Raw genomic sequence first — 922,746 nt, forward strand, 5'->3', positions numbered from 1 at the left:
GATGTCGCTCCGCAAGGTGGAGCGGATTCTGGAGAGTGGTCAGAAGCTGATCAACCAGGTGGGGATCGCGCTGAACTTTATCACCAGCGATTCCATCGAGCGAATGACTTCTCAGTCGACGCACGAGGACCGCGTCTACGTGGGACTCCGTGTCCTGGAGGCCCAGGAGGAAGAGCGTCGCCGGATCAGCCGAGAGATTCACGATGGGCCGGCCCAGGCCATGGCCAATATCGTGTTCAAGGCAGAGATCACCAAGGCGGTGTTCAAGCGCGATGCAAACCAGGGCTTTGCGGAGCTCGATGAGTTGAAAGAGACGGTGCGACAGACGCTCGATGAGGTGCGTAAGATCATTTACGATCTGAGACCCATGAGTTTGGATGATATCGGCCTGATGCCGACGATCCGCAAGCACCTGGATAAGTTCAAGGAAGAGACGGGAATCCAGATTGAGTTCCACGCCACGGAGATGAAAGAGGAAGTGGACACGATCATTCAGCTGGCGATTTTCCGTATCCTCCAGGAAATCATGAACAATGTGAAGAAACACTCCAAGGCGAGTCTTATGAAATTGCAGATTGCCTTCGGTTCGAAATATCTGAGCATCAAGTTAACGGACAACGGCATAGGTTTCGATTACGAAGAGACGTTGGACCGTGTGAAGCGCGAGGGGCAGAGCTACGGACTGCTGGGCCTCAAGGGACGTGTGGAGGATCTGCACGGGTCGCTGAAAGTGAATTCGGAGATGGGCAAGGGCACATCTTACTACGTGAAGATTCCGATCAGCAAGGAGGTGATGATGGATGACTTCGACACCGATTAGGGTACTGATCGCCGATGATCATGCGCTTATCCGCCAGGGCATCCGTCGGATCCTAGAGTACGAGGCGGATATCCGCGTGGTGGGTGAGGCGGAAAATGGCCGGGAGACCCTGGGCTTCATCAAGATGTTGAAACCGGATCTTTTGATCATGGACATCAACATGCCGCAGCTCACGGGTTTTCAGGTCTTGGAGAAGCTCCACGAGATGGATATGGATCAAAAGACCATCTTGCTGACGGTGAACGATGACAGCACATCGCTACATATGGCGCTGGACACAGGGGCAGATGCCTATGTCTTGAAAGACTCAAACCCAGAGGACTTGATCGCGGCCCTTCATGAAGTGATGAAGGGTGAGAACTATATCGATAAGCGCCTGGTGAAATTGCTGGTGAACGGTTACAAAACCAGAAATCATGAGGGCGCTTCGAAAATCGAGGAACTCACGGACAGAGAAGCTGAGGTGCTTTCCTGTATCTCCAGAGGTCTCACCAACAAGGAGATCGCCGATAAGCTTTTCATCACGGAGAAGACCGTTAAGAACCACACGACGCATATTTACCGCAAACTAGAGGTCACGGACCGTGTGAAGGCGGCTCTTTACGCCATCGACAACATCGATCTGCTCCCAGACATCTAGCATAGGACTATAGTCCCAAAATAGATAAGAAGAAGGACCCAATAAAATGAGGACTTTCTTCTTTTTTACATTTCGTTAACAAAGACTATACTTGGGTATATAGTTAATGGCCTATTAAGAATCTATCAATTGAACGGGAGGAATGAATCATGTTAGCATTATGGAATTATCTAAACAACCTCAAGTACATCCTGACGCACGACGAAGAAGGACAGGGCATGGTGGAGTACGCGTTGATTATTGTGTTGATTGCAATTGTAGTCATTGTTGCATTAACTGCTTTGGGTGGAGGAATTGGAAACGTATTTGAAAGAATTACCAATCAAGTTGAATCGGGATCGTAAGCAAACAACTAGATGGACTTTCTGTGCTAGAATATCGACTATCACTTGTTGGGGTAATCAAGGCCAGTCGCTGATAGAATACTCGTTGATTATTATGTTGATTGCCATTGCAATATTTGGTGCGATTCAATTCTTTGGTGAAGGCTTAGCGAGTTATTATGAGTTTATTGTCAATAGATTTCCGGCAAGTCCCTAGAGAAGTCGGCTTTAGAGGAAGATCTAAGAGACCTTGCGCGATACGGGTGAGGTCTTTTTTCTTACAGAAATGGTGATGTATATGAGACGATTGGACAATCGAAAGGGTCAGACGTTGGTGGAATTTGCATTAGTATTACCAATTTTGTTGCTTCTCTTATTAGGAATTTTTGAATTCGGGAGGATCTTTAATGCAACGCTTGTATTAGAGCACGCGGCGAGAGATGCGGCCAGGGTAGGCGCTGTGAGGCATACAGATGCTGAGATTGAAGCGGTGATCAATTCGAGGACGAGTACGTTGAACCCTTCTCATCTCACTTCATCGATTTCGCCTGTTGAAGCAGATCGAGATCAAGGAGAAACATTGACCGTGACTTTGAGTTACAGTATGGATTTAATTACTCCTATGATATCAGCAATTGTCGGCAACACATTAAACCTCGAAGGTGAGGCTAGTATGAGAATCGAGTGATCAATTATGAAACGATTGAGAAATGAAAATGGAGCGGTAACAGTACTGATTGCCCTTGGAATAGTAGCTATGCTTGGTATGACAGCGCTAGTGGTAGATTATGGACGAATCGCACGTGAGGATCAAAAGCTCACAAAAGCCATTGATGCGGCAGTACTTGCGGGGGTCCAGGAGTTGCCAGATGCTCCAAATGATGCAGTCGATATCGCGGAAGACTATCTCCAACTAAATGGATTTGATACTACAGGTGTTACTTTTACCATCTCTGGAGATCATCGCGAAATCACAGGAGAAGGAACCAAGACTGTGAGTAATTTTTTTGCTCGCGTTCTGGGACATAACACATCGCAAGTCTATCATCGAGCGAAAGCAGGGATATATTCATCCTATTCGATATCTAGCGGATTGAAACCACTTTTTGTTCAAGATGAAGTTTTTTATAAAGATAGTGGATTAGATCCGGATTTTGGCACAGTATTCACGCTGAAATTTGGACCACCCAGCGGATTAAGCGGTAACTTCGGATACTTGGAGTTTGATCGTGGGGATGGACTCAATGAAGGTAAATTGCTGGCAAAAAATTTTGTCGAAGGCTCAAATGAAACATGGAGCATAGGTGATGTTGTTCCTACAGAAACAGGAAATATGGGTCTTAATTTTTCCTATGATTCCTTTTCTGATGAGAATGCACAAAAAATCATTGCAGAGTTGCAAGATGACCCCAAGTGGATTATTCCTATCATCAACGTGATAGATGGAGAATTCAATGGTGGTGAGGATGTCGTGATCATATCATTTGCAGCGTTCAATATTATTACCCTCGACGGAAAACCGATCGATGAGATTGATGTAACGAAAGTGAATAAGAACACGTTTAAAAACTTCACATTAGAGGGCGCCTTTGTTGAATCGGCTACTGCACCGGGCTCTGGAAATTCCACTACTACCGACACAGGTGTTCAAAGCATCGCATTAACAGAATAGAGGTGACCAACAGGTGAAAAATCTCGGATTATTACTACTCATTATCTCACTCGTACTAGCAGGATTACTCAGTTATTTTGTTTATCAATATATGGACCAAGAGATTCCAGAGCAAGAGGTCGTGGCAAATGTAGACTTTTTCGTAGCCAGCCGAGATCTAACTGTTGGTACGAAAATCACGGAAGAAGACGTGATCGTTAAAGAAATGCCTGCGACTTTTGATCAAGCGGACTACTTGACTCAGCGTGAAGAAATCGTCGGTAGGTACGTAGACCAAACAATCCTGTCTGGTGAAGGTTTCCACAGGGATAAAGTCCTAACGGATGCTACCAGCAGGGTTGTTGGGTTGCTCAATCCCACAGAGCGTGCAGTGTCTATGCGGATCAATGAGACCGTTGGCGTATCCAATTTGATCAAACCCGGAGACTTCATTGATTTATTTGTCTACCTACCCGAGTTGCGTGAAGGAGCTGATGGTGGAGAGGGCGACGAGGTCGTCCGTCCGGAACTAACAAAGCTCGTCCTACAGAATATCCGCGTGCTGGCCATCGGTCGCCAGGTAAGTCGGACGTATGAACCGGCACCGGATTCTCCAGATAGCTACAACATCACTTTGGCGGCAACTGCCCCTGAAATTGAGAAACTGTTTCTAATCGAACAGATTGGAACGATCAAATTAGCCTTGCGTCCAATTGGTGACGATGATCGTCTGATCACCGAAGGTGCTGTATGGCAGGATATCCTGGCGAATGAAAGCACTTATATTCGCGATCTCTTCCCAGAATATGACGTGATCAGTGAAGGTAGCATCGTAGAAGATGCAGACGTCTTGGCACCAGCAGATCAGGCTGTCGACACTTATGTACTATACAAAGTGAAATACGGAGACACTTTGATTGAGTTGGCCGAAAGATTCTATGAAGATGGTGATCAGTATCCATTGATCAAAGAAGCCAACAATATCGGAGACAATAACATCATCGTGACGGGAGAAATTCTCTATATCCCGAGACTACCATCGCAGAACACACCACCACCGGCGGGGGAGGGAGAGACAGATGACAATTAAACTGATGATCGCCGATGATCGCGAGGAAACCAGAGCCTCGGTGAAACGCATTGTGGAGTTAGAACCATCCTTCGAAGTGGTAGCGGAAGCTGCCGATGGTGCAGAAGTCTTAAAAAAACTTGAAACCATCCGCCCGGACGTTGTGCTCATGGATATCAATATGCCCGTGCTCAATGGTCTCGAGGCGACCGAGTATATTTACGAACATTACCCTGAGGTTTCCGTCATCATCATGAGTGTGCAGAGTGAGACGGAATACCTCAGAAAAGCGATGACCTCAGGGGCGAAATCCTATATTATCAAACCCTTCAGTCCGGAGGATTTGATTCAATCCGTACGAGATACCATATCCCTTGAGTCCAAAAGGAAAGAAAACCTGAATGTCGTCGTTGAAAAGGAAGAAAAATTTGCAGAAGTGATCTCCTTCTTCAGCACCAAGGGCGGTGTGGGCAAGACGGTTCTCGCGACCAACCTGGCAGTGATGCTTTCAAAGAAGAAGAAAGTCCTATTGATTGATGCAGACCTTCTTTTTGGGGACATCGGGATTCTCTTGGATATCCGACCGTTGAAAACAATCATCGATCTGATTGAAGATCACGTCTATGAGGATTTCAACGCCTATCATGATTATCTCCAGGAAACACAAGAGGGTTTTGATGTGCTTCTTGCCCCGAGAAAACCCGAGGAAGCGGAGTTCGTATCTGCCAAGGCATTAGCTTCGATTATCAAAACCACTCGTCAGCACTACGATACAATTATCATCGATCTGGGGACGAACTACTCCGAACCAACATTGACAGCTTTGGATTTATCTTCGCAGATTTACATGATTTCGACGTACGATTTGTTATCCATCAAGAACACGATGGTTGGCCTCGACGTCATGAAGTCTCTCAGCTACGATGTGGACAAACTGAAGCTCGTGCTGAATAAACGGGACAAGCGGAACCGCATCTCTGAGGCGGACATCAAGAAGATACTCAAGTACCCCATAACGGCAGCTTTGCCTCTAGAAAAGAAACTATTGGAGGACGCCGTACAACTCGGTGAACCCGTGACAAAGGTGGGTAAAGTACTCCCCACTCGATTCGAAAAATCGCTCAAAGCATTGGCAGAAGCAATTTGACTTTATAAAGGTGGTGGCCCAATATGTCTCTGAATAACCGTATACGACAAGTGACCTCGGGTAATGATACCAAGAAAGAGGCAGCCCGAGAGGATAGTTACAATCGACTCAAGATGAAAATTCAAAATGAGGTCATCCAGAAGCTCGATATCGATTTCAAACACCTCACGGAAGATTTCCACGATCATCAAGAAGAAATCAATCGGTTAATCGTGGAGAGTTCCGAACGAGAGTCGCTCAACATGACCAATAGTCAGAAGCATCGGATCGTCGGAGAATTGATGGACGAGATCCTTGGTTTCGGTCCCATCACATCGATCCTCAATGATAAGGATGTAACCGAGGTCATGGTCAATGGGCCACACAACGTGTACTTCGAGAAGGATGGGAAGCTCATCCTCTCGGAGGCACACTTTAAGGATGACAATCACGTGGTACACGTGATCAAGAAAATTGTTTCACCCATCGGACGGCGTATTGATGAAAGTTCACCGATGGTAGATGCGCGCCTCCCCGATGGGTCGCGTGTAAACGCCATTATCCCACCGCTTGCTCTGAACGGACCGGTATTGACAATCCGAAAATTTTCGGAAGATCCCTATATGGTGGAAGATCTAATTAGTTTCAATACAATGACGCCTAAAATGGCAGAGTTCTTAAAACACTGCATTGAAGGGCGACTCAATATCATCGTTTCCGGTGGAACGTCCAGTGGTAAAACAACCACCTTGAATGTGCTGTCCTCTTTTATCCCTCATGACGAGCGTATTGTAACAATTGAGGATGCGGCGGAGCTCAAGCTCTCCCAGGAACACGTCGTACGACTCGAAACCAGGCCTTCTAACATCGAAGGCAAAGGACAGGTCTCCATCCGAGATCTCGTGAAGAACTCCCTGCGTATGCGACCCGACCGAATAGTCGTCGGTGAGGTGCGTGGCGGTGAAGCGCTGGATATGCTCCAGGCTATGAACACAGGTCACGATGGATCGATTACCACAGGCCACGCCAACTCTCCTCGGGATATGTTAGCACGCCTAGAGACCATGGTACTTATGAGTGGAATGAACCTACCGGTCAAGGCCATTCGAAGCCAAGTGGCCTCTGCTTTGAATCTGGTTGTACATCAGGCCAGGTTGCAGGATGGTTCTCGTAAAGTCACCCATATCACAGAGGTACACGGCCTTGAGAGTGATGTCATCGTTCTTCAGGATATCTTCCGCTTTAAACAAGAGGGCCTGGACGGGCGTGGTAAGGTCAAGGGACACTTTGAATATACCGGTGTTATGCCGAAGGCCGTGGAGCATTTGAAAGAGAGAGGCATCAACGTGCCGAACAGTATTTTTCAATAGAAGGGAGGTGGCGATGTGTGGCAGATTATCCTGATGATTCAAGCGGTGGGATTAGCACTCGGCCTCAGTTTCTATCTACTGTTCAAAGGTGAGCGGAAAAGTTCACCGGAGAAACGAATCAAGCGTTACTATGAGCGACAGGAACCATCGAAGAACAATCGAACCCTCAACAAGAAGGAGCGCCCTTTCAAAGCCTTCATGGGACGCGTAGGTGCGGTTGGACTATTTGATAGACTGAATAAGAAATACGCTACACTACTTAAAAAAGCAGATGTTCCACTATCGGTTGAAGAGCTTAATGCCCTACGATTCATGGGATCCACCCTCACCTTCTCACTACTAGCGGTTTTCGTACAAAACCTATGGTTAGCGATTGGAGCGTTTGTACTCGCTTGGATATTACCGATTCGATACATCAAACACCTTAAGAACAAGCGAGAAAAAGCCTTCGATGAACAGTTGGGCGATGCACTGAATCTGTTTGCTAACTCGTTGAAAGCTGGCTACAGTTACATGCAGGCGGTGGCTTCTGTGGCCAAGGAAATGCCGGATCCTCTGGGGAAGGAGTTTGCGATCCTCACCAAAGAAATGAGCTTGGGCATCGACGCCGATGAGGCGCTCGAACACATGCGTCACCGCATGGATAGTGAGGACCTTGGACTGATGATTACGGCAATCATGATCCAGCGGAAGACAGGAGGTAATCTGGCTGAGATTCTAGAGAACATTTCGGAAACTATCCGTGCAAGGTTAACAATTCAAGGAGAAATTCGGACATTGACAGCACAGGGTAAGTTATCGGGGATTATTGTTGTTTTGTTACCTTTTGCTGTTGCAATAATGATATTTTTCATGAGTCCTGATTATATGATTCTCCTGTTCACGCATCCCATTGGACGCGCTTTGGTGATAACGGCTCTAGTCAGTGAAATGATTGGTATCTATTTAATCAAGCGAATAATAGAAATAAAAGTGTAGGTGAGTCTTATGATGATACTCATTTTTTTGATTAGTTTTCTTCTTTTTGTGACGATTTTCCTAGCATTTACGCAGAAAAGTGCACGGGCAAAAAAACGTCTGAAAGATCTTGAGCATCACCGCGAGCTACGGGTGGATGATGATCGCATGAAGCAGAGCCTGCGCCAGCGCTTGATCACAGGTCCCTTTTCTAAAGCTGGAGAGCGGGTTCTTAGGTTTACGCCCGGACGTATGCAAAAAAGACTCAAGCATCGGATTGAACAGACGGGCGATTACAGCGCTCATGCGCTTAGAAACTTCATCCTGAAGCGTTCTATCTTCACAATCGCTATTCCTTTGGCAGTTTACTTTCTTCTGTTTTTTTTAGAGCTTGATTCCTTTCGAGTCCTCATGTTTACTGTGCTGATGGCCATGATCACTTATCTTGGATTTAACTTATCCCTATCCATACGGATGAAGAAACGCCTAGAGGAGCTGCAACGAGAGTTGCCGGATTCTATCGATCTGATTACGGTCAGTGTGGAAGCAGGCTTGTCCTTTGATGGCGCTTTGGCCCGTTTGGTACAATCTATGGATAATGCCTTGGCGCTTGAATTTAGCATTCTGCTCAAGGAACTTCGCATGGGTGTGCAGCGACGTGTAGCACTCAAGAACATGATCGCCCGATGTGATGTGCAGGATATCCAGGCCTTTCTTAGCTCCATCATCCAGGCGGATGAACTGGGTGTGAGCATCGGGAATATTCTAAAGATCCAAAGTCATCAAATGCGGGAGAAGCGGCGTCAGCGTGCACGAGAGAAATCAATGAAGGCACCAATCAAGATGCTTTTTCCGCTAATTTTTTTCATCTTTCCTACACTTTTTGTTGTGATTCTTGGACCGGCTTTGATCCAGATTTTCGAACAGTTTAGTAGTGGATTCTGATGAATGTCCAACGTGTTGTGCCGCTGGCTACCTTTTGGTCCCGCTTCAAGGGGTTGATGCTCAAGAAGACAATCGATCGGGAGACACTGTACATCTTAACGCCCTGTAACGGCATTCATATGTTGTTCATGCGGTTTCCGATAGATGTGGTTTATCTCGATGCCGAGGGAAAGGTGCTTCGGGTAATCGAAGGGCTCAAACCTTGGCGTTTGGGTCCTGTGATCCGAGAGGCGCGGTATGTCTTGGAGTTTCAGAATGAGGAGTGGGTAGAAGAATTTAGGATTATGGAAAAATTTCCCATAAATAATGCTATACAGGGAGACGCATCCCTGATATCATCATAGATACAAGCGTATGATGGTACCGGGAGGTGTCTCTTTTATGTTGAAAATTCAGTCGAAACAGCGCAATGAAAGACTTCTATTGTTACTAGTGATCTCATCTCTTTCTCTCCTGTTGATCTACTGGTGGTTGACCCGTGCAAAAATTGGTTTTTTGGTGCAAGGGCATCCGATGTCTCTCGGTCTTGATTGGATTCTCGGTATGGCCGTTCTCTTGCTTTCATTGGCTTGTGTGTTAGTCATTCGCTCCCGGGCCTTGCCCTCATCGCCTGTGGATGTAGGGGAGCGATCCCATACCGATCGCTTGTCCGTGCAGATTCAAAAACGCTTTGATCACAAGGCAAACCAATCGCTTCTGTACCTGAATATCCGTGGTTTCGCCCAGATCAACTTTCGATATGGGAACGACTTCGGTGATCGACTACTCGCAGGGTTCTCCGCTCTGGTGGAGGAAATTCTGTCTGGAGCAGGAGAACTGTATCATTTGAACGCAGATGAGTTCATTTTTCTCTTTCGGGAGAAACCGTTCCACGAAAGTTATGAGCTGGTGCGAGCTCACGTCGATACACTCTCGGAAGTGAACCTGAACATCGATGACGACTTCGTACATTTCCACGTGTTCTGTGGTCTCTTGCGACTGCAGGAATCAGAAGGTCAATATCCCGATGTCCTATACCAGGTGCGCGATAACTTTGATGAGATCATGAACCTTTCCCAGGACAACTTCTTTGTTTACCAGGAGCTGGAGCATCTGAATAACATCCGCGTGCGGAAGTATAAGAACAAGAGCCTAGTGGAAGAAGCCATCAGTGAAAACCGCATTATCCCGTATTTCCAACCGATCGTGGATGTGAGAACGGGCGAAGTGTCGATATACGAAGTCCTCATGAGGATTCAAGAGAACGGCAAGATCTTATCACCCTACCGCTATGTGCGCATCGCTGAAGAGTTCAACTTGATTGAGGAGATGGACTTTGCGGTCTTTCGAAAGAGCGTGGATTGCTTGGCGTTATCAGATCGAGATCTTCGATTGTCCTTCAACCTGTCGGGAAAACTGCTTACCAACGATCGGTATTTATCGCGACTCCTTGCCTACCTTGAGGAGAAAAGAGTGCCCGCCTGGCGAATCACTTTTGAAATTACAGAAACAGAACATGTGGGTGATCTGAACAATCTCGATGAAATTCTGAACAAGTACAAACGACTGGGGTTCACCTTTGCAATCGATGATTTTGGCACCGGATTCTCCTCCGTTCATTATTTGAAACATTTGCCCGTGGACTATGTGAAGATCGATGGTGCGTTTATCAGGGACCTTGATGGCAACGAGTCCAATGTGCATTTGGTTCGTTCGCTCGTGTATATGGCTCGGGCATTTCACATCAAAACCGTGGCTGAATACGTAGAGAATGAAAGGATCCTCGAGCTGGTACGCGAACTGGGGATCGATTATGCACAGGGTTATTACCTGGGACTGCCTCGAGAGCAATGGTGACTAAATTTTCCGAATGATTGTTGATTTTTTTAACCAAATGACCGACAATAGTAGATAGCTGGTTTTTTCGGCTGATTCACCGGCTATCTGAGGAATACAGACCAAGGGGGGCACTACATTGCAACTAAAGACCAAAGGGAAGACGATTTTAGCTTTCATTTTATTGCTCGTGATTCCGATCACGACACTGGGCGTCATTGTTTACAACGCATCCTATAACCAACTATTCGATCAATATACAGAAGAAGCGAGCAACTATGCGGATGAGGTGAAAAATAGCCTCGATACGGAATTTTTCATGTATGAGAAGTACCTGGAGAATCTGGCTCGTGATGAGCGGTTCATCAACGTGCGGAGTTTCGCAACAAACCAAGTGCAGGTATACAAAAAACTGGACAATACACTGGATACATATCCGGATGTCATGAACGCCTACATGGCAACGGAAGACAAGGTCATGATGCTTAGACCGCAGCAATCTCTTCCCGAGGGCTACGACCCTACGGAACGCGGGTGGTACATCGCGGCAGTCGAACAGGATCAGATCGTCTGGACGGATCCCTATGAAGACGCGTCTTCTGGTGATCTCGTCGTGACCGTAGCGGCACCGGTGAAAAAGGGAAATGCCCTGCAGGGTGTTGTGGCCCTCGACCTGAGCCTATCGACACTCAATCAAAACGTCAGTGAAAAGGTGATTGGAGATAGCGGGTACTTCACGATTCTCACCGCCAATGGTTTCACAATCACCCATCCAAATCCCGACGTGGTGGGATTGGTTCTAGGTGAGGATGTCGATGCAGGAGAACTCAACGACTTCGTCAAGCAATCAGACAGTCTGAACATCATGTACGATTTCAATGGTGCCCACAAGATTGCCAACATGTCGATACTGGATAACGGGTGGCGTCTGATCAGCACCTTTGAAGAGCAAGAGATCGTGGACAATACGCAGGCTGTTCGTAATATCACCTTGGTGGTGGGCCTCGCCGCAATCGCGATCGGCATCTTTTTCGCCTTGATCTATGCGAACCGTATGGTGGCCCCGATCCAAGCGATCACCAAGAGTGTGCAGGTGGTGGAGTCTGGTGATTTCACGGACCGGATCGACAATAAATTCAAAGACGAATTCCACGATCTCGCCGAGCACTTTAACTCCATGCTCGATCAGGTATCGGGGCTCATTAAAAACGTGCTTTCAGAAGCCGAGCGAATCAAAGAATCCTCAGAAACCCTAGCTGCTACTTCGGAGCAGACGGCCGCCTCTACGGATGAAGTGATGCGTGCGGTGGATGATATCGCAAACGGTACGAATGCACAGGCAGAGGACATCGAGAAGATGGCCAGCCTCGTATCTACTTTCGATCATAAGCTCAGAGGACTTCTTGAATCGTCTGACACGATGTTGAATGAGACGGAAGGCGTCATGGGACAAAATGAAAAGGGCATCAATGCCGTTCGTACGCTGCAAGAGAATACGGAGAAGAACAATAAAGCTATCGGAGATATTTCTACGGTCATCGATAACCTGAACAACCAGACGGCTGACATCGGAAAAATCTCCAATACCATCAGCGAGATCGCCGAGCAGACCAATCTCTTGGCGCTGAATGCCTCGATTGAAGCGGCTAGAGCCGGTGAAGCGGGACGCGGATTTGCCGTGGTGGCCGAGGAGATCCGCAAGCTCGCGGAACAAACCTCTAACGCAACGGAGAACATCAACGGGATCATCTCGGAGATCAAGAGCCAAGGTGACAAGGCATCGACAGCGATGGATCTCGTGGAAGCCATGACGGGTGACCAGACGGCATCTGTTAACGAGGTGAACACGACCTTTGGTGAGATTTCCACTTCCATTGAGATGCTGAGCACAAAGATCCGTGAGATGAGCGGATCGATCAAAGAGCTCGATAACGATAAAAACGAGATCGTGGCTTCTGTTGAAAGTGTATCGGCTGTTTCAGAAGAAACGGCAGCCTCTACAGAAGAGGTCAGTGCTTCTGTGACACAACAGACAGATGCCGTGCAAAGTGTCGCGGGTCTGGCGAATGAGCTCAACGAAGTAGCGGTGACGCTCTCGAAAGAAACACAAAAATTCAAGGTCTAAAGTGCTTGATCGTCAGAAGGGGCTGGCTTCCGGCCTCTTTTTACGATTTTTGTTTGAAATGGATGGCGATTTGGGGTAGAATGAAGAGTAGATGATTTCGTGTAAAAATTTTTTAGAAAATACAGGAGGTAAGAAGATGGTTACTGAAACAGTAAAAGTATTCGATCGTGACGTGACGGGTTCACGTAAAGTGAAGTACCTCAGGAAAGACGGATTTGTTCCGGCGGTTCTATACGGTGCACACATTGAAAACAGAAACTTAAAAGTGAACATGAAGGACATGGATAAGTTCCTCAAGCGTCACGGATCAGGTTCAAGCTTGAACCTCGAGATCGATGGGGAAAAGATCTTTGCTCTCGTGAAAGACGTTCAGCGTGATGTGGTAAAGGGTAAACTCCGCCACATCGACTTCCAGGGCCTGACGGCCGGCGAAGCCATCCGCGTACGTATTCCGCTGTACTTCGTTGGCAAGGGCAAGCTCCCTCAGACGAGTGTTGTCCAAGAGCTTCTGCACGAAGTAGAGCTCAAGCTTCTCCCGAAAGATCTTATCGAATCGATCGAAGTGGACGTAAGCGGTCTTGAGTTCGGCGAAGCCCTTACGATTGCAGATCTTTCTGTTGCTTCAAACGAAGATATTGAAGTCCTGACGGACCTCAACACGACGATTGCCACACTCATCGGTGCCGACAAAGAGATCGAGCCCGAAGAAGAGACGGACGAGACTTTCGAAGTGCCTGTTATCGGCGAAGAAGACGACGAAGAGTAAATACACAAAAAGAAGCGCCTGCTCTCGCAGGCGCTTTTTGTATGGAGTGGTTTTCTAGTAACCGACGTTCAGATCGATCTGGTTGATCATTTCCTCATAGTGCCCTTTGATAAACAGCGGCAGGTTGACCCCGATCACCTCGAGGCACTTCTCCAGATAGTTGACGGACTCACCGCAGATGTGGGGCGTCATGATGACATTCTCGAGATGCCACAGTGGACTATCTTCCGGGAGGGGTTCCTCAAAAAAGACATCACCTATGAAAGAAATATGCTCTTCCGTTAGTTTTTGAATCAAAGCCTCTTCATCGACGGTCTTACCCCGGCCGATGTTCATAAAGGTGGCGCCCATTTTCATGGCACGGAAGTGCTCGGTCCCGATCAATTTTTCGGTCTGCGGGATATAGGGAAGCAGATTGATAACAAAGTCGGCTTCTGAGAAGGCACGGAGCATGTCCACGTCGCTGTACAAGGTATCAACATAGGACACCTTCTCGGGAGAACGCTTGACACCGATCACACGCATGCCCATGAGCGATGCTTTTTTCGCCACCTCGCGGCCGATGGCCCCGAGACCCAGGATAGCGACGGTTTTGCCGTTGATCTCATCTTGCGGGATGTTGCGGATCCATTCTCTTTTCAACTGATTGCGATGCATCACGAAGAAGTTGCGTTGTTTCGCGATCATCATCCCCACGGCATACTCAGCCATGTGGACGCGATGGATACCCTTGGCGTTGGTCAGGATGAGGTTGCGCTCGTTCATCTTCTCGATGGGGTATTTGTCCACACCTGCGCGCAGGCACTGAACCCATTCTAGGTTCTCTCCCATTTCGAGCATCTTTTCTGTGAAGGGGATCGTGATCAGACCTGTAGCGGTCGGGAGCTCACCCAGGAGTTCCTCTTCGCTCTCGACGTAGTGAATTTCAATCTCGTCGGTCAGTTTGGTAAAATAACGAGTAAAGGCAGTTTTATCGTAATAGGCGGTATAGACAACTAACTTTTTCACACGAACTCACATCCTTTCGATATACTTATTGTATCGCAACACGAAAGACTTCACCAGTAGGAGGAGAGAGAAAATGATCAAGGGTATCCTTTTTGATTTCGACGGGACGTTAATCGATACCAATGCACTGATCCGAGAGAGCATGGACCATGTTTCCAGAATCTATCGCGGAACAGATTGTACGGAAGAAGAAATCCAGACGCTCTGGGGTAAGCCGCTCTATGAGCAGATGGCGGCACTCGCAGAGAGACAAATCGATCGGATGGTCGAAGATTATCGCGCTCACTACCGTGAGATGCGAGAAGAACGAACGGCAATTTTCCGTGGCATCAAGGAGTTGATCGAAGCTTTGCACAAAAGAGGTATCCGCATGGCTATTCTTTCGAACAAGGGGAGCAGTGGGATCCACCATGGGCTCGAAGCTTTCGATCTGAACCATTATTTTGACCCGGTGCTATCATCGGAGGATGTGAAAAATAGAAAACCGGATCCAGAGGGCGCCCGGTTGATCCTAGAGCGGTGGGGTTACTCGCCGGATGAGGTGTTTCTGGTTGGCGACAGTATTAACGATTTGAGAGCAGCTCGCGCCGCCGGTGTCGAATCTGTGCTGGTGGGGTGGAGTGTTGTAGCGATTTCTCGTGCAGAATACGACCACAAGATCGATCGACCCGAGGAACTACTCGAACTGATCAACGATTGAGCAAAAAAAGGGCCACGATCGTGAGCCCAACGGCGATGCGTTCACGCGAGGCCAAACGTTCTTTGAAGAACAGGCCGCTGGCCACTAGGATCAGGCTCATGCTCAAGGAGCTGAAAAGAGCAAAGGCCACGGAGGTTTTTACGGTTTCCAGCGATTGGATCAAAAAGTGGGAGGAGAACAGGTTGAAGGTCCCCACGATCACCCCATACTGGAGGGCGCGTGGATCGAAAGCACTCTTTTGGGTGAGAAGGCGTGAACCGCTGATGAGTAGGGCCGTTCCGAAAACAGCCACGAGAAAGAGCGGCTTATCGGGCATCGCGGCGTACTGTTGGAATATTTTGTTGAAAAACTCCGCCATGCCACCCACGATAAATAGAAAGAGAAGTGTCGCTTTGATCTCGAAATTACTTTGACGCGGTGCGGCATTGACCAGTACAATGGCAACGAGGGATAAAAAGATAGCCGTCCACTGAAGGCCCGTGGGAAACTCTTTCCACAGGATCACGGAGACCAGCATAGGCACCAAAATGCCAAGTTTTGAGAACATACCGGTGAGGCTGGCTCCGAAATGACGCACGTTGTGCTGGTAGAGCATAAAAGAACCGTAGAAAAAGATCCCGGTGACCATACCGAGGAGCAGTGCGTACATCTGGCTATCGGCTCCCGTGAGATGACCGCCCTGTGCAATGGTCTTAAAAATGGTGGGTAGGCTGGCTCCGGTAAGCACTATAGTCGTTTGCCCGCTGATCAGGAAAAAACTGGCGATCAATGTGGCCGCTAAGTAGTTGAAGGTCGTGACGGCTTGACGGTGGAGGTCTTTGGATTCTGTGATTTTGAAAACCAATGCGATGGAGGAAGAGCATAGAATGGCTAGCATGAGATAGAGCATAGGCGGAACCTCCTGGGCTTCATGATTAAATAGGAAAGGGATTGATACAGATGTGGAGTATTTTGATCGTACTATTGATCGGCATCGCCGTGGGTACGTTTTTCAACTGGACGGAAAAGATGAAAGCTGCCAACGCGCGCTTCCAGTACATCGGTGTGATGCTACTGTTGTTCACCATGGGCGTGGGCATCGGAGCCAATGGCGAGCTGCTCTCAAAAATTTGGGAGATGGGCTATTTATCGCTAACCTTTGCGTTAACAACGTCCTTATTCAGTATACTGATTGTCTACCTCATTAGCAATCATGTGGTGAAGAGAGGAGGGAAAGTATGACAATAGCGATCCTTTTATCGGTGTTGGCCGGAGCCCTCTTCGGGTTTTACGTGTTCCCTCAGGAGTTGGCTGTACATATGAATCTCTTTACGACCATCGCGCTCAACCTACTGATCTTTTCCGTGGGGATCGATGTGGGAATCAACCGTGGTGTCTTCAAAGAGTTGAAAAAGCACGGCTGGTTGATCTTGATGATCCCAGCGTCGATCATCGTGGGTAGTGCCCTGGGTGGACTGTTGACAGGGTTTCTCTTTCAGATGCCAGCGAATCTTTCGCTTTCTGTGGCAGCGGGCTACGGGTGGTACAGCCTGTCTGGCATTCTCCTGAGCAATTTACACACCCCGGAAATCGGAACCGTAGCTTTTTTAACCAACGTCTTCCGGGAGCTTTTCACGGTCATGACCATCCCCTTCATCGCCAAGCACTTGAACCACTATACGACCATAGCTCCTGCTGGTGCCACCAGCATGGACTCTACACTCCCGATCATATCAAACTATACGGGACCGGAGATCGCCGTGATCTCCTTCTTCAACGGGGCCCTCTTGACAGCACTCGTCCCCGTGCTCGTCCCCTTCTTCTATTATTTGGGTTAATGGGACCTCGTTGTACGGAGTCTCGTGATTGTTAACGAGAGGCTTTTGTTGTACAGACAATACTGACCCTTTGGTCTGAGTCTCTAAGCAACAAAGAAACCTGTTGAGTTCCTTTATATCGGGTAAGAATACCACGATTGTTACGATTCATTCTGACCTAGCCAAAAACATGTTTGAGTTGCCAGGGGGGTGAAACAAGGGTGAGAAAAATGCTTCAAAATAGTGTGGATGACCATCTTTTGGGAACGATCAAAGAGATTAAACAGTATTTATCCGAATCTCCGTTGAAAGAAATCGTAACATTATTTGTATTCTCCAGATTATTATGCATGATCGTTGGATATCTTGTTTTTTACAGTCACTATCCGGGGGTTCCTTTTGCGCCACCGGGCTATGTAGAAACAGGTCAGGGAACATTGGATTGGGGTTTGCTGAATCTATTCAGTTTTTACGACAATGCGAATTATTTGAGGATTGCTCAGTTCGGCTATACAGAACGACTAACCGTCTTTTTCCCCTTATATCCACTCTTGATCCGATTGTTAGGGGGGAGCCTGCTTGCGTCGGTGTTGATTTCCAACATAGCCTTCTTTTTTGCATTAACTATCGTTTATAAATCTCTTGGTAGTCGCGTGGCGAAATTACTGTCTTTCTCTCCGGTCACGATCTTTTTCATGTCGGGTTACTCGGAGAGTCTCTTCTTACTTTTATCCGTAGTTTGTTTGATTGCTTTAGACCGGAAGAAATACCTATGGGCTACAATTTTTGCAGCGCTATCTTTTCTGTCCAGATCGACCGGGCTCATCTTAATTCTATTGGTCCCCATGATTATGCTAGTGAGAAAAGAAAAATTTCGTAAGATTATCACCCTCAATGCGTTAGCCTCGCCATTATGGTTGAGTTATCCCCTTTTCTTATATATCAATTACGGCGACTTCGCTTCTCCGTCTACAAACAATCTGAAATACTTTTCGCGCAAACTCTCTTTTCCTTTGATTGGGATTTGGAATGATATTCAGGGCTTTCTCGAGGGTGCTCTTGATATGAGTTGGTTATTAGTGGTTTTCCTTTCTATACTGGCGGTTTTTTATGCTTTCAACGCATTGTTCAAAGAAAAGAATGCACTTTATTCATCCTATATGCTTTTGTATCTATTGTTTGTAACGTCTTACCCCATAACAAGTCCTTATTTACCGGCAAGCCATGGTTTGATTCGGTATCTTTTCGGGGCGATTTCAATTTACAAGCAAGATGAAAAGCACTTCAGACTGTTTCTCATCATCAACATATTTCTAATGATCGTCATAACGGCTCTTGTTGCACTCAAAATGTTTATCGCTTGATTGTTGTGACAGATCAGTAGTTCGCATTATCTTACTGCTTCTAGGAAAAGGGGAAAGGGTTGGTCTATCGAATGAAAAATTCCAAACATGTTCCTGTGGCATTGTTTTTCCTTTTGGCTAGCCTTGGGCTTTTAACTCAGAATAGGCTGTCCGATCCTGATTACTTCTGGCATCTGAAAGTAGGGGAGTACATCTGGGCGACAAGGAGTGTACCCAAGACCAATGTCTTTGGATACTTTGACCAGTTGAAATTTTTCTCACATGAATGGCTTTTCGATGCAGTGCTCTTTCAGTTTAAGAACCAACTGGGTGACTGGGGTGTTTATCTCTTTCTGGGATTGAACATTTCGATATTTCTATTCCTTTTGTACAAGATTCTCATGGTGAGAACGAAACGACCGTTTTTCTCGCTGGCTCTCTCGGGCTTTACAACCATCCTGATGATCGTGCCCTTCTTTCAACCGAGACCACAGATCGTTTCCTATAATATCTTGCTTACGTTATTATTGATTCTACATACATCCTTTGATCGACTGACATCAAAGTTCTTTTCCTTGGCAATTCTCATTGTGCTGATTGTCAATCAACATGCAGGCTTCTACCCATTATTGTTTCTGGTCATGGGGATTTATACCTTTGGGGCGTTTGCTGAGAAGTTATGGAAGAGCCATTCTTTTCAAAGGGCTCTTCGCTCGATTACAAGACCAATGGTCGTGATTATGGGGCTACTTCCTTTCGTTGTGATCAACCCCTACGGGGTGGAAATCTACACCTATCCTTTCCGCGTCATGATGGACGAGGGAACCTATCATATTCTCGAGTGGAAGCCACTCTTCCAAAGCGGTGTGAACCCGGTATTTCTAACAGTCATCTTACTCGTGTTCGCGGTCCTAATTCTTTCAAAAAATCGAATCAAGGTCTCGGACTTTATCTTTGTCATGTTGTTTTTCACCTTGGCCCTGAACAGTGCCCGCCATTTCGCCCTCTTTGTAATCTTTGCATCGATCGCAATCGCCCTTCCCCTGTCGGATTTCGTACGATATGCTAAGGAAAAACTTTTTGCCTTCTTATCGCGTAGCGAAGATCGAAGGAGGAAGTTCCTCGTGGTGGTCCTCTGCCTGGATGTTCTATTGGTGGGTACGGTCGTCTATATGATGGTATCTGATAGACCTTTGTTTGCGGATCAAGAGGTCTCTGCTTCCGCTTCTCGTTACCCCGATGATGCGATGGCCTATATGGAGGACAATGCGTTGGATCTGGAGAATCGAAGGCTTTTCAACTCCTACGATTGGGGTGGGTATTTGATCTATCACGATTTCAAGGTCTTTATCGATGGTCGGGCGGATGTCTATTTAAAGACCATCAATAAGGACTCTCGGGTCTTCGATGACTATATTGCGATCACGACGGTCAAGGATGGTTGGGAAGGCCTACTCGACAAATACGAAGTGGTGTTTATCTTGTATCATCCGAAGAGTACCTTGACCAAACTGCTGCGGGTAAATGACGACTGGCAGGTGATTTACGAAGACAAGACCGCCATCTTATTCGAGCGGAAGGAATAGGAAGATGATTTCCACGAAATGGTTTCGCCCACTATTCTGTTTAAAGGAAATTTCTGAAAAAAGTTAAGGTGTATAAGTATTCGTATATTCATGCATATGCAAACATAAAAACCGTTAGAGCCCGCTGAACTCAGTCGTTTAGAAGCTGAGGTCAGCGGTTTTGTTTTTTCTTTACGCTTGGCGACGCATGTTTATAAGCGAGGGGTCTTCGGGATGACTTGACAGCGTTTTCCCAATCATTCTATACTAAGGGTGATAGGTACTCACCACTGAGGTGGTTAGCAATACGAAAGGGGTAGGAACATGTCAACAAAAAAAGGTTTGAATGTCTACTCGGAAATTGGTCGACTCAAGAAAGTACTCTTGCACCGACCGGGGAAGGAAATCGAGAATCTGACACCGGATTTGATGGACCGTCTGCTTTTCGATGACATTCCGTACTTGAAAGTTGCGCGGGAAGAACACGATTATTTCGCCAATGTCTTGAGGGAAAGCGGAGCCGAAGTACTGTACCTGGAGGATATGGCCGCCGAGGCACTCGAGGATCCAGGGGTCAAAGAGGCCTTCATCGCAGAATATGTCCAAGAATCGGGCATCTTCAGCGACAAGAAGCGTGATCTCGTGGCTTCTTACCTGCATGACTTCGGATCGAACAAAGACATGGTGGACAAGATGATGGAGGGGATCCGCAAAGAGGAGGTCGCCGATTACCGCATCAAATCCTTGGGTGATCTAGTGGATTCGAACTACCCCTTTATCGTGGATCCCATGCCCAACCTTTACTTCACCCGTGATCCCTTTGCCACGATCGGTCATGGCGTCAGCCTCAACCACATGCGGACCGTCACGCGCAACCGGGAGACCCTGTTCGCCAAGTACATTTTCAACCATCATCCTGAGTTCGATGGCATCGAATTGCCCTTCTGGTACCGCCGCGAAGAAAAGGGATCCATCGAGGGCGGCGACGAGCTCGTTCTGTCCCAGCGCGTACTGGCCATCGGCATCTCGGAACGAACCGACGCAGTGGCCGTGGAGAAAATCGCCAAGCGACTATTCGACGCAGGAGAGACCTTTGAGGTGATCCTGGCCTTCAACATCCCCAAGAAGCGCGCCTTCATGCACCTCGATACCGTCTTCACCATGGTGGACCACGACAAGTTCACCATCCACCCGGAGATCGAAGGCCCCCTCAACATCTTCAGCATCACCCGCGGCCAAGAACCAGGGAAAATCAGCATCGTAGAAGAAACCATGGAACTCGAGGACATCCTGAAGAAATACCTCGAGCTCGATTCCGTGTCCTTGATCCGCTGTGGAAACGGCAACATGATCGACGCCGGCCGCGAGCAGTGGAACGACGGCTCCAACACCCTGGCCATCGCACCGGCTGAAGTGGTCGTATATTCCAGAAACCACGTGACAAACCAACTGCTCGAGGACCACGGTATCAAACTGCACGTCATTCCATCTAGTGAACTCTCACGCGGACGTGGTGGCCCGCGCTGCATGAGCATGCCCCTCTACCGCGAGGATATTTAACAAGCAACCATCGAACCAAAAATAAGGAGGCATTCAAATGGCTGTCAATCTCAGAGGACGATCGTTTATCACCCTGAAGGACTTTACACCCGAAGAGATCAACTACATGCTCGATCTCTCCAAAGACCTCAAAGCAAAAAAACGCGCCGGCATCCGCGGCGAACTGCTCGAGCGCAAGAATGTTGTGCTTTTATTCGAAAAAACATCGACGCGCACACGCTGTGCCTTTGAAGTCGCCGCCTACGACGAGGGCGGTAACGTCACCTTCTTGACCAACTCCCAGATGGGGAAGAAGGAAAGCGTTGAGGACACCGCCAAGGTACTCGGCCGTTACTACGACGGGATCGAGTTCCGCGGCTTCAAGCAAGATACAGTCGAGCAGCTTGCCAAGCACGCCGGCGTACCCGTGTGGAACGGCCTCACGGACCTCTACCATCCCACGCAGATCCTGGCTGACTTTCTGACCGTCAAGGAACACGTGGATAAGCCGCTCAATAAAGTGAAATTTGTCTATGTGGGCGATGCCCGCAACAACATGGGGAATTCTCTCATGATCGGCGCCGCCAAAATGGGCATGGACTTTATGGCCTTAGCACCCAAGGAACTCTGGCCCGCTGAAGCGCTCGTGAAGGAAATGCGCGAAGTGGCCAAGGAGACCGGTGCGACGATCACGCTCACGGATAATGTGAACGACGTGAAGGGTGCCGATGTCCTCTACACCGACGTATGGGTGTCCATGGGAGAAGAAGACCAGTTCGCCGAGCGCATCGAGCTGCTCAAGGACTACCAGGTCAACATGGAGATGGTCAAGAAGACCGAGAACGACAATGTGATCTTCCTCCACTGTCTACCCTCCTTCCACGATACCGACACCATCGTGGGGGCCGAGATCAAAGAGAAGTTCGGTCTCGACGCCATGGAGGTCAGCGACGAAGTCTTCCGTTCTAAGCATGCCAAGGTCTTCGACGAAGCAGAGAATCGCATGCACACCATCAAGGCCGTCATGGTCGCTACCATCGGCAACCTATAAGAACAAGATAAGACGGCAGGAGCGATCCTGCTGTCTCCTTTTCCAACCAACAGAAGGAGGAATCGACATGGAGATGAAAGACAAGATTGTGGTGGCCCTCGGGGGGAACGCCCTGGGGAAGACACCCGTTGAACAGTTGGAGCTTGTGAAGCACACCGCGAAGCCCATCGTGGACCTGATCGAAGACGGTCACGAGGTCGTGATCGCCCACGGAAACGGACCCCAGGTCGGCATGATCAACCTGGCCATGGAAACGGCCTCCCATTCTGAAGCGGGCACACCCGAGATGCCCTTCCCCGAATGCGGGGCCATGAGCCAAGGATACATCGGCTACCACCTCCAGAACGCCATTCGCGAGGAGCTGAAGAAGCGGAGCATGGATATCCCCGTGGCCACCGTGATCACCCAGGTGATCGTCGACGAGGCAGACCCGGCCTTCAAGAATCCCAGCAAGCCTGTCGGGGCCTTCTACAGCAAGGAAGAAGCCGATGTCCTTTCGCAAGATAAGGGATACATCATGCGGGAAGACGCCGGTCGCGGCTGGCGACGGGTGGTGCCCTCGCCGATCCCCGTGGACGTGGCGGAAAAAGAAACGGTGAAGACCCTTGTGGCCGCCGGTCATATCGTGATCACCGTCGGTGGCGGTGGAATCCCAGTGGTGGAAAAAGGCCACAGCCTCGTGGGCGTGCCCGCCGTCATCGACAAGGACTTCGCCAGCGAGAAGATGGCCGAGATTCTGGATGCCGACTATTTGATCATCTTGACGGCCGTGGAAAAAGTGGCCCTCCACTTTGGTACACCTGAAGAAAAGTGGCTTTCTGAGATCAGTCTGGACGAAGCACAAGGGTACGTGGACGAGGGTCACTTCGCCCCCGGCTCCATGCTTCCCAAGGTCCAGGCGGCCATGCGCTTCGCGGCTTCTAAACCGGGACGCAAATCCCTGATCACCTCCCTCGAGCGGGCGAAAGACGGCATTGCCGGCAGAACCGGCACTATGATCGTCAACGGAAAGTAGCGGACCTATCGTGGCTTCTGATGCGCTGCTCGCCAAGATGAGTCATTTTGGACTCAACAAGTACGAAGCCAAAGCCTATCTGGCCCTCCTGCAGAAAGCCAACGTGACAGCCTACGAACTCGGCAAGCTCTCAGGGGTACCCCAGGGAAAAATCTACGAGGCCATGGCCAAACTTCTCGAGAAGAACCTCGTGAACGTCATCTCCGAGGATCCAGTCAAGTACATCGCCGTGTCCTTCGATGACTACATCGATCAGTACAACGAGGATATGCAACAGGCGGGGGACTATCTGAAGACCCAGATGAAAAAAATCAAGCAACCGGAGACTGTGAGCCATATGCTCCATCTAGACGGTAACCAGTCCATCGAACAGAAGCTCTACGATATGATTCGGGAGGCAGAGGCCTTTATCTACCTCGAGACCTGGGGCGAGACCTACGACCGGTTGATCCCCGTGCTAAGGGAACGTGCTTCCGAAGGCGTCGAGGTGGTGACGGTGGTCTTTGGTGAGGTACAGGAGGAAATCGGCACTGTCTACTACCACCAGATGGCTGGTATGGAGAAGAACACCCGCGACTTCGGCAATTGGTTCACCATCGTGGTGGATGGTGAACAGTCTCTCTTCGCGACGGAAGAAGAGGGTGAACACCAGGCGATCTGGACGCGGAACAAGGCCTTTATGCTCATGGCCGAGTCCTTCATTTTGCATGATATCTTTCTCTGTGAGATCTACAGGGCTTTTGGGCCACAGTTAGACGAACGGTTTGGCCCCAACCTGGGGCGTCTACGCGAAAAGTACAACCTATGAGAAAATCACCGGGAGCCGATTAGGATCGGGAGCCCGGTGATTTTTTCTCTCGGATGAAGTTAACGGCGAACCAAAGGACCAACAGCCCAATGCTCGTGTAAATGTAGCCATTGTTCGAGTCGATGGGGCAGACGCCCGGCGGTAGGGCACGCTGCACACTGATCACCCGATATCCCGTGTAAGCGGTGAAGCCGAGGGCCAGTGCAAAGAGTATACGATCGAGCCACAACCAATTGATCATCATTATCACTTCCTCCCCATCAGGATACCACAGAATTGAGAAAAAGAACAGATACGTGGCGCTGGGAAGGGTGCGTTGTAAAAAGTAAGTCGGTCTGTCTGAAAGTTTGGTATAATGGGGCTAGAAATTGCATTGGAGGGGATAATTGATGTCAAAGAAACTTTTTAGAAAAGAGCTCGCGACCCTGAAGCCTTATGTGCCGGGAAAACCGATCGAAGCTGTGAAAAAAGAGTTCGGTCTGGAGCGGATCGTGAAGCTCGCGTCCAACGAAAATCCGCTGGGTCCGTCACCAAAGGCCATCGAGGCCATCAAAAGCGAGGCAGAACGAGTGCACCTCTATCCGGACCCCGGCGCCATGGCGCTGAGGGAAGTGCTGGAGCAGAAGTTCGGCATTCCGGGAGAGCACATCGTGCTCGGCAACGGTGGTGAGGAGCTGATCAAGCTCATCGCACAGGCTTTCATCGAAGAAGGCGACGAGGCCATCATGGGCCTCCCCTCCTTCTCGCTCTATGAAATTGCCGTCTCCCACATGGGCGGTGTCTGCCATCAGGTGCCGCTCACAAAAGACCTCAAGCACGATTTCGCGGCCTTCGAAAAGAAGTTGTCCGCCAAGACAAAGCTGGTCTTCATCTGCAACCCCAACAACCCCACGGGGAACATCATGTCCGAGAAGGAAGTGGAAGGTTTCGTCGCCAAGCTTCCCGAGGACGTGGTCCTGATCATGGACGAGGCTTACTTCGAGTACGCGCGTTTCAACGAAGCCTACCCCAATGGTCTGGACATCCTGGCCAAGCGTCCGAATACGATCGTTCTCCGGACACTGTCCAAGGTAGCTGGCATCGCCGGCGTGCGTATTGGTTACGCCTTTACCTCACCTGAAATTGCCACCGAGATCAACAAAGTGCGCGGGGTTTTCAATGTCAACCGCTTGGCCCAGGCGGCGGCCTGTGCTGCCCTGCAGGATGAAGACCACATCGACAAGACCGTAGCGCTCAACAAGGAGAGTCTCGACGCCATGATGGCCTACTTCGACGAGAAGGGACTTCCCTACGCACCGGCCGATGCCAACTTTGTGTTCGTGGATACCAAGCGCGATTCTCGCGTGGTCTTTGATAAACTACAGCGCATGGGCGTGATCATGCGGCCGGGTTTCCTCTGGGGCTACGATACCTACATGCGCGTGAGCTCCGGCACGATGGAACAAACGGAGATCTTTATCGAGGCCATGGAAGAGGTCCTCGCAGCGGTCGATACCATCAAATGATCTGCCGAAGGTAGTTCCCGGAAGGAGGTGATAGCGATGCGATGGGTACTCAAACGATTTGACGAGCTCAGCACGATGGAACTCTATGAAATTCTCAAGGTCAGAACCGATGTCTTTGTGGTCGAACAAACCTGTCCCTATCCTGAACTCGATGGAAAAGACCCGGAGAGTTATCACCTCTACGGCATCCAGGGGGAGGAGATTGTGGCCTACCTCCGGATTCTGCCGAAGGGTGTGAGCTACGACGAGATCAGCATCGGACGCGTGCTCGTGGCCGAACACGCCCGCGGGCGTGGTTATGGACGCGAACTGATGAAGGAAGCGATCAGGATTATTGAGGAGGATTTTGGTGAAAGGACGATCCGACTCTCGGCCCAGGCCTACCTGGAAGCTTTTTACACGGAAATCGGCTTCAAACGGGTGTCCCCAACTTATGTAGAGGACGGGATCCCGCACATGGATATGCTGTACGAAAAGGCATAAGAAAAGGAGGGTGCATGGACATGCACCCTCCTTTCTCTTATGGTCCTCGTCCGGTGGGTCAAGCGATCCCCCGGTCCCCGAGAAAGGCCTCGAGCACCTCGGCCACCTTGAGAATCAGGGGTGTACAGCCCTCTTCCTCGGTACGCCAGTCTTCCTTGAGGACCGTGCAGTTCGTGCTCGGGTGCACCTCGCTCCCCAGCCGCGCCAGGAAGGCCGGGATAGCTTCCTCGAGCGCAGGGCTCTCGTGCGCCTTTCCCTCGCTGTAGAGGGCGCTCAGGGCTGCCACGGCACCGGTGATGGCACCGCAGAAGTCCCCGGTCATCACGCCACCGCCAAAACCGGACATCAGGCGGAAAGAGCTTTCCTCCAGTTTAAGGTCATAGCGGTCATCAGCGTAGCGCAGCAGGGTTTCGGCGCAGTTGTATCCCTCCTCCCGAAGGGATCGGATCTTGGATTCGTTCATGGCTCATCGCTCCGTTTCTTCATAGAGAACAGCAAAAATCGTTGTGGTACTTCCAGCATACCATATCCACGGGAAAATGACCCTGCCGAGGCAAGGTCATTTTTCTTTCAGCGAGCTAGTTTTAATTGAACCCGATGAGTACACCCAAGATCACGAAGACAGAGCCGAAGACGGCCAGGAGCGCCTGGAACTTGATCTGGAACTTGAACCACTTGGACCAGTCCAGACGAGCGATCCCCAGGACACCCATGAGGACCCCTGATGTGGGGACGATCATGTTCGTGAAGCCATCACCGAGCTGGAAGGCCAAGACGGCCACCTGGCGCGTCACGCCCACGAGATCGGCAAGGGGGGCCATGATCGGCATGGTGAGGGCCGCCTGCCCGGAGCCTGAGACCACGAAGAAATTGAAGACGGACTGGAAGAGATACATGAACCAGGCCGAGAGATAGGCGGGCATAGAGCCTAGTCCGCCGGCGATCCAGTTGAGGATGGTGTTGAGGACCGTGGGCGACCCGGCGTCGGAACCACCGAGCACCAGGACGATCCCCTTGGCCATACCGACGACGAGGGCAGCGCCGAGTAGGTCGGACGCACCCTGTCTGAAGCCCACGGCGATGTCATTGACCCTCATATCGTTGAGCTTGAAGATCACACCGATGATCCCCGAGGCAAGACCCATGAGGAAGAACTGGGTGGCGATTTCCGGTAGATAGTAGGCGTGCTCCATAACACCCCATACGATCCAGACGATCCCCAGAAGGATCGTGATGAGAACCAGGGCGTGTCCCGTCTCGAACTGGATGTCCATCTCACGCTTTTCTTCCATATCGTTTCGGAAGTACACATCGCTTTCGTAGGCGATGGAGCTCCTTGGGTTGGCTTTGATCTTGCGCGCGTAGTTCAATGTGTAGGCGATCCCGAGCAGTGTGAAGAAGGCCCACATACCCATCCGGAAACCGGCGCCCGACAGCACGGGCACATTGGAGACACCCTGGGCGATGGCCACGCTGAAGGGGTTCATCCAGCTCGTGCCGAAACCGATCTGCGTGGCGATGTAGGTGACGAAGATGCCCGTGATGGAGTCGTAGCCCAGGCCCACGACGATGGGAATGATGATCATGGCGAAGGCCATGGCCTCCTCGCCCATTCCAAAGATCGCGCCCCCGAGGCTGAAGAGAAAGAAGAGGATCGGTAGCAGCAGGATATCCCTACCCTGTGTATGCTCGATCATGCGGAAGAGCCCCGCCTCCACGGCGTTGGTCTTCAGGATGATCCCGAAGGCTCCCCCGATCACCAGGATAAAGGCCACGACACCGACGGCCGATCCCCACTTGGATCCGCTCACGAGGCCTTCGAAGACGTAGTTGGAGAAACCGACGCCCCCGAAGGGTTCGAAGAAACTGATACCGTTTGTCAGGGCTTCGCCCGACTCGTTATACTCGAGGGAGAAGGAATCCCCCACGGGAACGGTGCGGGTCTTTTCAGTACCCCCATCCATATAAGTGACATTTTCCATTTCGAAAGACCCCACTGGGATGAGGTAAGTCAAGAGCGCGGCGAAAAGAACGACGAAAAAGATGATGACGTAGGTGTCCGGCATGGACCATTTCTTCTTTGACATAAATACCCTCCTTAATTGGTTTCGGGTTTTATTATCGCAAGTTCGATGCCAAAGCGAATGGCCGGGAGAAGGGCGACTTTTGAAAAGCTTTACCATTGGAAAAAAGAAAAAGGTGGTTACTGGTGAAATGCAACCACCAATAACCACCGATATCAACCAATGGTGCCGAGTCCTTTTTCCGTGAGCATCGTACCGAAACGCCCTCTCCTTTTGACGATCAGGTCCTTTTCCTCCAGTCGATCGAGGATCGAACGCACTTGATTGACCGTGAGGTTTCGACCCTCCTCATAGCTGAGGGCAGACAAGCGGGCGCGCGAGGGGCGTTCACCGCTTCGGGTGAGCTTGGCCATTGACCGGAGCAGATACAGTTCCGATTGATCGAGCAAGGGGCCCTCGGGTTTATGCTCGGACGCACGTGAGAAATAGTCGCCCTGCGGCAAGTGTTTTGTGGTGAGCAGGGGTCCGTCGGTCACCGCCAGCATGTAGGTGACCGTATTCTTCAGCTCCCGCACGTTCCCGGGCCAAGCGTAGGAGGTCAAGGTCTCGATGACCTCATCGGAGATACCCACCTCTTTGACCGTGGACTTGAAGACAAGGTCCTCCACGAGCAGAGGGAGATCCCCCTCGCGTTGACGGAGAGGAGGCAGGTGGATGTAGCCCATCTTGAGCCGGTAGTAGAGGTCCTCGCGGAAGTGCCCCGCGGTCACCAGCGCCTCCAGTTTCTTGTTGGTGGCGGCCACAATCCGCACGTCCACGGGACGGATCTCGGAGCCGCCCACCGCCATGATCTCGCGTTCCTCTAGCACCCGCAAGAGGCGCGTCTGGACCTTGAGGGAGGTATCTCCGATCTCATCGAGAAACAAGGTCCCACCGTTGGCCTGTTCAAAGAGGCCGATCTTGCCACCCTTCTTCGCCCCGGTGAAGGCCCCCTCGGCATAACCGAAGAGCTCCGATTCGATCAGATCATCGGGCAGGGAGGAGAAGTTCACGGCGAGGAAGGGACCGTCCTTCCGGGTCGAGGCGTTGTGAATGGCCGAGGCGAAGAGTTCTTTGCCCGTGCCGCTCTCGCCCTCGATGAGCAGGGTGATTTCGGCCGTTGCCAGCTTGTTGGCAATGCGCTTGGCCTCGCAAAGTCGGCGGCTCTTGCCCACGATGTCGTCGAAGTGGTACTTGGCGATAAAACCCTTTCGGATGATCTCCTTTTCCTTGGGGTCGAAGAAATCGAAGCGCTGCTGCTCGCTCTTGAAGGAGACGACCGTCTGTCGGTGATCGGAGCTTTTGATCTTCTGGACCAGGAGATCCTCCCCCTCGAGCGTCAGCACGAGGGCGTGGGTCTGGGATTCGTCGACCAGGTAGCGCCGGAGCTTTTCGTTGCGGATCACCTCTTTCAGGCGGAGGGGACGCAGCTCGTGGCGCGGCAACTTGAACAGACGTCTCAGATTATCGTTGATCAGGGTGATCCGGCCGTCGGGAGAAAAGGCCATGAGACCTTCACGGAGACCGTCGAGCACTTTCTCGAGATCCTCCTTGAGGGCCTTGGTTTCTGCATGGCTCTCGGCTAGGCCCTTGGCCATCTCGATGATTTTTTTCAGGTACATTTCGCTGAAGGTGGCCGTGGTTTTCTCCAGCTGGTCCAGGGCCGTGAGCACCTTGGCGATGGTGGTAAAGTCAAAGATCCTGGGACCGATGTCCACGATCCTGTCGATATCCTCTGGAACGTACTTGGGTTCCCCCGGTGTGATCGCCACATCCGGTAGTGGCTTTGGCATCCTTGCGTCGGGATAGAAGGGCAGATAGGTGATGTGATCGAGTCCGAGAGACCGGAGGACCTGGATGCTCTCCCGACAGGTGGTCTCTCGGTCGTTCACAAGAAGGACCGTGGTACCGGCAGGTAGCGCCACGATCGCGTCGAGGGCACCGAAATTGACAGTGCGCCTGCCGATGATCCTCGGCATGCGATCCGGAATAGCGGTGAGTCCCGATAGTTCCTCAAGGGTCAGCTGGCTCGACAGGATCAGCAGATCACCCGTCAGGTCGGGCGATGTCTCTTGTTCAAGGGCGTGGCCGATGATCCGGGTGTCTTCCTTGGCCAGGAAGGTCTCCAGTTGGCCGGTGAGGGACCGGATGGTCTCCTCCGACCCTGCGATCAATTGGATCGTGTGCATGGGCTCTTCCTCCTTGTGGTCGGTGCTCAAGTGGTTTTGGGTGCTTCCTCGAAGGTACCCCTGACCAGGAAGGTACCACCGCGCATCATGAGACGACCGCCTGCGATCACCGTGTCCAGCGACAGGTCTTCTTTTAGAAGGAGCAGGTCGGCGTCGGCCCCCACTTCGATCCGTCCCTTGCCCTTGAGCCCGAGGATGGACGCGGGGCTGGAGGTGACCGTGGCCAGGGCATCCGGTAGCGGTACGTCGTGGACTTGCACGGCCTCGACCATGGCATCATAGAGCGATCGGCAGGTACCCACGGAAAGCCCCTTGAGCCGTCCCTCGGGGTCAAATAGGGGCAGGCTCCCCTGTCCGTCGCTGGTCATCGTCAGACGATCGGCCGGGATCCCCTCTTTCAGGCAGCGGGCCACGGCCTCGGCGGCGGGGACCTCCCCCTCCTCGAGGAAGAGAGCGGTGGTACTCGTGGTGAAATCGATCTGGCCGCCGGCCTTCGCGTAGGCGATGCCTTCGGCGAAGAGCTCGGGATTGCGGTTCACGTGTGTAGGAACCAGCTGGCTGCGGGGAATATCTGTTTCCTTCGCGAGGCGTTCCAGATAGTCGAAGCGCGCTGGACCATCGCCCATGTGGATGTTGACCACGCCGGATTTTCCCGACAGGATCCCGGCCACCCGGGCATCAGCTACGGTACGCTTGAAAAGCTCGAAATCGGCCTGAGAAGACCGGTGGTCGGAAAGTGCTACTTCGCCGACCCCGATGATCTCGTCGATCAGCATGATGTCCTTCATGAGATCGCCCGTGAGGGTCTTCAGGGGCAGTCGATAGTTGCCCGTGTAGAGGTAGCAACCCACACCCTCTTCCTTGAGGCCCTTGGCCTTGGCAACCAGGGCCTCGAGGCTCCGTGCGATGCCATCGGTCCCCAGGCAACCGACCACCGTGGTCACGCCGGCACCGATCATGGTGGACAGTTGGAGCTCCGGTGTACGCGTGCGGTAGCCACCCTCGCCGCCACCGCCGGTGATGTGGACGTGGCCGTCCACGAGGCCCGGGGTAAGCAGAAGGCCCCCGCCGTCGATGACCGTCACGGGTCCCCCGGCGAAAGCAGATAAGTCATCTTCGATGGCCAGGATACGACCGCCTCCCATAAGCAGGTCCTTATCACCCATGGGCTCTGGTGCGAATACATTGACGTTTTTCAATAAAATCATAACAATCCCTCCGTTCGGGACTAGAGAATGCAAGACCAATGCCATACTTCATTTTAACATAGCGAAGTCGACCGTTTGAACCGCTAGAGAATATGATATAAATAAGATAGCGGATTCTTTTGTTAAAAAAAGAGAGCACGACCGAAAAGGGGGAGCACAATGGACTTTCATCATATTATCGATAGAAAAGGCACGCACTGCGTCAAGTGGGATCACATGGACATGGCCTTCGGCCGGAACGACCTGTTGCCGCTTTGGGTGGCCGACATGGATTTCAAGGCGCCCGCCGAGGTGCTGGCCGCTCTGAAGGCTCGCGTGGAGCATGGGGTCTTCGGTTACACCAAGCCCTACCCCGCCTACTATGAAGCGGTGGTGGGCTGGATGAAGCGACACTACCGCTGGGAAATCACCCCTGGGGAAATCCAGATCACACCGGGGGTGGTCCCTGCGATCAACATGGCCATCCAGACCTTTACCCAACCTGGTGATGAGGTCATCATCCAGACGCCCGTCTACCCGCCCTTCGCCGCTTCGGTGAAGCACAACGACCGCGTCCTATCAGAGAACGTCTTGCTCGAAGAGGCAGATGGTAGCTATCGCATCGATTTTGAAGACCTGGAGGAGCGCGTGAAAGGGGCCAAAATGATGATTATCGCTTCGCCACACAATCCCGTGGGGAAGGTCTTTACACGGGAGGAGCTGCAGCGGATGGGTGATCTCTGCCTGGCCAACGATTGTTTCCTCATCTCCGATGAGATCCATGCGGACCTGACGCTTGCGGGGGTAGAGCACCTGCCGCTGACCGCTGTAGACGCACGTTTCAAGACAAACAGCATGGTCATGACCGCCGCCTCGAAGACCTTCAATCTGGCCGGTTTCGGGCTGGCCAATATCATCATCCAGGACCAGGGTCTCATGCGCACTTTTCAAGATACCGTCCTTGATCGACTGCACCTTTTTCTGGCGGACCCGCTGGCGCTCACGGCGGTGGAGACGGCCTACCGCTACGGTGACAACTGGCTCGAGCGCTTGATGGGCACCATCGACCGGCGCTTTGATTTTTTGGGTGAGCTACTGGACAAGCACTTGCCAGAGGTGCGCTTTCGCAAGCCCGAGGCCACCTATCTCGCTTGGCTCGATTTCAGGGCCCTCGAGTCGGACCCGAAAGAACTCAAGCGAATCCTAGTGGACGAAGCGGGTGTGGGTCTGAATCAGGGGTACACCTTTGGAGCCACGGGCGCCGGGTACCTGCGGCTCAATGTGGCGACTTCCGAAGAGGTGATCGAGGAGGCCATCCTGCGGATCGCCCGGGCTTTTGCCTAAAAAAGCGCATAAAAAAAGAGGAGAGGTCGCTTCCTCGTGAAGAAGAAGCGACCTCTCGCTCGTGCTTTGGTCGGAGTGACAGGACTTGAACCTGCGACAACCAGACCCCCAGCCTGGTGCGCTACCAAACTGCGCCACACCCCGTCGGAATATTTCCCGAAGCAATATAAATTATAACACGCTCCTGTGGAAAGTCAATACCCTAACATGAAATCGAGGTGGACAGATGTCGAATCAAAAAACGGTTCGGGCTTGGATCCTGTACGACTGGGCGAATTCGGTTTTCGCCACAACACTTATGGCCACGGTGCTACCGATCTTTTACGTGGACGTGGCCGGGGCCCATCTGCCCGGCAACACCGCGACCTCCTACTGGGGTTACACCACGACCATCGCCATGCTCCTGGTGGCTGTAATGGCACCGATCCTAGGGGCGGTGGCCGATCGCGCCCACCGGCGCAAGAGTCTTTTCACGGTGTTCGTCTTCCTGGGGGTTCTGGGAAGCGGTCTGCTCGTGCTCGGCGGTGAGGGCGATTACCTGCTGATCTCCGCCGTCTATATCCTCGCGAGCATCGGCTTCGCGGGGGGTAATATTTTTTACGATTCTTTCCTTCCGCTGATCGTGAAGGATGAACGTATGGATATGGTCTCCTCCCAGGGTTACGCCATGGGCTATCTCGGTGGGGGGATTTTGCTCGCCGTGAATCTTGCGATGATCATGAAGCCGGGGTGGTTCGGTTTTTCCGATTCACTCATGGCCACGCGGGCGGTCTTCCTGACGGTGGCCATCTGGTGGTTGGTCTTTACGATCCCAGCCTTTAAGCAGTTTCCAAAGGACGAGGGGATGGCGACATCGCGTGAGATGTCGGCTTACGTTCGCATGGGCTTTCGAGAACTCAAGACGACGATCGCCCACATCCGCCGTTACCGTGAACTGTGGAAGTTTCTTCTGGCCTTCTGGTTTTACAACGATGGCATCGGGACGATCATGCGGATGGCCACGGTCTACGGTCGTGAGATCGGAATCGGCCAGACGGATCTCATCGGGGCCCTCTTGCTCACGCAGTTCATCGGGATCCCCTTTTCCATTCTGTTCGGCAAGCTCGGTGCACGAGTCGGGGCCAAACGTGGCATCTTTCTGGCGCTTTCCGTCTACCTCCTCATCACCATCCGGGGCTATTTTCTGGCCACGGCCTTGGACTTTTGGATGCTGGCCGGGCTCGTGGGGCTTGTCCAGGGAGGCGCGCAGGCACTCAGCCGATCGCTCTACGGTAGCATGATCCCCAAGGACAAGGTGGGGGAGTTCTACGGTTTCTACGGTGTATCGAGCAAATTCTCGGCGATCACGGGCCCCTTCCTCTTTGCCCTCGTGGGACAACTGACGGGATCCAGTCGTCTGGGGATCGTCTCCGTTGCCTTCTTCTTCATCATGGGGATGGTACTCCTCTCTACGGTGGATGTGGAGGCGGGTAGAAAATTGGCAAAAAAAGAACCGATCTCCGCGATGGGAGATCAGTAGCTTTCACCTTCATAGTTGATCCGATCGAAATAGGAAGCGAGTTCATCGAAATCGATTTTCAGATCGAGGAACCGCTGCGCGGCCTGGCACCGTTGTGCGGCCAGTAGCACGGCCTGGTCGAATCCTTCGTCGAAGCGTTTGATATCAGAAATCCCTAGGTCTTCCAGCGTGGTACCGAAATAATGCCGGTTGAGATTCAGGTGAAAAAGGCGTCCGATGAAATGGATCAGCCTTTTTTTCTTTTGGTTCTCCCGGTCGTGAAAGATCTTCTGATAGGTGATGAAATCATCGTAGCTCTGCTTCACGAGCTCGGACGGTAGGGTTTCATCGAATTGTTCCTCCAGGACGTGGGTGTAAATATCCCGAATATTGGCAAGGTCGATGTCCTCGAGCGCCACGAGATCCGGTCCGTATCGCGGCAGAAAGCGGAAGCGTTCGATCGTGTGGAGATCGATGGCCATCTCAATTTCCTTGTGGTCGAGCCCCTGCGCCTCCTTTTCAAAAACGTAGGGATGCGTCACGGAATCCAGGGTATAGTGATTGATCCATCCGTAGAGATAGGTGCGGATGACATCGTTGTAATTATCCTTCGCGTAGACAATCGCCTCAAGCAGGGTTTCCTTTGCCATCTCCTTGTGGAGCATCTTAGCGTAGGGCATCCCTCGCTTCTGACGCTTCCAAGGATAGAAATCCGCATAAAAGAAAAAGTCGGGCCCCTGGTTGGCGAAATTATAAAGATTCATCTTCATCTCGACGTCGAGCCAATCGTTGACGCGCAGGCCGAAAATGGTGTGCGTGAAAAAATCAGGCATCATATCACCTCTGTTTTCATTTTAACAGATTGTGGCCCGCATGCAAACTTATTCGGCTTTCGTGGTGAACTGGGTGGTACGTTCGCGAAACCGATCGTCCAACCACTCGCGTTCGTGAAACCGCACGTTCCCCTCCCGGTCTACAAAGAGCAACGTCTGGTAGCGGGTCCCGTAGGTCTCCCCCTTGATAAAGATCGTAGAGAGCAAACGTTCGGTTTCTAGGGGCGCATGCGTATCTTCGGGAAGCAGATCATCAGGGACCGGTGTCCGGTCCATCAGGATCTGCCAAAGGGCATCGATGGGCGGTTCGTCGTGGGTGCCGAGCACTTCTTGGAAGGCACTGCGTGCTAAGGTCACTTTTGGCCAAGGGGTGTCGAGCAGATGGTTGCTCAAACCGTAGATGCCGAGCTCGAGTGCTTGGATGGGTGTCCCCATATTGCTGTAGTAGTAAAGATCCCCGGGTGAACCCACGACGAGATTGAAGGGGTTGTACTTGTGCCGCTGTTCCTTGATGCTCGCTAGATAGCTTAACGGATCCGGAGACTCGAGCAGAAACTTGGCCACGAGGGCTCCGCGGCTCAAGGAATCCTTACGGATGAGGGAAAAATCCCGGTAGTTGGTAAGAAAGGCCAGCTTGCCCTTGCGGTTGATCCCCGTCCAGGAGCCGCAGGCCTCGAGGTCCCGGCCGGCGAAGACTTCAGGGGCGTCCTTCCAAAAATGCGCGTGCTGACTGGGCCGTTTATAGAATTCATCACGATTGGCGATCATAATGAGAGGATACTTCGGATGATACTGATGAGCGAAAAGAATCGTACACATGGTGTCCCACCTCCTTTTCCACCTTTACCCCGAATGACAGAAGAGATAACGTGACCTTTTCAAAGAAGATTTTTTGGGTAAGTATCGAAATGAAAGGGGGGAAACATTGTGAAACAAGTGACTGTTTTCACGTCAAACACCTGTCCCTACTGCAATGCCCTGAAAGAGTATTTGACCGAGCATCATATTCCCTTTGAAGAGAAGAACATTTCTCGCGATGAGGGTGCTCGGGATGAGCTCATCAGCCTGGGTGTCCGCAGTGTACCCTACACCTTGGTGGAGGGAGAAGCGATCACGGGTTTTGATAAGGAAAAACTGGATGAGTTGTTGCGCTAGACACAGGAGGTCGTCCACCGACCTCCCAGCAGTCGGTTCTTTCGCCTCGCGAAATGTGAATATTTTGTAAAGGATTCGTTGACAGGGTGTGAAGGACTGGGTATAATAAGCTTAGGAAACCGGTTTCCGAAACGATTTTTTTTTTAGACGCTCGGGAAACCGGTTTCTCTACGAAGACGGTGGAGGGATAAAATGTCGAAAAAGAAGAAAGAAGCCACACTTCTCCAAGAGGAGAAACGCCTAGCGTACAAACTTCTTTTGCCAACTTATCTCATCTTATTCTTGATTGCTTTTTATCCGTTGTTCAGTGTGTTCTACACGAGCATGACCAATAGGCAGTTCGCCAGTAGTCAGGAAGTCGAATTCGTCGGCTTCGAGAACTACAAGAGTCTCCTGGCGATGACCATCGAGGAACTGCCCCCTAGAACCGATGATAACGGAAATGTCATGTATGATGAGGAGACGGGCGAAGTCGTGTACGATAGCCCTGTACGTGTACTACCCCGCGAACCGATCCGGTACAAAGAGGTGTTTACATACAACTTCTTTGGCAAGCGGTATGTGTTCGGCGGCACGGATCCAGAATTTTTGAAATCGATCTACAACACCTTGAGCTTCACCTTGCTGTCCGTTGCGCTCGAGACAATCTTAGGTCTCGGTGTGGCGATGGTCGTGAACTCGAACTTCAGAGGAAAAGGGGCCATGCGTACGGTTATGCTGGTACCTTGGGCCGTTATCACGGTTGTATCCGCCCGTATGTGGGAGTGGATCTTGCAATCGAATCGGACGGGTCTTTTCAACACCGTGCTGGAGATGTTCGGTGTCGGAGATGGTTCGATCTCCTTTCTCAGCCAAGAGGGTTTACAGCTACCCTCGATGATCATGATCGACGTGTGGAAGACGACACCCTACATGGCGCTCTTGATTCTGGCGGGGCTACAGACGATACCCGGTGAGCTTTACGAAGCGGCCGAGATCGACGGGGCCTCAAAACTACAGCAGTTCTACAAGATCACCCTGCCGCTCTTGAAGCCGGCCATCGGTGTGGCCTTGATCTTCAGATCCCTCGATGCACTGCGCGTCTTCGACGTGTTCCAGGTGCTTCTCGGATCGCGTAAGTACTCCATGGCGAGCTACAACTATTTCCAGCTCATCGGTAACAGGAACATGGGGCTGGCCAGCGCCATCGGTGTCGTGATCTTTGTGATCATCTTTGGATTCGCAGTCTTCTTTATCAAGAGCTTGGGGGTGAACGAAGAAGATGCTTAAGAAAATTGGGTTCTATTTTGTCTTGTTGCTGGTTCTCGTGTACATGCTCTTCCCCTTCTACTGGGCGTTCAACTCGTCCCTGAAGACGGAAGCGCAGCTGCAGATGACACCCGCGACCTTCGTTCCGGTGAACCCGACGACCCTTCAGTTCCAGCCTTTCTTTGGGAATTATGAAGCCGTCTTTGCCAACGATATGTTCATCCAGGGTCTCGTCAACAGTACCATCGTGGCCGTGTCCACGACCGCTCTGGCCCTCGTGGCCGGATCCTTCGCAGCCTTTGCCCTAGGAAAGCTCCGCTTTCGCGGGAAGACGCCAACGCTCTACCTGATTTTGGCGATGACGATGTTCCCGCAGGTGACGATCCTTTCCGGGCTTTATGCGCTGATAAATTCATCGTTCGTCCAAGCACTGGGGATCGGTCCCCGCCTCAGCCTGATCATCGTGTACATGCTCTTCACGCTTCCCTTCACCACATGGGTGTTGACGTCGTTCTTCCGTCAGCTGCCCAGAAGCTTGATGGAGTCTGCACAGGTGGATGGGGCCACGGGCTTCCAGACCTTCCGTCAGATTTTACTACCCCTGACGGCCCCTGCACTGGTGACGACAGGTCTTTTGGCCTTCATCGCCGCTTGGAACGAATATCTCTTTGCCCTGACGTTCACGTCGATCAATCCGGAAGCGAGAACAGTACCTGTGGCCATCGCCTATTTCCAAGGTTCGATCGCCCGACAGGAGCCCTTCGGTGAAATCATGGCGGCCACGGTGGTCGTCACGATTCCAATCGTGCTCTTGGTACTCTTCTTCCAGAGAAGGATTGTTGCTGGACTGACGGCGGGAGCTGTCAAAGGCTAAGAACAAAACAAGAAAAAAAGGAGTGACATGCATGTTAAAAAGAAACCTAGCATTACTACTGGTGTTAACGCTCGTGATGAGTCTCGCGCTCTTCGGGTGCGGCCAACCGGCTGAAGAAGCACCCACAGAAGAGACGCCAGAAGAAATGCCGGCAGAAGAGCCAATGGAAGAAGAACCTGCCGATGATCCAGAAGTTGTTGCTGAAGAACCTGTCACTGTCCGCCTGATCTCAGGTGCGGTGGGTAATGAGCTTGAGCTCAACATGCAGGCAGCCGAGATGTACATGGACGAGCATCCCAATGTTTTGATCGAGATTTTTGACTCTCCGGATGCAGCCACAGACCGCCTCGGACTCTACCTGCAGTTCCTCGAGGCAGAATCTAGTGAAGTGGATATCTATCAGATCGACGTGATCTGGCCTGGCGACCTTGCCGCTCACATGGTAGACCTCAATGAGTATGGCGCTGCCGAAGTCATCGACGGTCACTTTGATCCGATCGTCCAGAACAACACGGTCGACGGTAAGCTTGTGGCCATGCCATGGTTCACAGATGCGGGTCTCCTGTACTACCGCACGGACCTTCTTGAGAAATATGATCTTGACGTACCACAAACGTGGGATGAACTTGAAGCATATGCACAAATCATCCAAGATGGCGAACGTGCCGACGGTAACCAGGACTTCGTAGGTTACGTATGGCAGGGGAACGCTTATGAAGGTTTGACTTGTGACGCGCTCGAGTGGATCGATTCCAACGGTGGCGGCACGATCATCTCACCCGATAAAGAAATCACGATCAACAATGAAAAAGCCATCGAGATTGTCGACCAGGCAGCTTCATGGGTCGGTACGATTTCACCCAATGGCGTCACGAGCATGGATGAAGAGGGCGCCCGTAACATCTGGCAGGGCGGTAACGCGGCCTTTATGAGAAACTGGCCTTACGCTTACTCGCTTTCTAACAGTGACGATTCCGCTGTAAAAGGAATCTTTGACGTGGCACCACTGCCCGCTGGTGATTCCGGTACCAGTGCAGCAGCCCTCGGTGGATGGAACCTTTCTGTTTCCAACTACTCTGAGAATCCAGAGGTCGCTGCAGATGTAGCACTTTACCTCGCATCAGAAGAAGTGCAGAAAATGCGTGCGGTTGATGGTTCCTTTAACCCGACGATCGAGTCGCTTTACGATGATCCGGACGTACTGAATGCTTCACCGTTCTTTGGTACGCTCTACGATGTATTCGTAAACGCCACACCTCGTCCATCCACGCAAACGGCACCTCAGTACAATGCCGTCAGCACCGCTTTCTTTAAAGCCGTACACAATGTCTTAACGGGTCAGACCGATGCTGAGACAGCCTTCATGGAACTGGAACTCGACCTTCAGGACCTCACGGGCTTCGAAATCGCAGAATAAGACAGATCGAAAGACTTTAGGAGAGAAGCTAGTTGACGCTAGCTTCTTTCGTTCCTTTAGTCTTTGGGCGGGGGGAAAGGTGGCTTTCCTCTCGCTCAAGGATTAAATCATGAGAAAAAGGAGTGTTCCCATGTTAGGACGTTTGATAGAAAAGCCGATGGTCGACCGGGCCATCAATCACCAGGCTTCCCTTTATTCGCAGGGTAACGGCTACCTGGGCATACGGGGGACACACCCCGAAGGGCACCGGTCCCAGGAGATCGGCTGCTATATCAATGGATTCTACGACTCTCACGCGATCACCTATGGTGAATCGGCCCATGGGTTTCCAACGGAGTCGGATTTCATCGTCAATCTACCGAATCCCCTTCCCATGGATGTGATGATCGACGGCGAAAAGGTGACCCTGTCGGAAGAGGCTCTTGTGGACTATGAGCGGATCTATCACTTCGATCGATTGGTCGTCGAACGAAACCTGGTCTTTCGGCTGGAAAGCGGGCGCACCCTCAAGATTCGATCGCAATCGCTCGTGCCGAGAAACCCGCGCAATCTCTTCATGATGCGGTATGAAATTGAACCGCCCGAGGGGACCGAGACGATGTCCGTGGGATCGCGCGTGCTCTTGAACGTCTACAACCGTGGTGCGAGCAACGATCCACGCGTGGGCACCCAAGGTGGCGGCAGGCGCCTCGCCGTCGAAGAGGTCATTGCTGATCAGGCGGCGCGCATGCGTACTCTGAACGCAGGACAACTCCTCTATACGCTCCTGGAGAATCGGGTGATCGAGGGGGAGGTCCTAGAGAGAAAACCCCTCTCCAGCTACGATGAAATCACCGATCATGTGACCTTTGTACCGGGAGCCGTGGTGATCGAGAAGGTCGTGGGTTATTATACCCAACGGGATTTTGATGGCGAACCCGAGGACGACCGCGTGCTCGAGCGCTTTCAAAAGGATGCCGACCTCTCCTTCGACCAAGCCGTCGAGACCCAGTGCGAGGCACTGACCCGCTTCATCGGCCCCTTGAAGATTGATGTTCCAGACCATCCCGAGGTCGAGGAAGCCCTGGTCTTCAATGCCATCCACCTGTACAATGGCGCCGGGATCGATGGGGCGTCCAATCTACCGGCCAAGGGCTTGTCCGGAGAGGGATACGAAGGCCACTATTTCTGGGATACCGAGATTTATGCCATTCCCTTCTTTACCTTCGTGGCCCCAGAAGTGGCCAGGGGACTGCTCTCCTTCCGCGTGCACACCCTAGAGGGTGCGCGGGAGCGAGCCAAGCAGCTCGGTCACGAGCGAGGGGCCAAGTATCCCTGGCGAACGATCACCGGGCGCGAATGCTCTGCGTATTTTCCGGCGGGAACAGCGCAGTATCACATCAATGCGGATATCGCCTACGCGATCTATCTCTATGAGAAGGCCACGGGCGACGTGGCGTTTGTCGACGGGCAGTGTGTGGATCTACTGGTAGAAACCGCAAGGATTTGGCTGGACATGGGACACTTCAGTGACCGCGGCTTTTGTATCGATGCGGTGACGGGTCCCGATGAGTACACGGCAATTGTCGATAACAACTACTATACCAACAAGATGGCGGCCCAGCACCTCGCTTATACCGTAGCGGTCGTCGACCGTGCGGCGGATCGTGAGGCCCTCTTCCAGAGACTGGACCTCACGACCGAGGAATTGGAGGGTTTTTCAGAAGCCAGCCGCAAGATGCGTTTGCCAGAAGATGCCGACAGGGACTTGACCCTGCAGGATGATCATTTTTACCACAGAAAACCCTGGCCATTCGAGAAAACGCGCGAGGACCAATATCCCCTCCTCCTGCACTTTCACCCGTTGACGATCTACCGCCACCGGGTGCTCAAGCAGCCCGATGTGGTGCTCGCGCACATTCTCGTTGGAGAAGATGTGTCTATCGAACGAAAGAGAAGGGACTTCATCTATTACGAAGCCCTCACGACGCACGATTCCTCCCTCTCGCCCAGTGTCCACGGGATCCTGGCGATGGAAATCGGAGACGTGAACAAAGGTTATCACTACTTCAAAGAGAACTTACGACTGGATCTCGACAACACCCATAAGAATTCTGATCACGGCCTGCACATGGCGGCCATGTCGGGTTCGTGGATGAGCTTTGCCTACGGATTCGGCGGTCTACGCGTCGGCAGCGACGGGATCTCCCTATCCCCCAGAGCCTGCAGCGCCCTGGGAGACTATCGCTTTCGACTGCGTGTGCGCGGCGCCCTGCTCTCGGTTTCGGTGGAGAAAGAGCAGGTACTCTATGGGCTGGTGGATGGCGAAGAGGTCACTTTTTATCACGGAGAGGAAAAGGTACATTTACATGGAGGCCAAAAAGAGATACGATTGCAATTGATGAATACCGTATGATGTGGAGCTGATGTAAGTGAAGATGACCATCAAAGACATCGCCGAGATCGCGGGGGTCAGTAAAGCCACGGTCTCGCGGGTGCTCAATAATACCAAACCCGTGAGCGATGAGATCAAAGAGCGCGTGCAGAATGTCATTGACGAGACGGGCTACCGCCCCTCATCTCTGGCCCGGAGCCTGTCGCGACAGCGAACGGGGATCCTCGGCCTGATTATTCCCGATGTGGCCAATCCCTTCTACGCAGAGCTGGTCAAGGGAATGAGCGAGGTGGCGAAAGCCTACCACTACAATATCCTCCTGTGCAATACCTTCCGCGAGCACGAGAAGGAAAAGGAATTTCTCGAGCTCTTGGAGGACAAGGAAGTAGACGGGATCATTTTCATGACCTTTGAATTCCACACGTACCAGAAAGCCTTCTTCGATCGGTACAGCAAGCCCATCGTGACGGTCAACCGCCATTTCGATGGCCAGGAGATTCCAAATGTGGATATCGATAACGAGGCGGCTGCCTATAGCGCCGTGCGTTACCTGATCGACCTGGGCCACCACAGGGTGGGAATCATCAGCTCCTCCATAACAGATGATACGGCGATCTACCGGGTGGACGGTTACCGGAGGGCACATGAAGAGGCGGGTCTCGCCACGGACGAGGCCTTGATCGTGGAATCGGACTACCACTTCAAGTCTGCCTACGAAGGCGCTAGGTACCTGATGAACTTGAAAGACCCACCCACGGCCATTTTCTGTTTGAACGACGAACTAGCTGTCGGGGCGATCAAGTACCTCAACGACTCCGGTCGTGCTGTGCCTGGGGATGTGTCGGTCATCGGTTTTGATGACGTCCCCCTGGCCAGTATGTTCATACCGAGCCTCACCACGATCCGACAGCCGATCTATGAGATGGGGGCGACAGCCGCCCGTCTGCTGATCAAGCGCATCAAGAAAGAGACCATCGATTGGGATCAGCAATCGCTTCCCTTTGAACTGGTCATCCGCAATAGTACCGCCGAAAGGAGAGGTCGCGAGAAATGAAATACATGGCATTCGGGGAGATCTTGATCGATTTCACGCCCGGCCCGTCTCCCCATACCTACGAAGCCAACCCCGGTGGTGCGCCGGCCAACCTTTTGAGTGCACTGGCAAAATGGGGTCACCAGACCGCCTTCATCGGGAAAGTAGGCGCTGATCATTTTGGCGATCAGCTCATCAACACCCTGACCGAGGCGGACGTGGCTACAGATCACGTCCTCAGGGACCCATCGGCCAGAACCACCCTGGCCTTCGTGCACCTCGCGTCCGACGGTGATCGCAGCTTCACCTTTTACCGCGATGGCGGTGCCGATACGCGGATCCGACGTGAAGAGCTTCCCGAGAACCTTTTTTCGGGTGAAGGACTCTTCCACTTCGGGTCCCTCGGCTTCACCCACGAGCCGGCCAGGAGCACACAACTGACCCTGCTCGAAGAAGCAAAAGCAGCCGGATGGATCGTCAGTTACGATCCGAACTATCGCGACCAGCTCTGGACCTCTGAAGAGGAGGCCATCCGCTGGATGAAGCGTGGTCTGGACTTTGCCGATCTCGTGAAGGTATCCGAGGAGGAGCTGGCCCTCTTGGTGCCGGGAGAGAAACAGGAAGTTGCGGCCCGGCAGTTGATCGATGCACACGACCTGTCCCTGCTCATCGTCACCCACGGGGCCATGGGAAGCTACTTCTTCTCCGCCGAGCGGGCTGGCTACGTACCCGGTTACGAGGTGCAGGCGATCGACACCACAGGGGCGGGCGATAGTTTCTTTGCCGGCGTGCTCCACACCCTGATCGAGGGGGGACACCTTGTCGACCAAGACGATCTGGTCCTGCGCAAGGCTCTGGCCTTCGGTAATGCCGTTGGTGCTTTGGTGACCACGCGTTATGGTGCACTGCTCTCTATGCCGACCGTCGCCGAAGTGAAAGCGCTCAAGGAGGGAAGCTAAGGAAATGAACAACTTCAACATGGCATTTTTTGGACTCTTCAACGTGATCCTATTCCTCGTCTGGATGGGGATCTCCATCTACCTCATCATCCTGTTGGTCCGTTTGATGCGACGCGGGATCCTAGCGCTCGATCTTTACATTGAAAAAGAAAGACGTTCTCATGACCGTTAGGGTGAGGCGTCTTTCCCTTGTGTTGTGGATCCTCTGGATTTTCTCTTTCTCCCTGCAACCGGCCTCGATTTCATCGGAAGCTTCCGGCTTCGTAGCAGATCTTTTCGCCAGACTGTCCCTGCCGCTGCCCGAAAGCTTCCTGCGCAAGGCAGCTCATTTCTTTAATTTTTTCGTGCTGGGCCTGCTTCTTGCAGAGGAGCGTCGTCCGTGGTACAAGGTCATGGGGGCGGTCTTTCTGGTGGCAGTGAGCGACGAGACCCTGCAGCGTTTTGTGCCCGGGAGAGCCTCCCAGGTGACCGATGTGCTCCTCGATTCGGCGGGGGGCGCGACAGCTTACTTGAGTTTGCTTCTCAAAAAGAAAGCCTTTTCCTCAAAAAAATAGGGGCTAGGGCCGTTGACATCCCACCCATCTTGTCTTATACTCTAATTAATCCGATGAACATACTAGGAATTGCGATGAGAGAAGAAAGTACGATGAACGGGCGTCTTATAGAGAGGATCTGGTTGGTGAGAAGATCCGTCGCGTGTCATCCGAAGTGCCTTCTCGAGCTGTTTCCCCGAATCCATTGAGTAGGGGACACCGGGCATCTCCCGTTATAGAGATAGGATATCAAGGGTATCCGAAAAAGACGGTGAAACTAGAGTGGAACCGCGACGACACGTCGCCTCTAAAATGAGGGGACTTTTTTTTGTTCGAAAAGGAGGATGTATTTATGAAAGTTTACAACAGCATGCTAGAGATGGTTGGCGAAACGCCCTATCTTCGGTACCGACCGACGGAGGGTGCCACCATCTATTTGAAATTAGAATCCTTTAACCCCGGCGGTAGCGTGAAGGACCGCGCCGCACTCGGCATGATAGAGGCCGCGGAAGCCGATGGACGTTTGAAGCCGGGGATGACTATCATAGAGCCCACCAGCGGAAACACCGGCATCGCCCTTGCGATGATCGGTCGCCAAAAGGGCTATAAAGTGATCATCACCATGCCCGAGACCATGAGCAAAGAGCGTCGGGACATCCTGCGGGCCTACGGTGCCGAGATCCTCCTGACACCGGGGGCATCCGGTATGAAGGGGGCCATCGAGAAGGCCTCGGAGCTGGCCGGAAAAGAGACCAACTTCTTTATGCCCGGACAGTTCGACAACCGGGCCAACCCCGACGCCCATTACCGCACCACGGGCCCTGAGATCCTGCGCGATGTACCGGGTATCCGGGCGCTCGTCGTGGGCGTGGGTACCGGCGGAACCCTGACGGGGGTCGGTCGTTACCTGAAGGAAAAGGATCCATCGATCCAATTGGTGGCCGTGGAACCGGAGAATTCACCGGTTCTCAGCGGGGGCAACCCGGGCCCCCACAAAATCCAGGGCATTGGTGCCGGATTCATCCCGGGCAACACAGAGACGGCCCAGATCGACAGGATCCTGCAGATCAAAGACGAAGAAGCCTTCGCCTCCCTGCACCGTGTACGCGATGACCTGGGGCTGCTCGTGGGTGTATCGGCTGGCGCGGCCATTGCCGCGGCCACCGCACTATCGAAAGAAATGTCCCCCGAGGATGACATCGTTGTGGTTGTCCCGGATAACGGAATGAAGTATCTCTCCATGGGGCTTTACTAAAAAGCGAAAGGAACAGGTGAGTGAGTATGTTCAAACGTATTAGAGCACATCTCGATCATGTCCGTGAGGTGGATCCCGCGGCCCGGGGTTACCTGGAGGTCCTACTTTTGTACCCTTCGGTACACGCGCTCTTTCTGCACCGCGTGGCCCATATGCTCTACGAAAAGCGTGCGTTCTTCCTCGCTCGTCTGATCAGTCAGTTCGGACGCTTTCTCACGGGTATTGAGATCCATCCCGGTGCGACCATCGGTCACAAGCTCTTCATCGACCACGGCACAGGCGTGGTGATCGGGGAGACCACGGAAATCGGCGATCGCGTGACCCTCTACCAAGGGGTGACCCTCGGTGGTACGGGCAAAGAGATCGGCAAGCGACATCCGACCCTCGGCGATGACGTGCTCGTCGGCGCGGGCGCCAAGGTGCTCGGACCGATCGTGGTGGCAGCCGGGACAAAGGTAGGTGCCGGTAGCGTGCTGCTTCAAGACACCCGTCCCGGGTCAACTGCCGTGGGTACTCCCGCCCGGATCATAGGCGGCTTGGAATCCGCACAGATCGTGAACCTCGATGACTATCGAAAAGTCTACAATGACATGGCAATCTAAACTGCAGACGACGGGTGAGAGCCCGTCGTTTTTAGTTTTTTGTTAAGAATCGTTTTCCCGGTGGTATAATGAATAGTAACGGTGCAAGGGAGGGAGGAGATCATCCATGCAGAAGACTTTAAGCCTGAAGACAAGCAAAAAAGAGGAAATGGTGTCGATCACCGACCACTTTAGAGACCTGGTCGAGGACGTCGATGAGGGTGTGCTTTTTCTTTTCGTCCACCATACCACCTGCGGATTGACGATTAATGAGGGGGCTGATCCCGATGTGCGGAGAGACCTCCTTTACTTTCTCGATAAACAGGTCCCCCGGGACCCCAATTTTAGACATGCTGAGGGAAACAGCGATGCCCATATCAAGGCCAGTTTTATGGGGGCGAGTCTACAGATTCCCATCGCCGAAGGTGAGTTGCTCCTCGGGACCTGGCAGACGATCTACCTGTGTGAGTTCGATGGACCGAGAACCCGCCGTGTGACGGCGACGATCTGGAGGGATCAAAGATGAATAACTGGAAGACCTATTTTGAGGAAATCAGCCGGATCCCCCGCTGCTCGGGTGAGGAAACGGCCATCGGGGAGTACCTCTACCGATTCGGTCGGGAGCGGAACCTGAAGACCCTCAGGGACGATGCGGGAAACATCCTGATTATCAAACCGGCCACGAGCGGCTATGAAAATGCGCCGGGGACCATTCTGCAGGCCCACATGGATATGGTCTGTGTGAAGGATCGACAGAGCGGACATGATTTTTCCAAAGATCCGATCGCGCTGATCGAAGAAAAGGGCTACCTCCGGGCCGAGGGCACCACCCTCGGTGCCGACAACGGCGTGGGTGTCGCCATGATCTTGGCGGTCCTCGACGATCCGAAGGCCAAGCACCCGAAGCTCGAGGCGGTGTTCACCACTGAAGAGGAAGTGGGACTCAAAGGCGCCTCGGGCCTCAACGCGAACGCCCTGACGGGGCAGTGCCTGATCAACCTTGATGGTGAGGAGGAGGGGACCTTTATCGCCAGCTGCGCCGGTGGCGTGCGCACCCAGCTTCGACTGGGCGTAGGGCAGAGGAAGGCCCCCAAGGGTGAAGCCTACCACCTGATCATCGAGGGACTCAAGGGAGGCCATTCGGGTCTGGAAATCCACGAGGAAAGGGCCAACGCCCTGGTCCTCATGGGACGACTCTTGAGAGCGCTCCCCCTTGAGCGGCTGGCGCTTTTCAATCTGGCGGGTGGTGAGAAACCGAATGCCATCGCCGATTGGTCGCGCGCGGGTCTCGTCGTGTCCAAGGACCGTATCCCGAAACTCAAGAAGGCACTCGAAGATATGGAGAAACAATTCCGCGGGATCTTTGCCCATCGCGACCCGGACATCGTGCTCCGGCTCGAACGGACAGATCAACCGGCGGCTGTTTACGATGAGAAGACCAAGCAGGCGCTTCTCCACTTGCTGGCCCTTTATCCCAACGGTATCCACGGGACGAGTCCCTTTATCGAGGGCTTGGTGGAAACTTCCTGCAACCTCGGTTTTGTCAGTCGAATCGGTGATGACCTGGTTTTTGAAGGCGCGATCCGAAGCGCCAAGGAAGAGGAAAAACGTTGGCTTCTCAAGCGTCTGGATGAACTGGGCGGCCTCCTCGGCCTTGCCCATGAGACCAGTGGGGACTATCCTGCCTGGCGCTTCCGCCAGCAATCGAAATTGCGGGATCTCGTGCTGGAGACCTACCGTAAGATGGGGGGCGAACCCGAGGTGGCCGCGATCCATGCGGGCCTCGAATGCGGTGTGCTCCTGGATAAGCTACCTTCGGTGGATGCGCTGAGCTTTGGTCCGACCATCGAAGGCGCCCACACGGTGAGGGAGCGGTTAAACTTGGCCAGTGCAGACCGCACCATGGTCCTGCTCCTCAAATCCCTGGCTGAGCTGAACCGGATCTAACAGAGATGATGCGTGAGCCCGTCTTGGTTTTGGGTATCAATGACTTAAACCCGAAAGAAAGGTGGGATAATCATGCATGAAAAACAAATTAACGGACATCTTGTCGATGGCAACGAAGAAACCAAACTCTATCTGCTGACCCGCCGCGATCCTATAGAACAGCCGACCCCTCGTATGATCGACCTCAGCGATTTAATGTCGGGACGGGTCCGGTTCCAAAGCACCATGCTCTACCCCCTGGGGATGACACTGGCCCTCGACGTGGCCATCAGTCGTATCGGTTACACACTGGTGGGTACGGTCTCTGGTTTCGAACGCATCGACGGTGGCTTTACCATGGAAATGCGCGTACAGACGATACCGAAGGACCTGGTCGATGAACTGGGGCTGGGCACCACATAGACGGGACCACTGAAGAGGAGAACGGGGGTAAGATTGTGCGACTGATGAATATTACCGATGTAGAGGTGGGCATGGTATTGGCGGAACCCATCTTGAACGATGACGGGACCATCGAGCTGCTCAGCAAAGACACCAAGCTGACGGAGCGCCAGATCACGCTACTCAAGCGTCTCGGCATCATGCGGATCAAGATCAAGGAGGCATCGGAAGATGCCGAGGAATCCAGGAATATTTTCGAACATCTGGATGCCGTTGAAAAGGGTGCCCGAAAGAACGGCGACCTCTTCGATTTGGCTTCGCTGAAGGCGGAGCTGGCTGAAATCGAACAGGAGGATTTTGAACCCGTCGTGACGAGCGTCGTCAATGTGAACATGGAGGTCAAGGTGCTCACGGGCAGAAACGGCCTGCCCTTTGACGAGCAGCAGAGCCAGATGATCGAGCAGACCCAGGCGATCTTCCAGACCATCCGCGAGGGTGGCGACATCGATCTCGAGGGGCTACGGCAAAACGTGAGCTCCGCCCTACCGGATATGATCCGCCACAACGATGTCCTCATGCGCCTGAATCAGATCAAGGAAACCGATGACTACACCTTCCAGCACTCCCTACGCGTGTCGATCCTGGCGACGATGATCGGCAAGTGGCTAGGCTACAGTCACGACGAGTTGGTCGAGCTCGGTGAAGCCGGTCTCCTCTTTGATATCGGGAAGATGAAGGTGCCACCCTTTATTTTGCAAAAACGCGACCAGGTGAGCGATGAGGAGTACGAGATCCTGAAGAAGCATGCCCAGCTCGGTTACATGTTGCTCTTGAAGACAGAGGGGATTACGCCGAACATCAAGTACGGCGCCCTGCAGCATCACGAGCGACTCGATGGTACGGGATACCCGCTCCGCCTGCGGGAGGGTCAAATCCATGAGTTCGCCAAGATCATCATGATCTGCGATGTTTTCGACGCCCTCACCCACGACCGCCCCTACGCCGAGAAGGTCTCCCCCTTCAAGGCAGCCGAGTATATCAGCTGGAACAGCGGCACGAAATTCGATCCTAAGATGAGCTACATCCTTTTGCACAATCTGGCCCAATATTTTTACGGCAAGGACGTCCGCCTGAATACCGGAGAGACCGGTAGGATCGTCTACGTGGACCACAATTTTCCGACCCGTCCCGTGGTGGAAGTGGGCAACCGCTTCTATGATCTCGTAAAAGAAAGTGAGATTCAGATCGAAGATTTGCTTTGAACTTGACAAGTGTGCGCCCGTCGCGTATGCTGGAAAAAAAGAATTTTGGGCGATGAAAGAGCCAGTAGCCCTTCTTTCCACCTCCAGAGACGGATCGGTCGGTGCAAGATCCGGGGGAAGAAGACGGCGAACCTACACTCGTGAGCCCGGATCGGAGACGATCCCGCCTGGACCGGCGTTATCGGGTCAAGAGAGTATAATGTAAAGGTGGTACCGCGTCCCTCGCCCTTTTTTGGGTGGGGGACTTTTTAGTTTTTTGAGAAGACGGGAGGTATAAGGTATGGAGAAGCGCAACGTATACGATGTTTTAATGGATCGGGGATTCATTGAGCAGGCCACGCACGCCGACGAAATCCGCGAACTACTGGGAAAGGAACAGGTGACTTTTTATATCGGTTTCGATCCCACGGCCGATAGTCTCCACGTGGGACACTTTATCCAGCTGATGGTCATGATGCACATGCAGCGGGCGGGACACCGACCCATCGCCCTGCTCGGAGCGGGGACGGCCAAAGTGGGCGATCCCTCGGGCAGAACGGATATGCGCCAGATGCTGACGAACGAGCGGCTCAACGCTAATGCGGAGAAGATGCGTGCCCAGATGGAGAAGTACCTGGTGCTCGATGGAGATAAGGGACTCTTGGCCAACAACGCCGACTGGCTCGATAACCTGAGCTACATTCCTTTCCTAAGGGAAATTGGATCGAAATTTTCGGTGAACCGGATGCTCGAGGCCGAGTGCTTTAAATCCCGCCTCGACAGAGGGTTGTCTTTCCTGGAGTTCAACTACATGATCATGCAGGCCTACGATTTTCTCGAGCTCAACCGTCGTTACGATTGCAAACTGCAGATGGGCGGGAACGACCAGTGGTCGAACATTATCGCCGGTGTGAACCTCATCCGCAAGGAGGAGCGTGAGCAGGCCTTCGGTCTGACCTTTACCCTGCTGACCACGTCAGAAGGGCACAAAATGGGGAAAACGGCCAACGGGGCCCTGTGGATCGATCGGGAGAAGACGTCCCCCTATGAGTTCTACCAATACTTTCGCAACGTGGATGACGCCGACGTCAACACCTGCCTGCGCCTCTTGACCTTCCTCCCCATGGACGAGGTCAACCGACTCAGCGCCCTAGCGGGTGCCGAGATCAACAAGGCCAAGGAGACCATGGCCTACGAGGTCACCAAACTTGTGCACGGGGCCGAGGAAGCCGACAAGGCACTGGCCGCAGCCAAGGCTCTTTTTGAAGAGGGAAGCCGCGCGGAAGATATCCCGACGACCGAGATGACATCCGACCGATTCGAGGGTGAAGGCGTGGAGCTCATCGAGCTCATGGAAGAGGTGGGACTGGCCCCCTCGAAATCAGAAGCCAAACGCCTGGTCAAACAAGGCGGTGTCTCCCTCGGTGACGAGAAAATCAAGGACTTCTACCGCAAGGTGACCCTAGCTGATTTTGAAGAGGGCGAGGTCTTGATCCGACGCGGCAAGAAAAAGTACCATCGTATCGTGATCGCCTAGTCCGTCGGTTTTTCCTACCTCCCTTAAACCCGCGGGTTTGAGGGAGGTTTTCCTTTCTTGGGAAGGAAAAATGGGCTAAACTAAAGGAAGAAGAGGTGAGGATATGATCGAAGTAAAAGAACTGCGGAAGGTATACCACCTTTCGAAGAAACAACGGTTGAAACGCGGGGGTACCGCCTCGAAACTCGTGGCCGTGAAGGGCGTTGATTTTGAGGTCCACAGCGGTGAGATTTTCGGGTTGCTCGGACCGAATGGCGCTGGGAAGACGACGACGCTCCGGTGTCTGTCCACCCTGATCCCCATGACGTCGGGGCACGCCCGGATCGATGGTCACGATGTACAGACAGAAGGGGCGGCCATCCGCGGGAAACTGGCCTTTCTTACCAACGAACTGAAGCTCGACGAACACTTCACACCCGTGGAGACCATGCAATTTTTCGGTGGGCTCTACGGATTGTCGCGTGATCAAGTGGCCGAGCGGATGTCCGTGCTTTTCTCGACCTTCGGAATCGAAGCCTTCAAGAGCCTCAAGATCGCCGAGCTCTCCACGGGAATGAAACAGAAGCTCTCCATCGCCGTGAGTCTGGTCCATGATCCCGACGTGATCATCTTCGACGAGCCGACCAATGGACTCGACATCATCACGGCCCGCCAGGTCACAGATCATCTCCTCAGCTTGAAGGAGCGGGGCAAGACCCTGATCATCTCGACCCATATCATGACGGTGGCGGAAGGCCTCTGTGACCATCTGGCGATCCTGCTCGGTGGCGAGATCGTTGCCCGCGGCACCACCGCTGAGATCATGAAAGCCGAAGAGGCGAAGAGCCTGGAGGATGCGTTTTTCTCTCTCTACCAGAAGTCCTTGGGAGGTGGCGGCGATGTTTCATAAGATCCTGTGGATCGTGCGCAAGGAGCTGAGGCGGATTTTCGGCGATCGCCGCTTGGTATTCACCACCTTTATCCTGCCCGCCCTTTCCATCGCCCTGCTCTACGGCCTCATGGGCACGATGATGCAGGGGATGTTCGATGAGCGAGAGGAGCATGTTCCGCGCGTGGTGGTGGCCGGCGCACCCGCCGACTTTGAAAGCTATGCCAACCGTCCCTTAGAAGAAGAAGAGAATCCGGTGGCGTGGACCTTCGTATCCACCGCGGCGGAGGAAGAGTACGCTTCCCTGCGGGAGGGGGAGGTGGACGCGATCCTTGTCTTCCCCTCCTCCTTTGGGAACCTTGTTGCACAGGAAGAGATCCTTCCGGATCTCTCGCTTTACCATAATGATGCGGAGGAGCTGTCCATCGATGCGGCGAATCGATTGAAACGGGAGATCTTGCCCAACTATCGCCTGCACCTTTTGACGGAGCGTCTCGGCAACCGACGGGCCGCCGAGGTGTTCACGGTCAATGCCGCCGCCGAGGACGAGGAGCGCCTGGTGGTAGACGAACAGAAGGCGGCGGGCAAAGGACTTGGTATGCTGTTCCCGCTGCTGATTAGCATCTTCCTCTTCGCCGGGGCCATGGGCATCGGGGCGGATATGATCGCCGGCGAGAAGGAGCGCCATACCATGGCGACGCTCCTGATGACACCGGTGGACCGGGAGATCATCGCCTACGGCAAACTGATCAGCCTGGGGATCATTTCGATTTTCAGTGCCTTCAGCTCCTTCGTGGGGGTCCTGGCCTCCATGCCCTTCGCCTCCGTCTTTTACTCGATGAACGGGGATGCCGTGAGCCTAGGGGCCCTGGGTTTCGGTGCCTTTCACTACGGGGCCCTGATCGTAATCCTGTGTTCCCTGGCTGGCTTATACGCTGGACTGATCTGCGTGTTGAGCCTGTTGGCCAATACGGTCAAGGAAGCCAACACCTACCTAGCACCCGTTTACATGGTGGTGCTGGTCGCTGGTTTCACGTCGGTCTACGGCACGGGCGAGGTTCCGATGTTCGCCTATGCAGTGCCCATCTACGGGAATGTCCAGGCGATCAAGGGACTCTTCACCTTTACCCTGACCCCAGCGACTCTCGGTCTCAACCTAGTGGGTTCGCTCGTGGGGATCTTCCTGCTCGCCAGGATCATGCGGACGCTGTTTAACAACGAGAACGTGATGTTTGGAGCCTGATGATGGAAATGATCCGGATACCAGCCGCAATACTAGAAGACGAGAGCCTCGATGCCAAGGAGAAGATGCTGCTCATCGTCCTGAGCACATCGGAAGGAGAAGATTCCTTTGATTCCGAAGAACTCGGGCGGCGGATGGGTGCTCCCCCCGCCGTCGTGAAGGCGACCCTGGAGAGCCTGACGGACAAGGGTTACCTCGAGGGCCAGACCAGCCGTCCTCCAGCTGGAAGGGTGCTCAAAAAAGGCAGCGCATCGGTCAAGGAGATGGTCCTCGGGCGTTTCGACGACCGCGACCAGCAGATCGAGCGGGTCATGGATCTGATCGAGGAGACGATCAACTACCGCGAGGCATCGATCATCTTGAACCTGGCCGGGGGCAATGTGGACCGTATCGAGACCCTCTACCGCCAGTCGAAGAAAAGCCAGCTCTCCGATCCCCTGGGGATGCTGATCAACGCTCTGCAGAAGAAGGAAGAACCCGCGACCCATCATCCCGAGCGTTCCCAGGCGAGCCGACTGAAAACATAGGTGGATTCGAGCCGAGCCCCGCGATTGCAAAGATCGTGGGCTTTGTGCTACACTTGACCTATTCGAAGAGACGTAGAGTGAGAGAAGGAGAAGGACATGAGCGAGAGAATGACACGTCTGGCGAGGGTCAAGCGCGTGGTGGTGAAGGTGGGGACCTCCAGCATCACGCACCCGAACGGACGCATCCATCTGTTGAAAATTGAAAAGCTGGTTCGCCAGCTGGCCGACCTATCCAACCGCGGTTATCAACCCGTTCTTGTGACCTCCGGGGCCATAGCCGCAGGCATGGGCAAGCTGGGGTTGGAGAACAGGCCGCGGACGATCCCCGAGAAGCAGGCTGCCGCGGCCGTGGGACAACTGGTCCTGACCCACCTCTATTCAAAACTGTTTTCCGAGTACGGGGTGGTCATCGGTCAAATCCTGCTCACGGGGGAAGATCTGCAGGACCGACAGCGGTTCCTCTACGCCCGCGATGCCATGATGAGTCTGATCAAGAGCGGGGTGATCCCCGTGGTCAACGAGAACGACGCCGTGAATGTCGACGAGATCAAAGTGGGCGACAACGATACCCTGAGCGCCCTGGTGGCCTCGCTCGTCGACGCAGACCTCTTGATCATCCTATCGGATGTCGACGCCCTGTACACGGCCAATCCCAGTGCGGACCCCACGGCCAGACCCCTTTACACCGTGGAGGCGATCACCGATGAGGTGATTGGCATGGCGGCGGGCGCGGGTTCAGCCTTGGGCACGGGCGGTATGGCGACGAAACTCAGCGCAGCCGAGATCGCGACACGCCAGGGCATCGACATGCTCCTGACCTCCAGCGACCAACCCGATGTGCTCTCCCGCCTGCTCGACGGTGAGGAGTTCGGCACCCTTTTTGTAGCCGATGAGGAATCGCTCTCGGCAAAGAAGCACTGGTTGGCCTTCGGCTCGCGACCCTCGGGTCATGTGGTGGTCGATGCCGGCGCCGAACGTGCCCTCTCGGCACACAAGAGCTTGCTACCCGTTGGGATCACAGAGGTGATCGGAGACTTCGGTAGAGGGGACATTATCGCCATCACGAACGGAGAGGGTGAAATGATCGGTCGCGGGATCGTGAACTACAGCGCGATCGAACTGCAGACCATCAAGGGTCGCGATTCAAAGACCAGTGAGTCTCTGCTCGAACACTGCGACTATGTAGAGGCCATACATGTGGACAACTTATCGCTGAGGAGGCGTTGATATGATGAGAGAGATGCTTTTAAAAGGAAAGGCCGCGTCGAAGGTGATGGCTCGGATGACGACAGTAGAAAAGAACGAACTGCTCCGTGCCATTGGAGAGGCCCTGGAGACACACCGCGACAGGATCAAGGAAGAGAATGAGAAGGATCTGGCGAAGGGGCGCGAATCTGGATTATCCGAAGCCATGTTGGACCGGCTCACCCTGACGGACGCGCGAATCGACGGGATGATCGAGGGGCTCGGTGTCATTCGAGATCTCAAGGATCCCGTGGGAGACATCGTGTCGGGCTTCAAAACGGGCGATGACCTACGCGTGTCCAAGGTAAGGGTGCCCATCGGGCTCATCGCCATGATCTATGAATCTAGACCCAATGTCACCGTGGATGCTGCGGCCCTCGCCCTAAAATCGGGGAACGCCATGATCCTGCGCGGTGGCAAAGAGGCCATCCACTCCAACAAGGCCCTGATGGCTGCCATCGCATCGGTGGAGACCTTGCCCGATGGAGCCGTGCAACTGGTGGCCTCGACGGATCGAGAGTTGGTGCGCGATCTGGTGACTGCGGATGATCTGCTCGATGTGATCATCCCTAGGGGAGGCAAGGGCTTGAAAAATGCGATCACGAACATGGCCACTGTTCCCGTGATCATGACGGGCATGGGCCTCTGCCATCTCTTTGTCGATGCAACGGCCAACGTGGAAGAGGCCGTCGCCATCGCGATCAATGCCAAGGTACAGCGGCCCGGCGTATGCAACGCGATCGAAACGCTACTGGTCCACGAAGGGATCGCCCCCTCCTTCCTGCCACGCGTGGCCTCGGCCATGAAGGCCGAAGGTGTAGAGATGACGGGCTGTGAGAAGAGCCGTCGTCACACCGGTGATGTGGTGATGGAAGCGGCGGACGAGCACACCTACGATACGGAGTACCTGGCCCTGGGGCTCTCCATCAAGGTGGTGTCTTCCGTGGAAGAAGCCATCGCCCACATCGACCGTCACGGGACCAAGCATTCGGAGTCCATCCTGACCCGCGATGTGAAGTCGGCCGATCGGTTTCTCAATGAAGTGGATGCCTCCACGGTGTACGTGAATGCTTCCACCCGCTTCACCGACGGTGGCGTCTTCGGCATGGGCGGAGAGATCGGGATCAGCACCCAGAAGCTCCATGCCCGTGGACCCATGGGTCTCGAGGCCCTGACCACCACCAAGTACCAGGTCCGGGGTAACGGCCAGATTAGAAAATGATCCGGCACGTCCTCCTGTTTATGGTGCTGGTGCTCGCCGCTGGTTGTACAGCGGGACCGGCGCCCGTACGCACCGGTGGACCACCGCCTCTTGAAGAGGAAACCGTCGTCGTCCTCGATGCAGAGGAGGAAGAGGAGATCCTTCTGAGGATCCGCGACCGCCTCAGGGTGTATGATGTGGAGGAAGTCGCCAGGGCCGTCGATGGGGCCTTGGCCGGCAAGGAGCCGACGGAAGAAGCCTTGGTCCTAGCGATCGAGGGCTACCTCGCCGAGCGCAAGCAACGATTGATCCGTGAAATGACGGATGCGCAGCCAGGGGCCTTCACGGAGGAAGAACTGTCCGAGCACATCGGAGGTGCCTTAGAAGAGCGCCTCTTCCCGGTGATCTTGGCCATGGAAAAGAAACGACTCGGATTGTAGTGAGCGCGTGAGCGCATGAGGAGAGGATAGTTTGAAAACCATTTTGATCGTAGAAGACGAAAGACGCATGCGGGAGATCCTCATCGCTTACTTTGAAAAAGAGGACTTTCGCGTATTCGAGGCAGAGGATGGCGAGGAGGCCCTCGAGCTCTTCGAGACGGAAAAGATCGACCTGATCCTCCTCGACATCATGATGCCCAAGATCGATGGATACCAAGTGGCGGAGAGTATACGGAAGCGGTCGGATGTGCCCATGATCATGATCACGGCCAAATCGGAAGAAGCCGACAAGATCCAGGGCTTCCGACTGGGTGTGGACGACTACGTGACGAAACCCTTCAGCCCAAAGGTCCTCGTGGCAAAATCCATCAATCTGCTCAAGCGCGTGGAAGGGACCATCGGTTCGAAGGAAGGGACATTGACCCTCGGTCGTGTGTCCGTGAATACCATCAGCTTCGAGGTCCAGGTGGATGGAAAGCCTGTCACCCTGGCGCCCAAGGAGTACGAACTGCTCCTCTATTTGATGCGGAACAAGAACAAGGTACTCTCGCGGGACATGATCTTGAATCACGTCTGGGGCTTCGACTATTACGGAGACCTGCGGACGGTGGACACCCACATCAAGAAGCTACGCAAGAAGATGGGGGATGCCTCGGACTACATCAAGACCGTGATCCGCGCGGGGTATAAGTTCGAGGTCGATGAGGGATGAAAAACCGAGGCATCGTCCTCAAGCTCTTCCTCCTGACCGCCAGTTTCTTCGTCCTCTTCATCTGGGCCGTCCTCTACTTCCAGACCTCGTTTTTCGAGGATTTTTATCTCAACGATAAACTGGAGAAGCTAACGGAGAGCACGAGGGAGTTCGGTCAACTCTACGCAAGGAGCAGCTGGGACGAGAAGGCGCTGGGACAGAACGTCGATCTTTTCGGTCAGACCAATAATGCGCAGATGGGCATCGTCGATGAGAATGGCAATTTGATCAGTGAGAAGGAGTACAGCCTGATCATCGAGGATGGGGCAGGGCGTCTTTTCAAGATCCATCTCAACTATCTGCTGGCGGAAGAAGACTACCTTTCCCGCTCCCTGCGTTACGGTGATACGGTACGCGCCCAGGGGTTTTCGTGGAATGCCCCCTTCGAAGATTTCAGTCCGATGGCCCTGTGGGTCTCGGGGGAGAGGTGGTTTGACTACACCGGACAGCTCGAGGGAGCCATCACCCTAGATCAGATCGAGGGGAGGATCATCGGTTACGCCCTTCCTTCCGAGGAAGAGCTGATCGTCGGACTCGAGACCCAGGCGCTCTGGGCGGCCATCGACTACTGGTTCTTGAACGAACAGAGGGAGCTCGCGGCGGGCGAGACTGTGGATTTTTCCTTTAAGAACCCCATCAGTGGGGTGGAGAATGTGGCCTTGATACGGCCGGTGCTCACGGAAGGAAAGACCCACTATCTCTTCGTAGTGGCTTCGCAACAGCCGATCTACGAATCCATCGAAGTGCTCCGGTCTTACTATGCCTACGTCTTGGTGGCGGCCATTTTGATGGTGCTGATCCTGAGCCTCCTCTACTCCTTTATGATCAGTCGGCCGCTGGTGCGGATCAATCGCGCCGCGAAAAAAATGGCCCGCCTGGACTTCTCGGAGAACCTGCCCGTGGGCTCTCAAGATGAGATCGGCTCCCTTTCCCTCAGTCTCAATACACTGTCGCGCAATTTACAGCGCAGCCTCGAGGAACAACGGGCGGCCAACAGCAGGCTCAGGGCGGATATCGAGCGAGAGCGGGAGTCAGAGAAACAACGGACGGCCTTTATCAGCGCCGTTTCCCACGAGCTGAAGACGCCCCTGGGTATCATCCAGGGCTATGCCGAGGGCATCAAAGATGGCATAGCCGACCATCCCAACGACTACGCAGAGATCATCATCGATGAGGTGACCAAGATCGATCGCCTCGTGCAGGATATGCTGGAGCTTTCGCGTATCCAAATGGAAACGGCGGATCTGGAGTTTTCCTCCTTTGATCTGAGCGAAATGCTCGATGAGGTCGCCGGACGCTTTGGCTACCTGATGCGTGAGAAAGACCTAGCCTTCCACAGCGAGGGGGAGAGCCCCACACCTGTGCGCGCCGACCGACGGCGTATGGAACAGGTGCTCACGAATCTCCTGTCCAACGCCATCCGCTACAGTCCGGAGGGTGGGGAGATATGGGTCTCCCTGCAAGAGTCAGAGGACCGGGTGTTCCTTGACATCGAGAACACGACCTCTGCCGTTCCCGAGGAAAAACTACCGCGACTCTTCGATCAGTTCTATCGTCTCGATGAGTCCCGGAACAAGGCACAGGGGGGGACGGGCCTCGGTCTGGCCATCGTGAAAGATATCCTAGAAAGACACGCCTTCGATTATGGTGTGAAAAATACCGAGCGCGGTTTGCTCTTCTACGTCTCATTACCCAAACGGGTGTGATGAGGGGTAGGGGGCTTTTTTTTATGTTAAGTATGTGACCTTCAAGGGTAAATATCATAAGAACACGGTTGAAGGGAGGGAGGTGATTTCGCTTGAAGACAGCCATCGGCATCATCACACGTCATGTGCACAAGGGCATTACCATCGATAAGTTCATTTCCAATGCCCAGAAGTACGGGCACGAGATCGATGCCATCATCATTGCTTATCAAGACAAGATCGATTGGGACTACATTCATTTTTTAGAGCGACTGACCAGCGTGCATCTGATTAAGGTCTCGGAAAAGAGTGGACTCTGTGAAGAGCTGATGACACTCGGGGTCCATCGAGACCACATCCATTCTCTCTTGAAATGCGATGAGGTGGACCCCAAGCGGATCATGCCCTATGGGAAAAACCGGAACAATGTCCTCATGAAGGCCATGTTGCTCGGTATGGATGTATTGTTCTTCGTGGATACAGATGTTTACCCCGAACTGATCCTCAAGAAAGGACCGGGGTACATTCGCGAGGAAATCGACTACATCGGGGAACACCTGCGCTACCTCGAAGATGAAGAGATTGCCGTGACCACCAGCGATTACTCCGGTTACTACATCATCCCGCCCATGTTGTTCCCGGGGATGGCCGACCTGCTCAAGGGCCTTCAGAAGGAGAGCACTGTCTCGTTCATGCTGAAAAGCCACGAGCACAAGGGATTCAGCTACCAGTCGCTTCCCCGGGCGCCCGTTTACACCGATAAGATCCTGGGTGGTAACGTGGCGCTCAAGCTAGCGCCCTTCCATCACCTCATGCCCTTTTTTTCCTCTACCTATACATTTGGAGAGGAAACCTTCCTCACGCGGGGAGAGGATACGCTCATGGGCATGGAACTGAAGAACTCGAAGCAGTACAAAGCGATGGACATCGATCTGAAGATTTTCCACAACACCTACGGTGATTACCCGCTGGTACCGAACATCGTGGAAAACCGACACGTGAGAAGGCGTTTTTTCTACGCCTGTATGGGGTGGATCGGACGGAATCCTTTTTTGAATTGGTTGCACCGCAGGGATCTCGATGCACTGCATCGTGAACAGCGGATAGCACTGGTGAAAGGTTCTCGGGCTCTTTTCGACTACCTGAAAGACGATCGATTCCTGGCCCTGCCGGAGGCCCTAGACGCCTCCTATGAACAGAGCGATCGTTACGTGGAAGAATATAAAAAGCAGAGTATAGCCTGGCGTGCGTTTATCGAGAAACTAGAAGAAAGGAGCAGCCTATGAGGATTCTTATCGTCAATCATTTCCCCCTGGAGGGATCGGGCAGTGGCATCTACACCCAGAACCTGGCCCGTGAACTGGCAGAGCGGGGTAACGAGGTGAAGGTGATTTTTCCCGATCATAGCGAGCAGTCCTTCCCGGGCTTTTCCTCGCGCGTGATCCTGTTCAAGGGTCCGGAGACGAAAGAACCGGATCTAGACTTCAATTTCCCATGTTTCACCTCTCATCCGAAATCAAACGAAACCTTCTACAATTTGACCGATGAACAGATGAAAGCTTACATCGACACTTTTGTGCAGGTGACGAAGGAGGAAGCGGAAAGTTTTCAACCCGATGTGATCCATGCCCAGCACCTTTGGATCACGCCTTACGCGGCCCTGCAGACGGGCATCCCCTATGTGATCACGGCCCACGGGACGGATCTCAAGGGATTCGTCAAGGATGAGCGCTACCATCCCTATGCCCTCGAGGCAGCTGCGGGTGCAGGGCGGATCATCACGATTTCGAAACAGGTGGATGAAGAGGTCCATCGCCTGTACGGGACCGATCGAAGGAAGCAGGAGCTGATCCTCAACGGTTACAATGAAGAGCTTTTCAAGGTGCTCGATCTCACGACACCCGAGCTCATGGAGAAACTGGGTCTCGCGGAACCGACGAACTACACCATTTCCTTTGCCGGTAAGTTCACGGATTTCAAGGGGATCGATGTCTTGCTCCGAGCCTACGCCATCGTGGAGAAGAAATTGGCCAGCACCCGCCTGGTATTGGCCGGTCACGGCGACCTCTATGGAGACCTGCTGGCCCTGAGGGATTCGCTGGGGCTCGACCGAGTGACCTTTCTCGGCCATGTGGACCAGAAGACCCTGGTCTACCTTTACAACCTGGCGGACGTCTCCTGTGTCCCCTCCCGCTCGGAACCCTTCGGTCTGGTGGCCATCGAGGCCCTGGCCTGCGGGACGCCGGTGGTGGGGACGAATCAAGGTGGTCTACCGGATTTCATCACCCCGGAAGTGGGACATCTGGTCCCCGTGGAAGACCACGAGGCCCTGGCCGATGCTATCCTAGAAGAACTGACCCATCCGGAGAAGGCAAAGCGGGATGCAGTCTGTGCGGCTTACGCCCTGGCTTCTTTCAGCTGGAAGCACGCCATTGCTTCGGTAGAAGATTTGTATCGAAAGATCATGAAGAGAGGTTGATCCTATGAATATTTCAGTTGTCATTCCTACTTACTGGTCCCGAAGAAAAGGAGAACCCCATCAGGAAACGGATGCGGTGTACGATCACCCAACGCCGCTCGATAGCGAGTCGACGCTCGGTCGTACGCTGGAGAGTATGAAGAAACTGGACAACAAGAACTTCAAACTGATTATACCCCTTTGTCCCACCACGGAGGAGATCGAGGAGGAGGCAGAAGAACGGGTGCGGGCCATTATCGATGAGGTCGGGCTCGACATCGACACCTATCTTTTCACCCCGCAGAATCTCAGGGAAATCAAGTCCTGCCTAGAGGAGGCAGGCCTTGGTGAAGAGGTGACGGATTTTCTGAGCATCAAAGGATATTCCAATGTTCGTAACATCTGTCTGTTCTCCTCCTACATCCTGTCCTCAGAAGTCACGATTCTGATCGATGATGACGAGGTTTTCGAAAAATCCGCGTGGATCGATATGGCCGTGGAATTCATCGGCAAACGCATGTACGGCAAAACGATCTACGCCATGGCGGGCTACTACCTCAACAAGTACGATGAGTTTTACGACGACGTGGATATCGTGCCCTGGATGACCTATTGGGACCGGTTCGGCTCTAAGACCAAGGCCTTCGATAAGATCATCGCCAGTGAACCGCGGATCAAGATCACCCCCTTCGCCTTCGGCGGGGCCATGGTGATGCACAAGAACCTCTTCAAGCAGGTGCCCTTCGATCCGGAGGTGAGGCGCGGGGAGGATATCGACTACCTGATCAATGCCAAGATGTTCGGTTATGATTTCTTCTTGGACAACCAGCTGAGCATCAAGCACCTCCCTCCCAAGAAATCACACCCCGTGTGGAAGCGCTTCAGGGAGGATATCTACCGCTTCCTTTACGAGCGGGAGAAAATCCAAACACAGGTTGAGGTGAGCAACATGCACGAGGTAGAGGCATCGGATTTCAACCCTTACCCCGGAGATTTCCTCACCGATGGACTAGAGGATATGATTTACAAGACAAATGTCCTCCTGTCCATGGAGTATCTTTCTGAGGGGGAGGTCGAGTCCGCCAGGGAGAGTATCCGCAACATCTACCTGTCGAAATACGAAGCCCTACCCAAATTCAACGTCTTCGATGCCTACTGCAAAAAACAGAAGAAGTGGGAGAAAATCATCGATAGGACCCGCCAGGAACGCTCCTGTGTCCGCAAGATCATGGAGTCAAACAACCTGTCCAAGATCGCCCACCATCCGGACAACGGTGAATACGAAGGCATGAGCCTTGAGAAAATCAAAGACTGCCTGTGCCGCATTTCTGAATTCGATGCCTTTGAGCCCGATGAACTCGATCGACTGGGTGAAATCTTCCACGCGGCAGGATACAAGGAGAACGACTGTCTGTTCAAAGACGGTGAAGAGAATCTCCGCTTCTTCGTCGTCCTACACGGTTGCGTGCGCATCGTGGAATTCACGCGCGAGAACGAAGAGATCCAGCTGGCTAAGATCTGCTCTAACGGTGTCATCGGGGAGACCTTCCTGCTCAAGGACCGTTACAACACGACGGCGATCGCCGATGAGTTCGTCGAGGTGATCTGGGCCTCGAAAGAAGATCTCCAGGCCCTGATCAAGAAGGATGATCCGGTGGGCAAGAAACTGATCTACATGTTCCTGGATCGACTGTATTACAAACTCAAATCAAGCAATCAACTGCACAAGGAAATGGAATCGAGAGCTGAAGATATTTCCAATATGTAGTACAATGGGGAGAAAGGAGGTTGTTATGAAAAAAGTCAGAAAAGCCATTATTCCAGCCGCCGGGCTCGGAACGCGTTTCCTCCCGGCCACCAAAGCGCAACCCAAGGAAATGCTCCCCATCGTCGACAAACCCACGATCCAATACATCGTGGAGGAAGCGTTGGCATCGGGCATCGAGCAGATTCTGATTATCATAGGACGCAACAAGGAATCGATCGCCGATCATTTCGACCGTACCCCCGAGCTCGATAGTAACCTCGAGAGCAAGGGAAAGGACGAGCTCCTCGCCATCAGCCGATCGCTGAGCGAGATGGTGGATCTACACTTTGTCCGTCAGAAAGAAGCAAAGGGGCTCGGTCACGCCGTCCTCTGCGCCAAGCAGTTCGTGGGTGATGAGCCCTTCGCGGTGATGCTCGGGGATGATATCGTCTACAACGACGAGAAACCTTGCCTCGGCCAGTTGATCGCGGTCTACGAGCGCGAAGAGGCCAGTGTACTGGGCGTCCAGCGCGTGGAACGTGCCGATGTGTCGAAGTACGGGATCATCGATGGAGACAAGCTGGCCGACCGCCTCTTCACCGTCAGGGATATGGTGGAGAAACCACCCGTGGATGCGGCGCCGAGCCAAGAGGCCGTTCTGGGAAGGTACGTCCTCTCGCCTGCGATTTTCGAAGAGATCGAGAAGACACCACGTGGGGTAGGCGGAGAGATCCAACTGACCGATGCACTCTGTTCGCTGGCCAAGAAAGAAAGGATGCTCGCCTATGATTTTGAAGGCATGCGTTACGATGCCGGCGATAAGTTGGGTTTTCTGAAGGCCACGGTGGAGTACGCACTTCGTCACGATGAGGTAGCCGATAGCTTCAGAGCATATTTGAAGTCACTCGAGCTGTAGAGAATCGCGTGATAACGACGCATGAGGGGGGAGCGCGGTGATCGACCGGCGGTATTTTGAAGAGTACGACCGATTGATGAGACATTGGCACGGGGGAATCGATGAAACGATTATTGCCGAGCTGTGTATGCGGTGCGAAAGCTATCCGGAGGCCTATTTTGCCACGCATCTTGATCTGATCCTGGCTTTGATCGAAATGGGCGATCTCGAGGATGCCCGGGGGTTGATCCTTCGGTTGGCAGAGAAGGGTTACTGGCTGGACCGCGATTGGATCACAAAACACCTTGCCCTCGACGACCAGATCCTTGCTCTCCTGTCGCGCAACCGCAACTGCGATCCGGATGATCCGCAAGCGATGCTACTGCTCAAGAGAGCCGCTCATCCGACGGATCAGTTGGCCGTGGTCCTACACGGTTGGGGCCAAACGCCCGGGTTGATGCAGTACCACCTGGAGGCTCCCGAGCTCACGAAGGATTACGATCGCCTCTATCTGCGGTCTTCGGATAGGCTTGGTTCGGAACTCTACCACTGGCCGGAAGGTGGAGAGACCACCCGGAGAATCACGGCACTCATTGAGAAGGTGATCCGTGACTACCGTGAGGTCTTGTTCATCGGCTTCGGACAAGGTGGTGGCCTTGCCATGAACATGAGTCTCGCGGGAGATCATCCCGGCGCGCGCTTCCTGGCCATTGCTCCGACGATTCCCCTCTTGGAATCGGTCGCGCCCGCGGAGAAAGAAAGCCTGCTGATCTCCGGTGGTGAGGATCCGCTTCAACTCGCACATGAAATGATGGTGCAGCGATTGAAGGCCTCGGGTGTCCCTTTGAACCATGAGCTGGTACCGGAGATGGGCCATCACTTCCCCGAGGGGATGGAAAAAATCCTGCGGGAGATGCTCCTGCGATAAACAAACAGAGCCCCCGTTCTCATCTTAAGATGAGAACGGGGGCTCTGTTCTTTATCAGACGGATTTTCCCAGGCGATAGAGTGCTTCTGCATAGATACGGGTGATACGCTCGAGGTCCTTCAGACTGATGCGTTCATCGGGCTGATGGGCGAGCTCTTCCTGGCCGGGAAAAAGGGGGCCGAAGGCCACCGCGTTCTCCAGTGCCCTGGCGTAGGTACCACCGCCGATGGTGATGGGTGACAGGCGTTCCCCTGTGATATCGGCGTACACATCGGTGAGGGTGGTGATCAGCGGATGGTCCTTTTCGAAAGAAATCGGTCCGTGGTCATTGATTTTCTCCAGGTGAAAACCCCAAGGCTCCAGCGAGGAGCGGATACCATCGAGGACGGTGGTGCTATCGTGGGCAATGGGGTAGCGGATGTTGATCACCAGGCGTCCTTCCTTTTCATCGAGGTGGACGGTACCCACGTTGAAGATCAGTTTGCCCGATGCTTCATCCTCGAGGGCACATCCGATGCGTTCACCGTGGAGGTCGCTACCGATGTGGTGTTCGTAAGTGCGGACAAAGCCCGAGCGATCGCCGATTTTCAGATCGATCAGCGTGAGAAAACCCATCAGGTCGCTGATGGCGTTGCGCCCGAGATGAGGTGTGGAGCCGTGGGCGGATTTCCCAGTGGCCGTGAGGAGGACAGTGTCCCCCTCCTCCTCGATCTGGATCTTGGCCCCCGTCTCATCGAGATAAGCCTTCAGGATGTGATCAATCGGTTTCGTGCATTTCAAACGGGCCTCGGCGTGGTCGGGAACCATGTTCGGGCGGTTCCCTCCCTCGATGGAGAGGAGCGCGATACCACCGTCGTCTAGCTCGGAGGTGATGGGCTTCACCAGATCGAAGACCAAGATGCCCATCTCGCCGTAGATCACGGGGAAATCAGCGTCCGGTGTGAAGGCCACATCGGGGGCCTTTTCCCGGTCCAGGTAGTACTTGATACCTCCCCAACCGGTCTCCTCGTTGGTCCCCAAGATCAGTCGAATTTTTTTCTTCGGTTCGAAGCCACTTTCCTTGAGCGCCTTCATGGCGAAGAGCGAGGCCATGGCAGGTCCCTTGTCATCCAGAGTACCGCGCCCGTAGAGATGACCATCCTTCACTTCACCGGCGTAGGGTGGGACGGTCCAACCATCACCCGCGGGCACAACGTCGAGGTGGGCCAAGATCCCGACGATCTCGTCACCCTCCCCAAAGTCGATATGGCCGGCCTGTCCGTCGACGTTCTTCACCTGAAAACCCATGCTCTCGCCAAGAGCCAGAAAGTGTTGCAGGCAGTCGGCCACTGCCTGTCCGTAGGGGGTGTTGGGATCGTTGAGATCCTCCACGCTCTCGTAGCGGAGGATGGCTGCGGTTTCTTCGACGAGACGATCGAAGTCGTCTCGGATGATCTTATCGTAAGTCAAGTTTGTGATCTCCTTTCATTTTCAGTCCCTCGTGGCGGAGGAGTTTGGCCTTGAGCGCGATACCGCCCTCGGCAGAAAACCCCGTGAGCTCACCGGTGCGTCCGACGATCCGGTGGCACGGGATGAAGAGGGGAAGGGGGTTCTTCCCCAGCGCACCGCCCACGGCCCGCGAGGCCCTGGGTTTCCCCAGCCTTTCGGCCAACTGGCCATAGGTCGTATGGGTACCGAAGCCAACCGCCGATGCAGCGGACCAGACGGCCTTCTGAAAGGCAGTGCCCTCAGGGGCCAGGGGTGGTGCCGCGGGGGTTGTCCCCTTTTCGTAGGCGGCGATCCAAGCGACCTCCGGTTCAAAATCACCGGTAGCTTCCGAGGCGCCCAGTGTGTCGATGGCCAGGCGATAGGGCGTTTCATCGAACCACGTGGCCACGAGCCCTTCTTTTGATTTGATCAGGTAGAAGGGCGCGTCCAGCAGTCGGGTTTCGTAAGCGTAGTACATAGGCTTCCTCCTCTTGTTGTGTGGTACCTCCATTATACGTTAGCGCCGGCCAAAAAAGAAGGACCCCTCAAAGGGTCCATCAATCGAAACTATCGTAAAAAATCCTATCCTCCGGTACACCCTTCTCTTTGAGGAGTGGGATGACCGCGTCAATCATGAGGGGTGAGCCACAGAGGTAGGCATCCTTGTCGGCTCCCTCCTCGAGGTATTTCTCGATCAGATCCGTCACGCGCCCCTCGTCGCCGGACCAGTCGCAGGATTCGGTGGGGCGTGAGAGGCAGAAGCGATAGGTGAGGTTGGGGAGTTTTTCCTGAATAGATTCCAGTTTTTCCATCTCATAGAGATCCGGTCTCGTCCGGGCACCGAAGTAGAAGGTGGCCTTGCGGTCGATATTGTTCTCCGCCATGTACTGCAGGATGCTCATGATGGGCGCAAGGCCCGTCCCGATGGCGACGAGTATCATCTCCCGGTCGCCCTCGCGGTAGAAGAAATCGCCGAAGGGACCCACGACGGAGAGGGCATCCCCCTCTTGAAGGTGCTTGTGTACGTAGGTCGTTGCGATACCACCGGTGTAGCCGACGTAGAGTTCCACGGCCCGGTCGTCCGTTGGCGATGAGGCGATGGAATAGGCGCGGTAGATCTCTTCATCCTGATCGTCGTACTCGGGGACCAGGATCTGCACATATTGGCCCGGTTTGAAATTGATGCGGGCCTCCTCCGGTAGTTCGAGTCGAAGGTGTTTGATCTTATCGGTAACGTCCTTGGAAAAAGCGACGCGGTAGTCGTATTGCTTGACGTTGAAGAGTTCCTCGGGGATCTCGATGGCGAGGTCTTCCTTCACCTTGCACTGGCAGGAAAGACGGATGCCCTCGGCTCGTTCTTCTTCTGTTACGTATCCGATTTCGGTGGGGAGAATCTCACCACCACCTTCGAGGACCTTGACCTTACAGTAGCCACAGCTTCCTTTGCCACCACAGGCGGAGGGGATGAAAATCTCTTCTGTGGTGAGTGCGGAGAGTAGCGTGTCGCCACCCTCCACGGTGATTTCTTTATCGTTGTTGATGAGAATCTGTTTCTCGCCGTAGTTCGCGATGGTGCGATTGGCCACGGAGAGCAGAAGGGCCAGGGTACCCGATATTCCGGAGAGGGCTGCGACGGTCGTGAATATTTCGTTCAATTCCCTCACCTCCTATTGGATTTGCACGATGCCGGAAAAACCGATGAAGGCCAGGGCCATGATCCCCGTGATGATCAGGGTGATACCTGGGCCCTCGAGGCCTTTAGGGAGCGGATTATTCTTGATACGCTGGCGGATACCGGCGAGGGTGACGATGGCTAGCATCCAGCCGAGACCGGATCCAATGCCAAAGGCCAGCGATTGCAGGAGCGAGTAGTCGCGGATCACCATGAACAAACTCACACCCAAAATGGCGCAGTTCACGGTGATGAGCGGGAGAAAGATCCCCAGTGCATAGTAGAGCGTGGGGAAGTATCGATCGATGATCATTTCCACGAGCTGCACGAAGGCGGCTATGACGATGATAAAGACAATGTAGCGGAGGTACTCCACGCCCAGGGGAACCAGCAGATAGTGATAGACCAAGTAGTTGAGCAGGGTCGTGAAGGCGAGGACGAAGGTCACCGCCTGTCCTAGGCTCAGAGAGGTTTTGATCTCACTTGAGACGGCCAAGAAGGAACACATGCCGAGGAAGTTCGACAGGATCATGTTGTTGGTGAAGATAGCTGCGAAGAATATAATGAAAGGACTAATTTCCATCAGGCGTTGGCACCTCCCTTGGTGGTTTCATCGGGAAACAGATTGCGGGAAACCCAGATCACGATACCCAGCATGAAGAAGGCGCCGGGGGGCATGATCATGAGGGTCCAGGAAACCCAGTTGGCGCCGAGCACGTTGACGCCGAAGAGCGACCCGAAGCCGAGCAGCTCTCTGAAGAAGGCGATGACGAGCAGGACGACGGCATAGCCGAGTCCCGAGGCCAAGCCGTCGAAGAAGGCGGGCAGGGGTTTGTTCTTCTGGGCGTAGGCCTCGCATCGTCCCATGATGATGCAGTTGGTGATAATCAGGCCCACGTAGGGGCCCAGGGCCGCTGACATAGCCGGCCAGTAGGCCTTGAGGAAGATGTCGACCATGATGACGTAGGCTGAAATGATCAGGGTCTGGACCATCATACGGATGTGTTTGGGCGTGTGCTTTCTCAACAGGGAAACGGTCAGCTCACTGAAGGCCGTGACGAACATCAGGCTCAGGCCCATGACCAGGGAATTGATCAGGAGGTTCGTGACGGCCAAGGCGGAACAGATCCCCAGGATCTGACGGAAGATCGCGTTATCCTTCCATAGGCCGAGGGTGAAGAGCTTCCTAATTTCTTTCTTCTTCAAAGGGACTCTCCTCCTTCCGTCAGCTGGTAGAGCATAGAGATTCGATCGTTCAAGATGGTCCGCACGGCCTTCGACGTGGAAGTGGCCCCACTGATGGCGTCCACGTTCCCACCGACTTCGGGACGAAAGACCACGCTCTCGTCACTAGGCTGGATCTCGATGCCACGGAACTGATCTTTGAACCACTGTTCATCGATCCGACCGCCAAGACCTGGGGTTTCGGAATGGCTGATGAAGTCGACGCCGAGCAATTCTTCAAACTCCTCATCCACGGCCACGTAAGACGTGATGGTACCCCAGAGGCCGGGCCCTTTGATTTCGAAGGCATGTCCCTGGACCTCGCCATTTTCTCTATAGGTGAAGAGGGGGACCCCGCCGACCTCATCCTCTGTGATATGGCTGTTGTAGACCTCCGGAACCTCAGCATCGCTTTCCGGTGCGTCGATCTCGAAGACGTAGAGGATGCTACGTTGGTTGGCAACGCGGGCCAGACGGGCGATCCTGTCTGCCGTCACGTCGTTGAGCACGGCCAGGGCCAGGGTGAAGACGGCCGTCAGAAGGACCATGAAGAAGACGGGGTAGAGTACCTGTTTCTTCTTAGGCATCCGCCCTCACCTCCTGCCGCGCTTTTCTGGCGGCCTTGGTGGCCTTGACCCCTTCATCGATGATCGGTGCAAAGGTATTGCCGATGAGCACGGCGAACATAATGGCACCGGGGAAGAGGGCGAAGGCACGGATGATGACCGTGACCATTCCGATGAGAAGTCCGTAGAGAACGCGTCCGGTTTTGGTCTTGGGCGAACTGATGGGATCGGTCGCCATGAAGAAGGCTCCGAAGAAGAGGCCGCCCGACAGAAGACCGAAGAGTGGGTCCGGCACGGCGGATACGCCGGCGTAATAAAGCGGTACGGATAGGGCCAGGAAACCGGCGAAAACGCTCAGAACCGTTTCCCTTGCTGCCGTTTTCGTGTAAAGGAGGTAAAGGCCCGCCAGCAGAATGACCAGGGCGCTGGTCTCTCCGATCGAACCGGAGATTTTTCCGAGAAACAGATCGGCGTAGGCTGTGGTCACACCACTGTCACGGAAGATAAGCATCGGCGTCGAGGAAGAGAGCACATCGATGGGCTCTGTGGTAAACCGGGCAAAACCTCCGGGAAAACCCGAGGCCGGTGCCGACCACTGGGCCGTTAGGTACTTGGCGAAAGAGACATAGACAAAAGCGCGACCGACCAGGGCGGGATTAAAGACGTTTCGCCCGAATCCGCCGAAGACTTCCTTGCCGAAGGTCACACCGAAGATGATCCCGACGGCCACGACCCACAGTGGTGTGCGCGGTGGTAGGGTTAAGGCGTAAAGCACGGCTGTCACCAGCACCGCCTCGGTCACCTTGCCCCCGCTCTTTCGTTTGAACACCCATTCGGTGGCCACGCCGAAGACGATTGCGGTGAGGACGACGGCCAGGACACGCCATCCGAAGTAGTAGATACCGGTCAAAAGGACGGGTGCGAGCGCGTAGAGCACGCGTCGCATGACCTTCTGTTTGAGAAATGAAATGCTCACTATTGCATCAGCCCCTTTTCTTTTTATGCTTGTTCTTAAGATATCCAAAAGTACGGGTGGCTAAACAGGGTCCTAGGGGGCCCAACTTATGAAAATACAACGACCGCACCCAAGGTCCTTTCAAATTGAAAACATATTTTGAATATGACTTCACTTTATGGTATAATTGTCTGGCGGAGTATCAATTTTTTCCGGGTGCAATGACAAATTTCAGTTGCGTCACACCGGTGTCACAGACGAGCCGGTGATTTTTCGCCCGATGCTTACAAATAATACCAATAACGGCGGAAGCCGTTCATCTTTTTGACCAAATTTAAGAAGGGGTGATGAACATGAATGAAAAACGAGAGAGGGCCCTCGAGCGGGCTGAAGAACTAAAGGGACGCATCACAGAATTTCTGGAGATCAGGGACACGATCCCACAGGGACGCAAGATGCAGGACATGTTCGACGAACAGAAGGCCAAGATCCTTGCGCTTTTGGGCGGAACAGAAGAGGACTGGATGGACTACAGATGGCAGCTCAAGAACCGCGTCCGCGACGTGGAGACGCTGTCGCAGATCATCGAGCTGACGGACAAGGAGAAGAAAGAGATTGCAGAGATCGGTAAAGAGTACCGATGGGCGATTTCCCCTTACTACCTCAGCCTGATCGATCCGCAGGATGCCTATGATCCCGTGCGACTGTTGGCCGTGCCCATCATCGACGAGATGTTGGACACCGAGGGCGAGCTCGATCCCATGGCGGAAGAGTTTACGAATCCCGCCGGGAGCATCACGCGGCGTTACCCCGACCGCCTGATCATCTACACCACGAACGAGTGTGCGATGTACTGCCGTCACTGTCAGCGTCGCCGGAAGATCGGCGGATCCGACGAGCCAACGAATGTATCGCTCATCGATCAGTCGATCGCTTACATCAAAGAGAATCCCGAGATTCGAGACGTGCTGCTCACCGGTGGGGATCCACTCACCTTGACGGATGAGCGCCTTCGTCATATCCTCACAGAGCTGACGGCGATCGAGCACCTCGATTACATTCGCATCGGATCGAGAACGCTGGTCACCCTGCCACAGCGGATCACACCGGAACTGATCGAGATGCTCAAGGAGTTCTCGGAGATCAAACCGATCTACATCAACACGCACTTCAATCACCCGCAGGAGATCACGGAAGAAGTCAAACGTGCGGCCGATCGTCTGGCCTTCGCAGGTATCCCCATGGGGAACCAGGCTGTGCTGCTCAACGGAATCAACAACGACAAGTACGTGATGCGCGTGTTGAACCACGAGCTGCTGAAGATCCGCGTGCGGCCCTATTATATCTTCCACGCCAAGCACGTGAAGGGTACGACCCATTTCAACACAAGCGTGGACGATGGCATTGAGATCATGGAATACCTGCGCGGCTACACCTCGGGGATGGCCATTCCAACCTACATCATCAACGCACCCAACGGCCTCGGCAAGACACCGATCCTCCCAACGTATCTGATCTCACGTGCGAGCGATCATGTTGTAATCCGAACGTGGGAAGGCAAAGTGATGGAGTATCCGAATCATCCGACCGTGCCCTTTCATTTGAACCGATAAAATAGTTTGGGATAAGACATTTGCGTCTTATCCCTTTTTCGTGTATAATCCGAATTGGTTGACATAAAAACATAAACGACAGCAAGGAGAGCATATGAAAAAGAGTCTTCGATTCACAGGAATGGCACTTGTGGTCCTAACGCTCGTAACGGGAATTGCCTACGGGCAGACGCTACGGATCGGAACGATCGCCGATGAGGTCGCACCTCTGAAAGAGGTCCTCGCAGACCAAGGATACCAGACTTATGGACGCACGAACAACTATTATGGACCAGTGACGGCTGCCGCTGTGAAGCAGTTCCAAGCAGACCACGGTTTGGCCGTGGATGGTGTCGCCGGGCCACAGACGCTTGAGATTCTCAAAAGTCAGATGAAAAACGTTGCATCCACTGCAGACGCCACAGAACCGGTCGTTGTGCTCAGCATCGCCGATCGAGGCCAGGTCCTCTATCCGGGAACGAGGGACAATGACATTGTGACACTCAAAAAGGCCATGATGTCCCTCAGACTGTACCCGAGACAAGAGAGCCCGACCCCGCTTTACGATGAAGCCCTGACCGAAGCCATCCGCTTCTACCAAAGAACCAGAGCTTTGACCGTGGATGGTGTTGTCGGATCGGCCACCTTCTCGCGATTATCCGCCGAAGGCGTCATTTCTTACGATGGCCAGACCGTCTCCCGTGGTACGACGAGAACTGAGGGAACCGTTTACGGAGAAGCGCTCAACTGGTGGTCTCAGGTCGATGGCAAGTTGATCAGTCGTGGCGATACCTTCCTCGTGGAGGATTTCGAAACGGGCATCACCTTCCAACTGACCAGGACCTATGGAACGAATCACGCCGACTGCGAAGCGACCACATTGAGAGACGCTGAGATCATGAACGATCTTTGGGGTGGATTCAGCTGGGAGCGGCGTCCCGTGCTCGTTCACGTGAAGGGTCGTGTGATCGCCGCCTCATTGAACAACGCACCGCACGCCGGCCTGGATCACCAACCGGAAGGTGCATGGGTGAAGAACCGCAGTGATAACTACGGCACCGGTTACAATATGGATAAGATCAAGAACAACGGCCAGGACGGTGTGACGGACCTGCACTTTTTGGGCAGCACCCGACACTTCGATGGCAGACCTGATCCCCGTCATCAGGAATCTATCCGGACCGCCGCAGGAAAGTAATCGACGCATGATCAAAGTAGTGCCCGCGGGCACTACTTTTTTTTGACTTTCATCGGGAAACGGGTTATCATATTAACAGATGAGCAACTATTCATATGAGGAGGTAGCCGACCCATGGGTCAAACGCAAACTTGGACTTTAGAGGGACTGGACTGCGCGAACTGCGCGGTCAAGATTGAAAACCAACTGAAAAAAGACCCCCGATACCGATCGGTGAGCCTGAACATGATGACAAAAACCCTTGCGGTGGAAATTGAAGGCGCAGATCCGGTCCATGTCGAGGCAGTGACAGATGTCGTCCACAGTTATGAACCGCATGTGGTCGTACGGCCGGCGGATGTCCGTGTGGAACGATTTGCCATCGTGGGCATCGTCTGCGCCAACTGTGCGGCCAAAATCGAAAGGGCCCTGGCGCAGGAAGCATTTCTGGCGGGAGCTACCGTGGATTTCTCCCGGGGTCGGTTGATCCTGGAGGTCCACGGTGTGCTGACGGAAGAACGTGAGACGAAGGTCCGCCAGATCGTCACCAGTATCGAACCAGATGTGCGTCTCGAGGCCGTAGAGGCAGAGGAAAGCGCACCGGCCACTTCCTGGTGGCAGCAGCTCGATCGCAAGCGCGCCTCAGGTTTTGTCGCCGGCCTGATCTTTTTCGGTGCAGCCCTTTGGACCGGCTGGTTGGCCCTTTACGTTGTGGCCTATCTTTTGGCCGGACAACAGGTGCTCCGGAAAGCCGCGGGGAACATCAAGCGCGGACAGCTGTTCGATGAGAATTTCCTCATGGTGCTGGCCACTTTTGGTGCCTTTGCCATCGCTGAATATCCCGAGGCCGTGGCGGTGATGTTGTTCTATGAGGCTGGCGAAATGATGCAGGACCTCGCCGTGAACCATTCCCGCGGCGCTGTGAAGAGTCTTCTCGCCATCCGCCCCGACAAGGCGCGACGCCTAGAGGGTGGGCAGGAGAAGGTAGTGGCGCCAGAAGAGGTGGCCGTCGGCAATCTGATTCTCGTGCGACCGGGCGAGCGGATCCCCCTCGACGGGCTGGTGAAGGCGGGGAACTCTTTTGTGGAGACCTCTGCGCTCACCGGTGAGTCCAGACCGAGGCGTGTGGTGACGGGCGACCGGGTACTGAGCGGGAGCATCAACCAGTCGGGTCTGTTGACCCTCGAGGTGACCACGCCTTTTGCCGAGTCCACCGTGAACAAAATCCTTCACCTGGTGGAAGAGGCGACGTCGAAGAAGGCGAAGACCGAACAGTTCATTACGAAGTTTGCCCGCTACTATACGCCGGCTGTGGTTTTCGGTGCCGCCCTGCTTGCCACGTTTCCCCCCTTGCTGATCCCCGGGGCGACCTTTTCCACATGGCTCTATCGAGCCCTCGTCTTTCTCGTGATCAGTTGCCCCTGTGCGTTGGTGGTGTCGATTCCCCTCGGATTCTTCGCAGGGATCGGACGCGCTTCAAAGTCCGGGATCCTGATCAAGGGTGGGAACTACCTAGAGGCGCTCAACGAGGTGTCGGCAATCATTTTCGATAAGACGGGAACGCTGACGGAAGGGAAGTTTGAAGTCCTAGAGGTCGTGCCGGCCTCACCTGCTATGACAGAAGAAGAGTTGGTCGCCCTCGCGGCAGCTCTAGAAGCCCATTCTTCCCATCCGATTGCCACCTCGATCCTGCAGCATGCCAAAACACAGGTGAAATCCTCACCCGAGGGCGAGCTGGAGGAACGATCCGGGCGTGGTGTCGTCTGGGGAGACTACCGTTTGGGTAGTGCCGCCCTCCTCGCCGAGGTGGGCATTGAGGTACCGTCCCCTTCTCGTGGCGAGACCATCGTGCACCTGGCCCGGGGGACTACCTATCTCGGGTACCTGCTCCTGGGCGACCGCGTGCGGAGCGAAGCTACGGAGGCCATCGCCGGGATTAGAAAACGAGGCATCTTTACCGCCATGCTCACTGGTGATGGCAAAGAGAAGGCGATGGCTGTGGCCTCGACCCTAGGTCTCGATGATTTCGAAGCCGAACTCCTCCCCCAGGATAAGGTCACACATTTCGAACAGCGACAGAGGAACCTTCAGAAGGGGCAGCGCATGGCCTTCGTGGGTGATGGCATCAACGACGCACCGGTTCTGGCCCGTGCGGATATCGGTATCGCCATGGGTGGACTCGGTTCTGATGCGGCCATCGAAGCGGCGGATATCGTCCTGATGGAAGATAATCCGACCCGGCTGGTGACGGCTCTGGATATCGCCAGGGGTACCCGCCATGTGGTGGTCCAGAATATTGTTTTCGCCCTGGGAGTGAAAGGGATTGTGCTGGCACTCGGTGCGCTGGGGCTCGTCGGTATGTGGGCGGCTGTCTTCGCCGATGTGGGCGTGGCCCTCATCGCGATCCTCAACGCCCTGCGCGTTCTCCGTATACCCGATGCAAAATAAAGAGCAAAAGGCCAGGAACCGAAGCGATCGGTTCCTGGCCTTCTCCTTACCTAGTAGATGGCCGACATCATCTGACCGGCCATCGTCATGAAGATGATCGCGCCGATAATGGCCGCGATGATCCCAATGATGATGAGAATCCCCTGCACCTTGAAGTAGGTGGTGAGCGAGGATACGAACTCGTTGAGGACCTGGGCATCCGATACATCGGAGACCAAGAGGTCCTTGGCCCGATCTCTGGCGCGAAGCAGCCGCGTACCAAGATAGATGGAAATCAGCCCGGGGATCGCGCCGACCCCAAAGGCAAAGAGGCCGGGAATCGCCTGCAGCGCACCGCCGACGATGGTAAAGATCCCGACGATATTCGTCCATCGGATCAGGTCTTGTAGATTTTCTCTTTCGAACATGTGGACACCTCCTGATGATTGTTATACCCGCAGGGGATGGTGTCAATCGTTTACAGTAAATAGGCCCACAAATGGCGTGTGGTCAGGGCCAACGAGATGAGACCGATGAGGCCGGCCGTAGCGCCGACGGCCAGGAGAACTGCTTGGAGCTTGAAGTAGAGGGCCAGGGACCCGAAGAGATCGCCGAGTAGGGCGGGGCTGGTGTTGCCTGTGGCCAGCATTTCACGTCCCTTGTCCCTGGCTGCGAAAAGCCGCGTGCCGATGTAGACCGCCAGAAGCCCGGGGAGCGCACCGATTCCCATGGCGAAAAAACCTGGTATCGCCTGTAGGGCCCCGCCTGCGATGGTGACAATGCCGATGATATGAAGCCAACGGGTGAGTTCTTCAAGTTGCAAATTGGAAATCATTACCATTCCTCCTTTTCCACAGTATACCATAAAAAAGGAAATCCCCCTAGAATCAGGGGGATATTCTTTACATATTTTTCAATTATTTTGGATTGCTCTTGACCTTGGCCGCGATGGCTTCGCCCAGCTCCTGGAGTTTCTCAAAGTCCTCATCCTTGGGAGAGTAGGTGGCCTCGATGCTCTCACCGATGCGATCCCACTTGATCTCCTCTACAAAGGCATCGATCGCTTTCACGCCACCGCCGGACCAGGACTTGTTACCGAAGACGCTAACGTAGCGATTCTTCAGTCCGGAGTTCGACAGCTTGTTGAGGATGGCCTCCATAGCAGGGAAGATATGGCTGTTGTAAGCACAGGATCCGAGCACCACACCTTTGAAACGCCAGATTTCAGAGATGATGTAGGACATATGGGTCTTCGAGGCGTCGAAAACGCGGACGTTCTTCACACCGTTCCTGGCGATCACGCGAGCCAGATAGTCTGCCATCTTGGCGGTATTTCCGTACATGGTCCCGTAAACGATGACCACGCCCTCTTCCGCTTCGAAGCGACTCCACTTTTCATAGTAATTGACAATGGTCTCCGGGCACGTGCGCCACACAGGACCGTGGGTGGAGCAGATCACGTTGATCTCGAGGTCGGCCAGACGCTTGAGCTGCTTCTGAACCATCATGGAGTACTTGCCCACGATATTCGAATAGTAGCGGCGGATCTCGTTCTCGTAGAACTCTAGGTTGACCTCGTCATCGAAGAGGCCACCGTCAAGGGCGCCGAAACCACCGAAGGCATCCATACTGAAGAGAACCCCCTGGCTTTTTTCGTAGGTCATCATGGTCTCGGGCCAGTGGATCATAGGTGTGAGGTAGAACTGAAGGGTGTGGTTGCCCAGTTCGATCTCATCGCCCTCTTTGATCTCGTAAAAATTCTCGGTGATACCGTAGAAGCCTTCGATAAAGCCAAAGGTCTTCTTATTGCCGACGATCTTCACATCAGGATACTCTCGGATGACGGCTGCCATAGAGCTCGAGTGATCCGGCTCCATGTGGTTGACGATCAGGTAGTCGACGGGTCGATCGCCAATGACCTCCTTGATCTTCTCAAGATACTCCTGGGTCTTGTTGAACTTGACCGTGTCGATGAGCGCCACTTTCTCGTCATTAATAATGTAGGAGTTGTAGGAAACGCCCTCCTCCAGTGGCCAGAAATTCTCGAAACGATGCGTCTCGCGGTCATTGACACCGATCCAATGGATCTGATCGGTGATGGGAATACGGTTATTCAATGCAGATCACCTCATTTTTCTTCTTCTTTTTATGTACGTGTACCTTCAGTATAAAGGATAGACGGAAGGAAGACAAAGGAAATTCGTCACCCTCTCCCTTGGTTATTTACCCGATCCCTGGCATTTCTAACGCGCGATCGGCCCGGGTCTTTTCAACGAAAAATGGCACGCTAACAAAAGTCTTGTAAACGTTTTCATTCTTTCGCAGAATCGATGGGACCGCGCTTTGATAATCAATTGACAGTGATGTATATTGTATACTATACTTGTACTGTAGGTGACCATTTAGTAGAAAAGTTTAGTAAGGAGGCACATTAATGGGTAAGAAAGTCTTTAAAACGATGGACGGTAATACCGCCGCCGCATACGTTTCTTATGCCTTTACGGATGTGGCTGCCATTTACCCGATCACACCATCTTCACCGATGGCCGAGTTGGTCGATGAATGGGCGGCTCATGAGAAGAAGAATATCTTCGGGCAATCCGTGCACGTATCTGAGCTGCAGTCTGAGGGGGGCGCTTCAGGTGCTGTTCACGGTTCACTTCAGTCCGGAGCACTGACCACTACTTTTACGGCTTCACAGGGTCTGCTCCTGATGATCCCGAATATGTACAAGATCGCCGGCGAGCTCCTTCCCGGTGTATTCCACGTGAGTGCACGTGCAGTAGCTTCACACGCCCTGTCGATCTTCGGTGACCACTCCGATGTCATGGCCGCGCGTCAGACGGGCTTTGCTTTCTTGGCTTCCGGTTCTGTTCAGGAAGTCATCGATCTCGGTGGTATCGCTCACCTTGCGGCCATCAAATCACGTGTACCTTTCGTACACTTCTTCGATGGTTTCAGAACATCACACGAAGTGAGCAAAGTGGAACTGATCGACTACGATGAGTTCGCCAAGTTAGTTGACTTCGAAGAAGTGAAGGCGTTCAGAAGCCGATCTCTCAACCCAGAGCATCCCGTAACACGCGGAACCGCTCAGAACCCGGACATTTTCTTCCAGGCCCGTGAGTCCTCCAACGTATTCTACGATAAGTTACCGGCGATGGTATACGACTACATGAAGGAAATTTCCAAGATCACAGGTCGCGATTACAAGCCTTTCAACTACTACGGCGCACCCGATGCCGAGAACGTGATCATCGCCATGGGTTCTGTGATCGAGACGATCGAAGAGACGGTAGACTACTTGAATGAGAAGGGCGAGAAAGTCGGCCTGATCAAAGTGCGTCTCTACAGACCCTTCTGCCCTGAGTACTTCTTCGATGTGCTCCCCGAGAGCGTGAAGAAGATCGCAGTACTCGACCGCACGAAAGAGCCGGGTAGCGCAGGCGAGCCTCTCTACCAGGACATCCGCACGATTTTCTACGAGAAAGACGACAAGCCCACGATCGTAGGCGGACGTTACGGTCTCGGTTCCAAGGACACGACCCCTAGCCAGATCAAGGCTGTTTTCGATAACCTCAAGAGCGATGCACCGAAGAACAACTTCACGATCGGTATCAACGATGACGTGACGAACCTTTCTCTCCCCGTAGAAGAAAAGATCGTAACGGAGTCAAAGGGTACAAAGCGTTGCAAGTTCTGGGGTCTCGGTTCCGACGGTACAGTGGGAGCCAACAAGAACGCCATCAAGATCATCGGTGATAACACGGATCTCTACGCTCAAGGCTATTTCTCGTATGATTCGAAGAAGTCCGGCGGCGTAACGATCTCTCACCTGCGTTTCGGTGACAAGCCCATCCGTTCGACCTACCTGATCGATGAAGCGGATTACGTAGCTTGTCATAACCAGGCTTACGTGAACCAGTACGACCTGCTCAAGGGTCTCAAAAAAGGCGGCACTTTCGTCCTCAACTGTAAGTGGGATGAAAAAGAAGTGGAAGAAAACCTTCCAGGATCTCTCAAGCAGTACATTGCTGAGAACGACATCAACTTCTACACGATCAACGCAACAGACGTAGCCGAGGAAATTGGTCTCGGAAACCGAATCAACATGGTGATGCAGGCAGCCTTCTTCAAGCTCGCCGACGTGATCCCTGTGGATGAAGCCTTGGCTTACTTGAAGGATGCGATCGAAAAGACTTACGGTAGAAAAGGTCAGAAGATCGTCGACATGAACAAGCAGGCCGTCGACATGGGCGTTGAGAAGCTCGTGAAGATCGATGTGCCAGCTTCTTGGAAAGATGCGACAGTCGAAGATGCTGCGGCTGAGAAGGATGTTCCGGATTTCGTTAAGAACATCTTGGCACCTGTAAACGCTCAAAAGGGTGACGATCTGCCCGTGTCTACGTTCGTAGGCGCTGAAGATGGTACCTTCGAGAACGGTTCCGCTGCGTACGAGAAGCGCGGTATCGCCGTGAACGTTCCCGAGTGGATTGCAGAGAACTGCATCCAGTGTAACCAGTGTTCCTTTGTCTGCCCGCACGCGGCCATTCGTCCTTTCCTTCTCGATGCAGAAGAAGAAGCGAACAAGCCCGAGGGCATGGAAACGCTCAAGGCCATGGGTAAAGGCCTCGAGGACTACACGTACAAGATCCAGGTGACGACGCTTGACTGTACAGGTTGCGGTAACTGTGCCGATATCTGTCCTGCCAAGAACAAAGCGCTCGTGATGGAGCCCCTCGACACGCAGGTGGAGAAGGAAGTTCCCAACTGGAATTACCTCATCGAGTTACCGGTGAAGGATGATCTGATGCCGCTCACGACAGTGAAGGGTAGCCAGTTTGCACAGCCTCTGTTCGAATTCTCCGGCGCGTGTGCAGGTTGTGGTGAGACGCCTTACATGAAGGCAGTCACACAGCTCTACGGCGATCGCATGATCATCGCCAACGCGACAGGTTGTTCCTCCATTTGGGGTGGCTCGGCGCCATCGACACCTTACACTGTCAACCGCAAGGGCAAAGGTCCCGCATGGGCGAACTCGCTCTTCGAGGACAACGCTGAGTACGGTTTCGGTATGGCCCTCGGTGTGAACACGATCCGCAAGCAGGTCGTTTCGGCTGCAGAGACACTTGTAAAAGCGGACATCGACGCAGACCTCAAGAACGCCCTCCAGGGTTGGATCGAGAGCTGTGACGATGCCAAGGCATCCAAGGATGCAACGGTTGAACTCCTCCGTCATCTCGATAAAGAAGTGCCTGCCGATGTGAAGGCAGCGCTCGAAGAGATCAAAGACAAGAAAGATTACCTGATCAAGAAATCCATCTGGATTGTCGGTGGAGACGGTTGGGCATATGATATCGGTTACGGTGGCCTCGACCACGTCCTCGCTTCTGGCGAAGATGTGAACGTACTGGTCTTCGATACCGAAGTTTACTCGAACACAGGCGGTCAGTCTTCCAAGGCCACACCTACCGCTGCAGTGGCTAAGTTCGCTGCTTCCGGTAAGAAGGTGAAGAAGAAGGACCTCGGTATGATCGCCACCACCTACGGTTACATCTACGCTGCTCAGGTGGGCATGGGCTCTAACAAGAACCAATTCATGAAGGCCCTTATCGAAGCCGAGAGCTACGATGGTCCATCGCTGCTCATCGCTTACTCGCCTTGTATCGCACACGGGATCAAGACGGGCATGGGCACGACGCAAAACCGCACGAAGGAAGCAGTCGAGGCCGGTTACTGGCACCTCTGGCGTTTTGATCCACGCCTGGGAGAAGAAGGCAAGAATCCTTTCGTACTGGATTCAAAAGAGCCTACAGCTGACTTCCGCGCCTTCCTCGAAGGTGAGGTTCGTTACACCACACTCATGAACCAGTTCCCAGAACTCGCAGAAGAACTCTTCGCGAAGGCTGAGAAGGAAGCGCGTGAGCGTTATGAAGGCTACGTACGCATGGCCAACATGGAGTACTAGACCAAAAAGAATCTCTAAAGAAGCAGATGCATCGCATCTGCTTCTTTTTTATAGCTTAGGAAATAGCATGCGCAAAGAGATGTGGATGAAATGAGAATAAGTAGTTGGCATCAGTAGAGAGGAAAGATAAACTGATACTATGAAAACAACTGTTGATGCCAAATACAGAATAAAAGATATCTTCAGGGATCACTTTGCAGACTTCTGGAAAGAAAATGCCCATAAGTTTCCAGAGTCGCAACGAGAGCAGATTCAATCTCAAGTGAAGAAGATGATCGAATGTGGAGATCCAAAAGGAGGGTATATCAAATATAAGTGTACCCATTGCGCCGAAGAAAAGATAATTGGATTCACCTGTAAAAGTAGGTTTTGTAATAGTTGTGGAAAGAGATATAGTGATGAATGGAGCGATAGGCAGCAGTCTAAACTGCTAGATGTGATCCATCGCCATTGTGTATTCACCATACCTGAGGAATTCAGAGCGCACTTTTTCTATAACAAGGACTGCTTAAAGGATTTGCAAGTCTTGGCGTGGGAAGTCGTTGAGGAAACCATCAACAGGGTGAATGGAAAAAATCGCGAAGCATATGACAGAAGAAAACGACGTAAGCAAAAAGGTTTACTGTGGCAAACTGGTATGATCAGCGTGGTTCATACCTTTGGTCGTGATTTAAAATACAATCCACATGTACATGCATTGATCCCAGAGATAAAGATGAAAGGCGATGAAATAGGTGAACTGAACTATTTCAACTACACGAGTTTTCGAAAGATCTGGCAATATAAGCTTATCCAATACATGATCAAGAAAAATCCCCATAAAAGTCGAGAGTACAGTGGCTATTTCAAACGATACAAAGACGGATTTTATGTTTATGCAGAGGGGAAAATGAAAAGTGCCAAGAAGAGCGCCCAGTATATTGGGCGCTACTTGGCACGACCAGCCATGGCAGAACACCGCATCATGGGGGTCACTGAGAGAGAAATCAGGTATTGGTATATTGATCATAAGAGCGAAAAACGAGAAGAGGTCACAGAAAGCATCCATACATTCATGGGCAAACTCGTTCAACATATCCCAATGAAAAATCAGAAGTTAGTCAGGCGCTATGGAATCTATTCAGGTAGAACTGCTTTGACGAGGAAAAGGATGTATGGTTTACAGCAATATATCAAAAGTGGCTACCAGCGGACCTATTATACAAACAAAAGCTGGTGGAATAAAAGAGCATCGAAAATGAGTTATCGCCAAAGACTCATTCAAAACTTTTCAAAAGATCCGATGCGTTGTAAGAAATGTAAGCATGTGATGGAATTATGGGAGATATGGCATCCGAAGTATGGATTGATTTATGATGTAACAGAGAATTGTCTTACTATACCATCGAGGAGTGAAGAGAAATGGATGAACGAGAATACACCATCCCATTCGGAGCAGATGCACCAGTTGAGTATGTTCAGTTTCGATGCAAACGTTGTGGCTATGAAGAAGGAATCGATGCAGATATCGTCTACGAAATGTCTACACCAGAAAACTGCGATGAAAAGGGGAAACCCACTGCACTGTGTGTCAAGTGCAATGGGCTTATGGTACCCATAGACTAAATGAATAGTCTAATCACCGTGTAGGTTTTGATTTATTGCCGCCGAAGGCGGTTTTGTTCTAGCTTAGGAAATAGCATGCGCAAAGAGATGTGGATGAAATGAGAATAAGTAGTTGGCATCAGTAGAGAGGAAAGATAAACTGATACTATGAAAACAACTGTTGATGCCAAATACAGAATAAAAGATATCTTCAGGGATCACTTTGCAGACTTCTGGAAAGAAAATGCCCATAAGTTTCCAGAGTCGCAACGAGAGCAGATTCAATCTCAAGTGAAGAAGATGATCGAATGTGGAGATCCAAAAGGAGGGTATATCAAATATAAGTGTACCCATTGCGCCGAAGAAAAGATAATTGGATTCACCTGTAAAAGTAGGTTTTGTAATAGTTGTGGAAAGAGATATAGTGATGAATGGAGCGATAGGCAGCAGTCTAAACTGCTAGATGTGATCCATCGCCATTGTGTATTCACCATACCTGAGGAATTCAGAGCGCACTTTTTCTATAACAAGGACTGCTTAAAGGATTTGCAAGTCTTGGCGTGGGAAGTCGTTGAGGAAACCATCAACAGGGTGAATGGAAAAAATCGCGAAGCATATGACAGAAGAAAACGACGTAAGCAAAAAGGTTTACTGTGGCAAACTGGTATGATCAGCGTGGTTCATACCTTTGGTCGTGATTTAAAATACAATCCACATGTACATGCATTGATCCCAGAGATAAAGATGAAAGGCGAAGAAATAGGTGAACTGAACTATTTCAACTACACGAGTTTTCGAAAGATCTGGCAATATAAGCTTATCCAATACATGATCAAGAAAAATCCCCATAAAAGTCGAGAGTACAGTGGCTATTTCAAACGATACAAAGACGGATTTTATGTTTATGCAGAGGGGAAAATGAAAAGTGCCAAGAAGAGCGCCCAGTATATTGGGCGCTACTTGGCACGACCAGCCATGGCAGAACACCGCATCATGGGGGTCACTGAGAGAGAAATCAGGTATTGGTATATTGATCATAAGAGCGAAAAACGAGAAGAGGTCACAGAAAGCATCCATACATTCATGGGCAAACTCGTTCAACATATCCCAATGAAAAATCAGAAGTTAGTCAGGCGCTATGGAATCTATTCAGGTAGAACTGCTTTGACGAGGAAAAGGATGTATGGTTTACAGCAATATATCAAAAGTGGCTACCAGCGGACCTATTATACAAACAAAAGCTGGTGGAATAAAAGAGCATCGAAAATGAGTTATCGCCAAAGACTCATTCAAAACTTTTCAAAAGATCCGATGCGTTGTAAGAAATGTAAGCATGTGATGGAATTATGGGAGATATGGCATCCGAAGTATGGATTGATTTATGATGTAACAGAGAATTGTCTTACTATACCATCGAGGAGTGAAGAGAAATGGATGAACGAGAATACACCATCCCATTCGGAGCAGATGCACCAGTTGAGCATGTTCAGTTTCGATGCAAACGTTGTGGCTATGAAGAAGGAATCGATGCAGATATCGTCTACGAAATGTCTACACCAGAAAACTGCGATGAAAAGGGGAAACCTACAGCACTGTGTGTCAAGTGCAATGGGCTTATGGTACCCATAGACTAAATGAATAGTCTAATCACCGTGTAGGTTTTGATTTATTGCCGCCGAAGGCGGTTTTGTTCTTGTTTTGGGGTACAAGTGAGAGGGAGGAGATGATCACGATGAAGACCCTGTACCTGATGCATGATGACCTGCGATTTGAAGACAATGAGATCCTGGAGGCACTGGTCCAAAAAGGGGATCCTGTTCAACTGCTCTACATACTGGATCCGGGGGAGCACCTCGAGGGAAGTCCCGCCTGGCACCTGCGGATCGAGATCCTCGAGCGCCTCAGGCGTCGTGTGGGTGACAAGCTGGCGGTACGGGTGGGTGACACCGCAGAGATCCTCAGAAATCTAGGGGCTGCTTACGATCGGATTATCACCCAGCGCGTGCTCGATCCCGACCGAAGGCAGGCGCTGGGTGCCACCGGCCTTCCGATACAAGAGATCATGAACCAGATGGTGGTGGACGTCGACCGAATCTTCACCGGTGCGGGAACACCCTATAAGGTGTTCACCTACTACTACAACCAGTGGCGGGCCTACGATCCATTTCTGGCCAAGGGGACGGTCGAAGATCTCGAACTGATCGATGACTTATCGAGCGACCGGCTACCACCTGTGGAGGTAAAGGTGGTAGATGCACTCCTGGATACCTACCACCGCTTCGATGCCGGGATGTATGCCTCGGGTCGCGATGAGCCTAGTGAGGAGGCGACCAGCCATGCTTCCGCCCTGCTCGCGACAGGCTACCTCTCCCCCCTGCGCGTTCTTGCGGACCATGGACAAAGCGAGGCCTACCGGCGCCAGATCGCCTGGCGTGATTTCTATTTGATGGTGCTCTATCATTTTCCCCACGTCAAAGGGTCGGCCTTCAACGACCGTTACGGTGATGTACATTGGTGGGAGGATGAGAAACTGTTCGAAGCCTGGAAAACTGGACGGACGGGATATCCTTTCGTCGATGCGGGGATGCGGCAGTTGCTGGAGGAGGGCTACATGCACAACCGCCTGCGAATGGTGGTGGCCAGTTTTCTGACGAAAGATCTGCACATCCATTGGCGGGAAGGAGAAGCCCATTTCTTCAAACATCTATACGATGCCAACGTGGCGCTGAACAACGGTGGTTGGCAGTGGGCGGCTTCAACAGGAGCCGATGCCCAGCCTTACTTCAGAATTTTCAACCCCGTGAGCCAGGGTAAAAAGCACGATCCACAGGGCACCTACATCCGCAGATTTGTACCTGAGCTCGCGGACCTGCCCACCAAGTACCTTCACGAGCCCTGGAAGATACCAGAGAAAGAGCAGGAGCACCTGGGGGTGGTCATCGGGAGAGACTATCCGGCCCCGATCGTCGAACATAAGCTGGAGTCAAGGCGAGCGAAGACCTACTACAAAAAGAGCTCAGAAAAGAAAGCGGACGATCGTTAGATGGTGAAGAGCGATCACTAGGTGAAGAAGCCATCGGATAAAAAAAAATCCCGTCATTCTCCGGAGAGAATATGACGGGATGCATTATTTTTTGGCCAGGAACTTGAAAGCCTTACGAATGGAATCGCTGGTACCCACCAGGAAGACCTGGTTGCCCGGGTGGAGCACGGTGTCACCCCGAGGGATGATCAGGCGGTCGGACTCCTGATCGAAGACACCTGCGATGACCACATCCTCGGGAAAGCCTTTTTGTCTGGCGATCTCGGAGATCGTCTTGTCGGCGTTGGCCGCGTGCTTTGGGAAGGTGATGATGGCGACTTCGGCCTTTCCGTTGCGCAGGCTTGCCACGCTGCGGATCTCCGGTTGTTCGATGTCTAGGATGAATTTATTGGCGATCATCTGCACACTGTGTCCGATGTTGGTGGCACCGGCCATGTAGTAGGCATCCCGGTAATCGGGATCCCGCATGCGGACGTAGATCTCTTCCACCTGAAATTGTTTTGCTAGCAGGCTGAAGAGTAGGTTCTGGTTGTCGTAGCGCATGACGGCCAAGCCATAGTGTGCTCGCTCGATGCCCGCCTCTCTCAGGGTCGCGATGTTTGTTGCGTCTCCGTGGATCGCGACGACCCCAAGTTTGGCGGTGAGCTCCTCACAGCGGCCGAGATCCTTATCGATGATGACAACGTCGTGTTGCTTGGCGAGTGCTTTGGCGATGGTGGAGCCGACGATGCCACCGCCGGCGATAATGATGTACATGTGCATCTCCTCCTGATGATCTGATTAGTTCCAGGCACGACGGGTGAAGAGAACAGCGATGGGTAGTAGTTCCAGCCGTCCCGCTAGCATGGCGACGATATAAACCCACTTTGATCCGATCGACAGGCCTGTGAAGGCATGACCCGATGGAATCATCGGTCCCATATTTCCCATGGCCGAGGTCATGCTGGTGAGGGCTTCGAAGGGTGGGGTGCTTGAGAAGAGGGTTAGCAGCAAGGAGCCGCCGGCGATAAAGAGAAGCCAGCCCCCGATCAGAGCGGCCACCTTGGTGAGCTCTGTGTCGGTGACGATAGACCCGTCGACAACGATGGGTGAAACGGCTCGGCTCGGTAGTGTGATTTTTTTGATCTCCCGTTTGAATAGTTTCTCGAGCAGGACCAAGCGCATGATTTTCACACCACCGGAGGTCGATCCTACCGATCCACCGACGAACATCAAGATCAGAAACAGGAGGTGGGCAGTGGCGGGAAATAGGTTTTCATTGAAGCCCTCCACGGTGAATCCCGTGGAAGTGATCAATGAGACCACTTGAAAAAGTGTGCGTCGAAAGGTGACGTGGAGGTCTCCCTGGAAGAGACTGCCGGTCAATGCGATTGACACCAGAATCAAGAGGGTGGCTCCGACGATGGTACGTATGTAACTACGGGCTTCGATCTGCCGCCAAAGGCTGCGATAATCCCCTTTGAGCAGACGGTAGTGGATGAGAAAGTTCAACCCCCCGAAGAACATGAAGAGGATCAGGGTATACTCGATCAGGGCGGCGTGCTGGAAGCCGGCGACATCGAAAAAGGCTGCCGATGCGCGGTGACCGGAAAAACCGCCCGTGGAAACCGTGGTGAGCGTATAGATCAGCGCCTCGTTCAAGGGCAAGCCCAAGAGAAGCAGGATCGCCAGCAGGAGGGTGGACAAACCTCCGTAGATCATCCACAGGATCGTGATGGTTCGAAAGACGTTGGGAACCGGTCGGGCCGAAGCGATTTTGTGTCCTTCGGCCGAGAAGAGATGCCACATGTCGATCTCGTTGTTCGATGTGATGAAGAGGAAGAAGGACAGGATGCCGAGTCCACCCACCCACTGCATAAGCGAGCGCCACAGGATAAAGGCATAGGGGAGATGCTCAGGTTGTTCGAAAGTCGTGACGCCGGTGGTGGTGAGACCTGAGACTGCTTCGGTAAAAGCATCTAGAAAACTGATTTCGAAGGCCAGGAGAAAGGGGAGGCTCCCGACCAAGGACAGGAAAACCCAGCTGAATACACTCAGGACCATACTATTGGCAAGATTGAGCGATGTATCCCGGTTGCGCAAAAGGAGAAAAAGGAAACCGCCGAGGGAAACTGAGCCCAAGGCAGGGTAATAGAAGACGTGGGCTATTTCTTTTTCCGCGTTGGAAAAGAGAGCGACACCTGCGGGAACCAAAAGGATGAAACCGAAGATGATGAACAGCATCGAAAGGAATTTTGAGATCATGATCAGCTTATCTTTCACGGTGCGACCTCCTTTCCTTCGAAGTGAAGGGCCATTTGTTGTATAATGGTAGAGAACCAAACATGCTAAGAGATGGGAATGGTGAAAGATTTGATACGACAGATAATGACGCTGTTCGTGGTGGTCCTCTTTCTGGTGGGGTGCTCACAAGAAGCCGTCCAAGAGCCCGCGGAAGTCACGATCAACGATCGTACGGGGGATACAGAAGCTGTGGAACGCGAGGCGGCTGTAGAAACCGTGGAGCGTGCCTACGAACGGTACAATCATTTCGTTTCTTTTTTTGAAGCGACACCCACGAGGGAAGACGGTATCCCCTATGTCACGATCCCCGGTTTTCGAACGCGAGGGGAATTGTCGGAGTGGTTGCTCGAGGAGATGAGCGAGGCGGTAGTCTCCCGCCTCTTGACCTTTTACGATGTCCAGGAGACACCCGAGGGGCTCCGCATGCCCATGGATTACTTGGACCGGCACATGGAACCGAATCTGGTCGAGCGATCGTGGCTCGATGATCAACGTCTGCTGCTCTCGGTGACCGACGGTTATGGGGACACCTTCCAAGTGATCCACCGGTTCAGCGTCTCCAAGGGGCATCATCGGCTGAACACGCCACCGGGAATCGGTCGGCTCGAATACGTGAGAGGCCAGAACCTCTGGTCCGTGGAATCCGTCCTGTACGATCGGTCCGTGGAAATCAGATATCCGCTTTTTTTTGATACCCTTTGGGAACCGGTTCAACCGCTCAACGATCTGATTCTAGAGGGGGTCGATGAAACCTACCAGCGGTTTGGGGCTGAACGAGACACCTACGAAATCCTTTGGTCCGAAGTCAAGGTGGATTTTGTGGGAGATACCTTGGTGACGGTAGAAACGATGGACTACAGTTACTATCGCCAGGCGAACCATCCGAATCGAGCCGTTACCGTTCGGATCTTGGATCGTCAAACGGGGGGAAGTATTGACATCCACGACATTTTCAAACGCAACAGCGGGTACACACTCTTGATCAACGATCAGATCATAGCGGAAATCGCCAACCGACCTGAGGATTACTATGAAATCGAATCCGATGTTTTCACGGGCAATGAGGTGATCTCCCTGACGGAATACGGGTTGAAAGTGATCTACCAGACCTATGATGTGGCCCCCTATGCCTTTGGGAATCCGACCTTCACGGTGGCCTATGAAGACCTGATGCCCTATCTGACCGATGCATTTAAAGAAAGGATGGGTTTGTAGATGAAGCAGTTCCAGAGGATCGAGGTACGTTTGTATGCGGATCTCAATCGTACGGATCGTTATTTTTACCGCCCAGAGCTTCTCTCCACCTGGGGACAAGAGGTGGAAGAGGCCCTGCTGACTGGAGATGAATTGACCTTTTGTGCCCACGATAGAGGGGTGGTACACCGCTTGGAGAGCCATGAGCGAGAGAAGAAGCTGGTGTTCCAGCGGCCCGAGGACGGTGCACACCTGGAGATACACCTCATGCCCTGCACGTCGCAGACGACGTACTGCACCCATGTGCAGCTCCTGCTGCGCCGGGAGATGACCCTGGAGGAGGCGGAAACCGAAGGGCGGTATTACGCGGCTTTGCTAGAAAAACTCCGCCGGACGATCAACGGGGATTGGATTATCACAGAGGCGGATCTGAGTCTCGGCATGTTGCGCGGAAGCAGGTAAGAATAGGGAGGAGAAGAACCATGCGATACAGACGATTGGGTGAAACAGGACGAGAAGTATCCATCCTGGGGATGGGGGCCATGAGGTTTCCCGTGCTCGAGGGGGACAATGGTCGGATCGATGAGGAACGCGCTATCGGGTTGATCCGCCAGGCAATCGATGGGGGTGTAAACTACATCGACACGGCCTATCCCTATCACGAGGGGATGTCGGAGGCGCTGGTGGGAAAAGCCCTTACCGATGGCTACCGAGAGCGTGTGACGCTGGTGACGAAGTGTCCCGTTTGGCTCATCGAGTCACCGGAGGATTTCGATCGCTATCTAGACGAGCAACTCGAACGCCTGCAGACGGATTCGATTGATATCTACCATATGCACGCGCTGGGAAAATCTCGCTGGGATCGGATCAACGCCCATGATTTTCAGTCCTTCGTCGAAAGGGCGAAGGAAAGCGGCAAGATCAAGCACATCGGGTTTTCCTTCCACGACGATGCCGAGACCTTCGAGAAGATCCTGACCTCCTATCCCTGGGAAGTGTGCATGATCCAGTTCAACTATATGGATCAGGATGAGCAGGCCACCTTGTCGGGTTTGCGTCTCGCCGGGGAGCGGGGCGTTCCCGTGATCGTGATGGAGCCGCTCAAGGGTGGGCTTCTCGCCAATCCGCCGGAGGACATTCTGGAGATTTTAAACGGTGGTGACAAGACCCACGACGCCGTGGAGTGGGCGCTTCGGTGGGTCGGGCAGTTTTCGGAGGTAAAAGTGGTGCTCAGCGGCATGAGCGATGAGGAGCAAGTGGCACAGAACCTGGCGATCGCCGCGTCAAATGTGCCGGGGAACCTGACAGAGGACGAACGCCAGCGGGTCGAGGCTGCCAAAGCGGCCTTGGATGCACGGGTGAAAGTGCCCTGTACAGACTGTAAGTACTGCCTACCCTGCCCCTACGGTGTCGACATCCCGGAGAATTTCAAACGCTACAACCGTGCATCGATCTTCGATACCCTGGAGCAAGAGAGGGAAGCATACGGCGCTCTTGATGTGGCCCTGCGCGCAAATCAGTGTCAGGCCTGTGGCGCTTGCGAACCAAAGTGTCCGCAGAATATCGCGATTATCGAGGAGCTGAAACACGTGCGGGAAACACTGGGCACATAAGAAGAGGGACCCTCGAGGGGGTCCCTTTATCCTTGTTGGAGAGAATCGATGTAGGTGGCGATGGCCATGGAGAAAACATCTGCGAAGTGGTTCGCCGCGAAGGGGTCTTGACCGGTGATCAGCTCCCGGTCTTTTACCAGCCACGCAGGCTGGAGATGTGGTGGTGAGAAGGAGACCACGGCCTCTCGCTCGAGAAGGGCCTGGGCCAATCGAGGTGGGTAGCCCTGTTCGTGCTCGCCAGGAAAACAGGTCATCGCGTACTGATGATAGGGCCAGGGATCATCGGGAGCGAGCAGGGCCGCGACCCCCATACCGATGGCAGCCGTGGGCTTCTGATGGCGGTGCATGTGGAGCAGTGCCCGCGCGACACTGTTCTCGTGCTGCAGCTGCAGGGCAGCCTCACCGCCGGGGAAGAAGAGACCGTCACAGGTGGAGAAGATTTCCTCGGAGAAGGTCTCGAGATCCAAGGGAAGCTCGAAGCCCTCGAGGGCCAGTAATTCTCCCTGGAGCGCCTCCACTTGTTCCTCGGGGAGTAAACCCGGTGAGGGCTTCACAAGGGAAGGGGTGTAGCCGCCGGGTGATGCGAAGAGCAGGCGGGTACCGGAGGATTCTAGGGCGAGGACCGGAATTGCTAGCTCCAAGAGATTGTGTCCGCCCTTGGGAGCATCTGTAACATCTGCTGACCAATGGGCTTTTCCTGATAATACGACTAGAACAGTTGCCATCACATTCACCTACCTTTGTTACCATGATACCCTTTCGCCTGCGGTGCACGCAGGACAATTTGGTCGTGCGCCTTCTACGTGGTATGATGGAGAAAGTGAAAGAAGAAGAAACTGAAGGAGTGATGAGTTTGCAGATCAATATCCCGGGCGGTAAAGCCTATGAAATCGATCATTTGGTCCTGGATTACAATGGGACGTTGGCTCACGAGGGGCAGCTACTGGATGTGCTGCTACCGGCGCTGCGCGATTTATCCGATGATTTGGAGATCCACATCGTGACGGCCGATACTTTCGGTAGCGTGATAAAGAACTTCGAAGGAACGGGAATCAATGTGGTCGTCATTGAGGAGGCTGTGGTCACTGAAGCCAAGGCCGATTACGTGCGCAAACTAGGTGCTGAGGCCGTGATGGCTGTGGGTAACGGTAAGAACGATGTGGACATGCTCTCGGCCGCGGCAATCGGCGTGGGGATCATGGGACAGGAGGGGATCGCCAAAGATGCACTGATGGCGGCTGATGTGGTTTTCGGCAACATCCACCACCTGCTCAAGTTGCTCAAGCGCAATCACCCGGGCCTCGTAGCCACCTTGCGTCACTAACGTTCAGATCGGGTGCTTTATTTTTCCCAGAACCGGGTGTAGGCCTAGCTACCCCGGTTTTCTTGTGCCGTCCGCACCCCACCTTGACAAGTACCGTCCCTTTCGGTTAGAATGGGGTATCCCCCGCCGAGGGGGGTGGAGGTGAGTGAAATGAAGAAAGCAGTAATCCAAGCGACGCAGTGCGACCGGTCGCCCTTTTGCCCTGTGAAACGCGTCTGTCCGGTGAATGCCGTGACACAAACCGGTGGTTTCTTTCGAAAGGACACGCCCGAGATCGATCACGATCAATGCACGGGATGCGGCAAGTGTGTCGCCGTGTGCCCCATGGGTGCAGTCAAGATGAAAAAGGTCAACTAGGGCGATACGACGTGAAGATTTTTGGTCCTCAGAAGGTGCATCGAGGTCCAACATCTCGATGGCCTCCTGCCCAGACGTCTCGCTCTAGGGGCTAGTCGCGGCCGTGAGCTACTTGCAGAGGGAATTGTCGAGCGGGTTCCATAGTAGAGGCGATGCATAGATAATGACTTACTTATCAGAAAAAGGCACTGGTTTTTTCCGCTTCGAACGGAAACCAGTGCCTTTTTCTCGACTCATGCGAGTTCGATTTTCAGTTTTTTCATCTCGTGACGCAGGATGATGGCACTGATGGCCGTGGACAGGAAGTCGGAGATCGGATAGGCGAGGAATATGCCCATCACACCCAGGTTTCCGATGCGCGGTAAGATCAGGACCAGCGGGATGAGGATGATCATCTGCCTGAGGAGCGAGAGGACGAAGGAGGGAATCGCCTTTCCGAGGCTCTGGAAGAGGGTGGCGCTGATGATCTGGATGCCGACCACAGGGACAGCGAAGAGCATGGTCTTCAGCGCGGTTTTGCCGAGATCGATCATCTCAGGTGTATCGGTGAAAAGTGTGAAGAGCGGCTCGGAGAAGAGTTGCACCATCAGCCAGCCCATGGTGGAGAGGACAACGGTGGTCTTCACCGCCAGGGCCACGGATTCTCGTACCCGTGGGTAGTTCCTCGCCCCGTAGTTGTAACCGGCGATGGGTTGGAAGCCCTGGACCACCCCGAAGAGCGGCATAAAGATGAACATCAGGAGGCGGTTGGCCACCCCGAAGACATTGATTGCCAGATCACCACCGTAGAAGCCCAGCGAGTTGTTCAACACGATGGCCAGCAGGGAGTTGGCCACCTGGCGGATGAAGACGGGTAGTCCGATCTTGAAGATATCGTTGACCACCGCTAACTTCAATCGGAAGTGGTGTCGCTGGACCTTCAGGCTACTGCGCCCGGTGAGAAAGTAGCGCAGGATGAAGAGGAAGGAGAGGAACTGGCTGATCACCGTGGCGATGGCCGCCCCCCGGATCCCCAAACCGAGGACTTTGATGAAAATGGGATCGAGAACCAGGTTCAAACCCGTCCCGATGAGCATGGTGATCATGGCGGTCTTGGCATTTCCCTCGGCTCGGATCATGTTGTTCGATCCCATGGCGAAGATAAAGAAGGAACTCCCGATAAAGATCACGGACATGTACTCGTGTGCGAAGGGAAGCAGGGTGGGCGTGGCTCCGAAGAGGATAAGGATCGGATCGATGAAGAGGAGACCCAGGGCCGAGAAGAGGAGGCCGAAAAGCACCATCAACGTATAGGCGTTACCCGCCACTTGGTCGGCTTTTTCGATTTCCCTTGCCCCCAGGTAACGGCTGATGGCACTGGCTGCGCCCACTCCGATGAGCTGGCCGATGGCCATGACCAGCATCTGGATGGGAAAGGAGATGGTCAGACCGCCGATGGCGTTGTCTCCTACCCATATGCCGAGAAACAGTGTGTCGAAAAAATTGTAGAGGGCATTGACCACCATGCCCACGGTGGCCGGAAGACTGAGGCGCAAGAGCAGACTGCCGATACGCTCTGAACCCAAGCGTTCGCTACTTGCCATCCTGCTCATCTCCCTTCTTGATATTGTTTAGAATGTGATCCAGGGTTTTATGCGTGATGGCGAGATCATCTTTAGAGAGCCCATCGGTCAGTTTATCGCGCCAAGCCGTGAGTGAAGCCTTCAGATAGGCCTGCTGGCTTTTGCCCTCTTCCGTGAGGTACACGAGATAGGCGCGATGGTCCTCGGGGTCGGTGACGCGCTCGATCCAAGCGCGGTCTTCCAAGGTGCGAAGGGAGCGGGTGATGGTAGCCTTGTTGAAATCTGTATAGCGCGCTATGTAGTCTTGGTTGACACCCTCTTGGTCGTACAGGCTGATGAGGACCCTGAAGTCCGTGAGGCCGATATCAAGATCACACAAAAGTGCTTTGAGGTACTGGTGAGAGTGCTTGTGGATCATGGCGATGGTATGGCCGAGAAATTTCTTCATACTGATGCAACATCCTTTCTATCATTGGCATAGAAAATCATACCACTTTTTTGTTGCATAGGCAACTTAATGATGAGGTTTTTTCGGGAATCGTTTTCCTTTTTCGCAGAGGAGTTGACAGGGCAGAGTGCTTGTAGTATTATAAGCTCAACCTAATAATTATGCATGGCAATGACGGAAGAATAATACACTTTTGTTCTGGGTCAGCGATCCGGGGAGGGTGAGAGCCCGGACGAAAGAACTTGTGTTGAGAACCTTCCAGAGTCCCCGGTAAGAAAGCCAATAGGCTGTAAGATCGGGCGGAAACCGACCGTTAGAGCGGTAAGGCATCATCACAAGGCGTGATCGTGCCGATAAGAGGCGAACCGGAGGGTTAAGCTGGGTGGTACCGCGAAATGTAATCATTTCGTCCCTGTAGAGAGGGATGGTGTGATTTTTTTTTTTACGCCATAAGCATAATTATACAAAAACTATGTATAAACGGAGGGAAGTACTATGAAGAAAATGTGGATTGTTCTGTTGCTCGTGACAATGCTGGTGACAACAACGGCCTGTGGACAGGGAGCTGCGGACGAAGTGGCGCTGACGAAGCTAGAAGAGATTCAGGAAGCCGGGGTAATCGTGGTGGGGACATCGGCTGGATATCCTCCCTATGAGTGGCACATGGAGGTCGATGGTAAGGATACGATCGTGGGCTTCGATATCGATATCGCAAAGAAGATAGCCGATGATCTTGGCGTTGAACTGGAGATCATGGACATGAAGTTCGAGGGCTTACTGCCCGCGCTGATCGGTGGCAAAATCGACTTCATCGCGGCGGGCATGACGCCAACGGACGAGCGTAAGCAGAGCGTCGACTTCTCTGTTATCTACTACGATTCCGGTCAAACGATGTTGGTGGCAGCTGATGATGTGGACACCCTGACGACGACCGAAGACTTTGTTGGATTGAGGGTAGGGGTCCAGAAGGCTTCCATCCAGGAGCAGATCGCTGCCGAGCACTTCGGAGAATCGACGATCAAGGCCATCGCTAAGATTCCGGATCTGATCCTCGAGCTACAATCGGGCAAAATCGACGGGATCATCCTGGCGGATACGGTTGCCACGTCCTATGCAAAGGCAAATGATGACATCGCTGTGAACGGGATTGACCTCGGCTCAGAGGGTGGTGTGGCCCTGGCTTTCCAAAAGGAACAGCCAGAACTCGTTGATGCTGTGAATGCATCTCTCGAGGCCCTGATGTCGAGTGGCGAGATCGATGAGATTATCACGGAGAATATTCTCCTGGCCAACAAAGACCAAGAGTAGATTTTGCTGATCAGGTGAGTAAAGGAGCACGATATGGATTTTAGCTTTTTACCGAAGTATTATATGTATTTTGTCAGGGGAGCGGGGTATACCCTCTTGCTCACGGCCATGACCGTGGGACTCGGGCTCGTGGGTGGGACGATCTTGGCCCTGATGAAATTATCGCATCAAAAGGTGCTCAGGGGATTCGCGACGGCTTATATCGAGTTCATCCGGGGCACCCCCCTGCTCGTGCAACTCTACCTGGTTTATTATGGACTCAAGGACATGCCGATGTTGGCCGCCGGGGTGATCGCCATGAGCATCAACAGTTCGGCATATATCGCCGAGATCATCCGGGGCGGCATCAACGCCGTGGACAAAGGGCAGCTGGAGGCGGCCCGCTCCCTGGGGATGAGCCATCGGTTGGCTTTTAAAGAAATTATCATGCCCCAGGCCTTCAAGAATATCCTACCCGCCATGGGCAACGAGTTCATTATTTTGATCAAGGAGTCGGCGATCGTATCGGTAATCGGTCTCCACGATCTGATGTACAATGCCGATACCATCCGGGGAATCACTTTCAATCCCTTCGGACCACTGATCGTGGTGGCCGCCATCTATTTCGCTATGACCTTTGGACTCTCCAACGTGATGGGGATCTTCGAGAGGAGGTTGCGTGTCAGTGATTAAAATCCAAGGACTGCACAAGAGCTTCGGAGATCTCAAGGTGCTTAAAGATGTGGATGAGCACGTGGACCAGGGAGAAGTGGTGGTGATCATCGGTCCCTCGGGATCGGGAAAGAGCACACTGCTGAGGTGCATCAATCTGCTCGAGACCCCTTGCGCGGGAGAGATCGTTTTCGAGGGTGAGAACATCGTGGAAAAGCCGCAGGAGATCAACCGCTATCGCCAGAAGATGGGGATGGTCTTCCAGCATTTCAATCTCTTCCCGCACAAGACCACGCTACAGAATATCACCCTGGCCCCGGTGAAGCTGGGACTATTGTCCCCAGAGGAAGCCGAAGAGAAGGCTCTCGACTTGCTTCGGAAAGTGGGTCTGTCCGACAAGCGGGATGTATATCCCGCCAAGCTTTCCGGTGGTCAGAAGCAGCGTGTGGCCATCGCAAGGGCACTGGCCATGAATCCCAAGGTCATGCTCTTCGACGAACCCACGTCTGCTCTTGACCCCGAAATGGTCAAAGAGGTGCTCGTGATCATCAAGGACCTGGCCCGCGAGGGCATGACCATGGTGGTGGTGACCCACGAGATGAACTTCGCCAGGGAGGTGGCCGACCGGGTTCTCTTCATGGATGAGGGCAGGGTCGTGGAACAAGCGGCGCCGGAGGCCTTCTTCACGAACCCCGTGGAAAGTCGAACCCAAGAGTTCCTGTCGAAAGTCCTGTAGGGCCCATGAGAAAATCCGCACCTCCGCTCAATGAAAAGCGGGAGGTGCGGATTTTTTTTGCACTAGAATGCTTCGTAGCTTTCTCCGACTTCCGGTCGTAGGATTTCTGCCCGGGTCTCGCCGATCAGGCGAGCTGCGAAATGGGCCCGGGCATCCTCCTCGCCGTGGACGAGGAAAACGCGCTCGACGCCCTTGATCGCGGCGAACCAACGGGAGAGCGCATCGCGGTCGGCGTGACCGCTGAAACCATGGATCACCTGGATACGCGCTCTCACTGCAATGGAATCCCCGAAGATCTCGACGGTCCGTTCCCCCTCGATCAGCGCTCTACCGAGGGTACCCTCTGCTTGGTAACCGATAAAGATTACCCGGTTCTCCCTCCGCCAAAGCCCGTGTTTGAGGTGATGCTTCACCCGTCCGGCGTCGCACATCCCGCTGGCCGATAAAATGACCTTGGGCGTGCGGTCCCTATTGAGCGCAATGGAATCGGCGATGTCCCGGACGAAGTGGATGTTCGGTCCATCAAAGGGATCACCATCGGTATCGAAATAGGACTGGATCTCTTCCGAGAGCACGTTCCTGTGCTTGCGGTACACGTCGGTGGCGCTGGTGGCCATGGGTGAATCCACATAGATGGGCGCTTCTAGTCCGGCGGTCTTTAGGGTGTACAGTATCTCTTGGGTGCGACCCACGGCAAAAGAAGGGATGATAGCGGTGCCGCCACCCTCCAGCGTCTCCTGGATGGCCTCCATGAGCGACTCTGCCCTGCGGTTGACACCCTCGTGGTCACGATTGCCATAGGTGGTCTCGAGCAGGACCGCGTCAGCAGTGTCGATGAGCGTCGGATCCCGTTGCAGGGGATTGTATCCGCTGCCGAGGTCGCCGGATACCACGAGGCGCTTTCCGCCCGTCTCTAGAATCAGCGAAGAAGCACCGAGCAGGTGTCCGCTATCGACAAAGTGGCCGGAGAAGGGCCCTTCAGTAAAGGGGTGGTCGTAATCCACCGGATAGATCAGCGAGAGAGCGTTCAAGGCATCCTCCTCATCATAGAGCGGCTCGACGAGAGGAAGACCGGCCCGTTCCCGACGTTTGTTCTCCGTTTTGGCTTCTTCTTTTTGGATGTGCGCGGCGTCGATGAGCAGAATGTCCAAGAGTGCCTTCGTGGCTCGCGTGGCAAAGATTTTTCCGCTGAAGCCCCTTTTGACAAGGAGGGGGAGCCGTCCCGAGTGATCGATGTGAGCGTGGGTGAGGAAGACGCAACTAAGTTCGTTCGGATCAAAGGGGAAGGGGTCGGCATTCTGTTTTTCAAGTGCCTCGCTCCCCTGGTACTGGCCACAGTCGATGAGGGCCTTCGTATCGCGCTGTTCGATCAGAAACAAGGAACCGGTGACTTCTCCCGTGGCGCCTAGAAACGTGATTTTCATGGACCAAACTCCTTTCGTATATCAAGTGTTGCGGTAATCGCTGAGAACCTTGCCATCTTGCAGCTCGATGAGCCGCCCGGCCTTCTCGGCGATCTTTCGATCGTGTGTGATGATAATAAAGGTGGTGTCAAAGCGTTTGTTGATATCGAGAAAGAGCTCATAGACCGATTCTGTGGTATCGGAGTCAAGATTGCCCGTGGGCTCGTCCGCCAGGAGGATCTTCGGGCGGTTCATCAGAGCCCGGGCGATGGCCACGCGCTGTTGCTGACCACCGGACATATCGAGGGCCTTGTTGCTCGCCAGGTTCTCAATGCCCACGAGCTCGAGGAGATCCATGGCATCCCCCCGCGCCTTCTTGGACACGTGGGGATGGCTGATTCGGTAGGGCATGAGCACGTTTTCGAGAGCCGTGAACTCGGGGATGAGCAGGTGACTCTGGAAGACGAAGCCGATGAGTTCATTTCGCACGGCGTTCAGCTCCTTGGCGGAGAGTCCCGTCGTGGGATCGCCGTCGATCAGCACTTCGCCGGAGGTGGGCGAGAGCAGGGTCCCCATGATGTTCATCAGGGTACTCTTGCCGCTGCCGGATTGGCCGATGATGGTGTTGAAGGTGCCGGGGTTGAAATCCAGATCAATACCGAAAAGCACCTGGGTCTTCACGCGGGTTCCGTAGACCTTTTCGATTTGCGATAGTTTTAAGATGGGATCAGCCATTCTTGATCACCTCGATGGGGTCTAGTTTCTTGGATTTGTTCGCCGGGATGATGGCAGCCACCATGGCGGCCAGGGCCGAGAAGATGGTCAGCTGGAAGATCTGGTTGTAATCCACCAGGATGTTGACCACTGGCGTGCCGTCGGGTCGGACCACGAAAGTGGAGAAGAGTCTGGCCAGTCCTAGGCCAAGCCCCACACCGGCGATGGCGCCGAAAAGACCGAGGAGCATGCCTTGGAACAAGAAGATCATGCTGGTCTGCCGATTGGAGATGCCCATGGCCTTTAGGATTCCAATCTGTCTGGAGCGCTGGACCACGGTGATGGCCAGGACGCTGGCGATTCCGAGGACCACCGACACCAGTACGAAGACCTGGATGAGCAGGGTGGAGGAACTCTGACCTTGCAGACCGCTGAGGAGCGATTCGTTTCGCGCTTTCCAGTCGATGATGGTAACGGGTTCGCCGGAGAGGACGGACCGGAGTTCCTCAGCGAGTAGATCGGCGGCGAAAACGTCCTGGACCTGGCTCTCGATACCCGTTACCTCGCGCCCGAGGCCTAGCAGGGTCTGCATGTCGGAAACGCTACCGATGATCCAACTGCTGTTCAGATCTCGGTTCTCCAGATCGAAGAGTCCCACGACCTGGACGTCGTAGGTCACATCGTCGGGTGTTTTCAGGGTCAGGGTCTCGCCCACCGTGAGCCCGAGATTCTCTGCGACGAGGGTGCCGATGATGATCTCGCGAGCGTTGAGATAACTACGACCTTCCGTGATGCTTTCACGCACACCGTAGATGGCCTCGGCATCGGAGAGATTGAGCCCTCTGAAGCGGACGGATTCATCCTCCGTTTTGTACAGAGCGAAACCACTTCCGTCGACAACGGGAGCGATGACGGTAAAATCGTCGCTCGCTGCACGCATCTTGAGAATGAGTTTTTCCGGATCTCTGATCGTGGTGATGGTCTTGTCTTCGTTCGTGGGCTCCAGAGTGATCTGACTCGAGCTACCGATAGCCGTGTCAATCAGGTCTTGCTGCAGCCCCCCGATGAGACTGGAGAGAAAGATGAGTACGCTGACACCGATAGCGATGCCCACCAGGATCAAAAGGGTCTGCCCCTTGTTAGAGACGAGGAATCGGACGGCGATATCAAAGGAAAGTTTCACAGGCCCAACTCCTTAGCGAAGCGGAAGACACCCTCGATTCCCTCGATATAATGGTCGATGGCCAATTCCTCTAGAAATGCAGGATTCTTTTCAAAAGCTTGGCCGCCGGCGATGATCGAGAGGGAGGGGCGCAACTCCCTGAGTTCTTCTATGGTGTGTTTGGTGGCGATCAGGTTGTAATACTCCGTTACGCTCAGTGCTAGGTAATCGAAGGGAGTTTGTGCCAAGGCGTTTAGAATCTCGCGCTTGGGTGTGTTCGCGCCGATGAAATCCGTGCGAAAGCCAGCCATGACGAAGATATCCACCATCATCCTGGCGGCCAGATCGTGGAACTCCCCCTCGGGACAGAGGATGATCACGAGGGGGGCACCGTCAAAATCATGCGCGGCGTAGGCTTCCTCGTAGAGTTGCCGCGACAGGTTCTCCATGAGGCAGCGGATGCGGTTGGAGATCTTGTGCTCCGTCCAGATGGCGGGTCCGTCCTTCGGCAGGTTGTCGATGCTATAGAGCTCCGGGATAATCAAGTGTTCGTAGATATCCCTGACCGTTGAGTCAAGTGCCAAGGTGTAGTTGAGAAATTCGTGAAGCGGTGACTGCATCAGGTGTTTATGAAAGAGGAAACGATTTTCATCTAGTGTGTGCATGATTCACTTCCTTTCGAGAGAATAGGAGCTATATGTGTGGCATTCATACCCAGAATCATTGCGGGGTACACGTCCTACAGGTGGAATCGACAGAGGCGGCAAAAAAAGCTCGAGTGAAGTGCGTCGTAGGGCGTGGGTTTTCTGGCATGTTTTGTTATAATGGTAACGACCACAAGAATCCAACGACGACGATCCTTTGACAAGGATACGGGGAGATGATCATGTGATATCAGAATCGAATCTTTATAGAAATTTTGACCGCGATCCGTTGACGGCCGAGGCGGTGCTGAGATACTTATCCCAGCACAATCGTTTGGATACGCCGACTACCGATGCGTTCATCACGTATATCGAGCGGGTCGATCCGGATTTTCGTGGCCGGCTGCTCATGCACCTGGTGGATTATCCCTTTGACCATGCCACGCTGAAGCGCCTGTTGGTGCTTTATGGAGAGGATACCCATTTTGATGCTTACTGCCAGGTGCTATTGACGCTCGTCCCATCCTCCGAAGCATCGCGCCTGACCGAGGAGGAAGGCCTGGATCCCGAACTGGTGGCACTGCTCAAAAGACGGAGAGAAGTCGAAGCCTCACCGCTGGAACCGATCCTGACGGCTTTTGTCAAGTTGGCTGCAGATCCAGAAGAACGGGAGAAGCACAAACGTCATTTTCACGAGATCATGAGCCTGCTCGAGATCAAGAAGGCGGAAGTGACGCCCTGGCTGTCGCGACAACTTCAGGAGATGATGGACGCCGATACTCTCTTGCCGATCCACGAGGTGTTTTGCGAGATGGCCCCGCGGTTCGGCTTGTCGGATCACCTGCCCTTTTTGTTTGATGCTTTCGATCGGGAACCCTCTTTTTACGCGACTCTTCTGGGCGTATATCACGACGATCGGATCAAGGCCTATCTTAAGGCCACCATGCCCGCCGCCAGCGGTGATGGGCTCTTCTTCCGCATGATGCTGGCGGCAGATTACCGCGATCTGGAGGGAGCGGTTTACCAGAGTGCCAAGCACCGTCTGGAGGGGGAAAAGAAAGAGGCCGTTCTACTCGAACTACTCCGCAACTTCCACGGGGGGGCTTTCGGGCGATTGATGACCAAGTGGCAGGGGGAAGTACCAGCGGGCGTGGTACCACTGGTGATCCCTTATCTCAGTCTCACGGGAGATGATGAGAGCTTGAGAAGTGAACTCATCGAGAAGCAATTGGACCGTGGCCGAGAGCGCAAGCGCTGGCTGGCCGGCGTGGAGAAGGAGGCGGGAACCGACGTGGGACCGAACGATCCCTGTCCCTGTGGTAGTGGTAAAAAATTCAAGAAGTGTTGCATGAACCGGAGTCTATCATGAAGGCATGGGTCTACCGTTCCTTCACCCGAGGAAAGGTAGGGGGTAACCTGGCTGGCGTGGTGGGATGTCATCTGACCGAAGACAAGATGCGTGGGCTCGCAGCCGAGCTGGGTTTTTCCGAAACAGTCTTCATTGGAAGAGAAGAGGAACCCCGCTTGCGTTTCTTCACCCCAACGGAGGAAGTGGATCTGTGCGGCCACGCTCTGGTCGCCGCCCTCAAGTGGCTCGATGAATCGGGTCCATTTCCCCCTGCCGTTCAGACCAAGGCAGGACGTATCGTGGTGACCAAGGAGGGAGAGGCTTACTTCATGCGCCAGCCCCAACTCCAGCGCTGCGAGGTGTTGACCGTCGGGGAGCTTGCACCGCTTTTTGATCTCCCCTTATCCGCCTATGATCCGGAACATCCACCGCTCTATGCGAGCACTGGGCTCAAGGATCTCTTCGTGGCGGTGAAAACCGAAGCAGATCTTTGGCGTGCAAGCCCCGATCTTCAGGCGATATGCAGGATCAGCGAGAAGTACCAGGCAGTGGGTGTCCATCTGTACACCGTGACCGATACAGGGGCGACGGTGCGCAATTTCGCACCGCTCTATGGCATCGATGAAGAATCGGCCACCGGGACGTCCAACGGTGCCCTCGGTGCGCTGTTGGAGCACTGGGGCCAGGGGTCGGGGGAACAGCATATGCTACAGGGAGACGGGATGGACGCGCCCTCTACGATCCGCGTCCGCATGGACCAGACGGATCATCCGCTCGTGGGTGGGACCGTCGTATGTGAAACCCTATTGGAAGGAGATTGGGACCTATGATCTACGGTACATATCATTATCAAGGACAAAGTCGCTGTGGTCGCGTGGTGGGAGAAGAGGTACATCTCCTGCCAGCACCCTTTACATTCCTGGACATCATCGAAAAAACATCTGAACTCCCTTGGGAGGATGCGGAGTTAGTGGGACTCGAAGAGGTGAAGACACTGGCGCCGATCCCCTATCCACGACGCAACCCCATCTGTCTAGGGAAAAACTATTTTGATCATGCCATGGAGCTATCGGGAAAGACGACGAACCTGGAGGGAGTTCCCGAGGCGCCGATTTACTTTACAAAGATGGCCTACCCGGTGCTGGGCCCCGACGAACCGCTGGTCTTAGAGGACCTCGATGACCTCTGCCTGGATTACGAGGTGGAAGTAGCCCTCGTGATCGGCAAGGGCGGGAAGAATATCCCGGCAGAGAAAGCCTTTGATCACGTGTTCGGTTACACCCTGGCCAATGATTTTTCTGCCCGGACCCTGCAGGTGAAACACACGCAGTGGTTCAAGGGAAAATCCCTGGATGGCCTGTTGAGCATGGGTCCCTTTGTGGTCACATCGGATACCTTCGACCTACCACCGACCATCATTATCGAGAGCCACGTGAACGGGGAGCCCAGACAGAAGGGTCACCTCGGCCAGTTGATCTTTGATATCCCTACGATAATCGAGGATCTGTCTAAGAACCTCACGCTCATTCCGGGAGACATCATCCTGACGGGTACACCCAAGGGTGTAGGGATGGGATTTGACCCTCCGAAATACCTGCATACGGGTGATGAGGTGGTTTGCAGCGGAGAAAAGTTGGGTAAACTCGTCAACAGAATCGGATAGCAGGTATGCTATAATGTAATCAGTTTACGCGAAGGGGAGGATATCATGAAATTAATGAAAGTCATGGAGAAAAAACGCTCCGTCAGAGAGTATAAAAACAAGGATGTGGACAAGGAAACGCTGGGAAAGGTCGAGATGCTTCTCGATCGTGTTCCGGATATTTCCGATGAGACGGAAGCAGAGCTCGTTTTGTTTTACGAGGGAGAAGACGTATACCGGAGACTCGATGGTATCGCTGGCTACAACGGGTTGATGATCCGGGCACCTCACTATGCCGTGGTACTCGCGACGGATACGGAGGAGGCCCCGTTGATCGGTGGTTATGCCGGGGAGTGGTTTGCCCTCAACCTGAGCACCCTGGAGCTGGGGAGCTGCTGGATCGATATGAACTTCAACGAGGAAAAAATCAAGGCGGCCCTGGAGCTCGATACGAAACAGCGGGCCATCGGCCTCATTGCTTTCGGTTATGCATCTTATAAACCGAGACGCGGTAAAGTCACGGAGACCAAGCCCGAGGGAGGAAGCCTGACCACGATCACGGAGATTGGCTATCCCAATATCGATATGGAGTACGTGAAAGAACCCATATCCGGGCGAAAGAGCATCGAGGACATTGTATTTTTGAATCAGTTCGGGGAAAAAACCACTCGAGACGAGCTGGAGAAGCGCGGTCTGCAGGAAGTCTTCTACTATATGCGCTTGGCCCCGAGCTGGGGTAATCGCCAGCCCTGGCGCTTCCTGATCGACGGGATGGACATTCTCCTGATCATGGAGAGAGATGATCGCTTGGGTGATGAGATGGCTCAAATCGAAGCGGGTATCGCCATGTTGTACTTTGAAGTGTCCATGCACGACCAGGGTTTACCCGGACAGTGGGACCTCGAGGCAGTGGAGGCCAAAGGGCTGGATATTCCTTCGGACTACTTTATCGCCGGTCGTTATCGCTTCTAAATAAACAGACAAAAAGAGGGGGATCTTATGATCCGCAAGACGCTTCTCACGATTGTCTTACTGTTTCCATGGCTGATCGGAAGCGTCCCCACCCACGGCCTCGATCTCATCACGGGTGAAGCGATCCTCCATCAGATCGAATGGGTAAGGGCGCTTTCTCCTGTAACCTATCGAACGGGCACCGAGCACCCGACCAATAGGGACGGTTACCGTCTGGTGGCCACTTATCCGATGCAGGTACCCCGGGAACTCAAGATGAATCTGCTTTACGATGCTTATCCTATGCACCAGCACTACGCCCTGGCGCGTCAGGCCGTGAACATACGCTCTGGTCCCGGAACCCAGTATCCCATTACAGGACGGGTTTGGGCCTACCAGAAGGTCCTGGTCTACGACATGGTGCACGGTCAAAAGGCACGTGATGGGCAATCGGATCTTTGGTACCGCGTGACGCACGAAGGGACCGAGGGGTACCTTTTCGCGGCCTTGGTGGAGAAACGAAGCTTTCGCTTCGACCGGATGGTTGAAGACGCTGAGCTGCTCCGCCGCTTCGTCCGAGATCACGAGATGGGCGCGGTCGATAACTACAAAAACAGTAAGGGCTACCCCCCTTCGAACCGAGGGAGCAATGTGGATGATCGTGGTATTCTGAGAAGTCAGTCCGCCCCTGCCTACAGTGCGCCGGATTCGGGTAGCGAGATGCGCTATCTAGAGGATGGTCGCCTGGTCGCTGTGATCGAAGACCACGGGGCGTACGTGGAGGTGATCTCCTACGATGATAAGCGTAGGTATTTCGTCCCCACGCGCTATATCAATCGTGAGCACCCCCTAAAAGACCTGGATCAGGTGGTGCTCGTGGACATCTCGAACCAGAACCAATCGGTGCTCGGCTATGATCATGGCCACTGGCAACTGCTCTCCGTGACCTATGCCACCACCGGTGCGGATACAGAGCATAAAGAACCCACCGTACCTGGACACTATAAGGTGATCCAGACGAGATCGAAGTTCCTGTACCTAGACGACATCACAGAGGAGATCGCAGGTTACGCCCCCTACGCAACGCGTTTCAACGGAGGGGCCTACATCCACGGTGTCCCGGTCAACTTCCAACTGATCAAGGAAACCCGTGTGCTCACGCCGGCCGTGCTGGATGAAGTGGGCAGGGTGATCCGCCCCGCCGTGACCGAAACGGTGGTGGTCGATCGTGTGGATCCCGGGATGGCCGAAAACCTGTCGACGCTGGGCACGGACCCCAGAAGTCATAAATGCGTCCGAAACGCCACCAGCCACGCCAAGTGGCTCTACGATTGGGTGAAGATCGGCCGCTCGGCCGTGATCGCCTTTGAAGACTGATTTCGAGGTGACTATAATGACCAAGAACAAGACGGCCGCGCTTTTGGCGGCCATCCTCATGAGCACGAGCCTGCTGCTGACGGCCTGCGCAGGTGAGGCGCCGAATGCTGCGGAAGCGATTCCGCCGGTAGCGGAGCAAGAAGAAGAAACCGCCGCCGAAGAGGAAGCAGCAGACCAGGCCGCAGCGGAAGAAGCCGCCCGATTGGCCGAGGAAGAAGCTGCCAAGGCCCAGGAGGAACTCAACCAGCGTATTGCTGCTTGGGAAGAGGAGAAGAGCGTCTTTATCGCGAGCGAGGGGGCATCGGTCTATGCTACCCCTACACGCAGTGGTGAACTGGTCGCTAGCCTCGACCGGGTGAGCCGCGCCTACCGGGTGGGCGAGGTGACCGATCAGGCCACGGGCGAAATTTTCTACGGTCTGAAGGAAAGCTACGAGGCTCCCCTGCTCGGGTACATAGGTGCCGATGACGTGGTCTCTCAGAAGGAAGAATTGATCTACAAGCGCTATGACGATGTAGACTACGGACCCTTTGAAAAGATGGGAGATCGGGAGAACAACCCACCCGTTAAAGTCCGCGGGATTTTCATGACGGCCCACTCTGCGGCCACCTCAAACTTCGATCGTTTGCTGGAGATCGTGGATACGACGGATATCAATACCCTCGTCATCGATGTGAAGGATGACAATGACAACATTCTCTTCTATTCGGAGACCGCGGAGAAGTACAACCCCGGCGGAAACAAGGTGTTCATCAAGGACATGGAAGCCTTTATGAAGGAACTGGACGATCGGGGCATCTATACAATCGCCCGCGTGGTGGTTTTCAAGTCGCCGAAATACGCTAAACTACATCCCGATCGTGCGATCGTTCACCGGGCGACGGGTCAACCCTTCTCTAACAAGGATGGTGCTTATTGGGCTTCGCCCTTCGACCGCGACTTGTGGGATTACAATGTGGGAGTGTCGAAGGAAGCCGTGGCCCATGGCTTCGATGAAGTGCAGTTCGACTACGTTCGGTTCCCGGCTTCGGCAGAGAACCGTATGGATGCCACGTTGGATTACAGGAACACAGAGCTCGAGTCGAAGACCGCTGCGATCCAAGGCTTCCTCAAGTATGCCTATGGTGAACTGGCCCCTATGGGAGCCTATGTAAGCGCCGATGTCTTTGGATGGGCGGCCACGGCCGTGACGGATGTGGGCATCGGTCAGCATTGGGAGGCGATCACCTCGGTGGTGGACTATATCTGCCCGATGATTTACCCCAGCCACTACGGTCCCGGGATCTTTGGTTTCGCCGTACCCGATGCGCATCCCTACGGCACGGTCTACGCCGCTACCATCGATGCGATGGAGCGGAACGCGAATACCTACACACCCGCCACGATCAGACCCTGGATCCAGGACTTCACAGCGCGCTGGATCAAGGGACACATCAGCTACGGCCACCAGGAGATTCTCGACCAGGTCCGCGCTCTTGAAGAGGCCGGAGTGGATGAGTACATGTTCTGGAACGCTGGGAACAGTTACACGACTTCAGCCTTCGATGAACTCGTCGAGGACTGATTGCTTTTAATCTCGTCCTGAGAGACGAGAAAAGGAGGTTGCTATGAAAGACAAGCGTATTGCCGAGGCACTGATGGACATTGGTGCGCTCAGTTTAGTGGACACGGAGCATCTCTTCACATGGGTCAGTGGCATCCGTTCACCGATTTACTGTGACAACCGGAAGATCATTTCTTATCCGGAGCTGCGGAAAAAAGTGGCCGCGGGCCTTGTGGAAAAAATCAGATGTCAATATCCTGATGTGGCGATCATCGCGGCCACGGCGACGGCGGGGATCCCCCACGGAGCCTGGGTGGCAGATCAACTGGACAAACCGATGATCTACGTGCGATCCTCGTCAAAAGGGCATGGTCTGCAGAATATGATCGAGGGTGTCTGCGAAAAAGGCCAGCGCTGCGTGTTGATCGAGGATCTGATCTCGACGGGCAAGTCTTCGCTCACAGCAGTGCGGGCACTGCGGGAGGCTGGGCTGATCGTCGAGAAGGTCTTCGCGATCTTTACCTATAATTTCCCAGAGGCTGGACTGGCCTTCGAGCGAGAGGGCATCGACTATGAAGCGCTCACCGATTACGAGACCCTGGTGCCGCTCGCCATCGAGCGCGGTCTCGTGGCGGGTGACCAGGCCGAACTACTGATGGCCTGGAGACAGAATCCCAGATTATTCACAGAGGACCATCACCCCCAGGGGTGATGGATTCCCCTTTTAAGGAGGACTTACGAGATATTATGGCTAGAATGAGAAGAATTCACGGGGTCGTGGAGATGCTGCAGCAGCATCCCGACCTTTTCATCACCGACCCATCGGCGCACAGGGGACACTTTCGCGAGCTTTTCGAAGGAGAGGGACCGCTGCACGTGGAGTTCGGTTCGGGCAAGGGAAAATTTATCACAGAGATGGCCGCGGCCAATCCCGAGATCCTGTACTTGGCCGTTGATTTGATTCCAGAGGTCATCTACAGGGGTGTCAAACGGGCGGAAACCGCAGGCGTAAAGAACGTGAGGTTCCTGGTGATGGACATCAAGCATGCGGAGGAGATTTTTGAGCCCGGAGAGATCGACCGGATCTACCTGAACTTTTCGGATCCGTGGCCCAAGAACCGGCACGCCAAACGACGGTTGACCCACGAAGAGTTTCTCGTGCACTACCAGAAGGTGTTGGCTGCCGAGGGATGGATTCACTTCAAGACGGATAACCGGGACTTTTTTGAGTTCAGTTTGAACGAGTTTGCCAAGCTCGACCTGAAAATGCGGTATATCTCGCTGGATCTACACGCCAATGAACCGATCGGAAACGTCCGGACGCGGTATGAAGAAAAATTTTCGAAACGCGGTCAACCTATCTACCGGGTGGAGGCCACGTTCCGTTAAAGAGGAGGTGCCTGTTCCATGCGCAAGTGGTTACGCAAAACCCTATTGCTCGCCCTTTTTGTTGCCTTCGGTATTGCGGTCTATTTGCTCGTGGTGAGATGGCAACCAGTTGAGGTCATCAACGAGAACATATTGGCTGCCGTCCAACGATTCTTCAACGGTCTCTTCGCCCTGTATCTCATCTCCGTGGGCGTAGTGATCTTTCTGGAGAACAAGGACCCCTCGAAGACGCTGGCCTGGTTGTTGGTCCTGATTTTTCTTCCCGTCGTGGGTTTCGTGTTCTATGTGCTCTTCGGACGCAATTACAAGAAGCGGCGACGCACCCTGCAGAAGCTGGCCACGGATAACGACCGGTTGGCCAAGGCCGCTGCAATCCAGCGCGAGATCTTCAGCGCCATGGGCGTCTACAGCGAGCGGGGCTATGTGAACGAACGGCTTGTGCATCTGCTTCTGGAGAATGCCAGCGCACCCCTCACGATGAACAACGATGTGGAGGTGCTGACCAACGGCGATGAGACCTACCGAAGGATCTTCGAGGTCATCGGATCTGCCAAGCATCACATTCACCTGGAGTATTTCATCATCCGCGATGACACCATCGGGCAAGCGCTCAAAAAGCGCCTCATCGAGAAAGCACGTGAAGGCATCGATGTGCGGCTGATTTACGATAGCGTCGGTTGTTGGAAGCTCGGTAAGGCCTACCGTCGGGAACTGAGCGAGGCAGGCGTCCAGTTGCACGCCTTCTTTCCCGTTGCCTTCCCGGTATTGTCGCGGGATCTGAACTACCGCAACCACAGGAAGATCGTGGTGGTGGATGGTCGCTATGGTTTCGTGGGTGGCCTGAACATCGGGGACGAGTACCTGGGGAAATCGGAACACATGGGTTTTTGGCGCGATACCCATCTCATGATCACCGGCGATGGCGTCTACAGTCTCCAGAGTATCTTTTTGAACGATTGGCGCTTTGTGGCCGGTGAGAACGTGGATGGGCTCTCCTATTACCCGCCCCAACAGTTTTCCGGGGAGATGATGGTGCAAATAGCGGCCTCGGGCCCGGATTCCGATTGGCAGAGTATCCTGCAGGCCTACTTCTCCATGATCAGCACCGCTGAAGACCGGCTCTATATCGCCACACCCTACCTGGTACCCGAGGAGAGTCTTCTGATGGCCCTGAAGACAGCCTCGCTCAGTGGTGTGGACGTACGGATCATCATCCCGGGAAAACCGGATCATTTCTTTGTCTATTGGGCTAGTCGCGACCATATCGCGGAACTTCTCGAGGCAGGGATCCGCATCTATACCTACGAGAAAGGCTTTATCCACGCCAAGATGGTGCTGGTCGACGGATCCGTCGCTTCGGTGGGAACGGCCAATCTCGATTACAGGAGCCTAGAGATCAACTTTGAGGTCAACGCCTTCGTGCACGATCGGGAAGTGACAGAACGGCTCGAAAGAGACTTTATCAACGATCTCGCTGATAGTCAGGAGATCACGAAGGAAAGGCATGCCGATCGCCCCTTCTGGCACCGTGTGCTCGAAGCGGTGGGACGATTGGTATCTCCGCTGCAATAAGAAGGGAATGACTGTCATTGTTGTATTTTCTCATGATTTTTTGCGTGATCACCATCGATCAACTGTCTAAATTTGCCGCTATGCGCTACCTGAAGCCCCTCGGGACCTATCCGCTGATCCAGGATGTATTTCACCTGACCTTCGCCCGCAACACGGGGGCGGCCTTCAGCATCCTCAAGGGCAAGCAGGTCTTTCTCATTGGCCTCACCCTGATCGTCATCGCCTTCTTAACGGGGTACCTGATCCGCTTGATGCCCGAGCGGCTCCCCTTGGTGAAGTGGTCTCTCGTGCTGGTCATCGGTGGGGCTGTGGGCAATCTCATCGATCGGATGCGCTTGGGTTACGTTGTGGATTTCTTTGATTTTCGATTGATCAATTTTGCTATCTTTAACGTGGCGGATATCGCCATCGTGGTGGGTACGATTCTCTTATCCCTGGCGATCTTGTTTACCGAACTACCCGGAATTTCTTCCAAAATGTAATCTATATCACGGTGGACCGGGGTCCTTTCTTCTATAATGAGTACATAAGAGAAGATATGGAGGTAATCAAGAGATGAATGCTATTGAACTGATGAAGTACGAACACACTTTTATCTTGCGTATGCTCGATGTAGTGCGCGCTATGGCCCGCAAAGCGATGAACGACCGGGTTGTGGTGAAAGAGGATTTCTACAGTGCCATCGACTTTGTTCGCTCTTACGCGGACAAGCACCACCACAACAAAGAAGAAGTGGTCCTCTTTGAAAAGATGGCCGAAGAGCTTTACGAACAAGTGGGTCAAGGTCCGATCCTCGGGATGCTCACAGAGCATGACCAGGGACGTCTGTACATGATGCGCCTAGAGGCGGCCGTAAGGGGCTACGATGGGGATGATGAGCATCTCCTGGACCTGATCGCCAGCGCCATCAGCTACACGGAACTGCTCAAGGCACACATCCACAAAGAAGATAACGCGCTTTACACCTATGCCGAGCGTGCCCTATCGAAAGAAGCGCTCGCTTCCCTCGAGGAGACCTGTAGGCAGATTGAGTCCGATGCACAGGCGCAGGGTGTGCAGGAGAAGTACGAGAGCATGGTGGCGATGATGGAGCAAAAATATCTATAGTGAGAATCATTTTTAAAACCTCCCCCTTCGGGTATAATCGATGGGGGAGGTGCTTTTTTTTGGAAAGAAGTCGCGCACTATCGAAGCTTGATTTTTTCGCAGACCTCGATGAGAAAGATCTCGAGGAAGTCGTGGCGTTGACGATCGAACGCCAGTACCATAAAAACCAGATGATTTTCATGGAGGGTGATCCCGGTAGGGGCTTTCACTTCGTGATCGAAGGTCGGGTGAAGATTTACAAGACGTCTCGCGATGGGAAGGAGCTGATTCTGACGACCTTTGGTCCGGGGAGCAGTTTCGCAGAGGTGACGATTTTTAATGATGTGCCCTATCCTGCCACGGCGGAAACGCTAGAACCCAGCCGCATCGGCATGATCTTGAACGAGGATCTCGAAGGGCTCATCGCCCATAAGCCGGCCCTGGCCATCAAGTTGATCCGCACCCTGTCGAAGAAGTTGTACCGTGCACAGTTGAATCTCAAGCAGATCGCCCTCGATGACACGGAGCACCGGTTGATCCGGGTGATTTTGGAAGCGCTCGATGAGACAGACCGGGCTAAACTCACCCTTCACCTTTCGCGTCAGGAGATCGGCGAGATGATCGGTGCCACGCGCGAGACAGTGAGCAGGACCTTGAACCAGCTGAAGAAAGAAGGTCTGATTCGGCTCTCGGGGAAAACCCTAACCGTTCTAGATGAAGAGGGGCTCAGGGGTCGAATCGAATAACGACAAAAAAGGAAGTAGCGTCGCCCTCTTTCCGGGACAACGCTACTTCTTTTCACTTGATGATTTTTTCAATGGAATCGAGGAGATTTTCAACGGGTAGGTCCATCTTGTGGGCCATCTCCTCGAGGGAGTTCAGTTGGTGCGCCGCGCAGTCGAGCGGTCCGAGACCGGCGCCGGCGAGGGCCTCCGAAGAGGGCCGGTAGGTCCTGAACAACTCAAAGACCAGCGTCTGAGGTGTCAGGTTTGTCAACGGAATCGCCTACGCTTCTGCGTTGAGCTCGTTCATGAGCTTCTCGAGGTCAAGACCGTGGACCATGGCCGCTTGCTCGAGGCTTTCCATTTGAGAGGCGGGGCAACCGATGCAGCCCATGCCATTGGCCATCAGGATCTCAGCGGCTTCGGGCTTTTTTCTCAGGATATCGGCAATCAAAAGATCTTTTGTGATTTTCATATTACTTCTCCTCCTTGGTCAGGGTATTCTCAAGACCCGCTTCAGTGCGGATCACATCGTATCTTAGTCCTGGTGTCAGTGTGCGGACGAAGGTATCAACCCACACTTTTCGTAGCTGCAGGTAGCGATCTAGGTCTGTCCAGAATGGGGCGTGGATGGCTTCTTTCGTGAGCCAGCGGAAGGTGGTTTCCGTATGCTCCAGCGTGCCATGCAGTTGGTCGCAGGGCATGCCGTCGAGCAGGTACTGGTTGATGGTCTTCTGTACCATGGGAAAATCACCGGCCTCGCCCTCGTGGGCTTCTGCCGTGGCGCGTGCATCGGCTGCGTAGACCAGCTCGGCCTTTTCCACGGGGACTACTTTGAGCAGGGCGTCGCGGCGTCGTTCGGACAGGGCGATGCGCTCCTGTAACCATCCGTGGATATTTCCCTGATCGATGACCTCTTCGAGGGAGATGTCCAGATCGAACCCAGGATAGCGGTCGTTCAGGTCGCTCAGGAAAGCGCCGTTGATCTCGGCGTGTTCAATCAGCTCAGGTTCTAGGACCTCGTGTTTCTTTATTTTCTCATAAAGCCAAAAGTGAATGGGTGCTAAAAATCGACTCATGAAATACTTCCTTTCTCTCTTATGTTGACTTCATTATAAGGCAGACCCTGGTTGGTCTTCGGTGATATATATCACAAAAAGAGAGAAAATCTGCTGGGGGTTTATTTCCTTTCGTATTTGTCCCTTTCGGAGGTATAGAGGTCTGCTCCAAAGGTATCGTTGACCACGATGGCCGGGAAGTCCACGACCTCGAGACGTCGGATCGCCTCGGTGCCCAGATCCTCATAGGCAATGGTTTCGGAAGATTTTACTGTTTCTGCTATGAGGGCGCCAGCGCCACCGATCGCAGCGAAATAGATGGCACCATGGGTCACCATGGCCTCGCGCACGGCTTTGGATCGAGAACCCTTGCCGATCATACCCCGGAGCCCTCGTTCGAGGAGGGGAATGGTAAGATCGTCCATGCGGTAGCTGGTCGTGGGGCCGCAGGAGCCGATGATTTGCTCCGGTCGATGGGGTGCGGGTCCTACGTAGTAGATGATGGCATCCTTGAGCTCAAAGGGAAGTTCGTCGCCATTGGCAAGGGTCTCCACCAGTCGCCCGTGGGCGGCGTCGCGCCCGGTGTACAGGGTACCTGTCAGGTGGACCAGGTCACCGGCAACGAGGGTGCGGGCGACCTCTTCGGTGAGGGGGAGTTGAATTTTCTTTCTCATGATCTTGCTCTCGCTCCTCTCAAAAGACCAGGGTGCTGTGTCGGTGGGCGTGGCAACCGATGTTAACGGCGACAGGAAGGCCGGCGATATGGGTGGGGTGTGCGGCGACTTTGACACCGAGACAGGTGGTGGTACCTCCCAGGCCCTGCGGACCGATGCCCAGGCGGTTGATCTGCTCGAGCAGGAGTTTCTCTAGCTTAGCGTACCGGATCTGAGGATGGTGGTCTTCGAGGGGTCTGAGCAGGGCTTCTTTCGCCAGGGCGGCGGCCTTGTCGAAGGTTCCCCCGATCCCGACGCCCACGACGATAGGCGGGCAGGGGTTTGGGCCGGCATCGGAGACGGTCTTGAGCACAAAATCGACCACACCCTTCTCGCCGTCGGAGGGTTTGAGCATGGCCAGACGGCTCATGTTCTCGCTACCGAAGCCCTTGGCCATGATGTGGAGGGTCAGACGATCACCCGGGACGATCCGCGTGTATACCACCGCGGGCGTGTTATCGCCGGTGTTTTTTCTTTCGAGAGGATCGCCGACCACGGATTTACGCAGAAAGCCTTCTTGATAGCCTTTCGCCACACCTTTTTGCAGCGCTGATTCAAAGTCCCCGCCCACGAGGTGCAGGTCCTGTCCGACCTCGGCAAAGATAATGACGAGTCCGGTATCCTGGCAGATCGGGATATGGCCTGAATCAGCGATGTCCTGATTCTTCAACAGGTCCTCCAGGATGGCCTTGCCGATGGGAGAGGCTTCTACTGGTAGGGCGCGCTCCATGGCATCGCGTAGATCTCCTGCGACCTGGGTGTTGATGGCGATCAGACGCTGGGCCAGGGGTTCGATCAATTTGTTCACATCGAAGGTGTGCATGGATTAACTCCTTTCCAAAGCGGGACGTCTCGTTTGCTGTAGGCGGTCACGGTAATTCAGGTATGCACCGCCTACGATCAACAGGGTACCCACAAGGGTAAGTGCATCGGGCATCTCTGACCAGAGCAGGTAACCGAAGAGGGTGCTGAACAAGATATTGACGTAGCTGTAGATGGACAGTCGCGAGGCGGGTGCGTAGCTGTAGGCCGTGGTCATGAAGAGCTGCGCCGCCAGGGCTGTTAGGCCGATCATCATCAGCCAGAAGAGCTCGGTGGGCGTCGGTGCGACGTAATCGCTGAGCATGAGCGGTAGGGTTACAATCGAAGAGAAGAGCGTGAAGTAGAAGACGATGAGGCGCGAGCCGTCTGTGGCGGAGAGCTTGCGGATCGTGGTGTAGGCGGCACCGGCGAAGAAGGCGCTACCCAGGGCGATCAGATAGGGGATCACGCGCACATCGAAGGCCGGTCGGATGACCAGCATGGCACCCATAGCTGCCGTGAACAGGGCGAAGACTTGCTGTCGGGTGATCTGTTCCTTGAGGAAAAAGATGGATAGGATCACGACGAAGAAGGGGGACATCTTGTTGATGATCACAGCGTCGGAAAGACGCATCTGGCTCAAGGCGGTGTAATAGAGGGCTACACCCAAGAGACCGAAGAGGGAGCGGGCGAAGGTCAGCTTCTTATTGACAGGAAGCGAAAGCGACCTTGTCCTGAGTAGCGTGAGGGTGATGGCGACTAGGCCGAGGAAGTTCCGGAAGAACATCTTTTGGGCCAAGGGAAGATGACCGACTGATTTGACGGCCACGGCCATGAGCGAAAAGAAAAAAGCCGATAGTAAAATATAAAGTACACCTTTATTTTCATCTTTCAATTGAATCAACCTCCAAACGCCCTAAGTATACCATATCAGACCGTTATTTTTACGCGAAGTGGGGTAGATTTTTAAGGAGGTGATACAAGTGAAAATATTAGCATTGATCGAAAAAGACTTTGAAGATCTTGAGCACTCCTATCCTGTGATCCGCCTGAGAGAGGCGGGCTACGAAGTGGTGGTAGCGGGACCGGAGGCAGGGGTCACGTACCACGGTAAGCATGGTGTTCCAGACACCAGTGACATCGCATTTTCCGATGTGGACCCGAAAGCATACGCCGGCATCTTGATTCCAGGGGGATGGGCACCGGATAAACTGCGCCGTTATGAAAAGGTGTTGGAGATTGTCCGCTCCATGGAAAGCGACAAGAAACTGATTGCCACCATCTGTCACGCCGGCTGGGTCGTGATTTCAGCAGGTGTCACGGAAGGCAAGACGGTCACGAGCACGGTAGGGATCCGGGATGATATGGTGAACGCCGGAGCCACGTGGAAAGACCAGGCCGTTGTCATCGACGGACACTGGGTCAGCTCGAGAAGCCCAGGGGATCTAGGCCCTTATATGCGGGCGATCCTATCCTTCTTAGAGGATCATAAGTAAATGAAAACCCCCTCTTCCACGGGACATGGAAGAGGGGGTTTTCATGTGTTCGAAAGTGGGAGCCGGATGTCTCGGGTTTCAAAGTGAGAACCTATCGCTTGCACACTTTAAGGTGTCATTTCTTCCGATTTTTGGTTTGAAAGTTCGAGTCATTTGGAACCTGTCGCATTCATGCGTGCAGAGCGGTCAGGTGTGTTGTATAATGGGGATGATGGAAAGAATGAGGTGACATATGATAGAAACGATATTGACCAATATTTTCAAAGGAATCCTGTACAGTCTGATCTTCGGCTTGTTCGGAGGGGTACTAGGCAAGCTGATCCTGGGCTGGACCTTCATAAAGGGTGTCTACATCTTGATCTTGGCTCTGGGCACATTGAGTCTGTGTATCGCGATTGTCTTCATGGTGGGAACACCGAAGATGCGTTACGAATTTTTCACCAAGCGTCGGTACAAGCCGGATCCCAACGATCCGGATACCATCGACGTGCGCGGAGGCCTCGGTAAGGGAGCCGTGGCACCAGGGATCATCGGTGTTGTGATGATCATCCTGGGCTTCGCCATCGAAGCTTTTTTCCACCAGGTACTGTAGAAAAGGAGTGACTCGCATGACCTTCAAACACCTGACGTACAAACGTGACGAGGCCGTGGTGACCATCACCTTCGTCGCGGAGAAAGGGCTGAACGCCTTCCACGGCGCCCTGCTCTCCGAGCTAGATCGGGCAGTGGATCGCCTGAGGGAGGAGCAGGGACTTCGTCTCGTCCTCTTCAAAGGAAGCGGGAAAGCTTTCATCGCCGGCGCCGACATTTCGGAGATGGCCGACCTCAATGCAGAGGAGGGGCGCGTCTTCGGGGAGATCGGACAGGGCATTTTCGAGAAGATCGAAACGCTGGCCGTTCCCACGATCGCTGTCATCGACGGATTTACCCTCGGTGGCGGTAACGAGATGGCGATGGCCTGCGACATGCGCGTGGCGAGCACGCGGGCGAAGTTCGGACAACCTGAAGTTTCTCTCGGGATCACCCCCGGCTTTGGCGGAAGCTTTCGACTCCCCCGACTCGTGGGCGTGGCCAAGGCCAAGGAACTGCTCTTCACCGGTCGTATGATTGATGCGGAAGAAGCCCTCGCCATCGGCCTCGTCAACCAAGTGGTTGCACCGGAAGAACTCGATGAAGCTGTGAACAAGATCGCCAAGGCCATCTTGAGAAACGCCCCCCTTGCCGTAGCGTACACCAAGCGGGCGGTAGATGCTGCCCTCGGCAGCACAACAGCGGAGGGTAACAGTATCGAGGCGGCTTATTTCGGCCTTTGTTTCGCCACTGCAGATCAGAAAGCGGGTATGAAGGCATTCTTGGCAAAAGAAAAAGCGAATTTCCAGGGAAAATAGGGAGGTACATATGAAAAAAATTGCAGTGATCGGTGCGGGCACCATGGGTGCAGGGATCGTACAGGTAGCTTTGCAGAGCGGATACAATGTGGTCATGCGAGACTTAGAAGAAGCGGCACTCGAAAGAGGGCGCGGCACAATCGAGAAGGGTCTCGATCGATTGGTCAAGAAAGAGAAAATCTCAGCAGCGGATAAAGAGGAGGCCATGGGACGCCTCGTGACGGCCACGGCTATTCAGTCCATTGCGGATTGCGATATCATTATCGAGGCGGCTGTGGAAAACATGAAGATCAAGAAAGTGATCTTTGCGGAGCTCGATAAGGTGGTGAAGGAGGGGGCCATCCTGGCGACCAACACTTCCTCCCTATCAATCACGGAGATTGCGGCCGCAACGGGTCGACCGGATCGTGTCATCGGCATGCACTTTTTCAATCCCGTTCCCGTCATGAAGCTCGTGGAGCTCATCCGGGGCATCGCCACCTCCGACGAGACCTATGCCGCCATGGCTGAGCTGGCCGGTGCCCTGGGCAAGAAGGCCGTCGAAGTGGAAGAAGCACCGGGCTTTGTGGTCAACAGGATCTTGATCCCCATGATCAATGAGGCCATTGGCATCTTGGCAGAAGGTGTGGCTTCGGCAGAGGACATCGATGAAGCGATGAAACTCGGCGCCAACCATCCCATCGGCCCCCTCGCCCTGGCGGATCTCATCGGCAACGATGTGAACCTGGCCATTATGGAGACGCTTTACGAAGAGTTCGGCGATTCCAAGTACCGTCCGCATCCGCTGCTCAAAAAGATGGTGCGCGGTAACCTGCTGGGACGCAAGACCAAGCAGGGTTTCTACGATTACCGTTAGATTGTTGTAACGGAACTGTAACCTGTCGGGTGGGTCATCCTGTGATAAAATGTGGAGATGAACCTAGAAAAGGAGCGAGTTATGCGATATTACGCCAAAATATTCCTTTTCGCTTTCCTCTGTTTTTCCGTGATGATCGGCTCGGGCCTCTACGCCTTCAACCGATACTACGATCCCATGGCCGTGGCCGATGCCGGCGATGAGACGCTCTTCTCAGAAGAGCCAGCGGAACCGCAGGTGGAAATCGAACCAGAGGATCCCTACGAAAACTTAAGCGAGCTCGAGCGACTGGTTGCCGAATCCAAGCGCATCAACATCCTGCTCTTCGGGACGGATGGTGGACGAGCGGATACCATCATGCTCGTGAGCTACGATCCCGAGAACAAACTGGCAGATGTGGTCAGCGTCCCGCGCGACACCTACCACAAGGTACCGGGCTTCGACCTATCGGGCCAGTATAAGATCAACGCGGTCTACGGATTTCGCGGGGACGGCGGTAGCGAGGGAATGAAAAAATACCTCTCGGCCTTTCTCGGGGTACCGATCGATTACACAGTGCGCGTGAGCTACAATGGCGTGGGCGCCATCGTAGATACCCTCGGGGGCATTGAGGTCAACGTCCCCTTTGCCATGAACTACGACGATACGGCCGCGGATCCCCCGCTCCACATCCACCTTGAACCGGGGAGACAGGTGCTCAACGGTGAAAAGGCCATGGGCTACCTCCGTTGGCGCAAGAACAACGGGGAAGCGGGACAGGGCGATCTACCGAGGATCGAACGCCAGCAGGAATTCGTCAAACTGGTGGCGAAAAAGGCCCTGAGCTTCAAACTGCCGACCGTGATCAAGACGGGGCTCAACTACGTTCGAACGGATCTGCCGCTCGACCAAGCCCTGTACTTAGGAACGAAGGTCGTGGGATTTAGCTTCGACAATCTCGATATGCATCGCCTGCCCGGCGAAGCCGGTAAGGGTGGATACTACTTCCACGATCCTGCCGAAACGGAAGAGCTCCTGGAGGAGATCTACCGGCGGGGACCAGCGGAAGACGAAGAAGAATAATCTTGGCCCGACGGTGACGTCGGGCTTTTCTTAAAGAAGGAGATGGAAGAATGTTGAAAAGACATGCCCTTGCCGCTACCGTTGGTGTGGTGGGTGGCCTCGCGAGCCTTCTTTTTACCTTCCTCTTGTCGGAGGGGATCTGGATGAGCGAGTATCTCGTCGGGATCAATTTTCACTGGCTCCCTTTGATCGCCGGCGGACTCTTGCTTCTGCTGGCTTTTGGTCCCCTTGCCTCCGCCTCCGAGGGTTTCGGCGTTGCACCTGTGAGGCGGGAGATCGACCAGATCAACCGGTATCTGCTGAGACCACGCGAAACACTGCTCAAGTCGATCGGAACCCTGATCACCCTGATCGGCGGATTCTCTGTAGGACTCCTCGGCCCGATCGTCTACCTAGGTGGCTTCTTGGGCTCTACGGTGGCCTATCGTAGGGAGCGGACGGATCAAGAACGTCGGATCCTGATCGCAGCAGGCGTTGCCGCTCTGGTCACGGGTGTCTTCAATGATGTGCTCTTCGGTCTGATCTTCACTTTCGAGGTGCTCCTCAAGGGAATGGACAATGAGGAGAAACCACCGATTCTTCTCTCGGCCCTGACCTCTGGTGCCGTGGTGCGCTGGATCATTGGAGAGGAAAAGCGTATCCTCCTGGGAAACGCCTTCGTCAAAGGGATGGACCTGCCACCACTTTTGCTGATTACCCTGGCGGTTCTCGCGGGTTTAATCGCAGCGGCTTACATCTGGACGCGGGATTGCTGGGGGCAGTTTTTCGCCGAAAAGAAGGTGGGAAGCGGGTGGCGGATCACCTGGGTCTCTTTGGTCACTGCGGTATCGGTGGCATTTTTCCCCGGCATTCTGGAGTACCATGGGGACACACTACAGCAAGTGGTTGCCGGTCATGCGGAGCTTACCTTCCTTCTGACCCTCCTGGCGCTCCGGTTCTTTCTCACCACCCTGTCCCTTGGTGCAGGCCTCTACGGTGGGGGTTTTTCACCGGCGATCACCATGGGCGCCACCCTGGGTGCGATCGTGGCGCTTCTCTTCGGATTCGCCGGTCACACGAGCGCGGCCGTGCTCGGTATGGTCGCTATGTTCGCAGGTTTCGCCCATGCACCGCTGACGGCGACAATCCTCGCCTACACGCTCACCGGTGCACCGATCCTGATCCTACCGGCGCTCTTTGTATCGCTCTTGAGCTACCTGGTCGTCGAGCGACTTCTGAAGCGCGATTTTTTCCACGAAAAAAGCAGAGGGTGATTACCCTCTGCTGAGATAGCGTTCGCCAACGCGGTAGATATCGCCGGCCCCCATGGTGATGACCAGATCACCGGGCTCGGCATGCGCCTCGAGATATGCGATCATTTCATCGAAGTCGCCCATGTAATGGGCGTCTTTTCTTTCTTTTCGGATGGCCTCCGCGAGATCCTTCGCGTGGACGGTGCCAGGATCCACTTCACGCGCCGCATAGATGTCGGAAACCAGGACGATATCGCTGGCGGTAAAGGCCGATGCAAAATCCATGAAGAGTTCCTGGGTACGCGTGTACGTATGCGGCTGGAACAGTGTGATCAATCGCTTGTGGGGTAGCTGACGGAAGGCATCGAGGGTCACCTTGATTTCCGTCGGGTGGTGTGCGTAGTCGTCGTAGACGATCACACCCTCGCGCTCGCCCTTCTTCTGGAAGCGACGGTCCGTGCCGGTAAAAAGCGACAGGGCCTTGGTGATCTTTTCTGCGTCCAAGCCGAGGAGATGACAGGCGGCAAAGGCAGCCAGGGCGTTGTAGATATTGTGACGACCGGGGACATTGAGTTCAAGCGTGGCGATAGGCTCCCCTTCGTGGAAGATGTCCGCGCGGCTCTGTCCCTTTTCATTGAAGGTGATATTCTGGGCCTGATAATCGCTGTCCTGTGTGATCCCGAAAGTAACCACCTGTTCCTTCACGTGTGGCAGCACGCGACAAGTGTTGTAATCGTCGCGATTGATCAGCAGGTGACCGTGCTTTTTGATCTTGCCCGAAAAAGAAACGAAGGCCTCCACAATGTGATCCAGGTTACGGTAGTAATCGAGGTGGTCCTCATCGATGTTCAGGATGATCCCGAGGGCCGGCTCGAAGTAAAGAAAATTCTCCTTGTACTCGCAGGCTTCGGTGATGAAAAAGTCATCGTTGCCGATCTTGATGTTCCCCCCGATGCTCGCGAGGGTCCCGCCCACGAGGAGCGTAGGATCCACATCCGTCAGGGTATCGAGAATCGTGGCGATCATCCCCGTGGTTGTCGTCTTGCCGTGGGCGCCGCTGACGGCGATGCTCTTCTTGTAGTCGCGCATGAGAAGACCCAGAACCTCGGCCCGCTTGGCCATGGGGATACCGGCTGCCACCGCAGCCTTGTACTCCGGGTTGTTCTCGGCGATGGCCGATGTGTAGACGATCAGGTCGGCACCCGTGGTATTCTCCCCGCCGTGGTGGGCCCACACGGTGGCACCTAGCTTTTCTAAACGTTCGGTGGTGGGTGTCACCTTTAGGTCCGATCCCGTGACCTCATGACCCCGGTGCAGTAAAATCTCGGCAATAGCGCTCATGCTCACGCCTCCGATGCCGATGAGATGTATATGTTTGTGTTTTTTTAATTCCATCATCTTGGCTCCCGTCCTCTCGGTTCAATTAGCAGTTCGATTATATCATAGGGATGCAAGGGATGAAAAAGGAAATTTTCCTTGAAACCCAGGCGAAATACGAATAAAATGATTCGTGAGAAGACGAACATTCGTAAGGGGGAGAAGAAGTGAATAAATTCAAACGTAACGAACGGATCGCCGCCATGGTGGCAATCTTAAGAGGGAACCCCAATCAGGTATTCACCCTGACAACTTTTACCGAGCGATTCAACGCTGCCAAGTCCACGATCAGCGAGGATCTGGTGATTGTGAAGGAGACGCTGGATAAGTTGGGGCTCGGCCATGTGGAGACCATCGCAGGCGCCGCAGGTGGCGTGAGGTTCCAGCCACGGGTACCTGTGGAAGCGAGAGAGCAGGTGCTCGAGAGCATCGTGACATCATTGAAAGAGCCACGGCGGGTGATCCCCGGGGGATTTTTGTACTTGGCCGATCTAATCTACCATCCCGTGTACGCCAGAGCTATCGGGGAAATCATCGCCGGAGCCCATGCCGAACGCACGATCGATTATGTGCTCACTGTGGAAACCAAAGGGATTCCCATCGGTGTCATGACGGCCCAGGCGCTCAACGTGCCCCTGGTCGTCGCCCGCCACACCAACAAGGTGACAGAGGGATCCACGATCAGCATCAATTACGTATCCGGGTCCTCCGGTGCCATCCAGACCATGTATATCTCCAAGAACGCCATCAAGACGGCGGCTAGCGTTCTGATCGTCGATGATTTTATGCGCGCCGGGGGTACAGTGAAAGGTCTCGAGGATCTTTGCCACGAGATCGGCGCCAATGTAGCCGGTGTGGCTGTCATGATGGAACGTGCGAATCACGAGAAGAAGCTGGTATCCGATTACCTTTCTTTGATCATTCTGGAGGGCATCGATGCCGACAAGACGATCCACGCGCGGGTCAATGAAAAAATTCTGAAAAATTCTCCGAAATAATGCAGGAATTTTTGTGATCATATAGAATATAGAATAATGATACGCAAAAATCATCGGAGAAAGGTAGGGGTTGGAGACAATGAATGTAACAGACGTCAAAATTCGCAAACTAAGCAACGAGGGGAAGATGAAGGCCGTTGTATCGGTGACCTTTGATGACGCTTTCGTGATCCACGATATCAAGATCATCGAGGGGCAGAGCGGCCTTTTCATCGCCATGCCGTCCAGACGGGTCGGTCATCAAGATTACCGCGACATCGCGCATCCGATCAATGCAGAGGCCAGGAACAAAATCACTTCCGTGATTTTCGAGGCCTATCATGCGGCGCTCAGACCCTCGCACACCGAAGATCCCTTCTTAGCATAGCGATACCCAGGCTATGCTTTTTTTCTGCCTCACATCCGTTTTCCTTTCGGGGGATAAACGTGGTATAATGCATGTGTGAAAATTAAAGGAGACGATCTATGAAAGCCTTACAAACTATGATTCTAGCAGCTGGCAAGGGTACACGCATGCGTTCGGAGATTCCCAAGGTCCTCCATGAGATCTGCGGTGTCACCCTGCTCGATAACGTTCTCGACACCATCGCTCCCCTGACGAGCACAACACCCATCGTGGTCATCGGCCACGGACGGGAGGCGGTTGTGGCCTCTGTTGGCGACCGGGCGGTGGATTTTGCCGTGCAGGAAAAGATGCTTGGAACGGGACATGCCGTGATGATGGGCAGGACTTTCATTGATCCCGAGGCCGATGTGATGATCCTGAACGGTGATGTACCCCTTCTTACGGAAGAAACGCTCCGGGCCTTCTGGGCCCACCACTGTGAGGAGAAGGCCGCGGGGACAGTGATGACCATGCGTCTTTCGGAACCCAAGGGATACGGACGGATCGTGAAAGACGAAACAGGGCATTTTTCCGAGATTATCGAGGAAAAGGACGCCGATGCACAGATCCGCAGGATCGATGAGGTGAACGGCGGTATCTATCTCTTTCGAGGGGCCGATCTGCTCGAAGCACTCGATGGCCTGACCAATGACAACGCACAGGGAGAGTACTACCTCACGGATGTACTGGGGATCCTTCGCTCGAAGGAGCGCGTGATCACCACCTATGCCGTGGACCCTGAAGAGCTGATCGGTGTGAACTCACGCCTGCAGCTGGCCCAAGCAGAGGAGATTCTCCAGAAGCGGATCCTCGAGTCCCTGATGATCTCTGGTGTCACGATCCGCAGGCCCCATACCCTTTATGTTGAAAAACACGTGAAGGTGGGCCGCGATACTGTGATCTGGCCGGGGACCGTCCTGCGCGGAAAGACGGTGATCGGTGAAGGGTGCGAGATTGGACCGGATGCCGACATCACCGATTGTGAGATAGCCGGAAATGTGTGCGTCAAGTCCTCGACACTGATCGAGAGCAGCGTGGACAGCGGCACGAAAGTGGGACCCTACGCTTACATGCGACCGAACTCACGCGTGGGTAAGGACGCCAAGGTAGGGGATTTTGTCGAGCTGAAAAACGCCACGATAGGGGACGGGACGAAGATCAGCCACCTGACCTACGTAGGTGATGGCGATGTGGGCGACCGGGTGAACATCGGTTGCGGTGTCGTCTTTGTGAACTACGATGGAAAAAACAAGCATCGCACGACGGTGGAAGATGATGCTTTCATCGGATGCAATGTGAACCTCGTCTCTCCGGTGACCGTGGGTGCGGGTGGTTATGTGGCCGCCGGGTCCACGATCACGGAGGATGTCGCGCCCGGAGCCCTCGCCATCGCTCGCTCGCGACAGGAGGAGAAACGGGACTGGGTGGCGAAAAAGGGACTTTTGAAAAAGTAGAGGGAGGACATCATGCATACCAAGGGAAAGAAAATCAAGATTTTTTCAGGCAACTCCAACAACTCGCTGGCCAAGAAGATCTGTAGCGAGCTCGGTGTACCGCTGGGCGATGCCGAGGTGAAAACCTTCAGCGATGGCGAGATCACAGTCAACATCAACGAGACCGTTCGCGGTGTCGATGTCTATATCATCCAGTCCACCAGTGTGCCTACGGTCAACCATTACCTGATGGAAATGCTGATCATGATCGACGCCATGAAGCGTGCTTCTGCCGGTCGGATCACAGCGGTGATGCCCTACTACGGCTACGCCCGACAGGACCGTAAGGCGAAGGCCCGCGATCCGATCAGTGCCAAACTAGTGGCCGATCTGATCACCGCAGCAGGCGCGGACCGCGTGCTGACCATGGACCTACACGCGTCTCAGATCCAGGGATACTTTAACATCCCGGTGGACCACCTCGTCGGTGTTCCGATCTTGGCGGAGTACTTCCACGACAAGGGAATCGAGGACATCGTCGTCGTTTCGCCGGACCTCGGTAGCGTGACACGTACCCGGGACTTCTCATATCGCGTGGATGCCCCCATCGCGATCATTGACAAGCGTCGGCCCAAGGCCAATGTGTCCGAAGTGATGAACGTCATCGGAGAGATCAAGGGCAAGAATGTGATCCTGATCGACGACATGATCGATACGGCCGGCACCATCACCAACGGGGCCAAGGCGCTGATAGAAATGGGCGCCAAGGATATCTACGCCTGTTGCACGCACGGCGTTTTCAGTGGGCCGGCCCTGGAGCGGATCGAGAACTCCGTGATCAAGGAGCTCGTGACACTCGACACGATCTACTGGGATCCAGAAGTGCTCCCGGAGAACATCACGCAGCTATCGGTGGCACCCTTGTTCGCCGAATCGATCCGAAGGATTTTCAACAACGACTCGGTCAGCAAGCTTTTCGATTAAACCGTTACGCGCACGCGGGGCCTGGGAGCATTCTCAGGCCCCTTCGGCGCGATAAGGAGGAACTATGTTTATCATCGTGGGCCTGGGAAATCCGGGCAAAAAATACGACGGCACCCGTCACAACATCGGTTTCGAGGTAGTGGATTACCTTGCCAAGCTTCACGGGATCGAACTCAAAAAACTCAAGTTCAAAGGTCTCTACGGTGAGGGACGCATCGCGGGAGAGAAAGTGATCCTTTTAAAACCGCAGACCTATATGAACCTCAGCGGGGAGTGCGTACGCGACTTTGTCTCCTACTTTGATCTTCCCCTCGAGAACCTAGTGGTGGTCTACGATGACGTGGATACACCGGTGGGGAGCCTCCGCATTCGAAAGAAGGGTAGCGCGGGTTCCCACAATGGCATGAAAAGTATCATCTACCAGCTGAAGGCCGATGACTTTCCGAGAATGCGCATCGGCATCGGTGCACCTACCTATGATATCGCGGCTTATGTACTCGGACGCTTCGCGAGCGACGAGTGGGCCGAGGTAGAAGATGCAGCGAAACGCGCGACGGAAGCCGTGCCCGTCCTGATCGAGGATGGCGTCGATCTGGCCATGAACCGTTTCAACGGATAAAGAGATGGTAGTGTCTAAAGATCTATGAAAACCATAGGTCGGCTCGAGGCCTCCCGACAGCTATGGGAAAAGGCAACGGACGAGAAATTTGAGCACAAGAAGTAGCGGTAGTGCGCTACCGCTGGTAGTAGCTATCAACTTCGACAGGGTCAAGCTACCCTTTGGAGCTCCAGGATTTTTTCTTGCGAAAGGTGGAGTAATTTCACCCATTTGTTGGGCATGTCTTTCTGCTTTTCAATCTCTGTAATCGGAACGGGCACCTTGTTCCCCAGGCTTCTGTGGGTTCTGAGAAAGTTGAAGTGAACGGCAAACAGGTTCACATGGCTAACGGATCCGTGATAAGCATGGTAGCCATTGGTCAATCGATAAGAAGCCCGAAAGGTTCTGTTCAAACGTTCGATGATTTGCTTGAGCGGTCTGTACTCCGTTGAAATCGGATCATCATTTGTGAGCCCATAGACCGTGACCAGATCGAACTCAAACTTATCTTCCGGCGTCCCACCGTTCTTTTCGGGCTCTGCGTAGAAGTATTGAGCCAGCTTGTAGATGGGATTTCCATCGGTGATGAAAGTAGGCTTACCATCATAGGGAGATAGCTTTTCTCTCACGTAGGCAAGTGCCTTCATGGCACAAGTAGACGTTCGTCTTTCTGAGACATAATACGAGAGCAGTATCTTCTTGACGGTGTCGATGAAATAAAAGATGTAGGCATGCTTACCCCTGATCTTGATATAGGTTTCATCGCCTGCATAGGAACCGGACAAGTCATAGTCGTAGGTATCCAAAAAGGGTTTTACGATGTAGCCTGCAGCCTCGCAGTAGTTGAGGACAGTTTGGGCAGAAACCTTGTAACAATGGACCTCGCGCATGATTTGCGAGACTTTCCTAGCAGTAAGGCCATAGTTGATCCGGTAGCTCAAAATGAGTCCAAGGATATAGTGTGGTGCGTGAATGCGCGAGAGATCAACCTTCGGAAGATCAATCGATTCACGTGAGAGTTCCTTAAAGTTGCCGTTGAAAACACGGTGGATATACCGAACCTTGAAAAGCGTGGGATAGCATTCGAAACGATCGCGGTCTGCATCCGACATGGCCGCAAGATTGTTGAGATAAAAAGAGCACTGATCATTTCTGCATTTGTACACATTGAAGTTGTCACGCTCCTTAATTCTATCTAGCGGTTTAGCGCAGTGGGGACATCTTAGGGTGAAAGGCTTTCGATCACGGTCGGTCATGATGTTGAAGTTGTGATGACAGACTTTACATCGGTATTGATTTCCCTTGTTTCCGTTGTTCCGGTAAAGATATTTATGAGGCGCCTTGCAGTACGGGCATTTCACGTGACTCGGGACCTTCGCACCACCTCGACGCTGAACAGGACGGATTTTCTTTCCTGTAGCGAGGAAATAGTCGTTGATCCGCTTGTGGTAGCTCGTGTAATCGATCTTTTCAATAAGCGGAGGTTGATCGATTTGGAACTGCTGGTACCTAAGGCTCAATGGACCTTCAGGTTTAGCATTCTTGTAATTGATCGCAAAGTTGAGAATCATGAGGATCTCAATGACTGAAGACTGCGCACAAAGCATAAAAAGTAGCGTGGTCACCAAATTCGTATTCAAGAGGCCAACTCCTTTCGGGTGCTTGGTAGTCGGATATTAATCACCTACACATTTTGGGGAGTATTGAAACCTAAAATGGGGAGGGAAGCCTCTTGAATTATAGATTGCAGCAATTCCAGTGCTTATGCATTGGTTTATACAGTATTCGTTTGACACTAAGAAAGAGATAAGGGAGGGATCGGGATGTTCTTCGGTGAAGCCACTGAGTACAAACAACTGAAAGAAGCCGTGGGGACGCGCGATGAATCGATCTTCGTACATGGACTTACCGACGAAGCACTCGCCCACGTGATCGAGGGGTTGGCAGGCGATGTGACGCGAGACGTGGCCATCATCACGTCCACCGAGTCAGAAGCCAAAGAACTCAGGGGTGCTCTCCACCATGCGGGCGTCCCTGTGCTCTACCTACCCAAGAAAGAGATCGTCTTTTTCAAAGCGATCGCCCATTCACACCACCAGGAGATCGAACGGCTGAAGGCGATCGACGGTCTGATCGCTCCCGGACGGAAAATGCTCGTGCTCTCCATCGAGTCGCTGGCAACCAAGATGCTGCCCGCTGCCCTTTACGGTGAGATGCGCATGACCCTCACCCTGGCGGATCAATATGATCTCGATGAGCTGAGGGAGCAACTGCTGCTGATGGGCTACCGAGAAACCGATCTCGTTGCCTTTTCCGGAGAATTTGCCATCCGCGGTGGTATTGTGGACCTTTACTCACCGACGGCCGATTCGGGCTACCGCATCGAGTTTTTCGGTGACGAAGTAGATGGGATCCGACGCTTTGATGTGGACAGTCAGATTTCCACAGAGAGCGTCGGTGCGATTACGATCACTCCGGGCCGAGAGGTCCTCCTCCCGCCCGCGGAAGCGGAAGGCTTTCTAGAACGGCTCGAGGCTGCGAAAAAAGAGGTCAGCGCTGTGGAACGGCTCGAGGAGAAACTCGAAGCCGTGCGCGCCGATGTGGCATCGGGTCTAATCGAGGAGGAGCTGGATACCTACCTGCCCCTATTTGAACACCTGACCACATCACCCCTCACCTACCTGGCCGACCCGCTACTGGTCCTGAAGGATTACAACCGTCAGATGGAGAAGCTGACGGCCATTCTCCGGGACTTTGAGCACCGTTTCACCGATTATTTGGAACGCGGGGAAGTGTTGCCGGCCCAGTTCGGTCTCTATGAAGATGAGCTGGCCGTTTACGAGCGTATCGGGTCTTACCAACGACTTTTCGTTGACCGGATCCTCAAGGATGTGAGCGGCCACCGTTTCGATCGGGTGATTGGTTTCAAGACCCAAGAGGCACCCCTTTACTTCGGTAAGATGGAGGCCCTCGCCGCAGATCTGGCCCATTATAAGAAGCGCGGTTACCGCGTGATCCTTTGTCTCGATTCCGAGGAAAAAATGCAGCGTCTATCCGCGATGCTCCTGACCGATTACGATCTTTCCACCCGCGTGGACGCGGGTTCAGGTCTCTCTGTATCGCCCGGCGAGATTGTGCTCTACCGAGAGGACCAACCCCGCGGTTATCTGATGAACACGGTCAAGCTACTCGTGCTCACCGACCGGGAACTTTTCGGCCAACACAAGGAAAAAAGACCGACAAAAACCAAGAAGGCCGGTTACATCCGCCATTATTCGGAGCTCGAGGTCGGAGACCTCGTGGTCCACGAACACCAGGGGATCGGTCGCTACGTCGGTGTGACGCAGCTCACCGTGGACAAGACCCAGCGGGACTATGTGAAGATCGAGTACAGGGATGAGGGATACCTCTATATTCCCGTGGAGAACCTGGACCTCATCCAGAAGTACATCGGTGAAGAAAGCGGCCGTGTCAAGTTGAACAAACTGGGCGGGCGCGAGTGGCAGAAGGCCAAGGCCAAGGTCAGGAAGGCCATCGAGGATATGACCGATGAGCTCTTGACCCTTTATGCTGAGCGCGAAAAAAAGTCAGGATTCGCCTATACCGCCGATGGTCCCTGGCAAGGGCAGTTTGAAGATCTCTTCCCTTACGAAGAGACCCCGGACCAGCTCAAGTGTCTGGGTGAGATCAAAAGCGATATGGAAAAGGCCCGGCCGATGGACCGTCTGCTCTGCGGGGACGTGGGGTACGGTAAAACGGAGGTGGCGATCCGCGCCATCTTCAAAGCCGTGCTCGATTCCAAGCAGGTGGCCTTTTTGGTCCCGACGACCATCCTGGCCCAACAGCACTACATGACCCTCCAGGAACGGTTCTCGAGTTTTCCCGCCAGGGTGGAGGTGCTCAGCCGCTTCAAGACGCCGTCCGAGCAAAAGAAGGTGCTCGACGATGTGCGAAAAGGTCTGGTCGACGTAGTGGTGGGCACCCACCGGCTCTTATCGAAAGACGTGAAGTTTAAAGATCTCGGCCTGCTCGTCGTAGACGAAGAGCAGCGCTTCGGGGTCCGCGACAAAGAGCGGATCAAACAGATGCGCACGGATGTCGACGTCTTGACCCTGACGGCGACACCCATCCCGCGTACCCTGCATATGTCGTTGATCGGCATCCGAGATATGAGCTTGATCGAGGATCCACCGGAAGATCGTTACCCGATCCAGACCTACGTCATCGCCTACGATGAAGTCCTCCTGCGCGAAGCCATCGAACGGGAGATCGATCGGGGTGGTCAGGTGTTCTTCGTCCACAACCGGGTGAGCGATATCGACCGGGTGACGGCCAAGATCCAGGCCCTGGTACCTGATGCCAAGGTGCGCTACGCCCACGGGCAGATGAACGAGCACAAGCTCGAGCACGTGATGATGGCCTTCCTGGAGAAATCCTTTGACGTTCTCGTCTGCACCACGATCATCGAGACGGGTCTCGATATCTCGAATGTGAACACCATTATCATCGACGAGGGACACCGCTTCGGACTCAGCCAGCTCTACCAGCTCCGCGGCCGCGTGGGTCGATCGAACCGTATGGCCTACGCCTACATCACCTACCCGCGCGAGCACCTCCTGACAGAAGTGGCGGAGAAACGCCTCGGTGCCATCAAGGAGTTCACCGAACTCGGCAGCGGCTTCAAGATCGCCATGCGTGATCTTGAGATCCGCGGTGCCGGTAACCTGCTCGGCCAAGAGCAGAGCGGGCACATGACCGCCATCGGCTACGATCTCTATGTTAAAATGCTAGAAGAGGCCGTGGCCGAGATCAAGGGGGAGAAAGTGCAGCGCCGGCTGGAGACCAAGGTGGATTTACCACTGGACGCCTACTTGCCGGACACCTACACGACAAACGAGAGCATTAAACTCGAGATGTACAAGCGCATCGCCGCGATTGAAACGGATCGAGACGCCGATGAGATGCTGGCGGAACTGATCGATCGCTTCGGCGATCCACCCGATGCCGTGGTCAACTTGGTGAGTATCGCTCACCTCAAGGCGCTTTTCAACCGGATCAGCGCCGAACGGGTGACGGTAAAGGGACGCGATCTCGTGATCGCCTTCCATGCGGAGCCCGATCTGCACCCGGCGATCATCGCCGGTGCGATGGCGCGCTACGGTGAACGATTCCGCTTCACCGCTGTGGGCCAAGCCCAGATGAAATACCAGCTCAAGCGTTATCCACCGAAAGACCCATCGGAGATCCTGACCTTCACAAAGACGATCTTGGCCTTTGGAGAAGAAGTAGACCGCGAGAATAACCTTTCAGAATAAAGAGGAGTGTGACGAATGAAACGTTTTTTACAGACCCTGATGCTCGCTACGCTGGTGTTCGTACTGGCGGCCTGTAGTACCTCAGAAGCCCCGACATCGGGCGAACAACCCGAAGGTAGCGAAGAGGGAACGGCTATCGTCCGCGTGGATGGTAAGGCCATCACCAAGGAGCGATTCGAAAAGAACTTTGCGCTGATCGAGAACAGCTACAACGAGCTCTACGGTGAAGAAGTGTGGGAGGAAGACATAGACGGTGTGCCTCTCGATGAATCGGTGAAACGTCGCCTGATCGAAACGATGATCGAAGAACGATTGGCCCTCACCCACATGGAAGAGCACAACTTTGAAGTTTCGGAAGAAGAGCTGCAGGAGCGATACGAAGCCTTCCAAGAGAATACCGAGGAAGACCAAGAGCTGGCCAGCTTCTATGAAAAGGCCGGTATCGATGAAAGCTTCATCAAGAATGAGATTGCCAATCAGCTGACCATGGTCCATTTTGATGAGCACTTGAAAGAGAAGATCCGTAACGACGAGGCGGTGCTCGAGGAGTATTTCGAGGACTATGTGGTCCAGGTGCGTGCCCGCCACATTCTCGTGGAAACAGAGGAAGCGGCAACGGAGGCCTACGATCGTCTGGTCGCAGGAGAAGACTTCTCGGATCTGGCCATGGAAGTGTCGATGGATCCGGGTTCGAAATCGAACGGCGGCGACCTCGGTTACTTCCCGCGCGGCATGATGGTGTCTGAGTTCGAAGAGGCCGCCTTCGGCATGGAGATCGGCGAAATGAGCAAGCCCATCGCGTCAAAATTCGGCTATCACATCATCCGGGTCGAGGACAAACAGACGGTGAACAACGTGATCGACGGGGGTGCTGAGGAAGACGAGATCAACGCCTACAAGGAGCACCTTGTGTCCGTGATCTACAAGGAAGAGCGGGAGAGACTGTTCGATGAGATGTATGCATCTGCAGAGATCGATCGTGATGAAGAGATGATCAATGAACTCATCAAAACACAAGTGGAAGCGACTGAAGAAGAAACCGAAGAATAGGACGGGTGGACATGTCTCATAAAAAACAGAACTTCCTCAAGGGAGCCGTGCTCCTGGGAGCCGCCGGGATCCTGATCAAGATCTTGGGTGCCATCTTCAAGATTCCCCTGGGGAACTTCATAGGAGATCGGGGCATGAGCTACTATGTCAGCGCCTATCCCATCTACAACTGGTTGCTCGTCATCTCTACGGCGGGCGTACCGACGGCTATCGCCAAGATCATCTCGGAAAAGCGGGCCATCGGTGATGAAAAGGGGATCGACAGGACCTTCAAGGTCACGCTGGCCCTCATGGGGAGCATCGGCCTTGTGGCCAGTGTCGCTCTCTTCTTCGGTTCTTCTTTTATCGTGAACGCGGTGAAGAACCAGCCGGCCATTTACTCTATGCGCGCCATCGCGCCGGCGATTTTCTTCGTATCGGTAATGAGCGTGTACCGTGGATACTTCCAGGGTCTGCAGCAGATGCGCCCCTATGCCTTGAGCCAGATCGCCGAGCAGATCATGCGCGTGATCTTAGGTCTCAGCCTAGCGCTCTACCTGCTTCCCCGCGGTGTTGAGTTCGCGGCGGCGGGTGCGACCTTTGGCGCCACCGCCGGAGGACTGGCGGGTTTTCTCGCCATCTACCCCATGTACCGGCACGTGAAAAAGGCGGACACCACCCCCCACGTGGGAAACCATAGGGAACTCTCGGTCAAGGAGATCCTGAGAGAGGTGTTGGCCATCGCGATCCCCATCACCATAGGCGCCAGCGTGCTTCCGGCCATGACGCTGATCGACCTGGGGATCGTCATGCGGCGCCTGCATGCCATCGGCATGGGTGCTGTGGCCAGTGACCTCTACGGACAACTGGGCGGCTATGCTGCCACGCTGGTGAACTTACCCCAGGTGGTCACCGCAGCCGTGCAGATCAGCATCGTTCCCGCCGTCGCCTCCCTAGCCGTCACGAAACAGTCGGATGATCTGGAGCGCACGGTGGAGACGGGCCTGCGCATGGCCCTGATCATCGGATTGCCGGCGGCCATGGGTATGGTCACCTTGGCCGAGCCCATCATGCGCCTGCTCTATCCTATGCAGCTCGATCTGGCGGAGAGCACGGGGAACATCCTGCGCATCCTGGGCAACGGTGTGATCTTCCTGTCTCTCTTTCAGGTGACCACGGGGATCCTGCAGGGGCTAGGCCACCAGAAGATGCCGGCCAAGCACCTGTTCATCGGTGCCCTGGTAAAGGTCGCTCTCACCTATGTGCTGGTGGGGATCCCGAGCATCAACATCCTGGGCGCGGCGTTCTCTACGGTGGTGGCTTTTGCCGTGGCGGCTACGCTCAACTACCGCTATGTGATGAAACTATCGGGAGCGACGGTGAACAAGCGCGATGTATTCGTCAAACCCATCCTGGATGTGGCGGTGATGGTCGTCGTGGTACGGCTCGTCTTCTCTGCCATGTTCCGATTCGGGAACAACATGGCGGCTGTGGCTGCCATCGGCGCCGGAATCCTGGCGTATTTCATCATGATCGTGATCACCAACACCCTGACAGACTACGACTACGAACTTCTGCCCGGCGGACAGAAGCTCAAACGCCTATCGGAACCTTTCAAAAGGAGCGGATGATCCTATGTTGACCATAATCGGGCTGGGCCCCGGCGATCCGGATTTCCTCACGCTCAAGGCCTATCGACTCTTGACCTCCGGAGAACAGATTCTTCTCAGGACGCGCAAACATCCGGTGGTGGATTTTCTAGAGGAAGAAGGGGCGGTGTTTGAAACCTATGATACCTTTTACGAGGCGGCAACGGATTTCGATGCCGTCTACGCGGCCATCGCCGAGGACCTCATCGCGCGACTGGCGGACCAGGATGTGATCTACGCTGTTCCGGGGAACCCCTTCGTGGCCGAAAAATCCGTGGCACTGGCCATGGCCATGGCCAAAGAGAGGGACATACCGGTGGAGATTCTCTACGGGGCCAGTTTTATCGATGCCATCGTGACCGCCACCGGTGAGGACCCCGTGGACGGACTGTCGATTCTAGATGCCTTCACCATCGAGGACCGACAGATCATCCCAGAGCACAACCACCTGATCATCCAGGTTTACGACGACCGTATCGCCTCGCGTGTAAAGTTGGCCCTCATGGATTACTATGATGACGATCATCCCGTGATGATCATCCGTGGGGCGGGGATCCGCGGTCAGGAACGTATCGAACGCGTGCCGCTCTATGAACTCGATCGACGCGGTGAGCTGATTGATCACTTGACCTCGCTCTTCGTACCGGCGGCCAAGGAGAAGAAGCGAGAGGGCTTCTTCGATCTGGTGCGCGTCATGCGACGCCTACGCGGTCCCGGTGGTTGTCCCTGGGATATGGAGCAGACCCACGAGTCTCTCGCGCCCTACTTGATCGAGGAGACCTACGAGGTGCTCGATGCCATCGAGAAGCAAGACCCCGATGAGATGGCTGAGGAACTGGGCGATCTGCTTTTGCAGGTCATCTTCCACGCGACCATCGCGGCGGAGGATGGCTTCTTCGATATCCGCGATGTGACGGATGGGATCACAAAGAAACTGATCCACCGCCATCCCCATGTTTTCGACGACCTGAGGGTGTCTGGTTCAGACCAGGTGCTCGAGAACTGGGAAGCCATCAAGAAGAAAGAAAAGGAAGAGAACCATCTCCACGAGGCCATGGCCCGGATCCCGGCGGGGATGCCAGCGCTCATGCGCGCCTACAAGATCCAAAAGAAGGCGGCCGGTGTCGGTTTCGACTGGCCCCTGATCGAGGGGGTTGTCGAGAAGGTACACGAGGAACTAAGGGAGTGTGCCCTGGCGACCAATGAAGCGGAGCGAATGGATGAAGTGGGTGACCTGCTCTTCTCTGTGGTGAACCTGGCCAGGCATTACGGCGTGCGTCCGGAGATTGCCCTCAGGCATGCCACGGATAAGTTCCTCGGCCGATTCACGCAGATGGAGAGGGCCGCCACAGACGCAGGAGAAGACCTCGGGGCACTTTCCATCGAGGAAATGGAAATATTATGGGAAAAGTCGAAGAAATCGCATGATTTAGCCGTTCAAACGGAAAAAAAGGCTTGAAAAATAAGGAATCACTAGGGTAAACTATAGGTAGTATACAGCAGTCTACGGACGAGGAGGTTTTTTCGTGAATAAAGCTGAATTAGTAGCAAGCATGTCAGAAAAGTCAGGATTAACGAAGAAGGATTCTGAGGTGGCACTCAACGCGTTTATCGAAAGCGTAGAAGATGCGCTCATCAAAGAAGACAAAGTACAGCTCGTTGGTTTCGGAACTTTCAGCGTGAAGCCTAGAAAAGCTCGCGAAGGTCGCAATCCTAGAAACCCTGAAGAAACCATCAAAATTCCTGCTTCAAAAGCACCGGTTTTCAAAGCTGGTAAAGCCCTAAAAGAAACGGTGAACAAGTAAGAAAAGCAGCTTAGCTGCTTTTTTCTATATGGAACCGAGGGGGATGTCTATTGCGGATCGATAAATTTTTAAAAAACTCCAGGCTGATCAAGAGACGGACCGTGGCGAAGGAAGCCTGTGAAACCGGACGCGTGTACGTGAACGGTAGCGAGGCGAAACCCGGTACAACGGTAGCGGTGGGTGATGAGATCGAAGTTCGCTTTGCCAGCCGGATCGTACGGGTGAGGGTGAAGGGGCTCAGCGAGCACGTCACCAAGAAGGATGCCGACGACCTCTACGAGATCATCGGAGAAGAGAAAGTCCAGGGTGATCGTCTCTTCGACGGAAGGTAACAGGAGGTGGATGTGAACATGACGAAGAATAAATGGCGATGGATCAGGCGTTACCGAATGACGCTGTTCATTTTACTGGTCATTTTCGTGGTGGGCACCTCCGCTTACATCAACCAGTTGCGCGTCGCTAGGCAACTGGAGGAAGAACAGGCTCGGCAGATCGAAAGCATCAGGACCCTTCACCGCGAGGTGGACCGGCTGCAAACCGAATACGATTCGGTGAACACCGAGGAGCATATTGAGAAAGTCGCTCGGGAAAAACTCAAGATGGTCAAACCCAATGAGATCATCTACATCATCAAGGACCAGGAATAGGTTTAAGGAGGATATCTTTTAGTTATGTCAGATTACTTGGGGAAAATTGTAAAGGGTACGGTCACTGGGATCAAAGATTTCGGGGCGTTCATCAAATTGCCGGATGGGAAAACCGGCCTGTGCCACATCTCAGAAGTTTCCCACGATTACGTGAAGGACATCAAGAACTACATTGAAGAAGGCCAAGAGGTCGACGTCAAGGTCATCAGCATCGATGGGGATAAGATCAGCCTGTCCATGAAGAAAGCCCTGCCGGATGACGAGAAACGACGCATCCAATCAAAAAGGCGCGAGGAGAATTTTGAGGACATGATGTCCGATTTTCTCTCTAACTCCAGCGATAAGCTGAAGCCGTTCAAAAAGCCTCAAAAAGCACGGAAGCGTTTCGATTATAAGAAGTAGACCGGGAGTCTTCCCGGTTTTTTTTAAAGGAGTGAAAACGTGAAGATCGGCAGTGTAGATGTGGGGACCAACTCCGTGCGGTTGCTATTGGCAACGGTGGAAGACGGACATTTCACGAAAAGGCAGAAGACGCTGGAAATGACGCGCATCGGCAAGGGCGTCGATGCCACGGGTATACTCGACCCGTCCCGAGTACAGGCGACCCTCGATGCCATCGCCACTTATCTGAAGCGGCTGGAGGCGACGGAAACCGAGGTCTTCGGTATCATGGCCACCAGCGCCGTCCGCGATGCCGAGAATCGAGAACTTTTTCTCGAGGGCGCGCGGGAGCGTTTTGGCGTGGAAATTGATGTGCTGACCGGTGAGGAGGAGGCCGCCTACGGTTACGCCGGTGTGGTCGGGGGCCTTTTTGCACCCGGGAGGACACTGGTCATCGATATCGGTGGCGGGAGCACGGAACTGATCTTAGGGTCGGGCCCTGAGCCCGAACACACGGTCTCCATCAACGTGGGCGCCGTGCGCATGACGGACCTCTACGGGCGCGACGAACACCTCGACGAGCAGGCGCTCGGCCAACACCTCGACGCAGCCTTTGCCGACATCTTGGACGAGCTATCCGACCAGACCATCGACACGGTCGTGGGAATCGGAGGGACGGCCACCACCATGGGGGCCATCGACCAGGCCATGACGGTCTACGATGCCCAGGTGATTCACGGCTTGAGGCTACCCGCGGAGAGAGTGGGGCGGATCGCGCGCAATCTAGCCGATGCGTCCCTCGCCGAACGGTACGCCCTGCCGGGCCTCGAGAGAAAACGTGCCGATATCATGCCGGCCGGGGGGCTGATCCTCCACTACCTATTGACGAAAGTGGGCGTCTCCGAACTGGTGCTCAGTGATTACGATAACTTGGAAGGGTATATATTGAATCGACTGCTGCCAAAAGGAGAGACTCCGTGATCCGCAGGGTGGAACACCGGGACCTTGCCGACATCCGCGAGATTTCCACGGGAATCTGGGAGGATACGGATTACCTGCCCGCGGTAGCGGCGAAATGGATTGACGACCCTGACTCCGCCTTTATCGGATACGAGCTGGACGGCCACCTGGTAGCCGTCACGCGGAACAACCACCTTGAGCCCGGTTTGGTCTGGCTCGAGGGGATTCGCGTCCACCGCGATTACCGTGGGCGGGGGATCGCCCGCGTTTTGGGAGAGCACCAGCTGGAGATGGCCCTGGCTTCATCGCCCGAGCGGATTGAACTGGCCACCTACATTGATTCCACGGAATCACTGGGCTTGATCGGTTCGATGGGTTTCGGCGTTGTGGCTCGTTTCAAATACCTAGAGCTGGCCATCGATAAGGTGGCAGGGGCCCCTGTCCCTTGGCAAGCTGTGGAATCTGTTGAGCCTGCAAGGGTCGACAGGTGGATCGCCGATCTGCGAAGGGAGAAGGACGGCTACCTGTCTTTCGACTGGACCTTCCGGAGGGCGACGCCCGAACTCTTGGAGCTTTTAATCGATCGTGGTGAAGTTTTCCGGACGGAGGCGGGCATCCATGTGCTCTTGACCACATGTCACGCCAAGGACGGGTCCATCACCCTGAAGATACTCGAGCCCACTGGCCTAGAGCAGACGGTGGAACTTGTGCAAGACGCGCTGCAGATGGCCGCAAACCAGGGGGCCAGATACCTCATCATGATGAACGGGGAAGAGGAAGAGAGCACGGCCGCCCTGCTCGGTGGAAAGATCGCCATCACTTTTGACGATCAGCGGGTGGATACCTTTGTCTTTCGATATGGTAGCGGAGAAAAGTTCTCACTGCGTTAAAAGTCCGTTCACGATTGTATGGTAAACTGTGCGAAAGGAGTGGCGGGATATGCTGGAAAAGGTCAGAGCATTCATCGAGGAACAGGCGATGATCGCGAGCGGTGATCGCCTGCTGGTGGCTTTTTCCGGCGGACCCGATTCCGTGGCCCTCCTGCACATACTCAGTCGGCTCTCTGAAGAGATGGAGTTCAGTCTGGGTAGCGTGCACATCCACCATGGCCTGCGGGGTGCGGCCGCCGACGCCGACGCCGCCTTCTGTAGACAGGTGGCCGAGAAGTGGCAGGTGAGGCATCATGCATACCACGTGGATGTACCGGCGCTCGTCGAAGCATCGGGTGAAAGCTTCGAGCTCGTCGGTCGACGCGTGCGCTATGAGATCTTCGAAGACCTGTTGGCAGACAAGGGGTATAACCTAGTGGCCACAGGGCACCATCTCGATGATAGTGTGGAGACCTTTTTTTCCCACCTACTGCGGGGCGCTGGCCCCGGTGGGCTCACGGGGATCCCGGCGGTCCGCGGACCCTATCGACGACCGCTGTTGGAACGCTCCCGCGAGGAAATCCTGGGCTACTTGGCAGAAGAGGAGCTTCCCTACCGCGTGGATGAGACCAATGCGGACACCGCTTATCGCAGAAACGCCCTACGTCATGAGCTTCTACCGGTGATCGAGCAGATCAGCCCCGCCTACCGACAGATTATCGGCCGCACGACGGCCATGCTATCGGAAGAGGCGGCCTACTTCCGATCGCTGGTCCGTGAGCTGACGGACCAAGCGGCCGTCGTCGACGAAAGGGGCTACACCCTCGATCGTTCGGCCTATGCCAAAGAGCCCGACATCGTCAGGCAGTACTGGATCCGTCACCTGCACGCTCGCGTGGCGGGCCATGTGCATGATCTCAGCCACGCCCATGTGCTCGCCATCCGGTCGCTCTTCGATGAGAGCCAGGCCGGACGGAAGCTAGAGGTCGGGGGTGTCGCCTACCGTGTGACGCAGAAGGGCCTGGACATCCATAGGGCCGGTGAGCATAAGCCTGCTTCCGCCGGGAATCCTCACCTGGTGGTGGAGATCCTCGATGGGGTGCCCGATTTATCGCCCGCCCACCCCCAGGAGGCCTTTTTCGATGCCGATCGGGTGACGGGCGAGCTGGTGCTCAGGACCCGGCGCCCTGGCGATCGATTTGTTCCCCTGGGCATGAGCGGAGAGAAAAAAATCAAGGACTTTTTCATCGATGAAAAGGTCCCGCGCGAGGAGCGGGACGAGATTTTGCTCCTTTGCGATTCCTTACATATTCTTTGGGTCGTGGGGTATAGGATAGACGACCGCTTCAAGGTGACATCCTCGACGGAGCGTGTGTTTCGTATCGAGGTGAAACGTCTTGTTGAATAAAGACCGATATGGTATCATGATAGAACGGAAAAAATGCATACAGCTCGCTAGCTAGATAGATCTTAGGAGGTCGGTATGAGAAAGTTTTTTAAGGGAGCGGCGTTTTACGTCGCGATCTTCATCGTAATCCTTCTGATCGTTCGCTTCTACAGCGAAGCGCCGCAGGATATTGCGACGCTTGACGTTGTCCAGTTCACCGCCGCTCTTTCGGAGGGTGAAGTATCTGAAGTGATGATCGAAGGAAATCAAGTGGCGGGACGCCTGCAAGATGGCACGCGTTTCGAAACCTATGTGCCCCAGTTGATGGAGCGCCCTATTGGGGAGAGGCTCCTGACGTTGATCGGCGAGGGGAAAATCGGTGAGTTGGAAGGTTTACCTCCGGTGCAAACCCCGTGGTTCGTCGACTTACTACCCTTCATCCTCTTGGTCCTGGCCCTCGTGGTGTTCTGGTTCATCTTCATGCAGAACTCCCAAGGTGGCGGATCCAAGGTGATGAGCTTTGGAAAATCCAAGGCGCGCCTGCATAAGCCCGACGAAGGACGACGGATTACCTTCGCTGAGGTAGCGGGCCTGAAAGAAGAAAAAGAAGAGATGTACGAGATCGTGGACTTCTTGAAGTACCCGAAGAAGTACCTGGATCTCGGTGCCCGGATTCCAAAGGGTATCCTCATGGTGGGCCCTCCCGGAACGGGTAAAACCTACCTGTCGAAAGCGGTAGCCGGTGAGGCCGGTGTGCCTTTCTTCAGCATCAGTGGTTCGGATTTCGTAGAGATGTTCGTGGGTGTCGGCGCCAGCCGCGTGCGCGACCTCTTCGAAACGGCCAAAAAGAACGCCCCCTGTATCGTTTTTATCGATGAAATCGATGCTGTGGGCAGAAAGCGTGGTGCCGGTCTCGGTGGCGGTCACGATGAGCGGGAGCAAACGCTCAATCAATTGCTCGTCGAAATGGATGGCTTCGGTGAAGCCGAGGGAATCATTCTGATCGCGGCGACCAACCGTCCGGACATTCTTGACCCGGCCCTCCTCAGACCCGGTCGATTCGACCGTGAGGTCAGCGTTGGCATCCCCGACGTACGCGAACGTGAGGCGATCTTGAAGATCCACTCGAGGAATAAGCCGATCGGCAAGGATGTCGATTTTGAAGTGATCGCCAAGAGTACCCCCGGGTTCACACCCGCGGATCTGGAGAATGTGCTCAACGAGGCGGCCCTTTTGTCGGCACGCATCAACGATCGGGCCATCCACATGGATACGATCAAAGAGGCCACGACGAAAGTCATCGCCGGTGTCGAGAAGAAATCTCGCGTCGTGAGCGACAAGGAACGCCGTCTGACGGCTTACCACGAGGCTGGGCACGCTCTTCTCGCCCACCTTTTACCGGATACCGATCCGGTGCACCAGGTGACCATCATCCCGCGCGGTCGCGCCGGAGGATTCACCATGCAGCTGCCCCGTGAGGACCGTAGCTTCATCACCAAGTCCAAGATGGAACAGGATCTTGTGATCCTACTCGGTGGACGCGTGGCGGAGAAACTGGTGCTCAAGGATATCAGTACCGGTGCACAGAATGACCTGAGCCGTGTGACACAAATCGCACGTGCGATGATCACGCAGTACGCCATGAGCGACAACCTGAGCTCCATGAGTTACGAAAACGGGGAAGAAGTCTTCCTGGGCAAGGATATGACCACCCGGAGGAACTATTCCGAGCAGGTTGCGTCGGAGATTGATATCGAGATTCGACGGACCGTTGATGATGCCTTCAACAAGGCCAACGAGCTTCTGGAAGAGAACATCGAGAAGCTGCATGTGGTGGCCAAGGCCCTGCTCGAGTACGAAACCATCAGCGGCGAAGAGTTCGAGACCGCGGTTTCGGAAGGACTCGAGGCCCTTAAGGTCATGGTAGAAGAAGGTCGCGAGAAAAAAGAGCAAGAACGTCAGCGTGTCCGCGAACGAGAGGAAGCGGAGAAACTGGCCTACGAAGCCCTTCTCAAGGCCAAGAAGTCCGGTCAAGAGGAAGCCGAGGCTTCTCAAGAAGAACCGCAGGAGCCCCACCGCGTGGGACCTGAGGATTTCCTTGAAGAGGAAAAGGAAACGGAAGCCGAGCAGGAACAGGCTTCTGAAGATGAAAGGAACAAAGAATAAGAGAACTTTCAGAACCCGCTGGTTTCCAGCGGGTTTTTCCTTTACAATAAAAAGTGGAGGTGTTTTCGTGATAACATTAGAACCCGGACTACAGTATGAGTCCAAACAGATTGTAAAGGAATCGGATACTGCCGCTGCCTTCGGAAGTGGTGATCTCTACGTTTTTTCCACACCGATGATGATCGGACTCATGGAGAATGCATCGCTCAAGGCGGCCCAGCAGGCGCTCGATCAAGGTTTGTCCACCGTTGGTATTCGCCTCGAGGTAGACCATCTCGCCGCTACGCCCCTCGGAATGGAAGTGCGTGCTGTGGCGACCCTCGAAGAAGTATCGGGAAAGAAGCTCAAGTTCCGTGTGGAAGCCTATGATGAAGACGGCCTGATCGGCGAGGGCTACCACTGGCGGTATGTCATTCAGACAGAAAAGTTCATGCAACGTGTGGCTGACAAGAAAAAAGCCTGAATCTTCGGGGGATTCTTCTTTCATTTTTGTAATGCTTACGATATAATGAGCACAGATGTTAATTGCTTAACAAACCTGCTCGTGCATCGGAATAGGACAACCTCCTGTTCTTTCGTGAACGGGGCGCGGTTTGGTGGGGAGATAGAGCCTACTACAACAATGCGCCCTTTTTTTTGTGCGCAAAATCAGGAGGGATCACAGTGACGTTTAATCTAATGGGTTGGATGATGAACCCCTATGTACTCATGTTTCTAGCTGTACTGACGGGCCTGCTTTTCGGAAAAATTCGCTTTGGCAAATTCAACTTCGGCATTTCGGGCGCCTTGTTCACGGGCCTGTTGATCGGGTGGTTCGTCCAGTCCAAGGCTGAATCCATAGTAGAAGGAGACGCCGCCTACAGCACGGCACAGTCCCTGTTGGCCGCCGGTGTGGTGAACAAGGTGTTCTTCACCCTTTTCTTGATCCTGTTCGTAGCCGCTGTGGGACTACTCGCCTCAAAAGAAATCGGGCTGGTCATCCGCAAGTACGGGGTTAAGTTCGTCCTGCTCGGATTCACCATCACGCTCCTCGGTGCGGCCGCCACCTACGGGATGACCTACTTCTCCCAAGATGCCAACCCCTATGAAGTCTCCGGTGTGTACACCGGTGCGCTGACCAGTTCGCCAGGACTGGCCGCCGCGCTGGAGACCGCTGAAGCCCATGCCACGGAGTGGACGCATACCTACGAAGGAGCCGCTGCTTCGGATCAAGCGCGACTGCTCAGGATTCTCGACAGCACCGGCACGCTGACACCGGAGAACACGCCCACCCTCTCTGCCGAGCAGAGCCTGGCCTTCGTCGAGACGGCGAAAGCCGGTATCGGTATCGGCCATGCCATTGGTTACCCCTTCGGCGTCTTGGTGGTTATCATCGCGGTGAACTTCTTCCCCCGGATCTTCGGGATGGATATCGCTCACGAGATGACCCTCTACCAAGCGGATATGCGCAGGGATGATGAGGCGAAGATCTTTGACGAGGTGGATTTTGATCTCCTGGGTTTTGTGCTGGCCTGTCTCTTCGGATATACCATCGGTCAGTTCAAGCTAGATCTCAGTTTCATAGGACTCGGGGACTTTTCCCTCGGCTCCACGGGTGGCGTCCTCATCGGCTCGCTCCTCCTCGGATACGTTGGGAAGATCGGTTTTATCAACTTCCGCATGAACGCCAAGATCCTGGGTGTGGTACGCCAGGTATCCCTCGCCTTCTTCCTGGCCATCGTGGGTCTTCGATATGGTTTCGGTGTCTTCGAAGCCCTCATGGGCGCCGGAGCTTACCTGGCCCTAGTTGCCCTGGTGGTTGGCATGGTGGCCATGATGGTCGGATTCTTCATCGGTCGGTACGTCTTCAAGATCAACTGGATCATGTTGTCTGGAGCCATCTGCGGCGGGATGACCAGTACCCCCGGCCTGGGTGCCGCGGTAGATGCCGTGGGATCGGATGATCCGGCAGCCGGTTACGGAGCCACGTACCCATTTGCCCTCCTGGGCATGGTCATCTTTACCATCATCCTGCACCGTCTGCCCATGTAATATGATATAATGGTCAAAAGGAAAGGGATGACCTCATGAGCGAAAATGAAATTCTGGTGACCGGTTACGCCCGGCTCCCCCAGGGGATCACGGCAACGGAGCTTTACTCTATCGTGGCCGTGGGCCTGATCGTAGATCGGGAGAGCGGCGTGATCTTGGATGCCGACTGCTCTCTGGTGACGGACGTGGCGAAGAGTTTCGTCCGTCGACTTCTGAAGGGCCACAACCTGGGTGATGTCGAAGAGATCGAGCGCCTGTTTAACAAGCATTATTATGGTTCGGCGAAAAAAGCACTGATCACGGCGGTGAAAACCTGCCATGAAAAATACAAGTCCATACTAGAAGACCATGACGGATCCGTCACGGGGGCGAAATAACCTTTCGCTTGCAAAATGATGGATTGGAGTCAGCAGGACACGCGGGATGATTTTCTCCCGTGTCTACTTGCTGGCTCCTTTTTTTGAGAGATAAAGGAGGAATTGAGCATGTCCAATCGCATCAGAGACCGACGGTTTGAAGAGAAAGTGATGACGGCGGCAGAGGCCGCAGCGCTGATCAACGATGGAGATACCGTGGCCACCAGTGGCTTCACGCCCTCCGGTGATCCGAAAGTAGTCCCCGCCGCACTGGCCGCCAGGGCGGATCAGGGTGAGAAAATCGGCATCACCCTGATCACCGGTGCCTCCGTGGGCGATGCCCTCGATGGGGCCCTGGCGAGGAGCGGCGTGATGAAACGACGCTTCCCCTACCAGACGCACAATGATAGCCGCAAGGGTATTAACGATGGGACGATCGCCTACGCGGATATGCACCTGAGCCACGTTCCGCAGTTCATGAACTACGGCTTCTTCGGCAAGATCGATGTGGCCATCGTTGAGGCCGTGGCCATCACCGAGGAGGGAGGCGTGGTGCCTTCAACCTCCGTGGGGATCGCTCCCCAGGCGATTGCTCTTGCAGACAAGGTGATCATTGAAATCAACACCTCGCAACCCCTGGCCCTCGAGGGCGTACACGACATCTACATGACCGAGAACCCACCGCACCGAAAGCCCATCCCGATCACGCATCCTTCCGATCGCGTGGGAACGCCCTACATGAAGGTGGATTTTGACAAGGTGGCCGCTGTAGTCTTCTCCGATAAACCCGATCGCGTCAGACCGCTCGGTGCCATCGATGAGGATGCCAAGCGCATCAGCCGTCATATCATTGCCTTCTTAGAGGAGGAAGTGGCGGCGGGACGGTTGCCCGAGAACCTCCTACCACTCCAGTCGGGCGTGGGTAGCGTGGCCAATGCGGTGATGACCGGCTTGGTGGACAGTGATTTCGAGAACCTGACCTGCTACACAGAGGTCATCCAGGACTGCATGCTGGATCTGATCGACGCAGGAAAGGTCACCATGGCCTCGGGAACCAGTTTCACGCCTTCGGAAGAGGGACTCGTGCGCCTGATGGATGGGATCGACCACTATGCGAAGCACTGCGTGCTTCGGCCCATGGAGATCTCCAACAACCCAGAAGTGGCCCGCCGTTTGGGTGTCATTGCTATGAACACGGCCATCGAGGTGGATCTCTACGGTCACGTGAACAGCACCCACATCATGGGCACGCGCATGATGAACGGACTGGGCGGTTCCGGTGATTTCACTAGAAATGCCTACCTGTCCATCTTCACCACCGTCTCTACGGCCAAGGGCGGCGATATCTCATCGATCGTCCCCATGGTCAGCCACGTGGATCATACGGAGCACGATGTTGCGGTGGTGGTCACAGAGCAAGGGCTGGCGGATCTGAGAGGACTCGATCCAGTGGAGCGCGCACGGGCGATCATCGCCAACTGTGCCCATCCGGATTACCGTTCCATGCTCACCGATTATCTGGAGCGTGCCCTTGAGAAAAATGTACACAAACATGAACCGCACCTGCTCGACGAAGCGCTTTCCTGGCACGATCGCTTCGTAAAAGTAGGTAAAATGAAATAAATCTTGCTAAAAGTGATGATTGCTAAAGTATAATTGTATACTTTTGCAATTATTGATTCATTTTTATCAAGGGTGTGGTATGCTACAGGTGAAGAAAACTAAAGGAGGATGACTATGTTCCGAGAGGAGAAACTTTCAGCACTTCGCGAAGCTAAAAAGGCTTTTGACGAGAAGACGGAGGCAGCGCTCGAGAAGCGTCCCGAGAGACGGGAGACCTTCAAAACAGGATCGGGGGAACCTGTGGAGAGACTGTACACGCCCCTGGAGATCGAAGACCAAGATTATATGGAAGACCTGGGTATACCCGGACAATTTCCATACACACGAGGTGTACAGCCCACGATGTACCGCGGTCGTCTTTGGACGATGCGCATGTACGCGGGTTTTGCCACGGCGGCAGAATCGAACAAGCGCTACAAGTACCTGGTAGAACAAGGCTCGAGCGGTCTGAGCGTAGCCTTTGACCTACCGACGCAGATCGGTTACGATTCCGATCACGCCCTTGCCGAGGGTGAAGTGGGTAAAGTGGGCGTGGCCATCGACTCGCTGGCCGATATGGAGATTCTGTTTGACGGGATCCCGCTTGACAAGGTCTCTACATCCATGACGATCAACGCACCGGCTTCTGTGCTCCTGGCCATGTACATCGCCGTAGCCGAGAAGCAGGGCGTCAGCGCAGAAAAGCTCCGAGGAACCATCCAGAACGATATTTTAAAAGAGTACATCGCCCGCGGAACGTATATCTTCCCGACCGAGCCATCCATGCGCCTGATCACGAACATTTTCGAATACTGTTCGAAGGAAGTACCGCTTTGGAACACAATCAGTATCTCGGGCTACCACATCCGCGAAGCCGGTTCCACGGCAGCCCAGGAAGTGGGCTTCACGCTGGCCGATGGAATTGCCTACGTAGAGGCCGCCGTCAAGGCTGGACTCGATGTGGACACCTTTGCCCCGCGTTTGTCCTTCTTCTTTAACGCGCACAATGATCTGCTCGAGGAAGTGGCCAAGTTCCGTGCGGCCCGTCGCCTCTGGGCACGGATCATGAAGGAGCGTTTTGGCGCGAAGAACAAGAAGAGCATGATGCTTAAGTTCCACACGCAGACCGGTGGGTCTACGCTCACGGCACAGCAGCCTGAGAATAACATCGTCCGCGTGGCCATCCAGACGCTGGCGGCCGTTCTCGGCGGAACCCAGTCCCTGCACACGAATTCCAAGGACGAGGCGTTGGCTCTCCCCACGGAAGATTCCGTGCGCACGGCACTGAGAACACAACAGATTGTAGCGCACGAATCCGGGGTCACGAACTCCGTCGATCCGCTGGCCGGTTCTTACTTCATTGAAGCGAAAACACAAGAGATTGAAGAGGCTGCTATGGCTTACATCAAGCGCATTGACGATCTCGGTGGCGCACCGAAGGCGATCGATGTTGGCTACATCCAGCAGGAAATCATGGATGCTGCCTACGATTACCAGAAAGAAGTGGAAACGGGCGACAGGATTGTTGTCGGTATGAATAAATTCCAGGTGGAGGAAAAACCGCCCACGGGTCTCTTGAGAGTAGATCCCGCAGTCGGTGAAATGCAGAAAGGTAGACTCGTCGAGCTCCGCGCCAAGCGTGATAACGAACGCGTCGAAAAGGCACTTGTCGCGCTGAAAACAGCTTGCGAGGGAGATGAGAACGTGATGCCCTTCATCCTCGAAGCAGTCAAGGCTTACGGAACGCTGGGTGAGATTACCGATGTGATGCGCGGTGTCTTCGGTGAGTACCAGCAGAGCGTCAAACTATAAGGGGGAGAAAGATCCATGGATAGACCAATTCGCGTATTAGTAGCCAAGCCCGGTCTCGACGGTCACGACCGCGGGGCCAAGGTGATCGCCCGGGCCCTGAGAGATGCCGGCATGGAGGTCATTTACACGGGACTCCGCCAGACACCCGAGCAGATCGTCAGTGCAGCCATCCAGGAGGATGTGGACTGTGTGGCCGTGAGCATCCTATCCGGTGCACACAGCACCTTGCTACCGAAGATCGCCAAGCTCCTCAAAGAAGAGGACGCTGAGGACATTCTGTTCATCGGTGGTGGCGTGATTCCGGTGGACGATATTCCGGAGCTAAAGGAAAAAGGTGTGGTGGAAGTCTTCACGCCGGGGACACCTACGTCTCAGACCATCGCATTCATCAAGGCAAACGTCAACAGATAATCGATAAACGAGGGAGAGCGGTGATACACGTGGACTTAGGAGAACGAGTACTGGCAGGTGACAAGCGGGCTGCAGCCCGCCTGATCACCATGGTGGAGAACAAGGAGCCCGCGGGTATCGATATACTCCGGTCCTTGTTCGGTAAAACCGGTCGCGCTTACGTGATCGGGGTAACTGGACCGCCGGGGGCTGGTAAGAGCACGCTCACCGATAAGCTGGTTAAGCATGTGCGATCCATCGGGAAGACGGCGGCTGTAATCGCCGTCGATCCGACATCGCCCTTTACCGGCGGAGCCATTCTGGGCGATCGCGTCCGCATGAGCGAAATCGCAACGGATCGTGGCGTTTTTATCCGCAGCATGGGAGCCCGGGGACACCTCGGGGGGATCAGTGAGGCCACGGGAGCGGCTATCAAGATCCTGGATCTCTACGGCGCGGATTATATTTTTGTCGAAACGGTGGGTGTCGGACAGTCTGAGGTGGATATCGTCAAAATCTGCGATACGACCCTGATGGTCATGGTCCCTGGCCTGGGTGATGACATCCAGGCGATCAAAGCCGGGATCATGGAGATCGGCGACGTCTTCTGCGTCAACAAAGCCGATCGGGATGGGGCCAGACGTACGGCCAGGGAGTTGAACGCTATGCTCGACTTCAATCACGCTGAGTGGCGGCCGCCCGTCGAACTGGTCATCGCGATTCACGGGAAGGGTATCGAAGAACTCTTCAACCATGTGGAGGCGCATCGGGTGCACACACAGCAGTCGGGTCTTTTCAACGAACGGCGTGTATCGAATGCCAAGAATGAAATCGTGGACCTGGCCAAAGAGAAGCTCCTGGCCCATTTGTTCGATGAGGCGCACCGTGAGGAAAAGCTCCACGACCTAGCGGAGAAGGTGGCACGAAGAGCGCAGGACCCGTACACGGCCCGCGACTTGATCTACGAGGAACTGATCGGTGGCGATCCAGCCTTAAAGTAGGGCGGATTGACCCAAGGTTAAGTGAAAACCAAAAAAACGTTAAAAAAATGAACCGGATACATTAGAATCGTTTCATCAGGCTCTGTACATCATCCGTGTGCCTGATAAACTATTGTTTGTGAGGAGGAGAACCCTAATGAAAGCATTAAAGATCGATCATATCGGGATCGCCGTGAAGAATCTCGAAGAGTCATTGGTATTCTATCGGGATGTTCTCGGTCTCGACGTAGAGGGTGTCGAAGAAGTGGCGGACCAGAAGGTCAAGGTAGCCTTTTTGCCCATAGGCGATACAGAGGTAGAGCTGCTCGAGTCCACTTCAGAAGACGGTCCCATCGCCAAGTTCATCGAGAAAAACGGTGAAGGCGTCCAGCACATCGCCTTTCGCGTGGACAACATCGAAGAGGCGATCGCTTACATGAAGGAAAAAGGTCTCAGAATGATCGACGAGTCACCTCGCTACGGGGCCGGTGGTGCCAAAATCGCCTTCGTGCACCCCAAGAGCTCAAATCGCGTTTTAGTGGAACTCAGCGAAAGATAAACCGACCGGGGAGGTTTGTATGGCAATCAACAAATTGGAAGATCTCAGAGAACGCCGCGCCAAGATTGAAGCGGGTGGCGGCGAAAAGCGTATCGAAAAGCAACATGCCAAGGGCAAGTTGACGGCTCGTGAGCGCATCAACCTGCTCTTCGACGAGGGTAGCTTCAGAGAGCTCGACGCCTTCGTCAAACACAGATGCACAAATTTTGGTATGGAAAAAGTAGACGCACCTGCAGAGGGCGTCGTCACGGGCTACGGGATGGTCGAAGGTCGACTCGTCTACGCCTACGCCCAAGATTTCACCGTTGTCGGCGGCAGTCTTGGCGAAATGCACGCGGCCAAGATTGAGAAAGTGCTCGATAATGCCGTAAAAGTAGGCGCACCTGTGGTCGGACTCAATGACTCCGGTGGCGCGAGAATTCAGGAAGCCGTGGATGCGCTGTCCGGCTACGGACGCATTTTCTTCAAAAATACATTGGCCTCCGGCGTGATCCCTCAGATCACGGCTATCATGGGCCCCTGTGCGGGTGGCGCGGTGTACTCACCGGCGCTGACCGACTTTGTCTTCATGGTGGACAAGACGTCCCAGATGTTCATCACGGGTCCACAGGTTATCAAGACCGTGACCGGTGAAGACGTCTCGGCAGAAGCCCTCGGTGGTGCGCACACGCACAACGCGACCAGCGGCGTGGCCCACTACCTGAGCCAAGACGATGAAGCGTGTCTCCAGGAGATCCGCAGACTGATCAGCTTCCTGCCCTCGAACAACCTCGAGACAGCACCGGTTCATCCCACGGAGGATGACATCAACCGCATGGAAGAAACGCTCAACACGCTCATTCCTGAAAACTCCAACAAGCCTTATGACATGCACGATGTGATCAAGCTCATCGTGGATGACGGGGATTTCGATGAGTACCAGGCGCACTTTGCCAAGAACATCATCACGGGCTTCGCCAGGATCAACGGCAAAACCGTGGGAATCGTGGCCAATCAGCCTAAGGTCTTGGCCGGTTGCCTCGATATCAGCGCATCGGACAAATCGGCCCGTTTTATCCGGACCTGCGATGCCTTCAATATCCCGCTGCTCAACATGATCGATGTGCCGGGCTTCCTGCCGGGTACGACGCAAGAATACGGTGGCATCATCCGCCACGGTGCCAAGATGCTCTACGCTTATGCGGAGGCGACGGTACCGAAGGTCTCCCTGATCGTGCGCAAGGCCTACGGTGGTTCCTACCTGGCAATGTGTTCGAAGGACATGGGTGCCGATCTCGTCCTGGCTTGGCCTTCTGCAGAGATCGCAGTCATGGGTCCCCAGGGCGCAGCGAACATCATCTTTAGAAATGATATCAAGAACTCCGACGATCCTGTGGCCACGCGCCAGAAGAAGATCGACGATTACTCGGCAGAATTCGCCACGCCCTACAAAGCGGCAGAGCGCGGTTTCGTCGATGACGTGATCGAACCGAGCACGACACGTCCGCGCCTTGTGGATGCCTTCAACATGCTCGAGTCGAAGCGCGAGAATAGACCGAAGAAAAAACACGGAAACATCCCACTATAGGAGGGGTAATCGAATGAGTCTACTAGAACAATTCAAAGACCCGGCCCTCATTGTGGAAATGACCTTTGGTGAGAAGCTCTTGGCCTCGACCTATACCGCCATCCTGGGTATGGGAATCACCTTTGTTGTGCTTGTGCTCATCTGGAGTGCGATCGTCCTGATGACCAAGTTCTCAACGGCGGTCGAGCGGAAGCCAGCGACCAGCCAAGTAGTGAAGGCGAGCCCTAAGCAGGCGGCCCCTGCACCAGCCACTGCACCGGTGGAAGCGGTGGCCGACGATTCGGAACTCGTGGCGGTTATCGCCGCGGCCGTGGCAGCGAGTCTCGGGACAACGCCCGAACGCATTCGCGTCACGAACATTGTACGCACTTACGACACGACACCGTCCTGGGGGCAGGCCGGACGTCGTGAGATGATCGACAACGCGCTCTAAAGGGGAGGATATCAATGAAAAAATTCAATATTACCGTAAATGGTACAACCTACGAGGTGGATGTAGAAGAAGTGGGAGCAACGGGTGCAGTCGCGCCGGCTCCGAAAGCAGCACCAGCAGCACCCAAGGCAGCACCTGCACCGGCGCCTAAAGCCGCACCGGCACCCAAGGCTGCACCAGCACCGGCACCCGCGGCAGCACCTGCCGATGGCGCCACGGTAGCGGCTCCGATGCCCGGGACAATCCTGGATATCAAAGTGAAGGAAGGCGACAGCGTGGCCGAGGGCGACGTGGTGGCCATTCTCGAAGCTATGAAAATGGAAAACGAACTCATGGCACCTGTATCAGGCAAGATCGCTTCTGTTAATGTTCAAAAAGGAGCTTCCGTCAACTCAGACGACGTCATTCTGGTAATCGGTTAAGGGGGATCAGCACTCATGTATGAAGCTTTTCTCAACTTCTATAAGAGTACCGGATTTTTGGCGATCACAGGCGGGCAGATGGCCATGCTATTCGTGGCTTTCGTGCTCCTCTATCTCGCGATCCGAAAAGGGTTTGAACCCCTGCTCCTGATCCCCATCGCCTTCGGGATGATCCTGACCAACCTGCCCCTGGCAGGGATGATGGAGCCCGCGCACGATGGACAGGTCGGTGGACTCTTGTACTACTTCTACCAAGGGAACAAGCTGGGGATCTTTCCCCCGGTGATCTTCCTTGGTGTGGGCGCCATGACAGACTTCGGTCCGCTCATCGCCAATCCCAAGGCACTGCTCCTCGGGGCTGCCGCACAGTTTGGAATCTTCATCACCTTCTTCGGGGCGATCCTCTCAGGGATTTTCAATGCCCAAGAAGCGGCGGCAATCGGTATCATCGGTGGAGCCGATGGTCCGACGGCCATCTTCCTGGCCTCACAGCTCGCTCCTCATCTATTGGGGCCGATCGCTGTGGCAGCCTACTCCTACATGGCCCTCGTGCCCGTCATCCAGCCTCCGATCATGAAGGCGCTCACCACGAAAAAAGAACGTGTTATCAAGATGGAACAGCTCAGAAGAGTGTCGAAACTTGAGAAGGTACTCTTCCCGGTGATGGTAACAGTCATCGTTTCCCTCATCGTGCCTCCCGCCGCCACACTGGTGGGGATGCTGATGCTCGGAAACCTGTTCAAAGAGTCCCTGGTGACGAATCGCTTGAGCGACACGGCGCAAAATGCGCTGATCAACTCCGTCACGATCTTCTTGGGTCTTTCTGTCGGTGCCACGGCAACGGCTGATGCCTTCTTGAACTACAGTACGTTACTGATCATCGCGCTGGGCATCGTGGCCTTCGCCGTGGGTACTGCCGCTGGCGTGCTCCTCGCCAAGCTGATGAACAAACTGACCGGTGGACGGATCAATCCGCTCATCGGATCGGCCGGTGTTTCCGCCGTGCCGATGGCCGCGCGTGTCTCTCAGACCGTCGGTCAGAAGGAAAATCCTTCGAATTTCCTCCTGATGCACGCCATGGGTCCCAATGTGGCCGGCGTCATCGGGTCAGCAGTCTCCGCAGGCGTGCTCCTGAGCCTCTTCGGTGGCTTCTAGATCAAGATAAGAAGAGGTGGGTCCTTTGGATCCATCTCTTTTCTTGCGAGAGGAGGAAAAGGTTTCGTTTGGGGAAAAGGAAAAAAATGGCTTGCATGCTCCTCAAGATGTGCTATAATGCTAGGAGTTAATCGAGAGGAGTGATAACAGATGTCAAATGTGAACAAATCCATGACCATCTTACTCGTCCTCGTCCTGGTCTTTTTAAATTTTTCTATTTCACGGGCCATGCAATCGAATGAAACCGTGGAGACTTTATCCCAAGAACTCGATATGTTGCAAGCAATCGAAATCGATATAAAAGGGTACACCAACGACCTCAAACGCATGAATCTGGAGATCCGAACGTTGCAGATCGACGTGAAGAACAGAAAACGTGAGAATGAGATCTACCTGTCGCTGGTGGACAAAGTACGATCAGGAGAGTGGACGGAAGAACAACTGCAGAAAGTTTTCGCCATCGAGGAAGATACCCCCTTGGACCTGCGGGCAGCTGCGGCGCTCGTGGAGCATGCCGTGAACTTTGATTTGAATCCCTCGCTTCTATTGGGGATCATGGAGCTCGAGTCGAACTTCGATCGGTACTCCGTGGGTACGCACCAGGACAGAGGGCTGATGCAAATCATCCCATCGACGGAAAAATGGCTGGCCAACGATTTCGGCGAAACGATCGGCGTGGCCTATGATCCGGAGCAGATTTTCGATCCCTACTATAATATTGGTCTGGCCGCCGTGTATATCGACTTCTTGCGCGATGCCTACGGCAACAACTACAACCGGATCCTGTCGGAGTACAACAGGGGTCCCTACAACTTGCGGGCCTACTATGCCAAGCACAACACTTACGAGACGAGCTACTCCCGCGTGATCCTCAAGAAAGAGAAAAAATATCTAGCATTTAATCAATAAGACCCTCCTTCGCGAGGGTTTTTTCAATATAATAGAGGCGTATGCAGGCAGAGACCGGAGAGGAGGTGGACCATGCGCAGAATATCCGTTCGAGATTGGCTGGGGGAGATCTATGCATCGGGCGATCTGGATGCGGGCTTCGTAGGCAGACGCGCCATGCGAGAAGGTGCCGAGGCACACCAACGTTACCAGGCCACGGTCCACCCGCCTGATGAGACGGAAGTGCACCTGACATTTCAAGATCCCCGTGGTCTCAAACTGACGGGCCGCGCCGATGTGGTCCGCAGACCAGGGGAAACGATTGTGGAAGAGCTCAAGACCACGGCCAAAGATCCGCTTTCCCTCGAGGGACCACAGAAGCTCCACCTCTACCAGGCCCTCCTCTACGCATGGATGCTAGCGGTTGAGGAAGGAAGCGATCGGGTGACGGTCCGCGTGATCTATCTCGAACGAGCAGCGCTCGGTCAGCGGACCTTCGAAGAAATCTGGAGCCGTGAAGCCCTGGCGTCCTTCTACGAAGAGAGCTTTGCCCGTTATGCTTCCACTCTCGAGCGGGAGAAGGCCTACGCGGAAGAACGGGACACGGTCTTGCGTGAGCTTTCTTTCTGCTACCCCTCTTACCGCCCCAACCAGCGGCATATGGCCGTCCAGGTCTACCGGACCCTCGATACCGGCCAGGTGATGTACCTCCAGGCGCCGACGGGTACAGGCAAGACCGTTGCCGTCTTGTTTCCGGGACTCAAGGCGATCGGCGAGGGGAGGACGGACAAGATTTTCTACCTGACGTCGAAATCGGCAACCAAGGCGGTGGCCCTCGACGGTTTAAGGGATCTGACAGAAGAGGTGCGCACCGTCGTCTTTACGGCCAAGGAAAAACGATGCCCCCGGGAAGAGGTAGACTGCAGTCCTGACGTATGCCTGCTGGCGGCGGGTTTCTACGACCGCTTGGGTCCTTGTCTCGAGGAGATGCTGTCAAAGGAACGCATCTTTGACGATGCGACCATCGCCGGCTACGCCCAAGGACATAAGATCTGTCCCTTTGAGCTGGGTCTCGAGCTATCCACCCGAGCGGATGTGCTCATCGGAGATGTGAACTATGCCTTCGATCCCCGTGTGAACATCCGGCGGATCATGGAAGAGCGGGGCGAGCGCGTGTCCCTCTTGGTGGACGAGGCCCATAACCTGGTGGGGCGTGCCCGCATGATGTTTACCTCCGTCCTATCGGAAGCCGACTTGCTCCAGCTGAAAAACGCCATAGCGGACAAAAAGATCAGGCGCCTGATCGACCGGATCCTTTTGACGCTCGAGGAGGAACAGGATCAGCGGGGGGACGCTTATGAAGGGGTGGAGCCGATCGACGAGATCTTGCTGAGGATCGAAATGGAGAGACACCGGCTCGAGGATTGGCTGGAGAAACACCAGGAGTCTCCCGATCAGCCTATGGTGCTCGATTTGCTCTTTCTCCTCTTGCAGGTGATCCGGATCTACGAGGTCTATACAGAGGGGCACCGGAGCTACCTGACCCGAACGGACCAGGGGATCCTCCACGAGCAGGTGGCCATCGATCCCTCCTATGCCCTGGCACCCGTTATAGAGGGAGCACAGGGTGCGGTCCTGTTCTCAGCCACCCTGGCTCCCCTCGCCTACTTCCGCGAGCTGCTCTACAAAGAAGAAGCCCAAGCACTGGCCTACCCCTCGCCCTTTCGCGACGACCGGATGGCCGTGCTCTTCGATGGTGATCTCTCCACCCGTTACCGTGATCGGGAAACCACGCTACCCGCTGTGGCCGAGCGCCTGCGCGTCTTCGTCAACTCCCGCCAGGGCAACTATCTCATCTACGTACCCTCCTTTGCCTATATGGAGGCCTTGGAAGAGTTGGTGGAGGATCTTGGAATCCTCTACCAGCGCAGGGGCATGTCGGAATCGGAGCGACTGGACTTTCTCGATGCCTTCAGGGGGGAAACCCCGGTGGTCGGGATGGCGGTGTCCGGTGGGGTCTTCTCAGAGGGTATCGATCTAGTGGGGCGTCATTTGGAGGGCGTGGTCATCGTGGGCATCGGCCTACCGGCCTTTACCGAAGAGAACGAGCGGATCCGACGCTATTTCGGTGCCTCGGGTTTTGACTTCGCCTACCGCTTCCCGGCCCTACACGGTGTGATGCAGGCGGGCGGGCGTTTGATCAGAAGACCCACGGACCTCGGCGTCCTGCTTCTGATCGGGGACCGCCTCCACTTGGAGATCAACCGGCGCTGGTTGCCCGAAGGATGGGGCGCCAGGAGGGTTTCCTTTGAAAACATGGAACAAGTGGTACGCAGCACCTGGCACGAGCTCGAAAATCTGATATAATGATGGGATGTAGAGGAGGCGATCGAACGGTGAAGACAACGATATTGAAGGCCCTTCGCGAAAGCGGTGGCGACTATCTGTCGGGACAGACCCTGTCCGAGGCCCTGGGCGTCAGCCGGACGGCCGTGTGGAAGGCAATTGGTGGCCTTCGAGAGGAAGGCTACGAGATCGAGAGCCATCGGCGGCTCGGCTACCGACTCATGGAGACTGCCCCCCGTCTGACCGAGGAAGATTTGGCCCTGGCCCTGCGGCCCATGGGAATCGAAACGATTCGTTACCGCGAGACCCTTACCTCGACCAATGATGAGGCGAAGGCGCTGGCCGCCTCCGGTGCAGACCTACCCGGTGTGGTCGTTTCCATCGAGCAGACGTCGGGGCGCGGACGACGCGGACGTCAATGGCTATCCCCAAAGGGCGACGGGCTGTACATCAGCTTTTTCCTAGCACCCGAGATCGCGCCCGAGCGAGCGGCCAGCCTGACGCACCTGGCTGCTTACGCCGTGAACGGTGCCCTGGCCCATCTGATCGATCGGGAGGTCGGGATCAAGTGGCCCAACGACCTGGTGATCGGGGGCAAAAAGGTCGTTGGGATCCTGACGGAACTCTCTGCGGAAGTCGGCTCGCTCAACTACGTAGTGGTTGGCATCGGTCTGAATTTAAAGCAGACCACTTTTCCCGAAGCATTGAGAGAACAGGCCACCAGTCTGGTGCTGGAGGGTATTGAACCACCCGATGGAATCGAGCTGGCGCGCGAGATCAGCGCGCGATTCCTTGATGCGGTTCACCTGTACGAAGAGACGGGTACCCTGGCGCATGTGCTTCCCGCCTTGCGGGAGGCCTCGGTGACCCTCGGCCGGAGGGTGCGCATCCTAAGGCCGGAGAGTACGATCGAAACCAAGGCCCTTGATCTCGACGAGGAGGGGGCCCTGGTCGTGGAGAGTCCCGAGGGTGGGACGGAACGGATTTACTTCGGTGAAGTCAGCGTACGCGGACTTGCCGGTTACGCTTGATTGACCAAAGAGGAGATGAGTAAGGAACATGCTACTGGCTTTTGATGTGGGGAACACGAATATTGTCATCGGTGTATACGAAGAGGATCATCTGGTCACGCACTGGCGGATGTCGACGGACAAGCAAAAAAGCGCGGATGAGCTCGGTATTTTTTTGACACAACTTTTTCATCATGAACAGCTCGACCCGGGGGCCATCGATCACGTGATCATTTCCAGCGTGGTCCCGACGATCATGTACTCGCTGCAGCACATGAGCCAGAAGTACTTCGGTGTGGAGGCCATTGTCGTAGGACCCGGGGTGAAGACCGGTATGAACGTGCGGTACGACAATCCCAGACAGGTGGGTGCCGACCGAATTGTCAATGGTCTGGCCGCCTACCACAAGTACGGTGGGCCCGTGATCGTGGTGGATTTTGGAACAGCGACGACCTTCGATGTGATCGGAGCGGATTGTTCCTACCTCGGCGGGGCGATCCTACCGGGCATCAAGATTTCGTCAGATGCCCTCTTCGACCGGGCGGCCAAGCTGACCCGGGTGGAGCTGGTCAAACCCAAGCGGGTGATCTGCAAGAACACGACGGAATCGATCCAGGCCGGTATTATCTACGGCTACGTGGGATCCGTGGATTTCATCGTCGAACGGATGCGCGAGGAAATGGACGACGCATCGATTCCCGTGGTGGCCACGGGCGGGCTGGCAACGCTGATCGCCACGGAGTCGAAGACCATCAGCGTCGTGGACAAGTTCCTGACGCTAGAGGGGCTCAATCATATCCACAAGTTAAACCGGGTGAGTCATTCGTGATCCAGTGCAGGGATTTTAGCCTTAAAAGTGATTGCCTGCTCGGGCCCATGGCCGGGGTCACAGACTACGCATACAGGAAGGTCCTGCGCGAAATGGTACCCGATGTCTTGCTCGTGACCGAGATGGTCAGCCTGAAGGGTTTTTTCTACGCACCGGAGAAGACCGCGCCGCTCCTGAGGACAGATGCCGATGGTCACCCTGTGGCCCTCCAGGTTTTTGGCTCGGAGCCCGAGGTGGTCCGTGCGGTTATGCCACGGCTCAATGCCTTACCTCACGATCTGATCGATATCAACATGGGCTGCCCGGCTCCCAAGATCGTAAGAAACGGCGATGGCTCGGCCCTCATGCGCAACCGCGAGGCGGCGGCCCGTTTCATCGAAGCGGTGGTCACGGCTTCGACGAAGCCCGTCACCCTCAAGATGCGGAAGGGCTGGGATGAAGACTCGGTCAATGCCGTGGAGATCGGTCGCCTGGCAGAATCGCTGGGCGTTCAGCTAGTCACGGTGCACGGGCGGACGCGCGAACAGTTCTACAGCGGGCAAGCGGATTGGTCTATCTTCAAAGAAGTGAAGTCGGCTCTGTCCATCCCTGTGATTGGCAATGGCGATATCTTTAGTGTGGAGGATGCGATCCGCATGAGAAAAGAAACCGGGGTTGATGGTGTGATGGCGGCCCGCGGTGTTCAGGGAAATCCCTGGCTGCTCAAGCGGATCGATCATTACTTCAAGACGGGCGAGATGGCCCCACTGCCTACGGCCGAAGAGAAGATCCGAGTGGCCCGACGTCACTTCGATCTACTGCTGGAGGACAAGGGCGATCATATCGGCGTCCTCGAGATGCGCAAACACGCCGCTTGGTACCTGAAGGGGATCCGCGGTTCGGCGGCCGCCAAAAGGAAGATTTTTGCGGCCCAATCACCGGAAGAAGTCATCGAAGCCCTCGACGCGTGCCTTTCTTGACACCGCCAGTGGGCTTTCATATAATAAGGACAATTGAGAAATCTGATAAAGGAGGGTTAAGATGAGCGAAGTAAAGAGCACGAACGAGCTGTACCAGGTGCGGCTCGACAAATTAGAGACGTTACAAGCGGAAGGACGCGATCCTTTCAAGAAAGAACGCTACGATCGCACGGCTTTCAGTGAAGCCATCATCCAACATTTTGACGAGTACGAGGGCACGCACGTGATGATCGCCGGGCGGATCATGGCCAAGCGGATCATGGGCAAGGCGATGTTCCTCGACATCCAAGACCGCGATGGTCGCATCCAGGCCTATGTGAACAAGAAGCAAGTGGGCGAAACGGAATACGACTGGATCACCACCTACGACATCGGTGATATCGTGGGTGTTGCCGGCGAAGTGTTCAAAACGAAGAAGGGCGAGGAGTCCATCCGCGCGGAAGAGGTTGTGCTGCTCACAAAGTCCCTCTACACCCTACCCGAGAAATACCACGGGTTGAAGGACCAAGAGATTCGCTACCGCCAGCGTTATGTGGATCTGATCATGAGCCCCGAGGTGCGCGAGAAGTTCAAGTTGCGCAGCAAGATCATCCGGGCGATCCGCGCTTTCTTAGAGTCGGAAGGTTACCTGGAGGTGGATACGCCGATCTTGAGCCCCATCGCCGGGGGTGCCACGGCGCGACCTTTCGTCACCCACCACAATACGCTGGACATCGAGATGTACATGCGAATCGCCAATGAACTCTACCTGAAGCGCTTAATCGTCGGTGGATTCGATAAAGTCTACGAGATGGGGCGTATGTTCAGGAACGAGGGCATGAGCTACAAGCACAACCCCGAGTACACTGCGATGGAACTCTACGCCGCTTACGAGGATTACGAAGACATGATGCGGATCACCGAGGAGATGGTGGCCGACGCTTGTCAGCACGTTTTCGGCACCACCAAGGTCAAGTACCAAGATCTTGAGCTCGACTTCACACCACCTTGGCAGCGCATGAGCATGACCGAAGCCTGCAAGAAGTGGGCGGGCGTTGACTTCGACGCCATCGAGACAGACGAAGAGGCGCGGGCGGTGGCCAAGAAGCTACATGTGGACGTGACCAAAGAGATGAAGAAGGGTCATGTGATCAACGAGGTCTTCGAGGAATACTGTGAAGAGCACTTGATCCAGCCGATTTTCATCACTCATCACCCCGTGGAGGTGTCTCCGCTGTCGAAGCGAAATCCGGACAACCCGGCGATCACGAACCGCTTCGAAGCGTTCGCCAACACTTGGGAAATTGCGAACGCCTTTAGCGAGCTCAACGACCCCATCGACCAGCGCGGTCGTTTCGAGGAACAGGTCAAGGCGCGCGAGGGTGGAGATGAAGAGGCGCACATGATGGACGAGGATTTCCTCACGGCGCTCGAGGTCGGACTACCCCCGACGGGCGGTCTCGGCGTGGGCATCGATCGATTGATCATGCTGCTCACCGATTCCACTTCCATCCGCGATGTCATCATGTTCCCGACCATGAAACCACTGTAGACAACAGGACCCCGAATTCTTTCGGGGTTTTTTCATTTTTACCTTGACGGTATAGACCTGCGGTGTTATGATAAGTAGGTCGCTAAGAGATGCGGCGAGAGCAATTTGACCTTTGAAAACTGAATCGTACGAAACGTCAATTTTTATTAGAGCTATGGTTTCAAAATTTTTTCAAAGAGTTTGATCCTGGCTCAGGATGAACGCTGGCGGCGTGCTTAACACATGCAAGTCGAACGAGAAGCGAGGGAACGGACACTTCGGTGGAAGGGAACTTGCGGAAAGTGGCAGACGGGTGAGTAACGCGTGGGCAACCTGCCCTGAACAGAGGGATAGCCACCGGAAACGGTGATTAATACCTCATGAAGCGAGAAGGTCGCATGACCTACTTGTTAAAGATTTTATCGGTTCAGGATGGGCCCGCGTCTGATTAGCTAGTTGGTAGGGTAACGGCCTACCAAGGCGACGATCAGTAGCCGACCTGAGAGGGTGATCGGCCACACTGGAACTGAGACACGGTCCAGACTCCTACGGGAGGCAGCAGTGGGGAATATTGCACAATGGGCGCAAGCCTGATGCAGCAACGCCGCGTGAATGATGAAGGCCTTCGGGTCGTAAAATTCTGTTCTAAGGGAAGAAGCAGTGACGGTACCTTAGAAGCAAGCTCCGGCTAACTACGTGCCAGCAGCCGCGGTAATACGTAGGGAGCAAGCGTTATCCGGAATCACTGGGCGTAAAGAGTGCGTAGGTGGTCCATCAAGCCTGAGGTGAAAGGCAACGGCTCAACCGTTGTAAGCCTTGGGAACTGTTGGACTTGAGTACAGGAGAGGAAAGTGGAATTCCTAGTGTAGCGGTGAAATGCGTAGATATTAGGAGGAACACCAGTGGCGAAGGCGACTTTCTGGACTGTAACTGACACTGAGGCACGAAAGCGTGGGGAGCGAACAGGATTAGATACCCTGGTAGTCCACGCCGTAAACGATGGGTACTAGGTGTCGGCATGCGAGTGTCGGTGCCGCAGTTAACGCAATAAGTACCCCGCCTGGGGAGTACGGTCGCAAGACTGAAACTCAAAGGAATTGACGGGGACCCGCACAAGCAGCGGAGCATGTGGTTTAATTCGAAGCAACGCGAAGAACCTTACCAAATCTTGACATCTCCTTGATCGCTCTTTAACCAGAGCTTTCGGCCTTTGGTCGACAGGGATGACAGGTGGTGCATGGTTGTCGTCAGCTCGTGTCGTGAGATGTTGGGTTAAGTCCCGCAACGAGCGCAACCCTTGCATTTAGTTGCCAGCATTAAGTTGGGCACTCTAGATGGACTGCCGGTGACAAACCGGAGGAAGGTGGGGATGACGTCAAATCATCATGCCCTTTATGATTTGGGCTACACACGTGCTACAATGGTCGGTACAACGGGCAGCGACTGCGCAAGCAGGAGCGAATCCTTATAAGCCGATCTCAGTTCGGATCGTGGGCTGCAACTCGCCCACGTGAAGCTGGAGTTGCTAGTAATCGCGAATCAGCATGTCGCGGTGAATGCGTTCCCGGGTCTTGTACACACCGCCCGTCACACCATGGAAGTTGGGAGCACCCGAAGTCAGTGATCCAACCGCTTTAAGCGGGGGAAGCTGCCGAAGGTGAGACCAATGACTGGGGTGAAGTCGTAACAAGGTAGCCGTATCGGAAGGTGCGGCTGGATCACCTCCTTTCTAAGGAGAATCATAAAAAATAAGCCTTTAATGAAAGACGTTCGTACGATTCAGTTTTGAGAGGTTAGACTCTCAACATAAGAGAACCCACAGGTTATAAGTGGGCGTATAGCTCAGCAGGTTAGAGCGCACGCCTGATAAGCGTGAGGTCGGTGGTTCGAGTCCACCTATGCCCACCACTTATTTTCTGATCAAGGGTTTTCGACGCTCATTGAAAATTGCATACAGCAAAACTTCTTAAAATCTAAGAAAAAAACCAAGCTGAAATTTGAAAGAGAGAATCTCTTTTTTAAAAGATCTGATCGCCGACTCAAGGTGAAGCAGGTCAAGTAAGTAAGAGCATAAGGCGGATGCCTTGGCACTTGGAGCCGATGAAGGACGTGGTAAGCTGCGAAAAGCCCCGTGTAGCCGCAAGCAGGCGATGATACGGGGATGTCCGAATGGGGAAACCCCCTCGCGTTCATCCGCGAGGACCGTCAGGTGAATACATAGCCTGACGGGGGGAACCCGGTGAACTGAAACATCTAAGTAACCGGAGGAAGAGAAAGAAAACAATCGATTTTCCGAGTAGCGGCGAGCGAAAGGGAAAGAGCCCAAACCGAGACCTACGGGTCTCGGGGTTGCGGACGGACGAATAAAGTTTAGGGATAAGTCTAGTCGAAGATGCCTGGGAAGGCACACCAGAGCGGGTGATAGTCCCGTAGACGAAAGGTGGACCCGGACGACGTCCGATCCAGAGTACCACGGGACACGAGAAATCCTGTGGGAAGCAGGGAGGACCATCTCCCAAGGCTAAATACTACCAAGTGACCGATAGCGCATAGTACCGTGAGGGAAAGGTGAAAAGAACCCCTGGAGGGGAGTGAAATAGAACCTGAAACCTTATGTTTACAAGCAGTGGGAGCAAGCATGACTTGCGACCGCGTACTTTTTGTAGAACGGGCCAACGAGTTACGTTATGCAGCGATAGGTTAAGGTGCTTGAGCACCGTAGCCGTAGCGAAAGCGAGTCTGAATAGGGCGACGAGTTGTATGGCGTAGACCCGAAACCGTGTGACCTACCCATGAGCAGGGTGAAGCAGAAGTAAAATTTTGTGGAGGCCCGAACCCATGTCTGTTGAAAAAGGCTGGGATGACTTGTGGGTAGCGGAGAAATTCCAATCGAACACGGAGATAGCTGGTTCTCCCCGAAATAGCTTTAGGGCTAGCCTGAGGAAATGAGACACGGAGGTAGAGCACTGACTAGCCTAGGGGGCTTCACCGCCTACCGAAGCTTATCAAACTCCGAATGCCGTGATCTTTATCCTTGGAGTCAGACAGCGTGTGATAAGATTCGTTGTCGAGAGGGAAACAGCCCAGACCATCAGCTAAGGTCCCCAAGTGTGGATTAAGTGGGAAAGGATGTGACATTGCCTAGACAACTAGGATGTTGGCTTAGAAGCAGCCACGCATTGAAAGAGTGCGTAATAGCTCACTAGTCGAGTGATGTCGCGCCGAAAATTACCGGGGCTAAAATCCACCACCGAAGCTATGGATTAGAAGACTAAGGTCTTCTAGTGGTAGGGGAGCATTGTATACGGGACGAAGCTGTACTGTAAGGTATGGTGGACTGTATAGAAGAGAGAATGTTGGCATGAGTAGCGAGAGGTGTGTGAGAATCACACCGGCCGAAAACCTAAGGGTTCCTGAGGAAGGCTCGTCCACTCAGGGTAAGTCAGGACCTAAGCCGAGGACGAAAGTCGTAGGCGATGGACAACAGGTGAAGATTCCTGTACCGCTTTAGAAGCGTTTGAGAGATGTGGTGACACAGGAGGATAGGCAGAGCGCGCGATTGGAAGAGCGCGTCCAAGCAGCAAGCTTGATGGGATAGGCAAATCCGTCCCGTTAAAAGGTGAGCTGTGATGGGGAGTGAACTTAAGTAACGAAGCTGTCGATTTCAAACTGTCGAGAAAAGCCGCTATCGAGTTTTTAGGGCGCCTGTACCGTAAACCGACACAGGTAGGTAGGAAGAGAATTCTAAGGCCAGCGAGAGAACCATTGTTAAGGAACTCGGCAAAATGACCCCGTAACTTCGGGAGAAGGGGTGCCGCGCGTAGGGTGTCAAAGCCTGAGGCGGCCGCAGAGAATAGGCCCAAGCGACTGTTTACCAAAAACACAGGTCTCTGCTAAATCGAAAGATGATGTATAGGGGCTGACGCCTGCCCGGTGCTGGAAGGTTAAGAGGAAAGGTTAGCGTAAGCGAAGCTTAGAATCGAAGCCCCAGTAAACGGCGGCCGTAACTATAACGGTCCTAAGGTAGCGAAATTCCTTGTCGGGTAAGTTCCGACCCGCACGAAAGGCGTAACGATTTGGGCGCTGTCTCAACAATGGACTCGGTGAAATTGTAGTACCGGTAAAGATGCCGGTTACCCGCAGCAAGACGGAAAGACCCCGTGGAGCTTTACTGTAGCTTGGCACTGGATTTTGGTATGGGATGTACAGGATAGGTGGGAGACATAGAAGCATGCGCGCCAGTGTGTGTGGAGTCGTCCTTTGGATACCACCCTTTCCATACCAGTGTTCTAACCAGGAGCTGTGATCCAGCTCTGGGACAATGTCAGGTGGGCAGTTTGACTGGGGCGGTCGCCTCCTAAAGAGTAACGGAGGCGCCCAAAGGTTTCCTCAGCGCGGTTGGAAATCGCGCAAAGAGTGCAAAGGCATAAGGGAGCTTGACTGCGAGACATACAGGTCGAGCAGGGACGAAAGTCGGGCTTAGTGATCCGGTGGTACCGCATGGAAGGGCCATCGCTCAACGGATAAAAGCTACCCCGGGGATAACAGGCTTATCTCCCCCAAGAGTCCACATCGACGGGGAGGTTTGGCACCTCGATGTCGGCTCGTCTCATCCTGGGGCTGTAGTAGGTCCCAAGGGTTGGGCTGTTCGCCCATTAAAGAGGCACGCGAGCTGGGTTCAGAACGTCGTGAGACAGTTCGGTCCCTATCTGCTGTGGGCGTTGGATATTTGAGAGGCTCTGTTCCTAGTACGAGAGGACCGGAATGGACGCACCGCTGGTGGATCAGTTGTCCTGCCAAGGGCATAGCTGAGTAGCTACGTGCGGAAGGGATAAGCGCTGAAGGCATCTAAGCGCGAAGCCCCCCTCAAGATGAGATATCCCATCATTTATGAGTAAGACCCCAGATAGACCATCTGGTTGATAGGCCAAGGGTGAAAGGGCAGTAATGCTTTTAGCTGATTGGTACTAATCGGTCGAGGACTTGACCTAAGGCGAACCTTGGGTTGGTGAGAAGATCATAAAGAGAAGACACTTTTTCTTAGAAACAACTTGGTTTTGATTTGCTGTATGCGATTTTGAGTGAGCGAAAGCTTGCTTACAATTGAAGAATCCGGTGACGATAGCGAGAAGGATACACCTGTTCCCATCCCGAACACAGACGTTAAGCTTCTCAGCGCTGAAGGTACTTGGGGAGCAGTCCCCTGGGAGAATAGGACGTTGCCGGTCTTCTTTTTTTTGCGCGAAAAACAAACGGGAAAATGCCATGGCATTTTCCTTTTTCGCGTTTACGCTTGAGAAAACCGCTGGATGTTGGTACAATAGTAACTGTCCACTCACAAGATGTAGTGCAGGCGGTCGACGCCTGCACTACATCTTGTGACAGCCAGAGAATGGATACATACGGAGGAGAGGGAACCATGATACGAGTGATCAAACGAAACGGCGACCGAGTGCCATACGACGTTTCAAAAATCGTCCTGGCCATCGAGAATGCAATGGTCGAGACCGCCGAGGGCATCGATCACCAGCTGAGCTGGGAAATTGGAGATAAGATCACGGCGACGCTCGAGGAGCGTCACGAGCCGGTTACTGTAGATGAAATCCAGGATATGGTCGAGAACCATCTCATGGACAGCGTGCGAAAAGATGTGGCCAAGAAGTACATCATCTATCGCAACGAGAAGGACAAAACACGCTTGGAGCGTAAGAAGGAAGGCCGCCTGCTGACAAACGAGTTTCTCAGTCAGTACAAGCACAAGCAGCCGCCCATGGGCGAGCTTGGTAGCTTCGTCTTTTACCGCACCTACTCGCGGTGGCTACCGAAGGAAAAACGCCGGGAATACTGGTGGGAGACCGTTCGACGCGCAGTCGAGTACAACTGTTCGCTCGTCCCCACGACCCGCGCCGAGGCAGAAGAGCTCTACGACAACGTCTTTAACCTGCGCCAGTTCCTGTCGGGACGAACCTTCTGGGTGGGGGACACCGATGTGGCCAAGTTCTATCCCATGGCCAACTACAACTGCTCCTTCCAAGTGATCGATTCCTTTGATTCCTTCAAGGACGTCTTCTACCTGTTGATGATCGGTTCCGGTGTCGGCCTGCGGATTCTCAAGGACGATGTGGCCAAGTTGCCCAAGGTCCGCACGGACTTCGAGGTCATCCACAAGGATTACACGCCCACCCCCCGCGGTGAGCGCGAGGACAACACGTCTCTGGAGTTCGCCTACAACAACACCGTGAAGATCAGCATCGGAGACTCCAAGGAAGGTTGGGTCCAGTCTCTCGACTTCTTCCTCAAACTGATCTACGCCAACGAGTATCGCGACATCAAGACGATCATCATCGATTACGATCACGTGCGACCCAAGGGTGAGAAACTCCACACCTTCGGTGGCACGGCCAGTGGTCACCAATCGCTGAAGAACATGTTCTTCAAGATCGACCGCGTGATCAAGAAGCTCGAGATCCTCATGGACGCAAGAAAAGTAAAACTCCGTCCCATCGATTGTCTGGATATCGCCAACGTCGTGGGTGAAAATGTTGTGGTAGGGGGCGTCCGACGCACGGCAGAGATCGTCCTGCTCGACCAGGACGACAAGGAATCGATCGAAGCAAAGAGCCACCTCTACAAGCAGATCGACGGCCAGTGGATCGTGGACAAAGAGATCGTCCACCGACAGATGTCCAATAACTCCATCTATTACCAGAAGAAGCCCACGCGTCAGCAGCTCCACGAGCATCTTGAGAAGATGCGTTACTCGGGCGAACCGGGTTGGGTCAATGCCGAGGCAGGCGCCAAGCGTCGTCCCAACTTCAACGGTGTGAATCCCTGCGCGGAGATCTTGCTCGACAACCGCGGTCTCTGTAACCTCGTGACGGTGAATGTCTTCGCCTTCGTCGACCCAGAGGGCAATCTGGATGTAAACGGCCTCCTGCGCGCCCAGCGTCTCAATGCACGGGCCAGCTACCGCATGACGTGCGTGGAACTGGAACTACCCATGTGGGATGCTGTCCAGCAGCGGGATAAACTGCTGGGGACGTCGCTCACGGGATGGCAGGATATGGTCAACGCCACGGGCTTCGACCGTTCCCATCAGGCGGAACTTCTGGAAAAACTACGGTCTGTGGCCAACAAGGAAGCGGAGATGTACGCTACGGAACTCGGTGAGAACGTACCGATTCTCGTGACCACGGTGAAACCCGAAGGCACACTCTCCCAACTGCCCGCCGTCTCCAGTGGTGTGCACTATTCGCATTCTCCCCACTACATCCGACGTGTGCGCATCAACGCCGACGATCCGCTGGTCAAGGTATGCGAAGAGCTCGGTTACCCCGTTCACCCCGAAGTGGGACAAGACATGGAAACCTGCTCGACCAAGGTGATCGAATTCCCAGAGAAGGCACCGGACGGGAAGACAAAGTACGACGTCAGCGCACTGGAGCAGCTTGAGAACTACAAGCTCTTCATGGAGCACTACGTGGACCACAACTGTTCGATCACCGTGCATGTGCGCGAACACGAGTGGACGGATGTGGAACAGTGGGTATGGGACAACTGGGAGGATACAGTGGCCTTGAGCTTCCTATCCCTCGACGATAATTTCTACGAACTCCTTCCCTATGAAGCGATTACTGAGGAGGAGTACCTCAAGCGCAAAGAAGAGATGAAACCCTTCCGTCCTTCGTTGATCGCGAAGTACGAGAAGGAAGAGGTCATGCATGACGTGGGCGACGAAGCTTGCGAAACCGGCGTCTGCCCGGTAAGATAGTCTGATATAGAGCCCAGCCCGGTTGTATCCCGGTGCTGGGCTTTTTGTCACCTGCGTGTTATGCTTAGAAAGAAGCACATAAACCGGACCAACAGATATGGAGGAACAGGATGACAACGGAAAAATTGATGCAACTGGCCCTGGACCGAGCGGGGATGACATCGACCCCTTCGGACAGCACGATCAGTGTACAGGGGGAGAATATTAAGAAATTGGCCTTCGGTATCGACATGGAAACGGCAGAAGTGCTCGTGGCCAGGGAATTGGGTGCGGACCTCGTGGTCAGCCACCACCCCAAAGCAGACACGGCCGTTACGAATTTTTACGAAGTGATGGAGGCTCAGATCGACCGGATGGTCGAGTTCGGGGTGCCCATCAACAAGGCCCAGAAGGTCCTGAGGAAGAAGATGAAATCAGTGGAGCTATCCAACCACGTGGCCAACTACGACCGCGTATCGTCGTCCTGCCGTGCCATGGGCATGCCCTTCATGAACGTGCACATGCCCGCCGATCGCATCGGCCAGGAAATCGTACAGGATTTGCTCGACAAACAGTTCGCCGAGGAGCCGAAGGCAACGCTCGGTGATGTCATCGAGACCCTCAAGGCCTTTGATGTTTACCAAGAGACACTGAGCGGTCCTGTCATCCGTGTAGGCGGAGACAAGGACTACGCCGGTCGTATCGCTGTGCTTTTCGCAGGGGGGACAAATGGCGGTGCCGATGTGTTCAAGGCGTACTTTGACGCCGGTGTCGGTACGATCGTCTGCATGCACGTGCCCGAGGATGTCAAGAAGGCTGTGGAGGAGCAGAATATCGGCAACATTATCGTGGCCGGACATATGGCCAGTGATTCCATCGGGCTCAACGCGATCATCGACGTATGGAAGCAAGCAGGCGTTGAGGTCATCAAAATGAGCGGGATCCTCTAGATTCCTTGCGATCTTTTTCTTTTTTCGAGAAAAGATCGCTTTTTTTGTTTAGGAAGAAGGAAATAAGGAAAAGAAGTAGAATATTAGCAATGATAAGAAAATTACTTCTATCATGCAAGAGGAGGAATACCATGAGAAACTACCCTGTCGACAAAATTCGTAATATCGCCCTACTGGGGCACGGAGGAAGTGGCAAGACCACACTCGTTGAATCGGTCCTCTACAATTTGAATCTGATCAAGCGGATGGGTGCCGTTACCGAAGGCAACACCGTATCGGATTTTGATAAAGAGGAGAGTAGCCGCGGCTTCTCCATCGGCACTTCCGTGATCCCCGTGGAATGGAAAGAAACGAAGTACAATCTGCTCGATACACCGGGTTATTTCGACTTCGTGGGAAACGTTTTCAGCGCTCTTCGTGTGGCCGGTGGCGCCGTGATCATGATCGATGCCGCGAGCGGTATCGAGGTAGGAACTGAAAAAGCATGGAAATTCACTGAAAAACGCAATATGCCCAAGATCCTTTTTATCAACAAGATGGATAAAGAGAATGTGAACTACGTGAAGCTCCTGAAGGAACTGAAAGACACCTTCGGACGAAAGGTAGCTCCTTTTTGTGTTCCAATGGGTGAAGGCGATGCCTTCGAAGGTTTTATCAATGTGGTAGACCTCGTAGGGCGTCGTTACGATGGTACGTCCTGTGTCGATGTACCGATCCCAGCGGACCTCGAACCCAAGATCAACCCCGTACGAGAACTCTTGATCGAGGCCGTTGCCGAAAGCGATGAAGCGCTGATGGAGAAGTACTTCGAAGGGGAAGAGTTCACCAAGGAAGAAATCCACGAAGGACTTCGCCGAGGCGTGCTCTCCGGCGAGATCGTACCCATCCTGATGGGTTCTGCCGAAAAGTCCATCGGCATTCACACCCTCCTCGATATGATTTACGATTATATGCCAACACCCGATGATATGCACGATGGGTCTTATGAAGCCACGAATCCGGAAGATGGTAGCACGGTCTACCGCAAGGTATCGGAAAAGGAACCCTTCAGCGCTTTCGTCTTCAAAACCATTATGGATCCCTTTGTGGGTAAGATCTCCCTGTTCAAGGTCTACTCTGGATCGGTCAAGCGCGATCAAGAGGTGTACAACGCCAATAAAGAAGAAAAAGAAAAAATCGGACAGATTTTCTTGTTACGCGGAAAAGAACAGCTCGAGGTCGACGCCATCACCGCCGGTGATATCGGGGCCACGGCTAAAATGGAATATGCAGAAACGGGTGATACGCTCTGCGACAAGAGTGCCCCCATCCAATATCCGGGGATCAATCTCCCGCGTCCTGCTCTCTTCAAAGCCGTCGAACCCAAGGCAAAGGGCGATGAAGATAAGATCATGAGCTCGCTCCACCGCCTCTCCGATGAAGATCCCTCTTTCGTCGTCGATCGGAACGCAGAAACAAAGCAGATGTTGATCGGTGGCCAGGGGACCATGCAGATCTCGGTCATCGTTTCTAAGCTCGATAAAATCTTCGATGTCCACGTGGAACTGCTCGAGCCAAAAGTGGCCTACCGAGAGACGATCAAGGGCGTCAGCCAGGTCGAGGGCAAGTACAAGAAACAGACCGGCGGTTCGGGGCAATTCGGTGTGGTCAACATCAAGTTCGAACCTTCGAGCGAAGAGTTCCTCTTCGAGGAGAAGGTATTCGGTGGCGCCGTACCGAGACAGTACATCCCGGCAGTTGAGAAGGGGCTGGTCGAAGCTCGCGAGAAGGGGATCCTGGCGGGTTGCAAAGTGGTGAACTTCAAGGCCACGCTGATGGACGGTTCCTACCACCCCGTGGATTCTAGTGAGATGGCCTTCAAGATGGCTTCTTCCCTGGCGTTCAGAAAGGGAATGGAGCAGGCACAGCCCATCCTCCTCGAACCGATCATGCACGTGGAAGTGTACGTGCCCGACGAGAACATGGGCGATATCATGGGTGATATGAACAAGCGACGCGGTCGGATCCTGGGGATGGAACCCGATGAAAAGGGGTCGCAAAAGGTGATCGCCGAGGCACCGCAGTCGGAGATGTTCGATTACGCTACCCATCTGAAGAGCATGACGCAGGCGCGCGGATTCTTCAACATGAGATTCGAGCGCTATGAGGAAGTGCCCATGCAGATTGCGGGTAAGATTATTGCTGAACAGAAGAAAGAGCATTAACAGATCAGAGCAAACGACCGCTAGGGTTTTCCCAAGCGGTCGTTTTTCTAGTATAATAGATGAAAAGGTGGTGAACGTGATGGCAATCTGCGATCTTTGCGGACTGAAGGAAGGGCATGTGGAAGTGGTGCGAACAGTACACGGCGTTCGACGTGAGCTGAAGTTGTGCGAGGATTGTCTCGCCCATCTGGGGGAGGAGCAGTACGAATCGTCCTTTTCGACCAACCGCTTTCTCACCCACCTGGTCGACCAGCTACAACGGTCGGCGATTCCGGTCAAGGCGATCAAGACCACCACTTGTTCGGGCTGTGGGATGACCTATGGTCAGTTCAGGGAGCTGGGCAAGCTCGGGTGCGCCGTTTGCTACGAAGCCTTTGGGGCCAAGCTGGAGCATCTGCTCGATGAACTGCAGGGGACCCACATCCACCGTGGTTCGCTGCCGGCGGATCACGTTCACCGGACGGCTGCCTCGGCGCTTTCTGAAGCGATGAACGATGCCGTGGCACGGGGAGATATGCAAGAAGCCGCCCGGATTCGCGACCAGATCAAGGAGCTATCGAGAGGTGACCAGTCATGAGATCGGAAGGTATGATCGTCGGTGGTCGACTCAGGATCGCTCGCAATTATGAATCGGACGCCTTCCCGCTCTCCATGACGGAGTCGGCGAGTTTTGAACTCGTGCAGCGACTTCGCCACCGCTTGTCCGGCCGAGAGGGGGTTTCTTTTTTCGAGATGACGAAACTCGATCCCTTGACACGCTATCACTTGCTGGCCAGGGAAAAGCTCTCTTCCTTGATGCTGACCGGTGGGATCGCGCGGGCGGTGGCGCTTTCCGAGGATGACCAGGTGTCCCTTCTGATCAATGAGGAGGATCACTTGAGACTGCAGCTTTACGATCGCGCGGCGGATTTTCGAACCCTGTACGAAAGGGCGGGCGAATGGTTGTCGGATCTCCAGGGCATCGGTGATTTCGCCTTTCGAAATCCCTTTGGTTACCTGACGAGCAGCCCGATGAACGTGGGGACAGGACTCAAGCTGTCGGTGCGCTTGCATCTGCCGGCCCTCGATCAGACGGGTGAGATCGAGCGGGTGAAAAATGCTGTCCACCAAGTGGGCTTCCTGCTTTCGGATCCGCTCGGCGCTCCCTACTACCAGCTGTCCACCCGACAGTCGATCGGGAGGACGGAGGAGGAGATAATCTCGGTCATCGAGCGGGTGATCGAAAACCTGGCAGAGCGTGAATCCCAGGAAAAAGAAAGGCTCTGGTCTCTGGAAACGGCCGATCGCGTGTACCGCGCCTACGGGGTGCTTTCTTATGCGCGGAAGATTGGACCTGCGGAGTACCTGCACGCCCTGTCGGACCTCCGGTGGGGAATCTTGGCGGGTCGGGTCGGGACGGTGGACCAGCTCGAAGGGGTGGATGATGCCCTAGCGTTCTTGAAAAAGGGTGCGCTCAATTACCTGGCCGGCCGCGTGTTAACAGCGCCGGAACAAGCGGAACTGCGGGCGACCTACGCGCGTGAGATGATGACGGGAATCGAGGTGAAACCATGATCGATCGACGACAGATGGATGATACACTCAAGGCACTGATCAAGCTGGCCACGGATGAGGCCATGATGATGGGGCATGCCTACCTGGGGACAGAACACCTGCTTTTAGCCATGACCCAGTCCGAGATGTCCTTGATCCGCGGGTTCTTCGTCGAGCGAGACATCACGAGTGACGCGCTTCGGGGGGAGATCCTGCGTCGGATGGGCAGGGGACTGTTCACGGCGGAGATCGAGGGTGTTACCCCTCGGGCCAAAGACTGTCTGGCGGCTATGGCGCGAGATTTCACGCCACCCCATCGACCGGAGCAGCTCTTGGTCAAGATCCTGGAGGACCCCTTTTCTGTGGCCACCAAACTGTTGAGCGGCTGGGGGGTGGACGAGGGGGCGATCCGCGCCTTCTCAAACCTGGTGAGCGGCGGTCCGTCCACCGGAGGCGATACCACGACCCTGCCCAGGTCAGAAGAGGTGAGTGGGGCGGAAGGCTACTTCGGAGAGGATCTGACCCGCCTGGCCACCGAGGGACTGCTGGACGATGTCGTGGGCCGGGAGAAAGAAATCGATCGGATCCTGCAGCTGCTCACCCGTCGACAGAAGAACAATCCTTGTCTCGTGGGCGAACCGGGTGTCGGGAAAACGGTGATTGTCGAGGGTTTGGCCCACCGTTTGGTCGCCGGGGATGTCCCGCCTGGACTGAAGAACAAGCGCCTGGTATCGGTCAGTCTGGCCTCCTTGGTGGCTGGGACCAAGTACCGGGGAGACTTTGAGAAACGCCTCAAGGAACTGCTCGATCGCGTGAAAGCAGAGGGTGACGTCATCCTGTTCTTCGATGAGATCCACAACATCATCGGGACCGGTAGTACGGAGGGTTCTTCGCTTTCGGCGGCAAATATGTTAAAACCTGCCCTGGCGCGAGGGGATATCCAGCTCATCGGTGCGACCACCAGTCGCGAATTCTCACAGATTGTAGAGAAGGATCGTGCGCTGGAGCGGAGGCTCCAGCAGGTGCGTGTGGATGAACCGACGGAAGGCGAGGCCCTGGCCATCCTCGAGGGCGTTCGGAAGGTGTACGAGGCGCACCACCAGGTGGCTTTTGATGATGAGGCGCTCTCGGCAGCGGTTCGGCTCTCTGTACGCTATATCAACGATCGTTTTCTGCCGGACAAGGCGGTGGATCTGATCGATGAGGCGGCCAGCCGATTGCGGCTCGAGAAGAGCCGGGACCGCGGAGGCCTCGAGCGCCTTCGCGCCGAGCGCACCGATGTACGCAGACGAAAAGAAGAACTCATCACGCGGCTCCAGTTTGAAATGGCGGCCGAGCTCGTGGAGATGGAAAAAGAACTCGACAGAAAAATTGAACGCGAAACGGAGCTCGCTCGCGTCGCCGGTGACGATCGACCTGTGGTGACCGTCGCCATGGTCGAGGCCGTGATCGCAGACTGGACCAAGATTCCCGTCGAGCGGTTGGCGCGGGATGAGAAGGCCAAGTTGCTGGCGTTGGAACAACTCCTCGGCGAGCGTGTCGTGGGACAAGAGGAAGCCATCGGTCTCGTGGCCAGGGCGCTGAGGCGTTCGCGCGTGGGCCTTTCGGACCCCGACCGGCCCATGGCCTCGCTGGTCTTCCTGGGCCCCACGGGCGTGGGGAAGACCGAGCTCAGCAAGGCGCTGGCCGAGGTGATGTTCGGTAGCCAAACACGTCTCTTCCGTTACGATATGAGCGAGTACATGGAACGCTTTGACGTATCGAAGTTGATTGGGGCCCCCCCGGGATACGCCGGTTTCGATGTGGCGGGACAGTTGACGGAGCCCGTTCGACAGCAGCCTTACGCCTTACTGCTGTTCGACGAGTTCGAAAAAGCACACCGGGATGTACAGAATCTGCTCTTGCAGATCCTTGACGAGGGACACCTGACCGATGCCCGGGGGCGGCGTGTGAGCTTTCGCCAGACGATTATCATCCTGACTTCCAATCTGGGGGTCGATGAAGTCAAGGGCTATCGCAAAATGGGCTTTGGAGATGAAGACCCCGGTGGACGAGAGGCCCTGCGCGAGCGAATCATGGATGAGATGAAGGCCTATTTCCGGCCTGAATTTCTTGGCCGCATCGACGATGTGGTGATCTTCAATGATCTGACGGAGTCGGATCTCGAAAAAATCGTGGCCCTTAATGTGGGCGCACTCAACGAACGCCTGGAGGCCAAGGACCTGCACCTCTCGCTCACCGATCGGATGACAGCTGAAATCGTCAAACGAGGCTACCTCGAGAACTACGGTGCACGACCGTTGAGCCGGGCGCTGAGGGAACTACTGGAAGATCCCCTGGCCGAGGGAATCATCCGTGGTGATTTCAAACCGGGCGATCGATTGATTGCCGATTGGACAGAAGAGGGCGTCTATCTAAAGGAGAAGGAATAATCAATGGCGAAACCCAAGATCACCTATGCCTGCCAAAGTTGCGGGTACATCACGCACAAATGGCTCGGTCGTTGTCCGGAGTGCGGCGACTGGGATAGCCTCGTCGAAGAAGTAGAGCGCGAGGAGAAGAGTGCCGGCAAGAGCCGGGGACTTACGACCAGTCAGAAGGCCATGCCGCTCTCGCAGATCAGCCTCGAGCACGAGGAACGGATGACCAGCGGGATCGGGGAGTTCGATCTGGTTCTCGGCGGCGGGATCGTCACCGGTTCTCTTGTTCTGGTGGGCGGGGACCCGGGAATCGGAAAATCCACGATCCTCCTGCAGGTGGCCCGACATGTGACTGCGATGGGCAAGACCGTCCTTTACGTCAGTGGAGAGGAGTCGATCAAACAGTTGAAGCTCAGGGCCCAGCGGCTCGCGGCCGAGGGAGAGAAACTCTTCGTGATCAGCGAGAATAACCTGGAGGCGATTTCGGCGGCCGTCACCTCCCTCGCCCCGGATCTCTTGATCGTGGATTCCATACAGACGGTCTTTAATCCCGAGATCACCTCGGCACCGGGTACGGTGAGCCAGGTGCGCGATGCCACCCTGACGCTGATGAACCTGGCCAAGGGAAAGGGGATCCCGACCTTTATCGTGGGTCATGTGACCAAGAGCGGTTCGCTGGCGGGACCCAAGGTACTCGAGCACATGGTGGATACCGTGCTTTATTTTGAAGGAGAGCGTCACAACGTCTATCGCATCCTGCGTTCGGTGAAGAATCGATTCGGGTCGACGAACGAAATCGGTCTTTTCGAGATGACGAGCTATGGCCTCGAGGAGGTGAAGAACCCCTCGGAGATCTTTATCAGTCACCTGGGGGAACGGTATCCAGGATCGGTGATCACCGCGAGCCTCGAGGGCACGCGCCCCGTGCTCGTAGAGATCCAGAGCCTGGTCTCCAGTACGAACTTCAATAACCCCCGGCGCATGTCCGTGGGCTACGATCACAACAAGATGGTCATGATGATGGCGATCCTAGAGAAAAAAATCGGGATGGCCCTTTACGACCAGGATGCCTACATCAACGTGGTGGGCGGGATGACGCTCACGGAGCCGGCGACGGACCTCTCGATTCTCTGCGCCATCACCTCGAGCTACCGCAACAAGCCGATCGATCCCCACACATTGGTTTTCGGGGAGGTGGGGCTCACCGGCGAGGTGCGCGGCGTGACCCATGCGGAGAAGCGAATCCGCGAAGGACAGAAGCTCGGCTTCAAGCGGTGCATTCTGCCGAAGAAGAATTTGGAGAAGCTACCACCGTTCGAAGGCATCGAACTCATCGGGGTGGACCAGATCAGACAGGTCTTCGATGAACTGTTCTAGTGGAGAATCGAAAACGAGCGACCGGATCCCCATGAAAAAGGGGTATCCGGTCGCTCTTCACGTGGGGGATAAAAAAAGGACACCTCATCCGTCGAGGTGTCCTGCTTGTGATCAATACATGCTGAACTTACCCAGCGCGTTGATCTTTTTGTACTCTTTTAGCACGATGTCGTAGAGGTTCAGATCGAGGGTGTTACAAAGGCCGGTGACGTAGAAGGTCAGATTACCGATCTCCTCCTCGACCTTCTCACGACAGTTCTCGCACAGCTCGCCCTTCAAGTGCGAATCGCGATGGGCCTTGATTCCTTCCTCGGACAAGTCCTCTGGAAAATGAATCTTGCTGGCATCGATGGCGATACAACCGCACTCGGTGATGGACCGAACGATGGCCCGGTTGGTACGAGAGGAAGCATTTTGAACCTGCGCCATGATATCGATCACGCTGGTGTGCCGGATGAGCACTTCGTCTACTTTCTCTTGGAAACTATCGAAGAGTAAATCTTTCAAGAAAATCCCTCCTTCCACGTCTTGTCTTATGGCATTATTGTACCACAAAGGGTTCACGATGAGAAGCGAGGGGATCGCGTCTGCGATTTCTAGCCTTCCGTCCATGTATACAATAAAGGTGATTGCATTTGAGTAAGACCTGTGATAATATTGTAATTTAACTTCATTTGACAACCTCTTTTCACGAGCGTATAATAATAGGTGTGAGATATAAGGAGGTACTTATGTTTAAAAAAGGAGACAAGGTCGTTTATCCGATGCACGGCGCCGGGGTCATTGATGGCATCGAAGAGAAGGAGATCCTTGGCGAGAAAAAGAAATATTATATTCTTCATATCCCCCATAAGGAAATGAAGGTCATGATTCCTGTGGATAATGTGGAGGCTCTCGGCGTTCGACAGATTGCTGATGAGGAGACATTCAATGAGGTCATCGAGTTACTCGGTGGCGATCGGGATAAGATGCCGACGAATTGGAACAAGCGGTACCGCCAGAACATGGAAAAGATGAAGACGGGCGATATCATCAAGGTCGCCAACGTCGTCAAGAATCTCACGCTCATGGATCACGAAAAAGGATTGAGCACTGGGGAACGCAAGATGCTGCACAATTCCAAGCAGATCTTGGTCAGCGAGCTGGCGCTCTCTAGCGATAAGAAGGAAGAAGAGATCGCAGATCTCATCGAGGATTCCATTCATTAACCGGCCTCTCTTATATAGAGGCTTTTTTCTTTGGGATCGTTCACACGATGTTCAAGTTTGAGCACCGCTATCTGTGATAAACTGCTAAGTAGGTGCTCGCGGTTAAAGGGGTATCTTGATGGGTACCTTATGAACAAGGCAAACGATGTGCAAGTCAAGGAGGTTATCGTATGATCAAAAAAGTGGCCCGGTGGGTCATCGCCATCATGGGCGGTGGTTTGGGGTTCGCGATCGGTACGGTTTTCTCCCACTCGGAACTGGTTGTGGACTGGATGGGTTTAGCGGAATCGCCGCTGAAGATGGTGATCCCTGTTTTATTTGCTATCATCCTTTTTATTCTTCTTTTTATTTTGTCCAACACAATCATCCGGTGGGGCGTGAAAATCACAGAGAAGGCAGAATTCGAGTTATCCAAGATCCCGACCAATCAGATGGCCGTGGGATCGTTAGGTTTGATCATCGGTTTGATCATCGCCTATCTCATCAGTAGTATCTTCCAATTGATTCCCTTTGGTTTCGTTGGTATGATTCTGTCCGTCGTGGCCTATGTGTTTTTCGGCTACCTCGGCGTGACACTATCGACCCGCAATATCGGTGAACTGGCCAAATTACCCGACATGTTTCGAAAGAATGAAGAAAAGGGTATCGTGCAGACGAAAAAGGGTGGGAGCCAGAAGATTCTGGATACGTCCGTGATCATCGACGGACGCATCGCGGATATCTCGAGAACCGGATTCATCGAGGGAACCCTGATCATCCCAGAATTTGTGCTCGAGGAACTCCGGCATATCGCCGATAGTTCCGACGGGCTAAAGCGCAACCGCGGCAGACGCGGACTCGACATTCTCAAGACGATACAGACGGATCTCAATGTACCCGTCAAAGTAGTAGATGATGACTTCGAGGATGTGTCGGAAGTAGATGTGAAGCTCTTGAAGCTCGCGCAAAAAATTGGTGGGGTGGTCCTCACCAACGATTACAATTTAAACAAGGTGGCGGCGGTGCAGGACGTACCGGTGCTCAATATCAACGAATTGGCCAACGCCGTCAAGCCCGTGGTACTCCCTGGGGAGGACATGCAGGTACAGATCATCAAGGCCGGCAAGGAAGCCAACCAAGGGATCGCCTACCTCGATGATGGGACCATGATTGTGGTAGAAGAAGGAAAGCGCCATATCAATGAGACCGTCGATGTCGTGGTGACCAGCGTGCTTCAAACGGCGGCGGGTCGCATGATCTTCACGAGATTCCGCAGATAAGGCCCCTCCTGAGTAGACAGAGGTGATAAACGTTGGATAGAAAGACAGTAGTGGTGATCCCAGCAGCCGGCAGTGGTCGGCGCATGGGTACCGAAGAGAAGAAACAATATCTCTCCCTGTGTGGTGAACCCATGGTATTGCGCACGGCCAGGGTTTTTTCGGAGATGAGCCTCTCTATGATCGTCGTGGCCCCACCTTATGAGGTGGAATCGATGCGCGCTCTGCTCGAGGCAGGTGGCATCCACAATGTGGTCGCCGTGGTCGCCGGTGGGAAGACGCGCCAGGCCTCTATCGAGAATGCCCTCGGGCATATCAGTCCAGAATTTCAAAACGTTCTCGTGCACGATGCGGCCCGCTGTCTCGTGAGACCCGCGCTAGTCTGGAGGATCATAGAGGAGCTAGAGGTCCACGGGGCCGTGATCCCGGCCCTACCGCTGAAGGATACCATCAAGCGGATCGAGGGTGATCGGGTCGAGAGCACGCTCAACCGCGATCGCTTGGTCGCCGTTCAAACGCCCCAGGGCTTTTGGCGTGAGATGTTGCTCGAGGCCTACGCTGTCGCGCGGGAGGAAGGGCTCGATGCCACGGATGACGCATCCCTGGTAGAGTTCATGCAGCAGGACGTGCACGTGATCCCGGGAGACGATACCAACATCAAGCTGACGACGCCCGTGGACCTGATCCTCGCGGAATCGCTTCTGAAAAGGGAGGGAATACCGTGCGAATAGGACATGGGTACGATGTACACAGATTGGTGGAAGATCGCCCACTGATCCTAGGGGGTGTCCGCGTGCCTTATGAGCGGGGCCTGCTGGGTCATTCCGATGCAGACGTGCTCCTACACGCGGTGATGGATGCGGTGCTCGGCGCCCTGGCCCTGGGGGATATCGGCAGGCATTTTCCCGATGATGATCCGGATCTGGCGGGCGTGGATAGTGGCCTGCTCGCCGAGAAAGTGGCTGCGAAGATGCACGAGAAAGGCTACAGGGTGGGCAACATCGATGCTACGATCATCTGTCAGAAACCGAAATTGGCGACGTTCCTACCCGCCATGCGCGAGCGAATCGCGGTGCTTTTCGCCACGACGACCGACCGGGTGAACATCAAGGCCACCACGACGGAGCAATTGGGGTTTGCAGGACGCGGCGAGGGAATCGCAGCGGAATCAGTGGTACTACTGGAAAAACGATAGGCGTGCGATGAAAGTCGCGCGCTTTTTTTAATGGCGCTGTTTCTTGGTGGTATAATAGGGGAAAGAAGGAGACGAGAGGAGGGGTAATGATGCGCAAGAAGATCAAAAACTTTGTGATCAGAAGGTTGGGTCGCATCCCTGTGCCCCGTGCTCTGGCGGAGGACCCCCAGCCCAAACTGTTGTTTCTGTCCGATACCCCGTCCACACTTTTCGGAGCGCTACCCTCGGTTTTCGAGCAGGTCAATCCCGAGATCATCCTCCACGGGGGTGACCTCAGCGATGATCTGAAGATCGAAAAATCCCCGGGGCTCATCGATCTATACGAGACCAAGGTTAGAAAACTATTGGAGATTCTTGAGAAAAGCGGCGCGCGAGAAGTGATCTTGGTACTGGGTAACCACGATGACGAAGAGGTGCTCAGAAGATGGGCGACGTCCCCGGTGTTTAGAATCGTGGCCAAAGACCGGTTCTCTTGGCGCGGGCACAAGATCGTGGTGGGGCACAAGCCCTTCGAGGACCAGGAGGCAGATTACGTGTTTTTCGGCCACAACCTGGATCGAAGGACGCAGCGCGACGGGCCCCCGAAGCAGCTCAATGGCATCGAGGCGATCTACGTCATTGGAGCCGATGGTGGGGTCACCGCCCTGTCTTACCCACCGGGGACCAACGACGAGCGACTCAGAAGACGCAAGGGAGGCACTTGATATGATGACACTCTTTCGCACTGGGGCCAAAACGCTGTTGATCGCCACGGACAACCAGGAGGCGATCCGGCAGCATCTGGCTGTGAATTTTTCGGTTTTGAAGGGACCCTATACCCAGATGGCCAGTATTGCCAAGGATGATAGTTGTCTTGTTGTATTGGTCGATGAACTGAAAGGACCCATCCGGTTTTCCGATGCCATCGATACCTACCTCGTCTATTCCCTTTCCGATCCGATCCTGATGAGTCTCATCAATTCGCGTGTGACGGAGGACATCCAGTACATTCGACAGTCCCCCCGACCGATGATCCTGCGGCACCAGGGGGACGCCCAGTCCATGCTCGAGGTCATCGCCCAGGATTTTACCGGCCACGAAGCACCCTTTTACGATGTGATGGACCAAGAGGAGGGTGGTGTGGTCTTCGTGCTGACAGACCAACCGCTGGACCGAGCGGTGAACTACGGCATGACCCATCCCATTGCCTTTCACGCGCGTGCGAGTCTGGTGGAAACGATCAATCTATTGAAGAAAAAGGATCTGGATTATTTCAACGCGGGCACGGAAGCTGGCGAGTGGCAGGAGTATCACATCAAGATCTACGATTCCTACGGTGCCTACCAACTCCACTACGAGCGCCTCACCGATGTGCTCGAGTCCTTGGAACTCGGCGTCATCATGGGCGAGGGATGGGGAAAGGATGCGGCCTTCATCCTTCTGTCGGTAGGTGTTTACCAGGTGCGTTTTTTCAGTTACATGAAGCCGAAAGAACTCAAACGTTACCTGATGGGGTTAGAGTACCTGGAGGATGGGACGCGGATTGTGGACCTCGATCTCTTCCTTAATAAGAAGAAAGTCTACTGGCGTGACGCCCGCAGGGAGAACGGGGAGACCAAGATGGATATCGCCGAAGACTACCGCAAGATGATCTTCTCCAAGCTTACCGAAGTGGCCACGGATCAACTCGTGGACCGCGAGGTGGCGATCCTCAAAACCCGCTATTAGACAACGCCGCTTCGTATGGTATAATCGGTGAAGAGGTGGTGTACTGTGAGCAAGGCCTATACATTTTTTCAACATGCGAATTGTGAGTTCTTCCCCTGTCATCAGGTGGAGGAGCCAAGCACCTATAACTGTCTTTTCTGTTATTGTCCCCTGTATGCCCTCGGAGAGAACTGCGGCGGACAGTACAAATACGCTGGTACGGTCAAGGACTGTTCCGATTGCACGCTCCCCCATACACCCGGTGCCTACGACCGGATCATGGCCAAGATGGGCGATGTGATCGATCTGGTGAGAAGAGACCCCGAAGAGAAGAAGGAGGACCAACATGTCGGTTAGAGTACGCTTCGCACCGAGCCCCACGGGCTATGTGCACATCGGTGGCCTGAGAACGGCCCTATACAACTATTTGTTCGCCAAGAAGGAAGGCGGTACCTACCTTCTGCGCGTGGAGGACACGGACCGCACGCGTTACGTGGAAGGCGCCATCGAAAACCTGCTGGACAGTATGGCTTGGGCCGGTGTCATGCACACGGAAGGACCGGTGCTCAACGAGGCAGGTGAGGTTGTCCAGGTAGGGGATAAGGGTCCCTATATCCAGTCGCAGCGAACGGAGATCTACCGCGAGCACGTGGAGAAGCTGATCGACGATGGACACGCCTACTACTGTTTCTGTTCGAAAGAACGCCTCGAAAACCTACGCGACGCCCAGAAGGCCCAGGGGAAGGTTCCCCGTTACGATGGCATCTGCCGTGGGATCGATCCGGCTGACGCCAAGGCACGCGTGGCGGCCGGTGAGTCCCACGTGGTACGCTTGAAGCTCCCGGCCAATCACGAGGTGACCTTCGAAGACGTCGTGCGCGGTCGCGTGACCGTGAATACTGACGACCTGGATGACCAGGTACTCCTCAAGGCCGATGGCTACCCCACCTACCACCTGGCAGTGATCGTGGATGATCACTTCATGGCCGTTTCCCACATCATCCGCGGGGAAGAGTGGTTGCCATCCACTCCCAAGCACGTGATGCTTTACGAAGCCTTTGGCTGGGAAGCGCCCAAGTACGTGCACCTGCCCAATATTTTGAACAGCGATAAGAAGAAACTCTCGAAGCGTCACGGCGACGTGGCCGTGGAGGACTTCAGGAGAAAAGGGTATCTGCCCGAGGCGCTGATCAACTACATCGCCCTGGTGGGATGGTCGCCGGAGGACAACCAGGAGATCTTCAGCATGGACGAACTGGTCGAGGCCTTCAGTCTCGAGCGCGTGTCAAAATCCAGCGGGGTCTTTGACGTGAGCAAGCTCAACTGGATCAACGGCCACTACATTCGCGAGAAGGATCTCGACGAGCTGACGGCCCTGTGCATCCCCTACTTCGTCTTGGATGGGTACGTGGCGGAGGAAGAGGTCCAGGAAAAGTACGAGTGGATCAAGAAAATCGTCGGCGTGACCCGCGGCGGTATCGACCACCTCTCCCAGATCACGAGCACCGTGGATCTCTTTTTGGACGATGAGATCCAGTTCGAAGACGAAAAGGCCGAAGAAATGATCGGGCTCGACCATGTGCCCGAAATGCTACGCGTCTTCAAGGACAAGGCGCTGGCGCTCGATGAGCTCGTGGCCGGAGAGGTTAAAGGACTCTTTAAAGCCGTACAGAAAGAAACGGGAATCAAGGGGAAGAACCTGTTTATGCCCACGCGCGTGGCGCTCACCGGCCAGGTACACGGACCGGAGATGGCCGATATCATCGAGATCTTAGGTAAAGAAAAGGTCGCCCGTCGCATCGACCACGTATTAAGCAAGATCGAAGGTTAGACGTGTAAGGTACGCTAGCGACCCCCGCCCTCGGATTGGTGGGGGTCGTCGGTGCTTGAAGAAGAAGGAGGACGTCGACGTGAAACTATACAATAGCATGACACGAAAGAAAGAGACCTTTATGCCGCTAGAACCCGGAAAAGTGCGGATGTACGTCTGCGGTCCGACAGTCTACAACTACTTTCACATCGGAAACGCAAGGCCCTTTATGATTTTTGACGCGCTACGCAGGTACATGAAATACCGCGGTTACGAAGTGAAGTACGTTCAGAATTTCACCGATGTGGATGATAAGATCATCCAGCGTGCAAAGGAGGAGGGGGCCACGCCGGAGGCGATCGCACAGAAATACATCGATGCCTACTTCCAGGATGCCGATGCCCTCGGGATCGAGCGCGCCGATGTCCATCCACGGGTGACGGAGTCCATGGAAGAGATTGTGGACTTCATCTCTGTGCTCATCGACAAGGGCTACGCCTACGAGGCGAACGGCGATGTGTATTTCGATGCCATGGCCTACCCCGGTTACGGTGGTCTGTCGGGACAACGGCTCGAAGAGCTGGAGGCGGGAGCCCGTGTGGCTGTGAACAGCGGCAAGAAACACGCTTCGGACTTTGCCCTCTGGAAAGCAAAGAAAGAAGGGGAGCCGGCCTGGCCATCCCCCTGGTCAGAAGGCCGACCGGGATGGCACATCGAGTGCTCGGTCATGAGCACCATGCACCTGGGCCCTACACTGGATATCCACGCCGGTGGGCATGACCTGATCTTTCCCCACCATGAGAACGAGATCGCACAATCAGAAGCCTACTCAGGGGAGACCTACGTGCGAAACTGGTTGCACAACGGGTACATCAACATCGACAACGAGAAGATGTCCAAGTCGAAGCATAATTTCTTCACCGTTCGGGACATCCTAGCGCACCACGATGGAGAGACGATCCGCTTCTTCCTCCTGTCCGCCCACTACCGCAACCCCGTCAACTTCTCCGAGGAGATGATGGCCAGCGCCAAAAGTGCTCTCGAGCGTCTGTACAACGGCAGAGAGCATCTCGTGCGTATGCTAGAGGTGGCAAAAGACCGGAAGGATGTCCACGGTGAGGATATTGAGAAATTCAGGGCACGGTTCATCGAGCACATGGATGATGATTTCAACACGGCCGATGGCCTTTCGGTGCTCTTTGAGCTCGTGCGTTTTGCCAACACCCACATCGGACCGGAGAGTGCAGGCGCCGATGTGAAGGCGATGCTGGAGCTGGTCGATGAACTGGCCGATGTGCTGGGGATCTTGCAAAAGCGCGAGGAGGAAGATCTGGATGCCGCGATCGAGCGCCTGATTGCCGAGCGTCAGCAGGCCAGGACCGATAAAAATTTCCAGAGAGCGGATGCGATTCGCGATGAGCTGCTCGCCCAGGGCATCGAACTGAAGGATACACCCCAGGGTGTCGTCTGGACGAGAAGGTAAGCATGGAAGCATTTCTAGAGATGCTCGACGTTGCTGCGCTCACGGAAACGGAGGTGCGTATGATGCACGCTTCGAAGCTTGCCTACATCGGGGATGCGGTGTACGATCTGTACATGCGCACCTACCTCGTGGCCGATAGATCGGGCAAGATGCACGATTTGAACAAAGAAGTGGTGGCCCACGTGAACGCGAGCTCACAAGCCAAGATCGCTCGCGTCTTGATGGAAGGTTTCCTCACGGAAGAGGAGGTCATTCTTCTCAAGCGGGGGCGCAATGCGAAGACCACTTCGGCACCGAAAAATGCTGACCCCGCCGATTACAAGCTGGCCACCGGATTCGAGGCACTGTTGGGCTATCTATTTTTGCTCGGTGCGCACGACCGGCTACGCCTGGTGATCCGGGAGGGTGTGAAGATTCTTGAACAGAACTGAGAAGATTTTCCTGCTGGTGATCCTGATCACCCTCCCGCTGCTCGCCTTTAAATCGATCCGGCTCGACGGCTATGAACCGGCGCCGGAGGAGGCGTCCGTGGTGGTGCGTTTTGAAGAGCATGTGGCGGAGCGCTACGATCACCTCCTGTACGATTACCATCTGCTGACCATCCGGTTGATCGGACTCGAAACCCTACAGCTCGATGGTCGGGAACAAGCCGTGGCCAAGTACCGCAAGTACTTGGTCGGCATCTTCCCCTTTTTCGATGTCTATATTAAAGAGGAGGCCCTATGATACACGTTGCACTGATCAACCATACACCGGAGCCCGAGCGGTTGGTGGCGGCCAGCGCGAAGCTTTGTTACGCCAACGTAGGTGTGGAGGAACTGTCCGAGAGCATGGACGATGCGGCGGTCATCCGCTTCATCGATCTGCTGATGGACCTTGGCCACGAGAGCCCGCTGGAACACGTGAGCTTTACCTTTGCCATCGAAGGCGTGAGCCGGGTGCTCACCCACCAGTTGGTGCGCCACCGGATCGCGTCCTATTCCCAGCAATCCCAGCGCTACGTGAGCCTCGACAGCTTTGAGTATGTGGTCCCCCCAGCCGTTCGCGACAACCCCGAGGCCCTTCGTCTTTTCGAAGCGTCCATGGAGGCGGACCGACAGGCCTACGGCCAGATCGCGAGCCTGCTCGAGGCCGATCATCGGGAGCGGTTGCAGGCGGAAGGGTGGCCGGAGAAAGAAGCGGTCAAGCGGGCCAAGAAGGCAGCCATTGAGGATGCGCGTTTTGTTTTCCCCAATGCCTGCGAGACGAAGATCGTGGCCACAATGAACGCCCGGAGCCTCATGAACTTCTTCCGTCACCGGACCTGCAACCGGGCCCAATGGGAGATTCGCGAGCTGTCGATCGAGATGCTGAGGCTGGTGCGCGGCGTGGCGCCACATCTCTTTAGAACGGCGGGACCCGGTTGTCTCTTGGGGCCCTGTCCCGAGGGTGCCATGACCTGCGGTAAGAGCCAAGAAGTGCGTGCATTTTTCGAAAGGATGGAAGAAACTGATGAACGATAGAATAGAAGGAAAGCATCCCGTCAAAGAAGTGATGGCCGGCAAACGGAAGGTGATCAAGCTTTTTTTGCAGAACTCGCGGGATCGCTCGATCGAGGAGATCGGCCGATGGGCGCAGAAGAAGCAGATTCCCATTGAAATCGTCGATCGAAAGACCCTCGACGAGATGGCCAGCGGGCGAAACCACCAGGGTGTGATCGCCGAGGTGGCCCCCTTTGAGTATGCCGATCTCGAAGCGGAACTGGCGAAACAGGAAGGTCCGCGGTTTATCCTGGCCCTCGATGGGGTGGAGGATCCGCACAATCTGGGGTCGATCATCCGCAGTGCCGATGCCGCGGGAGTGGACTTTGTGATGATCAAAAAGCGCAGGGCCGTTTCCGTGACGCCCGTGGTGGCCAAGACCAGCGCCGGAGCGGTGGAGTCGGTACCGGTGGTACAGGTGACCAATATGACGCGCGCCCTGGAGCGCGTGAAGGAAGCGGGAGCCTGGATCTACGGGACGGATCTGGAGGGTGAGATCCTGTACGATGGTGTGGATCTATCGGGCTCCGTTTGTCTGGTGATCGGGAATGAGGGCGAGGGGTTGACGCGCCTGGTGCGCGAGACCTGTGATTTCCTGGTGAAGCTACCTATGCTCGGCAAAGTGCAGAGCCTCAATGCATCGGTAGCGGCGGGGCTTGTGCTCTACGAAGTGGTGAGACAGCGTCATGCGACCGGGCGGTCTTAAGACCTTTCTCTTTATCGATGGGTATAATTTAATCCACTACTGGGGTTATCTCGATGGCGGCGCGACCAGTCTCGAGGAGTCGCGCGATCGTCTGGTCGACGAGTTGGTGGAACTAGCCCACCTTTCCGACGAGGAAGTGATCGTGGTCTTCGACGCCTATCGCAACCGCGGCCGGGTCACCACGATCGAAGAGGTCCGGGGACTCCAGGTAGTCTACACCAAAGAGAACCAGACGGCCGACGCTTATATCGAGGGACGGGTGAAAGAGCTCGCCAGCGACATTCGCTACACCGTGAAGGTCGTGACTTCGGACTGGGTGGAGCAGCAGGTGGTCATGGCTAGTGGGGCGCTCCGGGTGACCCCTGCCGAGCTCGGTGCGGACATCGAACGGATCGTGCGCAGGACCAAGCGGCGGTTGGCCATAGAAAAGCGGGAAACGGAGGCGCCGGGCGGTCTTCCGGACAAAGTGAGAAAAACCCTTGAAAAATGGCGAAATTCTTGACGATAAAATCCAAATTTTATATAATGAAGGCAGGCTTTTTCAAGGGTAGTAGGGGGATGGCTCATGACACAGGATGCAAGAGATCGAGGTTATGACCAGCTACCGGATGAAACTGTCGTCGCGTTCGCCCAAGGGGGGGAACACCTGGCCGAGGAATTTCTTATTGACAAATACAAAGGAATTGTTAAAATAAAGGCTAGGGTCTACTTCATCCGCGGTGCGGATCGAGAAGATTTGATTCAAGAAGGCATGATCGGGATCTTCAAGGCCATACGCGATTACGACGGGACGAAGGAAGCGAGTTTCCATTCCTTCGCGGACCTCTGTGTGACACGGCAGATCATCACAGCCATCCGCACAGCCGCGCGGCAGAAACACACGCCGCTCAATAGCTACGTCTCCCTCGACAAGCCGCTATTTCGAGAAGAGTCGAACAGAACACTTTTGGACGTTCTGTCCGCCACCGGGATTACCGACCCGATGCAACTGATCATTTCACGCGAAGAACTCCTGATCGTTCTCGATCAGCTCAATGCATTGCTGACGGACCTCGAGTACGCAGCGCTCACGGGCTATGTCGATGGGATGAGTTATGAGGAAATCGCAAAGGAACTCGGGTGCCATGTCAAGTCCATCGACAATGCGCTCCAGAGGGTCAAGAGAAAGCTCCAAAAAAGTACGAAGTCTGCCGTCTAGGCATGCCCATGTAGCTCAGTAGGTTAGAGTGTCGCCTTGGTAAGGCGGAGGTCGGCGGTTCGAATCCGCTCGTGGGCTCCAAAACAACCAACGAAAAGGAGGATGTACAATGGGTAAAGCAAAGTTTGAACGCTCCAAGCCACACGTTAACATCGGAACCATTGGTCACGTTGACCACGGTAAAACGACGCTGACAGCTGCGATCACGAAGGTGCTCTTTGACACCTACGGACTCGGCGAGCTCGTGGCTTTCGAAAACATCGATAAAGCACCGGAAGAGAGAGAGCGTGGCATCACGATCTCCACAGCCCACGTAGAGTACGAGACGCCTAACCGTCACTACGCTCACGTAGACTGCCCCGGTCACGCCGACTACGTAAAGAACATGATCACGGGTGCTGCACAGATGGATGGATCCATCCTGGTGGTATCAGCAGCCGACGGTCCTATGCCCCAGACTCGTGAGCACATCCTGCTCGCACGTCAGGTAGGCGTACCTTACATCGTGGTCTTCCTGAACAAATGTGATATGGTAGACGACGAAGAGCTCCTCGAGCTCGTTGAAATGGAAGTAAGAGATCTTCTGAACGAGTACGACTTCCCAGGCGACGACACACCGATCATCCAGGGTTCTGCACTGAAGGCCCTCGAGAACACGGGTGGCGAGTGGGCGCAGAAAATCGTTGATCTTTTCGAGATCATCGACGAGTACATCCCCGAGCCAGAGCGTGACACGGAAAAAGCCTTCCTGATGCCTGTTGAGGACGTGTTCTCAATCACAGGTCGTGGAACGGTAGCAACGGGCCGTGTTGAGCGTGGTATCGTGAAGGTATCCGAAGAGATCGAGATCGTAGGCCTCGAGGAAGATCCTCGCAAGGTCATCGTAACGGGTGTAGAGATGTTCCGCAAGCTCCTCGACGAAGGTCGTGCGGGCGACAACATCGGCGTACTCCTCCGTGGTGTACAGCGTGATGACATCCAGCGTGGCCAGGTACTGGCGAAGCCGGGTTCCATCAACCCACACACGAAGTTCAACGCTCAGGTGTACGTACTGAAGAAAGAAGAAGGTGGCCGTCATACGCCGTTCTTCAACGGATACCGTCCCCAGTTCTTCTTCAGAACGACTGACGTAACAGGTTCTATCCAGTTGCCAGAAGGCGCTGAGATGGTTATGCCTGGTGATAACATCGAGATGGTTGTAGAGCTCATCGCTCCGATCGCCATCGAGAAGGGCCTCAAGTTCTCCATCCGAGAGGGTGGCCGTACGGTAGGCGCCGGTTCTGTTACGAGCATCATCGAGTAATCGATCTTTAAAAAATGAGCTACAGCAAGGCCTGGGCGTAAGCACCGGGCCTTTTTTCACCACCTTTTCCGGTTGACACTGGAGGGGAATTGTGATAGGTTAAGTTAGTGATGTTAAAGTGGACGAAAAGCGCCCACTTGACGATAAACGAGCAGGAGGTGTTACCATGAGGGTGAAAGTGATTCTTGCGTGCACGGAATGTAAAAATAGAAATTACAACACGACGAAGAACAAACGTACGACTCCGGACCGCATTGAAATGAAGAAATACTGTAAGTTCTGCAAAACCCACACGGTCCACAAAGAGACCAAGTAGTCACAGGACGAGAGGTGTGAACAATGGCAAAAGCAACAGCGCAAAAAGGGAACATGAAGTTTCTGAAGGGCGTTAAGTCCGAGCTCAAGAAGGTCAGCTGGCCAGGTAAAGAAGAGGTCATCAACTACACGGGGATTGTTGTCGCCGTCGTAACGGTCATGGCAATCGGCATCTGGATCGTGGACTCTATCTTCATGGGTGCTATCAATCTTTTCATTTAGGCACGAAGGAGGGAAAGACCCCAGTTATGTCTGAAAACACGGCACGTTGGTACGTAGTACATACGTATTCCGGTCACGAGAACAAAGTGAAGGCCAACATCGAAAAAATCGTAGAAAACCGAGGGATGGAAGACATTATCACGGAAGTGGTCGTTCCCACCGAAGAAGTCGTCGAGATGAAGGACGGCAAGCGTAAAGTGAAACAGCGCAAAATTTTTCCGGGATACTGCATCGTCAAGATGATCATGACGGACCAGTCCTGGTACGTCGTCCGCAATACCCGTGGTGTCACGGGCTTCGTTGGTCCGGGATCCAAGCCGATTCCGCTGACGGAAGCTGAAGTGCTGCGCATGGGGCTCGAGGAAAGAGAAATTGTTGAAATCGATATTGCCGTTGGCGACAGCATTCGTGTCATCGCCGGTCCCTTCGAGACTTTCGAGGGCAAGGTGGAAGAAGTACACGTAGAAAAAATGACCTTAAAGGTCCGGGTTTCCATGTTTGGGCGCGAGACGCCTGTGGAGCTCAAATACAACCAAGTTGAAAAGCTGTAAAGCTTTTTATAAAAGTTCATCATTAGCTAGGAGGTGACATGATGGCCAAGAAAGTTTCTGGTCTCATAAAGCTGCAGATTCCCGCCGGGAAGGCTAACCCCGCCCCGCCGGTAGGCCCCGCGCTCGGTCAGCACGGTGTCAACATCATGCAGTTCTGTAAAGAATTCAACGCGAAGACGCAGGATCAAGCTGGGATGATTATCCCTGTCGTGATCACGGTTTACCAGGACAGAAGTTACTCTTTCATTACGAAGACGCCACCGGCAGCTATTCTTTTAAAGAAGGCAGCGGGTATCCAATCAGGATCCGGCGAACCACACGTGAAGAAGGTAGCTACGGTTTCTAAAGACCAAGTAAAAGAAATCGCCGAGCTCAAGATGCCCGACCTGAACGCAGGAAGCATCGAAGCAGCGATGAGCATGATCGCGGGAACAGCGCGAAGCATGGGCATCGTCGTCGAAGACTAAGCACAACGTGGGAGGAATCCTTCCGTTTGACCACTAAAGGAGGAAAAACTATGCCGAACAGAGGCAAGCGTTACGAAGAGAGCTTGAAGCTCGTGGATCGCGAAGCGACTTACGACGCGATCGATGCAGTTAAGCTCGTGAAAGAGACAGCTAAAGCCAAGTTTGATGAGACCATCGAGCTGCACATCAAGCTGGGTGTAGACGGTCGTCACGCAGACCAACAGGTCCGCGGTGCCGTCGTGTTACCTCATGGTACGGGCAAAACCAAACGCGTTTTGGTTTTCGCCAAGGGCGAGAAAATCGCCGAAGCCGAAGCCGCCGGCGCCGATTTCATCGGTGACGACGACACCATCAACAAGATCCAGAACGAAAACTGGTTCGATTTCGACGTGGTTGTGGCCACGCCAGATATGATGGGTAAAATCGGTCGACTGGGCCGCGTGCTCGGTCCCAAAGGACTCATGCCGAACCCGAAATCCGGTACGGTGACTTTCGACGTGCAAAAGGCCGTTGAAGAGATCAAAGCCGGTAAGGTGGAATACCGTCTCGACAAGCACAACATCGTGCACGTCGTGCTCGGTAAGAAATCCTTCGACGAAGAACAATTGGTGGACAACCTGAACACCATGATGGCAACGTTGAAGCGGGCTAGACCTGCTGCTGCAAAGGGCACTTATTTCAGAAGCGCCACGATCACCAGCACCATGGGCCCTGGCATCAAGCTGAACCCCGCAAAATTCTAAGGAATACACCGTTGACACGGTGTGGGCTTGATGTTAAACTGACAAAGTGAATAATCACCGTAGACAGTAGGTGCTTCTTTTCCACTTGTGTTGAGAAGCTTAATCCCCTACCGAGGTTAACCATAAACTAACCAAGTTGTTGGTTTACGACCCCTCGTGTCTACGGACGAGGGGTCTTTATTATGGAGTCGAGGAGGTGGACTGATGTCAAAGAACTTAGAAAGAAAAAAAGCGGTTGTCGCTGAGATCGCCGAAATGTTTGAAAAAGCACAATCGGCCATTCTGGTAGATTACCAGGGTCTCAACGTGGAACATACGACTGAACTTCGCAAGCGTTTTCGTGAAGCTGGTGTTGAGTACAAGGTTTACAAGAACAATCTCGTGAAGCTTGCGATCAGAGACACAGAATACGAGGCACTCACCGAGGATTTAGCAGGACCGAACGCTATCGCTTTTGGTTTCGAAGATCCTGTAACACCCGCGAAGGTGATCAAGGATTTTGCGAAAGACCACCCAGTGCTGGAGCTTAAGACCGGCGTAGTGGAAGGCTTGTACTGCGATCGTGACCGTGTCATGAAAATCGCGAACATTCCGTCGCGCGATGAGTTGCTCGGGAAATTCCTCGGCAGCATCAAAGCGCCGGTATCGAACTTTGTTTACTTGCTTTCCAATATCAGCAAAGAGAAAGACGGCGGCGAAGAGGTTGCCGAAGCGTAAGTTAACTGACTTGTTTATTATGAAAACCATGGAGGTGTCCTTAAAATGACGAAAGATCAAATTATCGAAGCCATCAAAGGCATGACAGTGATGGAGCTCAACGAACTCGTTGAAGCTTGTGAAGAAGAGTTCGGCGTAAGCGCTTCTGCTCCAGTAATGGTTGCCGGTGCAGCTGCTGGTGCTGAAGAAGAAGAGCAGACAGAGTTCGACGTAATCCTCGAGAACGCTGGCGCAAAGAAAATCGGCGTCATCAAAGTTGTTCGCGAGATCACAGGTCTTGGCCTGAAAGAAGCGAAGGCTCTCGTAGACGAAGCGCCTAACGCGGTTAAAGAAGGCGTTGACAAAGAAGAAGCTGAAGCGCTCAAAGCGAAGCTCGAAGAAGCCGGCGCAGCAGTCGCGCTCAAGTAAACCACTAACACGAGGAGAAAGCTTCAGATCACGATCTGAGGCTTTTTTCTTTCCTCGCGAGCGGATAGACCTAGGGGGGTTAACTTATCCCCTGGCGAGGAAAGAAAACCCTTGACAGCTCGAGAGAATTGTACTAGTATTGTATAATGCAATAAATAGGATTTTAAAATGGTCTATTTATGACATTTTTTTTGTGTTTTCAACTAAGAATTCGCCAGCACCGCGGATTCGAACCTACTTTTTCACAAGGGGTGAAGTCTTAATGCCACAGCCTGTAAAACTCGGACGAGTGGAGAGAATGAGCTTCTCTCGGACCAGCGAACTGATCGACATGCCCGATCTCGTGGAGATCCAGAAGACATCCTATGAGTGGTTCTTAGAAGAAGGACTCATGGAAGCTTTTGAGGATATTTCTCCAATCGAAGATTACACGGGTAAACTGGTCCTTGAGTTCATAGATTACGAACTCGAGGATGAACCGAAGTACGATGTCGAGGAGAGCAAGGAACGCGACGCCAACTACGAAGTCGCCTTGCGCGGCGTGGTGCGCTTCATCAACCTCGAGACCGGTGAGGTAAAGGAACAGAAGGTCTTCATGGGGAACTTCCCGCTGATGACCGAAAAGGGAACCTTTATCATCAACGGCGCCGAGCGTGTAATCGTCAGCCAGCTCGTCAGATCACCGGGACCCTACTATGATGTCAAACTGGACAAGGTGGGGAACGAACTTTACTCCGCCACCGTCATCCCGAACCGCGGTGCCTGGTTGGAATATGAAACAGATTCCAATAGCATCTTGAACGTGCGCATCGACCGCACGAGAAAACTGCCCATCACCGTACTCGCTCGCGCCCTTGGCGTTGAAACCGATGCGGCCATCCTGCAGCTTTTCGGTGAGGACGAGCGCCTGCTCAAGACCCTCGATAAAGACAACACGACGAACCGCGACGAAGGTCTCGTGGAGATTTACAAGAAACTCCGTCCGGGCGAGCCGCCCACTGTCGAGAGCGCCACGAGCCTGATCAATTCGCTGTTTTTTGATGACAAGCGTTATGATCTCGCACGCGTCGGTCGTTATAAGTTTAATAAAAAATTAGGTCTCATCAACCGTCTGAACGGCGAAAAACTGGCCAAGGATGTTGTGCACCCGCTCACGGGCGAAGTGCTGGCAACTGCCGGTGAAAAGGTCGATCTCGACTTGGCCGAGACCATTGAGAACGCCGGGATCAAGTCTGTCGATGTCTTTGGTCGCGACGACGTTGTCGTGCGCGTGATCGGCAACCATTTCGTGGATATCCACGCCTATATGGATACCGGCAAGGTGAAAGTGACCGAAAAGGTACACTTCCCCGTGCTCATGGAAATTTTAGAAGAGCACGAGACGGATGAAGCGCGTCAAGTGGCCGTGAAGGCACGCTACCGCGAGCTGATTCCAAAGCACATCATTAAAGATGATATGATCGCGTCCATGAGCTATCTCATCGGGCTGAACCATAACGTCGGTAACCGCGATGACATCGACCATCTGGGCAACCGCCGGATCCGTTCTGTCGGGGAACTCCTGCAGAACCAGTTCCGCATCGGTCTCTCCCGTATGGAGCGTGTGGTGCGCGAGCGCATGACCATCCAGGACATGGAGAGCCTGCAGCCCCAGAATCTCATCAACGTGCGTCCTGTCTCGGCGGCAATCAAGGAGTTCTTCGGTTCTTCTCAGTTGTCCCAGTTCATGGACCAAACGAACCCACTGGCAGAGCTGACCCACAAGCGTCGTCTCTCGGCCCTCGGTCCCGGCGGTCTGTCGCGTGAGCGCGCGGGCTTTGAGGTCCGTGACGTCCACCACTCGCACTACGGACGCATGTGCCCGATCGAGACACCCGAGGGTCCGAACATCGGCCTCATCGGCTCGCTCTCGACCTTCGCACGCATCAATGAGTACGGATTCATCGAGACGCCCTACCGCAAGATCGATAAGAAAAACGGAATCGTGACCGAACAGATCGTCTACATCACTGCTGATGTAGAGGAAAAGGCCGTGATCGTACCCGCTACAGAACCCCTGGACGATGAGGGTCGTTTCGTCAGCGAACGGATCGTCGCCCGCCGCCAGGCCGATATCAAGGAGTTCAATGCTTCGGATATCGATTATATGGAAGTTTCAGCGAAGCAGATGGTTTCCGTGGCCACGGCCATGATTCCCTTCCTCGAGAACGATGACGCCAACCGGGCCCTCATGGGATCGAACATGCAGCGTCAGGCCGTTCCCCTGCTCATCGCCAAGAGCCCGATCATCGGGACGGGTATCGAGCACAAGGCGGCCGTTGATTCTGGCGCCGTGCTCACGGCAAAGGAAGACAGCGTCGTGGAGTATGTCTCCGCCGACCGCATCGTCCTGCGTCAGGAGAAGACGGGCGAGAAGGAAACCTTCAACCTCCTGAAGTTCAAACGTTCCAACCAGGGAACGTGTGTGAATCAAACACCGCTCGTGACAAAGGGCGAGGTCCTCAAAAAGGGCGACGTGGTCGCCGACGGACCGAGTACCGAGCAGGGCGAGATCGCCCTGGGTACCAACCTGATGATCGCCTTCATGACATGGGAAGGATACAACTACGAGGATGCCATCCTGCTTTCGGAAGAACTCGTGAAGCAAGATGTCCTGACTTCGATTCATATTGAAGAGTACGAGTCCGAAGCGCGTGATACGAAGCTCGGACCGGAAGAGATCACCCGTGAGATCCCGAACGTGGGCGAAGATGCCCTCAAGGACCTCGATGAGCGCGGCATCATCCGCGTGGGTGCTGAGGTAACCGCCGGGGATATCCTGGTGGGTAAGGTCACGCCAAAGGGCGAGACGGAACTGACCGCGGAGGAGCGACTCCTCCGGGCGATCTTTGGTGAGAAGGCGCGCGAAGTACGCGATACCTCGCTGAAGGTACCCCACGGTGAATCCGGTATTATCGTGGACGTGAAGGTCTTCACGCGGGCGAATGGCGATGAGCTGTCTCCCGGCGTAAATGAACTGGTGCGCGTCTACATCGCGAAAAAGCGCAAGATCAACGTCGGTGACAAGATGGCCGGCCGCCACGGAAACAAGGGTGTTATCTCGCGCATCCTACCCGAAGAGGACATGCCTTTCCTCGAGGACGGTACACCGATCCAGGTCGTGCTCAACCCCCTGGGTGTCCCTTCGCGGATGAACATCGGACAGGTTCTGGAGATTCACCTGGGCCTGGCCGCTGCGAAAAAAGGCTGGAAAATCGCAACGAGCGTCTTCGATGGCGCCAGGGAGAACCAGATCCGCGAGATCCTCAAGGATGCCGGCTACCCTGAGAACGGTAAACTATGGGTACGCGACGGTCGTACGGGTGAGTTTTTCGACAACCCGGTCACCGTCGGTTACATGTACATGCTCAAGCTCCACCACTTGGTAGATGACAAGATTCACGCCAGGAGCACCGGCCCCTACTCCCTCGTGACGCAGCAGCCTTTGGGCGGTAAAGCCCAGTTCGGTGGACAGCGTTTTGGAGAGATGGAGGTTTGGGCGCTCGAGGCTTACGGCGCGGCACACACGCTTCAGGAGATCCTGACGGTGAAGTCCGACGACGTGGTCGGTCGTGTCAAGGCCTACGAGGCCATCATCAAGGGCGAAAATATTCCCGAGCCCGGCATCCCAGAATCCTTCAAGGTACTCATCAAAGAGCTACAGTCCCTGGCGCTTGACGTCAAGGTGCTCAAGGATGAAGAAGGAGAAGTGGAGATTAAGGAGACGGAGGACGACGATAGCGCTGTGGCTACCTTCGCTCAGGACGTGATCATCGATGACGACCTGCTCGACCAAGGCTACACGGAAGAAAACAACGACGAAGCGTAGCAGCGTTTTTCAAGAAGGAACGAAGGGAGAGATAACCCTTGATCGAATTCAACAACTTTGATTCCATCCGAATCGGTCTCGCTTCACCGAACAAGATCCGCTCATGGTCTCGCGGAGAAGTGAAAAAGCCCGAAACGATCAACTACCGCACACTGAAGCCAGAGCGAGAAGGATTGTTCTGCGAGAAGATTTTCGGACCTACCAAGGACTGGGAATGTTACTGTGGAAAATACAAGCGCGTCCGTTACAAAGGCGTGATCTGTGATAAATGTGGCGTGGAAGTCACCAAGTCCAAAGTACGACGCGAGCGCATGGGCCACATCGAACTGGCGGCCCCTGTGTCGCACATCTGGTACTTTAAGGGCATCCCATCGAAGATGGGCATCCTGCTCGACGTGAGCCCTCGCTCGCTCGAGAAGGTGCTGTACTTCGCCAACTACATGGTCGTGAACAAGGGCACCACCGGACTCAGCGACAAGCAACTGCTCACCGAGCGTGAGTACGGCGAAGCGCGCGAGAAGTACGGGAACGACTTCGTTGCCAAGATGGGCGCCGAAGCCGTAAAAGAAGTACTCGAGGCATTGAATCTCGATGCCCTTTCCGTTGAGCTGAAGCAAAAGCTCGAGGATGCCACGGGACAGAAGCGCGTCCGCACGATCCGACGCCTGGAGGTCGTGGAAGCCTTTAGAAAATCCGGGAACGATCCCGCGTGGATGATCCTGGATGTTATTCCGGTGATTCCACCGGATCTGCGCCCCATGGTGCAGCTGGACGGTGGCCGTTTCGCCACCTCCGACCTGAATGATCTGTACCGTCGGGTGATCAACCGGAACAACCGCCTCAAGCGTCTGCTCGAGCTCGGTGCACCGGACATCATCGTGCGCAACGAGAAGCGTATGCTCCAGGAATCCGTGGATGCACTCATCGACAACGGCCGACGCGGCCGTCCGGTGACGGGTCCCGGTAACCGCCCGCTCAAATCCCTTTCCGATATGCTCAAGGGAAAACAAGGACGATTCCGTCAGAACCTCCTCGGTAAGCGTGTCGACTATTCCGGTCGTTCTGTTATCGTGGTAGGTCCCGAGCTGAAGTTCTACCAGTGTGGTCTGCCCAAGAAAATGGCCCTCGAGCTCTTCAAGCCTTTTGTCATGAAGAAACTCGTGGAAGAAGAGCATGTGCACAATATCAAGGGTGCCAAGCGCATGGTGGAGAAGGTACGTCCGGAAGTATGGGATATCGTGGAAGAAGTAATCAAGGAACACCCGGTGCTCCTCAACCGTGCTCCCACGCTTCACCGCTTGGGAATCCAGGCTTTTGAGCCGGTACTCGTCGAGGGCAAGGCCATCCGCCTCCACCCACTCGTATGTACCGCTTACAACGCCGACTTCGATGGTGACCAGATGGCCGTCCACGTACCGCTGTCTGTGGAAGCACAGGCGGAAGCCCGCTTCCTGATGCTATCGGTGAACAACATCCTGGCGCCTAAGGACGGACTGCCGATCACCACGCCTTCTCAGGACATGGTGCTCGGGGCCTATTACCTGACGCTGGATCCCGTGGAGGACTTCGGTATCGGCGAGCGCGAGATGAAAGGTGCTTACCGTGATTACGACGAAATGATGCTGGCCTACTATCACAAGCGCATCCACCTGCACGATACCGTCCAGGTGAAACGCGTCGATAAAGCTTCTGGGACGACGAACCTGGTCACCAGCACAGTGGGTCGGTTCATCTTTAACGAGAACATCCCACAGGATCTTGGCTTTGTGAACCGTGAAGAAGATCCCTACGGATTGGAGATCAACTTCCTCTGTACGAAGAAGAAGCTGGAGACCATCATCGGTCACTGTTTCTCCGTGCACGGGAATACAGTGACAGCCGAAATCCTAGACCACATCAAGGACATGGGTTTCAAGTACTCGACACAGGGTGCCATCACCATCTCCGTTTCCGACATGGAGATCCCGGAGAAGAAGGCCCAGCTGATCGAGGACGCTCACGCGGTGGTCGACAAGTACCAGAAGGCCTACCGCCGTGGTCTGATTTCCGATGAAGAACGTTACGAGAAAATCATCCAGACCTGGACCAAGACAACGGACGAGGTCACCGATGAGCTCATGAACAACCTGAGCCCGATGAACAACGTGAAGATCATGGCCCACTCCGGTGCCCGTGGATCGAAGAACCAGATTCGTCAGCTGGCCGGCATGCGTGGCCTCATGGCCAACGCCATCGGTAAGACGGTCGAGATTCCGATCATCTCCAACTTCCGAGAGGGACTCAGTGTACTGGAGTACTTCATCTCCACAACGGGTGCCCGTAAGGGTCTCGCTGATACAGCGCTCCGTACGGCCGACTCCGGTTACCTGACACGCCGTCTGGTGGACGTCAGCCAGGACGTGATCGTTCGCGATACCGACTGTGGTACGACCGAGGGCATCACGCTCCGCGCCATCAAGGATGGGACGGAAATCATCGAAACCCTAGAAGAGCGGATCACCGGACGCTATCCGATGCGCGACGTGCTACACCCTAAGACGGGTGAAGTGGTCGCCACCACGGCTAAGCTCATCACCGAGGAGATCGCCAACGCTATCGTCCAGGGTGCAGGGATCAACAAGCTCGAGGTGCGATCGGTGCTCGGGTGCCGTACCCAGTACGGTGTCTGCTCCAAGTGCTACGGCCTGAACCTGGCCACCATGAAACCCGTGAACGTGGGTGAGGCTGTCGGGATCATCGCGGCCCAGTCCATCGGAGAACCGGGAACACAGCTCACGATGCGTACCTTCCACACCGGCGGTGTGGCCGGCGGCGACATCACACAGGGTCTGCCCCGTGTTGAGGAGCTCTTTGAAGCCAGAAAGCCAAAGGGTCTCGCGGTCATCGCGGAAATCGATGGTGTGGTGAGCTTTAAAGAAACGAAGAAAAAACGCGAAGTGATCATCACCGGAGCCGACGGAGATACACGCTCCAATCAGATCGTCTTTGGTTCTCGCCTGCTCGTCCAAGAGGGCGAAGAGGTGGAGGCCGGCGACCTGATCACGGAAGGTTCCGTCAATCCGCACGATATCCTGAAGGTCGTGGGCATCCGCGGCGTGCAGGAGTATATTACGAAAGAAGTCCAGAAAGTGTACCGCCTCCAGGGGGTAGACATCTCGGACAAGCACATCGAGGTTATCATCAAGCAGATGCTTTCCAAGGTGAAAGTCGACGAGCCGGGTGATACGGATCTTCTGCCGGGCGGCATCGTGAGCTATTATGAGTTCATGGTCGAATCGCAGAAGAAGCGTACCGAAGGCAAGAAACCACCGGAAGGCGACCGGATCCTCCTGGGTATCACCAAGGCTTCGCTGGCGACGGATTCCTTCCTCTCCGCGGCGAGCTTCCAGGAGACCACACGCGTGCTCACTGAAGCGGCGATCAACGGCAAGGAGGACCACCTCCTGGGCCTGAAGGAGAATGTCATCATCGGTAAGCTCATCCCCGCGGGTACTGGTATGAAGCGATACAAAGATATCGCCATCAGTAGCGTCGAATCATTCGACTTACCCGAGGAGGATGTGGTAGAATCGTATTGACAGCACTATAGGCCGATGATATGATAAGTGAGTGTGCATATTAGGTACCACCGATTTGGAGGGTATTTATGCCTGAACTTGTGATCGAGCCCACCGATAAGCTAAAGATCGGTATCAAACAGACGACGAAAACCTTGCTCAAAAATAAAGCGCGTCGCGTGTACGTGGCCGAAGATGCAGAACAGCATGTGACGCGCCAAATTATTGAATTATGTGAGAAGAAAGACGTCGAACTGATTCGCGTGCCGAGCATGACCCGACTGGGTGAAGCTTGCCACATCGATGTAGGTGCTGCGACCGCAGTTTTAGAAAAATAAGACGAAGAAGAAAAGGAGGTGCAAGTATGCCTACTATTAACCAGTTAGTAAGAAAAGGACGCAAGGACATGAAAGAGAAGTCCGGCTCACCAGCTCTTCAGAGAACTTTTAACACGCTCAAGCGCGTTCCGGTGAAGCAAAGCTCCCCGCAGAAACGTGGTGTATGTACGTCTGTCAAGACGATCACGCCTAAAAAACCGAACTCGGCCCTTCGTAAGGTCGCCAGGGTACGTCTGACCAATGGATTTGAAGTGTCAGCCTACATCCCAGGTATCGGTCATAACCTGCAGGAACACAGCGTTGTCCTCATCCGAGGTGGTCGTGTAAAAGACCTTCCGGGTGTTCGTTACCACATCGTCCGCGGTGTTCTCGATACCGCCGGTGTAGAAAACCGACAGCAGGGTCGTTCGAAATACGGTGCAAAGAGACCCAAGAAATAAGTTTTTTTAACGGCCTCTTCTCCCACGAGAAGAGGTTTTCTAAGGAAACTGCCGCTACGACGGTCATAGGGATCGTCGAGTACCGATGAATAATTGAAAAATTTATTAAGGAGGGAAGCAAAGTGGCTCGAAAAGGAACTATTCCTAAGAGAGAAGTTTTAGCTGATCCAGTGTACAACAGCAAGGTGATTACCAAGCTGATCAACAATGTTATGTTAGACGGTAAGCGTGGGACAGCCCAGGCGATCGTTTACGGAGCTCTCGAAATAGCTTCGGAAAAAATGGGTAAAGATGCGATGGAGATCTTCGAAGAAGCCATTGGGAACATCATGCCCGTGCTAGAAGTCAAGGCGCGACGCGTTGGTGGTTCTAACTACCAGGTGCCTATGGAAGTGCGTCCTGAAAGACGTATGACATTGGGTCTTCGCTGGCTCGTGCTCTTCGCACGCAAGCGTGGCGAACGTACGATGGTCGAGAGACTGTCGAAAGAAATCATGGACGCTGCCAACGGACAGGGCGGCGCCGTGAAGCGACGCGAGGAAGTACACAAGATGGCAGAAGCCAACAAGGCCTTCGCCCACTACAGATGGTAAACCGCAACACGATCCCGAAGGGAGGATATCATGTCGAGAGCATTTCCGCTTGAGAAAACGAGAAATATCGGTATCATGGCGCACATCGATGCCGGTAAGACAACGACGACAGAGCGTATACTCTACTATACGGGCGTCAGCTATAAAATCGGTGAGGTTCACGATGGTGCAGCCACCATGGACTGGATGGAGCAGGAGCAGGAGCGTGGCATCACGATCACGTCTGCTGCTACGACTTGCCAGTGGGACGATCACCGCATTAACATCATCGATACACCGGGACACGTGGACTTCACCGTTGAAGTTGAACGTTCACTGCGTGTACTCGATGGTTCGGTTGCCGTCTTCTGTGCGAAGGGTGGCGTAGAGCCCCAATCTGAAACCGTGTGGCGCCAGGCCGACAAGTACGGCGTACCGCGCATGGCTTTCGTCAACAAAATGGATATCACTGGAGCAGACTTCTTCCGCGTTGTCGGTATGATGAAGGATCGCCTCAAGGCGAACGCGATCCCCGTTCAATTACCCGTCGGCAAAGAGGATGATTTCACGGGCATCATCGACCTTCTCGAGATGAAGGTCACCAACTACAAGGACGAACTCGGCCTTGAGATGGAGATGATCGAGATTCCTGATGAGCTGCGCAAGCAGGCAGAAGAGTTCCGTTCTGAAATGATCGAGGCCATCGCCGATACAGACGAAGATCTGATGATGATGTACCTCGAGGGCGAGGAGATCAGCGTGCCTGAGCTCAAGAAAGCCCTGAGAAAGGCAACGATCGAGAACAAGATCGTACCTGTGCTCTGTGGTACTGCCTACAAGAACAAGGGCGTTCAGCTCCTGCTCAACGCTGTTGTCGATTACATGCCCGCACCGGTCGACATCCCCGGAATCAAAGGGATGACACCGGATGGCGAGGAAGACATTCGTTTTGCAGATGACGATGCACCTTTCTCCGCCCTGGCATTCAAGATCATGACGGACCCTTACGTAGGTAAGCTTTCCTTCTTCCGCGCTTACTCCGGTAAGCTCGAGGCGGGTTCCTACGTACAGAACTCCACGAAAGATAAAAAAGAACGCGTGGGCCGTATCCTGCAGATGCACGCCAACAAGCGTGAAGAGCGAGATATCGTCTACTCTGGGGATATCGCGGCCGCCGTCGGCCTGAAGTACACCACGACCGGTGATACGCTGAGCGACGCGGACCATCCGATCATCCTTGAATCCATGGAATTCCCCGAGCCCGTGATCAACGTGGCCATCGAGCCCAAGACACGTGCCGGACAGGAAAAGATGGGTATCGCCCTGGCGAAACTCGCCGAGGAAGATCCTACTTTCCGCACATACACGAACGAAGAAACAGGCCAGGTCATCATCGCCGGAATGGGCGAGCTGCACCTCGAGATCATCGTCGATCGCCTGCTTCGCGAGTTCAAGGTGGAGGCTAACATCGGTGCGCCTCAGGTTGCTTACAAAGAAACCATCACGAAGCCCATTGACATCGACTACAAGCACGCCAAGCAGTCTGGTGGTCGTGGTCAGTACGGTCACGTGAAGATCAAATTCGAGCCAAACGTATCGGGTCAAGGCTTCGCATTTGAGAGCAGTGTAACCGGTGGTTCCGTACCGAGAGAGTACTGGAATGTCATCGAACAAGGTGTGCGCGAAGGTCTCGCTTCCGGTATCCTCGGTGGATACGAGGTTGTCGACCTTAAGGCGAACCTCTACGATGGTTCTTACCACGAGGTCGACTCCTCGGAGATGGCCTTCAAAATCGCCGCTTCTATGGCGCTGAAGGAAGCTATGAGAAAGGGCGACTCTGTCCTGCTCGAGCCCTACATGAAAGTTGAAGTAACGGTTCCGGAGGAATACCTCGGAGACGTTATGGGTGATATCAACTCCAGACGTGGTCATCTCGAGGGTATGGAGATGGTAGCGGGTGCTCAGGTCATCCGTGCTTTCGTACCGCTTTCAGAGATGTTCGGTTACGCAACAGACCTGCGTTCGAAGTCGCAGGGTCGCGGAACGTACGTCATGCAGTTCGACCACTTCAAGCCAGTGCCGAAGAGCCTCGCAGAGAAGCTCATGGGCCAGTAAACGATCAGATCTTAAGGAGGAAGAAAAATGGGTAAAGCGAAATTTGAACGCTCCAAGCCACACGTTAACATCGGAACCATTGGTCACGTTGACCACGGTAAAACGACGCTGACAGCTGCGATCACGAAGGTGCTCTTTGACACCTACGGACTCGGCGAGCTCGTGGCTTTCGAAAACATCGATAAAGCACCGGAAGAGAGAGAGCGTGGCATCACGATCTCCACAGCCCACGTAGAGTACGAGACGCCTAACCGTCACTACGCTCACGTAGACTGCCCCGGTCACGCCGACTACGTAAAGAACATGATCACGGGTGCTGCACAGATGGATGGATCCATCCTGGTGGTATCAGCAGCCGACGGTCCTATGCCCCAGACTCGTGAGCACATCCTGCTCGCACGTCAGGTAGGCGTACCTTACATCGTGGTCTTCCTGAACAAATGTGACATGGTAGACGACGAAGAGCTCCTCGAGCTCGTTGAAATGGAAGTAAGAGATCTTCTGAACGAGTACGACTTCCCAGGCGACGACACACCGATCATCCAGGGTTCTGCACTGAAGGCCCTCGAGAACACGGGTGGCGAGTGGGCGCAGAAAATCGTTGATCTTTTCGAGATCATCGACGAGTACATCCCCGAGCCAGAGCGTGACACGGAAAAAGCCTTCCTGATGCCTGTTGAGGACGTGTTCTCAATCACAGGTCGTGGAACGGTAGCAACGGGCCGTGTTGAGCGTGGTATCGTGAAGGTATCCGAAGAGATCGAGATCGTAGGCCTCGAGGAAGATCCTCGCAAGGTCATCGTTACGGGCGTAGAGATGTTCCGCAAGCTCCTCGACGAAGGTCGTGCGGGCGACAACATCGGCGTACTCCTCCGTGGTGTGCAGCGTGATGACATCCAGCGTGGCCAGGTACTGGCGAAGCCGGGTTCCATCAACCCACACACGAAGTTCAACGCTCAGGTGTACGTACTGAAGAAAGAAGAAGGTGGCCGTCATACGCCGTTCTTCAACGGATACCGTCCCCAGTTCTTCTTCAGAACGACTGACGTAACAGGTTCTATCCAGTTGCCAGAAGGCGCTGAGATGGTTATGCCTGGTGATAACATCGAGATGGTTGTAGAGCTCATCGCTCCGATCGCCATCGAGAAGGGCCTCAAGTTCTCCATCCGAGAGGGTGGCCGTACGGTAGGCGCTGGCTCTGTTACGAGCATCATCGAGTAATAGCTATACAAGGGAGCGGAAATTTTCCGCTCCTTTTCCTTGCTTTTTGTCAGGTTTCTGATATAATGATTCAGGTTAGAGGAATACTTTTAAAGGCCCCTTGCTTACTGGGGTTTTTTTTAGTATAATGTACTAGCGTGTTTATGCGATGATGCGGGAGGTTACCGGGATGCTGCCGGATCACTTCCGTGGAGAAGTCCACCCCCTACAGAGGTGGGCGACATGATTCTTCCGTCTGAGCAGGGCGTGTGAACACCCGGCACAGTTTACGGAGCGCATGATCGTATGGTCTAGCATTACGTACGATGAAAAAAGGAGGAAATGACACATGGCAACAAATGAAAAGATCAGGATCAAACTGAAGTCCTACGATCACAAGTTGATCGACGGTTCCGCTGCTAAAATCGTGGAGACGGCCAAGAACACGGGTGCCGAAGTATCCGGTCCCATCCCGCTTCCCACGAAAAAAGAAGTGGTGACGATCCTCAGGGCCGTACACAAGTACAAGGACTCCAGAGAGCAGTTCGAGATGCGTACGCACAAGCGACTCATCGACATTTTAAACCCCACGGCTAAGACAGTGGACGCGCTCATGAAGCTCGATCTGCCGGCTGGCGTGGACATCGAACTCAAGCTCTAAGCACACACTACACAGGTTGAGACTAAGTGACGTTAATATATAAGATATTTCCGATTAGCTTAGTACGATTGCAAAAGCAAGACTTGTAATCCGCTGTAAGATTATTAGGAGGTGTAAACATGGTTGGTATGATGGGCAAGAAGATCGGGATGACCCAGATTTTCGATGAGAACGGCAACGTCGTCCCCGTGACGGTGGTTGAAGCCGGTCCTATCTACGTAACGCAAATCAAGACCGTTGACACTGACGGTTACAACGCAATCCAGGTTGGCTTCGGTGACATCAAGTCGAAGAAAGTCAACAAGCCCCTCAAAGGGCACTACGACAAGGCCAATGTGAACCCGAGGAAATTCCTCATGGAGTTCCGTGTGGACGATGTCACTGCCTACGAGATCGGTCAAGAGATCAAAGCCGATCGCTTCGCCGGTGGCGAAATGGTCGACGTAACAGGTACTTCGAAGGGTAAAGGTACACAAGGTGCTATCCGCCGTTGGAACCAGTCTCGCGGTCCTGAGACCCACGGTTCGAAATACCACAGGGGCCCTGGTTCAATCGGTGCTGCTTCTTACCCCGCACGTGTTATCAAGGGTATGAAGATGGCCGGTCGCATGGGTAACGAAACGGTGACGGTCCAGAACCTCGAGATCGTCAAAGTCGACACTGAGCGCAACCTGCTGCTCATCAAAGGCGCCGTGCCCGGTCCTAAAGGTGGCTTCGTATCCGTGAAGTCGTCCGTTAAAACCGGGAAATAATCTGAGTGAGGAAAGGAGGAAGCACAGTGCCTAAATTAGACGTTTACAATGTAGCCGGCGACGTTGTCGGTTCAATGGAACTCGAAGAGAACATCTTCGCGATTAAAGAAAACGAGCACGCTGTCTACGAAGTGGTCAAGAATCATCTGGCCAACAGACGACAGGGAACGCAATCCGCCCGCACCCGCTCAGAAGTACGCGGTGGTGGACGCAAGCCGTACAGACAAAAAGGGACAGGTCGCGCCCGCCAGGGTACGATCAGCGCCCCTCACTTCGTAGGTGGTGGTGCAGCATTCGCACCGAAGCCGAGAAGTTACCGCTACACGCTTCCCAAGAAAGTGAAGCGTTTGGCTCTTAAATCCGTACTGAGCGCTAAGGTGAGAGCGGACGAGATCATCATCGTCGACCAACTCACTGTCGAGCAGCCCAAGACGAAGGAAATGGTTAAAGTTCTTTCTAACTTGAAAGCTGACAAGAAGACGCTCATCGTAACGTGCGAGAAGGATGATATCGTCGTGCGCACGGCCAGAAACCTGCCCGGCGTCAAGACTGCCTTCATCGGCATCCTGAACGTTTACGATCTCATCAACCACAACTCGCTCGTCATCACGAAAGATGCTGTGGAGAAGTTGCAGGAGGTGTATGCATAATGAAAACCTCTTCTTACGATATTATCATTAAGCCCATCGTGACTGAGAAGTCCATGATGGACATGGAAGACAAGAAGTACACGTTCAAAGTGGACAAACGCGCCAACAAGACGGCCATCAAGAAGGCCATCGAGGACATCTTCGGGGTCGAGGTGGAGAAAGTCAACACCATGAACGTACGCGGCAAAGTAAAACGACAGGGTCGTTTTGTCGGCCGTCGCCCGAACTGGAAAAAGGCCATCGTCAAACTGACGGCAGATAGCAAGGCCATCGAGTTCTTCGAAGGCATTTAATCAGACCAGTTATCAAAGGAGGGAAAGATCATGGGTATTAAAAAGTACAAACCCACGTCGCCCGCACGTCGTCAGATGACGGTTTCTACGTTTGAGGACGTGACGAAAAAGGCTCCCGAGAAGTCTTTGCTCGTGACGCTCAAGAAGCGTTCTGGGCGCAACAACCAAGGTAAAATCACAGTACGTCACAGAGGTGGCGGTACGAAGATCAAATACAGACTCATCGATTTCAAGCGTACGAAGGACGATGTACCGGCAACGGTGGCAGCGATCGAATACGATCCGAACCGCTCTGCTAACATTGCACTCCTCCACTACGCAGATGGGGATAAGCGTTACATCCTGGCACCGAACAAGCTGAACGTCGGCGACAAGGTAGTCTCAGGTGAGCGCGTGGACATCAAGGTTGGAAACGCAATGCCGCTTTCCAGCATCCCGACGGGTACCTTGATCCACAACATCGAACTGAAAACTGGCAAGGGTGGACAGCTCGTCCGTTCTGCAGGTAACTCGGCTCAGCTCATGGCAAAAGAGGGCAAATATGCGCTCGTTAAACTGCCATCGGGTGAAACGCGTTACATCCTCGCACGATGCCGCGCGACCATCGGCCAAGTGGGCAACATCGATCACGAGAACATCACGATCGGTAAAGCCGGCCGCAAGCGTCACATGGGCATCCGTCCGACGGTCCGTGGTTCAGTCATGAACCCGAACGATCACCCACACGGTGGTGGTGAGGGACGTGCACCAATCGGTCGTCCGAGCCCGATGTCGCCTTGGGGTAAGAAGACCCTCGGCTTCAAGACACGACGTAAGAACAAGTCATCCAACAAATACATCGTTTCTAAGAGGAAAAAATAGCCGAGTGGTTTGGGGCTTTGATAAGCCTCAAACCGGCTATTTGATGAAGGGAGGATAAGAATGGGTCGATCTCTTAAAAAGGGACCTTTTATTCACAAAGGTTTGCTCAAGAAAATTGAAGGCATGAACGAAAGTGACGAGAAACGCGTGATCAAAACGTGGTCACGAGCTTCTACGATTTTCCCTCAGATGATTGGGCACACCATCGCCGTGCACGACGGTCGCAAGCACGTGCCGGTATACATTACGGAAGATATGATCGGGCACAAGTTGGGCGAATTCGCACCAACGCGGACCTTCAAAGGTCATGCCGGAGACAAAAAAACGAAAGTCAAATAATCGAGAGATTTCTTGAAAGGAGGACCAACGATGCGTGCGAAAGCAGTCGCTAAATATATGCGTGTATCACCACGCAAACTGAAGCCCATCGCCGATCTCGTCCGCGGCAAGGACGTCAAGTCAGCGCAGGCGATCCTGCAGTTCACCCCGAACAAGGGTGCCCGCGTTTTCTTAAAAGTTTTAAATTCGGCCGTAGCTAACGCGGAGAATAATCTGAATCTGGACATCGATAACCTTTATGTTTCCGAAATCTACGCGAACCAAGGTCCGACGATGAAGCGTTGGAAGGCCGGTTCCATGGGACGGGCTAACCCCATCCTCAGAAGAACGTCACACGTGGGCGTCGTCGTAGCCGAGAAAGAGTAAGGAGGGTACTTGAATGGGTCAGAAAGTTAACCCGCATGGTCTGAGAGTTGGCGTAATCAAGGACTGGGATTCTAAATGGTACGCCAGCAAAGAGAATTTCGCAGATCTTCTTAAGGAAGACTACGATATTCGCAAATTCCTGAAGAAAAACCTGTACACTGCCGGTGTGTCACGTATTTACATCGACAGAGCAGCGAACAACCGCGTTCGCATCAACCTGTTCACGGCTAAGCCGGGCATGGTCGTAGGTCGCGGCGGAGAAAACATCAAGAAGGTACGTGAGGAACTCGTGAAAATGACGGGCAAATCCATCCAGCTCGATATCTCCGAAGTCAAGAACATCGACATCGATGCACAGCTGGTCGCTGAAAACGTGGCCTTCGGTCTCGAACGTCGCATCTCCTTCCGCCGAGCAATGAAGCAGGCTATCGGCCGCGCTATGAAGAACGGTGCAGAAGGTATGAAAATTCAAACAGCCGGTCGCCTCAACGGTGCCGACATCGCTAGAACCGAAGGATACTCCGAAGGTAACGTACCGCTGTCAACGCTCCGCGCGGACATCGACTACGGATTCGCCGAGGCAGACACAACTTACGGTAAGCTCGGTGTAAAAGTTTGGATCAATCATGGTGAAATTCTACCGGGCGAGACCGATGGTCTCAAGCGACTGGAAGCACGCTCTGCCAAGGACAACCGTCGTGGCGGCAGACGAAACAGCAAAAAACGTTCCAATCGACGATAAGGAAGGAGGCAGAGAGTCATGTTAATGCCTAAACGAGTGAAGCGCCGACGTCAACACCGCGGCCGCATGAAGGGTAAAGCACAAAAAGGTAACACGATCACGTACGGTAAGTACGGTTTGATGGCACTCGAGCCCGCTTGGATCACATCCAACCAGATCGAGGCGGCGCGTATTGCGATCAATAGACGTATCAAACGTGGTGGTAAGGTTTGGATTAAAATCTTCCCTCACAAGCCCGTAACAGCTCAGCCCGCGGAAACGCGAATGGGTGCAGGTAAAGGTTCACCAGAATTCTGGGTGGCTGTAGTAAAGCCTGGTCGCATCATGTTCGAGCTTTCCGATGTCAACGAAGATCTGGCACGTGAAGCGATGAGACTTGCTGCGAACAAACTGCCGATCAAGTGCAAATTCGTCATGAAAGAAGACGTCTCGACAAAGGATGGTGAATCCGATGAAAGCTAAGGATTTTAAAGAGTTAACCCAAGATGAATTGTCCGTGAAGCTCACGGAACTCAAAGGGCAACTTTTCAATCTTCGGTTCCAGCTTGCCACGGGTCAGCTCGAGAATCCGATGATGATCAAAGGTGTCAAAAAAGATATTGCTCGCGTCAAGACCGTTTTGCGCGAAAAAGGCGTACGAGCGTAGTAAGGAGGTTTGAGCCATGGAACGAGGTAGAAGAAAAGTACGAGTCGGCTATGTTGTCAGCGACAAGATGGAAAAGACGATCGTCGTTCAAACGGAAGATTTCGTGAAGCATCCTCTTTACTCAAAGCGCGTGAAGAGAACGAAAAAATTCAAAGCACACGATGAAGAAAATACGTGCCGTGAAGGCGATAAAGTAAGAGTCATGGAAACCCGCGCGCTCTCCAAGGACAAGCACTGGAGACTCGTCGAGGTTATCGAAAGAGCTAAGTAGGCTGGAAGGAGGAAGTTCACATGATCCAACAGGAATCGCATTTAAAAGTGGCCGATAACTCCGGTGCCAAGGAAATTGCTTGCATCCGCGTACTCGGCGGTTCCAAACGACGCTATGCCAACATCGGCGATGTGATCGTCGCATCCGTTAAGAAAGCAACGCCCGGCGGTGTTGTTAAGAAGGGTGAAGTGGTCAAGGCAGTCGTGGTACGCTCTGTCTCCGGCCTACGTCGTGCAGATGGTAGCTACGTGAAATTCGACGAAAATGCTGCCGTCATCATTAAGGAAGACCAGTCCCCGGTGGGAACACGGATCTTCGGACCTGTCGCCCGGGAACTCAGGGATAAGAAATACATGAAAATTGTTTCCTTAGCACCTGAAGTACTGTAACCAGGAGGTGTTCAAAGTGCATATCAAGAAAAACGATAAAGTTGTCGTCATCTCCGGCGATTACGAAGATAGAGGTAAAGTCGGCAAAGTGCTCAAGGTCTTTCCCAAAGTGGAAAGAGTGATCGTCGAGAACGTGAACATGGTGACTAAGCACCAGAAGCCTTCTCAGCGGAATCAAACGGGCGGAATCGTCCACCAAGAAGCACCCATCCACGTCTCGAACGTCATGCTTTACGATCCCAAAGTAAAAAAAGGGACGCGCGTGCGTTACAAGACACTCGAAGATGGCAAAAAAGTCAGGGTCTCCGTTAAATCCGGAGAAGTCCTGGACTAGGCTATCGCGAAGGGAGGAGAAGAGAATGGCTAGATTGAAGACCAAATTCAATGAAGAAATTACGAAGGCGATGATGGAGAAGTTCGGCTACAAGAACATCATGGAAGTACCGAGATTCGAAAAGATCGTCCTCAACATGGGCCTGGGTCAAGCCAAAGAGAACCCCAAGTACCTCCAGAACGCAGTGGAGGAACTCGTGGTTATCACAGGGCAAAAACCCGTGGTCACTAAAGCAAAAAAATCAGTTTCTAACTTTAAAGTACGTGAGGGCATGAATGTCGGCGCGAAGGTAACCCTCCGCGGCGAGAGAATGTACGAGTTCATGGATCGCTTGATCAGCATCGCGCTGCCTCGTGTTCGTGACTTCCGTGGCGTCAACCCCAATGCCTTCGACGGCCGTGGGAACTACACGCTCGGCGTGAAAGAACAACTGATTTTCCCTGAGGTCGAATACGACAAGGTCGATACCGTACGCGGCATGGATGTGACCTTCGTAACGACGGCTAATACGGACGAAGAAGCCCGCGAACTCTTGAAGCTCATGGGCATGCCCTTTAGCAGGTAAGGAGGAAGCCAATGGCTAAAACATCACTGAAAGTTAAACAGTCAAGGAAGCCTAAATACTCTACACGCGCTTACAATAGATGTAAGATCTGCGGAAGACCACACGCTTATCTCCGCAAGTTCGGCATTTGCAGAATTTGCTTCCGGGAACTCGCTTACAAAGGCCAGATCCCCGGTGTCAGAAAAGCAAGCTGGTAAGATCGGAAGGAGGTAGTACGTCATGACGATGACAGATCCCATTGCAGATATGCTCACGCGCATCCGTAACGCCAACGTGGTGAAACACGACAGCGTTGATGTGCCGGCATCGAATATGAAGAAAACCATCGCCGAGATCCTGTTGAACGAAGGTTTCATCAAGAGCTTCGACGTGATCGAAGACGGCAAGCAAGGTATCATCCGTATTCAAATGAAGTACGGCAGCAGCAAAGAGCGCGTGATCACCGGCCTGAAGAGAATCTCCAAGCCAGGTCTTCGCGTTTACGCTAAGCAAGACGATATCCCTAAGGTGCTCGGTGGTCTCGGTATCGCCGTGATTTCCACATCTAAGGGTGTTATTACGGACAAAGAGGCACGCAAGCTGAACGTTGGCGGAGAAGTTGTCTGCTACGTTTGGTAGTGACATAGATTAGGAGGTTCGGATCATGTCTAGAATCGGTAAAATGCCAGTGGACATCCCCGAGAAGGTCGAGATCACGGTTGACGAGAGCAACCTGGTAACGGTCAAGGGCCCCAAGGGTGAAATTTCTGAGACATATGATATGGATATGGCGATCACGATTGAGGAGAACCAACTCATCGTCAAGCGCCCTACAGAGCAAAAGAGACACAAGGCCCTTCACGGCCTGACACGCGCTAAGATCCAGAACATGGTGACAGGCGTTACAGAAGGATTCGAGAAAAAGCTGCAGATCGTTGGCGTGGGTTACCGTGCGGCGAAGAACGGCAACAAGCTCGACCTTTCCCTCGGTTTCTCTCATCCCGTTGTGATGGAAGATCCCGATGGCATCACAACAGAGTGCCCCTCTCAGACAGAGATCACCGTCAAGGGGATCGATCGTCAGAAGGTCGGTAACTACGCGGCAAAGATTCGCGACTGGAGACGCCCCGAGCCTTACAAAGGCAAAGGTATCCGTTACGTTGGCGAACACGTTCGACGTAAAGAAGGAAAAACTGGTAAGTAGAAAGGGGTGGCATAAATGATCACAAAAAAAGATAAGAATAAGATCCGTAAGAAGCGTCATTTACGCATCAGAAATAAGATTTCTGGCACGCCCGAGAGACCGAGATTAAACGTGTACAGAAGCAACAAGCACATGTACGCTCAAATCATCGATGATGTCGCTGGTGTGACCTTGGCGACAGCTTCGACGCTCGACGCCGAGGTGAAGGATGCGACTGCCTCTACGGGTTCTGTCGAAGCGGCTAAAGCCGTAGGCGAACTCATCGCCAAGCGTGCGCTCGAGAAAGAAATCGAAGATGTCGTTTTCGACCGCGGTGGCTACATCTACCACGGTAGAGTGAAGGCCCTCAGCGAGGCAGCTCGCGAGGGTGGACTCAAGTTTTAGTAGGAGGTAGACGATGAGCAAGCACAATCAAGCTAATACCAATGAGCTCAAAGAGCAGGTTATCAATATCGCTCGTGTCACGAAGGTCGTCAAGGGTGGACGTAACTTCCGTTTCAGCGCCCTCGTCGTCGTCGGTGACGAAAACGGGAATGTAGGCGTTGGTTCCGGTAAAGCCCAAGAGGTTCCGGAAGCAATCCGCAAGGGCATCGAAGATGCTAAGAAGCACATGATTCATGTTCCACGCGTGGGCACTACCGTTCCTCATGACATCAAAGGTGTCTACGGCGCAGGTAAAGTCCTGATCATGCCCGCACGAGAAGGTACGGGTGTCATCGCTGGTGGAGCAGTCAGAGCGGTTCTCGAGTTGGCCGGCATCCACGATGTACGCGCCAAGTCCCTCGGTAGCAACAACCCCCACAATGTCGTGAAAGCGACGATCGACGGCCTTCTTAGGATGCGCACAGTTGAAGATGTGGCCAAGCTGAGGGGTAAGACAGTCGAAGAAATCTTAGGTTAAGGGGGTAATGACCTTGGCTAACAGCTTAAAAATCACATTGACGAAGAGCACGATCGGAACGAAGCCTAAGCATCGACAAACTGTCGAAGCGCTGGGGCTCAAGAAGATCGGACAGACAGTTGAGAAACAGGACAATCCCCAGATGCGCGGCATGATTCACGCCGTGAACCATCTCGTGGAAGTTGAAGAAGCATAGACAGGAGGTGCGACCATGAAGTTGCATACATTGAAACCAGCCAAAGGCGCTGTTAAGAACAAGAAACGGGTCGGTCGAGGAACCGGTTCCGGTCTTGGGACGACGGCTGGCCGTGGTATGAATGGTCAGAACTCTCGCTCCGGCGGCGGTGTCCGTCCCGGTTTTGAGGGCGGCCAGATGCCCCTGTTCAGACGCATCCCGAAGCGCGGGTTCAACAATATCTTCAAGAAAGATTGGACCATCGTGAACGTGTCCACTCTGAACCGTTTCGCTGACAACACGGAGATCACTCCAGAAGTACTCGTTGAAGCGGGACTCATTAAAAAAGTCGGCTACGGCATCAAGATTCTCGGCGACGGTAGCCTCGATAAGAAATTAGTAGTGAAAGCGAACAAGTTCACTCCTTCAGCGATTTCCAAAATTGAAGCTGCTGGCGGTAAGGCCGAGGTGATTTAATTGTTCGAGACGCTTAGGAATGCTTGGAAGATACCTGATTTGAGAAAAAAGATCCTCTACACGTTGATGATGCTGGTGGTTTTCCGCCTGGGAGCTAACATCCCCGTACCGGGAATCGACAAAATGCAGCTCAACGCACTTTTCCAAGGCGATGGTGGACTGCTCGGGTTCTTTAACCTCCTGAGCGGCGGCGCCTTTAAGAACTTCACGATCTTCGCTCTCGGGATCTCGCCGTACATCACGGCTTCGATCATCGTGAACCTGCTTCAGATCGCAATCCCCTCACTGGAGGAAATGGCGAAAGAAGGAGAAGAAGGTCGCAAGAAACTGGCGCAATTCACTCGGTACGGTACGGTGATCCTCGCGTTGATCCAGGCTATCGGTATGAGCGTTGGCATATTTCGCCAGGCGTTCATCGACTTCAACGGATTCAGCGTGTTCGTCGCTGTCGTCACCCTGACGGCAGGAACGGCTTTCCTGATGTATCTTGGAGAGAAGATCAATGAGAACGGTATCGGTAACGGGATTTCACTCTTTATCTTTGCCGGGATCATCGCTAGAATCCCCGTGGGCGTCGTGCAGACCTTTGGTCGTCTGTCCGCCGGCGAGGTCGGCATCCTGAACCTGGTGATCTTTGGTCTCCTGGCGGTTATGATCATCATGGGTGTTATTTTCATCCAGCAAGGTCAACGCAGGATTCCAGTCCAGTATGCTAAGCGTGTCGTAGGTCGCAAAATGTACGGCGGCCACAGCACTCATATCCCGCTGAAAGTAAACCAGGCTGGCGTTATCCCCGTGATTTTCGCCATGTCCCTGCTCATGTTCCCCATGACCATCGGACAGTTCTGGCCCAACAGTGGGTTCTACCTCTGGTTATCGCGATACATGAACCAGTCGAGCGTGCTGTACAACACCTTGTACGCCGCACTCATCATCTTCTTCACCTACTTCTACACTTCCGTGACCTTCAACCCGGTTGAAGTATCGGATAACATGAAGAAGAATGGCGGCTTTATCCCCGGGATCAGACCGGGACGTCCGACGACCGAGTACCTGCAGCGCACCATGACCCGCATCACGCTGGCCGGTGCACTCTTCCTCGCGATCATCGCCGTCCTCCCGAACATCATCCTGGCCTTCGGCAACCTGCAGATTGCCTTCGGCGGTACCAGCCTGCTCATCGCAGTGGGTGTAGCGCTCGAGACAATGAAGCAGATCGAGGCACAGATGGTCATGCGCCACTACCAGGGTTTCCTGAAGTAGGGGTGAGGTCAATATGAGATTGATCTTGCTCGGACCTCCTGGAGCGGGCAAAGGCACGCAAGCCGTTGCCATTTCGAAACATTATGATATCCCCCACATTTCGACGGGCGATATCTTTAGAAAGAATATCAAGGAAGGCACACCGCTCGGTAAAGAAGCCAAGGGTTATATGGACCGTGGAGAACTGGTCCCCGATGAACTCGTGGTTTCTCTGGTGGCCGATCGTTTGGGGTGGGAAGACGCGAAAAACGGATTCCTGCTCGACGGTTTTCCGAGAACAGACGCTCAGGCCGAGAGCTTGGACGTCGTACTGGAGGAGAAGGGTGAGACGCTTGATGCGGCCATCAACATCGTGGTGGACCCCAGCGTGCTCGTCGAGCGTGCCGTGGGCCGTCGCATCTGTAAAGATTGCGGCGCCACCTACCACGTGACCTTCAACCCGCCTGAGGAAGAGGGCATCTGCGATGTCTGCGGCGGTCCGCTGTACCAGCGTTCCGACGATACGGAAGAGACGGTCAAGAACCGGATCGACGTCTACCTCGACCAAACGGCACCACTCATCAACTATTACAAGGAAAAGGGTCTTTTGATCGATATCGATGGAGAACAGCAGATCGACCGCGTAACGGAGCAGATATTCGAAGCGTTAGGTGTGTAAGATGATCTTCATTAAATCGGATTCAGAGATCCAAAAGATGCGGGAAGCCGGTCGCATCGTCGCCCACACCCACGAGGTCCTTCGCGAGAAGGTGGCCCCTGGTGTGAGCACGAAGGAACTGGACGACCTGGCTCGCCGCACCATCGAGAAGTACGGTGCTATACCTTCCTTTCTCGGTTACGGCGGCTTTCCGGCGGCCATCTGCGCGTCAGTCAATGACGAGGTGGTCCACGGTATCCCCTCTGGCGACAGGGTCCTCAGGGACGGCGATCTGATCAGTATCGATATCGGTGCTGTGAAGGACGGTTACCACGGGGATGCAGCCAGAACACATCTGATCGGTCATGCATCACAAGAAGCGACTCGACTCGCCCAAGTGACGAGAGATTCGTTTTACGAAGGCCTACGGTACTGCCGTGAGGGGTACCGCTTATCGGATATTTCCCATGCCATCCAGGCCCACGTAGAGGCAAACGACTTTTCCGTCGTACGCGACCTCGTGGGACATGGGATCGGCAAAGCCTTGCATGAAGATCCTCAGATACCCAACTACGGAGCGCCGGGCAGAGGCCCGAGACTCCGAAGGGGAATGGTGCTCGCCATCGAGCCCATGGTCAACTTCGGCGGCTATGCCGTTAAGACCCTGGCGGATCAATGGACCGTTGTCACGCTAGACGGTTCCCTTTCGGCCCACTATGAACACACGGTGGCCATTACGGATGGAGAACCGGAACTACTGACGAAAGACGGTTTTTAGGTGGTGACTATGCAGGATACTAATAACATCAGCATCGGACAAGCGGTGGTCTCTAAGGCCGGTCGTGATCGTGGTCGCCTTTTTCTGGTGATCGAGATCCTCGATGATGTGTACGTAAACGTGGCAGATGGTGATCTCAGACCTATCGAGCGACCGAAAAAGAAAAAAGTCAAGCATTTAACATTGACGAAACAGGTCGCAAGTGATATAAAAGATAGGATAGAATCGCAGAAGAAGGTCACCAATGATGTTCTGATGGAGGCACTGAAAACCCTGAAGTTGGAAAGAGCCAAGGAGGAATTATCAGATGGCTAAAAAAGATGCTATTGAAGTGGAGGGCATCGTCCGGGAGGCCCTGCCGAACGCAATGTTCAAGGTAGAGCTGGAGAACGGACATGAGGTCCTGGCGCATATTTCCGGAAAGTTGCGCATGCACTTTATTCGAATATTACCCGGCGACAAGGTGACCCTCGAGCTATCGCCATACGATCTGACCCGAGGTCGCATCACGTGGCGTGGTAAGTGATAGGAGGTATTCACGATGAAAGTAAGACCATCGGTAAAGCCCATTTGTGAAAAATGCAAAGTGATCAAGCGCAAAGGTCGCGTCATGATCATTTGTGAGAACCCGAAACACAAGCAGAAACAAGGTTAATGAGTCTGGAGTGAAGCGGCGAGCGGCTGCTAGATATTCTCACGTTTCACTTTTCCGTCATAGATTGAGAGCCTACTTATTTAATGTGATTACAGGAGGTGTCAGTGCATGGCAAGAATCGCAGGTGTAGACTTGCCCAGGGAAAAGCGAGCCGTCATCGGATTAACGTATGTTTTCGGTATCGGTAAGTCAAAATCCCAAGAGATTCTCAAACAAGCTGAAATTAACGAAGATACACGCGTGAAAGACCTTACAGAAGCAGAGGTCAGCAAATTAAGATCTATCATCGAAGCCGAACATACGGTGGAAGGTGATCTGCGTCGTGAGGTAGCGATGAATATCAAGCGTCTGAAAGAGATCGGTAGCTACCGTGGCATCCGCCACCGTCGTGGCCTGCCCGTTCGTGGACAGAGCTCGAAGACGAACGCTAGAACACGCAAGGGTCCAAAGAAACTCGTGGCCCGTAAAAAGAAATAGGTAAAGGAGGTAGACCATGGCAGCTAAGAAGCAACAGCGCGGTAAAGTGCGCCGTAAAAAGCGCGAGCGCAAAAATATAGAGCGTGGCCAGGCGCATATCCAGGCAACGTTCAACAATACGATCATCACGTTGACCGATCCGAACGGCAACACCATCAGCTGGTCAAGCTCGGGATCCCTGGGCTTCAGGGGCTCGCGCAAGTCGACCCCCTTCGCCGCTCAAATGGCTGCAGAAGCAGCAGCTAAAGAAGCGATGGAGCACGGTCTGAAAAACGTAGAGGTATTTGTCAAGGGACCTGGTTCCGGTCGTGAGGCCGCTATCCGTTCTCTCCAGGCAGTTGGACTTGAGATCTCAGCGATCTCGGACGTAACGCCCATTCCTCACAACGGATGCAGACCCCCCAAACGCAGAAGAGTGTAATTGTCTAGGAGGTAATCAATTATGGCAAGATATACAGGCCCATCTTGTAGACTTTGTCGCCGCGAAGGGCAAAAGCTCTTCTTGAAGGGTGACAGATGCTACTCAGATAAGTGCGCCGTAACAAAGCGCCAGACGATCCCCGGCCAGCACGGCGCGGGACGACGCAGCAAGCCATCAAACTTTGGTATTCAGCTGCGCGAAAAGCAGAAAGTGAAGCGCTTCTACGGGATGCTCGAATCTCAGTTCAGAAGCACCTACGTGCGTGCCACGAAAATGGACGGCATCACGGGTGAAAACTTCCTGCGTCTGTTGGAACTACGTTTCGACAACGTGATCTACCGCATGGGACTCGCGAGCTCTCGTAAAGAAGCCCGCCAGCTCGTCAACCACGGACATTTCCTGGTGAACGGTAAAAAAGCTAACATTCCATCGATGACGATGAATGCCGGCGACAAGATCGAAGTGATCGAGCGTACCAGAAGTTCAGAAAAATTCAAGGTACTCCAGGAGAAGGCTGCTACTACGCCGAACTGGGTATCTACAGATTACGAGAAGCTCTCCGGTGAAATCGTCGGTCTGCCGAACCGAGAGGACATCGATCTGCCGATCGAGGAACACCTCATCATCGAGCTCTACTCTAAGTAATCCCGAACGAAAAGATAAACTTACCCTCGGTATGGTAGTGGAACTTAAAGGAGGGTTTTTGCGTGATAGAAATTGAAAAACCTACCGTAGAATGCGTTGAGGTTTCCGAAGACGGACGGTATGGAAAATTCGTGGTGGAACCCCTCGAGCGTGGATACGGGACGACCCTGGGCAACGCCCTGCGTCGGATCCTGCTGTCCTCTTTACCCGGCACAGCTGTGAAATGGATAAAGATCGAGGATGTCCTGCACGAGTTCTCCACGGTGCCCGGCGTCAAAGAAGACGTCGTGGCAATCGTCTTGAACCTCAAGCAGTTAACGGCTAAAATCAATTCCGAAGAGGATACCAAGATCCTGCGGATCGAAGCCACAGAGCCCGGCCCCATCACGGCTGGTGATCTGATCGGCGACGGAGACGTGGAGATCCTCGATACGGACCTTCACATCGCAACCCTCGAGGAGAATGCGACGCTCAATATGGAGATCGCCCTTGGGCAGGGACGCGGCTATGTGCCCGCCGATGCCAACAAGGAACCCGGTCTTCCGATCGGCGTGCTCCCCGTGGACTCAATCTACACGCCTGCCAAGCGCGTGAACTTCAGCATCGAGAAGACCCGTGTGGGTCAGGTGGCCGATTTCGACCGCCTCGTGCTCGAGATCTGGACCGACGGAACCATCAAGGCCGATGAGGCCGTTTCCCTGGGTGCCAAGATCATGTCAGAGCACCTCAATCTCTTCATCGATATGACTGACGTCGCTGGCGACGTGGATATCATGGTGGAGAAAGAGGACGACGAGAAGGAAAAAGTCTTGGAAATGACGATAGAAGAACTGGACCTGTCGGTTCGATCCTACAACTGTCTCAAGCGGGCAGGCATCAATACCGTCGATGAGCTTACTAAGCGTACAGAAGACGATATGATGAAGGTTAGAAACCTGGGTAAGAAGTCCCTCGAGGAAGTCAAGCTCAAGCTCGCCGAGTTGGACCTCGACCTCAAGGCCAGTGAAGAATAAGTAAAAAGGAGGGAGCGACATGGCAGGACATAGAAAACTAAACCTCAAATCGGCGCATCGTAACTTGATGCTTCGAAACCAGGTAACGTCACTTCTGAAAAACGGTAGTATGACGACTACCGAGACGCGTGCGAAAGAAACGCGCAAAGCAGCCGAAAAGATGATCACCCTCGCCAAGCGTGGCGATCTGCACGCTAGACGACAAGCGATCTCTTACATCACAGAAAAAGAAGTGGTGAAGGCACTGTTCGACGAAATCGGTCCGAAGTACGCTGAACGAGAAGGTGGGTATACCCGCATCTTGAAAATCGGCCCTCGCCGAGGCGACGGCGCTTTCATGGTTCGCATCGAATTGGTATAGTTGATGAATGGGGCTGGGGTGATCCACAGCCCTTTTTTGTCTTTTTAAATTCTGCAAAAAATCCTTTGGCTCGCCGGGGGATTTTTTGGAGAATTCAAAGGAGCGTGGTGATCTCTTGATTAGAATAAACAACCTCACCTACCGTTACCCCGAGGTGACGGAGGAAAAGAACGCCGTTGAGGACCTGAGCCTTTCCGTAGAGCGGGGAGAGTTCGTGGCCATCATCGGTCATAATGGTTCGGGGAAATCCACCCTGGCCAAACTGCTCAACGGAATCTTGACGCCCGCATCGGGGACGATCCACATCGGTGGTCTCGATACGGCTGATCCCGACAACCTGTGGGAGATCCGGCGCCAGGCCGGCATGGTCTTTCAGAACCCAGACAACCAACTGGTGGCCACCATGGTGGAAGAGGACGTGGCCTTCGGACCGGAGAACCTGGGACTTCCCCCAGCCGTGATCCGCGAGCGCGTCGATGAGGCCCTGGCCCGCGTGGGCATGCTGGCCTACCGCCGGCGTCCCCCGCACAACCTGTCCGGTGGGCAGAAGCAGCGTGTGGCCATCGCCGGGATCCTGGCGATGAAACCCGACTGCATTATCCTGGACGAACCCACGGCCATGCTCGATCCCAAGGGTCGACGCGAGGTCATGCAGACCCTGCACGAACTCAACCGCAAGCACCATATAACCATCCTCCATATCACCCACTACATGGACGAGGTCATCGACGCCGACCGCGTGGTGGTCATGGACGGTGGACGACTGATCATGGATGGCACCCCCAAGAAAGTCTTCGGAGAGGTCGATGCCCTGAAGGCCATCGGACTCGATGTGCCCCAGGTGACCTTACTCGCCGACCGACTGCGCAAGGCGGGTCTTGCGATCGATAAGGATATACTGACCACAGAAGAGATGGTGAAGGCCCTATGTCAATACTCGTAAATCATCTGTCCTATCGTTACGATAAGGGGACCCCAAAGGAGACCGTTGCTCTCGACGATATTTCCTTTACCATTGAAAAAGGGGAATTCGTGGGCCTGATCGGCCACACCGGCTCGGGCAAATCGACGCTGATCCAGCACCTCAATGGGCTCATCCGCGCCCAGGAGGGTCGGATCATCGTGGATGGCGTGGATCTGACCTCGCCAAAGACCAAACTCTCACGGGTCAGGAAGAAAGTGGGACTGGTCTTCCAGTATCCCGAGTACCAGCTCTTCGAGGAGACGGTGAACCGGGATGTGGCCTTCGGACCGACGAACCTGGGCCTGTCCAAGGACAAGGTACAGGAGAACGTCCGCAGGGCACTGGAGATGGTGGGCCTTGACCCTGAGACCGTTGGGGAGAAATCCCCCTTCGAGCTCTCAGGCGGACAGAAGCGCCGCGTAGCCATCGCCGGTGTGCTGGCCATGGATCCCGAGGTCCTGGTCCTGGACGAACCGACGGCCGGGCTCGATCCCTTTGGACGCGATGAGATCTTGGATCAGATCCGCAGGCTTCACGCCGACAAGGGCCTCACGGTGATCTTGGTCTCCCACAGCATGGAGGATGTGGCCAAGTACTGCGACCGCATCCTGGTGATGGACCAGGCCGGCATGGCCCTCGACGGTGTGCCGGGTGAGGTCTTCAAAGAGGCGGAGCGCCTCCAGCAGATTGGTCTCGACGTCCCGCAGGTTAAGACCGTTCTCACGGCCCTCAAGGAACAGGGGCTCGTGCCCCATGACGATCTGTATACCGTGGAAGACGCCGCGGCCTTCATCGTCACCCACCTGGGGGTGAAAGCCGATGCTTAGGGATATCACGATCGGTCAGTACTATCCCGTGAGCTCGCCGATCCACCGGATGGACCCGCGGTTTAAGATCGCGGCTGCCTTCATCTACCTGGTGAGCCTCTTCCTCGTATCGGATCTATGGGCCTTCGTCCCCGTGGTGGCCTTCGTGGCCCTACTGGTGACGGTATCCAAGGTGCCCTTTTCCTATATTGTCAAGGGCCTCCGACCGATCCTGTTCATTGTTCTCTTCGCCTTTGCCATCAACATCTTTTTCACACCCGGACGGATTCTCTTCGAGTGGGGGATCCTTCGGATCACCTACGAGGGGCTCTACAGGGCGGTGCTCATGGCCTCGCGGCTGGTCTTCCTTATCGTGGGGACCTCCCTGCTGACGCTGACCACATCGCCGCTGGAATTGACCGATGGGATCGAGTATCTGCTCAAGCCCCTGGAGGTCATCCGCGTACCGGCCCATGAGATCGCTATGATGATGACAATCGCCCTTCGCTTCATCCCGACGCTGCTCGAGGAGACGGACAAGATCATGAAGGCCCAGATGGCACGGGGCGCGGATTTTGAGAGCGGGAACATCGCGAAACGCGCGAAAAACCTGATCCCCCTCCTGGTGCCGCTTTTCATCAGTGCCTTTCGGCGCGCCGATGAGCTGGCCATGGCCATGGAGGCCCGCTGCTACCAGGGGGGCCACAACCGGACCCGCATGAAGGTGCTGGCCTACAAGAAGCAGGACGTGCAAGGTGGCCTGGTCCTCTTTCTCTACCTCGCCGTGATGATCGCGTTCAGGGTGATGCTATGACCCGAACGATCCTCGTGCGCGTGGCCTACGATGGCCGGAACTTCATCGGCTGGCAGCGCCAGGAGAGGGGGCGGACGGTCCAGGCCCATCTGGAGAGCGCCCTGCGCGCCCTTTACCTCGATCGAACCCTGGTGATCCACGGGTCGGGACGAACGGACAAGGGTGTGCACGCCTTCGGCCAGACCTTTCACTTCGAGGCGGAGGACAAGGTCCCCATGCACAAGCTGGTGTACCTCATCAACCGCCTTACCGATGACGACGTACAGGCCCTTTCTTGCGAGTACAGAGAATCGGGCTTCCACGCCCGCTTCGATGTCAAGCACAAGACCTACGTCTATCAGGTGATCAACAAGAAGCAGAAGGATCCCTTTCGGGCACCCTATTATCACTACGATCCGCGACCCATGGATCTGCAGGCCATGATGCTGGCGGCAGAACACCTCATCGGCACCCATGATTTCGCGACCTTTCAGGCCACCGGGTCCAATGTGAAGACCTCGGTGCGCACCATGGAGGAGATCGTGATCGACCGAGCTGGAGAGGAGATCACCCTGAGTTTCACCGCCAACGGATTTCTCTACCACATGGTACGGATCCTGGTGGCGACCCTGCTCAATGTGGGGGCCGGGGTGCTCTCGCCAGGGGATATGCCCGGCATCCTGGCATCGAAAGATCGCGAGCGAGCGCGCTTCACCGCACCGGCCGAAGGCCTGTATCTGCAGTCCGTTTCTTATATAAAGGGTTGACGTATGGCGGTCGATGTACTATAATATTAAAGGTTATCAACAGTAGTTTCACCAATGTGGATAAAAATCCCTGCCCCGGGTTTTTACCGATAAATGGCTCGATCAGGATACTGGAGTTAGGAGGTCAACGATGAAGTCTTTCATTCAAAAACCAAAAGAAGTTGAAAGAAAATGGTTCGTCGTCGACGCCGAAGGTAAAACCCTCGGACGTCTGTCGACGGAAGTTGCGAAAGTAATCATGGGAAAACACAAGCCCACTTACACACCTCACGTGGACGGTGGTGACTTTGTCATCGTCATCAACGCGGAGAAGGTCGTTTTAACGGGTCGGAAATTGGACCAGAAGAAGTACAGATGGCACACAGGTTACGTAGGTCACCTGCGTGAGCGTACGTACCGCGAGATGCTCGATAAGCAGCCTGAGAAGGTTCTCGAGAAGTCCATCCGTGGCATGCTCCCCAAGAACAAGCTAGGCCGTCAGATGTACACGAAACTGAAAGTGTACGCAGGCCCAGACCACAAGCACGCCGCTCAAAAACCCGAAACGTTGGAAGTTTAAGTAAGGAGGGAGATCGAACATGGCAATTGTTCAATACCAAGGAACCGGACGCCGTAAGAAGTCCGTAGCTCGTGTCATCCTGCGACCCGGCACCGGAAACTTCACGGTTAACGATAGACCGCTCGACGAATTTTTCAATTACGAGACGCTGATCCAAGATATCCAGCGTCCGCTGGCAATGACCGAAAACCTCGGTCAATACGATGTGATCGTGCGCGTTCACGGTGGTGGCTTCACTGGCCAGGCCGGCGCCATCCGTCACGGTGTTTCACGTGCGCTTTTGAAGGTCGACGAGTCCTTCCGACCCACGCTGAAAAAAGCCGGATTCCTCACACGTGACCCACGTATGAAGGAACGTAAGAAATACGGTCTTAAAAAAGCAAGAAAATCTCCACAGTTCTCAAAGCGTTAAGCTTTTCCTGGAGACAAAATGCCTCTGTGCCTTGTGCACGGAGGTTTTTTTCGTTTTCATGACAGGCCAATGTCGAGGGTAGTTGGGATCAATTTGGGGTATACGTTTCACTGAGGAGGTGCGACAGATGACCCTGTTAGCAGGATATATCACGCCCCACCCTCCCCTCATCGTCCCCGGGATCGGTGGCGAGGAAAGGGAGCGGGTGGGTACGACCATAAGGGCCATGAAAGAAGTGGCCGATCGGATCGCGGCACACGGCCCCGAGACCATCGTGGTGATCACGCCCCATGGTCCCGTGTTCTCTGACGCCATGCTGGTGAACACCGTGGAGACGCTGGGTGGTGACTTCGGTGCCTTCGGCGCTGGAGAGATGGCGATGCACGTTGAGAACGATCTGGATTTTGCCGACGCGCTGATCGACCATGCCAAGTTCGAGGGACTCCCCCTCGTATCGCTCGATGAGTCCTTTGCCGAGCGTTTCGATGTATCGGAAAAACTGGACCACGGTGCCTTGGTACCCCTTCATTTCATCAGGGAACGCTCAGATGACTTTCGACTGGTCCATATCACCTACGGTCTCTTGTCCCCGCTCGAGCTTTACCGCGTGGGCCGATTGATCGATGAAGTGGCCGGGGAGCTCGGTAGGAAGTACGTGGTGGTAGCTTCCGGCGACCTGAGCCATCGATTGAAAGATGCCTATAGCTACGACTACCACCCCAGTGGTCCGGCCTTTGACAAGGCGCTCCTAAAGGCCCTGGAGGAACAAGCGGTGGATGAGATCATTCACATGAACAGAAGTTTTATTCGCGAGGCCGGTGAATGTGGCAAACGCAGTATCGATACCCTACTGGGTGTATTCGACGGTTACGATTATCAAACCGAAATCCTTTCTTACGAGGGGCCCTTTGGTGTGGGCTACGGTGTCGTGGCACTGGAATCGCCTAAGGGGAACGGCCTCTCCCGTTATCCGGTCCTTCTCGATGAAGCGGAGCGCCTGCGTTCTCTTCGCAAATCGGGACTAGATGCCCACGTGAGCCTGGCCACCGAAGCCGTGGCCGCATGGGTCAAGGGTGAGGATGTGGAGGCCCTACGTCACCGTCCCTACGCAAGGGAACTGTTGAATGAAAAGGCCGGATGCTTCGTGACCCTTCACGGACCCGGTGGGCTCCGCGGGTGTATCGGGACCATTCTGGCGACCCAAGAGACGCTTTTCGATGAGATCGTCAAGAACGCCAGGTCCGCGGCCCTCGAGGATCCCCGTTTTCCGCCCGTGACCGAGGCGGAGCTCGAGGGACTGGAGATCAGCGTGGACGTGCTCGGTCAGCCCGAGGCCGTACCGGATCCACACCTGCTCGATCCCAAGATCTACGGTGTGATCGTGAGTACCGATGACCGGCGCGGCGTGCTCCTACCAGACCTAGAAGGTATCGATACGGTGGAGAAACAGTTGAAGATCGCTTGCCAAAAGGCAGGGATTGCGCCCGACGAACCTTATGAAATCGAACGCTTTGCTGTGGAGAGACACGGCTGATAAGCTGTGGATATGTGTGGATTCTGTGGATGAAAGGGTGGAGAAGGCTGATCATGCGCCCCTTTTATCCACAGATTATTGTCAACAAGACGCAAAAAACTGTGGATAAGGTGGATAACTTATATGAGACGATTGTTCGCACTGCTGCTCATCATTGCCCTCGGAGTCGGGGGTTTCTTCTTGTACCAACGTCTTTTCACCGGTGAACCAGAGGTGGAGACGCCCCCTCCCTACGTGCGCTTACGCGTGATAGGTGGGGCCTTGGAAAGCCTCGAGACGGAGGACGAAACTGAAAAAGTTGCCTTGCGTGCCGGTTGGATACCGGAATCGGTGCTCTCTGAATTGTACATCTACCGCTCCGAGGGGAGACTTTACGACCACGAGCTTTTGACAGAACTGACCGATGACCAGATCCAGGTGATCGGTGGAGAGAGCTGGTTAGCCCTCGAGGCGCTTGAACCCTTTGCGCTCAGCCTGGTCCACACAGAGGATCGTCTCTTTATCGCCCGTGAGGACGATCATCCGACGATCCGGGTGAAGGCGGGCGCCGTTCCCGTTGCCGAAGAGGCCACCGAGCCGCTTTCAGAGAGCCTGGAGGCTGTGATCTTGACCTCGGGCGAGGGGACCTACCGTCTCCTCACCGAAACCGGTGAGCTGCTGGAGGTCCAGAAGGTGGAGGTGGAGATCGACCGCGCTACGGAAGCGCCCGACCGGGAGCCCGTGGTCCTCCTGTGGGAGTATGCCTCGAACCGGTCTCAGGTCCCCGCGTACCCGCTGACGGGTGTCACCCACCTGAGCCCCACCTGGTACGAGTTATCCACAGCGGCGGGGGCCATTCGCTCCTCTGTGGACGAAACTTACATCCAGGAGATGCGAAGACGGGGTAAGAAGCTCTGGCCCCTGGTGAACAACCAGTTTGACCTGGATCTGACCAGTGCATTTCTCGCCGATCGGGGGGCACAGATCCGCTTTATCGAGACCCTGATCGACGAGGCCGAGGACTATGGCTTCGAAGGGATCAACCTGGATTTCGAGAACATCTACCTGGCCGATCGCGATGCCTACAGCGCCTTCGTGGCCGATATGGCGCGTCGCTTCGGAGAAGCGGACCTGATCCTGTCCGTGGATGTGACGGTGGCCGGCGGTAGCGAGACCTGGTCCCTGTCCTACGACCGGTCGGCCTTGGGTCGCGCCGTGGATTACGTGTGCCTGATGACCTACGATGAGCACTGGGCAGCGAGTCCTGTGAGCGGTTCCGTCTCCTCTTACAACTGGGTGGAGCGGGGCGTCCAAGGTCTCCTCGAGGAGGTGGCACCCGACAAACTGGTCCTGGGCATCCCGCTCTACACCCGTGTATGGACGGAAGTCCCCTCGACGACGGTGGCCGAGAAGATGGACGTCCGCTCCGATGTCTTGACAATGCGGTACGCCACGGGTTATATTGAAAATCGACAACTACCCTTGATCTGGCACCCGGAGAAACGTCAGTATGTGGCCACTTGGATTGAGGAGAACAGCCTCAAGAAACTGTGGCTCGAGGACGAGACCTCTATTCGAGAGAAACTGACGCTCGTGGAGGCCTACGACCTGGGTGGCGTGGCCTTTTGGCGTCGCGGCTTCGAGGCGGAGGATCTATGGGACAACCTGTACGATGCACTACCGAAGGAAGGTGACTAGGTGAGAGGACCGGATTACGGCAAGCTGACGCGCTACCTGTTCTTGCTGCTCACGGGCCTTGTCCTCGTGTTCTACGGTCTCTTCGCGGGACTGCTTCGACCGGAGCCCGAAGAGATCTCCGACCGGGTCATCATCGAGCGGGCCCGGGAGCTGGGCATGGTGCCGATCACGGAAACCTACGGACGAGAAGACGAAGAAGGGGAAGATGCACAATGACACAACTCAATGCACTCGGACAGCAGCTGAAGGAACAGGACCGGGCGATCTTGATCGCCCGGGACGGTGAGATCCTTTACGCATCCGATGCCCGGGGAATCTTCCCCCTCTACACCTGCTACCGGCAGGGTCTCGATCTGAAGGGTGGCTTGCTCGCCGATCGTGTGATCGGTGAAGCGGCTGCAAGGATCGCTGTGGAAATGGGCATCACCGGTGTCTACGCCCGGCTGATTTCAGAGCCCGCCCTGGCGGTGCTCGAGAACGAGAAGATCCCGGTGATCCACGACCGGCTCGTGCCGCAGATCGAGAACCGGACCCGCGACGGTCGCTGCCCCGTGGAGACAATCAGCGTGGCAGAACCGACCTTCGATCGCATGATGTTAGGAATTGAAGCGTTTTTAAAGAGAGTCATGGGGGTGTGATGAGATGGAAAGAACACTGGTACTGATTAAACCCGACGCTGTGAGACAGAAGCTCATCGGTAGGATCTTGGCCATGTACGAAGAGAACGGCCTGCGTGTGGAGGACCTCTACATGACCGTAGCCGATGAAGAGCGACTGGCCGAGCACTATGCGGCCCACGTGGATAAGCCCTTCTACCCACCGCTGGTGAAGTTCATGATGAGCGGGGAGCTCGTGGTGTTAAGTCTCTGCGGTGAGAATGCCGTGGCGGTGACCCGGGAGATCAACGGGGCCACGGATCCGGCCCACGCCCGGCCGGGGACGATTCGCTATCTTTTCGGTAAGGATATCCGCCAGAACGCCGTTCACGGGAGTGAATCGGTGGAAGAGGCCGAGAGAGAACTGGCCTTTTGGTTTGATTAAAAGAGCGAGAGCCCCCCTTGCGGAGGGCTTTCCTTTTCGCTAGAATAGAAAGGTAAGGTGTCCCATGAAGATTGCCGTCATCGACGGACAGGGTGGGGGACTGGGCCGTAGCATCGTCACGCGACTGAAAAAACGCGATGGTATCGAAATCATCGCACTGGGAACGAATTCTCAGGCGACGAGCGCGATGATGAAGGCCGGTGCCCACCGCGGGGCCACGGGTGAGAACGCCATTGCCGTCATGAGCCAACAGGTGGATGCGATCATCGGTCCCATCGCCATCTTGGTGGCGGACAGCATGATGGGCGAGATCACCGAAGGCATGACGCGGGCAGTGGCCCGCTCCTCGGCCGAAAAAATTCTGCTGCCCATCAACCGGTGTCAGGTCACGGTCCTCGGTACCACCCGCTACACCCTCAACGACATACTCGAACAGATCGACGAAACGATCGACACATTGAAGACCACGAAGGTTTGAAGCCCGTGGTCTTTTTCTATGGAAAACAAGGAGGAACGACATGCAACGACAAATGACCTACACGGGGGCGCTCTTGGCCATCGGAGTCCTGATCCCCGGGATCTTTCACATGACCGGTATCCCCGGGACAATCTTCCTACCCATGCACATACCGGTGCTCATGGGTGGCCTGCTCCTATCGCCGGGCTACGCCCTCTTCCTCGGTCTCGTGCTACCGCTTCTGAATAGCACGCTTCTCGGGATGCCCCCAATCCTACCCATCGGAATCCTGATGAGCGTGGAGCTGGGTCTCTACGGGCTCGTGGCTTCTTTGCTGAAGCGCAAGATGCACACGATCTTGACCCTGATCACCAGCATGGTGGTGGGACGCATCGGACTGGGCCTTTTCGCCTACCTGCTGGTGAGCATGGGTACGATCAAGCTCAACCCCATGATGTACCTGCAGGCTGCCATCGTGACGGGACTGCCCGGCATGATCATCCAACTGATTTTGATCCCGCTGATCGTCTCGCGGGTCAAAGCCGCCGACCATGCGCCGCACGCTTCTTAGCCTGCGGCCTTCGGCTTTTTTTGGTAGAATAGAGGAAAGGATAAAGTGAGGATGTGTTCAGATGCTCTTGAGAGTGAATCAAATCAAAACTATCGCCGATGGAAAGTCCGCTGACCTGAAGGACCTGACGGCAAAGAAACTTGGGGTCAAACCCAGTGCCATCGAGCATCTGCGGATCGAGCGGGAATCCATCGATGCCCGGAAGAGTCCCGTGCGTTTGGTCTATACCGTGGTGGTGGGGCTAGTAAAAGGCACGCGCTACCACAAGGGACGCGATGTGTCCGAGGCAAGTCCCTGGCGCTATGATTATCCAGAGGCTCAGAACAAAGGCGACCGTCCCATCGTAGTGGGCTTCGGCCCCGCCGGTATGTTTGCGGCCCATGTACTGGCACGGGCAGGGCTAAAGCCCCTGGTCCTCGAGGGCGGCAAGAGAATCGAGGAACGCGTCAAGGACGTCAATGCCTTCTGGCGCGACGGGACCCTCGATGAGCGGTCGAACGTACAGTTCGGCGAGGGCGGTGCCGGGACCTTTTCCGATGGCAAGTTGACCACCAGGATCAAGGACCCGGCCCAGCGTGAGATCCTGGAGCTTTTCGTGGAGGCCGGGGCACCGGAGGAAATCCTCTACAAGAAGGGACCGCATATCGGCACGGACGTGCTCAGAAGGGTGGTCAAAAATTTCCGGGAACGGTTGATCGCGGAGGGTGCGGAGATCTGTTTTGAAACCTGGGTGGAAGGCCTGGTTCTAGAGGAAGGCAGGGTCGCGGGCGTGCGATTGGCGGACGGTCGTTTCTTGCCTTCTGACCGCGTGATCCTGGCAGTGGGACACTCTTCCCGCGCCCTCTTCCGAACCCTCCACAACCAGGGGGTTCGGCTCGAGGCCAAGCCCTTCGCCGTGGGTTGTCGGATCGAACACCCGCAGGCCATGATCGATGCGGTGCAGTACGGGAAGAAGGATATGACGGCGCTCCTCGGCCCTGCGACCTACCGACTGAGCCACCAGACGGAGGGAGGACGCGGGGTCTACACCTTCTGCATGTGCCCAGGCGGCTTCGTGGTGGCCTCTGCCAGCGGCAAGGGGCAAGTGGTGACCAACGGCATGTCGAAGCAGGCGAGGGCCTCAGGACAGGCGAACAGCGCGCTGCTGGTCACCGTGCACCCCGAGGACTTCGGAGGCGAGGGTCCTCTGGCCGGCATTGCCTTCCAGGAAGCGCTCGAGCACAGGGCCTTCACCCTAGCCGGTGGGGACTACAGTGCCCCGGTGACGACGGTGGGTCGCTTTCTGAACAGAGGGGAGGAGGCGCTGGGTCTACGTTACAGCTACCGTCCTGGGGTTACTCCCGTCGACTTCGATTGTCTCTTCCCTCCCTTTCTCACGAGCGCGCTTCGGGAGGCGCTTCTGTCCATGGAGAAGAAACTGAAGGGATTTGCCCACCCGGGCGCCCTGCTCACGGCGGTGGAATCCCGGAGTTCTTCTCCGGTGCGGATCCCGAGGGATGACGAGACCCTGGAGGCCGTAAGAACACCGGGGCTCTATCCAGCGGGAGAGGGTGCTGGCTACGCGGGGGGGATCATGAGCTCCGCCGTGGACGGTTTTCGCGTGGCTGAAAAATTGCTTCAAACCCAGTAATTGCAAACGCTCGTTAATTGTTTGACAATTTTGAAAAAGGATTGTCAAGTTGTTTACCATATGGTACAATCTTATTGATATTACAATTTCATAATAAGAGGTAGACAGATTGTTGAAATCCATTCGCAAAAATTTGTTTTTACGTATAAATCATTGCAGGATGGTAGGTTGTGTGCTAAAATTTTAAAAAATGTTCACATTTTGGGACCTTGTAAGAAATTCTCAAAATGTGTCACCCTGCTTCAAATTGGCAAAATTTTCTGCCATTTTCATACAGAACACACGGAAAGGCGGTGATGGGAAAAGACAAAGCGATCGGGCAAGGACCTCGACCACTGACGACACATCGTATTGTTTTTTAACCTGTTAAGGGAGGGATTTCATGCAACAACCTAGAGAAAATTGGGGATCACGCATTGGATTTATCATGGCTGCCGCTGGTTCGGCAGTAGGTCTCGGTAACATCTGGCGTTTTCCGTACACGGCCGGAGCAAACGGCGGTAGTGCATTTATCTTAATTTATCTTGTTTTCGTATTTGTTATCGGCCTGAGCGTTATGACGGCCGAGTTTGCAGTGGGTCGCCGTACGAGCCTCGCGGCCGTTGGCGCCTTCAAGAGCTACAGCAACAAGTGGACCTTTGTCGGTGTGCTCGGCGTATTATCCGCCTTCTTCATCATGGGTTTCTACCCAGTAGTAGGCGGTTGGGCGCTCGCGTATATCCTCAAGTCAGTTACGGGCCTGATGTCCGATCCGGGCGCCATCGGCGATGTCTTCGGTGGGTTCATCACTTCACCCGTCGAGCCGCTGATCTGGATGTTCATCTTCCTGTTCATGAACGTGGCCATCGTAGCCAAGGGTATTGCAGGCGGTATCGAAAAAGCTGGTAAGATTCTCATGCCTACGCTCTTCGGTCTGCTCGTGCTCATCGCGATCCGCAGCATGACGCTGCCGGGCGCAGGCGCAGGTCTCGAGTTCCTGTTCAGACCTGACTTTTCCAAAGTAACGGGTGCAACGTACCTCGCGGCCCTCGGCCAGGCCTTCTTCTCGCTCAGCCTTGGTATGGGATGCATGATCACCTACGGTTCTTACCTCAATAAAAAAGAGAACCTGCCTCAGAATGCGCTTATCGTTACAACGATGGATACTGGTGTGGCCCTGCTCGCTGGCCTCGCGATCTTCCCGGCACTCTTTGCCTTCGGTCTCGAGCCCACTGCTGGTCCCGGACTCGTTTTCGTCGTCGTACCAACGATCTTTGCTGAAATGGGCGGTATCGGTGTTTTATTCGGGATTCTCTTCTTCATCGCACTAGCAGTAGCGGCATTGACCTCTTCTGTATCGCTTCTCGAAGTCGTTGTCGCTTACCTCATCGACCAGCGCGAAATGCAGCGTAAGAAAGCCGTTTACATGACGGGTGGTATCATGACCGTGACGGGTATCCTTTCTTCCCTCTCGCTCGGCGTGATGAGCGGAGTTACAATCTTCGGCGTTGGGGTCTTCGATCTCTTCGATATCCTGACGGACAAGATCTTCCTCGCAATCGGCGGTATGCTCTTGTCGATCTTCGTGGGTTGGGTTGTCAACAAGGACGACCTCCAGGACGAGCTCACCAACGGTGGCACGCTCAAGTTCGGTCTGTTCAACGTCTGGTATAACCTCGTCAAGTACGTGATTCCTGTGGCGGTTTCAGTAGTAGCCATCGGTGGTATCATTTCCATCACACAGACGAGCCTGATGATCTTCGGTCTGTTGATCATCGCAGCTCTCGCGCTCTTCTCCAAGAAGCTCGCGTAAGACAAGCCATCAGAAGGTCCTCTCTTCCCACGGGAAGAGGGGGTCTTTTTTTTGGTTTTGGGAAACGCAACAACATTGTTAATTATGTGACAATTGAGAAAACGATTTGAATACTTATGAACAATATGTTACGATTGTTGATGTTGTTACAATTTATTAGCAACCCTTAAACAAGGCGTTGAATCATTTTAAGTTTTTATGAGTGTTTCGCAGATCGTTAGGCACAGATCTACCACGACTACCGTGTTTTTTCTGCTAACGTGCTCCTTTTAAGAAGAAACGGGTCATTCATACACGTCCTTATTCAAACTTGTGGTGAGGGTTGCCGTGGATTGTGACGGTTGGCAATTACTTTTGTGCAATCCAAGGAGGGATTTCATGCAACAAGCTAGAGAGAACTGGGGATCGCGTCTCGGGTTCATCATGGCGGCTGCTGGTTCGGCGGTTGGTCTCGGAAACATCTGGCGTTTTCCGTACACGGCCGGAGAAAACGGTGGTGGCGCCTTTATCTTCATTTATCTAATTTTCGTCTTCGTGATCGGCCTGAGCGTCATGGTCGCGGAGCTGGCCCTCGGTCGCCGCACGAGCCTTGCGGCTGCAGGTGCTTTTAAGAAGAACGACGAGCGGTGGACCTTCGTCGGTGTACTGGGCGTCTTGTCCGCGTTTCTGATCATGGGTTTCTACCCGGTGGTCGGCGGTTGGGCACTGGCCTACATCGTCAAGTCCTTTACCGGTCTGGTGGGCAATGCCGCTGCGGTACCCGATGTTTTCGGTGCATTCATCGGGAACCCCGTGGAGCCACTGCTCTGGATGCTCGTCTTTTTGTCTATGAACGTGGCCATCGTGGCCAAGGGAATCTCCGGTGGTATCGAGAAAGCCGGTAAGATCCTGATGCCCATGCTTTTCGGTCTGCTCGTTCTGATCGCGATCCGCAGCGTGACGCTTCCCGGTGCCGGGGCGGGGCTCGAGTTCCTTTTCAAGCCCGACTTCTCCAAGGTCACAGGAGCCACGCTGCTGGCAGCCCTCGGTCAAGCTTTCTTCTCCCTTAGTCTCGGCATGGGGATCATGATCACCTACGGATCCTACCTGTCGAAAAAAGAGAACCTCCTGCAAAATGCAGTGATCATCACCTCGCTCGACACACTGGTGGCGCTGCTCGCGGGTCTGGCCATCTTCCCGGCGCTCTTTGCCTTCGGTCTCGAACCGACGGCAGGTCCAGGGCTCGTGTTCGTCGTGGTACCAACCATCTTCGCCAACATGGGTGGCATCGGGGTCGTGTTCTCGGCGCTCTTCTTTATCGCCCTGGCGGTAGCGGCGCTGACCTCTTCGGTCTCACTGCTCGAGTCCGTCGTGGCTTACTTCATCGACCAGCGGGGTGCCGAGCGTAAGAAAGCTGTCTATGGCCTCGGTGGCGTCATGGTCATCACGAACACCTTGGCCTCTCTTTCCCTCGGCGTCATGAGCGGCGTGACGGTGCTGGGTGCAGGTTTCTTCGATTTCTTCGATATCCTGACGGACAAGATCTTCCTGGCGATCGGTGGGATGCTCCTATCGGTCTTCGTGGGTTGGGTCATGAACAAAGAAGACCTGCGAAACGAACTGACCAACGGGGGCAAGATCAAGTTCGGCCTCTTCAACGTGTGGTACAACCTCGTGAAGTACGTGATCCCCGTGGCCGTGGCCTTGGTGGCCATCGGTGGTATCATTTCGATCACCCAGACGAGCCTGATGATCTTCGGTCTCCTCGTGATCGTGGTCCTGGCGGTCTTCTCAAACAAACTTGCCTAGCGGCCATCACACAGAAAAAGGGACTTCTTTTCCTTTATTGGAAGAGAAGTCCCTTTCTTTTTTTTAGGAGACGGTCTGCTGTACATGTTTTTTCCATTTCTTAACCTCCCTCTAACATTGCTTCGATATACTCAAGGGGTAAAGTGAGGTGACCGGAAGAAATGGAAAAGATTCTCATCGTAGAGGATGATCTGCATATCGTTGAACTGCTCCGCTACAATCTGGAGGGCGCGGGATTTGGTGTGGCCAGTGTCAGTCGTGGTGGCGAGGTGGCTGATAAGGTACAGCTCTTTGACCCTGATCTGATTTTACTCGACATCATGTTGCCTGAGATGGACGGCATTGAGATCTGCCGTCAGATCAAGCACGAGCTTAAACTTGAGATCCCGATTATCATGCTCACGGCCAAGTCCGAGGAACTCGATAAAATCTTGGGCCTTGAGATGGGGGCCGACGATTACGTGACCAAGCCCTTCAGCGTCCGAGAGCTGATCACCCGTGTGAAGGTGGTGCTGAGGCGCTACCAACAGACGACACGGCACAAGAAAAGTGGTAAACTCAGAGTAGACGGGTTGCTGATGGATCTATCGAAGCGCGAGACCTACGTGGATGATGCCTTCGTCGAGCTAACCTACAAGGAGTTCGAACTCCTGCGCTTCTTGGTGGAGAGCAGGGGAAAGGTGCTCGACCGCGAGATGCTGCTCCAGGAGATCTGGGGCTATGCCTATGCTGGCGAGACGCGAACGGTGGATGTGCACATCCTGCACCTACGCAAGAAGCTGGACCCCTCGGTGGGCGAGCGGATCCAGACAGTACGCGGTGTGGGGTATAAATTTGACTGATTCCTAAGAAAGGTGGCGGACTCTTGAGACGCAAGATCAACGGTTTTATAGTTTTCATCATGTTCGTGGGCATCCTGATCACGGGATTGCTGTCCAATAGTCTCGTCCAGCGCAACTACACCGACAACGTACGGGAGAAGCTCTCCAACTACGCCCGTGTGATCAGCGGAGAGCTCGAGGGAAATTCTTTCGAGGAAGAACTGCCCTTTCTCGAGCGCCTGGCCAAAGAAACCGGAAGCCGGGTGACGCTAATCGGTCCGGCGGGTAAAGTCTTTTACGATTCCGAGGCCAACCAGGACCTGATGGACAATCACGGCGATCGGCCCGAGGTGGTAGAGGCGCTTTCGGAAGGCTTCGGTGTGGTCAAACGCTATTCCGACACAGTGAAGTTCGATATGTACTACGTGGCCCTGGCCATCGATCACCCACAGATCAGGGTGGTGCGCCTGTCCCTGCCCCTCGACCAGATCAACCGCTACAATCTGGAGGTCCTCAGGCAGATTTTCATCGCCGCCCTCATCGGTCTAGCCCTGGCAGCGGTGCTCAGCTTCAAGTATCTCGACGTGATCCTCTCGCCGATCAACACCCTTTCCCAGGCGACCAAGGAGATTGCGAGCGGTCAGTTCGGGAAGAAGATCTATATCGATAGTCGCGATGAGATCGGTGAGCTGGCGCGCAACTTCAACCGCATGAGCGAGGAGCTCAAAGTGAAGGTCAGCGATATCGGCGAACAGACGAACCGGGTTCGCGCCATTTTGATGGCCATGCAAAATGGTGTCGTGGCGGTATCGACGGATCGGCGGATCATCTTTGCGAATCCTTCCGCCGAACGCCTCTTCCAGTTCAAGGAAGAGGTGGTGATCGGCAAAAAGATCCTGGAGGTGATCCGAGCCTACGAGGTGGATACCCTCCTCGACGGGGAGATGGCCGGTGAGCGCCAAGAGATGGTACACGGAGATCAGATCCTGAGCGTCTACGCCCGACCGATCGAGTCCGATGATCCGACGAACCCCGTGATCGGGACGCTGATCGTCTTCCAGGACATCACGGAAATGAGACGGTTGGAGATCATGCGTCGCGATTTCGTGGCCAATGTCTCCCACGAGCTCAAGACCCCGCTCACTTCGATCAAGGGATTTGTGGAGACCCTGAGAGAGGGAGCTGTGAACAACGAAGCCGTGCGCGACCGCTTCCTCGGGATCATCTTCAAGGAGACGGAACGACTGACCTCGCTCATCGAAGATCTCCTGGTGCTCAGTGAGATCGAGAAGCGCGAGCGGGAGGTCCAAGACGAAACCATCGATGTGACGGATGTGGGCGATGAGGTGCGGGAGATGCTCCTGCCCGCAGCCGAGAAGAAAGAGATCACCCTTCGCTACGAGGTGGGGGATTCGTTACCGGAGGTCAACGGGAACCCCCACCGCTTCAAGCAGATGCTGATCAACCTACTCGACAATGCCATCAAGTACACACCGGATAAGGGTGAGGTTCGCTTTTCTCTCCAGCGGGAACGGGAGGATCTCGTGATCACCATCTCGGATAATGGGATCGGGATCGATGAGGAACACCTCGATCGTCTCTTCGAACGCTTCTACCGGGTGGACAAGGCCCGGAGCCGTCAGGTCGGTGGGACGGGTCTCGGCCTGGCCATCGTCAAGCACGTGGTCCTATCTCTCGGGGGCGTCATCCAGGTGTCCAGCGAGCCAGGGGAGGGAACGACCTTTGTCGTGCGTATCCCAGGCATTTACAGCTAATCCTAGAACGGTCGGAACACATGGTCTCGGCCGTTTTTTACAAATGAGCAGATGAAAGGATTCCCCCCGTGACGCTTCCACAGGGCGAAGGGATGTGGTAAAATAGTTGAATAGAAAACTATTGACCGCTAAGGGGGATTTATCGTGCATGAAATTTTGAAGAAACTGGTGGAGACGGCACCATTTTTTAATGCCGCTACAATCAAAGACACGGCGGTGGCCATCACCGACATGGGGACATACCTCGCCTACACACCCGGCAAGCTACTCGATCACAAGGTGAAGCCTGGCGATCCGGTACCCGCGGGCACGCTGGTGGACCGAGCGATCCAATCCGGTGAGAAACAGGTGGCCATGGTGGGTAAGGAACTTTTCGGCTTTCCCTATGTGGGCACGGCCCTGCCGGTGAAGGATGAGAACAATCGGGTGATCGGCTGTGTTTTTTTTGGGGAGAACACGCACGAACAGGAGACCCTGCGGGAGATGAGCCACGAGTTGACCCTCAACGTCACAGAGGTCAATGACGCTACCCAGGACATCAATGCTAAGATGGAGGAGCTCTCGGCGCTGAGCCAAGAGCTCACCGGTCTGATGACGCATTTCAATGAGAATCTCAAGGGGATAGAGGGAATCACGGCGGTCATCCAGAACATCGCGAAGAAGACCAATATGCTGGGGATCAACGCGGCCATTGAGGCCGCTCGCATTGGCGAGGCGGGTCGTGGCTTTGCCGTGGTGTCTTCGGAGATCAGTACGCTGTCGAAGCAGAGTCACGAGTCTGTGGCCAGTATCACGGAGAAGACCCAGTCCATCGAGGGCGACAGCAAGCGGGTGCAATCGGAAGTGGAGCAGATCGAATCGATCTCCGGGAACATCTCGGAGATCCTGAACCAGATTGCCGGCTCCCTGCAGGGCATCAATGCCATGGTGGAAGAGCTCAGTAGTATGGCCGATCAGATGATGGATTCGGATTGATCGACGGGATCCAGACAGATAAAAAAAGCGCTGACCACCACCCCCGAAAGGGGGCGAGCGGTTAGCGCTTCTTCCTTGTCCTCTAGATTTCAAACTCGCTGATCTCTTCACAGTAGGCGCATTCGTATTCGAGGCGTCCGTTGGCCTTCACCAGCGTGAACTCCGGTGTGGCGTAGTCATCGGTATGGGTGATGCACCGGGGGTTCTGGCACTTGAGGATCCCTTTGATGTTCTTGGGGATCCCAAGTTGCTTTTTCTCCACCCGCTGTTCATCGCGGATGATGTTCACGGTGACGCCCTGGTCGATCAGGGCCAAGATGTCGAGATCGATATCAAAGGTGTTCTCGATCTTGATGATGTCTTTCTTGCCGAGCACCTGACTTTCTACGTTCATGAGGAGGACCACGGGGTTTTCTGTGTCCTGGAAGAGCTTGTTGAAGATGATCAATCCGCGTCCGGAGCGAATGTGATCGAGTACGATACCGTTCTTGATGCCTTTAACCTCTAGCATAGGGGCCCACCTCCAGTAATTTCGTGATCAGGGCCATACGGATATAGACCCCCATCTTGGATTGGTCGAAGTACACGGCTCTGGGGTCGTCGTCCACGTCGTAGGCGATCTCGTTGACCCGCGGTAGGGGGTGCATGACGATCAGATCATCCTTGGCGCTATCTAGCTTGTCCCGGGTCAGGATGTAGGCGTTCTTGAGCTTGAGGTAGTCCTCTTCGTTAAAGAAGCGTTCTTTCTGGATGCGTGTCATGTACAGGATGTCGATCTCGCCGATCACATTCTCGAGCCGTTCCGTTTCCACGAGTTGTACACCGGGGTAACGATCGGCCAGTTGGCGCTTGAGGCTCGAGGGGAGCTTGAGGGCCGCGGGGCTCACGAGGTAGAACTTCTCGATGCCAAAGCGGGCCAGGGTGCGCACCAGGGAGTGGACGGTCCGTCCGTACTTGAGGTCGCCGCAGAGGGCCACGGTATGACCGGCGATGCTCCCCTTGTACTTCTTGATGGTGATCAGATCCGTCAGGGTCTGGGTGGGGTGCTGGTGACCACCGTCGCCGCCGTTGATGATCGGCACGTCGGCATAGTGACTCGAGAGCTTCGGGGCGCCCTCCTTGGGATGACGCATGACGATCAGGTCGCAGTAGTAGCCCATGACCCGGATGGTATCGGCCAGGGACTCCCCCTTCTTCTTGGAGGTGGTGTCGGCATCGGCAAAACCGATGAGCTGTCCGCCCAGCCGTAGCATGGCGGCATCGAAGCTGAACTTCGTCCGGGTGCTGGGTTCAAAGAAGAGCGAGGCCAGGATCTTGCCCCGGGCCACATCGCCGTAGGCAGCCGGGTCCTCTTCCATGGCCAGGCCCAGGTCCACCAGTTCCTCGATTTCCTCGACGCTAAAATCCTCGGGTTCAATCAGATGTCGCGTGTTCTGCATGTGAAACCTCCTTCTTGACTTCTCAGAATCAATTTAAAGGACGGCACTAAAAAAGCCTTCCGCCGCAGGGCGAAAGGCATCAGACTGTCGTCTCATGTTTGATTCCTTCCGAACCTCTCGGGTCCGATTAAAGGGATGTATGTTGCTACCAAGATGGTACCACAGGTGAGTGGGCAAGGCAAGCGTTGACAGTGAGGTTTTTTCATGTTACGCTTTAAAAAATCAATAGCATCACCTTTAACGAGGTCCGAGAGGCCCCGAAGGATGATGAAAACGAATTGCGTATACGATACCTCCGCGGGGCCTCTGTGTCCTCCGGGGGTTTTTTGATGTGTAGGTTAGGATAAAAGGAGGACGACCATGCGATTTTTTTTCGAGGGCTTCCGGCTCTATTCCGGTGAGGGTCCGGTAAACATGCTCATCTCAGATGGGACGATTGAAGCTGTGGGGGCTGATGTGGCGGCCCCTGTTGACGCCACGTGTGTGGATGCACGTGGACTGACGCTGACACCGGGCCTGTGCGATATGCATGTGCACCTGAGGACCCCGGGTTTTGAGGAGAAAGAAAACCTGGATACGGGGACGCGAGCGGCTCTCGCCGGTGGCATCACCACAGTGGCCTGTATGCCGAACACCCGACCGACACTGGATACGGTGGAAAAGATCCGAGATCTCGAGAAGCGCATCGCAAGGGAAGCGCATGTGGAGGTGGCCATCATCAGTGCCATCAGCAAGGATCTCCTCGGTAGAGAGCTCGTGGACATGGCGGCCATCGCGCCCTATGCGGCGGCGTATTCCGACGACGGACGCACCACGGAAGATCCCGAGGTGATGGCCGAGGCCCTGCGTTTTTCCAAGGAGACGGGACGGCTGCTCATCACGCACACGGAAGACCACCAACTGGCCAAGGCCTATGTCGAGGTACCCACGCCTCCAGAGGTGGAGGTCAATATTGTCCGGCGTGACCTCGAGCTGCTCGAAGCGGTGGGCGGGCACATGCACATCGCCCATCTCTCCACGGCGGAAGGCTTGGCCCTGGCACGGGCCTCAAAGAGCAGGGGAAGCGATGTGACCTGGGAATTCTGTCCCCATCACCTGCTTCTCGAGACGGACGCCTTACCGACGCCCCTCACGGGGTTCCATAAAGTGAACCCGCCGATCCGGTCGTCTGTCCACCGCCGGGCGCTGATCGCCTCCCTGGGAGAGGGAACCCTTTTCGCCTCGGACCATGCCCCCCACACCCGCAGGGAGAAGGAAGGCGCCTATGCCGATACGGCCTACGGTTTCACCGGTCTCGAGCTCCTCTTTCCCAGCCTTTACACCCACCTGGTGAAAGAGGGTGTGATCAGCATGAAAATCCTGGTGGAGGGACTGAGCTCTCTACCGAGAAAGCGGTTGGGACTAGAGGAGAAAGCGACGATCGAGGGAGCCCAGGCGGACTTCGTCCTTTGGGACCTCGAGAACCCTTACGAGGTGAAGGGGGAGACTTTCGAGAGCAAGGGGAAAATCACGCCCTTGGAGGGGCAGATGGTTTACGGCAAAGCGATGTACGTCTTCACGGAGGGCGAGCTGAAGGTAAAAGAAGGAGTGGTCCGATGTTAATCGATCGATTATGCGAGCAGATCAAGGAGAAAAAGGCACCCATCGTGGTGGGTCTCGATCCGAGGATCGACCGCTTGCCGGAGGAGATCGCATCGGCGGATCTCACCGACGGGGAGAAACTCTTTGCCTTTAACAAGGGGATCATCGATGCGGTGGCGGATCTGGTGCCTGCGGTAAAGCCACAGATCGCCTTTTATGAAGCCTGTGGTCTGGAGGGGATCCAAGCCTACATCGAGACCCTTCGCTACGCCCGCGAAAAGGGCTTGGTGGTCATCGGGGATGTGAAGCGCGGGGATATCGGGTCGACGAGTGCCGCCTATGCCAAGGCCCACCTGGAGAAGGGTCGGGACCTGGAGGTGGATTTCATGACCATCAACCCCTACTTTGGCTCCGATGGATTGGCGCCTTTTTACGAGGTGTGCGATGGAGAGGACAAGGGGGTCTTCGTACTTGTGAAGACGTCCAACCCGAGCTCGTCGGAGTTGCAGGATCTGCCGGTGAAGGGGCAGACCCTCTACCAGCACGTGGGTGATGCTTTGCAGGCGGCCTCAAAGCTTCGTGCGGGAGCGGTGGGATTCTCCAATCTGGCAGCAGTGGTAGGGGCCACGCATCCCGATGAGCTGAAGAACTTGCGGTGGAGCCTGCCCAATGTTTTCTTCCTTGTACCCGGCTACGGGGCCCAGGGCGGTGGTGCTGCCGACGTCGTCGGCGCCTTCAATAAAGAGGGACTCGGGGCAATCGTGAACAGCTCGCGGGGGATTATCTATGCCTATGAGTCATCGGATAAGTCCTTCGTCGAAGCGGCGCGGGAGGCCACGGTGGCCATGCGTGAGGACCTGCAAAGGGCGCTGGAGACGGCGGGGATCCGATTATGAAACAGCTGATGGGGACCGTCACGAGCATCACCCGTTTCGATGCCGAGCATTTTTCAATCAAGGTTTCGGTGCCGAATTTGGAGGAACCGGTGCTACCGGGCCAGTTTTTTCAACTGAAGAGCCCGGCCAAGTACCTGCGCCGGCCTATCAGCGTCGCCCGGGTGAAGGGACACGAGGTCATTTTTTACGTGAAGATCCTGGGCGAGGGGACAGCGGCAATAGGAAAGCTCGGTCGCGGTGATTCGCTGGATCTGATCGGACCGCTGGGACGTGGCTTTGTGCTGGACGATCAGAAGAAGCGGGGTCTGCTTTTAGGTGGCGGGATCGGCATCGCGCCGCTGATCGAACTCTCACATGCCCTGGGCATTCCCCATGATGCGCGCATCGGCTATACAGGAGATGCGCTCTTTGATGATGACTTTGAACGACCCGACACCTGTGTGAGCTACAGCCTGACGGGGAAGGCCATGAAAAAGGGCTTCCCCACCCAGGGGCTGGAGGAGGAGCTGAAAGCGGGCACCTACGATGTGATCTACGCCTGCGGACCGATGCCCCTGCTCGCGGCAGTACAGCGACTGGGGGAAGCCTTCGGGGTGGAGACCCAACTGCTCATGGAGGAAAAGATGGCCTGCGGCATCGGTGCCTGTCTCGGCTGCACGCAGAAGATCAAGGATGAGCGCGGATACAAGTTGCTGCGGCTCTGTAAAGAGGGGCCCATGTTCTATGGGAGCGAGGTGATTTTCGATGAAGCATAGTCAGGTGGATCTGAACGGACTGGTGCTAAAGAATCCCGTGACAGTAGCTTCGGGGACCTTCGGGTTCGGCCGGGAGTACGAACCTTTCTTTGATATTTCTAAACTGGGTGCTATCTCGGTGAAAGGACTGACGCTCGAGCCCCGTGAGGGGAATACCGGTCGCCGTCTTATCGAGACCCCCATGGGCCTGATCAACAGCGTGGGCTTACAGAACCCGGGTGTGGAAGCCTTTCTTCAAGAAGAACTGCCTCATTTAATGGGAAAAGGAACGGCGATCATCGCGAACATCAACGGCCATACCCTCGAGGAGTACGTGGCCCTGGCCGATCGGTTGAAGGATGAGCCGGTGGATAGCATCGAGCTCAACGTTTCCTGTCCGAACGTGGCGGGGGGTGGGATGGCCTTCGGGACAGATCCCATACAGTTGTCCGAGACGGTCCGGGCGGTGCGGAAGGTGCTGGGGAACAAGCACCTGATCGTGAAGCTTACCCCGAACGTGACGAACATCGGCGAGATGGCTAGGATTTGTGAGGCCGAAGGCGCCGACGCTCTGAGCCTGATCAATACCCTCGCAGGGATGGATATCGACATCTACCGGCGCAAGCCCTTTCTCGAGCGGAAGTTCGGGGGGCTGTCGGGACCGGCGGTCAAGCCGGTGGCCCTGAAGCTCGTGCACGATGTGTACCATGCGACCTCGATCCCGGTCTTGGGAATGGGTGGGATCGCTTCATGGGAGGATGGGATTTCTTTTCTTCTGGCCGGAGCGACGGCGATTGCGGTGGGCACGGCAAATTTCACAGATCCATGCGTGACAATGAAGATCCTAGATGGTATGATGGATTACGCGCAGAAGCAAGGATTTGAGGATTTTGGATCGATCACGGGCAATCTCGTGTAAATCTTAAAAAACTTCTTGCGGAGGCCTTGACTTAGGGCCTCTGCTCTGCTATTATATAAAAGTCGCAACGATACATTTTCCCTTGCGGCGAGAGCAATTTGACCTTTGAAAACTGAATCGTACGAAACGTCAATTTTTATTAGAGCTATGGTTTCAAAATTTTTTCAAAGAGTTTGATCCTGGCTCAGGATGAACGCTGGCGGCGTGCTTAACACATGCAAGTCGAACGAGAAGCGAGGGAACGGACACTTCGGTGGAAGGGAACTTGCGGAAAGTGGCAGACGGGTGAGTAACGCGTGGGCAACCTGCCCTGAACAGAGGGATAGCCACCGGAAACGGTGATTAATACCTCATGAAGCGAGAAGGTCGCATGACCTACTTGTTAAAGATTTTATCGGTTCAGGATGGGCCCGCGTCTGATTAGCTAGTTGGTAGGGTAACGGCCTACCAAGGCGACGATCAGTAGCCGACCTGAGAGGGTGATCGGCCACACTGGAACTGAGACACGGTCCAGACTCCTACGGGAGGCAGCAGTGGGGAATATTGCACAATGGGCGCAAGCCTGATGCAGCAACGCCGCGTGAATGATGAAGGCCTTCGGGTCGTAAAATTCTGTTCTAAGGGAAGAAGCAGTGACGGTACCTTAGAAGCAAGCTCCGGCTAACTACGTGCCAGCAGCCGCGGTAATACGTAGGGAGCAAGCGTTATCCGGAATCACTGGGCGTAAAGAGTGCGTAGGTGGTCCATCAAGCCTGAGGTGAAAGGCAACGGCTCAACCGTTGTAAGCCTTGGGAACTGTTGGACTTGAGTACAGGAGAGGAAAGTGGAATTCCTAGTGTAGCGGTGAAATGCGTAGATATTAGGAGGAACACCAGTGGCGAAGGCGACTTTCTGGACTGTAACTGACACTGAGGCACGAAAGCGTGGGGAGCGAACAGGATTAGATACCCTGGTAGTCCACGCCGTAAACGATGGGTACTAGGTGTCGGCATGCGAGTGTCGGTGCCGCAGTTAACGCAATAAGTACCCCGCCTGGGGAGTACGGTCGCAAGACTGAAACTCAAAGGAATTGACGGGGACCCGCACAAGCAGCGGAGCATGTGGTTTAATTCGAAGCAACGCGAAGAACCTTACCAAATCTTGACATCTCCTTGATCGCTCTTTAACCAGAGCTTTCGACCTTTGGTCGACAGGGATGACAGGTGGTGCATGGTTGTCGTCAGCTCGTGTCGTGAGATGTTGGGTTAAGTCCCGCAACGAGCGCAACCCTTGCATTTAGTTGCCAGCATTAAGTTGGGCACTCTAGATGGACTGCCGGTGACAAACCGGAGGAAGGTGGGGATGACGTCAAATCATCATGCCCTTTATGATTTGGGCTACACACGTGCTACAATGGTCGGTACAACGGGCAGCGACTGCGCAAGCAGGAGCGAATCCTTATAAGCCGATCTCAGTTCGGATCGTGGGCTGCAACTCGCCCACGTGAAGCTGGAGTTGCTAGTAATCGCGAATCAGCATGTCGCGGTGAATGCGTTCCCGGGTCTTGTACACACCGCCCGTCACACCATGGAAGTTGGGAGCACCCGAAGTCAGTGATCCAACCGCTTTAAGCGGGGGAAGCTGCCGAAGGTGAGACCAATGACTGGGGTGAAGTCGTAACAAGGTAGCCGTATCGGAAGGTGCGGCTGGATCACCTCCTTTCTAAGGAGAATCATAAAAAATAAGCCTTTAATGAAAGACGTTCGTACGATTCAGTTTTGAGAGGTTAGACTCTCAACATAAGAGAACCCACAGGTTATAAGTGGGCGTATAGCTCAGCAGGTTAGAGCGCACGCCTGATAAGCGTGAGGTCGGTGGTTCGAGTCCACCTATGCCCACCACTTATTTTCTGATCAAGGGTTTTCGACGCTCATTGAAAATTGCATACAGCAAAACTTCTTAAAATCTAAGAAAAAAACCAAGCTGAAATTTGAAAGAGAGAATCTCTTTTTTAAAAGATCTGATCGCCGACTCAAGGTGAAGCAGGTCAAGTAAGTAAGAGCATAAGGCGGATGCCTTGGCACTTGGAGCCGATGAAGGACGTGGTAAGCTGCGAAAAGCCCCGTGTAGCCGCAAGCAGGCGATGATACGGGGATGTCCGAATGGGGAAACCCCCTCGCGTTCATCCGCGAGGACCGTCAGGTGAATACATAGCCTGACGGGGGGAACCCGGTGAACTGAAACATCTAAGTAACCGGAGGAAGAGAAAGAAAACAATCGATTTTCCGAGTAGCGGCGAGCGAAAGGGAAAGAGCCCAAACCGAGACCTACGGGTCTCGGGGTTGCGGACGGACGAATAAAGTTTAGGGATAAGTCTAGTCGAAGATGCCTGGGAAGGCACACCAGAGCGGGTGATAGTCCCGTAGACGAAAGGTGGACCCGGACGACGTCCGATCCAGAGTACCACGGGACACGAGAAATCCTGTGGGAAGCAGGGAGGACCATCTCCCAAGGCTAAATACTACCAAGTGACCGATAGCGCATAGTACCGTGAGGGAAAGGTGAAAAGAACCCCTGGAGGGGAGTGAAATAGAACCTGAAACCTTATGTTTACAAGCAGTGGGAGCAAGCATGACTTGCGACCGCGTACTTTTTGTAGAACGGGCCAACGAGTTACGTTATGCAGCGATAGGTTAAGGTGCTTGAGCACCGTAGCCGTAGCGAAAGCGAGTCTGAATAGGGCGACGAGTTGTATGGCGTAGACCCGAAACCGTGTGACCTACCCATGAGCAGGGTGAAGCAGAAGTAAAATTTTGTGGAGGCCCGAACCCATGTCTGTTGAAAAAGGCTGGGATGACTTGTGGGTAGCGGAGAAATTCCAATCGAACACGGAGATAGCTGGTTCTCCCCGAAATAGCTTTAGGGCTAGCCTGAGGAAATGAGACACGGAGGTAGAGCACTGACTAGCCTAGGGGGCTTCACCGCCTACCGAAGCTTATCAAACTCCGAATGCCGTGATCTTTATCCTTGGAGTCAGACAGCGTGTGATAAGATTCGTTGTCGAGAGGGAAACAGCCCAGACCATCAGCTAAGGTCCCCAAGTGTGGATTAAGTGGGAAAGGATGTGACATTGCCTAGACAACTAGGATGTTGGCTTAGAAGCAGCCACGCATTGAAAGAGTGCGTAATAGCTCACTAGTCGAGTGATGTCGCGCCGAAAATTACCGGGGCTAAAATCCACCACCGAAGCTATGGATTAGAAGACTAAGGTCTTCTAGTGGTAGGGGAGCATTGTATACGGGACGAAGCTGTACTGTAAGGTATGGTGGACTGTATAGAAGAGAGAATGTTGGCATGAGTAGCGAGAGGTGTGTGAGAATCACACCGGCCGAAAACCTAAGGGTTCCTGAGGAAGGCTCGTCCACTCAGGGTAAGTCAGGACCTAAGCCGAGGACGAAAGTCGTAGGCGATGGACAACAGGTGAAGATTCCTGTACCGCTTTAGAAGCGTTTGAGAGATGTGGTGACACAGGAGGATAGGCAGAGCGCGCGATTGGAAGAGCGCGTCCAAGCAGCAAGCTTGATGGGATAGGCAAATCCGTCCCGTTAAAAGGTGAGCTGTGATGGGGAGTGAACTTAAGTAACGAAGCTGTCGATTTCAAACTGTCGAGAAAAGCCGCTATCGAGTTTTTAGGGCGCCTGTACCGTAAACCGACACAGGTAGGTAGGAAGAGAATTCTAAGGCCAGCGAGAGAACCATTGTTAAGGAACTCGGCAAAATGACCCCGTAACTTCGGGAGAAGGGGTGCCGCGCGTAGGGTGTCAAAGCCTGAGGCGGCCGCAGAGAATAGGCCCAAGCGACTGTTTACCAAAAACACAGGTCTCTGCTAAATCGAAAGATGATGTATAGGGGCTGACGCCTGCCCGGTGCTGGAAGGTTAAGAGGAAAGGTTAGCGTAAGCGAAGCTTAGAATCGAAGCCCCAGTAAACGGCGGCCGTAACTATAACGGTCCTAAGGTAGCGAAATTCCTTGTCGGGTAAGTTCCGACCCGCACGAAAGGCGTAACGATTTGGGCGCTGTCTCAACAATGGACTCGGTGAAATTGTAGTACCGGTAAAGATGCCGGTTACCCGCAGCAAGACGGAAAGACCCCGTGGAGCTTTACTGTAGCTTGGCACTGGATTTTGGTATGGGATGTACAGGATAGGTGGGAGACATAGAAGCATGCGCGCCAGTGTGTGTGGAGTCGTCCTTTGGATACCACCCTTTCCATACCAGTGTTCTAACCAGGAGCTGTGATCCAGCTCTGGGACAATGTCAGGTGGGCAGTTTGACTGGGGCGGTCGCCTCCTAAAGAGTAACGGAGGCGCCCAAAGGTTTCCTCAGCGCGGTTGGAAATCGCGCAAAGAGTGCAAAGGCATAAGGGAGCTTGACTGCGAGACATACAGGTCGAGCAGGGACGAAAGTCGGGCTTAGTGATCCGGTGGTACCGCATGGAAGGGCCATCGCTCAACGGATAAAAGCTACCCCGGGGATAACAGGCTTATCTCCCCCAAGAGTCCACATCGACGGGGAGGTTTGGCACCTCGATGTCGGCTCGTCTCATCCTGGGGCTGTAGTAGGTCCCAAGGGTTGGGCTGTTCGCCCATTAAAGAGGCACGCGAGCTGGGTTCAGAACGTCGTGAGACAGTTCGGTCCCTATCTGCTGTGGGCGTTGGATATTTGAGAGGCTCTGTTCCTAGTACGAGAGGACCGGAATGGACGCACCGCTGGTGGATCAGTTGTCCTGCCAAGGGCATAGCTGAGTAGCTACGTGCGGAAGGGATAAGCGCTGAAGGCATCTAAGCGCGAAGCCCCCCTCAAGATGAGATATCCCATCATTTATGAGTAAGACCCCAGATAGACCATCTGGTTGATAGGCCAAGGGTGAAAGGGCAGTAATGCTTTTAGCTGATTGGTACTAATCGGTCGAGGACTTGACCTAAGGCGAACCTTGGGTTGGTGAGAAGATCATAAAGAGAAGACACTTTTTCTTAGAAACAACTTGGTTTTGATTTGCTGTATGCGATTTTGAGTGAGCGAAAGCTTGCTTACAATTGAAGAATCCGGTGACGATAGCGAGAAGGATACACCTGTTCCCATCCCGAACACAGACGTTAAGCTTCTCAGCGCTGAAGGTACTTGGGGAGCAGTCCCCTGGGAGAATAGGACGTTGCCGGTCTTCACATCATCACAATCCATCGCGGGGTGGAGCAGTTGGCAGCTCGTCGGGCTCATAACCCGGAGGTCGCAGGTTCGAATCCTGTCCCCGCAACCATTACATATACCTGGCCCCTTGGTCAAGCGGTCAAGACACCGCCCTTTCACGGCGGTAACGGGGGTTCGATTCCCCCAGGGGTCACCATTAAGCGGTCCAGTAGTTCAGCTGGTTAGAACGCTAGCCTGTCACGCTAGAGGTCGAGGGTTCGAATCCCTTCTGGATCGCCAAATTTTAATGCTGGTGTAGCTCAACTGGTAGAGCAGCTGAATCGTAATCAGCAGGTTGCGGGTTCAAGTCCCATCACCAGCTCCACGAAAAGATCGACGTCTTTCCTAACGGAAGACGTCTTCTTTTGGTTTTTGGCACCTTCTCTCAGTTGACCTCCTTTGTTTAAACAGACTGGGTGAGGGTAATCATATCTATGGTAAGGAAATATCACGGTTGAAGAATAAGGAGGAAGATGCATGTCACAATATCATGAACCGGTAGAACGGTTAGACGAAGAGACGATGAACTTCACGCGGGCACTGAACAGTTTGAAGGAAGAAATTGAAGCCGTCGATTGGTATCAGCAGCGCGTTTCCGCCACGAACGATCCGGACCTGAAGGCGATCCTGGCCCACAACAGGGATGAGGAGATCGAACACGCCTGTATGACCCTAGAGTGGTTACGTCGCAACATGCCGGCTTGGGATGAAGAGCTACGCACCTACCTTTTCCAAGAGGGCCCGATCACAGAGATCGAAGAGGGCGAAGAAGAAGAGGGCGAACAAGAGAAAGAAGACCTGGGCATCGGTTCTCTTTAAGACAGAAAGAAACAACGAAAATGTTAAGGATACGATCCAATTGATCATTCGAAAGGAGTGTACGTATGTTAAAACGCAATTTAGCACCGATTGAAAAGGCGGTTTGGAGCGAAGTGGACGAAACGGCCAAAGGGGTTCTGGAGGCTTTCTTGACCACCCGTCGTGCGCTTAAGGTGAACGGTCCCAAGGGACTTGATTATACGGTGGTGCCCGAAGGACGATTGGCCGAGATCCAAGAGGAAGAGGGTCTCTGCTACGGAGCCTACAAGGTACAACCCCTGCTCGAAGCCAGGGCTGAGTTTGAAATGAACCGCTGGGAGCTGGATAACCTGCTGCGCGGTGCAAAGGATATCGATTACACATCACTGGAAGAAGCGGCTAAAAAAATGGCGCTCTTCGAAGAGAAAATTCTCCTTCACGGATCAGACGATGGTCTGGTAACGGGTTTGGTCGGGGCAGCTGAGAAGAACCTTGCCTTCGGCGCTGACGCCGACGAGGTCATGGCCCAGGTCACAGAAGGCGTTCTGGCCCTGCGCGATGCCTATGCCGGTGGTCCCTATGCGCTGATCGTAGGCAAGGAGCTCTATAAAAAAATCCAAATGATGGGCAAGGGCTATCCGCTCAGGAAGCGTCTGGAGAACCTGTTGGGTATGGCGCCGCTTTACTCCCATGCCATTGAGGGCGCGGTACTGGTCCCCTATAAGCACGAAGACCTTGAATTGACCATCGGTCAAGACCTGGCGGTGGGTTACCAATCCTCCGATAATGAGAAGGTCAAGTTCTTTATCACCGAGTCCTTCACGCTACGCGTGCTCGATCCGGCATTGATCGTAACCTTCGACGCTTAGGCGAGATCACCAGATGATCGACAGGGATCCGGATTACACCGGGTCCTTTTTTTGGTACAATAATGTCATTGGACACTCTTCCCGGGGAAAAAAGGAGCGGCATATGATCGAGACGGCAGGCAGACCCATCACAGCATCACAACTAGGGCGAACCCTTTCGCACGAGCATTTCGGTTGGGAGGGATCGCAGGGGCTCTACCGGTACGTGAACCGGTGGCACGACGCAGACCAGACGCAGGAGGCCTTCGAGCGCTTGGTGCCGGTTCTACGCGCACTGAAAGGCTGTGGCCTGGACAGCATCGTGGAAGCGTCGCCACCTCGGGGCGGCCAGAACCCAACGCTCCTCCACCTTCTACAGGAAGCCACGGGGGTGCAGATCTTGCTGAACACGGGCGCTTATCTTCCGAGGGCTTTTTTCGATCTGCATCCGGAGCTGTCCTTTGAACAGATGGCAGCCTCCTGGATCCGTGACCGGAGGGAAGGACTGATAACGGTGGACGGGTACGTGGTGAGACCGGCTTACATTAAACTCCTGCTTGGGGACGGCCATCCCTCACTTTCGCGCGTTGACGAAGGCCTCCTGCACGCCGCGATCACCACGTCGAAAGTCACGGGGATGCCGATTCTCTGTCATCTGCTCAAGGCCTCATCCGCGGAGCGGGCCCTGGAGATCCTGACAAGCAGCACCTTGGATCCCGAGAAATTTTGCTGGGCCCATGCAGACCGCGAGGAAAACCTCGATCTGATCGATCGCTTCGTGGCCCGCGGGCATTACGTGGCTTTCGATCAAGTGCGACCCGACAGCTATGAGAAGGTCATGCGGTTGATGGCTCACATGAACAGGACCGGAAGGGCTGACCGGGTGATGCTGAGTCAAGATCTAGATTTCACCGAGGAGATCGAGGCGAAGGCGGGGGAGAACATCGAGGGACTTCTTAGGGACTTCTACCCCCTGGCAGTGAACGCTGGCTACCGCGAGGCCGTGGACAGTATGCTGGTGGCTGCACCAGCGCGATTTTTCGATGTAAACGATGGGCTAGAAGGAGAATAAACATGCAATCTGTGATGATCGATTTGAAAGACCATGCACTGAGGGGCAAATTACACCTGGCCCCCGACTATGCTTTCCGTCCCCTTGTCTTCTATGCCGGTTGTTTCACCTGCACGATGGATTATCTGATCCTCCGTAGGTTGGGGCAGCACTGGGCAGACCAGGGGATCAGCTGGTTTTCTTTTGATTTCTCCGGGCTGGGGCGATCGGGGGGACGCTTCGAGGAGACGACCCTCGAGACAATGGTCTGCGATTACCGGGCTGCCCACGAGACGGTATCGGCACTCGTGAAAAAACCTGAGATCTTGGTGGGGCACTCCCTGGGTGGTTTTCTTTCGGCGCTTGAGAAGGAGGACCTGGGGGCTCGGCGCCTGATCACGCTGGCGGCTCCTGTCGATCTCAAGGGGCTGAAGCGGCGTCTGTCCGAGATCGACTACGACGGACGAGGGCGGGGCACACTAGTCGTGGGACCTGGTCATTTCACCGTCAGGCGTTCATTCTTGGAAAGTGTGGAGCAGGCTGTGCAGGAGGGTGTTAAACCGGAAGGTCAATCCGATCACTTGGTCATCCACTCCCCCGTAGACCGGGTGGTGGACTTTGACCAGGGTGTGCGGCTCCACGAGGCGGCTTCGTCACCGAAACAGCTTTGGAAAGCCGAGGGGATGGACCATCTTTTCAAAGGAATCGAGAGAGAGAAAGCGCTACTCGACGAGATGGATCGGTGGATTTTCAAAAGTTGAGTTTTTCCTCTTGACGCTCCGGCGTTTTTCATGGTAGACTATGAGAGTCGCTTCGGGCCGGAAGGTCTGGAGCATGGACAACAGCATAAAAAGGGACTTGACAGTTTGTAGCTCCTTTGATATGATATATAAGTCGCAAGATACGTGAAAACGATACCGCGACAGCAGTTTGATCTTTGAAAACTGAATCGTACGAAACGTCAATTTTTTATTAGAGCTATGGTTTCAAAATTTTTTCAAAGAGTTTGATCCTGGCTCAGGATGAACGCTGGCGGCGTGCTTAACACATGCAAGTCGAACGAGAAGCGAGGGAACGGACACTTCGGTGGAAGGGAACTTGCGGAAAGTGGCAGACGGGTGAGTAACGCGTGGGCAACCTGCCCTGAACAGAGGGATAGCCACCGGAAACGGTGATTAATACCTCATGAAGCGAGAAGGTCGCATGACCTGCTCGTTAAAGATTTTATCGGTTCAGGATGGGCCCGCGTCTGATTAGCTAGTTGGTAGGGTAACGGCCTACCAAGGCGACGATCAGTAGCCGACCTGAGAGGGTGATCGGCCACACTGGAACTGAGACACGGTCCAGACTCCTACGGGAGGCAGCAGTGGGGAATATTGCACAATGGGCGCAAGCCTGATGCAGCAACGCCGCGTGAATGATGAAGGCCTTCGGGTCGTAAAATTCTGTTCTAAGGGAAGAAGCAGTGACGGTACCTTAGAAGCAAGCTCCGGCTAACTACGTGCCAGCAGCCGCGGTAATACGTAGGGAGCAAGCGTTATCCGGAATCACTGGGCGTAAAGAGTGCGTAGGTGGTCCATCAAGCCTGAGGTGAAAGGCAACGGCTCAACCGTTGTAAGCCTTGGGAACTGTTGGACTTGAGTACAGGAGAGGAAAGTGGAATTCCTAGTGTAGCGGTGAAATGCGTAGATATTAGGAGGAACACCAGTGGCGAAGGCGACTTTCTGGACTGTAACTGACACTGAGGCACGAAAGCGTGGGGAGCGAACAGGATTAGATACCCTGGTAGTCCACGCCGTAAACGATGGGTACTAGGTGTCGGCATGCGAGTGTCGGTGCCGCAGTTAACGCAATAAGTACCCCGCCTGGGGAGTACGGTCGCAAGACTGAAACTCAAAGGAATTGACGGGGACCCGCACAAGCAGCGGAGCATGTGGTTTAATTCGAAGCAACGCGAAGAACCTTACCAAATCTTGACATCTCCTTGATCGCTCTTTAACCAGAGCTTTCGACCTTTGGTCGACAGGGATGACAGGTGGTGCATGGTTGTCGTCAGCTCGTGTCGTGAGATGTTGGGTTAAGTCCCGCAACGAGCGCAACCCTTGCATTTAGTTGCCAGCATTAAGTTGGGCACTCTAGATGGACTGCCGGTGACAAACCGGAGGAAGGTGGGGATGACGTCAAATCATCATGCCCTTTATGATTTGGGCTACACACGTGCTACAATGGTCGGTACAACGGGCAGCGACTGCGCAAGCAGGAGCGAATCCTTATAAGCCGATCTCAGTTCGGATCGTGGGCTGCAACTCGCCCACGTGAAGCTGGAGTTGCTAGTAATCGCGAATCAGCATGTCGCGGTGAATGCGTTCCCGGGTCTTGTACACACCGCCCGTCACACCATGGAAGTTGGGAGCACCCGAAGTCAGTGATCCAACCGCTTTAAGCGGGGGAAGCTGCCGAAGGTGAGACCAATGACTGGGGTGAAGTCGTAACAAGGTAGCCGTATCGGAAGGTGCGGCTGGATCACCTCCTTTCTAAGGAGAATCATAAAAAATAAGCCTTTAATGAAAAGACGTTCGTACGATTCAGTTTTGAGAGCTCAAACTCTCAAAATTTCATATGCCACGCATACCAGATGCGTGGAGACAAGGAAAAGCTGGGGGTATAGCTCAGTTGGGAGAGCACCTGCCTTGCACGCAGGGGGTCAGGAGTTCGAGTCTCCTTACCTCCACCATTTTGATTTCTTTTGTCGCATATGAAACGCTCATTGAAAATTGCATACAGCAAAACTTCTTAAAATCTAAGAAAAAAACCAAGCTGAAATTTGAAAGAGAGAATCTCTTTTTTAAAAGATCTGATCGCCGACTCAAGGTGAAGCAGGTCAAGTAAGTAAGAGCATAAGGCGGATGCCTTGGCACTTGGAGCCGATGAAGGACGTGGTAAGCTGCGAAAAGCCCCGTGTAGCCGCAAGCAGGCGATGATACGGGGATGTCCGAATGGGGAAACCCCCTCGCGTTCATCCGCGAGGACCGTCAGGTGAATACATAGCCTGACGGGGGGAACCCGGTGAACTGAAACATCTAAGTAACCGGAGGAAGAGAAATAAAACAATCTATTTTCCGAGTAGCGGCGAGCGAAAGGGAAAGAGCCCAAACCGAGACCTACGGGTCTCGGGGTTGCGGACGGACGAATAAAGTTTAGGGATAAGTCTAGTCGAAGATGCCTGGGAAGGCACACCAGAGCGGGTGATAGTCCCGTAGACGAAAGGTGGACCCGGACGACGTCCGATCCAGAGTACCACGGGACACGAGAAATCCTGTGGGAAGCAGGGAGGACCATCTCCCAAGGCTAAATACTACCAAGTGACCGATAGCGCATAGTACCGTGAGGGAAAGGTGAAAAGAACCCCTGGAGGGGAGTGAAATAGAACCTGAAACCTTATGTTTACAAGCAGTGGGAGCAAGCATGACTTGCGACCGCGTACTTTTTGTAGAACGGGCCAACGAGTTACGTTATGCAGCGATAGGTTAAGGTGCTTGAGCACCGTAGCCGTAGCGAAAGCGAGTCTGAATAGGGCGACGAGTTGTATGGCGTAGACCCGAAACCGTGTGACCTACCCATGAGCAGGGTGAAGCAGAAGTAAAATTTTGTGGAGGCCCGAACCCATGTCTGTTGAAAAAGGCTGGGATGACTTGTGGGTAGCGGAGAAATTCCAATCGAACACGGAGATAGCTGGTTCTCCCCGAAATAGCTTTAGGGCTAGCCTGAGGAAATGAGACACGGAGGTAGAGCACTGACTAGCCTAGGGGGCTTCACCGCCTACCGAAGCTTATCAAACTCCGAATGCCGTGATCTTTATCCTTGGAGTCAGACAGCGTGTGATAAGATTCGTTGTCGAGAGGGAAACAGCCCAGACCATCAGCTAAGGTCCCCAAGTGTGGATTAAGTGGGAAAGGATGTGACATTGCCTAGACAACTAGGATGTTGGCTTAGAAGCAGCCACGCATTGAAAGAGTGCGTAATAGCTCACTAGTCGAGTGATGTCGCGCCGAAAATTACCGGGGCTAAAATCCACCACCGAAGCTATGGATTAGAAGACTTAAGGTCTTCTAGTGGTAGGGGAGCATTGTATACGGGACGAAGCTGTACTGTAAGGTATGGTGGACTGTATAGAAGAGAGAATGTTGGCATGAGTAGCGAGAGGTGTGTGAGAATCACACCGGCCGAAAACCTAAGGGTTCCTGAGGAAGGCTCGTCCACTCAGGGTAAGTCAGGACCTAAGCCGAGGACGAAAGTCGTAGGCGATGGACAACAGGTGAAGATTCCTGTACCGCTTTAGAAGCGTTTGAGAGATGTGGTGACACAGGAGGATAGGCAGAGCGCGCGATTGGAAGAGCGCGTCCAAGCAGCAAGCTTGATGGGATAGGCAAATCCGTCCCGTTAAAAGGTGAGCTGTGATGGGGAGTGAACTTAAGTAACGAAGCTGTCGATTTCAAACTGTCGAGAAAAGCCGCTATCGAGTTTTTAGGGCGCCTGTACCGTAAACCGACACAGGTAGGTAGGAAGAGAATTCTAAGGCCAGCGAGAGAACCATTGTTAAGGAACTCGGCAAAATGACCCCGTAACTTCGGGAGAAGGGGTGCCGCGCGTAGGGTGTCAAAGCCTGAGGCGGCCGCAGAGAATAGGCCCAAGCGACTGTTTACCAAAAACACAGGTCTCTGCTAAATCGAAAGATGATGTATAGGGGCTGACGCCTGCCCGGTGCTGGAAGGTTAAGAGGAAAGGTTAGCGTAAGCGAAGCTTAGAATCGAAGCCCCAGTAAACGGCGGCCGTAACTATAACGGTCCTAAGGTAGCGAAATTCCTTGTCGGGTAAGTTCCGACCCGCACGAAAGGCGTAACGATTTGGGCGCTGTCTCAACAATGGACTCGGTGAAATTGTAGTACCGGTAAAGATGCCGGTTACCCGCAGCAAGACGGAAAGACCCCGTGGAGCTTTACTGTAGCTTGGCACTGGATTTTGGTATGGGATGTACAGGATAGGTGGGAGACATAGAAGCATGCGCGCCAGTGTGTGTGGAGTCGTCCTTTGGATACCACCCTTTCCATACCAGTGTTCTAACCAGGAGCTGTGATCCAGCTCTGGGACAATGTCAGGTGGGCAGTTTGACTGGGGCGGTCGCCTCCTAAAGAGTAACGGAGGCGCCCAAAGGTTTCCTCAGCGCGGTTGGAAATCGCGCAAAGAGTGCAAAGGCATAAGGGAGCTTGACTGCGAGACATACAGGTCGAGCAGGGACGAAAGTCGGGCTTAGTGATCCGGTGGTACCGCATGGAAGGGCCATCGCTCAACGGATAAAAGCTACCCCGGGGATAACAGGCTTATCTCCCCCAAGAGTCCACATCGACGGGGAGGTTTGGCACCTCGATGTCGGCTCGTCTCATCCTGGGGCTGTAGTAGGTCCCAAGGGTTGGGCTGTTCGCCCATTAAAGAGGCACGCGAGCTGGGTTCAGAACGTCGTGAGACAGTTCGGTCCCTATCTGCTGTGGGCGTTGGATATTTGAGAGGCTCTGTTCCTAGTACGAGAGGACCGGAATGGACGCACCGCTGGTGGATCAGTTGTCCTGCCAAGGGCATAGCTGAGTAGCTACGTGCGGAAGGGATAAGCGCTGAAGGCATCTAAGCGCGAAGCCCCCCTCAAGATGAGATATCCCATCATTTATGAGTAAGACCCCAGATAGACCATCTGGTTGATAGGCCAAGGGTGAAAGGGCAGTAATGCTTTTAGCTGATTGGTACTAATCGGTCGAGGACTTGACCTAAGGCGAACCTTGGGTTGGTGAGAAGATCATAAAGAGAAGATACTTTTTCTTAGAAACAACTTGGTTTGATTTGCTGTATGCGATTTTGAGTGAGCGAAAGCTTGCTTACAATTGAAGAATCCGGTGACGATAGCGAGAAGGATACACCTGTTCCCATCCCGAACACAGACGTTAAGCTTCTCAGCGCTGAAGGTACTTGGGGAGCAGTCCCCTGGGAGAATAGGACGTTGCCGGTCTTCACATCATCACAATCCATCGCGGGGTGGAGCAGTTGGCAGCTCGTCGGGCTCATAACCCGGAGGTCGCAGGTTCGAATCCTGTCCCCGCAACCATTACATATACCTGGCCCCTTGGTCAAGCGGTCAAGACACCGCCCTTTCACGGCGGTAACGGGGGTTCGATTCCCCCAGGGGTCACCATTCACGGGAGCATAGCTCAGCTGGGAGAGCATCTGCCTTACAAGCAGGAGGTCACAGGTTCGATCCCTGTTGCTCCCACCAATAGCATCACAAAACGCGGGCGTGGCGGAACTGGCAGACGCGCTAGATTTAGGTTCTAGTGTCTACGACGTGGGGGTTCAAATCCCTTCGCCCGCACCATTTTTTTCTTGCGGAAGTGGCTCAGTGGTAGAGCATCGCCTTGCCAAGGCGAGGGTCGCGGGTTCAAATCCCGTCTTCCGCTCCATTTATGCCCAGATAGCTCAGTCGGTAGAGCAGGGGACTGAAAATCCCCGTGTCGGTGGTTCGATTCCGCCTCTGGGCACCATCATAGGTCGTCTGCGAGTTGACTCGCGGTCGACCTATATTCCTTTTCCCATCCGGAGAGGTACCGAAGTGGCCATAACGGGGCGGTCTTGAAAACCGTTAGGGCGCAAGCCCACGTGGGTTCGAATCCCACCCTCTCCGCCATGATTTGCGATGAAGAGCCCAAGAAGGCTCTTTTTTTTTGTGCCCGGGCTTTTCTAAGGGGGCCCTTCTCTGATATCATGAGTGCACAAGGTCCTCATTTCACGAAAAGGTATAAAATTTTTCTATAGGTAGTTGAAATGCTTTTGTTTTTCTTATAGACTATTGGGTAATAGTACATCAAGCGGGGTGATATGCAATGATCAGGAATCAAGCGATCGACTTAAAACTGATGACGACACTTTTTGCCTTCTGGATGCTCTTGACATGGAATCCTTCCCTTCAGAATATCCTGGTGGGCCTCGTGATCTCTGCTGTGGTCATGGTGATCACGGAACTCACGGAGTCGCATAAGGGCCAGAGTGTATTTAGCAATCTGAATCTGATTAATTTTACGCTGTTCGTCGTGCGCGTGATCATGGATATTTTTATCGCCACGTATGAACATGTGAAAAAAATTCGCAAGAACGATGCATGGAGCGCCATCATCTATCACGAACTGACCTGCCAAGACGTATTGCTCAAGACGCTTATCGCCAATGCGGTAACGCTGACGCCGGGGACTATCAGCCTGGAGATCCAGGGCAATACCCTGATCGTCCTGGCCCTTGTTCGAGACGTGTCGGAGGTAGAAGAATTTAAAACGGTCATCATTCCACGGTACGAGCGAATTTTCGGGAGGAAAAAAAGATGACGATCATTTCTCTGACCAACATCATATTGCTCTTGGCCATCTCGTTGACGCTCTACCGTCTATTTGCCATACGGAGCATCTGGGATAAGCTCCTGAGCCTGAATCTGCTCAGCATCAAGATGCTACTGCTCTTTACGATCATCAGTGTCGATCGGGGTGACCCGAACCTACTCGACATCTCCATGACCTTTGCCATTTTGAGTTTTCTAGTGGTCTTACTACTCAGCCGATTTGTCATCATGGGGGGGCGGACGAAATGATCGGAGATATCCTATTGCTGTTTGGAGCCCTTTTGGTGATCCTGGGCATGATCGGGATCTTTGTCTTCAAAGACCTCTACGCCAGGATCCTGACCTCGAGTATGATTGACTCAGCGGCTACCGTGGCCATACTGGTGGCCCTGATGTTCAAGGTCGGTTGGAATACCCTGACGCTGAAGCTTTTTATCATCCTGGCCTTCCTACTGATCACATCACCGGTGTCCAACCACCTGATTGCATCTAGCGCCCACCTCAATGGCGTTGAACCGGAGGAGGAATACCGATGATCCTCAAGTACATCATGCACGTGCTGTTGATCCTAGTGGCCATCATGACGATCAAAGAGCGGAACTACCTGCGGATGATCATTTACTTCTCTGTCTTCAGCCTGGTGATTTCGGCTCTCTATTTCCTCAACTCGGCCCCGGACGTGGCCATCGCGGAAATCGCCATCGGTAGTGCTCTGATCCCGCTGATCTTTCTGCTCACCGTTTCCAAGCAGCGGGTCTTTATCGTCACAGGAGACGTGATGAACCAATGCTTTATCGATGACACGGGCAACTGCAAATCGATTCTGCAGGACTTCTGTGATTTTTACAACCTGGACCTGAGGATCATGACCCATGTCGATGAGGAAGATCTCCAGCTCACGGGTGTGTTTCGAAAGGTGAACATTGACCTGTACGTAGAGAAGCGAGAGAACATGGAAGCCTTTTATCTCGTGGGAAAAGAATCGAGTATCCTCATGAACAAACTTGAAAAAATGGTGGAACCGTATGCCAACCTCCAGGTGATCCTGGTGCCGGATATCGATATGGGGGACTAAGACATGAGAAAAATCATCAATATCCTGATCCTGAGCCTCTTCTTCTATGCCTTTGTCACCATGGTGAGCTTCGAACCCAATGAAGCGGCCAAGAACTACTACATCGCCAACACGCAGACCGAGGTCAAATCGAATAACATCGTCACGGGGATCTATTTGGATTACCGGCTCTTCGACTCCCTGTTTGAGACGAGCATCCTGTTCGTAGCAACCACCGGTGTGATCTTCATGGCAAAGAAAGACGTGGACATGCACTAGCGAAACGCCCCGAAAGGCAGGTGATCCCTCATGCGGACCTCAACGATCCTGCGGACCATGAGCCGCTTTCTCTATCCCTATCTGATCCTGTACGGTGCTTACGTTACCCTGCACGGCCACCTGACACCCGGTGGCGGTTTCCAGGGTGGGGCTATCGTGGCCACGGGTTTTCTCCTTCACGTTTTCTTTCGACCGGAGCGGTTCCCCCTGGCCATTCTGTCGACCATCGAGAAATTACTCTACGCCCTCCTGCTCTTCGTCGGAGGTCTCTCCTACTTCACAAAGGGCGTTCATTTCACCAACTTCTTCATCGAACCCAATGTGCTGTTTCTCATACTCTTGAACTTTATCATCGGATTCAAGGTGACCTTGGGTCTGATCAACATTTTCGAATCATTTATCGAGGAGGGGGAAGGCGATGTTTAACCTGTATATGGCGTTGATCTTGTTCCTCATCGGTATCTACGGGCTGATGATGTCCAAGGATATCATCAAGTCCATCGTGAGTTTTAACATCGCGGAGGTGGCCTTGATCCTGCTTTTTCTCGACATGGCCGCCCTCGATGGGACCGAAGTGCCGATCTTCTGGGATGGAGTCAAGAATTTCGTCGACCCCCTACCCCAGGCCCTGATGATCACCACGATCGTTGTGGGCGCTTCGATCACAGCACTGGTGCTGATGATGAGCATCAAGATCTTCCACTATTTCGGATCGCTCGACTGGGACGATGTGCTGAAGCGGGAGCTGTAGTATGTTGACCCTGGTCTTCCTGCCGATCGCCTTTGCACTGCTCCTGTACATTGCAGACCGCGAGCGTTTGAACCGGTTGAGTCCCTATGTGATCCTGCTGGAGATTCCTCTGGCCGCAAGGCTTCTCTACCGGGTGGCCACCCAGGGGGAGATTCGCCTGCTCATGGGTGGTTATCCAAGACACATCGGAATCGAGCTGCTCGTGGATCCCCTGATGGCCGGTTTTGTCTTACTGGGGTCGATCCTCTGGCTCTTTAGTTGCCTGTACGCGATGACAAAGTGGTCCGGGGACAGCAAGTACTACTTTTTCTTTCATTTCTTGAGAGGCGCCTACTACGCCTTTTTGTTTTCTAACGACCTGTTCAATATCTTTGTCCTCGTGGAACTGATCTCGCTCATCTCCGCGGTGCTGATCACCTACAAAAAAGATGGCTTTGCCGTCCGCGCGGGCTTTTACTACCTGCTTTTCAACAGCGTGGGCATGGTCTTCTATCTTTTGGGGATCATGGTCATCTACCAGAGCATTGGATCGCTCAATTTATCGGATCTGGTGCTGATGCCCGATGGTACAGCGCTGAAGTTCAGCCTGTCCCTGATGGTAGTGGCCTTCGGGGTCAAGTCGGCCTTCTTCCCGGTCTACAACTGGCTACCCAAGGCCCACGCTGCTGCACCCACGTCCATCTCCATGCTACTCTCGGGCCTTCTCGTGAAGTCGGGGTTCGTGGGTCTGATCAAGGTCTTCCGTGTGCTCGGTAGCCAGGGGTTTACCGAGTACATGCTGATCATCGGTACCCTTACGGCCACGGTGGGTTTTCTTTTCGCATTGAGCCAGAAGGACCTCAAGATGACCCTGGCCTTCAGTACCGTGAGCCAGTCGGGTCTGATTCTCATGGGTTTGGTGGGCAACGAGGTGGTCTTCGTCGGAGGACTGCTCCACCTGTTCAACCACGCGCTTTTTAAATCGGCCCTCTTCCTCATCGCCGGGGTACTCATCGCCGCCTATAACACGCGGCGGATCGAGGAGATCAGGGGTATCTTCCAGACGATGCCCGACATCGCCTTCGTCATGATGCTGGCCATGCTATCGATCACCGCCATGCCCTTTACCAATGGCTACTACTCGAAAGCGCTGATCGCCAAGGGAGACTACCCCCTGCTCATCGGTGGGATGATCCACGTCATCAACATCGGGACCATGGTCTATTTCATCAAGATCGCCGGGGTCTTCCGGCGGGACCGCGTCCACGAAAAGCGTATTCAGGTACCGATCAACAAGCGGATCGCGATCCATGGACTCGGCCTCCTCCTCATCCTTACGGCGGCGCTGGAACCCTGGATCATGGCGCAGTTCGCCGACATCGAGATTGCCGTTTCCATGGGAAGCTTCGCTACCTTTGGCATTTACGCGGCGGTGGCCCTCTTGCTCAACCGCTTGTTCGTTCGCAAGGAACATCCCTATCTCTATCACCTGAGACATTTCAGGTTGTCCTTTGCCGACGCCAATATCCTTATGATGCTGTTCATTATCACGGCCGTCTGGTTCACGCTCTAAAGGAGGGGTGACTGTTGTTCGTATTGATTTTCTTGCCGATCCTGTTCGCTCTGCTCTTGTACATCGTGGACAAGCCGCGCTTGAATCGTCTCAGTCCCGCGGTGATCTTCGTGGAAATCGGACTGGCCGCCTACCTCTTTTACGATGTGATAGACAAGGGCCAGCGTACGATCCAACTCGGGGGATACGATCCCCACGTGGGCATCGAGCTTCTGGTGGACCCCCTGATGGCTGGCTTCGTGCTCCTTGGACCGATCCTGTGGCTCTTCAGCTACTTCTACGCCATCACCAAGTGGACGGAGGACGCTAAGTTTCATTTTTTCTTCCACTTTCTGAGGGGAACCTACTACGCCTTTATCTTTTCCAACGACCTCTTCAACATCTTCGTGCTGGTGGAGCTGATCTCCCTGCTCTCGGCGGTGCTGATCACCTACAAGAAGGATGGTTTCTCCATCCGAGCGGGTTTTTACTACCTGCTCTTCAACAGCGTGGGCATGGTCTTCTACCTGCTCGGTGTGATGATCATTTACCAACAGACCGGGTCGCTGAACCTTTCCCACATGGCCATGATGCCACCGGGACCCATGCTCAAGTTCGCCATCGCCCTGATGGTGGTGGCCTTCGGGGTCAAGTCCGCCTTCTTTCCGGTGTACAACTGGCTTCCCACGGCCCATGCCGCGGCGCCCACGTCGATCTCCATGCTGCTCTCCGGCCTTCTCGTCAAGACCGGTTTCGTGGGGCTCATCAAGGTCTTCCGGGTGCTCGGCAGCCAGGGCTTCACCGAGTACATGCTGGTGATTGGGGTGCTCACAGCGGTCATCGGCTTCCTCTTCGCCGTGAGCCAGAAGGATCTCAAGCTGATCCTGGCCTTCCACACCATCAGCCAATCGGGTCTGATCCTGATCGGTCTGGCGGGACAGGGCCCCGTCTTCGTCGGGGGGCTTTTGCACCTGTTCAACCACGCACTCTTCAAATCCGAACTCTTCCTCGTGGCCGGAGTTTTGATCGGGGCTTACAACACCCGGCGGGTGGACGAGATACGGGGTCTTTTTCAGACCATGCCCGGCATGGCGGTCATGATGGCCCTGGCCATGCTGTCCATCACGGCTTTTCCCTTCACCAATGGTTACGTGTCCAAGGCGTTGATCGCCAAGGGCTCCTACGGAACGGCCATGACCTACGCCCTCCACGTGATCAACTTCGGAACGATCCTTTCTTTCTTTAAAGTCTCCACGATCTTCCAGCGCGATAGTTTCCACCAGAAACCGCTCCACGTCCCGAGGAACAAGAAGATCGCCATCTACGGACTCGGCGTGGTCCTGCTTTTCTCGGCCTTCCTGGAGACCTTCTTCCTGGGCTACTTTGCGCCGGGCACCTACGTGAAGATCACACCCATGAGTTTTGCGAACTTTGCGATCTACCTCCTGGGGGCGATTTTATTCTACCGCTTTTTCATCAAGCGGGAGCACCCCTGGATCGCATGGCTCAGACACTTCAAACTTTCCTTTGCCGATGCCAATATCCTGATGATGATCTTTCTGATCACAGCGGTGTTCTTCAGCCAAAATTAAAACCGTACATAAAAAGCGAGGTGAGCCAGCGTGTACCCCCTGATCTTTCTCCCCATTGGCTTCGGACTACTCAGCTATCTGTTGAAAGAACGGCGCAGCTGGTACCTCGGGCATGTGCTACTCCTCGTGGAGATCCTTCTGTCCCTAAGACTCCTTCGCCAGGTCTTGGTGGAGGGTCCCATTATCAAGGTCGTGGGCTACCACCCCACCTTCGTGGGAATCAGTCTCAAGGTCAATGTGGCCATGGCCTCCCTGGCCCTCATGGGTGCCGTCCTCTGGTTCTTCGCCCGGCTCTATGGGGAGAAGGAGGGGCGTAAGGACGAGAAATTCGAGGTCTTCTTCAACATGCTGCGTGGGGCCTACTACGCCTTTCTTTTTAGCTACGATCTGTTCAACCTCTTCGTACTCTTTGAGCTCATGAGCCTATCGGCCACGGTGCTGATCGTCTACAAGAAAGATGGCTACGCCCTGCGCAGTGGACTCTATTACCTGATGTACAACGCCCTGGCCATGATTTTCTTCCTCATGGGGACCATGATTCTATATTACAATGTGGGGAGTCTGAACTTTGCAGACGTGGTCGCACTAGACGACAACCTGACGCTGACCTTTGCCAAGGCCCTGATCATGGGCGCCTTTGCCGTGAAATCCCTCTTCTTCCCCGTGATCAACTGGGCTCATGGCGCCGCGCCTGAATCCATCGCCATGCTCCTCTCTGGTGTCATCATGAAAACGGGGCTTATCGGTTTCATCAAGGTCCTCGGTGTCATCGACAGTTCCCTCTTCTACACCTTTGGCATGGTCGTGGGGATCGTGACCCTGGCTTCGGGGATCCTGTTCGCCACGAGCCAGCGTGACATCAAGATGCTCCTGGCTTTCAGTACCACGGCGCACACGGGGTATGTGCTCCTCGGCGTCGTCTCCGGCGGCATCGCCCACACGGCGGGTCTTCTCTACATCGGGCACCACGCCCTGTTCAAGAGTTTGCTCTTTCTCGTGGCCGGCGCGCTGGTGACCGCCTATAACACGCGGCGGATCGATGCGATCCGCGGGGTCTTGCGCACCTATCCGGATATCGCCTTGGCCCTGATCCTGGGGATCCTCTCCATGGCTTCCTTCCCGCTCTCGGGAACCTACCTGGTCAAGTCGCTCATCCTGGAGGCAGCCCATCCCTGGGCGCGTCCCTTGATCCACCTGGCCGGAGCGCTGGGGCTCGTTTACATGCTACGTTTCGCTAGCGTTCTGCTGGGCGAGAAGCGAAAACACCGGTTGGCGATTCCACGGGAGAAAAGGTTGGCCATTTACGGTCTGTCCGCGCTCCTCGTGGTCCTGCAGCTGGTCCAGATGCTATGGACGGCCCCCTTCGGTTTTCCCGCCTATACCATCGAACTGTCCACCTGGCTCACCTTTGCCGGCTACCTGGCGATTGCCCTCCCCCTTTATCTTCTTTTCGTACGCAAAGAGCACCCTGTGCTCTGGCGGCTCCGACACTTCCGCCTGGGTTTTGACCGGGCAGCGGTACTGATGACCAGCCTGATTCTCTTCACCCTGTTGTTGACGCGCTGATCTCTCCCGGCGAGGGAGAAGATCGGCGTTTTTTCATGGTCATTCCATGGTATACTAGTAGGAAAATGGAGGTGGCCTAAGTGAAAATTCTGCAATTTAACCCAAGCTGTGATGTAGTGATCGGAAGGGATCTCCTCTCCGATGTGCTTTTATATTTACGCGACTACGACCGCGCCGTGCTCATCACCGATGAGGGGGTGGCGGCTCATCACCTGGCACCGCTGGTCGATCGCTTCGCCGACCAAGAGATGCCGCTGCTTCCCATCGTGCTACCGTCGGGTGAGGGAACGAAATCCTTCTCCAGACTCGAGGAACTGATGCACCGCTTTGCCTCGGAGAATCTGACCAAGCAAGATGTGGTCATCGCCTTCGGTGGTGGTGTGGTTTCGGACTTGGCCGGTTTAGCCGCTGCGGTGTACAAGAGGGGCATTGACCATGTGGTGATCCCCACGACGCTCCTTTCTCAACTGGACGCTTCTCTCGGTGGAAAGACGGCCATCAACCTGCCCGCGGGCAAGAACCTCGTGGGCGTGATCCATCACCCCAAGCGGGTTTTCGCAGACCTAGCCTATCTGGATACCCTAGCGGAGAAAGAGAAGCGAAACGGCATCGGTGAACTGGTGAAGCATGGGCTGCTCGATGACCAGGATCTGCTGGGTGACCTGGAGTCGGCGGCCACCATCGAGGATCTTTTCACCGAGGAGATCGTGCACGCGAGCCTGGTGGTCAAACGGAAGTTTGTCCACGATTTGGATCTTTCCCGAGATGTTCTCAACTTCGGTCACACCCTGGGCCATGCCATCGAAGCGGTAACAGGATACGGTCCCATCGGCCACGGGGAAGCCGTGATGCAGGGGATGGTGCTGATGCTTCTGATGACGGGAAAAGAAGAACTGGCAAAGCGGGTCCAGGTCCTATCCGAACGTTTTGGGTTCCCGGACTTTGTTCTGCCGTCCGATCGCGAGGCTTTTTTCGATGCGCTGATGCAGGATAAGAAACGACACGGCTACCTGATGGATGTCATCGTGCTCGATGCGCTGGGCTCTCCCCGCGTGGAGGCCGTGGCACTCGATGTGTTGACCGACCGTGTGGAGGGGCTCTTTGCACGTATGGAAGCGGGGGACGCACCATGGCGATGAACCTCGGTCACATCCTGACGCTCTCGCTTTTTGGCGAGTCCCACGGGCCTGCCATCGGGGTGGTCGTCGACGGCTTGCCCCCGGGGCAGGTTTATGATGCGGCCTACACTGCCCACCAGCTGACGCGGAGAAAACCCGGCGCTAGCTCCCTGGCCACGCCCCGAAAGGAAGCGGACGAGGTGGAGATCCTGAGCGGTCTTAAAGATGGCGTGTTCACGGGGGCGCCGCTGGCGGCGGTAATCCGGAACACCGATCAGAAGAGCCGGGATTACAGTGAGCTCGAGCGCCTGCTCCGCCCCTCACACGCCGACTACCCGGCCTGGCAAAAGTACGGGGAGGCCTTCGATGTGCGTGGCGGCGGACGCTTCTCCGGTCGCCTCACGGCACCGCTGGTCTTCGCGGGTAGCCTGGCGCGCAAGTTGCTCCTTGCCGAGGGGATCGAGATCCACACCCACCTCTACCGGGTGGGACCGCATACAGAAGACACACCGACGGATCTTGAAGGTCTGCGTAGCCTCGATGATCTGGAGATACCCATGGTGGCCCAAGACAAGCAAGAAGCAGTGAGACGCTACATAGAAGGGCTGAAGACCTCGGGTGACAGCACGGGTGCTGCGGTCCGCACTGTGGTGACAGGTTTGCCGGCCGGTGTGGGGGAACCGCACTTCGACACCCTGGAGGGAGAGCTCGCAAAGGCCCTTTTTGCCATCGGTGGAATCAAGGCAGTGTCCTTCGGTCTCGGCGAAGGCTTTGGTGAGGCCGTGGGTAGCGAGGTGAACGATGGTTACGCCCTGCAGTCGGGCAAGGTGGTGACCACCACCAACCACAACGGTGGTGCCCTGGGTGGTATGACCACGGGGATGCCGGTGGTCTTCTCGGTGACCTTCAAACCGACGCCCTCGATTGCCAAGGACCAGCAGACGGTGGACCGCATGGCCAGGGAGGAGACGACCCTGTCCCTCGGCGGTAGACACGACCCCATCATCGCCCTCAGGGGCCGTGTGGTGGTGGAGAACCTGACGGCCTTCGTCTTGTACGATCTGCTCGGGCGCGCCGGCAAGCTGGCATATTAATTTTTTATTTCGTTGAGCCGCCGGCCTACTCACCGGCGGTTTTTTGATACAATAGAAACAGAATAGAGAAAATGAGGTGTGTGAGGAATGAATTCCGTACTGACGGTACTGAGCAACATCCGGATCTTCGATGTGATCGACATCTTGATCGTTGCCTTTGTCTTCTACAAGATTTACATGATGATCCAGTCCACCCGTGCGGTCCAGCTCGTCAAGGGGCTTGTGATCCTGATGATCGTCTCCAAGCTCTCCGAGTGGGCCAAGCTCTACGTGGTGAACTACATACTGAGGAACACCTTCACGTTGGGTTTGGTGGCCATGCTCATCATCTTCCAGCCAGAGCTGAGAAAGGCGCTGGAGTACATCGGTCGGTCTAAGTTCATGTCCAAGTCCATGAACGACCTGATCGCCGAGGAGCGTCGCGAGGATATTGCCCAGCTGGTGGAGGCCATCGGGACCATGAGCCGCAAGAAGATCGGTGCCCTGGTGGTGATCGAGCAGGATACGGGGATCAACGATATCATCAATACAGGGACCCGGCTCGAGGCCAAGATTACAGCCCAGTTACTGCTCAATGTGTTTTTCCCCAACTCCCCCATGCACGACGGCGCCGTGGTCATCCGCGACCGTCAGGTCATGGCGGCGGGTTGTCTCTTACCCCTGTCGCAAAACCTGACAATCTCCAAGGACCTGGGGACCCGGCACCGGGCGGCCCTCGGTCTGGTGGAATCCTCCGATGCCCTGGTGATCGTGGTCAGTGAAGAGACCGGCGGGATCTCCCTGGCCAAGGATGGCAAACTGCGTCGTTACCTGGACGGTCAGACGCTGAAGAACCTCTTGAACGAGAGCCTTCTCTCCGATGAACCCTCAGGATTTTTCAAAAAAAGGTGGCGTGTGAAGAATGACTGATCTGTTCAAATGGTTGCGCGGGCGGCTTGCCGGCTCGCGCCTGTCGAAAAATACCATGCCCAAGCTCTTCGCGCTGCTTTTCGCCGTGATCTTTTGGCTGTATGTGATGGACCAGGTGAACCCGGTGATGACCATTTCCGTGGACAATGTGCCGGTGAACCTGATCAACGTTGAGGACGTCGAGCGGCGCGGTCTGGTGATCATGGACAACAAGGACTTTTTCGTCGACCTGCGGGTACAGGGTCGTCGCAACGACCTCTATACCGTGAGTCCCGATGACTTCAGCCTCGTGGCCGACCTGCGCGGTTACGAGAAGGGGACCCACACGGTGCCCATCGAGGCCACCTCCAACCGCGAGATGGTGGAGATCGCCTCGCGTTCGGTTTCGGAGATCAAGATCTTTCTCGACCGGATGATCTCCGAGTCGAAACCCGTTGAAGTATACACATCGGGCGATCTGTCAGAAGGGTACCGGATCGGGAGCACCCAGCTTGATCCAGAGGCCATTACCGTGACGGGTCCGGAGACCATTGTGAACCAGGTGCGCCGGATCTCGGGCACGGTCCAGGTAACCGGAAAGACCCTGGGGATCTCCGAGCCGGTGGCCGTCATGCCCAGGGATGCCGATGGTGAGGTGGTCAGCGGCGTGACGCTGTCGGCCAATAGCGTCCGCGTGCAAATTCCCGTCAACAAGGAAAAAGAAGTGCCCGTTCGCGTGGATCTCGTGGGTGAGGTCCCCGAGGGTTACCGTCTCACCGATGTGATCGTCCGGCCCGAGCGCGTCGTGGTCAGTGGTCTGGAGACCAGCGTGGACGGTCTGAACGAAGTGCTCACCGTGCCCGTGGATCTGACGGATCTGACGGCCAGCTTCTCGGAAGAAATCAGCTTCAATCTACCGGAGCGCATCCGCACGCCTTATCTCGAGACCACGCCGGAGATCGAACTGCGCATCGAACCGGTGGAGGCGATTACCTACGACTTCCGCTATGAAGATATCACCATCGACAACCGACCGCCTGGTCTGGAGATTGCCTACGGCGCTACAGAGCGCTACCTGAGCATCACCGTGGAGGATGTGCCCTCGGTGCTCGAGACGATCGAGGCCGGGGACTTCGAACCCTTTGTCGACGCGTCGCGCGTCACGGAGGCGGGGGTCCACGAGCTGAAGGTTTACCTTCGGGAGACACCTACTGCCGAGCGGATCGCCTTCGAACCGGCGACCATCGCTCTGAACTTCGTCGATCCCACGGCAAGCGAAGAGGAGGAGGGTGAAGCGGTTGAATAGAGAGCGGCCGATGAAACGGGAGATCCAGAAGATCCTGAACGCCACCCACGATGCGATGATCGCCGTGGATACCGATGGGATCATCACCCTCTTCAACGCGGCGGCCTCTAGACTCACCAAGATCCCGTCGGAAGAGGCGGTGGGCAAGCCGGTGGACGATGTCATCGACACCACGCGGCTACCCTTGATCCTTCAGACCGGCGTATCGGAGCTCAACCAGCAGCAGCCCCTCGGGGACATCACCATCGTGACCAACCGGATGCCGGTTCTCGACGACGATGGTCAGGTCATCGGGGCCATCGCGGTCTTTCGCGACATCACCGAGGTCCTGGACCTGGCGGGCGAGCTCACCGACGTCAAGGAGACCAAGAGTCTTCTAGAGGCTGTCTTCCAGGCCACCCAGGATGCCATCAGCGTGGTGGATGAAAAGGGCTTCGGCATCCTGATCAACCGCGCCTACACAAAGCTCACGGGTTATACGGAGGGTGACGTGATCGGCAAGCACTGTACCGTGGACCTGGCCGAGGGCGAGAGCGTACACCTCAAGGTGATCGAGTCGAAGAAACCCGTTACGGGGGCCAACCTGAAGGTGGGGCCGGCCAAGCGGGATGTGGTGGTGGATGCCGCGCCGATTCTGGTAGGCGGCAAGCTTCGCGGGAGCGTGGCCGTGATCCGCGACCTCACGGAAATCAACCGTCTCTTGAACGAGCTCGACCAGGCCAAGGCCATCATCCGGAACCTAGAGGCCAAGTACACCTTCGATGATATCCGCGGCAGGAGCCCGATCATCATCAATGCCATCGAGAAGGCCCGGATGGCCGCAGCCACACCGGCCACGGTCATCCTGCGGGGAGAGAGCGGCACGGGCAAGGAGCTCTTCGCCCACGCCATCCACAACGCTTCGGCGCGTAAGTACAACCGTTTTATCCGGGTCAACTGCGCTGCCATCGCCGAGAGTCTCCTGGAATCGGAGCTCTTCGGTTATGAGGAGGGGGCCTTCACCGGCGCCTCCAAGGGGGGCAAGCGCGGTCTCTTCGAACAGGCCAACGGTGGCACCCTCTTTCTCGACGAGATCGGGGAGATCAACATGAGCACCCAGGCGAAGCTGCTGCGCGTACTGCAGGAGAAGGAGATCACGCGTGTGGGCGGATCGACCACGATCCCCGTGGACGTGCGGATCCTGTCGGCGACGAATCTCGATCTCGAACGGGCGGTAAAGGAGGGGTCTTTTCGACAGGATCTCTATTACCGGTTGAACGTGGTGCCGATCAGCATCCCCCCGCTCAGGGAGCGTAAGGAAGATCTCGATGAACTGGTGGGTTACCTCGTGTCCAAGTACAACCAGGAGTACGGTCGCAGTGTGGAGGGCGTCTCGCCCAAGGCCATGCTCATGATCCGCGCCTACGACTGGCCGGGCAACATCCGGGAGCTGGAGAACTTCATCGGACGGACCATGATCAACATGAAGATGGCCGAGACGATGGTGCGTCCGGACCACCTGCCGAATCTCGAGGAGATGAAGCAGACTAAGGAGCAGGTACTGTTCGATGTCTACGATGGCCTCCATCCCTCGCTCACCCTGAAGAGCGTGACAGAACATGTGGAGAAGACCCATATCGAGCGGGTGCTGGGGCTAAACGAAGGAAATCGCGAGCAGACGGCCAAGGATCTGGGGATCTCCCTGCGGAGTCTTTACTACAAAATGAAAAAGATGGACATTACCGAGTGAAAGAGATTGCACTTGATTTTTCCATAGTGCATGATATTGCACGCAAGTATTTGCAAAATCGACGTGGCAACGTTTTCCAAAAGGGCCCCCAGGGGTCCTTTTTCCTATGTTCCTGGAAGTTGGCACCGTCCTTGCACCTATAGAGGACGACTATGTATGGAGGTGGATGACCCTTGTCAAAGAAATTTGTACTTGCGATCAACCCGGGCTCGACGTCGACCAAGGTGGCGCTTTTTTTAGGAATGGAGAACGCCCTGCAGACTAACCTTGATCACGAGGCGGAGGCCCTCTCGCATTTTGAGAAGATCACCGATCAGTATGATTACCGCAAAGAGATGATCCTGGACTGGCTCGAGAAGGCCGATTACAGTGTGTCCGATCTCGAGGCTGTCGTGGGACGCGGCGGACTGCTGCGGCCGATGCCCAGTGGGACCTACCACGTGACGGATCCGATGATCGCCGATCTCAAGGTGGGCATCCAGGGCGAGCACGCTTCGAACCTGGGTGGTATCCTGGCGAAATCCATCGCCGAGATGGCGGGGATCCCGTCGTATATCGTGGATCCCGTGGCCGTAGATGAGTTTGAAGACGTGGCCAGGATCAGCGGGATGCCGGACATCGAGCGAAGGAGCCTGCTCCACGCCCTGAACGTGCGAGCCACCTCGATCGGCCTGGCCGATGAGATGGGACGCGATCTGTCGGATATGAACCTGGTGGTCGCCCACCTGGGCGGTGGGATCAGTGTCGTGCCCCTGAAAAAGGGCAAGATGGTGGATGCCAACAACGCCAATGAGATGGGTCCTTTCAGTCCCGAGCGCGTCGGCGGCCTGCCCGTGGGCGATATCGTAAAGATGTGCTACTCCGGTGACTACACCATGAAGACGCTCAAGCCTAAGCTCCGCGGTCGCGGCGGTCTGGTGGCCTACCTGGCCACCAACGATGCCCGCGAAGTGTTAAGGCGGATTGAGGCCGGCGATGACGAGGCGAAGGGTGTTTTCGAAGCCATGGGCTATCAGATCGCCAAAGAGATCGGGGCCATGGCCACGGTACTCGGCGGAAAGGTCGACGGCATCATCCTGACCGGCGGTGTGGCTTACTCAGCCTACTTGACCACTTATATTGAAGAGCGTGTGTCCTTCATCGCACCGGTCTACGTTAGACCGGGTGAAGATGAGATGAAAGCCCTGAACGAGGGGACCCGTCGGGTGCTCGATGGGAAGGAAGCGGCAAAAGTATACGAAGACGAGGTGTTGTAAATGATCACAAGTTTCGATCAAATATTAACCGTAGCAAAGGAAAAGGGACCCAAGCGCATCGCCATCGCGGCAGCGCACGATCCCGATGCGCTGGCGGCCTACAAGGTGGCCATGGAAGCGGGGATCGTCACCGGCGCCCTGGTGGGTGATGGGGAGAAGATCCGTAGCCTAGCCGAAGAGATCGGTCTCGATCTGTCCACGAGCGAGGTAGTCGATCTGCCCGATATGGCCGAGGCTTCGGCCAAGGCGGTGACCCTGGTGTCATCGGGCGAAGCGGATATCGTCATGAAGGGTCTCGTGGATACCTCGATCATCCTGAAGGCCGTGCTCAACAAGGAAACGGGACTGAGGACGGGGAACGTGCTCAGCCACGTGGCCGTTTTCGATGTGCCGACCTACCACAAGATCTTGATGGTGACCGACGCGGCGATGAACATCGCGCCTAGCCTGGAGCAGAAGGCACAGATTATCGAGAATGCCTTGGACGTTGCCAAGGGTCTGGCGATCGATCTGCCTAATGTAGGCGTTATCTGTGCCAAGGAAAAGGTGAACCCCAAGATGCCGGCGACGGTCGATGCGGGCGAACTGGTCCAGATGGTGACAGAAGGCAAGATCAACGGCTGTAACGTCGGTGGTCCCTTTGCCCTGGACAATGCCATCAACAAGGAAGCGGCGAAGACCAAGGGGATCAAGGATCCCATGGCCGGCGACGTGGACATTCTGCTTATGGACGATATCGAGTCCGGCAACGTGCTCTACAAGGCACTGAGCTTCCTGGCGGGGGCCAAGTCTGCGGGCGTGATCGTAGGGGCCACAGCACCTGTGGTGCTGACGAGCCGTGCAGATTCTGACGAAACGAAACTGAATTCCATTGCGCTGGGCGTGCTCATGAGCGCGGCAGCGAATCAATAAGGGGGAAAAGCAGCGTGAAAACCTATCGCATCCTGGCGATCAACCCGGGCTCTACGTCCACGAAGATCGCTATCTACGATAATGACAAAGAGGTCTTCGAGACCACGCTCCGTCACCCGGCGGAGAAGATCAACAGTTACGACAAGATCTACGATCAATACGATTTTCGCAAGGAAGTCATCCTGAACACGCTATCAGAAAAAGAGATCAATCTGCAGAAACTCGACGCCGTGGTCGGCCGTGGCGGACTGCTCAAGCCCATCGCAGGTGGTACCTATGCGGTGACGGAAAAGATGGTGGAGGATCTCAAGGTGGGTGTGCTCGGAGAGCACGCGTCGAACTTGGGCGGCATCCTTGCCAACGAGATCGCCGGTAGCCTGAACATCCCTTCCTTCATCGTGGACCCCGTTGTGGTCGATGAGATGCAGGATGTGGCCCGGATCTCCGGTATGCCCGAGATCAAGCGCGTCAGTATTTTCCACGCGCTGAACCAAAAGGCCGTGGCACGACGTGCGGCCAAGGACATGGACAAGGCCTATGCGGATACGAACATCATCGTGGCGCACCTGGGTGGTGGCGTCAGCGTTGGCGCCCACGAAAAGGGTCGCGTGATCGATGTGAACAACGCCCTTGACGGCGAGGGTCCCTTCAGCCCCGAGCGATCCGGCGGACTGCCCGTGGGCGACCTGGCAAAGCTCTGCTTCTCCGGCAAGTACACACTTTCCGAGATCAAAAAGCGCATCAAGGGTCAGGGTGGTCTGGTGGCCTACCTCGGAACCAACGACGGCCGAGAGGTCACGCGCATGATCGAGGATGGCGATGAGCAGGCGCTGCTCGTTTACCGAGCGTTGGCCTATCAAGTGGCCAAGGAGATCGGCTCCTGTGCCACGGTGCTGAAGGGCAAGATCGATGCGATCGTGCTCACCGGGGGTCTCGCCTATGACGAGCGCCTGGTGGAATGGATCAAAGAAGGCGTGGCCTTCATGGGTGACGTGATCGTCTACCCGGGAGAAGACGAGATGACGGCCCTGGCAGAGGGTGGTCTCCGTGTGCTCACCGGTGAAGAAGAAGCCCAGGTGTATTAGATGCTCAATGATAACCGTATCCGCGTGATCATCGGCCACTACGGGAGCGGCAAGACGGAGTTTGCCGTGAACTACGCCCTGAAGCTGGCCGCTTCGGGGCAAAAGGTGGCCCTGGCGGATCTCGATATCGTCAACCCCTACTTCCGTTCGCGGGAGAAGGCCGACATGCTGGAGGACCAGGGCATCAAAGTGATCAGTGGTGCCTTCGGCCACAAGGCCAATCTGGATATCCCCATGGTGGCCGCCGGGGTCCAGGGGCCCCTGCAGGATGAGACCACCCAGGTGATCCTGGATGTGGGTGGCGATTCCGTGGGCGCCCGAGTCCTGGCGCGTTACCGCCAGTACTTCAGGCCCGGTGCATACGATATGTTCTGTGTGATCAACACCCACCGGGAGCAGACGGCCACGGCGGAGGGTGCCATCCGGCACATCCGGGACATCGAGGCCACGGCGGGTGCACGTGTGACGGGACTGATCAACAACACCCACATGCTCAGGAACACCAGCACCGAGGACGTGATGGCAGGCCAGCGCGTCGTGGACGAGGTCTCCAAGGCCACGGGCATTCCCGTGCGCTACGTCTCGGCCATCGAGAGCGTCATCGCCGAGCTTCCGTCGGATCTATCGGGTGAGCTTTTCGGCCTGAAGATGTATATGCGAGAGGACTGGATGTAAGGGAGAGCGTCTTTTCTCCCTTGATCATATAAATTGTTTTGATGCGTTCAACCATAAAAGAGGAGGGTTTGATGTGGCAAAAGCCAAAGGGAAGGTAACATTCGAACAGGATCGCTGTAAGGGCTGTGAGCTCTGTACGACAGTGTGTCCCGTGAACATCGTGGTGATGGACACCGACAAGATCAACGTGAAGGGGTACCACCCCGCAACGGTCAAGGAAATGGACAAGTGCATCGGGTGTACGAACTGTGCGACGATTTGTCCTGATTTAGTCATCACTGTCGAACGAGAAATGGTCTAGGACCGAGGAGGGATTGGCAAAATGGCAAAAATTTTGATGAAGGGAAATGAGGCAATCGGAGCGGCTGCGATCAAAGCGGGCTGTAGGTTTTTCTTCGGTTACCCCATCACACCTCAGAACGAAATACCCGAGTACATGTCGAGAGAGCTACCCAAGAACGAGGGGACCTTTGTACAGGCAGAATCTGAAGTAGCGGCCATCAGCATGGTCTACGGTGCTTCTGGCGCCGGTGCCCGCGTGATGACGAGTTCTTCTTCTCCCGGTATCGCGCTCAAGCAGGAGGGCATCAGCTACATCGCCGGTGCCGAGCTTCCCTGTGTCATCGTGAACATCGTCCGTGGTGGCCCTGGTCTGGGTGGTATCCAGCCGGCCCAGTCGGACTACAACCAGGTAACGCGCGGCGGCGGTAACGGGGACTACAAGATGCCCGTCTACGCTCCGGCCAACCTGCAGGAAATGGTCGATATCATGATGGAGTCTTTCGATATCGCCGACTACTACCGCAGCCCCGTGATGGTGGTGGGTGACGGTATGATCGGTCAGATGATGGAGCCCGTTGAGTTCAACGAGCCCAAGAAGCGCGATCTGCCCGATAAGGAATGGGCGACGACTACGAAGAAGGGTCAGCGCGGTCCGAATATCATCAACTCGCTTTTCCTCGATCCACAACTGCTGGAAGACCACAACAAGAAGCTTCAGAAGAAGTTCGCCGATATGACCGCAGACGAGGTGCGTTACGAGTCTTACAAGACAGAAGACGCGGAGATCGTGTTCGTGGCCTACGGTACAACAAGCCGAATCGCCAGAAACGCTGTCGAGGCGCTCAGAGAAGAGGGTATCAAAGCAGGTCTCGTACGACCCATTACCCTGTGGCCTTTCCCGAATAAGGCTTTTGACGAGCTGGGAGATTCAGTGAAGAATGTACTTTGCGTGGAGATGAGCGAAGGCCAGATGATCCAGGACGTGCGTCTTGCGCTCAACGGCCGTCTGCCGGTTGATTTCTACGGACGTTCCGGTGGTATGATCCCAGCTCCTGAGGCTGTGGTGGAAAAAGCGAAAGCATTGATCGGAGGTGCGAAGTAATGAAATTAGTATTTGAAAAGACAAACGGATTAACGGAAAAAGAAACGCACTTCTGCCCGGGTTGTACGCACGGGGTTGTGCACAGATTGGTCGGCGAGGTCCTCGAAGAGCTCGGCGAACTCGATAACACGGTGGGCGTATGCCCCGTAGGGTGTTCGGCCCTTTCCTACGATTACTTCAACGTGGATATGCACCAGGCGGCTCACGGTCGTGCGCCGGCGGTGGCCACGGGAATCAAGCGTACGCTTCCCAAAAGCACGGTCTTCACATACCAGGGTGATGGTGACCTCGCGTCCATCGGTACGGCCGAGATCATCCACGCGGCACACAGAAGTGAGAACATCACGACGATCTTCATCAACAACGCGATCTACGGGATGACAGGTGGCCAGATGGCGCCAACGACGCTGCTCGGTCAGCGTACGACGACGTCTCCCCTCGGTCGTACCAAGGAAGGCATGGGCGAGCCGCTTAAGGTTTCCGAGATGTTCGCAACGATCCCCGGTGCTTCTTACGTGACACGTGTGAGCGTTCACGATGCGGGTAACATCCGCAAGGCGAAAAAAGCGATCAAGGAAGCTTTCCAGTGCCAGCTCGACGGCAAGGGATTCGCCATGGTCGAAGTCCTTTCTACCTGCCCGACGAACTGGGGGATGACGCCTGTGGATTCGCTCAAGTGGTTGGCGGATAACATGATTCCTTACTACCCGCTGGGCAACTTCAGAAAGCCGGAAGAGGGGGAGAAGTAAGATGATCAATGAGAAAATTATTATCGCCGGATTCGGTGGACAGGGTGTCATGAGTATGGGTCAGCTGATCACCTACGCTGGGATGATCGAGGGCAAGCAGGTTTCATGGCTGCCTTCTTACGGTCCCGAGATGCGCGGTGGTACGGCGAACTGTAACGTGATGGTTTCCGAGAACATGATCGGTTCTCCAATCATCACGAACGATGCGACATGCGCTATCGTCATGAACCTTCCTTCTCTCGATAAGTTCGAGGCAGACGTGGCTGCAGGCGGCAAGGTGATCGTCAACTCTTCTCTGATCGAGAAGAAGGTCTCGCGCGATGACTTGGATGCATACTACGTCCCAGCAAATGAGATCGCAGTAGAGCTGGGTAATGCCAAAGTGGCTAACATGGTCATGCTGGGTGCTTACCTCAAGCTCGTGCATCCCGTGAAGACGGAGAGCATCGTCAAGGCCCTCGAGAAGGTTTTCGGTGCGTCCAAGGCACACCTCATCCCGCTCAACGAAGAAGCGCTCAAGCGCGGCGCAGATCTCGTCTAGGCACTCCTTCAAAACAAATGCTTCACCTACACTAACAAAAAGGCCGTCTCCACCGGAAGAGATTCCGGATGGAGGTGGCTTTTTGTTGTGTGTCTTCTCTTGTTACATGGTATAGTGAGGGTGAGGTGAGCAATGATGACGATCAAAAGAAAAGTATTCATGAGTATCACGCTGATTATCCTGTTGTCCTTCGGTGTCCTGTACATGTACGTGCTCGATAGCACGGAGAAAATGATCGCAGAGGAAGAACGGATGACGCACGAAAGCTACTTGGAGACCATGGACCAAGCTCTGGCAGATGAGTTTGCCACGGCTCGGATGGCCCTGTTACAGGTGGCAAATAACGAGGCGGTCATCGATGCCTTTGCCAGGCGGGATCGACAGGAGCTGATCGATCTGACACTGCCGGGGTACGAACCGATCCGGGATGAGATGGCCCAGTTCCAGTTCCACCTGCCGGATAGCACATCTTTTCTGCGCCTACATAGTTTGGAAAAACACGGGGATTCCCTGGCGGATTTCCGGATGACGGTGAACGAAGCCAACGAGCGGGAGACCGTGATCATGGGTCTTGAAGAGGGCCGTGGCGGTTATGGTTTTCGGGTGGTCATGCCCCTTTCCCAAAACGGAAGGCACCTGGGCACCGTGGAGTTTGGAAAATCCTTTAACGAGGTTTTTTTGGACAAACTGAAGAGAAACCTGAAGGGTGAGTTCTTCATCTATCCACTGACGGATTCTAGCGTCGCTTGGGATGCGTCGGAGCAAGCTTTCTTGGCCGGTACAGTAGAAGAAGACCCCATCCTTCTCGAGGAAGATGTCCGGTCTCTGATTGCATCGGGCGAGCGCTTGATCCGGAAATCCAACGATGGACGCTATGCCCTTTTGTTCCTGCCCTTTGAAGACTACTCCGGTAAGACCGTGGGTTTCATCAAGATGGTCCAAAATCGATCGGGGATCGTCGATCAGATGACGGATTTTCGAAATGGTTATCTGCTGTTTATCGGTGGTGCGCTTCTCGTGGCCCTATTGGTCATGGTCTATGTGGTGCGCTGGTCCCTCAAGGGTATTGGGACCTTGGCTGGTGCCGCGGAGGCCATGGGCAGTGGTGATCTGTCCAAGCCTGTTTATTATCCGCACCAGGACGAGCTCAAACAAGTGGCCGATAGTTTCGAGACCATGCGCGCAAAACTCAAGGACCTATTCGGTGAGCTGAACGCCATCGTGGATCAGACGAACGTGGCCAGCGCTGCGATTACTCAGGATGCCAAGGGCGTGGGAGAGACGTCCAAAGAGATGGCGGTGACCATAGAGGAGATGGCCCATGGGGCCACCCGTCAGGTGGAAGAAGCCTACGAAGGCCTGCAGACTTCTCACGAGCTCTCGGGACAGATTCGATCGGCTGTGGATCTTTCTCATGAAAGCGCTGATCAGACGCAAAGGATGCAGGAACGCACAACCGTAGGCATCGAGACGATCGATGAGCTGAAAGCGGCCTTCGGCAGGAACCGGGAAGCTTCCGAGACTGTGGCAAGCGGAGTCGGTGAACTGGCCCAGAAGAGCCAGGCGATTGGTACGATTGTAGAGACGATCAATGCGATTTCCGAACAGACCAACCTGCTGGCCCTCAACGCTTCGATTGAGGCGGCACGTGCCGGTGAGCACGGCAGGGGCTTTGCCGTGGTGGCAGAGGAAGTGAGAAAACTGGCGGAACAGAGCCATGGGGCCACAGAAGAAATCCGGAGGATCATCGGTGAGATCGGCGGAGGCATCGAGAAAACGGAAGCGGCCATGACAAAGAGCGGCGAAATCATCCGTGGTACCGATGCGACGCTAGATGAAACGGTGATGGCCTTCGAGGAGATCCGCAAGGCTGTGGAAGCCGTGTCGCTGAACATCCAAAAGACGGCCGATGTACTGACCACGGCCGATGGACACCGCGAAGCGGTCCTCGGAGCCATCGAGTCTATGTCCTCGGTGTCGGAAGAGTCCGCAGCCTCGACGGAGGAAATGAGCTCAGCAGCCCAGGAACAGGCCGATACCGTGGGTCGCGTGGTCGATCGAATCGCAGCGCTCAACGATCAGATCGGCGGACTGACGGCCCAGATGAGCCAGTTTAAAGTGGAGTAGCGTCCGTTAGCCTGTATACTGAAAAAGACAAAGCCATTTTCAGGGGGGAAGAGACCTTACCCCTGAAGATGGCTTTTTGAGTGTTTCGGTTATTCATTTTCAATTTCATTTTACAATCAAGCTACTTTGACATATACCGAGGTGCGGAGAAAAACACTTGACAAACCAAAAAAAAACCAACTAGAATAAGGTTATGAAAACGTTTCCTTGTTTTTTTAATGAGAATCGGTTGAACGTTCAACCTCGTGGGGTTGATTCTTTTGGTCCCTACGTTTAACGTTCAACTTACTGTTTAGCCACACGTTTAACGTTAAACCCAGCAGGAAAGGAGGGAAGGCAGTGTCTAAAGTCACGATCAAAGACATCGCTCGGGAGGTGGGCTTTTCGCCAACCACCGTATCCAATGTGATCAACGGCAGATACCAAAAGGTCTCGGCTGAAACCATACGTAAGATCGATCAGGCCATCGATGATTTGAAATATGTGCCGGACTTTTCTGCCAGAAGTTTGGTCTCGAAACGCTCGCGCATGATCGGCGTGATCATCCCGCAGACGGAATCACACCAACAGTTTTTACTGGAGAATCCCTTTTACTCGGAACTGGTGAGCGGAATCGAGCACCGGTTGCGTGAAAAGGGATACTACATGATGCTTTGCGGTGTCGATAAAGATACTACCTACTTGGATGTTCTTGTGAACTGGAACCTCGATGCCTTGATACTGCTCGGGATCTATGAAGAAGGACTCTACACGCAGCTCAAGGAAGTAAAGGTTCCAGTTCTCTTGATGGATAGTTATATTGAAGATGACTACTTTTATCACCTGCGGATTGACGATGAACTGGGAGGATACCTTGCCACCAAGCATTTGATTGACAAGGGTCATCGGGAAATCGCCATTGTATCCGGGGAGCTGAAAGCCGGTGGTGTGACCGAAAAAAGGGTTTTAGGCTTCAAACGAGCCTTGCTAGAGGCGAATGTTCCCTTTGATCCTTCGCGCTTGTACGAAGGATCCGTCAGCTACCAATGGGGTATCGAAGCTGCTCAGATGATCGCTGACCAGCCCGAGGTCACCGCCGTTTTCTGCAATGCGGATATGATTGCAGCGGGGATGATGTCCGGGCTTCAGGAACGGGGGATCCATGTGCCAGACCAGTTGAGCGTGATCGGATTTGATAATCTGTTCATCTCGGAAATGACTTTCCCAGCCCTGACCACGGTGGATCAGAACATATTTGAAAAGGGCGAGCGAGCGGCTCAAACGGCCTTGGAGATCATCGATCGAGAAGGGACGGCCGTCGATAGGATTCAGCTCATGCCGATTGCGATCATCGAGCGAAAGAGCGTGCGTACACGACAGGAAGAGGTCACCTGATGGTCGGTCATCATGGCATAGAAAAAGTGAAGACGCTCATTGTCTTTTTGCTCCCCAGCCTGATCGGTATGCTGGTTTTCGTGGTCAGCCCGATCGTCGCCTCTTTTGGTTTGAGTTTTACCCAGTGGGATTTGATCGGATCCATCGAGTGGGTAGGGTGGGCAAACTATCGCGAGGTGTGGTCCGATGAGACGATACGGGCCGCCTTTCTTCACACACTTCAGTTCATCGCGGGTTATCTACCCAGCGTGATGATCCTCGCGCTATCCCTTGCCCTGATGCTCAACCAGAAGCTAAAGGGTGTCGTGTTCTTTCGGGCACTTTACTTTCTACCGGTGGTCACCTCCTGGGTGGCCGTGTCCATGATCTGGAAGTGGCTCCTCAATCCCGAGTACGGGCTCATCAACCACTGGTTGTCATTGGTGGGGATCCAGGGTCCCGGGTGGTTGCTCGATCCCAGGTGGGCGATGATCGGTGTCATCATGACCTCGGTCTGGAAGGATATCGGTTTTGTCACCGTGATTTACTTAGCGGGTTTGCAGGAGATTCCCGAGCACCTTTATGAAGCGGCCGATATCGATGGCGTGAACCGCTGGCAAAAATTTCGCCACATCACCCTGCCGCTACTCTCCTCAACGACTTTCTTTGTGCTCACGATTTCTCTGATCAATTCCTTTCAAGTCTTCGATCAGGTGTGGATCATGACCGGCGGTGGACCAGCGGGCGCGACCAGCGTCATGATGGAGCAGATCTACAAAAATGCCTTCCGCTACTACCGGATGGGCTACGCATCGGCGATTTCATGGGCCCTGTTCCTGATCATATTCGGGGTCACTTTGATCCAGCTGGGTTTTCAGAAAAAAAAGGGGTTCGATCATGATGCGTGATAAAAGGCCTGTTGACTTGAAGAGAATCCTGGTTTACCTCCTCTTGAGCGCTGGCGCCTTGGTCATGATCCTGCCCTTTCTCTGGATGCTATCCACCTCTTTGAAGGATAGTGCGGCGACCTTCACGCTCCCTCCGCAGTGGGTTCCAGATTCACCTACCCTGAACAGTTACAAGCAGGCTTTTGAAACGGTGCCCCTGGGCAGGTTCTTTCTGAACAGTGTTCTCGTGGCCTTGGTCTCGACATTCTTTCAGGTGCTCATCTGTGCCATGGCAGGCTATGCCTTTGCCAGGATCCCTTTCAAGGGAAGGGAGCTCTTGTTTATCCTCTATCTGGCGACACTCATGGTGCCCCAGCAGGTCACCCTCACCCCCCTCTTTATCCTGATGACCCTCCTGGGGTGGGCGAACACCTACCAAGCCTTGATTTTACCGGGTATCTTCAGCGCCTTCGGTACCTTCTTGATGAGACAATTTTTCCTGGGCATTCCCCGCTCTCTGGAGGAGGCGGCCTTCATCGACGGAGCGGGCTACGTGAGGGTCTTCTTCCAGATCATCATCCACCTGGCCAAACCCGCTATTGCTACACTGTGGATCTTTGCTTTCATGGCCAGTTGGAACAATTTCCTTTGGCCTTTGATCATCACGAGCGACACAGCACTCATGACATTGCCCTTAGGGCTCTCGACGCTCCAGGGTCGGTGGACCACCGAATGGAACGTACTGATGGCAGGCACACTGATCAGCATCCTACCGATGGTGCTGGTGTATGTGTTCACGCAAAAATATATCATCAAAGGGTTGACCCACACGGGTCTCAAGTAGGGAGGAAATACTATGAAAAAATGGTTGGCTATGCTTATGATGTCGGTGCTTCTCATAGGAAGTTTGAGTGGCTGTGCCACGGGTGCATCCGATGAAACGCCTGGGTCTGAAGAACCCGTCACGATCAAGTACATGACCTTTAGCGCTGCACCGGATCACATTGAAGATCTTGAAGCGATGATCGCCGCTTTTGAAGCGCAACACCCCAATATCCGCGTGACCTATGAGGCGGTGGGCTGGAACGATTATTTCACGAAACTCCAGACGCTGGTGGCCTCTGGAACAGCGCCCGATACGTTTGAGCTGAACTACGAGAACTTCGTTACCTATGCATCGAAAGAGGCGCTTTATGACATGGATACCTTGATCGCGGCAGATGACTCCTTCGATCCAGAGGTCTTCAATACGATGGCCCTAGAAGCCTTTACCCACGAGGGGAAACAGTACGGCCTGGTGGAGTCTTTCTCAAACGTGGTGCTCTTCTACAATAAAGACCTCTTCGACGCAGCGGACCTTGGTTATCCCGAGGCAGACTGGACTTGGGAGGACGAACTCGCAGCTGCCGAGAAGCTCACGGACACCGAAAAGGGCATCTGGGGAACCTACTCCCCCATTCAGTTTTGGGAATTCTACAAGACGATCGAGCAAAACGGGGGTCAGATCCTAACGGACGACAAAACAGAGGTCGTCATCGACTCCCCTCAGAACATCGAAACGCTGACTTGGATGATCGATAAGATCCAAAAGTACGGCGTGACACCGACAGACGCCCAGATGAGCGGTCAATCCGATGGCGATCTGTTCAAAAGCGGAAGAATCGGCATGCTGCGATCGGGCATCTGGATGTTCGACTCCTTTTCAGAAGCAGATTTTGCATGGGATATCGCCCTCGAACCGGGGAAGACCCAGAAGGCCCATCATTTCTTCTCTAACGGCGTGGCCATCTCAAAAGATACAGAGAACGCAGACGCTGCCTGGGAGTGGGTGAAGTTCTTCACTTCTCATCCGGAGGCCGTGGAACAACGCGTGGCATCGAGCTGGGAACTACCCGCTGTGAGCGATGAGGCGGTCCTCGAGGCCTACCTGACGCAAACACCTCCGGAAAGTCGGGAAGTGGTATTCCAGGCCCTTGATACTCTGGTGGTGCCACCGGTCATCGGAAACTGGAATCAGTTGACGGATGTAGTGGGCAAGGAACTCGACCTGGCGAAAATGGGCGAAAAAACGCCTGAAGAAGCCCTGAAAGATGCGAAGGTGCAACTGGAGAAATTACTTAATGATACGAAAAACTAAACCAAGGGCTGCCAATCGGCAGCCCTCTCTATCGAGAAAAGGAAGGATCAGATGAAAACCTATTATCCTACCGGTAACGCCTATGTGGCGCTTCCCACCATTGCGGAAGACGGTGCAGTGGAGAGCATGAACTATCTGTCTATGCGGGATCGTGGCATCATCGAGTGGACGGGTGAACCCTTCTTGAAGCCCTTTTTAACCGTAGAGGGTGAGCGGGTGCCCTTTGGAGACCTATCGTGGACGAGAGAGCACTACTGGATCCCCACCTTGGAGATGTCCCACGGGGATTTCGACATCCAGATTCAGTACGTGGCACCGATGGAGACCAAGGGCTGGTTTCTCCGGTGCAAGCTCCGGCAAAAACATGAAGCGGAGACCACCCTGCCGAGAGTGAGCGTGGGCGTCGAGGGTCATTTCGGACCGCTGCTGCACAGCATCAATGAATCCAAGCTCATAGAAGGCAGCCACCAAATCTACCGAAGTCTTTGGAACGAGGGCTGGGTCTTCGATTTTCGCACGGGCGTCACCATGAACAGTTTCGCTTTTATCACAGAGGGCGGTTTCACAGCCCAGCAGGTGGATCAAGAGTCGCGTCGGTACACCTTTGAAAAGCAGGTCCAGTGGGATGAGGGGCCGGTTGGACAAGAGGCGACGGTGGATCTTTTCATGGGCATCGGTTTTGAAGAGGTGGGCGCCACGACCCAGGCGATTCACATGCTGAGGGAAACGGGTGATCATCTGATCGAGCAGTTGAAGACATGGTTGGTGGACAGGGTGCAACCCCATGAGGACAGCCACCTGATGAGGCTATTGAACCTCAACCAATTTTTCAATTACTTTTATGCCACGGGCCTGACCCTGGACTCAGAAGAACGCGTGCTCTGTACATCCCGGAGCCCCCGTTACTACGTCAGCGCTGCCTACTGGGATCGGGATAGTTTGCTCTGGAGTTTTCCGGCCCTACTGACCACAGAACCGAGAACGGCTCGCGAGGCCCTCGATTATGTCTTCGGTCGACAGATCCGGAACATCGGCATCCACAGCCGTTACATCGATGGAACAGTGCTGGAGCCGGGTTTTGAGCTCGACGAACTCTGCTCTCCGCTACTGGCCATGGAAATGTACCTTGAGCGTACGGGTGACTGGGCCTATGTAGAAAGTCAAAAGGTGCAGAGTGGTGTGGCGCACATCGTGGAGCGGCTCATGGACTGGAAACACCCAGATGTCGATTTGTTCGGAACATTCCTGATGCCCACGGACGATATGCGAAAGTATCCCTATCTCACCTACAACAATGTGCTGGTCTGGCGTATGCTCGGCGGGCTTGAAAAACTGTATGCCTATTGGGGAAAAGAAGAAAAGGCCCTCTGGGCCCAAAGCCTGCGGGACAGGGTACGGGACGCGGTAAACGAGCATCTGACGATCGAAAGAGACGGCCAGCGTTTTTACGCATGGAGCGGCGATCTGGAGGGCAACCATGATTTTTACGATGAGCCCCCGGGGAGTCTATCGCTCTTATCCTATTATGGTTTCGTAGAGGCCGAGGACCCCATCTTTCAGAACACGCTCCGGCGTCTGTACCACGAAAGCTTCCCCCACTACTTTGCCGGCACGGCTTTTGAGGAGCTGGGGTGTTCTCATGCGGACCATCCTTGGGTCTTGGCCATCTGCAACAGTCTTTTGAACGGAAGAAAAGAGCAAGCCATGGATATGCTCCGTCGTACGGAGATGGACAATGGGATTGCCTGCGAGAGCATTGACGAAAACACAGGTGAATGGGTCACCGGTGCTCATTTTGCCACGTGCGCCGGGTTTTTGGTGCACGCATTGATGACAAGAGAAGGAAGGTGATCCTATGGCCTATCCGGGCTTGGGTATGATTGGTTGTGAGCACCTGGCAGGTATGTACGGTGTGGATGAAGGCATTATCGACGGCAAGGGGACGGGCGTGCGACATCTCTTTTACAAGGGTTTCGAGGAGGATTTGGTCCACAGTGCGGTGACCCTGGTCAAATCAGGGGGCAAGATCTTGTACGGCAACCGCGTGGAGTCAAAGGCAAGACATCCAGAACACATCGCACCGCTCGATAGCTATACAGACCAGGGATTCTGCTTTACCGATGTGTTCGAAACGGAGGATTTTCGAAAAGTCGATCGAGCCTTTGGTTTTGAAGAGAGCAGTCTCGGCTTTTCCTGCACGATCACCAATCGGACCTATAGGGAGAAAGAGGTTGAAGTCTATGCCTACGTGATGCTCCGACCCCAAGGGCAAGGGCGGATACGGGTGGAGGACAACCGAGCCCTCGCCAGCGGTCAGACTTGCACGATCGGCATCCGGGGTGAGCAATGTGACCGCTTTCATCTGGTGGAAGAGGGACCCACGGGCTTCATCTATCGCACTACCGCCCATGTCCTTTACGGGGATGCGAGTCCGCTCGAGCTCAACCCTGGCGAGGGTTCGCTGACGGGGATTCTGGTGGGCAGGACCTTGACCTTGCCACCCGATGGGTCCCACACCTTTCACTGGACGCTGGCCGTCGGCGGTAGGGAGGAGGAAGCCCTTGACCACCTCGAGGCTTGCCCGCCAGCAGGGGCCTTTTCCAAGGCCAAGGCCTACTGGCAAAGCTTTCTGGCCAGGGGAGAACAACCGGTGGCCGGCACGCCACTGGCCTTGGAGCGGATCAACCGCATTGCCATCAAGAGTGCGACCAACCGCGGCTTCGTTCCCGCGGATCTGACGGGCCATTATTATTCCGACGGCATGCCGAGCTACTACGCTAGAGATTCTATGATGGTGGCGCGAGCCTTTCTACTGTCGGGTCACTACCGGGAGGCCAAGGAGATTCTCCTGTACCTCATGGAAAGGCCGAGGAAAAAAAGCGGGGAGTTTTACCAGCGCTACAATGGCAAAGGCCAGCCCTCCGAAGGGGCCAACAACGAGGTCTACCAGCAGCTCGACTCCATCGGTTACTTTCTGCGTAACGCCAGGGATTACGAGCGCTTCACAGGCGAGCGTCTGATCGATGATGCTTGGATCGCTGAGCTGACGGGTGTGCTCCTCGCTAGCGAAAGAAAGAAGGGACTCGTGGGTCCCGAGGGTGGGGTCAATGAAGGCGTCTTTGGTCCCGCGTACATCACATCATCGAACATGTTCATCTACGGCGGGATTCGCGCGGCCATCGAAATGGTCTCCGATGCGCACCTGCGAGATCGTTTGATCGACCTGAACCGATCAATCCTGGCGGGGATTGAAACCACTTATCTGGCGGGAGAGGGCTACCAGTACGGGTACGTATCGTATCATGATGAGCTGGTCAGAAAATACGATGCACCCCAGTATTTTGGACTCCTCTATGGCTTCGAGGATACGAACAAGATGCGGGCCACCCACCGGTATCTGCTCGATCATGCGGATTTTTATCATGGCGGTACCGGCTACAGTGAACAGGAGTATCACCATGGTCCCTGGTTGTTCAACACGGGGGCCTGTGCAGAGTACGCCTACTGTACCGGCGATTTGAAAACCTATGAAAAGAAGAGAGACTGGATGGTACGTCACGCCAATCGCTATGGCCTGATGCCAGAAGCGATCAGTGGTGACGATGAGCGGATCAGTTATATCAATCCATTGGTTTGGGCTTGTGCTGAGTTCGTTTCCGTCTGTCATATCCACAGTCAACAGGAGGGGTGATGAACTTGGAACGCTTGATGCCCATAGTGAAAGCACATTTTTTCGTGCTGAAAAAACAAGAGGACCGGCTGGCTTCTTTATGCAGAGAGACCAGCCGGAAGGCCCAAGCGACGGGCGATGCCATCGACCGTGCCATGGCCTTGTACCTGGGGGCCCTGCACCGGCTGGAGGATGAGGAGAGCGCATTTCTGCAAAACCCCCTCTTTCACCAATGGGCCGACGACGTGGTGTCCAGCGCCATGGTCCCCTATCCCGGTCTGTTCGGAAAAGAGGACCCTCGTGTCCACACGGCGGTACTGGCCTTGATGTACAGTGCCCTGCGCAATGCCAACCTCTTTTACAAGCGGGAGGCCATAGCCAGGGCTCTGCGCGAGATCAAGGCCCACCTCTACACCCATCATATTGCTGGTGGTAGGCTTATGTCGGATGATGGACGACAGGAGAATCGTTTCGATACGCTTTTCGCCTGTGTACCCTTTGGTCTACTTGAACCAGAAGATCTCGTGCTCGTGGATGCGGTTCAGGAGATGCGAAAGGTCCTAGGCCAGGATCCCGAGCGCCTGACGGACTTCGAGCGCCTGCTGCTCGCCTGGTACGATGCCGAACAGGGGAGCTATGCCGAGGCACGGGACCTGCTCGGGTCCGTAAAGGATGACCATGTTCTGAAGAAACTCGTGGCCACCCGCCTCGCCTCAGTGGGGCAACTGCAAGAAGACCTGATCCGTCACCGTCCCCTTGGAAATGGCAATCGCTACGAGCCCGGTGCAGATGAGCGTCACCCCTGGTTTCCCCTGGGAGGAGAAGCCTTCACACTAGACGCCATCACCTCGCCGCTGAGCGAATCGAGGCCCCTGCTGCTCGAGTTAAACGGCAAGCTTTACGAGGGTGATCTACTATCCGATCGGTGGCGATTCGAGCTAGAGGGCCGACCGGGTGGGGAAGATGTGTCCTACCGATTTTTCTACAGGGATCAACCGGAGATCGCATCAGAAACCTTCCGCTTCTCCGTGGGGAGGGTCCTGTATGCAGAAGATCTGCGGGCTGTTTACCGCGATGAGCGGCGGCTGTTCTTTTTCGATGACCACGGATGCCTGGCTTTCGAAGCCATGGAGGATCGGCTCGCCTTTTCCCTTGCGCCCTATGATGAGGGGCAAATCGGTGAGTGGGCCGAAGGCGTCACAGGAGAGGTCGTATCCCTGGGTGGGTATGAAATTAGGTTTTCGCGGGCACCCTTCACCTTCTCGGTGGGCGGTCCCCAGGGTCTTCTCCTGCGATCGGTGGAGGACCATCCCCTTTCCTGGATCGAAAGAGAGGGATGCATCTGTGCGACGGGTCTGCGCTTTCAGTTGGAGGATACCCGAATCTACGGACTGGGTGAACGCTATAATGCCTTCGATCAGTGGGGGCAGCAGGTGGACCAGTTTGTCTATAACCAGTACAAGGACCAGGGACTGCGGACCTACCTACCGATGCCACTTTTCTATACAACAGCGGGCTTCGGTATGAGCTTGTCGAACGAAGGTTATTCCGTCCTTGACTTCGGCCGAGACCGTCAAGGGGAGCTGCAGCTCTACGTGGAGGAGCAGCACATGGAGGGGCAGCTTGTTTTCGGTTCCTTGCAAGAGCAGGTCCGGACCATCCACCATGTACACGGCCCGGCCAAGATGATCCCCGAATGGGCCCTGGGTCCTTGGATGTCCAGCAACAACTGGGACAGTGATCATGAAGTACGCAGGCAAGTGGCCGAGACAGAGAAACACGGGATTCCCGCTACGGTCCTCGTGATCGAAGCGTGGAGCGATGAAGCGACCTTTTATATTTTCAACGATGCGGTATACGAAGAAAGGACAGATGGTTCTGCCCATGCTTACGGGGATTTTACCTTCCCCGAATGGGGGCGCTGGCCAGATCCCAAGGGTCTGATCGACTACCTGCATGAGAAGGATCTCAAGTGCCTTTTGTGGCAGATCCCCATTATCAAGCAGATCACCAGTTTGCACCACTTGCAAAAATCCTATGACGAGTCCCACGCCCTGGCACGGGGCTACTGTGTCAAGGAAGCCTCGGGAGCGCCTTACCGCCTGCCCGAGGGGTGGTTCAAGGATAGTTTGCTCATGGATTTTTCCCATGAAGAGGGCAAGCAGTGGTGGTTTGACAAGCGCAAGTACCTCGTGGAAGAGCTGGCCGTCGATGGTTTCAAGACCGATGGCGGAGAGTTTGTCTTCGGCAATGATCTTGCCTTTCACGATGGCAAGACCGGTCGGGAGATGAGAAATGCCTATCCCAACGCCTACATCGGAGCCTACTATGACTTCATCCGTCAAAACGATGGCATCACTTTCTCACGCGCGGGCTACACGGGTGCGCAGCGTTATCCGGCCCACTGGGCGGGAGATGAGCGATCGACCTTCGATGCCTTCAAGCGCAGCATGCTGGCGGGGCTTTCCGCTGGCCTGTCGGGGGTGATCTTCTGGGGCTGGGATCTTGCGGGTTTCAGCGGGGAGATCCCCAACGTGGAGCTTTTTATCCGTTCGACGCAGATGGCTGCCTTCTGTCCGATCATGCAGTACCACGCGGAGAGTAAGGCGGAGTTCAATCAGGACCGGACGCCGTGGAACATCGCAGAACGCTGGCAAGATGAACGGGCCATCGCAGTCTATCGATTCTACGCCAACCTCCGGATGTCCTTGATTCCCTATCTGCACCAAGCATCAAAAGAAGCGATTCTTAGGGGTGAACCCCTGATGAAGCCCTATGTCCTCGATTTTGAGGAGGACCCTGCAACACACGACCTGTGGGATGCCTATCTACTGGGGCCTTCTCTTCTCGTCGCCCCTGTCATCGAGGAAGGAGCAAGGCTCCGCAACCTCTACCTACCGGAAGGTAGGTGGTGGTCGCTGTTCGAAGAAAGGTTCTTCGAGGGAGCCCGTAGGATCGAGGTGGAGGCTCCCATCGACCGGATACCCGTTTTCGTCAGAGACGGAAGCATCCTGCCCATGGATCTCAACCCATCGGGCCTTTTGGGTGATGCGATGCCTTCCTCCCTGGAGGATTACCAGCGGCTCACCCTCTTGATCGTGGGTTCACCGGAAGGCCTATGGTGTTTCTCGGGCCGAAAGGATCTCGAGATCAGGGTTACCTCTTTTACTGATGAAGAGGGCGTGCTCACCATGGAGGTGGAGGCACAGGATCACCCACTGTGGCTTCATTTTGCCGGCGGTTTGGAGCTTGTGCACATCAACGGAAGAAGGTATCGAGACATAAGCATCCTGCCACTGAAAGACTAGGGATGCGAAAAAATCCTGACTGGCAAGCAGGACGGGTAGAGAGCATACCCGTCGAGCAGATAAGCCAGTTCAAGGTGACCGATCATCAGGCACCTCATATGTTGAAAAAGATCAAGCCATCTTCAGAGGGAAGAAGCATTCCCGTGAAGGTGGCTTGATGAGCGATAAGCGTGACCTATGTCTCTTGCACGTCAAGTATGAGAAGACTCTCTCGAAAGGAAGCGCTCCACACCCCACAGGAAAGTCAGAGCCGCGGCGTAGCCCGCCAGGACATCGGCGGGGTAGTGGACCCCCAGGTACAGGCGGCTGAAGGACATCAGCAGGCTGTAGCCGAGAAGGGGTAGGATCCATCTGCCCGAGCCCTTGAGAACGTAGAGGTAGACATAATACATAAAGACGGCATTGACCATGGCGTGTCCGCTGGGGAAGCTGAAATAGCCTTCTATGACCAGGGGAGAGAGATCGGGGCGCTGGCGACCGAAGAGGTATTTCAATGCCCCGTTAAAGGCAAAGGCCCCGAGCAGACCGAAGGACAGGGGATAGCGGTAGTCGCGGTCTTTTGCGAGCAGCAGGACCAGGGCACCCAGGGGGAGAAGCAGACGCCAGGAACCCAGGTGGGTGAAGGTAGTGAAAAAGAGGCTCAGCCCCTCCGTGCGCATCTGGGCGATGAGGGCGAGGAGTCTTTCGTCCATCGGGCTCTGCCACAGGAAGAAGGCCGCAAGCCACAAGAGTAAGGCGAGTAAGATTTTCCAGTGTTTTTTCAAGCAGATCAGCTCCCAGTCTACAGATGTTTCAGGTGTCGTTACTCCTTAGATACCCGATGGCCATGAGCTTATCGCGCGAATCATCTGTTGAGGTGTAGTCTGCATTTTTGAAAAGTTTTTTGAATCTTGGTCGTCGTGTTATAATAATGGCTAACGGAAATGGAGGCGATTGTCATGGCACAACATATCATAGAAGAAGCGAACCGCTGCCTACAGTGCAAGCGGCCCCTGTGCAAAGAGGGATGTCCAGTGGATACGCCGGTGAACGAGGCGGTCCACCTTCTCCTCAACGACCGAATCACTGAGGCCGGCAGACTACTTTTTGAAAACAACCCCCTGTCCATCGTATGCTCCCTGGTCTGTCCCCACGAGAGGTTTTGCGAGGGACACTGTGTGCTGAGCAAAAAGGGAAAGGCCATCCACTGGAGCTCGATCGAGCACTACATCTCGGATTACTACCTGCACCAGATGGACTACCGGCCCGATATCGATCCGGAAAAAAAGGTGGCCATCATCGGTTCGGGTCCCTCGGGCATCACCCTGGCCTTCTTCCTGGCGGCCAAAGGCTATGCGGTCACGATTTTCGAAGCCCAGGACAAGATCGGCGGGGTCCTCCGCTACGGGATCCCGGCCTTCCGCCTGCCCAAGGATGTTCTGGACCGGTTGATGGACCAACTGCTGCAGATGGGCGTCAAGATCCGGCCGAACACCCTGGTGGGACCCGTGATCACCGTGGACGATCTCTTTCGGGACGGCTACAAGGCCATCTTTATCGGCACGGGCGTCTGGAATCCCAAGCCCATGCGCATCAAGGGAGAAAGCCTGGGCCACGTGCACTATGCCATCGATTATCTGAAAAATCCAGAGAGCTACCGGCTGGGTCGTAGGGTCGTGGTCGTGGGCGCGGGCAACGTGGCCATGGACGTGGCCCGGACGGTGATCCGCAAGGGGGCCAAGGAAGTGACGGTTCTCTACCGGCGGGATGAGAGCGACATGTCGGCCTCCAACGAGGAGATCAAGTACACCAAGCTGGACGGGGTCCACTTCGACTTCTTCAAGACGCCTGTAGAAATCACGGACCAGGGGATCCTGTACAAGCACACGAAAAAGGTCACGGTCGATGGCGAGGAGAAACTCATCACCTCCGATGCCCCGGCCGAGCTCAAGGAGGCCGACTCCGTGATCATTGCCGTCAGCCAGGGCCCCAGGGCCAATATCGTGGCCCACTCCAAGGGCATTGACATCGATGGGAAGGGTCTCGTGCAGACGGACGAAACGGGGCTGACCACCCGGGAGGGCGTCTTCGCCTCTGGAGACGTGGTCACCGGTGCCAAGACGGTGGTCGAGGCCGTGAACTTCTCCAAGCGCGTGGCCGAGGCCATCGATTCTTATGTGAAAGGCCTCGAGGGTCAGACCAATTCTTAACGCTTCCCAAAAGTGCACAAATTATCAAAAAAGCCTTCTGGCAGTCCGGTAGAATGTGAGTGTGAGGTGAGGAAAAGATGATCTACGAGCGGATGATCCGAGAGGTACTGGGTTGTGTGGAAAGGGCCCTGGACGATTCTACTTACACGCTGGGGAAACTGGCAGAAGAGGTGGGCTACTCCCAGTGGTATTTGACCCGGCTTTTTCATGTTTTCAGCGGCTACATGCTGTCGGACTACATTCGGATCCGGCGGATCTCGGAGGCGGCGAGGAGCCTGGTGGGTTCGGAGGAACGGATCCTCGAGATCGCCATAGGCCACGGCTTTAGTTCGCAGGAGAGCTTTAGCCGCAGCTTCAAACAGCTCGTGGGCCTCACACCGAATCGGTACAGACGCCAGGGAAAAGACACCTACTACGTCGCCCCCCTGGACGTCAGGAAATTGGTCTGCATACAAGGAGGAAATGAGATGAAACCGGAACTGAAAAAACTACCCGCCCGCACGATCGTGGGCATGGTCTACGAGGGAAAGAACGAGAACCAAGAGATCGGTCAGATGTGGCAGGTCTTCAACGGGCGCACGGCAGAGATCAAGCACATCAAGGAAGGGGCCGATGCCTACGGTGCCTGTGCTCCCATGACAGAAGATCTGGATATCTCCAAGGTGCAGGACTTCCGCTATATGGCCGGCATCGAGGTGGATAGCGCAGAAGACCTTCCGGAAGGGATGGAAACCTGGACGCTCGATCACGTGGACTATGCTGTTTTCAAGCATGTGGGTGATGTGACGCTGATCGGTGAGACCTACAAGAAAATCTACGGTGAGTGGTTCCCCGAGTCAGGCTACGAGGTGGCCCACACCTACGACTACGAGCTTTACACGGAAGATTTTAAGCCGGGCTTTCCCGATAGTGTGACCTACATCTACGTGCCCATTAATCGCTAAGATCTCTTAAAACAAAGGCAACCGGCGATCACTTTTGACCCGGGCCATTCCCAAGTCCCCCCTTTTCTGCTATCCTAACGGTGGAGGGGGGATTTTCCTATGTCCGATCGAACGCTCGGCTACGGTGCGGCCATCATCTCGGCGGTAGTCTTCGGGACCATGCCGCTCATGGCACTTTATATTTACGCAAGGGGCGGGAACGCCATCGGCGTCACTTTTTACCGCTATCTTTTTTCGCTGCCCATGCTGGTCTTTTTGAACCGCAGGACGGCCGGGCCGCTTCCCAGGTTGAGCCTCATCCAGTGGAAACAAATGGCCCTCGTGGCCATCTTTGGGTACGGGCCCACGGGCCTTCTGCTCTACATCTCCTACGGTATGATCCCCTCGGGGATCGCTACCACGGTGCATTTTCTCTACCCTGTGCTCGTGGTGCTAGGCGGCGTGCTTTTCACCCGGGCACCCATCACCCGGAGGACTTTCCTGGCGGTCTTTTTCTCCACCGCCGGGGTGGTGCTTTTTTACGGTGGCGGTATCGAGCTGAACGTCCTGGGTTTTCTTCTCGCCCTGCTTTCGGCCGCGACCTATGCTTTTTACATCCTGTACATCGATGCCAGTGGCCTCAACCACCTGCCCACCTACGCCCTGACCTTTTACCTGACCCTGATCTCTGGTGTGATCACCTTTTTCTACGGGCTGGTGACGAAGAGTCTCTTCGTGGCCATCACACCGGCGGGCTGGGGGATGACCCTGGTGCTGACCTTCGTGGTGGCCGTGGCCGGCGTGAGTTTCTTCCAGGTGGGGATTCGCAAGGTGGGTCCCCAGCACGCGGCGATCCTCAGCACTTTCGAGCCGGTGACCAGCGTGATCATCGGCATCCTGGTCTTCTCCGAGCGGGTGACGCCCGGGGCCCTAATCGGTATTGTGTTCATTCTCTTGGCCGTGGTTGTGATCGCCACCAGCGGCCGGCGGGAGGCGAAAAAGATCGCTGCCCTCAAGCGACCGACGATTTAATGCATAGTTGGTAATGGAAAGGAAATCCCATGGATAGAGAGAACAAGAAAACCGCCCTGGTGGTGGAAGGCGGCGCCATGCGCGGCATCTACTCGGCCGGTGTCCTCGATGCCCTGCTCGAGAAAGGGTCCGACCCCTTCGATCTGTACCTCGGGGTCTCGGCGGGGGCCACGAACCTAGCGGCCTACCTGGCCGGAATGCAGGGTAGGAACTACAGGGTCTACACGGAGTATTCCCTGGATCCGGCCTTTATCTCCGCGAAAAAGTTCATCCGCGGTGAGCACCTGATGGATCTCGACTGGCTCTGGTACGTGACCATCCGCGACCTGCGGCTCGATCTCGACCGACTGTCGGAGAAAAGGGACCGGTTTTTCATCGGCCTCACCGATGCCCGGACGGGTGAGGCGACCTACCTCACGCCGGCGAGCGACCAGCTCGAGCATGTGCTCAAGGCTTCAAGCGCCATTCCCGTCTTCTACAAGCGGACCCTACATGTGGATGGGATCCCCTACGTGGACGGGGGGGTGGCCGATCCCATTCCCGTGAAAAAAGCCCACGAGCTGGGTGCCGACCGGATCGTGGTCCTGCGCTCGCGCCCCGAGGACTACCGAATGAAGGACAAACGGTTTTCTCCCTTTTACCGCTGGTTTTTCAAAGACCACCCCGCAGTGGCCGAGGCGACCCTGGACCGCGCCCGCGTTTACAACGAGGCCATCGCCTTTATCGAGGAGCCGCCAGCGGGTGTCGAGGTCATCGCCCTCCATCCGCCACAGGAGCTGGGGCTCAAGCGGTTCACCAAGGAGATCGACGTTCTGGACGCGGCCTATGAGGAGGGCTTTCGTGCGGGCGAGGCCTTGATGCGCCGACTGGAGGAAGGGTAGATGAGAAGGGAAGCGCTCACGCGCCTCTGCCACCGGTCGCTGATCCGCGAGGTATCGCTCACGCCGAAGCCAGGTCTCGTGGATCTTGCCAACAGTGGCGCCCACGACGATATGACGGCGGATCATTTTCTAAGGAGCGCCGACACCCTGCGGGAGACCTTTTCCGCTTGTTTCGATGTGGGAGCGAAAGCAGAAGAGCCCCTTTCGATCTTGACCGGCCTGCGACCCGTTGGAATCGAGGGGGAGCGGCAGATGTACGCGGCCACAGGAGGGGTCAACACCCACAAGGGGATGGTCTTTTCCCTGGGACTCCTCATGGGGGCGGCCGGCTGGTTGGAGGCGAAGGGTCGACCCATCGGGGTGACCTCTCTGGTGGAGCTGATCCGCCAGATGACCTGGGGGCTGGTGGAAAGGGAGCTGGCGGAAAGAGACCTAGTCGAACCGCTCACGGCGGGAGAAAGACTCTACCGTGACCATGGCTTTCTGGGAATCCGCGGTGAAGTGCAGGCGGGTTTTCCCACGGTGCTGACCCACGGCCTGCCCATCTACTCCAGGACCCTGCAGGAGACCAAAGACGAGGAAGAAGCGGGCCACCGGGCCCTGGTCTCGCTCCTGATCCACGCTGAGGATTCCAACCTTATGAAGCGCGGTGGACCCGAGCTCTACCGTGAGACCAAGTCGCGGGCGGCCAACTTGCTACCGCTTCCGAAAGCGGTGCTGAGGACCAAGCTTGCGGCCTTTGACGCCTGGTGTACAGCCCATCATCTGAGCCCCGGCGGTACGGCCGATCTTTTGGCGCTGACCTTTTTCTTTCACGGCATCGAAGAAAAAACCTTGCAAGGATAAAAGTTTGTATGATACACTACAACATGAAAACGTTATCAATTTCCCGCGGATGCCGAGGGTAAGCCGGTGGGAGGGGTAACGCGAAAGAGAAAAGTACAGGGACAATACCATAGACGACGTTGGTAAAGCGTCGGAAAATCGAAAGATTCGTCCGATCAAGATCAACAAACGCCTGTGCGGCTACTAGCCGTGCGACCGTTTGTTGATCTTTTTTTGTATCCGAAAAGGAGGTGTATGCCGTGCAGGTGATCCGTCTAGATGTGACAAGTGAAAAGGATCGTTCCCTCATGGGTTCGCTTCTGAGAAGCCTAGGACTCAAGCTAGAGCGCGGTGTGGAGGAGAGCTACGGTGTGTTCGAGGGCGGACGGATCCTGGCGACAGGGTCCCTGCTCGGCAGGTCGCTCAGGATGATCGCAACGGATCCGGATTACGGGGGCTCCGAAGCCCTGCACCTGTTGATGACCCACCTGATCGAAAGGCAGATGGAGCGGGGGCACGTGGACCTGGCCCTCTGGACAAAACCGGAGGCGGCCCTGTCTTTCGAACGGATGGGTTTCGAGCTGGTCTTTCAGACGGCCGAGGTGGTCTTTCTAGAGAATACCCCCGGGCGCTTCGACGGCTACCTGAAGCGCATCGGGAAACACAGGGTGGACGGGGGCGTCAGCGGGGCCATCGTGATGAACGCCAATCCCTTTACCCGGGGACACCGCTACCTGGTGGAACGGGCGCTGGCCCACTGCGACCACCTCCATCTTTTCGTGGTGACGGAGGATGTGTCCATCTTCCCGGCCGACGTCCGGTTCGAACTGGTCCGGGCCGGGGTGGCCGATCTAAAGAACGTCACGCTCCACAGGACGGAGACCTACCTGGTTTCCCGGGATACCTTCCCCGGCTATTTCTTGGGGTCCAAGAAGGAAGATGCCTTCGCCGATCTCGACCTCGGGCTCTTCGCCCGTCGGATCGCACCGGTCCTCGGCATCGACAAACGCTTCGTGGGAAGAGAACCCTACTGTCCGGTGACCCGGCGCTACAACGAGCGCATGACGGAGATACTCCCGGCTCAGGGCATCGAGGTGGTGGCCTTCGACCGGCTCACCGATGGTCGGGAGGCGATCAGCGCCTCGCGGGTACGCCGGGCACTGTCCGAAGGAAACTGGCGGGACCTGACCGACTGGGTGCCGGAGAATACTTTACAATTTTTAAAAGGTCCCGACGGAGCTCAGGTCCGCGAGAAGCTAAAGGGTTTCTCCGGTCGACACTAGTGAAGGAGGAAGAGCAGTGAAGATTATGAAGTCCGCGCTGGCGGGTACGATGGAATCCAGTGATATCCAGATCACCGTGATGCCCACTGAGGAAGAAGGACTACAGGTTCATCTCACGAGCATCGTGGAGGTCCCCTTCGGCGATCAGATCCGGGCGGTGATCCTGGAGAGCCTAGAGGCCTCGGGCATCAGCTCGGCTAGGGTCAAGGCCGTGGACCGCGGGGCCCTCGATTGCACGATCCGGGCCCGGGTCATGGCGGCCGTCCACAGGGCCACGGAAGATGAAGGTTCCTTTTTCAAGGGGGTGAAGGCATGAAGCAAAGGCGTACGATGCTCTACGTTCCAGGCTCACACCCCTCCAAGATCCAGGAGGCTCCCATCTACGGATCGGATAGCATCATGATCGATCTGGAGGATGCCATCGCACCCAAGGAAAAGGATGCGGCCAGGCTCCTCACCTACCACGCCCTGCAGTCCGTGGATTTCATGGGCATCGAGACGGTGGTCCGCATCAACAGTTTTGACTCGGGCCATGCGGAGAAGGACATCGAGGCCGTCGTCCGCGGAGGCGTGGATGTGGTTCGTCTGCCGAAGACGGAAAAGGCCGAGGACCTCCACGAGGTGGAGGCGGCGATCGAAGCCGTCGAACGGGCCTGCGGAAGAGCCGTGGGCAGCACCAAGATGATGGCGGCGATCGAAAGCCCCTTGGGTGTGCTGAACGCCCTGTCCATCGCCACGGCCACGGACCGGCTGATCGGTATCGCCATCGGCGCCGAGGATTTCGTGACGTCCATGCATACCACGAGAAGTCCGGGGGGCATTGAGCTGTTGGTGGCCAGAAGTCAGATCCTCATGGCCGCAAGAGCGGCCGGGATCATGGCCATCGACACGGTCTACTCGGATCTCGATAACATGGCGGGGTTTGAAGAAGAGGTGCGGCTGATCAAACAGCTGGGCTTCGACGGTAAATCCGTGATCCATCCCTCGCAGGTGGATCCGGTCCACCGCATCTACCGACCAGAGGAGGATGCGGTGGCGGAGGCCAAAGAAATCCTCCATGCGACGAAGGAAGCGGCGATGCGCGGCAGCGGTGTGATCACCGTGCGCGGCAAGATGGTGGACAAACCCATGATCGAACGGGCCGAGCGCGTGCTGGCCCTGGCGGGCGAAAGGAGCGTGAGCTGATGCTGGATGAACTGAGACCCTTTGCCCTGGTCCCCGAGGGAAGACGGCAGGGCAAACCCATCAAACGGACGCTCCCCCACACGTCGAAGGTCAGGGGGAGCCTGGAGGAGGCGCTGAGAACTTGCGGCGTGGCCGACGGCATGACCCTTTCCTTTCACCATCATTTTCGAAATGGCGATGTGCTCGTGGCCGACGCCCTCGAGTGCATCCACGGGATGGGTGTGAAGAACCTGCACCTGGCACCGAGCTCCCTCTCCGGTGTGCACGACACGCTGCTTCCCTTCTTTGAAGATGGGACCATCGGCAGGCTGTCCACCAGCGGTCTGCGCGGCAAGCTCGGGGAGTTCGTCTCCGGCGGTAAGATGAAAACGGTCGTGGACTTTCGCTCCCACGGGGGACGGGCCCAGGCTATCGAGTCCGGCGATTTGAAGATTGACATCGCCATCCTGGCGGTGCCCTCGGCAGACGCCTGGGGCAACGGTGGCAACAAGGGAAAGAACAGCCTCTGCGGGTCCCTGGGCTACGCCATGGTCGATGCCCTCTATGCCGATCACGTGATCTTGGTGACGGACGATCTGGTGGCTGGCGTCAACCTGCCGGCCAGTATCGACCGGACGCTGGTGGATCACGTGGTAGTGGTGCCCTCGGTGGGCGATGCCTCACGGATCGCCACGGGCGCCACGCGCTTTACCAAGAACCCCAAGGAACTCAAGATTGCCGAGAAGGCCTGTGAGGTCATCGTGGCCTCACCCTATTTCAAAGAGGGCATGAGCTTCCAGACGGGGTCCGGTGGCTCGTCGCTGGCGGTGACGCGCTACCTCCGCCAGGCACTACTGGACCGAGAGATCCGTCTCTCCTTTATCCTGGGGGGGATCACCGAACCCATGGTGAAGCTCCTGGAGGAAGACCTGGTAGACCACTTGGTGGATGTGCAGAGTTTCGACCTGGCGGCTTGTGCGTCCATCGCACGAAACGCCAGGCATCATGAGATCACCGCCTCGCAGTACGCCAACCCCCACAACCTCGGGGCCTATGTCAATGCCCTGGACGTGGTGGTGCTCAGTGCCCTGGAGATCGACGAGGATTTCAATGTCAACGTCCTCACGGGCGCCGATGGCGTGATCCGCGGCGCTTCGGGGGGGCACTCCGACACCTCGGCAGCGGCCCAGATGACCCTGGTGGTGGCACCGCTCTACAGGGGGAGAATTCCTACCGTGAGCAAATCGGTCCACACCACGATCACACCGGGAGAGACCGTGGACGTTTTCGTCTGTGAGTTCGGTGTGGCGGTCAATCCCCTGCGGACGGATCTCATCGCAGCCTTTGAGGAGGCCGGGATCGGCCTGGTGGCCATGGCCGATTTGAGACAAAAGGCCGAGCGTATCACCGGCGTCCCCCGTCCACTGGAAAGGGAAGACCGTACGGTGGCCCGGGTCCTCTACCGCGACGGTAGGGTGATCGACACCGTCGGGCAGGTGAAGCACCTTGCCGAGTGAAGCCCTCTTCGCACAGCTTCAGGCGAAGGAGCGAAGGCACAAACGCGTGCAGGATCTTTTTTCGCAGTTCGACCGGCCCATCCTGGTCTTCAAGCTCAACATACCGGGGCCGGATAAGGGCGATCCGAAATACCGCCCGCTCTTTGAAGCGGGAGAAGAGATGCTGATGCGACAGTTCGACGGGCGGGTGCTCTTTCACCGCACCCACCACCTGGAGACAGGCTCCGAAGCCTTTTACATCATCGATGGCGCGGGCCGATCGGTGAAGGAAGAAGCCCTCCGCCTGGAGGGCAAGTCCGAGATCACCAGGCTCTACGATTTTGATGTCTACGCACCCCACCTCTTGCATAGAGGTGACCTGGGGTTTGAAGAAAGATCATGTTTTATCTGCGAACGTCCAGCCTTCGAATGTGCCCGGAGCCGGCGGCACCCGCTACCGGAGTTGACGGGCCACATCGATCGCTTGATGCATATACTTTCACAACTATGATTAGGGAGGAAAAGCTATGAAGAGAAAATGGTTAGCAGCACTGCTCGGACTCACGCTTTTTGCAGGACTGGCACTCACAGGTTGTTCCACGGGGGAAACAGCCGAAACAGCGGGAGACGACTATCCGTCAAAATCCATGGAGTTCATCGCACCCGGCGGCGCCGGTGGTGGATGGGATCTGACGATCCGTACCGTGGCCAAGGTGCTGTCGGACACCGAGATTTCTCCGGTGCCTATGCCTGTAACCAATCGGTCCGGCGGCGGTGGTGGCGTGAACCTGTCCTACATGCAGGAGAAGGAAGGTTCGGATGCACTCATTTCAGTTTACTCACCACCCCTGCTTCTGATCAACCTCAATGGTTCCACACCTTACAGCTATGAGGATACAACACCTCTCGCACGTCTGATCGCCGATTACGGTGTATTCGTGGTAGGCGCTGATTCTGAGTACGATAGCATCGGCCAGGTCATGGACGCCCTCAAGGCAGATCCCAAGAGCGTGAAAATCGGTGGGAATTCCTCGGCCGGTAGTATGGACCACATCCAGTTTCTCATGATGGCCAAGGCGGCCGGCGTAGAGAACCTGAAAGAAATTGACTACATCGCCTTCCAGGAGTCGGGCACAAGCCAGATCCTCGGCGGACACATCGACCTTTTCTCCACGGGCCTCGGCGAAGTACAGGGTCTGCTCGAGAGTGGCGACTTAAAAGCACTGGCTCAAACTTCTGATAAGCGCGTGGGCGACGGCGTTGTGGCCGAGATCCCGAGTGCTACGGAGTCCGGTATCGACGCAACTTTCGTGAACTGGCGTGGACTCTTCGGTGCACCGAACATGCCTGACTACGCAAAAGCCTTCTGGACAGATGCCATCGATCAGATGGTCCAGACAGAAGAGTGGGCAGCTGCACGCGACACCAACAACTGGGATGACGCTTACATGCCTGCAGATGAGTTCGAAGCTTTCCTCGCGGAGGAAACGGAGAACATGAAGACCATCTTGGAAGACATCGGGATGTTGGGACAGTAAAGAGAAGACCAGAGGTGGGGCGCACGTGAGCGCCCCGATCCTCTTATTTTTAAGGAGGTACTCCATGAATTTTAATTTGATTGCGGGTCTTGGCGCCATTTTGCTCGGCGTACTTTACTCGGTGCAGGCCATGACCATGCGGGCAGCTTCCCTCGGGAACCCCATGGCACCCAAGATCCTACCGCTGATGCTCGGGGGGCTGATGATCCTGTTCGGGATCAGCCAGACCATTCAGGCATATAAGCAAACGGGTTTTAAACTGCGGATAAAAAAGGGAACGGCGACGGATTGGTACGTGAACCAGAAAATCCTATGGACCTGTGGGATGGCCATCATGTATGCACTATTATTCAACCGACTGGGGTACGTCCTGTCGACCATTGTGTTCCTCGGTGGGATTTTGACGCTATTCTCGGGCAGAGAAAAATGGCAGCGGACAGCAACGGTGGCGGTGACCTTCAGCGTGCTGATCTTCGTGGTCTTCACGAAGTTCCTGGGGATCATCTTACCCCCGGGTCCGATACCAGGATTATAGGAGGTATTCATCATGGAAGCATTATCATTTCTCATGTCCGGATTTGAGGTAGCGCTCCAGCCCATGAACTTGTTCTGGGTGACCCTGGGTGGTATCCTGGGGACCATCGTGGGGATGCTACCGGGTCTCGGACCGGCCACAGGTGTGGCGGTGCTCCTGCCCATGACCTTTACCATGGGTCCGGAGGCTGCACTGATCACCATGAGTGGCGTTTACTACGGCGCCATGTTCGGAGGATCGAGGAGTTCGATCTTGATCAATACACCGGGTGATGGGGCGGCCATAGCGGCGACCTTCGACGGTTACCCCATGAGCCAACAGGGACGGGCGGAACCGGCCCTGGCCATTTCGGCCATCGCCTCGCTCATCGGTGGACTGCTCGCGACCATCGTGTTCGTGTTCGTGGCCCAGCCCGTTGCACAGTTCGCGCTGAAGTTCGGACCGGCAGAGTACTTCATGCTCATGGTCTTCGCGCTCTCGGCGACGGCGTCCATGTCCAAGGGGAACCTATCGAAGGGCTTTATCGCTCTGCTGGCCGGTCTGATGATCGCGACGATCGGGATCGATGCCCAGTCGGGGATCCAGCGCTTTACCTTCGGTAACCTCCACCTGCAGACGGGCATCGACTTTCTCGTGGTGATCATCGCCATCTATGCCCTGGGTGAGGTCTTCAAGAGTTTCGGGTCCATCAAGGATGGAACGAAAAAAGTACAGACGAAATTCGGAAAAATTTGGATTTCAAAGGACGACTGGAAGCGGTCCAAGTGGCCGATCCTCCGGAGTGCTCCGCTGGGCTTTTTCATCGGTGCCCTGCCGGGTGCCGGTGGTACCATGGCATCGCTCATGGCCTACAACAATGAAAAGCAGCTGTCCAAGCATCCCGAGGAGTTCGGGGAAGGGGCCATCGAGGGTCTCGCGGCACCGGAGTCGGCGAACAACGCCGCATCGGTGGGTGCGCTCATCCCCATGCTGACCCTAGGGATCCCGGGATCCGGAACCACGGCGGTTATGATGGGCGCCCTGCTCATGCTGGGGCTTCAGCCCGGACCGCTCCTTTTCCAACAGCACCCCACGATCGCTTGGGGTCTCATCGCCAGTATGTTCGTTGGGAACATGATCCTGGCCTTCGTGAACATCCCCATGGCGGGACTTCTGGTTCGCGTCCTGGCGATTCCACCCAAGGTGCTCTATCCGGTGGTACTGGCCCTGGCCTTTGTCGGGACCTACGCCATCGGAAGCAGCGTGGTCGACTTCTACCTCTTGGTGCTCTTTGGTCTCATGGGTTACTTCATGTCCAAGGCCAAGATTCCGACGGCGCCGCTGATCCTGGCGGTCATCGTGGGCAACACCATGGAACAGTCCTTCCGACAGGCGCTCACCATTTCAGACGGCAGCCCGACGATCTTTTTCGGATCGACGATCAGCTGGGTACTGATTCTCCTGACAGCGGTTTCCGTGGGTTACCCGCTGGTGAAGGGTCTCTTCTCAAAAGCAAGAAAACAACAGAACGCAGCAAACGCCGGTCCCCAGGCATAGGATTTTTCCTATGCCTTCCCGGCGTTTTTGTCTTTATGGTATAATGCGTGGGAAAGGAAAGGGATGTGGGATGCAGTGGAGGAAAAAATGGCGTTTCGATGCACTGGAACTGATCCTGTCGGCGCTCCTGGGGATCGCCCTGATCGCGGGAGCAGCCTATTATAACTACCGGGCGGTGAACGACCACGTGGTGGAGAAGGAGCAGGCCCAGCTCTTTACCATCGCAAAGACCGTGGCCGGATCGCTGGAGGATTATTTTGAGTACCAGCGGGAGAGCCTGTCCATTGTCTTCGGGACCCGTGCTTTTCGCGAGGACCTGGCCCATGTGTACAGCGAGGAGGATCCGGCGCCGGAGTTCCGGTCGCTGGAGGAGTACTATCTGCTGCAGTCGGCGGAGATCGATGGCCTGATCTTGTACGACCGAAGGGGCAACCAGATCGTGGGCTACGGAAGCCCCGGTGCCCGGGCACCGGAAAGCTCCTTCCAGAGCGTGGTTCGCTCGGGGATCGACCAGCTGGGTGAAATCCGAAAGGATGGCGATCACCTGGCCATTGTCTACTACCTGCCCTATAAAAATGATGGGGAGACGGTGGAGGCCGTGCTGGCGATCCAGTACAGTCTGATCGCCCTCTACGAGGAGTTCGTGGCCCCGGTACGGGCTGGAGAGAAGGGTTACGCTTCGGTCAAGGACCAGGATGGGATCCTGATCATGCATCCCAAGTCCGAGGACCTCGGCACAGAGGTCATGAAGGCCCGGCGCACGGAGTTTCCAGACTACGACTGGCACGAGCTCGAGGAGCTGGTGGAGAGGCAAAAGCAGGGTGAACCCGGTGTGGGGAGCTATCACTCCATCTGGTACACCGATGAGGAACTCAACCGTGTGAAGAAGATCAGCGCCTACGTACCGGCCAAGCTGAGCGGCCAGTTCTGGATCGTGAATGTGTCCATGGACTACAAAGAGATGACCTCGGCCATCGAAGCGGCGATCATCCGCAATGTGATCCTGAGTGCTTTCACGGTACTGATTTTCCTCGCGGCCATGGTCTACATCTACAAGATCAAGAAGGACCGCCACCAGCTCAAGAAGGAGCTTTCTTACACCGAGCGCCTGTCCGAGCAGGTGAAGAAGTACGAGGCCCTGCTCAACAGTGCCAGTGACATGATCTTGATCCTATCGCCTTCAGAGGAGAAGAGGGTAGAGGAGGCGAATGCCAGGGCGGCGACCTTTTTCGGTCGCTCCGTCGCGGGCATGCATCTCGATGAGCTGCTCCAGTCGGCGGCCCTGCCGGAGAATCTCTCGGAGCCCTTCGAAGCGGTCCTGGTGGGCGCCAACGGTCGTGAGCTCACCGTGGAGATCAGCCTCCGGGCCTTCCAGGTCAAGGGGGAGGAGAAGCTGGTGCTGATCGCCCGGGACCTGACGGTGCGCAAACGCCAGGAGGCGGCACTGAGGAGAAGCCAGGACCGTTTTCGCGGGATCGTGAACACCCTGGCCAAGAAGGTGGGTAGCGAGGGGGATCTGCCGAGGGCAGAGGAGAAGGAGGCCTTTGCCCTGGAGCTCGAGGCCATCAACATCGAGATGGAACGCCTCTTTAAAGCCGAGATGGAAGAGCACAAGCAGGTGGAGCTCCTCATGCTCCACCAGTCCAGGCTGGCGGCACTGGGTGAGATGATCGGGAACATCGCCCACCAGTGGCGCCAGCCGCTGGCCAGCCTGGATATGCTCCTTTACAACCTAGAGGAAGAGGTGCCCCAAGAGATCGGCGGTGGGTCTTTTGACAAGGCCCACGGGCTCATCCGTCACATGAGCCAGACCATCGACGATTTCCGCTATTTCTTTGCCCCCAAGGGGGACAAGGCGCCCTTTACCATCGAGAGTACCCTGGACTTCTCGCTTCGCTTCCTAGAGGATCGCTTGAGGCTCAAGGGTATCCGGCTGGACAAAAACCTACAGGTGCAGGGCCACGTGCGGGGCCATGCCAACCAGCTGGCCCAGGTGATCTTCAATGTGATCAACAATGCCATCGATGCCCTGGAGAAGGAAAGGGAGCCGCGGATCCTGGTGGCGCTCGAGAAAGTGGACTTGGGTTACCGCGTGGTGGTGGAGGACAATGGACCGGGCTTTGACCCCGCCTACCTGGAAAAGGCTTTTGAGCCCCACGTGACGACGAAAAGAGAAGGGACGGGACTGGGGCTCTACATGGCCCGGACCGTGATCGAGAAGCACTTCGGAGGAAGCGTGCACCTGGAGAACCACAAAGGGGGGGCACGCGTGATCATCAACATCGGGGGGGATGATTTGTCATGATTGTGCTGGAGAAGATGCAGGTACTGTATGTGGAAGATGAAAGGGCCCTGAGGGAAGAGGTCTCGCGCTTTCTATCGCGGCGGGTCAAGCGGGTGATCGAGGCCCAAGATGGTCTGGAGGCGCTCGAAATGGTCGCCTCAGAACAAGTGGACCTCGTGATCACCGATCTCAAGATGCCCCGGATGGATGGACTGGACTTGGCGAGACGACTGAGAATCGAGAGGCCCGAACTGCCGATCATTGTGCTCACCGCCGTTTCCGATGCGGCGTCGATCTTAGAGATGGTGGATGTGGGTATCGACAAATACCTGGTGAAGCCCATCGATATCAAGCGGCTCGTTGGGGCTATGAAGGAGATCGCCGAACGCCTCTCGAGAAAAAAAGAGGGGACGGCGGGTCTGCTTCCCGAGGAAGAGAAAAAGATTACCGAACAAGTGGTGGGTCCCGTGGGCAGTTCTGTGAAGCGTCATCTGGGGAGGGGCCCTGCGACCATCAAGGTCTTTATCCAAGGCACCAGACTCATGCTCCAGCTCCAGGGAAGCCGGACGCCTTACGAGCAGACCCTGCTGGCAGAAGAGGCCAACCAGGTGGCGGTGGACCACCTGAGGGCCCTTTTTTACAAGCAGATCGGACCCTACCTGGCCCATATCCTAAACCGGGAGACGGACCTTGACTGGGTTTACGACGATGCCTCTGTGGACTCGGAGATGGACCTAGATCAGGTCTTCTTCCGCCTTGAGAGGGGATAGTTGAAGGAATTATGTAAAAAGCCAGTCTTCATAACGCATGAAGACTGGCTTTGTGCGCGTGGCAGCGCAATATACTAAAGGGTGAAAGTCCCGAATGCACCGATATGGCGGAAGCAGATAGCTGAGCGATAGTGCGTCTTTGCGAAAAGGGGTGCGGAGGATCGTAAGGCAAACCACTGCACAGAGCTGCAACTAAAACCCATGGTAGCATGATGCTGGAGGAGAACCTTGTAAAGTGTGGGAGACTCCAATACCATAAGCAGATCCACATGATGTTAAGAGGGCTGGGGCAGTGGGAAAGTATATTGACGTGACCCATGGAGACCTCATCGGTTCCTGAAAGGGTATAAATCATCAAAGGCGAAAGCAGGAGAGGATTTAGATGGCTGGTGAGGAGTCAGAGTGCGGTATAGTAGTGAAGAAGTCTATGCAATGAAGCTTGGCGACAAGTGGAGGGCAGCACATAGATGACCTGCATCAACAGAATGCGGGGGCACATGGGACCCAAAAGGCCCATGGATGCGCGCGAAGGCCTATGCACCCACAATAAGACAGACAAGGCAATCCTAGAGACCGATACGAGCGAGCAGAAGCCGGCGAGGTGAAAGACCTAAAGACCCGGGGTGGAACAGAAGGGTACACCGTTTGCTATGGGGGAAAATCCAGAGGACGCTTAAAGAAAAGCGATACACGGATAAATATCTTCCGGTACGTAGCATGGGAAACAAGGAAGAAGCAGTCTGCGAGTAAGAGTAAGAGGACACAAAGGAAAACAGGTGGTAAAGCCGTGTATGAGAAAATCTATGAGATGGAGAATCTCAAGGAGTCGTTTAAGAAAGTCAAACGGAATCGAGGTAGCGCTGGGGTGGATGGTATTACGCTCTCTGACTATAAGGAGAACCTGGAGAACAATCTAGAAGTCCTTCAGGCAAAGCTAAAGCAGGGAAGCTACAGACCAAAGCCTGTCAAACGAGTGTACATCGATAAACCGGACGGGAAGAAACGGCCCCTAGGCATACCAACCGTAGAAGACCGGATTGTTCAACAGGCCATCCGGCTGGTGATTGAACCGCGGTTTGAGCGGAAATTTCTTGAGTGTAGTTATGGATTTAGACCGAACAGGAGTGCGCATATGGCAGTGGATGAAATCAAGAAAGTCCTACGATCGGGTTACCGATATGTCATAGACGCAGACCTGAAATCGTACTTTGACACCATAGATCAAGAGCTTTTGATGAAGGAAGTCCAAAAAGAAATCGAGGCCCCGGAGGTACTCGATCTTATCAGGAAAACATTAAAATCAGGAGTGCTTGAATACGGATATTTTCACGAGACGGAAAAGGGAACGACGCAGGGCGGAGTGCTTAGCCCCTTGCTCGCTAATATCTATCTCCATGCATTTGACGAGTTGATGGCCCAACGAGGTCATAAGATGGTAAGGTATGCGGATGACTTCATTGTGTTTCATAAATCTCAAAAGGGAGCGGAACGCGTACTGCAAGGAATTAATAAATTCCTAGAAGGTACCTATAGACTCCAGGTACATCCGGAGAAGACTAAAATCGTGGATAGCTACACAGAGAGTTTCGTCTTTCTGGGATTTGAATTTACCCCGTGGGGAACGATTCGAGTGCCGGAAAGGAAGGTGAAAACCTTCAAAGCCAAGGTTAAGAAAATCACCCGTAGGAACCAGACGGTGAACATAGGAAACCTCATTAAGGAACGGTTAAATCCAGTGCTTAGAGGCTGGGCTAACTACTATGCAATCGCAAATATCAAGACCCTTCTTACCAATGCTATGAGCTGGATAAGAAGGCGCCTACGCATGGTGCAGATGAGGAGCTGGAGAAAACCAAAGAAAATGTACAAGGCTATGCGTCGCAATGGCTGGAGGGGAAGAATCATTCCGCTGGCCATGAGCCGATGGCATAACTCGCTATCAAAGCAAGCGCATATGGCCATGCCGAATGAATGGTTTGACTCCCTAGGTCTTGTGGACCTTGTGAAAATTTACGATGATTACCACCCCCAAGGGGGATAGTTGTGGAGGAGCCGGATGCGATGACCCGCACGTCCGGATCTGTAAGAGGCGCATTCTTAAGCGAATGCGCCTACTTAATTATTGAGAATAAGGTTGGTTCTGCTCTTCTTCCCAAACGTACTTGATTTTAAGATGATTGAGTTCTTTGAATGAGATATGACGATCATGTTGAAGTCGTCCAACAACGATCCCTACTGGAATTGAAACATTTTTTGCAAATGATATGACAGCGTGAGCAGAAAAATCTTCATTTGAGACAAAAGAATCATATGCATTTTCAGGGATGAGAAGATTAGAAGCATATTCATCTGCTTCTTGCTCAATTGAATCTCTCAACTCATTTTCGTCATAATGGATAAATAAATCATCTTTACTGTGAAGTAACAAATGACCAATCTCATGGAAAAAGCTAAACCAAAATTTGTCCGCACTTTTTCCTCGTAGAGAAACAATGACTATAGCTTTATGCTTAGTAGGCCATATTGTCGCGCCATGGGCGTAAGTTCCCTTCAAGTGTGGTAGGAATACAAGAGCAACACCACAAGATGCTAACTCTGAAAATAAATCTTCTTGGAAAACATCGGGATTTTCATTTATCAAATGTCTTAGCTTCGGAATTATTGAACTCAACTTTCTTCTGCTAAACGTTGCAGTTTCTACTGATCGTGCAGTTAGTATTCCCTTCTGTATCCAAGCTATAAGGGCATACTCAGAGGCTTTACCGTGGTCGACTTTTCTAAACACTGTAGCCATCTTACTAATACTCGTGAGATGAGAAAGTGAAGCTACTTCGAAGAATTTTCTTAGTTCGGACACTTTTTCATGTGGTTTTCTAGTTTTTTTTACCCATCCTTTTTTTGCCATATCAGGGTAGGGTATCAATGAGACAATTTGTTTCTCTCTTTCCAGTTCGAACTCTTGTTCTATTCTGGCTAAATCTTCCTGATAGAGTGCTTCAAGGTTGTTCCAGAACCTTGCTGGAATACCAAAAACACTTTCTAACTTCAAAGCGGTTTGATGTGACAAAGGAACTTTTCCATTAATCAATTGGCTGATATGTTTTGAGCTATACCCCATTCTTTCAGAAAACTCGATTTGCGACATTTCTCGAATGGATAATTGTTCTTTTATTGTTTCACCGGGTGGAATGGCTATCAATCCATTTTTAGTTACCATGATAATCTATCACCTCCAAAAGCTTTACTACTCGCACTTGAACAACCCATGACTGAAGTCACGGGATTCGGTTATCGCCTTAGGCGACAATCACTTTTTCCTGTTTCACCGGCTACCGCTTGGATTGCAGGAGCAACCCAAGTCTTACAAAGCCTCCTACAGAGCTTGGCTCTGCTCACAAATGTGACAGGCACTTCCCGTTGTCCCAACGGTGCAGGTACACTTGGTACCGGTTATGCTTAGGCTGAGATGCCTAATGTATCTAAACCCTGTTTTCTGATGTTGATGGCTGCATTCTCATCCCGTTCGTGCTCAGCACCGCAGTGACTACAACACCACTCTCTGTCGCACAGCGTAAGGGCGATGTGTTTCTCCCCACAGGAAGAGCAAATCTTAGATGAGGCATACCAACGGTCGATCTGTACAAGATGCTTTCCTTGCCACTCCAGTTTGTACTTCAGGAAGGTGATGAACTGAGACCATCCCGCATCTGATATGGCTTTCGATAGTTTCTTGTTCTTGACCATGCCCTTGATACTCAGTGTTTCCAGTACGACCACTTGGTTTTCGTTGGCCAACCGGGTACTCAGTTTGTGGGCGAAGTCTTTTCGCTGGTTTGCTATATGAACATGTAAATTGGCTATTTTTTGTGCTACCTTCTTGTGATTCTGTGAATCGAGCTGTTTCTTTGCCAACTTCCGTTGGAGCTTGGCCAGCTTCTTCTCCGACGCCTGGATGTACTTGGCTCTTTCGATGAACTCGGTGTTTTCACCATTGTAGATGGTGGCGAAGGTCTTGAGGCCAAGATCAACACCGACGGCTTTCGAAGCGTCAATACTCTGGATCTCCAAGGGCTTTACCAACTCGATCGTCTCTTCGAGAGCAAGGGAAACATAATACTTAGAACCCTTCAGGGTGATCGTCGCTTTTAAGATCCTTGCATGACCCCCTCTGACTTTCTTGAGTATCCCCTTATTTCTTGCTGTCTTTACTTTTGCCATGGACACCTTCCCAAGTTTCGGTATCTTGATGTGAGAAGAACCAATGATTTCGATGTTGTTATTCGTCATCTTGGTTGTATAGGCCTTCTTAGCGCTACGTTTTGATTTGAACTTCGGATATCGGTTTTGACGAGTGAAGAAGCGAACGTACGCATCTTCGACATGTTCACAAGCCGCTTCTAAAGCAAATTTGTCGACCTCTTTCAAGAAACCATAGTCCTCAGAGGACTTCAGTGGCACCATGGTCTCCTTCTTGTATCTACCAACCGAAAGTTTCTTTCCATTCTCCTTATAATAGGTTTTCCTCGCATCGAGATACTTATTGTAGATTAACCTGGCACATCCAATGTTCTTGTTGATGAGAATCACCTGTTCCTCAGTAGGATAAACACGAAGAACAAGGCCATAGTGTTTCAACTGAAGACCCTGCTTAGCCAATACCTCGTTTTTTTCTTTGACCGTCATTCGTTTACCCATGAGTACTCCTTCTCCTTTTGAGACTGGCGTATCTTCGGATTTGATTTTCATCAGTAGATGTGCATAATTCCATCTGTGAGCTGCAGCAAACTGCATTCATTTCATTCTTGGCGAATCTAAAGTATTGTCACTCATCATGTCTTTGGGGTATGAAAACCCAAAGCTGCGACTCGAATGTATATCGTTACCACTTCAAAGTTCTTCTGTCAATGAAATCACCTTTCTATTATTGTAACATATGTTCTGTTCCTTCGACAGGAAATATTGAGCACATTGCGCGAAAAAAACGCCCTAACTCACGACTGAAGTCACGAGTGTGCGGGCGCTAAATTATCAAGAGAGTCAGCAGCTTTAAGCTCTTTGACTCTTTGGTGTAGTAGTTTTGCACCACGAGAACCATATTGAGATTGTGCTTTTCGATAATCAGTACAAGCTTTCTGTAGTTTGTTGTTTTTGTAGCATAGTTGCAAGTCAACACCCCCAAAAACATTTACCTATTAGGTAATGCTTTATAACTCAATTATAATCGATATGCTAGTGTGAGTCAAAATATATTGTGTATCTTGCTGATCTAAAATTTCATCAACCACAGAAAATCGCAAAAGACTCTGTTTCGCAAAACGATCTTGAGCGAGTAAGCTATTAATCTTCAGATTGTGCAGGACAGTAAGAGTTCAAAGGTTCATGGTTAGAATGGGACTTTCTTTACGAGTGACATCACTTTCTGATACAATGAACATGCATAATAGGTAGTGGTTGTGTTTACGAACACATGAAAAGGGAAGCGGGTGCAAGTCCCGCGCGGTCCCGCCGCCGTAAGCGCGAGAAAAATTCCCTCCGATAGCACCACTGGGTAGTCATCTACCCGGGAAGGTCAGGGGAGTTTTGCATGTCTCGCCGAGCCGGAAGACCTGCCCTACCAATCGAACACCGACGCCTTCACGGGGATGGAGGGGTGTTTTTTGGGCTGGCGGACTTCTCAAGATTCCGCCTTAAAGCTTCAGAAAATACGAAACCTCCCCGCTAAAAAGTTGGCGCCGGGAGGCATTTTTTTGCACAAAATAGGAGGAGGAAACCCGGGTGGGTAGAAGAGAAGATGAAATCTGCTATCCCTTTATGGCAGAAGAAGGGATGTTTTGCGACTACGAGATCCTGACGGACGGGCTATCCAGCCAGTTGGGCCTCTGTCATGCCCACGCGGGCGAGGTCAAGGACGGGCGGCTAGGGGAAGACCTCCTCTGGCTGGTGGAGATGGCCCTACACCTGAACGGTTCGGTTCGGGGAAAGCTGGCGGTGGAAGAGGCGGATCTTGATCGTTTGCACGGTATGTACGATTGTTATCGTAGCCTCGTGCCAAAGGCTTTTACCCTGCCGGTGGGAACGGTCCTGTCTTGTGAACTGCACCTAGCCCGGCACCGGGCCAAGGAAGTGGTGCGGATGCTCCACAGGATCGAGGGTGCGCCGGCAATTATAATCCGGTTTTCAGGACTACTGGCCAATCTCCTCTATGCCATGAGTTGTTATGTGGAGAGTCAGGCGGAAGCAGACCTGCCGGTTTTCACTTCGAAGAGTTATCAGATGAGCGGAAAGGAATGAAAGTAATGAATAAAAAGATCATGACCATCGTACTGGTGGTGGCCCTAGCGGCGGCACTGTTACTGGGGTACAACACCTTTCTAGCCCCCAAGGCGGTAGAAGGGGACAAGGCCGTTACGATCACCGTCACCCACGCGGATGAGGGAATCGATGAGACATTTGAGTACCAGACGGACCAGGATTTTCTCCTGGCCCTCATGCAAGACCACCAGGAAGAGCTGGGTGCTACTTTTGAGGAGTTTGATTTCGGCATCATGGTCGCGGGACTCATGGGCTACGAGGCGAACGAGGGCGCCCAGGAGTACTGGCACCTGATCGTCAACGGACAGGACGCGGTGACGGGTCCTGGGGAAGTGCCGCTCACCGATGGCGACGTTTACGACTTCGAACTCAGGACCTGGTAAGATGCGTGCCAGGGAACTGGTGCTGCTGGGCTTATTCAGCGCGGCGCTGACGGCGGGGAAGCTGGCGCTTAGCCTGATTCCCAACGTGGAGATTGTCACGCTTCTTTTCATCTTGTTCACGGTGACGCTAGGGGTGAAGAAGACCCTTCTGATTTCCTTTGTTTTTGTGACCACGGAGATCTTGATCTACGGGTTTTCCACCTGGGTCCTGATCTATTACCTGGTCTGGCCTCTGCTCATCTTTCTCACGGCGGGACCGGGTAGGCTGGTGAAGAGCGAGTACGGCTACGCCATCATAGCGGGGCTGTTCGGTCTTTCATTCGGTCTCTTCTTTGCCCTGGGCGAGTCCCTCTTCTACGGAGTAGCCTACGGTTTCACCTACTGGCTGAGGGGACTACCCCTGGATTTATTGCACGGTGTATCGAATTTCATCCTGACCCTGGTCCTATGGAAACCGCTGAAAAAATTCCTCGCCGATCAGGTGGACCGCTACCTAGCGGTGGAATAATGAGATCACGACGCTCTCGCATCGGGGGCGTCTTTTCTTGTCCGCTAGTAGGAAGGCCCTTCCATTTTCCCCTGTACCGCTTTTCTCCTGACTATGATAAAATCATGGGGTGGAGGAGGAACACACCTATGAAGGAAACCATCAGAGAAATAATCGATCTCACCTGGCCGATCATGGTCGGGATGCTACTGCAGATGTTCCTCGGAACCGTGGATCTAAAATTCGTCTCGCGTCTGGGTACGGAGGCCGCTGCGGCGGTGAGCCTGGGCACCTCTACCATCGGGGTGATTTTTGTTTTCACGGCGCTGATCGCCACGAGCCTCGTGGCCTTGGTGTCCCAGGCCGCGGGGAGAAAGGACCACGGGGGTGTGATCTTGGCGGCCGGCGGCGGCCTGCTTCTTTCCGGTGTGGTGGGTCTTGCCCTCACCCTGGTTCTGCCCCCACTGGCAGGACCGATCGTCAGCCTGCTCTTTAATCCGAACCCGGCCGTTCACCGGCTCACGGTGTCCTACCTGCAGGTGGTCTTTGCCTCGAGTCTTTTCGTCTTTCTATCGGCCGCGGGCAGGAGCATTCTACAGGGGAAGAAGGATACGCTCACCCCGCTTAAAATTTTGATCTTCTCGAATCTCGTGAACATCGTCCTCGATCCCTTTTTTATCTTCACGCTGAACATGGGCATCCGCGGGGCGGCCGTGGCCACGATGATCGGTCATCTGATCGCTGCGGCCCTTTTCCTCAGAGTGCTCTTTCACGAGGTCTTCGGTGGTAAGCATATCTTTATCGACGCGGTTTTTGTAAAAGGCTACAGGCGCTTTCAGTCGCTGATTCACATCGGGGGCTACGCCAGCCTCCAGCAGGTGACCCGACCGATCACGGGCCTTCTGATGTTCCGGATCGTCTATGCCGTGGGCGGTAACAGCGGCACGGCTGCCTTCGGCATCGGAGGCCAGCTTTTCGGCTATACCTTTGTCTTTCTCACGGGTCTGAGCCTGGCGGTATCGATTCTGGTGGGCCATGCCATCGGATCGCTCAGGATCCAGCGCATCGAGTATCTGATCAACGTCAGCATGCTCCTTGCGATCACCAATGTGGTGGTCTTCGGATTTTTCTATCTGCTCATTCCCGAACAGCTCCTCGGCTGGTTTTTGCAAGATCCCCAGGTGATCACCAAGGGGGTGAGCTACCTCAAGATCGTCTACGGAGGGCTTCTCTTCGTACCGATTCCCATGGTGCTCGGAGGGGTCTTCAACGGGGCGGGGGCCACGGTCTATCCCATGCTGGCCTCACTGGTGGCCAACCTCTTTTTTAAAGTTCCCGTGGCCTATCTCTTGGCCACTGTGTTAAAATGGGGACTGGACGGCGTTTGGGCGGCCATCGGACTCTCGGTGATCGTGGAAGCGGCCGTGATCTGGTATTTTTTCAAACACTGGCGGGCTACATCGCCGGTGGGATCAACAGAGGAAAGCTAAGGGGGACAAGCGGTGTTTATTCAAGACTACCTGCGGGCGGTGGTGCTGATCTTTATGGCCGAGATGGGGGACAAGACCCAGATCCTGGCCATGGCCTTTGCCACCCAGTACGGGGTGCGGCATATCCTGTCCGGGGTCGCCATAGGCGCTTTCTTCAACCACGGGCTGGCCATTTTACTGGGTACCCTGATCAGCCAATTCCTACCCCTATTGGTGATCGAGATCGTGGCGGGACTTTTGTTTCTTAATTTCGCCTTTACCTCCCTTTCGGTGGAAGATGCCGACGCAGAACCCACACCGGCCAAGTTCGGTCCGGTGGTGACGGTGGCCCTGGCTTTCTTTCTGGGGGAGCTGGGGGACAAGACCCAGCTGGCGGCCATGAGCCTGGGGGCCGCGAGTCTTTTTCCCTTTTTCGTCCTGCTCGGGACGGTGACCGGTATGGTGCTGACCAGCGGCATGGGGATTGTGGTGGGTCGCAAGCTCGGGGACAAGATCCCGGAGTTCGCTATGAAAACCGGTGCCTTCGTGGTATTTCTCTTTTTCGGCCTAGAAAAGGTCTTGGGCTCGAGTGCGATCGATACGCTGCCCATGACACTGGTTTATGGGGTCGTGGTGGTCCTTTTGATCCTCGGGGTCTTCATGATCCGTCGCTTCAAGGGTGAGATCGCCGAGCGGGACACGGTGCTCAAGAAAAGAGCCCGCGCCCTTGCCGAGATGCTCAAGACGGTGGAGGAGCAGGCCAACCAACTGTGCCTGGGATGCACGGTCTGCGATGGATCGGCCTGCCTGGTGGGCTACATCAAGGGGATTCTTTCTTGGCACCTCAGGGAAGGAAAGACCATCGACTTTATCGATGAGTCGCGGATCAACCGCCTGGATAACAAGGGCTTTAGCCCGGAGACGGCCAAACACACGCTGGATTTACTCCTCAGTTACTACCGGGAGCATCCGGTGGAGTACAGAACAAACGAATCGCTACACCACCTCCGGCATAGCCTGGAGATGATGATTTTTCAAGATAGGCTGGAGGCCCCGGATCTGGAGGCCTATGAAACTTTGCTCAACAGAAGATGGGAGGCGCTTTAGACGATGGGAAAACTGTTTGGCACCGATGGGGTGCGGGGTATTGCGAATACAGAGCTGACGAATGAACTGGCCTACAAGCTGGGGCGGTTCGGAGCGCACGTGATCACAGGTGGTAGAAGGGACGCCAAGATGCTGGTGGCCAAGGACACGCGGGTCTCGGGGGATATGCTGGAGGCGGCCATGGTCTCGGGGATCCTGTCGGCTGGCGTGGATGTCATTCGGATCGGCGTCCTACCCACACCGGCCCTGGCCCACCTGGTGCGGGATTTCGGTGCCGATGCCGGTGTCATGATCTCGGCGTCGCATAATCCCGTGGCCTATAACGGCATCAAGTTTTTCAATGAAAAGGGGCTCAAGCTCACCGATGCCATCGAGGAGGAGATCGAGGCCTTTATCCTGGAGGACAAGGACCTAGCGCACATCCCCGTGGGGACGGAGATCGGCCGGGAGACCCAGGTTTACGAGGCGGAGGAACTCTACACCAGGTACCTGATCGAGACCATCGATGTGGATTTCAAAGGCCTTGCCGTGGCCCTGGACGGGGCCAACGGGGCGGCCTCTGATGTGGCCCCTCACACCATGCACAAGCTCGGAGCCAAGGTAAAGAGCATGCACACGTCCCCGGACGGTTTTAACATCAATGAACACTGCGGGTCGACCCACCCGGGGGACCTGGTCGAGGTGATGAAGGCCGGCGGCTATGATATCGGTCTGGCCTTCGATGGCGATGCGGACCGGTTGATCGCCGTGGATGAAAAGGGCGACCTGGTGGATGGCGATAAGATCATGGCCATCTGCGCGAGGCACCTGAAAGAAAAGGGTCTTCTGAAAGAAAACACCGTGGTGGCCACGGTGATGAGCAACCTAGGCTTCCAGCTGGCGCTCAAGCGCGAAAAGATCAACCTGGAGATCACCCAGGTGGGCGACCGCTACGTGCTCGAGCGCATGCTGGAAGGCGGATTTTCCATCGGTGGGGAGCAGTCGGGTCACATTATTTTCCTCGACCACAATACCACGGGCGATGGGCTACTCAGCGCCCTGCAGCTGATGGCCGTGATGAAGGAGACGGGAAAACCCCTATCGGAACTGGCCAGTATGATGGATACCTATCCCCAGGTGCTGCAAAACGCACGGGTGACCAACCAGACCAAGCACAGCTATACGGATGACGTCGAGATCCAGGCGGCCATCCAAAAGGTGGAGGCCCACTACGCTGGAGAGGGACGCGTGCTCATCCGGCCGTCGGGAACCGAGCCCTTGGTGCGGGTCATGATCGAGGGCAAGGATCTCGATCAGATGAACCAACATGCCGGGGACCTGGTGGCGTTGATCGAGAAGCGGTTGGGGTAAGCTTTCCTTGGCGCTCCAGCTTATGGGCAGAGGGCGGTTAGCTGATCGCCAACAGGTGATTCTCAACCCTTGTGTTAAGAGGTCTTTCTCGAGTACTGAACATGATGCGCATAGTCAAAAACAAGAAACCCCCGATCTTTACGCTTGGTGAAGAAGCGACAGATCGGGGTTTAGTTTTTATATACTAGGATGTACGATTAACTTAATTAAATCCGCTTTATCAAATTCTTGTAAACAAGGTTGTCTTTTCTAAGTCCAATAATCATGATTCGCATGACACCTTCTTGTTCGACAAGTCTGTAGACTACTCGATAGTTGTCATCAAATCGAAATTTCAGAAGTCCTTTCAGGTCACCAGCTAAGGGCTCGCCATATCCTCCCAGTGCTTTGGGTAAAGGGTTTTGGGAAATCTTTTCGATATTTTCTCTTAACTTGTCAAGTTGCGCATCGTTCAATCGGAGTTGCTTTATGTCTTTTCTAACTTTGTGATGCCAGTGGATTTGCCACTTCATTTTTCATCCTTCAGTGCTTGAAAGAAGGTATCGGTGTTCATATAGGACTCATCCGGATCATGTAGACGATCATTGATTTCACTGAGCATTTCTTTGTCCAACTGTTCTTCCAACAGCGCCTCCATACGCACATACTGCTCATAGGGGATAATGACAGCCTTTGGATTATTGCGACTCATTAGGACCTTTGGACTTGTAAGATGATCGAGCACATCTTTCAGGTGCTGACGAAAATGTGTGATAGAGATCATTTGATCGGTAATATTTCGTAACATGGTCAACCTCCTTTACTCACTTTATTATATAACTTATCATTGAAAATGTAAATATAAGCGTACGCATAAATGTACATTTGATATTTTGCATCTATTGTCTTTTATCGATTCATTATTACATTTCCTTTTCAACGTGCTTAATGCCGCTGATTCTTCTTCCACAATATGTCTCTTCATGTTATACTACTCCATGGAAGAGCGTATAGATGAATGAGTAAGAAGAAAGGGGATTGTAGGAAAATCGTGTCAAAAAAGTGTAAGCGCCAGGACTGGAGACGGAAGGTCTACAGTTGACGAGGACGGGGTGATCGAAGTATTCGGCGGATGCCCCGCGGCTACCTTCACGGTCGTAAGAGATGCGATCAAAACCTCCGGGTGACCGGTGGAACAGAGTCGCATGTCGTGTGAACCATCTGTACCTCTTTTTTTGCGGTTTTCTACTGGAAACGAAAAAAGAGAGGTTGATTGTTATGTGTGGTATTGTTGGATACATTGGAGAAAAAGACGCTTTACCCGTGCTCCTTGAGGGGCTCGGGAAATTAGAATACCGTGGATACGACTCGTCCGGTATCGCCGTGGTGGTGGACGAGGCCATTCACGTGGAAAAGAAAAAAGGGCGGCTGGCTGATCTGGCGGATACGCTAGATCATGAGGCGCTTCGTTCTACCGTGGGCATCGGTCACACGCGGTGGGCGACACACGGAGAACCCACGGATCACAATGCCCACCCCCATACCAATGGGGCGGCATCGATCGCGGTGATCCACAACGGGATCATCGAGAATTACATGCAGCTCAAAGACTGGCTGGTCGAGACGGACGGGGTGACCTTCCGTTCAGACACAGATACAGAGGTCATCGTCCACCTGGTCAGCCACTTCTACGAGGGCGACCTGCTCGAGGCGGTCAACAAAGCCGTTCGCCGGATGGAGGGCGCCTACGCCATCGGTGTCATCTGTAAGGATGAGCCGGACAAGATCGTAGCGGTCAGGAAAGATAGCCCCCTGGTGGTGGGAGTCGGTGATGGAGAGAACTACATTGCTTCGGATATACCTGCGCTTCTTAAATACACCAAGGACATTCTGCTCATCGAGAACGACGAGACGGTGCTCCTGACTAAAGACGGCGTGACCATCTATGATTCCCTGGGCAATATTATGGACCGAGACATTTATAAAGTTACCTGGGATGTGGCGGCTGCTGAGAAGGAAGGCTATGAGCACTTTACGCTGAAAGAGATTTTCGAACAGCCCACGGGCGTGCACGCGACCCTTCACCGGCGTCTGGATGCCGAGGGACTCATTCACCTCGATGGCATCCACCTGGAGAAGGAGGATATGGCCAAGATCAACAAGATATATATCGTGGCCTGTGGGACGGCCTACCACGCGGGGCTCGTGGGGCGCTACGCCATCCAGCGCTTTGCCAAGATCCCGGTGGAAGTAGCCATCGCCTCGGAGTTTAGATACGGGGAACCTTTTATCGACGAGCACACGCTCTTTATCGCAGTGAGCCAGTCCGGGGAAACCCTGGATACGCTCCAGTCTCTGAGAGAAGCCAAGCGCCGCGGGGCCCGGATCCTTTCTGTGGTCAATGTGGTGGGCTCATCGGTGGCACGCGAGTCCCACGACGTTTTCTACACCTGGGCTGGCCCAGAGATCGGTGTGGCCTCGACCAAGGCCTTTACGACTCAGCTGACGGCCTTCTACCTGTTGGCCCTTCACCTGGCACGCGTGGGTGGCGTTATCACCGAGATCGAACAGCTGGGCTACATCGAGAAGATGAAAGAACTGCCGGACCAGATCCAGGACATGCTGGGGGATACCTCGATCATCCAGAAGCTGGCTGATGAGCAGTTCAACAACGAGAAGGTTTTCTTCATGGGTCGCGGTGTGGATGCGGATATCGCCTACGAAGCCTCGCTCAAGCTTAAAGAAATCAGTTATATCAACTCCTTTGCTATCCCGGCGGGTGAGCTCAAGCACGGGACCATTGCCCTGGTGGAGAAGGATACCCTGGTGATGGCCCTGGCCACCCAGGATCACCTGTACGATAAGATGCTGTCCAATATCAAAGAGGTCAAGGCCCGGGGTGCCCACGTGGTGGCTGTGGCCAAGAAGGGTCACAAAGAGATCGCCAAGGTGGCCGATGAAGTCCTCTACGTGCCGGATACCTTGGATGAGCTTACGCCGATCCTATCGGTGATCCCCATGCAGCTTTTCGCCTACTACGTGTCGGTTGCCCGGGGCAATGACGTCGATAAACCGAGGAACCTGGCGAAATCTGTGACGGTGGAGTAGTGACCGTTAACGGATAGCGGGAGATTGTAACATTACAAAATACTCTTACACCCAACACAAAAACATCTACACTCTGACACAAAACAATTACACTCCCACCACCCACCAACATCCCATCCCATCACTTCCCACATCCCAAGTTCTATCCTAATTGAGAATAAGAAAGCCCCAAGCTCCTTCATCTTTGAGAAGGTTCTTGGGGTTATTTTCTTGCCACAAATGACGAGGATAAGGTGAAAACAAAGGTGAAAGTCGAAAGATGTACCCATGATTCCAAATAAGTTCGAGAACATAGGTCCACCGAGTTGTTTTCATCACTCCATTAACCTTCTTCTGTTCTTTTCTTTCATTATAAGAGGTCTTTCCTGCTCTATCTTTCCCCATATCCTTTTCCCATTATTCTTTCTCAGGGAGTCTTCCCATTATCAGTTTCCATATAAAATATTTTCCCCAAAACGTCTCAAATCAGACAATGAAACGTTGAAATTCCAATGTCTGTAGCGATGGTTCGCAATGTGAACCATTTCACCCAGAAACCGTCTGAGTATTATCCCATCACATTTTCACAGAGTACTTTTCCCACCCCTTTTCCCATCGTGTTTTCAGAGTACCTTCCCATTCCATTTCCCATCATCCGTTCATCAAGAGACTTTTCCCAGTATTAGTTCCCATCATATCTTTCCCCATCTTTATTCCGCTTCTATTCCATGATAGATTTCTTTTCTTTATCCATCATGAGAGAGTTCTTTTCCCGATAATTATTCTATTTTTCTTTCATTGGTAAAAGAGAATTGACAACATAATGAGTTTTTCATTAGGTGGTCGCGTGTGTGGCGCTTGATGATGAGCAGCTCTGGTAGGGTCTTTTAATGGTAAAAGAGAATTGACCATATTGTGATTTCCCATTCAGTGCTCTAGTGTGTGGAGTGCTATGATGAGTGGCTTTTGGGGGCCTTTTACTGGGTCGCTGCTAGGGGGATGGATTTGCACGAGTGAAAACTCATGCTGCGCTCCTTCTTTTCTGACCAAAGCCTTGCTATGAGATATCTCGTTGGGAATCCCTTTTCTCTACAAAGTAGCCAATGATGAAGAGTCTTATGGAGTGAAAATCGTGAACTTATGCTGGAAATTATGGGAAAATCATGAGCTCAGGTGCTTTTCATACAGTTTGGCGTTGGGGGAGCATCGATAGAGTGAGTTTTAGCACTCGTTTGAAGCCCATTGTAGATGAGGACTAAATCGATGGTAAAAGAGAAATGACCATATAATGAGTTTTCCTTCAGTGCTCTAGTCTGTGGTGCCCTATGCTGAGTAGCTCTGGGGGAAGGTCATTCAGTGGTAAAAAAGAAATGACAATATAACTAGATTTCAAGAGACATCTGTAAATGAGATTATACCAGGGAACTAGCTGTAGAGAGAGTATGCGTGAAAGGTGTGTATCTCCCAATTAAATGGGAAAATATAGTGAATCCTAGGATGTAATATCTTGTAATGGAATGTAATAGGATGTAATGGAATAGAAGGTAATGTAATGGGATTGGATTTGTGGAGTGATTGCTCACCAGTTTGCCATGCCTTGCTCACTAGTTTGCCGCATGTTGCTCTCTTATTTTGCCATAGTTTCCATAGAACAAACGTATGGGGTCTAGAATCGATTGTAAGCGTTTTGTACTGCTTCATGGGGATTCTATGCCACTTGAGCTTAGAGCGCCTCCTGAGCTCGTGTGAGGCTATGCTGGCTACTAGAGAACGAAGAAGGAAGTCTAGTTAATTGCAGCGCCATGATTTATAGCAATTGAGTTCAGGAGACAGTACCATCGAGTAGCTGAGCTCTATGCAATCAAGTTTTGAAGAAGGCCATGTTTTCATCAAAGCAAACTTATGGGCTCTGGTGTCGTTTCTGAGGGGCTTTTGCTTCTTGATGGGGGCTTTATGCTGCTGGAGCTTAGGAAGCCTCCTGAGCCCATGTGGGGCTATGCGGTTGTTGGATACAGCATAGAAGAGTTGATACCACAGTTCTCTAGACACACTGAGGATGAATTGTTACCTATGTGCTGAGTGAACTGTCATCATCCGTCAAAAGAAGGCCATGTTTCTATTAGAACAAACGTATGGGGTCTAGAATCGATTGTAAGCGTTTTGTACTGCTTCATGGGGATTCTATGCCACTTGAGCTTAGAGCGCCTCCTGAGCTCGTGTGAGGCTATGCTGGCTACTAGAGAACGAAGAAGGAAGTCTAGTTAATTGCAGCGCCATGATTTATACAAATTGAGTTCAGGAGACAGTACCATCGAGTAGCTGAGCTCTATGCTACCAAGCTACAGGAGAAGGTCTTAGCTTCCATCAAAACAAATACATGGCACCTGTTATCGATTCTGAGCGTCTTTTGCTTCTTGATGGGGCTTCTATGCTACTGGAGCTTACGAAGTCTCCTGAGCTCGTGTAGAGCCATGCTAGCTATGGATACAAAAAGGAGAAGTTTCTATCGGTAGACTGGAGTAAAAAAATAGGTTGCAGAGCAGGAGTTAATAATTGCACACCTCCCTACCTATCTGCAACCCATTGACATCTTTATGTTTTTGTCGGGAGTTTGGCTACGATAGCAAAGAGCCCAAGAAGAAGGAGCGTAGCACGAGTTGATATGAAAGAGCAAGCTTCCCCCTACTAGCGACCAGGTAAAATCTTTTGTTTTTAAACAGGATGTTTTTAGAATTGGCTCGGGTTGAAGAAAAGGTCGCAAAAGGGGGGGGCTTTTTTTCATTAGCAAGCTTCCACCTAATAGCGACCCATTGAAATGTTTGTGGTTTTACCAGGCACCTTCGAGAGGAAATTGCTAGACTCCTGTCAGGGGCTCCTGTTCTAGAACACTGATTTAGCTACTTCAAAAAGTCGCGTTTTTGGTGCCTATATAGGTTTATGTTATCACACAGTTGAAAAACACCTTACAAGCCAGTATTAGCAATGGCTACAGCGATTCATTTTAAAAAAAGGTTAATGAGGTTTTTCAAGGATTACTCGACAGGCACCTATCGAAAGTATGACATTTTTTTGTAAAAAAGAGTGTTCATAAAGATTCATAGGGAGTCTTCTTTTCTCTCTCACGAAGTCGTGTTTTTGGTGCCTATATAGGTTTATGTTATCACACAGTTAGAAAACCCCTACAAGACAGTATTAGCAATGGTTTCAGCGGTTAAATTCAAAAAAAGTTGTCGTAAGAAAAAAACAACTTTAATACAGTAGTTTATCTCACATTATTGAGAGGTCTTGTATGAACATGAAAAGTAAAAGGTGAAAAGTAACAAGGTGAACATCCATGAGATGAACCAACAAAGGTGAAAGTATAGGACGATTCTTATCTTTTCCTGGGAAAATGATGAAGATATCTGTACTGGGAGAGGAAAAACGAGAAAGATGATGGGAGATAACAAGGTGATAAAGAAAAGGTGAGAGCAGAAGGTGAATGTGAAAATGGGGAGAAAATGATGAAAGTGAGGGACCGCTCATTCTCAATTAGAAAACCAATATATGGGTATACCTCCTCTTGAGTGTAGAAGTATTTGTGTCACAAAAAGCTGAAAAAAGCCCCGGAAAAAAATCTGAGACTTTGCCTAAATCGCAAAATGGGTGCTCTAGCGTGTAAAACTTTGTGTCAGGAAGAAAATGGAGAATGTAGGGATTGGAATGGGTTGGGGGTGGTGGTGAGTGTAAATGTTTAGTGTAAGTCTACAAAGTTATTGGTCGAACAAAGATGAATCATATGGTTTGATCAATTGATCACAAGAAATGAACCCCAATCCGTCTACGCTGTATAGCGTGATGGATTGGGGTTCTTTCGATTCTTGGAGGTTAAGTACCGGTAAACGGGCTGTTTCCTTTCTCCTTATGCGCAAAGTAACTTTTATGCAATAAGCGAGAACACCCGTGACTTCAGTCGTGGGATGAACCTGTGGACTTTGTCCTAGAGTCACTGATAAACTAGACATGAACATATATTCTAATAAAATCTTTGCAAGGAGGTGGTTTTTTGTTACAGCATAAGGCGTACAAGTTCAGAATCTATCCTGACAACGCTCAGAAAGAACAGATCGCAAAGACAATCGGCTGTAGTCGATACATCTTCAATCACTTCCTTCACGAATGGGAAACCGCCTACAAAACCACCGGCAAAGGATTAACCCGCAGCATTTGTTCGAGTCAGCTTCCTTCGCTTAAGAAAGAGCTCTCCTGGCTAAAGGAACCTGATGCCATTGCTCTTCAAGCGTCAATTGAAAACCTCCAAGATGCCTATACACGGTTTTTCAAAGGAGAGTCAAAACATCCACGGTTCAAGAGCAAGAAAAACCCCGTCCAGTCCTACAAGACAAAACATACAAACGGTAACATTGAGGTAGGGGGCAACAAAATCAAACTTCCGAAACTGGATTGGGTGAAGTTCGCTAAAAGCCGCGAGGTTGAAGGTCGCATCATCAATGCTACCGTCCGCAGAAATGCTGCAAACAAGCATTTTGTTTCAATTCTTTGTGAAGTCGACATCGCGCCTTTAGAAAAGACGGGCTCTTCTGTTGGGATCGACCTCGGACTGAAGGATTTTGCCATTCTTTCCGATGGAACGGTCTATGACAACCCAAAATTCTTCCGCTCGCTCGAAAAAAAATTAGCTAAAGAACAGCGCATTCTTTCTCGCAGAAAAGAGCGAGCGAAAAAAGAGGGACGGAAACTGTCCGACGCGAAGAACTATCAAAAGCAAAAGCGAAAGATTTCTCTCCTTCACGAGAAAATTAGGAACAGATGCGAAGACTACCTCCATAAGCTTTCCACCGATATCGTCAAAAACCACGACGTGATCGGCATCGAAGATCTTCACCTAAAAGGCATGGTGAAAAACAAAAAACTTTCGAAGGCGATTTCCGAGGCAAGCTGGGGGCTTTTCCGCGCCATGCTCGAGTACAAAGCAGACTGGTACGGTAAAACCGTAGTAAAAGTTGCCCGGAATTTCCCTTCAAGCCAGCTCTGTTCATCATGCGGATACAGAAATAAAGCCGTTAAGGATCTCTCCGTGAGAATATGGACATGCCCTGAGTGTGGCACCACTCACGACAGAGACATGAACGCAAGCATGAATCTTCAAACCGAAGCCGAACGGCTTCTAACCGTTGGGACCACGGGGTTAGCCTAATAAACAACTGCCCGTTAGGGCGGTTTTCCTAGGAATCTTGGCACTTCAGTGCCGAGTTGTTCAAGGTGGCGATCAAGTGACAGCTGAAATGAAGCCCCGAGACGTGGAGGGTGCGCTGATGGTACCACTGGCAAGCACGCTGCGCGCCATGGGATACACTGTTACCTGGAACCATGAGATGAAAAGCGTGGAAATCCTACGAGGCGCCCAGTGGACGCAGGTAATCATCGGTGAGAATCGTTATGCGAAGAACAAGATGGCACCGCGCCCCTTATCGCAGGCACCGGTGATCGTCGATGGACGTACCCTGGTACCCGCTGAGTTTTTCACGGTGATTCTAGACCAGAAGCTGAAGGTTGAGTCAGGGGATCTGATGTTCTCCGATGCTTCCACGGAAGTACCAGTCATCCACAACGGGTTCGTTCAAGAGATTGCTTATGATGAAACGGGCGCCAAGATTATCACGTTGTCGCGTGTCGAAGGTTCCGATGCACCGGAAGACCTGGTGGTTCTGTACACCTCTTCCGCCTACACCTATGAGCAGAGAGAAATCGCAGTAGGAGACCGGATCACGGCCCTTGGTTCTGATGTTATGATCGCGAGCTTACCTCCGCAGACGACGGCTTATCTGATCTACTGATCCATAGGCATCTACTAGGTTGCACAGTAAGTTAGCGAAAACCTGATTGCCTGGGAGGGCAAAATTTAGAAGTAAGAGAAACCGACCGAAGGACAGGCGCTGAATAGGCTCTGTCTCTCGGTCGGCTTTTTCGTGTGCAGCGGATAGTCAAACCGTGATGGTCATGGAGATTGCGCTGAGTTATAGATGGGGGAGATCTTTTTGAGTCAATCCTTTAGATCAACGGCAAAAGCGCGAATGCCAACTGGGTGAGCGGTGGGCGGGCGCTTTTAGCTAGGGTGGGTCAGTCCGTCAGCCACTTTTGCTGTACCTTGTCCTTTTGCTTCTCCAGGTAGATGTCGGAAAGAGTGCTCACGGGGCAGACCACGCACCAGGTGCGGGGTTGGTAGAAAAGGCCCATGATGAGTCCAACGAAAGTGGTCGTGAAGAACATACTGAAGAAGCGGTAAGACAGGTGCAGAAGCCAGGGGGCAGCAGAGAGCTCGACCATCTGTGGGATGGTGAAGGGGACCCTGAAGGCGATGAAAAAACGCAGGTACTCCATGGGAGCAATCCGGCTACTTAGTACACCAAAAGTGGACATGGTCATGAAGAAAATATTCAAGAGAAAGAACCTCAAGAAAAAGGTCTTGGTCTTTTCCGACCGGATCCACTGGGGGATGGGACGCTTGCCCAGGGGGTTGTTCTTCAGAAGTGTGGTGAAAAGATCTGCCCTAGGGCAGTGCTTGTGGCACCAGGTTTTCTTCTGGTCTCGTTTGAGGAGCACAAAAGGTAGGACCATGCAGATGGTACCGAGCCAGGCAAACAGCATGTTGAAAAGCCCTAGGAGGAAAAAGAGCAATGTGAAGATGTACAGGTTGTTTTTGAAGAATGATCGCATAGGGTCACCTCATTTTCGTCTGTTTTCGTCCCCTCTAGAGGGGGGTATCGAGAAACAGTATACCAAGAAACGTCCCCAGAGGTCAATCACTTTCGGTCAAATGACTCGAGAGTCGAAAGGTTTTGATTATTCTGCCGTAGAGGGATGTTTGAATGCACGTTGAGACGTGTAAAAAGAGAACATGGATATGCGATGAGAGGGGAGTGAATGACGATGGATAGAAAACAGATGCACGAGCAACTGGCCGGAAAACTGTATGAAGCCACTGCTGAGCGAAGACCGATCAAACCGGTGATCACTTCGGTGCCGGACCTAACGGTGACCGATGCTTATCAGGTACAGAAGATCCAGATAGATCGGTGGCTGGCGGACGGACAAAAGCAGCTGGGATGGAAGATCGGCCTGACCTCCAAGGCCATGCAGGAGGTGCTGGGTGTCGACCAACCGGACTTCGGACACCTGACGGACGCCATGCTGGTCAAGGACTTTGTGGTGCCGAAGGACCGGCTGATCCAGCCCAAGACCGAGGCGGAGATCGCCTTTGTGTTGAAGGAGGACTTGCAGGGTCCGGGGGTCACCGCAGACCAGGTGCTCGCGGCCACGGACTATGTGGTGGCGGCCATCGAGGTGGTGGATAGCCGGATCATGGACTGGCGGATCGGTCTGGTGGATACGGTGGCGGATAATGCGTCTTCCGGGATGTACCAACTGGGCCGGGTCAAGAAAAGACCAGAGGAAGTGGATCTGAAACACATCCACGTGATGTTGCACCAAAATGGTGAGAAGATTAACGAGGGCTTTGGTAGCGCTGCGCTGGGCGATCCGGCCTTTTGCGTGGCCTGGCTTGCCAACAAGGTATCGGAATTCGGTGGTAGCTTAAGGGCGGGCGAGGTCATCCTGTCGGGAGCGCTGTCCGCTGCGATACCGGCAGAGTCCGGTGACCGTTTTACAGCTACCTTCACAGACCTGGGTGCTGTCAACGTGCGTTTTGAGTGATTATCTAGGATTTCTGAAAGGAGCTTGCTGAGAGTAGGCTCCTTTTCAATAGAAAACACGGCTCGTGGAGTGGGTTCAAGGTGAAAGGCACATGGTTAAGGAGATTGGGGAAAAGTAGTGCGAGCTAATGACCATCGTGCGGGTTATAATGAGGGAAGAATCAGACAAAAGGGAAAGGGGAGAGTTTTATGCGACTAGTCAAACCGTGTAGTCAATTGCAGGAGACGTTTTTAGACTTTGTAAAAGATGTAAAGGCAGCCGAGCGGGATACTTATGAACACTATGTTCAGGGGGAAACGGATTTTGAAGGTTACCTGTCAACTTATGATGACCTATCAAGGGGGATCGGCGTGGAAAAGGGGTGGGCCCCTACTTCGAGCTTTTGGCTCATTGATGAGAGGGAAGAAATGATCGGGGCGATTCGGATCCGACACCATGTGAACAGTACAGAACTGGAGGCCGCGGGTCATATCGGCTACGAGATCCGTTCGGACAGTCAAGGGCGCGGCTATGGTAAGATCCTTCTGAGGTTGGGACTGGACCAGGCTAAGAAGATGGGGCTTTCCGAGGTGCTGATCACCTGTGATGCGGACAATGGGGCTTCGAAGCGGCTTATTGAGTCGGTGGGTGGCGTATTTTTAAAAGAGCTTCCCGATCCAGACTCAGGGGAGCCGGTGCTGCAGTACCGGGTGGTGTATTAAGGGGAAACCGGTTAACGGGGGAGGGGACTGTCGGTTTTTGTCGATTTGCTATTTCGTTCACTGTCTATCTATAGTACAATGATGAGTACCTATTGTGATAATTGCTCGCAAAATGTATTTTTAATGATGACAACCATCTATTACTCTCATGATGGGGCAAGGGGTATGAAGTTATTCATCACTAGTAAAGGGGTGGACGGATGAACAGTTTAAAATGGCGGCTTGTGGTTTCGATTATTATTCTGCTCACGGTGAGTGTGCTGATCACCGCTGGTTTTGGTATATACACGGCGCAAGAGGGCATGAAGGGTATCGAACGGTTTACGCTCACGGAGAAGTTAGAGAGTGACCTGGCCTATATGAAGAGCGAGGGGCAGATTCTTCACGGTGCTTTTACACTGGAGGAGGGTCAGTTGGTCGATGCCTGGGGAGATTCTGTTCGGGATGATTACCGGCTGGTGGACCGTATCGAGGAGAACGTGGGTGTGGCCAGCACGATCTTTATGCGCGAGGGAAATGCTTTCCTGCGCGTGACGACGAGTATTCTCAGTGAGGACGGCGAGCGGGCCGTGGGGACCTACCTTGGAAAAGAGTCTGCGGCGTATCCGAGTATGATCTCGGGTGAACGTTTTTACGGAGAGGCCACGATCCTAGGGATCGATTATTTGACGGTCTATGATCCTTTGATTTCCGGTGACGAGGTGATCGGGATTCTCTTTGTGGGTGTGCCGCTTGCCGAGGTAGACCAGATGATCGACGACCGGATGAGTCGGTTTTACCGGGTGAATGCCATGCTGCTGGTTATTCTGCTTTCCGTAGGTTTTGTGTGGGTATTTTTACTCTCAAGTCGGATCGCCGGACCGATCACGTCGATTTCCGGCGCGGTGGAGAAGCTCGGGGACTATGATCTGAAAGAGGATATCCCGGAGGCACTACAGAAGCGCAAGGATGAGGTGGGAACCATCGCACGGGCAGTCCAGCGCGTGACGGAGAGCCTTAGAGACTTGATCTTGGATACGCAGCAGACGGCGGTGGCACTGACGGGATCTTCCGATCAGTTAACAGAGACGTCAAAGGGTGCTGCGACGACTGCCCAGGAGATTTCGGATACGGTCCAGGAGATTGCCAAGGGGGCGACGGACCAGGCCCATAGCACGGCAGATGGCGCGGAGAAGTTGTTCGAGCTGGGCGGCTATATCAATGCATCAAAAGAGCAGACGGAGACGCTGGGACGCTCCACTGAGAGCGTGAGCCGCCAGGTCGGAGAGGGTCTGCAACTCATCGGGGACCTATCTACTGTGACGGACCGCAGTAGTGGGTCTACGAAAGTGGCTTCTGAGAGCATAGCCAAGACGCACGAGAGTGCAGGGCAGATTGCCGAGGCTAGCCAGTTGATCGCTGCTATTGCCGAGCAGACGAATTTGCTCGCGCTGAATGCGGCGATCGAGGCGGCCCGTGCGGGCGAGCACGGACGGGGTTTTGCCGTGGTGGCCGAGGAGATCAGGAAGCTTGCAGAGCAGTCGACGGCTTCAACCAGGAAGATCGATGAGATGGTCGATCGTCTATCGAAAGATGCAGAAGAAGCCGTGGGTAAGATGCAGGAGGCTTCTGAAGCCGTGACAGAGCAAGTGGAGAAAGTAAGGGATACCGAGGAGCGCTTCGACCAGATCAATGAGGCCATGCGCTCTGCGGAGGATGCGCTCAGGCTTCTCCGTGAGACGAGCAATCATATGGAGGTCAGCCGTCAAGAAGTGCAGGAGACGATCGAGAGTTTGTCTGCTGTGGCCGAGGAGAATGCGGCTTCTACAGAGGAGGTTTCTGCGTCGATGGACCAGCAGACGGAGTCCTTTGAAGAGCTGTCTGCGTCGAGCGAGAGGTTGTCGGATCTTGCGAAAAAGCTCGAGGCGATGATCCAGCGGTTCAGGCTTTCGTAAAAACAAAGAAAGTAAAAAAGTTGAAAAAGCCCCATAAGCCCTTATAATCAGGGTTTTGGGGCTTTTTTCGTGCGTTTTTCTTGCGAAGACGTTATCGGAAAATTCATGTAATTGATCTGTAATTCAGAAAAAACAGGGCAATAATGCACCGATGCTATAATGACCTTACAAAGTGAGAAGGCTTCTCACGAAAGAGTATAAAAACTCAGGGCATCAAAAGGGTAGGTGATTGGCGTACATGCTTTGGGAGCAGAAATTTTTAGACGTTGTATGGAGCGGCGCTAAGTCGGCCGACTCCAGATTCTCTTTATTCCGTTACGGTTGATCTTCTACGGTGGATCGTCAATACGAGGGTTAGATAATTTAGTATGAAAGAGGTGGCATGATATGTTGGGAACAGGAATCAAACATAGGAATTTTTTCATTTACCTTTTGGTGTTGATGCTTGTAGTAGGGACATTGCCAGTGAGTTTTGCGGTTACTGGCGGACAGGATCCAAGTGGACTTCCTGAATGTGCAGAAGAACTCAGTGATGATCGAATTGAACTTAATGGGAACTATGATATTGGAGATGTCATTACTAGTGGAGCAATTACCATCACAGTTACCGATGTTAAAGTAGAAGATGGTAAAAGCGAAGTTATGGAAATCTCCTGGGAATCAGATGGAGAGCCCATTGTTGCCGTCTTCATGAAAGCTGGCAGCGATGACGATGATAGTAATCTATATGTATATAATCCAATGGTTTACAGCGATAGTGGAGTTGTAGTCGGCGGGAAAAAGGGACTTAGTCATGTAAGATTCTATGTATGTCACCCTGGTGAACTGACCGTTGAAAAGGAATTCTCAGGGGATTCGGTCGTCGGTGATGGATATGAGTTTAGTTTTACAATCACTGGTCCTCACGACTACTCAGAAGAAATTACTATTACAGACGATGGTGAGTTCACATTAGATAATCTCGTATCTGGAGACTATATCGTTAGTGAAGATACAGATGACATGCCAATGAATTTCACCTTAGATAGTGACAATGATATTCAAGTGACTGTTATCGGGGACGAAAACACTGTAGTATTCACGAATAGTTACGATGCACCGGAAGAACCGGATCCACTGGGTAGCCTGACAATCGAAAAAGTATTGACTGGAGATCCAGAACCCGCAGGAACGAATAATTTCATCTTCCAAATTACACATCCTGATGAGAGCATCACAAATGAAACGATCGACGGTGCAGGAACGATTACACTTGATGAGTTAACACTCGGAACATACCTGATCGAAGAAGTGGAAGCTGACATGCCAGCAAACTTCTCACTGACATCGGATAATAACCTGAGTGTCACCTTGAGTGAGCAAAACCTCGACGATTCAGTATCATTTACAAATGATTACGACGCACCGGAAGAACCGGATTCACTGGGTAGCCTGACAATCGAAAAAGTATTGACTGGAGATCCAGAACCCGCAGGAACGAATAATTTCATCTTCCAAATTACACATCCTGATGAGAGCATCACAAATGAAACGATCGACGGTGCAGGAACGATTACACTTGATGAGTTAACACTCGGAACATACCTGATCGAAGAAGTGGAAGCTGACATGCCAGCAAACTTCTCACTGACATCGGATAATAACCTGAGTGTCACCTTGAGTGAGCAAAACCTCGACGATTCAGTATCATTTACAAATGATTACGATGCACCTACTGAAGAACCGGATCCACTGGGTAGCCTGACAATCGAAAAAGTATTGACTGGAGATCCAGAACCCGCAGGAACGAACAATTTCACCTTCCAAATTACACATCCTGATGAGAGCATCACAAATGAAACGATCGACGGTGCAGGAACGATTACACTTGATGAGTTAGCACTCGGAACCTACCTGATCGAAGAAGTGGAATCTGAAATGCCAGCGAATTTCTCACTGGTATCTGATAACAACTTGGTAGTAACACTGAGTGAGCAGAATCTTGAAGATAGTGTGGCGTTTACCAATGATTACGACGAACCGCAAGAACCTGAAGAGCCAGAAGGTAGCCTGATTATCGAGAAGGAAATCTTCAGTGAGTTTTACCCAGATGCAACCAATACCTTTACCTTTAGTATCGAGGGTCTTGAGTACAGTAGTACGAGAACCATCGATGGAGAAGGCGAAGTCACCATCTCAGGTCTAGCACCTGGTAGCTACACGGTAACAGAAACGGGTATGCCAGAAGGGTTCACGGCAGTGGCCATAGTCTCTGGTGAGACGCTTCTTGAAGCCGATAGCATGACAGTAGACGTTGTAGATGATGGAACGACACGAGTGATCGTGAGAAACGTATACAACGAACCGGAAGAACCAGAAGAACCAGAAGGTAGCCTGACGATCGAGAAAGTATTGACTGGAGATCCAGAGCCCGCTGGAACGAATAATTTCGTATTCAGTATCACGGGAACTGAGTTCAGTGACACGGTAACGATCGATGGTGAAGGCGAAGAGACATTATCGGGTCTCGTCCCAGGGAACTACACCGTAACCGAGACGAGCATGCCGACAAACTTCAGTTTCGTTAGCATCATGGCAAACGATGATGTGATCACCGCATCACAGAGCGTGGAAATCACAGTCGTTGACAATGGTGAAAGAACGGTAGTCTTCACAAACGCATACAATGAGCCGGAAGACAATGATGAACCGGTGGATGATGACGATGATGAGGATGAACCGAATGGGCCGACAACCTTTATCGATCTGACAACAGATGAGGTAGAGATTGAAGAGCCAGTACCACAGGCACCAGCCCTTCCGAAACGCCCGAAAGTGATCAATCCTCCTGATGAGGAGATTGTCCTTGATGAGCCAATTCCGGAAGCACCCGCAGCATTACCACAAACTGGCGAATTACCTCCTAGTCTTTTCTACGGACTCGGATCACTTCTCAGCTTGATGGGTGTGACACTGAAGAGAAAAGACAGATAATCTGTAATGGCGGATAGAATGGCAAATTGATGCGAAGCTCTCTTTTATTAGGGGGCTTCGTTTTTCTTGCTTGGCCAGACGGAAAAGGAGCATCATTTCGCCATAGATCGGGCCATTTCTTTTTTTGTAATTGGTTCGTAATGCATAAAACACAGTAGAATAACAAACCAATGCTATACTTACATTACAAAAAGAGAAAGGTTATCAAGTTGGAATAGAAACTAAGGAGAAACAAGGGAAAGAGAGATCGTTGATGCTTTGGTATCAGAATCAACTGAGCCTTGGTTGGAGCAGCGATTACGAAGTCCCTCTCATTAGTACCCAATATGCGTGAGTATTGATCTTCCACAGTGGATCATCAATTGAGGGTTAGATCATTTAGGATGAAAGAGGTGGCATGTTATGTTAGCTAAAGGATTGAGACATTGGAATTTTTTCATTTACCTTTTGGTCTTGGTGTTTGTAGTAGGTACATTGCCTTTCAGTTTTGCATATGACATGAGTTACGAGGAAGGAAATGACAAAGATTTAGATCTTAACAATCCACGTATTCACAAGTTCGATGATGATGTAATCGATGAGAATTTAGTTGATGGTGACGTTGTCTCCAGTAGTGCAATCACCATTACCATAACGAGCAAGGGTGCAAAAACCCTAGAGTGGGAATCGGATGAGCCAGTCGCTTATGTTTTTGTAAAAGCAGGAGACGGTGGAAATCTCTATCATTACAACCCGGCTACATACTCAGGTTCAGTTGAAACCCCACTGAATAATGGTGGTAAGCAAGCGGCCCTCAGTCATATCTCCTTCTACGGCCCAGTAGATGAAGACCCAGTAGATGAAGACCCAGTAGATGAAGACCCAGTAGATGAAGACCCAGTAGACGAGGATCCAGTAGATGAAGACCCAGTAGATGAAGATCCAGTAGATGAGGATCCAGTAGATGAAGATCCAGTAGATGAAGACCCAGTAGATGAAGACCCAGTAGATGAAGACCCAGTAGACGAAGACCCAGTAGATGAAAAACCAGCAGATGACAACGCAGTAGATGAAGACCCAGTAGATGAAGATCCAGTAGATGAGGATCCAGTAGATGAGGATCCAGTAGATGAGGATCCAGTAGATGAGGATCCAGTAGATGAGGATCCAGTAGATGAGGATCCAGTAGATGAAGATCCAGTAGATGAAGATCCAGTAGATGAAGATCCAGTAGATGAGGATCCGGTAGATGAAGATCCGGTAAATGAAGAACCCGCAAGTGAAGAAGAACCTGAAGAGTCTGCACCGGTGACCACATCAAATACTGGTGGCGGCAGTGGTGGCGGAACAATTTTCATAGATCTGACGACTGAAGAGGTAGAGATTGACGAGCCATTACCTGAAGCACCCGCGCCTCAAGTACCAGACCTTCCCAAACGCCCGAAAGTGATCAATCCTCCTGATGAGGAGATTGTCCTGGACGAGCCGATTCCGGAAGCACCCGCAGCATTACCACAAACTGGCGAATTACCTCCTAGTCTTTTCTACGGACTCGGATCACTTCTCAGCTTGGTGGGTGTGACACTGAAGAAAAAGGGTAAATAATCTGTATAGAAGGGTTTAGCAAGAAAAATGAGCGGGGTCCTCTTTGGGGCTCCGCTTATTCAACAGTAGAAGATGAGGAGGTGCTGGCACATGAAACGCAAGACATCGATTTTATTGATTCTAGCCGGGTTACTAATCGCCAGTTACCCACTGCTCGAGAGACTCTATACCCATGTACAGCAGACAAGGATCTTGGCAGAGCTAGATGAACCGGTTCCCGAGGGGAGTACCACGACAGAACAGTATGAAGAGCTACAGGGGCTCTTTGAGGAAGACCAGCGTGTGGAGGCCGTGGCGAGTGACTTCGATGAGAAGCCCGGATTAGATCTGGACTTTTCTAGAGAGATCGCTGAGGAGAAGCAGCTGGCGAGAAATGAGAGTGCCCTTGCCGTGGACGGCGGTGATGGGGAAGCCACTCGCATCATCGGATCCCTTTCGATCGATAAGATCAATCTCAGGATTCCGATTCTCTACGGTGCGACAGAGGCCAATATGAAAATTGGCGCCGGGCAGATCGATGGGACGTCCAGTATCGGTACCATCGGAAACGCGGCCCTGGCGGCCCACCGTAGTTATACCTACGGCAGGTTCTTCAACCGCCTGGATGAGGTGGAGGTAGGGGACCAGCTGATTGTCGAGAAGGCTGGTAAGACCTACACCTACCGCGTGTACAAGAAGCACGTGGTGCTTCCGGAGGACACCAGTGTCCTGAACAGAAACGATACGCATAAGGTGCTCACGCTTGTTACCTGCACACCGATCCGAGTGGCCAGCCATCGGTTGATCGTCCATGCGGTGATGGAGTAGCCGGGTAGCTGGTGGTCGTCTCTAGAGCTTCCCATGAGGCTACCTCTGCTCTCCACGGTCGTTTCACTCCCGCACGGGCCCTGTTGCGGCTTCAGCGGCTGTGTGGCGAGGTGGTAGGATGGGGGAATGCTGAAGGGCGCAGCAGAAAGGATCAATACAAAGCAAATGAAAAGATCATAGGCCCACGAAAAAAAAACCGGCGCAAGCCGGTTTTCCCTATGCTGAGATGGTTCGAGCAAGAGCTAGTTGCTACCTAGCTACCCTATTGCTTGTCCACTCACGGAATGGGGATCTCCATATCCGCGGGGTTCATGTCCTCTAAAGTGGAGGGATCGACAAAGTCGTCGATGCTCATGAAGGTGACATCATCCGGTGGTGTGAACAGGTCATCGGAGAAGGTGCGGTTGGCGTCGATTTCCGTGACGGTGTAGGTGCTGACGATTTCACCGTCGATTAGGGATTCGACTTTCAGAGGATACCAGTATTCTGTGGACAGCCACTGTCTCGATACAGTGTTCATGGCTTCTAGGTCAAAGGCCGTCTCGTAGTAGACCACGGGTTGTCCTTCGTAGGTGGTTCTTTCGGCTTCGATCAGACCTTCACCGATCTCGTCAACAAGGGATGTGGTGTTGTCCCATGCGTATTCGCTGACGTTTGTGCCGGTGTTATAGTCGCCTTCGTCGGTGAAGACGAAACCGGTATCTTCTCCTACGGTATAGGTATAGAGCATTTGCTCGGTCACGTTAAAGATCACGATTTGTTCTATTTCCCCTAGGGTTGTTTCCATGCGGTAGTTGTCGCCTTCTAAATAGCTAACGGTGCTGAAGGTCTGTCCTTCCGCTTCGTGGGTTCCCTCTACGTAGATGGTTTCTGGCGGCTGCATGTTGAGCGAGGTAATCAGTTCAAGCCCCGTGAGGGTTTCTGCTTCAGTCTCCTCGGGTTCTTCAGCGGGCTCCATGTCGGTTTCTTCCGATCGCAGGGGGTCTTCTACTTCTGCCTCAGGATTTCCCGCAGGTGTCGGTTCCGGAGGTATTTCGTTTGATCCGCAACCTGCTACCGTGAGCATGAGGGCGAAGGCCAAAGCCCAGATGCTTATTTTTCTCATCATGTTCTTCGCTTCCTTTCAAGTATTGCCTGATTAATTCGTGACGGTTTATTAACCGCTCCTACTCACTTATTACCCGGAAAGCGGGATAGAATGCAAGAAAGGTACGTCGTTCAAAGAGGGCTTTTAATGGTTGTGAAATATTAGAAGGAGACCGATAATAGTTCGGTCTCTCTAATATTGATAGATCTACTACAACTCTGAACCTATGTTGCTTAGAAAGCAAAGATCTATACGGTTCAACTGTTAACGAAAGTAATCAGTTTGAGTCGTCTAGGCTGACACTCTCAAAGGAGTTAAATGCCGGGTAGTATTTAAGAATGCCTGAGGCTTCCTTCATACCCATACGGTTCTTTTCTACTTTCACCCGCAGCTTTCTGTAGGAGCCTACGTCTTTCAGTTTCCCAGTTACTTCATTCCACTTTCCGTTCTCGTCAGTGTAGCACCATGGCTCCAATAGAATAGAGGAATCAGCAGTGAACTCGATGCTCCCGCTTCCTTTGTAGCGGTCTTGAGCTGCTAATGCATTCTTACTGGTCCTTCTGTTGAAGGATGAAATCGCAAGTACTGGGCACATGAGCTCCTCTGAAAGGCTCCTCAACTCGCGGACAGCTCGGTCGATGTTACGAATTTCCGAATGCTGGTCGTTTCCTCTGATGATTTGTAGGTAATCGACTACCACTAAGGGACTTTCATTGTACTGCTTCATGATCTCCTCAACAGTCATCCGGATGTGATCAACTTCAAAGTCTATCTCATTATCAATAATGTGTAGGTGTTGAAGTGCTCCTTCACTGGCAATTTCACCAGCTTTGCGAACTGAATCGAGACCGGCATGTGACATGAAAACAGATGCGTACTCGAAGGGAGTGATTTCTGTCCGGTTCATGAAGCTTGTAAGAGAGAGGGCTCGTAGTGTCATTCGTAGGATGCTAATCTCTAGGGAGAAGTAAATGACGGGTCTTCCCTGGCTGGCGACGTGATTCGAAATGAACATAGCAAGAGCTGATTTTCCTATCGAAGTCTCAGCACCAAGTACGTGAAGACCTTGATAGAGTCCACCTCCGAGGATTTCATCTAGACATGCGAGCCCAGTAGATCTGGGTGCTTCGGTACGAACTTTGTCAAGTTGTTTGTAGAAACTACTAGCTAGATAGCTGGCTACGTTTGCTGTTCTGGGTACGAATCCTTCTGCAGGCGGTTTTGGGGAGGTGTTAGCAGCTACATTGCTCTTTTCAGGAGTCTCTTCAATGACTGTGAGAGCAGGAGAGGCTATTTTTTCAATCCCAGCTTCGATGAGTTCGTTGACGGCCTTCAGCATACCTTCTGGGTCATTTTTCCCCCAGTTAGCAGGATCACCGAACTCTTCAGGGACGAGGAGCCTTGCGTCTGCAAATGCTTGCAGACTGTCCATGGCATTAAGCCCAGCGTCATCGTTGTCGAGCATAAGGACAAAGCGGATATCCTTCATCTGTGGCATAGAGCTTTTTAACTCACTAGGGAAGTTAACGCCATGCAAACCAACAGCTTCAAAGCCTGTGATGCTTTCAAACACTAGTGCATCTATAGTACCCTCAACGATGAACACTACAGACTGCTCGGTCTTGCCTTTTAGTAGATGCTCATTGAATCTCATAGGTTCAAGCTCATTCTTTGACGGAACAAGGTACTTCGCGCCAGAATCGTCTAGATTCCGAGCTGTGTAGTAAAAGCACTTACTATCTTCCCATACGGGAAGAATCGCTCGAGCAGAGTAGCTGTTATAGAGGGGTGGATTACCAATCGAGAGCTTGTACTTATCAATCACATCATCGGAAATGCCACGTTCGTAGAAGAACTCACGAGACAGGTTAGACTTGTGGAGTGTGATGATGTCCTCAGTTAACTTGTCTATCGTAGCAACCTTAGACGAGGAACCATCTGCAGAGTTAGCCTCCGATTTCTTGAGAGGTGTTTCTCGCTGCGTAGTTGCTTTGACATTTGCAAGCTCGCGAATCTTCAGTGCAGCCGATTTTTGATCTAGACCTTCTACTTGCATGAAGTAGTCATAAAGGCTGCCTCCTTCACAGCATCCAGAAAGTGAGTTGAAGATCCCTTCGGATCCATTGATAGAGAAGTGGTCCTCGTGACCGCAAACAGGGCAAGGATTGAGCCAAAGATTGTCTCCTTCCTTATCAGTAGAGAAACTGCCACTTTCAAGAACGTATTTCTTGAAATCGATGGCATGAATCATTTCGTTGAAATTTTCCATAAAAACCTCCAATAATAGAATTAGTAGTCTTTAAGAACATGTAGTAATACAGGCTCGATAAAGAAGTCAAATGTCTTCTCATAGACATAACTATGAAGAGAGATAAAGCTTTGCGTTGAGGACTCACGATACTTTACGAGTAACGAGATCGAGAGTTCTCACCTCTTAAATGACCACAGAACCATTCATAGAATCAAAGATCTGATGGAACAATGTAATCTTATGAAGATTCACATGGGATGGCGTGAACTTTTCCATATGAGTCACCTAAGAGGTAATGAAACCAAGAGATCTATGAGTTGACTAAGAAGTGACTATTCAGTTATTCTAGGGCTCTGTGAACACTGAAGTGACTGTGATAGACCATAACACGTACAAACTCAATGTAATACCTCCGGTACTATTCTGTGAATGACTACAAAGATTAGACTGAAAATCTAGTATATCCTGAAATCGTTAGGGATCATGAAAGAGTCCGACTTTAGCGATCAAAGGGTGGAATGCATTTTCCTGCTAGATGTTTAGCAAGCTACATGTACCTAAAGCAACACCTAGTTGAAAAAGCAGTATTAAAACCGAAATATTTCGACACTTTCGATACTGGGTGTCGATAGATTTCATTCAACTCTGAAACTAACTCTTCCGGTTTCACGGATCTCCGACTTCAGCGATAAGTACATGATAGTGTTCTGCTTAAAGAATCTTAGCTCACTCGACGAAAAGCTACTCTTCATGAGGTTTCTTAAGATGGATATGGAATGAGATATCCATCTTCTTGCCCTTCTTTTCGAAGTCAAAAATGAAACCTTTTTCTTTAAAACCAGCCAGGATTTTCATCGCAGATCCTACGCATGCATTACGTTTACGAGAGTCAGTGACAATATCATCAAACGTCATACTTAACTTACTTCTTTCGATGAGGGTGTCAAGTCGAACTACATTGCTTCGAGGGTTACCCAGATAGCCCTTCTTATTAGAAGACCTCATGTACGTGATTTGTCGGATCAAATAGTAAGCTATCAGAACTCGATCGAGTGTCTGATGATAAGAGTCAAGACGTAGCAAATTTCGATCGACACTGGCAAGCTGTCTGATTGCCTTTGAGTACCTTAAGAGAACAGGCTCATCATGAAGCTCAATCACACTTTGCTCAGACTTACCATAGGAAATGCTTAGAAAAGCAATGCTAATAGCAGATCCAGTGAATGTGTTCGGCGTACCAGGAGAAAGCTTGTAAGTTTCAAACTGCTCTTCGCAGAAAATTTCGAACCGAGCGTTCTGTAGTTTGATCAAGGAATGAACCACTCTACGGGTATAAGCTTTAGAGGGATTATAGTTCCTCCTGTTGTCTTTGGCTCCAATCATTTTCACGAAGTTATTTAGCGTAATGTAGCGATAATCTTCGTTGTGCAAAGTGGAAATATAATCGTGTACCAGAAAATCAAAAGCATCGAGATTGTTCCCTTCAATATTACTCAGATCAACAATATAGGAAACGGAAACCTTATGATTGTATCTTTTAGCTGGAATTGAGATGGTTCCCCTTCTCCCCATATTGGCTTTGTGCTTTATCTCTCGATATAATAGGGTTGTCGAGAAAACAAAGTTAGGGGGTAATGGCTTACGAAGATCTTTACGGATGCGGTTGACTTTCTTTGGACTCGACGTAGCTTTAAATAGGACAGATCCTTTTTTCGAGTAATAAGATAGCAAACTGCGAATATCCTGATCGGTCGAGGCGATGCTAGATGACATGTTTCTCATCTCTTCATATGAAGTTTTTATGACGTCTGAATCATACATCGAAATATGTCGATGTAATTTGATATCTGACATATATACCTCCATTGTTAAATCGGTTAAGTTATCATGATGAGAGATAACCAGTTATAATCTTCTGCTCTACAGGTATGAAGTTTCTGGAGAATGTTTCGGTCTAGTCTACTTTTTAAGCTACTAATATGGATACTATCTGGTTATTTGGATAACTCTTCGGATCCATTCTGTTTGAGCTTTTATGGAGACTTATTAGTTTTCATGTGAACTTGCGACCTGGATAGAACTAGGATTTTTAGCGATCCTTAGAACTCTTAGATAAAGCTTTGATGAAGTCTCACTTTAATGCAATAATTGGTCTTGGTAACCATATCGGGTTATCGTGAGAACCACTACAGACAAGACGAATGGGTCTGAGGTGAATCATAGCTGATCGCTTAATTCAATTCTAGCATCAGCAAAAAGTGAATCAAAGTGCTTTTCGCAGTTTTCTATTATTTTGAATCAAATCATTTGTCTACTAAAGAACGATGAATATGGTGGATTTTATGTTCTGACATACCATATATTGATAAGTAGATTGACTTCTAATCTAGAGAAGTAACCGTCAGCTCGCTCTTTTCCGTTGGAATGGTGAAGCGAGAGAGCTGCCAAAGTGAAATAATATATATTCTAAATTTCATTTTTCAAAATATTCAAAATATTCATAGGGTGTTGTAATATTTCTTTAAAATAAAAAATGACCTCTGTCGGCTCAAGTCGGCGAGAAAAAAACGATTTCTTTGCTCGAAACGATCGGAGCGTCGACGTGATGATGGTCATTTATTCTAGTTAATTTAAATCGACCTAGTTATTGAGTTGATAGAGTGTAGTTTGATTGTTTAGGAGTTAGTTCCTAATTTCATGTTAGTTCTACCAGTTTGCCACGCGAAAAATCATTAAACGTGTCTCGTGAACTGTACTTAACCGAAAAATTAGGTGTCTCCATTACCAGAACGGCTTTATTTCAGTTACAATAAAGATACCTAGAGCATAAATATTTATGGTAGAGCTTTAGAGTTACCTCATAAAGAGATGAGATAATTGATCAATAGCGACTTGGAATCCTGCTACTAAAATATGGTAATCAAGGAGTTGGCTCAAGAATCCTACTACTATTTTCTCCTGTAGATGGATTCGTCTTTGGCTTCGATACTACGCCTTCATCATCTGATAGAACCAAAATGATTCTAAGATAAAACTAACAGCGCCGGATATCTTTTAGATTAACGATAATGGATTCGAGCTACTTATGAGACAAGAGATTTTTGATCTACAAGCATGGATCTCATCAGCCTAAGAACTCAAGATAATCTATTTGATTTAATATTCGATGATCTAAATGGAACTAGCTAGCTCAAGGTGATAATCAGTACCTTGTGGACTGGAGCTACTTAGAAAACATAAGATTCTTCGTCTCCAAGCATGAGTCACTAGCTTGGGATACTCAATGAAATAATCAGAGAACGACTTAATCTGTTTACTTGTAAGAGAACTCTCTAACATGGATGATACCGATAGCTTGTAATTTCTTTGACCAAAACGAGACCTCTCTATTAGAGAAAACATGTACCGCATATGTGTACGTATCTAAAGCATGTTTTGATGGACCTTTCGAAATTCTAAAACTCAATCCGAACTCATTCGCTAGAATACTCGACGGATTAAATGAGAGTAGGATAGCGCTAGAGAATACTCGTTACGATAATCAAAGTGACTCTTCGAAAACTACAGAGTCTTCTAAGAGATCTTGATCAGCTTGAGAGTCTGTAGCACGTAGCTAAGCGCGAAGTTTCGAAAGGTTTCAGCTCATCTAATAAGCGAATAGCCTATCAATTGATGAATCGAAACGAAAAGCAGGAGACAATCTTCTTAAAGGAGTCAACTAGTTGCCAAGTCTTTCTCAGGTGTGTCTAGTCACTAGAAATAAGCTATGACCTGAGTTACTTAAGAAACTTGAGCATTTTTCTCGTGAATAAAGTACGCTCAGATGTTCAAAATGAGCTAGGAATCAGTATTCCATGAGAATCTCTTCTAAGAACCAGTAACTAATAGAAAGCACTTGAACTCAGTGAGTGCGACTTTCTCAGGTAAGTAGCGAAGTCAAGCGAGTAAACGAGAACGAGGAGTTAGCAGCTAGGAAGAAAATTTAAAAGATATCACTGATTTTACTCCTTGGTAGCTGGAGTATCAGAACTAACTCGAATAAGAATCTAGCAGCTAGGAGAAAAAAATTGAAATTATGAGCTGGTTCTATTGCTACTGTCGACTTCCGTATTCGATCAAACGATGTTAGAGATTCGCTACAGCTAGGAGTAAGCAAAAAACAGGCTGTTGAACAGGTGATCTCTATCGCTAGAAGTTGATAAGTGAAGAAGTGGTTCTTAACTGGTAGGAAATAGCGGCTAGACTGAGTGAAATAGCTTGCAATAGGGGAGTAGTAGAGAGAAATGCTTTGCTGAGTGATGAGACGAACTCTGTGTTATGAGGGTGTGTGATTGTGTTGAAATCTTGTATGTAGTACTCGAAAGACAGCAGGGGATCATGAAAATAATTGCGGCGGCAGTATCGAAAGACAGCAGGGGATCATGAAAATAATTGCGGCGGCAGTATCGAAAGACAGCAGGGGATCATGAAAATAATTGCGGCGGCAGTATCGAAAGACAGCAGGGGATCATGAAAATAATTGCGGCGGCACGTCAAGTGACGACGCATACAGACATATAATGTCTTATAGAGAAATCCGAGAACAAGTTCTAACAGAGTAATAGCAAGGGTTTGAAGTGGTTTTGAAAGGACCATTTTTTTACAAGGTTTACGTACTTATTTGCAAGTTGTACTGAGAAAAATACATTCTTTACGCACTTTTGTGTAATATTTTTACATTTTCAAGATCGCCAAGATAGGAACCAATGAATATTTCTGCATCTCAAGAGCAACTGTTGATGTTTATGGATCGCGTTTTGAGGCAAAGACGAGAATACCTGTAATCCTAGTGAGTTACCTCATCGAGATTTTGATAACTAATAGAAGGAGAGATGCGTTTTGAAGGGACCAGTAGATATTTCGCACGATGAGTATCTAGTTGATACCTTTGGTTCATCGATCAACTCTTCAAGCATAGATGAGCTTGAGTGGGGATATCTTAAGCAACACCTTTTGTGGTACCGGTTTCGTACAAATCCAAGAAGAATAGAAACCACTAAACAACAGCGGTTTAAAAAAATGCTCCTTGAACTAGTCTTTCAAGCAGCACGTCTGAATGTGCCTATTCTTACATTCCCTGTGGTAGAGAGCATCGTATATGGTTTCGACGCTAGTTCAACTACATCAGATAGAACCCAGATGGTTCTAAATCTAAAGCGCGCATCGGACTATATCTTTGAAACCGATGATCATGGACTCGAACTATTACGTGGGATAAACTTCTTTGTATCCGAGAACGAGTCAGAAGCATGGAGTGTACTTCGAAATTTATCTGATAGAAGCAAATTAGAAAGCATGCTCGACAAAGAGCTTACCAGTGCAGATGATGCTATCCGCTTGATCCTCTCATTACTTGAAGCGGAGCCCTTTTTCGGAGGTAACCTGCGTACGGCATATCTCTATGTATCCAAAGTATGGTTTGAACTCTCCGGAGAAGTCCTGAAGCTTAATCCGGACTCTTTCAAACAGATATGTAACGCATACATTGAAGGGAGAGTAGCTATAGAAGGCGTGTATTACTCGCATTTGAGAAGTTAGATGAGCGAGGTGGTATTTGAAGGTCATTAGAGAGAAGTAGTGTTATAGCTTTCTCTGATTGACCATACTTTGATCTCAAGTTTTGATGCACGTTGCTCGTTTTTTTGACGCGGATTTTCAATCTTAGCAGCGAGATGTCTCAGTTAAGTAGAGTCATCAAGGCATCTCACTTTGAAGCACTGTTTGAATCATATGATTGTCAAGCAATTGCTCGTCCGCTGTGATGCGAGAATTGAAGCTCGCTTACACAACAGTTCTCTGATTGCACATGGAGTGCCAGCACTATAGAGAAAGATTTCTTCTAGAGACTTCTCCGTAAAGATCTCCTTTTTACCTCCTGCTTAGCTCAGATGTGCACTCATGCACTCAGTCATTCCCTATGTGTTAGGCTAGTTGTACCAGCCGCTTGAATAAAGCAAAGTGGTAATAACCAAGATCCCCCTGAGGAGGAAATTCAATGGCTAGGTACGATAAAGAGTTCAAATACAAGGTAAAGAAAATGCTGATGCCCCCATCAAACAAGAGCGTCGCCAGCATTTCGAAAGAAACTGGAATCTCAGAGAATACACTCTATAAGTGGAAGCGAGAAGCCAAGAAGGAAGGTTTCGTGGTAACAGGTGGAGAAACCAACAGCGAGTAATGGAGTTCAGAAGATAAATTTCAGATCGTCCTTGAGACAGCGTCGTTAAACGAAACTGAGCTTAGCGCTTACTGCCGAGAGAAAGGGCTCTATGCTGAGCAAATAGAGGCCTGGAGGAATGCCTGCATGACGGCTAACGGCGGCCTAGCGGACGAGGTAGCACGCCTGAGCAAAGAACTAAGAGACAGGGATAAAGAATACAAGCAGGTGAAAAAAGAACTGGCTAGAAAGGAATCTGCGCTGGCTGAGACTGCTGCGCTACTGGTGCTCAGAAAAAGATGCATGCGATCTGGGGGGAAAACGAGGAAGAATGATCAGCACCCCTGATCGCAGAAAAGCAATCTCGCTGATTGACGAAGCAGTTGAAGCGGGGGCTCGTTTGAAGATGGCCTGTCGCATGATCGGGATAACGAAGAAAACCTATAAGCGGTGGACTAACCAGCGGACACCACTTGATGACTGATGTTACACTAGTTTTATAGACACGTTCTAAGCGATTTAAAACAGCTGCGGTAGAGTGGCATCTCCTAATTTGAATAGATGATCGCGTATCGATATACTTGAATGAGTTAGGAGATGATAGAAATGGCAAACAACCGAAAGCACTATGATGATGATTTTAAAAAGATGATAGTCGACCTATACAAAAGTGGACGATCTGCAGATGAGTTAGCCAATGAGTTCGGCATCTATCGCGGAGCAGTCTATCGGTGGAAGAAAGAGTTTGAAGTCGTTCATCAAGATAATGGGCAAGCCTTAACAAATCGCGATATGACTGAGATGAAGAGAAAAATGGCTAAAATGGAAAAAGAAAATGCCATCCTCAAAGATGCTTTAAGAATCATGTCAAAAAAGTAACGACCGGGCAGCTCCATCAGACCGCGCACGAAGTTGTAAAGCTTCACAGTAGCTCAGTATCAATGACGTGCGACCTGCTCGGTATTAAGCGGTCAACGTTTTATGAAAAGGAATCGAGAACCCCAAGCCAGCGAGATCGAGAGAACCAGGAGCTGCGGGAGCAGATTCTACGGATTTGGATGAACAGCAAAAAACGATACGGAGCACCCAAGATCAGAATGCGCCTCAATGAAAAGCGTGCGAAGAAAGAGCAAGGAGCCGTTGGCATCAACCGTGTACAACGCTTGATGAGAGAACTGGGTATTCATTCGATTACTAAGAAAAAGTATAAGCACCACGCTTCAAAAGCGAATCACGACCCTCTTCTAAAAGATTTGATTGGTAGAGATTTTAGGGCTTCGACGCCTTTTGAAAAATTAGTCAGTGATATTACATATATTCATACCGCGAGACACGGGTGGTGCTACCTCGCTGTGATCATGGATGTATACTCAAAGGCTGTCATCGGTTGGTCATTCTCAAAGAAAATGGACGCTCGGTTAACGAGTGATGCTCTCAAGAAAGTGATTAAAAAGGGACTGTTTCACCGAGGTACGATTCTACACTCAGATCGGGGTAGTCAGTACACCGCTCACGCCTATAGAGCTTTAGCTAAAAAATATGGCTTTCAGCAATCTTTCTCAGCTGTGGGCTGTCCATACGATAACGCGTCCATAGAGTCTTTTAACGCTGTTCTGAAAAAGGAACTCGTGCACCATGAGAAGTATGATACGTACCAGCAGGCTCATATTAGCCTCTTCCAATATATTGAAGCATTCTACAACAACCAACGGATCCATGGGTCCATTAATTACCGAACACCCAATGAAATGTTGAAGAGTCACTAGTAGCAAACTTTTGGGTAGAATAGTGCAAGCTAGGTTTATGCCGCGAAAGCCCCTTCGGTAAGGGTGGATCCCCTCTGGTATGCTTTCAAGGTTTGATAGGGCTACCGATTGATAGACTCAGGTGTCCAGAGGGGATAGGGCCCCTGCCGAAGTGGAACGTGGAATAAATAATTCAGGAGAGAATCCATCCTTAACAGCGATTTGCTTAAAACTTGTCCAAAAACTTGACTTAGATCCAGACCGGAGGCCGGAAGCGGATCGGCCTACTCCCGCTAATAAGCTGACGGAAGAGGAGGAACAAAAGATCATAGCAAACATGAATAGCGATGAGTTCAAGAGTTCTTCCTCTCACTACGTTATCCCGACCTTGTTAGATCGTGGTACTTACATTGTTCGGAGTCCACATACTATAGAGTTCTCAAAAATCATAAGCAGCAGAATCATCGAGGTAGGTCCAAGAAACCAGAGAATAAACCGCTATCAACGCATTCGGCCAATGGCCCCAATCAAGTATGGATGTAGGATATCAGCTGGCTTCCAGAGTCGGTGAAAGGACTGTTCGTCTACCTCTATCTGGTCACCGATTAATTCAGTCGAAAGATCGTCACATGGAAAGTCCACTTAGAAGAATCCTCTGAGCATGCGGTCCGAATGATACGTCGTCCATCGCTAAAAGAGAATCTGGCGCTCAACCGAAAGCTCCTAGTTCTGCACTCAGATAACGGTAGTCCGATGAAAGGAGCAGCTCTGCTGGATACACTGCAGCGGCTCGGAATCGTCCCTTCACGTAGCCGCCCTAGAGTCAGCAATGATAACGCTTATGCAGAAGCGGTTTTCAGAACGATCAAGTATCGGCCGAACTATCCGTTCAAAGGATTTGCAACGCTCAGCGACGCACGCACATGGTGTCAAGATCTAGTGATCTGGTACAACCACACGCATAAGCACAGCGGCATCAAATACCTGACACCACACCAACGCCATGAGGGCCTTGGAAAAGAGATCTTGGCAAAACGAGATGCCATTTACATAGCCGCTAAAGCTGCTCATCCCGAACGATGGTCAGGAAGTACTAGGGACTGGTTTATTAAAGATACGGTTTATCTGAATCCGGTTAACCAGACTGAAATTAATGATAGCACGGAGAACTCGAGCTTAGGATAGGATACTAGAACGGCATGTAAATATATTGCAAAGATGTAAGTGCGCTCTTAGACTACTTGTAGTATCGCGCTCGATAATCTGGACAACTAACTTGACATCTACCGAAGTTGAGGAGACCGCAGCCGAAAAAACTGCAACAAAGCACATACCTTTACCAGAAAGTCGAAAACGGAAGGTGGGAGATCTGGGAAGAAAACCCGCAGAATAGGAACCGAAGTGACGGCACCTATGACAGAACCAGTGACACTACAAGTGACACTACAAGTGACACAGAACAAACCCAGCCACATCCCCGGAAGCAAGTAACTATGCGGGTTCCGGGAATGCGAAATTCCTCAAGGTACAGGACTACATACAGGACCACTGGCACTAGTGATGACAGAGGAGTACGGAAATACCCCGCAAAAACCACAGAATATACAGAGAAAAAGGCTAAAAAGACAGTCAGGTAGAGGAAAGTGACGAGCATGAAGGAAAAATTTGAAAGACCCGTAACAAACCCAGACCCGACATACAGCACCACTGTAGGCAGCACTGACGGCAGTAACCCCAGCACTGACGTCAGTACTGACGCCAGAGGATTTCGATAAGTCCGTGAAATACTACTAATAGAGAGCCGACCCCAAACCTAGTAAAATACGGCTTTGCAGGGCATACGGAGCGGAGATAGAAAGGAAACACTGAACCGACAAGTATCAGATGTAACCGCACCACTCCCTATGTGTTAGGATAGTTGTACCAGCTGCTTGAATAAAGTAAAGTGGTAATAACCAAGATCCCCCGAGGAGGAAATTCAATGGCTAGGTACGACAAAGAGTTCAAATACAAGGTTAAAAGAATGATGATGCCCCCGTCCAACAAGAGCGTTGCCAGCATTTCAAAAGAAACTGGAATCTCCGAGAACACCCTTTACAAGTGGAAGCGAGAAGCCAAGAAGGAAGGGTTCGTAGTCACCGATGGAGAAACCAACAGCGAGAAATGGAGTTCGGAAGATAAGTTTCAAATCGTCCTTGAAACAGCGTCGTTAAACGAATCGGAGCTCAGCGCCTACTGCCGAGAGAAAGGGCTCTATGTTGAGCAGATCGAGGCTTGGAAGAACGCCTGCATGACGGCTAACGGTGGACTAGCAGACGAGGCAGCGCGCCTGAGCAAAGAGCTGAGAGATCGGGATAAGGAATACAAGCAGGTAAAGAAAGAACTGGCTAGAAAGGAATCTGCACTGGCTGAAACAGCTGCACTACTGGTGCTCAGAAAAAAGATGCATGCGATCTGGGGGGAAAACGAGGAAGAATGATCAGCACCCCTGATCGCAGAAAAGCAATCTCGCTGATTGACGAAGCAGTTGAAGCAGGAGCTCGTTTAAAAATGGCCTGCCGCATGATGGGGGTTACGAAGAAAACCTATAAGCGATGGACTGATCAGCGGACACCTCTCGATGATCAAAGGCCGGAAGCGGATCGCCCTACACCCGCTAATAAGCTGACGGAAGAGGAAGAAGAAAAGATTATAGCAATCATGAATAGCGATGAGTTCAAGAGTTCTTCCCCTCACTACGCTATCCCGACCTTGTTAGACCGCGGTACTTACATCGCTTCGGAGTCCACATACTATAGAGTACTCAAAAAGCATAAGCAGCAGAATCACCGAGGCAGGTCCAAGAAACCCGAAAGTAAGCCGCTGGCAACGCATTCAGCCAATGGTCCCAATCAGGTATGGATGTGGGATATCAGCTGGCTCCCCGGGCCGGTGAAAGGACTGTTCTTCTACCTCTATCTGGTCACCGACTTATTCAGTCGAAAGATCGTCGCTTGGGAAGTCCACTTAGAAGAGTCTTCTGAGCATGCAGCCCGAATGATTCGTCGTGCATCGCTAAAGGAGAACTTGGCTCTAAATCGAAAGCCCCTGGTTCTTCACAGCGATAACGGAAGCCCGATGAAAGGTGCTGCTCTACTAGATACACTCCAGCGACTCGGAATCGTTCCGTCACGTAGCCGCCCTAGGGTCAGCAATGATAACGCTTATGCAGAAGCGGTTTTCAGAACGATCAAGTATCGGCCGAACTATCCGTTCAAATGATTTGCAACACTCAGCGACGCACGCACATGGTGTAAAGATTTAGTGACCTGGTACAACCACACGCATAAGCACAGTGGCATCAAATATCTGACACCGCACCAACGCCATGAGGGCTTAGGAAAAGAGATCTTGGCAAAACGAGATGCCATTTACATAGCCGCTAAAGCTGCTCATCCCGAGAGATGGTCAGGCAGTACTAGGAACTGGTCTATTGAAGATACGGTTTATCTGAATCCGGTTAACCAGACTGAACTTGATGATAGCACGGAGAACTCGAGCGCAGGGTAGCATACTAGAACCGAATGTAAATATATTGAAAAGATGCAAGCGCACTCTTAGACTACTTGTAGTATCACAATCGATAATCTGGACAACTAACTTGACATCTACCGGTCTCGAGAATTATGAAATCACGACAGAACCGGGAACGCTAACAATCTACAGAAAAGCCCTCACGGTTACGGTTTCTGGCAAAACCATTCGCTATGGCGATCCGATTCCTCCCTTTGAAGTGATGATGACAGGTTTTATTGAGGGAGAAAACGCAGAGAGCGCTCGAGATTTTGTCGCTCCCCTTGCAACGACAGTAGCCACACCTGGAAGCCCGGTCGGAAGCTATCCGATTACCATCGTGGGGGGAGAGTCTCTGGATTACCAGTTCGAGATTACTTCTGGCGCTGTACTGACCATTGAGAAAATGCCACTGGAGATCCAGATTGACAGTAAGACGAAAAGAAGAGGTGAAGCTGATCCTGACTGGTCGGTTACCTATACCCCTGCCCTTGAAGCACACATGGAGGTGCCCACTCTCTCCTTGCATCGGACACCTGGGGAGAGCCTGGGCGTCTACCCGATCACCACATCGGCAGTTATCGGCATAGATCATTACGAAAGTCAAATGTTCGAAGGCTCTTTGACCATCTTGCCTTCTGCTGACAGTAGTCTTAAAGACCTTACCGTCGAGGGGAAAAGCATTCGACCTCTCTTTCACCCGGATGAAAACCGGTACAGTGTATTGGTAGACGAATCAGTTGGAGAAGTTTATCTATCGACTGAAACGACGGATCCATTCGCAGTGGTCTCTGTTAAAGGTGAAACCGTAACCAGTGGAAGCAGCATCGCTATCGTACTTGATCATGGGGTCAATGCCATCGAGATGATCGTCACGGCTGAGGATGGTGTTTCTACAGCCACTTACTGGCTCACAGTAACGAGAGATTACCCGGATTTGCCGTCAAGTGAAGCGGGATTATCCTACCTATCTGTTACACCGGGAAGTTTGAGTCCTGGTTTTGCCACGGATCAAAAGGAGTACCTCGTGACGGTGAGTCCAGCTACAGATTCTGTGGTGTTGGATGCTCGGGCGATCTCCAGCCAAGCGGCGATCGAAATCAATGAGACGACCACTTCTGCTGGTGCAGTGACCATCGCAGTGGAAGAAGGACTCAATAGCATAGAGATTCGTGTGACCGCAGAGGATGAAAAGACGACCTCGCTTTACGAGCTAACTGTTCATAGGGAGAGCGATGAGCCCGTACAATCACAGTTGTCCGCTTTGTGGATCAGCGAGGGCGTGCTCACGCCAGCTTTCGACTCAGGAACACGTACCTATACCGTAGAGGTGGATGCTAAAGTGGACTCGATAGGTCTACGGGCAGAAGCCACGACGAGTGGTGCATCGGTCACAATCTCCGGTCAGCCTACCACGTCTTCAAGCGTTATCTGGGTGGATCTTTCAGAGGGGCTTCATACCATTCCGATTATCGTAGCTGCTGAAGGGGTAGAGCAAACACGCTATGAACTGCTCGTCGTACGTGTCTTTTCACCCCAGCTCTCTCAAGAGGCTTCCCTTAAAGAATGGGTGGTAGAAGGCTATAGTCTTGACCCCGCGTTTGATTCTAAAAGAAGGCACTACGCACTAGTCGTTCCTTATGAGCAGGAAAGGATTTCGTTTCAGGCAACCCCTGCTCACCAGGCGGCGAAGTTCTGGATCTCGGACAATTTATGGATGCCGGGTGAACTGTGGACGACGGATCTCTTAATAGGAGAGAATCACATTGAGATTCACGTAGAGGCCCAGGACTCTACTTCGGAAAGAAGCTATCATCTGACGATCACGCGGCAGACTCAAGATACCGCAGAAGAAAAGGAGCAGCCGGAAGATCCGAGTACGGAACCTACCCGGCGAAGAACCAGTGAGCCTCGACTGGATGAAGTGGTAAAGATTAAGGCAAGTTACGCTTTCATTGATGGCAGGCGTCAAATCATGGGCACGAGAGAAACGTCCGATGATGGATTGAACACTAGACTGACTGTGGAAAAAGAGAGATTCGAGGCAGAACTCGCCGAAGCCATAGCAGATCCAGAAATTGACGGCATGCGTCAGATGGTGGTTCTTGCACAGGATATTCCAACAGCGAGGATAGAAACCCGACTGACGGCGGGGATGATCAAACGGCTTGAAGAGCACAGCTTTCACCTGATCATCGACGCTGGGGACGTGGTATACGATTTACCGGCAAAGGCGCTTTCGATTGACCGGATCGCTCAAAATCTACAGCGCACTATGGATGAGTACGAAAGTATAGAGATTGATGTTCGCATCACTCGTTCGGGAGAAGAAGCACTCGAAACGATACGAGAACGCTCCCGTGGGCAAGGAGCAGAACTACTGATTCCACCGGTTTCATTCGAGATTATCGCGAGTACCGTAGACAAAGACGGCCAGATACGAGAGGAAACCATTCAGGTGTTCAGTGGTGCGGTTAAGCGAAGCATCGTAATCCCAGAAACCATTGATCCTGAAGACGTAACGACGGCGGTGGTGATTGATGAGGGCGGAGAGCTCTACCACGTGCCCACTCGGGTGTATGAACGGGATGGACAGTGGTATGCAGAAGTGAACTCTCTTACGAATTCAGACTACACACTGATCACTCACTTCGTGACCTTAGAGGACTTAGTTGACCACTGGTCTCGTGAAAGCTACGAAGATATGGTTTCCAGGATGGTAATCGAAAAAAGCGACGTTCTTTTACCGGATGAAGCCATTTCTTGGATCGATTTTGAGGAAAGTCTGCTACGTGCTCTGGGAATCAGCCACGTTAGCCAAGGGATGGATCTCGCGTTGACAGCAGACGACAGCATACCGTCCCAAGCATGGGTTGATCAAACATCGACCGATTCTGATCTGATGAGCCGCATCGATGGACACTTACATCCCATGGCACCACTGACAAGAATCGAGGCTATGTCGATTTTTGAAAGAGCGTTGGTGTTATTAGGATACGATCCTACCACCGGGTATGGTCTTGAAGTCTTTAAGGATCTTGAAGGACTCACAGAAGAAGAACGCGGAATCGCTTCAACTGTGGTCGAAGCTGGAGTCTTCAATGGTACATCGGCGACGACGCTTTCTCCAGAAAAACTCCTGACCAGAGCTGAGGCAGTGGCTGCACTGCGTAATATGTTAATCAAAAGAAGATTCATCGATCACCTTGGTCAGCAGCGGATCTTACGCGCGGTGAGTCAAATGGAATAGTCATTTATGTGCCCTTTTCAAAAAGGGCACTTTCTTTTTGCCAAGCCTGTGATCAAGTAGGCGACTTGGAAGGAAGAGTTGGTCAACTTGCTAAAAAAGTGAGATGATCTTTTTTGGCTTCTGCACGTACAGATTCACGAATTCTTTGGCACCAGCTCTATGGAGGAATTCGCGGACAGCTGATTGTCGATGCAACCAGGCACCAAAACTGTTCACAACACACGATGACAAATCGATGAGAGAATGTAGGCTTACAAAGTGCTTTATCGTTCATAGAATGAACAACTCGACAGATGTCGACAATATATGTCGTTGCCAGCGATTAACAGAGTACGATATAGTAGAAGAGGTGGTATTTCACCAAGATTTAATGTCTCTGTCATTGATTCTAGAAGCTACATCGGATAGGATGTAGTTAGATGTTCAAAGAATGAACGATAACTATATGAACGATGGAAATGAAGTGGTTGATAGATGGAACAACAAGAACTAAATATTCTGCAGATCCTAAGTGATAATCCGGATTTATCCCAGCGACAGATCGCCAAGGAGTCAGGTCTTAGTATCGGTATGGTGAACAACTTAATCAAGAAGTGCGTCAAGACCGGACTCATTAAGATTGAAAATCTCAATGCCAGGAGCATGCGGTATATCCTAACGCCTAAAGGGATCGAGGAGAAAACCAAGAAGACCCTTTCATACATAGCTAGGTCCTACAAAGCCATAAGAGTGATCGATGATCAGATCAGAGCACAAACAGAGCAGTATATGCAAGAGGGTAAAAAGATCTTGATCTATGGACCTAAGGATGAGCTATTTCATATCATCACACAGAGTCTCCGGGACATGGCCATGCCCTATCAGATTATCCAGGATGATGCGCACTTGAAACATATCACTTCAGAAGTACCTGAAGACTATGTGGTGTACCTCTGGGCTACGGGATATGAGGTAGAGGGAATAGGTAATTGGAAAGTGATTTGAATTATTAGATAGATAGTAAATATTAGGTTTAAAGTATATCGAAAGGGGAAATATGAAAATATTTAGTCGTTTTGGAAGTCTGACTAGTAAAGAGATTGTTAAAGGCATAATGAGCTTAGGTATCATTGTGTTTATAATTTCTTTGTTGAATATTCTTTATAGTAATTTTTACAATGAGCTCATGGTATTAGATGCTAATGGGGGCATTGTATCAAATCAATTTCAAATATTGGTGGGTAGGATTGTCTATTGGGTGACTACATTGAGTGTGCCAATTATTGCATTGACAGGCTTAAGATTATTTTGTGGAGCACTATACAAACTACTTCGGGCTATTGAAATCTATTTAGAGAGTGTCGATGGAGAATAAGAGTGAAATGAACTTGACGGTATTTGTTGAAAATTAATGAGTTAAGCCGTTAAGCACAAAAGATGAGTATGAAGATGCCACGGGCATATGTCCTGAAGGTAGTGTGATCTCATACTCACAAGAAAAGGGATTCGACTGTAATATGCATATTGCTTCTTCAACATGTAGATAGCCAGGTCCTACAGAGCAGTATGTGCATGAGGGTAAGAAGATCTTGATCTATGGACCTAGGGATGAACTGTTTCATATTCTTACACAGAGTCTCAGGGATATGGCCATACCCTATCAGATTATCCAGGATGAGGCGCACTTGAAACATATCACTTCAGAAGTACCTGAAGACTATGTGGTGTATCTTTGGGCTACGGGATATGAGGTAGCCGGGATTGCCTGCTGGCAAGTAATCTGATAAACGGTCAATAGACATACGCAATAATCTTCAAACGGTGGGAAGTAAGGACCTAGGTGTTTAGGCCTTGTCTTGTAAGGCAAGGTGTTTTCAAGTGAATAAACGTTGTTCCTGTCGTCAAGGCTTCACGCTTATTGAGCTTGTGGTGGTAATCAGCTTACTCGGGATCTTAGCAGCGATTGCTGTACCGAGGTTTGCTGGCTACTCAGAAGTTGCGAGAGTTCGGGTATGTGAACAGAACCGATTGCAACTTAAAAAAGAGCTTCAGCTACAAATGGTAGATCGCAATATAAGTGAGCTGAATACAGTAGTGGGGGGTCTTATACTTGAGTATGAAGCTGCCACGGGCATATGTCCTGAAGGTGGTGTGATCTCATACTCACAAGAAACCGGATTTAATTGTAGTATACATGTTGATGCTCCAGCAGATGGAGAGAACGACCCAGAATATCCACCTGGAGAAGAAATGCCATATCTTTAGTCGTCGTTTGTTGTTGTCGTAACTAGTAAGGATCTAGGGCAAGGCCTAAACGCAAAAGTAAATAGCTGGAGGAACCAAATGAAGTGGTCCTCCAGCTGATAGAAGTAGTTATTGAATGCGTAGTAGTGTAGATTATCTTAAGGATTCATTCACTAGTTGCCATCTCACGATAGATACACTATATGTTGCAGAAATCATAGGTATGATTGGATGGTTAGTGCGAGGTGAGTATGGTAAAAGGACCAAAACCACAATATGTAGTATGTAGTGAATCTTGGAATACAATATGCTGCATAAATCCTATTTATCATTTTCGTATAAATTCGACGTGAGTATGGTGAAAGGACCATAACCACAAGATGTAGAATAAAATGAAATAAGAATGTAATTTTAAATACTATATGTAGTTTTGAAAAAATGCCTCGGTTATTTTTGAGGTGAGTATGATGTAAGGATGACTAATTGGATAACAAAGGGAGACAAAATGTCTATTGATGTAAAAGATAAGAAGCTCATTCTAGAACAACTTCAAAGTAATATTCTTGAAAAAAAAGAACTGGTACATGAATATGAAGAAAAAGGAATCTACGAGTTGGCGTTTCTAATAAGGTGGCAAATTGTTGAAGAAACAATTAAGGAAATTGCGAAAGCACAAAGAAGAGTAGGTCTATTGGATAACTTAAATGAATGGACCGAATACTTGACTTTAAGTTCGAAAAAGCAGCCTAAAAAGATAAATTCATTTAGCATCGATTCGGATAGCATCCCTAATATTGAGATAATCTTGAAGTACCTTGAAAAAAAAGAACTTTTAAATTTGAGTGAACTACTGAAATCAAAAGGGAAATATCGAGAAAGAAGAAATGCAATAGCTCATAGATTCAATAGATTTCGTGATAAATCAGTTTATATGGATTACTCACAAAAAGTAGATATGGCTATTGATGAACTTATCGAAGCATTGAAAAGTAATTAGTTGAAAGATAGAGCGGATAATTACACAAGGTGTTGCAGAGGGGAAAAATACTTTTGCTAGATACTACGTAAATTGAGTAGTACTTTTATTTTAAGAGGAGGGGAAAATGCGATGTCAATCATAAAATCTTTTGCTGTAGGGAATGGAGATATGTTTTATATTGAACATGGTTCTGACAATTTCACAATCATTGATTGCTGTCTTAATGATGAGATTAAAGACATTTTTATTGATGAAATAGCATCAGGATTTAAGAAGAAGGGCATTGCTAGGTTTATCTCGACTCATCCTGATGAAGACCACATTCACGGTCTTTGTGATTTAGATGATACTCTTGGCATTTTAAATTTCTATTGCGTTGATAATGAGACTATGAAAGAAGATGAGACTAAAGATTTCAAACGGTATTGCAAGTTAAGAGATAGTGACAAAGTATTTAATCTTTACAAGGGTTGCGCCAGAAAATGGATGAATAAATCTGATGATGTCAGAGGAAGTTCTGGAATCAACATACTTTGGCCAGTAACGGACAACGAACATTTCATTAATGAATTAAATAAAGTTAAACTTGGAGAAAGTCCTAATAACATTAGTCCGATTATAAAATATTCATTAGAGGATGGAGTCAGAGTAATGTGGTTTGGAGACTTAGAAAAGGACTTCTTAGAATTAGTTATGGAAGATATTGAGTTTGAAAACGCAGATGTAATATTCGCACCACACCATGGTAGGAAAAGCGGTAAAATCCCAAAAGAAATCTTGGAAGTGCTTCAACCCAAAATTGTAATTATTGGAGAATCAGCCTGTGAAGACTTAGAGTATTATAGTGGTTATAATATTATAACCCAGAATTCTGCTGGAAATATTACTTTAGAATGCCAAGCAGGAAAGGTAGACGTCATAGTCTCAAACGACGACTATAGTGTTGATTTTCTCCAAGATCAAAGGATTATTAGCAATCAAAACTATATAGGTACATTAGTTTTGGAAGAGGTATAGATGAATAAGACAAGAGATAATCTTAAAAATTACTCAGGTAAACTTTCTCTGTTTTTGGTTTTGAACAGTTTAGCCTTCATAGTGTTTGCATTACAAATCAACTTGCCGATTTCTGAGATTAATGTTCTTTATAATGAGTATTATGCAAATAGTGGACTAGTGCTTGTAAGCTCGTATCTAATAGTGTTCGTACTGAATGGAGTTTTGTCTTCAGACTTAAAAGCAAAGTTAGTATTTTGGAGAACAACATATGTTTATCCTGGATTTAGAGTTTTCACGGAACTTAGTTCAAAAGATTCCCGAATAGATAAGGCTGAGCTGGAAAGAAAATATGGGATACTTCCAACTATACCAAAAAATCAAAACCAGTTGTGGTATAAAATGTACAAGAAATTTGAGTTTCATCCTATGATATTCGCCTCTCACAGAAACTTTCTGCTTTCAAGAGATTTAACAGGATTCAGCTTCTTGTTCGTACTAACGTATCCCATAGCTGTAGTAGTCTCAGCAGTTATTTTTAAAGAGTTCTATAGTTCATTATTCTGGTACTTAGGATATTTAGTTGCTCAATATATGGTATGTGCTTTAGTGAGTAGAAATTATGGGAATAGGTTCGCTTGCAGTGTATTAGCACAAGCTAGTAGCAATGAAAACAATAAAGTGAGCGAATGAGAAAATCATTTTAACTGTACTTTATTATATTGTCATGTATGAATGAATACAGATCACAGAGGAACATGTTGTGTAGATCAAATGTACGCATACAATATATTGCATGGGCAAAATCACAATTTGTAATTAAGTCGAAAAGATAATTACAGGCTCAAAGCTAGTGAAATCAATGTATTCAGGGATTCTGTAATTATGTAATTATGATTTTTAAAGACTTTTATGTATTTAAGAACCATATCGACGTGAGTATGGTAATAGGGTTACAAGATATAGTGGGGATCGAGTGTGCGCATACAATATATAGCATAGCAAAAATCGCAATTTGTAATTAAGTCGAAAAGATAATTACAGGCTCAAAGCAAGTGAAATCAATGTGTTCAGGGATTCTGTAATTATGTAATTATGAATTTTAAAGACTTTTATGTATTTAAGAACCGTATCGAGGTGAGTATGGTGAAAGGATAAAGAGACTGTAAGTCAGTAATATCAAGGGTTTCAGCACAACTTCGAAATGTACTAATGTTACAGAAGCATTACACGTAGTCCCATCCAATCAAAGCATAGAATTATGCAAGATATAGTACTGAAAATAAATCAAAACATTACATGTAGATTAAGAAAACAAGGTGTTCTACACACCACAAACATACATAACTAAAGCAGGAGGAAATAACGTGGTTTACTTAAAAATCAAAAGATTAATAGATATCATACTTTCATCATTAGGACTTATCATATTATCTCCTGTTTTTTTAGTGCTTATTATAGCTATCAAGGTTGACTCCCCTGGATCTGTTCTCTTTAAACAGAAGAGAGTTGGGATCCATAAGAGGCATTTTCATATATTGAAGTTTAGAACGATGAGAATTGATACTCCATCAGATATGCCTACTCATTTATTAGAGAATCCAGATCAGTGGATTACGAAGGTAGGTAAGTTCCTACGTAAAACGTCTCTAGATGAGCTACCGCAGATTATCAATATCTTTAAAGGGGAGATGAGCATCATTGGTCCAAGACCAGCACTTTGGAATCAGTATGATCTGATTGAAGAAAGAGACAAGTACGGTGCGAATGACGTACCGGTTGGCCTTACTGGCTGGGCGCAGATTAATGGTAGAGATGAGCTTGAGATTGATGTTAAGGCAAGACTCGATGGAGAGTACGCTGAGAAGATTGGGTTCTTGATGGATGTTAGATGCTTCTTTGGGACGATCTTTAGTGTTCTGAGAAGTGATGGTGTTGTTGAAGGTGGGACTGGGGTTAAGGGGAAAGCTGATAAAGAGTCAGTGAAACATTAAAGATTAGGTGAGGTGCTTTGAATGGACAATAAGTTAATACTTTTCATGAATACAATAAAGTATCTCAAACCTTCTCAAGGCCTATATAGAGTAATAAATAGAGCAAAAAGAGAACTTTATAAACGTAAGATTTTGAGAATTAACACACCAAGCGTAATTAAAGTTACAGAGAAAGCTAATTTTTTAATTCCAAGTTTAGATTTTAATAGTGATTATTTAAGTAGGTTCGACACAGAAAAAATCTTGAATAATGAGTTTGATTTTATAAATATTAACCACAAAGTTTCACTTGATACCGTATGGAATGATAAGTCTCTTCAGCATCTTTGGAGATACAACCTTCATTATTTCGAGTACTTGTACAAACTAGCATTTCAATATTCTAGTAACGATAAGAACCCTAAGTATTATGAAAAATATAAAGAATTAGTAATTAATTGGATTGACAATAATCCATGTCCTTATGGGGACGGTTGGCATCCATATACGATTTCATTAAGAATCACTAATTGGATTTCAACATATGGAATCTTTATAGATGAAATAAAAAATGATATTAATTTTGGAAATCAGATGATTGAATCTATTTATATTCAATATAGCTATTTGCATAAGAATCTTGAAAAAGATGTTTTAGGGAATCATTATTTTGAAAATATTAAAGCACTAATTATCGGAAGTATTTTTTTTGGAGAAGAACAAGTCAAGTCCAAATTTGTTAAAGAGCTGATCAAACAACTGAAAGAACAGATATTAGAAGATGGAATGCATTTTGAACTAACTCCTATGTATCACAAGATCATTCTAGAGGATTTGATAAAAATAACGGTGTGGTTAAAGAATGAATCTGTACATGCAAACTTAAATGAGTATATTAAAAAAATGATAGATGTGATGTATAGCTTTGAAGAAGGATTCGGAAAAACGCCTGCATTTAATGATAGTACAGATGGAATTAGCAAAAATTATGATTGCTTATTAGAAATTTGCAAAAAAGAGTTTGACTTAACCCCTAAGTTTATAGATTCATTTAATGATAGCGGATATTACATTCTCAGAAATAATCAATATAAATTGATATTTGATTGTGGTGAAATATGCCCTTCATACTTACCTGCTCATGGACATTGTGATGCTTTAAGTTATGAACTATCAATAGAAGGAATTCCAATCCTAGTAAATTCAGGGACCTACCAGTATGAAGGTGGAGAGTGGAGAAATTATTTTAGAAAAACTAATGCCCATAACACAGTGATGATTGGGGATAGAGAGCAGTCACAATTTTGGGGAAGTTTTAGAGTCGCAAGCAGGATTAGTGATGTAAAAAGAAGTCGCTTCAATTATAAAGGGATAAATTTTATTAGCGGTTCATATAAGACATACTTTGGATCAAAGCACACCAGGTTTATTAGTGAGATAAATGAAAATATCCTGTTGGTATTAGACAAAGTAGAATCTAATTCTAGCGAAGAAGTAAGAAGTTATATTCATCTAGATCCTGATGTGAAAGCAACTCTTAATGAAACAATAAAAATTGAGAAAGATAATATGTCTTTAAATATCATCCCTATCTCCTTGAAAAATGTAACTATGTTAAAAGGGTGGTATTCGAGAGAATTTAATTTGAAAGAAGAAAACGAACACATCGTTTTTACTAAGAGTGATGATCTTGATTACTTTGGATACTTAATTTACTTTAATGACACTCCTTGTAACGCAGAAATATCTAATAATGAACTCAAGATTAGAACTAATATAGAATTTATCATAAATTTAAACAAGTTGGGAGAAAAAATATGAAGATAGTAGTGATATGTCATTATTTTCCTCCGGAGATAGGAGCACCATCTGCTAGATTATATGAGATGTCAAAACGATGGGTTGAATTAGGGAATGAAGTCCATGTTGTAACATGCTTTCCTAATCATCCGACTGGAATTATTCCAGATGAATATAAAGGCATGAAATATAAGTTAGAAAATATGGATGGAATTCATGTGCATAGAAATTATGTATATGCTACTCCAAATAAAGGGTTTATTAAAAAGACATTAGGACATATCTCTTTTATGTTTTCTTCTGTGTTTTTTTCTATGAAGAAAATTGATAGACCAGATGTAATTATAACAAGTTCACCAACTTTCTTCTCTATTTTTTCAGGCTATTGGTACAGCTTGAGAAAGAAAGCAGATTTTGTTCTTGAGATTAGAGATTTATGGCCAGCAGCGATGATAGAGTTGGGTGTCATGAAAGAAGGTTTCGTAACGAAAGTACTTGAGAAGATGGAATTATTCTTTTATAGAAAAAGCAAGAAATTGATTATGGTTACGCAATCTTTTAAAGAAAATGTGATTAACCGTGGTATTAGTGGAGACAAAGTACATGTAATTACAAATGGTGTTAATCAGGAACTATTTTATCCGAAAGGAAAGAACCAAGAGTTAATAAACAAATATAATCTTCAAGACAAGTTTGTGATTTCATATGTGGGAGCACATGGTATATCTCAAAATTTAAGCACAATATTGGAAGTTGCAAAGAAACTTAGAACATATAAAAACATTGAATTTGTGTTTGTGGGTGAGGGTGCTGAAAAGGATAAACTTAAACAGATTGTCAGAGAAGAAGAACTGACCAACGTACAATTTATTGACGCACAACCAAAAGAAGCAATTCCTGAATTTTACAATGCGTCAGATTTGTGCCTTATACCATTAAAGAATATTGAATTATTCAAGACATTTATTCCTTCCAAAATGTTTGAAATTATGGCTTGTGGAGTACCTATCGTAGCTAGCTTAGAAGGTGAAGCGGCACAAATACTTGAGGATTCAAAAGCAGCACTAGTTGTACAACCTGATAATCCTAATGAAATTGCTGCAGCAATTGAAGAACTAATAAAGGATAAAGAAAAGTATAGTCAAATGAAGGCTAACGGTCCTGAATTTGTTGAGAAAAACTATTCACGGAGTAAGCTTGCTGAAAGGTACTTGGAACTCATAAATAATGCGTAGAGGGTGGGAAGATGATCTTATTAACTGGAGCTACAGGTTTTCTTGGTGGATATGTACTAGAAGAGCTAGTTAAACGGGGGTATGAAGTTACTTGTTTTGTTAGAAAGACTAGTAATCTAGAGAAAATTAAACAATTTAATGTTCCTTACATATTTGGTGAATTAGATGACTTTAAATCAATTTGTAAAGCGTTAAAAGATAAAGAAGCTTTAATAAATATTGCATCCCTTGGATTTGGACATGCTCCTAATATTATTAATGCGTGTCAGGAAATGAATATAAAGAGAGCTATATTTATTAGCACTACAGGTATTTTTACAAAATTGAATCCAGATAGCAAGGGAATACGCCTTGAAGCAGAACGTTTAATTAAAGAAAGCGATCTGGATTACACAATAATTAGGCCTACTATGATTTACGGAACTCCGAAAGATAGAAATATGTGGAGACTAGTTAAATATCTTAATAGGCTTCCCGTCTTGCCAATACTGGGAAATGGAAAATATTTACAACAACCTGTTTATGTGAAAGATCTTGCTTGGGCTGTAGTAAGTGCATATGAAACTAACTTAACTATCAAGAAGGCTTATAATATTTCAGGTTTAGAAGCCCTAACTTATAACGAAGTAGTGGATATCACAGGGAAAGAACTTGGTAAAAAAGTGCTTAAAATTCATGTTCCAATGAAAATAAGTTACGGTTTGCTTAAACTATATGAAAAGATATCGAGTAAGCCTAAACTTAAAGCAGAGCAAGTTTTAAGATTGAATGAGAATAAAGATTTCTCTCATGAAGAAGCAGCTAGAGACTTTGGGTATAAGCCTATGAGTTTTAAAGAGGGTATTGCACTCGAAATTACAGATGGACTGAATAAATAGATGAAAGAAGGTATCAAAAATGATTAATGTAATAGGACTGGGATATATCGGACTTCCAACAGCTTTAATGTTTGCAAAGAGTGGTAATGAGGTTGTTGGAACAGATTTGAATGACAGATTGGTTAATTCACTTTCAGATGGAAAGCTTACTTTCGAAGAGGAAGGCCTTGAGGAACTTTTCAGAAATGCAATTGATAATGACATTAAATTCACAACTGATTATCAAAAAACAGATACCTACATAGTTGCAGTGCCTACACCTTACATTAATTCGAGTAAGAAGTTAGATCCTAAGTATGTGGTTTCAGCAGTTAATACAATTCTCGATGTTTGTAAAAAAGGTGCTGTAATTATTATAGAATCAACTATTTCACCAGGGTCAATTGATAAATATATTAGGCCTGAGATCGAAAAAAGAGGAGTAGCAATTGGTGACGATGTTCATCTGGTACATGCACCAGAAAGAATAATTCCAGGAAATATGATTTATGAACTTGAGCATAACTCTAGAACAGTTGGTGCGGATGATCCAGTTATTGGCGAGAGAGTGAAAGAGCTATATTCAAGCTTTTGTAAATCTGAAATAGTAATAACCGATATTAGATCGGCGGAAATGTCTAAAGTAGTTGAGAATACTTATAGAGACGTTAATATTGCTTTTGCTAATGAGTTAGCTAAGATTTGCAGAAATGACAATATGGATGTTTATGAGATTATACGCATAGCTAATAAGCACCCAAGGGTTAATATTCTACAGCCAGGACCAGGAGTGGGAGGTCACTGTATTTCAGTAGATCCATGGTTTTTAGTAGGAGATTATCCAGACTTAACAAATTTGATCCTTACAGCGAGAAAGATTAATGATTCTATGCCTACTCATGTATTGGGAAGAATAAGAGATATCATGAGAGAACATAAAATTACTGATATATCGAAGATTGGTATTTATGGTCTTGCTTATAAAGAAAATGTTGATGATACTAGAGAAAGTCCTGCACTTCAGCTGCTTGAGAGAATGGACGAGCACTTGGCTTTTGGAGTTAAAGTGTATGACCCATTTATTAAAGAAAGACTTGTTGAACATCAATTTATGAATTTTGAAGACTTTTTAAATGAGATAGAAATTTTAGTTATTATAACAGCTCATGATCACATTAAGAATAATCTTGATTTGGTGAAAGATAAGCTGATACTTGATACTAAGAATATTTGTAATTTTAATGGTGTTTATAAGTTATAGGCTATTATATTGATAATCTTAAAATATGTTAGCTTAAAAAAGTGAGGTGGTAATTTGAAGCAGTTTGTATATTTCGGGAAGTTTCCAGCACCATACGGCGGCGTAACAATAAAGAATAAATTGATATTTGACAACTTATCAAAGCACATAGACGTAAAACAATCTAGATTTTTCGAGGATAGGACTAGGAAGCTTGGTAGGATATATTCACTTATTAGAGATTTGATTTTTAATAGAAAAAAGCCTTTGATTTTAGGAGTAAGTAAAGATTCTTTAAAAAGAATTACAGTTATTATGTATTGCTTTAACAAGAAATTAATGAGTAAATCTACAGTAATGGTTATGGGTGGAACTTTTCCTGACATGGTTGAAAAAAACAGTAAGCTTAAGTCTTATATTAAGAAATATAAGTTTATTTATGTCGAAACTGAAGGTATGAAAAAAAAGTTGCAACAAAATGGAGTTGAAAATGTAAAAGTATTTCCAAACTGTAGAGAAAAGTATATATCAAATAACTTTAGAGAATCAAATAATGATAATTTGAAATGTGTGTTTTTCTCATTAATATCAGAGGAAAAAGGTGCTGATTTAGTAGTAGACGCATTCAATCTATTATCTCAAAGTCAAGAAAAAATAACAGTAGACTTTTATGGGCATATAGATAGAGAATTTGAAAATATTTTTCTAGAAAAAATAAATATTAATAAGTACATGAATTATAAAGGGGTATTTAAAGCAAATCAAAAAAATGATGTATATGAAAAACTTAAAGAGTATGATTTGCTTTTATTCCCTACCAAATGGAAAAATGAGGGGGTTCCAGGAATTTTAGTTGAATCTAAAATTGCAGGTATACCAGCAATAGTTAGCGATATTAATTATAACTCTGAAATAGTGGAACATGAAAAATCAGGTGTAGTATTAGTAGAAAATAACGCTGAAAATGTTGCAAAAGCAATAGAGGCATTTAACATAGATAGAGTTTATTTAAAAAAGTTAAAGGTTGGAGCTAAGAATTCATCTGAAAAATATATTATAGACAATTTTATTAATGAAATAGTAGAAGGATTGATTCATTAAATATTTCTTCGTAAAAAAACTAAAAATAATAAATTTTTAAAATTTTGTGGAGCAATATAAGTGAATATGATAATCTCACCTTTTTTTTGGGGGTAAAAAAATGATAAAGAAGTTAAAAATTATGCAAATAACACCTAACTTGCCTCTCGCTGGAGCTGAAATTATGTTAGAAAATTTAAGTATTGCTCTAGCAGATGACAATAATGATGTTTGTGTTGTTAGTTTGTATAATCAAAAATCTGCCATAACTGAACGTTTAGAGGAGAAAAAGATACCAATCCTGTATCTTAATAAAGAAAAAGGTTTTGACATAAGGATGATTTTTCGTTTGTATAAGCTTTTTACTTCATATAAACCTGAGGTGGTTCATACACATCGATATGCTATGCAATATGTGATTCCAGCTGCAATTCTCTCGAGAGTGCCAGTTAGAGTTCATACAGTTCATAATATTGCAGAAAAAGAGCTAAGTAAAATTCAGAGAAAAATTAATAGTGTTTTCTATAAATTCTTTAGAGTTACTCCCATAGCTATAAGCCCAATTATCAAGAAAACAATTATGGAAGAATATAAATTGCCTAAAGATAGAATTCCTATGATTTATAACGGTTTGAATTTAGAAAAATGTTTACCTAAAATTGAATATACAGCGAAAAACAATTCAATAAACATTCTGCACATAGGACGATTTGAAAAACAAAAAAATCATATTGGCTTAATTGAAAGTTTTAAAATAGTACATGATAGAGAGCCAAATGCAGTTTTGACTTTAGTTGGAACTGGAGATTTAGAGAATGAAATATTTAGCAAGGTTAAAGAACTAGATTTGGAAAAAAGCGTTATCTTTGCCGGTGTTCAGTCTGAGGTTTACAAATTTTACAATCAAGCTGATATCTTTGTTCTCCCATCTTTATGGGAAGGAATGCCAATTACTTTAATTGAAGCTATGGCTAGTGGAGTACCTATTGTTGCAACTAAAGTAGGTGGGATTCCAGATATGGTTGAGGATAACCAAACAGCACTATTAGTAGATATAGATGAAAATAAGATAGCTCAAGCAATTCTTGATCTAATTGAAAATAATGAGTTGAGAAAAAAAATAGGTCAAAATGCGAAAAAGAAAGCTGTTGAATTTTCTTCAAAAATAATGAAGGATGAATACTTCAAGGTATATCGTAATAGCTCGAATATATTGAAGAATAAGTAGGTGGCAAAATGCTCGGAAATATAATACACATTATTTTACTTACAATATTTGTACTTTTTACATTTAGAAATTACAAACAAGGGATAATTTTATTTGTTGTTTTCTCTTTGGTTTCGCCCCATTTTAAAATTGCAAATAACATAATTAGCTTTGACATATTGGCGTTTCCCTTATTGTTTTTGATTATCATTCTTAAAAACAGAAAAATATTTTCAATATACAGGACAAGACATTATAGACAGCATTTATGGTTATATCTGTTTTTAGTCATTATAGCCACCTTGTTTGGAGTCTTAAAATACCCAGTAGGGGTTAATTTGTTCGCGCTATTCGCTTACTTTCGCTGGATCATTTTAGTACATTTATTACAATTTTTAATGAATGAGGATCCAGATGTTATTTTGGATAAAATTCTAACTTCAATTTTAAGTGTAAATATTATTGTTTCGATAATCCAATTATTGTATCCCAAAAGTATAGTGTTGTTTTATGATTTGTACTTTAAACCTTCCTTAACACCACTATCATATGTTCTGAATCTAGGCTACTTTAACAGAGCTTACGGTACATTTGGAACACCGGTATTATTAGGTATTTTTTCTTTTCTTTGCTTTTCAATTTATTTAGGATTTTTTGCTGAAAAGAAGAAAGTTAAATATATACGCTTAAAAATATTCGGAGTGATTAGCTTAGGCTTAATGGCATTATCTAAAACAGTAATAGTTGGAATACCATTAATTTTGATAGCATTCTATTTATTGTCATTTATAGGTTTCTTTAAAATTAAAAATAAAAGAATTATTTATTATCCCTTGATACTTGGAGCCGTTTTTTTCATTGTAGCGAGCGTGTTAGAAAATTATATGACTCATGCGTCATGGCATATGAAGTTCTTGTTTGAACCAACTAGTGTTTTTTCTACAAGATATGACTCTACAGCAGGAATACTTTCTGAAACATATGATGTGATAAAAGAAAATTTCATTATTGGGTTAGGATTTTCAAATGTAGATTTGTTTATAGGAGATTCTATGTATATAGTTCTATTACTTACTTCGGGGTTATTAGGCACTATATATTTTTTAGGGGTCTTATTATCGGCAACAATTAAAAACTTTAAATTAATGAACACTACGGGAACACTTTGTTTCATTTCTTTGTGTATTGCGGGTTTAGCTGCACCAGTTCATATTGGTGTTGAATCTGCAATAATCTTGGCATATATTTTCAGTATTGCTGAATCAACAAGACAAATGCGAAAGAACATAGAATTAACTTAATTAAAACGGATTTATTAACTATTTTTAAGGTTGTTAGGGATTTTAACAAATCTGTGATAGGGAGAAAGTTGATGAATTATATATTAGTAGACTCAAATACAACACTCGGTGGAGTAGAGACTTTGTTAATAGAATTAGCTAAGTATCTTGTTAAGAAAGATAATAAGGTCTATTTTACATGTTACAAAACTCAGAACATATACAAAAAATATCTTCTAGAATTTGATAATATCTTTTTTTTAGATAGGAAAGTAGAACCCAAGCTAATAGAGTTTTTTTCAAAAAGAGAACTGAAAATTGAAAAGCAGAACATTCAAAACCAATTAGAAAAAAGTCAGGAGTACCACGTTATAACTCCCTATTTTGATGCTTTGCAATTTGCTATGGCTGTTTTTGGGGACAAAAAAAACTTTAAATTAATGCATCTATGGGCGCATACTCAGAGTTGGTGCACGACTTTAAGAATAAAAAAAAATGATTGGTTTATAAAAGAAAGAATTATCAACTCAAAGTATATGTATCAGAAAAGATTGCTAGAGGATTTGAACAATAATGGGGCTGATTTTTATAGCACTAGATCTGTAACAGTATTTAATAGTTGGTATTATGATATAGACATAAACCCACCAAAAGTTGAAGCATTACCTATAGACTCCTACAATCAGGTTGACTCATGGCAGTATGATAATAAGAAAAATCCTTTATCAGTATTATGGGTGGGACGATTTGATGCATGGAAAAATGAAGCAATTATTGATATCTATAGAACGTTAGAGATGGTGGCTGAAAAGAATAAAGGGGTTAAAATTAAATTCGATATAGTTGGATACGGAAACCCACAACATGATGCCTATATTAGAAACAGTGTTTTTAGCAATAATATTGACGTCAACTTTATTGGAGGGGTAAAACCTGAGAATTTGCCTAAGCTATTTACTGAATATGATCTAGGTATTGCAATGGGACTAACTGTTAAAAAAATGGCGCAAGTAGGTTTGCCATCGATTGTTATTGATATGTTTGAAAATATTGCAGAATACAATAAAAATGCTAATTGGCTTTTTGAAACTACAGAAGGCGATGCTGGTAACGGTTATTATTTTAAAATTGCAGGGCACGAACTAAAGCAAAGAAAAAAACTGGAAGAACTTTTAGAAGAAGTAATTATGAATCCATGTGTATTAAGTCAGTATTCGATAAAATGCAAAGAATTTGTTGATGAATATTATTCGTTTGATAAGCAGTCAAAAGCGATTATAGATACTGTTAAGAACTCAACTTTTGCAGGTATAAATTATCCAGTTTATCGACGTAACTTTGCTATAAGAGTTTCTTATTCTGTATACAAAAAGATTAAAAAATTAAAGCAGCTATTATCAGGAAGGTGATTAAACATATGAAAAAAATATTAATCTTAGGAATTGGAAACGCTCAAGTTGACCCAATCAAACTTTGCAAAAAAAAAGGTTATGAGGTTCATACTTGTAGTTATACGCCTGATGGAAGAGGAAGAGAGTTTGGGGATCAATTTGCATTAATTAATATTACTGACGTTGATGCTGTTCTTGAGTATGTGAAAATCAATGATATTGACATAGTTTATTCTACGGGTTCTGATGTTGCGATGCCTACGGCCTCATATGTAAGCGAAAAACTTGAATTACCGCATTTCATATCAACAGAAACTTCAAAACTTTGCAATACAAAACAAGAATTAAGAAGTTTTATTGGAGATGAAGAATATAATGTAAAGTTTCAGGAAGTTGAATCAAAATCATGTAAAATACAATTAGAATACCCATTCATAATGAAGCCTGTGGATAGTCAAGGGCAACGAGGGATTAAACTCATTAATTCCAAGGAGGAGTTTGACTATCATTTTGAAGTTGCTTTATCCCACTCTAGGTCAAAAAAAATTATCATAGAAGAGTTCATAGAAGGTCCTGAAATTTCTGCCAATGTTTATATGATTGATGGTGAGATTGTTTTTTCTTTAATCAGTGATCGTATTAGTTGGCCTCAATTTGAAGGTGGTATTATACATAAGCACATTATACCATCAAAGGTTATAAACAAAAATTCAGAGAAATTAGTGAATGAGATGATTAAGTCTGTTACCAAAAAATTGAATATCAATAACGGACCGGCCTATTTCCAGATTAAAGTACAAAATAATCAACCGAAGTTAATTGAAGTAACTCCAAGATTAGATGGTTGTCATATGTGGAGATTGATTAAAGAGGGCACAGGTGTTGATTTACTGGATATTACCATAAATCATTTAATAGAAAACAGAATAGACCCCAATTTACTGAGCTTTAATGACATACAGAAGGAACTTACGTTAGAATTTATTTGTAAAGAACCAAACAGTATTGTCGATGAGTCGGATTATAATATTAGGGATGTATTAGACCTTGTACAGTATTATGAGATAGGCGAAAAAGTTAAAGCAATGAATGGCTATATGGAAAAAATTGGGTATATTATTTTTCTCGTTAATGGAGGGTAAGTCGCCGATGAAGATAGCTATAACTGGTGGTACAGGTTTTATAGGTAAATGGGTCTTAGAAACTATTGGTAAGAAAATGAATGTAACAGTATTGGGAAGAGATAAGGTGTGTAAAAATGTAGCTATTGGAATGAATGACTTTAAATATGTTTACACAGATTATTCTGAGTTGGATCTTCTAGATAAGTTAAATGGGTATGATGCGTTAATTCATTTGGCAGCAGCGCGATCAGGAAGCTTGGGATTTAAACCATACCTAGATAATATAGGCATATCACAAAGTCTCTTTGAGGCATGCAAACAAAATAAAATAAGCAATATTGTATGCCTTTCTTCAATAGCCGTTTATTCTGATATTAATAGAACTCCTTGGAAAGAAAATGATTATGTTATGCCGCTGTCTTTTTATGGCATTTCAAAGGCTTCTATGGAAAATATTGCAGAATATTATAATAGAACTAAATCAATGAATATAAAATGCCTTAGAGTAGCTCAAGTTGTGGGGTATGGTGAACGTACGGGTTTTATGCTGATGAATTTCATTAAACAAGCATTTAACAAAGAAATCTTAAATGTCTATGGAGAAGGTGCTGGAAAAAGAGAGTACATCTATGTTAAAGATGTCGCAGATGCCATTTTACATGCATTAAGTAGAGAAAAAACTCTAGGCATATTTAATATTGGAACAGGAGTTAATACATCTCATTATGAACTTGCTAAAATAATTAATTTAGTTTTCAACAATGAAGGAAACCTAGAATTTGTTAAGAACATAAGAGAAGACAAAACCATTTTTTTGATGGATGGCCAAAAGACAAAAGAGGAATTAGGGTGGACATCTAAATGGACACTAGAAGAAGGGCTAAAGGATATAAGAGATTTAATGATCCAAAAAAGAAATGAAGGGAGATAATAAATTATGAAAAAATTGCCATTTAACATTCCACCTTATATTGGGAAAGAACAGGAGTATATACAGGAAGTAATAATCAAGAATCGAAAACTTTGTGGCGACGGGTCATTTACGAAAAAATGCAATTTATGGTTCGAAGAAAAATTTAGAATAAGAAAAACGTTGTTAACTACCTCATGTACTCATGCTCTGGAAATAGCCGCAATATTAGCTGAGATTAAACCAGGTGATGAAGTGATAGCACCTTCCTTTACTTTTGTTTCAACAGTAAATGCATTTGTGTTAAGAGGAGCTAAAATTGTATTTGTAGATATAAGACCAGATACAATGAATATTGATGAAAATTTAATAGAGAAAGCAATTACATCTAGAACAAAAGCCATCTTACCAGTGCACTACGCAGGAGTAGGATGTGAAATGGACAAGATTATGGATATTGCAAAAAAATATAATCTTTATGTTATTGAGGATGCTGCACAAGGTGTAATGTCAACATACAAAGCGAAAGCATTAGGAAGTATTGGTGATTTCGGTGTATATAGCTTCCATGAAACGAAAAATTATACTATGGGAGAAGGCGGAGCTCTTTTGATTAAAAATGAAGATTATATCGAAAGAGCAGAAATAATACGCGAAAAAGGAACTAATCGTAGTAAATTCTTCAGAGGTCAAATAGATAAATATTCATGGGTTGATATTGGAAGCTCATACTTACCTAGTGAGTTGAATGCAGCTTATTTGTATGCTCAACTTGAAGAGGCTGAAATGATTAATAACGATCGATTGAAGACATGGAATTTATATTATGAAGGCTTAAAGGATTTAGAGCAAAAGGGTTTTATAGAGCTACCCGTAATACCCAAACATTGTGAGCATAATGCTCATATGTTTTATATTAAGTGCAAAGATTTAAAAGAACGAACGGAATTAATTACTTACTTAAAAGATAATGGAATTAGTGCAGTGTTCCATTATATACCTCTTCACAGTTCTGAGTGCGGTTTGAAATATGGAGAGTTTAATGGTGAAGATAGATATACAACTAGTGAAAGCGAGAGGTTGTTAAGATTACCTATGTATTATGGAATAAAATCTCAAGAGGTTAGCTATGTTACTACGAAAATCAATGAGTTTTTTAATATTTAGAAAAACTAAGATTCCGCATTCTTAAATTTCAGCTGAGAAGAAGGTTAATTAAATGAAAGTAAAAGATTTTTTTTCAAATAAAATTGTACAATCTGGAATTTGGTATACTCTAACTAACTTTTTCACAAAAGGATTGGCGTTTATAACCATTCCAATATTTACAAGGCTATTAACACCAGCAGAATATGGTTTAGCGTCGGTATATACGGCCTGGGTGAGTATATTAGCGATATTTATAAGCTTAAATGTCAAATCAAGTATTACTAGAGCCAGGCATGAGACAGAACTTGAAGGAAAATACGATGAATATGCTTCAAGTATTGCGTTTTTTTCTTTGTGTTTATTTTTATTATTTATAGGATTAGCATACCTATTTAAAAATCAATTGAGTAATATAATTGGATTACCACCTTTATTGTTGGTTTTGGCCATAGTACATGCTTTTTTCGCTAGTGTGAATGATTTAGCTGTTGGTAAATTTGTTGCAGAATATAAATACAAGATTAAATCTATTGCTACAATCGTAAGTGCACTCATAGGTGTTGGACTATCGATTTATTTAATTATTTATGTTTTTAACAAACAGCCATATTATGGGAAAATTTTGGGTTCTTTTTTTTCAGTCTTAATTTTAGGAGTAGTGTTTTTGATTCAATTATTAGCTAAAGGAAAAACATTTGTGAACTATAAGTATTGGAAATATGCACTTATTATTTCTTCGCCACTTATTATTCATGAGCTATCTTTAATTATTAACAACCATTTTGATAGAATAATAATCCAAAGGTATGTTGGAGAAGGTGCAACAGGAATTTATAGCTTTACTTATAATATTAGTATGATTGTTGCTGTTATAAGAACATCCTTTGCGGGTGCAATGGCCCCTTGGATATACGAGAAATTAAAGGAAGGTTCTTACGACAACATTAAGGTGAAGTCAGGGTATTATAGGGATGCATTTGCACTTCTTTATATTTCAGCTTTATTTTTAAGCCCTGAAATCATTAAGATTATTGCAAGCCCAAGCTATTTAGAGGGGATTCATTTAGCACCTTGGATATTTATGGCATACTTTTTTCAATTTATGTATGTGGAAGAAATAAGAGTCGAAATATTTTATAAAAGGACTGGCCTAGTATCTTTAGGAACTGCCTTATCATCAGTAGTGAATATAGCGTTAAATTTGCTACTTATACCAATATATGGATACCCCGCTGCTGCAATTACTACAGCGATATCGTTCTTTTTATTGTTTGTATACCACTATATAGTAACGAGTAAAGTCATTAATCATAAGCTGTATGGATTTAAGTTCCACCTAAAATCAATAATATATATAACCTTATCAACAGTTATTTTTATTGTTTTCGAGGACATGTTCTTACCTAGATTAATGGCGTTAATTGTTGCTGGTTTGTATTTTGCAAAAAATCTAAGTTATTTCTTAAAAGGAAAAATAAAAATTTAGATTAACCAGTAGGATTAGGCAATGTGTAAGGGAAAGGAAGAGTGAAATGAAAAGGAAATGGGTGATACTTCCCATAGAAACTAAAGCAAGGGAAATGCAATCTAAATCATTACTAGCATATAAGTTAGTTGAAAAAGGCTATGGCGTAATAATTTTAAAATGGTCTAAAAATGGTTATGAATCTATACTACCAAAAGGAATATGGTTTACAAATAATTTATTTGAAGCAAATTACAGTAGAATAAAACGTATTTATGAGAAAGGACATAAGATATTTACTCTAGATGAAGAGGGGTTACTTTATATTAATGAGAAGAGGTATTTGAGAAGAATTTACCATAAGAACCTTGAGTTAATTACAAAATTTCTGTGCTATGGTAAAGAGCAACACGAGATTGTTAAAAAACAATTTCCTGAATATGGAGATAAGGTGGTAATAACAGGAAATCCAAGAATAAATTTATTAAATGAAAGATTTCAAAAACTGGATGAAGACCAGACTTTAGCAATAAAAAATAATTATGGTAAATATATTCTAGTTGTTTCAAATTTCACAATAGCTAACTTTTATGGATCGAGCAATTCCTTCGAAAGTAGATACTCGAAGATATACAGAAATTTGAAAGATCAAAAACTCATTAATAATGAAAAAGAAGTGGATGAGCTGAATGAGCATTTTAGATATTTGGATAGAGTATTTAATGAGTTTATAATACTAGTTGAGTATCTAAGTAGTGAATTTCCTGAGTTTAATATTATTGTTAGACCGCATCCATCGGAAAGTATAGAGAATTGGAAAATAATTGAATCAAAAGGCAAAAATATAAAGGTAGTATATGAAGGGTCACTAACTGAATGGATAAAAAGTTCTACTGTAGTAATACAAAATAATTGCACTAGTGCAATTGAGAGTTTGTTTTTAACAAAACCATGTATATCATACAGACCGATAATGAATGAAAAATACGACCAACCACTTACTAAAAAATTGTCTATAAACTTAAGAAATAAAAATGAAGTTATTGAGTATATAAAGAATGTTATATATAATGATGAATCGCTATTTCATGATACTTACAAGGTGTTCAAGCAAAGTGCAGAGGCCAATATTTCCTTCAGTGTGGAAGACGAAAGTATAGAAAAAATAATTCAAGAGATAGAGACTGTTATGATAGGGTCAGCAAAATATAACAAGTATATATTTATTTCCAGAAAATTGAGAAGTGTTCGCCTAATAGATGGCATAAAGTATTTATATCGAAAATTACGAACATTAGCTTGTAAAACTATATGTAGTATTTTCAAAAATGAAGAGGTGAAAGATAAAAGTGAATTTTGCTTTTTTGATAAAAAGTCGGTGGACAGACTGGATTGGAAAAGCTATGATAAGCATAAATTCGGTGATATCAATGAAAAAGATTTCAATGAAATGTTTGATAAATTAAACTATGTTTATGAAAAAAAATACAATTATAAAGTAAAGACGCTTGAAAATGAAATTTTCATGATTTATGAAGACTAGGAGGATAAAATAGTGAATAATAAAGTAGTTCTAATAACTGGTGGAACAGGTTCATTTGGGAAACAATTCACAGAAATGGCTTTAAAGAAATTCAATCCAAAAAAAATTATAATTTATTCTAGAGATGAGTTTAAACAAGATATTATGAAGAAAGATTTTATGCTTAAGTTTCCAGAAAAGATTTCGAAGTTAAGATTCTTCATTGGTGATGTAAGAGATAAAGACAGAATGTATCGTGCTTTCAAAGGAGTGGATTATGTTATTCACGCTGCAGCAATGAAACAAGTTCCAGCTTGTGAATACAACCCTTTTGAAGCCATTAAAACAAATATTCATGGAGCTCAGAATATTGTAGATGCAGCTCTAGATTGCGGAGTAAAGAAAGTAGTCGCTCTATCAACAGATAAAGCAGTTAATCCCATAAATCTTTATGGCGGTACAAAGTTGGTTTCAGATAAATTATTTGTTTCAGCAAATTCGTATCGAGGAGATGAAGGAACAGTATTTTCTGTTGTGAGATATGGAAATGTTTCTGGAAGTAGAGGATCAGTAATACCATTCTTTAGAGAACTACTAAACAATGGCGCTACAGAACTTCCAATAACTGATACGAGAATGACAAGATTCTGGATGACTCTCGATGATGCAGTTGACTTAGTTGTGAAAGCACTAGAAGAATCTAAAGGTGGAGAAACATATGTATTTAAGAATCCGTCGTACAAAATTACTGATATTGCTGAGGCTATGAATCCTGGTGGAAAGATAAATGTAGTTGGGATTCGAGAGGGTGAAAAACTTCATGAAGTCATGATTACTAGTGATGACTCTAGAGGCACATATGACTATGGAGATCATTATATCATTTATCCAAATTACATTTGGTGGTCAAAGGATCATTACTTTAAAGAAGGTGGCACTTTAATTGAAGAAGGATGGGAGTATAACTCGGGAACAAACACAGATTGGCTAGATGTAGAGATCTTAAAAAAGAAGATTGAAGAACTGGGACTGTAGTTGGGAGGAATAACTGTGGATAAACTTGCTATATTAGGCGGCAAACCGATAAGAGACAACTATTTGTCATATGGTAAACAAACTGTAGATGATTCAGATATTCAAGCTGTTGTTGATGTACTGAGAGGTGATTACTTAACAACTGGTCCGTTTGTTAAAGAGTTTGAAGAAAAAGTGGCTAACTATGTAGGGGCTAAGTATGCTGTTGCAGTTTCAAATGGGACAGCTGCTCTTCATATCGCTTGCTTCGCTGCTGGAATAAAAGATGGTGATGAAGTTATAGTCAGTCCCATGACGTTTGCTGCTTCAGCCAATGCTGTTCTTTACTGTGGTGGAACTCCTGTTTTTGCAGATATTGATCCAGTGACTTATAACATTGATCCAGATAAAATTGAAGAGAAAATTACGGATAAGACTAAGGCAATTATTCCAGTAGATTTTTCGGGCCAATCTGTTGATATGGACAGAATTAAAGAAATTGCAGATAAACACGGTTTAATTATCATAGAAGATGCTGCCCATGCATTAGGTAGCGAGTATAAGGGAAGAAAAGTTGGTAGTCAAGCGGATATGGTTGAATTCAGTTTTCACCCGGTAAAACCTATTACAACTGCTGAAGGTGGAATTGTAACTACAAATAGTGAAGATTTATACAAGAAGATGATGATTTTTAGAACACATGGCATCACAAGAGATCAAGAACTCTTAAACGAAAATCATGGTCCTTGGTATTACGAGCAACAACATCTTGGTTACAATTACAGGTTGACTGATGTTCAAAGTGCACTTGGAACAAGTCAAATGGATAAAATTGATGGTTTTATCACTCGCAGAAGGGAAATTGTTAAACAATATAATGATGCATTTAAGGCCCTAAAAGAAATTGTGACGCCATTTGAGGCGGAGTTTTCTAATTCTGGTTGGCACATTTATGTGATTAAAGTTAAGCCTGAGTTATTAACTGTAGCTCGGAAAGAAATCTTTGAAGCTTTACAAGCGGAGAATATTGGTGTAAATGTTCATTACCTTCCGCTATACCTTCATCCTTATTACAGAGAATTAGGCTATGCAAAAGGAATTTGTCCTAACGCAGAAGAACTATATGAAAATATGATCACTTTGCCGCTATTCCCAAGCATGTCTAATGAAGATGTGAATGATGTTGTGGCAGCAGTAAAAAAAGTAATAAATTATTACCGAAAGTAGGTAAACATATGAAAATAGGTGCAATAATTCAAGCAAGAATGGGCTCAACCAGACTACCCGAAAAGGTGATGAAAAACCTTCAAGGGAAAACAGTTTTAGAACATGTGATAGAAAGAGTTAGACAATCTAAATTAATTGATGAAATCATAATCGCAACAACAACTCATGAAAGAGATACAGTGATAGAATCTCAGGCTTTAAGATGTGGCGTAAAAGCCTTTAGAGGAAGTGAGGATGACGTTTTATCAAGATACTACTATGCTGCAAAGGAAAATAATCTTGACGTTGTTGTTCGCATAACATCAGATTGTCCACTTATTGATCCGATAGTATTAGATGAGATCATAGAGTATTATTTAAAAAGCAAAAAAGATATTGTTTCTAATGCAGGTTCAGATTCATCTAATCGAACATATCCAAGAGGCCTTGATACAGAAGTGTTTTCATTTAATGTTTTGGAAAATGCTTTTAATCATGCAGAAGAGAAATACCAGAGAGAGCATGTAACACCTTTTATTTATGAAAACACTGATCAAGCATTCTATTATAAGAATAGTGTAGATTACTCGAAGTATAGATGGACATTAGATACAGATGAAGATTTTGAACTTATCTCAGAAGTATATGAGCGTTTATATCATGGAGTACATGATTTTTACTTAGATGATATCGTTAAAATATTTGAGAAGATGCCAGAACTTTATGAAATAAATGCTCACATTGAGCAGAAAAAAATCAAATAAATAGGATTGATAAAGATGAAATTCAAAATATTTACAGAAGGTGGTAGTAAGGTAGGATTAGGTCATATTACAAGATGCTGCTCTTTATATGATGAGATTGAATCTAGAGGATATGAGGTCAATATTCATATAAATGGTGATATTAGCAGCATTAAATTTTTAGAAAATTATAATACAGTTAATTGTAATTGGTTCAATAAAGAATATCTCAAAAGTCAAATTTCAATTGAAGATTACTGTATTGTTGACTCATATTTAGCAGATGAGAAATTATACAGTGTGATTGTAAATAATTCAAAGAATGCATTGTATATTGATGACATGAACAGGATTGAGTATCCTAAAGGGATTGTGGTAAATCCATCATTAAGTACGGATTCTATTCGTTATAATGAAAGCAAAGATAAAGAATATTTATTGGGTCCAGATTATATTATTCTTAGAGCGCCTTTTATAAATTCTAAGAAAGATAATATTAGAGTAAAACCTCAAAGAGTGTTAGTCATAATGGGCGGATCCGATATGAAAAACATCACACCTACAATCATCCAAGAAATATGTAATTCCAATATGAATATTTTTTTTGATATTGTTGTAGGATCAACTTTTACTAATATTCATGCTATTGAGGATGTTGCAAATAAGAATACAACTTTACAATATAATTTAGGAGCAGAAGATATAAAAAACTTAATGATTCATGCAGATTTTGCAATAACTGCTGGTGGACAGACAATATATGAGCTGTTGGCAACTAAGACTCCATTTATCCCTATAAAGATTGCTGATAATCAGATCAATAATTTGACCGGGCTAAAAAAGCATAATCCTTCCATTAGGCATGTGGATATAAATGAATCTAATTGGACTAATAGTCTATTTGAAGAGTTTACTAGAACTTGTGATTATAAATATAGATTGAGATTTAATGAAGCTTTTGATAATTTAGTGGATGGATTAGGATCAAAAAGAATTGTTGATCAGCTGTCAGGTAACTTTATATAAAGATTGAAAATAGTTTCTTTCAGAGAGGTGGATTATGAAAATCACACTAATATGTGACAATATAAATAGCTGGATTATTCCGTATATTATAAAACTAAAAGAGTTATTAGATGAATCTCAACATGAGTCAAGAATAGTTCATCGACATGAGGATATTGAAAGAGGAGATTTAGCTTTTTTCTTGGGATGTGAAAGGATTGTTCCACAAAACATTTTAACCTTACACACTCAAAATCTGGTGGTTCATGAAAGTCGATTGCCAAAAGGAAAAGGTTGGAGTCCAGTAACATGGCAAGTATTAGAAGGTAAGAATAATATTCCTATAACTCTTTTTGAAGCAGATTCAAAAGTGGATTCAGGAGATATTTATCTTCAAGATGAAATAGTGTTAGAAGGTCATGAACTTTTACCTGAAATTAAGGATTTACAAGGAGAGTATACCATTAAACTTGTAATGAAATTCGTTAAGCTTTATCCTGATATACTTGGAATGAAACAAGAAGGTGACGCAACTTATTATCCAAGAAGAAGACCTAAAGATAGTCAACTAGATATCAATAAGACAATTAAAGAGCAATTCAATTTGTTGAGAGTAGTTGATAATGAACGGTATCCAGCTTATTTTTTATTAGACGGAGTAAAATACTATATTAAAATTGAGAAAGGGGAAATAGAATGAGTTTTATAGTAAATGGTAGACAAATTGGAGAATCGGCACCAGTTTATATGATAGCAGAAATGTCTGGGAATCATGCGGGTAGCTTAGAAAATGCAATCAAGATTGTACATGCAGCAAAAAAATCAGGAGCAGATTGCATCAAAATTCAGACTTATACACCAGACACAATGACTATTGATTCAGACAAAGATTGGTTTAAAATTAGCAAGGGAACTTGGACTGGAGACACATTGTATAAATTATATCAAAAAGCATATACACCATGGGAATGGCAAGCTGGGTTGAAAGAAGAAGCTGATAAGATAGGCATTGATTTTTTATCAACTCCTTTTGACAAAACTGCAGTTGATTTTCTTGAAGATTTAGGTGTTAAGTTTTATAAAATTGCATCCTTTGAAGTTGTTGATATTCCATTAATCAAATATATTGCATCGAAACAAAAACCCATTATCATGTCGACCGGGAATGCAACTCTAGGTGAAATTGAAGATGCTGTAAAAGCTGTTAAAAGTCAAGGTAACAATCAACTGTGTTTACTAAAATGTTCAAGCGCATATCCAGCAATTCCTGAGGACATGAATTTAAGGACTATAAAGCACTTATCAGATACTTTTAATGTAGTTTCTGGTTTATCTGACCACTCTTTAGGATCTATTGCGGCTGTGACTTCTGTGGCCATGGGCGCAAAAATAATTGAGAAACATTTCACGATTAGCAGACAAATTGAAAACCCAGATTCATCATTCTCTATGGAACCTCAAGAGTTTAAACAAATGGTTGAAGATGTACGTGCTGCAGAAAGAGCTATTGGCAAAGTATCTTATGAACTATCTGAGAAAGAAAAAGAGAGTTTAATATTCCGTAGATCTATATTTGTTGTAGAGAATATAAAAGAGGGTGATTTGATTACTGAGAAAAACGTTAGAGTTATTAGACCAGGCTATGGTCTTGAGCCAAAGTACTTTGATGAAGTGTTAGGTAAAAAAGCCTTGAAAGATATTGAAAGGGGAACGCCACTTAGTTGGTCGATGATAGAGTAATATGAGAGTATTAATAGTTACAATAAAATCATGGAATATTTCCAATGCAATAGCATTTCAAAAAAACCATAAGGAACATGAAGTAGAGATTATTACACAGCGTAAAAGATTCAATTTTGAAACTGTAGAGTCTTTTAATCCTGATTTCATTTTTTTTCCTCATTGGTCATGGATTATTCCTAAACAAATTCATGAGAATTATAAGTGTATTGTTTTTCATATGACTGATCTTCCTTTTGGTCGTGGTGGTAGTCCATTACAGAATCTGATTGTGCGTGGTATCGAAAACACCAAAATTTCTGCAATAAGTGTTACTAGAGAAATTGATGCTGGAGATATTTACTTTAAAAAAGATCTTAATTTAAACGGTAATGCAGATGAGATTTTTGTAAGAGCATCAAAAATTATTTTCAATAATATGATTCCTGAAATTATCACCAATAATATGAACCCGTCTAAACAAGATGGCGAAATTGTTTTTTTTGAGAGAAGAAAACCAGAACAAAGTGAAGTATCTAGTGCTGTTGAAAACATCAATAGTTTCTATGACATGATTAGAATGCTCGATGGAGAGGGATATCCAAAAGCGTATATTAAATATGGTAAATACAAGTTAGAATTTTCTAGAGCAAAGTTTAATGGACAAGAAATTGTTGCCGATGTCACTATTGCGGAGGAACAAGATGAATAAAATACTAGTAGTAGCAGCTCACCCTGATGATGAGTTGCTTGGATTAGGTGGAACTATCCGTAAAAAAGTTAATAATGGAGATGAAGCTTACTGTATTATTTTGGGTGAGGGATTTACATCTCGCGGAAATAGAAGAGAAGAAACGAGTATTGATATTGTAAATGACTTGCATGAAGATGCAATAAAAGCTTCTAAAGTAATTGGATTTAAAGAAATCCATTTTGAATCATTACCTGATAACCGTTTCGATTCAGTTGATTTACTTGATGTGATAAAGATAGTTGAAAAATACATTGGTGAATATAAGCCTGACGTTGTATATACACATCATAATGGAGATAGAAATATTGACCATAGAATTACTTATGAAGCAGTTTTAACAGCATGTAGACCAGTAGGGGAGTACTCTGTAAAAGATATTTATACATTTGAAACACCTTCATCTACTGAATGGGGCTTTGCTAAAGGAGACAACAATTTCATACCTAATGTATTTGAAGATGTGACAAAAACACTTCAATATAAATTGGATGCTATGAAATGTTACAAGACAGAGATAAGAGACTATCCTCATCCAAGATCATCAGAAGCACTAGAAATTATTGCTGCTAGATGGGGAACAGTTGTAGGTAAAAAATATGTAGAGGCTTTTAATTTGATAAGAAGTGTAAGAAGTTAAGAAAACAATTTAAACGAATGAATTTTTTTACTTAAATCACTTTACTATTGTAATAATGGGAGGTTATTCAATGAAAGGAATTATTTTGGCAGGGGGTAGTGGTTCTAGATTATATCCAATTACAAAAGGTATTAGTAAACAATTACTACCAATCTACGACAAGCCAATGATTTACTACCCATTGTCGGTTTTAATGTTATCTAGGATTAAGGAAGTATTAATTATTTCTAATCCGGAGTATATAGATCTTTATAAGAGTTTACTTGGAGATGGAAGTAAGCTAGGTATGAAATTTCAATATAAAGTTCAAGAAAAACCAAGGGGACTATCAGATGCGTTTATAGTTGGAGAAGAATTTATTGGTGACGATAATGTATGTTTGATTTTGGGAGATAACGTATTTTATGGTCAAGGTTTCGTTCCCAAATTGGAGAAAGCATCAAATAATAAATCAGGAGCAACAATATTTGGTTATTATGTGAATAATCCAAAAGAATTTGGAGTAGTAGAAATTGATGATGATGGGAAAATATTGTCCTTAGAAGAAAAACCAGAGAATCCAAAATCAAATTATGCAATTCCAGGACTCTATTACTACGACAATTCAGTTGTACAAAGAGCTAAAGACTTAAAGCCATCTGCAAGAGGTGAATTAGAAATAACAGATTTAAACAAAGAGTATCTTGATGAAGGCAGACTTAATGTGTCATTATTAGGACGTGGTTTTGCGTGGTTAGATACAGGAACGTATGACGGATTAGCTAATGCTTCAGATTTTGTTAGAACAATTCAAAATCGAACAGGGCTTTATGTTGCATGTATAGAGGAAATTGCTTACAAGAATGATTGGATTTCTAAAGAAGAATTTAAAGCCATTGGCCATGAATATGAAAAGACAGAATACGGACAGTATATTATTTCACTTTTAAAATAATATAAAAAGGAAGAAGGTGAATTCAAGTGAAAACAATACTAATAACAGGTGGAGCAGGTTTTATTGGTAGCAATTTTGTTAAGACAATGCTTAAAAAGCATCCAGAATATAAGATTATTAATATTGATGCCCTTACATATGCAGGGAACTTAGAAAATCTAAAAGATATCGACAACAATCCTAATTATGAGTTCATCAAAGTAGATATCAGAGATAGACAAAAGATTGAAGAAATTTTTAAGAACAATGTTATCACTTCAGTCGTAAACTTCGCTGCAGAATCACACGTTGATAGAAGTATAGAAGAACCCGAAGTGTTCTTAACAACAAATATTATCGGCACTCAAGTACTCTTAGATACAGCTAAGAAATATTGGAAAGTGAATCCAAAAGATAAGTACTGTAAGGAGTATAAGCTAGGTGTAAAATTCCTTCAAGTCTCAACTGATGAAGTTTATGGTGCGCTTGGGGAGACAGGTATGTTTGTTGAGACAATGCCACTTATGCCAAACAGCCCATACTCAGCGTCCAAAGCAAGTGCCGATATGATTGTTAGAGCATACAATGAAACATTTGGTATGCCTGTGAACATCACTAGATGTAGCAATAACTATGGACCATATCAATTCCCAGAGAAATTAATACCACTTATGATCAACAATTGCCTTAAAGAGAAAGACCTACCAGTATACGGTGACGGAATGCAAGTAAGAGACTGGCTTCACGTTTCTGATCATTGCTCTGCAATTGACACTGTTCTTCATAAAGGTAAAAATGGGGAAGTTTATAATATTGGAGGGAACAATGAGAAAGCGAATATTCAGATTGTAAGACTGATTATTGGTACACTTGGTAAGTCAGAGGACTTAATTAAATATGTAAAAGATAGGCCGGGGCATGATAGAAGGTATGCTATCGACAATACTAAGATCACAACAGAACTTGGATGGGAACCAGCATATACTTTTGAACAGGGAATACAGGAGACGATTCAATGGTATTTAGATAATACTAAATGGATTGAGAATGTAATTTCAGGAGATTATGTCAATTATTATGATCAGATGTATTCAGGGATAGATGATGTAGTAGCCTCAAATGAGAAATAAGGTAAGGACTTGATAATAATGAAAAAAGTAATGGTGGTCTTTGGCACCAGACCCGAAGCGATAAAGATGTGCCCTTTAGTAGAAGAACTAAAGTTAAGAGAAAAACTAAATACGGTTGTTTGTGCCACCGGTCAGCATAGGGAAATGCTAGACCAAGTCTTAATTGCATTTGATGTGGTGCCAGATTATGATCTTTCTATTATGAAAGCTAAGCAGACTCTATTTGATGTTACCATAAATATTCTAGAAAAAATGAAAGCTGTTCTTGAAGAAGTTAAGCCTGATGTGGTTTTAGTCCATGGAGACACTTCTACTACATTTGTAACAGCATTGGCTTGTTTTTATCTTCAGATTCCGGTAGGACATGTAGAAGCAGGCTTGAGAACTTATAATATCTATTCTCCATATCCAGAAGAGTTTAATAGACAAGCTGTTGGTATTGTTTCAAATTACAACTTTGCTCCGACTGAGATGTCAAAAGAAAATCTTTTAAAAGAAGGTAAAAATCCTGAAACTATTCACGTGACGGGGAATACTGCAATCGATGCACTTAAGACGACAGTACGTGATGATTACAGCCATGAACATTTAGTGTGGGCATCAGATAGTAGACTTATTATGATTACTGCTCATAGGAGAGAGAATCTTGGTGAACCAATGAGGAATATGTTTAGGGCTATTAAAAGGATTATTGATGAAACTTCTGATATAAAAGCAATCTACCCAATTCATATGAATCCTGTTGTAAGAGAAGCGGCTCAAGAAATATTTGGTGATACAGATAGAATAAAAATAATTGAACCACTTGAAGTATTAGATTTTCATAACTTCTTATCTAGATCTTATCTTATATTAACTGACAGTGGTGGAATTCAGGAAGAAGCACCAAGCTTAGGTAAACCTGTTCTTGTCATGAGAGATACTACTGAGAGGCCAGAAGGTATTGCTGCTGGAACACTTAAATTGGTTGGAACAGAAGAAGAGGTTATATACAAGACATTCAAACAACTTTTAGAAAATCAAGATGAATATGACAAAATGAGTAAAGCGAGTAATCCTTATGGAGATGGTTTTGCTAGCAAGAGGATAGCTGATATCTTGGAATCATCACTATAAATTTAGGGAGGTGACCAACCAATATGCCAATACTAATAACTGGTGGAGCTGGCTACATAGGCAGCCATACGGTGAAATATTTTCAAAAACAGAATGAAGAAATCATCGTTGTAGACAATATGCAAAGTGGCCATGAGCCTTCTATTGAAGTGGATCATCTGTATAAAATCGATATTAGAGATAAAGGTGAACTGGACAAGGTTTTCAAGAACCATAATATAGAAGCAGTGATTCACTTTGCAGCCAACTCCTTAGTTGGAGAGAGCATGGAAAAGCCATATGAATATTATCATAACAATGTCTTTGGGATGCTATGTCTTCTTGATGTGATGAAAGAGAATAATGTTAATAAGATTGTATTCTCATCAACTGCAGCTACATACGGAGAGCCAAAGAGCATTCCAATCATGGAGTCTGATGAGACTAGCCCTACTAATACTTATGGTGAGACGAAACTTGCCATGGAAAAGATGATGAAATGGTTTGATCAGGCTTATGGTACAAGGTATGTGTCTCTTAGATATTTTAATGCTGCTGGAGCTTATGAGACAGGAGAAATAGGGGAAGATCATCATCCAGAAACACACCTTATTCCACTTACTCTTCAGGTACCACTTGGAAAACGTGATAAGATTTATATGTTTGGTGATGACTATCCGACTGAAGATGGAACGTGTGTAAGAGATTATATTCATGTTATGGACCTTTCTTCAGCTCATTATAAAGCACTTGAGTACTTAAGAGAAGGAAATAATAGTGATATCTTTAATCTAGGAAATGGAAATGGCTACTCAGTGAAACAAGTAATCGAGACTGCAAGAAAAGTAACTGGCCATCCAATTCCAGCTGAAGTCAAAGAAAGACGTGCAGGAGATCCGGCAACATTAATTGCTTCATCTGAAAAAGCAAAGAGCGTATTAGGCTGGAAACCAGAGTTTGATTCACTTGAGAAGATTATTGAAGATGCTTGGAGATGGCATTCAAATAATCCTAATGGATATGAGAAGTAGATAATTCTCTACCCGAGTCCCAACTATCCCCAACTCCCCAAGGAACTTTTCATCTACATAAGTAAATTTTGGGAATCTTTTATGAGGCTTAGAATCAAGTCACCTCTTCACCTGAGTAGTTGCTTAACATGTGATGAGATGTAATTAGGGAGACTACTTAGAACGTGAATTTTAGAGATAAGTTGATGGGTTTATAATTCGGAGAAGAAGCCTGATTACCTAGTTGCACCTTTGGCTGAGGCTGTAGCTGGGAGAGAAATTTAGAGGACATCAAGAGAACGAGCATCATTGTAGAAGTAGTTCTGGTGCTCGTTTTTAAGAAATATAAAAGTCAGAAAATTACATAAATAAAGGTAGTGATGCAATGGATTTAATAAAGCAGTACATTATAGCCCTAACAAATTTATATGGACAGGTTCCTGTTGAGGTAGTTGTAGATATTTATAATAGCCAGAATGAGGAGCAGATTGGCATCGATGATGTCCTAGTGTACTTGAATATTTCGCGCTATGAGCATCACCGGTACGGTTGATCAGCAACATCTGTACGGTGTTTGAGCATCAGCAATACGGTGTTTGAGCATCACCCGCTTAATTATGGGATCTTAGTAAAAGCATGGATAGAAGAGGGCAACCTATCGATAGTTCTTATATGCTACTTGAACACAATGTATGAGCTATGATCATCTAGCTATGTTGGTCTTTCTTGGATCAAACTGATCCTTGCCGAACCGATCATTTCCCATAGGTGACAGGACTGCCCTCATCTTTTATAACGCCATTACCGATAAGCCTACCACCAAACTTCAATGTAGTCTTGTGGAGTTATCGATTGACAAAGCTCTGAGCTAATATCCAGCATTCATTCCATTACGTGAGCATCTCCTTGGACATCATTAACTCTCTCATGTTTAAGGTGCCTGCAAATACCCAATTTGCATTATGGACAATCCGATCCATGATGGCATCAGCATGAATACCACCACCAAGTGATTCATGCCACTCTCCTTTTTTTCTTTGAGTACAGAATATCGTTGAGGCTACATTGTGTCTGAGCTCTATTAGCTCAAAGATAAAGCTATGATCCTGAGCTGAGAGATCATCAAATAACCACTCATCAATAATCAGCAATTCATAACGAGCCATTTTCTTGATCAGTTTTGGTATGCCCAAAGCTTCTAGAGATGCTTCATCCCTTAATATCATTAGGTCTGACATTCTGATATATCTCGTTCTTATACCGAGAGAGCAAGCTTGATTACCAAGTGCGCAAGCTAGATAGGTTTTGCCAGAACCCGTAAATCCATGAAAAACCACATTAGCATTTCTATAGAGGAATTTACAACTGGATAGAGATAGAATTTGATTTTTGTCCAGTCCCCGATTGTTTCCATAGTAGATACTATGTGTAGAAGCATTGGAAATACGGAACTTCGCTCCTTTTTTCAGACGTTTAACTTTATCATTGTGCTTCTTCTCATAAACAACATCAACGAGCAGCCCCATTCGTTCTTCGAAGGATAGCGAAGTAAAATCAGTATTATGCTCCTGAAACTCAAGGGCTTCAACCATCTCATAGAGATTCAGTTCACGTAGTTTGCGGCGTGTTTCTTCTGATACCAATGATCTGATCATTTTTGATCACCACCATAGTACTGAGCTCCACGCACATAACCCGTCGTACCTTCACTTTTAGAAGGAGGATTCTCCTTTGTGGCCATGTAGATGTGATCCTGATTAGATGCGAGTATTGACTTCAAATGTGAATAACGTGGCACTCGAATTTTTTCAAGTGCTAGCGAACAGGCTGCTTCTAACCTTTCACAGGAATATTTTTTACTCAGACGAAGCACGGATAACGAGGGATTGAAAGCCTGACTTTTGGTTTTCATGCTGTTGAAAATTCGATTGATAACTTCTGTTGTAGCGGGACCAATGGATGAAGCCCAGCTTAGAATACTCTCCTCATCCGGATAATTTTGGGTAAAGTAGTCTGGAAGATGCTCCGGACACGTAATCCATTGATGTTTCATATAGTCTGGGGTTCTGGGATAACTCCAGAGTCTCTCGTTCTTTAGGTATATTTCAACAGTCGCCTGATTTGCCTTGATATCTACCTTGGAACCGACATATTTATAAGGGACAGAGTATCGATTTGTCTTGAACGCTACATGACAGTCTGAGTTGACAAGGTGTCCGTATGACCATTCCGAAATCTCATATGGAAACTTGGGCAAGGGCCTTAGTTGTTCTTGTTCCATCTGATAGAAAATGCTGTCTCGGCTACCCTCACGCTTTTGAAAGGGCTTTTGATTATAGTCTTTGAGGTGGTCGTTAACTGCTGCTCTTATCTCATGTAGAGAGTTAAATGAATCATTCCGATGTTTGCCGATAAAGCTCTTAACGCTTTTATCAACGGCACCTTCAACAGAAGCCTTGTGTTTTGGCTTTTTGATGCCTGCTGGCATTATCGCAGTATAATAGTGATTCCCGAATTCTTCATATTGCTCGTTGAGTACTATGTCTCCTTCTTTAGGATTGGTGATCACGCCGGTTTTTAGGTTGTCACAAACGATCCTGACCGTTGAGCCACCAAAATATTCGAACATGTTGACGTTGCAGGTAATCCATGTATCCTGTTTCATATCCAAACATGGTTCAACATAGGTGTATTGACTATAGGGTAGGACTGCAACAAAAAAGAATACTTTGGCTACATCCAGTGTAGTCGGGTCTATTAGTTCTATTGAGGGACCTGCCCAGTCAACTTCACAAGTAACACCAGGTTTATGAACGATATGATTCGTCAGACTATTTGCTTTCACATATGCATTATAGCCTTCACAGAACCTGGTGTACCCCATCGCCATTGCTTCGGAATTTCGGCAGTAGTCACGGTATTCTTGCCATAAGGACTTTAAAGTGACACCAACCTTTTTTAGCTCTCCGTGCACATAAGAATAATCTGGGTTCTCATACAATGATTCGTGCACATGCCTATTAGGATAGAACAATCGATAAACTTCGTCATCCGTTCGATCTCTGACCTCTTCAAATGTCAGATCCATCTCTGCAGCTCGTTTGAAAACCTCACTAACAGAGTGCTGCGACACCTTACGACTTTTGCTAATTGCTCTCTGCGACATGTTGGCATCTCGAAGCTCCATAATGAGCTTCACCGGAATCTTTCTGGCCATGATGGCCTCCCTTCATGAACGTGAGATAATCCTCTCGATTCATTCTACATCCGGTGATGCTCAAACGCGTATTGATGATGCTGATGGGCGTACTGTTCCTATTCTATATAGTGATGCTGAAGCGCGTACTGATGATGCTGAAGCGCGTACCGGTGATGCTCAAACTGCGAAATAATCAATATACGCGTGAAGTTCTCTATATGTGGTAATTTCATCGAAGGCGAAAGACTCAAAGTTCATGCGAATGATATGATCTTTTGCCACGCCGTTCTCCTGTAGATGGTTTTCGAACAAGGATAGCAAGCTTGACTTCCCACAACGGCGGATTCCGGTGATCACTTTGATCAGCGGTTTCTCCTGATACTGGATTAGTTTCGAAAGGTACTCATCGCGCTTTTTCATCACATCACCTCTTTGAGCTAGTATATCGGAAACAGATGCGAGGTTCAATATTTTGCGGTTATAAACGAAAAAATATCAAATTGAGCATCTTTTTAGATTGAAAATCGAAATAGTGATTCGAATCATATTGGTTTGAACATGGGTGCTTTTCTACCGTACACTTCGTTTTTTTGCTGATATTTTTCTCAGTTCATAATATTCAACCAAAAAGCAGAATCGCAAGTTGTTGATCCTCCCCATTAAAATTATAGTAAGGATAACAGCAACGTGAAAACGGTTGCCTGGCGAAATTCAACGTACATATTCAACCGGGGAGGAAAACAATGAAGAGAATCGTATCAGTCCTGTTGCTCTTGGTCATGACCCTGTCACTGGCTGCCTGCGGCACAAGTGAAAGCACATCAGAAGGTGACGCACCTGCAGCTGACGCTGCGGTAGAGCCCAAGGTCATCACCATCAGTACGAAATTCGTAGAAGACGAGCAAACAGCGATCTCACTTGCAAAAGTGGTCGAGGCTGTTAATGAAAGAAGCGGCGGCTCCTTAGAACTCCAGCTGTTCCCAAGCGGCGTTCTGCCCATCGGTAAAGACGGCATGGAGCAGATCGTACAGGGTTCCGACTGGATCCTGGTCGACGGCGTCAACTTCCTCGGCGACTATGTGCCGGACTACAACGCCATCACCGGTCCTTTCCTTTACAAGAACTTTGACGAGTACCTGGCCATGACGCAGACGGACCTCGTAAAAGGCCTTAACGCACAGATCGAAGAGGAATACGGCATCAAGGTCCTTTCCCTCGACTGGGTCTTCGGCTTCAGAAGCATGATGACCAACAAGCCCATCACCACACCTGACGACATGACAGGCCTCAACATCCGCGTGCCCACGAGCCAGATGTACACCTACACAATCGAAGCCATGGGCGGTAACCCCGTTGCCATGCCTTACCCTGATACCTACGCTGCCATCCAGCAGGGCGTCATCGACGGTGTTGAAGGTTCCATCATGACCTACTACGGTACGCAGCAGTACGAAAACGTGAAAGAATACTCGCTGACAAACCACCTCTTGGGTGTCTCGGCTGTCACTATCTCCACAGAGCTGTGGGATAAGCTGACGGAAGAAGAGCAAACCATCATCGCAGAAGAATTCAACATCGGTATGGAAGACAACCTGGCAGAAACCATCAAAGCAGAAGAAGAATATGTTGATCTGCTCAAGGCTGAGGGTGTTACCTTCCACGAAGTAGACAACAAAGCCTTCCAGCAGGCCGCAGCACCTGTCTACGAGAAATTCCCACAGTGGACGCCGGGCATCTACGATCAGATCATGGCAGAGCTAGAGGAAATCCAAAAGACACAGTAGTACGTAGGTAAACTTGTATCTTAACAACTGACGTTCCTTCCGACTCTTTCGGGAGGAACGTTCTTGTCGGTAGATAAAGAAAGTGGGAGGGCAGATGAATAAACACCTCAGACACATCGGTGTCCATTTTGAACTGTACCTGGGATCGGTCTTTTTATCCATCACCACGGTACTCGTCATCATGAACGTCTTCACAAGATACTTTTTACGCTTTACCTTTACCTGGTCGGAAGAAATCGCCGTGGGCGCCTTTATCTGGGTGATCTTCTTAGGCCTGGCCAACGCTTACAAGACAAGGGGACTCATCGGTGTCGAGGTACTGACGAATCTCGTGCCAGAAAAGTACAAGGCCGCGGTGGTCTTCGTGACCTCGCTGATCGTTTCCGCCCTAGCGATCACCATGTTTGTCTTCAGTTATAAGTACGTGATCGGCTCCACTAAGATCACCGCAGCGCTGGAGATCTCTTACAAGTATATTTACAGTGCACTCATCGTTTCCTTTGCCCTCATCTCCATCTATTCGCTCTACTTTCTTGTGCAGAGTTTCAGAAACTTTTTCTTAAAACAAGATGTATCGATCACGATTGAGGACGATCTCGAAGAACGACTGATCCAAGAGGAAATTGAGATGATGAGAGAAAGAAGAGAGGAGGCGAACAAATAATGGTTTTTCTACCGATTGCAGTACTGTTTATCCTGTTCTTTTTGAACATTCCTATCGCCTTCGCTCTCATGGGCGCATCGCTGACCTACTTTATCTTTATCAACACGTCCATGCCCATGGAAATGATCATCCAGCAGTTCGTAACGGCCGTTGAATCCTTCCCCTACCTTGCTGTACCCTTCTTTATTATGGTGGGTGCCGTCATGAACCACTCTGGGATCAGCCGCGCCCTCATGGACTTTTCTGAAATCCTCGTGGGACATACCCGTGGCGGACTCGCCCAGGTCAACGTCCTGCTCAGCGCCCTCATGGGCGGCATCTCCGGATCGGCCAATGCCGATGCGGCCATGCAGTCCAAGATCTTGGTCCCCGAGATGGAAAGAAAGGGCTTCTCAAGAGCCTTTTCCGGAGCGATCACCGCAGCATCCTCTGCGATCAGCCCCGTTATTCCGCCGGGAACGAATCTGATCCTTTACGCCCTGATCGCCAACGTATCGGTGGGCAGCATGTTCCTCGCCGCTTACATGCCGGGCATCCTGATGGCCATCGCCCTGATGATCACCGTGCATATCATTGCCCTCAAGCGCAACTACCAACCCTCGCGTGAACGGGCCGCAACTCCGAAGGAAGTCTTCGTCCAGTTTCTCAAGTCCGTCTGGGCACTCTTCATCCCCTTTGCCATCATCATGGGGATGCGCTTCGGCATTTTCACCCCCACAGAAGCCGGGGGCATCGCGGTGGTCTTCGCCTCGATCGTAGGCTTTTTCGTCTACAAAGAGCTTAAACCCAAGCATGTGCCCCTGATCCTCATGGATACGGTTAAGAGCACCGGGGCCGTGCTGGCGATCATCGCCAGCGCCAAGGTCTTCGGCTACTACCTGACCCTCGAGCGGATTCCCCAGATGATCACAGAATTCCTGGTCAACATGACCGACAGCGCCTTTGTCCTGCTCATCGTGATCAACGTGCTGCTTCTTTTCATCGGCATGTTCATCGAAGGGGGCGCAGCACTGGTCATCCTAGCACCACTTCTCGTTCCAGCCGTCAAGACCTTTGGCGTGGACCCCATTCACTTTGGCATCATCTTTATCGTCAACATCATGATCGGTGGTCTGACCCCACCCTTTGGGTCGATGATGTTCACGGTGTCCTCGATTATCAATATCAAGCTCGAGGACTTCATCAAGGAAGTCTGGCCCTTTATCATCGCACTGCTGGTGGTACTCTTGGTGGTCACCTATTCCGAGAGCGTTGCCCTGTTTACGCTGAATCTATTCCAGTAGTCAGGAGACCCTCCTATGAAAAATGTGCTCAAAGACAAAGAAATGTTCCTGCTCGATATGGACGGCACCCTTTATCTTGGAGATGAGTTGATCGATGGATCGAAAGCCTTTCTCGATTTGATTCGAAAAAAGAACAAGCGGCTCGTTTTTCTGACGAACAACTCATCGAAATCTAAGCGCATGTACATCGACAAACTGCGCTGGCTCGGTGTGGACGCCACCATGGAAGAGATCTTTACCTCCGGTGAAGCCACTATGCTGTACCTGAGAAAAGAAAAGCCCTCTGCCAGGATCTTCCTCCTCGGCACACCGGCCCTCGAGCGGGAGTTTGAAGAAGCCGGTTTCGAACTGATCCGCGAGAGGGGCAAGGAAGTGGACTTTGTGGTCCTTGGTTTCGACACATCCCTCACCTACGCCAAGCTATGGGGAGCCTGCGAGTACCTGGCCGAGGGCGTGCCCTACATTGCCACCCACCCGGATTTCAACTGTCCCCTGCCCGGTGGACGCTTTATGCCCGATGCCGGGGCCATGGCCGCGCTGATCGAGGCCTCCACCGGCAGAAGACCCAAGGTCATCGGCAAGCCCAACAAGGACGTGGTCGAGAGCATCGCCGCGAAATTCGGCTGTGAAAAAGAGGCCATGGTCATGGTGGGCGACCGACTCTACACCGACGTACAGACCGGCCTGAACGCCGGGATCACCTCCGTCCTCGTCTACTCCGGGGAGACCACCGAGGAGGCCCACCGGCAGAGCCCGGTCAAGGCGGACCTGGCCTTCGGCTCTGTCAAGGACATGATTCCGCACATCTGATCGAATGGAAAAAGCCCCAAGTGCGCAGGTCGCTTGGGGCTTTTGCGCCACCCAGAACAACCCGGTCTTTTCCGCGGTCAGTAGATAGGGTATGATAGTGGGAGTGACGTGAACGGAAACGATAGAGAGGGGGAAAAGACCATGGGTAAGGAAGAAAAACACGACAAGGAAAATAGGTTTTTCACACTTTTGCGTGACCAGCGGATCCACTGGGGGCTGCTGTCGATCGGACTCGTGATCATCCTCCTGGTCTCTTACCAGCAGGGGATGCAGCTGATGACCGGCGAGGAGGAAAGCGGGGACCCCGTGCTTCGCATCCACAGTCCGCTCAACGAGCGGATCATCATCCCGATCGTCAAGGAGTTCCAGGAGACCACCGGGATCCAGGTGGAGTACCTGTCGGCCGGGACCCTGGATATCCTGGGCGTCCTCGACGAAAAGGGCGACGGTTACGTGACGGATGTGGTCTGGGGCGGCAGCGAGGAGTACCTGAGCATCTACGAAGACCAGTTCGACCGCTTCACCGGATCCATCGATCTGGTCTCAAAAGGCATCGAGGCCGACAGAGACGACTTCCTCCTCGGCTACAACCTCCTGCCCATCGTGCTCATCTACAACACCAAGCTCGTCTCAGAAGACCAGGTGCCCCGCTCCTTTACCGAGGTCCTCGACCCCCGGTGGCGTGGCAAGCTGGCCTTCGCCGACCCCAAGGCATCGGGCTCGGCCTTTATCGCCCTGTCCTTTCTCCTGGAGATGGAAGGAGATGGCACGCGGGACTGGAATCGCGTGGCGCGTCTTCTCGACAACCTAGACGGCAAGCTCCTGGCCAAGTCGGCAGAAGTCTACGAAGGCGTGGCAGCCGGTGACTTCGCCCTCGGGATCTCCATGGAAGAAGCGGCAATTTCCATGATGCACCGCGGAGAAGACGTGAACTTCATCTACTTCGCCGAGGGAACACCGGTGATTACCGACTCCATCGCCATCATGAAAGACGCCAGACACAGGAAAGAAGCCCTGGCTTTCGTCGATTTTGTACTCAGCCGCAAGGTCCAGACCTACATGGTGGAACGTTTTTACCTCCGCTCCATCCGCCATGACGTGGACGTGCCCCTCGGGCTCGTGCCCATGGACGAGATCAACATCTTCTCGGCCTCGGATCTGAACACCTATGATGAGAAAGAAGTGATCTTGAACCGCTGGATTCAGCTCGAAAGAGAGGCTGGGATCCAATGAAGCGCAGGATACCGCTCTTTTACAAGCTCTTTCTCGTCTTTATCATCTGCAGCACGATCCCCCTCCTGATCATCGGGGGATCCATGTACGGGCTCTCCGTGGACTTTCTCGACAGTACCCTCAGGGAGCAGACGGAAGCCAGCGTGGTACTGGCCAACGACCGGATCAACGACAGGATCCGGCGCTACGAGGCCATCATGCTGACCTTTTCAAACCACCCGGCCATCCGTGCCGGCCTGACCCCTGAGGGGAGGACGGAGACCCACAGCGCAGAGATCTACCAGATACTGTACGATGGCCTGATCGAGCAAAAGATCAAGCCCCTGGTCCATGTGGTCGACCTGGAGGGCAGGACCGTCTACTCCACGTCGGAACTACCGGAAATCCACCGCTTGGGTCTCGTCAGCCGTTGGGGTCTCTTTCGCAGGACCATCGAGACCGAGTCGCTGGTGAAGCTCTATCCCCAGCGGATCGATCATTTTTCCGGGGAGTCCAGCGTGATCAGTCTATCCACACCGGTGTTCGGTCGGGAGAAAGACCAGATCGGCTACGTGATCTTGGACATCCCCCGGGCCGTGGTCATGGAGGAAATGGAGACCATCCAGTCCGGCCTGTCCCTCCATATCACGATGGTCGACCGCTACGGCTACACGGTCCTCGACTCCCTCTACCCCGAGATGGAGGGCAAGTTCCAGCGGGCCCAGTATCTCGATGAACAGAAAATCAACGACCACCACCGCATCGCCGATGAGATCGACCAGAACAGCTTTCTCACGATCGTCCACCCCAACGCCTTTCTCGGCAGTACCATGTACGTGAACGTCTCTTCTGGGATTTTCGAAGCCTTCGATAGGATCTTGAAATTGGTGCTGCTCATCGGTGGCTTGGTGAGCCTCGTGATCGCCTCGATCCTGGCGCTGGTGCTGGCCCGCTTCATCGCCCGGCCGATCCACGATCTCATCGGCATCATGGGACAGGTGGAAGAGGGCGACCTGACCGTCCGGGCAGACAGTGGAAGCAACGACGAGGTCGGCGATCTGGCCAAGTACTTCAACCAGATGCTGGACCGCATCAAGGGCTACATGGAAAAGACCATCGAGAACCAGCGGCAGCTCCGCGTGGCCGAGATCAAAATGCTCCAGGCCCAGATCAAACCCCACTTTATCTACAACACCCTGGATGTAATCAAGTGGAGCGCCAAGCTCGGCCACAAGGAAGAGGCCGTGAGTGTGGTGACGAACTTGGCCAAACTCCTGAGGCTCAGCATCGACACGGTGGATGAGTTCGTGACGGTCAAGGACAGCATGACCCTGATCACTAGCTACCTGTCGATCCAGAAGATCAAGTACAACAATGCCTTTGAACTGATCGAGGAGATCGAGGAGGGGATCCTCCACGACCGGATCCCACGCCTGATCCTACAGCCCTTCGTGGAAAACGCCATCGTGCACGGTCTCGGCAAGGTCGACCACGCCGACGGTCTGGTCCGCGTGAGCGGCAAGCAGGTGGGAGATGATCTGCGCTTTGAGATCGCGGACAACGGCATCGGCATGACCGAACAGCAGATGAATCTACTGGGAAAAGACCAGCCGGACCACCATATCGGCATCTACAACGTCTCCCAGCGGATCGAGCAGTATTATGGAAAAGAGTACGGCGTCAAGATCGAGAGTATCATCGGCGAGGGCACAAGGGTGATCATCACCCTCCCCCGCCGTGAGGAAGGAATCGTGGTTGTGTGATCAAAGTGGTTGTCGTGGAAGATGAATCTTTTATCCGCAGGGGTATGGTGCTGGCCACCCCCTGGGAGGACTTCGGCTGCGAGGTCATTGGGGAGGCCAAGGATGGGGAAGAGGGCTACGAGCTGATCATGAAGCTGCAGCCGGATCTGGTCATCACCGATGTCCATATGCCGGTGGTCGATGGCATCGAGATGATCAAGAAACTCGAGGGCGAGGTCGAGGTGGAGTGGATCATCATCTCTGGCTACGATGATTTCGCCTACGCCCAACAGGCGATCAAGCTGGGTGTGAAGGATTATCTCCTCAAACCCATAGAAGACGAGGAGTTCTACTCCACCCTCAGGAACGTGATCCAGCTGATAGTAGAGAAGCAAAAGGCCGAGACCCTAGAGGAAAAACAGCGCATGCTGGAAGAAGGAAAAGCCGAGCTGGTCCTGGAGACGACCTTCGACCAGACAGTCGACGGTCGCCGGCGCTACGTGACCCAGGCCATCGCCTGCATCGAAGACCGCTTCCGGGAGTCCATCAGCATCAGTGAAGTGGCCGACGAGCTAGAGATCAGCGAGAGTTACTTGAGCCGCCTTTTTAAAACCTACACCGGTTATACCTTCGTGGAGTACCTGACGGACCACCGGATCAAAAAGGCCATCGAGCTGATGAAAGACCGGCGCCTGAAGATCTATGAAGTGGCCGAACAGGTGGGCTACCAGGATGCCAAGTACTTTAGCATTCTCTTTAAGAAAAAGATGGGGGTGACCCCCATGACCTTCAAGAACCATATCGGAGAAAAGAGTGTATGACCCTCCATTAGAGGATCACACACTCTTTTTCTAGCGTTTTTGTTCATTTTTATATACAAAAGTGCAGGATGCTCTGTTTAAATAGAACCTAGAAAAGGATAAAGTGGTAGGAAAGGATAACGATTTCCCAATGTTTCTTGATCCTGATCAGCCTCGGAGGTGACGTATGTTCGATAATGATGTGAAGAAAGTCCATAGGGACCCGCTGTTAATAGGACTTTTCGCCGGGATGATGGTGACCTTTGGGATCATCAACGCCATCCCAGAGCTCGTGGTGGTCAAGGACCTCTTTACCGTCGACCAGGCCGTCCATATCTTCCGTTTGGTCTTCTCAGCCTTCGCCGGTGGACTGATCGGTTACGAAAGGGAGTATCGGAATCGACCTGCGGGGCTCAGGACCCACGCCCTGGTCTGCATCGGGGCGACCATCGTGATGCTCATCCCCCTGGAGATGCATGTGCAGGAGGGGAGCTTCCTGACCTTCGATGCCACGCGCCTGGGCGCCCAGGTAATCAGCGGGATCGGTTTTCTCGGGGCCGGGACCATCATCCGAAACGGCGGTAGCGTCAAGGGACTGACCACTGCGGCCAGCCTGTGGGTGGCCGGCATCATTGGTCTGGCCATCGGTGCCGGTAACTATCTCACCAGCGTGGTGGGTCTCTTTACCGTGATCTTTATCCTGAAAGACTTCGGAAACTTCGAGCACCGCCAGGGGCTCAAGTACAAGGACCGGATCTTGAACATCGAGACGAAAGACGTACCCAAGCAGATCGGACGGATCAACGATTTGATCGAATCCGAGGACTGTCAACTGATCAAGATGGAGATCCTGGAGAAGACGAAAGATATGGCCGAGAGCGGTAAGAACGTGATCCGCCTGCGACTGTACGTCAGAGGCCCTCTCTTTCTCAAGGAAAAGGACCTGGTCGATCGCCTGGTCAGCCACCAGGATATTCTGGATGTGGAGGTTGAAGAGGCGCGGGGCATCATCTGATAGAGCATACAAGCACATCATTTACCGTGGAGGCGGGGGTGATGTGCTTTTCTGTATATTGATAATTTCGCAGGTGGAGCACCATCAAGCCACCTAGTGGGTTGTTTTCACTGCAAACAAACGGAACGAAAACGAAATCCGCTCCGAATGTTGGGTTGATTAGCTTGGTATTTCTACCGCCATGTTCAGAGATGAAGATTAATGGACAAGTTAGTGAGCATGATGGTGAACATGTAAGTGGACAAGCAAAAAAGATATTAGAAAAGATTAACTGACTCAGTTGAAATGTCGACTTGTTCGGGGCTAAAACCAACATTTTGCTTGACGTTTTCCTATGTATTGGGTTTCCGTTTTATCCGTCGCGATTCGAAGCGAGTCACAGAACTGCCGGCTAATTAAGATGGAGATCCTGGAGACGAGGGAAGATACGAGCGAAAGCGGGAAGAACGTGATCCGCCTGCGACTGTACGTCAGAGGCCCTCTCTTTCTCAAGGAAAAGGACCTGGTCGATCGCCTGGTCAGCCACCAGGATATTCTGAATGTGGAGGTTGAAGAGGCGCGGGGCATCATCTGATAGAGCATACAAGCACATCACTTACCGTGGAGGCGGGGGTGATGTGCTTTCGTTATGCTTCAAGTGCTTGCGCAAGTGTTACCGACCTTTTTCAGATATGTGTAATATTAAACAGTTATTACTCACATTGAATTGACGTGAGTAGGGATTACGCATATACTTAGAATGTGAGTAAAATACACTTTTATTTACACATATTAAGGAGGTGATCAGATGGCCATTCCGCTTCAAACGTTACCTGTAACCGTTGGGAATGAAAAACTGAATCTAGAGACAACAAAAATTATGCGGGAACTGTCAAAAGCGCACAGGAGCCTTGCGGAGCTTAAAGGGTATGCTGAGATCGTGCCGAATAAAAACATACTCATTCATGCGATCACTTTGAATGAGGCAAAAGACAGTTCAGAGATTGAAAATATCGTCACCACTCATGATGAGTTGTTCCGGGCCTTATCAAACGAGCGTTATATGAAGGGTGCGCCAAAAGAAGTGCTTCGGTACAGGGAAGCATTATGGCATGGCATCAGCTTGGTAGAGGAGCACGGCATCTTGACGATCAATATGATTATCGAGATCCAGGCAATCATCGAAGGAAATCGTGCTGACATCCGAAAGCAACCTGGAACGGTGCTGACGAATGAGCAGACGAGTGAAGTGGCCTATCGACCCCCTGAAACGGAAGAAGAGATTCGTAATCGGTTGAGCGATTTAGAGCGCTACATCAACAGCGAGGGAGAGGTTGACGATCTGATCCGCTTAGCGGTCATACACTATCAGTTTGAGAGTATCCATCCCTTCTATGATGGCAATGGGAGGACGGGTAGAATTGTCAACATTCTTTACCTGGTGCTAAAGGGACTCTTAGATTCCCCTATTCTGTATTTGAGCAAGTACATTATGAATCGCAAACAAGAGTACTACGAACGCTTGAGAAATATACAGAGTAAGAATGACTGGGAAGCGTGGATTGTTTACATGCTTTGTGGAGTTAAGGAGATGGCCGCGGAGTCACTCGCAATATTGAAAGCAATCAACCGTTTGATCGATGAAACAAGTGACATCATTAAAGAGAGAAATCAGCGACTTTACTCTCGTGAGCTCATTGAGACGATTTTTTTGGAATTTTACACAAGAATAGGCGATGTTCAAGAGCGTCTGGGGGTCAGCAGGAAAACAGCCTCGGCCTATCTGAACGAGTTAGTCGAAATCGACATCCTCGAGGTCGAAATCCGGGGGAGGGAAAAGATCTTTATCAATAGGCGCCTGCTGGACATCGTTAAGGCTTAAGCGAGAATGCACTGTTCGGATCAAACGCTAGCTTATAGAAACACCAACGTGTGCAAGAACTACGATAGACTGCTTCATATGGGGAAATCGAAGAATAGACGGTCGGCGTTCAGAATCATCAGTTGGACTCAGATACAATAGCCTATCCAAGAAAAGGGGACGACAAAAATGGATTATCAAACATATGATGCGCTCGATCGAGCAGTCATGGCGCATATGGAAAAGGATGAGAAAGAAGAAGCCATCGCCTTGCTGGAAAAAGGCCTCGAGCGATTTCCAGAAGAAGTGTTTCTCATCACCAACGACCTGGCCTATATCTACTCCCTGATGGGGGAGGCCTACAAAGAAAAAATCCTGGAGGTGCTCGCGTATGGGAATCAGAAGGGGTGCTTTTACTACCTCCGGGAAGAGGACGAGCGGTGGTCTGCCCTCCGCTCCACGGAAAGTTTCCAGAGGCTGGTTCAGAAGAACAAGTGGCTTAGAATAGCGAAACAAGAACAGACGGAGATGACCTATGACGTGGTCCTGCCCCAAGCCTTTGATGCCAAGAAGACCTACCCCCTCCACATGGCCCTGCACGGATGGGGGGAGAGCGGTGCTTTTTTCCAGCGCTTCTGGACTTCGGAGAAACTGAAAAGTGACTACATCACCCTGTTCGTCCAGTCCAGCCAAGTGGTGACATCCGAAGGCTACAGCTGGGATGACACCGAAAGGGCCGAAAAGGAGATCCTAGCGGCCTATCGAGAGGTGGTCGACCAATATCCGGTGGATCCCGATCGTGTGGTTCTCGGCGGCTTCTCCCAGGGGGGCACCATGAGTTTGGATCTTATGTGCAGAGGGATCCTCCCCTGCGAGACCTATGTCGTCCTCTGCCCAGATCGACCGAAGAGCTGTACCATAGAGGCGATGAAAGGGCTGAGAGGGATCGAGGGGACAATACTGACGGGGGAACACGATCCTTGCCTGGAGGACCAGAAGCAGTTGGTCGCCGATCTAAAAGCACAGGGCGTCCAGGTCCACTTCAGCGTCGTCGAAGACCTGGGACATTGGTTTCCCGAGAACTTGCCCGAACTGATCGACAGGGCTCTTGAGTAGTTTTGCTGTATGAACCGGGCACGCCCTTTATCGCAGGGAAAATTTCATGCGAAAAGTGGCCTGCCTTTTCCTTTTAAGCGATCTCCTTAATGGAACCTTCATAATCGCCTCGTATCCGGGTATCTATCCAAAGAGAGGTGAACAAAATGAAGAAAGCTTTGTTGATGATTGCGACTGTGACAATAGGGATCGCTCTAACCCTAACGGGATGCGGCCCCGGTATGCCGGGGCCAGAGGTCGATCGGTCTTCGGACCAACCGGACCTGGTGATCGAGGAAGCCGGTGGTGGGGTGGAGAGCACGGTCCTTCCGATTCCGCCGATCCTAGAGGATACGGATCCCGATCCGGGCCGTGCTACATTTCAAATCACGGCCATGCATGGGTCGAAAGAATTTGTGGCCGGAACGGTCACCGACACCATGGGTTATAATGGCAACTACCTGGGCCCCGTGATCCGCGTCAGAAGGGGAGAAGAGGTGACAGTTAACGTTGAGAATCAACTGGATGGAGAAGTGACGACCATCCACTGGCATGGTCTCGAGGTGAACGGGGAAGATGACGGTGGACCGCACAGCGGGATTCGGCCGGGGGACACCTGGTCGCCTGAGTTTGTGATCGACCAGCCGGCAGCGACCCTGTGGTACCACCCCCATCCGGAGAGAAACACCGGACGCCAGGTCTACAAGGGGCTGGCCGGGCTCTTTCTCATCGAGGACGAGGTTTCCGATGCGCTCGAGATCCCCAAGGACTACGGGGTGAACGACATCCCCCTGATCATACAGGATAAGCGCTTCAATGAGGACGGAAGCTTCGATTACATCCTGGCCATGCCCGATGTGATGTTCGGCCTGCAGGGCAACGAGATCCTGGTCAATGGCAAGCTGGATCCGGTGCTCGAGGTGGAAAAAGGGCTCATGCGCTTTCGCATTTTGAACGGATCGAACGCGACCCTCTTTGACCTGTGGCTGGACGATAACCAACCCTTCTATCAGATCGCCAGCGACGGTGGGTTCTTAGAAGCTCCCGTCGAAATGACCAGCCTGACGCTAGGTCCTTCGGAGCGCGCGGAGATCTTGATCGACTTCTCCGATTATGAAAGCGGAGACACGGTGGAGCTCTTACACCTGGGATTTTCCTTTATGACCTTCACCGTGAGTGATGAGGACAGCAACGATGATGAAGTGCCGGATACTTTGGCGCCGATCGAACCGATTGCACCGGAAAAGGCTTCGGTCGTCAGAGCGTTCGTCTTCCAGGGGGCCGGTCCCAGTGTGAATATCAACGGCAAGCAGTTCGACCCCAACCGGATCGATGAGCGGGTGGCCCTTGGGGCCACGGAGATTTGGGAGGTCTCCAACGAAAGCGGCAGGGGCATGATGGGTGGCACCGTCCATCCCTTCCACGCCCACGGCACCCAGTTCCAGATCCTAGATCGCGATGGCAACCCACCACCTGCCAACGAAGGAGGATGGAAAGACTCCTTCGTGGTCTACCCGGGAGAGACGGTGCGGGCGATCGCAACCTTCAAGCACCCCGGTGTCTTCATGTACCACTGCCATATCCTGGAGCACGAGGACGCGGGCATGATGGGGCAGTTCGAGGTGGAGTAGTCGATGGGCAGGAGCCGTTTTGCTTCAAGGGATACGCTTTTTTTAAAAAAAGCAGACGATTCTTCTAGGCGGGGACCGTCTGCTTTTATCCTGTGCAGCTGACTCCCCGCTTCTAAAAAAGGAAAGGGTACACGAGTATCGTTAGCAAGGGTTCGTGATCATGAGAGCGAGGAGAGTGTTGCTTGTGAAAGTACTGAATTTCGGTTCCCAGAACATCGACCGGATCTACTACGTCGATCGGCTGGTGCGACCGGGCATGACGAAATTAGCCCAAGGTTATCAGGTGATGTCCGGAGGAAAAGGGCTCAACCAGAGCGTTTCCATTCGAAAGGCCGGTGTGGAGGTCTACCATGCGGGGAACATCGGTCGAAACGGTGAGCTGCTCAAATACACCCTGCTGGAGCACGGTGTGAAGATTGACTTTCTGCAAAAGTCCAACGTGGACACGGGTCACGCCATCATCCAGCTGGCAGATGACTCAAACCACACGATCCTGGTGCACGCCGGGAGCAACCAGAGCAACCGTGTGGAGGACATCGACCGGACCCTGGCCCACTTCGATGCGGGGGACCTCTTGTTACTCCAAAACGAGATCAATGACATCGGCTACATCATCGACCGGGCCCATGACAAGGGCATGCGGATTTTTTTAAATCCCGCCCCCTTCAACCAATCTGTGTACACCTATGACCTGGCCAAGGTCGATACCTTGATTGTCAACGAGACCGAGCTATTGGAGCTCGCCCGTGCCCGCCGGATCAACGATGCGGTGCGAAACCTCATGGTGAAGAAGTTCAACGTCCTCCTCACCCTGGGCCTGCGCGGGGGGACGTATATCGCTAGGGACGGTACCCAGCACTACTACCGGGCGCACCAGGTGGCCTCCACCGACACATCGGCGGTGGGGGATGTCTTCGTGGGCTACTTCCTCGCCGGCGTGGCCCAGGCCATGGAGATGGAAGCGAATCTGGACCGCGCCTCGCGGGCCGCTGCCCTCTCGACCATGAAGATCGGTACGGTGAACTCCATCCCCGATATCCAGTCGGTGCTCGCCTACTTCGAAGGGAAGGATCCTCATGAAGATCAATAGGGAGCAGGCGAGCAACATCATCCGCAGCCTGAACGACCTCATCTACGATGAGATTTACATCTTCGACCACCAGGGAGACCTGGTGGGAAGCAACCAGACGGAACTTGATGACAAGATCCTGGCCCTGGGAAAGACCGTGGCCGCCAAGAGAACGATCCACGTGGCCGACACCGATGATCTGAGCAACAAGGTGATCTTGCTCCCCGTCCTCATCGGGGGGAGCCTGAGCGCCATCGTCGGATTGATCGGAGACTATCTGGCGATCACCCAGTACAGCGATCTGGTCGCCAAGATCGTGGAGATCCTCCTGAGCGAGTCCATGTACTACACGAGAAGGATCACCAAGGCGGAGAACAACCGCCGCTTCGTGAGCGCCCTCTTCAACGAAGAGCAGATGCCGGAAGCGCTGGAGGATACGGAGCAACTGGTCAAAAAGAAGGTGGCAGACGTCCGTTATCTTGTGCTGGCAGACACCCAGGACCTTTCGGACCAGTCGGTCGTCAACGACTTTGTGATCGATAGTATCGAGCGCATGATCTCTTCTGAGAATCTCGTGAGCGAGTACCACGGGCAGATCATCCTTCTCTTCTTTCATGAGGATGTCCAGCGGATCGAACAGCAGCTGAACGATGTCAAAAATTATGTGTCGGAAAAATACAAGGGAAAGATCACCTTTGCCATCTCCGATCTCGTGACCGGTCGAGACCAGTTCAGCAGGGCCTACCATCAGGTTCACGAGACGCTCAAACTCGCCAAGAACAAATACGGCCAGGGAATTTTCTCCTTCAAGGATCTGTCGATGCAGTTGATCTACCGTGGGATCGATGCCAAGCTGGCCGACAGTTTCCAGCAGGAGGTCTTCGCGGGCATGAAGGAGGAGGAGATCGAGGAGATGGATGCCCTGATCCGCGTCTACATAGAGAACAACACCTCCCTGACGAAAACAAGCGAAGCCCTCTTCATCCACAAGAACACCCTGCAGTACCGTTTGAACAAGGTGGCCCAGGTGACGGGCTACAACCCGCGAAAGGCGGAAGACCTTTTCAAGGTCTTCACGGCCTTGAACCTGTGGAAAACAGAGAGTCAGAACTGATGTGACAAATATAGCGGGCGTGAAAACGCATACATTTGTCCTGTGTAACATTGAAGGTCGCCAGAAAACTCGATAAACTAGACTTATCATAGGAAAAGCAAATGGGGAAGAAGAGGAGAAAAGATGAGCTCGATAGTTGTGGTTGGGAGTATCAATGCAGATTTGGTCTTTACATGTGAGAAAAGCCCCCGTAAAGGTGAGACCATTCTCGGAGAAGGGTTTATGACCATCCCGGGAGGAAAAGGTGCCAATCAAGCCGTCGCAGCGGCAAGGCTCGGCGGCGCGGTGTCGATGGTCGGCCTCGTGGGCAATGACATCTACGGATCGAAAATGATCGGTAACCTGAGAGAGAACGGAATCGATACCGCTGCGGTCGGCACGTCGGCTTGTGAAACCGGTGTGGCTGGCATCGTCGTGGACCGTGAAGACAACGCGATCATCGTGATTCCCGGGGCCAACGGCCGGCTTGGGGTTGAGGAAATTCGCGCCCACGAGACTCTCTTAAGGGAGGCCCAGATCGTGGTCATGCAATTGGAAATACCGCTCGAGACCATCGCCTCTGTCGTTGCCCTTTGCCACGAAGCGGGGGTTCCCACCATTTTAAACCCCGCGCCGGCACAGGAGCTACCGATGTCCATGATCGAAAAGTGTACCTACCTGACGCCGAACGAACACGAAGTCAAAATGCTCTTCGGCGACCGGCCCCTAGAAGAAGTGCTCAAACAGTTCCCCAATCAACTGATCGTCACCCTGGGTAGCCAGGGCGCCGTTTTTTTCGATGGTAGGCAGGTCCAGCGCATCAGCGGGATCCCTGTGGATGTGGTGGATACAACGGGGGCCGGCGACACCTTCAACGGGGCCCTGGCCTATCGTCTCTCCCAGGGGGAATCCCTGGTCGAGGCCATCGCTTATGCCAACCGGGCGGCGGCCATCTCCGTGACAGAGATGGGGGCCCAGGGTGGGATGCCCGATCGGGAGGTCATGATGAGGTGGACGCAAGGTGATTAGAGATCGGAAAACATACTGGAGGGAGTACGGTTTTCTCTACGTCCTCTTGATTCCTGTCCTGGCCTTTTTCACGGTCTACCACATCCTGCCGGTTTACGAGATGAAAATCGCCTTCGAGGATTTCAGAATCATCGGAGACAACCTGTTCGTAGGGCTCAAGCACTTCAAGCATCTTTTCTCAACGGGTGCTTTCACGAATATCCTGAGAAACACCGTGATCATCAGCACGATGAAAATGGTCCTCGTCTCACCGGTACCGATTCTCCTGGCCTTTCTCATCAACGAGGTGAGAAGCTCAAGGTACCGGAAGTTCGTTCAAATCTCCACCTACGTACCGCACTTTCTATCCTGGGTCATTATCGCGGGGATCTGGATCTCCTTTCTCTCTCCCTCCTTTGGTGCGGTCAACCGCATCATGGGCATGTTCGGAGCAGAGCGGATCGATTTTCTCACGAGCAAGGCCCACATCCGCTGGGTGCTGGTGGTCTCAGAAATCTGGCGTAGCGCGGGCTGGGATTCCATCTTGTATCTCGCCGCCATCCTCAAGATCGATAAGAGTCTGTACGAAGCGGCAACAATCGATGGGGCCAGCAAGGTGCAGTCCGCCTTTTTCATCACCCTACCGATGATCAAGAACACCATTATCACCGTGTTTATCCTGAACTTGGGTTTCTTCATGAATGCCGGCTTCGACCAGGTCTTCAACCTGATGAACGCATCGACGATCAGTGTCATCGATATCCTGGATACCTATACCTACCGCATCGGTCTGGTGACGGGTCAGTATTCGATCTCCACCGCCGCAAGTGTGTTCAAAGGTGTGATCGGCTTTGTGCTGATCATCTCGGCGCACAAGGTGGCCAAACGCATATCGGGAAAGGGACTTTGGTAGCATGAGAAAAACGAAATTTTCAGACGTTGTCATAGGCACTATACTCCTTCTGTTCACAGTCTTCGCACTCCAACCGATCTTGAACCTGGTCGCCCTATCCTTCACGCATCCCGATAGCGTGTCCAGGCTAACGGGTCTGAACATATTCCCCAAGGATCCGTCTCTGTTGAACTACCAGTTTATCCTCAGCAACCCCCAGATCATCAAGGGCATCCTGAACAGTCTCCTCTACACGGGACTGGGTGTTTTGCTCAGCGTATCCTTTACGGTGGTCGCTGCCTTTGCCCTGACGAGGCGGGGTTTCAAGGGAAGGCGGTTTTTCATTCTCCTCACGATCTTCGTCATGGTCTTTGAGCCGGGCATCGTCCCCGAGTACTTCGTGATGAAAAACGTGGGTCTGTTGGGAAGCATGTGGTCGATCATCCTCTACAAGATGGTCAATGTGTACTACCTGATCATCATGATGCGTTTCTTCGAGGACGTCCCCGTTGAAATTGAAGAGGCGGCGATCATCGATGGCGCCACACAGTTTCAGATCTTGACAAAGATCTTTGCCCCCATGTCGAAACCATCCATCGCGACGATCACCCTTTTTTACTCGGTCTACCGATGGAACGAGTACTTCCGGTCTTCGATTTTCTTAAGCTCCACACCGGGCAAGTGGCCCCTGCAAGTGGTCCTGCGGCAGTTCGTCGTCCTAGAGGACACCCAGGCCATCGTAGGAGGTTTCAACGAGATGGCGGAAGTTTACGGTAGCGTGAACTTCGATGCCCTGCAGGCAGCGGCCATCGTCGTGGGCATGGTGCCGGTGCTCATCCTCTATCCGATCATCCTGAAGTACTTCACCAAGGGGACCTTCGAAGGAGCGATCAAGTAAGGACCAACACGACTAATATGCCAAGGTCATCGAGACCCGGGCATTAGTAATATGAGAATTCAAGGAGGGTATCATGAAAAAGCTAGTCAGTCTATTGCTAATCATTGTGATCTTGGGTATGGTAGGTTGCACCTCGCAGACGCCTGAAGAACCGACCGACATACCTGCGGAAGAACCGGCAGGAGAAACGCCGGCCGACACAACGAGCGATGAGCCGGTTGTGCTCAGCATGGTGATGAAAGACCTCGACCCGGGCAACGAAGTGCACCAGGCCTACATCGATCGCATCGAGAGCGGCCTCGCGGATGAGGGCGTCAACGTGGAAATCGAGGTCGTTGAAATGGCACAGGGGAACTACGCTGAAAACCTGGGCTTGATGCTCCTCGGTGGAGATATTCCCGATCTCATCTATTTCCAAGGTGGGGACGAACAGATGGCCGACCAGGGGATCTTAGAAGATTTAACGCCTTACATCGATAATTCTCCTGTGATCAAAGACGCCATGCTCGCCCACCAGGCGGAGCGCGTGGAAAATTACCCCTACTTGCTGTGGATCAAGCCGATGGCCACCAAAGTGCCCGTCGTGCGGTCGGATTTCTTTGCAGAGATGGAGACGTCCGAAGCCCTCATGGCCGATCCCACAGTGGATAACTACTATGCCTTCTTCCAGGAGATGGCCGAAGAGCACACGGATTATGCTTACACAGTGCCCGGCGCCCTCCTTGAGATCGACACCATTTTCAACAACGCTTTCGGTGTGACGGGGACCTGGGTTGAGCAAGAGGGTGCCTATGTCTACGGTAAAGTAACGGATATGGAAAAAGAAAAGCTGGATTTCTACCGCAAGCTGTACGCAGAAGAGCTGCTCGATCCGGAGTACCTGACGAAAGCCTGGGACACCAAGGAGCAGGCCTTCTACTCCAACACCGTGGGTGTGATCGCCGGTACCTCCGGTAAGGTCATCGATATCTACGATGGGAATATGAAGAGTCAAAACGGACCTGAAGCCACATTGACGGTCCTACCGCCGGCAAGCGGCGTTGCCCAGGGGTACTACCCCGTCTCGGTAACCAAGGAAACGCGCGGCATGGCGATTTCCTCTCTGTCCGAGCATAAAGACGTGGCTTGGCAAGTACTCGAGTTCCTGGCATCGGATGAAGGTCAGTTTATCGATCGCCTGGGCTTTGAAGGCGACCAGTACAACGTCGTCGACGGCAAGATCGAGCTGACAGAACAAGCGCAAAACTGGTTCGCCTTCTTCTTTGAAGTGCCCTCGTGGCAGCCTGAGATGGAACTGGAGACGCCGCTTCTCGGTGAACCCGCAGAAGAGTCGCTAGAGATGGCCGTCAAGTACTACGTCGCGGACACCGATGTGACGCTTCCCGCGGAACTGGCGCCCCAGATGGATGCGGTGAACAACTTGTACAATGAGTTTGCTGCCGATTATATCACGGGAAAAATTGGACCGGATGCCTGGGAGGCCTTCGTAGCCGATTGGTACGCACTGGGCGGAGAAGATCTGACGGCCTATGCGAACGAGTATCTGGACTAGATAACCGAGGATAGGACAAGAAGGTTGAACCCAACCCTTCGTGACAGCAAGAAGCAGGGAGGCGGCGTAAAAAACGACCTCCCTGTTTTTACGCCATAAGGACCGTGAACAGTGGAGAAACCACAGGATATTGGAGGCAAGCATGTTCTCAGATAAAGTATTAGGGATGTTCTTGGGTATTGCCTACGGCGATGCCCTGGGCGCAACGATCGAAAAACTATCTTACGATGAAATCAAAGAGCGGTACGGACGCGTGACGACCTACCGGATGGATTGGCACAAGGCCGACTGGGCGCCGAAGGATCGTCGTTTCCGCATGCGCGGGCACGGGATCTTCACCGACGATACCCTGATGGCCATGGCCTTGATGGCAGTCTACAACACGGAAGGGCGTCACATCGATGCTTACGATCTGGCCGATGGATTCATCCGGCAGATCTACTACGAACCCTACTATGTGCCCGAGCTGGACCGTGAGACCCACATCATGGAGCGGCTCTTCTATCCGGAGCAGTACATCTTCACAAGACACGCCCTGGCCAACTGTGAACCGCGCGAAGGCGGGATCGGGAACATGGTCAATTGCGGCGCCGCCATGTACATTCCGCCGGTGGGTGCGGTCAATGCCGGCAGGCCCAAAGCGGCTTATGACGAGGCGATCCTCTTTGCCTCGGGCCACCAGAACAGCTACGGGCTTGAAGCGGCCGGCGTCCTCGCCGCCTGTGTGGCGAAGGCCTTTGAACCGGATGTGACCATCGACGAAGTGATCGGGGTGGGCCTGGACCTGGCCAAGGATGGGACCAAGGCGGCCATCCGGGCGCTGGTCGATCTGGCCGATGTGCTCAAGGACAAGCGGGAGGACCACGAGCTCGTCGTGCGGGCCCTGCAAGAGGCGATCGCTCCCTTCTCACCCATGGGAGACGATGTCCTCCGCGATCCCGACAAACTGGGTAGGCCGTCGAACCACTACACGCCGAGTCGGCTCTTTAGCATCGAGGAGCTGCCCATCGCCCTCTTTTACCTGCGCTTGCACGATGGACGCTTCGACGAGAGCATCGTGGACGGGATCAACTCCGGAAGAGATACGGACTCGATCGGCGTGATGATCGGGGCCATCGCTGGGGCCATGCAGGGCGCCAAGATTTTGCCGGAGGATGTGATCGAAGACCTGGAGCGCGTGAACCGTTATCCGCTCCGAGAGATCGCTGGGAAGTTCGCCAAGACCGCACGGGATATCATCACGACCGATCTGAGAGAAGCCGTCGCTTGGCACGCTGATATGGACGCACTGATAGGAGAGTAAGCATATGAAGGATAATTATCTGGAAAAGGTATACAGTGGCATCGTGGGCAAGGCCATGGGCGTGATCCTAGGGGCGCCCGTGGAACCGACGCTCTGGACCTACGAGAAGATTCACGAGACCTACGGGGACATCACGGGCTATGTGAAGCGTTACAAGAACTTTGCAGCGGACGATGATCTGAACGGACCGATCTTCTTTCTCAAGGCGCTTGATCTGATGAAAGAAGGGGAGACCTTCGAGGGAGCGCACGTGGGCAAAGCCTGGCTCAACTACTCCCGGGAGGGCGTGGGCATGTTCTGGTGGGGCGGATACGGAACGAGCACCGAGCACACGGCCTTTTTGAACCTCAAAAAAGGCATCATGCCCCCCCATTCGGGATCGGAAGAAGTCAACGGCCTGGCCATCGCCGAGCAGATCGGCGGGCAGATTTTCATCGATACCTGGGGATTGATCTTTCCGGGCAACATGGAAAAGGCGGCCGAGTACGCGGGGAAGGCGGCCAGCGTTTCCCACGATAAGAACGGGATCTACGGGGCCAAGTTCATCGCGGCCTGTATCGCCAAGGCTTTCGTCTGCGATGACATCCGCGAGATCATCACGTCGGCCTTCGGCGTGTTCCCGGCCGATTCAGAGTACCGCCGGGTGGCAGATGCCGTGATCGATTTTTACGACCGCGATGACGAGAAGAACTTCCGAAACGCGCGGGATTTTCTCGAGCGCGAGTTCGGTTACGACCGCTATCCGGGTGTCTGTCACATCATCCCCAACTCCGGCGTGATGGTGCTGTCCATGCTCTACGGCGAGGGCGATCTGGCGAGAACCATCGAGATCGCCACCATGTGCGGATGGGATACAGACTGTAATGCCGGTAACGTGGGTACCGTGCTCGGGGTCATGAACGGTTACGATGGCCTTCAGAAGAGATACCTCGATCAGATCAACGACGTGATCGTGGCATCGAGTGCCATCGGCTCGCTGAACATCGTGGATATTCCCACCCTGGCTAAGGAAGTGGCCAACTACGGCTACGCGCTAGCGGGGGAGCCGGTACCGGAGAACATCGAGAAGATTCTAGCGAACAAAAAAGACCTGGTCTTCGATTTTGATATCCCGGGTTCCACCCATGGCTTTAGAAGTAGCGATCCGGTGCACTTTCCGCTCCGACATCTGCCGCATGCCGGCAAGGATGGGTCGGGGAGTTTGGGTGTCCTGCTCGACCGTGTCTACCGGGGACACGTGGCCCGGGTTTACTACAAGCCCTTCTACCGCAGGGAAGACTTTGATGATGAGCGGTACCAACCGGCCTTTTCGCCCAAGGTCTTCAGCGGCCAGCAGATGACCTGCAGGCTCTACCTCGACAAGTGGAACGGGGATGACTTTGGCGTGACCCCCTACATCCGCTTGTCCCACTCCAAAGAAATCATCAAGGGACGACCCCAGATGATCGAAGACGGCCAGTGGGCCGAGATCTCCTTTACCCTTCCCGATTCGAAAGCAGAACCCATCGATGAGATCGGCCTGGAGCTCGAGAGCTTCACCAGGGAGAGAAACAAGGTCCTGGGCAACCTGATCATCGATGCCTTCAAGGTCACGGGCAAGGGCAGGCACCAGATCGACTTTGCCAAGGAGACGACGGAGTTCAAAACCACCACGCAGTTTACGGAGAACGGCGGTTCCTTCACGCTTGAAGAAGATCACATCCACCTGATCACCAATGAGGATGCGCTGGCCATGACGGGGAACGTCTATAACGCGGATGTGGATTATCGCATCACCTTGATTCCCCAGTACGGCGAGGGTCACTTCGCGGCCTTCCGCTGCCAGGGGATCAAGATCGGTTACCTGGCCGGCCTCGAGGCGGGCAAAGTGGTGCTCAAGAAAGCGGACTTTGGCCACGAGAACCTGGCCATGGCCGACTTTGATTGGGAACTGGGGAAAGCCTATGCCTTTCGCGTGCGCGCGATAGGCGCTGAAATCGAGGTCGAGATCAATGGGGAGAAAGTCCTCTCCTACCGCGATCCGGCACCCCTCAGCCACGGTTGTGTGGGCTATGCAGTGGTCGATGGCGGACGCCTCCTGGTGAAGGACCTCTCTTTCGAGGAACGATGATGGACAAGAGAGTGGGAACCGCGGGTCAAGTGCGCGACAGCGACGCCAAGGTCACGGTGGATCTGAAGGCCAAGGAGCGGAGGATCGACATTCATTCGAAGTTCAAGGATCAGTTTGCTCCGCTCATGGAGCAAGCGGTCCTCACGGCGCTCGACGATCTGGCGATCGAGAAGGCGCATGTGGTGGTGGAAGACCAGGGAGCCCTGGACTTCACCCTGAGGGCCCGGACCAAAACGGCGATCAAGCGGGCGGTGCACCGTGGATAAGCTCAGGCGAACCATGTTGTACTGTCCTGCCAGCCAGCCGAAACTCTATTATTTTGCCCCAAGCTACGGACCGGACTGCATCATCTTCGATCTGGAGGACTCGGTACCGCTTTCGGAAAAAGACAGCGGGCGCGACCTGCTGGTGGAAGCCGCCCGATCCCTGACCTTTGACGGTGTGGAGCTTTTCGTTCGGGTTAACGGGCTGAAGACGCCATTCATCGAGGAAGACCTCGATGCGGTGGTACGGTCGGGCATCGACCACATCCGCCTGCCCATGTGCGAAACGCCTGAGGAAATCCTAGTGGTAGAAGGGATGCTGGAGGATCTCGAGAGAATCCACCGGCAACCGATCGGCAAGACCAAGATCCAGATCGGTATCGAAACACCGATGGGTGTGATCCATGCGCATGAGATGGCCACGGCCAGCGAACGGATCATGGGCCTGTCCTTCGGAGCCGAGGATTACACCGCTTCGCTGGGGGTGAGCCGTACCAAGGCGGGAGATGAACTGCAGTATGCCCGTAGTACGATTCTCAACGTCGCTAGGGCCTACGGCCTGGAGGCCACCGATTCGGTTTGGGCGGATTTTCAAGATACCGAGGGCTTTGAAGCTGAGCTCAAGCGGATCTATGCCATGGGTTTTCAGTCAAAAGCCTGTATCCATCCATCGCAGATCGAAAGGGTTCACGAGGTGTTCCGACCTTCGATCGAGGAAATCCAGTGGGCCGACCGCGTGATGGTTGCCGTGGAAAAAGCGGATATCGAAAGGGGTGGCGCGATCGCCGTCGATGGCAAGATGATCGATGTGCCACTGATCAAAAAGGCGAGAAAATTCTTGGCCTACAAGGGGAGGGTTTGATCGTGAGCGGAAAAAGGTTAAAAAGAGTACCCGATCGGATTCCCGGTTACGGTGAAGTGGAGGTCTTCGATCCGAAGGATCCCTCGCCGGCAACCGGTAACTTGTCAAAAATCAAAAGCCTCGGTCGGGCCATCGCCGATGCGGGGCTTAGGGATGGGATGACCATCAGCTTTCACCACCATCTCAGAAATGGAGACCGTGTGATGGAGACGGTGATCAGAGAGATCAGCGAAAGGGGTATCCGCGACCTGACGCTCTCGGTCTCCTCTTTATCGAAAACCCACGATCATCTGCTTCCGTATTTCCAGGACGGAACCATCACCCGCGTTTATTCTACGGGTCTGCGGGGCGAACTGGCCAGAGCAGTCCAAAAGGACAATCCGCTGAAAGCCCCGGTGGTCTTCATGAGCCACGGGGCCCGGGCCCGGGCGATCAAGTCCGGTGAGATCAGCATCGATGTGGCCTTTATCGCTGCCTCCTGTAGCGACGAAGAGGGCAATGTATCCGGTCGCATCGGTCCTTCTGCTTTCGGGTCCATGGGCTATCCCCTGGTCGATAGCCAGTATGCGCGTCACTGCATCGCGGTGACCGACATGGTCTCAACACATGATGAAGTATCCATAACAGGAAGTCGCATCGAATCGGTCGTGAAGGTCTCCTCGATCGGTAACCCTGCTCTGATCGCGACGGATGCGACGCGGGTCTCGAACAGGCCGCTGGATCTCTTGATCGCGAAAAAGACTTCGGAGGTCCTGGTGGCCAGTGGTCTTGTGCAGGATGGTTTCTCCTTTCAAGCGGGGTCGGGCGCCATCTCCCTATCGGTCTGTCGCTTCCTTGAGTCCTACATGCTGGAGAACAAGATCGTAGGTAGGTTCGCCCTCGGTGGGATCACCACCTCGCTTGTCAGTCTGTTTGAAAAAGGACTGTTCAAGCGTCTCTATGATGTGCAGACCTTCGGGGAAGGGGCCGTTCGCTCGCTACTGGAGCACGAAAGCCATCGGGAGATTTCTGCTGATGTTTACGCGAATCCCGATAACCCCGATAACCTGGTGAACCGGCTGGACGTTATGATCCTATCGGCAACGGAGATTGATCTTGATTTTAACGTCAACTCCATCACCGGTACCAACGGCAAGATGATCGGCTCCCTTGGCGGTGCTCCGGATACGGCCTACGGTGCCAAGCTCACCGTGGTGGTCGCTCCCAGCATCCGCAAGCGCTACCCGATTGTGGTGGACCGGGTGCACACCATCTGCACACCGGGAAGTTCGGTGGATGTGCTCGTTACGGAAAAAGGAATCGCGGTCCACCCCGACAGGCAGGACCTAAAGGATCAGTTAGCATCCGCAGGAGTAGAGACGATCTCGATGGTAGCCCTCCACCAGAAGATCACGGCGGCCACGGGGATGCCGATCAAGCCGAAAACGGGCGATGAGATCGTGGGTGTGGTCGAATACCACGATGGATCGGTGCTCGATGTGATCTACAATTTACTCTGAATCCTCATAGTACGCTCTTCTGTTTGACCGGAGAGCGTGCTCTCTTTTTTTTGCTCTTTATGCGAGCACTGGCTTTACATAAAATAAATAGGCACAGCCAATTTTTATGTGTATAATGGTATTAATTTTGATTCTTGCTGAAGCCATTTGCATCTGGCTAGAGAATGCGGCATTTGCATACGATGAGAAAAAATGCACTGGAAAATATGGAGGTAAAGCTGATGAAACTAAAGAGTAAAATCGTACTGATCGCGAGTATCATTATCATCATAGCGATCGGCGCACAGGCGGTGTACAACACGATCACTACGAATGATGCCATGGAACAGGTGGTCAGTCTGCAGCTGAGCGACCAGCTGACAAATTTGGAGCAGGAGTTTGAATCGGCCGATGAGGTCGTTGCCATCACCAAGGCGGCGCTCGATGAAAAGAACATTGCGCTTGCCCGGTCGCTGGCGCTCATGATCAGCGAGGATCCCGAGATTCTTCAGACAGCTCGCATGATCAAAGTGGCAGGGATCTTAGGGGTGGACGAGGTCCACGTGACCGATGGGCAAGGGGTCCTCAGATGGGGCAACATCGTGGACTTCTACGGCTTTGATTTTGCCACCACGGAGCAGACGGAACCCTTTTTACCCCTTCTCGAGGTCCGGGATGGGGCCATCGCCCAGGCGCCTACGGTCCGCGGTACCGATGGCTCGCTCTTTCAGTACATCAGTGTCTCGCGCATCGACGAACTGGGGATCGTCCAGATCGGCCTGGAACCGAAAGCGGTAACGGAACTGCTGGCGAACCTCGATGTGCAAAAGAGCATCGAAGAACTGGTGATCGGCGATAGTGGTTTCGGGATGATCGTCGGTGAAGAGGGAACAATCTTGCATCACAAGGATCCTACCCTGATCGGGGAGTCGACCGCGTCCCACTCATGGATGGAACAAGCGACCAAGGCGACCGATCGGCTAAGCGAGGTCAGTATCAGCGGGACCACCTACTATACGATGTCCCGTGTTTTTGAGGGTGGTCTTCTCGTCGTGACCTATCCGGGAACAGAGATCGCAGCCATCCAGCGCGCGAACCTGATCGGAAACCTCGTGGCCATCTTGATCGCAGTCCTGCTACTGATCACTGTGATCCAGTGGATCATCGGTCGGTGGGTGTCCAAACCCCTGGCCAAGATGGAACAGGCCATGGCACAGGTGGGTGCCGGCGATTTCACCGCGTCGATCGATTATGAGTCAAAGGATGAGATCGGTACCCTGAGTAAGCATTTCGGTCAGATGATCGACCAGGTGCGGGGCCTGATCCAGCAGACCTCCTCGGGCATCGAGTCCGTGGTCAATTCGTCGGATCGGATCACCAGCAACGTGGATGGTTTGACCAGTTCGAGCCACGAGGTGACAAGAGCCGTGGAAGAGATCGCCCGCGGGGCCACGGAAACCGCGACTAGCGTGAACGAGCGTCTCGAGGCCGGGCAGAACCTCGGTGCGAGTATCAACCGCATTGCTTCGCAACTGGATCAGACAAGTGCCTTATCTTCGGAAATGGTAGGAGCAAATGCCCTCGGTCGTGAGAAAATTATGAAACTGCAGCAGGTTTTCTCTGAAACGGTGAGCAACACCCGTGAGATGACCGAGAACATTGGAGAACTGAGCAAGAACTCACAGTCGATTGAAGACATCGTGGGAACCATCAAGGGGATCTCCGATCAGACGAATCTCCTGGCGCTCAACGCCTCGATCGAAGCGGCCAGGGCCGGTGAAGCGGGCAGAGGCTTTGCCGTCGTGGCCGATGAGATCCGAAAACTTGCCGAGCAGTCTTCAGATTCTGCAGAGGAGATCAGCAAGTTGATCGGAAGTATCGTGGCGATCGTGACTCAAACCGATGCGACGGCTACGCAGACGAGCAGTACCGTGGATAGCGCCCAGGGGAACCTGACGGAAACGGTGGCTGTTTTCGACGAGATCGACAACAGCGTGAACAAGGTAGAAGAGATGGTCAACCTCTTTATTACAGAGACCACGGAAATGGAGGCGCTCAAAAGCGATCTGATCGCATCCTTGGAATCCATGGCGGCCATCAGTGAGGAGTCCGCTGCGTCGACAGAAGAGATTAATGCTTCCACAGAAGAGCAGCTTTCCCGCGTGATGGAGATCAGTGACGCAATCGAATCGCTTAACGAAGAGATCCGCGCGCTGTCCGATAAGATGAGACAGTTCAAAGCTTGATGAAGTATATCGGAAGAAGTATCTACACGCGTAGGTGCTTTTTTCAATTTGCGATTGCAATCGAGGATAACCTAGGCTTAACAGTGATTTGCTTAAAACTTGTCCAAAAGCTTGACTTAGATCCAAGCCTTAGAAAGTATAGATAGGCGAAATCAAAACAATGAATGCACTAAAATACCCGCACCGATACGATGGGTGCGGGTATTTTGGTGCATCTCCTGTCTCGTAGTCAATATATTGAAAGCAAAGAGCGCACATCTCTGATCGCTGAGAAAGGTGCGCTCTAGTGTCTTGTATCGTTGAAAAATAAGTTAACTCAAACGCTTGTAAGTATTGGTATTGCTGCCTTTTCGTGGTATAATAAAAGAAACGGCGGTGATTCTAATGGCAAGAAAAAAGAAGTACATTGTCTCCTTATCTGAAGAAGAAGTACGCGCGTTAAAATCTGTGATGCGCAAGAAATCAACAAGTCGCACCATCAAATGTAGATGCCAGATTATTTTAGCTCTTGACGAAGCCCATGGTAAGCAGTATACACAGGAGCAGTGTGCGAAATCGATTGGTGTCTGCAAAGCAACTGTTTATAATGTCATTCGATATTATGTTGACGGAGGCATAGAAAATGTACTCACTGTCAACAGAAGCGTCAATTCCGATAATGCTCGTCGTAAGATTGACGGAAGAGCAGAGGCTAAACTCATTGAAATTGCTTGTGGTCCAGCACCAGAAGGCCATTCAAGATGGACCCTTCGATTATTAGAAGAAAAGGCAAAAATTGAATTGGACGTACCCGTTAGTAAGGATGCAATCGGTAGAGCTTTAAAAAAAACGAATTGCGACCTCACAAAAACATCTACTGGTGCATCCCGCCAAAAGAAAACGGAGAATTCGTAGCAAGGATGGAAGATGTTTTGGATGTCTATGAGATGCCGTACGATTCATTGCGTCCAGTGGTATGCATGGATGAAAAACCTTACCAACTTCATGGAGAATCACGTGAACCGCTACCAATGCGCAAAGGTAGCGAGCAGAAAATTGACTCGGAATACGTCCGCAACGGCACTTGCAGCATATTTGTTTTCACAGAACCATTGAATGGCGTCCGCCACGTAAGCGTTAGAAATCGGAGAACTGCAGTGGATTGGGCTCATGAAATCAAGTACCTAGCCGATGTTTGTTATCCTGAAGTTGAGAAAATTGTTCTGGTTCTCGATAATCTGAATACGCACACCATGGGTTCGCTGTACAAAGCTTTTCCAGCAGCAGAGGCACGAAGATTGGCTAAACGCTTTGAGGTACACTTCACTCCTAAACACGGTAGTTGGTTAAATATCGCTGAGATTGAGCTCAACGTGATGACGAAACAATGTTTAAGCCGTAGGATTGACTCTATCGAAAAGCTAGACGTCGAGCTAAGAGCATGGGAATCGAAAAGAAATACAGATGTTTCCAAGATTAAATGGCATTTCACGAATGATCAAGCAAGGGTAAAACTCATTTCCCTATATCCAAAGCTCACATCCTTGAATACATAAACGAGCATTAAATATATCTAAACATCAACGAGACAAGACACTAGTTCTATTTGTCTTGATGAAAGGTAGGAACCAAGGACTTGATGACACCTTTGATCGCCGCATCGTCCTCATCATCAAAGTGGGCGCGGAAAGTCTCCATGGCCCGGAGCAATTGGGAGAGGTCAATGGGATCGGGTTTCTCGATAAAGATCTTTTCGAATACGGTATTGACCGCATTGTCCTCATTGAGGATGAGTTCCTCGTACATCTTCTCACCGGGCCTGAGGCCGATGGTCTGGATGTCGATGTCCTCGTAGGGTCTGAGACCCGAGAGGCGGATCAGGTTCTTGGCCAGGTCGATGATCTTGACGGGTTCGCCCATATCGAGCACGAAAATTTCGCCGGTGTAGGCGAGAGAGCCCGCCTGGATGACCAGTCGGCTGGCCTCGGGGATGGTCATGAAATACCTTGTGATATCGGGGTGGGTGATGGTGATGGGTCCGCCGTCTTCGATTTGCTTTTTGAAGATCGGGATCACGCTACCGTTGGAGCCCAGGACATTGCCGAAGCGGACGGCCACGAACTTGGTGTGCTGGTCGTCCTTTTCCTTCTGCACGAGCATCTCGCAGATGCGTTTCGAGGCGCCCATGACATTCGTGGGATTGACGGCCTTGTCCGTGGAAATCAGAACGAAACGGTCGGCCTCGTACTTCTTAGCCGCCTCCATGACGTTGTAGGTACCGAAAACATTGTTTTTGATGGCTTCCTTGGGGCTGGTCTCCATGAGGGGCACGTGTTTGTGGGCCGCAGCGTGGAAGATCACCTCAGGGCGCTTTTTTTGAAAGAGCAGGTCGATGGCCCTTTGGTCCCTCACCGAGGTCACGATGGCCTCGAGTTCGAGATCGGGGTACTTTCTCTTGAGTTCTAGCTGCACGGCGTAGAGGTTGTTTTCGTAGATGTCGAGGAGCATGAGTTTTCTCGGGTTAAAGGCAGCCACTTGTCGGGCCAGCTCTGAACCGATGGAGCCACCACCGCCGGTGATGAGCACGGTCCGGTTCTTGATGTAGCTGTCGATGGCATCAGACGCAAGAACGATCTCGTCTCTACCCAGCAGGTCCTCGATCTTGACGTCCCTGATTTTCTGAATGTCCACCTGGCCGTCGATCAACTCGTACATACCGGGTAGGATCTTGAGCTCGACGCCCGTTTCCGTGGCTTCGGATGTCACACGGGCGATTTCTTTACGTGAGGCCGATGGGATGGAAATGATAATCTGATCGATTCCCTCCCGCTTGACGATAGCCGGGATATCCAGGGTATCACCCATGACGGGGACGCCGGCGATCACCTTGCCTCTTTTCATGGGATCGTCATCCACCAAGCCCACCGGGTGCAGGTGGAGTTCCGTGTGACGGTTGAGCTCCTTGACCACCATGGCGCCGGCGTCGCCCGCGCCCACGATGAGGACTTTCTTCCCCTCATTGTGTCGTCCCAGCCGTCGTTGTTTCATCAGACGGAAGAAGCGGTAGGAGAAGCGCAGACCGCCCAGGAAGGCCACGTCAAGAATCAAGGTCATGATGTAGATGCTCCGCGGTAGCTGGTTCTGGGTCAGGACCATGAAGGTGGTGGTGCCCGCCGTGGCAAAGAAACTAGCGGTGACCACCTGGACCATTTCGTCCACACTGGCATAGCGCCAGAGGCTGGAGTACATCTTGAAAAAGTAGAAGATCACCACTTTGATCAGTGTGATGGTGATAAAGATATCTTCGTAGGTATGTAGATACTGCATGGCCTGCCCCGATAGGAGGCTACCTTCAAAGCGCAGGTAGAAGGCCAGTAAGAACGATAGATTGATGAGTAGGATATCCGCCAGGATCAGAGCACCCTGTCTGATGCGTTGCTGCATAAAAATCACCTTAGTCTTCCTCTGTATTTCGCACGTTAACGATTCATTTCTACTATATCGGATTCGCGTGCGTTTGGAAAGGTCGAAGGATGTCGAAAATCCCCGATTTAAGGTAAAAAATGGTTACAAAAATGCTACAATTTTATGAAAATGGGTAGTAATAATCAGATGGATCAAAAATATTTTTGGGAGGGATCTATTGTGGGTGAAAAAGCATGGGTAGTCTACGATTCGTTTTTCGGCAACACCAAGGCAGTGGCGGAAGCCATCGGGGAGGCGCTCAAGGAAAGTCTTGAGGTAGAGGTGATCGACGTGAAAACAGGTCCCGGTCCGGTACCAGAGGCGGTGTCCCTCGTAGTGGTGGGATCGCCCACCAGAGCCTTTAAAGCCACAAAAGCGATTAATGACTGGTTGGGGACTCAATCCCGCGGTAGCCTAAGGGGAAGACGTGTGGCGGCTTTCGACACACGTGCTTCTTTGGAAGAGGTAAACTCGAAGGTGCTGAACGCCTTTGTGTCGGTCTTTGGCTATGCTGCAGAACCGATGCAAAAGAAGCTCTTAAGAAGCGGAGGAAGTGCCGCGGGAGAGGTCGCTGGATTCTTTGTCAAGGACAAGGAAGGGCCCCTCTTTGATGGCGAGATCGAGCGGGCCAAGGCCTGGGCGCGAGCGCTAAAGACGTCTTGACTGAACAAATAATCGTTTTCCGGAATCCCTACTCACGGGATTCCGAATTTTTTGCCCAGAATGCGGAGTTCGACAAAAGTAGAGGTTTTTCGACACGGAATAGTTGATATAATAGTGGCGTTGTCATATTTCATAATTTTTACAAAAGAGGTGTGTTTATTGAATGAGAACCATTTTGATGAAATCAGCTTACGTGAGTTGATCGAAACGTTGCTTCGAGGAAAGATGACGATATTAATCGTCACGCTGGTTTTTGGCGTTCTAGCCTTTGCTGGATCAAAGTTCCTGATGGAACCCACATATGAAGCCACGGCTGTTTTAATGCCGGCGAACACGGCTGATCAGCGAATGGATGCCTCGAACGGTGATGATATGGGTGCCCTGCTGGAGGGAATAAATGCCATGCCCCGTTTCTCGATTGCAACGTATCGTGACCAAATCCTGAGCTATGAGGTGATCAGCCTTGTGATGGAGAGTGCTAAACTGCCGGAGGACATTACATACGAGGGATTCAGACAGAAGATCAATGTGACTTCTGATGAAGACTCCAACATGATTCATATCACCGTCACGGATACAGATCCCGAGTATGCGGCCATGCTGGCGAACACGGTAAAAGAAGAGTACATGCAGTTTATTGACGACTTACAAAAGGGCAGGTTTGAAATTTCTTCTTCTTTTCTTTCTGAGCAGATGATAAGCGAGAAACTGTCACTCGAGGAAAGTCTAAGAGAGCACCGCGAACTGATCGCCACGGGGAAGTCTTCTGACGAGTTACGCTCGGAGATCAGCATTCACCAAGGACTGCTCAATGAGTTTAAGTCAAAGGAAGTGGGACTATACGATCGTTACGAGAACCAAAAGCTCGATAAAGAACTGGCGATCAAGTCACTTCGTGCTGAGCTGAGTACGGTAGATAATCAGCTTGCCGAAACCCAGCAGGTGCTTCAGGTGCAGAAGAGTTTCTATGACGAGCCGGCGCTCAAGGATACTGTGGCCTCTGGTTTTTCAGATGTAACGATGTATAGCGAAGAGATTAATCCCATGCATACAGAGTTGACATCACGTCACACGGATCTGCGAATAGCCGAAGAACGTGTCCAGCAGCAACTGCGGAACCTAGATACGCGATTTGAACAGGAAAACGTCTTGCTCAAAGAATCTATTGCTGAAATGGAAAAGCAGATTGAAGAGCTAAGGCTCGCTCTTTCCGATCGTCAATACGAGGAAAGATTGGTCTCCAACAAGGTGAGCACAGCACAGCGAATCTACGATGCCTTCTTGAACCAACTGGAGAGTACGCGCATCGAGGAGGCATCAAAAGTCACGGGTTCCCAGATGATCGTAATTTCTCATGCTTTCGTGCCCACACGATCCACAGGCCCAAGGGTGTTAATGAATACGGCTATTGGTCTGATACTCGGAATGATGCTCAGTGTCTTCTCTGTCTTCTTCAGAGCGTACTGGCATGCGACTGAGTCAGAAGCTCAAATAAGAGTTGGTCTTCTAATGGAGGAAGTATCGCGGACGGTTGCTAATTAATTGATTTTTCGCGTTTTGGTTTGCTGAGCAATATAGATACAAATTATTCAACGTCAAGGCATTTGGATAATGGTGAATAATCGTTAAGAGAAATAGTCTGAATGATCTTTATTAACTCGAGTGAATTTTTCGAGTTCTGTGATATACAAGGGGGATTAAATTTTTACTTGGCTCTCGAACATTTTGCTTAGCATCTGGCTTCGGTGGTATATATAGGATAGATACTCATCTGAAAATTCCTCTATTTGTGAAAAGCAAACCCGCCGCGAGACGGGGACGCAAAGCCAGATATCTCCCGCATACGGAGAACGATCGACTGCCACGTTTTTTTGTGGCAGTTTTCTTTTGGTTTAATAAGGAAATAGTGGAAACGATAAGAGGATTCGTTGAAGCGCGTCAAGAGCAAACCCACCGTGAGATGGGGACGCAAAGCCAGGAGTCTTTTTCTTTAGAGAAAGATCGTCCGACCGCCGCATTCTTTGTGGCGTTTTTTGGTTTTTGAATGCAAGGGAGGAGTGGGGCCCCTTACAGATAATGGGTGTTGACAATCTGTGTATTGTAGGAAGGTAGGAGTGATGGTAATGAAGAGGAAGGGTAGAAGAATTCTCGCGTTCGGTTTGATCCTGCTCCTTGTTATGGGAACAGGAATCGTCAGTGTGGGTGCGAGCGTTACGCCTACGATGTGGGATGGGAATCAAGATCCTGAATATGAAGGATACCTAGCATTGAAAATCCCAGGTGACGATGAAAAAGGTCCACTTGAAGATGGAGTCTATTATGGTCCATCAGACTTTAGAGTAGAGATTCACCTGAATGAAATGGGGACAAAAGTATCTTTTGAGGCCAATTTTCCAGTCAGCTATGTGTATGTAAAAGGAGGGCCTCTCAAGGGAAATGTTTATGCTTACGATCCTCCAGTTTTGAGTGACACGAACTTACAAACTCCTTCAAGCGATGGAGGTGGTAAGACTACTGACTCGGTTATCGAAATTGATCACCAGATCAGCCATGTGACCTTTTATTACAAAGTGCCTGAAGAGCTAATTCTTAGACCGGTTTGTACAGAGAAGCGTGGTGAGTACCGCTTTAGTGTAGAGAACCCGAATCCGTATGATATGGTCTACACGTATCATGATGGGGAAGTAGAAAAGTCTGGTACAGTAGAAGCAGGGGGATACGATCTGTTCTACACAGGCGACATGGAAGAGACCATCTACTGGATTGAAGAGCTGTTCTCTGCGACAGCAGAATCCGATGGTGCAATATGCAAGTATGAAGTAACCATTGACAAGGAATGGTACGATGCTGAGGGAGAGTCAATGGATGAGCCCAATATCTTTTGGGAGATCAACATTGAGATCCAAGGAACTGAGGAATCGTACAAGTTGGACACAACGAATGACCCGCTGACGATTGAGCCAGAGTTCGACCAAACCGTTGTACTCAGCGAAGGATCTGGTCCCGAGTGGAATGTAACTGGCACTGGTGTATACGCACGTGGAGATCTTTATGATGAGCCCACTGGTAACTATATGGGCGTAGATCTTTACAAGGGTGCGGTTATCGCAGTGAAGAACCAGCAGGTACCACCACCCACCGGTCTCCTGATCATTGACAAAGAAGTCTGGTTTGATAACGGTGGCGAAGAGCTTGAAATGAAAGATGATGACGAAGGCGTCTTTGTCGTCGACATCATGGATGGAGAAATGATCTACGATACTCTGACCTTTACAGGTTGGGAGACGAAGTCCATCGACCTGCCTCTCGGCACATACGAACTGGTCGAACGACCGACCGAAGGGTACCGGCTGATCGATTATTATCCATCAGCTACGGTGGAGCTTACTCCGAATGATGATGATATCAACGCGACGATCCAGAATGAGTGGATCACAGGTTCGTTGACTATCAATAAGATGGTATATGCTGACGATTCTCTGGATGAGGGTAATGAAGTCACCTTCACTTTCAATGTAGAAGGTCCTAAGGGCTTTACCGCAACGCCGACCATCGAGGGTAACGGTAGCATCACATTGTACGGTCTTGAGCCAGGAAGCTACGTGGTGACGGAAGTACCTGTAGCAGATTACTTCTGTGAAGATCCCATACAGCCCGTGCTCATTGAGCAGGGTTATCTGGCACAAGAGCTGACCTTCAGTAACTACTATGAGGAAGAACCACCGGTATACGGTTCCATCACCATCGTAAAAGAAGTATGGGATGGAGAGACTATGATCACAAGTGATACGACACCATTTGAAGTCGTCTTATCCTTTGGAGAAGGAGGAACCTTAAGAGGTGACGTAGTTGCCGGTACACCGCTTGTCTTTGATGAGCTATCGCTCGACTATGCCTATGTTGTTCGAGAGAATGTGCCTTCGGGTTACGATCTGATCGATATCACACCTACAAACGTGATATTGACAGAGAACACCCCTGATATGACCGTGACCATCCGCAACAGTGTGGATGAAGAAGAACCACCAGAAGAGACCTATAGTCTCACGATCCAGAAGCGTGTCGTTAACACTGTAGGCACAGTGATTTCAACGAACGCACGTACCTTCACCGCAGTAGTCACAGGACCTGGCGAATTCAATCAGAACGTGACACTCGTGGGCAATGACACCGAGACCTTAACCGGTCTTGGAGAAGGAACCTACACGGTGACAGAGACAGCACCTACGAATTACGATCTGCTCAGCATCACGCCGAACAGCGTTACGCTCGGCGGAGAGGTTGAATCGGCCACGGTGGTCATCACGAACGAGTATGATCCACCAGATCGAGACGATGATGATGACGACGATGATGGAGACGACAACGGTGGCGGAGGTACGATCTTTATCGACCTGACGGAAGAAGTAGAGGTTGTAGAACCCGTACCACAAGCCCCAGCACTACCAGAGCGTCCGAAAGTGATCAATCCTCCTGAAGAGGAGATCACTCTGGATGAACCGATCCCAGAAGCCCCCGGAACCTTGCCGCAAACAGGCGAGATTCCTCCCACACTCTTCTATTGGTTCGGACTCGTCCTCAGCGGACTCGGCTTCAGCCTGAGAAAGCGGAGATAGAGACACATGAAAAGGAGAGATGATTCCCCCGTCGGGGTCTCATCTCTCCTTTATCCTTTGGAATATTGTCAACAGATTCGACCGCCCGGTTCATTCAAATCATCCCTCCGGTCGGCTGCTAGGATCAGCAGCTCCAGCGCACGCACCGATATCTCAAGGGGTTGAGAAGGGCAGTTGGGATCTTCTTTGGTCTGTTCCGGTAGTAGCGGCACCGTCACCAGACCGCCCCGGACCATCCGCAGGAGGTGATGGAGATGGTGCATCAATCCATAGAACAAATGATTCGATACAAAGGTGCCCGCCGAGTTGGACACACGTGCCGGAATCCCTTCATCCACCAGCGCTCTCATCATTGCTTTAATAGGAAGCGTCGAGAAATAGGCCGCTGGTCCTTGGGGAATCACCGGCTCGTCCACCGGCTGGCTTCCCGCGTTATCTCGAAGGGGTGCATCCTGGACATTGATCGCCACGCGCTCCAGGGTAATCTGTTTACGCCCCACCGATTCGCCCACCGCAATCACCAGCTCCGGTCGGTAGCGCGTGAGCGCAGCATCCATCACCTCGATCGACCGGTCGAAGGTGGTGGGTAGGATCAGACGGTGGATCGTGTGGCCTCCGATAACCTCAGGGAGGTGGTCGACTACCTCTTTGGAGGCGTTGAGCCTATCAGCACCGTAGGGCTCAAAGCCCGTCACCAGAATATGCACGATCGATTCCCCCTTATCGAGACGCCAAGATCGCCTTGATCTCCAGCGCCAGCTGCAGCTTCAGCCGGTCTTCATACCGGTTGAGATCCATCCCCAGCAGCTCCGAGATACGCCGGAGACGATAGGTCAGGGTATTCCCGTGGATGTGCAGCCGGTCCTTAGCCTTGGTCCAGCTGCCGTTCTCCCTCAGGTAGGTGGACAGTGTCTCGAGAAAATCCTCACCCGCCGTCCCCCCGTAGGTGAGCAGAGGACCCAGGATCTTCTCGTAAAAGGCCTCCAGTTCCTTGGGCTCATTGGCCAGCAGGAACTTGCGCACCTCGAAATCCCCGTGGAAAACCACCGGTGCATCGCTCAGGGCAAGGGCCTGTTTGGCATTATCGTAGTGCTGGCGCAAGTGCTTCGTACCTTCAAAGGAGTCGCTCACCCCGATACGCAGATGAAAGCCCTCGAGAATCGAGCTTTTCAAAAGCGTACTATAGAGTGCCTGGACCTCCAACCGTGGTTCGCCCCCCACCTTTTGGAGGATCGACAGGCGACGGTTGCGGGTAGCGAGAAAAGAACCCGGGGCCTCGCTCTTTAACCAAGTTTCTATTTTCTTGTAGAGATCGTTCGTCGCCGACCGGTGTCTGCGTTCCCGCGTCCTTTCGTCCTCCGCCTCTTTCGACGTGCGGAGGGTGACCAGGACCAGTTGGTGGCGGCCTTCCGGTGCAAAGCGGTAACTGCTCATGACCGAGGCATCTCCACGTCCCTCCAGCAGTTGATCGAAAAAGTCGCCGCGGATCGACTGCTCCAAGCCCAGCATTTCGGACTGCTTGAGAAAGAGAAGGGCTAGGACCGACGCACCGCGCTCGGCTGTGATGATCTCCAGCTCGGATAGGGTCTTTTCGCCCATGACCACCAGCCAGCCCATCAGCTCGGCATTGGCCATGATGGGAAAGGGATGATAGGGCGATTGGGTCCGTAGTTTTGCCCGAGAGGGATCGCCCGCCAGTTTAGCCATGAGCCGTGGGAACTCCTCGGTAATCGCCTGCTGAACCTTTCGGTCGGTGATCCCGTGAAAGGGCACCCGACCTAGCCCATCGATGAGAAAGACGGGTCGGCCCAGTAGCGTCATCATCTTTTTCACGATGGCCTCTTCCGAACTGCCCTCTAAAATCATGGTGGTCAGCTCACTATGCAGGTGGGTGGCATAGCGGTAGAGGTTGCGCTGCTGTTCGAGACGCCGGCCGTTCTCGATCTCCCGCTCGTAAACCTGGCCGTTCACGATGGCCGTGGTCGCCTGTTCGGCGATCATCTCGAGGAGGGTCACATCTGCCTCCACCATGGGTCTGTCGCTCTTGAAGCGGTCCACGACCACGACGCCGATGGGGTGACCGTGGCTCATGAGCGGACAGCATATGGCGCTCTTGATCTGATTGGCGATCACCCGGCCGTCGTCGGCCATGGATTTGTTGGGCTCGGCCATGGTCCCCATGGCCCGCTGGACCTCCTCGCTCGTGCGGAAAAAAAGCGCCCGCTTTGCCATGAAGGCCATTCCCGTCATGGATTCCCCCGGTGCCAGCTTTACATCTGCCACACTGTCGCCCATGTTCACATAGGCGCGCATCTGCAGAAGATTTTCCCCGGGGTCGAATAAAAAGAGTGCGCCGGCATCCGCGCCAGGGATCAGCGCGATACTCTCGCGCATGAGCGTCATGAGGATGGTCTCCAGGTCGCGGCTGGAGTTGAGCAGTTGAGAGGTTTCGAGGAGCGACCTGAGCGCCTCGACCTCCCGATTGTCCTTTCGCATGATGGTAGCCTCCTTATCTTTCTTTCATTATAGGGTATCACCACAAAAATATCTAAAACTTTTTGGTGTGATTCACGTCGTTTTCAGAAAATTCTTTTGTTATACTCATCACAAGTATAAAGAAAGGGAGGTATCATCTATTATGAGTTTATTAATGGCATTTTCTATCGTACTGATCGTTCTATCGGCCGGCGACGTCGTCGCAGCCAAGACGAAAGCCTTCGTCCCATCGGTTTTCGTCGCCGCACTCCTCTTCCTCTTTGGTTTCTGGACCTTCTTCCCCGCCGATATCGTGGCGCTCGCAGGTTTCCAGACCCCCATCGTCTACCTGTCCATGTACCTGCTCATCACCCACATGGGGACGCTCCTGACGATCCGTGAACTGGCCGCCCAGTGGCGTACCATCACTGTGGCCGTCGTGGGGATCATCGGGATCACCATGATGACGCTGACCATCGGCCGCTTCCTCTTTGGATGGGAGACCGTGGTCATCGCTACACCTCCGCTCACGGGAGGAATCGTAGCTGCTATCATCATGTCCGAGGCCGCTGCCGAGCTGGGGCTCACCACCTTGTCGGTCTTGGCCATCGTGACCTACGTCATGCAGGGCTTCGTGGGCTACCCGCTCACCGCCATGATGCTCAAAAAAGAAGGCAAGCGACTCCTGTCGGGTTTCCGAGACGGATCCATCGTACACGTGAAGCCCAATGAAGAAGACCAGCTGGTGGAAAAGAAGAAGAAACTCATCCCGCCGCTGCCCAAACAGTACCAGACCACCTACGTGATCCTGGCGAAGCTGGGCCTCACCGCCTGGGCCGCCGTGGCCTCTGCAGGGATCCTGGCGCCGATCGTCGAGATCTCGCCCTTCGTCCTCTGCCTGCTCTTCGGTGTTATCGCCCAGGAAATCGGCTTCGTAGAACAGCGCCCGCTGAACCTTTCCGGCTCTTTCGGCTTCCTGATCACAGGCCTCATGGCCTTCGTCTTCGCCGGCCTAGCGCGCGCTACTCCAGAAATGCTGCTTGAGATCGCAGGTCCGCTTCTCGGCGTGATCTTACTCGGTGTCACGGGCATGGGCATCCTGTCCATGGTCGTGGGCTCAAAACTCGGCTACACCAAGGAAATGTCCTTTGCCGTGGCGCTGACAGCCCTCTACGGCTTCCCACCGAACTACATCCTGACCCAGGAGGCGGCCACAGCCCTCGCCGAGAACGACGACGAGCAGGCCTTCCTGATGGACGAAATGCTACCCAAGATGCTGGTGGGCGGTTTCACCACAGTCACCATCGTCTCGGTCATTATCGCCGGAATCTTCGTAGGGTTCTTATAAGATGGCCCACGAAATTCGCTGTACGTTAGAAGAGGGTTTTCGCGTGCGCGCCACCGATGAGCGGGGAGAGGGGTTCACCATGGACCTCGGCCCCGCGGCCGGTGGCAAACACGAGGGCATGCTACCCATGCCCGTGATGTTGGCCGCCCTGGGCGGTTGCATGGGCGTGGATGTGAAGCTCATCCTCGAAAAAATGCGCGAAGAAGTCGAATCGCTGGAGATCAGTATTCTGGGGGAGCCCGATGACGGCACCCCCAAGATCTACCGTGCCATCACCCTGGACATCCGGGTGAAGGGTCCGACCCTGACCGCGGAAAAGACAGAACGCGCCGTCAACCTAGCGGAAGAAAAATACTGCAATGTCAGTGCTATGCTCAAGCATTTTGCCAAGATCGAACACCGGATCACGCTCCTGTGATCCGCTTTTTTAGGAAGGAGTTGAAGGAGACATGATCACAAGTCGCGACCGCATCAAAGAAGACCTCGAGACGCTGGCCCATTTTAACGCCACACCCGGCGAGGGTCTCACCCGTTTCTCCCTCACACAAGAAGACCGTGAAGCGCGGGATTATCTGATCGGTGAGCTCGAGCGCCTGGACGTCCATGTCTATGAGGATGCCGCCGGTAGCCTCATCGGACGCCGCGAGGGAACGGACCCCAACCTGGCCCCGATTATCATCGGCTCGCACTTTGACTCGGTGAAAAATGGTGGGAACTTCGACGGTCCCGCCGGCGTTGTCATGGGCCTTGAGATTCTCCGGTGCCTCGAGGAAGAGGACATCACCCTCGCCCACCCCGTGGAGATGATCGCCATGATCGAGGAGGAGGGTGGGCGCTTCGGATCCGGCGTGTTCGCCAGCCGGGCCATGGCCTACGGTCTCACCCTCGAAGAACTGACCCACCGGGAGGATGCACACGGGACATCTATGGCCGAGGCCATGAAGACCTTTGGTTTCGATCCGGCTAAGATCGGCGAGGCCAAGCGCGAACCCGGCGATGTGAAGGCTTTCATCGAGCTCCACATCGAACAGGGACCCGTCCTCGAGAAGGAAAACATCGAGGTCGGCCTTGTCACCGACGTGGTGGGGATCGACGAGTGTCGCATCACCCTCACCGGTCGACCGGACCACGCGGGCACCACACCCATGGACCTGCGGGCCGATGCCCTGGTGGCCGCCAGCCGGATTATCGCCCACATGCCGCACCTGGCGGCAGTGGCCGGTGACGGCACCGTGGCCACCGTGGGGACCCTAGAAGTGAAGCCCGGCGCCGCGAATATTGTTCCCGGTCAAGTGACCTTCACCGTGGACATCCGCTCGAGGTCTGCAGAGGCCATTGCCGAAGTGAAGGCAGGACTGCTCGAGGCCATCGAGGAGGCCACCGCCGGGGAGCCTATCACCCACACCATCGACCAGCTGCTCGACGTGGCCCCCGTGGCCATGGACGCCGAGATCATGGGTCTTTTCGAAGAGCAAGTCGGCAGCTTGGGTCTTAGCTCGAAAAAGATGAGCAGTGGGGCCGGGCACGACGCCATGGTCATGGCTGCTGTGGCCCCCACAGGGCTGATCTTTGTACCAAGCAAGGGCGGACGCAGCCACTGTCCCGAGGAATGGACGGACTATGCCGATCTGCAAAAGGGCATTGAACTGATCTACCATACCGTGATCCGTTTAGGAGGAAAGAGCTAAATGACTGTAAAGGAATTGATGACAACCCATAAGGAACACGCCGTCGCCCTGCGTCGGCACTTTCACCAGCATCCGGAGCCCAGTATGCAGGAACACAAAACAGCCGAGCGGATTGAAAAGGAACTGGCCGAGCTCGGGATCCCCACCCAGCGTGTGGCGGGGACCGGTGTCGTCGGCACGATCGAAGGCCCTGTATCCGGCAGAACCATTGCCCTGCGGGCGGATATCGATGCCCTGGAGGTCACGGAACTGGCCGATCACCCTTACAAAAGCCAAAAGGACGGGCTCATGCACGCCTGCGGGCACGACGGACACACCGCCGGTCTGCTCACGGCGGCCAAAATCCTGTCCGAGATGAAAGACGAGATCAAAGGCACGGTCAAGCTCTTCTTCCAGCCCGGTGAAGAAGTGGCCAAGGGGGCCCTCGCCATGATCGAGGAGGGCGTGCTCGAGGGTGTAGATGCCGCCTTCGGCATCCACATCTGGAACGATGCCCCGGTGGGCACCGTGTCCATGGAAGATGGACCGCGCATGGCCTCTGCCGGGATCTTCAAGATCAACATCAAGGGCCGCGGGGGCCATGGTTCCATGCCCCACCAGGGGGTCGACGCCGTGATGGTGGGTGCCGCCGTGGTCAGCGCCCTGCAGTCCGTGGTCTCCAGGGAGGTTAGCCCGCTGGATCCAGCCGTTCTCAGCGTCGGGATCTTCAAAGCCGGTACACGCTTCAATGTGCTGGCCGAGGATGCCTACCTCGAGGGCACGACGCGCTGCTTCAGCATGGAGGTCAACGATGCCTTCCATCCCATGATGGAGCGGATCGTCCGCGATACAGCTGCAAGCTACCGCGCCACCGCAGAGCTGGACTACAAGCAGCTGGTGATTCCGACGATCAACGATCCGGGTCTCGCGGCCATTGGCCGGGGTGCCGTGGAAAAAATTCTGTCGGCAGACGCCTTGACCCATGTACCACAGACCACCGGTGGAGAGGACTTCTCTTTCTTCGGCAAGGACATTCCGTCGGCCTTCGCCTTCGTGGGCGCGCGCAATGAAGGAAAGGGCGAGTACTACCCCCACCACCACGCGAAGTTTGATATCGACGAGCAGTCATTGGAAATTGCCGCCGGTCTCTACGCCCAGATTGCCTTGGATTATCTGGCGGAGGAAAGCTGATGCGAGACAAAGCTGTTGCCATACAAGAGAAAGTGGTGGCCCTGCGCCGCCACTTTCATCGCTTTCCAGAGGCGAGCTGGCAGGAGGAGCAGACGGCCGCCCGTGTGGAGGAAGAACTAAGCGCACTGGGGCTTAGCCCCAGACGCCTCTGCGGTACCGGTGTGGTGGCCGATATCGTAGGAGAGGGTCCTGGTCCCACCGTGGCCCTGCGCGCCGATATGGACGCCCTACAGGTGAATGAGCAGACGGATCTGGCCTTTGCTTCCACCGCTCCCGGCATCATGCACGCCTGTGGTCACGATGGCCACACCGCTATGCTCCTGGGAGCTGCGCAGCTCCTGGTCCAGGAACCCTTCTCCGGTCGGGTGCGCCTGATCTTCCAGCCCGCCGAGGAGATGGTCCAGGGAGCCAAGGCCATGATTGAAGCGGGAGTTCTCGAGGGTGTCGACGCCCTTTTCGGTATCCACCTGTGGAACGATGTGCCCGTGGGGCAGATCAACATCGAACCGGGTCCCCGCATGGCCTCGGGTAATTTCGTGAAGGTCACCTTCACCGGACGCGGTGGCCACGGGTCCATGCCGGACCAAACGGTGGATCCCGTGGTGATGGCCGCGAATTTTCTCTTAGAATCCCAGGCGATTTTGTCCCGAGAGCGCTCGCCGCTCGAACCCGCGACGCTGACCTTTGGCGAGGTCCATGCGGGCACGCGTTTTAATGTGATCCCGGAGGAGGCCACGATGATCGGCACCTACCGCTGCTTCAGCCAGGAGATGGTCGACAAGATCCGTGAGGCTATCGAGCGTTATGCGAGCGGTATCGCCTCGGCTCACCGTGGCTCGGTGCAGTGTGAAATCGAGCGGGTGACCCCACCCTTAGCGAATGATCCTGATTTTGCGAAAGTCGTGAGAGGGGCCGCCGCCTCTGTCGTGGGCGAGACCAACCTGTTTTCTTTTGAGAAGATCATGGGGAGCGAGGACCTGGCCTATTACCTCGAGAAAATCCCGGGCGCCATCGCCTTTGTGGGTGCTGGAAAGGCAGACGGAACGAGTTATCCCCATCATCACCCCCGCTTTGATCTAGAGGAGGAGGCGCTGATCAACGGCACGGCTCTTTATGCATCGGTTGCCCTGGCGTATCTGAACAGATAAAGTGAAAGCGCGCTCCTACTAAGGACCACCCCACGGGGTGGTTTTTCCTTTTAAACCAGGTCTTCGAAGGGGTGAGGGCCGATCTCCACTCTTCCTGTGACCCTGACATGAAGGGCAAGACCTCAGGGGGGCTTTGTCGTTAGATAGCGCGCGGGAGTCTGCCTACTGCAATAGAGGTCTTTTCGATAAGGGATGAAGGAAGGTCTCTCGGTACGGAGATTTAAGACACCCACGAGGAGGCCTCTTTTCATTCGCCCTGTTAACCCGTCCTCCTTTCCTGTATAATGAACGCATAGAAGTCAAGAAAAAGGAGATGACGAACCATGGAGAGAAGGATCCTGGCAAAAAACGCAGAGCTGTATGTGCAGCTGTGCGAAGATCTGAGCTTGATGTACGAGGAAATATTGGATCCTGAGATCCTGAAGGCCCTTTACGATCACCTGGCCGAGCTGATGGATGACCACGAGGTGGTCTTTAAACAGGCGAGGAGCATGGATGGCTACCTCGCGGGCATGGTCTACCTGCTGCTTGAGGAAAACGATCAGTTCAAGAAACAGGGGATCACGAAAACCGAGTTCTATGAGTATTTCGATACCACGACGGCTACGGTCAAACGTTATGCTAAAGAGCACCGGGCCCTCATCCAAGACATCGGCACCTGGCAGCACCCCGAATGGGAGGATCGGATGATCGACTGGACCGCCGAGACCGACATCGGGATGCCGCCTGAGGAAGTCCTCAGGATGCTCGGTCTGGATGATGAGGTAGTGGAAGATCCGCGCGATCATATTTTCAACCTCTTTAACGACCGCGTCCACTCTGAGACGGACTACAGTCGGTTCCTAGAGCTTGTGGATGATTACCTAGAAGAACTGGAGGATCGGATCGATCCCGAGGTGATGCTCGAGGCAGAGACCGATCCGGAGTTCAGTCTCTGGATGGCGCTGGAGGCCAGACCCTACCTGTTGGCCTTGCACGAGCTCTATATGATCCAGGTCTCCGTGGGAGATTTCGACGGAGCCTACGAAACAGGCCTCGAAATGCTTGATCTCATGCCGGGCGATAACCTGGGCGTTCGCTACTCTTTCTACGCCCTGGCCGTGCTCATGAAGGATCAGGATAGCCTGGAGAACCTGGAGGAGGACTACGGAATGGATGCCTCCGCACAGTTCCAGTACAATCGCGTGCTCGGCGCCTTTGCCGCGGGCAAGAAAGCCAAGGCGTCGCGGCTCCTTGAGAAAGCCATCGAGGCAAATCCACACATCCCGGGACAGCTCCTGGGGACCGAGGAAAAACCCGAGACACCCCCGGGGTATTTTCAAGAAGGCAGCATCGAGGAGGCCTACATCTTCTCGAGCATGGTGGGCACCATCTGGGCATCGATCCCAGGGGCCATGGAGTTTCTCCAGCGGGAGATCGCCACGGACAAGAAGAAAGACCAAGGGAACAACATCCTGGCCTTTCCGACGAAAAAGTAAGTCGCATCACCGGCCACTAGGTCGTGATAAGGGGATCTTTCGAGAGAAGGGTCCCTTTTTTTCTTGTGTAGAGCCCTGGGGTGCGGGTATACTATTAATAACGAATTCCGAAAACGAAAACCGAAAAAGGAGATGACAAGATGTCACAGTACATCGAAAGAAGATTGCTCACGGGGTTCGTCGCCCTGCATATCCTGCACCACGCTGAAAAAGAACCGCTCTACGGAGCCTGGATGCTAGAAGAGCTGGAGGAGCACGGTTACGAGATGAGCCCGGGCACCCTCTATCCCATCTTCCACCACCTGGAGAAGGATGGCCTTTTGGTATCGGAAAAGCAGGTGGTCGAAGGGAAGACGAGAAAATACTACCAGATCACCGATAAAGGTCGCCAGGATCTGATCGGTGCGCGCAAGAAATTGACAGAACTCGTGGAAGAAGTGCTCCCGAAGGAAAGAGGGTGAGCGGGATGTTGTTTACCATCGACAAGATGCAGTACAAGGACATCCTGGCCATCGACCACCTGGAGATCGAGGAGAGAAAGATCACGGCTCTTCTCGGAGAATCGGGAGCGGGGAAGACCACGCTGCTCAAGCTGCTCAACAAGATGCTGTCCCCCACGGAAGGCGAGATCCTGTACGAGGGACAAGCATTATCCTCGCGGCCAAGCGTGGACCACCGTAGGGAGGTGGCGCTCATGAGCCAAACGCCCGTGGTGGTGCCGGGGACCCTTCGCGACAATCTGATCATGGGCTTCACCTATCAAGATCGTCCGGTCCCCCCTGACGCGGAGCTCACCGCTATGCTCGAGCGCGTCCACCTGAGTAAAAACCTAACGGACGATGCAACGAAACTGTCCGGCGGTGAGAAACAGCGGCTTGGCCTCGGACGTCTGTTGCTGCTCGATGCACCGGTGTATCTGCTCGATGAACCGTCATCTTCTCTCGATGAGAAGACGGAACGCCTGATTATCGAGGCCATCGTGGACTTCGTGAGGGAGCGCGAGAAGTCTCTGGTGATGGTCACCCACAAGCGGGAGATCGCCACGGATTATGCCGACCGGACCATCGAACTGGCGAGAGGAGGCGACCGTCAATGAAGGGCATCATGGACCTATCGGTCATTCAGGTAGCCCTGGGCTACGTTTTCGTTCTCTTCGTGCTGCTGGTGCTCCATATCCGTGGGATCGACCGCAAGAAGTTGCTTGTTCTGGCCTCTGTGCGCATGACCCTGCAGCTCATGCTGACGGGTTATGTGCTCCTGTGGATCTTCGAGAACCCGCACCCACTCTTTACCGTCGGGGTGATCGCTCTGATGGAGGTCTTTGCGATCTTCACGGTGTACAAGAAGTTCAAGGGACGGCTGTCGACGGCCATGAAACGCGTGGTGGCCATCGGTCTTTCCGCCGGGACCCTGACGACCATGATCTACTTTCTTTTCGTGGTGGTCCGGATCAGCCCCTGGTACGACCCCCAGTACTTCATCCCGCTCGCCGGCATGCTGGTGGGCAACTCCATGACGGGGATTTCCCTTGGTATTGGACGGCTCCTGGACGGGATGCAGGACAACCGCCAGCGGGTGGAGGAGGCCCTGATCTTGGGTGCCACGCCGAAGCGCGCGGCGGCGCCCATCGTCGACGGTGCCTTTGACGCTGCGATCCTGCCGACCATCAATTCCATGCTGGGTATGGGCATCGTCTTCCTGCCGGGGATGATGACCGGTCAGATCTTGTCTGGTACGGTTCCCACCACGGCCATCGCCTACCAGATGGCCATCATGCTGGGGATCTTAGGTGCTGTGTCGGCTTCTGTGCTGGTCATGTTGTACCTCGGTGCGCGTACCTTTTTCAATGCAGAAGACCAGCTGGTCGATTGAGCAAATGAAGGCAGTGATGAAAGAGGAAGCCCTATTTCGGAGGGCTTCCTTTTGTGTGTGGAGGGAGGTCTCTCAAGAGGAGCGGTCTATTTGGAAAATGTTTGGAAGTTGTGGGTTCTGGGCATAAATAGAATGCAAGTCCTTGGGCGGAAGTGGCTAAGTGGAGCGTCTCCCAGCTCTTCGCCCGATTCATCTGGGTAGTGTCTAAAGATCTATGAAAACCATAGGTCGGCTCGAGGCCTCCCGACAGCTATGGGAAAAGGCAACGGACGAGAAATTTGAGCACAAGAAGTAGCGGTAGTGCGCTACCGCTGGTAGTAGCTATCAACTTCGACAGGGTCAAGCTACCCTTTGGAGCTCCAGGATTTTTTCTTGCGAAAGGTGGAGTAATTTCACCCATTTGTTGGGCATGTCTTTCTGCTTTTCAATCTCTGGAATCGGAACGGGCACCTTGTTCCCCAGGCTTCTGTGGGTTCTGAGAAAGTTGAAGTGAACGGCAAACAGGTTCACATGGCTAACGGATCCGTGATAAGCATGGTAGCCATTGGTCAATCGATAAGAAGCCCGAAAGGTTCTGTTCAAACGTTCGATGATTTGCTTGAGCGGTCTGTACTCCGTTGAAATCGGATCATCATTTGTGAGCCCATAGACCGTGACCAGATCGAACACAAACTTATCTTCCGGCGTCCCACCGTTCTTTTCGGGCTCTGCGTAGAAGTATTGAGCCAGCTTGTAGATGGGATTTCCATCGGTGATGAAAGTAGGCTTACCATCATAGGGAGATAGCTTTTCTCTCACGTAGGCAAGTGCCTTCATGGCACAAGTAGACGTTCGTCTTTCTGAGACATAATACGAGAGCAGTATCTTCTTGACGGTGTCGATGAAATAAAAGATGTAGGCATGCTTACCCCTGATCTTGATATAGGTTTCATCGCCTGCATAGGAACCGGACAAGTCATAGTCGTAGGTATCCAAAAAGGGTTTTACGATGTAGCCTGCAGCCTCGCAGTAGTTGAGGACAGTTTGGGCAGAAACCTTGTAACAATGGACCTCGCGCATGATTTGCGAGACTTTCCTAGCAGTAAGGCCATAGTTGATCCGGTAGCTCAAAATGAGTCCAAGGATATAGTGTGGTGCGTGAATGCGCGAGAGATCAACCTTCGGAAGATCAATCGATTCACGTGAGAGTTCCTTAAAGTTGCCGTTGAAAACACGGTGGATATACCGAACCTTGAAAAGCGTGGGATAGCATTCGAAACGATCGCGGTCTGCATCCGACATGGCCGCAAGATTGTTGAGATAAAAAGAGCACTGATCATTTCTGCATTTGTACACATTGAAGTTGTCACGCTCCTTAATTCTATCTAGCGGTTTAGCGCAGTGGGGACATCTTAGGGTGAAAGGCTTTCGATCACGGTCGGTCATGATGTTGAAGTTGTGATGACAGACTTTACATCGGTATTGATTTCCCTTGTTTCCGTTGTTCCGGTAAAGATATTTATGAGGCGCCTTGCAGTACGGGCATTTCACGTGACTCGGGACCTTCGCACCACCTCGACGCTGAACAGGACGGATTTTCTTTCCTGTAGCGAGGAAATAGTCGTTGATCCGCTTGTGGTAGCTCGTGTAATCGATCTTTTCAATAAGCGGAGGTTGATCGATTTGGAACTGCTGGTACCTAAGGCTCAATGGACCTTCAGGTTTAGCATTCTTGTAATTGATCGCAAAGTTGAGAATCATGAGGATCTCAATGACTGAAGACTGCGCACAAAGCATAAAAAGTAGCGTGGTCACCAAATTCGTATTCAAGAGGCCAACTCCTTTCGGGTGCTTGGTAGTCGGATATTAATCACCTACACATTTTGGGGAGTATTGAAACCTAAAATGGGGAGGGAAGCCTCTTGAATTATAGATTGCAGCAATTCCAGTGCTTATGCATTGGTTTATGCAGTATTCGTTTGACACTAAGTTCATCTGAAAGGAGGGTATACTATGTTAAAATGGTCAGCCATTTTTTTCGTCGTAGCACTCATCGCTGCATTTTTTGGGTTCATCGGTATTGCTGGTGCTGCGATTGAGATCGCGAAGTTTCTATTCTATATTTTCATTGTTCTCTTCATCATTACCTTGGTCGCTGGAATTATCGCGGGTCGACGCGTCTAGTCAGGAAGAATCCAAGCACGCGCTAAGGACCAGAGAGAATCAGTTGCTGTTTAATAACGAACACGCCTCTCGCGGGGCGTGTTTTTGATATTCGTTTTCAAGTTGCAAGAATTACAAAATCACACTTGAAAATTCATATCAATTTGCATATAATACAGATTGAGAAAAGCAAACACAACCCTAGTACTTATTCACGGAGGTTTAAAAACATGGAAAAGATCAACAAACTCCCCCTGCTCGGCGACACGTTTCCCAAGATGACGGTCAAGACCACACACGGCGACAAGGTACTTCCCGACGACTACGAGGGCAAGTGGTTCGTCCTCTTCAGTCACCCTGGTGATTTCACACCGGTCTGCACCACGGAATTTGTCGGTTTCTCCAAGAGGGCGGAGGATTTCGCCCAGCTGAACACAGAGCTCCTGGGTCTCTCCGTGGACCAGGTCTTCAGCCACATTAAGTGGGTGGAGTGGATCGGTGAGAATTTCGACACGAAGGTGCCCTTCCCCGTGATCGCCGATGAGCTGGGCCGCGTGTCCACTGAGCTCGGCATGCTGCACGAAGCCAAGGGGACGAACACCGTGCGTGCTGTCTTCATCGTGGATCCCAAAGGTGCCCTTCGCCTGATGATGTACTACCCCCAGGAGATCGGCCGCAGTGTGGACGAGGTGCTCCGCGCCCTCAAGGCCCTGCAGGTGAGCGACAAAAACGGTGTGGCCATGCCGGAGAATTGGCCGAACAACCCCGTCCTTGGCGATAAGGTCATCATCCCGCCTGCAGGTACGGAAGCCCTGGTTGCCGAGCGCAAGAAGCAGGCCGAAGCCGGTGAGATCGAGTACAAAGATTGGTGGTTCTGCTACAAGAGCTTATAGTCAATTGAAGGTTCAAGAAACGGTAGAAACCCATGCTGTGGTGGCATGGGTTTTCTTGTGCTTAAAAGGCACAAATTTTGTAGAGTCGTAATTAGTCTAATCACGACTCTACAAAATTGCTAATCGTCGTATAATGAAGAAAAGGAGAAAGGGGAGGAACCTACATGTTCATCGGTAGAAGAGAAGAGCTATCGTATTTTGAAAAAAGAGACCAAAGCGATCGAGCAGAGTTTTTGATCTTATACGGTCGAAGACGTATCGGGAAAACGGAACTACTGAGAAAATTTTGCGAGGAAAAAGAGCACATTTTTTACTCGGCGATCGAAGCGACCGATCACAATCAGTTAGAATTATTCTCCAAAGCAGTTTTGCAGGGATCTAGCATGGAGAAGTTCGTCAGTACTTTCGACGGATGGGAAGATGCCCTGCTGTTTTTGGCAGATCAATCAATGTCTCAGAGAAAACTTCTGGTGATTAATCGAGTTGTCTCGTGAGTCGCATCGTTTGCGATTGATTACACTGGAGGATATGGAAAAGGAACTCGTCGATAGGAGAGGGTAGAAACGGTTGTTTTACTCCCCTCCTGGTCCCTGTCCCTCCTCATGAAGAAAAATGTTCGTCCCGACATCTTGCCAAGCACGGATTCCTTTGCTATAATCTTAAGTGTTGCAAGACATGCGAGATTAACTCAGTGGTAGAGTGCTTCCTTGACGTGGAAGAAGTCAGGGGTTCAAGTCCCTTATCTCGCACCAGTGAAACGACCCGTTCTCCGAGCCGTGAGAGTGGGTCTTTTTTTCCAGTTGTATAGGAAACGAGGTGGAAGTAGATATGAAGCATTACACCCGCAATGAGGAAATCGCCAATGCCGTCACCCACGGAATCGGCGTACTCTTTTCCGTCGTCACCATGACCCTACTCTTGGTCTTTGCCTATATCGATAAGAACCCCCTGGGTATCGTGGCCTTTGCCATCTACGGTGCCTGTAGTTTTTTACTCTACAGCGCTTCGACCCTCTACCACAGCATCCCGCACCCGAGGGTCAAGCCGATCCTGAGGGTCTTCGATCACTCGGCCATCTACCTGTACATCGCCGGCACCTATACGCCGGTGGCCCTCCTCGCCCTCGAGGGGGCTTGGCGGATGGGGCTCCTCATCGCCGTCTGGGCGATCGCCATCGCGGGAATCGTCTTCAAGATCGTGACTTTCAAGAATTTCGACCGCTTTAAGGTGCTCTCGCTAATCATCTACATTGGGATGGGGTGGCTGGCGGTCATCGTGATCAAACCTATGCTGGCGGTCCTTCCCCTGGGCTTTTTCTTCTGGCTACTCGGCGGTGGACTCTTCTACACGCTGGGGACAATCTTCTACGCAAGCAAGAAAATGCCCTTTCACCACGCTGTGTGGCACCTCTTTGTACTGGCCGGTAGCGTCTGTCAGTTTTTCGCGATCTTTCTTTACCTCAGATAAGTACACCTGGCGATCTTTCCTTTGGTGGGAAGGTCGCTTTTTTCTTGCATAGAGTGGTCCTTCCTTTGGTTCTTGTCCCCTGGTCTGTGCATGATTATCAATTCGGGGCGGGGGTATCTAGTGAAGGACAGATCATACAGAAAGGAAGATCTTACTATGCTGCAATGGATTGAACAATTTTCACCGGTGACGCAGGCGCTCATCGGGACACTTTTCACCTGGTCGATGACCGCACTAGGCGCTGCTCTCGTTTTCTTTTTCGTTACGATCAAGCAGCGGATACTCAATGGCATGCTGGGGTTCGCTGCCGGTGTGATGATCGCGGCCAGCTTTTGGTCGCTGCTTGCTCCGGCCATCGAGATGGCCGGCGATCTAGGTCAGACGCCCTGGCTCATGGCGAGCATCGGTTTTTTGTCGGGTGGTTTCTTCCTATGGATTGTCGACAAGACCTTACCTCACCTGCACATGGGTTTTGACACCTCGGAGGCCGAGGGAATCAAGACGCGCTGGCAGCGGAGCATCCTGCTGGTCCTTGCGATCACCCTCCACAACATACCCGAGGGCCTGGCTGTGGGCGTTGCCTTCGGTGCTGTGGCCTACGGCCTCCCCTCGGCATCGCTCGCAGGAGCAGTGGCCTTGGCCATCGGTATCGGCATCCAGAATTTCCCCGAGGGAGCGGCCGTCAGCATCCCGCTCAGGCGTGAGGGACTCAGCCGCCGCAAGGCTTTTTTCTACGGACAGTCTTCCGGTGTGGTCGAACCCATCGCCGGGGTCCTCGGCGCCCTCGCCGTACTCAGCATGCGACCGATCCTGCCCTTTGCCCTGGCCTTTGCCGCGGGGGCCATGATCTACGTGGTAGCCGAGGAGCTGATCCCGGAATCGCAGACCGGAGAAGACCACAGGGCTTCGGAGATTGCCACGGTAGGTGTGATGTTTGGTTTTGCCATCATGATGATCCTGGACGTGGCCCTCGGATAACCGGGCCCCCGGGAGAAGAGAAAGGACCTGTACCGTGAAGGACAGCCGAAGTTTTTGGAACAAGATGGCGAAGCGTTACGACCGCTCCGAGGAGGGCGACCGACCTGTCTATGAAAGGGCGCTCGGGACCATCGGGCCCTACCTCTCCAAGGACCATCGGGTCCTGGATATCGGTTGTGGAACGGGGACCTTGGTACTGGACATAGTCCACCGAGTGGGCGAGGTCCACGGTATGGACTATTCCGAAGCCATGATCGCTGAAGCTGAGAGAAAGGCTAAGGAGGCGAATATCGACCATGTCGGCTTCTTCTGTGGCACCTTGGCGGATGTCGATTTTTCAGAGGACGCATACGATGTGATTTTTTCTTTCTACCTACTTCATCTAATGGAAGACCTTCAGATTACATTGGGCGAGGTCCACAACCACCTCAAAGCCGGCGGCCTTTTCATCTCGCTGACCCCCTGTCTTGGTGAGACGATGGTGGCCAAGCATCTTCTGAAGATGGGTTCGGTCGTGGGACTGGTGCCTAAGACAAGAGGATACGAAGTGGATGAGTTGGTCGGCTTGATCGAGAAGGCTGGATTTGCGATCGAAAGGCAGGAGACGGTCCGGGAGAAAACGCATGAGGTGCTCCTCATAGCGAAGAAGAAAAGGTAGGATAATGGATAAAAAGCGGGTGCGTCCGATCGATGGAATCGGATGCACCCGCTATCTACGTCTTTCAATGTTATTTTCCAAAGCTGAGTATGTACATATGGGGAAGGAAGACCAGCCCCGACAGGGCGATGGCCGTGAAAGTGGCGACCAGGACGGTGATGGAAAAAGCCATCTTGGACCCGAGCCCGTGGTTGAGGCCGGTGACCGAGGTGGTGAGTGACAAGAGGGCGCAGACCATGGCTAGGATCGATAGGAACCACAATCCGTAATTGACCAGATCGATGTCCAGTTGGAGGAAAAAGTTGTAAAAGGCACTTCGCAGGACAAAGGAGAAAGGAACAATGAAAATCGCCAGCAGGAGGAAAATCAGGGATAGGGTGTTGTAGGGGCTGAAATGCTTTTGGTGACTCTTCTCGGCAGTCTTTTGAAACAGCATATCGACTCCTCTTGGGTGCAATGGTTGCGTGCAGTTAAAATCAGAGGAACAGTAGCAGGCTCAGGGCCATAAGCCCCATGCCACCGATCATCCCGTAAATGGACAGGTGGTGTTCGCCGTATTTTTCCGAGGCGGGGAGCAGCTCGTCGATCGAGATGTAGACCATGATCCCGGCCACGAAGGCAAACAGGATCCCGAAGGTCAGATCGTTGAAGAATTGCCTGAGGAGCAAGTATCCCACCAGGGCGCCCACGGGTTCGGAGAGTCCCGAGAGGAAGGAATAGGTAAAAGCTTTCTTTTTCGATCCGGTGGAGAAGTAGATGGGTACGGAAACGGCGATGCCTTCAGGAATGTTGTGAATGGCCACGGCCACGGCGATGGGAATGCCAAGCGCTGGGTCTTTCAGGGCCGCGGCAAAGGTGGCCAGTCCCTCTGGAAAGTTGTGGATGGCGATGGCCAGGGCGCTCATGAGACCCATGCGCATAAGACCTTCTTTATCCTCCATGGGGCTTACTTTTTTCGGTTTTTCTCCGTAGGCCCATTGGTCTTCGCCGTGCATCTCGCTGGCGTCGTGCATTTCATGTGGGTTTTCGTAATCTGGAACCAATTTGTCGATGAGGGCGATGAGGGCCACGCCACCGAAGAAACCGCCGACGGTCACCCAGGAACCGGTTTTTAGCCCCAGTGCAGCCGTCAGCGATTCCTGGGCCTTGGGCATGATCTCCATGAAACTCACGTAGATCATCACACCCGCGGAAAACCCCAGTGAAACCGATAGAAATTTTTCATTCGTCTTATTGGTGAAAAAGGCCAGGGCGCTACCGATACCGGTGGAAAGACCAGCGAAGGCGGTGAGTGCAAAGGCTATCAGGACATTGTCGTTCATCTGTCAAACCACTCCTTCTTATGTTCTCTGTAGTCGGTGATTAAGGTCTTTAAGATGAGGAAGGCCGGGATGCCCACGAAGGCCCCCAGGATACCCCAGAGGGTCAGGCTGGCGATGACCACCACGATGATCACCAAGGGGTGAAGGGAAAGTTTGGCTCCCATGATCTTGGGGGTGATCAGGTTGCCCTCCAGTTGCTGGACAATCACGGCGGCGATGACCACCTGGATCACCAGCGCCAGGCTTTCGGTCATGGCGATGAGCATGGCGGGCAGGACCCCGAGGATCGGTCCGAGGAAGGGGATGATGGCCGTGATCATGGAGAAAAAGGCCATAAGCAGGGCGCTGGGCATCCCAATGATCATGTAAGCGATGTACATGAGGGTACCGATCACCAGGGCCACCAGGAGCTGTCCGCTGATGTAGGTGGAGAGTCGTTCGTCGAGTCTGGCGGCCACCCGTTTGACAGCCTTTTTATGGCTCTCGGGGACCGCGTGGGTGTACAGGTAGTCCTTGAAGTTCTGATCTTCCTTCAGCAGATAAAAAAGGAAGAAGAGCGAGAGGACCAGCTGCGTACCGAAGTCCGAGAGGCTGGAGAAAATCCCGAACAGGTTGCTCGACAGCGTGGTCACACCCTTTCGAAAACCATCCACCCAGGCTTCGTCCACGGAGAAATCCAGGGGAAGGGCTTGAAAGGGTTCTTCCAGTGTGCTCCTGAGGTCGGAAAAGCGCTGGGCGTTATCGATGAAGGTACTCTTGAACTGATCGCTTACCACGCTGCCGCCTGTGATCGTAGCCAGGGTGAGTACCGCCAGCACGAGCAGGAAGGAGAGTCCCACGGCCAGTCCGGCGGGCATTTTGTTTTTGAAAAAACGTGTGACCGGTCGGAGTGCATAGTAGAAAAAAAGGGCCAGGATGGCTGGTGTCACCACGAGACCTAATAGTTGTAAAATGGGTCCAGTAAGGTAGGGTACTTGTTTCAGCAAGAGGAGGAGCGTGAGGAGGAGAACACCCTTCACGAGCCGCCTGAATTGTCGGTCTTCCCACATAGCGAATAACTCCCTTCGGATAAAATAAGTGCTTTTACTATTATACCACCGTTTAAGAGGGTACAAACGATTTCGGAAGGATTGCCCAAGTAGAGAGATGATTTTCAGAGAGAGCGCACGAAGACCGCCGGCGGGTTTACCGGTAGAATGGAGGAGACAGCCTAGAAGAAAAGGGAGGTAATCGCATATGAAAGAACGGATTGTGATCGCCCTGGGTGGGAACGCCCTGGGGAATACCCCGGAAGAACAGAGGCGGGCCGTTGCCCAAACGGCGAAGCCCATCGTGGACTTGATCGAAGCCGGCCACGAGCTGATTTTGGCCCATGGCAACGGCCCACAGGTCGGGATGATCAATCTGGCCATGGAGACCTCATCTCTGTCGGAAGCCGCGACACCCGAGATGCCCTTTGCAGAGTGTGGGGCCATGAGCCAGGGTTACATTGGCTACCACCTGCAGAACGCGCTCAGGGAAGAGCTCCTTTCCCGCGGGATCGAGAAGCCCGTGGCCACTGTGGTCACCCAGGTGCTCGTGAATCCTGAGGATCCGGCCTTCGAGATGCCCACGAAGCCCGTGGGAAGTTTCTACAGCAAGGAAGTCTCCGATCACCTGGAAAAAGAGAAGGGATACAAAATGATCGAGGACGCCGGCCGGGGCTATCGACGCGTGGTCCCCTCGCCGAGACCCGTGGATGTGGCGGAAAAAGTGACGATCGACACCCTGGTTCGAGCGGGCCACCTGGTCATCGCAGCCGGTGGTGGGGGTATCCCCGTAGTGGCCCAGGGTCACAGCCTCAAGGGAGTGGATGCTGTAATCGACAAGGACTTTGCCAGCGCAAAACTGGCCGAGATCCTGGAGGCAGACCGCTTGATTATCTTGACGGCCGTCGAGCGCGTGGCCATACACTTCGGTACACCGGAGGAAAAATGGCTCGACATCCTGGATCCTACGACCACGAAAGCCTATATCGCCGAGGGGCACTTCGCTCCGGGCTCCATGCTCCCCAAAGTAGAAGCGGCGCTGGGCTTTGCCACCTCCAGAGCTGACCGCAAGGCCCTGATCACCTCACTAGAAAAAGCAGCCGATGGTATCGCCGGCAAGACCGGCACCCTGATCACCTCCTGAATCGAATCATGGAACACCTACAGAAAAAGCGCCGATGCAAATCGGCGTTTTTTCGTGCACTGTTCATAATATGCTACCGTGTGGTAAAATGGTTGAAACGCTAGTTTATACATAGACACTCGAAAGGAAGGAAGAAGATATGGCCACTATACAGCTTAAACCCATCACCTGGAACGACCGCTTCTCTGTGGGAAGCACGACCATCGATGCCCAGCACCAGGAACTGCTCAAACTCGGCAACGAAATCGTGGTTCTTCTCGATGAGACCAAGCAGGGGATCGACCGTTACGACGACATCGCACGCGTTCTCGGTAAGCTCATCGACTACACGGAGTACCATTTTGAAGAAGAAGAGAAGCTCTTCGAGAACCCCGACTACCTGGACGAGATGACGCACAAGTTCCAGCACAAACTGTTTGTCAAAAAACTCAAGAGCGTGGATCTCGATCACGTGGATGAGGATCCGGTGGACTTCCTATCGAAGCTCATGCAGGAGGTTTTCGCCTGGATCACCGAGCACATCCTGGGGATGGACCAAACCTACAAGACCTACCTGGCATAAGAAAAGGACCGCCCGTTGGGACGGTCCCTTTGTCTATTAAGCTTCGTCGAGCAGTCGGGCCCTGAGATCCTCTCGCTTCTTGAGGAAATGGAAGAGGGGCACGCCGGCCCCAAGGACCACCACGGCCTCGCCGAAGGCCACGGATGTCGCGGCCAGGAAGAAGGGGAGACCGAAGAGATAGGTCAGCATGGCACCGACGATCACACCGTTGAAGACAACGGGCCACAGACCGGCGATGAACAGGCTCTTGGTGGAGTCGCCCAGCATCCGGCGGGTCATGCGGATGGCCAGGACGGACAGGAGGGTGGCCAGGGTACCGAGCACCGGGTCGATGGGACCCAGGGGAGATCCGAGGTTGGCCAGGAAACAACCGATCACAAGACCCGGGATTGCCGCGGGCTGGAAAAAGGCCAGAAGGACCAGGACCTCGGAGAGACGAAACTGCACTTCGCCGTAGCTGATGGGCGCGAGCGCCAGGGTGACGGCGACGTAAAGGGCGGCGATGAGCGCCGTCTTCACAAGCCATCTCGTGGACATTTTTTGCATAAAAAAAGCTCCTTTCAACATATCGCTATGTCTTCCAAGGATCCCTTTTTCAAAAACAGAAATGATGATTCTTGTTTTTTAAAGTGGGTAACCAAGAAAACACTATAGGCTATTATACGCCCCTTTCCTAGAAAAAGCAAAGAGTATGCTCTAGTTTGTGAAAAACTAACAAAGGACCCAGAGGAGGCCGAACTGATGCATTATCCCAAAAGAACCAACGAGAAGATGACCATCGCCACGACCGCTCCATCCGCAGGGGTCACCGGGATCATGGTGGACCGTTTCAAAAATGCTTTCAAAAACCTCGCGGACGATGGACACGGGGTGCTGGCGAAAGAACCCCTCTATGCTTCGCACCAGCACACCAGTGCTGATGCCGCGACGCGGGCCGAGGCCTTTATGGACCTTGTGAAGGATCCAGAGATCGATCTGATCCTACCACCCTGGGGTGGTGAATTTCTCATGGAAATTCTACCGATCATTCATAAGGAGACGATTGACCCGGAATCCTTTCCGTGGGTCATGGGCTTCTCGGATCTGAGCACCCTGCTCTTCTACCTGACCACGGTCCATGATATCGCCACGGCCCATGGACCCAACATGATGGACTTTTCGCCACGCAGCGTGGATCCCTCCGTTCAAGCAAGTCTTATGTATCTTGGCAAGCATCAATTCGTGCAAAAGACCCTACCTCTTTACCAGGTGGAGTGGCCCGATGTGGAGAAGGATCTCCTGGCTCCTTATCAGCTCAGTGCAAAGTCGAGGGTGAAACCCTTGCTCGGACCGGAGGAAGCCCTCTTCTCGGGACGGGTGATCGGGGGCTGTCTCGACACCATCGGCAACCTGCTCGGCACCCCCTATGAAGACGTGAACGGATTTATTGAACGCTACGGTGACGAGGGAATCCTCTGGTACCTAGAGAATTGCGAGACGCCATCGACCGACGTCTACCGTCGTCTCTTCCAGATGAAAGAGGCTGGATGGTTCGATAGGATCTCGGGACTCATCGTGGGCCGAACGGGCGTAAAACAGGAAGGGGACTTTCTCGACCGCGACGCCTACCTGCGGATCTTTGGCGAGCTTGGCATCCCCGTGGTTCTCGATGCGGATATCGGCCACCTGCCCCCACAGCTTTTGATGATCAACGGAGCCCACGCCAAGGTAAGGATGAAGGACGGGCAGATCGAGATCGAGACGGAACTTAGACCTTAAAGAAAGAAATGTTTTTTCCCCTTGACCCTCACATGATGTGAGGGTCTATTCTGAAATGGGAAGAAGAGGGAGGTGTTCTCGTGTTCAAGATTGGCGATTTTTCCAAACTCGCTCGTGTGTCCGTACGGATGCTCCGGCACTATGATGAAGAAGGACTCTTCCATCCCCATCATGTGGATGAGATGAGCGGTTACCGGTACTACCGGGCATCGCAGCTCGACGAGATCACTCGGATTCGATCTTATCGCGATATGGGGTTTCAGATCGCCGAGATCCACGAGCTCTTCCTGGCCTCTTCCGACGTAGAACGACGTGCGCTTCTCTTGAGAAAAAAAGAAGAAACGTCGGAGCGACTGAGCGAGACGAAAGAACGTCTCGCCATGATCGAAGCGGCCCTTGAGGCCGCGGGGAAGGAGCACAAGAGAATGGAAACGAAAGTGATCATGAAGCGAATCGAAGGGTTTCAGGCCCTGGCCCTCAGAGACAGGATCCCAGCCTATGATGCCGAGGGTATGCTCTGGCAGCGGCTCGGCGCTTTTATCGAGAAAAACGGCACTGCGGTGGGGACGAAGAGCTACGCAACCTACCACGACGACGGTTACGTGGAAGGACCGGTGGATGTGGAGGTCCTCATAGAGGTGGTAGGTGATTGTGAGGCGGAAACCCCCTTTACCCTTCGCTGGTCGGAACCCATCGAAAGGTGCGCCACCCTGGCGGTGCATGGAGACTTCTCACACATCGCACCGGCCTTTAGCGCCTTGGGTCGTTGGATTGAAGACCGGGGACTGGAGATTGCTGGTCCGGCCCGCGAACTACCGCTACGGGGGCCTTGGAATGAATCGGATCCCGAGAAGTACCTCAATGAGATTCAAATACCCGTTCGATGAGAAGAGGAGATCCCTCTTCTTTTCGTTTTTTTGAAAAAATCTTTTATTTTTTGATGTGTATCACGGCTCGCTTGTCCCCGGTGCGATAGGCTAAGATCAGAAAACAAAGAGAAAAGGAGCGATCGACCAGATGAATAGACAAGAGATGGAAAAACAGTTTAAAGACGACCTCGGTTTCGTACCACCCGGTGTGACCCTATCCAAGCACTTCGGGAAGGAGATGCAGGAGATCATCGCGGACTACCACCACGAGATCTGGGGCGGGAACGGCGCCCTCGAGCTCAAATACCTCTACCTCGTGGCCCTTGGGACGGCTGTCTTCGATGACCACGAGCGACGCGCCAAGCTGGAAGCGAGAAAAGCCTACGACCACGGGGCGACCCTACCCGAGATCACCGAGGTCCTCAAGCAGCAGATCTGGATGAAGGGAGCGCCCACCATCATGAAAGTCGCACCGGTCCTCCAGTACATCAAGGCTTATGCCGCCCAAAAAGAGCAAGAAGGTGCAGGAGATGAAGCTCGATAATTTCAAGCGCCAGCACGCCGAGATCGGCGCGCTCGTCGACCGCCTCCTCTCGGTGAGTGAAAGAGATGTCGAGGAAGAAGCGCTGGCCGTGGCAAAGGATCTGAATCTTCTCGCCGGCAAGATCAAGATCCACCTTCGTGAAGAAGACCGCTTACTCTATCCGGCGCTCAAGGACCACAAAAACCCTGATCTCGCCGCCGTGCACGATGACTACATGGGAGAAATGGCAGGCATCGCGGATGTCTTCGAGGCCTACAAGTTACAGTTCAACACGGCGACAAAGTTGAACGCCGATCCCGAGAGATTCGTCTCTGAAACGGAGCGGGTGCTCGGGACCCTTTCTGAGCGTATCGCCCGTGAAGACCGCGACCTTTATCCGCGCCTCACTTAACTAACCCCCCCCCCGATGCCACTATCAGCGATCCCCTCCTTGCTGATGGTGCATCGGGGGTGTTTTTGTATTTGTCGTGAGCAGGATGGGGTGGGGGCTTTTCTTAAAAAAAGTCTGTAGCCGCGATTAGCAAAGAGTTAAGATTGGCTTAAAAGCACGACGACCGAGGCCTTCATGCGATATAATGAGCACAACAAAGGTCACCAAAAGGAGGAATGCACATGTCATTCGAACGAATCAAATCCACCGCCAGAGAGAATCTACGGGGACACTGGCCCGAGGTCATCGTTACCGTTCTGATTTACCTGGCGCTCACACAACTGTTCACCAACCAGCAGCGTGTCGTCGAGATCTCCAGCCGGGGAACACAATTTAGCGGTACGTCGGCTTTTTTCAACCTCTTGAGTTTCATCGTTTCAGGCCCCTTGAGTTATGGGCTCATGATTTTCTTTCGTCGGCTCAGGGAAAAGACCGCCAATATCGCTGACCTTTTCATCGGGTTCAAGCGCTTTGGGGACACCTTTTTACTGCACTTCTTCTCAACGCTGTTCATTCTCCTCTGGACCCTGGTTCTGATCGTACCGGGGATCATCGCGGCCATTCGCTACAGCATGGCCTATCTGATCATGACGGAAAATCCCGATATGTCAGGGCTCGAGGCGATCGACGCTTCTAAGATGCTGATGGACGGCCACAAGAGCGAGTACTTCGGGTTTACTGTTTCCTTTATCGGGTGGTTCCTCTTGAGCATCCTGACCTTTGGTATCGGGTTCTTGTTCTTGATCCCCTACTTTAACGCCGCCAAGGTGGAGTTCTACGAGGTCATCAAGCGCAGTGCCGACGATTACTTGGAAGAAGCCAGTTTTTGATCGAACAGCTCAGGTAGAGAAGGGGAGTGTGCAACCATTGAATCGAAAAATGCGTAATGCCAAAAAAGACCTTGGAGAGGCTACGGGAAAATCCATTCTAGCCGGTGGGGAGTACGGCGTCCTCTCTTTAGCGGAAAGGGACGGGACACCCTACGGGGTCCCGCTCTCTTACGTCTATGATGAAAAGGAAAAGGCCCTGTACTTTCACGGGGCACTGGAAGGAAAAAAGATCGATCTGATTCTCGAGAATCCAGAGGCGGCCTTCACCGTCGTGACGGATGTGGTGCGAAAGCCCGCCCAGTTTACCACTGCCTACCGGAGTGCCATGGCCTTCGGTAGAGCATCACTCGTCACGGGAGAGGAGCGAAGGTCTGCGCTTCTTCTCTTCATCGACAAGTATGCGCCGGACCACAGGGAAGCGGGAACCGCCTACGTGGACCGCTCCGGCGAGGCCACGGCGCTGATCAAGCTTTCCATCGATCGGATCACCGCCAAGGGGACCAGCTGATGCTTTACCTGGGTATCGATGTACACAAGAAGCACCTGACCGTCGCCGGGATCTCCGGCGACGAGCGGGTGCTCTTTTTAGTAGCTTAGGAAATAGCATGCGCAAAGAGATGTGGATGAAATGAGAATAAGTAGTTGGCATCAGTAGAGAGGAAAGATAAACTGATACTATGAAAACAACTGTTGATGCCAAATACAGAATAAAAGATATCTTCAGGGATCACTTTGCAGACTTCTGGAAAGAAAATGCCCATAAGTTTCCAGAGTCGCAACGAGAGCAGATTCAATCTCAAGTGAAGAAGATGATCGAATGTGGAGATCCAAAAGGTGGGTATATCAAATATAAGTGTACCCATTGCGCCGAAGAAAAGATAATTGGATTCACCTGTAAAAGTAGGTTTTGTAATAGTTGTGGAAAGAGATATAGTGATGAATGGAGCGATAGGCAGCAGTCTAAACTGCTAGATGTGATCCATCGCCATTGTGTATTCACCATACCTGAGGAATTCAGAGCGCACTTTTTCTATAACAAGGACTGCTTAAAGGATTTGCAAGTCTTGGCGTGGGAAGTCGTTGAGGAAACCATCAACAGGGTGAATGGAAAAAATCGCGAAGCATATGACAGAAGAAAACGACGTAAGCAAAAAGGTTTACTGTGGCAAACTGGTATGATCAGCGTGGTTCATACCTTTGGTCGTGATTTAAAATACAATCCACATGTACATGCATTGATCCCAGAGATAAAGATGAAAGGCGAAGAAATAGGTGAACTGAACTATTTCAACTACACGAGTTTTCGAAAGATCTGGCAATATAAGCTTATCCAATACATGATCAAGAAAAATCCCCATAAAAGTCGAGAGTACAGTGGCTATTTCAAACGATACAAAGACGGATTTTATGTTTATGCAGAGGGGAAAATGAAAAGTGCCAAGAAGAGCGCCCAGTATATTGGGCGCTACTTGGCACGACCAGCCATGGCAGAACACCGCATCATGGGGGTCACTGAGAGAGAAATCAGGTATTGGTATATTGATCATAAGAGCGAAAAACGAGAAGAGGTCACAGAAAGCATCCATACATTCATGGGCAAACTCGTTCAACATATCCCAATGAAAAATCAGAAGTTAGTCAGGCGCTATGGAATCTATTCAGGTAGAACTGCTTTGACGAGGAAAAGGATGTATGGTTTACAGCAATATATCAAAAGTGGCTACCAGCGGACCTATTATACAAGCAAAAGCTGGTGGAATAAAAGAGCATCGAAAATGAGTTATCGCCAAAGACTCATTCAAAACTTTTCAAAAGATCCGATGCGTTGTAAGAAATGTAAGCATGTGATGGAATTATGGGAGATATGGCATCCGAAGTATGGATTGATTTATGATGTAACAGAGAATTGTCTTACTATACCATCGAGGAGTGAAGAGAAATGGATGAACGAGAATACACCATCCCATTCGGAGCAGATGCACCAGTTGAGTATGTTCAGTTTCGATGCAAACGTTGTGGCTATGAAGAAGGAATCGATGCAGATATCGTCTACGAAATGTCTACACCAGAAAACTGCGATGAAAAGGGGAAACCCACTGCACTGTGTGTCAAGTGCAATGGGCTTATGGTACCCATAGACTAAATGAATAGTCTAATCACCGTGTAGGTTTTGATTTATTGCCGCCGAAGGCGGTTTTGTTCAAGAGATGTCCTCTGTAGCGCTAGTGGGTCTGGTAAAGGAGAAGGCGCCGCGTGTGATCGGGATCGATGGACCCTCGGGTCCCAGCCATGGATTGGCTTTGGATCCCGCTATGCGAAAAAGGTTGGGCCTAAAGCCGGGCACAAGTTTTTCCGACTACAAACTATCGGAAATACTCCTCAGAAAACGCGGCATTGGTGTCTACGGGACACCGCGGGACCTCGACCGGGCCGACCCCTTCTTCCACTGGATGCAGGAGGCCGTGGCGCTCTTCGAAGCGCTCGCCGACCGCGGCTACCCGCGCCTGGGACAAGGGGGAGTGCCGCCCGGCGCGGCTGAAGTATTCCCACAGGGGACCTTCCGCGTGCTGTCGGGAGAGAGGCTGTCAAAAAAGGACAGGGCAGAAGGGATGCGGCAGCGTCTGGACCTACTCGCGGGACTCGGTCCGGACGCGTGTCTATCGGGACTGACGAAGAAAGAGACCATCGATGGTCTCGATGCCCTGGCCGCGGCCTACACAGCCCTTTTGATCGATAGGGGGAAGGTGGAATGGCTGGGCGATGAAAAAGAAGGGCAGCTGGCCCTTCCGCTTATGCGGGGGGTGTAATATTCTCCTGTCTTTCGGCCTGTTTTCGTCAGTCGGGCCTCTCATATGATAAACTAGAGACAGAAGAATCTTTTTCCCCATAGAAAGGAGCGATACCATGCCCACCGCACTGATCACCGGTGCCACCAGTGGCCTCGGCCGCGTACTGGCTGACCGTCTGAAAGCCTCCCACGACCTGATTCTGATCGGACGCAATAGCCGGGCTCTCGAAGAACTGGAGGAGAGTCACGGGGCCAGGACCTTCTCATTGGATGTGCGCGATGGCACTTCCCTCCAAAAGGTGAAACAAGCCCTGGAGAAAGAGGGGATTCGCATCGACGACCTGATCAACTGCGCCGGCGTGGGCTACTTCGGTCCCTTGAGTGAGCTGTCTCTCGATGCCATCGATGCTATGATCGATATCAACCTCAAGGGTCCCATCTACATGGCCCGCATTTTTGAAGAGCTGATCGATGGTAGGCTGATCAATATCATCAGCACGGCTGGCCTCGTGGGCAAACGCAACGAATCCGTATACTGTGCGTCGAAATTCGGTCTGCGTGGGTTTTCCGAAGCACTCCACCACGAAGACCACCCCTTTTCCGTTCACGCGGTTTTCATGGGTGGCATGCGCACCGCATTTTGGGAGCAAACGGACCATATCAAAGACAAGAGCCGGCTGCGTGCCCCCGAGGACGTGGCCGACTATATCCTCTCGCACCTACACCAGAACGAAATCATTGTCCCCTAGGAGGCGTATCGTATGAGTGAGCTGCTACCTTTTTTCACCTATGCCTTTGTCGTGACCTTTACACCGGGTCCCAATACCATTACTTCTATGGCCAGTTCCAACCGCTACGGCCTGAAGAAAACCCTGCCCTTTATGGCCGGGGTCTTCGTGGGGTTTTTGGGGATCCTGCTCCTCAGCGCGACCTTCAACGTGACCCTGAGCCGCATCATCCCGCAGGCGAAACCCGCGATGGCCTGGGTGGGCTTCTTCTACATGCTGTACCTGGCCTATAAGGTGGGGCACAGCGATGTGAAGGGAGCCGGCGATGAGGCCATTCCGCTCAATTCCTTTCAAAACGGTGTCCTCCTGCAGCTGGTCAATGTGAAGGCGATTCTCTATGCCCTCACCGTGGTGGCCAATTTCGTGATCCCGCTGTCTGGCTCGATGATCGGTGTGTTCGGACTCGTGCTCTTCCTGAGCTTCCTGGCCTTTCTGGCCCTCCTCCTCTGGGGATTTTTCGGCATGCTCTTTCGGAAGTTCCTCTCGGCCTACCGAAGACCCTTCAACCTGGTCATGGCGGGCCTTCTCGTCTATAGCGCACTCAGTTTGATCGGATGGGTTTAAGATGGCAAAAGCCTTTATTCTATCGGCGCCCCGCTCCGGCGGTGGCAAGACAACGGTAACGATGGCCCTGCTCGGCGCCTTGAAAAAAGCGGGCCACAAGCCCGCGGCCCTCAAGGTGGGTCCCGATTACATAGACCCCATGTTCCATCGGCAGGTGCTGGGTTTACCCACGGGAAACGTCGACCTCGTGATGATGGGAAGCAAAGGCGCGGCAGAAGTTCTGGCCGAGAAGGCCACGGATGCGCGGACCCTGGTGATCGAGGGGGTCATGGGGCTTTATGATGGCAAGGGGGATGGGCTCGACAACGGTTCTACCGCCCACCTGGCCAGAACGCTCAACCTCCCCGTGGTCTTCGTGATCGATCCCACGGGGATGGCCCAGTCCCTTCTGGCCCTCCTTTCGGGGTTCATGAAGTTCGATCCGAGGATCAAGGTGGCCGGTGTGATCCTGAACAAGGTCAAGCCCCATAGCGTTCCCTACTACCGGAACATGATCGAGAAGCATCTGCCGCTCAGGGTCTACGGCTATCTACCCGCCATGGAAGAGGTACACCTGCCTTCGCGCCATCTGGGTCTCGTGACCCCTGGGGAGCGAGAGGGTATCGACCGGATTGTGGAGCGACTCTCCGAGACGGCCCTGGAGACCATGGACCTCTCGGGGCTCCTTGCCCTGGGGACCGACATACCACCGAAAAGAAGAGAACTGCACCTGGCGCCCCCGAGCCGTGGTGTGGCGGCCATCGCCTCTGATGCGGCCTTCAGTTTTATCTACGACGATGTCCACGAATGGTTCCAAAGACGGGGGTTTGTCGTGAAGACCTTTTCGCCGCTTGGCGATGAGCAGCTACCGGAGGGCGTGACGGCCCTCTATCTTCCCGGTGGGTATCCGGAGCTCCATCTAGAAGCCTTGGCGGACAACCGTTCGATGCTGTCCTCGGTAGGTGACTATCTTGAAAGCGGAGGTGCTTGTTATGCTGAGTGCGGTGGCATGATGTACCTGGCCGAGACGGTGAAAGAGGTCCCCCTCGTGGGTTTTCTCCCCCTTGCCATCACCATGACCGACCGCCTACAGGACTTTGGTTACCGCCACATCCGCTGGCAGGGTCTCAAGGCGACGGGTCACAGCTTCCACCACTCCGTCGCCGAGATGACGGGGGAAATCGATCGCTGGTACGAGACGGACCGCGGGAGCGACCACTGGCGACCTGCCGGTTACCACAAAGAAGCGACCTACGCCTGTTACGTGCACATGCACTTTTCCTCCGCAAGCGAGATATTGGAGAAGCTATTTCTGAAGGGGAGTGAAAGTCATGACCGTACGTAGGACCGTGAGAATACGGCACGACGAACTCCTCCTCTCTCATGATCCGGAGCGGATTTTCGGCTACTGTTCGTCCTGTAAGCATCACGGGAAACTTTGGACCTGTCCACCCCACGAGGTGGACCCGCTGATGATCCTGGGCGACTTCTCGGAGGCGGTTCTCTACCGCTGGCTAGTTCCTTACCAGAGCGATGAGAAGCTGGCGATTTTCAACAAAGCCAGACAAGAGATGGCCGGGGCGATGGTCGCAGAAGCCAGGGAGGGGGAAGCCATCCTGATCGCCGGCGAGTGTTTCGCCTGCGAGCGCTGCACGCGGTCAAAAGGCCTCCCCTGTGTCAAGCCGGAGGAGCGGCATTACAGCCTCGAATCCCTGGGTTTCGACGTGCAGCGGATGTTGGAAAAACACTTTGGCGAAGCGCTTCTCTTCCCGGGCGATCCGGATTTTCAAGGGTACACCCTCGTCGGGGCTCGGATCATAAAACCATAGACACGGTGAGCGGCCTGAATGAAGGCCGCTCTTTTGTGGTATATAGTGAAACGAAAGGAAAATCTTTCGGGCGGGTCGTTTGTAGCCCACCTGTTAACTGCTGTCTAGAGGGGGGAAAGCTATGCATCATTATTACTTCAAGGGTCACGGGTACCAGTTCGCCAAGATCATCCACCGCGTTTTCGGAGAGGGTTACCGACGGCAAAATGATGAGACGGGTGTTTCGATTATCTCGGCACTGGGAGACCGCATCGTGAAGTTGGTGGACGATCCGGAGGAATTCCACGCTGTGTTCGATGTGGCCGTGCCTACGCTCTCCGAACACGTGCACCTGCTCAAGCACACCGATGAAGAGACGGAGGTTGAACACCAGCATTTCGTCTATAAGGGCGGTAGCATTGAGGATCTACTGGTCCTCGCCGAGATTGCCAAGAAAAACTACGAACAGAAACGAGGGACGGTATGGAAAAACTCCTCGAGTTGATCCGCGCATCGGATCAGATTGTATTTTTCGGCGGAGCCGGCACATCGACGGAATCGGGTATCCCGGACTTCCGTTCGGAGAGCGGGCTCTACCATGCGAAAGAAGTCTACGGTTATCCACCGGAGCAACTGATCAGCCGAAGTTTCTTCGATCGCCATAAACCGCTTTTTTACAAGTACTACAGGGAGAATCTCCTATGGCCCCAGGCAAAGCCCAACGCCCTGCACCGCGCGCTTGCCGAGCTCGAGGGACGGGGAAAATTGGCCGGTATTGTCACCCAGAATATCGACGGTCTCCACCAGGTGGCCGGTAGCCTGGTGGTACACGAGGTCCATGGATCGGTCCACCGGAACTACTGTGTGGGCTGTGGTGAGCGTTTTGATCTCAAGGCCTTCCTCGACCTCGAGGAAGAAGTGCCCGCCTGTCCAATCTGCGGGGGTGTGGTGCGTCCCGATGTGGTGCTTTATGAAGAGGGTCTGAACCACGACGTGCTGACGGCAGCGGTGCGATTGATCGCCTCGGCCGATCTTCTCATCGTGGGTGGCACCTCCTTGGTGGTCTATCCGGCGGCGGGACTGATCGACTATTATCGCGGGGATCAGCTGGTGCTGGTCAACCGAACGCCTACCCCTTACGATGGACGGGCAGATCTTGTGTACAATACGTCTATCGGATCCTTTTTTGCATCGGTGATGGAGGCGCTCGATGGCCCGGGTCGCTAAGAAGGGACGCTACCTCTACCGCGCCTACCGACGACTCTGGTGGCTCCGCTTTTTCATGGCCGTGCTGGCTATTCTGATCCTGGGTGCGTCCTACTATTTCCCCCTGCTCCTGTTGGCAACCCCGGTACCGCTTTTCGCGTACAAGCGGATTGAAAAACAGCGGCGGATTGTCAAGAGCGGTCTCGAAGGGGAACGCATCACCGACAAGCGCCTGAAGATGCTACCGAAATCCTATGTGATCTACAGCGATATTCATTTCAACGGTAGCCAAATCGACCACCTGGTGATCGGGCGTAGCGCCCTCTACGTGGTGGAGACCAAGCACGTGCGGGGCAAGCTACAGGGACGTGGCGGAGAAGAGAGTTGGCTCCTGTCCAAGCGGGAGGGCCACCAGCGCCACCTCTACAATCCCATGAAACAGGTGGGCACCCACGCCAAGCAGGTCCGAAGGGGCATCGGGGACGAACGGGTACCGGTGGTACCCATCCTCCACCTGACGCACCCCGATGGCTATGCGAAGGTTACCCAGCCCACCACCTTGTTCGTGGAAGACCGCAAGGGACCCGAGGGACTCGCGCATCTGATCGAACGTCTGGATAAGGAAAAACCGCCCCTGCCGGGACGGTCCATTGCGCGAGTGGAGGAAAGACTAGGTCGGATCTGAGGATTCGGCCTTTTTCATTCTGGGTTTGATGGTCTTCTTGTAGAGGGCGTCGAGGCCGAATACCAACACCGTGCCGGTGACCACATCGACGATCGCGTGTTGCTTGATCAGCAGGGTGGAGAGCAAGATCCCGACGCTCAAAAAGGCAGAGGCGTGGCGGAGGAAAGGGCGGCTTGACGTGAGGCGCGACCGGCTCACCACCAGGTGCACCGCCACGGCGTCGATGGCATGGATGCTCGGGGCCACGTTCGTGGGTGTATCCGTCCTGTAGAGAAAGGCTACGATCTGCGAAAAGAACCCATCGGGCAGTGGGTTCGGGCGTAGGTTCTGGGCCGTGGGGTAGACGAAATAGACCACGTAGCTCAGGGCCATCCCCGTGTAGATCAAAAAGAGCAGGTGTTTGAAATCACGCTCAGAGTAGAGAGCGAAAAACCCCACTGCGACGCCTACGTAGGGAAACCACATTAGGTAGAAGAGGACCATGGGCGGCACGAAGGGCAGGGCGTAGTCCAGGGATATGGTCATCAGATGGTATCCGCCCGTCCGGCTCTCGGCCAAGAGAAAGAGCAATCCGAAAAAAGGATAGATACCGAGCAGGAGCAGGTAGCGTTTGTCTTTCAAGTTGAACATGTCTTCTCACCTCATATCTGCTCTATTGTAGCATACGTCGCTAGAACTTCTCAATTACCACTAACAGGATTCCGGGCAAAATGGTATGATTAAGGATGAGGTGAAAACATGAGAGAACAATTGATCGAGATCCTACGCTCCGGGGAAACGTCTGCCAAAGGACGTGTCGGAGCAGAATTTGAATATTTCATCGTCGATGCGGACTACCGTGCCGTCGACTACCCGACCGTGGCCGGCATCCTGGAAGAACTGGCGCCCGAGGCCGTGGTGACGACCTACGAAAAAGACGACCTGCTCGGCCTGCGTTTCGAGCACTTTGCCATTACGCTCGAACCGGGAAGCCAGTTCGAGATCAGTGTGGATGTGACCGATACCCTGGAGGCACTTTTCGAGCGGCGCCGCTTTCTCTTCGACCGGTTGGAACCACTGCTCAAGGCGCGTGGGCTCAAGCTCCTGGCCACGGGTTACCAGCCGGTGACCCCCATCGGCGAGATCAGCCTCCTGCCCAAGGACCGCTACCGCTGGATGCACGATTACTTCGAAAGCTGCGGCCCCCTGGCCCACGATATGATGAAGGGATCCGCAGCCCAGCAGATTGCCATCGACTACAGGGATGAGAAGGATTTTGTCGATAAGATGCGTCTCGGGAACATCTTGGGTCTCCTCCAGGCCTCCCGGCTCGATCACACCACCTACTGGGCCGGCAAGCCCTATCCCGGGGTCAACGCCCGCCTGCACATCTGGAACGCCTGTGATGAGGACCGCTGCTGTCAACAGTACGGTGCCTTCGAGAAGGACTTCGGATACGCCGCCTACGCCGACTACCTCCTTTCGGTTCCGCCGATTTTTCTCGATGGCAAGCCAACGGGGAGAAAAATCCTGTCACAACTGCCCCACAGAAACGATCGCGCCACCGCCGACCACCTGATGAGCATGGTCTTTCCCTTTGTGCGGGCGAAACACTACATCGAGATTCGCACCTTGGACAGCCTGCCCGCGCCCTACGATCGTGCGGCCGTGGCCTTTTTCAAAGGGCTCCTCGCCGACCCGGCGAACGTCAGGACCCTGGTGGACCGCTACGCTGCGGTCACGGAGGCAGGCTTCGACGGCTTGAAGAACGCCCTGCTCGAGTCGCACAATCCGGATTTCCTCGGTGAAAGCGTGGACCAGCACCTTGCAAAACTCATCCGTCTCGCCGAGCAAGGCCTTCCTTCCGAAGAAAAGAAGGACCTGTCACCGCTCGCAGGTCTCGACCGTCCGCTGGGTGAAGTCCTCGGCAGGGACCTCGCCCCTAGGGAGGTGATCTGATGCCCTCGCACACCTTTTACGAAACCTTTGAAAAGGCCGTCTCCGCCCGCCCCGACGCCTATCTCCAGGATGCGAAAGACTACACCGATCGACTGATCAAAGCCGGTTGCGTCTACGGGGACGAGGTCGTCGCCCATACCTATATGCCCACGGTCTACACGCCTGAGGAGACCGCCGACTTCGAAAACATCGCCCGGGCGGCGGACCGGATGATGCGGGAGACCATCGGCGCCTATCTCGCCGATCCCCTGTTCCGCACGGCCATGGGTTTCGATCCCCTGCTCGAAAAGCTGATTCAAAAAGAGCCCGGCTACGACATCCCCGTGCCCATCACGCGCACAGACCTCTTTTACAGTGCGGTGGGTGATTTCAAGATCTGTGAGATCAACACCGATGGTACATCGGCCATGCTCGAGACCAACCTCTTCGAGAGGGAAGGGGTCCAATCCCTCTGGCAGGAGGAACTCCAGTGGCCGATCGCCTGGCGCGAGCTGATCGATCGTTACACCGAGGTGCTCCTTTCCTGCTATGCCCAGTGGACCGACCGCTCGGGGAGTTTGCCGCGCGTGGCCATCGTGGATTTTCCCGGGAAGATGAAGACAGAGTTCCAGGCCTTCATCAAGGCCTTCGAGAAGCGGGGCATCCACTGCGAGATCAGGTCTCCGGAAGAGCTCCGGTACGTATCGGGCAGGCTCCTGTCACCCTCGGGTCCCATCGACCTCGTCTACCGGCGGCTTGTAACCTCCGATCTCATGGAAGACGTGGATCGGTGTCGGCCGCTCATCGATGCCTACCTGGGAGATGCCGTCTGCCTGGTGGGTTCCTTCCGCACCCAGGTGCCCCATAATAAAAAATCCTTTGAACTCTTGCACGATGAGCGCTTTCGCCATCACTTCTCTGCCGAGACCCAGCGTTTCATCCGCGACCACGTGCCTGTGACGGCGGCCTTGACGGCCAAAAGTGCGGGGATCGTGATCGAGGAGAAGAACCGGTGGGTGCTCAAACCATCGGACCGATACGCCACCAAAGGCGTGCTCCTCGGTATCGCCACCGACGAGACCCAGTGGTTGAAAGCCGTTGAAGAAGGACTCGAGACTGGGGATTATCTCTACCAGGAATTCTGCAGCCCACCCCAGCGCACTTTGCTGGTGGCCGGAAAGAAGCGCTTTTCACCCAGGGCCTTCTACAGCATGGTGGGGCTTTTCACCTATGCGGGACATTTCGCCGGCTGCCTCACGCGCGTCAATGGGATCCCCATGATCGCCGGCAACCACGGTGGTCTGGAGACGGCCTCCTATTTCGAGACCCAACCAGGTCCTTCGTTTGACAGGTAGGCCCCCCTGCGGGTATCATGAAGACAGTAGAAAGAGCAGTAGGGGGGAGGCGGAGCATGCGGGAACACGGGCACCACAGGAAGAAAGAAGTCACCAATAGGCTGGCGCGAATCGCCGGACACGCTGAATCCATCAAACGGATGTACGACGAGGGGCGGGATTGTAGCGATATCTTGGTTCAGATCGCCGCCGTCCGATCGGCCCTGAACAACGTGGGGAAGCTTGTCCTCGAGGACCATATCAACCACTGCGTGGTCGACGCGATCAAGACCGGCGACGAGCGAATGCTAGCGGATCTGAGCGATGCGCTAGAAAAATTCCTGAAATAAAAAAGAGGTCCCTCGGGTCGCGCCGGTAGCGCAATCAAGGGACCTCTTTGTCTACTGCTGTTCTTGTGTTTATGAAGCGACGGTTGCGTCGTAGCCCGCCTCATCCACGGCTTCTACCAGCGTCTGATCGGCAATCTCCCGATCGGATTCCACGACGGCACGGCCTGCTTCCAGGTTGACCTGAACCTTGGTCACGCCCTCGAGGGCTTCTAGTGACTTCTGTACGCGGTTCACGCAGTGCATGCAGCTCATGCCTTCGATGGTCAGTGTTTTCGTCATAATAGAACGCCTCCTGTTATTCGAAATGAGATTCGTTTACACGTATAGTATACAGCAAATTGTTGTTTTCGTATACCCCCTGGGGGGATATTGCAAATATTAAGGGGGGACAAGGATGCCTGGAAAAGATCGATTCGAAAGACGAAAGGCCTACCAGAAGGCCTGGCATGCTTACATAGCGGGTGGAGAACCCGAAAAAGGACTGGTGGCGAACGAGATCCTGGAGAGCTGGCGCCGCTCGCGGGACCATGGGGTGGATCCCGATGGAACCGGCTTTACGGAGATACTGGGAGGGCCGGACCTCGAGAAGCGGCTGAGCGATAGTACCGCTCTCCTCGATGTGGCCCGACCCTTCATGCGCTCCATCCACAGTATCGTCGGCGCCGACCAGTTCGTGGTACGCATCACCGATCACGAGGGTTATGTCCTCGAAATCATCGGCGGAGAAACCGCGAGAACCACCGGCAGGACCCTGGGGGTCGTGCCCGGTGCCAACGTATCAGAAAGCCTCATCGGGACCAATGCCATCGGTCTCTCCCTCGTCACCGGACGGGCCATCCAGGTCATGGGTGCCGAGCACTACCGACGCATCTACCACGAGTGGACCACGTCCGCGGCCCCCATCGTCGGTGGCGACGACCGGGTGCTCGGGGTCATCAGCATCTCCGGCCACTACGAGAAGGTGCACCCCCACACCCTGGGCATGGCCCTGGCCAGTGCCGAGGCCATCGGCCACGAGCTCGCCCTGATCACGGCCAACCGCAATCTGGCGCGTGCCCACGAGCACAGCCTGGCCATGATGGAGGCCATGAAGGAAGGGATCCTCTGTATCGATGAGCGGGGGGTGATCCGCGACATCAACGGGGTGGCCCGTCGCATGATGGGCCATCCGAAGAAAAACCTCGCGGGAACTCCGCTCTCCCACCTGCTCAAGGGTGAGAGTCTGGCGGCCCTCACCAAAGCCTTCGGCGGTAAGGATAAGATCGAAGAGACCGAAATGACCTTTCACACCAAGTCGGGCCGTCGCCTCAACCTCTTGGTCACCTTCACCCCCCTCGAACACGCCGATCAACCCTACCGCGAGGCCGTTCTCACGCTGCGCGAAGCGAAAAATGTCCACCACCTGATCAACCGCTTGGCAGGGACGGGCGCCATCTACACTTTTGACGATATCCTCGGGCGGTCGCGACCGATCCTAGACGCCCTCCGCCTTGCCTCCCATGCCTCTGACTCCGAGGCCACGGTACTGATCCTGGGGGAGAGCGGTACCGGGAAGGAACTCTTCGCCCAGTCCATCCACAACGCCTCACCGCGTCAGAACCGTCCCTTCGTCTTCCTCAACTGCGGGGCCATCCCCAGGGATCTCGTGGCCAGCGAGCTCTTTGGCTACGTGGAAGGAGCCTTTACCGGCGCCAAGCGCGGGGGCCACCCGGGCAAGTTCGAACTCGCCGACGGCGGTACGCTCTTTCTCGATGAGATCGGCGATATGCCGCTCGACACCCAGGCGACCCTGCTCCGCGTGCTCGAGACCAAAGAGCTCATGCGCGTGGGCGGGCACGAGGTGATCCCCGTGGACGTCCGCGTCATCGCAGCCACGAACAAAGACCTCCAGGAAGAAGTGCGACGCGGTAATTTCCGGGGTGATCTCTTTTACCGCCTGAACGTGGTCATGCTCCAGATCCCGCCTTTACGCGAGCGACCCGGCGATCTGATGCTACTCGTCGAGGCCATCTTGAAAAAAGCTGGTGCCGGTGACATCGACCTGTCAGAGAGCTTTCTCCAGAAACTGTCCCTGCACGACTGGCCGGGCAACGTCCGCGAGCTGCAGAATATCCTCCAGCAGTCCCTGCATTTGCTGGGGGGAGGCGACAAGCTGGAGGACCGCCACCTGCCGCCCCATCTTTTGGAGTCCGTACGGGAGGAGACGGGTTTTATCGAGGCTGTTGAGACGGACCTCAGTCTAGAGACCGTCGAGCGGCGCGTGATCGAACGCACCGTGGCGGCCCACCGCGACAACCTGACCGAGGCCGCACGTATCCTGGGGATCAGTCGAACGACCCTTTATCGAAAGCTGGAGAAATATCACCTGAAACATCTCATGCGGTAATGTTACAATAATGGACGCATGTTTCATAATTGAACGAATTAATTCGAATTACACCCAAAATCTGTTACAATAATGGACGGAGGGTGTTTTTCGCCCAGGTCAGGAAAAGGTTTTCTTGCCCCTCGGTACCCGCCAGTGGCCTTTTGGCGCCCCCAGGGGACGCTTTAGCCCCCGTGGGGGCTAGTTGGCATATGGATTGCATGAATAGGTGTAGTGAAGGAAAAGGAGGGGTGCCGGTGATCTGGCGTTGGTTGATCTATACAATTTTTGCAGTGGTCGTCATGGGGAACATGGCGCCCGATCGATGGATTGCGGCCGCCGTGCTCGGTGCAGTGGTGGCCTATCTGACCCCCTGGGAAAGACGTGAGAGTGGCTGGCACAAACGCTATTTACTTCTCTTCGGTCTGCGGCTTTTCTGGGAGATCGTCATCGCCAACCTATCGGTGGCCAAGCGTCTGCTCAGCCCAGATCCCCAGGTAGATCCCGTGATGGCCATTTTTGATACCCGCCTGAGGGACTCGCGTCTCATCGCCCTTCTGGGCAATGCGATCACCCTGACCCCTGGGACCATGACCGTGGCGATCAGTGGCCAGCGGCTCACGGTACACGGCCTGTCACCGGAGGATGTTAACGCGCTGTCCAGCCATCCGCTGGTGCGACTTTTGGAAAAAGTGGAAGGGATTTGATAGAAGATGAACGTTTCATGGATACCCTTTTTCATCTATGGTCTCTTTCTCGTCCTCGCCGCCCTGATCCGTGCGGTGGTGGGACCCACGGCCGCCGACCGCCTGGTGGCCATCAATGTGATCGGTACCAAGCTCACGGTGTTGATCGTCCTCTACGCTCATGCCACGGATCAGGGGGCACTACTGGACCTGGCCCTGATCTATGCGCTCATCAGCTACGTGGGTAGCGTGATCTTTGCCAAAGTACTGGGGGCTGATGGACTTGTGGACTAGTACGGGTTATCTGCTGCTCCTGGCGGGTTTTTTCTTTCTGTCCATGGGCGTCCTCGGTCTCTGGCGTTTTCCCGATACCATGAGCCGCTGCCACGGCGCGGCCAAGAGCGATACCCTGGGGGCCATCCTCTCGGTCATCGGTAGTCACTTGGCCTTCGGTGGGGAAAATTTACCGAAACTATTGTTCATCGTGGGCTTTCTCTGGCTCACCACACCCACGGCCTCGCATCTGATCGCACAGGCCGTCCTCGCGACCGAAAGAAAGGGGGGTGATCACCCGTGGCGACCTTACGACTCATGATCCTGCTGATTCTGATCCTGACCGCCCTGGGGGTCGCCGTGGTCCGTTCGCTCCTCTCGAGCGTGGTCCTCTTCATGGTCTACAGTCTGGCCATGGTGGTGCTCTGGCTCTTTCTCGGGGCCCCAGATTTAGCCTTCACTGAGATTGGCGTGGGCCTCGGCATCACGAGCTTTCTCTTTTACCTGACCCTTCGTCGCGTGGGGGAGGTCTCCTGATGAAAGGATTCGCAGTACTTCTGACGATTCTCTTGGTCCTGGCCCTCCTCGCCGGGGTCACGGAGTTCCCTACCTTCGGTTCCCCCGATTCACCGGCCATGGGGACCCTTTACCGTCATTATACGGAAGAGGGCCTTGCGGAGACCGGGGCGGAAAACCTGGTGGCGGGCATCGTGCTCGATTACCGGGCGCTCGATACACTGCTCGAGGCCGTGGTGATCCTGACCGCTGGGCTGATCATCTACCACCTGATCGGGGAGAGACGCTGATGCACCAGATCATTTTCATCGAAGTGACCCGCCTCATCGCCCCCTTCGTTCACCTCATGGCCCTCTTGGTTATGGTGCTCGGTCACCTGGTGCCCGGCGGCGGTTTCGCCGGCGGCAGCCTGCTCGGAGTGGCCTACCTCCTAGAAGACCTGGCGGGGAAACCGCGCGAGGTGGACTTTCTCTCGCGAACGGCCACCTTGCTCCTTCTCTACACCCTGGTGAAGGGCGTTACCTTTCTCTTCCCCGGCATCCACCCGCCGCTGGGGACACCCGGGGCCATCCTGAGCGGCGGCCTGATCCTACCTCTGAACCTGATCGTCGGCCATGTGGTGGGGGAAATCGTCTACCACCTCTACCGCTGGTTCGAAGGGGGGGAAGGCGCATGAGAATCCTGCTCACAAACGCCACGGAAACGGCGGCGGTCCTGCTCTTCGCCATCGGCTTCATGATCCTTTTGCTGCATCCCCACATGATCAAGAAGATCATCGGCATGAACCTGATGGAAACCGCCATCTTCTTGTACTTTACCTCCATCGGATACGTGGAGGAAGGGGTGGCACCTCTTTTCGTGGAAGGGTCCCCTGTCTACGTGAACCCCCTGCCCACGGCGCTGATGCTCACGGGCATTGTGGTTTCCGTCTCGATGACGGCCCTGATGCTAGCGCTGGCCGTGAGACTCTACGAAGCATACGGAACCTTGGATCTTACCTGGACGGGAGGCGATGAAACATGATGCTGATCACCCTACTTTCCCTACTCGCGGCAGCGCTCCTCACCTTGATCGCACGAAAGCGCATCCACTGGCAAAAGATGCTCATCGCCCACGTGGTGCTCTACGGTGGTCTCGCGGCTTCGCTCTTTGCCACCTTCTACGCCCGGGGACCCGGCGCCGTGAAAATGATCACCGTGGGACGTTTCGATGCGCCCTTCGGCATTCTGTTCGGGGTAGGGGAACTGGAACTGGCCCTCTCGGTGCTCTTTTTAATGATCGCGGCCCTGGTCCTTTGGTTCGCCTACTACACCCTCGATTTTGAGCTGCCCGACGGTAGGCGGCATTCTTACCTGGCCGTCGTGGACCTCTTGCTCCTCTCCCTCATAGGGATCGTCGCTACGCGCGATCTCTTCAACGCCTATGTGTTTCTCGAGCTGAGCACCCTGGCGGCCTGTGGCCTCATCGTGCTCAAGGACAAGAAGGAGAACCTCAGGGCCACCATGAAGTACCTGGTGCTCTCGATCCTGGGCTCCGGTCTGGTGCTCATCGGCATCGCCTATCTCTTTGCCATGACGGGGCACCTGAGCTTCGGCGAGATCCAGGTGGCGCTTCACAGCGGAGGTCATGAGTTCGACCGGATGATCAAGGTGGCCATCGTGGCCTTTAGTTTCGGTCTCGGTGTCAAGGCGGCCCTCTTTCCCGTCCACATCTGGCTACCCGATGCCCACTACAGTGCGCCGAGTCCCTCGAGCGCCCTGCTCTCTTCCATCGTGATCAAAGCCCCGGTGGTGCTCCTGATCAAGCTCTTCTACCAGGTCTTTTCGCTCGAACTGCTGGTAGAAGCCCGGATCTTTACGATCCTCATGATCTTGGGGTCGTCGGGCATGCTGATCGGAAGCCTTTTCGCCATCTTGCAAAAAAATCTCAAGCGCATGGTGGCCTACTCCTCAGTCGCCCAGATGGGCTACATCTTCCTGGCCATCGGCCTGGGAACGGACTTCGGTCTGCGCGTGGCCTTCTATCATGTCTTCGCCCACGCCCTGACCAAATCCATGCTTTTCTTGAGCGTGGGATCCATCTACGAGCAGGAGAAAACCCTGGAGATCTCCGAGCTCAAGGGACTCGGCGCAGAACTGCCCGTGACCCTCGGGATTTTCGCCCTGGGGGCCCTGTCCATGGTCGGGATCCCGGTGCTGCCCGGCTTCATCACCAAGTGGTACCTCAGCCTGGCCACCATCGAGTCCGGCAAGCTGATCTATCTCTTCGTGATCCTGGCCTCGAGCCTGCTCAATGCCGTCTATTACTTCCCGATCATCATCAACGGCTTCTTCGGAAAAGAGAACATGAAGGGAAGGACCCAGTCCAAGGAGGCCAAGCCCGTGGTCGAACTCCTGCCCGTGATCATCTTGGCCGTTTTCCTGCTCCTGGCCGGTGTCTACTCCGGTCGCATCTTTGAGCTCTTTTCCGTCTGATCCCTAGTTCCGAACGGTTACCTAAGGAGGTGAATGCCCGTGTTGGTCTTATCGATCCTGCTCCCGCTGATCGGGGGTACTTTGATGTACTACGCCCGAGAGGAGAAGCACCAGCGCCTCTTGGTCCTGGCTACCGTCTTCGGCACGGCCCTCGTCCACATGCTGGTCCTCTTCTTCTTCTCAGGAGAACCCCTCCACGTGATCCGCGTGAACGATTGGATGGATCTGGTGCTCACCCTCGATGGTCTGGGACGGCTCTTTAGTTTCCTGATCGTCTGGCTTTGGGTGCTCACCGCCTTCTACGCGCTGGGTTATCTCTCCGACGAACGGGTCAAGCGCCGGCGTTTCTTCTCCTTCTTCCTGCTCACCGAGGCGGTGACCCTGGGGGTGTCCATGGCGGGGAACCTGCTGACGCTCTACCTCTTCTATGAGTTCCTCACGCTGGCCACCTTTCCCCTGGTGATCCACTATGGGACGGATGAGGCGCTGGCCAGCGGAAAGAAGTACCTGATCTACTCCTTTTTCGGGGCCACGCTGGTGCTCATGGGCATGATCCTCTTGATGAGCGAACACTTTCTCGTCTCCTTTATCCCCGGCGGACTCTTTAGGGGCATCTACAGCAACCGCTCCCTCTGGGCCTTCGGCTTCCTCTTCGCCGGATTCAGCGTGAAGGCGGCCATGGTGCCCTTCCACAGCTGGCTCCCCGGAGCCATGGTAGCGCCGACGCCCGTGAGCGCCCTCCTGCATGCCGTGGCCGTGGTCAAGTCCGGGATCTTCGCCCTCCTGCGCGTGGTGCTCTTTGTCTTCGGGCTCCAGATTTTCGACCAGTGGTACTTCCGGCCCTTCTTTGGGGTACTGGTGCTCTTGACCATCGTCATGGGTTCGCTTCTCGCCCTCCACCAGGACCACATCAAGAAGCGGTTGGCCTACTCGACGATCAGCCAGCTGGGTTACATGCTCCTCGGGATCGTCCTGGCCAACAAACTGGCCATCACCGGGGCCATCCTCCACCTGATCAACCACGCCCTGATCAAGATCTCCCTCTTTTTCATCGCGGGGATCCTGTACAAGGTCTACCACGAGACGGATATCACCCGCATGAAGGGGGTGGGCAAGCTCCTCGGTCTCGAAATGGGGGTCTTCGGTCTCTCGACGATCTCGCTCATCGGCATCCCGCCCACCAACGGCTTCGTCTCCAAGTGGTACCTGGCGCGCGGTGCTTTCGGCGGAGGTAGCCTGTTTTTCGTCCTGGTACTGCTCCTCTCGGCCTTTTTAACGGCGGCCTACTTGCTGCCCGTGGTGACCGCGGCCTTTTTCGAAAATGGCATCAACGAAAGGGAAGAGAAGAAAGACGTGCCCCTGAACATGCGCGTGCCCGTCTTGGTGCTCGGCGCCCTCGTGGCCCTGCTCGGTCTGTTTCCCACACCGGTCATCCTGTACATCGAATCCTGGTTGATCCCACTGTAAACCCGTGAGAAAGGAGGTATACCCGTGTCTATCGCATTACTCTCGGCCTTCTTGTGGCCGCTGATCGCCTCTGTGATCACCTATTATCTCGGGCGAAAGAATGAGCTGTGGCGCAATACCTTCGTGGTCCTCGCTTACGGGCTCTCCTTCTTCCTCGTGATCGCCTCTCGGGGGGAGTCGCTGGTGATCGGACAGATCATGGGTGTGGGCCTGCACCTGAGCGTCGATGGCTTTCGGTTTCTCTTCGCCATCCTGACGACCTTCGTCTGGTGGATGACCACCCTTTACTCGCTGAAGTACATCGAGGGCTATGAAGACAGGGACCGTTATTTCTTGTTCTTCAACCTGACCTACTGGGCCACCTTGTCGCTTTTCATGACGGACAACCTGATCAACCTCTTCACTTTTTTCGAGATCATGAGTTTCACCTCCTACGCCCTGATCATCCACGATGAGGATCCCTACGCCCACGAGGCCGGGGTCAGCTACATCCGGATGGCCGTGCTCGGCGGACTGGTCATGTTCCTCGGCATCCTCATGCTCTACGAGGCGACGGGGACCTTCGTCATCACCGAGATGATGGCCTTTGAAACAGAGCCGCTGGTGGTACCCGCCCTGATCGTCATGTTCGGCTTTGCCGTGAAGGCCAGTATCTTCCCGCTCCACACCTGGCTACCGAAGGCCCACCCGGCCGCTCCGGCCCCGGCCTCTGCGATCTTATCCGGTATCCTTTTGAAGGCCGGCCTCTACGGCATCCTGGTCATGACCTTCCGGGTGCTATCGGGCTACCAGCCCCTGGGTATTGTTCTGATCCTCCTCGGCTTGGTCAATATGGTCTTCGGAGGCTTTCTGGCCCTCCTGCAGCGGAACGTCAAGCGGATCCTGGCCTACAGTTCCATGAGCCAGGTGGGGTACATCTTACTCGGCGCCGGGATGGCCGTGACCCTCGGCGACCACGGGGGAGAAGCCTTCTACGCCTCGCTTTTTCACCTGGTGAACCACGCGCTCTTCAAGGTGCTCCTCTTTCTAGCCGCCGGAATCATCTACATGGCCCTTCACGAGCTCAGCCTCAATAAGATCCGCGGTTTTGGCCACCACAAACCCTTCCTCATGACGACCTTTTCCCTGGGCATGCTGGCCCTCATGGGTTTTCCCGGGACGGGCGGTTACGTGTCGAAGACCATGCTCCACGAGGTGCTCCTCGAGCTGGCCCACGAGAGCCACAGTGCCTTCTTCACCGGTGTGGAGTGGCTCTTCGTCCTGGCCAGCGGACTCACGGTAGCCTACCTGATGAAAATTTTCTTTCAGGTCTTCGTGGCCCGGTCCGATGATTTCGCCGGTCAGCACCGCGTGCTCATCGGAAAACGCATCTATATCCCCATGTTCATCCTGGGCGGCCTACTGGTTTTCACGGGCTTTTTCCCCGGATGGATCGACGGGATCCTGGTTTCCGCCACCACCAGCATGGGTTTCGCCGTACCCCATCCCCACGGTGTCTATAACGCCCATGGATTGGAAGGTATGGTCGGCGTTCTCGGGGTGGGGATCCTGATCTACCTGCTCGTGGTGCGCGGCCTCCTCATGCGGCGCATGGGGGAAGAGGTGCGTTTTTACAACCCATCGCTGGAGTGGCCGAGCCTAGAGGCCGACGTGTACGTACCGCTCTTTCTCTGGCTTTTCCAAGGGTCCTCCCACCTCTTCCACCGGCTGGACAACATCGCCATCGACAATGCCCGACGCATTAGTCGTCTGTGGCGGGCCCTCCTCAGGGTGGAGTGGCGGGGTATCAACCTGGATCCACTGCTCAGGCGCTTCCTTCTCTTGGCCGATCACAAGCCGAAAAAACCGGATTTCTATGCCATGCGTCAGAAGATGCCGTCGGTGCCCCGGATCGATCTGCCCCGTCCCAAACCACCGGAGGCCCATACGCTCAAAGAAGTGGTCGACGCGGTCTTCAGTCGCGTGAACACCGTGACCTACGGTCTCTTCGTCGCCGCCACGCTCCTCGTGCTGATGCTCGTCTATGTACTCGCCTGAAGAACGATGGACCGCCCGAACCGGGAAAATTCCGGTACCGAGCGGTCCATTTTTTTGTCCATTATTTTGGCAGGCGACACTTGGTTCGCCCCAGGCTCTTCGGTGTGATGAGATCGGTGTAACCATCCTCGGAAATCACGAGGGCCATCACCCGCTTCGTCCCCTTGTTCACGGCGGTCTCCACGTAGCGGAGCGCTGAGTTGTAACGGGCTCCCCGGGAGGGATCGCCGCTCTCCGAGGCCATGCCGTCGAGGATGACCCCGATGCCGTGGATGGCACCCTCAGGGTCGATCAGGATGGCCCCGTCGATGGTGGCCAGGTCGCGGATCAAGGCGGCCTGGACGATCTTGGGCGCCACGGCAAAGCCCTGGTTCTTCAAACGGTCGACTTCCTCGCCGGCCTTTTCGGAAACGATGATCAGCGCCCCCTTCTTCTGCTTCATGGCCTCCAGCAGGACGGCGTAGAAGTAATGGATATCCTCCTCGCCGAGGTCATCGAAGGTACAGCGCATGGTGTACTTGAACCGTCGGTAGTCGATCTTGGCCTTGGGGAGCTCCACTTGTTCGAAGGCCACGCGCATCATGCGCTTGTCCTTGTGATGCACCTCCCACCGGTAGCTTCCCGTGAAGACCACGGTGAAGAGATCCTCCCGGGATAGGCTGTAGTCCCCGCTGAGGTGGCCGATCCCCAGGATGGACTCGCCATCGGAGATCAAACCCACCTGGTTCTCGGTGATCTCAAGGAGCTTGCGCACGTACCGGCTATTGGCCAGGGGAATCCTTTGGTCGAAAAGGAGGATTGTGCGGATGTTCTCGTGCAGGGGATCCTCGTGTTTCTTCAATCCGGGGATCATGAAAAGACGGCCCGTGTTCTCCGCCCGTTCGTAGGAAAGGGTGGAGATTTCGTTGAGCTTATCGTACGTCGCATGCCACACGCGCTCGGGGGAGAGGACCCGTAGAAAGGTCTTCGCAGCCCGCCTGAGCGTATCGCTGTAATCGAGGGCCAGGAGGCTACCCCCGCTCTCCATGCGCGAGAGCAAGGTCTCGATATCCACCAGGATCTCTTTTTTCAGGGCATCGAGCAGGGAGGTCGCCGGATGATCCCCCGAAAGGCCGTAGTACTGTGATGCGGTGGAAGCCTTCAGCCCCACCCGGACGAAGACCACCGTGCGCTGGTGGCGGTGGGGTCCGGCGTAGTAACAGGTCAGATCGTTGCGGCTGTCGTAGGCGTCGAGCAGGGGAAAGAACGCTTTGTAGTAGGCGTGGTTGAGATCGAGGTAGCCGGCCAGGGGCCGCTCGAGATCGGGGAGGTGATCTGTCAGGTAGTCGTTCAGGTCGTGGTAGTGGGGCAGGACGCGCACGTTCATCCGTTCGTCGAAGGTGAGCAGCAGCATCTGGACCCGCGGTTCGAGCGCGGGATCAAGGGCTTTGTAAGTGGCGTTTAGGTAGAGCCTCAAGAATCTGAGCACCTTGGTGATCTGTTTGTCCGACATCCTGGTCACCTCCTGTACATGCTTTCTCTCTTGATACCCGAAAAAAGCCAAAAAAAGCAAAGGGACCACCAGGGAAAGCGGTCCTTTGCTCATTTGGAATGACTCTATGTCACGTGGTTTCGACGGGCACCGGGGATATTACAGAGGGAGGTGGTATCCGTCGCCACTGAGACAACAATTTTCTAATTAATTGTACCACAAAACATCTTGGCTGGCACCCCTAGAGATCAAATTTATAGGCCACCAGGCGCACGGCCTTGTCGGCATCGGCACTACGGATGGTATAGCTGATGCTGATCTCGGAGGTGGTCACCTGGTAGAAATCGATGTGGTTCGTGGAGAAGATATCGAAGAGACTGGCGGCCACACCCGTTTGGCTGACCATGCCGATCCCCACGACAGACAATTTGATCACATCGTCATCGAGGTCCACGCTCATGCCCGTGAAGGGTTCGTCCGTCTTGAGCTTGGCCGTTACGGCCTTGACGGCCATCAGATCGTTCTTGGTGGCCGTGAAGGAGAGGGTCACCTTGCCCTCGTGAGGGGCCGTCTGGCTGATCATGTCCACCAGCACCTGCTCGCTGGCGAGCTCGGCAAAGATCCTGGCGATGTGTTGGGAGGAGAAGGGAATGCCCGAGAGCGTGGCCATGAGGCAGTTCTCGTCCACGGTCATGCCCGTTACGACTTTGTGTTCCATCTGTTGATCCAACTCCTTAATGTAGGTCCCTGGGTAGTCTCCGCCGGACAGTGCCACGTAGAGGGGCACCTTGTACTTGTGGGCCATTTCCACCGCGCGCGTCTCCAGGATGCGCGCGCCCCGGCTGGCCATCTCGAGCATTTCCTCGTAGCTGATGACCTCGAGTTTCTTGGCCTCGGGGTAGAGACGGGGGTCCACGGTGTAGACCCCGTCCACGTCAGTGTAGATCTCACAGGTAGCACCCATGACGGCGGCCAGGCCCACGGCCGTGGTATCGCTACCACCGCGCCCGAGCGTCGTGATATCGCCCTGTGCCGAGATGCCCTGGAATCCGGCGACGACCACGATCTCGCCTTCGGCCAGATGCTTTTCGATCCGGTCCGTCTTCATCTGGTGGATGCGGGCGCGTGTGTGGCTCTGGTCCGTTTCGATTCCCGCCTGGAAGCCCGTGAGGCTCACGGCCTTGCCGCCCAGGGCCTTGATAGCGATGGAGAGCAGGGCGATGGTGGTCTGTTCACCCGTACTCATCAGTAGGTCCAGATCCCGCTTGTCGGGATGGGGCGAGAGCTCACCCGCCATGGCGATGAGCCGGTCCGTGGTGTCGCCCATGGCAGAGACCACCACCACGAGGTCGTCGCCCTGGTCGCGCCGGGCGATCAGGGTCTCGGCGATCTGGTGGATTTTCTCGAGACTCCCCACGGAGGTACCGCCGAATTTCATTACGTATGTGGCCATAAACGTTCGCTCCTTCATAGGTCGTTTCGTATCAGATCATCGTAGGTTTCGCGCTTGACCACGAGCTGTGCCTTCCCTTCTTTGAGGAAGATCACGGCCGGTCGGGTCATGCGGTTGTAGTTGGAGGCCATGCTGTAGGTATAGGCGCCTGTGCCGAGGACGGCGAGGTAGTCGCCCTGCTGGCAGCGGGGCAGGTCTGTTTCGGGGATCAGGATGTCCCCCGACTCGCAGAGCTTGCCGGCCACGGCATAGGTCGTTTCCGCCGGTTCATCCGCTCGGTTGACCAGTCTGGCCTCGTAAAGGGCCCCGTAGAGGGCGTAGCGGGGGTTCTCGTTCATCCCGCCATCGACGAAGAGGTATTTCTTTCCCCCGAAGGTTTCCTTGACGTAGCCCACCTTGTAGAGGGTGAGACCGGCATCGGCCACGAGGGAGCGGCCGGGCTCGATCAAAAGTTTAGGGGTGGTCATCCCCAGGGCTCTCGATTGTTCGATCGCCGCGGAGATAATCTCGGGCAGAACGACTTCGAGATCCATGGGATCGTCGCCCTCGGCGTAGTAGACGCCGAAGCCACCGCCCAGGTTGAGTTCCTTGGTGATGAAACCCGTGCGCTTTTTGACCTTGCCCACGAACTCCATCATGGTGGTGAGGGCCTTGAGATAGCTCTTGCCCTCGAAAATCTGAGACCCGATGTGATAGTGGAAGCCCCGCAGGTTGATGTAGGGCACTTCGGTCAATCGCTCGACAACCTCGAAGATCTGCTCGTCGTAGATGGAGATGCCGAATTTCGAGTCGTTGTCGGCGGTCTTGATGTAGTCGTGGGTATGGGCCTCGATACCCGGGTTCATGCGCAGGAGGATCTCCACGGGGCGGTGCAGTTCCGTGGCGATGAACTGCAGGGTCTTGAGTTCTCCGTAGTTGTCCACCACGATGCGCTTGACCCCGTAGTTGAGCGCCATGATCAGTTCATCGAGGGTCTTGTTGTTGCCGTGTAAATAGATTCGGTTGGGGTCGAAACCTACGCTGATGGCGGTGTGCAGTTCGCCGCCGGAGACCACATCGAGAGAGAGGCCTGCCGCGTCGATGGTGCGGACCATGGCGCGGGTGAGAAAGGCCTTGGAGGCGTAGAGGACCTCCGTGGCCACCTCGGGGTGGCTGAAGGCGTTTTTGAACCTTGCGGCGGTTTCCTGTATCTGCTCCTCGTCGAAAACGTGGAGCGGGGTGCCGTATCTTTGTGCCAGATCCATCAGATCCACATCGCTGTAGTGGAGCCGGTGGTTGTGAATGCGCAGTGCTTCGCGTTGTGTCATATCGTTCGGGTGCCTCCTCTTTCGTGAGCTGGGTGCAAAAAATGAAAAATCGAGAGCGGCTAGGCAAAAGGTCCCAGTCGCTCCCGAGCAGCACAAAAGTCTGTAGGGGCGTATCCTTTTACCCGGCACTATGACAGCGCGCCATCGCCACCATTGGGTCATGGTGACGCGACAGTGCCAGGCTTGTTCAACCTGACCCCAGCGTGAAGTTCACGCTTCGGCGATTTCCCCTTTCGCCCCGAAAATTTTTTCGGGGTTACTCTTGTCCATCGCGACCTCTTTCATAGGCTGTATACTTCGATTCGTTTTTTCGATTATACCGGCTTATGCGTCGCTTGTAAAGCCCGATTTCTCACGGGTCCTGTGGTATAATGAAAAAAAGCGAGGATTTCTTTAGGAGGAATGTGCATGTCAAAGACCCTGCTGTTCGTCGATGACGACAAGGATGTGTTGCAGGCGCTGAGGCGTTTGTTTTTTCATACGACGTACGAAACCCTGTACACGACAGATCCTGTGGAGGCCCTGTCCCTTTTGGAGGCCCACCGCGTGGATCTCTTGATCGCCGATCTCACGCTACCCTCCGTGGAAGGGAAAGCCTTTATCGAGGTGGTCAAACGCCGGTTTCCCCTCACCTTGCGCGTAGCCCTCTCCGGCTACAGCGACCAGGTGGATTCGCGCGCCGGTCTCGATAACAATCTGGTGAAGTTTCACCTGTTCAAGCCCTGGGATAAGGACGAGCTGCTCACGATGGTAGACCGACTCTTCGCGCTCGAGAGCACGTTGACGAACAAGCGCCTGCTCAATACCATCAACAATCTGGAAAAACTGCCCACGGTGCCGAATCTTTACGAGCGCCTGAACCGGATGATCGACCAGGAGGCCTCGATCAACGACATCACCGGGATCCTAGAGGAGGACCAGTCCATCTCCTCGCGCATGTTGCGCGTGGCCAACTCGGCCTTCTACAGTGCGAAAACGGGTTCGATCCACCAGGCGATCCTGTACATCGGCCTGCTCAATGTGAAGAACATCGTCCTCTCGAACAGCGTTTTCAGCACCCTCGTGGACGAGCGGGCCAAGGGGGAGCGGCTCTGGGAGCACGCCAGCCTCTCGAACAAGCTCTTCCATCTCTTTTACAATGAGATCTTGCGAAAAAAAGTGCCGGATGAGTTTGCTTCGGCCGGACTCCTGCACGATGTGGGTCGCGTGGTGATCATCAACAACTTCCCTGACGCGTATTTCGAGCTCGTGGATGCGGCCCGCGAGGTGGAGGACGTGGAGTACATGGGTGTGGAGAAGACCCTGATCGGGGCCGATCACGCCAAGATCGGTGGTTATCTGCTCAACTGGTGGGGGATCCCCCTACCCATTGTGGAGGCGGCGCTCTACCACCATGATCCGCTCAATCCGTCGGTGATCAACAAGGAGATGGTGGCCATGGTGCACCTGGCCAATTACTATTCCTGGAGCCTTCTTCACGAGGGGGCGGATGTGATCATCGCCTTCGAAGAGGAAATCTTCGGTCGGATCGGCAGGAAGAGAAAAACCTTCGACAGCCTCATCGCGCGTCACAAAACAGGGCTCATGGCCCCCTTTGTGGCGACGGATTGATCCGGGCAAAACCCGCCGACTATTAATAGTAGGATTCCCCCGCTAGGACGCGCCGAGAAAGTCCCGGCGGGGGTTTGCCTTTTGGCCGGATGTTTGTTAGGATGTTCTTATGACAAATAACCGTGTACAGTAAGGAGATTTATCACATGACAGAAAAAATTCTGGCCAAAGTAGAAGGCCGCCCCATTACAGAAGCCCAGCTCGCTGCCCTTTACCAGTCGCTCGGACAGAACGCGGCCCAGTTCCAGGGTGAAGAAGGTAAACAGCGTCTCGTGGAAGAGTTGATCAACCAGGAGCTCTTTCTCCTCGAAGCTCTCGAGAACGACGTGGAAGAGACCGAAGCCTTTAAAGAAGAGCTCGAGGCGGCAAAAGAGAACATGCTCAAGCAGTTTTCCATTCGACAGCTGCTCGAGTCCGTGGACATTTCTGAAGAAGAGATGAAAAACTTTTACGAGCAGAACCAGGACCGCTTCGAAAAGGGTGAAGAGGTCACGGCAAGCCACATCCTCGTGAAAACAGAGGACGAGGCCAAAGAAGCACTTGAGCGCGTGATGAACGGCGAGTCTTTCGGCGACGTGGCCCAAGACCTGTCGACGTGTCCGTCGAAAGAACGCGGTGGCGACCTCGGTGCTTTCTCCAAGGGCCGCATGGTACCCGAGTTCGAAGAAGCAGCATTTAACCTAGAGGTCGACGAGATCTCCGAGCCGGTGAAGACGCAGTTCGGATACCACGTGATCAAGGTGACGGATAAGTCCGACGCCAGTAAGCTCAGCTACGATGAGACCAAAGGCGAGATTCGCCAGCGTCTGACGGTAGAGAAGCAGAACAAGTTGTACCTCGACAAGGTGGAAACCTTGAAAGACGCTTACAACGTCGAGATCGTAGAATAAGAATCCATCAGATGAATGTGGAGCCCCCTTCGAGATGAGGGGGCTCTTCTCACAGGAGGGGACCAGCATGCTAGAAAAACGAATCGCCGATTTCGCGGCGGGTGACGAGATCCAGAATTACTTCTTGATCCGAAAGCTCGACCTGCGGATCTCGTCGAACAACAAGGAATACTTTGATCTGACCCTCGCCGATGCGTCGGGAGAGATCAATGCCAAGCTATGGAACGTGGGTGAAGAGGAAAAGGCAAGCCTCGTGGCCGGTGGACTGGTGAAGGTACGCGGTCACGTACAGGAGTGGCGGAATAGCCTCCAGTTCAAAGTGGTCAAGATCCGGGAGACCCTTGAGGAGGATGGCGTCAAGATCGAGGACTTCGTCAAATCGGCGCCCCTCGAGGCCCAGGAGATGTACGATGAACTGATGGGCTACGTGGACGGGATGGAGAACGATCACATCGCGCGCCTTTGCCGCCACCTCTACGAGGAGAGACGGGAAAAACTGCTCTTCTACCCAGCCGCCAAGTCCAACCACCACGCCATTCGGTCGGGACTGCTCTACCACCTGCTCCGGATGCTGCGATCTGCAGCGGCCCTCTCCGCGGTCTACGAGAACATCGACACGGATCTGCTGTTTGCCGGTGTGCTCCTGCACGACATCGAGAAGTTGAGCGAGCTCGACTCCGATGAGCAGGGTATCTGCGATTACACGGTGAAGGGCAACATGATCGGCCATATCAACATGGCTGTGGTCACCATCGAGAAAGTGGGCGAGTCCCTGGATGTGCCAGCGGAAGAGATCATGCTCTTACAGCACATGGTGCTCAGCCACCACTACCAGCCGGAGTATGGATCGCCCAAGAAACCCATGATCAAGGAAGCCGAGCTGCTCCACTATGTGGACATGATCGATGCCCGTATGTACGACTTCGAAGAAGCGGTGCAGTCCTTGCAACCGGGTGAGTTGTCCGAGCCCATCTGGTCGCTGGACAGAAGACGCATCTACCGTAAGCGTTAGGAGGGGAACCCCTTATGGTCGAATTGATCTACCGATTACCGATTACTTTCATCTGGCAGGATTACGCTATTGCAGCGGCCATAATCCTGTTCACCTACCTGCTGCGCAAACCCCTGACGGGCCTTGTGGCCAAAATCGGGAAGAAGGTTTTCAAAAAAGAAGTCATCCACGAGCTCATCGAGGGCTTCAAGGAACCGGTGATCCGCCTGCTCCTCTTCCTCGCCATCATCTTTGCGCTCGAGCGCGTGATCACTGCTGAGGGCTTCTCGCTCTTTGCCCTCCGGCTCAAGAAATCGGCTGTGGTCGTGACGGTGGCCGTAGGTCTCTACAAGATGGAGACGATCTACGAGGGGATCTTCCACCGGGTGGACAGCCGGGCGAGCCTGGGATCGAGCCAGATCATCCAGCGGATGACCGTTCAAGTGGTCCGCTTCTTGATCTTGACCCTGGCCTTCGTGATGGTGGTTTCGGAGTTCGGTTTCGATGTGAACGGCTTCATCGCCGGTCTGGGGATCGCTGGAGCGGCCATCGCCCTGGCCACGCAGCGCAGCCTGGGGAATGTCGTGGCCGGGTTCTCGATCCTGCTCGACAAACCCTACGATATTGGTGATCTCGTGGAGTGTAGCGGGGTCTTCGGATCGGTGGAGGCGATCAACTTCCGCTCCACCCGCATCCGGAACTTCGACAAACAGCTCGTGGTGGTACCCAATACCATCATGGCGGACAATGCGCTCTATAATTATTCGCGCAGGGAAAACCGATCTGTGCGCTTTCACTTGGGCCTGGTCTACGCTACGCCTGCGGAGAAGTTAGACCGGGTATCCACGCGCATCAGGGACATGCTCCTCGAGCGAGAGGATATCGATAATGAACGGCTCAACGTGAGTTTCGAGCGCTTCAACAACTCGAGCCTCGATCTGTTCATCTACTACTACTCGAAGACCAACGACTGGAACGAGCACCTGGGCATCCAGCACCAAGTGAACCTCCAGATCATGGATATTCTGAAAGAGGAGAAGGCATCCGTGGCCTTCCCATCGCAGTCCGTCTACTTCGAGAACCCGATCAAGGAAGTACCTTGGGACTTTGGGAAGAACGAACCGATGGTAGCAGAAGAAGCGCCGGAAGCTTGATCAAAAGCTAATCCTCCGCGGCAATAGCCACGGAGGATTCTTTTATGGGAACATTCCGATTATTTTGGCCCTGTGGAACTTACTGGCCATGGGGATCGTCGTAAGGTCAAAGGAGCTGATGAAAAATGAAAATGAAAAAGAAAGTATTGAGTTTTGTTCTGTTGCTGACTATGGCCCTCGGTGGCGGTGGTGCCTTTGCCGGGACCGACGATGTGGAGATGGTTCCCCTCAGGGAAACGGCCGAGTCTCTGGGCTATACGGTCACCTGGAACGCCGAGGCGAAGCGGGTCGAGCTGGTCAAGGGGCCGCACTATACCTACGTTATCGCCGGTGAGAACGCCTACATTTTTGCGCGGATGGCCCCCTTTGAGCTGTCTACCGCGCCGGTGATTGAAGAGGGTCGCCTCCACGTACCTGTGGAGTTTTTCCCGGCGGTGCTTAAAGTAGACCAACAGGGAGAAGAGGTGGGAACCTTCGAGGGGATCATCACGGAATTGAGCGAAGAGCGCATCGTGCTCGGAAGTGATCCCATGGAGCAGATCATCCTGCACGTATCCGAGACCAGCATTTTGCAAGGGGACTTTTCCGTGGGCGACCGCGCGACCGCCATCACCCAGCCTGTGATGACCATGAGCATCCCGGCGCAGACGGGCCTTTTGATCCTGTACTAGCGTGACTTGAAGGAAAAGGAAAAGACCCGGAAGTAGAACGCTTAAGCGCGTTCTGCCTCCAGGTCTTTTTTCATGCAGCATTTCTTGTACTTTTTCCCGCTACTGCAGTAGCAGGGTTCGTTGGGGCCGGGCTTTTCTTCTACCCCACAAAAAACGAATTATGCGACACTGTAGTTATTCGAAGGACGATTCGCTATTGATGAAAGAGACGTTGAGAGCCTAATAGGCAAAGAATCCCCCTATGATATAGCACAGCTTACTCATTCACAGTATCTGTTATCTGTGACTTTGGCTCATTGTTTCTTAAGCATCAAAAAAGCCTTAGAACGATGGCGGTGTCATAGCCCAAATTGATACACAATCACAGTCACCAATGTTCTCATAACGGTGTGGAATTGAGCTATCGAAAGAGATACTGTCTCCTTCTTCCAGAATATACACTTGTTCATCAATGTGCACCCTCATTGTTCCTTTGAGAATGTGACCGCACTCTTCACCTTCGTGGGCAATCTGATCTTTGTATTCTGTGTCATTGGTTTTGATTGTAATGAGTAGAAATTCAATTTTTCGATTCAAATCGGGCACTAACATCTCGTATAATCTATTGGATTTTCCTATGGATAATCTTTTGCGGTCATGTTTCCTAACAACTGGATTAACAAATGTTGAGTCTTCTTCATCAAAGAAGTAGCCAACATTTACTTCTAAGGCTTTCGAAATCTTCCACATAACTATGATTGTAGGTACAACCTTATCATTTTCTATCTGGCTGATCATACTTGAACTTATGCCCGCAAGTTCTGCTAAATCAGCGATCGTAAACTGTTTTTCTTTTCGCAATGATTTAATTTTTGATCCTACATGAATTTCCATATGAATGTCTATAACTTGTTAAGTTATAATCTCCCTTCTTGAATGAATTGCTCTGACAACTTAATTACATTATAACATAAGAACATCTCACAAGTTAACGTCTTCATCCCAAAAATTTGATATACTGAATAATAATAAATATATTGAATTATTAAAATTGTTTTGATATACTGAATTCGATTTCAATATACTAAACTACCGAAGGGGGTATATGATGCAATCAACTTTCATAAGTCCGGATAACACATGGGTGTTATGGGCAATACTAACGGGCTGGGCTGCATTTTCAATCTATTTGGAACAAAAGTATGAGTGGGCTGCCAAAGTATCAGGGGCCATTATTGCCTTGGTGGGAGCGATGATCTTGTCAAATCTGAGAATTATTCCTATTGATGCACCGGTATACGATACCGTTTGGGGATATGTCGTTCCAATGGCAATTCCACTTCTGCTCTTCAGAACCAATATTAAGAAGATATGGAAGGAAAGTGGACGCGTCTTAGTTATTTTCTTGATCAGTTCAGTGGGTACAATGATTGGTGCCTTCGTAGGATATATTGCGCTTAGCGATCATATTCCTGAGTTGAGAAAAGTAGCTGCGATGATGTCGGGTTCTTACATAGGTGGCGGTGTGAATTTCGCTGCCATGGCCGGATCATTTGAAGTGCCGGGAGATTTAGTTTCCGCAGCAGTTGTAGCAGATAATCTGTTAATGGCAGTTTATTTTTTCGTTTTGATTACTATTCCTGCAGTGGCATTCTTTAGAAACAGATTTAATCATCCGCATATCGATCGTGTAGAAGCAGGTATTAAAAATCAAAATGAAACACTAGCTGCAAACTATTGGGGAGCAAAGGAGATTTCGTTAAAAGACATCGCCTTTGCTGTATCGACAGCATTCATCATCGTCGCAATTTCTTCTGAAGTAGCCAAATTTCTAGGCGCCGTTATTCCGACTAATAGTTCGGTGATGAGTGTTATTAATAGCTTGCTGGGTAACAAATACTTGATTATCACGACCGTAACAATGCTTGGGGCAACATTTATGCCTCATTACTTCAGTGGGATCAAAGGGAGCCAAGAAATCGGAACTTTTTTAATCTACATCTTTTTCGTGGTCATTGGAATACCTGCTTCGATCATACTAATCATTCAAAAGTCACCGTTATTATTGGCTTACACAACGATTATGGTTGTGATCAACATGTTGGTAACCTTTGGGGCTGGCAAAGTGTTCAAGTTTGACTTGGAAGAGTGTATTTTGGCTTCGAATGCAAATATTGGAGGTCCGACAACTGCAGCAGCAATGGCAATTTCCAAAGGATGGACTTCATTAATTGCACCAATCATGTTAGTCGGAACCTTGGGGTACATCCTAGGTAACTATTTTGGAATCTTAATGGGTAGCATTTTGATGTAAGGAGGTACTATGGTTTTTGATGGACACTCGGATTTATGGATAGACATAAAAAGATTACAGAATGATATGAGGGAGGGTCATGTTCTCAAAGACTACTACATTGATAAGTTGATGGCGGATGGGATCTCTGGAAGTATTCTGGTCTTCTGGGCAGAGCCTCAATTTGCAAAAAATCCTTCTAAGAGAATACACGATCTAATGGCTCTTGCTAAGAAAGAAATTGAAAATGCAAAAGATAAACTATCTTTGGTTAGAAAACCACAGGATGTAACAGATACGAAAAAATTTCGATTGTTACTTGGAATGGAAGGGCTCGCTCAAATCGGGAAAGATCACACGATGATTTCGAAGTACTATGAAGAGGATATTCGACATGCTTCATTGACTTGGAACGAAGAAAACGATTTAGCAACAGGTGTGCAAGGTGACTTCAATGTAGGCCTAAAGGACGCTGGCTATAGCGTCATTAGAGAAATGGAAAAGCACAGAATGATCTTGGACGTTTCTCATCTAAATGAAAAGTCCTTTTGGGGTGTTTCAAAAATTATTACAAGGCCGATCTTAGCTAGCCATTCGAATGCTAGAGCATTGTGTAACCATCCAAGGAATCTAACTGATGATCAAATAAGGATGATTGCCGAGAGTGGTGGGTTGATAGGTATGAACTCTTTTAAGCAATTCGTCAGCGATAAGGAAGCGTACCAGAACATTGATGGCCTTAGAAGGCATATTGCACACATCATCAATCTGGTGGGCGTCAATCATTTAGCTTTTGGTTTTGATTTCTGCGATTATATTGAAGGGGATGTCTTATCTAGCTTTGCTGAGGATGCTTCCCAACCAGGAATCAAGGGTCTTAATCAATCAGCGGATGTTCTGCCTTTTCTAGAAGCTTTAAGAAATATTGGATTAAGCAAAGATGAGTTGGAGATGATCCAGTATAAAAATTATGAGCGCTTCTTGGAAAAAAATCTTTAAATGAAGCAGATGCAACATTACAAATCAGTTATCGTGGACACGAGTTGTTTTTGGAACTCGATTCGTCACTTTTTCGCGTTTGTTGCACAAACAGCTTAACCGTTAGAAAATTGAATAGACCTCGGAATAGTCCCGTTGATCTTGCTTTGATCAACGGGATTTTCTGGGCGCTCCATTCATTTCGTTTTCAATCCATAGGGATCTTATTTTGCAATACAAAGTACCTATTTCAGTTTGTGAAATCAATTAACCCGTGGCTAAGAAAAGCGAATTCTGCTGGGGTGGTAGAATGAAAAAAGATGGTCGCATCATGACAGAATAGGTAAAAACATGTCCTTACCGCCTGTACTGATAGTCTTAATTGATGACCATGAGCATCCCGGCGCAGACGGGCCTTTTGATCCTGTACTAGCGTGACTTGAAGGAAAAGGAAAAGACCCGGAAGTAGAACGCTTAAGCGCGTTCTGCCTCCAGGTCTTTTTTCATGCAGCATTTCTTGTACTTTTTCCCGCTACCGCAGTGGCAGGGTTCGTTGGGGCCGGGCTTCTCTTCCTTAACGATGGTCTTGGAATCGCCGTAGGCCTTTTTGATCTCCTTGCGCTTTTCCTCCGTCAGGATCTCATCCCAGGCTTCGATTTCGTAAAGCCAGTCTGCCTTGGCATCGAGCATGTTGAAGTAGAGCTTTTCAAAGTCGATGGTAGCGTCGATGGTGGATGCCTCGGTGAGGGATTCCAGATCCAGTTCCTCTTCTAAGGATGTGTTCACACCGTCGAGAAAACCCACGAAGGTCACGGGTTCCACACCGTGCGTTTCGGCAAGCTCAGCCAGCGTGCCCTCGATCTTGTTCTGCTTCTCAGAAAGAAGCGTCTCGTAGATGCCGGCCTCTTTGGCCAGGTAGCCGCGCCAGAAGGTCTCGGCCTGTGGTCCGGCCGCGTTGTTCTCTACCGCGGCGTTCCAGGTATCATACAGGGACATAGTCATTCTCCTCTCGTTTTTCGTCAACATCGAGTGTAGCATACACGGGGGTGTATATCAAGGAGCAGAATATTTTGGTATACTAAAGAATAGTAAAGGTACAGTCGAAAGGCTGTTGAAGGTTTGGAGAGGAGTTGTTGATCAGATGGATTTACAATCGGTCTATGCCCAGGCGAAAAAGGATATCGGTCCCTTCTGCAAGGTGTGCCCCGTGTGCAACGGACGGGCCTGTCGTGGCGTCATGCCTGGACCAGGGGGCAAGGGAACGGGCAGCGGATTCACACGCAACTATGAGAAACTCCGGGAAGTCCAGTTTCATATGACCACTGTCTACGAAGGTGGCAAGGTGACGACAGACACAGAACTCTTCGGAGAAAAAATGACGATCCCCGTTTTCGCGGGTCCTGTGGGCGCTGTGAAGATGCATTACTCGGATAAATATGACGACATGACCTACAATATCGAGGCTGTGCACGGTTGTCGTGAGGCCGGCGTCCTGGCCCTCACGGGTGACGGTATCGGGCAAGCGGTCTTCCAGGGTACCCTGGATGCGTCACTGGAAGTGGATGGTCATTCGATTCCCACGATCAAACCCTGGTCCGAGGAAGAAGTGATCGAGAAGATTCGCATGGCAGAAAAAGTTGGCGTGCCCGCGGTGGCCATGGACATCGATGCAGCCGGACTGCAGTTTCTCGCCGAGCTCGGTCATCCCGTGAACCCCAAGGGCAAAGAAGAGCTCACCCGGATCATCGGTGCCACCAAGCTGCCCTTTATCCTGAAAGGCGTCATGACGGTGGAGGCCGCCAAGGTTGCTCGCGATGCCGGCGCTGCGGCGATCCTCGTGTCCAATCACGGCGGTCGGGTACTCGACGAGACCCTGGCGCCCATCGAGGTGGTCGAGGACATCGCGGCGGCCGTGGGTGACGACATGATTGTCTTGATCGACGGTGGGTTCCGCACCGGTGGCGACGTCTTCAAGGCCCTGGCCCTGGGGGCGCACGGCGTGATCATTGCCCGCCCTATCGTCAGCATGATCTACGGTGGGGGTCGCGAGGCCGTGACCCTCTACATGAACACCATCCGCAATGAGCTCGCCGATACCATGATCATGACCGGCGCCCGCAATCTCTCCGAGATCACGCGCGAGAAGGTACAGGTGACCTTTTAACCGATGGCCAGACGGATCGACGAACGGGACACGATGTTCGCGCGCATGGCCTGGGATGAGGATAGCGAAGCCTACCAAGATTATTACACCCGTCATCCAGAGAAGAAACCCATCGACGAGGAAATCCGTAAGATGCCCGGGCTCCTGCAGGAGGGGACGGCGACCTACGATCCCCTGATCGGCCCCTTCTCCTCGGCGGGCTTCCAGTTTCTCTCCGATATCGGCCCCTTGGTAGAAGGACCCGTGGCTCCTGAGAAACACGAGGTCACACCCGAGCGAATCACACGCCTGCTCAAGAACCTTGCCAAACATCTCGGCGCTGTGAAGGTCGGCGCCGTGGAGATGACGGAGGACCTGTACTACTCCCACCGGGGTCGCCACGAGGAGAACTATGGGGAGACCGTCCTTCCGAAACACCGCTACGGTTTTATTTTTGCCGTGGAGATGGACGAGACCATGATGAACCGGGCGCCACAGATCGAGGAGATCCTGGAGGTGACAAAGGGCTACATGAACGCGGGGATCATCGGGATGTGGATCGCCTACTACCTCAGGAAACTCGGTTACGATGCCAGGAACCACATGGACGGTAACTACCTCTCGCCCCTACCGCTCGTGGCAGCCCGGGCAGGCTTCGGACAGCTGGGACGCCACAGCGTACTCGTGACACCGGACTATGGGTCCAGGCTCCGCCTGGGGCTGGTGACCACAGAACTTGAGCTGGTTTGCGATGAACCGATGGACTTCGGTCTCGAGATCTTTTGCAAGGCCTGTGGACTCTGCGCCAAGACCTGCCCGGGCAAGGCCATCAGCCACGGGATGCCGGAGGACCACCACGGGACAGGACACCCCCACTGGCGCCTGGACCAGGCCGCCTGCTACAAGGCCTGGACCATGATCGGCACGGACTGTGGCATCTGTATCTCCGCTTGTCCCTTTAGCCACCACCTGGATCAGGATAAGGTAGGAGGGATGAAGGAAAACCCCAGGCTCATCGGGGAGATCCTGTCGGCCTACCGTGAGAAGGAACCCATTCGACCCTACATCCGGGAGCCGCTCGATCTGGTCAAATGACTTTGGCATTTTGACGATTGCAATCGTTAGTCTTTATGATACAATTTTTCCTGGGGATAGGACCCCGTGAGAGAATCGTGTTTTTAGCATAGGTAAGGAGGCAGAAAATGGAATTAAAAGGTAAAGTACTGATCGCCCAGGGTGGCGGACCGACGGCCGTCATCAATCAATCGCTGGTGGGCGCTGTGCTCGAAAGCCGCAAATTTCCACAGGTGACGCGTGTCTACGGTGCGCTCCACGGAGTGGAAGGTATTCTGAACGAGAATTTTATCGATCTGACGAAAGAAACCACGAACAACCTGGAAAAAGTGGCCGTGACCCCTTCCTCAGCACTGGGCTCGACGCGGATCAAACCCAAAGAAGCCGACTGCATGGAGATGTTCAAGGTCATGAAGGCCCACGACATCCGTTACTTTTTCTATATCGGCGGCAACGACTCTTCCGACACCGTCCGCATCATCAATGAAGCGGCGGAGAAGGCCAATTACGAGTTTCGCGCCATCCATATTCCCAAGACCATCGACAACGATCTCGTGATCAACGACCACACACCGGGTTTTGGCTCGGCCGCCCGCTACGTGGCCCAGGCCTTCGCCGGTGTGAACCTGGACAACCGCGCACTGAAGGGCGTGTACATCGGTATCGTCATGGGACGCCATGCGGGCTTCCTTACGGCCGCCAGTGTCATGGGTCAGAAGTACGCCGATGATGGTCCGCACCTCGTGTACGTGCCCGAGCGTGCCTTCGACATCGACAAGTTCACGCAGGATGTACAGGCAACGTACGATAAATACGGTCGGTGCATCGTGGCCGTCAGCGAAGGCATCCAGGATGAAAACGGTGAGGCCATCATCACCAAGCTCCAGGACGAAGTGGAGACCGATGCCCACGGGAACGTCCAGCTCTCCGGAACGGGCGCCCTCGGCGACCTGTTGGTGGATCTCGTGAAGAAGAACACCAATATCAGCCGGGTAAGAAGCGATACTTTCGGCTACCTCCAGCGTTCTTTCCTCGGCGTGGTTTCCGATGTGGACCAGCAGGAAGCGCGTGAGGTCGGCGAGAAGGCCGCTCAGTTCGCCATCTGGAACGACATGGACGGCTCGATCGTGATCGAACGTACCGGCGACTACGCGGTGGACTACCGCCTGGTACCGTTGGGTGAGATCGCCGCCAAGACCAAGCACATGCCCGATGAGTTCATCAACGAGGCGGGCAACGGCGTGACCACGGCCTTCAAGAACTACGTGCGTCCGCTGCTCGGTACGGATCTGCCCGTGGCCCACCGCCTGCGTGCACCTATGGCCCTCAAGGTGCTCAACGACTAAAGAAGAAGGAGCGATGACCATGACCATCGAAAAGACCCTCCAGATCTACGAAGGCAGCAGGGAGCAGCTTGCGCTCTCCGCCGACGGGACCCGGTGGCATCTGGAAGCGATGGGCAGTGGGCCATCGCTCCTTTTTCTACCCGGTGGTACAGCCAAGGGCCGGCTCTTCTTCGACCAAATGGTGGCCCTGGCCCCCCACTTCAGGTGCTTGGCCGTTGATCTGCCCCCGGTGATCGATCCTGAAACCCTCATCGCTTCTCTGGCCACATTGATCAGAGAGCATCTCGACCCCCCTGTGCATCTTGTGGCCCAGGGGACGGGTGTGAACCTGAGTCAATGGCTTCTCCGTGCGCACCCCGATCTCGTGGGGGACGTGGTCTGGATCCAGGGGACCCTGAAGACCAAAGGGGTTTCCCAGAGACGGGCCAAGGCCCACGCCAAGGCCTATGAGCGTGTGCTCGGGGAAGTGGACCGCAGAGGTTACGATGCCTTTCGTGATTATTACCAAAAGAAAATCGTGAAGAGCCTGACCAAGGAGGGTCACGAGCCCTTCTGGGGTGCTTTCTATCGGGAACTTCTCGAGAACACGGAGGAGGACACCTTTAGGGCGAGTCACGAACGGATGATCCGCTATTGGCGGGCGGAGCCACTGCCGGGAGATCTTCTCGGGAGCCGTCACCGCCTGGGTATCGAGGCCGAGACGGAACGGGCCCTTCTCGAAAAAAAGAAAACGGTGACCGAGCGGGTGCTCGGGCGCTTCTTTAGCGCCGGGGCCCCAGAGAAAAAAGCCCTCGTGAAAACCCTGGGCTGGGACCAGGTCCTGTGGCTCGAGGGGGGCGCCAACCATTTGATGGTCCGGCACCACGCGGCCATCACCAAGACCTTGACCACCTTCTTCATCATGGATAGTTGAGCATAAAGAATCCCGCGGGACAGGTGTTTTACCTGGTCCGCGGGATTTCTTGCTTGATTTTCATCCGGGTGCTACAGCCCCTTTCTCCGACGGTAGATGACCTCGGAGGGATTGCCCCAGTACTCGGATTTTAGATAACCCTCCTGTTGCCTGAGGACGGTATTATCGATCAGGCTGCAGGTGACATCGAAGTTACAGGTGTTGCACTCCAGGCATTGCTCGGAGACGAACCCCCTGGTAAAGGGGCAGACGGCGATACAGGTACCGCAGCTCGCGCCGTTCTGCTGCCAGAAGCGCAGGCATTTTTCCGCCTCGATGGTCCACTTCTTGATGCCGGGGTTGTTGTGGTCGCAGCTGGTTTCAAAAGTGGGTTCGCCTTTACCGATGGATCCCGAGGGACAGTGGTCGGCGCAAAGGTGACAATCCAGGCAGAAGCGCTCGACCCCAAAGGTAATGGGGTGATCGGTATTCAGCGGCATATCCGTCAGGACCTTGGCCAGGCGGACGGCCGGTCCGTATTCCGGCGTGATCAGGAGCCCCATGCGACCCAGTTCACCTAGCCCCGCCTGGATGGCGAGCGGTATGCTGAGGGCCGTGTCGTTCATGGCCGGGACGGCCTTGTAGCCGAGGGCCCGGATGCTCTCGGCCAGCGAAATCGCCGCGATACCCATGCGGGAGTAACCCAGCGATGCTGCGGTGTCCGCATCCACCGAGGATGAGCGCTCTAGCAGATCGGCGTCCATGGTGAAGGCCATGACCACAGCGCGTGTCATGGTGTGCGGTAGGAGAAAGGCCTCTTCCGTCTCCTCGGGTTCTGCGACATCTGCAAACCGGTAGGGTTTTTCTACATCCTGTTCGTAAACCCAGCGCTCCTCCAGTGCGGCGATGCCCACGAGGTCGGCACCGTAAAGGGCCGCGTTGTCCTTGACCATCTCGGTGAGGGTCTCGGGAGAGAACTGGACAGTGTGGTGGGCCAGCGGCGGTGGGACCACCAGGGGCTTCCAGCTGAGCAGACCCGTGTTTGGAACCCCGTACTGGCCCGTGAGCAGGTTAAAGGTGTTGGCACCGAGATCTCTCGCCACAGCCCGTTGGTCCCGGCCCCGGTCGCCAGACTGCATGCGCTTCATCTGGTTTTTCATCATCTTATCGGCGAAGAGATTGACCCCTAGCTTGCCCGTGTCCTCATAGCCCACCTTGACGAAGGCCTGCTTGGTCACGGGAAAGCGCCGGTAGACTTCTTCTTTTATGGTGAAAGGTTCTTTTACCCTTTCGAACTTCCTGCGATTGATCACACTACCCCTCCTAAACGTATTCATGATCTCTATTTACAGAATATTCTATCACATATTGGATGTTTTGTGTCGCTTAAGAAAAAGTTCAACTCTTCTTTCACGGCAGGTTAACGGTCCTTGGTACACTCGGGGTATGGAAAAGAAAATGATGAGAGGATGGATGGATATGAAACGAAAGCAAGTGCTACTGGTCATCGGTGTGGTGATCCTGATTGCAGCAGGCGTGATTTGGCAAACGTCCCGTGTGGAAGCAACGGGAGAAGAGGCGGCCCTGGTACCCACGGCAGAAGTAACGCGGGGCAATCTCGCGCGCACACTGGAGACAACAGGATCGGTCGTCGCCGATCAGATCCACAAGAGCCGCGCTCCCTTCACAGCAGAGCTCCTGGCCCTCGACGTGGAGGTGGGCGATGTGGTAGAGGCTGGGCAGGTCATCGCCACACTGGGGACCTCGGATCTGGACGCTTCCATCGCGGCGAAAAAGCAGGAGATCCTGAGCCTCGAGATGGAGCGCGATACGCTGCTGACCGAGGGCAACCTCTCGGCAGTGCAGAGCTTAGGCGAGGCCGAGCGTAACGTGTCCACTGCGTCCTCAACACTGGAGGACAACCGGATCCTCCATGCGGCCGGAGCCCTGGCAACGGTCGAGTTGGAAAAGTCGGAGGAAGCACTGACCGAGGCAAGGGAAGCGCTGGCCCTTGCCAGCAGCAAGCTAGCAGCAACGGATCTTGCCAGAAGCCAGGAGCTCGTGGAACTGTCGCTCGAAAGGACGAGGGAAGAGCTGCTGACGCTGGGGGAACAGAGAAGTGAAGCCCAGTGGGTGGCTGAGAAGTCGGGCACCGTCCTCTCCCTATCGGCTGAGGCGGGTGACACCGTCAACGAGAGCAGCCCCCTCCTGACCTTGGCCGATCTCAGTCGTCTGGTCGTCGAAGCAGACGTCAGCGAGTACGAGGTGGACGACCTTTCCCTCGGGATGATGGTCACGGTGGTTCCTGAGGGGGATCCGACCAAGCGGTACACGGGGACGATCGATGCTATCGCACCCGTGGCCAATGACGGTGGCACCGATGTGACGGTACCCGTGCGCATCGCCGTGGAAGATAGCGACACTAGCCTGCGACCGGGTGTTACGGTTTCGCTTACGGTGCTGATCGAGCGGGCAGAGGATGTCCTGATGGTCCCTTACGACGCCGTGTCCCTCTCAGAAGGCCAGCGCATCGTGACGAAAGTGGATGAAGAAGGGAAGGAAACCTCCGTGGTGGTCACGACCGGTCTCGACAACGATCTGATGATCGCAATCTCCGGAGAGGGAATCGCTGCGGGCGACCGGGTCAAGGTCACGGTGGCCCAAACGACCGCAACCGATGCCAAGGCGCCGACCGGGCTCCCCGTTCCCGGCATGGGCGGTGGCGGTGGCATGGGCCAACGCTCCGGCGGACAGTAGGGAGATGAGCTTATGATTCGCATCAAAGATCTTGAGAAGAAATACGGTAAGGGAGAGACGGAAGTGCGTGCTCTCCGGGGCGTCAGCTTTGAGGTGGCATCCGGCGATTACGTGGCCATCATGGGCCCTTCGGGTTCGGGAAAATCCACCCTCATGAATGTGCTCGGATGTCTGGATCACCCCACGACGGGCCAGTACGCCCTCGATGGGATCGATGTGGAGGCCCTCACGTCCAAGGAAACGGCCGTCGTGCGTAACAAGAAGATCGGTTTTGTCTTCCAGTCCTTCAACCTCCTCCCCGGACTGACGGCTTTCCGCAACGTGGAGCTCCCGCTGATCTACGCCGGTGTACCGACTGGTCAAAGACAGGAGCGTGTCACGGAAGCCCTGGCCCGCGTGGGTCTGTCGGACCGCATGGAACACAGACCGTCGGAGCTATCCGGCGGACAGAGGCAGCGCGTGGCCGTGGCCCGGGCCCTGGTGAACCGGCCGGCGATCTTGCTCGCCGATGAGCCCACTGGGAATCTAGACTCCGTCTCCAGTGCCGAGGTGCTCGATCTCTTCTCCGAGCTCCACCGCGAGGGGGCCACGATCCTCATGGTCACCCACGAGCACGACGTGGCCGCCCACGCCAGAAGGGTCCTGCACTTTAGAGACGGGCAACTGGAGCGGATCGAGGTGAACCAAGATGCATAGTTTCGAAGCACTGCGCATAGCCCTTTCCGCCCTGCGATCGAATAAAATGCGGGCCGTTCTCACCATGCTGGGCATCATCATAGGTATCGCCTCAGTGGTGACCATCGTTTCCCTGGGGGATGGAACCCAGGCCCAGGTCAATGAGAACTTCGAAGAACTGGGCCTGCGAACGGTGACCATCAACTACGCCAGAGGTGCGAGCTTAAGGCCTTCCGATCGCTTCGGGGTTTCGGATCTCACCGCCATCGAAGAGGGCGTAGAGGGTGTGGTCTACACGCTACCGAAGGTGAGCTCCACGGGTACGCTGGTGGGTGATCTCTCGGACTCCCAGCTTTCCCTCTCGGGTACGGCTCCAGCCGGACTTACATCCGAGAACTTGGAGCTGGTCTCGGGCCGTTTCTTGACGGATCTCGATGTGCTCGACCGCAACCGCACGCTGGTGATCGGGTCGGATCTGGCCGAAGAAGCCTTCGGGACCAAGGTGCCGATCGGACAGACCCTGCTCGTAAGGATGGGACAGGGCACCCAGGCCTTCACGGTCATCGGGGTCTACGAGATGACCACCGAGTTGGCCGCTTCGGGGAGCCTGACGGCCTACACGCCCTATACGACACTGCTGGCCCTGGACCAGAACGGATCCATCGGTAGTATCTCCGTGACCTTCGATGATCTGGTGGACCTCGACGCGGCGACGGCCGAAACCCTATCGATCCTAGAGCGGCTCCACGGGAACACGGGTCAGGGTCTCTACAATAGCTTCAGCGCAGAAAGCATGATGGAGATGGTCTCCCAGACCATGGGGACCATCACCCTTTTCATCAGCGCGATCGCCGGGATCAGCCTCGTGGTGGGTGGCATCGGTGTCATGAACATCATGCTGGTTTCGGTGACCGAGAGAACCCGGGAAATCGGTATTCGCAAGGCCCTGGGTGCACAACACCGGGATATCATGCTACTATTCTTAATAGAGGCACTCTTGCTCGCCCTGATCGGAGGGGGTATCGGCGCTGGCCTCGGGGCCGCGCTCACCGCTCTGGGTGGCCAGATTATGGACATGCACGTCGGCCTGTCCATCGATGCCCTGGCCATGGCCCTCTTCGTGTCGGCTAGTATCGGCTTGTTCTTCGGAATCTACCCGGCGAGCAGGGCAGCAAAACTCGATCCCATCGTGGCCCTGCGCCACGAGTAAACAGAAAGGTGGTCCTCAGATCGATGACGCTCAAACGTAAGATGCTGCTCTTGTATCTGGGGGCCATCCTCCTGCCCTTTTTTCTATTCATCTATGTGTTCACAGCCAGCCAGCGCGAACTGCGGGAGGATGTGAACCGAAGGCTGGAAACCCACCTGGTCTCGGAAAGATCCAGCCTGGAGCAAAAGATCGCCGACCGCCTGGATGCCCAGAGTTCGAGCGTCACCACCGTGGAGCTGGTGGAGGAGCTCGAGCTCATCGCCCTCTTTTTCCCTATTGAGTACCAGGTGACGATGGCGGACGGAGGACCGGTGCTGTCCGGTGGCGACCCGACGGTCTCTGTACAGGGGGAAAAGCGCCAGATCGTGCGGAGGATCGACCTTGCCGACGGTAGGGCAAGAGTTGAGATTGGTTTGCTCGAGAGCCGCAACCTCAAGGAACGCTTTCGCGACCTACCCCAGCAACCGGGCATCGACCCCCTTTGGTTTCTGGCCCTCTTTATCGGCCTCCATCTCCTCTTTCTCTTGCTGCTCGCAGAATACTTCCTGCGGCCACTGGGTCAGCTGAAACGCGTGGCCGAGCGTATCAAGCAGGGGCATTACGATACGCCGATCAAGAGAGGCAAGAAGGATGAAATCGGCGAGGTCCTGGGGGCCTTCGATGAAATGCAGACGGCCCTTGCCGAAGCGGAGGTGGAAAAGAGAGCCTACGAGGAAAACCGGCGCGAACTTTTTGCCAATCTGTCCCACGATCTCAAGACACCGCTCACCGCCCTGGGCGGATACGTATCGGGACTCGTCGATGGCGTGGCCAATACGGAGGAGAAAAGAAGACGCTACCTCAAGATCATTCAACGCTACGTGGGCGATCTCGACCGCCTGCTCGTGGAGCTGACCACCGTGACCACCCACGATGTGGACCGCCTGCCGCTCGAGCTCGAGCCCGTGGATGTCAGGTCTTTCGTCGCAGACTGTGTGGAAGAGGTGAGTTTTGACCTCGCTGAGCGGGGCGTTGCCTTTCAATTGGTCTCCGACCTGCCCGCGGGGATCCTGGTATCGGCCGATCGCAAGCAGCTCAGGCGTGTCATCGATAATATCGTGGACAATGCGGTGAAGTATATGGATAAAGAAGAACCTTTCCTGAGGCTATCGGTCGCAGCAGACCAAAAAGGCGTTCGCCTGTCCTTTGCCGATAATGGGTCCGGTATTCCGGCGGATAAGCTGCACCGCGTTTTCGATCGTTTCTACCGGGTGGATGAGGCGCGCTCGAGCCAGATCGGTGGACACGGGATCGGCCTTGCCATCGCCAAGAGCATCGTGGAAGCGCATGACGGTAAGATCTGGGCAGAGAGCACCAAGGGTGAAGGAACCACCCTGCACCTGACCTTGAGAAGGGAGGGATGAGATGCGCATTCTCATCGTAGAAGACGAAAGGGCCATCGCAGAACTCGAGCGCGATTACCTGGAGATGGAGGGTTTTGACGTGGAGATCGCCGAAGACGGCCCCTCGGGTCTCGCGGCCGCCATGGATCCATCGGTGGATCTCTTGATCTTGGATCTGATGCTTCCGGGGATCGATGGTTTCTCCCTGCTCAGGGAGCTTAGACAGAAGCGTGATATCCCGGTCATCCTGTTATCGGCCAGACAGGAGGAAGTGGACAAGATCCGCGGCCTCGGTCTCGGGGCTGATGACTACGTGACCAAGCCCTTCGGCCCCCAGGAACTGGTGGCGCGGGTTAAGGCCCATCTGAGGAGATTCACTAGCCAAACCCAAACGTTGGACATCGATATCGCCGGCTTGAGGATCGAGCGGGGATCTCGGCGGGTGTTCGTCGACGGGGTGGAGACCACGCTGACGAACAAAGAGTTTGAACTGCTCCTGCTCCTGGCCGAAAATCCCGATCGGGTGTTTTCAAAGGAAAAGCTCTTCGAAAGACTGTGGGGTCTCGAAGCGGCCGGGGACCTGGCCACCGTGCCGGTTCATATCCGGAGGATCCGCGAGAAGATCGAGAAAAATCCCGCGGAACCGCAGTACATCGAGACCCTCTGGGGTGCCGGTTACCGTTTCAAGAAGTGCTAGGGTGATTTAAATTGCCCCTGCGCTTCTTTTTCGATACACTGTCTATAGAAAGCACCCCGTACACTGGAGAAAAGGAGAAAACCATGGATCAGCATCGTTTGTATGTAGAAGAGAAGCGGATCGAGCGGACCCTGAAGGCCCTCAGAAAACACAAGATCAATGCGCACCACGTGGAAAATCGCGACCAGCTCCTCGCGAAAGTCGCCGAACTCATCCCCGAGGGTAGCGTCGTTTCGGCCGGTGGTTCCATGACCCTGAAGGAAACGGGGATCCTGGATTTCCTCGGCAGAGGATCCTACACCTTTCTCGATCGAACTGCCGAGGGGCTCACGCCGGACGACATCCGGGAGATTTACGTGCGGTCCTTCGACGCCGATGTCTACCTGACTTCCACGAACGCACTGACGGAAAAGGGGGAGCTCTACAACGTGGACGGCCGCGGTAACCGCGTGGCGGCCATGATCTACGGGCCGAAAAAGGTCATCGTGGTCTGCGGAACGAACAAGATCGTACCGGACATCGAAGAGGCCATCGAGCGTAACCGCCGCATCGCCGCACCGGCCAACAACCGCCGGCTCGAGCGCAAGACCCCCTGCGCAGTGACGGGCATCTGTTCCGATTGCGATTCACCCGATAGGATCTGCAACGCCTACACTGTGATCGCCCGGCAGATGGATCCCGACCGGATGCACCTGATCCTGCTCGATGAGCACGCGGGCTACTAGTACCGATCGAAGACCTGACGAGTTGTCGGGTCTTCTTTATCTTTATTTAATCTTGCGATCTGTCAATCTCTGGTAGACTGGTGGAAGAAGCATCAGCGGCATACACTGCCCATGTACATACAGGGGGATTTGAGATGAGAAAGAAACGTGTTGGGTATCTCGACAAAGGCTATCACGTGGCACAACTGGAAGAACGCTTGGACGCAGAGGCGGCCGACGGATGGGTCCTGTCGCGAAAGGGATTTCTTCACCTGGTCTTTGAGGAGGACCGACCTACCTTCGTGAAGCACCGCGTGGTCTTCGATGAGCAGGCGAGAGAGGCCCACCTGGAAGCCGGTTACCGAGAGGTCGAGAAGATCAAGGACAAGTGGATTATGGAGGGCCCCCAGCACCTGCCGAATCTCGACCGGATATCGGCGGAAGAGAGGGAAAAGAAAAAGGTATCCCTCAAGCATCAGATCTGGTGGGTATCGGGACTGACCTTCTTCATGGTGGTCTTCTTCGGGTGGATCCTGTTTACCGGTAGCCGTCCCCTGACGCGCCTGGTAGAGGGGAGTTTCCTTTCTTATCCTTTTTTGGTGCTCTTGCAGCTGAGCTCCCTCTACGATCTGATCCGCCAACGCCGTGCCCTGGTGGGTGGGTTCTCAGGACAGAGTGTGGGGTGGAGCCACCACCTGTTCATACTCTTGATCGGTGTCCTGGCCATCGGTATCCCTCTGTTCGATCTCATGGGCGCCGGTGATCGGCGGCCCATGAACCAGGAGCCCCGTTGGATTGAAGGGACGGAAGAGGGGATCGATACCTACGAACGGGCCCAAGTGATAGAAGAGACCAACCTCTTGTCCCACATACGGGAGACCTACGAGCGTGCCGTCGATGAGGACAGGATGTGGCCCGATGGCAGTGGTGCCTACTCACCCAGTCACAGCGGGCAGATCTACACCCTCCGCCTGGCCTTTTTGGCCGAGCCCCTGGCCAGGGAACTGGGAGAAAATGTGACGCTGGGGCGGTACGAACCCGGCAAGACCTACAGAAATCAAAGTGGTTACTACATCTACGAGGACGAATACTGGCGAGAGCTGGTGGCGGCGAAGGACGGGAAGGTCTACGCCTTTCGCTACCACGGCCTTTTGTCTACCGAGGAAGTGATCGACCTCTTCGAGGCTTGGATGCAAGCGGACGGCCTCCAACCTTCATAATCTGCAAGCATCTGCCTTTATGTTCATCGGGTGGTCACAGCGTTTGTATATGCTAAGGTCATCGCAAGACAACCAACTCTTCATAGGAGAAGACGCGGCACCTGAACATCTCAAGGAGGCATGATGCTATGCTGTTCGGACTACATCCCGTGGCCATCGGGATCATCGGAACGATTATCGCCATTTTACTCGCGGCGCTCGCTTTATCATTTGGCGCCAGACGTCAGTATAAACAACTGCTCGATGATATCGAGCGGCAGGACAACCGGACGAACGGAATCTTTGAATTCCGTGTCAACAACAAGATGGTGGAGGACTACAAGGCCGCCATCGACAGCGGTGTTTCCGAGGTAAACGCCGGTGCCATCGTGGACAAGCACCTGCACGGCTACCTCGGGCGACTGCTCGTGAGAGAACGCTTTGTCTCGAAGTCCATCAGCTTGATGATCGTTCTCGGTCTCGTGGGTACCTTCTTTGGCCTCACGCTGTCCATCGCCGAGCTCGTGGGTCTGCTCACGGAAACGGAAAACGCCGTGGTGGGTGACGTCGGTTCGATCACCGGCGGACTGCTCAGCGCCATCGAGGGCATGAGCGTGGCCTTTGTCACCTCACTCTTCGGTATCGCCGCTTCGATCATCGTCAACATCCTCAACGTGTTCATCGGGATCCCCGAATACCGTGAGGGCTACATGATGGCCGTGGAGGAATACCTCGACAACCACCTGGGACGCAGGGGCTTTGCCGGCGCCGATACTTCCGGTTTCGAACGGACCATCGGCAGCCTCTCGGAAGAGATGACCACGTCCATGCAGGAGATCACCAGCGCGCTCAATTACCGCCTGACCGTCGTGTCCAACGACATCGCCACGGCTGCCGAGGCCATCGACCGCGCTATGGATCGCTTCGAAGGGTCACTGAACACCTTTGCCGATAACACCCGGGATTTTTCGGAGTTCAACCACCACCTCAGGAGCAATATCCAGCGCATGAGCCTGACCTTTGAAGACTTCACAGAGGATCTGAAGAGCGACCGTAGCGAAGAGACCGTCGAAACCGTACGTTCAGAACGAGCGGAGTAGGTGATGGGTCATGCGTAAGAGAAGACGACTATTCGATCGCGAGCCGGATAATTTCTGGCCCGCCTTCACGGACATGATCTCGACCATCGCCCTGATCTTGTTCTTCCTCATGCTCCTCGCCTACATCAGCAACATCATCACGGGTAAAAACCTGGACTATGCGAGAAAGCAGTTGGAAGATACAGAACTGCGGCTTGAGTCCTCAAAGCTCGAGATCTCCAACGCCGAAGACCAGTTGCGCCTTCTGCAGAATGAACTGGAGAAGACGGCTGCCGAGGTGAAAAAGGGTGAAATTGCCCTGAAGATCAGCCAGGATGAGATCGATGAGCAGCGCGAGATCATCGCGGAGTCCAATCGAGAGCTCGGCGATCTCCGCCAGAAGCTCGAGGGTATCGCCGTCCTCAGGCTCGATGTCCTGACCAAGGTCAAACAAGCTATCGAGGATACCCTGGGCAAGACCAACCGGGAGGGCGAGGAGCTCGTGCTCATCGCCGACAACGGAAACATCGTCATCAATGAGGGCCTGGTTTTTGACCTCAACTCCTTCACCATCAAGGAAGAAGGAAAAGGGCTGCTCGACCAATTGGCCGTGGCCTTTGAAGAGGTGCTCGATGACCCCGACACACGGGCGAGCATCGATGCCATCGCCATCCAGGGGCACACCGATGAGCGAGGCTCCGGTGCCTATAACCGGGATCTTTCGTCGAAGCGTGCCACCGCGGTGGTCAACTACCTGATGAACTCCAACGGTTCCCTGGAAAGAAAGTACGGACGTTACTTCGCCTCTAGCGGTTACTCGGAGTTCAGACCCATCGCTTCGGGCACGTCTGAAACGGCCTACTCGCAGAACCGCCGGATCGAGATCTCCGTGATCCTCCGTGACGAAAACGTACAAAACGTCATCCAGCAGTACCTCCAGGAATCACTAGAACGCTTTAACCCTGACAACGATTAAGGCAGAACGCTCCTCAGATCCATGGGGGGCGTTTTTTTTACTCTCGAAGAGAACGAATGTTTTCTTTTCTCGAGAAATCCTGTATACTGAATATGCAGACTTTTTGTTCTATTTTGTATGAGAAAGGTGGTTGAGAAGGATGCTGGTATGGAGAGACGAAAGGCAGCGGCAAGGGGCGGCAAGAGAGGGTCGCAAGGGGGAAAAGGTAGATGTCGATTGGATCCGACTGCAATTTGACGAGCTGATCGAGTGGTTGATCGACCATCAGTACCCGTTGGCCTGGTATGATGACAACCACCCCTTCGATCGTTCGGGACAGGTACGATCCATGGTCTTTCAGGATCTTGCGCATCTTTATGTCAAGGCCACCAAGCGGGTGGACTGCATGGGTCGGGAGCCAGCGGAGGTCTTTCTCAGTGGTCTCTACACTCGCCGAACGTCGCCGACCTATGTGTCGGGATGTGGTCTCCGTTTCGACACCTATCGGGACCTCTTGGAAGAAGCTTACAGGGAATGCTGCTATGAGCGTTATCCTATCTACGATGGTGAGGCCGATGAGTATGATGATGATCTGGACCTGGAGCTGATGGAGCTTTTTAACGGCTTCTTGACCCAACTGGAGGTGGATCCCTTGTACGATCGGCTGGAAAAACTGATCCGCGAGCTGGAGGGATAGAAAATGCAACTGTCGATCATCTAATGCGCTGATGGATTGGTTGACATAATGAGGGGTAAAAATTAAGAAAGTGATTGTCCTCTCTGCTGATCAGATCGCCCCTACATAGATCCACGGTAGAAGTTCGAATCGATCTTGCTTTTTACGGTTCAACTTGCTGGGGATCATGACCCAGGTAGTGTCTAAAGATCTATGAAAACCATAGGTCGGCTCGAGGCCTCCCGACAGCTATGGGAAAAGGCAACGGACGAGAAATTTGAGCACAAGAAGTAGCGGTAGTGCGCTACCGCTGGTAGTAGCTATCAACTTCGACAGGGTCAAGCTACCCTTTGGAGCTCCAGGATTTTTTCTTGCGAAAGGTGGAGTAATTTCACCCATTTGTTGGGCATGTCTTTCTGCTTTTCAATCTCTGTAATCGGAACGGGCACCTTGTTCCCCAGGCTTCTGTGGGTTCTGAGAAAGTTGAAGTGAACGGCAAACAGGTTCACATGGCTAACGGATCCGTGATAAGCATGGTAGCCATTGGTCAATCGATAAGAAGCCCGAAAGGTTCTGTTCAAACGTTCGATGATTTGCTTGAGCGGTCTGTACTCCGTTGAAATCGGATCATCATTTGTGAGCCCATAGACCGTGACCAGATCGAACTCAAACTTATCTTCCGGCGTCCCACCGTTCTTTTCGGGCTCTGCGTAGAAGTATTGAGCCAGCTTGTAGATGGGATTTCCATCGGTGATGAAAGTAGGCTTACCATCATAGGGAGATAGCTTTTCTCTCACGTAGGCAAGTGCCTTCATGGCACAAGTAGACGTTCGTCTTTCTGAGACATAATACGAGAGCAGTATCTTCTTGACGGTGTCGATGAAATAAAAGATGTAGGCATGCTTACCCCTGATCTTGATATAGGTTTCATCGCCTGCATAGGAACCGGACAAGTCATAGTCGTAGGTATCCAAAAAGGGTTTTACGATGTAGCCTGCAGCCTCGCAGTAGTTGAGGACAGTTTGGGCAGAAACCTTGTAACAATGGACCTCGCGCATGATTTGCGAGACTTTCCTAGCAGTAAGGCCATAGTTGATCCGGTAGCTCAAAATGAGTCCAAGGATATAGTGTGGTGCGTGAATGCGCGAGAGATCAACCTTCGGAAGATCAATCGATTCACGTGAGAGTTCCTTAAAGTTGCCGTTGAAAACACGGTGGATATACCGAACCTTGAAAAGCGTGGGATAGCATTCGAAACGATCGCGGTCTGCATCCGACATGGCCGCAAGATTGTTGAGATAAAAAGAGCACTGATCATTTCTGCATTTGTACACATTGAAGTTGTCACGCTCCTTAATTCTATCTAGCGGTTTAGCGCAGTGGGGACATCTTAGGGTGAAAGGCTTTCGATCACGGTCGGTCATGATGTTGAAGTTGTGATGACAGACTTTACATCGGTATTGATTTCCCTTGTTTCCGTTGTTCCGGTAAAGATATTTATGAGGCGCCTTGCAGTACGGGCATTTCACGTGACTCGGGACCTTCGCACCACCTCGACGCTGAACAGGACGGATTTTCTTTCCTGTAGCGAGGAAATAGTCGTTGATCCGCTTGTGGTAGCTCGTGTAATCGATCTTTTCAATAAGCGGAGGTTGATCGATTTGGAACTGCTGGTACCTAAGGCTCAATGGACCTTCAGGTTTAGCATTCTTGTAATTGATCGCAAAGTTGAGAATCATGAGGATCTCAATGACTGAAGACTGCGCACAAAGCATAAAAAGTAGCGTGGTCACCAAATTCGTATTCAAGAGGCCAACTCCTTTCGGGTGCTTGGTAGTCGGATATTAATCACCTACACATTTTGGGGAGTATTGAAACCTAAAATGGGGAGGGAAGCCTCTTGAATTATAGATTGCAGCAATTCCAGTGCTTATGCATTGGTTTATACAGTATTCGTTTGACACTAAGATGACCCATGAGGAGGGGATAGTATGTACTGTCAACAAGTGAAAAGAGGCTGGACTCTGCTTCTTGTGTTCGCACTCTTGGTCAGCATGAGCGGCTTGACCTTTGCTGCCAAACCAACGGACGAAGCGAATCTGACCATCTCGAACGAAGATTTTGCCATGACCCTGTCGGAAGGAGAAAGCTATACTTTCGAAGTGACCGCTCGGTACAAGGGATCGGGGAGTCTGAGCTGGGACCGATCGGATCATCTGACAATGGTCGGTGACTCTGTGACCAAGGGAGTGAACGTCTCAGCGACCTTCAGCTTTGTGAGTTCCAGTAGTGGCATCTATAAAGAGCAGGTGACAGCTACTGATGGGACGGTGTCGGATAGTCTGAACGCCACCTTCACGGTGAAAGAGAGCGGACCGGTCAATGAGCCCCCGGTCGTAGAGGACCTAACCCTTACCACCGATGAGGATACACTGGTCACGGGTACGCTCAATGCAACCGACCCCGAGGGAGACGCGCTGTCCGCCGAGATCACCGGGTCGCCCGCGAACGGCTTTGCTAGCGTCAACGGTCTCGAGGTGACCTACACACCCGACCTTAACTTTAACGGCCAGGATGCCTTTGAGGTGACGGTCAGCGATAGCAGTGGCGCCACGGACGTGGGGACCGTGTCCATCACGATCAGTCCCGTGAACGATCCGCCGACAGCGGAGAATCTGGCTCTCACCACCAGTGAGAACACACCGGTCACGGGCACGCTCGTTGCCACGGACCCTGAGGGTGATCAGTTGAACGCACAGATCAGCGTAACCCCAGTGAATGGTGATGCCACCGCCAACGGCTTTGAGGTCACCTACACGCCCGATGCGGACTTCATCGGCCAGGATGTCTTTGAGGTAACTGTCACCGATAGCAGCGGTGCCACGGACGTGGGGACCGTCTCTATTACGGTGGAGGAGAGTACGCCGGTCAACGAGCCACCGGTGGCCGTCGATGACCAGGCGACGACGAACGAAATGACCCCCATCACCATCGACGTGCTGGCCAACGACACGGACGTCGATGGTGGCGATCTGTGGATCGAGGCGGTCACCAACGTGACGGGTGGCTCGGCGGTCAATAACGGATCGGACATCACCTTTACCCCTGGCTCTGCCGGTACGGGTGGTTTCGATTACCAGCTCAACGGGGGTTCGACGGCCCATGTGACGGTGACCATCGAACCGGTGACCACAGCTCCGCCCAAGTACTTGGCCCTCGGGGATTCCATCCCCTACGGTGAGTACTACACGAACGTTTGGAACTATCTTTTCGATGGTACCGATGCGGATAGCTACGTGGAACAGCTCTCTCGCCACCTGTCCATCGCTTCCGGTGATTTTATCGATGCCAGCGCCATCGGTCATAACACCGTCGATGTGCTCTACCAGATCGATAGCCTGTCCGGTGTGATTGCCGAGGCCGACCTGATCACCCTGTGCGTTGGGGCTAACGACATCATGGATGCCGCCGAACGAACGTTCTATGGACTCGACAAATACAACATAAACTGGTCTGAAGCCGACGCGGGCAGGGACAATTTCGAATTGTACTGGCCCCAAGTGATCGATAAGATCGAAGAGCTGAATCCCGATGCGACCCTGGTGGTCATGACGGTGTACAATCCCTACCGGGAGAGCGATGCCTACTACAACCTGGTAGACCCCTATTTTTCCCAGAGCACGGGAGGGGACCTCGGCTTGAACCACCTCATCGCAGAGACCATGGCCCTGGACAACACCCGCTGGGGTGACCGCATCGCCGATAGCTTCGACTACCGGGTGGTCGATGTCTACACGACCTTCAACAGCTATGGGGACCAGAAGGATTATCTGACCGGTTTTTATAACCGTTTTTGCGACCCGCACCCCAACCAAGCGGGGCAAGACGTGATCTTCGAGGCCCATCGGCCTGTGGTCGGAAGCATCCAATGAGAAGGGCAAGGAGTCGGTCCTGAAGGACCGGCTCTTTCCTTGTAGGGGGCGCTAAGATCGTCCAAAGAATAACGATAAACCAAAGGTGGATTCTAGCGTTAACCCGATTCAAAAGGGGGTAAGTAGAGGGTAGTGTCAAAAAGAAGGATGTGAATCAGAATGATGCAATCATTTGCTCTCAAAAACCAACAGGGACATCTCATCACCCACGAGGATCTCGCCGGACACCTTACGCTCCTGTATTTTTATCCGCGTGATTTCTCGAAAAACTGCACCCTACAGGCCCGCGCCTTTATGGAGACCCTGGAGGTCTTCAGAGACCACGGCGTCCATATCGTGGGAATCAGCCGCGATAGTGTCGATCGGCACAAGCGGTTCGCCTCCACCTGTGGCATCACCTATGATCTTCTCGCGGATACCGAAGCGATTCTCCATCATGACTTTGGTGTGATCAAACGACAGCAGATGTACGGTAAGAGTTTTCTCGGTGTGAAGCGTTCCACCTTTTTGATGGATGAAGAGGGAAAGATCCTTCTCAGTTACCGGGATGTCGATGTGAGCCGGCATGTAGAGGAGGTGCTCCGTGACTTGGAAGAACTCAGCGGATAAAGCGCTGACCCTGCTACTGGCCATAGCGCTGGCGCTCTTTCTACTCGTGACCAGCGTACAGCGCATCGCCTTCGATTTGGATTACTTCTCCGACCAGTTCGATGAGAATGGGACGGTGGAGCGGACAGGAATCGCCAAGGAGGACCTGATGATCCTGGCACAGGGCCTCGTCGCCTACTTGGCCGATGATACGGACCACTTGGATTTTGTGCTTCCCGTACACGGAGAGAGCCGAGAGATCTTCGGTTGGCGGGAGAAGGAGCATATGGTCGATGTGAAGGCCATCTTCGTCACGCTCGACCGACTGAGGTTCGTGGCCCTGCTCTTGCTCATCATGGGCACCCTATGGCACATTGGCAGAAAGAAACCCTTCTATCCTGTGCTCCTTGGACAGATGCTGGTGACCCTGGTTTTCGGAGGACTCCTGGGTCTGGCCATGGCCGTGGATTTCTCCCGAACCTTCGTACTCTTTCACGAGCTGTTCTTCTCCAATGATCTGTGGCTACTGGACCCGAATACCGAAATCTTGATCCAAATGCTACCGGAGTCCTTCTTCATGGGCATGGCCGTGCGGATTCTGATCTTGCACCTGGCCCTTTCTCTTTCCATCGGCTTCATCGGTCTGTTAAACTATAGAAGAGGGCGTATCGCGTGATACGGAGACCCTCTTCTTTCTCATTTCATCCTCATTAAGGAGGCGAAAATTTGTGATCCAATTGATCCTGGGGCGTGATGGCCGCGAGCGTTCGGCCGCCCTGTACGATGCCATGCTCACATCCGAGGCGCGGGTGAAGATTCTGCTCGTGCCCGACCAGTATAGTTTCGAAGCAGAACGCGAGTTGATCGAAAAGCGGAAACTGCCGGGTCTCTTTTCTATCGAGGTCCTCAGCTTCAAGCGGTTGATCTACCGCGTCCAACAAGAGGTGGGTTATCTACCCGGGGACCCCATCGACCGAGCGGGCAAGCTCCTGCTCCTCCGGCGCGTGATCCAGAAGACCGATCTGACTTACTACGAGAAGAGTGCCCACCGACGGGGCTTTCTCTCCACCATGGCCGGACAGATCGAGGATTTCAAACACTCCGGCATTGACGATGTGGTCCTCGACCGCGTCGCCGACCGCTTGACGAATCCACTGCTCACCGGCAAGCTCGGCGACCTCTCGGCCCTCTACCGGGGATACGAAGAGGCACTGGGGGACGTCTACTATGATGACGCAGCCCTCTACCGACATTTCGCCGATATCGCCCCCCAGGCTCCTATCCTGAGGGACGCCCACCTCTTTATCGACCGTTTTGACGGCTTTACCGCGGCGGATTTCGAAGTGCTGGCCAGTCTCTTTGATGTGGTCCCCCAGGTCACCATCTCCCTGCTGGCCCCCGAAGCAGATCACGCCCCCGATGCCGGCCTCTTTCTACCGGTGGTCGAAGCACGCGAAAGACTTGCGACAATGGCCGCGGAGCGGCAGATTCCCCTGGAAACACGCCTGATCGCAGACCACGGGGGTTCCGACCTACGCACCTTTTTGATGAAGAATCTCTTCGCCTATCCTTTCAATGTACGCTCCGATTCTGACGAGAGCCTGTCCCTGACCGCCTGCGGCGATGTGACAGAAGAGGTCCGACTGCTGGCGACCAAGATCCAGGCCTTGGCCCGCCAGGGGATGCGCTACGGCGACATGGCCGTGGTCACCTCTTCTATGGCAGACTACCGCCGTCTCGTGGCCCGTCTTTTCAAACGGCACGAGATTCCCTACTTCATCGATGAGCTGGTGGGTCTTGAGAATAATCCGCTCGTGCTCTACCTGGTCTCCATGCTCCGTGCCATGGATCGCGGTTACCCCATGACCGAGATGATGACCTGGATGAAAACCCCCTTCGTAGAGGCGGATCTGGCCACCTTCGAAAATTTTGCGCTGGCCCGTGGCTATCGTGGCAAGAAGTGGACCCTGCCGATCGAGGACAACGAAGCGTTGGAGACCCTGCGGCGGACGGTGCTCGAACCCTTCTTTGGTCTCCATGATGCCCTCCGTCGTGAGAAAACCGTAGCGCGGCGTATCGAGATCATCGGTGCTTATCTCAATGACCATCGGATCCACGAGCGTCAGGAAGCCCTGGTGGTCGAGATGGAAGAAGCGGGGCTACTCGAGAAAGCCCTTGAGAATGCCCAGGTATGGCAGATCCTCACGGATCTTTTCCACCAGCTTTCCCAGCTCATGGGCGAGGAGACCCTGTCCTTCAGGGCCTTTGTGGACCTGGTGGAATCGGCGTTGTCCGAGCACGAGCTGGGGATCATCCCGCCGGCCAGTGATGCCGTGATGGTAGGGACCCTCCGTCGCAGCAAGCTGTCCCATCCCAGGGTGCTCTTTGTCCTGGGTATGAACGACGGACGCTTTCCCGCGGACACCACCGATGAGGTGATCTTCATGGCAGAGGAACTGGCGGATCTCGAGCGCGAGGGACTCCCCCCGCTTATGAGCGTTCACCTTCGCGAGGAGAAGGATCGGATCAAGATCTACGAGCTCTTCACCACACCTACGGAGGCCCTGGTCCTGAGCTATCCAGAGTCCGATGAGGAGGGGAAGGTCCTCAAACCCGCCCTCCTCACCGAGCGCCTCCGTCAGATGCTCCCCGGTGTCTTCGTGAACGCGCCCCAGCAGGATCCCTATAGCCTGGCCGGTTCTGTGGAGGACCAGATGCTCGCGGACCTCCGCTGGTCCCTCGACCGCGGTCGCGTGGATGAGCGTGCGCTCTCGGCCCTGGCCTATTTCGACCGGGAGGAACCCGACAAGGCCGAATGGTACCGCGAGGCCCTTCTCTACGACAATCGGGCCGGGAACCTGAGTCCGCAAACCGTGGAGAAACTATACCGCGGGGGACCCACCCTCAGCGTCAGCGCCCTGGAGACCTTCCGCCAGTGCCCCTTTCGTTACACCCTCCAGTACGGTTTGAGACCGCGTCCGCGGGATACTTACGAGGTCAACGCCATGGACATCGGCACCCTCTTTCACGGCGTGGTCGAACAGCTCATCGAGCGGATGCGTGCCACGGGATTGCCACTCGACGAGCTCACGCCCCTGCACATGAACAGCCTGGTGGACGACATCGTATCGGAAACCGCCCGGACGACAAAAAAACGGGGGATCTTCGAGGAGACGGCCAGAAACCAACATCTTCTCGAGAAGGTGCGTCGCGTGGCCAGACGGTCTGCCCAGGTGATCCTGTACCAGGTGCAGCGGGGTGATTTCGAACCCCGCGCCTTCGAACTGGCCTTTGGCGACCGGGAGCAGATTCCGCCCATGGTCTTCGAACTGCCCGGCGGGCGATTCCTCAAGCTCCGCGGCGTTATCGACCGTGTGGACCTCTACGAACGCGACGGGAAGACCTACGTGGAAATCATCGACTACAAGTCCGGCAAGAAGGCCTTCGACCTCTCTGAGGTCTACCACGGCCTCCAGCTGCAGCTTCTGGTCTACCTCCGCGCCCTCCTGTACAATCCCCAGCTCTTTGAAGCCGGTGGGCTCGAGCCCGCCGCCGTCTTCTATTTCAAGATCGACGATCCCCTGGTCGCTCCGCAGGATAGCGAGGAAGCCCTCGCCGAGGCCCTGCTGAAGGCCCTTTCTCTCGACGGACTGATGGTCGGTGACGTCTCGCTCGTCACAGCCATGGACAGGGATTTTGCCGTGAAACACGACTCGCCCCTGATCCCGGCGAAACTGAAGAAAGACGGCGATTTTAACGCCCATTCAAAGGTGCTGGCCGAGCCGGCCTTCTTCCAGCTGCTCGATCACGTGGAACACACGGTGAAGGAGATCGGCGGGCGGATCCTGGCGGGCGAGGCCGCCATCCGTCCGGTGAACCACGGCGCTTTCGAGGCCTGCCGCTTCTGTGATTTCGGTCATATTTGTCAGTTCGACCGCCGCTTCCATGGGAACGAACCGGAGCGACTCCTGCGCATGAAGAAAGATGTTGTCATCGAAGCCATCGAAAAGGAGGAGACGGACCATGCCTAAGTGGACCCCAGAACAACAGCTGGCCATCGATCACCAAGGCGCCCACCTGCTCGTCTCCGCCGCGGCGGGGTCGGGCAAGACCGCTGTCCTCGTCAACCGCATCCTGCGGATGATCCTGGAGGACAATATCGACGTGGACCGCCTCCTGATCATCACCTTCACCCGGGCGGCGGCCGGTGAGATGCGCGAGCGTATCCAGGAGGCCCTGCTCAACGAACTCAAGGAAAACCGGAGGCCGCAGCGCGTCCGGCGTCAACTGGACCGGCTGGGCCGCGCCCACATCCAGACCTTTCACTCCTTCTGCCTCGATGTCCTGCGATCGCACTTCCAGCTGGTGGGCCTCGATCCGGACTTTTCCGTGGCCGATATCCACGAGGCCGCCCTGCTCCAAGAGGAGGCCATGGGCGAGACCTTGGAGGCCCATTATGCCGCCGGCGAGAAGGCCTTCCTCGATCTGGTGGCCTGTTACACCGACAACCGGCACGACGAGGACCTCGTGGAGATGGTCCGACGCTTGACCTTCTTCCTGGCCAGTGAACCGGACCAGGAGGCCTGGCGGGAGCGGATTCTATCACACTACACCGATGACCATTACCTCGATGCGCTCCGCGGACAGATTCTCGAGCAGCTCCACGCCCTCACCGACCGTTTCGCCGCCCTCGAGGCGCTCTGTACCGATCCCGGTGGTCCCGAGGCCTACCTGGAGACGGTACACGCCGACCGCGACCAGTTCGAGAGGATCATCGAGGGATTTGAAGAGGGTCTCGAAGCAGGTCTCGAGCGCCTGGGTTCCTGGAAGGCGGGCAGGCTCAAGAGCATCCGCAAGACCGATCCGGTGGACCAGGACCTGAAGGAGAGCGCCAAGGTCCTCCGGGATGGGATCAAGAAGACCATGGATGACCTGGCGAAGGCCTTCGGCGGTTTGACCGTCGCGGGACTCCGCAGCGATCTCGCGGCCCTGCGACCCAGGGTCGAGGCCCTCTTTGGGCTGGAGGCCAGCTACAGGGAAAAGCTCTATACCCTTAAGATGGAGAAAGGGCTCTTGACCTTCGATGACATCGAACACGGAGCCCTGTCGGTCCTTGGCAACGAGGGGGTGGCGGAAGCCTACCGTCGTCGTTTCGATGGGATCTTCGTGGACGAGTACCAGGATTCCAATGCCCTGCAAGAGGCGATCATCCGTACCTTCGAGCGCGAGACGAATAAATTTTACGTGGGGGATGTCAAGCAGTCGATCTACCGTTTCCGACTGGCCGATCCCACGCTCTTCACCGCCACCTACGCTGCCTACGGTACGGACGTGGGGGGTGACCGGCTCCGGATCGATCTGTCGAAGAACTTCAGGAGCCGCGATCAGATCCTGGCGGGGATCAACTTCCTCTTCCACCACCTCATGGCGCCGGACCTTGGTGATGTGCACTACGATGAGGCGGCCCGGTTGATTCCCGGCGTCGATTTCGAAGACATCGACGAAAAGGCACCGGTGATCCACCTAGTGGAGACGGGCATCGATGAAGAGGAGGAACTAGACGAGGATCTCGAACAGATGAAGGGCATCGAGATCGAGGCACGCCTCGTGGCCGCAGAAGTGAAGGCGGCTCTTGGCACCACCACCTACGATCCCAAGGCGGGTGTCAAGCGGGAGATCACCTACGCTGACATGGTGATCCTTTCGCGTTCCCTCGGGCCCATGGCCCCCCTCTACGAGCGTGTTTTTGAAGAGGCGGGTCTGCCCCTGTACACCGACTCAAAAACGGGTTATTTCGACACCCTGGAGGTCCATACCATCCTGTCGCTCTTCAAGCTCATCGACAATCCCCTGCAGGATCTGCCCCTTCTGGTGCTCTTGCGTTCGCCCATCGTGGGGCTCGATCTCGAGTCCCTCTTGGCCGTTCGTGTTTCGTCGGACGCCTCACAAGGGTATGCCGAGGCCTGCAGAGACTATGCTGCAGAGGGGGAGGATGCCATCGCCCGGACGCTGGCGGGCTTTTTCGACAAGCTCGACCGCTGGCGCCGGTTCAGCCACTTCGAAACCGTGGAGGAACTCCTCCTGCGTCTTTTCGACGAGACGGGCTACGACCGCTTCGTTGCGGCCATGCCCCGGGGTGAGCAGCGCAGGGCCAACCTGGATCTCTTTCTCAAGCGGGCCGCGGACTTTGCGCATTTCTCTCTCTCGGGTCTCCACGCCTTTATCGATTACGTGGAGCGCGTGAAGATCTCGGGCAATGACTTCGGCGAGGCCAGTACCGTGGGAGAGGGAGAGGATGTGGTGCGTCTGATGACCATCCACAAATCCAAAGGACTCGAATTTCCCCTGGTGTTTCTCGTCGGTTTGGGTAAAAGATTCAATAAGATGGATTTGCGCGGGGACATGGTGATCCACCGCGACGAGGGAATCGGGCTCAATCTGGTCGATCCTGATAAAAGGACGAAACGCGAGAGCTTCGTGAAACAGGTGGTAAAGGATGCCATCGATGCCGATCAGCTCTCCGAAGAGCTCAGGATCCTGTATGTGGGGCTCACCCGCGCCGTGGACCGCCTGCATCTCTTCGGATCGGTCAAGGAGCTGGACAAGGCGGCTGCGACCTGGGTCCGTCCGCCCCAGACACCCCTCCTCCGGAGGGCCACCGGCTACATCGACTGGATCATGATGGTCTTGACAGGGCATCCCGCGTCCCCCCACCCCTTGGAAGGGAAGACACTTCTGGAGGATCCCTTTGGAAGTACCTTCTGTGTACGTCTGCACCGACGGGCGGATCTGGCGGAGAGGAACGAAGAGGAAGAGCGCATGAAGACGGTGGATCGAACCCTGCTCACCCAGGCCCGGGAGGTACCCGCCACCCTCGAGGCAGTGATGGGCTGGCATTACCCCCACGAGCGCCGACACCTGCCCCTCAAGCGATCGGTGAGTGATCTCAAGGCTGCTCAGTCCGACGAACACGCCGTGGTCAAACGACCGCCCATCGGGCCCTGGATCAAGGAAGAACACGCCCTCGATCCCGCCCACGTCGGGCGGATCAACCACCTCTTTCTCGAGAAGATCGATTTTGGACGAAAGTTAGACGACCGTTATTTTGAACAGCTGTCGCAGTGGTTGGTCGAACGCCACTTTCTCGATGAAACAGAGGCGGGGGCCCTCCTTGAAGAGGAGCTCAGGGCTTTCTTCCAAAGCCCGCTGGCTGCGGAGATCGCCGCGGCCGACCGGCTCTACCAGGAGGTACCCTTCCTGATGAAGGACGGAGAGACCTATGTGCAGGGGATCATCGACCTGGTCTACGAGAAGGAAGGGGTCTACCACCTGGTGGACTACAAGACCGATCATGTCGGTCCTGAAAACCTACCGGCACTTGTCGAAATCTACGGGAAACAGCTGGCTTATTACCGCAAAGCACTGGAGGTCATCAACGGTTGGACCGTGGCCTCCTCCACCCTTTACTTCCTGCGGCCCGGCCGCAGCGTGGCTCTTTAGGAGGCGAAAGTTTTATGAACGATTTGCATGAGATGCTCAAGCTGGCCAAGAATTTGGCCTACAAGGCAGGTGATGCGATCCTTTCGGTCTACCACAACGAGTTTGATGTGGTCTTCAAGGAGGATGAGAGTCCCCTGACCCAGGCCGATTTAAAGGCCCACAAGATCATCTGCGACGGCATCCGAACACATTACCCCGATGACAAGGTGCTCTCGGAAGAGGGGAACCACGACTTCATGAGCCCGACGATCGAGGCCCTTTGGGTCGTCGACCCCCTCGACGGAACCAAGGAGTTCGTCAAGGAGAATGATGAGTTCACCGTGAACATCGCCTTCGTGGAAAAAGGGGAGGTGGTCATGGGGGTGGTCTACGCTCCGGTCCAGGATGAGCTTTACTATGCAATCCGCGGTGGCGGCGCCCATCTCCAGCAGGGGAAGAAACTCGAGGAACTCCACGTGTCCAACCGTGTGGAGGAAATCAAGCTCCTGATCAGCCGTTCCCACCAACCGGAACGTAGCAAGCGATTGGTGGATGATCTCGGCAATCGATTTGAATCCGTCACCGCCATGGGTTCGAGCATGAAGGGTTGCCAGATCGCGGCGGGTCGCTTCGATGCTTACTACAATTTCGGTCGCACGATGAAGTGGGACACCTGCGCTATGCAGATCATCGTGGAAGAGGCCGGCGGAACCCTGAAGCGTCTCGATGGACAGCCCATCGATTACCTCGCGGATGATCTGGTAAACCGCGGCTTTTACATCTTGAACCGCGAGGAGAACAATATCCTGGGGGTGCTTGGCAATCATGCGTGAGGATCTAGGCTACGTACACATTTACACGGGCAACGGCAAGGGAAAGACCACGGCGGCTTTTGGTCTCGCCCTACGCGCGGCAGCGGCGGGTCTGAAGATCTACGTGGGTCAGTTTGTGAAGAGCATGCGCTACCACGAGGTGGCCCTGGCCGACCACTACCCCGATGTGACCATCGAGCAGCTGGGGGAGGGATGCTTTATCTTCACAGAGCCCACGAAGAAGGATATCGCCGCCGCCCGATCGGCCCTGGAGAAGGCCAGGGAGATCTTGCAAGAACCCTGCGATTATGACCTGGTGATCCTGGACGAAGTATTCATCGCCTACCACCTGGGGATGATCAGCGAGGCGGATCTCTCGGCACTCATCGCACTGAAGGATCCGAAGGCAGAGCTGGTGCTCACGGGACGCTACTGCCCGGTAGCTCTTTACGACCAGGCGGACCTGGTCACCGAGATGACGGAGATCAAGCATTACTATCAGAAGGGACAGCTTTCCCGTGCGGGTATCGATGTCTAGGAATCCTTCAAAGTCATCCCGATTTGGGGTGGCTTTTTGTCTGCACCCATGATAGTATAAACATAAGCTTAAAAATATAAACAAAAGTTGGTGACGATATGACGGAACGTGAACGCGAAATTTTGAAACGGATCGAAAACGACCCCACGATCGGTCAGCGCGAGCTGGCGGAAGCCATGGGACTCAAACGCTCCTCCGTGGCCGTGCACATCTCGAACCTGATGAAAAAGGGAATCATCCGGGGACGCGGTTATCTCATCGGACGGCGGACGGATGTGGCGGTCATCGGGGGGGCCAATATGGATTTGGTGGGCCGCAGCACCCGGGCCTTCCTCCCCGGGGATTCGAATCCGGGCTCCGTACGCATGAGCCTGGGGGGCGTGGGCCGCAATATCGCCGAGAACCTGGCCCTGCTCGGACACTCCGTGGGTTTTGTCTCCGCGACAGGCGAGGATGCAAACGGCGATCGGATCCGCCGGCATTTCGTGGACCTGGGTGTGCGCATCGAGGACTGCCTGGTGCTGGAGGGACAGGCGACATCCGTGTACCTGGCCATGACCGATGACCGGGGTGAGCTCGTGGGCGCCATCAATGATATGGGCGCCATCGAGCGGCTCACCCCAGCGTATCTAGAGAGTCATGGCGATACCCTAGAGGCTGCGGATGCCTGGGTGATCGATGCCAACCTACCCGCCAGGACGATCGACTACCTGGTGGGCGAGGCGGGAGACAAGCGCCTTTACGCCGAACCCGTCAGCGAGGCCAAGTGTATCAAGCTGGTGGACCACCTGGCCTCCTTTCGCATGATCAAACCCAACCGTCGGGAGCTGGGGCTCCTGGCGGGAGATCCCGATCTCGGTGTGGAAGAAGCGGCGGCCCTGCTCGTTGAGCGGGGGGTCGACAAGGTGCTCGTGAGCCTCGGGCAAGAGGGAGCCCTTCTCGCCACCGTGGCGGGCATCATCAAACGCCCGGCCCTTCCCGTCGAGGTGGTCAATGTGACGGGAGCGGGCGATGCCATGATGGCGGCGGCCATCTCGGCGGATTTAGAGAACATGACAGATGATGAGATCTTACAGCGCGGTCTACAGGCGGCGGCACTGGCCCTCGTCACGCAAGAGACCATAGCGCCCACGATGAACCGAAGAGAACTGGAGGAAAAAGCATGAACAAGCAGTCCTTACCCATGACCTTTGCACCGGAAGTCAAGGAAGCGCTCGAAACTGGCAAGCCACTGGTGGCCCTTGAGTCGACCATCATTTCCCACGGTATGCCCTATCCCGAGAACGTGGCCATGGCCACGAAAGTGGAGACCATCATCCGTGACGCCGGGGCCGTTCCAGCCACCATCGCCATCATCGGCGGGCAGATCAAGATCGGTCTGACGGACCAGGAGCTCCAGTACCTAGCAAGCGCCCAAGGCGTTCGCAAGGTAAGTCGGCGCGACTTGCCCTTTGTCGTAGGCGGTGGCCTCGATGGGGCGACCACCGTGGCGGCCACCATGATCCTAGCGGACCTCGCCGGCATCCGCGTTTTCGTCACCGGCGGGATCGGTGGCGTGCACCGCGGGGCCCAGGATAGCTTTGACATTTCCAGCGACCTAGAGGAACTGGGCAAGACCAGCGTGGCCGTCATCTGCGCCGGAGCCAAATCCATCCTAGACATCGGCTTGACCCTAGAGGTCCTCGAGACCAAGGGCGTGCCCGTGGTGGGTTACGGCACCGACGAGCTTCCCGCCTTTTACACCCGTGAGAGCGGTTTTGGCGTGGACTACCGCGTGGACGGTCCCGATGAAGTGGCCCGGGCCATGAAGACCAAGTGGGACATGGGCCTCCAGGGGGGCATGGTTATCGCCAATCCGATCCCCGAGGAGTCGGCCGTGGACAAAGCCGTCATCGATGAGGCCATCACCCGCGCCCTCTCCGAAGCGGACGAAAAGGGGATTGCCGGCAAGGACGTCACGCCCTTTCTCCTGGACCGCGTGAAGGCCCTCACCGGCGGTAAGAGCCTTGAGGCCAACCTGGCGCTCGTCTACCACAATGCGCGTGTTGGCGCTGCCATCGCCGTCGCCTTCTCTGAGAAACAATAAAGAGAATCGATATCAATTAGCTTGACAAAGGGGAAGTGTCATGGTAAAGTGAGGATACCGGGACGCACCAAGGTGCGCCGGGACTTTTTTCCCCCTCCAAAAATAGATACATTTTCTGGGCTCCTACGCTGTAAGCGATGGGGCCTTTTTTTGTGTGAAACGGAAGAGTCGCCCGTCAAACGGTTGACAAGGAGATCGCACAAAAGTATAATTGTATACAAATATGAAAGTCGCTAGGGTTAAACTTGCAGAAAGGGTGGATAATATGGGGAAAACACTGGCTTATAAGGTGCTGGAAGATAATTGCGTGGAAGGCTCTGTCGTTAAGGGGGAGGCGATCGCGGTAAAGGTGCATCAGACCTTGACCCAGGACTCGACGGGAACCATGGTGTACTTAGAGCTCGATGCCATGGGTATCGATGAGATCAAAACGGATTTGAGCGTGGCCTATATCGATCACAACACACTCCAGACGGGCTTTGAGAATGCCGACGATCATGATTTCATCCGGTCGAGCGCAGCCAAATACGGCATCGTGTACTCGCGACCGGGCAACGGCATTTGTCACCAGTTACACCTCGAGCGTTTCGCCGCACCTGGGACGACGCTCATCGGCTCGGACTCCCACACGCCCACGGCCGGTGGCGTGGGTGCCCTTGCCATGGGTGCCGGTGGCATGGATGTCGCCTACGGCATGGCCACCGGTACCTACCACATGACGGTGCCCGGTGTGATCGGCGTGGCGCTCACCGGGAGCCTGCCGCCCATGGTCAGTGCCAAGGACGTGATCTTGAAGGTGCTATCGGAGCTGACCGTCAAGGGCGGTGTGAACCACATCGTCGAGTACTTCGGCGAGGGGGTCGCGGCCCTCTCCGTCACCGACCGCGCCACCATCTGTAACATGGGGGCAGAACTCGGTGCGACGACCTCGCTCTTTCCATCGGACGAGCGGACGCAAGCATTTCTCGCGGCCCAGGGCCGACCTGAGGACTTCCGATGGCTCACCGCCGATGCCGATGCTGTCTACGATCGGGTCCTGGAGATCGATCTCGCTTCTCTCGAGCCCATGGTGGCCCTGCCGCACAGTCCCGATCGTGTGGTGGCCGTCACAGAAGTCGCCGGACGGAAGGTGCACCAGGTGGCCATTGGTTCCTGTACCAATGCTTCCTACCGAGACCTCAAGGCCGTATCCGAACTTCTGAAGGGTAAGACGATCCATCCCGACATCAGTCTCGTGATCGCGCCGGGGTCATCGCACGTCCTGCGGATGCTCATGGCCGAGGGGGCGATCGCCGACCTGATCGCCAGTGGAGCCCGCCTCTTGGAAGCAGCCTGCGGACCTTGCATCGGCATGGGCCAGGCTCCACGGTCCGGTGCCCTCTCCGTGAGGACCTTCAACCGGAACTTCAAGGGTCGCTGCGGCACCGACGATGCCGGTGTCTACCTGGTTAGCCCCGAGACGGCCGCGGCCACGGCTCTGGCCGGTCACCTGGCCGACGCGAGGGACCTAGGGTCCATCACCGTGGCAGAACCGTCTCGCTATGAGGCGGACGATAGCGGCTTCCGCTTCTTTGAGGGCGATCCGGAGCAACCGCTGGTCATGGGGCCGAACATCAAGCCCTTCCCCAAGAAGGGGGCGCTCGAGACAAGGCTGGCCGGAGAGGTCCTCTTGAAGACGGGCGACAATATCACCACCGACGATATCATGCCTTCTAACGCGGCCCTACTGCCCTTTCGCTCCAATATCCCGGCCCTTTCCGAGCACGCCTTCGGGACCCTGGTGAAGGATTTTAAGAAAAGAGCTGAAAAAGCCGGCGGTGGAATCGTGATCGGCGGGGAGAATTACGGACAGGGTTCGAGCCGCGAGCACGCTGCCCTGGTCCCCCTCTACCTCGGCGTGCGCGCCGTGGTGGCCAAATCCTTCGCCCGGATCCACCGACAGAATCTGATCAACGCCGGCATCCTGCCGCTGGTCTTTGACGAACCGTCAGACTACGACCGGCTCGTGGAGGGAAAGGTCCTGACGGTCGAGCATGTCCACGGGGGACTGGAGCAGGGAATCATGGAGGCCGAGGTAAAGGGAGACAAACCGGTGGCCCTGCGCTTCGGTGGCTCTGAACGCGAACGCCGGATGCTCTTGGCCGGAGGATTGTTGAACCTGGGAGGTGAAGGCATATGAAGAAGGTACTCTTGATACCCGGTGATGGCATCGGCCCCGAGATCATGGCCGGCACGAAACGGGTCCTCGTCCACATCGGTGGACTGGACCTTGCGGAAGCCAATGCGGGCGCCGCCGTCCTAGAAGAAGAGGGCGCACTGGTCCCCGAAGCTGTTCATGCGGCCATCGAGGGCGCCGACGCTGTCTTGAAAGGGCCCATCACCACACCGGTGGGTAGCGGTTTTCGTAGCGTGAACGTGATGCTCAGGAAGTATTACGACCTCTACGTCAACCAACGACCGGCCAGGAGTTTCAAGGGGCTAGCCGGTCGCTACGACGGGGTGGATCTGGTGATCTTTCGCGAGAACACCGAAGGACTCTACCTGGGAATCGAAAAAGAGATTCCCGGCGGTGCCGAGGCCATCAAGCGCATCACGCATAAGGGTTCGGAGCGGATCATCCGTGCGGCCTTTGAACACGCGGTGAAGACAGGCAGAAAGCGCGTGACCTGTGTGCACAAGGCCAATATCCTGAAGGATACCGATGGTCTCTTTCTCAACGTCTTCAGAAAGATCAGCGCCGAGTATCCCGCGCTTGTGGCAGACGACCTGATCGTGGACAACTGCTGCATGCAACTGGTCATGCGACCGGAGGCCTTTGATGTCCTGGTCACGATGAACCTCTACGGTGACATCCTGTCAGATCTGGCCGCCGGGCTCATCGGGGGTCTGGGCCTCATCCCGGGAGCCAACATCGGCGATGGCGTGGCCATCTTCGAGGCGGTCCACGGTTCGGCACCGGACATCGCGGGCAAAGGGGTGGCCAATCCAACGGCCCTCCTCCTCTCGGCGGCCATGATGCTGGACTATCTGGAAATGACCGATGAAGGGGACCGACTACGGGCGGCCCTCGATCGGGTGATCGAAAAAGGGGAGGACCTAACGCCTGATCTCGGGGGCGCGGGGACCACCGAGCGGTTCATCGACGCCGTCTTATCCGAGTTCAAGCAGGTGACGACATGAGACTCGATCCGCGTCTCGTTGAGCGTGCGGCCGAGAATAACCGCATCGATCCCTCCTATTACGATCGTTACAATGTGAAGCGGGGACTACGGAACGAGAACGGGACGGGTGTCATCGTGGGCATCACGGAAATTGCCAATGTCGTCGGATACGAACTGATCGGAGATGTCAAGGTCCCGGCACAGGGTGAACTTTATTACCGTGGGATTCCCATCGATCAGATGGTTGAGGGCTTTCGATCCGACGGTAGACGCGGTTTCGAGGAGACGGTGTTCCTGCTCCTCTTCGGGGCCCTGCCCACGGCACAAGAGCTGGCGGATTTTAACGCCCTGCTCGACGACTACAGGACCCTGCCCGATCGCTTTACCGAGAACATGATCCTCAAGATTCCCTCGAAGGACATCATGAATAAGCTCCAGCGCTCGACCCTGGTCCTCTATTCTCACGATGACCAGCCCGATGATCTGTCGCTGGAGAACCTGCTTGACCAAGCGCTCCGACTGATCGCCCGCTTTCCCACGATCATCAGCTACGGCTACCAGGCGAAAGCCCATTATTTCGATCGAGAGAGCCTTTATCTCCATGCGCCGAAAATGGGGGTGGGCACGGCGGAGACGATCCTGCACATGATCCGGCCCGACAACCAGTACACGGAAAAAGAAGCCGAGATCCTGGACCTTTCCCTGGTGATCCATGCGGAGCACGGCGGCGGGAACAACTCGGCCTTCGCCACGCATGTGGTCTCTTCTAGCGGCACGGATACGTACTCGGCCATCGCGGCAGCTGTGGGCTGTCTGAAGGGCCCCAAGCACGGGGGCGCCAACATCAAGGTGCGCCAGATGTTCGATGATCTGAGGGATAAGGTTGCGGACGTGACCGACGAGAAACAGGTGCGCGCCTATCTGGAGGCGATTCTTGATGGTCGTGCCAACGACGGATGCGGTCTGATCTACGGGATGGGTCACGCCGTGTACACCCTATCGGATCCGAGGGCAGAGCTGCTCAAGGAGACGGCGCGCGAGCTCGCCGAGGAAAAAGGAGCGATGAAGGACTTTCAACTCTACTGCGATGTGGAGCGACTGACCAAGGATATTTTCAAAGAACGCCGCGGCGAGGAGGCGGCCATCTGCGCGAACGTGGACCTCTACTCCGGCTTCGCCTACGAAATGCTCCGGATCCCCCAGGACCTCTACACCCCGATTTTTGCCACCGCACGGATCGCCGGTTGGTGCGCCCACCGCATCGAGCAGATCCTGTCGGATCCACGGATCATCCGACCGGCCTACAAAGCCATTAACAATGAAAAAATGCGCTATATCCCGCTAAAAGAGCGGTAAGCGCCTTACGGGCGGGGGCTTCCCCGCCTTTTCTTCTTGTCCAAAAGCCCCTACATCTGATACAATGGGCCTAGAGCTCAGGTTATTTTTACCAACGTTCGCCACTATATATAGTGGCTTTCATAATGGATCGAACTAGATGTAGTGGGAGTGAGGAAATGGGCGGTTTAATCGAGAAGCGCAATGGACAATTGGAGATGTACGACAGACAAAAGATCGAGAAGGCGATTTCGAAGGCACTGAAGGTGACGAAAACCGATGTGCCACAGACGCAACTCGAGCGGCTGGCGGCGGTGGCCACCGATGATGTGGAGCGGCGGCTGGAGGCCCTGGAGCGACCCGATGTGGAGTCCATCCAGGATGAGGTAGAGCGCGTCCTCATGGAGCGGTCAGAGTACGATACCGCACGTAACTACATCACCTATCGCTATGAGCACAAGCGCAAACGTGCGCTGAAGGGGACGGCGCAGGAGGTCAACCGCCTCTTTTCCGATTACATCGGACAGTCGGACTGGGAAGTGCGGGAGAATTCCAACATGTCCTACTCCCTCCAGGGGCTCAACAACCACGTGATCTCTAAGATGACCCGGGCCTTCTGGCTTCACGAGGTCTACGATGAGACCATTCGGGAGGCACATGAGCGCGGGGACCTGCATATCCACGATTTGGGACTCCTCTCCACCTACTGCTGTGGATGGAGCCTGGAAGATCTCCTGCTCAAGGGATTCACCGGTGTGCAGGGAAAGGTATCGAGTGCACCGGCGAAACATTTCGACACGGCGCTCATGCAGCTGGTCAATTTTATCTACACCCTGCAGGGAGAAGCGGCGGGCGCCCAGGCGGTGAGCAACTTCGATACGCTGCTGGCCCCCTTCGTGCGGGCCGATGGTCTCGATTACAATCGGGTCAAGGACCATATGCAGACCTTTATCTTCAATATGAACATCGCCACGCGCGTGGGCTTCCAAACACCCTTTTTCAACCTGACCATGGACGTGCGGGTGCCCGGCACCCACCGGCAGCTTCCGGTGATCATCGGGGGCAAGCACGACTTCGACGCGGTCTACGGCGATTACCAGAAGGAGATGGACATGATCAACCGCGCCTTCTGCGAGGTGATGATGGCCGGGGATAAATCGGGTCGGGTCTTTACCTTCCCGATTCCCACTTACAACATCACGAAGGACTGGGCGTGGGACAACCTGGTGACCGATGCCATCATGGAGATGACGGCCAAGTTCGGCATCCCCTACTTTTCGAATTTCGTCAGTTCCGATCTCGATCCGGAGGATGTGCGCAGCATGTGCTGCCGTCTCCGTCTCGACAACAAGGAACTGCGCAAGCGCGGTGGTGGCCTCTTCGGGGCCAATCCCAAAACGGGTTCCATCGGCGTGGTCACCATCAACATGGCGCGATTGGGTCATCTGGCCGAGACGGAAGCGGAGCTCCACGACCGCTTGGGTCGCCTGATGGAACTGGCCAAGAACAGCCTCGAGCTCAAGCGGACCGTGCTCGAGGAAAACATCCGCCGGGGTCTCTACCCTTATTCGCGGTTCTACCTAGAGGAAATCTACCTCGATAACGGGGCCTACTGGCATAATCACTTCTCGACCATCGGACCGAACGGTGTGAACGAGATGGTGCTGAATTTCACCGGTGGAAAGGAGAACATCACCACCGAGAAGGGGAGGGATCTGGCCCTGGGTGTGCTCGACTACATGAACGAGCACCTGGTGGCTTTCCAGGAGGAGACCGGCCATCTGTACAACCTCGAGGCTTCACCCGCCGAGGGAACGGCCCACCGCTTCGCCCTGCTCGATGCCGACCAGTATCCCGGGACGATCATGCAGGGAGTAGACCACCCCTACTACACGAACTCCACCCAGTTGCCCGTCGGCCACACGGAGGATCTTTTCGAGGCGCTCGATCACCAGGATGCCCTGCAGACCCGCTATACCGGGGGCACGGTCTTCCACGCCTTCTTACCAGAGATGGTCACGGATATCGAGTCGGTCAAGGCCCTGCTCAAGAAGGTCATGTACAACTATGAGCTTCCGTATTTCACCCTGACCCCCACCTTCAGTATCTGTGAGGACCACAAGTATCTGAAGGGCGAGGTGCCGGAGTGCCCCCACTGTGGGAAGAAAACAGAGGTTTGGACGCGGGTCGTGGGCTACCATCGACCGGTGGAGAACTTCAACGATGGCAAGCAGTCGGAGTACGACGACCGGATGACCTTCCAGGTGTCCTAGATGCCTTTGGTGAGTTTTCTCAAGACGAGTTTGATCGATTACCCCGGCAAAGTGGCCAGTGTGGTCTTTGTCGGCGGGTGCAACTTCCGATGCCCCTATTGCCACAACGGCGACCTGGTGCTCGGGCCCAACGATTTTCCTGCACTTCATGAAGACGTGGTCCTCGATCACCTCAAGAAGCGGGCGGGTCTTATCGACGGTCTGGTCATCACCGGTGGTGAGGCCACGGGATGGAAGAAACTGCCGGACTTTTTGCGTCGCGCGAAGGATGAGGTGGGGGTACCTGTGAAACTGGACACGAACGGTAGTCATCCCGACCGACTGGTTCTGCTCCTTGCCGAGGGGCTGGTGGATACCGTGGCCATGGATCTGAAGCATCACCCCGAGGCCTACCACCTGGCCGTCGGGTTGAAAGATGCACCGGTTACCGCGGTGGAGGAGAGTTTCGCCATCCTCCAGGCCACGGATGTGCCCGTTCTCTTTCGGACCACCGTCGTGCGGTCCCTTCACACCTACGAAGATCTGGATCTCTTGGCCCACTGGCTCGGGAGCGGTCGCTGGCTTTTGCAGCAGTACAATCGTTCAGAGAAGGAAATCGAACCGGGGGACAAGGGGTTCTATTCGAAAGAGGAGATGGAACGGATGGCGGGTCGCCTAGGTATCGCGCACCCAGCCCTGGACATCACCGTACAAGCGAGATTTTAGGGGGAAAAATCTATGAAACCAAAAGTGCTCATTACCCGCGATCTACCAGAGATCGCCTATCGTCTGTTGGAAGACCGTTGCGAGCTGGCGACCAATCCAGAGGACGTGGTTTTCGATCGCCGGACGCTGATCGAAAGGGCAGAGGGATGCGAAGCCGTCCTCTGTTCCCTCTCCGACACCATCGATGGGCCACTGATGGACGCCTTACCCGGCGTGAAAATCTTTGCCAATTGCGCCGTGGGCTACGACAACATCGACGTGGCGGCGGCCAAGGAGCGGGGCATCCTGGTCACCAATACACCGGGTGTGCTCTCGGATACCACGGCCGAAACGGCCTGGGCCCTGCTCTTCGCGGCCTCACGTCGCATCGTGGAAGCCGATCGTTTCGCCCGAAGCGGAGCGTGGAAGAGTTTTCACTACAAGGATTTCTTGGGGCAGGATATCTACGGGAAGACCTTGGGGGTCATCGGTGCCGGTCGGATCGGCCAGCGATTCTGTGAGAAATCCCGCGGCTACCATATGCCGATCTTGTACCACAACCGAGCGCGGGATTTGGATTTTGAAAAGCGGTTCAATGCCGAGTATGTATCCTTGGAGCGCTTGATGGCCGAGAGTGACTTTGTCTCGGTCCACGTGCCTCTCTCTGACGAGACCCACCACCTGATCGATGCCGGGGCACTTGCCCTCATGAAACCCACGGCCGTTCTGGTCAATACTTCGCGCGGTCCGGTGATCGATGAAGCGGCCCTGGCCGAAGCGCTGAAAAACGATACGCTGTTTGCCGCGGGTCTGGATGTCTACGAAGAGGAGCCCAAGATCCACCCGGACCTACTGGACCTTTCGAACGTGGTCCTGCTCCCACACATCGGTAGTGCCAGCGTCGAGACGCGTGACCGCATGGCCGAAATGGCGGCAAAGAATGTCTTGGCAGCGCTCGACGGAAAAGAACCACCAAATCTGATCGACTAGACGTCCGAAACGGGCGTCTTTCTTTTCTCAAATTTGATCCGTGCGCAGGAGGGTGCCAGGTTCCAAAGAATAATGTAGCAGCTTCCATGTACGGACTTTTGTGATTTGTGATATCATGGAAATAAGAAAAAGGGGACCGCATCGGAGTAGGTCAAGGTTCCCACGAAAAGGGGTGAGCAGGATGATCTATGGGACGGGCATCGATCTCGTTGAGATCGCCCGTATCGAGCGGGCCATCGAGCGGCACCCGCGGTTTCTAACGCGCGTGCTGACCGCTTCGGAGCGGGCCTATTATTGGGCGCAAGGGAGTCGACCGGAAACCGCCGCGGGAACCTTCGCGGCCAAGGAGGCCGTGGCCAAGGCCCTGGGAACAGGGATCCGCGGTTTCGCCCTGAAGGATATTGAAATCGGACGCGATGCGCTGGGGCGTCCCACGGTGAACTTGTACCGGGGGGCCGAAGAACGGAGAAAGCAAGAGGGGATCACTGCGATTCACCTATCGATCGCCCACGAACGAACCCATGCCGTGGCCCATGCCCTGGCGTGGAGGGGAGGAGAGGGACTATGAAGATTGTGACGAACGAACAGATGATGCAACTGGACGAGCTGGCCGTCTCAAAGTACGGGATACCGGGCGTGGTCCTGATGGAGAACGCTGGGACCAACATTGTTTTTGAGGTGATGGCAATGAATCCCTCGAAGCAGCGCGTCCATCTTTTCTGCGGTATGGGTAACAACGGCGGAGATGGTTTCGTGGCCGCCCGCCATCTTTCGAACAACGGCTTCCCAGTGACCGTCTACGTGGTGGGCAAACTGTCGGATCTCAAGGGCGACAGTTACCTGAACTACCAGGTCATCAAGAAGATGCAGCTCAACATCGAGATCATTTCCGATGGGGGTGGCATCAACAAGATGGAGAAGAACATCCGGCCGACGGATATGATCGTCGATGCGCTGATCGGAACGGGTCTGAATCGTGAGGTGACGGGAATCTACGGAGAGGTCATCGATTCGATCAATCGTAACCCTGCGATCGTCCTATCGGTTGATATCCCCAGCGGGGTGGATGCCAACAACGGACGCGTGCTCGGACGTGCCATCGAAGCCGATAAGACGGTGACCTTTGCCCTTCCGAAAATCGGGAATATCCTATTCCCCGGTGCCAAGTACCAGGGTGAACTGCTGATCAAGAAGATCAGCATCCCCGACGGTGTGCTCGATGATCTTCAGATCCAGACGAACCTGATCACACGGGCCGACGTGATGCCGATGCTGAAGACGCGCGAGCGGGATACCCACAAGGGCACCTATGGAAAGGCCAATCTCATCGCAGGGAGCTTCGGGATGACCGGGGCCGCGATCCTGGCGGCCAGAGCTTGTTTGCGCAGTGGCGCTGGCCTTCTGAAGCTCTACATCCCCGAGAGCCTGAACACCATCATCACAACCAGTATTCCCGAGGTGGTCACGGTACCCCTGACGGAAATGCGCAAGGGTGTGATCGCCATCAACCAGCTGGATCGCATCGTTGAAGATGCAAAAAAAGCCACGGTCACCGCCGTCGGACCGGGCTGTGGGGATACATCGGAACTCCTCGAGCTGATCCGGAGGCTCCTGAGGGATCTGGAGATCCCGATTATTCTGGATGCCGATGGCCTCAATGCCCTTTCCCGTGACATCGATCTGTTGAACCGCAAGAAGTCCACGGTCATCATCACCCCGCACCCGGGAGAAATGAGCCGTCTCACGGGCCTTGGCATCAAGGAGATCAACGAGGAACCCATGCGGGTGGCCAAAGAATTCGCTAAGGAGTTCGATGTGATCTGCATTCTCAAGGGATCGCGGACGGTGATCGCTACACCGAGCGGAGAATTGTTTATTAACGCCTCGGGGAACCCGGGGATGGCCACCGCCGGCTCTGGCGATGTGCTCACGGGGATCCTGACGAGTTTGATCGCCCAGGGGATTCAACCCATCGAAGCTTCGATGCTCGCCGTCTACCTCCACGGTGTCAGCGGCGATCTGATGGCGGAGAAACGGGGCGAGTATTCGCTTATCGCCAGTGATATCGTCGAGGGTCTGACCACGACCATGAGGGAAATGAGCTTGGAAAAACGTAGACAGTCCACTGCGGGCAGGTTTTAATTTAGTGGAGATGAGGAGTGAAACCATGCAGTTGATGCGACCTACCTGGGCGGAGATCAATCTCGATCACCTGGCCCACAATGTAAAAGAAGTGAAGAAACAGATGAAGCCCGGTCAACTCCTGATGGGCGTGATCAAGGCCGATGCCTACGGTCACGGTTCGGTGGCCGTCATGCCCACCTTGAGGGAGAACGGTGTGGATCGTTTTGCGGTGGCCACCTTGAACGAAGCACTCGAGCTGCGCCGTCACGACGGCCAGACACCGATCATCGTGCTGGGCTACACCTCCAGCGACCTCTATCCCGTCGTAGTGGAGGCCGGGATCATCCAGACCATCTACAGTCTGGAACAGGCGGCCAAACTCCACCAAGTGGCAAAAGAACAGGGGACCCGGGCACGCGTGCACATCAAGATCGACACGGGTATGCGGCGCCTGGGCATCCGGTCGGAGAAGGCCGCATCGGTCATCGAGGAAATGCTGCGCTTGGATGGGCTCGAGATCGAGGGGATCTACACCCATTTTGCCGTGGCCGATGAAGCGGACAAGACGTTTACGAACAAGCAGCTGGACCGCTTCAATGCCGTGATCGGGTCGCTGGAGGAAAAGGGAATCCATATTCCCATCAAGCACGTGGCGAACAGCGCCGGGATCATCGATCTCAATGACCTCGGCTACGATATGGTCCGGGCGGGGATCATGCTCTATGGGCTCTATCCTTCCCCGGAGGTGGATCATGAGGCAGTTGCACTCAAAGAGGTCATGAGCCTCAAGACGCGCCTGGGACTCGTCAAGACCGTACCGGCGGGCGAGGGGATCAGCTACGGTCTGCTCTATGAGCCCGACCACGATGAGCGGATCGGGACCCTGCCCATCGGCTATGCCGATGGCTACACACGTCTGCTGACGGGAAAGACAGAGGTGCTTGTCAAGGGCCGACGCTGTCCCCAGGTGGGGCGGATCTGTATGGACCAGTGTATGATCAGCCTCGATGGGGTGGAAGCCAAGGAGGGGGAGACCGTCACGCTCTTCGGACGAGATGGTGAGGAATGGATCTCTATCGATGAGATCGCAGGGTTGCTCGGGACCATCAACTACGAGATTGTCTGCATGATCTCCCGACGCGTCCCGCGGGTCTATACCCGCGGTGGAAAAACGGTGGGCATCACGGATTACTTGAAATAACAAAAGGGGGATAAATGGCCTTTGTGATGGACGGTCATCCTATGGTATAATCGTATCAGTTATGATGAGCAAAAAAAGCGCACCCGTCGCGGGCGGGTGCCGATAAAGAGAAAAATCTACCACGGGGGGGACTTACGAGATGACACGCGAGGGTTTTGATAGGGAGCGAACTTTCGGCCAAGCCTTCAGAGAGGGTTTGCGCCAGCTCGGTCGTTTACCGATCGCAGAAGAGATGAAGGCAGGGTATCAGGCGATGGCTGAGATCAATCTGGATTGGTGCCGCGCTGGAATGAACGATGATTTCTCATGCTTGAACCGTTATGAGATGAACCTACCCGCTGAGGAGGCATAGGCGTGAAGGTCAAACGGGGCGATGTCTATTTCGCTGATCTCAGTCCCGTGAAGGGCTCCGAGCAAGGGGGACAGCGTCCCGTGCTCGTGATCCAGAACGATATCGGTAACCGCTACAGCCCCACGACCATTGTGGCGGCGATCACGGCGCGTATCGACAAGGCGAAACTACCGACTCATGTGGAAGTGAAAAAAGACGAGATCGGACTCGTGAAAGACTCGGTGGTGCTGCTCGAACAGATCCGAACGATCGATAAGGAACGGCTCATCCAGAAACTCGGGCACCTCGATGATGTGGCAATGTCGCGAGTCGATGAAGCCCTATTGATCAGCCTCGGGTTGGTCCAATAAGCCCTTAACCTTCGTTAAGAGCTTTTTGTTTTGTTAGGAGGAACAAGAATGATCGGGAAAATTTTCAATAATAAGTATCTCTTTGGGGTCACGGTGATCCTACTCGTGACCATGCTGCTCAGCCAGCTGTCCACCCAGGTTCAGGCCAGCGCGGGCTCAGCCACGGATCCGCTGGTGACGGTCAGTTACGTGGAAGACCGGATCGCTAAGCTCGAGGATAAAATCGATGCGCTCGAAGGCACGCCGGCCGCCGCGGCTTCCTCTGTGTTCAAGCCCGTTCCCTTCGGGGCAGGCGTCTCCGTTTACTTCGGAGAAAGCACCCAGGTGATCCTGCGCTCGGGGCGGGCGACGGCCATCACGTCTTCCGCGGGTGGACTCTCCGATCTGACGGATGGGGTGGACCTCTCATCCGGTGTACCGATTCCCAAGAACCACCTCCTGCTGATCCCCAAGAACGATGGGCGTGGCTTCCGCCTCGAGACGGATGCCGTGATGATGATCATGGGCGAATACACCGCGGTAGCGGAGTAGGGGGCCCCAGATCATGATGAAAAGAATGAAACAATATTGGGGTCTCTTGGTCTTGGCGTCTGCCGTGGCCCTGGTGTTCTTGCTCTCTGCACGCATCACATCGGAGCGTTCGGAGCAGACGGTGGCGCTTTATATGCCCGTGGAAGAGATTGCCCTTATGTCCGAAGCCTCTGGAGAAGACGAGGCCACTTGGCTTGAGCGGTTCCACGAGTGGGGTCTCACGGCCGTGGCGATCGAAGAGGAAAGCCTCTCCAGCCTGGTGGAAAAGGAAAAGGGCATCGCCTATGATCTCGTGGGTAATTTTGCCGCAGATCCCTTCTGGCGCCAGGGTCTTTCGGAGAAACAGGTGGCGCTGATCGAAAGCGACGCCGTGGATGCAGATGATCTGGTCTTTTTCTCTACCAACGAACCCCTCAACGAACGGCTGATCGAGGGTATCCAGGCACGCTACGACGACGCGTCCTACGAGCTGATCGACGATGGTCTGCTCATGGGCCTTCTGCGTGCCAAGGCCAGCGATCGCTACTACAACGATGATTACTGGTACAAGGATGATTCCGGCAAGGGGATCAAGCTACCGGTGAACTACGTGGGGTCCCGCGTGGAGGATGCCGGTCTCTTTTACGATAAGAATCAAATCGAAGCCGTCAAGGCCTCGGGACTAGGCGTGATGCTGCGACCGAAAAACCACGGTGGTCAGTCGGAACAGGCCGTGGCCGCTTTTGAAAAATCACTGGACCAGTACGCCCCCGATCAGCAGGTGGTGGTCTTCTCGGGAGCCGAGGCACTGGGCTATCCCGAAGGACTCGACGAGATGCGTGCGCTCATGAAGGAGCGCGGCCTATCCGTAGCCCTGATCGAGGCGACCAACGGAGATCCCTTTATCAAGCAGAAGGGCATCACCGACCTGGTGACAACCACGGACTATCAGGCGATCCGATTGTTCCCCATGTCTCCCTATATCCAGGAGCGTTTCGCTGTCTACGGGTACGAGGGAGCCGAAGAAATCGAGAACACCCTGTACCGCGCCATCACGGAGCGTAGCATGCGTTCCGTTTACTTCCGTCCTTTTATGAAAAGCCGCCTCGAGCCCGTGACAGATCCCACCTACTACGCGGCGTTTTTCGAGAACCTTTCCAATCGATTGGCTCCCCACGGTTATACCTTGGGCGAGGCCCAGTCCACGGAAGCCAACGGTTCTCACCTGGTCTTCGAGACGCTGGCGGCCCTGGGCCTCTTGGGAATCGGCCTCTTCTGGCTGGCGCGTCAACCCTATCTCCCGCTCCCCGACTGGGCGCTGATAGGCCTCACCGTGATCGGCACACTGGGTGTGGTGGGGATCTACCGTGTGGCCCCGTATTTCAGTGCGACCCTTTTCGGGTTCGTCGCCACGGTGCTCTTTCCCATTATCATTGCCGATCACCTGGTGGCGGCCCTACGCACCCGTTACCTGGCCAAGGGGGAAACGACCCCGGCCTTCGAACTCAAGGAAGCCCTCTTCGCCCTGGCTCTCTACGGTAGCGTGGCCATCATCGGGGGCCTCTTCGTCAGTGCGCTCATGGGGCACAGCCGCTTTCTTTTGAAGCTCGATTACTCGCGGGGTGTCAAAATAGCACAGCTGTTGCCACTGGCCGCTGTGGTGGCCTTTTACGTCCTGCGATTTGGTCTCTTCAAGAAACGCGAAGAGATGGGGGCTTCCGAAGTACACTGGCACGATCTGCTGGAGGTGCTACGCATGCGCGTGCAGATCTGGCACGGTGTCCTCGCCGTGGCGCTGGCGGCCGTGGGGTACATCTACCTGTCGCGAACCGGTAACGACGCGGGTCTCGGCCCCACTGTGCTCGAACGGATGGTCCGTACCTTCCTAGAGCGGACCTTCCCGGCGCGACCACGCACGAAGGAATTTCTCATCGCCTGGCCTACCCTTTTCGTGATGTACTTCTTCCTCTTCCGCCGCGTGAAGGTTTTCACGCCCCTCTTACTGCTCGGTGCGATGCTCGGGATCACGTCGGTACTCAACACCTTCAACCACCTGTGGACCCCCGTGTACATCTCTGTGGTCCGTACCGTGGCGGGTCTCGGCATCGGGGCGGTGATCGGTCTCTTGGCCGGCGGCGTCCTTCTGCTCGGCTACCGATTTCTCTGGAGGCGACGTGAACATGGCTAGATTACTGCTCTCCGGTTACTTCGGACATCAGAATGAAGGGGATGAGGCGATCCTGGCGGCGATGATCGCTACCTTCTCCGATCACAACCTGACCGTGCTGTCCGCTGATCCGGAAGGTACGCGGACCCTGCACGGTGTACCCGCGGCACACCGCTTCAAACCCGTGGCCCTGGTCCGGGCCCTGGTCGAGAATGACGTGCTGGTCAGCGGAGGAGGATCGCTCTTCCAAGATGCCACGAGTAGCCGGAGTCTCTATTACTACGCGGGCTTGATCCTGCTCGCCCGCCTGCTGCGCCGTCGCGTGATCATCTACAGCCAAGGCGTGGGCCCGGTGAAGGGGACCTTCAACCGGCGTCTCGTGGGCTTTGTCTTCAACCGCGCCCAGGCCATCGGTGTGCGCGATCCCCATTCAAAGAAAGATCTGATCGCCATGGGAGTGGCGGCGGATCGGATTGAGGTCACGGTCGATCCTGTGCTGACGATGAAAGCCGATCGCCCGATGGACCGGGAAGCCCTCTTCGCTCGCTATCCCGGGATGGATCTTGAAAAACCGATCGTAGGGATCAACCTGCGACGACAGGACTTCGAAAAGCCCAGGGTAAAGACGGAGATCATGGCCTGCCTAGCGGGCCTGGTGAAACGCGCGAATGTCCTGCTCCTTCCCTTTAACGCCCACCAGGATGTGCTGGCGCTACCGGGAGCGGGTCTGATCGAAACCGGGGTGCTCGATACACCGGCACTGTTCAATCACATGGCGGCCCTCGACCTCATGGTGGGGGAACGACTGCACTCGCTGATCTTCGCGACGGCCTTGGGTGTACCTGTGGTCGGTCTTTCCTACGACCCCAAGATCGATGCATTTTTGGATGCCCTCGACCAAAGTCCCCTATCGACCATTGAAAAGGTCGACGGAGCGGATCTCTTGAGCGAGGTGCTCGGTCGTTTGAAGCAGATCGAAAAGGAACAAGAGACATGCCGCGAGAAAAGAGACCGGTTGCTGGCCGCTCACGCGGCTTATCATCAGCAATTATTCCGTGTCATAGGAGGCGATTGATTACATGAAAGAACGCGAGCAAACGATGATCTTCGGTGTACCCATCGATCAGGTGAGCGCTGAGGATGCATATAATCGCTTCCTTGCCTTCATGAAGGAAGACCAGTTGCATACCATCTTTACCCCGAACACGGAGATCGTCATGATGGCCCAGGAGGATGAGGAGCTCAAGAACATCCTCCGTCGTGGGGATCTGGTGATCCCGGATGGCATCGGTCTCCTCTATGCATCCAAGCATCACGATCTCGGCCTGGACGAGCGGATCCCCGGTGTCGAGATGATGGAACGGATGCTGAAGTTCTGCCACAATGCCAAGAAGAAAGTCTACCTGCTCGGCGCCAAACCCGGTGTGGTGGAGCTGGCTGCAGAGAAGATCCAGTCGACCTACCCGCACGTGGAAATCTGCGGCTACCACCACGGCTTCTTTAGCCAAGAGGAAGAGCTACGCGTCATCGATGCGATCAACGAGTCGAAACCCGACGTCCTCTTCGTGGCCCTCGGAGCGCCGCGTCAGGAGAAGTGGATCGATGCCCACCGCAAGATCCTCAATGCCAAGGTGGCCATGGGTGTCGGTGGTAGCATCGATATCTGGGCGGGCACTTCCAAGCGCGCACCGAAGCTTTTTATCGACCTGCATCTCGAGTGGTTCTACCGGCTGTTGAAGAACCCCAGTCGCCTCGGCCGCATGATGGCGCTCCCGCGCTTTATGCTCAAAGTGGTCACCGCCAAATCCATCAAAGATTGATCTGGGATAACTCGGAAAGCTTTTCCGGGTTATTTTTTTTTGCGGGGGATTGCATTTTGCGCAGGACCTGTTAGAATGAGTACTTGTGATACGAAAATAATGGTAGAAAATAATGGAGGTGTTTACCCGTGTTCACGCTCAAAGAAAAGATTTTTCAGTTCCTTATGATTGCCGTCGGCACCCTGTTCCTTGCCGCTGGTCTGCACTTGTTCCTCATTCCCAATGTCATCGCACCCGGTGGGGTCACGGGCTTCGCCGTCGTCATGCAGGAGATAACCGGTGTGCCGGTCTCCCTCATGAACCTCTTGATCAATATCCCGCTCTTTCTCTGGGCCCTCAAGACCCTGGGCAGTCGTTTCGGGGCCAAGACGGCCCTGGGCACCGTGCTCCTATCGGTCTTTCTCATCTTGTTCGAACGATGGGGCAGCTTTAATGTGACCCAGGATTTGCTTCTGGCTTCAATCTTCGGTGGAATCCTCAACGGTGTGGGTCTGGGTATCGTCTTTCGTTTCGGTGGGTCCACCGGAGGGACGGACCTGGCCGGCGCCGTGCTCAACAAATTCTTTCCCTCGCTGTCCATCGCCAAGCTCATGATGGGGCTCGATATGTTCGTCGTGGTATTCGCCGGTCTGGTCAATGGGAATGTGGAGATCTCCCTCTACTCCCTGATCGCCCTCTACGTCATCGTGAAGACGGCCGATTTTATCACGGAGGGGCTCGACTACTCCAAGTCCTTCACCATCATCACCGATAAGCCGGAGGAAATCTCGGAGGAACTCTTCAAACTCGGTCGCGGGGTAACGCGACTGAGTGGCAAGGGCATGTACACCGGCGACGACCGCAATGTACTGATGTGCGTGGTCTACCGCAACCAGATGGGCAAGGTGAAACAGCTCATCGACCACATCGACCCCAAGGCCTTCGTCATGGTGGCCACCACCCATGAGGTCCTCGGAGAGGGCTTCAAAAGGGCCCAGAAGGCATAAGGGCAAAAAGAGAACGCGCAGGTCCCTCCCCCAGTGGAAGAGAGACCTGCGCGTTCTTATTTTTTTGTCATCTAGGCCCTACTGGTCAGGGGCGATAGAATCAGCGTGAAGGTGGTGCCCACACCGGGCTCGCTGGTCACGTCCACGGAAAAACCGTGTAAGTCCAGGATCTCGGAGGCGATGGCCAGCCTCAGCCCGCTACCGGATCCTTCCCGCTTTCTGGCGTCATCCACGCGGTAAAAACGATCGAAGAGGTGGACCAGATGCTCACGAGCGATGCCCCTACCGTCGTCGGTAATCTCGAGGAGCAGCCGGGTTTTGGAGGGCTTGGCCCGCAAGAGAATCTTACCGTCGGGGGCAGTGTGTTCCGCCGCATTGTCGAGGAAAATCCGGATGAGCTGGCGGAAGAGATCGCCATCGGCAACGACGATCTGGTGGTCAGGCGCTTCCACCGCGAAGGTTTTCTGGGGGTAGAGTTTCCTGTAAGAGGTCACGGTCTCCTCCAGCAAGGGGGCGATGGGCCAGTGGTCCGGTTGGAACTTCAGGTGATCGCGGTCCCGCCGGGCCAAGAAGAGCAGGTTCTCCACCAGTTGCTCCATGCGGCTGACCTCGCTGATAAGGGCTACGATGGACTCATCGAGGACATCGGGGTCCGTCTTTCCCCAGCGCTGGAGCATATTGGCGTAGCCCTTGAGGATCGCCAGGGGGGTCCTGAGCTCGTGGGAAGCATCGGCAACGAAACGATCCTTCTTGCGGTAGGTTTTCTCCAGGCGGTCCAGCATGGCGTTGAAGGTAATCGCCAGTTCCTTGAGTTCATCTTTGATACCCCGAACGTCGATCCTCTCCGAAAGATCGCTACCCGACATACCGGTCATCTGCAGGTGCATCTGTTCGATGGGGCGTAGCATCCTGCGGATGTAACGTCTGCCGAAGAGGTGATTCAGCAGGAGGGCAAGGACCAGGGTGGCCGCCAGGGCTGCCATGAGGGTAAGGCGGGCGCGGTGGTCGAGGGTGATCCCCGCGACGAAATGGACAAGGCCTTCACCGGGCACGTTGATCGACCGCGTCACCTGCCTCAGGTAGGAGGGCGTGTGCCAGTTCTCTTCGTCCGAGAAGAGGAGGATCCCCTGTGCCTCAGCGGCCTCTTTGATCAGCGGTCGCTCCTCGGGATAGGCACGGTAGAGGGCGGCCACGCGGTTCAGATCTTCCCGGAGGGTGTCCTCGAGGTAGAGGGTCGTGCCAACGGCCAGTACACCATAGGTGATCAGGATGAGCCAGAAGAAGAGACCCGTGTAGTGGAAGGTCAGCTTGAAGGCGATGGAAAATCGAAAGAGGCGGAGGAAGCGATCAAAGAGCCGTCCTATCAGGCGGAAGGGGAAGACCAGCAGTTGCCAGAAGAGGTGGAGCAGGCGCCCGATGCCCTTAATGATCTTCATGGCACATGTAGCCGACACCGCGGATGGTCTCGATGAGGGGACGCTTGTAGGGATCGGCCAGCTTCTGGCGGAGGTAACGGACATAGACGTCCACCACGTTGGTGTCACCAGCGTAGTCGTATCCCCAGACCTCCCGGAGGATGCGGTCTCGATCGAGGGCGACGTTGCGGTTGGTCACGAGGTAGTAGAGGAGATCATACTCCTTTTTCGTCAGGTTGATCGTCTCATCGGCCACCTGTACCCGACGGGCATCCGGGCTGATGGTCAGGTGTCGGTAGGTGATCGTCGGGTCGGGCGCCTGTCGCTTCAAAAGCCTTCTCAGGCGGGCGAGCAGCTCTTCGATGGCAAAGGGCTTGGTGAGGTAATCGTCGGCGCCAGCGTCGAGGCCCGTGACGATGTCCGCTGTATCGTCCTTGGCCGTCAGTAGGATCACGGGCAGGTCGCTCGTCCGCCGGAGGCGACGGAGCACCGTCAATCCACTGCGGCCGGGCATCATGATGTCAAGGAGAAGGGCATCGAAAGACGTTTCCTCCAGCAGCCGTGAGGCCTCCAGGCCGTCGGGCGCGATGGTGACATCATAGCCCTCGTGGGTGAGCTCAAGCTCGAGGAAGCGGGCGATCTTGCCTTCGTCCTCGGCGATGAGTAATCGGTGCATCGGATCCCATCCTTTCGAAGCGTGTTAGGCCGTCGGTTCGGTCTTTTGCGTGTACAGACCGGGTCTATGACCGGTGAGGAGAGCCAGGAGCAAGAGGGCGGCGGTGAAGGGGAGGGTGAAGAGCATGAAGAGGCCGGAAACCAGCAAATTGGCATCTACCACGGTCCGCCCCTCTTTCTTCAGGGTGAAACGGTGCTGCATCAGGCGGTTCAGTCCGGACCTCAGGCTATCACCCAGGCCGGCAGCGGGTTCTGCTTCCTCTTTGACCTTGCCTTCGGACTCCAGGAAGACGAGGGCCTCCACGAGGTTGTAGTCGTTGGCCTCCAGGGCCTCCCTGGCCTCAGCGTAGCCGACACCCGTTCGTTTTCTGATTTCGTCGATTTGATCGATATGGATGGTCATGTCCATCACTCCTTTCACCATGAGTGTAACACCACAAGATGAGAGACCCCTTCTCACAAGATTAGAGTCTCATTAGAAAAGAGTGGTGTCCACGCGGTGACGACCGGCTTCCTTGGCACGGTAGAGGGAGGCATCCGCAGCGGCCAGAAGTGTGTCCTCCTCCTCTTGCATCTTGGGCACCCGGGTGGCGATGCCGATGGAAAGCGTCAGATGGGGTGCCGTGGGAGAGGCCGCGTGCTCGAGGGTAGCATGGTCCATGGCCGCCATGATTCGTTCTGCCACCTGCAGGGCCCCATCACCCGGTGTGTCGGGTAGCAAGACGACGAATTCCTCACCACCGTAGCGAGAGACGATGTCCGCGGGACGATTGACCTGATCGCTGATGATCCCGGCCACTTGGATGAGGACCTGGTCTCCGGCCGGGTGGCCGTAGTGGTCGTTGTAAGCTTTGAAATGATCGATGTCGATCATCAAGAGCGAAAGGGGTTGTTGCTTGCGGCGGGCTACCTGGAACTCACGCTCCAGAGCTTCGTCAAAAGTGCGGCGGTTGGCGATCCCCGTGAGCCCGTCGATGAAGCTCAGGGCTTTCAGTTGTTCGTTCGCCTCGGTCAGAGAGTGTTCGATGGCGATGCGATCCGTTAGGTCCCGGTACTGCCAGAAGTGACCGTGGTACTTGTTCGTCACATCGATGGGCACATAATCGCGCTCCAAGGTGCGACCGTCCCTCATGAGAAAGGTGCGGCCAGCCGAAGCGTGGCGGCTATCGAGACGCTGTTGGACGCTCTCGATGAAAGCCTCGGGATGCTCGAAGAGCATAGCACTCTGCTCGAGGAGCTCCCGGCAGTCTGCCCCCCGGAGGGCTTCAGGATCACCCGCAATGCCGAACTGATTGAGAAATACCTGGTTCGTCAGCATCAGACGCCGGTCCTCGTCTTCCACCAGCACACCGGATCTCAGGTTGCACACGATGGTCTTGAGCTCGGCCGTGGTGATCTTCAGGCGCTTGTAGATTTTGTTGGTGGTGAAGATATAGCTTCCCGTACGATCGACGATGTAGATGGCGGCGAAGGAAAAGAGAAGCTCGAGTAGGAGCACCTGGGGGATGCTTCCTTTGAAGCCCAGATTGGTCAGGATGCTGATGGTGAGCAGGAGGATAGCCAGTGCGTTGTAGAGAAGGGACTGGTGGAGTCGCTTTAACCGCACCTTTTGGGAGAGCACCGCGACAATACCCGTGAAGAGGGTCATGGCCGCTGCCGCCACCAGGGCGCCCTGTGAAAAGTTCGTCACGAAGAGGCGGGTGAGGATGATCATTCCGGCGGCAATCAAGCCGGGAAGCGTACCCAGGTAGACAAAGGGAATGATGATCCCGATATGACGGAGATCCATGGTGAAGCCAAGCCCGAGGGGGATGGACCAGTACATGAGGATCATGCCGAGCAGACCGAAGAGGATACCGTAGTACGGTCGCTTGTCTTCGAGATATCCCTTTCGGTTGCGCAGGTCGATCACGCCCGTCAGGAAGAGAAAGGTCACGATGGCAAAGAGGTTGATGACTAGGTTCTCGAACATAAAGGACTCCTTATCGTTCTTCCACGGTGATGCCGAAGGTGCTAGGGCCCACAGTGATCCGGTAGTGAGCGGCTTTTCCGGGTTCCGGAGGACGACCGGTGTAGCTGACCGCATCGACCGCTTCGACTTGGCTGAGGGGAATCGGGGATAAGGTGAAGCGATCTCCGGGCCGCATCTGGGCCAGTCGGGCCAAGGAAGAGGCGGTCATGGTCCCGAGCAAAACGTAGCCGCCCACGGTGGGATGATCGGCCATCATGCAGATGGCCTCCCCCGAGGTGGGCAGTTGGATGGCACCCGGGTAAAGCGCGGTGGAGAGGCGATCGTGGGCCGGTAGCTTGGGAAAGTCACCGACTAGGCGCGTGCCCATGCGACTGATCGCCTCGGTCAGCGAGGCTTGGTAGGTGCGGTGATGGTCGGGACCTAGTTCAGGATGGGGGTAGTAGGTGAGGGGACCCGTCGCGGGGCTCACCTTTGCCCGGTGGTCTGTGAGCAGGTAGCCCGTGTCCTCGAGGGTGAGCATGTCGGCCGCCTTGAGCTTGGCCTCGGGTAGGAGCTGGGGATGGTAGGAAACGCTAGCCGCCACCGAGGGTAGCTGCCAACGGCCGGCCACGGCGATGTAGCGGTAGCGGCCCTTGGGACTCGGTGCCAGACGCAGGCGATCCCCGGGAGCCAGTCGGAGCAAGCGATCCGTGGGGACGGCATGACCGTTGACCTCGGGTTTTGCCCCTTCTCCTGTGATGGCAACGAGAACACTCTCTTCCACTTCCATGGTCAGCCCATCGAAGAGGGCTTCGATGAGCGGTCCGTGGGTTGCTGCGCCCACCAGGTGGAGGGCGCGCAGCGCCGCCGGTCGGTCCATGGGTCCACCCCTTGTGATGCCCTGATGACCGAGACCCGGCCGGCCTCCATCCTGGAGGGTTGTCAGGGGTCCTGGATTCTTGATGCGGATCATCGGATCACCTCCCGCTTCATGGCCACGCCGAAGCGATCGACCGGTAGGAAGCGCACTTCGTCTCCCGGGGAGAGGAGAGGGCTACCATCGAAAAGGCGGGCATCCGTTCCTCCGATGAGCTGCCACCCGCCGGGCGAAGCGAAGGGATAGACCCCCGTCTGCTCCCCACCGATGCCAATGGCACCGGCCGGGACCACCGTCCGGGGGGGTTGTCTTCTTGGTGTGTGAAGCTTGTCAACGAGCCCGCCCAGATAGGGAAAGCCCGGTTGGAAGCCGATCAGATACACACTGTAGGTGGTTTCGGAGTGCAGGCGGATCACTTCTTCCGGGGTCATGCGGCAGTGATCGGCCACGGTCACAAGATCCGGGCCCATCTCCCCACCATAGATCACGGGCAGGTGGTAGCGGTAGAAAGTACCCGCCTGCTCGGAGGGTGGAAGGGCTTCGATACGTGCGATCAAGGGTTCGGGATCGATGGAAGCGTCCTGAGTGAAAACCGTCAGATTCCCATAGCCGGCTACGGCTGGAAGGCCCACATCGGCCAGCTGTCTGCGCAGCCGTTCGACGGCCACTTGGTGCGCGGCGTCCAGACGATTGAAGAAGGTCAGGCTGAAGATTCCCGGGGCTAGACAAAGGCAGCTGATCGGCTTCATGCTTCGATCCGCTTCCTGAGATAAGAGGCCATCCTGAGGACATCGGGATGGTCTTGGTGGAGACACAGGGTATCGAAGGCAACCGGGAGGACCTTCTTTGAGTGGGTGACAATCTCGCTACGTTCGAAAAGACGATCGACCTGGTCGGTGAAGGGTGTGAAGTCCTCGATCACCGCCCCGGCCAAGCTACGCGAGACCAGGTTCCCATCGTCGGCATAGCGCCGATCGCTGAAGACCTCCACGGCATGCTTGACACCCAGATCGGCACACACACGGTGGGCAGCGCTCTTGTACTGGACGTAGAGCAGCAGATTGGGATCAAAATGAAACAGAGCTTTGGCCAGTCCGTAGGCCAGGGATTCGTCGTGAAAGAGGCGATTGTAGAGGGCGCCGTGGGGTTTGACGTGGTGGAGGACAACCCCCTCGAGGCGGCACATGGCCGCCAGAGCGCCCACCTGGTAGAGGACGTCATCAATCACACGATCGGCGGGCAGGTCCATGGGCGTCCGTCCGAATCCCCTGAGATCGGGGTAGGAGGGGTGGGCACCCACGAGGGTATCCGTATCCCGCGCCAGGCGGACGGTCTTGCGCATGAGCGAGGGATCTCCGGCGTGAAAACCACAGGCAATGTTGCAACTGGTGGCATGAGAGAGGAGACGGGAGTCCGTGGCATCGGGGAAATGTCCGAAGCCTTCTCCGAGGTCGATGTTGAGATCTTTCTTCATTTTTTCGTGTGGTCACAGATTCAATAAAAAGAGCTGTGGCCTACCTCCTTTCGATTCTGTTGGGACGATGGCTTGTTCCTTCGATAGGACCGTGGCTGTCTTTGTTTCTTCTGGTATCGTGTCGTCAGTTCTATTATAATTGAAATGTACGCGACTTTGTATGATTTGGAGGCAAGTAATGGAAGGAAGTATGGATTTAATAGATTCGAAGGCCTATCACTTGGTGCGTAGAGACAATCGCCACCTGTATCTGAAGATCAGGGAGGGACGTCTGGAGATCGTGGCCCCCCTTCGCATGCCCCAGGAGGAGATCGAGGCCGTTCTAGAGAAACGAAAGGATTGGATCGACAAGCATCTGTCTACAGTGCAGGCACCTTGGCGCTATCTGGGGGAACCGATCGAGGTGCGTGTGGATCCGGAGATTTCGAAGCGGTCCTTTGAGGACGGCATCTTGCGGGCGTCCTCACGAAAAGAGGTGGAATCTTGGTACCGGGACAAGGCCCAGGAGCTGCTCTTTCCCTTGACCCGGCGGTGGGCGGAGCGCATGTGCCTGCCCTCACCCAAACTCACCGTGCGGAAGATGAAACGGCGGCACGGGACCTGCTATCCGCGGCGTCCTCAGATTAATTACAACCTTTGGCTCGTCATGCAGGCGCCCCGGAAAATCGAAGAGGTGGTAGTCCACGAACTGCTGCACCTGGAGTATCCCGATCATGGTAGGTCCTTTAGGAAAGCGCTTTCCGATCAATTGAAAGAACCCAGCCTCTGGCTGTACGACAGAAAGGTGTGAAGCGGACCATGCTCCAGAGACTATCGGCTTATCTTTATATCTCCACAATGCTGGCCCTGTTGGCCGGCACGGTGCGGATTCATTTTTTCGATGGCTATATCCCTACCTCGATGCTCATCATCCCCGGCTTCATTCTGTGGGGGATGGGTGTGATGCATTTTTTGGGGATCATGCCCCTCATTCATGTAGAGGAAAACCGCAAGCGCGATGTAGCCGATGCCGCTGCGCTCGTAGCCGCAGCGGTGATCACCCACCTTTTGGTCGCTCGCTTCGGTCAAACGGCGGTGATGGCATCGGCACTGGTGGGATTATGCTTTGGTCTCTTCTTCAAGCCGGTGGCCGTGGCCGCCTTCTGCGGGTCCTTCGTGGGCATGTTAGCGCCACCGCTCTATGGCTTTTACGGTCTGCTAGTCGCTGCGATGAGTGCAGCGGTGCTTTTCCAATTGGGTAGGGGAAGCTTCCGGGGTATCGGGGGGAAGCTGGGAACCACCGCCTTCTTCGGGTCCATGTTCGCGGCCTTTTTCTTTACGCCGTCGAGCTTCCACTTCTTCGCGCGGGGGATTGATCTCGAAAAGCTACTCTTCACCACCACGACGGATCTGGTCTTGATCGTGCTGTCCGGCTTGGCGGCTTATGCCACTTATGCTCTGGCCGATCGCTTTCCGCTGTCCGTGGTCATCACATCGGCGGTCGTGGGCCTCACGGGTGAGCTCCTCCTCCCGCTGGTGTTTCCCAACCAAGGGGCCTTTCTATCCGTGGCGGTCTACTGTGCGAGCTTCGCCGGCATGACGGCCAAGGAGCATTTCGGCGGTGGAAGGGCCTTTTTCCTGGCTGGAGCCCTATCGGGCACGCTTTTTTTATTCGGGCCCGAGATTTTCGTTGGCTTCGGTGGAAAGCTCGGAACCACGGCAATGATCTCATCTCTGGCCACTTACGCACTGCGCAATCTACTGCAGAACTGGCAGCTTTTTGGGCGCTCACTAAAAAAAATGGCTTCATGATTTGTCAATTCCGTTGAATCTGTTATAATAGTAAAGTAAAGAAAATCGAGGTGATTTCACATGTCAAATGAAAAAGAAACAATGGAGCAGTACATGGAAGAGATCGATCAGAACATGGTCAATCTCAAAAAAGGTGATGTCATCACGGGAACGGTAATTTCCGTGACGGACGAAGAAGTCATTGTCAACGTTGGACAACCCAGCGACGGCGTGATCTCGAAGTCCGAGCTATCGCATGATGATGTCGACCCGAAGGAGCTCTTTAACGAGGGCGATGAAATAAAGGTCCTGGTCCTGAAGGCAGACGATGGTGAAGGAAACATCGTCCTTTCTAAGAAACGCGCTGAGCAAGCCGTAGCTTGGGAAGAACTCGAAGCAGCCTTCGAAAGTCAAGAGAACTTTGAGGTCAAGCTGGCCGAAGCAGTGAAGGGCGGCATGATCGCTTTCCACAAGGGCATCCGCATCTTTATCCCTGCATCGCTGGTATCGGTGGACTACATCGAAGACTTCACGCCTTTCGTGGGTAACGAAGTGGAAGTCAAGATCATCGAGTTCGACAAGCGCGACAACAAGGTTATCGCCAGCCGCAAGGCTGTCGAGAAAGTGGAGCGTGAGGCGGGCAGGAAAGAATTCCTTGATCGTCTCGAGAAGGGCATGATCCTGGAAGGGAAAGTTGCCCGACTGGCCAACTTTGGCGCCTTTGTAGACCTCGGGTATCTCGACGGTCTCGTGCACATCTCAGAGATGAGCTGGAAGCGTTTGAAGCACCCCTCAGAAGCCGTTAAGGTGGGTGAGACGGTGAAGGTGGAAGTCCTTTCTTTCGACAAAGACTCAGAGAAGGTTTCCCTCCGACTGGCGGATATCCCCGCTAGCCCATGGTCCACAGTAGACCAAGACTACAGCGTTGGCCAAGTGGTCCCCGGTGAAGTCGTGCGTCTGACGGACTTCGGTGCATTCGTTGCACTGAAGACTGGGATCGAAGGTCTCGTACACGTGTCTGAGATTTCTTACGATCACGTGAGCCATCCAAAGGATGTACTGAAGCCTGGTATGAAGGTGGACGTACGCATCCTGAACATCGACAAGAAGAACGAGCGCATCAGCCTGAGCATCAAAGAAGCTCAGGAAGGCCCCGGTTACGAAGATACGTCTTCACACCAGGAAGGCGATGCATCCGTGACACTTGGCGATCTCTTCGGCGATAAGCTGAAGGACCTCAAGTAAGAGAAAAGAATCAGGACGTTACCCCGTGAGGGGTAACGTTCTTTTTTTCGTATTTTTTTGCAGATCATGGGCAGGGAATGGGGAAAACCCTCTGATCTTGACGAAAGTAAGGGAAACGCCTGCATGAAACAGGACCCCCGAGGGTAACTATGAAAAAAAGAATACCAAGGGGGTCAATTATGGAAAAATATGAACTGAAGCATACGGAACTGACCAAACGCTGCGACCTGAACTGTCTGGACTTCGAGACCACCGAGAGCCTCGTTCCCCTCCAGGGGATCGTCGGTCAGGAACGGGCGCGTGAGGCCATGAAATTCGGCCTCGCCATGCATAAGAAGGGTTACAACATCTACGTCTCCGGAAGCTGGGGCACAGGACGCAACGGCTTTGTCAAACGACTGACGGAAGAAGCGGCCCTGACGCAACCGGCACCCCGTGACGTGGTCTATGTGAACAATTTTCAGACTGCGCATTCTCCTATCGCCCTGAGTATGAAGGCGGGCGAAGGAAAGAACTTCAAGAAGAATATCTCGCGACTGATCGCCTTCCTCAGAAAGGAGATCGACGGCGTCTTCTCCTCCAAGGAATACGAGAATGCCAGGGCCTCTATCATGGAGGCCTATCAGCAGGAGACAAACCAGATCCTCCAGGAACTCAACGAAGTGGCCAGTGAGTTCGGTTTCGTCTTTTCCCAGACGGACAAGGGGATCGTGAGCATCCCCCTACAGGATGGCGAACCCATGAGCGAGGAAGCCTACAAGGAAATCTCCAGCGAGGATTACGAGAAGATGCGGGTGAACTCCAACAAGCTGAGTCTGGAGACCGTGGAGCTCTTCAATCGTCTCAGGGAATCCGAAGAGGAGTTTCGTGGGAAGCTCAAGAACCTGGACGAGCAAATGGGCAGACGCGTGGTGCGTTTTCACCTGATGAACCTGAAACAACGCTACCAGAAAAATCCCGATGTACTGGACTACCTCGATGCCATTGTCGAGGATGTGGTCGATCACATCGATGCTTTCAAGGGAGAAGAAGAGGAAGAACCGAATCCCCTGGCGATCTTCCAGCCGAAGAACCAAGAGGATTTCTTCCAGCGCTACAGGGTGAATCTCTTCGTGGACAACAGCGGCAAAAAATCCGCTCCCGTGGTCTTCGAATCGAATCCAACTTATCACAATCTGATGGGTAGTATCGAATACCGAAACGAGATGGGCGTGCTGGCCACGGACTACACCATGCTCAAACCCGGGGCCCTGCATCAGGCCAACGGCGGCTACCTGATCCTACTGGTCAAGGACATCCTCCAGCACCCCTACGCCTGGAATGCCCTCAAGCGGACGCTGCTCGATGAGCACCTGACCATGGAGACACGGCAGATGGCCAACGGGGCCATGATCTCGGCTTCGCTGAAGCCATCGCCGATCGATATCGACGTGAAGGTGGTCCTGATCGGGGATCCCGAGATCTACGGGCTCCTGTACACCTACGATGAAGAGTTCCGGAAGCTCATTAAGATCCGCGCTGACTTCGATTATGAAATCGAACGGACGGACGATCATATCGATAAATTGGCGCGTTTTCTCGCCACCGAGGTGGAGAAGGAAAACCTCAAGCATCTCGACCGTCACGCCGTGGGTCGTATCGTGACCCATGCTGCTCGCTTGGCCGACGACCAGGAGAAAATGACAGCTCATTTCAGAACCCTGGTGGACATCCTGCTCGAGGCCGACCACTGGGCCACGACGACGGGCGCCTCCCTCATCGAAGAGCGCCATGTGGAAAAAGCGCTCGCCGAGTGGGAGCGGCGCAACAACCGCTACGAAGAGAAGATCCTCGAGATGTTCGAGGATGGGACCTACCTCATTGATGTCAGCGGGGAAAAGGTCGGTGAGATCAACGGGCTTGCTGTCGTGGGTTCTGGTCTCTATCGCTTTGGTAAGCCCTCCAAGATCACCGTGTCTACCTATCGTGGGCGATCGGGTATCATCAATATCGAACGGGAGGCGCGCACCAGCGGTGCTATCCACGACAAGGGCGTGATGATCCTGACCGGTTACCTGGGTCACCAGTTCGCCCAGGACAAACCCCTTGCCCTCACGGCCAGCATCGTGTTCGAACAGCTCTACTCCGGTGTCGACGGCGACTCGGCCTCCAGTACTGAACTCTACGCCCTGCTCTCCAGCCTGTCCGGTGTTCCGATCCGTCAGCACCTGGCGGTAACGGGTTCGGTGAACCAACGGGGGCAAATTCAACCCATCGGAGGCGTGAACGAGAAAATCGAAGGTTTCTTCAAGGTTTGTCGTTTCAAGGGTCTCACAGGAAACCAGGGTGTGATCATTCCCAAGCAAAACGTCAAGAACCTGCTCCTCTCCGAAGAAGTCATCGAGGCGGTGAAGGATGGTCGTTTCCATATCTACTACGTCACCCACGTAAACGAGGGAATCGAGTTGCTCATGGGCAAGCCCGCCGGAGAGCGGAGTAAAAGGGGTCATTTCCCCAAGGGGACGATCAATTACCTGGTGGACAAGCGGCTCAAAGAGTTGGCTGAACCCCTGCTCAAGAAAGCCACGAAGAGCACCATCAAAGCCAAGATTATCAAGGATGAGGCAAAAAAGACCGACTAAGAGCATAAGCTGATCAAGATCGTGTCCGATGGGCACGGTCTTTTTTATGGCATATAGTTAAAAATATAACAATAAAATCTGAGATTTCTGACTGTTTCTATGTATAAACATGCGTACAAGCCGAATTTTTCAGGATATTCATCGTTTTTCACGCATTTCACATGAAAAAAACGTTAATTCAACAGAATGATATTGATAAAAGATTAACAAAAAGTTATACTGTGCCCTATAGGATTGCTGAAGATTGCTAGGAGGGGTTGCGATGGTTGTTTCGATTTGTGTGGGTAGCGCTTGTCATCTGAAGGGGTCGTACACTGTTGTCGAGAGCTTGAGACGTCTCGTCGGGGAACATGAACTGGCGGATCGGGTGACGCTCAAGAGTTCTTTCTGCCTGGGCCACTGCTCGAGCGCTGTGTCCGTCAAGGTAGGAGAGGTGGTCCACAGTGTGACGCCAGAAGACGTGGAGTCATTTTTCAAAGAGGAGATCCTGGAGAAGACGACATGATGAAATTCATCGATTTCGATGCCAAGGCTTGCGACGCCTGTTTCAAATGCCTGCGCGTCTGTCCTACGAAGGCTATCGCCTTCACGAAAGAGCGACGACAGATCATCGTCGATCGCTGTATCAAGTGCGGACACTGTCAGCAGATTTGCCCCCAGAACGCCCTGAAGATTCACTCGGATGTGGACACGGTGAAGGGGATGATCGCCAAAGGCGACAAGGTCGTGGCTTCCTTGGCCCCCTCCTTTGCCGCCTCTTTTCACGTGGAGGATCCGCTGAAGATCGTGACTGCCCTGAAAGCCCTCGGCTTTCAGGGGGTGGAAGAGACGGGCAGCGGTGCTGAGGCCGTGAGCAGTGCCTACGCAGCCTACCTCGAGACCTCGGGCGATCTACCGGTGATCACCACCTGCTGTCCTTCCGCCAATGATCTGGTGGGGGCCTACTACCCGGGCCACTTGAACAAGATGCTCAAGATTATCTCGCCGATGGTGGCCCACGGCAGACAGATCAAGGAGCGCTTGGGCTCACTCACGCGGGTGGTCTTCATCGGTCCCTGTCTGGCCAAAAAGGCCGAGGGCAAGGATTTTCCCGATGCCATCGACGCGGTGATCACGTTCAATGAGCTCGCGGGATGGTTGGAGACAGACAGAATCGTGATGGACGATCTGCCACCGACCTCTCCGGATACCACCGCCGGTTGTCACGGGCGCGCCTATCCCATGGGGTCCCTATCGAAAGTGGCCGCAGAGGCCGGATACGATTACCTCAAGGTCGACGGCCATGAGGACTGTGTGGCCTTCCTCAAGACGCTCGATCGTGTGCCCTTCGGCTCTACCATGATCGAACTGAACATCTGCAGGGGAAGCTGTCTCAACGGACCGGACTACGCGAACGCTGGAATCGGCTTCTTCGAGAGGCGACAGCGCATGAAGCGGTATATCGCCAAGTGCGCCGGTGAGGATGTGAAAGATGACGAGCCGACGCTTGTCGATCTTTCGAGAACCTTCGAGCGCAGAAGGGAAACGCAGCTCGCACCTTCCTACGGGGAAAAACTGGTGATCCTGAGAAGCATCGGCAAGGTGGACGTGAGCGATCAGCTCAATTGCGGGGCCTGCGGTTATGGTACCTGCCTCGAAAAAGCAGAGGCCGTCTGGCACGGGTATTCGGACATAGAGATGTGTATGCCCTACCTGCGGGAGAAGGCCGAGAGCATGCAAAACGTGATTTTCGAGCACACCCCCAACTTGATCTGCATCCTGGATGAATCGCTCATCATCCGTGAGGTCAACCCGGCCTTCGAGGAACGGTTCGGCCAACGGGTACCGCTGAAGGGCCTGCCCATGGACATGATCCTGACCGATCCGATTTTTCGGCGCGCCTTCGACGAGAAACGCAATATCCTGGGTGTCAAGAGACGGTGGGAGGACGATGATGCGGTTTTCTTCATCAGTCTAGTCTACTTAGAAGAGGAAGACGCAGTGGTGACCATCCTCACGGATATCACGGCGAACGAGAAAAACAAGGAAGAGCTCGAAGCCGTGAAGACCCAGACGCTCACCGTCTGTCGCGAGGTGATCGACAAGCAGATGCGCGTGGCCCAGGAAATCGCCTCCCTGCTGGGGGAGACCACTGCCGATACGAAGATCAACCTCGAGCGTCTGCGCAAGGTGGTTCTCGACGAGGAGGGTATCTGATGACCGATCCCTACTATCTGGAGATTGCCTCCCATGCGCTCCACAAAAAGGGAGAGGAGCTCTGCGGAGACAACATTGAGGTCTTTCGCACCGAGGATCGCACGATCATCGTCTTGGCCGATGGCCTCGGCAGCGGGGTCAAGGCCAATATCCTGGCAACGCTGACCACCAAGATCGCCGGCACTATGCTCGTGGCCGGGAGTACCATCGAGGAAACACTGGATACGGTGATGAAGACGCTCCCCGTTTGTCACGTGCGCGGAATCGCCTACTCGACCCTCGGGATCATCGATATCCAGGGGAACAAAAGGTGCAAGATCATCGAGTACGACAATCCACCGGTCTTCATCCGAAGGCGGGGAAAGGTGCTCGACCTGCCGGGAGAGACCCTGACTTTCGCCGATAAACGGGTGAGGCGAACGGTCTTTTCCCTTGAGCCTGGAGATACGGTGACCCTGGTCTCCGACGGGGTGATCCACGCGGGCGTGGGCCATGCGCTCAACCACGGTTGGGAATGGCCGCACGTGGCGGCCTATCTCGAGCGACAGCAACTGAAGACGGCCGAGCAGCTGAACCGACGCCTGATCGATACCTGCAAGCAGCTCTACGAGGGGGAACCGGGCGATGATACGTCCGCGGTAACCGTGAAGTTGAGGCCGGTCAACCGACTCCATCTCTTCACAGGTCCGCCCACCGACCCTGCACAGGACGGGCCCCTGGTCTCGCGGTTTATGGAGAGCGAGGGTCTCCATGTCGTCTGCGGTGGGACGGCGGCGAATCTCTTTGCCCGGGAGCTGGGAAGAGAAGTGGTTTCTCATTTCGACTACATCGATCCCGAGGTACCACCCATTGCCACCATCGAGGGCCTCGATCTGGTCACCGAAGGCGTACTGACGCTGAGCAAGACGGTGGAAAAACTCGACGGTTATGCCGATGGAGAGGGGACACTCTTTCCACAGAGAAAAGATGGCGTGAGCCGCTTGATCGCCCTGCTCCTCGGGGAGGCCACGCACGTTCATTTCTGGCAGGGAGGCGCCATCAACCCGGCCCACCAGAACCCCGACTTCCCCGCGGAGCTCAGCATCAAGAAGCATGTGATCGATCGTCTGAAACAATTACTCGAGCAGCTGGGCAAGGTCGTCGAAACGACGACCCTCGCCTGATCGAAGAGAGGGGTGAGGTCTTGCGTACCTTCGAAAACCAAGTACAACTTGTCAAATACGAAATCTTGAAAGCCGTCTCCACCTTTGCACTGGAGGGAAGCCTTCTTCAGATGCGGCGCCATATCCCGACCCTGGTGGACAGTGGACCCGATCCGCGCTTTCGCTGTTGTATCTACCACGAGCGCGCCATTACCACCGAGCGCGTGCGCATGGTCATGGGTGGCAATCCCGAGGACCCCAATCTTATCGAGGTGCTCGATGCCGCTTGTGATCAGTGTCCCACCACGCGCTACCGCGTCACCGAGGCCTGTCGCGGGTGCATCGCCCACCGCTGCGAATCGAGCTGTCCCGTTGGGGCCATCCGTTTCTTCCGCCAGCAGGCGATCATCGATACGGAAAAATGCATTTCCTGCGGACGCTGCCAACAGGCCTGTCCCTACAACGCCATCGTGGACTGCATGCGTCCCTGCCAACGGGCCTGTCCCACCGGGGCCATCGCTATCGATGATTCTGAAAAAGCGGTGATCGACGAGGGGCTCTGTATTCGGTGCGGCGCCTGCGTCTACCGTTGTCCCTTCGGGGCTATGCAGGAGAAATCCGAGATCATCGGTCTCATCGATGCCCTCAAGGATGACAATGGACCGGTCTACGCCATGCTGGCCCCGGCCTTTTCCACACAGTTTGACTATACGGATCTCGGCCGCGTGGTACGGGGGATGAAGCATCTGGGTTTCGCCGATGTGGTGGAGGTGGCCCTGGGTGCCGATGTGGTGGTGGCCGATGAGGCAGAGGAGTGGCAACACCATGTGGCGAAGGAACCCTTCATGACCACCTCCTGTTGCCCCGCCTTCCTTTCCTTCGTGGAGAAAAAACACGGGGACCTGATACACCAGGTATCGAAAACCCCATCGCCTATGGCCGCCACGGCGGCTCTGATCAAGCGGATCGATCCGCAGGCGAGAGTCTGTTTCATCGGTCCCTGCATCGCGAAGAAAATGGAGAAGGAGAGGGCGACCGGGTCCGCCGGCCGTACGGATTTCGTCCTGACCTTCGAGGAGTTGGCGGCCCTGCTCGATGCGAAGATACCGGATCTATCATCCCTGGAGCCCGCCCCCTTGAACAACGCCTCGGACAAGGCCCGGGGCTTTGCCGCCACAGGCGGGGTGACGGTGGCCATCGAGGCCCATATCGAGCACAAGCGGCTCCCAACGGCCTTCTTACCGCTGAAGGGCGATGGCATCGCGCGTTGCGATCAGCTCTTGAAGATCGCAAGGGCCGGGAGACTCGAGGGGAATTTCATCGAGGGCATGGCCTGTGAGGGGGGCTGCATCAAAGGTCCCGTGACCATGCACCACGGCAAACAGGACAAAAAGGCGCTCAAGGCCTACTGCGACGGGGCCGTGGAAAAGAGCACGGAAGATGCCCTCCGGATCCTGAAGGCATCGGGCATCACCACTTGACCCTATGAAAAAGAGGTACCAGAGCAGGATATGCTCCGGTACCTCTTCCTTACGGTCAACCTCTGTAGGGGACGAGCTGGGGTTTGAGGTTGCGCAGACCACCCCGGGGGTCCTCCACATCACCGGCGTAGCGCGGGATCAGGTGCAGATGAACGTGGAAGATGGTCTGGCCACCGGCCGCGTCCACATTCACACCCAGATTATAACCATCGGGCTCGTAGTCCTTCTCCAGCCAACCGCGGGCCCTTTTGGCCAGCCGGCTCAGGCCGAGCATCTCGTGATCGGTGAGATCGAAATAACTGGACACGTGTCGGTGGGGGATGATGAGCAGGTGACCTTCGTTGACTGGGAACCGATCGCGGATCACGAAGCCCACTTCGTCCTCAAAGAGGATATCCAGTTTATCCTTTTCACAGAAGACACACTTCATGGTCGGATCACCCTTTTCTCGGTCAAGATCAAGGGGACGGGAATATCGTGGGGCTCCCTGGGGACCTCGGGCACAATCTGCAGTTCAAAGCAGAGGGCCACGAGGGCTGAACGGGTTTTCGATAGGATTCTGTCGTAAAAGCCAGCACCGTAACCCAGACGCCCTCCGCTCTCGTCGAAGGCCACGCCGGGCACTAGGATCAGGTCCACGTCATTTTCCGAGACGCGCACGTGCTCCTCCGTCGGCTCCAGGATACCGTAGCCCCCGGGGACCAGGCCGTCGTAACTTGTGATCTCGTAGAGATCGAGCCGCTTGGTCTTTCTATTCACACGTGGGACAATCAAGGTCTTGCCCTCGGCCAGCGCTGCCTCCACGATGGGCCGGGTGTCCAGTTCCGAACCGAAAGAGAGGAAGGTGAAGATTCGTTCCGCATGCTGATAGGCCTCGAGCGCGAGGAGCCGATCGGCCACGCGCAGGCTCTTTGTCTTCACTTCGTCTTTGGTCAACTGGTCCCGCTTTGCAATCAGATGTCTTCTCAAGTCATTTTTCTCCATCGAATCCCTCCTGTTTTCCCCATTATACCATTGGACGTCACGGAATTTTAACAAACTGAGGTTAAAAAACGGCGTCCTGTAAGATATAATGAAGGTTGTAAAGTCTACAACAACCTTTTTTAGAAAAGAGGATCGATATGATTAAAATGCTCGGTGCGACCAAACGCTATCCCAATGGCGTCGTTGCACTCAACACCATCAACCTGCACATCAAACGGGGAGAGTTCGTCTTTATCGTCGGACCCAGTGGGGCCGGGAAAAGTACCTTCATCAAGACCCTGCTCAAGGAGGAGGACCTGACCTCCGGCGCCCTCTACATAGACGACCTTGACGTGGGCAAGCTTCACCGCCGCCGGGTGCCCGGGCTCCGGCGGAAGATGGGGGTTGTCTTCCAGGATTTCCGCCTGCTGCCCAACAAGACCGTCTACGAGAACGTGGCCTTTGCCCTGGAGATCACCGGTACACCCTCGAGCGCCATCCGGAGAAAAGTAGCCCGGACGCTCTCGGTGGTGGACCTGGGATCCAAGCACAACATGTACCCAGACCAATTGTCCGGCGGTGAACAGCAACGCGTCTCCGTGGCCAGGGCCCTGGTGAACAACCCCCCGATCCTGATCGCCGACGAACCGACCGGCAACCTGGATCCCGATACGTCCATGGAAATTGTGAAACTGCTCAACCATATCAACCGAAACGGCACGACCATCATCATGGCGACACACGATCGTGCCATCGTGGATTTCAACAAGAAGCGCGTCGTGGCCATCGAGAACGGACGTATTGTCCGGGATGAGGAACAGGGGGCTTACGGCTATGTGGATTAGAAGTGTGGGCTTTGGAATCAAAGAGGCCTTTAAGAATCTTTGGCGCAACCGGATGATGAGTTTTGCGTCCATGCTGTCCGTGGGGGCGACCCTCTTGATCCTTGGGGTAATTTTCATTCTGATCATCAACGTCAACAGCATCGCCCAGTCGATGAAAGAACAGTTCGATTCCGTACAGGTTTTCGTGGAAGATGACCTGACGCGGGAGCAGATCGAGGATATGGGGCGCAAGATCTATGCGATCGATGGCGTGAGCGACATCTCCTTCGAAACCAAGGAGGAGGCCCTGGAGAACATGCAGGCCGACTGGGCCGACAATGGCTTCTTGCTCGAGGGACTCGAGGAGAACCCCCTGCCCAACTCCTACGTGATCTACCTGCGGGACATCCGCTACGCCGATCACGTGGTCAACCGTGTAAAGACTTTCGAGGGCGTGGAAGAGGTCAAGTACTACCAGGAGATCATAGAGAAGCTGCTTTCTGTGATCCTGTACATTCGGAACGTAGGTATCGCGATCATCTTTATCCTGATCGCCATCTCCACCGTGATCATCATGAATACCATCAAGCTCACGGTGAACGCACGCCGCAGGGAGATCAATATCATGAAGTACGTCGGGGCGACCAACTGGTTTATCCGCTGGCCCTTTCTACTCGAGGGAACTTTGCTCGGGGTCTTCGGTTCCCTGTTGTCGACGCTCCTGCTCTTTTTCATCTACCGCTACACCTACGGGCTTTTCACCTCGCATTTCTACGTGATCTTTGCCGCTTACATCGTGGGTGTCGAGAAGATCGTATCGGATCTACTGGTGCTCTTTCTGATCATCGGTTCGGGTATCGGAGCACTGGGTAGTATCCTGTCCATGCGTCGGCACCTTAGCGTGTAGGGGGAGGATGAGATGTTTAAAAGAAGATTAGCCCTCTTGCTTGCGGTCCTCTTGGCCCTGGGCTCTTTCGCGGCCTTCGCCAACAACGATGAGGTCAGAAAGCGGGAGAAACAGCTGGAAGAGATCGAGTCACAGATCAAGGCCCTCGACGCCTCCATCCAACAGAACAAATCGACCCAGAACGAGTTGGTCGCCCAGCTCAACAGCCTCAACGCCAATATGCGCGCCATCGACGGCGAGATCGCTGCCCTAGAGGGCGAGGTGCATGAGACGGAAGGGGAGATCGACAGGGCCATCGAAGAGCTCGATGTGCTCGAGGCCGAACTAGCCGAGAAGAAGGATTTGCTCAACCGACGGTTGCGCGTCATGTACAAGTCCGGCTCCGTGGGCTACCTAGAAGTTCTCCTGGGTGCCGAGGACTTTCAAGATCTCGTGAGTCGAATGGACATGATCCAGAAGATCTATGTACACGACGATGAACTGATCCAATTTTTAAAAGAACAGCGGGAAGCCATCGAGGCCCAGAAGGTCGAGCTGGAAGACCTGCGCAAATCCCTCTTCACCCTCTTGGACCAACAGGAGGTCAAGAGGGCTGAGCTGGAGCGCCAGCAGGCCAACCTGATCGTCAAGCAGGGTGAGCTGAAGCAGAACATCGCCGCCCTCGAGGAACAAGAGGACAGCCTGGCGGAAGATGCGCGGCAGGTGACCAAGATCATCGAAAACCTCAAGCTCAGGGAGACCTACGTGGGTGGGATCATGGCCTGGCCATCGCCTGATCAGTACCGGATCACCTCGTATTTCGGCTACCGCATCCACCCGATCTTCAAGACGGAAAAGATGCACACGGGACTCGATATCGGTATGCCCACCGGTTCGAAGATCGTGGCCGCACAGTCCGGCGTGATCATCTACGCGGGCTGGCTGGGCGGTTACGGGAAGACCATCATGATCGACCACGGTGGTGGCATCGTGACCCTCTACGGTCACAATTCGGCCCTCGTGGTCAATGTGGGACAAGAGGTCACCAAGGGACAGCAAATCTCCAAAGCCGGTTCCACGGGTAATTCAACGGGCCCGCACTTGCACTTTGAGGTGCGCCGGAACGGTGAATACGTCGATCCGCTCGAATACATCACAGCCAACTAAGCGATAGGAGAGATTTATGATCAAAAAAAGGACGGCCGTCATTCTCGTACTCATCACCCTGCTCTTGACGTCCGCTGCCACCTTTACGGTGGGAAACCTGTACAGCCTGCAGGTGGGTGATAAAGTTGTCCTGAGCCAGGAGGATTTCCAGCGCTACCAGGATTTTTACGAAGAATACGCTAAGGTCGATGAGCTGAAGGAATACATCAAGCGAACCTATTACGAGCCCGTCGAGGATGATACCCTCGATAGCGGTGCGATCAAGGGCATTTTCGAGCACCTGGGCGACCCCTACTCCACCTATATGACGGCCGAGGAATTCGAGGCCTTCAGCGAGGAGTCGGAGGGGACCTACGGTGGGATCGGTATCGTGGTCACCGCGACCGAAGACGGTCTGATCACTGTGGTTTCGCCTATCGAGGACACCCCGGGGGATGCCGCGGGGATCAAATCCGGCGATAAGATCATCATGGTAGACGACTTCGATGTCTGGGGCGATGAGCTCGATGCCGCTGTGGACCGCATGAAGGGCGAACCGGGTACGGATGTCGTTCTCACGGTCTTGCGGGACCGCGAGGAGATGACCTTCACCATCACGCGCGAGCAGATTGTGATCAAGAGCGTGAAATCCCGCATGCTCGACGACCAGATCGGTTACCTGAGGATCGCATCCTTTGACAACAAGGTGCACGAGGAATTCACCAACCATCTCGCGAACCTGATCGAGGACGGTGCCGAAGGTCTTGTGATCGATCTGCGCAACAACCCGGGTGGGAGCCTGGAGCAGGTGGTCTACATCGCCGACGATCTGGTGGGCACTGGCAGTATCGTGTACACGCGGGATCGCGATGGCAATGAGCAGCACTACAATTCCGATCCGGACAAGGTGGACCTGCCCATTGTGGTTCTCGTGAACGAGGGATCTGCCAGCGCATCGGAGATTCTAACGGCGGCACTGAGGGATCTGGCGAACGCCAAGATCATCGGGATGAACACCTTCGGCAAGGGCGTCGTACAGACGATCCGCCCCCTGGCCGATGGATCGGCCGTGAAGCCCACCACCAGCCAGTACTTCACACCCAACGGGGATTACATCCACGACGTGGGGATCCCACCGGATATCGAGGTGGCACTCGATCCCGCTTACGATGAAATTGAAGAACCCACCGATGCCGATGACAATCAACTCCAAAGAGCACTGGAAGAGCTGAGATCTCACCTGTAAGGGTGGGGTCTTCTTCTTTCCCCTTCGATTGACTGAAGGGGACTTGTGCGTTATAATAAAGGAACAGTTGTTCGAACAAAAAGGAGGGTAAAATGGCCCAATTTCAAATCCAATCGGAATACCGTCCGACGGGCGATCAACCGGCCGCCATCGAGGCCCTGACCCAGGGGATCTTCTCGGGTGAGAAGCACCAGACGCTCCTCGGGGTCACGGGATCGGGAAAAACCTATACCGTGGCCAATGTGATCCAAGAGGTGCAAAAGCCCACGCTGGTCATCGCCCACAACAAAACGCTGGCCGCACAGCTCACGAGCGAGTTCAAGGAGTTCTTCCCGGAGAACGCCGTTGAGTATTTCGTGAGTTACTATGATTATTACCAACCGGAAGCCTACGTGGCCCAGAGTGACACCTTCATCGAGAAGGACTCGGCCATCAACGATGAGATCGATAAACTGCGACACTCCGCCACGGCGGCTCTGTTCGAACGAGATGATGTGATCATCGTGGCCTCGGTCTCCTGCATCTACGGTCTTGGTGATCCCGAGGATTACGAGACCATGATGCTCTCCCTTCGACCTGGGATGACCCGTCGCCGGGAGGACATTATCGAGAAACTGGTGGACATCCAGTACGCTCGGAACGACATCAGCTTCGAACGCGGCACCTTCCGTGTGCGCGGTGATAGCGTGGAGATCTTTCCGGCCAACGAATCGGAAAAAGCCCTTCGCGTGGAACTCTTCGGCGATGAGATCGATCGGATCGTGGAGATCGACGTGGTCACGGGTGAGGTACTGGGACAGCGCGACCACATCGCCATCTTCCCCGCGAGCCACTACGTCACCGGCATGGAGAAGATCGAACGGGCCATCGTGGAGATCGAGAAGGAACTCGCCCAACAGATCAAGACCTTCAAGGACGAGGGCAAGCTCGTGGAAGCACAGCGCATCGAACAGCGCACGCGCTATGACATCGAGATGCTCCGCGAAGTAGGCTTTTGTTCGGGCATCGAGAACTACTCCCGCGTAATCTCCGGACGACCACCGGGGAGCCGCCCCTACACGTTGATCGATTATTTCCCAGATGATTTCCTGCTGGTGGTCGATGAGTCCCACGTGACCCTACCCCAGGTACGCGGCATGTTCGGGGGCGACAAGACCCGCAAACAGACCCTGGTGGACTACGGGTTCCGATTACCCTCTGCCATGGACAACCGGCCCTTGAATTTTCAAGAGTTCGAGGGACTGGTGAACCAGGCGCTCTATGTGAGCGCCACGCCGGGTCCCTATGAGAAGGAGCACAGTACCCAGGTGGTCGAGCAGATCATCCGTCCGACGGGCCTGCTCGATCCCGTGATCGATGTGCGGCCCGTTGCCGGGCAGATCGACGACCTCTACAGCGAAATCCAGAAGAGGGTCGTCAGAAAAGAGCGCGTGCTCGTCACTACCCTCACCAAGAAGATGGCCGAGCGCCTGACCGACTATTTCGATGACCTCGGCGTGCGCGTGCGCTACATGCACTCGGAGGTGGACACCCTCGAGCGGATGGAGATCATCCGTGACCTGCGGCTGGGTGCCTTCGACGTGCTCGTCGGGATCAATCTCCTCCGAGAAGGACTCGACCTGCCGGAGGTATCCCTCGTGGCGATCCTCGATGCCGATAAAGAGGGATTCCTCCGCTCGGAGACCTCGCTGATCCAGACCGTGGGTCGTGCGGCACGACATGTGGAGGGAAGGGTCATCATGTACGCCGATAAGATCACCCCCTCCATGCGCAAGGCCCTCGATGAGACGGAGCGGCGCCGGGAAACCCAGGCGGCCTATAATGCGGCCCACGGGATCACACCGCAGTCCATCGTCAAGAAGGTGCGCGATGTGGTGAAGGCCACGCAGGTGGCCGAAGGTGCGTCGGATACCTTCCGACCGGATCCCCAGCAGATTACCGCCACAATCGAGGCGCTGGAGAAAGAAATGAAAATCGCGGCGCGGGCCCTCGCGTTTGAAGAGGCCGCCCTGATCCGCGACAAGATCAAGGAACTGAAGGAGCTATTAGAAGATGTCGAATAAACAACTTTTCGTAAAGGGTGCCAAGGAGCACAATCTGAAGAACATCGATATCGCCCTCCCGCGCGATGCCTTCATCGTCATCACGGGGCTCAGCGGATCGGGCAAGAGCTCGCTGGCCTTCGATACCATCTATGCCGAGGGACAACGGCGCTATGTGGAGAGCCTATCGGCCTACGCCCGCCAGTTCCTCGGACAGATGGAAAAACCCAATGTGGAGTACATCGAGGGCCTGTCGCCGGCGATTTCGATCGACCAGAAGACCACCAGCCGCAACCCCCGATCAACCGTGGGGACGGTAACGGAGGTCTACGATTACCTCCGCCTGCTCTTCGCCCGCATCGGTGTCCCCCACTGCCATATCTGCGGTCGCGAGATCAGCCAGCAGAGCGTGGACCAGATTGTCGACCAGATCATGAACCTTCCCGAGCGCACCAAGTTCCAAGTGCTCAGTCCTATCGTCCAAACCAAAAAGGGCGCGCACAAGGGCTTGATGGAGAGCCTCAAGAAGGAAGGCTTCGTCCGCCTGCGCGTGGACGGGATCATCTACGATATTGCCGAGGTGCCGAGCCTCGATAAGAACCTACGCCACGATATCGATATCGTGGTCGACCGTCTCGTGGTGAAGGAGGGAATCGGTAAGCGACTCACCGATTCCGTGGAAATCGCCCTGAACCACGGGGACGGGAACTTGCTGATCAACATCATCGATGGGGAGGACCTGAAGTTCAACACGAACTTCGCCTGCCCGGAACACGGCGTGACCATCACGGAGATGGAACCGCGGATATTTTCTTTCAACAATCCCTATGGAGCCTGTGGGAACTGTAAGGGTCTCGGCCACCACCTGCGGGTGGATCCGGAGCTGATCGTACCCAATCCCAAGCTCAGCATTGACGAGGGCGCCATCGATCCCTACGCCAACAGCCAGGAGGGCACCTTCTATGCCCAGATGATCCGCGCTATCTGCGAAGTCCACGATTGTGATACCTCTGCACCCTACCGCGACCTCCCCGATGCGGTGAAAGAGGCGATCATGTTCGGGACCGAGGAGGAGCTGACCTTCGATTTCGATTCGAAGTACTCTGGTCACACGAGCCACAGTGCCTCCTTCGAGGGGATCGTCAAGAATTTTGAGCGGCGCTACCACGGGACGAACTCCGACTACATCCGCAAGAAGATCGAGGGCTACATGAGCCTCGTTCCCTGTGAATCCTGCCAGGGAAAACGGCTCAAGGACGAGATTTTGGCGATCACCATTGGTGGCAAGAACATCATCGAGATCACGGAGATGAGCATCAAGGATGCCCAGGCCTTTTTCCAGGGACTGGTCTTGTCCGAGCGCGATGCCTTCATCGCCGAGCAGGTCTACAAGGAGATCCGGGGGCGACTGCGCTTTCTGACCAACGTGGGGCTCGATTACCTCACCATGGCCCGGAACGCCGGGACGCTTTCCGGTGGTGAGTCCCAGCGCATTCGCCTGGCGACCCAGATTGGGTCCGGTCTGGTGGGTGTCCTCTACATCCTGGACGAGCCCAGTATCGGACTCCACCAGAAGGACAACAACATGTTGCTCGCCACACTCCGCGAGCTGACGGATATCGGCAACACACTGATCGTGGTGGAACACGATGAGGATACCATCCGTCGTGCCGACCACGTGGTGGACATCGGCCCCGGAGCGGGGGAGCACGGCGGTCAGATCATCGCACAGGGGTCCTTCGAAGAAATCCTCAAGGTAGAGGACTCTATCACGGCCCAGTACCTCTCGGGGCGTAGATCCGTACCCGTGCCCGAGTGGCGTCCTGTCACCGAAGAGACCCACCACCTGGAGGTCGTCGGTGCGAGGGAGAACAACCTGAAGCAGGTGAACGTACGGTTCCCGCTGGGAGTCTTCTCCGCCGTGACGGGTGTCTCGGGATCGGGAAAGAGCTCGCTGGTCAACGAGATCCTGTACAAGGCCGCGGCCCAGAAGATCCAGCGATCGAAGGACAAACCCGGCAAACACGACGAAATCCTGGGTCTGGAGTACATCGACAAGGTCATCGATATCGACCAGTCGCCCATCGGCCGCACACCCCGGTCGAATCCGGCCACGTACACAGGTGTTTTCGATGACATCCGCGATCTCTTCGCCAGGACCAAGGAGGCCAAGGCGAGGGGCTACAAGAAAGGTCGCTTCAGTTTCAACGTCAAGGGCGGTCGGTGCGAGCACTGTCGCGGAGACGGGATGATCAAGATCGAGATGCACTTTTTACCGGATGTGTATGTACAATGTGACGTCTGCAAGGGAAAGCGCTACAACCGCGAGACCCTGGAGGTCAAGTACAAGGGCAAGCGGATCTCCGACGTTCTGGAGATGACGGTGGAGGAGGCCCTCGCCTTCTTCGAGGCCATCCCCAAGATCCAGCGGAAGCTCCAGACCCTCCACGACGTGGGGCTCGACTACATCCGGCTCGGCCAGCCCTCCACCCAGCTCTCCGGTGGTGAAGCCCAGCGGATCAAACTGGCCACGGAGCTGTCGAAGCGCTCAACGGGTAGCACGCTCTATATCCTGGATGAGCCGACCACGGGCCTGCACATCGCCGATGTGCACAACCTGATCAACGTCTTGCAGCGCTTGGTCGAGGGGGGCAACTCGGTTATCGTGATCGAGCACAACCTCGATGTGATCAAGTGCGCCGATCACATCATCGACCTCGGTCCCGAGGGCGGCGACGACGGCGGTACAGTGGTCTGCACGGGGACGCCTGCCCAGGTGGCAGGGGTGAAGGGCAGTTACACCGGACAGTACCTGAAGAAAATCCTGACATAAGAAAATCGCGATGACCGGGTGTCATCGCGATTCTTTTTGGGGCTGGATTCCCTGGGCCGAGAGAAAGGCCGTGATGGCCGGTGCCTGGCCGGGGTCCACGGCGGCATCGATCCGCGCCGTATCATCGTACAGGATCAGCTCCAGGCGATCACCCCTCAGTCGGTAGGCCTCGAAATCGGCGTAGGAGAACTTCCCATAGGGATTTTTCGGCTGGTCGGCCATGGGCAGGTCGATACGAAAGTCCGTACCGCTGACGGCTACGCCCCCCTGGTAGACCCTCAGGTGCACCCGTCTGCGGGTGATGTAAAGCAGCCCTTCGGCGAGGAAAAGCCCCAGCAACAAGGGGGGGATTCCATCGGTATAGGGACGGTTCGTTTCCGCCAGGGGATAGAAGCTCACGAGCGCCACCGGCAAATAGTAGAGGAGACGGTCGAAGAGTTTGGTATAATGTAAAGAGCAAGTGAAGAACAGCTGGTCCATGTCGGCTTCCTTCCGGTAATAGAACCGGCGGAAGAGCATCTGTACCGTCGGGAAGAACCCGGCGAGCAGGAGGACCGTGAAATACTGAAAACGCGTTTCGGTCGCGTAGAAGTAAGGCAGGGACGGACCCATGGTGAAGACCGTCACCGTGCTCATGAAGGCGACGACGAAATTAAGCGATTGGAATTTTGACAAAGAGCAACACCTCCGCTTTTCATTATACCCGTGGGGAGGTGCACTAGAAAAGGGTGATTTTCATGTTTGACATCAAAGAACAGCTCAAGAAGCTCCCGGAGGCCCCCGGGGTCTACCTTATGAAGGATCAAAAGGGCGAGATCATCTACGTGGGAAAATCGAAACACCTGAAGAACAGGGTCTCCTCCTACTTTCGCGCCTTCAACTCCCACCGCCGTAAGGTCCAGACCATGGTGACTAACGTCGCCGAGTTCGAGTACTATCTCACGGACACGGAGGTCGAGGCCCTGATCCTCGAGGCCAACCTGATCAAGAAGCACAAACCGAAGTTCAACATCCTGCTGCGGGATGACAAGAGTTTTCCCTACATTGTGATCACCATGAGCGAGAAGTTCCCCCGGGTCATGATGACGCGTGAGCGGCTGGACAACGGGGATCTCTACTTTGGCCCCTTCACCAGCGCCTACTATGTGAAGCAGACGATCGAGGTGATCCACGACCTTTATCCCTTGAAAAAATGCGCTCGGGATCTATCGAAACCCGGCACGCGACCCTGTCTTAACTTTCATATCGCGCGCTGTCTGGGCCCATGCAATGGTGAGATCTTCCTAAAGGAGTACCTGGAGATGATCGGCGAGATCCGCTCCTTTCTCTCCGGTGAGAACCGGGCCGTGGTCCGGAAGATCCAGGAGGCCATGGCCGAGGCGGCGGAGAACCTGGAGTTTGAAAAAGCGGCGGATCTGCGCGACAAGAGCGAGGCCATCGAGAGTCTGAAGATCCAGCAGACGGTGGAATCGGGCAAAGGTGAAGAGCGCGATGTCATCAGCTATGCCGTCCACGGCGACACGGCCTGCGTCATGGTCTTCTTCGTGCGCAAGGGAAAGATCATCGACCGCGACCGCTACACCATCGACGGTGTGGAAGAGGCGGCTGCCGACGAGATCTTGGGGAACTTCTTGCTGCAGTACTATCAAAACGCCGCACACATCCCCAGTGAGATCCTACTTTCCGATGCGGTTTCCGATGCCGAGAACCTGGAGGCTTACCTCGGCCAGGTGGCCGGTCACCGTGTGAAGTTGATCGTACCGCAACGGGGGGACAAGCGGAAGCTCGTGCTCCTGGTGCGAAAGAATGCCCTGGAGTACATCACCAAGTTCCAGGACAAGGTGACTTCTGATCGCGAGGCGGCCGAGAAAAGGCTGAAGGCGCTCGCGGAGGTCACGGGTCTATCGGCCCTAGACCGCATTGAAGCCTACGATATCTCGAATATCTACGGGGTCCTGGCCGTGGGATCCATGGTGGTCTACGAAAAGGGCGTTCAGAAGAAGCGGGACTACCGCAGGTTTCGGATCAAGACCGTGGGCCAGATGGACGACTACGCCTCGATGCAGGAGATGCTGTACAGGCGCTTCAACCGAGGTCTCAAGGAGAAGGAAGAGGTCTCCGCAGGGGATAAGTTCTCCCTCTTCCCCGACCTCATCCTGATCGACGGTGGCAAGGGGCACGTCTCCAGCGTCAAGGAGGTGCTGACGGCCCTCGGGGTCGATATACCCGTGCTCGGTATGGTGAAGGATGATTTCCACCGGACCAAGGATCTGATCGACGGGACCACGGCTCTGGGTTTGCAGGACAATCGGGAAGCCTACCGCTTCGTTTACGAAATCCAGGAGGAGGTCCACCGCTTCGCCATCGAGTACCACAAGAAGTTGCGCAACAAGGAGATGACCCACTCCGTGCTCGAAGAGATCCCGGGCATCGGAAAGAAGCGGGCGCGGCAACTGATCATGCACTTCAAGGCAATCGATAAGATCAAATCGGCCACAGTAGAAGAACTCGTGGCGGTAGAGGGGATGACGACCCCATCGGCCCAAGCCGTGCTCGACTTTTTCGAAAAGGGCGAGAGAAAGGAGACCCACCTTTGAACACAAACTATATCCCCATTACCAGTTTCATTGAGGACCTGAAGTTAGAGGTCATCGTAGAGGGGGCCGAGGATGCCAAGATCATCACCAGCGAGGTGAACCGCATCGGTCTCCAGATCATGGAGTACTACGAGTATTTCAGCGAGGAGCGCATCCAGGTCGTTGGCAAGAGCGAGTACTCTTATCTCCAAAAGCTCTCGGAAGAGAGCCGTTACGAGATCGCCACGAAACTCATGCAGTACAAGATCCCCTGCCTGGTCTTCACTAGGGAACTCGAGATTTTCGAGAGTTTCAAGCGGGCGGCCAGGGAGAACAACTGTTACCTCCTGCGCACGAACAAATCCACGACTTCCTTTAACTCGCGAGCGCTCACCTATACCGATGATAAGCTGGCCGAGGCCGTGACCCTACACGGGGTGCTGGTCGATGTCTACGGTATCGGGATCCTGATCATCGGCAAAAGTGGTGTCGGGAAGTCTGAAGCGGCTCTTGAGCTGATCAAGCGGGGGCACCGCTTCGTCGGTGACGATGCCATCATCCTGCGAAAGACCCGGGACGATCGTTTGCTGGGGACCTCGCCGGATTTGATCCGCAATCTTCTCGAGATCCGGGGGATCGGTATTCTGGATATCTCCAAACTATACGGTATCGGGTCCATCCGTCACGAGAAGTTCGTCGATCTGGTGGTCCGGTTCGAAGAATGGGACAAGAAAAAAACCTACGACCGGCTCGGTCTCGACGAGAACTACTCCGAGATCATGGGCGTCAAGGTCGCTCTGATGGAGATGCCCGTGAAACCCGGCCGAAACCTGGCCGTGATCTTGGAGGCGGCGGCCATCAACCACCGCCAGAAGGCCATGGGCTACAATGCGGCGCTGGAGCTGGAAGAACGGATGAAACGCCTCTGAGTCAAGGGGGCGTTTCTTTTTGGTTAAGAGAGGTTAAGAATATGTAAATGCCATCCGTCACCTCTATGGGTGGGTTATCATGAGAGTACCTAGTGAACCCATAAGGAGTGATTGGATTTGAAGCAACTGTATCGCGTGTTGTTCTTGTGCGTGCACAACGCTGCACGAAGCCAGATGGCCGAAGCTTTCCTCAATGCTCATGGCAAGGGTCGTTTTTACGCAGAGAGCGCGGGATTCGAACCGGGCGAGCTGAACCCCCACGTTGTAGAGGTGATGCGGGAGAAGGGATACGACCTTTCGGAGAATAGCGTGGACCATGTGTTCGATTTTTACCGTGAAGGCCGTTTCTACGGGTATGTGGTCACCGTGTGCGACGAGAGCCATTTCCAGAAGTGTCCCATCTTCCCTGGACTCGTCAGGACCATCCACTGGGATCTGCCGGACCCCTCCACCTTCGAGGGAACCCCCGAAGAGATACGCGACCAGATCCGCTTGCTCAGCGATCGGATCGAAGGACTCGTATGCACCTTGATCGAAGCGATCGATCAAGATGGACAAGCGATCTGATCGCTGTCGCAGGACCGTCCAACTTCATGAACGTCTCTTGATCTTGGGAGGCGTTTTTTTTATGTTCAGGGGGGCAAATCGTCACAACTCAGTCAGGGTGCGGAGGGAGCCGCAATGGACGTTGCGAGATTGCAACAGACCTTTCGATTGACTAATTAATATTTTAACAAATTTAGTTTACAATCATTTTCGTTGTGTTATAATAAATGCGACAAACCAAAACCAAAGCCATTTCAACCCTTTCAGCCCTTTGAGTGTGGGTGATCCGGTTGAGAATCCTACGACTTACACAGGTGGAATTAATGACCATTTGAGTAAGCCTTTTATTACGCCCTGAATTGTGAAGGTTTTAACGGAAGTGTTGGGGAAACGACTTTCAAGAGGAGGAAAAGACCATGGCCAAAGAAATTTTATCGGCAGATAACTTCAAGCGTCTCGACGAGGTCATCGCGACGCATAAGGACCGCAAAGGTGCCTTGATGCCCATATTGCACGAGAGTCAAAAGATCTTCGGTGCTTTGCCCATCGAAGTACAGAAAGTAATCAGCGAGAAGCTGAACGTGCCAATGGCAGAAATCTACGGCGTGGTGACATTCTACTCTCAGTTCACCCTCGAGCCGAAGGGCGAGTACGTCATCGGCGTCTGCCTGGGAACGGCATGCTACGTGAAGGGTGCACAGGCGATCATCGATCGCATCTCAAAGGATATCGACGTGAAGGTCGGAGGCTCATCGCCCGATGGCAAGTACTCGCTCGAAGCCACCCGTTGCATTGGCGCCTGTGGCTTGGCACCCGTTTTGACGGTTAACGAAGATGTGTACGGTCGACTGGTGGAAAGTGACGTACCCGGCATTCTGTCGAAGTATTAAGAGGGGGAAAATGAGATGAAATCTTTACAGGAACTCGCTAAGATTCGTGACGAAGCCAAATCGAAGATCAACCTGAGAAAAGACCGCAAGGGAACCCGTATCGTAGTGGGGATGGCGACCTGTGGTATCTCGGCAGGTGCACGTCCCGTACTGACCGCACTGCTCGAAGAAGTATCCAAGCGCGGTCTACCGGATGTAGAAGTGACGCAGACCGGTTGCATCGGTGTATGTCGCCTCGAGCCGATCATTGAAGTCTATAAAGAAGGCGATGACAAGGTGACCTATGTAGAGATGACGGCCGAGAAGGCGAAGAAAGTCATCGCAGATCACATCGTCAACGGACAGGTTGTCACCGACTTTACCATCGGCGCGTACGAGTAGAGCAGGGGTTAGGAGGAGAAGGTTATGAATATGTATAGATCGCACGTCCTTGTTTGTGGGGGTACTGGTTGTGTTTCTTCGGGTTCTATGAGCCTGATGGACAAATTCGGTGTAGAGCTTGACAAACACGATCTCGTGAACGAGGTCCAAGTAGTAAAGACCGGTTGCTTCGGCCTGTGTGAAGCGGGTCCCATCGTGATCGTTTACCCGGAGGGTGCTTTCTACTCTCGCGTGGAGGAGAAGGACATCGAGACGATCGTAGAGGAGCATTTGCTGAAGGGTCGTATCGTGAAGGACCTGCTCTTCAAGGAATCCGTCGAAGAAGACGTAATCAAATCCATCAACGAGGTGGGTTTCTACAAAAAGCAGATGCGGATCGCCCTGCGCAACTGTGGTGTCATCAATCCGGAGGTCATCGAAGAGTACATCGCTTTCGACGGCTACCAGGCCCTTGGTCAAGTACTCACGGAAATGACACCCGAGCAAGTTATCGAAACCATCAAGGCATCCGGCTTACGCGGCCGTGGTGGCGGTGGCTTCCCCACGGGCCTCAAGTGGCAGTTCACCTACAGCGCCAAGGGCGATGAGAAGTATGTGGCCTGTAACGCCGACGAGGGTGACCCCGGTGCCTTTATGGACCGTTCGGTCCTAGAGGGAGATCCCCACTCTTTGATCGAGGCCATGGCCATCGCCGGCTACGCTGTCGGTGCCAACATGGGTTATGTCTACATCCGTGCTGAGTATCCCATTGCCGTCAAGCGTCTTGAGATCGCCATCGAACAGGCGAAGGAGAACGGCCTGCTCGGCGAGAATATTTTCGGAACGGACTTCTCCTTTGACTTGGAGATCCGCCTCGGTGCAGGCGCTTTCGTCTGCGGTGAGGAGACAGCACTGATCGCTTCCATCGAAGGCGAGCGGGGTATGCCCCGTCCACGTCCTCCCTTCCCTGCTGAAAAGGGAATCTTCGGCAAACCCACGCTACTCAATAACGTGGAAACCTACGCGAACATCGCGCCGATCATCCTGAATGGTGCCGACTGGTACGCGGGAATCGGGACAGAACGTTCGAAGGGAACCAAGGTTTTCGCCTTGGGCGGTAAGATCAACAATACGGGTCTCCTCGAGATCCCCATGGGCACGACGCTCCGAGAGATTATTTATGATATCGGTGGCGGCATCCCCGGTGGCAAAACGTTCAAAGCGGTGCAGACCGGCGGTCCTTCCGGCGGATGTATTCCCGCGGATTACCTCGATACAGAGATTGATTACGATAACCTGGTAGCCCTCGGATCGATGATGGGCTCAGGTGGTATGATCGTCATGGATGAGGACAACTGCATGGTGGATATCGCTCGTTTCTTCCTTGACTTTACAGTAGAAGAATCCTGCGGTAAATGTGTCCCCTGTCGTGAAGGGACGAAGCGTATGCTCGAGCTTCTGAACAAGATCACAGCGGGGAAAGGGACCCTCGGGGATATCGACACGCTCGAGAGCCTAGCCCATAGCATCAAGGACTCTTCCCTCTGTGGACTCGGTCAGACGGCTCCGAACCCGGTACTGTCCACCCTCCACTACTTCCGACATGAGTACGAAGCCCACGTGAACGATCAGACTTGTCCCGCTGGTGTTTGCCAGGATCTACTGAAGATCGTGATCACGGACAAGTGTATCGGATGTACGGCTTGTACGAAGGTCTGCCCTGTGAACTGCATCAGCGGTGAACGTAAGGCTCTGCACGTCATCGATCAGGATGTCTGCATCAAGTGTGGCGCTTGTATCGAGAAATGCCCCGTCGACGCCATCGTGAAGAAGTAACGAGGAGTGTGAAATCATGAAAAATGTTAAGATCACGATCAACAACAGGGAGATGGAGGTGCCCGCGGGCACCACAGTGCTCGAGGCGGCCCAAACGGCTGGCATCGACATTCCCACCCTTTGTTTCTTAAAAGATATCAACGAAGTTGGCGCTTGCCGTGTGTGCGTAGTGGAAGTAGAGGGCGCCCGTACGCTCCAGGCTTCCTGCGTGCTACCCGTTCGAGAGGGTATGGCGGTCAACACCAATAGCAAGAGGGTCCGTAACTCCAGAAAAACGACGGTAGAGCTCCTGCTCGCCAACCACAACCGCGAGTGCTTGACCTGCTTCAGGAACAACAACTGTGAGCTCCAGACTATTTCTGAAGAGCTCGGGATCGACGAGATCCGCTTCCAGGGAGACAAGCGTGAGTCCTTGTTCGATGACAAATCGCACTCCATCGTCCGCGACAGCTCGAAGTGTATCCTCTGCGGTCGCTGTGTGAACGTCTGTAAAGAAGTCCAGCAGGTGGGTATCCTCGATTTCACGAACCGTGGGTTCGAGACCATCGTGGGCCCTGCCTTCGATATGAGCATGGTGGATACACCTTGCATCTACTGCGGACAGTGTATCACCGTTTGCCCCGTCGGCGCCCTTCGCGAGAAGACGGACACCGAGCGCGTATGGGATGCAATCGAGAATCCAGATCTCCACGTGGTCGTACAAACGGCTCCAGCGGTTCGCGCGGGCCTCGGAGAAGAGTTCGGTCTGCCCATCGGCACACGTGTGACGGGCAAAATGGTTTCCGCCCTCCGTCGCATGGGGTTCGATCGGGTCTTCGATACGAACTTTGCAGCTGACCTTACGATCATGGAAGAGGGACACGAGCTATTGGGTCGTATCCAGAACGGTGGCAAACTACCGATGATCACCTCTTGTTCTCCAGGATGGATTCGTTACGCTGAGTTCCACCATCCTGACTTCCTAGATAACCTGTCTTCCTGCAAATCCCCGCACCAGATGTTCGGTGCTATTCTAAAGAGTTACTATGCAGAGCGTGAGCAAATCGATCCCGAGAAGATGTTCGTTGTCTCCGTGATGCCCTGTACGTCCAAGAAAACGGAATCGGCCCGCGAAGAGATGGAAGTGAACGGTCTACGCGATGTGGATGCCGTTATCACGACCCGCGAGCTCGGCAAGATGATCAAAGAGGCGCGCATCAACTTCACCACCTTACCCGACGAGAACTTCGACGCGGCCATGGGTGAGTACACTGGCGCCGGTGTTATCTTCGGTGCGACGGGTGGCGTCATGGAAGCGGCCCTCCGTACGGTAGCCGACGTGATCACAGGTGAAGACCTCCAGGATATTGAGTACAAAGCCGTTCGTGGTGTTGAAGAGGGAATCAAGGAAGTGGAAGTGCCGATCGGTGACATCACCGTAAAGGCCGCCATCGTCCACGGCACCAAGAACGCCAACGACCTGCTCGAAATGATCCGACGTGGCGAGAAGGATCTCCACTTCATCGAGATCATGGGTTGTTCCGGCGGTTGTGTTACCGGCGGCGGACAGCCCCAGGTATCCGCTAAGATCCGCAATACCGTGGACCTGCGCGTCGAACGTGCCAAGGCGCTCTACGAAGAGGATATGATCCTTGAAAAGCGCAAGAGTCACCTCAACGAACAGATTCAGAAGCTCTACAAGGATTACCTCGAAAAACCCAATAGCCACAAAGCGCACGACCTGCTGCACACGCACTACACCGCCAGGGAGAAATACCCCCTCGGCTAAAAGCATGGCTTCCTCTATATTTGGCGACGTTCCGTTACCCGCGGGCGTTGCCTTTTTTTCTTCCTTTTTGCTTGAAGGGAAAAGTCCTTGGGTAATAGGTACAATGAGGTGATGACGAATGTTTCGTAAACAAGAGCAAAATCTTCAGAGGGGCGATCTCCTAGCGATCCTATCGATCTGTTTCATCGCGACGACGGCTATCGTTTACATCGGGATGCTAACGGTGAAGCGGGCAGGCGGACTTCTCCCGTGGGAAGTGTTCTTCTTAGAAGAAGACAAGAAATAACCTGGGCCCCCCGGGTTATTTTTTTGTGTTAAGATAAGAAGAGAATGGAAAAAAGGGGAGAAGAATATGTTGATCGTCATAGAATCCGGCAGCGATGCCAGTGGGAAGGCCACACAGACAAAACGACTGGAAGAACGCCTGCGGAGCGAGGGCCTCGATCCCTTGACCGTACGCTTTCCAGACTACGAGAGCAGTTCCTCGGCCCTTGTGAAGTTGTACCTGGGCGGCGCTTTTGGTGAGCGACCCGATGATGTGGATGCCTACACCGCCTCCACCTTTTTCGCCGTGGACCGCTACGCCTCTTTTCAGATGCAGTGGCGGGAGGATTACTTGGCCGGTAGGCCGATCATTGCGGATCGTTACACGACCTCCAACATGGTCCACCAGGCCGTCAAGATTGAAGCGGAAGAGAAGCGGGCGGAGTACGTGGACTGGTTGGCCGATTTTGAATTTAAAAAGCTGGGTCTACCGGAGCCGGATCTCGTGGTCTTCCTCGATGTCCCCCCGGACATCACCGCCGACCTGCTGCGAGAGCGGAAGAAACGTGAGCCAGGTGACAAGGATATTCACGAGGGCGATGCCGACTACCTCGAAAGATCCTACCATAACGCCCGCTGGGTGGCCGAGCGGATGGGCTGGCAGATTATCGATTGTGTGGCGGGTGGACGGCTCCTGAGCATCGAGGCCATCCACGAGAAGGTATACTGCACTGTTCTCATGAACATGACAAAGGAGGAATGACCCTTGATCGATGTACTGATTATCGGAGCAGGTGTCGTCGGATCGGCCATCGCAAGGGAACTTGCGAAGTACCGCCTGTCCGTGCATCTCGTGGAAAGAGATAACGATGTGGCCGCCGGTGCTTCGAAGGCCAACAGTGGGATTGTACACGGGGCATATGTGGGCAAGGCCGGTAGTCTTAAGGCCCATTACTGCCGAGCAGGTGGCGAGCAGTTCGAATCTCTCGATCGTGAGCTCCACTTCGGTTACCGGCGCACCGGCGCCCTGACCCTTGCCTTTGATGACCGAGATCTGGCGCAACTGGAAAAGTTGCGCGACAATGCACTGGCCGTCGGTCATGCGCCGGAGGATGCGCAGATCTTGAACGCCGAAGAGACCCGTGCACTGGAACCCCATCTGTCGGAGGAAGTGGTGGGCGCATTCTACGTCCCCTCGGTCGGAGTGGCTTCTCCCTATGAGATGACCATCGCGCTGGCGGAGAATGCCGTGGCCAATGGGGTGACCCTCCACCTCAAGAGCGAAGTGGTGGCCATCGAGCGTGTCGACGATCATTTTATCGTCCAGACAAAGCAGGGTGTATGCGAGGCGCGCTACGTGATCAACGCCGCCGGTCTCTTTTCCGATCGCGTGGCGGCCATGGTCGGGACCGATCATTTTGAGATCCTCCCACGCCGGGGGCAGTACGTCTTGTTCCATAAGAGCCAGGCGCATCTAACGGACCGCGTCCTCTTCCAGACGCCGACGGACAAGGGGAAGGGGGTCCTGGTGACCACCACCTATCATGGGAACCTCATGATCGGCCCCGATGCTGAGGACACGGGAGATCCCGAGGATCTCGATACCACGGAAGAACGGCTGAAGTGGATTATCCGTGAGGCCAGGCGGTCGATACCGGATTTCGATCTCAGGCTTGCCATCACCACCTTCTCCGGTGTGCGGGCACGGCCAGATGGCGGCGACTTCATCATTGAGATGAGCAGTGTCCCGGGCTTCGTGAACGTCGCCGGAATCGAATCGCCGGGCTTCACGGCCTCTCCCGCCATCGCCGAGCGCGTGGCGGAGATCCTAGGGGAAGACGGACTCGCCCTGGAGAAAAATGAGGCGTTCAACCCGAACCGACCGGCGATCATCCGTCCCAAGGGAGCGGATTTCGATGGTACGACCGATGAGGCCCCGCCGGACAAACATATCATCTGCCGCTGTGAGCAGGTGACGGAGGCCGAGATCTTAGATGCACTCGACCGACCGCTCCCCGTATGTTCGCTCGATGCCATCAAACGCAGGACCCGCGCCGGCATGGGGGCCTGCCAGGGGGCTTTCTGCGGCGATCGGGTACGGCGCTTGCTGGCGCGAGAACAAGAAATTCCAGCGGCAACCATCACCAAGCGTGGGGGGGGGAGCACCCCACCGCCGACCAGGGTGCCGATCCGGACCATCAGAAAATTTGACCTGTAGGGACATTTGTCCTGAAGGTCTTTCTCTTTTTGCGGTACAATAGGACCAAGGAGGGTGCGTATGGACAGAATCGATAGGTGGTTAAAGCGCAATAGGTTATCGATGATCGACGCGGACGATCTGCGGATCAAAAGGCTCGAGCCGGGAGACGCTCTCTGCGAGATGGGCCAAGACCTCGAGGGCATCTATTTCCTCGCCGAGGGCAGGCTGCGAATCTTTGCTTCGTCGGAGAACGGCAAGCGGTTGCTCCTGCGCTTCGCCAGTCCCTTGAGCCTGATCGGAGACCTGGAGCTGTCCAGCCGTCATGCCGCCACCACGAACATCGAGTCCTTGACAAAGGCAGTGCTCTTCATCCTGCCCTATCCCGTCATCGAGGACAAGTACCAGGAGAACGCGGCCTTCCTACAGCTGGTGATCGCCCACCTCTCCTTCAAACTCCACAGTTTTTCCAAAATGGCGGCCATTAACCTGACCTATCCCGTGGCCACGCGTTTCGCCGGTTACCTGTCGAGCACGGTCCTGGCCCCGGCTAACAACGAGGAGCTTTTCACAGAGGATCTCCACGAGGTCGCCGACATGCTGGGGACCACCTACCGTCACCTCGGTCGCGTCATCGCCGACATGGCCGGGGAGGGCCTGCTGACCAGGCAACGCGGTCGGTTGCTGATGCTAGATGCGGCCGGGATTCGAAAGCTGGCCGGCGACAATTTGTACGAGTGAAAGGAATGATCCCTTGGGTTTTTTATTTAGTATCTTAGGCGGGCTCTTCATCAGCCTGCAGAATGTGATCAATGCCGGCGCCAGCCGATTCATCGGGCTCTGGGGCACGAACAGCCTCGTCCATGGCCTCGGTTTTTTCGTCAGCACCGCCGTGCTACTGCTTTCGGGCGAAGGCCAGATGTCTCGAGTCGGGGAGGTGCCGAAGGGTTATCTCCTCGGGGGTCTATGTGGTGTGATGATCGTCTACTCCATTATGCGGGGTGTCAACAGCATCGGTCCTTCTCTCGCCGTATCGATCATGGTCATCAGCCAGTTGGCCTTCGCCTATCTGATCGATGCCCTGGGCCTCTTTGGTGTGGAGCCACTGGGTTTCGATCCCATCAAGCCCCTCGGCCTTGCCGTGATGATCGCGGGTCTTTTGATCTTCCAGTCCCGCTGATTTTACCTAGAATTCATCTAAGCTTAACAAGGTGACAATATGGCTTTGTTAGGGTATAATAGTCATCAAACATTCGATCGGCAAAAAAAGAACCATCGGAAGGTGACGAAGGAGGATTCGTATCGTATGAGACAACAGTTAGACAGTAAATTGAACGAGGTGCGCGATCTCGTCATGAAGATGGGCGCCGTGGTCGAAGAAGAGATCAAGACAGTGGTTCTGGCGTTGAAGACCCAGGATGAAAAACTGCTCAAGAAAGTTTACGAACTCGAGCGCCGTTCAGACGAACTGGAGCACGAGATCGAAGAGAAGTGCATAAACCTCATCGCCCTGCAGCAACCCATCGCCAAGGACCTGCGGATGATCAGCGCTACGCTCAAGATCATCACCGATCTGGAGCGGATCGGCGATCACGGCGTGAACATCGCCGAAGTGGTGGAGCGTCTCTGTGGAGAAGCCTATATCAAACCGCTGGTGGACCTACCGAAGATGGCCGATCAGGTGGTGGGGATGATCCGGGGCAGCCTGGATACCTTCACGCGGGAAGATGCAGAGACCGCCAAGTCCGTGGCCGAGCTCGACGATTCCGTGGATGCCCTGTACGAAAAAATCTACAGGGAGCTACTGGGGATGCTGGCAGAGGACAAGGACATCATGAACCAAGTGGTGGATTTGTTGTTCGTCGGACGTTTCATCGAGAGAATCGCCGACCATGCCACCAACATCTGCGAAGCCACGATTTACTATGTGGACGGCAAGCGCATCGAGTTTTAAAAAGTGCGTGATAAGAAGTTTCCAATGAAAAAGCAGGTGCAGACCTTATGATGGGTCTGCACCTGCTTTTCTCTATGCATGGGTTGGATCGCCGGCTTGGATTTGGAAGCGGTCGATCAGGGTGCCGAGGAGATCGGAGAGTCGATCGATCTGGACACTCGTCTCCAGGACCGACTCGGCCGTCGCCGTCTGCTCTTGTGTCGCTGCCGTGATCTCCGAGGTATTTGCAGAGGTATCGCGCGTCAGGCTGCTCAGATGCTCGATATCCTTCTTCAGTTCAAGCCGCAGGCCATCCACCTCCTTCCCGGAAGTCTGGAGGTCTTGCAGGTGTCCTTTGGACCGCATCAGCGAATGACCGATGCTTGAGAAGATGGTGAGGGTCTGTTCGACACTGTCCGATTGGACAGCCGCATGGGTCAGGAGCGTGTCCAGTGTGGTGACGGCTTCACCGGTTTCTTTCCCCAGGCTGCGGATGAGGGCCTCAATCGAAGCGGTGGCCTGCTTGGCATCGTCGGAGAGTTTTTTGATTTCACCGGCGACCACGGCAAAACCCGCCCCCTGTTTTCCTGCCCGGGCAGCCTCGATACTGGCGTTTAGGGAGAGGAGATTCGTCTGTTCAGCGATCGTGCGGATGTAGCCCGTGACCTCACCGATTTTTTGAGCGCTCGTATGGGTACTGGCGATACGCTCCTGGATTTCCTGGTGGGTGGCGGTCATCTGGAGGGTATGTTCCTTCAGAGCGCCGGTGATCTCGGAGCCATCATTGATCTGCTGGTCCATCGTCCGATTGGCATGGATCAGCTCTTCTAGTTGCCGTTTCTCCACCTCTAGAATATCGGCCAGCGCCTTGGTCTTCTCCGCGCCATGAGCAGCGTCCTGGGCTTGTTCGTGAGTCGCGCCGGCCACTTTCTCCAGGGAGATGGCGACCTCGGTAGAGGCACGGGAGCTTTCCTCTGCCCCGAGGGCAAGGTAGCGAGAAGCGGTACCCAGGGTACCCGATGCCTGTCGCAACTCCCCGATCATATCAATGAGCTGGGTGTTGATCCGGTCCATAGAAGCCTGGAGCGTGCCGATTTCATCCTTCCGTTTCACCGGGGAAGCCGTAGGCTGCAGACGGAGAGAGGCCATCTCATCCGCCGATCGGGTGACAGCCTTGAGCGGTTCTGAGATGGAACGAGCGATGGCGTAGGCGAGTCCAAAACTGAAGAGCCCGAGCAAGGTGACAAAAAGCACCATGTGTTCCTTGTAATCGTCTAGGGTGGCATAGGCTTCAACCGTGTCCAGTTCGATGACAAGACCGACCCGGTCTTCGCCCAGCAAGACAGTATCGATGGTGCCGATCACCTGGCGATCATCAAAGGCAGAGTAGGAGGAAGTGAAGGGCCCTGTATGGCCGTTTTCAACGAGGATCCCCCTGACAACCTCTGTCGCATCGCCTGAATCCAAGGGACTCAGGAGGGCGGTTCCTTCAGCGTGGGGTAGATGGGTGAGAAGCAGCCCTTCCTCATCGATCAGGTAGGCACGGGCACTCTCGCCGTGCTCTTCGATTCCATTGGTAACGATGGCATCGATCTTCGATTGGTTGAGCACGATGTTCAGCGTCCCCTGCACCTTTTCCGATGTACCGTAGACCGGTGTCGCCAGGATCATCAGGTTGTCATCGATGAAGGTATTACGAAAGGGCTCGGTCCAGTTTTGTTCCCCCGTCATCGCTCTTTCTGTGAACTGACCATCGAAGACCAGTGGGGCGAGGTCCAGCGGATCATAGTTTTGGCTGTAGATAATCTCACCGTATTGATTCGTGAGGAATATATCCGTGTAACCGTGAGCTTCAGTGGGCGCCTGGAAGAAGGAACCGAAGCGACCGGCCAGTGCCTGCTTCTCGCCTTGGTCAAGGGAAAAAGCATTGAAGTCGGCAAGGCCCTCGCGCACGAGTTCTGATGAGGCGAGGGTCAGGGCATCGGTAGACCGGTTTTCAAAGTAGGTGGCGATACGGTCTGAGGTGACCCTGGCGAAAAGATTCCCGCGCATCATGGCCTCGTCGGTGAGCATGTTCTCGGAGTCGGCCATGCTCATGGCAAAAAACAACAGCAACGGTAGTACGCCTGTGAGCAGGCTCATGAGCAGGAGCTTGTGCTGGATCATGAGGTGATCCAGAAAGCCCAGTCGAAGGTGCCTCAGCCGGTGAAGCGCTCTGGCGCTGAAAAAGGGGAGTCTAGTCAACCCTTCTAGCGATGGTCTGGATCGTTGGATTGTCTTGGTGAAGAGGGTTCTGATCATAAATACCTCCCTGAGTACAATGATGGGTCGTGTCAATCTATAGTGTAAGGCTTGTCTTTTGAGAACAGATGAGGTTTTTGTTAAGTTCCTGTTAGATGCTAGCCTCATTTGGAGACCAAGTGCATCGCTTCCTTTAATAGGCGAAAAGCCCGAGTCAAGTGGACGTGGAGGACCCGGTGACCGGGTGTGCAGTTTACCTGTATTTAATATAGGGTTAACGACCGGATAACACTCCCCCCCTCGAGATGCTGTAGACTCATAAGTGTCAGATGAGTGAAACAAAACTTTTTTAGGAGGCTATTCGAAATGAAAAAAATCTTACTGTTCTTAATGGTATCGATCTTGATGGTGTCTGCCGTGGCCTGCGGAGGCGAAGAAGCACCCGCTAGTGCTGAAGCACCTGCAGAAACACCTGCAGAAGAAACACCTGCAGAAGAAACACCTGCAGAAGAAACACCAGCCGCTGAAACGAATCTCGAAGGCGTTGTTGTGGTCGACGGATCCGGTACAGTGTACCCCCTCATGGCACACATCGCAGAAGAGTACATGGTCAACGAAGAGCCTGACGTGAGCGTTCAAGTGGGCCGCGCGGGTTCAAGCGCCGGCTTCAAGAAGTTCATCCCCGGCGAAACGGATTTTTCCGACGCCTCACGCAAGATCAAGGATACCGAGATCGAAGGACTTGCTGAGAACGGTCTTGTTTTCGGCGAAGATGTGTACGAATTTAAGTTGGCCCTTGACGGTCTGACCATGGTTATCAACCCCAACAACACTTGGGCGACTGAAATGACCGAACAGGAAATCATCGACATGTACGTGTCCGGCACCTACAAAGCTGATGACAATGTGCTTTGGAGCGACATCCGCGCCGATTGGCCTGCTGAAGAAATCAAGTTCTACGGCCCGAACGAAAACCACGGTACCTACGAGTTTTTCTACGAAACCATTCTTGATGAGCAGGATATGGTCGCGACAGCGAACCTCCAGCAGGAGTACGCAACACTCGTGGATCTCGTGAGCAACGATGAATACGCCATCGCCTTCTTCGGATACGGCTACTACGCCAGCAACACTGATAAGCTCCAGGCAGTGAGTATTGACTTCGGTGAAGGTCCCGTAGCACCGACGCTCGAGACCATCGGAGAGACGCTTCCTTACTCAGGATTCACTCGCCCCGTGTTCACTTACCTCAATGTGAACCACGCGGAAGAGAAGCCCCAGGTACTCGATTTTGCCAAGTACGTTGTGAGCCCCGAGGGTGCCGCTCGTCTCGCCGGTGAAAACGGATTCGCTCCGCTTCCCGCGGCAGAGTACCAAGCTTACACAGACCAGCTCGAAGCTATCCAGTAAGTTATCGCATCTTGCTAGAGAATAGACGTGAAGCGCGTGAAGATGAGGAGCTTAGACTTCTCATCTTACGTGCGTTTAAAAAAGAACGACTTTGCACAGTCGAAAGGAGCGTGAGTTCATGAAACCATCCGGTAGCGTGCGTGACATTATCAAGGGCAATCAAAATCGAAAGAGCACGCGGTATCTGGAACGGGTCATGCCCACCTTTTTCCTTATCGCAGCATCCATCTCCATCCTGACGACCCTGGGGATCGTGATCACGCTCGTGGTCGATGCTGCGCAGTTCTTTCAGGAAGTTTCCTTCTACGAGATCCTGAGCACCAAACTACAGCCGCTCAGGGCCGAGAACCCGACCTTCGGCTTCTTACCGCTGATCGCCGGTACAGTCGTCACCTCGATCATTGCGATGTTCGTCGCAGTACCCATCGGTCTGGGAGCAGCGGTCTACATGGCCGAGTATGCTTCTGAGGAGCGCAAGAAGCTTTTGAAGCCTATCATGGAGCTTCTTGCGGGGGTTCCCACCATCGTCTATGGTTTTTTCGCCTATTCCTTCGTGACGCCCATGCTCATGCGGGTGATCCCGAGTCTGGGATCCAAGAACGCCCTGAGCCCGGGCATCGTCATGGGGATCATGATCATTCCCATGGTGGCCTCTCTCTCCGAGGATGCCATGGGCGCCGTGCCCAATATGATGCGGGAGGGGGCGCTCGCCCTGGGGTCGACCCGACTCGAGACGACCTTCAAAGTGGTGATTCCCGGCGCAATTTCCGGGATCGTGGCTTCCTTTATCCTGGCGATCTCGAGGGCCATCGGCGAGACCATGATCGTGACCATTGCCAGCGGAAGTTCCAAGAACTTCACGCTAGATGTCACACAGTCCATGCAGACGATGACCGCCTATATCGTCGAGTTCACCAGCGGAGATGCGGGTGCGGGTACCGTGGGGTATTATAGCCTCTACGCCGTGGGCCTGATCCTGTTCATCTTCACGCTGGCGATGAATCTCTTCGCACAGCACATCGCACGCAAGTACAGGGAGGAGTATTAAGATGGATACACAGACGAATCTCGCGTTGAGACAAAACAAAAGCGAAAGTCATGTGGAGCCTCTGGAAGTATTCAAGCCCTTTTTTAACAGCGACCGGGCAAAACGAAAACTCTCCAGGAGAATCTTGATCGACAAGATGGCGGGTAAGATCTTTTCCCTCTCTACTGTCTTCGCCCTGGTCGTGCTCGGCACCTTAGTCTACAGGATCGGTAGCGGCGCCATCGGCTGGCTCGATTGGTCCTTTCTCACGGGTCGGCTATCGATCAACCCTGACCGCGCGGGCATCGCCAGCGTGATCGCGGGCTCCCTCTGGTTGATGGTCGTCGTGATTCCGGTCACCCTGATCTTGGGCGTCGCCACGGCGATTTACCTGGAAGAGTACGCCAAGAATAAGAAACTCAAGAACCTGATCAACACCAACATTTCGAATCTGTCCGGTGTACCGTCGGTAATCTTCGGACTCCTGGGCCTCGCGGTCTTCGGTCGAATGCTGGGCCTGGGCTCTACGGTGCTGGCGGGTGGACTGACCATGTCCCTTTTGGGACTGCCCATCGTGGTGGTCTCCAGTCAGGAGGCGCTCCGCGCTGTACCGAGCTACCTACGCGAAGCGTCCTATGCCTTGGGTGCCAACAAGTGGACGACCATCCGTCGGGTGGTGCTACCCGCCGCCCTGCCCGGTATTCTCACGGGGGCCATACTTTCTGTCTCCAGAACCATCGGGGAGACCGCCCCGCTGGTGGTACTCGGTATCCCCACGTTGATCTTGAAGATGCCCGAGGGAATCATGAGTGATTTCACCACCCTGCCGATCCAGATTTACTACTGGACGCTGGATGCCGTGCTCACGCGTGAGTATGCAAACCTAGCCTCGGCCGCTATCGTCGTCCTGATGGTCCTCCTCTTGACCCTCAACACAACGGCCATCATCATCCGGAATAAGTTCCAGAGAAGATACTAATGGGAGTGATACCTTTGAACAATAGAAACCAACGAGCCGACAGTGCCAAGGCACCGGTCTACGAGGTGAACGACCTCAACCTGTGGTACGGAGATTTCCGGGCGCTTAAAGATCTGAACTTCGAGATCCACGAGCGCGAGGTCACCTCGATTATCGGGCCCTCGGGGTGCGGTAAGTCGACCTTTATCAAGACCCTGAACCGCATGGTGGAGTTGAATCCACAGGTGCGCACCGAAGGCCAGCTGCTGTACCACGGCAAAGATATTTTCGATCCGTCTATTCGCGTCGAGGAACTGCGTACGCGGGTGGGGATGGTCTTTCAAAAGCCCAATCCCTTCCCCAAAACCATCTTTGAAAATGTTGTCTATGGACCGAAGGTGCATGGCATTCACGATAAAAAGAAACTGCTGGAGATTGCGGAGGTCAGCCTGACCAACGCGGCCCTCTGGGACGAGGTGAAAGATCGGCTGCACGAGAACGCCTACGGTCTATCCGGCGGACAGCAACAGCGCCTGTGTATCGCCAGGAGCCTGGCCATCGAGCCCGACGTGCTCCTGATGGACGAACCCACCTCCGCTCTCGACCCCATCGCCACCTACAAGATCGAGGAGCTCATCGAGGAGATCAAGAAGAACTACACCATCGTGATCGTCACGCACTCGATGCAGCAGGCGAGCCGGATCTCGGATAAAACCGCTTTCTTCCTCCTGGGCGAGATGATTGAGTTCGGCACCACCGAGCAAATTTTCTCCAACCCCAGGGACCGCAGAACAGAGGACTATATCACCGGTCGTTTCGGCTGATCGGTGGGCCGGCCGATTCAAACGGTCGGTTTTCTTCGTTTTAGAACGCATAAAAAGCCGCATTTCCCTTTTCAACCGGACCCTATAAAGTGGACTCTTAAAAAAAGACTCTTTATAGGGTCTTCCTGTATCTAGCGTGAGAAATCCGCCTCTTCCTGATACGTTAAGCGAATAGGAAGGGGTGCAAGCAGTTTAGGTTTTTGAGTACAAGTCGTATTTGAAAAAGAGCAATCTACGGGTCGAGAGCCCGCTAAGAAGCCCCCACTTCAAGTTCTCCTCCGAAAACGAAGTGGTGGGAGTATTCGCACAGTGCGGCAAATGGGCCTGTTAATCGGCTTTCTTTCCATGTATAATATACTTGTGAAATCATTAACTATAGAGAGATGGGTGAACCTATGACGTTGAAGGAAATCGCAGACTGGGTGGAGGCAATCTACCTCACCGGAGAAACAGAAGAAAACCGCCCTTTTCAGGCGGCATTCGGGTCAGATCTGATGAGTGATGTCCTGGCCTTCGTCGAGGAGGAGACCTTGCTCCTGACGGGTCTTTGCAACAACCAGGTGATCCGGACGGCCGAGATGCTGGACCTCAAGGCCGTGCTCTTCGTTCGCGGCAAGCAACCCACCGACGAGGTGATCGCTCTTGCCCGGGAAAAGAATATCGCCCTGCTCACGACACATCACACGCTTTACGTCGCATCTGGTATACTGTACGGGAGAGGCCTTCCGGGGCTCGACCTGTAGGGGAGTGGTGCTATGATCGAGAGAGACGAAAAGAATGTAGCCATGCGTTATCACTATGACATTATCAAATCCGATTTCGCCCGGGCGGGAGAAGCCTCCAGCGATCTTAAGAGGAGTCTGAGGCAACTGGGCATCGATTCGGGCGTGCTGCGCAAGGTGGCCATTGCCACCTATGAAGCGGAGATCAACGTGGTGATCCATTCCGAGGGAGGGGCGATTGACGTTTATATCAAGCCCGATCGGATCGAGATCTACGTCTCCGATGAAGGTCCGGGTATCGAGGACATCGAGCTGGCCATGACGGCGGGCTACTCTACCGCCACCTCGGAGGTGCGCGAAATGGGTTTCGGCGCTGGTATGGGTCTACCGAACATCAAGCGGTATGCTGACGGTTTCTTCATTGCGTCCGACGTCGGCGTGGGCACCAATTTAAAGATCGTCATGAACCTGTAAGGGGAGGAGGGAGCAACGATGAGGACATACTGGCATTCCGTGACCCTCGAGCCAGATTATTGCAACGGTTGCACCCACTGCCTCGACCGCTGTCCGACACAGGCGATTCGGATCGTGGATGGCAAGGCGCGCATTATTTCCGAGCGTTGTATCGACTGCGGAGAGTGTCTGAAGGTTTGCCCCTTCCATGCCAAGGGTGCCCTCACGGATTCCATCGAGTCCATCGGCAAGTTCGCATACACCATTGCGCTACCCGCCATCAGCCTCTACGGGCAGTTCGGTTCAGAGCACAAGACCAATCGGGTCTTCAATACCTTTTTACGTATGGGTTTCGACGATGTCTACGATGTGGCCTATGCGGCGGACCTTCTGACGGTCTATGAATCGAAGGTCGTCACACGGCGGGATGTGAAGAAACCGCTGATCTCTACCTTCTGTCCGGCGATCACCCGACTGATCCAGATTCGCTACCCCTCCTTGATCGAGAACATCATACGGCTCGAATCGCCCATGGAAGTGGCCGCCCGTCTGGCCCGGAAAGAAGCGCGAAAGAAAACGGGTCTAGAGGACCATCAGATCGGCGTTTTCTACATCACCCAATGCCCCGCTAAGATCACCAGCATCAAGAACCCCATTGGTATCGATCGCTCTGCCATCGATGGGGCGATTTCCATCGAGAGTCTTTACTCCAGGATGATCAAGGAGTACGATCATGTGGAGCGGGAGCGCAAGATCCAGAAGGCCTCTGGCAATGGAATCGGCTGGGGACGTGTGGGTGGACAGTCCTTTGCCATGGGGATCGAGAATTACCTGGCCGTGGATGGAATCGACGAGGTCATCAAGGTCCTCGACAACATGGAGCTGGGAAAACTCGGAGACGTTGATTTCTTCGAGGGCTATGCCTGCGTGACGGGTTGCGTAGGCGGACCGCTCAATGTGGAGAATCCCTTCATCGCCAAGAATCGGATCCGCAGGATCTCAAAGGCCTACGGCTCGAGCTTCGATATCCCGGAAGATGTAGAACTGTCGGAGGAGAACATGGAGTGGGATCGGGAGATCAAACCGAATGCCGTGCTGAAGCTCGATCCGGATTTTAAATCGGCGCTCGAGAAGATGTCAAGGATCGAGGAGATTATCCAGACGCTTCCCGGTATCAACTGCGGTGCCTGTGGCGCCCCTACCTGTCGTGCACTGGCCGAGGATATTGTCCTCGGACGTGCGACGATCGAAGACTGTATCGTGCTCATGCACAAAAAAAGGGAGAGATAAAATGATCATTCGAGACCTCATCGACAACGACCTGATGCACGTGCTCAATCCCGGTGATGGGGATCGCAAGGTGGAGGATCTGCTTATTTGCGATCTGCTGAGCTGGGTGATGGCCAAGGGGAGCGAGAACGCCGCCTGGGTGACCGTACAGACCCACCTGAACATCGTGGCCGTGGCTACCCTTTTGGATTTCTCCGTGATCATCCATCCCGGTGGCATCAAGCCCGATGAAGACACATTGAAAAAGGCGACCGAAGAAGGTTTGGCCGTATTGAGTACGCCGCTCTCCGCCTACGAGATCGCCAAGATCTTTGCAGCGGCGGGCGTCTGATGGGCTATAGCTACGATCTGCACATTCACTCGGCCCTCAGTCCCTGTGCCGAGGAGGAGATGACCCCGCTGAACATCGTGCGCATGGCCATGATCAAGTCTTTGGATTTCATCGCCGTCGCAGACCACAACGCCATGGACAATGTGGCGGTGTGCGTGGCCCACGGTCGGACCTATGACGTGATTGTCGTCCCGGCCATGGAACTGCAGACATCGGAGGATATTCACCTGCTCTGTTTGTTTCCCACCGTTGAGGCCATCACGGCCTTCGATGAAGCGATTGCCCCTCTGAGGCTCCAGGTGCCCCATCGACCCGAAAAATTCGGCCGGCAGCTCATTTTTGATGAAACGGATGCAATCCTCTCGGAGCGATCCGACAGTCTTTTCGCCCCTGTGCAAATTGCCCTGGGGCGTGCCAAGGAGCTGGTCGAAGCCTTTGGAGGATTCCTTCTGCCCGCTCATATCGATCGTCGTTCGAACAGCATTGTGGCGAACCTCGGTTTTATCCCCCCCGAACTGGGCATCACGGCGGTGGAGATCAGCACCGGAAGCCCCACGGCCAAAGAGTACCTATCATCCGATACCTACCGCGGTCACTACCGGATCCTCAGGAATTCTGATGCCCACCGTCTCGAGGATCTCTCAGAACCCATTTACGAATTACCGCTAGAAGAGCGGACGATCGAAGCCTTGTTTGCCTACTTGAAAGAAGACGAAAGGGGACTCCAACGGTGAAAGAACTTTCCCTGCACATTCTTGACATCGCACAAAATTCCATCTCGGCCGATGCAGACGTCCTGCGTATCGCCATTATCGAGGATCTAGCGGCAGATCGGCTCACCATTAAGATCAAGGACGATGGCGTGGGCATGGACGAAGAAACCGTCAAGCGGGTCGCCGATCCCTTTTACACCACGCGGACGACCCGTAAAGTGGGTCTCGGGATTCCGCTCTTCAAGGCGGGAGCAGAGGCCTGTGGCGGCCATTTCGCCATTCACTCCGAACCCGGTGTGGGGACGGAGATCGAGGCGACCTTCCAGCATTCGCACATCGATCGGGTACCCCTGGGGAACATGACGGACACCCTGATCGCCATCATCACCGCCGATCGGGACATGGACTTGATCTACACCCACAGTGTGGGTAAGGAGAAGTTCACCCTGAGTACCCGGGAGATCAGGAAGATCCTCGGGGATGTCCCCCTCGATCAGTATGATGTCGTCAGTTGGCTCCGCTCTTATATTTCTGAGGGGCTGGACCACCTTTACCAGGAGGTGGATGCTGTCGATGTTCGGTAAGCTCAGGCCCCAGGGTGTGATCATGATGCTCGTGGCCATCGCCTTGATGTGGGTGCCCTTCCCGGCACAGACGGTCTATCTGAAAACTGCTTTCGTGACCTTTTTGTTCGTCGGTGGATTTCTTCTGGCGATGATCGGTAAGTTTACCCCTTGATCTACGAGCCCTGAAAGGGCTTTTTCTTTTTGTGGATATATGGTAAAATAAGTAAATAAAAGGAGATGATACCATGTTATCCACCGAAGCATCCCTCGTGATCCCCCTGCTCATTGTGCTGATCTTCACCTGCCTCCTCCTCTGGTTGTACTTGTTTGACACGGGTTTTCTAGAGGTGTTTTTCACTGCGGCCGTCTTTCAGGAGGGCGACGGGCTGACGATGCCCTACCGTGTGGAAGGATCTACCGTGGAAGGGGACAGGATTGAGCTCGATGTCACCAGGCGGTACTTCAAGGAAGAGCACAGGATTGTTCGTGAGGCATCCCTCGATCGAAAGGAGCTGTACCTATGGATTCACCTTGCACGGCAGGCCATGCCCACGCTAGAAACCATGAAGGGGGCGCTGTCTCTCTCTTCCTCCTACTGATCACAGCGGTCATGTCCCTGGTGCTAGCCATGGGTGTGCAGGCCTTGGATGAAAAGCGGGAGATGAACCACAGTGCGCGGACGACCTTGCTCGCGGGCAAGCGTCTGCTCGCCGACTACCACGGGGACCTCTACGATCGCTACGGTCTCGTGGCCTTTTTAGATCTGGGTACTGTGGAAAAAAGGCTGGGTGATCCAGAACAGATGACCTACGAGGTGACGGGGACACTTTACGATGGCGAGGTTCTCTACGATCAGATGGTCCTTTTTGCCAAGGGAAAACTAGTGGCCGAGGGCATTACGGGTGGTCTATCCTTCTTGGCCGACCCCTCGGTGATCGATGAGGGAGAGGCCTTTCTCGACGAACAGGAAGCGGTGGAAGCCGATCTGAAGCGTCTCAGCCGTACACAGGAGAAGACCGAGCGGCACAAGAAGCGGTTCAACCGGCACCTGGAGAACGGAAACCTTCACTACCTCCAAGGCATGGCTGATGATCTGTCCCACGATGCCGATCAATTGGAGAAACGCCTCGCTTCTCTAAAGGGTACAAGCGCGGGAGAGAAAATCGACCTCAAGGAGGAGATTCGGATGCTCCGGCGACGAGCCGAAGCCTTGGATAGCGGTAGGGTAGGGAACCTCGAGCCCTTCGACGTGGAGGAGGAAGAGCCGGGTGATCCCTTTGCCTTCGTCTACGAGGTAACGGGGATCGGAGGTAGCAGGCTACGGGAATCCGAACTTCCCTCCGATCGGCGTCCGCGGGTGGGCACATCGTCGGCGATCGATCGCCCCTTTTTTCACGAGTACCTGCTCGGGATTTTCTCGTCGCGCTATGACTCCGATGCCCGGTCCTTCGATTTCACGGGACGGAGGACAGAGGATCCGGTGCTTGAAGAGGAGATCGGGTACCTGCTCTTCGGTGGAAAACGGGACTACCAGAATGATATCGCTTTGAAGACAGCCCTCTATGCCCAGCGTCTCGCCGTGAACCTATTGTGGATCGCCAAGGATCCCGTCATGGCCAAGGACCTGACACTTTTCAGCACCAAACTCGGTGCCGGTCAACCCGTGGCCACGGCGCTGATCTACGCGGCCTCTCTCACCGGGCTCTCGGCCTATGAGAGTGCCTGTGAAATGCCAGCATTACTCGATGGGCAAGGACTCAAGATGGTGAAGCACCATGGGGATTTTCACTTCAGTATCGGTGCTCTGTCGATTGAAAAGGCTGATCCCGACACCGGTGGCGAGGTGTACTATCACGACCATCTGCGGCTTCTGCTCTTCACCGTGCCCAGGCGCACGCTCCTGTGGCGTACCATGGATTTGATCGAGGTGGATTTTCGCAGGAGAATCGGACTGGGCTTCCGGCTCGACGAGTTGGTGACGGCTTACGACCTGACCGTAGAGAAGGGGGATGAAATCTATGAGAAACGCTTTGGTTACTGAAGAAGCGAGTCTATCCGTAGAAGCGGCGGTCGTGGTGCCGGTCTTCCTTCTTTTCATTCTTGTGGGCTACCATATGATCGCGAGTCTGGTGGTCTTCGAACGACTCGACCAGGCAGTGTATGAGACCATCGATCGTTTCTCCACATCCGAGCGGTTGCTTCTGTACGATGGGCACGAGGCCGCGGAGCTGAGGCTCCGCTTCTTCTCCTTACTGACGGATCTCCCGGGCGAGGCACGTCTGACGACCTTTGCTGTGGAGTATGATGAGAAACGGCACCGGGGCGTTGTGGAGGTGACCTACCGCTATGTCCTGCCGGTGATCCGCTATCCGGTTCGGAGAACTTTCTCCTACCCGCTGTTCCAGATGAAGGCCTCCGACAGTCTACCGGAGGCAGAGGGAGATTTCCGGATCACGCGTACAGGGGTGAAGTTCCACCAGCCAGGATGCTACCACGTGCGCCTCAGCGACATCGTCATCTCGGAAAAAGGGGCGCGTGACTGGGCCTATGAGCCCTGTAGTCAATGTGTGGGAGGGAACTGAGCATGCATTACCAAAAAAAGAGCAGACTTTACGAAGGACAGGGGGCGCAGATTGATCTGGCCACCTGCGAAGAGACGAAACGACAGGTGGTGCTGAAAAGCTGGCATGACTTCGAAGGGGGGATCGCGGCCCTAAGGGCCTACCGAGACCTGATTCACCCCGGTGTGCTTCCGCTCTACGATGCCTATCACGATGGAGAGCGCCTGGTGATGGTATTTCCCTACCTCGAGAGAGGATCTCTCGCTGACGCCGTCCACCTCGATCAGCGTGAGAAGCGTCGGATGGCCCTGCAGATCGCCCGGACATTGGATTACTTGCACCGGTTGGATGTGGTGCATCACGATTTGAAACCCGGCAACGTACTTCTCGGAAGCGAAGGAAACGCCTATCTCATCGATCTGAGCAGAGACCGAGACTTTTCTCCGGGATTCGGTGCGCCGGAGAAGCGGGAAGCGGTGAAGGTGGATGAACGGGCTGACATCTATAGCTTCGGTAAACTTCTCGAGCATATCGCCAGAAAGGGTCGCTTGGTGGACCGCGGTATAATCGCTATCGCCAGACGAGCGGCCAGCGTGCACCGCCTCAAACGTTACCAGCACATGTCGGCGGTGATCCATGCCCTCGAAAAATTGTAAGAAAGCCCGCCTGTTTTCGCCGGAAGATGAGCCCTCGATGGGCTCCTTTTTTGTGTTAAAATGGTATGGACGAAAGAAAAGGGTGATAATTCATGTTCAAGTTGTTCACGATATTTCTCCGCATCGGTGCCTTCACCATTGGCGGGGGCTATGCCATGATCCCCCTGGTACAGGAAGAATTGGTGGAGAATCAGAAGTTGCTCGGCGAGGAGGATTTCCTAGACGTTCTGGCGGTATCCCAGTCTTTTCCCGGCGCGTTGGCGGTGAACTCGGCCACGATGATCGGTTACAGACTCTACGGAGTCCCCGGGGCCCTGCTGTCGGCGTTGGGTGTGATCCTGCCTTCTTTTACGATCATCCTTCTACTGGCCGGGGTGATTTTAAACATCAAGGACCACCCCCTCTATATCAAGGGCATGGCCGGGGTGAAACCGGTGGTAGCGGCCCTGATATTCGTGAGCGTTTACAAGCTGCAGAAATCCATCGATAAGAACGCCTTTACCATCAGCGTCTTTGCCATGGGGCTGTTGATCATGATCCTGCTGGACCTCAGCCCGATCATCGCGATCCTGTCCGCTGTGGCCGCCGGCATCCTGAAGGGGGTGAGGGGATGAATCTTCTCCTAGAGGTCTTTTGGTCCTTCCTCAAGATCGGTGCCTTCGCTTACGGTGGTGGCCTCGCCATGCTCCCGCTCATCCAGCGGGAGGTCGTGCGACTCCACGGTTGGCTCACGGGCGATGAATTTCTGAATATCATCGCGATCAGCCAAATGACACCGGGGCCCATCGCAATCAACGCGGCCACCTTCGTGGGTTATAAGGTCGCCGGTGTAGGTGCGGCCGCCGTGGCCACCCTGGGGGTATCGATCCTGTCCATTATCTTGGCGATTGTTTTTGCCAAGCACCTGAAGGAGTTCGAAGAGTCCAAGTGGGTGGCCTGGTTGTTGTCGGGGCTCAGACCCATGGTCATCGCCCTAATCTTTTCGGCAGCCTTCTCCATCGCTCGGGACGTCCTTGTGGATGTGAAGAGCATCCTGATTTTCCTCGTGCTCGGTGGTCTTTACGCGAAAATGAGCTGGCATCCCATCGGGATGATCGCTCTGGGTGCTGTTGTCGGCATCCTGGTCTTCTAAGGAGCCTAACTATGAAGAAGAACATACTCATTGTCAGCTTGATGTTATTGATTGCTATCGGTGGTTTCTTCGGTCTACATCTCTACCGGGACCACCAGGCCCTAGTGGATACTCTGGAGTCGAAGGTTCGTACCTCGCGGCTCCTCATCGACGGCCAGTATATGGAGGAGAGCGAGCGCATGGCCATCGACGGACGGGTCCACCTGTCATTTGATCTGGTCCGGGCCCATCTCTTCGAGTCGGCCTACCTGTCGGGAAGTGAGACGCGGTTCTATGTACCTGCTCCGTCGCTCGGTCTTGTGTACGCGGACCCTGAGCTGGGCGCGCGGATCGAAGCCGATGCGGACGCTTTGAATTTCCCCGTGCACAGGCAAGAGGGAAGGGCGTGGGTGCCACTGGATTTGTTGGAAAGCTTGACCCCTTTGATCAAAGTGGAGGGACCGGATAACTTGCTGATGCTGTTCACCAGAGAAGTGGAGGAAGTGCAGTTCGACGGGGAGCTCGAAGTGCATTATCTCGACACCTGGCGCAGGCTCCAGGCAGATCATGACCGCTGGGGCTGGCGGGTCGATGGATCGCGCGTGGTGACAAACGACGGCTGGACGGGTCGCGTGCCAGCCGATTCGCTGACGGCTGTGGAGCCTGTGACGCCTGTGGCCCCGGTCCTCGCTTTTGATCCTTCGCCCGCCCCCGAGAAACCCTTCCACCTGCTTTTTGAATTCGTGGGAACCTATGGGGAGAACAGGGACAAGGCCGATCAAACCGATCGCACGGGCATCGATGTACTGGCCCCCACGTGGTTTGAGCTCAATGTGGATGGCATCATGCTCAATGAGGCCGATCGCGTGTCCTTCGGACAAGGGATCGATGTCTGGGGTGTCGCGACAAATAGCTTTCGGCCCGATTGGACCTCACAGATGTTGAACGACGCCACGCTAAGGCGGAAGACCATCGCCCAACTGCTCTTCTACGCGGCCCTTTACGACCTCGATGGGATCAACATCGACTTTGAGAACATCTACCTGTCCGATCAGCAGGTTCTCACGACCTTTGTCTCGGAACTGAGGGAGATTTCTCGTCCCACGGGGCTCGTGCTGTCCATGGATGTCACGGTACCCGGCGGTAGCGACCAGTGGTCGAAAGTCTACGATCGGGTGGCGCTGAGCGACCACCTGGACTACCTTGTGTTGATGGCTTACGATGAGCACTGGGCCTCTTCACCACGGGCGGGTTCAGTCGCCTCGCGCCCCTGGGTGGAACGCGGGATCTCGGAGACGCTAGCGATCACCGGTAGACCCGATCAGTTGCTCTTGGGCCTTCCCTTCTACACGAGGGTGTGGGAGGTCGATGGAAATCGTGCCACCGGCTCGGCCACCCTGACCATCCGCCATACGGAGAGTTATCTTGCTGACAAAGATGCCGAACGATCGGAGGATTCAGAAGCTGATCAAACGGTTGTGCGTTTTGATGATGGAGGCCAGGAGAAGAGAATCTGGTTGGAAGATGCACGGAGTTTGAGCTGGCGTTTGGATTTAGCCCGTACCTATGGGTTGGCTGGCGTCGCCGGATGGCGCCGTGGTTTTGAAACGCCCGAGATGTTAGAATTGATCGATCGTGCATTGGAAAAGACGCGGAACTGACAGGTTCTGCGTCTTTTTTTGGAACAATTGCATCTGTATGCAAGTCTTCTTTCAAATAGGTCCAAAATATCAAAAAATACATCCATTTATGAAAAAATAATTGTATACACTTGCAAAAGTCGAAAAGCTGCGCTATAATAAGATCATAGAAAACGGTATACACGGATACAAATGAGGAGGGATCATGATGAAAGAAGTCGTAAAAAGCAATCACATGAGAGTTGATAATTGTACACGTTGTGGTGACGAGAAGCAGGTCAATAAATTCGGTCTTTGCAAATCCTGTGAGAGCGAAGTAGACTACGAGTACTCGGCCCTTTACAAGCCAAGAACAATGGAATATTAAAACGTTCGGGATCCTAGCGGATCCGGAACGTTTTTTTCTTTTTTTGAGATCTAGGTGGCTAGGCTTAAAAGTGCCCCCACGAAGGAATCCTTAAAAAGAAAAACCTCGCGGCCAGTGGTCCGCAAGGTTTTTTGCTAGAGTTTGAATTTTTTCATCTCATCGCGGAGTTGCTTGGCCAGTTTCTCCAGTTCGCCGATGTACTCATCAAAACTGTGCAGTTCACCTGTGAACTGCTGTACGCTCGCGCTCATCTCCTGGCTGGAGGCTGAATTTTCCTCGGCAATAGCAGCAAGGGTGTGCATGTTCTCGAAGACATTGGAGATTTTGTCGGTCTCTAAGGTGAGCTTTTCGCTGATCTCGACGATGCTCTGGGCGACATCCTTGATCTGGTTCGTGGCCTGTCGGTTGTTCTCGGCCACGGTATTCATGGTACGAGAAGAGTGATCGATGTCCTCGTACTGTTCGCTCACGCGGTGTACCATCTGGTTGACATCCTGGGTGAAGGCCACCAGGTTCTGGTTGATTGTGCTCACGGCATCTTTGGAGTCTTCCGCAAGCTTGCGGATTTCTTCGGCGACAACGGAGAAACCGCGGCCCATTTCTCCTGCCCGGGCGGCTTCGATGGAGGCGTTGAGCGCCAGGAGGTTCGTCTGTTCGGCGATTTGCTCGACAGCGCTGACGATGGACTTGATATTGTCAATCTTTTCGCTCAGGGCCTTGCCATCGTCGTTCACCTTCGAAAAGTTCTCGCGGACCGTCGTGAGGTTGGAAGAAATATCGCTGAGTTCGTTGAAGGAGGTCTCGATGTTTTGTACCGCCACTTCCAGGGCATCCTTACGCTCTAACTCTTCTTTGCTCAGGATGTTGAGCGTCTCGATGTTCTCCGAGAGGATCGAGACGCTCTTCTCTGTCTCGATGGCTTGGTGGTTGGCACCCTCGGCGACCTCGTGAACGCTGGAGGAGATGGTATCGGCCACGCGCGACAGATTGCCGGCCACTTCCTTGAACTTTTCATTGAAGGAGTAGAGGTCGTCGACCCCACCCTTGAAATACACGAAGTCCGTGCGCATCTCCTGCTTGGCATCGTTGATGCCGCGGAAGATTTTCTCAAACTCATCGGCCGTGCTCACCCTGATGTCTTTTTCGAGATCCACATCGCCCATGCGGCGGATCTCTTCGTTGATCAGGCTGGTGGGGGCGATGAGCCCACGGCCCACCAAGGCGGTGATGAGAAAGACGCCTGCGGAGAGGCCCAGGTTCAAGGGGAGGTTCGATGCGTCGAGGACAAAGGTGGTGGCTAGGACCAGTAGGGTGGGTGCCAAGGCGAGCTTGAGGGGGATACTCTTGAGAACTCCCAGGGAGAGCACTTTGTTGAGACGGTAGGCGCGCTTTTCGCTCGTGCTTTTTTCCGTCCAGATCTTTAGTTTCATCACCGTGGTCCCATCGGATTCTTTGAAGTGCTCTACCACGTCGTAGGTCATTTTTTCATTGAAGAAGTCCGCAGCACCCTCCAGGAGCCCCATGAGGTAATGGACCATGCCGCGTTTTGAGCGGTAGGTGATAAAAAAGTTCTGACCGTCGATCTCCTCCGGTATCATACGTGGAGGTGTGGCCCCCTTGATCATCTTTGTGAGCTGTGCGTGCACATTATCCATCATGGTGAGAAAACCCTTGAGGGTGCTTCGTTCGAAAAACGAGGGGAACCACTTGTGGAAGGACCGGATATTCGCTCTACCGATTTTTTTCCACAAGTCTTCGACGGACTGGTTCGTTTCAGTAGCCACATACTCGATGAGTGTGAAAATTTCCTTGTCCTTGATATCGTCTAGGGGGGAGATGATGCGCGATGGATTCCATCCCACGCTCTCCATGGCCTTGTATTTCATTTCTTTACCGTGAAGCGTCTCGATGGTATTCATCCAGACGGCGACGACAGATCCTTTCATATGAAGATCCCTTCCTTTGCTCGGATAGTTTGAATGACGATCAGTACGATATTTCTATTGTACCTCAGTGGGGTGGATCTAGACAACGGGATTGACGGATCCTGAAAGAATTGTAAAGCAAACGAGAATAAATATCAATCATTGTCTTGACATCAAGATATATAGATGCTACAATTACCTTGATTTCAAGATAAAAGGGGTGGAAAGAATGAGCCAAAAAGATTTGAAAATCGTTATCGCCATGGCCAGGGCCTACAATGATCTGTTCTCACGTATAGAAAAGAACGTTAGGGGACAGGGTCTGGGCATCAGTGAGTTTGGTGTACTCGAGCTCCTCCTGCACAAGGGAGATCAGCCCGTCCAAAAAATCGCCGAGAAAATCCTGGTGACCAGTGGGACCATGACCTACGTGGTCGATAAACTGGTGAAGAAAGGACTCGTCCATCGCAAGAAATGCGTAAGCGACGGGCGCATCACCTACGTGAGCCTGACGCCTGAGGGTCTTGATCTGATCACCAGGGTGTTTAAAGACCACGAGGCCTTTTTACAGGATTCATTTGATAACCTGGACGAAGTCGCGAAAGAGACACTCATCCATTCCCTCAATCATATGAGAAAACACTTGAGATAAATGAAAACGATGACAGGAGGTCCACCATGAACAAAGCACTTTTTGAAGCTGTTGAAACAAGGAGAAGCGTATACGCACTGAAGAAAGATTCACCGATTTCCGAGGAAAGAATCGTGGCGATCGGAGAACACGCGGTCAAGCACACGCCATCGGCCTTCAATTCTCAGAGTGCCAGGGCCGTCTTCCTCTTTGGCGAACACCATGATGCACTGTGGGATCTGACGGAAGGGGCCCTCAAGCAAGTCGTGCCAGAAGAGCAGTTTGACACCACGCGCGAGAAGATCGACTCCTTCCGAAAGGGCTACGGTACCGTGCTCTTCTTTGAAGATGGCAAGGTGGTCCAGACGCTACAGAAACAGTTTCCGCTATACAGCGACAACTTTCCCAAGTGGTCCCAGCAGTCCTCGGGCATGCTACAGTACGTCCTTTGGACGGCGCTGGCCAGCGAAGGCCTGGGGGCCTCGCTCCAACACTATAACGAGCTGATCGAAGACGAGGTGAAGGGCAATTGGAACCTGCCGAAAGAGTGGGAGCTCATTGCCCAGCTACCCTTTGGAAGCCCGGCGGCAAAGCCAGCTGAGAAGACGTTTGTGGAGATTGACAAGCGACTGAAAGTTTACCGCTAGAGCAGAACCCTTCTAGGAGGTGATGAGATGATCAAACGATATGATCACAGAGAGATGGGCACCAGCGATCGCGGGTGGCTGAAGAGTCTCTTCCATTTTTCCTTTGCCGACTACCGAAACCCCGAACGTATGGGCTTCGGAGCGCTTCGGGTGGTGAACGATGACCTGGTAGCGGCGGGTGGCGGTTTTGACCTCCATTCCCACCGGGACATGGAGATCTTGTCCTATGTGGTGGAAGGGCAGTTGACCCACGGGGATAACATGGGCAATCGACGGACCATCGGCCGTGGCGATGTCCAGTACATGAGCGCCGGCACGGGTATCATGCACAGTGAGCACAACGGTGGTGACCAGACCCTGCGCTTTCTCCAGATCTGGATCCAACCGGATCGGAAGGGGCATACGCCCGACTATGGGGATCAGCATTTTGATCTGGAGGACCGGTTGAACCGTTGGCTGGTCCTCGCCTCCGGTCGTCAAGAGGAGGCGCCCTTCCATCTGCGTCAGGATGCATCGGTCCGCGTGGTCGAGCTGGAAGCCGCACAGGAAATCGCTTTTGATCTGGCGGAGGGCCGTCAGGCCTATCTCGTGCAGATCGAGGGATCCTCGACGGTCAATGGTCTTGAGGTTCAGATGCGGGACGCCCTGGAGGTCGTGGGAGAATCTATACAGATTCTAGCCTTAGAAGCGTCGCATCTCTTGCTCATTGAAATGGCGAGCGCGTGACAGAAAAAAAAGAGGACTCTACCGGAGTAGAGGCCTTTTTTCGTGGAAAGAAGAAGAAGGAGATGGACACAGGTCCGTCTCCTTCAGAGGGGAAGAAAAACAATAGGCTGTACGTTTATGGGAAGAGGCGCTGGATGACGGTCGCCACATCGGTCAATTCGTGTAGGTCCGACGCTCCTTCGCCCATGAAGATCAAACCTTCATCCACCCGTCCCTCGACCGCGGCCACCAGGGCCTCGGTAATACAATAGGGTGTATCGGCGGGATTACATTTTTCTATGCACTGGTAACAGCTCTTGATCGGAATCTTGCCCTGGAAGGTGCGGGCGATGAAAGGGTTCTTCAGCGCGCGACCGGGCATGCCCAGCGGGCTATTGACGATTACGATGTCCTCGGCTCGTGCCGAGAGGTAGGCCTCTTTATAGGCGATATCTGCATCGCACTCCACCGTGGTCACAAAGGGAGTGGACACTTGAACGCCCCTGGCACCCAGGGCAAAAGCATGTTGGATTTTCTCCGGCGTGTGGTAACCGCCTGCCGCGATGATTGGGTAGCGGCCATCCGCATGGGTCACCACTTCCGTGAGCAGGGCATCTGTATCGATGGTCCCGGCCAGATCAGACGCTGAAAATCCGAGGTGGCCACCGGCCTCCGGTCCCTCGAAGATCACAGCGTCCGGTTTGCGATCGTACCGCTTCGTCCACAGCTTTTCGATGAGGGCGAGGGCTTTTTTGCTCGACACAATGGGAATGATCTTGGTGGTCGATCCCGCCACGAGCTCCGGTAGTTTCTTCGGTAGCCCGGCCCCGGTGATGATCAGATCGATCTTCTCCTCGACGGCCGTGCGGACCAGTTCTTCATAGTGCTTCGTGGCCTGGAGCAGATTGACACCCAGGATCCCATCGGGACACAATTCGCGTGCCGCTCGAATGGCTTTCACGAGACCGCGACGGTTGGCCTCACGGTGGTTGGTTCGAAAATCAGGTTCTCTGTATCCCGGCTGAGCGCCGGAGATCACGCCGATCCCACCCGCTGACGCCACGGCGGCGGCGAGCCGCTCCATGGAAACGCCGATGCCCATGCCCCCTTGGATCAGGGGCAGGCGAGGGGTGAGATCGCCGATCTTTAACGTAGGGTAAGTCAAGACGATCATCTCCTTTATAAGGGAAGTATACAGGAGAAGGGGACAGGTGTCAACGCCAAGTGTTATAACCAGGTCATAAAATTTGACAAAGTCCCTTTCTATGATAAAATGTCCTCGGATAGTATCTCTCTAGGGAGAACTGTACCCCAGGTGAAGTAGTGAACGCGAGCACGCGCGAGGACCCAGGGGTTCTTGCGTCTTTTTTTTGGAGGTGAAGGTAGTGGTCTTGGGTTTTATCGGTGCCGGCCGCGTGGCCATGGCACTGGGTCGTTTTCTGACGGAAAAATTTGGACACAAGGCCCTCTTCTATTCCAGGAATGTGGCTTCCGCCATGCGCTGTGCTGAGAACGCTTACGGTGGCGTGGAGATGGACCTAGCGGAAATTGCCAGGCATTCGGATCTGCTCTTCATCAGCACGGGCGATGACGCCATCGGCAAGATGGCAGATCAACTGGCCGAAGAGACAGAGCGCCCGATTCCCGTGCTGCACTTCAGTGGCTCGCTCACCTCAGCGGTGCTGGCACCGCTGGCGGCGAAAGGGCATCCCACCGGTAGTCTGCATCCCATCTGGTCCTTCGCTGGCGAACCGATCGATCGATTGCCCGCGATGACCTATGAGGGTTCAGAAGAAGGGTTCGCGGCGGTCGGTGGTCTCCTGCATCAGGAGACCGGGCGGATCATGCGGCTCGAGGCAGAGGACAAAGTGCTCTACCATGCGGCCTGCGTGATGCTCTCGAACAATCTCTCCGCTCTCCTCTCGTCGGCCTTCGGGCTACTCGATGAGATCGGTCTTGAAGAGCCGGGCGCTTTTACCCCCCTGATCCTGGGCACGATTGAGAATTACCTACGCATGGGCGACGCGGGCCTCACGGGTCCCGTTCGCCGCGGTGACCGCGAAACGGTGGCAGCCCACCTCGCGGCACTGCCGCCAGAGCAGGCGGCCATCTACCGACTGCTCGGTGAGAAAACCCTCAGGATGAGCCGGGAGGCGGGTCTCGACGAAGCGTCGGCGCGCGACCTCGCCGTGCTATTTGAAAGGTGATCAGAATGAAGAAAGCATTTGGCACCAGTGATTTTTTAAAGAAAAAACAAGCCGGAGAGAAGATCTCCATGTTGACAGCCTATGATTTTACAATGGCCCGCCTCCTCGACGAAGCGGGGGTAGACACGATTCTGGTCGGCGACTCGCTGGGCATGGTGATGCTCGGTTATGAGGATACGCTCAAGGTGACGATGGAGGACATGATCCATCACACGAAAGCCGTCGCCAGGGGACGCAAGCAGGCCTATCTAGTGGCCGACATGCCCTTTCTCAGTTACCACGTTAGCGTGGAGAAGGCCATTGAGAACGCAGGGCGCCTGATCACAGAAGGCGGCGCTCAGGCGGTCAAGATGGAGGGCGGCTTCGATATAATCGACAAAATAGCAGGCGTGATCAAAGCGCAGATCCCCGTGGTGGGACACCTGGGCCTAACGCCTCAATCGGTCCATAAGTTTGGTGGCTTTAAGGTGCAGGGAAAAGATGAAGCGGCGGCCCGTCAGATCATTGATGAGGCGCTAGCCCTGCAAGAGGCTGGTGTCGTGGCCATCGTGCTCGAGTGCATACCCGAGAAACTGGCTACACTGGTCTCGGAGAAACTCCAGATACCGACCATCGGTATCGGTGCCGGTGCCGGTTGCGACGGCCAGGTCCTCGTGCTCCAGGATTTCCTCGGCCTCTACGGTGAGTTCCTGCCCAAGTTCGTCAAGCGTTACGCCCTACTGGGTGATCAGATCAAAGAAGCCACGAGAGCTTACATCGAAGAAGTAGAAGAAGGGACGTTCCCCGCCAAGGAGCACACCTTCTCCATGGACGAGACGCTTCTCGAGAAATTATACTAAAGGATTGTGATATCCATGCAAATTATCAAAACGATCGCGGGCTACCGCGAATGGTACAAAGAGCATGAAAAGGAGTCGATCGGTCTGGTCCCCACGATGGGGTACCTGCACGAGGGACACCTTTCGCTCGTGCGCGCATCGAAAGACGAATGCGAGCGGACTCTCGTGAGCATATTTGTTAACCCGACGCAGTTTGCACCGGGAGAAGATCTCGATACGTACCCGCGTGATCTCGAGAGGGATTTGGCCCTGCTAGAGCCCTTGGACGTGGATATCGTCTTCATCCCCTCGGTGGAGGAGATGTACCCCGACGGCCCCCCCCAGATCACGACTAAGGTCTCGGGTCCCATGGCGAATATCCTGTGCGGCGCCTCGCGCCCCCACTTTTTTGGCGGCGTGACGACCGTGGTGGCCAAACTCTTTCACATCCTGACCCCCACGAAGGGATTCTTCGGTCTGAAGGACTATCAGCAAACGGCGATTCTCAAGCGTATGGTGAAGGATCTCAACTTCCCCGTCGAGATCGTCGGGTGTCCCATCGTTCGCGAGGAAGACGGTCTGGCCATGAGCTCGAGAAATGCCTATCTCAACGGAGAGGAACGCCGGCAGGCCCTGTCGCTTTCGAAAGGCCTGGACCTGGCGGAGGAACTGATCCGGAAGGGGGAAAAGGATCCCGAAGTGGTCCGCAGGGCCATCGACGACCTGTTGGATACGCAGACGGCCGTGCAGGCGGATTACATCGAGATCGTCGATGGCGCCGACCTGAGGAGAAAAGAGCGGATCGAGGGCGACGTCCTCGTGGCACTGGCGGCCTGGGTGGGCAAACCCCGGCTCATCGACAATCGACTGATCAAGAGCGATTCATATAGAGGTGAAGAGAATGTTATTAACGATGTTTAAAGGTAAGATCCACCGCGCCACCGTGACCGAGGCCAACCTCAACTACGTGGGCAGCGTGACCATTGACTCCGACCTGCTGGAGGCCTCGGGGATTTTACCCGGCGAGCGCGTCCAGATTGTCAACAACAACAACGGCTCGCGGCTGGAGACCTACACCATCAAGGGCCAAGCGGGATCGGGCATGATCTGCCTCAATGGAGCGGCGGCCAGGCTCGTTCAACCCGGTGATAAGGTGATCATCATCGCCTACGCCATGATGGATGCGGAGGAAGCGAAGACCTTCGAACCGAAGGTGGTTTTCGTGGACGACGACAACAAACCCGTGGAAATTTCAAACGAAGAGCACCACGGCGAGATCAAATAAGGGGGAAGAGGGACGAGGTGTCCCTCTTTTCTTTTTTTAAACCGGTCTACGGTGTATACTGTTAGGAGAGAATAAATGAAGAGGTGACTTATGGAACAAAGGATAAAATATTTAAGGGAAATCGTTAAAAATGGATCGCTCCTGCCGGCGGAGCCAATGTCGGGCCATACTTCCTTCAAGATCGGGGGACCTGTGGATCTGATGGTGTTACCCCGGGGCATGGAAGAGCTCGAGGCCGTGCTGCGCTACCTGCAGGAACAAGGGCTCCCCTACCGGGTGATGGGCAACGGATCGAACCTCTTGGTGCGCGATGCGGGTCTCGACGGGATCTTGGTGAAGATTGCCGACAACCTGTCACACCACCGCATCGGAGGGGAGACGGTGGTGGCCGAGGCTGGCCTGCTTCTGTCGACGCTTTCGAAGCTGGTCAAGCGGGCCTCGCTAACGGGCCTCGAGTTTGCCTCGGGAATCCCCGGGACCCTGGGCGGCGCGGTCTTCATGAACGCCGGCGCCTACGGCGGTGAAATGAAGGATGTGATCCGCACCGTGCGCATCATGGATGACCAGGGCGAGATCAGGGACCTTGGTGTGGAGGAGCTGGCGCTCGGATACCGGGATAGTATCTTCCACCGGAAACCCTGGACCGTGCTCTCGGTGACACTCGACCTCAAAAGGGGCGATGAGGACAAGATCGCTGCGACCATGGCCGAGCTGACACGGCTGCGCACCACCAAGCAACCCCTCGATCTGCCCAGCGCCGGTAGCATGTTCAAAAGACCCCCCGGTTACTACGCGGGCAAGCTCATCGACGATTCCGGCCTGCGGGGGTATCGCTACCGCGGGGCCCAGATTTCTGAAAAACACTGTGGTTTCGTGGTGAACAGGGGTGGGGCCACCTGCGAAGATGTGCTGACCCTCGTCGCTTCGGTGAAGAAGGTCGTGCGCGATACGTACGGAGTGGACCTTGAGATGGAGGTGCGTCCCTTTGGTGAAGATTAACGCAGATTTTCATGTGCACACGCATTTATCCGATGGCAAGAGCAGCCTCGAGGAAAACATCGAGTTCGCCCGGGAGAAGGGAATCCTCAGGCTTGGGATCGCCGACCACGGGCCCGGCCATCAGTTTTACGGCATTACCCTCGATCAGTTCAGAGAATTGCGACGAGCGATCGACGTTCATAACGCCAAGGGTGAGCCCCCAAGGCTCTACCTGGGCATTGAGGGGAACCTACTGGGCACCGATGGGGCCCTGGATATCGACGACGCTTGGCGGGAGGTGGCCGATTACATCATGGCCGGCTATCATTTCGGTTCCAAGATTCGCCGGCCGGCGGACCTGGGACTGCACCTGGTCAATGCCCTCGCGAGAAGGCTAGCTTTTTTAAAACCCTACTCCAATCGGTTGAACACCCGGGTGCTCGTGAATGCGGTGAAGCGGAACCGAATCGATGTGCTGACCCATCCCGGAGCAAAAGGGGAGATCGATGTGGTGGCCGTGGCCGACGCCTGTGCCGAGTCCGGTACGATCATGGAGATCAACGGGGCCAGGCACGGCTACTTGCGCGTAGAGGATCTGGTGCTTCTGGTCGACCACCCCGTACAGCTGATCCTCGGTTCCGATGCGCACCTTGCCGTGGGCATCGGTGATTTCGACGGTGCGATCCACCGGGCCGAGGAGGCGGGGATTTCGTTGGACCGATTGCAGAACCATTCATTTTTGAAGGGGGAGAAGGCATGACCATCACGATCATCACGGGACTGTCCGGTGCAGGCAAAAGCCAGGCCAAGAAGGTCTTCGAAGATCTGAACTACTACTGTATCGACAACATGCCGCCACCCATGGTCCGGCATTTTGCCGATCTGATCAAGGAGAACGAGGACCTGGAGAAGATCGCCCTGGTTCTGGATATCCGGGGACGCTCCTTCTTCTCCGACCTCGATGCTGCCCTGAACTGGCTGGAGGAGAAGGAGATCAAGCATAACATCCTGTTTCTAGAGGCTTCGGACGAGGTCCTCGTCAGGCGCTTCAAAGAGGCCCGGCGCTCCCACCCCATCGATCCTTCCCTCCGTCTGGAAAAGGCCATCGATAAGGAGCGAAAGGAACTGGAGAGCCTGCGGCTCAGGGCTGATGCGATCATCGATACTTCTTCTATGAACCTGGCTGCTTTGAAGAAAAAGGTGCGCTACGTCATGGACGAGCGTGAGGATTCCGAGGGTGATATGCAGTTGCAGCTCGTTTCCTTTGGTTTCAAGCGTGGCGTCCCAACGGATGCAGATTTTATCTTCGACCTGCGCTTTCTACCCAACCCCTATTACGTGGAGACCCTACGCCACCTCTCGGGGAACGATGTGGCAGTCCAGGATTACGTGATGCAGTTTGAGGAGAGCGTGGGCTATTTCGAGCGAATCAAGGATCTACTCGGTTTCGTGATACCCAAGGCCCGCGCCGAGGGACGACAACAGCTGGTGATCGCCGTGGGTTGCACGGGCGGTCGGCACCGCTCGGTGACCTTTGCAAATCACCTCTCCCGAGTCCTCAAGGATGAAGTGGGCGATGTCCAGGTCGTTCACCGTGATCTGAAGGAGGCCTAGAAGTGGACAATCTAAAGATCGTGGCCATCGGAGGGGGAACGGGACTATCGATCTTGCTTTCCGGTCTGAAGAAAGTGAGTTACGATCTCGTCGCTGTTGTGGCGATGGCCGATGACGGTGGCGGTAGCGGTGTGCTCCGGGAGGACCTCGGTATGTTGCCACCGGGAGATATCCGTGCCTGTATCATCGCGCTGGCCAATACGGAGCCCGTCATCGAGCAGCTGATGCAGTATCGGTTCACCGAGGGGCGTCTCAAGGGACAGAGCTTCGGGAACCTTTTCATCGCAGCTATGAACGGTATCAGTCAGAATTTCGAAGAGGCGATCCGCAAGATGAACGACGTGTTGGCGGTGACCGGCAAGGTGCTCCCCGTCACCCTGACGGATCTCCGCCTGGCAGCCCACCTCTCCGATGGTAGCGTTGTGGAGGGCGAGTCAAAAATTCCCAGCGCCGTGAAATGTCGAAAGGCGCGGATCGAACGGCTCGAGGTGATTCCGGCCGATGCGCCGGTCCTCACCGAAGTGCTTGAGGAGATTGCAGCGGCCGATGTGGTGCTCGTGGGCCCCGGGAGCCTGTACACCAGCGTGCTTTCCAATTTACTTTTGCCCGAACTGGTGACCGCACTCGAGCGGACCCATGCCAAGAAAGTATTCATCACCAACGTGATGACCCAACCGGGCGAAACGGATGGTTTCGGTGCCTGGGACCACATGAAGGTGGTCGTTGACCACATCGGTTCGAATCCCTTTGATCATGTCATCGTGAACAATCGATCGCTCCCCGAGGACGTCCTCGCCCTCTACGCGGAGGAAAACTCTTATCCTGTCCGCTTCACCGAATCGGATGATGCGGCCTTCAAGAAAAATGGCGTTTGCCCCCTCGTGGGTCCCTACGCAGAGGTGGTCAAGCACTACATCCGTCACGATGCCGAGGCGATCGCCCGGCGGGTTGTGGACCTACCGGCGACCAAGCTTTACAAAAAGTGAAGCACGTATACAAAATTATTTTAATTCTCTGACGGTTCGTGTATACTATAGATGCACGGACCGTCTTTCAATGTCCGGTTGTATGGATAGCTCAGAAGGAATGACATTGGGATTTGCGAGGCGATCGCTTTCAAAAAAGTCCCCAACCACACATTGAGGAGGAATTAGAAAATGGCAAAGAGAATCGCAGAACCATTCAAAATCAAAATGGTGGAGCCGATCCACCAGATCCCCCGCGAAGAGCGGATCAAGCGTCTGGAGGTAGCGGGGCACAATCCCTTCAGCCTCAAGGGTGAAGATGTGTACATCGATCTCCTGACAGACTCCGGAACCGGTGCCATGAGCGATCGCCAGTGGGCGGCGTTGATGATGGGTGACGAGAGTTACGCGGGAAGCCGTAGCTTCTACCGGCTCGAGGAGATGGCGAGTAAAATCACGGGATGCAAGTACATCATCCCGGCGCACCAGGGACGCGGTGCCGAGCAGGTGGTCTTCCCGAACCTAATTAAAAAACACGGGGACTACGTGATCAGTAACATGCACTTTGACACCACGAAGGCCCACGTGGAGATCGCCGGTGGACGCGCGATCAACGTGATCGATGACAAGGCTTTCGATACGGAAACGTACGACGATTTCAAGGGGGACTTCGACCTGGCCCTTCTCGAATCGACCATCGAGGAAAAGGGTGTTGAGAATGTTGCCGCTGTCGTGGTGACGGTCACCTGTAACTCGGCCGGTGGACAGCCCGTGAGCATGGCCAACATCCGTGCGGTACGAGAGATCGCCAAGAAGTACGATCTCCCCGTGATGATGGATGCAGCCCGTTATGCGGAGAACGCCTACTTCATCAAGCAGCGCGAAGAAGGATACGCCGACAAGTCGATCCTAGAGATTTCCCAGGAGATGTTCAGCTATACCGACGGATTCATGATGAGTGCCAAGAAAGATGGCCTCGTGAACATGGGTGGACTGATCGGGATCATGGATGACGAGGAACTTTACACGGCATGCCGATCCACCATCGTCCCGATGGAGGGTTTCCCAACCTACGGCGGTCTCTCCGGTCGTGATATGGAGGCCTTGGCCGTGGGACTTGAAGAGGGTCTTGACGAAGCATATCTCGCCTACCGCATCGGGCAGGTGGCCTACCTCGGAGACCGACTGAGAGAAGCGGGTATCCCGATCCAGTACCCAACAGGTGGACACGCGGTATTCGTCGACTGTAAGAAGATCGCACCTCATATCCCTTACCACGAGTTCCCGGCCCAGGCTGTTTGTAACGCCGTTTACATCGAGTCCGGTGTACGCCCCGTGGAAATCGGATCCTTCCTCCTCGGACGGGACCCCGATACGGGTGAGCATTTGGAATCGCCGCTGGAGCTGATGCGCCTGACGATCCCGAGACGCGTGTACACCAACGACCACATGGACGTGGTGGCCGACGCTGTGATCAAAGTCTTCGAAGAGCGCGACTCACTGAAGGGTTTCACCTTTGATTATGAGCCTAAGGTACTCCGTCACTTCACGGCCCGCCTGAAGCCCATCGAGTAAAAGAGAAAGCACAAGGGACACGTCATCCGACGTGTCCCTGTTGTTTTTTTGACGCGGGCTCGCACAAGAGATTTCGTCCGAAGAAGTGAAGGACGAGGAAGGTCATCATGGCCTCGACAAGCAGGGCGGCAAGGGGGGGGGCATCGCGGAGGACTTCTCTGGCCGCATTGCCTCCACCGTGGTACAGCAAGACCACAAAAGGGGTGGATCTGGGTAAGCGCTGGAGCCAGGCGTAAAGTGGACTGGCCAGCACAAGAGCGCTGAAAAAGACAATACCTGCGGTGGACCATAGTCCGATCCCCGCCTGGTAGGTCCCCTTCAGGAAGAAGAGCGGTAGATGCCAGAATCCCCAGACGATACCTATGATGAGCGAAGCGACGAGCGGAGAATGGTGGTCCTCGAGGGCGCGCTGGCCGTAGGCGCGCCACCCCACCTCTTCCAGGGCGCCGAAGACCAAGCCGATCCATAGAAAGTTGGCTATCCCAGGTGAGAAAAGTGGGTCGGGTCTTTCCGGGGCGATCAGGGCTGGTAGAAGGGATAGGGTGAGGAGAGCCAGCAGGCCGATGAAGAGACTCGGTCGGGAGCCCCCCCTCGGATCGAAGCAAGCTTTCAAATGATCACCTACCAGCTCGTCGCCGCCTTCTAGGAAGAGAAAGGACAAGGCGACCAAAGCGGGGCCAAGTCCTGCGATCGTCATGGGGAGTGCGCCTGGGAAGGCAGACCAAGGCCACTGAAAGAAATAGAGGAGGGCGTACCATGACCAAGACCAAAGAAGCGTGGCGATCAGGTAAGGATAAGGATGATGATAGGGAATTCTTTTCACGGCTTTCCTTCCTTTCTCTGCCACCTGATCCTATCACGCGAAAATGGGGAGAAACCCTTAAATTTGAACGGGAGGACGTGGTAGTTCGTATCTACTTTTTTCAACAATCATTCTCAGATATGGTATACTGAATAGGAGAACGCATAAGGGAAGTGAGCCCAGTGAAAAAGATCATCAGCGCTGGTGGTGTCGTTGTCCTTGGCAACAGTATTCTCATGCTCAAGAAGATGAACGGCGATTGGGTCCTGCCAAAGGGAAAGGTGGAGCCCAAGGAGTCGACAGAAGAGGCGGCGCTACGTGAGGTCAAGGAAGAAGCTGGCATCAAGGCCATGCTCGTGAACTACATAGGAGAGACCCGCTACCAGTTTAAAAACTACTGGTCTAAAAATCGTGTGATCGATAAGCGTGTTCACTGGTACCTTATGACCGCCCTGAGCACCCACCCGCTTCCGCAGCGGGCAGAGGGTTTCCAAGAAGCGATGTTCATCCCCATGGACAAGGTGATGGACATGGCCAAGTACGATGACGAAAAAGAGATCCTAGCTGAAGCCATGCATATGCTGGAGGGATGATTCATGTCCTTTTCCTCAACAACTAAACAGGAACTGACCCGATTGGTTTCCGATCCGCGGTGTTGTCAGATCGCTCAGCTCTCGGCCATGATCCATGTGTCCGGGACCATCGAGATGAAGGGCAAGGGGCGGACGGATATCCTGATCACCACGGAGAGCGCAGCCATCGCACGCCTTGTCTTCACACTCATGAAGAAGAGCTTGCGGCGGGTACCGGAGATCCAGGTGGAGGAGAACCACTTCATGAAAAACGGGCATTTGTACCGCGTCGTGCTCGAGGATGCCACAGAGATCCTGACGGCCCTCGGGATTCTGGATGACAGCGGCGGTTACTACCGTCTCGCAGAGACCATTCCAGTGTCTATCGTAGAGAAGGCTTGTTGCAAGCGCGCCTACATCCGGGGCGCCTTCCTCGGGGGTGGGTCGCTGGCCGATCCCGAGCGGGCCTACCACATGGAGTTCAACACCCACCATCCCCAGTACGCAGAGAGCCTCAAGGATTTGATCAACAACACCTACGAGCTGACGGCCAAGACCGTTACACGGAAGGCCAACACAGTCGTGTACCTGAAGGAAGGCGACCAGATTGTGGACCTGTTGAACGTGATGGGGGCACACCAGACGCTGTTGTCCTTCGAAAACGTGCGTATTGTCAAACAGGTGAGGAACTCGGTGAACCGGATCGTCAACTGCGAGACGGCAAACTTGAACAAAACATTGGATGCAGCAGAACGGCAGATTGAGAGCATTCGCACGATCGATGCCCACCAAGGCATCGAGAGTCTGCCGGCATCGCTGAGGGAGATCGCGCGGCTCAGGCTCGAGCAACCGACCGCGACCTTGACCGAACTGGGCGAGGAATTTGATCCACCACTTAAGAAATCAGCGGTGAACTATCGCCTGAAGAAAATCGAGAAGATTGCCGAGGGGCAGCAGATAGGGAGGAATCATCATGATTAAAGAGAAAATGACGGTCACCAATAAGATCGGATTACACGCACGCGCTGCGGCGAAGTTCGTGGAAGTGACCAATAAGTACGATGCCGATATCGAGATCCGCTGTCAAAACGGATCGATCGATGGCAAATCCATCATGGGGATCTTGGCCCTTGGGATCAGTCAGGGGGAGACCATCGAGGTTATCGCCGATGGACTCGATGAAGAGGAAGCCATGGAGGGTATCCGAGAACTGTTGGACAAGGGTCTGGAGAATTTATAATTGGCATACGGGAGGTCGAGATGACCACGATAGTACAGGTTCAAATTGAACATCTGAATCCGGGTGACGTATTGGCCCGACCGGTCTTCGATGGTGAGGGTCAAGAGCTGATCGCCAGCGGCGTGACCTTGACGGCCGCTCTCATCGAGAAATTGCACCGGTTTGGGAGCCTATCCGTGACCATCGTGGGAGAGCCCACGGTAGAATCGGAGCTACGGCATCCGGACCTACGGTTTCTCAAGGAAAAAACGCGCCGCCATGCGGAAGCGCAAATGGAGATGACCCTCGGGAAGCTTTCGGCCGATGGTCCACTGGATCTCAAGGCCGTTGCGGCGACGATCGAAGCGATCATCGCTGATATTTTTGATAAAGAGGAGATTGTCCTGAGCCTGCACACCATGCTCGACGAACACCGTTACATCTACGAGCATTCTGTGAACGTCGCGGTGCTCGCTCTTGTGATGGGTATCTACCTCGGTTACGATAAAGAACGGTTGTGTGAACTGGGGATCGGGGCAATCCTGCATGACATCGGCAAAACGTTGATCCCCGTGGATGTGCTGGATAAAAAAGGGCAGTTAACGGAAGAGGAATTCGCGCTCGTGAAGACCCACACCACTTCCGGCTACGACCTGGTCGCAGAACAGTTGGAGATGTCCGAAGAAAGCCGAGAGATCTTGCGCTACCATCACGAGCGGGTGGACGGCAGCGGTTATCCCGACGGACTCCGGGCGGATGAGATTCCTGTTTACGCTAAGATCGTCGGTCTGGTGGATGTATTTGATGCCATCACCAGCGTGAAGGTCTACAATCGTCCCATGAATCCATACCATGCCATGCGCTACTTGGCGGTGAACAGCGGTGTCAAGTTCGACCGATCGCTCATCAAGCGTTTCTGGCAACTGATGGGCTACTACCCGGAGGGTACGCGCTTGTACCTGACCAACGGTTGTTATGGTATCGTCACGCGGAGAGGCCGTTTCACACCGGAAGTACGCGTGATTCGCGAGGGAGACGACTCGGTACCCGAGACCCCCTATCTCATCGATCTGGGCGTCAATCGGAACGTGGGAATCTACCGCATTGATCTCGACGGGGAGACCGCTACTGGTTAGCGGTCTCTTTTTCAAGTAGCAACGAAACGTCGCTGAAGGAGGAAGCAGAATGTTTTTTAGAATCATAGCCTTATCCCTGAGCCTCTTGTTGCTCACCGGCTGTAGCGGGGAGCTGGCGACAGAAGGGCAGTCCAAAGCCTGGGAGGCGGTCGTGGACAGTGCGCGCGATACGGAAGTATCGCTCGTCTCGAGTATCGGTGAACCGGGGGAAAGCTGGTTGTCCGGGGGACTCGCGGCTCAGATGGCAAGCACCCAGGAAATCACCCTGGTACTCCGCGGTGCATCTGTAAAGGAAGCGCATAGCGAGTTGATCGTCGATCGTGACGTTGAGCAGCGCGAGGGGGCTTACGATTTGATGATCGTTGATGGCCCCACCGCAGAAGCGATGCTGCGTGAAGAGCTTTTGTATGGTGATTTTCTTTCCAAACTACCGAAATACCAGGAGAATATCCATCCCAAGGACGCGCTCTTCGCGCGCGTGGGTGACACGGAGAATCCGGGTGCCATCGTGCCCATCAACCAGTCGCGCTTCTACATGGTCTATGATGAGGAAAGAACCTACGAACCGCCCTCGTCCTACGCCTCGCTCTTTGAAACGATTGCGGATAGCCGTGGGCAGTTTCTGCTACCTGACCCCATGGATCCCGTGGGTAGCCATTTTTACCTGGCCTATCTTCAGGGGACACTGGGAACGGAGAACCTCGTACGGGCAAGGGAAGAGGGAGAGCTAGCAGCCTTGGTTGAACCGAATCTCGGTACACTTCGCGCGCTAAAACCAATGCTCCATCCCGTGGCTGAGGGTACCTTTGTCGACATGGAGACCATCGATCGTCTCTTTCGGGCGGGTGAAGTACTCTTTACCTATGCCCTGGATCTGGACCGGGTGGATGAAATGGTTGGTGAAGATCGTTATCCCATGGATGCGCGTGCCTTTGTTCTTTCCGAGGGAAGCACTGGCGAAGCTCTGTACGCCGTGATCCCCATGAACAGCACCAATAAATCTGGAGCCATGGTGGTCATCGACACAATGTTATCGGGAACGGTGCAGGCCGATATGCTTCAACCCCGTAATTGGGGAAAACTCCCCGTGATCAATAGTGATGTTGCCCTTGGGGAGGCGTACCAACCGATCAAACGTGTGCGCGTGGGACGCGGGGCACCGGACGTTGAAGAACTGCTCGGTGTGGCTCTAGATTCCTTGGATCCTTCGACCGAGGACGCAGTGCTAGGGCTCATCGTCGAAGGGTTGGGCGGTGCAGAGTGAAGCCCTTCGTACATCTGCATCTGCACACGGAGTACAGTCTCCTCGATGGTTTTGCTAAGACCGATGATCTATTTCAAACCCTGAAAAAGAGGGGGATGGATGCCGTGGCCATCACCGATCACGGGACGATGTTCGGTGTGGTGGATTTTTACAAAAAAGCGCGTGCAGCTGGGATCAAGCCGATCATCGGCTGTGAAGTGTACACCACCGAGAGCAGTCGCTTTGACCGTCAGATTCGGGATGAATCGCGAATCGGTCATCTGGTGCTCCTGGTCAAGAATGAGACGGGATACCGCAACCTGATCAAACTCGTTTCCGAGGGGTTCACAACGGGCTTTTACTACAAACCGCGGATCGATTATGAGCTACTGGAAAATCACGCCGAGGGATTGATCATCTTGAGCGCCTGCCTAGCGGGTGACATCCAGCGCCACCTGCTCTTCGATGAAGGGGAGAAGGCAAGGGCACTGGCCCAGCGGTTGAAGGAGATCGCAGATCCCGACAGTTTTTTCCTAGAGATCCAGGACCACGGTCTCGGGGAGCAAAAAAAGGTAAACCGGGGTCTCGTGAGATTATCCGAGGCGCTCCAGATTCCACTCGTCGGAACCAACGATGTGCACTACCTCGAGCGCGAGGATGCCTATGTACACGATGCACTTCTCTGTATCCAGACGGGAAAGCGCATGACGGAAAAAGACCGCATGCGATTTCCAAACGATCAATTCTATCTGAAGTCTTCAGAGGAGATGGCCGATCTCCTCGCGCCCTTCGAGGGCGCCTACGAGAATACGATCAAGATTGCCGAGGCCTGTGCCTTTGATTTTGATTTCAATGCGATGCACCTGCCGAAGTTCGAGGTGCCGAGAGAAACCACGAGTGCCGAGATGCTCAGGAAACTTTGTACAGAGGGACTGGAGAAGCGGTACGATCCCGTTATGGGAGAACACCGTGAGCGGCTGGATGAAGAACTGAGGGTCATCGGCGATATGGGCTATGAGGATTACTTCCTCATCGTTTGGGACTTCATTCGCTTCGCCCGATCTCAAGGCATTTCCGTGGGGCCCGGTCGGGGGAGTGTCGGAGGCTCCTTGGTCGCCTACTGTTTGCGCATCACCGATGTGGATCCAATTCGCTACGATCTGATTTTCGAGCGTTTCCTGAATCCCGAGCGCGTGACCATGCCCGATATCGACATTGATTTCCAAGATGATCGGCGTCAGGAGGTAATCGACTATGTGATCGACAAGTACGGTGAGGACCATGTGGCCCAGATCATTACCTTTGGGACCATGGCGGCCCGCGCCGCCATCAGGGATGTGGGCCGTGTCATGGATCTACCCTACGGACAGGTGGACCGGATTGCAAAAGAGGTTCCCTTTGCCCTGGGTATCACCCTCGACCGCGCACTAGAGATCAACACCCGTTTGCAGAAGCTATACGAGGAAAAAGAACCGGTGCGCGGTCTGATCGACATCAGTCGCTCGGTAGAAGGAATGCCCCGTCATGCATCAACCCACGCAGCGGGCGTGGTGATCGCCAAGGAACCTGTGGACCACCATGTGCCGCTCTACTTGCACGACGGTATCGTCTCCACCCAGTTCTCCATGAACGTGCTCGAAGAACTGGGTCTGCTCAAAATGGACTTCCTCGGTCTGCGTAACCTGACGGTCATCCAGCACACGCTCAGGATTGTGGAAGAGACCGAGGGAGCTAGGATCGATCTGGAGCAGCTCCCTCTCGATGACGTTGCGACTTATGAACTGATCGGACGCGGCGATACGCTGGGGGTTTTCCAGCTGGAGAGCGCTGGGATGATCCGTTTCATGAAAGAGCTGAGGCCGGAGCGCTTTGAAGATATCATCGCGGGAATCAGTCTCTATCGGCCGGGACCCATGGAGTCGATTCCCACCTACCTGGAGAATCGACATCATCCCGAGAGCGTGCACTATGCACATCCGCTGCTCGAGCCGATCCTCAAGGTCACGCACGGAATCTTGGTTTACCAAGAGCAGGTTATGCGCATGGTTCGCGATCTGGCCGGTTACTCTTACGGCAGAAGCGACCTCGTGCGCAGGGCCATGAGCAAAAAGAAGTCCGAAGTAATGGCCCGCGAGCGTGAGATCTTCCTGAACGGGCAGACCGACAAGGAGGGACGGGTGATCGTCGACGGCTGCCTCAGGAGGGGGGTTCCCCGCGATGTGGCCAACGCCCTCTACGATGATATGATGGCTTTCGCGAGATACGCCTTTAACAAGTCCCACGCCGCCGGCTACGCCATGATCGCTTACCAGACAGCTTATCTCAAGGCCCACCATCCCGTGGCTTTCATGGCCGCGCTGATGACGAGCGTTATGGGCAGCCACGGCAAGCTCGGCCAGTACATTCAGAACTGCCGCTTCCTGGGCATCGAGATCCGCCGTCCCTGCATCAACCACAGTTTCGCTGATTTTAGTGTGGAGGAAGGGGCGATCCGCTACGGGCTCGCTGCGATCAAGAACGTCGGCAAGGGTGTGATCGGAGGACTGGTCACGGAGAGAGAGCGGAAGGGGCCCTTTCGTGATTTCTTTGATTTCATCGAACGGCTCGAGGTCAAGGATTTGAACAGAAAGGCCGTTGAGTCCATGATCAAGGCGGGTGCCTTCGATTTCTCGGGTGCCAAGCGTAGCCAGCTGCTGGCCATCTACCAAAAGGCCCTCGATGATGTCTACAATGTACGCAGACGTAATGCCAAGGGCCAGCTATCGCTCTTCACAGCCTCAGATGTAGCCGATGATCTGGCAATCTCTCTTCCGGAGATTCCGGAGATGAACCAACAGTATCTGCTTTCTTTTGAGAAAGAGATGTTAGGTGTCTACATTAGCGGGCATCCTCTGGAGGGAAGGAGAGAGCTGATCGAGAGTGTGGTCACGATGACCCACGTGCAGCTCAAGGAGTCCGCTGAAGAAGGGACGGTGGCAGATCGCACCCGTTTTACCGCCGCGGGACTCGTGACCGAGGTGCGTGAGCAGACGACTAAGAATCGTCGGTTGATGGCCTATGCGACCCTGGAGGATCTATCGGATACGCTGGATTTACTTCTCTTTCCACAGACCTACCAGAAGTTTGTCTCGCTGGTGGAGAAGGACGCGCAGTTGGTCGTGACGGGACAGTTGGATATCAACGAGAACAATCCCCCGAAGCTAATCGTGGATTCGATCCTGCCCTTGGATGAAGTGAGCGTTCAGGGTCTGAGTAGAAAGCGGACGGAAAACAAGAAAACGCGCCGTCTCTATCTGCGTATCGACGGATTTGATCCGGGAGCCCTGAGTCGGTATAGAGAGCTCACACGCCAGCACCGGGGAAAGACACCGGTGGTCGTCTACGACAAGGCGGCAGGTAGACGTTTCGATCTCAAGAGGGAGGACGGGGTTCGCCTCGATCGCCAGCTCTTGGAAAGACTGCGCGCAACCTACGGTGCGGATGCGGTCAAAGTCAAATAAGCTGGGGGTTTTTCGTTATAATGACGAAATCCCCCTCATTTCTTGCAAGGAGGACGTAAATCGCTTAAAATTAGTATAGTGAACTAGAATGGGCATAATGTGTTTATATGATGAGGAGTTGAACCAATTTGAAGAGAATCGGCGTATTGACCAGCGGCGGTGACGCACCCGGTATGAACGCTGCCATCCGTGCAGTGGTCAGGGTTGCCATCTACCACGGCCTGGAAGTTTCAGGCATCAAGCGTGGCTACCAGGGGCTGCTGGAAGGAGACATCCACGATATGGACATCGCTTCGGTCGGAGATATTATCCATCGCGGTGGTACTAAGCTGCGCACGGCCCGTTGTGAAGAGTTCAAGACAGAAGAAGGCCAGGACAAAGGTTTCGAGATGCTCCGGATGTTTAACATCGATGGACTGGTGGTCATCGGTGGAGACGGTTCCTTCAGGGGGGCCATCAAGTTACATGAACGGGGATTTCCTGTAATGGGTGTTCCCGGAACCATCGACAATGATCTCGGTTACACGGATTTTACGATCGGTTTCGATACGGCGGTGAATACCGTAGTCGACGCCATCGGGAAAATTCGCGATACTTCATCGGCTCACGGCCGAGCGAATATCATTGAGGTCATGGGTCGCCACTGTGGTGATATTGCTCTGTACGCCGGTTTGGCCGGTGGCGCGGAGAGTATTATAGTCCCGGAGGACCCCATGGAATGTGATGATGTCTGTCGCAAATTGATCCAGGGGAAAAACCGCGGGAAATTGCACAATATCATACTTCTTTCCGAGGGTATCGGCCGTCCTTATGATTGGGCGGAGGCCATCGAGGAGAAAACAGGGATCGATACCCGCGTGAGTATCATCGGGTATTTACAGCGTGGTGGAACCCCTTCACCAAACGATCGCATTTTGGCCAGCCGCCTTGGGGCAAGGGCGGTAGAGCTTCTGCGTGAAGGCAAAAAGGGGAGAGCTCTCGGTGTCAGTGGAAACGACGTGATCGATGTAGATCTCGCCGAAGCCTTGGCAGCACCGAGCAACTTCAACCGCGAGCTGTATGATCTGACCAAGATCCTGTCCATCTAGGGCACGGATCCCGCATGAAGAGTGAGAGTATAGGAGTTGACTAAACGCATGAAGAAAACGAAAATCGTTTGTACGATCGGACCCGCGAGCGAGAGTAAAGAGGTATTTACTGAGCTCGTCAAGAGCGGTTTGAATGTCGCACGACTGAATTTCTCCCACGGGAACCATGAAGAACACCTGCAGCGGATTAAGATGATCCGCGAAGTCCGTGAAGAGTTGGGTGAGCCAGTAGCGATTCTCCTCGATACAAAAGGCCCTGAGATTCGAACGGGCAAGTTCAAGGAAGATGTGGTGGAGCTCAAAGAAGGACAAACCTTCATCCTGACCTCAGAAGATTATCTCGGGGATAGCGAGAAATGCCAGATTTCTTACACAGGTCTCCCGGGGGATGTCACACCGGGCGTCAAGATCCTGATCGACGATGGTCTGATTGAACTCGAAGTGCTGAGCACCACAGAGACCGAGATCACGACGATGGTGAAGAACGGTGGTCCCGTGAAGGATAACAAGGGGATCAACGTACCAGGCGTCGCCATCAACCTACCGGCCATCACGGAGAAGGATGAGAAGGATATTCTCTTTGGTATCGAGCAGGGCGTGGACTACATCGCCCCATCCTTTATCCGTAAGTCCGCCGATGTCATGGAGATCCGTAAGATTCTTGAAGACAATAATGCGCACGATATTCATATCATCTCAAAAATCGAAAACCAAGAGGGTGTGGACAACCTGGCTGAGATCCTTGAGACTTCCGATGGTCTCATGGTTGCCCGCGGTGACTTGGGTGTGGAGATCCCCACCGAACAGGTACCACTGGTGCAAAAGAGCATGATCGAGCAGTGTAACGCTGCGGGCAAACCCGTCATCACGGCCACCCAAATGCTGGACTCCATGATCCGCAACCCCAGACCGACACGCGCCGAGACCACGGACGTGGCTAATGCGATTTTCGACGGCACCGATGCCATCATGCTTTCAGGTGAGACCGCTGCGGGTAAATACCCCGTTGAATCGGTGAAGACCATGAGCGTAATCGCAGAAGCGACAGAAGGTGCTTTGAACTACAAAGAAATCCTCGATCATAAGTCCAAGATGATTGACGAGAGCGGCGTGACCTATGCGGTCAGCCATGCTACTTGTGAGACGGCCCTCGATCTAGCGGCGAGTGCAATTATCACCGCCACGGCTTCGGGCTTCACGGCTCGCAAAGTATCGAAACTCCGACCAAAGGCTCCGGTGATCGCCGCTACACAGTCAGAAGCAGTTCGGCGCAAGCTGGCCCTGGTGTGGGGAATCCATTCGATCCTGATGGACGAGGCCAACAACACCGATGAGATCTTCGACAACGCGGTAGAGCTTGCCCGTCAGCATGGTTACATCAAGAAGGGTGACCTCGTTGTCATCACCGCTGGTGTTCCCGTGGGCATCGCCGGTGCAACGAACCTGATGAAGGTACACCTCGTTGGTGAAATCCTGATCAAGGGAACGGGTATGGGCAAGAAAGTGACCACGGGCGTGATCTGTGTGGCCGATACACCGAACGAGCTGAAGGCCAAGTTCAAGGAAGGCGACATTATCGTATCGACTTCTACGGATATCGATATGATGGACTATATCGAGAAGGCCGGTGGCCTCATCGTCGAGGAGGGTGGCTATACCTCTCATGCTGCGATTGTAGCCCTCAACCTTGGTATCCCTGCGATCGTCGGCGCCAAAGAAGCGACGAAGGTCCTCAAGGATGGCGGTCTCGTGACCTTGGATTCTGACAAAGGTATCGTTTACGCGGGACGTACGCGCGTACTGTAAAGACATCTCAAGATCCGCTCCCTTCGGTGCGGGTCTTTCTTTTTGTCTGGAAAAAGCCTACAATAGAGGAAAAGCAGGTGTGAGGAGGAGACAGATGCAATCAGTCAAAATCACCCCAAGGTACTCGGAAACGGACCAGATGGGGATTATCTACCACGGGAACTATCTTTCTTATTTCGAGCTCGGTCGAACGGGCCTGATGAAGGCGGGTGGCTACACCTACAGCCAGTTTGAAAAAGATGGATTCATGCTACCGGTGATCGAGGTGGGGTGCACGTACAAGAAACCCTTGCTCTACGATGAACCGGTACGTATCGAGACCACAGTGGAACAGCTCAAGGGTGTCCGTGTTCGCTTTCATTATGTGATCCGAAGGGAGAGCGATGGGGAAGTGCTGGCAGAGGGATTCAGCGCTCATGCTTTCGTCGATCTCGAGCTACGTCCGGTCAGGTATCGCCACCTTCCGGAGCATTTCAGGGGGATTTTGGAGGATGCCCATGAAGGATGAGACGCGCTGTCCCTGGTGTGACAGGGACGATCTCTACCGGACCTATCATGATGAAGAGTGGGGCGTTCCGGTGTATGACGACCGGGTGCACTTTGAGTTTTTGATCCTGGAATCAGCCCAGGCAGGCCTTTCCTGGCACACGGTACTCAAGAAGCGAGAGGCTTATCGTGAAGCCTTCGCGGGCTTCGACCCGGCGGTGGTGGCAACCTTCGACGCGTCCGAGATCGACGTCCTGATGGAGAACCCAGGACTGATCCGATACCGCAGGAAGATCGAAGCCGCGGTCCAGAACGCGAGGGCTTTTCTGCGCGTACAGGAGGAGTTTGGGAGCTTCACCCGCTATATCTGGGGTTTTGTTGGAAACGAACCCCCGCAGAATGCTTATCGTAGCCTTCAAGAGGTGCCGGCCAAAACAGAAGTATCTGAAAGACTGGCCAAGGATATGAAGAAGCGGGGTTTTTCTTTTTTGGGTCCCACGATCTTGTACGCTCACATGCAGGCGACAGGACTTGTGAACGATCATCTGACGGATTGTTTTCGATACGAGGAGGTTAAAGCTCATGAAGAGCGTACAACTGGGTAACACGGGACTAGAGATTTCAAAGGTGGGCTTCGGGGGTATCCCGATCCAGAGGTTGACCCAATCCGAAGCGGTCCACCTCATCCGCCTGGCGCGGGACCGCGGTTACACTTTCATTGATACGGCCAGAGGCTATACGGTGAGCGAATCCTTTGTTGGCGAGGCACTGGCTGGAGACCGCGATCAGTGGATCGTGGCCACAAAATCCATGGCACGCACGCGCGAGGCAATGGCCGAGGACATTCAGATCAGCTTGGAGAATCTCCAGACGGATCACATCGATCTGTACCAGTGCCACCTGATCAAGAGCATGGACCAGTATCATGCGATCATAGGGCCAGGTGGGGCCATGGAAGCCCTTTTGGAGGCGAAAGCGCGGGGTACGATCGGGCATATCGGCTTCACGGCCCACAGCGCCGATGTGGCGATGGAAATCCTAAAGGCGGAGCCTCCTTTCGAGACCCTGCAGTTCCCTTTCAATTTTATCGAGGACCAGGGCACTGCACTCTTTGAAAAGGCCAAGGCCATGGGACTTGGTACCATCGCCATGAAACCCATCGCTGGAGGTGCCTTCACCGAGGCGGCTCTGGGTCTCAAATATACCTACGGCAAAAATTTCATCGACGTGGCCATCCCGGGCATGGATGCGACCGAACAGATCGAGGAGAACGCCAGTATGCTCGACGCTGATCTGACCCTAAGCCAAGAGGAGATCGACCGTCTAGAGGCCGTCAGGGCGGAACTGGGTACGACCTTCTGCCGTCGGTGCGGCTATTGTCTGCCCTGTCCCACGGGTATCGATATTCCCACGCAGTTCATCTTCGAGGGTTACTACAAACGCTATGATCTCGAAGACTGGGCGATGGATCGTTTCAAGTCCCAGCAGATCTCCTCGGCAGACTGCGTGAAGTGCGGGCTCTGCGAGACGAAATGCCCCTATCATCTGCCCATCATGGAGATGCTGGAGGGTGTATCGCGTACCTTCAGTGTCAATCGTGATTAGCGAAGGAGTACGGGTCGAGCGGATCACCGAGCATCTGAGAAGCTATGCCTTCGACCCTGTGGGCGACTATCAGTTCGAGAATCAGATTTACGTGCTCGAGGGTGACACCGGTTATCTGGTCATCGATGCGGGCTTTCCCGAACAGACGGCACTGCTGATGGATTTGCTCGCTGACAAGACGGTGGACACGCTGATCCTCTCGCACTACCACGGGGATCACATAGACGGCATGCACGTGATGTCTGCCCGTCGCGTGATCGGGAGCTGCCATTTCGAGAAGACGCTAGCCCGATATTATGGTGATCGGGACCCGGACCGGTATCGACCCGATGTCGCGGTAGAGGGGTCCTTCGCATTCAATTTTGACGGTCATGCTATCGAGGTGTTCACCAGTCCCGGGCATTCACCCTGCACGGTACTCACTCGAATCGACGGGCGTTTTCTCCATACGGCCGATGAGGTGATGTGGGGTACGGAGGACCGTCTGCTCCTACCGTCGACGGATAGTTATCTGACCATTCCGCGGTCCCTCGAGTCTCTCGAGAGGCTCGAAGGGATGGCGGCGGAAGGCTACCTCCCGGGTCATGGTAGTGCGAAAACGCCTGTGGCCTTTCTCGCGGCCCTCCGGGATGTGCAAAGGTATTACCTCGCGGTGGCGCGTCATTTACCGGAAGAGATCAGCGTCAAGCGGGCTCTGGAGCATACAAGACACGAATTCTGCCATGAAGAATGGCATGCTGGTATCTACAGGACATGAAAAAAGATCCACCTTTTCGATCGCTAAATCGAAAAGGTGGATCTTTTGGATATGCGTCGGTTTTATTGTTCGCCCGCCAGGTTGATGAATCGCGGCTTAGCGGCGTTCTCCCGGTAGATGGTCTCTTCCGTTCGTACGGTCACCCGGTCGATCGCCCCGAGGCTCGTGAAGGTGTAGACCAATTGATCTGCCAATATGCCCGCGTCACGATCATCGAAGCGGTCGAAGGCTTCGGAGAGCGTGAGGGTCAAGAGTGTGTTTTCCGCCTGCATGGTATCGATCCCGATGAGGTCCACGGAATCGGGGAAGGGCATGTAGAAGGCCCTATCGGCGGGAGGTGTCTTCAGCGCTTCGAAAAGCCCATCCACGTCCCTAGCGGTGGTCTCGAAGGGAGCGTAGTAAAGGTGACCTGCGCTCGCGTGAAGGTAGTAGGTGAAGGGGCCGATTTGCTCCTCAATCGGCTCCTCGTAGTCCATGTCATGGAAGAACTCCGGGGAGTGCCCGTTGTTTACGAAGATATGCGTGGCCCCGATATAGTCGATGGCGTTCATGGTCCTCGAGAGGGCACCAAGGGCCGTGGTGGCCGCGCTGGACCCCTGTCCAAAGGGGGTCGCGTCTTGTCCGTCGATATAGAGGCTTACCGTTTGGTTGGCCAGTCGTGCGACGCCAACGCGTGGCACGAAGGCACCTTCGTAAAGGCCCAGGCCTTCTGGAGCGCCGGCGAGCAGTGCGTTGAGCGTGGTACGGATGTAGCTATCCGTCTCGGGGATGACGAAGTTCACGGGAATCAACCCGATGAGCTGGCGATCCGGGAGATAGAGTGTGTGGATCATGCGATTGTCCGGCTCGGCAGTTGCCGTGGACAGTGGTTCTGCCGTGAAGGTTTTTCGGAGGTAGAGGGTGAGCTCGTCTTGCACTTGCGGGTGAGCAACCTTGACCTCTGCGTAATCCGTGGGATGGGTCAGCTCAAGACTTGAGAGATCGAGACTTAATCTGACCCGGTCCATGGCTTCTTCGATAATCCGTGTTTGGATCGACTGACCGTCGATCGTCAATGCTCCGGGGTCGAAGGTAGACATATCCATATTGCTTTGGATGGTCAGCTCAAGGGTCTCGGGATCTTCTAAGTAGCGGTTATCTGGTGCGACAAAAGTATAGAGGGGATCGGGCGTTTCCTCGGGTTCAGGATCTGTTTGCCTCGATGGAAACTCGAAGTCAAATTGAAAGGCATTGGTATTCAGGGGAATCGTGGATAAGACGAGTGCCACGATGATCAATAGGAACAAATTGAAAATGACGCGCATCGATGGGCCTCCTAGTTGGTTTCGATTGCTGTTATGTATGATACAATCATTATAACTTATTCTGATGAGTACCGAAAGACGAGGAGAGAAAACCATGTTGACAAAAGGTGAAGAAATCACATTGACCATAGAGGATCTGGGAGACAAGGGGGAAGGTATCGGCCGCTACGAGGGAATGGCTGTATTTGCCCAGGACGCGCTACCGTCGGAAATTGTGAAGCTCAAGATCATCAAGGTGAAAAAATCATATGCAATCGGAAAGGTAGTGGAGAGGATCGAGGAGAGTCCAGATCGGATCGTCCCCCCTTGTCCTTATGTGGGCCGTTGTGGCGGGTGTCAGATCCAGGAGCTGGACTACGCCGCTCAGCTGGTCCACAAGGAGCGCTTGGTCACGGAGACCCTAGCGCGCATCGGCAGGATCACCCCGGAGCATACCTTGCCGATCGCCGGGATGACGGATCCCTGGCGTTACCGGAACAAGGGACAGTACCCCATTGCGATGGTGGAGGGTAAACCCGTTATCGGTTTCTACCGGCAGCGGAGCCACGATGTCGTGAGAGTCGCCGACTGTTTGCTCCAGTCGGAAGGCCACGCACCGATTCTCAAGGCTGTGGAGGGATGGATCCTCAAGCACAATATTGCGGTTTACGATGAGAAGAAGCGCAAGGGGCTTTTACGGCACCTGGTGATCCGCAATAACGATCGAGGAGATCTCATGGTGATCTTGGTGTCCAATGGATCGCTCGCTTCCGTGGAACCCTTGGTGGCCATTTTAATTCAACTGGGTGTCGGCTCGCTCTATCTGAATCTGAACAGAGAGCGGGGGAACCGGATTTTCGGTAATGAAAGCAAGCTGATTTACGGGGAACCTGTTCTCAGGGACCATATTGGAGAGCTTTTTTTCGAGCTGGGCCCTACTTCCTTCTTTCAAGTCAATCCGAGACAGACGGTCACCCTGTACGAACAGGCCCTCGCCTTCGCTGGACTGACAGGTGAAGAAATGGTCTTCGATCTCTACGCTGGCATCGGGACCATCTCCATGTTCCTGGCAAAAAAGGCCAAGCGCGTCGTCACGGTAGAACTGCACGAAGGCGCTTGTGAAGATGCCAAGAAGAACGCCGAGCGAAACGGACTGGACAATGTGGAGGTCCACCAGGGACGAGCGGAGGAGGTCATCCCCGAGCTCTACGCGAAAGGCTACCGTGCTGACGTCGTCGTGGTGGATCCGCCGAGAAAGGGCTGTGATCCAGTACTCCTGGATACCATCGTGAAAATGCAACCGGAGCGCATCGTGTACGTGTCCTGCAAGCCTTCGACCCTAGCCCGTGACCTGGAGATCTTGGAGGAGCAGGGGTACCGAACGAAGAGGGTTCGGGCCGTGGATATGTTCCCGCACACCACGCATGTTGAGTCAGTCGTCGAGCTATGTAAAGAAGGGTAGCAATGGAACAAATCGTAAGGAGGGAGCGTTGATCGTGCGACACACGGGTTCATGTCTTTGCGGAGAGGTTACTTTCGAGATCGATGGTGTTTTTGAGGATTTTTATCTTTGCCACTGCAAGAGGTGTCAGAAGGATACGGGATCAGCCCATGCGGCCAATCTGTTCTCTTCTTCTGCCCGGTTAAGGTGGCTATCCGGTGAAGGAAAGAGAAAAATTTTTAACTTTCGCTCGGAAGGACACATCAAGAGCTTCTGTAGTATTTGCGGATCAGCGCTGCCCAACCTTCAGTTGGAAGGCACGCTGCTGGTCGTTCCCGCAGGAAGTTTGGACAGCGATGTATCGATTCGACCTCAGGGGCACATCTACTTCGAAAGTAGAGCCAATTGGGATCATGAGCTGGAGTGTGTGCCGACATTCGCAGAGCTACCGACGGAATAAGGAAAAAGTTCGCATCTTGCTTTTTCGCGACAATCCCCTTGTGGATTGTCGTTTTTTCTTGCTTGAGTAGACTTGGAACCCTTCGGAGACCAGGTGCGTTGGAGAAACGATAAGATCACGATGCACCCGAGCGTGTATCCATCGCACGTGGATGCCAAATTCCGCTATGGAATTGCAGAAATTTCGGCGTACCCTTCTGGTAATCAAGGTATAAGTAGAATAACAAATGATGGGGATTGGCATTGTCACGGGAGGAGTGCGTCTTAGATCGCAATGGCAAAAGGGCAAGTCGAAAAAGGGGGGGTTGTATTGACCAGAAAGTATATTTACTCGCTCACGAAAAGGTGGTTAAGCGGCAATGTCGGTAGCAAGGCAGCAAATCTTCATTTCTTATTGCGACAGGGCATAAGAGTTCCAAGTAGTTGGGTGATTCTTTGGACTGCATATGAGGATTATCTCGTTGACAGAGAGGCAACCCTGAGAGCCTTGCGCGGTGAACTGATTGCATTTCTTGATCCCCGAAAGACGTATGCCGTTCGTTCCTCGGCATCGGTGGAAGACTCCGGTGACTTCTCCTGTGCCGGCCTCTTCAGGAGTTATCTCCAAGTCCGGGGCATCGACGAGATCCTCACGCGTATCGGCGATGTCTGGGCATCACTCGAGTCTGTCGAGTTCGAGGCATACCGAAAGCATCATATGTCTTCCGCGTCGGCTCCTCACATGGCCGTGGTCCTTCAGGAGATGGTACTAGCAGAGTGCTCGGGTGTGGTCTTCACCAAGAATCCGGTATCTGGCTTTTCGGAAACCATCATAGAAGCTGGAAAGGGCACGGGAGAAGATCAGGTTCAACTCCATCAAGAGCCCGAACGATGGGTTAGTAAATGGGGAAACTGGTCAGAGAAACCCGAAGAAAGCCTGTTGGGCGAAGCTTTGGCGCGAAACGTCGTAGTAGAGGCAAAGACAATCGCCCAAAGATACCGGCAACCCGTCGATCTGGAATGGGCCTGGGATGGGAAAGCACTGTACTTCCTACAGGTTCGACCGATCACCCGCTTGGATATTCCGGTTTTCTCTAACCGTATCGCGCGTGAGATGCTCCCCGGGATTATCAAACCATTGGTCTGGTCGGTCAACACCCGACTGATCAACCCGGTATGGGCTGGAATCCTTGGTCGGCTGACCGGAGAGCGCTCTTGGGAACCCGACAATTTCACCGGGCATTATTACTACCGTGCTTACTTTAATATGGGCGTTTTCGGTAGAGTGTTCGAGCGCCTGGGCATGCCGGCGGAGGCCTTGGAATTACTGTTCGGTTTGGAGCAGGAAGGACCGGAAAAACCCACAATGCGACCCGGTCTCGGGATCGTCGCACGGCTACCTCGTCTGCTGGCATTTGCCATAGGACTTTTGGGCATCCACCGTAGGCTCGCCCGTTTGGTCAAAGCCAAGAAACCAATCTATGAGCAGTTGGCCGTACGCATGGATGAGAAACATGATCCTTCAGAATGGTTGCAACTGGCCTCGGGCATTTTTGATAAAACAAGAGACCTGGCCTACTACAACATCATGATCCCTTTGATGGCCATGATGTACTATCGCTTACTTGGCCGTTTATTGAGCAAACATGGCTACGATGTACGCCTCTTGGAACTGAGGGGAGCACGAGAGGCCGCTACCAAATACAATCCGCAGCATGCGTTGCAAGCGCTACACGACCGGTACTACGGTCCTCTCGAGGTGGACCCAGAAGAAGCGGCGCTATCTCCTGAAAGAGAAGCAGAACTCCAACGAGATATGGATCAATTTCTGCTTAGGTTTGGCCACCTGAACGACAGCGGGAATGATTGTTCCAGTATTCCCTGGCGGGAAGTGCCGGACTTGGTCCATCGAATGATCATTCAACAGAAACCGGTCAACCGAGAAATGGAAATGCTACGTTTTGAAGATCTTGAGCTCCCTTGGATCCAACGGATTTTAGTCGGCTTTGTATACCAGCGCACGAGTCGATTTACGGTCGATCGTGAAGAAATCAGCTCGCTGTATACGTATGGATACGGTCAGTTCCGAACATGTTTCGTCAGATTAGGGGAACAGCTGGTTGATCAGGGTGTGCTCGATGACCGAGAGGATATTTACTATCTCTACTGGTCAGAGCTAAGCGATTTGATAGGAACTAGTCAACCGGCCCCACAGCAGAGATTAATCTCATCACGTCGCCAGGATATTGAGTACTACCGAGATGCTGTTTTACCGGAGATGATCCTAGGGGATGAGCAACCGCCCGTAATATCCACACCGGAAGCTGGACTCAGTGGCGTCCCCACATCTCTCGGTACGTATGCTGGACCGGCTCGTGTTGTCAGAGGTATAGAAGATTTTGGGAATATCCGTACTGGGGATGTTTTGATCGTTCCTTTTGCGGATGTAGGGTGGACGCCCTTGTTCGCGAAAGCCGGGGCGGTTATATCGGAGTCTGGGGGTATGCTTTCCCATACGTCCATTGTTGCCCGGGAGTACCGTATACCCGCGGTTGTATCGGTGGCGGGAGCTTGTCGGATTCAGAACGGGTGTTTGGTTACAGTCAACGGATACGACGGAAAAATCACCCTGTCTACTGAAAGGAGGGATGCATGATGGCTCCCATATGGGTTTTCATGGTCACGGCTGGCGTGGGTTATCTCATCGGCTCAATCTCTTTTGCTCGGTTGTTTTTCAAGAAGCTGAAACCCGAAGGCGTACCGAGTGCTATCCGCACTCCAACCACGGATGGCCAGGCGGAACTAATTTCTCATGCGGTAGGTGCTACGAACGTGATGATTGCCTTCGGTCCACGGTGGGGAGGACTGGTCAGTGCACTTGATGCACTCAAAGGATTGTTGCCGACATTGGCCGTGCTCATGCTATTTCCGGATGCGTCCTATCACCTGGTCATTGCCGTGGCAGTATTGACCGGCCATTTATGGCCGGTCTGGTATCGGTTCAAGGGAGGGGGCGGAAACTCCAGTATCATGGGCATGCTTCTCGCGATCAGTCCCTTGGGCCTGCTCATCACGCATGCCGGTGGGATGATCATTGGACGTTTCGCCCCGATGTTTGCCTTTATCGGTGGCGTTGCATTGACCATACCATGGTTTGCGGTGAGAGAGGGTGTGAATAGCCCGGAAGTCGTTTTCGCCTTGATCATCACAACCTTATATATCATGGCGGAGCTTCCTGAGATCAAGCAAATACGAGTTCTCGAGCGAGCAGGACATAAGCTGGATTACGGTCATGTTGTTTCCATGATGAAAAACGCTGCAGCAACCGGTGATCCTGTAAAATCTTATTCAGATCAAGCCAGGGAGTCTAAGATGAAGGACTCTTAAGGGAAATCACACAATAATAATGGAAGAAGACGCACTTGGAGACGGCACATTACCCGTTTTCTCTTAAGAAAGTGAGGACGTAATTCTATGTATGCTATCATCGGTGCATCGTTATTTTTCGCTATAGTCATCATGACCACGCTCGTTGCCCTCGGCTTTCCCCTCGGGGAATTTACGATGGGGGGACAGTATCGCGTTCTGCCGAAAAAGCTCAGGGTCATGGCCGTCGTATCGGTGTTTATTCAGCTCTTCGCCCTGGTTATCGTTTTGCAGGCCGGTGGTTTCCTGCCATTGTGGTTTTCCCCGCGATCGACCCGCTACATTTGCTTCTTCTTCGCAGCCTATCTGTCGCTCAACACGGTCATGAATCTGAGCTCAATGAGCAAAAAAGAAAAGTACGTCATGACGCCTCTTTCTTTGATCGCAGCGATCTGCTACTGGATTGTCGCCTTTCAGATGTAATGAGACGTTAAGAACAAAAAAGCGACGGGATCGAAGTTCTCACTTCGATCCCGTCACTTTTGAATCTCCTTTGCTGAGGCTCTATTGATTTCTCACATAGGCCATCATGCGTGAAACCCCACCACCGTTTTTCGCATTCGTGAATCCGTAGGCTTGTAAGATTTGAACCGCGTAGGCACTTCTGGCCCCGGTTGCACAGTAGAGGATGGTCTCTCTGTTCTTGTCCTCCAGGTTGTTGATCTGATACTGGAGCTGGTCCAGTGGAATGTTGACCGCTCCGGGTACGTGACCGTAGTGGAACTCGTCTGCCGTTCGCACGTCGATGATCAAGGGTCCGGTTGTCTTCTCTTCCACGACCTCTTCGGTTGCCACGTCTTCACTTGCTGTCTCGGCTGTCTCATCAAGGCTCTTTTCTTCGGGCGCAGGAAGATTCAAGACAAAGTTCGCCGGTTCAATGGCTCGGACGTAGTTCGAAAGACTGATAAAGCCACCACTGACATTGAGCACGTCGGTGAAACCAGCACCTACCAGGGTACGCAAGGCCTGGTGACCTTTTTTACCCGTTTGGTCGTAAACAAGGGTCAGTCGGTCCTTTTGCAGTTGGTCCAGGCTAGCAGAGAGCATCTCCACCGGGATGTGAAGGGCACTTTCTACGTGTGATCTCTCGTAATCAAAGATATCGCGCACATCGATCCACTGGACGTCCTTGCCTTCCAATAAGGTATCGAGTTCTGGGATGGTCAGGGCAGGTGAGAACCCAGACATTCTGTTTTCGGCAGCATATGCTGCCATGTTCATCGCATCGTTGGCATTGCCCAGCGGTGGAGAGTAGGCGAAATCGATATCGGCCAGATCTGAAACCTTGAGCCCTGAAGCCACGGCCACGGCCAAGACATCCAGTCGTCGGTCGGCGCCTTCGTAACCCGCCGTTTGTCCACCGAGCACGGTTCCCGTCTCCTTGTCGTAAACAACGAGAACCGATACCATCTCTGCGCCGGGATAATAGGAAGTGTGGTGTTCTTTGTGGATGACAATCGCATCGGCATCGATGCCCTCGGCTCTGGCCTGCTTGAGCGAGAGTCCGGTCGTACCCGCGACGGCTTCGAAGACCCGGACGATCGAAGTACCGATGGGGCCCTTGTACTCGTGTTTTTTACCCAAGGCGTTTTCAGCGGCAATCCGCCCCTGACGATTGGCAGGCCCGGCAAGGGGAATGCGAACCTTTTTCCCAAGCACACGGTGCTCGAGTTCAATCATATCGCCGGCAGCGTAAATGTGCTCATCGCTCGTTCGGAGCGTCGTATCGACGAGAAGCCCACCAGCATCGCCAATGGAAAGACCGGACTCCTGAGCCAGCTTCAGCGTCGGTCGAACGCCGATGGAGAGCAAGACCATATCGGCATCCACGACCGTACCATCGTTGAGCTTGGCGTCTGTGGCGCCAATTTCGGAAAGGGCTACGTTCGTGTGTAGATCCACACCGTAGGAGATCATCTCTTCTTGGATAAACCCTGCGATTTCCGCTTCCATGATGCCCATCACGTGTGGCATCATCTCGACTACCGATACCTGGAGTCCTCTTTTCGCGAGTGCTTCCGTCATCTCCAAGCCGATGAAGCCACCACCGACAACGACTGCCGTTTTGGGTTCATGATCCTCGATAAAGGAGTTGATCTTGTCCATGTCATCGAGCGTCCACAACTGGAATACATGCTCTTGATCCGACCCGGGGATCGGTGGCGCGATAGGTTTTCCACCTTGAGCCAGAATGAGCTTGGTGTAGTCAAAAGCATTCTCGTCACCTGTCTGAGAATTGACCGTGTGAACGACTCTGTTCTCTCGATCAATTTTTGTTGCCGTAGTATGAATATGCACTGTTGTGTCGTATTGATCCTTGAAGCTTTCCGGACTCTGTAGGATCAACTTTGATCGACTTTTGATGTCCCCACCAATATAGTAGGGCAACCCACAGTTTGCAAAGGAAATATCTGCCCCTGCTTCTAAGATTGTAATCTGGGCATCAGGTGAAAGTCTACGGGCCTTCGCTGCGGCGGTCGCCCCAGCGGCGACGCCACCGATGATAACAATTTTCTCCATACTAACCACTCCTATAAATAGATTTCAAAGTAAAGGGGCGAAGTCGAATACTTCGCAGCCACATCTCTATCCGACCCCCGGGGGAGGGGGACGCTTGTTTCCTTTATCTTATAGGTGATAGGAAGGAATGTCAATGAAAAAAATGTAACACCTGATCAGAATAGGGTCGTCCGTTGCCTAGGTCGAAAGCCAATTAGACTTATTCCTGTTGACCTACCATCGGGTCTCCTTGACAATAGGGCTGATCAGGTGGAATGGGCTTTCGTTTTACGGGTTCGAAAGGATTGGGAAACCAGTAGGTTTCGCGATTCCCTGAAGCGGGTACTTATGAATGAAAGGTTACGAGGATTCGTAGGATCGGCAAGCGATCTGCATCGGGGGCTAACATCCCGAAGCTGGAGTTAGGAGTGGAGGGCGTTATGAAAAAGAAACTGATCATCGCTTTTGTCATTTTCGCGGCAGTTGGAGTAGGAATATTTTATGTGTTGACCACGGGAAACATCGGTACGAGATACAACACAGCCGAAGCAACAATAGGCGAAGTGGCCGTATCGGTGGAAGAAGTGGGGACAATCAGCTCAAGTGATGTCAAACGATATTATGGTACGGGTACAGGTCGAGTGGAAGAAATGAATCTAAAGCTGGGTAATCGTGTAGAAGCAGGTCAGCTCCTGGTCAAGTATGAAGACCATTTGGATCTTGAAGTGAAAGTGGTGGAAAAGCAAATAGAGGCGCTGGAGGCCACCTATGGTGAGGCCCTCACCGGATCTGATGTCGAGAGTGTGAATAGCGCCATGATCGCCATATCACGGATCAGAAATGATCTGGCGCAGGCGACCAAGAACAAGGATCGGATCGAAGCACTTTACAACAATGGTGCTGCTTCTCGTGTAGAACTCGAGCGGGCTGTCAATAGCGTGGAACAATTCCAGAGCAGTCTGGGCACTGCACAGAACACCTACAGGCAGCTGACGAAAGGTGTTTCTGAGAACACCAAGAGAAGATATGAGGCGGAAATCGAGGTGTTGCTCCTCACCTTGGAGCGTATCGAAAATAGTCGTGAGGACTATGCGCTCTATGCAGAGCAGGAAGGCATCGTGACGGACCTCAACACCTTTGTGGGGGATCGACCATCGCCAGGCTCGCTGATCCTAGAGATTCAAGATCCAACGAAAAAAGTAATTTTGGTCGACTTCATGGTGGAAGATGCGCGTAAGATTAGCCCCGGTATGATGGCGACAGTTGAAGATACTCGACTTGGTTTCACCCTAGAGCAACTGGAAGTCGAGCAGATACATCCCAAGGCTTTTATGACCCTATCCGAACTTGGGGTAGAAGAAAACCGCCAGACCGTGGAAGTGGGCCTCCCTCAGTCCGTGGATGATCACGCCTACGGAATAGAGGTCAGGACAAGGGTGATGATCGAGGAAGCAAGGGAAGTTTTGCTCATTCCAAAGGGTGCGGTCACCAGAGAAAACGGGACCGTTCTCGTCAAGGTCCTTGAGGATGGAAATCCCGTAGACCGTCCAATCACAACAGGTGTAGAGATAAACGATCAGATCGAGGTGATAGCGGGTCTGACAGAGGGTGAATTGTTCATCCTAAATTTTCGAGAAGATTAGCATGTGCTGGGACCTCGGGGCTCGGCGCACCGAAATGAAGGGATGAGTCAGATGATCACAGTAGAGAACCTTTACCATTCTTATAGCAATGACGAGAATTATGCCGTGGATGATGTGAGCTTTGAGATCAAGAAAGGTGAGATCTTTGGATTTTTGGGCCCTTCGGGAGCTGGCAAATCCACAACGCAAAATATCCTGGTGGGTCTTCTGCAACTGCAGAAGGGCAACGTGGAGGTAGCCGGTTACGACGTCAAGCACATCAAGAACAAGATGTTCAATAAGATCGGTATGTCCTTTGAACAATCGAACGTCTACAACAAGATGTCCGGTCTGGAGAACCTCGAATTCTATGGGAAGCTATTCGATGTGGAGACCAGAGATCCCATGGAACTGATCAAATTAGTAGGGCTAGACGGTAAAGAGAAGATCAAGGCCGGTAAGTATTCCAAGGGAATGAAGCACCGGCTGACTTTCGCCCGATCTATGCTCAACAACCCTGAGATCTGGTTTCTCGATGAGCCTACCACAGGACTGGACCCTGCCATCGCATCGAATATCAAGGATATCATCAAGCAGGAGAACGAAAAGGGAGTCACCGTCTTCCTGACGACCCATAACATGTACATTGCCGATGAGCTTTGCGATCGCGTGGCTTTTATCGTGGATGGAAAGATCAGGTTGATCGATTCACCGAAGGAACTGAAGTTGAAGTACGGCGAAAAACTGGTGGAAGTAGAGTATATCAAGAATGGTGAATTGATGATGGAGCGCTTTTCCACAGTCGTTGAAGAAGAGAAGGCGCGGCTCGCCGAAGTGATCAGAGAATACGAGATCCAGACTATGCACACCAAGGAGGCCACGCTCGAGGAGATCTTCATCAAGGTAACCGGAAGGAAATTGGTTTAGATGAAACTTTGGTATAGTTTCGCAAAAGAGCTCAAACTCTCGTCAAAAAGTTGGTATTTCTATATTGAACTGGGCATGGCCATTGTCTTGCTCTTGATAATCGTTTTCGTGGTGCCCGAGGACTTCGACACCAAGGGGGAAGAATACCTCTTTCTCGACTTACCCCAGGTTGTCAAGGACCGTTACAGAGAGAACCTGCTCGAGGATGATCTCGATGAAAGGGCAGAGCAGATCGACATTGAGGCCGGAGATGGATTTTTTCATGCCGAGCTTTACGAAACCGAAGAAACGGAAATCCACCTACTCGAGAGTATGGCGGCCCTCGAGGCCATTTCGAGTATCGAACGATTGCCCGCTGTACATGTGCGGGTCAACGAAGTGGGACAGATCGTCCACACCTATTACCTACAGGGTTATGAAACGCAAAAGCTGAAGAATCTACTCACGGTCTATCACAATCGATTGGCTGGGCATGATGTCATAGAGGAATATGCCGATGGTATCCAAGTCAGGAAGTTGTATGAAGAATCAGAACCGCTCAGCGATCGGGAGAATCTGATTCCCGTGTTCCTCACCTTCAATGGAAGCCTCATGAGCCTTTTCATTATTGCAGCCTATATATTCCTCGATAAAAATGAAGGGATCATCAAGGCTTATGCCATCACAGCTTCTTCTGTATCGCATTATCTGCTCAGTAAGATTGGGGTGATCATTCTCACGGGAATCGTGACGACCCTGATCATCACGATCCCCGCGATGGGGTTACAGCCTCATTATCCTGCGATGATCCTCTTTATTCTGACATCGGGATTCTTTGCCGCGTCTCTTGGTCTCTTGCTCACGAGCTATTATCAGGATATCGTGGAGGCTTTTGGTGCCATGTACATCGTGATCATGATCATGATCATGCCCAACATCTCCTACTTCACACCGAGTTGGGACCCCGCCTGGGTGAAGATTATTCCGAGCTATGTGATGTTACAGGGCTTCAAAGAGATTATTTCGGTTAACGGTAACATCCCCTATGTCCTGTTGGCCTCCCTCGGATTCGCGGTATTGGGCCTCGACCTTTTTATCCTGGCAAACTACAGGTTCAAAAAGACCTTGTCCCTATGAAGGAGTGTTGAAGATGATCAGACAGATACTCTTGATTTTTCAAAGGGACCTGAAGACGAGTGTGAGAAATTATATCACCCTGTATATTATCGTGGTACCGATTATTTTCGCCATCATGATCAATGTGTTCTCACCGGGTATCAACGACACCACAGTGGAGATGGTCCTACTCGAGGGAGAGAATCCCGACCAGGTCGCATATTTCCGTCAGTTTGCAAATGTCGAAGAACTAGAGACGCTCGAGGCGATCGAGAATCGGGTGAGAAAAAGGGACAATATCATTGCGGTACTACCCGCTGAGGGCGTGGACTACTACATCCTGTCACAGGGTAATGAACCAGAATATGTAGTCGACTATGTGAGGAGTCTGGCGGCATTCGATCATTTTGAAATCGGTATGGAACAGTCCATGATCGAGATCATGGACTACGGAAGAGATATCCCTCCCCTGAAAAAAATCATGGTCAATACCGCGATGATCTTTACCTCGATACTCGGAGGGATGATCATTGCTTTGAATATCGTTGAGGAGAAAACGGATAACACGATCAGTGCCATGCATCTTTCGCCGGTATCCAGGATGGGCTTTATTGCTGGCAAGAGTATGATCGGCGTATTCGTGCCACTGATTGGAACAATACTCCTCTTGGTGATCACTGGTTTTCGAGAGATCAACTATCTGTTCGCCGTGCTCATGGTGATCACGTCGTGTATCATCAGCATCCTTATCGGGTTCATCGAGGGGATCAATAACGATGACGTGATGAACGCCGCGGGCAATATGAAGATTCTATTCTTACCCTTGTTCGGAAGCATCGCCGGAGAAGAGCTGTTGGCAGACAAATGGCAGGTGCTCTTTTACTGGATTCCCTTTTACTGGACTTACAAGGGAAACAAACTGGTCCTATCTAACAGCGGTTCCTGGCTGGAGATCATCCGGTACGCCGGGATCGTGATGGGTATCAGTGCCATCGTGTTCCTGCTGTTGGCACCTCGAATCAGAAAGGGACTAGAGTAGTCAATCTCTAGCGTGCTTACCGATTCATAGTCAAGTATAGCTGCTGTTCCCTATCTTTTTTGTACGGAAGCAGCACGATAGGATTTCATGTGAAATTCTAAGAGGGGAGGAAACCATAATGACGATTTGGGGAATTCTAGCGATTTTGTATGCTGCGGTAATTGTTGTCATCACAGTTGTGAAGCCGCAGAAGATTTGGAGCATGAAGAAAATTCAACTCTTCATAAAAGTGCTGGGTGACAAGGGAACGGAGATTTTCTTATACATCTGTGCACTTTTATTTCTGGTGTTGGGCGCCTGGTTGCTCACCAATTAACCACTGCTTTGTAGCAGAAGGAAGAAAGAGAGGATCAGGACTAGGATGAAAGACAAGCAACCTCCATCAGGCGTCAAGGACCGAGGACCCTTCTATCATGGTACCAAGATAGACCTGAAAATCGGGGATTTCCTTGAACCGGGATTCAGGTCGAATTACGGAAAGAAAAAGAAGGCCAGTTTTGTCTACCTGACGGCTACACTAGATGCCGCCGTCTGGGGAGCCGAGTTGGCTGAAGGTGATGGATCCGGACGGATCTATCGGGTAGAAGCGACGGGACCAATTGAGAACGATCCCAACTTGACGGATAAAAAATTTCCAGGGAACCCCACCCGGTCCTATCGAAGCAGACAGCCGCTGAGAGTCGTAGGCGAAGTGACAGACTGGGAGGGGCATGCTCCTGGAGTGCTCCAGAAGATGCGCGAACACCTGGAGAAACTCAAAGAACAGGGTATCGAGGCGATCAATGAGTGACAGTTCACGGTAAATATTGACACAAGAAAAACTCCCTATTGATCGAGCTTTTGGTAAAAGTCGAATCGATAAGGAGTTTTCCATTTTGTGTAATCCGTTGACGACTACTTAGTCGTGTACCAGGAATGAGACTTTCGCGTTCACGCGATAGTTGACGATTTTATCGTTCTCAACGATCGCCTGGAAGTCTTTCACGTATACGGTTTCCACGTGATCGACTGATTTTGATACTTGATTGACAGCTTCCTGTGCAGCCGCCTCCCAACCATCGGTTGATTCAGCAAGAACTTCAATCACTTTTACTACAGCCATTTCAACACTCTCCTTTCAAATTTTTTATTGTATTCTATATTGAACGGATCAATACCAATGTACGGGTTATCTACCGATCCGTCGGTCGACGCATTCGCGTGGGCATTCGTCGCTGTGCGGTCAGGCACTCCTGAAGAACGCCTCTTTTATTCATTACCCGTACTTGGTTGACATAAAACAAAACAAGACATAAGACTGGACGCTTTCACGATTCCTTCGGCCACTGAACACTTGCTGAGAAGAATCTGACAGTATAGACTTACCATAGAACCTTGAACTCGGGAAGGAGTTGCTCATGGAAGAAAAGATGCAGTGGCATACAGAAGTCGATGTGCTCGTTGTCGGAAGTGGATTCGCCGGCTTGTCGGCGGCCATCGAAGCTGGTGAGGCGGGAAAAATGGTGGTAGTGGTCGAGAAAATGAAGGCTGCCGGTGGGAACTCGATCATTAGCGACGGAGGAATCGCTGCACCTGGTACAGAGATTCAGGATCAATGGGGTATTGAGGATAGCGAGCAGTTGATGTACGACGATATGTTGAAAGCGGGTCTTGGTCTCAACCACCCCCACCTGCTCCGAACCGTCGTGGAAAATGCAAGGCAAGCTTTTAAATGGACGGTCGATCATTTGGGTGTTCCTTACATGGACCGGGTAGATGTATTCGGTGGACACACTGTCCCGCGATGTTATACACCTGAAGGGATAACAGGTGGAACAATCCTCAAGAAAATGTTGAAGCGAATCGAAGAACTGCAGATTCCCATCCTTTACAGCACCTCCTTTCGGTCCCTGATCACAGACAAAAGCGGTCGTGTGGTGGGAGCACATCTACTGAAAGCCTACGATTATCGAGAGGATAAAGGGTTACCTGAAATGGTTCGAACGCACAAAGGTGTCATCCTTGCCTCCGGTGGTTACGGTGCCGACGTGATCTTTCGTTCGCTACAGGATCCAAGGTTGGACGAAACCATCATGACGACCAATAAACCCTTTGCCACGGCAGAGGCCCTTAAATCCGCCCTGCATATAGGTGCCGGATCGGTCCAGTTATCACAGATCCAACTCGGGGCCTGGGCCTCGCCCGATGAGCGAGGTTTTGGACACGGTCCCCTGTTCGCCGATTACATTCTGTTTCAGTACGGGGTGATCGTTGATCCCGAAACGGGTGAACGGTTCGTGAATGAGCTAGGCGATCGCAAAGAGTCAGCCGATGCAATCTTGGGCATCGGACACCCCTGTATCGGCATTGCCGATGAGCGGGCCGTGCGTACCTCGGGCTGGGACATTTCCAAGGCCGTGGACAAGGGTGTGGTGAGACGCTACGATTCACTGGAAGAGCTGGCCGGTGTCTACGAGATGAATGTGGAGGATTTTGAGAGTGAGATCCGGCGTTACAATGGATTTGTTCGAAACGGGAGTGATGATGACTTTCGAAAACCGATCGTCTCGAAAGCCAATCCGATCGAGAAGGCACCTTTTTACGCCATGCGCCTTTGGCCCAAGGTCCACTTCACCATGGGGGGGCTGGCCATCAACGAGGAGGCCCAAGTGGTCGATTTCGTTGGACATACCATTCGAGGTCTTTACGCAGCAGGAGAGGTCGTGGGAGGGGTCCACGGGGCCAGCCGACTGGGGAGCTGTGCCATCACAGAGTGTATCGTTTTCGGGAGGATCGCCGGGAGAAAGATATAGTCTTGCCGCAATGAAAACACATCATACAGATCATTGGCTTTCCGATGAATATGAAAAAGAGGCTACCCAAGTGGCCTCTTTTTCGATAGAAACGATGAAAGGAAGGTTAGCGATGTGCGGTTTATGGTAAATAATGAGTAAAGAGAAGAGTTTTCAATAATTGCACGAATGCACAGGAAAGGTTGTGAAGAGCGTGAAGGAACATCTGGAAGATTACTATGACAAACGGGATATCGACCGGTCGCCTGAACCCAAAGGGGAGAAAAAAAGCACGGAAGGAAAGCCGATTTTCGTGATCCAGAAGCATGATGCAAGCAGTCTTCATTACGATTTTCGACTGGAGGTGGACGGGGTTCTAAAGTCATGGGTCATACCCAAAGGGCCTTCAACGGATCCTGACGAAAAGCGACTGGCGATTCCCACGGAAGACCATCCCCTCGATTATGCGGATTTCGAAGGTGTGATTCCTGAGGACCAATACGGTGGCGGTGAAGTGATCGTGTGGGACACGGGTGCTTACGAGAACACATCGAAAAAAGAAGGGGAATCCCTCTCGATAGAAGAAGCGATCGAAAAGGGGCACGTCACCGTTCTACTCCGAGGGACGAAGCTTCAGGGTGGATACGCCCTGATCAGGACCGGTAGCGGCGAGGAAGAACAGTGGCTCTTCATGAAGATGAAGGACGATGCGGCGGACGCTAGGAGAAATCCCGTGAGTACGGAACCGAAATCCGTACTCAGCGATCAGACAATCGAGGATCTCAAAGAGGAAAAGCCCGATGAGTGAGATGAAGAGCATCATAGCCGATGATGAGGTGGATCAACTGGTTCGGAAGGAACAACCCGATTGGATGGAACCGATGCTGGCCACGTTATCCCATGAGCCTTTTGACGACGAGAGCTGGCTTTACGAACGTAAGCTGGATGGTGAGCGCTGTTTGGTTTTTAAACACAATGGAGAGCTCAAGCTCATGTCCCGAAACAAGAAATCACTGAATGCCAAGTACCCTGAGATCGTCGATGCGTTTGCGTCGATGGAGGTCGGTCATCTGATCGTTGACGGTGAGATTGTCGCCTTCGAGGACCATGTGACCAGTTTCTCGAGGCTTCAAAAGCGCATGCATATGGCCGACGAGGAAAAGGCGAAGAAGAGCGAGGTGAAAGTCTATTACTACGCCTTCGATCTCATGTACGCTGGTGCCTATGATCTGACGCATCTAAAACTGAAAGAACGAAAAAAAGCGCTCAAGAATCTGCTAACCTATCGGGATCCAGTTCGCTATACACCGCATCGCAATACCCATGGCCTCCGGTTTCTAGAAGAAGCTTGTGGCAAGGGTTGGGAAGGGTTGATCGCCAAGAGGACCGATAGTCAGTACCTGCATTCGCGATCGAAAAAGTGGCTCAAATTCAAGTGCGAGAAGAGCCAGGAGTTCGTCATCGTGGGCTATACCGATCCCGAGGGAGAACGTATTGGATTCGGCGCCCTGCTCTTGGCTTACTACGAAAAGGATCGGTTGAGATACGCAGGTAGGGTCGGTACGGGCTTTACGGATGATTTTTTGGGGTGGATGATCCAAGAACTCGAGACGAGAACAATCGATCTGGCACCTTTTGATGGCGCATCTCCCGGCGGTGCAATCCACTGGGTCCAACCGGAGATGGTGTGCGAGGTAAGGTTCACCGAGTGGACGGAGGATGGAAAGCTGAGGCATCCGAGTTTCAAGGGTCTGAGGGAAGATAAAGATCCTAGTGAGGTGACCAGAGAAGACGCCCGATGAAAGGGGAGAAGGATGATGCAGATCAACGATAGAAACATCGAACTGTCGCACACCCAGAAGGTTCTATTCGCGGAGAATGGTATCACAAAGGGCGATTTGATCGACTACTACCGAAGGATCTCTTCTGTGATGCTCCCTCATTTGGAGGGACGCCCTATGACCTTACATCGGTTTCCCGAAGGCATTGAAGGGGAGGGGTTTTACCAGCAACAAGTACCTGAGTATTTCCCAGACTGGATTGACCTGCTCACCGTGGAGAGAAAACAGGGTGGAACAATCAGTCATGTGGTCTGCAACAACACGGCGACCCTTGTGTATCTGGCGAACCTTGCGTGCGTCACTCCCCATGTCTGGCTGAGCAGAAGCACTCATTTGAAAAAACCGGACAAAATGCTATTCGATCTAGATCCCCCGGAAGAGGATTTCTCTTCGGTGGTGAAAGCAGCACGAGCCCTTCGGGAGCATCTGGATGGCATGCGTTTACCGTCTTATCTCATGACAACAGGCTCCAAGGGCCTACACGTCGTTGTGCCGATCGTCCCGGAGCTCTCTTTCGATGAGGTTCGGGCGCACGCGGTGAAGATCGCCGAGCACATTGCAGGCAACCAACCCCAAGCGTTCACAACCGAGCAGCGGATAGAGAAGCGAGAGGGAAGGGTATTCATCGATTATTTGCGGAATGCCTATGGTCAGACATCAGTGGCGCCCTATAGCATCCGTAGTCTTCGAGATGCTCCAGTGGCCACCCCTCTCGATTGGGAGGAGCTTTCCATTGATGATTTCGATCCCCGACGCTACAATATCAAGAATATCTTCCGGAGGCTCGGGCAGAAGGAGGATCCCTGGAAAGACATGGTCAAGTCGGCAGTGGCTCTGGATGAAGCATTCTAACCTTGTCTTCGAACCGGATTGCAAAGGGAGCATCAAGGATCACAACAGAGGCCGCATCCCAATAAAGGGATACGGCCTCTTATCTGCGTTTTGAAATTCTCAGAAGCTCTTGGTTTTCCCACGGAATGATGTAGACCGTTTTGAGCATGGGCAAGAGGAGCAACCACCGATCGGCCTGAGAGGGATGGCTGTAGGTGAAACCGGGATCCGGTTTGGGATGGGTGTGCAAAAAAGCCTCGATCTGTGCACCGTACCCGAGCCATTGGTGGATAGCTTCGATAAGATATAGATACAAGAAGGGGAGGATGACATTCGGCTGAAGGGGTCCTCTCTTTCGCATGCCCCTGTAGGTACGACCGCAGTAGTAGACCCTCCCACCACCTACCGAACGGGAGTAGAGGAGGGCCCCCATCTCATGGGTCTCGCTCAGGGGGCGGTAAAGAACGGCCCACTCTTTTGCAGTTTCCTGTGCTGAAAAAGATGTTATGCTCTTCACAAGAATCCTCCTATGGTCAAGGAGCACTGGGTTTTTAACGAATATGTACGGCTATTGGAGATATACCCAGATGACGTATGAAATAAGAGAAGACATCATGGGTAGACCTTTGGCGACCCTTGCCAGGGAGCAAACTACTTGAAGGCATGAACCCGTCTTGTTCTTTTTCAAAAACATGGGCGGTAAAGGTTGCCCTCTCAAAACCGAGTGTGGTATATTGTATACATAGATAACCATTATCAATTACGCCGGATAATTGCGAACAAATACCAATCCATATGGAGGGATGATCCGATGAAAGCGTGGAGAAATTTTCAAACGGGAAAGTGGAACCAAGAGATTGACGTCAGAGATTTTATCCAGCTCAATTACGAACCCTATACAGCAGATGATCATTTTCTAGCGGGAGCAACAGATCGTACGCGAGCGCTTTGGGATGAGGTTTCTGATCTCATGGCGGAAGAAAACAAGAAGGGCATCCTAGGTGCGGATACCGATCTGATCTCATCGATCATTTCTCATTCACCTGGTTACATTAACCAAAAGACCGAGCGCATCGTCGGGCTCCAGACAGATGCTCCGCTCAAGCGTGCACTGATGCCTTTCGGCGGTGTCCGCGTGGCACGAGGTGCTCTCGAGGCCCACGGCTATCAGATGGCGGATCAAATCGCGGAAATCTTCAACAAGGGCTATCGGAAGACACATAACGATGGCGTCTTCGATGCCTACACCACCGAGATGAAAAAAGCCAGGTCCACGGGAATCATCACAGGCCTCCCGGATGCCTACGGAAGAGGGCGGATCATCGGAGATTACCGACGGGTAGCGCTCTATGGTATTGACAGCCTGATTGATTATAAGAAAAAAGAGAAGGAACTGCTCGTTCTCGACGTGATGGATGAGCGGCTGATCCAGCTCCGCGAGGAGATCACCGAGCAGATCCGCTCCCTGGGTGAACTGAAGGAAATGGCCGCGTCCTATGGCTGCGACATCTTCCGACCCGCGAACAATGCCGCAGAGGCTATCCAGTGGACCTACTTCGGTTACCTGGCTGCAGTCAAAGAGCAGAACGGCGCCGCCATGTCGCTTGGCCGCGTGTCGACTTTCTTCGATGTTTATATCCAGCGTGACCTGGCAGAAGGGGTGCTGACAGAGGAGATGGCCCAGGAGCTGATCGACGATTTTGTCATCAAGCTCCGTATGGTGCGGTTCCTCCGCACACCATCCTACGATGAACTTTTTTCGGGAGATCCCACTTGGGTGACAGAGGTCATCGGTGGGATGGGCATCGACGGTCGTACGCTGGTCACCCGCTCGAGCTTCCGGATCCTGAACACGCTGAACAACCTGGGACCAGCTCCGGAACCCAACCTGACCGTACTCTGGTCCACTCGTTTGCCGGAAGGATTCAAGCGCTTTGCCTCTGAAATGTCCGTGAAGACTAGTTCGATCCAGTATGAGAACGACGATCTGATGCGTGTCGATTACGGTGATGACTACGGGATCGCCTGTTGTGTTTCAGCCATGCGAATCGGCAAGCAGATGCAGTTCTTTGGTGCCAGGGCCAACCTGGCTAAGGCGCTTCTCTACGCCATCAACGGTGGTAAGGACGAGAAGACCGGCGAGCAGATCGGCCCCGCCTTCGCCCCGATTACCGGCGATGTTCTGGAGTACGGTGTCGTTATGGATCGATTCGACCAGGTCATGGACTGGCTGGCCAATCTCTACATCAATACCTTGAACATCATCCACTACATGCACGACAAGTATGCTTATGAACGCGTGCAGATGGCACTACACGATAAGGACGTGCTCCGCACCTCTGCCTGCGGTATCGCCGGCTTGTCGGTGGTAGCGGACTCCCTGTCGGCCATGAAACACGCCGAGGTTAAGATCATCCGCAATGATGAAGGGCTGGCTGTCGATTACGAGGTAAGGGGCGATTACCCGGCCTTTGGAAATGACGACGATCGCGTGGACGATCTCGCCGCACAGGTGGTAGAGACCTTCATGAACAAGCTTCGCAAGAACAAAACCTACCGCGATTCTACACCGACGCTGTCGATTCTGACGATTACCTCCAATGTGGTCTACGGTAAAAAAACCGGGAGTACACCCGACGGTCGTAAGGCGGGAGAACCCTTTGCTCCGGGCGCGAACCCGATGCACGGGAGGGACCAGAACGGAGCCATCGCCTCGATGGCCTCAGTGGCCAAGATTCCCTATGCACACGCGGAGGATGGGATTTCCTACACCTTCTCGATCGTCCCCGGGGCACTGGGGCAGGATCTAGTAACGCGGATATCGAATCTCAGTGGACTGCTCGATGGCTACTTTGCCTCCGGCGGTCACCACATCAACGTGAACGTTTTTGATCGGGAGACCCTGGAAGATGCCATGGACCGACCGGAACTCTACCCGCAGCTGACGATTCGCGTGTCTGGTTACGCCGTGAATTTTATCAAGCTCACGCGAGAGCAACAGCTTGATGTGATCAATCGAACTTTCCACGTACGTTAAGAGGAGTTGAGAGCTATGGCGATCACAGGACGGATTCACTCAATTGACAGTCTCGGGGCTGTGGATGGCCCCGGCCTGCGCACCGTTGTCTTTCTCCAGGGATGCCCGCTCCGGTGTGTGTACTGCCATAACCCGGACACCTGGGCCTTTGCCGGTGGTCAAGAAACGACAGTCGAGGAACTCATGGTCAAAGTCAAGCGCTACCAGGCTTTCTCCCGCTTCTCCGGCGGCGGTTTAACTGTATCCGGAGGAGAGCCCATGGCCCAGCCCACCTTTGTCACAGCACTCTTCGAGGCCGCCGGAGAGGCGGGGATCCACCGAACCCTGGATACTTCAGGCACACGGGATGCCAAGACAGCAGGAGACGTGCTCCGTCAGACGGATCTGCTCATTCTCGATGTGAAGTCGACAGATGCGGAACGCTATGAGAGCATCACAAAGGTGTCCAGCGAGCGATTCGACATCACGATGAACGAGGCTTCAAAACGTAACATCCCCACTTGGTTGCGCCTTGTTGTTGTGCCAGGACTGACCGATGGACAAGATGAAATTGAAGGTCTCAAAAGACTCAAGGAGCGCTATCCCAACATCCAGAAGATCGAACTGCTCCCCTTTCATAAAATGGGAGAACACAAGTGGGAGGAGCTAGGGATTCCCTACACACTCGGAGAGACCCCTGCCATGGATCCGGAGGTTGCGGCAAAGATGCAAAAAGAAGCGATGGACGATCGCTGTCATATCGGGTAGTAGCGTCCCCTCCAGTATTGGAGGGGATTTTTCTCATAACTATGATAAAATGGACTCAGAAAGGTGGTGGACGCGATGAGTATCACGGTGCACGAGATGCTGACACTCAAGAATTTTGGAAACTTTCGGCTGATCGCCGGAATCAATGGGCTTGACCGAAGAATCACCCGTGGTGGATTCATCGATCACGAAGGCCCCGAAGACCTGACCACCTCCGTGGTGGAGGGGGAGATGATATTTAGCAATTTCGCTATGAGCAAGGAGCGGCCGGAAGAGCTGGTGAGGTACCTGCGAGCTTTGATTCTCGCCGGAGGCTCTTGCCTCGCTGTCAAAACTGTAGTATTCAAAGAACTGCCGGTTGAAGTGATCCGATTGGCAAATGAGAAGAAGTTCCCGGTCTTTCTATTTGACGATACCTATATCGAGACCCTGATCCTAGAGATTGATGAGGCGCTCAATCATCACAAGCAACAGATGAAAAAAGTGACTGTGATCGATGAAATGCTGGCTGGTTCCCTCAACCGTTTTGCCATTCGGAATCTCGCGAAAAAATTGAACCGCCATTTCAAGAACAAGGCTATCGCCCTTTACGCAGTGGAAACGGGTAAGAACCTGCTGACCTTCGATTCGAAGGTAGCCCGGACAATCCTTGGCAAGCACTCTCTCGTTCTAGCCTACCACGGTGGCTACCTCATGATTTTGACCTATGGGGAGGGGGAGCACATCAACGTGGAGTCCGTCCTCGGATCCGTGGGCCTGGGTGGGGAGTCCCACTTTATCGGGATCAGCGATCACATCGAGGACCTGGGCGCGCTCGATCGTATCATCCGTGAGAGTGAGACGGCACAGCAGTACGCTCAGTTCAAGGGTCGGCACAGGGTGCACTACAGTCGGATTGGCATCTATCAACTGCTCCTTCCGATGATGAATGATCCGCGGACCAATGCGTACTCTACTTCGATCGTAGAAAAACTCAGTGATTACGATCGTGAGCACGGCACCGATCTCATCGAAACAGCCAGGGCTTACATTGGGTGCGGTGGTCGCGTGAAAGAGACGGCAGAAATCATGTTCCAGCATCCGAATACCGTCCGTTACAGGGTGAAGAAAATTTTCTCTGTCCTGTTTTCAGAGTCCGAGCAACACTTGCGATACGAAACGCTGGCCACGGCGATCCACCTTTTCGAGCTCCACCGAAATCTCTAGGAAGCTGCTTGTGATTTTCACAATACAAAGTAGCTTCTTTTGTATTTTTTGAAAAGCTCCGACAACGCATTATCCCTTATACTGATACTACCGAAGGAAAGAGAGGTGGATCGCTATGAGGAGAAATCATAATGAATTATTGTTGTTGTCCATTGTCGCACTGTGGGGTTTGTCCTTCAGTCTGATGAAACCGCTGCTGGATCAAATGGGGTTCTTCAATCTGATGGCCTACCGCTTCATGATCGGTGGTGCCGTCGTAACGATCCTGCTTCTTTTAACGCGCACCCAGAACTTTGCCAAGGGGATCTGGAAGGCCGGTTTTCAGTCTGGGACGTTCTTGTTCCTCGCTTTTGTTGGTCACACAGCGGGACTCAAGTATACGACGGTACCCAAAAATGCATTTCTCGTCGGTAGCACAGTAGCCTTCGTTCCTTTGATCCTCTGGTGGATCTACCGCGACCAGCCGTCGCGTCAGACCATCCTCCAGACGGTCTTGGCCATCTTGGGGCTCGGTATGATCACCTTGGCCGGTGGACTTGCAACGGCCAATATTGGTGATGTCGTCACGCTGATCGGCACGGTCTTCATGGCCTTCTACACCATTGGCGTTGCGCTCTACATGCGTCGTTTTCACGCCTTGACCTTTACAGCCATCCAGCTGAGCACCGTGGGGATCCTGAGCTTCCTCTTTATGCTCGTCTTCGAAACACCCGTCTACACCTTCACCAGATCGGGATGGATAAGCATCGCCTTTTTGTCCGTAGGTCTCACGGGCGTGGCCTATTTTCTCACCAACCACATCCAGCGCCAGGTCCCGGCCACACGTGTGACCCTGGTCTACACGCTGGAGCCATTTTTCGCGACACTTTTCGGTTGGTTGTTCCTCGCAGAAGCCATCGGGCTCCACCTAGTGATGGGTGGCCTTATGATCGCCCTGAGCATGGTGCTACCCTACCTACCGGAGAAAAAGAAAAAGATACTCGAGATGAAGGAGAAGGGTGATCTGTCGTGACTGTCGAGCAAAATATTGGGGTGGTCATCGTGGAGTCGGATGCGAAGCGACCGGTCTCCGATCACCTGCATCATCTCGTACAGAGTATGAACGAACAATACGGTGATGGGGTGGTCGATCCAAGCGGATCACCCGTCGCGCAACTCGAGCAGGTGATCTCACTCAAATACGATCTGGTCATCGAAGAGGCACTCCATACGGGACGTGGGCTCCACATTCTCAAATTTCACACGATCCGTGGCGACCGCAATGAACTGAGCAGAGCACTAAAGGAATTCGAACGTATGGTACGATCTTTGCTCAGGATCAGGATCAAGTCGTTTCTCATATCGGAAGCGTCATTAGCTCAGTTTGATGATTAAGCGCCCGCACACTCGTGACTTCAGTCGTGAGTTAGGGCGTTTTTTTTCGCGCAATATGCTTAATATTCCCTGTCAAAAACTAGAACATATGTTACAATAATAGAAAGGTGATTTCATTAACAGAAGAGCTTTGAAATAGTAACGATATACATTCGAGTCGTAACTCTGGGGTTTTGCATACCAAAAGGATATGATGAGTGATAATATTTAAGATTCGCCAAGGATGAAATGAATGCAGTTTGCTGTAGCTCACAGATGGGATCATGCACATCTACTGATGAAAATCAAATCCGAAGATACGCCAGTCTCAAAAGGAGAAGGAATACTCATGGGTAAACGAATGACAGTCAAAGAAAAAAACAAGGTACTGGCTAAGCAGGGTCTTCAGTTGAAACTCTATGGCCTTATTCTTCGTGTTTATCCTACTGAGGAACAGGCGATTCTCATCAACAAGACCATCGGATGTGCCAGGCTGATCTACAATAAATATCTCGATGCGAGGAAAACCTATTATAAGGAGAATGGAGAGAAACTTTCGGTTGGTAGGTACAAGAAGGAGACTATGGTGCCACTGAAGTCCTCTGAGGACTATGGTTTCTTGAAAGAAGTCGACAAATTTGCTCTAGAAGCGGCTTGTGAAAATGTCGAAGATGCGTACGGTCGCTTTTTCACTCGTCAAAACCGATATCCGAAGTTCAAATCAAAACGTAGCGCCAAGAAGGCTTATACAACCAAGATGACGAATAACAACATCGAAATCATCGGTTCTTCTCACATCAAATTACCGAAACTTGGGAAGGTGTCCATGGCAAAAGTAAAAACAGCAAGAAATAAGGGGATCCTCAAGAAAGTCAGAGGGGGTCATGCAAGGATCTTAAAAGCGACGATCACCCTGAAGGGCTCTAAGTATTATGTTTCCCTTGCTCTCGAAGAGACAATCGAGTTGGTAAAGCCCTTGGAGATCGAGCATATTGACGCTTCAAAAGCAGTCGGTGTTGATCTTGGCCTCAAGACCTTCGCCACCATCTCCAATGGTGAAAACACCGAGTTCATCGAAAAAGCCAAGTTTATCAAGGAGTCGGAGAAGAAACTGGCCAAGCTCCAACGAAGGTTGGCCAAGAAACAGCTCGATTCACAGAATCACAAGAAGGTAGCACAAAAAATAGCAAATTTACATGGTCATATAGCAAACCAGCGAAAAGACTTCGCCCACAAACTGAGTATCCGGTTGGCCAACGAAAACCAAGTGGTTGTACTGGAAACACTGAGTATCAAGGGCATGGTCAAGAACAAGAAACTATCGAAAGCCATATCAGATGCGGGATGGTCTCAGTTCATTACCTTCCTGAAGTACAAACTAGAGTGGCAGGGAAAGTATCTTGTGCAGATCGACCGTTGGTATGCCTCATCCAAGATTTGTTCTTCCTGTGGGGAGAAACACATCGCCCTTACGCTGAGCGACAGAGAGTGGTGTTGTAGTCACTGCGGTGCTGAGCACGAACGGGATGAGAATGCAGCCATGAACATCAGAAAACAGGGTTTAGAAACGCTAGGCATCTCAGCCTAAGCATAACCGGTACCAAGTGTACCTGCACCGTTGGGACAACGGGAAGTGCCTGTCACATTTGTGAGCAGAGCCCAGCTCTGTAGGAGGCTTTGTAAGACTTGGGTTGCTCTTGCAATCCAAGCGGTAGCCGGTGAAACAGGAAAAAGTGGTCGTCGCCTAAGGCGATAACCGAATCCCGTGACTTCAGTCATGGGTTGTTCAACAAAAACTCTATCTTTTCTCTTGAGAACCGCTGTAAACCGGCGGTCTTTTTTTATTATGCCCCCGGGGGGGTTGACCAGAAAATCGATTCATGATAGTCTGTTAATGTAATTGATTATCAAAAATGCAAGGAGGAGAAACATGGAGATCATGATTGGTGATGCAGTGCGCAACTACCTGAAGAAAAAAGAGACCCGGGATCTCACTTTGAGCGTCCACAAGAGCGGTGGTGGGTGTTGTCCAATTTTTGAAGTAGCAGAAGTGACATTGGGCGAACCTGAAAAGCCCGATTGGTACCGTACGGTAGAAAAAGATGGTATTAACGTGCATATCGCGAAAAACGTAAGAGCCGAATCCCCTGTGATTCGCTTTCACCTTCAGAAGAATCTCTTCACGAAGACTGTGATTGCAGAGGGGCTAAAGTTACTCAAACGAGATCGATAGAAAAAAACAGACAATTCCTACTTGACGACTCGGAAATGGTCGTGTAAGATGTTGGACAGAGACCGGAAGGGGTACGAAAATGATGAAAGCCAATTTTATTCAACACATGTACAACTTCAATTCTTCAGCCTGCTGTTGCTCGGTAGTTTTCAAACAACCGGATAACGGCTATTTTAGGTGCTGAAGATTTCTCGGTCGAACCTGCGCAGGTAGGAGCGGTGAAGGGTCACAGGACCCCTCATGGCTCTTTTTTTATGTTTGCACTCGTGGCCACGGTTGCAATAGTCGTCACAAAAACAGGATATTCAAAACGTTCAGGAGGTTAACAGAATGAAAAGAACAATGATGATGGTCATAGCCCTGCTACTGATCGGTGCAATCGTCTTATTTGCTAATACGGATTCCGTAAATCCAAATGAAACCGTTGATCCGATTCGCGTGGGGATGAGCGGCAGCTACAAACCCTACACCTATTTAGATGAAAGGGGCGAGCTCACTGGATTCGATGTGGCCCTTTGGAGGGAGATCGGACGGAGGGTCGGACGAGATGTGACATTTGTGACCAGTGATTTCAGCGGTCTCTTCGGAATGCTGGAGTCTGGCCAGATCGATACGATCGCCAATCAGATCACCATCACACCCGAGCGAGAGAAGACCTACCTCTTTACAGAACCTTATGTGTATTACGGCGCACAGCTGATGGTTCACGCCGATGAAATGGAGATCTCATCGCTCGAGGATCTGAAAGAACAGAAAGTTGGCGTGAGCCTGGGTTCAAACTACGAAGAAATGGTTCGGAAATTTTCCGATGAGATCGAGGTGATCACGTACGATAGCGGGTCTGGATCCTACCAGGACCTTGCCGTCGGCAGAATCGATGCCGTTCTCAACGACCGACTGGCACTGATGACGACCGTTGAGGAATCGGGTTTACCTTTGAAACTCGCCGGCGAACCAGTGGAGGAGCTCTTTAATGCCTTTCCCTGGTTACCGATAGATCGCAACGGGGAAACGGTGGCCCAGGTAAACGAAGCAATCCGAGCGATGTATGCCGATGGTACCATGCAGGAAATATCCCTGAAATTCTTCCCTGTAGACATTACGGAGAGATAAAGAATGGTCAGATTCGATCTCGATAGTTTCTTCTTGGCCTTTCGCCATCTCTCCTCGGCCCTACCGATTACCCTCGGTGTAGGGATTCTGGCGATGTGCTTGGGCCTACTCCTCGGCACCCTCACGGCACTCATGCTTCGATGGGGACCCAAGGGCATCAGGTGGTTCCTATCGAGCTACGTATCCTTCTTCAGGGGAACACCGCTCATGGTCCAACTCTTTCTTTTCTTCTTTGGCCTGCCGCAACTCCTGCCCGTTCTCGGGCGTATGGGTGCCTTTTCGGCCGCTGTGCTCGTCATGGGTTTGAATGCAGGTGCTTACGTATCGGAAACGGCTCGCTCGGCCATCGCGAGCATCGACGCGATCCAGTGGCAGGCTGCCGATGCCACGGGATTCAGCCGCCTGCAGACCCTGCGCTATATCATATTTCCACAGGCACTCAGGGTCGCCCTGCCACCCTTGGGTAACACCTTCATCGGTGTTATCCAGGGGACGGCTCTCACCTTCATGCTGGGGCTACCGGATCTCATGGGCGTAGCCAAGATGCGGGCGGCCGTCGACTATCGATTCTTCGAAAATTACCTCGCGGTGGGTCTGATGTACTGGACGATCACCAAGCTCATCGGCCTGATCAACCGGAGACTGGAGCTTGCCTTTAGCCGCGGATGGGAGGTGTCTTGATGTTACAGGTAAAGAACCTTACGAAAAGCTACGGGGAGAACACTGTGCTCGATGCAGTGGATTTCTCGATCGATCAAGGCGAGGTGGTGGCAGTGCTCGGTCCATCGGGATCGGGGAAGTCGACCTTTCTGGCGACCCTCAACGGCTTGGTGACACCAGAAAAGGGTCAGATGCATTTTGAGAACCGGTGGGTTGATCTCGCAAGCCCCTCGGGTGAAGACCTGTTTTCGATCAGACGCAACATGGGCATGGTTTTCCAGTCCTTCGGATTGTTTCCGCACCTGACCGTGAGCCAGCAGATCACCCTTCCACTGGAGAAAGTTCACGGTTTTGATTCCCAGCGGGCAAAAAAACGAGCGGATCATCTTTTGTCGACACTTGGTCTATTAGAGAAGACAGAGGCCTACCCCTCCCAGCTCTCCGGTGGACAAAAGCAGCGCGTGGGGATCGCGAGAGCCCTCGGACCGAATCCAGATCTGATGCTGTTCGACGAACCCACTTCCGCCCTCGATCCAGAGCTCGTGGGGGGCGTAATCGATGCCATCAGTGATCTGGCCAAGCAGGGAATGACGATGATCGTCGTCACCCACGAGGTACAGATGGCGCGGGAGATCGCCGATCGTATTGTATTCTTCGACGGGGGAAAAGTGCTTTTCGACGATGCCGCCGAACGTGCCTTTGAACCCATGGCACCGGAGCGCATGCAGCGATTCTTCCAGCGCTTCATCGGGTCTGGAATCTAGCGATTCGACTACCGCTCACCCGGTCACCTCCTAACGCTACGTGTCGCGAAATATTATTGAAGAAAAAATTTCTGGGTATCAAAACAAGTGGAATGTCAGTCGATCCACTTGACGGTGGATTTCGTGTTCAGCATACAAGGAGGTAGGATTCATGGTAAATTTTGAGTTCAGCAACACGACGAAAATCGTGTTCGGAAGAGGCACGGAAGACCAGGTGGGGGAGCTCACGGCTGCTCACGGCAAGAAAGTGCTTCTTCATTACGGCGGAGGCAGCATCAAGCGGACGGGATTGTACGACAGGGTGGTAAACAGCCTGCAGAGTGCGGGTGTGGAGATCGTCGAACTCGGCGGTGTCCAGTCGAATCCCCGGGTCAGTTTGATTCGAGAGGGGATCGAGCTCTGTCGAGAGGAGCAGATTGACTTCATCTTGGCCGTAGGTGGAGGGAGTGTCATCGACTCGTCAAAAGGGATCGCCGCCGGAACCTATTTTGAAGGTGACGTGTGGGATCTTTACCTGCGAAAGGAAGCCGTGGGCAAATGCCTGCCCGTGGGTGTCGTTTTGACACTACCGGCAGCCGGTAGTGAGTCGAGCCCAGCATCTGTCGTCACGAATGAAGACGGATGGTGGAAGCGTGACATTGATTCCCTGGACCTTCGGCCGGCATTTGCGATTCTCAATCCGGAGCTCACCTTCACGCTCCCACCCTATCAAACGGGATGCGGGGCAACGGACATGATGGCCCACGTGATGGAGCGCTACTTTACCAAGACCGAGCACGTGGAGCTCACCGACCGGATGGCCGAGGCCATCATGAAGACGATCGTCAACAACGGTCCGCGGCTCATCGAAGAGCCCAGGGACTATGATACCAGGGCCGAGATCATGTGGGCCGGCACCCTGGCCCACAACGACCTGATCGGAACGGGAAGAGAGCAGGACTGGGCCTCCCATATGATCGAACACGAGCTCAGCGGTATTTATGACATCGCTCACGGTGCTGGCCTGGCCATTATTTTCCCCGCCTGGATGAAATTCGTGTACAAGACGGATATCCCGCGCTTCGCTCAGTTTGCCCACCGCGTGTTCGACATCGAGATCAACACGCGCGATCTCGAGGAGACGGCACTGGCCGGGATCAAAGCGTTGGAGGACTTCTTCAAGCGCCTTCAGATGCCCACGACACTCTCTGAAGCAGAGATCACCGAGGAACACTTCGAGGAAATGGCCGAGAAAGCCACGGATTACGGCAACAAAACGGTGGGTGGTTTTGTGAAACTGAAGAAAGAAGATATTGTCTCCATTTACAAACTAGCGCGCTAGATGAGACGAAGACCGCCGCCCTTTCTCATCGAGAGAGCGGCGGTCTTTATTATGTTCCTCTTGGGAAAGAATGGACAGATTGCATGTGCGAGAACGCGGGGGAGGAGAACAGCATGGAGAAGAAAAGAGAAATCAGAGAGTTAGACACAAGCCATATCGATGCATACACCGAAATTGCCTTCAAAGCCTATCCGAGCTTCAAGGATTTTTCGCCGGAAGCGATGAACGCCTATAAAGAGGTGGCCATCGAAACGATGGTACACGATCCTGTGGTGACCTTTTATGGCATGTTCGAAGGGGAGAAACTCATTGCGGTCATGCGCCATTTCGATTTCGAGATGAACTGCTTCGGCAAGAAAATCCCCGTGGCGGGTCTGGGGTTCCTTGGCGTCCACCTGATGCACAAGAAGGAGAAGGCGGCCAGGGAGATGGTGGCTTTTTACGAGGCACACTATCGCGAGCGGAAGATGCCCATTTCCCTGCTTTTGCCCTTTCGGCCGGACTTCTACAAAAAGATGGGCTACGGACACGGGACCAAGATGAACCAGTACCGCCTGGAAACTCGCCGGATCCCGCGCTACGATGGACCGAGTGATCTGAGGTATCTCCGAAAAGAGGACCTGGAGGCTCTGCTCGCCAGCCACGGACGGGTGGCCGATAAAACACACGGCATGATCACGAAGTTCGGCGATGAGATCCGTGATTACTTCAGCGATCCTTTTCATCAGATAGTGGCCAGCTATGACGCTGGAGGGAAGATCGAAGGCTATATGGTCTATCAGTTTCGAAACGGGAAGCCTGGGAACTATACGATCAACCAGATGTATCTGAAGGAACTGATCTATGAGCGGGTTGATGTGCTCGCGAAACTACTGGGATTTTTGCGCAAACAGGAGGACCAGGTGCAGCTCGTGATCTTCAACACCCAGGACGAGCACTTCCATTATCTTTTCGATAACCCGCTCGATGATTCCCTCCACTACATCCCCTATGGATACCTACAGACCAATGTCCAGGCCATCGGCGTCATGTACAAGATCCTCGATGTGCGCGAGGCCTTCAGACAATGTGCGCACCGAAACTATAACTCGGTCACCCTGGGTGTTCGCTTCTTGATCGAAAATGAGCACGACGAGGTGGAGGAGCTGATCGTCAGCTTTGAAGACGGTTTGGCCCTGCTCGATCGTGGGACAGTGGACGTGACGGTCGAATGCCATCTGTCTGACTTCAGTCCCATGTTTCTCGGGAGCACTTCGGTGCGAGGGTTGCACAGCATCGGCCTGCTGAGGGTAGATGATGCGTCTCACCTAGATCGGTTACACCGCGCTTTTGACACACCGCACAAACCCGTCTGTTACACGGATTTCTAGGTAGTAGGAACCGCGCGGTGAAAACCTTTGCGAATTTTTCAAATTAGGGGTGGACGCGGAAGGAAAAGTACAGTAGAATCGTCTTATACATTATACATCGCAGATGTATAAAATGGCAACATATGGGATTAAAACCCCTGTAGTATAGGAGGAAAAAAGATGAACCCATCGATCAATGGAAAACTGTCGCTCATCGGTGTGGCCTTAGATCTGGCCGCGGGAACGCCCGGTGTGGCCCTGGGCCCTGCCGCACTGCGTTATGCAGGTGTCGTAGAGAGATTGAGAAATATCGGATACGCGGTGGAGGACAGGGGCGATATCGTGGCAGAGAAACCCGAGTCATCGATCACACCCGGTACGAACCTGAAGAACCTTCAGGAAGTGGCCCGTGTGAACACAGAGCTGTGCAAACAGGTGGACGAGGAGATTGCAAAGGGTCGATTCCCACTGGTCCTCGGTGGGGACCACTCCATCGCCATCGGAAGCATCGCCGGTGTGCTCCAGCACAAGAAGAACTTGGGCGTCATCTGGTTCGATGCCCACGGCGATATGAATACGGCGGAGACCTCCCCATCGGGGAATATTCACGGTATGCCCATGGCGGTCGGTCTGGGGCTCGGTCACGAGATGCTCACGAGCATCGGCGGATCCGATAAGAAGGTCGATCCCAAGAAGTTGGTGTTCATCGGCTTGCGTGACATCGACGCGGGCGAGCGCAAGATCCTGAAGGATCACGGTATCACCGTTTTTACCATGCACGAGGTGGATCGCCTGGGTATGACTGAAGTGATGAACCGTGCCATTGCCGTGGCCACCGATGGCACCGACGGTGTGCATGTGAGCTTCGATGTGGACGGTATGGATCCTGTTTACGTGCCGGGAACGGGAACGCGTGTCCCCGGGGGTTTGACCTACCGCGAGAGCCACCTGGCCCTCGAGATGATCGCGGAGACGGGTAAGCTCACCAGTGCCGAGTTCGTTGAAGTCAATCCGATTATCGACAACAAAAACATCACGGCCCGAACGGCCGTCGCGCTCATCGGCTCACTGATGGGTGAGTGGCTCATCTGATCATAGAAACGTCTCCAAGACTATTGGAGGCGTTTTTTTCACACTTTTTTCTCGATTTTTGTTTGTAATTATTACAAGTTGGGAATAAGTAGACTGTAAAGTGAAAACAGTAAACAAAACCACAAGGAGGAGAACCTAGCAATGAAGCATTATGAGAAATTTAACGAGTACCTTTCGAACACTATGATTTTGAATATCAAACTTCACAATTTACACTGGAACGTGGTGGGCAAGCAGTTCGTCCAGATCCACGAGTTCACCGAGGCCATGTACGATGACATGTTCGAGAAATTCGATGAGGTAGCAGAGATCATGAAGATGAAAGGTGTGCAGCCCCTTGCTAAGACGGCGGATTACCTGGAAAAGGCTTCGATCAAGGAGGTCGACGGCGACCGATTCAGTCGCGAAGAAGTGCTGGCCATCGTCAAGGAAGATCTCGAGAAGATGAAGGCGCTCGCCACGGAAATTCGCAACGAGGCTGACGGAGCCGGAGATTTCGAAGTGGTGGCCGCCATGGAGGGCCATGTGGCCGGCTATAGCAAGAACCTTTGGTTCTTAAGGGCCATGGAAGGATAGAGAAGGCAAGGGACCGATCGAAAAGATCGGTCCTTTTCATCTGCCGGGAAGGAGACATCCATGGTATGCTAAAAGGGTTGAAAAAACGGAAGAACCGAAGGGAGAAAGCCATGGAAACCTACCCCAATTGTCCGGCCTGCGATTCGGCCTACACATATGAAGAGGGCAACCTGTACATCTGTCTTGAGTGCGCCCACGAGTGGACAGCACTCCTATCACTGGAGGAAGAAGAAGTCGTCCGCGATGCCAACGGGAATCCCCTTGCCGACGGGGATAGCGTAACGGTCATTAAGGACCTGAAGGTGAAAGGAAGCTCGTCGATCATCAAGATAGGCACTAAAGTAAGAAAGATCCGCCTCGTCGGAGGCGACCACGATATCGACTGCAAGATCGATGGTTTCGGAGCCATGCAGCTCAAGTCCGAGTTCGTCAAAAAATTATGAAGAAGGCCTTGTGAATGTCGCGTGCGCGGCATTTTTTTTATTCGGAAGTGAGAATCTTCAATCGATGCCAGCAGGTGGATGCATGCTTTCGCGTTAAGAGGGCATATATAAGAATAAGGAACAAAATCGAAACACGGAACGCAAAGGAAGTGAAACGATGGCTAGTGAGAAAGAGCACAAAGAGCAAGCACACGAGAAGGAACACCAAGGGCACGAGTCGGAGGAAAATCACCATGAGATGATGATCCGAGATTTTAAGCGGAGATTGTTGGTAGCCGGTATTCTGACGATTCCGGTCCTCGCCCTATCCCAAACGATTCAATCCTGGTTTGGTTTCGAACTGAGCTTTCCCGGGGACCAGTATGTCCTCTTGGGTCTGGCCACGGTGATCTTCGTCTACGGTGGCTGGCCTTTCCTCAGCGGTTTCGTCGAGGAGATGCGGGAGAAGTCACCGGGCATGATGACGCTGATCGCCATGGCGATCACCATCGCGTATGGCTACAGCGCGGCTATCGTCCTGGGCCTGGAGGGACAGGATTTCTTCTGGGAGCTGGCCACGCTGATCGATATCATGTTGCTCGGGCACTGGATCGAGATGCGTTCGGTCATGAGCGCGTCCAATGCGCTGGACGAACTGGCGGCACTCATGCCCGATGAAGCCCATCGGTTTGACGGTGACGATCTGGAAGATGTGGAGATCTCCGAGCTGCAGAGCGGCGACCGCATCCTGATCAAACCCGGGGAAAAGGTGCCGGCAGACGGTACGATCCTCAAGGGAAAGAGCCGCGTGGATGAGTCGATGCTCACCGGTGAATCCGTCCCCGTGGAACGATCGAAGGGCGACCGCTTGATCGGGGGATCGATCAACGGCGAGGGGTCTCTCGAGGTGGAGGTGGCCCAGATCGGAGAGGATACCTATCTATCGAAGGTCATCGGTATGGTCGAAGAGGCCCAGAACTCAAAATCCAAAGCACAGAATTTGGCCGACCGCGCTGCCTTTTGGCTGACGATTATCGCGCTTACCGCTGGATTCACGACCCTGGGTGTCTGGTTGTTCTTGGGGCGAACGTTGACCTTTGCCATCACGCGGATGGCGACGGTGATGGTCATCACCTGTCCCCACGCCCTTGGTCTGGCAACCCCTTTGGTCGTGGCCAGATCCACGGCCTTATCCGCCAAGAACGGACTGCTCATTAGAAATCGGACGGCCTTCGAAAACGCCAGGAAAATCGATACGGTGGTCTTCGACAAGACGGGCACACTGACTGTGGGGTCCTTTGGCGTGGAGGCCATCGAAGTGTACGACGAGTCGTTTGCAGAAAATGATGTGCTGAGACTTGCCTATAGTGTGGAGTACCAATCGGAACACCCCATCGCAGTGGGTATCGTGGAAAAAGCAGAAGAAAAGGAGCTGAAGCGCGAGGAAATTTCGGACTTCGAAGCGATGAAAGGCAAGGGGATTCGCGCTAAGGTCGGTGAGCGGACGATCAAGGTCGTCAGCCCAGGCTACCTTGTAGAATCGGACATCGAGCAACCCGAATCTGAGCGTGAACAGTCCATCGGTACGAAAGTATTTGTACTTGAAGATGACCATGTGATCGGTTCGATCTTACTATCTGATCAAATTCGTGACTCGTCGAAGGAAGCGATTCGCACGCTTAAAGAGATGGGCATCGACTGCTGGATGCTGACGGGTGACAATGAAGAGACCGCGAAAGAAGTATCCGAGGCGGTTGGTCTGGACGGTTATTTCGCCGAAGTGCTACCCGATGAGAAGGAAGAGAAAATTCGAGAGCTTCAGGAGAAGGGAAGATACGTGGCCATGACGGGTGATGGTGTGAACGATGCGCCTGCACTCGCCAGGGCAGACATTGGCATCGCCATCGGGTCGGGTACGGATGTGGCCGCCGAGACCGCCGATATCATCCTAGTGAATAGCGACCCCTCCGATGTGGTGGCGCTCATACACTTCGGACGAAAGACCTATAAAAAAATGGTCCAGAACCTCATCTGGGCCTCAGGCTATAATATCATCGCGATTCCCTTGGCGGCAGGCGTGCTCTACACCTTTGGGATCATGATTTCACCGGCGGTCGGTGCAATCCTGATGTCGCTGAGTACCGTGATCGTTGCCTTCAACGCCAAATTGCTCAAGGTCGGTGACAGCCAAGGAGCGGCGTGATATCATGAAGTTGGTTCGCATGTCGAAAGACCAGTGAGGAAGGATGTGGTGGCGATGGCGCGATATGCAAAGCGCATGGCGCAGATGGAGGAGACGGCTTCGGTTATTCGATCGCTTTTCAGTGCGATGACCGATCCCAACATCATTTCATTTAGCGGCGGTGCTCCCGCTGCAGAGGCACTCCCCGTGGAAGCCGTTCGAGAGATCAGCCAGGAGATCTTGAGGACGCCGGGAAAAGGAGTGGAGGCCCTGCAGTACGGTGGCGTGATGGGATACGAACCGCTGCGGGAAGACGTGGTGACCTACCTGCTGCGACTCAAGGGGCTTGATGTGACGCACGAACAGGTGTTGATCACCAGCGGAGGCCTCGAGGGACTGAACCTCCTGTGCCAGGTCTACATTGATCCGGGCGATGTGATCTTGGTCGAATCACCGACCTTTGTGCACGCCGTGGAGATTTTCGAGATGTTCGGGGCCAAGCTGATCCCCGTGGAGATGGATGGAGACGGGATGAGGACCGATGATCTAGAGGCCAAGATTCAGGCCTACGATCCCAAGATGGTCTATGTGATCCCAACCTTTCAAAATCCCACCGGCATCACGCTCTCCACTGAACGCAGAAAACGCATCGCCGAGCTGGGCGGTCAGTACGATGTGATGATTCTTGAGGACGATCCCTACCGGGACATCCGCTATCTCGGGGAGGATCTACCCACGATCAAGTCCTTCGATCGGACGGGGCACACGCTCCTGGCCAATAGCTTCTCTAAGATTTTTTCACCCGGAAGCCGCCTGGGCTATGTGGTAGCAGAGAAAGAGATCATGGACAAGCTCTTCAATGCGAAATCCGCGACCAACTCCCATACAGCGGTCTTGCCGCAGATGATCATGAGTACTTTTTTCAGGGAAGGGCGTTATCCGGACCACCACGCACGCTTGTGCGATCTCTACCGCGTCCGTCGCGATGCCATGATGCGAGCCATCGATCGTTACTTCCCCGAGGGGACCAAAAGGACAGATCCAGATGGCGGTCTTTTCTGCTGGGTGGAGCTGCCAGAGGGAATCGACACCAGAACCCTCCTGACCGAGGCCGTGAAAAGCGGTGTGGCCTACGTGGCCGGTGCTGGCTTCTATGCCGAGGGTGGCGATAAGGGACTCAATACCATGCGGCTCAGTTTTGGAGGGGTGACACCCGATCAGATTGAAGTGGGCATGAAACGCCTGGGGGACCTACTGAAGGGTCAGTACAAGTAAAGGAGCAGACGATGACGAAATATTTATGGACGACTTTGCACGTGAGAGACATGGAAACTTCGTTGGCTTTTTACAAAGCACATTTGGGTTTGGAAGTGAACCGACAGTTCAAGACACCGGACGGAGGGGAGTTTGCCTTTCTCGGAACGGAAGGTGGCACCGAGGTGGAGCTGATCGCTCGACCCGGTGAAACCTACCCCGCGACGGAGGGCATCACCCTGGGTTTTGAAGTGGCCAGCCTAGACGAGAAAAAGGCAGAGCTTGAGAAGGCCGGCGTTGCCCTGCACAGTGGACCTTTCTACCCGAATCCTCACATCGGTTTCTTCTTTATCCAGGATCCCGATGGGGTGAAGATTCAGTTCGTAGAACAAAAGTAGCGTCCCATTCGGGGCGCTTTTCTCATGGGTCGCTCGTTTGCGATTAGAAAACGCTATCTTCTTGTTTTTTAACGGTTTTTCCAATAGAATGGGAAGGACGTTTTACTGCTATGATGGAGGGACGGAAGTATGAGAAACTATCGATCAAATGCAAATAGTAAGAACCGGGGGGGACTTTTCTACGGTTGGATCATCGTGGCCCTTTCGGCCCTGGGGCTCTTTTTCTCGGGACCCGGGCAGACTTTCTCCATCTCGATCTTTATCGATACCTATATCGAACAGTTCGGGTGGAGCCGGGCCCTTGTATCCGGTTACTATTCAGTTGCGACGCTGACGGCTGGCTTGACGCTACCTATGGTGGGGCGGGCCATCGATACGCGAGGCCACCGGATCATGATGTCCGTTGTGGGGGCCTTGCTCGGTCTCACCGCTCTCTGGATGAGTTTCATCTCGGCTCCCTGGATGTTGTTCGTCGGATTTTTGTTCCTCCGCCTCTTGGGGCAGGGGTCCATGACGCTCTTGCCGCAAACCCTGGTTCCCCAGTGGTTCACACGGACGAGGGGCCGAGCCCTCAGCCTCATGTCGCTGGGCATTGTGATCAGCTCCTCTGTGCTCCCGCCTCTGAACAACTGGATGATCGCGAGCTTTTCTGCCGCTTTTGCTTGGCGGGTCTGGGCAAGCTTGCTTTTCGGAGTCATGGTGCCGGCCGCCTACTTTTTCGTGAAGGACAAACCAGAGGAGATCGATGAGATTCCCGATGGACGGAAAGCATCGGAAGATGGGGTGCATTTGAAATTTTCCACGCCGCGTGTGAAAGCCTCCGAGTACCCCTGGACGGTCAAAGAGGCCATGGGGACCAGATCCTTCTGGCTTATGCTCCTCTGCATGGTGATTCCCTCGATGGTGAACACCGGCATCACCTTTCACCTGCTCTCGATTATTGGAGACAAGGGCTTTACCAATGCCTTTGCCGCTCTCCTGCTCAGCATTACGGCCATGGTGCAGTTTCCCATGACCTTTGTCGCCGGTCAGATCGTGGACCGCTTTCAGGTCCACCATGTCAAGGGGATCAACTACCTCCTGTACTTCGCAGCCGTAGGTCTTCTGCTGATCGGTGGGTCTCGCTGGCACCTTGTGGTCTACGCCGTGCTCATGGGTCTTTTCATGGCGACGGACTCAGTGAGCACGGGTGTCCTTTGGCCCAACTATTACGGAAGGAAGTACCTGGGGAGCATCCGGGGAATCACGATGACCGCCGTGGTCATCGGTTCGGCCCTCGGGCCGCTTCCCCTGGGGATTGCCCGGGATTCTTTCGGAGGGTACAGCGAAATCTTGACCCTCTTCCTCTTGTTCCCGGCACTGGGCAGTTTAGCAGCATTTTTGGCTCCACACCCGAAAGAACCGGAAGAAGCAAGGAATGAGGCGTAAAATATGTCTGTAAGAAAACACGTGGATTACAAAGAAGAGGTCGCTCGGCTCGATGAGACCATGGCCTACATTGAAAAGATGCTGGAGGCGACGGAACAATACCGCGCTTCCTACAAGGACAACATCCGCGATGCCATGGTGAACTTGGACTATCTGGACAGCTCCCAGAGCTACATCAGCATCCTGATCAATACGAAGTTCATGGAAATGGCCGATCGGAATTTCGATGCGTATCGAAAGGTGAGGAGGAAGCCGTACTTCGCGCGCATCGACTTCAGGCGAAAAGGATCGGATGCACCGGAGAAACTCTACATCGGCAAGGTTTCCCTCTACCGGGCGGAGGACGAGCTCCCTATGATCGTGGACTGGCGGTCGCCCGTAGCCAATCTGTATTACGAGGGTCGGCTCGGTGAGACGACCTACAGGGCCGAGGGCGGGATGCAGACGGGCGAACTGCTCTTGAAGCGCCAGATCACCGTCGAAGAGGGGGGGATCCAGTCCATCTTCGATGTGGATATCACCACGAACGACGCCTTTCTCCAGGCGTCGCTCGATGCCAATGCCGAGGACAAGCTCAAGGACATCGCCTCGACGATCCAGGCGGAGCAAAATCGCGTGATCCGGGCCGATATGACGGCACCGCTGGTGGTCCAGGGGGCAGCCGGTAGCGGAAAGACCACCATCGCGCTGCATCGGATCGCCTATTTCATCTACCTGTACGAAAAGACCTTTTTACCCGAGAACTTCATGATTCTGGCGCCGAACAATCTCTTTCTCGATTACATCCGGAACGTGCTTCCGGAACTGGGCGTCGAGCGGGTGAAGCAAACGACCTTTGCCTCCCTTACAACTGAACTGCTTGGAAAGTGCTTCAAGCTGATCGATGAGGGGAAAAAGCTCACGGACTTTCTCGATGGACATTTATCCATCGAGGAGGAGAAAATGCTTCGGCGGGTATCCTCATACCGCGGTTCCATGGCCTTCAAGGAGCTGATCGATACCTATGTCGATCAAGTGGAAGAAGCTTACCCCCCTTCAGAAGATTTTACCTTGGCGGGTGAAGTGCTGGTCAGCGCAGAAAAAATCGAGCGACTGATCCGCGAGGAGACCCAACATCTGCCCCTCTTCAAACGTGCGGAGGAAGTCTCGAAAGCACTGAAGAACCACCTGAAGATGAGGAAAAAGGAGATCTTGAAGCGTACGAAGGAGGCGTTCAACAACAAGATCGATCAACTGCGCTTCGACCAAGAGCCATCGGAAGAGCGGCGGCGGATTATCCTCCACCTCATGAAAAAGCGGGATGAGATGATCGTAGAAATCGAAAAAGAGGCGCGTACGGCCGTCAAGCGTTACATGAAGTGGTTTCCCACCTCAGATCTGTTGGCCCTCTACCGGAATTTCATCGCCACCGCCGATCATCCGGAGGAGATCGTCTCGCTCCTAAGGGAGGTCCTAGTCGCCCAACTCGACCGCAAGCGGATCGAGCGCGAGGATGTGGCCGGTCTTCTGTACCTGCGGCACCGGTTGATGGGCTTCGATGCCGATCTGGAGATCAACAGCATTGTGGTGGACGAAGCACAGGACTTCAGCACCTTCGAATTCTACATGCTCAAGACCATCTACAAGACAGAAAAGTTGACCCTCCTCGGCGATCTCTCCCAGGGGATCCACGCCCACCGCGGTATCGAGAACTGGCAGGAGATGATGGCGGAGGTCTTCGGTGACCGGGCTCAGTTCATGACGCTAGAACGTAGTTACCGTACGACCGTTGAAATCATGAACCTGGCCAACGCAGTGATCGTCACTCTGGATGACGAGGGATTGGTGCCTGCGAAGCCCGTCATCCGACACGGTGAGAAGCCTCTGGTTGAAGCTTATGTGAAGAAGACCGCTCTTTACGATGACCTGGCCGAGCGGATCGTTTACCTCGACGGTACCTACGCCTCGGTGGCAGTGCTGGTGAAAAATGAAGCCGAGGCCAAGAAGGTCAAGCGTCAGTTGGAGAAACGAATGGACGCGGATCTGGCCATCCTGACGGGCGAGATGGACCATTATGGTGCCGGGGTGACCATCGTACCCGTGCACTTGGCCAAGGGCCTGGAGTTTGACGCGGTGATCATCGCTGCCGTCGAGGCGGCATACGCTGGCAGCACCGTGGAGACCAAACTTCTCTACGTGGCCATGACGAGAGCCCTCCACCACCTGAGCATCCTGCACATGGACGGACTGATGCCCCTGCTCGATTCTATCGGTAGTGAAACCGTCGAAAGGACGGCATGAAAAAATCCTCTGGAGAAGACTCCGGAGGATTTAATCTTTTTTGGCCGTGAGATAACCGAAACCCGATCCACCGAGGCCAAGCAGCAGGGAGAGTGGAAGCAGCTGTTGCCAGAGCTGCCCCGTCGATGCCCTGAACAGGGTGGGGGGTAGAAAGGGCAGGGGGCCGAGGAGACCCTGGAGCGTCGGGCCAATCACGAGTTCGGAAGCCATCAGCGCCAGTATTGTCCCCAGAAGAGCGATGGACAGGGCATCGACGAAGAAGGGGATGGCGACAAAGGTCTCGGGAGCACCCAGCAAACGGAGGGTATCGATGGTCTCGCGGTGATCGTGAAAACCCACGCGGATCAAATGACTGATCAGGACAACGGCGATCAACGTGATTCCAGTGACAAGGGCGGTGGTGATGCTATTGGCACTCGATGCGATGCGCTCTAGGGAGTCGAGGGCCTTTCGATTGTCACGAAGGCTGGAGACCCCGGAGAGGGCCAGGATTTCATCGTACAGTGCACCCCTGCGATCGAGGGCGATCTCCACCTCGAGAAAGGCGCTAAAGGGATTTGTGTCGAGCATGGAGAGCACCTCATGCTCCTGCCCCAGGAGGTCTCGCATCTTCTGCGCCGCTTCCTCAGCATCGACCCTGTTCACCGCGGCAACCCCTTCAATCGACAGGAGTTCCTTGTAGAGGTTCTCGCCCTGGCCCTCTTCATAGAAAACATGGAAGGTGGCTTCTCCGACGAGAAAATCGACCAGTCCCTCGGTGACTCCCGAAACGATCAATCCGGTGGAGACGAGGGTAAAGATCAGTGCGACGCTCAAGATGGCTAAAAAATGGGCGAGGGGTTCACGACGGTAGAGGGAGAGGGCCTCCTTCAAGAAGTAGGGAAGATTGTGGAGGAATTTTCTCATGGTGTCGTCACCTCACTTCCAGTGGTGACCCTGCCGTCGGCGACCGTCAGGATCGTGGCCCCGAGGTCGGGGGCGATGAGGTGGGTGGCGTGGGTGGTGATCACCACGGTGGTGTCTTCCGAGTGAAAAGCCTCCAGCAGACTCAGGATCTTACGCGCATTGTCATGGTCGAGATTACCCGTGGGTTCATCGGCCAAGATCAACCGCGGGCCCCTCGCCACGGCGCGGGCGATGGCCACGCGCTGTGCTTGACCGAAGGAAAGCTTGGACACGTCCACCTGTTCCTTGTTGGAAAGGCCGACGGCATTGAGCGCCTCCTGTGCTGCACCCAACATGGCCTTGTGGGAGAGGTCCAGAAATCGGAGACCGATGAGGACATTCTCAAGCGCTGTTTTGCCGGGGATCAAACGGAAGCCCTGGAAGATGGGGCCGATGCGCTGGCGCAGTTTTTGTTTGCCATCCCTTGTGAGGTGACCCATGGGGAATCCGTCGACCTTGAGGAGGCCGGAGCTGGGTGTTTCTATCCCCATGAGCAGTTTCAACAGACTGGTCTTGCCCGAGCCACTGGCACCAACGATGTAAACGAGAGATCCGTGGGGAATCCTTAGGTTCACATCACGCAGGGCCTCCGTGCCATCGGCATAAGTAAGCGAGAGTGCGTTGCTTTCGATCATAGTAGCCTCCCTAGAAAAGCTTCAAACGCAGTAAGAGCTGGAGTGTTTCTTCTGATATGGTAATCGCCTTGAGTTCATGGGGTGAGATGAGGGGAGAGAGATCGAGGCTGAGCTGCCTTCCTTCCATCTGAAGGAGATGCTCGGAGAAGAGCGGGTAGCCGGCGAGCTCGCCTCCTGTGACGGACCAAATGAGCTCGGTTGGGCCGTTGACCTCCAGTTCCCCGGAGAGTAGTAAATCATGATCGGGAAAGAAGAGGATCAGGCTGTCCTCTTCGAAGCGGACCTGCGAAGGGGGGAGATCCTGCCGATCGGCCAGCAGGGTGTTGAAGCCCTCCGCGGTGACGCTGGCCTCAAGGCCGCCGAGGGTCAAGCGCTGGCTGATGCTATCTGATGGCAGGGTCCCTGTGGTGAGCAGGCCGGGGAAGGCTTCTGCCAACCGTTCGAAATCCGCCATCGCATCGGCTCGTGCGGCCTCTAGACGCATCAGACGCTCTTCAAAGAACAAGCGCTCTTGACGGAGCGAGGTCAGCTGTGCTTCTAACTCCGCTCGACTGGTCTCGAGCGCCTCCATGTCGGCGACGAGCGTCTGTCTTTCCACCTCGAGACGAAGGAGTCGCGATTTTTGCTCCTCTCGTATTGTTTCCATCTCGCTTTGACGTGATGTGAGGTTTTGCATCGTCTCCCGGGTTCCGGTGAGAAGTTCCCCGAAGAGATTCAGCCGAGAGAGGAAATCCCTGGGGCTCTCGGAGGAGAGCAGTAGCTCGAGCCACGAGGTCATCCCCTGTTTCTGATAAGTGGCGAGAAGTAAGGAGAGGGTTTTCTGGTCGCTTGCAATGTGCGCTTGGTTTTCCGCGAGCTTCTCGTCGATCGCGAGGAGCTGTTCTGCTTCTGCTTCGATCCGTTCTTCCGTGATTTCGATGCGACGGAGCGTCGTTTCGATGATCTGCTTTTTTTCAAAAAGCTCTTGTAAGATCGCTTTCTCCTGGTCCACCAAGGAGGCGGGGTTCACATCGGCAACGACAGTAGCCGTGGTCAGGTACAAAAGCATGAACAGGACGAGCAGTAGAATCGAGACTTGCTTCAAAATCAACACCTCCTCAGGACGAATACCTTAAGTTTACCACGTTCTCCGGTCGCAGGGCACTAGACGCGGATCATTTGTTATAATGGGAGGGTACACAAGGAGGCGATGATCCATGCAGAGTACGTTACACTACCCCGAAAAAATCCATCTGGCCAGGTTAAAGACACCGATCTATCCACTCGATGCCTACAAAGGCGTCAAACTCTATCTGAAAGCGGATGATCTGACGGAATTCGGACTCTCCGGTAACAAGGTCAGAAAGCTGGAGTACCTACTCGCGGAAGCACAACGCGCGGGAGCCACGGACGTGATCACCTGCGGTGGTACCCAGTCGAATCACGCGCGAGCGACGGCGCTAGCGGCCAGACGCATCGGAATGGTGCCACATCTTCTTCTCCGGGGAAGGGAACAAGAGCTAGCCCAGGGCAATCTCCTGATCGATCACTTGGCCGGCGCCGAGATCCGTTTCTGCGGCGCCGATGATTACCGGAACAAACGAGAGGCCCTGATGATGGATTGGGCTGCTGAAATCGAGCGTTCGGGGGACTCCGCCTACGTGATCCCCGAGGGGGGTTCGCGAGGAGTGGGCCTCTACGGATACGCTGAGGCCTTCGAAGAAATTCTAGAGCAGGAGTCCGAGATGGAGGCCCCTTTCGATCTGATCGTAGCCGCCCTGGGATCTGGCGGAACACACGCAGGCCTGGTCATGGGGGCGGATGCCCACGGGACCGATCATCGGATTCTGGGGATCAATATCTATGACGCTACGGTAGATGGTGTGGCCAAGGTGAACGCCCTGATCGAAGCGATCGGTCTGCCGTCAAACGGGAAGGGGCGGCTGACCGTAGACAATCGATTTGTCGGAGACGGGTACGGGCAATCGAATCCAGGTGATCTCGAAGAGATCCGCCGCATGGCTAGGGAGAAGGGATTCCTTTTCGATACCGTGTACACGGGCAAGGCCCTGGCGGCCCTTTACCGGATGATCGACGCAGGGGAAATCGCGCCGGAGACACGATTGCTCTTTATCCATACCGGTGGTTTCTTCGGAAACTTTTCCGTCGCCGGAAAATTCCACGACCGATAACCTGTTCACCCCTTAAGAAACGGACCTCATCGATTATGGAATGAGGTCCGTTTCTTCCTTCGCTGGGGAGAAAACCGGAAGCCCCAGCAAGATGTAGTACAGTGGCGCCACGCTGAGCACGCTGATGTTGAACATCGACTGCACGAGATAGGTCAGAACGGCAAAGAAGAGTCCGAGGAGAAAGGGGTCATTGCCGAAATGCTCCTTTCGTTTTTTCAGTGTGATCCACACGAGGAAGAAGTAGGCTGCCAGATAGGGGAAGCCCAGGGTCACCCACATGTGGAGGGGCTCAGAATGGGCGCGGTCCACATATGTGGTCCTGCTCTCTCGAAAGGCGTACCAGGCTTCTTGGTCGAAGACTTCCTGGAAAGTCTCCGGACCGCTGCCTATGAGCAGGTAGTCCTTGAGCAGGGGGACGGTGTGTCTGTAGATGGTCCCACGCCCCGACCCCAAGGCCGCGCGATCGGTCAATAGGTTGTCCATCTCTGCGGTCAGACTGAAGAGCCGGTTCAAGAGGTACTGGTCGAAGGACATGAACACGAAGATCAGCGAGAAAACAATCACCAACACGAGGATCTGTTTCTTGTGTTCTTTGGCGAAGTCTCTGAAAACCCAAATCGTCAGGAGAGCAGAAACGAAAATTCCCAGCCATACACCCCGCGTCATCGCTGCCACGAGGAGGGCGAAGAGGAGAGCGGCGGCGACCAGATTGATCGGTTTTGGCTTCCCCAGGTAGCGCGCGATGGCCAGAGATAAGACCAGTGCGGCGTAGGTGCCGGTCATGTTCCGGTTCCCAATGGTCACAATAGCGCTGCGGCTCCCTCGGCTCTTCCAATAATCCAGCGGAAAAGGTTCCACGCCATAGTACTGGAGGAGCCCATAGACCGCGATGGGCAGGGCACAGAAGATCAGTAGCCTGACGAGTTGCTCTGCATCCTGACGGTCGAAGGTCTTGTGGGCCGTATAGAGCAAGACAAGATAACTGAAAAGGGTCAGGAATCCCTCGAGACGCCGAAAATTCCCGTAAAAAACGAGATCAGGGTAGGGGGTCAGCAAAGTGCTCAGGGCGAGGAGGAGAAACATGAGTCCCACCGGTAGTGTGAACCAAGCTTCGTCTCGATCCCCCGCGGACAACCTCCCGATTCCGTAGACGATCAGGATGGCGATGACAAAACTGTAGAGGAACAGAGCCTTCGGCATCGTGTAGCCGTCGCCGAAGTACACGGAGGTAGTGTAAGCAGGAACAAAGATAAAGGGCATGAGGGCCGCGTAAAGCGTGATGAGCGATGCGGTGATTTTTTTGTAGGTCTTCTGTAGGTGTGGAAACATGGCTCCCTCCTTTTTCATAAGTATACCATGTTTCCATCGACCGGAATCAGGTGTTGCACCGGTTGTTTTTCTGATAGAATGGTGGTATACAAAGAAAATGAGGAGGATCTTATGAAAGTTGCATTGTTTAACGGTAGTCCGAAAAAAGAAGGAAATACCCACCACGCGCTCAAGCTCGTGGCAGATGTACTCGAAGCCGAGGGTGTCGAGATAGAAATCCATCATGTGGGAGACCAGAAGATCCAGGGGTGCCTGGCCTGTAACGCCTGCGCAAGGAATCGTGACGAGCGCTGTGTTGTCACCGAAGATCCGGTGAACGACGCCATTCAGCTGATGAAAGAAGCCGATGCGATTATCCTGGGATCTCCCGTGCATTATGCTGGGGTAGCAGGGACTATGAAGTCCTTTTTGGACAGGGTCTTTTATGTGGCAGGCAACAATGGAAACCTCTTCCGCCACAAGGTGGGGGCGGGGCTTGTTGCCGTGAGACGCTCAGGTGGCGTGACGGCTTTCAACCAGCTGAACCACTACCTCCTGTATTCCGAGATGATGGTGCCGGGTTCCAACTATTGGAACGTGATCCATGGTCGCAGCCCCGGGGAAGTGCTTGAAGATAAAGAGGGCGTACAGATCATGGAGGTGCTCGGTAAGCAGGTGCACTTCCTGTTGGAGCAACAAGCCACCTCACAGACAGAAGCACCGGAGAAAGCACGCAAGGTGTTCACCCATTTCATCCGCTGATCAACAAAAAAAGCAACAGGACCATCGGCGATCGATGGTCCTGTTGCTTTTTTCAGGAGATATTCAGGCGGTATCCACGCCCCCACAGGGTTTCGATCAGCTGTGGGTTCGAAGGGTCCTCCTCAATTTTCACACGCAACCTGCGTATGTGCACCATGATGGTGTTGTCATCACCCAGGTAATCCATGCCCCAGACTCTGGTGAAGAGCTCTTCCTTTGAGAAGATGCGTCCCGGATGTTTGGCGAGAAAATCCAGGATTTCAAACTCTTTCGGTCGTAGGGCGATGGTCCGTCCTGCTTTCAAGACGCTCGAACGCGTGCGGTCGATGGCGAGCGGACCTGCTCTCCTGAGGGAAAGGGGTTGATCGCCCCCTTCGGTTCCCATGCCGTTAGTACCTTTTGATCGGATCATTTGCCGCGACCTCCTTCTTACAAATTTCGCACTCATCATATCACGGGTCTTCTGCTCCTGTACCGAATGAAAGAAAACCCTAGTGAAAGTTTAAGGTTTTCTTAAGAATCAGAACATTGGAAAAAGGAAAAGCTTTTCATAGAAGTTCCTGTACGCCAACCGTTGACAAGTGTCCGAAAAGATATTACAATTGCTTCAAATTTAACGAATCAGAGGCTATGAGCGGACCAGTAGTTGCGATAAGATTCTACAGAAAACCGGGAGGGTTGAGAACCGGTGGATTGGAGTCGTGATGAATCCACCCGTGAGCCGATCGAAGAAAAGTCGATCCGGGCGTCCACCGTTATCGGGATGAGAGACGAGGGAAACTCCTCGTGAATAAAGGTGGCACCACGGTAGACTCCCCGTCCTTTGACGTGGGGTCTTTCTGTTTTTTTTGAAGGGGGTAGGATTGTGAAGAAAGTATGGATTGCAGAACGAATCGATGATGCGGCTATTCGCAAACTGGAGGAACATCTTGAGGTCCAGGTAGCCTATGGCTTGAGCCGGGAGGAACAACTCGAGAAGGTAGCCGATTGCGATGGCCTCATCGTGCGCAGCGCCACTGGCGTGGATGCTGAGCTGATGGCCCATGCCAAGAAGTTGAAGGTCGTCGGTCGTGCGGGCAACGGGACGGATAACATCGACATTGCCGAGGCTACCAGGCGGGGAATTGTTGTGGCCAACACACCGGAGTCGAACACCATGTCGGCTGCGGAGTTGACGGTGACCCTGCTCTTGGCACAGTCGCGTCATGTGTGCGGGGCCAACGCTTTTCTCAAGGATGGTGGCTGGGAGAGAAATCGTTTCAAAGGAACGGAACTCTATCAAAAGACGCTGGGTATCGTGGGTCTGGGCCGGATCGGCTCCTTGGTATGTCGGCGCATGCAAGCTTTTGGCATGCGTGTCGTCGGTTACGACCCCTATATCAGTGATGAGCGGTTCAAACGCTTGGGTGTTGAACGCTACGAGAAGCTGGAAGATCTGATCCGGACGTCGGATTACCTCACGGTTCACACGCCGAAGAACAAGGAGACCTTTCACATGATTCATTCGGGCCACTTACCTCTGATGAAAAAAGGGGTGCGTATGGCCAACGTGGCCAGAGGCGGAATCATTGAAGAAGCCGCCATCGTCCAGGGGATCCAGGAAGGGATCATCGCGAGCGCGGGAATCGACGTGCACGAGCAGGAGCCTTCTCGCAATGGGGAACTCCTGTCGCTCGAGCAAGTGATCGTCACGCCTCACCTGGGGGCGAGCACGGATGAAGCACAACGAAACGTGGGCATGACAGTAGTCGACCAGGTCATTGCCGCCCTCGACGGAAGCATCGTTCCCAATGCCGTGAACCTACCTTCACTGCACAGGGACGAACTCGAACAGATTCAACCCTATATTGATCTGGCGGAGAAGTTGGGTAAACTCTACTATCAGATCAAAGAGGAACCGATCGAGATGGTCAAGATCGAGTACTTCGGTGAGCTCGCCAAACGGGAGACGGGTATGATCGGTATCGCCTTTATGAAAGGATTCTTGGAGACGATCATCTCCCATCGCGTGAATTACATCAACGCCATGACCATCGCGGAAAGCCGGGGGATCGCCGTGCGGGAGAAAAAGGTGGATGATTTCTACGATGGGTACACGGAGTACCTGCGCGTCGTGATGCAGTCGCGATCCGGCACCTTCACGCTGGGCGGCAACCTGTCGACGAAACGCCAGGGGCGGATCGTGTCTTTCGATGGTTTCGAAGTGGACCTCATACCGGAAAAACACATGATCGTGTTGGAAAACATCGATGTGCCGGGGATGATCGGTCACGTGGGCTCTGTGCTCGGCGAGGAGAAGGTCAATATCGCGACCATGCAACTGGGCCGCACGAAACTGGGCGAGCGGGCCATGATGCTTCTGAACATCGATGACGAGGCACCCGAGAGCTGTCTGGAGCGTTTGGAAGAACACCCCAATGTGATTTGGGCCAGAGGCGCGACCCTTTGAACAACTCGGCACTGAAGTGCCAAGATTCCTAGGAAAACCGCCCTAACGGGCAGTTGTTAATTAGGCTAGCCCCGTGGTCCCAACGGTTAGAAGCCGTTCGGCTTCGATTTGAAGATTCATGCTTGCGTTAACGTCTCTGTCGTGAGTGGTCCCGCAGTCAGGGCATGTCCATGTTCTCACAGAGAGATCTTTAACGGCTTTGTTCTTGTACCCGCATGGTGAACAGAGCTGGCTTGAAGGGAAATTCCGGGCAACTTTTACTACGGTTTTACCGTACCAGTCTGCTTTGTACTCGAGCATGGCGCGGAAAAGCCCCCAGCTTGCCTCGGAAATCGCCTTCGAAAGTTTTTTGTTCTTCACCATGCCTTTTAGGTGAAGATCTTCGATGCCGATCACGTCGTGGTTTTTGACGATATCGGTGGAAAGCTTATGGAGGTAGTCTTCGCGTCTGTTCCTAATTTTCTCGTGAAGAAGAGAAACCTTTCGCTTTTGCTTTTGATAGTTCTTCGCTTCGGACAGTTTCCGTCCCTCTTTTTTCGCTCGCTCTTTTCTGCGAGAAAGAATGCGCTGTTCTTTAGCTAGCTTTTTCTCTAGCGAGCGGAAGAATTTTGGGTTGTCATAGACCGTTCCATCGGAAAGAATGGCGAAATCCTTTAATCCGAGGTCGATCCCAACAGAAGAACCCGTCTTTTCTAAAGGCGCGATGGCGACTTCACAAAGAATTGAAACAAAATGCTTGTTCGCAGCATTTCTGCGGACGGTAGCATGAATGATCCGCCCTTCAACCTCGCGGCTTTTGGCGCACTTCACCCAACCAAGTTTCGGGAGTTTAATTTTGTTGCCCACTACCTCAATGTTTCCGTTTGTGTGTTTTGTCTTGTAGGACTGGACGGGGTTTTTCTTGCTCTTGAACCGAGGATGTCCATTTTCTCCTTTAAAGAAACGATCAAAGGCATCCTGGAGGTTTTCAATTGACGCTTGAAGGGCGATGGAATCGGGGTCCTTTAGCCAAGGTAGTTCTTTCTTGAGGGAGGGTAGTTGTCCTGAACAAATAGTCTGGGTTAACCCTTCTCCGGTGGTTTTGTAAGCAGTTTCCCACTCGCTCAGGAAGTGATTGAAGATGCATCGACTACAGCCGATTGTCTTTGCGATCTGCTCTTTTTGAGCGTTGTCAGGATAGATTCTGAATTTGTACGCCTTATGCTTTAACAAAAAACCACCTCCTTGCAAAGATTTTATGAGAATATATGTTCATATTTAGTTTATCAGTGACTCTAGGACAAAGTCCACAGGTTCATCCCACGACTGAAGCCACGGGTGTTCTCGCTTATTGCGTAAAGAAAAGTTAAGAAGGCCGTCTTGCTGATACGCGGGAGGGACCTTCTTTTTTTCGAGGGTATTCCCCGTGGGGGATGGGTATCAATACACTGGTCGATAGAATACGAGGGGAGAAGATATTCATGCCTAGAAGAAAAGAACGTTTTTGGTTGATCGCCAACACCCTGGCCTTGGTCGGAACGCTTGGGATCAACGGTGCGGCGAATGCGCTACCCATCGGCGGACAGACTACGGGTGAAGTATCTGCCGCCTACCCCAACTTGTTCACGCCGGCATCGGTGACCTTTAGCATCTGGGGTCTCATCTATCTCGCCCTTGCGGGATTTCTCATACACCAGTGGAGGAAGTTAATGGGGCAGGGCAAGGCCGAAGCGACAGAAACCCTAGGGGCTACCTTTGTCCTATCCTGTGTTTTCAATGGTGTGTGGCTCATCGCCTGGCACTACGGGCAAATCGCCCTGAGCCTTCTCTTCATGATCGGGCTCTTGGTCTCACTGGTTCTGATCTACACGCGTTTACAAAATATGAGGAAGCGGAACGTGACGCCTCAGGACCGTTGGCTGGTCTATGCCCCCTTTGGTCTCTACATCGGGTGGATCAGCGTGGCGACGATTGCGAACGTCAGCGCCTTTTTGGTGAGCATCGGTTTTCGCGGCGGTCCATTTTCCGAACTAGCCTGGACCCTTGTGATGATCGGTATCGCATTTTTGCTCGGGAGCACTTTTCTATTGATCAGAAGAGATCCTTTCCCCACATTGGTTTTCTTCTGGGCCTTTACGGGTATTGCCCTGCGGCACGGCTACAGTTCGGTACTTGGGCTCGTGGCCCTCGCGGCCGCCCTTTTGCTACTTGTGGGTACAGGTGCACAGCTGATCAGAGGACGATTGTACTAGGCGTTGGGTTTGCAGGCAAGGAATCGGGAGGGCGTGCACATGAGAGTAGCACTTGTATACAATTTTGAGTCCAGAGCGGTGATCAACCGGCTCGGACGACAGAATAAAGAGACCTATGATCAGGCAACCATCGCAACGATCGAAAAGGCCCTTTCTGCCAGAGGCCATCGCGTCTCTTCTTTTGAGTCGGACAAGCATATCATCGAGCGGTTAGAACAGTTTATGCCCACGGTAATCGCCGGCGAACAACCGGGACTCGTTTTCAACTTGAGCTACGGGATCCAGGGGCGGGCACGTTACACGCATCTGCCGGCGATCCTCGAGATGCTGGGACTACCCTATCTCGGATCAGGGCCGAACACCCAGGCCCTGGCCCTCGACAAAGCGCTGACGAAAGTGGTGTTAGAAAAGGCCGGGCTACCCACACCGGCGTACAGAGTGATCGAATCGATTGAAGAATGCCAGGAGATCGATCTGACCTACCCCTTGATCGTGAAGCCTAAGGATGAGGCCGTGAGCTTCGGTCTTTCGATTGCCCGGGATGCAAAATCGCTGATCCGTGGTGTGGGAGACATCCTGGAGGAGTATGGAACCGGCGCACTGGTGGAGCAGTATATCGAGGGTCGCGAGATCAACATATCGATCGTGGGAAACGATCCGCCAGAGGTCTTACCTCCCGTGGAGCTTCTATTCCCCGAGGGACCGGCCATCTATACCTACGAAGACAAAAAACACCTCTCCGGAAGGGAGGTGGTAAAGCGTTGTCCCGCTCAGCTCGATCCCCAGCTGGCGGCGGATCTCGCCCAACTAGCGAAGCGTGCCTTCACGATACTGGGATGTTCTGACCTGATCCGAGTGGATTTTCGTATCGACCGCGATGGCGTGCCCTATATCCTTGAGGTCAATACCATGCCCAGCCTCGTGCCCAACAGTTCCTTCTTAGAAGCAGCAAAAGCAGCGGGATACTCTTTAGAAGAGATCATCGATCACCTGCTACAGGTGGCCTATCACCGTTACCACAGGGTTCGATTGCCCGTGGCACACCTCAGCTCGCTATCCGTGGAAGAGCGGTTGCGAGAGCGTTTGATCCACAATCGACTGGAGCTGGAGGAAGAGCTGGCCCGCTGGGTACACACACCGACCTTCAGTGGTGATCTGATCGCCATGCGACGCTTGAAAGCCATGCTGGTCACTCGGATGGAGGATATTGGACTTCGGCGGGATGAGCGGATCGAGAGCAGGGATGCCCTCTTGTACAGCACAGAGAGCGCTTCCTCTCCAAAGATTCTATTGGTGTGCCCCCTGGATCTCCCCGGTCAACGCTGGGGGTCGGCACAAGCCTTCCGCAGGGAAGACGAATGGCTCTATGGTGAGGGCATTGCATCGAGTCGGGCGGGGCTGACCGTTGCTCTCGGTGCCCTGGAGGCCTTCGCCCAAGAGAAAAGACTGGCCAAATTATCCCTTGGTCTTTTCCTTTATACGGATGAGGACCACGGAATGTCCAACAGCCACAGGTTGCTCCGACGTCTTTCGCGGATGGCCGATGTCGTTTTGATCTTGGCGCCGGGCGGTGAACTGAAGAGCCCTGTGGTCTCACGCGCCGGTCTCGCTGTTTACCGGATCGTGCTCAATTGTGACCTGCAGCGGGTATCCAGTCACCTGGACCAGCCGGATCTGTTGGCGGATTTCCAGGAGCGGCTGGAGGAAGTGCGTCGTGAGATGACAGCCGAGGGTGATGCACACCTGCATCTGGTTGATCTTGAAACCGATCGCTACTCCATGCTCCTTCCCTATCGTGTGGAAGCCACGCTTCACCTGGGCTATCGGGATCCGGCTTCGAAGCTCAGGACATCGGACTATCTAGGCACCGTTTTTTCACGGACCTCAAAACACGGCAGGGGTGCAGTGGAAAAACTGATGGACCGTCCGCCCTACCATGCCGATGAGGGGCTCTTGCGGTTGTACAACGAGGTGGCGGCCAGGCTGGGCTTTGAGAACAAAAGGGCGGGCAGTAGGCTACCCTCTGCAGCGGGTGATGTGTCACAAGGTACGCCTGTACTCTGCGGACTGGGGCCGATGAGTCGAGGCCTGTTCACAACAAACGAGGCCATCCGTCGGTCGGAGCTGATCGAACGGACCCTGCTTCTCGCAGGGATGCTGTTGGCATTACACGAGAGAGAGGAGAGCATCACGTGAGGATACATCTCGATCTATTGTCGCAAAAAGATGCCGACGCCCTTTTTGCTTTTGAAATGGAAAACCGATCTTTTTTCGAAAGTCTTCTACCACCACGGCCCGAAGGCTACTACGAACGCGCGAGTTTTGATGAAATCCTGGCGTTTCTCTTGGAAGAACATGAAAAGGGAAACCGTGCAATGTACTTGGTCAAGGATGATAAGGGAGAAATCTTAGGGCGCCTGAATTTTTTCGGTATCATGAGGGGCCCCTTCCAAAAGGCCGAGATTGGTTATCGTCTCGGAGAGCGCCATGTTGGCAAAGGCATCGGTCGATCAATGGTGCAAGAAGCCCTAACCATTGCAGTGGATACCCTGCACCTCCAGCGCATCGAGGCGGGAACAGATGTGGAGAACATCCCCTCTCAGATTGTACTGCTCAAGAATGGCTTTCGATATGTGGGCACGGCACACCGTTTCATTCACGTGAACGGGAAGTGGCGCGATTGTTATTACTTTGAATATCTGCTACCCCTGGATCAGTGATCGGACCATAGGAAAAGCCACCCTTCGCGGGTGGCTATTGTTCTGCTATGCTGACACCGATGAGGGTCTCTTCAGAGCTCTCGTTCATGTCTTTCATCACGGTGATCGCAACGGTCAGTTCACCGTGCATACCGATGATGGAGCCACTGCCTTGGGACTCCACTTTGTGGAGGACTTCATCGAGCATGAGGTGATCGGTGATGTAAGTATAGACGGTCGAGACATCATCCCCTGTCATCCAAACCAGATTCATTGCATTGGGGGATACCTCCCTCACGCTGAGCCTAGCCCCGGGGTAGACGGGAATCGCATCGGATGGGAAGGACTCGGGAAGCTCGAGGTTCTCCGTTTCAGAGGCCTGGATCTCGATATCACCCTCTTCGGTGGTGATGGTTACCGTATCATCTGATCCGCTCACCTCTACGTCCGGTTCGTTTTGTTCTTCAACGACCTCGGGTTCGTCGGGCGTCTCTTCTTCAACCGGCGCTCCTCCGCAGGACGTGATGAGCATGGCGACAAGCAAAAACGCGATCATTTTTTTCATGGGAAAAACCTCCTCAACCTATTGATACCCCTTCCTTTTACTTGTGACGCATCCTTTGTAGAGTAGCGTGAAAACAGAAAAAACCAAGGTGCGTGGACGATGTTGCTTTCCTAATAAAAGCAGTACTGAGATCATGCTAAAAAAAGTTTGGTTTCCTGCGAAAAAAAAGCTTCCACAACGAATCGAAATCGAGTAGAATATTGCTACAAAACATAAAAAAAGGAGAGGTGACGTGATTGCGCGACATCCAGTTGATTGAGGAGTTTGGGGAGATCTTGGCACTGAAGGAAAGCTTGTGGCAGTTGCTGCTGATCTGTGACCAGGATTTTTACCCACCGCTCTCTAGCAGAGAGGGCAGTTTTGAAGGACCCAAAGAGTATTTCGAAGGACTTTTCTCTGATCAGATGAAACTCATCGTGGTCAAAGAGGAGGGCGTGATGATCGCCTTCTGGATTTTCTACCCTGATTATCGAGGTGATGAGTACGTCGCCTGTGATGAACCCTGTCACTACATCAAGATCGGATGCGTGCATCCCGATTATCGCAACACGAAGATCGGCAGCATGGTGAACGATTTTATCGAAAAATCATTACCAGATACCCTCAGACGACCGTTGATCATGCGGCGCACCTGGTCCACCAACACTCCTCAGATTCGGATTCTAGAAAAAAATGGCTATGAACCGTTTTTCAAGCTCGATCGAGACCGTCCAGGTGGCGTGAGCACCATGTATTTCAGAAAGCGATTGATCTAGACCGGCGCCGCCGGTCTTTTTTCGTCTGTGCTCCGGTTGGGTTTTCACTGGTCTTGCGCTATAATGAGTAGAGATACCACTGGAGAAGAGGAGAGAGCCATGAAAGAGAAGAAAATGACCATAGAAGGGTTGCGACCGATCGACAAACTGCATTTTCTATCCTGCTTTGCCATCGACTACCGGACCAAATCCGGAAAGGAAAAGGTATGGGAGATTGTCTCGCGTGGCAATCAAAATCGCCTGGAGCGCGAGTTGTTCAAAGGCACTAGCTACACGGATGGCGCCATGGTGTTGGCCACCACATCGGATCGTAAGCAGGTGGTGATGTTGAGGGAGCACCGTATCTCCGCGGGGCGAGACGTGTACATGTTCCCCGCCGGCTTGATCGAAGAGGGCGAGGATGTGACCGAGGCGGCCGTGCGCGAGTTCGAAGAGGAGACGGGGCTAAGGCTCAAGCCTCAGTACACGGAACGGGAGCGGTACGTTTCTGTGGGGATCACCAACGAAAAGGTGAATATTGTCTACGGGACCTTCGAGGGAGCCCCTTCCCAGGTCCATCAGTCCGATAATGAGGAAGCGGAGATTCTTCTGATCGACCGGGAAGAGGCCAGGCGTATCCTTGCGGAGGAAGAAGTGGCCATTCGAAGTGCCATGCTGCTCCAGGCTTTTTACTCTCTGAATCCCTTTATCCATGGAGGCGAGTAAACCTTGGATCATCTGAAGCCAAAGAAACGATCGGCCCTTCGCCTGATGCTGGGCAGAGCCTATTACCGGTGGAAGCGTCATCTGTATTGGCACTGGAACGGCAAAGCCTATGCGAGGACAACGAAGACCGGGAACTTGCAGTACCTTCACGCCCAACACCAGACACCTCTGGATCGACAACTGGTCGGTGTGAAACAGCGATTGAACGAGAACAAGAAGCAGAACCTGGCCATCGCCTCCAAAGCCCTCGATGGCATCCTGTTGGAGCCGGGTCAGATCTTTTCATACTGGCGGTTGATCGGCAAGCCTACGGCAAGGAAGGGCTACCTACCTGGTCTCGTCCTCGACCAGGGGGGCTTGGGTGAAGGCATTGGCGGCGGACTTTGTCAGCTGTCCAACTTGGTCTACTGGATGACCCTGCACACGGATCTGGAAGTGGTCGAGCGCTACCGACATAGCTACGATGTTTTTCCCGATCGCAACCGTAGCCAACCCTTCGGTAGCGGAGCGACCTGTGTGTACAACTATCGAGATCTGGCCATTGCCAACGGTACCCAGACGACGTATCAGTTACGCGTCTGGATCGAGGAGGGCTACCTACGCGGCCAATGGCGCGCCATGACGCCACCGACGCGCAGGTACCGCGTGATTGAAAAGGATCATGAGATGGTGTCCACCTACTGGGGTGGCTTTGTGAGGAGAAACGCATTGCACAGGCGGGTTTTTGATGAGTTAACGGGCTCGATCGACGAGCATCTGATCACCCGCAACGAAGCGTTGATGTGTTATGATCCACGGTTGCCCGGAGACAAGGAGGCTAACGATGAAACGTAAGGTCATGATACTGTCCAGTCTATTAATGGTTGCGATCCTGCTGTCGGGATGCCTTCCGGGTGATGGTAGCGCGACCGCTGCTAATCCGGCGGGATTCTTCTGGGGCATCTGGCACGGTTGGTTGGCTCCGGTTTCTCTCGTCTTATCACTGTTCAATCCATCGCTAGCGCTCTACGAGGTGCATAATACCGGGTTCTTTTATGATCTCGGCTTTTATATGGCCGTGGTATCGGGTTTTGGCGGGCTCTCCCTGGCACGCAAGAAAAAAGATTGACTGGAAAAAAAGAGCCTCGCAACCACGAACGGTCGCGAGGCTCTTCGCCTCATCAGAGGGTCTGGCCGATCAGATAGAGAAGGTGGATGTGCAGCGGGTAGAAGAGATAGAAAAATCCTTTCCACCCCCGTCCCCGATGGCCATTGTAACGATGGATGAAGAAGAGGGTAAAGACCATCATCCACTGGAAGGAGCCGGTGAAGGCGTAGAGCAGATTGCCTGCGATCACCTCGGCAAACGGGAAGAAGGAGAGCGAGAGGAGCGTGTACAAGAGGGTGATCTTTTGCCCTTCACCGCGCAGACGGTGGAAGACGCCAACGAGGATTACGCCCAAGAAGGCACCTTCTGTGAACAGGCTGAGCAGGAAGATGACGACGAGAAAGGGAGTGGCCTGGAGGAGCTTGCCACGTTCTTCGGCAGCTTCGTAGAGGGACCAGAAGGCGACGGCCGCGGCCAGGTTGAGAAAGATATTATTGGGGACCGGTGGCCCACCGACAAGGGCTGGGATCAACCGGTTCAACAGGGCCATGAATACGCCGGCCGTGAAGAGACGCCAGAAATACTTTCGTCTGTCCCTCGTATGGTAAAAGCCCTCGGCCACGAGGAACATAAAGGCGGGGGCGACGAGCCGCCCGAGCCAAGTGAAGTAGAGAGGGGTCCCCGGAATGAACTGATGGATATGATCGAGCAACATCAGGAACGCCATGAGAAGCTTGAGCTGGAACTGCGTGAGCGTCAATCTGGTCATTGGGAATCACCTCAGAAGTAAGATCGAATGAAAAGGAGTGCACAGGATGAATGAAAATTGGCAGGAACGCTATCGACCGATAGCCGACGGTGCGTGGCAGGGAAGGATTGATGACGAGGATCGGTTCGATGCCTTCCGCTGGCACCAGTGGGTGGTACCGATCGATTTGAGGGAAGAACCGAAGACCGAAGAGGGGAGCTTGCATTTTTGCTTTCTCGGTTTTCAGTCGGATGCAGGTGTCGCGCGGAACAAGGGGCGCGTTGGAGCAGCGGCCGGACCCGAGCAGATCCGAAGAGAGCTGGGAAACCTGCCCTGTCTTTTCGATCGCGGGGTACGTCTGTACGACGCCGGGGACGTGATCGACACCGATGGGCATCTGGAGGCATCACAAGAAGCGCTCGCTGAAGCGGTGAAGCGCATGCGAGGTGCCGGCCTTTTTCCGGTTCTTCTTGGGGGTGGACATGAGATCGCCCTGGGCCATTACCGGGGGCTCGAGCGGGAGCATGAAAAACTGGGCATTGTGAATTTCGATGCACACTTCGACGCTCGCCCCTATCCCAAGGGCGGAACGTCGGGTACGATGTTCCGCCAGATCGCCGATGAACGGCAGGCGGCGGGACTCGATTTCCGTTACCTGGCCCTGGGAATCCAAAAACACGGCAATACCGTGGATCTTTTCAACACTGTCACGCGATTGGGAGGGCGGTATGTTCTGGCCCGGGATTTGGTGCACGGCGACGATTTCTCGCTGTTCGAGCGGATCGATGACTTTGTCCATGAGCAGGAACACCTCTATGTAACGGTATGCTCCGATGTGTTTTCCTCCGCCTATGCACCAGGGGTGAGCGCTGCACAACCGCTGGGACTCGATCCTGAGCGGCTACTGAAATTTCTCAAGATCATCCTGCGTTCGGGGAAGGTCATCGCTTTCGATGTGGCGGAAGTGTCCCCACGGTTCGATCAAGACAGGACCACGGCCAATCTGGCTGCCGTCCTGATCTTCACCCTGATCACCACCCTGGCCAAACAAGAGAATCTGGGCCCAACGGCCATAATCGAAGCCCCCCTTTACTGAGGAAAGAGGGGCTTTCTTTTACTTCAGGAGTCTATCGATCTCTTCGGATGCCTTGATATCGTGGTACCAATTCATATTCAGTTGTTCCGGCTGATAGGCGCCCAGGATCCCGCCAAGGATCATGCCGCGAGCGGCACTATCTCCGCCGGCTTTGATGTTTTCGATGAGGGCTTTCTCTGGCTCCTCCTCAAATTTCAAAAGCAGGTAAATTACCCCGGGGAAAGCTTGGGTGGACGGGCATGCCTGACCGAATTCGCTGATGGCGTCACGGGGAGATAACTTCATCTTTCCCCGGGCTTTTTGCACGAGATCTCGTACCGTCGGACCGTATCCGTTGAGATCATCAATGACCTCGGACGGTTTTTCTCCCTCGAGCACACGCAGGGTCAGGTCCACGAGATAATGGCTCATTTTGGCCAGGTAATCATTATTGTGCGTGAGCCTCAGCTGTTCCTCGATAATGCCGCGGAGGTAAGCCGAGGTATCGTAGTAGTAGAGGAAGGGGAACATCCGCGAGATCGCGCTGATCTCATCGGACCGAGACCCTAAAAAGCTCTTCTCCTTATCGAACTTCTCCAAGGAGGCTTTTGTGGCGTGGTCCATGTACCCATCGTAATCAGACATATACGATACCCACTGGTCCTTTAGAGCCATGATATCGAAGGCCGGATGGTCGTGGCAAAAGGACAAGAAAAGCAGCATCTGGTCCCCATAATGGGTGAAGTCACCCTTTTCCTTGTTCTTGTGGAAACTGTTTTTATAAGGTGCTTTCAAACCGTCGATCTTTGGGAACAGGCTGTCGAGCACTTTCGTTTCGTACAACCAATGGGGTCCTAACGCCAGGGCGTCGCCCAAGAATGCTCCGCGGACCATGGCTTGTTTTCGTTGACTGCGATCCATACTATTCCTCCAGTCTACCTACGACTTCTGCTTGCGAGAGTACCGACACACCGTGGGGAGATTCGTTCTTGATTTCCGCGGTGAGATCAGCACCAGCTTCGTTACCATTGTGCATGCCACCTTCCCACGCTTCGAGATCGGTCACGTCGTACACGGTCCCGTCAACAGCCACATAGGCCGGACGTCCATCTTTGCCGTCAAAAGTGGCCAGGGTCTCAAGGTCGAAGACTTCGAGATCTTCCTCGTTCATGTCCCCGTTCTCCTCTACAGCGGGTGGCGCCTCGGACTCGGGGGCATTCTCTGCCGGCGCTTCGGGGCTACAGGCCGCAAGGGCCAGCGTAAGCATCAACAAAAAGGAAAGTACAATCCATTGTTTTTTATTCAACATGTTCATCCTCCTTTGCGAGTGATAACCTATTGTATAGTTACCACAGAAGGGGCTATTCAATCAGATTTGACTAGTCTTCGCCGTCGATATCATTCTCAGATCTGCGCTGGCTAATCTTCACGGCAAGAAGCTGACCCCCGATCCAGGTCGCTAGGAATATTATCGCTCCGATGAAACGAGAGAGTGTGAACGCTACGGTACCCACGAGAGCCCCGATCGAAAGATTACGACTTATCTCAGCGGGCGAGCGGTAGCTCTGGTAGAGTCCCTTTCGGACGAGCCCTATGAAGAGGTATACAGAAGCAAAGTTCGTCAGGGCGAAGAGATCCCGGTACTGCTGAATGGGTTGGTCGAGGATTAGCGAGCGTCTCTCCACGATAATCCGTTCATCTTGTATGGGTTTCATTCTCATTCTCCTCCCAGAACAATACATCCAAGCTAGCATCGAGAGCATGGCAGATGGATAGGCACAAGTTCAGCGTAGAGTTGTACTTGCCGCTTTCGATCAGTCCGATGGTCTGGCGTGTGACCCCTACGATTTTCGCCAGGTCCTCTTGCGTGTATACTTTTGCTTGACGCGCGGTACGTAACCTTGTGTTTTTGGGCAAGGGGCATCCCTCCATATGTAAGGCATACTTGTCTTGACACTCCCACAGCCAAAGCAGTGGGAGCGTCAAATCTGGCATTGGATTTTATCATCAACCTAAGTCTGTTTGACCAAACCCGCGAGGTGGTAAATATAAACTAAGAGGAGGAGGTGATGGGCGTGCGTTATGATTTTGGTGTATCGGTGAAAGACCGATCTCATTCCAGTGAAGTGAAAGAGGGAGTGCTCATCCTCGATGGAGGCGACTTCATCTTTGTGCCGGCAACCCCCTGTGGGATGAGCTCTGGAGACCCTGATTTCACCGATAGGGCCAAGCGAATGATCGAACGAAGAAAATGCCGTGAACGCATGGTCCAGACAGCGCGTGACGAGCTCATCACCATAGAAGGAGCCTATGTGGTAGCAGATGATGAAGTGGTGCAGGTCAAACTGAAACGTAGGGACCGCGGGCTCGTCAGACCGGGTGGTTATCCGGGACTGGTCTTGCGGACGCAGTCGGAAAAGTACCGTTTCGAATTGATCGAGAAGCGGGATCTACCGATGTTAGCCAAAGGATTGGATGAAGGCTTCGGTGGACGTTTCAAAGAATAAACGGAACGAAGGCAAAGGGAGGGGGCGACCGATGGTCGCCCCCTCCTTATTTTCTAGACAAGTGTGATCCGTCTTGTGATCAGGTCGCGATCGTGGGAACTAAACCCCACGTAAAGGTCGACATCTCCCTGCTCGTGGCGCTTCACGAGATCGACGCCAGTCACATAAAGATCCGCGGCGGTGAGTGTGAAGCCGACGGTTTTCTTTTCGCCCTTCTGAAGGGTCACGCGTTCGAATCCCTTGAGCATTTTCACAGGGCGGGTCACGCTAGCATAGAGATCGTGGACGTAGAGCTGTAGCGTGGTGACCCCATCCATGGGGCCCACGTTCTTCACCTCCACTGTGATGGTGATCGATTCCTTGTCCCGGAGAGTTTCGGAAGAGAGGGAGAGCGCGACTACTTCGTAGTCGGTATAGGACAATCCCTCTCCAAAGGCAAAGAGGGGCTTGGCATCCATCTCCACATAATGGTCCGTATGCCATCCGGGGAGCTGATTGTAATAGGTGGGCTGCTGACCCACTGCCTTCGGGAAACTGATCGGTAGGCGGCCGCTAAAGTTTTCTTCTCCGTAGAGGAGCTGCCAGAGCATTTCGCCTCCGAACATACCGGGATTAAAGGCCTGTACCAGGGCATCAGCCCGTGCCTCTACTCGCGAGAGCAGGAGGGGTTTGCCGCTGAGCACAACGACAATGAGCGGCTTTCCGAGCGAGGCGAGGGCTTCGATCAGCTTCTCCTGGTCCCCGGTTAGCCTCAGGTCCACACGATCGCGCATCTCCCCGTTGAGGATGTTGGTATCTCCGATGACCGCCACGATGGCATCAGCATCACCAGCGGTGGCGACCGCACGCTCGATACCTTCGGCGCTGGATGCGAAGAGATCGCATCCGGGATGGGTTCTGGCCCCTGGATCACGGCGCAGCAGGCCCTCTTTGATGGTGATCATAGGCGAAATGTCGTATTCTGGGTGGTAATCAAGCGTTGGTCTTTCCGGATGCTCGCGCGTACCAAAGGACCAGTCACCTAGCATCGCCTGGACATCGTCGATGGTGGGTCCGATGAGCGCGACGCGTGTCCTGGGGTCGAGCGGTAGCACGCCTTCATTCTTAAGGAGCACGTAGCTTTTCAGCGCACTTTCCCGGGCAAGGGCATGATGGGTGGGATGCCCGAGAATCATGAAGGCGTCCTCGGCGGGATAGCGCTTTTCGTCGAAGAGGCCCAGATCAAACTTTTGGGTGAGAATCCTTCTGACGGCTTCATCGATCACTGCAATGGGCACCTCGCCGTCTGCAACGAGCCGCAGGGCCTCACCATAGAATGCTGGAGTACTCATGATCATGTCCTGACCGGACAAGAGGGCACGCTTGGCAGCCGCTCTCATCGTGGGCGCCACCCGCTGGTGGGTGTGCATGTAGCCCACATTATTCCAATCGGTGACTGTGAAGCCACCGAATTGCCACTGGTCTTTCAATAGATCGACCATCAGCGGTCGATTGGAGGAGCAAGGAAGGCCATCGATGGCATGGTAGCCGGCCATGAAAGTGCGTACACCCGCCTCGACGGCCCTTTTGAACGGCGGGAGGAAAAGCTCATGAAGCACGCGGGGCGTAACGGTCGCTTCCGAAGCATCGCGGGCCCCCACCGTTTCCCCGTAGGCCACAAAGTGCTTGGCACAGGCCAAGATCGCATGGGGATCGGATAGTCCTTTCCCCTGGTAGCCACGGATCATGGCGGCACCCAGCTCGCCGATCAGATGGGGATCTTCTCCGAAGGTTTCGTCCACCCGACCCCAGCGTAGGTCGCGAGCGATGTCCAGAACGGGTGAGAAGGTCCAGTGGAGGCCTGTGGCAGCGACCTCCCTTGCCGTGAACGCTGCCACGCGCTCGAGCAAGGTCGGTTCAAATGTACAGGCCAGGGCCAAGGGTGAGGGATAGACCGTGGCACCGGACTGAAAGGCATGACCGTGGATGGCATCGATACCAAAGAGGATTGGAATCTTGAGCCGTGTTTGCTCGGCCTTCTTCTGAAGGGTGAGCTGTTCCTCGCCCGTCACATGCAAGAAGGAGCCCACGTGACGCTCGAATAGCCAGAGGTCGGGATCGATGCGACCGTCTACCTGGCAACATTGACCGATCTTCTCTTCAAGCGTCATGAGGGTCATCAGATGCGCAACGCGTTCAGATGAGGTGAGCGAGGGATCAAGATAGTTCTTTTCCATGGTAGAGACCTCCATAAAAACGTTTTCCAGATAGGTTGCATAACCGCCATAAATCGAGTAAGATAAGAATGAGTAAAAATTTACTAAACTTCGCATTCATTTTACCATATCTTTATAACGTTGAGAAGGAAGTGAGGGAATGGCTACCATCAAAGAAATTGCTGAACTAGCGAAGGTATCACCGGCCACTGTCTCTCGGGTGCTCAATTTCGATCAGAGTCTTTCTGTGGGAGATGACAAGCGACAGAAGATTCTCGAGATTGCCGAGGAGCTGGAGTATGTCCCCCCGCGCCAGAGACAGAAGCGACGGGGACCGAAGAAATGGAAGATCGGTTTGGTTCACTGGTACACCATCCGCCAGGAGCTAGACGATCCATATTACATTTCAATTCGCGTGGGCATCGAGCGGACAGCGATGTCCAACCGCGTGACCTTTGAGAAGATCTATGATGCCGAGAATGATGATTTCGAGCGCTTGGCCGATAGTGATGCCTTGATCGCCATCGGAAAGTTTGATGACAAGACCATCGATCGAATGGCCGAAATCACCGACACCATCGTTTTCGTCGACTCTTCACCCCGGGAGAGCACCTATGATTGCGTGGTGTTGGATTTCGAAAAGGCGATCACAGGCGTTCTCGATCATCTGGTAAAGGATGGGCACCGCAGAATTGGATACATCGGGGGGCGCGAGTATGTAGCCAAGGGGGAGAAACCACTGCCCGAGAAGCGCGAGGCAACTTACCGTGACTATATGACCGGCCTGGGAACCTTTCGAGAGGATGACCTTTACACGGGGACCTACGTAGCGGAAAGTGGCTATCGCCTGATGAAAGAGGCAATCGCCAAAGAGGGCGGTCTGCCCACTGCCTTTGTCATGGCGAGCGATTCGATTGCCATCGGTGCGATCCGGGCCTTGCATGAAGCGGGGATCGCTGTTCCGGAGGAGGTGGGTATCATCGGTTTTAACGATATCCCAACGGCCAAATACACGGCACCGCCTCTGGCCACCGTTCGCGTCCACAAAGAATTCATGGGGGAGACAGCTTTTTCTCTGGCCATGGAGCGGTTGGAAACAGCCAGGAAGATCTCCAAAAAAGTGATGATCCCGACGGAGTTGATTCTTCGCGAGAGTGCAAGAAGTTAAGAAACGGTAAAATAATGCTTGACCGACCGCTAAAAATTTACTAAAATAGTCTTGAAAACGTTTACCGTTTCAAACTATTCAAAAAAAGGGGAGAACAAACAGAATGAAGAAACTATTAATGCTTACATTAGCACTCGTCATGGTATTGTCCCTAGCTGCATGCGGATCTGAAGCACCTGCTGAAGACGCGGCTGGAGAAGAAATGCCAACAATCGGTTTCACGATCTACAAGTACGATGACAACTTTATGAGTTTTGTCAGACGCGCCATTGAAACAGGTGCTGAAGGCCAGGCGGAACTGATTATGAATGACTCTCAGAACAGCCAGGGTACACAGAACGAGCAAGTGGATATGATGATTTCAAAAGGTGTACAAGCACTGGCCATCAACCTGGTGGATCCACAGGCTGCCTCTACGATCATTTCGAAGGCAGAAGAAGCTGACCTGCCCGTTGTGTTCTTCAACAAAGAGCCATCTGCTGAAGACATGATGAGCTACGACCGAACTTGGTACGTTGGAACGACTTCTTCAGAGTCCGGTATCATCCAAGGTCAAATGATGAGCGACATGTGGGACGAAAACCCAGAGTGGGACCGCAATGGCGACGGCGTAGTTCAGTACGTTCTCCTCAAAGGCGAGCCTGGACACCCCGATGCAGAAGCACGTACAGAGTTTGCCGTGAGCACACTGGTTGACAACGGTAAAGAAGTTGAGCAACTTGAACTTCAAACGGGTATGTGGGATTCTGTTAAAGGTAAAGAGCTGATGGACGCATGGTTGTCCAAGCACGGCGATGCCATCGAGCTTGTTATCTGTAACAACGATGCCATGGCACTCGGTGCTGTCCAGTCACTCCAGTCCAACGGATACTTCGATGGCGATAAGTACATGCCTGTCTTTGGTGTCGACGCGATTCCGGATGCACTTGAGCAGATCAAGGTCGGCACAATCGCAGGTACGGTCCTCAACGATGCGAAGAACCAAGGTCAAGCTACGCTGGATCTGGCTCTGAACGCAGCAAAAGGCAACGAGATTCTTGAAGGAACCCAGTGGGAACTCGACGATATGAAAGCAGTACGTGTACCTTACGTAGCGATCACCATCGACAACATCGAATTCGCAGAAAAAGCATACGAATAAGCTAAGGAAACCGATGCCATTAGTCTGATGAAATTCGAGGTGCCAATTTTGCGCATCTCGAATTTTTTTCCGATAAGTAGGACAGGAAGGAGGAAACAACATGGCTGTAGCAGCGACAACCTATCTGCTTGAAATGGTCGGTATGGAAAAGTCTTTTCCTGGCGTAAAAGCGCTCGATGGCGTCACACTTCGCGTGCGCCCGGGTACCGTACATGTTCTGATGGGGGAAAATGGTGCTGGAAAATCAACCCTGATGAAATGCCTCTTCGGTATTTACCATGAGGATGCGGGTGAGGTATTGCTCGATGGGCAGAAAGTAAGGTTCATCTCCTCACGCGATGCGCTCGAGAAAGGCGTGTCCATGGTGCACCAGGAACTCAATCAGGTCAACAGCACGCGTGTTATGGATAACATCTGGCTGGGCCGCTTTCCTAAGAAAGGACTCTTCATCGATGAAGACAAGATGTACGAGGACACGAACAGAATATTTGAAGAACTAGACATCCATGTGAACCCCAAGAAAAAGGTGGGGGAACTCGCAGTTTCGGAGAAGCAGATGGTGGAAATCGCCAAGGCCGTCTCCTATGACTCGAAGATTCTCGTGCTCGATGAGCCCACCTCATCGTTGACGGAAAAAGAAGTGAACCACCTTTTTAAGATTATTCGCAATCTAAAGGAAAAGGGTGTCGGGATCATCTACATCTCACACAAGATGGAGGAAATTGAGCAGATCGGCGACGATGTGACCATTATGCGCGATGGTAAGTGGATCGCGACGAAACCAGTTTCGGACATCACAACGGATGAGATTATCTCTCTGATGGTCGGCCGGGACCTGACGCACCGATTCCCCCCTAAAACCAATAAACCCGGCGAGGTCATTCTGGAGGTCAAGCATCTCACGGCCACCTACCAGCCGTCGATTCAGGATGTCTCGTTCGACTTGCGAAAAGGAGAAATCCTGGGTGTCGCAGGGCTGGTGGGTGCCAAGCGAACAGACCTGGTCGAGGCGATTTTTGCAGCCCGCCATACATCCGAAGGCGAGATCATCCTACACGGTGATCCCATGACGAACAAGGACCCCCACGAGGCCATTCGCAATGGTTTTGCCCTGATCACGGAAGAACGTCGGGTGACGGGAATCTTCCACAATCTCGACATTCGATTTAATTCGGTCATCGCCAATCTCGATAAGTATGTGAACCGCTACGGACTTCTGGATGATCGGATGATCAGAGAGGATACCCAGTGGGTGGTGGACAGCATGGCCGTTAAGACACCCACGCAGCGGACACAGATCAAATCGCTATCGGGTGGTAACCAGCAGAAGGTGATCGTCGGACGTTGGTTGCTCACGGAGCCTGAGATCCTGTTGATGGATGAGCCCACGCGGGGCATCGATGTCGGAGCAAAATATGAAATCTACCAATTGATGATTGATCTGGCCAACAAAGACAAGGCCGTGATCATGGTATCTTCTGAGATGCCGGAACTGATGGGCATCACCGATCGCATCCTCGTGATGAGCAACGGTCGCCTGGCCGGCATTGTTGAGACGAAAGAAACGACGCAGGAAGAGATCATGCGTCTATCGGCAAAATACTTGTAGGGGTGGGAGGAAAAGATCATGTCTGGAATGAAAAACTATTATGAGGAACGGATGAGCAAGTTCAAAAATGCCGGTCTGAAGGACTACGGGAATTTCGTGATGAACAACGCCATACTCTTTGTTCTCTTGGCCCTTCTGATTGTCATCGTGATCCTAGAACCAGGATTCGTGTCCTTTCGAAACGTAAGAAACATCTTGGCGCAATCATCCACACGTATCATCATGGCCCTTGGCGTCGGTGGCATCATCGTGGCCAAGGGAACGGATCTGTCCCTCGGTCGTCAGGTGGGTCTAGCGGCGGTTATTTCAGCCTCGCTCCTGCAGGCGCCCGATTATCTCTACCGCATGTACCCCGATCTCCCCGTATTACCGATCATCGTGCCCATTCTGTTTGTTATGATGATCACGGGGCTCTTCAGTATGTTCAACGGATTCGTGGTGGCCAAGTTCAAGGTGGACCCTTTCATAGCCACACTGGGCATGATGGTTATCGTCTACGGGGTCAACTCCATTTATTTCGACCGCCCACCATTTGGTGCACAGCCCATCGGTGGTCTGGACCCCCGGTTTACCGAGTTTGCACAGGGATCGATTCCCATCGGTAACTTTAGCATACCCTACTTGGTGATCTACGCGACCATCGTGACGATCATCATCTGGACCCTTTGGAACAAAACAAAATTTGGCAAGAACATCTTTGCCATCGGTGGGAACTCAGAAGCGGCCGTGGTATCAGGTGTCAACGTCTTCAAGTACCTGCTCATGGTCTATACCCTGGCGGGTCTGCTCTACGGTATCGGTGGCGCTCTAGAAGCGGCCCGTATCGGTACGGCCACGAACAACACCGGTAACATGTACGAGTTGGATGCCATTTCCGCGTGTATCGTGGGGGGCCTCTCCTTCTCAGGTGGTATCGGTACGATCTCGGGTATCGTGATCGGTGTGCTGATCTTCCAGGTTATCGCCTATGGACTTTCTTTCGTCGGTGTGAATCCCTACCTTCAGTTCATCATCAAGGGTCTGATCATCATCAGTGCCGTTGCGATCGATAACCGTAAGTACATCAAGAAGAAATAGGTGGAGGTCATGAAAAAACGGATGGCCGAGAGCTTTTCTGAAGTCTTCGCCGGAAAAGCTCCGGAGCACTACTACTTTGCGCCGGGGCGCGTGAATCTCATCGGAGAGCACACGGATTATAACGGGGGACACGTCTTCCCCTGTGCGCTGACCCTGGGTACCTACGCCGCTGTCGCGACCAACGATCGAAAATCCCTCAGACTCTATTCCGACAACTTCCCGGAGATGGGGATCATCGAAAGGAAGCTCGATGATCTTTCCTTCAATACAGAGGATGATTGGGCCAATTACCCTAAGGGCATTGCCCAGGCGTTGATCGGCGAGGGCCTAGCGGTCGATCGGGGGATGGATATCTGTTTTCACGGCAACATCCCCAACGGTGCGGGTCTTTCCTCCAGCGCTTCCATCGAGCTGGTCACGGCCGTGCTCCTCGATGATCTCTTCCACGGGAACTTCGATCGCTTGACGCTCGTGCTGATCAGCCAGCGCGTGGAGAACCAGTACATCGGTGTGAACTGTGGGATCATGGATCAGTTTGCTATCGGTATGGGCAAGAAGGATCACGCCATACTGCTCGACACGGCAACACTCGACTATACCTATGCGCCGCTTGTGTTAGGGGATCACCGTCTGGTGATCACGAACACGAACCAACGGCGTGGCCTGGCAGATTCTGCCTACAACACCCGAAGGAAAGAGTGTCAGGAGGCGTTGGAAAGGCTACAGGCCCATCTGGCGATCGATTCCTTGGGAGAACTTGATGAGGCGACCTTCGAAGCCCACCAAGGGGTCATCGCAGACGAGGTGCTCATCCGACGCGCCCGTCATGCGGTGACTGAAAACCTTAGGACCCTACGCGCCACCAATGCGCTTAAAAAGGGGGATCTGGAGACCTTCGGACAGCTCATGAAGGATTCCCACCGGTCCTTGCGCGACGATTACGAGGTTTCCTCTGTTCCGCTGGACACCCTCGTGGACCTAGCGTTGGAGGTGGATGGTGTTCTGGGCACCCGCATGACGGGCGCAGGCTTCGGTGGTTGCACGATATCGATCGTGCACAAGGATGCCATCGAAACCTTCAGGAATCACGTCGGAACGGCTTATGCCGAACGCACCGGATTGAAGGCCGCCTTCTACATCGTCGACATTGGCGATGGCGCCAGCGCAATATAAGGTGAGCCCACGGCTCATCTTTTTTGCTAGGAATACGAAAGGAGACGAACATGACCGTATTGATCACTGGCGGGGCGGGCTACATCGGCTCGCACGCCGTCTACCATATGATTGAGGCCGGCCACAAGGTTGTGGTCCTAGACAACCTGCAGACGGGGTTCCGAGAGGCCCTTCACCCGCAGGCTACATTTTACGAGGGCGACCTGCGGGATCGGCCCTTCTTGGACGCATTATTCGCCCGGGAGGCCATCAGTGGCGTCCTCCATTTCGCCGCCAACAGCCTGGTTGGGGAAAGCATGGAGAAACCTCTGGCTTACTTCGAGAACAATGTGCATGGTACGGGTGTGCTCCTGGAGGCTATGACGGCCGCGGGGGTCGATAAGATCGTTTTTTCGTCGACCGCAGCCGTTTACGGAGATGCCGGTGGGGATCCTCTCACGGAAGAGTTGACACCGGACCCCATTAACGCCTACGGTGAGACGAAGCGCGTGATGGAGCGCATGATGCACTGGGCGCACGTGGCCCATGGCCTGCGCTATGTCTCCCTGCGCTACTTTAACGTGGCCGGAGCCCACAGGAGCGGTGAAATCGGCGAAAGCCACGATCCGGAGACCCATCTGATTCCAATCTTGCTCCAGGTCCCGCTGGGACGCCGGCAGGTCTTCGGGGTCTTTGGCGACGATTACGATACACCCGATGGCACCTGCATCAGGGATTACATTCACATCGAAGACCTGGTGCGGGCCCACGCTCTCGCCCTCACTTTTTTGATGGAGGGGGGACAACCGGAGATCATCAACCTGGGAACGGGCACCGGCTATTCCATCCTCGAGATGCTAGAAGCGGCGCGCGCTGTGACGCACCACCCGATTCCAGCCAAGGTGGAGGCTCGTCGGGCCGGTGATCCTGCGATCCTCGTGGCCTCGGCCGACAAGGCCAAGCGAATCCTAGGGTGGGTACCGGAGCACCGGGATGTACAGGGAATCATCGAGAGTGCCTGGCGTTTTTACGAAAAATATCCCGAGGGGTTCAAGGGGTTGAGCCGATGACCGTATACGAAGCGATCGCTGGACTCCTTCACTACGGCATGGAGCAAGGGCTCATCGAGGCGGAAGACCAAGTGGTCGTGACCAACGGTCTTCTCGAGGTACTTGCCCTCGACGGGATGCCCGAGGGTGTCCGTAGACCCAAGCATGTAAGCCTGTGGGGTCTCCTGGATGTGCTCGTCAAAGATGCGCACACAAGAAAACTGATTCCCTCGGACCAGCCCCCCTACGCCGATCTCTTCGATACCAAGATCATGGGGCTACTGACGCCAAGACAGTCCGCTGTGAACCGTCGCTTTTGGCGCGAACACGCCGATCTGCCCGAGAAGGCGACCGATGATTTCTACGCCCTCTCCAAGGCCACGGGGTACATCCGGACGAACAGAACCTCGAGGAATCGACACTGGAAGGTGGATTCCTCCTACGGCGCTATGGAGATCACCATCAATTTGTCGAAGCCGGAGAAGGATCCGAAAGCCATCGCGGCCGCTAGGAAACAGAAATCCTCCGGCTATCCGAAGTGCGTGCTGTGTGCGGAAAATGCCGGATATGCGGGACATCTCAACCACCCGGCCCGGCAGAACCACAGGATCGTCAGCCTACCGCTGAGAAAGGAGCGCTGGTATCTACAGTACTCCCCTTATGTCTACTACAACGAGCACTGCATCGTGCTCAAGGAACAGCACGAACCCATGCAGATCACAGAGGCCACATTCGAACGTCTTCTGGATTTCGTGGATCTCTTTCCCCATTATTTCGTGGGATCGAACGCCGATCTACCTATCGTGGGGGGATCCCTGCTCAGCCATGATCACTTCCAGGGGGGGCGTCACGTTTTCGCCATGGAGCGTGCGAAGAGCCTGCGCTCCTATCGCATCCCCGGGTTTGAAGACGTGAAGGTGAGCCATCTGAACTGGCCGCTGACCGTTCTACGGCTAAAGGGTTCCGACAGGATGTCACTGGTCACCCTTGCCGAGCGGATCCGAGGGTCATGGGCTCTCTACTCCGATGCGGAGGCCGACGTACTGGCCTACACGGGCGCGGAGAAGCACCATACCATCACGCCGATCTGTCGCCGCGGGGAGGATGGATATGAACTGGATATCGTACTCCGGGACAACCATACCTCCGACAAGCATCCCGATGGTGTCTTCCACCCCCACGCAGACGTACACCCGGTGAAGAAGGAGAATATCGGCCTCATCGAAGTCATGGGGTTGGCCGTTCTTCCGCCCCGTCTGGTGCCGGTAATGGAAGGACTTGCTGTGGCCTACGTTGAAAAAAAATCCCCAGCGCAACTAGCATCGGATGAGGACCTATCGGCCTTTGCCGACGTCTACGACCGCATGCACCGGATGACATCGTCCTTGTCCGCAGAGGAACGGGTGGAGGCGGCCATCGGCGCAGTCTTCGTCAAGGGACTAGAGGATGCCGGGGTCTACAAACAGACAACCGAGGGAATCAAGGCACTAGAACGGTTCATCGCAACCTTATGAGGAGGAGAGAGGAAATGATCCTTGGAGTGGATTATTATCCGGAGCACTGGCACGATGCCATGCTCGGATCGGATCTCGATCGCATCGTGGCCCTGGGGGCCAATACCATACGGATCGGAGAATTCTGTTGGCACCTGCTCGAGCCAAAGGAAGGCACCTTTACCTTTGATTACTTTGAAAGGGTACTAGTGGCCGCGGCGGAAAGAAATCTGAAGGTGATCTTCGGCACCCCGACGGCCACCTTTCCAGCGTGGCTGGCGAAAAAACATCCCGATATCTTATCGAGAGATGAGAAGGGAGTGGTGCGCGCCTTCGGTGGGAGGAGGCAGTACTGTTTCAATGCCCCTACCTATCGGGAATACGCTCAGCGGATTACCGAGAAAGTGGTGGAAGCCTACGCTCATCACCCTCATCTTATCGCCTGGCAGGTGGACAACGAGTTCGGCCACGAGGGAAGCGACGCCTGTTACTGCGATCATTGTCAGGGGGCGTTTCGAGCATATCTGGAGCGTACCTACGGTACAATCGAGGCGATGAACGAGGCCTTTGGCACCATTTTCTGGGGGCAGACCTACAATAATTTTTCGGAGGTGGATTTACCGAAGCCGACAATCACCGTACAGAACCCCGCTCTCCAGTTGGCCCACGCCAGATTTCGGTCCGAGGCGATCAATCGTTTTGCCACGGATATGATCCGTGCCGTGGAAGGAAAGAGGAGGCCCGATCAGAAGATCACCCACAATTTCTTCGGTGGGTTCTTCGATCTCTTTTACGATCAGAATCCCCTGTCCGCACAGCTCGATGTGGTGGGCTACGATCATTATCCAGTCTGGGGTGGACTCGAGGAACCACTGTCACCCCACCACCTGGCCATGGCCCTCGATTACTTCAGGGGACTCAAGGGTGAGCCCTTCTGGATCCTCGAAGAACTCATGGGTGCCCAGGGTCACGATATCATCGGCTACAGGCCCCTCAAGAACCAGGCCAAGTTATGGGCCACACAGGCGATGTTGCGCGGCTGTGAGGGCATGCTCTTCTTCCGATGGAGGAGTATGACGCGGGGGCAGGAACAGTTCTGCCAGGGGATTGTCGATTGGGATGATCGTGAAGGCGAGAAGTACGAAGAGGTCAAGGCTTTCTTTCACTGGGTGAGAGACCAGCAAGAGCGAATCAAAGGTCAGGAGAAGGGCCGCGTGGCCTTTCTGTACGATTTCTCCAACCGCTGGTCCTGGAAGATCCAGCGCCAGTCGGCGGGTTTTGACTTCACGAATGAATTCCTGCGATTCTACGAGAGTTTCCACCGTCGCAACGTACCGGTGGAAGTCATCGACGCGAAAGGTTCCTTCGATGGATACGACGTTTTGATCCTGCCGGTCATGCAGCTCATGGACGAAAAACTGCAGAAGCGAATAGAAAGCTTCGTAAAAAATGGGGGGACGGTACTCTTCACCTATCGAACGGCCATGAAAGACGGTGAGAACAACATTCCCTTTGGCCCCGAACACCATGACTTTCTAGAGCGCGTGGCCGGCATCGAGATCCAGGGGTACGAATCCCTAGGCAGCCTGCGCCTGGTGGATCTCAAAAGATCGGAACGCCGGGGAACTGGGGGCGTGTGGCGCGACTTGATCCGCTGCATAGATGCCGAGGCGCTCTTCGTCTATGATGATATCTACCATGACTACGCTGCAGTGAGCGTGTCGAGCCGCGCGGGTGGCTGTGTCTATTACGTGGGAACCGGGGTAGATCCGATGACGGCCGGTTACCTTGCCGAGCGCATCCTCAAGAGGGCCAAGATACCCTATCTGTTTTCAGAGCTTGGGGTGGAGGTCTTCAGGCGAGGAGGGGTGACCTATCTGCTCAATCACAACGAGGAGCGTGCGCGTTACGGCAAGCGGCTACTCGAGCCCTTTGAGGTCGCCTGCTTGGGGGAAGACCAATGAGACCACGTCACGTGGGAAATCTCCCCGATGGAAGGGCGGTGCAGGCCTACCGATTACTCGGTGAAGGGGGATTTTCCGTCGAAATCCTGAATTTCGGCGGGATCATCCGTGAGATTATGGTCCCCGACCGCGAGGGTCATCTCGAAAATGTAGTCCTGCATTACGATGATCTATCCGATTACGCGGAAAACCCAGCCTACATCGGTGCTCTTGTCGGGCGAACCGGGGGCCGCATCGGTCCTAAGGGCCTGGTCATCGATGGGAGTCGGTTCACGCTGGAAAAAAACCACAGGGGACTCACGCTACACGGAGGTCCCGTCGGTTTCCACAAAAAAACCATGGAAGTCGTTAAGGTAGATACTTCTGAACTCGCCATGCGTTTCACCTCGCCGGCGGGCGAGGGCGGTTTCCCCGGTCGTTTGGAGGTGGCCCTCATCTTCCGGGTGGAGGGTCAATCTCTTGAGATGACCATTGAGATGCGGACGACGGCCCTTACTTACGCCAATCCCACCCATCACACCTACTTCAACCTGTCGGGGGATCCGGCTTCGACCGTGAAGAGCGGAACACTGCGGCTTGGTGCGGATGCGGTGGCCCTAGTCGATGACCAGATGCTGCCCACCGGTTGGCAAGCGGTCGAGGCCCTGGGATTGGGAGCAGAAGCGCTACAGATCGGGCATATCTTCTCAGAAAAGTGGGATCAGCTCGCCGCCACCGGCGGGATCGACCACCCCTTCCGCTTGTCCACTCGCGCGGACGAGCCTGCGGCTGTCTATCGCGAGCCGGCCACCGGTCGGACGCTAGAGGTCTGCTCCGATGCCCCTTGCCTGGTCGTTTATACCGGCAATTTTCTCTCGGAGGCGAGGGTGCCGAGCGGAAGGCGCTTTGCCGATCATACGGGCATCTGTTTTGAAGCGCAGGAGCTGCCCGATGCACCCAACAATGGATTATCCGTCCACAGGATCCTGCGACCCGGAGAAGTGCAACAGCGTAAGATAGTGTATCGATTCAAGTGATAAATATTATCATTTACAAATAGGGCCTCCTGTGCTATAGTGAACGTGGCATGACCGCGGCACGAATCCACAGGAGGTTATGTTGATGCATTCAAAAAGAAAACCACGATTCAAAACTTGTCGCCGTCTGGGACTCAATGTTGTCGGACACCCCAAGGCCATGAACCGCTATTCGCGCGGTGTGGGCCGAGGCGACCGCAAACTATCGAATTACGGAGAACAGCTACTCGAAAAGCAGCGACTGAGAGCCTACTACAACATCGGTGAGAAACAGATGTCGCGGTACGCGAAAGAAGCCATGGCATCGCAAGAACGGACCAACCTAGCCCTCATCGATCGCCTGGAACGTCGTCTGGATAACCTGGTCTATCGATCGGGCATCGCCTCGAGCATCCGTCAAGCCCGTCAGCTGGTCGTTCACGGTCATATCACCGTCAACGGTCACAAGGTGGACCGTCCCTCCTACCGTGTATCGGTGGGAGACACCCTTGCCTTGACGGAAAAGATGGCCTCGGGCTCTATGTTCTCCGAACAACTGGCCAATAGTACCCCCACCTTCCCGGCCCTTGAAAAGAAAGAGGGCGGCGTCGTGCTCGCGCGACGACCGGAGCGTGCAGAACTACCCATTGAGGTGAATGATCATCTCGTGGTGGAGTTCTATGCCCAAAGAGGCTAACAGCGTAAAGGAGTCGATCTTCGAGTCGAAGATTGACTCTCTTTTTTTTAAACTCATAAAAACTGTATTCCCCTTCCTTATAGGTAAACTGGATCCAAAGTCAAGGACGACTAAAAAAATGCGAGAGCTTAGGTTGCTTATTCAAATTCCATTGGCCGCGCTCGTTGTTGTCGTACTCCATATAGTCAGCGATGACCGTCTGTAGTTACTCGAGAAAACAGCACTCCTCATAAGGGACCTCATCCTTTACGTGCCCAATGCAGGTATCCTGCGAAAAATATGTGGTGGGAGTATTCACAGGGTAGCGGGTGATTCAATCCCCTTAACTAAGGTATAAGTACAAGAGAAAGAATGCGGTGCCCATTGACGAAAGGGTACTTTCCTCCCGAGAAAGGTTGTGGATACCATGCAAGATAAAAAGTCGATCGATGCTCTGGATCTCCGTGCGTTGGCCGAATCACGAACCCATTATCCGTCGCCCGACGAGTGGGAAGACCAGGTCCTTTACTTTTTACTGGTCGATCGATTCTCTGACGGCGGAGAGGAAAGAGCTCGGAAGTTTCAGGAGGAGGATCGTGATCACATCCTGCGCGATGGTCTCGATGAACAGTGGCGCGCTTCCCGCCACCAGTGGCAGGGTGGAAACCTGCGAGGGGTCAGTTCCAAGCTCGATTACTTGGAGCACTTGGGCATCACGACCATCTGGTTGAGCCCCATTTTCAAGCAGATAGCCTATCACCAGAGTTATCACGGGTACGGGATCCAGAACTTTCTGGCCATCGATCCCCACTTCGGTAGCGAGGCAGATCTCCAGGAACTGGTGGAGGCGGCCCATGAGCGGGGCATGCGCGTGATCCTGGATATCGTCATCAACCATGCGGGAGATGTCTTCGGCTATGCGGAACAACCGACGCCCTATCGAACGGAGCCTTATCCCGTGGCCGGATTTCGCGATGCCGAGGGGCAGGCTCGACTGAAGGGGGAAGAGATCCAAGGTCCCGAAGAGGGTATTTGGCCGAAGGAACTACAGTCGGAGACTTGCTTTGAACGTAAGGGTGAGATCCAGGACTGGGAGGCCTTTCCTGAGTATGTCGAGGGCGATTTCATGAGCCTCAAGAGCTTTTCCCTCGGGCTGGAAGAGGAAGAGGGCGGCTTTGTCCCCTCGCCGGCCTTGATTGCCCTGACCCGTTGTTACCAGTACTGGATGGCTATGGCGGACATCGATGGATTCAGGATGGATACAGTGAAACACCTGCCCGTGGGGGCCACGCGCTATTTCGTGCGGGAGATCGAGGAATATGCCAGAACCCTAGGCAAAAGGAATTTCGCCATGATCGGTGAGATCACAGGTGGCTTTGAGTTCGCCCTGCAGATGCTGAAGAACACGGGGCTCACCGCTGCCTTAGGAATTAATCATATTCCCAACCGCTTGGAGGGGATGGCCAAGGGTCACGAGGATCCAAAGGGCTACTTCGAAATCTTCTCTAACGCCAAGATCTTGGGCCCCGATGAACACCTTTGGTACAAGGACAATGTGGTCACGATGTTCGATGACCATGATATGGTTTCTCTGCCTGAGCCCCACAAATACCGCTTTGCGGCTGAGGAGGCAACGCGGGACCTGGTGGCCAATGCGGTCTTCCTCAATGTCTTCACCTTGGGGATCCCCTGTCTCTATTACGGGACCGAAGCTGGATTCGACGGAGCGGGTGGTGACGACGCCTACATCCGGGAAAATATGTTCGGGGGTGCCTTCGGCGCCTTCAGGACCAGCGGGAGACATTTTTTCGACGAGGATCGCTGGTTGTACCAGGCGATCGCCAAGATGCTCCGCTGGCGTAGAGAGCATGTCACCCTTTCTCACGGGAGACAGTATCTGCGGCCGATGGCCACGGCTTTCGATGAACCCTTCTTGCTGCCGCACAAAGAAGAAGGTAAACGCTATAGCGATCTGGTGGCCTGGTCCCGTGTGCACAGCGGTGAGGAAATCCTGCTCGCCATGTCCACCGATCTCGAACAAGCGCTCACGCGCTGGGTCTGCGTCGATCGTACGCTCCACCGTCCCGGCGACCGTTTCGTTTACGCTTACGTTTCCGATGGGCGAGGGGAAGGTAGTGAAGTGGTCGTTGAGGAGAAGGATGGCGAGCACTGTGTGCGGATCGCGGTGCCGCCCAAGGGGCACGTGCTCCTGATGCGGGCATAATAAAAAAGGGAGGTGACCCCCATGCCAAGGTGTCACCCCCCCGTATCGGAGAGCAGGTGGTTTCCCACCTATGCTTAAGACGCGTTCACCGCGGAAGAAGTTCCAACTCTTCTGACGCGAGGGGCGCGTTTTGATATAATGAGGAGAGAACCGACGAGGAGGATCCGACTATGCAAAACATTCTATTTGGGAACACAGGGGAAGAGGTCTCACGACTGGGGCTCGGTTGCATGCGCCTGCCGGTCATCGATGGCGATGATACGCAGATTGACGAGGTAGCGGCGATCCGACTGATCCGCAGGGCGATCGATGGGGGGATTACTTATATCGATACAGCTTATCCCTACCACGGTGGCAACAGCGAACGTGTGGTGGGCAAGGCACTGGCTGGAGGATACCGAGAGAAAGTCAAATTGGCCACGAAAATGCCGCCGTGGATGATCAAAGAAGCAGGCGATCTCGAGCGGATCTTCAACGAACAACTGGAGGCCCTCGACACGGAGAACATCGACTTTTACCTGGTTCATGCCCTGACGGACAAGCGTTGGGCCATGGCCAGAGAACACGACGTCCTGCCTTTTCTCATCGAAAAGAAAGCAGAGGGCAAGATCAAGCACCTGGGATTCTCTTTTCACGGGGAATTCCCTCTCTTCGAGGAAATCCTGGGGGCCTACGATTGGGATTTCTGCCAGATTCAGTACAACTTCATGGACCGTACCTACCAAGCAGGGGAAAAGGGCCTGCACTTGGCTGCGGAGAAAGGCTTGGCCGTTGTGATTATGGAGCCCCTCAGGGGCGGCAGTCTCGTGAGAGATCTCTCCGGACAGATCCTCGACCAATGGCAAGCCGGGCATCCCGGGTGGAGCCCCGTCTCTTGGGCCTTCCGATTCCTATTCGATCATCCGGAGATAGCGGTGGTCCTCAGCGGAATGAGCACCCTAGAACAGGTGGAGGAGAATATCGCCATCGCGTCCGATGCGCCACCGCATCATTTGACGGCAGCGGAGCGTGGCACCATAGACAGGGTGCGCGCCCTCTATGAAGAGAAAATCGTCGTGAACTGTACCAATTGTCAGTACTGCATGCCTTGTCCCTACGGCGTGAATATTCCCGGGGCCTTCATCCAGCTGAACAATGCCAGCATGTTCGATGATGTGGATGCAGCGCGTTTTCACTACCACATCCTATTGACCAAACACGATCGACAGGCATCACACTGCGTCGCATGCGGAATCTGCGAGACGAAATGCCCCCAGCACATACCGATTCGTGAGAAGCTGAAAGAGGCGGTGGCACTTCTAGAGTAATGTTCTGAAAACTGATAAGGGCATATAGGATTGGGTAAAGATAAAAAAACAGCTCAAGGACTCTGGGAGGCGTTGGGGATGAATGAGAGATTATTTTCAGAGGGATATCAAACGGAAGAGCTGATCGAAGTGCTTCGGCACATCCGTTCGGCGAGAAAGAAGATGCCGGGATTAACAGCGCTCATCGATTTACTCGACGCACTGGTATCTAAGGATGAAGGGACCGTCCCCTTTGTGACGGCCTACGATCTTGTGGAATCGTACATTTTGCTGGCACACATGGCTGAGCCGGAGACCCTGGTCTACCGGGTGAGCCGTGAAGATGTGATTGCCGATGAAATCCCACGCCTGCTACTGGTGGATACCTTCGATCGGATGATCCGCGTCTTGAAAGAAGCCTCGGCGACACCCGTTGAAATCAGTTGTCATCTTTATTCTGACGATCATGGGCAGCACCTTTCGGCAAAGATCAAGTACGGTGGCGTCCATCTAGATGAACCGGCGAAAGAGAAGCTGTCGTCAGTGTTCGAAGCACTGCACCATACCTTGCCCAAGACCTTATCAAGGTCCCTGATGATCCGTGAGGATGGCTTGCGGCTTTGCCTGACCTCACACGATTAAATCGACCATCATCCCACGGATCCATGGATCAATGGTATACTACTTAAGACGATAAATGAGAAAGAGGTGAAGCGCATGAGAGACCGCTTTCACAAGGGGATGCCCGAGGATTCGGATATCCAAGACTGGCTCGAGGATTTGATGGAGGAAGAGCTGGAGGCCTATTTTGAACTGTTCAACCGGGTGGATTATCGTGAGACGACAGAAGCCCTGTTGAACCAGCTGAAGCGAAGCGATCTCAATGCCATCCGACAGTTTCACGGCTTCAAGGGAATGAGCCAGTTGCGCAAGAGGGAATTGGCCGATGCTTTGTCCGAGCGGCTGATGGACCGGCTACCCCACTTGCTATCGAACATGACCAGCGATATGCTGTTCGTTCTGCAGACACTCATCAAGAACAAGGGAAAGGACCCCACGTCCAAATATCCCTACGCGACCCTCGTTTTTTTCAAAGAGATCGGCCTTGGGATCCCCAGTGTGGGCATCGAGGAAGACATGTTGTACATGGCGCAGGACTTGCTCCAACAGGTAGGACAGATTCTATCGGATGAAGCCATCAAGAGGCAGATCGAGAAAAATGATCGTTTGGGACTGCTCATGCAGGGCATCATCAATGCCTTTGGGACCCTGAGTCGAGAGGATTTCCTCACGATCTTGGGCCAGTACGATGATGAGGCCCTAGAGCGACAGGAACTGATCAGAAATTACCTGCACTTCACGAACCAGGTGGATGCCGCGAGCGGAATGGTTTGTCATTTCGCAGTGGTCGATCTGGCACTACTGCTCGGACAGACCCTGCAGCGGACCGGGATGACCTATCGTTTGTTCACCTATGATGAAGTGCTCACCCTCGGCCACCTGACCTATTACAGACGCCTGGAGAGTTACCAGGCCTTCTGGACCTTCTTGACGGAAGAATACGGGCTCTATGATGATCTGGCAGAGGAGTTCTTAGAAGAGTTGGTGTTCCGCTTGAACGAGGACATCCCGCGAGCCGGGGTATTCTTCTTCATCGAGAATTTCGTAGAGATTCCCGACGAAGACATGCGGGCGGTCTTCGGGGATCTGGTGTCAGATCTCGAGCGGGACCTACCGAAATGGCCTTACAAAGGATACAGGATAGCAGAATTCGAAGCGATAAAAAAGAGCATCCTGTCACCCGCTCCTCAGGAGGGGATGTCAGTGGTCAGCGACAATCGATTGCATTAAGACGTAGCGTTTAGAAGGAGGAGTACGATGATTAACAAGAGTGATGTCCTGAGAGATTTCAACGAAACCTTTGATCTCGAACGTATTGCCCACCTGCCTGTACCCGACAAGTTCAAGCTAGCCGATCTGATCACCCACATCTACCGGGAGGCGTTGATCGCCGGTCAGCACGGTGTCCTCAGTTTGGAGAAGTCCGACAACTACACAAAGGATCCAACCTACAATCTCTTCGCCATGCTCGTGATCAACGGCATGCGGTATGATCATGTGAAGACGATTATGGTGAATTACGCCCGACATTTTAAGTTTAGCGATGTATATTACGCTAGTCTCGTGATCAACGGGATGGGCGTGCTGATGATCGAGCGCGGGTTCCTCCCGAGTTCCATCAAGAATTTTCTCATGCACTTACTGGGCAATGAGTTTCTCACTGAGAACCTCAAGTACAATGGGTTGGCCGAGCCAGATAACCAGTCGACGCTTGAACTGAAGACAGAAATCAAGTACAAACCCTTCGATGGCAACTACCGTAAGGTGAAATACGATCTATTGGCTCTCATCCGTCTGCATCACGAGGACGGCATCGAGAAAGTAAGAGACGTCATCCAGAAGAGTTACAACAATAAGAAGTTGACCTTTTATTTCAACATGCTGGATACCAAGGATGTGATCATCCAGGAAGAACTGTACCGTAAGCTGCAACAGAATATGGGCGAGATGGATCGACTGCTCATCGCAGGTGCTTACGCAATCGTGACGGGTACGAATGTCTTCGCGGCCCACTATCTGTTCAACAGTATCCTCGGTAAGTATTCTCGTTATGACAAGCGCACAGAAGAAATCGAAGACGAGCTGGCCATGCGACTCGGAGAGATTCTCGAGAAACACAGGAGCTAAAAGCAATTCACTAGAAAAGGGAAATGCCCCCCGATCGCATGCGATCGGGGGGCATTCTTTGTGATCAGAGAACGATTCTTCGGGGCGATCCTATGGTTTTCCCCCTATCCATCCTAAGATCATTCGGAAAGAGTGGGGATGCCAGTGCAGGAGAAATTCTCCAGCACCCGATGCGCGCGGATGAAGGTTTCAATTCGCTCCGAGGCCATCGAACGGTCGTAGAGCCCCAGGATCACCAGCTGATTGGTCCGCAGTCTTCGGAACAAAAATCCGATCAGATCGATCGTATGATCGTCGAGAAAATGGAGATGCCAGATGCGCAGGGTGATCGCGCGGGGGAGCTGTTCGAAAATCGAGAGCAGTTGGGAGTAGAGATGGTAGGCATCGATACCCCTGAGCGTGCGGATGTCTTCGATGGCATCCCGAAGGTTTTCATCGGAGATTTTCTCTACCTCATCGATCAATTCGTAGATCCCCTCAAAGGGTATGCGCATGCCCGGGAAGTTTGCGATATCGAGAACCAGTTGTCCTTCCGATGTACCGTCGATCAGCTGCTGTCGGTAGCGGAAGAGTTCATTTGGATCCGAGGAAACGAACAAGTCCATCCGATTGTCGTTTGAGGGAGTGCCGCTGGCCACTGGAATCGGCTGTGGTCTTGAAACCGGGGTCTTATCCTCCATGAGGTCCCGGTATAGCAGTTTTAATGATGCGGAGGGACTGATGTTCAGATCCTTTCTGAGCAGAGCCTTGATCTTGCGAAACAAGTTGACGGCCGCGGCACGGTGGCCGTAGGCAATCTTCAGACGAATCAACGACTCATAAGCCGACTCATTCAAGGGATCGATCCGCAGCAGGGATTCTAGTGCGAAAGCGGATTTTCGCTCATCGCCCAGTGACTCGTACTGTCTGGCCCTACGGTGCTGGAGGTCGAAGTACATTTTCTGAAGGCTCTCCCGCTCGGAGAGGACCCACTCGTTGAACAGGGGCGCATCGGGAATGTAGAAGTCCGAGAGAAAATCACCCTGGTAAAGTGTCGCGGCATCGTCCCAGTCAGAAAGTCGAGGGGAATGGGCCAACCGTTTGAAGCGCCGGACATCGCTTTTAAAACTATCGCCGTCGAGGGTGATCAGCTCACGGCTCGGTGAGTGAAGACAGTTAGCATCCTCATCGAGCTCCTTACGTATCTGCCACAGGGCGTGGCGCAGGTTGTTGCCCGCGGCACTGATCTCGAATCCATCCCAGAAGAGATTGGCAGCGTGATGACGGTAGATCGGCTGCTCTGAATGTAGACTGAGATACAGCAGGAGGCCCAGGGATTTTTTCGATAGAATCTCCGTGAGATGACGGTCCCCGAGGGTCACGGTGACGTGGCCGAGGCTATTGATGATCAACATCGTGGTCACCCTCCACATCGTAAAGCCGATTTCCGTCTTTGTAGGTTGCGAGCACACGGATCGTCTTGATCTGATCTGGAGCTATCGTGAGTGGATCGCGATCGAGAATGACCAGATCCGCTTGCATACCCGAACGAAGGGAACCTTTTTTCTTCTCTTCAAAATGCGCATAGGCCCCTCCCGTGGTATAGAGGCCGATCGCTTCGCGTGTGCTGATGCGTGATGCGGGATTCGGATGATTGACAGCAGCGTGGACACCCAGGAGGGGATCCACCGGCATGATATCGCTATCCGAGGCACCGGCGACGTGGATGCCCGCGTCGAGAATCTCGCGCAGGGGATTGGTCTTCAACGCCCGGTCGTGACCCAGACGGCTCGCGTACATCTCCTCCTCACCGCGGAAGTATAGTTCGTAGGTGGGGTGCATGACGAGGACCAAACCTAGGGACGCAGCACGCTCAATCTGTTGGGGGGTGGGGAGTTCAAAATGCTCGATCCTGTGTCGATGATCGGTCCTGGGGTGCTTGGTGAGAACCTCCTCGTAGGCATCGAGCAGTGCTTCGATGGCCCTACCGCCTACCGCGTGCACGGCAACCTGCAGACCAGAAGCATGGGCTGGGCCGATGAACTCCACGAGCTCATCGTGTTCGAAAAAGAGCATGCCCCGGTTATCCGGATCGTCGGCATAGGGAGAGAAGAGGGCTGCGTTTTGAGATCGGAAGGAACCGTCCAAAAAGATATCTCCCCCCACACAAGCATAACCATAGGAGGCGACGGCCTTGAGGTCCATGGTGGCGTAGTAGAGGTGTACGTCGATGGGGAAGGTAGGACGGAATTTTTCCACGATGGCCACGTGTCTCTCGTGAAAAAGAGGGCCACCCTCCATCGTGGAGAGACTGGTGACCCCGCGCGCCAAGGCGCTGTGAAACGTGTCTTCGAGTCCCGCCACATGATCTTCCTCGGTCAGTATTTCGAACAGCCGGCGCCGGGCGACGAAACTGGCGCGGTTCCGAAGACGACCGGTCAAGCGTCCTCCTCCGTCCTTTTCGAAAGAAGGAAGGGTGAAGGGGATTTGAAACCGGTGGAGGGCGATGGAGTTGAGCACCACCGTGTGAAACTCGATACTGGCCATGAGAACGGGGACATCCGGGGCCACCCCGTCGAGCTCACGGCGTGTCGGGAGCCGTCGCTCTTTGATCTTGAACTCAGATAGACCGCGCCCGAAGATCGCCGCCGCCCTTGGGTCCTCACGGTACTTCGTGGCCACCATCTCCAGTAGGTCCGCTATACAGGTTGCTGAAGAAAAATCTACCGCGCGCTTGCCTAGAGAAGTGGCGATCAAATGCAGGTGGGCATCGTAAAAGCCCGGGACCACTGTTTTTCCATCGAGATCGATCATCTCGGCCTCAGGGGATGCCTGGCCCCGTACGGTTTCGTTGCTGCCAACGGTTAGGATGCGCCCTCCCTCGAGGAGGAGTGCCTCCACCTCTCCCACCTCACTCATGGTGATGATATTCCCATTGATGAATAGTTGTTGTCTCAACCTCTGCTCCTCCGTTCTATCTGCTCGAGTTAACTCCATTATAAGCGATATATGACGATTTCGAAATAAAAGACGCTGATAAACGGAGGATTAACGGAAGGATAAACGCTGCGCAGATGACGGGGACGTATAATGTCAGTAAGCAGCCAAAGAGACAGGGAGGAAAGATATGCCAACGATTGAACAGTTGATGCGAGAACTGGTGGCGGTCAAGAGTGACACGGGGACGGCACTGGAAAACCAAGCGCGACATCAGATTTTGCGATATTTATCGGAGTTCGCATACTTCAAGGCCCACCCCGATCGACTCGGCGAGGTGCCTCTACAGGATGATCCCATGGACAGGGCGGTGGTCTACGCCTTACTCAAGGGCAGATCCCCGGACTGTGTTGTGCTCCTACACCATCACGATGTGGTGGATGCAGAGGATTACGGGGTGCTGAAGGAAGTCGCCTACGATCCCGACGCCTTGAGACAAGCGCTTTCGAAAAAAAAGCTGACCGCTGACGCTATGAAAGACCTGAAGGATGAACGCTGGCTCTTTGGTCGAGGGACCGCCGATATGAAGGCCGGTGCAGCGATACAGATGAAGACATTGGAGCGGTTCGCTGGGGAAGAGGAAGCGGAGGGAAGCCTCTTGCTCCTATCGGTTCCCGATGAAGAGAACCTTTCCGCCGGCATGCGCCGGGCGGCCCCATTCTTGAGAGAGCTGGCAAAAAAGCACGGATTGACCTATCGCGTTGCCGTGGACAGTGAGCCGCACACACGAGAAAAGTCAGATCATTTCGTCATCGAAGACGGCTCGGTGGGAAAGACCATGGTCAATGTCTACGTACGCGGGAAAAAGGCCCATATAGGGGAGAGCCCAACGGGGTTCAATCCGACGGCGGTCCTCGCCCGCATCGTGGTAGCGACGGAGATGAACGCTGAACTGGCAGACCGTGCCCACGGGGAAGTGGCACCACCTCCCACCTGGAGCTTCGCCAGGGATTTCAAGTCCATGTACGATGCGTCCATGCCCGAGTCGGCCGGTGGGTACTTGAGCTTCTTGAGTCTATCGAAGACGCCGGATGAGCTCATCCGATCGCTCAAGGCAATCGCCGAGAAAGCCTTCGCCGAGAGTACGAGCTATTTGGAAGAACAGTTGAGCCGCTTGGGTTTTGCCCCCAGTGGGATTCAACCGCGTGTCATGACCTTCTCGGAACTCATCGATGTGGCGAAGAAAGACCTCGGCGGAGCTTTTCAGTCGACCTACGAAAAACTTCTTGCAGAGTTGGACGAAAGGTTGAACGCGGGTGATCTGGTGATGGCAGAGGCGAATTTCTTTTTGATCGACGGCTTGATCGATGCCATGTCGGATGCCGATCCCATTGTGGTCCTTGCCTTCACACCACCCTATTACCCGCCGGTGAGTGTAGCCGATCTGGATACGGATTTCGATGCTCTTTACCGGAACCTGAGGGTCTATCTTCAAGAGGAGGTTGGACTCGATCTCCAGACGCGTCGCTACTTCATGGGCATCAGCGATATGAGTTATCTCTCTTTCAGAGGAAAGGAAGAGGCGGCGAAGGCTCTTGCGGACAACATGCCGCTTTATGGTGAACGCTACCTGGTACCCTTTGAAGACATGGCCGCTCTGTCTCTACCGACTCTCAATTTGGGTCCCTGGGGAAAGGACCTGCACAAGCTCACAGAACGCGTTTATCTACCTGATGTGGAGACGGTGGTTCCGGCCATGCTGGACCGTCTCATCCGACTATACTGGTCGAAACCGAGTACTGAACAGGGGGAATCATCATGAGAGAAGCAATCGTGAATTTTGTCAACTGGGCAACGGGAATACTGTGGGGACCCTTTATGCTGGTCCTATTGGTCGGAGGCGGTCTCTTTCTATCGATTCGATTTGGATTCATACAACTACGTTTTTTTGGCTATATGTGGAGCCAAACCTTCGGTTCGGTGATCAAAAAGGGCCAGAGTGAAGTGGTGGAAAAGGGAGAAGGTACGGTAACGCCCTTCCAAGCTGTCACCACGGCCCTAGCCTCCACCGTGGGGGCATCGAACATCGTGGGTGTACCCGTGGCCATCTTTTTCGGAGGACCCGGTGCAGTCTTCTGGATGTGGATGACGGCCCTGGTGGGTATGATCACCAAGTATGCCGAGGTTGTGCTCGGCGTGATGTACCGCGAGAAAAACAAGAAGGGTGAGTACGTGGGTGGACCCATGTACTACCTGAAGAACGGTCTGAAATCGAAATTTCTAGGAAACGCCTATGCCTTCATCTTCATGTTGACCATCGTCTCCGGGATCATGGTGCAGGCCAATTCGGCTGCGGGCTCCGCCGCTACGCTGGGGATCAGCCCGATGATCTCGGGAATCGTCATCACGGTGATCGTGGGGATCATCGTCATCGGTGGCGTCACGCGTATCGGAAAAGTATCGGAGAAGTTCGTTCCCCTGATGGCCGGCCTTTACGTACTCGGTGCGCTGGTGATCATCATCGCCAACATTACCCAGATCCCCTCGGTTTTCGTCATGATCTTTCGCGATGCCTTCACCGCACAGTCTGCGGCCGGTGGCTTCGCCGGTAGCACAGTGGCACTGACCCTGAGGTGGGGGATGGCCCGTGGCGCTTACTCCAATGAAGCCGGCATGGGCAGTGCGCCCATCGCCCACGCTGCCGCTACGACGGATCATCCCGTGCGCCAGGGTATGTGGGGGATGTTCAGCGTTTTCTTCGACACCCTTCTGATCTGTACGATGACGGCTCTCGTCATCCTATCCACGGGCATCTGGACAGAAGAGGGACTCGTGGCCTCGGGGATGACAGCCACGGCTTTCACGAATTTCTACGGGCCCATGGGCGGTATCGTGGTCAGTTTCTCCGTCCTGCTGTTTGTCATTTCCACCATCTACGTGATCCTGTTCTACGGGGAGAAACTGGCTGAGTATCTTTTCGGTTACAAGTTCAGCATCTTCATGCGCTACGCCTACCTTGTCGCGATCTTCGTCGGAGCGATCGGCGGACTGCAGTTCGTTTGGGTCTTCCTGGATCTGCTCTTCGGCCTCGCGGTGATCCCCAACATGATTGGTGTTCTCGGTCTTTCGGGTGTGGTGGCTGCGAAGACGAAAGAATTCTTCACCTCGGAAGAGTATTACCTCAAGGATGTGGCGGCCAAACGATTGAAGAAAAAAATGGCCAACGAATAATCCGATGCATCGATCTCGCCCTCGTGGCGAGATTGATTTTTTTTTGTCCAGACCTGGGTATATAGTGGACGAGAAGCAAGGGCTTGCCGTCAGGCGTGGATTATCCGAGGCTGACGATCACTGAAGATGCATAGAAAAGGGATGTGAGTGGAATGTCCGTGAAATGGGGAATTTTAGGAACCGGTGTCATCGTGAGAAAATTCATCGATGATTTCAAGTTGATCGATGTCGACGGTGAGATCCTAGGTGTGGGGTCTCGTACGTTGGAGCGATCTGAAGCCTTGGCGGCGGAGTTCGGTTTTAAGAAGACCTACGGTTCTTACGATGCGTTGATCGCAGATGGTGATCTGGACGTCATCTATATCGGGGTCACGCACGATCTGCATCTGGCCTACGCTCTTGAGGCCATGAAAAAGGGACACGCCGTGTTGGTGGAGAAGCCCATGGCCTTATCCGAAGCGCAGTTTGACGAGCTCGAGCGCGTGGCCGATGAAAACGGGGTGCTGTTCATGGAAGCCATGTGGACGAACCACTTGCCCGCCATGAAAAAGGCCATCGATTGGTACCGGGAGGGCCGGATCGGTGAACTGGTCCGATTAGAGGCCCATTTTGGTTTCAAGGCCGTGTACGATGAAGAGGGCCGGCTCTTCGATAAGAAGCGGGCGGGTGGGGCCCTCTTTGATATCGGTATCTACGCGATTGATTTCTTCACCTCGGTGATGGGCAAGGAACCCGAGGAGATCGAGGCCTTGGCCGGTATCGGTCTCACGCGCGTCGACGAACTGCTGGACTTCATGTTCCGCTACAACAGCCAGGTGATTGCCCATGGAGCCGCCTCGCTACGAAACGACTACGGGAATGACGCGTTCCTTCAGGGGACCGAAGGCTCCATCCGCATCTATGAGTTCTATGGGACCAAGGTCTGTGAACTGAAGACGGACAAGGGGATCGAAAGGTTCCGGGATCACCGGGAGGGACTGGGTTACCTTTACGAGATCGAGCACGTGACCCGACTGCTTGAAAAGGGAGCGGTCGAGAGCCCGCTGACGACCCGTCAGAAGAGCAGGATCAATTGTCGTGTGATGGACCGGGTGCGGAGGAAAATTGGCTTGCGCTATGACTTTGACGAGGAAAAAGCAAAGTAGAGAACGATTATCAATGGTTGAAAGGGGTAAATGAAGGAATAATGACAAGTCGGAAGGACTTGAACTAGGTGATATGGAAAGGGATGAAAGATTTGGCTATTAAACTAGCGGTTATTTACTATAGTTCGACAGGTACCAACCATCAGTTGGCCCAATGGGCAGCAGAGGCCGCGGAGGCGGCCGGTGCAGAAGTGCGGCTTAGAAAAGTGAAGGAGCTGGCACCACAGGCTGCCATCGATTCGAACCCTGCATGGAAAGCCCATCACGAGGCAACGGCCGATATGCCGGAGGCCAAGGTGGAAGATCTCGACTGGGCCGATGCCTATATTTTCAGCATGCCGACCCGTTTTGGGAATCTGCCTGCCCAGATGAAACAGTTTCTCGACCTCACCGGGGGGCTTTGGTTCGAAGGGAAGCTGATCAACAAAGTGGTCAGTGCCATGAGTTCGGCACAGAACCCACACGGTGGGCAGGAACAGACGATCTTGTCTCTGTATACCACGATGTTCCACTGGGGCGCGATCGTGGTGAGTCCGGGGTATACCGATGATGGACTCTACGCGGCCGGTGGTAATCCCTACGGGACCAGTGTGACCGTCAGTGCCGATGGGGACATGGTCGAGGATGTGGAAGGCGCTGTGAAAATCCAGGCGCGACGCACCCTAGCCATCGCAGAGAAAATTTGGACCGAATAGAAAAATTGACAGTAGACAGCACCCGATCGCGAGCGGTCGGGTGTTTTTTTATGGGTAAAAGGGGGTAGGATATCATAAGACAGAAAGGAGCGTGCTCTCATGTTCAAGATCAAGCTCATCTATAATCCGGCCTCGGGCCGGACCAATCATACCAAGACCATCGACGCATTGTTTCAGGCTCTGAGGAGACGGGGGCACTCCGTCCACCGTTACCCTACCACGGATCAGGAGCTGGCAGATGTGCAGGTGGCAAAATTCGCGGCGGATTACGACTTGATCATCGGGTGCGGGGGTGACGGGACGGCGAACGAGGTAGTCAACGGCATCATGCGCCATCAGATTTCTACGCCCTTCACCCTTTTTCCCCTGGGCACGATCAATGATTTTGCCACCCATATGCGCCTGCCCAAGCAGGTGGAGCCCTTCGCCGATATGGTCTCACGTGGGTTTTCGCGCTCGATCGACCTGGGTCTCGCTGGAGATCGGTATTTTCTCAACGTGGCAGCGGCCGGCAACCTGACGGACATCGCCTACGATGTACCGCAGAAACAGAAGGCAGCCTTGGGGCGTTTCGCCTACTATCTGAAAGGTCTGACGGACCTGCCCAAGAACCTCACGACCACCAATACCATCCACGTGTCCTTCGATGATCGCGAGAAAAGCATTGATTGCCTTTTCTTCTTGATCACCAACTCCCCGAACGTCGGTGGTTTTCGGTTGCTCCACAGAGATGCTGAGGTGGACGACGGTTATCTTCACCTGCTCGTCATCGAAGAGGTCAAACCAGCGGAAGCCTTCGATCTGATCGGGGACTTCCTCTCGGGTAGATTGACCAAACACCCGCGCATCCATCACCATAAAGCAAAATCGCTGTCCATCGATGCTTCGAAAGCGCTCGTTGTGGATCTCGATGGAGAGAAAGACGGCACACTACCGATGCAATTTTCCATTCGGGAAAAGGCCCTGACCATGATCGTACCAAAGGAAAAGACCCCTGAATAGGGGCCTTAATCAGAAGTGGTCTGCGTTCTCGTAGTATTGTTTCGGATCGAGATCGGTGAAGTAGACGGTCACGGTAGGATATCCAATATTTTGGAAAGCGTTGGTCAGATACTTGGCGATCACCCGTTTCTTTTCTTCCTCCCTGGCAAACCAGAGGATTTCGATGAAGGGATAGGCCATCGTGTCGGAACGACCGTCTCGGATAAATCCCGTGTTGACGTACTCCAGGGTAAAATGGTCCCTGGGGACCCCGATCAGATCGACGAGAAAATCCAGCAGGGTTTCAGAGAGATTGAGGATTTCTTCCCGTTCCATACCGCGGCAACGAATATGTGGCATCTTTGACATCTCCTTTCAGATTATCTCACGTTATTAACATCATACCCAAATTGACCGATAGGTTGCAAGAAACGGAGGCAGATCATGATCATCAAGGCAAGGGAGTCGGACCGAGAGCTGTTGCTCGATTTTCTCATGGAGGAACCGGCGTATAATCTTTTCTTCATCGGGGATATCGAGAACGTAGGCTTCAATAGCCCGATTCAGGATATCTGGTACCGACGATCGGTTAGCGGCGTGGAGGATATCTTGCTCCGCTACCGTCGGTTTTTCATCTATTACGCAAAGCGGAAGGGGCTCGATCTCTTTCCCCTCGTCGAGGTGCTCAAGACCTACCCGATCGATGGGCTGTCCGGTAAGAGTGAGTTGCTCGAAGGGTTCAGGGCACACCTGGAGTTTGCTTCCGATCGGACCACCTACTTTGCCAAAATGGAGATGCTCACCCCTATGACAGATGGTCTCACGGGTGCCAGACGTGCCACGCTAGAGGATGTGCCGGCGCTGGCCGGACTCCGGGAGAAGATCGACGAGTTCGATACAACGGAGGAGAGTATCGCGGCCATGGCCGACGGGATCAGGGACGGTAGCGGAGAGGTGTACCTGATGGAACGCGATGGCATCGTGGTGGCTTCTGCCGGGCTCACGGCGGAAAACAGCACGTCCGCCATGGTGGTCGGTGTCTGTACGGACCCCGATTACCGTGGTCATGGGTATGCCACGGCCTGCGTGGAGGCTGTCTGCAAGAGGCCCCTCGATGAGGGGAAGTTTCTCTGCCTGTTCTACGACAATCCGGGGGCCGGTAGAATCTACGAACGGCTCGGCTTTCGACCCATCGGGACATGGACCATGTTCAATCAGTATAAGCCGGCTTAAAAAGCCGGCTTATACTTTGCTCGCTAGTAGATCAGGAGGCGGATTCCCCGCCGGTGCTTTCCATGGTGTCCCCAGTGGTGGTGATGACCGTGAGGTCCGAAAGGGCCGGACTTATCTCCACGATGATCATCGGGTAGGTGATGGCCTGGGTGACCATCTCATCGGGACCGGGTTCTTTCACATCGACAACGAGGGTATCGCCCTGGAGCGAGACCGGCGTGATGGCGTAACCGCCCGTCGCTTTCTCACCGAGAGAAATGGTATAGAGGGCCCTATCACCCTCGTGCGATAGGAGGTGCACTCCCGATCTGCGCTTGAGACGCTCGATCTCAAGCCTTTGGGATTGTGTGAGGCTTGCAGGTGTCAGGAGGCGGTAGGTGCCTTCGCTCTCAATGGGTAGAGGTTGTCGCACGGGATCGAGAATCTGGATACCCACATCGTGGGCGATGAAGTCCGCGCGAAGGAGGGTGCGCGTTTCACCCTCTTCCTCGCGCCAACGGAAGAAGCCGTGTTCAGGAGTTTCTCGAAAGAGCTGGGGAGGTGTGACGGCGGCATCGGCTAATTCTGAGGCCACGAGAGAATCCCTCGCCTCCTCACCGTCAAACGGTACAGGTGCTGAGAAGGTGAGCATGGCCACCTCTGCCCGCGTGAGGATCTGTTCCTCTTCCTTCTCGGGGAAATCATGTCCGAACCATTCTGTGAAGTGTCCGGCGGTCATGAGTCTCCCGGGGACAACGTCCGTCCGGTTTTCTTCTGCGGCCAGTGCAAGGTAGGGGGCGAACCAGGAAGAACCGGGTGCCACCATGGGCAGTTGGCGATCTGCATAGGCCATGACCAGGGTCTCCACTTCTGTGACTGGGGCGTCAGGACGGAAGGAACCGTCGGGATAGCCGCTGATCTGACCCAAAGCGCGACGTTTCTCCAAAGTGATCCTGGCCCTGTGCTCGGCGGGCACATCGGAAAAGGCCATCTCGGGAAGACCGCTGTAGGATGGGAGGAGACTGTAGTTCAACAGAATTTCAGATTCTCCATCGGGCAACAACCGCTCGTAGAAGATGAGGCCCATGCCCTCACGGAAGGTTCGTTTTTCATAGACCGCGCCGGCGTCCTCTCGATAGGTAACGGTGATTTCCCACCCGTCGGGGGTTTCGACCAAGCGATCGACGGTAGCGATCAACTCGTATGTCGTACCGTTGGAAGCCGTGACCGACTGGGTGAACTGTCCACCCTCCACGAGGGGTGCGCGTAGCAGCGTGACCTCATCGTAGCGATTGTCCATGGCGACCTCAGCATCGACGCGTTCGGTCAGGCTATCGTCAGTGGCAATCCAGATGCGCGACAGTGAAAAATCTCGATCGGATTCTCCACCCGAGGCATCATCCACATCTCCGCTGTAACGGTAGACCCGACTGTCTCCGGTCTCTAGGATTTCGTCGAGGGTCATGGTATGGCCGTACTCTGCAAAACCAGTGTAGCGGAAAGTAAAGCCCGCATAGTCAGGGGTAAAGGTCTCAAGGGTAGGGGCCTGGTCCTCGGCGAAGCCGATGGGGAGCAGGCACAGCAACAGTAAGATGGGTAGTAAACGTTTCAAAAGACATCCCTCCTCGGATTCAGTTCTCACAGGCATATATACCCAACTTATGGGGATACAAAAGACCTGGTTGCGAATGCATGCCTTTTGGATTAGAATATGCTTAGACTATCGAAAGAATAATAGAGGGGGGTGTTGTTATGCACAGAGGTGACCTGACGACCGGATCGATCACGAAAGTAATCTTGCGCTTGGCCATGCCGATCATCGGGACGAGTTTCATACAGATGGCCTACAACCTGATCGATATGATCTGGATCGGTCAGCTCGGCAGCCGTGCGGTGGCCAGCGTGGGGACGGCCGGCTTCTTCCTGTGGATGGCCAACGCCTGGATCCTCATGGGTAAGATCGGTGTGGAAGTCAAGGTGGGCAACGCCACGGGTGCTAAGGATCGCGCTCGGGCCAAGGATTATGCAGCCACGGGGATCCTCGTGAACCTAGCCTTATCGCTTGTGTACTTCATCATGCTCTTCTTCTTCAACGATCGCCTGATCGGATTTTTCAACCTGGGTGATCCGGTGGCCGTCACCGATGCCACGGATTACCTCAGGATCATCTCTTACGGGATTTTCTTCACCTTCATGAATCCGGTGTTCACGGGCGTGTTCAATGGCAAGGGGGACTCGCGGACACCTTTCTATGTGAACGCCCTGGGTCTTGTGACGAACATCGTGCTCGACCCCGTCTTGATCTTCGGGTGGTTCGGTCTCCCTGCACTCGGTGTCATCGGTGCAGCCTACGCCACGGTCATCGCACAGGTGGTAGTGAGCTTGGCCTTTATCTACCTGATTTTCGTCAGGCATATCTTGTTCGAGGCCTTCAGCCTGACGAAAAGAAAGATCCGCCGGGTGGATGTGATCGAGATCGTGCGCATCGGCTTTCCCCCGGCCCTCCAGCTGGGCCTCTTTGCCCTGATCGCCATGATCATCGCCCGGTTGATCGCTAACTGGGGACCGACGCCGATCGCTGTACAGAAGGTCGGGTCGCAAGTGGAGTCCTTGAGCTGGATGACTGCCAGCGGTTTCATGACGGCACTGGCCACCTTTGTGGCCCAGAATGTTGGTGCCGGTAAAAACGAAAGGGTGCTCAAGGGTTACCTCGTCACCTTGGGCATCGTAGGGACCTTTGGCTTGCTCGCCACGGTGCTGCTACTCTTTTTCCCGGGACCCGTTTTCAGCATATTCATCACCGAGCCTGAAGCCCTCGCCCTGGGGATCGATTACCTCAGGATCTTGGGGATCAGCCAGGTGTTCATGAGCCTGGAGATTACCACCTCCGGCATTTTCAACGGACTGGGACGTTCCACACCACCGGCTTTCGTGGGCATCCTGTTCAATGCCCTGCGGATCCCGGCGGCATATTACTTGGCCCTGCACACACCGCTTGGACTCAACGGTATCTGGTGGGCGATCAGCATTTCGAGTATCTTCAAAGGTGTCGTGCTGGCCCTCTGGTTCCTGCGCTACCAGCGGAAGACACCGACGCTCGGCATCGCTGCAGATGGAGCCCTTTAAGGGCTCCCTTTTGTAGAGACGTCACAAAACATCCGCCGCTTCTTGCTTCTTTCTTTCGCTGAAGGGTATAATACTCCTTAAGCAGAAGCATTGAAAGTGAGGTGAGTGCTATGATTACGAAACGGTACCGCATCACCGGTCGCGTCCAGGGTGTTGGTTTTCGATACTTCACTATGAAGCAGGCCAGGGCACTCGGTCTATCCGGTACCGTCAAAAACGAAACGGACGGTAGCGTGACCGTGTTGGCACGCGGGTCAGAGAAGGACCTGAAGACACTAGAGGATCAACTCCGGCAGGGACCTTCCTTTGCAAGAGTGGAGAACGTTACGGCCGAGATGTCGGACCAATCGGTACCCGAGGGGTTCGATGTGATCGGATAATTTTTTTGACCGAGCAGTCGACAAAAATCGATGAATTTTGACAAAATTCCCACGGATCGACGTGAGAGAGTAAAAAGGGGAGTGTAAGGGCATGGCAGGAAAAAAGATCGAAACCAAGGGTGGGGTGTTGGGTACGAGGGGTAAGCTGATCATGGTGTTCATCTTATTGGTGGTCATACCGGTGGGGACCATCGGCTACTTATCCTACAGGACCTCCTATAACGAGCTGGTGCAACTCTATGAAAAGGACAGCATGGCCTATGTAGAAGAGACCCAGGAGTATATGAATGCATACTTCGGTCAGTACGAGCGACTGTTGATCAGTTTTACGCTCAATCGTGACTTTAGAGATGCCGAGGCCAACACCTTTGCGATGTCCAATACGATTGTGGACCTCGAGAATGCGCTGGGCACCTATCCGGATCTCAAGGGTGTCTATCTTGGGACGGCCGAGGGATCGATGATCCTGAGACCAGTGCAAGATTTGCCCGCGGATTATGATCCCAGGACGCGTCCCTGGTACGAAGCAGCCCTGGCTACGGATGAGGTCATCTGGACGGATCCCTATGAAGATGCTTCTACCGGCGACCTCGTGGTATCCCTGGCCAAGGCGCTTCGCTATGGAAATGATGTCAAGGGTGTCGTCGCCGTGGACATCGACCTATCGACCATTCAGGCGAATTTGAACGAAAAGGTCATCGGCGATAGCGGTTATCTATACCTGACGACAAAAGAGGGACAGCTGATCAGCCACCCTAGAAACGATTTGATCGGGCAGACCCTCGGTGAGGACATAGCGGTGGGTGATCTCCAGGGATTCGTCCTGTCGGGGGAGGAAGGGATCTTCCACTACCCCTTTGAAGGAGAGAACAAAACGGCCGTCCAGGTGGTCTTTGATAACGGGTGGCGGTTGATCGGTTCCTATTCTGACGTGGAGATCCTGACGATCACCGGGCGTGTGCTCAACATGACCCTCATGGTCGGCGGGGCAGCCGCTCTCATCGGGATCTTGATCGCCCTGATTTACTCCGGTGTCATCGTGAGACCTCTGAAGGACCTCGGTGAGAAAATGGTCGTGATCGAGGCTGGTGATTTCACGGCTCGCGTGGATGAAAACATCGCGAAGGATGAGTTCAAGACCGTGGCGATCACCTTCAACCGCATGATGGAAAATGTCGTCGGCCTGATCGGCGGCGTCAAGCAAAATGCTGATCAGCTACGACGCTCATCGGAGAACCTCGCCGCAAATTCAGAGGAAACGACGGCCACCACGGATGAAGTGGCCAAGACGGTAAATGAAATCGCCGATGGGGCAAACGCTCAGGCGGAAGATGTGGAGAAAGTGGCCACCCTGGTCAGCGGATTTGACCGCAAGCTACAGGAACTTCTCAGGAATTCCAGCGAAATGGCCGGGGATACTGAGAAGATGATGGCCGTCAATGCCGACGGGATGAACAGCATCACCGATTTACAGCACAAATCCGAGGAGAATAACCGCTCCGTTGCAGAAATTGGAACGGTCATCGGAGATCTGAACCAGCGTGCCGAGGACATAGGGGAAATTTCTGAAGCCATCTCGGGTATCGCGGAGCAGACGAATCTACTGGCGCTCAACGCTTCGATCGAGGCCGCGCGTGCCGGAGAGGCTGGTCGCGGGTTTGCGGTCGTAGCTGAGGAAATTCGAAAGCTGGCGGAGGAAACGAGCAAATCTACGCATTCGATCGGACAGATCATCAACGAAATCCAAGGATCCAGTCGCGCTGCGGTGAAGACCATGGATGTGGTGAACAAAGCGAGCGGAGAGCAGACCCAGTCCGTGGAAAGCGTCAACAGCGCCTTTACCCGCATCTCCTCCTCTATCGAAGCGCTCGCCGGTCGTATCCAGGAGATGACGAGCTTCGTAACGGAACTCAATGAAGAGAAGAACGATATCGTGGCATCCGTGGAAAACATCTCGGCTGTTTCCGAGGAAACAGCGGCTTCTACAGAAGAGGTCTCCGCTTCCATGGAGCAACAGGCTGAGGCCATCGGCAATGTGGCGGAGCTGGCGAACGAGTTGAACGAAATCGCCGCCGAACTGCTCCTGCAGACCAATCAGTTCAAAGTATAGGAAGCCGGGGCTCATGTGAGCCCCTTTTCTATTGGTCATGCATTCTTTTATACTTTTCGCGAAAGATATAGTAAACTGGTTAAGAGAAATCCGTTTGAAGCTGGGAGGCGATGGAATGCTTTGTCCTGAATGTCAGAGCTTGTTACAAGAAGACACCACCAGTTGCCCCGTTTGCGGTGAAGCGATTCGCCCGGAAGGGGAAGGTCCTGTCCTCTGGCACCGTGACCATAGGGCCCATTTGCTCATCGCCATCGTTTTTTTGGCCATCGTGGGCATCCTGTACGCGGTAATCGCCATCGATCCAGGGGCAACGCCAGCTACGATCGCTTCGGAACCTGCGTTGAGCGAAGCCACAGAAACCACGCCGCCACCTTCCGAAGAACTGGTCGGCGGCAAGGACGTACCAGCGGCCGAAACACTTGAGCTGGAGGTACTATCGGACCAAGATTTAATCGTGGAGCGCATTCATCTGTTTAACGATGCTTGGCTCAGCTTCGTTCACACTGGCTCGCGTGCCATCGAAGAGCACATCACGGAGGATAGTGACGTCTATCGGGTCCTCCGGGACTTCGATCGCGAGGGGCTAAAGGAACGGTTTCTCGTGCTCGATGTGCTGGAGGTCACCGTGGACGGAGAAACGGCCGTGGCCAGGGTGCATGAGGTGATCGAGAAGACGAGGGCCGGAGAAACATGGTCCGATACGTACAACTGGCGCTATCGATTGCGCTGGGAAGAGAATCAATGGATGATCGAGAGGTATGAAACAGATGATCTGTAGCTTTTGTAAACAACCCATGGTCGCTTGGTACGATCAGCAGTTTAAAGTGACCTACCACCACTGTCCGACCTGTGGGTTTATCCAGCTAGACCCGGCGGACCGGGTGGAGGCAGCCGATGAGTTTGCCCAGTACGAGCTCCACGAGAATAGCATCGAAGATGAGGGGTACGTCGACTTTCTCAACCGTGCGATCGACGGTGGGATCGGCAAATTCATGGATGGGGGGCGGTTGCTCGATTTCGGGTCGGGACCGGAGCCCGTACTGGCCGAGCTACTCAGGCGAAGGGGGTACGAGGTGACCCTCTACGATCTTTTTTATCACGATGTGCCCTCGGCCTTCGAAAAAACCTATGCCGGAATCGTTACCACAGAGGTTGTCGAGCACCTCGCCGATCCCCCGGCGGTGTTCAAGCGATTGGCCGCTTGCCTGGACAAAGGGGGCTACCTATCGCTGATGACGCTCTTTGCACCGGAGGAGCGCGATGTGTTCCTCGATTGGCACTACCGGAGGGATCCCACCCATATTGCCTTTTACACACCGGAGACCTTCCGCTATTTCGAAAGTCTCTATGGGCTCAGGCTGATCGACCACGATGGAAAACGGGTGGCCACTTTTCGCAGGGTGTAACATTGGTTACTGCATCTTCTCCAGTTCTTTGATAGTCTGGTTACTAGCGAATGGAAGAGCAAGAGAGAGGAGACTGGTTTTATGATCGAGACACTACATGCCTTTGATGCCACGAAGAACCCAGTGGTGGACAAGATCGTGATGGACGAGAACGTCAACATCATCCACATGCAGTTTGACCAGGGGGGTGGTCTTCCCGTGCATCACGCGAACAGTAACGTCTATATGACGGTGCTCGGTGGGAAGCTGAGCATCACGCTAGATGAGCAGGAGACCCAGGTCTACGAGCGAGGGGCACTGCTTCAGATTCCCTACAATACCAAGATGCACGTGCGCAACGAGGACGAGGACCAACTGGAACTGATGGTCGTCAAAGCACCGGCTCCATCGGCCTACAAGGGGTGACTTCACCCCTTGTTTTTTTTGTAACAATGTTGTACGATCGTAGGGATGAAGCTAATCGTTTTTTTCTTCATGAGTTGATTGAGAAAAGAGGTAAGAGATGAGTTTGCAGAATACCCCGCGGTCCAACCGCGTCCACATTGCCCTGTTCGGTCGTCGGAATGCCGGAAAATCGAGCATCATCAACGCGCTCACCGGTCAGGAGATCGCCATCGTTTCCGAGGTCATGGGAACAACCACGGACCCTGTATATAAGGCCATGGAGATCCTCCCGCTCGGTCCCGTGGTCATCATCGATACAGCAGGACTAGATGACTATGGTGAGCTAGGAGACCTACGGAAGAAGAAATCCCTGGAAGTATTGAACAAGGCTGATATCGCCCTCGTGGTGATCGATGGCCCGACGGGCATGACCGATGCCGATCGGGAGATCGTGTCGCTCATCGAAAGAAAGAAAATCCCCGGGCTGATCGTGGTCAATAAGATCGATCTGAGCGACGGGGAAAGTCCAGTGGAAGCCCCCTTCGAGGTGCACAGGGTCTCAGCCAAGACCGGTGAAGGGATCGATACGCTGAAACTCGCCCTCACGCGCTTGCAACCGGAGGAGGGAGTGGCCTATCCCATCGTGGCCGATCTCCTAGAGCCGGGCGATGTGGTGGTGCTTGTGACGCCGATCGATTCGGCCGCTCCCAAGGGGAGGTTGATCTTACCCCAGCAGCAGACGGTGCGGGATATCCTGGACTCCGATGCCATCAGCATCGTGACCAAGGAAACCGAACTGAAGGCAACCTTGGCGACCCTAGCCAAACCACCGAAAATGGTGATCACGGATTCCCAGGCCTTCGGACGCGTGTCAGCGGAGACGCCCGAGGACGTTTTACTCACCAGCTTCTCGATCTTGTTCGCCCGTCACAAGGGTGACCTAGAGGCCTTGGTGCGAGGGGTGAAGGCCATCGAGAATCTTAGGGATGGGGATCGTGTGCTCATCAGTGAGGGGTGCACCCACCACCGCCAGGCCGACGACATCGGGACCGTTAAGATCCCAAGGTGGCTCAGGGAACACACGGGCAAAGAGCTGATTCTCGAGCACACGGCAGGAATTCAGTTCGACGAGCACCTCGAACCCTACAGTCTGGTCATTCACTGTGGGGGTTGCATGCTCAATCAAAAGGCCATGCAGTATCGCATTGAGACGTCCGAGTTCCACGGGGTACCCATTGTGAACTACGGGGTATTTATCGCCGATGTTCACGGGATCCTCGAACGCGCATTGGCTCCTTTTCCTGAAGCGCTGGCCATCTACCACGCCTAACGGCAGAAACTCCCCGATCTATGGGGAGTTTTTCTTTACACAAAAGTAGTGTATGTGGTATTATGTATACAAGGAAAAGGTTTTCTAAACAAAATCTCGAAGAGGAGGTGTTACCGTGTTCACAACCGGAGAAAAGGTAAGGCTATCGGAAGAGGGGCTGGCGATCTTGCACTCGCCGGATAAAAGCATCTTCCACAGGATGGTACTGAGCATCTTAGAACGTGAACCGGCCACCGTCGAATCCATAGATGCTGGCGGTCTGGTCAGGATCCGGTTCAACCGAAGAATCGAAACACTGGAGCTCGACACCTGCCTAATCGAAGAAAGTGCCTTGAAACGAGAAAAACCCGTCAGCGATTGACGGGTTTTTTCTTAATTTTAACGCTGGCCAGCGGTCTACCGATGTCCAACCGGGCCCATTTCTTACTCCGGAAACGTCGGTAGAGCAGTACGGAGGTGAACAGGAAACTGATGATCTCGGCCATCCAGAATCCGGCGATGCCCTGATGGAAGACGACGATAAAGAGGTAGGTCAGCGGCACGAAGAAGAGCCAGAGTCTGGCGGTGGTGATCACCAGCACGGCCCGTGTGTCGCCAGCACCCCGCAGGGCCCCGCTGATGACGATCATGTAGTTGAGGAAGGGTTGGTTGAAGCCCGCCACGATCATGGTGAGGGAAGAGAGGGCGATGAGGGACGGGCCTGCATCGTAGATACCCAATAGCACTTTTGGGAAGGCGAGAAAGATGGTACCCATCAAGAGACCCCAGAGGATCGCCAGTTCCCCAGCGATGACTCCGGTGGTCTCCGCCTTGTCGATATCCTTTTCACCCAGCGACTTGCCGACGAGCGCAGCGCTGGCGATCGAAAGGCCGACGGCGGGCATGAAGGAGAGGGACTCGATGCTCAGGATGATGCGAAAGGCCGCTTCAGAGGCCGTGTCCAGGGTAGTAATGATAATGCCACCGATGAGAAAGGACAACTGCATCAACGTCTGCTCGAGGGCACCGGGGTAGCTGATCTGCCACAGAGGTGATAAAATATCCTTTGTGAGGACCATGTGCTGGAGCTTGATCCGCACCTTTGTGTGCCGCACGAAGAGGACGTAGGTATAGAGCATGAAACCGACCAGACGGGACAGGGTCGTGGCCAAGGCTGCACCGGCGACGCCCATCTCGGGGAAAGGCCCGAAGCCCGTGATCAGGATGTAGTTTCCCACGATGTTAGTGAGGTTCATGATGCCCGTGATGAGCATGGGCGTCTTCGTATCTCCCGCCCCCCTTAGTACAGCCGCATAGCTAAAGGCGATGAACATCAGGGGGATGCTGAGCGACACGATGGTGAAGTAGTCCACCGCCAGACCGCGGACCACGGGTGTGAGATCGTAGACCAGAAAGAGCAGGTGTCTCGATCGAAAGGCAAGCAGTGTGATCACCGCTCCAATCAAGATGTTGAGGAAGGTGGCTTGCGCGGCCACTCGGTTCAACCGGGGGAAATCCCTCTCGCCGTAGCTCCGCGAGACCAGGGCCGTGGCCCCGGTGTTGAAAGAGGAGAAGATGAAGATCAAAACAAAGAAAATCTGATTGGCATTTCCGACGGCGGAGAGTGCCTCTGGGCCGATAAAACGACTGATCATCAGAGTATCGGCCACACCGAGCAGGGTGTTGAGACCCATCTCGACGATCGCGGGTAGCGCGAGGGTCAACATGGCGAGGGTGAGTTTTTTATTTTTGTATAGGGTAGAGGATATTGGCAAGGTCATCACCACTTTCGTACCTAGTATGAGTTCTCACCCATTATAAGACGATGGGGTGAAAAAGGAAAGAGAATCTGAGCCTGTTAATAAATCAACTGTTAGCAAGGGAATCGAAGGAGGTTTTTGCTGATGAAAGAGATCAGGGTGTACACGACCCCCACTTGTACCTACTGTCATAAGGTGAAGGCGTATCTGCGGGAGAAGGGCTATCCCTTCACGGAATCGGATGTGACCAAAGATCCCCAGGGACAGACTTTTTTACGGGAGAAGAAGATCATGGGCGTGCCTGTGATCACCGTAGGCGAGACCTTGATTCAGGGCTTTGATCCCGGGGCAATTGAAGCGGCGGTGGATTTCAAAATCCAGGCCTGTCCCCACTGCGGGAAGAAACTTCGTTTGCCAAAGGACCGGGGCAAGATCCGTGTCACCTGTCGTGCGTGCGAGGGCGTATTTGCGGTGCGAACCTAACCGAGCAGGAGTCATACAAACAGAGAGTGGACCTAGGGACACTCGGAAAGGAGCAGATTATGATCAAAGAAGTGAAGGAACGAAAGGACATGGAGACCACCCATATGTGGGATCTCTCCTCGCTGTACCTCTCAGAGGGACAATGGGCAGAGGATTTCGAGAGCGTAGAGGAAAAGAAGGACCGAGCCGTGGCCTACAAAGGGCGTTTGCTCGAAAGCGGTAAAACGCTCCTCCGGGCGATCGAAGCCAAACTGGAGGTTCGCAGGACCATCGCCAATGTGTTTACCTATGCGCGCCTCCGTTCGGATGAGGATACACGGGACCCGCATTGGCAGGGTCAGGTGTCCCGAGCCGAAGGCATGATGGTCCGCGTCGGAGAGGCTCTCTCTTTTTTCGCCCCCGAGCTGCTGTCGGGTGATCCTGATCAAATCCGTCGGTGGGTAGAAGAAGTACCAGGTCTCGCCCTTTATCATCATTATCTCGAGGACTTGATCCGTAACAGAGACCATGTGCTGAGTGAGAAGGAGGAGGCGATCCTAGCGGGGATGGGAGAAATCGCCATGGCACCGGAGTCCACCTATTCCATGCTTTCGGGTGCCGATCTAACCTTTCCGGAGATCACGATCGATGGCAAAGCCGTGGCATTGACCCACGGGAACTTCATCCCCCTGATGGAATCGACCGACCGCGAAGTGAGAAAAGCGGCCTTCGATGCATACTACAGTGTCTATGCGTCACACATCAATACCTTTGCCTCCTTGTTGTCAACCGAGGTCAAGAAGAATAACTTTTATGCCAAAACAAGACAGTACCCTACGGCAAGGGCCGCCGCCCTTTTCGATGACTTCATACCTGAGTCCGTCTATGATGCACTGATCGAGGCCGTGCACGACCACCTCGATGTGATGCACCGCTACATGGCGCTGAGGAAGCGGGCGCTAGGTGTTGAAGAGCTGCATATGTACGATCTCTATTGTCCCATGGTCCCCGAGGTCGATTACCAGGTGGAGATCGAGGAGGCCCGGGACATGCTCCTCGCGAGTTTTGCCCCTCTCGGGAGTGACTACACCGATGTCGTGAATCGTGCCTTTGATCAGGGCTGGATCGATCTCTACGAGAACAAGGGTAAGAAGAGCGGCGCCTACTCCTGGGGGACCTATGATTCGAATCCCTACATTCTGATGAACTACCACGGGACGCTCGACCATGTGTTTACCCTCGGACACGAGATGGGCCATGCGATGCATTCCTTCATGACCCGGAAGGCACAACCCTACGTTTACGGGAACTACAGTATTTTCGTGGCGGAAGTAGCATCGACGACCAATGAGGCCCTGATGACCGCTCACTTGCTTCAGACCCTCGAAGACGAGGAGAAAAAGCGGTATGTGCTCAACCACTATCTCGAGCAGTTCCGGACCACGCTCTTTCGGCAGACCATGTTTGCCGAGTTCGAAAGGGAGATCCACGAGCGGGCCGATGCGGGGGAAGCGCTCACAGCGGAGACGTTCAAGACGATCTACCGGCGGTTGAACGAAACCTACTACGGACCCGATGTGGTGGTGGATGACGCGATCGCCCTGGAATGGGCCCGTATTCCACACTTCTATTACAACTTCTATGTTTTCCAGTACGCCACGGGCTTTTCTGCGGCAGTAGCTCTTTCGGAAAAGCTGCGTTCTGGCGATGTGGGGGCCTTGGAGGCATACCTTGGCTTCCTCGGGGCCGGAAGCTCGGCCTATCCCATCGATGTCCTCAAGGCAGCCGGTGCCGATATGACGGAAAAGGAGACGGTGGCAAAAGCACTCCAAGCCTTCGCTAGCGGTGTAGAGCAGATGGAGTCCTTGCTATGATCCCATTGGATCTCCTGGCCACCGCGATCGATCATGAGTACAAGAGCCGTGCTTTTTACGAAGCCCAGGGAAACCGCGACTGGGAGGAAAACGCCCTCTATGCGCTCTTCGCCTTTCTCACGGAAGAGGAAGGGCGCCACGAGGGTTGGCTCAGGGATTTTTACCAGATTGAAGGTGATCTCGAGGTGGCGCCCGCCGCCAGTGCCCCACCGATTCCCGAGGCGCTTTTGTCGCTCACGCCGGAGGCATCACGGGAGGAAGTGCTCAAGGCTGCGATGGCATCAGAGCGAGAGGCAGCTGCCTTCTACGGCGCATTGCTCGATCAGAGTAGTGACCAGAAGGAGCGGCAGCTCCTGAAGACCCTGGTGGAGGCGGAGGAAGCACACGCCAAAAAAATCGAAAGGTTGATGATCGGATGAGGGTGCTTAGCGCCCTCATTTTTTTATCGATTTGTTAAAAAACGTTGAACGATATCATAAATCCGTTGACAAAGTTTTGCGTGGGAGTATCCTAAGGATAGGATAGGATAGGTGATGCTGATGAGTCGTATCGTGAGTCTGGCGCTCGACGAGGCGCTACTAGAAGCCCTCGATCATGAGGCAAAAAAACGCAGTCTAAATCGTTCGGAACTGATGAACACTCTGCTGGCGCAACGTTACGGAGCGTTGACTCCCAAGATCAAACAGGTCGAGATGATGGATCGGCTGACGGAGGCCCTCGAACGCTTCGGACGTGTGACGGTACTCTCTGCCAAGCGGAGCGGGGCACTCCAGTACAGGAGCACCGTCTTGTTTGCCTACCGTCCGAAGGTCCGCTTCATCCTGTCTTTCGGTGGTCAGGAAGAGAGAGACCTGGGACACTTGCGCGTGGTGACGCGGTCCACCTCGGTGGCCTTTTGCGATGCACTCTGGGCCTTCTTCTCCCTGGTCAATGGCATCGAGACAAGGGGGGAGGTCGCTCGGCGACCCGGTATCCCCGGAACGGCACCCTACCGTAGAATCGGTACGGGCATCGAGAAGGTGCTCCGCAGGGACAAGGGGGACCACGCGATCAACGTGGAGAGAGCTACCGGGGAACTCTATCAATACCTTTGTCTGGTGCAACGCTCGCTAGATATTTATTTTGAATACCTCGATGCACCCGAAGTAAGCAATCGGATGATTGAGGCGAAGTATCGACAATTCTTTAAAGGAGGAGAGGTCACATGACCACACAACAGTTTACGCAAAAAGCCCTTCAGGCCATTCAGTCGGCTCAGTCCGTGGCCGTCGAGCACGGTAATCCCCAGGTGGAACCCATCCACCTACTCTACGGACTACTGGAAGACCCCCAGGGTCTCGTTCCCAAACTACTGGAGCGCACCGGTCATGATGCGGAATCCTTGAAGGCGCGGACGCAAGAGCGCATTGAGCGCTTGCCGAAATCGTCTCAGACCGAGGTGACCCTGTCACAGCAGGCTCACGGGATCTTGGCAGAAGCCGAGAAAGCGATGAAACGTCTGAACGATCAGTACGTTTCCGTCGAACACCTGATGGTGGCGTTGATCAGAAAAGCTTCGGGTAGTAGTAGGGCGTTGCTACGGGACCTGGAAATCGATGAAGATACATTCATGAAGGCGCTGGCCGATGTGCGAGGAAACCAGCGTGTCACCACGGACAACCCCGAGGGGACCTACGAGGCCCTCGTGCAGTACGGCCAAGATCTCGTGGCCATGGCCCGCGAGAACAAGCTCGATCCTGTGATCGGCCGCGACGATGAGATTCGGAGGACCGTGCGGATCCTGTCCAGGAAGACGAAGAACAACCCCGTTCTCATCGGGGAGCCCGGCGTGGGAAAGACTGCCATCGCCGAGGGGTTAGCCCAGCGGATCGTTAAGGGCGATGTGCCGGACAGCCTGAAGGATAAGCGGATTTTCTCCCTGAACATGGGCTCGCTCGTGGCAGGGGCCAAATACCGCGGTGAGTTCGAGGAGCGTCTGAAGGCCGTTCTCGATGAAATTCGCAAGAGCGAGGGACAGATCCTCCTCTTCATCGATGAACTGCATAACATCGTGGGCGCCGGAAAGACCGAAGGGGCCATGGACGCCGGCAACATGCTCAAGCCCATGTTGGCGCGCGGTGAGCTCCACTGTATCGGTGCGACGACCCTCAACGAGTATAAGAAGTACATCGAGAAGGATACGGCCCTCGAACGTCGCTTTCAGCCGGTTACGGTGGATGAACCTTCGGTGGAGGACACCATTGCCATCCTGCGCGGGTTGAAGGAACGTTACGAAATTTTTCACGGGGTAACGATCAACGATGCAGCGCTGATCGGTGCCGCCACTCTCTCCCATCGCTACATCTCCGACCGCTTCCTGCCGGACAAGGCGATCGACCTGGTCGATGAGGCCTGCGCCCTGATCCGCACGGAGATGGAATCCATGCCCACGGAGATGGATGAGATCAGCCGAGAGATCATGCGCCTGGAGATTGAGGCCGCTGCGCTTAAAAAAGAGAAGGATGCGGCATCGAAGCAGCGGTTGTCGGAGACCGAGCGGGAGATCGCCGATCTGAAGGACACCTTCAACGGGATGAAGGCCATCTGGCAATCGGAAAAGGAAGCTGTCGAAGAGGTCAAGCGGATCAAGGAAGGCCTCGATAGCCTGCGCTACGAGATTGAGGAGGCCGAGCGCCAGTACGACTTCAACCGCGCGGCAGAGCTCAAATACGGACGCCTGCCCGAGTTAGAAGGCCAGTTGAAAAGAGCCAGTAGGGATGCGGAGATGCAAGAGGGTCAGTTGATCCGAGAGACGGTGACCGCCGAGGAAGTGGCCAAGATCATTTCGAAGTGGACGCAGATCCCCCTCTCCAAGATCCTGGCCGGTGAACGTGAGAAGTTACTGAAGCTCGGCGACGTTTTGCACGAACGGGTGGTCGGTCAGGAGGAGGCCGTGGACAAAGTGGCCGACGCCATCCTGCGCTCGCGCGCCGGGATCAAGGATCCTTCGAAGCCAATTGGCTCCTTCCTATTTTTGGGTCCCACGGGCGTCGGGAAGACGGAACTGGCAAAAACCCTGGCCAACACCCTCTTTGATTCCGAGCACAACTTGATTCGCATCGATATGTCGGAGTATATGGAACGGCACACCGTAGCCCGGCTCATCGGCGCCCCTCCGGGCTACGTGGGGTATGAAGAGGGGGGGCAGCTCACCGAACAGGTGAGGAGAAAGCCTTACTCCGTTCTGCTCTTCGATGAAATTGAAAAGGCCCACCACGATGTCTTCAACGTCCTGCTCCAGGTTCTCGACGACGGTCGTGTGACCGATGCCAAGGGGCGCACGGTGGATTTCAAAAACACCGTGATCATCATGACCTCTAACATTGGATCGGATCGCCTGCTCGATGAGCTCTCCGGTGGGGGACAAATCGACGATGCCCTGCGCGATGAAATCATGGGGAGACTGCGCGGACACTTCCGACCGGAATTCCTCAACCGATTAGATGAGATCGTCCTGTTCAAACCCCTGGTGAGAGAGCAGATCCGGTCGATTTTGGATCTGCTCCTCGAGGATCTGCATGAGCGCATCGCCGATCGGCACCTGAGGATCGAGCTCACCGATGCAGCCCGCGAGCTGATCATCGATAGCGCCTACGAACCTCAGTTCGGGGCGCGACCGCTCAAGCGTTATATGCAGCGTCACGTGGAAACCCTGCTCGCCCGCGCTCTGATCTCGGGTGAGGTAACGGAGGGACAGGTCGTGACCGTCGATGCTGAGGAGGACAAGCTCAAGATTCTATGACCCCAAAAGCCCGCCGGCGCCGGCGGGCTTTTCTCATGCCATGAGAAAAGTAGCTATCGAGCTTGGTGTGATTCTTTGCTATAATGGAAACGATGGAAGCAAAGGAGTGGCCGATGAAAACACCAGAAGTAGTGACACGAATTCTAGATGAACTAGAGACCCTATACCCGGAGGCGAAGGCAGAGCTTGATTTCTCCAATCCTTTCGAGCTGCTCATCGCCACGATCTTATCGGCGCAGTGTACCGATGTACGCGTGAACCTGGTGACGGCGGAGCTCTTCAAGCAGCTCAAGCGACCCGGGGATATCGATCAGATCGATCACGAGGAGTTGACGGAAACCATTCGTTCCTGCGGTCTGTACAAAACCAAGTCGAAAAATATCCGGAGAACCTGTGAAATCTTGCGCGATGAACACGATGGCAAGGTACCGAAGGAGCGCGCTGCGCTCGAGGCACTACCGGGCGTGGGAAGAAAGACCGCTAATGTAGTTCTCTCCAATGCCTTTGGTGTGCCTGCCATCGCCGTGGATACCCATGTGTTCCGGGTGACCAACCGCATCGGTCTCGTCCATGAGAAAACGGTGGAGAAAACCGAGCGATCTTTGATGGAGATCCTTCCGAAAGACCGCTGGTCGAAGGCCCACCACCTCTTCATCTTTCACGGGCGGCGCATGTGCAAGGCCCGTCAACCGGAATGTGAAGTCTGTCCGATCAGTGTGTTTTGTGATGACTACCGAGAGAGGAAGATTGATCATGCATAAGCCCGTGCAAGCTATCCCAAAGGATCAGCTCTTTGTGCTCGATATCGGCACCCGTAATGTGGTGGGATCTATCGCGCGGATGAAGGAGGAGGTCTACGAGGTCATCGATTACGAGATTCGGGAGCACCCGGACCGGGCCATGGTAGATGGACAGATCCACGATATCGACAAGGTATCACGCGTTGTGGGCGGTATCGTCAGCGCCTTGGAATCGCGACAGAGCGTGAAACTCGATCGTGTGGCCATCGCAGCCGCTGGTAGGGCGCTCATCACCCAGCGTACCGCCGTGACCCGTGAGATGGACCTGGCGGAGCCGATCAGCCGAGCCCAGATCGACAGCGTTGTCCTCGAGGGGATCCAGCGCGCGCAGACAGCTCTGGAGAAGAGCCAAAAGAAGCGTGCCCAGTACTACTGCGTCGGCTATTCGGTTATCAATTACTACCTCGACGATGCCATGATCCTCAATGCCAAGGGCCACCGCGGATCGGAGCTTAGGGTGGATCTCATTGCGACCTTCCTGCCCCACCTCGTGGTGGATAGTCTCTATAGCGTGGTCGAGGCGGCGGGTCTCGAGGTGGTGAACCTGACACTGGAGCCGATTGCTGCCATGAACGTGGCGATCCCACAGAACCTGCGCCTGCTCAATCTGGCCCTCGTCGACGTGGGGGCCGGCACTTCGGATATCGCCATCACACGCGACGGTACCGTGGTCTCCTACGGTATGGTCGACAAGGCGGGAGACGAGATGACGGAGGTCCTGGCCCGTTCCCTTCTTCTCGACTTCGATGGGGCCGACCGGCTGAAGCGAACGCTATCGGGCCAGCAGAGCGTTCGCTACACCGATGTGCTGGGCTTCGAGCATGAGGCCACAACAGAGTCGATCGTGGCGATGCTAGAGGAGCCCATGGAGATGATCACCGATGAGATCGCCGCTACAGTGAACCTGATCAACGGGGGTAGGCCCAGCGCTATCTTCTGTATCGGCGGTGGTTGCCAGGTGCCTGGATTCACAGAACGACTGGCCGGCAAACTGGATCTCCCCGCAGAGCGCGTGGTGATCAAGGGAGCAGAGATGCTCGATGGCGTGCTCTTTCACACGGAGCCCCTGAAGGGTCCGGAGTACATCACGCCCCTGGGCATAGGGGTCAACGCCTTTCGCGAGATCGAGAGCGACTTCATCCAGGTGAGCGTGAACGGCCAGGTCACGCGGCTGTTTAATGCTGGGCGTTTGACCGTCAAAGACGCCCTGGTCCTTGTCGGTTTCAACCCAAGAAACCTTCTGCCCAAACGCGGGCAGGACCTGAGCTATTTTGTCAATGGAGAAGAACGACGGCTCAAGGGCTTTTACGGTGAGGCGGCCGTGATCACGGTGAACGGGGTGCTCGGCAACCTGGACACGCCCATCAAGCACCGCGATGTGATTGCCGTGGAGGATGCCACCGATGGCGGAATCCGGCGGACGACCCTCGGAGAACTCTTCGGATTCAATGAACGCCTTTATATCGACGGACGTAAGATCAGCCGCCTGGAGTACATGATGGTCAACGGGGAATTCGCCGACCCCGATCACGTGGTTAGGGATGGCGACAGAATCGACCTGCGTATGATCGATCGTGTGGCGGATCTCGAGCGGGCCTTGGACATTGATCTGGGCGCCTTCCAGATCCTCGTGAACAACCGGGAGGTCGCGGAGGATCATGTGCTCAGAAATGGAGATCAGATTAGGCTGGCACAAGTCAGTCGGCAGAAGACGCATGTGGCGGAAGAGGATAAGCGGGTGGAGAAAGCCGCTGGTCCCAGCCGGTGGGTCTTCCTCGTCAACGGAAGGACCGTTACCGTCGAAACGGAGAAAGAACGCATGATCTTCGTGGATATTTTCGATCACATTGATTTCGATCGATCGGAGGCCAAGGGGATTCTGGAGTTGAAGTTGAACGGACAAAGGGCCCAGTTCGTCGATCCCCTCGCATCGGGCGATGAGATCGAGATCAGGTGGCGCGCATGAACCATAGGCGCGATCTGATCGAGCGGAAGTACCAGTGTCCTGTGTGTGCGGACTCCTTTACTTCCATGCAGGTCAAACACAGTGCCAAACGGGTGGTGCGACGTGACCAGGATTTACGCTCGCACTTTAAAACAGTGAACCCCATGTACTACGCCCCCGTGATCTGCCCAGCCTGTGGTTATGCCAATTTTCAAAGGGATTTCGACCGGGTGACCGCGAAAGAGGCTGAGAAGGTGAGAACCTCCGTCTCGAGCCGATGGAAGCCCCGTTCCTACGGGGGAGAGCGCCACCTCAAGGATGCCCTGATCGTTCATAAGCTCATGCTGCTCAGCCTCACGACCATGGGCGCCTCCTCCCTGACCTTGGGGAAGATCTGTCTGAGGCTCTACTGGTTCCTAGGTGATGCCGGGCAGGAAACAGAGCGGGACAAGTACTTGCAGTTGACGCTGGATTATCTCGAACGGGCCTACGTCGAGGAACATCTGGATGAAACCGGTGGAGAAGAAATCCAGACGCTCTACCTCTTGGGGGAGCTCAGTCGAATCAATGGACGTCCCCGGGAGGCAGTGGGCTACTTTGCCAAATTGATGGACCATCCTACGCTTCACCAACACCGCCATATCAAGCTTATGGCCCATGATCAGTGGCAGATGGCAGCGTCGGATTATAGGAGGGATAGCGATGAGGGTCGTTAACACGGAAAGCATACAAGGTTTTGAAATCATCGAAGTACTGGGGCTCGTGCGAGGAAGCACCATCCAGTCGCGACATATAGGGAAAGATCTGCTTGCGGGCCTGAAGACCATCGTCGGTGGAGAAATCCGCCAATACGCCGAGATGCTGGAGGGAGCAAGAAACTTGGCCGTCGAGCGGATGGTGGAGGAAGCGGAGTCCATGGGGGCCAATGCCGTGGTGAACGTGCGTTTTTCCACATCGGCTGTCATGCAGGGTGCTGCCGAAATACTGGCCTACGGAACGGCCGTGGTGGTGCGTACCCTTGACTAGATTGACCCTGGTCACGGGAGGCGCACGGAGCGGCAAATCTACCTTCGCCGAAAGACTAGCGGAAGAAGGGCCATCCACCGTGGCCTATCTCGCCACCGCCATTCCCTTTGACGAGGGGATGCGCGACCGCATCAAGCACCACCGGGCCACGCGTGATCCCCGATGGACAACCTACGAAGTGCCCTTGGCCATCGACGACCATATCGAAGCGATCGACGAGAACCACGGGACACTACTGATCGACTGCATGACCGTTTATCTGAACAACCTTTTCTTTGAAGAGCCATCCTTCGACTGGGAGACGGCCCCGCGAGAGGCAATCGATGAGAAGGAGGCCGCGATCCACCACCGGATCGATCGCCTGCTCGAGGCATTGAAACGCACATCGCTCGATATCATCCTGGTGACGAATGAACTGGGTATGGGTGTCGTGCCGGACAATCGCCTAACGCGCGTTTACCGGGATATCGCGGGACGCGTGAACCAGCGGTTGGCCGGCGAGGCCGATCGCGTGTACCTCGTCGTTGCGGGCATTCCGATGGCGCTCAAGGGGGACGGACGATGAAATCGCTCCTCTTGATGGTCCAGATGTTCACCCGTATACCCCTACGAGAGCTGCCGAATGTGACGATGGCAGACTACCGCAGGGGCATCCTCTATCTACCGCTGATCGGTGGGTGCATCGGTCTTCTTTTTTTTGCCATCGCCCGGTTGACTCAAATGGTCTTCTCCATTGAGATCGCCAGCCTCCTGCTAGTGATCTCTTGGGCCATGATCACGGGCGGTATCCATCTGGATGGTCTGGCGGACACCGCCGATGGTTTCTTCTCCAACCGTGAGCCCGAGCGCGTCCTGGAAATCATGAAGGATTCGCTGATCGGTAGCTTTGGGGTCATCGCCTTGATCCTTGTGCTGGGAGCCAAGTATCTGCTGATCCGCGAGCTACTCTTGGCAGAGGCGGGCTGGCTTTTGGTCCTGCCGCCGCTCTTTTCGCGTTTCGCCTTGGTGGTGCTCTCGTGGAGAGGGCACTACGCCAGAGCATCTGGAATGGGTGCACTGTTTATTGGAAAAATCACCATGGGACAATTGATCGGATCGGCCCTCTGGTTGATCCCCGCGCTCTTGGTGTTCCCCGTGCTTTCACTCTTTTCACTTGCCTTCCTACTGGTCTACACCTACTACTACCGTAGGGTTTGCGCCCGTAAGATCGGTGGTCTGACGGGGGATACCCTGGGGGCTCACGTGGAAGTGACGGAAGTCATCGGACTGCTGCTGTTGGACTTGATGGTTTAGAAAGGTTGTGATCAACATGATGGTATATCTCGTGCGCCACGGCGAATCGACCTACAATCAGAAGCGACTTTTTGCCGGTCATACCGATGTACCGCTCACGGAGAAGGGAATGGACCAGGCCCGGTCGTTGAGGGCCTTTTTCGAGGGGAAGGCCTTCGATGGGATCTACACATCCGACCTGTCGCGCTCCGTTGAAACCTGCCGCCTGATGATCGATCACGAGGTCGACATCGAGATGGATCCCGGACTGCGCGAGATCTCTTTTGGTATTTTCGAAGGACAATCCTACGAGATGCTGAGCGAAAAATATCCAGAACTTGTGGATCGCTGGGCCGAAGATCCGATTGCCTACCAGGTTCCCGAGGGAGAGAGTCTGGAGGAATTTTACCAACGGGTGACAGAGGCTTACGAAACGATTCTAGCGCGGCACAGGCCAGATGACGAGGTACTGATCACTGCCCACGGTGGGACGATTCAAGTGATCTTGAGCCGAGAATTGACGGGCTCGATCGAGGGGTACTGGCGATACGCCGTGGAGAACGCCACGATCAATCAGCTGATGTACGTGGAGGGCACCCCGGTGCTCAAGCGTTTGAACCAAGAAGGGGGATGCACGTGAAAAAGTCATTGATGATCCAGGGGACGGGTTCCTCTGTTGGCAAGTCCTTGATCACAGCGGGGTTATTACGCGTCTACTATCGGAGGGGCTATAACGTGGCCCCTTTCAAATCGCAAAACATGGCGCTGAACGCCTATATCACACCAGCCGGACTGGAGATGGGCCGCGCCCAGGTCGTTCAGGCCGAGTGCTGTGGCCTGCAACCTGATGTTCTGATGAACCCCATTCTCCTGAAACCCTCCAGCGATGTGGGCGCCCAGGTCATATTGATGGGCGAGGTGTACGCCCAGATGACGGCGACCCTCTACCACGAACACAAACCGCAGATGAAGGTCTACATCAAGGAGGCTTTTGACACCCTTACGGCCAGGCACGATCTCGTGATGATCGAGGGGGCGGGGAGCCCCGCCGAAATCAACCTGCGAGAAAATGATCTGGTGAACATGGGAATGGCAGAAATCGCCGATTGCGACGTGCTGCTCGTGGCCGATATCGATAAGGGCGGTGTCTTCGCTTCGATCTACGGGACGATCATGTTGCTTGAGCCGGAGGAGAGGGCAAGGATCAAAGGTGTTCTCATCAATAAGTTCCGGGGGGATGTCACCCTGCTCGAGCCGGGGCTACGCATGATCGAGGAGAAGACGGGCGTTCCCGTCCTCGGCGTGATCCCTTACGAGCATTTTGACATCGAAGAAGAGGATGGTCTTGGGGAACAACACCATCGCCACCCAGATGCATCCGCTGCGCTCAACGTGGCCGTGGTCCGGATCCCCCATCTCTCCAATCACACGGATTTCGATGCTCTAGAACTATATGATGATGTGCACCTTTACTACACCAAGGACCCGGCGTCTCTTGAAGAAGCGGATCTGATTTTGCTACCGGGTTCTAAGAACACCACAGAAGACCTCCTTTGGATGAGAGAACAGGGTATCGACAGCGCCATCCTTCGAGCGCGAGAAGCGGGGCGGTGGGTCATGGGGATCTGCGGTGGATTCCAGATGTTGGGCGGTTGTCTGGAAGATCCCGAATATCTCGAGGGAACCGTGGGAACCGTCTCGGGCCTGGGGCTCCTCAATGTCACCACCCGTTTCGAGAGGAAGAAGCAGCGCACCCAAGTGCACGCTGTCACGCTGGGGACGCGGGAGAACGGGGCGATCGTCGGCTACGAGATCCACATGGGAAAAACGGTGGAGAACCGGGAGCGGCCCTTTGCTCGGATCGACCGACGTTTCGGCGAAAGGGTCTCGATCGAGGATGGTGCGATCAGTGATGACGGGAAGGTGATCGGCACCTATCTGCACGGTGTCTTCGATACGCTCACCTTTACCTCAGAACTCCTCGATGATGTGCGGGTCGCCAAGGGACTGACCAGGAAAGGTATGCCCCTTCGCACACTGGCCGAACGTAAGGTCGCCGCCTACGATCGATTGGCAGATGTGCTCGAAGCGCATGTGGACATCCGGGCAATCGATACGCTGCTGGCCTTATGATCCTGCTGTTCTCGGCCCTGCTACTCGACCTCTTGCTCGGTGATCCCCAGTACCGCTGGCATCCCATCAGGGGCGTCGGGTGGGTGATCGATCGCTTCGATCATCTCTTGGGACCAGAAGAGGGAGAAGGCGATGGTAGTGCGCTCGTTTCGGGCGGCCTGCTCTTCGTGGCCGTGCAGCTGTCCGTCTTCACCGTCTACCACCTGAGCGAATACGCCCTGTATTCGGTGGGTGCGACCACACTTCTCTTTCTCTTTCGCCTCTACGTGCTCTACAGCCTGCTGGCCATCCGCTCGCTCGTACAGGAGACCCGTAAGGTGATCGGCCCACTGTCCCGAGGGGAACTGGAAGGTGCGCGACACGCGCTCTCTTTCTTGGTGAGCCGGGAGACCGAGGACATGGAGGAGGAGAAAATCGTGACCTCAACCGTGGAGACCCTATCGGAGAATTTCGTAGATGGCACGCTGAGCCCCCTTCTCGCCTATGCTATCGGTGGTCTACCGGCCGTGCTCTTCGTGAAAGTGGCCAGCACGCTGGACTCCATGGTGGGCTATAAAACGGAGCGATACCTCTATTTCGGCCGTATCAGTGCTCGCATGGATGATCTCGTGCACTATGTGCCCGCCCGGCTCTCGCCGGTCCTGGTTTACCTGGCCTCCTTCTTTTTGCCTGGAGACCACGGGCGGGTCTTTTCCGTTGTCAGGCGCGATGCGAAAAAGCACCAAAGTCCGAACAGCGGATATCCCGAAGCGGCCTTCGCGGCGAGCCTGGGGATCCAGGTGGGTGGACCGACACGTTATTTCGGGCGCTTGTTGCTGAAGCCCACCTTTGGAGATGCGACGCACGCACCCACCACGGGGGACCTGGTGCGGTGTCATCGACTCTACTGGATCGTGAGCGTCCTTGCGATGTTTTTGAGCCTGCTGTTGACCTACCTGCTGAGAGGAGGGGTCTGATCGTGCACGTGACACACGGTGGTAATCACTACGATTACGATAGAGAGCTGATTGATTTTTCGGCCAACATCAACCCGCTGGGTCCACCCGGGGGCTTTTTCACCTCCCTTGCGAAGGATCTCGAGAAGGCCCGGCTCTATCCCGATGTCCGTTATCGGAGGGAACGCACCCTTGTGGCCGAACGATATGGCATCGATGGTGATGGGATCGTCTTTGGGAACGGAGCGATCCAGTTGATCCACGAACTCTTCGAGTTCATGGGCCCCAGGACCTGGTGGCTGCCCGCGCCCGCCTTCGTCGAGTACGAACGCGCCGCTCTCCGGCACCGGCGGTCCCATCGGTTTTATGCCCTTGAAGAGGAAGCGGGCTACCGGTATGATCTTGAGTTGCTCTTCGCTAGGGTGGCCGACGGGGATGTGATCTTGCTCTGCCATCCGAACAACCCCACGGGTGCCCTGGTGCCCATGGCACGGCTCGAGGCCTTTCTCAAACAGCGGCCCGGAGTCAAGGTGGTGGTCGATGAATCCTTCGGTGATTTTCTCGATGAGGAGCAGCAGTACCTGAAGTGGGTGACCAGGTTTAAAAACCTGATTGTCCTGCGCTCGCTGACGAAATACTACGCCCTGGCTGGCCTTCGCGTGGGCTTCCTTGCAACGGCAGATCGAAGCCTCCTCTCGGCCTTCGATGACCACCAGGCGCCCTGGTCCCTGTCCCTGCCCGCTTCCCGTGCGCTCGACTTGCTAAGGGACCAGGCCTTCGACCGCAAGACACGGGCCTGGCTCTTGGACTCGAGAAAACAGCTGGTGGAGGGCCTAATCGAACTGGGCTTTCGTGTGTATCCAGGGTATGCAAATTATCTGTCCTTTCACGATAGAGGGGAGAGGGACCTGAAGGCACTGCTCATCGACAAGGGATTTTTGATTCGAGATCTATCTGCCTACCGGGGTATGCGGCCTGGTCATTACCGGATCGCCTGCCTGGGGGAACCAACGAATGAAAGACTACTGACGGCATTGAGAGAACTAGTTGAAAGCGAAGGGTGTTGAGCATGGATTTACTACTGAAGGTCATCCTCCTCGGAGTGATCGAGGGATTGACGGAATTTTTACCTGTGTCTTCCACAGGACATTTGATCTTGGCGAATACGTATTTGGATTTCACGGGTGAATTCGCCAATGCCTTTGCCGTGATCATTCAGATCGGTGCGATCCTGAGCGTGCTACTCTACTTTCGGGAGAAAATGTTACCCGACAGTTGGGATCGAAAGGGTCTAGGCCACTACGTGACCTTCTGGTCCAAGGTGGTCGTGGGCGTGATTCCGGCGGCCATTCTGGGACTCACGCTCGAGGAAACCATCGATGCTTTGCTTTTTCACCCGGTTCCCGTGGCCATCGCCTTGATCGTGGGCGCGATATTGCTGATCATCGTAGAAAACCGCCGGGGCCCCGTGTCCATCCATGAAGATGACCAGATCACCTATCGACTGGCTTTTTACGTGGGCCTATTCCAGTGTCTGGCGCTGATCCCCGGTATGAGCCGGTCGGCTTCCACGATCATCGGGGGCTTGATTCTCGGCTTCCGACGCGATGTGGCGGCAGAATTCTCCTTTTTCCTGGCCATCCCCACTTTGATCGGTGCCGGCATCCTCAAATTGTATAAGTACGGCTTCGATTACACGCCCCTCGAGTGGCAACTCCTCGGGGTGGGGACGCTGGTTTCTTTCCTCAGTGCCTACCTCGTCATCGCCCTTTTTATGGCGTACATCAAGAAGCATGATTTCAAACCCTTCGCATATTACCGCATTGCGCTGGGTATATTGGTATTGTTCCTACTACGCTAAAAGAGGTGTTCTTATGGCCAACGTCAGTCTGATGCCCTGTGATCGGTATGATCGTGGGTTGATCAAAGAAAAAATTGAACAGATGATGGGCGATCTCGGCGGATTCGATGCTTTTTTCAAGCCCGGCGAGCGTGTTTTCATCAAGACCAATCTCCTGATGAAGAAGGACCCCGCGGAAGCGACGACGACCCACCCCCTCGTGATCGCCGCACTGGCCGATTATCTGGTCGAGAGAGGCCTCGAAGTGGTGGTGGGCGATAGTCCGGCCGGTCCTTTTACGGATAAAAATTTACGTGAAGTTTATACGGCCTGTGGGTTACATGGTATAATGTCTGAAAGTATCCCGCTTAATTTTCAGCTAGAGACCAAGGACGTCCCTGTCGGAGAGGACGAAGGTTGCCGACTGCTCAGGCGGATCACCTATATGGCGGCACTCGATGAAGTCGATCATGTGATCACAGCGGCGAAACTGAAGACGCACAGTATGATGACCTTCACCGGGGCTGTGAAGAATATGTTTGGGATCGTCCCCGGCCTGTTGAAAGTGGAGTATCACATGAAGATGCCCGAGGAGCGGGATTTCGCCGCTATGCTGGTGGATCTGGTGGCCTTCAAGCGTCCCGTGCTGAGTCTGATCGATGGCATCGAAGGGATGGAAGGGGCGGGTCCCTCGGCTGGGACACCGATCAAACTGGATCGGCTGATTCTTTCGGACGATCCCCACGGGGCGGATCTGGTGGCTGTGGAGTCGGTGGGGATCCCCGAGAGCGAGGTGCCGACCCTCGTGGAAGCAAGGGAGAGAGGACTGCTTGCATCGGAACCACTGGTTATCAACCACGGTGTCGAACCAGTGGTCATGAAAATGCCCCCCAACAAGGGAATCAGCTTCTTGGCGGGACGCGTACCGCGTTTTCTGGCGGGAACGGTAGAACGGTACCTGAGCCCGCGGCCGGTATTTGACCACGACACATGTATCCGTTGTGGTGATTGTTACCGCTCCTGTCCACCGGAGGCCATCTCTATGACCCCCTATCCCGAGGTGGATCTATCCATCTGTATCAAGTGTTACTGCTGTCAAGAGCTGTGTCCTGTCAAAGCGGTAACGGTGAAGAGAAGACCCCTGGTGGAGTGGATACTCGACCGATCATGAGGAATAACCCGAGGAGGCAATATGAAAGCTGAATACATCAATCCTTTTCTCAAGGCGAGCAGCGAGGTTCTGAAGACCTTAACCGGCCTAGAGTTTACGGTGGGAAAACCATATATGGTGAAGAGTCCACAATCATCCAAGGAAGTGATCATCATCCTGGGGATCACGGGGGAGATTAAGGGCCAGACCTTTATTGTGCTCGACGAGGGCATGGCGAAACGCATTGCTTCCAAAATGATGATGGGCATGCCCGTGGAGACCTTGGACGAGATGGCCAAGAGCGCCATTTCTGAGCTGGGGAACATGATCATGGGCAATGCTGCCACACTTCTTTATAACAATGGCACGAATATCGACATCACCCCACCGACCTTGATGATCGGTGAGAACCTGAAGATCACCACCACGGAGACAAAGACACTGTGCGTGCCCCTGACTTCAGAGCTGGGTGATCTGGATATCAACCTCTCGACGAAGGACCGTTAAGATGATCGAGATCGTACTCTATCAGCCGGAGATCCCCCCGAACACCGGCAACATTGCGCGGACCTGTGCCATCACAGGGACAAAGCTTCACCTGATCAAGCCCCTGGGATTTCAGATCGATGATCGTACCTTGAAGCGTGCCGGCCTCGATTACTGGCATAAGGTACAGGTGGAGGTGCATGATGATCTGCAGGCCTTTCTAGAGGCCTATGGGCACCGTCCAATTTTCCCGGTGACAACGAAGGCAGAGCGCTATTACCATGAAGTGACCTTCCCTGAAGAGGCCATGCTTCTCTTCGGTCGAGAGACCTCCGGTCTACCGGCATCGCTACACGAACGGTTCGAAACAGGGCGTATCAAGATCCCCATGTGCGACGATCCGGACCTGAGGAGTTTGAACCTATCGAATGCAGTGAATATCGTCCTCTATGAGGCCCTGAGACAAGCGGGATTTCCCGGCCTGGTCTAGGGCCTCTTGCTATGGACCTATGTCATCTGTGCGGTAAAAGTAAGGAAAAACCAAAGGAAAATTCAGACGGTGAGTTCTTGTCGACCAGCTTGTGGTCGAATGTTAAATAAGTTAACATGGACTTAACACGGCGTGGTGGATTATTCGGTATGATGGTCGTGCACGTGAAAATTTTTTGGGAGTTACCTGACTGGGGAGGTTCACTATGGAATTGAGTGTAGTTAAGATTCTGATCGAAATGTTCGGAGGACTCGGGCTCTTCTTGTATGGCATGCGGATTATGAGCGATGGACTCGAGAACGCAGCGGGGGATCGTTTGAAGTCCTTTATAGAAGTGTTGACGAAGAACAAAATCATGGCCGTCATCGTCGGGGCCATTGTGACGGTTCTCGTCCAGTCCTCATCGGCCAGTACGGTCATGGTGGTCGGTTTTGTCAACGCCGGCATCATGAACTTGACCCAGGCCGTGGGAATCATCATGGGTGCGAACATCGGGACAACGGTCACCGCACAGCTCGTCTCGATCAACCTGACGGCACTGGCGCCGATCGCCATCGGTATCGGTGTGGCCATCAAACTTTTCTCGAAGAGTTCGAAAACGAAAATGAGCGCCGATATCCTGATCGGTTTCGGTATCCTGTTCCTCGGTATGGACCTGATGAAGAGTGCCATGAAGCCGCTCCGGGAGTTCGAAGCCTTCACGCACCTCTTGTCGAGCTTCGGTAGCGGGAGCCTTTCGGATACCGCCCTGGCTATTCTAACGGGTTTTGCCGTGACGGCGGTGCTACAGTCATCATCGGCTACGACGGGTCTTCTCGTGGCCCTAGCGAGCACAGGCCTTCTGGATATATATTCCGCCTTCCCGGTGCTCCTCGGTACCAACATCGGTACGACGGTTACCGCGATGATTTCATCTGTCGGGGCATCGAAAACGGCCAAACGGGCCGCCCTCATGCACCTGCTCTTCAACCTGGTGGGAACCGTGATCTTCATCCTGTTCTTCGCGGGCCCAACCATCAGCTTCGTGACGCGGACTTCGGTATTAGCCGAGCGACAACTGGCCAATGCACACACGCTCTTTAACGTGGCGACGACGCTCTTGTTGCTTCCCTTCGCCGGTCTGCTCGTGAAGATCGTAGAGAAGGTCATCCCCGTTGAAGAGGAAGAAATCAAGGAAATGTACGCTGTGAAGTATCTGGATGATCGTATCCTCGAAACACCCTCGATCGCTACGGGCGTGGTCCTCAAAGAGGTGCTCCACATGGGTAACGGGGCCATGGAATCGCTCACGAAGTCGCTACAGTCGATTCTCAACAATGATGAGAAAACGGCGAAAGATGTGTTCAAACTGGAGAAGGCGATCAACCATCTCGAGCGCGTGATCAGTCAGTATCTCATCAAATTGTCCAATACCCAGGTAAGCGACAAGGAGCGTTCGATGATCGACGGTCTTTTCTCGACGATCAATGACATCGAGCGGGTGGGTGACCATGCTGACAACCTGGCCGAGATCGGTATGTTCAAATCGGAGAATCGACTCCACTTCTCCGAAACGGCTACGGCTGAGCTGGAGGAGATGTACCAGATGGTCTACGATGCGATCATCGAAGCGCTCAACGCCCTGTCCACCGGTGACAAGCGTACCGCCGAGCATGTGCTCGAGCGAGAGGGTCAGGTCGACAAAATGGAGAAGATCCTCAGGAAGGATCACATCCGACGTCTCAACGAAGGAAAATGTGAACCCTCGGCGGGCATCATTTTCCTCGATATCATTTCGAATCTCGAGCGTGTCGCCGACCACGCGTCGAACATCGCGCTGGCGGTTCTCGACCGCGAGTAATCACTGAAGGTCCCTTTCGGGTAGAGAAGGGGACTTTTTTTGTTCTGACGTTTTCAAGGCCCCTGTAATTCGGTATAATAGATCTATCAGACTAGGAAGGAGCTTTACATGGCCATACATATTATGACCGATAGTGTTTCAGATCTACCCAGGTCTCTGCAGAGAGATCTAAACATCACGGTGGTTCCGCTCACTGTGACCATCGATGGAGAGAGTTACCTGGATGGTGAGGAACTCGGTAGCGACGCATTTTTCGAGAAGTTGAAGAAGGCGCCTGGGCTCCCCAAGACAGCCCAAGTTTCACCTGGCGCCTTCGCCACGGCCATTGAGAATGCGCTGCATCTCCATGATGAAGTGCTGGTGATCACCATGGCCTCATCTATGAGCGGTACTTACCAGGCGGCTTGTTCCGCCGTGGAGATTTTAGAGACCTCAAGGGTCCGTGTGATCGATTCGAAATGCGTGACCTTTGGCTTGGGTCTGATCGCGATGAAAGCGGCCGAACTGGCCGCCGAAGGACTTGAGATGGACAAGCTCGTGCAGGCCGTTGAGCTACTGATCCAGCATCACAGGAGTTACTTTATCGTGGACACACTGTCTTACCTGACAAAAGGGGGACGCCTCACCCGAGCGGAAGGATTCGTGGGGGAACTGTTGAACATCAAGCCAATCCTCACGATCGAGGAGGGCAAGTTGGTCCCGGTTTCGAAGGCGAGGGGGCGAAAAAAAGCCATGGCCTGGTTGCTGGATCAGCTGGACAAAGAAGCCGTTGATTTTTCGAACTGTACCGTGGGTCTTTTTCACGCCGTGGATCGATCGTATCTTGAGCTCTTTGAGAAGACCTTCACCGATCGGTTTTCGCCGGCCGGTGTGGTCCACTCCGAAGTAGGAGCCGTTGTGGGCACGCACTCGGGACCCGGCTGCATCGCCATCGCTTATATTCCGAACACAGTCATTACAATGAGTCGACAACAATAGGAGGAACTAACTATGGAAGCATTGACGCCAGCAACATTTCAGACAAAAGTAAAAGAAGCCCAGGGCCCGGTTCTCGTGGATTTTTGGGGTGAAGGATGCGCACCTTGCAAAGCACTGTTGCCTAAACTCGAAGAGTTGGCCGAGTCTTATGAGGGACGCATGCCCTTTTACAAGCTCAATACCACCGAGCACAGACGTCTCGCCCTTTCAGAGCGGGTGATGGGACTACCAACGATTCTCCTTTATGTGGATGGCAAACCCGTGGAGATGATGACCGGGGGGCAGGCCACAGAAGCGGCCATTCGGGAAAAAATCGAATCCTACCTGTAGAGACTGGTTGATTGTCACAAGGGGGAGAGGCTCACTTGGTTAGCCGCTGCTTTTGTGGTAAAATACTTTGTGTACTCTTAACAATGCTAGACACCACTTCACTTTGATATTCTATCTAAAGGACGAAGTGGTTCTGGGTTCCCTAGTTTTCTAATGAAAACGTTATTCTGTCGATAGGTGGGGTAAGTAAAGAGGGAACGACTATACAAAAATTTTGAGGAGGAAGAAGAATGAACAAACGATTGATCGCAGTATTGATGGCCATGATGCTAATGGCATCACTCTTCGTCGGCTGTTCTCCAGCTGCGGAAGAAGAAACACCTGCCGCGGAAGAGACACCTGCAGGTGAAGAAGCCCCAGTAGCAGAAGAGCCAGAAGCATTACCCGGTGAAGATTTCACTCTCGCCATGATCACAGACACAGGTGGACTTGGGGACCAGTCTTTCAATGACTCGTCTTGGGCCGGCCTGCAGCAAGCTGAAGCCGAGTACGGCGCAGACATCAAGGTGCTCGAATCGAACACTGCCGATGACTACCTGCCGAACCTGACTTCTTTTGCTGAAGAAGAAGTAGACATCATCTTTGGTGTGGGCTTCTTGTTCGAAGAATCGATGACGACCGCTTCTGAGATTTTCCCAGAGCAGAAGTTCGCTATCGTCGACGCAGTTGTGGATGCACCGAATGTGGCTTCCCTGACTTTTGCCGAGCACGAAGGTTCTTTCCTCGTGGGTACGATCGCCGGTATCGCCACGGAAACAGATGTGGTTGGTTTTATCGGTGGATTGAAGTTCCCCCTCATCGAGAAATTTGAGTACGGATTCCGTGCTGGCGTCAAAGCCGTTAATCCCGATGCTGAGGTTCTCGTGAACTACGCTGATTCTTTTGAAGATGCAGCGAAGGGCAAAGAGATTGCACTGGTTCAGAATCAGTCTGGCGCGGATATTATCTTCCACGCGGCCGGTGGTGTAGGCGTTGGTCTCATCCAGGCAGCTGAAGAGCAAGGTTTCTGGGCAATCGGTGTTGACCAGGATCAGTCTAGACTCGCTCCAGAAAATGTACTTTGCTCCATGATCAAGCGTGTTGACGTGGCTACTTTCTCAGTTTCTGAAGAAGTTATCAACGGCAACTTCCAAGCAGGCGTTCGTGTCTTCGACCTGACGAACGATGGTGTGGGATACAGCGATGAAGCCGGTAATCTTTCTGACGAGATGAAAGCAGTCGCCGATCAGTTCAAAGAGCTGATTCAAGCGGGCGAGCTCATGGTACCTCAAACGGCCGATGAGTTCGATGCCTTCGTAGCACCTGATTTCGAAGCACCAACGATCTAAGAGAGCGACACGCACAGGAGTACTATTTGCGATAAGTCAGAGAGCCAGGTGTCCTAACCAAGATATCTGGCTCTTTCTCATTCAAGGTATTGGAGGAAAACCATGTCAAAAGTTGTAGAAATGAAGAAGATCACCAAGATCTTCCCGGGTGTCGTTGCCAACGACGCGGTGGATTTTGAGCTCGACGAGGGCGAAATCCACGTTCTACTCGGCGAGAACGGCGCTGGGAAGACAACATTGATGAATATTCTCTATGGCCTCTACGAGCAAACTTCCGGTGACATTTTCATCCGGGGGGAAAAGGTGAACATCAAGGACCCGAACGTAGCGATCAGCCTAGGGATCGGGATGGTGCACCAGCATTTCATGCTCGTCGAACCCTTCACCATCGCGGAGAATATTATCCTGGGTACTGAACCCAAGAAGAATGCTCTAGAGCTTGATTATAAAAAGGCCAATGAAGATGTGCAGCGCATCTCCGATCAATATGGCCTCAAGGTAGATCCCACGGCAAAGATTGAAGACATCTCCGTGGGGATGCAGCAACGCGTCGAGATCCTAAAGGCCCTCTACCGAGGTGCTGATATTTTGATTCTCGACGAACCAACAGCAGTTCTGACTCCTCAAGAAATAGATGAACTTGCAGAGATTATGAAATCGCTGACGGATCAGGGAAAATCGATTATTCTGATCACGCACAAGCTCAAAGAAGTGCTCGCCATGGCCGATCGGATCACGGTCATCCGTCGCGGGAAAAAGATCGATGTGCTGAAGAACGAGAACACCGATACGGATCAATTGGCCGAGCTGATGGTCGGACGCAAGGTGAAGCTTGTTGTCGACAAAGAAGACCGCGAACCCGGCGAGGTGGTCCTAGACGTCAAGGGACTCGAAGCACTCAACAGCCGCGGTGTACCCGCTCTGAAAGGTGTTGACTTTGAAGTGCATGCCGGGGAGATCCTAGCGATCGCCGGTGTCGACGGCAATGGACAGACGGAACTTGTCGAAGTGCTCACGGGTCTGCGCAAGCCGGTGGCCGGTTCCTTTTCCTTTAGAGGGCAGGATGTGACGGGAACCTCAACCCACGACCTGATTGACCTGGGTTTCAGCCACATACCGGAAGACCGACACAAGCGTGGGCTCGTGCTCGACCACAGCCTCGCGGAGAATGCGATTTTGGGAAATCACGACGAAGCGCCTTTTTCGAAAAACGGACTCATGAAGTACGACGTAATCCACGAATACGCCAAGAAACTAATCGATAGCTTTGACGTCAGAACGCCCAACGAGAAGGTGGATGCGAAGTCACTCTCCGGTGGTAACCAGCAGAAGTTCATCGTGGCTCGTGAAATGACCCGCGATCCGAACCTGCTCATCGCATCTCAACCGACACGCGGGGTGGACGTGGGTGCCATCGAGTTCATTCACAAACAACTGGTGGCCCAGCGGGACTCTGGCAAAGCGGTATTGCTCGTCTCCTTAGAACTCGATGAAGTCATGGCCCTCGCAGATCGCATCGCGGTCGTGTACGACGGCAAGATCGTCGGGACATTGGATGCCGACAAAGCAGATGAACGGAAGCTGGGTATCATGATGGCCGGCAGCCAAGCAACGGAATAGGGGTGAAACGATGGATATCAAACAATTCTCTAAGAATCTTGTTGACAGTATCAAATTCCCCCTTCTCGCGATTGTACTTTCCTTTATTATTGGATCCTTCTTCATCCTGTGGACGGGGAACAATCCGGTAACGGCCTACGGTGCCCTTTTCAGCGGAAGTCTGGGTGGCATCAGCCGATTCGGTGAAACACTATTGAAGACAACGCCCATCCTGTTTACAGGGCTCTCGGTAGCCTTTGCTTTTCGAACGGGTCTCTTCAACATCGGAGCAGAGGGTCAGTATATTATCGGGGGTCTGTTCACGGTGGTGGCAGCCTTCTTCCTGCAGTCCCTGCCGGGGTTCCTGCTAGTACCTGTAGCGATTATCGCCGGTGCCATCGGTGGTGCCCTTTGGGCCTTTCTACCGGGCATATTGAAAGCGAAAGTAGGTATTCACGAGGTAATCGTGACGATCATGATGAACTACATCGCACTTTTCACAGCCAACTACTTCATTCGAACGCACCTCAATCCCTCCAGACTCGTGGGCGATGTGCAGAAGGCACACTCCGTGATTATTCCTGAACACGCGAGACTCACGAAACTGACGGAGATTTTCCCCGTTTTCGGTTACTCCAGTGTGCACACAGGGATTGTTCTGGCTGTTCTGGTGGCGATCGCCATCTGGTTCGTCCTCTTTAAAACGACCCTCGGCTATGAAATCCGTTCGGCTGGGAACAATCCTTACGCTGCGGAGTACGGTGGTATCAGCATCTCCAAGAACATCATCCTATCGATGATGATCTCCGGTGCCCTTGCGGGTCTCGCGGGTGCAACGCTCGTGGCCGGCTCCGCCTTCAAAATCGACCAGGCTTCTCACTCGCCGGGTTACGGTTTCGATGGTATCGCCGTCGCTCTTGTCGGGAAAAACCATCCGATCGGGATTCTCGCCAGTGCCTTCCTCTTCGGAGTCTTGGCCAATGGCGCCCGGAAGATGCAGATCGCCGGTATTCCCAAGGAAATCGTTGGAATTATCCAGGGGATTATCATCCTGTTTATCGCCGGTGAGCGGATTGCTCAGTTTATCCCTGGATTCGGGAAGAAGAAACTTACGAAGGAGGTGGAGTAAATGTTGATTGTAATCTTAGCAGTCCTTGCATCGACGCTCCGCCTGGCCACACCGCTCATCTTCAGTGCGCTCGGAGGCGTGTTCAACGAGCGGAGCGGCGTTGTCAACATCGCCCTCGAAGGCATCATGATCATGGGCGCCTTCTTCGCCATCTTGATCGTCGACAGGACGGGAAGCCCTTGGTTTGCCGTTCTCATGGCCATGGCCATGGGAGTGCTCACCTCCCTGATCCTCGGTGTTCTGGCGATTCATCTGAACGCCAACCAAGTGGTCACAGGTGTGGCGATCAATCTCTTGGCAGCCAGTCTGGCGGCCTTCCTGCTCAATATCTTTTGGCAACGTTCGGGCCAGACGGATCCCGTTGGTATCGCTCTGAACAAGAATCCTTTCCCGGCCCTCGAGGGGATACCGATACTGGGTGCCTTCTTCGGTGGCCTCACACCCTTTGTGTACATCGCGATCATCGCAGTCTTCATCGGGAATTACGTGTTGTTCCGGACACCTTTCGGCTTACGCGTGCGTGCTGTCGGGGAACACCCGAGGGCAGCCGACACGGTGGGTATCAACGTCTACAAAACGCGGTACCTCGCCGTGATGATCTCAGGGGCCCTCGCAGGCTTGTCTGGTGCCTCGCTCTCGATCGGCTCCATCAGCCTCTTTCGAGAAGGCATGACCAGTGGTAAGGGCTTTATCGCCCTCGCTGCGATGATTTTCGGGAAATGGCATCCCATCGGGGCCATGTTCGCAGCGCTTTTCTTCGGTTTCGCCGAGGCTCTACAGATCCAGGCCTCTACCTTGGGACTGGATTTCATTCCCTCGGAGTTCCTGCAGTCCTTCCCCTATATCGCCACGATCCTGGCCCTCGCCGGTGTGGTCGGTAAGGCGACGGCACCCAAGGCCTCAGGTGAACCCTACGAAAAGGGACACCGATGATCCCAAATCGTCGGTTCAAAAAAAGACATCCGCTTGCGGGTGTCTTTTTGATTGTGAAGTTGGCGCGTTTTTTGCTATAATAGAGTGGAACGCAAGAGAGAGATGGGGGAAAAGGAATGAAAATGCAGTTCACGCTCAATCAGGTCCAAACCCAAAAGCTCGTGATGACGCCCCAGCTTCAGCAGGCGATCGAGATTCTCCAGTACAATGCCATGGAACTACATGAGTTCGTGGCCACGGAACTCGTTGAAAACCCCTGCCTTGAGAAACTGGATGATGGTCTGACCGAACGGGAGAAGACGGAGCAGAAGCTCGATGACATGGACTGGAAAGAGTTGGCCGATAGTTACCGGTCCACCGGTGGTGGCGGGATCGTGGCCTCCGGTGATGATGACTACGATTACAATGATTTTGTGGCCGACGAGATAACGCTCAAAGATCATTTGATGGATCAGTTGAATGTACAGTTTGTCGATCTCCACGAGTATGTGGTCTACGAGTATCTGATCGAAAGTCTCGATGAGAATGGCTACCTCTATGTCGACGAGGAAGAAGTGATGGGTCGGTTCCACATCGACCGCCAAACCATGGATCGTATCCTAGTGGGACTCCACCGCTTCGACCCACCCGGTGTCGGTGCGCGGAGTCTTACGGAGTGTCTGGTCATACAAATGGATCTTTTGCCGGATACACCCGACGGTGCCCGTCGCCTGGTGATCGATCACCTAGAGGATCTCGGTCACAATCGACTCGACAAGATCGCACGGCACATGGGCATCGACATCGATGAGATCAAAGTACTGGCGGAATTCATCCGCACTCTCGAACCAAAACCCGGGAGACAGTTCAGCTCGATGAAACATGTGAAGTTCATCACACCCGACGTGCAGATCAAGAAAGTCGATGGCGAGTACATGATCATTGTGAACGACTCCACGGCTCCTCGCCTGATGGTCAGCAAGCTCTATCGGGCCATGATGTCGAAAGAAGAGGGCGACGAGGAAGCTGTGGCCTACATCAAAAAGAAACTGACCAGCGCGATCCATCTGATCAAATCCATCGAGCAGCGCCGGAATACGATCTACAATGTATGCCAAGCCTTGCTTGAAGAACAACGCGCCTTTTTCGATCGTGGACCTTTCTATATCAAACCTTTGAACTTAAAAGACATTTCTGAGAAGATCGGTGTTCACGAGTCCACGGTCAGTCGGGCGACCAACGGCAAGTATCTGCAGTGCGCCCACGGTCTTTTCGAGCTCAAATACTTTTTCCAAAGTGGCGTGAAGAACCGCTATGGTGACGGTGTCAGCCAGGAGAGCATCAAGATGCTGATCGAGGAGATGATTTCTGAGGAGAACCCCAAGAAACCTATTTCGGATCAGAAGATCGCCGACGCGCTCATGGAGTCAGGCGTGGAGATCAGCCGGCGAACGGTGGCGAAATACCGCAATGAGCTGGGTATCCTCTCCACATCAAAACGCAAAAAATTCTAATCTCACCTTGAATTTTCACCGACATATGGTACAATGGACTTGTCGGTGAAAATATTTTTTTGCCCGGACCGGGACAAAAAATTAACACATGGACAGAAAGCGTCCCGAGGGGTGATGATATGTCAGAACAAGCGACCATGGAAGATGTGGTCGACCAATTGAAAATTATCGCACCCGAGATTGTGGATGCCGTGACCATGCGGTATCAGATACTCAGGACCGTTAAATTCACCGAACCCATCGGTAGACGGGGACTGGCGCAGGCTCTTGGAATAAGTGAGAGAATCATCAGGAAAGAGGCAAACCTGTTGAAGGACCAAGGACTGCTCGGGTTTTCGATCGAGGGCATGTTGCTATCCGATCGAGGCGATAGGATGATCGATGCACTCGCTCAATTTTTCCACCACTTGATGGGTCTCAGGACGCTCGAAGAGAGGCTTGCCGCAAAGCTTCAGATCAAGCGTGTGATCATCGGATCCGCAAGTGATATCAAGAATCCTTCCCTGGAAACAAAAGAAGTGGCTGCAACCGCAGCGCGTTATCTTTCGGAAATCTTGACAGATCATGAATACCTGGGCATCACCGGGGGAACCACGGTGATGGAAGTGGTGGAAGCTTTTGAAGCTGATAAGCGTAGCTATAAGGATTTGAAAGTCATACCGGCACGTGGTGGACTCGGTAACAAAACGGATTTTCAGGCGAACACGCTCGTAGAAAAATTGGCCGACAAACTCGGTGCGCATTACAAACTGCTCTATACGCGGGACAATCTATCCGCATCGTCCATCAGTCAACTGGTGGAAGAACCGGATATCCGCGAGATCATTGGGATGATCAACAATATCGATGTGCTGCTTTTCGGCGTAGGACGAGCCGATGTGATGGCACGAAGACGAAACCTCGATGAAGAGGAAGTGGACATGATCCGTCAAAAAGGAGCTGTCTGCGAAGCCTTCGGGCACTTTTTCAACCGCGAGGGTAAAATTGTTCATGAAGTCAGTACCATCGGTATTGACCTTGATAAATTTAAGCATCTCAAGCAACTCATTGCTGTGGCGACGGGCCGAGAGAAAGTGGAGGCTATCATCGCTATCAGCAAACTCAACCCCAACCTCGTGCTCGTGACTGACGAGAACGTGGTCAGAGAGATTTTAAAGGACTAAGGAGGAATCGAGAATGGTAAAAGTAGCGATCAATGGATTTGGTAGAATCGGCCGCAATACCTTCAAAGTGTACACAGAGATGGAAAGCCCTAATTTTGAAGTGGTTGCGATCAACGACCTGACAGATCCTGGCACGCTGGCACATCTTCTGAAGTATGACTCGCTCTTCGGTAAATTCGACGGTACTGTCGAAGTGAAAGAAGATGCACTGGTTGTCAATGGAAAAGAGATCAAGATCTTCGCAGAGAGAGATCCTGAGAACCTTCCTTGGAAAGAACTCGGTGTAGACGTGGTCATCGAATCAACAGGTTTCTTCAGAACAGCCGAAGCAGCTGGCAAGCACGTAAAAGCCGGCGCAAAGAAGGTTGTCATCTCGGCTCCTGCTAAAGGTGAAGACATCACGGTTGTAATGGGTGTTAACGAAAAGGACTACGATCCTGCGAATCACCACATCGTTTCCAACGCATCTTGCACAACGAACTGCCTCGCACCTTTCTCAAAAGTAATCGACGAGACTTTTGGCATCAAGAACGGTCTCATGACGACGATCCACTCCTACACAAACGACCAGAGCATCTTGGACGGACCTCACAAGGACCTGCGTCGCGCACGTGCTGCTGCTGAAAACATCGTGCCCACGACAACAGGCGCCGCCGCTGCAGTAGCCCTGGTGCTTCCACAGCTCAAAGGCAAAGTCAACGGGATGGCCATGCGTGTACCGACGCCTACCGTTTCACTTGTCGATGTGGTTTTCGAAACAGAGAAGCCCGTTACAGTTGAATCTGTGAACGCAGCACTTAAAGCCGCTGCTGATGGCGAGCTCGAGGGCATCCTCGGATACTCCGATGAGCCGCTGGTATCACGCGACTTCTTCAAAGACGCTCGCTCTTCGATCATCGATGCAGATTCTACGATGGTCACCGGCGACAAGATGGTGAAGATTGTTTCCTGGTACGACAATGAGTGGGGTTACTCCAGCCGACTGATGGATCTGGTCGCCTACATGGTGGAAAAAGGATTATAAGCACATTCCAGGCCCTGAAAACGCGTTTTTCAGGGCCTTATCCCCTTACTCTTAAAGAATGAACAGGAGGCAGATCTGATGAAATACGATAAGAAGTCAATTGAAGATATTGCCGTGAAGGGCAAAAGGGTGCTGATGCGTTGTGACTTCAACGTACCGCTCGACGGCGAGACGATCACTGATGAATCCCGGATCCTCGGGGCCCTACCGAGCATCAAGTACCTGATCGATAAGGGTGCCAAGCTCATCTTGTGTTCACACCTGGGGAAACCCAAGGGTGAGTACAAAACAGAGCTCAGCCTGGCACCTGTAGCCAAGAGCCTCACCGGGCATCTCGGCAAGCCTGTGGTCTTCCATTCAGAACCGGAGATTGTAGGCGCCCAGACGACGGCAGCCATTTCAGCGATGGAAGAGGGCGACGTGGTACTCCTAGAAAATACTCGCTTCAACGCGGGTGAGACGAAGAATGATGCCGCTTTTGCCAAAGTACTCGCGTCCTTGTGTGAAGTCTACGTCAACGATGCCTTTGGTACGGCCCACCGCGCCCACAGTTCCACGGTCGGTGTGACTGACTATGTGGATGAAGCGGTCAGCGGCTATCTGATCAAAAAAGAAATCGACTTTCTCGGCAATGCTGTGGAAAATCCGGTACGCCCCTTCGCCGCAATCCTAGGTGGTGCTAAGGTGTCGGATAAGATCAAAGTGATCGATAATCTCCTCGACCGTGTCGATACGCTGGTTATCGGTGGTGGCATGGCCTATACCTTCCTGAAAGCACAGGGCCATGAGGTGGGCAAGAGCCTCGTGGAGGCTGATCAGCTCGATTATGCCATCGATATGGTGAAAAAGGCGGAAGTCAAGGGTGTGAACCTCCTCCTCCCCGTAGACCATGCGGTGGCCACGGAGTTTTCCAAAGAGGCGAAGCCATCCTATACCGATGACCAGGAGATTCCGGCGGATGCCATGGGTCTCGACATCGGACCAAAGACAATCGCCCTCTTTTCGGAAGCACTGGCGAAAGCCAAGACCATCGTTTGGAATGGACCCATGGGTGTCTTTGAATTCGACGCCTTTGCCAAGGGTACCCTAGAAGTCGCGAAGGTGCTCGCTGAAGCAGATGCCACGACGATCATTGGTGGTGGCGATAGCGCCGCGGCCGTGAACAACCTAGGCTTCGGTGACAAGATGACCCACATTTCCACAGGCGGCGGTGCTTCGCTCGAGTTTCTCGAGGGTAAAGACCTGCCCGGCATTTCCGCACTGAACGATCGACAGGAGGAATCCAAGTGAGAAAACCAATCATTGCAGGAAACTGGAAGATGCACAAGACCATCGCTGAGGGACTCGAGTTCGTTGAGGCCATCAAACCGGCGGTAGCCGGTACCGATGTGGAGGTCGTCATCTGTGCACCCTACACGCTTCTGAAGGATTTGAAAGCGGCGACGGTGGGTACGAACATCAAGATCGGCGCGCAGAACATGCACTTTGAGGATGCAGGTGCCTTCACAGGTGAGATTGCCCCCGCGATGCTCAAGGAATTGGATGTGGACTTTGTCGTGATCGGTCACTCCGAACGACGTGCCTACTATAACGAGACCGATGAAACGGTTAATAAAAAGGTGCTGAAAGCGCTGGCGGTCAGCATCCGACCGATCGTGTGTGTTGGTGAATCCCTCGCGCAGCGCGAGGCCGATGAAACGAAAACGATCGTCAAGGCACAGGTGGAGAAAGCCTTCGCCGGTGTCGATGCGTCTGATGTTAAAGATACTGTTGTGGCCTACGAACCAATCTGGGCGATCGGAACGGGCAAAACGGCTTCTAGCGCCGATGCCAACGATGTGATCGCTTATATCCGTTCTATTTTGAAGGACCTCTATTCCGAAGAGATTTCCGAAGATGTGCAAATCCAGTATGGCGGTAGCGTAAAACCTGCCAATGTAGTGGAGATCATGAATGAATCGGACATCGACGGTGCTCTCGTCGGCGGCGCGAGCCTTGAGCCCGACAGCTTCACCGAACTGGTAAACTTCTAAGGAGTCGAAAAGATATGAAACAACCTGTAGCACTAATTGTCCTGGATGGTTGGGGGGATCGATCGGAAGATAAGGGGAACGCTGTTCACGCGGCCAACACCGAGAACTTCGACCGGTACGTGGCCAACTATCCCAATAGCTTTCTGGGCGCCAGCGGCGTCGATGTCGGGTTACCCGAGGGCCAGATGGGAAATTCAGAAGTAGGCCATCTGAACATTGGCGCGGGCCGAGTGGTCTACCAAGAATTGACGCGCATCACGAAGAGCATCAAGGACGGCGATTTCTACGAGAAAGCCGAATTTCTCGATGCGCTCGCCCATGTCACGGAAAACGGCACGAAACTCCACCTGATGGGCCTGCTTTCCGATGGTGGCGTGCACTCGCACATCAATCACCTCAAGGCGCTCATACGACTGGCCAAGGAGCAAGGACTCGATCAAGTTTACGTCCATGCCTTCATGGACGGTCGTGATACACCACCGAAGAGTGGTGTCGATTACCTGGCCGAGCTCGAATCCTATATGGAAGAGATCAGCTTCGGTAAGATCGCCACGGTCAGTGGTCGTTATTACGCCATGGACCGTGACCAGCGATGGGAACGCACGGAGAAAGCCTACGATGCGCTGGTGAAAGGCGAAGGCGTGAAAGCCCCTTCCGCCGACGAGGCGATCAAGGCTTCCTATGCGGAAGATACCACCGACGAGTTCGTGCTGCCCACGGTGATCGAGAAAGATAGCGATCCCGTGGCCACGATTTCAGAAGACGATGCCGTGATCTTTTTCAACTTTCGACCGGATCGCGCCCGTCAATTGACGCGTGCCCTGGTGGACGTTTCCTTTGACGGTTTCGAGAGAGAGTACTTCCCACTGCACTATGTGTGCATGACGCAGTACGATATCACAATCGAAAACGTTGAAGTGGCGTACAAGCCCACGAGCCTATCCAACACGCTCGGCGAGTACCTCTCGTCGCAGGGCAAGACGCAGCTTCGCATGGCGGAGACTGAGAAGTACGCCCACGTGACTTTCTTCTTCAACGGTGGTGTGGAAGCACCGAATCCCGGAGAAGAGCGCGTCCTCATCGACTCGCCCAAGGTACCAACCTATGATATGAAGCCTGAGATGAGTGCTTATGAAGTGACCGATCGGGTCATCAAAGAGATCGATCGTGACCAGCATGATTTCATTGTGCTCAATTTCGCCAATCCCGACATGGTCGGTCACACGGGCATCTTTGATGCCGCGGTGAAGGCCGTTTCCACAGTAGACGAGTGTCTCGGTCGTGTTGTGGATAAGTTGCTCGAGAAAAATGGCTATGTGCTGGTGACGGCAGATCATGGTAATTCCGAACAGATGATGGATGAAAACGGAAAGCCAATGACAGCTCATACCACGAACCATGTACCGCTGATTTTTATCGGCGGCAAAGAAGCCGAACTACGCGATGGCGGCAAACTGTCCGATCTCGCGCCAACGATTTTAGAACTGATGAAGTTGCCTGTACCGGAAGAGATGACGGGCAAGTCACTGATCAAGTAACAAGGAGGAGATAGATATGTCATTCATTATCGATGTATACGCAAGAGAAATTTTAGATTCACGTGGTAACCCAACGGTAGAGGTGGAAGTTGTACTCGAAGATGGTAGCATGGGCCGTGCGGCCGTACCATCAGGCGCTTCTACGGGTGCTTTCGAAGCTGTTGAGTTGAGAGATGGCGACAAGGAACGTTACCTCGGTAAAGGTGTAACGAAAGCCGTTGACAATGTCAACGATCTGATCGCAGAAGAGCTTATCGGCATGAGCGCTCTCGATCAAGTGGCGATCGACCAGTTGCTCCTTATGATTGACGGGACACCCAATAAGGGCAAACTCGGTGCCAATGCAATTCTCGGCGTGTCCATGGCCGTAGCAAAGGCAGCGGCCAATCTCCTCCAGATTCCACTGTACCAGTATCTCGGTGGCGTCAATGCGAAGGTACTCCCCGTTCCTATGATGAACATCCTCAACGGTGGAGAGCACGCTGATAACAATGTGGATATCCAAGAGTTCATGGTGATGCCCGTAGGTGCAGAGTCCTTCAAAGAGGCGCTCCGCATGGGTGCGGAGATTTACCACAACCTCAAGGGTGTGCTGAAGGCCAAAGGCCTGGCCACGGGTGTGGGTGATGAGGGTGGATTCGCACCGAACCTCCCATCGAACGAAGAAGCGCTGAAGGTCATCGTGGAAGCCATCGAAAAGGCCGGCTACAAGCCTGGCGAGGAGATCATGCTGGCTGTGGACGCCGCGGCAACAGAGTTCTACGATGAAGAGAAGAAGCACTATAATCTGAAGGGCGAAGGACGAATTCTCTCGAGCGAAGAGCTCGTGGACTACTACGCTGAGCTGATCGACAAGTATCCGATCATTTCGATTGAAGACGGTCTGGCAGAAGAGGACTGGGACGGTTGGAAACTTATGGTCGAGAAGAACGGCGACAAGATCCAGATCGTTGGAGATGATCTCTTCGTGACGAACACAGAGAGACTCTCCCGAGGGATCGAGGGCGGTAACGCCAACTCGATTCTGATCAAACTGAACCAGATCGGGTCCATCACGGAAACCTTCGATGCTATCGAGATGGCAAAGCGCGCTGGTTTCACCAACGTCATCAGCCACAGAAGTGGTGAGACGGCCGACAGCACAATCGCCGATGTGGCTGTCGCTGTGAATGCCGGCCAGATCAAGACCGGTGCTCCGGCTCGTATCGACCGCGTGGAGAAGTACAATCAGCTCCTACGCATCGAGGAAGAGTTGGGCGATGCTGCACAGTATGCAGGCATGAGTGCATTTTACAACTTGAAGTAAATCCAGTGGGGATTCTACCGATCAGGTGGAATCCCTTTCTTTTTCTGGATATGCAAACCTTTTCCTAGCCTTGGAAGGCTAATCTTATTGCCTTTCACCGGGTGGGTATGATAAAATACTTTTGTTAAACTCGAATGTAAGGAGGGAACGACATGGCTATGTTTTTTACAGTAATTTTGATCCTCTCGTCGATTGTGCTCATCGCAAGTATTCTTATGCAACACGGCAAGAGCGCGGGACTTTCCGGGACCATCGGTGGCGGCGCCGAGCAGCTTTTCGGTAAGAAAAAGGGAAGATCATACGATACACTGCTCGATAAAGTCACGAAGGTTGCGGCTCCAGTCTTTATCATCAGTGCGCTCTTAGTCTTCTACTTCCAATAAGACAACACACATAACGGGGAGGATTCTTGATGAATTATGCAATTTATGCGGCAGGGATCGGTATCGTCGCGTTGGTCTTCGCTTACTACCTGGTAGTAAGTCGAGTGAACAAGATTAACGTGACAGTCGATCGGATGAATGAGATCGCCTCTTACATCCAAGAGGGTGCGATGGCCTATTTGAACCGACAGTACCGTGTGCTGGTAGTCTTCACTTTGGTACTCGCGGTGGTCATTGCCGTGGGGATCGGCGTACAGACATCGATCTCTTTTTTAGTGGGAGCCTTTTTCTCGGCGCTCGCGGGTTACTTCGGCATGCGCGTGGCGACGAAAGCCAATGTGCGCACAGCCTTCTCTGCTAAGGAGAAGGGGATGAACGCAGCACTCAATGTGGCCTTCTCCGGTGGAGCGGTCATGGGCATGAGCGTCGTGGGCCTTGGCCTGCTCGGCCTCGGTGTACTCTTTTATATTTTTGAAGATCCAGCCATCATCACCGGGTTCGGTCTCGGTGCTTCTTCCATCGCACTCTTCGGACGTGTGGGGGGGGGAATCTATACGAAGGCAGCCGACGTGGGTGCCGATCTCGTGGGTAAAGTAGAGGCAGGTATCCCTGAGGATGACCCGAGAAACCCTGCGGTTATCGCCGACAACGTGGGCGACAATGTGGGCGACGTGGCCGGCATGGGCGCAGACCTCTTTGAATCCTACGTGGGTTCGTTGATCGCTGCCATCACGCTGGGGACCCTCATGGGTCTTGAATTTGCGATCTACCCGTTGACCCTAGCGGCGGTGGGTGTCATCTCATCCATCATCGGGACCTTCTTCGTGAGAACGAAGGAAGGTGACGATCCGCACAAGGCGCTGAAGATGAGCACCTACGTTGCGAGCGGCATTGTGCTCGTTGCCAGCTTCTTGCTCAGCCAAAGCTTCCTGGGTACGTATAATGCAGGTCTTGCCGTCACAGCAGGTCTCGCCGCCGGCGTGATCATCGGTGCGGTGACGGAGATTTATACATCTGAAGAATACAAGAGCGTCAAACGTATTGCAGAGCAGTCGCAGACGGGTCCTGCAACGACGATCATCAGTGGTCTCGCCGTAGGGATGTACTCGACCATGTGGCCGATCCTGATCATCTCTGCAGCGACCCTGATCTCTTACCAAGTCATGGGTCTGTACGGTATCGCGCTTGCGGCCGTCGGCATGTTGTCCACGGCAGGCATCACGGTAGCCGTTGACGCCTACGGCCCGATCGCCGATAACGCCGGTGGTATCGCCGAAATGAGCGAACTAGAGTCCAGCGTACGTGCGATCACAGATAAACTCGACGCGGTGGGTAATACCACTGCGGCAATCGGTAAGGGCTTTGCCATCGGTTCGGCAGCCCTGACCGCTCTCAGTCTTTTCGCATCCTACTCTAAGGCTGTTGGCCTGGAGTTTATCGATATTCTGAACCCGAAGGTCGTCGTCGGACTCTTCATCGGTGGTATGCTACCCTTCCTCTTCTCGGCCATGACCATGGAATCCGTTTCCAAGGCGGCTAACAAGATGATCGAGGAAGTACGCCGTCAGTTCAGAGAAATCCCCGGCCTGATGGCGGGTGAAGCGATTCCCGAGTACGCGAAGTGCGTAGAAATCAGCACGACCGCGGCACTCAAGGAAATGATGCTTCCGGGGCTTATGGCAGTCGTTACACCGCTTGTCGTGGGAATCATTCTGGGTGCTGAGGCACTTGGCGGCATGCTGGCCGGCGCCCTTGTCACGGGTGTCGTGATGGCGATCTTTATGGCCAATGCCGGTGGCGCGTGGGACAATGCGAAAAAATACGTTGAAGAAGGTCATTATGGCGGAAAGGGCTCCGACACGCACAAAGCGGCTGTCGTGGGCGACACTGTTGGCGATCCCTTCAAGGATACATCTGGTCCTTCGATCAACATTTTGATCAAGTTGATGACCATCGTATCCCTGGTGTTCGCTCCAATCTTCCTGATGTTTGGTCCTTATCTGTAAGAAACGAGCTCCCGATCCGGGAGCTTTTTTCGTGTAAAGAGCAACTATTGGGTATATATAATCCGAGGTGATTGATGTGATAACAAAAGAAGCAATAGTCGATGTGATCAAGGCATCCACACGACCTTTATTTGCGAAGGAAATCGCGGCCGAGCTTGCCCTCGAGCCGGGTGAGATGCCTGTTCTCGAAAAACAGTTGGAGGCACTAGAAGCCGACGGCGTCCTCATGACCACTTCTAAGGAGAAGTACGGTCGCCCTAGTTTCTTTGGTTTTGAGTCGGGCGTCGTTCAGGTGGCGCAGAAGGGATTTGGTTTCCTGCTCGTCGAAGACGGAGAAGACATTTTTATCCCCCGCACCCACCTCAACGGTGCGATGAATGGCGATACGGTAATCGTAAAAGTCTACAGTGAAGACAGTAACGGCCGATCGCGGGGTTTTGTGGAGCGCATTGTCAAACGCTTCAAAACAGAAGTTGTCGGCGTCTTCGAAAAGACCAAGAATTTTGGTTTTGTGATCGTGGATGACAAGAAATTCCATATGGATATTTTCGTCGGAGGTGGTGGCACCAAGGGTGCCGAGACCGGAGATAAGGTGCTCGTGGAAATCATCAAATGGCCGACCGATGGGAAGAAGCCCGAGGGCATCGTGCGGGAGATCATCGGTAAGGCGGGCGACCTGCGGACGGAAAGGGATGCGATCATCCGTAAATTTGATCTGCCCGATGCTTTCCCCAAGAAAGTACTCAAGGCCTCAGAGCAAATTCCCGACACGATTCCTGCCGAAGAACTCGAAAAACGCAAGGATTTTAGAAACCACGCGATCGTGACCATTGATGGCAAAGATGCCAAGGACCTAGATGATGCCATAGGAATAGCGCGCAGAGATGATGGTCATTACGACCTGAGCGTCCATATAGCCGATGTCAGCCACTATGTGACCGAGAACAGCATCCTAGATAGAGAAGCCCTTGAGCGGGCCACCAGCGTCTATCTCGTCGATCAGGTGATCCCGATGTTACCCGAACGGTTATCGAATGGGATGTGTTCTTTGAATCCCAATGTGGACCGGTTGGTCATGTCACTCGAAATGGTAGTTACCCCCCAGGGAAAAGTGAAAAGCTACGAGCTTTCCAAGGGTGTTATCAACACGGTGATGCGGCTGAACTACGAAGAGGTGGCCGATCTGATCGAGGGGAAAGCATCTCCCGAGGATGTTAAGCGTCTCGAACCTGTTCGCGCCTCACTTGAGCAGATGGCCGAGCTGTCTCAGATTCTCAACAAGATGAGAGAACAGCGCGGTTCGATTGATTTCGATTTTACCGAGAGCTACATCGATACCGATGAAGAGGGTTATCCCGTTGTGATCAGAAAACGTGAACGCAGGATCTCCCACCGTTTGATCGAGGAATTCATGCTGTTGGCCAACGAAACCGTGGCCGAGCATATGTTCGCCAAAGAGCTACCCTTCTTATACCGTATCCACGAGGTGCCCAGTCCGGATAAGATTGCGGAGTTCAGAGCCTTTATCCATAATTTTGGATACCAGCTCGAGGGCGATCCAAATGAGCTGAAGCCAATTGAGGTGCAGAACTTGCTTTCTAAGGTAGAGGGGACCCCCGAGGAGCACGTCATCAACCGCATGATGCTCAGGAGCCTCAAGCAAGCGCGCTACTCACCGGAAAACGAAGGACACTTCGGTCTGGCCGCAGAGCACTACACGCACTTCACTTCTCCCATCCGCCGCTATCCCGACCTACAGATCCACAGGATCCTTAGCGAGCAGCTCAAGGGAGACCTCAATCAGAAGCGAGTCGAACACTTTGAGAGAATCCTGCCCGAGGTGGCACAGATCACCAGTGCTAAGGAGCGCGTGGCCGAATCCTGTGAGCGAGAGACGGATGACTTCATGAAAGCCGTGTACATGCTCGATTACGTGGGCGAGGAGTTCGAGGGTATCGTTTCGTCGATCCTACCCTTCGGTATGTTCGTGGCTCTGGACAATACGGTCGAAGGACTTGTGGGCAACCTGTCCATGCAGGACTTTGAGTACAACGAGCTGTCCATGACCCTGCAGTCGAAAAGCACCAAGGCGGAGATCCACCCTGGCGATCACGTGACGGTACGTGTGACGAAGGTGAATCCCCTGCTTCGCGAAATCGACTTTGAACTGCTCGGGCACGAGAATTTGACAACATCTTGACCACACGGTATAATTAGCTTTGGAACTTATTTGAGGTGAAGACGGATGAAACTCATTGCCAACAACAAAAAAGCACGTCATGAATACTTCATCGAGGAGACTTTTGAAGCGGGCCTCGTCCTGACCGGAACGGAAATCAAATCCATCCGAAAAGGCGGAGCCAACATCAAGGAAGCCTATGCTGAGGTAGATGGTGAAGAAGTTTTCATCCACGGGATGCATATCTCACCTTATGAGCAGGGGAACCGATACAATGTGGATCCCATCCGCACGCGGAAACTGCTCCTCCGAAAGCGAGAGATTAAGAAACTCATCGGGGCGACGACCCGGCAGGGCTATACGCTCGTCCCTTTGAGACTCTATATCAACGATCGTGGGCTGGCGAAGCTCGAGATTGCTCTTGCCAAGGGAAAGAAGCTCCACGACAAACGCCGCGACATGGCTAAGCGCGATGCCAACCGCCGGATCCAACAGGAACTGGCCAGGAGGCAACGCGACTAACGCGGGGGCGTTTTGGTTTCGACAGGGGTATGGTTTCACGATAAGCGAGCCGTGTTTTCTGCCTGGGGTACACGCTAAAGAACTGGGCAACTCAAAATAAACGCTAACAATAACGATTTAGCATTCGCAGCGTAATCGCTGCATGATCTTGTGGGATTTCCCGCCCTCCCATAGGATCTAAAAAAAGCGCGGGGTACTTCACCTGGGACTTGTCCCGAGCCCTGGTGAGGACTTAGGGACTAGCCTTCCGCTTTGTTCGTCACTTAACGCCGCGGTTGGCGAAACTAAAGATGTGACTGCGCTCGGAGAAAGTCGTGGATAAGTGCCTTTGGACGTGGGTTCGAGTCCCACCGCCTCCACCAATTTCAACCACGTTCGGATGAACTTCCGAACGTGGTTGTTCTTTTTGTCTGAACAACCACCTTGTGAAGGGTAGAAGCCGTCACCGTGGGCCTATTAAAGAATACCGTGAGAAAACCCAGGGCTTTAATCGTGGGATGAGAGCGAGACTTAATTCTTGTATCAGTTGGCGTCGGAAACTGATCTAGGGCCACTGTCTCCTTGCACTAGGGGCGCCGGTCGATCGTGCCCCATGATCAAGGGCTCCAATGAACGATGACATTTGAAATGTAAAAAGGTATAATGAGATTGTGAAAAGCAGAACGATGCTCGCTCGGGAGGTTCTATGAGACGTAAAACCGTATTCTACCATTCCTTAACATTCAAGATGAGTGTGCTTGCCTCGGTGTTTTTTTTCGCGATCGTCAGTTTGCTACTTTTGAAGTCTTTCAATGACCAAAGAGAAATGATCCGCATGCAGGAAGACCATCTCAATCAAATAGCTGTCGATACCATTGAGCGACGATTCAAGGTCAGCTACCAAGTCCTCGAAACGGGTATCACGCAGATTTTAGCGAACCCTTCGGTGGTCACTGCATTTGCCAATAGAGATCGGGAGGCCCTGTCGGACTTGGTGACCCCTTCCTTCGAGAAATTGAAATCTGCAGGGGTGACACAGTTTCATTTTCATCTTCCCGACAACACGAGCTTTTTCCGGGTGCACGTCCCGGATGCTTTTGGAGACGATCTGAGCGGTTACAGAAACATGGTGGTTCAGGTAAACGAGGATCCTGAGCATCCTCCGCTGCGAGGGCTCGAAGAAGGAATGCATGGTCTTTCCTTACGCTACGTGGTACCAATTTTTCATGAGACCCGGTTTTTGGGTAGCGTGGAGCTGGGGATGGAACTCGGCGAGCGCATATTGGGGATCTTTCAAAATGTAAGCGGTGGTGATTGGTACCTCTACGGGCTGACACCGGAAAGCGAAGAACTGATGCAGGGGACCCGTGAAACCGTACAGTTGACCTGCGAAAAGCCAGCCAACTATTTGGTTCAACTGAGTGAGGGCAAGCGGGTTGAAGTCGTAGAGCCGCCTTATTTGATCCAAATGATCCCACTGAAGGATTACAAGGGTGACTATCGATTTTATCTGAAACGGGTCTTCGAGAACAGTGAGCTCATCGGTCTGCAACAGGCGGCCCTTAAGGAGAACATCTACTATGGGGCTGGGATTTCGGCCCTCGGTTCCTTGTTCTTGTGGCTCACCATGCGGTACCAGCTCGCTCCTTTGACCTACCTTGAGAACAAGGTTCGTCTTCTGGAAGAGGGAATATTGGAAGAACCCATCGCTGTCGACGCCAAGGATGAGATTGGTTATTTGGCCTCGGCCATGGAGAAGATGCGCCGTTCCTTGCGAGAGCGTGAGGATAACTTGAAGGATTTGGGCTATCGTGATCCGCTGACAGGTGTGTATAATCGCCATTTTCTTTATGAGGAGATGGAGAGATTCAATCGTACGGCAGCCTACCCGATCACGTTGATCGTTGCGGACATCGATGATCTGAAAGTTGTCAACGACCGGGATGGTCACGCCGCCGGTGATGTGCACATTTTGCGCTGCGTGAAGCATATGAGCAGTGTACTGCGTGAAGAGGATGCGCTCTTTCGTGTCGGCGGCGATGAATTCGTCTTGTTGCTTCCTGAAACCAGTAGGGAGGTAGGAGAGAAAATCCTAGCCCGGTTAGAAGATCAGTTGGAGTCGGTGGACGGAGATGAAAATCGATCGGATCTCTCGATATCCTTTGGACTTGCGACCTGCGTAGATGCTTGTGATGTCCTTGAGGACGTGATCGCCTCTGCCGATCAGCAAATGTATGAGAAGAAATCGTGGAAAAAATTGCGTTGGAAAACCGTGGACAAGCTGGTGCACAGTGAAACGTAATGAGGATCCGTGCCCTCGCGGATCGTCCATCCCGCTGTTCAAACGACGTAGACGTTAAAAAGTATTCAGGAAATAGCTAACATCAGGACAAAGGACCCAAGGAGGAGTAAATTGAAACTGATCTCATGGAATATTGATTCATTGAACGCAGCCTTAACAAGTGATTCGAATAGAGCGGTGCTGACAAGGAAAGTACTGGATACGATCGTGAGCATGGATGCCGATGTCATCGCTCTACAGGAAACGAAACTACCGGCCAAGGGGCCCAGTAAAAAACATGAGGAGCGCTTGGCGGAGTTTTTTGAGGGGTATTCCTACGTATGGCGAAGTTCTCAGGAACCCGCCAGAAAAAGCTACGCTGGAACCATGTTTTTGTATAAAGACCATTACTCGCCAGAGGTCATCTACCCTGAGATCCAGGCCCCTGATACAATGGATCTCGAAGGAAGAATCATTACGCTGGATTTTGGAAATTTTTACTTGACCCAGGTGTACACGCCTAATGCAGGAGATGGTCTGGTCAGGTTAGAAGATAGACAAGTATGGGATAAGCAGTATGCGGCATATCTCCAGAGACTAGATCAGGAGAAACCGGTGGTTGCGACAGGAGACTTCAATGTAGCCCATCAAGAGATCGACTTAGCCCATCCCGATAACAATCGTCGGTCGGCCGGTTTCACAGATGAAGAGCGTGAAGGCTTCACAGACTTACTGGATAAGGGCTTCACAGATACCTTTCGATATCTGCATGGTGATGTGACGGGTGTTTACTCCTGGTGGGCACAAAGGGTAAAAACGAGTAAAATCAACAACTCCGGCTGGAGGATCGATTATTGGTTGGTGAGCGATCGACTGGCTGATCAGGTAGTCAAATCCGAGATGGTAGACTCTGGTGATAGACAAGATCATACGCCAACGATGTTGGAGATAGATTTCACCTAGCTTCAGGATCGGTCAACAGCAGGAAGATAGTGATGAACCCATGAACTGCATGCTCTCCTCATCGTCGACGATTGTCACCTGCAAACCGTCCACGGAGAGGGGAGCATTTTTTGTTCATCCTGATTTCTCCTATGGTCCGCGCGCAGGGCCCTGATCGGGAGAGATCGTCTAGGGTCGCGTGCTTAATCAGGGGTCATCTAGGGTATCTTTACAATGAAAACAAGGATTGTTTTTCTAGTAGAGGAGGCGTTTTTTTGTGAAATATTTTTTGGATACGGCGAATGTGGACGAAATCAGGCGGGCAGCGTCACTGGGTATTCTCGATGGGGTGACCACCAACCCCTCTCTCATTGCAAAAGAGGGAAGGGTATTTGAAGAGGTGATTCGTGAAATTGTGGAGATTGTCGATGGGCCGATCAGCGCTGAGGTGGTCTCCCTCGATGCCGATGGGATGGTAGAGGAAGCGCTGCCGCTCGCCGAGATCCACGAGAACGTGACCATCAAGGTGCCCATGACCCCAGAGGGTCTTAAGGCCACGAAAATCCTGAGCGGCAAGGGCATCAAGGTGAATGTGACCTTGATCTTCTCGGCCACGCAGGCTCTCGCGGCCGCAAAAGCCGGTGCCGCTTTCGTTTCGCCCTTTATCGGCAGACTCGATGATATCGGCGACGATGGGATGGCCCTGGTTGAGCAGATCGTGCGAATTTTCGAGACCCATGGTATCGACTCGGAGATCATCGTAGCCTCTATCCGACACAGGTACCATCTTACCCAGGCCGCGTTGACGGGTGCAGAGATCGCCACCATACCCTTCAAGGTGCTGATGGATTCCCTCGATCATCCACTGACCGAGCGGGGCATAGAAAAGTTCCTAGCTGACTGGGAAAGCACGAAATAGTTATCCGTTCAATGATTTTCATTTTGTACAACAATCGGAGGTCAAGCTCTGGTTGCCCATGATCAATTCTACGAGAGACTTACGCTCATTCTGACGAGCGTAGGTTTTTCGCTTTTCAAGCTAGGGGGATCGGGAGAAGAGCACGGAATTATGGCAAAGCGTAATATACATATGGCGTTATCGGGTTTATCATGGTAGTATAACCCTAACAACCCAGCGTGCAATCATGGATTAAAACATAGCATACGGCAAAATCATCGAAAGGTGATGACGCAAAGCCACGAGCCTACGTCTTAGAAAGATACGGTCGTCGGGTTGCTCGAGTATCAAGATACTGGCAACCCTAGGGTTGTCAATTTTTTTTTTGCTGAACAGTGAGGAGGGTTCAATTTTGGCATCAAAGCGAAGGGGCATTTTGGATAAATGGATGGGCCATCATCCTGATTTTGATCTCAAGGAAGGTTTTGAAATCTGGGCACAAGGTCTCCCCTATCCAGGGATCGTTTGTGATCCGGTGGGAAAGATCATCGATATGAACCAGGCTTTTGTTGACCTCATGGGTCAAACGAGAGAAGAGATGGAACTCCAGCGGATCTTCTGGTACCTACCAGAGGAGCGAAAGGAAGAAATCGATGCTTCTTTGAAGCATCTCCTGGAAACCAGACACCTGATCACATCTCTAAGAATGGGTCGACCGAGGCGCCTGATGGAGGTGACCGTGGTGCCCATCGAGAGAGAAGGGGAGCTGGTCGGTCAGTACTGGTTGTTCATTGTAAAAGAAGAAGGCCGGGAGAAAGAGGAGCAGTTGACTTTTGTACAGGAAGACAAGTCCATGTCCAAGGAGACGCCAAAGGTAGGCACTTGGACCTACGATTTTGAAGAGGAGGAGTTCTTCGCTTCGCAGGATACCTATCAGATTTTCGGACGGACGCCTGAAGCATTTGACGGTAGCCTAGAGAATGTGGTGGCTTTTCTAAAACCGGAAGATCGGTCGCCTTTTGTGGAAGCCATGAAAAAAAGCTACGAAGGCGTACCCCTGAACATAGACTTCGGTATCATCACGTCTTACGGCCGTGAGAAAATGATCCGTGCCAAGGCCGAGATGTTCTACCAAAAGGACCGGACACCCGATAAGATGATTGGTACGGTGCAGGATCTGACCGAGAATCTACTTATCGAGAAGAACTTCAATCTCCTTCGCGAGCATCTGATGAGAGAAGAACGATTTATCACAGGGGGGAGCTACCGAGTCAATGTCGAGAAGGGAACGGTGGAGGTCGGCGAAGAAGTACGGAGCATCTTCGGTTTGGACCCGGAGAAGAAGACCTTCGAGCGGACCGTCTTGCATGATCGCGTGCACCCGGAAGATCGGGAGCACTTGATTGGAGCCCAGCGGATCGCCAGCGCAAAGGATACGTTTGATATCGAGTACCGTATCGTCCAATCGGATCAGCAGATTCGTATGATCCATAGCCGCGGGGAAGGAGAGTTTGTCGACGGAGAGTTGGTCGCCATCGTTGGCGTGATCGAAGATATCACCCAGATGCACCGACTGAGAGACGAAATCGATCGCACCTACCGAGACCTGCAGGAAGCCCAGCAGACCTTTAGGATGGGGAGCTGGTCCATGGATTTAACCACCCAGGAGATCACCTGGTCCGAGGCAACCTTCAGAATCTACGGCATGGATCCGGAGGAGGGTGAGCCAAATTTCGAGCAGTTTCTCGAAAACCTCCACCCCGACGATCGAGCCTACGTACAGGAAACCATGGGGCAACCACCGATGATCAGTCCCTTTGAGATGGCCTTTCGGATCAAACGTCCCGATGGCGAGGTGCGCTACATCAAGCATCTCGTCGATGTGATCTACCGCGGGAAGACACCCGTGGCCATACGGGGTAACATACAGGATGTGACGGAGCAGAAGGAACTCGAGGAACGGGTGAAGAAATCTCAAGAAGAGATGGAGGGAATCCAGAAACGCTACCAAATACTCCTCGAAAATGCCAAGGATATCTTTGAGATTATCGACGAAGAGGGAAAGGTCATGTACATCAGTCCGACGGTTAAGAAGATGATGGGCTACCAAGATGCAGACATCCTGGGCCACTACATCTGGGAGTTCGTCGAAGGAGAGGAGAAGGGTCATCTCAAGCAACTGGTGGAACTGAGTCGAGAAAACCCCAGGAAGATTCTCGAGGCACCGGTAGAAGCGCATACGAAAGAGGGCAGGCACGTTTTTCTCCAGGTCACGATGAGCAACCACCTGAGCGATCCAGAGGTCCAGGGGATCATCTTGAACTGGAAGGACGTCACCGCCGAGAGCACCTTACAGCGGGAGCTACAGTATCTGGCTGATTACGATGAGATGACTGACCTCCCAAACCGTTCGTACTTCCAGAGAAAAACGACCGAGACCATCGAACAGAGCGGGCAGAAGGGCGATCGTTTCGGTGTCTACATGATCGATATCGATGGATTCAAAGACGTGAGCGATGCACTCGGTATGGGCGTGGGCGATGCACTCATCAAGAAAGTGGGCAAGGTGATCAAAGAGCGTTTTCAAAACGAAGAAGCTTTTCTGGCTCGCTACTATGGAGACCAGTTCGGTCTCCTCTTGGGGTGCACCGAAACACTGATGACCTGTCGTCTGGCCACAGAACAGATCCTTAGCATCTTTCACGAGCCCTTTCACATCGATCAGTACGAGCTCAATATCACAGCGAGCGTGGGCTTTAGCGTCTACCCTGACGATGGGGAAGAAGCCATTGAGCTGATCAAAAACAGCAACACGGCCCTCAATCGCGCGAAAAAGGAAGGCAAAAGCCGTTACCAAGCCTACTCCTCGCGGATGGACGTCAAGAGCTTCAAAGAGTTTTCACTGAGAAACGATCTGAAGCGCGCCATCGAAGAGAACCAACTGGTGATTTACTTCCAACCGATTCTCAAGCTGAACACAGGAGAAATCTTAGGCGTGGAAGCCCTGACGCGGTGGGAGCATCCCGAGTGGGGCCTGGTCAAGCCGGAGGAGTTTATCCCCATAGCCGAGAACACCGGCATGATCATCCCCATGGGCCAGTGGATCTTGGACAGGGTCTGCCGCTACTACCGAGAGTGGCTCGACAAGGGACTTCCCTTGGTGAAAATGGCGGTGAACTATTCTGGCGTCCAGTTCTTTCAGAAGAATTTCGTCGAGTACATCGTCAACACCCTGGCGGACTATAAGATCGACCCGCGCCAGTTCATCTTTGAAATTACAGAATCGGTGCTACTCGATCAAGGTCAGCAGACGGAGAACAATCTGAAAGTCCTGCGGTCCCTCGGGATCCAGATTGCCATCGATGATTTTGGAACGGGCTACTCCTCCTTTTCCTATCTGCATACCATGGATGTGGATATCCTGAAGATCGATCATGAGTTTCTCCACGACGTACCGGATGACGAGAGCCGCAAAAAGATTCTCAAAGCGATCATCGGTCTGGCGAAGGATCTGAAGATGAAGATTGTCGCGGAGGGCGTTGAGAACTGGGACCAACTGCTCTATCTCCGACGGCTCAACTGTCTGGTCGGCCAGGGGAACCTCTACCAGAGGGCCATACCCGCCGAGGCGATCGAACCTGTGCTGGCCAGACGGCGCATTCGACCGCAACGGGCCAACGATGCATCGGATCAGCCGGAAAAGGAGCGGAGGAAATCCTTCCGCGTCGAATTCTTGAGTTTGCTCGAGGCCGATATGACCATCCTCGAGATTAACGGCAAGAAGACCAATGTGGGGAACACCAAGTGCCTCATCCGCAATATCGGACCAGGTGGACTGTGTTTTTTAACGAACGTCAACTTCCCTTTGAAGCGTGATCTGATCCTTCAGTTTGGGACGGAGCTCATGGGTCAGGTGCTACGGGTACACGGGACCCCCGTATGGCGAGAGGAACTCGAGCTCGGCATTGTGACCTACGGTCTAGAATTTAACATCGACGAAAACGCAAGGATGAAACTCACGGGTTTGCTCAACCAGGTGCACATCCGCGTGAAGAATGATGTTGGGTTCAATGATGGTCGGTTCATCGCCACCTCCATTCGCACGTTCTTTCACAAAGAAGCGCCTCGTATGGAACGAGATGGAGAGCTAGAACTGTAGAGAAAAACCTAAGCGTGTGACGAACGAAGGGCCCCCGATCATCATGATGATCGGGGGCCCTTCGTCTGGGTACGCTTTTTTCGTCTAGTCCTGGATATCGGCTTCGTTGCTGTACCCCCTGCTCTCCCAGTACCCGAGGTAGTCGGGATCATCGGAAAGCTCAATTCCCGTTACCCAGCGTGCCCACTTGTACCCGAGCTTATCCTCGGCAACGACCATGAAGGGGAAGCCCATTTCGGCGGGTAGATCCAACCCGTTGGAGGCATGGGCAAGGATCAGGTCTCTGTCGATAATCGTCTCTAGGGGAAGGGAGGTGCTATAACCATCTGCAGAGTGAAAGATCACGGTATTTGCCTCCGGGGAAATCCCCGCCTCGTTCATGATCTCTTCTAGGAGCACGCCCTCCCAGAGAATCGTGGCATCCCAGCCTTCCACGCAGTACAGTGTGATGAGTCTCTGGTGGTGGTCGAGGTCCAGGACTTCATCGTAGGTGAGGTCGACCGCTTGGTCGACGAGACCGTTGACCGTCAGCGTGTAGCCGCTCATATCCACCTGCTGTACGCCCTTGATTGAATTGTCCCGCGGTCCGATAGCGGGTTCAAGGCGGGCCCCCTTGTACTCCCGGATCTCACTCTCCCGAAAACGATCGAGCGTTGCCCCGGAATAGCCATCCGCATCTGGGGTCTGTGTACAACCTGCGATGCTGAGCAGGGTTATCAGAAGAAGAATCCTTACGATCAATCTGTTCATGACACTCAACCTCCTATCCTGGAGTTAGGAAAAGCAGTGCAAGGGGTTCGTAGCAGCGAGGGCTCTCGATGACTATCTATTACCCGTGTGAGTCCCCGTCTAACGACCGGAGCCGACGATTTTACTGGGAGAGTGGTTTTGATCAGTACAAGGCCGTCTATCCCGAGACCATCATACGCGAGAGGGCGATGGGTTCGGCATGGTGGTTGTGGACGGAGAGAACTACCAGCGAGAGGATAGTCAGTCGTTTCACCCCAGATTGCTTTTTCGATTCGGGGTCTTGTCAATTTTGGTCAATGCCAGTTAATTGACAGACCTATCAGCGGATGACCCTAGCGGGTATACTATTCTCAAGTAGCAAGGATTTGACTAGGCGTGAGAAGGGGAGATGAAAGAGATGAATAGGGTTAGGGGATCTTCTGGTTTGGTCGTCGTCAGGATGACGACCTATTCAGAGGCCGTTGGCATCCCGGGAACGGATGCGGCGCTCTCGGTGGGGGGAGCTCGAGTGCACGCTGGAGAGCAAGCAGGAGATGCTGTCATCAGATACCTAGAGAGCATTGGAGGAGGTGAAGATCATGTACTGTACCAACTGTGGGACCTTCATTCCCAATGGGCAGACCTTATGTCCTAACTGCCAGACGCTTTCGGAGGAAAGGACGACCGGAGTCGGCTATTCTGAACGAATCAGCGATCCATTCTTCGAGAGGCACGTGAATAATAGCAAGCGATACGCACGGCTTTTCTCGGTGGGTCTCGCCTTCTCGGTATTCATCGGGTTTGCCTTCTATGGGCTCACGACCCAGGAGATGGCTTTGACGCAGGCCCTGATGATCGGTACTGCAATAGCGCTCATGTTTTTGTCTATCGGCCAGTACGCGGTGATGAGCCGGAACGGGGGCAGAAGCTGGGATGGAGTCGTCACAGACAAGCGGAAGAAAAGGGTGCGAAAATCTGCTAATGCCGACAGCGGTAATCTTCCGCGCTCGACCATCCGGTACTCGGTGGTAATCGAAGAGCAAAGCGGGAGAGAACACGAGATCACCTCCGACGACGATCCGACACTTTTCGACTACTACCGGGTCGGTGATCGGGTCAGACACCATGGGAAGCTTGGCACGTACGAAAAGTACAATAAATCGGGGGATGAGATCATTTTCTGTAATGCCTGCGCTTCTTTAAACCAGATAGATGAGGAACGCTGCATCCGTTGCAATGCACCGCTTCTCAAATGAGGGGAGAAAGAGAAATGGAGAGAGATCGAAAGGAGAGAGAGCAAATGGGTTCGATCCGAACGGTCATCGGCATGATGATCAGTCCGGGATCGGTGATCAAAGAATCCATGAGGGGACGGCAGTGGTACTTGGGTCTAATCGTGTCCGGCCTAGCCTTTGCCCTTTTTTTCATGCAGACGGGCCTGGACCTATTCAAAACGGGTCAAAAGGGTTTTGATTTCGTACTGCTTAGCGCGGGTTCGGGAGCGCTCTACGGCGTGCTTGTGATCCCCCTGCTGGGGACAATGGTGTGGTTGATCTTGAAAATGATGAAGAATGACAAGAGCCTGAGCTGGGCGGTGGCTTCCTTCTGTCTGAGTTACAGCGGGGCCTTGGTCTACGGCCTGTCGGGGATTTTCTTTTCTTTGGTGTTCGGATGGAAAACCTCCATGGCCTTTGGCGTCACCGGCGTGCTCTGGGCCATCGGCCCGATGATGGTGGGGCTACGGGAGATGAGCGGTGGCAAGACCGGTCTGGGTGTGCTTCTGGCAACCTTGGTCGGTAGCCTGGTCCTTGTCAGCTGGACTTTGCTCGGGAATTATTGAGGGGGTGGAGACATTGAAAAGCACGGAAGATGGTAGATTCGCAAGGAATACATTGAGACGGCTGAGTTTCATGCTCTTTGGCATCAGTGCCTTTGCCCATCCGCTTGATCCCTTATCGCCTGTTCACCTGGCGTTCGGGGCAGTTTTCGGACTCTTTTTCGGTTGGTTGTTCAAGCGATTTCTCTACGCCTTCGTGGCCATGATGAATCGACCGGTGAGAAAAGAATGGGGGAAGAAAGTCATGCGCCATCCCGTCGAAACGGGAATGCTGTTCTTGATCCCCTTCGCTGTGATGATGGCCCTGGCCACCTTTTACTTGAAATGGTATCAACCGGCGGCCTTTATCAGCGCTGGTATGATGGCCGTGGGAACGGCGACGGCCATTGAACTCGGGCATCTCAGGGGAGAAATATTGATTCGCAACACAATCGTGACATCGGGGGTATCCTTTCTATTCAGTTTTCTCTGGATTTTCTCATTGCCTTTTTTGAACCGAGCGCCCGGTCTGATCGACGGCGGTATCACGCTCCTGCATTCTTTGCTCGCGGGCGGGGGTGGGCTGTCATGAGAAAGCAATGGATCAAGGTCTTGGTCGGCTTGCTTCTATGGCTACAGTTGCCACCCCTCGCCTCCTTTGCCGAAGGCATTGTTCAGTCTATGCCTGCGGCCCCCTATGAGAAAGTGCTGGCCACCGAGGGTAGCTGGTTTACCGGTCGACCTTCGGAGGGGAATCAGACTGCTCTTACCGTCGGGTACACGGGGGAAGCGATGACTTCATCGGAACCGCTCACCTTCACCACGAGAGAAGAAGCCCTCGTAGAGCAAATCTATGTGACGACGGCGACGGCAGAGACGTTGACCCTACAGGATGAGCTGGGCAACCTCTACCCCGGTTTCGAACGGGTGAGCATGGAAGCTGAAAGCGCAATATATCAATCTCCGGCGGAAGTGAGACTGCCTGCAGGATCCTATGTGGCAGAAGGAGCCTCGGGCGATTTCGTGGTCAAGGGGATCAATGCCGATGGCCAGGACCGCTATGTGGAACAGGTGGTGGAACATGCTTCTAGTGTGGAAGGCGCTCTCCTCACGCCTCTCTCAGCAGGGCAGGAAGCAAGTACAGAGACCCTGTCCGCTTCATCGGGGGTTACGGGAAAGAACCCGGCGATCTTCGTTCTTGATACTACCTACTTGATCGAAGAGATTATCCTGAACACGTACAATGAAGGTGCCGGTGCGCAGCCAGGACACATTGCGATTCTCGATGGTGCCAATCAAGTCGTCTATTCGCAACAGGCCTTCGGCGGTGCGCTGGGCGATCTAGGCAACGGGCTTTGGATCGTGAAACCGGACATCCTGCTCCCGGCGGGGACCTACTACATCGGATCTTCTGATCCCTCGGTCATAGGCCATGATGCGGCGGGCGACCCGCTCTTCTACCTGACGGCCTATCCCACCATACCTGCACCACCGGATTACACGGGGACCTATCGTATCGATGTGGACACCCGGAAGACCTCTACGCTCATGGGTTCAGTTTCGGGACCCACGAGTGCATTTCTACGCGATTTCGAGATGACCGCCCTGCATAAGGAAGGTTATATCGAGCTGATCGGTGAGTACGAGGGGATGCCGGTTTCGCAGAACTGCAGGATAGTCGAAGAGACGGAAAACGGCATCGTGGCGCTCTTTGATTTCGATGTGGACCTGACCGGACTCCCCTACAAAGCGAGGATGGGCACCCAGGTCATGGTCACTTTTGCCATGGATTCGGAGGGGCAAGCAACAGTTGACTTTTCCGGCGATGCCTTCTACAGTCGAGCGGCCGGTGGTGGTGAGGGGGCCGATGAGAACACCTACGATGTGAGCGGTTCTGGACGGCGCGTGACCACCGACCTGCCTCCCTTTGTCGTTACGGCACTCGGTGCCGCGGCAAGCGCCGGGAACATTCCCGGGGCGGATACACCACTGCAGAATGCCACGGGAATCCTATTTCCACCCCTAGTAGGGCTCGTTGCCAGCGTGATCCAAGAAGCGCTCAAGAAAAAAGAAAACGAGAAAAAGAAGAACAAGCCGGTCATGCGTGACAAAAGCTGGTACAAGAGAAAATATCCTGAGGCAACGGACGAACAGCTGGCCATGATCATGCTGGCAGATGCCATGGGGAACACCGACGAGCCCGATGAGGGCGATCAAATCTCCGTGGGGGATAACGAGGTCGGTGAAAGCGAATCAGGTGGCTTCGACCAGGCGGAAGATTGGGATGAATCCTATGAAGAAGAGGTCGCGGTAGAAGAATCCTTTGTTGACGAGGAAGCACCCGGTGAGGAGAAGGAAGAAACCGCGGAAGAGCCCGAAGCCCCAGCTGAAGAGGAAAGGGAAAAAGAGGTTCCCGAACCGCCGACCATTGAAGAACCGGAGTCAATGGTCCTGAAAACGTCAGCGCGCGGCGCGGAAACACTGTTCGTAAAAGATCCCGATACGGGTAACTGGGTGAACATGGACACCGGGAATGAAATCTCGGATATGGGTGCGTACAAATCGGATCTCGAGAAACGCATGGCAGGTGACCTGAAAGTAATCGAAGAGCAGAGCGCCATCAACAGGGAACCGGACCCTTATATGGAAAAGGCCATGAAGGAAGTGGAAGAGGCGCTCACGCACGACGAGCACATGCGCAAGCTCGAAAAGAAATACGGTACCGATAAAGTGGGCCTGATCAAGGCGACGATCACACAGCGCGCCGAACAGGAACGTGAGAACTTTGAGAAGTGGCAGACCATCGGTGATGTGGCCCGGGTCGGTGAAGTCAGCGCCCGGGTGGTTCAGGTGGGTGCCGATGCAGCGATCGATGTGATGGGCACCACCGTCCCTGGAGGCAAGTACGTCCGTGCGGGTTACAAGGTGGCCAAAGGGGCCGCCGGTACGGCTGCGGACCACCATGCGAAGGGCAAAGATTGGACGGCCGGAGCAGCGGAGGGCTTTATCAAGGGTTCGGGAGATGCTGCTGGTGATTTCATCAAGAACCCTTACGTAAAAGCAGTCGTTACGACAACGACAGAGTCCGCCGGCTCTGCCGCCGGCGCCTACATCCGTGGAGAGGATTATATTCAGGCTGGTCAAAATGGCTACGTGGACGGCATACACAAGGTAGTCGTCGGGACGATCACTGACAAGATCGTTGGGGATGCGCCGAATGTGGACCTACCCGACGTGCCCATACGGGTGGATACAACGCTAAAAAAAGTATTCACCAGCAAAGAGGCTCGCACCAAAGTGGGGATGGGTCTCACCGATGAGTTCGGTCTCAAGCCGAATATCCTAGATCCTGCTAAGAAAGCCATTGAAGTCGAACGCCCGCAATTCAAAAAATAGGAGGGGTAACATGGAACTAAATCGAAATGAATTGACCTATCTCGGATCACGCAACACACCTTCGAACCCACTCAGTCCCCTCAAAAGAGAGAGAGCTGGAGATCCGAATGAGGGGGAGAGGAGCCTCCGAGCGAGAAAAATTCTCGTGGACGGCCAGTTGAACGATTGGGCCAGCAGTTGGTTCGATACCCTGGCTGATCCTGAAAGAAGCGGTCGCGTGGCCATCCGCGAGGGAGACGTGCTCATCGAGAAAATCGGCTACCGAAAAGAGAAGATGTATGTGCTCGTCGAGAACCGGGGGGAAGAGCTCGATCTATCCGCGCCAGACCATCTGAAAGAGACCATGCTGTCGCTCTCTCAGATTACCGGCATGTCCCGTGTGATCGCCTACGATATCGAAATGGAATTGACACCCTGGGATACGTTGGTCTACCTGGGGCTCCTCGACCTCTACCGAAAGACCGCTATGTTGGGCCTATGGCATGAACCCGCACCTGATCTCACAAGAGAAACGCTAGATGCACATCTGCACGATCCGCTACCCGGATCGTTGGTCTCGATGTTCCTCCGTTTCAGCGGTTTCTCTGTTCCGCGATTGGAGGACCTCGTGGGTATCCTGCGGAATTTGGAGGAACAAGGGGTTGTGAAAATGGAGGGTCCACGACTTCGCGGCGACCACGGCCGCCTCGGCATGGAGTTCCTGGTGCCGAGAGCTGTCACGACTCTCGAAGTGTACAACGTGCAAGGTGATCGGGTCGCCGGCAACGAGTCCCTCGTGATTAGCGCAGGGTTAAACGAACATCTGCTCATCGCCTTCGGAACCGAGGGGATCACGCTCTCGCTGATCTCTGGAAGTTATTTGCTGAAGCGTATAGAAGGCGTGCTCTATGCCCCGGCGCTAGATATGTAATGAAAAAGGACCTTCTCCAAGTGAGAAGGTCCTGATCTTTTTATTCGAAGATGATAAAGAGCGTTTCCCCAATGGTCGCCCAATTGTAGAGGAACTCAGCGTGGCTGGTGAAGTTACGGACGCATTTGTGAGATCTAGGGGTGGTACCGATGGTGTAAAGATACTCCCGATGGTTACTAGGATCTCGCATGTTCGTGTTCAGGTGGGTTTGTCCGCTTTTATAGTCCACGGGAACCCCGTGGATGTAACCGCCGCCCGAGAAACGAATCGAGTGGGGGGCGAAACCGGCGATTCTCGATGTGCCGTCCTCGAGATAGAGAAAATAGGGTTTCTTCTCGATCGCCATGAAAGAACCCTTGGGGGTCTCCCATTTGTACTCACCCTGTGTTCCGGTGGTGGCGTAGGAGAGACTGATCAGTTTCCAACCCTCTTCTCCTTTTTCGAAAATACCTTCATTTTGGTTGACATCATCGATGATGATTGCCTTCTGAAGGGTTTCCACGGCATTTCTAAAGCTGACATAGTGCTTGGGAATATAGTAGGTCCCTTCAAAATCTTGGTTGGTCACCCGGTAGAAACGGTCCGTTTCTTCCTGGACAAACACCACCATGCCATCGGAAAAGTAACGAAAATCACTCTGGCTTTCATCGACATATCCCGGTGCACTCTGGTCGCGATCGCGGCCGTATGCATCCTTGGTCTGGCCCTGCCAGAGGGGAGGTCTACCGTTCCAATTCTTGTAGTTGGAAATATAGGCCACTTGGTTTTCGGAGACGGACTCTTCAAGGGCCAGAAGCTTTTCTTTCATGATGTCGAATCGGAAGGAGCGCGGCTGTGCGTACTGTGCGTAGATAAAGCCAGCCTTGATGTTTCCGTTCTCATGCCAGATCACGCGGTACCATTCATCCGGGGCAAAATCCTCCGGCGTGTCATCCTCGATGGTCTGCAGGAGGTTAACCTTATCGAAATAGCGGAAGTTTTTGATGACATCGGCATCTGGCGAGGGCAGTGCCCTTACATTGGCCGACTGGGAGGTGATGAGCAGGTAATCGTACGCCATGGCGTAGCGATTGTAGGCCAAATCTCTTTCGATCCCCTCGGGTAAGAGGGTATTCCATTCCTTTAGAATACGGTAGGGGCCCTCTTCGGAGACGCGCATGCGGTCGCGGTTATAATCGACGAAAGTCTGTTCGATGATCCCCGTCCGGTCGTTGGCCCCCTCATAGGAAAGGGCGAGATCCAGATCGAGGTTTTGGTTGACATTGGGTTCTACGGCGATGTCCTCATCCGGCAAAGGAGGAAGCAGATTCGGATCTTCTGGTTCGGAGACGGGTAAAGCGGTCAGCATGGCTTCACGGGTATTCGGACCGTAGATCCCGTCGGCGACGAGATCATCATGTGCTCGCTGGAAGGTTTCGACCATGCGGCGGGTTTCTCCACCGTAGGCTCCATCCACCGCCAGCGGGTAGCCGAGTTGCCGGAGGGCCGACTGAACCATGGTGACTGAGTCCCCTCTTTGACCAGGCCTGATCACCTGATCCGGAAGGTTGATGGCCGAGAAGGCGGGTAACGTGGACAGTACAAAGACCAATAGGAACAGTGTAATGGATTTGCTGTGTTTTTTCATGAACATAAAATCGACCTCGCTTCATAAACGTAGGTATTTTCTTTGAGTGTGTTTATCAATTACCCAAATTCCCACGACAACAAACAAACACATACACGCTGAGAAGAGACTAGCCGTCTGTTGACGAATCATGTGGGGATATTCATCGCAAGAGGGTATATAATCCTTAGAAAAGTGATGGAGGGCAGGCGTCAGATTGCCAAGATCTACGATCCCCTTCATGGACAAGAGAAAGGAGGCAGGTGAAGTGTTGCAGATCATGCAATAATTTCACCGAAAGCACATGAGGAATCGTACCTATTATCAGATGAAAGCCGAGGAAGTGCTTCGAGATCTGAAGACCGAACCGTCGGGTCTATCCGAAGTCGAGGCCTCGAGACGGCTGGAAGAGCACGGAGAAAACACACTTCAAACAGGCAAAGGCACCTCGAGATTATTATTGTTCTTGCGACAGTTCCAAGATGTCCTGGTGATTATCCTGCTCGTGGCCGCTAGTCTAAGCCTGGTGATTGGAAATCTGCGAGATGCGGGCATCATGCTCTTGATCGCCTTTATCAATTCGCTCATCGGTTTCTATCAGGAGTTTAAGGCCGAGCAGATCATGCAATCCTTGAACAAGCTCGTTCAGTCCCCATCGAAGGTTGTGCGGGAGGGGACCCTAGCGGAGCTCAACCAGGCGCTCTTGGTTCCCGGGGACATCATCCGCCTGGAAGAAGGGGATAAGGTGCCGGCCGACATACGGATTATCGAGGCCTTTAACCTGCGTACAAATGACGTCTCTTTGACCGGTGAATCCATGCCTCAAGAAAAGAACAGCCTGCATATTGAGGGCGAGGTGCCTCTCGGTGATCGTGATAACATGGCCTACCTCGGTACCAATGTCGCGTCGGGCTCGGCCACAGGCGTTGTCGTCCGAACCGGTATGCACACGGAGATGGGTCAAATCGCCACGATGACCCAAGAGACCGATCAATCGAAGTCACCACTCCAGCAAGAGATGACCACAGTGGCCAACAAAATTGCCGTGTTGGCCGTGTTCATCGGCCTCGGTCTCTTTGGCGTGAGCCTCTACCAGGGGTTCGGTCTGCAGTTCGCGATGATCTATGCCCTGGGCGTGGCGGTGGCCGTCGTGCCTCAGGCCCTGCCCATGCAGGTAACAGTGGCGTTGTCTCAGGGGGTCGATCGACTTTCCAAGCGAAATGCCGTTGTGAAGAAATTGAATGCTGTGGAAACACTGGGTTCTACCGATGTGGTGGCCACGGATAAGACCGGGACACTGACGAAGAATGAAATGACCGTCACCCGCGTTTGGTTCGACGACCGAGAGTTCCGGGTGACAGGACTCGGTTACGAGCCCAAGGGGGAACTGATCGATGAGGAGGGGCACCCTGTTTCCCAGGAACTGATCGATGAGATTGAGCTGATGTTCGACGCGGCTACCATGGCGTCGAACGCTGAGATCCACGCGCCGGACGATGACCACGAGGGATGGTATGCCATCGGTGACCCCACCGAGGCTGCATTGGTCTCTCTTTCAACGAAGGTAGGCACTCGCTCCCCCATTGAAGACGAAGAAAACCCCGAAATTTACGAGTTGAGTTTTGATTCTGATCGGAAGCGGATGAGCTCCGTGAGGAAATTCCCCGAGGGTCACGTGCTCAAGATGAAAGGCGCAACGGACAGTATCCTGGATATTGCCAGGCATCGGTATGCCAAGGGTGAAGAAGTCCCGATGACCGAGGAAGACAAAGAAGTGATCCGCGAAAGGGCTAAGGGGTATGCCCAGAATGCCATGCGCGTCCTGGCGATCGCCTATCGTAAGCTCGACGCCGATGAACGGGATTATACCATCGAGGAAACGGAACGAGATGTGGTCTTCTTAGGACTCATGGCCATGATCGATCCTCCGAAAGAAGGGGTACGGGAAGCGATGGCCGAGGCCCACGCCGCCGGCATCTCGACTTTCATCATGACGGGAGACCATGCGATCACGGCACAGGCCATCGGTCGCGAAGTGGGTTTATCCCATAGGGACGACCCCGCCGAGGTGCTGACCAGTCTTGAGCTGGCGGAGCTGAGCGATGAGGACTTATCGAGAAAGATGGCGGAGAATGAATCGCTGATCTTTTCACGTGTTTCCCCTAAGGATAAACTGCGTATTGTGAAACTCTTGAAGGCGCAGGAGAGAATCGTAGCCGTCACTGGAGATGGTGTGAATGATGCGCCGGCACTCAAGAGTGCTCACATTGGCGTGGCCATGGGACAGATGGGGACCGATGTCTCCAAAGAAGCATCGGAACTGATCTTGCTTGATGATAGTTATCCGACCCTCATTCACGCCATCCGCGAGGGACGCACCATCTACGAAAATCTCAAGAAAACAATTCTAGCGTCGATGACCTCGAACGCTGGTGAGCTGACGATCGTGCTGATCGGCCTGCTCTTTGCGGCGCTCTTCGACTGGCCGGTACCGATCCTGGCGATTCAGATCCTATCGATCGACCTGCTCGCTGAGATTTTACCGCTCACCGCGCTGACCTTCGACCCGGGTTCTGAGCGACTCATGGCTTCACCGCCCCGTTCGAAGGATGATCATATCATCGACAGCGGGCACTTTGCCGAGATCTTGTTCTTCGGCTTCCTGATGGGTGGTCTGGCCTTTTTAAACTTCGGCCTTTTCTCTAGGATGAACGGTTCACTGGAGGAAGGCACGGTGCTCTACCGCCAGGGCACGACAATCGCCTACCTGACGATTGCCATGACCCAGTGGTTCAACATCATGTCCAGACGGTATGAGATGACGAGCTTTTTTAATAAGAATCTTCTGAACAACAAGCGGATCCTCCAGTCCATCGGTATTTCGATCTTCATGGTACTGATCGTCGTGTATACACCCTTTATCCAAGGCTTTCTTGGATTTGAAGCGATTGGTTTGTTCCAATGGGCCATGGTACTGGGGGCCGGTCTGGTATTCCTAGCAGCACATGAAACCTTGAAATCTATCAAACGTAGAAGGAGGGAGTCGCGATGAGCGAGAAAACCGATGCATTGAAACGAACTATCAAGGACCTCAAGGTGATGATCGACCGGTTTAGAATCCAAGTGGAGAGCTTCCACGGGAGCCCACAGGAACGCGTGGCCTTTGAAAAGGAGATCAACCGCTTGCAAAAACAGTACGAGATGCTCAAGGAAACCCTTGATCAAGCGGGTGAAACGGCAGAGGAGAAACTGGAGGCCCTCGTCTCCAACGCGCGGGAGAAAATCGAAGAGGCCGAGAAGAAGATGAAGTGAATAGAGGGCCCGTCAAAGAGAGCGGGCCCTTTCCCATGCGAAAGTAGATAGCGTTTGCCAGTTTGAAGAGGAATGCTGTAGGTATAAATGAACTGTGATAGAATAGAACATATAACATATGGAGGTTTGATAAAATGAAGAGACTAAGCATACTGCTCATTGCACTGTTGTTGTTAGCCACCGGATGTCAACCGGATGCGACATCAACCCTTGACAAGGAAACACTGCGGGTCGGGATGGAACTCCAGTACCCGCCTTTCGAGACCAAAGGTCCCGACGGTACCCCCGAAGGGGCATCTGTCATGTTGGCCCAGGCCTTGGGTGACTATTTGGATAAGGAGATCGAAATCGTGGATACGCCCTATCCGAGTTTGATTCCTTCGTTGGAATCGGGCAAGATCGACCTGATCATCTCGTCGATGACCATCACTGAGGAGCGGGAAGAAAAGGTGGATTTTTCCATCCCCTACACCACCTCTCAGCTCATGATGCTGGTCAGCGCCGATTCGCCGGTTGAGCATCCTGATGATCTCAACGATCCTGATGTCATCATCGCCTCGAAAACTGGGACGATCGGCGCTCTATGGGCCGCGACCAATGCGCCCGAGGCACAGATCAAGAATATCGACGAGGAAGCCACGGCCGTCCTAGAGGTATCCCAGGGGAAAGCCGATGTGTTCATCTACGATCCGCTCTCGATCATCCGACACCATGAGAATTACCCGGATACAACCCGGGCGGTCCTCGAACCACTACCCAATACCAAGGGGTGGGGTGTGGCCATGAGAAAGGGTGAAACGGAACTGAAGGAACAGGTCGATGCCTTTATCACTCAAGCAAAAACCGATGGGACCTACGATGAGATCAGAGATACTTATCTCAGGGACAAAATGGTAGAGTTTGAAGCCTACGGCATAGACTTCTTCTTTTAAGAAGAAAGGAACAGAATGTCTTCGATCAAACGTCGCTTGACTTTTCTTCTGGCCATTATTTTATACGGCCTGCTCTTTTACTACATCACCATCCGCTCAACGGGTGGTGAGCTCGACTACACGGCTTACTGGACCTATCGGAGGGTGCTGTTTTCCGGTTGGCTCAATACAATCGTCCTGAGCTTCTTATCGCTCGTGATCGCACTGTTGGTGGGCCTGGTCTTGTACATGATGCAGGTTTCCCGTTTCTCGATTCTGAACCACTTGGCCGAGATCCACAAGACCATGATCTTTGGAACGCCTTTGATGGTCATCGTGATCGTCGCTTTCTATTACATCGGCTTTGCCTTCGGTTTCAACTCACGCTTTTGGGTCGGCGTTTTGACGCTGGCGCTCTATATCGGTGCCTATATTGCCGACATCTACAAGGGTGCCATCGATTCCATCCACGTGAACCAATGGCAAACGGCCAAGATGTTCGGGTTTTCCACGTATCAAACCTATCGGTACGTGGTCTTCCCCCAGGTGATGCTGACGATCCTGCCGCCGCTCGCCGGGCAATTTGCCCTGACGATCAAGGGTAGCGCTCTGCTCTCCTATATGGCGACGGAAGAGTTCCTCAATGCCATCAAAACGGTACAGGCCAACTCTTTCCGTGTCACCGAGGGTTTCATCGTGGTGACCATTGGTTATCTCTTGATCACGGTACCGCTGCTCAGGCTCATACGTTACCTTGAGAAGCGTGCAAACTTTATGAAGGAGCGTCCATGAAACTCAATCTACAACACCTCACAAAACGATACGGTGATACCGCGGTGCTCGATGACATCAACCTGTCCATCGATCATGCACAGGTGGTGGCTCTCATCGGGGCGTCGGGTAGTGGCAAATCCACGCTTCTCCGTTTGATCGCGGGACTCGAATCCTTTGACGAGGGCAGGATCCTGGTCAACGACCAGGAGATCGACGAAGAGACGGCTTCCCGCTATCGGAAGACCGTGGGCTTTGTCTTTCAAGATCATAACCTGTTCAGTCACCTCTCGGTGATGGAGAATATCCTGTTGGTCCTAGAAAAGGTCCATAAGAAACCCAGGAAATTGGTCTTGCCTCAGGTCGAGCGTCTGCTCGAGAGTTTCGATCTGATGCCTCACGCACACAAATTACCCCATCAGATCAGTGGCGGTCAGTCACAACGCGTCTCGATCGTCCGTGCCCTGGCCATAGAGCCCTCGATCATCTTGCTCGATGAGCCCACCTCCAGCCTCGATCCGATCCTCACCTACGAGGTGCTGGTGGCCATACGAAAGCTCGTGGAGGAAAAAAGAGATATCGTGCTCGTCACGCATGAGATTGGGTTCGCCAAGCATACGGCCGACCATATCATCTTCATGGATGAGGGAAAGATCGTGGAACAGGGTGGCCCCGACATGCTACAGCGACCGCAAACGCAAAAGTTGAAGGACTTTCTCGACAAGGTGCTCACCTTTCACGAGGATTGACATCATGCCGTCCCCAATGGGGGCGGCTTTTTATCATCGGTGGTAATCAACAGTAGATTTTGGTAGAATAAAAGGAAACGAACAAAGGATGGTGACCTGCGATGCGTTCGTGGATCCTCGGTCTGCTCCTCCTCATATCTCTGAATAGTACCGCCTTTGCCCATACAAGTGATGCGCATCTAAAGAAACCCCTGGTACTCGGTTTGCCCTATTCTGGTATGGATTACTTTGAAGAAGCGGGTGAAACGAAGGGGTTTTTTGTCGATGTCATCGCGATCCTCGAAGAGGAACTAGGGATTGAGATTGCCGTCTCCCCAGAGAGAGAGTGGGCGGAAATCTTCAAGGGTCTTGAAGACGGAGAGATCGACCTACTCGTGGGAGCCAATCGCACGCCGGAACGCGAGGAGTGGATGCGATTTACCACACCGGTGCATCGCTACCCCTATGATGTCTTTATCTCACGTGGCCAGTCCGTGCGTTCCCTGGGCGATCTGGATGGACAAAAGGTGGCCTTTTTGACAGGAGATGCCATCGTGGGTGTGTTTGAGAAAAGTTACACGCGTCTCGCCATCGAGCCGGTCTATTTCGACAGCGAGTATGATGCGCTCGATGCCCTGGGACACGGCAGGGTGCAAGCCTTCATCACATCAGGTGGCGGAATCGTGCACGAGTACATCCATGATTATCCCCTTGTCGTCCACATGATGAGTCTGACGGAGATGACATCGGATCTGACCATCTCCGCGAGAAAAGAAGATGCGGAACTGATCGATCGAATCGATGCCGTCTTGTTTACCCATCGTGAAAAGATCGACCGTGCCATTGATGGTGCGCGTGTGGCCTACACGAGGAAAATTCTCCGACTCACAGACAAAGAACGGGCATGGCTAGAATCGGACGGTCGGATCATCGCCGGAGCGGCGACGGACTATCTGCCCTTTGATCACTACGAAGCGGGTCGCTTTCGAGGGATTGCAGGTGCAGTGCTCGAAGAACTATGTGCCATCACCGGTATCGAGATGTCGGTCGAAAGCGGAACCTTTGATGAACTCTTCTCCCGGGCTGAGGAGGGTGAGATCCATATCATGAACATGGCCAAGAGCGAAGAGCGATTGGATACCTTCCTCTTCCCCAGGGCCTTCTCAACCGAGCGCGACCGCATCTACGGCTTAAAAAACACGCCACCGGTAAGGGACGTTTACAGCCTGGAAGGTCAAGGGGTAGCTGTCATCGAGGGGTTCTGGCATGAAGAGCACCTCCAGAAGAACCTCAAGGACCCAAGAATCCTGACCACACCAGACATCAAGCACTCTCTGAAGGCAGTCGCCTCAGGCGAGGCTTCCTATCTGATTGAAAATCCAACTGTGGCCTCCTATTATATCAACGGCCTGGGCTACCAAGAGATCATAGAGAAAGGAACCACTTCGGCCGATAGCTTTCTCTACTTCGGGGTGCACCGTTCACAACCGGAATTTGCCTCGATCCTCAACAAAGCCATGGTGCTCATCGACTACGAACAGCTCAAACAGAAGGGGCTCAGTACGGCGCCGCCGCTTGAACCTCTCGAGCGTGGACGGTACCGATCGATCATCGGCCTCCTGCTCGTGATCCTGACCGTGGCGGGTGTCGGTCTCTATCTCCTCTTTATCGAGCTGATGAAAAAACGTACGGAGACCTTACTGCTCAAGGAAAGAGAGAAGCTACTCTATCTCGATCCGCTGACCGGATTAAAAAATCGGTTGTACTTCAACCACTGGGAGGAGAAGAATCAAAACCGCGCTTATCCGGAGACCTTTTGCGTCATGGATCTCAACTACCTGAAACGGGTGAACGACTCGCTGGGGCACCTCGAGGGGGATCGTTACCTGGCGGGATTTGGTCGTGCGCTGCAGAACCGGTTTGGTGATCATCAGCTTTTTAGGATGGGAGGGGATGAGTTCCTGTTGGTAGCCGAAGGAGCAGAACCTGAAGCCATTCAGCAGGAACTGAGGATTTTCCAGCGGGAGATCAAGGACATTTATTCCGTCGCACTGGGCACATCGGTACGGCGTGGCGAAGTGATGGATCTGGAAACTGCGCTCAAACGTGCGGATGACCGCATGTATGAGAACAAGCGGGCGTTCAAGGCCCGCGATGAATCATCAGGAGGTAGATAATATGTTCAGGTGGCTGTTCCTCGGGAGAGAGGCCAAGCGATTCGACTCGCCACTATACATCGCGAAGAGCTTTGTCGGGGTATTCGCGGCATATGCCATTTTTTCCAACCACCCTTTGATCGGCCGCGATATGATCTCACTGCTTTTCGGAATGATGTTGACACTGGAACCCGTTGCCATGACCGGGTTCCGCGTGGCCGTGGATCAGTTGAAGGCAACGGTGCTCGGGGGATTGGTAACGGCCCTGCTCGTGATGCTCTTTGGTGTGAACGTGGTGACGGTGCCCTTGGCGGTGGCGATCACAGTGTACATCTCACTGCTTATCGATTTCAGGCAGGTGTCCCCCGTGGCCATCTTTACTGCCATTTACATGACACAGTACATCCAGTTATCTGCAAACGGTGATCCGAGCATGTTGCTCACTTTCAGGTTACGCATGTTGTCCTTGGGGGCCGGTGTGCTCATCGCGATGATCGTCAACGTGGTGTTCAGCCTGCTCTTCTACCGAAGGATGCTGCACAAGAGAACCTGTTACCTCTACGAGCGTTCGCTACAGCTTGTGGAAGCGCTAGAAGAGGGGAGTGTCCCAGATCATGTGATGCGCGACCGATTGATCGCCTTCTTTGCCGATCATGATTTTATCAAGGGCCACCTCGATGACCTGAGGCGCTTTGACCGTCAGGATGTGGAAAAGTTAGCGTACGACCGGATCCTCAGGGCGCTGCGGGACCTAAACCACTTGCTACTCGATCATCTCATGCGGCGGGAAGAGGGTCTGGAGCGCATGGATCGGGAAGACCTGCACCGGATGGGTCTGATGATGCGTGGGTATCTGAAGGGCCAGATGGAAGGGAATCTCCCTGAGGATAAGCGCCTGTGTTTCGTACTCACAATATTTAAGGAGAATCTTTCCAAAACCCTGGTTCCTGAAAAGGACCCCCAGGCATGATATGCTATAATGAAGAAGATATATAAAAAATATTATATGAGAGTGAGTGTGATACTGTGAACCGTGAACATCTGAACAAGTACGCAGAACTCGTGATCTACCAGGGCGTCAACATCCAGCAGGGACAAAAGCTGGTGATCGCCACGACCCCTGAGAATGCCCAGCTACTCAGATTACTAGCCGAGAAGGCCTATGACGCTGGTGCGAGTGAGGTAATCGCCGATTATCATGATGATCCCCTGCGCCGCATGTTGTTCTTGCGTGGGGATGATACGCTTTTCGACCGTTATCCCGACTACAAGAGAGCATACTATGAAACGCTCTCCCAAGAAGGGGCTGCTTTTATCAACATCGCAGATACCGATCCGGAACTGATGAACGGTGTCGATGCCGATCGTATGAGCCGGCAGTTCAAGGCGGCGAGCGAAGCGCTCGAAGTGTACAGGGAACGCAGGATGAATAACGAAAACACCTGGTGTATCATCGCTGCACCTTCAGAAGGATGGGCCAGAAAAGTGTTTCCAGAAGCTTCCGACGAAGAGGCGGTTGAGAAATTATGGACGGCCATCTTTGCGGCGACGCGAGCCGATCTGCCGGATCCCGTTGCCGCCTGGCAGAAGCACAAGGACACTCTACAGGAAAAAGTGCGGATCCTGAACGATCTGCAGATCGAGTCCCTGCACTACCAGAACGGTTTGGGCACGGACCTCAGGATCGGACTCCCGGAGGGATACCAGTTCCTAGGTGGAGCAGACGAAAGCACTGAGGGCGTCGCGTTCATCGCCAACATACCTACCGAAGAGGTCTTCACCCTCCCGCATCGCGAGAGGGTGGAGGGCATCGTCTACGCTTCGATGCCGCTGAACTACCGCGGGAATTTGATCGATGGATTCTGGCTCCGCTTTGAAAAGGGGCGCGTGGTGGCCTACGATGCAGTCGTGGGTAAGGCGCATCTGCAGAAGCTTATCGAGAGCGATGAGGGTGCCGCCAGACTCGGAGAAGTGGCTCTGGTTCCCCATGATTCTCCCATTTCGAATACGGGGATCCTTTTCTACAACACCCTCTTCGATGAAAATGCATCCTGCCACCTGGCCTTGGGAAAGGCCTACCCCATGTGCCTGGAGAACCATGAGACAATGGATGCGGAGACCAAGCTATCACAAGGCGTCAACCATTCGATTGTACACGAAGATTTCATGATCGGCACCGCTGATCTGGAGATCGTGGCAACCACACGAGACGGACGAGAAGTCAAGATTTTCGAGAAGGGCAATTTTGCCATATAGGAGTTGAAAAGACCATGCATGATGCGATCGCGAACCGGGTGTCCACCCGGAGCTTTCAGAACCGGGCCTTGGATCCGGCGGATGTCAAGGCGCTCGAAGTGATTCTGGAGAGCGCGGAGGAGGCAGAGAGTCCCTTCGGCACGGAGACGTCACTGTACAACCAGCCCGTGATGAAAGATTTCACTGCCACGGGGGAACGTTTCGGCACCTACGGTGTGATCGATCGGGCGCAGGGCTACCTCGTTCCCGTGATCGAGCGGACCGATCGAGAGCACCTGGTCGATCTGGGCTATCGAATGGAACTGGCCGTACTGGCCTTGACAAACCGTGGGATCGGCACATGCTGGTTGGGCGGTACCTTCAGGAGGACACCGGTGCATCACGCCTTGGGAATCGCAGAAGAGTTGACGATTCCGGCGATCATCCCTTACGGCTATCCAAAGGCCAGACGACGGTTGGTCGATCAGGCGATCCGTTTTGTGGCGAAAAGCCATCAGCGGATGGCCTTCGATGAGCTTTTCTCCTACGAGCAGGTCGGTAGACCCATCCCTGGAGACCACCCCTTGCGGCAGCCCCTCGAGATGGTTCGTTTGGCCCCTTCTGCCTCGAATAAGCAACCCTGGAGATTGATCGTGGAGGATGACCGCGTCCACTTCTTTCTGCATCCCGATAAGAAGTACCAAGACCTTAGGGGTGTGAACATCCAGATGATCGATATGGGTATCGCGATGGCGCATTTCGAGGTGAGCCTGATCAACCGTGGATGGACCTTTGCCAATGAGGTGGAGGAACGACGGTTGTTGACCGAGGGCGAGTACCTGTGCACCTACCGGCTGAGCGGTCCCACAGCGTAGATCCAGACGATCTAAGGAAAAGAAACGACCTCTCCGGTCTAAGCCGATGAGAGGTCGTTTTCTTGTGGAAAGCTCACGATAAAGGTCGTCCCTAGGGTTCCAGTTTCAAAGCGAATGCTACCGTGGAGCTCGGCTACCACAGCGTTGTAGACCAGGTGCAGTCCTATACCGGTGGAGCCCCTCTGCCTTCCGGTGGTAAAAAAGGGTAGGAAGATCTTATCCTGGATCTCTGCCGGAATCCCCGCGCCATCGTCGGACACACTGAGGATTAGGTCGCCTTCATTCCGGTGGATTTCGATCCGAATAAGGCCGGCATCGCGTTCATGAAGACCGTGTACAAGGGCGTTCGTGAAGAGGTTCGTGATTACCGTGGATAGGGCCCCGGTGTTCACGGTGGTTGTGTAGCCTCGCGGGAGGTACATCGTCAGGCGGTGGGGCGTTCCCTTGAGTTGCGGTTCTAGACTCAAAAGGATATCCTCAAGATAAGCTCCAAGATCCACCCTCCGTTCTTCTCCCGTGTGCTGGTCACTGGCCAGGGACTTGAAGCTCGAGATCAATTCGGCGGCTCGCTGGAGGTTGCTGGACATGAGGGCAATGGCTTCCGAAGCCTCGCTTAGTTGCATTTCAAAATCCGCTCGCGTGAGTGTCCCCTTATCCTGGGCTTCTCGTAAACCGCGATTCACTTCCTCAAGGTGGGTCGACAGCGTGACGGCGATACCGAGTGGGGTGTTGATTTCATGAGCGACACCGGCGACGAGATCGCCGAGACCCGCCAGCTTCTCCGTGAGGATCAACTGTTCTTGGGTACTGCGCAGGTTCTCCAGCGCCTCTTTGAGGGAGGTGTTGGTAGTTTCGAGCGCCTGGGTACGTTGCTTCACCCGTGCCTCTAGCTCATGGTTCTGATGTTGCATGCGGTGAATGCCGTAGGCAACCAGCAGGCCGAAGAAAAGGCCCGCGATGATCAGTAGCATAGCCAGGATGTCCGGCCCGCGGCTTTCTTTTGGACTCACACCGAGATACCATGTCGTCAGCCCGAGGTTAATCGGATAGAGCTTCGCATTCCTCGGCGAAATCGAACTTTTGTAAAGGATTTTGTAGGCACTGATATCCGTGTATAGAATAATGTGATGGGAGGTCTCCAGATTTCCTAGATCCGTGTATTCAATCAGCGCGTCATAGTCGATCACCAAAGATAGTTGTCCCCAGTAGGATTCGTCATCAAGAAAAATCGGTAATCGGAAAATCAATCCCTTACCCCCCTGAACTAAATCTACGGGACCCACCAGTACTGTATGCCCCTGAGATTTGGTACGAAGCACTGAAGGTGCTTGCTCGGGTACATCAAGGAGGTCCACACCGATGCTCGTCACATTGGGGTCCTTTGGATACTGGTACAAGATCGTGGTATCCTGGATAAGGGCCAGGTTCAAGATCAGGCCTTCGTCTGTCGGCAGCAATCGTTCGGTAAAGGACAAGAAATCATTTTCACTTAAGTCCGGTTTCTCGGCCACGTAGGCCAGAATGCCGTAGACATTCCGCAGTCGCTGACCGAGCTCTTTGTCGAGGGTGGCCTGTAGGACGGAGACCTTAGCATTCAGGGCATTTTGATCGGAGAGTTCCCTGCGTTTTCCCTCGAAAAGTGCGGCGGAAAGAAAGGCTAAGAAGATCAAGAAGAAGACTGCTGGGGCTTTGAATTTTCTCATCGTACAGGACACCTCGCTCCTTGGATAGCTTTTTTATTCATACCCATCGAAAGCTCTGGTCTTGAACTACCCATGAGTGAAGTCACGGGATTCGGTTATCACCTTTTCGCGACGACCACTTTTTCCTGTTTCACCGGCTACCGCTTAGATTGCAGGAGCAACCCAAGTCTTACAAAGCCTCCTACAGAGCTTGGCTCTGCTCACGAGTGTGACAGGCACTTCCCGTTGTTCCAACGGTGCAGGTACACTTGGTACCGCTTATCCTTAGGCTGAGATGCCTAATGTATCTAAACCCTGTTTTCTGATGTTGATGGCTGCATTCTCATCCCGTTCGTGCTCAGCACCGCAGTGACTACAACACCACTTTCTGTCGTTCAGCGTAAGGGCGATGTGTTTCTCCCCGCAGGAAGAGCAAATCGTAGATGAGGCATACCAACGGTCGATCTGTACAAGATGCTTTCCCTGCCACTCCAGTTTGTACTTCAGGAAGGTAATGAACTGAGACCATCCCGCATCTGATATGGCTTTCGATAGTTTCTTGTTCTTGACCATGCCCTTGATACTCAGTGTTTCCAGTACAACCACTTGGTTTTCGTTGGCCAACCGGGTACTCAGTTTGTGGGCGAAGTCTTTTCGATGGTTTGCTATATGACCATGTAGATTTGCTATTTTTTGTGCTACCTTCTTGTGATTCTGTGAATCGAGCTGTTTTTTTGCCAACCTTCGTTGGAGCTTGGCCAGTTTCTTCTCCGACTCCTTGATAAACTTGGCTCTTTCGATGAACTCGGTGTTTTCACCATTGGAGATGGTGGCGAAGGTCTTGAGGCCAAGATCAACACCGACTGCTTTTGAAGCGTCAATATGCTCGATCTCCAAGGGCTTTACCAACTCGATCGTCTCTTCGAGAGCAAGGGAAACATAATACTTAGAGCCCTTCAGGGTGATCGTCGCTTTTAAGATCCTTGCATGACCCTCTCGCGCTTTCTTGAGTATTCCTTTATTTCTTGCTGTTTTTACTTTTGCCATGGACACCTTCCCAAGTTTCGGTAATTTGATGTGAGAAGAACCGATGATTTCGATGTTGTTATTCGTCATCTTGGTTGTATAAGCCTTCTTAGCTCTACGTTTTGATTTGAACTTCGGATATCGGTTTTGATGCTCGAAGAAACGGACGTAAGCATTCTCGACGTTTTCACAAGCCGCTTCTAAAGCAAATTTGTCGACTTCTTTCAAGAAACCATAGTCCTCAGAGGACTTCAGTGGCACCATGGTCTCCTTCTTGTACTTACCAACCGAAAGTTTCTCTCCATTCTCGCGATAATAGGTTTTCCTCGCATCGAGATATTTATTGTAGATCATCCTGGCACATCCGATGGTCTTGTTGATGAGAATCGCCTGTTCCTCAGTAGGATAAACACGAAGAACAAGGCCATAGTGTTTCAACTGAAGACCCTGTTTAGCCAGTACCTCGTTTTTTTCTTTGACCGTCATTCGTTTACCCATAAGTGTTACTTCTCCTTTTGAGACTGGATGTACCTTCGGATTTGCTCTTCGGTCGTTTCACTTACCGTGCTGACGAAGTAAGAAGGGTTCCACAAGTTTCCTCCCCATAACTGATTTCTGATCTCGGGGTGTAATTTGAACATATACCTCGCGGAAACTCCTTTTAATGCCTTGATCATATTTGGAATGTAGTGTTGAGGGGAACAATCGACAAGTAGATGTACATGGTCTGTATCACATTCCATGGCCAAGATGTCGAATCCGTGCTCTATAGCGATTTGTTTTAGTTTTGTTTTTAGAGTGTCTTCTATATTGCCAACCAATATCTTCTTACGGTACTTCACGCACCAGACTAAATGATATTGAATTGAATATACGTAACCTCTACCGTGCTTTTCTTTCAATTTAAACACCTCAATTAAACTATAACATATGCAAATGCATGTGTGAGCTGTTTATATGAGATCCAAAGTAGAAAATATGCCCTAACTCACGACTGAAGTCACGAGTGTGCGGGCAATAAAGCATCAAATTGTCATACCAGAGATTCAGCTTTTGTGATAAAATGCTTGGGTAAGGAGGGATATGTCATGAGAAAAACAATTGTAATGCTCCTCATGGTCCTGATTTTAAGCACCTCAGCGCTTTTTGCAATGGAGCACCAAGCGGTGAGCGTCAAAGTGGACGACTATTATATCACGGGTGAGGCACCCAATTATCTGATCGACGGACGCGTCTATGTCGTATCGAGATATTTTACCGAGACCCTCGGGGGTCAGCTATTCTGGAATGATGAGAAGCAGGTGGTCAGTGTACGGGATAGTGGACTGGCCGTGGATCTCTATATGGATTCATCGGAAGCTCATGTGAATGGAGAGAACCGATCTATTGACGCCGCTCCTTTCATCAGCAGGGGCCGGACTTACGTACCGCTCAGCTTCCTCACGAACCTTTACGGCTTCGAGACGAACTGGGATGCCGAAGAAGCAACAGTGACGATTGAAACGGATTTGAATTTAACCGCGGAGAAGAAATACCTCTCCGAAACCCCAGCCATCGATGAGGATGATCTTTACTGGCTCTCGAAAATCGTGCAGGTGGAGACCAACGGTAATTTCGATATGAAAATTGGTGTTGCGAATGTCGTGCTCAACCGGGTGAAGGATCCGCGTTTTCCTAGTACGGTGAAGGACGTGATTTTCGAGGTATCGGGAGGCTACGTACAGTTTCCACCGGCGCACAAGGCGAGTTTTGAAAATGTGCAGCCTTCGGCAGACTCGATAGAAGCTTCAAAGCGGGCGCTGCTCGGTGAGAACAATGTGGCGAACTGCCTGTACTTCAACCTGAAACCTTGGACACACATGAGCGACCGCCTGTACAAGGTCATCGACGGCGAATACTTCTACAAATAGGAGAAGGAAATGAAATTTGGACATATTGGAATCAAAGTACTCGATATCGAAAAGTCGCTGGTATTCTACCGCGATATTCTAGAGGCCAAGGTGCTGAAGGATTACCAGTACCCGGACAGCCGCCTCGTCTTCCTCGACGTCGGGGGCACAATCATCGAGCTCATCTACAGGGAGTCCAACGAACCACGTCATCCCGGTCCGATCGAACATATCGCCTTTAAGGTGGAAAAGCTGGACGAGAAAATCGAGATGCTCAAAAAAGCAGAAGTGCCACTACTGGGAGAGCCCCGGGTGGTGGGCAAAGCCAGGATCCAATTTTTCAGAGGTCCCAACGGCGAGCGATTTGAGTTTGTCGAGCGATACGAAGGATAATAAAACGGCTGATTCCCCATGGGGAGTCAGCCGTTTTTCGCTTACTTGTGGTGGACGACGCTGCGTCCGCTGTGCGATCCGTCGATCAGCGCTTCGAGTGCCGGAATGGCCTCCTCGAGGGTGAGGTGATTTACGTTCTCGGTAAGGTGTTCTGGACGCCAGTCCGAAGCCAGATGCTGCCAGATTCTCAGACGAGTCTCGTGGTCGCACTGGACGGAGTCGATACCGAACAAGGTGATCCCCCGCAGGATAAAGGGGTAGACGGAGGATTCAAACATGTCCCCGGCCACGTTACCGCAGGTAGTGACGGCGCCTCCGTAGGAAGCGATTTTTAGTGCGGTGGCCAGCGTGTTACCACCCGCTGTGTCGATGACGCCAGCGTAAAGTCCCTTGAGCATAGCCCGCCCGGACTGGTCATCGATGTCCTTGCGGTCGACAATCTCGTCGGCGCCCAGGTGCGTAAGGTGGTCAGCTTTGTCGGGTTTGCCCGTGGCGGCCGCGACGGTATAACCGAGCTTAGACAGGATCCCCACGGCGGTGGATCCTACGCCGCCGGTGGCACCGGTCACGAGGACCTTACCGTCTTCTGGTGAGACGGCCCTGCTGAGGGCATCGACGGATAGGGCCGCAGTGAAGCCGGCCGTACCGTACATCATGGTTTCCTCGAGGGTCAGTCCCTCGGGCTTTTTCACGATCCAGTCCCCGGGCACCGACACAAAGGCGCCGAGCCCTCCAGGCGTATTCATACCGAGATCATATCCCGTGACAATCACTTCATCGCCCTGCTGGAAGCGGTCGTCCGCTGAGCGTTCGACAACACCGGCAGCGTCGATACCGGGCTGATGGGGAAACTTTCGTGTGACGCCGCGGTTTCCCGTGGCGGAGAGGGCATCCTTGTAGTTGAGGCTCGAGACCTTCACCCTGATGAGGACGTCGTTCTCGGGAAGATCGCTGATCTGCCGCTCGACAATCTGTTTTTCATAAGTACCTTCATCGGTTTCAATGATATAAAGTGCACGATAGGTATCCATGGGTTCATCCTTTCCTTTCTCCTTTTGCTTGATGATTTAACGCCCGCACACTCGTAACTTCAGTCGTGAGTTAGGGCGTTTTTTCGCGCAGTATGCTCAATATTCCTTGTCGAGAAAACAGAACATATGTTACAATAATTGAAAGGTGATTTCATTAATTCTTGTGTTCAGTATACACCTGCAAAAGGTTTGGTGTCAAACCATTCAAAATCCTAGTTTTCTGCTATAATAGATGCAGAGGTGGTGCAAAGTGAAAGATCAGTTTATCGTATTCTATATCAGTCAAACGAAGAAAAAAATGATTCGATTTATAGAGGAAGAGCTAATGAACGCCGGACTAGGGGAGATGATTCCCACGCATGGAAACGTGCTGACGGTCCTTTACAATAATGGGGGAAAGCTCAAGATGAGCGAGATCGCCGAGTTGATCGGCAAGGACAAGTCGACGGTGACCTCCCTGGTGAACAAGCTGATGGACCTCGGTTACGTGAACAAACATAAAGACCCATCGGATCGACGGATCTCCTATATTCACCTGACGGACCAGGCGCGTGAGATCGAGGGGGCCTACCGCGACATTTCATCGGATGTCGTCAGGACGGCTTTCGAGGGCTTTGACGACGTGGAAAAGGAGCAGTTCCTCCGCTTGCTAAGCAAGATGAACCGCAATTTCGACTAGGCGGTGGCCGTTTGCATCCAGTCGATGAAGCGTCTGACCTCACCCCAGCTGTTCACCCGTGTGATCAGGGAATGTGCCTTTCCACGGTTGTAAGCGGTATCGAAGAGCAGGACCGGGATCCCACGGTCTGCCATGGCGATGGCCGTTTCGTAGCGGTCTTCGATAAAGAGGGTACATCCGAGCGCCAGTGCAGTGGGTACCTTGTCATGCGCCCCCAGCATATGTAGGGGGATGTTCGGGAGCCCGTGTTTCTCCAGCCAATGTTCCGTGGTGTGGCGGAGACCGGTCTCCCGTGCGGTGATATAGTGGCAGGTGTGTCGAAAGGAGAGGTGCTCTACCGTTTCGGGTGCGTAGGGTCTGGGTGTGTTGTTTGCGTGCAGTAGGTATTTGAAACTCTCGTAGAAGGATCGGTAGGCCATTCGGTCGACGCCAAAAGCCGTGTGGATGTCGTAGCAGTGGATGTCTTCGGGTCTTTTATCCTGTGCAAAGTATTGGTTCGCATAGGGTAGCCAGTCATAAGCACCTGTGATAGTGCCATCGATATCGATTCCAATGGTCATGCGTTTCATCTTGATCGCCTCCTTCGTCATAGATAGTTTACGAAAAATTTTTGAAATCCATATTTCCCTGCGGTAAAATCTCTGTTAAACTGAAGGTACTACCAAAGGAGGTACATGAATGAGCGAACATTGCCATTGCGGGCACGACCACGACCATGATCATAAACATGACGGTCATTGCCACTGTGAAGAAGATGTCACCACGATCACATTGACACTTGAATCGGGTGAGGATGTCGTGTGTGAGGTCCTCGACATTTTTGAGTTCGAGGAGCGCGAGTATATTTCTCTGGTTCCGGAGAATGAAGAAATCATCCTGATCTACGACTACGAGGAAGAGGGCGACGAGGTCATCGTCACTCGGGTTGAGGACGGCGAACGCTACGATGCGGTGCGTGCGGCCTACGAAGAGTTCCTTGATTATATGGACGAAGAAGAAGAGGAGGAAGCTTAGGCTTCCCCCTCTTTTTCTTTATAGCTTAGGAAATAGCATGCGCAAAGAGATGTGGATGAAATGAGAATAAGTAGTTGGCATCAGTAGAGAGGAAAGATAAACTGATACTATGAAAACAACTGTTGATGCCAAATACAGAATAAAAGATATCTTCAGGGATCACTTTGCAGACTTCTGGAAAGAAAATGCCCATAAGTTTCCAGAGTCGCAACGAGAGCAGATTCAATCTCAAGTGAAGAAGATGATCGAATGTGGAGATCCAAAAGGAGGGTATATCAAATATAAGTGTACCCATTGCGCCGAAGAAAAGATAATTGGATTCACCTGTAAAAGTAGGTTTTGTAATAGTTGTGGAAAGAGATATAGTGATGAATGGAGCGATAGGCAGCAGTCTAAACTGCTAGATGTGATCCATCGCCATTGTGTATTCACCATACCTGAGGAATTCAGAGCGCACTTTTTCTATAACAAGGACTGCTTAAAGGATTTGCAAGTCTTGGCGTGGGAAGTCGTTGAGGAAACCATCAACAGGGTGAATGGAAAAAATCGCGAAGCATATGACAGAAGAAAACGACGTAAGCAAAAAGGTTTACTGTGGCAAACTGGTATGATCAGCGTGGTTCATACCTTTGGTCGTGATTTAAAATACAATCCACATGTACATGCATTGATCCCAGAGATAAAGATGAAAGGCGATGAAATAGGTGAACTGAACTATTTCAACTACACGAGTTTTCGAAAGATCTGGCAATATAAGCTTATCCAATACATGATCAAGAAAAATCCCCATAAAAGTCGAGAGTACAGTGGCTATTTCAAACGATACAAAGACGGATTTTATGTTTATGCAGAGGGGAAAATGAAAAGTGCCAAGAAGAGCGCCCAGTATATTGGGCGCTACTTGGCACGACCAGCCATGGCAGAACACCGCATCATGGGGGTCACTGAGAGAGAAATCAGGTATTGGTATATTGATCATAAGAGCGAAAAACGAGAAGAGGTCACAGAAAGCATCCATACATTCATGGGCAAACTCGTTCAACATATCCCAATGAAAAATCAGAAGTTAGTCAGGCGCTATGGAATCTATTCAGGTAGAACTGCTTTGACGAGGAAAAGGATGTATGGTTTACAGCAATATATCAAAAGTGGCTACCAGCGGACCTATTATACAAACAAAAGCTGGTGGAATAAAAGAGCATCGAAAATGAGTTATCGCCAAAGACTCATTCAAAACTTTTCAAAAGATCCGATGCGTTGTAAGAAATGTAAGCATGTGATGGAATTATGGGAGATATGGCATCCGAAGTATGGATTGATTTATGATGTAACAGAGAATTGTCTTACTATACCATCGAGGAGTGAAGAGAAATGGATGAACGAGAATACACCATCCCATTCGGAGCAGATGCACCAGTTGAGTATGTTCAGTTTCGATGCAAACGTTGTGGCTATGAAGAAGGAATCGATGCAGATATCGTCTACGAAATGTCTACACCAGAAAACTGCGATGAAAAGGGGAAACCCACTGCACTGTGTGTCAAGTGCAATGGGCTTATGGTACCCATAGACTAAATGAATAGTCTAATCACCGTGTAGGTTTTGATTTATTGCCGCCGAAGGCGGTTTTGTTCTGGTGTGGCTATGCTAGCGGTAGAGCTTTTCGTCGTACTCCGCCAGCATTCGCTTGACATCAAAGGTATCTTTCGTGTCTCGGATGCTGGCCAGCATCATATTTCTCCATTTCTGGGGGGCATCATAATAAGTGGGTAGCACCTCACTCTCGACCACCGAGTAGAGGGCCTCGAGATCGTGGGCGTCGGCCTTTTTCTTGTCCTTGGACTCAAAGCCGTCACCGAACTGCCAACCATTGACGCCGTGGTCGCAGGCTTCCGGCCACCAGCCGTCGAGAATCGAACAGTTGAGGACACCATTCATGGCGGCTTTCATCCCCGAGGTACCGCTGGCTTCCATGGGGCGTCGCGGGTTGTTCAACCAGACATCGGCACCACGGGTGAGCATACGTCCGATTGTCATATCGTAATTTTCTAGGAAGACGACGCTCTGGGGGTACTTTTCCTGCATCTTGACCAGCCGGGCAACAATGGCCTTCCCCTCGCTATCGAGGGGGTGTGCTTTTCCGCTGAAAACGATTTGCAGGCGACCGGAGGAAAGCAGAGGAGCGATCCGCTTCTCATCGCGGAAGATCAGGTCGGAACGCTTGTAGGGGGCAGCGCGCCTTGCGAAACCGATGAGCAGGTGGTCTTCCTTGAGACGGATTCCCTTGCGCTTTTCGATGAAGTCGATGAGCGCTCGCTTGTTCTCCATGTGCAGGGTCCACAGGACGTCGGTAGAGACACTCTCGAGCATACGCTCGTCTACCCAAGTGGGTCTATGGATCGCATTGGTGATCGCCAGGATCGGATCTTTCTCCTCAACACTCTTCCACATCTCGTTCGCGGTTTTTCCATGGAGCTGCGCCACCGCATTGGCTTTTTTCGAAAGTCGCAGGGCCGCCTTCGTCATGCTAAAGGGTTTTTCTCCCATTCGTATCAGCCATTCATCGGGAAGTGTCTGCGTAGCACCGAGTGCCTTTAGATCGACCAGGGGGTGCACTTCGTTACCCGCGATAACGGGCGTATGGGTTGTGAAAACGACGCTCTCTCGCGTTTGTTCGGTGGCTTTCTCCAGCGATGCACCCGCTCGTCTCTTCTCTTCGATCAGTTCAAAGGCCGCGAAGAGGGCATGGCCTTCATTGAAATGATAGAGATCGACCTCGAGGCCCAGCGCCCTCAGCGCGCGCACGCCCCCGATGCCCAGAACGATCTCCTGGGCGATCCGGTTCTTGTAATCACCACCGTAGAGATGCTCGGTGATTTTGGCGAAGGGACCGTTGCCGAGCATATCGGCATCAAGCAGGTAGAGCGGCGCATTGCCGTAGGCCTCTTGCTTCCAAACCTTCAGGGTGATGGGATGGCCTTCGATGGTCACCTCCACCGTCTGTCCCGTATCGATCAGTTCATCGTGGTCCTGTTCCTCGTAGGTATCCACGGGATGACCATCTTTGATCCGTTGATCGGTGTAGCCCATTTGCCAGCGGATGCCGATGCCGACGATCGGATACCCGTGGTCTTTGGCCCCCTTCATGTAATCTCCCGCGAGGATGCCGAGCCCCCCTGCGTAATTCTTAAAGGCTACATCGAGACCGTATTCCATGCAGAAGTAAGCGATGCGTTTATCGGACATTGTTTTGACCTCCTTGGTCGGTACACACCAGGGGTGTGCCCGAAGGTACAGTGTGCGTCTTTCCGTAGACGACCAGGTTGAGGCTCTCTCCCTCCAGCAGCGTTAGCGTCGTGTCTGCCTTGGTGACCACAACATGAAGCAGGCGGTTGCGAAAGACGATACGGAAAGCGTAGCGATCCCATTGGGCGGGGATAAAGGGCCTGAGGTGCAGACGGTCATCCGTCACATGGAGCCCCCCGAAACCGTAGACGATGCTCATCCATGTACCTGCCATGGACGTGATATGCAGACCGTCTTCCGTATCGTTGTTGTAATTGTCGAGATCGAGTCTCGCGCTCCTCTGGTAGTGTTTGTACGCCTCGTCTTCATAGGAGAGATCGGCGGCGATGATCGAGTAGATGCAAGGGGAGAGGGAGGATTCGTGCACGGTCAGGGGTTCGTAGAAATCGTAATTTCTCTTTTTCGTATCGAGATCATACTGGTGCGAAAGGAAGAAGAGACCCTGGAGCACATCGGCTTGCTTGATGTAACAACTCCTCAGGATCCGGTCCCACGACCAATTCTGATTGAGGGGAAGATGCTCAGGCGCTAACTTATTGACCGGCGTGAGGTCTTTATCGAGAAAACCGTCCTGCTGGAGAAAAATGCCCCGCGTTTCGTCCACCGGATAATACATCTTATCGATGATCTGTCGGTAAGCGGTGCATTCGTCGGGCGTGATGTGCTTTTCATCTAGGTAACGGGTATAGCCGTCGCCGTCCCTTGTTTTGTACCGATCGAGGACTTCGAGCGTGTAGGTGAGACACCATGTGGCCATACGGTTCGTGTACCAGTTGTTGTTCACGTTGTTCTCGTACTCGTTTGGTCCGGTCACCCCGAGGATCATGTAAACATCTTTTTGCGGTACGTAGTTTACGCGGCTCCTCCAGAAACGGCTGATTTCTACCAACACATCGAGTCCTCTGGTGAACAGATAGGTGTCGTTCCCCGTGTACCTCTCGTAGTTGTAAATGGCATAAGCGATGGCGGCGTTACGGTGGATCTCCTCAAAGGTGATCTCCCATTCATTGTGGGATTCTTCCCCGTTCATGGTGACCATGGGGTAGAGGGCGCCCCCGAGCCCGAGCTTTCCAGCGTTCTCAACAGCTTTTTCCAGATGGTTGTGACGGTAGATCAGCAGGTTCTTTGCGACCTCCTCGCCACTGGTGCTCATATAGAAGGGCAGGCAGTAAGCCTCCGTGTCCCAATAGGTGCTCCCACCGTACTTTTCCCCGGTGAAGCCCTTGGGGCCGATGTTCAGCCGGGGATCGTCCCCGGTGTAGGTTTGCTTGAGGTGAAAAATGTTGAAGCGGATACCCTGCTGCGCCGCGACATCCCCGTCGATCAGGATATCTGCATGATCCCAGATTTCCTCCCACTTCTCTATTTGTTCTTTGCGCAGGGTCTCGAGACCGAGCTGCACGCTCTCCTTTGAGAGTTGACGTGCCCTGGGGACGAGGTCCTCGGGAGCCGTGTATCGGCTGTTGGTCACGGTGATGGTTTTGGTGATGGTCAGGTGGTCACCAGTCTTTAGTGTCGTGTGGATGGCCTGTCCCACCAGAAGGTGCTCATCGATGACCCGGTCTGCGTGGAGTGTCGTGGCGTTCTTCACAAACCCCGTATGCTGGGCTGTCGTGACCTGGAAGGCCGTTTTCTTGGTCTCAAGGGTGAGGTGACAGAAGGTATCCGATGCTGATTGATCGATCGGTCGCCAGAAGTACTCATCGTAATTGGCATCCTGATTGCGCACCTCACCATCGAGCAGAGAAGTGGCATCCAGTTCCGCTTGGCCATCGAGGACCTCGATGCGATAGGCGACGACGACTGTCTCGAGGCGCTTCATATGGGTGAAACGCTCGGCGTCGATCTTCAGGCGTGCGCCATCGATCGTGACCTCAAAGCTCCTCGTCAGAAGACCGCGCTGCATATCGAGGACCCTGGAAAACCGCTCGGGTCGATGCCGGTGCAAGTCGAGGACCTCGTTGTTCACACGGATGTCAAGCCTTAAAAAATCAGCGCTGTTGAGGACCTTGGCAAAATACTCAGGATAACCGTTCTTCCACCAACCGACGCGCGTTTTATCGGGGTAGTAGACGCCGGCAATGTACGTGCCCTTCAGGCTCTTCCCCGAATAGGATTCTTCAAAATTTCCCCTAAGACCCAAGTAGCCGTTTCCCAGGCTGGTGAGACTCTCGTAAATCTCATTGGTTTCGGGATGGTAGCCTTCCTCGATTATTCTCCAGGGGTCTAATGCTACGTATTGTCGCATGATGATCACCTTTCTTTTCTCGAATTTCTTTCATTATATCAGACGCATACCCTAAGGTCTGCCGAAACCAACGGAGCAAGGGTACTTTGTCAGGCTACACAAAGCAGTTGTTCCTTCTTGTCAGTTCTCACTATTCAAAGGACGGTTCCCCGTCGGATATAATCAAGGTACATGAAAGAGAGCATGACCGATGAACTTCCCGAGTCCTGAAGGAGCTGATTTTCTGTGAACGAAAGAAAGTATGGTGCGTGTCTATTCGATCTCGACGGTGTGTTGGTAGACACGGCCAAATACCACTATTTAGCCTGGAAACGATTGGCCGACGAACTCGGTATTCCTTTTGATGAAGCAGATAATGAGCGTCTCAAGGGCGTCAGTCGGATGGCTTCACTCGAGATTATCTTGAGTCTGGGTGACGTATCGCTCAGTGATGAAAAGAAATTAGAACTGGCGACGAAGAAAAACGAATGGTATCGCGCGTACATCTTGACGATGGATCCATCGGAAATCCTTCCCGGCGCCCTAGAGCTCTTGGAAACTCTGCGAGATCGTGGCATCAAGTTGGCCCTCGGTTCGGCGAGTAAAAATGCGCCGACGATTCTTGAGGTGACAGGTCTCGCTCCCTACTTTGATGCCGTTGTCGACGGCAACAGCGTCTCCAAAGCAAAACCGGATCCAGAGGTATTCTTGATCGGGGCCCGGTCCCTGGGCGTGCCTCCAGGGCGATGTGTGGTCTTCGAAGACGCTATCGCAGGTATCGAGGCGGCGAAAAATGCCGGCATGCTGGCCATTGGCGTCGGTGATGCCAAGACGCTTACCGAGGCAGATCACGTGGTGGAGAACCTCATCGATTTTCCCTTGGATCGCTTCTTGCGATAATACGGCGTAGATTCAGACGCATGTGGTGACCCTCCACTCGTTGTGCTCCTCTCCCAGGTTTCCGGGAGAAGGGGCTTTTCTTTTTGGGGACGTCGAGCTGTGGTAAAATAAAAGCAAAGAGGTGGTTGTTTGATGTGGAAACGGTTGGGCCTTGTGGCCCTTTTGATAGGGATCCTCCCCCTTGCCTTCGGTTGCGGTGCAGGTGAGGATCCTGTGGCAGGTCCCTATGATGAACGGTTGGCGGCACTTTTTCCTGAGAAACCCTATACATGGACCTACACGGGGGATGCTGATTACTACCAAGAGGCGTCGATCATCAGCGTGCGGGAGACGAAATCGGAAAAAATCGTTGAGGTGGCGGGGGAGGTCAAGAACGATAACCCGCGATTAGCCGACCTGGACTTCGGGACGGAGACGCATTTTCGCATCCTACAGGATCGGATTGTCATGACAGATCACAGCCCACGGTCCCTCCGCTCTCCCTTTGAGGAGAAGATTCTGCTCATGACACCACTGGTGGCCGGCACGAGTTGGGAGCAGACGGTCACGATCGACGGAAAGCGACACACCCTGCAGGGGACGCTACTCGATGTAACCGAAACGGAGGAAGGAATGCGCTACCGCGTGCGCCATGCAACCGGTGATCAGAGTTACCATGAGATGACCGAAATGGTTGAGGGCGAGGGGATCGTGTCCTTCCGACGCCGGTTCGAGCACGATGGGGCGGCTTATGAGGAGGGATACGATCACTACAAGGCCAAGGCAACGCATTTCGTCCGCCGCTTGTTGATCGGAGAAAAGTATACGCGCGTTTACGCCGCCGAGGCGGTCACCGGCGAGGGAATCGACCTCGTCGTAGACTACAATCGGCATTTTGCGGATTATGCCCTGGGACGTGAGACGTCGCTTGAAGAGGTCCTGACCAAAGATTCACCACTGCGAGAAGTATTCACGTCCTTCGATAAGCCCGGGTCCCTCGAACTAGAAACCCTGCGGATCCTAGTAGACGAGAGGTACGTGAACAATTGGTACATCACAGCCGAAGAACGGTGGTTGATCAACGGCTCATCGGCCGTGGATCGCCTGCGCTATACGTTTAAACCGACGGAGGACGGGTGGCGACTGCACACCTACGAGAGGGTGGGGACCGATGAAGCGTCATAGCGTGCGGTGGATCGGTTTGGCCCTGATTGTTTTTTTGACGGTCCTGGCTCCTGTGGTCTATTGGATCGGACAGTCCCATTTAGGGACGGAGGCTGCCATGCAAGCTACCTACTGGACGGTGGATCGTGTGGAGCGACTGGAGGATTGGTTGATGAACCGGGAGATCCGCTTCCGGGAGTTCTCTCATTTTTTCGACTACGACGATTTTGAAAAGACTGCCGTCCAGCGGACGATGAATCCCTACCTCCGACGTTTGAGCAGCCAGTTCTACAAGACCTATTTTGCAGACACAGAGGGTGTTTTTTACTCGAGCGATAGCTGGATTCCTTCCCCGGACTACGACCCCAGGGAACGCAATTGGTATCAAAAGGCTGTGGAGGTGGGGAGCGTTGTGTACGTCTCTCCCTATATCGATGCCGATACCATGGAGTATGTTGTCAGTTTTGTTGTACCTGTGTACAGGGGACGTCAACTGATGGGGGTTCTGGGGGTAGATCTGCCCACCTACGCGATCGATACCCTGCTCATCGATACCGATGCGTCGTACCTCATGACAGATGAAGCCGGGTTCGTCATGGCCTCTCCCCTGCCGGGTGCCAAGCAGGAGGCGCTTTCTGAGCAACTGCCCCAGGCGATTATCCACGTGCTCGATGGACAGCCAGTCTATTATGATCGTCCCACGCGCCAGTTTTACTTGAGACAAGGGATCGCAGATACCGGTTGGTCTCTGTACGCGGTGATCGAGAGCGCGCGTCTCAACACGGATTACGCCACTGATCGGCGGGTCCTGATGATCGGCATTGTCCTTGTCTATCTACTTCTGGTCATGGGGATTTGGAAGGTGATGCGGGAAGCCCTCCTTGCGATTGGTGCCCACGCCACCTGTTCGCAGCGGGTGGCGCGGCTCTCTGCTGAGCGTGATAAGGAAGGGCTCAACAAGCAAAATGCCGATGCTTTTCTCCTGCGTCTGGCAGATGACCTGGATACACAGAGGAGCCAGTTTAGTCGCCTGGTCGATGAAGAACCGCTCGATCGCGATCGGTTCAATGAGATGTTCGAGCTGCTTGGAGACCGGATCACGCTGCTCAGGGAACTCCCAGAAAAGGATCTCGAGCGGGTACCGGAGTTCAACCGGCGTTGTATCTTGCGCAATGTAGCCGACGATCTCAAGAAGTGGTTGCTGCTCAACTATCATTTGCGCGAAGACCAGATCGACAATGCCATTGCCCCGGATGTAGTGGCCATATTGGATGATTATTTGGTCAGACGGTTCTTCTTGCACTTCACCCAGCGTTTGTTTATCGAGGGCTCGGTGGAATCGATTCGCATGCAGATGGAACACCATATGATCAAATTTCATTTCGCGCTGGCGGGTTCACCCAAGGCATTAGCAGAAGAAACGAGTTATGAAGAGAGTCTCGGGGTAAGTATCATCTATGAGGAGGCAACGCACACCATTGATGTGCGGATCCCGGTCCTTTATCAGGACTGGAAAGCGTTAGAGACAGAGGGAGAGGTCGATGAAGAGCAAAAGCGCTCTTTGGACGACCGTGTGACGCTGATCACCGATGATCCGCAGACGGCTCTACTTCTCGAGAGTATTTTCAGACGTTTGCAGATTCACTTGCATTGGTCTGAAGAACCGCGAGAACAAGACGAAATTCTTTTGGTCGACGAGTCGATGGCGGGAGAATGGATCCATGAGCCTGGGGGAAAATTCGTGATCATGCTCCGGGACCAGGAAGGGCGACGAAGCGATGAGTTGGTTTTGACGAAGCCCTATACCTTTCAAAAGGTTGTCGATCTTCTCTCTTTGTACAAACAGGCTAAGACCTTGGAGGAATCAGAATGAGAAAGCGATTCGAAGCACAACGAGATTACTATCAAAGTGGATTGACGCGACCTGTGACCACGAGAAGGAGACATCTCAAGGCCCTCTCGGATGCCATCGATCGATTCGAAGACCAAATCCTCGAGGCCCTGTATACAGACCTCGGGAAGTCAGATCTAGAAGGGTACGGGACGGAAATTTCCCTGGTCAAAGAGGAAATCGATCTGGCCCTCAAGGGAGTGGAGCGCTGGATGGAGCCGGAGAAAAAGGCTGTCCCAGCGATGCACCGACCGGGACGTGCGAGGGTCATCAAAGAACCCAAGGGAAACGTCCTCATCCTGTCTCCCTGGAACTACCCTTTTCAGCTGATGATCGCGCCTTTGGTCGGAGCGATCGCCGCCGGCAATGTGGCCATGCTCAAGCCTTCGGAGTATGCGCCGGCCACTGCCGGGGTGATGGTTGAGCTGATCGAGGAGACCTTTGACGAGACCCACGTGACCGTAGTGACGGGTGGACGGGAAGTGGCAGAGGAGTTACTGACCTTTCCTTTTGATCATATTTTTTTCACCGGGAGCACCCCGGTGGGCAAGTCGGTCATGAAGGCGGCGGCAGAACACCTGGCTTCGGTTACCTTGGAACTGGGCGGCAAGAGTCCCACGATCGTCGACGCAACGGCCGACCTGACCTCAGCGGCCAGGCGCATCGCCTTGGGTAAGTTTATCAATGCGGGGCAAACTTGTATCGCTCCCGATTATGTGATGGTAGATGAACGGGTGGAACAGGAATTTCTCCGGGCTTTGATCCAGGCCACGGACCGTTACTACGGGCCGAAGGCGCGTGCGAAGGGAGACTACCCCAAGATCATCAATGACAAGCACCTGGAGCGACTGCGTAAACTGATCGATCCCGACCAAGTGATCTACGGCGGTCAGGTGGATGAGGAAACGAACCAAATGCTCCCCACGATTCTCACGGGGGTGACCTTTGAGGATCCTGTGATGGAGGAGGAAATCTTCGGGCCGATCTTGCCCGTGATCAGCTATAGCAAAAAACTGGCTCTTTTTGATGCCTTGCGGGATATGCCCAATCCCCTCGCCTTGTACGTCTTTTCGGAAGATGATGACTTTGTCGAGTGGATCACGACCAGCTTACCCTTTGGCGGAGGCTGTATCAATGATACCCTGACGCACGTGGCGCTGGCAGATCTGCCCTTCGGCGGAGCCGGAAGCAGTGGGATCGGCCGCTATCACGGCAAGGCCAGTTTCGACGAGATGAGCAGGTCGAAGGGTTTGTTCGAAAAGACATCTCGGTTGGATCTGCCGGTAAAATACCCGCCCTACACCCGCGGAAAATTTCGCATCTTGAAGAAGGTGATGAAGTGAAGGGGCAACAGAGGGTGTACGACTACCCGATCCTAGAGGTCATCAAGGAACGCTGGTCCGCCAGGGCCTTCCGTGATCAGGATGTGGCCGAGGCGACATTACGCGCCTGTTTGGAAGCTGCGCGCTACGCACCGAGTTGTTACAACGAACAACCGTGGCGGTACATGATCCCCGGGGATGAAGAGGAACTCGAGCTCCTAAGAGGATTTCTCTACAAGGGCAACCGCTCCTGGGCGGATCGCGCGCCACTGCTCCTATTGATCTTAGCGAAAAAGACCTTTGCCCGAAACGGCAAGGACAACCGCTTTCACGCCTTCGATGCCGGCACGAGCTTCGGATTCTTTGCCCTGCAGGCGACGGCCCTCGGTCTGATCGCACACCCGATGGCCGGTTTCAAGAGGAAGACGGCTGCCGAAAAACTCCAGATACCCGAGGATTACGAGGTGCTGTGTATGGTGGCCGTGGGCTACCATGGCGACGTGGACCTGCTACCCCCCGAACACGCGGAGGAAGAATATCCGAACACACGCATGCCGATCGATGAGATCATCTTGAACGTAAAAAAGTGGCTCTCCGAATAGGAGGCCACTTTTATCGTGGGGTCTGTAAAAGCAAAAGGGGTGCTAGTCGAAGCTCCCTGCGTAGCCGACGCGGTTGCGGCCCTTTTCCTTGGCCTTGTACAGACCGAGGTCCGCATAGTGCACCAGTTCCTCGAAATGCTTGCCGTCGTCGGGGTAGAAGGCCATCCCCATGGAGATGGTGAAATGGGGGTCTTCTGTTTTCGAAATGGTCATGCGGAATCGTTCGGCAGTGCGGTAGGCGGAGCGTTTGTCGATCTTGGGCAGGATGATAATGAACTCATCCCCCCCGTAGCGGCCGATCACATCGCCATCGCGCATTTCTTTTTTTAGCATCGTCACGAGTTGGCGGAGCACCTTGTCGCCCAGAATGTGGCCGTAGTAGTCATTGAGATTCTTGAAGTGATCGATATCGAAAATCAAGAGGCAGAAGGAGTCGCCGGTTTTCTGAGCGATCAGTTCATCGGCCACAGCGGCTATACCCTGTCTCGTGAGGGCCTTGGTCAGTGCATCCGTCCTGTTGATCTCGGCCATCTTTTCCTTCTGCATTTCATAGTGAAGGGTGCGCTTTCGCGCCTCCATGTTCACGGCGCGATCGTAGGAATCCTTGATCTCCGTCACCTCCCGCATCATCTCCTCATGTCTGTGAATGTGGTAGTTGAGCAGTTTGAAGGCTGCGAAGAGACCGATGATGATCAGCGTGAGGTCGGCCACGAGCTGATAATCCCGTAAAGCGGGAAGCCCGTAGAAAAGCGCGGGGACGATGTAGAGGGCATGGTTTTCTTTAAAGAAAGCCTGGCTTCTGTATACGAAGAAGGTGGAAAGCGTCCAGAGCACAGGCAGGGCAAGGGTAGCCGTGTCTACAATCATGGGCAGAAGCGATCTGTAAAAGAGCAGGTTGACACCGCTCAACAGAAGCGAAGCCGATAGGACCCAACCGAGACCCTGGTCTTTGGATTCGAAGTAGGGCAGGAGCAGCTGGATGAGAAAAAAAGTCATGAGCCCGATGCGCATGAGATGCATGGGCGCCTGCGGATAAATCAAATCACCCAACCAGAAGTGCAAGAAGATCACGAGAAAACCGATAGCGTAGCGATTCTTTTCATCGCGGGTGAAAAAGCGCTCCACGAGCAAGGCGCCGGAACCGACGGCCAGATAGATTAAGATGAGTCCTTCAGCGATGAGACGTCCGGTCATGTAGATGTCCTCCTTTCGTCTATTTTACCACAATGGTGGGGGCTTGACACTTTGACAGATGAGAATACGTTTATTATAATATGAAGGATCGAAACAAAAGGGAAATAAGCGACCGATACCACTCACCAGTCCGTAGGGCCGGCACAACATCGATCCGGTCTTAACGAGGAGAAGGAGGAAGCACATGCGAGCGTACATCAAAGATATTTACCGCGATCGCGAGCGATTCGGGGGGCAAGAGGTGACGGTTTCCGGCTGGATCCGCACCTTGCGTGCCAGCAATAAATTCGGTTTTATCGAGCTCAACGACGGAACATTTTTCGAGACCATCCAGGTGGTCCTGGCCGTGGAAGAGCTCGATAATTTCGAGGAGGTGGCCAAGTACCCCATCGCCTCGGCCATTCACGTGACGGGCGAACTCGTCATGACACCGGATGCCAAACAACCCTTCGAGATCAAGGCGACACATGTGGAGCTAGAGGGGTTATCCGATAACGACTACCCCCTGCAAAAGAAGCGGCACACCTTCGAGTATATGCGCAGCATCGCGCACCTGCGTCCAAGGGCGAATACATTTAACGCTGTTTTTCGCGTGCGCAGCGTGGCGGCTTTCGCCATCCACCAGTTTTTCCAAGAGCGCGGTTTCGTGTACGTCCATACCCCCATCATCACGGGTGCCGATGCCGAGGGTGCCGGGGAGATGTTCCGCGTAACGACGCTCGATATCGACAACCCGCCGCGCGACGACGAGGGTAAGGTTGACAACCGGCAGGACTTCTTCGGTAAAGAGACGAACCTGACGGTCTCAGGTCAGCTGAACGTGGAGAACTTTGCCCAGGCCTATCGTAATGTCTATACCTTTGGACCCACCTTCCGTGCCGAGAACTCCAACACAGCGCGTCACGCGGCGGAATTTTGGATGATCGAACCGGAGATCGCCTTTGCCGATCTGGCCGATGATATGGATCTGGCGGAGCATATGATGAAGTTTCTGATCCAGCGGGTCATGGACGAGTGCCCGGAAGAGATTGATTTCTTCAACGCGCGCATCGACAAGGGCCTACGCGCCCGTCTCGAGCACGTCCTGAGCTCTGATTTCGTGCGGATCACGTACACCGAGGCCATCGAACGCCTCCAGGCGAGCGGAGAGAATTTTGAGTTCCCCGTCTCTTGGGGCATGGACCTGCAGACAGAACACGAGCGCTATCTGACCGAGAAGATCTTCTCCGCCCCCGTGTTCGTAACCGACTACCCGAAGGAAATCAAAGCCTTCTACATGCGTCTGAACGACGATGAGAAGACGGTTGCGGCGATGGACCTGCTCGTCCCCGGCGTAGGTGAGATTATCGGCGGTAGCCAGCGTGAGGAGCGCTATGATGTGCTCCTGGAGAAGATCCGGGCCATGGGACTCGACGAAGAGGACTACTGGTGGTATCTCGAGCTACGCAAGTATGGGACGACCAAGCACGCGGGTTTTGGACTCGGCTTCGAACGCGCGATCATGTACCTCACGGGAATGACCAACATCCGTGACGTGATTCCCTTCCCGAGGACCGTGAACAAAGCAGAATTTTAAAGAGAAGACACTCTCCGATCGAAAGGATCAGGGAGTGTCTTTGTTTTCCATGCTCACGTCGCTGATGGATTCGATCATCTGGAGCTCGCTGATCATGGAATCCGATTCGAAGGAGCGGGGTGGGCGGATAGTGAGGTCGAGAGAGAGCCCCTCCTCGTGTTCGTGCATATCGAGTTTTGCGATGGTCACCTGGTGTTCGCCGATCACCGAGGTAATCTTGGCGAGTTGTCCGGGCTTTGACTCTGTTTCAATGTAGAGATGGGTCAAATGTTTTTTGGATAGAAACGCTCTCTCGATCTTGCTGAAAATGGCCAGCGTGAACCATACCACCAAGGTCGTCGAGATGGCCAGATCGTAGTAACCCGCGCCGGAAGCCAGTCCGATGATGGCCACAGCCCAGAGACTGGCTGCAGTGGTCAGTCCCCTGACGCTGGCACCTTCCTTCAGGATCGTACCCGCACCCAGAAAACCGATCCCGGAGACCACGGCGGCGGCGATACGAGATAGGTCGGTGGACCCCACACCGCCCATGTTATTGAAGAGCCGGATATTGATGAGGATGGCCAGTGCAGAACCGGTGCTGACCAAGATGTGCGTGCGGAGACCCGCTGGACGGTTCAAACTCTCCCGCTCTGTTCCGATGATCCCGCCGAGCAAAGCGGCTAAGAGGAGACGTGCGATGAGATTCATGTCAAATTGCATGATAATCACAACCTTTGTTTACATTGATACCATCTTTTGTGAAAAAAAATCAATATTTTGACGCGGGGGTTAACGCTTGCCGCATCTTGTTGTACAATTAGTGGGGAAACATAGTCAGAAATTTGTAGAGTCAGAGAGGGGATGGATGGTTTTGAAGAAAATTTTGATTACCGGTGCCCTGGGCCAGATCGGCACAGAGCTTACCAAAAAATATCGCGATCGCTTTGGTGTGGAGAATGTGGTATCCAGCAACATCCGGATGCACGAAGGGTGTGAACTCGAGTGCGAGGAACCCTTTGAAGTGCTCGATGTTACGGATTACGAGCAGTTCAAAGCTGTCGTGGAAAAGTATGACATCGGAACGGTCATTCACTTGGCAGCGATTTTATCCGCCACAGGAGAGAAGAATCCTCAGCTGTTGTGGGATGTGAACATGAATGGTCTTTACAACTGCCTCGAGATCGCACGTCTGCACGATTTGAAGGTCTTCGTGCCCAGTTCCATCGCGGCCTTTGGACCAGATACACCGAAGGTGGATACACCGCAGGATACCCTACAACGACCCAACACCATCTATGGGGTCTCCAAGGTAAGCGGTGAGCTCCTGTGCGATTACTACTACACAAAATACGGTGTGGATGTGCGCGGGGTCCGGTATCCAGGACTGATCTCCAACACAGCACTACCGGGCGGGGGCACGACGGATTATGCCGTGCACATCTATTATGACGCGCTGCGCAAGGGAAGCTTCGAGTGCAACCTCGATCAAGATACGCGCATGGACATGATGTACATGCCCGACGCCGTAAACGCCGTGCTCCAGCTGATGGACGCCGATGCTGAGAAGTTGATCCACAGAAATGCTTTCAACATCACGGCCATGAGCTTTACACCGGAGGAGATCGCCGCCTCGATCAAGAAGTTCATCCCTGATTTCACGATTACGTATCAAGTGGATCCTGAGAAGCAGGCCATTGCCAATTCCTGGCCGGACAAACTCGATGATCACTGCGCAAGAGAAGAATGGGGATTTGATCCGGTTTACGATCTGGATAAGATGACCGCTGATATGCTGGAAAAACTCAAGGCGAAAGGTATTTAGACGAAAAAGACAACCGAAGGGGGGAAACACTATGACGACCAAGCCGTTGCAATTGAAACTGGAAGGACCGCTGCCGGAAAAGCCCGCGTTTATCGAGGGAATCCGACGCGCACCCAAGCGCGAGCTGACGCTGAACGACCGGGAGATCACACTGGCCATCGAGAATGCCCTGCGCTATATCCCGGAGGAACACCATGAGGTGATGGCCGCGGAGTTCTACGAGGAACTCGTGACCATGGGCCGTATCTACGGTTACCGCTTCCGTCCCGTTGGCCGGATCGTTGGTGGGCCGATCGAAACCTACGTGGGCCAGACCATCGAGGCGAAGGCCATCCAGGTGATGATCGACAATAACCTGGACTTCGATATCGCGTTGTATCCCTATGAACTGGTGACCTACGGTGAGACCGGACAGGTCTGCCAGAACTGGATGCAGTACCAACTGATCAAGATGTATCTCGAGGTGATGACGCAAGACCAGACGCTCGTGGTCATGAGCGGTCATCCCCTGGGCTTATTCAAGAGTCACGCATCGGCCCCCAGGGCCATCATCACCAACGGTCTGATGATCGGTATGTACGACAACCAAGCGGATTGGCATCGTGCGGCGGCACTGGGTGTGGCCAACTACGGTCAAATGACCGCAGGGGGCTGGATGTACATCGGGCCCCAGGGCATCGTCCACGGCACTTTCAACACGGTACTCAACGCCGGACGCCTGAAATTGGGGGTCAAGGAGGAAGAGGATCTAGGTGGGGTGCTTTACGTGACAAGCGGACTCGGCGGCATGAGCGGCGCCCAGGGCAAGGCGATCAAGATCGCCAATGGCGTGGGCATCATTGCCGAGGTCGATCACTCGCGGGTGATGACCCGGTACGAGCAGGGATGGATCGACTCGTATCATGACGATCCCGAAGCCTGTTTTGCGGAGGCCCAGGCCTACATGGACAAAAAAGAGGGTCGCGCCATCGGATTCCACGGGAACGTGGTGGACCTGCTCGAATACGCGGTAGACCATGGGGTGGAGATCCCCTTGCTCTCTGACCAAACCTCCTGCCACGCGCCCTATGACGGTGGCTACTGTCCCCAGGGCCTCACCTTCGACGAGCGGACCAAGCTCCTCGCTGAAGACAAGGCGGCCTTCGGCGAGCGTGTGGACGAGAGTTTGAAGCGGCATTTCGAGTTGATCAAAACCCTGTCGGAACGCGGCTCATATTTCTTCGATTACGGGAACAGCTTCATGAAGGCGATTTACGATGCCGGCGCCAAAGAAATCGCAAAAAATGGCGTGGATGAGAGCGAAGGCTTCATCTACCCATCTTACGTGGAAGATATCATGGGTCCCATGCTCTTCGACTACGGCTATGGCCCTTTCCGCTGGGTGTGTCTCTCGGGGAAAGAAGAGGATCTCAAGAAGACGGACCAGGCGGCGATGAAGGTCATCGATCCCAACCGCCGAGGCCAGGATCGCGATAATTATATCTGGGTGCGTGATGCTTTCGAGAACAAACTCGTGGTCGGTACCCAGGCGCGTATCCTCTACCAAGATGCCTTGGGCCGAAGGGATATCGCCCTGGAGTTCAATCGCATGGTGGGGGCGGGAGAGGTCGGACCGATTATGCTCGGACGTGATCACCACGATACAGGTGGCACGGATTCCCCCTTCAGGGAGACGGCCAATATCAAGGACGGTTCAAATGTGATGGCCGAGATGGCCACGCAGTGCTTCGCCGGAAACGCCGCACGTGGTATGACCATGGTGGCCCTCCACAACGGTGGTGGTGTGGGCATCGGCAAATCCATTAACGGTGGTTTCGGCCTGGTGCTCGATGGCTCCGAACGAGTGGGTGACATCATCCGCGCGGCAGTACCGTGGGATACCATGGTGGGCGTGTCGCGACGCGCATGGGCCCAGAACGAACATGCGGTGGAAACATCGCGCGCTTACAATGAACTGGGTGCAGAGAACCACGTAACGATTCCTTACAAGACGGACACGTCGCTCGTGAGCCGAATTATCGAGAAGAAGAGGGGAGAATTATGATGAAACAGATTATCCAGTGTGTACCGAACTTCAGTGAAGGTAGAGATCGTGATAAGATCGAGAAAATTATCGATGCCTTTCGTGGCAAGGAGGGGGTAAAGCTCCTCGATTACAGCTCCGATGCGGACCACAACCGAACGGTGGTCACGCTGGTGGGAGAGGCCGAGGCTCTCGAGAACACCGTGCTCGAGGCCATGCGACGGGCTTTTGAACTCATCGACCTTCGAAAGCACGTGGGGCAGCATCCCCGCATGGGTGCCACGGATGTGGTGCCCTTCATCCCCATCGAGAACGCTACGACGGAAGATTGCGTGGCCCTTTCCAAGCGCGTGGCACAGCGTGCGCACGAAGAAATCGGCATCCCGGTCTTCCTCTATGAGGAATCAGCCACTGCAACCCACAGGAAGAATCTCGCTAAGCTTCGTAAGGGACAGTTCGAAGGCATGGCCGAGAAAATCCAAGATCCCCAGTGGGCCCCGGATTTTGGCGAGGCAGTGCACCCTTCGGCCGGAATCACGGCCATCGGCGCCCGGATGCCCCTGGTCGCATTCAACGTGATTCTCGGGACCCACGATCTGACCATCGCCGATAAGATTGCCCGTTCCGTCCGCCATCTCTCTGGTGGATTGAGATACTGCAAGGCCATCGGCATCGAGATGGAGGAACGACAGATCGTACAGGTGTCCATGAACATGACCAACTATGAAAAGACACCTCTCTACCGCGTGATGGAGCTCATTCGCATCGAGGCCAGACGTTACGGTGTATCGGTGGTGGGCTCTGAGGTCATCGGTCTCGTCCCTATGGCGGCGCTCGTGCAGACGGCCGAGTATTACCTCGGTATCGAAAACTTCAAAATCGACCAGGTGCTCGAGAAGAGGATGATGGAATCGTGAGCCTGCTCATTCGAAACGCTGCCCAGATTGCGACCCCCACAGGGAACGCCGGTGTAGCGGGCAAGGCCATGGGCTCCCTCGCCACGTATGAGAACCATAGTATCCTCATCGAGGAGGGACTGATCGTGGCCATTGCCCCTCACGAGGAGCTAGAGGGGCGCGTGGGGCCATCGACAGAGGTGATCGATGCAAGGGGAAAATGCGTCCTCCCCGGATTCGTGGATTCACACACCCACCTGGTCTTCGGAGGCTACCGCGAGGAGGAATACGACTGGCGCCTTCGCGGCCTCAGCTACATGGAAATCATGAGACGCGGTGGGGGGATCGTGAACTCCACCGAGGGCACGCGAAAGGCATCAGAAGAAACACTTTACCGTGATGCACGCGAGCGTCTCAACCGGATGCTTCGTTTCGGCGTCACGACGGTTGAGGCCAAAAGCGGTTACGGTTTGGACCTCGATACGGAGATGAAGCAGCTTCGTGTGGCCAAGGCGGTCGATGACGCGCACCCCGTGGAAGTTGTCCGCACCTTTCTCGGGGCCCATGCCCGTCCGGCGGACCGCAAGGACGACCCCGACGGCTTCATCGACTACATGAACGACGAGGTGCTTCCAGCGGTAGCGGAGTCGGGTCTGGCCGAGTTCGTGGATATCTTTTGTGAGGAAGGTGTTTTCGACAAGAGCCAATCGAGACGACATCTCGAGCGAGCGAAGGCACTGGGATTCAAGCTCAAGATGCATGCTGATGAGATTGTTCCCCTCGGCGGTGCAGAATTGGCCGCTGAGATGGGCTGTGTCAGTGCGGACCACCTGCTACAGATTTCCGATGCGGGCGTAGAGGCTTTGATCGAACGTTCTGTGGTGGCCACATTACTTCCCCTCACGGCCTTCAGTCTGAAGGAACCCTATGCACGGGGACGGTACATGATTGATCGCGGGGCCAAGGTGGCCCTGGCTACGGATTTTAATCCCGGTAGCTGTCATTCTGAGTCGATCCCCCTGCTGGTGGCACTCGCTACCCTGTACATGAATATGACAACGGAGGAGACGATCACAGCGTTAACGCTCAACGGGGCGGCCGCGCTTGATCGTGCCGATCGGATCGGGAGCATCGAGGTGGGTAAGGAAGCGGATTTGATCCTTCTGCGCTACCCCAACTACCACTTCTTGCCTTATCATTTTGGTGTGAATACGGTGGAGCGTGTGATCAAGGCCGGCAAGCTGGTCATCGATGATCGCGATCAATCACCGCTCGAGAGTTAGAAGGGAGAGACCATATGTTAAAAAATCAATCGCTGGTAGCATTTTCAGATGCATTGGCTTCTAAGGATCCGGTACCCGGCGGTGGGAGTGTAGCTGCTCTCGCAGGGGCCCTGGCCGCTTCACTGACCGAAATGGTGGCCAACCTGACCATCGGCAAGAAGAAGTATGCCGGAGCCGAGGAGACGATGGTGGAGATCGCTCGTGAGATGTCCGTGGCGCGAAAAGAACTGCTGGATCTCATCGATCGGGATGCAGAGTCTTTCGATGGGGTCATGGCGGCCTTTAAAATGCCCAAGGAAACTGAAGACGAGAAGACAAGGCGCAAGGAAGCCATCCAAGCGGCCACAAAAGAAGCGACAGAGGTGCCCCTGGGTGTTGCAGAGGCTGCTTTCCACTTGATCCCCGCGATTGATAGCGTGATCGAACAGGGGAACCAGAACGCTGTGACCGATGGCGCGGTGGCCATGATGATGACGCGGACCGCGGTCCTCGGGGCCTTGTACAATGTGGCCATCAACCTCGATGGGTTAGAGGACGAGCCCTATGTGGCGGACAAGCGCAAGCGCGTGCAGGAGCTGCGGGAGCAGATTGTGCGCAGGGAAGCGGAGATCTTGAGCAAAGTGTCACTTTAGAAAAGAGGGGTCTTCCCCTCTTTTTCTTGTCTGAGCGGTTTTTTTCCACTATAATTGAAGAAACAACTTGAGAAAGGAAGAGCTGATTATGATGAGACTGGTCTCCGATAGCTCGCTTGAATGCGACGAACAATTGGCCCAACGGATAAAGGTGGAAAAGGTTCCCCTGACCTTATTTTTAGAAGGGGAGGCCTTTCGAGATGATGAGACGCTGGACATACCGAATCTCCTTAAAAAGGTAGCGGCTTCGAAAGAGGCTGCCTCCTCGGCCTGTCCTTCCCCCAAGGACTTTTACGATGCTTTTGTGAAAGAAGGATCGGTCTTCTGCGTGACCATGACCGCAGCTCTGAGCGGGACGTACAACAGCGCTCGATTGGCAAGACAGATGGTGCTGGAGGAAGTGAAGGATAAGGTGATCCACATCTTTGACTCCAAGGGTTCGAGCATCAAGGAGACCTTGCTCGCGCTGAAAATTCAAGAGCTCATCGATGCGGGTCTCGATGAATCGACAGTCGCGGAGAAAGCGGAAGCCTACCTATCGGAGATGGTCTATTTCTTTCAGCTCGGAAACCTAGATACTCTGATCAAGAACGGTCGCATCTCAAAGTTCAAAGGAAAAATCGCGACGGCACTCAACATCAAACCCATCCTCTATGCCACTGAGGAGGGAGAGATCGATATGCTCGAAAAGGTACGGAGCGATAAAAAAGCAATGAAGCGAATGGTGGAATTGGTCGGGGAGTTCGGCCATTCTTTTGAAGACAAGGTGCTGGGGATCAGTCATTGTAATGCGCTTGAAAAAGCCCAATTGCTGAAAGAACGGATCGAGGAACGATACCCGTTCCGCGAAGTGATCATCCAGGCCACCGGCGGACTCTCGAGTATTTATGTGAACGAAGGCGGCGTGACGATCAGTTTCTAGACGGAGGGATAACAATGGCAATAAAAGTGATAGCAGATAGTTCCAATGACATGAACGAACGACACCGGGAGCAGTACGAGGTGGATCTCGTTCCCTTCAAACTGATCATCGGTGATGATGAGTATGTGGATGATGAGAATCTCGATGTACTTGATTTTATCCGGCACATGGTGGAAACCCCCCTCACGCCCAAGAGCGCCTGTCCGTCACCTAATGATTTTCTAGAACGCCTTGATCCTGAGGTGGATAATTACATCGTGACGATTTCTAGCGCCCTCAGTGGGACGCACAATAGTGCGAACTTGGCCCGCCAGATGTTCCTGGAGAAATACCCCGAGGCTTTCTGTCACGTATTCGATTCGAAAGCAGCATCGATTGCGGAGACACTGATCAGCCAGAAGGTGCACGATCTGAACCGCGCAGGCGTTCCGCGTGCTGAACTCGTGCGCAGGGTGGAAGCGTACATCACCAAGATGAGGACGTTTTTCATCGCCGAGTCACTCGACAACCTGATGAAAAACGGACGCATCAGCAAGGTCACGGGCACCATTGCCACGGCGCTCGATATCAAGCCCGTCATGGGTGCGAATGACGATGGAGAGATCGTTCCGATCACGAAGGCGCGCGGCACGAAACGGGCCTACAAAAAATTGGTGGCAGAGATTCTGGCAAATGCACCGGATGCCGCCGACCGGATCTTGGCGATCAGCCACGTGAACAATGTAGAGCGAGCCGAAAAACTGCGGGAAGAACTGGAGAGCAAGGCTCAGTTCAAAGAAATCCAAATCGTCCAGACCGGGGGACTCTCGAGTTTGTATTGTGACAACCAAGGTATTATCGTCGCTTTTTAGCGACGATTTCTTTTTTTGCACATACTGTGCAGGAGTTGTTATATTTTTTTAAAAACCTTTTCCCACGGGTTGGCGCTATCACGGGGACGTGTTATCATGAGAATGAACTGTAACTGACTATTATAGGGGGAATGAACATGCATAAGAGATTATTTATTCCTGGTCCCGTGGACGTTCGCGAAGACGTGCTCCAGAAAATGGCTACACCGATGATCGGACATAGGACGAAAGAAGCCTCTGCGCTTCAAAGGAGGATTTCCGATCGACTCCGCAAACTGATGTACACGGACAACGAGATTCTACTCTCCACGAGCTCTGGGACAGGCCTCATGGAAGGTGCGGTCCGCAGCTGCACGGCCAAACGCGCAGCGGTGTTCTCAATCGGTGCCTTTGGTAAGCGCTGGCACCAGATTGCCGTGGGAAATGGTGTGCCGGCCGATCTCTTCCAATCGGAGTGGGGACAGCCCACAACACCTGAGATGGTAGAGGAAGTGCTGTCAACGGGCAAGTACGATGTCGTGACGATCACGCACAACGAGACGAGCACCGGGGTGATGAATCCCGTGGCAGAGATCGCCAAAGTGATTGCCAAATATCCCGATGTACTCTTTCTGATGGATACGGTTTCTTCACTAGGTGGCGCAAAAATTGAAGTGGATGCCTGGGGTGTGGACGTGTGTGTAGCATCGACGCAGAAATGCCTCGGATTACCCGCGGGTCTAGCCATCTGCTCGATCAGCGAAAAAGCCCTCGAGGCAGCGCGGAAAGTGGAGAACCGTGGTTACTATTTTGATCTTGTCAAACTCTACGATACGATCCAGAAAAAGGATTACCAGTATCCATCCACGCCCTCTCTCTCGCATATGTTCGCTCTCGACTACCAGTTGGAGCAGATCCTAGAAGTAGAGGGGCTGGAGAACCGCTTTGCCAGACACAGCAAGATGGCTGAGCGCACGCGCGCCTGGGCCAAGGAGTACTTTGATATGTTCGCAGATTCTGCCGTGGCATCGAATACGCTGACGACGGTGAAGAACACGCGTGAGATCAGTGTGAAGGAGCTCAACGCAGCCCTCGGTGAACGCGGTTACACCATTTCCAATGGTTATGGTGATCTCAAGGAGAAGACCTTCCGAATTGCCCATATGGCTGACACTTCAATGGATGAATTGAACGCCCTGCTTGCAGAAATCGAAGACATTTTAGGACTTTAGGAGGTAGGACGTGTTTAAGATTCTAGCCAATGACGGGATGGATCAAGGTGCTGTGGCTCTTTTGGAGAAGAAGGGCTTCGACGTCGATACCAACAAACACGAGGGCGAAGCGCTCGTGGCCAAATTGAAAGAAGTGGATGTCGTGGTCATCCGCTCCGCGACGAAAATCAGAAAACCCCTGATCGATCAGATCGCAGGGGGACAGCTGAAGTTGATCGTGCGCGCTGGTGTGGGGATCGATAACATCGATCACATGGACGCCGAAGCGGCGGGCATCGCGGTTCGCAATACGCCGAACGCCTCATCGAATGCGGTGGCCGAATTGGCCCTCGCTCATATCATGACATTAACCCGGCACCTCCACCGGTCCAATGTGCTCATGCGTGAGGGCAAGTGGCCCAAGAAGGAGCTCAAGGGACAGGAGGTCCGCGGGAAGACGCTGGGTCTCATCGGATGGGGACGCATCTCCAAGACGCTGGCCCACAAGGCCTATGCACTCGGGATGAACGTCGTGTATTACGATCGTTACTGTGAATTGATCGAGTACCAGCACTACTGCTGCATACCCGAGCTAGACGATTTGCTCGCTATGTCGGACTATATCTCGCTGCATATTCCTTTCCACAAGGAAAAGGGGGCGACGATCCGCAAAGAGCAGTTCGAGGTGATGAAACCCGGTGCCTACCTGATCAACACGGCACGCGGCGGTGTAGTGGATGAAGCTGCACTGTTGGAGGCGCTGGATTCGGAGCATATTGCCGGCGCAGCTCTCGATGTGTACGAAGAAGAACCCGCCAAGGATGAGCGTATTCTCAATCATCCCCGGATCTCTCTGACACCGCATATCGGGGCATCCACCTACGAAGCGCAGGAACGCATCGGGATCGAGACGATTAAAGTGATCGAGGCATTTTTCAAGGAGGCAAAATAGATGGCGATTGTACGACCTTTCAAAGGAATTCGACCGAAGAAAGAGCTTGTGGAGGAAGTAGCATCACTTCCATACGACGTGATGAACCGGGAGGAAGCGAAGGAACTGGCTGCGGGAAAACCACACTCGTTTCTCCATGTGGTCCGTAGTGAAATTGATCTACCAGACGAAGTCAATGCTTACAATGAGCAGGTATACCAGACGGCGCGCGAGAACCTGGATGCCTTCATCGCCGATGGAACCCTAGTGGTCGATGAGTCTCCGCGCTTCTACATCTATCGACAGTTGATGAAGGGACGTGTGCAGACGGGTCTTGTGGCCACGAACAGTATCGATGAGTACATGAACGATACCATCAAAAAGCACGAGTACACGCGGCCGGCTAAGGAGCAGGATCGCATCAATAATTTCGACGTCTGCGATGCGAACACAGCACCGATTTTCTTGACCTATCGCCACAAGCCGGAGATCACGAAAACGATCAACGACTGGATCAAGTTTCACGATCCCCTGTATAACTTCACGAGCGAGGATGAGATCACGCACATCGTGTGGACGATCGACGATGCGCAGGTGGTCGAATCGCTAGAGCAGGCTTTCGAATCCGTCGATTACCTGTACATCGCAGACGGTCACCATCGATCGGCCTCTTCGGTGAAAGTGGGACTAAAGCGTCGAGAGGCGAACCCAGAATTCACCGGTGAGGAGGAGTTCAACTTCTTCATGAGCGTGATCTTCCCCGATGAAGATCTGTTCATCATGGATTACAACCGCGTGGTCAAAGATCTCAATGGTCTCGATGAAGAGGCTTTCCTCGAGGCAGTGGCTAAGGTCTTCACCCTAAGCGAGGCAGAGGTGACACCTTATAAACCCATGAGCCGTAATCACTTTGGCATGTACTTGGGTGGTAAATGGTACGAGCTCGTCGCGGGTGATACTTTGTTCGATGCAGAGGATCCGGTGGATCGTCTGGATGTATCGATCTTGCAGAAGAATTTGCTCGCTCCGATCCTCGGGATCGATGATCCCCGAACGAACGAACGCATCGATTTCGTCGGAGGAATCCGTGGCCTCGAGGAGCTCGAGCGCCGTGTAACGGCGGGTATGGCCGTTGCTTTCAGCATGTACCCGACCACGATGTCCGATTTGCTGGCCATCGCTGATGCCGGGGAGGTCATGCCGCCAAAATCCACATGGTTCGAGCCGAAGCTCCGCAGCGGATTGTTCACGCATAAACTCTCCGATTAGGGGAATTGATAGCGAAAGAAAAAGCGAGGGCGACCCGAAAAGGGTCGCCCTCGCTTATCTTGTGTGCCGGGCATGGCATGGCACCGTTCTAGCAGGTGAAAGTCCTGGTACAGGCATTTACCGCCAAGTCTAGCGAACCATAAGCCGGAAGCAGCAATGCCAAAGGGGAGGAAGTGGTGTAGCAAAGCCAGCGAGCCTACGAACAGAATCCGGATACAAGGCTTCCAATAAGTTTGGTGTGAAAAAGTACCTGAAGGAAGTCGAAGTGGATACTACTACAGGAGAGGTCACTGAGAAAGAGACCAAGTTGAGTTTTGATCAAGAACGGTATGACAGAGATGTCACTCTCGATGGCTACTATGCTTTGGTCACAAGCGAACTCGAAATGCCAGATGAAAAGGTGATTGAAAAATATCGCGGACTTTGGAAGATTGAAGATTCATTCCGTGTGGTGAAATCTGATCTGGAGGGCAGGCCAGTCTTTGTCAGGAGAGACGATCGTATCGCTGGCCATTTTCTCATCTGTTTCCTCGCACTGTAGTTTTGTAGGATGCTCGAGCTGAAGTTAGATGGTCGATTCTCGTGAGAAGGATTCAGGAATCATTGAAGAGCGCCACTTGTCGGAGACTATCCAAAGGATTTTACTCCTTGAACAAGCAAAATGATGTCTTTAGAGCTTTGGAGTGAACCTAAACTACAGCGAACTTAGGGTAGAAGAGCTCAAGCAAAGAGGAAGGCGATATTACACAACGCAAAAAGCTAACAAAGAACCAACCTGAACGCCTGTGATTGCGAGGCCTAAGGTTGGTTCTTGTTGATTATTTTTCCTAAACTCGGGAAACGGAATCGTCGGGAAAAATATTTTTTCTCGGACGCGGAGATCAATAAAGTAGCCAACTCCCGACTAGGGTGGAGTAGAAGGTGCGGGATTTACGTGGTGAACTGCGCGCTCAATCCCAAGTTACTCGGGACCAAGCCAAAAGACCGACCAGGTCTGGTCGGTCTTTGGCGTACTATCTGGGTTTATTTGATGCTACGTTGATGTAGCGCCGTATACGAGACCCGTACGTACGGTGCAACGGGGGGAGGGTGAGGGAGACCTTCACTCTACCCTATTGGTAAGGCTCTATAGCTCGTAGGTGACGAGGTTGTCGCGGTACTGATCGTAGAGATGCTTGAGGCGGGCGATGTGGTCGGCCATTTCCACCTGCAAGGTGCTGACAGTCTCGTACTCCTTCGCATCGATGGATGAGATCAACTTGGTGAACAGACTCTTGTTGTTCATGCTGTCCTTCATCAGGGAGAAACGCAGGCCGTTGATCTGTTCCCAGTTGACAACATCCAGATCGGTGATGTCCTCCTTGCCGTGAAGACGTTTCAACGTTCGGATCAAAGTACGGTTCTGTTTGATGATTCGGCCCTCGAGTTCGAGCAACCACTGCGACAATCGGTCCTTGCGGTAGGAGGAGATGATGGCTTCGGTGAACACGTCTCCAGCGAGCAGCATCTCAATCTTCTCGGGGTTGTTGTCGAGCGCGATCATGTTCTCGTAGACTGTCTTCGGGGGACGTCCAAAGAGACTGTCCCTTTCCTCTGCCGTGAAGTCTTCAAAGACGTCAACCTCACTACGGTAGGAGCGGTCGGTGCTCAGATAGAAGTGGCTTTCGCCAGGCTTCTTATTCAGGCCTGCCTCCAGTTCTTCCGGCGCAACGCCCGATGCGAAAACAGCCTGCATCCCGTCCAGCATGCTCTGGTAGAGGGCGCTGACGGCCAGGTAACTGTTGGTGAAGGGGTTCGGGGAGCGGAGCTCGAAACGCGTCGCAAGAGGGTTGTCAATATCGCGTACCAGACCGATGAGAACCGTTCGGTTACGTGAAGCGACATCTCTCGCGTGGCCGAGCGAACAAACGGTACAAACGGGTGCCTCGAAGCCTGGCTTGAGGCGATTGAAGGCATCGTTGGTGGCTGTGACGAAGGGGTTGATCACCTCGTAGTTGTGGAGAATACCCATCAGGGCTCCGTAACCGGCGGGACTCAGATAGTCTCCGGTCATGTCCTGGGGACTGAAGAGGTTGAAGAGACGTCCAGCGGTCGTGCGAAGCTGTGCCCCCAGGTGGTGGTGCTCCCCACTACCGGCCACATTCTCGATGGGTTTAGCCTGGAAGGTTACCTCGAGACCATGGGCTTCGAAGGTATCTTTGATGATGTCCTTGGCGAAAAGCTCGTGATCGCACGATTGAAGGGCATAGTCAAATTTCCAATCGATCTCGATCTGCTCGTTTTCGTGGGCGTACTGGTTGGAGGCAGTGAGCTTGGAAGCCACACCCCCGACCTCCTTATGACCCATCTCGGGTTCGAAGCCGTACTTGTAAAGCTGTTCGAGCGCACTTTCCATAGCCGTCCGCACTTGGCCAACGGTGCGCTTCCAGTACTGTTCCTTGAGACTTTGAGAGGTGGAGAGAGTGTTTTCCGTCACGTGGGTGTTGGGGGTCTTCACCCAGAACTCCAACTCGGTGGCCACCGTCAGGTGGAAGGAATCGATCTCTTCAATAGAGGAGAGTCCAAAATCGCTCAAACGCTCTGGATGCGATTCGAAGAGCTCGAAGCACCGATCGCTGAAGTGATTCACTGCTCGGGAAACGATGGAGCGCGAACCGACACGCTTCCCATCGTGGACGAGGTAGGCGGGAATGATCAGGGTGCCGACGGGTTGTCCGTTATCATGAAGATTGGATCGGTTGTAGTCCACCAGCCATTTGACATCTGGATCGGGTAATAGGTCGACCTTCGCATTGTTGATCTCTGCGATCTCGGGAAGGTTCACGCTAGAACCATCGGTCTGCACGCCCGTGGCGAGGAAGCTGGGGATGTCCTTGAGAAAGTCTTCAATGGGAATTCTCTCATCGGTATGATTATTGCCTAGATCGACTGCCACGACGGATACAAAACGAATCTCCGGATGACTCCTGATCAGTTCCGTGAGCTCCTTAGGATCGCGCACATCTTTACCGATGTAGTAGAGCAAATCATTCATGGGTAACCCCTCCTGTTGAAAGTATACGGTGAGCTAAAATATGTGAATAATTATAGCATATCATCGTATAATGTAAAGCTTTAAAAGCGAAAATACATGGCAATTAAAGAGGAAAACGTTCGTCAATTTGAAAAGGCTATGACATTTCCGTCACAGCCTTTGGATGATTGATTTTAAATCGAGATCTGAATCGACAAAAGCACGAACGCTGATGACCACGAGTGGCCCGATGATAATACCAACGACCCCCATGAGCCTGAGACCCGCGTAAAGTGAGAGCAAGGTGAGGAGTGGATCGAGACCAATCTGGACACTGAGGATCTGGGGCTGGAGAAATTGGCGGACCAAGGTCACCAGAAGGTAGAGTAGGAATAGAAAAAGGGCCAGTTGAGAATTGCCTAGAATGAGATAGCTCAAGATCCAGGGGACATAGATGACCGCGGGTCCGAGCAGTGGGACGAAGTCCACGATGGCGATAATCAAGGCGATGAGTGGCGCGTAGGAAACGCCCAGCAGAAGCAGACCGATGGTGGACAGGAGGAAGGTCACGCCCATGAGGATGAACTGGGCCTTCAGATAACCCCAGACCACATGCAATACCTGTTTTCTAAAAATGACGAGGGCGGGATGATGGAAACGGATGCGTTTGAGGAGCGGTCGCCCCAATACGGTGAGATCGCGGTTCTCCACAATCATGAAATAGGCCGACAGCAGGACGATGATCGAAGCCAGGAGCAGCTGTGGCAGGAAGGTCACGACGCCCACGAGCAGGGTGAAGGTGCTCCGCGCAGCGGAGGCCAGGTTCCCCAGCAGATTTTGGATCATGTCACCAACCAGAGAAATCAGATCCACTTCTTGACCGGAGAAAGTCATGGACCGTTCGAGAGATCGCAAGACCCGATCGATATAGAGCGTGAGCTCATCAATATACCTGGGTGTTTGGTCTGCAAAACGCTTGAGGCCGATAACGATCAAGGTCCCCATTCCGTAGAGGACAAGGCCGATGAGGGCGAGCATCATTAGGAGGGAGAAAACAGTGAAGAGTTTCTTGACCCAAGGGATTTGGATTCTCCGGGCAAAGGGGGAGATCCAAAGGCTCAGCAGGTGGGCGATCAAGAAGGGAAGAAGGATGACGAGTAGCATGATCAAAAGTCGATACCCAAAGAACAGGGTAACGATCAGCACTACGATCAGCGCTAGTTTTCTTAAAAATACATCCATCCACTACACCTCCTTTGGACTCCCCATGACTCAACTCACGAGGATGCGGCAAGAAGATCCTCAAGGTTCTTTTACCCGATATTGAACAAATGTCACAAAATTCGGCGCAAGGAAGCTACCACCCTATATGTCAAATAGATGTCGTGTGGATGAACTGCATGCACTGAGTTTTTTTGTCATTGTCGCTTTCTCGATACCAAAGAAGGCAACATCTACTCATTCCTCTATTGGGAGCAATCGTCTTCAGCGCCCCCAAAGGATCTCCAGTTGTTGTACATGAAGAGAGTGCTCAAGTCCATATCAGCATGAGTACTTTGATTCATATAAAATCTTTACAAGGAGGTGGTTTTTTTGTTAAAGCATAAGGCATACAGGTTCAGAATTTATCCTAACAACGTTCGAACGGAGCAGATTGCTAAGACAATCGGTTGTAGTCGATACATCTTCAATCACTTCCTGAGCGAGTGGGAAACTGCTTACAAAACCACCGGCAAAGGATTAACCCGCAGCATTTGTTCGAGTCAGCTTCCTTCGCTTAAGAAAGAGCTCTCCTGGCTAAAGGAACCTGATGCCATTGCTCTTCAAGCGTCAATTGAAAACCTCCAAGATGCCTATACACGGTTTTTCAAAGGAGAATCAAAACATCCACGGTTCAAGAGCAAGAAAAATCCCGTCCAGTCCTACAAAACAAACTTCACCAATAACAACATCGAAGTCAAAGGCAACCGCCTCAAGCTTCCGAAACTGGGTTGGGTGAAGTTCGCCAAAAGCCGCGAGGTTGAAGGGTGGATCATTCATGCTACCGTCCGCAGAAATGCTGCGAACAAGCATTTTGTTTCAATTCTTTGCGAAGTCGACATTGAGCCATTAAAAAAGACGGGTTCTTCTGTCGGCATTGACCTTGGGCTGAAGGATTTTGCCATTCTTTCCGACGGAACGGTCTATGACAACCCTAAGTTCTTTCGCTCACTCGAGAAAAAATTAGCTAAAGAACAGCGCATTCTTTCTCGCAGAAAAGAGCGAGCGAAAAAAGAGGGACGGAAACTGTCCGAAGCGAAGAACTATCAAAAGCAGAAGCGAAAAGTCTCTCTCCTTCATGAGAAAATTAGGAACAGACGCGAAGACTACCTCCATGAGCTTTCCACCGATATCGTCAAAAACCACGACGTGATCGACATCGAAGATCTTCACCTAGAGTGGATTCTTAAGTCCCAGAGTTGCGGTAAATAGTTCCTCGTGATAAAACATAACAATCGCTTCCTCATCATGAACAGCCATGAGAGTCTACAACATACCGGCACAGATCGGTGTTTCGATACATATGAACACTTTCTTAGGTCACACGATCAAGAGATTGAACGGCTCAGAAAGACAGAAGTTGTAGAGTTGTTTTCAAGTTACGGTGTAGATAGCACAGCGTAACTAACCAATTGGGTCGAGCTGCCGGCCTTAAGCTACCGCTAACACTCCATCTGGGGTGTGGGTGGTAAAGTCCAGATAAACCGAGTGAGTTTTGTCGATCGGACATCTTTTTCGGCATTAGAAACCTCTAGTCATTTGGAACCTGCCGCATTCATGTGTGCAGAGCAGTCAGGGGGCGGTTGCAATTCACCTTGAGATAGATTACAATTTTTGTGAAGGAGGGGTTTGTGATGTACTATGATTTTCGATCAGATACAGTAACGAGACCAACACCCAAGATGCGCGAAGCCATGTATCATGCAGAAGTGGGAGATGACGTGTACGGCGATGACCCAACGGTTCGCCAGCTTGAGAAGTTGGCCGCAGAAAAACTCGGTAAAGAGGCCGCGCTTTTTGTACCGAGCGGTACCTTCGGGAACCAATTGGCCATTTTCACCCATTGTCCGAGGGGGACCGAGGTGATCGTCGGCGAGGACAACCACATTTTCTACCACGAGGTGGGGGCAGCCAGCGTGATCGCCGGCGTACAGCTGCGCATCATTCCGACGGTCAACGGCTACATGGATCCAGATATTGTGCAGGGCGTGATCCGCGAGGAAGATATTCACTATCCCGAAACTTCCTTGCTCTGTGTGGAGAACGCGCACTCAACGGGAGCAGTGGTACCGATGACGAATATGCGGGAACTGTACGCGCTGGCGAAGGAGCGGAGCATCCCCGTGCACCTCGATGGCGCACGACTTTTCAATGCCGCGACGACCCTCGAGGTCGAGCCAGCGGAGATCTGCGCCTATGCCGATAGCGTGATGTTCTGTCTGTCCAAGGGCTTGGCTGCACCGGTGGGGAGTATGCTAGTGGGAGAAGCGGACTTTATCGAGCGAGCGCGGAAAAAGCGAAAACTAATGGGTGGCGGACTCAGGCAGGTCGGAATTTTGGCCGCAGCGGGGATCATTGCAATCGAAGAGATGAGCCATCGCCTGTACGAGGACCACAGGCTGGCGAAAGAACTCGCCGAAGGACTCGATGCCCTACCGGGCGTTGAAGTTTTGCGCGACCGCCTCGATATTAACATGGTTTTTTTCAAGATCGAAGAAGGAATCATAAAGGAAGAGGACTTGCTCCAGGGGCTAAAGGAAAGGAGTATCCTGGTCAATGGCATGGAAGACGGTCTTTACCGCTTCGTGGTGAACAAGGATACGCCAGCAGATGCTGTGGAGAAATTGATCAAAACCGTAACGACTCTCGTGCGGCCCGTGTAATTGGGGCCGCATTTTTTCTTGTCAGGAGAGAGGAATTCCGCTATAATGGGCTTAACATAGTACCTGATAATAATAGTTGGAGGTAAAAATATGCGGTTGGAAGGGAAAAGAATGGTGGTCATGGGAGTGGCCAATAAATGGAGCATCGCGTGGCACGTGGCCTCGACGCTGAAGGAAGCCGGGGCAGAGGTCATCTATACGTACTTTGGCGAGAAGAGTCTGGCGAGTTTGGAAAAACTGGATCCAGAAGGGATCTTTGTGGCTTGTGATGTCACGGACGATGCATCGATCGAAAGGGCTTTTGACGAGATCGGAACGCCGGTCGATGGTGTGCTCCATTCGATCGCTCATGCCAAGAAAGAGGAGCTGGAGGGCGCCTACTACGACACTTCGCGTTCGGGGTACCTGATGGCACAGGAGATTAGCGCCTACTCCCTGGTGGCCGTTACGCGCTGCGCACGACCCTACCTGACGCCGGGGGCCTCTATCGTGACCATGACGTACTACGGTGGAGAGAAGGTTGTAAAGAATTACAATGTCATGGGTGTGGCCAAAGCGGCCCTAGAGTCCAGCGTGAAGTACCTCGCGCACGATCTGGGTCCCGAGGGTCTCCGGATCAATGCGATTTCAGCCGGGCCCATCAAAACGCTGGCTGCCAAGGGTGTGTCTGGGTTCAACGATCTGGCCAAGGGATTCATCGAAAAGGCACCCATGCACCGGTTGATCGAAGGTGCCGAGATCGGAAGCGCCGCTCTGTTCTTGATGAGCCCCATGGCTTCAGGAATCACCGGTGAGGTGCTCCATGTCGATTGCGGTTACCATGTGTTGGGCTACTGAATACGAATAGAGCGTTCAACAGGGAGAACACGACCACCGGAGGGTGATGTGTTCTCTTTTTTCATGCCAGTGGTTAATGGTGTCAGGGTAAGGACCATAAACCCAGCGTACACAAGTTCACTCGCATTCGATGGTTCTGGGTCAGTGATCCGAGTGAAAAAAAAACTATGCGGTCTGCACTTTCCCGAACGGAAAAGTCTACAATTCAGACCTAAACGTTTCGCACAATATCGGTGCACGCTATTTCATAGGAGAATACAGAAAAGTCCTCCCTGAGAAGGGATGGTCTGAAGTGAGGGCAAAAATGCCCTCACTTGGGCAGAGCGTACAAGGCACTTTGTCCACATGAATTCGCTTGGATATGGACCTTACACTGCAAGCAGTTTAGGTTTCTGCGTTCAAGCCGTATTTGAGGAAGAGCTATCTACGGGTCTAAAAGCTACGTAGAAGCCCCCCCCCCTTAATTTTCCTGCGAAAACGAAGTGGTGGGAGTATTCACCCCCGAGGGTTTTCTCATTTCATTCACTGTTTCCATCTGATATAATGGGGATAGGAAAATGACAAAAAAAGGTGATGACCCTATGCATAGAAAAGTAGACAAGTTAAAACGGACGATCAGCTTGCTCGAGACCTATATTTCTTTCGATAATCGGACCTCCTCTATCGAGACGATCGGAAAGATACGGAGCCTGCTCGACCAATTGGAGGGATCCTTATCTCTCGACGGTTCGATCGGGCTCGATTACGAAGCGATGCCTACATACGAAGTAATCAACGAACTGAAGTTTCTCTACAAACCGACCCATCGCCAGGATGTTTTCGAAGGTGATTTCCTGGAGTATTTCGGCGAAGAGCGCACGGCTGAGCTCTCTGCGGCCGGCGCCCTTGAAGCCCACAACGAATTCTGGAAGAATCACGAGACGATCTGCGGGAACGTCTACGGATCCGTCCCCATTGACTTGATCCGTCATCGCAAGAAGGACAGCCTTCTCCGTGCGGGATGGGAAGAAGTGGATGTCGAGATCATCGAGTTCCAGGATAAATCTCTGTCGGACCGTGATCTGATCCGTTTCGCCGGGGATTATTTTGATCATTATATTCTGATCTTGGAGGTCAGGACCAAGGAAAAGCTAATCTTGAGGTACCGGATATGACGGGAAATGTGACGAAAAGCCACCTTCTTTTCAGAACTGTTGGCGACGCTCACGTCGGTATGACACTACGGGCCTACCTCACGGAGCACCTGGGGATATCGACGCGATTGTTACGGCGCGAAAAGAAGTTGGGGCACATTCGACTTAACGATGAGCGGGTGTACCTGTCAACGACGCTAAAAGCCGGCGATGAAGTGCGCTTTCAAATGACCGAGGAACCCAATCATTTTGAACCGGTCGCGATGCCGCTGGATATCGTTTACGAGGATGCCGATCTCTTGGTGGTCAACAAGCCGCCCTTTCTCGTGGTACACCCGACCAAAGGGACCTACGCACCGACGCTGGCCAACGGTGTGACGCATTACCTCTTCGAGCAGGGTGATCGGACGAAAATTCGTTTCGTCAACCGGCTCGACCGCGATACATCGGGCTTGATGATTGTGGCGAAGAACCCCCATGTGCAAGCCCAGTTATCTGAACAGATGGCGGGGGATACCTACAAGAAGTTTTACCTGACCTTGCTCGAGGGTCATTTCCCCTATGATGAGGGGAGCATCCGACTGCCCATCGGCAAGCGGCAGCCCGAAGACATCGCGCGGGCGGTGGTGGCTGACGGGAAGGTATCCGTGACGGACTTCAACGTGGTGGCCCATTATCCCGACAGTTCTTTGGTCTCGGTGGATCTTAGAACCGGTCGTACCCACCAGATCCGCGTACACTTCTCCCACCTGAGACACCCGATTATCGGGGATGAACTCTATGGGTCCACGATGCTTGATTTCGGCAGACAGGCGCTGCACTGCCATCGGTTGACGCTGGTCCACCCGAGGACGGGGGAACCGCTCGATCTCGTAGCGGCACTTCCTGAGGATATGGCGGATTTTGTCGCATCGAGAGAGGAAATGACCTAGGCTCAAGCCTGTCAACCCCTTTCTTTTTGCATAGAAATCGTGTATAATAAAGACAACCTGAGATGCCCGTCACTTCTTGAAATACAACCACTGGAGAGAATTTGGGAGAACGCGTTTCACACGTCAAGGCAAGCCTTCCTTTATGAAAGGACGTCTGATCGTGTGAACAGTCCACCCACCTGGAGAGGTGTGGTTTGGCTATTTCTTCCGTGACGACATCTTGGGCCAAGTCATCTTAGCGGATGGCTTTTCTTTTTTGTTTGGGATGTTGTTGGCCGTACCCTTGTGACTTCAGTCATGGCTAGTTCAAAAAGGAGAGATCAGCCGATGTGGTACACCCACCGTTCACTGGATCACCGGCGAAAAACGCCTCTGTATCGACAACTCTACGATCTCATTTTTGAGGCCATCGAATCGGGGGAGCTCGCGAAAGATGATGCCCTTCCCCCGATCAGAACATGTGCAGAGATCTTTGGGGTCAACCGTGCCACGGTCGTCAAAGCTTATGATCAGCTGGCAGCCGACGATCGCGTACGCAAGATCCGCGGCAGTGGCGTTTATGTCAAGGGTATGGCTGTTGAGGAAGTGGAAGAGGAAACATCGCTGCCAGCCCTGAGACCAGGTGCGCTCGATCTGGCTTCGGGCACGCCGCGTTCGGATCTTTTTCCAGTGGAAGCTTTCAGGAGAGCGCTCGACGAGGTGATCGATCGCGAAGGGGGCAGGGCCTTCGGCTACCTAGAAACACGTGGCTACCTGCCGCTCAGACGATCGATCGCAACCATGTTGGAAGATGTGGGCATCTACGGCCTTCCGGAGCACCTGATCGTGATTTCCGGTGCCCAGCAGGGAATTGACCTGGTGGCCAAGGGTTTACTGAACCCGGGTGATCATATGGTCGTAGAGGCACCCACCTACACGGGTGCGATCGCCACTTTCCGGACGAGGGGTGTGCGATTGACGGAAGTGCCTGTGAGAAGCGGGGGCATTGATCTCGATCGTCTGGAAGAGATTCTCAATAACGACCCGATCAAGATGCTCTACCTCATGCCTAATTTTCAGAACCCCACCGGGGCAACGATGACCCCGGCCGCGAAGCGTCGACTGATCGACCTGGCCGACCGGTTCAACTTCTATCTCCTGGAGGATGACTATGCTTCGGATCTGAACTACTCCGCGGAGGAGGTCCTCCCTTTGAAGAGCTATGATACAAAGGGACGTGTGCTCTACGTGAAGAGCTTTTCCAAGATCTACCTGCCCGGACTAAGGCTGGGGATCCTGCTGGCACCACCCAAACACGTGAACAAGTTGGTCCATGCGAAACACAACACGGATATCTCGACCAGCGCCTTGATCCAGAAGGCTTTCGGTAGGTATCTAGAAGCCGGTGGATGGCAGGAGCAACTGGAGCGCATTCGCGCTGCCATGGCGCGGCGGTTTGCCATGGCAGCGCGGGTTCTCGAGGAGAACCTGCCCCCACCCTATAGGATGACGGTCCCCGTTGGAGGATTACACTTCTGGATTGAAGCACCGCACAGACAGGAACTAGGTGATCTTTACGAACGGCTACGCGAAGCCGAGATCGCCATAGTACCAGGTCGAACCTTTTATGCTTTTGAAGCGAAGGATTCAAGCTTTCGTATCAGCATCGCAGCAGTTCCAGAAATCCGTCTCGAACGGGGTCTTCTGAGGCTATGTCAAATTTTGAAAGCCCATTGAGCATAGAAAATGCCCTGCCTAATGAATTAGGCAGGGCATCATTTTTTCGTCTTAAGCAATATCCTCGGGATCCATTTCCACGGATTGCCCCTTTTTATCGGACCAACGATCAGTAGGGGTGTCCTGTTCAGTCGTGTTTCTCGCCTCGATGTGACAGGCCCCTTCGAAGACGGCGCCCTCGTCGATAGTGAAACTCGAAACGTCAACATCACCCTTGAGGGTACCCGATGGGTGTACCTTGAGATGTCCGGGTGAGGAGATGTCACCGATCAGACGGCCGGATAGGTCCACTTCAGAGCCCACTACATTGCCCGTGACACTGGCTTCGGAGGAGATGATCACTTTGCTCTCGCTCGTGACGTTTCCTTCGACAGTGCCATCGATTCGGATGGCGCCTTTTGATTTCAGATCGCCTTTGACCTCAGAGTCGGCTCCGATGAGAATATCGAAACTCTTTCGATCGGCGGTCGTTTTCTTCTGGTTGAACATGGTGTATTCCTCCTAATCGATCAGCACGTTGCTGGGGTTCACGGGTGTATCTTGAAAGTGGATTTCGAAGTGGAGATGTGGACCGGTGCTACGACCCGTGGTGCCAACACTTCCGATCGTGTTTCCTTTTTTGATGCGATCGCCTACGTGAACCGACATATCGTTGAGATGGGCGTATACGGATTTATAACCGTAGCCGTGATCTAAGACGATCACCTGGCCGTAGGCACCATTCCATCCCGCAAAGGTGACGATCCCAGTGCCCGAGGCCATGACGGGTGTCCCGCGGTTCGCGGCGAGGTCTATACCGTTGTGATAGTCCCTGTAACCGCTGACAGGATGTCTTCTGTAGCCGAAGGAGCTTGTGAGACGGCCGGTCGTAGGGACCAGGTTGGGCTGGGCCTCGAGGAAGGTCAGGTTTTTCGTGAGATCCTCCACGAGTTCGGCGTAATTCGTCGTTTCTTCTTTCAAGAGTCGCGTGATTTCGTCTTCACTGGAGAGGGCGAGCTGCCCATCGATGATGTCGACATCGTCTTCCTTGGAAGTGGAGAGCACATCGCGCCGTTCTTCAAGGGAGCGATGGATCGGTAGATTGATCTGTGCATCCGTCGATTCGTTTAAAGTAACGAGGAGTTCATCCACATAGGACTGCACTTCCCGTAGATCGTTGAACTTCTGATCGAAGTAAGTAGCGGACTTGTTGATCTCACCCTTGAGTCCCGAGATCTCGGTTTGCTGTTCAAAGACGATACTCTCAAGCCGTGCGATCCGGTCCTCCTTGACTAGAAGCTCATCGCTCAGCGCATGGTTGTTCGAGCTGAGAGCATGGTTTTCTATGTAAGTATAGAAGGAGAAGCCACCGTTGATCAGGGCCCCAAGGACGATGAGGGCCGCGATAAGCTGGATGATCGGGATATGGAGCGTTAGTTTTTTTGTGGTACCAGCACCATCCGGCACGACGATCAAGCACACTCTCTTATTCCAAAATTGTTTCAATCGCTTGTACAACGGGTATCACTCCTTTTCTAGACGCGTTCCTCTACATTATATTGAATAATCTAGTGAAAAGCAAAAAGAAATCCGAACTAGTTGTAGCAGAAATTCAAAACCACCAAATGTAGTATCAACAAGCGCTTTATGGTATGATGTAAGGTAATAAAACGACACCTGATAACAAAAGGAGAGAGCGATGAAGATAGACGACCGTATCATCCGAATCGAGGAGAATTTCCGAAAAGTGACCGTTAAGATCAAGCAGAAGGGAAGGGAGATTCTGGAGGATTTCAACATCACACCACCGCAGTTCAATGTGCTCCTGCACTTGATCGAGGAGGGCGATCTCACGATCGGTGAACTGAGCTCACGTATGTACTTGGCCTGTAGCACGGTGACCGACTTGATCGACCGGATGGAGAAATCGGAGCTGGTTGTCAGGATCAAGGACCAGAAAGACCGTCGTGTGGTGAGAGTACACGTCTTGGAAAAAGGAGACCGCCTGCTAGAGGGAGTGCTTTTGAACCGAAGACAGTACCTGGCATCCATCCTGTCGGACGAGCCCGAAGACCTTATCGCCTGCATTGATGAGAGTTTCATTAAGCTGAACGAGAAAGTTGACCTCTAGGAATAAGCACGGACTTGTGGTGAAAAGGGTGGTGGATGATGTGAGGGTTTTCAACAATCGATACCGCATACTTCATGAAGAAGGGCGCGACGAGGACGGAATCCTTTTTCTTGCCGAGGATCTCATCCACTCGCGCCAAGTTCATTTGAAATTGATCGATATGAACTTGAACAACTCGGCAATCATCGAGTGGTTGACCGAGTACTTCTTCGAGATTCGTAGTGTACGGCACCGCAATCTCCTCTGGGTCGATGATTTTGATTTGCTCAGGACCATCAATCGTACCCATTACGAGCGCAAGCAGTATTACTATACCTATGAACTGCTAGAAGATGTGGAACCTGTATCCTACCTTTCGCTCTCTCGCAATGACGCGATCACAGTGATCGAGGATCTCTTCAAGGTCTTTCTCTATCTCGATTTTCGCGGTACGCTATACCAGTACCTGACCTTCGACAATATTCTGATCTATCGCCAGCACGGTCGCTTGCGCCTGAAACTGAGCGATCTGGTGTCGGTTCGCCTGTATGCGAACAACAACCTGCACAGCAATGTGGAGATCAACCAGTTTATCGCCCCCGAGCTTCTATGGAGCCGTCGGCGTACCTACAAGAACGACATCTATAGTCTCTCGGTGGTGGTCTTTTACCTCTACTACCGTTATGATTATTTGGACAATCGCCTCAGCGAATACATACAGACCATCAAGGGAACCTCCCTTCACGAGTTGATCCGCAGGGCCATGAGCCAGATTTCACAGGTCCAGTATGTGCGGGTCAAGACCTTCGTCAAAGATCTGACCGAAGCGCTGTATATTGATCTGGCCTTTGATGATGCACAAGACTATCACGTCATCCAAAAAGATCTGGACCTCGTGGGACGTAGGAAGGAGCTCGATCGTCTCCAGGAAGCCATCGACGATGAACTCAAGCTGGTAGGTGTCTACGGTGAGCCGGGTGTGGGCAAGACCCGGCTGCTCTCAGAGCTAGCACGCCTGCACGGACTCAAGGGCCAGACCCCTCTGGTTTTCGAGGGGACGGCTGCCGGGTCCCTCGCTAGGTACCTGGTGGAAGAAACGCTCGGCCAAGGTCACTTGAACAGTCAGCTGATCACGCGCTATGGACCGGAGCTGGTCAAGATTGTTCCTGAGATCAAGGAAAAATGGAACGTGGATCCGTCGGAACCGCTGGATGAAAGCCACGAGATGCATCGCCTGGCCAACCGGGTATCTACTTTCTTGGCCGGGGTCTATCACCACGAGGGCCAGCTATTGATCATCGACGATCTGGAGGAACTCTCACCACTGGACCGTCGAGTGCTACGGCACCTCGTGCGGCTGAAGGACCACAAGATCACAGTCATCTTCTCGGCGGTGGAACCTCATCTCGATCTGGTTCCCACTTGTGACGAATCGACGAGCTTGAACCTGTATAGATTCAATCTCGATGAGGCGGGACTTTTCACCAAGGGTGTCTTCGGTATCAGTCGGATTCCCTATAACACGGCCGGTCGTTTTATGGTGGAGACCGGTGGCAATCCAGGACGGATGCTGTCCCTCATCGAACGGTTGGTGGCAGAAGAGAGAATTTACCTGTCTGAAGATCGCATCTGGTTTACCGATGAGGCAGACAGCATGACAGAATTCGTGATCGACCAGCGCAAAGAGAAGAGATACCGCGATGTGCTCAAAGTCTTCAGCGAGGAGGAACAGCGTTTTGCTTCGCTGATCAGCGTGTTTTTCAATCCGGTGAACATCGAGACGCTGATGCGCTATATTGGTGACGAGGTGGGGGATGCGGATCGACACCTGGAACAAATGATGTCGCTCAATCTCTTGACGTCCAAACTATCGGATGTGGAGATCCTTTACGCCTTTACCAATGAGCGGATCAGGCAGATTTGTTACGACCGTCTCAACGTCGAAGAACAGTGGCACTTGAACCACCGTGCTGCCCTGGCCTACATGGCCGATGTCGTGAGCCGCTTTAGTCCGGAGTCAATCGTTGCCATCGCCGAGCACCTGGACAGATCCGGTGACCAGCGGACCCTAGCCTCGTACCTTGAGCAAGTGGTGGCCCGTTACGTCGATCGACACCAGCATGAGAGAACCATCCCCCACCTGAGACGCTTGGCTGGTCTCTACCGTTCTATGGGGGACGAGATGCAGGCGTCGGAGACTACCTATCGGCTGGTAGAGACTTACCTCTCGCTCAATCGACTTGCCGAGGCAGAAGAGGCCAACGAGGAGCTATTGGTGTCCCTTGTGGACAGACAAACCAAACTGCACGCGCATTCGAAACTGGTGGCAGCGAAGATCTACATTCGACGCGATGCTTTTGATGAAGCACGAATGATCATCGAGCCCGTGATGAAAACCTTCTCGGACAACCTGCCGATTCAGCTGGAGGCGGAGGCGCTACTGGCTCGGCTCGCATACTATGAGGGGAAAAACGAAGAGCAGCTACAACGGGCGATAAACGGTCTCGAGCAGTCCATTGCCTGCCAGGAGACCTATTTCACGGCGCGCTTTCACAATGAGCTCGGTATCTATCACGTGAACAGTGGGGATGTGAACGAATCTCTCGCTCATTTCCAAATGGCTTCACAGCTTTTCGAGTCCATCGGTGAGATTCAGGAACGCGTGAAGACCATCAACAATACCGGTGTGGTCCAAATGACGCAACTGGGCCATATCCTGGAGGGTAGAGAAGCCTTTGAAGAAGTACTAACCATCCAGCATGAGAACAATTTCCACGATGGACGACCGATCTACCTCTTGAATCTAGGTGAGAGTTACTTCTTGGAGGGCCAGTACGACCGGGCGCTGACCATTTACCAAGAGGTGATGGACGAGATGGAAGGTTCTGATGACGTAGAGGGTACGATCAACGCATACCTTCGGATCGCTGAGATTTATATGCCGATGAACGCCTATGACCAGGCCTTTGCTATTCTGGATAAGCTCGAGAGGGAACATGCCCACTATTTGGGCAGAACCCTGGAGAAATTGGATTTTTACCTGCTTAACATCGAATATAACTACCGCCTGAATCATATCGAACGTATGGCGTATTGGATCTCGCGGTTCACAGGCGAGTCAGAGAAGGCCCCCGCACCCTTGGCACTGAAGTTTGCAGCCTTCAGGTATCTCCTCACGCACAAGAAGACCAACGCCTTCGGTCATTCGGTCAAGGTTGACTATGCTGGTTTGGAGTCGCTCGAGGAAAGGGCCCAGTCCCCACTTGATATCCGCATCCTACGTTATGTTATCGGAGAACTCTTCTTCGACATCCTGCAGACAGATCAGTATATGGACTTGGATCGACTGCTCAGGATCGATGCCCACTTCGTCCACCAGTTCGATTCCTCCAGGATGCGCTGGAGAAGACAACTAGCCGAAGCAAAGCTGACCGATCGACGGGTCGAGAAGCTCGAGGCACTCTTGGTGAATCCCACCGCTGAACGCGAGTGGAGATGGCGGGCTTACAAGTTATTGGGCGATGAGTACAGGGACCGACGTGCCTTTTTCGATGCACTCGGTTCCTATATGAAGGCCATGACCATCCTACGGGAGAATGCCCTGCGTATCAACGATGTACAGCTGGGTTCCTATCTGCTCCATGACGTCGCAAAGGTGGAGCTCAAGCGATCGATTGTGCTGCTTGGCAATGTGGAGCGATCGGATATCGAAACCATTGCGATCGACGAGACGGCTGACTTTTTCCACTTCCCATCGATGGGAAGGCGCTTCAGAGATGAGGAGTTCAGACAATCGGTGGCCGAGCATTACCAACCGGTGATCACCGAGCCGCTTTTTGATGAGCGTGCGCTGATCGGATCCTTCTCCACGGATGTCACGGAAAACCTACGTCATATCCTCGAGCACATGATGGTCCTGACCCTGGCGGAGGAAGCGAAGCTTTATCTCCACGATGTGCAACGAAACACCGCTACCCTGCTGCTCAGCCTGTGTCTGGAAGAAAGCGGGGAGACGATCGATCACTACCTACTGAACAATATGATCGATGAAGACCTCTTGCTCAATGAACTCAGTTTCGATGCACGGTATTATCAGAAAGAAAAACGTGCGGTGATGATTCTTCCAATATTGGAAGATCTACCTGAGCCAGGAGAAGAAAACCGACGTTATGTAGAGACGAGAAGGCCGGTGGGGTATTGTTTCCTCAGAACCTCCAGTAGTCTGAACCGATTTACAGAAGAAGTGCTGGAGCGATTTCGACCGCTCAAAGCGATGTTACACAACTTGGTCATCAACCACAACCTGATGACGCTCTCTGGTATCGATGACCTCACGGGTGCATTTAACCGGAGACAGATTGAACGGCACTTCGAAGACGCCCTGCTGCTGGCCGAGCGGCAGCACGCCCCCTTATCGGTGGCCATGGTGGATATCGATCATTTCAAGCAGATCAATGATACCCATGGACACCAGCGTGGGGACGAGATCCTGAGGGCGCTCGGTGGTTTGCTACGCGATCCTCTCAGGCGAACGGATTTCGTTGGTCGTTATGGTGGGGAAGAGTTCTTGATCCTCTTGCCAGGCAGCGACGTAGAGGAAGCCGTCGCCGTTGCGGATAAACTGCGTATCCACGTACAAGAGGCCAGCCTGATGGGCGGGCACCAACCGCTTACAGTGAGTATCGGACTGGCCACCTACCCCAAGGATGGGCTCACCGTACACCAGTTGATCGATCGCGCTGATAAGGGACTCTACGTCTCTAAAAACCGTGGGCGCAATACCCTGACCCACTGGCAGGAGATGGAACCGAAGGATTTCGATCGGATCAATCCCCTGACGGGCATCCTGACGGGTGAAATCTATCAGGATACCAATAACGTCGCATCGATGGTCAAGATCCTTTCCCTCTTTGATCGTGAAGATGAACAGGAACGACTGCATGAGATTTTCATTCAATTGCTTGAAATCGTGGAGGGAAACCAAGTCTCTTACCACGATGGCCAACAGGTCTTCACCCATGAGCGTGGGGGGGATGTACGATTGGCGGGAGAAGGCGAGCGACGAAAGACCATCGAACTGATTGAAAACTACGGGTCGGGGTATTTTATCAACTGGGATGCTCCGATTGATCCCATCCTAGAGATGCCGGCATGGCGATCCTACATCGTCCTACCGCTCGATGGGGCCCCGGGGCGCGCCTTGGTCCTCGAGGCGTCGATTCAAACGAAGGAATTCGAGGAAAAAGACTATCATTTCGTCGGTACGCTGAAGGGTGTGCTGGGGAAACTGCTCGATACAGGAGACAAAGAGGTGATGAGAGATGTCAGTGACAATTAAAGACGTAGCAAAACTAGCGAACGTATCCATTTCCACCGTATCACGCGTGATCAATGACTCGAAACCCGTCAGTGATGATGTGAAAAAGCGTGTGCTCGAGGTCATCAAGGAGACGGGGTACACTCCGAATCCAGTGGCCAGAAGCCTCGTGATGAAAAAGTCGCGTCTGATCGGCGTGGTCGTACCGGACATCAGTTCGTTTTTCATCGGTGAAGTGCTCAATGCCATGGAGGAGATTGCAAAAACCTACGGATATGATATATTATTATGTAATTCCTATGGTGAGATTGATCAGGAGATCAAATTCCTCAATCTCATGCGCTCAAAGCAGGTGGAAGGCATCGTCTTCATGACCTACAAGATTGAGCCCGAGCACAAGGAGTTCACGGAATCCGCTGATCTACCCATGGTGCTGATCAACCGTTACAGCGAGGACATCAAGGCTTCGAGTGTCACGGTCGATCACCTGAAAGCCACCTACGAGATGACCAAGTATCTTGTGGACCAGGGGCACAGGGACATTGCGCTCGTCCGCAACGGTACCGATGAGGACATTTTTATCGCCAACCAACTTGAAGGATTCCAAAAGGCCCTCTCTGAGGCGGAAATCACTTACCGGGAGGATCGCGTGATCAACGGAAACTACCGGCTGGCTCAGGTGTACCAGAACATCAGCGATCTGATCGAGCGCGGTGATCTGCCCACGGCGATCTTTGCCACATCGGATGAAAATGCCATCGGGGCCATGAACGCCCTGCTGGACAAGGGATACCGGGTACCGGAGGACATCAGCATCGTGAGCTTTCACGATACGAAGGTCGCGCAATTGTTTCGACCGAAGCTCACGGCGATCAGTCAACCGATCTACGACATCGGCGCAGTTTCCATCCGACTTCTGATCAAAAAGATCAAAGGTGAGGAAAAGGAAAACACGATTCATTTCATGCCGCATAAATTGGTCGTTCGCGGTAGCAGTCAGGCACGATAGAACTACGTGATTCTTCGTAGTTCTTTTTTCTAGCGAGTTAAGGAGGAACCCTATTGCACATCAATGATTTTTTACCCATGAATAAATACGAAATGAGAAAATACGGTTGGGAGGCCGTTGATTTCGTTGTCGTCACGGGCGATGCCTATGTCGACCACCCTTCCTTTGGCGCCGCGGTAATTGCTCGCGTTCTGACGAACGCGGGTTTTCGCGTGGGCATCATCAGCCAACCGGATTGGAAAACGGACAAGGACTGGCGGGCTTTTGATGCCCCGCGACTTGGGTTCCTCGTTACCTCAGGCAACATCGACTCTATGGTCAACCATTATACGGTGGCCAAGAAACGTCGTGCGGAGGATGCCTTTAGCCCCGGGGGTAAGGCCGGGCACCGACCAGATCGGGCCCTGCTGGTCTACGTGAACAAGCTGAAGGAGCTCTACAAGAAAACACCGGTGATCATCGGCGGCGTTGAAGCTTCGCTCCGTCGCCTGGCTCACTATGATTATTGGGATGACAAGGTACGTCGGTCCATTTTGGCCGATTCCGATGCGGATCTGCTCGTCTACGGTATGGCCGAATACCAGATCATCGAGATCGCGCAGTTCCTGCAGGCTGGGATCGATATTAAGTACCTCCACCATTTACCCGGCACTTGCTTTTTGACGGAGGATCCGGAAGAAATCGAAGATGTTGTGGTACTTCCCGACGCCGATACTGTGGCCAGCGACAAAAGAGCCTATGCCGAGGCTTTTGCCCGCTATGAACGGGAACAGAACCCCATCTTGGGTAAGCCCTTGGCCCAGAAAAACGGTTTTCGCTATGTGGTCCAGATGCCACCGGCACTGCCGCTCGATCGACCCTCCCTCGATGCCGTTTATGCACTTCCTTACCAGCGCGCTCCTCACCCCTATTACAAAGACCGCGGGGGGGTGCCCGCGATCAAGGAGGTGCGTCACAGCATCATCGGCCAACGCGGTTGCTTCGGAGGTTGCTCCTTTTGCGCACTGACCTTTCACCAGGGGAGGATCGTGACGAGCCGCTCTGAAGATTCAGTGGTAGAGGAGGCAAAGCGGATTACAGAGGACCCGACCTTTAAAGGGTACATCAACGATATTGGTGGACCAACGGCCAATTTCAGAAATGCAGCTTGTGATCGCCAGAAGTACCATGGGGCGTGTCAGCACCGCCAGTGTTTATTTCCTGAGCCCTGTCCTGAACTCAAGGTGGATCAATCGGAACTGCTCTCGATCCTACGCAAGGTGCGCCATCTCGATGGCGTGAAAAAAGTCTTCCTCCGATCGGGAATCCGCTACGACTACCTGATGATGGACAAGGATTCTACCTTTTTCGAGGAACTGGTCACCCATCACGTCAGCGGGCAGCTGAAGGTCGCACCAGAGCACATCGATGACCAGGTGCTGGCCAAGATGGGAAAACCGGGTCGAGAGGTTTACGATGGTTTCTGCGAAACCTTCTTCGATCTGACGAAGAAGGCGGGTAAGGAGCAATACCTCGTGCCCTATCTCATGAGCTCTCACCCCGGCAGCACCCTTGAGTCGGCCATCGAGCTGGCCGAGTACCTGAGGGACATTGACTATCAGCCCCAGCAGGTGCAGGATTTCTACCCGACACCAGGGACAGCCTCGACCACCATGTACTACACGGGCCTCGACCCCCGAACGATGAAACCTGTTTACGTGGCGAAAAACCCGAGGGAGAAACGTACCCAGCGTGCGCTTCTGCAGTATCGGAACCCCAAGAATTACACAATCGTGCTCAAGGCCCTCAGGGACGCTGGTCGCGAGGATCTGATCGGCTATGATCCAAAATGCCTGATCCGCCACCCTGGAAAGAAAAGAGAACGGTCGTGAAGCCCACCTCCTTGTGTTATAATAGCCATGGATACTTTGACAGGGGGAATGAAAAATGAATGAAATTTTGATCGACGGTCGCCATCTGACCATCGAGGACGTTGTGGCAGTGGCACGTAAGGGCGTGCGGGTGACCTTGACCGATGAAGCGGTCCAGGCCATCGTGAAGGCCAGAAAATTGGTCGATCGTTTTGTGGATGAGAAACAAGTGGTTTATGGCATCACCACTGGGTTCGGCAAGTTTTCGGACACCTTGATTTCCAAGGAAGAAACGGGTGAACTTCAGCGCAATCTGATTATCTCACATGCTTGCGGTGTGGGTGACCCTTTTGATGAAGAGGTGGTGAGGGCCGTGATGCTCCTCAGGGCTAATGCCCTGGCCCATGGACATTCCGGGATCCGTCTCGAAACGCTCGAGCGCCTGATCGCGATGCTCAATGCAGGCGTGCACCCTGTGATCCCAGAGAAGGGGTCCCTGGGTGCTTCGGGCGACCTGGCCCCCTTGGCCCACATGGTGCTGGTGCTCATCGGCGAGGGTGAGGCCTTTTACAAGGGTGAGAGGCTCTCGGGACCCGAGGCCATGGAACGCGCCGGTATCGAGCCCATCGCCCTCACGTCCAAAGAAGGACTGGCGCTCATCAACGGCACACAGGTGATGACAGCCGTCGGTGCTCTCGCCACCCATGATGCGCTCAGGCTCTCCGCGCTCACCGACGTGACGGCGTCCCTTACACTCGAAGCGCTCGGCGGTATTATTGATGCTTTTGATGAACGGCTCCATTTGGTGAGACCTCATCCGGGCCAGATCAAAACGGCCGCCAATGTGCGACGGTTGACAAAGGGGAGCAAGCTGGTAACCCACCAAGGCGAGCGCCGGGTACAAGACGCCTATGCGCTCCGCTGCATCCCTCAAATCCACGGTGCATCGAAAGATGCGCTGGCCCATGTGAAAGAAAAAGTGGAGATCGAGATCAATGCGGTGACGGACAACCCGATCTTGTTCCCTGATGAGGGGATCGCCTTTAGCGGGGGTAATTTTCACGGGCAACCCATGGCCTTGGCCTTCGATTACCTGGCCATCGCCCTAGCCGAGATGGCCAACGCGACGGAGCGTCGTATCGAACGTCTGGTCAATCCGGCTCTCAGCGGTCTTCCGGCCTTTTTGACAAAGCACGGTGGACTGCACTCGGGTTTTATGATCGCTCAGTACGCTGCCGCGGCACTGGTGTCTGAGAACAAAGTGCTAGCCCATCCGGCTAGCGTAGATTCCATCCCATCCTCTGCCAATCAAGAAGACCACGTGAGCATGGGGACCATCGCCGCACGTAAAGCGGCGGAGATTCTGGAGAATGTCGAAAACGTTGTGGCCATCGAGTATTTTGCAGCCTGTCAGGCCCTGGACTTTGCGCCAAGTATGGAGCCCGGCGTAGGAACCAAGGTGGCTTACGATCGACTACGCGCGGAGATTCCCTTTTTAGAGGAAGACCGCGTGATGCACATTGACTTTGCGACGGCCAGAGCATTGCTCCGATCAGAGGATCTGCTCGAAAAGATCGAGGTGGCCTCGGGGGCCCTGGACCGTTCGTAGCCAACGGATATGTATGGAGAGATGATAACATGTTAGACCAAAAGCGAATGGATCGGATCAACGAACTGGCTAAGAAGAAGAAGACCGTGGGATTGACCGAAGAGGAGACGGCGGAGCAGCAAGAGCTCCGGCAGGCGTACCTCAAGGTGTTTCGAGAGTCCTTCCGTAATCAGCTTGAAAACGTAGAGATCCGTTATGTAGACGAAGACGAAGAATAGGGAGGCCAACCATGCGACAGTTCGTCATATTCAAGCTGGGCCAGGAGAAATACGCATTTGATATCGAGGCGATCGGAGGCATCAACGAGCTGAAGAGCATCACACCTCTGCCCGATGCCCCGGCCTTCATCGAGGGCCTCATGAACTTGCGGGGCGAGATCATCCCGATTATCGACCTGAAGAAACGGTTCAACCTCACGCTCGAATCGACGGGTGATGGCCGCGTCATCATCGTCCAGACGGACAAAGGGGATCTGGGTTTTCTCGTGGACGATGCTTCCGAGACCCTGCGTGTGGATGAGGAGGATATCCTGCCCACACCAAAGGTCATCTTGAGTCGCACCAACCGGTATCTTACTGGCGTCATCCGCCGCGAGCAGGAAGTGATCCTGATCATTGATCTCGGCATCGTCCTTTCGGGTGATGAGATAGAAGATATTTTGTCGATGGCCACATAAGGAAAAAAGGAGGTTCGCCTCCTTTTTTTCGTGCCACGAAGAATGAACGGCTTGAATATTCTGTCGAAAAGAGGTATGCTTAAGGCATCATAAAAAAATATTTATATGAAGATGAGGAGGTCATCACGTGACAGATAAAGAAAGACAGAAGGCCTTGGGCCATACATTTAAGAATGCTTGGGATGCTATGTCAGAAGACATGGTGGAGAGCACCATGGCCCTCGCTGAGGATTACAAATTGTTTCTAGACCACGGGAAGACGGAGCGAGCCTGTGCGGTCGACATCCAGCGTAGAGCAGAAGCCCGAGGTTATATCGATGTGGAAAAAGTGATTGCCGGTGAAGTGAAGCCCGAGGCGGGTCTCAAGCTTTACGCCAACAACCGGGGAAAGTCGATCGTCCTCTTTGTCCTGGGGAAAGAGCCGATTTCAACGGGGATGAACATCGTGGGCGGCCACATTGATGCGCCGCGCCTTGACCTCAAGCCCTTCCCCCTCTACGAAGACTCGGATATCGCCTATCTGAAGACCCACTACTACGGTGGAATCCGTAAACATCAGTGGACCTCTTTGCCTTTGAGCCTGCACGGAACCGTGATCGATGGCGAGGGCAATAAGCTCGAGGTGGTCATCGGAGAAGAGGAGGGAGACCCCGTCTTTTTCATCACTGACCTGCTCCCGCACCTAGCCAAGGATCAGAACCAGAAGAAACTGGGCGAGGCCATCACCGGTGAAGGGTTGAACATCATTATCGGTAACCGACCCATGGGCGAGGACGAGCTGAAAGATCGCGTGAAATACCGCATCCTCGATCTGCTAAAGGAGAAGTACCATATGCAGGAGGAGGACTTCATATCTGCCGAGTTTGAGGTCGTTCCCGCCGGAAAGGCACGTGACGTGGGTCTCGATCGCAGCATGATCTCAGCCTACGGACACGATGACCGCGTATGTTCCTACGGCGCCATGGCCGGAATCTTTGAGGTGGAGAATCCCGATCGCACATCAGTCGGAATGTTCATGGACAAAGAAGAAGTGGGCTCCATGGGCAACACGGGTTCTGAGTCGAAATTCTTCCAGTACATCGTTTCCGAACTGCTAGCCCTGACGGAAGAGGGAGATGTTTCCCTGAACTACCGACGGGCCCTACATCGCTCGAGCGTATTGTCTGCTGACGTCTGCGCGGCCTTCGATCCGAACTATCCTGAGGTATCGGACAAAAAGAACTCCGGTCGCATGGGCTACGGTGTGCAGTTGACGAAGTACACCGGCGTCCGCGGCAAGGGTGGATCCAGCGATGCCAATGCGGAGTTCCTCGGGAAGGTGCGTAAGCTCTTCAATGAAAACGAAGTCATCTGGCAGGTAGGCGAGCTGGGCAAAGTGGATCAGGGTGGCGGCGGAACGATTGCCTATATCCTGGCCAACGAAGGGGCCGAGGTCATCGACTGCGGTGTACCGATGTTGAGTATGCACGCTCCTTATGAATTGGTCTCCAAAGCAGATCTCTATATGACGTACAAAGCCTACGCGGCTTTTTTCCGCAGCTACCGATAAGAAAAGACCGATGCGCACCTGTTGTCAGGTGTTCATCGGTCTTTTGCTTGCATGAACTCTTTGAAGGTTTCGGAGAGGGGACACAGGATCCGGCGGTTGTGGTAGACAAAGTAAAAATTCCGCTTGATCTTGAAATCCGGAAGCGAAATGATCTGCAGCCGCTGATCTTCAAGCTCACTGCAGATGGCGTTTTTCGACATAAAGGCCAAGCCAAAATCATGCTCCACCAGATTTTTGATCGTATCCTGGTTATCTGCCGTCGAGATCACATGCATGGCATTGAGATCGAGGCCGTGGTCGGCCAAACGATCCTCGATCAAGGCCCGTGTCCCCGAGTGCTCCTTTTGCATGATGAGCGGTAGTTTCACAAGGTCGTTGATCCCACTGAGTTTAGTGTGGCGCTTAGGCGATGCGATGAGCACAATCTCGTCTTCCTCGATCTGGTGGTAGGTGAGGAACTGGTGGTGTTCTCTGAAACTGACGAAACCAAAATCCAAATGTCCGCTCACCACGAGCTGGATGATCTTCTTGGAATCGTACTGGTCGAACTGGTAGTGGATGTCCTGGTACTGCTTGTTGAAAGCATAGAGGATATCGGTGAGAAAGAATTGTTCCGGAATCGCCGAGTAGCTGATCACCAGCGTGCCGGCTACGCTTCCTTTGAATCGATTGAGATCAAAGAGTGCGTTTTCACGTTCGTTCAGCATGTTGGTCGCGTGATAGAAGAGGATTTCACCGGCCTCGGTAAGCGTGACGGATTTGCTACCGCGGATCAGAAGGGTGATCTGCAGTTCGTTCTCCAATTGATGGATGTGGTTGCTGATCGTGGGCTGTGTAAGGTATAGTGCATCGGCAGCTTTGGAGAAGCTACCGTACTTTGCGATTTGGATGAAGCTTTCGAGCTGTTTAAAGTCCATTTGACGCCTCCGTATTCTTGATGTCTTCATTCTAACAAATGGAAGGTGGGGGTGCAAGCAAGGCGAAAAAAGCAAGGCCGACATAGTTTGTTAATGTTTCTTGGGTATACTAATCATAACAGAAGGGGGGATGGCCGTGGATCAGGATCTATTGAAAAGGCTGTTGTCGAAACGGGAGCATACAAAACTGGATTTCAAAGCATCCTTGGATCTGGAGACGGAGAACGGGAAGCGGGAGCTGGCAAAAGATGTAATCGCCATCGCGAACACCGACGGTGGTCGCGGCTACTTGCTCGTGGGCGTGACGGATGATCGGCGTGTGATCGGGATCGAGCCCGATCTCTACGCTGAAGAAAGGATCCAACAGATCGTGGGCTACCGTTCTGATCCCCCAGTGACGATCCGTCTGGATCGAGTCCCCTACGGTGGACACACTGTGCTGGTGATCACAATCTTCAAAAGTCTCTTTCGACCGCACCAGTACCGACAGTCCGGTGCCTTTTACATACGGAGGGGATCGACCACGGATTTCGCCCGACGGGACGAGATCGGATCGATGCTAAAGACATCGATGCTGCTATCAGATGATCTGTATCCGGTGAGGTGGCTCGGTACCGAGGTCCTCGATGAAGAGCTTCTCACTACCTATGCCCAGGCTCTGGGACTCGGTCATCTAGGCGAAAGACGATTGGCCTACCTGGGAATGTTGGCGCAAGATCCAGAGGAGGGGGGCATGCACCCTACCGTTGGCGCGATCGTCAGCCTGACCCGTCGGCCCGACCTGTATATTCCTTCATACAAAATTCGCATTCTCGATCGCAGGGGTTTTTCGAGATCCGTCCATATCACGGGTCCCATTCATGGGCAGTACAAGGAGGCGCTCGACTACCTCGACCGCCATCTCAAGGGGTTTGAGCCCGTCAGGTGGGCGATCGCCGAGGCGCTCTCCAATGCGCTTTTACATCGAGATTACCTGGACAACCACCGGTCCGTTGTGGTAGAGCTCTTCGAGGATCGTGTGCTCATCAAGAATCCGGGGGCGCTCCCAGGCCATACACGACTTTCCCAGGTGATGGGTCGGCGGTTCATGATCCATCGTAATCCCTGGTTGTACAGGACCGTCTTGTTGATCGGAGGCGGTATTCTATCCGAAGAAGGAGATCACCTGAGGCGGATCAAAAGTCTATCCGCCCCTTATGCGGCAACATTCGTCGACCAGAAGGCCTCGCAGACCTTCGAAGTGCTCATCGAAAGGAGAAGAAATCATGAAGGGTAAAGTGATGATCGTCGATGACGATCCGAATATTGTGGAACTCATCAAGCTTTACGTAGAAAAAGAAGGATATCGCACCAAGGGGTTCGAGAGCGGCACGGAGGCCTTGCATGCCTTCGATACCTCTTTCGATCTGGTCCTGCTCGACATCATGATGCCAGAGGTCGATGGGTACGAGGTCCTCAGGGAAATCCGCAAGATCAGCGAAATTCCGGTGATCATGATCACCGCCAAGGGCGATACCTTTGACAAGGTGCTGGGACTCGAGCTTGGCGCCGATGACTACCTGGTGAAACCCTTTGATCCGAAGGAACTCATGGCCCGGATCAAAGCGGTGATCCGAAGGTCCAAACCGGATCAACAGGACGATGAGGTGGTACGCTTGGAAAATCTCGTGGTGGATCGACGGGATTACGTCGTGACCTATCGGGATCAGAAGCTGGAGCTACCTCCGAAAGAACTAGAGCTTCTCTATCATCTCGCGCGTCATCCGAACCGCGTTTTCACGCGGGAACAGCTCCTCGACCAGATTTGGGGTTATGATTTTATCGGAGAGAGCCGGACGGTCGATGTGCACATCAAGCGTCTGCGCGAGAAGCTGGGACGTGAGGATGATCCTTGGGAAATTAAGACCGTGTGGGGTGTTGGCTATAAATTTAGGACAGAATAGGAGTACGATCGGATGAAGACCATCTTTACGAAGTTCGCGATGACCCTACTCATCGCCTTGGTCATCGGCTACGGATTGATCATGACCGGTGTCAATGTCATGGTGGAGCGTACCTTTATCAATCAAAAAACGGAGATGCTCGTCGATCGCGCCGAGAGCTTCGAGGAACTCTACAACGAGGCGATCACATCGGGTCTTGTCCGGGGAGATCGCCTCTTGAACGAAATCGTCGTCCTCGAGAAGTACATTGGATCCAACGTGTGGATCATCGGCAGGGATGGGCGGGTCTTCGTCAACGCCAATAACGAGGAGATCAGCATTGAGGAGTCCGGTCTCACGGCAACGGATCTCCAGCGAGTCTTTGAAGGTGAGGTCATCGAGCGTGAGACCTATTTTACGGCTGCGGGAAGTAATAAGATCCTGACCGTGGGCTACCCCGTTCGCGTGGACGGTCAAATACCCTTTGGCCTTTTCCTCAACACCTCGATCCCGGAGATCAAGGCCGCTTCTGCGGAGTTCTCCAGGATCATTCTCGTGAGCCTTGGGCTCTCCGTGCTGATCACGATCACGCTCGTGGCGGTGATCACGGGCAGGATGTCCCGGTCTCTCAAGGATCTGACCGAAGCGGCGAGGACCATAGCGACGGGTCATTTTGATAAGAAGATTCGTACCTCGCGTAAAGATGAGCTGGGGGAATTGGCCGAATCCTTCAATCACATGGCTGAAGAGCTGAACTACCTCGAGAGCACAAAACGTCGATTTATCTCCAACCTGTCCCACGATTTGCGCTCCCCACTGACCACCATCACCGGCTATACCGGTGCGATGCTCGATGGGACCATTGATGAGGCGAACTATTTGCGGTACATCAACACAGTGCACGATGAGGCCATCAGGCTCCGAAAGATGGTGAACGACCTGCTCGACTTAACGAAGTTTGAGAACGGCGAGATGGTACTTGAGAAGACGGATTTCGACATCAACCAGATGCTGCTCAAAGAGCTCGATCGGTTTGAAAAGCCGATTGTCGACAAGCGGCTCAAACTCTCCGTGGAACTGTGCGAGACCAATGTATTGGCCCACGGGGACGCCTCGGCCATCGAGCGAGTGATCTACAACCTGATCGATAACGCCATCAAATTCTCACCTGAAGATGGGAAACTGACCGTTCGGTCGGAGCTCAAAGAGAATAAATTCCTCGTGGGCGTACGCAACAGCGGTAGCGTGCTCACGGAAGAAGAGAAAAAATCCATTTGGGAACGATTCGCTAAGCTCGATACCTCCAGGGGAAGAGAGCGGCAGAGCTCGGGACTCGGGCTGTCCATAGTCAAGGAAATCATTCGGGCGCACGGTGAAAAGATCGAGGTCTACTCCGATGAGGAGATCGGTGTGATGTTCGTCTTCTCACTGACAGCTCAGTTTTTTCCGAAACCATCGCGGCAGAACCGATAGAGAGGTTTGAATTTTCTTTAAAATCCGTTCATATTCTCTTAAAAATACTAGTGTATCTTATAATCAGGAGGTGAAGAGACGATGTTCAACCTGATGCCCACCAACAAGCGAGAGAATAAGCTCGCACCGAGGGAAGATGTATTTGAGCAGATTTTCGACAACTTTTTCTCAGGTGCATTCCCACAACTGGGTAACATGAGGGAGCAGTTTAATTCCTTCAGTGTGGATGTCGTAGAGGAGGACGGCGCTTATCGCGTCACAGCTGATCTTCCTGGCTTCAAGAGAGAAGACATTCAGATTACGTACGAGAACAACTATCTGACCATCGAAGCCCAGAATGAAGAGGAAGTTGAAACCAAGGAGAAGAACTATATCCGGCGCGAGCGCAAATATGGTGCCTTTCGACGCAGTTTCTTTGTGGAAGACATCGAAGACGAGGCCATAGACGCTTCTTTTGACAACGGCCTGCTCAAGATCGAACTGAAGAAAGAAACGCCCGAGATCAAAACGGCTAAACCAATCGAAATCAAATAGGAGGCAAGCGATGAATAACGAGGAGTACAGAGGACCGGAAGGATCCGAAAGACCACCGAAGAAGAAAAACCGAACGGGTCGCCTCCTCGTCGTCGTAACACTGATCCTAGCACTCGTGGGTGGTACCACCATCGGTACCACCTATTACTTCTTAGATCAGTACTTCGGGGGGAAGATCCCCGTACAGACGACAAAGGCGAACCCGAACTATACATCGGTATCCACAGCCTATCAGCAACCTGAAGAGGGCAGATCAACGGTGGATATTGTGGAAGAAGTCGGCCCCTCGATCGTGGCGATCACCAAACAGGTGGCCTACCGGGACTGGGCCAATAACGTGATCTATTCCCCGGGGGGTGGATCCGGCGTAATCTTCAAAATCGACGCGGATCAGATTTACATCCTGACGAACAATCATGTGATCGACGAGGCGGACGAGCTGAGCGTTGAATTCCACGGTTCTGATCATATGGCCGAGGCCATGGTCATCGGTAGCGATGCCGGCACGGACCTTGGGGTCATCACCGTGGCTAAATCCGAACTGACGGAAGCAGAGCTCACCCGGTTGTCACCCGCTCGCTTCGGCGATTCCGATGCGCTGAGGGTCGGTGAACCGGCGATTGCCATCGGTAGCCCACTTGGCTATAACAACACCGTGACCGTTGGCGTGATCAGTGCGCTCAACCGCATCTTGGATGGTGCCAATGATCTTGCCTTGGTACAGACGGACGCTGCGATCAACCCCGGGAACAGCGGGGGAGCTCTCGTGAACAACCGCGGTGAGGTGATCGGGATCAACACGATTAAGATCGCGGATACACGTGTGGAGGGAATCGGCTTTGCCATTCCGATCAACAGTGCCGAACCGATCATCGATGAGCTGATCGAAAAGGGCTACGTCTCACGTCCTTACCTTGGTATTTACGGTCGTAATATCGACGAAGAACTGGGCGAACTCTATGAACTGCCCATTGGCGTATACGTCAGCCGTACGATCGAGGGAGAGGGTGCGGCCCGCGCCGGTATCCGCTCCGGAGATGTGATCATCGGCATCGATGAGGACCGCATCGAGACACTCGAGGATCTATCCCGAGCATTGGAAGACAATGATGTCGGTGATAAGGTAGCTGTGAAAGTGATCCGCAACCAGACGGAGAAGCGGACTTTTGAGGTAACCCTGGGTGATGTGAACAACAATTAATTGAGGATAGAAGCAACAAAGTGCCGGCGAACGCATATGCGTTCGCCGGCACTTTTTGAAGTGGATCCCTTGGATCACGAGATCACAATTCTCATGAAGCACCCACAAAAAAATGTATGAACTGTTGGTATTTCAATACTTGTTTAAAGATGGGAAAATGATACAATGAGGCCAAAGGTAAAATCTTAAATATTCATATAACTGGCAAAATTGGGGCTTCGCAAATATCTCGCAATGAACATCGGTAAGACGCCCAGTTTTTTCATGAGGACAGGTCGCTTCATACATTGAGCGATTTCTAGTCAAAGACGTCAATTCTTTAGAAAGGAGAGCCTTGATGTTTAGAAGTATTCCACTATACGAAGGCTATTCACTCGTTTTTTTATCAGTTGCTGGGATTTACATCATTGCCGGAACTTACACTCTGCTTCTGAATATTAAGAGCACTTTGAACAAGGCTTTCTATTACGTGAGCATTTCATTAGCATTTTGGGCATTTTGCTATAGCTTAGTGAACTCAGCCGTTTCTTATGAAGAAGCCATTCTATGGAATAGAATGAGTGTCTTAGGGTGGGGGTTAATGTATAGTATCCTATTGCACTATTTCTTGATACTCACGGAGAGAGAAACATTTCTAAGCTTAAAATTTTCCTATGTGCTTATTTATTTACCATCCTTGGTAAATTTATTTGTCTTTGGTATCAACTCAGCGACGGTTCATTCACAGTTTGAACTGCTTAAAACAAATGCTGGGTGGGTCAATATTTCTGAGAACAGCTTTTTTGATTGGTATTTCTACGGATACTACCTTCTGAACTCATCCATAAGTTTATGGCTCATTTGGACATGGAAGAGAGTTCGCCATGAGAAAAAAGTAAGAAGTACAGCAATTGTGGTCAGCATTTCATTCTTTATCGGTGTAACAATCGGTAGTATTACAGATGTACTATTGAGACAATCCATGCAAGAGATGAGACCTCAATTGGGTGTTGTGTTTGCTTTGATCCCTATTTTCGGCGTTTTATACTCGATAAAGAAGCATGGCAACATGGAAGAAAGATATCATGAGATCGATGATCAGAGTGGAAGACTGCTTACGCAAAGAAAGCGGCTCCATTTTTACAAAATGCTCGCGAGTGTTTTTGTCGTGAGCAGTTTAGGATACTTCATCCTAGATTATTTCGTTTTTGCCAAGGCAATCAACGGTGTCATACTTTTTACCGGCTTTGTTTTTTCAGTGGGTGTGTATATATGGATGCTACCCGATCTGCAATTAAGCGAGCGTGCACAGGAATTGCGACTTGGGGTTCTCTTGGCGTTTGTTGTTCCAGTGTTACACTTGCATTCTAGTCAGTACGGCTATAATAGTGTGATCTGGTCGGTCCCTATCATTTTGATTGTGCTGTCAACGGTTACGCATGAGAAAACTGTGCTCATTTCGGTTCTTGCTTCTGGTGTTATTTCTGAAGTATTCTATATTGTCAAAAAACAATCCTTTACAGCGACAATTGGTATAGGAGATTATCAACAGCGCTTGGTCGTTTATGTGGTGCTCTCCTTCATCATTTATTTCATCAGCCATCTTTACCGACAAAGATTACACGAGTCTGAAGAACAGACTGCTCTTCAAAAAGAAATTTCAGAAATCTCATCAGAATTTGTGAGTGTCAATATTGACAATTTTGGAATGAAGCTTAACGACATGCTGAGACGTCTGGGTAGTTTTTTCAATAGTGAACGGGCTTATCTGTATAACTGCTCAAAGGAAATGACTGTAGCCGATCATGCTAATGATTGGTGTGTCGAAGGCATGGGACCAGTTGTTGATCAAGTAGATTCATTGCCACGAGAAATCAGATCAACGCGCCAGCAGCATAGAATCCAAGAAAACAAATCCTCTATACTTGTGCCGTTATTCAATCAAGATGAGGTGATTGGATACCTAAGATTAGACGCCGTTAAGGGTGAAAGAACCTGGTCTGTTGAGCATAAAGAAGCCCTACAGATTATGGCGAACATCGTATCTGATGCGATCGTCAAGGTGGAGGCAGAGAAAGAGATTAATTACATGGCTTATTTCGATGCCTTAACCGGACTTTCTAATCGCACCTATTTCAACCTGCAGCTAGAAAAGATGATCGAGTTGAGCAAGCGAAAAGAAAAGCTTCTTGGCATTCTTTTTCTCGACCTTGACGAGTTTAAGTCGATCAATGATACCATGGGGCATGAAACGGGTGATAAACTCCTGGTAACGATTGGGAAGAGGTTATTGGAAGTCGTGAGAAAAGCGGATGTGGTTTGCAGATTTGGGGGCGATGAATTCTTAGTGATGCTTCCGCAGATGGACGATATCCATCAAATTGAGACTGCAACCGAAAAAGTGATGGGTGTCTTTCAAGAGGCGATCATCATCAATGATCAGAATCTACATATGACAGTGAGCTGTGGTGTAGCGGTGCACCCTTTAGATGGTCAGGATGCAGTAAGCCTTATCAAAAGTGCTGATTTGGCTATGTACGAGTCGAAAAATTCAGGGAAAAATAGGTATAGTTTCTGTACGCCGATCATGAAGGAAGCGGTCGAGGAAAAAATCCAGCTCACAAATGACCTGTACAGGGCATTAGAAAGAGAAGAACTGATGCTTTACTATCAGCCGCAGGTAAACATTGAATCGGGTAACATCATTGGACTAGAGGCCTTGATTCGCTGGAACCACCCGTCCCGTGGTCTCGTTTCCCCTGGTCAATTTATCCCTTTGGCAGAAGAAACAGGATTGATCCATAAAATAGGGGCATGGGTACTAAAAACGGCTTGCATGCAGAATAAGGCTTGGCAGGCCAAAGGCTATACGCCGGTGATCATGGCCGTCAACCTCTCGGTTGAACAGTTTCGAGATAGTCGTCTGGTAGGAATCATTTCAGAGGCCTTGGTAGAAAGTGAACTGGAGCCCCGTTATTTAGAGCTCGAAATCACAGAAGGTATAGCCATTAGAGAATCTTCGCAGATCATTGGATTACTTCACCAGATCAAAGCACTTGGCGTATACATTTCTATCGATGATTTTGGAACGGAATACTCATCGCTGAGTCGTTTGAAGGAGCTACCCATCGATCGACTCAAAATGGCAAAGGAATTTGTCCAAGGGATTGACAAGGGAACAAAGGATGAAGCCATTGCCTTGGTGATTATCAATCTAGCGAAGAGCTTAGGTTTGAAGGTCATCGCCGAGGGTGTAGAAGAGGAAGGGCAGTTCGCCTTCTTAAAGGATCGGGTGTGTGATGAGGTCCAGGGATTCTATTTTTACCGTCCCATGCCAGCGGAGGACATCGAAGAAATAATGAAAGTAGGTGATTTCAATAGGTACACAAGCTGAGCTATTTTCAATTCTTTTCTTTATGATGTTTGTTTCTTATGGAAATATTGGTGTCTACGTACTTTCGCTGAATCCAAAAGAAAGACTGAACCGGATTTTCTTTTTGGGGTGCCTTTCTCTCGGCATGTGGGCTTTTGCTTTCATCTTTGCTAATGTAGCCACTCACTACGAACAAGCACTTTTTTGGAGAAAGCTGGCTTCCTTTGGCTGGGGCGTTCACTTTAGTTTCCAGTTACATTTTTTCCTCTTGTTATCAAACCGGTATGAGCTTTTAACGTATAGAAGGACTTATCTTTTCCTCTATCTACCTGCCATCGTCACGATAACAATTTTCGGACTCTATTCACCTATTGCAAATTCCATGTATCATCTCGTTCAATTGGACAGTGGTTGGATCAATGTTTCTGAAGGTGGGTTTTGGGATTCTTTTTACAACACATACTATATTCTATTCTCACTTCTAGGATTGGTTGCAATATGGAGTTGGAAAGGGTTGTCTAAGGATGTGAACAAAAAGAAGACAGCGATCATTATCAGCACAACCTTATTCTTAGCGATCGTTGCCGGTTCCGTAACCGACATTTTCCTAAACCAAAGCTTGGAGTTGTACACGCCTCAAATGGGAATTGTTTTTGCGATAATTCCAATATCAAGCTTTTACTATTCCATAAAAAAACACGGTTTCATGACAGAGCCTGACATGAAGCATAGCGATAAAATGGAAATACTTAACTTCGAATCAAGGCGTAAGTTCTTTGAGTACATCTCGATCGCAATTATATGTGGTAGCGTTGCAAATATTGGACATTATTTTTACTATGGCATTGAAATTCAAACGGTATTACAAATGAGCATAGCGCTTTTTGCTTTTGGACTTATGATCAGAATGATTTCGTTCCTTTCTATTTCACATTCGATTAAAGATCTGATGCTTTTTCTAGCTCTGTCCTGTGTGATTATCTTAGTCTTTTGGAGATTTTCTTACGACTATGGTAACAATATTGTTTGGCCGATTCCGGTAATATTCCTGCTGCTAACGGCAGTCTTTAGGCAGAACAAGTTTTTCTTCTTGATTCTACTGGTTACATTGATCGTTCATTTTTGGGCTTGGCTGAGTGTTCCTGAGATTATCGTAACCGTTAACAATCTGGATTACTTAACACACATTATCATCTATGCACTTATCTCAGCCCTTGTCTATTCGATCAGCCGGATCTATACACATAGGCTATATGAACAAGAAAAGAACACTTCCCTCCAGAGAATCATTTCAGAAATCTCCTCTGAATTTGTGAGTGTTAATCTACATAATTTTGAAAGCAAGATCGATGAAATGCTCAAGAAGAGCGGGGAGTACTACGGGGTAGATAGAGCATATGTTTTCAGATATTCTCAGGATCTGTCTACTTTGGACTATACGAATGAATGGTGTCAGGAAGGCATTACGCCAGCGATTGATATGATCGGTTCGCTACCCACAGCATCTTTTCCTTGGTGGATGACAGAGCTTGAGCAAAACGGGAAAATTCATATAGAAGATATTACGAAGCTTCCTGAGGACGCTTCAGCTGAACGTGACTTGTTGCTGTTGCAGGAAGTGAAGTCTTTGATTTCCGTACCGATTTTCAATCATAGAAGACTGATTGGTTTTCTAGGCTTTGATGCTGTTCAAAATAAGAAAAGTTGGTCTGTTGAACATCAAGAGGCCCTTCAGGTGATGGCAAATATCGTATCTGATGCGATCGTCAAGGTAGAAGCAGAGAAAGAGATTAATTACATGGCTTATTTCGATGCCTTAACGGGACTTTCTAATCGTACTTATTTCAACATGCAGCTAGAAAAGATGATCGAGTTGAGCAAGCGCAAAGAGAAGCTTCTTGGCATCCTTTTTCTCGACCTTGATGAGTTTAAATCGATTAATGATACCATGGGTCATGAAATGGGTGATAAACTCCTGGTAACGATTGGAGAAAGGTTATCGAAAGTCGTGAGAAAATCGGATGTGGTTTGCAGATTTGGGGGCGATGAATTCTTAGTGATGCTCCCGCAGATGGATGATGTCAGTCAGATTGAGATCGCAACCGAAAAAGTGATGGGGGTCTTCCAAGAAGCGATCACCATAAAGGATCAGAATCTGCATATGACTGCGAGCTGTGGTGTAGCGGTGCAGCCCTTAGATGGTCAGGATACAGTAAGCCTTATCAAAAGTGCCGATTTGGCTATGTACGAGTCGAAAAAAGCCGGGAAAAACAGGTTTAGCTTCTGTACACCGATTATGAAAGAAGCGGTTAAGGAAAAAATGCAGCTCACGAATGATTTGTACAGAGCATTGGAAAGAGATGAACTGACGCTTTACTATCAGCCGCAGATGAGCATTGAATCGGGCAACATCATTGGACTAGAGGCCTTGATTCGCTGGAACCACCCGACACGTGGTCTGGTTCTCCCCGGCCAGTTCATCCCCTTGGCTGAAGAAACAGGACTGATCCATAAAATTGGAGCATGGGTACTTAAAACGGCTTGCTTGCAGAACAAGGCTTGGCAGGCCAAAGGGTATTCGCAGGTGGTCATGGCCGTCAACCTCTCGGTTGAACAGTTTCGAGACAGTCGTCTGGTAGGAATCGTTTCAGAGGTTTTAGCAGAAAGTGGATTGGAACCCCGGTACTTAGAACTAGAAATTACAGAAGGTATAGCCATAAAAGAACCTTCGTATATTATTGGATTACTCCACCAGTTAAAAGCACTGGGCGTATCCATATCGATCGATGATTTTGGCACGGAATACTCATCGCTGAGCCGTTTGAAGGAGCTACCCATCGATCGACTCAAAATGGCAATGGAATTTGTCCAAGGAATTGACAAAGGAACAAAGGATGAAGCCATTGCCTTGGTGATTATAAATCTTGCGAAGAGCTTAGGTTTGAAGGTCATCGCTGAGGGTGTAGAAGAAGAAGGCCAATTCACCTTCTTAAAGGATCGGGTTTGCGATGAGGTCCAGGGATACTATTTTTATCGTCCCATGCCAGCAGATGAAATCGAGCGAATCATCACGGTGTGATTGAACGTGGCGATTTGATGGGGACGCTTGCTAAGTCTAAGGGGTTAGTCGATCCGATTAAGCAGGAGATTCGTTCAGACTGAACCATCGTGTATCCTGCGGAATATAGGATAAGAAAGTACCGGCGAACGCATATGCGTTCACCGGTACTTTTTAGAAATGGACTTCTTGGATCACGATGTTCCAGTCCTCTTGAAGATTTCTCTCTTCATAGGTGGTGTCTTCTCCCGTGCCCTTGATCACGCGAATTTTCGGGCGTAGGGGCAGCTGGGGATGGACAAGATCGACCACAGCGATTTCGCCGGTGTTCAGCTTCACCAGGCTCCCCTCGGGGTATGGATTCACTTTACTGATAAAGGCCGTGACAATCTCCTGGTCAAAATGGCGGCCGGAAACGCCCATGAGATATTCCAGAGCATCGGAGGGTGTCAGGGCCTTTCGGTAGGGACGATCGGAGGTCATGGCGTCGTAGATGTCGGCGATACCCACGATCTGCGCGAGCTGGTGGATTTTCTCCCGGTCCACCCGGTTGGGATAGCCCGATCCATCGATGTGTTCGTGATGCTGCAGGGTGATCACCTTCACAAAGGCGTTTGCGAAGGGCTGGTCTTTGATGTATTGGTGGCCCATGATCGGGTGCTGGAGAATTTTGAGCTTCTCCTCGCGCGTGAGCTCATCGGGCTTGTAGAGCGTCTCCCTGTCCAAGAAACAGAAGCCCAGGTCGTGGAAGAGTCCCCCGACGAAAAGATTGCGGAGGTGGTCGTTGGGGAGCTTCAGCTGCCAACCCAAGATCACCGATAGAATGGCGACGTTGAAGGCCGAGGCGTAGAGGTAGTCGTCGAGGGACTTGATATCGATGTAGTCCAGCTGATGATCCTTAGCAGAGGAAATCTCGTAGAGGACATCTTCCGTGAGCTTGGACAGCTCATTGAGATAGGGCGTGATGGTCAGGGGTTTCGATCGCCCTTCTGAGTCCCTGTGGGAGACAGCCTGGAAGATCCGCTTCATCAGGAGCATACCACTCTGTCTCAGCTCTCTGTTGACGATGGGTTCGATCTCGTTCGTCGAGTGACGGTCATTGATGTAAATGGTGTAGATTTTATTTTGATTGATCTTCTCGATCAGTTTCGAGGTCAGCGAGGCGCCCTTTTTCAGGAGGATCCTCCCGGATGGGGCGTAGAGATCTTCGGCGAGAACGGCGTCGTCGGGGATCAACTGGGTGGGTACTGCGCGCATGTTTCAGTCCTTTCTCCTACGGGGAAGGGCACCTGGCCCGGTGATTCGATATACTCATCATACCAAATATGAACGACTCCCGGTAGTCATCAACAGGATGAACGAGGAGAACTCTCAAAAACCTTCTCATCCATGGGCCCTCAGCGGTAGGTTTTGTAGCCCTTATAGTTGACGACCCTCACGTGAGGATCCCGATCGAGTTTAGCCAACAATTCATCCGGGTCCGCTTCCTTCCGGCTGTTGAAGAAGGACCGTATTTCGTACTGGTTCATGGGGTGGCGACGGATGATGCTCAGAACCGCCTCCACGGGATCCTCGATGTCGCTGACGAATCCCTCTGAAAGGAGCTGGTCGATGGCCGTACCCCCCAGGATGCGCATGGCGGCCTGTATCCGCTCAGCGGAGGGCTCTGTCACATCGGATTCAGCCGGTGGGCGCACCGGTGTGTTCACAAAGAGGCGCTCGTGGTCGATCGTATCGATCAGATCGCGAAGCCGGTGGAGCACCCCGTCCGAATCATTGATACCGCCGAGAATCATGGTTTCGATCCATAGCTTGCCGCGGTAGGAACGCGAGAAGGTCCTAAGACCATCGATGACATGCTCAAAGTTCAGGGAACCGTGGGGACGGTTGATCTGGTGGTAAAGCTCTTTATCCGGTGCGTCCAAAGAAGGCAGGATGAGATCGGCGGTCCGTAGCGCCTCGGCAACATCGGCTTCGTAGAGAAGCGCTCCATTGGTGATGACGGCGACGGGTAGAGCGGTCATGGCCTGGATCCCGCGGATCAGGGACCCGAGATCGGCGTAGAGAGTCGGCTCGCCCTCCCCAACGATGGTGATCACATCCACCTGGCGGCCCGTGGAAAGCCATCGGTCCACCTCGGCCAGGATCTCATCCACGGGGAAGAAGGTCTGCCGGCGGTTCGTCATGTGCTTGGTTCTTCCCAGTTGACAATAGACGCAGGCGTGGTTGCAGGTGCTCTTGGGGATGGGGCTGACCCCAAGGGAGAGACCCATCCGCCGTGAGGGAACGGGGCCGTAGACAAAGCGATCGATGGACATAGCAACACCTCCTGTTGTGCGATGAAAAAAAGTATAGGGCGAAAACCCTATACTTGGAAATCCTTGATCAATTGGTCTTTGTTCGTCAGCAGATCGATATACTGGCTGCGTTCATAAGCCAGTGGATCCGTCACATTCTCCTTCGAAAGTTTTCCGCGGAAATCATCGAGGGTGTTGAACCCCTGTTTTTGAATCCAGTGTTCAATTTCTTCGAGCACTTCCGATAGGTAGGGGATGCCATTCTTATAAATCCCACTGACCATCTGCACGGCATCGGCACCTACGAGCAACATACGGATCACGTCGTTGGCGGTTAGGATACCGTTCGATCCGATGAGTGTGCCCTCGATCTTTCCAGACAAGAGCCCGATCATTTGGACGGAAGCGCGGTAGTCCATTGCGTGCGAGAGGTTAAAAGGATACTTTAGCTTGAGGTCATAAATGTTGACATCCGGCAGAAAGCGTCGATTGAACAGGACGAAACCATCGATACCGATCTCATCCATCCGCTTGACCATGTGCCCTGGATTGGTGTACTGTTCAGACAGCTTGACACTGATGGGGATATCCACGGCTTCGCGTACTTTCTTCAACATGGAGAGCAATTCTTCTTCCATTTCGGAACTGCTTTTGTCCAGGCTGACAGGCGTTTGGTAGAGATTCAGCTCGAGGGCGTCTACACCCGTTGCGGCGATCTTCTTGGCGTAATCCACCCATACTGCATCGTGAACGCAGTTGAGACTAGCGATGACTGGAATCTGGAGACTTTCCTTGACCTCGCCGAGAAACTTCAGGTGCCGTTCAGGACCGAAGTCTTCAAAATGTGGGAACACAGAGATCATTTCTGCATATCGTTCCTCGAATTCCTCCTTCATGTCTTTAGCCTGCAGGTTCATGTATTGGATTTCTTCTTCAAAGAGGGACTTGATGACCACGGCTCCTGCGCCTTGGTTCTCCAGTTCCCTCAGGGTCTTGAGCTGGCCCGTCATATGACTCGCCCCGATGATGATCGGGGATTTGAGTTTGAGACCCAGATAGGTCGTTTCCATACTCAATATCTTCACCTCCAACTTCTTGATACCCGGGCGTGAGATTTTTAATCTTGTCGTAAGGATCGGTTTTTTTGCGAAAGGGAGATACATGTTATAATAAGAGTAGGAAAAGGAGGGTTCCAATGAGAAGTCAAGTGTATTTTGCCAATCTTCGTTCGCACTCCAAGAAAACGAGTAAAGTGGCCAAGGTCAATAGACTGTTCGAAAAAGCGGGTTTTCACAACCTGCTCGAAAAAGAGGACATGGTCGCACTGAAGATTCATTTCGGTGAGGAGGGGAACGATGGATTCATCAGCCCGGTTTTCGCCCGTGAGGTGATCGGGAAGATCAAGGAGACAACGGATCGTGTGTTCGTCACAGACACGAACACACTCTATTCCGGGAAACGACACAACGCCATCGATCATTTGAACATCGCGAATGCCCACGGTTACACCTATGCGGTGCTCGGAGCGCCCGTGATCATTGCCGATGGGCTCAGGAGTCAGAGTTACCAGTCCGTGGCCATCGAAAAAAAACACTTTCAATCGGTCAAGATTGCATCGGACATCGTCGAGTCCGACGCGATGTTGGTCATGAGTCACTTCAAGGCCCATGAACAGGCTGGATTCGGTGGTGCCATCAAGAACCTCGCGATGGGCTGTGCCCCGGCTCAGGGAAAAAAAGAGCAACACGATGTGGTGATCTTGGTCAATGAAAAAACCTGCATCACATGCGGAGCCTGTGCGGAGGTGTGTCCCGAGGCAGCTATCACCGTCGGAACCATTGCCGAGGTAGACCAGGAGCTTTGCGTAGGTTGTGGCGAGTGTACGACCGTCTGCCCAACCAAAGCGATCCATATGGACTGGGCGACGGAGCTCGAGGACTTCATGGAGCGTATGACGGAATATGCTCTTGGCGCCGTCGTAGGTAAAGAGGGGAAAATAGGCTACATCAACTTCGTGATGAACGTAACCCCCCTGTGCGATTGTGCTCCGTGGAGCGATGCGCCGATCGTTCCGGACATCGGTATCTTGGCGTCTACAGACCCGATTGCTCTCGATCAAGCCTGCTTTGATCTCGTGAATGCCGCACGCGGGAATGAAGATAGCCAGCTGAAGTGCAACCATGAGGAAGGTGCAGATAAATTCAAAGGTGTTCATGCCCATTCGCGTGGTGAAATCCAACTTCACTATGGGCAAGAAATAGGCATTGGATCCACAACTTACGAGCTCGTTGAGATATAAGCTGGGAAAATCCCAGCTTTTCTTACGTTTTTGATGACATCGAAAGGGTAACAATAAGACGAAAGGGAAACAAACACATTTTCGAGAGGAGGCACGCAACATGACAATTCTTGTACTCATCATTTTACTCGCGGCCATTGTGACTTACTACTATATGAAAAGACAACTGTTTATAAAAGAAATGGTCCAGATCGATCAAAAACTGCGGGACTTTGAAACGAAATCAGGGCTGGAAACGGAGCGATTATCTCAGATGAAAGAGCCGGTGAAACGGTTGCTCGCCCAGCTTCCCCAAGAACCGGATGACGGGGTGGATTTGAAAGCATCGGGGCGCATGCGCATAAGACCCGGACAAACCAGTTGGGTGGACGTCAAACAGAACATCACCCTTGCCCCCTTTGAAGGTTTTATCACCAAGATGCGGACCGGTCCCTTCCCGATGATTCTGTCGGGAGCCGATTACCTGTACGAGGAAGATGGTGGGCGGGATCTCGCACTCTTTGATCTCTTCCCACTGTACAAAAGCTTCAGCCAAGATGTGGAGAAGTCACATGTGGGCGAACTGGCCGTTCTATCGGCATTATTCTGCCCTAGCTTTCTCAGAACAGAAGGAATCAAATGGGAGGTCAACCACGAGCACGAGGTCGTCGCTTCATTTGAGATGCTAGGCGAGGTGATCACCCTGAACATCGAGTTGGACGATGATGGGCGTATCGCGGCTGTTTGGTTGAACCGATGGGGAAGGGAGAACGCTTCGAGCTCCTACGGTTGGATCCCCTACGGCGGACGCGTAACGGACCGCGGGGAACGAAATGGAAGAGAGATGGTTACAGCCACTCGGTTGAGCTGGCAGTACCGAACGGAACAAGAAGTTCCCGTAGCGGAAGTTCGCGTTGAAGAAGTGGCATACTTCTAGATGAGCAAGAAGTGTTCGCCCCAGGGAGGGACTAATCAGAAATGGATTTACTGACAGCGGCGAAAGAGCGATTGGGGTTTTTCAAGCATTGCTGCGACGATATTGTCGTGGTCAACCCACTATCTCATCAAGTACTGATGAGCAGTGCCAAGCAACGACCTAGTTGCTTCGCCTATTTCGATAAAATTCACGCTTGTGAGAACTGCATCGCCATGCGGGCGACCAATACACTGGAAACCGCTCATAAATACGAGACACGCGGAGATCGGATCCTGCATGTGACCGCATCTCCCGTCGAATACCAAGGAAAACTCTATATTGTGGAGCTACAGAAGGACGTGACCGAACAGTTTGAGACGATGGATGGACCGACGAGCACAAAAAAGTCCATGGTCGAGTTAGTCGAGGAGGGAAACGCCAGAATCGTAAGGGACGGTAGCACGGGAGCTTATAATAGGCATTACATTGAAGATCGCCTGCCTGTGGAACTTTTCGGCGCTCAGCTCGACGGACGAGCGCTGAGCCTTCTGCTCTTTGAAGTGGATCAGTACGAAGAGATCCTCAACGACCACGGTCAGGCAATCACAAACCACGTCCTCTTGGAACTCGTGAGCCTACTGAACGGTTCGATACGCGGGGACTACGATTGGGTGGGTCGTTTTCGCGATAGACAGCTTATGGTGATCCTGAGGCAAGCGCATTTTCTAGCCACCCGCAAAATCGGCGACAAACTGAAGTCGCTCGTCGAGAGAGAGTCTTTCGTTGTTGACGGTACGTCGATCGATGTGACCGTGACAGTGGGCGGCGCGGTGAACGGGGAAGCGGTCGCGGGTGTCGACGACATGATCGAGCAGGCAAAAAAACACCTCGAGGAGGCTAAGGGCAAGGGCGGCAACTGCTCATTGATCCTCTGAACCCATCCGTGAGGGAGAGGGATGAAGGAAATAAAAGAACGCCCTCCGTTGTACGGAGAGCGTTCTTTATGACTTGGTGCCGAAGGTGGGAATCGAACCCACACGCCCCGAAAGGCTCTGGATTTTGAGTCCAGCGCGTCTGCCAGTTCCACCACTTCGGCCCGCCCAAATATCATAACACACAAAGTGGCACGCTGGCAAGATGCTGTGGTTAAAAAATCCCTTCAGGTTATTGGTCATTTGGGAAAAGATGCGAAAGCCTCCTTTCCCGTGGGGAATCCATCGCTTATAATGAGAAGAGTGAAGAGAGCAAAGGAGGCATATTATGAAGCTAGTATTAGAACACAGCGGAATCACGAAGGATGAGATGCAAGGATTGGCACCTTTTGTTAAGGTGGCCCATGAGATGCTACACGACAAAACGGGACTTGGAAGCGACTACGTCGGTTGGGTGGATTTGCCCGCTACGATAACAGAGGAAAAGCTTGCGAAGATTGAGCGGACCGCGGACAAGCTCTCCCGAGACGCTGATATCCTGGTGGTCATAGGAATCGGAGGTTCCTATCTCGGTGCCAAGGCAACGATTGAAGCGCTGTCCCCTCATTTCGGTAGCGAGGGTATGGAGATTCTTTACGCGGGGCACCAGATCAGCGGCAGTTACCTCCATGAGCTGATGGCCTACCTGGAGGGCAAAGATTTTGCTGTGAACGTCATCTCAAAGTCAGGGACCACAACCGAACCGGCCTTGGCCTTTCGTGTGCTGAGACAGGAGCTTGAAGACCGGTACGGTAAAGAGGGTGCCAAGGAGCGGATCGTGGCGACCACCGATGCGGATAAGGGTGCACTCAGAACGCTGGCCGATCAAGAGGGCTATGAAACGTATGTGATCGCGGATGACGTGGGCGGACGTTACTCGGTGCTCACGCCCGTTGGCTTGGTACCCATCGCTTGTGCCGGGATTGACATCCGCGCACTTGTGGCTGGCGCCGTGGAAGCCCAAGAGGCCTACAAGAGCCTGGATCTCGAGGAAAACCTGTGTTATCAATATGCTATCGTCCGCAATTGTCTCTACAATCGTGGGAAGACCACGGAGATTCTGGTGGATTACGAGCCGCAGTTGACTTACCTTGCCGAGTGGTGGAAGCAACTCTTTGGGGAGTCAGAGGGTAAGGACCTCAAGGGGATCTTTCCCGCCAGCGTTCATTTCTCAACGGATTTACACTCCATGGGGCAATACATCCAGGACGGTCGCAGAGATCTCTTCGAAACAGTGGTACACATCACACACTTCGATAAGGACGTGACGATCGCAGCGGACGACGCAAACCTAGATGGGTTGAACTATTTAGCGGGGAAGACCTTCTCCGAGGTGAACCGGAGTGCCCTTGAAGGGACCTTGTTGGCTCACGTCGACGGTGGGGTACCGAACCTACTGATCGAGATCGATCGTCTCGATGCCCATCACTTTGGCCATCTGCTCTATTTCTTCGAGAAGGCCTGCGGTATCAGTGGCTATCTACTCGGCGTGAATCCTTTTGACCAGCCCGGTGTTGAGGCCTATAAAAAGAACATGTTTGCCCTTCTGGGGAAACCGGGTTTTGAAGACCTGGCAAAAGAGCTCAGAGCCCGTTAAACAGAAGCAGAAGAGGAGATCCCGTGACCCATTAACGGGATCTTTTTATATGTATACTGCACTGGAGCGGGATGACATAAGAGTTGATTTTATCACCCCGAGGCGGTATAATGGTGATTGTAAGCTAAGCAGTGTATAAATTTCTACATGAAAATAAATTTCACGAGGATAAAAAAGCGACGGCAACCGAGGTATCGAATCAGAGGTGAAAGATGGATCCCATAACCCACGGCGTCATCGGCGCCGCACTATCTGCATTTTCACAAGAACCCGTCAGCCTGACCAATCCCATGACCATCGGAGCGATGCTCGGGGCCATGAGTCCCGATCTCGATGTGGTCGTTCGATTATACAAAGATGAAATGGTGTATCTCAAGAGCCACCGTGGCTTCTCCCACAGTCTACCGGCACTCGCAGGTTATTCAGTGTTGATCACAGCGGGTCTGTTCTTTTTCTTCCCCGCGATGGCCGTGCTAGAGGTCTTCGCTTTCACGCTACTGGGGGCGCTCAGTCACACCCTGTTCGATATCCTGAATTCCTACGGTGCACAACTTTTTAGAAAGAAAATCAAAGCGAATTTGCTATCGCTCTATGATCCTTTCATCAGTGTGATGGCTTTGTATCTCATCTTCTACCGAGCACACACTCCCGTGACACTGACCATAACCGCCGTGTCTTTCTTCGGTTATCTCGCTCTGCGTTTCGCGATGAAGCGTTTCTCAGCAGGACGTGTGCTCAAGCGCTACCGTGCCTTGAAACCGTCGAAGATCACGATGTTACCCTCGCTGAAGGCTTTTCACAAATGGGATTTCGTCATGGAGACCGAGTGCGGACAGACCGTTGGCAAGTACGACCCATTTAAGAGCGCAGTGGAGATTGTGGAAAGGTTTATGTTCGATGATGAGCAGGAGCACTTTCTCGATGTGTTCAACCGTACGAACGTTGGGGAGTACTTCAAGGATTTCACACCCAACTACCATATCGTGAAACTCGAAGAAGCAGAGAAGATCATTCTGAAGATTATCGATCTGAGGTACCATTTTCGAGATGATTTCATGCACCACGCGACAATCCACCTCGATAAAGAGTCGAATGTACTCCACTCCTACGTGCATCCCTACTCACTGGAGAAGAAAATTTTGGTCCACGAAGCTGCCTGAGGCGGCTTTTCTTTTTTTTTGAAAAAGGTTCGTCGATGATGGAACTTTCTATAGGGTATATACGTCATAAGGATAGAAACGTTTCATCGGAGAGGAGGCTTCATGCCGTGAGCCAAAGAGAAAAAGACCTGCTCGCACGGGCCAAGCAAGGTGATGTGAGTGCGTTCGAAGATTTGATTCGTGAACACCAGCGCTATGCTTATAACATCGCCTATCGCATGCTCGGTCACGAAGAAGATGCCAAGGACGTGACGCAGGACGCGTTTATCAAGGCCTACAGATCCATCGGCCGCTTTAACGGACGCGCCAAGTTTTCCACGTGGTTATACCAGATCGTGATCAACACTTGTCGCGATCATTTCAGACGATCCCATCCCACCTTGTCCATGACAGACGAGAAGAACCGCGTCATGGCGATCGCCGATGAGGACCCCTCCTATGCACCGCTCGAGCAGGTAGAGCGGGAGGAGCTGCGAAGGGAACTCAGGGAGTGCCTCAGCAGATTGGACCCCAAATACAGAGAAGTGATCATCTTGCGAGAGATTCAAGAGATGAGTTACGATGACATCGCGAAGGTCCTCGATGTGCCTGTTGGCACAGTGAGGAGCAGAATATCCAGAGGACGAGAACACCTGGCTGTTCTCGCTCGCCAGGCCTTCCGAGGTGACCTCACATGAAAGGAGGTAGACCCATGGACTGCAAAAAATGTTTAACACTGATCGACGCCGCCTTAGACGGTCAATTGGATGAGGCCATGCAAATCGATTTCGATAGACACATCGGGTCCTGCCCCGACTGCGCAAGAGAACTGGCCGATCGTCGCTTGATTCGCGATCTGCTGTCAGAAGAAGAGCTGTTGCCGCTACCCCAGGGGTTTGAAGACTCACTGAACAAGCGTTTGATCGAAGCCGATCAAGAGCCCACTCCCATTCAGCGACCGGAGAAAAAAGAACAGAAGAAACCACTGATCAAGCGAACGTGGTTTAAAGTTGCCGGTGGCATCGCAGCATCCTTCCTGGTGATCGCCGTGGTGATCGGAAGTATGGATGGACTCAGAATGGGCGGAGCGAGCTACGAGAGTGCCGTTATGGAAGACCGGGCGGTCCCAGCGGAAGCCCCCATGATGGAAGCCGTACCGACGAAAGCACAAGACAACATGGTCAGGAGCGGCGAAATGCCGGCCGATGCAGTTGAAGAGAGCTTCGGTGAGATGGAGGCAGAGACCGGAGACGGTTACCGACAAGATCGACTGATCATCAAGAATCTACAGTTTCATCTCGATATACTGGATTTTGATGCGGTCTTCGATGGTCTGGAGAGCCTGACGAACGAACGCGGTGGTTACGTGGCCAATGCTAACGTGTACTACAAGACTTATGACCCTGTGGAGACGGACCGTTCCCTCAAGGCCGGCTTTATGGAACTCAAGGTCCCCGAAGCGCATCTGGCCGAGGTGATCGACCGCATCCGAAATTACGGTGTGGTGAAGAACGAAGAGATCTCTAGCTACGATGTCACCGACCAGTACCGCGATACGGTGAATAGACTCGAGAACCTAGAAGCATCGGAGCAACGTTTGCGCGAACTCATGGAGGAAGCGACAGAGGTCCCTGATGTGATCGAAATCGAGCGAGAACTCGCCCGTTTGAGAACGGAGATCGACGCCATGAAAGGGCAGGTGGCACGCTGGGAAAAGCTGGCTGATTTTGCTACAATCAACGTTTCCCTCAACCAAGTGCAGAATTACGACGATCAGATTCGACCGATCGACAAAACCTTGGGTGATCGTCTGACGGACGCTCTCGTTGGAGCGGTGAACCGACTGATCGCCGGTGGTGAAGATCTGCTTGTTGCCATCGCCTACAATCTACCGACGCTCGTGACCCTGGGCCTAGTGGGTCTAGTGGTCATTTGGATAATCAAGCGTAAGAAAAGGAGGAGTTAAACCATGCGTAACAAAGCACTAGCAGGATTGATGATCGTGATGCTGGCCGTGGGTTTCATCGCTTTCGATAGTTTGAACCTAGCCGCTCCCACTGTCGAGGCGGAAGAACCCGAGAACACAAACCGCGTAACGGTCAACGGAGAAGGACGAATGCTCGTCAAGCCGGACGTGGCCTATGTCAACGTGGGGATCCAAGCACAGAACGCAGATGCCGATGTCGCGCAGACAGAAGCGCGTGACAAGATGAATCGCATCATGCGCGCCCTCGAGCAGCTGGGGATCGATGAGGAGAATATTGAGACCCTCGGCTACTCGCTCAACAGACAGTACAACCACTATGAGAACAGTCGTGAAGAGTACTTCATGGCCCAGAATACCGTGAAGGTGACGGTAGATGAGCTCGACCGAGTGGGTGAGATCATCGATGGGGTGACAGCTGCCGGAGCGAACAACATCCACAGTGTGCGCTTTGCCCTCAAAGACCAGAGCCAGCACTACAACGAGGCATTGAAACTGGCCATGGAAAATGCCAAGGGAAAGGCAACGGCAATCATGGGAACCTTTGGGCAGACGCCCGGAGCACCTCTGACCGTCAATGAATCTTCCTACGGTGGGCCTATCTACCGCGAGGCACCGATGGCGATGGATATGGCTGCAACGGAGGAAGCTGCGAGTACCCCCATCCAAAGTGGGGATCTCGAAGTGAAGGCCAATGTAACGGTTTCCTACGGTTATTGATGAACTTCCATCCAAAGACCCCGAGCGCTCAGCCCGGGGTCTTTTTTATGATATAATTAATTTATGCGGATAAGGAAGAAGGAGGGTGGCTACGTTTTCGGCACCTCTCTGTAGCATAGAGATCTGAGGAGGTCATCATTTGACGAAAAGACTGGTATTGATCGATGGTAATAGCCTGATGAACAGAGCGTTCTACGCCATCCCGGAGTTGACCAATGAGGCGGGCGTGCATACCAACGCGGTCTACGGTTTCATCAATATGCTGTTCAAGTTGCTGGAGGAACAAAAGCCCGGTTATATCGCCGTATCCTTTGACCTGAAGGGACCCACCTTCCGACATGAGGACTATAAGGAGTATAAGGCCACGCGTAAGGGCATGCCCGATGAACTGGCACAGCAGATGCCCATCGTCAAAGAAGTGCTCGATGCACTGGGGATCAGCAGGCTTGAACTCCAGGGATTCGAAGCCGATGACCTGATTGGAACGGTAGCGAAGACGGGGGGAGCCGAGGGATTTGAAGTTCTGGTTGTCTCCGGCGACAAGGACCTCTTCCAGTTGGTAGATGATCAGATCACCGTTCTTTACACAAAGCGCGGTATCTCCAATCTGGCTGTATATGACCGCGAGGCCGTTAAGGAGGACTTTGGCGTCTATCCCGAACGGGTCACGGATTTCAAGGGTCTCAGCGGGGACAGCTCGGATAACATTCCTGGGATTCCCGGTGTGGGCCCCAAAACGGCACTCAAGTTTCTCGATACCTTCGAAAGTGTAGAAGCCGTTGTACAGGGTGCCGATGAAATCGAAAACAAGCGTCACCGCAACCTGGTCCAAGAACACGCCCAACAAGCGCTGGTATCGAAACGGCTGGCGACCATCAAGGTGGACGTTCCGCTGGCTTTCTCCTTCGAGGATTTTGCCATGGGGACCCTAGATGTGGAGGACTCCGTCGATTTGTTCGTGCGCTATGGCTTCAAGAGTCTCATTCCGCGCTTGAAAAATCAGGCGGATGATGAAGCGGTGACAGAACATCCCGAGACGGAGATCACGTACATAGGGGAAGAGGACATCAAAGCCTTGATCGGTCACCTGAAGGAGAAGGGGTGCACCTTAAAAACCGTGCGGGATCCCGACTATCTGAGAAACGACAAGGGCGTGGCCATCGCCTTTCTGATCCATGGGGAAACCTACTATTATGCCGTTCCTGAGACAGGCCCCCACCAGGATTTACTCGCGATCATGGCCGATGATACGGTGGAGAAGCGATGCCTCGAAGCCAAGCAGGACCACCTGTTCTTTCGCAGGTACGGTACCCGTCTGCGGGGCGTCGCCTTCGATCTCTACATTGCCGCCTATCTGATTGATCCCTCGCGCCGCAGCTATGCGCTTTCGGATCTGGCGATGGAAAGCCTAGGGCTCTCCATTACCTCGGAAGAATCGCTGAGGGGCAAGGGAAAGAGCGAGAAAGCTTACGGTGCCCTTGAGCGGGAGAAACTCGCCGCCTTTCTCGCCGGGGAGCTGGCCGTGGGCAAGAAACTGTCTGAAGATTACGAGCAGGTCCTACGCGACCAAGAGCAGTGGCCACTTTACAGTGAGGTGGAGCTGCCGCTCGTGAGCATTCTTTCGGACATCGAGTGGCAGGGCTTTAATGTGGATGCATCGATCCTAGAGAAAATCGGAGAAGAACTCGATGAGAAAATCGAGAAGATTGAGAAGACCATCTATGATGAGGCGGGGGAGACCTTTAACATCAACTCGCCGAAACAATTGGGTGAAATCCTCTTTGAGCGCTTGGGTCTGCCGCCGGTGAAGAAAACCAAGACGGGCTATTCGACGGCGCACGCAGTTCTCGAGAAGTTGGAGGACAAGCACCCGATCGTCGCTTCGATCATCGATTACCGTACCTACGCGAAACTAAAGAGCACGTATATCGATGGTCTCTTTTCTGTGATCAATCCGGAGACCGGTCGCATCCACACCAGCTTGAACCAAACGGTGGCGGTGACCGGGAGGCTTAGTAGCACGGATCCCAACCTGCAGAATATTCCGATCCGCCTCGAGGAGGGGCGTAAGATCCGAAAGGTCTTTATCGCCGGTGAAGGGAGGAAGCTCGTTGGGGCCGACTACTCGCAGATTGAACTGCGGGTGCTGGCTCACATGTCCGGGGATAAGGAGTTGATCCGCGCCTTCAACGAAGGGGTGGACATCCACACCCTGACGGCGAGCCAAGTCTTCGGTGTGACACTCGATGAAGTGACGAGCCTCCAGCGCTCCCGCGCCAAAGAGGTGAACTTCGGGATCAGTTACGGGATGAGCGATTACGGCCTCTCGCAGAATCTGGGGATCAGCCGAAAAGAAGCGGCCGAGTACATCGATGCCTACTTCGAGAAGTACCCCAAGGTGCGGACCTTCATGGACGAGCAGATCGCACAGTGCAAGGAGCAGGGGTACGTGGAGACGCTACTGAACCGCCGCCGCTATATTCCTGAGATCAATGCGAAGAATTTTAATCTCAGGGCTTCTGGTGAGAGAAATGCCATGAACACGCCAATCCAGGGGAGCGCTGCTGATATCATCAAAATGGCCATGATCCGAGTTTCAGAAGCGCTCGAAGCAGAAGGGCTAGAGGCCAAGCTGATCCTCCAGGTGCACGATGAACTGATCATCGATGCACCCGAAGAAGAAGTCGACAAAGTCAAAGCGCTCCTGATCAAGGAAATGCAGGGAGCCTACGACCTGGCGGTCGTCATGAAAGTCGACGTAGGTGTCGGAGACAGCTGGTATGAAGCGAAGTAAGCGCACCATAGGAATCACAGGCGGAATCGCCTCTGGTAAGAGCACAGTGAGCGCCCTGATTCGTGACATGGGCTACCCTGTGGTCGATGCCGACAAAATCGCACGACAGGTCGTGGAGCCGGGCGAACCCGCTCTCGAGCGCATCCGAGAGGTCTTCGGGGATGAGATGGTCGACGATTTTGGAAGACTACGCAGGAAAGCACTGGGGGCCGTCGTCTTCTCCGATGAGCAGCAGAGGAAGCGGTTGGACGAAATCATGAAACCCTATATCAACGACGAAATCAACCGACAGCTAGTAGAGACCAAAGGGCACATTATCTTTCTCGATGCACCGCTTCTTTTCGAATGGGGCATGCAGGCGCGGGTGGATTTTTCTCTTTTAGTGGCTGTCGATGAGCAAACACAGATCCGGCGGTTGAAGAATCGCGATGGCTTGAGCCGTGAAGAGGCGGTCGACCGGATCCGGTCCCAAATGCCCATGGAAGAGAAGAGGCAGCTTGCCGACGTGGTGATCGAAAACGATGGTAATTTGGAGGAGCTCTGGGAGAAAGTGACTGCTTTTCTGGTGAACTTGAGAAAAATGTAACGATCTTTCTCGGTTGAATCCCCCCCGGAAATAGTCTATAATTGATTTTGAATGATTTTGGAAGGCATTGGAGGCGACGTTGATGAAAGAACTTGGGAGCCTAGCCGATCTCAAGGATGTGCAAGTGGAGGAAAACCGCCGCGTGCACGCCGCTACGCATGATGAGATTGTGAAGGCAGCTACAACCGACGTCTATTTTTTACGGACGCTGGATATTTTAGAGGATATGGGCTTGAAGGATGCCGAGGTCGTTGCGGAGATCTTTCCACGGAAAGATGGCATCTTCGTGGGTATCGAGGAAGTTTTAAACTTGCTCAGGGGAAAGGACCTGGAGGTCTGGGCAATTGACGAGGGTGAATCTTTTCATGCAAAAGACACGGTCCTTCGGATCAAGGGACCTTATTCGGCCTTTGCGGTCTTCGAGACAACGATTCTCGGGATGTTGGCCAGCGCTTCCGGTTGGGCGACGGCAGCCCGCAGGGTGAAAGTAGCCTGCGGTAACAAGGACTTTCTCTGTTTTGGTGCGCGACACGTGCACCCCGCGATAGCCCCCGTCATGGAGCGGGCGGCCGTTATCGGTGGCGCCATGGGGGCGAGCTGTATATTGGCAGCGCGTCTATTGGAGATCGAGCCGTCAGGCACGGTCCCGCATAGCGCCATGCTCATCGCAGGGGATACCCTGGCTGTAGCAGAGTCCTATAACCGGATCATGCCACCGGAGCACAAGCGGACTATTCTGATCGATACCTTCAAGGACGAAGTGGAAGAGGCGATTCGTATCGCCGATGCGCTGGGCGATCAGCTCTACGGTGTCCGGGTGGACACGCCATCGGAACGGGGGGGCGTGACGCCTGGTCTGATCCGGGAGATGCGAGCGAAACTCGATCTGGCAGGCCACCAGCATGTGAAAATCTTTGTATCTGGTGGCCTGACCCCCGAACGAATCGAGCTTCTGTCTGAAGCTGGTGCGGACTCCTTCGGTGTCGGGAGTTACATTTCGGCAGCAGGGCCCATCGATATGACCATGGATCTGAAAATGGTAAAGGGGCAGGCTACGGCCAAACGGGGCAGGATCCCCGGGCTCGTGGAGAACCCTAAGCTCAAGAAAATCGATTTCTGATTTGATGTTGACAAGAGTATTGTAAGCGATTATAATATTCTTGTCGGCTCAAACGAGCGGAAGTGGTGGAACGGCAGACACGCTGTCTTGAGGGGGCAGTGATCAATCGATCGTATGGGTTCAAATCCCATCTTCCGCACCAGTCGACAAAGACCCCATCCGGAGAACCGGATGGGGTTCTTTTTTGTAGCTTAGGAAATAGCATGCGCAAAGAGATGTGGATGAAATGAGAATAAGTAGTTGGCATCAGTAGAGAGGAAAGATAAACTGATACTATGAAAACAACTGTTGATGCCAAATACAGAATAAAAGATATCTTCAGGGATCACTTTGCAGACTTCTGGAAAGAAAATGCCCATAAGTTTCCAGAGTCGCAACGAGAGCAGATTCAATCTCAAGTGAAGAAGATGATCGAATGTGGAGATCCAAAAGGTGGGTATATCAAATATAAGTGTACCCATTGCGCCGAAGAAAAGATAATTGGATTCACCTGTAAAAGTAGGTTTTGTAATCCGAGATTGGGCATCGGGACAGCTTTTCGATGTACCGCAAAAAATGCAAGGGGATCCGTACGGACGTATTGACAACCCTACCCAAAACACGTATACTAATCTTGTTGCCAAATCGCGCGGAAGTGGTGGAACGGCAGACACGCTGTCTTGAGGGGGCAGTGATCAATCGATCGTATGGGTTCAAATCCCATCTTCCGCACCAAAGACAACAAACCTGTCTACCGAAAGAGTAGGCAGGTTTTTTCTTTTTTGGTATAATCTGAGGAGAGGTGTCGATCCGTACACCCGAGATCGAAATCTCGGAAAGAGGGCTACCGTGGTCGGGCAGATGAAGGGCCCTGCGCTGGCGCAGGCCACTTCCTCTAGACGGGATAAGCCTGTGGTAGTCAACATCGAAGCCGCTGTCCTCAAGATCCGCGCTGAGCTGGTCAAACGTGGTAGCACGCGATAACAAGAACAACCCTCTGTAATCGACATGGTCCTCTAGGACCATTTTTCTTTAAGAGCGAAAGGGTGAGAACGATGGAAATAAGAAAAATCTACGATCGTCCCTACCGGATGATGCCACACCAAAGTGAAGAGGCACGCGATACCCTAAAGCGGCTCTTTGCCAAGGATGAGCCCCTCTACCTGGTCATCGACAATGAGAAGGCCTACGTGGATGCCAAGAGAGAGCATATCGCGACGCTCTTCGACAAGCACGGGATCGAGTCCAAGAGCGAGGAGCGGGAACTGGACAAGGAGAAAACATCCATTCTGGACTATTTGATCCGCGGTCGTAAGGAAATCTTCTTTCGGTTCGAAGCCCAGATTTCACCTGAAGACGAGGATATGATCGCGTCCTTGATGGAGGAGAAGATTTCATTCTTCATCAACCGGGCCCCTCTCGCCTGGCGCTTCAAGCATTACGATCTTTTGTTGGACTATCGCTTCGGCAACCTGTTGGTGAGTGATGATTTTTCCCGTTGGCTGGATGGAGAGGTGACCGATGCTTAGCGCTTTGATCATCTTCACCTCTGGACTCGTACAAGGCATGACGAGCTTCGGGTTCTCCATCTTGGCCGTTCCACTCCTGGGTTTCTTCCTACCGATGAAGACCCTGGTGCCCCTGTTGATTCTCTATTCTCTGGTGATCAACGTGCTGATTTTATGGCGCATCGGTCTGCCGGAGAATATCAAGGAAATCGGCCTGCTCGTGATCGCGGGCATTGTGGCCACACCACTGGGTACCTATCTGCTTCTGGTGATACCCGAGCTCGCGCTCAAGCGGTTTACCAGCCTGTTCATCCTGGTCTCCGCCTTGCTGATGCTGCTCGGAACCCGTTTTACGGTGAAGAACAAGCGGTTGGCCTACGGGGCCGTGGGGCTCTTCAGTGGTATGCTGAACGGGTCCATCAGTCTATCCGGTCCTCCCGTGATCTTGTTCCTAAACAACCTAGACGTGCCAAAGGTGACCTTCCGGAGGCAGCTGACGACATTCTTTCTGATTTTGAACGTGGTGACCATACCGATGCAGATCGCCGGTGGTCTCATCGATAGCGAGTTGCTGCTATTCTCTATCAAACTGTTGCCCGCCCTTGTGCTCGGCGTGTCCGCCGGTCTGATCATCGGCCACAAGATCCCTTCGGAGCAGTTCAAGCGATTTACCCTGGCGCTCGTTCTGGTCATGGGCATTATCTCCCTGACCTCAACCCTTTAGTCAACAACAAGCCCCCCTGCGCAGGATGATTGCGCAGGGGGGCTTGCTCTGTTCGGGGTTATTTTTTTCGTTCTTCTAGTTTTTCCATGACCCTGGACAGGGGGATTTCTTTTTCCCTCAGTAACACCAAGAGGTGGTAGAGTAGATCGGCACTCTCGGCGATCACCTCGCCCTGGTCGGTGTTCTTTGCCGCGATAATCACCTCGGCAGCCTCCTCGCCCACTTTCTTGAGAATCTTGTCAAGACCCTTGTCGAAAAGGTAGGTGGTGTAGGAGCCCTCCGGTAGATCACGCTTTCTGGTGGCGATCACTTTCTCGAGGGAAAAGAGTGTGTCGTTGAGATTGCTCTCGTCGGCGGCCAGGAGCTCACGGTAAAAACAGCTCTCCTCGCCGGTGTGGCAGGTGGGTCCTGAGGCTTCAGCCCGAATGAGGAGGGCATCACCATCGCAGTCGTAGGCGACGGAGCGAAGAGACAAGGTATTACCGCTGGTCTCGCCCTTGGTCCAGAGGGTCTGCCGGCTACGCGAGAAGAAGGTGACCAGACCGGTCTCGAGGGTTTTTTCGATGGATGCGGGCGACATGTAGCCGAGCATCAGGACCTTCCCAGAGCTGGCGTCCTGTATGATGGCCGGTAGCAGTCCGTCGGCGTTGTACTTTAGTTCGGGTAATTTCATCGTATGATCAGTCCTTTGCCTCGTAGGTAGTGTTTTAAGTCTGGGATCATGATTTCTTTCCGGTGGAAAATGCTCGCCGCCAGCGCGGCATCGGCACCCCCGAGGGTGAAGGCCTCGAGAATATGGTCTCGAGAACCAGCTCCTCCAGAGGCGATGACAGGAATGGATAGGTTGTCGGTCAAGAGGGAGAGCAGTTCGAGATCGTATCCCGTCTTCACGCCATCTTGGTCGATGCTGTTCATGACGATCTCACCGGCGCCTCGTCGCTGACCTTCCAATGCCCAATCGAGCACCTTGCGATCCGTACGGACGCGACCGCCCTTGAGGTACACGTACCAATCGCCCGCCTCGCGTTTGCCGTCGATAGACAACACAACACACTGGGCCCCGTACTTCTTTGAAGCCGCATTGATGAGGTCGGGATCGGCCACGGCCGAGGAGTTGATGCTCACCTTATCGGCGCCGGATTTCAGCGCCTCGTCGAAATCATCGAGGGAGGCGATGCCACCCCCGATGGTGAAGGGAATATTGATGGTATCCGCCACGCGACGGGCAAGGTCGAAAAGATTCTTTCTTCTTTCGTGGGAAGCGGTGATATCGTAGAAGACCAGCTCATCCGCCCCTTGGTCTGCATAGTAGGCCGATAGGGCCACGGGATCGTCGATGGGGATAACGTCCTCGAATTTCACCCCTTTCACCACCATGCCATCCTTGATGTCCAGACAGGGGATCAAACGCTTGGCTAACATGAGAGGGCCTCCTTAATATCCAGTGTTCCTTCGTAAAAGGCCTTACCCACGACGACCTCCGGGATTCCGGCTTCTTTCAGGGCCACCAGGTCGGCGTAATCCTTCACCCCCCCTGAGGCGATGAGCGATAGGGGATAGGCCGCTTTCAGTTGCCGATAGAGGGCGAGATTCGGTCCTGACAGCATCCCGTCTTTGGAAATATCCGTGATCAGCACCCGGTAGGCGCCGAAGTTCGTGCATTCTCTGAGGGCTTGGTCCAGCGGGAGGTTCGCGTCTGTCAGCCATCCCTCCGTCATCACGCGCCCGTCCTTCACATCCAGGCTAACCACCACCCGATCACGGTAGCGGCGGAGCAGCTTGAGCAGGGCCGTCTTGTCCGTTGTGGCCAGCGTCCCCACGACGATACGGTCGAGGCCCCGTTTGATTAGCTCCTCGGCCATCTCGTAGGAGCGGATCCCGCCACCGTATTCGATGGACAGGCCGAGTTTTTTCATCTCTAAAATCTTGTCGAGGTGGATGAAACGTCCCTCTTTCGAGGCATCGAGATCCACCACGTGTAGCATCGAGGCTCCATTGCGCTGGTAGTGTTTCGCCGCGTCAAGGGGATCGTCAAAATACACGGTTTTCTCCTTGAAGTCCCCCTGTTTCAAACGAACCGCCTGGCCATCCGATATATCGATGGCCGGAATCACTCGGAACATGTGACCCCTCCTTTCTCTATACAGGCTCTCAAGATCTCGAGACCCACTTCGCCGGACTTTTCCGGGTGAAACTGCAGGCCCGTCAGGTGGCCGTTGTGAACGAGTGCTGGTACCGTGACGCCGTAGTCGGCTGTGGCCACATAGGTCTCGGGCTCGCCACCCTCTAAGTAGTAGGAATGAACGAAATAAACGTAATCGAAAAGCGACGCCTTGAGAAAGTCCTCCGCGCGACCAGGTTCCAATTCATTCCATCCCATGTGCGGGACCTTCAGCGAAGGATCGGAAAAGCGGCGCAGGCTACCCTTCAAGAATCCAAGACCCGCTACAGGACCATCTTCCTCGCTCGATTCGTAAAAGAGCTGCATACCTAGACAGATACCCATCAGGGGTTTTTTCTCTCGATTGCGCTGGCCAAGGACGGCGATGAGTCCTTTTTCCTCCAGTGCTTCCATGGCAGGGCGGAAGGCCCCTACGCCAGGGAGAATGGCAAGGTCAGCAGCTAGGATCGCCGCGGGGTCATCGGTGAGAAGAGGCGTGCAGCCCACTTTCTTCACCGCGTTGGTCAGGTTGTAGATGTTGCCGACACCGTAGTCGACAATCACGATTCGTTTCATCACTCCAGCGCTCCCTTCGTTGAGAGCAGTTCATCATTTTCAGCGAAGGCCTCTTTCAGGCAGAGGCCCAGGCCCTTGAAGCCAGCCTCTACAATGTGGTGCTTGTTCAGACCGCATTGGGGCCTGAGGTGGAGATTGAAGCGCCCGTGATTCACCAGAGCCTGCAGAAACTCACGAACGTTTTCAAGATCGAAGTCCTCGATCTGCCCCGTCATGTCCATGGTGGATCCGAGGTAGGGACGTCCCGCCACATCGACGGAACAGAGGACGAGGGCATCGTCCATAGGGACCGTTCGGTCTGCGAAGCGTTTGATCTTCTTATTCTGTTGGTAGAGATCCCGGAGGGCCTCACCAAAGACGATGCCCACATCCTCCACCAAGTGGTGGGCCAGGTCGCCGGAGGCAACCAACCTTGCCTCGGTTCCCATGTAACGGCACAAGATCTCAACGAGGTGGTCGAAAAAGGGGATGCCCGTTCGAATATCCTGTCCACCGTCACCGCCGAGGGTCAGGGATAGGTCGATTTGCGTTTCCTTGGTTTCACGTGTTCGCTGGGTGTTACGCATCTTTGATCGCCTCCTTCAACAGGCTGAGTACAAGGTCGTTTTCTTCTGGTGATCCGATGGTGATCCGCATCCGATCGGTGAGCAGATTTTCCTTGAAAACACGCAGGACAATGCCAGCCCTGTGCATGGCGAGCGCAATCTTCTGCGGGTCCTTGGGACGGATCATCACGAAGTTTGCATCAGAGGGTAGATAGGGGATGCCAAGCTGGGCGAGCGCCTCGTAGTAGCGCTCCCTTTCGCTGCGGATGGCCTCGCGGACCCTAGGGATATCTACACGATCGACAGTCTTCTCCGCCACGTAGACCGAGAGGCCACTGACGTTGTAGGGCATACGGCGGGCGTGGATGGCCGCCAGGGTTTCTTTCTGGGCGATCCCGTAGCCCACGCGCAGGGAAGCGAGTCCATAGGCTTTGGAGAGGGTGCGGAGCACGATCAAGCGCGGCTCCTCTTTCGCCATGGCCGTCAGGCTCCCGCGGTCGGAGAATTCCACATAGGCTTCGTCGAGGGCCACGATATTCTCGGTGGCTTCTAGGACGCGCCTTACATCGTCTTCCCCAAGGGATTGTCCCGTGGGATTATTGGGTGAACAGAGAAAGACCAGTGCGTCGGGGCGGTCTGCCAGGTACTCGATCAAACCCTCCACATCGAAGCGCAGATCCGCTAGTGGTTCGATCCCCACATAGGGGCGGTCGAGTCCCGTGGCCAGCTTTCGGTATTCGCTGAAAGTAGGTTCTAAACTCACCACCGGTTGATCGGCGGTGGTGTAGGCCATGATCAGCAGCTGGATCAATTCATCAGAGCCGTTGGTCAGGATCCCTTCGTCGGGCGTGAGCCCGTAGGGGGCAGTCAGCTTGGTCAACAGGCTCCTGTAGGTCGTATCGGGATAACGGTTGAAATCAAAGCAAGCCCAGTCATCTGGATTCAGGTCGACGTAGTGACGGGTATTTTCATTGGCATTCAACAGGATCATTTCAGACGCACCTCCACGCTTCGCTTGTGTTCGACCAAGCCTTCCAAACCAGCGAAGGTGGCGATCATACTACCTTTTGCACGGAGGGCCTCCTCCGAGTACTCGAGATAACTCTGGCGTTTGTAAAAGTCATAGGTGGAGAGGGGACTGAAAAACCTGGCCGTCCCACTCGTGGGTAGCGTGTGGTTGGGACCGGCGAAATAGTCACCGACAGGCTCCGGGCTAAAGGGGCCGATAAAGAGACTGCCGAAGTGACGGAGGGCCGAAAAGGCCTTCTCTTGATCGCGCACCATAAGCTCCAGGTGCTCTGGCGCCAGTTGATTGGACAGGTCGAAGAGTTCCTCCATGGTCTCACGCTGGAGATAGTAGAGTCCCTGGCTATAGACAGCCTCTAGAATCTCCCGTCGGGGACTCGCCTCGATCCGCTCCCTGAGCAGGACGTCCACCTTTTCGAAGAGGTCTTCGTCCGTCGAGAGCAGGAAACAACGGGCCTCCTCGTCGTGCTCGGCTTGACTGAGCAGATCCTGGGCGATAAACAGGGGATCGGCACTATCATCGGCCAGCACCAGGATCTCGGAGGGTCCGGCGATGCTATCGATCGCTACGGTGCCGAAGACCTGCCTCTTGGCTTCAGCCACGTAGGCATTGCCCGGACCCACGATCTTGTCCACTCTGGTCATTTGCTCGGTTCCGTAGGCGAGGGCGGCGATGGCCTGGGCGCCCCCGGTTCTGTAGACCTCGTGCACCCCTAGAAAATCGAGGGTAGCGAGGACATAGGGGTCAATGCTACCATCGGAATCAGGCGGTGTCACCACGGCGATGCGAGAAACTCCGGCGCACTGGGCCGGGATTACATTCATCAGCACGGTGGAGGGGTAGGTAGCCTTTCCACCGGGGACGTAGAGACCGACGGCATCGAGGGCTAGCGTGCGCTGCCCGATCCGGGCCCCCTCGGGCGTGGTATAGGAGAAATCCTGAAACCGCTGTTGCTCGTGGTAGGTACGAATGTTTTCGCTGGCTTCTTTCAAGATCGCATAAAAATCCGGGTCCACAGATGCGGCGGCCTCCTCGAACGCCACTTCAGGTACCAACAGGTCTCGACCGCTGAAACCGTCGAAACGCTCGTTGTATGCGATGAGGGCTTGGTCCCCTCTGTTCTTCACGGCGCTCAGGATGCTGGCGACGGTTTCTGTGATGCCCGAGACCCCTGTGAGGGTCGGTGGGCTGGGGACCGGGTCCCCGCTGCGCAAGATGGGTTTCATTCGGACACCTCCAGAAAGGGCTTCAGGTCTTCGATCAAACGATCGATCAGACGGTGGTTGAGCTTATAAGAGACCTTGTTGGCGATCATGCGGGAGCTAACGGAACGCAGGGTCTCTTTGACCACCAGGTTGTTCTCCCTGAGCGTGCGCCCGGTCTCCACGATATCGATGATACAGTCGCTGATCTCGAGGAGCGGACCCAGCTCCACAGAACCGTTGAGCTTGATGATTTCTCCTGGGATCCCGATCTTCTCGAGGTATCGCTGGGCCTGCCGTTCGTACTTCGTGGCGATCCGCAGGTTGGTGTACTGCGTACGATCGAAGTCGGGCTTGGCAGCAAGAGACAGATCGCAGACGCCGATTTTCAGATCGAGCAGTTCGTAGAAAGCATCGGAATACTCGAGGAGCACATCGCTTCCGACGATACCAATGTCGGCAAATCCCTTGTCCACGTACAGCGGGACATCGGGGGCCTTGACCTCGATGAGCTGGAGGCGTTTCTCACGATCCTCGATAATCAGCTTGCGGGTTTTCAGCTGGTCAAAGGTGAAACCCGCTTGTTCAAGCAATGAGATGAAGGCCTTGTGTACGCGGCCTTTGCTGATGGCGATCCTGAGCATGACTAGTGCCTGGATTCCTGGTCGCCGAAGAAGGGGATCTGCTCGATGAACCGTTCGTAGGGTGTGCGGTCGAAGGTGTTTTGGAGGTTGTTGACGATTTTCACATCTTCATTTTCGATCGCTAGGATGTACCGGCTCTTGGTGTTCTTAATGGTATCGGCGGAGAGCTCACGCTCCACGTTCTCTACCGTGAAGCCTGCTTTTCTAAGTTCGTCGCCCAACCGGATGATCCGTCCCAGATCATCGGCAGTGGTCATGATGGTGAAGTCATTCGACAGGGTGTTTTTGGCATTCATGGTCAAGCCTCCTTGTAGGGTTTCGTAGTCAAAGCCAAAGCCGATACCGTGTACATCTCGGCCGTTGTACTGGATGTGGTAGCGTCCTCCTGTCACTAGGTGCATGGTGTAGTTCGCACCGAACAGTTTGAAGAGAATACCGTCGTAGTAGCTGTATTTCGAGGTCATGGAAAAATCAATGGTCAGGTGCTTGGCATAGGGCGTACCCATGAAGAGACGAATCCGTTCCTCGAAGGCATCGAGACTGGCCAGGAGATCAGCTTCGTCTGCCAGGGCCTTTCTGAAGGTGGGTAGGATTTCATCGGGGGTACCGAAGGCCTTGGGGAGATCGAGCAGGAGGGGGGCGAGCGGATGAGCCGGATCGAGCAGATCTTCCAGATCGTGTTTGCTCTTTCGGTGAACCGCATCGTAGAGCTTCCTACGGATCCGGACGTCCTCTGTGTAAGCTGCCAGGATACCCTTCAAGATTTTGGAGTCGCCGACCTCGAGATAATAGGTGTCCACTGGTAACGACTCGACGAAACGACAGGCCATGGTCAGCATCTCCAGATCGCTGTAGCGACTCGGTGGGCCAAAACGCTCTGCTCCGCCCTTGAGCCGCTCTGTAGCCGTGGGCAGTGGCTCGTAACCCCGGGTGGTGTAGAAGACGGTGTCCGGTAGCTCCGCCTCCACCATGGCCTTAAAGAGGCTGAGGGTGGGGTCTTCATGCAGGAGCCGTACGTTGGCGCCCCCATCGATGAACTTGAGGGTTTTCTTCACGCTTCGCTCGTAAAAGGACTCAGAAGGAATCGGATCGTCCAAGGTCTCCGGAAAGATCCTTGTGTATCCGTGAAGCTGACAAGTGTCCGCCAATGCTTCGGTGATCAGGTTCCTTTTTCTGTGGTTCTCATTTGTCATAGTGTTTTCTCCTCCTTCTCGGTCTTCTGTGCAAATAAAAAACCCCCACCCGATTACATCCGGGTGGGGGTCCATGTATAAAGACCTCTTGATCACCACCTAGATGCGCGCTCCATGTAGAACGAGAGCTCGCATCCGTGGTGAGTTATTCAACACGATACCAGCTCATCTAGTGATGATGATGATGTTTTTGTACGAATTGTAATGTGGCAAACATAGGGGGCACCTTCCTCGTGTGTGGTCTTTCCCTTTGGTTTTTCTCATTGTAGCAACCTATGACGATTTTGTCAAACTTATTTACAAGATGGGGACATCGGTGGCATGAGGAGGTTGAAATAGTCTATAATAGAGGCAGGTTGATGAAAATGGGAGAGAAGATGGGGGTCGGCCGATTGGCCTGTCCCGCGAAATCCTGGCCAGGGCCAGCGACAGATGAAAGGAAGCGATGAACCGTTGAACAAATCCAAACAACTGATGCTGATCATAGGCCTTCCGATCCTCTGCTTTGTGATTGGATTTTTTGGGGTCAAGTGGTACCTCACCGGTCAGGGCACCCTTGCAGGAGAACCAGCGAGCACAGCGCTGGCCGGTAAGATGCCGAGCCCGGTACAGAACAGGGAAGAAGCGCTGGTAGAGGAGGAAGTCCCTGCCGCAACGGAGGAAGAGGTGGCCCAGACCAGCGGTGAAGAAGACGAAGAGAAAAGCGGGGCTGTTGAGACGGAAATCGTTGTCCTCCAGCCGCTTAGGCTCTATGCTGTACAGGTGGGCAGTTTTAGCTCCGGCGATGCTGCTGCCGAGGCGGTGGCTGCACTCGTGGCCTCCGGTCAACCGGCGTCGATCATCGAGGACGGGTACCACAAGGTCATTGTAGCTTGTTCCGGTCAGAAGGATGCGATCGCCGCGATGATTCCGACCGTGAGGGAAACCCACGAAGGGGCTTTCACCTTGGAGATCCCGCTGGACGAGAGGCGGGTCGAAGTGCCCGCCGGTGTTGCGGATGATCTAGCGCAAAAGGACGAGATGGTCAAGGGTGCCCTGGTAGAGGTGGGACAACAGTTCACTTGGCCCATCGGGATCGAGGGTTCTGTGACCATTGCGCCCGCCGAGGGGATCGATTCGCTGGAGGGTGAAGCCGAGGGGGTCGACAAAACTTTAACGGATGTGGCCAATCGATTGGACCGCATGCGGTCTGGCTCAGCGCAAACCGCATGGCAACTCTACCTGGACAGTGTTTCGCAGATGTCCTCTGTGCAGTGAAGCACCAAGCCAACTTGCATATTCACCGGGAAACTGGCTGGGAAAATAGTTATATCGTTAAATTAGTAACGGTCGAACGCCGGTGATTTCAAGGGATACACGCGACGTGACCAAGGGGTGATTTCCACAAAAAAATCATATTTACGGTTGGTTTTGTTGCATGTATACAGTATAATGTTCTGTGGAAACGTTTTTTGAACGTACTATTATCAAGAGGGGTGAAATTATGGGATTATTGTCCTTTAAAGGGGGCATCCATCCGCCGCACGCCAAGTCGATGACCGCAGGTCTTCCGATCGAGACCTTCAAAGATGTCGATGTGGTGACCATCGCCATGCGGCAGCACATCGGTGCGCCCTGCGAACCGATGGTGAAGAAAGGTGACCGCGTGCTGGTGGGTCAAAAGATCGGTGAGCAGACGTCCTTCGTGGGCGCTCCGGTCCACGCCAGTGTCTCGGGTACGGTTCAGGCTGTCAAGGAAATGGCCGTTCCCGGTGGCAAAGCGATGTGCGTCGTGATCGAAAACGACAAACTGTATGAAGTACACGAGAGCGTAGTGCCGAAGAAAGATCTCGAGGAGCTGACGAAAGAAGAAATCCTGGGGATCGTCAAAGAAGCGGGCATCGTGGGCATGGGGGGCGCAGGCTTCCCGACGCATGTGAAGTTGAGTCCTCCGCCGGACAAGAACATCGACACGCTGATCTTAAACGGTGCCGAGTGCGAACCTTACCTGACACCGGACCATCGCCTGATGCTGGAGATGCCGGAGAAAGTGGTTTACGGGGCAGAGGCCCTGATGAAGGCCCTGGACCTGGACCGCGCCTACATAGGCATCGAGAACAACAAGCCGGACGCCATCAAAACGATGAAGAAGGCTGCCGAGGGGAAACCGGTTGAGATCGTGACCCTCGAGACGAAGTATCCGCAAGGTGCCGAGAAGCAGTTGATTTATGCCGTGACCAAACGTGAGGTACCCTCGGGTGGCCTGCCGATGGAAGCCGGGGCCGTCGTGAACAACGTGGCCACAGCTGCGGCTCTAGCCGATGCCATCCAGACGGGCATGCCCCTGGTAGAGCGGCTTTGCACGGTGACGGGCGCCGGTATCCAGACGCCGAAGAATCTGAAGATCCGTGTGGGCACGAATGTATCAGAGATCCTGGCGTATTGCGGGGGATACAAGGGCGACAAGGGCAAGCTGATCATGGGTGGGCCCATGATGGGTATGGCCCAGTCATCTGATGATATTCCTTCGACGAAAACCACCTCCGGACTTTTGGTGTTTCCCGGAGAAGAGGCGATCATCGCCGATCCGGAAAACTGCATCAAGTGCGGTAAATGCGTGGACATCTGTCCGGCATTCTTGCAACCCGTATACCTATCGGCCTACAGTTTGAAACAAGATTTCGACAAGGCGGAGAGCTACAGCGCCCTCGATTGTATCGAGTGTGGTTCTTGTTCCTTTATCTGCCCGTCGAAGAGACCTTTGCTTCATTCCATTCGCGTGGCCAAGAGAGAAATCCTCGCGAAGAAGCGAGCATCGAAATAGAGGGAGGATCGATTCATGGAAGGAAAATTTAGGGTATCCTCATCTCCGCACATACGGTCGAAGGAAACGATCTCGACCATCATGCGCGATGTGCTCATCGCTCTCACCCCCGCAGCTGCCTTCAGCGTCTATCTTTACGGCATGAACGCACTGATCCTCATGGTACTATCCGTGGCGACAGCGGTCGGAACAGAAGCGGCGATCCAGAAGATGAGAAACCAACGAGTGACAATCAAGGACTACAGCGCGGCAGTGACGGGCTTACTGCTCGCGATGAACATTCCCGCATCGGCCCCCTGGTGGATGCCGATCGTCGGTAGTGTATTCGCGGTCGCAATCGTCAAGCAATTATTCGGTGGCCTCGGCCACAACTTTATGAACCCGGCGCTCGCCGCCCGCGCCTTTCTCATCGGCTCATGGCCAGTGGAGATGACAAGTTGGGTGGCTCCCGGTGCCGATGCCGTGTCAACGGCCACACCGCTGGGAATGAATCTGCTGAAGTCGGGTCAGATTCCGGCGGATCTGACGCTACTCGACCTGCTCATCGGAACCATCGGCGGTAGTCTCGGTGAAACGAGCGCCTTGCTCCTGTTGGCAGGTGGGCTCTACCTCGTTTACAGAGGGGTCATCTCCATTCGTATCCCGGCGATGTACATCGGTACGGTCTTTGTGCTGACGCTCGTGCTCTCCGGTTTCAACGTGATGGTATCCCTTTACAGCCTGTTTGCCGGCGGTCTAATCCTCGGCGCCTTCTTCATGGCGACGGATTACTCCAGCTCACCCGTAACGGCGAAGGGTCAGCTGATCTTTGCCTTTGGTGCCGGCCTGATCACCACGATCATCCGGTTCTACGGTGGTTATCCCGAGGGTGTATCCTACGCGATCATCCTGATGAACGTGGCCACACCGATCATCGAGAAGTACACGGCCCCCAGGGTCTTCGGGGAGGCGAAAGCATGAAGGAGATCATGAAACTCGGTAGCATTCTGCTCTTGATCTGCGTGATCGCAGCGGCGCTCTTGGGTCTGACCAATGAGGTGACCATCGGGCGCATACTCGAACAGCGGGAAGCCGCTGCCCAGGAAGCGCGTTTGGCTGTTTTACCTGAGGCGGACCGGTTCGAAGCGATCGATGCATCCGCTTATGAAAGCCTTGAACAACTCTTCGAGGGTTACAGTGGTGATGAGCTCGTGGGCCACGTGGCGAAGACGCTCCCCAGTGGCTTCGGCGGTGGCATTGAAGTCTTCGCCGGTGTGAGCACTGACGGGACCCTTACCGGCGTCCGCGTGGGTTCTCATGCCGAGACCCCCGGTCTCGGTGCCAACGTTACCCTCCCTTCATTCTACGACCAATACACCGGTATGGCCGCCGAGACGATCGGCGTTGCCAAATCTGCTCCCGGAGAGGGAGAGATCTTGGCCGTTACCGGTGCAACCATCACTTCCCAGGCGGTCACCGATGGCGTGAACGCGGCGATCGAGACCATCGACGCCCTGGGACAATAGGAGGTGTCTCATTTGAAAATCAAGAACTTCACGCAAGGACTCTTCAAAGAGAACCCCATATTCGTCCAGTTGCTGGGTATGTGTCCCACGCTCGCCGTCACGACTTCGGCCGAAAACGGTCTCGGCATGGGATTGGCCACTACGGCCGTCCTCGTGGCAGCGAACGTCGTGATCTCGATGCTCCGTTCGGTGATCCCAAGTAAAATTCGTATCCCGGCTTTCATCGTGGTCATCGCCAGCTTCGTGACCATCGTCGGCATGGTGATGGAGGGATTTGTCCCCGCCCTATACGATGCGCTGGGCCTCTTTATACCCCTTATCGTGGTCAACTGTATCATTCTGGCCCGTGCGGAATCCTTTGCCTTTAAGAACAGTGTGGGCAATTCCTTCCTCGATGGTCTGGGGATGGGTCTCGGGTTTACCATGGCCCTTGTGATCCTAGGGTCAGTACGTGAGCTCTTCGGCGTCGGCAGTATCTTCGGTCTGCAGATCCTGGGTTCTTTCTACAAGCCTGCGCTCATTATGATTTTACCCCCGGGTGCGTTTCTCGCCCTCGGGCTTCTACTGGCTATCAACAATGTGATCAAAGACAAGCGGAAAACCGCCTAAAGGAGGGAGTAAACAGTGGAAAACGCCAATATCTTTATTATTCTTGTCAGCGCCATCCTCGTGAACAACTTCGTCCTGTCGCGGTTCTTAGGGATCTGTCCCTTCCTCGGTGTCTCGAAGCAAGTGGAAACGGCCTTCGGTATGGGCATGGCGGTTACCTTCGTCATGACGCTGGCGGGCATCATCACCTACTTTGTGCAGTACTTCATCCTCGTACCACTCGGACTCGAGTTCCTGCAGATCGTGGCCTTCATCTTGGTCATTGCATCGCTCGTACAGTTCGTTGAAATTGTGCTCCAGAAGACGGCGCCCACGCTGTACCAGGCACTGGGTGTCTTCCTGCCGCTGATCACGACGAACTGTGCTGTGCTCGGTCTGGCACTGCTCAACATCCAGTACGAGTTCAATTTGCTCCAGACCGTGTTCCACTCCATCGGAGCGGCTGTCGGATTCTCGCTGGCCATCGTGCTCTTTGCAGGAATCCGTGAGAAACTGGAAATCGCCGATGTACCGAAGCCCTTCCAGGGCTTTCCGGTGGCACTGGTGACAGCTAGCCTGATGAGCATTGCTTTTCTCGGCTTTGCTGGACTCGTGTAGTAGAAGGGGGAACGATCAGTGAATTTACAGAACATCCTACTGGCCAGCGCCTCGTTGGGCGGGATGGGTCTCCTCTTCGGAGCCGGCCTAGCCTACGCCTCGCAGAAGTTTGCCGTCGAGGTGGACGAGCGCGCTGTGGCCGTATTAGAAGCGACACCTGGCGCCAACTGCGGTGGCTGTGGCTACCCCGGTTGTGCGGCCTTTGCCAATGCCGTGGCCGCAAAGGAAGCACCCGTCGACGGTTGTCCCGTCGGTGGTGCTGACACGGCGGAGAAAATCGCCCAGATCATGGGCGTAGAGGTTTCTTCGGGTGCCAAGCAAGTGGCGCGCGTCCTCTGTCAAGGAGATAACACCCGTGCCTTGGAAGATTACGCCTACCAAGGCATCACCAGCTGCCTAGCAGCCAATATGCTCGACGGGGGTCCCAAGACTTGTAAGGCAGGTTGCATGGGACTCGGTTCCTGCGAACAGATCTGTCCCTTCGATGCCATCCATGTCAATGATAAAGGGCTTGCGGTGGTGGATAAGGACAAGTGTACAGCTTGCAACAAGTGCGTCGTGATTTGCCCGAAGAACGTAATCGAGCTCGTTCCTTACGAACAGCAGACGATCGTCGATTGTAAAAACACCGAGCGCGGGGGCCACGTGAAGAAGAACTGTGAAGTGGCCTGTATCGCCTGCGGTATCTGCGAACGCAGCTGTCCCTTCGATGCGGTCCACGTGGTGAATAACATCGCGCGCATCGATTACGATAAGTGTACAAACTGCATGATCTGTGCGGAGAAGTGTCCGACGAAAGCCATCTACGCGGAGTTCGATAAGCGCAAGACGGCCTTTATCGATGCGGAGACCTGTATCGGTTGCACGAAGTGCGCCAAGGTCTGCCCTGTGGATGCGATCGAGGGTGCAGTGAAAGAGAACCACGTGGTGGACCCAGAAATCTGCGTGGGTTGTGAGGCCTGCGTGGGCGAGTGCCCCGTGGACGCAATCTCCATGAAGTAATCGGCAGTGAGCCGAATCATACCTGAGACACCGCTCTCCACGGGCGGTGTCTCTCTTTCTTTTGGGGATAAAAATTGTCGTCTGGAAAGGGCCCGTATTCAGTGGCGCCTCCGTATGATATTAAGGCCGCGTCTTGCTTGTCAACCCACACGTTAGATGCTAAACTATATACGAACTTCTGATTGGCAAGAAATGGAAAATAATGGTATACTGAGGTGACTGCATTGAAGAAAACAAAAAACGGCCTGCTCCTCTTACTGATCTTACTGGTGGGGCTGGTCATCGGGGGGATAGTAGGCGACATCTTTTCGGGCGCGCTTCCGATCTTAGGATACGGAAGGTCCATAGGATTTGATCCCTTTCAAATTGATCTCAACATCATCAAGATCACTCTCGGTTTCACCATGACTTTAAATCTGGCCAGCATCATCGGGCTCCTCCTGGCACTCTTTCTGTTCCGGTGGGTGTCGTGATGTTGCTCGTCGCTTCACGTTCACCAAGACGTCATGAGATCCTAGAGCGCGTGGGTGTACCCTTTCAGGTGGTCACGCGCGAGGTGGAGGAACACCTCGATCCGGATCTCGATCCCAAGGCCCTTGTGACCGCCCTCGCCTTCGAAAAGGCCTTGGGCGTAGCGCGAGAGAACCCTTCGCGCATTGTACTGGCGGCGGATACCATCGTTTACGATGGTCGCATGCTGGGCAAGCCCAAAAATATCGCGGAAGCACGGGAGATGCTCCGTTCCCTGCGGGGACGTGCGCATCGCGTGTACACGGGATTCGCCCTCCTCCGCCTGGTGGACAACCGCAAGGTCGTCGAGGTAGTGGAGACCACCGTTCACTTCTCTCGCTTCTCAGATGAGCTCCTCGAGCGCTATCTGGCCACGGGGGAGTATGCGGATAAGGCGGGAGGCTATGGTATCCAGGGTTACGGTGCATTGCTCGTGGAGGGAATCGAGGGAGATTATTTTAATGTGATGGGATTGCCGATCCGTCAAGTCGGCCTATGCCTGGAAAGGCACTTTGACCTCTTCATCCTATAGGAGGCCCTACCACCCATGACGAGAAATTTTCATATCCGCGAACTACCCGAGGACGAACGACCGCGCGAGAAATTGCAGCAAAACGGTGTCGTCACGCTGACCAACCCGGAATTGATCGCCATCTTGCTCAGAACGGGCACGAGGCACGAATCCTCACTGGATCTGGCCATGCGCGTGATCCAGCGCGGAGGACCCGGGATTCGGTTTTTGGCCGACCTCACCTTTGAAGAATACTGCGAACTACCTGGTATCGGTCCTGCGAAAGCCTGTCAGGTGATGGCGGCCCTGGAACTGGGAAAGCGCCTGAGGCGCGATATGAACCAGCACAAACCTGTGAAAATGGACTCTCCGAAGAAGATCGCCGAATACCTGATGGACGACTTGATGTACCTGAAAAGGGAAAAATTCGTGGTGGTCTTTCTCGATACAAAAAATCAAATCATCAATTACGAAGTGGTATCGGTGGGCACGCTCAACGCCTCCATCGTCCACCCGAGGGAAGTATTCAACCTGGCGGTGAAGAAGAGCGCCAACGCTATCGTGTTGGTCCACAATCACCCCAGCGGCAACTGTGATCCCTCGCGTGAAGACCTCTCCGTAACGGAAAGAATCCGCGACTGTGGCGACCTACTGGGCATCAGCGTGCTCGATCACGTGATCATCGGTGCCGGTAAGTACTATAGCTTCAAGGAAGCGGGACTGATCTAAGCATAGAAAGGAAAATGACCTATGGCATTGTTCAAATGGTTTATGAAGGATATGGGGATCGACCTCGGCACGGCGAATACCCTCGTGAATATGAAGGGAAAGGGTATTGTCGTTAGAGAACCCTCGGTGGTCGCTGTGGACCAGCGGGGGAACGTTCTGGCCGTCGGTGCCAAGGCAAAGGATATGATCGGAAGGACGCCCGGGAACATCAGGGCCATCCGTCCACTGCGCGATGGCGTGATCGCAGATTTTGAGATCACCGAGAAAATGATCGCCCACTTCATCAAGACTGCCTATCCGAGCCGTTCGATTTTCTTCTCACCCCGCGTGGTGATCGGCGTGCCTTCGGATTGTACGGAGGTGGAGAAGCGGGCCGTGCTGGAAGCGGCCTTCAGCGCTGGCGCCAAGGATGCCCTCCTCATCGAGGAGCCCATGGCCGCGGCCATCGGGGCGGGACTCGAGGTAGCGGAGCCCAACGGCAGCATGATCGTGGATATCGGTGGTGGGACCACGGAGATCGCGGTGATCAGCCTCGGCGGTATCGTGACCTCCAGATCCATCCGCATCGGAGGCGATACCTTTGACGATGCGATCATGAACTACATCAAGAAAGAATACTCCGTGATGATCGGTGAGCGCACGGCCGAGCGGATCAAGGTGGAGATCGGATCTGTTTACGCCGTGAAAGAGCGTTTTCTCAAGGTCAACGGTCGGAACCTGGTCAACGGCCTGCCGAGGGAGCTCAACATCAGCTCCAAGGAAGTGCAGCGGGCCCTTGAGGAGCCTGTCGCCACGATCATCGAGGGAATCAAATTCACCTTAGAGAAGACGCCACCCGAACTGTCTGCCGATATCATGGTGAAGGGGATCGTCCTCACCGGCGGCGGTGCCCTGCTGGAGAACTTTGCAGAGTTGATCCACCGCGAGACCCACATGCCCGTGCACATCGCCGATGAGCCCCTCGACTGTGTGGCCAAGGGCACGGGTATGGCCCTCGAGAACTATGATCTGTTGAAAAGCGTCTTCATCTCACCGAAGAACGTCTACTAGGAGGGGGAGCTCTCTTGGATTTTCGCGAGATGAAAAACGCCCTGCTCATCTCCATCGGTTTGTTGTTCCTCCTGGTGATGGGCCTTTCCGTGGGCGGTCGTGGATCGGTGACCATCGTGGAACGGGCTACCGGTTATGTGATCGTCCCTGTTCAGAGCGTTCTGAACAGCGTGGGAAGTACAGTCTCCGGAGGGCTGGAGCCCTTCATGAACCTCTTTGATAACCAGGCGGAGAACGAACGTCTGAAGCACGAGAACGAGCGGCTGCAGAGCGAACTGAAGGAAATGCAGCTTATGGTCAAGGAGTACGATGATCTTGAAGCGCTCGAGCGTGCCCTGCGTTTCGTGCGGCGCCTGGGAATCGATACCTACGTGTCTGCCGATGTGGTGGCCAAAGACACGGGGAACCTCTACAACCTCTTCGTCATCAATGCCGGCACTGCAGATGGGGTGACCAAGAACAGCACCGTGATCAACGGTGATGGACTGGTAGGACTTGTTTACGAGTCGGGGGACAATTACGCCAAGGTCGTGGCCATCATCGATACCAAGGCAACTGTCAGCTTCGAGACGCTCATTACCCCCGATCACGATGGTATGCTCAGCGGGACAGGAGGGGACCGGATGAGAGGGTATCTCTTCGATCCTAACGCCACCATCAACGAGGGGCAGACGCTGGTCACCTCGGGGTTGGGGATTCTGCCGAAGGGAATCATCGTTGGCACCGTGGAATCCGTGGACACCGATGGCGATGAGCTCCTCACGCAGATGTATGTCAAGCCGGCGGTGGATTTTCACAGGGTGAACCACGTGATGGTGATCCCCTATGATGAGGAAAAGGTCATCAGCGGTGAGTACATTGAAAACTAGATGGCTGTTTCTCTTGTCCCTGGTCACGTATCTTCTCTCGACGGTCTGGATCTACCGTCTCCCCCTACTCGGGGTGACCGCCAGACCGCCGTTGGTGCTAACGGTGCTCTTCACCGTCCTTTTCGGACGCACAGAAGGGCTCCTTTTCGCGCTTTTTTCCGGTCTTTTTTCCGACACCTTCACGGGTCTGATCTTCGGTTCGCACACCCTCTTGTATCTGACCATCGCGATTGTGATCAGTGCTTTTGAAGATTATATTTTCAAGGATAATCTGCTCACTTCCATGGTGATGATCGGTTTCGGCACACTGCTCTTCTACGTGGGAACGGGGGTACTTTTCTTCCTCTTCGGCCACCGCCATCTGACGGTGGGTCTATTCGATTCCCTGTTGCTCGAAACCCTGTACAATGTGCTGGTCGGAATCCTTCTTTTCAAATGGTTGTTCCGCTACGTAAGAAATTGAGGCGATGCTAGATGCTCAAAAAAATTTTAGACCGCAGGAATATCGTCCGGATGATCATCTTTTTGATCTTCGGGGCCCTCGTGATGCGGCTGGGCTTTTTGACCCTTGTTGAGGGAGAGTCCTACCGAGAGCAGTCCATCAACAACATGCTCAAGAAGTTGCCGGACATCGCCAAGCGGGGGAACATATACGATCGCGACGGCAGGCTCCTGGCGGGCAACGAGGCGGGCTATGTGGTCAACCTGATGAACTACAACGTACCGGCGGCCTCCTTCAACCGTGTGGCCGTCGATGTGTTGAATCTTCTCGATCAAGCGGGGGAAGATCACATCACCTTTCCCATTCGCAGGGTCAACGGCCTCTTTGTCTACCGACACGATGAGAATGTACGCGCCTGGCTTCTCGAGAACAACTTTCCTCTCGATGCAACGGCTGAGGAGGTCTTTGAAAAAGTCAGAGAAAAGGAACTGATCAGCGAAGAGCTCGACGATTACGAGGCACAGAAATTCATGCTCCTCAAGGGAATTCGACTGCCCATCAGCGTGCGGCACATGAAGTTCCTAGATGAGCTTTACAAGGAAAACTTTCTGTCCTTCTACGGTCTCGATCCCGAGACCAGCGCGCGTGATGCTTACCTGGCTCTACGGGATCAGCGCCGTTTTGCCATCGAAGAAGAGATGACCATCGATGAGGCCCTACAGGTCATGACCATCCGGCACGCGCTACACGAAAAAGGGTACCTGAAGTACGATCCGATCAAGCTTGCATCCAACGTTTCCAAGGAGACGGCCATCCTGATCGAGGAGACCAAGATGGATCTACCGGGGGTCAGTATCGATATCGAACCCATCCGCATGTACCCCGAGAAAAGCACGGCGGCCCACGTGCTCGGTTACCTGGGGAACATCTCCAGCGAGTCGGAGATTGCGACCTATGTCGATGGGCTGGATTACAACCGCAATCAGCTCATCGGGAAAACCGGCATCGAGGGGGCCTTCGAGGAAACCCTGACCGGTGTCAATGGCGAGCGCTTTATCGTTGTGGATGCCCTGGGCAATTACCTGAGGGATGCCACACTCGAGCAGGATGGTGTGAGCAGCATCCCGACGAAGGCGGGGGAAGATATTCACCTGACCATAGATACCGATCTGCAGCAGCGCTTGGAGACCTACCTCGAGCGTGCGATCCGGGCGATCTCCGTCGGGGGAACCTTTGAATCGATATGGGGAGATTACAAATACAAGGACACCTACGGAAATGCTCAGAGCGGTGCCGGTGTCGTGGTGAACGTTAAGACGGGGGAAGTCTTGGCCCTGGCCAGTTACCCGGCCTATGACGTGAACCTTTTCTCCACGGGTATCTCCTCTGCAGATTGGCAGGCGCTTAGCCCTGTCAACCCCAGGAACCCCCTGGAGGCACGCCCCCTCTATAACGTGGCGACGCTCACCGCCGTGCAGCCCGGATCGACCTTTAAGATGGTCACGGGCTACGCCGCCCTCTCCGAGGGCCTCTCGGCCACACAGAAGATCTTTGCCGATGGATACATCGACATCGGTAACCAGCGTTACGGCTGCTGGATCTGGAACAGCTACCGATCGCGTCACGGTGCCACCGACCTCTATCACGCGCTTGAAACCAGTTGTAACTACTATTTCTTTGATGTGGCCACTGGCTACGATTACTACCGGAACCGGCCGCTCCCCTTTGATATGAACACGGAAAAGCTGGTCGCCTACGCCAAGGCCTTTGGCCTGGACGATCCCACGGGAATCGAGATTGGCGAATCCGTTCGCGGTGTACCGGATCCTGATAAGAAAAAGCGCACGATCTTGGCACTGCTCAGGGGACGCCTGGAAGTCATCCTGGAGGACTATTTTCCCGCGGAGCTAGTGTCGGATAAAAAGCAACTCACAGCGACCATCGATGAGATCCTCACGTGGGCGGATGACAATCCCACCCGCGGAGAGATCATACGTCGGCTCACGGCCCTCGGTGCCACGGATGACTACACCCTCGTGGGGAAGCTGGCCGATTATATCAAGTACTCCCACTTCAATTTTCTCGAGTGGTACGAAGGGGACACCTTCAACCTGGCCATCGGCCAGGGGGATCACGAGTACACGCCGGTGCAGATGGCCCGCTATATCGCGGCCATCGCCAACGGAGGCGATGTGCTCGAGCTGACCCTGCTCAAGGATAATCCGGTGAGCGTGCTCTCTTCCCTTGAGCCCGCATACCTTGAACCACTCCAGGAGGGAATGCGTCTGGTGGCCCACGGTAGCGAGGGCACATCACGCACCCTCTGGGCGGGTTTTCCCATCGAGGTGGGAGCCAAGACGGGCACGGCGGAGAAGGAAGGGACCATCCCGCCCCTCGATGAAGTGGCCTATCTCACGGAGCACCTGTCGGATTTCGCCCCGCGGTTGACCCTGGAGGCCGTGGAAGAACGGACCAGCGAGCTACTGAAAGAACGGAACGAGGAGCTCGCTCAGCTCGAACGCTCCATCGAGCAAACGGAAAGCGCCGAGGAGCGTGAAGCCATGGCGACAGAACTCGAGTCCCTGATCACCAGGGGCTATCTGAACAAGGGGAGCGTGATGCGCCAGGCCATCAAGGATCTCTACGATGGCCGGCTGGGGGACGAAACGATCGATGCCTACCGCCAACAGTACGACAACTACTCTTGGTTCGTGTCCTTCGCGCCCTTCGATGATCCCGAGATCGCCGTCGTGGTAATGATTCCCCAAGGGGGGAGCGGCGGGTATTCGGGGCCCGTGGTTCGGGAGATCATCGGCGATTATTTCAATCTCACGCCTAGTGTTAACCCGTAAGATGGTGTAAAATGGTAGCAAGGAGGTGTCCGGACGTGAAACAACCGATTGAACTCAAGGGCTCCGGTGCAGGGCTCGTGATCCAGGCGAATGAAAATCTCGACCACCGGCTCTTCCTCGAGAGCCTTGAGATCCTGCTCGAGGAGGGAGGAGACTTTTTCATAGGCGGCCGTGTGGTCGGCTTGACGGGAGTCGATTATACCTATGTGCAGAAGGCTGCCATCGAGGGACTCCTCGAGCGCAGGGGACTGCGCGTCGTGAGTCTCGAGCATCCCACGCGTGCGGCGGCCGTGACACCGGAACCCGAGAAGGAACCACCGCTCACCGTGCCGGAGATCGCTTGCGAGAGCGAGACGAAGCTGATCAAAGGAACGCTCAGGAGCGGCAACCGCGTGGATCACCAAGGCGATGTGGTGATCTTCGGGGATGTGAATCCCGGTGCAGAAGTCTACTCCGAAGGCAACATCATCGTGCTCGGCAAGCTCAGGGGTGTCGCCCACGCGGGTGCCAGCGGGAAGAAAACGGCCTTCATCGTGGCCATGGATTTCAGACCGACCCAACTCAGGATCGCGACGACGATCACCCGCCCACCGGAAGAAGCGCCGGCAAGTGAGAAATACCCTGAGATCGCCTACCTGAACGAAGAAGGTCAGATGGTGCTCGAGCCTGTGAACTAGCGGTTTCGATTTTACCGGAACTGTGATAGAATCTACTTGTTAAGAAAAATTGAGGAGTTGAAGATATGGGTGAAGTCATCGTCATCACATCGGGAAAAGGCGGTGTCGGCAAAACAACGACCACGGCTAATCTCGGAACTGCCCTGGCTATGCTGGGAAAGAGTGTCGTCGTCATTGATGCCGACATCGGGCTGAGAAATCTCGATGTGGTGCTAGGTTTAGAGAATCGCATTGTGTACGATATCGTCGATGTGGTTTCCGGTAATGTTTCTCTACGGAAGGCCCTGATCCGGGATAAGCGCTACAATGGGCTCCACCTGTTGCCGGCAGCTCAGACGAAGGATAAGAGCTCGGTGAACGAGCAACAGATGCGTGATCTCGTAGGAGAGCTCAAGGAAACGAACGATTACGTCTTGGTCGATTGCCCCGCAGGCATCGAACAGGGATTCAAGAATGCCATCTCGGGATCGGATCGAGCCATCGTGGTCACCACGCCGGAGATTTCTGCCGTTCGGGATGCCGACCGGATCATCGGTTTGCTCGAAGCTGCAGAAGTGCGCAATCCCGAGCTGATCGTCAATCGTATCAAAATGGATATGGTCAATCGCGGAGATATGATGGGTGTGGAGGATATGATCGAGATCCTCGCGATCAAGCTCATCGGGATCGTACCGGACGATGAGTCCATCGTGATCAGCACCAACAAGGGAGAACCGGTGGCCACGCGGGAGGATGCCCTTTCTGGACAGGCCTACCGTAACATCGCACGCCGGATCACCGGAGAAGAGGTACCCCTTCTCGATCTCAATACACAGGACAATTTCATCAATCGACTCATGAACCTCTTCGGCTTCAAGAAGAAGGAGGGTTAAGCCGATGTTTGATTTGTTAAAATTTCTATCTCGGGAAAATGCGAGCAAAAATGTGGCGAAAGAGCGGCTCAAGCTCGTGCTCGTGCACGATCGTTCCAATTGTTCACCCGAGTTCCTCGAGATGATCAAAGAGGATCTGCTCGCCTCGCTCTCTCGTTACGTGGAGTACGATGAGAATGAAATGGACATCCAAATCACGAAAACGTCAGATGACGCCGACGGACGTCCTGCACTGGTGGCCAATATTCCGATCAAGCAGATGAAACGCAAGTGACCTATTCTGTGGAATAGGTTTCTTTCTTGTTAAGGAAAAGGAGAACGACATGATCAAGCTGTATCTTAAGAATAGTGACACCAGGCTTCTGTTGCTGATGACCCTGCTCTTTCTCTTTGGCCTCATGATGATCGCGAGTGCCACGGATGTACAGATGGAGGGGTTGACCAGGCAGGTGCAGATGCAGGCCATCTCCTTTGTCCTGGGAGGTGTCGTCCTCCTGCTCTTCTTTTTTATCGACTACCGGGTGCTCGGTGATTTCTACAAGCTCATTTACATCCTGGGCATTGCCCTCCTTTTGCTGGTGTACATTCCCGGTCTGGGCATCGCCCGGGGGGGGGCGCGCAGTTGGATTGACCTCGGACCCATCGACCTGCAGACCTCGGAGCTTGCGAAACTCTGCCTGATCCTATCCCTGGGTCGATTCCTCACGAACCACGAGGGGCGACTGGAGCATCTGACGGACCTCTTGAAAGTAGGGCTTTTCATCACCCCTTACATGGCTCTCCTGCTGGTCCAGCCGGATCTCGGTAGTGCTCTGGTCTTCCTCGTGATCACCCTGGGCATGATGCTCATGAAGGGTGTCCACTTCCGTTGGTTGGTCATCGGGCTCGTGGTACTGATCGTGGCCATGCCTCTGGCCTACCCGCGGCTCGAGTCCCACCAGCGGGAACGGATCGATGCCTTTCTCAACCCCAACGATCCGAGCCTGCCCGGCAACTACCATGTGATGCAGTCCAAGATCACGATCGGTAGCGGTATGGAAAACGGCCGGGGAATTTTCGAAGGGACCTACCACCGGAATTACTACCTGCCCGTACAGGAGACGGATTTCATCTATTCTGTGATCGGCGAGGAAACGGGATTCATCGGCGGCACCGCCGTCATCGCCCTGTACTTTTTGCTCCTCTCGCGCATGATCACCTTGGCCCAACGGGCGAAGGATGAGTACGGCTCCCTGATGATCATGGGAGTGACCTTCATGTTTACCTTCCAGATTGTCGAGAACATCGGCATGACCATGGGTGTGATGCCGGTAACGGGCATCACCCTGCCTTTCCTCAGTTACGGGGGCTCGAGCGTGGTGACCAATATGATGGCCATCGGTCTCGTCGAAACGATTTATGCGCGTCGGAAGCGCCTGAGCTTCATGATAGATGATGCCTAGGCAGCCCGATCGTGCTACAACGCATGACTAGAAAAGATGGTGAATCGATTTTGAAAACTTCCATTGAAAAATTATTGCATCGCGTGGAGAACCCCTCCCGCTACATCGGTGGCGAGGTCGGTAGCGTGACCAAGGCCCCGGCCTCTGTGGCCGTGCGCTTTGGTTTCGCCTTTCCCGACATCTACGATGTGGGGATGAGTCACCTCGGGATGCATATCCTCTACCAAATGATCAATGCAGAAAAAGACCTCTCATGCGAGCGCGTCTTCTCCCCATGGACGGATATGGAGGAGGCCATGAGGGCCTCGGGCGAACCGCTCTTTACGCTGGAGACGCAGTCTCCCGTGTCTGATCTTGACGTGATCGGGTTCACCCTCCAGTACGAGATGAGCTATACCAACATCTTGAATATCCTGGATCTTTCGGGCGTCCCCCTTCTGGCCAGCGAGCGTTCTAACGTCGACCCGCTGATCATCGCCGGTGGGCCCTGTGCCTTTAATCCGGAACCCCTCGCCGATTTCGTCGATGCCTTTGTGATCGGTGATGGGGAGGAGGTCACGCTGGAGCTTCTGCGCGCCTACCGTACCGTGACGAGCGGTGAAAAGACGAAGGCGACCTTCCTCGATGAGGTGGCCCAGTGGCAGGGCATCTATGTGCCCTCCAAGTACACCTTCCATTTCGACGGTGAGGGCCGTATCGAGAGCATTGTCCCTGACAATGCCCCGCTACCTGTGAAGAAGGCGATCGTCCGTTCGCTCGAGGAGGCTTTCTACCCCGAGCAGACCATCGTTCCCTACAAAGAGATTGTCCACGAACGGGCCATGGTGGAAATTTTCCGCGGTTGTACGAAGGGCTGTCGCTTCTGTCAAGCCGGTATGATCTACCGGCCCGTGCGCGAGCGATCAATGGAGAAGGTCCTGTCCCTCGCCGAGAAACAACTTGCGTCGAGCGGCTACGAGGAACTGTCCCTGGCCTCGCTCAGCACCCTCGACCACAGCGAGATCACCCCGCTGATCTCGGCGCTGATGGATCGCCAGCGTGCGGACCGGATCGGTCTCGCGCTTCCCTCGCTACGCCTGGACTCTGGCTGCGTGGACATCTTGGCCCAGATCCAGAGTGTGCGGAAGACCGGGCTCACCTTTGCCCCGGAGGCAGGCAGCCAGCGGATGCGGGATGTGATCAACAAGGGGGTGACGGAGGAAGATCTCTGGACGACGCTTCGAGATGTTTTTGAGCACGGCTGGGACAGGGTGAAACTCTACTTCATGGTAGGGCTTCCCTTTGAAAAGGAAGAGGACATCCTGGCGATTGCCGATCTCGGTAACCGCACCGTGGGCCTTTACAAGGAGATCAACGGTGGTATCGGTCGGTTGACGATCACCCTCAGTGCATCGAATTTTGTTCCGAAACCCTTCACGCCCTTCCAGTGGGAACCCCAGGATGATCTGGTGTCCCTCGGGAAAAAACACGCGCTGATCCACGGGGCCCTCCGTTCGAAAAAGATCAGCTTCAACTACCATACGTCGGAGGTCTCCTTGCTCGAGGGTGTCTTCAGCCGTGGCGATCGGAGGCTCGGTGCCGTGCTGCTCGAAGCCTGGCGGTTGGGTTGTCGCTTCGACGGTTGGCAGGAGCATTTCAACGAGTCGCTCTGGACCCAGGCCTTCGAGAAGACCGGAGTGGACCGAGGGCCTTATCTTGCCGGACGCGATCTCGAGGAGATATTACCCTGGGATGTCGTCGACGCTGGTGTGACGAAGAATTACCTGAAGAAAGAACGGGCCCGTGCGCTCGAGGCCGCCAGCACGGCGGACTGTCGTGAGGGTTGCACCGGCTGCGGTGTGAACGTGGACCTTGCAAAGGGGTTGTGCTAGATGCCGGTCATGAGATGCTGCTATGAAAAAACCGACCGGATGGTCTTCTTAGGGCACCTGGAGATGGTCCGTCTCGTAGAGCGGGCCTTCCGTCGCGCCGGGATGCCGCTGGCCTTCTCTGAAGGTTACCATCCGCACCCTAAGATTTCTTTCGCTGCCCCCGCGCCCGTCGGGATCACTTCCCACGGAGAGATCCTGGAGGTGGAGCTCACCGAAGAAATTTCCGTCGAAGAGGTGGTCGCCATGGAGCCATCCCTGTTCCCCCAGGGGATGCGGCTACTCGATGCCCGGTACACCGACTCGAAGAAGAGTCTGATGGCCAAGATCCGCGCCATCGATTATGCGATTTTTTTCCCCGAGGACAACGGCCTGAGGGAAGCGTTTGAAGCCTACCTCGCCTCCGACGAAATCCTGCACGAGAAGCGTACGAAAAAGGGCAAGCGTAAGACCGTGGACCTGGCTCCGATGATCGGAACACACCGCTTCGAGACGGAAGGAGAGGGGTTCAAGGTGACCGTGCGCCTGGCCACGGGCTCTGAGGCTAATCTCAACCCGATGACGCTGGTGGGCGTGTTTGCCTCCCGTTACGAGGGCACCTTCGACCCCGACACACTCAGGTACCACCGATTGGCCCTCTTCGGTGAAGAGGGACCGCTATTTGGAGATGATCGATAATGCGACGTCTGGTATTTTCTGAAACCCCTATGCTAAAGAGCCTCTTTCTCTTCGAGAACGATCGACTCGTCGATGCCTACGTGGAACCGCTGGAGATGTACGTTTACCAGGGAATTTACGTGGGGCGCGTGGTCAACTACGTGTCCTCCCTGAAGGCCTACTTCGTGGATATTGGATACGAGAAGAACGGTCTGCTGTCCCATTACGATGTGATCGGTCGATTGAAACCTGGCCAGACGGTCCCGCTTCAGATCAAGAGACCGGCCGTCGAGGACAAGGGCCCCAAACTCACCATGCGCTACCAGCTGGCGGGGAACGAGATGGTCTACCTACCTTATTCAAAGGCGCGAAAGGCATCTGCCGAGCTGGAGGGCAGGGACCTAGAACCCTACCACCAGCTGCTCGAGCGTATCTTCGGTAAGGAAGCCGGGTGGATCTTGAGAAGCCACTTGGGTTCCATGAGTTCCTTGAAGGAAGAGGCCCTGGCCTTTCGCGATTTCATGGAGGATCTCGACCATTACCGGGTAATCGGCCAAGTGGGTGACTGCCTGTACCGTAAAGAACCGGGCGATGAGATCCTTGAGAAATGGCTTGTCGGCACCGACGAGGTCGTGGTCAAGGCCCAGGCCCACAAACGCTGGATCCAGAAGAATTTTAAGGTCGACAACCTGTCGATCAAGGTGGATCCCGATGCCTTTGCCATCGACAAGTACCAGCTCGATCGGCGGATCCGAGGACTTCTAGGAGAAGAGGCAACCTACCCCGGCGGGATGAACCTGTACTTGGAGGAAGGAAGGACCCTCACCGCTATCGACGTGAACTCTGCGTCTAATGCCTCTGACAAGGTCTACGCCATCAACGAGGCGGCACTCGAGGAGAGTGCCCTCTGGTTAAAAATGCGTGAGGTCAGCGGCGTCATTCTGATCGATCTGATCAATCTTACCGACGAAGAAGAGGAAAAGATGCTCAAGCGTGCCGAGGAAATCTTCGCGAAAGACCGTGTGAAGGTGGATGTACTCGGTTTCACCCGCACAGGCCTTTTGGAGATTATCCGCCAGAAGAAATGGCCTCCCCTCTCCGAGCGACTCACGGAGGCCCAGTGGCTGCTGGAGGACGGCTTCCGACGGTTTGTCGATCGCGAAGAAGTGACGGTGCTCTTTATCCCCAGCTCTGTTCAGGAGCTGGCGGAGGAAATCCTGGCTCAGCTCACCACTCGCACGAAGCTCCATTTTTTCTTCCGAGATGATGTCGAGAAGGTGACGATCAAATACGCTGGCCCCCAGGACAAGATGCCTGTTGACGTGAAAAAACTTTTGTGATATCATTATTCGGTACCGCACGGACTGGGTAATAACGCTGACCCCATGGTGGGTGTCAGGGCCTCGCATCCGGCGAGTTTGAACTACAAGGAGGTGCAAGTTCATGTACGCAGTGATCAAGACAGGCGGCAAGCAGTATCGAGTTCAAGAAGGCGATACGGTTTTCGTCGAAAAGCTCAACGCTGAAGTCGGCAGCACAGTGGCATTCGAGGACGTTCTTCTCGTATCCGCAGATGGTGATGTCAAGATTGGCAAGCCAGTTGTCGAGGGAGCCAAGGTTTCCGGCACGGTCGTTGAAAATGGAAAAGGCAAGAAAGTCATCATTTTCAAATATAAGTCCAAAAAAGACTACCGCAAGAAGCAAGGTCATCGTCAGCCTTACACGAAAGTAAAGATCAACGCCATCGAGGCGTAGTGATCTTGGCGCGATGATACAGGTCACGTTATTCGAAGTGGACGGTGTACTCACCGGCTACGAGATCACGGGACACGCCGGTTATGCCGAGCACGGGAGCGACATTGTTTGCGCCGCTATCAGCATGCTGGCCTACACGACACTCCGTTCGCTACACGAAGTGGCGGGCCGGGAAGATGTTCGCTACTTTGTCGATGAGGACACGGGCAATATGCACGTGATGCTCAACGGAGTGGACGAGAAATCCCAGGTGATCCTCGAGACACTGAAAGTGGGTGTCGAGAGTACAATTGAAATGTACAGTGATTATATAAGACTAACCAAAGAGGAGGTGCAGTCCGATGACACTGAAGCTTAATCTGCAACTATTCGCCTCTAAAAAAGGTGTTGGTTCCTCGAAGAACGGCCGTGATTCCGAAGCGAAACGCCTCGGCGTGAAGCGATCCGACGGGCAAGTCGTAACAGCAGGGAGCATCCTCGTCCGCCAACGCGGTACGAAGATCCACCCCGGTACGAACGTCAAGCGCGGTGGAGATGACACGCTCTTCGCGATCATCGACGGCGTGGTCAAGTTCGAGAGAAAAGGTAAAGACCGAAAGCAGGTCAGCGTTTACGAAGCTTAAATGAAATGTCCATCCTCTGGGGATGGACATTTTTTTGAATGAGAGGACGATGAGAAATGTTTGTAGATCACGCGAAAATTCGCGTTAAAGGCGGACGCGGCGGCGATGGAGCCGTTAGCTTCCGACGGGAAAAATATGTACCCGATGGCGGTCCCGATGGCGGTGACGGTGGACGCGGTGGCAATGTGGTGGCCGTGGCGGATCCGAACCTGCGGACCCTCATGGATGACAAGTACAGACGCTCCTACGAGGCACCGGACGGAGAGAAGGGATCGAAGCGCAATCGATTCGGGAAGTCGGCCGAGGACCAGGAGATGCGTCTGCCCGTTGGGACCGTCATCAAGGACCAAGAGACCGACAAGATTATCGCCGATCTCAAAGAGCCTGGCGAACGCGTGATCATCGCCCACGGTGGACGCGGTGGACGCGGGAACGTCCGGTTCAAAAGCTCGACCCGCCGTTCCCCCGGCTTTGCCGAGCAGGGTCGTTTCGGTGAAGAGCGCGAGATCATCCTCGAGCTGAAGATGATTGCCGACGTGGGGCTCATCGGGTTTCCCAATGTGGGCAAGAGCACGCTGCTCTCAGTGACCACCAAGGCCAGACCGAAGATTGC

At 53.3% G+C, this 922,746-nt stretch carries 860 protein-coding genes, 20 tRNA genes, 9 rRNA genes, 2 other RNA genes, 3 pseudogenes, 5 riboswitches and 3 other annotated features (2 of these 902 only partly in view); of the genes and pseudogenes, 759 read left to right on the top strand and 135 right to left on the bottom strand.

Features of this window, described 5'->3' with window-relative positions; translation table 11 throughout:
- The 14 genes from ACULM0_RS09325 to ACULM0_RS09390 all read left to right on the top strand — a co-directional run.
- Positions 1 to 820 carry the 3' portion of a sensor histidine kinase gene (locus tag ACULM0_RS09325; protein ID WP_463677278.1) on the top strand. Its footprint begins 362 nt before the window's first position, so 820 of the gene's 1,182 nt are visible here — the last part of the coding sequence; its start codon lies off the left edge, out of view; the stop codon is at positions 818 to 820.
- Positions 801 to 1,460, top strand: coding sequence for a response regulator (locus ACULM0_RS09330; protein WP_463677279.1), 660 nt, complete (start codon positions 801 to 803; stop codon positions 1,458 to 1,460). Before ACULM0_RS09325 ends, ACULM0_RS09330 begins: the two co-directional genes overlap by 20 nt.
- A gap of 149 nt (positions 1,461 to 1,609) precedes the next feature.
- The gene (locus tag ACULM0_RS09335) at positions 1,610 to 1,804 is read left to right on the top strand and encodes a Flp family type IVb pilin (protein WP_463677280.1); all 195 of its coding nucleotides are present in this window, start codon (positions 1,610 to 1,612) and stop codon (positions 1,802 to 1,804) included.
- Positions 1,805 to 2,033: 229 nt separating this feature from the next.
- Positions 2,034 to 2,471: a TadE/TadG family type IV pilus assembly protein gene (locus ACULM0_RS09340; protein ID WP_463677281.1), complete on the top strand. Its 438-nt coding sequence runs from the start codon at positions 2,034 to 2,036 to the stop codon at positions 2,469 to 2,471.
- Between the two features lie 6 nt (positions 2,472 to 2,477).
- Complete coding sequence (locus ACULM0_RS09345) at positions 2,478 to 3,455, top strand: TadE/TadG family type IV pilus assembly protein (RefSeq protein WP_463677282.1); 978 nt, start codon at positions 2,478 to 2,480, stop codon at positions 3,453 to 3,455.
- Between the two features lie 13 nt (positions 3,456 to 3,468).
- Complete coding sequence (cpaB, locus tag ACULM0_RS09350; RefSeq protein WP_463677283.1) at positions 3,469 to 4,524, top strand: Flp pilus assembly protein CpaB; 1,056 nt, start codon at positions 3,469 to 3,471, stop codon at positions 4,522 to 4,524.
- Positions 4,514 to 5,650, top strand: a complete 1,137-nt coding sequence (locus ACULM0_RS09355; protein WP_463677284.1) for an AAA family ATPase — start codon at positions 4,514 to 4,516, stop codon at positions 5,648 to 5,650. Before cpaB ends, ACULM0_RS09355 begins: the two co-directional genes overlap by 11 nt.
- A gap of 23 nt (positions 5,651 to 5,673) precedes the next feature.
- Positions 5,674 to 6,999: a CpaF family protein gene (locus tag ACULM0_RS09360; protein WP_463677285.1), complete on the top strand. Its 1,326-nt coding sequence runs from the start codon at positions 5,674 to 5,676 to the stop codon at positions 6,997 to 6,999.
- A gap of 15 nt (positions 7,000 to 7,014) precedes the next feature.
- Positions 7,015 to 7,977, top strand: coding sequence for a type II secretion system F family protein (locus tag ACULM0_RS09365; RefSeq protein ID WP_463677286.1), 963 nt, complete (start codon positions 7,015 to 7,017; stop codon positions 7,975 to 7,977).
- Positions 7,978 to 7,986: 9 nt separating this feature from the next.
- Complete coding sequence (locus ACULM0_RS09370; RefSeq protein WP_463677287.1) at positions 7,987 to 8,901, top strand: type II secretion system F family protein; 915 nt, start codon at positions 7,987 to 7,989, stop codon at positions 8,899 to 8,901.
- Entirely contained in the window at positions 8,901 to 9,245 is a 345-nt protein-coding gene (locus ACULM0_RS09375) for a DUF192 domain-containing protein (RefSeq protein ID WP_463677288.1), read from the top strand. Before ACULM0_RS09370 ends, ACULM0_RS09375 begins: the two co-directional genes overlap by 1 nt.
- Positions 9,246 to 9,282: 37 nt before the next feature.
- Positions 9,283 to 10,737 (top strand): EAL domain-containing protein, encoded by a 1,455-nt coding sequence (locus tag ACULM0_RS09380; protein ID WP_463677289.1) that lies wholly within the window; start codon positions 9,283 to 9,285, stop codon positions 10,735 to 10,737.
- Between the two features lie 118 nt (positions 10,738 to 10,855).
- Positions 10,856 to 12,841, top strand: coding sequence for a methyl-accepting chemotaxis protein (locus ACULM0_RS09385; RefSeq protein WP_463677290.1), 1,986 nt, complete (start codon positions 10,856 to 10,858; stop codon positions 12,839 to 12,841).
- Between the two features lie 136 nt (positions 12,842 to 12,977).
- Complete coding sequence (locus tag ACULM0_RS09390) at positions 12,978 to 13,607, top strand: 50S ribosomal protein L25 (RefSeq protein ID WP_463677291.1); 630 nt, start codon at positions 12,978 to 12,980, stop codon at positions 13,605 to 13,607.
- Positions 13,608 to 13,661: 54 nt separating this feature from the next.
- On the opposite strand, the gene ACULM0_RS09395 is transcribed toward ACULM0_RS09390, so the two are convergent.
- Positions 13,662 to 14,615: a D-2-hydroxyacid dehydrogenase gene (locus tag ACULM0_RS09395; RefSeq protein ID WP_463677292.1), complete on the bottom strand. Its 954-nt coding sequence runs from the start codon at positions 14,613 to 14,615 to the stop codon at positions 13,662 to 13,664.
- A gap of 73 nt (positions 14,616 to 14,688) precedes the next feature.
- On the opposite strand from ACULM0_RS09395, the gene ACULM0_RS09400 reads away from it, so the two are divergent.
- Positions 14,689 to 15,315 (top strand): HAD family hydrolase, encoded by a 627-nt coding sequence (locus ACULM0_RS09400; RefSeq protein ID WP_463677293.1) that lies wholly within the window; start codon positions 14,689 to 14,691, stop codon positions 15,313 to 15,315.
- Here the strand turns inward: ACULM0_RS09400 and ACULM0_RS09405 are convergent.
- On the bottom strand, positions 15,305 to 16,204 hold the full coding sequence (locus ACULM0_RS09405) for an SMR family transporter (protein WP_463677294.1): 900 nt from the start codon (positions 16,202 to 16,204) through the stop codon (positions 15,305 to 15,307). The two genes, ACULM0_RS09400 and ACULM0_RS09405, sit on opposite strands and share 11 nt — an antisense overlap.
- A gap of 62 nt (positions 16,205 to 16,266) precedes the next feature.
- On the opposite strand from ACULM0_RS09405, the gene ACULM0_RS09410 reads away from it, so the two are divergent.
- The 8 genes from ACULM0_RS09410 to ACULM0_RS09445 all read left to right on the top strand — a co-directional run bounded on the left by ACULM0_RS09410 (position 16,267) and on the right by ACULM0_RS09445 (position 24,432).
- Positions 16,267 to 16,536 (top strand): LysO family transporter, encoded by a 270-nt coding sequence (locus tag ACULM0_RS09410; protein ID WP_463677295.1) that lies wholly within the window; start codon positions 16,267 to 16,269, stop codon positions 16,534 to 16,536.
- Positions 16,533 to 17,132 carry a LysO family transporter gene (locus ACULM0_RS09415; RefSeq protein WP_463677296.1) on the top strand — a complete coding sequence of 200 codons (600 nt, stop codon included), beginning with the start codon at positions 16,533 to 16,535 and terminating at the stop codon, positions 17,130 to 17,132. The genes ACULM0_RS09410 and ACULM0_RS09415 overlap by 4 nt, the downstream gene beginning before the upstream one ends.
- Before the next feature lie 200 nt (positions 17,133 to 17,332).
- A complete protein-coding gene (locus ACULM0_RS09420) occupies positions 17,333 to 18,475 on the top strand; it encodes a hypothetical protein (RefSeq protein WP_463677297.1) in 1,143 nt (380 codons plus the stop codon).
- A 71-nt stretch (positions 18,476 to 18,546) separates the two neighbouring features.
- A complete protein-coding gene (locus ACULM0_RS09425; protein WP_463677298.1) occupies positions 18,547 to 20,040 on the top strand; it encodes a hypothetical protein in 1,494 nt (497 codons plus the stop codon).
- Between the two features lie 303 nt (positions 20,041 to 20,343).
- Positions 20,344 to 21,579 (top strand): arginine deiminase, encoded by a 1,236-nt coding sequence (gene arcA, locus ACULM0_RS09430; RefSeq protein ID WP_463677299.1) that lies wholly within the window; start codon positions 20,344 to 20,346, stop codon positions 21,577 to 21,579.
- Between the two features lie 37 nt (positions 21,580 to 21,616).
- Positions 21,617 to 22,609, top strand: a complete 993-nt coding sequence (gene argF, locus ACULM0_RS09435; protein ID WP_463677300.1) for an ornithine carbamoyltransferase — start codon at positions 21,617 to 21,619, stop codon at positions 22,607 to 22,609.
- Positions 22,610 to 22,682: 73 nt separating this feature from the next.
- Complete coding sequence (gene arcC / locus ACULM0_RS09440; protein WP_463679876.1) at positions 22,683 to 23,624, top strand: carbamate kinase; 942 nt, start codon at positions 22,683 to 22,685, stop codon at positions 23,622 to 23,624.
- Positions 23,625 to 23,634: 10 nt separating this feature from the next.
- Positions 23,635 to 24,432, top strand: a complete 798-nt coding sequence (locus tag ACULM0_RS09445) for a TrmB family transcriptional regulator (RefSeq protein ID WP_463677301.1) — start codon at positions 23,635 to 23,637, stop codon at positions 24,430 to 24,432.
- Positions 24,433 to 24,451: 19 nt separating this feature from the next.
- On the opposite strand, the gene ACULM0_RS09450 is transcribed toward ACULM0_RS09445, so the two are convergent.
- Positions 24,452 to 24,676 (bottom strand): hypothetical protein, encoded by a 225-nt coding sequence (locus ACULM0_RS09450; RefSeq protein WP_463677302.1) that lies wholly within the window; start codon positions 24,674 to 24,676, stop codon positions 24,452 to 24,454.
- Between the two features lie 145 nt (positions 24,677 to 24,821).
- Between ACULM0_RS09450 and hisC the strand changes: the two genes are divergently transcribed.
- Both hisC and ACULM0_RS09460 read left to right on the top strand, forming a co-directional pair.
- Positions 24,822 to 25,937 (top strand): histidinol-phosphate transaminase, encoded by a 1,116-nt coding sequence (gene hisC, locus ACULM0_RS09455; protein WP_463677303.1) that lies wholly within the window; start codon positions 24,822 to 24,824, stop codon positions 25,935 to 25,937.
- Positions 25,938 to 25,973: 36 nt separating this feature from the next.
- Positions 25,974 to 26,420 (top strand): GNAT family N-acetyltransferase, encoded by a 447-nt coding sequence (locus tag ACULM0_RS09460; RefSeq protein ID WP_463677304.1) that lies wholly within the window; start codon positions 25,974 to 25,976, stop codon positions 26,418 to 26,420.
- 58 nt (positions 26,421 to 26,478) lie between these two features.
- Here ACULM0_RS09460 and ACULM0_RS09465 read toward each other — a convergent pair whose 3' ends face one another.
- From ACULM0_RS09465 to iadA, 4 genes are all read right to left on the bottom strand, one after another.
- Positions 26,479 to 26,883: a C-GCAxxG-C-C family protein gene (locus ACULM0_RS09465; RefSeq protein ID WP_463677305.1), complete on the bottom strand. Its 405-nt coding sequence runs from the start codon at positions 26,881 to 26,883 to the stop codon at positions 26,479 to 26,481.
- Positions 26,884 to 27,004: 121 nt separating this feature from the next.
- Positions 27,005 to 28,507, bottom strand: a complete 1,503-nt coding sequence (gene yfcC, locus ACULM0_RS09470) for a putative basic amino acid antiporter YfcC (protein ID WP_463677306.1) — start codon at positions 28,505 to 28,507, stop codon at positions 27,005 to 27,007.
- 152 nt (positions 28,508 to 28,659) lie between these two features.
- Entirely contained in the window at positions 28,660 to 30,672 is a 2,013-nt protein-coding gene (locus ACULM0_RS09475; protein WP_463677307.1) for a sigma-54 interaction domain-containing protein, read from the bottom strand.
- A 26-nt stretch (positions 30,673 to 30,698) separates the two neighbouring features.
- Positions 30,699 to 31,880 carry a beta-aspartyl-peptidase gene (iadA, locus tag ACULM0_RS09480; RefSeq protein ID WP_463677308.1) on the bottom strand — a complete coding sequence of 394 codons (1,182 nt, stop codon included), beginning with the start codon at positions 31,878 to 31,880 and terminating at the stop codon, positions 30,699 to 30,701.
- Between the two features lie 159 nt (positions 31,881 to 32,039).
- On the opposite strand from iadA, the gene ACULM0_RS09485 reads away from it, so the two are divergent.
- Positions 32,040 to 33,203, top strand: coding sequence for a MalY/PatB family protein (locus ACULM0_RS09485; RefSeq protein ID WP_463677309.1), 1,164 nt, complete (start codon positions 32,040 to 32,042; stop codon positions 33,201 to 33,203).
- 67 nt (positions 33,204 to 33,270) lie between these two features.
- On the opposite strand, the gene ACULM0_RS09490 is transcribed toward ACULM0_RS09485, so the two are convergent.
- Positions 33,271 to 33,347: transfer RNA gene (locus tag ACULM0_RS09490), tRNA-Pro, on the bottom strand.
- Positions 33,348 to 33,429: 82 nt separating this feature from the next.
- On the opposite strand from ACULM0_RS09490, the gene ACULM0_RS09495 reads away from it, so the two are divergent.
- On the top strand, positions 33,430 to 34,722 hold the full coding sequence (locus tag ACULM0_RS09495; RefSeq protein WP_463677310.1) for an MFS transporter: 1,293 nt from the start codon (positions 33,430 to 33,432) through the stop codon (positions 34,720 to 34,722).
- On the opposite strand, the gene ACULM0_RS09500 is transcribed toward ACULM0_RS09495, so the two are convergent.
- On the bottom strand, positions 34,716 to 35,537 hold the full coding sequence (locus tag ACULM0_RS09500; protein WP_463677311.1) for a zinc dependent phospholipase C family protein: 822 nt from the start codon (positions 35,535 to 35,537) through the stop codon (positions 34,716 to 34,718). The genes ACULM0_RS09495 and ACULM0_RS09500 overlap by 7 nt on opposite strands.
- A gap of 45 nt (positions 35,538 to 35,582) precedes the next feature.
- Positions 35,583 to 36,353: an NRDE family protein gene (locus ACULM0_RS09505; protein ID WP_463677312.1), complete on the bottom strand. Its 771-nt coding sequence runs from the start codon at positions 36,351 to 36,353 to the stop codon at positions 35,583 to 35,585.
- A 108-nt stretch (positions 36,354 to 36,461) separates the two neighbouring features.
- On the opposite strand from ACULM0_RS09505, the gene ACULM0_RS09510 reads away from it, so the two are divergent.
- The 29 genes from ACULM0_RS09510 to ACULM0_RS09650 all read left to right on the top strand — a co-directional run bounded on the left by ACULM0_RS09510 (position 36,462) and on the right by ACULM0_RS09650 (position 66,057).
- Positions 36,462 to 36,689 carry a glutaredoxin family protein gene (locus ACULM0_RS09510; protein ID WP_463677313.1) on the top strand — a complete coding sequence of 76 codons (228 nt, stop codon included), beginning with the start codon at positions 36,462 to 36,464 and terminating at the stop codon, positions 36,687 to 36,689.
- Between the two features lie 192 nt (positions 36,690 to 36,881).
- Positions 36,882 to 37,958 (top strand): carbohydrate ABC transporter permease, encoded by a 1,077-nt coding sequence (locus ACULM0_RS09515; protein ID WP_463677314.1) that lies wholly within the window; start codon positions 36,882 to 36,884, stop codon positions 37,956 to 37,958.
- On the top strand, positions 37,951 to 38,811 hold the full coding sequence (locus ACULM0_RS09520) for a carbohydrate ABC transporter permease (RefSeq protein ID WP_463677315.1): 861 nt from the start codon (positions 37,951 to 37,953) through the stop codon (positions 38,809 to 38,811). Before ACULM0_RS09515 ends, ACULM0_RS09520 begins: the two co-directional genes overlap by 8 nt.
- A gap of 31 nt (positions 38,812 to 38,842) precedes the next feature.
- Positions 38,843 to 40,228, top strand: a complete 1,386-nt coding sequence (locus ACULM0_RS09525; RefSeq protein ID WP_463677316.1) for an ABC transporter substrate-binding protein — start codon at positions 38,843 to 38,845, stop codon at positions 40,226 to 40,228.
- 130 nt (positions 40,229 to 40,358) lie between these two features.
- Positions 40,359 to 42,623 carry a glycoside hydrolase family 65 protein gene (locus ACULM0_RS09530; RefSeq protein ID WP_463677317.1) on the top strand — a complete coding sequence of 755 codons (2,265 nt, stop codon included), beginning with the start codon at positions 40,359 to 40,361 and terminating at the stop codon, positions 42,621 to 42,623.
- A gap of 22 nt (positions 42,624 to 42,645) precedes the next feature.
- Entirely contained in the window at positions 42,646 to 43,656 is a 1,011-nt protein-coding gene (locus ACULM0_RS09535; protein WP_463679877.1) for a LacI family DNA-binding transcriptional regulator, read from the top strand.
- Positions 43,653 to 44,594 (top strand): carbohydrate kinase family protein, encoded by a 942-nt coding sequence (locus ACULM0_RS09540; RefSeq protein ID WP_463677318.1) that lies wholly within the window; start codon positions 43,653 to 43,655, stop codon positions 44,592 to 44,594. The genes ACULM0_RS09535 and ACULM0_RS09540 overlap by 4 nt, the downstream gene beginning before the upstream one ends.
- Positions 44,595 to 44,598: 4 nt before the next feature.
- Positions 44,599 to 44,766 (top strand): hypothetical protein, encoded by a 168-nt coding sequence (locus ACULM0_RS09545; protein WP_463677319.1) that lies wholly within the window; start codon positions 44,599 to 44,601, stop codon positions 44,764 to 44,766.
- The gene (locus ACULM0_RS09550; RefSeq protein ID WP_463677320.1) at positions 44,756 to 45,148 is read left to right on the top strand and encodes a VanZ family protein; all 393 of its coding nucleotides are present in this window, start codon (positions 44,756 to 44,758) and stop codon (positions 45,146 to 45,148) included. The genes ACULM0_RS09545 and ACULM0_RS09550 overlap by 11 nt, the downstream gene beginning before the upstream one ends.
- A 65-nt stretch (positions 45,149 to 45,213) precedes the next feature.
- Positions 45,214 to 45,439 (top strand) — a binding site (T-box leader).
- Between the two features lie 40 nt (positions 45,440 to 45,479).
- Complete coding sequence (cysK, locus tag ACULM0_RS09555) at positions 45,480 to 46,382, top strand: cysteine synthase A (protein ID WP_463677321.1); 903 nt, start codon at positions 45,480 to 45,482, stop codon at positions 46,380 to 46,382.
- 26 nt (positions 46,383 to 46,408) lie between these two features.
- Entirely contained in the window at positions 46,409 to 46,984 is a 576-nt protein-coding gene (gene epsC / locus ACULM0_RS09560) for a serine O-acetyltransferase EpsC (RefSeq protein ID WP_463677322.1), read from the top strand.
- Positions 46,985 to 47,090: 106 nt separating this feature from the next.
- The gene (locus ACULM0_RS09565; protein WP_463677323.1) at positions 47,091 to 47,489 is read left to right on the top strand and encodes a secondary thiamine-phosphate synthase enzyme YjbQ; all 399 of its coding nucleotides are present in this window, start codon (positions 47,091 to 47,093) and stop codon (positions 47,487 to 47,489) included.
- Entirely contained in the window at positions 47,486 to 48,910 is a 1,425-nt protein-coding gene (gene pepD / locus ACULM0_RS09570; protein WP_463677324.1) for a beta-Ala-His dipeptidase, read from the top strand. Before ACULM0_RS09565 ends, pepD begins: the two co-directional genes overlap by 4 nt.
- 72 nt (positions 48,911 to 48,982) lie before the next feature.
- On the top strand, positions 48,983 to 49,312 hold the full coding sequence (locus ACULM0_RS09575) for a hypothetical protein (protein ID WP_463677325.1): 330 nt from the start codon (positions 48,983 to 48,985) through the stop codon (positions 49,310 to 49,312).
- A 44-nt stretch (positions 49,313 to 49,356) separates the two neighbouring features.
- Positions 49,357 to 50,553, top strand: a complete 1,197-nt coding sequence (locus ACULM0_RS09580) for an HD-GYP domain-containing protein (protein WP_463679878.1) — start codon at positions 49,357 to 49,359, stop codon at positions 50,551 to 50,553.
- 280 nt (positions 50,554 to 50,833) lie between these two features.
- Complete coding sequence (gene tyrS, locus ACULM0_RS09585) at positions 50,834 to 52,069, top strand: tyrosine--tRNA ligase (protein ID WP_463677326.1); 1,236 nt, start codon at positions 50,834 to 50,836, stop codon at positions 52,067 to 52,069.
- 103 nt (positions 52,070 to 52,172) lie between these two features.
- Positions 52,173 to 52,958: an ABC transporter ATP-binding protein gene (locus ACULM0_RS09590; RefSeq protein WP_463677327.1), complete on the top strand. Its 786-nt coding sequence runs from the start codon at positions 52,173 to 52,175 to the stop codon at positions 52,956 to 52,958.
- Positions 52,948 to 54,180 carry an ABC transporter permease gene (locus ACULM0_RS09595; RefSeq protein WP_463677328.1) on the top strand — a complete coding sequence of 411 codons (1,233 nt, stop codon included), beginning with the start codon at positions 52,948 to 52,950 and terminating at the stop codon, positions 54,178 to 54,180. Before ACULM0_RS09590 ends, ACULM0_RS09595 begins: the two co-directional genes overlap by 11 nt.
- Complete coding sequence (locus tag ACULM0_RS09600; protein WP_463677329.1) at positions 54,180 to 54,707, top strand: LexA family transcriptional regulator; 528 nt, start codon at positions 54,180 to 54,182, stop codon at positions 54,705 to 54,707. Before ACULM0_RS09595 ends, ACULM0_RS09600 begins: the two co-directional genes overlap by 1 nt.
- Before the next feature lie 96 nt (positions 54,708 to 54,803).
- Positions 54,804 to 55,934, top strand: a complete 1,131-nt coding sequence (gene proB, locus ACULM0_RS09605) for a glutamate 5-kinase (protein WP_463677330.1) — start codon at positions 54,804 to 54,806, stop codon at positions 55,932 to 55,934.
- Position 55,935: 1 nt separating this feature from the next.
- Positions 55,936 to 57,174, top strand: a complete 1,239-nt coding sequence (locus ACULM0_RS09610; RefSeq protein ID WP_463677331.1) for a glutamate-5-semialdehyde dehydrogenase — start codon at positions 55,936 to 55,938, stop codon at positions 57,172 to 57,174.
- Positions 57,171 to 57,593 carry a hypothetical protein gene (locus ACULM0_RS09615; RefSeq protein ID WP_463677332.1) on the top strand — a complete coding sequence of 141 codons (423 nt, stop codon included), beginning with the start codon at positions 57,171 to 57,173 and terminating at the stop codon, positions 57,591 to 57,593. Before ACULM0_RS09610 ends, ACULM0_RS09615 begins: the two co-directional genes overlap by 4 nt.
- Before the next feature lie 31 nt (positions 57,594 to 57,624).
- Complete coding sequence (locus ACULM0_RS09620) at positions 57,625 to 58,305, top strand: response regulator transcription factor (RefSeq protein WP_463677333.1); 681 nt, start codon at positions 57,625 to 57,627, stop codon at positions 58,303 to 58,305.
- On the top strand, positions 58,302 to 60,050 hold the full coding sequence (locus ACULM0_RS09625) for a sensor histidine kinase (RefSeq protein ID WP_463677334.1): 1,749 nt from the start codon (positions 58,302 to 58,304) through the stop codon (positions 60,048 to 60,050). The genes ACULM0_RS09620 and ACULM0_RS09625 overlap by 4 nt, the downstream gene beginning before the upstream one ends.
- A gap of 92 nt (positions 60,051 to 60,142) precedes the next feature.
- Entirely contained in the window at positions 60,143 to 61,315 is a 1,173-nt protein-coding gene (locus ACULM0_RS09630) for a hypothetical protein (RefSeq protein WP_463677335.1), read from the top strand.
- The gene (locus tag ACULM0_RS09635) at positions 61,312 to 62,508 is read left to right on the top strand and encodes a glycosyltransferase family 4 protein (protein ID WP_463677336.1); all 1,197 of its coding nucleotides are present in this window, start codon (positions 61,312 to 61,314) and stop codon (positions 62,506 to 62,508) included. The genes ACULM0_RS09630 and ACULM0_RS09635 overlap by 4 nt, the downstream gene beginning before the upstream one ends.
- A gap of 4 nt (positions 62,509 to 62,512) precedes the next feature.
- Positions 62,513 to 64,255, top strand: a complete 1,743-nt coding sequence (locus ACULM0_RS09640) for a cyclic nucleotide-binding domain-containing protein (protein ID WP_463677337.1) — start codon at positions 62,513 to 62,515, stop codon at positions 64,253 to 64,255.
- Positions 64,256 to 64,280: 25 nt separating this feature from the next.
- On the top strand, positions 64,281 to 65,150 hold the full coding sequence (galU, locus tag ACULM0_RS09645; RefSeq protein WP_463677338.1) for a UTP--glucose-1-phosphate uridylyltransferase GalU: 870 nt from the start codon (positions 64,281 to 64,283) through the stop codon (positions 65,148 to 65,150).
- A 37-nt stretch (positions 65,151 to 65,187) separates the two neighbouring features.
- The gene (locus ACULM0_RS09650) at positions 65,188 to 66,057 is read left to right on the top strand and encodes a hypothetical protein (RefSeq protein WP_463677339.1); all 870 of its coding nucleotides are present in this window, start codon (positions 65,188 to 65,190) and stop codon (positions 66,055 to 66,057) included.
- 54 nt (positions 66,058 to 66,111) lie between these two features.
- Here ACULM0_RS09650 and pepV read toward each other — a convergent pair whose 3' ends face one another.
- The 7 genes from pepV to ACULM0_RS09685 all read right to left on the bottom strand — a co-directional run bounded on the left by pepV (position 66,112) and on the right by ACULM0_RS09685 (position 71,962).
- Positions 66,112 to 67,506 carry a dipeptidase PepV gene (gene pepV / locus ACULM0_RS09655; RefSeq protein WP_463677340.1) on the bottom strand — a complete coding sequence of 465 codons (1,395 nt, stop codon included), beginning with the start codon at positions 67,504 to 67,506 and terminating at the stop codon, positions 66,112 to 66,114.
- Positions 67,493 to 68,002, bottom strand: a complete 510-nt coding sequence (locus tag ACULM0_RS09660; RefSeq protein WP_463677341.1) for a methylated-DNA--[protein]-cysteine S-methyltransferase — start codon at positions 68,000 to 68,002, stop codon at positions 67,493 to 67,495. The genes pepV and ACULM0_RS09660 overlap by 14 nt, the downstream gene beginning before the upstream one ends.
- Before the next feature lie 79 nt (positions 68,003 to 68,081).
- Positions 68,082 to 69,179, bottom strand: coding sequence for a 2Fe-2S iron-sulfur cluster-binding protein (locus tag ACULM0_RS09665; RefSeq protein WP_463677342.1), 1,098 nt, complete (start codon positions 69,177 to 69,179; stop codon positions 68,082 to 68,084).
- 12 nt (positions 69,180 to 69,191) lie between these two features.
- The gene (locus tag ACULM0_RS09670; protein WP_463677343.1) at positions 69,192 to 69,779 is read right to left on the bottom strand and encodes an Rnf-Nqr domain containing protein; all 588 of its coding nucleotides are present in this window, start codon (positions 69,777 to 69,779) and stop codon (positions 69,192 to 69,194) included.
- Complete coding sequence (locus ACULM0_RS09675) at positions 69,779 to 70,402, bottom strand: NADH:ubiquinone reductase (Na(+)-transporting) subunit D (protein WP_463677344.1); 624 nt, start codon at positions 70,400 to 70,402, stop codon at positions 69,779 to 69,781. Before ACULM0_RS09675 ends, ACULM0_RS09670 begins: the two co-directional genes overlap by 1 nt.
- On the bottom strand, positions 70,399 to 71,007 hold the full coding sequence (locus ACULM0_RS09680) for an FMN-binding protein (RefSeq protein WP_463677345.1): 609 nt from the start codon (positions 71,005 to 71,007) through the stop codon (positions 70,399 to 70,401). Before ACULM0_RS09680 ends, ACULM0_RS09675 begins: the two co-directional genes overlap by 4 nt.
- Entirely contained in the window at positions 71,000 to 71,962 is a 963-nt protein-coding gene (locus tag ACULM0_RS09685) for an RnfABCDGE type electron transport complex subunit D (protein ID WP_463677346.1), read from the bottom strand. Before ACULM0_RS09685 ends, ACULM0_RS09680 begins: the two co-directional genes overlap by 8 nt.
- 332 nt (positions 71,963 to 72,294) lie before the next feature.
- Here ACULM0_RS09685 and eam point away from each other — a divergent pair, with 332 nt between their 5' ends.
- The 3 genes from eam to ACULM0_RS09700 all read left to right on the top strand — a co-directional run bounded on the left by eam (position 72,295) and on the right by ACULM0_RS09700 (position 77,158).
- The gene (gene eam, locus ACULM0_RS09690; protein WP_463677347.1) at positions 72,295 to 73,554 is read left to right on the top strand and encodes a glutamate 2,3-aminomutase; all 1,260 of its coding nucleotides are present in this window, start codon (positions 72,295 to 72,297) and stop codon (positions 73,552 to 73,554) included.
- A 94-nt stretch (positions 73,555 to 73,648) separates the two neighbouring features.
- The gene (locus ACULM0_RS09695) at positions 73,649 to 74,731 is read left to right on the top strand and encodes a peptidoglycan-binding domain-containing protein (protein ID WP_463677348.1); all 1,083 of its coding nucleotides are present in this window, start codon (positions 73,649 to 73,651) and stop codon (positions 74,729 to 74,731) included.
- A gap of 114 nt (positions 74,732 to 74,845) precedes the next feature.
- Positions 74,846 to 77,158 (top strand): heavy metal translocating P-type ATPase, encoded by a 2,313-nt coding sequence (locus ACULM0_RS09700; protein ID WP_463677349.1) that lies wholly within the window; start codon positions 74,846 to 74,848, stop codon positions 77,156 to 77,158.
- Between the two features lie 50 nt (positions 77,159 to 77,208).
- Here the strand turns inward: ACULM0_RS09700 and ACULM0_RS09705 are convergent, their stop codons facing one another.
- From ACULM0_RS09705 to ACULM0_RS09715, 3 genes are all read right to left on the bottom strand, one after another.
- A complete protein-coding gene (locus tag ACULM0_RS09705) occupies positions 77,209 to 77,565 on the bottom strand; it encodes a DUF5362 family protein (RefSeq protein ID WP_463677350.1) in 357 nt (118 codons plus the stop codon).
- A gap of 50 nt (positions 77,566 to 77,615) precedes the next feature.
- The gene (locus tag ACULM0_RS09710; protein WP_463677351.1) at positions 77,616 to 77,972 is read right to left on the bottom strand and encodes a DUF5362 family protein; all 357 of its coding nucleotides are present in this window, start codon (positions 77,970 to 77,972) and stop codon (positions 77,616 to 77,618) included.
- 82 nt (positions 77,973 to 78,054) lie between these two features.
- Positions 78,055 to 79,254, bottom strand: coding sequence for an FprA family A-type flavoprotein (locus tag ACULM0_RS09715; RefSeq protein ID WP_463677352.1), 1,200 nt, complete (start codon positions 79,252 to 79,254; stop codon positions 78,055 to 78,057).
- A gap of 317 nt (positions 79,255 to 79,571) precedes the next feature.
- Here ACULM0_RS09715 and nifJ point away from each other — a divergent pair, with 317 nt between their 5' ends.
- The 4 genes from nifJ (at position 79,572) to ACULM0_RS09735 (ending at position 87,732) form a co-directional block, all read left to right on the top strand.
- Positions 79,572 to 83,105 carry a pyruvate:ferredoxin (flavodoxin) oxidoreductase gene (gene nifJ, locus ACULM0_RS09720; protein ID WP_463677353.1) on the top strand — a complete coding sequence of 1,178 codons (3,534 nt, stop codon included), beginning with the start codon at positions 79,572 to 79,574 and terminating at the stop codon, positions 83,103 to 83,105.
- 139 nt (positions 83,106 to 83,244) lie between these two features.
- Positions 83,245 to 84,705, top strand: a complete 1,461-nt coding sequence (locus ACULM0_RS09725; RefSeq protein ID WP_463677354.1) for an IS91 family transposase — start codon at positions 83,245 to 83,247, stop codon at positions 84,703 to 84,705.
- A gap of 152 nt (positions 84,706 to 84,857) precedes the next feature.
- Entirely contained in the window at positions 84,858 to 86,318 is a 1,461-nt protein-coding gene (locus ACULM0_RS09730) for an IS91 family transposase (protein WP_463677355.1), read from the top strand.
- Positions 86,319 to 86,421: 103 nt separating this feature from the next.
- Positions 86,422 to 87,732 (top strand): cryptochrome/photolyase family protein, encoded by a 1,311-nt coding sequence (locus ACULM0_RS09735; RefSeq protein WP_463677356.1) that lies wholly within the window; start codon positions 86,422 to 86,424, stop codon positions 87,730 to 87,732.
- 84 nt (positions 87,733 to 87,816) lie between these two features.
- Here ACULM0_RS09735 and ACULM0_RS09740 read toward each other — a convergent pair whose 3' ends face one another.
- Both ACULM0_RS09740 and ACULM0_RS09745 read right to left on the bottom strand, forming a co-directional pair.
- Positions 87,817 to 88,488 (bottom strand): potassium channel family protein, encoded by a 672-nt coding sequence (locus ACULM0_RS09740; protein WP_463677357.1) that lies wholly within the window; start codon positions 88,486 to 88,488, stop codon positions 87,817 to 87,819.
- Positions 88,489 to 88,512: 24 nt separating this feature from the next.
- The gene (locus ACULM0_RS09745) at positions 88,513 to 89,994 is read right to left on the bottom strand and encodes a TrkH family potassium uptake protein (RefSeq protein WP_463677358.1); all 1,482 of its coding nucleotides are present in this window, start codon (positions 89,992 to 89,994) and stop codon (positions 88,513 to 88,515) included.
- Between the two features lie 90 nt (positions 89,995 to 90,084).
- Between ACULM0_RS09745 and ACULM0_RS09750 the strand changes: the two genes are divergently transcribed.
- The 3 genes from ACULM0_RS09750 to ACULM0_RS09760 are packed head-to-tail and all read left to right on the top strand — an operon-like array spanning position 90,085 to position 92,822.
- Positions 90,085 to 91,230, top strand: a complete 1,146-nt coding sequence (locus tag ACULM0_RS09750) for an RsiV family protein (RefSeq protein ID WP_463677359.1) — start codon at positions 90,085 to 90,087, stop codon at positions 91,228 to 91,230.
- Positions 91,231 to 91,671 (top strand): hypothetical protein, encoded by a 441-nt coding sequence (locus tag ACULM0_RS09755; protein ID WP_463677360.1) that lies wholly within the window; start codon positions 91,231 to 91,233, stop codon positions 91,669 to 91,671.
- A 20-nt stretch (positions 91,672 to 91,691) separates the two neighbouring features.
- On the top strand, positions 91,692 to 92,822 hold the full coding sequence (locus ACULM0_RS09760) for an aldo/keto reductase (RefSeq protein ID WP_463677361.1): 1,131 nt from the start codon (positions 91,692 to 91,694) through the stop codon (positions 92,820 to 92,822).
- Between the two features lie 26 nt (positions 92,823 to 92,848).
- On the opposite strand, the gene ACULM0_RS09765 is transcribed toward ACULM0_RS09760, so the two are convergent.
- A complete protein-coding gene (locus tag ACULM0_RS09765) occupies positions 92,849 to 93,547 on the bottom strand; it encodes a DJ-1/PfpI family protein (RefSeq protein WP_463677362.1) in 699 nt (232 codons plus the stop codon).
- A 128-nt stretch (positions 93,548 to 93,675) separates the two neighbouring features.
- On the opposite strand from ACULM0_RS09765, the gene ACULM0_RS09770 reads away from it, so the two are divergent.
- Together ACULM0_RS09770 and ACULM0_RS09775 are read left to right on the top strand one after the other, a co-directional pair.
- Positions 93,676 to 94,146: an HAD family hydrolase gene (locus ACULM0_RS09770; RefSeq protein ID WP_463677363.1), complete on the top strand. Its 471-nt coding sequence runs from the start codon at positions 93,676 to 93,678 to the stop codon at positions 94,144 to 94,146.
- A gap of 150 nt (positions 94,147 to 94,296) precedes the next feature.
- Positions 94,297 to 94,503, top strand: a complete 207-nt coding sequence (locus ACULM0_RS09775) for a 4Fe-4S dicluster domain-containing protein (RefSeq protein WP_463677364.1) — start codon at positions 94,297 to 94,299, stop codon at positions 94,501 to 94,503.
- Between the two features lie 233 nt (positions 94,504 to 94,736).
- Here ACULM0_RS09775 and ACULM0_RS09780 read toward each other — a convergent pair whose 3' ends face one another.
- Both ACULM0_RS09780 and ACULM0_RS09785 read right to left on the bottom strand, forming a co-directional pair.
- On the bottom strand, positions 94,737 to 96,086 hold the full coding sequence (locus ACULM0_RS09780) for an MATE family efflux transporter (protein WP_463677365.1): 1,350 nt from the start codon (positions 96,084 to 96,086) through the stop codon (positions 94,737 to 94,739).
- Positions 96,076 to 96,513, bottom strand: coding sequence for a MarR family winged helix-turn-helix transcriptional regulator (locus tag ACULM0_RS09785; RefSeq protein WP_463677366.1), 438 nt, complete (start codon positions 96,511 to 96,513; stop codon positions 96,076 to 96,078). The genes ACULM0_RS09780 and ACULM0_RS09785 overlap by 11 nt, the downstream gene beginning before the upstream one ends.
- A gap of 495 nt (positions 96,514 to 97,008) precedes the next feature.
- Between ACULM0_RS09785 and ACULM0_RS09790 the strand changes: the two genes are divergently transcribed.
- The 3 genes from ACULM0_RS09790 to ACULM0_RS09800 are packed head-to-tail and all read left to right on the top strand — an operon-like array spanning position 97,009 to position 99,208.
- Positions 97,009 to 97,821: a transporter substrate-binding domain-containing protein gene (locus ACULM0_RS09790; RefSeq protein ID WP_463677367.1), complete on the top strand. Its 813-nt coding sequence runs from the start codon at positions 97,009 to 97,011 to the stop codon at positions 97,819 to 97,821.
- A gap of 33 nt (positions 97,822 to 97,854) precedes the next feature.
- On the top strand, positions 97,855 to 98,493 hold the full coding sequence (locus ACULM0_RS09795) for an amino acid ABC transporter permease (protein WP_463677368.1): 639 nt from the start codon (positions 97,855 to 97,857) through the stop codon (positions 98,491 to 98,493).
- Positions 98,486 to 99,208, top strand: a complete 723-nt coding sequence (locus ACULM0_RS09800) for an amino acid ABC transporter ATP-binding protein (RefSeq protein WP_463677369.1) — start codon at positions 98,486 to 98,488, stop codon at positions 99,206 to 99,208. Before ACULM0_RS09795 ends, ACULM0_RS09800 begins: the two co-directional genes overlap by 8 nt.
- A gap of 62 nt (positions 99,209 to 99,270) precedes the next feature.
- Here the strand turns inward: ACULM0_RS09800 and ACULM0_RS09805 are convergent, their stop codons facing one another.
- Genes ACULM0_RS09805 through ACULM0_RS09820 form a run of 4 tightly spaced genes read right to left on the bottom strand, consistent with a single transcriptional unit; the run spans position 99,271 to position 103,152 of the window.
- Positions 99,271 to 100,632, bottom strand: coding sequence for an MBL fold metallo-hydrolase RNA specificity domain-containing protein (locus ACULM0_RS09805; protein WP_463677370.1), 1,362 nt, complete (start codon positions 100,630 to 100,632; stop codon positions 99,271 to 99,273).
- A gap of 21 nt (positions 100,633 to 100,653) precedes the next feature.
- Positions 100,654 to 101,346, bottom strand: coding sequence for an ABC transporter ATP-binding protein (locus tag ACULM0_RS09810; protein ID WP_463677371.1), 693 nt, complete (start codon positions 101,344 to 101,346; stop codon positions 100,654 to 100,656).
- On the bottom strand, positions 101,339 to 102,508 hold the full coding sequence (locus ACULM0_RS09815) for an ABC transporter permease (RefSeq protein WP_463677372.1): 1,170 nt from the start codon (positions 102,506 to 102,508) through the stop codon (positions 101,339 to 101,341). Before ACULM0_RS09815 ends, ACULM0_RS09810 begins: the two co-directional genes overlap by 8 nt.
- The gene (locus ACULM0_RS09820; protein WP_463677373.1) at positions 102,505 to 103,152 is read right to left on the bottom strand and encodes a cobalamin B12-binding domain-containing protein; all 648 of its coding nucleotides are present in this window, start codon (positions 103,150 to 103,152) and stop codon (positions 102,505 to 102,507) included. Before ACULM0_RS09820 ends, ACULM0_RS09815 begins: the two co-directional genes overlap by 4 nt.
- Positions 103,153 to 103,375: 223 nt before the next feature.
- On the opposite strand from ACULM0_RS09820, the gene ACULM0_RS09825 reads away from it, so the two are divergent.
- From ACULM0_RS09825 to ACULM0_RS09880, 12 genes are all read left to right on the top strand, one after another.
- Entirely contained in the window at positions 103,376 to 104,500 is a 1,125-nt protein-coding gene (locus tag ACULM0_RS09825) for a YecA family protein (protein ID WP_463677374.1), read from the top strand.
- Positions 104,497 to 105,309 (top strand): PhzF family phenazine biosynthesis protein, encoded by an 813-nt coding sequence (locus tag ACULM0_RS09830; protein ID WP_463677375.1) that lies wholly within the window; start codon positions 104,497 to 104,499, stop codon positions 105,307 to 105,309. Before ACULM0_RS09825 ends, ACULM0_RS09830 begins: the two co-directional genes overlap by 4 nt.
- Positions 105,306 to 106,142: a fumarylacetoacetate hydrolase family protein gene (locus ACULM0_RS09835; protein ID WP_463677376.1), complete on the top strand. Its 837-nt coding sequence runs from the start codon at positions 105,306 to 105,308 to the stop codon at positions 106,140 to 106,142. Before ACULM0_RS09830 ends, ACULM0_RS09835 begins: the two co-directional genes overlap by 4 nt.
- Before the next feature lie 45 nt (positions 106,143 to 106,187).
- Positions 106,188 to 107,093: a nitroreductase family protein gene (locus ACULM0_RS09840; RefSeq protein WP_463677377.1), complete on the top strand. Its 906-nt coding sequence runs from the start codon at positions 106,188 to 106,190 to the stop codon at positions 107,091 to 107,093.
- A 27-nt stretch (positions 107,094 to 107,120) separates the two neighbouring features.
- Complete coding sequence (locus ACULM0_RS09845) at positions 107,121 to 108,449, top strand: L,D-transpeptidase family protein (protein ID WP_463677378.1); 1,329 nt, start codon at positions 107,121 to 107,123, stop codon at positions 108,447 to 108,449.
- A gap of 16 nt (positions 108,450 to 108,465) precedes the next feature.
- Complete coding sequence (locus ACULM0_RS09850) at positions 108,466 to 110,013, top strand: putative glycoside hydrolase (RefSeq protein WP_463677379.1); 1,548 nt, start codon at positions 108,466 to 108,468, stop codon at positions 110,011 to 110,013.
- Between the two features lie 43 nt (positions 110,014 to 110,056).
- Complete coding sequence (pyrE, locus tag ACULM0_RS09855) at positions 110,057 to 110,704, top strand: orotate phosphoribosyltransferase (RefSeq protein WP_463677380.1); 648 nt, start codon at positions 110,057 to 110,059, stop codon at positions 110,702 to 110,704.
- Between the two features lie 35 nt (positions 110,705 to 110,739).
- Positions 110,740 to 111,381: a tRNA (guanosine(46)-N7)-methyltransferase TrmB gene (trmB, locus tag ACULM0_RS09860; RefSeq protein ID WP_463677381.1), complete on the top strand. Its 642-nt coding sequence runs from the start codon at positions 110,740 to 110,742 to the stop codon at positions 111,379 to 111,381.
- An 18-nt stretch (positions 111,382 to 111,399) separates the two neighbouring features.
- A complete protein-coding gene (gene cls / locus ACULM0_RS09865) occupies positions 111,400 to 112,953 on the top strand; it encodes a cardiolipin synthase (RefSeq protein ID WP_463677382.1) in 1,554 nt (517 codons plus the stop codon).
- Between the two features lie 17 nt (positions 112,954 to 112,970).
- Positions 112,971 to 113,435, top strand: coding sequence for a signal peptidase II (gene lspA, locus ACULM0_RS09870; RefSeq protein ID WP_463677383.1), 465 nt, complete (start codon positions 112,971 to 112,973; stop codon positions 113,433 to 113,435).
- A gap of 73 nt (positions 113,436 to 113,508) precedes the next feature.
- Entirely contained in the window at positions 113,509 to 114,060 is a 552-nt protein-coding gene (locus ACULM0_RS09875; protein ID WP_463677384.1) for a hemerythrin domain-containing protein, read from the top strand.
- A gap of 59 nt (positions 114,061 to 114,119) precedes the next feature.
- Positions 114,120 to 114,785: a Crp/Fnr family transcriptional regulator gene (locus ACULM0_RS09880; protein ID WP_463677385.1), complete on the top strand. Its 666-nt coding sequence runs from the start codon at positions 114,120 to 114,122 to the stop codon at positions 114,783 to 114,785.
- A 52-nt stretch (positions 114,786 to 114,837) separates the two neighbouring features.
- Here ACULM0_RS09880 and ACULM0_RS09885 read toward each other — a convergent pair whose 3' ends face one another.
- The 6 genes from ACULM0_RS09885 to ACULM0_RS09910 all read right to left on the bottom strand — a co-directional run bounded on the left by ACULM0_RS09885 (position 114,838) and on the right by ACULM0_RS09910 (position 118,228).
- The gene (locus tag ACULM0_RS09885; RefSeq protein ID WP_463677386.1) at positions 114,838 to 115,035 is read right to left on the bottom strand and encodes a hypothetical protein; all 198 of its coding nucleotides are present in this window, start codon (positions 115,033 to 115,035) and stop codon (positions 114,838 to 114,840) included.
- Between the two features lie 9 nt (positions 115,036 to 115,044).
- The gene (locus ACULM0_RS09890) at positions 115,045 to 115,236 is read right to left on the bottom strand and encodes a DUF1858 domain-containing protein (protein ID WP_463677387.1); all 192 of its coding nucleotides are present in this window, start codon (positions 115,234 to 115,236) and stop codon (positions 115,045 to 115,047) included.
- Between the two features lies 1 nt (position 115,237).
- Positions 115,238 to 115,840 carry a hypothetical protein gene (locus tag ACULM0_RS09895; RefSeq protein ID WP_463677388.1) on the bottom strand — a complete coding sequence of 201 codons (603 nt, stop codon included), beginning with the start codon at positions 115,838 to 115,840 and terminating at the stop codon, positions 115,238 to 115,240.
- A gap of 101 nt (positions 115,841 to 115,941) precedes the next feature.
- Positions 115,942 to 116,496, bottom strand: a complete 555-nt coding sequence (locus ACULM0_RS09900; protein ID WP_463679879.1) for a Fe-S-containing hydro-lyase — start codon at positions 116,494 to 116,496, stop codon at positions 115,942 to 115,944.
- Positions 116,497 to 116,512: 16 nt separating this feature from the next.
- Positions 116,513 to 117,355, bottom strand: coding sequence for a fumarate hydratase (locus ACULM0_RS09905; RefSeq protein WP_463677389.1), 843 nt, complete (start codon positions 117,353 to 117,355; stop codon positions 116,513 to 116,515).
- A 3-nt stretch (positions 117,356 to 117,358) separates the two neighbouring features.
- Positions 117,359 to 118,228, bottom strand: a complete 870-nt coding sequence (locus ACULM0_RS09910) for a DMT family transporter (protein WP_463677390.1) — start codon at positions 118,226 to 118,228, stop codon at positions 117,359 to 117,361.
- 88 nt (positions 118,229 to 118,316) lie between these two features.
- Here ACULM0_RS09910 and ACULM0_RS09915 point away from each other — a divergent pair, with 88 nt between their 5' ends.
- The 6 genes from ACULM0_RS09915 (at position 118,317) to ACULM0_RS09940 (ending at position 123,388) form a co-directional block, all read left to right on the top strand.
- Positions 118,317 to 118,829 (top strand): type 1 glutamine amidotransferase domain-containing protein, encoded by a 513-nt coding sequence (locus tag ACULM0_RS09915; protein WP_463677391.1) that lies wholly within the window; start codon positions 118,317 to 118,319, stop codon positions 118,827 to 118,829.
- 232 nt (positions 118,830 to 119,061) lie between these two features.
- Positions 119,062 to 119,421: a hypothetical protein gene (locus tag ACULM0_RS09920; protein WP_463677392.1), complete on the top strand. Its 360-nt coding sequence runs from the start codon at positions 119,062 to 119,064 to the stop codon at positions 119,419 to 119,421.
- Between the two features lie 16 nt (positions 119,422 to 119,437).
- Complete coding sequence (locus tag ACULM0_RS09925; protein ID WP_463677393.1) at positions 119,438 to 120,217, top strand: enoyl-CoA hydratase-related protein; 780 nt, start codon at positions 119,438 to 119,440, stop codon at positions 120,215 to 120,217.
- 10 nt (positions 120,218 to 120,227) lie between these two features.
- Positions 120,228 to 121,073, top strand: a complete 846-nt coding sequence (locus ACULM0_RS09930; protein WP_463677394.1) for a 3-hydroxybutyryl-CoA dehydrogenase — start codon at positions 120,228 to 120,230, stop codon at positions 121,071 to 121,073.
- 81 nt (positions 121,074 to 121,154) lie between these two features.
- Complete coding sequence (locus tag ACULM0_RS09935) at positions 121,155 to 122,135, top strand: LCP family protein (protein ID WP_463677395.1); 981 nt, start codon at positions 121,155 to 121,157, stop codon at positions 122,133 to 122,135.
- Positions 122,136 to 122,185: 50 nt separating this feature from the next.
- Positions 122,186 to 123,388, top strand: coding sequence for a chloride channel protein (locus ACULM0_RS09940; RefSeq protein WP_463677396.1), 1,203 nt, complete (start codon positions 122,186 to 122,188; stop codon positions 123,386 to 123,388).
- Here ACULM0_RS09940 and murC read toward each other — a convergent pair whose 3' ends face one another.
- Complete coding sequence (murC, locus tag ACULM0_RS09945) at positions 123,389 to 124,765, bottom strand: UDP-N-acetylmuramate--L-alanine ligase (protein ID WP_463677397.1); 1,377 nt, start codon at positions 124,763 to 124,765, stop codon at positions 123,389 to 123,391.
- A 146-nt stretch (positions 124,766 to 124,911) separates the two neighbouring features.
- Between murC and purR the strand changes: the two genes are divergently transcribed.
- The 5 genes from purR to pth all read left to right on the top strand — a co-directional run bounded on the left by purR (position 124,912) and on the right by pth (position 129,163).
- Positions 124,912 to 125,742 carry a pur operon repressor gene (gene purR / locus ACULM0_RS09950; protein WP_463677398.1) on the top strand — a complete coding sequence of 277 codons (831 nt, stop codon included), beginning with the start codon at positions 124,912 to 124,914 and terminating at the stop codon, positions 125,740 to 125,742.
- Between the two features lie 79 nt (positions 125,743 to 125,821).
- Positions 125,822 to 126,109: a septation regulator SpoVG gene (spoVG, locus tag ACULM0_RS09955; protein ID WP_463677399.1), complete on the top strand. Its 288-nt coding sequence runs from the start codon at positions 125,822 to 125,824 to the stop codon at positions 126,107 to 126,109.
- A gap of 98 nt (positions 126,110 to 126,207) precedes the next feature.
- Complete coding sequence (glmU, locus tag ACULM0_RS09960; RefSeq protein ID WP_463677400.1) at positions 126,208 to 127,581, top strand: bifunctional UDP-N-acetylglucosamine diphosphorylase/glucosamine-1-phosphate N-acetyltransferase GlmU; 1,374 nt, start codon at positions 126,208 to 126,210, stop codon at positions 127,579 to 127,581.
- 12 nt (positions 127,582 to 127,593) lie between these two features.
- Complete coding sequence (locus tag ACULM0_RS09965; RefSeq protein ID WP_463677401.1) at positions 127,594 to 128,544, top strand: ribose-phosphate diphosphokinase; 951 nt, start codon at positions 127,594 to 127,596, stop codon at positions 128,542 to 128,544.
- A 64-nt stretch (positions 128,545 to 128,608) separates the two neighbouring features.
- On the top strand, positions 128,609 to 129,163 hold the full coding sequence (gene pth / locus ACULM0_RS09970; RefSeq protein ID WP_463677402.1) for an aminoacyl-tRNA hydrolase: 555 nt from the start codon (positions 128,609 to 128,611) through the stop codon (positions 129,161 to 129,163).
- Between the two features lie 149 nt (positions 129,164 to 129,312).
- Here pth and ACULM0_RS09975 read toward each other — a convergent pair whose 3' ends face one another.
- Positions 129,313 to 130,782: a DDE-type integrase/transposase/recombinase gene (locus ACULM0_RS09975; protein WP_463677403.1), complete on the bottom strand. Its 1,470-nt coding sequence runs from the start codon at positions 130,780 to 130,782 to the stop codon at positions 129,313 to 129,315.
- 183 nt (positions 130,783 to 130,965) lie between these two features.
- Between ACULM0_RS09975 and mfd the strand changes: the two genes are divergently transcribed.
- The 41 genes from mfd to radA all read left to right on the top strand — a co-directional run bounded on the left by mfd (position 130,966) and on the right by radA (position 180,433).
- Positions 130,966 to 134,457: a transcription-repair coupling factor gene (gene mfd, locus ACULM0_RS09980; protein WP_463677404.1), complete on the top strand. Its 3,492-nt coding sequence runs from the start codon at positions 130,966 to 130,968 to the stop codon at positions 134,455 to 134,457.
- 15 nt (positions 134,458 to 134,472) lie between these two features.
- Positions 134,473 to 135,507 carry a peptidylprolyl isomerase gene (locus ACULM0_RS09985; RefSeq protein ID WP_463677405.1) on the top strand — a complete coding sequence of 345 codons (1,035 nt, stop codon included), beginning with the start codon at positions 134,473 to 134,475 and terminating at the stop codon, positions 135,505 to 135,507.
- A gap of 11 nt (positions 135,508 to 135,518) precedes the next feature.
- The gene (locus ACULM0_RS09990) at positions 135,519 to 137,117 is read left to right on the top strand and encodes a putative polysaccharide biosynthesis protein (RefSeq protein WP_463677406.1); all 1,599 of its coding nucleotides are present in this window, start codon (positions 135,519 to 135,521) and stop codon (positions 137,115 to 137,117) included.
- 4 nt (positions 137,118 to 137,121) lie between these two features.
- Positions 137,122 to 138,594: a bifunctional methyltransferase/pyrophosphohydrolase YabN gene (gene yabN, locus ACULM0_RS09995; RefSeq protein WP_463677407.1), complete on the top strand. Its 1,473-nt coding sequence runs from the start codon at positions 137,122 to 137,124 to the stop codon at positions 138,592 to 138,594.
- A gap of 67 nt (positions 138,595 to 138,661) precedes the next feature.
- A complete protein-coding gene (locus ACULM0_RS10000; protein ID WP_463677408.1) occupies positions 138,662 to 138,940 on the top strand; it encodes an HU family DNA-binding protein in 279 nt (92 codons plus the stop codon).
- A gap of 50 nt (positions 138,941 to 138,990) precedes the next feature.
- Complete coding sequence (locus ACULM0_RS10005; RefSeq protein WP_463677409.1) at positions 138,991 to 139,272, top strand: RNA-binding S4 domain-containing protein; 282 nt, start codon at positions 138,991 to 138,993, stop codon at positions 139,270 to 139,272.
- Positions 139,273 to 139,290: 18 nt separating this feature from the next.
- Positions 139,291 to 139,587: an FtsB family cell division protein gene (locus tag ACULM0_RS10010; RefSeq protein ID WP_463677410.1), complete on the top strand. Its 297-nt coding sequence runs from the start codon at positions 139,291 to 139,293 to the stop codon at positions 139,585 to 139,587.
- Positions 139,588 to 139,611: 24 nt separating this feature from the next.
- On the top strand, positions 139,612 to 139,989 hold the full coding sequence (locus ACULM0_RS10015) for a S1 RNA-binding domain-containing protein (RefSeq protein WP_463677411.1): 378 nt from the start codon (positions 139,612 to 139,614) through the stop codon (positions 139,987 to 139,989).
- A gap of 39 nt (positions 139,990 to 140,028) precedes the next feature.
- Complete coding sequence (locus tag ACULM0_RS10020) at positions 140,029 to 140,949, top strand: Ppx/GppA phosphatase family protein (RefSeq protein ID WP_463677412.1); 921 nt, start codon at positions 140,029 to 140,031, stop codon at positions 140,947 to 140,949.
- Positions 140,946 to 141,818 carry a GNAT family N-acetyltransferase gene (locus ACULM0_RS10025; protein WP_463677413.1) on the top strand — a complete coding sequence of 291 codons (873 nt, stop codon included), beginning with the start codon at positions 140,946 to 140,948 and terminating at the stop codon, positions 141,816 to 141,818. The genes ACULM0_RS10020 and ACULM0_RS10025 overlap by 4 nt, the downstream gene beginning before the upstream one ends.
- Before the next feature lie 49 nt (positions 141,819 to 141,867).
- Positions 141,868 to 143,205, top strand: a complete 1,338-nt coding sequence (gene tilS / locus ACULM0_RS10030) for a tRNA lysidine(34) synthetase TilS (RefSeq protein WP_463677414.1) — start codon at positions 141,868 to 141,870, stop codon at positions 143,203 to 143,205.
- Positions 143,206 to 143,280: 75 nt separating this feature from the next.
- Positions 143,281 to 145,350, top strand: a complete 2,070-nt coding sequence (gene ftsH, locus ACULM0_RS10035; RefSeq protein WP_463677415.1) for an ATP-dependent zinc metalloprotease FtsH — start codon at positions 143,281 to 143,283, stop codon at positions 145,348 to 145,350.
- A gap of 67 nt (positions 145,351 to 145,417) precedes the next feature.
- Positions 145,418 to 145,813, top strand: a complete 396-nt coding sequence (locus ACULM0_RS10040) for a thioesterase family protein (RefSeq protein ID WP_463677416.1) — start codon at positions 145,418 to 145,420, stop codon at positions 145,811 to 145,813.
- Positions 145,814 to 146,013: 200 nt separating this feature from the next.
- The gene (locus ACULM0_RS10045; RefSeq protein ID WP_463677417.1) at positions 146,014 to 147,381 is read left to right on the top strand and encodes an aspartate-alanine antiporter-like transporter; all 1,368 of its coding nucleotides are present in this window, start codon (positions 146,014 to 146,016) and stop codon (positions 147,379 to 147,381) included.
- Positions 147,382 to 147,416: 35 nt separating this feature from the next.
- On the top strand, positions 147,417 to 147,758 hold the full coding sequence (locus ACULM0_RS10050; RefSeq protein WP_463677418.1) for a DUF3870 domain-containing protein: 342 nt from the start codon (positions 147,417 to 147,419) through the stop codon (positions 147,756 to 147,758).
- 108 nt (positions 147,759 to 147,866) lie between these two features.
- The gene (locus ACULM0_RS10055) at positions 147,867 to 149,360 is read left to right on the top strand and encodes an acetyl-CoA hydrolase/transferase family protein (protein ID WP_463677419.1); all 1,494 of its coding nucleotides are present in this window, start codon (positions 147,867 to 147,869) and stop codon (positions 149,358 to 149,360) included.
- Between the two features lie 114 nt (positions 149,361 to 149,474).
- Positions 149,475 to 151,151: an acyl-CoA mutase large subunit family protein gene (locus ACULM0_RS10060; protein WP_463677420.1), complete on the top strand. Its 1,677-nt coding sequence runs from the start codon at positions 149,475 to 149,477 to the stop codon at positions 151,149 to 151,151.
- Between the two features lie 15 nt (positions 151,152 to 151,166).
- Entirely contained in the window at positions 151,167 to 151,562 is a 396-nt protein-coding gene (locus ACULM0_RS10065) for a cobalamin B12-binding domain-containing protein (RefSeq protein WP_463677421.1), read from the top strand.
- 20 nt (positions 151,563 to 151,582) lie between these two features.
- The gene (gene meaB / locus ACULM0_RS10070; RefSeq protein WP_463677422.1) at positions 151,583 to 152,542 is read left to right on the top strand and encodes a methylmalonyl Co-A mutase-associated GTPase MeaB; all 960 of its coding nucleotides are present in this window, start codon (positions 151,583 to 151,585) and stop codon (positions 152,540 to 152,542) included.
- A 136-nt stretch (positions 152,543 to 152,678) separates the two neighbouring features.
- Positions 152,679 to 153,080: a methylmalonyl-CoA epimerase gene (gene mce / locus ACULM0_RS10075; RefSeq protein WP_463677423.1), complete on the top strand. Its 402-nt coding sequence runs from the start codon at positions 152,679 to 152,681 to the stop codon at positions 153,078 to 153,080.
- A 19-nt stretch (positions 153,081 to 153,099) separates the two neighbouring features.
- The gene (locus ACULM0_RS10080) at positions 153,100 to 154,647 is read left to right on the top strand and encodes an acyl-CoA carboxylase subunit beta (protein ID WP_463677424.1); all 1,548 of its coding nucleotides are present in this window, start codon (positions 153,100 to 153,102) and stop codon (positions 154,645 to 154,647) included.
- Positions 154,648 to 154,660: 13 nt separating this feature from the next.
- On the top strand, positions 154,661 to 155,080 hold the full coding sequence (locus tag ACULM0_RS10085; RefSeq protein WP_463677425.1) for an OadG family transporter subunit: 420 nt from the start codon (positions 154,661 to 154,663) through the stop codon (positions 155,078 to 155,080).
- A gap of 14 nt (positions 155,081 to 155,094) precedes the next feature.
- On the top strand, positions 155,095 to 155,502 hold the full coding sequence (locus tag ACULM0_RS10090) for a biotin/lipoyl-containing protein (protein WP_463677426.1): 408 nt from the start codon (positions 155,095 to 155,097) through the stop codon (positions 155,500 to 155,502).
- A gap of 15 nt (positions 155,503 to 155,517) precedes the next feature.
- Complete coding sequence (locus ACULM0_RS10095; protein WP_463677427.1) at positions 155,518 to 156,657, top strand: sodium ion-translocating decarboxylase subunit beta; 1,140 nt, start codon at positions 155,518 to 155,520, stop codon at positions 156,655 to 156,657.
- 150 nt (positions 156,658 to 156,807) lie between these two features.
- A complete protein-coding gene (locus ACULM0_RS10100) occupies positions 156,808 to 157,566 on the top strand; it encodes a lytic transglycosylase domain-containing protein (RefSeq protein WP_463677428.1) in 759 nt (252 codons plus the stop codon).
- A 72-nt stretch (positions 157,567 to 157,638) separates the two neighbouring features.
- Complete coding sequence (locus ACULM0_RS10105; protein WP_463677429.1) at positions 157,639 to 159,912, top strand: helicase C-terminal domain-containing protein; 2,274 nt, start codon at positions 157,639 to 157,641, stop codon at positions 159,910 to 159,912.
- A gap of 29 nt (positions 159,913 to 159,941) precedes the next feature.
- On the top strand, positions 159,942 to 160,922 hold the full coding sequence (locus tag ACULM0_RS10110; protein WP_463677430.1) for a biotin--[acetyl-CoA-carboxylase] ligase: 981 nt from the start codon (positions 159,942 to 159,944) through the stop codon (positions 160,920 to 160,922).
- 28 nt (positions 160,923 to 160,950) lie between these two features.
- The gene (locus tag ACULM0_RS10115) at positions 160,951 to 161,730 is read left to right on the top strand and encodes a type III pantothenate kinase (RefSeq protein WP_463677431.1); all 780 of its coding nucleotides are present in this window, start codon (positions 160,951 to 160,953) and stop codon (positions 161,728 to 161,730) included.
- On the top strand, positions 161,727 to 162,689 hold the full coding sequence (gene dusB, locus ACULM0_RS10120; RefSeq protein WP_463677432.1) for a tRNA dihydrouridine synthase DusB: 963 nt from the start codon (positions 161,727 to 161,729) through the stop codon (positions 162,687 to 162,689). Before ACULM0_RS10115 ends, dusB begins: the two co-directional genes overlap by 4 nt.
- A 61-nt stretch (positions 162,690 to 162,750) precedes the next feature.
- Positions 162,751 to 164,220 (top strand): lysine--tRNA ligase, encoded by a 1,470-nt coding sequence (gene lysS / locus ACULM0_RS10125; RefSeq protein WP_463677433.1) that lies wholly within the window; start codon positions 162,751 to 162,753, stop codon positions 164,218 to 164,220.
- A 168-nt stretch (positions 164,221 to 164,388) separates the two neighbouring features.
- Positions 164,389 to 165,928: ribosomal RNA gene (locus tag ACULM0_RS10130) — 16S ribosomal RNA — on the top strand.
- 102 nt (positions 165,929 to 166,030) lie between these two features.
- Positions 166,031 to 166,107 (top strand) — tRNA-Ile (locus ACULM0_RS10135).
- A gap of 144 nt (positions 166,108 to 166,251) precedes the next feature.
- Positions 166,252 to 169,190, top strand: a 23S ribosomal RNA gene (locus ACULM0_RS10140).
- Positions 169,191 to 169,310: 120 nt separating this feature from the next.
- Positions 169,311 to 169,427, top strand: a 5S ribosomal RNA gene (rrf, locus tag ACULM0_RS10145).
- The 16S, 23S and 5S rRNA genes sit together here with 1 tRNA gene alongside, the layout of an rRNA operon.
- Positions 169,428 to 169,618: 191 nt before the next feature.
- The gene (gene nrdJ / locus ACULM0_RS10150) at positions 169,619 to 171,970 is read left to right on the top strand and encodes a ribonucleoside-triphosphate reductase, adenosylcobalamin-dependent (protein WP_463677434.1); all 2,352 of its coding nucleotides are present in this window, start codon (positions 169,619 to 169,621) and stop codon (positions 171,968 to 171,970) included.
- A gap of 110 nt (positions 171,971 to 172,080) precedes the next feature.
- Complete coding sequence (locus ACULM0_RS10155) at positions 172,081 to 172,899, top strand: hypothetical protein (protein ID WP_463677435.1); 819 nt, start codon at positions 172,081 to 172,083, stop codon at positions 172,897 to 172,899.
- A 131-nt stretch (positions 172,900 to 173,030) separates the two neighbouring features.
- Positions 173,031 to 175,103, top strand: coding sequence for an elongation factor G (fusA, locus tag ACULM0_RS10160; protein WP_463677436.1), 2,073 nt, complete (start codon positions 173,031 to 173,033; stop codon positions 175,101 to 175,103).
- A 79-nt stretch (positions 175,104 to 175,182) separates the two neighbouring features.
- Positions 175,183 to 175,680 carry a UvrB/UvrC motif-containing protein gene (locus tag ACULM0_RS10165; protein WP_463677437.1) on the top strand — a complete coding sequence of 166 codons (498 nt, stop codon included), beginning with the start codon at positions 175,183 to 175,185 and terminating at the stop codon, positions 175,678 to 175,680.
- Positions 175,677 to 176,657, top strand: coding sequence for a hypothetical protein (locus ACULM0_RS10170; protein WP_463677438.1), 981 nt, complete (start codon positions 175,677 to 175,679; stop codon positions 176,655 to 176,657). The genes ACULM0_RS10165 and ACULM0_RS10170 overlap by 4 nt, the downstream gene beginning before the upstream one ends.
- Positions 176,654 to 179,068, top strand: coding sequence for an ATP-dependent Clp protease ATP-binding subunit (locus ACULM0_RS10175; protein WP_463677439.1), 2,415 nt, complete (start codon positions 176,654 to 176,656; stop codon positions 179,066 to 179,068). Before ACULM0_RS10170 ends, ACULM0_RS10175 begins: the two co-directional genes overlap by 4 nt.
- A gap of 3 nt (positions 179,069 to 179,071) precedes the next feature.
- Entirely contained in the window at positions 179,072 to 180,433 is a 1,362-nt protein-coding gene (radA, locus tag ACULM0_RS10180; RefSeq protein ID WP_463677440.1) for a DNA repair protein RadA, read from the top strand.
- Between the two features lie 111 nt (positions 180,434 to 180,544).
- Here the strand turns inward: radA and ACULM0_RS10185 are convergent, their stop codons facing one another.
- Positions 180,545 to 180,940 carry a nucleoside triphosphate pyrophosphohydrolase family protein gene (locus tag ACULM0_RS10185; RefSeq protein ID WP_463677441.1) on the bottom strand — a complete coding sequence of 132 codons (396 nt, stop codon included), beginning with the start codon at positions 180,938 to 180,940 and terminating at the stop codon, positions 180,545 to 180,547.
- 224 nt (positions 180,941 to 181,164) lie between these two features.
- Here ACULM0_RS10185 and ACULM0_RS10190 point away from each other — a divergent pair, with 224 nt between their 5' ends.
- The 82 genes and pseudogenes from ACULM0_RS10190 (at position 181,165) to ACULM0_RS10595 (ending at position 243,528) form a co-directional block, all read left to right on the top strand.
- Positions 181,165 to 181,641, top strand: a complete 477-nt coding sequence (locus tag ACULM0_RS10190; RefSeq protein ID WP_463677442.1) for a CarD family transcriptional regulator — start codon at positions 181,165 to 181,167, stop codon at positions 181,639 to 181,641.
- Between the two features lie 170 nt (positions 181,642 to 181,811).
- Positions 181,812 to 182,900: a PIN/TRAM domain-containing protein gene (locus ACULM0_RS10195; protein WP_463677443.1), complete on the top strand. Its 1,089-nt coding sequence runs from the start codon at positions 181,812 to 181,814 to the stop codon at positions 182,898 to 182,900.
- A gap of 32 nt (positions 182,901 to 182,932) precedes the next feature.
- The gene (gene ispD, locus ACULM0_RS10200; RefSeq protein WP_463677444.1) at positions 182,933 to 183,628 is read left to right on the top strand and encodes a 2-C-methyl-D-erythritol 4-phosphate cytidylyltransferase; all 696 of its coding nucleotides are present in this window, start codon (positions 182,933 to 182,935) and stop codon (positions 183,626 to 183,628) included.
- Positions 183,619 to 184,092 carry a 2-C-methyl-D-erythritol 2,4-cyclodiphosphate synthase gene (gene ispF / locus ACULM0_RS10205; RefSeq protein WP_463677445.1) on the top strand — a complete coding sequence of 158 codons (474 nt, stop codon included), beginning with the start codon at positions 183,619 to 183,621 and terminating at the stop codon, positions 184,090 to 184,092. The genes ispD and ispF overlap by 10 nt, the downstream gene beginning before the upstream one ends.
- 86 nt (positions 184,093 to 184,178) lie before the next feature.
- Complete coding sequence (locus ACULM0_RS10210; RefSeq protein WP_463677446.1) at positions 184,179 to 184,796, top strand: metallophosphoesterase; 618 nt, start codon at positions 184,179 to 184,181, stop codon at positions 184,794 to 184,796.
- Between the two features lies 1 nt (position 184,797).
- Positions 184,798 to 185,799: a hypothetical protein gene (locus tag ACULM0_RS10215; protein ID WP_463677447.1), complete on the top strand. Its 1,002-nt coding sequence runs from the start codon at positions 184,798 to 184,800 to the stop codon at positions 185,797 to 185,799.
- A 45-nt stretch (positions 185,800 to 185,844) separates the two neighbouring features.
- Complete coding sequence (locus tag ACULM0_RS10220) at positions 185,845 to 186,135, top strand: cysteine-rich small domain-containing protein (protein WP_463677448.1); 291 nt, start codon at positions 185,845 to 185,847, stop codon at positions 186,133 to 186,135.
- On the top strand, positions 186,125 to 187,609 hold the full coding sequence (gltX, locus tag ACULM0_RS10225) for a glutamate--tRNA ligase (protein WP_463677449.1): 1,485 nt from the start codon (positions 186,125 to 186,127) through the stop codon (positions 187,607 to 187,609). The genes ACULM0_RS10220 and gltX overlap by 11 nt, the downstream gene beginning before the upstream one ends.
- Positions 187,610 to 187,688: 79 nt before the next feature.
- Positions 187,689 to 189,071, top strand: coding sequence for a cysteine--tRNA ligase (gene cysS / locus ACULM0_RS10230; RefSeq protein ID WP_463677450.1), 1,383 nt, complete (start codon positions 187,689 to 187,691; stop codon positions 189,069 to 189,071).
- A 2-nt stretch (positions 189,072 to 189,073) separates the two neighbouring features.
- Positions 189,074 to 189,502: a Mini-ribonuclease 3 gene (locus ACULM0_RS10235; RefSeq protein WP_463677451.1), complete on the top strand. Its 429-nt coding sequence runs from the start codon at positions 189,074 to 189,076 to the stop codon at positions 189,500 to 189,502.
- Positions 189,489 to 189,797, top strand: a complete 309-nt coding sequence (locus ACULM0_RS10240; protein ID WP_463677452.1) for a hypothetical protein — start codon at positions 189,489 to 189,491, stop codon at positions 189,795 to 189,797. The genes ACULM0_RS10235 and ACULM0_RS10240 overlap by 14 nt, the downstream gene beginning before the upstream one ends.
- The gene (thyX, locus tag ACULM0_RS10245) at positions 189,794 to 190,573 is read left to right on the top strand and encodes an FAD-dependent thymidylate synthase (RefSeq protein ID WP_463677453.1); all 780 of its coding nucleotides are present in this window, start codon (positions 189,794 to 189,796) and stop codon (positions 190,571 to 190,573) included. Before ACULM0_RS10240 ends, thyX begins: the two co-directional genes overlap by 4 nt.
- Positions 190,563 to 191,297, top strand: coding sequence for a 23S rRNA (guanosine(2251)-2'-O)-methyltransferase RlmB (rlmB, locus tag ACULM0_RS10250; protein WP_463677454.1), 735 nt, complete (start codon positions 190,563 to 190,565; stop codon positions 191,295 to 191,297). The genes thyX and rlmB overlap by 11 nt, the downstream gene beginning before the upstream one ends.
- Complete coding sequence (locus ACULM0_RS10255; protein ID WP_463677455.1) at positions 191,278 to 191,799, top strand: NYN domain-containing protein; 522 nt, start codon at positions 191,278 to 191,280, stop codon at positions 191,797 to 191,799. The genes rlmB and ACULM0_RS10255 overlap by 20 nt, the downstream gene beginning before the upstream one ends.
- Before the next feature lie 63 nt (positions 191,800 to 191,862).
- A complete protein-coding gene (gene sigH, locus ACULM0_RS10260; RefSeq protein ID WP_463677456.1) occupies positions 191,863 to 192,495 on the top strand; it encodes an RNA polymerase sporulation sigma factor SigH in 633 nt (210 codons plus the stop codon).
- Between the two features lie 4 nt (positions 192,496 to 192,499).
- A tRNA-Thr gene (locus ACULM0_RS10265) sits at positions 192,500 to 192,576 on the top strand.
- 28 nt (positions 192,577 to 192,604) lie between these two features.
- Positions 192,605 to 193,798: an elongation factor Tu gene (gene tuf / locus ACULM0_RS10270; RefSeq protein WP_463677457.1), complete on the top strand. Its 1,194-nt coding sequence runs from the start codon at positions 192,605 to 192,607 to the stop codon at positions 193,796 to 193,798.
- A gap of 166 nt (positions 193,799 to 193,964) precedes the next feature.
- Positions 193,965 to 194,114, top strand: coding sequence for a 50S ribosomal protein L33 (gene rpmG, locus ACULM0_RS10275; protein WP_463677458.1), 150 nt, complete (start codon positions 193,965 to 193,967; stop codon positions 194,112 to 194,114).
- Positions 194,115 to 194,137: 23 nt separating this feature from the next.
- Complete coding sequence (gene secE, locus ACULM0_RS10280) at positions 194,138 to 194,335, top strand: preprotein translocase subunit SecE (protein ID WP_463677459.1); 198 nt, start codon at positions 194,138 to 194,140, stop codon at positions 194,333 to 194,335.
- A gap of 26 nt (positions 194,336 to 194,361) precedes the next feature.
- Positions 194,362 to 194,886 carry a transcription termination/antitermination protein NusG gene (nusG, locus tag ACULM0_RS10285; protein ID WP_463677460.1) on the top strand — a complete coding sequence of 175 codons (525 nt, stop codon included), beginning with the start codon at positions 194,362 to 194,364 and terminating at the stop codon, positions 194,884 to 194,886.
- A gap of 41 nt (positions 194,887 to 194,927) precedes the next feature.
- Positions 194,928 to 195,353 (top strand): 50S ribosomal protein L11, encoded by a 426-nt coding sequence (rplK, locus tag ACULM0_RS10290; RefSeq protein WP_463679880.1) that lies wholly within the window; start codon positions 194,928 to 194,930, stop codon positions 195,351 to 195,353.
- A 50-nt stretch (positions 195,354 to 195,403) separates the two neighbouring features.
- Entirely contained in the window at positions 195,404 to 196,096 is a 693-nt protein-coding gene (gene rplA / locus ACULM0_RS10295) for a 50S ribosomal protein L1 (protein WP_463677461.1), read from the top strand.
- A 39-nt stretch (positions 196,097 to 196,135) separates the two neighbouring features.
- Positions 196,136 to 196,285 (top strand) — a sequence feature (ribosomal protein L10 leader region).
- A 15-nt stretch (positions 196,286 to 196,300) separates the two neighbouring features.
- Complete coding sequence (gene rplJ, locus ACULM0_RS10300) at positions 196,301 to 196,813, top strand: 50S ribosomal protein L10 (protein ID WP_463677462.1); 513 nt, start codon at positions 196,301 to 196,303, stop codon at positions 196,811 to 196,813.
- A gap of 45 nt (positions 196,814 to 196,858) precedes the next feature.
- The gene (gene rplL / locus ACULM0_RS10305; protein ID WP_463677463.1) at positions 196,859 to 197,221 is read left to right on the top strand and encodes a 50S ribosomal protein L7/L12; all 363 of its coding nucleotides are present in this window, start codon (positions 196,859 to 196,861) and stop codon (positions 197,219 to 197,221) included.
- A 262-nt stretch (positions 197,222 to 197,483) separates the two neighbouring features.
- Positions 197,484 to 201,083: pseudogene (rpoB, locus tag ACULM0_RS10310) on the top strand (DNA-directed RNA polymerase subunit beta); the annotation flags it as partial.
- A 44-nt stretch (positions 201,084 to 201,127) separates the two neighbouring features.
- On the top strand, positions 201,128 to 204,667 hold the full coding sequence (rpoC, locus tag ACULM0_RS10315; protein WP_463677464.1) for a DNA-directed RNA polymerase subunit beta': 3,540 nt from the start codon (positions 201,128 to 201,130) through the stop codon (positions 204,665 to 204,667).
- A 68-nt stretch (positions 204,668 to 204,735) separates the two neighbouring features.
- Positions 204,736 to 204,984, top strand: a complete 249-nt coding sequence (locus ACULM0_RS10320; RefSeq protein ID WP_463677465.1) for a ribosomal L7Ae/L30e/S12e/Gadd45 family protein — start codon at positions 204,736 to 204,738, stop codon at positions 204,982 to 204,984.
- A gap of 26 nt (positions 204,985 to 205,010) precedes the next feature.
- On the top strand, positions 205,011 to 205,424 hold the full coding sequence (rpsL, locus tag ACULM0_RS10325; protein WP_463677466.1) for a 30S ribosomal protein S12: 414 nt from the start codon (positions 205,011 to 205,013) through the stop codon (positions 205,422 to 205,424).
- Positions 205,425 to 205,546: 122 nt separating this feature from the next.
- Positions 205,547 to 206,017 (top strand): 30S ribosomal protein S7, encoded by a 471-nt coding sequence (rpsG, locus tag ACULM0_RS10330; RefSeq protein ID WP_463677467.1) that lies wholly within the window; start codon positions 205,547 to 205,549, stop codon positions 206,015 to 206,017.
- Positions 206,018 to 206,047: 30 nt separating this feature from the next.
- Positions 206,048 to 208,111 carry an elongation factor G gene (gene fusA / locus ACULM0_RS10335; RefSeq protein ID WP_463677468.1) on the top strand — a complete coding sequence of 688 codons (2,064 nt, stop codon included), beginning with the start codon at positions 206,048 to 206,050 and terminating at the stop codon, positions 208,109 to 208,111.
- 27 nt (positions 208,112 to 208,138) lie between these two features.
- Positions 208,139 to 209,332 (top strand): elongation factor Tu, encoded by a 1,194-nt coding sequence (gene tuf, locus ACULM0_RS10340; protein WP_463677457.1) that lies wholly within the window; start codon positions 208,139 to 208,141, stop codon positions 209,330 to 209,332.
- 328 nt (positions 209,333 to 209,660) lie between these two features.
- Complete coding sequence (gene rpsJ, locus ACULM0_RS10345; RefSeq protein ID WP_463677469.1) at positions 209,661 to 209,972, top strand: 30S ribosomal protein S10; 312 nt, start codon at positions 209,661 to 209,663, stop codon at positions 209,970 to 209,972.
- Between the two features lie 119 nt (positions 209,973 to 210,091).
- A complete protein-coding gene (gene rplC, locus ACULM0_RS10350; protein ID WP_463677470.1) occupies positions 210,092 to 210,724 on the top strand; it encodes a 50S ribosomal protein L3 in 633 nt (210 codons plus the stop codon).
- Between the two features lie 26 nt (positions 210,725 to 210,750).
- Entirely contained in the window at positions 210,751 to 211,374 is a 624-nt protein-coding gene (gene rplD / locus ACULM0_RS10355) for a 50S ribosomal protein L4 (RefSeq protein ID WP_463677471.1), read from the top strand.
- Positions 211,374 to 211,667: a 50S ribosomal protein L23 gene (rplW, locus tag ACULM0_RS10360; RefSeq protein WP_463677472.1), complete on the top strand. Its 294-nt coding sequence runs from the start codon at positions 211,374 to 211,376 to the stop codon at positions 211,665 to 211,667. Before rplD ends, rplW begins: the two co-directional genes overlap by 1 nt.
- Positions 211,668 to 211,697: 30 nt before the next feature.
- Entirely contained in the window at positions 211,698 to 212,528 is an 831-nt protein-coding gene (rplB, locus tag ACULM0_RS10365) for a 50S ribosomal protein L2 (protein WP_463677473.1), read from the top strand.
- A gap of 60 nt (positions 212,529 to 212,588) precedes the next feature.
- Positions 212,589 to 212,867, top strand: a complete 279-nt coding sequence (gene rpsS, locus ACULM0_RS10370; RefSeq protein ID WP_463677474.1) for a 30S ribosomal protein S19 — start codon at positions 212,589 to 212,591, stop codon at positions 212,865 to 212,867.
- A gap of 30 nt (positions 212,868 to 212,897) precedes the next feature.
- The gene (gene rplV / locus ACULM0_RS10375) at positions 212,898 to 213,233 is read left to right on the top strand and encodes a 50S ribosomal protein L22 (RefSeq protein ID WP_463677475.1); all 336 of its coding nucleotides are present in this window, start codon (positions 212,898 to 212,900) and stop codon (positions 213,231 to 213,233) included.
- 13 nt (positions 213,234 to 213,246) lie between these two features.
- Positions 213,247 to 213,975, top strand: coding sequence for a 30S ribosomal protein S3 (gene rpsC, locus ACULM0_RS10380; RefSeq protein WP_463677476.1), 729 nt, complete (start codon positions 213,247 to 213,249; stop codon positions 213,973 to 213,975).
- A gap of 18 nt (positions 213,976 to 213,993) precedes the next feature.
- Positions 213,994 to 214,437: a 50S ribosomal protein L16 gene (gene rplP / locus ACULM0_RS10385; protein ID WP_463677477.1), complete on the top strand. Its 444-nt coding sequence runs from the start codon at positions 213,994 to 213,996 to the stop codon at positions 214,435 to 214,437.
- Positions 214,427 to 214,621 (top strand): 50S ribosomal protein L29, encoded by a 195-nt coding sequence (rpmC, locus tag ACULM0_RS10390; RefSeq protein ID WP_463677478.1) that lies wholly within the window; start codon positions 214,427 to 214,429, stop codon positions 214,619 to 214,621. Before rplP ends, rpmC begins: the two co-directional genes overlap by 11 nt.
- A gap of 16 nt (positions 214,622 to 214,637) precedes the next feature.
- Positions 214,638 to 214,892 (top strand): 30S ribosomal protein S17, encoded by a 255-nt coding sequence (gene rpsQ, locus ACULM0_RS10395; RefSeq protein ID WP_463677479.1) that lies wholly within the window; start codon positions 214,638 to 214,640, stop codon positions 214,890 to 214,892.
- A 20-nt stretch (positions 214,893 to 214,912) separates the two neighbouring features.
- On the top strand, positions 214,913 to 215,281 hold the full coding sequence (gene rplN / locus ACULM0_RS10400) for a 50S ribosomal protein L14 (RefSeq protein ID WP_463677480.1): 369 nt from the start codon (positions 214,913 to 214,915) through the stop codon (positions 215,279 to 215,281).
- A gap of 7 nt (positions 215,282 to 215,288) precedes the next feature.
- Complete coding sequence (gene rplX / locus ACULM0_RS10405; protein WP_463677481.1) at positions 215,289 to 215,615, top strand: 50S ribosomal protein L24; 327 nt, start codon at positions 215,289 to 215,291, stop codon at positions 215,613 to 215,615.
- Positions 215,616 to 215,640: 25 nt separating this feature from the next.
- Positions 215,641 to 216,180, top strand: a complete 540-nt coding sequence (gene rplE / locus ACULM0_RS10410; protein WP_463677482.1) for a 50S ribosomal protein L5 — start codon at positions 215,641 to 215,643, stop codon at positions 216,178 to 216,180.
- Positions 216,181 to 216,191: 11 nt separating this feature from the next.
- Positions 216,192 to 216,377, top strand: coding sequence for a type Z 30S ribosomal protein S14 (locus ACULM0_RS10415; protein ID WP_463677483.1), 186 nt, complete (start codon positions 216,192 to 216,194; stop codon positions 216,375 to 216,377).
- A 22-nt stretch (positions 216,378 to 216,399) separates the two neighbouring features.
- Positions 216,400 to 216,798, top strand: a complete 399-nt coding sequence (gene rpsH / locus ACULM0_RS10420) for a 30S ribosomal protein S8 (protein WP_463677484.1) — start codon at positions 216,400 to 216,402, stop codon at positions 216,796 to 216,798.
- A gap of 25 nt (positions 216,799 to 216,823) precedes the next feature.
- Positions 216,824 to 217,363, top strand: coding sequence for a 50S ribosomal protein L6 (gene rplF, locus ACULM0_RS10425; RefSeq protein ID WP_463677485.1), 540 nt, complete (start codon positions 216,824 to 216,826; stop codon positions 217,361 to 217,363).
- A 15-nt stretch (positions 217,364 to 217,378) separates the two neighbouring features.
- Entirely contained in the window at positions 217,379 to 217,747 is a 369-nt protein-coding gene (gene rplR / locus ACULM0_RS10430; RefSeq protein WP_463677486.1) for a 50S ribosomal protein L18, read from the top strand.
- A gap of 13 nt (positions 217,748 to 217,760) precedes the next feature.
- Positions 217,761 to 218,264, top strand: a complete 504-nt coding sequence (gene rpsE, locus ACULM0_RS10435; protein WP_463677487.1) for a 30S ribosomal protein S5 — start codon at positions 217,761 to 217,763, stop codon at positions 218,262 to 218,264.
- 7 nt (positions 218,265 to 218,271) lie between these two features.
- Positions 218,272 to 218,460, top strand: a complete 189-nt coding sequence (gene rpmD, locus ACULM0_RS10440; protein WP_463677488.1) for a 50S ribosomal protein L30 — start codon at positions 218,272 to 218,274, stop codon at positions 218,458 to 218,460.
- A gap of 15 nt (positions 218,461 to 218,475) precedes the next feature.
- Positions 218,476 to 218,916, top strand: a complete 441-nt coding sequence (gene rplO, locus ACULM0_RS10445) for a 50S ribosomal protein L15 (RefSeq protein ID WP_463677489.1) — start codon at positions 218,476 to 218,478, stop codon at positions 218,914 to 218,916.
- Positions 218,917 to 218,955: 39 nt separating this feature from the next.
- Entirely contained in the window at positions 218,956 to 220,179 is a 1,224-nt protein-coding gene (gene secY, locus ACULM0_RS10450) for a preprotein translocase subunit SecY (RefSeq protein WP_463677490.1), read from the top strand.
- Between the two features lie 13 nt (positions 220,180 to 220,192).
- The gene (locus ACULM0_RS10455; protein WP_463677491.1) at positions 220,193 to 220,837 is read left to right on the top strand and encodes an adenylate kinase; all 645 of its coding nucleotides are present in this window, start codon (positions 220,193 to 220,195) and stop codon (positions 220,835 to 220,837) included.
- Between the two features lies 1 nt (position 220,838).
- A complete protein-coding gene (gene map / locus ACULM0_RS10460; protein ID WP_463677492.1) occupies positions 220,839 to 221,594 on the top strand; it encodes a type I methionyl aminopeptidase in 756 nt (251 codons plus the stop codon).
- A gap of 9 nt (positions 221,595 to 221,603) precedes the next feature.
- Positions 221,604 to 221,909, top strand: a complete 306-nt coding sequence (locus tag ACULM0_RS10465) for an RNA-binding protein (protein WP_463677493.1) — start codon at positions 221,604 to 221,606, stop codon at positions 221,907 to 221,909.
- Positions 221,902 to 222,120 carry a translation initiation factor IF-1 gene (gene infA, locus ACULM0_RS10470; protein WP_463677494.1) on the top strand — a complete coding sequence of 73 codons (219 nt, stop codon included), beginning with the start codon at positions 221,902 to 221,904 and terminating at the stop codon, positions 222,118 to 222,120. Before ACULM0_RS10465 ends, infA begins: the two co-directional genes overlap by 8 nt.
- Positions 222,121 to 222,135: 15 nt before the next feature.
- On the top strand, positions 222,136 to 222,249 hold the full coding sequence (rpmJ, locus tag ACULM0_RS10475) for a 50S ribosomal protein L36 (protein WP_015617468.1): 114 nt from the start codon (positions 222,136 to 222,138) through the stop codon (positions 222,247 to 222,249).
- Between the two features lie 108 nt (positions 222,250 to 222,357).
- Positions 222,358 to 222,726, top strand: coding sequence for a 30S ribosomal protein S13 (gene rpsM, locus ACULM0_RS10480; RefSeq protein ID WP_463677495.1), 369 nt, complete (start codon positions 222,358 to 222,360; stop codon positions 222,724 to 222,726).
- 16 nt (positions 222,727 to 222,742) lie between these two features.
- Positions 222,743 to 223,147, top strand: a complete 405-nt coding sequence (rpsK, locus tag ACULM0_RS10485) for a 30S ribosomal protein S11 (protein WP_463677496.1) — start codon at positions 222,743 to 222,745, stop codon at positions 223,145 to 223,147.
- A 21-nt stretch (positions 223,148 to 223,168) separates the two neighbouring features.
- On the top strand, positions 223,169 to 223,792 hold the full coding sequence (rpsD, locus tag ACULM0_RS10490) for a 30S ribosomal protein S4 (RefSeq protein WP_463677497.1): 624 nt from the start codon (positions 223,169 to 223,171) through the stop codon (positions 223,790 to 223,792).
- Between the two features lie 62 nt (positions 223,793 to 223,854).
- Positions 223,855 to 224,805, top strand: coding sequence for a DNA-directed RNA polymerase subunit alpha (locus ACULM0_RS10495; protein WP_463677498.1), 951 nt, complete (start codon positions 223,855 to 223,857; stop codon positions 224,803 to 224,805).
- A gap of 19 nt (positions 224,806 to 224,824) precedes the next feature.
- Complete coding sequence (rplQ, locus tag ACULM0_RS10500) at positions 224,825 to 225,166, top strand: 50S ribosomal protein L17 (RefSeq protein WP_463677499.1); 342 nt, start codon at positions 224,825 to 224,827, stop codon at positions 225,164 to 225,166.
- A gap of 115 nt (positions 225,167 to 225,281) precedes the next feature.
- A complete protein-coding gene (locus tag ACULM0_RS10505; protein ID WP_463677500.1) occupies positions 225,282 to 226,109 on the top strand; it encodes an energy-coupling factor transporter ATPase in 828 nt (275 codons plus the stop codon).
- Complete coding sequence (locus tag ACULM0_RS10510) at positions 226,094 to 226,957, top strand: energy-coupling factor transporter ATPase (protein WP_463677501.1); 864 nt, start codon at positions 226,094 to 226,096, stop codon at positions 226,955 to 226,957. Before ACULM0_RS10505 ends, ACULM0_RS10510 begins: the two co-directional genes overlap by 16 nt.
- Entirely contained in the window at positions 226,950 to 227,750 is an 801-nt protein-coding gene (locus ACULM0_RS10515; protein WP_463677502.1) for an energy-coupling factor transporter transmembrane component T family protein, read from the top strand. Before ACULM0_RS10510 ends, ACULM0_RS10515 begins: the two co-directional genes overlap by 8 nt.
- A complete protein-coding gene (truA, locus tag ACULM0_RS10520) occupies positions 227,747 to 228,496 on the top strand; it encodes a tRNA pseudouridine(38-40) synthase TruA (RefSeq protein ID WP_463677503.1) in 750 nt (249 codons plus the stop codon). The genes ACULM0_RS10515 and truA overlap by 4 nt, the downstream gene beginning before the upstream one ends.
- Before the next feature lie 130 nt (positions 228,497 to 228,626).
- Positions 228,627 to 229,055 (top strand): 50S ribosomal protein L13, encoded by a 429-nt coding sequence (rplM, locus tag ACULM0_RS10525; RefSeq protein ID WP_463677504.1) that lies wholly within the window; start codon positions 228,627 to 228,629, stop codon positions 229,053 to 229,055.
- A 19-nt stretch (positions 229,056 to 229,074) separates the two neighbouring features.
- Positions 229,075 to 229,467 (top strand): 30S ribosomal protein S9, encoded by a 393-nt coding sequence (rpsI, locus tag ACULM0_RS10530; protein ID WP_463677505.1) that lies wholly within the window; start codon positions 229,075 to 229,077, stop codon positions 229,465 to 229,467.
- 127 nt (positions 229,468 to 229,594) lie between these two features.
- Positions 229,595 to 231,001, top strand: a complete 1,407-nt coding sequence (gene amrA, locus ACULM0_RS10535; protein WP_463677506.1) for an AmmeMemoRadiSam system protein A — start codon at positions 229,595 to 229,597, stop codon at positions 230,999 to 231,001.
- Between the two features lie 123 nt (positions 231,002 to 231,124).
- Positions 231,125 to 232,678, top strand: coding sequence for a glycosyl hydrolase family 18 protein (locus ACULM0_RS10540; RefSeq protein WP_463677507.1), 1,554 nt, complete (start codon positions 231,125 to 231,127; stop codon positions 232,676 to 232,678).
- A complete protein-coding gene (locus ACULM0_RS10545; RefSeq protein ID WP_463677508.1) occupies positions 232,679 to 232,894 on the top strand; it encodes a hypothetical protein in 216 nt (71 codons plus the stop codon).
- On the top strand, positions 232,891 to 233,316 hold the full coding sequence (locus ACULM0_RS10550) for a DUF1893 domain-containing protein (protein ID WP_463677509.1): 426 nt from the start codon (positions 232,891 to 232,893) through the stop codon (positions 233,314 to 233,316). The genes ACULM0_RS10545 and ACULM0_RS10550 overlap by 4 nt, the downstream gene beginning before the upstream one ends.
- Positions 233,317 to 233,320: 4 nt before the next feature.
- On the top strand, positions 233,321 to 233,719 hold the full coding sequence (gene ndk / locus ACULM0_RS10555) for a nucleoside-diphosphate kinase (RefSeq protein ID WP_463677510.1): 399 nt from the start codon (positions 233,321 to 233,323) through the stop codon (positions 233,717 to 233,719).
- A gap of 64 nt (positions 233,720 to 233,783) precedes the next feature.
- Complete coding sequence (locus ACULM0_RS10560) at positions 233,784 to 234,197, top strand: DUF3842 family protein (RefSeq protein WP_463677511.1); 414 nt, start codon at positions 233,784 to 233,786, stop codon at positions 234,195 to 234,197.
- Positions 234,198 to 234,237: 40 nt separating this feature from the next.
- Positions 234,238 to 234,747 carry an ECF transporter S component gene (locus ACULM0_RS10565; protein ID WP_463677512.1) on the top strand — a complete coding sequence of 170 codons (510 nt, stop codon included), beginning with the start codon at positions 234,238 to 234,240 and terminating at the stop codon, positions 234,745 to 234,747.
- A 61-nt stretch (positions 234,748 to 234,808) separates the two neighbouring features.
- Positions 234,809 to 236,377, top strand: a complete 1,569-nt coding sequence (locus ACULM0_RS10570; RefSeq protein ID WP_463677513.1) for an NAD(P)/FAD-dependent oxidoreductase — start codon at positions 234,809 to 234,811, stop codon at positions 236,375 to 236,377.
- Positions 236,378 to 236,759: 382 nt separating this feature from the next.
- Positions 236,760 to 238,169: a sodium-dependent transporter gene (locus tag ACULM0_RS10575; RefSeq protein ID WP_463677514.1), complete on the top strand. Its 1,410-nt coding sequence runs from the start codon at positions 236,760 to 236,762 to the stop codon at positions 238,167 to 238,169.
- A gap of 378 nt (positions 238,170 to 238,547) precedes the next feature.
- Complete coding sequence (locus tag ACULM0_RS10580) at positions 238,548 to 239,957, top strand: sodium-dependent transporter (protein WP_463677515.1); 1,410 nt, start codon at positions 238,548 to 238,550, stop codon at positions 239,955 to 239,957.
- Between the two features lie 161 nt (positions 239,958 to 240,118).
- Positions 240,119 to 240,799 carry a response regulator transcription factor gene (locus tag ACULM0_RS10585; RefSeq protein ID WP_463677516.1) on the top strand — a complete coding sequence of 227 codons (681 nt, stop codon included), beginning with the start codon at positions 240,119 to 240,121 and terminating at the stop codon, positions 240,797 to 240,799.
- Positions 240,800 to 240,822: 23 nt separating this feature from the next.
- Positions 240,823 to 242,553, top strand: a complete 1,731-nt coding sequence (pnpS, locus tag ACULM0_RS10590; RefSeq protein ID WP_463677517.1) for a two-component system histidine kinase PnpS — start codon at positions 240,823 to 240,825, stop codon at positions 242,551 to 242,553.
- A 144-nt stretch (positions 242,554 to 242,697) separates the two neighbouring features.
- Positions 242,698 to 243,528, top strand: a complete 831-nt coding sequence (locus ACULM0_RS10595) for a methyl-accepting chemotaxis protein (RefSeq protein WP_463677518.1) — start codon at positions 242,698 to 242,700, stop codon at positions 243,526 to 243,528.
- An 82-nt stretch (positions 243,529 to 243,610) separates the two neighbouring features.
- On the opposite strand, the gene ACULM0_RS10600 is transcribed toward ACULM0_RS10595, so the two are convergent.
- Positions 243,611 to 244,039 carry an aspartate carbamoyltransferase regulatory subunit gene (locus ACULM0_RS10600; protein WP_463677519.1) on the bottom strand — a complete coding sequence of 143 codons (429 nt, stop codon included), beginning with the start codon at positions 244,037 to 244,039 and terminating at the stop codon, positions 243,611 to 243,613.
- Complete coding sequence (pyrB, locus tag ACULM0_RS10605) at positions 244,026 to 244,967, bottom strand: aspartate carbamoyltransferase (protein ID WP_463677520.1); 942 nt, start codon at positions 244,965 to 244,967, stop codon at positions 244,026 to 244,028. The genes ACULM0_RS10600 and pyrB overlap by 14 nt, the downstream gene beginning before the upstream one ends.
- A gap of 360 nt (positions 244,968 to 245,327) precedes the next feature.
- Between pyrB and ACULM0_RS10610 the strand changes: the two genes are divergently transcribed.
- The 58 genes from ACULM0_RS10610 (at position 245,328) to ACULM0_RS10895 (ending at position 297,441) form a co-directional block, all read left to right on the top strand.
- Positions 245,328 to 246,569 carry a dihydroorotase gene (locus ACULM0_RS10610; protein ID WP_463677521.1) on the top strand — a complete coding sequence of 414 codons (1,242 nt, stop codon included), beginning with the start codon at positions 245,328 to 245,330 and terminating at the stop codon, positions 246,567 to 246,569.
- Positions 246,563 to 247,444 carry an orotidine-5'-phosphate decarboxylase gene (pyrF, locus tag ACULM0_RS10615; protein ID WP_463677522.1) on the top strand — a complete coding sequence of 294 codons (882 nt, stop codon included), beginning with the start codon at positions 246,563 to 246,565 and terminating at the stop codon, positions 247,442 to 247,444. Before ACULM0_RS10610 ends, pyrF begins: the two co-directional genes overlap by 7 nt.
- Positions 247,441 to 248,199 (top strand): iron-sulfur cluster-binding protein, encoded by a 759-nt coding sequence (locus tag ACULM0_RS10620; protein ID WP_463677523.1) that lies wholly within the window; start codon positions 247,441 to 247,443, stop codon positions 248,197 to 248,199. The genes pyrF and ACULM0_RS10620 overlap by 4 nt, the downstream gene beginning before the upstream one ends.
- Entirely contained in the window at positions 248,189 to 249,097 is a 909-nt protein-coding gene (locus ACULM0_RS10625) for a dihydroorotate dehydrogenase (RefSeq protein ID WP_463677524.1), read from the top strand. The genes ACULM0_RS10620 and ACULM0_RS10625 overlap by 11 nt, the downstream gene beginning before the upstream one ends.
- 161 nt (positions 249,098 to 249,258) lie before the next feature.
- Positions 249,259 to 250,798 (top strand): 16S ribosomal RNA (locus tag ACULM0_RS10630).
- A gap of 102 nt (positions 250,799 to 250,900) precedes the next feature.
- Positions 250,901 to 250,977 (top strand) — tRNA-Ile (locus tag ACULM0_RS10635).
- A 144-nt stretch (positions 250,978 to 251,121) separates the two neighbouring features.
- Positions 251,122 to 254,060, top strand: a 23S ribosomal RNA gene (locus ACULM0_RS10640).
- 120 nt (positions 254,061 to 254,180) lie between these two features.
- Positions 254,181 to 254,297, top strand: a 5S ribosomal RNA gene (rrf, locus tag ACULM0_RS10645).
- A gap of 20 nt (positions 254,298 to 254,317) precedes the next feature.
- Positions 254,318 to 254,393, top strand: a tRNA-Met gene (locus ACULM0_RS10650).
- Positions 254,394 to 254,405: 12 nt separating this feature from the next.
- A tRNA-Glu gene (locus ACULM0_RS10655) sits at positions 254,406 to 254,480 on the top strand.
- A gap of 6 nt (positions 254,481 to 254,486) precedes the next feature.
- Positions 254,487 to 254,563 (top strand) — tRNA-Asp (locus tag ACULM0_RS10660).
- A gap of 9 nt (positions 254,564 to 254,572) precedes the next feature.
- Positions 254,573 to 254,648 (top strand) — tRNA-Thr (locus ACULM0_RS10665).
- A 152-nt stretch (positions 254,649 to 254,800) separates the two neighbouring features.
- Complete coding sequence (locus ACULM0_RS10670; RefSeq protein WP_463677525.1) at positions 254,801 to 255,142, top strand: encapsulin-associated ferritin-like protein; 342 nt, start codon at positions 254,801 to 254,803, stop codon at positions 255,140 to 255,142.
- A 65-nt stretch (positions 255,143 to 255,207) separates the two neighbouring features.
- Positions 255,208 to 255,990 carry a family 1 encapsulin nanocompartment shell protein gene (locus ACULM0_RS10675; protein ID WP_463677526.1) on the top strand — a complete coding sequence of 261 codons (783 nt, stop codon included), beginning with the start codon at positions 255,208 to 255,210 and terminating at the stop codon, positions 255,988 to 255,990.
- A 103-nt stretch (positions 255,991 to 256,093) separates the two neighbouring features.
- On the top strand, positions 256,094 to 257,041 hold the full coding sequence (locus tag ACULM0_RS10680; RefSeq protein WP_463677527.1) for a phosphotriesterase family protein: 948 nt from the start codon (positions 256,094 to 256,096) through the stop codon (positions 257,039 to 257,041).
- 2 nt (positions 257,042 to 257,043) lie between these two features.
- Positions 257,044 to 257,781, top strand: coding sequence for an alpha/beta hydrolase family protein (locus ACULM0_RS10685; protein WP_463677528.1), 738 nt, complete (start codon positions 257,044 to 257,046; stop codon positions 257,779 to 257,781).
- A gap of 233 nt (positions 257,782 to 258,014) precedes the next feature.
- A 16S ribosomal RNA gene (locus ACULM0_RS10690) occupies positions 258,015 to 259,554 on the top strand.
- Positions 259,555 to 259,678: 124 nt separating this feature from the next.
- A tRNA-Ala gene (locus ACULM0_RS10695) sits at positions 259,679 to 259,754 on the top strand.
- Positions 259,755 to 259,899: 145 nt separating this feature from the next.
- Positions 259,900 to 262,839: ribosomal RNA gene (locus ACULM0_RS10700) — 23S ribosomal RNA — on the top strand.
- A gap of 119 nt (positions 262,840 to 262,958) precedes the next feature.
- Positions 262,959 to 263,075, top strand: a 5S ribosomal RNA gene (rrf, locus tag ACULM0_RS10705).
- Positions 263,076 to 263,095: 20 nt separating this feature from the next.
- Positions 263,096 to 263,171 (top strand) — tRNA-Met (locus tag ACULM0_RS10710).
- Between the two features lie 12 nt (positions 263,172 to 263,183).
- Positions 263,184 to 263,258: transfer RNA gene (locus tag ACULM0_RS10715), tRNA-Glu, on the top strand.
- 5 nt (positions 263,259 to 263,263) lie between these two features.
- A tRNA-Val gene (locus ACULM0_RS10720) sits at positions 263,264 to 263,339 on the top strand.
- 15 nt (positions 263,340 to 263,354) lie between these two features.
- Positions 263,355 to 263,438: transfer RNA gene (locus tag ACULM0_RS10725), tRNA-Leu, on the top strand.
- A 10-nt stretch (positions 263,439 to 263,448) separates the two neighbouring features.
- Positions 263,449 to 263,523, top strand: a tRNA-Gly gene (locus ACULM0_RS10730).
- Between the two features lie 5 nt (positions 263,524 to 263,528).
- Positions 263,529 to 263,604: transfer RNA gene (locus ACULM0_RS10735), tRNA-Phe, on the top strand.
- 54 nt (positions 263,605 to 263,658) lie between these two features.
- A tRNA-Ser gene (locus tag ACULM0_RS10740) sits at positions 263,659 to 263,747 on the top strand.
- Positions 263,748 to 263,943: 196 nt separating this feature from the next.
- The gene (locus tag ACULM0_RS10745) at positions 263,944 to 264,438 is read left to right on the top strand and encodes a Na+/H+ antiporter subunit E (RefSeq protein WP_463677529.1); all 495 of its coding nucleotides are present in this window, start codon (positions 263,944 to 263,946) and stop codon (positions 264,436 to 264,438) included.
- Positions 264,435 to 264,698 (top strand): MrpF/PhaF family protein, encoded by a 264-nt coding sequence (locus tag ACULM0_RS10750; RefSeq protein WP_463677530.1) that lies wholly within the window; start codon positions 264,435 to 264,437, stop codon positions 264,696 to 264,698. Before ACULM0_RS10745 ends, ACULM0_RS10750 begins: the two co-directional genes overlap by 4 nt.
- Entirely contained in the window at positions 264,695 to 264,985 is a 291-nt protein-coding gene (mnhG, locus tag ACULM0_RS10755; protein WP_463677531.1) for a monovalent cation/H(+) antiporter subunit G, read from the top strand. The genes ACULM0_RS10750 and mnhG (ACULM0_RS10755) overlap by 4 nt, the downstream gene beginning before the upstream one ends.
- Positions 264,982 to 265,524: a Na(+)/H(+) antiporter subunit B gene (locus ACULM0_RS10760; protein ID WP_463677532.1), complete on the top strand. Its 543-nt coding sequence runs from the start codon at positions 264,982 to 264,984 to the stop codon at positions 265,522 to 265,524. The genes mnhG (ACULM0_RS10755) and ACULM0_RS10760 overlap by 4 nt, the downstream gene beginning before the upstream one ends.
- 3 nt (positions 265,525 to 265,527) lie before the next feature.
- On the top strand, positions 265,528 to 265,782 hold the full coding sequence (locus tag ACULM0_RS10765; RefSeq protein ID WP_463677533.1) for a hypothetical protein: 255 nt from the start codon (positions 265,528 to 265,530) through the stop codon (positions 265,780 to 265,782).
- Between the two features lie 30 nt (positions 265,783 to 265,812).
- Positions 265,813 to 266,208, top strand: coding sequence for an MnhB domain-containing protein (locus tag ACULM0_RS10770; protein ID WP_463677534.1), 396 nt, complete (start codon positions 265,813 to 265,815; stop codon positions 266,206 to 266,208).
- The gene (locus tag ACULM0_RS10775) at positions 266,201 to 266,533 is read left to right on the top strand and encodes a sodium:proton antiporter (RefSeq protein ID WP_463677535.1); all 333 of its coding nucleotides are present in this window, start codon (positions 266,201 to 266,203) and stop codon (positions 266,531 to 266,533) included. The genes ACULM0_RS10770 and ACULM0_RS10775 overlap by 8 nt, the downstream gene beginning before the upstream one ends.
- Position 266,534: 1 nt before the next feature.
- Entirely contained in the window at positions 266,535 to 268,085 is a 1,551-nt protein-coding gene (locus ACULM0_RS10780) for a complex I subunit 5 family protein (protein ID WP_463677536.1), read from the top strand.
- A 14-nt stretch (positions 268,086 to 268,099) separates the two neighbouring features.
- Entirely contained in the window at positions 268,100 to 269,656 is a 1,557-nt protein-coding gene (locus ACULM0_RS10785; protein ID WP_463677537.1) for a complex I subunit 5 family protein, read from the top strand.
- A 30-nt stretch (positions 269,657 to 269,686) separates the two neighbouring features.
- On the top strand, positions 269,687 to 271,222 hold the full coding sequence (locus tag ACULM0_RS10790; protein ID WP_463677538.1) for a complex I subunit 5 family protein: 1,536 nt from the start codon (positions 269,687 to 269,689) through the stop codon (positions 271,220 to 271,222).
- Between the two features lie 80 nt (positions 271,223 to 271,302).
- A complete protein-coding gene (locus ACULM0_RS10795; RefSeq protein WP_463677539.1) occupies positions 271,303 to 272,361 on the top strand; it encodes a 3-dehydroquinate synthase in 1,059 nt (352 codons plus the stop codon).
- The gene (aroC, locus tag ACULM0_RS10800) at positions 272,352 to 273,434 is read left to right on the top strand and encodes a chorismate synthase (protein ID WP_463677540.1); all 1,083 of its coding nucleotides are present in this window, start codon (positions 272,352 to 272,354) and stop codon (positions 273,432 to 273,434) included. Before ACULM0_RS10795 ends, aroC begins: the two co-directional genes overlap by 10 nt.
- 87 nt (positions 273,435 to 273,521) lie before the next feature.
- Entirely contained in the window at positions 273,522 to 274,343 is an 822-nt protein-coding gene (gene cdaA / locus ACULM0_RS10805) for a diadenylate cyclase CdaA (RefSeq protein ID WP_463677541.1), read from the top strand.
- Positions 274,336 to 275,628 (top strand): CdaR family protein, encoded by a 1,293-nt coding sequence (locus tag ACULM0_RS10810; RefSeq protein ID WP_463677542.1) that lies wholly within the window; start codon positions 274,336 to 274,338, stop codon positions 275,626 to 275,628. Before cdaA ends, ACULM0_RS10810 begins: the two co-directional genes overlap by 8 nt.
- Complete coding sequence (locus tag ACULM0_RS10815; RefSeq protein WP_463677543.1) at positions 275,621 to 277,357, top strand: sigma-54 interaction domain-containing protein; 1,737 nt, start codon at positions 275,621 to 275,623, stop codon at positions 277,355 to 277,357. The genes ACULM0_RS10810 and ACULM0_RS10815 overlap by 8 nt, the downstream gene beginning before the upstream one ends.
- Positions 277,358 to 277,530: 173 nt before the next feature.
- Positions 277,531 to 278,613 carry a butyrate kinase gene (gene buk, locus ACULM0_RS10820; RefSeq protein WP_463677544.1) on the top strand — a complete coding sequence of 361 codons (1,083 nt, stop codon included), beginning with the start codon at positions 277,531 to 277,533 and terminating at the stop codon, positions 278,611 to 278,613.
- The gene (locus ACULM0_RS10825) at positions 278,614 to 279,525 is read left to right on the top strand and encodes a phosphate butyryltransferase (protein ID WP_463677545.1); all 912 of its coding nucleotides are present in this window, start codon (positions 278,614 to 278,616) and stop codon (positions 279,523 to 279,525) included.
- A gap of 14 nt (positions 279,526 to 279,539) precedes the next feature.
- Positions 279,540 to 280,610 (top strand): butyrate kinase, encoded by a 1,071-nt coding sequence (gene buk / locus ACULM0_RS10830; RefSeq protein ID WP_463677546.1) that lies wholly within the window; start codon positions 279,540 to 279,542, stop codon positions 280,608 to 280,610.
- On the top strand, positions 280,611 to 281,285 hold the full coding sequence (locus tag ACULM0_RS10835) for a nucleotide-binding protein (protein ID WP_463677547.1): 675 nt from the start codon (positions 280,611 to 280,613) through the stop codon (positions 281,283 to 281,285).
- A gap of 73 nt (positions 281,286 to 281,358) precedes the next feature.
- Positions 281,359 to 281,586, top strand: coding sequence for a 4Fe-4S dicluster domain-containing protein (locus ACULM0_RS10840; RefSeq protein WP_463677548.1), 228 nt, complete (start codon positions 281,359 to 281,361; stop codon positions 281,584 to 281,586).
- A 21-nt stretch (positions 281,587 to 281,607) separates the two neighbouring features.
- On the top strand, positions 281,608 to 282,669 hold the full coding sequence (locus ACULM0_RS10845; RefSeq protein WP_463677549.1) for a 3-methyl-2-oxobutanoate dehydrogenase subunit VorB: 1,062 nt from the start codon (positions 281,608 to 281,610) through the stop codon (positions 282,667 to 282,669).
- On the top strand, positions 282,669 to 283,418 hold the full coding sequence (locus tag ACULM0_RS10850; RefSeq protein ID WP_463677550.1) for a thiamine pyrophosphate-dependent enzyme: 750 nt from the start codon (positions 282,669 to 282,671) through the stop codon (positions 283,416 to 283,418). Before ACULM0_RS10845 ends, ACULM0_RS10850 begins: the two co-directional genes overlap by 1 nt.
- Position 283,419: 1 nt before the next feature.
- A complete protein-coding gene (locus tag ACULM0_RS10855; RefSeq protein ID WP_463677551.1) occupies positions 283,420 to 283,959 on the top strand; it encodes a 2-oxoacid:acceptor oxidoreductase family protein in 540 nt (179 codons plus the stop codon).
- 132 nt (positions 283,960 to 284,091) lie between these two features.
- Positions 284,092 to 286,086 (top strand): methyl-accepting chemotaxis protein, encoded by a 1,995-nt coding sequence (locus tag ACULM0_RS10860; RefSeq protein WP_463677552.1) that lies wholly within the window; start codon positions 284,092 to 284,094, stop codon positions 286,084 to 286,086.
- A 339-nt stretch (positions 286,087 to 286,425) separates the two neighbouring features.
- On the top strand, positions 286,426 to 287,460 hold the full coding sequence (locus tag ACULM0_RS10865; RefSeq protein WP_463677553.1) for a LacI family DNA-binding transcriptional regulator: 1,035 nt from the start codon (positions 286,426 to 286,428) through the stop codon (positions 287,458 to 287,460).
- Entirely contained in the window at positions 287,460 to 288,347 is an 888-nt protein-coding gene (locus tag ACULM0_RS10870) for a carbohydrate ABC transporter permease (RefSeq protein WP_463677554.1), read from the top strand. The genes ACULM0_RS10865 and ACULM0_RS10870 overlap by 1 nt, the downstream gene beginning before the upstream one ends.
- Positions 288,337 to 289,170: a carbohydrate ABC transporter permease gene (locus tag ACULM0_RS10875; protein ID WP_463677555.1), complete on the top strand. Its 834-nt coding sequence runs from the start codon at positions 288,337 to 288,339 to the stop codon at positions 289,168 to 289,170. The genes ACULM0_RS10870 and ACULM0_RS10875 overlap by 11 nt, the downstream gene beginning before the upstream one ends.
- 12 nt (positions 289,171 to 289,182) lie before the next feature.
- Complete coding sequence (locus ACULM0_RS10880) at positions 289,183 to 290,463, top strand: ABC transporter substrate-binding protein (RefSeq protein WP_463677556.1); 1,281 nt, start codon at positions 289,183 to 289,185, stop codon at positions 290,461 to 290,463.
- 51 nt (positions 290,464 to 290,514) lie between these two features.
- A complete protein-coding gene (locus tag ACULM0_RS10885) occupies positions 290,515 to 292,314 on the top strand; it encodes a glycoside hydrolase family 125 protein (protein ID WP_463677557.1) in 1,800 nt (599 codons plus the stop codon).
- 4 nt (positions 292,315 to 292,318) lie between these two features.
- A complete protein-coding gene (locus tag ACULM0_RS10890) occupies positions 292,319 to 294,154 on the top strand; it encodes a glycoside hydrolase family 15 protein (RefSeq protein WP_463677558.1) in 1,836 nt (611 codons plus the stop codon).
- Complete coding sequence (locus tag ACULM0_RS10895) at positions 294,154 to 297,441, top strand: glycoside hydrolase family 31 protein (RefSeq protein WP_463677559.1); 3,288 nt, start codon at positions 294,154 to 294,156, stop codon at positions 297,439 to 297,441. Before ACULM0_RS10890 ends, ACULM0_RS10895 begins: the two co-directional genes overlap by 1 nt.
- Positions 297,442 to 297,632: 191 nt before the next feature.
- Here the strand turns inward: ACULM0_RS10895 and ACULM0_RS10900 are convergent, their stop codons facing one another.
- On the bottom strand, positions 297,633 to 298,205 hold the full coding sequence (locus tag ACULM0_RS10900; RefSeq protein WP_463677560.1) for a phosphatase PAP2 family protein: 573 nt from the start codon (positions 298,203 to 298,205) through the stop codon (positions 297,633 to 297,635).
- A gap of 159 nt (positions 298,206 to 298,364) precedes the next feature.
- On the opposite strand from ACULM0_RS10900, the gene ACULM0_RS10905 reads away from it, so the two are divergent.
- From ACULM0_RS10905 to ltrA, 16 genes are all read left to right on the top strand, one after another.
- Positions 298,365 to 299,630: an NAD(P)-dependent oxidoreductase gene (locus ACULM0_RS10905; protein ID WP_463677561.1), complete on the top strand. Its 1,266-nt coding sequence runs from the start codon at positions 298,365 to 298,367 to the stop codon at positions 299,628 to 299,630.
- A gap of 77 nt (positions 299,631 to 299,707) precedes the next feature.
- Positions 299,708 to 300,574 (top strand): AraC family transcriptional regulator, encoded by an 867-nt coding sequence (locus ACULM0_RS10910; protein WP_463677562.1) that lies wholly within the window; start codon positions 299,708 to 299,710, stop codon positions 300,572 to 300,574.
- Between the two features lie 99 nt (positions 300,575 to 300,673).
- Positions 300,674 to 301,585 (top strand): DMT family transporter, encoded by a 912-nt coding sequence (locus ACULM0_RS10915; RefSeq protein ID WP_463677563.1) that lies wholly within the window; start codon positions 300,674 to 300,676, stop codon positions 301,583 to 301,585.
- A gap of 29 nt (positions 301,586 to 301,614) precedes the next feature.
- On the top strand, positions 301,615 to 302,466 hold the full coding sequence (locus ACULM0_RS10920; protein ID WP_463677564.1) for a patatin-like phospholipase family protein: 852 nt from the start codon (positions 301,615 to 301,617) through the stop codon (positions 302,464 to 302,466).
- Positions 302,467 to 303,312 (top strand): triphosphoribosyl-dephospho-CoA synthase CitG, encoded by an 846-nt coding sequence (gene citG, locus ACULM0_RS10925; protein WP_463677565.1) that lies wholly within the window; start codon positions 302,467 to 302,469, stop codon positions 303,310 to 303,312.
- 239 nt (positions 303,313 to 303,551) lie between these two features.
- A complete protein-coding gene (gene citC / locus ACULM0_RS10930) occupies positions 303,552 to 304,574 on the top strand; it encodes a [citrate (pro-3S)-lyase] ligase (RefSeq protein WP_463677566.1) in 1,023 nt (340 codons plus the stop codon).
- 25 nt (positions 304,575 to 304,599) lie between these two features.
- Complete coding sequence (citD, locus tag ACULM0_RS10935) at positions 304,600 to 304,890, top strand: citrate lyase acyl carrier protein (RefSeq protein ID WP_463679881.1); 291 nt, start codon at positions 304,600 to 304,602, stop codon at positions 304,888 to 304,890.
- Positions 304,887 to 305,759 carry an aldolase/citrate lyase family protein gene (locus ACULM0_RS10940; RefSeq protein WP_463677567.1) on the top strand — a complete coding sequence of 291 codons (873 nt, stop codon included), beginning with the start codon at positions 304,887 to 304,889 and terminating at the stop codon, positions 305,757 to 305,759. Before citD (ACULM0_RS10935) ends, ACULM0_RS10940 begins: the two co-directional genes overlap by 4 nt.
- The gene (citF, locus tag ACULM0_RS10945) at positions 305,759 to 307,255 is read left to right on the top strand and encodes a citrate lyase subunit alpha (RefSeq protein WP_463677568.1); all 1,497 of its coding nucleotides are present in this window, start codon (positions 305,759 to 305,761) and stop codon (positions 307,253 to 307,255) included. The genes ACULM0_RS10940 and citF (ACULM0_RS10945) overlap by 1 nt, the downstream gene beginning before the upstream one ends.
- The gene (gene citX, locus ACULM0_RS10950; protein WP_463677569.1) at positions 307,245 to 307,745 is read left to right on the top strand and encodes a citrate lyase holo-[acyl-carrier protein] synthase; all 501 of its coding nucleotides are present in this window, start codon (positions 307,245 to 307,247) and stop codon (positions 307,743 to 307,745) included. The genes citF (ACULM0_RS10945) and citX overlap by 11 nt, the downstream gene beginning before the upstream one ends.
- A gap of 16 nt (positions 307,746 to 307,761) precedes the next feature.
- On the top strand, positions 307,762 to 308,772 hold the full coding sequence (locus ACULM0_RS10955) for a Bug family tripartite tricarboxylate transporter substrate binding protein (protein ID WP_463677570.1): 1,011 nt from the start codon (positions 307,762 to 307,764) through the stop codon (positions 308,770 to 308,772).
- 64 nt (positions 308,773 to 308,836) lie between these two features.
- The gene (locus tag ACULM0_RS10960) at positions 308,837 to 309,307 is read left to right on the top strand and encodes a tripartite tricarboxylate transporter TctB family protein (protein WP_463677571.1); all 471 of its coding nucleotides are present in this window, start codon (positions 308,837 to 308,839) and stop codon (positions 309,305 to 309,307) included.
- Positions 309,308 to 309,319: 12 nt separating this feature from the next.
- Entirely contained in the window at positions 309,320 to 310,843 is a 1,524-nt protein-coding gene (locus tag ACULM0_RS10965) for a tripartite tricarboxylate transporter permease (RefSeq protein WP_463677572.1), read from the top strand.
- Between the two features lie 70 nt (positions 310,844 to 310,913).
- Positions 310,914 to 313,148: an ATP-binding protein gene (locus tag ACULM0_RS10970; protein ID WP_463677573.1), complete on the top strand. Its 2,235-nt coding sequence runs from the start codon at positions 310,914 to 310,916 to the stop codon at positions 313,146 to 313,148.
- Complete coding sequence (locus tag ACULM0_RS10975; RefSeq protein ID WP_463677574.1) at positions 313,145 to 313,897, top strand: Na-translocating system protein MpsC family protein; 753 nt, start codon at positions 313,145 to 313,147, stop codon at positions 313,895 to 313,897. The genes ACULM0_RS10970 and ACULM0_RS10975 overlap by 4 nt, the downstream gene beginning before the upstream one ends.
- A gap of 787 nt (positions 313,898 to 314,684) precedes the next feature.
- Positions 314,685 to 315,938, top strand: a complete 1,254-nt coding sequence (gene ltrA / locus ACULM0_RS10980) for a group II intron reverse transcriptase/maturase (protein ID WP_463676975.1) — start codon at positions 314,685 to 314,687, stop codon at positions 315,936 to 315,938.
- A gap of 78 nt (positions 315,939 to 316,016) precedes the next feature.
- Here the strand turns inward: ltrA and ACULM0_RS10985 are convergent, their stop codons facing one another.
- Both ACULM0_RS10985 and ACULM0_RS10990 read right to left on the bottom strand, forming a co-directional pair.
- Entirely contained in the window at positions 316,017 to 317,114 is a 1,098-nt protein-coding gene (locus ACULM0_RS10985; protein WP_463677575.1) for an ImmA/IrrE family metallo-endopeptidase, read from the bottom strand.
- Positions 317,115 to 317,353: 239 nt separating this feature from the next.
- Positions 317,354 to 318,592, bottom strand: coding sequence for an RNA-guided endonuclease TnpB family protein (locus tag ACULM0_RS10990; protein ID WP_463677576.1), 1,239 nt, complete (start codon positions 318,590 to 318,592; stop codon positions 317,354 to 317,356).
- A gap of 735 nt (positions 318,593 to 319,327) precedes the next feature.
- A riboswitch (cobalamin riboswitch) is annotated at positions 319,328 to 319,525 on the top strand.
- Positions 319,526 to 319,672: 147 nt separating this feature from the next.
- Between ACULM0_RS10990 and ACULM0_RS10995 the strand changes: the two genes are divergently transcribed.
- The 6 genes from ACULM0_RS10995 (at position 319,673) to glmM (ending at position 325,005) form a co-directional block, all read left to right on the top strand.
- Positions 319,673 to 320,188, top strand: a complete 516-nt coding sequence (locus ACULM0_RS10995) for a hypothetical protein (RefSeq protein ID WP_463677577.1) — start codon at positions 319,673 to 319,675, stop codon at positions 320,186 to 320,188.
- 5 nt (positions 320,189 to 320,193) lie between these two features.
- Entirely contained in the window at positions 320,194 to 320,592 is a 399-nt protein-coding gene (locus tag ACULM0_RS11000; protein ID WP_463677578.1) for a DUF4430 domain-containing protein, read from the top strand.
- Between the two features lies 1 nt (position 320,593).
- Positions 320,594 to 321,100, top strand: a complete 507-nt coding sequence (locus tag ACULM0_RS11005) for a hypothetical protein (RefSeq protein WP_463677579.1) — start codon at positions 320,594 to 320,596, stop codon at positions 321,098 to 321,100.
- 128 nt (positions 321,101 to 321,228) lie between these two features.
- Positions 321,229 to 322,569, top strand: a complete 1,341-nt coding sequence (locus ACULM0_RS11010) for an MATE family efflux transporter (protein ID WP_463677580.1) — start codon at positions 321,229 to 321,231, stop codon at positions 322,567 to 322,569.
- 12 nt (positions 322,570 to 322,581) lie between these two features.
- Positions 322,582 to 323,655, top strand: coding sequence for a TMEM165/GDT1 family protein (locus tag ACULM0_RS11015; RefSeq protein WP_463677581.1), 1,074 nt, complete (start codon positions 322,582 to 322,584; stop codon positions 323,653 to 323,655).
- 3 nt (positions 323,656 to 323,658) lie between these two features.
- A complete protein-coding gene (glmM, locus tag ACULM0_RS11020) occupies positions 323,659 to 325,005 on the top strand; it encodes a phosphoglucosamine mutase (protein ID WP_463677582.1) in 1,347 nt (448 codons plus the stop codon).
- 206 nt (positions 325,006 to 325,211) lie between these two features.
- On the opposite strand, the gene ACULM0_RS11025 is transcribed toward glmM, so the two are convergent.
- The gene (locus ACULM0_RS11025; protein WP_463677583.1) at positions 325,212 to 325,517 is read right to left on the bottom strand and encodes a type II toxin-antitoxin system RelE family toxin; all 306 of its coding nucleotides are present in this window, start codon (positions 325,515 to 325,517) and stop codon (positions 325,212 to 325,214) included.
- Entirely contained in the window at positions 325,514 to 325,792 is a 279-nt protein-coding gene (locus ACULM0_RS11030) for a type II toxin-antitoxin system Phd/YefM family antitoxin (protein WP_463677584.1), read from the bottom strand. Before ACULM0_RS11030 ends, ACULM0_RS11025 begins: the two co-directional genes overlap by 4 nt.
- A 470-nt stretch (positions 325,793 to 326,262) precedes the next feature.
- Between ACULM0_RS11030 and glmS the strand changes: the two genes are divergently transcribed.
- From glmS to ACULM0_RS11045, 3 genes are all read left to right on the top strand, one after another.
- The gene (gene glmS, locus ACULM0_RS11035) at positions 326,263 to 328,092 is read left to right on the top strand and encodes a glutamine--fructose-6-phosphate transaminase (isomerizing) (RefSeq protein WP_463677585.1); all 1,830 of its coding nucleotides are present in this window, start codon (positions 326,263 to 326,265) and stop codon (positions 328,090 to 328,092) included.
- 4,024 nt (positions 328,093 to 332,116) lie between these two features.
- On the top strand, positions 332,117 to 333,268 hold the full coding sequence (tnpB, locus tag ACULM0_RS11040) for an IS200/IS605 family element RNA-guided endonuclease TnpB (RefSeq protein WP_463677586.1): 1,152 nt from the start codon (positions 332,117 to 332,119) through the stop codon (positions 333,266 to 333,268).
- 76 nt (positions 333,269 to 333,344) lie between these two features.
- Entirely contained in the window at positions 333,345 to 333,908 is a 564-nt protein-coding gene (locus ACULM0_RS11045) for a stalk domain-containing protein (RefSeq protein WP_463677587.1), read from the top strand.
- Between the two features lie 283 nt (positions 333,909 to 334,191).
- Here ACULM0_RS11045 and ACULM0_RS11050 read toward each other — a convergent pair whose 3' ends face one another.
- On the bottom strand, positions 334,192 to 334,788 hold the full coding sequence (locus ACULM0_RS11050) for a hypothetical protein (protein WP_463677588.1): 597 nt from the start codon (positions 334,786 to 334,788) through the stop codon (positions 334,192 to 334,194).
- Positions 334,789 to 335,001: 213 nt separating this feature from the next.
- On the opposite strand from ACULM0_RS11050, the gene ACULM0_RS11055 reads away from it, so the two are divergent.
- The 6 genes from ACULM0_RS11055 to ACULM0_RS11080 all read left to right on the top strand — a co-directional run bounded on the left by ACULM0_RS11055 (position 335,002) and on the right by ACULM0_RS11080 (position 343,783).
- A complete protein-coding gene (locus tag ACULM0_RS11055; RefSeq protein WP_463677589.1) occupies positions 335,002 to 335,784 on the top strand; it encodes a 2-keto-4-pentenoate hydratase in 783 nt (260 codons plus the stop codon).
- Positions 335,785 to 335,972: 188 nt separating this feature from the next.
- On the top strand, positions 335,973 to 336,485 hold the full coding sequence (locus tag ACULM0_RS11060; RefSeq protein ID WP_463677590.1) for a GNAT family N-acetyltransferase: 513 nt from the start codon (positions 335,973 to 335,975) through the stop codon (positions 336,483 to 336,485).
- Between the two features lie 200 nt (positions 336,486 to 336,685).
- On the top strand, positions 336,686 to 338,419 hold the full coding sequence (locus ACULM0_RS11065) for a methyl-accepting chemotaxis protein (protein WP_463677591.1): 1,734 nt from the start codon (positions 336,686 to 336,688) through the stop codon (positions 338,417 to 338,419).
- A 387-nt stretch (positions 338,420 to 338,806) separates the two neighbouring features.
- The gene (locus ACULM0_RS11070) at positions 338,807 to 341,392 is read left to right on the top strand and encodes an MSCRAMM family protein (protein ID WP_463677592.1); all 2,586 of its coding nucleotides are present in this window, start codon (positions 338,807 to 338,809) and stop codon (positions 341,390 to 341,392) included.
- Positions 341,393 to 341,794: 402 nt separating this feature from the next.
- The gene (locus ACULM0_RS11075; RefSeq protein WP_463677593.1) at positions 341,795 to 342,976 is read left to right on the top strand and encodes a hypothetical protein; all 1,182 of its coding nucleotides are present in this window, start codon (positions 341,795 to 341,797) and stop codon (positions 342,974 to 342,976) included.
- Positions 342,977 to 343,066: 90 nt separating this feature from the next.
- On the top strand, positions 343,067 to 343,783 hold the full coding sequence (locus tag ACULM0_RS11080) for a class D sortase (RefSeq protein ID WP_463677594.1): 717 nt from the start codon (positions 343,067 to 343,069) through the stop codon (positions 343,781 to 343,783).
- A gap of 277 nt (positions 343,784 to 344,060) precedes the next feature.
- Here ACULM0_RS11080 and ACULM0_RS11085 read toward each other — a convergent pair whose 3' ends face one another.
- The 3 genes from ACULM0_RS11085 to ACULM0_RS11095 form a co-directional block, all read right to left on the bottom strand.
- Positions 344,061 to 344,891 (bottom strand): LptM family lipoprotein, encoded by an 831-nt coding sequence (locus ACULM0_RS11085; RefSeq protein ID WP_463677595.1) that lies wholly within the window; start codon positions 344,889 to 344,891, stop codon positions 344,061 to 344,063.
- Between the two features lie 256 nt (positions 344,892 to 345,147).
- Entirely contained in the window at positions 345,148 to 347,139 is a 1,992-nt protein-coding gene (locus tag ACULM0_RS11090; RefSeq protein ID WP_463677596.1) for a bifunctional DNA primase/helicase, read from the bottom strand.
- Between the two features lie 723 nt (positions 347,140 to 347,862).
- The gene (locus tag ACULM0_RS11095) at positions 347,863 to 348,975 is read right to left on the bottom strand and encodes a hypothetical protein (protein WP_463677597.1); all 1,113 of its coding nucleotides are present in this window, start codon (positions 348,973 to 348,975) and stop codon (positions 347,863 to 347,865) included.
- A 3,024-nt stretch (positions 348,976 to 351,999) separates the two neighbouring features.
- Between ACULM0_RS11095 and ACULM0_RS11100 the strand changes: the two genes are divergently transcribed.
- From ACULM0_RS11100 to galE (ACULM0_RS11310), 43 genes and pseudogenes are all read left to right on the top strand, one after another.
- Positions 352,000 to 352,698 (top strand): hypothetical protein, encoded by a 699-nt coding sequence (locus tag ACULM0_RS11100; protein WP_463677598.1) that lies wholly within the window; start codon positions 352,000 to 352,002, stop codon positions 352,696 to 352,698.
- Positions 352,699 to 353,155: 457 nt separating this feature from the next.
- A complete protein-coding gene (locus tag ACULM0_RS11105; protein ID WP_463677599.1) occupies positions 353,156 to 353,338 on the top strand; it encodes a transposase in 183 nt (60 codons plus the stop codon).
- A gap of 126 nt (positions 353,339 to 353,464) precedes the next feature.
- The gene (locus ACULM0_RS11110; RefSeq protein ID WP_463677600.1) at positions 353,465 to 353,665 is read left to right on the top strand and encodes a hypothetical protein; all 201 of its coding nucleotides are present in this window, start codon (positions 353,465 to 353,467) and stop codon (positions 353,663 to 353,665) included.
- Entirely contained in the window at positions 353,649 to 353,801 is a 153-nt protein-coding gene (locus tag ACULM0_RS11115) for a hypothetical protein (RefSeq protein ID WP_463677601.1), read from the top strand. Before ACULM0_RS11110 ends, ACULM0_RS11115 begins: the two co-directional genes overlap by 17 nt.
- Before the next feature lie 122 nt (positions 353,802 to 353,923).
- On the top strand, positions 353,924 to 354,196 hold the full coding sequence (locus ACULM0_RS11120; RefSeq protein ID WP_463677602.1) for a transposase: 273 nt from the start codon (positions 353,924 to 353,926) through the stop codon (positions 354,194 to 354,196).
- Positions 354,197 to 354,222: 26 nt separating this feature from the next.
- Positions 354,223 to 355,083, top strand: a pseudogene (locus tag ACULM0_RS11125) (IS3 family transposase); the annotation flags it as partial.
- 732 nt (positions 355,084 to 355,815) lie between these two features.
- Positions 355,816 to 356,247, top strand: a complete 432-nt coding sequence (locus ACULM0_RS11130) for an integrase core domain-containing protein (protein ID WP_463677603.1) — start codon at positions 355,816 to 355,818, stop codon at positions 356,245 to 356,247.
- Between the two features lie 796 nt (positions 356,248 to 357,043).
- Positions 357,044 to 357,541: a transposase gene (locus ACULM0_RS11135; RefSeq protein ID WP_463677604.1), complete on the top strand. Its 498-nt coding sequence runs from the start codon at positions 357,044 to 357,046 to the stop codon at positions 357,539 to 357,541.
- The gene (locus ACULM0_RS11140; protein ID WP_463677605.1) at positions 357,538 to 358,323 is read left to right on the top strand and encodes a transposase; all 786 of its coding nucleotides are present in this window, start codon (positions 357,538 to 357,540) and stop codon (positions 358,321 to 358,323) included. Before ACULM0_RS11135 ends, ACULM0_RS11140 begins: the two co-directional genes overlap by 4 nt.
- A gap of 42 nt (positions 358,324 to 358,365) precedes the next feature.
- Positions 358,366 to 358,611: a hypothetical protein gene (locus tag ACULM0_RS11145; protein WP_463677606.1), complete on the top strand. Its 246-nt coding sequence runs from the start codon at positions 358,366 to 358,368 to the stop codon at positions 358,609 to 358,611.
- A gap of 148 nt (positions 358,612 to 358,759) precedes the next feature.
- A complete protein-coding gene (locus ACULM0_RS11150; protein ID WP_463679882.1) occupies positions 358,760 to 361,864 on the top strand; it encodes a cadherin-like beta sandwich domain-containing protein in 3,105 nt (1,034 codons plus the stop codon).
- 474 nt (positions 361,865 to 362,338) lie between these two features.
- Positions 362,339 to 362,848 carry a winged helix-turn-helix transcriptional regulator gene (locus ACULM0_RS11155; RefSeq protein WP_463677607.1) on the top strand — a complete coding sequence of 170 codons (510 nt, stop codon included), beginning with the start codon at positions 362,339 to 362,341 and terminating at the stop codon, positions 362,846 to 362,848.
- A 52-nt stretch (positions 362,849 to 362,900) separates the two neighbouring features.
- Positions 362,901 to 363,218, top strand: a complete 318-nt coding sequence (locus ACULM0_RS11160; protein ID WP_463677608.1) for a hypothetical protein — start codon at positions 362,901 to 362,903, stop codon at positions 363,216 to 363,218.
- A gap of 503 nt (positions 363,219 to 363,721) precedes the next feature.
- Positions 363,722 to 364,108, top strand: coding sequence for a type II secretion system protein (locus ACULM0_RS11165; protein ID WP_463677609.1), 387 nt, complete (start codon positions 363,722 to 363,724; stop codon positions 364,106 to 364,108).
- 454 nt (positions 364,109 to 364,562) lie between these two features.
- On the top strand, positions 364,563 to 365,084 hold the full coding sequence (locus ACULM0_RS11170) for a hypothetical protein (protein ID WP_463677610.1): 522 nt from the start codon (positions 364,563 to 364,565) through the stop codon (positions 365,082 to 365,084).
- Between the two features lie 111 nt (positions 365,085 to 365,195).
- Complete coding sequence (locus ACULM0_RS11175; RefSeq protein ID WP_463677611.1) at positions 365,196 to 366,083, top strand: ComEC/Rec2 family competence protein; 888 nt, start codon at positions 365,196 to 365,198, stop codon at positions 366,081 to 366,083.
- Positions 366,084 to 366,755, top strand: a complete 672-nt coding sequence (locus ACULM0_RS11180; protein WP_463677612.1) for a hypothetical protein — start codon at positions 366,084 to 366,086, stop codon at positions 366,753 to 366,755. It begins immediately after the preceding gene.
- Positions 366,756 to 367,429: 674 nt separating this feature from the next.
- The gene (locus tag ACULM0_RS11185; RefSeq protein ID WP_463677613.1) at positions 367,430 to 368,056 is read left to right on the top strand and encodes a sugar transferase; all 627 of its coding nucleotides are present in this window, start codon (positions 367,430 to 367,432) and stop codon (positions 368,054 to 368,056) included.
- Positions 368,057 to 368,077: 21 nt separating this feature from the next.
- Complete coding sequence (locus ACULM0_RS11190) at positions 368,078 to 369,856, top strand: heparinase II/III family protein (protein WP_463677614.1); 1,779 nt, start codon at positions 368,078 to 368,080, stop codon at positions 369,854 to 369,856.
- On the top strand, positions 369,853 to 371,070 hold the full coding sequence (locus ACULM0_RS11195; protein WP_463677615.1) for a glycosyltransferase family 4 protein: 1,218 nt from the start codon (positions 369,853 to 369,855) through the stop codon (positions 371,068 to 371,070). Before ACULM0_RS11190 ends, ACULM0_RS11195 begins: the two co-directional genes overlap by 4 nt.
- Before the next feature lie 11 nt (positions 371,071 to 371,081).
- Positions 371,082 to 371,948 (top strand): SDR family oxidoreductase, encoded by an 867-nt coding sequence (locus ACULM0_RS11200; protein ID WP_463677616.1) that lies wholly within the window; start codon positions 371,082 to 371,084, stop codon positions 371,946 to 371,948.
- A gap of 19 nt (positions 371,949 to 371,967) precedes the next feature.
- The gene (locus ACULM0_RS11205) at positions 371,968 to 373,188 is read left to right on the top strand and encodes a nucleotide sugar dehydrogenase (RefSeq protein ID WP_463677617.1); all 1,221 of its coding nucleotides are present in this window, start codon (positions 371,968 to 371,970) and stop codon (positions 373,186 to 373,188) included.
- 54 nt (positions 373,189 to 373,242) lie between these two features.
- Entirely contained in the window at positions 373,243 to 374,268 is a 1,026-nt protein-coding gene (locus ACULM0_RS11210; protein WP_463677618.1) for a glycosyltransferase, read from the top strand.
- Positions 374,269 to 374,368: 100 nt separating this feature from the next.
- A complete protein-coding gene (locus tag ACULM0_RS11215) occupies positions 374,369 to 375,475 on the top strand; it encodes a glycosyltransferase (protein WP_463677619.1) in 1,107 nt (368 codons plus the stop codon).
- Between the two features lie 8 nt (positions 375,476 to 375,483).
- Complete coding sequence (locus tag ACULM0_RS11220) at positions 375,484 to 376,755, top strand: hypothetical protein (protein ID WP_463677620.1); 1,272 nt, start codon at positions 375,484 to 375,486, stop codon at positions 376,753 to 376,755.
- Positions 376,756 to 376,826: 71 nt separating this feature from the next.
- On the top strand, positions 376,827 to 378,143 hold the full coding sequence (locus tag ACULM0_RS11225) for a glycosyltransferase family protein (RefSeq protein ID WP_463677621.1): 1,317 nt from the start codon (positions 376,827 to 376,829) through the stop codon (positions 378,141 to 378,143).
- Positions 378,144 to 378,151: 8 nt separating this feature from the next.
- Positions 378,152 to 379,267 carry an ATP-grasp domain-containing protein gene (locus tag ACULM0_RS11230; protein ID WP_463677622.1) on the top strand — a complete coding sequence of 372 codons (1,116 nt, stop codon included), beginning with the start codon at positions 378,152 to 378,154 and terminating at the stop codon, positions 379,265 to 379,267.
- Between the two features lie 7 nt (positions 379,268 to 379,274).
- Positions 379,275 to 380,180, top strand: a complete 906-nt coding sequence (locus ACULM0_RS11235) for an NAD-dependent epimerase/dehydratase family protein (RefSeq protein WP_463677623.1) — start codon at positions 379,275 to 379,277, stop codon at positions 380,178 to 380,180.
- Positions 380,181 to 380,186: 6 nt separating this feature from the next.
- A complete protein-coding gene (gene rffA, locus ACULM0_RS11240; protein ID WP_463677624.1) occupies positions 380,187 to 381,326 on the top strand; it encodes a dTDP-4-amino-4,6-dideoxygalactose transaminase in 1,140 nt (379 codons plus the stop codon).
- Between the two features lie 52 nt (positions 381,327 to 381,378).
- Positions 381,379 to 382,794 carry a lipopolysaccharide biosynthesis protein gene (locus ACULM0_RS11245; RefSeq protein WP_463677625.1) on the top strand — a complete coding sequence of 472 codons (1,416 nt, stop codon included), beginning with the start codon at positions 381,379 to 381,381 and terminating at the stop codon, positions 382,792 to 382,794.
- Positions 382,795 to 382,840: 46 nt separating this feature from the next.
- Positions 382,841 to 384,316 (top strand): surface carbohydrate biosynthesis protein, encoded by a 1,476-nt coding sequence (locus ACULM0_RS11250; protein WP_463677626.1) that lies wholly within the window; start codon positions 382,841 to 382,843, stop codon positions 384,314 to 384,316.
- Positions 384,317 to 384,325: 9 nt separating this feature from the next.
- The gene (gene pseB / locus ACULM0_RS11255; protein ID WP_463679883.1) at positions 384,326 to 385,330 is read left to right on the top strand and encodes a UDP-N-acetylglucosamine 4,6-dehydratase (inverting); all 1,005 of its coding nucleotides are present in this window, start codon (positions 384,326 to 384,328) and stop codon (positions 385,328 to 385,330) included.
- A 15-nt stretch (positions 385,331 to 385,345) separates the two neighbouring features.
- Positions 385,346 to 386,536, top strand: a complete 1,191-nt coding sequence (pseC, locus tag ACULM0_RS11260; protein ID WP_463677627.1) for a UDP-4-amino-4,6-dideoxy-N-acetyl-beta-L-altrosamine transaminase — start codon at positions 385,346 to 385,348, stop codon at positions 386,534 to 386,536.
- 8 nt (positions 386,537 to 386,544) lie between these two features.
- Positions 386,545 to 387,279 (top strand): cytidylyltransferase domain-containing protein, encoded by a 735-nt coding sequence (locus tag ACULM0_RS11265; RefSeq protein WP_463677628.1) that lies wholly within the window; start codon positions 386,545 to 386,547, stop codon positions 387,277 to 387,279.
- A 15-nt stretch (positions 387,280 to 387,294) separates the two neighbouring features.
- Positions 387,295 to 388,284 (top strand): PseG/SpsG family protein, encoded by a 990-nt coding sequence (locus ACULM0_RS11270; RefSeq protein ID WP_463677629.1) that lies wholly within the window; start codon positions 387,295 to 387,297, stop codon positions 388,282 to 388,284.
- Between the two features lie 34 nt (positions 388,285 to 388,318).
- The gene (locus ACULM0_RS11275; RefSeq protein ID WP_463677630.1) at positions 388,319 to 388,963 is read left to right on the top strand and encodes a formyltransferase family protein; all 645 of its coding nucleotides are present in this window, start codon (positions 388,319 to 388,321) and stop codon (positions 388,961 to 388,963) included.
- On the top strand, positions 388,960 to 390,003 hold the full coding sequence (gene pseI / locus ACULM0_RS11280; RefSeq protein ID WP_463677631.1) for a pseudaminic acid synthase: 1,044 nt from the start codon (positions 388,960 to 388,962) through the stop codon (positions 390,001 to 390,003). The genes ACULM0_RS11275 and pseI overlap by 4 nt, the downstream gene beginning before the upstream one ends.
- Position 390,004: 1 nt before the next feature.
- Positions 390,005 to 390,694 (top strand): formyl transferase, encoded by a 690-nt coding sequence (locus tag ACULM0_RS11285; RefSeq protein WP_463677632.1) that lies wholly within the window; start codon positions 390,005 to 390,007, stop codon positions 390,692 to 390,694.
- Positions 390,687 to 391,373, top strand: coding sequence for a PIG-L deacetylase family protein (locus ACULM0_RS11290; protein WP_463677633.1), 687 nt, complete (start codon positions 390,687 to 390,689; stop codon positions 391,371 to 391,373). The genes ACULM0_RS11285 and ACULM0_RS11290 overlap by 8 nt, the downstream gene beginning before the upstream one ends.
- 70 nt (positions 391,374 to 391,443) lie before the next feature.
- Entirely contained in the window at positions 391,444 to 392,307 is an 864-nt protein-coding gene (gene rfbA / locus ACULM0_RS11295; protein WP_463677634.1) for a glucose-1-phosphate thymidylyltransferase RfbA, read from the top strand.
- A 26-nt stretch (positions 392,308 to 392,333) separates the two neighbouring features.
- Complete coding sequence (gene rfbB, locus ACULM0_RS11300) at positions 392,334 to 393,416, top strand: dTDP-glucose 4,6-dehydratase (protein ID WP_463677635.1); 1,083 nt, start codon at positions 392,334 to 392,336, stop codon at positions 393,414 to 393,416.
- Positions 393,417 to 393,434: 18 nt separating this feature from the next.
- A complete protein-coding gene (gene wecB, locus ACULM0_RS11305) occupies positions 393,435 to 394,532 on the top strand; it encodes a non-hydrolyzing UDP-N-acetylglucosamine 2-epimerase (RefSeq protein WP_463677636.1) in 1,098 nt (365 codons plus the stop codon).
- 23 nt (positions 394,533 to 394,555) lie between these two features.
- Positions 394,556 to 395,542 carry a UDP-glucose 4-epimerase GalE gene (gene galE / locus ACULM0_RS11310; protein ID WP_463677637.1) on the top strand — a complete coding sequence of 329 codons (987 nt, stop codon included), beginning with the start codon at positions 394,556 to 394,558 and terminating at the stop codon, positions 395,540 to 395,542.
- A gap of 869 nt (positions 395,543 to 396,411) precedes the next feature.
- Here the strand turns inward: galE (ACULM0_RS11310) and ACULM0_RS11315 are convergent.
- The 3 genes from ACULM0_RS11315 to ACULM0_RS11325 form a co-directional block, all read right to left on the bottom strand.
- Positions 396,412 to 397,176: an ATP-binding protein gene (locus tag ACULM0_RS11315; RefSeq protein WP_463677638.1), complete on the bottom strand. Its 765-nt coding sequence runs from the start codon at positions 397,174 to 397,176 to the stop codon at positions 396,412 to 396,414.
- Positions 397,173 to 398,738, bottom strand: coding sequence for an IS21 family transposase (gene istA, locus ACULM0_RS11320; RefSeq protein WP_463677639.1), 1,566 nt, complete (start codon positions 398,736 to 398,738; stop codon positions 397,173 to 397,175). Before istA ends, ACULM0_RS11315 begins: the two co-directional genes overlap by 4 nt.
- Before the next feature lie 159 nt (positions 398,739 to 398,897).
- Complete coding sequence (locus ACULM0_RS11325; RefSeq protein WP_463677640.1) at positions 398,898 to 399,140, bottom strand: AAA family ATPase; 243 nt, start codon at positions 399,138 to 399,140, stop codon at positions 398,898 to 398,900.
- 323 nt (positions 399,141 to 399,463) lie between these two features.
- On the opposite strand from ACULM0_RS11325, the gene ACULM0_RS11330 reads away from it, so the two are divergent.
- The 26 genes from ACULM0_RS11330 to ACULM0_RS11455 all read left to right on the top strand — a co-directional run bounded on the left by ACULM0_RS11330 (position 399,464) and on the right by ACULM0_RS11455 (position 428,905).
- Positions 399,464 to 400,504, top strand: coding sequence for a C4-dicarboxylate TRAP transporter substrate-binding protein (locus ACULM0_RS11330; protein WP_463677641.1), 1,041 nt, complete (start codon positions 399,464 to 399,466; stop codon positions 400,502 to 400,504).
- Between the two features lie 94 nt (positions 400,505 to 400,598).
- Positions 400,599 to 401,168 (top strand): TRAP transporter small permease, encoded by a 570-nt coding sequence (locus ACULM0_RS11335; protein WP_463677642.1) that lies wholly within the window; start codon positions 400,599 to 400,601, stop codon positions 401,166 to 401,168.
- Positions 401,168 to 402,451, top strand: coding sequence for a TRAP transporter large permease (locus ACULM0_RS11340; protein ID WP_463677643.1), 1,284 nt, complete (start codon positions 401,168 to 401,170; stop codon positions 402,449 to 402,451). The genes ACULM0_RS11335 and ACULM0_RS11340 overlap by 1 nt, the downstream gene beginning before the upstream one ends.
- 15 nt (positions 402,452 to 402,466) lie before the next feature.
- Positions 402,467 to 403,261, top strand: a complete 795-nt coding sequence (locus ACULM0_RS11345) for an HAD-IIA family hydrolase (RefSeq protein WP_463677644.1) — start codon at positions 402,467 to 402,469, stop codon at positions 403,259 to 403,261.
- Between the two features lie 141 nt (positions 403,262 to 403,402).
- A complete protein-coding gene (locus ACULM0_RS11350; protein WP_463677645.1) occupies positions 403,403 to 404,494 on the top strand; it encodes an extracellular solute-binding protein in 1,092 nt (363 codons plus the stop codon).
- Positions 404,491 to 406,236, top strand: coding sequence for a cache domain-containing sensor histidine kinase (locus ACULM0_RS11355; RefSeq protein WP_463677646.1), 1,746 nt, complete (start codon positions 404,491 to 404,493; stop codon positions 406,234 to 406,236). The genes ACULM0_RS11350 and ACULM0_RS11355 overlap by 4 nt, the downstream gene beginning before the upstream one ends.
- The gene (locus ACULM0_RS11360; protein WP_463677647.1) at positions 406,233 to 407,036 is read left to right on the top strand and encodes a response regulator transcription factor; all 804 of its coding nucleotides are present in this window, start codon (positions 406,233 to 406,235) and stop codon (positions 407,034 to 407,036) included. Before ACULM0_RS11355 ends, ACULM0_RS11360 begins: the two co-directional genes overlap by 4 nt.
- Positions 407,037 to 407,202: 166 nt before the next feature.
- Positions 407,203 to 408,030, top strand: a complete 828-nt coding sequence (locus tag ACULM0_RS11365) for an MgtC/SapB family protein (RefSeq protein ID WP_463677648.1) — start codon at positions 407,203 to 407,205, stop codon at positions 408,028 to 408,030.
- A gap of 334 nt (positions 408,031 to 408,364) precedes the next feature.
- Entirely contained in the window at positions 408,365 to 408,604 is a 240-nt protein-coding gene (locus tag ACULM0_RS11370; protein WP_463677649.1) for a hypothetical protein, read from the top strand.
- Positions 408,605 to 408,817: 213 nt separating this feature from the next.
- Complete coding sequence (locus ACULM0_RS11375) at positions 408,818 to 409,891, top strand: Fic family protein (protein ID WP_463677650.1); 1,074 nt, start codon at positions 408,818 to 408,820, stop codon at positions 409,889 to 409,891.
- A 168-nt stretch (positions 409,892 to 410,059) separates the two neighbouring features.
- Positions 410,060 to 410,986: a hypothetical protein gene (locus ACULM0_RS11380; RefSeq protein ID WP_463677651.1), complete on the top strand. Its 927-nt coding sequence runs from the start codon at positions 410,060 to 410,062 to the stop codon at positions 410,984 to 410,986.
- Between the two features lie 146 nt (positions 410,987 to 411,132).
- Positions 411,133 to 412,596 carry a multicopper oxidase family protein gene (locus ACULM0_RS11385; RefSeq protein ID WP_463677652.1) on the top strand — a complete coding sequence of 488 codons (1,464 nt, stop codon included), beginning with the start codon at positions 411,133 to 411,135 and terminating at the stop codon, positions 412,594 to 412,596.
- Positions 412,597 to 412,780: 184 nt separating this feature from the next.
- Positions 412,781 to 413,686: a ribokinase gene (locus tag ACULM0_RS11390; protein WP_463677653.1), complete on the top strand. Its 906-nt coding sequence runs from the start codon at positions 412,781 to 412,783 to the stop codon at positions 413,684 to 413,686.
- The gene (locus ACULM0_RS11395; RefSeq protein ID WP_463677654.1) at positions 413,673 to 414,779 is read left to right on the top strand and encodes a helix-turn-helix domain-containing protein; all 1,107 of its coding nucleotides are present in this window, start codon (positions 413,673 to 413,675) and stop codon (positions 414,777 to 414,779) included. The genes ACULM0_RS11390 and ACULM0_RS11395 overlap by 14 nt, the downstream gene beginning before the upstream one ends.
- Before the next feature lie 123 nt (positions 414,780 to 414,902).
- Positions 414,903 to 415,787 (top strand): ribokinase, encoded by an 885-nt coding sequence (gene rbsK, locus ACULM0_RS11400; protein ID WP_463677655.1) that lies wholly within the window; start codon positions 414,903 to 414,905, stop codon positions 415,785 to 415,787.
- Positions 415,780 to 416,679, top strand: coding sequence for an ABC transporter permease (locus ACULM0_RS11405; protein ID WP_463677656.1), 900 nt, complete (start codon positions 415,780 to 415,782; stop codon positions 416,677 to 416,679). Before rbsK ends, ACULM0_RS11405 begins: the two co-directional genes overlap by 8 nt.
- Position 416,680: 1 nt before the next feature.
- Complete coding sequence (locus ACULM0_RS11410; protein WP_463677657.1) at positions 416,681 to 417,556, top strand: carbohydrate ABC transporter permease; 876 nt, start codon at positions 416,681 to 416,683, stop codon at positions 417,554 to 417,556.
- 73 nt (positions 417,557 to 417,629) lie between these two features.
- A complete protein-coding gene (locus tag ACULM0_RS11415; RefSeq protein ID WP_463677658.1) occupies positions 417,630 to 419,108 on the top strand; it encodes an extracellular solute-binding protein in 1,479 nt (492 codons plus the stop codon).
- A 142-nt stretch (positions 419,109 to 419,250) separates the two neighbouring features.
- The gene (locus tag ACULM0_RS11420; protein ID WP_463677659.1) at positions 419,251 to 420,411 is read left to right on the top strand and encodes an ADP-ribosylglycohydrolase family protein; all 1,161 of its coding nucleotides are present in this window, start codon (positions 419,251 to 419,253) and stop codon (positions 420,409 to 420,411) included.
- Positions 420,412 to 420,415: 4 nt separating this feature from the next.
- A complete protein-coding gene (locus ACULM0_RS11425) occupies positions 420,416 to 422,521 on the top strand; it encodes an ADP-ribosylglycohydrolase family protein (RefSeq protein WP_463677660.1) in 2,106 nt (701 codons plus the stop codon).
- The gene (gene citD / locus ACULM0_RS11430) at positions 422,518 to 422,787 is read left to right on the top strand and encodes a citrate lyase acyl carrier protein (RefSeq protein WP_463677661.1); all 270 of its coding nucleotides are present in this window, start codon (positions 422,518 to 422,520) and stop codon (positions 422,785 to 422,787) included. The genes ACULM0_RS11425 and citD (ACULM0_RS11430) overlap by 4 nt, the downstream gene beginning before the upstream one ends.
- Complete coding sequence (locus ACULM0_RS11435) at positions 422,780 to 423,646, top strand: HpcH/HpaI aldolase/citrate lyase family protein (protein WP_463677662.1); 867 nt, start codon at positions 422,780 to 422,782, stop codon at positions 423,644 to 423,646. Before citD (ACULM0_RS11430) ends, ACULM0_RS11435 begins: the two co-directional genes overlap by 8 nt.
- A 2-nt stretch (positions 423,647 to 423,648) precedes the next feature.
- A complete protein-coding gene (citF, locus tag ACULM0_RS11440; RefSeq protein ID WP_463677663.1) occupies positions 423,649 to 425,145 on the top strand; it encodes a citrate lyase subunit alpha in 1,497 nt (498 codons plus the stop codon).
- Between the two features lie 221 nt (positions 425,146 to 425,366).
- Positions 425,367 to 427,370, top strand: coding sequence for a methyl-accepting chemotaxis protein (locus ACULM0_RS11445; RefSeq protein WP_463677664.1), 2,004 nt, complete (start codon positions 425,367 to 425,369; stop codon positions 427,368 to 427,370).
- A gap of 384 nt (positions 427,371 to 427,754) precedes the next feature.
- The gene (locus tag ACULM0_RS11450; RefSeq protein WP_463677665.1) at positions 427,755 to 428,264 is read left to right on the top strand and encodes a helix-turn-helix domain-containing protein; all 510 of its coding nucleotides are present in this window, start codon (positions 427,755 to 427,757) and stop codon (positions 428,262 to 428,264) included.
- Positions 428,204 to 428,905 (top strand): IS630 family transposase, encoded by a 702-nt coding sequence (locus ACULM0_RS11455; protein WP_463677666.1) that lies wholly within the window; start codon positions 428,204 to 428,206, stop codon positions 428,903 to 428,905. Before ACULM0_RS11450 ends, ACULM0_RS11455 begins: the two co-directional genes overlap by 61 nt.
- 46 nt (positions 428,906 to 428,951) lie before the next feature.
- Here the strand turns inward: ACULM0_RS11455 and ACULM0_RS11460 are convergent, their stop codons facing one another.
- A complete protein-coding gene (locus ACULM0_RS11460) occupies positions 428,952 to 430,793 on the bottom strand; it encodes a polysaccharide biosynthesis protein (protein WP_463677667.1) in 1,842 nt (613 codons plus the stop codon).
- Between the two features lie 201 nt (positions 430,794 to 430,994).
- On the opposite strand from ACULM0_RS11460, the gene ACULM0_RS11465 reads away from it, so the two are divergent.
- From ACULM0_RS11465 to ACULM0_RS11475, 3 genes are all read left to right on the top strand, one after another.
- Entirely contained in the window at positions 430,995 to 431,477 is a 483-nt protein-coding gene (locus tag ACULM0_RS11465) for a flavodoxin family protein (protein WP_463677668.1), read from the top strand.
- A gap of 159 nt (positions 431,478 to 431,636) precedes the next feature.
- Positions 431,637 to 433,019, top strand: coding sequence for a GumC family protein (locus tag ACULM0_RS11470; protein WP_463677669.1), 1,383 nt, complete (start codon positions 431,637 to 431,639; stop codon positions 433,017 to 433,019).
- Between the two features lie 243 nt (positions 433,020 to 433,262).
- A riboswitch (cyclic di-GMP riboswitch) is annotated at positions 433,263 to 433,343 on the top strand.
- A gap of 67 nt (positions 433,344 to 433,410) precedes the next feature.
- Positions 433,411 to 433,494, top strand: a riboswitch (cyclic di-GMP riboswitch).
- Positions 433,495 to 433,594: 100 nt separating this feature from the next.
- Positions 433,595 to 436,093 carry an LPXTG cell wall anchor domain-containing protein gene (locus tag ACULM0_RS11475; protein ID WP_463679884.1) on the top strand — a complete coding sequence of 833 codons (2,499 nt, stop codon included), beginning with the start codon at positions 433,595 to 433,597 and terminating at the stop codon, positions 436,091 to 436,093.
- Positions 436,094 to 436,161: 68 nt separating this feature from the next.
- Here ACULM0_RS11475 and pcp read toward each other — a convergent pair whose 3' ends face one another.
- Both pcp and ACULM0_RS11485 read right to left on the bottom strand, forming a co-directional pair.
- Positions 436,162 to 436,800, bottom strand: coding sequence for a pyroglutamyl-peptidase I (pcp, locus tag ACULM0_RS11480; RefSeq protein WP_463677670.1), 639 nt, complete (start codon positions 436,798 to 436,800; stop codon positions 436,162 to 436,164).
- 13 nt (positions 436,801 to 436,813) lie between these two features.
- Positions 436,814 to 438,589, bottom strand: coding sequence for a helix-turn-helix domain-containing protein (locus tag ACULM0_RS11485; protein ID WP_463677671.1), 1,776 nt, complete (start codon positions 438,587 to 438,589; stop codon positions 436,814 to 436,816).
- 142 nt (positions 438,590 to 438,731) lie between these two features.
- Between ACULM0_RS11485 and ACULM0_RS11490 the strand changes: the two genes are divergently transcribed.
- From ACULM0_RS11490 to ACULM0_RS11530, 9 genes are all read left to right on the top strand, one after another.
- On the top strand, positions 438,732 to 439,916 hold the full coding sequence (locus ACULM0_RS11490) for a hypothetical protein (RefSeq protein ID WP_463677672.1): 1,185 nt from the start codon (positions 438,732 to 438,734) through the stop codon (positions 439,914 to 439,916).
- 1 nt (position 439,917) lies between these two features.
- Positions 439,918 to 440,334 carry an OsmC family protein gene (locus tag ACULM0_RS11495; RefSeq protein ID WP_463677673.1) on the top strand — a complete coding sequence of 139 codons (417 nt, stop codon included), beginning with the start codon at positions 439,918 to 439,920 and terminating at the stop codon, positions 440,332 to 440,334.
- 31 nt (positions 440,335 to 440,365) lie between these two features.
- Positions 440,366 to 441,604 (top strand): allantoate amidohydrolase, encoded by a 1,239-nt coding sequence (locus ACULM0_RS11500; protein WP_463677674.1) that lies wholly within the window; start codon positions 440,366 to 440,368, stop codon positions 441,602 to 441,604.
- A complete protein-coding gene (locus tag ACULM0_RS11505) occupies positions 441,605 to 442,774 on the top strand; it encodes an amidohydrolase (RefSeq protein ID WP_463677675.1) in 1,170 nt (389 codons plus the stop codon).
- Positions 442,774 to 443,922: an amidohydrolase gene (locus tag ACULM0_RS11510; RefSeq protein WP_463677676.1), complete on the top strand. Its 1,149-nt coding sequence runs from the start codon at positions 442,774 to 442,776 to the stop codon at positions 443,920 to 443,922. Before ACULM0_RS11505 ends, ACULM0_RS11510 begins: the two co-directional genes overlap by 1 nt.
- 323 nt (positions 443,923 to 444,245) lie before the next feature.
- A complete protein-coding gene (locus ACULM0_RS11515; RefSeq protein WP_463677677.1) occupies positions 444,246 to 445,400 on the top strand; it encodes a hypothetical protein in 1,155 nt (384 codons plus the stop codon).
- A 140-nt stretch (positions 445,401 to 445,540) separates the two neighbouring features.
- A complete protein-coding gene (locus ACULM0_RS11520; protein ID WP_463677678.1) occupies positions 445,541 to 445,861 on the top strand; it encodes a PadR family transcriptional regulator in 321 nt (106 codons plus the stop codon).
- 5 nt (positions 445,862 to 445,866) lie between these two features.
- Positions 445,867 to 446,496, top strand: coding sequence for an ABC transporter ATP-binding protein (locus tag ACULM0_RS11525; protein WP_463677679.1), 630 nt, complete (start codon positions 445,867 to 445,869; stop codon positions 446,494 to 446,496).
- Entirely contained in the window at positions 446,493 to 447,272 is a 780-nt protein-coding gene (locus ACULM0_RS11530) for an ABC transporter permease (protein WP_463677680.1), read from the top strand. Before ACULM0_RS11525 ends, ACULM0_RS11530 begins: the two co-directional genes overlap by 4 nt.
- 339 nt (positions 447,273 to 447,611) lie before the next feature.
- On the opposite strand, the gene ACULM0_RS11535 is transcribed toward ACULM0_RS11530, so the two are convergent.
- Positions 447,612 to 449,081, bottom strand: a complete 1,470-nt coding sequence (locus ACULM0_RS11535) for a DDE-type integrase/transposase/recombinase (RefSeq protein ID WP_463677681.1) — start codon at positions 449,079 to 449,081, stop codon at positions 447,612 to 447,614.
- A gap of 183 nt (positions 449,082 to 449,264) precedes the next feature.
- Between ACULM0_RS11535 and ACULM0_RS11540 the strand changes: the two genes are divergently transcribed.
- The 7 genes from ACULM0_RS11540 (at position 449,265) to ACULM0_RS11570 (ending at position 453,410) form a co-directional block, all read left to right on the top strand.
- Complete coding sequence (locus ACULM0_RS11540) at positions 449,265 to 449,435, top strand: DUF1328 domain-containing protein (protein ID WP_463677682.1); 171 nt, start codon at positions 449,265 to 449,267, stop codon at positions 449,433 to 449,435.
- A gap of 209 nt (positions 449,436 to 449,644) precedes the next feature.
- Positions 449,645 to 450,307, top strand: a complete 663-nt coding sequence (locus tag ACULM0_RS11545; RefSeq protein WP_463677683.1) for a peroxiredoxin — start codon at positions 449,645 to 449,647, stop codon at positions 450,305 to 450,307.
- 164 nt (positions 450,308 to 450,471) lie between these two features.
- On the top strand, positions 450,472 to 450,801 hold the full coding sequence (locus ACULM0_RS11550) for an AAA family ATPase (RefSeq protein ID WP_463677684.1): 330 nt from the start codon (positions 450,472 to 450,474) through the stop codon (positions 450,799 to 450,801).
- A 183-nt stretch (positions 450,802 to 450,984) separates the two neighbouring features.
- Positions 450,985 to 451,059 (top strand) — tRNA-Val (locus ACULM0_RS11555).
- Between the two features lie 76 nt (positions 451,060 to 451,135).
- Positions 451,136 to 451,774, top strand: a complete 639-nt coding sequence (gene trhA / locus ACULM0_RS11560) for a PAQR family membrane homeostasis protein TrhA (RefSeq protein WP_463677685.1) — start codon at positions 451,136 to 451,138, stop codon at positions 451,772 to 451,774.
- Positions 451,775 to 451,930: 156 nt separating this feature from the next.
- A complete protein-coding gene (locus tag ACULM0_RS11565) occupies positions 451,931 to 452,752 on the top strand; it encodes a ZIP family metal transporter (protein WP_463677686.1) in 822 nt (273 codons plus the stop codon).
- A 34-nt stretch (positions 452,753 to 452,786) separates the two neighbouring features.
- Entirely contained in the window at positions 452,787 to 453,410 is a 624-nt protein-coding gene (locus ACULM0_RS11570; RefSeq protein ID WP_463677687.1) for a class I SAM-dependent methyltransferase, read from the top strand.
- Positions 453,411 to 453,480: 70 nt separating this feature from the next.
- On the opposite strand, the gene ACULM0_RS11575 is transcribed toward ACULM0_RS11570, so the two are convergent.
- Genes ACULM0_RS11575 through ACULM0_RS11585 form a run of 3 tightly spaced genes read right to left on the bottom strand, consistent with a single transcriptional unit; the run spans position 453,481 to position 455,781 of the window.
- Entirely contained in the window at positions 453,481 to 453,846 is a 366-nt protein-coding gene (locus ACULM0_RS11575; protein ID WP_463677688.1) for a hypothetical protein, read from the bottom strand.
- Positions 453,847 to 453,886: 40 nt separating this feature from the next.
- Positions 453,887 to 454,732: a zinc transporter ZupT gene (gene zupT, locus ACULM0_RS11580; RefSeq protein ID WP_463677689.1), complete on the bottom strand. Its 846-nt coding sequence runs from the start codon at positions 454,730 to 454,732 to the stop codon at positions 453,887 to 453,889.
- On the bottom strand, positions 454,729 to 455,781 hold the full coding sequence (locus tag ACULM0_RS11585; RefSeq protein WP_463677690.1) for an AI-2E family transporter: 1,053 nt from the start codon (positions 455,779 to 455,781) through the stop codon (positions 454,729 to 454,731). The genes zupT and ACULM0_RS11585 overlap by 4 nt, the downstream gene beginning before the upstream one ends.
- A gap of 187 nt (positions 455,782 to 455,968) precedes the next feature.
- Here ACULM0_RS11585 and arcC (ACULM0_RS11590) point away from each other — a divergent pair, with 187 nt between their 5' ends.
- Positions 455,969 to 456,904, top strand: coding sequence for a carbamate kinase (gene arcC, locus ACULM0_RS11590; protein ID WP_463677691.1), 936 nt, complete (start codon positions 455,969 to 455,971; stop codon positions 456,902 to 456,904).
- Between the two features lie 139 nt (positions 456,905 to 457,043).
- Positions 457,044 to 457,466, top strand: coding sequence for a bacteriohemerythrin (locus ACULM0_RS11595; RefSeq protein WP_463677692.1), 423 nt, complete (start codon positions 457,044 to 457,046; stop codon positions 457,464 to 457,466).
- Between the two features lie 36 nt (positions 457,467 to 457,502).
- Here the strand turns inward: ACULM0_RS11595 and ACULM0_RS11600 are convergent, their stop codons facing one another.
- Positions 457,503 to 458,012: a QueT transporter family protein gene (locus ACULM0_RS11600; RefSeq protein WP_463677693.1), complete on the bottom strand. Its 510-nt coding sequence runs from the start codon at positions 458,010 to 458,012 to the stop codon at positions 457,503 to 457,505.
- Positions 458,013 to 458,207: 195 nt separating this feature from the next.
- Here ACULM0_RS11600 and ACULM0_RS11605 point away from each other — a divergent pair, with 195 nt between their 5' ends.
- The 15 genes from ACULM0_RS11605 (at position 458,208) to ACULM0_RS11675 (ending at position 469,715) form a co-directional block, all read left to right on the top strand.
- On the top strand, positions 458,208 to 459,224 hold the full coding sequence (locus ACULM0_RS11605) for a S66 family peptidase (RefSeq protein ID WP_463677694.1): 1,017 nt from the start codon (positions 458,208 to 458,210) through the stop codon (positions 459,222 to 459,224).
- Positions 459,225 to 459,304: 80 nt separating this feature from the next.
- Positions 459,305 to 460,111 (top strand): MerR family transcriptional regulator, encoded by an 807-nt coding sequence (locus ACULM0_RS11610; protein WP_463677695.1) that lies wholly within the window; start codon positions 459,305 to 459,307, stop codon positions 460,109 to 460,111.
- 130 nt (positions 460,112 to 460,241) lie between these two features.
- Positions 460,242 to 460,637 carry a carboxymuconolactone decarboxylase family protein gene (locus ACULM0_RS11615; protein ID WP_463677696.1) on the top strand — a complete coding sequence of 132 codons (396 nt, stop codon included), beginning with the start codon at positions 460,242 to 460,244 and terminating at the stop codon, positions 460,635 to 460,637.
- Entirely contained in the window at positions 460,624 to 461,028 is a 405-nt protein-coding gene (locus tag ACULM0_RS11620; protein WP_463677697.1) for a hemerythrin domain-containing protein, read from the top strand. Before ACULM0_RS11615 ends, ACULM0_RS11620 begins: the two co-directional genes overlap by 14 nt.
- 221 nt (positions 461,029 to 461,249) lie before the next feature.
- Complete coding sequence (locus ACULM0_RS11625; RefSeq protein WP_463677698.1) at positions 461,250 to 461,897, top strand: DUF975 family protein; 648 nt, start codon at positions 461,250 to 461,252, stop codon at positions 461,895 to 461,897.
- A 37-nt stretch (positions 461,898 to 461,934) separates the two neighbouring features.
- Complete coding sequence (locus tag ACULM0_RS11630) at positions 461,935 to 462,405, top strand: pyridoxamine 5'-phosphate oxidase family protein (protein ID WP_463677699.1); 471 nt, start codon at positions 461,935 to 461,937, stop codon at positions 462,403 to 462,405.
- 169 nt (positions 462,406 to 462,574) lie between these two features.
- Positions 462,575 to 464,035: an IS91 family transposase gene (locus tag ACULM0_RS11635; protein ID WP_463677700.1), complete on the top strand. Its 1,461-nt coding sequence runs from the start codon at positions 462,575 to 462,577 to the stop codon at positions 464,033 to 464,035.
- A 69-nt stretch (positions 464,036 to 464,104) separates the two neighbouring features.
- Positions 464,105 to 464,704, top strand: coding sequence for a DUF429 domain-containing protein (locus tag ACULM0_RS11640; RefSeq protein ID WP_463677701.1), 600 nt, complete (start codon positions 464,105 to 464,107; stop codon positions 464,702 to 464,704).
- A gap of 97 nt (positions 464,705 to 464,801) precedes the next feature.
- Positions 464,802 to 465,434, top strand: coding sequence for an SDR family NAD(P)-dependent oxidoreductase (locus ACULM0_RS11645; protein WP_463677702.1), 633 nt, complete (start codon positions 464,802 to 464,804; stop codon positions 465,432 to 465,434).
- Positions 465,435 to 465,446: 12 nt separating this feature from the next.
- Positions 465,447 to 466,037 (top strand): LysE family transporter, encoded by a 591-nt coding sequence (locus ACULM0_RS11650; protein ID WP_463677703.1) that lies wholly within the window; start codon positions 465,447 to 465,449, stop codon positions 466,035 to 466,037.
- 1 nt (position 466,038) lies between these two features.
- Positions 466,039 to 467,361 carry a cobyrinate a,c-diamide synthase gene (locus tag ACULM0_RS11655; protein WP_463677704.1) on the top strand — a complete coding sequence of 441 codons (1,323 nt, stop codon included), beginning with the start codon at positions 466,039 to 466,041 and terminating at the stop codon, positions 467,359 to 467,361.
- The gene (locus ACULM0_RS11660) at positions 467,348 to 467,845 is read left to right on the top strand and encodes a DUF2284 domain-containing protein (RefSeq protein WP_463677705.1); all 498 of its coding nucleotides are present in this window, start codon (positions 467,348 to 467,350) and stop codon (positions 467,843 to 467,845) included. Before ACULM0_RS11655 ends, ACULM0_RS11660 begins: the two co-directional genes overlap by 14 nt.
- Positions 467,846 to 467,966: 121 nt before the next feature.
- A complete protein-coding gene (locus ACULM0_RS11665; protein WP_463677706.1) occupies positions 467,967 to 468,329 on the top strand; it encodes a hypothetical protein in 363 nt (120 codons plus the stop codon).
- Positions 468,308 to 469,051 (top strand): NAD-dependent protein deacylase, encoded by a 744-nt coding sequence (locus tag ACULM0_RS11670; RefSeq protein ID WP_463677707.1) that lies wholly within the window; start codon positions 468,308 to 468,310, stop codon positions 469,049 to 469,051. The genes ACULM0_RS11665 and ACULM0_RS11670 overlap by 22 nt, the downstream gene beginning before the upstream one ends.
- Entirely contained in the window at positions 469,035 to 469,715 is a 681-nt protein-coding gene (locus ACULM0_RS11675) for a nuclease-related domain-containing protein (RefSeq protein WP_463677708.1), read from the top strand. Before ACULM0_RS11670 ends, ACULM0_RS11675 begins: the two co-directional genes overlap by 17 nt.
- Here ACULM0_RS11675 and ACULM0_RS11680 read toward each other — a convergent pair.
- Positions 469,701 to 470,345, bottom strand: coding sequence for a phosphatase PAP2 family protein (locus ACULM0_RS11680; RefSeq protein WP_463677709.1), 645 nt, complete (start codon positions 470,343 to 470,345; stop codon positions 469,701 to 469,703). The genes ACULM0_RS11675 and ACULM0_RS11680 overlap by 15 nt on opposite strands.
- 108 nt (positions 470,346 to 470,453) lie before the next feature.
- On the opposite strand from ACULM0_RS11680, the gene ACULM0_RS11685 reads away from it, so the two are divergent.
- The 3 genes from ACULM0_RS11685 to ACULM0_RS11695 are packed head-to-tail and all read left to right on the top strand — an operon-like array spanning position 470,454 to position 473,316.
- Entirely contained in the window at positions 470,454 to 471,653 is a 1,200-nt protein-coding gene (locus ACULM0_RS11685; RefSeq protein WP_463677710.1) for a glutamate-cysteine ligase family protein, read from the top strand.
- Complete coding sequence (locus ACULM0_RS11690) at positions 471,653 to 472,987, top strand: hypothetical protein (RefSeq protein ID WP_463677711.1); 1,335 nt, start codon at positions 471,653 to 471,655, stop codon at positions 472,985 to 472,987. The genes ACULM0_RS11685 and ACULM0_RS11690 overlap by 1 nt, the downstream gene beginning before the upstream one ends.
- 56 nt (positions 472,988 to 473,043) lie before the next feature.
- On the top strand, positions 473,044 to 473,316 hold the full coding sequence (locus tag ACULM0_RS11695; protein WP_463677712.1) for a metal-sensing transcriptional repressor: 273 nt from the start codon (positions 473,044 to 473,046) through the stop codon (positions 473,314 to 473,316).
- Positions 473,317 to 473,385: 69 nt separating this feature from the next.
- On the opposite strand, the gene ACULM0_RS11700 is transcribed toward ACULM0_RS11695, so the two are convergent.
- Positions 473,386 to 473,595: a heavy-metal-associated domain-containing protein gene (locus ACULM0_RS11700; RefSeq protein ID WP_463677713.1), complete on the bottom strand. Its 210-nt coding sequence runs from the start codon at positions 473,593 to 473,595 to the stop codon at positions 473,386 to 473,388.
- Positions 473,596 to 473,710: 115 nt separating this feature from the next.
- Here ACULM0_RS11700 and ACULM0_RS11705 point away from each other — a divergent pair, with 115 nt between their 5' ends.
- From ACULM0_RS11705 to ACULM0_RS11755, 11 genes are all read left to right on the top strand, one after another.
- The gene (locus ACULM0_RS11705; protein WP_463677714.1) at positions 473,711 to 475,702 is read left to right on the top strand and encodes a sigma-54-dependent Fis family transcriptional regulator; all 1,992 of its coding nucleotides are present in this window, start codon (positions 473,711 to 473,713) and stop codon (positions 475,700 to 475,702) included.
- A gap of 236 nt (positions 475,703 to 475,938) precedes the next feature.
- Positions 475,939 to 476,388: a Na+/H+ antiporter subunit E gene (locus ACULM0_RS11710; RefSeq protein ID WP_463677715.1), complete on the top strand. Its 450-nt coding sequence runs from the start codon at positions 475,939 to 475,941 to the stop codon at positions 476,386 to 476,388.
- A 6-nt stretch (positions 476,389 to 476,394) separates the two neighbouring features.
- The gene (locus ACULM0_RS11715; RefSeq protein ID WP_463677716.1) at positions 476,395 to 476,661 is read left to right on the top strand and encodes a monovalent cation/H+ antiporter complex subunit F; all 267 of its coding nucleotides are present in this window, start codon (positions 476,395 to 476,397) and stop codon (positions 476,659 to 476,661) included.
- Complete coding sequence (mnhG, locus tag ACULM0_RS11720; protein WP_463677717.1) at positions 476,651 to 476,962, top strand: monovalent cation/H(+) antiporter subunit G; 312 nt, start codon at positions 476,651 to 476,653, stop codon at positions 476,960 to 476,962. The genes ACULM0_RS11715 and mnhG (ACULM0_RS11720) overlap by 11 nt, the downstream gene beginning before the upstream one ends.
- Positions 476,941 to 477,177 carry a hydrogenase subunit MbhD domain-containing protein gene (locus ACULM0_RS11725; RefSeq protein ID WP_463677718.1) on the top strand — a complete coding sequence of 79 codons (237 nt, stop codon included), beginning with the start codon at positions 476,941 to 476,943 and terminating at the stop codon, positions 477,175 to 477,177. Before mnhG (ACULM0_RS11720) ends, ACULM0_RS11725 begins: the two co-directional genes overlap by 22 nt.
- Positions 477,177 to 477,446: a hydrogen gas-evolving membrane-bound hydrogenase subunit E gene (gene mbhE, locus ACULM0_RS11730; RefSeq protein WP_463677719.1), complete on the top strand. Its 270-nt coding sequence runs from the start codon at positions 477,177 to 477,179 to the stop codon at positions 477,444 to 477,446. Before ACULM0_RS11725 ends, mbhE begins: the two co-directional genes overlap by 1 nt.
- On the top strand, positions 477,446 to 477,832 hold the full coding sequence (locus ACULM0_RS11735) for an MnhB domain-containing protein (protein ID WP_463677720.1): 387 nt from the start codon (positions 477,446 to 477,448) through the stop codon (positions 477,830 to 477,832). The genes mbhE and ACULM0_RS11735 overlap by 1 nt, the downstream gene beginning before the upstream one ends.
- Complete coding sequence (locus ACULM0_RS11740) at positions 477,829 to 478,179, top strand: sodium:proton antiporter (RefSeq protein ID WP_463677721.1); 351 nt, start codon at positions 477,829 to 477,831, stop codon at positions 478,177 to 478,179. The genes ACULM0_RS11735 and ACULM0_RS11740 overlap by 4 nt, the downstream gene beginning before the upstream one ends.
- Positions 478,176 to 479,630, top strand: a complete 1,455-nt coding sequence (locus ACULM0_RS11745) for a complex I subunit 5 family protein (protein ID WP_463677722.1) — start codon at positions 478,176 to 478,178, stop codon at positions 479,628 to 479,630. Before ACULM0_RS11740 ends, ACULM0_RS11745 begins: the two co-directional genes overlap by 4 nt.
- Positions 479,631 to 479,669: 39 nt before the next feature.
- Complete coding sequence (locus tag ACULM0_RS11750) at positions 479,670 to 481,097, top strand: complex I subunit 5 family protein (protein ID WP_463677723.1); 1,428 nt, start codon at positions 479,670 to 479,672, stop codon at positions 481,095 to 481,097.
- A 24-nt stretch (positions 481,098 to 481,121) separates the two neighbouring features.
- Positions 481,122 to 483,134 (top strand): complex I subunit 5 family protein, encoded by a 2,013-nt coding sequence (locus tag ACULM0_RS11755; protein ID WP_463677724.1) that lies wholly within the window; start codon positions 481,122 to 481,124, stop codon positions 483,132 to 483,134.
- A gap of 61 nt (positions 483,135 to 483,195) precedes the next feature.
- On the opposite strand, the gene ACULM0_RS11760 is transcribed toward ACULM0_RS11755, so the two are convergent.
- The 3 genes from ACULM0_RS11760 to lysA all read right to left on the bottom strand — a co-directional run bounded on the left by ACULM0_RS11760 (position 483,196) and on the right by lysA (position 487,365).
- A complete protein-coding gene (locus ACULM0_RS11760) occupies positions 483,196 to 484,626 on the bottom strand; it encodes a DNA integrity scanning protein DisA nucleotide-binding domain protein (protein ID WP_463677725.1) in 1,431 nt (476 codons plus the stop codon).
- A 220-nt stretch (positions 484,627 to 484,846) separates the two neighbouring features.
- Positions 484,847 to 486,058 carry an aspartate kinase gene (locus ACULM0_RS11765; RefSeq protein WP_463677726.1) on the bottom strand — a complete coding sequence of 404 codons (1,212 nt, stop codon included), beginning with the start codon at positions 486,056 to 486,058 and terminating at the stop codon, positions 484,847 to 484,849.
- Positions 486,059 to 486,072: 14 nt separating this feature from the next.
- A complete protein-coding gene (gene lysA, locus ACULM0_RS11770) occupies positions 486,073 to 487,365 on the bottom strand; it encodes a diaminopimelate decarboxylase (RefSeq protein WP_463677727.1) in 1,293 nt (430 codons plus the stop codon).
- A 126-nt stretch (positions 487,366 to 487,491) separates the two neighbouring features.
- A riboswitch (Lysine riboswitch) is annotated at positions 487,492 to 487,654 on the bottom strand.
- Positions 487,655 to 487,773: 119 nt separating this feature from the next.
- Here lysA and ACULM0_RS11775 point away from each other — a divergent pair.
- From ACULM0_RS11775 to ACULM0_RS11795, 5 genes are all read left to right on the top strand, one after another.
- Entirely contained in the window at positions 487,774 to 488,976 is a 1,203-nt protein-coding gene (locus ACULM0_RS11775; RefSeq protein ID WP_463677728.1) for a response regulator, read from the top strand.
- 146 nt (positions 488,977 to 489,122) lie between these two features.
- Positions 489,123 to 489,866, top strand: coding sequence for a peptidylprolyl isomerase (locus tag ACULM0_RS11780; RefSeq protein ID WP_463677729.1), 744 nt, complete (start codon positions 489,123 to 489,125; stop codon positions 489,864 to 489,866).
- A gap of 67 nt (positions 489,867 to 489,933) precedes the next feature.
- Positions 489,934 to 490,878, top strand: coding sequence for a 3'-5' exoribonuclease YhaM family protein (locus ACULM0_RS11785; RefSeq protein WP_463677730.1), 945 nt, complete (start codon positions 489,934 to 489,936; stop codon positions 490,876 to 490,878).
- A 14-nt stretch (positions 490,879 to 490,892) separates the two neighbouring features.
- Complete coding sequence (locus ACULM0_RS11790) at positions 490,893 to 492,011, top strand: mechanosensitive ion channel family protein (protein ID WP_463677731.1); 1,119 nt, start codon at positions 490,893 to 490,895, stop codon at positions 492,009 to 492,011.
- A gap of 125 nt (positions 492,012 to 492,136) precedes the next feature.
- Entirely contained in the window at positions 492,137 to 492,682 is a 546-nt protein-coding gene (locus ACULM0_RS11795; RefSeq protein ID WP_463677732.1) for a copper amine oxidase N-terminal domain-containing protein, read from the top strand.
- 41 nt (positions 492,683 to 492,723) lie between these two features.
- Here the strand turns inward: ACULM0_RS11795 and ACULM0_RS11800 are convergent.
- Both ACULM0_RS11800 and ACULM0_RS11805 read right to left on the bottom strand, forming a co-directional pair.
- Positions 492,724 to 492,804: pseudogene (locus ACULM0_RS11800) on the bottom strand (SEC-C metal-binding domain-containing protein); the annotation flags it as partial.
- Positions 492,805 to 493,003: 199 nt separating this feature from the next.
- Positions 493,004 to 493,555, bottom strand: a complete 552-nt coding sequence (locus tag ACULM0_RS11805; protein WP_463677733.1) for a cupin domain-containing protein — start codon at positions 493,553 to 493,555, stop codon at positions 493,004 to 493,006.
- A gap of 211 nt (positions 493,556 to 493,766) precedes the next feature.
- Between ACULM0_RS11805 and ACULM0_RS11810 the strand changes: the two genes are divergently transcribed.
- Positions 493,767 to 494,975 (top strand): DUF819 family protein, encoded by a 1,209-nt coding sequence (locus tag ACULM0_RS11810; protein WP_463677734.1) that lies wholly within the window; start codon positions 493,767 to 493,769, stop codon positions 494,973 to 494,975.
- A 9-nt stretch (positions 494,976 to 494,984) separates the two neighbouring features.
- A complete protein-coding gene (locus ACULM0_RS11815) occupies positions 494,985 to 495,953 on the top strand; it encodes a dipeptidase (RefSeq protein WP_463677735.1) in 969 nt (322 codons plus the stop codon).
- A 453-nt stretch (positions 495,954 to 496,406) separates the two neighbouring features.
- Here the strand turns inward: ACULM0_RS11815 and ACULM0_RS11820 are convergent, their stop codons facing one another.
- The gene (locus ACULM0_RS11820) at positions 496,407 to 496,928 is read right to left on the bottom strand and encodes an SEC-C metal-binding domain-containing protein (protein ID WP_463677736.1); all 522 of its coding nucleotides are present in this window, start codon (positions 496,926 to 496,928) and stop codon (positions 496,407 to 496,409) included.
- Between the two features lie 145 nt (positions 496,929 to 497,073).
- On the opposite strand from ACULM0_RS11820, the gene ACULM0_RS11825 reads away from it, so the two are divergent.
- The 4 genes from ACULM0_RS11825 (at position 497,074) to ACULM0_RS11840 (ending at position 501,408) form a co-directional block, all read left to right on the top strand.
- On the top strand, positions 497,074 to 498,096 hold the full coding sequence (locus tag ACULM0_RS11825; RefSeq protein ID WP_463677737.1) for an alpha-hydroxy-acid oxidizing protein: 1,023 nt from the start codon (positions 497,074 to 497,076) through the stop codon (positions 498,094 to 498,096).
- Positions 498,097 to 498,099: 3 nt separating this feature from the next.
- The gene (locus tag ACULM0_RS11830; RefSeq protein WP_463677738.1) at positions 498,100 to 499,170 is read left to right on the top strand and encodes a 4Fe-4S dicluster domain-containing protein; all 1,071 of its coding nucleotides are present in this window, start codon (positions 498,100 to 498,102) and stop codon (positions 499,168 to 499,170) included.
- A gap of 107 nt (positions 499,171 to 499,277) precedes the next feature.
- The gene (locus tag ACULM0_RS11835; protein ID WP_463677739.1) at positions 499,278 to 500,495 is read left to right on the top strand and encodes a 6-phosphofructokinase; all 1,218 of its coding nucleotides are present in this window, start codon (positions 499,278 to 499,280) and stop codon (positions 500,493 to 500,495) included.
- 19 nt (positions 500,496 to 500,514) lie between these two features.
- Complete coding sequence (locus ACULM0_RS11840; protein WP_463677740.1) at positions 500,515 to 501,408, top strand: alpha/beta fold hydrolase; 894 nt, start codon at positions 500,515 to 500,517, stop codon at positions 501,406 to 501,408.
- Between the two features lie 71 nt (positions 501,409 to 501,479).
- Here ACULM0_RS11840 and ACULM0_RS11845 read toward each other — a convergent pair whose 3' ends face one another.
- On the bottom strand, positions 501,480 to 502,700 hold the full coding sequence (locus ACULM0_RS11845; RefSeq protein ID WP_463677741.1) for a reductive dehalogenase: 1,221 nt from the start codon (positions 502,698 to 502,700) through the stop codon (positions 501,480 to 501,482).
- A 166-nt stretch (positions 502,701 to 502,866) separates the two neighbouring features.
- Here ACULM0_RS11845 and ACULM0_RS11850 point away from each other — a divergent pair, with 166 nt between their 5' ends.
- The 10 genes from ACULM0_RS11850 to ACULM0_RS11895 all read left to right on the top strand — a co-directional run bounded on the left by ACULM0_RS11850 (position 502,867) and on the right by ACULM0_RS11895 (position 512,742).
- Entirely contained in the window at positions 502,867 to 504,144 is a 1,278-nt protein-coding gene (locus ACULM0_RS11850) for an efflux RND transporter periplasmic adaptor subunit (RefSeq protein ID WP_463677742.1), read from the top strand.
- A gap of 12 nt (positions 504,145 to 504,156) precedes the next feature.
- A complete protein-coding gene (locus ACULM0_RS11855) occupies positions 504,157 to 504,840 on the top strand; it encodes an ABC transporter ATP-binding protein (protein ID WP_463677743.1) in 684 nt (227 codons plus the stop codon).
- Positions 504,833 to 506,029 (top strand): ABC transporter permease, encoded by a 1,197-nt coding sequence (locus ACULM0_RS11860; protein WP_463677744.1) that lies wholly within the window; start codon positions 504,833 to 504,835, stop codon positions 506,027 to 506,029. Before ACULM0_RS11855 ends, ACULM0_RS11860 begins: the two co-directional genes overlap by 8 nt.
- 23 nt (positions 506,030 to 506,052) lie before the next feature.
- Positions 506,053 to 507,432: a sensor histidine kinase gene (locus ACULM0_RS11865; RefSeq protein WP_463677745.1), complete on the top strand. Its 1,380-nt coding sequence runs from the start codon at positions 506,053 to 506,055 to the stop codon at positions 507,430 to 507,432.
- A 1-nt stretch (position 507,433) separates the two neighbouring features.
- Entirely contained in the window at positions 507,434 to 508,108 is a 675-nt protein-coding gene (locus tag ACULM0_RS11870) for a response regulator transcription factor (RefSeq protein ID WP_463677746.1), read from the top strand.
- Positions 508,109 to 508,191: 83 nt separating this feature from the next.
- On the top strand, positions 508,192 to 508,833 hold the full coding sequence (locus ACULM0_RS11875; protein WP_463677747.1) for a lactate utilization protein: 642 nt from the start codon (positions 508,192 to 508,194) through the stop codon (positions 508,831 to 508,833).
- A gap of 134 nt (positions 508,834 to 508,967) precedes the next feature.
- Positions 508,968 to 510,032 (top strand): hypothetical protein, encoded by a 1,065-nt coding sequence (locus ACULM0_RS11880; RefSeq protein WP_463677748.1) that lies wholly within the window; start codon positions 508,968 to 508,970, stop codon positions 510,030 to 510,032.
- Between the two features lie 128 nt (positions 510,033 to 510,160).
- On the top strand, positions 510,161 to 511,111 hold the full coding sequence (locus ACULM0_RS11885) for a hypothetical protein (RefSeq protein ID WP_463677749.1): 951 nt from the start codon (positions 510,161 to 510,163) through the stop codon (positions 511,109 to 511,111).
- A 10-nt stretch (positions 511,112 to 511,121) separates the two neighbouring features.
- Positions 511,122 to 512,066: an OmpA family protein gene (locus ACULM0_RS11890; RefSeq protein WP_463677750.1), complete on the top strand. Its 945-nt coding sequence runs from the start codon at positions 511,122 to 511,124 to the stop codon at positions 512,064 to 512,066.
- Positions 512,067 to 512,205: 139 nt separating this feature from the next.
- Positions 512,206 to 512,742: a hypothetical protein gene (locus tag ACULM0_RS11895; protein ID WP_463677751.1), complete on the top strand. Its 537-nt coding sequence runs from the start codon at positions 512,206 to 512,208 to the stop codon at positions 512,740 to 512,742.
- Between the two features lie 317 nt (positions 512,743 to 513,059).
- Here ACULM0_RS11895 and ACULM0_RS11900 read toward each other — a convergent pair whose 3' ends face one another.
- Positions 513,060 to 514,529, bottom strand: a complete 1,470-nt coding sequence (locus ACULM0_RS11900; protein WP_463677403.1) for a DDE-type integrase/transposase/recombinase — start codon at positions 514,527 to 514,529, stop codon at positions 513,060 to 513,062.
- 183 nt (positions 514,530 to 514,712) lie between these two features.
- Here ACULM0_RS11900 and ACULM0_RS11905 point away from each other — a divergent pair, with 183 nt between their 5' ends.
- The 25 genes from ACULM0_RS11905 to ACULM0_RS12025 all read left to right on the top strand — a co-directional run bounded on the left by ACULM0_RS11905 (position 514,713) and on the right by ACULM0_RS12025 (position 546,109).
- Positions 514,713 to 516,653, top strand: a complete 1,941-nt coding sequence (locus tag ACULM0_RS11905) for an Ig-like domain-containing protein (protein ID WP_463677752.1) — start codon at positions 514,713 to 514,715, stop codon at positions 516,651 to 516,653.
- Between the two features lie 159 nt (positions 516,654 to 516,812).
- A complete protein-coding gene (locus tag ACULM0_RS11910) occupies positions 516,813 to 517,262 on the top strand; it encodes a peroxiredoxin (protein ID WP_463677753.1) in 450 nt (149 codons plus the stop codon).
- Positions 517,237 to 517,917, top strand: a complete 681-nt coding sequence (locus tag ACULM0_RS11915; RefSeq protein WP_463677754.1) for a TIGR01906 family membrane protein — start codon at positions 517,237 to 517,239, stop codon at positions 517,915 to 517,917. The genes ACULM0_RS11910 and ACULM0_RS11915 overlap by 26 nt, the downstream gene beginning before the upstream one ends.
- A gap of 52 nt (positions 517,918 to 517,969) precedes the next feature.
- Positions 517,970 to 521,272 (top strand): PD-(D/E)XK nuclease family protein, encoded by a 3,303-nt coding sequence (locus ACULM0_RS11920; RefSeq protein WP_463677755.1) that lies wholly within the window; start codon positions 517,970 to 517,972, stop codon positions 521,270 to 521,272.
- Positions 521,265 to 524,741, top strand: a complete 3,477-nt coding sequence (addA, locus tag ACULM0_RS11925) for a helicase-exonuclease AddAB subunit AddA (protein WP_463677756.1) — start codon at positions 521,265 to 521,267, stop codon at positions 524,739 to 524,741. The genes ACULM0_RS11920 and addA overlap by 8 nt, the downstream gene beginning before the upstream one ends.
- A gap of 14 nt (positions 524,742 to 524,755) precedes the next feature.
- A complete protein-coding gene (gene cysQ / locus ACULM0_RS11930) occupies positions 524,756 to 525,553 on the top strand; it encodes a 3'(2'),5'-bisphosphate nucleotidase CysQ (protein ID WP_463677757.1) in 798 nt (265 codons plus the stop codon).
- Complete coding sequence (locus ACULM0_RS11935; protein ID WP_463677758.1) at positions 525,546 to 526,070, top strand: cob(I)yrinic acid a,c-diamide adenosyltransferase; 525 nt, start codon at positions 525,546 to 525,548, stop codon at positions 526,068 to 526,070. The genes cysQ and ACULM0_RS11935 overlap by 8 nt, the downstream gene beginning before the upstream one ends.
- A gap of 98 nt (positions 526,071 to 526,168) precedes the next feature.
- Positions 526,169 to 527,236: a carbohydrate kinase gene (locus tag ACULM0_RS11940; RefSeq protein WP_463677759.1), complete on the top strand. Its 1,068-nt coding sequence runs from the start codon at positions 526,169 to 526,171 to the stop codon at positions 527,234 to 527,236.
- Positions 527,233 to 528,156 carry a pseudouridine-5'-phosphate glycosidase gene (locus tag ACULM0_RS11945; RefSeq protein ID WP_463677760.1) on the top strand — a complete coding sequence of 308 codons (924 nt, stop codon included), beginning with the start codon at positions 527,233 to 527,235 and terminating at the stop codon, positions 528,154 to 528,156. Before ACULM0_RS11940 ends, ACULM0_RS11945 begins: the two co-directional genes overlap by 4 nt.
- 265 nt (positions 528,157 to 528,421) lie before the next feature.
- Positions 528,422 to 530,335, top strand: coding sequence for an aconitate hydratase (locus ACULM0_RS11950; RefSeq protein WP_463677761.1), 1,914 nt, complete (start codon positions 528,422 to 528,424; stop codon positions 530,333 to 530,335).
- Complete coding sequence (locus tag ACULM0_RS11955) at positions 530,332 to 531,336, top strand: isocitrate/isopropylmalate dehydrogenase family protein (RefSeq protein WP_463677762.1); 1,005 nt, start codon at positions 530,332 to 530,334, stop codon at positions 531,334 to 531,336. The genes ACULM0_RS11950 and ACULM0_RS11955 overlap by 4 nt, the downstream gene beginning before the upstream one ends.
- Positions 531,333 to 532,673 carry a citrate/2-methylcitrate synthase gene (locus ACULM0_RS11960; protein ID WP_463677763.1) on the top strand — a complete coding sequence of 447 codons (1,341 nt, stop codon included), beginning with the start codon at positions 531,333 to 531,335 and terminating at the stop codon, positions 532,671 to 532,673. The genes ACULM0_RS11955 and ACULM0_RS11960 overlap by 4 nt, the downstream gene beginning before the upstream one ends.
- A gap of 158 nt (positions 532,674 to 532,831) precedes the next feature.
- A complete protein-coding gene (locus tag ACULM0_RS11965; protein ID WP_463677764.1) occupies positions 532,832 to 534,925 on the top strand; it encodes a ribonucleoside triphosphate reductase in 2,094 nt (697 codons plus the stop codon).
- The gene (locus ACULM0_RS11970; protein WP_463677765.1) at positions 534,926 to 535,630 is read left to right on the top strand and encodes an anaerobic ribonucleoside-triphosphate reductase activating protein; all 705 of its coding nucleotides are present in this window, start codon (positions 534,926 to 534,928) and stop codon (positions 535,628 to 535,630) included.
- 12 nt (positions 535,631 to 535,642) lie between these two features.
- Positions 535,643 to 536,599 carry a 2-hydroxyacid dehydrogenase gene (locus tag ACULM0_RS11975; protein ID WP_463677766.1) on the top strand — a complete coding sequence of 319 codons (957 nt, stop codon included), beginning with the start codon at positions 535,643 to 535,645 and terminating at the stop codon, positions 536,597 to 536,599.
- A gap of 181 nt (positions 536,600 to 536,780) precedes the next feature.
- Positions 536,781 to 537,167, top strand: a complete 387-nt coding sequence (gene acpS / locus ACULM0_RS11980; protein WP_463677767.1) for a holo-ACP synthase — start codon at positions 536,781 to 536,783, stop codon at positions 537,165 to 537,167.
- Complete coding sequence (locus tag ACULM0_RS11985) at positions 537,164 to 538,741, top strand: NAD(P)H-hydrate dehydratase (protein WP_463677768.1); 1,578 nt, start codon at positions 537,164 to 537,166, stop codon at positions 538,739 to 538,741. Before acpS ends, ACULM0_RS11985 begins: the two co-directional genes overlap by 4 nt.
- Before the next feature lie 25 nt (positions 538,742 to 538,766).
- Positions 538,767 to 539,924, top strand: coding sequence for an alanine racemase (alr, locus tag ACULM0_RS11990; RefSeq protein WP_463677769.1), 1,158 nt, complete (start codon positions 538,767 to 538,769; stop codon positions 539,922 to 539,924).
- 139 nt (positions 539,925 to 540,063) lie between these two features.
- Positions 540,064 to 540,276, top strand: a complete 213-nt coding sequence (locus tag ACULM0_RS11995; RefSeq protein WP_463677770.1) for a hypothetical protein — start codon at positions 540,064 to 540,066, stop codon at positions 540,274 to 540,276.
- Positions 540,273 to 540,626, top strand: coding sequence for a type II toxin-antitoxin system PemK/MazF family toxin (locus ACULM0_RS12000; RefSeq protein ID WP_463679885.1), 354 nt, complete (start codon positions 540,273 to 540,275; stop codon positions 540,624 to 540,626). Before ACULM0_RS11995 ends, ACULM0_RS12000 begins: the two co-directional genes overlap by 4 nt.
- A 48-nt stretch (positions 540,627 to 540,674) precedes the next feature.
- On the top strand, positions 540,675 to 541,157 hold the full coding sequence (locus ACULM0_RS12005) for a hypothetical protein (protein ID WP_463677771.1): 483 nt from the start codon (positions 540,675 to 540,677) through the stop codon (positions 541,155 to 541,157).
- A gap of 13 nt (positions 541,158 to 541,170) precedes the next feature.
- On the top strand, positions 541,171 to 543,324 hold the full coding sequence (locus ACULM0_RS12010; RefSeq protein ID WP_463677772.1) for a DUF5693 family protein: 2,154 nt from the start codon (positions 541,171 to 541,173) through the stop codon (positions 543,322 to 543,324).
- The gene (csaB, locus tag ACULM0_RS12015) at positions 543,317 to 544,378 is read left to right on the top strand and encodes a polysaccharide pyruvyl transferase CsaB (protein ID WP_463677773.1); all 1,062 of its coding nucleotides are present in this window, start codon (positions 543,317 to 543,319) and stop codon (positions 544,376 to 544,378) included. The genes ACULM0_RS12010 and csaB overlap by 8 nt, the downstream gene beginning before the upstream one ends.
- 4 nt (positions 544,379 to 544,382) lie before the next feature.
- Positions 544,383 to 545,123, top strand: a complete 741-nt coding sequence (locus ACULM0_RS12020; protein ID WP_463677774.1) for a WecB/TagA/CpsF family glycosyltransferase — start codon at positions 544,383 to 544,385, stop codon at positions 545,121 to 545,123.
- Positions 545,124 to 545,251: 128 nt separating this feature from the next.
- Positions 545,252 to 546,109: a YitT family protein gene (locus ACULM0_RS12025; protein ID WP_463677775.1), complete on the top strand. Its 858-nt coding sequence runs from the start codon at positions 545,252 to 545,254 to the stop codon at positions 546,107 to 546,109.
- Positions 546,110 to 546,180: 71 nt separating this feature from the next.
- Here the strand turns inward: ACULM0_RS12025 and ACULM0_RS12030 are convergent, their stop codons facing one another.
- The 7 genes from ACULM0_RS12030 to ACULM0_RS12060 all read right to left on the bottom strand — a co-directional run bounded on the left by ACULM0_RS12030 (position 546,181) and on the right by ACULM0_RS12060 (position 552,501).
- The gene (locus tag ACULM0_RS12030; protein ID WP_463677776.1) at positions 546,181 to 547,545 is read right to left on the bottom strand and encodes a sensor histidine kinase; all 1,365 of its coding nucleotides are present in this window, start codon (positions 547,543 to 547,545) and stop codon (positions 546,181 to 546,183) included.
- On the bottom strand, positions 547,532 to 548,200 hold the full coding sequence (locus ACULM0_RS12035) for a response regulator transcription factor (protein WP_463677777.1): 669 nt from the start codon (positions 548,198 to 548,200) through the stop codon (positions 547,532 to 547,534). Before ACULM0_RS12035 ends, ACULM0_RS12030 begins: the two co-directional genes overlap by 14 nt.
- Before the next feature lie 24 nt (positions 548,201 to 548,224).
- Complete coding sequence (locus ACULM0_RS12040) at positions 548,225 to 548,602, bottom strand: UBA domain-containing protein (RefSeq protein ID WP_463677778.1); 378 nt, start codon at positions 548,600 to 548,602, stop codon at positions 548,225 to 548,227.
- A gap of 72 nt (positions 548,603 to 548,674) precedes the next feature.
- A complete protein-coding gene (locus ACULM0_RS12045; protein WP_463677779.1) occupies positions 548,675 to 550,171 on the bottom strand; it encodes a sensor domain-containing diguanylate cyclase in 1,497 nt (498 codons plus the stop codon).
- A 10-nt stretch (positions 550,172 to 550,181) separates the two neighbouring features.
- Entirely contained in the window at positions 550,182 to 551,123 is a 942-nt protein-coding gene (locus tag ACULM0_RS12050) for a 5-oxoprolinase subunit C family protein (RefSeq protein WP_463677780.1), read from the bottom strand.
- Positions 551,120 to 551,776 carry a 5-oxoprolinase subunit PxpB gene (pxpB, locus tag ACULM0_RS12055; protein ID WP_463677781.1) on the bottom strand — a complete coding sequence of 219 codons (657 nt, stop codon included), beginning with the start codon at positions 551,774 to 551,776 and terminating at the stop codon, positions 551,120 to 551,122. Before pxpB ends, ACULM0_RS12050 begins: the two co-directional genes overlap by 4 nt.
- On the bottom strand, positions 551,773 to 552,501 hold the full coding sequence (locus ACULM0_RS12060) for a 5-oxoprolinase subunit PxpA (RefSeq protein ID WP_463677782.1): 729 nt from the start codon (positions 552,499 to 552,501) through the stop codon (positions 551,773 to 551,775). Before ACULM0_RS12060 ends, pxpB begins: the two co-directional genes overlap by 4 nt.
- Positions 552,502 to 552,691: 190 nt before the next feature.
- Between ACULM0_RS12060 and ACULM0_RS12065 the strand changes: the two genes are divergently transcribed.
- From ACULM0_RS12065 to ACULM0_RS12100, 8 genes are all read left to right on the top strand, one after another.
- Positions 552,692 to 553,291 carry a M48 family metallopeptidase gene (locus ACULM0_RS12065; protein WP_463677783.1) on the top strand — a complete coding sequence of 200 codons (600 nt, stop codon included), beginning with the start codon at positions 552,692 to 552,694 and terminating at the stop codon, positions 553,289 to 553,291.
- Between the two features lie 8 nt (positions 553,292 to 553,299).
- Positions 553,300 to 554,292: a hypothetical protein gene (locus ACULM0_RS12070; RefSeq protein ID WP_463677784.1), complete on the top strand. Its 993-nt coding sequence runs from the start codon at positions 553,300 to 553,302 to the stop codon at positions 554,290 to 554,292.
- Positions 554,293 to 554,352: 60 nt separating this feature from the next.
- Positions 554,353 to 555,516, top strand: coding sequence for a 30S ribosomal protein S1 (gene rpsA, locus ACULM0_RS12075; protein WP_463677785.1), 1,164 nt, complete (start codon positions 554,353 to 554,355; stop codon positions 555,514 to 555,516).
- Between the two features lie 179 nt (positions 555,517 to 555,695).
- Positions 555,696 to 558,137 carry a Lon protease family protein gene (locus ACULM0_RS12080; RefSeq protein ID WP_463677786.1) on the top strand — a complete coding sequence of 814 codons (2,442 nt, stop codon included), beginning with the start codon at positions 555,696 to 555,698 and terminating at the stop codon, positions 558,135 to 558,137.
- Positions 558,138 to 558,399: 262 nt separating this feature from the next.
- Complete coding sequence (locus ACULM0_RS12085; protein WP_463677787.1) at positions 558,400 to 558,642, top strand: (2Fe-2S) ferredoxin domain-containing protein; 243 nt, start codon at positions 558,400 to 558,402, stop codon at positions 558,640 to 558,642.
- Positions 558,639 to 560,333: a [Fe-Fe] hydrogenase large subunit C-terminal domain-containing protein gene (locus ACULM0_RS12090; RefSeq protein ID WP_463677788.1), complete on the top strand. Its 1,695-nt coding sequence runs from the start codon at positions 558,639 to 558,641 to the stop codon at positions 560,331 to 560,333. The genes ACULM0_RS12085 and ACULM0_RS12090 overlap by 4 nt, the downstream gene beginning before the upstream one ends.
- Positions 560,333 to 561,496, top strand: coding sequence for a PP2C family protein-serine/threonine phosphatase (locus ACULM0_RS12095; RefSeq protein ID WP_463677789.1), 1,164 nt, complete (start codon positions 560,333 to 560,335; stop codon positions 561,494 to 561,496). Before ACULM0_RS12090 ends, ACULM0_RS12095 begins: the two co-directional genes overlap by 1 nt.
- Before the next feature lie 20 nt (positions 561,497 to 561,516).
- Entirely contained in the window at positions 561,517 to 562,956 is a 1,440-nt protein-coding gene (locus ACULM0_RS12100) for a monomeric [FeFe] hydrogenase (RefSeq protein ID WP_463677790.1), read from the top strand.
- 55 nt (positions 562,957 to 563,011) lie between these two features.
- On the opposite strand, the gene ACULM0_RS12105 is transcribed toward ACULM0_RS12100, so the two are convergent.
- Complete coding sequence (locus ACULM0_RS12105; RefSeq protein ID WP_463677791.1) at positions 563,012 to 563,386, bottom strand: HIT family protein; 375 nt, start codon at positions 563,384 to 563,386, stop codon at positions 563,012 to 563,014.
- Complete coding sequence (locus tag ACULM0_RS12110) at positions 563,383 to 563,940, bottom strand: 5-formyltetrahydrofolate cyclo-ligase (protein ID WP_463677792.1); 558 nt, start codon at positions 563,938 to 563,940, stop codon at positions 563,383 to 563,385. The genes ACULM0_RS12105 and ACULM0_RS12110 overlap by 4 nt, the downstream gene beginning before the upstream one ends.
- Positions 563,941 to 564,077: 137 nt before the next feature.
- On the opposite strand from ACULM0_RS12110, the gene ftsE reads away from it, so the two are divergent.
- From ftsE to uvrA, 6 genes are all read left to right on the top strand, one after another.
- Entirely contained in the window at positions 564,078 to 564,764 is a 687-nt protein-coding gene (gene ftsE, locus ACULM0_RS12115) for a cell division ATP-binding protein FtsE (protein WP_463677793.1), read from the top strand.
- A complete protein-coding gene (ftsX, locus tag ACULM0_RS12120) occupies positions 564,754 to 565,650 on the top strand; it encodes a permease-like cell division protein FtsX (protein ID WP_463677794.1) in 897 nt (298 codons plus the stop codon). Before ftsE ends, ftsX begins: the two co-directional genes overlap by 11 nt.
- A 12-nt stretch (positions 565,651 to 565,662) precedes the next feature.
- Positions 565,663 to 566,796, top strand: a complete 1,134-nt coding sequence (locus ACULM0_RS12125; RefSeq protein ID WP_463677795.1) for a murein hydrolase activator EnvC family protein — start codon at positions 565,663 to 565,665, stop codon at positions 566,794 to 566,796.
- Positions 566,797 to 566,812: 16 nt separating this feature from the next.
- Positions 566,813 to 568,021, top strand: a complete 1,209-nt coding sequence (locus ACULM0_RS12130) for a S41 family peptidase (protein ID WP_463677796.1) — start codon at positions 566,813 to 566,815, stop codon at positions 568,019 to 568,021.
- Between the two features lie 92 nt (positions 568,022 to 568,113).
- Entirely contained in the window at positions 568,114 to 570,084 is a 1,971-nt protein-coding gene (uvrB, locus tag ACULM0_RS12135; protein ID WP_463677797.1) for an excinuclease ABC subunit UvrB, read from the top strand.
- Positions 570,074 to 572,896 carry an excinuclease ABC subunit UvrA gene (uvrA, locus tag ACULM0_RS12140; RefSeq protein ID WP_463677798.1) on the top strand — a complete coding sequence of 941 codons (2,823 nt, stop codon included), beginning with the start codon at positions 570,074 to 570,076 and terminating at the stop codon, positions 572,894 to 572,896. The genes uvrB and uvrA overlap by 11 nt, the downstream gene beginning before the upstream one ends.
- 21 nt (positions 572,897 to 572,917) lie before the next feature.
- Here the strand turns inward: uvrA and ACULM0_RS12145 are convergent, their stop codons facing one another.
- Positions 572,918 to 573,571 carry a hypothetical protein gene (locus ACULM0_RS12145; RefSeq protein WP_463677799.1) on the bottom strand — a complete coding sequence of 218 codons (654 nt, stop codon included), beginning with the start codon at positions 573,569 to 573,571 and terminating at the stop codon, positions 572,918 to 572,920.
- Positions 573,572 to 573,633: 62 nt separating this feature from the next.
- Here ACULM0_RS12145 and uvrC point away from each other — a divergent pair, with 62 nt between their 5' ends.
- From uvrC to phoU, 13 genes are all read left to right on the top strand, one after another.
- Positions 573,634 to 575,493 (top strand): excinuclease ABC subunit UvrC, encoded by a 1,860-nt coding sequence (uvrC, locus tag ACULM0_RS12150; RefSeq protein ID WP_463677800.1) that lies wholly within the window; start codon positions 573,634 to 573,636, stop codon positions 575,491 to 575,493.
- Positions 575,490 to 576,401, top strand: a complete 912-nt coding sequence (gene hprK, locus ACULM0_RS12155; RefSeq protein ID WP_463677801.1) for an HPr(Ser) kinase/phosphatase — start codon at positions 575,490 to 575,492, stop codon at positions 576,399 to 576,401. The genes uvrC and hprK overlap by 4 nt, the downstream gene beginning before the upstream one ends.
- A gap of 117 nt (positions 576,402 to 576,518) precedes the next feature.
- Entirely contained in the window at positions 576,519 to 576,968 is a 450-nt protein-coding gene (locus ACULM0_RS12160) for an arsenate reductase ArsC (protein ID WP_463677802.1), read from the top strand.
- Positions 576,969 to 577,363: 395 nt separating this feature from the next.
- Positions 577,364 to 577,837: an NADH-quinone oxidoreductase subunit NuoE family protein gene (locus tag ACULM0_RS12165; protein WP_463677803.1), complete on the top strand. Its 474-nt coding sequence runs from the start codon at positions 577,364 to 577,366 to the stop codon at positions 577,835 to 577,837.
- 15 nt (positions 577,838 to 577,852) lie between these two features.
- Entirely contained in the window at positions 577,853 to 578,218 is a 366-nt protein-coding gene (locus ACULM0_RS12170) for a (2Fe-2S) ferredoxin domain-containing protein (RefSeq protein ID WP_463677804.1), read from the top strand.
- Positions 578,219 to 578,242: 24 nt separating this feature from the next.
- Positions 578,243 to 580,033, top strand: coding sequence for an NADH-quinone oxidoreductase subunit NuoF (nuoF, locus tag ACULM0_RS12175; RefSeq protein WP_463677805.1), 1,791 nt, complete (start codon positions 578,243 to 578,245; stop codon positions 580,031 to 580,033).
- A 16-nt stretch (positions 580,034 to 580,049) separates the two neighbouring features.
- Positions 580,050 to 581,801, top strand: coding sequence for an NADH-dependent [FeFe] hydrogenase, group A6 (locus ACULM0_RS12180; protein ID WP_463677806.1), 1,752 nt, complete (start codon positions 580,050 to 580,052; stop codon positions 581,799 to 581,801).
- 118 nt (positions 581,802 to 581,919) lie between these two features.
- Positions 581,920 to 582,087: a hypothetical protein gene (locus tag ACULM0_RS12185; protein WP_463677807.1), complete on the top strand. Its 168-nt coding sequence runs from the start codon at positions 581,920 to 581,922 to the stop codon at positions 582,085 to 582,087.
- Positions 582,088 to 582,153: 66 nt separating this feature from the next.
- Positions 582,154 to 582,828, top strand: a complete 675-nt coding sequence (locus tag ACULM0_RS12190; RefSeq protein ID WP_463677808.1) for a dTMP kinase — start codon at positions 582,154 to 582,156, stop codon at positions 582,826 to 582,828.
- A 3-nt stretch (positions 582,829 to 582,831) separates the two neighbouring features.
- Positions 582,832 to 584,283 (top strand): FAD-dependent oxidoreductase, encoded by a 1,452-nt coding sequence (locus ACULM0_RS12195; RefSeq protein ID WP_463677809.1) that lies wholly within the window; start codon positions 582,832 to 582,834, stop codon positions 584,281 to 584,283.
- A gap of 60 nt (positions 584,284 to 584,343) precedes the next feature.
- Entirely contained in the window at positions 584,344 to 585,003 is a 660-nt protein-coding gene (locus ACULM0_RS12200) for a Crp/Fnr family transcriptional regulator (protein WP_463677810.1), read from the top strand.
- Positions 585,004 to 585,016: 13 nt separating this feature from the next.
- Positions 585,017 to 585,442 carry a DMT family transporter gene (locus ACULM0_RS12205; RefSeq protein WP_463677811.1) on the top strand — a complete coding sequence of 142 codons (426 nt, stop codon included), beginning with the start codon at positions 585,017 to 585,019 and terminating at the stop codon, positions 585,440 to 585,442.
- A gap of 126 nt (positions 585,443 to 585,568) precedes the next feature.
- Positions 585,569 to 586,216: a phosphate signaling complex protein PhoU gene (gene phoU / locus ACULM0_RS12210; RefSeq protein ID WP_463677812.1), complete on the top strand. Its 648-nt coding sequence runs from the start codon at positions 585,569 to 585,571 to the stop codon at positions 586,214 to 586,216.
- Positions 586,217 to 586,288: 72 nt separating this feature from the next.
- Here phoU and ACULM0_RS12215 read toward each other — a convergent pair whose 3' ends face one another.
- Complete coding sequence (locus ACULM0_RS12215) at positions 586,289 to 588,496, bottom strand: methyl-accepting chemotaxis protein (protein ID WP_463677813.1); 2,208 nt, start codon at positions 588,494 to 588,496, stop codon at positions 586,289 to 586,291.
- Positions 588,497 to 588,802: 306 nt separating this feature from the next.
- On the opposite strand from ACULM0_RS12215, the gene ACULM0_RS12220 reads away from it, so the two are divergent.
- From ACULM0_RS12220 to ACULM0_RS12305, 18 genes are all read left to right on the top strand, one after another.
- A complete protein-coding gene (locus ACULM0_RS12220) occupies positions 588,803 to 589,846 on the top strand; it encodes a PstS family phosphate ABC transporter substrate-binding protein (RefSeq protein WP_463677814.1) in 1,044 nt (347 codons plus the stop codon).
- A 118-nt stretch (positions 589,847 to 589,964) separates the two neighbouring features.
- Positions 589,965 to 590,894, top strand: coding sequence for a phosphate ABC transporter permease subunit PstC (pstC, locus tag ACULM0_RS12225; RefSeq protein ID WP_463677815.1), 930 nt, complete (start codon positions 589,965 to 589,967; stop codon positions 590,892 to 590,894).
- Position 590,895: 1 nt separating this feature from the next.
- Entirely contained in the window at positions 590,896 to 591,852 is a 957-nt protein-coding gene (gene pstA, locus ACULM0_RS12230) for a phosphate ABC transporter permease PstA (protein WP_463677816.1), read from the top strand.
- A 14-nt stretch (positions 591,853 to 591,866) separates the two neighbouring features.
- Positions 591,867 to 592,655 (top strand): phosphate ABC transporter ATP-binding protein PstB, encoded by a 789-nt coding sequence (pstB, locus tag ACULM0_RS12235; RefSeq protein ID WP_463677817.1) that lies wholly within the window; start codon positions 591,867 to 591,869, stop codon positions 592,653 to 592,655.
- Positions 592,656 to 593,050: 395 nt separating this feature from the next.
- The gene (locus ACULM0_RS12240; RefSeq protein WP_463677818.1) at positions 593,051 to 593,398 is read left to right on the top strand and encodes a DRTGG domain-containing protein; all 348 of its coding nucleotides are present in this window, start codon (positions 593,051 to 593,053) and stop codon (positions 593,396 to 593,398) included.
- A gap of 12 nt (positions 593,399 to 593,410) precedes the next feature.
- Positions 593,411 to 593,851 (top strand): ATP-binding protein, encoded by a 441-nt coding sequence (locus ACULM0_RS12245; protein WP_463677819.1) that lies wholly within the window; start codon positions 593,411 to 593,413, stop codon positions 593,849 to 593,851.
- A gap of 18 nt (positions 593,852 to 593,869) precedes the next feature.
- Entirely contained in the window at positions 593,870 to 595,120 is a 1,251-nt protein-coding gene (locus ACULM0_RS12250) for a [Fe-Fe] hydrogenase large subunit C-terminal domain-containing protein (RefSeq protein ID WP_463677820.1), read from the top strand.
- 1 nt (position 595,121) lies between these two features.
- On the top strand, positions 595,122 to 595,451 hold the full coding sequence (locus ACULM0_RS12255; RefSeq protein WP_463677821.1) for an AraC family transcriptional regulator: 330 nt from the start codon (positions 595,122 to 595,124) through the stop codon (positions 595,449 to 595,451).
- Positions 595,451 to 596,185: a PHP domain-containing protein gene (locus ACULM0_RS12260; RefSeq protein WP_463677822.1), complete on the top strand. Its 735-nt coding sequence runs from the start codon at positions 595,451 to 595,453 to the stop codon at positions 596,183 to 596,185. Before ACULM0_RS12255 ends, ACULM0_RS12260 begins: the two co-directional genes overlap by 1 nt.
- On the top strand, positions 596,182 to 596,748 hold the full coding sequence (locus ACULM0_RS12265) for an ATP-binding protein (RefSeq protein WP_463677823.1): 567 nt from the start codon (positions 596,182 to 596,184) through the stop codon (positions 596,746 to 596,748). Before ACULM0_RS12260 ends, ACULM0_RS12265 begins: the two co-directional genes overlap by 4 nt.
- Positions 596,738 to 596,902: a hypothetical protein gene (locus tag ACULM0_RS12270; protein ID WP_463677824.1), complete on the top strand. Its 165-nt coding sequence runs from the start codon at positions 596,738 to 596,740 to the stop codon at positions 596,900 to 596,902. The genes ACULM0_RS12265 and ACULM0_RS12270 overlap by 11 nt, the downstream gene beginning before the upstream one ends.
- Positions 596,903 to 596,975: 73 nt before the next feature.
- Entirely contained in the window at positions 596,976 to 597,329 is a 354-nt protein-coding gene (locus ACULM0_RS12275; protein WP_463677825.1) for a hypothetical protein, read from the top strand.
- Positions 597,251 to 598,771, top strand: coding sequence for a DUF5702 domain-containing protein (locus ACULM0_RS12280; RefSeq protein ID WP_463677826.1), 1,521 nt, complete (start codon positions 597,251 to 597,253; stop codon positions 598,769 to 598,771). The genes ACULM0_RS12275 and ACULM0_RS12280 overlap by 79 nt, the downstream gene beginning before the upstream one ends.
- Positions 598,749 to 599,312, top strand: coding sequence for a hypothetical protein (locus ACULM0_RS12285; RefSeq protein ID WP_463677827.1), 564 nt, complete (start codon positions 598,749 to 598,751; stop codon positions 599,310 to 599,312). Before ACULM0_RS12280 ends, ACULM0_RS12285 begins: the two co-directional genes overlap by 23 nt.
- Positions 599,313 to 599,314: 2 nt before the next feature.
- On the top strand, positions 599,315 to 599,947 hold the full coding sequence (locus tag ACULM0_RS12290; RefSeq protein WP_463677828.1) for a serine/threonine protein kinase: 633 nt from the start codon (positions 599,315 to 599,317) through the stop codon (positions 599,945 to 599,947).
- Between the two features lie 92 nt (positions 599,948 to 600,039).
- Positions 600,040 to 600,561, top strand: a complete 522-nt coding sequence (locus tag ACULM0_RS12295; RefSeq protein WP_463677829.1) for a chromate transporter — start codon at positions 600,040 to 600,042, stop codon at positions 600,559 to 600,561.
- Positions 600,558 to 601,079 (top strand): chromate transporter, encoded by a 522-nt coding sequence (locus ACULM0_RS12300; RefSeq protein WP_463677830.1) that lies wholly within the window; start codon positions 600,558 to 600,560, stop codon positions 601,077 to 601,079. The genes ACULM0_RS12295 and ACULM0_RS12300 overlap by 4 nt, the downstream gene beginning before the upstream one ends.
- A gap of 11 nt (positions 601,080 to 601,090) precedes the next feature.
- On the top strand, positions 601,091 to 602,719 hold the full coding sequence (locus ACULM0_RS12305) for a glycosyl hydrolase family 18 protein (RefSeq protein WP_463677831.1): 1,629 nt from the start codon (positions 601,091 to 601,093) through the stop codon (positions 602,717 to 602,719).
- A 480-nt stretch (positions 602,720 to 603,199) separates the two neighbouring features.
- Here ACULM0_RS12305 and ACULM0_RS12310 read toward each other — a convergent pair whose 3' ends face one another.
- Complete coding sequence (locus ACULM0_RS12310) at positions 603,200 to 605,011, bottom strand: heme NO-binding domain-containing protein (protein WP_463677832.1); 1,812 nt, start codon at positions 605,009 to 605,011, stop codon at positions 603,200 to 603,202.
- A gap of 208 nt (positions 605,012 to 605,219) precedes the next feature.
- On the opposite strand from ACULM0_RS12310, the gene ACULM0_RS12315 reads away from it, so the two are divergent.
- Genes ACULM0_RS12315 through ACULM0_RS12325 form a run of 3 tightly spaced genes read left to right on the top strand, consistent with a single transcriptional unit; the run spans position 605,220 to position 606,994 of the window.
- Positions 605,220 to 605,642, top strand: a complete 423-nt coding sequence (locus ACULM0_RS12315; protein ID WP_463677833.1) for a MarR family winged helix-turn-helix transcriptional regulator — start codon at positions 605,220 to 605,222, stop codon at positions 605,640 to 605,642.
- Positions 605,643 to 605,668: 26 nt separating this feature from the next.
- Positions 605,669 to 606,268, top strand: a complete 600-nt coding sequence (locus ACULM0_RS12320; protein WP_463677834.1) for a nitroreductase family protein — start codon at positions 605,669 to 605,671, stop codon at positions 606,266 to 606,268.
- Between the two features lie 27 nt (positions 606,269 to 606,295).
- A complete protein-coding gene (locus tag ACULM0_RS12325; RefSeq protein WP_463677835.1) occupies positions 606,296 to 606,994 on the top strand; it encodes a pirin family protein in 699 nt (232 codons plus the stop codon).
- Between the two features lie 115 nt (positions 606,995 to 607,109).
- Here the strand turns inward: ACULM0_RS12325 and ACULM0_RS12330 are convergent, their stop codons facing one another.
- On the bottom strand, positions 607,110 to 608,138 hold the full coding sequence (locus ACULM0_RS12330; protein ID WP_463677836.1) for an NAD(P)H-dependent flavin oxidoreductase: 1,029 nt from the start codon (positions 608,136 to 608,138) through the stop codon (positions 607,110 to 607,112).
- Positions 608,139 to 608,358: 220 nt separating this feature from the next.
- Between ACULM0_RS12330 and ACULM0_RS12335 the strand changes: the two genes are divergently transcribed.
- The 9 genes from ACULM0_RS12335 (at position 608,359) to ACULM0_RS12375 (ending at position 616,415) form a co-directional block, all read left to right on the top strand.
- A complete protein-coding gene (locus ACULM0_RS12335; protein ID WP_463677837.1) occupies positions 608,359 to 609,180 on the top strand; it encodes a Rossmann-like and DUF2520 domain-containing protein in 822 nt (273 codons plus the stop codon).
- 5 nt (positions 609,181 to 609,185) lie between these two features.
- Entirely contained in the window at positions 609,186 to 610,019 is an 834-nt protein-coding gene (panB, locus tag ACULM0_RS12340) for a 3-methyl-2-oxobutanoate hydroxymethyltransferase (RefSeq protein ID WP_463677838.1), read from the top strand.
- 15 nt (positions 610,020 to 610,034) lie between these two features.
- A complete protein-coding gene (panC, locus tag ACULM0_RS12345) occupies positions 610,035 to 610,919 on the top strand; it encodes a pantoate--beta-alanine ligase (RefSeq protein WP_463677839.1) in 885 nt (294 codons plus the stop codon).
- Entirely contained in the window at positions 610,900 to 611,283 is a 384-nt protein-coding gene (panD, locus tag ACULM0_RS12350) for an aspartate 1-decarboxylase (protein WP_463677840.1), read from the top strand. The genes panC and panD overlap by 20 nt, the downstream gene beginning before the upstream one ends.
- Before the next feature lie 90 nt (positions 611,284 to 611,373).
- Positions 611,374 to 612,282 (top strand): UDP-N-acetylmuramate dehydrogenase, encoded by a 909-nt coding sequence (gene murB, locus ACULM0_RS12355; RefSeq protein ID WP_463677841.1) that lies wholly within the window; start codon positions 611,374 to 611,376, stop codon positions 612,280 to 612,282.
- Positions 612,272 to 613,021, top strand: a complete 750-nt coding sequence (locus tag ACULM0_RS12360; protein WP_463677842.1) for a PHP domain-containing protein — start codon at positions 612,272 to 612,274, stop codon at positions 613,019 to 613,021. The genes murB and ACULM0_RS12360 overlap by 11 nt, the downstream gene beginning before the upstream one ends.
- A complete protein-coding gene (rapZ, locus tag ACULM0_RS12365; protein WP_463677843.1) occupies positions 613,018 to 613,875 on the top strand; it encodes an RNase adapter RapZ in 858 nt (285 codons plus the stop codon). The genes ACULM0_RS12360 and rapZ overlap by 4 nt, the downstream gene beginning before the upstream one ends.
- Before the next feature lie 2 nt (positions 613,876 to 613,877).
- Positions 613,878 to 614,861 carry a gluconeogenesis factor YvcK family protein gene (locus ACULM0_RS12370; RefSeq protein ID WP_463677844.1) on the top strand — a complete coding sequence of 328 codons (984 nt, stop codon included), beginning with the start codon at positions 613,878 to 613,880 and terminating at the stop codon, positions 614,859 to 614,861.
- Between the two features lie 171 nt (positions 614,862 to 615,032).
- Entirely contained in the window at positions 615,033 to 616,415 is a 1,383-nt protein-coding gene (locus tag ACULM0_RS12375; protein WP_463677845.1) for a tryptophanase, read from the top strand.
- A gap of 22 nt (positions 616,416 to 616,437) precedes the next feature.
- On the opposite strand, the gene ACULM0_RS12380 is transcribed toward ACULM0_RS12375, so the two are convergent.
- Positions 616,438 to 617,238, bottom strand: a complete 801-nt coding sequence (locus ACULM0_RS12380) for a CPBP family intramembrane glutamic endopeptidase (RefSeq protein ID WP_463677846.1) — start codon at positions 617,236 to 617,238, stop codon at positions 616,438 to 616,440.
- 161 nt (positions 617,239 to 617,399) lie between these two features.
- On the opposite strand from ACULM0_RS12380, the gene ACULM0_RS12385 reads away from it, so the two are divergent.
- The 12 genes from ACULM0_RS12385 to ACULM0_RS12440 all read left to right on the top strand — a co-directional run bounded on the left by ACULM0_RS12385 (position 617,400) and on the right by ACULM0_RS12440 (position 630,629).
- The gene (locus ACULM0_RS12385) at positions 617,400 to 617,810 is read left to right on the top strand and encodes an NUDIX hydrolase (RefSeq protein ID WP_463677847.1); all 411 of its coding nucleotides are present in this window, start codon (positions 617,400 to 617,402) and stop codon (positions 617,808 to 617,810) included.
- Positions 617,811 to 617,813: 3 nt separating this feature from the next.
- Positions 617,814 to 618,770 carry a DNA-binding protein WhiA gene (gene whiA / locus ACULM0_RS12390; protein ID WP_463677848.1) on the top strand — a complete coding sequence of 319 codons (957 nt, stop codon included), beginning with the start codon at positions 617,814 to 617,816 and terminating at the stop codon, positions 618,768 to 618,770.
- The gene (locus tag ACULM0_RS12395; protein ID WP_463677849.1) at positions 618,763 to 619,029 is read left to right on the top strand and encodes an HPr family phosphocarrier protein; all 267 of its coding nucleotides are present in this window, start codon (positions 618,763 to 618,765) and stop codon (positions 619,027 to 619,029) included. The genes whiA and ACULM0_RS12395 overlap by 8 nt, the downstream gene beginning before the upstream one ends.
- Before the next feature lie 20 nt (positions 619,030 to 619,049).
- Positions 619,050 to 620,144 carry an HD-GYP domain-containing protein gene (locus tag ACULM0_RS12400; protein WP_463677850.1) on the top strand — a complete coding sequence of 365 codons (1,095 nt, stop codon included), beginning with the start codon at positions 619,050 to 619,052 and terminating at the stop codon, positions 620,142 to 620,144.
- Between the two features lie 49 nt (positions 620,145 to 620,193).
- Positions 620,194 to 621,408 (top strand): hypothetical protein, encoded by a 1,215-nt coding sequence (locus ACULM0_RS12405; RefSeq protein ID WP_463677851.1) that lies wholly within the window; start codon positions 620,194 to 620,196, stop codon positions 621,406 to 621,408.
- Positions 621,405 to 624,887, top strand: coding sequence for a DNA polymerase III subunit alpha (locus ACULM0_RS12410; RefSeq protein WP_463677852.1), 3,483 nt, complete (start codon positions 621,405 to 621,407; stop codon positions 624,885 to 624,887). Before ACULM0_RS12405 ends, ACULM0_RS12410 begins: the two co-directional genes overlap by 4 nt.
- Before the next feature lie 128 nt (positions 624,888 to 625,015).
- Positions 625,016 to 625,975: a 6-phosphofructokinase gene (gene pfkA / locus ACULM0_RS12415; RefSeq protein WP_463677853.1), complete on the top strand. Its 960-nt coding sequence runs from the start codon at positions 625,016 to 625,018 to the stop codon at positions 625,973 to 625,975.
- A gap of 48 nt (positions 625,976 to 626,023) precedes the next feature.
- The gene (gene pyk / locus ACULM0_RS12420; RefSeq protein ID WP_463677854.1) at positions 626,024 to 627,781 is read left to right on the top strand and encodes a pyruvate kinase; all 1,758 of its coding nucleotides are present in this window, start codon (positions 626,024 to 626,026) and stop codon (positions 627,779 to 627,781) included.
- Between the two features lie 94 nt (positions 627,782 to 627,875).
- Positions 627,876 to 628,289, top strand: a complete 414-nt coding sequence (locus tag ACULM0_RS12425) for an acyl-CoA thioesterase (RefSeq protein WP_463677855.1) — start codon at positions 627,876 to 627,878, stop codon at positions 628,287 to 628,289.
- A complete protein-coding gene (locus ACULM0_RS12430) occupies positions 628,279 to 628,872 on the top strand; it encodes a DNA-3-methyladenine glycosylase I (protein ID WP_463677856.1) in 594 nt (197 codons plus the stop codon). Before ACULM0_RS12425 ends, ACULM0_RS12430 begins: the two co-directional genes overlap by 11 nt.
- Entirely contained in the window at positions 628,850 to 629,872 is a 1,023-nt protein-coding gene (locus tag ACULM0_RS12435; RefSeq protein WP_463677857.1) for an aldo/keto reductase, read from the top strand. Before ACULM0_RS12430 ends, ACULM0_RS12435 begins: the two co-directional genes overlap by 23 nt.
- Complete coding sequence (locus ACULM0_RS12440) at positions 629,856 to 630,629, top strand: MBL fold metallo-hydrolase (RefSeq protein WP_463677858.1); 774 nt, start codon at positions 629,856 to 629,858, stop codon at positions 630,627 to 630,629. The genes ACULM0_RS12435 and ACULM0_RS12440 overlap by 17 nt, the downstream gene beginning before the upstream one ends.
- A 62-nt stretch (positions 630,630 to 630,691) precedes the next feature.
- Here the strand turns inward: ACULM0_RS12440 and ACULM0_RS12445 are convergent, their stop codons facing one another.
- Positions 630,692 to 631,933, bottom strand: coding sequence for a GerMN domain-containing protein (locus tag ACULM0_RS12445; RefSeq protein ID WP_463677859.1), 1,242 nt, complete (start codon positions 631,931 to 631,933; stop codon positions 630,692 to 630,694).
- 94 nt (positions 631,934 to 632,027) lie between these two features.
- On the opposite strand from ACULM0_RS12445, the gene rlmD reads away from it, so the two are divergent.
- The 5 genes from rlmD (at position 632,028) to ACULM0_RS12470 (ending at position 637,640) form a co-directional block, all read left to right on the top strand.
- Entirely contained in the window at positions 632,028 to 633,374 is a 1,347-nt protein-coding gene (rlmD, locus tag ACULM0_RS12450) for a 23S rRNA (uracil(1939)-C(5))-methyltransferase RlmD (protein ID WP_463677860.1), read from the top strand.
- Positions 633,375 to 633,408: 34 nt separating this feature from the next.
- Positions 633,409 to 633,813 carry a GFA family protein gene (locus tag ACULM0_RS12455; protein WP_463679886.1) on the top strand — a complete coding sequence of 135 codons (405 nt, stop codon included), beginning with the start codon at positions 633,409 to 633,411 and terminating at the stop codon, positions 633,811 to 633,813.
- A gap of 309 nt (positions 633,814 to 634,122) precedes the next feature.
- Entirely contained in the window at positions 634,123 to 636,447 is a 2,325-nt protein-coding gene (locus tag ACULM0_RS12460; RefSeq protein ID WP_463677861.1) for a PEP/pyruvate-binding domain-containing protein, read from the top strand.
- Entirely contained in the window at positions 636,444 to 637,178 is a 735-nt protein-coding gene (locus ACULM0_RS12465) for a glycerol-3-phosphate acyltransferase (protein ID WP_463677862.1), read from the top strand. The genes ACULM0_RS12460 and ACULM0_RS12465 overlap by 4 nt, the downstream gene beginning before the upstream one ends.
- A gap of 87 nt (positions 637,179 to 637,265) precedes the next feature.
- On the top strand, positions 637,266 to 637,640 hold the full coding sequence (locus ACULM0_RS12470) for a hypothetical protein (RefSeq protein WP_463677863.1): 375 nt from the start codon (positions 637,266 to 637,268) through the stop codon (positions 637,638 to 637,640).
- 81 nt (positions 637,641 to 637,721) lie between these two features.
- Here the strand turns inward: ACULM0_RS12470 and ACULM0_RS12475 are convergent, their stop codons facing one another.
- A complete protein-coding gene (locus ACULM0_RS12475) occupies positions 637,722 to 639,737 on the bottom strand; it encodes an FAD-dependent oxidoreductase (protein ID WP_463677864.1) in 2,016 nt (671 codons plus the stop codon).
- 419 nt (positions 639,738 to 640,156) lie between these two features.
- On the opposite strand from ACULM0_RS12475, the gene ACULM0_RS12480 reads away from it, so the two are divergent.
- The 6 genes from ACULM0_RS12480 (at position 640,157) to arr (ending at position 645,189) form a co-directional block, all read left to right on the top strand.
- Entirely contained in the window at positions 640,157 to 641,359 is a 1,203-nt protein-coding gene (locus tag ACULM0_RS12480) for an HlyD family secretion protein (protein WP_463677865.1), read from the top strand.
- 51 nt (positions 641,360 to 641,410) lie between these two features.
- Positions 641,411 to 642,265 (top strand): ABC transporter ATP-binding protein, encoded by an 855-nt coding sequence (locus ACULM0_RS12485; RefSeq protein WP_463677866.1) that lies wholly within the window; start codon positions 641,411 to 641,413, stop codon positions 642,263 to 642,265.
- Positions 642,266 to 643,381, top strand: a complete 1,116-nt coding sequence (locus tag ACULM0_RS12490) for an ABC transporter permease (protein ID WP_463677867.1) — start codon at positions 642,266 to 642,268, stop codon at positions 643,379 to 643,381.
- Between the two features lie 13 nt (positions 643,382 to 643,394).
- Positions 643,395 to 644,399, top strand: coding sequence for an ABC transporter permease (locus tag ACULM0_RS12495; protein WP_463677868.1), 1,005 nt, complete (start codon positions 643,395 to 643,397; stop codon positions 644,397 to 644,399).
- 118 nt (positions 644,400 to 644,517) lie between these two features.
- Entirely contained in the window at positions 644,518 to 644,715 is a 198-nt protein-coding gene (locus tag ACULM0_RS12500; RefSeq protein WP_463677869.1) for a hypothetical protein, read from the top strand.
- A gap of 45 nt (positions 644,716 to 644,760) precedes the next feature.
- On the top strand, positions 644,761 to 645,189 hold the full coding sequence (arr, locus tag ACULM0_RS12505) for an NAD(+)--rifampin ADP-ribosyltransferase (protein WP_463677870.1): 429 nt from the start codon (positions 644,761 to 644,763) through the stop codon (positions 645,187 to 645,189).
- Positions 645,190 to 645,297: 108 nt separating this feature from the next.
- Here the strand turns inward: arr and ACULM0_RS12510 are convergent, their stop codons facing one another.
- The gene (locus ACULM0_RS12510; protein WP_463677871.1) at positions 645,298 to 645,501 is read right to left on the bottom strand and encodes a dodecin family protein; all 204 of its coding nucleotides are present in this window, start codon (positions 645,499 to 645,501) and stop codon (positions 645,298 to 645,300) included.
- Between the two features lie 295 nt (positions 645,502 to 645,796).
- On the opposite strand from ACULM0_RS12510, the gene ACULM0_RS12515 reads away from it, so the two are divergent.
- The 4 genes from ACULM0_RS12515 to ligD (ACULM0_RS12530) all read left to right on the top strand — a co-directional run bounded on the left by ACULM0_RS12515 (position 645,797) and on the right by ligD (ACULM0_RS12530) (position 649,863).
- Positions 645,797 to 647,191: a flavocytochrome c gene (locus tag ACULM0_RS12515; RefSeq protein WP_463677872.1), complete on the top strand. Its 1,395-nt coding sequence runs from the start codon at positions 645,797 to 645,799 to the stop codon at positions 647,189 to 647,191.
- 193 nt (positions 647,192 to 647,384) lie between these two features.
- Positions 647,385 to 647,978 (top strand): DNA polymerase ligase N-terminal domain-containing protein, encoded by a 594-nt coding sequence (locus ACULM0_RS12520; protein WP_463677873.1) that lies wholly within the window; start codon positions 647,385 to 647,387, stop codon positions 647,976 to 647,978.
- Entirely contained in the window at positions 647,971 to 648,972 is a 1,002-nt protein-coding gene (gene ligD / locus ACULM0_RS12525) for a non-homologous end-joining DNA ligase (protein ID WP_463677874.1), read from the top strand. Before ACULM0_RS12520 ends, ligD (ACULM0_RS12525) begins: the two co-directional genes overlap by 8 nt.
- A gap of 12 nt (positions 648,973 to 648,984) precedes the next feature.
- Positions 648,985 to 649,863 carry a non-homologous end-joining DNA ligase gene (gene ligD / locus ACULM0_RS12530; protein ID WP_463677875.1) on the top strand — a complete coding sequence of 293 codons (879 nt, stop codon included), beginning with the start codon at positions 648,985 to 648,987 and terminating at the stop codon, positions 649,861 to 649,863.
- A gap of 79 nt (positions 649,864 to 649,942) precedes the next feature.
- Here ligD (ACULM0_RS12530) and ACULM0_RS12535 read toward each other — a convergent pair whose 3' ends face one another.
- Positions 649,943 to 650,359 carry a hypothetical protein gene (locus ACULM0_RS12535; RefSeq protein ID WP_463677876.1) on the bottom strand — a complete coding sequence of 139 codons (417 nt, stop codon included), beginning with the start codon at positions 650,357 to 650,359 and terminating at the stop codon, positions 649,943 to 649,945.
- Between the two features lie 294 nt (positions 650,360 to 650,653).
- Between ACULM0_RS12535 and pflB the strand changes: the two genes are divergently transcribed.
- From pflB to helD, 20 genes are all read left to right on the top strand, one after another.
- Positions 650,654 to 652,879 (top strand): formate C-acetyltransferase, encoded by a 2,226-nt coding sequence (gene pflB / locus ACULM0_RS12540; protein ID WP_463677877.1) that lies wholly within the window; start codon positions 650,654 to 650,656, stop codon positions 652,877 to 652,879.
- Between the two features lie 15 nt (positions 652,880 to 652,894).
- Positions 652,895 to 653,626 (top strand): pyruvate formate-lyase-activating protein, encoded by a 732-nt coding sequence (gene pflA, locus ACULM0_RS12545; RefSeq protein ID WP_463677878.1) that lies wholly within the window; start codon positions 652,895 to 652,897, stop codon positions 653,624 to 653,626.
- A gap of 75 nt (positions 653,627 to 653,701) precedes the next feature.
- Positions 653,702 to 654,832 carry a PucR family transcriptional regulator ligand-binding domain-containing protein gene (locus ACULM0_RS12550; RefSeq protein ID WP_463677879.1) on the top strand — a complete coding sequence of 377 codons (1,131 nt, stop codon included), beginning with the start codon at positions 653,702 to 653,704 and terminating at the stop codon, positions 654,830 to 654,832.
- A 115-nt stretch (positions 654,833 to 654,947) separates the two neighbouring features.
- Entirely contained in the window at positions 654,948 to 655,844 is an 897-nt protein-coding gene (locus ACULM0_RS12555; RefSeq protein WP_463677880.1) for a DMT family transporter, read from the top strand.
- Positions 655,841 to 656,206, top strand: a complete 366-nt coding sequence (locus tag ACULM0_RS12560; RefSeq protein ID WP_463677881.1) for a hypothetical protein — start codon at positions 655,841 to 655,843, stop codon at positions 656,204 to 656,206. Before ACULM0_RS12555 ends, ACULM0_RS12560 begins: the two co-directional genes overlap by 4 nt.
- A 328-nt stretch (positions 656,207 to 656,534) precedes the next feature.
- Positions 656,535 to 657,773 carry an RNA-guided endonuclease TnpB family protein gene (locus tag ACULM0_RS12565; RefSeq protein ID WP_463677882.1) on the top strand — a complete coding sequence of 413 codons (1,239 nt, stop codon included), beginning with the start codon at positions 656,535 to 656,537 and terminating at the stop codon, positions 657,771 to 657,773.
- Positions 657,774 to 658,115: 342 nt separating this feature from the next.
- The gene (locus tag ACULM0_RS12570) at positions 658,116 to 658,418 is read left to right on the top strand and encodes a CC/Se motif family (seleno)protein (protein WP_463677883.1); all 303 of its coding nucleotides are present in this window, start codon (positions 658,116 to 658,118) and stop codon (positions 658,416 to 658,418) included.
- Positions 658,419 to 658,748: 330 nt separating this feature from the next.
- Complete coding sequence (locus tag ACULM0_RS12575) at positions 658,749 to 659,531, top strand: amino acid ABC transporter substrate-binding protein (RefSeq protein ID WP_463677884.1); 783 nt, start codon at positions 658,749 to 658,751, stop codon at positions 659,529 to 659,531.
- Positions 659,532 to 659,534: 3 nt separating this feature from the next.
- On the top strand, positions 659,535 to 660,212 hold the full coding sequence (locus ACULM0_RS12580) for an amino acid ABC transporter permease (protein WP_463677885.1): 678 nt from the start codon (positions 659,535 to 659,537) through the stop codon (positions 660,210 to 660,212).
- A complete protein-coding gene (locus ACULM0_RS12585; RefSeq protein WP_463677886.1) occupies positions 660,212 to 660,955 on the top strand; it encodes an amino acid ABC transporter ATP-binding protein in 744 nt (247 codons plus the stop codon). The genes ACULM0_RS12580 and ACULM0_RS12585 overlap by 1 nt, the downstream gene beginning before the upstream one ends.
- Before the next feature lie 151 nt (positions 660,956 to 661,106).
- The gene (locus ACULM0_RS12590; RefSeq protein WP_463677887.1) at positions 661,107 to 662,276 is read left to right on the top strand and encodes an iron-containing alcohol dehydrogenase; all 1,170 of its coding nucleotides are present in this window, start codon (positions 661,107 to 661,109) and stop codon (positions 662,274 to 662,276) included.
- Between the two features lie 113 nt (positions 662,277 to 662,389).
- Positions 662,390 to 663,646, top strand: coding sequence for a GNAT family N-acetyltransferase (locus ACULM0_RS12595; protein WP_463677888.1), 1,257 nt, complete (start codon positions 662,390 to 662,392; stop codon positions 663,644 to 663,646).
- A 159-nt stretch (positions 663,647 to 663,805) separates the two neighbouring features.
- Positions 663,806 to 664,717, top strand: coding sequence for an arginase (gene rocF / locus ACULM0_RS12600; protein ID WP_463677889.1), 912 nt, complete (start codon positions 663,806 to 663,808; stop codon positions 664,715 to 664,717).
- Between the two features lie 141 nt (positions 664,718 to 664,858).
- Complete coding sequence (locus tag ACULM0_RS12605; RefSeq protein ID WP_463677890.1) at positions 664,859 to 665,293, top strand: Dps family protein; 435 nt, start codon at positions 664,859 to 664,861, stop codon at positions 665,291 to 665,293.
- Between the two features lie 110 nt (positions 665,294 to 665,403).
- On the top strand, positions 665,404 to 665,736 hold the full coding sequence (locus tag ACULM0_RS12610; protein WP_463679887.1) for a zinc ribbon domain-containing protein YjdM: 333 nt from the start codon (positions 665,404 to 665,406) through the stop codon (positions 665,734 to 665,736).
- A 157-nt stretch (positions 665,737 to 665,893) separates the two neighbouring features.
- Positions 665,894 to 667,918: a copper-translocating P-type ATPase gene (locus ACULM0_RS12615; RefSeq protein ID WP_463677891.1), complete on the top strand. Its 2,025-nt coding sequence runs from the start codon at positions 665,894 to 665,896 to the stop codon at positions 667,916 to 667,918.
- Between the two features lie 54 nt (positions 667,919 to 667,972).
- Positions 667,973 to 669,172, top strand: a complete 1,200-nt coding sequence (locus ACULM0_RS12620) for an aminotransferase-like domain-containing protein (RefSeq protein ID WP_463677892.1) — start codon at positions 667,973 to 667,975, stop codon at positions 669,170 to 669,172.
- A gap of 11 nt (positions 669,173 to 669,183) precedes the next feature.
- Entirely contained in the window at positions 669,184 to 669,549 is a 366-nt protein-coding gene (locus ACULM0_RS12625) for a VOC family protein (protein ID WP_463677893.1), read from the top strand.
- Between the two features lie 129 nt (positions 669,550 to 669,678).
- Positions 669,679 to 670,977 carry an MFS transporter gene (locus ACULM0_RS12630; RefSeq protein WP_463677894.1) on the top strand — a complete coding sequence of 433 codons (1,299 nt, stop codon included), beginning with the start codon at positions 669,679 to 669,681 and terminating at the stop codon, positions 670,975 to 670,977.
- Positions 670,978 to 670,980: 3 nt separating this feature from the next.
- Positions 670,981 to 673,257 carry an RNA polymerase recycling motor HelD gene (gene helD, locus ACULM0_RS12635; RefSeq protein ID WP_463677895.1) on the top strand — a complete coding sequence of 759 codons (2,277 nt, stop codon included), beginning with the start codon at positions 670,981 to 670,983 and terminating at the stop codon, positions 673,255 to 673,257.
- A 30-nt stretch (positions 673,258 to 673,287) separates the two neighbouring features.
- On the opposite strand, the gene ACULM0_RS12640 is transcribed toward helD, so the two are convergent.
- The 3 genes from ACULM0_RS12640 to ACULM0_RS12650 are packed head-to-tail and all read right to left on the bottom strand — an operon-like array spanning position 673,288 to position 675,921.
- Positions 673,288 to 674,163, bottom strand: coding sequence for a cell division protein FtsX (locus tag ACULM0_RS12640; RefSeq protein ID WP_463677896.1), 876 nt, complete (start codon positions 674,161 to 674,163; stop codon positions 673,288 to 673,290).
- A complete protein-coding gene (locus ACULM0_RS12645) occupies positions 674,160 to 674,837 on the bottom strand; it encodes a cell division ATP-binding protein FtsE (RefSeq protein ID WP_463677897.1) in 678 nt (225 codons plus the stop codon). The genes ACULM0_RS12640 and ACULM0_RS12645 overlap by 4 nt, the downstream gene beginning before the upstream one ends.
- A gap of 10 nt (positions 674,838 to 674,847) precedes the next feature.
- Positions 674,848 to 675,921: a coiled-coil domain-containing protein gene (locus ACULM0_RS12650; RefSeq protein ID WP_463677898.1), complete on the bottom strand. Its 1,074-nt coding sequence runs from the start codon at positions 675,919 to 675,921 to the stop codon at positions 674,848 to 674,850.
- A 112-nt stretch (positions 675,922 to 676,033) separates the two neighbouring features.
- Here ACULM0_RS12650 and ACULM0_RS12655 point away from each other — a divergent pair, with 112 nt between their 5' ends.
- Complete coding sequence (locus ACULM0_RS12655; protein ID WP_463677899.1) at positions 676,034 to 677,008, top strand: 1-aminocyclopropane-1-carboxylate deaminase/D-cysteine desulfhydrase; 975 nt, start codon at positions 676,034 to 676,036, stop codon at positions 677,006 to 677,008.
- A gap of 33 nt (positions 677,009 to 677,041) precedes the next feature.
- On the opposite strand, the gene ACULM0_RS12660 is transcribed toward ACULM0_RS12655, so the two are convergent.
- Complete coding sequence (locus ACULM0_RS12660) at positions 677,042 to 678,337, bottom strand: O-antigen ligase family protein (RefSeq protein ID WP_463677900.1); 1,296 nt, start codon at positions 678,335 to 678,337, stop codon at positions 677,042 to 677,044.
- A 111-nt stretch (positions 678,338 to 678,448) separates the two neighbouring features.
- Here ACULM0_RS12660 and ACULM0_RS12665 point away from each other — a divergent pair, with 111 nt between their 5' ends.
- A complete protein-coding gene (locus tag ACULM0_RS12665) occupies positions 678,449 to 679,078 on the top strand; it encodes a flavodoxin family protein (protein WP_463677901.1) in 630 nt (209 codons plus the stop codon).
- 52 nt (positions 679,079 to 679,130) lie between these two features.
- On the opposite strand, the gene ACULM0_RS12670 is transcribed toward ACULM0_RS12665, so the two are convergent.
- Positions 679,131 to 679,490 (bottom strand): winged helix-turn-helix domain-containing protein, encoded by a 360-nt coding sequence (locus ACULM0_RS12670; protein WP_463677902.1) that lies wholly within the window; start codon positions 679,488 to 679,490, stop codon positions 679,131 to 679,133.
- A 209-nt stretch (positions 679,491 to 679,699) separates the two neighbouring features.
- Positions 679,700 to 679,905: a binding site (T-box leader), on the top strand.
- A gap of 38 nt (positions 679,906 to 679,943) precedes the next feature.
- On the opposite strand from ACULM0_RS12670, the gene serA reads away from it, so the two are divergent.
- The gene (gene serA / locus ACULM0_RS12675; RefSeq protein ID WP_463677903.1) at positions 679,944 to 681,527 is read left to right on the top strand and encodes a phosphoglycerate dehydrogenase; all 1,584 of its coding nucleotides are present in this window, start codon (positions 679,944 to 679,946) and stop codon (positions 681,525 to 681,527) included.
- 60 nt (positions 681,528 to 681,587) lie between these two features.
- Here serA and tnpB (ACULM0_RS12680) read toward each other — a convergent pair whose 3' ends face one another.
- Positions 681,588 to 682,739, bottom strand: coding sequence for an IS200/IS605 family element RNA-guided endonuclease TnpB (tnpB, locus tag ACULM0_RS12680; RefSeq protein ID WP_463677904.1), 1,152 nt, complete (start codon positions 682,737 to 682,739; stop codon positions 681,588 to 681,590).
- A 248-nt stretch (positions 682,740 to 682,987) separates the two neighbouring features.
- Here tnpB (ACULM0_RS12680) and ACULM0_RS12685 point away from each other — a divergent pair, with 248 nt between their 5' ends.
- Genes ACULM0_RS12685 through ACULM0_RS12695 form a run of 3 tightly spaced genes read left to right on the top strand, consistent with a single transcriptional unit; the run spans position 682,988 to position 686,478 of the window.
- Complete coding sequence (locus ACULM0_RS12685; RefSeq protein WP_463677905.1) at positions 682,988 to 683,758, top strand: hypothetical protein; 771 nt, start codon at positions 682,988 to 682,990, stop codon at positions 683,756 to 683,758.
- 39 nt (positions 683,759 to 683,797) lie between these two features.
- Positions 683,798 to 685,954: a M20/M25/M40 family metallo-hydrolase gene (locus ACULM0_RS12690; RefSeq protein WP_463677906.1), complete on the top strand. Its 2,157-nt coding sequence runs from the start codon at positions 683,798 to 683,800 to the stop codon at positions 685,952 to 685,954.
- The gene (locus ACULM0_RS12695) at positions 685,951 to 686,478 is read left to right on the top strand and encodes a GNAT family N-acetyltransferase (RefSeq protein WP_463677907.1); all 528 of its coding nucleotides are present in this window, start codon (positions 685,951 to 685,953) and stop codon (positions 686,476 to 686,478) included. The genes ACULM0_RS12690 and ACULM0_RS12695 overlap by 4 nt, the downstream gene beginning before the upstream one ends.
- A 34-nt stretch (positions 686,479 to 686,512) precedes the next feature.
- Here the strand turns inward: ACULM0_RS12695 and ACULM0_RS12700 are convergent, their stop codons facing one another.
- On the bottom strand, positions 686,513 to 687,022 hold the full coding sequence (locus ACULM0_RS12700) for a hypothetical protein (RefSeq protein ID WP_463677908.1): 510 nt from the start codon (positions 687,020 to 687,022) through the stop codon (positions 686,513 to 686,515).
- 236 nt (positions 687,023 to 687,258) lie between these two features.
- Here ACULM0_RS12700 and ACULM0_RS12705 point away from each other — a divergent pair, with 236 nt between their 5' ends.
- From ACULM0_RS12705 to ACULM0_RS12720, 4 genes are all read left to right on the top strand, one after another.
- The gene (locus ACULM0_RS12705; protein ID WP_463677909.1) at positions 687,259 to 687,777 is read left to right on the top strand and encodes a GNAT family N-acetyltransferase; all 519 of its coding nucleotides are present in this window, start codon (positions 687,259 to 687,261) and stop codon (positions 687,775 to 687,777) included.
- Between the two features lie 99 nt (positions 687,778 to 687,876).
- On the top strand, positions 687,877 to 688,482 hold the full coding sequence (locus ACULM0_RS12710) for an NUDIX hydrolase (RefSeq protein WP_463677910.1): 606 nt from the start codon (positions 687,877 to 687,879) through the stop codon (positions 688,480 to 688,482).
- A 3-nt stretch (positions 688,483 to 688,485) separates the two neighbouring features.
- On the top strand, positions 688,486 to 689,316 hold the full coding sequence (locus tag ACULM0_RS12715; protein WP_463677911.1) for a VanW family protein: 831 nt from the start codon (positions 688,486 to 688,488) through the stop codon (positions 689,314 to 689,316).
- Positions 689,306 to 689,590 carry a hypothetical protein gene (locus ACULM0_RS12720; protein WP_463677912.1) on the top strand — a complete coding sequence of 95 codons (285 nt, stop codon included), beginning with the start codon at positions 689,306 to 689,308 and terminating at the stop codon, positions 689,588 to 689,590. Before ACULM0_RS12715 ends, ACULM0_RS12720 begins: the two co-directional genes overlap by 11 nt.
- Before the next feature lie 52 nt (positions 689,591 to 689,642).
- On the opposite strand, the gene ACULM0_RS12725 is transcribed toward ACULM0_RS12720, so the two are convergent.
- On the bottom strand, positions 689,643 to 690,338 hold the full coding sequence (locus ACULM0_RS12725) for a TraX family protein (protein ID WP_463677913.1): 696 nt from the start codon (positions 690,336 to 690,338) through the stop codon (positions 689,643 to 689,645).
- 46 nt (positions 690,339 to 690,384) lie between these two features.
- On the opposite strand from ACULM0_RS12725, the gene hutG reads away from it, so the two are divergent.
- Positions 690,385 to 691,413, top strand: coding sequence for a formimidoylglutamase (gene hutG / locus ACULM0_RS12730; RefSeq protein WP_463677914.1), 1,029 nt, complete (start codon positions 690,385 to 690,387; stop codon positions 691,411 to 691,413).
- Between the two features lie 18 nt (positions 691,414 to 691,431).
- Here the strand turns inward: hutG and ACULM0_RS12735 are convergent, their stop codons facing one another.
- The 4 genes from ACULM0_RS12735 to ACULM0_RS12750 form a co-directional block, all read right to left on the bottom strand.
- The gene (locus ACULM0_RS12735) at positions 691,432 to 692,313 is read right to left on the bottom strand and encodes an ADP-ribosylglycohydrolase family protein (RefSeq protein WP_463677915.1); all 882 of its coding nucleotides are present in this window, start codon (positions 692,311 to 692,313) and stop codon (positions 691,432 to 691,434) included.
- Position 692,314: 1 nt separating this feature from the next.
- The gene (locus tag ACULM0_RS12740) at positions 692,315 to 692,701 is read right to left on the bottom strand and encodes a cytochrome b5 domain-containing protein (protein WP_463677916.1); all 387 of its coding nucleotides are present in this window, start codon (positions 692,699 to 692,701) and stop codon (positions 692,315 to 692,317) included.
- A gap of 70 nt (positions 692,702 to 692,771) precedes the next feature.
- Positions 692,772 to 693,107, bottom strand: a complete 336-nt coding sequence (locus ACULM0_RS12745; protein WP_463677917.1) for a hypothetical protein — start codon at positions 693,105 to 693,107, stop codon at positions 692,772 to 692,774.
- Entirely contained in the window at positions 693,088 to 693,309 is a 222-nt protein-coding gene (locus ACULM0_RS12750) for a helix-turn-helix transcriptional regulator (protein WP_463677918.1), read from the bottom strand. The genes ACULM0_RS12745 and ACULM0_RS12750 overlap by 20 nt, the downstream gene beginning before the upstream one ends.
- Positions 693,310 to 693,467: 158 nt before the next feature.
- Between ACULM0_RS12750 and ACULM0_RS12755 the strand changes: the two genes are divergently transcribed.
- On the top strand, positions 693,468 to 693,899 hold the full coding sequence (locus ACULM0_RS12755) for a hypothetical protein (RefSeq protein WP_463677919.1): 432 nt from the start codon (positions 693,468 to 693,470) through the stop codon (positions 693,897 to 693,899).
- Positions 693,900 to 693,952: 53 nt separating this feature from the next.
- Here ACULM0_RS12755 and ACULM0_RS12760 read toward each other — a convergent pair whose 3' ends face one another.
- Positions 693,953 to 696,115, bottom strand: coding sequence for a glycoside hydrolase family 3 N-terminal domain-containing protein (locus tag ACULM0_RS12760; protein ID WP_463677920.1), 2,163 nt, complete (start codon positions 696,113 to 696,115; stop codon positions 693,953 to 693,955).
- Between the two features lie 139 nt (positions 696,116 to 696,254).
- Between ACULM0_RS12760 and ACULM0_RS12765 the strand changes: the two genes are divergently transcribed.
- From ACULM0_RS12765 to ACULM0_RS12835, 15 genes are all read left to right on the top strand, one after another.
- Positions 696,255 to 697,262 carry a LacI family DNA-binding transcriptional regulator gene (locus tag ACULM0_RS12765; RefSeq protein WP_463677921.1) on the top strand — a complete coding sequence of 336 codons (1,008 nt, stop codon included), beginning with the start codon at positions 696,255 to 696,257 and terminating at the stop codon, positions 697,260 to 697,262.
- 118 nt (positions 697,263 to 697,380) lie between these two features.
- Complete coding sequence (gene mglB / locus ACULM0_RS12770; protein WP_463677922.1) at positions 697,381 to 698,403, top strand: galactose/glucose ABC transporter substrate-binding protein MglB; 1,023 nt, start codon at positions 697,381 to 697,383, stop codon at positions 698,401 to 698,403.
- A gap of 100 nt (positions 698,404 to 698,503) precedes the next feature.
- Positions 698,504 to 700,012 (top strand): galactose/methyl galactoside ABC transporter ATP-binding protein MglA, encoded by a 1,509-nt coding sequence (gene mglA, locus ACULM0_RS12775; RefSeq protein ID WP_463677923.1) that lies wholly within the window; start codon positions 698,504 to 698,506, stop codon positions 700,010 to 700,012.
- An 18-nt stretch (positions 700,013 to 700,030) separates the two neighbouring features.
- Entirely contained in the window at positions 700,031 to 701,089 is a 1,059-nt protein-coding gene (gene mglC, locus ACULM0_RS12780; RefSeq protein WP_463677924.1) for a galactose/methyl galactoside ABC transporter permease MglC, read from the top strand.
- A 9-nt stretch (positions 701,090 to 701,098) separates the two neighbouring features.
- Positions 701,099 to 702,262 carry a galactokinase gene (locus ACULM0_RS12785; protein ID WP_463677925.1) on the top strand — a complete coding sequence of 388 codons (1,164 nt, stop codon included), beginning with the start codon at positions 701,099 to 701,101 and terminating at the stop codon, positions 702,260 to 702,262.
- 50 nt (positions 702,263 to 702,312) lie between these two features.
- Positions 702,313 to 703,311, top strand: a complete 999-nt coding sequence (gene galE / locus ACULM0_RS12790; RefSeq protein ID WP_463677926.1) for a UDP-glucose 4-epimerase GalE — start codon at positions 702,313 to 702,315, stop codon at positions 703,309 to 703,311.
- Entirely contained in the window at positions 703,308 to 704,804 is a 1,497-nt protein-coding gene (locus ACULM0_RS12795; RefSeq protein WP_463677927.1) for a UDP-glucose--hexose-1-phosphate uridylyltransferase, read from the top strand. Before galE (ACULM0_RS12790) ends, ACULM0_RS12795 begins: the two co-directional genes overlap by 4 nt.
- 14 nt (positions 704,805 to 704,818) lie before the next feature.
- Positions 704,819 to 706,747: a beta-galactosidase gene (locus ACULM0_RS12800; RefSeq protein WP_463677928.1), complete on the top strand. Its 1,929-nt coding sequence runs from the start codon at positions 704,819 to 704,821 to the stop codon at positions 706,745 to 706,747.
- Entirely contained in the window at positions 706,744 to 707,763 is a 1,020-nt protein-coding gene (locus tag ACULM0_RS12805; RefSeq protein ID WP_463677929.1) for an aldose epimerase family protein, read from the top strand. The genes ACULM0_RS12800 and ACULM0_RS12805 overlap by 4 nt, the downstream gene beginning before the upstream one ends.
- Positions 707,764 to 707,848: 85 nt before the next feature.
- On the top strand, positions 707,849 to 708,439 hold the full coding sequence (gene rpsD, locus ACULM0_RS12810) for a 30S ribosomal protein S4 (RefSeq protein ID WP_463677930.1): 591 nt from the start codon (positions 707,849 to 707,851) through the stop codon (positions 708,437 to 708,439).
- Between the two features lie 406 nt (positions 708,440 to 708,845).
- Positions 708,846 to 710,642 carry an alpha-amylase family glycosyl hydrolase gene (locus ACULM0_RS12815; RefSeq protein ID WP_463677931.1) on the top strand — a complete coding sequence of 599 codons (1,797 nt, stop codon included), beginning with the start codon at positions 708,846 to 708,848 and terminating at the stop codon, positions 710,640 to 710,642.
- A gap of 170 nt (positions 710,643 to 710,812) precedes the next feature.
- On the top strand, positions 710,813 to 711,949 hold the full coding sequence (locus tag ACULM0_RS12820) for an aldo/keto reductase (protein ID WP_463677932.1): 1,137 nt from the start codon (positions 710,813 to 710,815) through the stop codon (positions 711,947 to 711,949).
- Positions 711,950 to 712,027: 78 nt separating this feature from the next.
- A complete protein-coding gene (locus tag ACULM0_RS12825; protein ID WP_463677933.1) occupies positions 712,028 to 712,570 on the top strand; it encodes a hypothetical protein in 543 nt (180 codons plus the stop codon).
- Positions 712,571 to 712,645: 75 nt separating this feature from the next.
- Positions 712,646 to 713,779 carry a hypothetical protein gene (locus ACULM0_RS12830; protein ID WP_463677934.1) on the top strand — a complete coding sequence of 378 codons (1,134 nt, stop codon included), beginning with the start codon at positions 712,646 to 712,648 and terminating at the stop codon, positions 713,777 to 713,779.
- 27 nt (positions 713,780 to 713,806) lie between these two features.
- Entirely contained in the window at positions 713,807 to 714,676 is an 870-nt protein-coding gene (locus tag ACULM0_RS12835; protein ID WP_463677935.1) for a hypothetical protein, read from the top strand.
- Positions 714,677 to 714,795: 119 nt separating this feature from the next.
- Here the strand turns inward: ACULM0_RS12835 and ACULM0_RS12840 are convergent, their stop codons facing one another.
- Positions 714,796 to 716,070, bottom strand: a complete 1,275-nt coding sequence (locus ACULM0_RS12840) for an AfsR/SARP family transcriptional regulator (RefSeq protein WP_463677936.1) — start codon at positions 716,068 to 716,070, stop codon at positions 714,796 to 714,798.
- Positions 716,054 to 717,613 (bottom strand): amidohydrolase, encoded by a 1,560-nt coding sequence (locus tag ACULM0_RS12845; RefSeq protein ID WP_463677937.1) that lies wholly within the window; start codon positions 717,611 to 717,613, stop codon positions 716,054 to 716,056. The genes ACULM0_RS12840 and ACULM0_RS12845 overlap by 17 nt, the downstream gene beginning before the upstream one ends.
- Before the next feature lie 169 nt (positions 717,614 to 717,782).
- On the opposite strand from ACULM0_RS12845, the gene ACULM0_RS12850 reads away from it, so the two are divergent.
- The 5 genes from ACULM0_RS12850 (at position 717,783) to ACULM0_RS12870 (ending at position 723,665) form a co-directional block, all read left to right on the top strand.
- Positions 717,783 to 719,414 (top strand): M20/M25/M40 family metallo-hydrolase, encoded by a 1,632-nt coding sequence (locus ACULM0_RS12850; RefSeq protein WP_463677938.1) that lies wholly within the window; start codon positions 717,783 to 717,785, stop codon positions 719,412 to 719,414.
- Entirely contained in the window at positions 719,411 to 720,823 is a 1,413-nt protein-coding gene (locus ACULM0_RS12855) for an alanine/glycine:cation symporter family protein (protein WP_463677939.1), read from the top strand. The genes ACULM0_RS12850 and ACULM0_RS12855 overlap by 4 nt, the downstream gene beginning before the upstream one ends.
- Before the next feature lie 152 nt (positions 720,824 to 720,975).
- The gene (locus tag ACULM0_RS12860) at positions 720,976 to 721,968 is read left to right on the top strand and encodes a Gfo/Idh/MocA family protein (RefSeq protein ID WP_463677940.1); all 993 of its coding nucleotides are present in this window, start codon (positions 720,976 to 720,978) and stop codon (positions 721,966 to 721,968) included.
- A 92-nt stretch (positions 721,969 to 722,060) separates the two neighbouring features.
- Positions 722,061 to 722,663, top strand: coding sequence for an NAD(P)H:quinone oxidoreductase (gene wrbA / locus ACULM0_RS12865; protein ID WP_463677941.1), 603 nt, complete (start codon positions 722,061 to 722,063; stop codon positions 722,661 to 722,663).
- Between the two features lie 99 nt (positions 722,664 to 722,762).
- Positions 722,763 to 723,665, top strand: a complete 903-nt coding sequence (locus tag ACULM0_RS12870) for a diacylglycerol/lipid kinase family protein (RefSeq protein WP_463677942.1) — start codon at positions 722,763 to 722,765, stop codon at positions 723,663 to 723,665.
- Between the two features lie 9 nt (positions 723,666 to 723,674).
- Here the strand turns inward: ACULM0_RS12870 and ACULM0_RS12875 are convergent, their stop codons facing one another.
- Entirely contained in the window at positions 723,675 to 724,004 is a 330-nt protein-coding gene (locus tag ACULM0_RS12875) for a DUF1904 family protein (RefSeq protein WP_463677943.1), read from the bottom strand.
- An 84-nt stretch (positions 724,005 to 724,088) separates the two neighbouring features.
- Here ACULM0_RS12875 and ACULM0_RS12880 point away from each other — a divergent pair, with 84 nt between their 5' ends.
- Positions 724,089 to 724,877, top strand: coding sequence for a GNAT family N-acetyltransferase (locus ACULM0_RS12880; RefSeq protein WP_463677944.1), 789 nt, complete (start codon positions 724,089 to 724,091; stop codon positions 724,875 to 724,877).
- 31 nt (positions 724,878 to 724,908) lie between these two features.
- Here the strand turns inward: ACULM0_RS12880 and ACULM0_RS12885 are convergent, their stop codons facing one another.
- Positions 724,909 to 726,468 (bottom strand): protease complex subunit PrcB family protein, encoded by a 1,560-nt coding sequence (locus tag ACULM0_RS12885; RefSeq protein WP_463677945.1) that lies wholly within the window; start codon positions 726,466 to 726,468, stop codon positions 724,909 to 724,911.
- Positions 726,469 to 726,608: 140 nt separating this feature from the next.
- Here ACULM0_RS12885 and ACULM0_RS12890 point away from each other — a divergent pair, with 140 nt between their 5' ends.
- From ACULM0_RS12890 to ACULM0_RS12925, 8 genes are all read left to right on the top strand, one after another.
- Positions 726,609 to 727,982: an MATE family efflux transporter gene (locus ACULM0_RS12890; RefSeq protein ID WP_463677946.1), complete on the top strand. Its 1,374-nt coding sequence runs from the start codon at positions 726,609 to 726,611 to the stop codon at positions 727,980 to 727,982.
- 110 nt (positions 727,983 to 728,092) lie between these two features.
- Positions 728,093 to 728,362, top strand: coding sequence for an acylphosphatase (locus ACULM0_RS12895; RefSeq protein WP_463677947.1), 270 nt, complete (start codon positions 728,093 to 728,095; stop codon positions 728,360 to 728,362).
- A 91-nt stretch (positions 728,363 to 728,453) separates the two neighbouring features.
- The gene (locus tag ACULM0_RS12900; protein ID WP_463677948.1) at positions 728,454 to 730,472 is read left to right on the top strand and encodes a methyl-accepting chemotaxis protein; all 2,019 of its coding nucleotides are present in this window, start codon (positions 728,454 to 728,456) and stop codon (positions 730,470 to 730,472) included.
- 115 nt (positions 730,473 to 730,587) lie between these two features.
- The gene (locus ACULM0_RS12905) at positions 730,588 to 731,250 is read left to right on the top strand and encodes a nuclear transport factor 2 family protein (RefSeq protein WP_463677949.1); all 663 of its coding nucleotides are present in this window, start codon (positions 730,588 to 730,590) and stop codon (positions 731,248 to 731,250) included.
- The gene (locus tag ACULM0_RS12910; protein ID WP_463677950.1) at positions 731,231 to 731,878 is read left to right on the top strand and encodes a class I SAM-dependent methyltransferase; all 648 of its coding nucleotides are present in this window, start codon (positions 731,231 to 731,233) and stop codon (positions 731,876 to 731,878) included. Before ACULM0_RS12905 ends, ACULM0_RS12910 begins: the two co-directional genes overlap by 20 nt.
- Positions 731,879 to 731,959: 81 nt before the next feature.
- The gene (locus ACULM0_RS12915) at positions 731,960 to 732,283 is read left to right on the top strand and encodes a cupin domain-containing protein (protein WP_463677951.1); all 324 of its coding nucleotides are present in this window, start codon (positions 731,960 to 731,962) and stop codon (positions 732,281 to 732,283) included.
- Between the two features lie 97 nt (positions 732,284 to 732,380).
- Positions 732,381 to 733,592 carry a [FeFe] hydrogenase H-cluster maturation GTPase HydF gene (gene hydF, locus ACULM0_RS12920; RefSeq protein WP_463677952.1) on the top strand — a complete coding sequence of 404 codons (1,212 nt, stop codon included), beginning with the start codon at positions 732,381 to 732,383 and terminating at the stop codon, positions 733,590 to 733,592.
- A 115-nt stretch (positions 733,593 to 733,707) separates the two neighbouring features.
- Positions 733,708 to 733,953: a hypothetical protein gene (locus tag ACULM0_RS12925; protein ID WP_463677953.1), complete on the top strand. Its 246-nt coding sequence runs from the start codon at positions 733,708 to 733,710 to the stop codon at positions 733,951 to 733,953.
- On the opposite strand, the gene ACULM0_RS12930 is transcribed toward ACULM0_RS12925, so the two are convergent.
- Positions 733,943 to 735,352 (bottom strand): MATE family efflux transporter, encoded by a 1,410-nt coding sequence (locus ACULM0_RS12930; RefSeq protein ID WP_463677954.1) that lies wholly within the window; start codon positions 735,350 to 735,352, stop codon positions 733,943 to 733,945. The genes ACULM0_RS12925 and ACULM0_RS12930 overlap by 11 nt on opposite strands.
- Before the next feature lie 123 nt (positions 735,353 to 735,475).
- Between ACULM0_RS12930 and ACULM0_RS12935 the strand changes: the two genes are divergently transcribed.
- The 42 genes from ACULM0_RS12935 to ACULM0_RS13140 all read left to right on the top strand — a co-directional run bounded on the left by ACULM0_RS12935 (position 735,476) and on the right by ACULM0_RS13140 (position 783,568).
- A complete protein-coding gene (locus tag ACULM0_RS12935; RefSeq protein WP_463677955.1) occupies positions 735,476 to 735,814 on the top strand; it encodes a glutaredoxin family protein in 339 nt (112 codons plus the stop codon).
- A gap of 59 nt (positions 735,815 to 735,873) precedes the next feature.
- Complete coding sequence (gene pepF / locus ACULM0_RS12940; protein WP_463677956.1) at positions 735,874 to 737,667, top strand: oligoendopeptidase F; 1,794 nt, start codon at positions 735,874 to 735,876, stop codon at positions 737,665 to 737,667.
- Positions 737,664 to 738,086 (top strand): ferritin family protein, encoded by a 423-nt coding sequence (locus ACULM0_RS12945; RefSeq protein WP_463677957.1) that lies wholly within the window; start codon positions 737,664 to 737,666, stop codon positions 738,084 to 738,086. The genes pepF and ACULM0_RS12945 overlap by 4 nt, the downstream gene beginning before the upstream one ends.
- A 120-nt stretch (positions 738,087 to 738,206) precedes the next feature.
- The gene (locus ACULM0_RS12950; protein WP_463677958.1) at positions 738,207 to 738,875 is read left to right on the top strand and encodes a ribbon-helix-helix domain-containing protein; all 669 of its coding nucleotides are present in this window, start codon (positions 738,207 to 738,209) and stop codon (positions 738,873 to 738,875) included.
- Positions 738,872 to 741,448 (top strand): ATP-dependent chaperone ClpB, encoded by a 2,577-nt coding sequence (gene clpB / locus ACULM0_RS12955; RefSeq protein WP_463677959.1) that lies wholly within the window; start codon positions 738,872 to 738,874, stop codon positions 741,446 to 741,448. Before ACULM0_RS12950 ends, clpB begins: the two co-directional genes overlap by 4 nt.
- Positions 741,449 to 741,561: 113 nt before the next feature.
- Positions 741,562 to 742,209: an endonuclease III gene (gene nth, locus ACULM0_RS12960; RefSeq protein ID WP_463677960.1), complete on the top strand. Its 648-nt coding sequence runs from the start codon at positions 741,562 to 741,564 to the stop codon at positions 742,207 to 742,209.
- Positions 742,202 to 744,214: a cell division FtsA domain-containing protein gene (locus ACULM0_RS12965; RefSeq protein ID WP_463677961.1), complete on the top strand. Its 2,013-nt coding sequence runs from the start codon at positions 742,202 to 742,204 to the stop codon at positions 744,212 to 744,214. The genes nth and ACULM0_RS12965 overlap by 8 nt, the downstream gene beginning before the upstream one ends.
- Positions 744,211 to 744,909, top strand: coding sequence for a DUF2225 domain-containing protein (locus tag ACULM0_RS12970; protein WP_463677962.1), 699 nt, complete (start codon positions 744,211 to 744,213; stop codon positions 744,907 to 744,909). Before ACULM0_RS12965 ends, ACULM0_RS12970 begins: the two co-directional genes overlap by 4 nt.
- The gene (locus ACULM0_RS12975; protein ID WP_463677963.1) at positions 744,896 to 745,219 is read left to right on the top strand and encodes a YbjQ family protein; all 324 of its coding nucleotides are present in this window, start codon (positions 744,896 to 744,898) and stop codon (positions 745,217 to 745,219) included. The genes ACULM0_RS12970 and ACULM0_RS12975 overlap by 14 nt, the downstream gene beginning before the upstream one ends.
- Complete coding sequence (gene cobU, locus ACULM0_RS12980; RefSeq protein WP_463677964.1) at positions 745,212 to 745,784, top strand: bifunctional adenosylcobinamide kinase/adenosylcobinamide-phosphate guanylyltransferase; 573 nt, start codon at positions 745,212 to 745,214, stop codon at positions 745,782 to 745,784. Before ACULM0_RS12975 ends, cobU begins: the two co-directional genes overlap by 8 nt.
- Positions 745,781 to 746,512: an adenosylcobinamide-GDP ribazoletransferase gene (cobS, locus tag ACULM0_RS12985; RefSeq protein WP_463677965.1), complete on the top strand. Its 732-nt coding sequence runs from the start codon at positions 745,781 to 745,783 to the stop codon at positions 746,510 to 746,512. The genes cobU and cobS overlap by 4 nt, the downstream gene beginning before the upstream one ends.
- Positions 746,513 to 746,528: 16 nt before the next feature.
- On the top strand, positions 746,529 to 747,131 hold the full coding sequence (cobC, locus tag ACULM0_RS12990) for an alpha-ribazole phosphatase (RefSeq protein WP_463677966.1): 603 nt from the start codon (positions 746,529 to 746,531) through the stop codon (positions 747,129 to 747,131).
- The gene (locus tag ACULM0_RS12995) at positions 747,122 to 748,624 is read left to right on the top strand and encodes a cobyric acid synthase (protein WP_463677967.1); all 1,503 of its coding nucleotides are present in this window, start codon (positions 747,122 to 747,124) and stop codon (positions 748,622 to 748,624) included. Before cobC ends, ACULM0_RS12995 begins: the two co-directional genes overlap by 10 nt.
- Positions 748,621 to 749,580: an adenosylcobinamide-phosphate synthase CbiB gene (cbiB, locus tag ACULM0_RS13000; protein WP_463677968.1), complete on the top strand. Its 960-nt coding sequence runs from the start codon at positions 748,621 to 748,623 to the stop codon at positions 749,578 to 749,580. Before ACULM0_RS12995 ends, cbiB begins: the two co-directional genes overlap by 4 nt.
- A 2-nt stretch (positions 749,581 to 749,582) precedes the next feature.
- Positions 749,583 to 750,626 carry a pyridoxal phosphate-dependent aminotransferase gene (locus tag ACULM0_RS13005; RefSeq protein WP_463677969.1) on the top strand — a complete coding sequence of 348 codons (1,044 nt, stop codon included), beginning with the start codon at positions 749,583 to 749,585 and terminating at the stop codon, positions 750,624 to 750,626.
- A 2-nt stretch (positions 750,627 to 750,628) separates the two neighbouring features.
- Positions 750,629 to 751,420, top strand: a complete 792-nt coding sequence (locus ACULM0_RS13010) for an undecaprenyl-diphosphate phosphatase (RefSeq protein ID WP_463677970.1) — start codon at positions 750,629 to 750,631, stop codon at positions 751,418 to 751,420.
- A gap of 13 nt (positions 751,421 to 751,433) precedes the next feature.
- Complete coding sequence (locus tag ACULM0_RS13015; RefSeq protein WP_463677971.1) at positions 751,434 to 752,570, top strand: DUF362 domain-containing protein; 1,137 nt, start codon at positions 751,434 to 751,436, stop codon at positions 752,568 to 752,570.
- Positions 752,571 to 752,591: 21 nt separating this feature from the next.
- Complete coding sequence (locus tag ACULM0_RS13020; RefSeq protein WP_463677972.1) at positions 752,592 to 753,056, top strand: chemotaxis protein CheX; 465 nt, start codon at positions 752,592 to 752,594, stop codon at positions 753,054 to 753,056.
- A gap of 1 nt (position 753,057) precedes the next feature.
- Positions 753,058 to 753,525, top strand: coding sequence for a tRNA (uridine(34)/cytosine(34)/5-carboxymethylaminomethyluridine(34)-2'-O)-methyltransferase TrmL (gene trmL / locus ACULM0_RS13025; RefSeq protein WP_463677973.1), 468 nt, complete (start codon positions 753,058 to 753,060; stop codon positions 753,523 to 753,525).
- A gap of 205 nt (positions 753,526 to 753,730) precedes the next feature.
- Positions 753,731 to 755,365, top strand: a complete 1,635-nt coding sequence (locus ACULM0_RS13030) for a Na/Pi cotransporter family protein (RefSeq protein ID WP_463677974.1) — start codon at positions 753,731 to 753,733, stop codon at positions 755,363 to 755,365.
- Positions 755,366 to 755,473: 108 nt separating this feature from the next.
- A complete protein-coding gene (locus ACULM0_RS13035) occupies positions 755,474 to 756,343 on the top strand; it encodes a DegV family protein (protein ID WP_463677975.1) in 870 nt (289 codons plus the stop codon).
- A 12-nt stretch (positions 756,344 to 756,355) separates the two neighbouring features.
- A complete protein-coding gene (locus ACULM0_RS13040) occupies positions 756,356 to 756,673 on the top strand; it encodes a thioredoxin family protein (RefSeq protein ID WP_463677976.1) in 318 nt (105 codons plus the stop codon).
- A 230-nt stretch (positions 756,674 to 756,903) separates the two neighbouring features.
- A complete protein-coding gene (locus ACULM0_RS13045; protein WP_463677977.1) occupies positions 756,904 to 758,001 on the top strand; it encodes a BMP family lipoprotein in 1,098 nt (365 codons plus the stop codon).
- A gap of 102 nt (positions 758,002 to 758,103) precedes the next feature.
- Positions 758,104 to 759,621 (top strand): ABC transporter ATP-binding protein, encoded by a 1,518-nt coding sequence (locus tag ACULM0_RS13050; protein ID WP_463677978.1) that lies wholly within the window; start codon positions 758,104 to 758,106, stop codon positions 759,619 to 759,621.
- A gap of 10 nt (positions 759,622 to 759,631) precedes the next feature.
- Complete coding sequence (locus tag ACULM0_RS13055; RefSeq protein ID WP_463677979.1) at positions 759,632 to 760,729, top strand: ABC transporter permease; 1,098 nt, start codon at positions 759,632 to 759,634, stop codon at positions 760,727 to 760,729.
- Positions 760,730 to 761,662, top strand: coding sequence for an ABC transporter permease (locus ACULM0_RS13060; RefSeq protein ID WP_463677980.1), 933 nt, complete (start codon positions 760,730 to 760,732; stop codon positions 761,660 to 761,662).
- Positions 761,663 to 761,778: 116 nt separating this feature from the next.
- A complete protein-coding gene (gene rpoN / locus ACULM0_RS13065) occupies positions 761,779 to 763,155 on the top strand; it encodes an RNA polymerase factor sigma-54 (RefSeq protein ID WP_463677981.1) in 1,377 nt (458 codons plus the stop codon).
- 119 nt (positions 763,156 to 763,274) lie between these two features.
- The gene (locus ACULM0_RS13070) at positions 763,275 to 764,318 is read left to right on the top strand and encodes a sugar-binding transcriptional regulator (RefSeq protein ID WP_463677982.1); all 1,044 of its coding nucleotides are present in this window, start codon (positions 763,275 to 763,277) and stop codon (positions 764,316 to 764,318) included.
- 13 nt (positions 764,319 to 764,331) lie between these two features.
- Positions 764,332 to 765,342, top strand: coding sequence for a type I glyceraldehyde-3-phosphate dehydrogenase (gene gap / locus ACULM0_RS13075; RefSeq protein WP_463677983.1), 1,011 nt, complete (start codon positions 764,332 to 764,334; stop codon positions 765,340 to 765,342).
- A gap of 78 nt (positions 765,343 to 765,420) precedes the next feature.
- Positions 765,421 to 766,632, top strand: a complete 1,212-nt coding sequence (locus tag ACULM0_RS13080) for a phosphoglycerate kinase (protein ID WP_463677984.1) — start codon at positions 765,421 to 765,423, stop codon at positions 766,630 to 766,632.
- Positions 766,629 to 767,375 (top strand): triose-phosphate isomerase, encoded by a 747-nt coding sequence (gene tpiA, locus ACULM0_RS13085; protein ID WP_463677985.1) that lies wholly within the window; start codon positions 766,629 to 766,631, stop codon positions 767,373 to 767,375. Before ACULM0_RS13080 ends, tpiA begins: the two co-directional genes overlap by 4 nt.
- A 14-nt stretch (positions 767,376 to 767,389) precedes the next feature.
- Positions 767,390 to 768,913, top strand: a complete 1,524-nt coding sequence (gene gpmI, locus ACULM0_RS13090) for a 2,3-bisphosphoglycerate-independent phosphoglycerate mutase (protein WP_463677986.1) — start codon at positions 767,390 to 767,392, stop codon at positions 768,911 to 768,913.
- A 16-nt stretch (positions 768,914 to 768,929) separates the two neighbouring features.
- Entirely contained in the window at positions 768,930 to 770,219 is a 1,290-nt protein-coding gene (gene eno, locus ACULM0_RS13095; RefSeq protein WP_463677987.1) for a phosphopyruvate hydratase, read from the top strand.
- A 152-nt stretch (positions 770,220 to 770,371) separates the two neighbouring features.
- Positions 770,372 to 770,602: a preprotein translocase subunit SecG gene (gene secG / locus ACULM0_RS13100; protein WP_463677988.1), complete on the top strand. Its 231-nt coding sequence runs from the start codon at positions 770,372 to 770,374 to the stop codon at positions 770,600 to 770,602.
- 29 nt (positions 770,603 to 770,631) lie between these two features.
- Positions 770,632 to 772,608: a sodium-translocating pyrophosphatase gene (locus ACULM0_RS13105; protein WP_463677989.1), complete on the top strand. Its 1,977-nt coding sequence runs from the start codon at positions 770,632 to 770,634 to the stop codon at positions 772,606 to 772,608.
- A gap of 76 nt (positions 772,609 to 772,684) precedes the next feature.
- Positions 772,685 to 774,808, top strand: a complete 2,124-nt coding sequence (gene rnr / locus ACULM0_RS13110; RefSeq protein WP_463677990.1) for a ribonuclease R — start codon at positions 772,685 to 772,687, stop codon at positions 774,806 to 774,808.
- A gap of 45 nt (positions 774,809 to 774,853) precedes the next feature.
- On the top strand, positions 774,854 to 775,309 hold the full coding sequence (smpB, locus tag ACULM0_RS13115) for an SsrA-binding protein SmpB (protein ID WP_463677991.1): 456 nt from the start codon (positions 774,854 to 774,856) through the stop codon (positions 775,307 to 775,309).
- A 3-nt stretch (positions 775,310 to 775,312) separates the two neighbouring features.
- Positions 775,313 to 775,671: a transfer-messenger RNA gene (gene ssrA / locus ACULM0_RS13120) on the top strand.
- 323 nt (positions 775,672 to 775,994) lie between these two features.
- Positions 775,995 to 777,590, top strand: coding sequence for a sensor domain-containing diguanylate cyclase (locus ACULM0_RS13125; RefSeq protein WP_463677992.1), 1,596 nt, complete (start codon positions 775,995 to 775,997; stop codon positions 777,588 to 777,590).
- A 111-nt stretch (positions 777,591 to 777,701) separates the two neighbouring features.
- A complete protein-coding gene (locus ACULM0_RS13130; RefSeq protein ID WP_463677993.1) occupies positions 777,702 to 778,532 on the top strand; it encodes an exodeoxyribonuclease III in 831 nt (276 codons plus the stop codon).
- Positions 778,533 to 778,788: 256 nt separating this feature from the next.
- Positions 778,789 to 779,430, top strand: a complete 642-nt coding sequence (gene fsa / locus ACULM0_RS13135) for a fructose-6-phosphate aldolase (RefSeq protein WP_463677994.1) — start codon at positions 778,789 to 778,791, stop codon at positions 779,428 to 779,430.
- 237 nt (positions 779,431 to 779,667) lie between these two features.
- A riboswitch (cyclic di-GMP riboswitch) is annotated at positions 779,668 to 779,753 on the top strand.
- 68 nt (positions 779,754 to 779,821) lie between these two features.
- The gene (locus ACULM0_RS13140; RefSeq protein WP_463677995.1) at positions 779,822 to 783,568 is read left to right on the top strand and encodes an EAL domain-containing protein; all 3,747 of its coding nucleotides are present in this window, start codon (positions 779,822 to 779,824) and stop codon (positions 783,566 to 783,568) included.
- A gap of 84 nt (positions 783,569 to 783,652) precedes the next feature.
- Here the strand turns inward: ACULM0_RS13140 and ACULM0_RS13145 are convergent, their stop codons facing one another.
- Positions 783,653 to 784,318: a molybdopterin-dependent oxidoreductase gene (locus ACULM0_RS13145; protein WP_463677996.1), complete on the bottom strand. Its 666-nt coding sequence runs from the start codon at positions 784,316 to 784,318 to the stop codon at positions 783,653 to 783,655.
- Between the two features lie 397 nt (positions 784,319 to 784,715).
- Here ACULM0_RS13145 and ACULM0_RS13150 point away from each other — a divergent pair, with 397 nt between their 5' ends.
- Genes ACULM0_RS13150 through ACULM0_RS13175 form a run of 6 tightly spaced genes read left to right on the top strand, consistent with a single transcriptional unit; the run spans position 784,716 to position 790,419 of the window.
- Positions 784,716 to 784,952, top strand: coding sequence for a hypothetical protein (locus ACULM0_RS13150; protein ID WP_463677997.1), 237 nt, complete (start codon positions 784,716 to 784,718; stop codon positions 784,950 to 784,952).
- A complete protein-coding gene (locus ACULM0_RS13155; RefSeq protein WP_463677998.1) occupies positions 784,897 to 785,553 on the top strand; it encodes a hypothetical protein in 657 nt (218 codons plus the stop codon). Before ACULM0_RS13150 ends, ACULM0_RS13155 begins: the two co-directional genes overlap by 56 nt.
- A gap of 14 nt (positions 785,554 to 785,567) precedes the next feature.
- Positions 785,568 to 786,137, top strand: coding sequence for a hypothetical protein (locus tag ACULM0_RS13160; RefSeq protein ID WP_463677999.1), 570 nt, complete (start codon positions 785,568 to 785,570; stop codon positions 786,135 to 786,137).
- Positions 786,138 to 786,150: 13 nt separating this feature from the next.
- Positions 786,151 to 786,705, top strand: coding sequence for a hypothetical protein (locus ACULM0_RS13165; RefSeq protein WP_463678000.1), 555 nt, complete (start codon positions 786,151 to 786,153; stop codon positions 786,703 to 786,705).
- Positions 786,702 to 789,509, top strand: coding sequence for a hypothetical protein (locus ACULM0_RS13170; RefSeq protein WP_463678001.1), 2,808 nt, complete (start codon positions 786,702 to 786,704; stop codon positions 789,507 to 789,509). The genes ACULM0_RS13165 and ACULM0_RS13170 overlap by 4 nt, the downstream gene beginning before the upstream one ends.
- Positions 789,510 to 789,519: 10 nt before the next feature.
- Entirely contained in the window at positions 789,520 to 790,419 is a 900-nt protein-coding gene (locus ACULM0_RS13175) for a hypothetical protein (RefSeq protein WP_463678002.1), read from the top strand.
- A gap of 40 nt (positions 790,420 to 790,459) precedes the next feature.
- Here the strand turns inward: ACULM0_RS13175 and ACULM0_RS13180 are convergent, their stop codons facing one another.
- Positions 790,460 to 792,052, bottom strand: a complete 1,593-nt coding sequence (locus ACULM0_RS13180) for a L,D-transpeptidase family protein (RefSeq protein ID WP_463678003.1) — start codon at positions 792,050 to 792,052, stop codon at positions 790,460 to 790,462.
- A gap of 277 nt (positions 792,053 to 792,329) precedes the next feature.
- On the opposite strand from ACULM0_RS13180, the gene ACULM0_RS13185 reads away from it, so the two are divergent.
- The 9 genes from ACULM0_RS13185 to ACULM0_RS13225 all read left to right on the top strand — a co-directional run bounded on the left by ACULM0_RS13185 (position 792,330) and on the right by ACULM0_RS13225 (position 803,013).
- Entirely contained in the window at positions 792,330 to 795,077 is a 2,748-nt protein-coding gene (locus ACULM0_RS13185) for a cation-translocating P-type ATPase (protein ID WP_463678004.1), read from the top strand.
- Positions 795,074 to 795,337 carry a hypothetical protein gene (locus ACULM0_RS13190; protein WP_463678005.1) on the top strand — a complete coding sequence of 88 codons (264 nt, stop codon included), beginning with the start codon at positions 795,074 to 795,076 and terminating at the stop codon, positions 795,335 to 795,337. The genes ACULM0_RS13185 and ACULM0_RS13190 overlap by 4 nt, the downstream gene beginning before the upstream one ends.
- Positions 795,338 to 795,471: 134 nt before the next feature.
- A complete protein-coding gene (locus tag ACULM0_RS13195; RefSeq protein ID WP_463678006.1) occupies positions 795,472 to 796,269 on the top strand; it encodes a transporter substrate-binding domain-containing protein in 798 nt (265 codons plus the stop codon).
- 15 nt (positions 796,270 to 796,284) lie between these two features.
- Positions 796,285 to 797,040 carry an amino acid ABC transporter permease gene (locus tag ACULM0_RS13200; protein ID WP_463678007.1) on the top strand — a complete coding sequence of 252 codons (756 nt, stop codon included), beginning with the start codon at positions 796,285 to 796,287 and terminating at the stop codon, positions 797,038 to 797,040.
- Positions 797,037 to 797,768: an amino acid ABC transporter ATP-binding protein gene (locus tag ACULM0_RS13205; RefSeq protein ID WP_463678008.1), complete on the top strand. Its 732-nt coding sequence runs from the start codon at positions 797,037 to 797,039 to the stop codon at positions 797,766 to 797,768. Before ACULM0_RS13200 ends, ACULM0_RS13205 begins: the two co-directional genes overlap by 4 nt.
- A 101-nt stretch (positions 797,769 to 797,869) precedes the next feature.
- On the top strand, positions 797,870 to 799,924 hold the full coding sequence (locus tag ACULM0_RS13210) for a transporter substrate-binding domain-containing protein (protein WP_463678009.1): 2,055 nt from the start codon (positions 797,870 to 797,872) through the stop codon (positions 799,922 to 799,924).
- Between the two features lies 1 nt (position 799,925).
- Positions 799,926 to 800,873 carry an aromatic acid exporter family protein gene (locus tag ACULM0_RS13215; protein WP_463678010.1) on the top strand — a complete coding sequence of 316 codons (948 nt, stop codon included), beginning with the start codon at positions 799,926 to 799,928 and terminating at the stop codon, positions 800,871 to 800,873.
- A 56-nt stretch (positions 800,874 to 800,929) separates the two neighbouring features.
- Positions 800,930 to 802,159: an aminopeptidase gene (locus ACULM0_RS13220; RefSeq protein ID WP_463678011.1), complete on the top strand. Its 1,230-nt coding sequence runs from the start codon at positions 800,930 to 800,932 to the stop codon at positions 802,157 to 802,159.
- 14 nt (positions 802,160 to 802,173) lie between these two features.
- On the top strand, positions 802,174 to 803,013 hold the full coding sequence (locus ACULM0_RS13225; RefSeq protein WP_463678012.1) for a nitroreductase family protein: 840 nt from the start codon (positions 802,174 to 802,176) through the stop codon (positions 803,011 to 803,013).
- A 38-nt stretch (positions 803,014 to 803,051) separates the two neighbouring features.
- Here the strand turns inward: ACULM0_RS13225 and ACULM0_RS13230 are convergent, their stop codons facing one another.
- The 3 genes from ACULM0_RS13230 to tnpA all read right to left on the bottom strand — a co-directional run bounded on the left by ACULM0_RS13230 (position 803,052) and on the right by tnpA (position 806,632).
- Positions 803,052 to 804,716, bottom strand: a complete 1,665-nt coding sequence (locus tag ACULM0_RS13230; protein WP_463678013.1) for an ATP-binding protein — start codon at positions 804,714 to 804,716, stop codon at positions 803,052 to 803,054.
- Positions 804,717 to 804,980: 264 nt separating this feature from the next.
- The gene (locus tag ACULM0_RS13235) at positions 804,981 to 806,219 is read right to left on the bottom strand and encodes an RNA-guided endonuclease TnpB family protein (protein WP_463678014.1); all 1,239 of its coding nucleotides are present in this window, start codon (positions 806,217 to 806,219) and stop codon (positions 804,981 to 804,983) included.
- 5 nt (positions 806,220 to 806,224) lie between these two features.
- Positions 806,225 to 806,632: an IS200/IS605 family transposase gene (gene tnpA / locus ACULM0_RS13240; RefSeq protein ID WP_463678015.1), complete on the bottom strand. Its 408-nt coding sequence runs from the start codon at positions 806,630 to 806,632 to the stop codon at positions 806,225 to 806,227.
- 177 nt (positions 806,633 to 806,809) lie between these two features.
- Between tnpA and ACULM0_RS13245 the strand changes: the two genes are divergently transcribed.
- Together ACULM0_RS13245 and ACULM0_RS13250 are read left to right on the top strand one after the other, a co-directional pair.
- Positions 806,810 to 807,631, top strand: coding sequence for a stalk domain-containing protein (locus tag ACULM0_RS13245; protein WP_463678016.1), 822 nt, complete (start codon positions 806,810 to 806,812; stop codon positions 807,629 to 807,631).
- A 9-nt stretch (positions 807,632 to 807,640) separates the two neighbouring features.
- Complete coding sequence (locus ACULM0_RS13250) at positions 807,641 to 808,003, top strand: VOC family protein (RefSeq protein ID WP_463678017.1); 363 nt, start codon at positions 807,641 to 807,643, stop codon at positions 808,001 to 808,003.
- Positions 808,004 to 808,044: 41 nt separating this feature from the next.
- On the opposite strand, the gene ACULM0_RS13255 is transcribed toward ACULM0_RS13250, so the two are convergent.
- Positions 808,045 to 809,034, bottom strand: coding sequence for a YhdH/YhfP family quinone oxidoreductase (locus tag ACULM0_RS13255; RefSeq protein WP_463678018.1), 990 nt, complete (start codon positions 809,032 to 809,034; stop codon positions 808,045 to 808,047).
- Between the two features lie 250 nt (positions 809,035 to 809,284).
- On the opposite strand from ACULM0_RS13255, the gene ACULM0_RS13260 reads away from it, so the two are divergent.
- Entirely contained in the window at positions 809,285 to 809,713 is a 429-nt protein-coding gene (locus ACULM0_RS13260) for a MarR family winged helix-turn-helix transcriptional regulator (RefSeq protein ID WP_463678019.1), read from the top strand.
- Here ACULM0_RS13260 and ACULM0_RS13265 read toward each other — a convergent pair.
- Entirely contained in the window at positions 809,710 to 810,282 is a 573-nt protein-coding gene (locus tag ACULM0_RS13265; RefSeq protein ID WP_463678020.1) for a 5' nucleotidase, NT5C type, read from the bottom strand. The two genes, ACULM0_RS13260 and ACULM0_RS13265, sit on opposite strands and share 4 nt — an antisense overlap.
- Positions 810,283 to 810,391: 109 nt before the next feature.
- Between ACULM0_RS13265 and ACULM0_RS13270 the strand changes: the two genes are divergently transcribed.
- Both ACULM0_RS13270 and ACULM0_RS13275 read left to right on the top strand, forming a co-directional pair.
- The gene (locus tag ACULM0_RS13270) at positions 810,392 to 810,727 is read left to right on the top strand and encodes a DUF1292 domain-containing protein (protein WP_463678021.1); all 336 of its coding nucleotides are present in this window, start codon (positions 810,392 to 810,394) and stop codon (positions 810,725 to 810,727) included.
- 109 nt (positions 810,728 to 810,836) lie between these two features.
- Positions 810,837 to 812,297, top strand: a complete 1,461-nt coding sequence (locus ACULM0_RS13275; RefSeq protein ID WP_463677354.1) for an IS91 family transposase — start codon at positions 810,837 to 810,839, stop codon at positions 812,295 to 812,297.
- 77 nt (positions 812,298 to 812,374) lie between these two features.
- On the opposite strand, the gene glgP is transcribed toward ACULM0_RS13275, so the two are convergent.
- The gene (gene glgP / locus ACULM0_RS13280) at positions 812,375 to 813,973 is read right to left on the bottom strand and encodes an alpha-glucan family phosphorylase (protein ID WP_463678022.1); all 1,599 of its coding nucleotides are present in this window, start codon (positions 813,971 to 813,973) and stop codon (positions 812,375 to 812,377) included.
- Positions 813,963 to 816,281, bottom strand: a complete 2,319-nt coding sequence (locus ACULM0_RS13285; RefSeq protein ID WP_463678023.1) for a family 65 glycosyl hydrolase domain-containing protein — start codon at positions 816,279 to 816,281, stop codon at positions 813,963 to 813,965. Before ACULM0_RS13285 ends, glgP begins: the two co-directional genes overlap by 11 nt.
- A 225-nt stretch (positions 816,282 to 816,506) precedes the next feature.
- On the opposite strand from ACULM0_RS13285, the gene pgmB reads away from it, so the two are divergent.
- From pgmB to ACULM0_RS13310, 5 genes are all read left to right on the top strand, one after another.
- Entirely contained in the window at positions 816,507 to 817,160 is a 654-nt protein-coding gene (gene pgmB, locus ACULM0_RS13290) for a beta-phosphoglucomutase (protein ID WP_463678024.1), read from the top strand.
- Positions 817,161 to 817,292: 132 nt separating this feature from the next.
- The gene (locus ACULM0_RS13295; protein WP_463678025.1) at positions 817,293 to 818,324 is read left to right on the top strand and encodes a hypothetical protein; all 1,032 of its coding nucleotides are present in this window, start codon (positions 817,293 to 817,295) and stop codon (positions 818,322 to 818,324) included.
- Positions 818,311 to 820,176, top strand: coding sequence for a cache domain-containing protein (locus ACULM0_RS13300; protein WP_463678026.1), 1,866 nt, complete (start codon positions 818,311 to 818,313; stop codon positions 820,174 to 820,176). The genes ACULM0_RS13295 and ACULM0_RS13300 overlap by 14 nt, the downstream gene beginning before the upstream one ends.
- Positions 820,173 to 821,537: an aldehyde dehydrogenase gene (locus tag ACULM0_RS13305; protein ID WP_463678027.1), complete on the top strand. Its 1,365-nt coding sequence runs from the start codon at positions 820,173 to 820,175 to the stop codon at positions 821,535 to 821,537. The genes ACULM0_RS13300 and ACULM0_RS13305 overlap by 4 nt, the downstream gene beginning before the upstream one ends.
- A complete protein-coding gene (locus ACULM0_RS13310) occupies positions 821,534 to 822,118 on the top strand; it encodes a nitroreductase family protein (RefSeq protein ID WP_463678028.1) in 585 nt (194 codons plus the stop codon). Before ACULM0_RS13305 ends, ACULM0_RS13310 begins: the two co-directional genes overlap by 4 nt.
- 42 nt (positions 822,119 to 822,160) lie before the next feature.
- Here ACULM0_RS13310 and ACULM0_RS13315 read toward each other — a convergent pair whose 3' ends face one another.
- Entirely contained in the window at positions 822,161 to 823,312 is a 1,152-nt protein-coding gene (locus tag ACULM0_RS13315; RefSeq protein WP_463678029.1) for a GGDEF domain-containing protein, read from the bottom strand.
- A 184-nt stretch (positions 823,313 to 823,496) separates the two neighbouring features.
- On the opposite strand from ACULM0_RS13315, the gene asnS reads away from it, so the two are divergent.
- Positions 823,497 to 824,888 carry an asparagine--tRNA ligase gene (gene asnS / locus ACULM0_RS13320; protein WP_463678030.1) on the top strand — a complete coding sequence of 464 codons (1,392 nt, stop codon included), beginning with the start codon at positions 823,497 to 823,499 and terminating at the stop codon, positions 824,886 to 824,888.
- Positions 824,889 to 824,915: 27 nt separating this feature from the next.
- Here asnS and ACULM0_RS13325 read toward each other — a convergent pair whose 3' ends face one another.
- A complete protein-coding gene (locus tag ACULM0_RS13325; protein ID WP_463678031.1) occupies positions 824,916 to 825,590 on the bottom strand; it encodes an MgtC/SapB family protein in 675 nt (224 codons plus the stop codon).
- Between the two features lie 145 nt (positions 825,591 to 825,735).
- Between ACULM0_RS13325 and ACULM0_RS13330 the strand changes: the two genes are divergently transcribed.
- The 11 genes from ACULM0_RS13330 (at position 825,736) to ACULM0_RS13380 (ending at position 837,230) form a co-directional block, all read left to right on the top strand.
- Positions 825,736 to 826,692 (top strand): L-threonine 3-dehydrogenase, encoded by a 957-nt coding sequence (locus ACULM0_RS13330; RefSeq protein WP_463678032.1) that lies wholly within the window; start codon positions 825,736 to 825,738, stop codon positions 826,690 to 826,692.
- A gap of 31 nt (positions 826,693 to 826,723) precedes the next feature.
- On the top strand, positions 826,724 to 828,736 hold the full coding sequence (locus ACULM0_RS13335) for a urocanate hydratase (RefSeq protein WP_463678033.1): 2,013 nt from the start codon (positions 826,724 to 826,726) through the stop codon (positions 828,734 to 828,736).
- Entirely contained in the window at positions 828,736 to 829,632 is an 897-nt protein-coding gene (ftcD, locus tag ACULM0_RS13340; RefSeq protein ID WP_463679888.1) for a glutamate formimidoyltransferase, read from the top strand. Before ACULM0_RS13335 ends, ftcD begins: the two co-directional genes overlap by 1 nt.
- Positions 829,629 to 830,894: an imidazolonepropionase gene (gene hutI, locus ACULM0_RS13345; protein WP_463678034.1), complete on the top strand. Its 1,266-nt coding sequence runs from the start codon at positions 829,629 to 829,631 to the stop codon at positions 830,892 to 830,894. Before ftcD ends, hutI begins: the two co-directional genes overlap by 4 nt.
- Positions 830,895 to 830,908: 14 nt before the next feature.
- Complete coding sequence (locus tag ACULM0_RS13350) at positions 830,909 to 831,526, top strand: cyclodeaminase/cyclohydrolase family protein (protein WP_463678035.1); 618 nt, start codon at positions 830,909 to 830,911, stop codon at positions 831,524 to 831,526.
- A gap of 88 nt (positions 831,527 to 831,614) precedes the next feature.
- A complete protein-coding gene (locus ACULM0_RS13355; RefSeq protein WP_463678036.1) occupies positions 831,615 to 832,448 on the top strand; it encodes a DegV family protein in 834 nt (277 codons plus the stop codon).
- A 14-nt stretch (positions 832,449 to 832,462) separates the two neighbouring features.
- On the top strand, positions 832,463 to 833,299 hold the full coding sequence (locus tag ACULM0_RS13360) for a DegV family protein (protein WP_463678037.1): 837 nt from the start codon (positions 832,463 to 832,465) through the stop codon (positions 833,297 to 833,299).
- Positions 833,300 to 833,436: 137 nt separating this feature from the next.
- Complete coding sequence (locus tag ACULM0_RS13365) at positions 833,437 to 834,510, top strand: pyridoxal-phosphate-dependent aminotransferase family protein (RefSeq protein ID WP_463678038.1); 1,074 nt, start codon at positions 833,437 to 833,439, stop codon at positions 834,508 to 834,510.
- A 10-nt stretch (positions 834,511 to 834,520) separates the two neighbouring features.
- The gene (locus ACULM0_RS13370; RefSeq protein WP_463678039.1) at positions 834,521 to 835,441 is read left to right on the top strand and encodes a D-2-hydroxyacid dehydrogenase; all 921 of its coding nucleotides are present in this window, start codon (positions 834,521 to 834,523) and stop codon (positions 835,439 to 835,441) included.
- A complete protein-coding gene (locus tag ACULM0_RS13375) occupies positions 835,442 to 836,689 on the top strand; it encodes a DUF1015 domain-containing protein (RefSeq protein WP_463678040.1) in 1,248 nt (415 codons plus the stop codon).
- Between the two features lie 139 nt (positions 836,690 to 836,828).
- Positions 836,829 to 837,230 carry an IS1634 family transposase gene (locus tag ACULM0_RS13380; protein ID WP_463679889.1) on the top strand — a complete coding sequence of 134 codons (402 nt, stop codon included), beginning with the start codon at positions 836,829 to 836,831 and terminating at the stop codon, positions 837,228 to 837,230.
- Between the two features lie 585 nt (positions 837,231 to 837,815).
- Here ACULM0_RS13380 and ACULM0_RS13385 read toward each other — a convergent pair.
- Positions 837,816 to 839,723: a type I glutamate--ammonia ligase gene (locus tag ACULM0_RS13385; protein WP_463678041.1), complete on the bottom strand. Its 1,908-nt coding sequence runs from the start codon at positions 839,721 to 839,723 to the stop codon at positions 837,816 to 837,818.
- A 150-nt stretch (positions 839,724 to 839,873) separates the two neighbouring features.
- The gene (gene ytvI / locus ACULM0_RS13390) at positions 839,874 to 840,944 is read right to left on the bottom strand and encodes a sporulation integral membrane protein YtvI (RefSeq protein ID WP_463678042.1); all 1,071 of its coding nucleotides are present in this window, start codon (positions 840,942 to 840,944) and stop codon (positions 839,874 to 839,876) included.
- Between the two features lie 351 nt (positions 840,945 to 841,295).
- Here ytvI and ACULM0_RS13395 point away from each other — a divergent pair, with 351 nt between their 5' ends.
- The 7 genes from ACULM0_RS13395 to pdxR all read left to right on the top strand — a co-directional run bounded on the left by ACULM0_RS13395 (position 841,296) and on the right by pdxR (position 848,243).
- Positions 841,296 to 842,174 (top strand): RNA-guided endonuclease TnpB family protein, encoded by an 879-nt coding sequence (locus ACULM0_RS13395; RefSeq protein WP_463678043.1) that lies wholly within the window; start codon positions 841,296 to 841,298, stop codon positions 842,172 to 842,174.
- A 422-nt stretch (positions 842,175 to 842,596) separates the two neighbouring features.
- Positions 842,597 to 843,625, top strand: a complete 1,029-nt coding sequence (ltaE, locus tag ACULM0_RS13400; protein WP_463678044.1) for a low-specificity L-threonine aldolase — start codon at positions 842,597 to 842,599, stop codon at positions 843,623 to 843,625.
- Positions 843,626 to 843,715: 90 nt separating this feature from the next.
- Positions 843,716 to 844,462, top strand: coding sequence for an enoyl-ACP reductase FabI (locus ACULM0_RS13405; RefSeq protein ID WP_463678045.1), 747 nt, complete (start codon positions 843,716 to 843,718; stop codon positions 844,460 to 844,462).
- Positions 844,463 to 845,043: 581 nt separating this feature from the next.
- Positions 845,044 to 845,616, top strand: a complete 573-nt coding sequence (locus ACULM0_RS13410) for a hypothetical protein (protein ID WP_463678046.1) — start codon at positions 845,044 to 845,046, stop codon at positions 845,614 to 845,616.
- Complete coding sequence (locus ACULM0_RS13415; protein WP_463678047.1) at positions 845,613 to 846,527, top strand: RluA family pseudouridine synthase; 915 nt, start codon at positions 845,613 to 845,615, stop codon at positions 846,525 to 846,527. The genes ACULM0_RS13410 and ACULM0_RS13415 overlap by 4 nt, the downstream gene beginning before the upstream one ends.
- Positions 846,528 to 846,578: 51 nt before the next feature.
- Positions 846,579 to 846,758: non-coding RNA, 6S RNA (gene ssrS, locus ACULM0_RS13420), on the top strand.
- Positions 846,759 to 846,854: 96 nt separating this feature from the next.
- Positions 846,855 to 848,243 carry a MocR-like pyridoxine biosynthesis transcription factor PdxR gene (gene pdxR / locus ACULM0_RS13425; protein ID WP_463678048.1) on the top strand — a complete coding sequence of 463 codons (1,389 nt, stop codon included), beginning with the start codon at positions 846,855 to 846,857 and terminating at the stop codon, positions 848,241 to 848,243.
- A gap of 51 nt (positions 848,244 to 848,294) precedes the next feature.
- Here pdxR and ACULM0_RS13430 read toward each other — a convergent pair whose 3' ends face one another.
- Entirely contained in the window at positions 848,295 to 848,732 is a 438-nt protein-coding gene (locus ACULM0_RS13430) for a bactofilin family protein (RefSeq protein WP_463678049.1), read from the bottom strand.
- Positions 848,733 to 848,744: 12 nt separating this feature from the next.
- A complete protein-coding gene (locus ACULM0_RS13435) occupies positions 848,745 to 849,740 on the bottom strand; it encodes a M23 family metallopeptidase (RefSeq protein WP_463678050.1) in 996 nt (331 codons plus the stop codon).
- Between the two features lie 181 nt (positions 849,741 to 849,921).
- On the opposite strand from ACULM0_RS13435, the gene ACULM0_RS13440 reads away from it, so the two are divergent.
- The 8 genes from ACULM0_RS13440 to ACULM0_RS13475 all read left to right on the top strand — a co-directional run bounded on the left by ACULM0_RS13440 (position 849,922) and on the right by ACULM0_RS13475 (position 862,342).
- Positions 849,922 to 850,353: a MarR family winged helix-turn-helix transcriptional regulator gene (locus tag ACULM0_RS13440; RefSeq protein WP_463678051.1), complete on the top strand. Its 432-nt coding sequence runs from the start codon at positions 849,922 to 849,924 to the stop codon at positions 850,351 to 850,353.
- A gap of 31 nt (positions 850,354 to 850,384) precedes the next feature.
- Complete coding sequence (locus ACULM0_RS13445; protein ID WP_463678052.1) at positions 850,385 to 855,670, top strand: diguanylate cyclase; 5,286 nt, start codon at positions 850,385 to 850,387, stop codon at positions 855,668 to 855,670.
- Positions 855,654 to 856,658 (top strand): LacI family DNA-binding transcriptional regulator, encoded by a 1,005-nt coding sequence (locus tag ACULM0_RS13450; protein ID WP_463678053.1) that lies wholly within the window; start codon positions 855,654 to 855,656, stop codon positions 856,656 to 856,658. The genes ACULM0_RS13445 and ACULM0_RS13450 overlap by 17 nt, the downstream gene beginning before the upstream one ends.
- A 53-nt stretch (positions 856,659 to 856,711) precedes the next feature.
- Positions 856,712 to 858,529, top strand: coding sequence for a YgiQ family radical SAM protein (locus ACULM0_RS13455; protein WP_463678054.1), 1,818 nt, complete (start codon positions 856,712 to 856,714; stop codon positions 858,527 to 858,529).
- Between the two features lie 55 nt (positions 858,530 to 858,584).
- Positions 858,585 to 860,117, top strand: a complete 1,533-nt coding sequence (hutH, locus tag ACULM0_RS13460; protein WP_463678055.1) for a histidine ammonia-lyase — start codon at positions 858,585 to 858,587, stop codon at positions 860,115 to 860,117.
- Positions 860,118 to 860,146: 29 nt separating this feature from the next.
- Positions 860,147 to 860,335 carry a DUF896 domain-containing protein gene (locus tag ACULM0_RS13465; RefSeq protein WP_463678056.1) on the top strand — a complete coding sequence of 63 codons (189 nt, stop codon included), beginning with the start codon at positions 860,147 to 860,149 and terminating at the stop codon, positions 860,333 to 860,335.
- An 11-nt stretch (positions 860,336 to 860,346) separates the two neighbouring features.
- Positions 860,347 to 860,793, top strand: coding sequence for a chemotaxis protein CheW (locus tag ACULM0_RS13470; protein ID WP_463678057.1), 447 nt, complete (start codon positions 860,347 to 860,349; stop codon positions 860,791 to 860,793).
- 127 nt (positions 860,794 to 860,920) lie between these two features.
- A complete protein-coding gene (locus ACULM0_RS13475; protein ID WP_463678058.1) occupies positions 860,921 to 862,342 on the top strand; it encodes an aminopeptidase in 1,422 nt (473 codons plus the stop codon).
- Positions 862,343 to 862,374: 32 nt separating this feature from the next.
- Here the strand turns inward: ACULM0_RS13475 and ACULM0_RS13480 are convergent, their stop codons facing one another.
- Positions 862,375 to 863,259 (bottom strand): selenium metabolism-associated LysR family transcriptional regulator, encoded by an 885-nt coding sequence (locus ACULM0_RS13480; RefSeq protein ID WP_463678059.1) that lies wholly within the window; start codon positions 863,257 to 863,259, stop codon positions 862,375 to 862,377.
- Between the two features lie 136 nt (positions 863,260 to 863,395).
- Here ACULM0_RS13480 and ACULM0_RS13485 point away from each other — a divergent pair, with 136 nt between their 5' ends.
- The 7 genes from ACULM0_RS13485 (at position 863,396) to ACULM0_RS13515 (ending at position 874,820) form a co-directional block, all read left to right on the top strand.
- Positions 863,396 to 864,535, top strand: coding sequence for an RNA-binding domain-containing protein (locus ACULM0_RS13485; protein WP_463678060.1), 1,140 nt, complete (start codon positions 863,396 to 863,398; stop codon positions 864,533 to 864,535).
- Entirely contained in the window at positions 864,525 to 865,202 is a 678-nt protein-coding gene (locus ACULM0_RS13490; RefSeq protein WP_463678061.1) for a response regulator transcription factor, read from the top strand. The genes ACULM0_RS13485 and ACULM0_RS13490 overlap by 11 nt, the downstream gene beginning before the upstream one ends.
- Positions 865,203 to 865,214: 12 nt before the next feature.
- Positions 865,215 to 866,654, top strand: coding sequence for a sensor histidine kinase (locus tag ACULM0_RS13495; RefSeq protein WP_463678062.1), 1,440 nt, complete (start codon positions 865,215 to 865,217; stop codon positions 866,652 to 866,654).
- An 81-nt stretch (positions 866,655 to 866,735) separates the two neighbouring features.
- Entirely contained in the window at positions 866,736 to 867,188 is a 453-nt protein-coding gene (locus tag ACULM0_RS13500; RefSeq protein ID WP_463678063.1) for an Hsp20/alpha crystallin family protein, read from the top strand.
- A 10-nt stretch (positions 867,189 to 867,198) separates the two neighbouring features.
- Positions 867,199 to 868,389, top strand: a complete 1,191-nt coding sequence (locus tag ACULM0_RS13505; RefSeq protein WP_463678064.1) for a S1C family serine protease — start codon at positions 867,199 to 867,201, stop codon at positions 868,387 to 868,389.
- A gap of 337 nt (positions 868,390 to 868,726) precedes the next feature.
- The gene (locus tag ACULM0_RS13510) at positions 868,727 to 871,762 is read left to right on the top strand and encodes an EAL domain-containing protein (protein ID WP_463678065.1); all 3,036 of its coding nucleotides are present in this window, start codon (positions 868,727 to 868,729) and stop codon (positions 871,760 to 871,762) included.
- Positions 871,737 to 874,820: an EAL domain-containing protein gene (locus ACULM0_RS13515; protein ID WP_463678066.1), complete on the top strand. Its 3,084-nt coding sequence runs from the start codon at positions 871,737 to 871,739 to the stop codon at positions 874,818 to 874,820. The genes ACULM0_RS13510 and ACULM0_RS13515 overlap by 26 nt, the downstream gene beginning before the upstream one ends.
- Positions 874,821 to 874,973: 153 nt before the next feature.
- Here the strand turns inward: ACULM0_RS13515 and ACULM0_RS13520 are convergent, their stop codons facing one another.
- The 3 genes from ACULM0_RS13520 to ACULM0_RS13530 form a co-directional block, all read right to left on the bottom strand.
- Positions 874,974 to 876,056, bottom strand: a complete 1,083-nt coding sequence (locus tag ACULM0_RS13520) for an HD-GYP domain-containing protein (protein ID WP_463678067.1) — start codon at positions 876,054 to 876,056, stop codon at positions 874,974 to 874,976.
- A gap of 140 nt (positions 876,057 to 876,196) precedes the next feature.
- Positions 876,197 to 877,117: a radical SAM protein gene (locus ACULM0_RS13525; RefSeq protein WP_463678068.1), complete on the bottom strand. Its 921-nt coding sequence runs from the start codon at positions 877,115 to 877,117 to the stop codon at positions 876,197 to 876,199.
- A gap of 47 nt (positions 877,118 to 877,164) precedes the next feature.
- On the bottom strand, positions 877,165 to 878,181 hold the full coding sequence (locus tag ACULM0_RS13530) for a dihydroorotate dehydrogenase-like protein (RefSeq protein WP_463678069.1): 1,017 nt from the start codon (positions 878,179 to 878,181) through the stop codon (positions 877,165 to 877,167).
- A 110-nt stretch (positions 878,182 to 878,291) separates the two neighbouring features.
- On the opposite strand from ACULM0_RS13530, the gene ACULM0_RS13535 reads away from it, so the two are divergent.
- The 3 genes from ACULM0_RS13535 (at position 878,292) to ACULM0_RS13545 (ending at position 881,225) form a co-directional block, all read left to right on the top strand.
- Entirely contained in the window at positions 878,292 to 879,395 is a 1,104-nt protein-coding gene (locus ACULM0_RS13535; RefSeq protein ID WP_463678070.1) for a DUF362 domain-containing protein, read from the top strand.
- A 100-nt stretch (positions 879,396 to 879,495) separates the two neighbouring features.
- Positions 879,496 to 880,311 (top strand): DUF6544 family protein, encoded by an 816-nt coding sequence (locus tag ACULM0_RS13540; RefSeq protein WP_463678071.1) that lies wholly within the window; start codon positions 879,496 to 879,498, stop codon positions 880,309 to 880,311.
- A gap of 41 nt (positions 880,312 to 880,352) precedes the next feature.
- On the top strand, positions 880,353 to 881,225 hold the full coding sequence (locus tag ACULM0_RS13545) for a GGDEF domain-containing protein (RefSeq protein WP_463678072.1): 873 nt from the start codon (positions 880,353 to 880,355) through the stop codon (positions 881,223 to 881,225).
- A gap of 74 nt (positions 881,226 to 881,299) precedes the next feature.
- Here ACULM0_RS13545 and ACULM0_RS13550 read toward each other — a convergent pair.
- Positions 881,300 to 881,386 (bottom strand) — tRNA-Leu (locus ACULM0_RS13550).
- Between the two features lie 164 nt (positions 881,387 to 881,550).
- Here ACULM0_RS13550 and ACULM0_RS13555 point away from each other — a divergent pair.
- The 14 genes from ACULM0_RS13555 to ACULM0_RS13620 all read left to right on the top strand — a co-directional run bounded on the left by ACULM0_RS13555 (position 881,551) and on the right by ACULM0_RS13620 (position 893,412).
- Complete coding sequence (locus ACULM0_RS13555) at positions 881,551 to 882,858, top strand: glucose-6-phosphate isomerase (RefSeq protein ID WP_463678073.1); 1,308 nt, start codon at positions 881,551 to 881,553, stop codon at positions 882,856 to 882,858.
- A 212-nt stretch (positions 882,859 to 883,070) separates the two neighbouring features.
- Complete coding sequence (locus tag ACULM0_RS13560; RefSeq protein WP_463678074.1) at positions 883,071 to 884,018, top strand: metal-dependent hydrolase; 948 nt, start codon at positions 883,071 to 883,073, stop codon at positions 884,016 to 884,018.
- A 107-nt stretch (positions 884,019 to 884,125) separates the two neighbouring features.
- A complete protein-coding gene (locus ACULM0_RS13565) occupies positions 884,126 to 884,695 on the top strand; it encodes an RNA polymerase sigma factor (protein ID WP_463678075.1) in 570 nt (189 codons plus the stop codon).
- A gap of 14 nt (positions 884,696 to 884,709) precedes the next feature.
- Entirely contained in the window at positions 884,710 to 885,963 is a 1,254-nt protein-coding gene (locus ACULM0_RS13570) for a DUF4349 domain-containing protein (protein WP_463678076.1), read from the top strand.
- Positions 885,964 to 885,966: 3 nt separating this feature from the next.
- Entirely contained in the window at positions 885,967 to 886,701 is a 735-nt protein-coding gene (locus ACULM0_RS13575) for an SIMPL domain-containing protein (RefSeq protein WP_463678077.1), read from the top strand.
- 139 nt (positions 886,702 to 886,840) lie between these two features.
- Positions 886,841 to 889,495: a DNA polymerase I gene (gene polA / locus ACULM0_RS13580; protein WP_463678078.1), complete on the top strand. Its 2,655-nt coding sequence runs from the start codon at positions 886,841 to 886,843 to the stop codon at positions 889,493 to 889,495.
- Positions 889,482 to 890,081 (top strand): dephospho-CoA kinase, encoded by a 600-nt coding sequence (gene coaE / locus ACULM0_RS13585; RefSeq protein WP_463678079.1) that lies wholly within the window; start codon positions 889,482 to 889,484, stop codon positions 890,079 to 890,081. The genes polA and coaE overlap by 14 nt, the downstream gene beginning before the upstream one ends.
- Before the next feature lie 82 nt (positions 890,082 to 890,163).
- Positions 890,164 to 891,201 (top strand): nicotinate phosphoribosyltransferase, encoded by a 1,038-nt coding sequence (locus tag ACULM0_RS13590; protein ID WP_463678080.1) that lies wholly within the window; start codon positions 890,164 to 890,166, stop codon positions 891,199 to 891,201.
- 56 nt (positions 891,202 to 891,257) lie between these two features.
- Positions 891,258 to 891,343, top strand: a tRNA-Leu gene (locus ACULM0_RS13595).
- 133 nt (positions 891,344 to 891,476) lie between these two features.
- Positions 891,477 to 891,785 (top strand): transposase zinc-binding domain-containing protein, encoded by a 309-nt coding sequence (locus ACULM0_RS13600; RefSeq protein ID WP_463678081.1) that lies wholly within the window; start codon positions 891,477 to 891,479, stop codon positions 891,783 to 891,785.
- Between the two features lie 44 nt (positions 891,786 to 891,829).
- Positions 891,830 to 891,915: transfer RNA gene (locus ACULM0_RS13605), tRNA-Leu, on the top strand.
- Between the two features lie 114 nt (positions 891,916 to 892,029).
- Positions 892,030 to 892,164 (top strand): hypothetical protein, encoded by a 135-nt coding sequence (locus tag ACULM0_RS13610; RefSeq protein ID WP_463678082.1) that lies wholly within the window; start codon positions 892,030 to 892,032, stop codon positions 892,162 to 892,164.
- A 71-nt stretch (positions 892,165 to 892,235) separates the two neighbouring features.
- Positions 892,236 to 892,709: a hypothetical protein gene (locus ACULM0_RS13615; protein ID WP_463678083.1), complete on the top strand. Its 474-nt coding sequence runs from the start codon at positions 892,236 to 892,238 to the stop codon at positions 892,707 to 892,709.
- The gene (locus tag ACULM0_RS13620) at positions 892,702 to 893,412 is read left to right on the top strand and encodes a sulfite exporter TauE/SafE family protein (RefSeq protein ID WP_463678084.1); all 711 of its coding nucleotides are present in this window, start codon (positions 892,702 to 892,704) and stop codon (positions 893,410 to 893,412) included. Before ACULM0_RS13615 ends, ACULM0_RS13620 begins: the two co-directional genes overlap by 8 nt.
- Positions 893,413 to 893,470: 58 nt before the next feature.
- Here ACULM0_RS13620 and hisIE read toward each other — a convergent pair whose 3' ends face one another.
- Genes hisIE through ACULM0_RS13665 form a run of 9 tightly spaced genes read right to left on the bottom strand, consistent with a single transcriptional unit; the run spans position 893,471 to position 900,760 of the window.
- The gene (gene hisIE / locus ACULM0_RS13625; protein WP_463678085.1) at positions 893,471 to 894,085 is read right to left on the bottom strand and encodes a bifunctional phosphoribosyl-AMP cyclohydrolase/phosphoribosyl-ATP diphosphatase HisIE; all 615 of its coding nucleotides are present in this window, start codon (positions 894,083 to 894,085) and stop codon (positions 893,471 to 893,473) included.
- A complete protein-coding gene (gene hisF / locus ACULM0_RS13630) occupies positions 894,082 to 894,834 on the bottom strand; it encodes an imidazole glycerol phosphate synthase subunit HisF (RefSeq protein ID WP_463678086.1) in 753 nt (250 codons plus the stop codon). The genes hisIE and hisF overlap by 4 nt, the downstream gene beginning before the upstream one ends.
- Positions 894,828 to 895,535 (bottom strand): 1-(5-phosphoribosyl)-5-[(5-phosphoribosylamino)methylideneamino]imidazole-4-carboxamide isomerase, encoded by a 708-nt coding sequence (hisA, locus tag ACULM0_RS13635; protein WP_463678087.1) that lies wholly within the window; start codon positions 895,533 to 895,535, stop codon positions 894,828 to 894,830. Before hisA ends, hisF begins: the two co-directional genes overlap by 7 nt.
- Positions 895,523 to 896,149, bottom strand: coding sequence for an imidazole glycerol phosphate synthase subunit HisH (gene hisH / locus ACULM0_RS13640; protein WP_463678088.1), 627 nt, complete (start codon positions 896,147 to 896,149; stop codon positions 895,523 to 895,525). Before hisH ends, hisA begins: the two co-directional genes overlap by 13 nt.
- The gene (gene hisB, locus ACULM0_RS13645; protein ID WP_463678089.1) at positions 896,149 to 896,715 is read right to left on the bottom strand and encodes an imidazoleglycerol-phosphate dehydratase HisB; all 567 of its coding nucleotides are present in this window, start codon (positions 896,713 to 896,715) and stop codon (positions 896,149 to 896,151) included. The genes hisH and hisB overlap by 1 nt, the downstream gene beginning before the upstream one ends.
- Positions 896,708 to 897,685: a pyridoxal phosphate-dependent aminotransferase gene (locus tag ACULM0_RS13650; protein WP_463678090.1), complete on the bottom strand. Its 978-nt coding sequence runs from the start codon at positions 897,683 to 897,685 to the stop codon at positions 896,708 to 896,710. Before ACULM0_RS13650 ends, hisB begins: the two co-directional genes overlap by 8 nt.
- Positions 897,682 to 898,947, bottom strand: a complete 1,266-nt coding sequence (gene hisD, locus ACULM0_RS13655; RefSeq protein WP_463678091.1) for a histidinol dehydrogenase — start codon at positions 898,945 to 898,947, stop codon at positions 897,682 to 897,684. Before hisD ends, ACULM0_RS13650 begins: the two co-directional genes overlap by 4 nt.
- Entirely contained in the window at positions 898,944 to 899,567 is a 624-nt protein-coding gene (gene hisG, locus ACULM0_RS13660) for an ATP phosphoribosyltransferase (RefSeq protein WP_463678092.1), read from the bottom strand. Before hisG ends, hisD begins: the two co-directional genes overlap by 4 nt.
- Before the next feature lie 2 nt (positions 899,568 to 899,569).
- Positions 899,570 to 900,760 (bottom strand): ATP phosphoribosyltransferase regulatory subunit, encoded by a 1,191-nt coding sequence (locus tag ACULM0_RS13665; protein WP_463678093.1) that lies wholly within the window; start codon positions 900,758 to 900,760, stop codon positions 899,570 to 899,572.
- A 453-nt stretch (positions 900,761 to 901,213) separates the two neighbouring features.
- Here ACULM0_RS13665 and ACULM0_RS13670 point away from each other — a divergent pair, with 453 nt between their 5' ends.
- The 25 genes from ACULM0_RS13670 to obgE form a co-directional block, all read left to right on the top strand.
- Positions 901,214 to 902,017 (top strand): hypothetical protein, encoded by an 804-nt coding sequence (locus ACULM0_RS13670; protein WP_463678094.1) that lies wholly within the window; start codon positions 901,214 to 901,216, stop codon positions 902,015 to 902,017.
- 226 nt (positions 902,018 to 902,243) lie between these two features.
- Positions 902,244 to 903,563 carry an electron transport complex subunit RsxC gene (gene rsxC, locus ACULM0_RS13675; RefSeq protein WP_463678095.1) on the top strand — a complete coding sequence of 440 codons (1,320 nt, stop codon included), beginning with the start codon at positions 902,244 to 902,246 and terminating at the stop codon, positions 903,561 to 903,563.
- 15 nt (positions 903,564 to 903,578) lie between these two features.
- Positions 903,579 to 904,523 carry an RnfABCDGE type electron transport complex subunit D gene (locus tag ACULM0_RS13680; protein WP_463678096.1) on the top strand — a complete coding sequence of 315 codons (945 nt, stop codon included), beginning with the start codon at positions 903,579 to 903,581 and terminating at the stop codon, positions 904,521 to 904,523.
- Positions 904,520 to 905,068: an RnfABCDGE type electron transport complex subunit G gene (locus tag ACULM0_RS13685; RefSeq protein WP_463678097.1), complete on the top strand. Its 549-nt coding sequence runs from the start codon at positions 904,520 to 904,522 to the stop codon at positions 905,066 to 905,068. Before ACULM0_RS13680 ends, ACULM0_RS13685 begins: the two co-directional genes overlap by 4 nt.
- Positions 905,069 to 905,080: 12 nt before the next feature.
- Positions 905,081 to 905,677 (top strand): electron transport complex subunit RsxE, encoded by a 597-nt coding sequence (gene rsxE / locus ACULM0_RS13690; protein WP_463678098.1) that lies wholly within the window; start codon positions 905,081 to 905,083, stop codon positions 905,675 to 905,677.
- Positions 905,678 to 905,692: 15 nt separating this feature from the next.
- On the top strand, positions 905,693 to 906,274 hold the full coding sequence (rsxA, locus tag ACULM0_RS13695) for an electron transport complex subunit RsxA (protein ID WP_463678099.1): 582 nt from the start codon (positions 905,693 to 905,695) through the stop codon (positions 906,272 to 906,274).
- A gap of 18 nt (positions 906,275 to 906,292) precedes the next feature.
- Positions 906,293 to 907,276 (top strand): RnfABCDGE type electron transport complex subunit B, encoded by a 984-nt coding sequence (locus ACULM0_RS13700; protein ID WP_463678100.1) that lies wholly within the window; start codon positions 906,293 to 906,295, stop codon positions 907,274 to 907,276.
- Positions 907,277 to 907,500: 224 nt separating this feature from the next.
- Entirely contained in the window at positions 907,501 to 907,749 is a 249-nt protein-coding gene (locus ACULM0_RS13705) for a DUF4321 domain-containing protein (RefSeq protein ID WP_463678101.1), read from the top strand.
- The gene (locus ACULM0_RS13710; RefSeq protein ID WP_463678102.1) at positions 907,749 to 908,318 is read left to right on the top strand and encodes a Maf family protein; all 570 of its coding nucleotides are present in this window, start codon (positions 907,749 to 907,751) and stop codon (positions 908,316 to 908,318) included. Before ACULM0_RS13705 ends, ACULM0_RS13710 begins: the two co-directional genes overlap by 1 nt.
- A 15-nt stretch (positions 908,319 to 908,333) precedes the next feature.
- Positions 908,334 to 909,026: a RadC family protein gene (gene radC / locus ACULM0_RS13715; protein WP_463678103.1), complete on the top strand. Its 693-nt coding sequence runs from the start codon at positions 908,334 to 908,336 to the stop codon at positions 909,024 to 909,026.
- Positions 909,027 to 909,047: 21 nt separating this feature from the next.
- On the top strand, positions 909,048 to 910,076 hold the full coding sequence (locus ACULM0_RS13720; RefSeq protein WP_463678104.1) for a rod shape-determining protein: 1,029 nt from the start codon (positions 909,048 to 909,050) through the stop codon (positions 910,074 to 910,076).
- Positions 910,077 to 910,090: 14 nt separating this feature from the next.
- Complete coding sequence (gene mreC / locus ACULM0_RS13725; protein ID WP_463678105.1) at positions 910,091 to 910,945, top strand: rod shape-determining protein MreC; 855 nt, start codon at positions 910,091 to 910,093, stop codon at positions 910,943 to 910,945.
- The gene (mreD, locus tag ACULM0_RS13730) at positions 910,935 to 911,408 is read left to right on the top strand and encodes a rod shape-determining protein MreD (protein WP_463678106.1); all 474 of its coding nucleotides are present in this window, start codon (positions 910,935 to 910,937) and stop codon (positions 911,406 to 911,408) included. The genes mreC and mreD overlap by 11 nt, the downstream gene beginning before the upstream one ends.
- An 11-nt stretch (positions 911,409 to 911,419) precedes the next feature.
- Positions 911,420 to 914,239 carry a penicillin-binding transpeptidase domain-containing protein gene (locus tag ACULM0_RS13735; RefSeq protein ID WP_463678107.1) on the top strand — a complete coding sequence of 940 codons (2,820 nt, stop codon included), beginning with the start codon at positions 911,420 to 911,422 and terminating at the stop codon, positions 914,237 to 914,239.
- A 35-nt stretch (positions 914,240 to 914,274) separates the two neighbouring features.
- Positions 914,275 to 914,916 (top strand): septum site-determining protein MinC, encoded by a 642-nt coding sequence (minC, locus tag ACULM0_RS13740; protein ID WP_463678108.1) that lies wholly within the window; start codon positions 914,275 to 914,277, stop codon positions 914,914 to 914,916.
- A gap of 65 nt (positions 914,917 to 914,981) precedes the next feature.
- Complete coding sequence (gene minD, locus ACULM0_RS13745) at positions 914,982 to 915,788, top strand: septum site-determining protein MinD (RefSeq protein ID WP_463678109.1); 807 nt, start codon at positions 914,982 to 914,984, stop codon at positions 915,786 to 915,788.
- 4 nt (positions 915,789 to 915,792) lie between these two features.
- Entirely contained in the window at positions 915,793 to 916,062 is a 270-nt protein-coding gene (minE, locus tag ACULM0_RS13750) for a cell division topological specificity factor MinE (RefSeq protein ID WP_463678110.1), read from the top strand.
- Between the two features lie 49 nt (positions 916,063 to 916,111).
- Positions 916,112 to 917,230: a rod shape-determining protein RodA gene (rodA, locus tag ACULM0_RS13755; RefSeq protein WP_463678111.1), complete on the top strand. Its 1,119-nt coding sequence runs from the start codon at positions 916,112 to 916,114 to the stop codon at positions 917,228 to 917,230.
- Positions 917,231 to 917,253: 23 nt separating this feature from the next.
- Positions 917,254 to 919,101: a TIGR03960 family B12-binding radical SAM protein gene (locus tag ACULM0_RS13760; RefSeq protein WP_463678112.1), complete on the top strand. Its 1,848-nt coding sequence runs from the start codon at positions 917,254 to 917,256 to the stop codon at positions 919,099 to 919,101.
- On the top strand, positions 919,102 to 919,776 hold the full coding sequence (locus ACULM0_RS13765; protein WP_463678113.1) for a TIGR03936 family radical SAM-associated protein: 675 nt from the start codon (positions 919,102 to 919,104) through the stop codon (positions 919,774 to 919,776). It begins immediately after the preceding gene.
- Complete coding sequence (locus ACULM0_RS13770; protein WP_463678114.1) at positions 919,776 to 921,095, top strand: ribonuclease E/G; 1,320 nt, start codon at positions 919,776 to 919,778, stop codon at positions 921,093 to 921,095. The genes ACULM0_RS13765 and ACULM0_RS13770 overlap by 1 nt, the downstream gene beginning before the upstream one ends.
- Positions 921,096 to 921,198: 103 nt before the next feature.
- Positions 921,199 to 921,510 carry a 50S ribosomal protein L21 gene (gene rplU, locus ACULM0_RS13775; protein ID WP_463678115.1) on the top strand — a complete coding sequence of 104 codons (312 nt, stop codon included), beginning with the start codon at positions 921,199 to 921,201 and terminating at the stop codon, positions 921,508 to 921,510.
- 13 nt (positions 921,511 to 921,523) lie between these two features.
- Positions 921,524 to 921,868 carry a ribosomal-processing cysteine protease Prp gene (locus ACULM0_RS13780; protein WP_463678116.1) on the top strand — a complete coding sequence of 115 codons (345 nt, stop codon included), beginning with the start codon at positions 921,524 to 921,526 and terminating at the stop codon, positions 921,866 to 921,868.
- Complete coding sequence (rpmA, locus tag ACULM0_RS13785) at positions 921,852 to 922,133, top strand: 50S ribosomal protein L27 (protein WP_463678117.1); 282 nt, start codon at positions 921,852 to 921,854, stop codon at positions 922,131 to 922,133. Before ACULM0_RS13780 ends, rpmA begins: the two co-directional genes overlap by 17 nt.
- Before the next feature lie 56 nt (positions 922,134 to 922,189).
- Positions 922,190 to 922,746, top strand: the beginning of a protein-coding gene (gene obgE, locus ACULM0_RS13790) for a GTPase ObgE (RefSeq protein WP_463678118.1). 718 nt of this gene lie beyond the right edge of the window; 557 of the gene's 1,275 nt are visible here — the first part of the coding sequence; the start codon lies at positions 922,190 to 922,192; the stop codon falls past the right edge of the window.

The organism is Halotolerantifilum yawarlongkerapense (genome assembly GCF_054506745.1).

What these genes read in the sequence shown, in the direction of transcription:
- ACULM0_RS09330 (WP_463677279.1), top strand. Translation starts at nt 801, where the DNA reads ATGACTTCGACACCGATTAGGGTACTGATCGCCGATGATCATGCGCTT.
- ACULM0_RS09335 (WP_463677280.1), top strand. Translation starts at nt 1,610, where the DNA reads ATGTTAGCATTATGGAATTATCTAAACAACCTCAAGTACATCCTGACG.
- ACULM0_RS09345 (WP_463677282.1), top strand. Translation starts at nt 2,478, where the DNA reads ATGAAACGATTGAGAAATGAAAATGGAGCGGTAACAGTACTGATTGCC.
- ACULM0_RS09355 (WP_463677284.1), top strand. Translation starts at nt 4,514, where the DNA reads ATGACAATTAAACTGATGATCGCCGATGATCGCGAGGAAACCAGAGCC.
- ACULM0_RS09360 (WP_463677285.1), top strand. Translation starts at nt 5,674, where the DNA reads ATGTCTCTGAATAACCGTATACGACAAGTGACCTCGGGTAATGATACC.
- ACULM0_RS09370 (WP_463677287.1), top strand. Translation starts at nt 7,987, where the DNA reads ATGATGATACTCATTTTTTTGATTAGTTTTCTTCTTTTTGTGACGATT.
- ACULM0_RS09375 (WP_463677288.1), top strand. Translation starts at nt 8,901, where the DNA reads ATGAATGTCCAACGTGTTGTGCCGCTGGCTACCTTTTGGTCCCGCTTC.
- ACULM0_RS09380 (WP_463677289.1), top strand. Translation starts at nt 9,283, where the DNA reads ATGTTGAAAATTCAGTCGAAACAGCGCAATGAAAGACTTCTATTGTTA.
- ACULM0_RS09390 (WP_463677291.1), top strand. Translation starts at nt 12,978, where the DNA reads ATGGTTACTGAAACAGTAAAAGTATTCGATCGTGACGTGACGGGTTCA.
- ACULM0_RS09400 (WP_463677293.1), top strand. Translation starts at nt 14,689, where the DNA reads ATGATCAAGGGTATCCTTTTTGATTTCGACGGGACGTTAATCGATACC.
- ACULM0_RS09405 (WP_463677294.1), bottom strand. Translation starts at nt 16,204, where the DNA reads ATGCTCTATCTCATGCTAGCCATTCTATGCTCTTCCTCCATCGCATTG.
- ACULM0_RS09415 (WP_463677296.1), top strand. Translation starts at nt 16,533, where the DNA reads ATGACAATAGCGATCCTTTTATCGGTGTTGGCCGGAGCCCTCTTCGGG.
- ACULM0_RS09425 (WP_463677298.1), top strand. Translation starts at nt 18,547, where the DNA reads ATGAAAAATTCCAAACATGTTCCTGTGGCATTGTTTTTCCTTTTGGCT.
- arcA (WP_463677299.1), top strand. Translation starts at nt 20,344, where the DNA reads ATGTCAACAAAAAAAGGTTTGAATGTCTACTCGGAAATTGGTCGACTC.
- argF (WP_463677300.1), top strand. Translation starts at nt 21,617, where the DNA reads ATGGCTGTCAATCTCAGAGGACGATCGTTTATCACCCTGAAGGACTTT.
- arcC (WP_463679876.1), top strand. Translation starts at nt 22,683, where the DNA reads ATGAAAGACAAGATTGTGGTGGCCCTCGGGGGGAACGCCCTGGGGAAG.
- ACULM0_RS09450 (WP_463677302.1), bottom strand. Translation starts at nt 24,676, where the DNA reads ATGATGATCAATTGGTTGTGGCTCGATCGTATACTCTTTGCACTGGCC.
- hisC (WP_463677303.1), top strand. Translation starts at nt 24,822, where the DNA reads ATGTCAAAGAAACTTTTTAGAAAAGAGCTCGCGACCCTGAAGCCTTAT.
- ACULM0_RS09460 (WP_463677304.1), top strand. Translation starts at nt 25,974, where the DNA reads ATGCGATGGGTACTCAAACGATTTGACGAGCTCAGCACGATGGAACTC.
- ACULM0_RS09465 (WP_463677305.1), bottom strand. Translation starts at nt 26,883, where the DNA reads ATGAACGAATCCAAGATCCGATCCCTTCGGGAGGAGGGATACAACTGC.
- yfcC (WP_463677306.1), bottom strand. Translation starts at nt 28,507, where the DNA reads ATGTCAAAGAAGAAATGGTCCATGCCGGACACCTACGTCATCATCTTT.
- ACULM0_RS09475 (WP_463677307.1), bottom strand. Translation starts at nt 30,672, where the DNA reads ATGCACACGATCCAATTGATCGCAGGGTCGGAGGAGACCATCCGGTCC.
- iadA (WP_463677308.1), bottom strand. Translation starts at nt 31,880, where the DNA reads ATGATTTTATTGAAAAACGTCAATGTATTCGCACCAGAGCCCATGGGT.
- ACULM0_RS09485 (WP_463677309.1), top strand. Translation starts at nt 32,040, where the DNA reads ATGGACTTTCATCATATTATCGATAGAAAAGGCACGCACTGCGTCAAG.
- ACULM0_RS09495 (WP_463677310.1), top strand. Translation starts at nt 33,430, where the DNA reads ATGTCGAATCAAAAAACGGTTCGGGCTTGGATCCTGTACGACTGGGCG.
- ACULM0_RS09500 (WP_463677311.1), bottom strand. Translation starts at nt 35,537, where the DNA reads ATGATGCCTGATTTTTTCACGCACACCATTTTCGGCCTGCGCGTCAAC.
- ACULM0_RS09505 (WP_463677312.1), bottom strand. Translation starts at nt 36,353, where the DNA reads ATGTGTACGATTCTTTTCGCTCATCAGTATCATCCGAAGTATCCTCTC.
- ACULM0_RS09515 (WP_463677314.1), top strand. Translation starts at nt 36,882, where the DNA reads ATGTCGAAAAAGAAGAAAGAAGCCACACTTCTCCAAGAGGAGAAACGC.
- ACULM0_RS09520 (WP_463677315.1), top strand. Translation starts at nt 37,951, where the DNA reads ATGCTTAAGAAAATTGGGTTCTATTTTGTCTTGTTGCTGGTTCTCGTG.
- ACULM0_RS09525 (WP_463677316.1), top strand. Translation starts at nt 38,843, where the DNA reads ATGTTAAAAAGAAACCTAGCATTACTACTGGTGTTAACGCTCGTGATG.
- ACULM0_RS09530 (WP_463677317.1), top strand. Translation starts at nt 40,359, where the DNA reads ATGTTAGGACGTTTGATAGAAAAGCCGATGGTCGACCGGGCCATCAAT.
- ACULM0_RS09535 (WP_463679877.1), top strand. Translation starts at nt 42,646, where the DNA reads ATGACCATCAAAGACATCGCCGAGATCGCGGGGGTCAGTAAAGCCACG.
- ACULM0_RS09540 (WP_463677318.1), top strand. Translation starts at nt 43,653, where the DNA reads ATGAAATACATGGCATTCGGGGAGATCTTGATCGATTTCACGCCCGGC.
- ACULM0_RS09545 (WP_463677319.1), top strand. Translation starts at nt 44,599, where the DNA reads ATGAACAACTTCAACATGGCATTTTTTGGACTCTTCAACGTGATCCTA.
- ACULM0_RS09550 (WP_463677320.1), top strand. Translation starts at nt 44,756, where the DNA reads ATGACCGTTAGGGTGAGGCGTCTTTCCCTTGTGTTGTGGATCCTCTGG.
- cysK (WP_463677321.1), top strand. Translation starts at nt 45,480, where the DNA reads ATGAAAGTTTACAACAGCATGCTAGAGATGGTTGGCGAAACGCCCTAT.
- epsC (WP_463677322.1), top strand. Translation starts at nt 46,409, where the DNA reads ATGTTCAAACGTATTAGAGCACATCTCGATCATGTCCGTGAGGTGGAT.
- ACULM0_RS09565 (WP_463677323.1), top strand. Translation starts at nt 47,091, where the DNA reads ATGCAGAAGACTTTAAGCCTGAAGACAAGCAAAAAAGAGGAAATGGTG.
- pepD (WP_463677324.1), top strand. Translation starts at nt 47,486, where the DNA reads ATGAATAACTGGAAGACCTATTTTGAGGAAATCAGCCGGATCCCCCGC.
- ACULM0_RS09575 (WP_463677325.1), top strand. Translation starts at nt 48,983, where the DNA reads ATGCATGAAAAACAAATTAACGGACATCTTGTCGATGGCAACGAAGAA.
- ACULM0_RS09580 (WP_463679878.1), top strand. Translation starts at nt 49,357, where the DNA reads ATGAATATTACCGATGTAGAGGTGGGCATGGTATTGGCGGAACCCATC.
- tyrS (WP_463677326.1), top strand. Translation starts at nt 50,834, where the DNA reads ATGGAGAAGCGCAACGTATACGATGTTTTAATGGATCGGGGATTCATT.
- ACULM0_RS09590 (WP_463677327.1), top strand. Translation starts at nt 52,173, where the DNA reads ATGATCGAAGTAAAAGAACTGCGGAAGGTATACCACCTTTCGAAGAAA.
- ACULM0_RS09595 (WP_463677328.1), top strand. Translation starts at nt 52,948, where the DNA reads ATGTTTCATAAGATCCTGTGGATCGTGCGCAAGGAGCTGAGGCGGATT.
- ACULM0_RS09600 (WP_463677329.1), top strand. Translation starts at nt 54,180, where the DNA reads ATGATGGAAATGATCCGGATACCAGCCGCAATACTAGAAGACGAGAGC.
- proB (WP_463677330.1), top strand. Translation starts at nt 54,804, where the DNA reads ATGAGCGAGAGAATGACACGTCTGGCGAGGGTCAAGCGCGTGGTGGTG.
- ACULM0_RS09610 (WP_463677331.1), top strand. Translation starts at nt 55,936, where the DNA reads ATGATGAGAGAGATGCTTTTAAAAGGAAAGGCCGCGTCGAAGGTGATG.
- ACULM0_RS09615 (WP_463677332.1), top strand. Translation starts at nt 57,171, where the DNA reads ATGATCCGGCACGTCCTCCTGTTTATGGTGCTGGTGCTCGCCGCTGGT.
- ACULM0_RS09625 (WP_463677334.1), top strand. Translation starts at nt 58,302, where the DNA reads ATGAAAAACCGAGGCATCGTCCTCAAGCTCTTCCTCCTGACCGCCAGT.
- ACULM0_RS09635 (WP_463677336.1), top strand. Translation starts at nt 61,312, where the DNA reads ATGAGGATTCTTATCGTCAATCATTTCCCCCTGGAGGGATCGGGCAGT.
- ACULM0_RS09640 (WP_463677337.1), top strand. Translation starts at nt 62,513, where the DNA reads ATGAATATTTCAGTTGTCATTCCTACTTACTGGTCCCGAAGAAAAGGA.
- galU (WP_463677338.1), top strand. Translation starts at nt 64,281, where the DNA reads ATGAAAAAAGTCAGAAAAGCCATTATTCCAGCCGCCGGGCTCGGAACG.
- ACULM0_RS09660 (WP_463677341.1), bottom strand. Translation starts at nt 68,002, where the DNA reads ATGTACTACGCTTACGAAACCCGACTGCTGGACGCGCCCTTCTACCTG.
- ACULM0_RS09670 (WP_463677343.1), bottom strand. Translation starts at nt 69,779, where the DNA reads ATGGAAATTAGTCCTTTCATTATATTCTTCGCAGCTATCTTCACCAAC.
- ACULM0_RS09680 (WP_463677345.1), bottom strand. Translation starts at nt 71,007, where the DNA reads ATGCCTAAGAAGAAACAGGTACTCTACCCCGTCTTCTTCATGGTCCTT.
- eam (WP_463677347.1), top strand. Translation starts at nt 72,295, where the DNA reads ATGAATGAAAAACGAGAGAGGGCCCTCGAGCGGGCTGAAGAACTAAAG.
- ACULM0_RS09695 (WP_463677348.1), top strand. Translation starts at nt 73,649, where the DNA reads ATGAAAAAGAGTCTTCGATTCACAGGAATGGCACTTGTGGTCCTAACG.
- ACULM0_RS09700 (WP_463677349.1), top strand. Translation starts at nt 74,846, where the DNA reads ATGGGTCAAACGCAAACTTGGACTTTAGAGGGACTGGACTGCGCGAAC.
- ACULM0_RS09705 (WP_463677350.1), bottom strand. Translation starts at nt 77,565, where the DNA reads ATGTTCGAAAGAGAAAATCTACAAGACCTGATCCGATGGACGAATATC.
- ACULM0_RS09710 (WP_463677351.1), bottom strand. Translation starts at nt 77,972, where the DNA reads ATGATTTCCAATTTGCAACTTGAAGAACTCACCCGTTGGCTTCATATC.
- nifJ (WP_463677353.1), top strand. Translation starts at nt 79,572, where the DNA reads ATGGGTAAGAAAGTCTTTAAAACGATGGACGGTAATACCGCCGCCGCA.
- ACULM0_RS09725 (WP_463677354.1), top strand. Translation starts at nt 83,245, where the DNA reads ATGAAAACAACTGTTGATGCCAAATACAGAATAAAAGATATCTTCAGG.
- ACULM0_RS09730 (WP_463677355.1), top strand. Translation starts at nt 84,858, where the DNA reads ATGAAAACAACTGTTGATGCCAAATACAGAATAAAAGATATCTTCAGG.
- ACULM0_RS09735 (WP_463677356.1), top strand. Translation starts at nt 86,422, where the DNA reads ATGAAGACCCTGTACCTGATGCATGATGACCTGCGATTTGAAGACAAT.
- ACULM0_RS09740 (WP_463677357.1), bottom strand. Translation starts at nt 88,488, where the DNA reads ATGTACATCATTATCGCCGGCGGTGGCATCGTCGGCTCCACCATCGCC.
- ACULM0_RS09755 (WP_463677360.1), top strand. Translation starts at nt 91,231, where the DNA reads ATGAAGCAGTTCCAGAGGATCGAGGTACGTTTGTATGCGGATCTCAAT.
- ACULM0_RS09760 (WP_463677361.1), top strand. Translation starts at nt 91,692, where the DNA reads ATGCGATACAGACGATTGGGTGAAACAGGACGAGAAGTATCCATCCTG.
- ACULM0_RS09765 (WP_463677362.1), bottom strand. Translation starts at nt 93,547, where the DNA reads ATGGCAACTGTTCTAGTCGTATTATCAGGAAAAGCCCATTGGTCAGCA.
- ACULM0_RS09775 (WP_463677364.1), top strand. Translation starts at nt 94,297, where the DNA reads ATGAAGAAAGCAGTAATCCAAGCGACGCAGTGCGACCGGTCGCCCTTT.
- ACULM0_RS09780 (WP_463677365.1), bottom strand. Translation starts at nt 96,086, where the DNA reads ATGGCAAGTAGCGAACGCTTGGGTTCAGAGCGTATCGGCAGTCTGCTC.
- ACULM0_RS09785 (WP_463677366.1), bottom strand. Translation starts at nt 96,513, where the DNA reads ATGAAGAAATTTCTCGGCCATACCATCGCCATGATCCACAAGCACTCT.
- ACULM0_RS09790 (WP_463677367.1), top strand. Translation starts at nt 97,009, where the DNA reads ATGAAGAAAATGTGGATTGTTCTGTTGCTCGTGACAATGCTGGTGACA.
- ACULM0_RS09795 (WP_463677368.1), top strand. Translation starts at nt 97,855, where the DNA reads ATGGATTTTAGCTTTTTACCGAAGTATTATATGTATTTTGTCAGGGGA.
- ACULM0_RS09805 (WP_463677370.1), bottom strand. Translation starts at nt 100,632, where the DNA reads ATGAAAATCACGTTTCTAGGCGCCACGGGAGAAGTCACCGGTTCCTTG.
- ACULM0_RS09810 (WP_463677371.1), bottom strand. Translation starts at nt 101,346, where the DNA reads ATGGCTGATCCCATCTTAAAACTATCGCAAATCGAAAAGGTCTACGGA.
- ACULM0_RS09820 (WP_463677373.1), bottom strand. Translation starts at nt 103,152, where the DNA reads ATGCACACACTAGATGAAAATCGTTTCCTCTTTCATAAACACCTGATG.
- ACULM0_RS09830 (WP_463677375.1), top strand. Translation starts at nt 104,497, where the DNA reads ATGAAGGCATGGGTCTACCGTTCCTTCACCCGAGGAAAGGTAGGGGGT.
- ACULM0_RS09835 (WP_463677376.1), top strand. Translation starts at nt 105,306, where the DNA reads ATGATCTACGGTACATATCATTATCAAGGACAAAGTCGCTGTGGTCGC.
- ACULM0_RS09840 (WP_463677377.1), top strand. Translation starts at nt 106,188, where the DNA reads ATGAAATTAATGAAAGTCATGGAGAAAAAACGCTCCGTCAGAGAGTAT.
- ACULM0_RS09845 (WP_463677378.1), top strand. Translation starts at nt 107,121, where the DNA reads ATGATCCGCAAGACGCTTCTCACGATTGTCTTACTGTTTCCATGGCTG.
- ACULM0_RS09850 (WP_463677379.1), top strand. Translation starts at nt 108,466, where the DNA reads ATGACCAAGAACAAGACGGCCGCGCTTTTGGCGGCCATCCTCATGAGC.
- pyrE (WP_463677380.1), top strand. Translation starts at nt 110,057, where the DNA reads ATGAAAGACAAGCGTATTGCCGAGGCACTGATGGACATTGGTGCGCTC.
- trmB (WP_463677381.1), top strand. Translation starts at nt 110,740, where the DNA reads ATGGCTAGAATGAGAAGAATTCACGGGGTCGTGGAGATGCTGCAGCAG.
- cls (WP_463677382.1), top strand. Translation starts at nt 111,400, where the DNA reads ATGCGCAAGTGGTTACGCAAAACCCTATTGCTCGCCCTTTTTGTTGCC.
- ACULM0_RS09875 (WP_463677384.1), top strand. Translation starts at nt 113,509, where the DNA reads ATGAATGCTATTGAACTGATGAAGTACGAACACACTTTTATCTTGCGT.
- ACULM0_RS09890 (WP_463677387.1), bottom strand. Translation starts at nt 115,236, where the DNA reads ATGAAAATCACAAAAGATCTTTTGATTGCCGATATCCTGAGAAAAAAG.
- ACULM0_RS09895 (WP_463677388.1), bottom strand. Translation starts at nt 115,840, where the DNA reads ATGAGTCGATTTTTAGCACCCATTCACTTTTGGCTTTATGAGAAAATA.
- ACULM0_RS09905 (WP_463677389.1), bottom strand. Translation starts at nt 117,355, where the DNA reads ATGCACACCTTCGATGTGAACAAATTGATCGAACCCCTGGCCCAGCGT.
- ACULM0_RS09920 (WP_463677392.1), top strand. Translation starts at nt 119,062, where the DNA reads ATGATAGAAACGATATTGACCAATATTTTCAAAGGAATCCTGTACAGT.
- ACULM0_RS09925 (WP_463677393.1), top strand. Translation starts at nt 119,438, where the DNA reads ATGACCTTCAAACACCTGACGTACAAACGTGACGAGGCCGTGGTGACC.
- ACULM0_RS09930 (WP_463677394.1), top strand. Translation starts at nt 120,228, where the DNA reads ATGAAAAAAATTGCAGTGATCGGTGCGGGCACCATGGGTGCAGGGATC.
- ACULM0_RS09935 (WP_463677395.1), top strand. Translation starts at nt 121,155, where the DNA reads ATGCGATATTACGCCAAAATATTCCTTTTCGCTTTCCTCTGTTTTTCC.
- ACULM0_RS09940 (WP_463677396.1), top strand. Translation starts at nt 122,186, where the DNA reads ATGTTGAAAAGACATGCCCTTGCCGCTACCGTTGGTGTGGTGGGTGGC.
- murC (WP_463677397.1), bottom strand. Translation starts at nt 124,765, where the DNA reads ATGATGGAATTAAAAAAACACAAACATATACATCTCATCGGCATCGGA.
- spoVG (WP_463677399.1), top strand. Translation starts at nt 125,822, where the DNA reads ATGAATGTAACAGACGTCAAAATTCGCAAACTAAGCAACGAGGGGAAG.
- glmU (WP_463677400.1), top strand. Translation starts at nt 126,208, where the DNA reads ATGAAAGCCTTACAAACTATGATTCTAGCAGCTGGCAAGGGTACACGC.
- ACULM0_RS09965 (WP_463677401.1), top strand. Translation starts at nt 127,594, where the DNA reads ATGCATACCAAGGGAAAGAAAATCAAGATTTTTTCAGGCAACTCCAAC.
- pth (WP_463677402.1), top strand. Translation starts at nt 128,609, where the DNA reads ATGTTTATCATCGTGGGCCTGGGAAATCCGGGCAAAAAATACGACGGC.
- mfd (WP_463677404.1), top strand. Translation starts at nt 130,966, where the DNA reads ATGTTCTTCGGTGAAGCCACTGAGTACAAACAACTGAAAGAAGCCGTG.
- ACULM0_RS09985 (WP_463677405.1), top strand. Translation starts at nt 134,473, where the DNA reads ATGAAACGTTTTTTACAGACCCTGATGCTCGCTACGCTGGTGTTCGTA.
- ACULM0_RS09990 (WP_463677406.1), top strand. Translation starts at nt 135,519, where the DNA reads ATGTCTCATAAAAAACAGAACTTCCTCAAGGGAGCCGTGCTCCTGGGA.
- yabN (WP_463677407.1), top strand. Translation starts at nt 137,122, where the DNA reads ATGTTGACCATAATCGGGCTGGGCCCCGGCGATCCGGATTTCCTCACG.
- ACULM0_RS10010 (WP_463677410.1), top strand. Translation starts at nt 139,291, where the DNA reads ATGACGAAGAATAAATGGCGATGGATCAGGCGTTACCGAATGACGCTG.
- ACULM0_RS10015 (WP_463677411.1), top strand. Translation starts at nt 139,612, where the DNA reads ATGTCAGATTACTTGGGGAAAATTGTAAAGGGTACGGTCACTGGGATC.
- tilS (WP_463677414.1), top strand. Translation starts at nt 141,868, where the DNA reads ATGCTGGAAAAGGTCAGAGCATTCATCGAGGAACAGGCGATGATCGCG.
- ftsH (WP_463677415.1), top strand. Translation starts at nt 143,281, where the DNA reads ATGAGAAAGTTTTTTAAGGGAGCGGCGTTTTACGTCGCGATCTTCATC.
- ACULM0_RS10050 (WP_463677418.1), top strand. Translation starts at nt 147,417, where the DNA reads ATGAGCGAAAATGAAATTCTGGTGACCGGTTACGCCCGGCTCCCCCAG.
- ACULM0_RS10055 (WP_463677419.1), top strand. Translation starts at nt 147,867, where the DNA reads ATGTCCAATCGCATCAGAGACCGACGGTTTGAAGAGAAAGTGATGACG.
- ACULM0_RS10060 (WP_463677420.1), top strand. Translation starts at nt 149,475, where the DNA reads ATGTTCCGAGAGGAGAAACTTTCAGCACTTCGCGAAGCTAAAAAGGCT.
- ACULM0_RS10065 (WP_463677421.1), top strand. Translation starts at nt 151,167, where the DNA reads ATGGATAGACCAATTCGCGTATTAGTAGCCAAGCCCGGTCTCGACGGT.
- mce (WP_463677423.1), top strand. Translation starts at nt 152,679, where the DNA reads ATGAAAGCATTAAAGATCGATCATATCGGGATCGCCGTGAAGAATCTC.
- ACULM0_RS10080 (WP_463677424.1), top strand. Translation starts at nt 153,100, where the DNA reads ATGGCAATCAACAAATTGGAAGATCTCAGAGAACGCCGCGCCAAGATT.
- ACULM0_RS10085 (WP_463677425.1), top strand. Translation starts at nt 154,661, where the DNA reads ATGAGTCTACTAGAACAATTCAAAGACCCGGCCCTCATTGTGGAAATG.
- ACULM0_RS10090 (WP_463677426.1), top strand. Translation starts at nt 155,095, where the DNA reads ATGAAAAAATTCAATATTACCGTAAATGGTACAACCTACGAGGTGGAT.
- ACULM0_RS10095 (WP_463677427.1), top strand. Translation starts at nt 155,518, where the DNA reads ATGTATGAAGCTTTTCTCAACTTCTATAAGAGTACCGGATTTTTGGCG.
- ACULM0_RS10100 (WP_463677428.1), top strand. Translation starts at nt 156,808, where the DNA reads ATGTCAAATGTGAACAAATCCATGACCATCTTACTCGTCCTCGTCCTG.
- ACULM0_RS10105 (WP_463677429.1), top strand. Translation starts at nt 157,639, where the DNA reads ATGCGCAGAATATCCGTTCGAGATTGGCTGGGGGAGATCTATGCATCG.
- ACULM0_RS10115 (WP_463677431.1), top strand. Translation starts at nt 160,951, where the DNA reads ATGCTACTGGCTTTTGATGTGGGGAACACGAATATTGTCATCGGTGTA.
- lysS (WP_463677433.1), top strand. Translation starts at nt 162,751, where the DNA reads ATGAGCGAAGTAAAGAGCACGAACGAGCTGTACCAGGTGCGGCTCGAC.
- nrdJ (WP_463677434.1), top strand. Translation starts at nt 169,619, where the DNA reads ATGATACGAGTGATCAAACGAAACGGCGACCGAGTGCCATACGACGTT.
- ACULM0_RS10155 (WP_463677435.1), top strand. Translation starts at nt 172,081, where the DNA reads ATGACAACGGAAAAATTGATGCAACTGGCCCTGGACCGAGCGGGGATG.
- fusA (WP_463677436.1), top strand. Translation starts at nt 173,031, where the DNA reads ATGAGAAACTACCCTGTCGACAAAATTCGTAATATCGCCCTACTGGGG.
- ACULM0_RS10165 (WP_463677437.1), top strand. Translation starts at nt 175,183, where the DNA reads ATGGCAATCTGCGATCTTTGCGGACTGAAGGAAGGGCATGTGGAAGTG.
- ACULM0_RS10170 (WP_463677438.1), top strand. Translation starts at nt 175,677, where the DNA reads ATGAGATCGGAAGGTATGATCGTCGGTGGTCGACTCAGGATCGCTCGC.
- ACULM0_RS10175 (WP_463677439.1), top strand. Translation starts at nt 176,654, where the DNA reads ATGATCGATCGACGACAGATGGATGATACACTCAAGGCACTGATCAAG.
- radA (WP_463677440.1), top strand. Translation starts at nt 179,072, where the DNA reads ATGGCGAAACCCAAGATCACCTATGCCTGCCAAAGTTGCGGGTACATC.
- ACULM0_RS10190 (WP_463677442.1), top strand. Translation starts at nt 181,165, where the DNA reads ATGTTTAAAAAAGGAGACAAGGTCGTTTATCCGATGCACGGCGCCGGG.
- ACULM0_RS10195 (WP_463677443.1), top strand. Translation starts at nt 181,812, where the DNA reads ATGATCAAAAAAGTGGCCCGGTGGGTCATCGCCATCATGGGCGGTGGT.
- ACULM0_RS10210 (WP_463677446.1), top strand. Translation starts at nt 184,179, where the DNA reads ATGATGCGCAAGAAGATCAAAAACTTTGTGATCAGAAGGTTGGGTCGC.
- ACULM0_RS10215 (WP_463677447.1), top strand. Translation starts at nt 184,798, where the DNA reads ATGATGACACTCTTTCGCACTGGGGCCAAAACGCTGTTGATCGCCACG.
- gltX (WP_463677449.1), top strand. Translation starts at nt 186,125, where the DNA reads ATGTCGGTTAGAGTACGCTTCGCACCGAGCCCCACGGGCTATGTGCAC.
- ACULM0_RS10235 (WP_463677451.1), top strand. Translation starts at nt 189,074, where the DNA reads ATGGAAGCATTTCTAGAGATGCTCGACGTTGCTGCGCTCACGGAAACG.
- thyX (WP_463677453.1), top strand. Translation starts at nt 189,794, where the DNA reads ATGATACACGTTGCACTGATCAACCATACACCGGAGCCCGAGCGGTTG.
- rlmB (WP_463677454.1), top strand. Translation starts at nt 190,563, where the DNA reads ATGAACGATAGAATAGAAGGAAAGCATCCCGTCAAAGAAGTGATGGCC.
- ACULM0_RS10255 (WP_463677455.1), top strand. Translation starts at nt 191,278, where the DNA reads ATGCGACCGGGCGGTCTTAAGACCTTTCTCTTTATCGATGGGTATAAT.
- sigH (WP_463677456.1), top strand. Translation starts at nt 191,863, where the DNA reads ATGACACAGGATGCAAGAGATCGAGGTTATGACCAGCTACCGGATGAA.
- tuf (WP_463677457.1), top strand. Translation starts at nt 192,605, where the DNA reads ATGGGTAAAGCAAAGTTTGAACGCTCCAAGCCACACGTTAACATCGGA.
- rpmG (WP_463677458.1), top strand. Translation starts at nt 193,965, where the DNA reads ATGAGGGTGAAAGTGATTCTTGCGTGCACGGAATGTAAAAATAGAAAT.
- secE (WP_463677459.1), top strand. Translation starts at nt 194,138, where the DNA reads ATGGCAAAAGCAACAGCGCAAAAAGGGAACATGAAGTTTCTGAAGGGC.
- nusG (WP_463677460.1), top strand. Translation starts at nt 194,362, where the DNA reads ATGTCTGAAAACACGGCACGTTGGTACGTAGTACATACGTATTCCGGT.
- rplK (WP_463679880.1), top strand. Translation starts at nt 194,928, where the DNA reads ATGGCCAAGAAAGTTTCTGGTCTCATAAAGCTGCAGATTCCCGCCGGG.
- rplA (WP_463677461.1), top strand. Translation starts at nt 195,404, where the DNA reads ATGCCGAACAGAGGCAAGCGTTACGAAGAGAGCTTGAAGCTCGTGGAT.
- rplJ (WP_463677462.1), top strand. Translation starts at nt 196,301, where the DNA reads ATGTCAAAGAACTTAGAAAGAAAAAAAGCGGTTGTCGCTGAGATCGCC.
- rplL (WP_463677463.1), top strand. Translation starts at nt 196,859, where the DNA reads ATGACGAAAGATCAAATTATCGAAGCCATCAAAGGCATGACAGTGATG.
- ACULM0_RS10320 (WP_463677465.1), top strand. Translation starts at nt 204,736, where the DNA reads ATGCCTGAACTTGTGATCGAGCCCACCGATAAGCTAAAGATCGGTATC.
- rpsL (WP_463677466.1), top strand. Translation starts at nt 205,011, where the DNA reads ATGCCTACTATTAACCAGTTAGTAAGAAAAGGACGCAAGGACATGAAA.
- fusA (WP_463677468.1), top strand. Translation starts at nt 206,048, where the DNA reads ATGTCGAGAGCATTTCCGCTTGAGAAAACGAGAAATATCGGTATCATG.
- tuf (WP_463677457.1), top strand. Translation starts at nt 208,139, where the DNA reads ATGGGTAAAGCGAAATTTGAACGCTCCAAGCCACACGTTAACATCGGA.
- rpsJ (WP_463677469.1), top strand. Translation starts at nt 209,661, where the DNA reads ATGGCAACAAATGAAAAGATCAGGATCAAACTGAAGTCCTACGATCAC.
- rplC (WP_463677470.1), top strand. Translation starts at nt 210,092, where the DNA reads ATGGTTGGTATGATGGGCAAGAAGATCGGGATGACCCAGATTTTCGAT.
- rplW (WP_463677472.1), top strand. Translation starts at nt 211,374, where the DNA reads ATGAAAACCTCTTCTTACGATATTATCATTAAGCCCATCGTGACTGAG.
- rplB (WP_463677473.1), top strand. Translation starts at nt 211,698, where the DNA reads ATGGGTATTAAAAAGTACAAACCCACGTCGCCCGCACGTCGTCAGATG.
- rpsS (WP_463677474.1), top strand. Translation starts at nt 212,589, where the DNA reads ATGGGTCGATCTCTTAAAAAGGGACCTTTTATTCACAAAGGTTTGCTC.
- rplV (WP_463677475.1), top strand. Translation starts at nt 212,898, where the DNA reads ATGCGTGCGAAAGCAGTCGCTAAATATATGCGTGTATCACCACGCAAA.
- rpsC (WP_463677476.1), top strand. Translation starts at nt 213,247, where the DNA reads ATGGGTCAGAAAGTTAACCCGCATGGTCTGAGAGTTGGCGTAATCAAG.
- rplP (WP_463677477.1), top strand. Translation starts at nt 213,994, where the DNA reads ATGTTAATGCCTAAACGAGTGAAGCGCCGACGTCAACACCGCGGCCGC.
- rpmC (WP_463677478.1), top strand. Translation starts at nt 214,427, where the DNA reads ATGAAAGCTAAGGATTTTAAAGAGTTAACCCAAGATGAATTGTCCGTG.
- rpsQ (WP_463677479.1), top strand. Translation starts at nt 214,638, where the DNA reads ATGGAACGAGGTAGAAGAAAAGTACGAGTCGGCTATGTTGTCAGCGAC.
- rplN (WP_463677480.1), top strand. Translation starts at nt 214,913, where the DNA reads ATGATCCAACAGGAATCGCATTTAAAAGTGGCCGATAACTCCGGTGCC.
- rplE (WP_463677482.1), top strand. Translation starts at nt 215,641, where the DNA reads ATGGCTAGATTGAAGACCAAATTCAATGAAGAAATTACGAAGGCGATG.
- ACULM0_RS10415 (WP_463677483.1), top strand. Translation starts at nt 216,192, where the DNA reads ATGGCTAAAACATCACTGAAAGTTAAACAGTCAAGGAAGCCTAAATAC.
- rpsH (WP_463677484.1), top strand. Translation starts at nt 216,400, where the DNA reads ATGACGATGACAGATCCCATTGCAGATATGCTCACGCGCATCCGTAAC.
- rplF (WP_463677485.1), top strand. Translation starts at nt 216,824, where the DNA reads ATGTCTAGAATCGGTAAAATGCCAGTGGACATCCCCGAGAAGGTCGAG.
- rplR (WP_463677486.1), top strand. Translation starts at nt 217,379, where the DNA reads ATGATCACAAAAAAAGATAAGAATAAGATCCGTAAGAAGCGTCATTTA.
- rpsE (WP_463677487.1), top strand. Translation starts at nt 217,761, where the DNA reads ATGAGCAAGCACAATCAAGCTAATACCAATGAGCTCAAAGAGCAGGTT.
- rpmD (WP_463677488.1), top strand. Translation starts at nt 218,272, where the DNA reads ATGACCTTGGCTAACAGCTTAAAAATCACATTGACGAAGAGCACGATC.
- rplO (WP_463677489.1), top strand. Translation starts at nt 218,476, where the DNA reads ATGAAGTTGCATACATTGAAACCAGCCAAAGGCGCTGTTAAGAACAAG.
- ACULM0_RS10455 (WP_463677491.1), top strand. Translation starts at nt 220,193, where the DNA reads ATGAGATTGATCTTGCTCGGACCTCCTGGAGCGGGCAAAGGCACGCAA.
- map (WP_463677492.1), top strand. Translation starts at nt 220,839, where the DNA reads ATGATCTTCATTAAATCGGATTCAGAGATCCAAAAGATGCGGGAAGCC.
- ACULM0_RS10465 (WP_463677493.1), top strand. Translation starts at nt 221,604, where the DNA reads ATGCAGGATACTAATAACATCAGCATCGGACAAGCGGTGGTCTCTAAG.
- infA (WP_463677494.1), top strand. Translation starts at nt 221,902, where the DNA reads ATGGCTAAAAAAGATGCTATTGAAGTGGAGGGCATCGTCCGGGAGGCC.
- rpmJ (WP_015617468.1), top strand. Translation starts at nt 222,136, where the DNA reads ATGAAAGTAAGACCATCGGTAAAGCCCATTTGTGAAAAATGCAAAGTG.
- rpsM (WP_463677495.1), top strand. Translation starts at nt 222,358, where the DNA reads ATGGCAAGAATCGCAGGTGTAGACTTGCCCAGGGAAAAGCGAGCCGTC.
- rpsK (WP_463677496.1), top strand. Translation starts at nt 222,743, where the DNA reads ATGGCAGCTAAGAAGCAACAGCGCGGTAAAGTGCGCCGTAAAAAGCGC.
- rpsD (WP_463677497.1), top strand. Translation starts at nt 223,169, where the DNA reads ATGGCAAGATATACAGGCCCATCTTGTAGACTTTGTCGCCGCGAAGGG.
- rplQ (WP_463677499.1), top strand. Translation starts at nt 224,825, where the DNA reads ATGGCAGGACATAGAAAACTAAACCTCAAATCGGCGCATCGTAACTTG.
- ACULM0_RS10510 (WP_463677501.1), top strand. Translation starts at nt 226,094, where the DNA reads ATGTCAATACTCGTAAATCATCTGTCCTATCGTTACGATAAGGGGACC.
- ACULM0_RS10515 (WP_463677502.1), top strand. Translation starts at nt 226,950, where the DNA reads ATGCTTAGGGATATCACGATCGGTCAGTACTATCCCGTGAGCTCGCCG.
- truA (WP_463677503.1), top strand. Translation starts at nt 227,747, where the DNA reads ATGACCCGAACGATCCTCGTGCGCGTGGCCTACGATGGCCGGAACTTC.
- rplM (WP_463677504.1), top strand. Translation starts at nt 228,627, where the DNA reads ATGAAGTCTTTCATTCAAAAACCAAAAGAAGTTGAAAGAAAATGGTTC.
- rpsI (WP_463677505.1), top strand. Translation starts at nt 229,075, where the DNA reads ATGGCAATTGTTCAATACCAAGGAACCGGACGCCGTAAGAAGTCCGTA.
- amrA (WP_463677506.1), top strand. Translation starts at nt 229,595, where the DNA reads ATGACCCTGTTAGCAGGATATATCACGCCCCACCCTCCCCTCATCGTC.
- ACULM0_RS10540 (WP_463677507.1), top strand. Translation starts at nt 231,125, where the DNA reads ATGAGACGATTGTTCGCACTGCTGCTCATCATTGCCCTCGGAGTCGGG.
- ACULM0_RS10550 (WP_463677509.1), top strand. Translation starts at nt 232,891, where the DNA reads ATGACACAACTCAATGCACTCGGACAGCAGCTGAAGGAACAGGACCGG.
- ndk (WP_463677510.1), top strand. Translation starts at nt 233,321, where the DNA reads ATGGAAAGAACACTGGTACTGATTAAACCCGACGCTGTGAGACAGAAG.
- ACULM0_RS10560 (WP_463677511.1), top strand. Translation starts at nt 233,784, where the DNA reads ATGAAGATTGCCGTCATCGACGGACAGGGTGGGGGACTGGGCCGTAGC.
- ACULM0_RS10565 (WP_463677512.1), top strand. Translation starts at nt 234,238, where the DNA reads ATGCAACGACAAATGACCTACACGGGGGCGCTCTTGGCCATCGGAGTC.
- ACULM0_RS10570 (WP_463677513.1), top strand. Translation starts at nt 234,809, where the DNA reads ATGCTCTTGAGAGTGAATCAAATCAAAACTATCGCCGATGGAAAGTCC.
- ACULM0_RS10575 (WP_463677514.1), top strand. Translation starts at nt 236,760, where the DNA reads ATGCAACAACCTAGAGAAAATTGGGGATCACGCATTGGATTTATCATG.
- ACULM0_RS10580 (WP_463677515.1), top strand. Translation starts at nt 238,548, where the DNA reads ATGCAACAAGCTAGAGAGAACTGGGGATCGCGTCTCGGGTTCATCATG.
- ACULM0_RS10585 (WP_463677516.1), top strand. Translation starts at nt 240,119, where the DNA reads ATGGAAAAGATTCTCATCGTAGAGGATGATCTGCATATCGTTGAACTG.
- ACULM0_RS10600 (WP_463677519.1), bottom strand. Translation starts at nt 244,039, where the DNA reads ATGCTAGAGGTTAAAGGCATCAAGAACGGTATCGTACTCGATCACATT.
- pyrB (WP_463677520.1), bottom strand. Translation starts at nt 244,967, where the DNA reads ATGCAGAACACGCGACATCTGATTGAACCCGAGGATTTTAGCGTCGAG.
- ACULM0_RS10610 (WP_463677521.1), top strand. Translation starts at nt 245,328, where the DNA reads ATGCGATTTTTTTTCGAGGGCTTCCGGCTCTATTCCGGTGAGGGTCCG.
- pyrF (WP_463677522.1), top strand. Translation starts at nt 246,563, where the DNA reads ATGTTAATCGATCGATTATGCGAGCAGATCAAGGAGAAAAAGGCACCC.
- ACULM0_RS10620 (WP_463677523.1), top strand. Translation starts at nt 247,441, where the DNA reads ATGAAACAGCTGATGGGGACCGTCACGAGCATCACCCGTTTCGATGCC.
- ACULM0_RS10625 (WP_463677524.1), top strand. Translation starts at nt 248,189, where the DNA reads ATGAAGCATAGTCAGGTGGATCTGAACGGACTGGTGCTAAAGAATCCC.
- ACULM0_RS10670 (WP_463677525.1), top strand. Translation starts at nt 254,801, where the DNA reads ATGTCACAATATCATGAACCGGTAGAACGGTTAGACGAAGAGACGATG.
- ACULM0_RS10675 (WP_463677526.1), top strand. Translation starts at nt 255,208, where the DNA reads ATGTTAAAACGCAATTTAGCACCGATTGAAAAGGCGGTTTGGAGCGAA.
- ACULM0_RS10680 (WP_463677527.1), top strand. Translation starts at nt 256,094, where the DNA reads ATGATCGAGACGGCAGGCAGACCCATCACAGCATCACAACTAGGGCGA.
- ACULM0_RS10685 (WP_463677528.1), top strand. Translation starts at nt 257,044, where the DNA reads ATGCAATCTGTGATGATCGATTTGAAAGACCATGCACTGAGGGGCAAA.
- ACULM0_RS10745 (WP_463677529.1), top strand. Translation starts at nt 263,944, where the DNA reads ATGATCAGGAATCAAGCGATCGACTTAAAACTGATGACGACACTTTTT.
- ACULM0_RS10750 (WP_463677530.1), top strand. Translation starts at nt 264,435, where the DNA reads ATGACGATCATTTCTCTGACCAACATCATATTGCTCTTGGCCATCTCG.
- mnhG (WP_463677531.1), top strand. Translation starts at nt 264,695, where the DNA reads ATGATCGGAGATATCCTATTGCTGTTTGGAGCCCTTTTGGTGATCCTG.
- ACULM0_RS10760 (WP_463677532.1), top strand. Translation starts at nt 264,982, where the DNA reads ATGATCCTCAAGTACATCATGCACGTGCTGTTGATCCTAGTGGCCATC.
- ACULM0_RS10765 (WP_463677533.1), top strand. Translation starts at nt 265,528, where the DNA reads ATGAGAAAAATCATCAATATCCTGATCCTGAGCCTCTTCTTCTATGCC.
- ACULM0_RS10770 (WP_463677534.1), top strand. Translation starts at nt 265,813, where the DNA reads ATGCGGACCTCAACGATCCTGCGGACCATGAGCCGCTTTCTCTATCCC.
- ACULM0_RS10775 (WP_463677535.1), top strand. Translation starts at nt 266,201, where the DNA reads ATGTTTAACCTGTATATGGCGTTGATCTTGTTCCTCATCGGTATCTAC.
- ACULM0_RS10780 (WP_463677536.1), top strand. Translation starts at nt 266,535, where the DNA reads ATGTTGACCCTGGTCTTCCTGCCGATCGCCTTTGCACTGCTCCTGTAC.
- aroC (WP_463677540.1), top strand. Translation starts at nt 272,352, where the DNA reads ATGGCGATGAACCTCGGTCACATCCTGACGCTCTCGCTTTTTGGCGAG.
- cdaA (WP_463677541.1), top strand. Translation starts at nt 273,522, where the DNA reads ATGAATTCCGTACTGACGGTACTGAGCAACATCCGGATCTTCGATGTG.
- ACULM0_RS10810 (WP_463677542.1), top strand. Translation starts at nt 274,336, where the DNA reads ATGACTGATCTGTTCAAATGGTTGCGCGGGCGGCTTGCCGGCTCGCGC.
- ACULM0_RS10825 (WP_463677545.1), top strand. Translation starts at nt 278,614, where the DNA reads ATGATCACAAGTTTCGATCAAATATTAACCGTAGCAAAGGAAAAGGGA.
- ACULM0_RS10835 (WP_463677547.1), top strand. Translation starts at nt 280,611, where the DNA reads ATGCTCAATGATAACCGTATCCGCGTGATCATCGGCCACTACGGGAGC.
- ACULM0_RS10845 (WP_463677549.1), top strand. Translation starts at nt 281,608, where the DNA reads ATGGCAAAAATTTTGATGAAGGGAAATGAGGCAATCGGAGCGGCTGCG.
- ACULM0_RS10850 (WP_463677550.1), top strand. Translation starts at nt 282,669, where the DNA reads ATGAAATTAGTATTTGAAAAGACAAACGGATTAACGGAAAAAGAAACG.
- ACULM0_RS10855 (WP_463677551.1), top strand. Translation starts at nt 283,420, where the DNA reads ATGATCAATGAGAAAATTATTATCGCCGGATTCGGTGGACAGGGTGTC.
- ACULM0_RS10860 (WP_463677552.1), top strand. Translation starts at nt 284,092, where the DNA reads ATGATGACGATCAAAAGAAAAGTATTCATGAGTATCACGCTGATTATC.
- ACULM0_RS10870 (WP_463677554.1), top strand. Translation starts at nt 287,460, where the DNA reads ATGGTCGGTCATCATGGCATAGAAAAAGTGAAGACGCTCATTGTCTTT.
- ACULM0_RS10875 (WP_463677555.1), top strand. Translation starts at nt 288,337, where the DNA reads ATGATGCGTGATAAAAGGCCTGTTGACTTGAAGAGAATCCTGGTTTAC.
- ACULM0_RS10880 (WP_463677556.1), top strand. Translation starts at nt 289,183, where the DNA reads ATGAAAAAATGGTTGGCTATGCTTATGATGTCGGTGCTTCTCATAGGA.
- ACULM0_RS10885 (WP_463677557.1), top strand. Translation starts at nt 290,515, where the DNA reads ATGAAAACCTATTATCCTACCGGTAACGCCTATGTGGCGCTTCCCACC.
- ACULM0_RS10890 (WP_463677558.1), top strand. Translation starts at nt 292,319, where the DNA reads ATGGCCTATCCGGGCTTGGGTATGATTGGTTGTGAGCACCTGGCAGGT.
- ACULM0_RS10895 (WP_463677559.1), top strand. Translation starts at nt 294,154, where the DNA reads ATGAACTTGGAACGCTTGATGCCCATAGTGAAAGCACATTTTTTCGTG.
- ACULM0_RS10905 (WP_463677561.1), top strand. Translation starts at nt 298,365, where the DNA reads ATGGAGGCGATTGTCATGGCACAACATATCATAGAAGAAGCGAACCGC.
- ACULM0_RS10910 (WP_463677562.1), top strand. Translation starts at nt 299,708, where the DNA reads ATGATCTACGAGCGGATGATCCGAGAGGTACTGGGTTGTGTGGAAAGG.
- ACULM0_RS10915 (WP_463677563.1), top strand. Translation starts at nt 300,674, where the DNA reads ATGTCCGATCGAACGCTCGGCTACGGTGCGGCCATCATCTCGGCGGTA.
- ACULM0_RS10920 (WP_463677564.1), top strand. Translation starts at nt 301,615, where the DNA reads ATGGATAGAGAGAACAAGAAAACCGCCCTGGTGGTGGAAGGCGGCGCC.
- citG (WP_463677565.1), top strand. Translation starts at nt 302,467, where the DNA reads ATGAGAAGGGAAGCGCTCACGCGCCTCTGCCACCGGTCGCTGATCCGC.
- citD (WP_463679881.1), top strand. Translation starts at nt 304,600, where the DNA reads ATGAAGTCCGCGCTGGCGGGTACGATGGAATCCAGTGATATCCAGATC.
- ACULM0_RS10940 (WP_463677567.1), top strand. Translation starts at nt 304,887, where the DNA reads ATGAAGCAAAGGCGTACGATGCTCTACGTTCCAGGCTCACACCCCTCC.
- citF (WP_463677568.1), top strand. Translation starts at nt 305,759, where the DNA reads ATGCTGGATGAACTGAGACCCTTTGCCCTGGTCCCCGAGGGAAGACGG.
- ACULM0_RS10955 (WP_463677570.1), top strand. Translation starts at nt 307,762, where the DNA reads ATGAAGAGAAAATGGTTAGCAGCACTGCTCGGACTCACGCTTTTTGCA.
- ACULM0_RS10960 (WP_463677571.1), top strand. Translation starts at nt 308,837, where the DNA reads ATGAATTTTAATTTGATTGCGGGTCTTGGCGCCATTTTGCTCGGCGTA.
- ACULM0_RS10965 (WP_463677572.1), top strand. Translation starts at nt 309,320, where the DNA reads ATGGAAGCATTATCATTTCTCATGTCCGGATTTGAGGTAGCGCTCCAG.
- ACULM0_RS10970 (WP_463677573.1), top strand. Translation starts at nt 310,914, where the DNA reads ATGCAGTGGAGGAAAAAATGGCGTTTCGATGCACTGGAACTGATCCTG.
- ACULM0_RS10975 (WP_463677574.1), top strand. Translation starts at nt 313,145, where the DNA reads ATGATTGTGCTGGAGAAGATGCAGGTACTGTATGTGGAAGATGAAAGG.
- ACULM0_RS10985 (WP_463677575.1), bottom strand. Translation starts at nt 317,114, where the DNA reads ATGGTAACTAAAAATGGATTGATAGCCATTCCACCCGGTGAAACAATA.
- ACULM0_RS10990 (WP_463677576.1), bottom strand. Translation starts at nt 318,592, where the DNA reads ATGGGTAAACGAATGACGGTCAAAGAAAAAAACGAGGTATTGGCTAAG.
- ACULM0_RS11000 (WP_463677578.1), top strand. Translation starts at nt 320,194, where the DNA reads ATGAATAAAAAGATCATGACCATCGTACTGGTGGTGGCCCTAGCGGCG.
- ACULM0_RS11005 (WP_463677579.1), top strand. Translation starts at nt 320,594, where the DNA reads ATGCGTGCCAGGGAACTGGTGCTGCTGGGCTTATTCAGCGCGGCGCTG.
- ACULM0_RS11010 (WP_463677580.1), top strand. Translation starts at nt 321,229, where the DNA reads ATGAAGGAAACCATCAGAGAAATAATCGATCTCACCTGGCCGATCATG.
- glmM (WP_463677582.1), top strand. Translation starts at nt 323,659, where the DNA reads ATGGGAAAACTGTTTGGCACCGATGGGGTGCGGGGTATTGCGAATACA.
- ACULM0_RS11025 (WP_463677583.1), bottom strand. Translation starts at nt 325,517, where the DNA reads ATGAAGTGGCAAATCCACTGGCATCACAAAGTTAGAAAAGACATAAAG.
- ACULM0_RS11030 (WP_463677584.1), bottom strand. Translation starts at nt 325,792, where the DNA reads ATGTTACGAAATATTACCGATCAAATGATCTCTATCACACATTTTCGT.
- glmS (WP_463677585.1), top strand. Translation starts at nt 326,263, where the DNA reads ATGTGTGGTATTGTTGGATACATTGGAGAAAAAGACGCTTTACCCGTG.
- ACULM0_RS11050 (WP_463677588.1), bottom strand. Translation starts at nt 334,788, where the DNA reads ATGCGATCATTCTTCAAAAACAACCTGTACATCTTCACATTGCTCTTT.
- ACULM0_RS11055 (WP_463677589.1), top strand. Translation starts at nt 335,002, where the DNA reads ATGGATAGAAAACAGATGCACGAGCAACTGGCCGGAAAACTGTATGAA.
- ACULM0_RS11060 (WP_463677590.1), top strand. Translation starts at nt 335,973, where the DNA reads ATGCGACTAGTCAAACCGTGTAGTCAATTGCAGGAGACGTTTTTAGAC.
- ACULM0_RS11065 (WP_463677591.1), top strand. Translation starts at nt 336,686, where the DNA reads ATGAACAGTTTAAAATGGCGGCTTGTGGTTTCGATTATTATTCTGCTC.
- ACULM0_RS11070 (WP_463677592.1), top strand. Translation starts at nt 338,807, where the DNA reads ATGTTGGGAACAGGAATCAAACATAGGAATTTTTTCATTTACCTTTTG.
- ACULM0_RS11075 (WP_463677593.1), top strand. Translation starts at nt 341,795, where the DNA reads ATGTTAGCTAAAGGATTGAGACATTGGAATTTTTTCATTTACCTTTTG.
- ACULM0_RS11080 (WP_463677594.1), top strand. Translation starts at nt 343,067, where the DNA reads ATGAAACGCAAGACATCGATTTTATTGATTCTAGCCGGGTTACTAATC.
- ACULM0_RS11085 (WP_463677595.1), bottom strand. Translation starts at nt 344,891, where the DNA reads ATGATGAGAAAAATAAGCATCTGGGCTTTGGCCTTCGCCCTCATGCTC.
- ACULM0_RS11090 (WP_463677596.1), bottom strand. Translation starts at nt 347,139, where the DNA reads ATGGAAAATTTCAACGAAATGATTCATGCCATCGATTTCAAGAAATAC.
- ACULM0_RS11095 (WP_463677597.1), bottom strand. Translation starts at nt 348,975, where the DNA reads ATGTCAGATATCAAATTACATCGACATATTTCGATGTATGATTCAGAC.
- ACULM0_RS11105 (WP_463677599.1), top strand. Translation starts at nt 353,156, where the DNA reads ATGGCTAGGTACGATAAAGAGTTCAAATACAAGGTAAAGAAAATGCTG.
- ACULM0_RS11110 (WP_463677600.1), top strand. Translation starts at nt 353,465, where the DNA reads ATGACGGCTAACGGCGGCCTAGCGGACGAGGTAGCACGCCTGAGCAAA.
- ACULM0_RS11115 (WP_463677601.1), top strand. Translation starts at nt 353,649, where the DNA reads ATGATCAGCACCCCTGATCGCAGAAAAGCAATCTCGCTGATTGACGAA.
- ACULM0_RS11120 (WP_463677602.1), top strand. Translation starts at nt 353,924, where the DNA reads ATGGCAAACAACCGAAAGCACTATGATGATGATTTTAAAAAGATGATA.
- ACULM0_RS11130 (WP_463677603.1), top strand. Translation starts at nt 355,816, where the DNA reads ATGAAAGGAGCAGCTCTGCTGGATACACTGCAGCGGCTCGGAATCGTC.
- ACULM0_RS11135 (WP_463677604.1), top strand. Translation starts at nt 357,044, where the DNA reads ATGGCTAGGTACGACAAAGAGTTCAAATACAAGGTTAAAAGAATGATG.
- ACULM0_RS11140 (WP_463677605.1), top strand. Translation starts at nt 357,538, where the DNA reads ATGATCAGCACCCCTGATCGCAGAAAAGCAATCTCGCTGATTGACGAA.
- ACULM0_RS11155 (WP_463677607.1), top strand. Translation starts at nt 362,339, where the DNA reads ATGGAACAACAAGAACTAAATATTCTGCAGATCCTAAGTGATAATCCG.
- ACULM0_RS11160 (WP_463677608.1), top strand. Translation starts at nt 362,901, where the DNA reads ATGAAAATATTTAGTCGTTTTGGAAGTCTGACTAGTAAAGAGATTGTT.
- ACULM0_RS11170 (WP_463677610.1), top strand. Translation starts at nt 364,563, where the DNA reads ATGACTAATTGGATAACAAAGGGAGACAAAATGTCTATTGATGTAAAA.
- ACULM0_RS11175 (WP_463677611.1), top strand. Translation starts at nt 365,196, where the DNA reads ATGTCAATCATAAAATCTTTTGCTGTAGGGAATGGAGATATGTTTTAT.
- ACULM0_RS11180 (WP_463677612.1), top strand. Translation starts at nt 366,084, where the DNA reads ATGAATAAGACAAGAGATAATCTTAAAAATTACTCAGGTAAACTTTCT.
- ACULM0_RS11190 (WP_463677614.1), top strand. Translation starts at nt 368,078, where the DNA reads ATGGACAATAAGTTAATACTTTTCATGAATACAATAAAGTATCTCAAA.
- ACULM0_RS11195 (WP_463677615.1), top strand. Translation starts at nt 369,853, where the DNA reads ATGAAGATAGTAGTGATATGTCATTATTTTCCTCCGGAGATAGGAGCA.
- ACULM0_RS11200 (WP_463677616.1), top strand. Translation starts at nt 371,082, where the DNA reads ATGATCTTATTAACTGGAGCTACAGGTTTTCTTGGTGGATATGTACTA.
- ACULM0_RS11205 (WP_463677617.1), top strand. Translation starts at nt 371,968, where the DNA reads ATGATTAATGTAATAGGACTGGGATATATCGGACTTCCAACAGCTTTA.
- ACULM0_RS11215 (WP_463677619.1), top strand. Translation starts at nt 374,369, where the DNA reads ATGATAAAGAAGTTAAAAATTATGCAAATAACACCTAACTTGCCTCTC.
- ACULM0_RS11220 (WP_463677620.1), top strand. Translation starts at nt 375,484, where the DNA reads ATGCTCGGAAATATAATACACATTATTTTACTTACAATATTTGTACTT.
- ACULM0_RS11225 (WP_463677621.1), top strand. Translation starts at nt 376,827, where the DNA reads ATGAATTATATATTAGTAGACTCAAATACAACACTCGGTGGAGTAGAG.
- ACULM0_RS11230 (WP_463677622.1), top strand. Translation starts at nt 378,152, where the DNA reads ATGAAAAAAATATTAATCTTAGGAATTGGAAACGCTCAAGTTGACCCA.
- ACULM0_RS11235 (WP_463677623.1), top strand. Translation starts at nt 379,275, where the DNA reads ATGAAGATAGCTATAACTGGTGGTACAGGTTTTATAGGTAAATGGGTC.
- rffA (WP_463677624.1), top strand. Translation starts at nt 380,187, where the DNA reads ATGAAAAAATTGCCATTTAACATTCCACCTTATATTGGGAAAGAACAG.
- ACULM0_RS11245 (WP_463677625.1), top strand. Translation starts at nt 381,379, where the DNA reads ATGAAAGTAAAAGATTTTTTTTCAAATAAAATTGTACAATCTGGAATT.
- ACULM0_RS11250 (WP_463677626.1), top strand. Translation starts at nt 382,841, where the DNA reads ATGAAAAGGAAATGGGTGATACTTCCCATAGAAACTAAAGCAAGGGAA.
- ACULM0_RS11265 (WP_463677628.1), top strand. Translation starts at nt 386,545, where the DNA reads ATGAAAATAGGTGCAATAATTCAAGCAAGAATGGGCTCAACCAGACTA.
- ACULM0_RS11270 (WP_463677629.1), top strand. Translation starts at nt 387,295, where the DNA reads ATGAAATTCAAAATATTTACAGAAGGTGGTAGTAAGGTAGGATTAGGT.
- ACULM0_RS11275 (WP_463677630.1), top strand. Translation starts at nt 388,319, where the DNA reads ATGAAAATCACACTAATATGTGACAATATAAATAGCTGGATTATTCCG.
- pseI (WP_463677631.1), top strand. Translation starts at nt 388,960, where the DNA reads ATGAGTTTTATAGTAAATGGTAGACAAATTGGAGAATCGGCACCAGTT.
- ACULM0_RS11285 (WP_463677632.1), top strand. Translation starts at nt 390,005, where the DNA reads ATGAGAGTATTAATAGTTACAATAAAATCATGGAATATTTCCAATGCA.
- ACULM0_RS11290 (WP_463677633.1), top strand. Translation starts at nt 390,687, where the DNA reads ATGAATAAAATACTAGTAGTAGCAGCTCACCCTGATGATGAGTTGCTT.
- rfbA (WP_463677634.1), top strand. Translation starts at nt 391,444, where the DNA reads ATGAAAGGAATTATTTTGGCAGGGGGTAGTGGTTCTAGATTATATCCA.
- wecB (WP_463677636.1), top strand. Translation starts at nt 393,435, where the DNA reads ATGAAAAAAGTAATGGTGGTCTTTGGCACCAGACCCGAAGCGATAAAG.
- galE (WP_463677637.1), top strand. Translation starts at nt 394,556, where the DNA reads ATGCCAATACTAATAACTGGTGGAGCTGGCTACATAGGCAGCCATACG.
- ACULM0_RS11315 (WP_463677638.1), bottom strand. Translation starts at nt 397,176, where the DNA reads ATGATCAGATCATTGGTATCAGAAGAAACACGCCGCAAACTACGTGAA.
- istA (WP_463677639.1), bottom strand. Translation starts at nt 398,738, where the DNA reads ATGGCCAGAAAGATTCCGGTGAAGCTCATTATGGAGCTTCGAGATGCC.
- ACULM0_RS11325 (WP_463677640.1), bottom strand. Translation starts at nt 399,140, where the DNA reads ATGAAAAAGCGCGATGAGTACCTTTCGAAACTAATCCAGTATCAGGAG.
- ACULM0_RS11330 (WP_463677641.1), top strand. Translation starts at nt 399,464, where the DNA reads ATGAAGAGAATCGTATCAGTCCTGTTGCTCTTGGTCATGACCCTGTCA.
- ACULM0_RS11335 (WP_463677642.1), top strand. Translation starts at nt 400,599, where the DNA reads ATGAATAAACACCTCAGACACATCGGTGTCCATTTTGAACTGTACCTG.
- ACULM0_RS11340 (WP_463677643.1), top strand. Translation starts at nt 401,168, where the DNA reads ATGGTTTTTCTACCGATTGCAGTACTGTTTATCCTGTTCTTTTTGAAC.
- ACULM0_RS11345 (WP_463677644.1), top strand. Translation starts at nt 402,467, where the DNA reads ATGAAAAATGTGCTCAAAGACAAAGAAATGTTCCTGCTCGATATGGAC.
- ACULM0_RS11350 (WP_463677645.1), top strand. Translation starts at nt 403,403, where the DNA reads ATGGGTAAGGAAGAAAAACACGACAAGGAAAATAGGTTTTTCACACTT.
- ACULM0_RS11355 (WP_463677646.1), top strand. Translation starts at nt 404,491, where the DNA reads ATGAAGCGCAGGATACCGCTCTTTTACAAGCTCTTTCTCGTCTTTATC.
- ACULM0_RS11365 (WP_463677648.1), top strand. Translation starts at nt 407,203, where the DNA reads ATGTTCGATAATGATGTGAAGAAAGTCCATAGGGACCCGCTGTTAATA.
- ACULM0_RS11370 (WP_463677649.1), top strand. Translation starts at nt 408,365, where the DNA reads ATGTATTGGGTTTCCGTTTTATCCGTCGCGATTCGAAGCGAGTCACAG.
- ACULM0_RS11375 (WP_463677650.1), top strand. Translation starts at nt 408,818, where the DNA reads ATGGCCATTCCGCTTCAAACGTTACCTGTAACCGTTGGGAATGAAAAA.
- ACULM0_RS11380 (WP_463677651.1), top strand. Translation starts at nt 410,060, where the DNA reads ATGGATTATCAAACATATGATGCGCTCGATCGAGCAGTCATGGCGCAT.
- ACULM0_RS11385 (WP_463677652.1), top strand. Translation starts at nt 411,133, where the DNA reads ATGAAGAAAGCTTTGTTGATGATTGCGACTGTGACAATAGGGATCGCT.
- ACULM0_RS11395 (WP_463677654.1), top strand. Translation starts at nt 413,673, where the DNA reads ATGAAGATCAATAGGGAGCAGGCGAGCAACATCATCCGCAGCCTGAAC.
- rbsK (WP_463677655.1), top strand. Translation starts at nt 414,903, where the DNA reads ATGAGCTCGATAGTTGTGGTTGGGAGTATCAATGCAGATTTGGTCTTT.
- ACULM0_RS11410 (WP_463677657.1), top strand. Translation starts at nt 416,681, where the DNA reads ATGAGAAAAACGAAATTTTCAGACGTTGTCATAGGCACTATACTCCTT.
- ACULM0_RS11415 (WP_463677658.1), top strand. Translation starts at nt 417,630, where the DNA reads ATGAAAAAGCTAGTCAGTCTATTGCTAATCATTGTGATCTTGGGTATG.
- ACULM0_RS11420 (WP_463677659.1), top strand. Translation starts at nt 419,251, where the DNA reads ATGTTCTCAGATAAAGTATTAGGGATGTTCTTGGGTATTGCCTACGGC.
- ACULM0_RS11425 (WP_463677660.1), top strand. Translation starts at nt 420,416, where the DNA reads ATGAAGGATAATTATCTGGAAAAGGTATACAGTGGCATCGTGGGCAAG.
- citD (WP_463677661.1), top strand. Translation starts at nt 422,518, where the DNA reads ATGATGGACAAGAGAGTGGGAACCGCGGGTCAAGTGCGCGACAGCGAC.
- ACULM0_RS11445 (WP_463677664.1), top strand. Translation starts at nt 425,367, where the DNA reads ATGAAACTAAAGAGTAAAATCGTACTGATCGCGAGTATCATTATCATC.
- ACULM0_RS11450 (WP_463677665.1), top strand. Translation starts at nt 427,755, where the DNA reads ATGGCAAGAAAAAAGAAGTACATTGTCTCCTTATCTGAAGAAGAAGTA.
- ACULM0_RS11460 (WP_463677667.1), bottom strand. Translation starts at nt 430,793, where the DNA reads ATGCAGCAACGCATCAGACAGGGTGCTCTGATCCTGGCGGATATCCTA.
- ACULM0_RS11475 (WP_463679884.1), top strand. Translation starts at nt 433,595, where the DNA reads ATGGTAATGAAGAGGAAGGGTAGAAGAATTCTCGCGTTCGGTTTGATC.
- ACULM0_RS11485 (WP_463677671.1), bottom strand. Translation starts at nt 438,589, where the DNA reads ATGCGAAAGGACAATCGGGAGGTCGAGGCGCTCAGGTCGCTCCTCGAA.
- ACULM0_RS11490 (WP_463677672.1), top strand. Translation starts at nt 438,732, where the DNA reads ATGAGTTTATTAATGGCATTTTCTATCGTACTGATCGTTCTATCGGCC.
- ACULM0_RS11495 (WP_463677673.1), top strand. Translation starts at nt 439,918, where the DNA reads ATGGCCCACGAAATTCGCTGTACGTTAGAAGAGGGTTTTCGCGTGCGC.
- ACULM0_RS11500 (WP_463677674.1), top strand. Translation starts at nt 440,366, where the DNA reads ATGATCACAAGTCGCGACCGCATCAAAGAAGACCTCGAGACGCTGGCC.
- ACULM0_RS11505 (WP_463677675.1), top strand. Translation starts at nt 441,605, where the DNA reads ATGACTGTAAAGGAATTGATGACAACCCATAAGGAACACGCCGTCGCC.
- ACULM0_RS11510 (WP_463677676.1), top strand. Translation starts at nt 442,774, where the DNA reads ATGCGAGACAAAGCTGTTGCCATACAAGAGAAAGTGGTGGCCCTGCGC.
- ACULM0_RS11515 (WP_463677677.1), top strand. Translation starts at nt 444,246, where the DNA reads ATGGAGAGAAGGATCCTGGCAAAAAACGCAGAGCTGTATGTGCAGCTG.
- ACULM0_RS11520 (WP_463677678.1), top strand. Translation starts at nt 445,541, where the DNA reads ATGTCACAGTACATCGAAAGAAGATTGCTCACGGGGTTCGTCGCCCTG.
- ACULM0_RS11525 (WP_463677679.1), top strand. Translation starts at nt 445,867, where the DNA reads ATGTTGTTTACCATCGACAAGATGCAGTACAAGGACATCCTGGCCATC.
- ACULM0_RS11530 (WP_463677680.1), top strand. Translation starts at nt 446,493, where the DNA reads ATGAAGGGCATCATGGACCTATCGGTCATTCAGGTAGCCCTGGGCTAC.
- ACULM0_RS11540 (WP_463677682.1), top strand. Translation starts at nt 449,265, where the DNA reads ATGTTAAAATGGTCAGCCATTTTTTTCGTCGTAGCACTCATCGCTGCA.
- ACULM0_RS11545 (WP_463677683.1), top strand. Translation starts at nt 449,645, where the DNA reads ATGGAAAAGATCAACAAACTCCCCCTGCTCGGCGACACGTTTCCCAAG.
- ACULM0_RS11550 (WP_463677684.1), top strand. Translation starts at nt 450,472, where the DNA reads ATGTTCATCGGTAGAAGAGAAGAGCTATCGTATTTTGAAAAAAGAGAC.
- trhA (WP_463677685.1), top strand. Translation starts at nt 451,136, where the DNA reads ATGAAGCATTACACCCGCAATGAGGAAATCGCCAATGCCGTCACCCAC.
- ACULM0_RS11565 (WP_463677686.1), top strand. Translation starts at nt 451,931, where the DNA reads ATGCTGCAATGGATTGAACAATTTTCACCGGTGACGCAGGCGCTCATC.
- ACULM0_RS11575 (WP_463677688.1), bottom strand. Translation starts at nt 453,846, where the DNA reads ATGCTGTTTCAAAAGACTGCCGAGAAGAGTCACCAAAAGCATTTCAGC.
- zupT (WP_463677689.1), bottom strand. Translation starts at nt 454,732, where the DNA reads ATGAACGACAATGTCCTGATAGCCTTTGCACTCACCGCCTTCGCTGGT.
- ACULM0_RS11585 (WP_463677690.1), bottom strand. Translation starts at nt 455,781, where the DNA reads ATGTGGGAAGACCGACAATTCAGGCGGCTCGTGAAGGGTGTTCTCCTC.
- arcC (WP_463677691.1), top strand. Translation starts at nt 455,969, where the DNA reads ATGAAAGAACGGATTGTGATCGCCCTGGGTGGGAACGCCCTGGGGAAT.
- ACULM0_RS11595 (WP_463677692.1), top strand. Translation starts at nt 457,044, where the DNA reads ATGGCCACTATACAGCTTAAACCCATCACCTGGAACGACCGCTTCTCT.
- ACULM0_RS11600 (WP_463677693.1), bottom strand. Translation starts at nt 458,012, where the DNA reads ATGCAAAAAATGTCCACGAGATGGCTTGTGAAGACGGCGCTCATCGCC.
- ACULM0_RS11605 (WP_463677694.1), top strand. Translation starts at nt 458,208, where the DNA reads ATGCATTATCCCAAAAGAACCAACGAGAAGATGACCATCGCCACGACC.
- ACULM0_RS11615 (WP_463677696.1), top strand. Translation starts at nt 460,242, where the DNA reads ATGAATAGACAAGAGATGGAAAAACAGTTTAAAGACGACCTCGGTTTC.
- ACULM0_RS11620 (WP_463677697.1), top strand. Translation starts at nt 460,624, where the DNA reads ATGAAGCTCGATAATTTCAAGCGCCAGCACGCCGAGATCGGCGCGCTC.
- ACULM0_RS11625 (WP_463677698.1), top strand. Translation starts at nt 461,250, where the DNA reads ATGTCATTCGAACGAATCAAATCCACCGCCAGAGAGAATCTACGGGGA.
- ACULM0_RS11635 (WP_463677700.1), top strand. Translation starts at nt 462,575, where the DNA reads ATGAAAACAACTGTTGATGCCAAATACAGAATAAAAGATATCTTCAGG.
- ACULM0_RS11640 (WP_463677701.1), top strand. Translation starts at nt 464,105, where the DNA reads ATGTCCTCTGTAGCGCTAGTGGGTCTGGTAAAGGAGAAGGCGCCGCGT.
- ACULM0_RS11645 (WP_463677702.1), top strand. Translation starts at nt 464,802, where the DNA reads ATGCCCACCGCACTGATCACCGGTGCCACCAGTGGCCTCGGCCGCGTA.
- ACULM0_RS11650 (WP_463677703.1), top strand. Translation starts at nt 465,447, where the DNA reads ATGAGTGAGCTGCTACCTTTTTTCACCTATGCCTTTGTCGTGACCTTT.
- ACULM0_RS11655 (WP_463677704.1), top strand. Translation starts at nt 466,039, where the DNA reads ATGGCAAAAGCCTTTATTCTATCGGCGCCCCGCTCCGGCGGTGGCAAG.
- ACULM0_RS11660 (WP_463677705.1), top strand. Translation starts at nt 467,348, where the DNA reads ATGACCGTACGTAGGACCGTGAGAATACGGCACGACGAACTCCTCCTC.
- ACULM0_RS11665 (WP_463677706.1), top strand. Translation starts at nt 467,967, where the DNA reads ATGCATCATTATTACTTCAAGGGTCACGGGTACCAGTTCGCCAAGATC.
- ACULM0_RS11670 (WP_463677707.1), top strand. Translation starts at nt 468,308, where the DNA reads ATGGAAAAACTCCTCGAGTTGATCCGCGCATCGGATCAGATTGTATTT.
- ACULM0_RS11675 (WP_463677708.1), top strand. Translation starts at nt 469,035, where the DNA reads ATGGCCCGGGTCGCTAAGAAGGGACGCTACCTCTACCGCGCCTACCGA.
- ACULM0_RS11680 (WP_463677709.1), bottom strand. Translation starts at nt 470,345, where the DNA reads ATGTTCAACTTGAAAGACAAACGCTACCTGCTCCTGCTCGGTATCTAT.
- ACULM0_RS11685 (WP_463677710.1), top strand. Translation starts at nt 470,454, where the DNA reads ATGAGAGAACAATTGATCGAGATCCTACGCTCCGGGGAAACGTCTGCC.
- ACULM0_RS11690 (WP_463677711.1), top strand. Translation starts at nt 471,653, where the DNA reads ATGCCCTCGCACACCTTTTACGAAACCTTTGAAAAGGCCGTCTCCGCC.
- ACULM0_RS11695 (WP_463677712.1), top strand. Translation starts at nt 473,044, where the DNA reads ATGCGGGAACACGGGCACCACAGGAAGAAAGAAGTCACCAATAGGCTG.
- ACULM0_RS11700 (WP_463677713.1), bottom strand. Translation starts at nt 473,595, where the DNA reads ATGACGAAAACACTGACCATCGAAGGCATGAGCTGCATGCACTGCGTG.
- ACULM0_RS11705 (WP_463677714.1), top strand. Translation starts at nt 473,711, where the DNA reads ATGCCTGGAAAAGATCGATTCGAAAGACGAAAGGCCTACCAGAAGGCC.
- ACULM0_RS11715 (WP_463677716.1), top strand. Translation starts at nt 476,395, where the DNA reads ATGAACGTTTCATGGATACCCTTTTTCATCTATGGTCTCTTTCTCGTC.
- mbhE (WP_463677719.1), top strand. Translation starts at nt 477,177, where the DNA reads ATGAAAGGATTCGCAGTACTTCTGACGATTCTCTTGGTCCTGGCCCTC.
- ACULM0_RS11735 (WP_463677720.1), top strand. Translation starts at nt 477,446, where the DNA reads ATGCACCAGATCATTTTCATCGAAGTGACCCGCCTCATCGCCCCCTTC.
- ACULM0_RS11740 (WP_463677721.1), top strand. Translation starts at nt 477,829, where the DNA reads ATGAGAATCCTGCTCACAAACGCCACGGAAACGGCGGCGGTCCTGCTC.
- ACULM0_RS11745 (WP_463677722.1), top strand. Translation starts at nt 478,176, where the DNA reads ATGATGCTGATCACCCTACTTTCCCTACTCGCGGCAGCGCTCCTCACC.
- ACULM0_RS11760 (WP_463677725.1), bottom strand. Translation starts at nt 484,626, where the DNA reads ATGTCGGACAAACAGATCACCAAGGTGCTCAGATTCTTGAGGCTCTAC.
- ACULM0_RS11765 (WP_463677726.1), bottom strand. Translation starts at nt 486,058, where the DNA reads ATGGCCACATACGTAATGAAATTCGGCGGTACCTCCGTGGGGAGTCTC.
- lysA (WP_463677727.1), bottom strand. Translation starts at nt 487,365, where the DNA reads ATGACACAACGCGAAGCACTGCGCATTCACAACCACCGGCTCCACTAC.
- ACULM0_RS11775 (WP_463677728.1), top strand. Translation starts at nt 487,774, where the DNA reads ATGTCAAAGACCCTGCTGTTCGTCGATGACGACAAGGATGTGTTGCAG.
- ACULM0_RS11780 (WP_463677729.1), top strand. Translation starts at nt 489,123, where the DNA reads ATGACAGAAAAAATTCTGGCCAAAGTAGAAGGCCGCCCCATTACAGAA.
- ACULM0_RS11785 (WP_463677730.1), top strand. Translation starts at nt 489,934, where the DNA reads ATGCTAGAAAAACGAATCGCCGATTTCGCGGCGGGTGACGAGATCCAG.
- ACULM0_RS11790 (WP_463677731.1), top strand. Translation starts at nt 490,893, where the DNA reads ATGGTCGAATTGATCTACCGATTACCGATTACTTTCATCTGGCAGGAT.
- ACULM0_RS11795 (WP_463677732.1), top strand. Translation starts at nt 492,137, where the DNA reads ATGAAAATGAAAAAGAAAGTATTGAGTTTTGTTCTGTTGCTGACTATG.
- ACULM0_RS11805 (WP_463677733.1), bottom strand. Translation starts at nt 493,555, where the DNA reads ATGGAAATTCATGTAGGATCAAAAATTAAATCATTGCGAAAAGAAAAA.
- ACULM0_RS11810 (WP_463677734.1), top strand. Translation starts at nt 493,767, where the DNA reads ATGATGCAATCAACTTTCATAAGTCCGGATAACACATGGGTGTTATGG.
- ACULM0_RS11815 (WP_463677735.1), top strand. Translation starts at nt 494,985, where the DNA reads ATGGTTTTTGATGGACACTCGGATTTATGGATAGACATAAAAAGATTA.
- ACULM0_RS11820 (WP_463677736.1), bottom strand. Translation starts at nt 496,928, where the DNA reads ATGTCCCTGTATGATACCTGGAACGCCGCGGTAGAGAACAACGCGGCC.
- ACULM0_RS11825 (WP_463677737.1), top strand. Translation starts at nt 497,074, where the DNA reads ATGGATTTACAATCGGTCTATGCCCAGGCGAAAAAGGATATCGGTCCC.
- ACULM0_RS11830 (WP_463677738.1), top strand. Translation starts at nt 498,100, where the DNA reads ATGGCCAGACGGATCGACGAACGGGACACGATGTTCGCGCGCATGGCC.
- ACULM0_RS11835 (WP_463677739.1), top strand. Translation starts at nt 499,278, where the DNA reads ATGGAATTAAAAGGTAAAGTACTGATCGCCCAGGGTGGCGGACCGACG.
- ACULM0_RS11840 (WP_463677740.1), top strand. Translation starts at nt 500,515, where the DNA reads ATGACCATCGAAAAGACCCTCCAGATCTACGAAGGCAGCAGGGAGCAG.
- ACULM0_RS11850 (WP_463677742.1), top strand. Translation starts at nt 502,867, where the DNA reads ATGAAACGAAAGCAAGTGCTACTGGTCATCGGTGTGGTGATCCTGATT.
- ACULM0_RS11855 (WP_463677743.1), top strand. Translation starts at nt 504,157, where the DNA reads ATGATTCGCATCAAAGATCTTGAGAAGAAATACGGTAAGGGAGAGACG.
- ACULM0_RS11860 (WP_463677744.1), top strand. Translation starts at nt 504,833, where the DNA reads ATGCATAGTTTCGAAGCACTGCGCATAGCCCTTTCCGCCCTGCGATCG.
- ACULM0_RS11865 (WP_463677745.1), top strand. Translation starts at nt 506,053, where the DNA reads ATGACGCTCAAACGTAAGATGCTGCTCTTGTATCTGGGGGCCATCCTC.
- ACULM0_RS11870 (WP_463677746.1), top strand. Translation starts at nt 507,434, where the DNA reads ATGCGCATTCTCATCGTAGAAGACGAAAGGGCCATCGCAGAACTCGAG.
- ACULM0_RS11875 (WP_463677747.1), top strand. Translation starts at nt 508,192, where the DNA reads ATGGATCAGCATCGTTTGTATGTAGAAGAGAAGCGGATCGAGCGGACC.
- ACULM0_RS11880 (WP_463677748.1), top strand. Translation starts at nt 508,968, where the DNA reads ATGAGAAAGAAACGTGTTGGGTATCTCGACAAAGGCTATCACGTGGCA.
- ACULM0_RS11885 (WP_463677749.1), top strand. Translation starts at nt 510,161, where the DNA reads ATGCTGTTCGGACTACATCCCGTGGCCATCGGGATCATCGGAACGATT.
- ACULM0_RS11890 (WP_463677750.1), top strand. Translation starts at nt 511,122, where the DNA reads ATGCGTAAGAGAAGACGACTATTCGATCGCGAGCCGGATAATTTCTGG.
- ACULM0_RS11895 (WP_463677751.1), top strand. Translation starts at nt 512,206, where the DNA reads ATGCTGGTATGGAGAGACGAAAGGCAGCGGCAAGGGGCGGCAAGAGAG.
- ACULM0_RS11905 (WP_463677752.1), top strand. Translation starts at nt 514,713, where the DNA reads ATGTACTGTCAACAAGTGAAAAGAGGCTGGACTCTGCTTCTTGTGTTC.
- ACULM0_RS11910 (WP_463677753.1), top strand. Translation starts at nt 516,813, where the DNA reads ATGATGCAATCATTTGCTCTCAAAAACCAACAGGGACATCTCATCACC.
- addA (WP_463677756.1), top strand. Translation starts at nt 521,265, where the DNA reads ATGCCTAAGTGGACCCCAGAACAACAGCTGGCCATCGATCACCAAGGC.
- cysQ (WP_463677757.1), top strand. Translation starts at nt 524,756, where the DNA reads ATGAACGATTTGCATGAGATGCTCAAGCTGGCCAAGAATTTGGCCTAC.
- ACULM0_RS11935 (WP_463677758.1), top strand. Translation starts at nt 525,546, where the DNA reads ATGCGTGAGGATCTAGGCTACGTACACATTTACACGGGCAACGGCAAG.
- ACULM0_RS11940 (WP_463677759.1), top strand. Translation starts at nt 526,169, where the DNA reads ATGACGGAACGTGAACGCGAAATTTTGAAACGGATCGAAAACGACCCC.
- ACULM0_RS11945 (WP_463677760.1), top strand. Translation starts at nt 527,233, where the DNA reads ATGAACAAGCAGTCCTTACCCATGACCTTTGCACCGGAAGTCAAGGAA.
- ACULM0_RS11950 (WP_463677761.1), top strand. Translation starts at nt 528,422, where the DNA reads ATGGGGAAAACACTGGCTTATAAGGTGCTGGAAGATAATTGCGTGGAA.
- ACULM0_RS11955 (WP_463677762.1), top strand. Translation starts at nt 530,332, where the DNA reads ATGAAGAAGGTACTCTTGATACCCGGTGATGGCATCGGCCCCGAGATC.
- ACULM0_RS11960 (WP_463677763.1), top strand. Translation starts at nt 531,333, where the DNA reads ATGAGACTCGATCCGCGTCTCGTTGAGCGTGCGGCCGAGAATAACCGC.
- ACULM0_RS11965 (WP_463677764.1), top strand. Translation starts at nt 532,832, where the DNA reads ATGGGCGGTTTAATCGAGAAGCGCAATGGACAATTGGAGATGTACGAC.
- ACULM0_RS11970 (WP_463677765.1), top strand. Translation starts at nt 534,926, where the DNA reads ATGCCTTTGGTGAGTTTTCTCAAGACGAGTTTGATCGATTACCCCGGC.
- ACULM0_RS11975 (WP_463677766.1), top strand. Translation starts at nt 535,643, where the DNA reads ATGAAACCAAAAGTGCTCATTACCCGCGATCTACCAGAGATCGCCTAT.
- acpS (WP_463677767.1), top strand. Translation starts at nt 536,781, where the DNA reads ATGATCTATGGGACGGGCATCGATCTCGTTGAGATCGCCCGTATCGAG.
- ACULM0_RS11985 (WP_463677768.1), top strand. Translation starts at nt 537,164, where the DNA reads ATGAAGATTGTGACGAACGAACAGATGATGCAACTGGACGAGCTGGCC.
- alr (WP_463677769.1), top strand. Translation starts at nt 538,767, where the DNA reads ATGCAGTTGATGCGACCTACCTGGGCGGAGATCAATCTCGATCACCTG.
- ACULM0_RS11995 (WP_463677770.1), top strand. Translation starts at nt 540,064, where the DNA reads ATGACACGCGAGGGTTTTGATAGGGAGCGAACTTTCGGCCAAGCCTTC.
- ACULM0_RS12005 (WP_463677771.1), top strand. Translation starts at nt 540,675, where the DNA reads ATGATCGGGAAAATTTTCAATAATAAGTATCTCTTTGGGGTCACGGTG.
- ACULM0_RS12010 (WP_463677772.1), top strand. Translation starts at nt 541,171, where the DNA reads ATGATGAAAAGAATGAAACAATATTGGGGTCTCTTGGTCTTGGCGTCT.
- csaB (WP_463677773.1), top strand. Translation starts at nt 543,317, where the DNA reads ATGGCTAGATTACTGCTCTCCGGTTACTTCGGACATCAGAATGAAGGG.
- ACULM0_RS12020 (WP_463677774.1), top strand. Translation starts at nt 544,383, where the DNA reads ATGAAAGAACGCGAGCAAACGATGATCTTCGGTGTACCCATCGATCAG.
- ACULM0_RS12030 (WP_463677776.1), bottom strand. Translation starts at nt 547,545, where the DNA reads ATGAAGATCATTAAGGGCATCGGGCGCCTGCTCCACCTCTTCTGGCAA.
- ACULM0_RS12035 (WP_463677777.1), bottom strand. Translation starts at nt 548,200, where the DNA reads ATGCACCGATTACTCATCGCCGAGGACGAAGGCAAGATCGCCCGCTTC.
- ACULM0_RS12040 (WP_463677778.1), bottom strand. Translation starts at nt 548,602, where the DNA reads ATGACCATCCATATCGATCAAATCGACGAAATCAGAAAACGAACGGGT.
- ACULM0_RS12045 (WP_463677779.1), bottom strand. Translation starts at nt 550,171, where the DNA reads ATGTTCGAGAACCTAGTCATCAACCTCTTTGCCATCGTGACCTTTCTC.
- ACULM0_RS12050 (WP_463677780.1), bottom strand. Translation starts at nt 551,123, where the DNA reads ATGATCCGCATCAAGAATCCAGGACCCCTGACAACCCTCCAGGATGGA.
- pxpB (WP_463677781.1), bottom strand. Translation starts at nt 551,776, where the DNA reads ATGAAGCCGATCAGCTGCCTTTGTCTAGCCCCGGGAATCTTCAGCCTG.
- ACULM0_RS12060 (WP_463677782.1), bottom strand. Translation starts at nt 552,501, where the DNA reads ATGAAGAAAGATCTCAACATCGACCTCGGAGAAGGCTTCGGACATTTC.
- ACULM0_RS12065 (WP_463677783.1), top strand. Translation starts at nt 552,692, where the DNA reads ATGGATTTAATAGATTCGAAGGCCTATCACTTGGTGCGTAGAGACAAT.
- ACULM0_RS12070 (WP_463677784.1), top strand. Translation starts at nt 553,300, where the DNA reads ATGCTCCAGAGACTATCGGCTTATCTTTATATCTCCACAATGCTGGCC.
- rpsA (WP_463677785.1), top strand. Translation starts at nt 554,353, where the DNA reads ATGTCAAATGAAAAAGAAACAATGGAGCAGTACATGGAAGAGATCGAT.
- ACULM0_RS12080 (WP_463677786.1), top strand. Translation starts at nt 555,696, where the DNA reads ATGGAAAAATATGAACTGAAGCATACGGAACTGACCAAACGCTGCGAC.
- ACULM0_RS12085 (WP_463677787.1), top strand. Translation starts at nt 558,400, where the DNA reads ATGGTTGTTTCGATTTGTGTGGGTAGCGCTTGTCATCTGAAGGGGTCG.
- ACULM0_RS12090 (WP_463677788.1), top strand. Translation starts at nt 558,639, where the DNA reads ATGATGAAATTCATCGATTTCGATGCCAAGGCTTGCGACGCCTGTTTC.
- ACULM0_RS12095 (WP_463677789.1), top strand. Translation starts at nt 560,333, where the DNA reads ATGACCGATCCCTACTATCTGGAGATTGCCTCCCATGCGCTCCACAAA.
- ACULM0_RS12105 (WP_463677791.1), bottom strand. Translation starts at nt 563,386, where the DNA reads ATGAAGTGTGTCTTCTGTGAAAAGGATAAACTGGATATCCTCTTTGAG.
- ACULM0_RS12110 (WP_463677792.1), bottom strand. Translation starts at nt 563,940, where the DNA reads ATGGAGAAAAATGACTTGAGAAGACATCTGATTGCAAAGCGGGACCAG.
- ftsE (WP_463677793.1), top strand. Translation starts at nt 564,078, where the DNA reads ATGATTAAAATGCTCGGTGCGACCAAACGCTATCCCAATGGCGTCGTT.
- ftsX (WP_463677794.1), top strand. Translation starts at nt 564,754, where the DNA reads ATGTGGATTAGAAGTGTGGGCTTTGGAATCAAAGAGGCCTTTAAGAAT.
- ACULM0_RS12125 (WP_463677795.1), top strand. Translation starts at nt 565,663, where the DNA reads ATGTTTAAAAGAAGATTAGCCCTCTTGCTTGCGGTCCTCTTGGCCCTG.
- ACULM0_RS12130 (WP_463677796.1), top strand. Translation starts at nt 566,813, where the DNA reads ATGATCAAAAAAAGGACGGCCGTCATTCTCGTACTCATCACCCTGCTC.
- uvrB (WP_463677797.1), top strand. Translation starts at nt 568,114, where the DNA reads ATGGCCCAATTTCAAATCCAATCGGAATACCGTCCGACGGGCGATCAA.
- uvrA (WP_463677798.1), top strand. Translation starts at nt 570,074, where the DNA reads ATGTCGAATAAACAACTTTTCGTAAAGGGTGCCAAGGAGCACAATCTG.
- uvrC (WP_463677800.1), top strand. Translation starts at nt 573,634, where the DNA reads ATGTTTGACATCAAAGAACAGCTCAAGAAGCTCCCGGAGGCCCCCGGG.
- ACULM0_RS12165 (WP_463677803.1), top strand. Translation starts at nt 577,364, where the DNA reads ATGGCCAAAGAAATTTTATCGGCAGATAACTTCAAGCGTCTCGACGAG.
- ACULM0_RS12170 (WP_463677804.1), top strand. Translation starts at nt 577,853, where the DNA reads ATGAAATCTTTACAGGAACTCGCTAAGATTCGTGACGAAGCCAAATCG.
- nuoF (WP_463677805.1), top strand. Translation starts at nt 578,243, where the DNA reads ATGAATATGTATAGATCGCACGTCCTTGTTTGTGGGGGTACTGGTTGT.
- ACULM0_RS12180 (WP_463677806.1), top strand. Translation starts at nt 580,050, where the DNA reads ATGAAAAATGTTAAGATCACGATCAACAACAGGGAGATGGAGGTGCCC.
- ACULM0_RS12185 (WP_463677807.1), top strand. Translation starts at nt 581,920, where the DNA reads ATGTTTCGTAAACAAGAGCAAAATCTTCAGAGGGGCGATCTCCTAGCG.
- ACULM0_RS12190 (WP_463677808.1), top strand. Translation starts at nt 582,154, where the DNA reads ATGTTGATCGTCATAGAATCCGGCAGCGATGCCAGTGGGAAGGCCACA.
- ACULM0_RS12200 (WP_463677810.1), top strand. Translation starts at nt 584,344, where the DNA reads ATGGACAGAATCGATAGGTGGTTAAAGCGCAATAGGTTATCGATGATC.
- phoU (WP_463677812.1), top strand. Translation starts at nt 585,569, where the DNA reads ATGAGACAACAGTTAGACAGTAAATTGAACGAGGTGCGCGATCTCGTC.
- ACULM0_RS12215 (WP_463677813.1), bottom strand. Translation starts at nt 588,496, where the DNA reads ATGATCAGAACCCTCTTCACCAAGACAATCCAACGATCCAGACCATCG.
- ACULM0_RS12220 (WP_463677814.1), top strand. Translation starts at nt 588,803, where the DNA reads ATGAAAAAAATCTTACTGTTCTTAATGGTATCGATCTTGATGGTGTCT.
- pstC (WP_463677815.1), top strand. Translation starts at nt 589,965, where the DNA reads ATGAAACCATCCGGTAGCGTGCGTGACATTATCAAGGGCAATCAAAAT.
- pstA (WP_463677816.1), top strand. Translation starts at nt 590,896, where the DNA reads ATGGATACACAGACGAATCTCGCGTTGAGACAAAACAAAAGCGAAAGT.
- ACULM0_RS12240 (WP_463677818.1), top strand. Translation starts at nt 593,051, where the DNA reads ATGACGTTGAAGGAAATCGCAGACTGGGTGGAGGCAATCTACCTCACC.
- ACULM0_RS12245 (WP_463677819.1), top strand. Translation starts at nt 593,411, where the DNA reads ATGATCGAGAGAGACGAAAAGAATGTAGCCATGCGTTATCACTATGAC.
- ACULM0_RS12250 (WP_463677820.1), top strand. Translation starts at nt 593,870, where the DNA reads ATGAGGACATACTGGCATTCCGTGACCCTCGAGCCAGATTATTGCAAC.
- ACULM0_RS12255 (WP_463677821.1), top strand. Translation starts at nt 595,122, where the DNA reads ATGATCATTCGAGACCTCATCGACAACGACCTGATGCACGTGCTCAAT.
- ACULM0_RS12260 (WP_463677822.1), top strand. Translation starts at nt 595,451, where the DNA reads ATGGGCTATAGCTACGATCTGCACATTCACTCGGCCCTCAGTCCCTGT.
- ACULM0_RS12270 (WP_463677824.1), top strand. Translation starts at nt 596,738, where the DNA reads ATGTTCGGTAAGCTCAGGCCCCAGGGTGTGATCATGATGCTCGTGGCC.
- ACULM0_RS12275 (WP_463677825.1), top strand. Translation starts at nt 596,976, where the DNA reads ATGTTATCCACCGAAGCATCCCTCGTGATCCCCCTGCTCATTGTGCTG.
- ACULM0_RS12280 (WP_463677826.1), top strand. Translation starts at nt 597,251, where the DNA reads ATGGATTCACCTTGCACGGCAGGCCATGCCCACGCTAGAAACCATGAA.
- ACULM0_RS12285 (WP_463677827.1), top strand. Translation starts at nt 598,749, where the DNA reads ATGAGAAACGCTTTGGTTACTGAAGAAGCGAGTCTATCCGTAGAAGCG.
- ACULM0_RS12290 (WP_463677828.1), top strand. Translation starts at nt 599,315, where the DNA reads ATGCATTACCAAAAAAAGAGCAGACTTTACGAAGGACAGGGGGCGCAG.
- ACULM0_RS12295 (WP_463677829.1), top strand. Translation starts at nt 600,040, where the DNA reads ATGTTCAAGTTGTTCACGATATTTCTCCGCATCGGTGCCTTCACCATT.
- ACULM0_RS12300 (WP_463677830.1), top strand. Translation starts at nt 600,558, where the DNA reads ATGAATCTTCTCCTAGAGGTCTTTTGGTCCTTCCTCAAGATCGGTGCC.
- ACULM0_RS12305 (WP_463677831.1), top strand. Translation starts at nt 601,091, where the DNA reads ATGAAGAAGAACATACTCATTGTCAGCTTGATGTTATTGATTGCTATC.
- ACULM0_RS12310 (WP_463677832.1), bottom strand. Translation starts at nt 605,011, where the DNA reads ATGAAAGGATCTGTCGTCGCCGTCTGGATGAATACCATCGAGACGCTT.
- ACULM0_RS12315 (WP_463677833.1), top strand. Translation starts at nt 605,220, where the DNA reads ATGAGCCAAAAAGATTTGAAAATCGTTATCGCCATGGCCAGGGCCTAC.
- ACULM0_RS12320 (WP_463677834.1), top strand. Translation starts at nt 605,669, where the DNA reads ATGAACAAAGCACTTTTTGAAGCTGTTGAAACAAGGAGAAGCGTATAC.
- ACULM0_RS12325 (WP_463677835.1), top strand. Translation starts at nt 606,296, where the DNA reads ATGATCAAACGATATGATCACAGAGAGATGGGCACCAGCGATCGCGGG.
- panB (WP_463677838.1), top strand. Translation starts at nt 609,186, where the DNA reads ATGAAGAAAGCATTTGGCACCAGTGATTTTTTAAAGAAAAAACAAGCC.
- panC (WP_463677839.1), top strand. Translation starts at nt 610,035, where the DNA reads ATGCAAATTATCAAAACGATCGCGGGCTACCGCGAATGGTACAAAGAG.
- panD (WP_463677840.1), top strand. Translation starts at nt 610,900, where the DNA reads ATGTTATTAACGATGTTTAAAGGTAAGATCCACCGCGCCACCGTGACC.
- murB (WP_463677841.1), top strand. Translation starts at nt 611,374, where the DNA reads ATGGAACAAAGGATAAAATATTTAAGGGAAATCGTTAAAAATGGATCG.
- rapZ (WP_463677843.1), top strand. Translation starts at nt 613,018, where the DNA reads ATGACCATCACGATCATCACGGGACTGTCCGGTGCAGGCAAAAGCCAG.
- ACULM0_RS12375 (WP_463677845.1), top strand. Translation starts at nt 615,033, where the DNA reads ATGGCAAAGAGAATCGCAGAACCATTCAAAATCAAAATGGTGGAGCCG.
- whiA (WP_463677848.1), top strand. Translation starts at nt 617,814, where the DNA reads ATGTCCTTTTCCTCAACAACTAAACAGGAACTGACCCGATTGGTTTCC.
- ACULM0_RS12395 (WP_463677849.1), top strand. Translation starts at nt 618,763, where the DNA reads ATGATTAAAGAGAAAATGACGGTCACCAATAAGATCGGATTACACGCA.
- ACULM0_RS12400 (WP_463677850.1), top strand. Translation starts at nt 619,050, where the DNA reads ATGACCACGATAGTACAGGTTCAAATTGAACATCTGAATCCGGGTGAC.
- ACULM0_RS12405 (WP_463677851.1), top strand. Translation starts at nt 620,194, where the DNA reads ATGTTTTTTAGAATCATAGCCTTATCCCTGAGCCTCTTGTTGCTCACC.
- pyk (WP_463677854.1), top strand. Translation starts at nt 626,024, where the DNA reads ATGAAGAAAACGAAAATCGTTTGTACGATCGGACCCGCGAGCGAGAGT.
- ACULM0_RS12425 (WP_463677855.1), top strand. Translation starts at nt 627,876, where the DNA reads ATGCAATCAGTCAAAATCACCCCAAGGTACTCGGAAACGGACCAGATG.
- ACULM0_RS12430 (WP_463677856.1), top strand. Translation starts at nt 628,279, where the DNA reads ATGAAGGATGAGACGCGCTGTCCCTGGTGTGACAGGGACGATCTCTAC.
- ACULM0_RS12435 (WP_463677857.1), top strand. Translation starts at nt 628,850, where the DNA reads ATGAAGAGCGTACAACTGGGTAACACGGGACTAGAGATTTCAAAGGTG.
- ACULM0_RS12445 (WP_463677859.1), bottom strand. Translation starts at nt 631,933, where the DNA reads ATGCGCGTCATTTTCAATTTGTTCCTATTGATCATCGTGGCACTCGTC.
- rlmD (WP_463677860.1), top strand. Translation starts at nt 632,028, where the DNA reads ATGTTGACAAAAGGTGAAGAAATCACATTGACCATAGAGGATCTGGGA.
- ACULM0_RS12465 (WP_463677862.1), top strand. Translation starts at nt 636,444, where the DNA reads ATGATGGCTCCCATATGGGTTTTCATGGTCACGGCTGGCGTGGGTTAT.
- ACULM0_RS12470 (WP_463677863.1), top strand. Translation starts at nt 637,266, where the DNA reads ATGTATGCTATCATCGGTGCATCGTTATTTTTCGCTATAGTCATCATG.
- ACULM0_RS12475 (WP_463677864.1), bottom strand. Translation starts at nt 639,737, where the DNA reads ATGGAGAAAATTGTTATCATCGGTGGCGTCGCCGCTGGGGCGACCGCC.
- ACULM0_RS12480 (WP_463677865.1), top strand. Translation starts at nt 640,157, where the DNA reads ATGAAAAAGAAACTGATCATCGCTTTTGTCATTTTCGCGGCAGTTGGA.
- ACULM0_RS12485 (WP_463677866.1), top strand. Translation starts at nt 641,411, where the DNA reads ATGATCACAGTAGAGAACCTTTACCATTCTTATAGCAATGACGAGAAT.
- ACULM0_RS12490 (WP_463677867.1), top strand. Translation starts at nt 642,266, where the DNA reads ATGAAACTTTGGTATAGTTTCGCAAAAGAGCTCAAACTCTCGTCAAAA.
- ACULM0_RS12495 (WP_463677868.1), top strand. Translation starts at nt 643,395, where the DNA reads ATGATCAGACAGATACTCTTGATTTTTCAAAGGGACCTGAAGACGAGT.
- ACULM0_RS12500 (WP_463677869.1), top strand. Translation starts at nt 644,518, where the DNA reads ATGACGATTTGGGGAATTCTAGCGATTTTGTATGCTGCGGTAATTGTT.
- arr (WP_463677870.1), top strand. Translation starts at nt 644,761, where the DNA reads ATGAAAGACAAGCAACCTCCATCAGGCGTCAAGGACCGAGGACCCTTC.
- ACULM0_RS12510 (WP_463677871.1), bottom strand. Translation starts at nt 645,501, where the DNA reads ATGGCTGTAGTAAAAGTGATTGAAGTTCTTGCTGAATCAACCGATGGT.
- ACULM0_RS12515 (WP_463677872.1), top strand. Translation starts at nt 645,797, where the DNA reads ATGGAAGAAAAGATGCAGTGGCATACAGAAGTCGATGTGCTCGTTGTC.
- ligD (WP_463677874.1), top strand. Translation starts at nt 647,971, where the DNA reads ATGAGTGAGATGAAGAGCATCATAGCCGATGATGAGGTGGATCAACTG.
- ligD (WP_463677875.1), top strand. Translation starts at nt 648,985, where the DNA reads ATGATGCAGATCAACGATAGAAACATCGAACTGTCGCACACCCAGAAG.
- pflB (WP_463677877.1), top strand. Translation starts at nt 650,654, where the DNA reads ATGAAAGCGTGGAGAAATTTTCAAACGGGAAAGTGGAACCAAGAGATT.
- pflA (WP_463677878.1), top strand. Translation starts at nt 652,895, where the DNA reads ATGGCGATCACAGGACGGATTCACTCAATTGACAGTCTCGGGGCTGTG.
- ACULM0_RS12550 (WP_463677879.1), top strand. Translation starts at nt 653,702, where the DNA reads ATGAGTATCACGGTGCACGAGATGCTGACACTCAAGAATTTTGGAAAC.
- ACULM0_RS12555 (WP_463677880.1), top strand. Translation starts at nt 654,948, where the DNA reads ATGAGGAGAAATCATAATGAATTATTGTTGTTGTCCATTGTCGCACTG.
- ACULM0_RS12565 (WP_463677882.1), top strand. Translation starts at nt 656,535, where the DNA reads ATGGGTAAACGAATGACAGTCAAAGAAAAAAACAAGGTACTGGCTAAG.
- ACULM0_RS12570 (WP_463677883.1), top strand. Translation starts at nt 658,116, where the DNA reads ATGGAGATCATGATTGGTGATGCAGTGCGCAACTACCTGAAGAAAAAA.
- ACULM0_RS12575 (WP_463677884.1), top strand. Translation starts at nt 658,749, where the DNA reads ATGAAAAGAACAATGATGATGGTCATAGCCCTGCTACTGATCGGTGCA.
- ACULM0_RS12580 (WP_463677885.1), top strand. Translation starts at nt 659,535, where the DNA reads ATGGTCAGATTCGATCTCGATAGTTTCTTCTTGGCCTTTCGCCATCTC.
- ACULM0_RS12585 (WP_463677886.1), top strand. Translation starts at nt 660,212, where the DNA reads ATGTTACAGGTAAAGAACCTTACGAAAAGCTACGGGGAGAACACTGTG.
- ACULM0_RS12590 (WP_463677887.1), top strand. Translation starts at nt 661,107, where the DNA reads ATGGTAAATTTTGAGTTCAGCAACACGACGAAAATCGTGTTCGGAAGA.
- ACULM0_RS12595 (WP_463677888.1), top strand. Translation starts at nt 662,390, where the DNA reads ATGGAGAAGAAAAGAGAAATCAGAGAGTTAGACACAAGCCATATCGAT.
- rocF (WP_463677889.1), top strand. Translation starts at nt 663,806, where the DNA reads ATGAACCCATCGATCAATGGAAAACTGTCGCTCATCGGTGTGGCCTTA.
- ACULM0_RS12605 (WP_463677890.1), top strand. Translation starts at nt 664,859, where the DNA reads ATGAAGCATTATGAGAAATTTAACGAGTACCTTTCGAACACTATGATT.
- ACULM0_RS12610 (WP_463679887.1), top strand. Translation starts at nt 665,404, where the DNA reads ATGGAAACCTACCCCAATTGTCCGGCCTGCGATTCGGCCTACACATAT.
- ACULM0_RS12615 (WP_463677891.1), top strand. Translation starts at nt 665,894, where the DNA reads ATGGCTAGTGAGAAAGAGCACAAAGAGCAAGCACACGAGAAGGAACAC.
- ACULM0_RS12620 (WP_463677892.1), top strand. Translation starts at nt 667,973, where the DNA reads ATGGCGCGATATGCAAAGCGCATGGCGCAGATGGAGGAGACGGCTTCG.
- ACULM0_RS12625 (WP_463677893.1), top strand. Translation starts at nt 669,184, where the DNA reads ATGACGAAATATTTATGGACGACTTTGCACGTGAGAGACATGGAAACT.
- ACULM0_RS12630 (WP_463677894.1), top strand. Translation starts at nt 669,679, where the DNA reads ATGAGAAACTATCGATCAAATGCAAATAGTAAGAACCGGGGGGGACTT.
- helD (WP_463677895.1), top strand. Translation starts at nt 670,981, where the DNA reads ATGTCTGTAAGAAAACACGTGGATTACAAAGAAGAGGTCGCTCGGCTC.
- ACULM0_RS12640 (WP_463677896.1), bottom strand. Translation starts at nt 674,163, where the DNA reads ATGAGAAAATTCCTCCACAATCTTCCCTACTTCTTGAAGGAGGCCCTC.
- ACULM0_RS12645 (WP_463677897.1), bottom strand. Translation starts at nt 674,837, where the DNA reads ATGATCGAAAGCAACGCACTCTCGCTTACTTATGCCGATGGCACGGAG.
- ACULM0_RS12655 (WP_463677899.1), top strand. Translation starts at nt 676,034, where the DNA reads ATGCAGAGTACGTTACACTACCCCGAAAAAATCCATCTGGCCAGGTTA.
- ACULM0_RS12660 (WP_463677900.1), bottom strand. Translation starts at nt 678,337, where the DNA reads ATGTTTCCACACCTACAGAAGACCTACAAAAAAATCACCGCATCGCTC.
- ACULM0_RS12665 (WP_463677901.1), top strand. Translation starts at nt 678,449, where the DNA reads ATGAAAGTTGCATTGTTTAACGGTAGTCCGAAAAAAGAAGGAAATACC.
- ACULM0_RS12670 (WP_463677902.1), bottom strand. Translation starts at nt 679,490, where the DNA reads ATGATCCGATCAAAAGGTACTAACGGCATGGGAACCGAAGGGGGCGAT.
- ACULM0_RS12685 (WP_463677905.1), top strand. Translation starts at nt 682,988, where the DNA reads ATGCCTAGAAGAAAAGAACGTTTTTGGTTGATCGCCAACACCCTGGCC.
- ACULM0_RS12690 (WP_463677906.1), top strand. Translation starts at nt 683,798, where the DNA reads ATGAGAGTAGCACTTGTATACAATTTTGAGTCCAGAGCGGTGATCAAC.
- ACULM0_RS12700 (WP_463677908.1), bottom strand. Translation starts at nt 687,022, where the DNA reads ATGAAAAAAATGATCGCGTTTTTGCTTGTCGCCATGCTCATCACGTCC.
- ACULM0_RS12710 (WP_463677910.1), top strand. Translation starts at nt 687,877, where the DNA reads ATGAAAGAGAAGAAAATGACCATAGAAGGGTTGCGACCGATCGACAAA.
- ACULM0_RS12720 (WP_463677912.1), top strand. Translation starts at nt 689,306, where the DNA reads ATGAAACGTAAGGTCATGATACTGTCCAGTCTATTAATGGTTGCGATC.
- ACULM0_RS12725 (WP_463677913.1), bottom strand. Translation starts at nt 690,338, where the DNA reads ATGACCAGATTGACGCTCACGCAGTTCCAGCTCAAGCTTCTCATGGCG.
- hutG (WP_463677914.1), top strand. Translation starts at nt 690,385, where the DNA reads ATGAATGAAAATTGGCAGGAACGCTATCGACCGATAGCCGACGGTGCG.
- ACULM0_RS12735 (WP_463677915.1), bottom strand. Translation starts at nt 692,313, where the DNA reads ATGGATCGCAGTCAACGAAAACAAGCCATGGTCCGCGGAGCATTCTTG.
- ACULM0_RS12740 (WP_463677916.1), bottom strand. Translation starts at nt 692,701, where the DNA reads ATGTTGAATAAAAAACAATGGATTGTACTTTCCTTTTTGTTGATGCTT.
- ACULM0_RS12745 (WP_463677917.1), bottom strand. Translation starts at nt 693,107, where the DNA reads ATGAAACCCATACAAGATGAACGGATTATCGTGGAGAGACGCTCGCTA.
- ACULM0_RS12760 (WP_463677920.1), bottom strand. Translation starts at nt 696,115, where the DNA reads ATGGAAAAGAACTATCTTGATCCCTCGCTCACCTCATCTGAACGCGTT.
- ACULM0_RS12765 (WP_463677921.1), top strand. Translation starts at nt 696,255, where the DNA reads ATGGCTACCATCAAAGAAATTGCTGAACTAGCGAAGGTATCACCGGCC.
- mglB (WP_463677922.1), top strand. Translation starts at nt 697,381, where the DNA reads ATGCTTACATTAGCACTCGTCATGGTATTGTCCCTAGCTGCATGCGGA.
- mglA (WP_463677923.1), top strand. Translation starts at nt 698,504, where the DNA reads ATGGCTGTAGCAGCGACAACCTATCTGCTTGAAATGGTCGGTATGGAA.
- mglC (WP_463677924.1), top strand. Translation starts at nt 700,031, where the DNA reads ATGTCTGGAATGAAAAACTATTATGAGGAACGGATGAGCAAGTTCAAA.
- ACULM0_RS12785 (WP_463677925.1), top strand. Translation starts at nt 701,099, where the DNA reads ATGAAAAAACGGATGGCCGAGAGCTTTTCTGAAGTCTTCGCCGGAAAA.
- galE (WP_463677926.1), top strand. Translation starts at nt 702,313, where the DNA reads ATGACCGTATTGATCACTGGCGGGGCGGGCTACATCGGCTCGCACGCC.
- ACULM0_RS12795 (WP_463677927.1), top strand. Translation starts at nt 703,308, where the DNA reads ATGACCGTATACGAAGCGATCGCTGGACTCCTTCACTACGGCATGGAG.
- ACULM0_RS12800 (WP_463677928.1), top strand. Translation starts at nt 704,819, where the DNA reads ATGATCCTTGGAGTGGATTATTATCCGGAGCACTGGCACGATGCCATG.
- ACULM0_RS12805 (WP_463677929.1), top strand. Translation starts at nt 706,744, where the DNA reads ATGAGACCACGTCACGTGGGAAATCTCCCCGATGGAAGGGCGGTGCAG.
- rpsD (WP_463677930.1), top strand. Translation starts at nt 707,849, where the DNA reads ATGCATTCAAAAAGAAAACCACGATTCAAAACTTGTCGCCGTCTGGGA.
- ACULM0_RS12815 (WP_463677931.1), top strand. Translation starts at nt 708,846, where the DNA reads ATGCAAGATAAAAAGTCGATCGATGCTCTGGATCTCCGTGCGTTGGCC.
- ACULM0_RS12820 (WP_463677932.1), top strand. Translation starts at nt 710,813, where the DNA reads ATGCAAAACATTCTATTTGGGAACACAGGGGAAGAGGTCTCACGACTG.
- ACULM0_RS12825 (WP_463677933.1), top strand. Translation starts at nt 712,028, where the DNA reads ATGAATGAGAGATTATTTTCAGAGGGATATCAAACGGAAGAGCTGATC.
- ACULM0_RS12830 (WP_463677934.1), top strand. Translation starts at nt 712,646, where the DNA reads ATGAGAGACCGCTTTCACAAGGGGATGCCCGAGGATTCGGATATCCAA.
- ACULM0_RS12835 (WP_463677935.1), top strand. Translation starts at nt 713,807, where the DNA reads ATGATTAACAAGAGTGATGTCCTGAGAGATTTCAACGAAACCTTTGAT.
- ACULM0_RS12840 (WP_463677936.1), bottom strand. Translation starts at nt 716,070, where the DNA reads ATGTTGATCATCAATAGCCTCGGCCACGTCACCGTGACCCTCGGGGAC.
- ACULM0_RS12850 (WP_463677938.1), top strand. Translation starts at nt 717,783, where the DNA reads ATGCCAACGATTGAACAGTTGATGCGAGAACTGGTGGCGGTCAAGAGT.
- ACULM0_RS12855 (WP_463677939.1), top strand. Translation starts at nt 719,411, where the DNA reads ATGAGAGAAGCAATCGTGAATTTTGTCAACTGGGCAACGGGAATACTG.
- ACULM0_RS12860 (WP_463677940.1), top strand. Translation starts at nt 720,976, where the DNA reads ATGTCCGTGAAATGGGGAATTTTAGGAACCGGTGTCATCGTGAGAAAA.
- ACULM0_RS12870 (WP_463677942.1), top strand. Translation starts at nt 722,763, where the DNA reads ATGTTCAAGATCAAGCTCATCTATAATCCGGCCTCGGGCCGGACCAAT.
- ACULM0_RS12875 (WP_463677943.1), bottom strand. Translation starts at nt 724,004, where the DNA reads ATGCCACATATTCGTTGCCGCGGTATGGAACGGGAAGAAATCCTCAAT.
- ACULM0_RS12880 (WP_463677944.1), top strand. Translation starts at nt 724,089, where the DNA reads ATGATCATCAAGGCAAGGGAGTCGGACCGAGAGCTGTTGCTCGATTTT.
- ACULM0_RS12890 (WP_463677946.1), top strand. Translation starts at nt 726,609, where the DNA reads ATGCACAGAGGTGACCTGACGACCGGATCGATCACGAAAGTAATCTTG.
- ACULM0_RS12895 (WP_463677947.1), top strand. Translation starts at nt 728,093, where the DNA reads ATGATTACGAAACGGTACCGCATCACCGGTCGCGTCCAGGGTGTTGGT.
- ACULM0_RS12900 (WP_463677948.1), top strand. Translation starts at nt 728,454, where the DNA reads ATGGCAGGAAAAAAGATCGAAACCAAGGGTGGGGTGTTGGGTACGAGG.
- ACULM0_RS12905 (WP_463677949.1), top strand. Translation starts at nt 730,588, where the DNA reads ATGCTTTGTCCTGAATGTCAGAGCTTGTTACAAGAAGACACCACCAGT.
- ACULM0_RS12910 (WP_463677950.1), top strand. Translation starts at nt 731,231, where the DNA reads ATGAAACAGATGATCTGTAGCTTTTGTAAACAACCCATGGTCGCTTGG.
- ACULM0_RS12915 (WP_463677951.1), top strand. Translation starts at nt 731,960, where the DNA reads ATGATCGAGACACTACATGCCTTTGATGCCACGAAGAACCCAGTGGTG.
- hydF (WP_463677952.1), top strand. Translation starts at nt 732,381, where the DNA reads ATGAGTTTGCAGAATACCCCGCGGTCCAACCGCGTCCACATTGCCCTG.
- ACULM0_RS12930 (WP_463677954.1), bottom strand. Translation starts at nt 735,352, where the DNA reads ATGACCTTGCCAATATCCTCTACCCTATACAAAAATAAAAAACTCACC.
- ACULM0_RS12935 (WP_463677955.1), top strand. Translation starts at nt 735,476, where the DNA reads ATGAAAGAGATCAGGGTGTACACGACCCCCACTTGTACCTACTGTCAT.
- pepF (WP_463677956.1), top strand. Translation starts at nt 735,874, where the DNA reads ATGATCAAAGAAGTGAAGGAACGAAAGGACATGGAGACCACCCATATG.
- ACULM0_RS12945 (WP_463677957.1), top strand. Translation starts at nt 737,664, where the DNA reads ATGATCCCATTGGATCTCCTGGCCACCGCGATCGATCATGAGTACAAG.
- ACULM0_RS12950 (WP_463677958.1), top strand. Translation starts at nt 738,207, where the DNA reads ATGAGTCGTATCGTGAGTCTGGCGCTCGACGAGGCGCTACTAGAAGCC.
- clpB (WP_463677959.1), top strand. Translation starts at nt 738,872, where the DNA reads ATGACCACACAACAGTTTACGCAAAAAGCCCTTCAGGCCATTCAGTCG.
- nth (WP_463677960.1), top strand. Translation starts at nt 741,562, where the DNA reads ATGAAAACACCAGAAGTAGTGACACGAATTCTAGATGAACTAGAGACC.
- ACULM0_RS12965 (WP_463677961.1), top strand. Translation starts at nt 742,202, where the DNA reads ATGCATAAGCCCGTGCAAGCTATCCCAAAGGATCAGCTCTTTGTGCTC.
- ACULM0_RS12970 (WP_463677962.1), top strand. Translation starts at nt 744,211, where the DNA reads ATGAACCATAGGCGCGATCTGATCGAGCGGAAGTACCAGTGTCCTGTG.
- ACULM0_RS12975 (WP_463677963.1), top strand. Translation starts at nt 744,896, where the DNA reads ATGAGGGTCGTTAACACGGAAAGCATACAAGGTTTTGAAATCATCGAA.
- cobS (WP_463677965.1), top strand. Translation starts at nt 745,781, where the DNA reads ATGAAATCGCTCCTCTTGATGGTCCAGATGTTCACCCGTATACCCCTA.
- cobC (WP_463677966.1), top strand. Translation starts at nt 746,529, where the DNA reads ATGATGGTATATCTCGTGCGCCACGGCGAATCGACCTACAATCAGAAG.
- ACULM0_RS12995 (WP_463677967.1), top strand. Translation starts at nt 747,122, where the DNA reads ATGCACGTGAAAAAGTCATTGATGATCCAGGGGACGGGTTCCTCTGTT.
- cbiB (WP_463677968.1), top strand. Translation starts at nt 748,621, where the DNA reads ATGATCCTGCTGTTCTCGGCCCTGCTACTCGACCTCTTGCTCGGTGAT.
- ACULM0_RS13010 (WP_463677970.1), top strand. Translation starts at nt 750,629, where the DNA reads ATGGATTTACTACTGAAGGTCATCCTCCTCGGAGTGATCGAGGGATTG.
- ACULM0_RS13015 (WP_463677971.1), top strand. Translation starts at nt 751,434, where the DNA reads ATGGCCAACGTCAGTCTGATGCCCTGTGATCGGTATGATCGTGGGTTG.
- ACULM0_RS13020 (WP_463677972.1), top strand. Translation starts at nt 752,592, where the DNA reads ATGAAAGCTGAATACATCAATCCTTTTCTCAAGGCGAGCAGCGAGGTT.
- trmL (WP_463677973.1), top strand. Translation starts at nt 753,058, where the DNA reads ATGATCGAGATCGTACTCTATCAGCCGGAGATCCCCCCGAACACCGGC.
- ACULM0_RS13030 (WP_463677974.1), top strand. Translation starts at nt 753,731, where the DNA reads ATGGAATTGAGTGTAGTTAAGATTCTGATCGAAATGTTCGGAGGACTC.
- ACULM0_RS13035 (WP_463677975.1), top strand. Translation starts at nt 755,474, where the DNA reads ATGGCCATACATATTATGACCGATAGTGTTTCAGATCTACCCAGGTCT.
- ACULM0_RS13040 (WP_463677976.1), top strand. Translation starts at nt 756,356, where the DNA reads ATGGAAGCATTGACGCCAGCAACATTTCAGACAAAAGTAAAAGAAGCC.
- ACULM0_RS13045 (WP_463677977.1), top strand. Translation starts at nt 756,904, where the DNA reads ATGAACAAACGATTGATCGCAGTATTGATGGCCATGATGCTAATGGCA.
- ACULM0_RS13050 (WP_463677978.1), top strand. Translation starts at nt 758,104, where the DNA reads ATGTCAAAAGTTGTAGAAATGAAGAAGATCACCAAGATCTTCCCGGGT.
- ACULM0_RS13055 (WP_463677979.1), top strand. Translation starts at nt 759,632, where the DNA reads ATGGATATCAAACAATTCTCTAAGAATCTTGTTGACAGTATCAAATTC.
- ACULM0_RS13060 (WP_463677980.1), top strand. Translation starts at nt 760,730, where the DNA reads ATGTTGATTGTAATCTTAGCAGTCCTTGCATCGACGCTCCGCCTGGCC.
- rpoN (WP_463677981.1), top strand. Translation starts at nt 761,779, where the DNA reads ATGAAAATGCAGTTCACGCTCAATCAGGTCCAAACCCAAAAGCTCGTG.
- ACULM0_RS13070 (WP_463677982.1), top strand. Translation starts at nt 763,275, where the DNA reads ATGTCAGAACAAGCGACCATGGAAGATGTGGTCGACCAATTGAAAATT.
- gap (WP_463677983.1), top strand. Translation starts at nt 764,332, where the DNA reads ATGGTAAAAGTAGCGATCAATGGATTTGGTAGAATCGGCCGCAATACC.
- ACULM0_RS13080 (WP_463677984.1), top strand. Translation starts at nt 765,421, where the DNA reads ATGAAATACGATAAGAAGTCAATTGAAGATATTGCCGTGAAGGGCAAA.
- gpmI (WP_463677986.1), top strand. Translation starts at nt 767,390, where the DNA reads ATGAAACAACCTGTAGCACTAATTGTCCTGGATGGTTGGGGGGATCGA.
- eno (WP_463677987.1), top strand. Translation starts at nt 768,930, where the DNA reads ATGTCATTCATTATCGATGTATACGCAAGAGAAATTTTAGATTCACGT.
- secG (WP_463677988.1), top strand. Translation starts at nt 770,372, where the DNA reads ATGGCTATGTTTTTTACAGTAATTTTGATCCTCTCGTCGATTGTGCTC.
- ACULM0_RS13105 (WP_463677989.1), top strand. Translation starts at nt 770,632, where the DNA reads ATGAATTATGCAATTTATGCGGCAGGGATCGGTATCGTCGCGTTGGTC.
- smpB (WP_463677991.1), top strand. Translation starts at nt 774,854, where the DNA reads ATGAAACTCATTGCCAACAACAAAAAAGCACGTCATGAATACTTCATC.
- ACULM0_RS13125 (WP_463677992.1), top strand. Translation starts at nt 775,995, where the DNA reads ATGAGACGTAAAACCGTATTCTACCATTCCTTAACATTCAAGATGAGT.
- ACULM0_RS13145 (WP_463677996.1), bottom strand. Translation starts at nt 784,318, where the DNA reads ATGAACAGATTGATCGTAAGGATTCTTCTTCTGATAACCCTGCTCAGC.
- ACULM0_RS13150 (WP_463677997.1), top strand. Translation starts at nt 784,716, where the DNA reads ATGAATAGGGTTAGGGGATCTTCTGGTTTGGTCGTCGTCAGGATGACG.
- ACULM0_RS13155 (WP_463677998.1), top strand. Translation starts at nt 784,897, where the DNA reads ATGTACTGTACCAACTGTGGGACCTTCATTCCCAATGGGCAGACCTTA.
- ACULM0_RS13160 (WP_463677999.1), top strand. Translation starts at nt 785,568, where the DNA reads ATGGAGAGAGATCGAAAGGAGAGAGAGCAAATGGGTTCGATCCGAACG.
- ACULM0_RS13170 (WP_463678001.1), top strand. Translation starts at nt 786,702, where the DNA reads ATGAGAAAGCAATGGATCAAGGTCTTGGTCGGCTTGCTTCTATGGCTA.
- ACULM0_RS13175 (WP_463678002.1), top strand. Translation starts at nt 789,520, where the DNA reads ATGGAACTAAATCGAAATGAATTGACCTATCTCGGATCACGCAACACA.
- ACULM0_RS13180 (WP_463678003.1), bottom strand. Translation starts at nt 792,052, where the DNA reads ATGTTCATGAAAAAACACAGCAAATCCATTACACTGTTCCTATTGGTC.
- ACULM0_RS13185 (WP_463678004.1), top strand. Translation starts at nt 792,330, where the DNA reads ATGAGGAATCGTACCTATTATCAGATGAAAGCCGAGGAAGTGCTTCGA.
- ACULM0_RS13190 (WP_463678005.1), top strand. Translation starts at nt 795,074, where the DNA reads ATGAGCGAGAAAACCGATGCATTGAAACGAACTATCAAGGACCTCAAG.
- ACULM0_RS13195 (WP_463678006.1), top strand. Translation starts at nt 795,472, where the DNA reads ATGAAGAGACTAAGCATACTGCTCATTGCACTGTTGTTGTTAGCCACC.
- ACULM0_RS13200 (WP_463678007.1), top strand. Translation starts at nt 796,285, where the DNA reads ATGTCTTCGATCAAACGTCGCTTGACTTTTCTTCTGGCCATTATTTTA.
- ACULM0_RS13205 (WP_463678008.1), top strand. Translation starts at nt 797,037, where the DNA reads ATGAAACTCAATCTACAACACCTCACAAAACGATACGGTGATACCGCG.
- ACULM0_RS13210 (WP_463678009.1), top strand. Translation starts at nt 797,870, where the DNA reads ATGCGTTCGTGGATCCTCGGTCTGCTCCTCCTCATATCTCTGAATAGT.
- ACULM0_RS13215 (WP_463678010.1), top strand. Translation starts at nt 799,926, where the DNA reads ATGTTCAGGTGGCTGTTCCTCGGGAGAGAGGCCAAGCGATTCGACTCG.
- ACULM0_RS13225 (WP_463678012.1), top strand. Translation starts at nt 802,174, where the DNA reads ATGCATGATGCGATCGCGAACCGGGTGTCCACCCGGAGCTTTCAGAAC.
- ACULM0_RS13230 (WP_463678013.1), bottom strand. Translation starts at nt 804,716, where the DNA reads ATGAGAAAATTCAAAGCCCCAGCAGTCTTCTTCTTGATCTTCTTAGCC.
- ACULM0_RS13235 (WP_463678014.1), bottom strand. Translation starts at nt 806,219, where the DNA reads ATGGGTAAACGAATGACGGTCAAAGAAAAAAACGAGGTACTGGCTAAA.
- ACULM0_RS13245 (WP_463678016.1), top strand. Translation starts at nt 806,810, where the DNA reads ATGAGAAAAACAATTGTAATGCTCCTCATGGTCCTGATTTTAAGCACC.
- ACULM0_RS13250 (WP_463678017.1), top strand. Translation starts at nt 807,641, where the DNA reads ATGAAATTTGGACATATTGGAATCAAAGTACTCGATATCGAAAAGTCG.
- ACULM0_RS13255 (WP_463678018.1), bottom strand. Translation starts at nt 809,034, where the DNA reads ATGGATACCTATCGTGCACTTTATATCATTGAAACCGATGAAGGTACT.
- ACULM0_RS13265 (WP_463678020.1), bottom strand. Translation starts at nt 810,282, where the DNA reads ATGAAACGCATGACCATTGGAATCGATATCGATGGCACTATCACAGGT.
- ACULM0_RS13270 (WP_463678021.1), top strand. Translation starts at nt 810,392, where the DNA reads ATGAGCGAACATTGCCATTGCGGGCACGACCACGACCATGATCATAAA.
- ACULM0_RS13275 (WP_463677354.1), top strand. Translation starts at nt 810,837, where the DNA reads ATGAAAACAACTGTTGATGCCAAATACAGAATAAAAGATATCTTCAGG.
- glgP (WP_463678022.1), bottom strand. Translation starts at nt 813,973, where the DNA reads ATGTCCGATAAACGCATCGCTTACTTCTGCATGGAATACGGTCTCGAT.
- ACULM0_RS13285 (WP_463678023.1), bottom strand. Translation starts at nt 816,281, where the DNA reads ATGCGACAATACGTAGCATTAGACCCCTGGAGAATAATCGAGGAAGGC.
- ACULM0_RS13295 (WP_463678025.1), top strand. Translation starts at nt 817,293, where the DNA reads ATGTGGAAACGGTTGGGCCTTGTGGCCCTTTTGATAGGGATCCTCCCC.
- ACULM0_RS13300 (WP_463678026.1), top strand. Translation starts at nt 818,311, where the DNA reads ATGAAGCGTCATAGCGTGCGGTGGATCGGTTTGGCCCTGATTGTTTTT.
- ACULM0_RS13305 (WP_463678027.1), top strand. Translation starts at nt 820,173, where the DNA reads ATGAGAAAGCGATTCGAAGCACAACGAGATTACTATCAAAGTGGATTG.
- ACULM0_RS13315 (WP_463678029.1), bottom strand. Translation starts at nt 823,312, where the DNA reads ATGACCGGACGTCTCATCGCTGAAGGACTCATCTTAATCTATCTGGCC.
- asnS (WP_463678030.1), top strand. Translation starts at nt 823,497, where the DNA reads ATGCGAGCGTACATCAAAGATATTTACCGCGATCGCGAGCGATTCGGG.
- ACULM0_RS13325 (WP_463678031.1), bottom strand. Translation starts at nt 825,590, where the DNA reads ATGCAATTTGACATGAATCTCATCGCACGTCTCCTCTTAGCCGCTTTG.
- ACULM0_RS13330 (WP_463678032.1), top strand. Translation starts at nt 825,736, where the DNA reads ATGGTTTTGAAGAAAATTTTGATTACCGGTGCCCTGGGCCAGATCGGC.
- ACULM0_RS13335 (WP_463678033.1), top strand. Translation starts at nt 826,724, where the DNA reads ATGACGACCAAGCCGTTGCAATTGAAACTGGAAGGACCGCTGCCGGAA.
- ftcD (WP_463679888.1), top strand. Translation starts at nt 828,736, where the DNA reads ATGAAACAGATTATCCAGTGTGTACCGAACTTCAGTGAAGGTAGAGAT.
- ACULM0_RS13350 (WP_463678035.1), top strand. Translation starts at nt 830,909, where the DNA reads ATGTTAAAAAATCAATCGCTGGTAGCATTTTCAGATGCATTGGCTTCT.
- ACULM0_RS13355 (WP_463678036.1), top strand. Translation starts at nt 831,615, where the DNA reads ATGATGAGACTGGTCTCCGATAGCTCGCTTGAATGCGACGAACAATTG.
- ACULM0_RS13360 (WP_463678037.1), top strand. Translation starts at nt 832,463, where the DNA reads ATGGCAATAAAAGTGATAGCAGATAGTTCCAATGACATGAACGAACGA.
- ACULM0_RS13365 (WP_463678038.1), top strand. Translation starts at nt 833,437, where the DNA reads ATGCATAAGAGATTATTTATTCCTGGTCCCGTGGACGTTCGCGAAGAC.
- ACULM0_RS13375 (WP_463678040.1), top strand. Translation starts at nt 835,442, where the DNA reads ATGGCGATTGTACGACCTTTCAAAGGAATTCGACCGAAGAAAGAGCTT.
- ACULM0_RS13385 (WP_463678041.1), bottom strand. Translation starts at nt 839,723, where the DNA reads ATGAATGATTTGCTCTACTACATCGGTAAAGATGTGCGCGATCCTAAG.
- ytvI (WP_463678042.1), bottom strand. Translation starts at nt 840,944, where the DNA reads ATGGATGTATTTTTAAGAAAACTAGCGCTGATCGTAGTGCTGATCGTT.
- ltaE (WP_463678044.1), top strand. Translation starts at nt 842,597, where the DNA reads ATGTACTATGATTTTCGATCAGATACAGTAACGAGACCAACACCCAAG.
- ACULM0_RS13405 (WP_463678045.1), top strand. Translation starts at nt 843,716, where the DNA reads ATGCGGTTGGAAGGGAAAAGAATGGTGGTCATGGGAGTGGCCAATAAA.
- ACULM0_RS13410 (WP_463678046.1), top strand. Translation starts at nt 845,044, where the DNA reads ATGCATAGAAAAGTAGACAAGTTAAAACGGACGATCAGCTTGCTCGAG.
- ACULM0_RS13415 (WP_463678047.1), top strand. Translation starts at nt 845,613, where the DNA reads ATGACGGGAAATGTGACGAAAAGCCACCTTCTTTTCAGAACTGTTGGC.
- pdxR (WP_463678048.1), top strand. Translation starts at nt 846,855, where the DNA reads ATGTGGTACACCCACCGTTCACTGGATCACCGGCGAAAAACGCCTCTG.
- ACULM0_RS13430 (WP_463678049.1), bottom strand. Translation starts at nt 848,732, where the DNA reads ATGTTCAACCAGAAGAAAACGACCGCCGATCGAAAGAGTTTCGATATT.
- ACULM0_RS13440 (WP_463678051.1), top strand. Translation starts at nt 849,922, where the DNA reads ATGAAGATAGACGACCGTATCATCCGAATCGAGGAGAATTTCCGAAAA.
- ACULM0_RS13450 (WP_463678053.1), top strand. Translation starts at nt 855,654, where the DNA reads ATGTCAGTGACAATTAAAGACGTAGCAAAACTAGCGAACGTATCCATT.
- hutH (WP_463678055.1), top strand. Translation starts at nt 858,585, where the DNA reads ATGAATGAAATTTTGATCGACGGTCGCCATCTGACCATCGAGGACGTT.
- ACULM0_RS13465 (WP_463678056.1), top strand. Translation starts at nt 860,147, where the DNA reads ATGTTAGACCAAAAGCGAATGGATCGGATCAACGAACTGGCTAAGAAG.
- ACULM0_RS13470 (WP_463678057.1), top strand. Translation starts at nt 860,347, where the DNA reads ATGCGACAGTTCGTCATATTCAAGCTGGGCCAGGAGAAATACGCATTT.
- ACULM0_RS13480 (WP_463678059.1), bottom strand. Translation starts at nt 863,259, where the DNA reads ATGGACTTTAAACAGCTCGAAAGCTTCATCCAAATCGCAAAGTACGGT.
- ACULM0_RS13490 (WP_463678061.1), top strand. Translation starts at nt 864,525, where the DNA reads ATGAAGGGTAAAGTGATGATCGTCGATGACGATCCGAATATTGTGGAA.
- ACULM0_RS13495 (WP_463678062.1), top strand. Translation starts at nt 865,215, where the DNA reads ATGAAGACCATCTTTACGAAGTTCGCGATGACCCTACTCATCGCCTTG.
- ACULM0_RS13500 (WP_463678063.1), top strand. Translation starts at nt 866,736, where the DNA reads ATGTTCAACCTGATGCCCACCAACAAGCGAGAGAATAAGCTCGCACCG.
- ACULM0_RS13505 (WP_463678064.1), top strand. Translation starts at nt 867,199, where the DNA reads ATGAATAACGAGGAGTACAGAGGACCGGAAGGATCCGAAAGACCACCG.
- ACULM0_RS13510 (WP_463678065.1), top strand. Translation starts at nt 868,727, where the DNA reads ATGTTTAGAAGTATTCCACTATACGAAGGCTATTCACTCGTTTTTTTA.
- ACULM0_RS13520 (WP_463678067.1), bottom strand. Translation starts at nt 876,056, where the DNA reads ATGCGCGCAGTACCCACCCAGTTGATCCCCGACGACGCCGTTCTCGCC.
- ACULM0_RS13525 (WP_463678068.1), bottom strand. Translation starts at nt 877,117, where the DNA reads ATGTCCATCGATCGCTTTGTCTACGGCCCCGTTCCCTCACGGCGGATG.
- ACULM0_RS13535 (WP_463678070.1), top strand. Translation starts at nt 878,292, where the DNA reads ATGAGAAGTCAAGTGTATTTTGCCAATCTTCGTTCGCACTCCAAGAAA.
- ACULM0_RS13540 (WP_463678071.1), top strand. Translation starts at nt 879,496, where the DNA reads ATGACAATTCTTGTACTCATCATTTTACTCGCGGCCATTGTGACTTAC.
- ACULM0_RS13545 (WP_463678072.1), top strand. Translation starts at nt 880,353, where the DNA reads ATGGATTTACTGACAGCGGCGAAAGAGCGATTGGGGTTTTTCAAGCAT.
- ACULM0_RS13555 (WP_463678073.1), top strand. Translation starts at nt 881,551, where the DNA reads ATGAAGCTAGTATTAGAACACAGCGGAATCACGAAGGATGAGATGCAA.
- ACULM0_RS13560 (WP_463678074.1), top strand. Translation starts at nt 883,071, where the DNA reads ATGGATCCCATAACCCACGGCGTCATCGGCGCCGCACTATCTGCATTT.
- ACULM0_RS13570 (WP_463678076.1), top strand. Translation starts at nt 884,710, where the DNA reads ATGGACTGCAAAAAATGTTTAACACTGATCGACGCCGCCTTAGACGGT.
- ACULM0_RS13575 (WP_463678077.1), top strand. Translation starts at nt 885,967, where the DNA reads ATGCGTAACAAAGCACTAGCAGGATTGATGATCGTGATGCTGGCCGTG.
- coaE (WP_463678079.1), top strand. Translation starts at nt 889,482, where the DNA reads ATGAAGCGAAGTAAGCGCACCATAGGAATCACAGGCGGAATCGCCTCT.
- ACULM0_RS13590 (WP_463678080.1), top strand. Translation starts at nt 890,164, where the DNA reads ATGAAAGAACTTGGGAGCCTAGCCGATCTCAAGGATGTGCAAGTGGAG.
- ACULM0_RS13600 (WP_463678081.1), top strand. Translation starts at nt 891,477, where the DNA reads ATGAAAACAACTGTTGATGCCAAATACAGAATAAAAGATATCTTCAGG.
- ACULM0_RS13615 (WP_463678083.1), top strand. Translation starts at nt 892,236, where the DNA reads ATGGAAATAAGAAAAATCTACGATCGTCCCTACCGGATGATGCCACAC.
- ACULM0_RS13620 (WP_463678084.1), top strand. Translation starts at nt 892,702, where the DNA reads ATGCTTAGCGCTTTGATCATCTTCACCTCTGGACTCGTACAAGGCATG.
- hisIE (WP_463678085.1), bottom strand. Translation starts at nt 894,085, where the DNA reads ATGAAATTACCCGAACTAAAGTACAACGCCGACGGACTGCTACCGGCC.
- hisF (WP_463678086.1), bottom strand. Translation starts at nt 894,834, where the DNA reads ATGTTAGCCAAGCGTTTGATCCCCTGTCTGGACATCAAGGATGGCATG.
- hisA (WP_463678087.1), bottom strand. Translation starts at nt 895,535, where the DNA reads ATGTTCCGAGTGATTCCGGCCATCGATATATCGGATGGCCAGGCGGTT.
- hisH (WP_463678088.1), bottom strand. Translation starts at nt 896,149, where the DNA reads ATGAAACGAATCGTGATTGTCGACTACGGTGTCGGCAACATCTACAAC.
- hisB (WP_463678089.1), bottom strand. Translation starts at nt 896,715, where the DNA reads ATGCGTAACACCCAGCGAACACGTGAAACCAAGGAAACGCAAATCGAC.
- ACULM0_RS13650 (WP_463678090.1), bottom strand. Translation starts at nt 897,685, where the DNA reads ATGATCCTGTTGAATGCCAATGAAAATACCCGTCACTACGTCGACCTG.
- hisD (WP_463678091.1), bottom strand. Translation starts at nt 898,947, where the DNA reads ATGAAACCCATCTTGCGCAGCGGGGACCCGGTCCCCAGCCCACCGACC.
- hisG (WP_463678092.1), bottom strand. Translation starts at nt 899,567, where the DNA reads ATGCTCAGGATCGCCATCAGCAAAGGCCGCGTACACAAGGCCTTCATC.
- ACULM0_RS13665 (WP_463678093.1), bottom strand. Translation starts at nt 900,760, where the DNA reads ATGACAAATGAGAACCACAGAAAAAGGAACCTGATCACCGAAGCATTG.
- rsxC (WP_463678095.1), top strand. Translation starts at nt 902,244, where the DNA reads ATGGGATTATTGTCCTTTAAAGGGGGCATCCATCCGCCGCACGCCAAG.
- ACULM0_RS13680 (WP_463678096.1), top strand. Translation starts at nt 903,579, where the DNA reads ATGGAAGGAAAATTTAGGGTATCCTCATCTCCGCACATACGGTCGAAG.
- ACULM0_RS13685 (WP_463678097.1), top strand. Translation starts at nt 904,520, where the DNA reads ATGAAGGAGATCATGAAACTCGGTAGCATTCTGCTCTTGATCTGCGTG.
- ACULM0_RS13710 (WP_463678102.1), top strand. Translation starts at nt 907,749, where the DNA reads ATGTTGCTCGTCGCTTCACGTTCACCAAGACGTCATGAGATCCTAGAG.
- radC (WP_463678103.1), top strand. Translation starts at nt 908,334, where the DNA reads ATGACGAGAAATTTTCATATCCGCGAACTACCCGAGGACGAACGACCG.
- ACULM0_RS13720 (WP_463678104.1), top strand. Translation starts at nt 909,048, where the DNA reads ATGGCATTGTTCAAATGGTTTATGAAGGATATGGGGATCGACCTCGGC.
- ACULM0_RS13735 (WP_463678107.1), top strand. Translation starts at nt 911,420, where the DNA reads ATGCTCAAAAAAATTTTAGACCGCAGGAATATCGTCCGGATGATCATC.
- minD (WP_463678109.1), top strand. Translation starts at nt 914,982, where the DNA reads ATGGGTGAAGTCATCGTCATCACATCGGGAAAAGGCGGTGTCGGCAAA.
- minE (WP_463678110.1), top strand. Translation starts at nt 915,793, where the DNA reads ATGTTTGATTTGTTAAAATTTCTATCTCGGGAAAATGCGAGCAAAAAT.
- rodA (WP_463678111.1), top strand. Translation starts at nt 916,112, where the DNA reads ATGATCAAGCTGTATCTTAAGAATAGTGACACCAGGCTTCTGTTGCTG.
- ACULM0_RS13760 (WP_463678112.1), top strand. Translation starts at nt 917,254, where the DNA reads ATGACTAGAAAAGATGGTGAATCGATTTTGAAAACTTCCATTGAAAAA.
- ACULM0_RS13765 (WP_463678113.1), top strand. Translation starts at nt 919,102, where the DNA reads ATGCCGGTCATGAGATGCTGCTATGAAAAAACCGACCGGATGGTCTTC.
- ACULM0_RS13770 (WP_463678114.1), top strand. Translation starts at nt 919,776, where the DNA reads ATGCGACGTCTGGTATTTTCTGAAACCCCTATGCTAAAGAGCCTCTTT.
- rplU (WP_463678115.1), top strand. Translation starts at nt 921,199, where the DNA reads ATGTACGCAGTGATCAAGACAGGCGGCAAGCAGTATCGAGTTCAAGAA.
- ACULM0_RS13780 (WP_463678116.1), top strand. Translation starts at nt 921,524, where the DNA reads ATGATACAGGTCACGTTATTCGAAGTGGACGGTGTACTCACCGGCTAC.
- rpmA (WP_463678117.1), top strand. Translation starts at nt 921,852, where the DNA reads ATGACACTGAAGCTTAATCTGCAACTATTCGCCTCTAAAAAAGGTGTT.